This window comes from Pseudomonas sp. ATCC 13867 (assembly GCF_000349845.1).
In the GTDB taxonomy this organism is placed as follows: Bacteria; Pseudomonadota; Gammaproteobacteria; order Pseudomonadales; family Pseudomonadaceae; genus Pseudomonas.
This window is the reverse complement of sequence record NC_020829.1, coordinates 57,672-972,001: the sequence shown is the minus strand read 5'-3', so window position 1 is coordinate 972,001 and position 914,330 is coordinate 57,672. Positions and strand designations below refer to the sequence as shown.

Here is a 914,330-nt window from a genome sequence, read left to right as displayed (position 1 = left end):
TCGATCTTCCAGGTCGCCACCGCGGCCTTTCCGCTGATCTCCACCCAGGTCCTGCGCGCGGTGCACGTGGGCTTCCTGCTGCTGGTGGTCTACCTGTGCTACCCGGCGCGCGGCCATGGCCGTCCCTGGCAGCCGCTAGCCTGGCTGCTGGGCCTGGGGGGCATGGCCACGGCGGCCTACCAGTGGTTCTTCGAGGCCGACCTGATCCAGCGCTCCGGCGAACTGACCCACGGCGACATGCTCATCGGCCTGGTACTGATCGTGCTGGTGTTCGAGGCCGCCCGGCGCGTCATGGGCATCGCCCTGCCGATCATCTGCGCCCTGTTCCTCGTCTACGGTCTGCTCGGCCAGTACCTGCCGGGCGACCTGGCGCACCGCGGCTATGGCTTCGACCAAATCGTCAACCAGCTATCCTTCGGCACGGAGGGCCTGTACGGCACGCCCACCTATGTGTCGGCCACCTACATCTATCTGTTCATCCTATTCGGCGCCTTCCTCGAACAGGCCGGGATGATCCGCCTGTTCACCGACTTCGCCATGGGCCTGTTCGGCCACCGCAGCGGCGGACCGGCCAAGGTCTCGGTGTTCTCCTCGGCGCTGATGGGTACCATCACCGGCTCCGGGGTGGCTAATGTGGTCACCACCGGGCAGTTCACCATTCCGCTGATGAAACGCTTCGGTTACTCGCCGGCCTTCGCTGGCGGCGTCGAAGCCACCTCCAGCATGGGCAGCCAGATCATGCCCCCGGTGATGGGGGCGGTGGCCTTCATCATGGCCGAGACCATCAACGTGCCCTACGCAGAGGTGGCCAAGGCGGCGCTGATCCCGGCCCTGCTGTATTTCGGCTCGGTGTACTGGATGGTCCACCTGGAGGCCCGGCGCAGCCATTTGCACGGCCTGCCGCCGGAGCAATGCCCAAGCGCCTGGGGCGCGCTGCGCCAGCGCTGGTTCCTGCTGATCCCGCTGCTGGTGCTGATCGCCCTGCTGTTTTCCGGGCGTACCCCGCTGTACTCGGGCATGGTCGGCCTAGCGCTGACTGCCATTGTCATCCTCGGCTCGGCGATCATCCTGCGCGCCGGCAACACCTGGCTGCGCATCGCCTTCTGGGTGGCGCTAGGGGTGCTCTGCTCGGGGTTCTTCCGCCTGGGTATCGGCATCGTCTTCCTGGTCATCGCCGCCCTGGCACTGGCCTGCTTCTTCATCCGCGGCGGCCACGCCACCCTGCGGGCCTGCGTCATGGCCCTGGCCGAAGGCGCCCGCCATGCTGTGCCGGTGGGCATCGCCTGCACCCTGGTCGGGGTGATCATCGGCGTCATCTCGCTGACCGGGGTAGCCACCACCTTCGCCGGCTACATCCTCGACCTGGGTCGCGACAACCTGTTTCTCTCACTGGTGCTGACCATGCTCACCTGCCTGGTGCTGGGCATGGGCATCCCGACCATCCCCAACTACATCATCACCAGTTCCATCGCGGCCCCGGCCCTGCTGGAGCTGGGCGTGCCGCTGATCGTCTCGCACATGTTCGTGTTCTATTTCGGCATCCTCGCCGACCTCACCCCGCCGGTGGCCCTGGCCTGCTTCGCCGCCGCCCCCATCGCCCAGGAGAAGGGGCTGAAGATCAGCTTCTGGGCGGTGCGCATCGCCCTGGCCGGCTTCGTCGTGCCCTTCATGGCGGTCTACGACCCGGCGCTGATGATGCAGGGCGACAGTTGGGCGGCCACGCTCTACATGCTGGTCAAGGCGATCTTCGCGGTGGTGCTCTGGGGCATGGCCTCCATCGGCCACCTCAGTGCACCCATGCCATGGTGGGAGCGCGGCCTGGCGTTCGCCGCCGGCCTGTTGCTGATCCTCGCCCTGCCGATCAGCGACGAAGCCGGCTTCGCCCTGGGCGCGGCGGTGCTCGGCTGGCACCTGTGGCGCCATCGCGGCGCGGCCGGGCAGCCGGCATGACCGGCCTGTGCCTGGGGCTGGCCGGGGTGGTCTGGGCCAGCCTGCCGCTGCAGCACTTTACCCTGGCCTGGCAGCACAGCATCGAGAAGATCCGCTGGGAGGAGGACTACCAGGTAACCTCTGCCGGCCTGCTGCTGGGCGAGGCGAGAGTGCGCGGCAACGGCGCCGGCATGGAAATTCCGGACGGTGCGGTCCTGCGCGACGGCGCCTGGCACTACCGGCGCCACCTTCCACCGTTGCAACCGCTGCACGCCGGGCGCACGCCCGAGGCCGGCGACTACCAACTGTGCACCGAACACGGATGCCAGGCGCTGGCGCACTGGCTGGGGCCACCGACGACGAAGACCCCGGCCATGGATTTCTGGGCCTGCGAGACGACCACCGAAACGTCCCGGCCCCTCTAGCGCAGCGAATCGCGCTCATTCAGCCGACGACGTGCAGGTAGTGCAGGTGCCTTTCGTACTGATCGAGAATGTCGCTGATCACGTCATCGCGGCTCCAGCCCATGATGTCGTAGTCCTGGCCACCCTCGCGCAGATGCACCTCGGCACGGAAGTATTTGCGCGCATCGCTGCTCTCCTCGGTGTCACGCATGACGAAACTGGGTGTGGTGAACGCGCGCGGTCGCACTTCGTAGAGGAAGCGGCCTTCGCCGGCGTGGTCCAGCTCCAGGCTCACACGGCCGTCTTCGCGTTCGCTCACCGTTACCTCGTAGCCCTGCTTGCGCAATTCGACGGCGACCTCCTCGCACGCCGGCCTCGCCACCTCGGCGATGAAGCGCGTCACGTGGGCACGCCGCGGCAACATGGCGATGTTGCGCAGACGCCGCTGCCAGCCGCCATGGGCATGGGGCGCCTGGCGCGGCGACGGCAGTGCCTGGTTGCGCAGGCCCCGGCGGGTTGCGTCCAGGTGCAACGCACGGAACAATCCCCAGATCGACGCCAGGAGGATGATGGAGAACGGCAACGCACTGGCGATGGTCGCGGTCTGCAGTGCCTTCAGTCCGTTGGCCAGCAGCAGCGCAATCGCCACCACGCCGATGCTCACCGACCAGAAGATGCGCTGCCACAGCGGCGAGTGGTCATGCCCGGACGAGGCCAGCATGTCCACCACCAGGGCACCGGAATCGGCGGAAGTGACGAAGAACACCACCACCATCAGTACCGCGACCATGGACACCACGCTCGACAGCGGGAAATGCTCGAGGAAGGCGAACAGCGCCAGTGAGCTGTCCTGGTCGACTATCGCCGCCAGGTCCTGCACGCCATCGGTGAGGATCATGTGGATCGCCGAGTCACCGAACACCGTCATCCACAACAGGGTGAAACCGGCCGGCACGAACAGCACGCCGCAGACGAACTCGCGAATCGTCCGGCCACGCGAGATGCGCGCGATGAACAGACCCACGAAAGGCGACCAGGACAACCACCAGCCCCAGTACAGCAGAGTCCAACCACCGATCCAGTCCGTGGGCTGGTAGGCGTAGAGATTGAACGTCTTGTAGACGATATCGGACAGGTAGGCGCCGGTATTCTGTACGTAGGTCTGCAGCAGGAAGACCGTGGGGCCCAGCAACAGCACGAAGAGCAGCAGCACCGCCGCCAATCCCAGGTTGAGCTCCGAAAGAATGCGGATTCCCTTATCCAGGCCGCTGGCCACCGAAAGCGTGGCCAGGCCGCAGGTAATGGCGATCAGGACGATCTGCACGGAGGGGTTCACCGGCAAACCGAACAGATGGTGGAAACCACTGTTGATCTGCAACACGCCATAGCCCAGCGAAGTGGCGACGCCGAACACGGTGCCGAGGATGGCGAAAATGTCCACGGCATGGCCGATGGGCCCATGGATGCGCTCGCCGATCAGCGGATAGAGCGCCGAGCGCAGCGTGAGCGGCAAGCCCTTGCGGAAGCTGAAGTAAGCCAGGATCAGCCCGACCATCGCATAGATCGCCCAGGCATGCAGGCCCCAGTGGAAGAAGGTGATCTTCATCGCTTCGCGCGCGGCGGCTACCGTGCCCGGTTCACCCACCGGCGGCGTGGTGAAATGCATGACCGGCTCGGCGACGCCGAAGAACATCAGGCCGATGCCCATGCCGGCGGAAAACAGCATGGCGAACCAACTGCTGCTTCGGTACTCCGGCTCGCTGTGGTCGGGGCCGAGCTTGATATCGCCATAGCGACTGACCGCCAGGAACACGACGCTGATCAGGATCAGCGCCACCGCGAGGATGTAGAACCAACTGGCATTGGTGATGATCCATTGCTGCACGTCGTTGAACAACGCTTGTGCCTGCTCCTGGAAAACGGAGGCATAGAGCACCAGTACCAGGATAAGCACTGCACTGCTGTAGAACACCGGTGGATTCAGGGTACTCCTTGGCTTGGATGGGGCATTCATTGCGGGTTTTCTCCTTTGAATCTGTGTGCCGAAGCACAGCGGAAAACCTATCAAGGGTAACAAGCATGGCCTGCTATCCCTACCGCAAATGGGAAATGGGCGCTTTTTTCGCCGAGCGAATCCTGACACTCCAGCCAGCGTGATGACGCTTACGCAACGGTGCGAACGTGAAGCGCTGGAACTTCACTGACCGCGAAAGGGTCCTGTAGACTTGCGCTCCGGGTGTCTGCTGCAAGGGTGGCGAGACAGGTCAATGCGCAGGTCGGGCCGCCGCGCGGAGAGCTTGTGCGCATGCAACAGAATCCCCTGCCCCGTGCCCAGCGAATGGCCGAACGCGCCTTCGCCAACCTTGAACGTTTCCTGCATATCGAAGCCGTCAGTGGCGCCGTCCTGCTGGTCGCAGCCGTCATCGCCCTGCTGTGGGCGAACTCCCCGGCCGCTCATAGCTACGACGCCCTATGGCACGCTCCGCTGTCCATCGGAATCGGCTCCTTCACGTTCTCGCGTTCGCTCCACTTCTGGATAAACGATGGGTTGATGACCGTGTTCTTCCTGGTCGTCGGCATGGAAATCCGCCGGGAAATCCATGAGGGTGCCCTGGCCAACCTGCGCCAGGCGGCATTACCCATGATAGCGGCTGTTGGTGGTGTCCTGGCGCCGGCAGCGATCTACCTGGCGATAAACCACACCCCCGCCGCGCACTCGGGCTGGGCCATACCGACGGCCACCGACATCGCCTTCGCGGTGGGCGTGCTGGCGTTGCTGGGCAAATCCATCCCCGCCAACGTCAGGGTGTTCCTGCTGGCGCTGGCCGTCATCGACGACATCATCGCGGTCCTGATCATCGCCGTCTTCTACTCTGGAGGCCTCGACTACAGTGGCTTCGCCATCGCGGCAGTGGGCATCCTGCTCGTGCTCGGCCTGCAGAAGATCGGCGTCGGAACCGCCTACGCCTATGTGCTTCCGGGTGCGGTGACCTGGGCCGGCCTGCTCATGACCGGGGCGCATCCCAGCCTGGCTGGCGTGGTGCTCGGCCTGATGACACCGGTGTACAGCATGCCGATGCGGGAGCGCCCCCTGGAGCGTGTTTCGCGCATTACCGGCGAACTGATCGGCCGGGCTCAATCGCCGGAACAGGACGCAAGCGACCTGATGCCACCCCTGAAGAGCCTGCGCCATGCACAACGCGAACTGGTCCCGCCCGTGGTACGCGTTCAGCAGGCCCTGCATCCCTGGGTCGCCTACGGCATCATGCCCCTGTTCGCCCTTGCCAACGCCGGGGTCAGCCTCCAGGGCATCGACCTGGCTGCCGAGGCGCCGCATTGGGTCCTGCTGGGCGTGGCCACCGCGCTCATCGTCGGGAAACCACTCGGCATCATCAGCATCACCTGGTTGATGGTGCGCCTGGGCTGGTGTGCGTTGCCGAGCGGGGTCACCTGGCGAGGCGTCATCCTGATCGGGCTGCTCGCGGGTATCGGCTTCACCATGTCGATCTTCATCGCCATGCTCGGCTTCTCCGAGCCCAGTCTGCTCGGCCCCGCGAAGCTCGGCGTACTGATCGGCTCCACCTTCGCCGCGGCGCTGGGGCTGGCCTGGGGGGCTTTCGTCATGCGTCAGGACAAGGGAAGGGAGCCTGCGCGCGCGAAGTGAACGATCCGATCCAGGATCCGCCTCAGGGTCATCCGGCGCCATTCAGCACATGCATAGGCCTTGACCACCCAACTCGCTCGGCAGCAACGTCATCCCCACCCCTTCCGGAGCGACGCCATGCCCAGCCTGAATCCAAGCCGCGAACAACTTGCCCGGTTCACCGAGGAAATGCCGGCCGGCAAGCCGATACTGATGCTCAATCTGCTGCGTTACCGGACCGAAGCCGACTATCCGCCAGATGAGGGAGCGTCCCCCTGCACCGGCCGCGAGGCCTATGCCCGCTATGCCCGCGTCGCCGGGGCGAAAGTCGCCGCAGTCGGCGGATCGGTTCGGCTGCTGGCAGACGCCCATGTGGCGCTCATCGCTCCGGATGACGAGCGATGGGACGAAATTCTGCTGGTGCGCTACCCCTCGAGGGAAGCGTTCCTGAGCATGCTGGCCGATAGCGAATATCGTGCGGCAACGGTGCATCGCACAGCCGCCCTGGCCGACTCGCGACTCATCGCCAGCACCGAACGCGAGGCCTGAGCCCCCAAGGCACCGATTGCATCCGCTACCGGTGCCCGAGACTTCAGGCTGCCATCCGCTCGCAAGCCTCGGCGCAGAGTCGGCAAGCCGCCGCGCACTGGTGGCAATGCTCATGCTCGTGCTTGCCGCACTCCTCGCCACATGCCCTGCAAATCCATGCACAGAGCCGGCAGGCGTCTTTGGCCAACGAGCTGTTTCTGGCCATGAGCAATGCGGCGAGACGGCAAGTATCGGCACAATCGCGATCCAGCTCGATGCATCGAGCCATCGACCGCACATTTTCTTCGCCCAGGCATGCACTGGCACATCGCTCACAAGCGACGGCGCAGTCTGTGCACGCCTGCAAACAGGCCTCGTAGTCTTGAGTCTGCATGGGTTGATCCTCGCTTCGTTGTCGTGTTTGAAGTAATCGCTGAACCGCCCGTTTAATCGTGCTGGATACGGCGACAATCCGGTCGACCGACTGCTGACAGTGGGGTTCAGGATTTCGGTCGACCGCCCGAGTGACCATGCGTAACGACAGGGCCTGCCAGCCGGCGCTCGGCCCAACGCACAACGACCGTCAGCCTCGCGGGCCGAACGCCCGAAGCAGGCCAGTCCGGATGACGTGGTACATTGCCCCCCTTTCAGCGCCCCAGGTCGACAGATAGCCCAGTGAAACGCCCGGACAGCGTCGCCCAATGAACATTCCACCCAGCCTCAGCCACCCCTGGCGCCTGCGCCTGGTCATCCTGCTCTTCGGCCTTCTTTCGGCCGTGCTCTGCTGGCGCCTGCTCGAACTGCAATTGCATCAGCGCGAGTTCCTGCAGGCCCATGGCGATGCGCGTAGCCTGCGTTATCTGAAGATTCCCGCCCATCGCGGCGAGATCACCGACCGCCGGGGAGAGCCCCTGGCGGTGAGCACGCCGATGCTCACCCTCTGGGCCAACGGCAGGGAACTGGCCGCGGCCCCCGAGCGCTGGGCGGAACTCGCCAATGCCCTGGGCCAAACGCCTGCGGCCTTCGCGGCGCGCCTGCAGGCCAACCGCGAACGCGAGTTCTTCTACCTGGAGCGGGGCCTGCCGCCGGTGGTCGGGCAGGCCATCCTGGCGCGCAAGGTGCCGGGCGTCTATGCGCGGGAAGAGTATCGGCGCTTCTACCCGGCCAGCGATACGACGTCCCAGGTGGTCGGCTTCACCGATATCGACGGCCACGGCCAGGAGGGCGTGGAATATGCCTTCGACAGTTGGCTGTCCGGGGTGCCCGGCCGACGCCTGGTGCTCAAGGACCTGTACGGGCGCGTGGTGAAGAACCTGCAGGTCGTGCGCAACGCCAAGCCCGGCAAGGACCTGGCGTTGTCGCTGGACCTGCGCCTGCAATACCTCGCCAACCGCGAACTGAGGCGGGCGCTGGACCAGTTCGGCGCCAAGGCCGGCAGCCTGGTGATGATCGACGTGCGTACCGGTGAGTTGCTGGCGATGGCCAACCAGCCCAGCTTCAACCCGAACAACCGCCAGGGCCTGGATCCCGCGGCCATCCGCAACCGCGCGCTGACCGACGTGTTCGAGCCAGGCTCCACCGTCAAGCCCATTTCCATGTGCGCCGCCCTAGAAAGCGGCCGCTGGCGGCCGTCTGACCAGGTCGAAGTGTGGCCCGGCAGCCTACGCATCGGCCACTACACCATTCGCGACGTGACCCGCAGCGAGGGCCGCATACTCGACCTCACCGGCATCCTCATCAACTCCAGCAACGTCGGCATGAGCAAGGTGGCGTTCGACATCGGCGGCCAAGCCATCCACGACGTGATGCAACGGATGGGCCTGGGCCAGTACACTGGTCTGGGCTTCCCCGGCGAGCGCGTCGGCAACCTGCCAGCCTATCCGCGCTGGCGGCCAGCGGAGACGGCCACGCTTTCGTACGGTTACGGCCTGTCGATAACCGCCGTGCAGCTGGCCCACGCCTATGCCACCCTGGCCAATGGCGGGAGCATGATGCCCCTGTCGCTGGTGCGCCGCGAGCGCGCGCCGCGCCCCGAGCAGGTCATTCCGGAAAAGGTCGCGCACACCGTGACGGCCATGCTCGAACAGGTGGTCGAATCGCCCCGCGGCATCCATCGCGCCCGGGTGCCCGGCTATCACGTGGCCGGCAAGAGCGGCACAGCGCGCAAGGCCGCCACCGGTGCGCGCGGCTACCGGGAAAACGCCTACCGCTCGATGTTCGTCGGCTTCGGCCCGGTCAGCGCTCCGCGCATCGCCATCTCAGTGATGATCGACGAGCCCAGCCGCGACGGCTACTTCGGCGGCAAGGTTGCCGCGCCGGTTTTCAGTCGTGTGATGAGTGGGGCCCTGCGCATTCTCGAGGTTGCGCCCGATAACCTTCCGCAGCCGCCGTTGCACGAGGCGACAGAGGATTCTCGAGCACTGGCGTCCGGTTGAAATGAGGGCCGAAAGCATTTCACTGAACCTCTTCCGATCTGGTTCGAGCACATCTGCTCGCTCCCTCATCGGATCGGAAGCATTCAATGAAAGGTTAAGAGCTACTGCCGCTCTGGCATCCTCAGCCATTTGCTAGGGGATAGCTTCTGCTTTACCCGCGAAGATGATAGCAGCGCTCAAGCGTGGCCAAGACCATAACCGCGGAGTTTGGCAGGTCCCAACTGAAACTGGCCAACAAAAAAAGAAACCCGGCCGAAGCCGGGTAGTTAAAGGAAACATTCATCATTCGGATGCTCAGCAGGAGATGGGGTTCAGGCAGAGCAGCCACAATGGTGACATCCCGATAATCCCAGATTTTCACGGCCCGAACAATTCAGTATCACCATTCGCATGGACAATTGCCCTTAGTCCAATCGAGACAACGGCCGTGACAGCCAAATGATGCCTTGGAGGCGCAATTGAATTGGTCAGTATCGGGTAGAACAGTCCCGCATACGCCATAGATGATCAGCACGCTTACGGCGTAGATGCGATCGACTGACATCAGCATGAAGGGAAACACTGCACCTAACGGGACTCTGAGCGACGGGTAGCGTCTACTCATAATTCACTCCATGATCGTTACCCCTCCTGCGAGCATACGCTATCGCGGTAAGCAGTTCCCGGCAGAAGCAGCCGCGCAGCGAAGGGGGTGATGGAGAGAATGGCTTCCTGCCTTTCCTTGCCATGATGTCCGCTTTGGGTCCAGGCTGTGTGAAAACTGCGAAGTGCGTACACCAGAGCCGCATACGGGATTGGGCCACGAAGGAGCGTGCGACAGGATCGACCACAGGCTGTTAACCGCTGCCAGTGCCTTCTGAGGCGGTCTACGGCAGTTTGTGGTGGAGAGGCGTAGGAAAATGGCCGGTCTCAGGCCCGCAGTGCCTCCATCGCACCGGTAACGCCAAAGATGCTCATCAGCCGCTTGAAGTTGTAGGCCAGCACATGCAGGCTCATTTCCGTGCTGACTCGGGGCAGTGTTCGGGTCAGGAAGTGCGTCGCGCCCATCCAATATTTGAGCGTGCCAAACGGGTGCTCCACGGTCTGGCGGCGCACGCTCATCATCTCTGGTTCGCGATCCAGCCGCTGCTGCATGGCCTCCAGTACCGCCTCGTGCCGCCAGCGTTTGAGTCGGCGATAACTGCTCGTGGTGCAGCTGCTGCGTATCGGGCAGCTCGGGCAGGCAGAACTCCAGTAAGCATCCAGCTCGAGGCCATCTTCCACCGTCGAGAAGCGCTTGATTGCACGCTGCCCAGCAGGGCATTGGTACTCATCATCAGCGGCTATGTAGACGAAGTCCTGTTTACCAAAACGCCCTTCAGCCTTGCTGCTGGAGGTCATCGGCTTGGGCACGAAGGGAGTAATGCCCGCCTGCTCGCACGCGAGGATTTCCACCCCGCTGAAGTAGCCTCGATCGGCAACGACGCTAAGGCGTTCAGACCCGGTGGCTTCGCGAGCCTGCTTGGCCATCGTGGCGAGCGCTGCACGGTCATGGCCGACGTTGGTGACTTCGTGCGCAACGATCAGGTGGTTCCGGGTGTCGACCGCCGTCTGCACGTTGTAGCCGACTACGCCAGTACCTTTGCCACTGGTGGCCATGGAGCGTGCATCCGGATCGGTGAGCGAGACTTGCCCATCCGGTGCTTCACGTAGCTGCTGCTCCATCTCCTTGAGCGCCTGCATCTGCTGGCGGAGTTTCTCGATTTTTTCCTGGAGGCGGCTGGTTTTGGCTTCGGCGACATCGGATTGAGTTCGGTCGGCAGTGTCCAGCGCTGCCAGATAACGGTCGATGCTTTTTTCAATCTGCTCCATCCGGGCGCGCAGCTTGCCGTGGGTGAAGTTGCGATCACGGTTGTTGACCGCTTTGAACTTGCTGCCGTCGATGGCCACGAGCGACTGGGAGAACAAATCGAGTTGGCGACACAGCACGACGAACTGCCGGCAGACATTGCGAATAGCTTTGCCGTTGTCGCGCCGGAAGTCGGCAATGGTTTTGAAGTCCGGAGCCAGTCGCCCAGTCAGCCACATCAGCTCGAGGTTGCGCTGGCATTCGCGCTCCAGGCGACGGCTGGATTGAATGCGGTTGAGGTAGCCGTAGATGTAGACCTTCAACATCACGGCGGGGTGATAGGACGGTCGCCCAGTTACGGCAGGAGTGACCCCATCGAACTCCAGGGCCACCAAATCCAGTTGCTCGACGAAGGCTTCGACCACGCGGATCGGGTTGTCTTCGGCGACGAAGTCATCCAGGCATTCGGGAAGCAAGCTGACTTGTGCCCGGCTCACCTCTTCGATGAATCGCTTCATACGCCGCCCCCGCTGAGGTTGCTCCAGCAACTCTAGGCGAGGACGACGTTTTCACACAGCCTGGGTCGATTGCAGCCGGTCGTGACTACGATGTGACTGGTTAAGCCGCATGCAAGCGGAGGTCAGCACGAATGCACATGCTTGGTCAGGAGGAATGCAATCGGGTGGTCAAGTCAGTGCGATTACGCAGCCAAGCACGCCGCCGCGCTCTAAGCCACAGGTGCAACAGCGGCCTGAACAGCCCCACCCCATAACGGCAAAGGCATCTTGACTACAAGTTCATCCTCGACCACGAAAGCCAAGCTATAGCGGGCCCGGGTGATGGCCACATAGAGCTTGTTCCGAGACTCTTCCGTTTTATCCTTATCAAACGCCTTGCCGTCGCCAGACAGATACTTGAGATGCTTCTCCGGGGAAAAGATCAAAACCCGATCAAAACCTAGCCCCTTGCTAGAACCAAAAGTGTGACAGGACAAGTTCGGTGGCAAGTAGTTGTTACCCATCGACGATGACCAGCGCAAGACCTGGGGCTTGAATGCGGCAATGTACTCGCCCACCTGGGAATGCTTGACAACAAATGCGCCGTAGTGATGTACCACCTCGTCAGGAATCTGCTTCATCTCTGACACAGTCTTATCATAGAGACCAGGGTGTATCGTGTCGGATAGATCGCAGATCTCCTGAATGCATCTACGATTCCTCGGTAGCGAATGCTGGTGGAATTTTAAGCCTTGGAAATATTCGATTTTTTCTACCGGAGTCTGAGGTGCCTTGTGCCCGAAAGTGGTGGTGTAGATGGTCTGACGAAAATCGCCAACGCAGCAAATTGAGTCAGGCATCACCTTGCTCAATGCCTTAATAACATCGTAATCCCAACCGACTAGATCCTGGACTTCATCGAAGAACACTCGCTGATAGATGTCTTTCAGCCGCTTGGCAGGAGCGTTTTTCGTCTGTTTCGCGATCAATGTCGCCAGCTTTGCCAAGAAACCTGTATAGGCCTTGGTCTTGCAAGAGGTGAGATAATGCAGAGGGTTCAGCACTCCTTTTATTTTCTCTCCTCGGTTGGGTAGCCACTTGGTCGTACCAGGTCTCAAGTGGGGATTGTGCTCAGTGAATGCTGTAGTCGTGATCCGATCGGGAAACACTACGTTTTGGTAGGGCCTTACCAAGTCTTCGAGGTAGAAAGAAAACAGGCCCTTTACGACAAAATTATCACTGCTCCTGCCGTACACCTTGACGAAACGAGAGCGCAGCTCAGCCTGATTGCTCGTGGTGTAGGTAACAACCAAGACTCGGCCACCAGCATCGATGACCTCGATGGCGTCCTGGATGATTTTGTGCGTTTTGCCCGATCCTGCGCCTGCGATCCAGAGTTCGTTAGCCAAAATCGAACACCTCATCTAGAAAGGCCGGATACTTGAAATCCAATGTCCCATCGAACAGCCTGATCGCCGAATCGACTTTTCGCGCTCCCTTGCCATTACCCCTGACGCTTCGGAACCAATCGATTAGAAATTCGCGTCGCTCCTCCAAAGTGCCGACCACTTTGTAGAGGTTGTACGTCTGCGTGGATAGAACCTCCTCCGCAAAGGCATCCAGCGTCTTCAGATCGGCGGCGTTGGCGTAAATCATCGCGGGCTCAAGCGAAAACGCCAGATCGTTGTCTGAGGAGATAAGCTTGATATTCGGGAATGCTGCGTACTCCTGACGAGCCTTCACAACGTTATCCTGGTAAGCGCCATCGTTATCCCTGAGCACGTTGATCCGGGTGCCAATCTCTTTGCCAACGGCGATAAAAGTATCGAACCCTACCCCTCGCACCACGATGATATCTATGCCGTCCTGTTCAGGAAGACGGTCATGCTTACGGTAGTAAATCTTCTTGAGCACCAACTCGTCAGACGGTCCCTCCACCAAGATCACCTTGCCTGAGAGCGCCACACGTAAGGTGTCATAGCCTGGCAACCGCTTAAGGGTCTTGACGACCTTGGGATCCAGCTTGTGAAGCCGCTGGTACGCCGACTGAACGAGACAGATCTTGTTGATGCTTAGCTTGTTGAGGACATACGAACTGTGGGTGGTCAGGAAGAGCTGTTTGGTTCCACGCTGGTTCTCGATGTAGTGCACCAGTTTGTTCAGGTTGCTGTAAGAGAGGTGATTTTCAGGCTCCTCCATCATCACCAAGTCAATGTCCTTGGACTTGTTCTGAATCGCGAGCTTGATCTGCACATTGCTCTGCTCGCCCTTACCGATGAACTGAAACGGTACGTCATCCACCTCAAGTTGCAGCCCGGTCTGAATTGATCCGGCAGGCAAGGTGCTTGCGGCGATGGAGAGCTTCTTGTCGGTGATGAGGTGCTCAGCATCAAGTCCGTCGTTAACCGCCTTGACCTCACCAGATTGATTGAATACCTGCTGGTTCTCGCGGTAGTTGAGCGTCAGCTTGACCAACTCTTCCTTTTCCAACGCAGTGTTCAGGATGGTCGAAATGTACTGGTTCTTACCCATGGTTGGGTGGATGCGTGTCGGGTCGATGTACAACGCCCTGAATTTCTTGGCCACCGCCTTGATCTGATTCCAGCCGAAATCAAGCCACTCCAATTTATAGAACTCGATCGGAATGCTGGTGATGCTTGGGTTTGTCTTCAGATAATCGGCATAGACGTCCTGAAGTGAGGTATCGAAACACGCTTGCACAATTACGCCTTGAGCATCAATCTGCAGGCTATTGTTCGCACCTCGGTAGTCTGGAACGCCATCAATGAATGCCTCTATAACAAGGCGAGGCAGATGCGCCGATGATCGATCGGAATCCAGGAATTGCTGCACTGCACTCTTGTTGAACAGATCAGGCGTGAATTCGGTGTTAAAGGGGCGACCACGGTAGTTATAATTGAGTGCGATCTCCAGCGCTTCCAGTATCGTACTCTTGCCCGCGTTATTATCACCCACAAATATATTCACATCATCGTTAAACTCAAGATGATCATCTTTGAATTTTTTGAAATTGATCAGCCTAATTGATTTAACGTGCACTCTAAATCCCTCTAGAAACTGCCAAATAATGGCCTATAGCCACCCGGAATGGACCATATCTCGGGCCTCGGGAGTTGTCTATCTATATTTCCGACGCAGAGCTAAAAAGTACTCAATGGGACAGCGCTTGGGAGTTCGCAGCGCCATCGGCGACCACATCCGATTCTTTTATGGATAACCGGACGCTTCACGCTAGCCCATCGGCTCGCGGTATCTTGCAGATTATTTTTCAACGCCGTCGGTTGGTAGCGTGCCTTCGAGAATCGCCGCTACGAGCCATTTAGCACCCAGATAAAGGTAGTACCCAGACGGGTATTGAAATCGAGCAAGCCTTCTCAAGGCTAGAACCGCCAGTCTTGGCGCTCTGAACTATCGTCATGATGACTTGCTTCGGCTTCGTAACGTCTGGCGAGCATTTCAAGCACTTTAGCCGTGTAAGGATTCGCCGACTCAAGCGCTTTTGCCCACTTCCGATATTTTTCTACTTCGGTCCGCTCGAGTGCACCACCATCGCGAAGTAGCCTGGTCGTTGCGCCGCGCCGATTGAGCTTGCCGATATAGAAGCCGTTCAGAAGCGTCTTACTCTCGAGATCATCAATGACATCCCGCACCGCTTCTGCCGGCCAAACGCCATCCGCACCAACGGGAGAGGCAGACAGAATTGTCCCTATCTGATCCAGCGCGACGTCCTTACGGTGTTTTTCTTTGGCCAAGCGAAGCACTTCATCAATCCACGCGCTCAGCGCTTTCTTATCAATGGTTCCATCGCTCTGTGTGCCAGGAACTCGATTCCAAACCTGGAGCAGCCGATAGGCTTGACGCGCAACACTGGTTGATCGCTGATCCTGATGCTCCTCGGCCTCTTGTGATTCCTCACTAGGCGAGAAGGCGGCTGTCAGCATGTGAACGAACATCCGAGGTTGTGTCGAAAGAGACTCCAAGATCACCTTAGGAGGCCGCCGCGAATGCTCTAGAACCTGCAGGTACTTCCACTCGAGGAGGGCCAGCACACTCTCTTCAAGGTCATCACGTTCATCGAGACTCTTGAATATCTCGCCGACGTAGTACTGGAACATCGTCCCTTCATTCGCGTCAGCTGTAGCTTCCTCAGGTTGCATGACTGCTTGGTTCAGCAGCTCAACAAGCATTGCCGTTGGCAGGTGGAGCGTGGTGTCGCGACCCGCAAACGCTACTGCGGCCCTGGCTCTGCCTACTGAAATGAGCTTGTCGATGGCATAGCAGACATCCTGCTTCTGTTCCTTCGACCAGAACACCGGAACGGCCTTCCAGTAGCGCTCTTCTAGCTTGGTTCCAGCCCGTCGCGCCTGCTCCCACGTCCAAGCTTGAGTCGGAAGGGCTAGCAAAATTGCGAGGACTGCCGAACTGTCCCATCCAGCGGTGAGAGCCTTGGTTACCAGCAGGTCTCCCCATTCCTTCCCTTTGAAATAGAAACTCGGCGCAATGAGGCCGCGGGCAAGTTCCCGCTCTTGAGTGCTGCCGCTCAGCAGAGCAGCCTCCAGCAATGACTGGAGATCAGGCTCAGACAGCCCACTCTCATATAAAGCCTTGCCAAGAATGGTCGGGAGTTCGATCTGCCGAGCGAGCTCCAGGACTGCGCTCACCCCACCATCACGAAATAGGCTATCCGCTGCTTGCTTCCTGAGCTCATCTATATCGCGCTGCTCAGACTCCCAGCCAGACGACGGCCTGGGGACTACAACGCCGCCCGCAAAGAGCCAACTAACCCTTTGGAACTTGTCAGATGGGGTGAGGCGCTCGTAGATCTCCTCAAGCGGACTGAGGAATTCTTCCGCCATTGCCCACTCAGCCTCGGGAAACTGTCGATGATGATGCAGAATACGGCGAATTGCCGCCCAGAGGACTGAGCGTCCCTCCTCATCCGGTATCGACTTCTCGGCTTCATCGAGTTCCGCAATCACATCGACTGGTCCCGATACCAGGTCGGGCAGGCGTTCGATCAGATCAGCCCAACGCGGTGCACTGCTGCCGGCATCAGATATCAGCCGCTTGGTGATCTCCAGAACGCCGCGGCTTATGAGATTCCAGGTCACAGCCTCGACTTTATCAGGCGTGAAATCCCGCCAGCGCGGAGTTGGCGAGGGAATAGACGTGTCGTTCCCCCTTGGAAGAATCCCCAGCATCAACCGCCACGCGGCATCACTTTCGCGCGCCCTAAGGACGTCGAGAGTTTTGAGTCTGCTTGCCAGCGGGGCAAAGGTCTGCGGCCCCCAAAGCAGGAATATATTTCGCAGACTGTTTCGCGGCCGGTTCATGTATCGATCAGGTGTTCTGTCGATATCGTCGAGCTTTGCAAGGACGCGAGATACGCGCGTGAGCAGCGCAGGAGACCACGCTAGCGATTCAAGGGCCCAGAGGAGGTCGCATAAATGCGATGTCCCCACCCCAATCCCATCTTCGATGACAAACAGAGCGCCGAGCGGAGGATCATCACGATTAAGACTGTCTTCAAGCGCATCAAGAAACTCGCTTGGCGATGCTTCGGCGAGCAGTCTGAAATCCCCGGAAAGCGACCACCAACGTGCCTGGTCAGCATTCTCCAACAAGGTACGGACGATACGATCAGCACTATCTTTGGCGCCTTGAGCAGTAGCCGCCTTGTCTCCCCACAATGCGAGCAGAATGAGCGTTTGCCCGACACCTTGCCTGAGCATTTCGGAATAGCGCGGCCTAACTTCTCGCAGGGGAGCCAGCCAACGTTCTTCGGGAGTCAGCCCGAACCGGGGATCCTCGGCTCCCAATACAGCAAGAGCCACACTTTCGAACCTGGCCACATCTGAACCGGTGAAATGGGAGGCAAGGAGCATCCACGCATCCATTGGAGACTTGACCCGCCAGGTTGATCCCAACTTCTGGAGCGGGCTGTCAAAGTTTCCTACAAGCGGAGCCAAATCTGCAGCGACCCTTTCATAGGGCAGGTCAGCTAGCTCAGAGATTTGCTTGCAGTCAGCTTCAAAGCTATCGTCCCAACCGCCCACGAGAAGCGCAGCTCGTAGTGCCGGGGACGGAGCGTCATCTGCCCATCGCGGGAGGCGGCCTGGCGCACCGAGCATGAGACGCCTGAGCACGGTTAGATTGCGCGCGCAATCACGGGCGAGCTTATCAGCCCGCGCTTCCGGAACTCCGGCCTGGGAAAGAGCGAATACGATCCCTTCACGCGATGGCCTTTCAAGCGTGCGCAGATCGCCGCGGGACACCTGCCGTTCGTCGTAGCACTGGAGCACGTAATGCCCACGTGCCACGAGAACCTTTGCCAGGCCCGGGTCAGGCTCCATCATCAACAGAATTAACGGTGCTGGTGCCTCTGAAAGAGCTCGCGCTGCGTCAGCAGTAGTGGCGACCAGGCAGCGGACTCGGTAAGCGATCGAGGCTTCCTCAGGAAGCATCCTCAGAGTGGCATGGAAGAAGGCCACAACCTCTTCGGCTGTGTTCGCTTGGAGGGACAGCATTGAAGGGCTGCGCCTCAGCCAGAGAAGAGTCTCGGCGGCGTCTTGGTCTCTATCACTCAGAACCAACTCTTCGGACAACGGTTGGACCGTTGCAAGAGACCACTCCTCCCAAACGTCATTCAGCTCTCGCACACCCACAGGTCGTTTGCTCAGACGTGAGGCGAGCCAGAGCCCAACGGATGGCGTTTGCTCGATCCAATGCACCAAGTCGTCCGCGTCGTAAGCACGGACGTCCTTCCAAACACCCTCTTTCTTCCGCTCGCTGACCCACTCATGCTTAGAAGGCCAGGGACGCGTGGAGACAAACACATAGGTGGCGTCGTGCGGATCGAGTGGCGCAGGGTTTTCTGTTCGCTTTCTGTAATCGTTTGTGGCCTTCCCCGCGATGTCCTTCCGCTGGGTTGTAATTTCCCAGCCGGCCTCCCCCTTGGGCACGTAAAGGCTGCTGGTCTGGCCTGAGGTCAAACCATCCCACCCAGAAAACCTCACGCTTTCGTCTGCGGGAAATCTTCGCCAAACACCGGCACCCTCGGTCGCATAGACCAAGTGAGAAAGCAGCGTCGGCATGCTCTCTACAGCATCGTTGCGGTTCGCCCAGTCCGCTAGATCTTCCGAAGTGACCCACCGGATGGGAATACCTGGACGCTCGGCTGGCGCAATGGGCGGCAACGCCGGGCCGATCACAGCACCTTGGGGCAGGAAGCTGATGCCTGCGGCTTCCAAGGCATTGCGGATGGCCAGAGCATTGTTGGCCATAGGTGTCCGGTGGCCTCGCTCGAAGTCGGCCACGGTGGAAGTCGCTACGCCAGCACTCTTGGCGAGCTCCTGCTGAGACCAAGCCAGAAGGGCTCGTGCTGCCCGTACGTGCCTGGGTGTCAGTTCATCGGGGGGGCTAGACTGATTCATAGTCATATGAAATATATGACGTCGTGGATTTACTCTCAAGCGTTATCTTTTGGTGACAAACTACATAAATTGCCTACGATAGATAACAAATGGCTGAAAACGATATGACTCATCGGGAGCGAGCCCTACGCCTTGTCCAGGATATGGGCATCGTACGCGCACGCGATTTCACCGCTGCCGGCATCCCTCTGGTTTACCTGAAACGCCTCTGCGACTCCGGCGATATTTTCCGCCTCGCCCGAGGGCTCTACCAAGACCCCAATCGCCTGGGTGAGGACGCCGCTCACGATCTGGCCGAAGCAGCTCGCCGAGTGCCCAATGGAGTCATCAGCCTTATCAGCGCTCTCCACTATCACCAGCTCACCACCCAGCTCCCCCACGCGGTCTGGATGACAATCCCCCACAAAGCTAGGACACCTACCCCTCAGGGACTACGACTGGAAATCGTGCGCGCCACTGGCGAGGTAATGTCCGCCGGCATTGAGCATGTCCGCGTCGAAGGCGTGGAAATACCAATCTACTGTGTAGCCAAAACCGTGGCGGATTGCTTCAAACACCGACGGCATGTGGGTGAGGACGTAGCGATAGAGGCGCTGAAAGACGCCCTTCAAAAGCAGAAAACGAATCCCAGCGATTTGATGCGGTACGCAGCTATCAATCGCGTGGCTGGACGGATTGCTCCCTACATAAGGGCCCTTCAATGAGCGTAAAAGGCGTTAAGAACGCGGCAGCGTCAATCAGTGCCCGCCTGCTGAATTTGGCCAGACAGCGAGGCGACAGTTTTCAACACATCCAAACTCGCTATGCCCTGGAGCGGTTGCTGTTTCGCATTAGCCAAACACCCGAGGCAGCGGGCTACGTGCTCAAAGGCGCGATGCTGTTCGTGACCTGGCCAGAGCACGTGTATCGCCCAACAAGGGACATTGATCTACTTGGCCACGGAGACCCCAGCCCGGATGCGATTCTTGAGCTGTTTCGGAAAATCTGCCGGGTAGAAGTCCTAGAGGACGGTATTACCTTCGATCCCACCACTCTGTCTATTCAGCCAGTGAGAGAGAGGGACAGGTACCAAGGGATCTGTCTCAGCCTGGAGGGGCAAATGGGCTCCGCAAGGATACCCGTGCAGGTCGATATCGGTTTTGGTGATCATGTGTACCCTGAACCTGAACCGCAAAACTTTCCCAATCTCCTGCCAGGGCTGCCTCAAGCCCGCATCCTGATGTATCCGCCAGAAACTGTGGTCGCGGAGAAATTCGAGGCGATGGTCCGTTTCGGTGGGCTCAACAGCAGGCTAAAAGATTTCCACGATATCTGGGTCATCATCCGTACTTTCTCCGTTGACCTGTCGACCCTGCTCCGGGCGATCACGGGAACTTTTCAGCGCCGCGATGCAACTGTCCCGGCGGACATCCCCTTGGGGCTAACCCCGGCCTTTGCTGAGACCGCCGGGGAGCTGTGGCAAGGCTTCCTACGCCGCAATCCGCCAACCTACCAGCTGCCACCATTTGAGGATCTACTAGCTGAGCTACGCCAGTTCTTCGGTCCGGCGATAGCTAGTTTCGAACGCCAGGAGTTCGCACAAGGTCTGTGGGATCCTGATCGCAGGTCATGGCTTTGAGCAACGGTTTCAGCTGACCAATTGCAAAGGACCAGGCGTGAAAGAGCTGACCGTTCCGTATCCTGAGACGGCCAAGAAAAGCGAGGTCAGGAAGCACCTATGATTTGCGTTGATTGCGTGACACCAGCTCCACTCAAAAAGTTGTTCGACACATACGGGACGGCGGGTGACTGCGAGTACTGCGGCCGACATGGGCACGTGATGGAGTCGAAGCATCTGTTCGACTACGTTTACGAGCGCGTCGCGGAGAATGTTGCCCGCAAGGACGACCTGTCCCACTACGAGCTCGGCTTGCTATATCACTGCGGGTCGGACTTTATCGCCGTTTCGGATATCGATATCGTCCTCATGGAGTGGTTTGAACTCGGTAACGAACCCTACTTTTCGGATCTCTGCGATGGCGTTCCACCTGAATTCAGGGTGGACGACGCGGAGAACGAAACGCACTTTTACGACGATGATGGCACGTTGGAGCAGAACTTCTACGAGGACCGCTGGAAGAAGTTCGTTGAGGATGTCCACTACAAGCACCGCTACTTCAATGCCGGAGCCGACCATTTCCTCGATTCCGTCTTTTCGGTGCTGGTGACCGAAGGCAACCAGCTCAAGCCGGAGGTGGTGCGTACCATCGCCCATGGTGAGTTGCTCTACCGGGCACGCCATGCCCAGAACCAAAAGCAGGCAGAGGAAATCATCGGCAATCCCGCCGGTCAGTTCGGGCCCACGCCAAAACACCTGGCCAGCAGTCAACGGATGACCCCGAATGGCATCTCCGCCCTGTATTGCGCATTGGAGCGAGAGACGTGCCTCAGCGAAATCCGCTCCATCACCGGCGACCATGTGGTCAGTGCCGCCCTGACACCCATCGGCGAGCTGAAGCTTCTGGACCTCACCGTGCTGGACCGCGTAGAGCCTCCGGCGCTCACGTTGCTGGACGAGGGATTCCGCGAGTCACTGCATCGGAAAGTGTTCCTGGGCTCGTTGGTCAAGAAGATGTCCCGGCCCAAGGCGCGCAATGACGAGTTGAGCTATTTGTCGACGCAGGTGGTCTTCGAGTACTTGCGTCTGCGTTTCGGCAAGTACGTGGATGGCCTGGTGTTCCCCTCCGTCCAAACGGGCGAGGCAGGGACCAACGTGGTTCTCTTCCCCGAAGCCAGCCGACTCTCCTACGTACCTCCGACCGATCCTGTCCCGATGGCCGTGCCACCGGAAAACCCATTTGGATCGCCGGCCAAACTGGCCGTCGTGGCGGACTCCATCCGGTTCCACAAGGTCACTGCGATTGAAACTAAGGCCCAGGAGTACAGCCATATCTACGACCTGTTCATGAGCGACTTGAACCGTAAGCGCCTGGGTCTGAACTTCGAATGAGTGAGGAGGGGGGGGGAGACTTGGTCACCCCCGTTCGCTTACTTCACGAACCTCGGAACCCGGCCCCGTTGCTGTCGGCGTATTACCTGAAACGGGGTCGGACCAGCCACTCTTAGCTACTTGCGAGATCCGCCATGGGTCGATTCCGGCCGGTTCCAGCAGGCAGCTATTGGCCGATCTCTGCTAAATGTGATCGACAAACTCCCATCCACCGCGGTCACGACTGGCTAAGCATCATCAAAAGCAAGCCAACAACTGCTGCCTGTAATGCTGGGAAAAGCTGACCTGATAAGCGGGCTCAGCTGCGAAACCAACCAGCGAAATGATGTTCACAGCCTGCGACCCAATACCCGATTCCGCGTCGCCTACGTCAGCACCATTGGTGCCTTCGATGTGGTCAAAATCACCAATTGACTCAGGCCTGGAGCCTGCAGTGAGACCTGGCATGAGCACATCACTCAAAACCGCAAGGTCATCCGGCAGATCATCCGCAATTCGCTCCGCAAAACCCTGAAGCGCCGGTTCCGCCAGCATGAATAGCCATGCTTGGTCATCCGATTCACCTGTGCGCCGCAGCACCCGCCCCAGCACTTGCCGGTAATGCAGTTCGGTGCGGATACGGCTGAGATAGCAGCACACTTGCAAGCGGGGAATGTCGGTGCCTTCGCTGATCATTCCCACGGCGACAATCCAGCGGGAGGCGCTGCTCCGGAATGCATTGATCACCTGCTGCACATCCGGGGTTTTGTTGGTCACGATGCGGCACTCTTCACCCATAGCTTCCAGAGTCACAGCTATTTGCTGGGCGTGGTCGATATCAGTGGCCACCACCAAACCGGCGGCATCAGGCTTGATCTGGCGTAGCTCGTTGAGCTTGCTGCAGCCAAGGTCGAGAATTGGATTGATCACCTCGTCATGGCGCAGCAGTTCCTCATAGGTGACAGGTGACTCCCCCAACAGCTTGGCGATGCTGGGAAAAAGCCTCACGGAGCTGTCCGCACCAAATTCTTCCGTAAGTTTCACCTTCTGGTTGTCGAGCAGGACAATACGAGGGGAACGGCACACGCCGTCGGCAATGGCCTCTTTCAGGCCGTAACGGTAGTCGCAGATCAGTTGCCCCTCGGGTGTCGAGTAGCGCGCCAGGGCAATGGCCCTGTCGTCAGAACGCCAGGGTGTACCGGAGAGTGCCAAGGTGAAGGCTGCACGGTCTTGTATCCGGTGCAGTATCTGTTGCCCCCAGGCATTGCTGAGAAGCGGGTCATGACCAGCACAGTGGTGAATTTCATCGAAGACCACGAGCACTCGATAGTCATCAAGAAGCTGCCAAAACCCCTCATCTCGGTATTCCATCGCCTGATAGGTGAACGCCGCTCCCACTGCACCTATCCGGCCATCCAGACGCCTGCCGAGCACCGCCGCAAAGGTCGAGCGAAAGCCTTCAACAACCTGGCAGGATGGCGCAAAGCACAACACCAGATCGATCTTGCCCTGCTCAAGCAGTCTGCTGGCCAGCTCTGCCGCCATACGCGTCTTGCCGGCTCCCGGCGTTGCCTGACAGAAGAAGTTTGGCGTGACGGTAAAGTGCTCCAACGCCAGGTTGATGCAGCTGAATTGCCAGTCTCGTAGCGCTCTGATCATCGTGCAGCGGAAAGCGTCTTGAGTGTCTTCTCGATAGCGCGGAGATGTCCCAGCAGGCGGGAACTGCGGTCTCTAGCCTCCAGATACTCGGCTTCGACCTTGTCACGCAGATGCGGCATATCACCCAGGAGCAGCTTGTATCGCTCCGCCTCGCCCATCGACGACAGGAAGTCCAACCGGATCTCATTATGGAGCGCTTCCAAGTGCTGCTCCGCGTCGGATGACGGCTCAAGCGGTACAGCCGCATGATCCTGCACTGACGACTCCTGCGTTGGCTCAGATGCAGTTTTGAAACTTTTCTCGAACCCGTCATCGATCAGCTCCAGCTGCAGATGGACCGGCTTGGGTTGCAGGCGGTATACCTGTCCCCGCGAACGTCGCTCCTCATCATGTACAACCCAGCCCATGCGCAGCATGCGGCGGATCTGCTCATACACATAGCGGCGCACATCGCTGATACGGAAATTCACGCCATCCAGGCGCTTGGCGTAGGCATCACGCAGTTCACGAGTCGTGAACCTTGCACGCGCTTCCTCCTGAAGCAGCTCATACAGACGCCTGTCGAAGGTAAACGAGGCCGTTTTCATTGAGGAACCAGAAGGGCTAACGCGACAGAAATGCGGATTATAATCCGTGGCTGGCGCATCCGCAAACGCACGATAGTGCCGCCTCAAGTGAAATTGAGACGGTCATGGACAACTTGGCGAAAGCGTTAGGGGAACGCATCCGGTCGCAGAGGAAGGTCTGCCGGATTTCTCAGGATGCTCTAGCATTGGCCTGCAGTATCGACCGCAGCTACATGGGGCGGATCGAGCGTGGCGAGGTCAACATCACCGTCGAGAAGCTCTACCGCATCGCAGGCGAGCTCGCCTGCGACCCCTCAAGTCTTTTGCCGAAGCCGTCTGAAATTTAGCCCGAGTACGTAATACCGGCGCGCAAGAAGGTCAGACCGCAGAGCCACTATTACTTTGCCCCAACCACCAGCCGCCGTCAGCATCTTCAAAATTACCAATGCAAACGCCCGGCTCTTGGTCTCGTTGTCCAGTACTTCCAGCGACAGCTTCTCGTGGTCGGTCATGGCGTCCAGCACGGTGTCCAGAACGCGTTTGGGGAACAGGCCATGCATCACCTGTTCAACCGAGTGGTTGTTTACCTGGGCCATCACATCCTCCTGGCGGCTGATGCGTTTGGCCATACCAGTGAGGAATTGCAGTTGGTCTTCATCACTGACTTCTGCCCCGAAAATATCGTTGAGCGCCTCGATAATCTCTGACAACCGCTTCTTCTCGGGATCATGGGCTTTGCCGCTGCCGACCGCGCTGGCCGGGTCAAGGCCATAGTCGCCTTTCTCTTCGCTCAGCCGAAGTTGATGCTCGGCCCGCTTACTCAGGCGGTAGTGGCTCAGCTGCAACTCGCCCAGGTCAACGTCTTCCTGCTCCAGACGATCCACTCGGAGCAGCGGATGCAGGTGCTTGGCGTACACGCACAGTTGCTCCAGCTCTCGATCCTCATAGGGAATGATTTGCGAGAGGAACTCGTACAGGCGGACAAAGCTCTGCAAGTTCTTCTTGAATAGATCGAGCTGATCAACCTGCTCGCCGGCTTCCTTGATTGCCGCCTCGGCCTTCTTCACACCGGCGCTGTCGCCGTTTTGTTCGGCGGTACGCTTGAAGTCCAGCGCATGCTGGCGTGATTCCTGGGCCAGCTTGTAGCGCTTGGCAAAGCGCTCCTTAGCCGGCGCGCAGTAGTAGCTGAGCTTGCTGGCAGTTGCCTTGGGGTCGAAGAAAGCGATGGCGAACGCAGCCACCTCCTCCCAGTGATAGATACCCTCCTCGATGGCCTGGCGCATGGAGTACAGGTGGAACGCCTCAGGCTTGTTGTCGGCGCTCACTGGCAACGCCGGATTGGCCGGGCGGCCAAACAGCTCCAGGGTCTTGGGCTTGGGCGTGGCGGTAAAGGCGTAGTAGCTGATGCGTTCGTTGGGCGCACGCGCAGCCACGGCGGCGTCCAGTTCTTCGGCGCTGATCTCTTCGGCGTCCGGGGCATCGCTGCCGAGAATCTGCTTCAGCTTGCTGGCCGATGAGCCGGTCTGCGAGGAATGCGCTTCATCGGCGATCACCGCATAGCGCCCGCTGGCCAGCTTGGGGTGCTTGTCCAGCGCATCGAACAGCGCCGGGAAGGTCTGGATGGTGACGATGATGATGCGCGTCTGCTCGGCCAGCGCCTCGGCCAGCTGCTCGGACTTGCTCTGGTTGCCGATATCGCGGGTGATGCACTTGACCACGCCCTGGGCATGCTCGAACTGGTAGATGGTGTCCTGCAGCTGCTTGTCCAGCACGGTGCGGTCGGTAATCACGATCACCGAGTTGAACAGCCGTTGCCCCTCGGCATCGTAGAGCGAGGCCAGTTGGTGAGCCGTCCAGGCAATCGAGTTGGACTTGCCGGAGCCGGCGCTGTGCTGGATCAGGTAACGCTTGCCCGGCCCTTCGGCGCGGGTGGTGTCGATCAGCGTGTTGACCACTTCCACTGGTGGTAGCGCGGGAAGATCAGGGTTTCCTTGGTGATGCGATCGCCATCGGCATCCTCTTTTCCGCTCTTCTGCAGGTGCAGGAAGCGGCCCAGCACCCTCAGCCAGGCATCAGGCTGGAACAAACGCTGCCACAGGTAGCCGGTGACGTAATGGCTGTCATCCGGCGCAGGCGGGTTGCCAGCACCGCCGTCGAGACTGCCGAGGTTGAACGGCAGAAAGAAGGTCTCCTTGCCGGCCAGCTTGGTGGTCATCGCCACTTCATCCTGGCTCACGGCAAAGTGCACCAGCGCGCCACGCTTGAAGGTCAGCAGCGGCTCGGGTTTGCGCGTCAGCGGGTCTTTGACCGGGCGATCCTGGCGGTACTGGCGCTTGGCGTTTTCCACGCTCTGCTTGAACTCGCTTTTCAGCTCCAGCGTGGCGGTGGGGATACCGTTGACGAACAGCACCAGATCCAGACGCGGGTTGTACTCGCCCTTGAAAGTCACGCAAAGACGCGAGTCTAACCTAGACGTCAGTGATCACTTCACCTGCACCGCTGGAATTTTCTCAATAGCGTCTTCGGAAACCGGGCTTGTAGATGCCCTGAGAAATGATGAGTTTCTTGTTATAAGAAGAACCTTATTTGCTGCCTCACAACAGGAAATCGGCTGGCGATACCTGACAGGAAGAGATCACGGGAACACTTACAAAAAGTTAAGTTTTGGAGCCTAAACTTGACCCAAAACCAGCGAAACCTAACTAAAAATCCATGCGCTGACACAGGATTGAGAGGGGAATGATGCTAAGAGGGCTGGAAAGCCAGCGGACATGCAGGCTAGACCGCAGATCGCAAAACCTGACTAAACCCTAATAGGGTAGAGAAGCCTATTGAGCCATGGATACCTGACTTCTGGGATGAAAAGTGATCGGAATGGGCCGGAACGAACTGCGGCAGGTTCCGGATCGCCGGCGCTGCTGGCCGGATACGGTGGAGTGCCCCCACCGGCGGGCGCGGAGGGCCGGTTCAGGGCCTTCGCGCTAGGCGTGGCGCGGTGATTTCACCCGCGCGCGTGCGGCAAAGCTACCGGAATGGGCCAGGAAGGGCAAACGACGCTCGTCGGCGATACTGGCACATCGCCCAGCTTCCGGGCATCCTAGCTGCGCCGAATCCCGCCGTATCGCCGCCAGGTAACAGGTCCTTGTCTACAACACCCCGCCCTTCCCCGGACTCCCTGGCCAGGCCTGGCCGCGTGGCAACCCGGACCGCCCTGTTGCTGCTAGTCCTGCTGATGCTCGGCCTGCTGTTCTGGCGGCTGTACCAGGAGTTCCGCAGCCAGGAGAGCTTCGAGCGCGAGCGCGTGGTGCTGCACAGCGAGCAACTGGCCCAGCGCATGTCGCTGACCCTCGAGCTGAAGGCGCTGGCCGCGCAGGCCCTGCTTCAGCAACGCGACGAGCGTGGCGACGTCGAAGGCGAACCTGCCCTGCTCATCTGTCTGCGTCGCATCTATCCCGCCTTCCACAGCCTGGTGCGCCTGGAGCGCAATGGCCGCGCCCGGAGCGACTCCGCCATCGGCTTCAAGGATGCCGCCGCCATCGCCACCCTGCGCCAGCGCGGCGGACAGCAGGACTATCACTACGCCTTCAGCGAAGACAAGGGCGGCGTGTTCTACGTCTGGCTGCGGGCCACTGCGCCCGGCGAAGGCGACAGCATCATTCGTCTGGACGAGAAGCTCGCCCGCCGCGGCTGGCTCGCGCAGGTTCGCCCCGACACGCCGCCGTGGATCCTCGAAGACCAGGTGCGCAAGAAGGTCCTGGGCCGCTCCAGCGGTTCCCGCCCCGGCCCGCTCAGCGCCGCTTCGCCACTGGAACAGGCACAGAGCCTCGACGGGCTGCCGATCAAGAACACCGACTGGCAACTGCGCCCGCTGTTCGACGTCCAGCGCGTGCGCGCCGCGCTGCTGCCGCGCCTGAGCGGGGAACTGGCGCTGCTGCTGTTGCTCGCCGGTGTCACCGGAGGCGCCCTGCTGCGCCTGCAACGAGAGCAACAGAACCTGCGCGCGCTGACCGCCGACTCCCGGCAACGCCTGCGCCAGGCCGCCCAGGCACTGGGCGCCATCGACGAACGGGTGCTGGTGACCCGCGCCGACGGCCGCCTCGCCTACCTCAATCCGCAGGCCGAGCAGTTGTTCGGCATCCAGGCCGACCAGGCCCACCACCATCACCTGCTGGAACTCCTGCCGGGACTGGGCGCACAGCTCAATGGCGACGCCAACCTGCCGGACAGCGGCGGCACCGAGCTGGTCCGGGTCATCCACACGGGGCAGCCGCGCCTGTTCGCGGTCAGCCGGCGTCCGCTGGACGACACGCTCCACCTCCCGGACCTGCCGTGGCTGCTGCGCGGCGATCCACCGCAAGGCGACCAGGTCTGGGTGCTGCGCGACGTCACCGAGGAACAGCAGGCGCTGCACATCCTCGAAGAGACGCGGCGGCGCTACCAGGACATCTTCGACGGCGTCGGCGTCGCCCTCTGCGTGCTCGACCTGTCGGCACTGCGGCAGAGCCTGGTGGACCTCAACCTGCGCCGGCAGAGCGATCTGCAGGCGTGGATCGCCGCGCATCCCGAGCACCTGCCCCAACTGCTGCGCCAGGTGCGCATCACCGAGATCAACAACGTCGCCAAGCGCCTGATGGGCATCAGCACCACCGAACAGGCCTGGCAGATTCTCCTCGGCAGCGCCGGTATGCGCCCGGACGGTGTGCGCAGCAAGGTGCTCGACGCGGTCCTGGCCGGCCACGGCATGATCGAGCTGGAAGCCTGCATCCGCACGCGCCAGGGTGAGCAGCGCCACCTCTGGCTGCAACTGCGCGTGCCGGAGATGATCCAGGACTTCCACGCCGTCACCCTGAGCCTCTCCGACATCACCTCGCGCAAGCAGGTCGAACTGTCGCTGGTCGAGCGCGAGAAGTTCTGGTCCGACGCGGTCCGCGCGGTGCCCGACACCCTGTACATCCACGACATCGCCGCGCGCCGGGTAATCTTCAGCAACCACAACCTCGGCCACCAGCTCGGCTACAACGGCGACGAGCTGCGCGCGATGGGCGAGCGCTTCTGGGAAAAGGTGCTGCACCCGGACGACGCCGAGTACTACTGGCGCGTGCGCAACCTGCAGCAAGTGGTGGGCGATGGCCTGCTGCTCGACAGCCAGTTGCGCTGGCGCCACCGCGACGGCAGCTGGCACTGGTTCGACATCCGCGAACAAGCCTTCACCCGCGACGCCGCTGGCCGCGTGGCGCGGCTGATCGGCGTGGCCAAGGACATCACCGGCACCGTCGAGGCACACAACTCCCTGCGCGAGAGCGGGCGCCGCTATCGGATGCTGGCCGAGAGTATCAGCGACGTGATCGTCTCCACCGACGCCCAGGTCAGGCTCAACTACGTCAGCCCGTCGATCCAGCAGGTGTTCGGCTACAACGCCGAATGGGTGCGGCAGAACGGTTTCCAGCAAGTGGCCGCCAACCCGGCGCAGCTGGAACGCCTCACCGCGCTGCTGGAGCGGCTGCACGACGCCATCGGCGAGCCCACGCGCCTCGCCGAGCTGCGCGAGAACACCGAGCCGCAGTTGTTCACTCTCGACTGCATACACGCCGACGGCCACAAGATTCCGGTGGAACTGCGCATCGCCCTGATGTGGGACGATCACGGCTGCTTCGAGGGCCTGCTCGGCGTCGCCCGCGACATCAGCCAGCAGCGCCGTGCCGAACGCGAGATGCGCATGGCCGCCACGGTGTTCGAGCACTCCACGGCAGCCATCATGGTCACCGACCCGGCCGGCTACATCGTGCAGATCAACGACTCCTTCAGCCGCCTCACCGGCTACTGCGCCGAGGAAGTGCTGGACCAGTTGCCGCGCCTGCTCACCGCCGACCGCCAGGAGGCCAACCAGCTCAAGCATGTGCTGGACAGCCTGCGCAAGAGCGGCAGCTGGGAAGGCGAGATCCTGCAGAAGCGCAAGAACGGCGAGCTGTACCCGTCCTGGGTCGGCATCACCGCCGTGCACGACGAGGAAGGCGACCTGGTCAGTTTCGTCTGCTTCTTCAGCGACATCAGCGAGCGCAAGGCCAGCGAACGGCGCATCCACCGCCTGGCCTACTACGACGCCCTGACCCACCTGCCCAACCGCACGCTGTTCCAGGACCGCCTGCACACCGCGCTGCTGCAGGCCGAACGGCACCAGCAGTGGGTGGTGCTGATGTTCCTCGACCTCGACCGCTTCAAGCCGATCAACGACTCCCTGGGCCACGCCGCCGGCGACCGCATGCTCAAGGAGGTGGCCGAGCGCCTGAGCCACTGCGTCAGCGACGACGACACCGTGGCGCGCATGGGCGGCGACGAGTTCACCCTGCTGCTGCCCGGCCAGGCCGACCGCGAACGGGCACTGCGCCAGGCGATCCAGGTGGCCGAGCAGATCCTCGCCAGCCTGGCCCGCCCCTTCACCCTCGAAGGCCGCGAATTCTTCGTCACCGCCAGCATCGGCGTGGCGCTCTCGCCGCAGGACGGCGCCGAGCTCAGCCAACTGATGAAGAACGCCGACACGGCGATGTACCACGCCAAGGAGATGGGCAAGAACAACTTCCAGTTCTACCAGGCCGAGATGAACGCCCGCGCCCTGGAGCGCCTGGAGCTGGAAAGCGACCTGCGCCGCGCCATCGAGCAGGAGGAGTTCATCCTGCATTACCAGCCGCAGTTCACCGGCGACGGCCGCCGCCTGACCGGCGCCGAGGCCCTGCTGCGCTGGCAGCACCCCAAGCGCGGGCTGATCCCGCCGGCGGAGTTCGTCCCGGTCCTGGAAGAGCTCGGGCTGGTGGCCCAGGTCGGCGACTGGCTGCTGGAACAGGCCTGCCTGCAACTCAAGGCCTGGCACCGCGACAAGGTGCGGGTGCCGAAGGTTTCGGTGAACCTCTCCGCCCGGCAGTTCGCCGACGGCCAGCTCGGCGAGCGCATCGCCGGCATCCTCAAGGACACCGGCATCCCGCCGGCCTGCCTGGAGCTGGAGCTGACCGAAAGCATCCTGATGAGCGACGTGTCCCAGGCCATGCAGATCCTCTCCGGGCTGAAACGCCTGGGCCTGGCCATCGCGGTGGACGACTTCGGCACCGGCTACTCCTCGCTCAACTACCTCAAGCAGTTCCCCATCGACGTGCTGAAGATCGACCGCAGCTTCGTCGACGGCCTGCCCCACGGCGAGCAGGACGCGCAGATCGCCCGCGCCATCATCGCCATGGCCCACAGCCTGAACCTGATGGTGATCGCCGAAGGCGTGGAGAGCCACGAGCAGTTGGAGTTCCTGCGCCAGCACGGCTGCGACGAGGTGCAGGGCTTCCTCTTCGGCCGCCCGGTGCCGGCCGGCCAGTTCGCCGCGCTGTTCGCCAGCAATGCGCTGTTCCTGCTCGGCTGATCGCACGCACCCGCGCGATGCTTGGCTATGCGTCTCCGTCCGTGATCAATTCCCGGCGGCTCCGAGCCGGCCGGTGGCACATCGCGGACGGAGTCCGCTACACACCCGGCCCACCGTCGGTGCCAAACCGCTCGCAATTCCGCACACTTCCAGGCCTTGAACCCCGCTTGTCAGCCACATGACCGCCTTTCATGTGCCAGCACCGGCGCCTTGGGTTAGAATGCGCGCCTTTCCCCAGCACCCGATCCTTAAGAGGACCGCCATGTTCAGCCGTGATTTGACCCTCGCCCGCTACGATGCCGAACTCTTCGCCGCGATGGAGCAGGAAGCCCAGCGCCAGGAAGAGCACATCGAGCTCATCGCCTCCGAGAACTACACCAGCCCGGCGGTGATGGAAGCCCAGGGTTCGGTGCTGACCAACAAGTACGCCGAAGGCTACCCGGGCAAGCGCTACTACGGTGGTTGCGAGTACGTCGACGTTGTCGAGCAACTCGCCATCGACCGCGCCAAGCAACTGTTCGGCGCCGACTACGCCAACGTCCAGCCGCACGCCGGCTCCCAGGCCAACGCCGCCGTCTACCTGGCCCTGCTGTCGGCCGGTGACACCATCCTGGGCATGAGCCTGGCCCACGGCGGTCACCTGACCCACGGCGCCAGCGTCTCCTCCTCCGGCAAGCTGTACAACGCCGTTCAGTACGGCATCACCGACGCCGGCCTGATCGACTACGACGAAGTCGAGCGCCTGGCCGTCGAGCACAAGCCGAAGATGATCGTCGCCGGCTTCTCCGCCTACTCCCAGGTGCTGGACTTCGCCCGCTTCCGCGCCATCGCGGACAAGGTCGGTGCCTACCTGTTCGTCGACATGGCCCACGTGGCCGGTCTGGTCGCCGCTGGCGTCTACCCGAACCCGGTACCGTTCGCCGACGTGGTCACCACCACCACCCACAAGACCCTGCGCGGCCCGCGCGGCGGCCTGATCCTCGCTCGCAAGAACGAAGAGATCGAGAAGAAGCTGAACTCCGCCGTCTTCCCGGGCGCCCAGGGTGGCCCGCTGGAGCATGTGATCGCCGCCAAGGCCGTGTGCTTCAAGGAGGCCCTGCAGCCCGAGTTCAAGGCCTACCAGCAGCAGGTCCTGAAGAACGCCCAGACCATGGCCAGCGTGTTCATCGAGCGCGGCTTCGACGTGGTTTCCGGCGGTACCCAGAACCACCTGTTCCTGCTGTCCCTGATCAAGCAGGACATCACCGGTAAGGACGCCGACGCCGCCCTGGGTCGTGCCTTCATCACCGTGAACAAGAACAGCGTGCCGAACGATCCGCGTTCCCCGTTCGTCACCTCCGGCCTGCGCATCGGCACCCCCGCCGTGACCACCCGCGGCTTCAAGGAAGCCGAGTGCCGCGAGCTGGCCGGCTGGATCTGCGACATCCTGACCAACATGGGCGACGAGTCCGTGGTGGACGGCGTGCGCGAGAAGGTCAAGGCCATCTGCGCCAAGTTCCCGGTGTACGGCGCCTAAGCCCGAACCGCGAGTCGAAAAAGCCCGGCAGATGCCGGGCTTTTTCATGGGCGCCACACCGAGGAGGCAGGTCCGATCTGTAGGAGCGAGCTTGCTCGCGAACGGATTCCAGCTGGGTACCGGGTTGTGGGGTTCGCGAGCAAGCTCGCTCCTACGAAGCACCACCCTGCCTTTCTATGGAGCGCTATGGCTGTCCGCCGGACTTCTGCTCCGGCTGCACCGGCACATCACGCAGTTCGTTGAGCCGGCGCACCAGCGTCTCGGCCTCCACCTGGCTGGCGAAGCCCTGGAGCAGCACGCGGCCATCGGTCAGCGGGTGGTCGACCTTCGGCAACAGGCGCAACTGCCCGTCGATCACCACCGCCAGCGCCTTGCCCTGCGCCTCTCGGGTCAGGTGCGCGAGGCGCAGGCTGGCGTCGGGGGTGAACTGCACCTGCACGGCAGGCTTGCCGTCGGCAACGCTGGCCAGCTGGGCCTGCTGCACGTCGTGCTGGGTCAGGGTCGGCTGGGTCGTCACCAGCACCGCCTTGCCCTGCGGGTCGGCCAGGGTGCGAGTGCTGGCCGAGGGGCGCTCGGCCAGGGTGTGGACATCGAAACTGTGCTGCGGGATGGTCGGCGGTTCGCCGGCACAAGCGGCCAGCAGCGATGCGAAAAGGAACGGTATAGAGCGTTTCATCGAATGCGAATCAAGCGGAAGGGCCGGTCAGGCCGGGGTCATAGAGAGTCAGACCACTGTTGTGGCACAAGTTGCACTCCCTTGGTCGGCAGCCGCGACTAAGCTTGCAGACGAACGGATGCTGGCGGTCCGGTCAGAAATTCTCCGGCGCGGGACGAGCTGGTATCATGCGCGCCTTTTGCCGGTCACAAGAAAAGGCGCACAGCCCACCTGGGCATGCACCTTGCTTTTCCCGGCCAGAACGACAACGGCGCGAGCAGCGTCACGGGGAGCCAAACATGCTGGAAAAGCTGTTCCAACTCAAGGCGCACAATACCAACGTGCGCACCGAGATCCTGGCGGGTATCACCACCTTCCTGACGATGGCCTACATCCTCTTCGTCAACCCGAGCATCCTCGGCGAGACGGGCATGGACAAGGGTGCGATCTTCGTCGCCACCTGCCTGGCCGCCGCCATCGGTTCGGCGGTGATGGGCCTGATCGCCAACTACCCGATCGCCCTGGCGCCCGGCATGGGCCTGAACGCCTTCTTCACCTACACCGTGGTCCTGCACATGGGCCACACCTGGCAGGTGGCGCTCGGCGCGGTGTTTCTCTCCGCGTGCATGTTCTTCGTCATTTCGATCTTCCGTGTCCGCGAGTGGATCATCAACAGCATCCCGCTGGCGCTGCGCTCGGCGATCGCCGCCGGCATCGGCCTGTTCCTCGCGCTGATCGCGCTGAAGGAATCGGGCATCGTCGTCGCCAACCAGGCCACCCTGGTGGGCATGGGCGACCTGGCCAAGCCGGCGCCGCTGCTGGCGATCCTCGGCTTCATCCTGATCGTCGCCCTGGAAGCCCGTCGCGTGACCGGCGCGGTGATGATCGGCATCCTGGCGGTGACCTTCATCTCCATCGCCATCGGCGTCTCCCAGTTCGGTGGCGTGGTATCGATGCCGCCGTCGCTGGCGCCGACCTTCCTGCAGCTGGATATCAAGGGCGCGCTGGACATCGGCCTGTTCAGCGTGATCTTCGCCTTCCTCTTCGTCGACCTGTTCGACAACTCCGGCACCCTGATCGGCGTGGCCAAGCGCGCCGGCCTGATGGGCAAGGACGGGCACATGCCGAAGATGGGCCGTGCCCTGATCGCCGACAGCTCCGCCGCCATGGTCGGTTCGCTGCTGGGCACCTCCACCACCACCAGCTACATCGAGTCGGCGGCGGGCGTTTCCGCTGGCGGCCGCACCGGCCTGACCGCCATCGTGGTCGCCGTGCTGTTCCTGCTGGCGCTGTTCTTCGCCCCGCTGGCGGGCAACGTGCCGGCGTTCGCCACCGCACCGGCACTGTTCTTCGTCGCCGTGCTGATGGCTTCGGGCCTCGCCGAGATCGACTGGGACGACCTGACCGTCGCCGCTCCGGTGGTGGTGACCGCCCTGGCCATGCCGCTGACCTTCTCCATCGCCAACGGCATCGCCTTCGGCTTCATCACCTGGACCGCCTGCAAGCTGCTGTCCGGCCGCTTCCGCGAGCTGAACCCGGCGCTGGTCATCCTATCGATTCTGTTCGTGATCAAGCTGGGCTGGTTCAACGCTTGAGTGAAGGGGGCTGCTGCGCGTCGGCCATACTGCGTTGCCAGGTCAATCCGAAATGCTTATTTACCCTCCGCTTTCGAATCGACCTAGCGCCTTGTCTGACCTGGCTCGCGAGCCCCGATAGTTTCGAGTTGTCCCTAATTGAAAAGCGGCCCAGCGAATCCGGGCCCCTTTGAAGAGTTATCCCCATGAGCAGCCCGCGTTTCGATCCCTCCCAATACGACAGCCAACTGGCCGAAAAGGCCGCGCGCCTGCGCGAGCTGCTGGCGCCCTTCGCCGCGCCGGAGCCGGAGGTGTTCGATTCGCCCCGCGAGCATTACCGCCTGCGCGCCGAGTTCCGCCTGTGGCGCGAGGGCGAAGCCCGCCACTACGCGATGTTCGAGCAGGGCGACAAGCACACGCCGATCCTGATCGAGGAATTCCCCATCGCCAGCCAGCGCATCAACGAACTGATGCCGCGCCTGAAGGCTGCCTGGGCCGAGCCGACCCTGGGCCACAAGCTGTTCCAGGTGGAGTTCCTCACCACCCTGGCGGGCGACGCCATGATCACCCTGTGCTACCACCGCCCGGTGGACGCGGCCTGGCAGGCCGCCGCCGAGAAGCTGGCCGCCGAGCTGGGCGTGAGCATCGTCGGCCGCTCGCGCGGCAAGCGCCTGGTCGTCGGCCGTGACTACGTGAGCGAAGAACTGACCGTCGCCGGCCGCACCTTCCGCTACCGCCAGCCGGAGGGCGCCTTCACCCAGCCCAACGGCGAGGTCTGCCAGAAGATGCTCAACTGGGCGTACGAAGCCCTGGGCCAGCGCGAGGACGACCTGCTGGAGCTGTACTGCGGCAACGGCAACTTCACCCTGCCGCTGGCGACCCGCGTGCGCAAGGTGCTGGCCACCGAGATCAGCAAGACCTCGGTGAACGCCGCCCTGGCCAACCTGGCCGACAACGCCGTGGACAACGTCACCCTGGTACGCCTCTCCGCCGAGGAGCTGACCCAGGCGCTGAATGACGTACGCCCGTTCCGCCGTCTGGCCGACGTCGACCTGAAGTCCTACGCGTTCGGCAGCGTGTTCGTCGACCCGCCGCGCGCCGGCATGGACCCGGACACCTGCGAGCTGACCCGGCGCTTCGACAACATCCTGTACATCTCCTGCAACCCGGAGACCCTGGCGCAGAACATCGCCCAGCTGCACGACACCCACCAGGTGAGCCGCTGCGCGCTGTTCGACCAGTTCCCCTATACGCACCACATGGAAGCCGGCGTCCTGCTGACCCGACGCTGAAGCCTGCTCACCCGCCGCCCAACCAAGGGTTGGGCGGCGAGCCAGCGCCAGGCGGCTACGCTTGCGGGACAATGACAAGAGGCACGTCCATGTCCCGCCTGATCCTTCCCCTGTTCTGCCTGCTGCTGGCCGCCTGCGCCGGCAGCGATCCCGCCAACATCAGCGTCTCCCCCGCCGCCAACGGCCGGCAAAGCACCTTCTTCATCCAGGCCGTGCGCGCGCAGGGCCATCGCGAAGACCTCGAAGACCGCTTCGACCTGGGCGTACGCCGGGCGCTGGAAGCCAAGGGCTATCGCTATCAGGAGCGTGCGGGGGACCTGCGGGTGATCTACATGCTCGGGCTGGACAACCAGACGGGGGTGATCCAGCGGCCCATCGCGACCTCGGCCGGCGTGGTCACCCAGACGCAGATCGCCGACTCCGAACAGGCCCGGCTGGCCCTGCGGATTCTCGACGAAGCCTCAGGCGAAGTGCTGTTCCAGGCCCAGCTGGCGCGCCAGTTGCACGATCCGTCCCTGAGCCAGCAAGCATTCGACGATGGCATCGCCCAACTGCTGAAGGATTTCCCCGCGCACGTCGGACGCTGAGTATCAACTGTAGTTGGATGGCGACTTGCGGACGAACTTGATGCTGTACTTGAAGTCGGCCTTGCGCGTCACGCTGATGGCGCGGCGGGTCACGGTGTCGATGGTGACGTTCCAGTAGCCGGTGCTGGGCACCTTGATCCTGGCCGGGAAGCGGTCGAACGCACCGCCGTGGTAGACGTGGCGACCGCCATTCTTGAAGCTGCGGAAGGCGGCATCGGTCATCAGGCGGATGTTGCAGGTCATGGAGCACTCGATGACGACCAGGTCGCCTTCGTTCAGGTGTTCACGTTGATGTACGAACTTCATGCTGGCTCCACGCTGCTTCTACCGCAAAATCAATACGATAGCACGAGAGCCAAGGCGCCTCGCAGCGACGATGCCGCGAAGCGCCGCCACTCATCCGAAGTCAGTCCAGCGCACGCAGGCGATCGCCGCTGACCGCCACCTGCTGGCCGACGTGGAATTCGGCATTGGGCGAGCGCACGGTCCGCTCATGCCCGGCGGCATCGCGGACGACGTAGGACGTCTGACTGCCGCCGGAGACCTCCTGCGCCGCCGAACCACCGAAAAGACCGACCCCCGCTCCCACCAGCGCCCCGAACGGCCCGCCCAGCGCGCCGCCCAGCAACACCCCGGCGCCAGCGCCAAAACCGCCGCCGACGGTATTGTCAGGGACCTCGGCAACCACCTCGTCGGCCAGTACAGCGACACAGGAAAACGCGCTGAACAACACGACCGCAACACGCATGACACTCATGGTTCTCTCCGTTGGCAATGAAACAGCACTCAAGCCATTCCAGCTTTCATGCCAACTTAAGAACCCAATAAAAACAATTAGTTACGAAAACAGGATGTCATTAAGACCTCATCCACCGCAGTCCTTATGACTTCACTCGGAGTCAAAACAACCCTGGCGCCGGCGCTCAGAGCCCTTCGAAGTCCGCGCGCCGCTCCTCCGGTTCATCGGGCTCCTTTGCCGGACTGGCCGTCACCCGGTTCCGCGACTGCCGCTCCAGCCAGTAGAGGGCGAAGATCGACAGCGCGGAAATCACCCCGCGATAGACGACACCGGCCAACTGGGCGTCCATCGCCATCCCGCCTTCGGTCCAGGCAATCAGCAGGCGCGACAGGGTCAGGGTCAACTGCACCAGGATCACCAGGATCAGCGCCGGGCGCACCAGCAGGCGGCGACGCAGGGCGAACACCAGGAACAGCGCGAGGGCGAACTGGTGCCCGCCGTAGAACACCCGGGCATCGCTCACCGAGGACGGCTCCATCAGCAGCATGCCGCTGAGGTTGGCCATTTCGTAGGGACGAATCCAATAGAGCAGCCCCAGGCCGCCCCATACCAGGGCCTGGACCAGCAGGACGAGACGGGCGAAGAGCATCCTCTTTCTCCTTGGCCGAACAGCCATTTCCAGCGCGTCCACACCTGCGACCCAGTGCCGCGGACGCATCACCGATCAGCTAGAGACCCCGGAAGGTGCGGCAAGTTCTGGCCTCTCGTCATATATGGATACAGCTGGTCGATGGGGTGGTCCCACCGCCGGGAGTATCCTCGGGCGCATCTGGTTTCCGAGGTTTCCCACCATGCGTACCCTGCTTCTGCTCACCGCCCTCGTCGCCGGCGCCGCCCAGGCCGCCGAACCGCCGACCATCGACGTTCATCGCGATGCCAACTGCAGTTGCTGCAAGGACTGGATCAAGCACCTGGAAAACAACGGATTCACCGTCAAGGATCACGTCGAAGCCGACATGAGCGCGGTGAAGACCCGTCTCGGCGTGCCCTACAGCATGGGCTCGTGCCACACCGGGGTGATCGACGGCAAGTTCGTCGAGGGCCACGTCCCGGCCGCCGACGTACTCAAACTGCGCGAGCGCGCGGATCTGGTCGGCGCCGCCGCGCCGGGCATGCCGGTGGGTTCGCCGGGCATGGAAATGGGCGACCGCCACGATGCCTACCAGGTGCTGGGCCTGACCAAGACCGGCAAGCGCGAAGTACTGGCGGATTATCCCGCCCACTGAAACCGTTGCGGCAGGACCGAGGAAAACACCTGGCTCCTGCTCGCGAGCAAGCCCGCTCCTGCAACGACGAATAAGCCCGTACAAACGAAAGGGGCGGCCATCTGGCCGCCCCTTTTGCGTTAGTCCGCCTTCGCCGGCAACAGGCCGTCGGCGCGGAACATCGCCTTAATCCCGCGCACGGCCTGGCGCAGGCGGTCGCGGTTCTCGATCAGGGCGAAGCGCACGTGATCATCACCGTAGTCGCCGAAGCCGATGCCCGGCGACACCGAGACCTTGGCGTCCTTGAGCAGCTTCTTGGCGAACTCCAGCGAACCCAGGTGCGCGTAGGGCTCGGGGATCTTCGCCCAGATGTACATGGAGGCCTTGGGGTTCTCCACCATCCAGCCGGCCTCGTGCAGGCCCTTCACCAGCACGTCGCGGCGCTTCTGGTACTGCTCGGCGATGTCGCGCACGCACTGCTGGTCGCCTTCCAGCGCGGCGATGGCCGCCACCTGCAGCGGGGTGAAGGTGCCGTAGTCGTGGTAACTCTTGATCCGCGCCAGGGCCGAGACCAGCTCCGGGTTGCCGACCATGAAGCCGATGCGCCAGCCGGCCATGTTGTAGCTCTTGGACAGGGTGAAAAACTCCACCGCGATGTCCTTGGCACCGGGCACCTGCATGATCGACGGGGCCTTCCAGCCGTCGAAGGTGATGTCCGCATAGGCCAGATCATGCACCACCAGCACGTCGTAGCGCTTGGCGAGGTCGACCACGCGCTCGAAGAAGTCCAGCTCCACGCACTGCGCGGTGGGGTTGGAAGGGAAGCCGAGGATCATCATCTTCGGCTTGGGAATCGATTCGCGGATCGCCCGCTCCAGCTCGTTGAAGAAGTCGATCCCCGGCACCAGCGGCACCGAGCGCACCTGGGCGCCGGCGATCACCGCGCCGTAGATGTGGATCGGGTAGCTGGGGTTCGGCACCAGGATGGTGTCGCCGTGGTCCAGGGTAGCGAGCATCAGGTGCGCCAGGCCTTCCTTGGAGCCGATGGTGACGATGGCCTCGGATTCCGGGTCGATCTGCACGTCGTAGCGGTCACGGTACCAATGCGAGATGGCGCGGCGCAGACGGGGAATGCCACGGGAGGTGGAATAGCCGTGGGTGTCTTCGCGCTGGGCGACCTGGCAGAGTTTTTCGACGATGTGCGGCGGCGTGGCCCCGTCCGGGTTGCCCATGGACAGGTCGATGATGTCCTCGCCACGGCGGCGGGCGGCCATCTTCAGTTCGGCGGTGATGTTGAAAACGTAGGGGGGCAGGCGATCGATGCGCGCAAAGCGACGAGCTGAACGGGGTTCAGTCATGGTGTCCTCTGATGAACGTAGGCGCCCGGAACCGTCCGAGCGACGCCGGCCACTGCGGTGGCCTGGAAAGCGCGGCGCTGTGACCTGCGCTTTCTTGTCGGCGAACATATAGCTCGCTAGGCTGGCTGTCGAGTTTTTCTTATCGCGCCGCTCAAACGCGGCCCCTGGAGTCCCATGTCACCCCTTCAGTACTGGCAGCTCGACGTCTTCGCGCAGCAACCGCTGACCGGCAACGGCCTGGCGGTGTTCCCCGACGCACGCGGCCTGGCGGAGTCGACATTGCAGGCGCTGACGCAGGAGTTGCGCCAGTTCGAGTCGATCTTCCTGTTCCCCTCCGCCTCGCTGGATACCTACTCGGCGCGCATTTTCACCGTCGACGAGGAACTGCCCTTCGCCGGCCACCCGGTGCTGGGCGCCGCCGCGCTGCTGCACCACCTGCACCAGCGCGGCGAGGAAGAACTCTGGACCCTGCAACTGGCCGCCAAGGACGTGAAAGTCGCCACCCGCCGACGCGGCGCCGGCTTCCACGCCGAGATGAACCAGGGCGTGGCGGACTTCGGCGCCGTGCTGGACGACGAGGCGCGACGCGGGTTCGCCGAAGCCTTCTCGCTGTCCGTCGCCGACCTCGCCGACTATCCCGCCGCCGTGGTCAGCACCGGCCTGCCCTACCTGCTGCTGCCGGTGCGCGCCGAAGCGCTGGGGCGAGTCCGCCAGCGAGCGGACCTGGGCGTCGAACTGGCCAAGCTCAACGCCGCCTTCGTCTTCGTGCTGGATGTGGATAACCGCGAGGGTCGCACCTGGGATGGCGCCGGCATCATCGAGGACGTCGCCACCGGCAGCGCCGCCGGCCCCGTCGCCGCCTACCTGGTGGAGCTGGGCAAGGCCCGCCGCGGCGAACAGTTCCACCTTTCCCAGGGTCGCTTTGCCGGCCGTCCCAGCCGCCTCGACGTGCAGGTCGGCCAGGACGACGACGTCCGCGTCGGCGGCGACGTGCAACTGCTCGCCCGCGCCGAACTGCTGCACCGCCTGGCCTGACGACCGGGCTGGCGGTGCACGCCAGCGGCAGCAACACTGAATCAACCCCTTCAAGGAGACGCCGCCATGCTCTGGCGCAAAGGACGACGCAGCGACAACGTAGTGGATGCGCGGGACGAAACCGGTGGCGGCATGGGTGGTGGCGGCCGGCGTATCGGCGGGCGCGGCCTGAGCCTGGGCGGCGTGGCCATCGTGGTGGTGATCGGCCTGCTGTCGGGCCAGGACCCGATGACCATCCTCGGCTCGCTGCTCGGCCAGATGGATGTCTCGCAGCAGGCGCCAAGCCGCCCGGCGCAGGGCAAGCCGGCCACCGGCAACGACCCGCAGGTGGACTTCGTCCGCTCGATCCTTGGCGACACCGAGGACACCTGGGGCGAGATTTTCGCCCGCAGCAACCAGCAATACGAGCAGCCCAAGCTGATCCTGTTCAACGGCGGGGTGAACTCGGCGTGCGGCTTCGCCTCCTCGGCGGTCGGCCCGTTCTATTGCCCGGGTGATCGCCGGGTCTACCTGGACCTCGGCTTCTTCCGCGAGATGGAGCAGAAGTTCGCCGCCGCCGGCGACTTCGCCCAGGCCTACGTGATCGCCCACGAAGTCGGCCACCACGTGCAGAACCTGCTGGGCATCTCCGCGAAGATCAATGCCGCCCGCCAGCGCGGCGCGCGCATGGAAGGCGCCAATGGCCTTTCGGTGCGCCAGGAGCTGCAGGCCGACTGCTTCGCCGGCGTCTGGGCCAACCACGCCCAGCAGCGCCTGAACTGGCTGGAGCCGGGCGACGTGGAGGAAGCGCTGAACGCCGCCAACGCCATCGGCGACGACCACCTGCAACGCCAGGCGCGCGGCACGGTGATGCCCGACTCCTTCACCCACGGCTCGTCGGCGCAGCGCGTGCGCTGGTTCAAGGTCGGTTTCGAAGGCGGCTCGCCGGGCAAGTGCGACACGTTCAAGGCGCAGACGCTCTGAACCGTCCCGACTGACCTGGCTCAGCCCGCGCCGCCGTCCGTTCGGGTATAGAGGACCGGCATGCGCCGGTCCCGGCGCCCGTTGTCCCCTTGCGGAGCGCCGATGAGCCAGCTCGACTCCACTATCGCCAACGACATTTCCAAACTCGCCCGCACTGTGGAGGTGCCGGCGGGCACCCGCCTGTTCGCCCACGGCGCGGACTGCGCGCACTTCGTGCGGCTGCGCAGCGGGCAGGTCCGCGTCCAGACCGTCTCGCCCCAGGGCCGTGAAATCGTGCTCTACCGCGTGCATCCGGGCGAAAGCTGCATCATGACCAACGCCTGCCTGATGTCCCGCCGCCCCTATGCCGCCGAGGGTGTCACGGAAACCGCCTGCACCCTGGAGATGCTCGCGCAGCCCGACTTCGACCGGCTCATGCAGGAGTCCGCGGCGTTCCGCCAGTGGTTGTTCGCCAGCTGCGGCGAGCGCCTGGTGGAGCTGATGCTGCTGTTCGAGAATGTCGCCTTCCAGCGCATCGACATACGCCTGGCCGCGCGCTTGCTGGAAAGCGGTGAGCACAGCCTGGCCCTGACGCACCAGCAACTGGCTAGCGACCTGGGCAGCTCCCGCGAAGTCATCAGCCGCCAGCTCAAGGAATTCGAGCGGCGCGGCTGGCTGCGCCTGGGCCGTGCCAGCCTGGAGCTGCTCGACCCGCAGGCCCTGCGGGCGTTGGCCGCCACTGTGTGACCAAGTCACTGAACACTGCTGCGCACCTGCCTTACAACTGCAGTCTCCATCTCCATGAGGACAACGACATGTTGTGCAGAAACGTCAGTATGCCGGACCGTATCGTCCGCATCATTCTCGGCCTGGGGCTGCTCGCCCTGGTATTCGTAGGCCCGCAAACGGCCTGGGGCTGGATCGGCCTGGTCCCGCTGCTCACCGGCGCACTCGGCAGCTGCCCGGTCTACCGGCTGCTCGGCCGCAACAGCTGCAGCCGCTAGCCGCAGATTATCGTCGACCAACGGTGAAGCTCCCGCTCCCGGGCGGAGATAAAAAAGGGCCGCAGGAATGCGGCCCTGGAAAGACGCCGGCAAGGCCGGCGCGTGGGATCAGCTCGCCTTCGCCAGCCCGACAGCGCCCAGGCGCTCGGCGATCTCGCCGAGGATGGCCGGGTCGTCGATGGTCGACGGCGGTGCATACTCCTCGCCATCGGCGATCTTGCGCAGCACGGCACGCAGGATCTTGCCGGAGCGGGTCTTGGGCAGCCGCTTGACCACCACCACGCGCTGGAAGCAGGCCAGCGCGCCGATGCGCTCGCGCACCAGCGCCACCAGGTCGCGCTGCAGGGCGTCCTCGGCGACTTTCGCGTCGTCCTTGAGCACCACCAGACCCAGCGGCACGTGCCCCTTGAGATTGTCCGTCAGCGAAATCACCGCGCACTCGGCCACGGCATCGTGCAGCGCCAGCAACTCCTCCATCTCGCCGGTGGAGAGGCGATGCCCGGAGACGTTAATCACGTCATCGGTGCGGCCCATGATGTAGACGAAACCATCCTCGTCCACATAGCCGCCGTCACCGGTGTGGTAGTAGCCGGGATAGGTCTTCAGGTAGGCCTGCAGGTAGCGCGGATGGTCGTTCCACAGGGTCTGCGCGCAACCGGGCGGCAGCGGCAGGGCGATGACGATGGAGCCCTGTTCGTTCGGCCCCAGCACGCGGCCTTCGTCGTCCACCACCTGCACGTGATAGCCGGGCACCGCGCGGTTGGTGGAGCCGGCGCGCAGGTCGTGGCCACCCAGCCCGGCACAGGGCGCGGTCACCGGCCAGCCAGTCTCGGTCTGCCACCAGTGGTCGTGCACCGGCTTGCCGGTCAGCTCCTCCAGCCAGTGCTGGGTGCTGCTGTCGAGCTTCTCGCCGGCGAGGAACAGGTGGCGCAGCGAACTCAGGTCATAGCGCTTGAGCAGTTCGCCGTGGGGGTCTTCCTTGCGGATCGCGCGGATCGCCGTGGGTGCGCAGAACAGGCTGTTGACCTTGTATTCCTCGATCACCCGCCAGTAGCTGCCGGCGTCCGGCGTGCGCACCGGCTTGCCCTCGTAGAACACCGTGGTGCAACCGTTCATCAGCGGACCATAGACGATCAGCGAGTGGCCGACCACCCAGCCGACGTCCGACACGCCCCACCAGATGTCGCCCGGCTGCAGGCCGAAGATGGTCGGCAACGCGTAGCTCAGCGCCACCGCATGGCCACCGTTGTCGCGCACGATGCCCTTGGGTTTCCCGGTGGTGCCGGAGGTGTACATGATGTACAGCGGGTCGCCGCTGGCCAGTTCCACCGGCTCCGCCGGCTGGGCGTGGGCCAGGGTTTCGCGCCAGTCCAGGTCGCGTCCGGCGTGCAGCTCGGCCATTGCCTGCGGGCGCTGCAGTACCAGGACATGGGCCGGCTGGTGGATGGCCAGTTCCAGCGCCTTGTCCACCAGCGGCTTGTATTCGATGATCCGCTCGAACTCCAGCCCGCAGGAGGCCGTGAGCACCAGCTTGGGCTTGGCGTCGTCGATGCGCAGTGCCAGTTCATAGGGCGCGAAGCCGCCGAACACCACCGAGTGCACCGCGCCGATGCGCGCACAGGCCAGCATCGCCATCGCGGCCTGCGGCACCATCGGCATGTAGATGATCACCCCATCGCCCTTCTCCACCCCCAGCGCGCGCAAGGCACCGGCCAGGCGAGCGACTTCGTCGCGCAGTTGCAGGAAGGTGAAACGCTGCCGGGTGTTGGTGACGGGGGAGTCGTAGATCAGCGCGGCCTGCTCGCCGCGGCCCAGCTCGATCTGCCGGTCGAGGGCGAGGTAGCTGGAGTTCAGCCGGCCATCGGCGAACCAGCGGTGGCTGCCATCGGGCAGGGACTGCAGGACATCCTGCGGGGCGTGGTACCAGGCCACGCGGCGGGCCTGCTCGGCCCAGAAAGCGGACGGCTCCGCGATGGAGCGGTCGTAGCACTGCCGGTAGTTCATCATCTGAGCCTCTTATTGTTGTTATCGAGGTCGAACAACGAGTATGGCCGGGGTTCGCTCCCGCACCATCAACCTTTGGTCGCATACCGGCCAACTTCAGGCATAAGCCGGCTTTTATTGCGGGAGAGACAGCAGAACACTCCAGGCAAGGGCAAAGCTATCACCGGCACACAGCCCCGAAGATCGACTAAATTGTGCTCTTGCTGGATTAAATTGCTGAGCGAGCTACCCGTATGTCGAGAACCTCGGACTGGCCCCTTCCCGCCGACAGCCTACGCCTGGTGCTGCCACCGACGCTGCTGCAGAAGCTCGCCACGCACCCGCTCAGCCGCGATCTCTATCCCAGTTCCCTGGGCCACTACCGCCGCGCCCGCGACCACCAGATGAGCCGCGAGCAGCATGACGACCATCTGTTGATCTATTGCAGCGAAGGCCAGGGCTGGCTTGTCGCCCAGGGACAGTCCCAGGCGGTGGGCTGCGGCGACCTGATCTGGCTACCGCCGGGCATGGCCCATGCCTACCACGCCGACCCCGCCAGCCCCTGGACGATTCACTGGGTACACCTGCGCGGCGGCGGCGCCGACTGGCTGCGCCTTGCCGCCGGCTACGGGGACTCGCCGGTGCGCCATTGGGGCCCGCAGCACATCCTGATCAGCGGCTTCGCCCAACTGCTGGAGGCACACCACAGCGGCTACCGCTTCCAGCCCTTCCTGCTCGCCGCCAGCCGCCTGCGCGCCCTGCTCTGCCAACTGCCGCTGCTGCGCCCGGTGCGCGATGCCGGGCTCGACCTGGACGGCCTGCACGCCTACATGCGCGACAACCTGCACCAGCGCCTGGAGCTGCCGCAACTGGCGGCGTTCTGCAACCTGTCGAAGTTCCATTTCGTCAATCGCTACCGCGCGCTGACTGGGCGCACGCCGATCCAGCACTTCCTGCACCTGAAGATCGAGTACGCCTGCCAGTTGCTGGACAGCAGCCCCTGCGGCATCGCCCAGGTCAGCCAGGCCGTGGGGTACGACGACAGCTATTACTTTTCAAGACTTTTCAGCAAGGTCATGGGCCTGTCGCCCAGCGCCTACCGCAGACGCCTGAGCCAGGGCCGCGGCGGCGCGTGAGACGTGGGCGGGCCGGTTGTCGGCGACCCTGCGTCGCATCCTTTACCGTTCGGCGACGGGTCTACACTGAGATTCCTTCAAACGACCGTTCAGGGGTGCCCAGTCATGAACATCCTCGTTCGCCCATCCTCCGCCAACAAGAATCAGCCTTGGGAAGTCTGCCTGGATCAGCAGGCCGTCGGCTTCCGCAGCGAGCGGGAAGCTCGCCACTTCGTCGCCACCCTGGAAGCCCGGCTGCGGGCCCCGCACCAGTTGCCGGAGCTGCGCCAGCGCGTCGCCGGTTGACGCTACTCAGGCGGCGCGTTCACTGATCTGCCCGCTGGACCATCCCAGCAGCGCGGCGGCCAGGCCGCAGGTGGTGATCACGGCGGCCATCGGCAGCGCCGAACCGTCGTGCAGCGCGCCGACCAGCGCCGAAGCGCCCGCCGCCACGGTGAACTGCAGGCTGCCCATCAGGGCCGATGCGCTGCCGGCGTGGCGTCCCTGGCTGGCCATCGCACAGGCTGCGGTGTTGGGCAGCAGGAAGCCCAGGCAGGCGATGGCGCCGAACAGCGGAATCAGCATCGGCCATAGCTGCGCCGGCCTGGCCAGGGTGATCGCCAGCAGCGCCACGCCGCAGGCGAAGTACACCCACACCGCCCTGCGCAGCCAGAAGCCCGGCCCGCGATAGCGCAACAGTCGCGCATTCACCTGCGCCATCAGGATGAAGCCCGCCGCGTTACTGCCGAAGATCCAGCCGTAGTGTTCGGCCGGCACGCCATAGAGCTGGATGAAGACGAAGGGCGAACCGGCGATGTAGGAGAACATCCCGGCAACGGCGACCCCGCCGGTCAGCGCGTAGATGAGGAAGGAACGGTCGGAGAACAGCGTCAGGTATTGCCGCCCTGCCCCACGCAGGGGCGCGCGCGGGCCGGCCGGGATGGTTTCCGGCAGCCACAGGGCGATGGCCGCGCCCGCCAGCGCGCTGAACAGCGTCAGGCAATAGAAGATCGACTGCCAGCCGGACAGGTTCAGCAGCAGCCCGCCGCCCAGCGGCGCGAGGATCGGCGCCAACCCCATCACCAGCATCAGTTGCGAGAAGGCCTTGGCGGCGGCGATCGGGTCGCACAGGTCACGTACCACCGCCCGCGAAATCACCATGCCGGCGCAACCGCCCAGCGCCTGGACGAAACGCGCGCCGACCAGCCACTCCAGGCTCGGCGCGAATGCGCAGGCCACCGAGGCCAGCGTGAAGATGCTCACCCCCAACAGCAGCGGAATCCGCCGGCCGACGCGATCCGCCAGAGGGCCGTAGAGCAGTTGGCCAATCGCCAGCCCGGCGAAGTACGCCGACAGGCTCAGCTGAATGTGCTCGACATCGGTACCGAAAGCCTGCGCCAGCGCCGGGAAGCTGGGCAGATAGAAGTCGATGGCCATCGGCCCGAAGGCGCTGAGGGCGCCGAGGATCAGCAGGATACGGAGGGTCATGTGTCACCTGGGCACGCACCGGTCGCGGCGGACCAGGCGCCAGGACGGACGGGGCGTAAGGTTCTGCCGCGCCTGTGCCGCGCGACGAAGCCTTGCATTGTGACAATGGGCGGGAAATTAGCAAGCTCGCTAAGCAGTTCCCGAAAAGATGCCAGGGCGGACCGGCCCACGGCCGGTCCGCCCCGGCGTCAGGCCTCGTGGGCCCCGCCCTCCACGGGCTTGTCCTTGTTCTTGCGAGCGGAAAGCTTGTCGGCCGCGGACTCCACCAGCATGTAGAACATCGGGATGAGGAAGGTCGCCAGCAGCGTCGCGGCAAGCATCCCGCCGATCACCCCGGTACCGATCGAGTGACGGCTCGCGGAGCCGGCGCCGGTGCTGATGGCCAACGGCACGCAGCCCAGGATGAAGGCCAGCGAGGTCATCACGATGGGACGGAAGCGCAGCTTGGCTGCCTCCAGCGCCGCCTCCACCGGTCCCATGCCCTGCTCTTCGCGGCACAGCACGGCGAACTCGATGATCAGGATGGCGTTCTTCGCCGCCAGGCCGATCAGGGTCACCAGGCCGACCTGGAAGTACACGTCGTTATCCAGCCCGCGCAGCCAGATCGCCAGGATCGCCCCGAACACCGCGAAGGGCACCGCAGTGACCACGGCCAGCGGCAGGGTCCAGCGCTCGTACTGGGCAGCGAGGATGAGGAACACCAGGATCAGGCCGAAGATGAACGCGGTACTGCCCGAGCCCTGAGTCGCCAGTTCCTGGTAGGCCGAACCGATCCAGGCCAGCGAGTAGTCTTCACCCAGTACCTGGTCCGCCACTTCCTGCATCGCCGCCAGCGCCTGGCCGGAGCTGTAGCCCGGGGCCGGGCCGCCGAGCAGCTTGGCCGCCGGGAAGACGTTGAAGCGGGCGTAGGAGTCCGGGCCGAGGATACGCTTGACCGACACCAGCGTGGTCAGCGGCACCAGATCCCCCGTGGACGAACGCACGAAGACCTGGCTCAGGTCGTCCGGCTTGCGGCGGAACTCCGGCTCCGACTCCAGGGAAACCTGCCAGGTACGCCCATACAGGGTGAAGTCGTTGACGTAGTAGCTGCCGAAGGTCGACTGCATCGCGGTGAACACATCGTCGATCGCCACGCCCAGCGAGCGGGCCTTGGTGCGGTCGAGGTCGATATAGTACTGCGGCACATTGGCGTTGAAGGTGGTATTCAACCCCGCCAGTTCCGGCCGCTTGGCGGCGGCGGCGAGGAACTTCGTGGTCACCTCCTCCAACTGCTCGGAGGTGCCGCCACTGCGGTCCTGGATGTAGGCCTCGAAGCCGCCGGTAGTACTCATGCCGGTGATCGGCGGCGGGTTGAAGGACATCACGACGCCGTCTTCCTGGCCGGCACCCATTTTCATGAACTCATGGGTGAGGTTGCGTGCATCCAGCTCGGGCGTGTTGCGCTCCTTCCAGTCCTTGAGCGTGACGAAGGATACCCCGGCGTTGCTGCGAGTGCCGTTGGTGAGGATATCGAAGCCGGCGAAGGTCACCACGTCGGCGACTGCCGGGTGCTTCATCAACTCGTGGGTCACGTCGCCGGTGAGCTTCTCGGTACGACTCAGCGAGGCCGCCGGCGGCAGGAAGTAGGCGTTGAGCACGTAGCCCTGGTCTTCGTCAGGCACCAGCGAGCCGGGCACCCGGCCGAACAGGACGATCAGCAGGCCGACCATGCCGCCGAACAGTACCAGGCCGAGGATGGCCCGCTTGAGGAAGAACTGCACACCCGCGCCGTAGCCGTTGGTGATGCGCTCGAAGGCGCGGTTGAACCAGCGGAACGGCGCCGCCGGCTCCTTGTGCTCGGGCTTGAGGATCAGCGCGCAGAGCGCGGGCGAGAGCGTCAGGGCGACGATGCCGGAAATCACCACCGACACCGCGATGGTGATCGCGAACTGCTGGTACATCTGGCCGGCCAGGCCACCGAGGAAGCCGACCGGGATGAACACCGCACAGAGCACCAGCACGATGGCGACGATCGGCCCTGTCACCTCTTCCATCGCCTTGATCGCCGCTTCCTTCGGACTGAGCTTTTCGGTGCGCATGACCCGCTCGACGTTCTCCAGTACCACGATGGCGTCGTCCACCACGATGCCGATCGCCAGCACCATGCCGAACAGCGACAGCAGGTTGATGGAGAAGCCCAGCAGGTACATGCCGGCGAAGGTGCCGACCAGCGACACCGGGATCGCCAGCACCGGGATCAGCGTGGCGCGCAGGTTCTGCAGGAAGACGAAGACCACCACCATGACCAGGATCAGCGCCTCGATGAAGGTGTGGATCACCTCCTCGATGGAGACCTTCACGAAGGTCGTGGTGTCGTACGGGATCTTGTAGGCGATGCCTTGCGGGAAACGCTTGGCCAGGACCGCCATGTGGTCACGCACGGCCTGGGCGGTATCCAGCGCGTTGGCCCCCGGTTGCAGGTAGATGCCGAAGGCGGCGTTCTGCTGGCCGTTCAGGGACGTCACCAGGGAATAGTCCTGCGCCCCCAGTTCGACCCGCGCCACGTCCTTGAGCAACAGGCTGGCGCCGGTGGAATCGCTGCGCAGGATGACGCTTTCGAACTCCTTGGGATCGGTGAAGCGGCCCTGAGCGGTGGCCATGTAGGTGAAGTCCTGCGGCTCCTTCATCGGCTGCTGGCCGAAGCTGCCGGCGGCGAACTGCGAGTTCTGCTCGCGGATCGCGTTCACCACGTCGGTGGGTGTCAGGTTGTACTGCGCCAGCTTGTCCGGGCGCAGCCAGATGCGCATGGAGTAGTCCTTGGAACCGAACTGGCTGACGTCACCGACGCCGGGAATCCGCTTGAGGTCGTCGATCACGTTGATCAGCGCGTAGTTGCTGATGAAGATCGGATCGCGGGAGTTGTCCGGGGAGAACAGGGTCACCACCTGCAGGATGTCGGAGGATTTCTTCTCCACCTTCACCCCTTGCCGGCGCACCTCTTCAGGCAGTTTGGCAAGCGCGGCCTGCACCTTGTTGTTGACGTCGATGGTGGCCTGGTCAGGGTCGGTACCCACCTCGAAGTACACGGTCAGTTGCATGGCGCCGCTACTGTCGGAGTTGGACAGCTGGTAGATCATGCCCTCCACGCCGTTGATTTCCTGCTCCAGCGGCGCGGCCACGGTCTCGGCGATGACCTGCGAGCTGGCGCCCGGATAGGAAGCGGTCACCGAAACCTCGGGCGGCACGATTTCCGGGTACTGGGCAACGGGCAATGCGCGCATGGCCACCAGGCCTGCGAGCAGGATCACGATGGAGATCACCATCGCGAATACGGGACGCTCGATGAAGAAGCGCGAAATCACGATAAGCGCTCCTTATGACGGGGTCTGGGCGGGATTGGCCGCCGGTTCCTGCGCGCCACCTTCGACGGCTCGGACCGGCTGGTCGGGACGAACCTTGAGCAGGCCGTCGACGATGACCTTGTCGCCGTCATCCACGCCAGCGTCGATGATCCAGCGGCCGTTCACGGTCTGCGAGGTCGTCACCTGGCGCACGCGGGCGAAACCGTCCTTGTCCACAACATAGACGAAGGTACCGCGCGGCCCCTGGGCCAATGCGCGCTCGGGCAGCGTCACCGCGTTCTTGTGGGCGATGCCCTTGATCAGCACACGGACGAACTGCCCCGGAATCAACTGGTTCTTCGGGTTGGGTACCACGGCGCGGGCATTCACCGTGCCGGTGCCGGTATTGACGAAGCTGTCGGTGAAGTCGACCACGCCATCGACGGGATACTTGGAACCATCGCCGAAGCGCAACTCGGCGCTCAGCTTGCCGTCCGCGGGCAGGCTCAGCCTGCCGCTCTGCACGCCATCGCGCAGGCGCGCGGCCTCGGTATCGGGATAGGCGAAGTTGACGTACACCGGATCCAGTTGCGTGAGCTTGGTCAGCAGGCTGGAGTTCGGGTCGTTCGCCGCCACCAGGCTGCCCTCGGAACGGGTTTCCTTGCTCGCCATGCCGGAAATGGGCGCGGTCACCGTGGTGTAGTTCAGGTCGATCTGCTTGGCATCGACGTTGGCGCGAGCAGCCTCGACATCCGCCTTGGCCTGCTCGAAGTCGGAAATGTAGCGGTCCAGTTCGCTTTCGCTGGCGAAGCCCTTCTTCTGCAGTTCGCGGATACGCTTGAGATCGCGTTCGGTCTGCCGATAGCGCGCCTGGGCCTGTGCCAGCGAGCCCTTGGCCTGCCCCAGTGCCGCCTGGTAGGGGCGCGGATCGATACGGAACAGCACCTGCCCTTCCTTCACCGGGCGACCTTCTTCATAGGTACGGCGCTGCAGGATGCCGCTGACCTGGGCGCGCACTTCCACCTCACGGTAACCAGCGGTCCGGGCAGCATACTCCAGGGTCACGGGGACGGTCCCACTCTTGGCCACTTCCACGGTTACCGCCGGCGGAGGCGGTGCAGCAGCGGCGGGTTTGTCCTCAGCCTGCAGCACCGTGGCGAACAAGGCAGGCAAGCCAAAAACAGCAAGCGCAACGGGCAAACGGCGGACAAACTGCATGTAACCTCTCCATGGAATGACAGAAAAAGCTGAATGAAATGGATATTGACCGAGAGGAGTTCACTTGCGCCAGTGTCTGTAAGGCACTGTTCACACATTAAAATCAGTAAACTACCAATGAATAGTGATCCTAGCCTGTATACCAGCATGCGCCATGCGAAGAACTAAAGAAGATTCGGAAAAGACGCGTCAGACGATACTCGATTCAGCCGAGCAGATTTTTCTTGCCAAAGGCGTCTCCAACACGAGTCTGGAAGAGATTGCCCGAAGCGCCGGCGTGACCCGCGGCGCGGTGTACTGGCACTTCCAGAACAAGGCCCATCTGTTCAACGAACTGCTCAACCAGGTACGCCTGCCACCGGAGCAATTGGCGCAGCGTCTCTCCGGCTGCGACGGGCACGACCCGATCCAGTCGCTGTTCGAACTGAGCGTGGAAGTCATCGAGAACCTGGCGCGCCATCCGCAGCGCCGACGCATCCTCACCATCCTGCTGCAACGCTGCGAGTTCACCGACGAATTGCGCGATGCGGAAGAGCGGCACAACCACTTCATCCGTCAGTTCATCGAACTGTGCGAACAGCTGTTCACCCGCGAGAGCTGCCGTAGCCGGCTGATGCCGGGCGTGTCTCCGCAGATCGCCTCGCGCGCGGTGCATGCGATGATTTTCGGCCTGCTCAGCGACTGGCTGCGCGACCCGGAGCTGTTCGACGCGGAGCGGGAAACCCGCCTCCTGTTCGATGCCCTGTTCAGAGGGCTGGTGCGCGACTGGAGCGCGCCCCAAACCTGATGGGCCGGCGTGATGCCGGCCCGGAAGGAAAGAAGACTCGGAGCCTGTTTACGATCTCGCGGGCTAGGACCGTAGTAGGCGCAAAGCGTCCGAAGAGTGGAACTTACCTGCTGTAAATGAGCATCTGAGGGCGCTTTGCAACGCCCTGTGGCCGACGCGCAGCAGATCGTAGACAGGCTCTCAGGCCGCCTCGGCCTCGTAGCCTTCCTCGCGGATCGCGGCGAGAATCGCCGACTCGTCCAGGCGGCTGGCAACCCGCACTTCGCCGTGGCCCAGGTCGACCTGAACGTCCGCCGCCGCGTCGAGCGCCTGCACCGCCTGGGTGATGGCGCGTACGCAGTGGCCGCAGCTCATGCCTTTGACTTGGAAGGTATGCATGGAAATTCTCCTGTCGCGTGATGAGTCGTTGCGTGCAGTCTCCACCTTCCCCTCGTGACAAGGTCAAGCCCCCTGGCGATTTGTTCCCACGCGCTTGTCCTGCGTCAGTCTCTCGGCCAAGCTGCGCTCATGATCCCCGTCCCGGAGAACGCCCCATGTGCCGCTCCCTCCTGCTGGCCGCCAGCCTGCTGATCTCCGTCCTGGCACAGGCCGACGGCATGCCCTACGCACCGCCCGCCCCGACGCCCCCCGTACCGTCGACACCGCCACCGGCCACGCCCGGCTCCTGGCCGGTGCCCGACGCCCAGCCCGTGGCCTATGCCGTACTGATCGTCAGCCGCGCGCGGCTGGACACCGGCACCGCCTGCGACATCGACCTCTATGTGCAGGACCAGAAGGTCTCGCGCCTGCAACCCGAGGGCGAGATAGCCCTCAACCTCCCGCCGGGCGAAACCTCCCTGCGTCTCGTCACCGCCAATTCCGGGCTCTGCCACGGCGGCCTGGAGCCCCTGCGCGCGCAGTCGGTACTGCTGCGCGCCGGCGAAGTGCGCAAGTTCCGTATTGCCAACAGCGAGAGCGGCCTCTATCTGATGCCGGTCTCCAGCGGCAGTTGAGCGGGATGCGCTGACCTGCGGCAAGGGACCGCGGGGAAAAGCTTGACCTTACCCTTATGTCAAGGTTGATTCTGTCGGGGAACTTCAGGGAGAGTCCCCCATGAGCAGCGCAACCCCCATCGAACTCGACCTTCCCGTTTCCGGGATGACCTGCGCCAGCTGCGCCGGCCGCGTGGAGCGCGCCCTGCGCAAGGTGCCCGGGGTGCAGGAGGCGAGCGTCAACCTCGCCAGCGAGCAGGCCCGCATCCAACTGGCCCGGGCTCCCAGCGACGACGCCTTGCCGGCCCTGGTGGCGGCCGTCGAGCAGGCCGGCTACGCCGTGCCCGCCCATAGCCTGGAACTGGCCATCGACGGCATGACCTGCGCCAGTTGCGTCGGCCGCGTCGAGCGCGCCCTGCGCAAGGTACCCGGCGTGCGCGAGGTGAGCGTGAACCTCGCCAGCGAGCGCGCCCACCTCGACCTGCTCGGCACGGTGGACATCGCCGACCTGGTCACCGTCGTCGACAAGGCCGGCTACAAGGCCCGCCCCATTGCATCCGAGCACCCCGAGGTCGATCCGCAGATAGCGCGCCTGGCCCGCGAGCGCTGGTGGCTGATAGCGGCCATCGTCCTGTCAGTGCCGCTGGTGCTGCCAATGATCGGCGACTGGCTCGGCCAGCACTGGATGCTGCCGGCCTGGGTGCAGTTCCTGCTCGCCACCCCCGTGCAATTCATCATCGGCGCACGCTTCTATGTATCCGCGTTCAAGGCCGTGCGCGCCCGCAGCGGCAACATGGACCTGCTGGTCGCCCTCGGCACCAGCGCCGGCTACGGCCTGAGCCTGTACCTCTGGTACGCCGCAACGCCCGGGCAGATGCCGCACCTGTACTTCGAAGCCAGCGCCGTGGTGATCACCCTGATCCTGCTCGGCAAGTACCTGGAAAGCCGCGCCAAGCGCCAGACCGCCGCCGCCATCCGGGCCCTGGAAGCGCTGCGCCCAGAGCGCGCCACCCGCATCCGTGACGGCGTGGAAGAAGATGTCGCCATCGCCGAACTGCGCCTGGGCGACGAAGTGCTGGTACGCCCCGGCGAGCGCTTCCCGGTGGACGGTGAAGTGCTCGACGGCCAGAGCCACGCCGACGAGGCGCTGATCACCGGCGAGAGCGTACCGGTGGCCAAGGGCGTGGGCGACGCCGTCACCGGCGGCGCCATCAACGGCGAAGGCGTGCTGCGGGTGAAAACCACCGCCCTGGGTGGTGAAACCGTACTGGCGCGGATCATTCGCCTGGTGGAAGACGCCCAGGCCGCCAAGGCGCCGATCCAGAAACTGGTCGACAAGGTCAGCAACGTCTTCGTCCCGGTGGTGATCTGTATCGCCCTGGCGACCCTGGTCGGCTGGCTGATCGCCGGTGCCGGCTGGGAACACGCGCTGATCAACGCCGTCGCCGTGCTGGTGATCGCCTGTCCGTGCGCCCTCGGCCTGGCGACTCCCACCGCGATCATGGCCGGCACCGGCGTGGCGGCGAAACACGGCATCCTGATCAAGGACGCCGAAGCGCTGGAAGTCGCCCACGCGGTCGATGCCGTGGCCTTCGACAAGACCGGCACCCTGACCTCCGGCCAACCGCGCATCACCAACCTCGCCGCCAGCGACGAAGCCCAGGCCCTCGCCCTGGCCGGCGCCCTGCAGCGCGGCAGCGAACACCCGCTAGCCCGCGCCGTGCTCGACGCCTGCGCCGAACGCGGCCTGTCCCCGACCGCCGCCGACGCCACCCAGGCCCTGGCCGGACGCGGTATCCAGGGCCGTGTGGACGGCCGCCTGCTGGCCTTGGGCAACCGCCGCCTGCTGGACGAGCTGCAACTGCTGCCCGGCGATCTGGCGGAGTCCGCACAGCGCTGGGAAGCCGAAGGGCGGACCCTGTCCTGGTTGGTCGAACGCGAGCCGCAAGCCCGCGTGGTGGCCCTGTTCGCCTTCGGCGACAGCCTCAAGGACGGCGCCAGGCCCGCCATCGACGCCCTGCGCGGACGCGGTATCGCCAGCCACCTGATCACCGGCGACAACCGTGGCAGCGCCAAGGTGGTCGCCGATGCGCTGGGCCTGGACGACGTGCATGCCGAAGTACTGCCCGGCGACAAGGCCGAGGTGGTCGGCGCCCTGCGCAAGCGCGGGAAAGTGGTCGCGATGGTCGGCGACGGCATCAACGACGCCCCGGCGCTGGCCGCCGCTGATGTCGGTATTGCGATGGGTGGCGGCACCGACGTGGCCATGCACGCCGCCGGCATCACCCTGATGCGCGGCGATCCGCGGCTGGTCCCGGCGGCGCTGGACATCTCCCGGCGCACCTACGCGAAGATTCGCCAGAACCTGTTCTGGGCCTTCATCTATAACCTGGTGGGCATCCCGCTGGCCGCCTTCGGCCTGCTCAACCCGATGGTCGCCGGCGCCGCGATGGTCGCCTCCAGCGTCAGCGTGGTGAGCAACGCCCTGCTGCTCAAGCGCTGGAAACCGCAGGATCACCAGTGACACCCACGCCCCGCGCAAGCGGGGGCGTTCGATCGAGAGGAATCGGCATGAACATCGGCGAAGCGGCGAAGAAGAGCGGCCTGACCGCGAAGATGATCCGCTACTACGAATCCATCGGCCTGCTCGCCCCCGCCGGCCGCAGCGCCAGCGGCTATCGGCACTACAGCGAGCAGGACCTGCACACCCTGGCCTTCATCCGCCGCTCGCGGGACTTCGGCTTCTCGCTGGAGGAAGTCGGCCAACTGCTCGCCCTCTGGCAGGACCGCCAACGCGCCAGCGCCGACGTGAAGGCCCTGGCCGCTCGGCATATCGAAGAGTTGAACCGCAAGATCGCCGAACTCAGCAGCCTGCGCGACACCCTGCAGGAACTGAGCGACCACTGCCAGGGCGATCACCGGCCGGACTGCCCGATCCTGAAGGACCTGGAGTCGGGGAATTGCTGTCATTGAGGAGCTTTCGGACGGGGCTAAGCGCCCCGTTCGACTTGTGGTCATCGCGGTTACTGATAGATACCAAAGCCCGAGGGCAGAACGACTGCCCAACAGAGCGGGACAATTCCTTCATGAGATATCAAGGCTACGCCGCCCGCATCGAATACAGCGATGACGACGGGCTGTTCATCGGCCACATCGCCGGTATCCGCGACGTGATTGGTTTTCACGGCGAGTCGGTGAGCGAGTTGCGCGGGGCGTTCGAAGAGGCCGTGGACGACTACCTGGCCACCTGCGAGAAACTCGGCCGCGAACCGCAGCGGCCAGTCTCTCACTGACGACCCAAGACAACTGGTGATGGATCACCGCGGTGCAGCAATCTGACGCTTTTGTAGGAGCGAGCTTGCTCGCGAACACAGCCTGCAGCGGGGTTGGTTCGCGAGCAAGCTCGCTCCTACAGGTACGGGTCAGCCTTGGGCGCTCACTGTCGTACGGCGACGCCACAGCGACGCCGGCAGCACGGTCACGGCCAGGCCAACGAAGACCAGCACGCAAGCCATCCAGTCCTGGGCGGTCAGCGCTTCGCCGAGGAACAGCCAGCCCGACAGCAGACCTGAAACAGGCACCGCCAGCGCGAACGGCGTGACCTGGCTGGCCGGGTAGCGGCGCAGCAGGAAGCTCCACAGGCCGAAGCCGACGGTGGTGGCGAGGAAAGCGATATAGAGCAGCGCGCCGGCGCCGGTCCAGTTGATATTCAGCACGGCGTGCCCGATCGCCTCGGGACCTTCGAAGATCCATGACAGCACCAGCAGTGGTAGCGGCGGGATCAGGCTGACCCAACTGATCAGGCGCAGCATGTCGCTGGCGCCGGAGCGCTTGGTGGCGATGTTGGAGAAGGCCCAGGCGAGCGCGGCGGCGATCACCAGCAGGAAGGCCAGCAGGCTGTCGCCCAGCGGCCGCTCCAGGCCGATCAGCAGCAGGCCGCCGGCAGCCAGCGCCAGGCCCAGCAGCGCACGTGGAGTAGGCCTTTCGCCCAGCAGCGCGGCGGCGATCAGCACGGTGAAGAACACTTGGCTCTGCAGCACCAGCGAGGACAGCCCGGCCGGCATGCCCAGGTGCATGCCGACGAACAGCAGCCCGAACTTCACCACGCCCAGCAGCACGCCGATCTGCACGATGCGCCAGAACGGCGCCGGCAGCGGGCCGCGCAGGAAAACCAGTGGCAGTGCGGCCAGGGCGAAGCGCAGGGCGCAGAACAGCAACGGCGGGAAGTCGTGCAGGCCGATCTTGATCACGACGAAGTTGATGCCCCAGATCAGGGTGACCAGCAGAGCGAGCAGGATATGGCGCAAGGGCATGGCGTAGAACTCGCAGTGGAGTGGAGCAACGCTACCAGCCCCGGCGTGCGATGTATGGATACAGTTGGTGCCGTACAGTTGTACGCCGCTCAGGGAATCGGCTCTCGTAGGAACAACTGTCTTCTATCGGGGAAATCCGCGCCTGCGATTCCCCCTCACCCCAGCCCTCTCCCTCAGGGAGAGGGGGCAGTCCGTACCGGCTGACACCGTGGCTTCCTCCTGCACCGAACGGTTCCCTCTCCCGCTTGCGGGAGAGGGTGAGGGGATCTTGATCTCGTAGGAGCGGAGCTTCTCCGCGATCCCCGGCAGGGCCGGTGCCGGGCCGGTTCGCGAGCAAGCTCGCTCCTACCGGGGTGACGGGACAGCTCTTCGTAGGAGCGAGCTTGCTCGCGAACCGCACAGCACCGCACAGCACGAAGCAGATCGCGGACGGAGTCCGCTCCTACAGGGGGTCGATCTGCAGCTTTGGCCAGCGCGCCAGCCAGTTCTTGGCGGCGATGCGCTGGCGGTAGAGATCGGGCTTTGCGCGAAAGCGTTCGGTTGGCCGAACGCGCAGGTCCAGCAGGTCGTCGCCCCACAGCGGCGCCAGCAACTCCAGTCGGTCGCCGCGCAAACGCACCGCCACCGCGGTACAGGTTTCCGCCCAGTGCCGCAGCGCATCGGCGCAGTCGCGGTAAGGCGCGTCGCCATTGCGCAGGTGCATGCGCGCCTGGTTACGCACCGACCAGGGCACGCCCGGGCAGGCCTCCAGAAGCCGGCGCTCCCAGTCGGAGTCCGCCTCGGCTTCCAGGCGGTCAGCGGCGAAATACAGGACATCCACATCGGCCAGCGGCGTGCTTTCGGCATAGCCGTGCAGCGCATCCCACACGGCGTTGCGCACGAAGCCGGCGCCGATCCAGGCATCGGCCGGTCCGTCATCGCGCACGCCTCGCAGCAGGCGCATGCGCTCGGGTTGCGCGGCGATCAGCGTCAGGATGTCAGAGGGGGCGCTCACTCCGCTCAAGCCTGCTCCCACGGCGGAGGCGGCTCGTCGCGGGTCTGCGGCGCATCCTGGGCGACGCGGCCGGCCTCGCGGCGGGCCTGCTCACGCAGGGCCTCGGCGATTTCGCGCAACACCGAATCGACATCCGCCTCGTCCTCGGGATCGTCGAAATGGCCGGTCAGCGGAGTGTCCGGCAACAGCTTCCCTTCTTCGTACAGCGCCCACATTTCCTTGGCGTAGTGGGTGTACTTGAGTTCCGGGGCGAAGCGGCCGAAGTAGGCGGCCATGTTGCCGACGTCGCGCTCGAGCATGCGGAAGGCGTGGTTGTTGCCGGCAGCGTCGACCGCCTGGGGCAGGTCGATGATCACCGGGCCGTCCGGCCCGACCAGCACGTTGAACTCGGACAGGTCGCCATGCACCAGACCGGCGCAGAGCATCATCACGATCTGGCGGATCAGGAAGGCGTGGAATTCCCGCGCCAGCTCCGGCTCCATCACCACGTCGTTCAGGCGTGGCGCCGCATCGCCGTCCTCGTCGGCGATCATCTCCATGAGCAGCACGCCATCGAGGAAATCATAGGGCTTGGGCACCCGCACGCCGGCATTGGCCAGGCGGAACAGCGCGGCGACCTCGGCGTTCTGCCAGGCCTCCTCCTGCTCCTTGCGGCCGTACTTGCTGCCCTTGGCCATCGCGCGCGCCTGCCGGCTGTTGCGCACCTTGCGCCCCTCCTGGTACTCGGCGGCCTGGCGGAAGCTGCGCTTGTTGGCTTCCTTGTAGACCTTGGCGCAGCGCAGCTCGTCGCCGCAGCGCACCACATAGACCGCCGCTTCCTTGCCACTCATCAGCGGGCGCAGCACTTCGTCGATCAGTCCGTCTTCGATCAGCGGCTCAATGCGTTTCGGGGTCTTCATCGGGCTTCCTGGCATACCTCTCTACGGGCGCTGCGCACCTTATACGGCAATCCCCGGCGGCCGCCCAGCGCGATCAGGGGGTCGGCGGCGTCAGTTCGATGCTTTCGATAACCGCGTCTTCCAGCCGCAGCAACTCCAGCCCCAGGGCCTCGTCGCTATCGGCATAGCGCAGGGCGATGCTGGCGAAGCCTTCGGCGGCCTCGCTGAAGGCTTCCACCATGCGCGGGTCGAACTGGCTGCCGGCGCCGGCCTTGATCCGCGCCGCCGCCTCGTCTGGGCCCAGCGAGGTACGGTAGGCATGGCGGCTGGTGAGTTCGTCGTAGCAGTCGATCAGCGTCAGCATCCGCGCGGCCATCGGTATGCGTTCGCCGGCCAGGCCTTCCGGATAACCGCCACCATCCCAGCGCTCGTGGTGGCTGTAGGCGATCTCCTTGGCGTAGCGCAGGAAGTCGGCCGGATAGCCGAGCTTGCGTTCGGCCGCCGCCAGCGCGTCGTGGCCAACCGTGGTGTGGCTCTGCATGATCAGCCGGTCGGCCTCGTCGAGCTGACCGGGGCTGTGCAGGATGCGGTCGGGCACCGCGACCTTGCCGATGTCGTGCAGTTGCGCCGAGCGCGCCAGCAGCTCGATATTCTCCACCGAGAGTTCGCCGGAAAATTCGTTGCGCAGGGCCAGAGTGCAGCAGAGCAGGCGCATGTAGTGCTCGATGCGCACCAGATGCTGGCTGTGCGGGTTGTCACGCAGGTCGCACAGGGTCGCCATCGCCTCCAGCGTGGCGTCCTGGATGGCCTGCAGCTCGCGGGCGCGGCGGCGCACTTCCAGCTCCAGGTATTCGCTCTTGTCGCGCAGGAAATCGGCATTGGCCTTGAGGTTGAGGTGCGCGCGAATGCGCGCCAGGGTCACCGGCGGGCTGATCGGCTTGGTGATGTAGTCCACCGCGCCCAGGTCGAGGCCTTTCTGCTCATCGGCGGCGTTGACCATGCCGGTGAGGAAGATCACCGGGATATCGCGGGTGAAGGGGTCGGCCTTGAGCTGCCGGCAGACTTCGTAGCCATCCATCTCCGGCATCATGATGTCGAGCAGCACCAGGTCCGGGCGCGGATCGCTCTGCACCAGGCGCAGCGCCTTGGCGCCGCTGGCGGCGACGCGCACCTGGTAGCGGTCCATCAGCAGCTCGCTCATCAGCATCAGATTATCCGGCTGGTCATCCACCACCAGGATCAATTCCTGTTCCGGCCGGTCCAACATGCTATCCATTGCATTCCCCTTATTGTTCAGACTGCCACGCGGCACCGGATCGGACCTTCCTTCCGCGCCGGCGTTCAGATCCTGATGTCGCGCTCCCTCGCGAGGTTCACCAGGTTTTCCAGGGCGCGCTCGAACTCGAAACGCCTGACGTTCGTCGCGATGCCCTCGTACCCCTCATTGAAGACGCTGCGCAGCAGGCTTGCACGCTCGCCCAGCAGACGCCCCGCACGCGGGTCGTCGGCGGCCAGCAGTTGCGCCAGGCGCCGGCAGACACGCTCGATCTCCACCCTGTCGCCGCTCGGCTCCGGCAGGGGCGCCGCTTCCGCCGCCGGTAGCGCGGGCAGCGGAGGCGCGGCATGGCTGATGCTGTCCAGGTTCACCTCCAGCGCATCGTCCACCCGCCCCATCGGCAGGCGGCACCAGAACAGGCTGCCCTGCCCCGCTTCGCTTTCCACACCGACGCTGCCGCCCATCGCCTCGGCCAGGTGCTTGCAGATCGCCAGCCCCAGCCCCGAGCCGCCGTAGCGTCGGGTAATCGAGCTGTCAGCCTGGCGGAACGACTCGAACAGGCGGTCCTGCTGCGTCGCGGAGATGCCGATGCCGGTATCGCGCAGACCGAAGTACAGCTGCAGGCTGTCCTCGTCTTCGTGCTCCAGGTCGACGATCAGCTCCAGCTCGCCGCGCTCGGTGAACTTCAGCGCGTTGTTGGCGTAGTTCATCAGGATCTGCCGCAGGCGCAGCGAGTCGCCGACCACCTGGGCCGGCACCCTCGGGTCGATCTGGCAACGCACCGCCAGTCCCTTGCCCGCCGCGCGGATGCTGAGCAGGTCGAACAGCTCGCCGAGCAGGCGTTCGAGGTCGAATGCGATGCGCTCGAACTCCAGCCTGCCGGCCTCCACCCGCGACAGGTCGAGGATGTCGCTGATCAGCTCCAGCAGGTACTGGCCCGAACCCTGGATCTTGCCCAGGTAGTCCAGTTGCTGCTGATCCAGGGTGGTTTCCTGCAACAGGTGGGCAAGGCCGATGATGATATTCATCGGCGTGCGGATTTCGTGACTCATGTTGGCGAGGAAGTCGCTCTTGAGCTGCGCGGCTTCCTCGGCGAGATCGCGGGCCTGGGCCAGCGCGACCTCGGTGGACTTGCGCGCAGTGACGTCGCGGCTCACGCCGACCAGTCCCAGCAGGCGTCCGCGGTCGTCATGGAAGGCGCTGCGCAGGGTATCGAACAGTACCTGGCGACCATCCGGATAGATCACCCAGCCCTCGCTGGCGTACGGCTCGCTGCCGGTCAGCGCCTGCTGGTCGCGCTCGTGCCGGCCGGCGCCGGCGGCGCGGCTGAACAGCTGGCGGTCGCTACGCCCGACGATCTCCTCCGGGAGCCGCCCCAGGCAGTCGGCGAACGCCTGGTTGACCCCCAGGTAGCGACCCTGGGTGTCCTTGAACCAGATCGGGTCGGGAATGGCGTTGATCAGCGCCAGCAGAGTACTGCGCTGGCGGCGCTCCTCGGCTTCGGCGCGGGCGCGCTCGGCGACCTGGATGGACAGCCGCCGGTTCCACACCAGCACGAAGGCCAGCAGGGCGAGCACACCCACCACCCAGGGCCAGGCGATCTGCAGCAGGTGCATCCAGTCGAACACGTCCAGCGACGGCAGCCAGCGCGCCTGGATGTCCTCCTGCTCGCCGCGGCTGATGTCACCCAGGGCGCGGTCGAGCAGCGGCACCAGCGGCTCCAGCGCCTTGCGCACGGCGAAACGCACCTGGCTGTTGCCCAGGCCGCTGTCGCCGCGGACTTCCAGGTTGCTCAGGCTCAGTTGCTCGATCAGGTAGCTGGAGGTGATCAGGTTGCCGACATAGGCATCGGCCCTGCCGATGGACACCGCCTTCAGGGCGCCGGCCGAATCCTCGCTGACCACGAAGACCACGCCGGGCACGGCCTTCGCCAGCAACTCCTGCACGGCATAGCCCTGCTCCACCGCCACCCGCCGCCCGGACAGGTCGTCGAGCGTGCGGATGGTACTGTCGCGCCGGGCGAAGATCAGGCTGCTGGTCAACAGGTACGGCTGGCTGAAGCTGAGGAAGCGCTTGCGCTCGTCGGTCATCGCCACCGACGGCACCAGGTCCACCTCGCCGGCGTGCACGGCGGCGAGCACGTCGTCCCAGGTGTTGTAGATCACCGGCCGGACCTGCATGCCCAACCGTTCGGAAATCAGTTGCAGGTAGTCGGCGCTGATACCGTGGAACTGGTCGAACTCGTCGATCACCTCGAACGGCGGCCAGCCGGCGCGGAACAGCCCGACGCGGATCGGTTCGTGGGCGCTGATGACGGCCCGCTCCTGATCGGTCAACGCAAGGCTCGCCGCGTGCGCCGGGACATACAGCAGGGCGAGCAGCAGGTAACAGAAGCAGAATCGAAGCAAGGCAACGCTCTCTGAAGTCGGACATCGGCAAGCGTAGTCCGCAGTTTGAAAACGCGATGCGGATTGCCCGCCCGCAGCGTCGGACAGACAATTCCCCCATCGCCCCATTCCGTGGAGACACACCATGATGAGCATCGAGCTGAACCCTGAGCGCTGCTGGCAGGCAGTCTGCGAGCGGGACGCGCGCTTCGAGGGGCGTTTCGTCTTCAGCGTGCGCTCCACCGGTGTCTACTGCCGCCCCAATTGCCCGGCCCGCCGCCCCTCGCGCGGCAACGTGGCCTTCCACGAAAACCCGGCCGCCGCCGAGGCCGCGGGGTTCCGCCCGTGCAAGCGCTGTTCGCCGCAAGGCCCGAGCCCCCGCGAGCAGTTGGACACGCTGGTCGCCGCGGCCTGCGACCTGCTCGACCGGGCGGAAAAACCGCTGACCCTGGACGAACTGGCCAGCCGCATCGGCCTCTCCGCCTCGCACCTGGCTCGCGCCTTCAAGGCCCGAACCGGTCTGACGCCGCGCGCCTGGGCCGAATCACGTCGGGAACAACGCCTGGCCGCCGCCCTGCCGCAAGCGCGCTCCGTGCTGGATGCCGCCCTGGAAGCCGGTTACTCCGGCACCCGCGCCCTCTACGAGAACGCCACCCCGCTGAGCCCGGCGCAGCGCCGGCAGAAGGGCGCCGGCGAACGCCTGCGCTATGTCATCGCGCCCTGCCCGCTGGGGCGGATGCTGCTGGCGGCCACCGACAAGGGGGTCTGCGCGTTGCTGTTCGCCGATGACGCCGGCGAGCTGGAGGAACAGTTGGCCGAGCGTTTCGGCGCCGCCGAGCGCGTGCGCGACGACGCGGGCCTGGGCGACTGGTTGAATCAGGTGCTGGCGCAACTGGCGGAGCCCGAGCAGGCCGCCCACTTGCCGCTGGACTTGCACGGCAGCGCCTTCCAGTTGCGCGTCTGGCGCGCCCTCACGCGCATCCCCAGCGGCGAGACACGGCGCTACGGCGAGCTGGCCGCGCAGCTCGACAGCCATCCGCGCGCCATCGCCCGCGCCTGCGCCAGCAACAGCATCGGCCTGCTGGTGCCCTGCCACCGGGTGGTCGGCAGTACGGGCGAAGGCGGCTACCGCTGGGGCCTGCCGCGCAAGCGGGAACTGCTGCGCCGCGAGGGAGCCGCCGGTCAGCCCAGCGACAACGAATGAGACCGGCCACGCATGGACCGGCGACCGGCGTGCTAAGGTGCCCGCCACTCCCCTGTGCTGCGGCGCACCATGAACCTCTGGCCCCTGATCACCCGGCTCGGCGATAGCGCGCTGCTGCTGCCCGCGGCAGCCTTCCTCTTCGCCTGGCTGCTGTACCGCGGCGAAGCGGCCAAGGCCGTGCTCTGGCTGGCGGTGTTCGGCCTGGCATGCGCCCTGGTGGTGTTCTCCAAGCTAGCGTTCATGGGCTGGGGCATCGGTATTCCAGCCTGGAACTTCACCGGTATTTCCGGCCATAGCATGATGGCCGGCTGCCTGTTGCCCGCTCTCGCCGCCCAACTCTGCGGCACTCGCCCCCGGGCGCTGGCCGCCGCCGGGCTGGCCGGGGGGCTGGCGGTACTGGTCGGCCTCTCGCGGCTGGCGATCGGCGTGCACTCCCCGGCGGAGGTCTACGCCGGCCTTGCCTTGGGGCTGGGGGCCAGCGCGGTCTTCCTCGGCGCGACCCGCCTGCGCCTGCCGGCCTTCACTCCAGCGGTACTGGCGCTGGTCCTGGCCCTCGGCGCCGCGCAGGGCCTCACTGGCGTGCGCGCGCCCACTCATCACCTGCTGGAACGCCTGGCCGCGCACCTGGCCGACCGCGAACTGCCGTTTCAGCGCGGACAATGGGCCGACCAGCCGGACGTCTGACATTACCTCGTTCGGATTTCCGAACGACAATTCGGAAAATTTTCGGATAACCGAACATCGTCCAGCTTCAGGCGCACCGGAAAAATACAAAATATCGTTTTAATTCAATAAGTTAAAAACAATACTAGAAGTTGGCACAGAGCCTGCTCCTTTTCACCCCGAGCATGCGGCATGGCTACCCTCGCCGGTCGCAGGACTGAATAACAAACACAACCAGTCGAGGTAGATTCCATGCGTTTCGCACCCCGTGCGTTGGGCGCCGCCATTGTCGCAGCCCTGCTCGCCACTCCCGTCGTCGCCGAAGAGCTCACCGGTACCCTGAAGAAGATCAAGGACTCCGGCACCGTCGTCCTCGGCCACCGTGACGCCTCCATCCCCTTCTCCTACCTCGCCACCAATCCGCGCCAGCCGGTGGGCTACTCCCACGACCTGCAACTGAAGGTCGTCGATGCCCTGAAGAAAGAGCTGAACCTGCCCGACCTGAAGGTGCGCTACAACCTGGTCACCTCCCAGACCCGCATTCCGCTGGTGCAGAACGGCACCGTGGACATCGAGTGCGGCTCCACCACCAACAACCTGGAGCGCCAGAAGCAGGTCGACTTCTCCGTCGGCATCTTCGAAGTGGGCACCCGCCTGCTGACCAAGACCACCTCGGGCATCAACGACTTCTCCGACCTGAACGGCAAGAACGTGGTGACCACCGCCGGCACCACCTCCGAACGTCTGCTCAAGCAGATGAACGCCGAGAAGAAGATGGGCATGAACATCATCTCGGCCAAGGACCACGGCGAGTCCTTCCTGATGCTCGAATCCGGCCGCGCCGTGGCCTTCATGATGGACGATGCGCTGCTCTACGGCGAAATGGCCAAGGCCAAGAAACCGGACGACTGGCACGTGGTCGGCAAGCCGCAGTCCTACGAGATCTACGCGTGCATGGTGCGCAAGGGCGACGCGCCGTTCAAGAAGGTGGTCGACAAGGCCATCTCCGATACCTTTGCCTCGGGTGAAGTGAACAAGATCTACGACAAGTGGTTCATGCAGCCGATCCCGCCGAAGAACCTGAACCTCAATTTCCCGATGAGCGATGAGCTCAAGAAGCTGATCGCCACTCCGACCGACAAGGCTGCCGAGCAGATGTAACGGTCGCGCGCGGCTGCGTTCACAAGGCGTAGCCACGCGGGGATCGGGAGCGCAAGCCATGCGCTCCCGGCCCACTACTCCTGATGACGATGCCGGAACACCCGCTACCCGCGGGTGGCGGGCGGCCTTGCGCCCGCGTCCGGTCGCGTAGCGTACTAAAGCAACCGTGCAAAGCAACCGAGGGGAAACCCGTCATGGATTACAACTGGGACTGGGGCGTGTTCTTCAAGTCCACCGGGATTGGCGACGAGCGCTACCTGGACTGGTACGTCACCGGCCTGGGCTGGACCATCGCCGTCTCGCTCGCGGCCTGGGTCATCGCGCTGACGCTCGGCTCGCTGCTGGGCGTGATGCGCACCCTGCCCAACCGCTGGCTGTCCGGCATCGCCACCGCCTACGTGGAACTGTTCCGCAACGTGCCGCTGCTGGTGCAATTGTTCATCTGGTACTTCCTGGTGCCGGACTACCTGCCGCAGCCGATCCAGGACTGGTTCAAGCTGGGGCTGGCGCCGGAAACCTCGGCCTTCATCAGCGTGGTCGTATGCCTGGGGCTATTCACCGCCGCGCGGGTCTGCGAGCAGGTGCGCACCGGCATCCAGGCGCTGCCCAAGGGCCAGCTCGCCGCCGCCAGCGCGATGGGTTTCCGCCTGCCGGCGATCTACCGCCACGTACTGCTGCCGCAGGCCTTCCGGATCATCATTCCGCCGCTCACCTCCGAGTTCCTCAACGTCTTCAAGAACTCCTCGGTGGCCTCGCTGATCGGCCTCATGGAACTGCTGGCGCAGACCAAGCAGACCGCCGAGTTCAGCGCCAACCTGTTCGAGGCCTTCACCCTGGCCACGCTGATCTACTTCACCCTGAACATGAGCCTGATGCTCGGCATGCGCTTCATCGAGAAGAAGGTCGCGGTCCCGGGCCTGATTTCCGTGGGAGGTAAATGATGGACTTCAGTCAGATCGTCCCCGCCCTCCCCGGCCTGTGGGAAGGCATGCTCAGCACCCTGCAACTGATGGTGCTGGGCGTGCTGGGCGGCGTGGTGCTGGGCACCATCCTGGCGCTGATGCGGCTGTCCAACAGCAAGCTGCTGTCGAACATCGCCGGCTTCTACGTGAACTACTTCCGTTCGATCCCGCTGCTGCTGGTGATCACCTGGTTCTACTTCGCGGTGCCCTTCATCCTGCGCTGGATCACCGGCCAGGACACCCCGGTCGGTGCGTTCACCTCGTGCCTGGTGGCCTTCATGATGTTCGAGGCGGCCTACTACTGCGAGATCGTCCGCGCCGGCATCCAGGCCATCCCGAAAGGCCAGATCGGCGCGTCCTACGCCCTGGGCATGACCTACGGCCAGGCCATGCGCCTGATCATCCTGCCCCAGGCGTTCCGCAAGATGACCCCGCTGCTGCTGCAGCAGAGCATCATCCTGTTCCAGGACACCTCGCTGGTCTACTCGGTGGGCCTGATGGACTTCCTCAACGCCGCCCGTTCCCGTGGCGACATCATCGGCCAACCCCATGAGTTCCTGATCTTCGCCGGTCTCGTCTACTTCGTCATCAGCTTCGCCGCGTCCTTCGGCGTGAAGCGCCTGCAGAAAAGGTTAACCGTATGATCTCCATCGATAACGTCAGCAAGTGGTATGGCGACTTCCAGGTGCTCACCGACTGCAACACCAAGGTGTCCAAGGGTGAAGTGGTGGTGGTCTGCGGGCCGTCCGGCTCGGGCAAGTCGACCCTGATCAAGTGCGTCAACGCGCTGGAGCCCTTCCAGAAGGGCGACATCACCGTCGACGGCACCTCCATCGCCAACCCCAAGACCGACCTGCCGAAACTGCGCTCCCGCGTCGGCATGGTGTTCCAGCACTTCGAACTGTTCCCGCACCTGACCATCACCGAGAACCTCACCATCGCCCAGCGCAAGGTGCTGGGGCGGAGCAAGGAAGAGGCGATGGACAAGGGCATGAAGCTGCTCGACCGCGTCGGCCTCAAGGAACACGCGCACAAGCACCCCGGCCAGCTCTCCGGCGGCCAGCAGCAGCGCGTGGCCATCGCCCGTGCCCTGGCGATGGACCCGATCGTGATGCTGTTCGACGAACCGACCTCGGCGCTCGACCCGGAGATGGTCAACGAGGTGCTCGACGTGATGGTCCAGCTCGCCCACGAAGGCATGACCATGATGTGCGTGACCCACGAGATGGGCTTCGCGCGCAAGGTCGCCGACCGGGTGATCTTCATGGACCGCGGGCAGATCGTCGAGGACTGCCCGAAGGAGGAGTTCTTCGGCGACCTGCAGAACCGCGCCGAGCGTACCCAGCAGTTCCTCGCCAAGATCCTGCCCCACTGATCCACCGAAGCCTCCGGTCTTCCGGGCGCCTCACCTCACCGCAAACACAAGAATAAATAAGGAAGCTCCATGCGCGTGTTCCACTTCAGCAAGCTGCCCCTGGGCGTCGCGATCCTCGCCGCCAGTTCCTCGGTGTTCGCCGCCAGCCTCGACGGCGGCGCGGTCGCAGCACCGGACCAGTACGGCGCCAAGGTCGCCGCCGACGTCCTGAAGAAAGGCGGCAACGCCGTCGACGCCGCGGTCGCTACCGCCTTCACCCTCGCGGTCACCTACCCCGAAGCCGGCAACATCGGCGGCGGTGGCTTCATGACCCTGTACGTCGACGGCAAGCCCTACTTCCTCGACTACCGCGAGATCGCCCCCAAGGCCGCGACCAAGACCATGTACCTGAACGACAAGGGCGAGGTGATCGAGAACCTCAGCCTGGTGGGCACCAAGGCCGCCGGCGTGCCCGGCACCGTGATGGGCCTGTGGGAAGCGCACAAGCGCTTCGGCAAGCTGAAGTGGAGCGAACTGCTGACCCCGGCCATCGGCTACGCCAGGACCGGCTTCAAGGTCGCCGACCAGCAGTACCAGTACCGCCAGGACGCCATCGCGCTGTTCAACGGCAAGACCAACTTCGGCGACTACTTCGGCACCCTGTCGCCGGGCGAAACCTTCAAGCAGCCGGAGCTGGCCAAGACCCTGGAGCGCATCGCCGACAAGGGGCCGGACGACTTCTACAAGGGCGAGACCGCCAAGCTGCTGGTCGCGCAGATGAAGCACGACGGCGGCCTGATCACCCAGGAAGACCTCTCCGGCTACGAGGCCAAGTGGCGCGAACCGATGCGCATCGACTGGCAGGGCAACACCCTGTACACCGCACCGCTGCCGAGCTCAGGCGGCATCGCCCTGGCCCAGCTGATCGGCATCAAGGAACAGCGCGCCGCCGACTTCAAGGGCGTGGAGCTGAACTCCGCCAAGTACATCCACCTGCTCGCGGAAATCGAGAAGCGCGTGTTCGCCGACCGCGCCGACTACCTGGGCGACCCGGACTTCTCCAAGGTGCCCGAGGCCCAACTGACCGCCCCGGCCTACATCGCCAAGCGCGCCACCGAGGTCAACCCGAACGCCATCTCGCCCACCGAGAAGGTCCGTCCGGGCCTGGAGCCGCACCAGACCACGCACTTCTCCATCGTCGACAAGGACGGCAACGCCGTCAGCAACACCTACACCCTCAACTGGGACTTCGGCAGCGGCGTGGTGGTCAAGGGCGCCGGCTTCCTGCTCAACGACGAGATGGACGACTTCAGCGCCAAGCCGGGCGTGGCCAACGCCTTCGGTGTGGTCGGCAGCGACGCCAACGCCATCGAGCCGGGCAAGCGCATGCTCTCCTCCATGAGCCCGAGCATCGTCACCCGCGACGGCCAGGTCAGCCTGGTGCTGGGCACCCCCGGCGGCTCGCGGATCTTCACCTCGATCTTCCAGGTGCTGAACAACGTCTACGACTTCCACCTGCCCCTGGAAAAGGCCGTGGCCGCGCAACGCGTGCATCACCAACTGCTGCCCAAGGACACTATCTACTACGACGCCTACGCACCGCTCACCGGCAAGGTCGCCGACGAGCTCAAAGGCATGGGTTACACCCTGGAAGACCAGGGCTGGAACATGGGTGACATCCAGGCCATCCGTGTGAACGGCAAGGCCCTGGAAACCGCCTCCGATCCGCGTGGCCGCGGCGTCGGACTGGTGGTTGCCCAGTAACTCGCGCGAGGCGCACCGTGTGGTACCCGAGCCAGTCCATCGCCGCCCCCCGGCGTCGGGCTGGTTCGGTCCCGGCGACTGTGCTGCAATGCGCGTCCAGCCCATTGCCATCATCGCTTACCGTGAAGCCACGCCTGCTGCGCAACTTCCTGTTGCCTATCCTGCTGCTCCTGCTCACCCTGGGCTTCGGCTATGGCGGCTACCTGATCAGCGACGGCGCCGGCACCCGCGCCCTGATCGGCAGCGGCGAACGCCAGCTCGAACTGCACGCCCGCGGCGTGGAGAGCGAGATGAGCCGCTACACCTACCTGCCCAGCGTGCTGGAGCTGGAAAAGAACGTCACGCGCCTGCTGCTCGATCCCTCCCCCTACAACCGCAACCTGGTCAATGCCTACCTCGAAGGCTTGAACCGCCGCGCCGGCAGCCGTGCCATCTACCTGCTGGACACCTCCGGACGAGTGCTGGCCACCAGCAACTGGCAGAACGTGGAAAGCTACCAGGGCGAGGACCAGTCGTTCCGCGCCTACTTCCAGGACGCAATGGCCGGCCGCCCCGGACGCTTCTACGGCATGGACAGCACCTCCGGCGAGCCGGGCTACTACCTGGCCCACGGCCTGGTCAGCGGCGACAGGATCATCGGCGTGGCGGTGGTCAAGGTGAAGATGGAGGCGCTCGAAGAGCGCTGGGAAAAAGCCCGCCTGCAAGCCTTCGTCAGCGACGAGAACGGCATCATCATCCTCTCCAGCGATCCCGCCCTGCGCCTGAAGGCGGTACGCCCGCTGAGCGCCGACGACAAGGAGCGCCTGGCGCGCAGCCTGCAGTACTACTGGTGGGCGCTCAACGAATGGCAGCCGCTGGCCCGCCGTCCCCTGGGCGAGGGCGTGGAAGAAATCAGCTTCCCGCCGCAATCGCCCGAAGCCGACGGCCACAACCCCGTCAGCTACCTGATGCAGACCCGCCGGCTGAAGGACACCTCGTGGAACTTCACCCTGCTCAGCCCGCTCCACGACGTACGCCGCGAAGCCATGATCCACGGCATGCTCGCCGCCCTGGGCTTCGCCCTGCTGGCCTTCCTGCTGATCGCCTGGAACGAGCGGCGCAAGGTCATCGCCACCCGCCTCGCCGCCCGTGAGGCGCTGGAGCAGGCCAACAACGCCCTGGAGCGGCGCATCGCCGAGCGCACCAGCGATCTGCGCGCCAGCAACCAGCACCTGCGTGAACAGATCCGCGAACGCCGCCAGGCCGAAGACACCCTGCGCAAGGCCCAGGACCGCCTGGTGCAGGCCGGCAAGCTGGCGGTGATCGGGCAGATGTCCACCAGCATCGCCCACGAGCTCAACCAGCCGCTGGCGGCATTGCGCACCCTTTCGGGCAACACCGTGCGCTTCCTGGCGCGCGGCAAGCTGGACATCGCCAGCAGCAACCTGGTCGCCATCAACGAAATGGTTGACCGCATGGGCCGCATCACCGCCAGCCTGCGCGCCTTCGCCCGGCGCGCCGACGACCACGGCCAGGCCAGCCTGGGCAAGGCGGTGGATGCCGCGGTGATGGTCCTGCAGGTGCGCCTCAAGCAGGTGCCGGTGAGCCTGCACCGCGACTTCCCCGACGCCCGCCTGGCTATCGACCAGACCCGCCTGGAGCAGATCCTGGTCAACCTGGTCGCCAACGCGCTGGACGCCATGAGCCCGCAGGACGACCGCCAGCTCTGGCTGGAAGGCCGCATCGAGGGCGACGACCACTACCGCCTGGTGGTCCGCGACAACGGCCCCGGCATACCGCAGGACGCGCGAGCGCACCTGTTCGAACCCTTCTTCACCACCAAGCCCGGCGAACTCGGCCTGGGCCTGGGCCTGACCCTTTCGGCCAGCCTCGCCACCGCCGCCGGCGGCAGCCTGAGCGTGGCCTACCCGGAGGCCGGCGGCACCGCCTTCGAGCTCTACCTGCCGCTGCTGCCTGCCCTGGAGAACCCTGCATGAGCGAAGAATCCCTGCGCGTCCTGGTCGTCGAGGATGACCCGCACGTATTGCTCGGCTGCCAACAGGCGCTGGCCCTGGAAGACATCGACAGCGATGGCGTCGGCAGCGCCGAGGAAGCGCTGAAAAAGGTTGGCGTAGACTTCCCCGGCATCGTCGTCAGCGACATCCGCATGCCCGGCATGGACGGCCTGCAACTGCTGGAACGGCTCAAGGCGCTGGACCCCAGCCTGCCGGTGGTGCTGATCACCGGACACGGCGACATCGCGATGGCGGTCAAGGCCATGCGCGACGGCGCCTACGACTTCATGGAGAAACCCTTCTCCCCCGAGCGCCTGGTCGACACCGCGCGCCGGGCGCTGGCCCAGCGTGCGCTGACCCGTGAAGTCAGCCAGCTGCGCCGCCAGCTCGCCGGCCGCCAGGCCCTGGAAAGCCGGCTGATCGGCCGCTCGCCGGCCATGCAGGCGCTGCGCGAGCTGATCGCCAACGTCGCCGATACCTCGGCCAATGTACTCATCGAAGGCGAAACCGGCACCGGCAAGGAGCTGGTCGCCCGTTGCCTGCACGACTCCAGCCGGCGCCAAGCCAAGCCCTTCGTCGCACTCAACTGCGGCGGCCTGCCGGAAAGCCTGATCGACAGCGAGATCTTCGGCCACGAGGCCCACGCCTTCACCGGCGCCGGCAAGCGGCGGATCGGCAAGATCGAGCACGCCAACGGTGGCAGCCTGTTCCTCGACGAGATCGAGAGCATGCCGCTGAACCTGCAGATCAAGCTGCTGCGCGTGCTGCAGGAACAGCAGCTGGAACGCCTGGGTTCCAACGAACTGATCCGCGTGGATTGCCGGGTGATCGCCGCGACCAAATCCGACCTCGCCGCCATGGGCCGCGACGGCAGCTTCCGCAGCGATCTCTACTACCGCCTCAACGTCGTCACCCTCAACCTGCCGCCGCTGCGCGAACGGCGCGAAGACATCCTGATGCTCTTCGAACACTTCCTGCAGCAGTCCTCGCTGCGCTTCGACCGCGCAGCGCCCACCATCGACAACGCCACCGCCGCCACCCTGATGGCCCACGACTGGCCGGGCAACGTGCGCGAACTGCGCAACGTCGCCGAACGCTTCGCCCTCGGCCTGCCGGTGCTGGCCGGCGGAAACCTCGGCCCGGACGCGGGCGAACCGCGCTTCGCCGAAGCCGTGGAGGCCTTCGAGAAGAGCCTGCTGTCCACCGCCCTGGAGCGCCACGCCGGCAACCTCAGCCAGGCGGCGCACGCCCTGGGCATGGCCAAGACCACGCTGTTCGACAAGGTGAAGAAGTACGGCCTGAAGGGCGAGTGAACGACGCAATCGGCTCTTCGTAGGAGCGAGCTTGCCCGCGAACCCGCCCTATATCGTGATCCCCGGCGAAAAGCGTTCGCGAGCAAGCTCGCTCCTACAATCGAAAAGCCACGCGGCGGAGCGCCCCATTGATCTGAAGTGAAGTGTCCCGGACACTATCGCCCTTTCCACCGGCCGCACGAGCGGGAGCCCCCATGTCCACCCAAGCCGAAACCCTCTGGAACCAGCTCTGTGCCGACGCCGGCGTCGACCCGCAGCAGCGCATGGCCGCTCGCCGCGCCATCCTCGCCAGTACCGAGGCGCTGGACGCCAACGTCTACCGCCCGGACGACAACGACCCGGACGCCGAAGAACTCGACATGGGCGACGCCAAGGTCCTCTTCCTCGGTCCCTTCGAAGCCCCCGTCGAGTGGGACGCCGCCGAGCGCGAAGAGTTCTTCGACGACGCCGACCCGGCGCTGTTCTTCAACGCCCGCCTGGAGGCCGAAGCCGAGCCGGGCACGCCGGCCTTCTTCGTTCCGGAAGTGGGCGATTTCCTGGCCGTCATGGATGCCGGCAAGATCCAGATGTACTTCCTCCACGACTGGCGCGAAGACAACGACGGCTGCACCTGCGTACTGATCCGCGACGATATCCAGCTCTGATCAGCGCGCCTTCTTGGGAGCGGCCTCCGGCTGCACTGGCCATCGTGCCGTGCGGTTCGCGAGCAAGCTCACTCCTACAGGCCAACTCTGCACGACGGTGCTCTTCGTAGGAGCGAGCTTGCTCGCGAACCTGCCCCGGAAGGCTGACTCCGTCATTCCCCGTCACGTACGCGCGATCGCACGACCCTACAGGCTGCGCCGCACGCTCCCCGGCGAAACACCGATACAGCGCTTGAACGCCCGGCTGAACGCAGCCTCGGACTGGTAGCCCAGACGCTCGGCCAATTCCGCCACGGCGATCTCGCGCTCCTGCAGCCAGCCCAGCGCCACATGCATGCGCCAGCGGGTGACGTAGTGCATGGCCGGCATGCCGACCTGCTCGGCGAAACGCGCGGCGAAGGCCGAGCGGGACATGGCCGCCGCTTCGGCCAGCGCCACCAGGCTCCAGTCCCGCGCCGGCTCTCGGTGGATCAGGCTCAGCGCACGGCCGAGCTGGCGATCCTGCAATGCGCCAAGCCAGCCGATCTGCGCCGCCGGGTCCTGCTCGATCCAGACGCGGATGGCCTGGATCACCAGGATGTCGGCCAGCCGGGTGATCACCGTCTCTCCGCCCGGCCGCATCGCCCGCGCCTCGTCCTCCATCAGCCGCAGCGTGCTCAGCAGCCAGTCGCGCTGCCCGGGATCGCTGATCCGCGCCTCCAGCACACGCGGCAGCAAACGCACCAGTTGCAGCGCGGCGGGATGGTCGAAACGCACCGCGCCGCAGATCATCGCCGTCGGCTCGCCCCCGCCGCCCTGGCGCAGCACTTCGTAGCGGTCGCTGGCGTAGGCGCGTGGCAGGCCGAACAGCCCCGCCGCTGCTTCGCCCGGGGCGCTGACCAAGCGGTGCCCTTCGCCGTGGGGCACCAGCAGCAGATCGCCGGGCGCCAACCGGCGCGGCGCCTCACCGTCCGCCTCCAGCCAGCACTCGCCCACGGTCAGCACGTGGAACATCAGGCACTGCGGCATGGCCGGCAGCTCCAGGCCCCAGGGCGCGGTAAATTCCGAGCGGCAGTAGAAGGTCCCGCTCATACGCAGGAAATGCAGGGCCTCGCCCAGGGGATCGATGGAGGCCCAGGCATCGGTCGGCTCGGCAAAAGCGGGCGACGGTTTCATGGAGTCGAGACTGGCCCGCCGCGCCGCCAACGTCCAACACCTCTGGACGAATGAGCATGAAATAGCGACTCCCAGGCATTAACCGTCCGGCCCTTCCGCGTGAGACTGGCCCTAAGCCAACGAACCCACGGCGGGCGCCGCGGGACAGGCCCACCACGAGGACATCGCCATGATCACCGTAATGGGCGCCACCGGTCGCACCGGTTCAAGAATCTGCCAGACCCTGCTCAATGCCGGCGTGCCGGTCCGCGCCCTCGGGCGCAATGCCGAACGCCTGGCGCCACTGGCCGAAGCCGGCGCGCAGATCGCCATCGGCGAGCCGGACGACGCCGACTTCCTCGGCAAGGCCTTCCAGGGCGCCGAGGCGGTCTACACGCTGCTCGCCTACGGGCCGGACACCGAGGATTACCGCAACCGGCAGGCCGCCCAGGGCGAGGCCATCCTGCACGCCATCCGCAGCAGCGGCGTGCGCCGTGTGGTGTTCCTCAGCAGCGTCGGGGCGGATCTGTCGTCCGGCAGCGGGCCGATCATCAGCATGCACGACCAGGAACAGCGCCTGCGCACGCTGCCGGCGGAGGTGAACGTACTGATGCTGCGTTCCGGCGCGCTGTTCGAGAACCTCTACGGCGCGCTGGAAATCGTCCGCGCCTGCGGCTGCTACAGCGACGCGGTGGCGCCGGACGTGCCGGTCCCCATGATTGCCACCGCCGACGTAGCCGATGCCGCCAGCCGCGCCCTGCTCGAACGGGACTGGCAGGGCGTGGCGACTCGCGAACTGCTCGGCCAGCGCGACCTCGGCTACGCCGAAGCCACCCGCCTGCTCGGCGCCGCCATCGGCAAACCGCAGTTGCCCTATGTCCAGGTGTCGCCGGAGGAACTGGCCACGGCCCTGCAGGAGGCCGGTTGCTCCGCCAGCGTGGCGGGCTGCTACGCGGAACTGGCCGAGGCGATCAACAGCGGGCGAGTGCGTGCGCGGGAGGCTCGCTCGCCGGCCAATACCACGACGACACCGTTCGAAGCCTTCGCCAAGGACTGGGCGGCCGCTTTTGCAGCATTGCCGTAGGGCGAGCACCCCAGATGAACATAATTTCCTACAAATTTATCGGAGGTCCCCGATGAATTTGGTCCAGATCCGCTGTCTAGAGTAGGTACCCCATTTTTCCCACCGGACCATCCGCCATGCATCACGATCCCGATAGCCTCTGGGTCGAAGTGGAGACCTGGTCTCCCTACCGCCCGCAACGCATCCTTCACGGCCGCATCAGCCGGGAAGACTTCCTGGCCCTGCACGAAGGCCATGCGCCCGTCATGGTGCGCCTGGACGACTGCCAGAACGGCGAAGCGCCCAGCGGCGCGGTACAGGACCTGTTCCTCGCCAGTTCGCACATCCTCAGCGTCACCCCGCTGCATCGCGCCGCCTGAGAGCCTGTTCACGATCTCCCGAACCAGGACAGAACAAGGCACAGCGAACAACGGGAGTAGCGAGCGCCAGCGAGTCAAACAGGCTCCGAGCCAGCTCAGTCGGCCACGCCGCGGTAGACATAGGTCATCGGCCGGGGGCCCGGCAGGTAGTCCTGGACCAGCTCGCGCAGCGTGAAGCCGCCGGCCTGGAGCAGCGCCGGCATGTCGCGGTCGAGGTGACAGCCGCCGGCCAGCGGCTTCCACACCGGCGTCAGCCGGTGCTGCCAGGCGCGCACGCTGGCGTCCGGCGCCAGGCCGTGTTCGCAGAAAAAAAGCTCGCCGCCCGGCTTGAGCACCCGGCGCATTTCCTTCAGCGCCGCCAGCGCATCGGGGATGCTGCACAGGGTGAAGGTACAGACGATGCTGTCGAAACTGCCGGCCTCGGCGCGGATCTCGCCCAGCTCCAGCGCCACCATCTCCACCGGGATGCCGATGCGCGCGGCGCGCTCGCGGGCCAGCTTCTGCATCTGCGCCGCCGGATCGACGCCGACGATTGTCGACACTTTCGCCGGATCGTAGAACGACAGGTTCAGCCCGGTACCCAGGCCGATCTCCAGCACCCGGCCGTGGGCGCGGGGCACCAGCAGCGAGCGCTGCTTCATCACATCGCCCATGCCGCAGGCGAAATCGATCAGCCGGGGCAGGATATAGCGGTCGTAGAGTTCCATGCGCAGTCTCCGTTTTTCCGCCGATCCTAGCGGGCCTGGGCGGCGCCGGCACAGGTCCTGACGAGGGGATATCCGCCATTCTCGCGGACAACGCCTCCGGCTGACCGGCCCGGCCGGGCATAAACCCAGGGGCTTGTTAGACGATTGTCGACAATTCATCAGTTCTTCATTGACCAAGGCGCCCTGGAGGGGTAGCTTTCGCCGCACATCAAGAAGATTGTCGACACCATGAACGATAGCCTGCCCCTGCCAAGCCTTGTTGCGGACGACAGCGAAACTCTGTCGGAACACGTGTTCCGCAAGATCCAGTCGGCCATCGTCAAAGGCGAGATCGCCCCCGGCAGCAAGATTTCCGAGCCGGAACTGGCGCGCACCTACGGCATCAGCCGCGGCCCGCTGCGCGAGGCGATCCACCGCCTGGAAGGCCAGAAACTGCTGGTGCGCGTGCCGCACGTCGGCGCGCGGGTGGTGTCGCTGAGCCACGAAGAGCTGCTGGAGCTCTACGAGATCCGCGAGTCCCTCGAAGGCATGGCCTGCCGCCTCGCCGCCGAGCGCATGAGCCAGGCCGAGATCGACGAGCTGCGCCGGGTGCTCGACACCCACGAGCGCGACGAGGCGTTCCAGGCCGGCCGCGGCTACTACCAGCAGGAAGGCGACTACGACTTCCACTATCGGATCATCCAGGGCAGCGGCAACCGCACCCTCACCCGCATGCTCTGCGGCGAGCTGTACCAGCTGGTGCGCATGTACCGTCTGCAGTTCTCGGCGACGCCCAACCGGCCGCGCCAGGCCTTCGCCGAGCACCACCGGATTCTCGATGCCATCGCCGACCGTGACGGCGAACTGGCCGAGTTGCTGATGCGCCGTCACATCGGCGCCTCGAAACGCAATGTGGAGCGTCACTACCTGGACGCCCACCAACAAACGAGGTGAACAATGAGCTACAAGACCGCCGGTCAACGTTTCCGTGAAGCCCTTGCCGAAGAAAAGCCGCTGCAGGTGATCGGCGCGATCAACGCCAACCACGCGCTGCTGGCCAAGCGCGCCGGCTTCAAGGCCATCTACCTCTCCGGTGGCGGCGTGGCGGCGGGCTCCCTCGGCCTGCCGGACCTGGGCATCAATACCCTGGACGACGTGCTCACCGACGTGCGCCGCATCACCGACGTCTGCGACCTGCCGCTGCTGGTGGACATCGACACCGGCTTCGGCCCCAGCGCCTTCAACATCGAGCGCACCGTGAAGAACCTGATCAAGGCCGGCGCCGCTGCCGCCCACATCGAGGACCAGGTTGGCGCCAAGCGCTGCGGTCACCGTCCGGGCAAGGAAATCGTCTCCGTCGAGGAAATGGCCGACCGCGTGAAAGCCGCCGCCGACGCCAAGACCGACCCGAACTTCTTCCTGATCGCCCGCACCGACGCCATCCAGGCCGAAGGCGTGGACGCCGCCATCGAACGCTGCCAGCGCTACGTCGAGGCCGGCGCCGATGCGATCTTCGCCGAAGCCGCCTACGACCTGCCGACCTACAAGCGCTTCGTCGATGCGCTGAACGTGCCGATCCTGGCCAACATCACCGAGTTCGGCGCCACCCCGCTGTTCACCCGCGACGAGCTGGCCTCGGTCGGCGTGGCCATCCAGCTGTATCCGCTGTCCGCCTTCCGCGCCGCCAACAAGGCCGCCGAAGCCGTGTACACCGCGATCCGCCAGGAAGGCCACCAGCAGAACGTGATCGAGCTGATGCAGACCCGTGCCGAGCTGTACGACCGCATCGGCTACCACGCCTTCGAGCAGAAGCTCGACGCGCTGTTCGCAGCCGGCAAGAAGTAAGCACGAGACTGAACGATGAGTAGGGCGCATAACGCCAAGGGCGTTATCCGCCAACCAGATTCGAACCGATACCCCGCCCTGTGCCGGGGGACAAGAACAAGCAACCGGATTTGATGAGGAGACACGCGATGAGCGCTACCGCAGAAACCACCACCGGCTTCAAGCCGAAGAAGTCCGTGGCCCTGAGTGGCACCGCCGCTGGCAACACCGCCCTGTGCACCGTCGGCCGTACCGGCAACGACCTGCACTACCGTGGCTATGACGTCCTGGACTTCGCCAACCGCTGCGACTTCGAGGAAATCGCCCACCTGCTGGTCCACGGCAAGCTGCCCAACGCTGCCGAACTGGCCGGCTACAAGGCCAAGCTCAAAGCCCTGCGCGGCCTGCCGGCCGGCGTCAAGGCCGCCCTGGAAACCCTGCCGCCCTCGGCCCACCCGATGGACGTGATGCGCACCGCCGTGTCCGTGCTCGGCTGCCTGTCGCCGGAGAAGGACGACCACAACCATCCGGGCGCCCGCGACATCGCCGACAAGCTGATGGCGTCCCTGGGCTCCGCGCTGCTCTACTGGTACCACTTCAGCCACAACGGCAAGCGCATCGACGTCGAGACCGACGACGACTCCATCGGCGGCCACTTCCTGCACCTGCTGCACGGCGAGAAGCCCCGCGAGTCCTGGGTGCGCGCCATGCACACCTCGCTCAACCTGTACGCCGAGCACGAGTTCAACGCCTCCACCTTCACCTCCCGCGTGATCGCCGGTACCGGTTCGGACATGTTCTCCTGCATCGCCGGCGCCATCGGCGCGCTGCGCGGCCCGAAACACGGCGGCGCCAACGAGGTGGCCTTCGAGATCCAGAAGCGCTACGACAACCCGAACGAAGCCGAGGCGGACATCCGTGCCCGCGTCGAGCGCAAGGAAGTGGTGATCGGCTTCGGCCACCCGGTCTACACCGTGTCCGACCCGCGCAACAAGGTGATCAAGGAAGTCGCTCACCAGCTGTCGAACGAGCAGTCCAACACCAAGATGTATGACATCGCCGAGCGCCTGGAAAGCGTGATGTGGGAAATCAAGAAGATGTTCCCCAACCTCGACTGGTTCAGCGCCGTCAGCTACCACATGATGGGCGTGCCGACCGCCATGTTCACCCCGCTGTTCGTGATCGCCCGTACCGCCGGCTGGTCCGCCCACGTCATCGAGCAGCGCATCGACGGCAAGATCATCCGCCCGAGCGCCAACTACGTCGGCCCGGAAGATCTGCAGTTCGTGCCGCTCAAGGACCGGGCTTAATTAGGAACAGCATGATGAACACTCAATTCCGCAAACGCCTGCCCGGCACCGCACTGGATTACTTCGACGCCCGCGAGGCCGTCGACGCGATCCAGGCCGGCGCCTGGGACAAACTCCCCTACACCTCCCGCGTGCTGGCCGAACAGCTGGTGCGCCGCTGCGATCCGCAGGACCTGACCGCCTCCCTGGAGCAGTTGGTCTACCGCAAGCGCGACCTGGACTTCCCCTGGTACCCGGCGCGCGTGGTCTGCCACGACATCCTCGGCCAGACCGCGCTGGTCGACCTGGCCGGCCTGCGTGACGCCATCGCAGAGAAAGGCGGCGACCCGTCCAAGGTCAACCCGGTGGTGCCGACCCAGTTGATCGTCGACCACTCGCTGGCCGTGGAAGCCGCGGGCTTCGACCCGGATGCCTTCGAGAAGAACCGCGCCATCGAGGACCGCCGCAACGAGGATCGCTTCCACTTCATCGACTGGACCAAGACCGCGTTCAAGAACGTCGACGTGATCCCGGCCGGCAACGGCATCATGCACCAGATCAACCTGGAGAAAATGAGCCCGGTGGTCCAGGCGCGCGGTGGCGTGGCCTTCCCCGACACCTGCGTCGGCACCGACTCGCACACCCCGCACGTGGACGCCCTGGGCGTGATCGCCATCGGCGTCGGTGGCCTCGAAGCCGAGACCGTGATGCTGGGCCACCCGTCGATGATGCGCCTGCCCGACATCGTCGGCGTCAAGCTCACCGGCAAGCGCAAGCCGGGCATCACCGCCACCGACATCGTCCTGGCGATCACCGAGTTCCTGCGCAAGGAGCGCGTGGTCGGCGCCTACGTCGAGTTCTTCGGCGAAGGGGCGGACAGCCTGACCATCGGCGACCGCGCGACCATCTCCAACATGTGCCCGGAATACGGCGCCACCGCCTCGATGTTCTACATCGACGGCCAGACCATCGACTACCTCAAGCTCACCGGCCGCGAGCCCGAGCAGGTGGCGCTGGTGGAAAACTACGCCAAGACCCTCGGCCTCTGGAGCACCGCTCTGGAAACCGCCGAGTACGAGCGCGTGCTGGAGTTCGACCTGGGCAGCGTCGTGCGCAACATGGCCGGCCCGTCCAACCCGCACCGCCGCCTGCCGACCTCGGCGCTGGCCGAGCGCGGCATCGCCGACGAAGCCAAGCTGCAAGCCGGCAAGGGTGAAGAAGCCCAGGGCCTGATGCCCGACGGCGCGGTGATCATCGCCGCCATCACCAGCTGCACCAACACTTCCAACCCGCGTAACGTCATCGCCGCCGGCCTGGTGGCGAAGAAGGCCAACGCGCTGGGCATGATCCGCAAGCCGTGGGTGAAGACCTCCTTCGCGCCGGGTTCGAAAGTCGCCAAGCTGTACCTGGAAGAAGCCGGCCTGCTGCCGGAGCTGGAGAAGCTCGGCTTCGGCATCGTCGCCTATGCCTGCACCACTTGTAACGGCATGTCCGGCGCGCTGGACCCGGTGATCCAGAAAGAGATCATCGACCGCGACCTGTACGCCACCGCCGTGCTCTCGGGCAACCGCAACTTCGACGGGCGCATCCACCCCTACGCCAAGCAGGCCTTCCTCGCCTCGCCGCCGCTGGTGGTCGCCTACGCCATCGCCGGCACCGTGCGCTTCGACATCGAGCAGGACCCGCTGGGCACCGACAAGAACGGCAACCCGGTCACCCTGAAGGACCTCTGGCCGTCCGACGAGGAGATCGACGCCATCGTCGCCGCCAGCGTCAAGCCCGAGCAGTTCAAGCAGGTCTACATCCCGATGTTCGACCTGGGCAGTGTGCAGGAAGCGGAAAGCCCGTTGTACGACTGGCGCCCGATGTCCACCTACATCCGCCGTCCGCCGTACTGGGAAGGCGCACTCGCGGGCGAGCGCACGCTGAAAGGCATGCGTCCGCTGGCAATCCTGCCGGACAACATCACCACCGATCACCTGTCGCCGTCCAACGCCATCCTGGCGGACTCGGCCGCCGGTGAGTACCTGGCGAAAATGGGCCTGCCGGAGGAGGACTTCAACTCCTACGCCACCCACCGCGGCGACCACCTGACCGCCCAGCGCGCCACCTTCGCCAACCCGCAGCTGGTCAACGAAATGGCCGTGGTCAACGGTGAGGTGAAGAAGGGTTCGCTGGCCCGCGTCGAGCCGGAAGGCAAGGTGATGCGCATGTGGGAAGCCATCGAAACCTACATGAACCGCAAGCAGAACCTGATCATCGTGGCCGGCGCCGACTACGGCCAGGGCTCGTCCCGCGACTGGGCGGCCAAGGGCGTTCGCCTGGCGGGCGTGGAAGTGATCGTGGCCGAAGGCTTCGAGCGCATCCACCGCACCAACCTGGTGGGCATGGGCGTGCTGCCGGTGGAGTTCAAGCCGGGCACCACCCGCCTGACCCTGGGCCTGGACGGCACCGAGACCTACGACATCAAGGGCGACGTCTCGCCGCGCTGCGACCTGACCCTGGTGGTCAATCGCCGCAATGGTGAAGTGGTCGAAGTTCCGGTCACCTGCCGCCTGGACACCGCCGCCGAAGTGAAGGTGTACAACGCCGGCGGCGTGCTGCAGCGCTTCGCCAAGGACTTCCTCGAGTCGTCCGTGGCGTGATGTAACCCGCGCGGGCCGGATCCACCGGCCCGCGCCATGACTACCTGTAGGAGCGAGCTTGCTCGCGAACCCACCCCCGCAGCGGGGCTGTTCGCGAGCAAGCTCGCTCCTACGAAAAGCAGACAGGACCAAGTCCCATGCCCCACGTACCCCAAGTGAAGATCCCCGCCACCTACATCCGCGGCGGCACCAGCAAGGGCGTGTTCTTCCGCCTGCAGGACCTGCCCGAGCGCTGCCAGGTGCCCGGCGCGGCCCGCGACAAGCTGTTCATGCGCGTGATCGGCAGCCCCGATCCGTACAGCGCGCACATCGACGGCATGGGCGGCGCGACCTCCAGCACCAGCAAGTGCGTGATCCTGTCGAAAAGCACCCAGCCGGACCACGACGTCGACTACCTCTACGGGCAGATTTCCATCGACAAGGCCTTCGTCGACTGGAGCGGCAACTGCGGCAACCTCTCCACCGCCGCCGGCTCCTTCGCCATCCACGCCGGCCTGGTCGATCCGTCGCGCATCCCGGACAACGGCACCTGCGTGGTGCGCATCTGGCAGGCCAACATCCAGAAGACCATCATCGCCCACGTGCCCGTCACCAACGGCCAGGTGCAGGAGACCGGCGACTTCGAGCTGGACGGCGTGACCTTCCCCGCCGCCGAGATCGTGCTGGAGTTCCTCGACCCGTCCGACGACGGTGAAGACGGCGGCGCCATGTTCCCCACCGGCAACCTGGTGGACGACCTGGAGGTTCCGGGCATCGGCACCTTCAAGGCGACCATGATCACCGCCGGCATCCCGACCATCTTCGTCAACGCCCAGGACATCGGCTACACCGGCGCCGAGCTGCGCGAAGCGATCAATGGCGACCCCGAGCAACTGGCGCGCTTCGAGAAATTCCGCATCGCCGGCGCCCTGCGCATGGGCCTGATCAAGACCCCGGAAGAAGCCGCGACCCGCCAGCACACGCCGAAGATCGCCTTCGTCGCGCCGGCGAAGGACTACGTCACTTCCAGCGGCAAGCAAGTCCAGGCCGGCGACGTCGACCTGCTGGTGCGCGCACTCTCGATGGGCAAGCTGCACCACGCGATGATGGGCACCGCCGCCGTGGCCATCGGCACCGCTGCGGCCATCCCCGGCACCCTGGTGAACCTCGCCGCCGGCGGTGGCGAGCGCAGCGCCGTACGCTTCGGCCACCCCTCCGGCACCCTGCGCGTGGGTGCGGAGGCGAAGCAGGTGAACGGTGAATGGACCGTGACCAAGGCCATCATGAGCCGCAGCTCGCGCATCCTTATGGAAGGCTGGGTACGGGTGCCGGGCGATTCGTTCTGATCGCTGGATTTACCCGTGAAAGCACAAGGCCCGCATCAGCGGGCCTTGTCGTTTCAGAGCGGATTCATGCACGGCATCCCCTTGTAGGAGCGAGCTTGCTCGCGAACAGAGTGAACCGGTGGTGACGGAGCTGGGCGGATTCGCGAGCAAGCTCGCTCCTACAAAAAGCATCAGGCGACGAAGTCGCCCTGCAACTGTTCCAGCAGCACCTGAATCCGCGCCAGGCGCACGGTCGGGTCGTCCATCTCCAGCAGCACCTGCTTCTGCTCGGGATCGAAGGGCAGCAGGTAGGCGAGCTGGCAGGCCAATTCCTGCTGTCCGCTGACTTCCCCGCCCATCTCCAGCGCGGAAACCATCGGATGCATGGACAACGCCTCCAGCAGCGCCGCCAGGTCGTCGTGCTCCTTGGTCAGCGGTTGGTCGGGCTGCTCGTCCAACCACTCCACCTCGGCCACGGTCAACTGATCCGGCTGCACATTGGCGGAAAGCACGCGGAAACGCCGGCCACCCTCGACGCGGATGCCCAGCAAGCCATTGGGCCGCTGCTGCCAGTCGCGGATGCGCGCCTCGCAGCCCACCAGGCTGTAGCGCTCCGGCGCATCGCCGACCTCCTCGCCCTCGACGATGGCCACCACACCGAAACCCGCGCCCTGCTTCATACAGCGGCCGATCATGTCCAGGTAGCGCGCCTCGAAGATCTGCAGGTCGAGACGGCAGCCGGGAAACAGCACGGTGTTGAGGGGGAACAGCGGGAAACTCATGGACACTCCGTCGATTCGTCAGGCAATCAGCGCTACCGCCAACGGTAGCAGCACAGCAGTGGCCACGCCCATCAGGCTCATCGCCAGGGCGGCAAAGGCACCGCATTCCTCGCCTTCCTGCAGTGCGCGGGAGGTGCCCACGGCGTGGGCGGTCATGCCCAGCGCCATGCCCTGCGCGGCCGGGTGATGCACGCCGACGCGGCGCAGCAGTTCCGGACCGAGGATGGCGCCGAGCACGCCGGTGATCAGCACGAACACCGCCGCCAGCGCCGCCACGCCGCCGATCTGGCTGGCCACCAGCATGGCGATCGGCGAGGTCACCGACTTGGGCGCCAGGCTCATCAGCATTTCGTGATCGATGCCGAACAGCCAGCCCAGGCCGATCCCCAGCGTGGTGGCGAACAGACCGGCCACCACCAGGGTGATCAGGGTCGGCCAGAACAGCTGGCGAATGCGCTTGAGGTTGAGGAACAGCGGCACCGCCAGGGCCACGGTGGACGGGCCGAGCAGGATGGTCAGCACCTTGGCGCTGGTGCTGTATTCGGCATAGTCGATGCCGCAGGCCAGCAACACCGCGATGACGATCAGCATCGACACCAGCACCGGCTGCAGGAACACCCAACGGGTGCGCTCGTAGGCGGCCAGCGCCAGTTGGTAGGCACCCAGGGTAACGCCGACGCAGAACAATGGATGATGAATGACGGACGACACCGCACCTTGCCAGTCGAACATCAGGCGCCCTCCTTCTGCTTGCGCTGGCGGTCGATGAGCTTCTGCATCAACCAGCCGGCAAAGATGAAGGACAGCACCAGCGACAGCGACAAGGCACCGACGATGGCCCAGAAATCCGCGGCAATCTGCTTCGCGTAGACCATCACCCCCACCGCCGCCGGCACCAGCAGCAACGGCAGGTAGCGCAGCAGCGAGGCGGCCGCCTCGTTCACCGGGTTGCTCACCTCGCCGTTCCACACCAGGAAGGCGAACAGCAGCACCAGCCCAATGATGGGGCCGGGAATCATATGCAGGATGAGAGCATTCAGGCCCGTGCCGAGCAGTTGGAACAGCACCAGCCAGGTCAGGCCGCGTAACAACATCAGGGACATCTCCAGCGCAAGGAGGCGCCATTATGCCCAGCCGGGCACTGCTATGGCACGGCATTCGCCCAAAGCATGAAAGCCGGACCGGCTTGACCGCATCCGATGCCCATGCTGATCTACCGGCTGCTTTACGATCTGCTGGACGCCTTAGAAGAACAACGCATTCCCCGGAGGAAACATGGCATTCGTACCCGTAAGCGCACTGAAGGACTACATCGGCAAGGACCTGGGCCATTCGCAGTGGCTCACCATCGACCAGGAGCGCATCAACCAGTTCGCCGAGTGCACCGAGGACCACCAGTTCATCCACGTCGACCCGGAGAAGGCGAAGAAGACCCCGTTCGGGAGCACCATCGCCCACGGCTTCCTCTCCCTGTCGCTGATCCCGAAACTCTGCGAAGGTCTGCTGGTGCTGCCGGAAAACCCCAAGATGGTGGTCAACTACGGCCTGGACAGCGTGCGCTTCATCCAGCCGGTGCCGGTCAATTCCCGCGTGCGCCTGCAAGTGACCATCAGCGACATCACCGAGAAGAATCCCGGCCAATGGCTGATCAAGGCGCGCTGCACCCTGGAGATCGACGGACAGGCCAAGCCCGCCTACATCGCCGAATCCCTGAGCCTGTGCTTCGTCTGACGGCCGTTGCCGCATCGCTGTGAAAAAAGCCCGCGTCCGCGGGCTTTTTTGCGTCACACTGGCATCGCGTCCCTCCGCCGATTCGAGATGTCCATGCCACGCCACCTCCTGCCCCTCGGCCTCGCCCTGCTCCTTGCAGCCTGTGGCGAAGGCGAGCCTCTGACTCCCCCCGACGGCCGCCTGCCCGATGGCGCGCGCTACCGCGGCGAGCTGGTGGATGGTCAGTTGCAGGGCAAGGGCCGCCTGGACTACCCCAACGGCGCCTGGTACGACGGTGAGTTCGACAAGGGCCTGCAGAGCGGCCAGGGCACGTGGCACGGCGGTGACGGCTCGACCTATGTCGGCAGCTTCCGCGAGGGCCTGTTCGATGGGCGGGGGCATCTGCAGTTCGCCGACGGCAGCGTCTACGACGGCCAGTTCAAACAAGGCGAGTTCGACGGCGAAGGACGTCTGAGGCAAGGCCAGACCCAGTACAGCGGCGGCTTCCGCAAGGGTCGCTACGACGGCGCGGGCACCCTCGAACTGCCCGACGGCACCCGCCACCAGGGCTGGTTCGCGGGCGGCGAGGCCAGTGGCGAGGGTTCGCGCCTGGACAGCCTCGGCAACCAGTACACCGGCCACTTCAAGAACGGCACGCTCAACGGCAAGGGCACCTTCCGCGACGATGCCGGCGACCACTACAGCGGCGAGTTCCGCAACGACCAGTTCGACGGCAAGGGGCGCTTCCAGAACCTCTCCGGCGACGTCTGGCTCGGCCGCTTCCGGGAAGGCTCGCTGGACGGCCCGGGCGAGTTCATCGGCAGCGACGGCAGCCGATACCTGGGTGAGTTCCGCCAGTGGCGCTTCGATGGCAAGGGCACCCTCAGCCAGGCCGACGGTCAGGTCTACAGCGGTGCGTTCTCCCGTGGCGAATACGCCGGCGAAGGCACCCTCACCCGCAGCGACGGCAGCATCCAGCGCGGCAGCTGGAGCAACGGCCAACGCATCCGCGACGAGCACGGCGCGCTGCTGCCCAATGCGCTGGAAGTCGGCCTGCTGGAACAGGGAACGTTGCTGGACAAGGCGCTGGCCGCCATCCCGCGCTCCACCCCGGCCATCGAACTCTACGGCCTGAGCGTCGGTGGCGACGGCAAGCAGAGCGTCTTCCTGCGCGAGGCCGACTACGTCGCCAAGCTGCTGGGCAAACGCTTCGGCGGCCAGGGCGTGGTGACGCTGGTGAACCACCGCGACCACCTCACCGACCGCCCGATGGCCACCCGCGAAAGCCTCGCCCGTACCCTGCGCACGCTGGCCGAGCGCAGCGGACCGGAAGACCTGGTGTTCATCTACCTGACCAGCCACGGCTCCCACGACCACCAGTTGGTGCTGGACATGCCGGGGCTCAAGCTCAACGACCTGCCGGCCAGCGAACTGGCCACCCTGCTCGCGCCATTGAAGGATCGTCACAAGGTTCTGGTGATATCGGCCTGCTACAGCGGTGGCTTCATCCCCGCGCTCAAGGACGACAAGACACTGATCATGACCGCCGCGCGCAGCGACCGGGTATCCTTCGGCTGCTCCGAGGAGGCCGATTTCACCTACTTCGGCGACGCGCTGTTCGCCAAGGCCCTCCAGCAGACCGACGACCTCGAGAAAGCCTTCGCGCTGGCCAGCGACACGGTCGCGCGGCGCGAGAAGGAGGAACAGTTCGAGCCCTCGGAACCGCAACTCTGGGCACCGGCGGCGGTCCTATCGCGCTGGAAGGCGCTGCGTACGCAGCAACGCCCTGCGGTGTTCGATACGAAGAATGCCGCCGCACAAGCAAAACAATAGGCCGGCAACTAAGCTTGTCAGTGTGTCAGGGAGAAACACAGATGTACTCAACACCGACGAATGTCCTGCTTGCTGGCGCTACCGGTCTGACCGGTGAGCACCTGCTCGACCGCATGCTCAACGAGCCCACCGTCAAGCGCGTACTCGCGCCGACCCGGCGAAAGCTGGCCGAACATCCACGCCTGGAAAACCCCATCGGCCCGCTGGCCGAACTGATTCCGGCGCTGACCCGACCGGTCGATACCGTGTTCTGCTGCCTGGGCACAACCATCAAGGAGGCCGGCTCCGAAGAGGCCTTCCGCAGCATCGACTTCGACCTGCCATTGGCCCTGGGCGCACGCGGCCTGGAGCTGGGCGCGCGGCACTACGTGGTGATCAGTGCGCTGGGCGCCGACAGCAAGTCGTCGATCTTCTACAGCCGGGTCAAGGGCGAACTGGAAGACGCCCTGCGCCAGCAAGGCTGGCCGCAACTGACCATCGCCCGCCCCTCGCTGCTGCTGGGCCAGCGCGAAGAGGTACGTCTGGCCGAACTGCTCGCCGCCCCCTTCGCCCGCATCCTGCCGGGCAAGCTGCACGGCATCGAAGCCTGTGCCCTGGCCCGCGCGCTCTGGCGCCTGGCGCTGGAAACCGGCAAGGGCACCCGCGTCGTCGAATCGGACGAGTTGCGCCGGCTGGGTAAGTAATCTTTCGCAGGTGCAGGACATGCGTCCGTTCGCGGCCGTACGCCCCGGACCATGCTCAACCGCTTTCCGTAGGAGCGAGCTTGCTCGCGAACCGGACCCGCTGCGGGGCTGTTCGCGAGCAAGCTCGCTCCTACAGGGTCAGCGTGGGCGCCCAGGATACGCGCCGTCAGTTCCCGCCGCGCACCTGCAGGCCGACGCCCAGCTCCGCCGCGATGGAAAACGGCAGCAACAGCGTATCCAGCAGCGCGCTGCCCGGCAGGTCCAGCCCCGGATACGCCGGCGCCTCGACGCCGAAGCGGTCCATCGGGCAACAGCCACCCTGGAGCGAATACCAGTCCAGTCGAGTGCCGGCATAGATCAGCGGCGCGTCGGGCTTGCCGGCATTGAGGGTCTTCACGGTGGCGCAGCCGCCCAGTTGCAACAGCAGCAAGGCGGCGAGAAGCTTATTCGTCACTGACAAGATGGTGTTCGCCCCAGCGCGGCAGCATGTCCTGGGGAATGCCCAGTTGATTGAGGATGCGCGCGACGACGAAGTCGATCAGATCGTCGACCGTCTGCGGCTGGTGATAGAAGCCTGGAGCGGCCGGCAGGATCACCGCGCCCAGGTTGGACAGCTTGAGCATGTTCTCCAGGTGGATGCTGGAGAACGGCGCTTCGCGCGGCACCAGGATCAACTGGCGGCGCTCCTTCAGCGCCACGTCGGCGGCGCGCTCGATCAGATTGTTGCAGGCGCCGGTGGCGATGGCCGAGAGCGTCCCGGTCGAACAGGGCACCACCACCATCGCGCTGGGCGCGCCGGAGCCGGAGGCCACCGGGGCCATCCAGTCTTCCTTGCCGTACACGCGAATCTGCCCCGGCGCGGCGCCGGTGTATTCGCTGAGGAAAGCCTGCATCGCCTGCGGCTTGCCCGGCAGGGTCACGTCGGTCTCGGTGGCCACCACCAGTTGTGCGGCCTTGGAGATCAGGAAGTGCACCTCGCGGTCTTCCTGAACCAGGCAGTCGAGCAGGCGCAGGCCGTACTGGGCGCCCGAGGCACCGGTCATGGCGAGGGTGACGCGTTCGGCTCCGGCCATGTTCAGCCCTCCAGCGCCTGGGCCAGCTTGCCGTGCAGGCCGCCGAATCCGCCGTTGCTCATGACCACCACCTGGGTGCCTGGCGTGGCGATGGCTTTCACGCCCGCGATGATGGCGTCCAGCGAGTCGCACACCTGGGTCGGCACGGTGGAGCTGGCGACGGTGGCGGCCAGGTCCCAGCCGAGGTTCGGCGGCGCGTACCAGAACACCGTGTCGGCCTGCACCACGGACTCCGGCAGGCCGTCGCGGTGGGCGCCGAGCTTCATGGAGTTGGAGCGCGGTTCGACCACGGCGATCACCTTCGCATCGCCGACGCTCTTGCGCAGGCCGTCGAGGGTGGTGGCGATGGCGGTCGGGTGGTGGGCGAAGTCGTCATAAATGGTCACGCCGTTGACCTCGGCAACCTTCTCCATGCGCCGCTTGACGCTCTTGAAGGCCGACAACGCGGCGCAGCCCAACTCCGGCACCACGCCGACATGGCGGGCCGCCGCGAGGCAGGCCAGGGCATTGGCGACGTTGTGCTGGCCGGTCAGTTCCCAGTCCACGGTGCCCTGGGCCTTGCCGTCGAACAGCACCTCGAAGTGCGAGCCGTCTTCGCTGAGCAGGCGCGCCTGCCACTGGCCGCCTTCGCCGGTGGTCTGCACCGGGGTCCAGCAGCCCATGTCGATCACGCGCTTGAGCGCGGTTTCGGAGGTCGGATGGATGACCAGGCCTTCGCCGGGGATGGTGCGCACCAGGTGGTGGAACTGCCGCTCGATGGCCGCGAGGTCGGGGAAGATGTCGGCGTGGTCGAATTCCAGGTTGTTCAGGATCGCCGTGCGCGGGTGGTAGTGGACGAACTTGGAGCGCTTGTCGAAGAAGGCGCTGTCGTACTCATCGGCCTCGACCACGAAGAACGGAGTGCCGCCCAGGCGCGCAGAGACGCCAAAGTTCTGCGGCACGCCGCCGATCAGGAAGCCCGGGCTCATGCCGGCGTGCTCCAGTACCCAGGCCAGCATGCTGCTGGTGGTGGTCTTGCCGTGGGTGCCGGCAGCCGCCAGGACCCAGCGGCCCTGCAGCACGTGGTCGGCCAGCCACTGCGGGCCGGAGACGTAGGGCAGGCCCTTGTTCAGCACGTATTCCACCGCCGGGTTGCCGCGCGACAGGGCGTTGCCGACCACCACCAGGTCCGGGGCCGGCTCCAGGTGCGCGGGATCGTAGCCCTGCATCAGCTCGATGCCCTGGGCTTGCAGCTGGGTGCTCATAGGCGGGTAGACGTTGGCGTCGGAACCGGTCACACGGTGGCCCAGCTCCTTGGCCAGGACGGCCAGCGACCCCATGAAGGTGCCGCAGATGCCGAGAATGTGGATATGCATGCAGACTCCTGCAATCAAGCCTTTGAAGGCGCTTCGAATGGGCGGCAGAGTAGCACAGCGCGCCCCCGCGCGGCCCGCCGCCGGGGCATCGGACGACGAGGCGGGGAGGCAGTTCCCGGCAGGGAGTGAGGGGGATCGCTTTTCCATCGTCGGCTGGCGATTACGGAGCGCCTGCAATCAGTCCCGATATCCGTGCCTGCCTCGGTTCGCGAGCAAGCTCGCTCCTACAGGTCTGGCACGCGGGCTCTTCGTAGGAGCGAGCTTGCTCGCGAACCGCAGCCGAGTGAAAGACAGTTGTCCCTACGAGATTGCCCCTCTCAGCTCCGGCGGCTCAGGCCGTGGCGATTGAGCTTGCGGTAGAGCGTATTGCGGCTGATGCCCAAGTGCTGCGCCACCCGGCTGACATGCCAGTGATGCGCCTCCAGCACTTCCAGCAGCGCCACGCGTTCGGCGTTGCCCAGCGCATCGCCGCTCGTCTCGCTCGCAACGATCGTCGCGACAACAGCGGGAGACGACGCACGACGCAAATCCGGCGGCAGGTCGGCCATCTGGATGCGCCCGCCCTCGCACAGCGCGCACAGTGTGCGCAGCACATTGCGCAACTGGCGCACGTTGCCCGGCCAGGGGTAGTCGAGCAGGTGGCGGCGCACGTCGTCGTCCAGGCGCACGGCGCGGCCCTTGCTCTCCTCGGCGAGCAGATGCTCGAGCAGCGCTTCGCGGTCCTCGCGCTCGCGCAGCGGCGGCAGCGCGACCACCAGGCCGTTGAGACGGTAGTAGAGGTCTTCGCGGAACTGCCCGGCAGCCACCAGCGCTTCGAGATCGCGGTGGCTGGCGCTGATCAGGCGGATGTCCACATCCTGCGGCTCACCGCCGATGGGCACCACCTGGCGCTCTTCCAGCACGCGCAGCAGGCGCGTCTGCAGGGCCAGCGGCATGTCGCCGATCTCGTCGAGGAACAGCGTGCCGCCATCGGCCTGCTGCAGCTTGCCGCGCATGCCTTCCTTGCGCGCACCGGTGAAGCTGCCGCCGCGATAGCCGAACAGTTCGCTCTCGATCAGGGTTTCGGGAATCGCCGCGCAGTTCAGCGCGACGAAGGCTTTGCCGGCACGCTCACCGCCCAGGTGCACGGCGCGGGCGAAGGCCTCCTTGCCGGTGCCGGTCTCGCCCTGCAGCAGCAGCGGCACGTCATGGGCGTAGACCTTCAGCGCACGGCGGAAATCATGGGCCAGTTGCGGATCGTCGATGCACAGCCCCTTGGCCAGGGGCACCCGCGGCAGCACCGGAGCAGCCGGCACGGCGCGCTGTCCGCGCAGCAGGGCAAACAGCGTGCGGCCGGAATGCGTGCGCAACGGCCAACTGGCCGTGGGCTGCGGATCGGCGCGCCTGAGCAGGTCATCCAGCCGGCAGTCGAAGAATTGCTCCAGCGCACGTCCCAGCAGACTCTCGCGATGGCTGCCGAGCAGGTTGATGGCGCTCTGGTTCGCCGCCTGGATGCGCCCGTCGCCGTCGAAGGCCAGCATGCCCTCGCTGAACAGGCCAAGACCGTCCGGCTGCAGGTGGAAGCGCAGCAGCCACTGCTCCTCGAAATGGCGCAGGAAGTAGCAACCCTCGATGGCCTTGGCCGACAGATTGACCAGCGCCATCGTGTGGAACTGGCTCTGCCGCGACACCTCGCGGCGCGCTGAGGAAACGTCGAGCACCGCGAGCAGTTCGCCCTGCGGGTCGAACACCGGGCTGGCCGAGCAGGTCAGTCCGGTGTGGCGGCTGCGGAAGTGTTCGTCCTGGTGGATGGTCAGCGCCTGGCGCTCGACCAGGCAGGTGCCGATGCCATTGGTGCCTTCGCGTGCCTCGCTCCAGTCGGCGCCGAGCCACAGCCCGGCCTGTTCGAAGGTGCGGCGGTCGACGTCCTCGCTGACGCAGTTGAGGATGATGCCGCGCGAGTCGGTGAGCAGCACTGCATGGCCGGCACCGGAAAGCTGCTGGTGCAGGCTGCTCATCTCGCCGCTGGCGATTTCCAGCACCTGCTGCAAACGCTCGCGGCGCTCCAGCATGCGGGCGTGTTCCAGTACGGTGGGCGCCTGGGTCTGGGCCGGATCCAGGTGGTGCTGCTCCAGGCAGCGCAACCAGGAACGGGCAATCGACGGATCGGCGCCGGGAGCGCCGGCACGGACACGGCCCTCGGCGACGGTCATGACCTGGCGGGCGTGGCGACTCATATCGTTGGCACGCATTCTTGTTGTTCTCCGCAAAGGGGACGGGGAGGCAGCCCCGAAGGTCCGTCGCCGTCATGAATCGGCCACGAACCTCGGACAGCATCCTCCACGTGTCCGGGCAATGCAACGCCTGTCCGACCGTCAGGTCACGACTGTCACGCATACGGGACAAAGTGTCACCACGCACTGTCCCAGGCCTGCCACAGCGGGCGTTTCAGCACCCCCGACGGAATCCCCGAGGCCTTGTGCGGCGCGGCTTGCGCTGGCATGGCCCGGCCCTTGCTCTACGCTTGTTCAACGTCCTCCCCAACAAGCACAAGACCCAGGAGATCCGACCATGCGTTATGCCCATCCCGGTAGCGAAGGCGCCATCGTTTCGTTCAAGGCGCGCTACGGCAACTACATCGGCGGCGAATTCGTCCCGCCGGTGAAGGGTCAGTACTTCACCAACACCTCGCCGGTGAATGGCCAACCCATCGCCGAGTTCCCCCGTTCCACCGCCGAGGATATCGACAAGGCGCTGGACGCCGCCCACGCCGCCGCCGATGCCTGGGGCCGCACTTCAGTGCAGGACCGCTCGCTGGTGCTGCTGAAGATCGCCGACCGCATCGAACAGAACCTGGAACTGCTGGCCATCACCGAAACCTGGGACAACGGCAAGCCGATCCGCGAAACCCTCAACGCCGACATCCCGCTGGCCGCCGACCACTTCCGCTACTTCGCCGGCTGCATCCGCGCCCAGGAAGGCTCCGCCGCCGAGATCAACGACAGCACCGTGGCCTATCACATCCACGAGCCGCTGGGCGTGGTCGGACAGATCATCCCGTGGAACTTCCCGCTGCTGATGGCCGCGTGGAAACTCGCCCCGGCCCTGGCCGCCGGCAACTGCGTGGTGCTCAAGCCGGCCGAGCAGACCCCGCTGGGCATCTGCGTGCTGATGGAAATGATCGGCGACCTGCTGCCGCCGGGCGTGCTCAACGTCGTCCAGGGCTTCGGCCGCGAGGCCGGCGAGGCGCTGGCCACCAGCAAGCGCATCGCCAAGATCGCCTTCACCGGCTCGACCCCGGTGGGCTCGCACATCCTCAAGTGCGCCGCCGAGAACATCATTCCGTCTACCGTGGAACTGGGCGGCAAGAGCCCGAACATCTACTTCGAAGACATCATGCAGGCCGAACCCTCGTTCATCGAGAAAGCCGCCGAAGGCCTGGTGCTGGCCTTCTTCAACCAGGGCGAGGTGTGCACCTGCCCGTCCCGCGCCCTGGTGCAGGAATCCATCTACCCGCAGTTCATGGATGTGGTGATGAAGAAGGTCAAGGCGATCAAGCGCGGCGACCCGCTGGACACCGACACCATGGTCGGCGCCCAGGCCTCGCAGCAGCAATACGAGAAGATTCTCTCCTACCTCGACATCGCCCAGCAGGAAGGCGCGCAGATTCTCACCGGCGGCCAGGTCGAGCGCCTGAGCGGCGACCTCGCCAGCGGCTATTACATCCAGCCGACCCTGCTCAAGGGCAACAACAAGATGCGCGTGTTCCAGGAGGAAATCTTCGGTCCGGTGGTGGGCGTCACCACCTTCAAGGACGAAGCCGAAGCGCTGGCGATCGCCAACGACACCGAGTACGGCCTGGGCGCCGGCCTGTGGACCCGCGACATCAACCGCGCGTACCGCATGGGCCGTGGCATCAAGGCCGGCCGCGTGTGGACCAACTGCTACCACCTGTACCCGGCGCACGCCGCGTTTGGTGGCTACAAGAAGTCCGGCGTGGGCCGCGAGACCCACAAGATGATGCTCGACCACTACCAGCAGACCAAGAACCTGCTGGTGAGCTACGACATCAACCCGCTGGGCTTCTTCTGAGTCTCTCCTGATCCATCCGCCCGGTTCGCGCCGGGCGCGTCCTCACATCGATCCTTGCGCGGCCCACGGGCCGCGCTTTTTTTGCCTGGGGAAAAGCGGCTTTTCGTAGCGAGCTTGCTCGCGAACCTGCCAGGCTGCAGAGCTGCCGGGGAATTCGTTCGCGAGCAAGCTCGCTCCTACAGATGAGCCTCAGTTGGCGTCGCTACGCCACTGCCGCGGACTGACCCCGAACCAGCGGCGGAAGGCGCGGGAAAATGCGCTGGTCTCGGAGTAACCGAGCAGCGGCGCCAGCTCGGAGATGGGCCGCTGGCGCTGGCGCAGGTAGTGCAGTGCCAGCTCGCGACGGGTGTTTTCCACCAGTTGGCTGAAGCTCAGGCCAGCCTCGCGCAGGCGCCGCTGCAGGCCGGCGGTGGTGAGCTCCAACTGCTCGGCGACGGCCTCCAGGGACGGCTCGCCATCCGCCAGCGCCAGGCGAATCTGCGTACCGGCATCCTCCACCAGGTTCGGCGCGCCGCCCTGCTCGCCCAGGCGACGGATCACGTCCTGCACCAGGAACAGCAGGTTGGCGTCACGCTCGGGCATCCGCCGGTCGTAAAGATCGCGCTTGGGGATCAACATCGAGTTGCAGCCACGCTGGAACAGCACCGGCGCATCGAACACCCGCGAGTGTTCCTGCCAGCTTTCCGGGCGGGCGTGCTCGAAGCTCACCGCACGCGGCGCCCAGTCCTGGCCAAGCGCATGGCGCATCAGGTTCAGCGCCATGCCCAGGGTCAGCTCGGCGTCCTGGCGGCGCTCGAGGATGGCGCCGTGGCGCACCTGGTAATCGAAGCGATAGCACTCGCCGCAATCCACCAGGCGGATCAGGGTATCGTGCTGGTGATAGGGGAAGGCCGCGGCGAAATTCCTCAACGCGTCTTCCAGGGTTTCCGAACAGAGGCCCACATAGCCCAGCAGGCCCAGCTCGCGCGGGCGGAACTGCTCGCCGTAGCGCAGACCGAAGTTGTCGCAACCCGACTGTCGCGCGGCCTCCTCGAGTACCTGGCAGTAGTTGGTCAGCGCCAGGCTCAGGGTCGGATGCAGCAGACGCTCCGGGTCGATGCCGGCGCGGCCGAAGACGCGATCGATGTCACCACCCTGGTCGCCGATGAAGCGACCCAGGCCGCTGGCGGCGGCGGACAACACGCCGATGTTGCTGGCCAGGGGCAGGCTCAGGCCGGACGGGGAAAACAGAGGCTGGCTCATGTCGGTTACCGATCTTGTTATGAAACACGCAGGGCACGTCGGACTCATCCACGAAGCAAATCCCGTGCCTCGCCCCTCATCGTCCCGGCAGTCACACACCGCGCCCTGCCTGGCCGGCAGTTGCCACCGCATGGGGCATCCGGCCCAATTTCGGCACCGTAATCGGGCGCGGCGCCCTGGGTGGGGCGATGGGTAACAGCCAGTTGACCTTGCGCGGCGAAAGCCGGTTCCAGCAGTCAAGTCTCGCGGGGCCTTGCGCCACTACCATCGAAGCTCGGGTATCCGTCCACGCCCTTGCGGCCCGCCCCCTTGCGGCCTATCCCTTGCGGAGAGAGGAATAACAACAATGAGCGCATCACAACTCAAACCAACGCTTGGCACCCTGCACCTCTGGGGGCTCGCCGTGGGCCTGGTGATCTCCGGCGAATACTTCGGCTGGAGCTACGGCTGGGCCGCCGCCGGCACCCTGGGTTTTCTCGTCACCACGCTGATCGTGGCGGTGATGTACACCTGCTTCATCTTCAGCTACACCGAGCTGACCACCGCCATCCCCCACGCCGGCGGCCCCTTCGCCTACAGCCTGCGGGCCTTCGGCAAGACCGGCGGGATGATCGCCGGCGTCGCCACCCTGATCGAGTTCGTCTTCGCCCCGCCGGCCATCGCCATGGCCATCGGCGCCTACCTCAACGTGCAGTTCCCCGGTCTCGATCCGAAGTGGGCGGCCACCGGCGCCTACGTGATCTTCATGACCCTGAACATCCTCGGCGTGAGCATCGCCGCCACCTTCGAGCTGGTGGTGACCGTGCTGGCGGTAGCCGAGCTGCTGGTCTTCATGGGCGTGGTGGCGCCGGGCTTCAGCTTCAGCAACTTCGTGCTCAACGGCTGGGCCGGCTCGGACGTCTTCGGCGCCCCGGCGATGGCCGGTATCTTCGCCGCGATCCCCTTCGCCATCTGGTTCTTCCTCGCCATCGAGGGTGCGGCGATGGCCGCCGAGGAGGCCAAGGATCCGAAACGCACCATCCCGCGCGCCTACATCGCCGGCATCCTGACCCTGGTGTCGCTGGCCATCGGCGTGATGATCTTCGCCGGCGGCGTCGGCGACTGGCGCGCCCTGTCGAACATCAACGACCCGCTGCCGCAGGCGATGAAAGCCGTGGTGGGCAACGACTCCACCTGGATGCACATGCTGGTGTGGATCGGCCTGTTCGGTCTGGTGGCGAGCTTCCACGGCATCATCCTGGGCTACTCGCGGCAGTTCTTCGCCCTGGCTCGCGCGGGCTTCCTGCCGCGCGGCCTGGCCAAGCTGTCGCGCTTCCAGACCCCGCACCGCGCCATCCTCGCCGGCGGCGCCGTGGGCATCGCGGCGATCTTCAGCGACAGCCTGATCAGCCTGCAGGGCATGACCCTGACGGCGGCGATGATCACCATGAGCGTGTTCGGCGCCATCGTCATGTACATCATGAGCATGTTCAGCCTGTTCAAGCTGCGCCGCAGCGAGCCGGACCTGGAGCGCAGCTTCCGTGCGCCGGGCTACCCGGTGGTGCCGGCCATCGCGCTGGTCCTGGCGCTGGTCTGCCTGGCCGCGATGCTATGGTTCAATAGCGTGATCGCCTCGGTGTTCCTGGTGCTGATGATCGGCGGCTGCTCCTGCTGCAGCATCGTCATCAGCCTCAATCGCGGCACCGACGCCTCGTTCGCCAGCCAGGGTTGAGGAGAAGCGCCATGTCCGGATTCGTCCACAGCGTCGGTGGCCAGACCTGGCGCTTCGACAGCCTGCGCGAGGTGATGGCCAAGGCCAGCCCGGCGCGCTCCGGCGACCGCCTCGCCGGGGTCGCCGCCGGCAGCGACGCCGAGCGCGTCGCCGCGCAGATGGCGCTGGCCGACATCCCGCTCAAACGCTTCCTCGACGAAGCGCTGATCCCCTACGAAAGCGATGAAGTCACCCGGCTGATCATCGACAGCCACGACCGCCAGGCCTTCGCCCCGGTCAGCCACCTCACCGTGGGTGGCCTGCGCGACTGGCTGCTCGGCGATGCGGCCGACGAAACCAGCCTGCGCGCCCTGGCGCCAGGGCTGACGCCGGAGATGGCGGCAGCGGTGTCGAAGATCATGCGCGTACAGGACCTGGTGCTGGTCGCGCAGAAGATCCGCGTGGTGACCCGCTTTCGCAACACCATGGGGCTGCGCGGGCGCATGTCCACGCGCCTGCAACCCAACCACCCGACGGACGACCCGGCCGGAATCGCCGCCAGCGTGCTCGACGGGCTGCTCTACGGCAACGGCGACGCCATGCTCGGCATCAACCCGGCCACCGACAGCCTGCAGTCGATCTGCACCCTGCTGGAGATGCTCGACGCGATCATCCAGCGCTACGAGATTCCCACCCAGTCCTGCGTGCTGACCCACGTCACCAGCTCCATCGAGGCGATCAACCGCGGCGCGCCGCTGGACCTGGTGTTCCAGTCCATCGCCGGCACCGAAGCGGCCAACGCCAGCTTCGGCGTGAGCCTGTCGATCCTCAAGGAAGGCTACGAGGCCGGGCTGTCGCAGAAGCGCGGCACGCTCGGCGACAACCTCATGTACTTCGAGACCGGCCAGGGCAGCGCGCTATCGGCCAACGCCCACCACGGCGTCGACCAGCAGACCTGCGAGACCCGTGCCTACGCGGTGGCGCGGCACTTCAAGCCGTTCCTGGTGAACACCGTGGTCGGCTTCATCGGCCCGGAGTACCTGTACAACGGCAAGCAGATCATCCGCGCCGGACTGGAAGACCACTTCTGCGCCAAGCTGCTCGGCGTGCCCATGGGTTGCGACATCTGCTACACCAACCACGCCGAGGCCGACCAGGACGACATGGACATGCTCCTGACCCTGCTGGGCGTGGCCGGCATCAACTTCATCATGGGCATCCCCGGCTCCGACGACGTGATGCTCAACTACCAGACCACCTCCTTCCACGACGCGCTCTACGCGCGCCAGACGCTGGGCCTGAGGCCGGCGCCGGAATTCGAGGCGTGGCTTGCGCGCATGGAAATCCTCCGCCAGCAGGACGGCCGCGTGCAGATGGCCGGCCAACTGCCCGGCGCCTTCCGCCACGCACTCGCGCAACTGTCCTGAGTTGAGGAGTTTTCGATGAGCGACAGCTTCACCCCCAACCCCTGGCAGGAACTGCGCCGCCTGACCTCAGCGCGAATCGCCCTGGGTCGCGCCGGCACCAGCCTGCCGACCGGCGCCCAGCTGGACTTCCAGTTCGCCCACGCCCAGGCGCGCGACGCCGTGCACCTGCCCTTCGACCGCGACGGCCTCGCCGCGCAACTGGCCGAGCGCGGCCGCGACACCCTGCTCCTGCACAGCGCCGCCGCCGACCGCGATACCTATTTGCAACGGCCCGACCTGGGTCGCCGGCTGAATGAGGAATCGGCGGACATCCTGCGCCGCCATGCCGACCGCCATCCGCAGGGCTATGACCTCGCCGTGGTGATCGCCGACGGCCTCTCCTCGCTGGCGGTGCAGCGGCACAGCCTGCCCTTCCTCGAACGCATGGAGGAACAGGCACGCAACGAAGGCTGGAGCCTGTCGCCGGTGGCTCTGGTGCAGCAGGGCCGCGTCGCCGTAGCCGACGAGGTCGCCGAACTGCTGCGGGCGAAGATGGTGGTGATCCTGATCGGCGAGCGCCCCGGCCTGTCGTCGCCGGACAGCCTCGGCCTGTACTTCACCTGGGCGCCGAAGGTCGGCCTGAACGATGCCTATCGCAACTGCATCTCCAACGTGCGCCTGGAAGGCCTGAGCTACGGCCTGGCCACGCACCGGCTGCTGTACCTGATGCGCGAGGCGTGCCGTCGGCAACTGTCGGGAGTGAACCTGAAGGACGAGGCGGAACTGCCGGCACTGGAAGGCACAGGGCCTGGGGCGAATTTCCTGCTGACCTGAGGCGCCACCCGCGGCGTGATGCTCTCTTTTTGTAGGAGCGAGCTTGCTCGCGAACCGCCCAGGTACCGGAGCTGTCGGAAAATACGATTCGCGAGCAAGCTCGCTCCTACAGTCGGTCTCCCCCTGACGAATCAGCCTTCCTGTCACCCCCCGCAAAACTACGCAAGCAAGCTTGCTCCTGCAGACTGCGCAGACCCGTCTGCCATGCATTCCAGATCAAACGCTTGCTTGGATTGCGCTTTCAACAATTTCTGGTGCAGCATCGGATACATTGCTTATCCGCTGGCATAACCCCTGCATTGCCCTGCCAGCCTATCCACACCACACCGAGGCCCGCCCATGCGTATCGTGCAAGCCACGCTCGACCACCTCGATCTGCTCGCCCCGCTGTTCGTCAAATACCGCGAGTTCTACGGCATGCTCCCCTACCCCGAGTCCTCGCGGAAATTCCTGGAAAAGCGCCTGCGCCGCAAGGAATCGGTGATCTACCTGGCCCTGGCCGACGACAGCGACGACAAGCTGCTGGGCTTCTGCCAGCTCTATCCGAGCTTCTCCTCCCTGTCCCTCAAGCGCGTGTGGATCCTCAACGACATCTACGTCGCCGAGGAATCGCGCCGCCAACTGGTGGCCGACCACCTGCTGCAAACCGCGCGGCAGATGGCCCGCGAGACCCAGGCCGTGCGCATGCGCGTCTCCACCAGCGTCAACAACGAAGTGGCGCAAAAGGTCTACGAGTCCATCGGTTTCCGCGAAGACAGCGAGTTCAAGAACTACATCCTGCCGATCAGCGACGACCTGGTCTGACGGCTATCCCGGGGCCCGCCAGTATCAGTGGGCCGGTCGCACGCGAGTGAAGGCCGGCCATCGACTCGCCACCCGGCGCGCCGTACTTCGACCACGGCCTGAAGCCCCGCCCCGAGGCTTGACCAGCGCCCGAACGGAGGGCTCCTGCGCATTTGTCACACGGCATTTCAGCCATCGTTCCAACCGAATTTTCACCTTCGACCTGTAATATCCTGAGCTGACGTTCGTCGCAGGACGCGATGAAGCGCGTTTCCGGCACGCAACCGCCCCTATAATGCGCACCCCGGCCGCTCACCCCGCTGTCAACACAGGCTTCTCATGGATTTCAACCCGATCGACCTGATTCTCCATCTCGACACCTACCTGTCCCTGCTAGTGAGCAACTACGGTGTCTGGATCTACGCCATCCTGTTCCTGGTGATCTTCTGCGAGACCGGCCTGGTCGTAACGCCCTTCCTCCCCGGCGACTCGCTGCTGTTCATCGCCGGCGCCATCTGCGCCACCGGCGGCATGGACCCCTGGCTGCTCGGCGGCCTGCTGCTGGTCGCCGCCATCACCGGCGACAGCACCAACTACGTGATCGGCCGAACCCTGGGCAAACGCCTGTTCAGCAAGCCGGACTCGAAAATCTTCCGCCGCGACTACCTCGACCAGACCCACGCCTTCTACGAACGTCACGGCGGCAAGACCGTGACCCTGGCGCGCTTCCTGCCCATCGTGCGGACCTTCGCACCGTTCGTCGCCGGCATGGCCTACATGCCCTACCTGCGCTTCCTGTTCTTCAGTGTGGCCGGCAGCGTGGCCTGGGTCGGCGGCCTGGTGACCCTGGGCTACTTCTTCGGCAACGTGCCGTTCATCAAGCAGAACCTCTCGCTGATGATCATCGGCATCATCGCCTTCTCCCTGCTGCCCATGATCATCGGCTTCATCCGCCACAAGATGCGCCCGTCGGCCAAGGCCCAGACCAGCGAGCACTGAGCCGGCCATGTGGTCCTTCAGCGACTGGCGCCGCCGACGCTTCCTCGCCCGCCACCCGCTCGACGCGCAGTTGTGGGCACAGGTACGCCGGCGCCTGCCGATCCTCGATGGCCTGAACGATGACGAACTGCGCCTGCTCGGCGAGCGGGCGCTGCTGTTCCTGCGCGACAAGCACCTCTCCGCCCTGCCCGGTGTCGAGCTCGACGACCTCCGCCGCCTGCTGCTCGCCACCCAGGCGCAACTGCCGCTGCTGCACCTGCCGGAGCTGAACTGGTACCAGGGCTTCCACGAACTGGTGCTGTACCCCGACGACTTCGTCAGCCCGCAGAAGCACCGGGACCCGGCCGGCGTCGTCCACGAGTTCGACGACGAGCGCGCTGGCGAAACCTCGCTGCAGGGCCCGGTGATCCTCGCCTGGCCCGGCGTGGAAAGCGGCGGCGGTTGGGACGCCTACAACCTGGTGATCCACGAACTGGCGCACAAGCTGGACATGCTCAACGGCGACGCCAACGGCCTGCCGCCGCTGCACCGCGACATGCGCGTCGCCGACTGGGCCACCGCGATGCAGAGCGCCTACGACGACATGAACCGCCAGCTCGACCGCGATCCGCGAGCTCACACCGCCATCGACCCCTACGCGGCAGAGAATCCGGCGGAGTTTTTCGCTGTCACCAGCGAATACTTCTTCACCGCACCCGACCTGCTGCACGAGGCCTATCCGAAGGTCTACGAGCAGCTCGCACTGTTCTACCGGCAAGATCCGCTCTCGCGCCTCAAGCAGCTTCAGCGCGAGCACCCCGAATATCAGGAAACTCAGGCGCAGTAAGCGATGTCTGTGGCTTGGCCACGGCAATCTCACTATAATCCGCCGCACTTTTTCGGCCCGACAACCCCCTGGAGTCGTCCATGAGCTACAGCAGCATCCCGGCTGGCAAAGACCTGCCGAACGACATTTACGTCGCCATCGAGATCCCGGCCAACCACGCGCCGATCAAGTACGAAATCGACAAGGACACCGACTGCCTGTTCGTCGACCGGTTCATGGCCACCCCGATGTTCTACCCGGCCAACTACGGCTTCATCCCGAACACCCTGGCCGACGACGGCGACCCTCTGGACGTGCTGGTCGTGACCCCCTACCCGGTCGCTCCGGGCTCCGTGATCCGCGCCCGTCCGGTTGGCGTGCTGAACATGAGCGACGAAGCCGGCGGCGACGCCAAGCTGATCGCCGTACCGCACGACAAGCTGAGCGTCCTGTACAAGGACGTGAAGGAATACACCGACCTGCCGGCCCTGCTGCTGGAACAGATCAAGCACTTCTTCGAGAACTACAAGGATCTCGAGAAGGGCAAGTGGGTGAAGGTCGAAGGCTGGGGCGACACCGCCCAGGCCCACGACTACATCAACAAGGCCGTCGCTGCCTTCCAGGCCAAGTGATGGTGGCGCGGGTGACCGCGCCGTGAAGAGCCCCGCCCAGGCGGGGCTTTTTCATGACCGGGATTAGGCTTTTCGTCCCGACTTTGCTACCATCTGCGCCCCGCACGCAGCTCGCTGCGCTGCCACAGAATCAAGGCGGTCCGCCGTACCAGAAGTAAGGTTGGACCACCCCCTGAAAGCCGGCCACAAGCCGGCTTTTTTAATGCCTACGGAAATCCACTGGCAGCCATAAGGCTCTATAAAATCAAGGGCTTGAGGCCTAGCATTGTCTCGAGACATCCGACGAAGACTGGCAGAATCCATCGCCAAAGTGTGGGTGAAGGTGTGGGTAAGGTGAGAGGTCCCTCTTCCCAGGCCCTGGACCTCATTCGCCAGCACGAAGGTTTCGGCCGCCGCTCCCCGACGCCGAGGGCAATGGCGACTTCCTGGTGGCCTTGCGCTCGCCCATTCTGCACGAGCGGCATCGCCACCTGTTCGCCGGCTGCGGCATTGTCGAGAACTCAGGGCCCGAGAACGGGGACGAAGAGAGCGAGGCCAAGCGGCGCAGCATTTTTCACGCCCTGGAGATCGAGTCGTAATAGCCACGACGAAGCACCGGACCCGCACTTTCGTTCAAGGAAAATGCCGTTTCCCATGCTGGAGAAACGGCATTCTCCACCTTATCGCCCCACCTGTCCGCGCATGAAGATACGAATCACCGTATCCAGGTGGGCTTGCATCGAGATACGCGCCGCTTCCGGGTCTCGGCGCTCGATGGCATCGAGTATCCTGCGGTGCTCGTTTTCCGAGCGGTGCGGCATGTCCTCTGGCGTGTAGTGAGCTTGCAGGCGCTGGAACATCGAGCCGTAACGGTGCCCGAGCAAATGCTGGATCAACAGGCCATACGCTGGATTGCCGCTCGCCTGGGCGATACGGATGTGGAAGAGCCGGTCCCCTGGGTGGGTCTGGGAACGCCCGAGGTTATCCTCGACGTTGCGTTCGAACGCCTCGCGAATCCCCCGAAGCTCCTCGTCGCTCGCCAGCTCCGCCGCCAATGCCGCGCATTCGGGCTCGACCAGGCGGCGCGCCTGCAACAGTGAGAACGGGGGGATTTCCGCGTTGAAGTCGACCTCTATACCCAGTTCCGGGTCGATCTCGCGCCACTGATCACGTGAAGCCAACTCCATCACGGGAGCATCGACCAGTTCCATCGGCGGTTCACAGACGATCACCCCGTTGCCGACGCGCACATCCACCAGGCCAATGACCTCCAGGGCGATCAGCGCCTCGCGCACCGAAGCGCGACTGACGCCAAGCTGCTTGGCCAAATCACGCTCGGCAGGCAAGCGGCTGCCGGGTGGAAACTCGCCACTTTCGATCAAGGCTCTGAGCTGGTCGGCTATCTGACGGTAAAGTCTTTTGTTATCAACAACTTGTAATGGCATCTAGAGACTCGACAGGCAAGTGTGTGACGACTCATCGGCGAAAAATTTCTATGCCTGAACTTGTAGGAATATTTTTCACGTGCTAACTATTGGCTCAATGGTCAGGCCATTGAGCCCTGGAGTCCGAGTCATCATAGCAAAGATGAAGCCAGAATCCGGGGCTTGCCGCACCTCAAATGGCCTGACCTTTGATCCATTAATAATAAATATCAGGAGTCAGTATGGACCTTGCCGGTAAAAGGGTTCTCCTTACCGCCGCAGCTCAGGGCATCGGCCGCGCCAGCGCCGAAGCCTTCCTTGCCGCCGGTGCCGAAGTGATCGCGACCGATGTCAACGGCGACGCTCTCGCCAGCCTGGCCGGCGCCCAGCAGGAAATCCTCGATGTCACCGATCCCCAGGCCATCGTTGCGCTCGCTCAGCGCGTGGGCCAGATCGATGTGCTGTTCAACTGCGCCGGCTATGTGCACAGCGGCACGATTCTCGAGTGCGATGAGAAAGACTGGAATTTCTCTTTCGAACTCAACGTCAACGCCATGTACCGCATGATCCGTGCTTTCCTCCCCGGCATGCTGGCCAAGGGCGCCGGCTCGATCATCAACATGGCCTCGGTGGCATCCAGCGTGAAAGGCGTGCCCAATCGCTTCGCCTACTGTGCGAGCAAGGCCGCGGTGATCGGCATGAGCAAGGCCATTGCCGCGGACTACATCGGCCAAGGCATTCGCTGCAACGCCATCTGCCCCGGCACCGTCGAGTCGCCCTCCCTGCGCCAGCGCATCGCTGCGCAAGCCCTCGCGGAGTCGCGTAGCGAGAGTGATGTCTACGCCAGCTTCGTCGGCCGCCAGCCCTTGGGGCGCATCGGCACGCCCGAGGAAATCGCCCAGTTGGCGCTGTACCTCGCTGCCGACGCCTCGGCCTTCACCACCGGGACCGTGCAGGTCATCGATGGCGGCTGGAGCAACTGACCCAATCTGTGGAGTGACCCGATGAAACTTCTACGATATGGCGCCAAGGGCGCCGAACGCCCCGGACTGCTCGACGCGGACGGCCGGCTCCGCGACCTTTCCCAGCACATCGGTGATATCGCCGGTAACGTGCTGACCCCGGAGGGTCTCGACGGCCTGCGCCAGCTCGATCCGCGAAGCCTGCCGCTGGTGGATGGGACGCCGCGCCTCGGCGCCTGCGTCGGCCAGGTCGGCAAGTTCATCTGCATCGGCCTGAACTATGCCGACCATGCCGCCGAATCGGGCATGGAAGTGCCCGCCGAGCCGGTGATATTCAACAAGTGGACCAGTGCCATCTGCGGCCCCGACGATGACGTGGAAATCCCCCGCCAGTCGACCAAGACCGACTGGGAAGTGGAACTGGGCGTGGTGATCGGCCGTGGCGGCCACTACATCGACGAACGCCGGGCGCTGGAGCATGTGGCCGGTTATTGCGTGATCAACGATATCTCCGAGCGTGAGTACCAGTTGGAACGCGGCGGCACCTGGGACAAGGGCAAGGGCTGCGATACCTTCGGCCCGCTCGGTCCGTGGCTGGTGACCGCCGACGAGATCACCGACCCGCACCAGCTGGACATCTGGCTGGAAGTCGACGGCAAGCGCTACCAGAACGGCAATACCCGCACCATGATCTTCCGGGTACCGCAGATCATCGCCTACCTCAGTCGCTTCATGAGCCTGCAACCGGGCGACGTGATCTCCACCGGGACCCCACCGGGCGTTGGTCTGGGCCTGAAGCCTCCAGTCTATCTGCGCCCTGGCCAGCACATGCGCCTGGGTATCGATGGCCTGGGCGAACAGAACCAGCGCACGGTACAAGCCGACTGACCCAGCGGTCGGCACGCTGCCGGCCGTACCAGAACAAGAACCTGTTTACGGTCTCGCGAGCTAGAGCGGAACAAGGCGAGGACACGGAGTCTACGAGTTGTAAATGGCACGTACTCGCTTCGCGAGCCCCCACGGGGCCGCACTGAAGTGCGTTAGCCAAAAGCGGCTTTCCGAGCCTGTTTCCAATGCAGTTCCGCCAGCGCACAGCAGAGCCTAGACAGGTTCAAAGAGAGAGCACCTACATGACCCGCATTACCCGCGTTCGCGTCGAGGACATCCGCTTCCCCACTTCGCTCGCCCTGGACGGCTCCGACGCGATGAATCCGGACCCGGACTACTCCGCCGCCTATGTCATCCTGGAAACCGACACCCCCGGCCTGGAAGGCCACGGCCTGACCTTCACCATCGGCCGCGGCAACGAAATCTGCTGCACCGCCATCGCCGCCCTGGAACCATTGCTGGTCGGCCTGGAGCTGGAATGGATCGCCGCCGATATGGGACGCTTCTGGCGCCATGTCACCAGCGACAGCCAGTTACGCTGGATCGGCCCGGACAAGGGCGCCATCCACCTGGCCACCGGTGCCGTGGTCAACGCTGCCTGGGACCTCTGGGCCAAGGCCGAGGGCAAGCCGTTGTGGCGCCTGGTAGCGGACATGAGCCCAGAGGAACTGGTGCGCTGCGTCGACTTCCGCTACCTCACCGACTGCATCACCGCCGAGGAAGCCCTCGAACTGCTGCGCGAGCGCGCCCACGGCAAGGACGAGCGCATCCAGGTCCTGCAGGACGAAGGCTACCCCTGCTACACCACCTCCGCCGGCTGGCTCGGTTACTCGGACGAGAAGCTCCGCCGCCTGTGCCAGGAGGCGGTGGACGCTGGCTTCTCGCACATCAAGCTCAAGGTCGGCCGCGACCTCGACGACGATATCCGCCGGGTACGCATCGCCCGCGAAGTCATCGGCCCGCAGCGCAACCTGATGATCGACGCCAACCAGGTCTGGGAAGTCGGCCAGGCGGTGGACTGGGTGCGCGAGCTGGCCTTCGCCAAACCCTGGTTCATCGAGGAACCCACCAGCCCCGACGATGTGGAAGGCCACCGGGTCATCCGCGAGGGCGTCGCCCCGGTGAAGGTCGCCACCGGCGAGATGTGCCAGAACCGCATCCTCTTCAAGCAGTTCATCATGCGCGGCGCCATCGACGTGGTGCAGATCGACTCCTGCCGCCTGGGCGGGGTCAACGAAGTCCTGGCGGTGCTGCTGATGGCGGCCAAGTACGACTTGCCGGTATGCCCGCACGCCGGCGGCGTGGGCCTGTGCGAGTACGTCCAGCACCTGTCGATGATCGACTACCTGTGCATCTCCGGCACCCGCGAGGGCCGCGTGATCGAGTACGTGGACCACCTCCACGAGCACTTCGAAGATCCCTGCGTCGTCCGCGCTGCCGCGTACATGCCGCCGCAGGCGCCAGGCTTCTCGATCACCATGAAGCGTGCGTCGCGGGAACAGTATCGTCGGCGCCCCGCCATCCAACCGACCTAATGAGCTCTTGATGCAACAGGGCCTCGCAGGCCCTGTTCGGGAACAGAACAACAATGACGCCCCGTATCGACGCCCATCAGCACTTCTGGCGCTTTGACCCAGCCCGCTATCGCTGGATCGGCGCGCACATGCCGCAACTACGCCAGGACTATTTGCCCGAGCATCTGGCGCCCTTGCTCGCCGCACACGGCCTGGATGGCTCCATCGCCGTGCAGGCCCGCGCCGACAGCGAGGAGACCGACGAACTCCTGGCGCTCGCCGCCAACAGCCCCTGGATACGCGCGGTGGTCGGCTGGGCCGATCTGCGCTCGCCAGGCCTGGCCAGTCAATTGCAGCGCTGGAGCACGAACCCGCTCCTGCGTGGCTTTCGCCACCAGGTACAAGACGAGCCATCGCCATCCGCCTGGCTGGAGGACGCCGCCGCCAATCGCGGCGTGGCGCTCCTGCAAGCACACGGCTATGTCTACGAACTGCTGGTCCACGCCAGGGACCTGGCCGCCGCTGCCGACTTCTGTCGCCGCCACGCTGCCCATTGGCTGGTGCTCGACCACCTGGGCAAACCCGACCTCGGCCATGAGTCGCCGGACCAGTGGCGACGCCGGATCGCCCCTCTGGCGGAGCTACCGCACGTGGCCTGCAAGCTCTCCGGCCTGGTCACCGAGGCCGACTGGCAGGGCTGGTCAACGGCACAGCTCAGGCCCTATCTCGAGATCGCCCTGGAGCTTTTCGGCCCACACCGCCTGCTGCTGGCTTCGGACTGGCCGGTGTGTTTGCTGGCCGCCGACTACGCACAGGTCATCGAGCTGCAACGCAGCCTGCTCGACGAGTTGAGCACGGACGAGCGCGCGGCCATTAGCGGAGGCACCGCCTGCCGCCTCTACGAATTCGGAGAAACACGATGAATCTGCAATTGAACGACAAGGTGGTGATAGTCACCGGTGGTGCTTCGGGCATCGGCGCGGCCATCTCTCTGGGCCTGGCCGCCGAGGGCGCGATTCCGGTGATCCTCGGCCACAGCGAGCCGAAGGCCGAGTTCGCCCAGCGCCTGGACGCCCTGCAAGCGCAGGCGCTGTTCATCCGCACCGAGCTGCGTGACGAAGACTCCTGCCGCGCAGCGGTCGAGCAGACCCTGGAGCGCTTCGGTCACATCGATGGCCTGGTCAACAATGCCGGCATCAACGATGGCGTCGACCTCGAGGCCGGACGTAGCGCCTTCATGCATTCCCTGGAGAAGAATCTCATCCACTACTACCTGATGGCGCACTTCTGCCTGCCGGCCCTGCGCGCCAGCCGCGGCGCCATCGTCAACATCAGCTCCAAGACCGCGCTCACCGGCCAGGGTGGCACCAGTGGCTACACGGCCGCCAAGGGTGCGCAACTGGCCCTGACCCGCGAATGGGCCACCTCGCTGCTGGAGGATGGCATCCGGGTCAACGCCGTGGTCCCGGCGGAAGTCATGACGCCGTTGTACCGCCGCTGGATCGACAGCTTCGACGACCCGCAGGCCAAGCTCGACTCCATCGTCAGCAAGATCCCGCTGGGCAGGCGCATGACCACCGCCGAGGAAATCGCCGACAGCGTTCTGTTCCTGCTGTCCTCCCGCGCCTCGCACACCACCGGGCAATGGCTGGTGGTGGACGGCGGCTACACCCACCTGGACCGGGCACTGACATGAGCCAGCGGCATTGCCTGGCGCTGGACCTGGCCGACGATCCGCAGCTGATCGCGCAATACCGGCAGGCGCACCAGCGTATCTGGCCGGAGGTGGCCGCCAACCTGCGCGCCAATGGCGTCCTGGACATGCAGATCTGGCAGTTGGGCACCCGCCTGTTCATGGTCATGGAGGTGAGCGAGCGCTTCAGTTTCCAGGCTCTCGACCAGGCCAGCGCCAATTCTCCACGCATCCAGGAATGGGAGACGCTCATGTGGCGCTACCAGAGATCCACGCCCTGGAATGCCCCGGGGCAGAAGTGGGTGCCAATGGACTGCATCTTCAGTCTGGCCGAACAGCCCCAGGCGCCACCTTGACCCACGGCCTGGCCTCCAGCCCCACGCATCATGCTCGAAACAATAACAACGCGAGACAGCATCATGAGCAACGACCCGAGTCTTACCGGCCGCCTATCGGCCAGCCGCACTGCAAACCCGTATCGTTGGGCCTTCATTCTGATCACCAGCCTCTTCTTCATGTGGGGACTGTCGTACGGCCTGCTGGATGTGCTCAACAAACACTTCCAGGAGGCGCTGCATGTCAACAAGGCGCAATCCGGCCTGCTCCAGGCCGCCTATTTCGGTGCCTACTTCCTCGTCGCCCTGCCTGTCGGGATCTTCATGGACAAGCATGGCTACAAGGCCGGTATCCTCGTTGGCCTGTGCCTTTACGCGGCGGGGGCCCTGCTGTTCATGCCGGCCGCCAGCGTGGCGAGCTTCCCACTGTTCCTCTTCGCCTTGTTCGTCATCGCCTGCGGCCTGGGCTGCCTGGAAACGGCGGCCAACCCCTACGTTACCGTCCTGGGCGAAGCCGATAGCGCCGAGCGCCGCCTCAATCTGTCGCAGTCGTTCAATGGGCTGGGGCAATTCTTCGGCCCACTGATCGGCGGCATGCTGTTCTTCTCCACGACAGAAACCCAGCCGTCGCAAGACCTAGGCTCGGTCAAGCTGACCTACCTGCTGATCGCCGCCCTGGTACTGCTCATCGCCGTGGCCATCGCGCGTACCTCGCTGCCGGATATCCGCGGCAACGAAGACGGCCCACAGACCTCCAGCAGCCGTACGCTCTGGCAGCACAAGCACTTCGTCGCCGGGGTGGCCACGCAATTCTTCTATGTCGCGGCCCAGGTCGGTGTCGGTGCGTTCTTCATCAACTACGTCACCGAGCACTGGGCCGGCATCGGCAGCCAGAAAGCCTCTTTCCTGTTGTCGATGGCCATGCTCAGCTTCATGTTCGGGCGCTTCTTCACCACCTGGCTGATGGGCTACATCGCGGCGGCACGCCTCCTGACGATATACGCCTTGATCAGCATGGCGCTCTGCGGGCTGGTCGTAGCGGGTGTCGACGGCGCGGCGGTGATCGCCCTGATCGCCCTGTTCTTCTTCATGTCGATCATGTTCCCGACCATCTTCGCGATAGGGCTCAAGAACCTCGGCCCACATACCAAGCGCGCCAGTTCGTTCATGATCATGGCCATCGTCGGCGGAGCCCTGATGCCTTATCTGATGGGCAGCATCGCCGACCAGATGAATACCGCAGCCGCCTATAGCCTGCCGCTGGCATGTTTCGCCATCGTCGCCTGGTTCGGCTGGAGCCACCGGGCGCACTGACTCCCCCTCGACACAATGACCAGGTCCGGCCTCTACGACAGGCCAGGGAGCCGGCTGTCTGTAAAAACGGCTCATGCCCATAAGACCCAGGGAACAATAATGAAAAAACTACCCGTACTACCTTTGCTAACCTCATTCGGCCTACTGATCGGCGCCTTGCCCCTGCATGCCGCCGAAGCCTTTTCCAGCGACTCGCCGTGGATGCTCGGCGACTGGGGTGGAACACGCAGCAAGCTGCTCGAACAGGGCTACGACTTCACCTTCGGCTACACCGGCGAGGCGGCGGCCAACCTCGGCGGCGGCTACGATAACGACCGCACCGCCCGCTACACCGATCAGGTAACCCTGGGTACGCACCTCGACCTGCAAAAGATCTTCGGCTGGAACGCCACGGACTTTCAGTTGACCGTCACCGAGCGCAATGGCAACAGCCTCTCCAGCGATCGCATCAACGACCCCCGCGCCGCCGGCTTCAGCCAGGTGCAGGAAGTCTACGGGCGCGGCCAGACCTGGCGGCTGACGCAGATGTGGATGAGCAGACGCTTCTTCGACGACCGCCTGGATATCAAGGCCGGGCGCATGGGCGAGGCGGAAGACTTCAACAGCTTCCCCTGCGATTTCCAGAACCTCGCGTTCTGCGGCTCGCAGATTGGCGCCTGGGATGGCGGCGTCTGGTACAACTGGCCGGTCAGCCAGTGGGGCCTGCGGATCAAGTATGAGTTCGCTCCCCAATGGTTCGTGCAGATCGGCGCCTACGAGCAAAACCCCTCCAACCTGGAAACCGGCAACGGCTTCAAACTCAGCGGCAGCGGTACCAAAGGCACGCTGATTCCCGTGGAGCTGCTGTGGAAGCCCAGTTTCGCCGGGCTGCCTGGCGAGTATCGGATCGGTGCCTTCCACAGCAGCGCCGATGCCGATGACGTGCTCGAAGGCACCGATGGCCGCCCGCAGCCACTGAGCGGCGGCGACTTCCGCCAGCACAGCAGCAAACGGGCCTACTGGTTGGTGGCGCAACAGCAGATCACTTCGCGCGGTGGTAGCAACGCCCGCGGGCTCAGCCTGTTCGCCAACCTCACGGTGCATGACGAGGAAAGCAATCCCATCAGTCGCTTCATCCAGTTCGGCGCGACCTACGCCGGCCCCTTCGATGCCCGTCCCAAGGACACTCTGGGCCTGGGCTTCTCGCAAATCCACGCCAGCTCCGACTATCGCCAGCGCCAGGCCATCGCCAATCAGGTCAACGGCGTCTCCGACTACTCCGACCCTCGCTACCTGCCGCTCCCGCATGACGAGTACAACGCCGAATTGTTCTACGGTATCCATGCCACCAACTGGTTGACCATCCGCCCGAACCTTCAGTACGTCCGCTACCCCGGTGGCGTAAAGGAGATCGACGATGCCTGGGTCGCGGGCCTGAAATTCAGCAGTACGTTCTGAGGCCACCGAGGCAGGCAACCGGCGACGCCTCTCCAGCCGTAGGTATACGGCGAGAACGATAAGCGCAGACCAGCGACGCTATCCGGATGGCGCTCGCTGGTCCGCTCATGCATCTGCTGGGTTATTGCGTTTCGGCAGCTTCAGCCCACGGTGGCGGTACGAACCTTGCCCCAAATCCTCATGCAGCCACTGAATCATGCCATCCAGTTGGATCGCGTCCCAGGAGGTGGTGTAACTGCCAAGGCTCCGGCAATCGAGCTTGCGGGGATTCAGTTGATCACAGCGGACAACTCCTATGGCAGACGGTGTGCGCCGTGGTCAGCGCGATTACACGCTGACTTTTTAACTGGCGATGGTCGGGCAGATCGAAATAGGCGAAAGAAGCGCATGGCGTCCACGTCTCCTCAGCACGGAGCTCGGCTCGCGCTACAAGAGTTTCCGTGGCGTTACCCTGGTGAAGGCCGATGTCGCCACCCTGGGGAGCCGCTCTATGCCTGAGCGCGGATGCGCCTGCTCAAGTACAGCGACGAAGCCATCTGGGTTACCTGGACCCCAAGCTCCCCTGACCCGCGGGCCCCTCGACCCGGTGCTACAGGTGACCACCGAAGAAACCCCGGACGGCGGCATGAGTCGCCACCTGCAGGCGGCGCCAGACTACATCCTGCCGGTGCAAGGCCGTATCCGCGTGCCGGTACTGCCCGGCTCCTGGCGGATGCTCCCCGGAGTTCGAAGCTCACCGAAGTCACCTACCAGATGCGCGGCGAACCCGGCGGCAACCTGCCATCGTGGCTGGCGAACTGGTTCGTGGTGGATGCGCCGTTCGAATCGCTGAGGATGCTCAAGCTGGTGGCAGAGCATCAGGGGATCAGCAACCGGGCTATTGACGCTCAGGCGGCCGTCATAGACCACTCAGCCACGATGGATATCGTCGAAATCATCCCCTTTGGGCGTCGCGACGATACCCTTGGCCTCCTGGCTTCGGTAATAGGCTTCGACGCTGAGTTGCGGGGCGACATGGGGCTCGCGGATACAGGGTTCCTGCTGCCAGGGATAAGCCGCCACCTTGGCACGCAGGTCCCGCCCCGCTCCCCGCGACCAGGCCTTGGCATCGATGTTGCGCCAGTAGCGGGGCGGACGCTGGATGGCCGCATCGTGGGCAGCGGTAACCGGATCAAGATGGCGGCTCTGTTCCAGGATGGGCAGGTCCGGCAGCGGCTGTTCGACGTCCATGTAGCGCTGCAGGGTGTCCCAGACGGCCAGGGTGTTTTCCCGGTCCAGGCCCAGGCTGTGGATCTTGAACGCCAGGCAGAGCTTGTTGCTGGTGTAGCGGTGCCGCAGCCACAGCACGTAGTCCCGGCCACCGTGGGGCAGAATCTGCAGTTGCAGCGTGGGGTCGAATTCGTAGAAGGGCGCCACGAAGGGCTTGCGCCACCAGCTGCGGGCCATGCGCAGCATGCCGTCGCGGCGGTTAAATTCGCTGCCGTCGTGGCGGTAGCAGAAGGCGTACAGGGTCATCAAGGCATCTGTGCCGACGCCCCCCATCAGACCTAGAGCTACACCCCACCAGAAAGCCGACTGCTCGGACCAATAGCCCCCAAGAGCCTGTTGCTGCCACGCAATGAAAGAGGCCGTAAGCAGCGCTCCCAAGGATAAAGCCAGCAAGGCGTAGAGCCTTCGCGCACCCATCAATGCAATTCCCAGGAACGCTCCGGCCACTCCAATGAACGTGGCCAGCGACTCCCACCCTGCGTTCTGCTCACGGAGAATCATCGCGACCTTGACACTCCAGCAAACCCAAGGGAAACCAGCGCAGGCCAGTTTGAGCAGAAAGATCAGTTTGGGAATGATCGTCGACCCTGTGTTGTCGAAGCGCCAGCGCTCGGCGTCGCAAGGTGAGAGCAGTGGTCTCCCGTCCTTCTCCTGCTTCTCATAGAGCAAGTGTTTACCGTCCTCCAATTGCAGTTGGTTCTCTACGGGCGAGTCCAGCCTGGCGTAATGTCCCCACTTCAGCGGAATGTCGAAAACGCCGCTCGGCTCATCGACGGCAGGCGCCAGCGATGGGATGCTCTTGGCACGATGTGCCGCTGGACCGTAGAGGGTGCAGGATTCCTGTGCACTCACGCTTTGAACTCCGTAATTCCCTGGCAAAGCAAATTGCCGACAGTTGGCGGAATAAGACGTCATCAGGGGCGGCAACTACTGAGAAATCAATCAGGCGTTTGATGCTCAAGATCGATCAGCCGAGTAGTAGGACCATCAGGACGGAGACGCTCCCGCACCACTTCCGGCCATCCCTTACGAGGACGACGCTTAGCGACACGATTGGTGAATTCGTGAACCCAATTAATGGGATAGAAGAACAGGTTGCCAATCAGCATTGCAGCATCCAGTCCGCCCAGATAGTTCTTACCCTGATTTTCACTCTTGTCCTTGCGGATTTTCTCCAGAGTGTATTTGTGCCAGTCGGTACGTTTGATCCGCACTGACAACAGGCTCTTCACGTAGGCATCGGACTCGCTGTGCTGGCCGTCCTTGTCGAACCACGGACCGTTGTTCATATAAGCCCGGATGTATTCCCAGAGGCTCTTCTGCAGCGATAGCGTCTTGCCCATTGGCAACCCGAGGCTGACCAGAATCTGCTCCTGGGGATGCTCGAAGCGGTGCATCAGCACCTCCAGTGAGGCGCAACGCATACCACCCATCTGTGGGCCGACAATCATGAACTCGCCGGCTATCGCACGGATATCGTCCCATGGCGTGTGATAGAGCACGTCGCCTTGCTCGAAATAAACCTCACGAGTGCGGCGATTGAAGATGATAGGAAGCGACAAGGGCCGCAGAGTTTCCCAAGCAAAAGGAATCAGGAACATCGGAAGACCAAGAGCTAGCAGCAGCGATAAGGCATACCACTTTCCACCGAGGATCATGGCAAGCGATAGTCCACCGCAAACCATTAGGCTGCCTCCGCCCATCACCCCGGTTAGGAGACCTCTATCCGACTCCCCTCCAGTGCTGATCGCCAGATACTCGGGAGAGTGCTGTTCAACCAGAAACAACTCCATCGGGGTCTCGCCAGTAGGCTGATTGGCCGCCAGAATCTCCATCGGGTTTGGGCCGAACTTCAAACGAGCTTGCTGTAGCAATTGGCTGAAACTCATATCCACGCAGCTTCCTCGATGGTAATCGGCGGCAAGGCCATCCCTGGGACAGGATAATAAGTGAGTTGCCCATTGATCTGATTGAGCTCCTGCCCTTTTTCCTCGTGATAGACACGTCGGTACGTCGCTACGCCCGGTTCAGTGTGTACGCGAGTCCCGCCATGCAGGTCAAAATCGCTGCCGCTCCACTCAACGGACTTCTTTCGACTACCGAAGCCAAAAAAGCCGCCCCAGACTTCTTCCCCTTTGAAGTGGATCATTTCATCAGTCAACGATACTTGCCCGGGGAGGCGTAGAAGCAGGTAAGTGCTTTGCACCATTCCGGTATAGGGATTGAGCTCATTGAGACGATAAGCGTCAAAACTTACCGGGAACACCACTTTGTAGAACTCCAGCATGCACTTGGTGTAGCTGCCTGCCCACTCGGCAGGGCTCGTGCCGAAGCGGGTGCCTTTTACCCACGCTTCCAAGGGGGTGTCCTTTGTATAAAGGCGAACAAATACACCCGCAAAAATTGTCAGCGCCAGACCCAGCGCCTTCGGCGCAAGATGGGGCATTACACCAAGCCCTCGCGCCATGGCTACGGCCTCTCCGGCTAGAACTGCGGCACGAGCAGCACGGTAAGCCCGGAAGGCCTGTACCATCAGCGTCAGGTTGGCGGCAGAGGCAACTGCCAGCCCGGCATTGATCGCTGCGGTGTCGAGATCGCCGGCGCGATAAGCCTCCAGCACTTCCATGCCGTAGATTACGGTATCCAATCCAGAAACGATGCCTTGCAAGGCCAGAGTGCCAGCCCCTACTCCCAGCGCATTGGCCAAGGTCACTTGGGCGGAGACTGACATTTTTCCTGAAGCCTTTACCGCGGCCTCCCAGTTCAGCTCAACAACCTTTTGGAGAGTCGCACTCCCAGCGGAAAGCACCCCAAAGCCACTACTAGCAGCATTGAACAGCCCCTTAACCGAGGCCGAATCATAGAGCTGCTTACCGCTCACTGTCAGATTCCACCCGGCCATCATCACTAGTAGACATTTGAGCGGAGCCCGATTCACAGCCTCCTTACTCATACTAAGCAAATCCCGAGGATGGACTGCGGCCAGTTGCGAATTCAAAGGCAGCAACTTGGCCGTCTGCGCCGCCTGAGCCGGAACCAGATGGAAGAACGGCAGCGCTTCCTTCACCGCTCCCGCCAGCGGTGTGAGTTTGAATTTCTTCGGTAGCTGGGAGCGGGTTCCCATCTGCTCGCTGAACCACTCGCCGATCTGGCGCGGCTCGGCGGCATGTACGGCAAGCCTCTGGCCACTACGCGCAAGAGAAGCCACCATGAACGCCTTGGCCGCAGCATTCAATGGTTGCTCACCATTGGCGTTGTGCAGATACACACCTGCCACCGGCGATAGCGCGATGAGCAACGCCTCCGAAGCATCGGCCAGCTTTCGTTGAGAGAGCTTGTTGGCGGCATGGTTGATCATCGCCGTGAAGGCCAATGCGCGCCCCATCTGAGCACCGGACTGAGTCGTGGCGCCAAGGTTGTCGTTGAGGTTGTCCCCGGTATCGAGCAGCGTCTTGAGTTCAGGCACGCTCGCGCGCTCGTAGAGTCCCAGGACTGCCCAGAGCAACCAAGGTTTTGCGCCACCGAGCGTGGAGTAGTCCAGTGCACTGGTCAGAGACTTTACCCCCAGGGAAGTCTCTGCGGGCCCCAGACAGCCAGCTGCGAAATTAGCCTCCAGCAAGGCGCGGGCCTCCGGCTGGCTAATATCGAAGTGGCCGCACGCCGTTTCAAGACTCGCCGGAGTCTTCTGACCCAACGTCTCGAACCAACTTACCCAGAGCCCGGCCAGACGACGCATGTCGGCCGTATAGGCGGCCTCTTCATCCTGCTGCTGCTTCCAGGCAGCCTGGAGTTTGTCGTAGCGGGTCATGCTCGGCATGTTCTTGCGCAACTGACCGTCGCTGTCGCTGAGTTGCTTGAGTACATCGGCGATCGCCCACTCTTCGGAGTGCTGGGTACGAAACGCATCGAATCCGGTTTTGCGCAACCGCAGCAATGAGGCCAGATCGAGCAACACCCCCCATGCGTCGTCCACCACTGCATAAGCCTGCTGCTCGCAACGCCCCATATCAGCCAAGGTTCGCTCCCAGATCGGCGCCTTGGAGGATGCCTCGCAGCTCCACAGGAAGCCTTTGGGCAACAGGTAATCGCCCAGGGAAGAGCGTATTGCCTCGGGTTTTCCACTGAACGGGGCCGCGCCGGGCGTCAGGGTTCGCATGATCCGCTGGCGAACCTTGGAATCGTTTTTTGTCGCATTGAACTGTGCATCGCTCCACTGTGCAGGAGACCAGACAAGGCCTAGCGGTGCGCCGGCAGGAGCCAGAAGATAAGGACGGGCGCTGGCATCAATGACTTTTCCGCCGCGAGGCGTTTCCGTCAGTTGAGCGGCCTTGACCTGATACTCCAGCAAGCGTTTTTGTCCTTGTTGCCAGACATAAAGCCAACCGTCCCTCAGCAATCTCGCGGTGTAGTTCAGCGGTTGCCCCGCCCCGCCGCCATAGGCATCGCCCAACGGCGGGAAGTTGCCCGTCAGGGGCGGCAAGGAGAAGGCGGAAGTATCGACGGCAGGAGTCGTACCGATTGCATACCTCACCGGCCAGACGGCACTCAACAGCGGACATGCTGCAGGCTTGAAGTTGTTGGTAGCGGCCATTAGTCCACCTCCTGTGGATCAGTCACTGAAAGAGCCTGGAGCAGGGGCCAGTCGAGAACTAATTGCGCCTCCAACGGGTTAGTGGTTGGCCGTGTACAGTCGAATCGAGGTATTGGATTGTCCCAGGCACAATGCGTGATCCCCTCGTGATGCAGCCAGACCCGGCTAACCCCGTACCAGAAGCCATCCGGCCATTGCAGCCCTGCTTTCCATGCGTTGCGCAATGGACCAGCAATCCCCAGCCGAAGCCAGAATTCGCGTCCATCCGGAGCCAACACGCGCGAGCGTCTTTGCAGCGATGCGAAGAGCACCTGCGTCGGCGTCGTGCTTTCCAGCCAAACCGCATCCGAAAGCCCGTTGCTACCTGACTGCCAGTGGCGATGGATTGGACTGCCCGGTGAGGTGCCGATAAGGACAGGTCCCGCCTCGGCGATTGGCGCGTAATCGGTCCCGCGAAACAGGAGTAGCGGAGTAACGTCGGAATAATGGTCATAGGTCCACCGCGTTACGTCGTCGAAAGCCGCTCCGTCCAACAACAGGGCTCCCGAAAAATGCTTGTCGCTCATCCTTGTGCTCCCTGCGCCTTGGCGGCTTCACACACCTCACAAATGCCAGACCGACTTTGTCTGAATACCAGCATCTGCTTCACCAACGCCTCAAGGGGAAGTCCGGGCTTGTCCGCATCCGCCTGCTGCAATGGCCCCGGCAACAACGGCACCGCCGGCGCCCCGCTTCCGGGACTGCCGCCACTGTTCACCTTCACCGTGGCGCCGCTGAGCGTGATGCCGCCGGCATCCAGCTTGACGAAGCTGCCGCCGGCCTTGAGCGTCAGTTCGCTGCCCGCTTCCATCACCACTTTCAGGCCGCCGGACAGATGAATCTCCTGGCCGGCCTCGACGAACTGGCCGGTGCCGATCTTGAGGTGCTGGTTGTTACCGACGGTGAGATGATCGTCGCTGCGCAGTTCGACCTTGCGGTCGCCGTGGGTGGTGTGGTGCTCTTCGGCCCTGAACTCGCTGTAGGTGTTCGCCTCGACCGTGTCGTGGCGTTCATGGCCGATGCGGATGCGCTGGTCGTGCTCGATGTTCTCGTCCCAGTCGCGCTGGGCGTGGACGAATATCTGCTCCTGGCCCTTGCGGTCCTCGATACGCAGTTCGTTGAAACCATCGCCGCCAGGGTAGCTGTTGGTCTTGAACAGGCTGCGGGTCTTGTTCGCCGGCAGCTCGTACGGCACCTGATTCTCGGCATGGTAGAGGCAGCCGGATACCAGCGGCTGGTCCGGATCACCCTCGAGGAAACTGACCAGCACCTCCATACCCACGCGCGGAATGGCGATGGCGCCGAACTGCTTGCCGGCCCAACTGGAGGCGACACGCAGCCAGCAACTGGTCTTGTCGTCGGCCTGCCCCTCGCGGTCCCAGAAGAACTGCACCTTGACCCGGCCGTACGGGTCGCAATGAATTTCCTCCCCGGCGGGACCGGTCACTACGGCGCTCTGGCTGCCGAGGATGCGCGGCTTCGGATGCTCCAGCGGCGGGCGATAGGGCACGTTCCAAGGCGTGGCGGCGAAACGGTTGCGATAGCCCTGATGGAAGTCGTCCTTGAGCTCGGTGGTGTCACTGCTGATGGATTCTTCCAGCACCTGGGGCTGCTTGCCTTCGTGGTGGATTTCGGTGAGCAGCCAGAGGTCGTTCCAGTCGGCGCGCGGGTGCCCGGTCAACGAGAGGAAATGCCCGCTGCGCAGGCTGGGCTGGTCACTGCGCCCTTCGCAGAGGACGAAGTCGCTGCGGTGGCGCTCCAGCGCGCGCTGGCTGAGGTGCTTGCCGCGCTCGCGGTCGGTGAAGCGGCCGGGGTAGTCGTAGTCTTCGAGGTCCGGCTTGACGTCGCTGCGGGCGGCGCTTTCGAGGTCGAGCCGAGGCTTCTCGAAATGGTAGTCGCGGCGGGTCGTGCGGCTGGTGCGGGTTTCCAGGCGCTGGCCGAAGCGGCGGACCACCGGTACGTCGGCCACCAGGCCGGAATCCTGCTGGTAGGCCAGTGGGGCCAGTTTCGGGAAGCAGGTCTGGTCGTCGCCGAAGACCAGCAAGTGCTGCTGGGCGCTGTGCTCGAAGTGGTAGTGAATGCCCTCCTCTTCGCACAGGCGCTGAATGAAGTGCAGGTCGGACTCGTCGTACTGCGTGCAATAGTCACGCTTGGGATAGACGGTCGGGCCGAGCTGGAAGCGATAGGCGTCGGCGAGGATGCCATGCTCTTCCAGTACCTTGCCGATGATCTGCGGCACGCTCAGTTGCTGGAATATCCGCTGGTTGAAGCGATGGGCCAGGTAGGCCAGGCGCGGCACCAGGCTGACCTGGTAGCGGGTCAGGCGCTTGCCGGACTCGCCCTGGGACACCCGGTAGACCTGGCCATGAATGCCGGCTCCATCCTGCCCGATGGCCAGGTAGGCGGCCTTGTGCAGCAGGCTTTCCAGCTCCAGCGCAGGGTTGTCGCTGACCAGTTCGAGTTCGAAGTGAAAGGGCTGGTTCAGGGCCTCTCGCCCGGTGAACTCGAGCACCTGCAGATCGCTGCTGGCGTCTTCGATGCTCAGGCTGAAATGAGTCTGGTTGGCCGGGGCGAACATCCGCTGTTCCTCTGCGCAGGTGGCCGGTCATCCGAGCTGCCATCCTGGCGGGGGCATGCCGGTAACGCGGGCCGGTAAAGAGCACCGGCCAGGAAAGCCTGGCCGATGCGTGGGACGTCGATCGCTGCGGATCAGGCAGAGATCGGGGTGCGCCAGTCGTCGGAGCCGGAGGTGCCGGAGACTTCGTGGGTCCAGACGATCTTGCGGTAGGTGAAGTAGACGTCTTCCAGGTGAGTGAAGTGCGCCATGTTCGGGTCCTGGCAGTTCGGCATGCGCGACTGCACGTCGACGATCACCGCATCTTCCAGCTCGATGGTGAAGTAGTGCTCCTGGGTACCGGTGGAGGAGGTGCGGTACCACTCCAGGCGGCACTTGTTCAGACGCTCGCCGGAGGTCAGGGCGTTGAAGATCAGCGGCGAGGACTTGTCGAAAACCTTGGTGATCATCAGCGGCTTGTGCACGCGCTGACCGGTCGGCTGGCCGGACTGCGGGTCACGCGGAATGATGACCTGGTGGTTGAAGGCCTGAACCAGAACCTGGTCTTCGTGACCTTCCTGGAAGATGTTGCCGACCGAGTCCTCGGTGAAGGTGCCGGCGGTGATCAGGCCTTGCTTGGTGCCTTCGAGGGACAGATACGCGGGTGTTGGCATGAAAGCGCTCCTTGCCATGATGAAGTGATGGGCCCAGGGGTCACATGACACCGTGGGTAACCAAGCCTCTAACAAGTTGCATGCCAGAAAGATCGAAAGCGCCTGAACACTAGCGATCCAGAGTTATCACAAACAATATCTTCAGGTTTTCCGCCTTAAAATCTTAACTTTCTAGCAATAACTTGCCGACAGCTGTGCAACTTTTTGCCATACCCCCGAGAGGCCCCGAAAACACTGATCGGCGACCTGATAAGACACCCAACCGGCTGGCAGAAAGTTGCACAGAACAACCCACATGATTCTCTTCAGAAGACGAGCAGAAGAATTATTACAACCGCCCTGATCCATACATTCTCAAGAAGGCAAATCATGAAATCAGGGCTGGCTCAGACCATCAAAAATCATCTGAAGATCGCTGCAAGCACCGTCCTAGAGCCATCACTCAAATACTGGCACTTTGCCAAAGCGCTCACAGTCATTATGTGAAGCACCGCAGGACTACAGATAAAATAGCAAATATCTTACACGCCATCATGTGCAAAAAACTGCACTATGCGCACCGCAGTATCTCTCCATCAGAGAACGATGGACCATCCGAAACTGCTCCTTTTCCGTATCGCAAATCGGAAACTTCCTATATCCAGAGTTCTGCCGCATCAGGGACGATCGCAGAGATGAGCCATTCCAAGAAACTCGTATCGCATTATCTCGAGCTGGCCGCTACTCCAATATCGGCAGGAGATTTCGCGGGCGAGGACGTACGCTACTCGCCCGAATACGAGAGTCTGGAGACGGAGCTCGCGAAGACCTCGTCTCTGCATGGCAACGGTCTGGTGGACTGGCAGAAGGTCATCGATGTCAGCGAGGGCATTCTCCGTACCCAGTCCAAGGATCTGCGCATCGCCGCCTGGATGACCTGGGCCCTGCAGCAACGCGAATCCTTCGCTGGCCTGCAGGCTGGCCTGGCCACGCTTCTGCAGCTATGCGAGAAGCACTGGGACGAGGTGCACCCACGCAAGGACAGGACCCGCGCCGCCGCTATCGGCTGGCTGATTCCACGACTGGAGCCACTGTTCAACGAGAGTCTGGCGATCAAGGAACAATTGCAGCTGTTCCGTCAGTTGGCGGAACAGCTGCGGAGCCTGGACGAATGCCTGACGGCACGCCTGAACAGCGAAGCGCCGCTGATGCTGCCACTATGCCGGCGAGTGGACGAGATGATCCAGCGCGCTTCCCAGGGCCAGCCCGAACCGGGCTCGGTGGGAGCAGTGGTCGCCCAGGTCAAGCAAGCGGCCACCAACCTCCTTGCCCCAGTGAGCGCCATCGAGAACGAGAAGGACGCACACAAGGCGCTGCGTATCCAGCAGGACAACGCCCGCCCCCTGTGCAGTTGGTGGCTGCGCCAGAAGGCCACCGACCTGCGCGCCCTACGCCTGAACCGAACATTGCTCTGGCTGCCGATTGACAGCCTTCCCGAGCGCAACGCCGAGCAGACCACCGCGTTGCGCAGCCTGCCCCCCGACAAGCTGCGTTCCTACAGCGAACGCTTCGAGCAGGGCCACTACGCCGACCTGCTGGTCGATCTGGAAACCAGCCTGGCGCGCGCGCCCTTCTGGTTCGACGGCCAGCGCCTGGCCTGGGAATGCCTGCAGGCGCTCGATGCCGAGGCGGCGATGCGCGAGGTGGAGATCCAGTTCGCGCTGTTTCTGCAGCGATTGCCCGGTGTCGTCGAGCTGAAGTTCTTCGACGGCAACCCCTTCGCCGAGCCGGCCACTCGCGCCTGGATCAGTTCCCATGTGATGCCGCACCTGCAGACCCCCTCCGCGCCACGCGAAGTCGCCACCACCACGGAGTCGTCCGCCTGGGAACTGGCCCTGGAAGAGGCTGTGCCGCTACTGCGCAGGGAAGGGCTCAAAAGCGCCGTGCAACGCCTCAAACAAGGCCTGCAGGGCGCCCAGGGCGGCCGTGAACGTTTCTTCTGGCACTTGAGCATGGCGCGCCTGTGCCAGCAGGCGAAGAAGTACGAGCTGGCCAAGACCCAGCTGGAGGCCCTCGACGAACAACTGCAGGAATCCGCCCTGCACCAATGGGAACCCGATCTCGCCCTCGAGGTGCTGCACTTGCTGCACACCTGCTGCGAGTTGCTGCCGCAGAACCACAGCGTTCGCGAACGCAAGGACGAGGTCTATCGCAGGCTGTGCCACCTCGATCTCGAAGTGGTGCTCGACTAGGCCCTAGGGCCGCTAACGCAAAGGAGAAAAGTCCATGGCCAAAGAAGGCTCGGTCGCCCCCAAGGAACGCGTCAACATCACTTTCAAGCCCGCCACCGGCAACGCTCAGGAAGAGCTCGAGCTCCCCCTGAAGCTGCTGGTTCTCGGCGACTTCACTCAGCGCGCCGACGACCGCAAGGTCGAGGATCGCAAGCCGATCGGCATCGACAAGAACAACTTCGACGAAGTGCTGGCCAAGCAGGAACTGAGCCTGACCCTCAACGTCCCCAACCGTCTGCAGGACGAAGCCGCCGGCGAAGAGCTGGGCGTCTCGCTGAAGGTCAACTCGATGAAGGACTTCAACCCGGCGAGCCTGGTGGAACAGGTACCGGAGCTGAAGAAACTGATGGAGCTACGCGACGCCCTGGTCGCCCTCAAGGGCCCGCTGGGCAATGCGCCGGCCTTCCGCAAGGCCATCGAAAGCGTGCTCGCCGACGACGATTCGCGCGACCGCGTACTGGGTGAGCTGGGCCTCACCGATAAGCAGGACGCCTGAGCCAGCAACTGAAAAGGAAGCCAACACATGAGCACTAGCGCAGTACAGGAAACCACCGGGGCCGGCGTCGAGTACGGCATTCTCGACCGCATCATCGCCGAGACCAGCCTGACCCCCGACGACGAAGCCTATGGCATCGCCAAGCGCGGCGTATCGGCCTTCATCGAAGAACTGCTCAAGCCGCAGAACCAGGGCGAGCAGGTCAAGAAGGCGCTGGTCGACCGCATGATCGCCGAGATCGACGCCAAGCTCAGCCAGCAGATGGACGAGATCCTCCACCACGCCGAGTTCCAGGCCCTGGAATCCTCCTGGCGCGGCCTCAAGCTGCTGATCGACCGCACCAACTTCCGCGAGAACATCAAGGTCGAGATCCTCAACGTCTCCAAGCAGGACCTGCTGGACGACTTCGAGGACTCCCCGGAAGTGGTCCAGTCCGGCCTCTACAAGCACATCTACACCGCCGAGTACGGCCAGTTCGGTGGCCAGCCGGTCGGCGCCATCGTCGCCAACTACTACTTCTCGCCGAGCGCTCCTGACGTCAAGACCATGCAGTACGTGGCCAGCGTCTCGAGCATGTCCCACGCGCCGTTCATCTCCGCCGCCGGTCCGAAGTTCTTCGGCCTGGACAGCTTCACCGGCCTGCCGGACCTGAAGGACCTGAAGGACCATTTCGAAGGCCCGCAATTCGCCAAGTGGCAGAGCTTCCGCGAACAGGAGGACTCCCGCTACGTCGGCCTGACCGTGCCGCGCTTCCTGCTGCGCAACCCGTACGATCCGGAAGACAACCCGGTGAAGACCTTCGTCTACAAGGAGAACGTCGCCAACGACCACGAGCATTACCTGTGGGGCAACACGGCGTTCACCTTCGCCAGCAAGCTGACCGACTCCTTCGCCAAGTTCCGCTGGTGTCCGAACATCATCGGCCCGCAGAGCGGTGGCGCGGTGGAAGACCTGCCGTTGCACCACTTCGAAAGCATGGGTGAGATCGAGACCAAGATCCCCACCGAGGTGCTGGTCTCCGACCGCCGCGAGTACGAGCTGGCCGAGGAAGGCTTCATCTCCCTGACCATGCGCAAGGGCAGCGACAACGCCGCGTTCTTCTCCGCCAACTCGGTGCAGAAGCCGAAATTCTTCGGCATCAGCGAGGAAGGCAAGACCGCGGAGCTGAACTACAAGCTCGGCACCCAGCTGCCTTACCTGTTCATCGTCAACCGCCTGGCCCACTACCTGAAGGTGCTGCAGCGCGAGCAGATCGGCGCGTGGAAAGAGCGTACCGACCTGGAGCTTGAGCTGAACAAGTGGATCCGCCAGTACGTGGCCGACCAGGAGAACCCCAGCGCCGAAGTCCGCAGCCGCCGTCCGCTGCGCGCCGCCCAGGTGATCGTCAGTGACGTCGAGGGCGAACCGGGCTGGTACCGCGTCAGCCTGAGCGTGCGCCCGCACTTCAAGTACATGGGTGCGGACTTCACGCTGTCGCTGGTCGGCAAGCTCGACAAGGAATGAGCAGGAACTGAGCGATGAAAGGATACGGCAGTCTGTTCGAGCGCCTGGGCGGCGAAGCCGCCGAGCGTTCCGGCTGGAGCCCGGAGGTGGCCGCCATGGCCTCGGTGGCTGCCCATCTGGCCAAAATGCTCAGCACCCGTGCGGGCAGCGTGCAGACGCTGCCCGACTACGGGCTGCCCGACCTGAACGACATGCGCCTGAGCCTGCACGATTCGCTGAACCAGGCGCGCACGGCCATCGAGCGCTTCATCGAAGCGTACGAGCCCCGCCTATCCGCGGTTCGCGTCATATCCCTGCCACGCGACCACGACCCGCTGAACCTGGCCTTCGCCATCGAAGGCCTGCTGGAGGTCGACGGTCTCCGCCGCCAGGTCAGCTTCTCCGCCAGCCTAGACGGCAGCGGACAGGTCAAGGTCCAGTAAGGAGCACCCCATGTCCGGAAAACCCGCCGCCCGCCTCAGTGATCCGACGGCTTGCCCGCTGCCGGGGCACGGCACCAACCCGATCGCCGCCGGCTCGCCCGACGTGCTGTTCGAGGGCCTGCCCGCCGCGCGCCAGGGCGACCCATCCGCCTGTGGCGGCGCCATGGCGAGCAACGTGATCCCCAATGTGCTGATCAATGGCATGCCGGCGGCCACGGTCGGGACCGTCGGCAGCCATGGGAACGTGGTGGTGAGTGGATCGGGGACGGTGGTGATCGGGACGAGCCATGCGGCGGCGCCTTTCACTCCCCCTTCGCCATTGAGCCTCGGGGGATTCGATTGCCAGTGCCTGCTGCATGACGATTCCGGGCAAGGCCTCGCCAATCTGAGCTACCGCTTCTTGTCCTCCAACGGTAAGGAACAGATCGGGGTGACCTGTTCCCAGGGGAAAACAAGCCTGATCAGTACTGGCGAAAGCGCCGATACGCTGACTCTGTACGTCTGGGGAGAGTGAGCCTATGGAAACTCAGATCCCGTTGGGCGGCCGCCTGTACACCTTCGAAACCGACACGGCAACGCAAAGGACCGCGCTCAAGCTCAAGGCCGACTCGACACCGGCTCAGAGTAAACAGCCCAAGATGCAACCGATGCCATCGGTCTGGTTGGTCACCGCGTCCAGCGGCCTGCCGCTGTTCGCACTGACGCCAAATCCGGGTGATCAGAGCTTTCGCATTCTGACAGCCAGGCAACTGTACGCGACCCGGACACAGTGGTTTGAACCGCTCGCAGACAACTACCGCGCCCGAGTCTGGACCAACCCCGAGTCGACCACGCCAGGAACACCGACCTACCAGTCATATAAGCACTTTACCTGGCAGCAGATCATCGATTTCGCGAAGGTCGACCGCCCATCAATGAAGTACTACAGCGGACTTTCCGGGGACTGGAAGCAGGCTCCTGACGGCGGCGCAGGCTACCTGCTGGTGATGGTCGGAGGTGATCCGTACTGGACTGACGCCATCGGACAGATACCGTTCGCGGTCGACACCTACAAGATGTACTACGCGCGCCAGGGCAGCGCGGACGATGCCATTAGGGAAACCGTCAAGACCGGCATTTCCTGGGGAGATGGCACACTCTTCGGGTCGAGCGATCCCACCAACGAATATGACAATTACATGGTCCTCCGAGGGGCCTTGTGGGCGAAGGAAAACCACCGTCTGGTCAAGAGAGAATTGACCACCATGGGCGCGGATTACCCCCAGACCTACGAAGTGAATGAAGCCGTTTTCGCACCCACCGGGAATGCCCATCTGACCAGCCCCGTCGATGCGACATCGGTCAGCCTCTATGGAATCTGGAAGTAGACGAAATGAAGCGTTCCACCTTGCTCATCATCGCCCTTGCCTGCCATCTGCTGGCCTGCGTGCTGTTCCTGTTTGCCAACGATCTCGGCCTGTTTCTCTACAAGCAGCTGCAGGGTGCTGCTGACACCCGTGGATATGCCCCTGGAGCAGTTACCCGCCTGGCGCTGCTGCATGTCGTAGTTGCCAACCTGCTCATGGCACTCACCCCCAAGCGGGCGCTGAAGATTGGTATTGCCTTGCTGATGTGTGGCTCGCTGGCCTGGATGCTGCTACCGCATTACCCGCTTCGCGCATCGTTCTATTGCGGACTTCTCCTGGCTCTGAGCTTGGGCGCGATGATGGCGTCGAGCTGGATCGGGCAATGGCACCACAACAGCCGTAGCCCTGACTGAACTCTGCGAACCAAGCGCTAAGGATCGCCCCATGTCACACGCTCAAAACTACCAGAGCAAGCACAAGGCCATCGACGAGTTTGCCGAGCCGGGCTATGTCGACAAGGATGACACCAACACCTGGTGCCAGGTTCAGACGCGCACCAGCCAAACCGCAATGAAGACAAGCCGGTGAAGTACGTCCAGCGGCTGTTCACCGCCCTGGGCATTCTTGCCCTTACCGCTCTTGCCGCGGCCTTTCTGGTAATGGACTTCTCCGCAGACACAGAGCATTCACTCAGTGCCTATCCCAATGCGCAATGGCGCGGCGGTCCGGATGGCGGCGCTTACTTCGAGATCACTCAGGAGCAGCTCCCATATTTTCACGTACAGATCCGCCATGAGAACGGAGACCTATGGAAGGAAGGCTGGTTCAGGCTCAATGCAGCAACCAAGGAGAAGGCGCTGAGCAGCATCATCGGCTATGACGGTGGCGACGCACTTTCGCTGCATCAAAACGCCGAGCTTTTTCCTCAGAGACCTCTGCAGAAAGCCAGTGAGCTAGAAAAGCCATGAACGCTGCTGACGCTTGGACGATTGCTCGCGCCACGTGTCTAGCACGTCTGCCGCCGTCATTTCTCTTTTTGATGCTGTGTGGCTGCATTCCGCCCCCGCAATGCACCAGTGCCTGCAACGGCTCAGGCACCTGGCGGAAAAGTATGCCAGTGACGCGATGGATCTCTTGGAACGCGCCAAGACCGGCGCCTCGACTCTGTATTTCTATGAACGCTAAACGAACTGCCCTGCTGCTCCTCGCCATTGCGCTGCTGGGTGTCCTGCTGTTCACGCGGCTGGCCAGCAACGCTCTGATGCTGCTCATGGATCGAAATAACTTCATTCCCGCAGAAGCCTCGATCCTGACCCTCGCCCCCTACGTCATCAACGAGGGATCGAGCTCCTACTGGCTTTATGCCGAGGATGGCAGCAACTACTACCACTTCACCTACGAGCCCGGTCGGGAATACCTGGTCATGAGCAAAAGCCAGCACTGTCCTGCTTTCGAAAAGGAAGATGTCAGGACCTGGTGCCATGCCCAGATACACAGCGCCCCATGATCGGCCAACGGCAACTAAGCGCCCCCTCGACATAGGCCCTAGCAAATGACCAGACGCAAAGAACGACCAGACACGCATTTCCCTTACCTGCCGGAAAACCCGGATATCACCAGGGGTGGGGAGCAGTTTCATGCCTATCCAGCCAAGAGTTTTCTGGGGGAGCAGGGTGTCTTCGCGTACTACGTGATCATGCTACTCGGGCATGAAGAATTATCTGCATTCTTAGCTCTCTTACAGTCACGCTTCTCGACCACCGAGCTACTCAATGAGTCAATAGTCGACAACGAATATCAGGAGTCACTGGCCCTTTCCTACCGCGAGGAGTTCGGTGGATATCTCGTAGAGGCAACCACCAACTCAATCTCCCTGCTTCGATCATTTGACACCCTGTTCACCGCCCCCCCGGCTCCATGGGTCGTATTCCCGGGCATGGATCCCATCGAGGCGAATCTGCCCAAGCAAGGTAGCCTCGAATACTGGTGGGAGAACATCTGGGTTCCCTTCTGGACAAGCCGTTCAGAGAGCGAGAGAGAGCTGTTTCTCCAGACGGCCCCCGATGACTGGCGGGAGGTTCTCTAGTGAAGCTCTCTTACCCGTCTAACCGGGCCATCTACCCGACGAGCAACGGATATCAAGGTTGGGTAATCAATGAATGCCGTTGAGCTGCCACGCGGCTCTTGCCGACCTGAAGCCCTTCTCCTGGCTCTACTGCCCGTTGCCGTCCTGCTGGCGCTTTTCGCCTCGGTCCGGTCGATCATTACCCGCGAGCCCCAACTGTCGATCCAAAGCCCATCGGGAAGATTCCAGATGCAGAAGGTCTCACTGGGGCCGTTGAGCAATCTCGTCTACCTGCGCATCAGAGATAGCCAGGCCCCACATACCGTATTCAGAACCCCGCTCTTCGAGGACCGCTACACAGACATGCGGCCGCATGAAGACGACACCACTGTCGGCACCTACTGGATCGACTTCGACAAGCAGAAGCGGAGCTTCGAGATCGGTGTTCCCGAGTGGCGGGAAAACTGGCTGAACACCTTCATCAGCAACGCTCCGTACAGCATCAACGAGAACTGACCTCAACCAAGGAAGAGTCCGGCAGACCACCGGAGAGTCAAGGATCGACCATGTCATTCAACCACTACTACCAGAGCGAACTCACCGCCCTGCGCCAACTGGGACGCCGCTTCTCCGAGCGCAGTCCGGCGCTGGCGCCGTTCCTTGCGCAGGCGGGGCGCGACCCGGATGTCGAGCGCCTGCTCGAGGGCTTCGCCTTCCTCACCGGGCGCCTGCGGCAGAAGCTCGATGACGAACTGCCCGAGCTGACCCACTCGCTGATGCACCTGCTGTGGCCGAACTACATGCGGCCGCTGCCGGCGTTCAGCATTCTGCAGTTCGACCCGCAGGCCAACGCCGGCCCGGCTCTGCAGGTGCCGCGCGAGACGCCGGTGGAAAGCAAGCCGATCGACGACGTCAGCTGCCGCTTCCGCACCTGCTTCCCCACCGAAGTCACCGCGCTGCAAACCGCCGGCGTGAACTACTCGGTCAAGGGTGAAGGCGCGATCCTCAGCCTGCGCCTGGAAATGAGCTGCCCCGGCCACCTGGGCGAGCTGGACCTCCAGCGCCTGCGCCTGTACCTGGCGGGCGAGCGCTACATCAGCCAGATGCTCTACCTGTGCCTGCTGAACAACCTCGACAGCATCGAACTGGTGCCGCTCGACGAGCGTCAGCAACCTCTGCTCGACGCCCAGGATCGTCCCCTGACCTTGCGCCTGCCAGGCGAGCGCGTGCAGCCGGTGGGCTTCGCCGAAGACGAGGCGATGATTCCCTACCCGCTCAACACCTTCCGCGGCTATCGCTTCCTGCAGGAATACTTCGCCTTCCAGGACAAGTTCCTGTTCGTCGACCTGCTCGGCCTGGACCGCCTGAACGAGCTGACCGAAGCGCAGCTCAAGGAAACCCGTGGCCTGGAAATCCGCTTCGACATCCATCGCAGCGGCATCCAGCGCCTGCGTCCGACCCTGGACAACCTCAAGCTGCACTGCACGCCCATCGTCAACCTGTTCAAGCATGACGCGCTGCCGATTCGCCTGGACGGCAAGCAGGACGAATACCTGCTGCTGCCGGCCGAGTTCGATGCCCAGCACTGCGGCGTGTTCGCCGTGGAAAGCGTCACCGGCTGGAGCCCCGGCGGCATCGGCCACCAGGACTACGTGTTGTTCGAATCCTTCGAGCACGATGCCAGCTTCGACGTACCCACCGCTCGCCCGCACTACAGCGTGCGCCAGCGCACCTCGCTGCTGCACGAGGGCCTGGACACCTACCTGAGCTTCGGCATCCGCGACCACGAGTCCCACGAGACGCTTTCCATCGAGCTCACCTGCACCAACCAGAACCTGCCGCGCCGCCTGAAGCTGGGCGACATCTGCCTGCCCAGTGACCAGACGCCGGACTCGCTGCGCTTCCGCAACATCACGCCCGTCACGCCCAGCTATGCGCCACCGCTGAACCGCGACTTCCTCTGGAAGCTGATCAGCAACATGTCGCTGAACTACCTGTCGCTGGCTAACGTCGAGGCACTCAAGGTGATCCTCGAAACCTATGACCTGCCGCGCTACTACGACCAGCACGCGGAAAAAGTCAGCAAGCGCCTGCTCGGCGGCCTCAAATCGATCAACCACCAGCACGTCGACCGCCTGCACCGGGGACTGCCGGTGCGCGGGCTGCGCACCGAGCTGACGGTCGATCCCGAGGGCTACATCTGCGAGGGCGATTTGTTCGTCTTCGCCTCGGTCCTCAACGAATTCTTCGCGCTCTACGCCAGCCTCAACTCGTACCACGAGCTGAGGGTCAAAAGCACACAGGGAGAGGTGTACCAATGGACGCCGCGCATGGGGCAGCAGCCCCTGCTCTGAGCAGGCTGCGCCGCGACATCCGCGAATACTCGCTGTTCCAGGCGGTGCAGTTGGTCATCGAGCGCCTGCGTGAGGCCGGCGCGGCGGAAGATGAAGAAGCACTCTACGACCGCCTCGAATTCCAGGCCAACCCGAGCCTGGGCTTCCCCGGCAGCGATATCCACAGTGTGCAGTTCTTCGAGGAGAACGGCGTGTTGCGCGCTCGCCTGCGCATCAATCTGATCGGCCTGTTCGGCTCGGGCTCGCCGCTACCGGCGTTCTACGGCGAACAGGCGCTGGGCGACAGCGAGGACGGCAACCCGACGCGGGACTTCCTCGACCTCTTCCATCACCGCCTGCAGCGCCTGCTGCTGCCGGTCTGGCAGAAGTACCGCTACCACGCGCGCTTCCGCAGCGGCGCCATCGACGCGCTGTCCGAGCGCCTGTTCGCCCTGATCGGCCTGGGTGGCGCGCAGCTGCGCCAGGCCGAGGAACTGAACTGGAAGCGCCTGCTGCCCTACCTCGGCCTGCTCAGCCTGCGCGCCCACTCGGCAGCCCTGATCGAAGCCGTACTGCGCTACTACTTCAAGCACGCCGACCTGTTCATCGAGCAATGCCTGGAGCGCCAGGTGGAAATCCTCGAAGAACAGCGCAACCGCCTGGGCCTGGCCAACAGTCGGCTCGGCGAGGACCTGGTGCTCGGCGAACAGGTGCGCGACCGCAGCGGCAAGTTCCGCGTGCACATCCGCGAGCTGGACTGGGAGCGCTTCCACGAATTCCTGCCCATCGGCACCGGCTACCAGCCGCTCTGTGCCCTGGTGCGCTTCACCCTGCGCGATCCCCTGGACTACGACCTGCGCCTGGAGTTGCGCCACGACGCCATTCGCGAACTGCGCATCGGCGCCGACAACCCCTGCCGCCTTGGCTGGACCAGTTGGCTCGGCCGCGAGCACGCCGACGGCATCGTCACTCTCGGCAGCCGCATTCATTAAGGAACGATGAATCCATGATCAACCTCGACCTGCAACAACTCGTCCAGGCGCTGGACGCCGAAACCCGCCGCGACCTGGAAGGCGCCGCCGAGCGCTGCGTCGCCCGTGGCGGCAGCAAGATCCTCGTCGAGGACCTCCTGCTGGCCCTGCTGGAACGCCCGCAAGGCCTGCTGCAGCGCGCCCTGCAGGACGCCGACGTCGACGCCGGCGAGCTGGCCGCCGCCTTGGTGCCGCGCGCTGAAAGCAGCGCCTCGCGCAACCCGGTGTTCGCCGCCGAGCTGATGCAGTGGCTGCAGGACGCCCTGCTGGTCGCCAATCTGGAACTGCGCGAAAGCCAGATCGACCAGGCCGCGCTGATCCTCGCCCTGCTGCGCAACCCGATGCGCTATGCCGGCAGCCACTACCAGCCGCTGCTGGCACGCCTGAACGCGGACCGCCTGCGTGACTTCGCCCTGGCGCAGAAGCCTGAGGACGGCAACGCGCCGGCCAGCGGCAAGGGCGAGTCGATGCTCGAACGCTTCACCCACAACCTCACGCGCCAGGCCCGCGACGGCAAGCTCGATCCGGTGCTGTGCCGGGACAGCGCGATCCGCCAGATGATCGACATCCTCGCCCGCCGCCGGAAGAACAACCCGATCGTGGTCGGCGAGGCCGGGGTCGGCAAGACGGCGGTGGTCGAAGGGCTGGCCGCGCGGATCGCTACCGGCGAAGTGCCGCATGCCTTGCAAGGCGTCGAGCTGCTGTCGCTGGACATGGGCCTGCTGCAGGCCGGCGCCAGCGTGAAAGGCGAATTCGAGCGCCGCCTCAAGGGCGTGATCGAGGAAGTGAAGGCGTCCGCCAAACCGATCATCCTGTTCATCGACGAAGCCCACACGCTGATCGGCGCAGGCGCCCAGGCCGGTGGCTCGGATGCCGCCAACCTGCTCAAGCCCGCGCTGGCGCGCGGCGAACTGCGCACCATCGCCGCCACCACCTGGGCGGAGTACAAGAAGTACTTCGAGAAGGACCCGGCGCTGGCCCGGCGCTTCCAGCCGGTGCAACTGCACGAGCCCACGGTCGGTGAGGCAGTCACCATCCTGCGCGGGCTGGCGAAGGTCTACGAGGCCAGCCACGGCATCTACCTGCGCGACGACGCGGTGGTCGCCGCCGCAGAACTGTCCGCCCGCTACCTCGCCGGCCGCCAATTGCCAGACAAAGCCGTCGACGTGCTCGATACCGCCTGCGCTCGCGTGCGCATCAGCCTGGCCGCCGCGCCGGAAAGCCTGGAGAAACTGCGCGGCGAACTGGCCGAAGGCGAGCGCCAGCGCCAGGCGCTGCGCCGCGACCAGGAAGCAGGGCTGAGCATCGACCGGGAAGCACTGCAAGCACTGGAAGCCCGGCTCGAAGAAGCCGCCACCCAGGAGCTCGAATTGCAGCAGCGCTGGCAGCAGCAGCGCGACCTCGCTAGCGAACTGCTCGATCTGCGCCAGCAACTGGCTGCCGCCCGTGTCGACGCAGAGCGCCGGGAGCAAAGCGCTGAGCTCGAACAGCGCCTGCACGACGTGCATGCCTCGCTGCGCTATGCGCAGGAACAGGAACGCCTGGTCAGCTTCGAAGTCTGCCCACGACTGGTTTCCGAAGTGATCAGCCACTGGACAGGCGTACCGCTGTCGCAACTGGCCCGCGAGCACAATGCCAAGGTCGCCAGCTTCGCCACCGACCTGCGCCAGCGTGTACGCGGCCAGGAGCAGGCGGTACAGGCGCTGGACCGCGCCATGCGCGCCACCGCTGCCGGCCTGAACAAGCCCGATGCGCCGGTGGGCGTGTTCCTGCTGGTCGGCCCCAGCGGCGTCGGCAAGACCGAGACCGCCATCGCCCTGGCCGACCTGCTGTACGGCGGCGAGCGCTTCCTCACCACCATCAACATGTCCGAGTTCCAGGAGAAGCACACCGTCTCGCGCCTGATCGGCGCTCCTCCGGGCTACGTCGGCTACGGCGAGGGCGGCATGCTCACCGAGGCGGTGCGGCAGAAGCCCTACTCGGTGGTGCTGCTCGATGAGGTGGAGAAGGCCGACCCGGACGTGCTCAACCTCTTCTACCAGATCTTCGACAAGGGCATCGCCAACGATGGCGAAGGCCGCGAGATCGACTTCCGCAACACGCTGATCCTGATGACCTCCAACCTCGCCAGCGAGCGCATCTCCGCACTCTGCGCCGACGGCCAGCGCCCGGACGCCGAGGACCTGGAAGAAGCCATCCGGCCGGCGCTCAGCCGCCACTTCAAGCCAGCCCTGCTGGCGCGCATGCGCGTGGTGCCCTACTACCCGGTAAGCGGCGACGTGCTGCGTGAGCTGGTGCAGCTCAAGCTCGGCCGCCTGGGCGAGCGCATGCAGCGCCGTCAGCTCGGCTTCAGCCACTGCCAGGCACTGGTCGAACACCTGGCCGAACGCTGCACCCGGAGTGAGAGCGGCGCGCGGCTGATCGACCAGTTGATGGACGCCCACCTGTTGCCACAAATCGCCGACCGTCTGCTCGACGCCATGGCCGCCGGCGAGACCCTGCGCCAGGTTCACGCCACGCTGGACAGCGATGCTCGTCCGGTCTGCGAGTTCAGTTGAGGTGACCGACATGTTCCTGCGCATTCCCCAGCCGTTGAACTACGCCGAGACGCTCCTCGAGCAGTACGCCAACCTTGCGCGTGCCGCCGATGTCGATAGCCTGCTCGGCCAGTTCGTCGGTGCCGCCAGCGAACTGGCGGACTGCGAGCTGGTCCAGCTCTACCTGCTGGATGCCGGCCACAGCGCGCTCGGGCTGAACGCCGAATGCCTCGATGGCCTGCTGCAACCGCGCGAAGCCACCAGCCTGCCCGCCGACTACAAGGACGAGCAGCTGCTGCAGTACAGCCTGTGCCAGAACCGTGTGCTGAGCCTGGCCGAACTCAACGACAGCCTGCACGACACCAGCTTCCTGCCGGCCAGCGGCAAGCCCTGGCGCGCCCTGCTCTGCCTGCCGCTGCTCGACTCGCAACAGGCCGTCCAGGGCCTGCTGCTCTGCGCCAGCCATGCCACCGGCGACCTCGTCGGCTTCGCCCGCTCCCTTGGCCAGCTCGGTACCTTCGTCCACGCCCAACTGCAGTTGCTGCTTCGCCTGCGCCGCCCACAGCGCGATAGCCAACCCGCGGCACCAGGCCCCTGCACCAGTGGCTACGGGATGATCGGCGAAAGCCCGGCGATGCGTCGCACCTACCAGTTGATCAGCAAGGTGCTGCACAGCCCCTACACCGTCCTGCTCACCGGCGAGACTGGCACCGGCAAGGAACTGGTCGCCCGAGCCATCCATGACTGCGGCGCACGCCGCACCGCCAACTTCGTGGTGCAGAACTGTTCCGCACTGCCCGAGCACCTGCTGGAGAGCGAGCTGTTCGGCTACCGCAAGGGCGCCTTCACCGGCGCCGACCGCGACCGTCGCGGCCTGTTCGATGCCGCCGACGGCGGCACCCTGTTCCTCGACGAAATCGGCGACATGCCCCTGGCCCTGCAGGCCAAGCTGCTGCGTGTACTGCAGGAAGGCGAGATACGCCCGCTGGGCAGCAACGATACCCATCGCATCGACGTACGCATCGTCGCCGCGACCCACCGCGACCTGGAAGCAATGGTCAGCACCGGCGCCTTCCGCGAGGACCTCTACTACCGCCTGGCGCAGTTCCCCATCGAACTGCCGCCGCTGCGCCAGCGTGGCGAGGACATCCTCGAGCTGGCCCGCCACTTCGCGGGCAAGGCCTGCTCCTTCCTCCAGCGCGACCCTTGCAACTGGTCCGCCGCCGCGCTCGATCGCCTGGCCGGCTATGGCTTCCCCGGCAACGTCCGAGAACTCAAGGGCATGGTCGAGCGCGCGGTCCTGCTGTGCGAGACCGGCGAGCTGCTGCCCTCGCACTTCAACCTGCGCGACGTACCGCTGGAAAGCAGCGGCACCTCGAACCTGCGTGAACGCCTGGAGCAGGTCGAGCGTTCGATGCTGCTCGAATGCCTGCGCAAGAACGGCGGCAACCGCACCCTGGCCGCCCGCGAGCTGGGGCTGCCGCGCCGCACCCTGCTGTACCGCTTGGAGCGCCTGAACATCCACACCAACGAGACATGAGCGAACCCATCATGAATCGTCTACAGCCCCTTTCCCCCATCGATCACACCCCAACGGAGGTCGTCTGATGCCCCCACTTCGCTGGCGCGCCGCCCTGCTCGCCCTCGCCACCCTGCTCGCCCTCGGTGGTTGCAGCGGCAACTACAAGTTCAACGACAAGGACTACCGCCCGCTGGGCGAGCCACAGACGGTCAACCGCCGTAACTGAGCCAGGAGCACAAGACCATGGAACTGGTATTCGAAATGGTGAGCGCCCAGCAGTTCGTGCCCGGCCTGCTGACCAGCAAGACCTTCAAGGAGGCCGGTGGCGTGATCGGCCGCGCCGAGGACTGCGACTGGGTGATCCCCGATGCCCGCCGCCACCTGTCCAACCACCACGCACAGATCAGCTATCGCGAAGGCGGGTTCTACCTGACCGACAACAGCAGCAACGGCGTCCAGCTCAAGGCCAGCGGCGCGCGCCTGCAGAAGGGCCTGCCGCAGCGCATCGAGCATGGCGCGGTCTACTGCCTGGGTGACTTCGAGATCCGCGCGCGCCTGGTGCAGGACCCGGCCATCTTCGGTGAAGAAATCGGCCGCCCACGCGCCGCCGGCAGCATCATTCCCGACGACGCCTTCCTCGACCTCGATCCGCTGACCGCCATCGACCAGCAGGAGCGCATCTACGCCCAGAGCGAAGACTACGGGATGCTCGGTGCCCAGCACGCCGACATCCGCTACCAGGCCGACTACGCGCCCATCGACATGGAAAGCCTGCCGCTGCCGCAACTGGTGGAACCGCCAGCGCAGCTTGCCGACGCTCCTGCCGCCGAGGTGGAGCGCCAACCCGACGGCTTCTGGCAGCGCTTCGGCGAGCAACTGGGTGTGAACCTCGATGGCCTCGACCAGGACGCCCGCGAAGCCCTGGCGATCCAGGCTGCACGACTGCTGCGCCAGTGCGTCGGCGGCCTGCAGCAGAGCCTGCGCACCCGCACCGAGCTGAAGAACGAACTGCGCCTGGCGCTGACCAGCGTGCCAGGCCACAGCGGCAACCCGCTCAAATCCAGTGCCGACAGCCGCGAAGCGCTGAACGCGCTGCTGCTTGGCGCACGGCCCGGCCAGGCAAGTGCCGAGCAGTCCATCTCGCGCACCTTCCGTGACCTCCAGGCCCACCAGGTGGCGCTGCTCAGCGCCAGCCGCGCCGCAGTGCGCGGCACCCTCGAACACTTCGCTCCGGAGCAGCTGGCGTTGCGCTTCGAGCGCGACGGCCAGGTCTCCCGCCTCACCGGCGCAGCCGGCCGCTGGCGCGCCTACGGGCGCTACCACCACTCCCTGCGCCAGGACGATGAATGGGGCGAGCGCCTGCTCGCCCGCGATTTTGCCCAGGCCTACGAGGAACAGGTCCGGCTGATCGCCACCCTCAACAGCGAACCCCAAGGATGAACCGCATGTCAGCTCTCCGCTCCTTCGCCCTGCTCGCCCTGGTCCTGCTGACCAGCGCCTGCTCGGTGCTCTCGCCCTACTCGAAGATGACCAAGCTGGACCTGACCCTGAGCGCCAGCGACCAGTTGAACCCGGACCTCGACGGCCGTCCCTCGCCCATCGTGGTGCGCCTGATCGAACTGAAGAACCCGGTGGCCTTCGAGAACGCCGACTTCTTCAGCCTCTACGAGCGCTCGAAGGAATCCCTGGCGCCGGACCTGGTCGCCAGCGAAGAGATCGAACTGCGCCCCGGCGAGACCCGCGAGCTCAAGCTCACCGTCCAGGATGGCAGCCGCTACGTCGGCGTGCTGGCGGCCTACCGCGACCTGCCGGAAACCCGCTGGCGCTACGTGGTGGCCCTGACCCCGGTACAGCTCAACCGCGCCGACCTGCGCCTGGACCAGACCGGCATCCAGACCCTCGCCGACGCCAGCCCGGCCAAGGGGGAATGAGATGATCGCGCACAAAGTCATCTGGCGTGAGGGCATGCTCCTGCGCCCGCAGCACTTTCAGCAGAACGACCGCTACCACGACCACCAGCTCAAGTCCCGTACCCGCCTGCTCGGCCGTTACGCCTGGGGCTTCTTCGGCCTGGAGATCGACAGCCAGTTCCTCGCCACCGGCAAGCTGGTGCTCAGCCGAGCCTCCGGCGTGCTGCCGGACGGCACCCTGTTCGACCTCGCCAGTCGCGATGAACCACTGGCCCTGGACATCCCGCCGAACACCAGCAACACCCCGGTCTACCTGGCCTTGCCGCTGGTCACCGGCAACCACATCGAGGCCCGCCGCCCCGAGCAGATCGACGTGCTGGCACGCTACACCACCCGCGACCAGGAAGTGGCCGACTCCAACGCCGGCGACAGCGCCAGCAGCCAGGTCACCTGCGGCCACGCCGACTTCCGCCTGTTGCTGGGCGAGCAACGCAACGATCAGGCCTACGTACGCCTGAAGGTCTGCGACGTACTCGATACCTCGCCGGACGGACGCATCACTCTCGACCCGGACTTCATTCCCAGCCACCTGCACTTCCACGAGAGCGGCTACCTGCTGTCGTGCCTGAAGGAAGTGATCAGCATGCTCGGCCACCGCGGCGACACCCTGGCCGAGCGCATTCGCTCCACCGGCAAGGTGGGCGGCGCCGAGGTCGGCGACTTCATGATGCTGCAGCTGATCAACCGTACCGAGCTGGTGCTGCGCCACAACCTGGACCTGGAGCAGGTACACCCCGAAGAGGTGTACCGCACGCTGCTGGCGATGCTCGGCGACCTGGCCACCTTCTCCAGCGAAACCAAGCGCCCGCGACTGGACGGCCGCTACCAGCACAGCGACCAGGGCGCCAGCTTCCGCAAGCTGATGGAAGCCATCCGTCAGGTGCTGTCGATGGTGCTCGAGCAGCACGCCATCGAGCTGGTCCTGCAGCAACGCCAGTACGGCATCCTGGTCTCGCCGCTGCACGATCACAAGCTGCTCGGCAACTCCTCCTTCGTGCTCGCCGCCAGCGCCCAGTGCGAGTCCGAGGAGCTGCGCCAGCGCCTGCCGGCGCACCTCAAGGCCGGTCCGGTGGAGCGCATCCGCCAGCTGGTCAACCTGCACCTGCCGGGTATCCGCGTGAAGCCATTGCCGGTGGCTCCACGGCAGATCCCGTTCCACGCCAACAAGACCTACTTCATCCTCGAACTCAACCCGGAAGAGCAGGCGCAACTGGAGCGATCCGGCGGCTTCGCCTTCCATGTGTCCGGCGAATTCGCCGGGCTCGAACTGAAGTTCTGGGCTATCAGGAACTGAGCGCATGATCAAGGAAATGGATTACCGGCAGGACGACAAGACCGTCCTGGTCGACCGCGAGGGCGACAGCCACTCGCGCAGCCCACTCACCGACTTCGCCGAGCCGCCGCGTTTCGAACAGTTGGAAGCACGGATGATCTACGCCGCGCGGCTGCGCCCGGAAGAGACCTTCAACATCAGTCTCAACCCGCTGGTGGCCGCCGCTGCCGAACTGCTCTCGGAAGTGGTGCGGCTCAAGCACTCCAACGGTGGCGAGGACCTGCACACGCTCAACCACCAGTTGAGCACCGGCATCAAGCAGTTCGAACTGCGCGCGCTGCACGAAGGCGCCGAGAACAGCCAGGTGATGGCGGCCCGCTACGTGCTCTGCACCGTGCTCGACGAAGCGGTGGTGACCACCGACTGGGGCAACGAAAGCGAGTGGTCGCAGATGAGCCTGCTCAGCAGCTTCCACAACGAGACCTTCGGCGGCGAGAAGTTCTTCCAGCTGCTGGAGCGTCTGTCGCGCAATCCGGTGAAGCACCTGCCGATGTTGGAGCTGATGTACCTGTGCCTGGCCCTGGGCTTCGAGGGCAAGTACCGCGTGTTGCCACGCGGCATGCTCGAGCTCGAAGCGGTGCGCGACAGCCTGTACCGGCAGATCCGCCAGTTGCGCGGCGACGTGCCCCGCGAGCTGTCGCCGCATTGGGAAGGCCTGCGTGACTCGCGCCGGCGCCTGGTGCGCATCGTGCCCTGGTGGCTGGTGGCGCTCTTCACCCTGGTCTGCCTGGTGGTGATGTATTCGGGCTTCGCCTGGGTACTCGATGACCAGCGCGAAAGCGTCCTGCAACCCTATCAGCAGCTCGACCCGGCGGCGGTCGAGCCCACGTCGTAACACAGGGATAGTGTGATGAAGAACTTCTTCAAGAAAGCCGGCGCCTTCCTGCGCCGGACCTGGGTCTGGAGCCTGCTGCTGGTGCTCCTGCTGGCGCTGCTGGTGTGGTTTGCCGGCCCGTTGCTGGCGGTGAACGAACACAAGTTCTGGGAGAGTGCCAGCGCCCGCCTGCTGAGCATCGCTGTACTCTTCCTCGGCTGGGGCCTGTTCATGGTCTTCGCCAGTTGGCGCGCCATGCGCCGCAAGAAGGCCGAGGAGGAAAGCGAGGACGGCCAGGAACGCCTGCGTCGCCAGGAGCTGATCAGCGACGAGCAGCAGGAACTGCGCTCACGCTTCCAGGACGCCCTGCGCATCCTCAAGACCTCCAGCCTGTATCGCGGGCGTGGCGAGCGCTGGCGCAACGAGCTGCCCTGGTACCTGATGCTCGGCCCGCAGGGCAGCGGCAAGACCAGCCTGCTGGACTTCTCCGGGCTGGAGTTCCCGATCAACAAGATCGAGCGCAAGCTGACCCGCGACACCAGCGGCACCCGTTACTGCGACTGGTACTTCGCCGAACACGGCGTGCTGGTCGACGCCACCGGCCGCTACCTGAGCCAGGGCGACGCCGAAGTCGACGCCAGCGGCTGGAGCACCCTGCTCGACCTGCTGCGCAAACGCCGCCGCGCCCGCCCGCTCAACGGCGTGGTGGTCAACATCCCGGTGGACCTGCTGCTGGCCGGCGACGAACAGGGCCTGGAAGCCCTCGGCCGGCAGATCCGCGCGCGCCTGCAGGACGTGCACCGCAATCTGCATATCGACCTGCCCATCTACCTGGTGCTGGGCAAGGCCGACAAACTGCTGGGCTTCGACGAATTCTTCGACCAGCTCTCCCGCGAGGAAAGCGACCAGGTGCTGGGCGTCAGCTTCCGCAAGGAGCAGAACGGCACCGACGCCGGCGTGCTGCGCCAGGAGTTCGAAGAACTGCTGCGCCGCCTGAACAGCCAGGTCATCCTGCGCATGCACCAGGAGCGCAACACCCAGCGCCGTGGTCGCATCCTCGACTTCCCGCACCAGTTGGCGCAGATCGGCGACCGCCTGAGCCTGCTGGTCGAGTTCGCCTTCACCGGCAACCGCTACCAGCGCGCCAGCCAGCTTCGCGGCTTCTACCTCACCAGTGCACCGCACCTGACCCAGCAGATGGATGCGGACACTGCCGCCATCGGCGCCAACCTGGGCATGGCCAGCGTCAAGCTGCCGACCCTGCGTCAGGGTCGCCCACGCTTCATCCATCACCTGTTCAGCCAGGTGATCTTCCCCGAGTCCGAACTGGCCGGCCTGGACAAGCGCGAGAGCGCGCGCATCCACTGGGGCCAGCGCGCGGTCTACGCTGCCTCGCTGGCGCTGCTGGCGGTATTCGGCCTGGTCTGGACCAATGGCTTCTCGGCCAACAACGGCCGCCTGGACCAGGTCCGCGACCTCGGCCAGAAGCTCGCCCGCGAACATGCCGCACTCACCCCGCAGGACGACGCTCGCGCAACCCTCAAGGCGCTCGATACCAGCTACGCCGCCAGCCAGGTATTCCCGTCCAAGGGCGATGTTTCCTTCACTGAACGTGCCGGTCTCTACCAGGGCGAGGACAGCACCCCGACCCTGACCGCGGCTTACCAGCGCGAACTGCAGGCACAATTGCTGCCGCGCGTGGCGCGGACCCTCGAAGGCCAGATCCGCGCCAACCTGAATGACCGCGAGCGCCTGCTCGGCAGCCTGCGTGCCTATCTCATGCTGAACCTGCCCGAGCGCCGCGACGCTGACTTCCTCAAGGACTGGATCGGCGCCGACTGGTCCGTGCGCTACAGCGGTGACGCGGTGGTGCAGAACGGCCTGGGTACGCACTTCGCCCGCCTGCTCGAACAACCCTTCGTCTACCCGCTGAACGAACCACTGGTAGCCCAGGCACGCCAGGTACTGCGCAGCGAGTCCCTGGCCAGCGTGGTCTACCGCGTCCTGCGCGAGCAGGCCCGCAGCCTGCCCGAATACCGCTTCGACCAGCACCTGGGACCGCAAGGCGCACTGTTCTCCGGCACCGACTACATCATCCCCGGCTTCTACACCCTGCGCGGCTACCAGCAATACTTCGTCGCCCAGGGCGCGCCGATGGTCCGCGAGATCCTGCGCGACAACTGGGTGCTGGGCGAAGGCAACAGCCTCAGCGGCCAGGACCTCAGCCGCCTGATGGTGGAGCTGCAGCAACTGTACTTCCGTGACTACGCCAACCTGTGGAGCGAAGCGGTCAACCGCGTCCAGCTGCAGCCGATCACCGAGTTCGACAGGGGGGCAGACGAAGTGGCCGGCCTCACCGCCGCCAACTCGCCGCTGCTGCAACTGCTGGTGGAAGTCCGCGAGAACACCCGCATTCCGGGCATCGCCGAAAGCACCGAGGCCGCCGGCGATCTCGCCAGTGCCGCTGCCGATGCCGGCGGCAAGATCGGCAAGGTGGGCAAGGTCGCGGCAGCCGCCGCCGAGCAGGCCCAGGACGCCCTCGCCAAGAGCCTTCCGGACACCGCCCGGCAAGCCATGCAGCGCCGCTTCGAACCACTGCACCGCCTGCTCGACGACAACGGCGGCCCGGCGGCCGACCTCGCCCCGGTGATGCAGGCACTCAACGGCCTGCAGCTGCAACTGAGCAGCCTGGCCCGCGCCAGCCAGCCGGAACAGGTCGCCTTCGAACTGGCCCGTGGCCGCATGGGCGGCCAGGTCGATGCTCTGGCCACCCTGCGCAGCGCGGCCGTGCGCCTGCCGCAACCGGTGAGCGGCTGGTTCAACCTGTTGGCCGAGGACAGCTGGACCCTGGTGCTGGGCGACGCCTACCGCTACCTCAACCAGCGCTACCAGGCCGAGCTGTACAGCTTCTACTTCAAGGCCATCAATCAGCGCTATCCGTTCAACGCCAGGAGCAACAGCGACGTTGCCATCGCCGACTTCCGCGAGTTCTTCAAGGCCCAGGGCATCGCCGACCGCTTCTTCGACAGCTATCTGAAATCGTTCGTCAGTGGCGATCCGGGTAACTACCGTCTGCGCAGCGTCGACGGCCACAGCCTGCCGATGTCACGCGCCTTCCTCGACCAGATGGGCTACGCCCAGGCGATTCGCCGCAGCTTCTTCGCCGACAACCCGGCCGAGCCGCAGGTGCAGTTCAAGCTGGAGCCCTACTCCATCGACTCCAGCCTGAGCCGCGCCGACTTCCGCTTCGGCGACCAGCAACTGGAGTACCGTCATGGCCCGATCGTGCCAGTCGCCTTCCGCTGGCCGACCGACGCCGACGACGGACGCACCAGCCTGGTCCTGGAAGAACTCGGCGGTCGCCGCGTCAGCCTGGAGAAGAATACCGGCCCCTGGTCGCTGTTCCGCCTCTTCGACCAGATGCAGAGCGAGTACCTGCGCGGGCGTGACGTGCTGATGCTCAAGGCCGATCTCGGCGGTCTTCGCGCCAACTACCTGGTGCTGGCCCAGCGTTCGCCGAACCCGTTCGACCTCGGCAACCTGCGCAGTTTCCGGCTGCCGGTCTCGCTCTGATGCAAGTCGCGACACGCTGGCGCAGCCAGGCGCGCACGGACGCGGGCAAGGTCCGTGCGCGCAACGAGGACGCCTTCCTCGACTGTCCGGAGCTCGGTCTCTGGGCAGTCGCCGACGGCATGGGCGGCCACGCCCGTGGCGATCGCGCCAGCCGCATGATTGTCGATGCCCTTGCACGTATCCCGTCTGACGCGGAGCACGACAGCCGCGAGCAGCAGGTCCGCCAGCAATTGCACTGGCTCAACCGGCGCTTCGTCATGGAGCTGACCCAAGCCGCCGACCAGCCACCGCAGGTCATGGGTAGCACCGTCGTGGCGCTGCTTCTGCAATCGCACCGCGCGACCTGCGTCTGGGCCGGCGACAGCCGCTGCTACCTGTGGCGCGATGGCCGTCTGTACCAGCTCACCCGCGACCACTCGCTGCAACAACAACTGATGGAAGAACAGGGGCTGAGCGCCGAGCAGGCCCGGCGCCACCCTTCGGCCCATGCGCTCACCCGCGCAGTAGGCGTCGGCGACAAGTTTGCCCTCGACACCCTGGAACTGACCGTCCACCCCGGCGATACCTTCCTGCTCTGCAGCGATGGCCTCTACAACGGCCACAGCGAGCAATCACTCTGCGCCGCGCTGGGCCACAGCTCCATCGAGCACGCGCTGGAACAACTGTTCAGCCACGCCCTGGAAGGCTCGGCGCGAGACAACCTGACTGCCGTGGTGATACGCCGATGACAGCCGAAAGCCTCGCACCCACGCTCAGCGGCCAGCCCACCGGAGCCGACAACTGCACCTACTTCGCCTTCGTCGGAGAGCCCACCGCGCCACCGGCGCCAGCGAAGAGCGAAATGGCCGAGATGCCGCCGTTGCCCGAGATCCTTGCCGGCCGCTTCCAGCTGGAGCGCCTGCTCGGCGTGGGCGGTATGGGCGCCGTCTACCGCGCGCGCGACCTGCTGCGCGAGCAGTTCGGTGATCCGGACCCATACGTCGCGGTGAAGCTGCTCAATGAGGAGTTCGCCGAATACCCCGACGCCAGCACCCTGCTCTACAGCGAGTTCGCCCTCACCATGCGCCTGCGCCACCCGCATATCGTGCGGCTGCACAGCTTCGAGGTGGACAGCATCTGTCGCCGGGCCTTCATCACCCTGGAGCTGATGCGCGGCCTGACCCTCGACCAGTTGCTCTGCGAACGCCCCAAAGGCCTGCCCTGGGACGAATGCCGCGGCATCGCCCTCAGCCTGCTCGACGCCCTGGCCTACTCCCACGACTGCGGCGTGCTGCACGGCGACCTGAAGCCCAGCAATGTGATGCTCGCCGAAGATGGCGCACGGCTCTTCGATTACGGTCTCGGCCAGCCACGGGAGGGCCTTCTGGATGGCCTTCCACGGCTCGCGCGCGAGCGCTTCAACGCCTGGACGCCACGCTATGCGGCCCTGGAGCTCCTCGATGGCGCACCGATCTCGCCCGCCAGCGATCTCTTCGCCGCCGCCTGCGTCCTGCACGAGTTGCTGACCGGTGAACACCCCTACCGCCGACTCGACGCCCGCGAGGCCAGTGCCCAGCAACTGGACCGTCAACTCAAATCGCCATCCCCGCTGGAGTCCCGCACCTGGCAGGCCCTGCGCACCGCGCTGGCGCTGAATGAAAACGAGCGACGCATCAGCGTCCGCGAACTGCGCGAGGCTTTCATCGCGCAACCCAAGGCAAAGCGCCGCTGGTTCCAACGGCGCAACGGATGATCTTCGGACAGGGAGCCTGAACATGTTCAACCCCGCCAACCAGACCCACTTCAGCCTCAGCATCGAAGGGGTCGACAGCGACCTGCAGGTCCTCGAGTTCCGTGGCAGCGAAGGCATCAGCCGGCCCTACCGGTTCGAGGTCGAGCTGGTCAGCGAGCGCTTCGACCTGAAGCTCGACGAGCTGCTGCACAAGCGCGCCTTCCTGGCCTTCGCCCCTGGCGGCGCCGGTATCCACGGGCAGATCCACCGCGTGGCCCAGGGCGATGCCGGTAAGCGTCTGTGCCGCTACCACGTGGTGCTGGTGCCGCAACTGGCCTACCTCGCCCACCGCACCAACCAGCGCATCTTCCAACAGCTGACGGTGCCCGAGATCATCGCCAGCGTGCTCGAGGAGCACGGCATCCAGGCCGACGCTTACCAGTTCAGCCTCGGCCCCACCGTCTACCCCAAGCGCGACTACTGCACCCAGTACGACGAGTCCGACCTGCACTTCATCCAGCGCCTGTGCGAAGAGGAAGGCATCCACTACCACTTCCGCCACGGCAGCGACGGTCACCGTCTGGTGTTCGGCGACGACCAGACCGCTTTCCCGCGCCTGGGCCAGCCCACGCCCTACATCCCCGACACCGGCATGGTCGCCGACCTGCCGGTGATCAAGCGCTTCAACCTCGGCCTGGAAGCGCGCACCAGCCGCGTCACCCGCCGCGACTACGACTTCCAGAAGCCGCGCCTGCTGATGGAAGCGGCCTTCAAACCGCAAGCCGCGACCGCCGAACCGGACCTGGAAGACTACGACTACCCCGGCCGCTTCACCGACCGCGAGCGCGGCAAGCACCTGAGCCAGCGCACCCTGGAACGCCACCGCGCCGACTACCGCACCGCCCGCGGCGAGGGCGACCAGCCGAAGCTCGTCAGCGGCCACTTCCTCGAACTCTCCGAGCACCCGCGCGGCGAGTGGAACGACCTCTGGCTGCTCGTCGAAGTCATCCACCAGGGCAAACAGCCGCAAGTGCTGGAAGAGTCCGTCACCAGCGACGTCACCGACGACAAGGACGATTTCCATCAGGGCTATCGCAACCGCTTCGTAGCCACCCCCTGGGACGTGCCCTACCGCCCTGCGCTGGAGCACCCCAAACCCAAGGTGCTGGGCAACCAGAGCGCCGTGGTCACCGGCCCTGCCGGGGAGGAAATCCACTGCGACCCGTACGGCCGGGTGAAGGTGCAGTTCTTCTGGGACCGTGAGGGCCAGGCGAACGACAAGACCAGCTGCTGGCTGCGCGTCGCCAGCGGCTGGGCCGGCAACGCCTTCGGCGGCGTCGCCATCCCGCGCGTGGGCATGGAGGTGCTGGTCAGTTTCCTCGAGGGCGACCCCGACCAGCCGCTGGTCTCCGGCTGCCTCTACCACGCCGAGAACCAGGTGCCCTACCCCCTGCCCGCGAACAAGACCCGCAGCCTGTTCAAGACCAACAGCTACCCCGGTGGCGGCGGTTACAACGAACTGCGCATCGAGGACCGCAAGGGCCAGGAACAGATCTTCATCCACGCCCAGCGCGATTGGGACGAAAACATCGAGCACGACCAGCGCATCCGCATCGGCCACGAACGCCACGACACCGTCGAAGCCAACACCTACAGCGAATTCAAGGCCGAGGAACACCGCACCACCCACGGCGACCGCAAGGTGGAAACGCGCATCGACGACCACCTCACCGTGGCCAACAACCAGCACATCAAAGTCGGCACCGGCCAGTTCATCGACGCCGGCCAGGAAATCCACCTCAAGGCCGGGCAGAAACTGGTCGTCGAAGCCGGCATGGAAATCACCCTCAAGGCCGGCGGCAGCTTCATCAAGCTCGACCCGGGCGGCGTCACCCTGGTCGGCGCGATGGTGAAGGTCAACGCCGGCGGCTCACCGGGCAACGGCTCGGGCATCGGCATCAAGGCGCCGCTGCAACCCAACGCGGCCGACGCGGACAAGACGGGGAAAGAGATGGAAGAGGCGCTGATCAATGCGCCGCTGGAACGCCCCGAGCCGAAAACCTTCTTCCTGTTCTCCGAATGATGGAATCGACGATGAACATGCGACGTCACACCCCGAACCCGATGCTCGCCCGGGTGCTTCTGGCGCTCTCCCTGGCAGCGCCCGCGTTATCGGTACAAGCTGCCAGTTGCCCGTCCGAGGATTTCGAAATCTTCGCCCAGGCCTATGTCACTCAGCCCAAGGTACGCCAGGCGCATACCCGCTTGCCCCTCTGGCTGCGCCAGGTTGCGCTGGAAAAGGGCAAGCTCGTCGAACACGAGAGCAACAGCAAAAGCCCCTGGGACCTCCTGAACACTGCGCTGAAGTCTCCGGAAATCGTTACCCGACTGCCGCATGCCGTGCTGCTGCGAGACCACGATGGTGAAACCCTGCGCATCCTGGCATTCGAACGCAAAGGCTGTTGGTTCCTTGACCGCCTGGAGGACTGGTCACTAGGTGCGCTGGGCGAGAAGTCGGACGCACCTCTCGGCGAACGCGCCTACCAACGCGGCAATCGCTACAAGGAATTGGCCCTCAAGGAGAGTTCCAGTACCACTGTCGCCCTCCTCGAAGCCGCCCTGGCGAGCTATCTGCAAGGCGCGCGCGAAGGGTCTGCCAAGGCCGCCTACGCCGCGGCAGGGCTCAGTCTGTCTGGAGAGGCACCGCGCCTGGACAACTCGCGTATCCAGAGCCTGCTGGAAAGTGCTGCACCGACCATTCCCGAGGCCGGCCTGACCCTTGCCAACTTCTACTGCGACCAGGGTGACTACGACACGCAGCGCCCTTGCGCCAATCCCCAGGCGTCGCTGAATGCGCTGCTTGGCGCCGCCCGCCTGGGACTGCCCGATGCGCTCGCCGAACTAGGGGGAGCTTATGCGGCCGGCACCATCGCCCCGCAGGATCCCAAGCGCGCGTTGTCCTGCTACCAGCAAGCGAGCGCCAGGGGGGGCGAGGGGCTGGAGCCTTCCATACAACGGCTGCGCAACCAAGGTGTGACCGCCGACAACACCGTTCCATGTCTTTGAAGCAGGACTGCAAACATGAGTACCGGACTACTCGAACAACGGGCTAAATACCCCAACAGCGGATATGAATACGGGTACGGCCGAAGCGGCCTTAGCGACGCCGACGGAAACGGTCGCAAGGAGGTCGATTGCTCTCACCTGCTGAACCTGATGCTCAAGGATGCGGGGTACAGCATTCCTTACCTCAGCACTTCCCAGCTGGCGGGCGCCACCACCCACTTCGACTTCATCGCCGCTGCCGACGCCCAACCCGGCGATATCGCATTGTGGACCAGCATGGGCCACACCGGCGTTGTGGAGTCGTTCGGTGAGCCGCGTATCAAAGGCACCTTTTTCGGCTCGCAAACCAGCACCGGGCCCAAGTCCGCGCGCTTCGGCGCCGGCAGCGGCTACTGGCCGATGCCCAACAAGTACCTGCGCCCCAAGCCGGAGTTCCGCACGGGGGCGCAGGCGGCCCCTGCCGCAGCACCGGCGGCGACGCCTGCGCCGGCTGCGGCCAAATCCACCGTCAAGCCGACGATCAACTTCGAGTACCCCATCCGCCAGAGCAACGGCCAGAAGTTCAATACACCCGAGCAGCTTTACGCTCTGCTGGAAAAAGAATCTTCAGGCCATTACCTCCTTGGCAGCCATGGTTTCTGGCATGGCGGTATTCACTTCAGTGAAGCAAGCGCACCGCAATGCGTGCGCCTGCAGCCGGTGCGCTGCATCGCCGATGGGGAAGTCGTCGCTTATCGACTGAACAAGGACTACCTGCAATCAAGCTACACCGGTAGCGCGCAGTGCACGAATCTGCGTTATTCCTCTTCGTTCTGCCTGGTTCGCCACACCTATAACTCGCCACCCAATCCAGCCAAAGACTCGAACAAGGACAAGCAAAACAGCCTGGCCTTCTACAGCCTGTACATGCATCTGCTGCCGTTCGCCCATTACGCTCCGGACGAAGAAAAACCGGCTCAGCGGTTCAAGGTAGTCGCTGGCGATTGGCCCGCGCGCAATGTGCCGGTAGATGAGGCCGGCAGCGAAGTGCTTGGCATGATTCCCAAGAGCACCGAATTCGAAATTCTCGACGAGCGCGACAGTGCGGATGGCAAGTATCGATTTGCCCAAGGCCGTATTACCAAAGGAAAGATCGGCAGCAAGAAGGAAGGCGACGTTGTCTGGTTCGCCAGTCACGAAAACGGCCAACCAATCAAGAACAGCGCCGGCAAACAGCGTCTCCAGAAAGTGTTGCCTCCGGAGCGTCTTCACCCGGGGTATTGGGTGGGCAAAGTACAGGCAACCGTAACTGCCGGAAGCGGAATAAAAGTCCGTGGCGCCCCGGAGGGCACCAAGGGCGGAGCACAGGTCGCGCCTAACCAGATCCTATGTACCGGCAGTGTCGTCGAGTTCGAGAGCGACAAGGTGCAATGGCTGCAGTTGGAGGATGGCAAGAACTATCCCATGGCGGAATGCACTCTCGTTCCGGGCAAAGGCGGACTGAAGGGTGAGGGCACCCTCCCTTCAACTTTCTGGATCTGCGTGGCGGATACCGGCAAGGGGAAGATGGTCAACCGCAACAGTGTCGTCCCCGACCGTTTCGACAGCGTGGTGCCTCTGGCAACGGCCATCAAGGCTGGCGACCCGATCGGATACATGGGCCTTTACGAGACCCCGACCGCCAACGGCAGCCGTACAGGAAAACACCAGGTTCACGTTGAAGTCTTCACCAGCGACACCCAGTTGCAGGCATTCCTGAGCAACGAAGCGAAGCTGCAGGATGGTCGGCAATATCTGCGACTGCCCGCCAACACCGAACTGGCGGATCGATTGGTTCTGGACAACACACCTGCCACGTTGCCGCCAAAGACCCTGCAATTGCAGCATGGGCATGTCGTCCCGTTGGATAAATGCCCTATCAGCAAGGACAGCAAAGGCCAGGAGTGGCACCAGATTGAGGTGTCCGAGGGCCGACAGAGCATAAATGGCTACCTGAAAAAAACCAACGGGGCCTCAACTGTATTGGAAACTGTCAGCCAGTACGATTTGGCCAAGCTCGGCTTTCGCATTGTCGAGGAACAGAACAGCAACAGCGACGGTTTCCTCGACAAGGACAACATGCCCATCTTTTTCAAGGACCTGTACAACGAGATTGATGCCGTGGGTGACAAGAATGGCGAGGTCACCCCGCAGGAGCTCAAGGAAGGCCTTCGCGCCCCGGATCTACGCGAGCGCTGGAGCAAACTGGTCGCCCATCACCCCACCGAGTGGCAAGCCAAGTCGTCCGAAGTCAAATGGCAAAGACTGACCTCGTTACTCAGCTCCAATCCAGAACTGCTCAAGCATGAACAGGAGCGAATCGATAATCTGGTGTTCTGGAATGATTTGAGCCCTCTAGCGCTGCCGGCAAGCGTACATCACTTCCACCCGATCGCCTTCATCGCCCAACTCACTGACAAGGTCCCGGACGATGAGTTCACCTACTTGGCAAGGACGATCTATGGGGAAGCCCGCGGTCAGAGTTACGAATCAAAGATCGCCGTTGGCTGGATTATCAGGAACCGGCTGGCGACCGGAAGATGGGGAGACTCGTACAAATCTGTCGTTACGGCGCGCCTGCAGTTCACCTGCTGGAGTCAGAGCATTGACCCCAATGGCTACGCAGCGATCCACAACCCGGTTGGCCAGCCCTGGGAGGACTGCAAGCACGCGGCGCGAGAGGTAATGAACGCCACCGACGACAGCAACCCTCTTCCTGGCGCGGTCAATTACTACAGCCCGACGGCACAGGCTCAACTTCATGCGGTGAACCCCGACGTCTACCCCGAAACCCCGCCATTTGCCATAGAAAGCAAACGAGTTCAAAACCCTACTGGTGTAAGAAATGAAGATTATCGATTCTATAAAAACTAGTATTGCACTGCTGCTCGTTGTCATGTCGACGGCCCACGCCGACACCGGGCAGCCACTGCTTAGGGGGGCCACCTGGACGTTGACCAGTTCCTGCGAGGCCAAGTACAAGTGCAGCACCATCAAGGCCGACGGCTCCACCGAACTGGCAAGGGTGGAGTTCCCTTATGAGCCCGTTTCGGCAAAGGAAAACAACGGAACAATAGAGATACTGTACTCCTGCGGAACCGAGTGTTCGGCGACCTATTTTATTCTTCCTGACAACTCGACATCAGGCCCCTACTCGTTGGTCACATCCATTGACTACGAGAAGGGAACATTGCTGAGCCTGAGCAAGAATGAAATCAGGCTATTCAGATTCGCACCGGCAGAAAAGAGCGCCATTAAATCGATACATGTCAAAATCCCCGAGAACTCGACACTTCCGTCGAGACTCGTCGATAGCCAACTGAGCAACCACACGTACTCCATAACCTACAAAGACGCCAGCAACAGAAAGACGAGTATCACTATCGAACAATAAACTCTGCTGACTGCCCGCCTGATACCCATTCACCAGGCGGGCAATCTCCGCGCTTTGCGCAAAACCGGAAACATTCAGGAATAATTATCAATCTTTGCTCCGCACGTAAAAGCTCAAGAACAGTAGAGACTCAGACGGCAACACCTCTCACACAACAGAGTAAATAACAGCATGACCCCCATCATCACCTGGGTATCATTAATCATTTCCGCGCTCATGCCGATTCATGGCTTCGCGGCCGAAGCCGATTTCGTCACAATCGTTAGCGCAGCGACGAAGGACCAGCCAATTCCGGATGCCAACGTCCACCTGCAAGGGAAAACCCATCCGAATACAAGTGCAACGACAGACTCCCTCGGAAGAGCGTTGCTTGACTCAAAGTCGCTTGCTGACAGCACCGCGCAGATCATGATTCTCAGAGAGGGGTACGCCGTCTTCCAAGACAATTGTCCCTGCGAGAACCGGACATTTGCCCTCAGTCCCAACCAGCAAGGACAGGACAGCATCCGAATCGTACTGATGTGGCAGGGAAAAGCGTGGAACCTTGAAGGCCATCTGCGTTATGCAAGTGCCCATGTTTATTATGGTAAAATGAAATCCTCCGACGCCTCGCTTGATGTCGACTCCTACAACCGCACCGGACCAGTCAGCATCAGTATTAACCCCAGGCGAAGCGGAGAAACCTACGTCTATGGAGTTTATTACAGTGGGAACATGAGGGACCTGACGGAGCAGACACGACTCACAGAAAGCAATGCAAAGGTATTTGTTTACACCGGATCAAAGCTGACCCGAACCTTTGAAGTCCCCAAAAATCAAAAAGGAAACCTGTGGACAGTCTTTCGACTCACCGAACAAGGCGCGATCGAAGATATAAATCAATTTAAAATGACCAATATCGATACCGCCGACCTCCTCGAAGACACCCTGCAGGAAGGACTGATCGCTCAAAGCATTATCGATGTCAGTGACGAACAACGCGAGCAGGCCAAGCAACTCAACAGTCAAGGTGACAAAGCTTATCGTGCGGGAAACACAAGTAAAGCCATTCAACTCTACGAACAAGCGATAAAACTCGATCCGCGCGATGGGCAAGCCTACAGCAACCTGGGTATCGCCTATCAGAAATCCGGAAAACTTGCCGAATCGATCAGTGCTAACCGTCGAGCAATCGCACTCGCCAGGGGTCCCAGTACCGGGCTGATTCGAGCTGGATCTTATTATAACGTCGGCAGGCTGTATGAGAACTCTGGGCAATTTGAGAATGCCGAGGAAAACTACCGAGCGGCTTGGCGCGAGAACAACAGAAACATAGTTTATTACGACGCAATCATTAGAGTGCGCAAACAGCTATTAGCTCTCGGAAAGAAGGTATTTTGACCCCGCATCCACCACTGCAAGCGTTGCCTGGTGGGGAACGTACCTCGCAGTACATGCAATACAACGTGATGTTCCCTGCGCAGCGGCGACAAAGCAGAAATGCTCTCGCCGCCGACTTCAGCGTGAACTGGTTACAGGCTCTGCGATGACCGCCACTATTTGCCCACACCCCCCGTCTCTGCTAGTGTCGCGAGGTTTCCGAATACCCCGCCGAGATGTCCGTATGGCCCGCAAGAAAGCTTCCCTCGACTTCGAACAGTCCCTCGCCGAGCTGCAAACGCTGGTGGAGCGCCTGGAAAGCGGCGAGCTGTCGCTGGAGGACTCGCTGGGTGCGTTCGAGCAGGGCATCCGCCTGACCCGCGACTGCCAGGCGGCGCTGACGCAGGCTGAGCAGAAGGTGCAGATCCTGCTGGAACGCGACGGCGAGCTGAGTGAAGCGCCCTTCGATCCGGAAGGCGACGAAGCATGATCGACGGGTACCAGGCGCGCTGCCAGGCGCGTGTCGATGCTGCGCTGGAAAAACTCTTCGTCGCCCCCCGTGAAGAACTCACCCGCATCTATGCCGCCATGCGCTACAGCGTGGTCAACGGCGGCAAGCGCGTGCGTCCGCTGCTGGCCTATGCGGCCTGCGAAGCCCTGGGTGGCGAGGTCGAACGTGCCGATGGCGCGGCCTGCGCGGTGGAGCTGATCCACGCCTATTCCCTGGTGCACGACGACCTGCCGGCAATGGACGACGACGATCTGCGCCGCGGCCAGCCGACCACCCACATCGCCTTCGACGAAGCCTGCGCGATCCTCGCCGGCGACGGCCTGCAGGCGCTGGCGTTCGAGGTGATCGGTAACGCCGAGCTGAATCCGCAGGAGGCCCAGACCCGCCTGGACATGCTGATGATCCTGACCCGCGCTTCCGGTTCCGCCGGGATGGTCGGCGGGCAGGCCATCGACCTGGAGTCGGTAGGCCGCATGATCGACCAGGCGGCGCTGGAGACCATGCACCGGCACAAGACCGGCGCGCTGATCGAGGCCAGCGTGCAGCTCGGCGCCCTCGCCAGCGGCCGCGCCACGACCGAGGCGCTGGAAGCCCTGCGCCGCTATGCCGAGGCCGTGGGCCTGGCGTTCCAGGTGCAGGACGACATCCTCGACGTGGAAAGCGACACCGCCACCCTCGGCAAGACCCAGGGCAAGGACCAGGCTCACGACAAGCCGACCTACCCCGCCCTGCTCGGCCTCGACGCCGCCAAGGCCTATGCCCTCGCCCTGCGCGACCAGGCGCTGGCCGCGCTGGAAGGTTTTGGCGACAACGCCGAGCCGCTGCGCGCGCTGGCCCGCTACATCGTCGAACGCCGCAACTGATCGCCCGGCACGCGCATTGCGTGTGCAAATCCCGTGAGGCACCCATTGCGATGACCGCTGGCCGGTGCTTCACTGCATGACGGGGATTTCGTATACCATATCCGACATCTGCCACCTGACCGGACCGCATCGTGCCGCTACGCAACGCCCCCAACCTGGGTATCGTTCCCTCCGCCTCGGAGACCATCGCCAAGCACCTGCGCGAGGCGATCATCTCCGGCCAGATGGCGGAGCACGAGCCGATCCGCCAGGACGACATCGCGCAGATCTTCAACGTCAGCAAGATCCCCGTGCGCGAGGCGCTCAAGCGCCTGGAAGCCGAGGGCCTGGTGGAGTTCCAGCGCAACAAGGGCGCGCTGGTGACGAAGATTTCCGAGCCGGAACTGGCGCAGATGTTCGAGGTGCGTGTGGTGCTGGAAGTCCAGGCGCTGCGCCTGGCGATCCCCAACATGAGCGACGCGACCTTCGCCCGCGCCGAGAGCATCTGTGCCGAGTTCGTCGGCGAGGATGACATCGGCCGCTGGGCCGAGCTGAACTGGCAACTGCACGCCTGCCTCTACGAGCCGGCGCAGCGGCCGTACCTGGTGGGGCTGATCCGCTCGATCCACGACAAGGTGGAACGCTACCTGCGCCTGCAGATGAGCATGTCCGACGGCAAGGAACGCGCCGACCATGAGCATCATGACATCCTCGACGCCTGCCGCGCCGGCGATGCCGACCGCGCCGCGCGACTGCTGGAAGAACACATCAACGGCGTCTGCCGCACGCTCTACGAGCACCTGCCGAATCGCCCCACGCCGAGCTGACCGAAAACTATCGCTGTGCCGATTTCATCATCGGCCCGGCGGAAAACCCTCAAGCTGCAATCCCCGCCTCGCGCCACCCTAGGGTCAATCGCAAGACCACCTCAGGGGGCAGCATGAAACGCATCCAGGTTCTCGATTCCCATACCGGCGGCGAACCCACGCGCCTGGTGCTCGACGGCTTCCCCGATCTGGGCAATGGCAGCATGGCCGAGCGCCGCGCGCTACTGGCCAGGGAGCACGACAGCTGGCGCGCCGCGACCGTGCTGGAGCCGCGCGGCAGCGACGTGCTGGTCGGCGCGCTGCTCTGTGAGCCGGTGGACCCGAGCGCCTGCGCCGGGGTGATCTTCTTCAACAACACCGGCTACTTGGGCATGTGCGGCCACGGCACCATCGGCCTGGTGGTTTCGCTGGCGCACCTGGGGCGCATCGGCCCGGGCACGCACAAGATCGAGACGCCGGTGGGCAGCGTCGAAGCGACCCTGCACGACGACCGCTCGGTGAGTGTGCGCAACGTCCCCTCCTACCGCTACCGCAAGCAGGCGCCGGTGGATGTGCCCGGCCACGGTCTGGTGCACGGCGACATCGCCTGGGGCGGCAACTGGTTCTTCCTGATTGCCGATCACGGCCTGCGTGTGGCCGGCGACAACCTCGACGAACTGACCGCCTACACCGTCGCCGTGCAGAAGGCGCTGGAAGACCAGGGCATCCGCGGCGAGGACGGCGGGCTGATCGACCATATCGAGCTGTTCGCCGACGATCCCGACGCGGACAGCCGCAACTATGTGCTCTGCCCCGGCAAGGCCTACGACCGCTCGCCCTGCGGCACCGGCACCAGTGCCAAGCTGGCGTGCCTGGCGGCCGACGGCAAGCTCGCCGCCGGGGAGTCCTGGCGCCAGGCCAGCGTGATCGGCAGCCAGTTCGAGGGCCGCTTCGAGTGGGCCGGCGCGCCGGGCGAAGGACGGATCATCCCGACCATCCGTGGCCGGGCCAACATCAGCGCCGAAGCCACCCTGCTGCTGGAAGAGGACGACCCGTTCGCCTGGGGCATCCGCCCGTGAGCGATGCCGACATCATCGTCATCGGCGCCGGCATAGTCGGCTCCGCTTGCGCCCACGCTCTGGCCTGCCGCGGGCTCGATGTGCTGGTGCTGGACGCACGCCTGCCCGGCGCCACCGCGGTCGGCATGGGTCACTTGCTGGTGCTCGACGACAACGCCGCCGAACTGGCGCTGAGCAACTACTCGCTGCAACGCTGGCGCGAGTGGGGCCACGACATGCCCGCCGAATGCGCCTACCGCAGCAACGGCACGATGTGGCTGGCCGCCAATGATGAAGAGATGGCCGAAGCGGAACGCAAGTTCGCCGTCCTGCGCGAGCACGGCGTCGCCGCCAGACTACTGAACAACGCCGAGCTGCAGCAGGAGGAACCCGAGCTGCGCAGCGACCTGCACGGCGGGCTGGAGATCACCGGCGACGGCATCCTCTACGCACCGCGCGCCGCCGCCTGGCTGCTGGAATCGGCGCTGAAACCGATCCGCCAGCGCCAGGCGAAAGTGGTGGAGATCGACGAACCCCGCGTGCGCCTCGACAGCGGCCAGTGGCTGAGCGCCAGGGCCGTGGTGCTGGCCAACGGCATCCAGGCCGGCGAGCTGTGCCCCGGCCTGCCCATTGAGCCGAAGAAGGGCCACCTGCTGATCACCGACCGCTACCCCGGCAAGGTGCGCCGCACCCTGGTCGAGCTGGGCTACGTGACCAGCGCACACAATGCCAGCGGCCCCTCGGTGGCCTGCAACATCCAGCCGCGCCCCACCGGCCAGCTGTTCATCGGCGCCTCGCGGCAGTTCGGCACCACCGACCCGCAGGTGGAAGGCTGGATGCTGGCGAAGATGCTGCGCCGCGCCGTGGATTACATGCCGGGCCTCGCCAACCTCAACGTGATCCGCAGCTGGGCGGGCTTTCGCGCCGCCAGTCCCGACGGCATGCCCCTGGTGGGCGAACACCCGCAGCGCCCCGGCCTGTGGCTGGCGGTCGGCCATGAAGGCCTGGGTGTGACCACCGCCCCCGGCACCGCCGACCTGCTCGCCGCGCAGCTGTGCGATGAGCCGCTGCCGCTGGCGGCCGAACCCTATTCCCCGCACCGCTTCCTCGGAGCCAATGCCCATGCCTGAGCTGATCCTCGACGGCCGCTCGCTGCGGGTCGCCGCCGGCACCACGGTCGCCGCTGCGCTCGCCCTGGGCGGTGACGGCACCACACGGACCTCGGTCAGCGGCCAGCGCCGCGCGCCACTGTGCGGCATGGGCGTCTGCCAGGAATGCCGGGTGAGCATCGACGGCCAGCGTCGCCTGGCCTGCCAGACCCTGTGCCGCGACGGCATGCAGGTGGAGACCCGCCCATGAGCGCTGCGGCCGATATCGTCATCATCGGTGCCGGCCCGGCCGGGCTGTCCGCCGCCCTCGCTGCCGCGCCGAGCAGCGCCAACATCGTCATCCTCGACGACAACCCGCTGCCCGGCGGGCAGATCTGGCGCGACGGCCCCAATGCACAGCTGCCGCGTGCCGCCGTCGAGCTGCGCGAGCAAGTTGCCGCCTGCGCCAATATCAGGATTCACAATGGGACGCGCGTGGTCGCGCTGGCTGGCGAGCGCGGCCTGTTGCTGGAAGACTTCGAGCGCGGCTGGCGGCTGGACTACCGCAAACTGATCCTCTGCACCGGCGCCCGCGAGCTGCTGCTGCCCTTCCCCGGCTGGACGCTACCCGGCGTCACCGGCGCGGGCGGCCTGCAGGTGCTGGTCAAAGGCGGCGTGCCGGTCGATGGGCAGCGCGTGGTGATCGCAGGCAGCGGCCCGTTGCTGCTCGCCAGCGCCGCCACTGCCCGCACCAACGGCGCGAAAATCCTGCGCATCGCCGAGCAGGCGTCCTGGCCTGCACTCGCGCGTTTCGCCATGAAGCTGCCGCGCTGGCCGAACAAACTGCTGCAGTCCTTCGGCCTGTACGACCCGGCCTACCGCGCTGATAGCCATGTGGTCGCCGCCCTGGGTCGCGATCAGCTGGAAAGCGTACGCATCAACCAGGGCGGCAAGCTGAAGGAAATCGCCTGCGACCGGCTAGCCTGCGGCTTTGGCCTGATTCCCAACGTGCAGCTCGGCCAGGCGCTGGGCTGCACGGTGAACGACGGCGCGATCCGCGTCGATGCCTGGCAGGCGAGCAGTCGCGATGGCATCTACGCGGCGGGCGAATGCACCGGTTTCGGCGGCTCGGAGAAAGCCCTGGTGGAGGGCCGTATCGCTGGCCACGCCGCGGTGGGGGAACACGACCGCGCCCGCGAGCTCTGGTCGCAGCGCCAGCGCTGGCAGGGCTTTGCCGACGCCCTGAAGCGCAACTTCACCCTCGACCCGCGCCTGAACCAGTTGGCCCAGCCGGACACCCTCGTCTGCCGCTGCGAAGACGTGCCCTACTCGGCGCTGGCCGACAAACCCGACTGGACTGCCGCCAAGCTCGCCAGCCGCTGCGGCATGGGCGCCTGCCAGGGCCGCGTGTGCGGCGCAGCGGCGAAGCAGCTGTTCGGCTGGCAACCGCCGTCCCCGCGCCCGCCCTTCAGCCCGGCGCGGGTAGAGACCCTGTTGCAGCTCGCCGAAGACTGAAGGAGCAGGCTACGACGTGGGAGGCTCAGCTCAGGCAGAACACGCGCAGGCGATGACCATCCGGGTCAAGCGCGGTGAAGGTGTAGCCGAAATCCATCTGCGTCGGCGCCTGGACGATCTCGACGCCATGCTGCTGCCAGTCCCGGTGCAGGCGCAGCACTTCGGCGTGGCTCTGCACCGGGATCCCCAGTTCACTGCCGCCGGCTTGCGTATCAGCACTCGGCTGCACGTCAGTACGCGTCCAGAGGCCGAATTTCAGACCACTGTCGAAGACAAACAGCGCAAAGGTCGATGCGCTTTCTACCGGATCGCGCTGCAGCAGTTCGGTGTAGAAGCCGGCGCTGCGCTCGGCACTGTCGACGTAGAAAATGAGCATGTTCGGACTGACCATGGATAACTCCTTCCTGTTAAATGAGCCGGCCTCATTGCCGGCCACTACAGGCTATGGCGAGCCACTGTCAGTTTCTGGCAGCAGTCATTCACTGCGCCGCGATGGCATGGCGCGCGTACCAGTCCTTGAGCAGCGCCTGGCGCCGGCGCGGGTAGCGCTCCGCCAGACTGCCGACCCGCTCCATACGGTCGAGCCGGAAGTGCCGCAGGTCCTCACGCAGCTCGCACCAGGCCATCACTACCCGGGCCTGCTCGAAGTAGCCCAGGCCGAACGGCCAAACCACCCGCTCGGTGAACTGGCCAGCGGCGTCCCGGTAGGCAAACTGCAGCTTGCGCTGCTGGCGGATGCAGTCCCGCACCTGGCCAAGCAATTCGTCAGATACCCCGTCCACGGGGCGGCTGCCCACCAGCAGGGCGTTGCTCTCCAGTTCCAGGCGCAGGTTGGCCGGCAGCACCGAGCCGACCTTGGCCAGCACGTCACGCGCGGCCGACGCCAAGCTCCGGTCGCCATGCCGGCTGACCCAGCGCATGCCCAGCACCAACGCCTCGATCTCTTCCAGCGAGAACATCAGCGGCGGCAGTTCGAAGCCCGGCCGCAGCACGTAGCCGACACCTGCCTCACCTTCAATATTGGCGCCCTGCTGCTGCAACGTGGCGATGTCCCGATACAGCGTGCGCAGGCTGACGCCCAACTCCTCGGCGAGCTGTCGTCCGGATACGGGCAGGCGATGGCGCCGCAGGACTTGCAGCAGGTCAAGCAGGCGCTGGGCTCGGGACATCGTCAGTACTCAGAGGGGAAAAATCGGCCCGCTACTCCAGCACGCCGACGCAGTGCGGACAACTGCAAGGAATCGACACATCCAAACCTCGTAGGGCACATAACGCCTCGAGCGTTATCCACCACTCGCCGCCGCTTCGGGGCCAAGGCGGCGGATAAAGCGTGCCGCTTTATCCGCCCTGCGAGTTGACAGCGACCCACCACCTCGCCACTTTGCACCGTACCTTTCGCCATGTTCCGACAGCCGACCCGCTTCCCGATGCACGACCTGATCCCCCAGGGCGCCCGCGACCTGGACAGCCTGCTGCAGACTTTCCGGCAGATAGCCCCGCTGCTCGATGCCATGCCCGGCGTGGTGTTCTTCATCAAGGACACCGCGGCGCGCTACGTGCTGGTCAACCAGACCCTGGCCCGGCGCTGCGGCGTGAAGGATGCCAGCGAACTGCTCGGGCGCACCGCCGAAGAGGTCTTCCCCTCGCGCTTCGGCCCGGTCTACACCGAGCAGGACCGCCGCGTACTGGAAACCGGCGGCCAGCTCAGCGACCAGTTGGAGCTGCACCTCTACCTCGGCCGCCAGCCCGGCTGGTGCCTGACCCACAAGCTGGCGCTGCGCGATGCCGGCGGCGCGGTGATCGGCATGGCGGGGATTTCCAGCGACCTGCAGGCGGCGCAATCCACGCATCCGGCCTATCAGCGCCTGGCGGCGGTGGATGCCTATATCCGCGAGCATTTCGACAAGCCGATCAATCTCGGCGAGCTGACCGAGCTGGCCGGGCTGTCCGTCGCCCAGCTCGAGCGCCACTGCAAGCGCATCTTCCAGCTCACCCCGCGGCAGATGATCCACAAGGCGCGCCTGGGCGCGGCCACCCGCCTGCTGGGCGAAGACCTGCCGATCACCGAGATCGCCCTGCGCTGCGGCTACACCGACCACAGCGCCTTCAGCCGGCAGTTCCGCGCGCTGACCGGGCTGTCGCCGACGCAGTACCGCGATTCCCAGACCGCTCCCAATCACTTGTAGGAGCGCCCCGTGGGTGCGATCGCGAGCATGGCCCATTCCGGCGGCGAATCACGAGCCCCATCGTAGGGCGGATAACTCCTACGGCGTTATCCGCCATCAGTCCAGCCGCGGAATGGCGATAGAGCGTGCCGCTTTATGCGTCCTACGAGATCCATACGGCGCATTCCTGATCGGTTCGCGAGCAAGCTCGCTCCCACGAAAAGCCATCCCTCTGTAAGAGCGAGCTTGCTCGCGAACACTTTCCACCCCGATCCGCAGAAACCCGCCGAGTGCTCCCATAAGGGGCAACGAAACGCGCTCCTGCTTCATTTGGTAACAGCGCGCAGAACCCGCCTACGGTTGATTCGCAAGGCTCCCAGCAACCAGCCCCCAAACACCGGGCTCTGCGACCCACGGGTCACGCCCGAGCGGTTTCTGGCACATGCCTTGCTCTAAAAAATATCGTATACGAAATCCATAATACAAAAACTGCTGCACAACACTGACTCAGAGAGGCCCCCATGAAATTCAGTCGAATCGCTGTCGCCCTCACCGCTGTTGCCAGTACTTTTCTCGTCGGCCAGGCCCAGGCCGACAAACTCGACGACATCATCGAGTCCGGCAAGCTGCGCTGCGCCGTCACCCTGGACTTCCCGCCCATGGGTTCGCGCGATGCGCAGAACAATCCGGTCGGCTTCGACGTGGACTACTGCAACGACCTGGCGAAGGTACTGGGCGTGACCGCCGAAGTCGTCGAGACGCCCTTCCCCGACCGTATCCCCGCGCTGGTCTCCGGCCGCGCCGACGTGATCGTCGCTTCCACCTCCGACACCCTGGAGCGCGCCAAGACGGTCGCCATGACCATCCCTTACTTCGCCTTCCAGATGGTGGTGCTGACCCGCGAGGACACCGGCATCACCAAGTACGACGACCTCAAGGACCGTCCGGTGGGCAACACCAGCGGCACCTATGAAGCTATCGCCCTGGAGAAGGACGTGAAGAAGTGGGCCGGCAAGGGCAGCTTCCGCGCCTACCAGAGCCAGAACGACACCATCCTCGCCGTCGCCCAGGGCCACATCGACGCCACCGTGGTGACCAACACCGTCGCCGCTTCCACCTTGAAGTCCGGCAAGTACAAGGGCCTGAAGGTCGTGGGCAATGCGCCCTATGTGATCGACTACGTCTCGCTGGCCGCCGCGCGCAACGAGTACGGCCTGATCCATTACCTCAACCTCTTCGTCAACCAGCAGGTCCGCACCGGCCGCTACGCCGAGCTGTACGAGAAGTGGGTGGGCGGCGCACCGGTCGATCTCACCGTTCCGAACGTGTACTACTGACAGCGGGTGCGACATGTCTTCGATGCAGGCTTCAAGGGTGCGGGACTCACGCCTTACCGGGCGGGTCCTGATGGGGGGTAGCGCCGAAGGGGCGCTGCTCCATGCCGACACCGGGCTGAGCTTCTGGGGAGGCGTCGAGCCTTTCACGGGCGAGATCATCGACCGCCACCATCCGCTTTCGGGCAGCTTCCTGCCCGGCAGGGTGCTGGCGATTCCCAGCGGACGCGGCTCCTGTACCGGCAGCAGCGTGATGCTGGAGATTCTGCTCAACGGCCATGCGCCGGCAGCGCTGCTGCTGGCCGAGCCGGATGAAATCCTCACCCTCGGTGTACTGGTGGCGCAGGCGTTGTTCGGCCGCTCCATCCCGGTGCTGTGCCTGGGTAGCGAGGGTTTCGAGCAGTTGGCCGCGGGCGGCTGGGCCCGTATCGAAGACGGTCAGGTAACACTCACCGCCGAGCGCCCTGCCGATGGTTGGCAGGGCGTAATGGCCAGCGATGCCGGCCCGCTGCCGGAAGGCCTGGCGTTGAATGCCGGCGACCACGAGCTGCTCGACGGCAAGCACGGCAAGGCCGCCCAGGCCGCCATGCAGATCGTCCTGCGCATGGCCGCGCTGCAAGGCGCAAAAGACCTGCTCGATGTCGCCCAGGCGCACATCGACGGCTGCATCTATACCGGCCCCGCGAGCCTGCGCTTCGCCCGCCAGTTGGCGGACTGGGGCGGCAAGGTGAAGGTGCCGACCACCCTCAATTCCATCTCCGTGGACCACCGCCGCTGGCGCGAGCTGGGCGTCGACAAGGCCTTCGGCGAACCCGCCGCCGCGCTGGGCGATGCCTACATGGAGATGGGCGCGCAGATGAGCTACACCTGCGCGCCCTACCTGCTGGACAGCAAGCCGAGCCTGGGCGAACAGGTGGTCTGGGCCGAGTCCAACGCCGTCGTCTACGCCAACAGCGTGCTCGGCGCGCGGACCCTGAAATACCCGGATTACCTCGACATCTGCATCGCCCTCACCGGCCGCGCGCCGAACGTCGGCAGCCACCGCGACGAAGGCCGGCTGGCCACGCTGCGGATCGATGTCGAGCTGCCGTCCACCCACGACGAGTCGATCTTCCCGCTGCTCGGCTACCACATCGGCGAGCTGTGCGGCTCGCGCATCCCGGTGGTCGACGGCCTGCAGCCGCTGGCCCCGGACAGCGATGCGCTGAAAGCCTTCGGCGCGGCCTTCGCTACCACCTCGGCCGCACCGATGTTCCATATCGCCGGGGTCACCCCGGAAGCGCCGGACGCCGCCACCGCCCTGGGCAACCAGTCGCCGCTGCAACACCTGCGCGTTACCCCGGCGGACCTGATCGCCTCCTGGCGCGAGCTGGACCACGCCAGCGAGCCGACCGTGCAACTGGTATCGCTGGGCAACCCGCACTTCTCCGCCAGCGAATGCGCCGATCTCGCCAGGCTGGTCGCCGGGCGCCGCAAGCATCCGGGCGTCGCGCTGGTCATCACCCTCGGCCGCGCCGTGCAGGAAAAGGCCCGCGCCGCCGGCGACGTGAAGGTGCTGGAGGACTTCGGCGCGCAACTGCTCAACGACACCTGCTGGTGCATGATCGGCGAGCCGGTGATCCCGCCCCAGTGCACCACGCTGATGACCAACTCGGCGAAGTACGCCCACTACGGTCCGGGCCTGGCCGGGCGCCAGGTGCATTTCGGCAGCCTGGCCGCGTGCGTCGAGGCGGCCTGCAGCGGGCGCGGTGACGGCGGTGTGCCGCACTGGCTGAGCGAGGGGGTGCGCTGATGTTCAACTACAGCTTCCACTGGCGCTCGGCCTTCAAGGCCCTGCCGGACATGCTCGGCGGCGCCTGGGTGACCCTGGAGACAGCCGCGCTGTCGATGATCCTGGGCGTGCTCATCGCGCTGCTGCTGACCGTCATGCGGCAGATGAAGAACCCGCTGCTCAAGGGCTTCGCCGACACCTGGGTGTCCATCGCGCGCAACACCCCGTCGCTGTTCCAGATCTACATCCTGTACTTCGGCCTGGGTTCCTTCGGCCTGCACGTCAGCTCCTGGGTGGCGCTGCTGGCGGGGATCACCTTCAACAACGCCGGCTACCTCGCGGAGAACTTCCGTGGCGGCCTCAAGGCCGTGCCGGACACCCAGATGCGCGCCGCGCGCTCGCTGGGCATGAGCGCCTTCCAGGCGTACCGGATGATCATCGTTCCGCAGCTCTTGCGCATCGTCTATTACCCGCTCACGAACCAGATGGTCTGGGCGGTGCTGATGACGTCGCTGGGCGTGGTGGTGGGCCTGAACAACGACCTCACCGGCGTGACCCAGGACTACAACGTGCGCACCTTCCGCACCTTCGAGTACTTCGCCCTCGCGGCGGTCCTCTACTACATCATCGCCAAGGTCATCGTGGCGGTCGCCCGCCTGTTGAGCTGGCGGTTGTTCCGCTACTAGGAGAAGCGCGCATGTTTTCCACGAGCTTCACCGTCAATGATCTGATGTTCCTGCTGCAAGGGGCCTGGGTCACCGTCAAGCTGACCGTCGGCGCCATGCTCATCGGCACCCTCGCCGGCGTCGTGCTGGGCTGGCTGCGCGCCGCCCTGCCACGCGCCACGATGCCGGTCGGCTGGTTCCTCGACATCTTCCGCAGCGTGCCGCTGCTGATCCAGTTCGTGCTGTTCAACTCGCTGAAAAGCATCGTCGGCCTGAACTGGAGCGCCTTCACCGTCGGCTGCCTGGTACTGGGCATCTACGCGGCGGCGTTCTGCACCGAGATCATCCGCAGCGGCATCCTCGCCGTCGGTCCGAACATCCGCCGGGCGAGCCGCTCGCTGGGTCTGACCTACTGGCAGGACCTGCGCTACATCGTGCTGCCGCTGGCCGCGCGGGTGGCCTTCCCCGGCTGGCTGAACCTGGTGCTGGGGGTGATGAAGGACACCGCGCTGGTCATGTGGATCGGCATCGTCGAACTGCTCCGCGCCTCGCAGACCATCGTGACGCGCATCCAGGAACCCCTGCTGGTGCTGTGCGTCGCCGGGGTCATCTATTACCTCATGAGCTGGGTCGTGGCGCGCCTCGGTGCCCGGCTGGAACAAAGGTGGCAGGAAAATGATTGAAATCGACAACGTGCACAAAGCCTACGGCGATCTGGAAGTGGTCAAGGGCGTGAGCCTGACCGTGAAGAAAGGCGAGGTGGTCTCGATCATCGGTGGCTCGGGTTCGGGCAAGTCCACCCTGCTGATGTGCATCAACGGCCTGGAGCCGATCCAGCGCGGCAAGATCCGCGTCGATGGCATCGAGGTCCACGCCAAGACCACCGACCTGAACAAGCTGCGGCAGAAGATCGGCATCGTCTTTCAGCAGTGGAACGCCTTCCCGCACCTCACCGTGCTGGAGAACGTCATGCTCGCCCCGCGCAAGGTGCTGGGCCTGTCCAAGGAAGCGGCCGAAGCGATGGCGGTGAAGCAGCTCAAGCATGTGGGCCTGGGCGACAAGCTCAAGGTGTTCCCGCAGAAGCTTTCCGGCGGGCAACAGCAGCGCATGGCGATCGCCCGCGCGCTGGCCATGTCGCCGGACTACATGCTGTTCGACGAAGCCACCTCGGCGCTCGATCCGCAACTGGTGGGCGAGGTGCTCGACACCATGCGCCTGCTGGCCGAAGAGGGCATGACGATGGTCCTGGTGACCCATGAAATCCGCTTCGCCCGCGACGTGTCCGACCGCGTGGCGTTCTTCCGCGAAGGACTGGTGCACGAGATCGGCACACCGGAGCAGGTGATCGGCAACCCGCAGCGGGCGGAGACGGCGGAGTTTCTGCGGTCGGTGAACTAGGCCGTCGGTAAACAAGAGATAGGAGCCCCTCACCCTAGCCCTCTCCCGCAAGCGGGAGAGGGGACCGTTCGGTGAAGGATGAAACCACAGCGTCAGCCAGCACGACCTGCCCCCTCTCCCTCTGGGAGAGGGCTGGGGTGAGGGAAGGCCAGCGGCACAGATTGAGGAGACAGCCATGCGTTCAAGCAAGATCATCCACGTGGTCAGCTGCCACGCCGAAGGCGAGGTCGGCGATGTCATCGTCGGCGGTGTCGCCCCGCCGCCGGGCGACACCGTGTGGGCGCAGTCGCGCTTCATCGCCAGCGACAACGTGCTGCGCAACTTCGTCCTCAACGAGCCGCGCGGCGGCGTGTTCCGCCACGTGAACCTGCTGGTGCCGCCGAAGGACCCGCGCGCGCAGATGGCCTGGATCATCATGGAGCCGGCCGACGTGCCGCCCATGTCCGGCTCCAACTCGCTGTGCGTCAGCACCGTGCTGCTCGACAGCGGCATCCTGCCGATGCAGGAGCCGCAGACGCGCCTGACCCTGGAAGCCCCCGGCGGGCTGATCGAAGCGGTGGCCGACTGCAAGGACGGCAAGGTGCAGCGCGTGGAAGTGCGCAACCTGCCCTCCTTCGCCGACAAGCTGGACGCCTGGATCGAGGTGGAAGGCCTCGGCTCGCTGCAGGTGGATACCGCCTACGGCGGCGACAGTTTCGTGCTCACCGACGCCCACAAGCTGGGCTTCACCCTGCACGCCTCGGAGGCCGCCGACCTGGTCGCCACCGGCCTGAAGATCACCCGGGCGGCGAACCAGCAACTGGGCTTCCAGCACCCGGAAAACCACGACTGGGCGCACATCTCCTTCTGCCAGCTGACCGCTCCGGTGGAACGCGTCGATGGCGTGCTGCACGGCCGCAACGCGGTGGTCATCCGCCCCGGCAAGATCGACCGCTCGCCCTGTGGCACCGGTTGCTCGGCGCGCATGGCGGTGCTGCATGCCAAGGGCCAGCTGAAGGACGGCGAACGCTTCGTCGGCCACTCGATCATCAATTCCACATTCCACTGCCGCATCGACGGCCTCACCAGCGTCGGCGGCAAACCGGCGATCCACCCGTGCATTTCCGGCCGTGCCTGGATCACCGGCACCCACCAGCACCTGCTCGACCCGTCCGACCCGTGGCCCGAAGGCTACCGGCTCTCGGACACCTGGCCGAACGGCTACTGATTCCCCCCTTTCAACCCTGACTCGCCGCGCAGCGGCATCCGACGACGAAATTTCAGGCAAACCTCACTGAACTTTCGTATACGAAATACGACAATTGGAGACAACCATGAGCAAGAAGGTCAATTGGAGTGGCGTGTTCCCCGCGGTGACCACTCAGTTCAACGACGATTTCTCGGTCAACCTGGAAGCCACCCACAAAGTGATCTCCAACCTGGTGCGCGATGGCGTGTCGGGCCTGGTGGTGTGCGGCAGCGTGGGCGAGAACACCTCGTTGTCCATCGAAGAGAAGATGGCCGTCACCGAAGTCGCCAAGGACGCTTCCGGCGGCCGCGTGCCGGTGATCTGCGGCATCGCCGAGTTCACCAGCCACGGCGCCTCGCAGGTGGCCAAGGCGGTACAGAAGGTCGGCGTCGACGGCATCATGGTGATGCCCGCGCTGGTCTACTCCTCCAAGCCACATGAAACCGCCGCGCACTTCCGCAGCGTGGCCACCAGCACCGACCTGCCGGTGATGGTCTACAACAACCCGCCGATCTACAAGAACGACGTCACTCCGGACATCCTCATCTCCCTGGCCGACTGCGAGAACATCGTCTGCTTCAAGGACAGCTCCGGCGACACCCGCCGCTTCATCGACGTGCGCAACGAAGTCGGCAACCGCTTCATCCTCTTCGCCGGCCTCGACGACGTGGTCCTGGAGAGCATCGCGGTGGGCGCCGAAGGCTGGATCTCCGGCATGTCCAACGTCTTCCCGCAGGAAGGCGAGACCATCTTCCGCCTGTGCAAGGCCGGTCGCTATGAAGAGGCCATGCCGATCTACGAATGGCTGATGCCGATCCTCCACCTCGACGCCCGCCCGGACCTGGTGCAGTGCATCAAGCTCTGCGAAGAGATCGCCGGCCGCGGCACCGCCCTCACCCGCCCGCCGCGCCTGGCGCTGCAGGGCGCTGATCGCGAGCACGTGGAGACGATCATGGCCAAGGCGCTGGCGAACCGGCCGAAGCTGCCGGATGTGGGGCTTTAACCGGACCACCCTCACCCCCGCCCTGGCTGCGCGCCCCGATCCAGAGGGAGAGGGAGTAGGTCGTGCCGGCTGACGCCCAGGCTTCAGCCGGCACGGACGGTCCCCTCGCCCTCCGGGAGAGGGGCAGGGTGAGGGGCTCTTTCGCTATCGCACCCTTCGACGATCAGAGACGCCCAACATGACCGCCCAGAACTTCATCGCCGGCCAGCGCATCGGCACCGGCACCGTCCGCCTGCAGAGCCTCGACGCCAGCACCGGCGAAGCCCTGCCCCGCGAATTCATCCAGGCCACCGAAGCCGAAGTCGACGCCGCCGCCCGCGCCGCCGAAGCCGCCTTCCCGGTCTACAACGCGCTGTCGCCGGAACGCCGCGCGCAGTTCCTCGACGCCATCGCCACTGAGCTCGAAGCCCTTGGCGATGACTTCATCGCCACCGTCTGTCGCGAGACCGCGTTGCCCGCCGCACGCATCCAGGGCGAGCGGGGCCGCACCGCTAATCAGATGCGCCTGTTCGCCAAGGTCCTGCGCCGTGGCGACTTCCTCGGCGCGCGCATCGACCGCGCATTGCCCGAGCGCCAGCCGCTGCCGCGTCCGGACCTGCGCCAGTACCGCACCGGCGTCGGCCCGGTGGCCGTGTTCGGCGCCAGCAACTTCCCGCTGGCCTTCTCCACCGCCGGTGGCGACACCGCCGCGGCGCTGGCTGCCGGCTGCCCAGTGGTGGTGAAGGCCCACAGCGGCCACATGGCCACCGCCGAACTCGTCGGCGAGGCGATCACCCGCGCGGCCGAAGCCACCGGTATGCCAGCCGGCGTGTTCAACATGATCTACGGCGCCGGCGTCGGCGAGCCGTTGGTCAGGCACCCGGCGATCCAGGCGGTCGGCTTCACCGGCTCGCTCAAGGGCGGCCGCGCACTGTGCGATCTCGCCGCCGCGCGCCCACAGCCGATCCCGGTGTTCGCCGAGATGAGCAGCATCAACCCCGTCCTCGTGTTGCCCGCCGCCCTGGAAGCACGCGGCGAGAAAATCGCCCGCGAGCTGGTGGATTCGGTGGTCATGGGCTGCGGCCAGTTCTGCACCAACCCCGGTCTGGTGATCGGCATCGCCTCGCCGGCGTTCAGCCTGTTCGTCGCCAACCTGATCGCCGAGATCGGCCAGCGCCCGGCGCAGACCATGCTCAACGCCGGCACCCTGAAGAGCTACGAGAAAGGCATCGCCCGCCTGCTTGCCCATCCCGCCGTGCGCCACCTCGCCGGCCAGCCGCAGGAGGGCAACCAGGCGCTGCCGCAGCTGTTCCAGGCCAAGGCCGAACTGCTATTGGCAGGCGAGGAGTTGCTGCAGGAAGAAGTCTTCGGCCCGACTACCATCCTCGTCGAGGTGGCCGACGAAGCCGAACTGCGCCACGCGCTGGACGGCCTGCACGGCCAGCTCACCGCCACCCTGATCGCCGAAACCGAGGACCTGACGCACCTCGCCGCATTGGTGCCGGCGCTGGAGCGCAAGGCCGGGCGCCTGCTGATCAACGGCTACCCGACCGGCGTGGAAGTCTGCGATGCGATGGTCCACGGCGGGCCGTACCCGGCGACCTCCGACGCGCGCGGCACCTCGGTCGGCAGCCTGGCCATCGACCGCTTCCTGCGCCCGGTGTGCTACCAGAACTACCCCGACGCGCTGCTGCCCGATGCGCTGAAGGACGCCAACCCGCTGGGCATCGCCCGGCTGGTGGATGGCGAGACGACGCGCAGCGCGGTGACTCGCTGAGTACGGGAATGAACTGTCGGCCAGTCCCGCGCCAATGCTCAGCCCCGGCCTTGCGCCGGGGCTTTCTTGTGCACAGCTTTTGCTCTTCGTAGGGCGCATAACGCGCCAGCGTTATCCGCCGAGCCGTGTTCTTCGCAGGAGCGAGCTTGCTCGCTAACCAACCAAGCAGCGGAGCCAAGCTGTTCGCGAGCAATATCGATGGCGTCCCCCTCGCTCCTACAAGGACGTCGCGTTATTCCAACAATTTGCGCAAATCGGCATACAGCGAATCGCTGATCTCCACACCTTCTGCCAGGCTGCGCTGGCGCGCCGCGAAACGCCGCTGCGACGGCAGGCGCGCGCCCATGTCGACGATGGAGTCGAACAGCTTCTCCGCCCGCGCCAGATGCTGCGGAGCGTCCGCGCCGAGGAAGCGCGCCGGGTCCAGCGCGATCAGCAGTTCGCCGTGATAGGGCGAGGACCTGGTGCCCTCGTCGAACACCGAGGATTCCGCGCTGGTCAGGTCGCCGATCAGCGGACCGGCAATCAGCTCGACCATGGTTGCCAGCGCCGAGCCCTTGTGTCCGCCGAAGGTCAGCATGGCGCCCTCGAGCACCGCGCTCGGGTCGGTGCTGGGGCTGCCCTGGGCATCGATACCCCAGCCCAGCGGGATCGACTTGCCCTCGCGCTCGTGCAACTGGATTTCCCCGCGCGCCACCACTGTGGTGGCGAAGTCGAAGACATAGGGATCGTTCTCGCCACGGGGCCAACCGAAGGCGATGGGATTGGTACCGAACAACGGTCGGGTTCCGCCGGCCGGCGCCACGTAGGCCTGGGCCGGGGTGACCGCCAGCGCGACCAGGCCCTGGGCGGTGATCCGCTCGATCTCCACCCACAGGGCCGAGAAATGCACGCAATGGTTGATCGCCAGCGCCGCCAGGCCCTGGCTGCGGGCCTTCTCCGCCAGCTTCGGCAGGCCCAGGTCGAAGGCGCACTGGGAAAATCCGCCCTTGGCATCCACGCGCACCAGCGCGGGCGCAGGCTCGGACAACTCCGGCACGGCATCAGGCACCACCTTGCCGGCGCGCACCGTGTGGATGCAGCCCAGCAGTCGCCAGACCCCGTGGGACGTGCAGCCATCGCGTTCGCCGGCCAGCACGGTATCGGTCACCGCCTGTACGTGGGGTTCGCTGAAGCCGTTGTGGCGCAGGATCGCCACCGCCAGTTCACGCAGTTCATCCAGACTCAATCGGATCACGCCGTCCTCCTCGATCCCTGCCAATCGTTTCCGCCCGCTGCGGCAATCCGCCACCGGGCCGGGGCTGAGTCTACAGTGGCCGCTCAGGCCCCATCCCGCTTGCGCGCAATCGGCGACCGTGACGACGATTTCGGCACAGCGGGGTAGCCACGATCCGACCATCCGGTCGTCCGAAGGATTGGCCCCACGTTGCTTGGGCCAATCCGGAGCTTCGGGTAAACTTCCGCATCTTTGCCTTCTCATAACGATCAGCCTGATGCCCACGACGTTTCACGAGATTCCCCGCGCGCGCCCTGCCACGCCCCTGCTCGACCGCGCCAGCACGCCGGTCGAGCTGCGTCGCCTGGGCGAAGCGGAGCTGCTGACCCTCGCTGACGAACTGCGCCAGTACCTGCTGTACAGCGTCGGCCAGACTGGCGGGCACTTCGGCGCAGGCCTGGGCGTCATCGAACTGACGGTCGCCCTGCACTACGTCTTCGACACCCCGGACGACCGTCTGGTGTGGGACGTCGGCCACCAGGCCTACCCGCACAAGATCCTCACCGGTCGCCGCGAGCGCATGGGCAGCCTGCGCCAGAAGGACGGCCTGGCCGCCTTCCCGCGCCGCTCGGAGAGCGAGTACGACACCTTTGGCGTCGGTCACTCCAGCACCTCCATCAGCGCCGCGCTGGGGATGGCCATCGCCGCCCGCATGCAGGGCTCGGGCCGCAAGTCGGTGGCGGTGATCGGCGACGGCGCACTGACCGCCGGCATGGCCTTCGAGGCACTCAACCACGCGTCGGAGGTCAAGGCCGACATGCTGGTGATCCTCAACGACAACGACATGTCGATCTCCAACAATGTCGGCGGCCTGTCCAACTACCTGGCCAAGATTCTCTCCAGCCGCACCTACAGCAGCATGCGCGAAGGCAGCAAGAAGGTGCTCTCGCGCCTGCCCGGCGCCTGGGAGATCGCCCGCCGCACCGAGGAATACGCCAAGGGCATGCTGGTCCCCGGCACGCTCTTCGAGGAGCTGGGCTGGAACTACATCGGCCCCATCGACGGCCACGACCTGCCGACCCTGATCGCCACCCTGCGCAACATGCGTGACCTCAAGGGCCCGCAGTTCCTCCACGTGGTGACCAAGAAGGGCAAGGGCTTCGGCCCGGCCGAGATCGACCCGATCGGCTACCACGCCATCACCAAGCTCGAACCCGAAGGCGCTCCCGCCCATGCCGTGCCGAAGAAGGCCGGCGGGCCGAAGTACTCCAGCGTGTTCGGCCAGTGGCTGTGCGACATGGCCGCCCAGGACCCGCGCCTGGTCGGCATCACCCCGGCGATGAAGGAAGGCTCGGACCTGGTCGCCTTCGCCGACAAATTCCCGGACCGCTACTTCGATGTCGCCATCGCCGAGCAGCACGCCGTGACCCTCGCGGCCGGCATGGCCTGCGACGGCGCAAAGCCCGTGGTGGCGATCTACTCCACCTTCCTGCAGCGCGGCTACGACCAGCTGATCCACGACGTCGCGGTGCAGAACCTCGACGTGCTGTTCGCCATCGACCGCGCCGGTCTGGTGGGCGAAGACGGCCCGACCCACGCCGGCAGCTTCGACCTCTCCTACCTGCGCTGCATCCCCGGCATGCTGGTGATGACCCCCAGCGACGAGAACGAACTGCGCAAGCTGCTCACCACCGGCCATCACTTCGAAGGCCCGGCGGCGGTGCGCTACCCGCGCGGCACCGGCCCCAACGCTCCCATCGAGGCGGCGCTGGCACCGGTCGAGATCGGCAAGGGCGTGGTTCGCCGTGAAGGCAAGGCCGGCAAGGTCGCCTTCCTGGTGTTCGGCGTGCAACTGGCCGAAGCGCTGAAAGTGGCGGAGCAGTTCGATGCCACGGTCGCCGACATGCGCTTCGTCAAGCCGCTGGACGAGGAACTGGTGCGCCAGCTGGCCGCCAGCCACGAGCTGCTGGTGACCGTCGAGGAGAACTCGGTGATGGGCGGCGCCGGCGCCGCCGTCAGCGAATTCCTCGCCCACGAGAACCTGCAGCAGCCGATCCTGCACCTGGGTCTGCCGGACTACTACGTCGAGCACGCCAAGCCCGCGCAGATGCTCGCGGAGTGCGGGCTAGACGCCGCCGGCATCGAAGCCTCGGTGAAGGCGCGCCTGGAGGCCCTCGGCAAGCGCTGAGGCCGATCGGCGCATCCCTCCCCTGGAGTATTGCCAGTGACGGGCGCACCGACTAAGGTGCGCCCGTTTTCGTTCGAGGTAACGGGAAGCAGGTGAAAGACCTGCGCTGCCCCCGCAACGGTAACCGACGCGCCCCTTAAGGAGCGCAGCATCGCCATCCGCCACTGCTGAATGCGGGAAGGCGGCGATGTGACGTCGGCAGCCCGGAGACCGCCCTCGACGCGATCCGACAGGTGTTGCGGAGGGCATCACCGTCAAGTGCGGTGCCCCTGTCCGCCCTTGCCACGCCCTCCTCGAAAGTCATCCGACCGCTTTTGAGGACGCTCCATGAAACTGACCCGACTCGCCCTGGCCACCAGCCTGCTGCCCGGCATGGCCTTCGCTGCCAGCGATATCTACTCGCTCTCCGACCAGGTGATCACCTCCGCACGCCAGGCCCAGCCGCGCGCCGAAGCCACTTCGGCCAACAGCGTATTCACCCGTGCCGACATCGAGCGGCTACAAGTGCGCAGCGTTCCCGCCCTGCTCGCCCGCGTGCCCGGCGTGCAGATGGGCAGCTCGGGCGGCGTGGTCTCGTACTCCGTGCGCGGCACCAGCACTGCGCAGACCCTGGTACTGGTCGACGGCCAGCGCGTCGCTTCGGCCAGCAGCGGCATCGCCCGCCTGGACTACCTGAGCATCGACAGCATCGAGCGCGTCGAAGTGACCCGCGGCCCGCGTTCCGCGCTGTACGGCGCCGACGCCATCGGCGGGGTCATCCAGATCTTCACCCGTCGCGGCGAAGCCGGCCTGCACCCCGAAGTGCGCCTGGCTGCCGGCAGCCACGGCACCTTCGAACGCAGCCTGAGCCTGTCCGGCGGCGACGAGCAGACCCGCTACAACCTCGGCGGCAGCCTCGACGAGAGCCAGGGCTGGGATCGCACCAGCGACAACGTCGGCGCCGACAACGATCACGACGCCCAGCGCAACAAGGCCGTGCACCTGAACCTGGACCACCACTTCAGCGAAGACTGGAAGGCCGGCCTGAACCTCAACGACCAGCGCGGCAAGAACGAATACGACGACGCCTACAACTTCGAGCCCGGCCGCCCGCAGGACAAATTCCGCGTCAGCAGCTACAGCGCCTACCTCGACGGCCAGATCTCGAAGATGTGGAACAGCCGCCTGGAACTGGGCCGCAGCTTCGACCGCAACAAGGCCGTGGGCGCCGCCGACAGCTGGAACAACGGCACGCTGGAAACCACCCGCCACTCGGCGAGCTGGATCAACCGCCTGCAACTGGACGACGCCAACCAGCTGGCGCTGGGCACCGACTGGTACGAAGACAAGGTCGACGGCACCACTGCCTTCGCCGACGACCAGCGCAGCAACCGCGCCTTCTTCGCCCAGCACAGCTTCAAGGGCGACAGCTTCGGCACCGAGCTGGGTATCCGCCACGACAACAACCAGGCCTACGGCAGCCAGAACAGCTGGAACGCCGCCTTCAGCCTACCGGTGGGCGACAGCCAGACCTGGATCGCCAGTTACGGCGAAGGCTTCCGCGCGCCGACCTTCAGCGACCTCTACTACCCCGGCGCGAGCAACCCGGACCTCAAGGCCGAGACCTCGAAGACCTACGAGCTGCAATGGCGTGGGGGCATCGAAGGCACGCACTTGGAAGCCTCGCTGTACCGCACCGAGATCGACGACATGATCGCCTGGGACAGCACCAGCAATCAGCCGGAGAATATCAACAAGGCGCGCATCAATGGCTTCGAAGCCAGCATCGCCCGCGACGTGCTGGGCTGGCAGGCCGCGCTCGGCCTGAGCCTGATCGACCCGCGCGACCGCGACACCGGCCACACCCTGCCGTATCGCGCGCGCCGCACCCTGAGCCTGGACCTCGATCGCCAGTTCGGCGCCATCGGCCTCGGCGGCACCTGGCGTGCGGTCAGCCAGCGCTACGACGACGCGGCCAACACCCGCGAGCTGTCCGGCTACGGCGTGCTCGACCTGCGCACCAGCTGGCTGGCCAGCGACGAGATTCGCTTCGACCTGAAGCTGGATAACGCCCTGGACCGCGACTACACCCTGGGCGACTACCTGCGCCCGACCAGTCCAATGGACTTCATGGGCGAAGCCCGCCCCTACCGCGAACCGGGGCGCACCGCGCTGCTGGCGGTGACCTGGACGCCGGAGCTGTAAGGGAAGCGGCCTGACGGCCCCTCACCCTGCCCCTGGCTACGCACCCGCTCCGGAGGGAGAGGGACTGTCCTGGCAGGCTCAAGATTCGGCGCCCTCTCCCCTTGGGAGAGGGCTGGGGTGAGGCGCACCGGTATCGAACAGAGCCTCCGTAGGAGTGGATTCATCCGCGATGCTCCTGCGTGGCCGACACCAATCGCGGACGAAGTCCGCTCCTACGCCGGGCCTGTGGAATGGTGGGAAGTCGGTTCGCGAGCAAGCTCGCTCCTACAAAAAGCGGCCCGGTGTAGCTCCGATGTCTCAGCGCGTGCTGAACCCTGTAGGAGCGAGCTTGCTCGCGAACCCGCCCAGCAGCGGGCCTAGAGCACTCCCGCCATTCGCCCCAACTGCGCGCAATCCTGCGCATGCCAGTCGGTCAGCTCGGGCCAGGGGTTCTCCGGAAGGTTGACCAACGCACTGTGCGCACCCGCCGCGCGGGCGCAGTCGAGGTCGAAGCGGTAGTCGCCGACCATCAGCATCCGCTGCGGCGCCACGTCCCAGCGCGCGGCCAGGCGCAGCAGGCCGTCCGCGCTGGGCTTGGGATCGGCCTCGCCACGGCCGAGGATGTCGCCGCTGTGGAAACAATCGCCCACCCCAATGGCGGCCAGGGTGATCAGCGCCAGCTCATGGGCGTTGCGGGTGAGGATGCCCAGGCGGTAGCCGGCCCCGTGCAACGCGCGCACCAGCGCCACCGCACCGGGCGCCGCGGTGGAGGCCACCGCCAGTTCGCGCTCATGCTCCAGCAGCCAGGCGTGCTTGGCCGCCGCCTCGTCCTCCGGCAATGCCGCGAGGTGGGAGAGGATGTCGTGTTCCTGGGGAATGCCCAAGGCCCGCTTGATCGCCGGGAAGTCGTGCACCGCCAGGGTCAGGGTGCCGTCCATGTCGAACACCCAGTGGCGGATGTCGCCGAGTTTCACGACCAATCCTCGCGATGACGAATCAGGCCTTCCTGGGTGGTGGACGTGACCAGTTGGCCGTCGCGGTTGAAGATGCTGCCGCGCACGAAGCCGCGGCCATTGCCGGCCCAGGGGCTGTCCATCGCATAGAGCAGCCACTCGTCCGCGCGCAGGTCGCGGTGGAACCACACAGAATGGTCGATGGTGGCAACCTGCATGTCCTTCTGCCACACCGAATGCCCGTGAGGCAGTAGCGAGGTGGTGAGGAAGCCGAAATCCGAGGCGTAGGCGAGGATGTACTTGTGCAGCGCCGGGATGTCCGGCAGCTTGCCGTCGGCGCGCAGCCAGAGGTACTTGATCGGCTCGCCGACCTGCGCCTCGTAGGGGTCGTTCTGGGTGACCGGGCGGATCTCGATGGGTTTGGGATACAGCAGTTTGTCGCGGATCAGTTCGGGGAACTGCTCGGCGCTGCGCTGCTTGAGCTCGAGATCCGTGGGCAGGTTCTCCGGGCCAACCACGTCAGGCATCGGGATCTGGTGCTGGAAGCCCTCCTCGTCGGTCTGGAAGGAGGTGCTCAGGGCGAAGATCGGCTGGCCCTTCTGGATCGCGGTGACGCGCCGGGTGCTGAAGGTGCCGCCGTCGCGCACGCGGTCGACCTGGTAGACGACCGGCTTGCTGGCATCCCCCGGGCGCAGGAAGTAGCCGTGCATCGAGTGCACGTGGCGCTCCGGGTCTACGGTCTGGCTGGCCGCCGACAGCGCCTGGCCGAGCACCTGCCCGCCGTACAGCTGGCGGAACCCGAGGTCCTGGCTCATGCCGCGAAACAGGTTTTCCTCGATGGGTTCCAGGCTCAACAGAGCGACCAGGTTGTCCAGGATCAGGGTCATGCGCTTTCCTCGAAAGACTCTACAGCTCGAATGGGTGACGACGCGGCGCCGGGTAGGCGGGGAGACTGGTCAGGCGAGTGTCCCATACCGCGCGGCCGATGGTGAAATGATAGAGGCTGACCGGACGGTCCGGTCCCTCGCCGAGCAATTCCTCCACCGCCGGGTCGAAGTAGCAGCCGATACCGGTGCCCGACAGCCCCGCCGCCTCGGCCTCCAGGTACAGCAGTTGGCCGATCTGCCCGCACTCCCAGTACAACCGGGGATAGCTCCAGGCGCCCTCGGCCAGGGCGGCGTCGAGGTCGGCGAGCATGGCGAAGGCGACACAGCCGTCGCTGGCGATGTCCTGCCCGCACGACAGGAAGGCGGACAGCCCGCGGGCATCGCCCTCCAGCAGGCGGTACAGCGGCAGGCCCGAGTCGCTGACCGACTGCCATTGGAAATCCCCGCGCAGGCCACCCGGCGTGCGTCCGCTGCGGCCCAGCCAGTAAAGCCCCGGCGCCAGGCCCTGGACACGGTGGACGAACAGCAGCAGGTCGACGCGCGCCGGCTCGCCGGTGCAGGCGAACGGTACCGGCGAGCGCTCCGGCAACAGGCGGCGCAGCCAGGCGTAGAGCAGTTCGGCCTGGATGCCGCTGCGGCCGTCCATCGACTGCGCGCTGCGCCGGCGGTGAAGGATCGGCCGCGCGGGCAGGCCGGGGTTATCCGCCGAGGCCTCGATGGTCTGCGCGGACCACGCCTGGGCCGGTAGCGCGGGCGCGCGGCAACACTGATGCACGCGCTCCAGTTCCGGCCAGTGGCGATAGTCTCGCGACAGGCGGTTGGGCGAACCGGCCAGTGGCAGTTCGGCGAGCCCGTTGAGCAACGCATCCGGGAGCGGAAATTCAGCGGCCCGTGGCGGCCCGATCCACAGCAGCACGTCCACGCTTTCGCGTTCGTCGAAGCCGTCGCGGTCCAGGCCGAACACGGCGTCCAATCGCGCCTCGGCGATGCCACGCAGCACACGGGCGTGCCAGCCTTGGATCGCGGCTGCGATACCCAGGCAGGCCAGCGCATGGCCAAGATCGTGCTGGCAATAGCGGTAGGCGCGCTCGCCATACTTCCAGGCTTCGCGCCAGGGAATGCTGGTCAGCGCCAGCAGGCAGCCGCCACTCGGAAGCGCCGCATCCAAGCCCGAGGCCAAGGGCACGGGCAACTCGGCGCGCACCTCCAGTACATGTTCGTCGGCACTGTAGTGCGCCAGCAGCGCGGAGTTATCCACAGCGCCGGCGGGCAGCAGCAGATAGGCCTCGGTGGGGTGCAGGTTGCCGCTGGAGGGATTGACCCGCAACGCCCAGCGGCTACCGCCGGCCTCTTTCCAGGCCGACAGCGCCAGGCTGTCGTAGAGCAGTTGCGAGACGCTTTGAAGGCTCAGAGTCGCCGGCTGGCCGATGGGCCCGGCGAACACCTCGTCGTAGCCGGGCGACTCCTCTTGCGGCCGGTGCAGCAGCTCGATGAGGCGGGCGCCGGCATAGCGGCGGAACGGTGCCGGCTGGGTCGCCCAGTCGAGCTGGCCGGGACCGGGGGCGAAGCGCTCCGGACGGTGCCGGCTCAGTTCGTGGTAGGTGCGTACGTCGTCTTCAGGAGTCATGCCTGATCTTCCCGGCTGATCCGGTACAGCACATGCTGGCGCAAGGCATGCCCCTCCGGCAGGCGTGGATGTTCGAAGTCGCCGGCCGCATCGCGTCGCATGCCCAGGCGCTGCATCAGCCCCTGCGACGGCAGGTTGGCCGGCACGGTGAAGGCGACCACTTCCGCCAGCTCCAGCGAATCGAAGGCAAAATCCAGTACCGCCCGCGCCGCTTCCAGCCCATAGCCCTGGCGCCAATAGGCGGTATTGAAGCGCCAGCCGATTTCCACCGCCGGAGTGAAGGCGGCTTCGAAGGACACATGCTGCAACCCGAGCACACCGATGAAGGCGCCATCCTCGCGGCGCTCGACGACCCACTGGCCAAAGCCGTGCGCGTCGAAATGCAGCAGGATGCGCGCGGCCAGCAGGTCACTCTCCTCGCGGCTCATGCAGGCGGGGAAGTGCCGCATCACCTCGGGGTCGGCGTTCAGCGTGGCGAACGTCGGCAGGTCATAGGCGCGCCAGGGCCGCAGCAGCAGCCGTTCGGTGGTCAGGCTGGGGATGTCCATCGCAAGGCTTCTCGATTCGTCAGGGTGTCCATGATACCTGCAGGCAGATCTGGCGAACGCAGCCCGTCCGGAACGCACAATCGTTTCAGCACAGCGCCGCCCGCTTCTGGTATTTTTATCGCACCTTCGCTGTCGGTCACTGCCTTGACCGTGCCCCGCGCAGACAGCCGCGCCACCACGGCGCACCTCGAAAAAGACCAAGGACTCCCCATGACCACCTCCCCCCCCGGACTGCACCGCAGCCCGGCCCTGGTGCTTTTCGCGCTGGCCGTCGGCGGCTTCGCCATCGGCACCACCGAATTCGCCACCATGAGCCTGCTGCCCTACTTCGCCCCGGCCCTGGGCATCGACGCCCCGACCGCCGGCCACGTGATCAGTGCCTACGCCCTGGGCGTGGTGGTCGGCGCGCCGCTGCTGGCGGTGCTCGGCGCGCGCCTGCCGCGGCGCACCCTGCTGGTGCTGCTGATGGCGCTGTTCGCCGTCGGCAACGGCCTCAGCGCCCTGGCGCCGACCTACCACTGGATGCTGCTGTTCCGCTTCATCAGCGGCCTGCCCCACGGCGCCTACTTCGGCATCGCCGCGCTGGTCGCCGCCTCCATCGTGCCGCCGCACCGGCGCACCGTGGCGGTCGGGCGGATGTTCCTCGGCCTCACCGTCGCCACCATCATCGGCGTACCGCTGGCCAACTGGCTGAGCCAGGCCGTGGGCTGGCGCTGGAGCTTCGCCCTGGTGGCCGCGCTGGGTGTGCTGACCATGATCTGTGTGCGCCTGCTGGCGCCCCATTCACCGGCCGAGCCGGACTCCAGTCCGCTGCGCGAGCTGGGCGCGCTCAGGCGCGGGCAGGTCTGGCTGACCCTGGGCATCGGCGCCATCGGCTTCGGCGGGCTGTTCGCCGTGTACACCTACCTGGCCGATATCCTCGGCGCGGTGACCCACGTGTCGCCGAGCATCGTGCCGCTGGTGATGGCGGTGTTCGGCATCGGCATGACCCTGGGCAACCTGTTCATCCCGGTGCTCGCCGACCGCGCCGTGATGCCCACCGCCGGCGGCCTGCTGGTGTGGAGCGCGGTGGTGCTGGCGATCTTCCCGTTCACTGCGGGGAACATCTGGACCATCTCGCTCTGCGTGTTCTTCGTCGGCTTCGGCGGCGCCCTCGGCACCGTGCTGCAGACCCGCCTGATGGACGTCGCCGAAGACGCCCAGGGCCTCGCCGCGGCCCTGAACCACTCGGCGTTCAACTTCGCCAATGCGCTGGGCCCGTACCTCGGCGGCCTGGCCCTGGCGGCCGGCTACGGCTGGACCTCGCCGGGCTGGGTCGGCAGCCTGCTGGCCATCGGCGGCTTCTTCCTGTGGTCGGTCTCGGTGGCCGCCAGCCGCAGCGCCCAGCGCAACGCAGCGGTTTCCACCGACTGCTGAGGCGCACACGGCCGGCGCATTGTCGGCCCTTTCGCCTGCGCCCTCCGGCGACGTACCCTGTCGCGCATCTCCCCCGCCCCGCCGACGCCATGCCGCTGCCCCTGGTCTACCACGACGACTACAGTCCGCCCTTCCCGGACAACCACCGCTTCCCGATGGAGAAGTTCCGCCTGCTGCGCGACTACCTGGTGGACAGCGGGCTGACCTGCGACACCGCGCTGCTGCGCCCGGAACTCTGCCCGGTGGAGATCCTCGCCCTGGCCCACGACCGCGCCTACATCGAACGCTACTGCGGCGGTGAGATGAGCCGCGAGGAGCTGCGCCGCCTCGGCCTGCCCTGGAGCGAAGCGCTGGCCCGGCGCACCGTGCGCGCGGTGGGCGGCTCGGTACTGAGCGCCGAACTGGCATTGCAACACGGCCTGGCCTGCCACCTGGCCGGCGGCACCCATCACGCGCATTACGACCACGCCTCGGGCTTCTGCATCTTCAACGACCTGGCTGTGATCAGCCTGTACCTGCTGGAAAGCGGCAAGGCCAATCGCGTGCTGATCTTCGACTGCGACGTGCACCAGGGCGACGGCACCGCGCGCATCCTGGAGAACGTGCCGGACGCGGTGACGGTGTCATTGCACTGTGAGAAGAACTTTCCGGCGCGCAAGGCCCAGAGCGACTGGGACATCCCCCTGCCGCTGCACCTGGGCGACGCCGGTTACCTGAAGGTGGTGGAAGAGGCACTGGACTACCTGCTGCCGCTGTACCAGCCGGACATCGTGCTCTACGACGCCGGCGTCGACGTGCACAAGGACGACGCCCTGGGCTACCTGCAACTCACCGACGCGGGGTTGGCGGCGCGCGACGAGCACGTCATCCGCCGCTGCCTGTCCAGCGACATCCCGGTGGTGGGCGTGATCGGCGGCGGCTACGACAAGGACCGCCAGGCCCTGGCGAGGCGCCACGGCATCCTGCACCACAGCGCCGGCCGGGTCGCGGCGGAGCGTCAGCTCATCCGGTAGCGCGAGTTGTTGGTGCACATGCGCGAGGGCAGGCGCTGCTGCTCCCAACGCACCCATTCGTGCTCGGAGAAGCCCAGCAGGGCCGCCGCGCGCTGCCTGCCATCCACGCCGAAGACCTTCTCGCAGACGCCCAGCACCTGCTCCGGCACATGATGCTTGAGCAGTTCCTGGGCCCGCAGGGGGCCGGCGCAATCCAGGTAGCGCGGCAGGAAGCGGCTCCAGTTGGTGTACACATAGAGGTTATGCAGCGCCACCTGCAACGAAATGCGTTCGAGCAGCTTCTGCTCGAACTTCAGCTTCGACTGCCGAAGGTTCTTTTCCAGGCGCACCAGCATATGTGCCACGGCCTCGTTCAACAGGTCGCGGATTTCATGGCTGGGCAGGCTTCGAATGACGATATCCACGCCATTGACACGCACTCGGGTATCGCTGCCCTCGCCCCACAGATGGGCCTCATGGGAACGGAGATAATCACGCACTTTCATCGACAGACACGACCGGATTTGCAACAGGCCGGCATGCTGACGGATTCACAAATGCGCCAGAATCAGGCGCACTCCCTATCCCCTGTAGGAATTGTCGCAATCGCTCCCCGCCGAGAATCCGAGAGCGCTGCGGCGAGCCGCCCCGTGGGTAACAGGCACTCCCGAGATCGCGGCCCCTGCGCCCCAGGTTGTCCACGGCAACGGTGGAGCAGCCTGTGGATAAGCTGCGGGAAAGTGCATGCAGCGCCGATGCCCGCGGCGTCCGGCGGAACTGGCTGGAAAATGTTCAATCGGGAAGCCCGGCCGCTGCGCTAGAATTGCGCCCCGTTCGCCCCCTTGCCTGGCCGCTCCATGACCGACATCCCCGCACTTGCCTCCCGCACCGCCATCGTCATCGGCGGCGGCCCCGCCGGCCTGATGGCCGCCGAAGTCCTGGCCGGCGCCGGCGTCAAAGTGGAGCTGTTCGACGCCATGCCCTCGGTCGGACGCAAGTTCCTGCTGGCCGGCGTGGGCGGCATGAACATCACCCACTCGGAGACGCGCGAGCCGTTCCTCTCGCGCTACGGGCGGCGCGCCGCGCGCCTGGCGCCGCTGATCGATGCCTTCGACAACCAGGCGCTGTGCCAATGGATCCACGGCCTGGGCATCGACACCTTCGTCGGCACCTCCGGCCGCGTCTTCCCCACCGACATGAAGGCCGCGCCGCTGCTGCGCGCCTGGCTCAAGCGCCTGCGCGACGCCGGCGTGGTCATCCACACCCGTCACCGCTGGCAGGGCTGGGACGCCGATGGCGCGCTGCTGATCGACAGCCCGGAAGGCCGCCGCAGTCTCAGCGCCGACGTCACCGTACTCGCCCTGGGTGGCGGCAGTTGGCAGCGTCTGGGCTCCGACGGCGCCTGGGTGCCGCTGCTGCGGGACAGGGATGTGGATGTGTCGCCGCTGCGCCCGGCCAACTGCGGCTTCGAGGTGGCGGGCTGGAGCGCATTCTTCCGCGACAAGTTCGCCGGCGCACCGGTCAAGCCGGTGGCCCTGTCCGTGGCCGGCAGCGAACCCCGCCAGGGCGAGTTCGTCGTTACCGCCGGCGGCATCGAGGGCAGCCTGGTCTACGCGCTGTCCGCCGCCATCCGCGAGCGCATCGAGCAGCACGGCAGCGCCACGGTGACCCTCGACCTGCTGCCCAACCGCAGCCTGGAACAGGTGGCCAAGGCCGTGGCCCAGCCACGCGGCTCCAAGTCCGTGGCCAATCACTTGCGCGGCCGCCTCGGCCTGGACGGCGTGCGCGCCGGGCTGCTGCGGGAGTTGTCCACAGCCGCCGACTATGCCGATCCGCAGCGTCTCGCCGCGCTGATCAAGGCGCTGCCACTGGCCGTGGTGCGCCCCCGTCCGCTGGACGAAGCCATCAGCAGCGCCGGCGGCGTGACCTTCGAAGCGCTGGACCAAGCCCTGATGCTCAAGGCGGCGCCCGGCGTGTTCTGCGCGGGCGAAATGCTCGACTGGGAAGCCCCCACCGGCGGCTACCTGCTCACGGCCTGCTTCGCCAGCGGCCGCGCCGCCGGACTCGGCGCCCTGCGCTGGCTGCAGAGAAGCGCCTGAGCGCCGCACAACTGGAACGATAGTGCTAGATTCCAGATTCCCACTCTGGAGTCGCCTGCATGCCACTGACCTTCCGCCGCGCCCGCCCCACCGATGTCGACGCCGCCATCCCGTTGATCTACAGCTCCGGTCCCGACGCCTTCGACTATGCCTTCGCCCGCCCCGGCCGCAGCAGCGCGACGGATTTCCTGCGCCATGCCTTCCTCCAGGGCAGCGGCCAGTTCGGCTGGCGCCAGCACTGGGTCGGCGAGCAGGACGGCCAGGTACTGGCAGCCGGCACGGCGTTCGGCGGCGAGGTGAACCTGGGCTACATGCTGGCGGCCACCCGGCAGATCCTCGGCTACTTCGGACTCGCCTCGCCGGCCGTGATGGTGCGTGGCCTGCAGTTGGAGCGGATCATCTGCCCTCCGCCCCGGCGCACGCTGTACCTGGCGCACCTGGGCGTCGCCCCCGAGCGGCGCGGCGAGGGACTGGGCAGCCAGTTGATCGACCATTTCCTGCATTGCGGCCGCCACGCCGGCCTGCCGATGGCGGCACTGGATGTCTCGGTGGCCAACCCCAGGGCCCAGGCGCTCTACGAACGCCTGGGCTTCAGCGTGCAGGTCGAGCGCCCCTCGACACTGCCCGGCGTCGCCAGCCACCGCTACATGCAGCGGCCGCTGTGAAGCCATTGGGGCGTGGGCGCGATGGTTTCTCGTAGAAGCGAGCTTGCTCGCGAAGGGATTCTCCCGGCGACCCGTGGTATTCCAGGCCGGCGTTGTTCGCGGGCAAGCGCCTACAAATGACGGTGATTCCCGGCGCTCACTTTCGACCGGTGAGAATGCTCAGCGGTTGCCCGGTTTCCTCTTCCCGGCCGGCTTGCCTGCGCCGCCGGGTTTTCCGGCCGACGGCCTGCTGCCGCCCAGGCCGAAGCCCGGCGCCTTGCGCACCGCCTTGACCTGCGGCTTGTCGTCCAGCAGCGCGCCGAGATGGACCTTGCCCGGCTTGCCCTCGGGCACCTTGGGTTGCTTGGGCTTCTTCGGCTTCTTCATCACCTGGCCGCCGGGCGCGGTGACGGGCACCCGGTGCTCCGCCTCGAAGCCATCTTCTTCCTGGCGCTGCAGGGTCTGGCCGATCAGCGTCTCGATGGCCGCCAGCTGCTGCACTTCATCGGCGCAGACCAGCGAGATCGCCTGACCGCTGGCACCGGCGCGGCCGGTCCGGCCGATGCGGTGCACGTAATCCTCGGGGACGATGGGCAGGTCGAAGTTGACCACCAGCGGCATTTCCTCGATGTCCAGGCCGCGCGCGGCGACGTCGGTGGCGACGAGGAAGTCCACCTCGCCGGCCTTGAACCGCGCCAGGGCGCGCAGACGCGAGGGCTGCGGCTTGTCGCCGTGGATCGAGTCGGCGCGGATGCCTTCGCGCTGCAGCAGGTCGACCAGTTCGTCGACGCCCTTGCGGGTCTTGGCGAACACCAGCGCCTGGCGCCAGCCCTGCTCGCGCAGCAGGTGCAGGAACAGCTCGGCCTTGCGCTTCTTGTCCACGGTGAGCAGGTGCTGCTTCACCGTCTTCGCCGCCGTGTTGCGCGGCGCCACGTCGATGGTCAGCGGGTCGAGCAGCAGGGTGCGGGCCATCTGGCGGATGGCGTCGGAGAAGGTCGCGGAGAACAGCAGGGTCTGCCGGCGCCTGGGCAGCGCGGCGAAGACTTCGTCCAGCTCGCGGGCGAAACCGAGGTCGAGCATGCGGTCGGCTTCGTCCAGCACCAGGGCCTGCAACTGGGTGAATTTCAGGGCGTTCTGCCGGTACAGGTCGAGCAGGCGGCCGGGGGTGGCCACCAGCACGTCGACGCCCTTGCGCAGCTTCATCATCTGCGGGTTGATGCTGACCCCGCCATACGCCACGGCGGTGCGCAGCGGCACGTGCTGGCCATAGGCGCGGAAGCTCTCGTGCACCTGCTCGGCCAGCTCGCGGGTCGGCACCAGCACCAGCGCGCGGATGGAATTGGCGGCCACCTGCGGGCCTTCCTGCAGCAGCTTCTGCAACAGCGGCAGGGCGAAACCGGCGGTCTTGCCGGTGCCGGTCTGGGCGGCGGCGAGCAGGTCGCGACCCTTGAGCACCGCGGGGATGGCCTGGGCCTGGACCGCCGTCGGGTTCTGGTAGCCGAGCCCGTCGAGGGCGCGCAGGAGAGGGTCGATCAGGCCGAGGGTGGCGAAGGTCATGGAGCGCTCGCAGAGAAGTCGGGAATGGGCGGCATTGTAGCCGCTGGGCTCAGTGACGCAGCAGCAGCGGGCCGTCGATGGGCACGTAGCGGCTGGCGGCGCGGATCAGCGCCTGGGCGGTGAGACCGGGTACGCCATAGGCGGTGGCGTCGGTGCCGCCGGCACGGACGCGTTCGAGCAGCAGGTCGAAGTCGCCGTCACCGGAAGCCAGGACGATTTCATCCACCTTGGGCGCGGCGTCGAGGATATCGATGGTGATACCCACGTCCCAGTCGCCCTTGGCCGAGCCATCGGCGCGCTGGATGTAGGGCTTGAGCCGCACGGTGAAGCCGAGGTTGCGCAGGATCTGCTGGAACTGCTGCTGCCTGGCATCGCCCCGCTCGATGGCGTAGGCGTAGGCCTGGACGATGGTGCCCTGGGCACTCAGCTCGGCCCACAGGGCGGCGTAGTTGAAGTGGCAGCCGTAGGCCTGACGCACGGTGTAGTAGAGGTTCTGCACGTCGGCGAACAGGGCGATGGTCTTCAACGGTGGCTCCGGGACTCGAACAGCGGGGGCGCATTATCGGCACAGCGCGCGGCCCCCGCCAGTCCCGGCGGACGGGATGAGCAGGCGGTCGGGTCAGCTGAACAGGTCGCTGTCGTCGTCGCCGAAGAAGCCCGAGTCGTCGCCGAAGCTGCCTCTGTCGTCGTAATTCGCATCGTTGAAGCCATTGTCGGCATAGCGGTCGCCGTCGGCGAAGGTATCGTCTCCTGGCGAGTCATCGAAGTTCGAAGGTTCCGGCTGCACCGGCTGCTCCTGGATCACCTCGACGATTTCCTGCGGCTGGCTGTGGTGGAACATACTGGTCAGCAGGTCCGCCACCATCACCCCGCCGGCCACGCCGGCGGCGGTCTGCAGGGCTCCGCGCATGAAGCCGCCGCCCTGGGACGCGGCCTGGGCCGGCCGGAAGTCATTGGGGTTGCTGGCGTAACTGGCGCTGCCGCCGGGCTGCGAGAAGCGCGTCTGCCCCCAGCCGTCCGGGCGTTGCTGCGCTTGCGCCGGGCGCGGCTCCTGGCCCTGGCCGCCGCCGAACAGACCGGCGAGGAAGCCGCCGCTGCTCGGACGCCTCTCCCTGGCCTGGGCCTCAAGCTCCTTGACGCGCTGGTCCAGGCGCTTGATCGCCGCTTCCTGGATCAGCATCGCCTGGGCCATGTAGTACGGCGCCGCCGGCTGCCGCACCAGGTGCCGGTTGATCTGCGCCTCGGCCTGGGCATCGCGCGGCGCTGTCTGCGCCTCGGCGTCGCGCAGGCGGACGAACAGGCCATCGATCAGGGATTGCTCTTCGGAATTCATGGCGAGCCTCGAGTGAGCGGGGTGTGCAACGGAAGATTGGATCGGGACGCTAAAAAACAAGTTCCAGTGACTGAAATGTCCTACCTTCAACTGAAGGTTTGCTTAAGTTAGAGTCGAGGCCCTTCGATCCGTCTACCATGCCGATGAATCCCATCTCCGTCCTGCGCGATACCTGGTTCTTCTTCACCCGTCACATCGGCACGCTGCTACCGCTGTGCCTGCCGTGGATCATCGTGGAAACGCTGGTCCAGCAGCAGATCGACGTCGCCACCGACTCGCAGAACTTCGCTCCCTGGGGCATGGCCGCCGGGCTGGTGTTCTATCCGCTGTACACCGCCAGCCTGATCCTCTTCCTGATCGACTGTGGCGAGGGCCGTGAACGCGGCGTCCGCGAGCTGTGGAACGCGGCGCTGCGGCTGTGGCCGGCCTTCGCCCTGCTTTCGGCGCTGAGCTCGCTGCTGATCCTGGTCGGCCTGACGCTGTATGTGCTGCCGGGCATCTTCTTCATGATCAAGATGGCCTTCTCCGAGTTTCTCCTGGTGCAACGCGGGAACTCGCCCATCGACGCCATGCGCGAGAGCTTCCGCCTGACCACCGGGCACTTCTTCCTGCTGCTCATCACAGCGCTGGTGATCCTCGCGCCGGTCTGGCTGGCCGAAGGCTGGATCACCCAGGTCGGTCAGGCGTCCCCTGGGCTGGGCGTGCTGCTGCACTCGGCCAGCGGCTTCTTCCAGTTGCTGGTGACGGTCGCGGCGTACCGCATCTTCATCCTCGGCCCCGGACGCGAAGGGCAGGAGGAACGCGAGGCCTGAGGCCGCGCAGCAATCGGCAACACTTCGCCACGGCGAACCGCCAGGCCGCCTTCTACGCTGGAGTCTTCTGCCCTCGACCGGAGACTCCCGTGAGCGACCAACCCAGCTATCCGCCCAGCTGCATTTCGCACATTTCCATCGGCACCAACGACTTCGCCCGCGCCAGGGCCTTCTATGACGCCGTGCTGCCCGCCCTGGGCTGCAGGACGATCATGCAGCACCCCGGCGCCGTGGCCTACGGCCGCGTGTTCCCCGAGTTCTGGGTGCAGACGCCGATCGACGGCCGCCCCGCCAGCGTCGGCAACGGCACGCACTTCGGCTTCATGGCCAACTCCCGCGAAGAGGTGGATGCCTTCTACCGTGCCGCGATTGCCGCCGGCGCCACCGACGACGGCGCACCGGGCCCGCGCCCGCAGTATGGCGACCCTTACTACGGCTGCTTCATCCGCGACCTGGATGGGCACAAGATCGAGGCATCGTTCTGGGACATGGCTCTGGCAGGCGGCGGTTTCGACAGCCACTCCCACTGACCCGACATACGTAGGGCGCATAACCCGGAACGGGGTATCCGCCCTACGAAGAGCGACCGTAACCCGCCTGTAGGAGCGAGGGGGACGCCATCGTTATTGCTCGCGAACCGGGATCGACCCCGGCGCCAGGGCGGTTCGCGAGCAAGCTCGCTCCTACGAAGAGCTAATGCCCGGGTTTGAGCCCCGACATCTTCGGCACCAGCAGCTTCTCGAACAGCCGCGGGAAGAAGCGCGCCAGGATCCGCGCCCGCCAGTTGACGTTGGACAGCACCAGCAACCGCCTGCGGCGCAGCGCGGCCTGGTAGATCGCCTCGGCCACGTCGCGCGGCGAGGCCACCTCGGCGCCCAGCACCACCGCCGGCTGACGAATCACCGAGCCGTCGCCCACCAGCGCGTTCTTGCGCAGGTCGGTGGCGGTGAAGCCGGGGCAGGCCAGGGTGATCGCCACACCCGTGCCTTCCAGCTCCATCCGCAGTGTGTCGAACAGCCCGTGCAAGGCATGCTTGCTGGCGTTGTAGGCGCTGCGGTAGAGCAAGGGCGCGAAGCCGGTCAGCGAGCTGAGCACGACGATCTGCCCGCGCCGCGCCAGCAGGCTGGGCAGCGCCGCCTGGGTGCAGTGCAGCGCGCCATAGAAATTCACCGCCATGACCCGCTGGAACACCGCAAGCTCGGTATCGGCGAACAGGCTGCGGTGGGTAATGCCAGCGTTATTCACCAGCACGTCGAGGCCACCGAAGCGTTCGATGGCCAGCGCCACTGATTGACGCACCGCCTCGGGGTCGGCGATGTCGCAGCGCAGACCAAGCGCCTCGACGTTCAGGTGCTCGCGCAGGTGCTGCACCAGGCTGTCCAGCGCCGCCTGGTCGAGGTCGAGGATCACCAGGTGCGAACCGGCCTGGGCGAAGCGCAACGCCAGGGCGCGGCCGATCCCCGAGCAGCCGCCGGTGACCAGCACCACCTTGTGCCGATAGGCCTGGCGGGTGAAGAATTTGCGCGGCATGCCAACCTCCTCAGAGCCTGTTCAAGGTCTCGCCGAACGCAGCTCAGGCAAGGCAAAAACAGGCGAAAAAGCGCAGCTTACGAGTTGTAAATGAGCATTTTGAGCCTGTTTTCAACGCCGCATGAGCAAGTGCAGGCAGACATTGAGCAGGCTCTCAGAGGGACGCGTGGGTCCCGTCGCAGCACGGCGGCGTGTGGCTGTGCTTGCAGCCGCAGAAGAACAGCAGCTCGTCCCGCTCGGCGTGGTACTTCAATGGCAGCAGGCCGGTGCCCTTGTGCGAGCCGTCGCAGAACGGCTGGCTGGCGCTGCGGCCGCAGCGGCACCAGAAATAGCCTTCGCCGGCGTGGACCTCCACCGCATAGGGTCCGCGCTGGGCTATCAAGGCCTCGGTCATGGGACGAACCTCCCGGCGCAACCGCGCCTCAAGGTTGCAGAATGCTTCGTGAGGGAAACGCACAGGTGAAATGCGCGGTCACAAACACTATCCTCTCGCACATCTAGGATAGTCCCTAAGCTCCATGAACCTCTCGTTGCCGCGTCGCGTCCTGTTCCTGCTGCTCATCGTCCTGCTGCTCGCCGCGACCGTCGGCGCCTGGCTGCTGGCCTGGCGTCCCGCCGAGCGGGAGCCGGTGGCCGCGCAATGCCGCTCCCCGGCGCCGCAGCTGCAACCGGGGCAGGCACTGAAGGTGATGACCTGGAACGTCCAGTACCTGGCCGGCAAGCGCTACATCTTCTGGGACGACCTGCCCGACACCACCGGACCGGACGACAAGCCCAGCGCCGAAGACATCGCCTACAGCCTCGACGAAGTGGTACGGGTGATCCGCGACGAAGCGCCGGACATCGTGCTGCTGCAGGAAGTCGACGATGGCGCGGCGGCCACCGGCAAGCAGGACCAGCAGGCCCTGCTCGGCGACCGCCTGACCGACCTCTACCCCTGCTCCACCGCCGCCTTCGACTGGAAGGCGCACTTCGATCCCAACCCCCACGTGTTCGGCAGCGCCGGGCGCAAGCTGGTGACCTTCAGCCGCTTCCAGATCAGCGGCGGCGAACGCATCGCCCTGCCGCAGCGCGCGTCGATCCCGCTGCTGCGCCTGTTCGCGCCGCAGCCGGCCTTGTTGCAGAGCGAGTTGCCGATCCGCGGCGGCGGCCGGCTCACGGTGATCAATACCCGACTGGAGCGCCCGAACGGCGACGACACCCCGCAGCGCCAGGTCGAAGCCCTGGAAGCCCACCTCAGCCGCCTGCAGGCCGCCGGCCAGCCGTGGCTGCTCGGGGGCGATCTCGGCCTGCTGCCGCTGGGCCAGTACCCCTACCTGCCCGACGTGCTGCGCGCGCCCTACCGCGCCAACAGCGAGCTGAACCTGCTGGCGGCGCGTTTCCCGGTGATCCCGGCGGTGCAGGAATCCAGCGGCGCCGAGCAGGAACAGTGGTACACCCACTTCCCCAACGACCCGCGCGTGCACAACCCCGACCGCACCCTCGACTACCTGTTCTACAGCTCCCGGCTGAACCGCATCGACGCGGGTGTGCGGCGCAACGATACCCTGCGCATCTCCAACCACCTGCCGCTCAACGGGCGCTTCCTGCTGCCACACTGAGCGCTGCCGCACGCCCTCGCCGGCCAAGGCTGGACAAGAGCGCCGGCCCCGACGCATGCTGCGCCAGCGACATACGACAACGATAATCCTCGCCCCAGGTAGCCATGCTCCTTCGCCGTATCGCCTGGCTGATCGCCATGCTGTTCTGCCTCCAGGCCAGTGCCCGTGACAACCCCGGCCTGGCCGACCGCCTGCCGCACCCGCTGCCGGTGCTGGATGTCGGTTACTACGAATTTCCGCCCTACACCTACACCGCCCCCGACGGCAGCACCCGCGGCAGCGGCGCCGAGATGGTCCGGCGCATCCTGCTCAAGGCCGGCTACCGCGCCCGCTTCCGCTCGCTGCCCAGCGCGCGCCTGTACCTCGGCCTGCAGGACGGCAGCGTACAGCTATGGGCCGGCGCCCCCGGCAAGCCCGAGCTGGTTGGCAGCACCCTGGAGTGCGAGCGCACGCTCGGCCACGCCGACCTCAACCTCTACCGCCTGCCCTCGCACGATGCGCCACAACTGCCGCAGGGACTGGCTGGCAGCCGGATCATCCTGATCAGCGGCTACAGCTACTGGAAACCGATCACCGACATGCTGGACGACCCGCACCTGAAACTGGAACTGCACCGCACCAGCACCCACGTGGCGGCGCTGCAGATGCTCGACCGCCAGCGCGGCGACTACCTGATCGACTACCAGGCGCCCGTGGAACAGGCCCGCCGCGAACTGGGGATGGCGCCGCTGGCCTTCGACCGGCTGTACAGCGTGCCGACCAAACTCATCGTCTCCCGCCGCGCGCCCCATGCCGAGGCGCTGCGCGCACAGCTCGACCGCGCCTACGACGAGTTGAAGGCGGCGGGATATGAGATGGAGTTGCCGTAAAGCGATACCCATCCTGCGAGAACAGGCGGCCCTGCATCCCGACACCTGTAGCGTCAGTGATCGGGTCTTCCCCCACGCAGGAGCATCGCGGGTGAATCCGCTCCTACAAGAGCCCTCGTGGCCCTCCCCCCTTGGGGCAGGGCTGGCGCGGCGCGCTCACACCTTGCGCGGCTTCGCCCGCGCCGTCGGCTCGGCGATCAGCGGATCATCCGGCCAGTAATGCTTGGGATAGCGCCCCTTCAGGTCCTTCTTCACCTCCGCATAGGTGCTGCGCCAGAAGTTGGCCAGATCCTGGGTCACCTGCACCGGCCGTTGCGCCGGCGACAACAGGTGCAGCTTCACCGCCAGCCGGCCGCCGGCGATACGCGGGGTGTCGGCCAGCCCGAACAGCTCCTGCAGGCGCACGGCGAGCACCGGCGGGAACTCGCTGTAGTCCAGGCGGATGTTCGAGCCGGACGGCACCTGCAAGGTACGCGGCGCCAGCTCGTCCAATCGTTGCGGCAGCGGCCAGGGCAGCACACTGTGGAGAATCCCGGCCAGCTCCAGGTTGGCGAAATGCGCCAGCCGCGAAACCTTGCCCAGGTACGGCAGCAGCCAGTCCTCCAGCGAGTCCAGTAGCGCGGCATCGCTGACGTCCGGCCACTCGCTTTCGCCCTTGCTCTCCAGGTCCAGTCTGCGCAGCAACGCGACCCGCGCCTGCCACTGGCGCAGCTCCGGCGTCCACGGCAGCAACTCCAGGCCCTTGCGCCGCACCAGGCCGAGCAACGCACGGCTGCGCGCTTCCTCGTCGAGCGAGGGCAAGGCTTCGCTGGCCAGCACCAGCTCGCCGACCTTGCGCTGGCGCTCGGCACGCAGCACGCCTTCGCGCTCGTCCCAGTCCAGCTCGTCGTGGACGCTGACCTGCTCGGCCAGGATCGATTCGAACAGCGCCGGCTCCAGCGCCGCCGCCAGATAGATGCGCTCCTCGCGCTGGCCCTGGCGGCTGCCGAGGTCGGCGATCACCAGCCAGGGCTCCTTCATCAGCGCGTCCGGCTCGCCGAACAGCGCGGCGCGGCCATTGGCCAGGCGGTACTCGCCGCCGCCGGCACGGCGCTGGCGGGCGATGCGGTCCGGATAGGCGAACGCCAGCAGACCGCCCAGCCAGCGCGGATGATCGGGATCGCTCACCGGCTCGCGGGCCGGGCCGCGCAAGTACCCCTTGAACTGCCGCGACAGCTGGCGCACCCGCTGCACCGTGCCACGACTGGCGCGCGGACCGTTCTGCTCGCCGGCCAGCAGGGCGATGCGGTGGTGCAGGTCGGCGTCGTTGCCGCGCAGGATGTCACGCTCGCCGAGCAGCGCGGCGAGGTCGCAGGCCAGCGCGCCCAGCCCGAGTGCGTGACCGCGCAGCAGCAGGTGCGCGATGCGCGGGTGCGCCGGCAGTTCGGCCATCGCCTGGCCGTGGGGCGTCAGGCTGCCGCCACCGGCGCGGGAAGCCAGCGCGCCCAGGCGCTCCAGCAGGTCGAGGGCCTGGGCATAAGCGGCGGCGGGCGGCAGGTCGAGCCAGGCCAGCTCCTGCGGGGCCACGCCCCAGCGCGCCAACTGCAAAGCGAGACCGGCAAGGTCGGCCTGGAGGATTTCCGCCGTGCCATAGGCCGGTAACTGCTCATGTTGCGCTTCCGACCACAGCCGGTAGCAGGCGCCCGGCTCCAGGCGCCCGGCGCGACCGGCGCGCTGGGTGGCGGAGGCGCGGGAGATGCGCTGGGTGTCCAGGCGGGTCATGCCGCTGCCCGGATCGAAGCGCGGCACCCGCGCCAGCCCGGCATCCACCACGACGCGCACGCCGTCGATGGTCAGGCTGGTCTCGGCGATATTGGTGGCCAGCACCACCTTGCGCTTGCCCGTCGGCGCCGGCTCGATGGCGGCGCGCTGGGCATCGAGATCGAGTTCGCCGTGCAGGGGGCAGATGAGGATTTCCGGGCGCCCGGCCAACGCTTCGCCCAGTTGCTCGGCGACCCGGCGAATCTCCGCCTGGCCGGGCAGGAACACCAGCAGGCTGCCAGACTCGTCGGCCAGCGCCTGCTGCACCGTCTGCACCACCCGCGGCTCGATGAACTCGCCAGTCTGCCAGGGGCGCCCCCAGCGGATATCCACCGGGAACATGCGGCCGTCGCTGCGCACCACCGGCGCCTCCTCGAGCAACGCGGACAGGCGCTCGCCGTCCAGCGTCGCCGACATCACCAACACCTTCAGCGGCGGCTCGTCGCGCAGCAGCGCGCGGCCGTTCAGCGTCAGCGCCAGGGCGAGGTCCGCGTCGAGGCTGCGCTCATGAAACTCGTCGAAGATCACCAGGCCGACGCCCTCCAGCGCCGGGTCGTCCTGCAGGCGACGGGCGAGGATGCCTTCGGTGACCACTTCGATGCGGGTCTTCGGGCCGACCCTGCTGTCCAGGCGGATGCGGTAGCCCACCGTTTCACCCACCCTCTCACCCCGTTCGGCGGCCAGGCGCTCGGCGGCGGCGCGGGCGGCAAGGCGGCGCGGCTCCAGCATCAGGATCGATTGCCCGGCCAGCCACGGCTCATCGAGCAGCGCCAGCGGCACCCGGGTGGTCTTGCCCGCGCCGGGCGGCGCTTCCAGCACCACCTCGTGGCGAGCGGCCAGGGCCTGGCGCAGCTCGGGAAGGACGCTGTCGATGGGAAGGAGGTTCATGCCGGCTCCGTGAGGTTCAAACGTCATGCCGCGGTAACCCGGCGGACGCGGGAGGCGGCGATTATACCGGGCGAACCACGAGGTCGACTCAGCAGTCTTAGAAACAGCGAGCGCCCACATAGTGCGAATCTGCCAGCAGCGCGGAGCGGCTCGTTGATATAGTTATCCGCATCATCCTCCCGGAGGTTATCCATGCGTCTCGCCACCCGTGTGTCCTGCGCGGTTCTTTGCGCCACCCTGTTCAGCCAACTGACGGCCTGCGGCACCCTGTTCTACCCCGACCGCCGCGGCCAGATCGACGGCCGCATCGACCCGGCCATCGTCGCCTTCGACGCCATCGGTCTGTTGTTCTACATCATCCCGGGCCTGATCGCCTTCGGCGTAGACTTCGCCACCGGCGCCATCTATCTGCCCGATGCCAAGTACTCGGTCGCGCCGGAAAAACTCAAGGATGCCGTGAGCGAAGACGGAAGCGTCGACAAGGCTAAACTCAAGGCGATCCTCGAGCGTGAAACCGGCCGCAGCCTGCCCCTGGACGACCCGCGTCTGATCCAGCGCAGCGGCGGTCTCCAACAACTCGCCAGCCTGGGTCTGCACCCGGAGGCTTGATATGCACGGCGCTCTCGCGACACATCTTCGGCAACTCCTGGTGTACCACCAGTGGGCCTACGAACGCATCCTGGAGGCCGTGGCGCCCCTGGATGAGACGGCCTATCGCGCGCCGCGCGGGCTGTTCTTCGGCAGCCTGCACGACACCCTCAATCACCTGGCGGTGGTCGATCGCATCTGGTTCGCCCGTGTGCAACGAGAGCCCTGGCAGTTCGAACGCCTGGACGCCGAGGCGGCGCCCGATCGCGCCGGCCTCGAGGCCTTCCTCAAGGAGGGCGTCGACGCCTGGCGGCTGTGGCTCGACAAACAGACCGACGCCACCCTCGGCAGCCAACTGGACTACCGCAACATGGCCGGCCAGGTGCACCGCCAGAGCCTGGCCAACATCGTCCAGCACCTAGTCAACCACGGCACCCACCACCGTGGCCAGATGAGCGCAGCGCTGACCGCCATCGGCCAGAAGGCGCCGCTGCTGGATTACATCTACTTCCTACCCAATCGCATGGACACATGATCACCCACGCCAGCCACTCCCAACTACTGCGGCTGGCGACCTTCGCGTCGCTCGGCGTGGCCATCACCCTGGTGGTGGCCAAGGCCATCGCCTGGTGGTTCAGCGGTTCGGTCAGCCTGCTCGCCGGCCTGACCGACTCGCTGCTCGACGGCGCCGCCTCCTTCCTCAATCTGCTGGCGGTGCACTACGCCATCCGCCCGGCGGACGACGACCACCGCTACGGCCACGGCAAGGCCGAATCCCTCTCGGGGCTGGCCCAGGCGTTGTTCATCGCGGTCAGTGCGGTGCTGGTCGGCACCCAGGCCATCGACCGCCTGCAGCACCCGCAGCCGGTGGAGGCCGCCGGCTGGGGCATCGCGGTGATGGCGCTGTCCCTGGCGCTCACCGCCGCCCTGCTGATGGTGCAGGGCTATGTGGTGAGGATCACCGGCTCCAATGCCATCCGCGCGGACTCGCTGCACTACCGCTCGGACCTGCTGCTCAACAGCAGCATCCTGGTCGCCCTGCTGCTGGCGCAATTCGGCTGGCAGCAGATGGACGCCATCTTCGGCCTGGGCATTGCGCTGTACATCCTCTGGAGTTCCTTCCAGATCGCCCGCGAATCCGTCGCGGTGCTGATGGACGAGGAACTGCCGCCGGACGTCAGCACGCGCATGCTCGAACTGGTGCGCGAGGTGCCCGGCGTGCTCGGCGCCCACGACCTGCGCACGCGGATTTCCGGCACCCACTGGTTCGTCCAGCTGCACCTGGAGCTGCCCGGCGAGCTGACGCTGTCCAAGGCGCATCGGCTGTGCGACGAAGCGGTGCTGGCGATCCACAAGGAGTTCCCGCGGGCCGAGGTGCTGGTGCACGCCGACCCGCAGGAAGTGGTGGGCAAAGAGACCATCAGTTGACGCTGTAGCCACGTCCGCTCAGGCAGGCGCCGAGGGCACGGCGGTAGTTGTCGGCGGTGTAGGCCGGGGGCGCGTAGCTGGCCGAAGCCGGGTCGAAGCCGCTCTGGCCGGCGGCCCAGCGGTGGCATTCGTAGCGGTCGCGGTTCTGCTGCTCCGGCCCCTGGCCGTACAACGGGTAGGCGACCACATCGTAGGCCGTCTGCGCCACCAGCGGTTGTTCCACGGGCGATGGCACCACCTCGTATTCCTGCGCGCCGGCCTGCCACAGGTAGTAGGTCCCGGCAGCCAGGAAATAACCGATGCTGCCGATCCACACTTGCTCGGCGTAAGGCGGCAGATAGCGCACCCGCACGCCATAGGGCGGCGTCACCACCACGTAGCGCGAGCCATACGGGCGATACCAGTAGCCGTCGTTGAAGAAGTAATCCACGCCGCGGTAAGGCACACGGTAATGCCCTGCCGGCACCCCGCCCACCACATACCCCGGACGCCAGTACGACGGGTGCGGCCCCCAGTTGCCGTGGGCCGGCGGCGGACGCCCCTGCCAGCCTCCGGGTGGCGGGCGCGAACCGCCTTGCCAACCGGGCCGGTCGGAATGATCGCCCTGCCAATGGGGAGTGTTGCCAATGGGACGGCCTTTCCATTGATCGCGGTCGCTCGGCGGGCGCATCCCCGGATTGAGATTGGTCGTGGGAGGACGCCCCAACCACTGCCCTCCGTTGTGGCCCGACGGGTTGCCCTGCCAGTCGTGATCGCCTGGGCGCCCGTGCCATTGCCCGCCGTTGCTGGCCGGTGGCCGGCCCTGCCAGTGTCCGCCATCGTTCTGTGCCGGACGCTGCTGCCAGCGACTCATGGGAAGACTCGGCCCCTCACGGGACATCGGCCCCCGTCCGCCCCCGGCATTACCGCCCTGGCTCGCGCCGGGCCGCCCCTGGGACGGGCCGTACTGATCCGGCGGGCTTGCCGCCAACGCCTGGGCAGCAATGGCCAGCGAGAGCACAGCGAACCCGGCGAACGGCCAGATGCCCGACTTCATGGACTCCTCACTTCGGCCTGGGCCGAAAACAGTGATGTGACACTGCCATAGACCACGGCGCAGGCCGCGTATTGCAAGGCGTTGAGTAAAGTCGGGGTAAAGATGGCGGAAAAATCGCGGGCAAGAAAAAAGGGAGGCTCGTCAGCCTCCCTTCGTGAATCTCGTCCTGCTCGTCGCTGTTGGCGCCGGCTCACCTCGCTCCGCCTTCTGGGCAGTGCGTAGCCCGGGGGCCGGCACGATCCGGTGGGATCGGCGGGCCGCGAAGCGCCTGATTGGGCGGATCGCTGGGGACGTAGTGTCCGGGCCGTGAATCTGGAAGAAATAGTACGGCGACAGAACAGGAAAATGATTGCTAATATTGCTCATATAGGCACAAGCATAGCAATGATTAACTAGAATTTACGAAAAAAGCGCAATTGATCTGAAATACGAGGCTTTCATGGACAAGCTGGACCGCTACGACCTGCGTATTCTCGCCGAACTGCAACGCGACGCGCGCATCTCCAACCAGGAGCTGGCCGAACGCATCGGCCTGTCGCCCTCGCCCTGCTCGCGGCGGGTCAAACAGCTGGAAGACGACGGCTACATCGTCCGCCAGGTCGCCCTGCTCGACAGCAGGAAGCTCGGCCTGAGCCTCACCGCCTTCGTCCTGATCGGCATGGACCGCCACACCCCGGAGCGCTTCGAGCACTTCCAGCAGATCATCGGCAAATGCCCGGAAGTGCTGGAATGCAGCCTGGTGACTGGGATGGACGCGGACTACCAGCTCAAGGTGATGGTGCCGGACATGGAACGCTACCAGCACTTCCTGCTGGGAACCTTGACCCGCATCGAGGGCGTCACCAGCGTGCGGTCGAGCTTCGTGCTGCGCAACGTGCTGGCCAGTACCGAACTGCCGCTGGATCACCTGCGGGTTTGATCGCAGAGTTGACGTTCTTCGCAGGAGCGAGCTCGCTCGCGAACCGCACTTCGCCGGTGCCTTGTCGCCTGTATCACGTCTTATCACGAATGGAGTCCGCTTGCGGGGTGAGGTCCGCACGGCTTTCGTACAAGTGGACTCTGTCCGCGATCCACCTGCAAACCCGGCACTACCCCGTTCGCGAGCAAGCTCGCTCCTGCAACATCTGCCGCACCTGCGACACAGCACCGCACCCCGCATACCGCCAGACCAATCCATTACCGGAAATTTCCCCGCCAGCCAGCCTCTGGCGGGATATTCAAGGGTGTTCCACCTCTCCCGCAGCAAGGTCTGATCAATTTATGAACACCCCTGATCATCAAACAACCAGATGCGTATAATGCGCGCCTTCTCCACCACCACCCTCAGCCCCGGCGTCCCTCGGACAACCCCCGCACCGGGCAGGAGCAGCAATGAACGAAAGTTTCGAAGACTGGATGATGTATGGCCTGGTGACCGGCCTGATCCTGTTCATGGCCTTCATCGTCTGGGACCTGGCGAAGAAGTCCAAGGCCGGCCGCATGGGCACCATGGTGCTGTTCTTCGCCCTGGGCCTGGGCGTGCTTGGCTTCCTGATCAAGTCCGTCGTCGTCGCGGGGCTCGAAGGCGGCTTCTGACGCCTTCTCCCGCACTCGCCCCGGCTCTCAGAGCTCGGGGCTGACGTCCCGCCACTGCCCCGGCGGCAAACCGTCCAGGCTCCACGGCCCGATCCGCACGCGTACCAGGCGCAGGGTCGGCAGGCCGACGGCCGCCGTCATTCGTCGCACCTGGCGGTTGCGGCCCTCGCGGATCACCAGCTCCAGCCAGGCCGTCGGCACCGACTTGCGGAAGCGCACCGGCGGGTTGCGCTCCCACAGCTGCGGCTCGTCCAGCCGCCGTGCCTCGGCCGGCAAGGTCGGGCCGTCATTGAGTTGCACGCCCTTGCGCAGTTGTTCGAGCTGCTCGTCGCTCGGCTCCCCTTCCACCTGCACCCAATATGTCTTGGGCAACTTGTGCCTGGGGTCGGCGATGCGCGCCTGCAGGCAGCCGTCGTTGGTCAGCAGCAACAGGCCTTCGCTGTCACGGTCCAGCCGTCCGGCAGGATAGACGCCCGGCACCTCGACGAAATCCTTCAGGGTCGCCCGGCCCTCGCTATCGTTGAATTGAGTCAGCACGTCGAACGGCTTGTTCAGCAGGATCAGCCGCGGCTGTGCCGGCGGCGCCTTGGCCACGCGGCGCGGCGCAGGGCGGGGAGCGGGACGGCGGGAAGCGGGACGAGGCGGACGGGACATGGCGAAAAGACTGGTAACCGGAGATGAGGGTAAAGCGAATGCCCGGCATGCTAGGTTGTGCCGAGCCCCCACCGCAAGAGCCTACCCATGAGCCATCCCACCTGGCTGATCACCCTGCGCAGCCTCAGCGGCCGCCTCGGCGCCCGCTACCGCGGCCCGCAGACCGCGAACTTCGACGGACAACGCTTCCACAACCTCGACCGCCAGCCGCACCACGGCCTGCGCGCCTTCCTCAAGTGGCAACGCGAGCGCGGCCGCCAGACGCCCTGGCTCGACCAGCCGGGCCCGGCCACGCGCCCGGACATACAGGCCCGGGTCAGCGGCGCGGAGCTGCGCGTCACCTACATCAACCACGCCACCCTGCTGATCCAGCATCGCGGACTGAACATCCTCACCGACCCGCTGTGGTGCAAGCGCACCAGCCCGTTCAGCTTCATCGGCCCGCGCCGCCATCACCCGCCGGGACTGGCGCTGGACGAACTGCCGCCGATCAACCTGATCCTGGTCAGCCACAACCATTACGACCATCTGGACATCGGCAGCCTGCGCGAACTGGCGCGGCGCTTCCCGGACGCCAAGGTGGTGACTGGGCTGGGCAACGGCGATCTCATCCGCGCCTGCGGCTTCACCGACATGGTGGAACTGGACTGGTGGCAGAGCCTGCCGATGCCCGAGGGCATGCTGCTCACCGGCGTACCGGCGCAGCACTGGTCGGCGCGCTCGCGACGCGACACCAACCGCACCCTGTGGCTGGGCTTCGTGCTGGAGTCGCCGGACGGCCCGGTGCTGTTCCCCGGCGATACCGGCCTGGGCGAGGAGTTCAAGCTGATGCACCAGCGCTTCGGCCCGATGCGCTTCGCCGCCCTGCCCATCGGCGCCTACGAACCGCGCTGGTTCATGCGCCACCACCACATGAACCCGGACGACGCCGTACAGGCACATCAGCAGCTCGATTCGCAGTGCAGCATGGCGATCCATTTCGGCACCTTCCGCCTGAGCGACGAAGGGCAGTTCACCCCGCTCAGCGACCTGGCAACAGCGCTGCAGCAACGTGGTGTGACGCCGGAGCGCTTCCGAGCGCCGAAGCCGGGGGAACAGTGGCTCGTTCCACTGATGCCGGACGCATCACTGTAGGTACAAGCCATCGCGAACAAAGTCCGCTACTACGGCCGGCCCTGGGTAGTAGCGGACTTTGTCCGCGATCGGTCGGCACCTGCACCGGTGCTTCAAGAGATCGCGAGCAGGCTCGCTCCTACAAGGAGGGTCAGTTCTCTCGCACCCGCTTGCTGCAGCAGTTGCGATAGCGCTTGCCGCTGTTGCACGGGCACGGCTTGTCGCCACGGCCACCCAGCTCCAGCCAGCTTTCCAGGCGCTGGCGCATGGAGTCACGGACTTCCCGGCACTCGTCGTCCAGCTGCGGTTTGCCCAGTTCGCGGCAGAGCCAGAGGTAGTCTTCCAGCAGCTCGTCACGCTCCAGCGCGTGCAGCTGTTCGGCCAGCGGCACACCTTCGTAGCGGCGCTTCGGGTCCGGCAGGAAGGCGATGGCTTCACCGCCCGGAAGCACGTTCCACAGGCGGCCCTGGGCGTCGCGCCAGCAGGCGCTGAAACGGGCGCGCAAGGCCAGCCCCGGCCACTCTTCCAGGCACCAGCCATCCACCCGTTCGCCGCCCAGGCCTGCCACCGCCTTGCCCACGGAGAACCAGGGTTCGCCAGCGATGCTGTCGGGCAGTGGGAGCGGCGCGGCGACTTCGGGCGTAGCGTTTTCCACCAGACGGCGGGCGAAACGGCGCAGCGGGTTGGTGAGGTGCGAAGGGGCGCGGAACGGCATGGGATCACCAGCGGAAAGGTCGGCGAAGGTCCGACCGGAGGGACGCGCCACGGTTCCCCGTGGTGCGAAAGGCGAGCATTCTAGGCTCGCCCGGGGCGGAGTCAACGCAGGGCGATCAATAGTCCCGCGTGGAGATCGGCTGCGCCTCGCCGCTCAGCTCGCGCAGCAGGTCGTCGAGCAGCGCGGATGCGCCGAAACGCAGGTGCTCCGGCTTGATCCAGGCGGCGCCGAAACGCTCCTCCGCGAGCGTCACGTAGACCTGCGCATCGGCCAGCGTGCGCAGTCCGCCGGAGACTTTCAAGCCGACCTTGCCGCCCTCCTCCTCGATGGTTTCGAGCATCACCCGCACGGCTTCGGGCGTGGCGTGAACCATAGTCTTGCCGGTGCTGGTCTTGAGGAAGTCAGCGCCGCCGGCAATGGCTTCACGGCAGGCCGAGCGGATCAGTTCCGGGTCGGCCAGCTCGCCGGTCTCCAGGATCACCTTGAGCCGGTGGTAAGGCCCGCACAGCGTCTTGCAGGTGCGGATCAGCTCCACTGCACCGGTCTCCTGGCCAGCCTTGAGCTTGCGCCAGGGGTAGACCAGGTCGATCTCGTCGGCGCCCTCGGCGAGAGTCTTGCGCACCTCCTCCACCACGTCGGCCAACGGCGCGTCGCCACTGGGGAAGTTGCACACACTGGCGACCCGCACATCGCGCCCGCCCAGGGTATTGAGCGTGCGCCGGGCAACATGCACCAGCTTCGGCCACACGCACACCGCCGCCACCTCGCCGTAGGGCGTCAGCGCGCGGCGGCAGAGGTCCACGGTGCTTTGCAGGTCATCGCCGGCATTCAGCGAAGTCAGGTCCAGCAGGGCGAGCACGCGGCCCGCCGGGGTCTTGCGAGGATCGGTCATCGGCAACAATCTCCATCGGCTTTCCTCAGGCTGCCAGGGCGATCACCATCGCCCCGGCAGGCGCTCCGCGCCCTGTCGCAGATCAGCGGAACGGCGGCTCGTCGAAGCTGCGCAGCTTGCGCGAGTGCAGCGAATTGAGCTGGGTGCGCAGCAGGTCGACGGCGGCGATGCCGATCGACAGGTGCTGGCTCACCGCGCGCTGGTAGAACGCGGTGGCCGCGCCGGGCAGCTTGATCTCGCTGTGCAGCGGCTTGTCCGACACGCACAGCAGCGTGCCGTAGGGCACCCGCAGGCGGTAGCCCTGGGCGGCGATGGTGCCGCTTTCCATGTCAACCGCAATGGCGCGCGCCAGGTTGATCAGCGGGCGCTCCTGGGCCCAGTGCAGCTCCCAGTTGCGGTCGTCGTAGGTCAGCACGGTGCCGGTGCGCAGGCGGCGCTTGAGCTGCTCGCCACGCTCGCCGGTGACCAGCGCGGCGGCCTCCTGCAGCGCCACCTGCACCTCGGCCAGCGCCGGGATCGGGATGTGCGGCGGCAGCACGCGGTCAAGGATGCCGTCGCGGCGCATGTAGGCGTGGGCCAGCACGTAGTCGCCGATGGTCTGCGACTGCCGCAGGCCGCCGCAGTGGCCGACCATCAGCCAGCAATGCGGACGCAGCACGGCCAGGTGGTCGGTGATGTTCTTCGCGTTGGACGGGCCTACGCCGATGTTCACCAGGGTCACGCCGTCGCCGTCCTCGGCGATCAGGTGGTAGGCCGGCATCTGGAAGCGGTGCCACTCGACACCGGCGACGATGGCATTGGCCTCGCCCTCGTCGGTACCACGCTCGATGATCACGTTGCCCGGCAGGACCATGCGCACGAAGCGCGGGTCGTCGCGCAGGCGTTCCAGGCCCAGGTGGATGAACTGGTCGACGTAGCGGTGGTAGTTGGTCAGCAGGATCCACGGCTGCACATGCCGCCAGTCGCTGCCGGTGTAGTGCACCAGGCGGCGCAGGGAAAAGTCGGTGCGCGCGGCGTGGAACAGCGCCAGCGGCATCGGGTCGGCGCCTTCCCATTCATACAGGCCGTCGGCGATGCCGTCGGAAGTGGCGGACAGGTCGGTGCTGGGGAACACTCGCGCCAGCTCCGCGGCGGTCACGCCGGAGCCGCCCAGCTCGTCGCCGCCCTCCACCACGTAGGGATAGGGGATGTTCTGCTGGCTGATGCCGACCTCCACCCGCACGGTGAAGTCATCCATCAGCGGGCGCAGTTGCTCCAGCAGGTATTTGCGGAAGGCCTTGGGCTGGGTGATGGTCACCGCATAGGTACCGGGCACCTGGACCTTGGCGTAGGCGCGGGTGGTGGACGGCACCTCGCCCTGGCACAGGTAGACCACCCGCAATTCCGGGTAGCGGAACAGGCTGCGCTGCTCGGCGTCGGGCACCGTGCGCTCCTTCAGGTAGCGCTTGAGCGCCTGGTTCAGGGCGCCGGTGGCTCGCTCGTGCAACACGGCCAGTTGATCGACGGCCTCTTCGGCGGTCTGGGCGACGAAGAACTCGTCACCAGTCGTAAGACTCATGGTGGGCATCCTGTCTGAACGATCAGCTCCATCTTGCCTGCTTCCGTCACAGAAAGGGATGACAGATTCCGAACCGGCAAGACGAGCGGAAGAGTTGAAGAAAGCCTATGACAGAATCCGCGACCGCGAGTGCGGATGACAGCCGGAATGAAGCGACTGCATTCCATTTTCGTATATCGCTTGTCGGGCCGTCCCAAGCTGCTGGAAGTGCCTTGTTCACCCTCCTGAGCAGGATGGCATCCCGGATAGCGCGCTCAGGCGTGCTGCTCGATGTACTCACTCAACGCCCGGCGCGTCAGGTCGTTCAACGTGATGTTCTGCTGGATGGCGGCGATGCTCGCCGCCATGTGCAGTTCGTGGCCTACGCGTACGTTGAAGGAGCCCTTGCAGGGGATTTCCGGCTCGACGCCCCTGACAGCGCAATCAGCCAGGTAGTCGTCGACCGCTGCCCTGAACGAGCCGGCCAGCTCGGCGACGGTGTCGCCTTCGTAATTGATCAGGGCGCGGATGAACAGCAGCTTGCCGAACAGGCAGTTGTCTTCCGGGCTGGCCTCGATGGACCCGTAATAGCCGCGGTGCTGCAGCAGGTTGTTCATCGTATCAGTCCTCCGCTTTTCAGGTGCTCGATCACCTGGCGCCTGGCATAGGCCTTCAATTCGTTGCCGGGATGGGGCTTGTGCAGATTGATCATCGCGCAAGGATCGCCGTTGTCGAACTTGACCCGGCTTCCATCGCCTTCGAGCTTGCGATAACCCAGCCCACCCAGCAGCACAACCAACTCCTGCCAGGTGAACACAGCCTGCCTGTTCAGCAGTTTGGCCAGCAGCTTCTCGTGCTGAGACATACCCTCTCCCAGCTGCAACTAATTTTAGTTGCAGCTATAGACCAAGGCAATCTCAACACTGAGCTGCCCGCACCGAAAGGAAGACCTGCGAGGCTCATCCCGGTCCCGGCGAAGAACACTCCTCCTGCAACCTATTGATCGACCAGCGACGGTTCAACCCGAAAACTTCTACTGAAATTTCCTCACACCAGATGCGGCGTCGCCCGCGCCACTAGCGCTTCCACATTCACCCCGCGCGGCAGGGTGCCGTAGACGCGGCCGCCATCGTCCAGGCGGCTGGCGATGAAGGCGTCGGAGACCACCGAGTTGCCCGCTTCCAGCAGCAGCTTGGCCTGCAGGGCGATGGCGACGTTCTCGGTGAGCTGGCGGGCTCGGTACTGGATGTCCTGGGTGTCGGCGAAGGAAGCCTTGAGGTTGCCGATGAACGACGCCAGACGCGCGTCGCCGTGGCCGTCGCCGAGTTCGCTGAACAGCGCGTCGAGCACGCCGGGTTCCTTCGACAGGGCACGCAGCACGTCCAGGCACTGCACGTTGCCCGAGCCTTCCCAGGTGGAGTTGACCGGCGCTTCGCGGTACAGGCGCGGGAGGATGGTGTCCTCGACGTAGCCGGCGCCGCCCAGGCATTCGGCGGCCTCGTTGATCATCGCGGGGGCGCGTTTGCAGATCCAGTACTTGCCCACGGCGGTGACCAGGCGGGCGAACTTGTCCTCCTGCTCGTCGTGCAGATTGTCCAGGGCGCGGCCCATGCGCATGGTCAGGGCCAGCGCGGCTTCGCTTTCCAGGGCGAGGTCGGCCAGCACGTTCTGCATCAGCGGCTGTTCGGCCAGCACGCGGCCGCCGACCTGGCGGTAGGCGCAGTGGTGCGCAGCCTGGGTCAGCGCCTGGCGCATCAGCGAGCTGGAGCCGACCATGCAGTCGAAGCGGGTCATGGCGACCATTTCGATGATGGTCGGTACGCCGCGGCCTTCCTCGCCGACCATCCAGGCCAGCGCACCGCGGTATTCCACTTCGCTGGAGGCGTTGGACCAGTTGCCCAGCTTGTTCTTCAGGCGCTGGATGTAGAACTCGTTGCGGCTGCCGTCCGGACGGTGGCGCGGCAGCAGGAAGCAGGTCAGGCCCTTGTCGGTGTAGGCCAGGGTGAGGAAGGCGTCGCACATGGGCGCCGAGCAGAACCACTTGTGGCCGACCAACTCGTAGGCCTGGCCCGGCCCGGGGATGCCGACCGGGTAGGCGCGCGTGGTGTTGGCGCGTACGTCGGTGCCGCCCTGCTTCTCGGTCATGGCCATGCCGATGGTGGCGCCGGACTTCTGCTCGATGGGCAGGTTGCGCGGGTCGTATTCGGTGGAGAGGATCTTCGGCAGCCATTTCTCGGCGAGGTCCGGCTGCAGGCGCAGGGCGGGCACGCTGGCGAAGGTCATGGTCAGCGGGCAGCCGGTGCCGGCCTCGGCCTGGCTGTGCAGGTAGCTCAGGCCCGCACGGGCGACGTGGGCGCCGGCACGCGGGTCGGTCCAGGGCATGGAGGGCAGGCCGGTCTCGATGGCCGCGCGCATCAGTTCGTGGTAGGCCGGGTGGAACTCCACGAGGTCGACGCGGTGGCCGAAGCGGTCGTGGGACTTGAACACCGGCTTGTTCTCGTTGGCGAGGAAGCCCGCCGCCATCAGCGGCCCGCCGGCCAGCGCGCCATAGGCGTCGAGCTTCTGCTCGGCCCAGCCGCCGCCGTAGCGGCGCACCCATTCCTGCAGCGGTAGGTCGACGCGATAGAGGTTGGCGCCGTCCAGCGGCGGTACCTGGTTGGTCACTTCGTGGGTTTCGGCGTACTGGTGCGGGATCATGGCTGGTCCTCCATAACGGGCGTGGGTTGGGCAGGCTTGGGCAAAGCAGCAGGGAACGCACCGACGGCGCGCAGGCAGAAACTGGCGAGGGCGTCGCTGACGTCCTCCAGGGAAACGCCGGAATGACCGGCATCCCGCGCGGCGCGGGCCGGCGGCGAAAGCGGGCCGATCAGGGCCTCGGCGATGGCGCCGACCAGGCAGGCGGCGGTCAGCTGCACCGGCTGGGGCTGGAATTCGCCGGATGCGATGCCTTGCTCCAGCAGGGTAACGAACAGCGCGGCGTAGGCTTCGCGGTAGATCAGGCGCTGCTCGTCGACTTCCGGGGCGACCGGCTCGGCGATCAGCGCGAAGGCCAGCTGACGGCTGCCCCAGGCGCGGGCGGCAAACTGCTGCAGGCCCAGGTTCAGTCGTTCGGAAGCGCTGCCGGGAGCTTTCAGCAGCGTGCCGAGGATATCGACCTCGCGCTGGCTGGCGCGGGCGAAAACCTCGGCGGCCAGCTCGCCCTTGCCGCTGAAGTGCCGATAGAGGCTGCCGGTGGCGATGCCGGCGGCGTCCGCCAGGCTCTGCATGGTCAGGGCGGAAAAACCGCCGTCGGCCACCCGCGCCAGCGCCAGTTCGAGGATGCGCTCGCGCAGTTCGCCGTCCTTTTGCAGCCGTGCTGGGGAGTGTCGGTAAGCCATGATCTGAATCCGGATTCACTGCATGAAATTCAGTGAATCACGGTTCAGACCTTTGCCGAAAGGGACATTCCCGCCACGGGCGGAGCGATTCTGGCCAAACCGCCACCGCCGCACGGCGGGACAACAGAGGCGGATTACCAGAGCGGCATCTGGTAGCTGACGATCACCCGCGTTTCGTCGATATCGTTGCCGAAGTCGCTGCGGAAGGCGCCGTTGCGCACCTTGAAGCCGAGGTTCTTCAGCGGGCCGTTCTGCACTACATAGCCGATATCGGTGTCGCGCTCCCACTCCTTGCCGCGCCCCTGGCCGTTCAGCAGGTCGATGTGGTCGCCCTGCAGGTAGCGGGTCATGAAGGTCAGGCCGGGCAGGCCGAGGCCGGCGAAGTCGTAGTCGTAGCGCGCCTGCCAGGAGCGTTCGTCCTTGTTGGCGAAGTCGCCGATCTGCACGAAGTTGGTCAGGTACGGGTCGGTGCCGCTGAGGTAGGCGAAACCGGTGTCGCCGGACATGCGCTGGTAACCGACGCCGAAACCGCTGCCGCCGATGCGGTAGGTGAACAGCGCATTGAGCGCGCGGTTGTCGACATTGCTGCCGCCGTCATCGGTGGAGCGCGCCCAGCGGATATCCGACTTGAGCGACTGGCCCTCGGTGATCGGCAGGGTGTGCACCACGCTCAGGTAGTGCTGGCGGTAGAAGTTTTCCAGGCCGCCGTAGTGGTAGCTGGTGCTGAGGTTGTCGGTCCAGCGGTAGGTGCCGCCGGCGAGGTTGAAGCGGTCGCTGCTGGTGTGGCTGCCAAGCACGATGTTGCGCTTGTTGCCACGGGTCATCGACAGGTCTTCGTCGTTGGTCGAGTCGCGCTGCTTGACCTGGCGCAGCTGGCCGAGCTGGGCGCTGAGGCCGTCGATCTCGTTGATCTCGGCGAGCCCACCCTGGAAGGTCTGCGGGGCCAGGCGGGTGTCGTTGTACTGCACCACCGGCAGCTTGGGCAGCAGGGTGCCGACCTTCAGGGTGCTCTTCGAGGCGCGCAGCTTGGCCGTCACGCCGAGGGAGCTGTAGTCATCGGCGGCGCGCTTGTCGCTGGCCGAGTACGGCAGCAGGCCGGAGCCGCTGCGATCAGGGCTGGAGTCCAGTTTGATCCCCAGCAAACCGAGGGCATCGACGCCCACGCCAAGCGTGCCTTCGGTGTAGCCCGACTCGAAGCGCAGCAGGAAACCCTGCGCCCACTCCTCGGATTTCGATTGCGCGGCACCGCTCTGGCGGTAGTCGCGGTTGAAGTAGAAATTGCGCAGCTCCAGGTTCGCCTTGCTGTCCGCGATGAAGTCCGCGTGGGCGAACAGGGGCAGGCAGGCGATGCTCGAAACGAGCGCCCGTACGGGAAGACTTTTCATTGTTGTTGTCTCTTCGTCAGGTGAGGTGAAGGCGGCGCCGCTCCTGAAGGCGCCGCGCTCGGGATCAATCGGAGAGCAGGCCCTCCAGTCGCTGGCGGATCAGCTGGCGCGCCTGCTCGACGATGTCGCGCAGCAGTTCCTCGCAGCTGGGTTCGTCATCGATCAGGCCCTGGACCATGCCCGCCGACCAGATTCCCAGGTCGGTGTCGCCCTGCTCGTAGACGGTGCGCCCGCGCAGGCCGCTGACCAGCGTGGCGATGTCGGCGTAGGTGGCGTTGCCGCGCGCCTCGATGGCCAGCACTTCCTGGCTGATGGCGTTGCGCGCGACCCGCGCACTGTTGCGCAACGAACGCATGATCACGTCCGTGGAGCGCTCGTCCGCCGCGCGGATGGCGGCCTTGACCTGCGGATGGATCGGGCACTCGCGGGTGCTGAGGAAGCGCGTGCCCATGTTGATCGCATCGGCCCCCAGCGCCAGCGCCGCGACCAATCCGCGCCCGTCGGCGAAACCACCGGAAGCGATGATCGGCACGCTCAGCCGATTGGCCGCCGCGGGCAGCAGCACCAGGCCGGGAATGTCGTCCTCGCCCGGATGGCCGGCGCACTCGAAGCCGTCGATGGACACCGCGTCCACGCCCAGTTGCTCGGCCTTGAGCGCATGGCGCACGGCGGTGCATTTGTGGATGACCTTGATCCCGTGCTGGCGGAACTCGGCGATGTGCTCGCCGGGATTGTTGCCGGCGGTTTCGACCACGCCGATGCCGCCCTCGATGATCGCCGCGCGGTACTCCGCGTAGGGGATCGGCTTCTGCGTCGGCAGCAGCGTGAGGTTCACGCCGAAGGGCTTGTCGGTGAGCTCGCGACAACGCGCGATCTCATCGGCCAGTGCTTGCGGGGTCGGCTGGGTCAGCGCCGAGAGCGTCGCCAGCCCGCCGGCGTTGGCCACCGCCGCGGCCATCTCGGCGCGCCCCACCCACTGCATGCCGCCCTGCATGATCGGGTGTTCGACGCCGAAGGTTTCGGTGAATCGGGTCTTGAACATGCGCCTGTCCTCCGGCGGTTCAGATCGGGTCCCAGGAGAACACGTCCGGGCTGCGCGCCAGGTCCATGAAGCTGCCGCGCAGCGCGGGCATGCCGTGCTCGGCGATGCTCTGCGGGGTCCAGCCGTTGTCGCTGTGCACGCTGCGCAGCGGACGGCTCTGGCTCATCAGGAAGATCTCGTGGTTGCGCGCGGCGAACACCTGGCCGTTGACCGCACTGGCTGCATCGGAAGCGAGGTACACGGCCAGCGGCGCGTTCTTGTCAGGGGTCATGCGCTGCAGGTTTTCCACCCGCGCCTTCTGCTCCGGCGTCTCGGCCGGGATCGAGTCGGTCATGCGGCTCCAGGCGAAGGGCGCGATGCAGTTGGAGCGCACGTTGTAGCGCTGCATGTCGAGGGCGATGGACTTGCTCAGGGCGACGATGCCCAGCTTGGCCGCCGAGTAGTTGGCCTGGCCGAAGTTGCCGATCAGCCCCGAGGTGCTGGTCATGTGCACGAAGGCGCCGCTGTTCTGCGCGCGGAAGTGCTCGGCGGCGGCGCGGCTGACGAAGAAGCTGCCGTTGAGGTGCACGTTGATCACCGACAGCCAGTCCTCGGCGCTCATCTTGTGGAAGATGGTGTCGCGCAGGATGCCGGCGTTGTTCACCACGATGTCGACGCGGCCGAAGGCGTCGATGGCGCTGGAGACGATGCGCCGGGCGCTGTCCCAGTCCGACACGCTGTCGGTGTTGATGGCGCCGTCGCCGCCACGCTGGCGGATCAGCCCGAGGGTTTCCTCGGCCGGGGAAGCCGAGCCGCCCTCGCCCTGCAGGGACACGCCGATATCGTTGATCAGCACCCGCGCGCCGCTGTCGGCCAGGGCCAGGGCGATCTCGCGGCCGATGCCGCCACCGGCGCCGGTGACGATCGCTACCTTGCCTTCGTTGAGTCGTTGGGTCATCGCTAATTCCTTACTGTTCGTTCAATCAGGGAGTTCGTTGCGCGCAGATCAGCTCGGCAGGCCGAGCACGGCCTTGGCCAGGATGTTGCGCTGGATCTCGTTGGTGCCGCCGTAGATGGTGGTAGGCCGCGACTGGATGAAGATGCCCGCCGGGTGCAGCTCGGGATCGTCGGCGAAGGGGTTCTGCAGCGCCGAATCCGCCCCGGCGATCTCCAGCCCCAGTTCGCTGATGCGCTGGTACAGCTCGGACTGGTGGATCTTCAGCAGGGAGACGTCCGGGCCCAGTTCCTCGCCGCGCCGCAGGCGTTCGGCGAAGCGTTCGTAGAGCGCCTTGTGGCAGTCCAGGTCCATGCTCAGCGCGGCGAAGCGCTGGGCGAACACCGGGTCGTCCCACAGGCCCTGGTGACGGGCCAGGCGCACCAGGCGTTCGAGGGCGAAGGTGGCCTGCTTGGGCGAGCCGAGGAAGATGCGCTCGAAGCCGAGCAGCGCCTTGGCCATGCCCCAGCCGTGATTCACCGCGCCGACGAGGTTTTCCTGCGGTACGCGCACGTCGTTGAAAAAGACTTCGCAGAACTCGCCCTGCAATTCCAGGTTGAGGATCGGCCGCACCTCGACGCCGGGGCTGTCCATCGGCACCAGCAGGAAGCTGATGCCCTGCTGCGCCTTGGCGCTGCGCTCGGTGCGCGCCAGCACGAAGATCCAGTTGGCCTCGGTGCCCATGGTGGTCCAGGTCTTCTGGCCGTTGATCACCCACTCGCCGTCACGCAGCACTGCCTCGGTGCGCAGGCTGGCGAGGTCGGAGCCGGCGTTGGGTTCGCTGTAGCCCTGGCACCAGATGTCCTCGCCGCTGAGGATGCGCGGCAGGAAGCGCTCGCGCTGGGCGTCGCTGCCGTAGCGGATCAGCAGCGGGCCGAGCATGGTGATGCCGCTGTCGGGCAGGCGCGCGCAGCCGTAGTTCTCCATCTCTTCGATCATGATCAGCTGCTTGCCGGCTGCGAGGCCCATGCCGCCGAACTGCACCGGCCAGCCGGGGCACAGCCAACCCTGTTTCGACAGTGCCTGGTACCACTCCCAGGTGTCGTCGCGGCCCAGGCGGTGGGCCGGGTTGCGGATGCGCTGCGGGTAGTTGGCGGCGACCCAGTCGCGCACCAGCCGGCGGAACTCGCCATCTTCGAGGGCGTTGTAATCGGTCATTTCAATGTCCTCGGCTCACTGGCCTTTGAAAGAGGGCGAACGTTTATCGAGGAAGGCCGCCTTGCCTTCGGCATGGTCGGCGCTGAGGAACAGCTGGCTCTGGAAATCGCCTTCGCGTTCGAGCAGCAGCTCCAGGCCGTCGGCCAGCAGGGCCTTGGTCAAGGCCAGCGGCAGCGGCGCCTGTTGCTCCACTTTCGCGGCCAGCGCGAGGGCCGCGTCCAGCGCGGCTCCCGGTGCGCAGAGCTGGTCCACCAGGCCGATGCGCAGCGCTTCCTCGGCTTCGATGACCTGGCCGAACATCAGCACCTGCCGCGCGCGGCCGACACCGATACGCGCCGGCAGGGTGTGCAGCTGGCCGAGATCGGCGAGCAGCCCGACTTTGCCGAAACCGGCGGCGAAGCGCGCCGTGCCGCCGCACACCAGGCTGTCGCAGGCCAGCGCCACCGACAGCCCGGCGCCCACCGCCCAGCCCTCGATGGCGGCGATGATCGGCTTGCCCATGCGCAGCATCTGGCGGATCAGCTCGGCATTCTTCTGCATGCGCACGCGGCCGGTATTCAGGTCGGTGACATTCATGTCGCTGAGGTCGCCGCCGGCGCTGAACACTTCCGCCGAACCGGTGAGCACCACGCTGCGCACGTTGGGGTCGGCGTCCGCTTCACGCAGCGCATCGAGCAGCGTCATGCGCAGTGCGAATGGCAACGCATTGCGCCGCGCCGGATTGTTGAAGCGCAGCAGACGCACCGAGCCGTGGGTTTCCTGCAGCAGCATCTCGCTCATCACGCCACCTCCGCATGCAGCAGGGCGATGTAGCGCGCCCGGTGGAAGGCCAGCGAGCCCTGGCTGTTGAGCAGCACCATGGCGCGGCGCAGGAACAGGCCGATGTCGGCCTCGTCGGTGTAGCCGATGCCGCCGTGCAGCTGGATCGCCTGGCGGGTCACCAGCATGGCCGCTTCGGCGGCGCGCACCTTGGCGGTGGACACCAGGCGCTGCACCTGTGCGACCGGCGCGCCTTCGTCCAGCGCGGTGGCCGCTTCGCCGACGATGGCGCGGGCCAGTTCGATCTGCAGTTTCAGGTCGACCATGCGGTGCTGCAGCGACTGGAAGCTGCCGATCTCGCGGCCGAACTGGCGGCGCACGCCGAGGTAGTCGCGGGTCTGTTCGAAGGCCGCATCCATCAGGCCGACCAGGTAGGCGGCGCAGGCCAGTGCCGACTCGTCGAGGGCAGCAGGCGCGGCGTCGACGAATTGCGCGGGCGTGCCATCGAAGCGCAGGCGCGCCAGGTGGCCGCCGTCCTGGGTCGGTTCCTGGTGAACGCTCAGGCCCTCGGCATTGTGCTGCACCAGGGCGAGGCCGGTGTTGCAGGCAACCAGCCAGGCATCGGCGGCAGCACCCAGGGCAACGTGGGCGATCTCGCCGCGCAACTGACCGTCGCAAAGCACCGGCAGCGCAGCGCCGGCTTCGTAGCCGATGCCAGCGGGCAGGATCAGTCGCTCGCCGGCCAGCAGCGCGTCGCGCTCGGCGGCGGGCAGCAAGGGAGCGACCAGGCTCGCCTCGATCAGCGGTTCGGGCAGCAGGCCGCGCCCGAGCTCTTCCAGCAGCGCGGTGTACTCGCCCATCCCCAGCCCGCTGCCGCCCAGTTCTTCGGCAAGGCGCAGGCCCGGCCAGCCCATGGCGCAGACCTCGGCCCAGGCGTCGCGGTCGATACCAGACTGCTGGAAGCGCAGGCGGCGCACCCGGCTCAAATCGCCGCCACGCGGCACCAGGGAGGCGGCGCTGTCACGGATCATCCGCAGGCGCTCTTCGCGCTCCTCGGCCATCGCGGTGTTGTCGGTCATTTCGTCATTCCCGTGTCGGTTGAACAGTGCCGGCCGCGGCGGGCCGGTACTTGAAACTGCCGGTGGCGCTGGCAACCAGCTCGCCGGCCTCATCGAAGATTTCCGCCACGCAGAAGCACAGCGTGCGGGTCCGCCGCAGCACCCGGCCGACAGCGTTGATCTCGCCGCTGGTGCTGCCCATGAAGTGGGTGGCCATGTCGATGGTGACCATCGAACAACCCGGCATCTGCGCGCGAATGGCCCCGGCCATGGCGGCATCGAGCACACTCATCAGCACGCCGCCGTGGAAGCTGCCGATGTAGTTCATCAGCTCCGGGCGGTGGCGCAGGCGCGCCCGCACCACGTCGCCATCGATCCAGCGCTCCAGGCCGAGGAACTCCTGGAAGGTGAAGCGGCCGCTGGGGAACGTCTCCAGCCCACTCTCAGCAGGTGCAGCGGCGGGGCTGGCAGTGAGATCGGTCATCGAACGCTTTCCTCCGTGGCAGGCTGGCTCGTCGGGCGAGCCACGCCCTGTACCGCCGGACGCGCAGGCGCTGCGGGTGCGGCATCGGCTTGCGGGCTGCGCGCCTCGCGGTTCGGGTCATACAGGCGGTTGGGGATCATCAGCGCCGGAACCAGGCCGGTGATGACGTAGGTGATGCCCATCACCAGGAAGCCCGCGCCGATGGACACGTGCGAAGCCAGCAGGCCGATGGCCGCCGGGGCCACCGCCGCGCCGATGCGGCCGAGGTTGTAGGCGGTGCCCACGGCGGCGCCGCGTACCTGGGTGGAGAAGCTCTCGGTCATGTAGGTGGCCAGCACGCCCACCGGCACGCCGTAGATGAAGCCGAACAGTGCGAGGATCCAGACAATGTTGTCCGGCGTGTGCCAGAACACGATCACTGGCATGAAGATGGCGGTGCCGATGGCGCCGGCGGCGAAGGTGGCGCGGCGGCCGAAGCGGTCCGAGGCGATGCCGGCGAGCACCTTGCCGAGGATCATCGCGGTGTAGGTGCCGACCATGTAGCCGGTCATGGACTTGAAGTTCATGCCCAGCTCGCTTTCCAGGTACGAAGGCATCCAGTTGTTGGTGCCGTAGTAGCCGAACAGCAGGAAGCACGAGGTGATGCTCCAGAGCAGGAACATGCGCCGCGTCGATGGATCGCCCAACAACTGGCGCATGCCGCCGCTGGGCGCGCTCTGCTGGCGGTTGCCGGCGGCCTGCTGCACCCGTTGCGCACGGGCCGCCAGCCAGGACGGCGACTCCGGCACCCAGGGCCGCAGCGCCAGGCAGATCAGCGCCGCGCCGATGGCGGTGAAGAACAGCGCGCGCCAGCCGTAGTCCGGGATGATCTGCCCGGCGAGGATGGTCGCCACCAGGTAACCCACGGTCCAGCCGGCCTGCATGGTCGCCAGGATGGTGGTGCGGTACCTGGCGGTGACGAACTCGGACATCAGGATATTGCAGGCCACGAACAGCGAGCCCAGGCCCAGCGAGGAGACGAAGCGGATCAGCGCGAAGGCCCAGAAGTTGTGAGCCATGCCCAGCAACGCGGTGCCCACGGAGAACACCAGGATGGTCCAGGTCACCACGCGCACCCGGCCGAAGCGGTCGCACGCCCAGCCGCCGTAGATGCCGCCGATGGCCATGCCGGCCAGGGTGATGCTGCCCAGCGAGCCAGCCTCGAAGTTGGACAGGCCGAACTCGGCCTTGAGGCTGTTCAGGCTGTAGGCGAGGAACATCAGGTCAGCGCCGTCGGCGAGCAGACCCAGGAAGCAGAAGAAGAAGGCAATCACCAGGGTCCGCCGGGGTATCGCGGCGTTCTGGGCCAAGCTGTCGGATGCGTTCATTGTTGTTGTTCTCGCAGGTTGGTTGAGGTCGTCGTCGCGCTAGACCCGCCCGGCTGGTTCTCCAATGTCCGGGGTCAGGCTCACGCGGCCGTTGTCCAGCACCACCACGTCGCGCTCGACGACGCGGGTGCGGAAGGAGCCGTCATTCCAGATTTCGGTACGCAGGGTTTCGCCGGGGAACACCGGTGCCGAGAAGCGCACCTGCAGGTGGGCGAAGCGCTCCGCGCGGTAGTCGGCAATGCCGCGCAGCAGTGCATGGAAGGCCACGCCGAGGGTGCACAGGCCGTGCAGGATCGGCCGCGGGAATCCACCGCGCGCGGCTGCCGCCGGACTGGCGTGGATCGGGTTGTCGTCGCCGTTCAGGCGGTAGTGCAGCGCCTGTTCGGGGCGCGTCGGCAGGTCGATGACCAGGTCCGGCGCCTGCTCGGGCAGACGGTGCGGCTGACTCAGCGACTGGCTGTCGCCGCCGAAGCCGCCGTCACCGCGCAGGAAGGTGGTGCCACGGGCAATCGCCAGCACCTCGCCGCTCTGCGCGTCGCTGACGACCTTCTCGCTGTAGAGCAGCGCGCCCTTGCCGGCGCCCTTGTCGACCAGCCCGGTGACACGGGTGCGGCCGATCACTTCCCCTTCCACCGGCAGCGGTTTCAGCCACTCGATGCTCTGCTCGCCGTGGACCAGGCGCAGGGCATCGACATCGGTGTCCGGGTTGCCCAGCCAGAAGCCGGGATGGCCGAGCACCACAGCCATGCAGGGCAGCGCCTGGAGGTCGCGGTTGGCGTCGACGAAGGTCAACTGGTGCTCGTCCATCGGGTCCGCCCCGAGGCCCACCGACAGCGCGTAGAAGGCGCTGTCGCGGCGACTGAAGCGCTGGCGTACTTCGGGAATCGGGTAGTTCAGCAGGTGCTCAGGATTCAGCGCCACGGGTCACCTCCTCCACTTCCAGCACCGCGTCGGCGGCCCAGGCGCCCTGCCCCTCGGGCATGGCGAAGACCGGGTTGAGATCGACCGAACGCAGGCGCGGACCGGCCTCGGCAGCGAATTGCGAGAGCTGCGCGAGTACCCGCGACAGCGCCTTGATGTCGGTCACCGGACGACCACGGGCCCCCAGCAGCAGCGGTGCGCCCTTGATGCTGCGGATCATCTGTTCGGCTTCGTCGACGCCGAACGGGCAGCGGCGGAACACCACATCCTTGAGTACCTCGACGAAGATGCCGCCGAGGCCAAACACTGCCACCGGTCCGAACTGCGGGTCGCGCTGGATGCCCATGAAACATTCCACACCGCCCTGCAGCTGACGCGCCACCAGCACGCCGTCGAGGCGGGCGTTCGGCGCGTGTTCGGCAGCACGTTGCAACAACAGACCGTAGCCCTCGCGCACGGCCTGGGTGCTGCCCACGTCGAGCAGCACACCACCGATTTCCGACTTGTGCAGGATGTCCGCCGAGGCGATTTTCAGCACCACCGGGAAGCCGATCTGCTCGGCGAACGCGGCGGCATCCTCTGCGCTCTTCAGCACGCGCTCGGGCGCCGATTCGATACCGGCACGCGCCAGCAGTTGTTTGGCTTCGGCCTCGCCGGGCGTGCTGGCCGGCAATTCGACGCCACCAACCACGGGAATCCTGCGCAGCGGCCGGGCGAAGGCTTCGCCCAGCTGGCCCATGGCCTGGATGGCGCGCACCGCGCGGGTCGGGTCCTCGAACAGGGCGAAGCCGGCCTTCTGATACGGCGCCAGCTCCTCGCCCTCGCCCATCACCGAGACCACGAACAGACGGTCCGGGTGATCGACCTTGATCCGCGCGAACTGCTCGGCCAGGCGCGGGCCGATGGACGCGGCGGTACCAGCCTGGGTGAAGAAGGCGATCAGCGAACGGTAGCCACCGTCCACCACCATGGATTCGGTGAAGTCGTGCACCAGGCTCAGGTCGTTGAGCGCCTGGGCGGTGCAGTCCACCGGGTTGAGCGGCGAAGCATAGGACAGGCGCTGCTTCAGGCGCGCCTGGGCCGCTTCGGGCATCGGCGGCATGGGCAGGCCGAAGTCCTCGGCGGCGTCGCTGACGATAATGCCGGCGCCGCCGCTGACGGTGATCATCCCCAGGCTGTTGTTCACCGGGTAGATGCGCTGGGTGGCGAGATAGGCGATGTCCACCAGTTCCTCGGTGGTGCGAGCGCGAACCACGGCGTAGTCGGCCAGCACCGCGTCGAGCACCTTGTCGTCGCCGGCCAGGGAAGCGGTGTGCGACATGGCCGCGCGGCCGCCCAGTTCGCTGCGCCCGACCTTGTGCAGGATCACCGGCTTGCCGGCGCGATGGGCTGCTTCGAGGGCGGCGAGGAAGCTGTCGACGTTGCGAATGGATTCGGCGTAGGCCATCACCACGTCGATCTCCGGCGATTCCACCAGCCAGCCAATGGCATCACCCAGGGTGACGTCGGCCTCGTTGCCGGTGGCGACGCAGATCGGCGTGCCCAGGCCGCGCTGCCGCGACAGGCCGAGCAGGTGCGCGCCGTAGGCGCCAGACTGGGTGGCGATGCCGACCCGCCCGGCCAGCGGAATGCCGCGCTCCAGGCTGGTGGAGAAGAACGCGTAGTAACCCAGGTTGGCATTGAACACGCCCAGCGCGTTCGGCCCCAGCAGGCGCATATTCGCCGCGCGGGCGGCTTCGACGATGGCGTCCTGCATGGCCACGCCCTCCTCGCCGACTTCGCTGAAGCCGGAGGAGAACACGATGGCGCTGCGTGCGCCCTTGCGGCCCAGCGCCTGGACGGTCTCCAGCACCTGCGGCGCCGGCACCGCGATGATCGCCACGTCCGGCGCCTCGGGCAGCGCATCGACGCTGGCGTAGGCCGGCAGGCCCTGGATCTCGGTGCGGTTGGGGTTCACCGGCAGGATGCGACCGCTGAAGCCGTTGCGCAGCATGTAGGCGATGGGGCGACCGCCGATGCGGTGCGGGTCGCTGGAAGCGCCGACCACGGCGACCGAGCGCGGCTGCACCAGGGGGGTGAGACTGGAGAAACCGGTGTGTTGCAAGTGACTCACTGACATGACGTTCCACCTGAACAAGTAGCGGGTGCCGGGCGCTTGTGTGCCGGCGCGAGGGCGAACACGTCCACGGCAGGCTGCAGGCAGCAGCCACCGGGAGCGTCGGCCCTGGTTTTCAGAGCACGGGATTTCAGAGCACCGCTTGGGTGCCGAGCAGTGCCGTAACCTGGCTGGACAAGGTGCCGCCATTGCCGTGCAGCAGCGCCACGTCAGCCTTCTTCAACTGGCGTTCACCGGCCTGGCGGCGCAGCTGGGTGACCGCTTCGATGATCAGGAACATGCCGTACATACCCGGATGCACACAGGACAGCCCGCCGCCGTTGGTGTTCACCGCCAGCTCGCCGCCGGGGGCGATGCGCCCGCCCTGGACGAAGCGGCCACCCTCGCCCTTCGGGCAGAAGCCGAGGTCTTCGAGGAACAGGAGGGTGTTGATGGTGAAAGCGTCGTAGACCATCACCAGGTCGATGTCCGAGTGCTTCACCCCGGCCATCCGCATGGCGCGCGGGCCGCTCTCGGAAGCGGCGGTGACGGTGAGGTCGGGCATGGCGACGATGGAGCGGTGCCATTGCGCACCCGCGGCGCCGAGGAAATAGATCGGTGCTTTGGGCAGGTCGCGCGCGCGGTCGGCGCGCACCATCACGCAGGCGCCGCCGCCATCGGTGACCAGGCAGCAATCGGCTTTGCTCAGCGGGTCGCTGACCATCCGTGCGGCAAGCACGTCATCGATGCTCAGCGGGCCACGGGCAAAGGCTTCGGGGTTGAGGTTGGCCCAAGCGCGCGCCGCAACGGCCACTTCGGCCAGGTGCTCGCGGGTGGTGCCGTATTGATGCATGTGACGACTGGCGGCCAGGGCGTAGGCGGTGATCGGGTGACGCGGCTGGTAGGGCGTCTCGTGCCACTGCGGCTCGCTCATCGACACCAGCTTGCCGCCGGCGGTGCGCTGGTTGGAGCCGTAGCAGATCAGCGCCGCGTCACACAGGCCGGCCTCCAGGGCCAGGGTCGCCTGCAGCAGGTGCAGCTCGAAACTGGAGCCGCCGACGTTGGTGCCGTCGACGAATTTCGGTTTGATGCCCAGGTATTCGCAGACCGAGAGGGTCGGGAAGGCGTGGGAACTGGTGGCCGAGAACACCGCGTCGATGTCCGAGAGCGCAAGCCCGGCATCGGCGATGGCCTTCAGCGAGGCCTGGCCGAGCAATTCCATGGCGCTGTAGCCGTGGGCCTCACCGATACCGGCGCTGCCGATGCCGACGATGGCGGTCTTGCCGCGCAGGACCTGGCTCATGACTGTACCTCCGTCAGGGGCTCGAAGACGACGGCGGGGCCGCTGTCCTGCTGGGCGATGCGCGCCTTGAGGCGAGTGCCGATGGGCAGGCTGAGGTGACCTTCGATACGGGACATCATGCGCACGCCTTCATCGAGGTCGACCAGGGCGACGTTGTAGTCACCGCTGCGGGCACGGTTGACGGTCAGGGCATAAAGAGTGCCCAGGCCACTGGCGGAAACCCATTCCAGGTCCGTTTCGCCGCTGCCGGGCACCTGGGTGCGCGGGTAGAACACGTGCCGGCCGGTGGAGGCGCTGCGCTGCAACATGAAGCGCCCCTGGGCGAGGAAGGCGAGGTACTGCGCCTCTGGCCCTGGCATGTTGCGGTCGGGGAAATCCACCATTGAGGTTTCTCCTTTGTTCTTGTTCTGCCTTTGTTCTTGTTCTGACTTTGCTGCAAAGTGCGTTACCGCCCACGCCAAACCAGCTTCAGGGAAGCCGTTGCAGGCGTCGTAGGGTCAGAATATATTCACAATACTGAATGTCAATCAGAATACAGAATATGCCAACTAAAAAAAACACCGAAGAAGCCAATAACAAACGCACCGGCAGCGCCAAGGATGTCGGCGCCGTGGTGAACGCCATCCAGATCCTCCGCCACCTGGCCAACGCCGAAGGCCCCGAGGGCGCGACCGCCATTGCCCGCGCCACCGGCATCAGCCCGAGCACCACCTTCAACATCCTGCGCACGCTGAGCAACGAACAGCTGACCTCGTTCGACAACGAGACCAAGACCTACCGCCTGGGCCTGGGCCTGTCGGAGCTGGCAGTGAGCTTCATCGGCCGCAGCTACGCCGACCTGATCCAGCCGGAACTGGAGCGCCTGAGCACCAGCCACCACATCCTGATCACCCTGTGGCAGGTCACCGACGACGCACACATCCGCGTGATCGCGGTATCCGCGCCGGCCGTGGCGCACGTCAACGTCGCCATCGGCTCGCGCCTGCCGGAACTGGTGGGCGCCGCCGGGCGCTGCATCGCCGGGCTGCGCAACCTTCCCGAGGATGAACTGCGCCGCCGCCTGACCCGCGTGCGCTGGGATAGCCCGCCAAGTTTCGAGGAGTACCGCAGCGATGCCGCCGCCACCCTGGAGCACGGCTGGGCCATCGATCAGGACCACCTGTACCGCGGCGTCAGCATGGCCGCCAGCGCGATCATCGACCACGATCGCCAGCCGCGCTTCATCATTTCCGGCATCGGCATCAGCGCCCAGCACAACCGCGAGAAGCTCGAGCATATCGGCGCCAGCCTGCACGAAACGGCTCGTTTCATCAGCCGCTCGCTGTTCCCGCAGAGCACCACCGCCCCGCATGAATGACAGACACTTCATTCACCATAAGAAATGACATTCATACTAAAGGATGGTTTCAACCGAAGTATCGGAAAGGATGCGATACCGGGCAGCACAGCCCCACTCGTCGCCGCCCAGGCCAGCCTGTTCTCGATGCGACTGATGGCAGCGATATTCGCAGGCCGGGGCCCACAGCCGCGAATATCGCCGGTATCATGGCAAGTCTTGATGGAGTCCTGACGGCGACCATCCCGCGGAGAACGCCGTTCCCGCCGCGCCCCGAATCCTCGACGATTCAGGCAGCGCCCGCCGCCAGAGCCCGCCAAACCCTCTGCCCGGATGCTCGCCGACCTTGCATGGCTCGCGGCAGCCGCAGGTAATCCCATTGAATTGAGGCAACCATGGAACAGAAAGACATCGATTGGGGCACGCTCGGATTCGATTACATCAAGACCGATTTCCGCTACATCTCCCATTGGCGCGATGGTCTGTGGGACGACGGCAAGCTGACCGAGGACAACACCCTGCACATCAGCGAGGGCTCCACGGCGCTGCACTACGGCCAGCAATGCTTCGAAGGCCTGAAGGCCTATCGCTGCAAGGACGGCTCGATCAACCTGTTCCGCCCCGACCAGAACGCCGCGCGCATGGCCCGCAGCTGTGCCCGCGTACTGATGCCGCAGGTATCCGAGGAGCAGTTCATCGACGCCTGCAAGCAGGTGGTCCGCGCCAACGAGCGCTTCATTCCGCCCTACGGTTCCGGCGGCGCCCTGTACCTGCGTCCGTTCGTGATCGGCGTGGGCGAAAACATCGGCGTGCGCCCGGCTCCGGAGTTCATCTTCTCGGTGTTCTGCATCCCGGTCGGCGCCTATTTCAAGGGTGGCATGAAGCCCCATGACTTCGTGATTTCCACCTACGACCGCGCCGCGCCCCACGGCACCGGCGCCGCCAAGGTCGGCGGCAACTACGCCGCCAGCCTGCTGCCGGGCGCCCAGGCCAAGAAGGAAGGCTTCGCCGACTGCATCTACCTCGACCCGGCCACCCACAGCCGCATCGAGGAAGTGGGCTCGGCCAACTTCTTCGCCATCACCCAGGACGACGAGTTCGTCACCCCGCGCTCCAGCTCGGTGCTGCCGGGCATCACCCGCCTGTCGCTGATGCAACTGGCCGAACAGCGCCTGGGCCTGAAGGTGATCGAGGGCGACGTGGAGATCAACGACCTGGCGCGCTTCAAGGAAGCCGGCGCCTGCGGTACCGCTGCGGTGATCACGCCGATCGGCGGCATCCAGTACCAGGACAAGCTGCACGTGTTCTACAGCCGCGAAGACGTAGGCCCGGTGACCCGTCGCCTCTATGAAGAGCTGACCGGCATCCAGACCGGCGACGTGGAAGGCCCGGAAGGCTGGGTCGTCAAGGTCTGAGCCTGACCGCCAGCCAAAGGCAAAGCGCCGCGAAACCGAAAGGTATCGCGGCGTTTTTCTTTATCCGGCAGAGGGGCATCCGATCACGCAGGAGCGGACTCCGTCCGCGATGGCTTCCCGCGCGGGGCGAGCCTATCGCGGACGGAGTCCACTCTTACACAAAGCCAGGCCTCAAGCGTGGCTGGGCAGCGCCGGCTGGCATAGCAGCCAGTCATGCAGCAGCGTCTGCAGTTCCTCGAACTTCACCGGCTTGGCCAGGTAGTCGCTCATCCCGGCAGCCAGGCAGCGCTCGCGATCGCCGCTGTGGCTGTGGGCGGTGATCGCCAGCACCGGCAGGTCGCCGCAGCGCGGCAGGCTGCGCAGGGCACGGCAGGTGGCAAAACCATCCATCACCGGCATCTGGCAGTCGAGCAGCACCGCGTCGACGGCCTCGCGGCGCAACAGCTCGATGGCTTCGGCGCCGTTGTCGGCGGTGCGCACGCGATAACCGAGCTTGAGCAACATGCCGCGGATCACCAGTTGGTTGATGGCGTTGTCTTCCACCACCAGCACGGTGCATTGCTCCGGGCCGCGCAATGCCTGACCACCCGCGCGGCGCGGCGGCGGCGCGACGCTCTGCACCGGTTGGCCGACCTGCAGGGTCAGGGCGAAGCAACTGCCCTGCCCCGGCATGGATTCGTGGGACAGTTCGCCGCCCAGCAGCGCGACCAGCTTGCGGCACAGCGCAAGGCCGATGCCCAGGCCGCCGTACTCGCGGGTCAGCGAGCCGTCGAGCTGATAGAAACGCTGGTAGAGCGAACCATCCGACGGTGTGGCGAAGCCGACGCCGCTGTCCTTGATCTCCAGGCGCAGCGCCAGTCCTTCGGTACTGGGCGCCCCACTGACGCGCAGGCTGACGCCGCCGTGGTGGGTGAACTTGATGGCATTGTCCAACAGATAGCCCAATGCCTGGGTCAGCTTGCCGGCGTCGCCTTCGAGGGTGTCGGGCAGGCTCTCGTCCAGTTGCAGGACGAAGCGCAGGCCCCGTTCCTCGGCACGCGGCGCGTACTGGGCGCGCAGGCCGTCGCACAGGCCGCGCAGGCTGAACGGTTCGCGGCGCGGATAGAGCTTGCCGGCCTGCAGCTCGATCAGCGCAAGGATGTCGTTGACCATGCGCATCATGTCGCGCGCCGAGCCGGTGGCGGTCTTGTGGTACTGCGCCAGCTCGATGTCCATCGGCACCGTCTGCATCAGCTCCAGCGAACCGATTACCCCGCTCATCGGCGTGCGCAGCTCGTGCGTGACGGTGGCGAGGAACTCGTCCTTCAGGCGGTTGCTGCCGGCCAGTTCGAGGTTGAGCTGTTCCAGCTTGCGGCTGGTTTCCTGGAGGATGCGCGTACGCTCTTCCTTCATCGCATTGATACGATCGGCCAGCGCCAGCGACAGCAGCCCCACTTCCAGCGCCGAGCCGATCTGGCTGGCGTACATGGTGAGGAACACGTTGGGCAGGAACCCCAGCACCATCAGGGTGTTGGCGATGCCACCGAGCAGGAAGGCGCTCCAGGCGAAGATGAAGTAGCGCGCCACGCGCATGCCGCGCAGCCAGGCGAGGATGCCGGCGGTGAAGATCACCACGGTGAAGGCCAGCGCCAGGTAAGTGGCCAGGCGCAGGGCGATGGCGTAGCTGACGGTCAGCGCCAGGGTCATCACCAGTGCGCCGACGCCCATCAGCACCAGCAGCAGACGGTCGATCCACAGGCTGTGCTCGCGGGTGTGCAGGAAGCTGCGGGCGAACTGGCAACCGAACAGGCCCGCCGAGCCGATCAGGAAGGGCGTGGCGGCATTCGCCCACCACGGGCTGTTGGGCCAGAAGTACTCGATGCCGGCGCCGTTGACCGAGATCTGGTAGAGGCCGAACGAGGCGATATAAAGGATGTAGTAGAGGTAGCTGGTGTCGCGGACGCTGAGGAAGATGAACAGGTTGTAGATCAGCATCACCAGCAGCACGCCATAGATGATGCCCAGCACATAGATGCGGCCCGGCTGCTCTTCCAGATAGGCCTTGGGCGACCAGAGGGTCAGCGGCGCCTGGATCGACCCCTGGCTTTCCAGGCGCAGGTACACGCGCAGCGGCTTGCCCGGCTCCAGCTTGAGATCGAACAGGTAGTTGTTCTGGCGGATCGGCCGGCTGTCGAACGGCAGGGTGTCGCCGGTGCGCTGGGCCAGGCGGTAGCCGCCCTTGCCGTCGGGCAGGTAGAGGTCGAGCTTGTCCAGCGGCGGATAACCCAGCTCCAGCAGCCAGTTGGCAGGGTCGTGGGATGCCCGGGGCTGGTAGTCGAGGTCCAGGCGCAGCCAGAACACCGACCGCGAGTAGCCGGCGTTGAGCACATCGTGTTCATGCCGGCGGAAGCTGGCGGCCAGCGCCGGAGAGTTGATCTCCGAAATATCGGCGGTGCCGCGCACGTCCTCGAAGACATCCATTGCCCGCCCCAGGGGCAATTGCCCGACGTGCTCGTCGAAGCTGACAGCGCTCGCCACTGGCGAGAGAAGGAAAACGATCAGGAAGATCAGCCAGTACCGCATGGTGCCCCGCAGTACCTCCGGACAGTCGCGCCGAGGAGCCCCATCTCCCGTATTGGCGCGCCCGTGGAGGCGTCGTGTTGGAATCGGCGAACTTTAGCACAGGCCTTGTGCCACGTGGCATTCGACCGCCCGCCCAGGGCCTGCCCCGGCGACGCGAATTGGACCGCTCGGTCAGCTCACGGCGGCGGTTTAGTGATAAGCTCCCGCGCCATGAAAACGCCAACCTCCCGTCCCGTAGTGCTCTGCCTGTCCGGCCACGACCCCAGTGGCGGTGCCGGCCTGCAGGCCGATATCGAAGCCCTGATCGCCCAAGGCTGCCACGCGGCGCCGACCGTCACCGCGCTGACCGTTCAGGATACCGTCAACGTTTCCGACTTCCGCGTGCTCGACCGCGAGTGGGTGCTGGCCCAGGCCAACGCCGTGATCGCCGACCTGCCGGTGGCTGCGGTCAAGCTGGGCATGCTCGGCTCGGTGCAGATGGTCGATACGGTCGTCGAGATCATGCAGTCCCTGCCGGGCATCCCGCTGGTCTGCGACCCGGTGCTGCGCGCCGGTGGCGGCGGCTCGCTGGGCAAGGACGACGTCGGCTACGCCATGCGCGAGCGGCTGCTGCCGATCGCCGCCATCGCCACACCGAACCTGCCTGAAGCACGCATCCTCGCCGAACTGCCCGAAGGCACGGCGGACGAATGCGCCGAGAAGCTACTGCCGTATATCCAGGCCTTGCTGATCACCGGCGGCCACGGCGACGAGTCCGAGGTCCACAACCGCCTCTACACCCGCGACGGCCAGCGCCACACCTTCACCTGCCAGCGCCTGCCGGGCAGCTACCACGGCTCGGGCTGCACCCTGGCGAGCACCCTCGCCGGCCGCCTGGCCCTGGGCGAGGAACTGGTGGGCGCGGTACGCAGCGCCCTGGACTACACCTGGCGCACCTTGCGCGACGCGGAAGCCCCTGGCCACGGCCAGTACGTGCCCCGCCGCCTGCCGCTGGACTACTGCAACTGATCCGATCGAGGCCTTGATGAAACTGCGCGGACTCTACGCCATCACCGACAGCCAGCTGCTCGACGGCGGCCGCCTGCTGCCCTACGTCGAAGCCGCCCTGAAAGGCGGCGCACGCCTGCTGCAGTACCGCGACAAGTCCACCGACGCCTCGCGCCGCCTGCGCGAAGCCGAGGCCCTGCGCGAACTGTGCGCGCGCTACGGCGCCACGCTGTTGATCAACGACGACGCCGAGCTGGCCGCGCGCCTGGGCGTCAGCGTGCACCTGGGCCAGACCGACGGCTCGCTAGCCGCCGCCCGCGCCCTGCTCGGCCGTGACGCGGTGATCGGCGGCACCTGCCACGCCAGCCTCGATCTGGCCGAGCAGGCCATCGCCGAAGGCGCCAGCTACGTCGCCTTCGGTCGCTTCTTCAATTCCCAGACCAAGCCGGGCGCCCCGGCCGCCAGCGTCGAGTTGCTGGAACAGGCCAAGGCCCGCTTCAACGTGCCGCGGGTGGCCATCGGCGGCGTGACCCTGGACAACGCGCCCGAGCTGATCGCCCGTGGTGCCGACATGATCGCCGTGATCCACGCCCTGTTCGCCGCCGACTCCCCGGCCGAGGTCGAACAGCGCGCCCGCGCCTTCAGCCAACTCTTCGAAACCCGCTGAGCGCCCACGCGCCCGGCACCCGACAGCTTCGCGAGGTACACCCATGTCCCGTTCCGAAACGCTTTTCGCCAATGCCCAGAAACACATCCCCGGTGGCGTGAACTCGCCGGTGCGCGCGTTCAAGAGCGTCGGCGGCACCCCGCTGTTCTTCAAGCACGCGGAAGGCGCCTACGTGGTGGACGAGGATGACAAGCGCTACGTCGACTACGTCGGCTCCTGGGGCCCGATGATCCTCGGCCACAGCCACCCGGACGTTCTCGACGCCGTGCGCAAGCAGCTCGACCACGGCCTGTCCTACGGCGCACCGACCGCGCTGGAAGTGGAAATGGCCGACCTGGTCTGCTCGCTGGTGCCGTCGATGGACATGGTGCGCATGGTCAGCTCCGGCACCGAAGCCACCATGAGCGCCATCCGCCTGGCCCGTGGCTACACCGGCCGCGACAGCATCATCAAGTTCGAAGGCTGCTACCACGGCCATTCCGACAGCCTGCTGGTGAAAGCCGGCTCCGGCGCCCTGACCTTCGGCGTGCCGAACTCCCCCGGCGTGCCGGCGGCCTTCGCCAAGCACACCCTGACCCTGCCGTTCAACGACATCGCCGCCGTGGAGAAGACCCTGGGCGAAGTCGGCAAGGAAGTGGCGTGCATCATCGTCGAGCCGGTGGCCGGCAACATGAACTGCGTGCCGCCGGCACCGGGCTTCCTCGAAGGCCTGCGCCGCCTGTGCGACCAGCACGGCGTGGTGCTGATCTTCGACGAAGTGATGACCGGCTTCCGCGTCGCCCTCGGCGGCGCCCAGGCGTTCTACGGTGTGAAGCCGGACCTGTCGACCTTCGGCAAGATCATCGGCGGCGGCATGCCGGTGGGTGCCTTCGGCGGCAAGCGCGAGATCATGGAGCAGATTTCCCCGCTCGGCCCGGTCTACCAGGCCGGCACCCTGTCGGGCAACCCGCTGGCCATGGCTGCCGGCCTGACCACCCTGCGCCTGATCAGCCGCCCCGGCTTCCACGACGAACTGACCGCCTACACCACGAAGATGCTGCAGGGCCTGCAGGAACGCGCCGACGCGGCCGGCATCCCCTTCGTGACCACCCAGGCGGGCGCCGCCATGTTCGGTCTGTACTTCACCGGTGCCGACGACATCGTCACCTTCGAGGACGTGATGGGTAGCGACGTGGAGCGCTTCAAGCGCTTCTTCCACCTGATGCTGGATGGCGGCGTCTATCTTGCTCCCAGCGCATATGAAGCCGGCTTCACCTCCATCGCCCACGGCGAAACCGAGCTGAAGCTGACCCTGGATGCGGCCGAGCGCGCATTTGCCGCACTCAAGTAAGCCCCTTGCGAAGGCGCCCGAATGGGCGCCTTCCGCTCCACCCAGCCTTTATTCCCGCGTTACGCCCTTCCCCACTGTTCTTGCCGCCACAACAGAAAAATCAGAAAAGACGGTAAAGACTTTGTAAGGAAGCGCTCGCTTATTTCATAATGTGAAAGCCGGCGCATTTCGCTGGCCGGGCATTGCCCGCCCCGATTCTGGAGGCCGCTGTTCCCCATGTACCGCACCGGTCGTACCCTGCTACTGGGTTGCCTGTTGCTCGCCTTCCCCCTGTTGACCCAGGCGGGCGGTAACTCACTGCTGATTCCGGCGACCGGCCGCTGCACCCTCAACACCGTGCCCGAGCAGTTGCAACAGGCCCTCGCCAGCTGCCAGCAGGCGGCCAATGGCGGTGATGCGGAAGCACAGTACGAACTGGGTGAGTTTTTCTACAGCGGCGAGCGCGCCCCGCGCGACTTCCAGGCCGCGCTGCACTGGTTCGAGAAAGCCTCGCTGCAAGGCCACGCCAATGCGCAACTGCGCCTGGGCACCATGTTCTTCCGTGGCGAAGGCGTGAAAGCCAACAACGTACAGGCCTACATCGTGCTGAAGATGGCCGCCGTGAACGGCGCCGAAGATGCGATGGACAGCGCCGACCTGGTCGCCGAGCAGATGAACAAGGATGAACTGGACATCGCCACCAAGGTGCTCGGGCAGATCTTCCGCAATTACCTGATCGAACTGCAGACCGCCGGCAACTCGCCGTTCTCACCGCTGCCCTGAATCACGCCTGCTCTTTGTAGGAGCGAGCTTGCTCGCGAACAGACTATTCGGCTGACTTCGATGCTGGGCGGTTCGCGAGCAAGCTCGCTCCTACGAAAATCGTCAGCTGTCCTTGCCGGGCATCGGCATGGGGAACGGCATCACGTTGCCGCTGGGCTTGGCCTCGCTGATCTTCGCGGTGCCCAGGCGCTCCACCTCATCGATGCGGATGATCGAGTGCAACGGCACGAAGCTGCGGATGACGCCGTCGAACTGCGCCTTGAGCTTCTCCTCGCTGGGATCGACCACCACCTGGGTGCGCTCGCCGAAGACGAACTCCTCGATCTCCAGGAAGCCCCACAGGTCACTCTGGTAGATCTGCTTGGCATACATCTCGTACACCTGGCCCTGGTTGAGGAAGACCACCTTGTAGATCGGGTTCTCGCGCTTGCTCATGAACGAAGGATGACAGCCTTGCAAAATGGGCACGCAGCATAGCACAAGCGCGCCCACCCCCACGCACCCACCGGTGGCACACAGCCGCGTCGAGGCATATAATGCGCGGTCATTTTTTAACCAGCCCAGAACGATTTCATGGCCAAGAAGCTTTTCATCCAGACCCACGGTTGCCAGATGAACGAGTACGACAGCTCGCGCATGGCGGATCTTCTGGGCGAACACCAGGCTCTTGAAATCACAGAGAAGGCCGAAGAAGCCGACGTGATCCTGCTCAATACCTGCTCGATCCGCGAGAAGGCGCAGGAGAAGGTGTTCTCCGAGCTGGGTGCCTGGCGCACACTCAAGCAGCAGAACCCGAACCTGGTGATCGGCGTCGGCGGTTGCGTGGCCAGCCAGGAAGGCGCGGCCATCCGCGAGCGCGCGCCTTACGTCGACGTGGTATTCGGCCCGCAGACCCTGCACCGGCTGCCGGAAATGATCGACGCCGCCCGCACCACCCGCAAGCCGCAGGTGGACGTGTCCTTCCCGGAAATCGAGAAGTTCGACCGCCTGCCCGAGCCGCGCATCGACGGTCCCACCGCCTTCGTCTCGGTGATGGAAGGCTGCAGCAAGTACTGCACCTTCTGCGTGGTGCCCTACACCCGCGGCGAGGAAGTCAGCCGCCCATTCGACGACGTGCTTGCCGAGGTGATCCACCTGGCCGAGAACGGCGTGAAGGAAGTGACCCTGCTGGGGCAGAACGTCAACGGCTACCGTGGCCCGACCCATGACGGGCGCATCGCCGACTTCGCCGAGCTGATCCGCGTGGTCGCCGAGGTCGATGGCATCGAGCGCATCCGCTACACCACTTCGCACCCGCTGGAGTTTTCCGACTCGCTGATCGCCGCCCACGCCGAAGTGCCGCAGTTGGTGAAGTTCGTTCACCTGCCGGTGCAGGCCGGATCCGACCGCATCCTCGCGGCGATGAAGCGCAACCACACCGCGCTGGAATACAAGTCGCGCATCCGCAAGCTGAAGGCCGCGGTGCCGGACATCTGCATCAGCTCGGACTTCATCATCGGCTTCCCCGGCGAGACCGACCAGGACTTCGAGCAGACCCTGAAGCTGGTAGAAGACGTCGGCTTCGACTTCTCCTTCTCCTTCATCTACAGCCCGCGCCCCGGTACCCCGGCCGCCGACCTTGCGGACGACACCCCGGACGACGTGAAGAAGCAGCGTCTGCTGACCCTCAACAGCCGCCTCAACCAGCAGGGTTTCGAGATCAGTCGACGGATGGTCGGCACCGTCCAGCGCATTCTCGTCACCGACTACTCCAAGCGCGATCCCGGCCAGCTCCAGGGCCGCACCGAGAACAACCGGGTAGTGAATTTCCGCAGCGACAATCCGCGCCTGATCGGCCAGTTCGTCGACGTGGAGATCTACGAGGCGCTGCCCAACTCCCTGCGCGCCACCCTCGTGGAAGCACCTCACTGATCATCGACCGTTGAATCCCCCGATGGCGTCCGAACTTTCGTACTCGGTCGCCTGGAGTTATTCTTCGACCATTCCCCTTTCGCAACATGGCGACTTAGACAGCACCTTGAACGCCCCCCTGGATATCCATCGCTTCATGCTCGAACCCTTCGAGGCCCGTAGCTTCGCCAACCTGTGCGGGCAGTTCGACGAGCACCTGCACCAGATCGAGAAGCGCCTCGACATCGAGATCCGCAACCGTGGCAACCAGTTCGAACTGGTCGGCGAACCGGAACGCACCCAAGCGGCCGAAAACCTTCTGCAGCGCCTCTACCGCGAAGTGCAGAACGGCACCGAACTGACTCCCGACATGGTCCACCTGTTCCTGCAGGAGTCCGGCCTGGAAGACCTCGCCGTCGAGCCCGCCGCCCCCCTGGTAACGCTCAAGACCCGCAAGGCGCACATCCGCCCGCGCGGCGCCAACCAGCAGCGCTATGTGAAGGCGATCCTCGATCACGACATCAACTTCGGCATCGGCCCGGCCGGCACCGGCAAGACCTACCTCGCCGTGGCCTGCGCCGTGGACGCCCTGGAGCGCGAGCAGATTCGCCGCATCCTGCTGGTGCGTCCGGCGGTGGAAGCCGGCGAGAAACTCGGCTTCCTGCCCGGCGACCTGTCGCAGAAGATCGACCCGTACCTGCGCCCGCTGTACGACGCGCTGTACGAAATGCTCGGCTTCGAAACCGTGGCCAAGCTGATCGAGCGCCAGGTGATCGAAGTCGCGCCGCTGGCCTACATGCGCGGCCGCACGCTGAACAACAGCTTCATCATCCTCGACGAAAGCCAGAACACCACGATGGAACAGATGAAGATGTTCCTCACCCGGATCGGCTTCGGCTCCACCGCGGTGATCACCGGCGACGTCACCCAGGTCGACCTGCCGCGCGGCACCCGCTCGGGCCTCAAGCACGTGATGGAGGTGCTGCGCGACGTGCCCGGCATCAGCTTCACCCACTTCAAGTCCAAGGACGTGGTGCGCCACCCGCTGGTGCAGCGCATCGTCGATGCCTACGACGCCTACGAAAACCGTCTGACCGGCGTCGAAAGCCAGGGCAACACGAATGCTTGAACTGGACTTGCAGGTCGCCTCCGACGCCCCCGGCCTGCCGAGCGAAGCCGCCTTCCGCCGCTGGTGCGAACTGGCCCTGCGCCAGCGCCAGAACGACTCGGAGCTGACCATCCGCCTGGTGGACGAAGGCGAAGGCCGCGAACTGAACCGCACCTGGCGGCACAAGGACTACGCCACCAACGTACTGTCCTTCCCAGCCGACGTTCCCGACGAGCTGCTGGACATCCCGCTGCTCGGCGACCTGGTGATATGCGCCCCCGTGGTCACCCGCGAGGCCGCCGAACAGGGCAAGTCCGCCGAGGCCCACTGGGCCCACCTCGTCATCCACGGCTGCCTGCACCTGCTCGGCTACGATCACATCGACGACGCCGAAGCCGAGGAAATGGAAGGCCTGGAACGGGAATTGCTGGCTGAGCTGGGTCACCCGGACCCGTATGCGGCCGATGAAGAATAAACGCCACTGAGCAAGGAAAGATGAGCGAAGACCGATCGAGCAATGGGCACAAGTCGTGGTTGGACAAGATCACCCAGGCTTTTGCCCATGAGCCGAGAAACCGCCAGGAGCTGCTTGAGCTGCTGCGCGAAGCCCACGACAACAAGCTGCTGGACAGCGAAGCGTTGTCCATCGTCGAAGGCGCAATCCAGGTGGCGGACCTCCAGGTCCGCGACATCATGATCCCGCGCTCACAGATGATCTCCATCAAATCGACGCAGAAGCCTGCCGACTTCCTCCCCGCCATCATCGAAGCGGCGCACTCGCGCTACCCGGTGATCGGCGAGAGCCTGGACGACATCATGGGCGTCCTGCTGGCCAAGGACCTGCTGCCGCTGATCCTTCACGACCAGAACCACGCCTTCAACATCAAGGACCTGCTGCGCCCGGCCACCTTCGTGCCCGAGTCCAAGCGCCTGAACGTGCTGTTGCGCGAGTTCCGCGCCAACCGCAACCACATGGCCATCGTCATCGACGAATACGGCGGCGTGGCGGGGCTGGTGACCATCGAGGACGTGCTGGAGCAGATCGTCGGCGACATCGAGGACGAGCACGACGTCGAGGAAGACAGCTACATCAAGCCGCTGCCCAGCGGCGACTTCATCGTCAAGGCGCTGACCCCGGTGGAAGCCTTCAACGACTTCTTCGGCGCGGAGTTCTCCGATGAGGAATTCGACACCGTCGGCGGCGTGGTGATGAGCGCCTTCGGCCACCTGCCCAAGCGCAACGAAACCACCGAACTGGGCGGCTTCCGCTTCCGCGTGCTCAACGCGGACAGCCGGCGCCTGCACCTGCTGCGCCTCACCCCGCTGCAGGACTAACGGCAATTACGTGCAGGAGCGAGCTCGCTCCTACAATCAGTTCCGACCTTTCCTGCAACATCCCGCCGCAGTCAGCTCATGGCTTTTGGCTTGCATCCCCATAGCCTACCGTTCGTCTCTCCATTACTCTTGCGCATCGCTCAACCGGTACAAGGATTCCCGATGCGCTGGATCACCCGTCCCGGCCTGCCAGGCCATTTGCTGGCCCTGGCCGCCGGCGCGCTCACCCCGTTGGCCCTGGCGCCGTTCGGCTACTGGCCGCTGGCGCTGCTGTCCCTCGCCCTGTTCTACCTCGGCCTGCGCGGCGCCACCGCCGGCTCGGCACTGTGGCGCGGCTGGTGGTATGGCTTTGGCGCCTTCATCGCCGGCACCAGCTGGATCTACTTCAGCATCCACGACTTCGGCGGCGCCTCCGGGCCGCTGGCCGCCTTCCTGGTGATCGGCTTCAGCGCCGGCGTGGCCTTCTTCTTCGCCCTGCCCGCCTGGGTCTGGGCACGCTTCTTCCGCCGCAACAACGCACCGGTCAGCGACGCCCTGGCCTTCGCCGCGCTGTGGGTGGCGCTGGAGCTGTTCCGCAGTTGGTTCCTCACCGGCTTCCCCTGGCTCTACGCCGGCTACAGCCAACTGGAGGGCCCGCTGGCGGGCCTCGCGCCCATTGGTGGCGTCTGGCTGGTGTCGTTCGGCATCGCCCTCTCCGGCGCGCTGATCATCAACCTCCCGGCGCTGATGCAGCGTCCGACGCGTCTGGTCACCGGCCTGATCCTGCTCATCGCCCCCTGGGCCGTGGGCCTGGGGTACAAGGGCCACGCCTGGAGCACCCCGGCCGGCTCGCCGCTGAAGGTCGCCGCGCTGCAGGGCAATATCGCCCAGGAAATGAAGTGGGACCCGAAAGCCATCACCCATCAGCTGGAGCTGTACCGCGACCTGACCGCCGAGCAGAGCGACGTCGACCTGATCGTCTGGCCGGAAACCGCCGTGCCGGTCCTCAAGGACCAGGCCACCGGCTACCTGGAGATGATCAACGGCGTCGCCAGCGCCAAGAAGGCCGCGCTGATCACCGGGGTTCCGGTACGCCAGAAGACGGCTGATGGCGTGCGCTACTACAACGGCATCACCGTGGTTGGCGAAGGCAGCGGCGACTACCTCAAGCAGAAGCTGGTGCCCTTCGGCGAATACGTGCCCATGCAGGACCTGCTGCGCGGCCTGATCGCCTTCTTCGACCTGCCGATGTCCGACTTCGCCCGCGGCCCGGCCGACCAGCCGCTGCTCAAGGCCAAGGGCTACAGCATCGCGCCGTACATCTGCTACGAAGTGGTCTACCCGGAGTTCGCCGCCGAGCTGGCGGCGCAGAGCCAGTTGCTGCTGACCATCAGCAACGATGCCTGGTTCGGTACCTCCATCGGTCCGCTGCAGCACCTGCAGATGGCGCAGATGCGCGCCCTGGAGGCCGGCCGCTGGATGGTGCGCGGCACCAACAATGGCGTCACCGCGCTGATCGATCCGTTCGGCAAGCTGGCCGTGCAGATCCCGCAGTTCCAGCAAGGCGTGCTGCGCGGCGAAGTGGTGCCGATGCAGGGCCTGACGCCCTACCTGAAGTGGCGTGTCTGGCCGCTGGCGATCCTGGGGGCGGTGCTGCTGGCCTGGGCGCTGGTCCGCCGCCGGACGCACCCGGAAGAACGCCGGTTGTTCGGCTGATGCCAACGAAAAGGGCCTCGCGAGAGGCCCTTTCTCAATTACCTGGCACTACACGGCAATCCCGTACAAGCGGACTTCGTTCGCGAGGGCCATGCGCCCGGGACTGATCGCGGACGGAGTCCGCTCCCACACAAGCCGGAAATCCGGCTTTTCGTGGATCCTCGGCGGTTCGCGAGCAGTCGTCCCCCTCCGACTCCGGCACGCTCTTCGTAGGAGCGAGCTTGCTCGCGAACCAAAGCCAGGCCTAGCGATAGAACAACCGATACCCCACCAGCCCGATCGCCTCATTGAGCAACTGCTCGCTCTGCCAGAGGGCCCGCCCCTCCGGCAGCCAGCCACCCAGCGGCCGGGCGTTGTCCACGCCGATATACCCCAGCGGCGCCGGCACCACCTCCAACCCCGCCTTCTCGAAACTCCACAGCGAGCGCGGCATGTGCAGCGCCTGGGTCACCAGGACCACCCGTCGGATACCCGCCTCGCGCAGGATCGGCGCACTGAGCCGGGCATTTTCCCAGGTCGTGCGGCTTGCCCCCTCCTGCCAGCGCACCTCGACGCCGTACTCGTCAGCCAGGCTGCGAGCCATGATGTAGGCTTCCGTCGGCGGCGTGCCATAGTGCAGGCCGCCGGACGTCAGCACCGGCAGGCCACTGGCCTTGGCCAGGCGCGCCGCATAGCGCAGCCGCTCGCCAGCCATCAGCCCGGGCTGATCCTCATCCCAGGCACGGTCGCCGCGCATCCGGCCAGCGCCCAGCACCACGATGGCATCGGCGCGCTGCGCCAGCCCGGCCCAGTCCGCCTGTTTCAACGGTTCCACCTGCTCCAACCGGCGCGCGCCCCACTCCACCGTCACCGGCAGGCTCATCGCCCACAGACCGAGAAAGCCGCCGAAGAAGCACAGGATCGAGAAACGGGGGAAACGCCGACGCAGCAGGAACGCCAGGAGCAGCAACAGAAGCAGCAGTCCTGGCGGCATCAGAATCTGTTTGAGGATGTAACGAAAGGGCATTGGCGACTCCTTGTCGAGTGCCAAGCCTAACGGATCATCGGGATATCAGCGCGCCTTTGCGTTGCGGAACAACTGGGAACCGCAGGACGTGCAGGGCAGCACACCCTGGCTGCGGCTCCAGGCCACCAGCGTGCCACACAGCGCGCATTGCAACTGCTGCGTATGCGAGCGCGACACCAGCCGCGGACGGCTGGGCGGGGTGACATGGCGTGGCGGCCGGGACGCCCGTGCGGGGCCCTGCTCCAGCAAGGCCAACTCCTGTGCGGCGGCATGCCAGCCGCGCAACCAATTCACATCCTGATCGAGATAGGCCCGGATCAACTCCATTTCCGCACTGCTCAATCCGCGCAATTCCAGCTCAACGGGGCATTCGTCTCGTAATCGCTCGGCGGTATCGGCTTCATCCAGAGCCAGCGCCAGTCGTTGCAACAACCGTTCATACAGACCGGAACCCGAAGCACTTGCGCGATGCAGCTCAGCCATCAGTCACCTCAAGACAGGCGGAAACCTCCCGCCCTCAGGCAAAGCTTAGCGGCCCACCCCGCGCCACACCGAGCGTGCGACAAACGGCGCGGGCTACCGGCTCGCGGAGGGGTCATGTATGCTACGAGGCTTTCTGTAGCCGCCCGCCCCATGTCTTCTCAGGGGCCAGCGAAGCGGAGGACCACTCGACCTCCCCGGCCGCACAATTATCTTCCGTACAGGTTCAAATCGCGCCATGCACGAGCAATACCAGCCCCTCGAGATCGAATCCCAGGCCCAGAAATTCTGGAACGAACACAACTCCTTCCGCGTCGACGAAGTCGCTGGCAAGGAGAAGTTCTACTGCCTGTCGATGTTCCCGTATCCGAGCGGCAAGCTACACATGGGGCACGTGCGCAACTACACCATCGGTGACGTGATCAGCCGCTACCAGCGCATGCAGGGCAAGAACGTCCTGCAGCCGATGGGTTGGGACGCCTTCGGCATGCCGGCGGAAAACGCCGCGATGAAGAACAACGTCGCACCGGCGGCCTGGACCTACGACAACATCGCCTACATGAAGGCCCAGTTGAACAGCCTGGGGCTGGCCATCGACTGGTCCCGCGAAGTCACCACCTGCAAGCCGGACTACTACCGCTGGGAACAGTGGCTGTTCACCCGCCTGTTCGAAAAGGGCGTGATCTATCGCAAGAACGGCACCGTGAACTGGGACCCGGCGGACCAGACCGTACTGGCCAACGAACAGGTCATCGACGGCCGTGGCTGGCGTTCGGGCGCGCTGATCGAGAAGCGCGAAATCCCGATGTACTACTTCAAGATCACCGCCTACGCCGAAGAGCTGCTGGAAAGCCTCGACCACCTGCCGGGCTGGCCCGAGCAGGTCAAGACCATGCAGCGCAACTGGATCGGCAAGTCCCGTGGCATGGAGATCGCCTTCCCCTATGACCAGGCTTCCATCGGCGAAGCCGGCCAGATGAAGGTCTTCACCACCCGCCCGGACACCCTGATGGGCGCCACCTACGTTGCCGTGGCCGCCGAGCACCACCTGGCCACCCTCGCCGCCCAGCGCGACCCGTCGCTGCAGGCGTTCATCGACGAGTGCAAGCGCGGCGGCGTCGCCGAAGCCGACATCGCCACCCAGGAGAAGAAAGGCGTTGCCACTTCCCTGTTCGTCGAGCACCCGCTGACCGGTGACAAGCTGCCGGTGTGGATCGCCAACTACGTCCTGATGACCTATGGCGAAGGCGCCGTGATGGCTGTTCCGGGCCATGACGAGCGTGACTTCGAATTCGCCAACAAGTACGCCCTGCCGATCCGGCAAGTGATCGCCCAGGTTGGCGCCGACAACGATTTCGAACCGAGCGTCTGGAAAGAGTGGTACGGCCTGAAGGACGAGAGCGTCGTCACCGTCAACTCAGGCAAGTACGACGGCCTCGGCTACCAGGCCGCGTTCGACGCCATCGGCGCCGACCTCGCCGCCAAGAACCTGGGTCAGGCCCGCACCCAGTTCCGCCTGCGCGACTGGGGCATCAGCCGCCAGCGTTACTGGGGCTGCCCGATCCCGATCATCCACTGCGACACCTGCGGCGACGTTCCGGTCCCGGCAGACCAGTTGCCGGTGGTCCTGCCCGAGGACGTGGTGCCGGACGGCGCCGGTTCGCCCCTGGCCAAGATGCCCGAGTTCTACGCGTGCAGCTGCCCAAAATGCGGCCAGCCGGCCAAGCGCGAAACCGACACGATGGACACCTTCGTCGAATCGTCCTGGTACTTCGCCCGTTACGCCTGCCCGCAGTTCGAAGACGGCATGCTGGACAAGAAGGCCGCCAACTACTGGCTGCCGGTCGACCAGTACATCGGCGGCATCGAGCACGCCATCCTCCACCTGCTCTACGCGCGCTTCTTCCACAAGCTGATGCGCGACGAAGGCCTGATCGACTCCGACGAGCCGTTCAAGAACCTGCTGACCCAGGGCATGGTGGTCGCCGAGACCTACTACCGAGTCGCCGCCAACGGTGGCAAGGAATGGTTCAACCCGGCGGACGTGGAAGTCGAGCGTGACGCCAAGGCCAAGGTCATCGGCGCACGCCTGAAGACCGACGGCCTGCCGGTGGAAATCGGCGGCACCGAGAAGATGTCCAAGTCCAAGAACAACGGCGTGGACCCGCAGGCGATGATCGACGCCTACGGCGCCGACACCTGCCGCCTGTTCATGATGTTCGCCTCGCCGCCGGACATGAGCTGCGAATGGTCCGACTCCGGCATCGAAGGCGCCAACCGCTTCCTTCGCCGCGTCTGGCGTCTGGCCCAGGCCCACGTCAACGCGGGTCCTGCCGGCGCCGTGGACAAGTCCGCGCTGGACGACGCACAGAAGGCCATTCACCGCGCCATCCACCTGGCCATCCGCCAGGCCAGCCAGGACGTGGGCCAGCACCACAAGTTCAACACCGCCATCGCCGCCGTGATGACCCTGATGAACGTGCTGGAAAAGGCCCCGGCCGAATCCGCCGCCGACCGCGCCCTGCTGCAGGAAGGCCTGGAAACCGTCACCCTGCTGCTCGCCCCGATCACCCCGCACATCTGCCACGTGGTCTGGCAGGAGCTGGGCAAGGACGGCGCCGTCATCGACGCCAGCTGGCCGCAGGTCGACGAAGCCGCCCTGGTGCAGGACAGCCTGCAACTGGTGGTACAGGTCAACGGCAAGCTGCGTGGCCACATCGAAATGCCCGCCAGCGCCAGCCGCGAGGAAGTCGAGGCCGCCGCCCGTGCCAACGAGAACGTGCTGCGCTTCACCGACGGCCTGACCATCCGTAAAGTCATCGTGGTGCCGGGCAAGCTGGTCAATATCGTCGCCAACTAAAAGCAACGCTGGAAAAGACCCATTCGCCCGTGGCACCTTCGCCACGGGCACCCCGGATCAACAGGAGTGAGGGAAGCTTGATGAAACGTATCCTGACCAGCCTCGCGCTGATCGGCCTGGCCAGCGTGCTGAGCGCCTGCGGTTTCCAACTGCGCGGCCTGGGCGATACGAACTTTGCGCTCAAGGAAGTCGACCTGACCGCGCGTAATGCCTACGGCGATACGGTCAAGCAGCTCCAGCAGGTGCTCGAAGGCAGCGGCGTGAAAGTCGTCTCGCGCGCGCCCTACCACGTCATCCTCGCCCGCGAGAACGTGACCCAGCGTACCGTCAGCTACACCAGCTCGGCGCGTAGCGCGGAAAACCAATTGACCAACACCCTGGACTACGAAATCCGTGGCACCAACGACCTGCTGCTGATGAACGGCCAGGTCCAAGTGCGCAAGGTCTACGTACAGGACGAGAACAACCTGGTCGGCTCCGACCAGGAAGCCACGCAGATCCGCGAAGAAATGCGCCGCGACCTGGTCCAGCAGATGGCCATGCGCCTGCAGATGATCACCCCGGCCCAGCTGGAAGACCTGCAACGCAAGGCCGAAGCCAAGGCCAAGGCCGAAGCGGACGCGCAGAAAGCCGCGGAGGACGCCGCCAAGGCCCAGCCGCAGCAGTCGCCGATCGAATTTCCGCAAGCCGAGTGACAGACAGGGGCCGGACACACCGGCCCCTTTTTCATCATGAAGCTCAATCCCGGACAACTCGCCAAGCACCTGCAAGGCAACCTCGCCCCCGTCTACGTCGTCAGCGGCGACGAGCCGCTGCTCTGCCAGGAAGCCTGCGACGCCATTCGCACGGCCTGCCGCCAGCATGATTTCGGCGAGCGCCAGGTGTTCAACGCCGAAGCCAACTTCGACTGGGGCCAACTGCTCGAAGCCGGCGCCAGCCTCTCGCTGTTCGCCGAAAAGCGCCTGATCGAACTGCGCCTGCCGTCTGGCAAGCCCGGCGACAAGGGCGCTGCCATCCTCCAGGAATACCTGCAGCGCCCGCCGGAGGACACCGTCCTGCTGGTCAGCCTGCCCAAGCTCGACGGCAGCACGCAGAAGACAAAATGGGCCAAGGCCCTGATCGACGGGAATGCTGCACAGTTCATCCAGATCTGGCCCATCGATGCGCACCAGTTGCCGCAATGGATTCGCCAGCGCCTGTCCCAGGCCGGCCTCGCCGCCAGCCAGGAAGCCGTGGACCTGATCGCCGCACGTGTGGAAGGCAACCTCCTGGCCGCCGCCCAGGAAATCGAAAAGCTCAAGCTGCTGGCCGACGGTCAGCAGATCGACGCCGCCACCGTCCAGGCAGCGGTAGCCGACAGCGCGCGCTTCGACGTCTTCGGCCTGATCGATGCCGCCCTGAACGGCGAAGCTGCTCACTGCCTGCGCATGCTCGAAGGTCTGCGCGGCGAAGGTGTGGAGCCGCCGGTGATCCTCTGGGCGCTGGCCCGGGAAATCCGCGTGCTGGCGGCCCTGGCCCAGCAGTTCAGCCAGGGTGTGCCGCTGGAAAAAGCCTTCAGCCAGGCCCGCCCCCCCATCTGGGACAAGCGCCGCCCGCTGATGACCAAAGCCCTGCAACGGCATACCGCGCCGCGCTGGAACCAGATGCTGCAGGACGCCCAACTGATCGATGCACAGATCAAGGGGCAAGCGCCGGGCACCCCCTGGAGCGGCCTCGCCCGCCTCGCCCTGCTGGTGGCCGGACAGCGCATCAGCCTGCCGTCGGCCTGAAGCGCCTTCAGACCTGCTGCAACCTGTAGGAGCGAGTTTGCTCGCGAACAGTGTCTAATGCCGCAGCGTCAGGCGCCCCACAGCGACAGGCTCCCTACCTCCATGAGGCTTCGGTACGACGGCATTCGCGAGCAAGCTCGCTCCTACGAAAAGCCGCGGCCGGGCGTCATCGGCTCTACTCCCACTCGCGGACTTGCCGCACCTCCACGCAGCCCAGGCGGCCCGGCGGAATCTTCGCGGCGATGCGCTGGGCCTCATCCATATCCGCCGCTTCGATCAGGTAGAAACCACCAAGCTGCTCCTTGGTTTCCGCGAACGGACCATCGGTGATCGACAGGCGCTCCCCCTGCCCTCTCAGCGTCCTGCCCGTCAGCGTCGGCAGCAAGGCGTTGGCGGCGATGTAGTTGCCGCTACGGCGTAACTGCTCACTGTAGGTCATGCATTCATCGACGATGCCCCGCAGTTCGGCCTCGGGCAGCTCAGCCGCCTTGCGCTCGTCGAAGTAGATCATGCAAAGAAACTTCATTGTTCTTGTCCTCGCGGTCATCAGATAGGCGCCGCAGCCAGAGTAGTCCCGAAAACTGCCAACTCGCCTTGGCCCATCCGCCGACTGACCAAAGGCATTGGACAAGCGTGCCAAATAGGCAGAACATGCGCGCGCCGGCACGGGGCCGGCGTCGATGAGGACACCCAGATGGCAAAGCGCTCCAAACGGCCGAACAAGGCCAAATCCCTGATCGCACAACCGCTGTTCCGCAGCCGCCAGGAAAAGCCCCTCAAAGGCAAAGGCAGCTACCGCCGCGAAGCCTCCCACAATTGGGAGGCTTCTTCGCTTCTGGCGGCCTGAAAACCTCGGACCTCCCGCTTTCAGCCGGACAGCCTCACCGCCGTGAAGCCCCACGCAGTACCGCCCTCATCATCCTTCCCTCCAGCCTTGACTGAGCCAGCGCACCCCAGGGCCGATACGGGAATTCCCCCGCCGTGACCATCCGACCGCCTCTGCATCCAACGCAGACGCGTTACAGTGGCCATGCTAAGGTGGCCGCTCCCCTGCCAATACTCGAGGAGAGCAATGCGCAAGCCCGTTTCATCTGTTGTCGGCCAACGCTGCCTGCTCGCCGTCATCCTGTCGCTGACCACCTTTGGCCTGCTGTCTTCCTGTGCCGAGGCACCACCTCAGGGTGTGTCCGGCGCGACATCCGCCGCGCAGCCCACGCAAAGTTTCGCTCAGTGGCGCGAGGGCTTTCGTGTCCAGGCCCTGGCTGCCGGCATCAGCGCGCAGACCTTCGATGCGGCCTTCGCCGGCCTCGAGCCGGATGATTCGGTGGTCGCAGCCGACCGCAGCCAGCCCGAGTTCACCCGCCCCGTCTGGCAATACTTGGAAAGCGCTGTCTCCCCGGCACGGGTGCGCAACGGGCAGGACCGGCTGCTGCAGAACACCGAGACGCTGCAACGCATCGACACCACCTACGGCGTGGACCGCGAAGCCGTGGTGGCCATCTGGGGCATGGAGAGCAACTTCGGCCAGCAGATGGGCAGCAAGAACGTGATCCGCTCGCTGGCCACCCTGGCCTACGAAGGCCGCCGCCCGGACTTCGGGCGCAACCAACTGATCGCCGCGTTGCAAATCCTCCAGCACGGCGATGTGCCGACGAGCAACATGATCGGCTCCTGGGCCGGCGCGATGGGCCAGACCCAATTCATCCCCACCACCTACAACCGCTATGCCGTGGACTTCGACGGCGACGGCCGGCGCGACATCTGGAGCTCGCCCACCGACGCCCTGGCCTCCACGGCGAATTACCTGAGTACGTCCGGCTGGCGGCGCGGGCAAAGCTGGGGCTTCGAAGTACGTCTGCCACAGGGCTTCGACTACGCGCAGGCCGATATGGATATCCGCAAACCCGTATCCGAATGGCAGCGCCAGGATGTACAACCCATGAACGGCAACCTGCCGGCCGAGCCACACGCCAGTGCCTCGTTGCTGCTACCGGCGGGCTATCGCGGGCCGGCCTTCCTGGTGACGGACAACTTCCGCGCCATCCTCAAGTACAACAACTCCACGTCCTATGCACTGGCAGTAGGACTGTTGGCGGATAGCTTCAAGGGTGGCGGTCAGTTGGTCGGGCAGTGGCCGGTGAATGACGCGCCGCTCTCCCGCACAGAGCGGATCGAGCTGCAGCAGTGCCTGGCCAAGCGCGGATTCGACCCTGGCACGGCGGATGGCATCATCGGTGCCAATACCCGCAAGGCCATCCGCGCCTACCAGCAATCCCAGGGGCTCCCGGCGGACGGGTATCCAACCCCTGTCCTGCTCGGCCGACTGCGTTCCGGTAGATAAGGACGACAACCACGGCCTGATGGGGTAGGCCGCGGAGGGCGACTGTCACTGATAATCGAAGGTGAACACCATCTGGCTCTGCACGGTCCCGGGCGAAATGGTGGTACCCGTTCTATGGTAGCGGGCGAAATACCCGAAACTGACCTGGCCGTTGGCGGAAATATTGCCCAGATCCACGCGCTGATCGAGTGGCATGGACGAGAAGTCGCTTTTCAGCAACTGAATGCCGACACCCTGGGCGGTGCCCTGGGAACCCAGTATCCCGGACTGGGAATCTACCGCCGTCACGCCAGGCGCCGCTTCCATCCTGATCCCGACCTTCAGGTTCTTGTTGCACAGCAGGCCGATATTGAAGGGCGTTCCTCCGGCGACCGAACCCACCCGGGAAAGCGCGGAGAGTCCTACCTTGGGCAACTGCACCGTACTCGGGCTGGTGACCGTGCAGGTCACGCTGGATATCTGCAGGTTTCCCGCTGGAGAGATCATGGAAGGCGCCAAGGCACCACTGCTGTAGTTGAGTACCCAAAGCGTCTCATAGACACCGAACAGCCACGCCGCGTTGGCGCTGGTCAGCATGCCGGAGTCAACCGGAGTTCCAGCCGGAGAGGTCTTGACCAGTTCCATGGCCCCGGTGAGGTTGTACAAGAGCGTGTATGGCGCCGTTCCTCCGCCCTGGAGCTGACCGAAATGGGAAGCGCACTGCTGGTTCTGTGCGTTCTGGACCCGATTGCCTGACGCATCCAGCAGGGCCATGCCCACGCCGGCTATACCGGTGGAGTACACGCCAGGAATACCCGGTACGGGGCTGGCCGTTCCACTGGCCACACAGGCCACGATCGTGGAACCGACCGCGGGTGGAGGTGCGCCGTTACCGACCCACGCGTCAGGTGTGCAGGCGCCGGTGATGGTGAAGGGGCGATAGGTGCCGGGAATGGTTGCCCCGGCAGACAGGCCCTCTGGCACCACCACGCTCATGTTGTAGTCCAGGCTCTGTGGCAGGCTGCCATTGAACGCCTTGCAGTCCGCCCGGACCGAACCGATGTGCGAAAGAACCGCCGCAAGCATGAGCAGTGCGAGAGCCCACTGCCTGCATGGCAGTTGGAAGAAATGATTGCAACGCATCCGTCAGACCTCGTTTCGATTGATGGGGACGCTCAGGTCCCGGAAAGCGCCAGGGCGCCGCCGCGGGTAACGACCTGGCAGCGCACCGCGACTTTCTGCACGACAGCCCCCTTCGCAGATTCGGAGGGCAGGCTGTAGCCGAGGCGGCAGCTCTGCCCCTCCCCTTCGCCCCAGCGAATCAGCAGCCGCCCCTGCTCCGCAATGCCGCGGAGGAAGATCTGCCCGCCCTGCCCGACCATCGACAGCGGCTTGCCATCGGCATCCAGCACCTCAGCACCGAGCGGAATGGCTATACCGTCATCCCGGGTCACCTGGAGGAGTACCGGCTTTCCCGCCACGGTCGGGTACTTGAGCATCACGATGGAACCGAAACGGGGCGCCACCGATTGCGAGGTCACCTCCAGCTCCACATCCGGAGAGATTCCCTTGGGATCGATCTCGACCTCGTTTTGCCGGTAGGGCATCAGGCCGGATACCACCGCGTAACCATTGTCGGATACCTTGGCGCCGACATTGTTGAGTACCTTCGCGCCGCCGGCGCCCTTGGCCTCGACGATGGCCATGGTTTCGCCCTGGTTCTGGGTGAAGTTGACCCCGCCAGGATGGGCCACAAGGCTGCCACGGGCACCGAAACTGGCCTGCCTGTAGTCATCGCCGTTGCTCGCAGAAGCGCTGAAGGCGGCCATCGGCGCGTTGTAGGTGGCGGACAATCCTTCGCTACCGGACCTGTCGCCGTCGCTCTTCAATGCCGAAGCAAAGAGGTTGTAGCTGAGCTGATGCTGCTCGCCCAGACTGCCGCCGAGGTTGGTCTGGAGGCTGTTGTTCCTGCTGTCGGAATAGCTGGTGGTGGTGCTCAGATACATCGGACTGGATGAGGTGGCGCCGATGGGCAGGTTCACGGTCACCATGTAGGTGCTGTCGAAATTCCCGTCCTCATTACGCGTACGCGAGGCCGACAGACCGAGGCTGCCCCAACTGAAGCCGGTGTTGTAACCGGCCTGGAAGGTGGTATTGCCTTGGCTGCGGTTCCAGTAGTCCTGCCTGGAGCCGGTGAAGTAGAAACTGCCGTACTCTCCCAGCGGCTGGGTAACACTGAGCTGGAAACGGTTGCGCTGGCGATAGACCTGGCGGTTCGGATCGTCGCTGTCTCTGAGCCATGCGTAGTCCTGCAGATTGAGAAAATCCGCACTGGAGAACCGATAGGCAGCCACGGTGAAGTTGGTGCTGGTGGCATCCAGCAGCTTGCTGTAGGTGAGCCGGTAGCTCTGTCCACTCATGGAACTGCTGGTGTCGATGCCGTCCGGCAGGCCGCTGGCCTGGGAATAAGTGACATCCGCAGCCAGTGCACCGAGCGGCGTGCTGAAAGCCAGGCCGCCCATACCGGACAGATATTTCTCGGCGACGATCCCGCCGGCGTAGGCAGTCATGAGATTGGAGACGCCGTGCTGGTAGGTGCCCTGTACGAAGCTGGGCGCATCGTGCAGGTTGTCGTCGCGATACTGACCGGCGGTGACGTTGTAGCGGGTCACCCCAGGCCGCACCAGTTGCGACACCGACGCATAGGGCACGACGAACGACTTCACGCGGCCGTCGGATTCCGTCACCACGATCGTCAGGTCGCCGGCATAGCCGGTGTTGTACAGGTCATCGATAACGAACGGGCCGGGCGCCACCGTAGTCTCGTACAGGGTGTTGTCACCCTGTTTGACCGTAACCCGCGCATTGGTATCAGCAACGCCACGGATCGTCGGCGCGAAGCCGTTCTGGGAGTCCGGACGCATGCGATCGTCCGATCCCAGCTGGACGCCGGTATAGGGAACGCTGTCAAACAGGTCGCTCGGGCTGTAGTACTCACCCAGGGTCAGTTGCGACTTCAGGGCGGTGACATCCCGCTGGGCATAGGCGTTCAGCGAGTCGAAACGGCTGGAGGAAGGAGCGCCCTGGGTCTGGCTGCGGTTGTACGAGCCGTTGTAACGCAGACGCCAGTCCTTCAGGTTCAGGCCCGCATTGACGCCGGCGTAGTACTGGGTACTGTCGGCGCCATCACGACTGTCGGTCTGGAAGACGTTGGCATTGTAGGAAAGGAAACCGGCGGTCACGCCCCTGTCCCATTCGCCAGGGTCGACATATCCACGCGCGCGACGGCCTGCATAGGCCTGCGGTACGCTTATGGTGGCACGCTGTTCGGACATGTCGACATCCAGTGTGCTACCGGGGACGGTCTGCTGGAGATCCAGGCACTCCGGCTCATGGCCGCTGCTCTGGCTGCCCTTGGGCAGCTTGGTGAAATCGATACCCATGGCCCGAAGCTGGCCGCGCTTGAAGCAGTAACCAGGCGCGGCGTTCTTGCCTTCCCCGCTGACGACCCTGACGTCCTGCCGGCCGATCCAGTTGCCATTGACATAGACATCCAGCCGGTAATTGCCCGGATCGACGGGATTGCCATTCTCGAAGCGCGAGAGATCGACCGAAGTGCCGCCCTCGCCATTGCTGAAGAAGCTGGGGTTGAAGGCAGCGAACTGGTTGGACACGTCCGCCAGCGCTTCGGCACAGATGCCGACAGCAGCAGACAGCATTCCCAGCATCAACCACGACCTGGCGGAATGCAGTCCGCACGCCCGCCTCCCAGCATTTCCAAAGCGGGAAATTCGTTGAAAACTTCTGATCCTGTTCATGGTCCCCCTTCGCCCGCCGGGCATACGGATGCCATACGGCAGGCGGGACATTCATCCCGGAAAGACGTGAGAGATAAGGAGAAAGCGATAGGCTGTAATACTTGGATCAGCGTCGCAGTAGGGACTCACCCGGGATCGACGCACCGTAGTCGTTGATCCAGTTGTAGGTGACCTTCATCTCGCCGGTTGGTGGAGTAGCAAGCCCCTTCAAAGGGAAGCTCATGGTGGAACCCGGCCTGACCATGCCGTCGGCATCGCTGGTGAAGCGTTTGCCGGCGACGAGCAATGTCACCCTGCCGAGGGACAGGTGGTAGGCGCTGGCATTGGTGCAATTCAGCGCCAGGCCGTGAGCATCCGGCGTCAGCGTCCAGGCCAGTTTCTCGGCCGCCTGCGAGGGATTGCCGGGCAAGCCCGCCGGGCGATAGAACAGCTTGATCCGGGAGCGGTAGGCCACCTGCATGTAGTTGATGTCCTTCTGCGTTGGCAGCGGCGGGACATCCAGAACATTCAGCCAGAACACGCTCTCCCTATCGCCTGGAAGAGATTCGCCGGTGAACGCAATGCGCAACGTCTGCCCCTTGCTGGCATCGAGCCTGGCAACCGGCGGCGTCACCACGAATGGAGCGTCGGATTGCTCGGGACGGGTCTTGGGATCCCCCCTGTCCACCCAGGCTTGCACCAGGGCGGGCGTTGTTCCTGCGTTGGTCAGCTTCACGGTGACTTCACGCTCAGCTGCGGGATAGACGACCCGGGTTCCGGTAATCACCACATTGGCCTGCGCCATCAGGGACGACAGGGAGGCAACGGCTACCAGGGAGGTCAGGAGGGTGCGAGAAAGGGACCTGCGCATTGCATCACCACAATTCAAATCGCGAAAACCGTCCGGGGCCAGGGCCCCGGAACGGGGCTTACTGATAGTCGAGGGTCATGTAGACGCTGGACGTTACAGGACCAGCGATTACCGGCGCGACATTGGCGAAGTACTGGGCGTAGTACTGCAGCGTCGCGCTGCCGCTGGAGGTGTCCACCGTCTGGGAACCGCCGTTGGTGGCCAGGTTGATCGGGGAGAACGAGTCATTGAGGAGTTGAATCTGCGCATTCGAACCAGCGGCGGCCTGGTTGATCAGGTTGCCGTTCGCGGTATCGATGGTCGGACCCGGCTCAAAGTGCGCCGTGGCACGCGCCGAACTGCAGTCGGTCAACTGGAAGTTGAACGGAGTGCGGCCGGCCCAGTCGCCGACGGTTGCCAGCGCGTTGACGCTTACGGTGGGCAGGTTGACGGTCTTGGTAACGGCGCTGTCGCTACCGTCGATCTTGCAGGTCTGGTCCGTCACCTCACCATTGAAGTTCACCAGTGCGTCATAGGCGAAGGCATTGCTGCCCAACCCCAGGGCGATCAGGGCGACGGCGGCATGAAGCTTTTTCATCTGAAATTTCCTCGATTTGCTCTGTGCTGGCGCCTCTCGGAGGAGGCTTGCTCGGCAGGACCGGCCCCTTAATGGGACCATCGTCCATGCCTGCACTGATTCTATTGGGGGGCAAATACGAGGAGGAGTCAGGTATTTCCAGAACCTCTGAAGGAAATTTCCTATCTGGTAATACCAATCACCCCTAAACAAGTGACAATCGCTAGCAATTCACACCAGTTACCAATGTAACTCCTTATATTCAAAAGCTTTTCAACCGCCCTACCAGGCTCCGAACGCACCCTCGCAGGGCACGAAGTAGCAGTGGGTTGTAGAGTGCACACACAAGAAAACGCCGCCTATCCTCGCGGAAAAGCGGCGTTTCCTGCAGCGACAGACCGGGCTCTGCACGAAAAGTCGTCGAGCGATGGCCAGGCGAGGAGCAACGAGGGCAACAGCCGATGGACGAGCGCCAGCGCGTCAAACCGGTGAGGAAGCGGAGTCTACGTGCTGTAAACGAGCATTCCGAACCGGTTTCAACGCAGCGTCACGCGTGCAGCCCGCGGGCGCCTTCGCCAGAACCTAGCCGATCTTCTCGCCGTGCGCCTGCTGGTCGGCATGGTAGGAGGAGCGTACCAGCGGGCCGGAGGCGACGTTCTTGAAGCCCATCTTCGCGCCTTCCTCGGCGAACCAGGCGAAGGTGTCCGGGTGGACGAAGCGCTGCACCGGAAGGTGGTTGCGCGAGGGCTGCAGGTACTGTCCGAGGGTCAGCATGTCGATGTCGTGCTCGCGCATACGGTGCATGACTTCGATGACTTCCTCGTCGGTTTCGCCCAGGCCGAGCATCAGGCCGGACTTGGTCGGTACGTGCGGGACCATCTGCTTGAACTTCTGCAGCAGGTCCAGCGACCACTCGAAGTCGGAGCCCGGACGCGAGGACTTGTACAGGCGCGGTACGGTTTCCAGGTTGTGGTTGAATACGTCCGGCGGCTCGTTGGCGGTGATTTCCAGGGCGATGTCCATGCGCCCGCGGTAGTCCGGGACCAGGGTTTCCAGCTGTACGCCGGGGGACAGCTTGCGGATCTCGCGCAGGCAGTCGGCGAAGTGCTGGGCGCCGCCGTCACGCAGGTCGTCGCGGTCCACCGAGGTGATCACCACGTACTTCAGGCGCAGGTCGGCGATGGCGATGGCGAGGTTGCTCGGCTCGTCGACATCCAGCGGCTTCGGACGGCCGTGGCCGACGTCGCAGAACGGGCAGCGACGGGTGCAGATGTCGCCCATGATCATGAAGGTCGCGGTGCCGCCGGAGAAGCACTCGCCCAGGTTCGGGCAGGAGGCCTCTTCGCAGACGCTGTGCAGCTTGTGCTTGCGCAGCAGTTGCTTGATGCGGTCGACCTCGGGAGAAACGGGGATGCGCACGCGAATCCAGTCGGGCTTCTTCGGCAGTTCCTCGGTGGGGATGATCTTCACCGGAATGCGCGCGACCTTCTCTGCGCCGCGCAGCTTGACGCCGACTTCCACCTTGCCCGGCTTGGCGGCCGGGGCTGCCTGACCTGCGTTGTCCACAACAGTGCTCATCTAGGTTGGATCCCGCCCGTTAGGGTCTTCTGTGCCGCGTAGCCAAGGCGCTGGACGAGTTCGCCACGCAGGCGCTCGCGCACATCGGCCAATGCGATGGGGCCGGCCAGCTGACTCAGCTGGGTCATGGCCATGCCTGCGTAACCGCAGGGATTGATGCGTCGAAAGGGTTCCAGGTCCATGTCCACATTGAGGGCCAGGCCGTGGAAGGAGCGGCCGTTGCGGATGCGCAGGCCGAGGGAAGCGATTTTCGCGCCGTCGACATAGACGCCCGGCGCATCGGGTTTGGACACGGCCGTGACGCCGTAGCCTTCGAGCAGGCCGATGAGGCTCTGTTCGATGCGCGAGACGAGGTCGCGCACGCCAATGCCGGAGCGGCGCACGTCAAGCATGAGGTAGGCGACCAGTTGGCCGGGGCCGTGGTAGGTCACCTGACCGCCGCGGTCGACCTGGACCACCGGGATGTCGCCGGGGAACAGGACGTGCTCGGCCTTGCCGGCCTGGCCCTGGGTGAACACGCGCTGGTGTTCGAGCAGCCAGACTTCGTCGGGCGTGGCGGGGTCGCGCTCGGCGGTGAAGCGCTGCATGGCGTGCCAGGTTGGCTCGTAGGGCTGGATGCCCAGCTCGCGAAAGCCCAGCGTGCCGCCCATCAGATCACCATGTGAACGCGGCCGGTGGCGCGCAGGTCTTTATGAATGTTCTGCAACTGGTCGACACCGGTGGCGGTGATCAGCACCTGCACGGACAGGAAACGGCCGTTGCGGCTGTCACGGGTGACCAGGGTGGTGACGTCGAGGTCGGGCGCATGGCGCTGGATGATTTCGACGACCAGATCGGAGAAGCCTTCGCCGGCGTCGCCGATGACCTTGATCGGATAGCGTTCGCAGGGGAACTCGATCTTCGGTGCGGGTTGCTCATTCTCGGTATTGAGACGATCGACAGAATCAGGGGTATCAGTCATGGCACTCGCGGGCGGGTGGCCCGCCTCCGCATGAGCGTCCAGGGTGGGGACGCTCCGGGTGGATCGGACGACGGCTGCCGGGCCACAGGGGAACCGCGCAGTCGCAGGCGGGCATTTTACCCGAGTTTGCGACTGCGCGTAGGGCTCAATCCCGGCTTTGTATACAAAAGTACGAGGCCGGGACAGGCGGTCAGTTGAACAGGCCGTAGAAGAACAGGCGCAGGCTATCCCAGATACGGCGGAAGAAGCCGCCTTCTTCCACGGCGTTCAGGGCGACCAGGTCGGAGGTGCGAACGACCTTGTCACCCAGCTTGACCTCGACCTTGCCGATGACCTGACCCTGCTGGATCGGCGCCATCAGGCTGGGCTCGACGACCATGTTGGCCTGCAACTGCTTGAGCTGGCCGCGCGGCATGGTCATGGTCAGGTCTTCGGCCAGGCCGGCTTTGACTTCGTGCTCGGAGCCCTTCCAGACCATCGCCTTGGTCAGCTCGGCGCCCTTCTTGTAGAAGGTCTGCGATTCGAAGAAGCGGAAGCCGTAGGTCAACAGTTTCTGGGTTTCGGCGGCGCGGGCCTGCTCGCTGTTGGTGCCGAAGACGACAGCGATCATGCGCTGGCCGTCGCGCATGGCGGACGCCACCAGGCAGTAGCCGGCTTCGTCGGTGTGGCCGGTCTTCAGGCCGTCGACGGTCTTGTCGCGCCACAGCAGCAGGTTGCGGTTGGGCTGCTTGATGTTGTTCCAGAGGAACTCTTTCTGCGCGTAGATGGCGTAGTGGGTCGGCTCGCCGTAGATGATGGCGCGGGCGAGGACGGCCATGTCCTTGGCGGAGGAGTAGTGGTCCGGGTTGGGCAGGCCGGTGGCGTCCATGAAGTGGGAGTTGGTCATGCCCAGCTTCTGCGCGGTGGTGTTCATCATGTCGGCGAAGGCGTCTTCGCTGCCGGCGATGTGCTCGGCCAAGGCGACGGAGGCGTCGTTGCCGGACTGGATGATGATGCCGTGCAGCAGGTCGCTGACCGAGACCTGGGAGCCGACCTTGATGAACATGCGCGAGCCGCCGGTGCGCCAGGCGTGTTCGCTGACGGTGACCTGGTCGGATTCGGTGATGCGGCCGCCTTCGATTTCCTTGGTGGCGATGTAGGCGGTCATCAGCTTGGTCAGGCTGGCGGGCGGCAGGCGCTCGTCGCCGTTGTTCTCGACCAGGATGTTGCCGCTGGCGCCGTCCATCAGCACCCAGGCTTTGGCCGCCAGTTGCGGCGCGGCGGGAACGACTTCAGCGGCCCAACTGGCCACGGGGGCGCTGAGCAGCACAAGCAATGACAGGCGTTTGGCGAAGTTGAAGATGTTCATCCGTCTCTCTGGGTTTCACTAATGGTCAAACAAACAATCCCCCTGGGGGGAACTCGTGCCGCGGCCTCTACGGACCGCTGCGGCTCGTGCCGTGGAAACTCAGTCCAGGCGCACGAGCTTGGGTTGGCCAAGCTTGGCCACGCGGATGCTGTCCTGCATCCGGCTTGCTTCATCCTGCGTCCCGATCGGCCCCAGGCGCACCCGGTACAAGGTCTGCTGGTTGACCACGACCGAGCTGATAAAGGCCTTGGCCCCCGTCAGGCCGCCGACCTTCTCCTTGAGTAGCTCCGCAGCGTCCGGGTTGGCGAAGGCACCCACCTGGAGATACAGGCCATCGGCTGGTAATGAAGCGTTTTTTTTTGAGTCGATCTGAACCGGCGCCAGGGGCGCTGCATGCTGCGCCGGCGGCGGAGTGTAGGTTTCGATCGGTTGCGCCATCGCCACGGCCTGGGGCTGCGCGGCGGCTGGCTGCGAGGCCATCTTCGGCAGGGCCATGATCATCGGCGGCTGCTTGCCCTGGGCGGCCCACCAGCGGTCAGGGTCGATGCCCTCCACCTTCACGTGGGCGGTGCCGCTCTCGGCGTAGCCGAGCTTCTTGGCGGCGGCGAAGGACAGGTCGATCACCCGATCGGAATAGAACGGTCCGCGGTCGTTGACCCGGACGATGACGCTCTTGCCGTTGTCCAGGTTGGTCACGCGGACGTAGCTGGGCAGCGGCAGGGTCTTGTGCGCGGCGGTCATGCCGTACAGGTCGTATTGCTCGCCGTTGGCGGTGGCCTGGCCGTGGAACTTGGTGCCGTACCAGGAGGCGGTACCGACCACGCTGTAGGTATTCGAGTTGCTCAGCGGGTAGTAGGTCTTGCCCAGTACGGTGTAGGGATTGTTCTTGAACGGCCCGTTGTGCGGCATCGGCACGGCATCGGGGATGCGCGAGACGTCGACATCCCACCAGGGAGCGCCGTCGCGGTGTGGACGGCTGTAGTCGATGGGGCCGGAGATACCGCTGTTCACTGGCTGCGGCTGAGGCGCGCGGTTACCGGTGCAACTGGCGAGGAACACGGCGCTCAGGCCGATGCAGGCGACGGACCGGAGGCCGGGACTGCTGATTCGCTTGCTCAATGGACACCTCGCGCCTTGGCGATTTCGCCGGCCAGCTGATGGACCGCCATAGCGTACATGGCGCTGCGGTTGTAGCGGGTGATCACATAGAAGTTCGGCAGGCCGACCCAGTATTCGGTGCCCTGGTCACCTTCCAGGCGCATGGCGGTCACCATCAGGTCGTCGCGCAGCACGTCATGGGTGCGCCAGCCCTGAGAGCGTAGCTGACTCAGGTTCATCTGCGGCTCGAGGCCCTGGGTGAGGGCGTCCTCGGCGGTGGAGGTGCCCAGCTCGGCCTGCGACACCACCGGCTCGCCGGTGTGCCAGCCGTGCTGCTTGAAGTAGTTGGCGACGCTACCGATGGCATCGGTCGGGTCGCTCCAGATGTTGATGTGGCCATCGCCATCGAAGTCCACGGCGTAGGCGCGGAAGCTGCTCGGCATGAACTGCGGCAGCCCCATGGCGCCGGCGTAGGAGCCGGTCAGGCTGAGCGGGTCGACCTGCTGCTCGCGGGCCAGCAGGAGGAACTGCTTGAGTTCCTTGCGGAAGAAGTCGGCGCGCGGCGGGTAGTCGAAGCCCAGGGTGGCCAGCGCGTCCATCACCTTGAAGTTGCCGGTGTTGCGGCCGAAGAAGGTTTCGACGCCGATGATGGAGACGATGTACTGGGCCGGTACGCCGTATTCCTGCTCGGCGCGGGCCAGGGCTTCGGCGTTCTGGTTCCAGAAGTCCACGCCGCGATTGATGCGCGCGTCGGTGACGAAGATCGGGCGGTATTCCTTCCAGGTCTTGACCCGCTCGGCGGGACGGGAGATGGCGTCGAGGATGGACTGCTTGCGCTCCACGTCATGGAACAGGCCCATGAGCTGTTCGCCGGCGAAGCCGTAGTCACGGGTCATCTCGCTGACGAACTCCGCGACCTGGGGCGAACCATCGTAGTCGCCCGCCTGCGCGGCACCGGACATGCCGATCGCCCCCGCGAGCCCGACCCAATGCATTCCCCTGGCTGCCCATTCGCGCAGTACTTGCATTCCTTTCTTCACTCTTGTCATCAAACCTGGGCGATCCACTTGCGATGGGTATGGATCGACATCAAAACCCCGAACCCTGACATCAGGGTCACCAGCGAAGTTCCGCCGTAACTAATGAAGGGCAGCGGTACCCCCACCACTGGCAACAACCCACTGACCATACCAATGTTGACGAACACATACACGAAGAAGGTCATGGTGATGCTGCCGGCGAGCAGTTTGCCGAACAGCGTCTGCGCCTGGGCGGTGATCACCAGCCCCCGGTAGATCACCAGCAGGTACAGCACCAGCAGGAGGCTCACCCCGACCATGCCGAACTCTTCACCGAGCACGGCAATGATAAAGTCCGTGTGGCTTTCGGGCAAAAAATCCAGATGGGACTGCGTGCCCAGCAGCCAACCCTTGCCGAACACGCCGCCCGAACCGATGGCGGCCTTGGACTGGATGATGTTCCAGCCGGTGCCCAGCGGATCGCTTTCCGGATCGAGGAAGGTCAGTACGCGCTGTTTCTGGTAGTCGTGCATGACGAAGTACCACATGCCCACGGCGACCGGCACCGCGGCCGACACGGCCATGATGATCCAGCGCCAGCGCAGGCCGCCGACGAACAGGACGAAGGCACCGGAGGCCAGTACCAGCATGGCGGTGCCCAGGTCCGGCTGCTTGAGGATCAGCACGAAGGGCACCACGATCATCGCCAGTGCCACCACGCTGTGCTTGAGGCTCGGCGGCAGGGAGCGCTTGGACAGGTACCAGGCGATGGTCATGGGCATCAGCAGCTTCATGAACTCCGCCGGCTGGAAGCGGATCACCCCGGGGATGTTGATCCAGCGGGTCGCACCCATCGCGTTGTGGCCCATCACGTCCACCACCACCAGCAGCGCCACGCCGATCAGGTAGCACAGCGGCACCCAGCGGGCGAGGAAGCGCGGCTCGAATTGTGCCAGAACGAACATCGCCCCCAGACCCAGGCCGAAGGACGACGCCTGCTTGATCAGCAGGTCCCAGCTCTTGCCGCTGGCCGAGTAGAGGACGAACAGGCCGACCGAACCGAGGGTCAGCAGCAGCAGGAGCAGCAGGCCGTCGACGTGCAGGCGCTGCAGCAGGCTGGAGCGCCGCTTCATCACGTCTTCGTTGGACAGCGTGCGGTCGAAGTTACCGTTCATGGCTTGGACGCCTCCGCCGTGGCCTGGGGCGCATATTCGGGCTTGAGCTTGCCGTTCTCGTCGAGCAGCCAGGCGTCGGTCACGGCCTTGAGTACGGGGGCGGCGACGCCGGAGCCGGACTCGCCGTTCTCCACCATCACCGCCACGGCGATCTGCGGGTTGTCCGCCGGGGCGAAGCCGACGAACAGCGCGTGGTCGCGGTGGCGCTCGAGCAGCTTGGAGCGGTTGTACTTCTCGCCCTGCTTGATCGCGACGACCTGCGCGGTACCGGACTTGCCGGCGATGCGGTAGACCGACGTGGCGCCGACCTTGTGCGCGGTACCGCGGGGCCCGTGGACTACCTGCTGCATGCCGTAGTCCACCAGGTCCCAGTTGTTCGGATCCTTGAGCTTGATGTCCGGCATCGGGTTCTCGTCGAGCGGAGGCTTGCCGTCGATGGTCCTGGCCAGGTGGGGACGGATCCACTTGCCCTTGTTGGCCAGCAACGCGGTCATCTGCGCCAGCTGCAGGGGCGTGGCCTGCATGTAGCCCTGGCCGATACCGAGGATCAGCGTTTCGCCGGGGAACCAGGCCTGCCGGCGCAGGGCGCGCTTCCACTGGCGCGAGGGCATCAGGCCTTCGGCCTCGCCGAACATGTCCAGGGACACGCGCTGGCCGAAGCCGAACTCGCTCATATAGTCGTGCAAACGGTCGATGCCCAGCTTGTGGGCGAGATCGTAGAAGTAGGTGTCGTTGGAGCGCATGATCGCGGTTTCCAGGTTCACCCAACCGTCGCCCGAGCGGTTCCAGTTGCGGTATTTGTGGTCGTAGTTCGGCAACTGGTAGTAGCCGGGGTCGAATACGCGGGTGGAAGGCGTCACCACGCCGGCGTCGAGGCCGGCGATGGCCACGGCGGGTTTCACCGTCGAACCCGGCGGATAGAGACCACGCAGCACGCGGTTGTACAGCGGGCGGTCCTCGGAGTCGCGCAGGGCGGCGTAGTCCTTGAAGCTGATGCCAGTGACGAACAGGTTGGGGTCGTAGCTGGGCTGGCTGACCATCGCCAGCACATCGCCAGTGGACGGCTGGATCGCCACGATGGCGCCGCGACGGCCCGCCAGTGCGGTTTCGGCGGCGGCCTGCAGCTTGCTGTCGATGCTCAGCACGATGTCGCGGCCGGATACCGGCTCGGTGCGCTTGAGCACGCGCAGCACGCGGCCACGGGCGTTGGTCTCGACTTCCTCGTAGCCCACGGTGCCGTGCAGTTCGTTCTCGTAGAACTTCTCCACGCCGGTCTTGCCGATGTGGTGGGTGCCGGAGTAGGCCACCGGGTCGAGTTTCTTCAGCTCCGCCTCGTTGATCCGCCCGACGTAACCGACCGAGTGGGCGAAGTGCTCGCCCAGCGGGTAGTGGCGGACGAACTGCGCGGCCACGTCGACGCCGGGCAGGCGGTACTGGTTCACCGCGATGCGGGCGATCTGCTCTTCCGACAACTCGAACATGATCGGCACCGGCTCGAACGGCCGGCGCCCCTGCTTCATGCGCTTCTCGAAGATGGCCTGGTCTTCCTCGGTGAGGCCGAGGATGTCTACCAGCGCCTTGAGCGTGTCCTTGAGGTTCTCGGTGCGCTCGCGGGTGATGGTCAGGCTGAAGCTGGGGCGGTTGTCGGCGATGATCACCCCGTTGCGGTCGAAGATCAGCCCGCGGTTGGGCGGAATCGGCTGGACGTGGACGCGGTTGTTCTCCGACAGCGTCGAGTGGTAGTCGTACTGCGTCACCTGCAGGTGGTACATGCGCGCCACCAGCACCAGGGCGAGCAGGAAGATCGCCACGCCGCCGACGATAACGCGGGTGCGGACCAGACGGGCGTCCTTCTCGTGGTCCTTGAGCTGTATCGGCTGCGGCATCGAAAACGGCTACGACTACTTGTGGTAGGGGTGCCCGGACAGAACCGTCCAGGCGCGGTAGATCTGCTCGCCGACCAGGATCCGCACCAGCGGGTGCGGCAGGGTCAGCGGCGACAGCGACCAGCGCTGCTCGCTGCGCGCGCAGACCTCCGGCGCCAGGCCTTCCGGCCCGCCGACCATGAGGTTGACGGTGCGCGCGTCCAGGCGCCAGCGGTCGAGTTCCTGCGCCAGCTGGGGGGTGCTCCAGGGCTTGCCTTCGACTTCCAGGGTGACGATGCGTTCCCCCGGCTGGACCTTGCTCAGCATGGCCTCGCCTTCCTGGCGGATCAGCCGCGCCACGTCGGCATTCTTGCCACGCGTGTTCAGCGGGATTTCCACCAGTTCCAGGGACAGCTCCGAGGGCAGGCGCTTGACGTACTCCGCCCAGCCCTCTTCCACCCAGCGCGGCATGCGCGAGCCGACCGCGATCAGACGCAGACGCACGGCAGGCTTACTCGGCGCTGTGGTGAGCGCGGCTCTGCTCGGCGCCCTGCCACAGGCGCTCGAGGTCGTAGAACTGGCGGGTGGCCGGCTGCATGACGTGGACCACGACGTTGGCGAGGTCGATCAGGACCCACTCGCCGCCTTCCTGGCCTTCGCTGCCGATGGGCTTGACGCCCTGTTCCTTGACCTTTTCCAGGACGTTGTCGGCCAGCGACTTGACCTGGCGGCTGGAGGCGCCGGTGGCGATGACCATGACGTCGGTGATGCTGGTCTTCTCGCGCACGTCGATGACGGTGATGTCCTGCGCCTTGAGATCTTCCAGGGCAGCGATGGTCAGTTCGACCAGTTGTTCGGTTTGCATGTATGACTCTCTAGCTTGATCAGTGAGACGCCTGGTACAGGCCGTGCGCCTCGATATAGTTCAATACCGCATCCGGCACCAGGTAGCGCACCGAGCGCCCCTGCGACAGGAGTTGGCGGATCTGGGTGGCGGATACTGCCAGCGGCGTCTGCCAGACGAAGGTGATCTGCCCGGCGGAGCCGGTCATCGCCTTCGGGTCGGCAACACTGCGCGCCGCCAGCAGGTCGCGCAGGTCTTCCGGCGGCTCGCTGTCGGCATCCGGGCGCTGCAGCACGACGATATGACAGTGCTCCAGCAACTCTTCCCAGCGATGCCAGGTCGGCAGGCCGCAGAAAGCGTCCCAGCCGACCAGCAGGAACAACTGGTCCTGCTCATCCAGCTCCCCACGCAGCGACTCCAGGGTGTCGATGGTGTAGGAGGGTTTGTCACGCTTGAACTCGCGGTCGTCGACCGCCAGCGGGGCCACGCCGGCCACCGCCCGCTCGACCATCGCCAGCCGCTGCGCGGCGGACACCTGCGGGGTGTCGCGGTGCGGCGGGCGAGCGTTGGGTATCAGGCGCAATTCGTCGAAGGCAAACTGTTCGGCCATTTCCACCGCGCTGCGCAGGTGGCCGATGTGCACCGGGTCGAAGGTGCCGCCGAACAGGCCGATCCGCCGGGGACGCGCCTTTTTCATCAGGTGCGCACGTGCCCGTCGCCGAACACCACGTATTTCTCGCTGGTCAGGCCTTCCAGGCCGACCGGGCCGCGGGCGTGCAGCTTGTCGGTGGAAATGCCGATCTCCGCGCCCAGGCCGTACTCGAAGCCATCGGCGAAACGGGTCGAAGCGTTGACCATGACCGAGGCCGAGTCCACTTCGGTGAGGAAGCGGCGGGCGTCGGAGAAGTTTTCGGTGATGATCGCGTCGGTGTGCTGCGAGCCGTAGGTGTTGATGTGCTCGATGGCGGCGGCCAGGCCGTCGACGATGCGGATCGACAGGATCGGTGCGTTGTACTCGGTGCGCCAGTCTTCCTCGGTGGCTTCCAGCACGTCGGCGCCCAGCAGCGCGCGGGTGGCGGCATCGCCGCGCAGCTCCACGCCCTTGTCGCGATAGATGGCGGCCAGCGGCGGCAGCACGCGGTCGGCGATGCCGGCGTGGACCAGCAGCGTCTCCATGGCGTTGCACGGCGCGTAACGGTGGGTCTTGGCGTTGTCGGCGACGCGGATCGCCTTGTCCAGGTCGGCGGCGACGTCGATGTAGACGTGGCAGATACCGTCCAGGTGCTTGATCACCGGCACCTTGGCGTCGCGGCTGATGCGCTCGATCAGGCTCTTGCCGCCGCGCGGAACGATCACGTCGACGAACTCGGGCATGGCGATCAGCGCGCCGACGGCGGCGCGGTCGGTGGTTTCCACCACCTGCACGGCGCTCGCCGGCAGGCCGGCGGCGGCCAGGCCGGTCTGGATGCACGCGGCGATCGCCTGGTTGGAGTGGATCGCCTCGGAGCCCCCACGCAGGATGGTGGCGTTACCGGACTTCAGGCACAGGCTGGCGGCGTCGATGGTCACGTTGGGGCGGGACTCGTAGATGATCCCCACCACGCCCAGGGGCACGCGCATCTTGCCGATCTGGATGCCGGACGGCACGTAGCGCATGTCGCGGATCTCACCGATGGGGTCCGGCAGCGAGGCAACCTGGCGCAGGCCTTCGATCATGTCGTCGATGCGCGCCGGGGTCAGGGCCAGGCGGTCGAGCATGGCTGGCTCCAGGCCATTGGCGCGGCCGTTGGCCAAGTCCTTTTCGTTGGCTTCGGTCAACTGGGCGCGGGCGGCGTCCAGGGCGTCGGCAGCGGCCAGCAGGGCTTGGTTCTTCTGCGCGGTCGTGGCGCGCGCGACAACGCGCGACGCTTCACGGGCGGCGCGGCCCAGGCGGCTCATATAGTCGAGAACGGACTCGGTCATGATCTAACGCGTCTGCGTGAGGGAAATGCGCAAGTATAGCGGGAGCAGACCCTCAGCGGCCAGACACAGCAGCCGGCCGGTAGACAGCCCGTCTCACGCCCGCACGGGTAACGCCGTCCATGCGCACGCCCAGGCGCCCGGCGGCGAAACGGTGACACCCGGCCAGCCCTCCGCCCTCCCCGCCCCCCGAAGGTTGGGTAAACAAATTCGTATCCGCTGTTTACTTTGCTCAGGGCCTGCAGTCGTTTTGCATCGGCTTCGCCTGAACGGCGGCAGGCCCTGCTGCGATTTGCCCCCGTGCCTCCATCACACGGTGCCAGGGAAGAACAACAAGAGGCGGCCCACCGCCGGAGAACTGCCATGCGCTATCGCACCGATTACAGCGCCCAGACGCTGACCGCCGCCCCGGCGGTGCTCGACCTGGACGGTTGGCAACTGCATTACCAGGCCTTCTCCTCGCGGGAAGACGATCCACGCCCGCCCGTGCTGCTGCTGGGCGGTGCGTTCCAGAGTTTCCGCTCCTTCGCCAGCGAGGTGTCCGAACTGCTCGCCGGACACCCGGTGATCCTGCTCGACCTGCCCAGCCAGGGCGGCAACCTGCAACTGGCGCCGCAGCTGAGCCTGGAAGACCTGGCCGACCTGATCGCCGCCTTCGCCGAACACCTGCACCTGCCACCGCTGATGCCCATCGGGCTGTCCTACGGCTCCGCGCTGGCGGCGCTGTTCGCCGCGCGCCACCCGGCGCGCTGCGGCCGTCTGCTGCTGGCCGGCATCACCGCCTTCGGCCGCCCCGGCGCTCGTGCGCTGCTGGTGGAAGCCCTGGCGCGCCTGGAACTGGGCGAGCAGACACCTTTCGCCCACGGCGTGCTGACCGGCCTGATCAACCCGTTGCGCCTGGCCGATACCGGCGTGTCCCCGGTGTTCCGCAAGGCCCTGCTGCGCCAACTGCAACGCCTGACCGCGGCGGAGATCGAGCGCTACCGGCAGAACAGCCAGCGCCTGCTGGCCTTCGGCGGCTTCGACCGCCACCCGCAGTGCCCGACCCTGGTGCTGGCCGGCGAATACGACCATTTCACCCAGCCCTGGGAGCACGCCGAGTTTGCCCATGCCTGTGCGGACGCCGAGTTCGCGCTGATCCACAACGCCGACCACCTGGCCCAGTTCGAACGCCGCGACGCCTGCGCCCGGCTGTACAACCCCTTCCTGCGCGGCGAAGCGCTACCGCGCAGCGCCGCCGGCAGCACGCGCTTCCAGCGCCAGCAACTGCTGCACCTGGAACGCCGCTTCGAGCCGCGCCTGGCGCCGGCCGATACACGCGCCGTGCTGCGCAACGCCGAGGGCGGCGAGTGGCGCTGCGAGCTGGCGGAACTGGGGTATTTCGGCGGGCTGATCCGTGTCGAATTGCCGCTTGATCGCCCTGTTCGGGGCTGGAAGCTGGCGGCCGCCGGCCTGCCCGAACTGGATATCCTGCCGCTGCGGCAGACGGCGCAAGGGCTGGCCTTCATCTTCGCCCACGGCGACCCACAGGCCAGCGCGGCGCTGGCGGCGATGGTGGTGCCAATGCAGCAGGGGGCGTGTGCGGCGTGATGGGTACGCCCGTAGGGCGGGCTCCGGCGCTATCGCAATGGTTCGCGAGCAAGCTCGCTCCTACAAGCTCCCGGATGCACCGGAGTCGCTCTTCGTAGGACCGAGGGGGACGCCTAGTCCTTGCTCGCGAACCGCCCAGCCCAGGACCTACACCCGCGCCTCGATCACCCGCACCAGGCTCGGCATCCGCCCCTTGGGCATGCCCAGCCCCGCCCCCTCCACCTGCGGATCGAGCACACCCACCCGGCCGAACCCGCAACCGATGAACGCCTGTTCGATCTCTACGGCACTGCGGTAATGCAGCGGATACCCCCCGCGCGTCAGCCGCCCGATCAAGCCGACGCCCCAGCGGATCTGCCGGTAGCGCGGATGTTCGCGCAGATCGGGATACAGCTCGGTGAGGTAGGTCGCCTCCGGGAATCCCCGCAGGGCCGAAGCCAGCCGGCGCCAGAAGTCCTCGATCACCGGCCGCTGAAAGTAATTCACCAGCCCCTCGGTGATCACCACCACCGGCCGTCCCGGATCGAGCTCGGCGAGCAGGGCCGCGAGGCACTGCTCGCCTTCCCCGGCGAGGATATCCACAGGCCGCACGCGGTGCTTGCCATCCAGCCAGCCGTGCTCCCGGAGCAACGCCGACTTGCGCGCGGCCATCGGCGGCAGGTCGGCTTCGAGGTAGGTGAGCTGTGGATAACGCTGGCGGAAGCGTCGGCCACGGGGCGACAGGCCGCAGGCGATTTCCACCACCTGGGCGACTCCGCGCTGCTCGACGGCCTGGGTCAGCCGGGCATCGATCAGCAAATGGCGCTGCAACAGGAAGTCTTCGATATTCAGGCCGAAGCCGATCCGCGCACCCCAGTTGATCGGCGCCACGCAGCCGTGCACCCAACGCCCGAAGGCCGTGGCGAAAGCCGCCTCGGCCAGATGGTGGCGATACCAGACGTAACCGGTGTAGTGCGCACTGGGGGTGATATGGGCGCTGTCGGCCCGGATCCGTTCAGCCATGTTTAAGAATCTTGTTGTTATGATGCGCCAGCCTAAGACTGGCCCTCCTGGTCCGACAATCCGATGCCTGACGAACCCAACCTAAGTTTGCCCTGGCCCGACGCAATGCCGCTGCCGGACGCCTTCTTCAACCGCGACGCCCTCACCGTCGCCCGCGAGCTGCTGGGCAAGGTGATCCGCCATCGGGTCGGCGACCTCTGGCTGTCGGCGCGGATCATCGAGACCGAAGCCTATTTCCTGGCCGAGAAAGGCAGCCATGCCTCCCTCGGCTACACCGAGAAACGCAAGGCGCTGTTCCTCGATGGCGGACACATCTATATGTACTACGCGCGAGGCGGCGACTCGCTGAACTTCAGCGCCGGCGGCCCCGGCAACGCGGTGCTGATCAAGTCCGGGCACCCCTGGATGGACCGCGTCTCCGGCGACGCCGCCCTGGCCCGCATGCGCCAGTTCAACCCCGCCGCCGACGGCAGCGAGCGCGCCATCGGCAAGCTCTGCGCCGGCCAGACCCTGCTCTGCCGCGCCCTCGGCCTGAAGGTGCCGGACTGGGACGCGCAGCGCTTCGACCCGCAGCGGCTGTTCGTCGACGACCTCGGCGAGACCCCGGCGCAGGTCATCCAGGCCGCGCGCCTGGGGATTCCCCGTGGGCGCGACGAACACCTGCAATACCGCTTCGTCGATGCCTCCTTCGCGCCATTCTGCACACGCAATCCGCTGCGCCGCGGACAGCTCGAAGGACGCGACTACCACCTGCTCGGAACTCAGGACACGCCCCTGCGATGATCGATCTCGCCGCCTTCAACACCTGGATGGCCACCCACCCGCAATGGCTCGCCGGAGTCCTGTTCCTGGTTGCTTTCCTCGAATGCGCCGCCATCATCGGCATCCTCCTGCCCGGGGTGGTGATGCTCTTCGCCATCGCCGTACTGGCCGGCAGCGGCATCCTGGGGCTGGGCGAAACCCTGGCGCTGGCGTTCTTCGGCGGCCTGCTGGGCGACCTGTCGTCCTACTGGATCGGCCGTCACTTCCATCAGGACATCCGGCGCCTGCCGGTACTGCGCCATCGCCCGGAATGGCTGGCCGGCGCCGAAGGCTTCTTCGCCCGCTACGGCGTCGCCAGCCTGCTGGTGGGCCGCTTCATCGGCGCCCTGCGGCCGTTCCTGCCGATGATCGCCGGCATGCTCGACATGCCCTTCGGACGCTTCCTCGCGGTCTCTATCCTCGCCGCCGCCGGCTGGTCCATCGCCTACCTGGTGCCCGGCTGGGCCACCGGCGCGGCCATGCGCCTGCCATTGCCGGAAGGCTTCTGGGGAGAGGCCGGGGTGGTGGCTGCGTGCATCGCGGCGGTCTTCGCCCTGATCATCCACGCCGAGCTGCGCCAGGCACGCAACGCCCCGCTGATCGGCGCCCTCGGCTGCCTTGCGCTGTTGATCGCCATGCTGATCGGCTGGCCGCACCTGGATGCCCTCGACCACGGCCTGATGACTCTGGTGCAGGAGCATCGCCAGGCCTGGCTGAACGAAGTGATGGTGGCCGTCACCCGGGTCGGCGACTTCCGCACCCAGTTCATCGCCGGCGCCCTGCTCGCCTTGCTTCTCGCCGTGCTGCGCCTGTGGCGCCATGCCCTCTTCGCCGCCGGCACGCTGGCTGGCACGGCGCTGCTGAACACCACGCTCAAGCACTTCTTCGGGCGCGCACGACCCGAGGTGATCGCCGACCCGCTGTCCGCCTTCAGCATGCCCAGCGGCCACGCCTCGGCCTCCTTCGCCTTCTTCCTGGTGCTGGGCGTGCTGGCCAGCCGCGAGAAAAGCCCGCGCGTGCGCCTGACCTGGATGCTGCTGGCCGTCATCCCGGCGGCCTTCATCTCCATCTCGCGGGTCTACCTGGGCGCCCACTGGCCCAGCGACATCATCGCCGGCGCGCTGCTCGGCGCCTCGGTGTGCGCCGCCAGCCTGTGGATAAGCCAGCGCCGCGACGAGCTGCCGGCCCTGGCGCCGCGCATCTGGTGGTACCTGCTGCCGAGCGCCCTGGCGCTGCTGGCCATCGCCAGCATCTGGGGCCTGGGCGGCGCTATCCACCGCTACCAGCCCCTGTAGGGCTCAAGCCCAGGGGCGCTCGCGCATCAGCTCCGCGCAGCGCAGTTGGACGAACTCGCGCAGTTGGGTCACCGCCCGGCTGAGCTGGGCGCGGTGGGTGCAGAACAGGTTCATCGGCGTGGCCTCGCCCAGGTAGTCCGCCAGCGCCACTTCCAGCCGGCCGGCGCGCACGTCGGCCGCCACGTCCAGCCAGGACTTGTACACCAGCCCCTGCCCCGCCACGGCCCAGCGCCGCACCACGTCGGCGTCGTCGCAGAGACGGTCGCCGCGCACCGTCACTTCATGCTGCTTGCGATTGTCGCTGAAACGCCAGCGCTCATGGGCGCGCCCGCCCAGCATGTACAGCAGACAGTTGTGCCGTTGCAGCTCGTCCGGGTGCGCCGGCTTGCCGTGGCGGGCGAAGTAGTCCGGTGCGGCGCAAAGCACGCGGCGGTTGTCCGGGGCCAGCGGCAGCGCCACCAGGTTCGAATCGCCCGGCAAGCCGAGGCGGAAGGCCACATCCACCGGCTGCCGGTAGAGATCGGCCTGGCGGTCGCTGATCAGCAGGCGCAGGTTCATCCGCGGATGCAGCACCTGGAACTCGTCGAGCCAGGGTAGCAGCACGTTGCGGCCGAAGTCCGACGGCGCCGAGACCTGGAAGTTGCCGGCGATTTCGCTCTTGCCGCCGGCCAGCAACTGGCGGCCGTCGTCCAGGCTCTGCAGCGCGGCACGCGCGTGGGCCAGGTACAGCTCGCCCTCGGCGGTCAGGCGCAGGCTGCGGGTGGAGCGGGCGAACAGGCGCACGTCCAGCTCGTTTTCCAGGCGCTTGAGCGCCGCGCTGGCCACCGCGGGCGACAGCTCCAGCTCACGGGCGGCGGCGGAAAGGCTGCCGCGCTCGGCGGTGCGGACGAAGATCTGCAGGTCGTCGAATCGCAGCATTTTCAAAAATCCTTTGAAAGAGAGTCTTTCTGCAGACAGTTCCCTTTCGTAGAGAAAAAAACAAGTATTGCAACACACATTGAAGCGCCACAGTTCATGCAGTGTGCAGCCGACATTTACTTACCCAGAGCACGCCCGGAGGATGCCCACTCCATCTCACGATCGAGGAACTCCCAATGAGCCAGCCACTGAGCCTGATCGCCATCCTTCGCGCCCATCCCGGACACGCCGACAGCCTGCAGCAGCACCTGCACGACATGCTCGCACCCTCCAGAGCGGAGCCGGGGTGCTTGCAGTACGACCTCCATCGCGACCGGAAGGATCCTGACCTGATCTACATGTTCGAACGATGGCGCGATGACGCTGCGTTCGCCGACCACGAAGCAAGCTCACATTTCAAGAATTTCCTGAAAGCCGTGGAACCCGACCTCGCGGAGCTCGATATCCGCCTGATGAACCGCATCGACTGAAAGGTACCGCCATGAAAGCCATTGGTTACACCCACAGCCTGCCCAGCAGCGACCCGAACGCCCTGCTCGACATCCAACTGCCGGAGCCAACGCCCGGCCCCCGCGATCTGCTGGTGGAAGTCCGTGCCGTGTCGGTCAACCCAGTGGATACGAAAGTACGCATGCGCGCCCAGCCGGCGGAGGGGCAGCACAAGGTGCTGGGCTGGGACGCCAGCGGCGTGGTTCGCGCCACCGGCAGCGAAGTCAGCCTGTTCAAGCCTGGCGACAAGGTCTGGTACGCCGGCGACCTGACCCGCCCCGGCAGCAATGCCGAACTGCAACTGGTGGACGAGCGTATCGTCGGCGCGATGCCGACCAGCCTGGATTTCGCCCATGCCGCCGCCCTGCCATTGACGACCATTACGGCCTGGGAACTGCTGTTCGACCGTCTGCAGGTGGCCGAAGGCAGCGCCAGCGCCGGGCAGAGCCTGCTGGTCGTCGGCGCCGCCGGCGGTGTCGGCTCGATCCTCACCCAGCTGGCGCGCCAACTCACCGGCATGACCGTGATCGGCACCGCTTCGCGTCCGGAAACCCAGGAGTGGGTACGCAACCTCGGCGCGCACCATGTGATCGATCACCGCAAGCCGCTGAGCGAGGAGCTCAAGCGCATCGGCGTCGGCGAAGTCACCCACGTGGCCAGCCTCAACCAGACCGACGCGCACCTCGCCGAGATCGTCGCCAGCCTGCGCCCGCAGGGCCGCCTGGCGCTGATCGACGATCCGGAGAAGCTGGACGTGCGCCTGCTCAAGCAGAAGAGCCTGTCGCTGCACTGGGAGTTCATGTACACCCGCTCGATGTTCCAGACCGACGACATGATCGAGCAGCACAAGCTGCTGCAGCGCGTGGCCGGGCTGATCGACAGCGGCGTGCTGAAGACCACCCTGGGCGAGCACTTCGGCAGGATCGACGCGGCCAACCTGCGCCGCGCCCATGCGCTGCTGGAAAGCAACACGGCCAAGGGCAAGATCGTGCTGGAAGGGTTCTGACAGCGGGTCGCTGATCCGGCCTGTTCGCGAGCAAACTCGCCACTACGAAGAGCAGCAACTCGGCACGCCCTTGTAGGAGCGAGCTTGCTCGCGACCCCCGCCCGGCTCAGTCCGCGACCTTCGCCCCCGCCAGCAACCGGCAAAGCTTCTCGGTGGCATCGAGCATCGCGTAGCTCGGCCGCTCCAGGTTCTTGTCCGGGATCGACCAGAGCTGCCCCAGGCGGGTGGCGGTCAGTTGCGGCATCTGCGTCCAGGCTTGCAGCTCGGCATGGCTGCCGCCCAGGATCACCTCCGGGTCGCGCGCCAGCACGGCCTCCTGGCTGACCTGCGGCGCCGGCAGGCTGAGGTCGGCGAACAGATTCCGGCCGCCGCAGACGGCCAGCGCATCACTGATGATCTGGTTGCCGCCCAGCGTGTACAGCGGGCGATTCCAGACCTGATAGAACACCTTCAACGGCCGCTCCCGGCGGTACTGGCTGCGCAGCGCCTGCAAGCGCACCTCGAACTGCCGCGCCAGGGCCTGCCCCTGCTCCTGCCGGCCCAGGCGTTCGCCCAGCTCGCGCAGTTGCCGCGCGACATCTTCCAGGCGGTGGGGATCGACGATGTAGAGGGGGATACCGAAGGACTTCAGCCGGGCCAGTTGCGCTTCCGGCACCGCACCCGGCCACACCAGCAGCAGGTCGGGATGCAGGTTGAGCACCTGCTCCAGGTTCACCTGCCCGTAGCGCCCCACCGAGGCCATGCCGTTCAGCGCCGGCGGACGCGGCCCACCGTCGAGCACGCCGACCAGCCGGTCGGCCGCGCCCAGTTCGAGCACCATGTCGGTGAGGGACGGCGCCAGGCTGACCACTCGCTCCGCCGCCGCGACAGGCAGGCCGGCAAGCAGCAGGAGCAGGCAGAGAAGGCGACGCATCAGGCCAGTTGGCGCGGCAGGCGGTACAGCCAGAGGATGATCAGACTGGCGAAGCCCAGCAGCAGGACGGGGACGCCATGCAGGTCGACCAGCACCGCCACGGCACCGGTCCACGCCGGCAGGCTGCCGACCAGCCCACCACGGCGCTGCGCGGCGCCCAGCACATGCCAGGCGGCAGGTTCATCCGCGCCGTCGCGGGCCTTGCCGGCGGCAATCAGCGCATGCTTGTAGCGGCGGAACAACGGCAGGGTGAGGAACATCGACAGAAGGCCGACGACGAATACCGGCGTGGCCAGCGAGTCCGGCCAGGGCGCATCGCCCACCAGCGCCAGCATCAGTTGCTGCGGTGCCAGCGCGAGCGCCAGCAGCAGCCACCAGAGCAGATTCAGCCGGCGCCGGGCAGCGGCGCGGTTCACGAAGCGGATGCCTCGGCCTCGGCTTCGCCCTGATGCATGTTGCCCAGCATGTGGCCCAGCTTGCCTGCCTTGGTCTGCAGGTAGCGCTTGTTGTGCGGGTTCAGGCCCTTCTGCAGCGGCACGCGCTCGGCAACGGTCAGGCCGTAGCCTTCCAGCGCCTTCACCTTGCGCGGGTTGTTGGTCATCAGCTTCAGCGAGCAGACGCCCAGGTGCTTGAGCATCGGCAGGCACATCGCGTAGTCACGCTGGTCGGCGCCAAAGCCCAGGGCCAGGTTGGCTTCCACGGTGTCCGCGCCTTCGTCCTGCAGGGCGTAGGCGCGGATCTTGTTGAGCAGGCCGATACCGCGGCCTTCCTGACGCAGGTACAGCAGCACGCCGCGCCCTTCTTTGGCGATGGCCGAGAGTGCGCCTTCGAGCTGGAAACCGCAGTCGCAGCGCAGGCTGAACAGCGCATCGCCGGTCAGGCACTCGGAATGCAGACGCCCCAGCACCGGCTGGCCGTCGTCGAGCAGGCCCATCGTCAGGGCAACGTGTTCCTTGCCGGTTTCCTCATCGAGGAAGCCATGCATGGTGAACTCGCCGAAAGGGGTGGGCAGCTTGGAGGCGGCGACGAAAACGACAGACACCGGAAACTCCTGAAAGATTTATCTAGGGAAGGAGGACCGGCATTGTAGCAGCAGCGCCGGCCGCACCGTCATTGCGAATTCTGCGAGATAAGCATCGACACCATCGATGGAAGGGCTCCGCCCTCCGTCTCAGTGCTTGGCCTGGATGTACATCATGCCCTGCTCTTCGCGCCAGCCGACGCGATTGAGGTAGCTCATGCCAAGCAGGATCTCGGTGGGAAATTCGCCGTCCAGCACCACCGCCTCCACTCCCAGCACCTCGACGCCGCCGAGCTTCACGCTGTTGAGGGTCACCCGCCAGCCCTTGGCCGTGCCGCTGGCGGTGGAAGCCATCATCGGCGTGCCGACGGCGCGGTAATCGATGCCCAGGCGGCGCGCCTGACCTTCGTTCATCGCCACCGAGGTGGCGCCGGTGTCCACCAGGAACTGCGCACTCTGGTTGTTGATGGTCCCGGAAACCCAGTAATGACCGCCCGTGCCACGGGCAATGCTCATTTCGGTACGCGCCGCCGGCGCCGAATAGCCACCGCCGCTGTATTCGCGCTCCAGCGCATAGGTCTGCTCCACACCGCCGACGCGGACCACCGCCTTGTGGGCATCGGCGCTGATCAGTTGCACCCCTCCCGGGCCCACCTGGCCGACCTTGAGCAGCTTGCGCTGGCCGTCGATGTTGAGCACCGCCGCACCGGGGAACAGCCCCACCACGCGCACCTGGGGCGCAGCCAGCGCCAGCGTGGCGCAGAGGGTCAGGCAGAACAGCAGGAACAGACGCGGCATCACGATCACTCCTTGGGTGGCAGCAGCGGCTTCAGTGGGTCATAGGGCCAATGCCAGCGGGCGAACAGGCGCTCCAGCTCACCATTCTGGTAGAGCGTCTGCATGCGCGCATCGAACAGCCGCGCCAGCGCGCGGCCACGTTCGTTGTTGGCGAAGCCAAGATACAGCGGAATCGATGCGATATCGGTGATCCGGTAGGCGCTGGCATCGACGCCCTGGAGCATTTCCTCCAGCTCGGGGCGGGCGTCGATGAAATAGTCGATCCGGCGGCTGTCGAGCATCGGCAAGGCCGAGCTGCGACGCTGCAGTTCATTGCGCTGCCGCAGATGATCCAGGTAGCGGTCGAAGGCGTAGCCACGCATCCAGGCCAGGCGGAACCGACCCAGGTTGGCCAGCTTCGGCGCCGGGGAATCCCGGAGCCCCAGGGCGCCGATGGGATCGACGTCATAGGGCCAGCGCGGGTAGATCACGTTGTCGATCTCATCGCGATAGGAGCCGACCCAGGCATCCGCCTCGCCACGCTGCACCAGGCCGACCGAACGCACATACGGCTCACTGCGCGGAACCAGGCGTATGCCCTCCGGCTCGTACAGCTCTCGCAGCAGGTCCCACGCCAGCCCACGTCCGTCGGCCTGGCTGTAGTTGACCCACACCTCACTGGCGACACGGATTTCAGTGGGTGGAGCCTCCGCCCACGCCGGTAGCCACCACAGTACACAGAGCAGGTACAGCAGTCGGCGCATCGATCGTCCTCAGGCTCTCAGATCAACCAGCGGGCCCAACCCCAGATCAGCCCCTGCATCACCAGCCAGGCGAACACGCCCGCCAGCACATCATCCAGCATGATGCCCACGCCGCCGTGGACGTTGCGGTCGATCCAACTGATCGGCCACGGCTTGGAGATATCGACGATGCGGAACACCACGAAACCGACCAGCAGCCACCACCAGCCCTCCGGTACCAGCCAGAGGGTGATCCACATGCCGACCATTTCGTCCCAGACGATCCCCTCGTGATCGTGCACGCGCAGATCGTCGGCGACCTTGCCGCACAGCCAGAAGCCGAACAGCATGGTCACACCCAGCATCAGCCAGTACCCCCAGTCCGGGAGCATCTGCCACAGTGGTATGAAGGGTAGCGCAACCAGCGAGCCCCAGGTGCCGGGCGCCTTGGGCAGGGTGCCGGAGCCGAAGCCGAAGGCCAGGAAATGCCAGGGGTTGTGCCACACCGAATGGGGTACGGGTTGCGCGGGGGCCTGGTTGGGGTGTTCTGTCACGGTCACTCCATGAAATGCAGGTAGCCGCCCTGACGCGGCGTGATATCGGCGCCCTGCCCGTCCAGCACGCGGACACCGGAGCCGGCCTCCACCCTACCGACCACGCACAGCTGCGGCCAGTTCGCGGAAAGGCCGGACAAATGCTCGGGCGGCAACGTGAAGGCCAGCACGTAATCATCACCGGCGCCGAGTTTCAGTTGCCGGGCCCGCTCGGCGCCCAGCAGCGCTTCCAGCGGCGCGCTCGTCGGCAGACGCTCGGCTTCGACGATCAGCGCGACGCCGGAGGCGCGGGCGATATGCCCGCAGTCGGCGAGCAGTCCGTCGGAGATGTCCAGCGCCGCACTGGCCTTGCCGCGCAGCGCCTGGCCGAAGGCCAGTTGCGGCCGGGGCGACCAGTAGCGCGCCAGCAGCGGCTCGGCGACGGCCGGCTCGGCGGTCATCTCGCCCAGTACCAGCGGCAGCGCGCCGCCCGCCTCGCCCAACGCACCGCCGACGCAGAGCAGGTCACCCGGCCGGGCGCCGGCACGGGTAATCGCCTGTCCGGCGGGTACGCCACCGAACACGGTGATCGTCATGGACAGCGGGCCACGGGTGGTATCGCCGCCAATCAGCGCCAGGGCACACTCCTGGGCCTTCAGGTTCAGGCCACGGGCGAAACCTTCCAGCCAGGCCGGGTCGGCCTCGGGCAGGGTCAGGGCAAGGGTGAAACCGATGGGCGAGGCGCCCATCGCGGCAAGGTCGCTGGCGGACACCGCCAGGGCGCGCTGGCCGAGCAGGAAGGGATCGCAGACGGCCGGAAAATGCACGCCGACGACCAGGGTATCGGTGGAGATCGCCAGCTGTTCGCCGGCCTTGGGCGCGAGGAGCGCACAGTCGTCGCCGATCCCCAATGCCACGGCCTCGCCGCCGGCCGCACAGGCGGCCGAGGCGAAGTAGCGACGGATCAGCTCGAACTCACCCATGCTCAGAACCTGTTCAGGATCTGTAGCGAGAGGCCGTCAGCGGAACGAAGAGCAGCACAGGAACCGGAGTTTATGAGCCATAAATGAGGATTCCGGGCAGCGCATGAGTTCCGATCACGGTCTCGCAGTAAGAGCATGGACAGGTTCTCAGCGCTTGGCGCCACGCAGTTCGGCGGCGCGCAGGCGCGGAGCGAGCTTGTCCAGCACGCCGTTGACGAACTTGTGTCCGTCGGTGGCGCCGAAGGTCTTGGCCAGCTCGATACCTTCGTTGATGACGACCTTGTACGGCACGTCCAGGCGATTGCGCAGCTCGTAGGTGGCCAGGCGCAGGATCGCCAGCTCAACCGGATCGATTTCTTCCAGCGCGCGGTCCAGGCAAGGGGTGAACTCCTTGTCCAGGTCGCTCTTCAGGCGCGGTACGCCGTGCAGGATTTCGTGGAAGTAGGCGCCGTCGACATCGCTGAAATCGTTGTCGGTACGGAAGGTCGCCTCGATCTCGTTGAGCGGCTGGCCAGCCATCTGCCAGGAATACAGGGCCTGCACCGCGAGGCTGCGGGCCTTGCGACGCATGGCGATCTTGTTCGGCTTGGCGGGCTTTGCCGGAGTGTTGCCGTCCTGGGTGCTCACTTGGCCTCCAGCTGCGACAGCAGGCTCACCATTTCCAGGGCGGACAGGGCAGCTTCGGCGCCTTTGTTGCCGGCCTTGGTGCCGGAGCGCTCGATGGCTTGTTCGATGGAGTCGACAGTCAGCACGCCGAAGGCGACCGGCACGCCGAACTGCAGGGAAACCTGCGCCAGACCCTTGGTGCACTCACCGGCAACGTATTCGAAGTGCGGGGTGCCGCCACGGATTACCGCGCCGAGGGCGATGATGGCGTCGAACTCGCCGCGCTGGGCGACTTTCTGCGCTACCAGCGGGATTTCGAAGGCGCCCGGAGCGCGGATCACGGTGATGTCGCTCTGGGCGACGCCGTGGCGCACCAGCGCGTCGATGGCGCCTTCCACCAGGCTTTCCACCACGAAGCTGTTGAAGCGGCCAACCACCAGGGCGAAGCGGCCTTTGGGGGCGATGAAGGTACCTTCGATGGTCTTCAGGGTCATGGACAAGTCTCACTGTTAAAGAGCCGAAGCGTCAGCGTGACGCTCCGCAAATAGGGTAGAAGAACGGCGCCGCCGTACCAGGGCACGGCGGCGAGGTTCATTCGGGTAGCACTGAGCGCGTCGCGAGTGTAGGTCGGGCAAGGCGGGAATCGCCGAAAAAGCGCAGTTTACTGGAGTAAATGAGCATTTTAAGGCGATTCCCAACGCGGCACGACCAAGCGCAGCAGCGATCAGTGCTGCCCGTCAGCGGGCAGGTATTCTACTACCTCCAGGTCGAAACCGGATATCGCGTTGAAGCGCATCGGCGCCGACATCAGGCGCATCTTGCGAACGCCCAGGTCGCGCAGGATCTGCGAACCGGCACCCACGGTGCTGTAGGTGGTGGTCGGTTTCTGCACGGGCGCCGGGGTATTGGTGATCTCGCGGACATGCGCCAGCAGGTCGTCGCCGCCGACCTGATGGCCCAGCAGCAGGACCACGCCGGTACCGGCCTCGGCCACCTTGGCCATCGCCGCGCGCAGGCTCCAGCGACCCGCCTGGTTGACCATCAGCAGGTCGCGCAGCGGGTCGGGGTTGTGCACGCGCACTAGGGTCGGCTCTTCCGGGCAGACGTTGCCCAGGGTCAGCGCCAGGTGCACGTCGCCTTCCACGGAGTCGCGGTAGGTGATCAGCTTGAACTGGCCCAGTTCGGTATCCAGCGGCTGCTCGGCGAGGCGCTCGACGGTGCGCTCGTGGATCAGGCGGTAGTGGATCAGGTCGGCGATGGTGCCGATCTTGATGCCGTGCTGCTGGGCGAACTCTTCCAGCTCCGGGCGACGGGCCATGGTGCCGTCGTCGTTCATGATCTCGCAGATCACGCCGGACGGCTCGAAGCCGGCCATGCGTGCCAGGTCGCAGGCCGCTTCGGTGTGGCCGGCGCGAGCCAGTACGCCGCCGGGCTGCGACATCAGCGGGAAGATGTGGCCGGGGCTGACGATGTCGGCAGCGACAGCGTTCTTCGCCGCGGCGGCCTGCACGGTGCGGGCGCGGTCAGCGGCGGAGATGCCGGTGGTGACGCCTTCGGCGGCCTCGATGGAGACGGTGAACTTGGTGCCGAAGCCGGAACCGTTGCGCTGCACCATCAGCGGGATGCCCAGGCGCTCGCAGCGCTCGCGGGTCATCGGCATGCAGATCAGGCCACGGGCGAAGCGGGCCATGAAGTTGATGTCTTCGGTGCGGACACACTCGGAGGCGATGATCAGGTCGCCTTCGTTCTCACGGTCCTCGTCATCCATGAGGATGACCATCTTGCCCTGACGCATGTCGTCGAGCAGTTCTTCAATGCTGTTGAGTGCCATACGGGGACGCGCCTTATCAGTGTTTCAGGAAGCCGTTTTCGGCCAGGAATGCTTCGGTGATGCCGCCGGAACCGGCAACGGGGTCCGCCGCCTTGTCACCCAGCAGCAGACGCTCCAGGTAGCGCGCCAGCAGATCGACTTCGAGGTTGACCAGGCGACCACCGCGGTAGTCGGCCATGATCGTCTCCTGCACGGTATGCGGGACGATGGTCAGCTCGAACTCGGCGCCGTTGACCGCGTTCACCGTCAGGCTGGTGCCGTCCACGGTGATCGAGCCCTTGAGCGCGATGTACTTGGCCAGCTCGCGCGGTGCGCGCACGGTGAACTGGATGGCGCGGGCATTTTCCTCGCGCTTGACGATCTCGCCGACGCCATCGACGTGGCCGCTGACCAGATGGCCGCCCAGGCGGGTGGTCGGGGTCAGGGCCTTCTCCAGGTTCACCCGGCTGCCGATCTTGAGCTGGGCGAAGGCGGTGCGCGCCAGGGTCTCGCGGCTGACGTCGGCCCAGAAGCCGTCGCCGGGCAGTTCCACCGCCGTCAGGCAGATACCGTTGACCGCGATGCTGTCGCCGAGCTTGACGTCGGCCAGATCGAGCTTGCCGGTCTTCACGTACAGGCGCACGTCACCGCCCTTGGGGGTGATGGAGGCAATGGTGCCGATGGATTCGATTATGCCGGTGAACATGGGACCTCCCACACGGCAGGAGCGGCGTGATCGCGGACACTGGACCGCGCAGCCGACCGGGAACGATGTTGCATAGCAGCGAACTCCTGTTTCGGTTAGAAAACAGGGCGTATCGGATCGAAGGGATTACGCGGACGCGCGCGGACGCGCCCCGCTGGCTCATCCCGTTCTCTCTTCATCCGGACTATTACCGTCGGCCCCGGAATCACACCGGGTCTGCTGACCTTGCCCTCCGGCGAAGCGGTTCGGCAAGCGCTCGCGGGCTAGACGCATTGCGCGCCATTACCGCCGGTGGGGACTTGCACCCCGCCCTGAGAACGTCAATCGCGGTCGTCTACAACGCCGACCGCGTGTGGCGTTTTACCACAGGCGGGCACAAGTCGGAAGGTTCTGTTGTCTTATCGGGTTGTCCGTGCTCGCGGGGATGACCGACGATCTCAGCGGAAGGACGGGGGTATTGGCGGCCATCAGCGCGGTCTGGCGGTGACCAGCCAGTCGTCGCCCACCGCGCGGATGTCGCTGATCGTCAGCTCGCGGGACTCCGCCATGCGCTCCAGCGGCAGCTCCAGCAACGGGCGCGCGGAGGAGCCGAGCAGCTTGGGCGCCATGAAGATGCAGTACTCGTCCACCAGCCCCTGGCAGGCGAAGGCGCCGGCCAGGCGCGGCCCTGCTTCCACCAGCACCTCGTTGACGCCACGGCGGCCCAGCTCGGCCATCAGTGCCGGCAGATCGACCTGACCGTCGTTCCCGGCCAGCACCAGCAATTCGTGACCGGCCTCGGCGTAACCCGGGGCTTCCCGCGTGCTGACCACCAGCGCCGCTCCCGCCTGGAAGAAGGCCGCGCCGAGCGGCACGCGCAGACGACCATCGATCAGCACCCGCAACGGCGGGCGGCGCATCGCCAGTTCGGTCTGTTCGGCATCCAGACCGAGCTCGTCCGGTCGGACGGTCAGCCGCGCATCATCCATCAGCACGGTATCGGCGCCGGACAGCACGACGCTCGATTGCGCGCGCAGCCGCTGCACGGCCCGGCGTGCCGCCGGCCCGGTGATCCACTGGCTCTCGCCGCTGGCCATCGCGGTGCGGCCGTCCAGGCTCATGGCCAGCTTCACCCGCACGAAGGGCAGGCCGGTTTCCATGCGTTTGAGGAAACCCTTGTTGAGCGCGCGGGCTTCGTTCTCCAGTACGCCAGAGCGCACCTCGATACCCGCCTCGGCGATGCGTTTCATGCCGCTGCCGGCCACCCGCGGATTGGGGTCCTGCATGGCCGCCACCACCCGCGCCACGCCGGCCTTCACCAGCGCATCCGCGCACGGCGGCGTGCGGCCGAAGTGGCTGCAGGGCTCCAGGGTGACGTAAGCGGTCGCGCCACGGGCCTTGTCGCCGGCCTGGCGCAGGGCGTGGACTTCCGCGTGGGGTTCGCCGGCGCGCAGGTGCCAGCCTTCGCCGACCACTTCGCCGTCGCGCACGATGACGCAGCCGACCCGGGGATTGGGATGGGTGGAATACCAGCCCTTGCGCGCCAGTTCGATGGCGCGGGCCATCCAGGCTTCATCGAAGGTGTTCATGTCGTCGCGCGCGCTCATTCTTTCGACGGCTCGCGGGCCAGGCGCTCGATCTCCTCGCGGAACTCGTTGAGGTCCTGGAAGCGGCGGTACACCGAGGCGAAGCGGATATAGGCGACTTCATCGAGCTTCTCCAGCTCGGCCATCACCAACTCCCCCAGCACCCGCGACTTCACCTCGCGCTCGCCGGTGGCGCGCAGCTTGTGCTTGATATGCGCCAGCGCCTCCTCCAGCCGCTCGATGCTCACCGGGCGCTTCTCCAGCGCGCGCTGCATGCCGGCGCGCAACTTGTCCTCGTCGAACGGCTGGCGGCTGCCATCCTGCTTGATCAGGCGCGGCATCACCAGTTCGGCGGTCTCGAAAGTGGTGAAGCGCTCACCGCACGCCAGGCATTCGCGGCGGCGACGAACCTGATCGCCCTCGGCGACCAGGCGCGAATCGATGACTTTGGTGTCGTGGGCGCCGCAGAAGGGACAATGCATGGGCGGGTCTTGTACGCATGAGGGAAAGGCTCATGGTAGCGCATCGCTTCGCCAATGAAACCCTGGCCCCCGAGACAAGCCCGACGCTTTAGGCTATACAGGCGCCCGCCTGGAAATGTGCCGCGATGGAGTCCGCCCATGTCCGCCCGTCTTCTCTGCCTGTCCCTCATCGCCCTGCTCGCCGCCTGTTCCAGCGACAAGCCGGCGTCGCCCCCGCAGCAGACCACGCCTGTCCGCGCCGCAGTGGTCGAGCCGGTCCTGCCGGCCAACATGCGCGAGTTGACCGGCCTGCTCAGCAGCAGCCAGGGCTACCTGCCCGCTGGCGGCGAGGTGGAGCTCGCGCTGCTGGTGATCGATGAACGCGACCGCCCGCAGCGCTTGCTCTCCAGCGAAAAGCTGCTGGCCACCGGGCAGGCCCTGCCCTTCCGCCTGGTGTTCAATCCGCAGTCCTTCCCGGCCAACGCCCGCGTCGAGCTGCATGGCCGCGTCTCGCAATCCGGCCAGTTGGCCTGGCGTCTGCCACCGGTGCGCATCACCCGGCCGGAAACCCGCGCCCTGGGCGAGTTGCGTCTGGAGCGTGCACCATGAGCGCGCCCCGGCAACTGCAACAGGCCCTGAGCGAACTGCTGGGCGACGCCCGCCTGGTGGCCGAGCGCCTGCCCGGCACCGACATCGATCTCTGGCTGATCGACGCGCAGAACATGGACCGCGCCTTCAGCCCGGACGAAACCCGGCGCATTCTCGAAGAGCCGCCCTACTGGTGCTTCTGCTGGGCCAGCGGCCTGGTGCTGGCGCACTGGCTGGCCGACAAGCCGGAATGGGTGCGCGGCAAGCGCGTGCTGGATTTCGGCGCGGGCTCCGGCATCGCCGCCATCGCCGCCGCGAAAGCCGGCGCCGCCGAAGTGGTGGCCTGCGACCTCGACCCGCTGGCGCTGCAAGCCTGCCGCGCCAACGCCGAACTGAACGGCGTGGAGCTGAGCTACTCGGACGATTTCTTCAAGGAGATCGACCGCTTCGACCTGATCATCGTCGCCGACGTGCTCTACGACCGCGCCAACCTGCCGCTGCTGGACGCCTTCCTCAGCCGTGGCCGCGAAGCCCTGGTGGCCGACTCGCGGGTCCGCGACTTCAGCCACCCGCTGTATCAGCGTCTGGCGATCCTCGACGGCTGCACCTGGCCGGATCTGGCGGAGCCGGCGGAATTCAGGCACGTCAGCCTGTATCACGCGCGGCGCGGCTAGCCTCTCGCGGCCTTATCGCGGACGGAGTCCGCTCCTGCGGGTAACGGGGAACATCGTTGCTCGCGCAGGAGCGGACTCCGTCCGCGAAAGGCGGGCAAAGCCCGTCCACGCCGCCCGCCAACCGGAGGTTGTTTCCGTAAAAGAGCGCCCCCACTTATAGTGGCAACCACCCCATCGCCCCACTCGCCCGAGATTGCCCATGAGCGATACGCCCTACATCTTCGACGCCTCGATCGCCAACTTCGATCAGGTGGTCATCGAGAACTCCTTCCACAAGCCGGTCCTGGTGGACTTCTGGGCCGACTGGTGTGCCCCGTGCAAGGCGCTGATGCCGCTGCTGGCGCAGATCACCGAGTCCTACCGGGGCGAGCTGCTGCTGGCCAAGGTCAACTGCGACGTCGAGCAGGACATCGTGATGCGCTTCGGCATCCGCAGCCTGCCCACCGTGGTGCTGTTCAAGGACGGCCAGCCGGTGGACGGCTTCGCCGGCGCGCAGCCCGAATCGGCGATCCGCCAGATGCTCGAACAGCACGTGCAGCCTCCGGCTCCGGCGGCCGCCGACCCGCTGGAACTGGCGCAGGCCGCCTTCAGCGAGGGTCGCTTCGCCGAGGCCGAAGCCCAGTTGAAAGCCCTGCTGGGCGAAGACAACAGCAACGCCGCCGCACTGATCCTCTATGCCCGCTGCCTCGCCGAGCGCGGCGAACTGGGCGAAGCCGAAACCGTGCTCGGCGCGGTGAAGAGCGACGATCACAAGCAGGCGCTGGCCGCCGCCAAGGCCCAGCTGACCTTCCTCCGCCAGGCCGAAGGCCTCCCGGACGCTGCCACGCTGAAGACCCGCCTGGCTGCCGACGTCAACGACGACGAAGCCACGTACCAACTGGCCGTCCAGCAACTGGCCCGCCAGCAGTACGAGGCGGCGCTGGACGCCCTGCTCAAGCTGTTCGTGCGCAACCGCAGCTACGGCGAGGACCTGCCGCGCAAGACGCTGGTCCAGGTGTTCGACCTGCTGGGCAACGACCACCCGCTGGTGATCGCCTATCGCCGCAAGCTGGCGAACGTCCTCTACTGATCCCCTGCGGCGGAACCGCCCTTGTAGGAGCGAGCTTGCTCGCGAACCAACCCCGTGGCGGGCTGTTCGCGAGCAAGCTCGCTCCTACGAAAAGCCGTTACTCCTCGATCCAGTTGAACACCTGCACACCCTCGCGCACCTCGATCTTCACCTTCGGGCTGTGCCGCAGGCGCACCAGCAGCCCCTTCGCCGCTCCGGCACTGCCCGCCAGCGCCGCCAGCTCATCCAGCAGTTGCGGCCCTTCGCTGCTGCCACTGCGGCGCAGCAGGTCCTGCGCCGCCAGCCACAGCTGATCCACCGGCGCGCTCGCTGCCGGTGCCTGCTCGACAGAGGCCACCGGCGCCACGGCGGCAGCCGGCAGGTTCTGCGCCAGCCGCGCCCAGTCGGCGTCATCCATCTCCACGGTGAGGTCCACCGGCCAGTCGCCGATGGTGCCCTTGATTCTCAGCATCGCCCTTCTCCTCGCGGCCTTTCGCGCATGCTCCCACGGCACGGCCGGCGCGCCAAACGCACGCTAAGCTGGCGTTAATAATTCATCTGTTATAACGTAACAAAATCATTCAACGGACCGGAGTTTCCCATGCGCCCCCTGCTCCTCGCTGTCGCCCTGCTGCCTATCGCCGCCCAAGCCCACGACGAACATGAACACGGCAGCCTCGGCAAGCACGAGCATGGCGTCGCCCAGCTCAACGTCGCCCTCGACGGCAAGACCCTGGAGCTGGAGATGGACAGCCCGGCGATGAACTTCGTCGGCTTCGAGCACGCCGCCACCAGCGACGCCGACAAGGCCACGGTCGCCGCCGTGCAGGCCCAGCTCAAGCAGCCGCTGCAACTGCTCGCCCTGCCCGCCTCGGCCCAGTGCAGCGTGCAGTCGGTGGAACTCTCCAGCCCGCTGTTCGGCGATGCGCCCAAGACGGAAGACCACGATCATGACCACGAACATGCAGATGGCGACCACGACGAGCACGAAGGTCACCAACACGCCGACATCGATGCCCACTACCAGCTGACCTGCGCCCAGCCGCAGGATCTTGCCACCCTCGATTTCGCACCGCTGTTCAAGCGATTCCCGGCGACCCAGAAGATTCAGGTACAACTGATCGGCCCGAGCGGCCAGCAAGGTGCAGAATTGACCGCCGCCAACCCGACCCTGAACTTCTGATTCCCGAACAGACGAAATGACCGCACTGCTCGAACTCGACAACCTCGGCTTCGCCTGGCCCGGCCAGGCGGAGCTGCTGGACATCCCCGCCTTCGCGCTGGCCCGTGGCGAGACCCTGTTCCTCAAGGGCCCGTCCGGCAGCGGCAAGACCACCCTGCTCGGCCTGCTCGGCGGCGTACAGCGCCCCCAGCGTGGCAGCGTGAAGCTTCTCGGCGAGGACATCGCGCAGATGAAGTCAGCGCGCCGCGATCACTTTCGCGTCGACCACACCGGCTACATCTTCCAGCAGTTCAACCTGCTGCCGTTCCTCTCGGTGCGGGAGAACGTCGAACTGCCCTGCCACTTCTCCCACAGCCGCGCCGAGCGCGCGACCCTGCGCCACGGCAGCGTGGCCAAGGCCGCCGAAGCACTGCTGGGGCACCTCGACCTGGGCGATGCGGCGCTGATCGAGCGCCGCGCCGACAGCCTGTCGATCGGCCAGCAGCAGCGCGTCGCCGCCGCCCGCGCACTGATCGGCCAGCCGGAACTGGTGATCGCCGACGAGCCGACCTCGGCGCTGGACGCCGACGCCCGCGAAGCCTTCCTCCAATTGCTGTTCGCCGAATGCCGCGAGGCCGGCGCCAGCCTGCTGTTCGTCAGCCACGACCAGAGCCTGGCGCCCCTGTTCGATCGCAGCCTGTCGCTGACCGACCTCAACCGCGCCGCCCGCGCTCCGGGAATCTGAGCATGTACCTGTTGCGCCTGGCGCTCGCCAGCCTGTCCAACCGCCGCTTCACCGCGCTGCTGACCATCTTCGCCATCGCCCTCTCCGCCTGCCTGCTGCTGGCGGTGGAGCGCGTGCGCACCGAGGCCAAGGCCAGCTTCGCCAGCACCATCTCCGGCACCGACCTGATCGTCGGTGCACGCTCGGGCTCGGTGAACCTGCTGCTCTACTCGGTGTTCCGCATCGGCAACGCCACCAACAACATCCGCTGGGAAAGCTACGAAACCGTCACCCACAGCCCGCTGGTGAAATGGGCCATCCCGATTTCCCTGGGCGATTCGCACCGCGGCTACCGCGTCATGGGCACCGACACCGGCTACTTCGAGCACTACCGCTTCGGCCGTGGGCAGACGCTGGAACTCGCCGAGGGTCGGCCGTTCGGCCAGGACCTGTTCGACGTGGTGCTCGGCGCGGAAGTCGCGCAGGCCCTGCATTACAAGCTGGGCGACAGGATCGTCCTGGCCCACGGCGTCAGCACCATCAGCCTGGTGCAGCACGACGACAAGCCGTTCACCGTGGTCGGTATCCTCAAGCGCACCGGCACGCCGGTGGACCGCACCCTGCACATCTCGCTGCAGGGCATGGAGGCGCTGCACGTCGACTGGCAGAACGGTGTCCCGGCACGCGGCGCCGCGCGCGTCAGCGAGGATCAGGCGCGCGGCATGGACCTGCAACCCAAGGCGATCACCGCCTTCCTGCTCGGCCTGAAGAGCAAGGTCGCGACCTTCACCCTGCAGCGACAGATCAACGAGTACGGCGGCGAGCCGCTGATGGCGATCCTGCCGGGCGTGGCGCTGCAAGAGTTGTGGGGCCTGATGGGCACGGCGGAGAAGGCGCTGTTCGTGGTCTCGCTGTTCGTCGTGCTGACCGGCCTGATCGGCATGCTCACGGCGATCCTCACCAGCCTCAACGAACGCCGCCGCGAGATGGCCATCCTGCGCTCGGTGGGCGCGCGGCCCTGGCACATCTTCGGGCTGCTGGTGGCCGAGGCCTTCGCCCTGGCGCTGGCGGGCGTGGCGCTGGGTGTCGGGCTGCTCTACGCCGGCATCGCCGCCAGCCAGGGCTACGTGCAGGCCAGCTACGGAATCTTCCTGCCGCTGACGCCGCCCAGTACCTATGAAGGAGCGCTGCTGGGCGGCATACTCCTGGCCGCGCTGCTGATCGGCTGTGTCCCGGCGTGGCGCGCCTATCGGCAGTCATTGGCCGATGGGCTGTCCATTCGCCTCTGAGGAACCCCGATGCGCCGCCTGCTTTTCCTGCTGCTGATGCTGACCAGCTTCGCCACCTGGGCAGGCACGCCGCGTGAACTCACCTGGCCCGAGCTGATCCCCGAAGGCGCACCGCCGCCCCCGCCGCCGGTGCCACTGCACGATATGTCCAAGCTTTCCGATGTACTCAATTCGGAGAGTGGCCCGGCGGTGAAGCAGCAGATACCCAACGCACCCGTGGTACAGCAGTTGGACGGCCACGAAGTGAAAATACCGGGCTACATCGTGCCTCTGGAAATGGAGGAAGATGGCCAGACCGTGCGCGACTTCCTGTTGGTGCCCTACTACGGCGCCTGCATCCACGTGCCAGCTCCGCCGTCGAACCAGATCGTCTATGTTCGAGGCGGCAAGGGGGTGAAGGTGGATGAGTTGTACCAGCCGTTCTGGATCATCGGCACGCTCAGCGTGAAGGCCGTGGAAAGCGACCTGGCGGAGGCGGGCTACCAGATGCAGGCGAGTCGCATCGAACCCTACGAGTACACCGGCGAATAAGGCGCGACGCTTCGCCGCACCCCGATATCCTACAAATCCTGCGGGCTTTATTGAGCCAGGTCAAAGGTGAGCTTTTAGCACTATCTACTATTCGAGGCACCAACACTTATACCAAAGAGATATGGAGCTCATCATGCGCAAGCCCTGGCTCACCACCTCGCTTCTTGCACTCGCCGTCGCAACGCCCGTCGTGGCCCAGGCTGCGGACATCCGCGGACACAAGGCGGGGGACTTCCTCGTCCGCGGCGGTATCGCCACCGTTGCACCGGACGACAGCAGTTCCGATATCAAGCTCGACGGCGCCAAGGTCAGCGGCACCAAGGCTACCGTCAACAGCGATACCCAGCTGGGCCTGACCTTCGCCTACCTGCTCACCGACAAGATCGGCGTCGAACTGGTCGCCGCCACTCCGTTCAGCCACCAGGTGGACGTCAAGGGCCTGAACAAGGCCACCGGCCTGTCCGGCCTGGACGGCAAGCTGGCTGACATCAAGCAACTGCCGCCGACCGTACTGCTGCAGTACTACCCCCTGGGTGGTACCAGCTCCGCCTTCCAGCCCTACGGTGGCCTGGGTGTGAACTACACCACCTTCTTCGACGAAGACCTGGCCGGCAACCGCAAGGACCAGGGTTTCAGCAACCTGAAGCTGCAGGACTCCTGGGGCCTGGCCGCCGAGCTGGGCATGGACTACATGCTCAACGAACACGCCTTCGTCAACGCCGCGGTCTGGTACATGGATATCGACACCAAGGCCAGCGTCGACGGCCCCACTGCACTAGGCGTGCAGAAGACCAAGGTCGATGTTGACGTCGACCCCTGGGTTTACATGGTCGGTTTCGGCTACCGTTTCTAACGGAGCAATCGTGAAGAAGGCGCCCAAGGGCGCCTTTTTCGTTTTTAGGGAACCGGTATGTACCTCGAACTCAAAGCACTGCACGTCAGCCTCGCGATCATCAGCACTCTGCTTTTCCTCCTGCGCCTGGGCCTGAGCTGGTGGGACAAGCGTCCCTCGGGCTGGCAGCGTGGCCTGCCGCACCTGATCGATACCCTGCTGCTGCTCAGTGCCCTGGGCCTGGTACACCTGGCGATGCCCTGGCCGCTGCCGGTCTGGCTACAGGCCAAGATCGGCCTGCTGGTGCTCTACATCGTGCTGGCGGCCTTCGCCCTGCGCAGCGCCTCGAAGCCGCGCAAGGCGCTGTTCAGCGTCCTGGCACTGGGTTCGCTGTCCGGCATCTTCCTGCTGGCGATCAACAAACCCTGGTGGTGATCAGTTGGGCGAGGCCTTCCGCCAGCGGCGTGGGCGCGTCCAGACTGTAGCGCGCCAGCAGCCGGCGGTTGTCCGCGCGCGAGTGGCGGATATCGCCGGGGCGCGCCGGCTGGTAGGTGATCTGCGGCAGCCCGCCGGTGAGCTTGCCGATTTCGGCCAGCAGTTGCTTCAGGCTGGTGGATTGATCCAGTCCGACATTGATCGCCGACTCCGCCACGCCCTCGGCCAGCAAAGCCTGCACCAGCAGCTTGACCAGGTCGCCGACATAGATGAAATCGCGGGTCTGCTCGCCATCGCCGAACACGGTGATCGGCAGGCCCTGTTCGGCGCGCTGGGCGAAGATGCTGATTACGCCCGAGTAGGGCGACGATGGGTCCTGGCGCGGCCCGTAGACGTTGAAGAAGCGGAAGATCGCCGGTTGCAGAGCATGCTCGCGGCGATAGAAATCCAGGTAGTACTCGCTGGCCAGCTTGTCCGACGCGTAGGGCGTCAGCGGCGCCTTGGCGGTGGTCTCGTCGATGGCGGTGCCTTCGCCGTTCTGCCCGTAGACGGCCGCGCTGGAGGCGAACAGTACCCGGTGGATGCCCTCCTGACGCATGGCCTCGCAGAGGTTCAGGGTGCCGATGAAGTTGGCGCGGTGGGTGCCCACCGGGTCCTCCACCGACGCCTGCACCGAAGCGACGGCCGCCAGGTGCGCGACGCCCTGGCAACCGCTCACCGCGCCTCGCAGCGCAGCCTCATCAGCGACGTCACCGACGATCAGTTCGACGCGGGGATCGAGGTTCTCGCGCTTGCCGGTGGACAGGTCGTCCAGCACGCGCACGGCAAAGCCCCGCGCCAGCAACGCGTCCGCCAGGTGGGAGCCGATGAACCCCGCACCGCCGGTGATGAGGATGGGCTGCGCGGAGGGGGAAGGATGATCAGACATGGCGGTAATAACGATCCAGCAAGGCGGGCAGGCCGGCGCGCCAGGCGCGCGGCTTGATGCCGAAGGTATGGAGGATTTTCTTGCAGGCGAGCACCGCGTGCTGCGGCTCATCGTTGGCGTCCGGGCGCACGGCATGGGCCTGCGGGCTGGGTTCCTGCACGGCCAGGCCACGGAAGGCGCGGGCCTCGCCGAGCACCACCTGGCCCAGGGACAGGGTGGTCGTGGCCTCCAGGCCGCCGTAGTGGTAGGTGCCCCACAGCGGCGCCTGGCAATCGAGCTGCTTGAGCACCGAGAGGATCACCCGCGCGGCGTCGTCCACCGGCGTCGGGTTGCCCCGCCGGTCGTCGGCGAGGAACAGCACCTGTTCCTTTTCGGCGCGCTCAAGGAAGCGACCGAGCGAACCTTCGCGGCTATCGTCGATCAGCCAGCCGAAGCGCAGCAGTACGTGGCGCGGACAGGTCGCCCGTACCCATTGCTCCATGCGCCACAGCGCCTGGCCACGCGGGCCCAGGGGCAATGGCTCGTCCTTCTCGCTGTAGGCGGTGGCGCGGGCGCCGTCGAACACGCGATAGCTGGACGGCTGGATCAGCAGGATCTCATGGTGCTGGCAGAGTTCGGCCAGGCGCTCCACGGCACGTTCCTGGCTGGCCAGGCGGGCATCGCTGACGCTCTCGGCCTGGAACCAGTCGAAGTAGTAGGCAAGGTTGATCACCGCATCGGGGCGGGTGTCATCCAGCAGGACGGTGAGGCTGGAGGCATCCCAGCCCCCTTCGGGAGGCCGGGGGGCGAGGAAGCCGATGTCTTCCTCGGCGCCAAGGCGGATCAGCGCCTGTCCAAGGGCATTACCGCCACCCAACAGCATCAGGCGCATGCGCATATTCTGGGGGTCACTCGAATCCGTGGGTTACCGCCGGCGCGCAAGGCGCCGGGGATGATGCCCGCATTTTTCCTGTGCCCCGGCACAGCGTCAAGCTTGGCCGACCCGCTGCAGCCTTTGCCGCGCGCGGCGACTCCTGTCTAGGAGCGGCGACGGAACAGCGGACGCGGCTCGATCACCGAGCGGCCATAGAGCACGCTCAGGCCCGCCAGGCCCTTCAGCGCGTCTTCCACGGACTTGTCCTCGCGCACGGCAAAGGCATCGAAACCGCACTGGCGCATATGCGCCAACTGGTCACGCAGCACGTCGCCCACCGCGCGCAACTCCCCGCGCCAGCCGAGACGGCTGCGCAACAGGTAGGCCAGGCTGTAACCGCGACCGTCGCGGAAACTGGGGAAGTCGATGGCGATCAGCGACAGTTCGTCCAACCGACCGACCAGTCGTTGCGGATCATCGTCCGGCCCCAGCCAGACGCCGCTTTTCTGTAGGAGCGAGCTTGCTCGCGAACCGCCCGGCTCCGGTATCTGCGGTGAATCCTGTTCGCGAGCAAGCTCGCTCCTACAGAGATTGCACTCCAGCCACGATTCCAGCGGCAGGATCAGGTTTCCGGGTGGCAACTCTTCCGGCACTTCGCGCAACAGCTCCCATGCATCGTCCGGCGCCAGCCGCGCCTCGCCATCCTGCAGGCGGATCAGGTTCCTCATGCCGGCACCTCCGCCTGGCAGTAGACCCGCGCCTTGAAAGGCTCCAGGCCGATGCGCTCGACCGTTTCGACGAAGCGCTCGCCGGCGCCACGCTGCTCCACATAGGTCCGCACCAGCGCCTCGATCACGTCCGGCACCTCGGCGGCGCTGAACGACGGGCCGATCACCTTGCCCAGCGCGCTCTTCACACCCTGCGCGCCGCCGAGGGTGATCTGGTACCACTCGCTGCCGTTCTTGTCGACGCCGAGGATGCCGATGTTGCCGATGTGGTGATGGCCGCAGGCGTTCATGCAGCCGGAGATGTTCAGGCTGAGTTCGCCCAGGTCGTGCAGGTAGTCGAGGTCCTCGAAGCGCTGCTGGATGCCCTGGGCGATGGGGATCGACTTGGCGTTGGCCAGCGCGCAGAAATCGCCGCCGGGGCAGGCGATGATGTCGGTCAGCAGGCCCTGGTTTGGCGTACCCAGGCCGGCCGCGCAGGCTTCCCGCCAGAGCGCATGGAGATCGGACTTGCGCACGTCCGGCAGCACCAGGTTCTGTTCGTGGGCGACACGGATTTCGCCGAAGCCGAAGCGCTCGGCCCAATCGGCCACCTGTTCCATCTGCTCGGCGGTCACGTCCCCCGGCGGCGCCTCGGCGCCCGGCTTGGTGGACAGCACCACGCTGGCATAGCCCGGCACCCGGTGCGGGCGCACATTGCGCGAGACCCAGCGGGCGAAGGCGGCGTCGGCGGCCAACGCGGTGCCGTAGGCCAGCTCGTCGGCCGATTCCTGATTCTCCCTGTAGCTCGGCGGATCGAACGCCGCCGCGACACGCTGGTACTCATCGAGCGTCAGTTGCGCCTCGCCGTCGCGCAGGTGCTGCCACTCCTCCTCCACTTCGCGGGAGAACGCCTCGATGCCCAGCGCCTTCACCAGGATCTTGATCCGTGCCTTGTACTTGTTGTCGCGCCGGCCGTACCGGTTGTACACGCGCAGGATGGCCTCGACGTAGGACAGCAGGTGCTGCCAGGGCAGGTCGTCGCGAATCACCTGGCCAAGCATCGGCGTGCGCCCCAGCCCGCCACCGACCATCACCTTCAGACGCAGCTCGCCGTCTTCGGCGCGGCGCAGGTAGAGGCCGATGTCGTGCATCATCACCGCCGCGCGGTCTTCCTCGGCGGCGCAGAGGGCGATCTTGAACTTGCGCGGCAGGAAGAGGAATTCGGGGTTCACCGTCGACCACTGGCGGAGAATCTCCGCCAGCGGGCGCGGGTCGAGATACTCGTCGGCGGCAACGCCGGCGAAAGCCTCGGTGGTGATGTTGCGCACGCAGTTGCCGGAGGTCTGGATGGCGTGCATCTCGACGTCCGCCAGGCGCTCGAGGATGTCCGGCACGCGCGCCAGCTCGACCCAGTTGAACTGGATGTTCTGCCGCGTGGTGAAGTGGCCGTAGCCGCGGTCGTGCTCGCGGGCGATCCAGGCCAGGGTGCGCATCTGCTCGCTGGACAGGGTGCCGTAGGGAATCGCCACCCGCAGCATGTAGGCGTGCTTCTGCAGGTACAGGCCGTTCTGCAGGCGCAGGGGAAGGAACTCTTCCTCACTCAGCTCGTCGGCCAGGCGCCGCTGCACCTGGTCACGGAACTGCACCACCCGTTCGCGCACCAGGGCGCGGTCGTAATCGTCGTATCGGTACATCGCCAGGCCACCTTCGGGACGTTGCGTAGCGGCCTGCTTCTGTCGTCCGGCGCACTACTTTGCGGTTGAGCGAATAGTGGCCGGCGCCTGCTGTGCAAAACAGCGGCAGATCACGCCGGAAAAACCGGATCAGATGCGCCACGCCCCTGCCCCGACGGCCTGCGACCGGTTGCCGCAACAGGCCCGATCAGTCGCTCCATCGCGCAGCACGCCAGGCCTTTGGCAGCGCGGGACGGAGCGCTTTTCGTCATCTGATATGGTTTTTTCCGGCGAACCTGAATCTGTTTCGGGTGCAGAGCGGTTCGTACAGTCGCGGCGCCTCTTCTGCCTGATGGGCCACGACAATGAGCGACAGAATCCCCGCGAAGGTCATCGAGATCGACGCACCGCAACGTTTCACCCCGCCGCCAAAACCGCTGTCGGCGGTGACCCCGACGGTCTACACCAAGCGCTTCGCCGGGCGTTTCCGCGACCTGCGGCGCCTCGGCGGCGGCCTGCTGTTCCTGCTGTTCTTCGGCACCCTGTGGCTGCAATGGAACGGCCGCCAGGCGGTGCTCTGGGACCTGCCCGAGCGCAAGTTCTACATCTTCGGCGCGACCTTCTGGCCGCAGGATTTCATCCTGCTCTCGGCGATCCTGATCATCGCCGCCTTCGGCCTGTTCTTCATCACGGTGTTCGCCGGCCGCGTCTGGTGCGGCTACACCTGCCCGCAGAGCGTGTGGACCTGGGTCTTCATGTGGGCCGAGCAGGTCACCGAGGGCGACCGCAACCAGCGCATCAAGCGCGACCAGGGCCCGGCGAGCGCGGAGAAAGTCCTGCGCAAGGGCGCCAAGCACGGCCTCTGGCTGCTGATCAGCATGGTCACGGCGATCACCTTCATCGGCTATTTCACGCCGGTGCGGCCGCTGGTGGCGGACCTGTTCATGTTCAGGCTCGATCTGGAAAGCACCTTCTGGGTCGCCTTCTTCGCCGCCGCCACCTACGCCAACGCCGGCTGGCTGCGCGAGCAGGTGTGCATCCACATGTGCCCGTATTCGCGCTTCCAGAGCGTGATGTTCGACAAGGACACCCTGATCATTTCCTACGACGCGGCGCGCGGTGAATCCCGTGGCGCGCGCAAGAAGGACGCCGATCCCAAGGCGCTCGGTCTGGGCGACTGCATCGATTGCTACCAGTGCGTGCAGGTCTGCCCTACCGGCATCGACATCCGCGACGGCCTGCAGATCGCCTGCATCGGCTGCGCCGCCTGCATCGACGCCTGCGACTCGGTGATGGACAAGATGGGTTACGACCGCGGCCTGGTGCGCTACACCTCGGAAAGCGCGCTGGAAGGCGGCAAGACCCACCTGCTGCGCCCGCGCCTGATCGGCTATGCGGCGGTGCTGCTGGTGATGATCGGTGCCTTCGTCTGGGCGCTGGAAGCGCGGCCGCTGATCAACCTCGACGTCGCCCGCGACCGTGGACTGTTCCGCGAGAACGCCGCCGGCGAGATCGAGAACATCTACAACCTCAAGCTGATCAACAAGACCCAGCAGGCGCAGCATTACCAACTGAGCCTCGCCGATGGCGTCGGCTATCGCCTGCAGGGCGTACCGGAACTGATGCTGCAACCGGGCGAGATCCGCGACTTCGCCGTCTCGGTGGCAAGCCTGGCGCAGAGCAGCGCCGGCGGCTCGGTGCCGCTGCACTTCAAGGTCAGTGACGGCAACGAGGCCATCGACGCCGCCAGCACCTTCGTCTCGCCGAGGCGCTGAGCATGGCTCGGGAGCTTGGCGTGACCTCGGCGCAGCGCCTAGAGTGGGCGGATTCTTCCACCCCTCAGGCCGCCGTGCAGGACAAGATGAAGCGCTACGAGAAATTCGCCGACGAGATCGCCGGCCTGATCCGCAGCGGCGTGCTCGCTCCCGGGCAGAAGGTCCCCTCGGTGCGGCACGCCAGCCGCACCTATGGGGTCAGCGCGTCCACCGTGTTCCAGGCCTATTACCTGCTGGAGGATCGCGGGCTGATCGTCGCCCGCGCGCGCTCGGGCTACTTCGTCCGCGAACACGTACAGCGCGCCCTGGCCGAGCCGGAAATCGCCCGCCACGACGCGCAGACCACCGAGGTGGACGTCAGCGAACTGGTGTTCTCGGTGCTCAGCTCGATCAAGGATCCGGACACCGTGCCCTTCGGCTCGGCCTTCCCGGCGCCGGAGCTGTTCCCCCTGCCGCGCCTGGCGCGCTCCATGGCCCACGCCGTACGCGACATGGACCCTCGCGCCACAGTGTCCGACCTGGCCCCCGGCAGCCACTCGCTGCGCCGACAGATCGCCCTGCGCTACATGGTCGGCGGCATGCCGCTGCCGGTGGAGGAACTGGTGGTCACCAACGGCGCGCTGGAAGCGCTGAACCTGTGCCTGCAGGTGGTCACCCAGCCGGGCGACCTGGTGGCCATCGAGGCGCCGGCCTTCTACGCCAGCCTGCAGGTGCTCGAACGCCTGAAACTCAAGGCGGTGGAAATCCCCGTGCACCCGCGCGAGGGCATCGACCTGGATGTGCTCGCCGATAGCCTGGCGCGCCTGCCGATCAAGGCCTGCTGGTTCATGAGCAACTTCCAGAACCCGCTGGGCGCAAGCATGGCCGAGGACAAGAAACGCGCCCTCGCTGCGCTGCTGACGAAGCACCAGGTGCCGCTGATCGAGGACGACGTCTACGCCGAACTGTACTTCGCCGCCCAGGCGCCCAAGCCGGTGAAGGCCTTCGACAGCGAAGGGCTGGTGATGCACTGCAGCTCCTTCTCCAAGAGCCTGGCGCCGGGCTACCGGGTCGGCTGGGTCTCCGGCGGGCGCTACGCCGAGCAGATCGAGCGGCTCAAGCTGATGACCAGCCTGTCGGCCTCGGTGCCGGCCCAGGCGGCCATCGCCGACTACCTGCAGCATGGCGGCTACGACCGCCACCTGCGCAAGCTGCGCCACGCGCTGGAAAGCCAGCAGCACGCGATGCTCGCCGCCGTGGCCCGCCACTTCCCCGCCGCCACCCGCGTCACCCGGCCCAGCGGCGGCTACTTCCTGTGGCTGGAGCTACCCGAGCACATCGACGCGCTCAAGCTGTTCCAGCTCGCCCTGGCTCAGGGCATCAGCCTGGCGCCGGGGCCGATCTTCTCGGCGACCAGGCGCTTCGGCCACTGCCTGCGACTCAACTACGGCCACCCGTGGACGGCCATCAGCGAGCAGGCGATGGAAACCCTCGGGCGGATCATTCACTCGCTGTAGGACTGATCCGTACATTCGGAAACGATCTGTATCTGTGCGACGGTTTGTCGCGGACATACCCTGTCAGGAAGCGTTCGGACGAGGGAAGTAGCCGTGGATGCGGAAAGCCTGGTGATCCTGCTCACAGTGTGCGCCGCGCTCGGCGTGCATTGGGGCGTGCGCTGGTACCTGCGGCGCGGGATGCTGCCGCGCGCCGATAAGTGGCGAGCCTGAACAGCTTTTCGTAGAAGCAAGCTTGCTCGCGAACCGCTTCGGTACGGTGTATCGGGTGAGTTCCGTTCGCGAGCAAGCTCGCTCCTACAAGGTGCCCCCGCGATACAGATGCGTATGCCCCGTGCTGTACAGCGACGAATCGGCAAACCCCTCCGCCCCCAGCACCTTCCCGACCAGAATCAAAGCCGTACGGCGGAAACCCTTGGCCTGCGCCTTGGGCAGGATATCGCCGAGGGTGCCGGTGACCTGGTCCTGATCCGGCCAACTGGCGCGATGGATCACCGCGACGGGACAATCCGCACCGTAGTGCGGCAGCAGTTCGGCGACGATGTTCGCCAGTTGACCGATGCCCAGGTGAATGGCCAGGGTCGCTTGGTGTTGCGCCAGCTCGGCCAGCGACTCGCCCTCGGGCATACGCGTCCTGCTGGCGTAGCGGGTGAGGATCAACGTCTGGGATATCTCCGGCAGGGTCAGCTCGCAACCGAGGATCGCCGCGCAGGCCGAGGTGGCAGTGACGCCGGGAATGATCTCGTAGGGAATGCCGCGCTCGCGCAGGTGACGGATCTGCTCGCCGATGGCGCCGTACAGCGAGGGATCGCCGGAGTGCACCCGCGCGACGTCCTTGCCCTCCGCGTGGGCCTGCGTCAGCAGCTCGACGATCTCCTCCAGGTTCAGTTCGGCGGTATTCACCACGCGCTCGGCGCTGTGCCCTTCCAGCACGGCCGGCGGCACCAGGGAACCTGCGTAAAGGATCACCGGGCAGGTGCGGATCAGCCGCTGGCCCTTGACCGTGATGAGCTCGGGATCGCCAGGACCGGCACCGATGAAATAGACCGTCATGGCTGCTCCCGCTCGGATTCGACGGGGATGAAAGCCAGCGCGCAGGTGGCTTGCTCGCTGCGGCGCTTGCCCACCAGCAGGCGTGCCGGCGCACCACCTTGCGCCTCGGCCTGCAGCAATGCCGCCGCTTCGGCCACGCTCGCGCTGCCGGTGGCCGCGCGCACAGTTTCAGAAGGCTCGCCCAGGTTCCTCTCGCAGGCCGCCAATTGTTGCGGTGTGAACAGCGCCAGCGGCAAGTCGAGGGCAGCAGCCAGGGCGGTCAGCCCCTCTTCGTCGGCTTTCAGCGTGGCGCTGGCCAGGGCGGTGAGATGGGACTCGTCGAGCCCGGCCTCGGCCAGCGTATCCCGTAGCAAGGCATGCAGTTCATCGAGCGGGCAGCCCCGGCGGCAACCGAGGCCGGCAACCAGCGTCATCGGCATTCTCCTGGAAGTGACACCTGTAAATGAAAACCCCGCAGGCGGCTGGGCCGGCTGCGGGGTCGAGCATAGCGGCGAATCAGGCCGAGGGGGCGAAACGGCGGAACAACCAGGCGGCCACCAGACCCAGGGCCGCCCAGAACACCGCGTTGGTGACCAGCGAGGCGACGATGAACTCGTGAGCCAGGCTTTCCGGCGCGAGGCTGGAATGCACTTCCGGCTGCGGCGCGCCGATCACGTGCGGCACCACCAGCAACGCAAGGCCGACGATGCGCAGCGCCCAGTGGCGGCCGAACACCAGCAGCGCGAGACCGGCGGCGGTGGCGGCGGCAGTGCCGATCCACCAGGTCTGCCGCAGGCTCAGATCCGCGGCGGCGGTGCCGGGGACTTCCGGCGGCAGGCCGAGGGACGGCGCCAGGTTGAACACGGCAAAACCGGCCAGGCCCCAGAGCAGGCCTTCGGAGGTCTTGCCCGGCTCACGCAGGGTGAACAGGCCCGCGAGCATCAGCGCGAAACCCACCGCGACCACCAGATTGCCGCCGGTGGTGGAGAGGATGCGCTGCCAGCCATCTTCCGGCTCCCAGGCTTCCTCGTCATGGTGATGACCCGCAACTGCGCCGTCGGCGTGCTCATGGGCATGTTCTTCGACCAGTGCGGCGGCCGGCTCGGATTTCTCATAGGTTTCCGCCTTGAGGATCAGCGGGGATACCCACAGCAGCTGGACCACGGTCAGCACCAGCGCGGCGATCAGACCGGCGAATCCGGCGGTCTGGGCGATACGTTTGATCATTGCAGTTCTCCGGACGAAACGAGACCTCGAGCGCGGCGAACCAGCGATCGCGAGTGCCTCGAATACGCTGCGCTTACGCGCAGGCAGCGTGCGTCAGTGGCAGGGGAAGCCCGCACTATGGCGGGTATCGTGGGCAGCGTTGTGCACTGCTTCCAGATGAGAGAAACCGGCGAAATACACCAGCAGCGCACCGAGCAGGCTGGCGCCAACGGCCAGGCTGATGCGCTTGGAAAGGGGGATGGAAGTACTCGACGCCTGTTGCGTCAGGATGCTGCTGGACATGAACGTTCCCTCTGAAAAGAGTGAGAACGCAGAGGTTGAACGCATTCGAACGCGCCGGATCGGTCGCGCCACGGCCTGCGCCCGCCCACCGCGGGTTTGCCAAAATGTGAGGATTCCAGGCCGGTCTCCGGGCTTGCGACGCCAGCGAGAGACTCTCGCCGGATGGGCCAGCCTTCCCATGCCTTGGCACAGTGGCTACTGACGACCCTCGATGCGCTTACCGTTGCGGGGGCAGCGCCGGACTGGTCCTTGCGGACGCACCGGCTTCCCGTTTCACCTCGCGCGCGTCGGCGCGAGACACCTGAAACCGCGCTAGCTGACCACGGCAGTCCCGCAGCGTCAACTGCGCGTCGCCCGATCCCCGGCGATTGACCGCCCCGGCCACGCTGCGTAGCCTTCCTCCCTTCGAGGTTCTCCGGCACTGGCCGGAGCTAAGAGGGAACGTGGAAATCTTCGGATGCGCCACGGCTGCCCCCGCAACTGTGAACAGCCTGTTCTTTCACACGCCACTGCCGACTACGGCGGGAAGGCGAAAGGACGATCAAGGGCTGTGAGCCAGGAGACCTGCCTCGTGACTGGTTTTCGATCTGCTGCGCGTCGGCCATGCTGCGTTGGCGGATCGTCGTGGACTGCTCATTGACTACAGTCAACTCCGCGTCCCCGACGATCCTCCGCCTTGCCTGGCTCTAGCTCGCGAGATCCGGAACCGGTTCGTTATCAACAGACAACCGGGCGGGGTGATCCGGTGGCGACCTTCGTTGCGCGGCGAACCCGCGCGCGCGCCCTTCATCCGCCCTCCAATGTCCACTTGCGAGGCGCGCATGAAAACCCTGGCCAAACTCCCCGTCACCATCGTCACCGGCTTCCTCGGTGCCGGCAAAACCACCCTCCTGCGCCACATGCTCGACAATGCCGAGGGCCGCCGCATCGCGGTGATCGTCAACGAATTCGGCGAGCTGGGCATCGACGGCGAAATCCTCAAGCAGTGCTCCATCGGTTGCAGCGAAGAAGAGGCGGTCGGCCGCGTCTTCGAGCTGGCCAACGGCTGCCTGTGCTGCACCGTGCAGGAAGAGTTCTTCCCGGTGATGCGCGAACTGGTGGCGCGCCGTGGCGACCTCGACCAGATCCTCATCGAGACCTCGGGCCTGGCCCTGCCCAAGCCGCTGGTGCAGGCCTTCCAGTGGCCGGAAATCCGCAACGCCTGCACCGTGGACGCGGTGATCACCGTGGTCGACAGCCCGGCAGTGGCCGCCGGCACCTTCGCCGCCCACCCCGAGCAGGTGGACGAGCAGCGCAAGCAGGACCCGAACCTGGACCACGAATCGCCGCTGCACGAACTCTTCGAAGACCAGCTGGCCAGCGCCGACCTGGTGGTACTGAACAAGGCCGACCTGCTCGACGCCGAGGCGCTGGCCCGCGTGCGTGCCGAAGTCGCCGAGGAGTTGCCGCCGGCGGTGAAGATCGTCGAAGCCAACTCCGGCCAGCTGCCGCTCTCGGTGCTGCTGGGGCTGAACGCCGAAGCCGAGCTGCACATCGACAGCCGCCCGACTCATCACGTCCACTCCAATGAAGAGCACGAAGGCCATGAAGATCACCACCACGACGAGTTCGACTCCTTCCACGTCGACCTGCCGGAAGTGGAAGAGCGCGCCCTGCTCGATGTGCTGAACGCGCTGGTCGAGCGCCACGCCGTGCTGCGCATCAAGGGCTTCGTCGCCATCCCCGGCAAACCCATGCGCCTGCTGGTGCAGGGCGTCGGCAAACGCTTCGACAAGCACTTCGACCGCGCCTGGCGCAGCGACGAAACCCGCAGCACCCGCCTGGTCGTGATCGGCCAGGAACTGGACCAGGCCGCCATCAGCAACGAGCTGCGTACCGCCCTGGCGTAACACTGCTTTTCGTAGGAGCGAGCTTGCTCGCGAACGGCCTCGCAGCGGGGTCTGGTTCGCGAGCAAGAGCTAGGCGCCCCCTCGCTCCTACATGAAGCCCTACACCGAGCAAGCCTCATGCATCTGCTGCGCACCCAACCCGGCGGTTTCGTCCCCGACGACGGCATCGCCCACCTGGCCCAGACGCCCGCCGAGCTGGTGATCCTCTGCAGCGGCGATTCGCACCTGGCGCTGCTCGCCGAGGCCGCCCGCGAGCTGCCGGAGGGCTACCCGAGCCTGCGCCTGGCCAACCCCATGCAGTTGCAGAACCACGCCTCGGTGGACCTCTACGTCGACGAGGTACTGCAGCACGCCAGGGCCATCCTGATCTCGGTGCACGGCGGCGTCGGCTACTGGCGCTACGGCATGGAGCAACTGGCGGCGCTGGCCGAGCGCGGCGCCACGCTGATCGCCGTGCCCGGCGACGACAAGCCCGACCCCGAACTCGGCGCCCTGTGCAACGTCCCACCTGAGGATGCCGAACGCCTCTGGCAGTACCTGCGCCAGGGCGGCATGGACAACGCCCGGCAGTTCTTCGCCTGCCTGGCCAGCCGCCACCTGCAACGCGACTACGCCTGGAGCGAACCACGGACGCTGCCCCGAGTGGCGGTCTATCACCCGCAAGTCGGCAGCTGCGACCTCACCCGCTGGCAGGTCGACTGGAACCCTGAGTACCCGGTCGCCACGCTGCTGTTCTATCGCACCCACCTGCAAGCGGCGAACACCGGTTTCATCGACACCTTCTGCGAACGCCTGCAGGCCCAGAGCATCAACCCGTTGCCCATCGCCGTCGCCAGCCTCAAGGAAGCCGCTTGCCTCGATGCCGTGGAAAACCTGCTCGATAGCGCCGACGCCGAGCTGATCATCAACACCACCGGCTTCGCCCAGTCGAACCCGGAAGCGCCGCAGGACCGTCCCTTCCGCCGCGACGTGCCGGTGCTGCAAGCCATCTGCTCGCTGGACAACCTCGACCTCTGGCGCGCCAACCCGCAGGGCCTCGGTCCGCGCGACCTGGCCATGCACATCGCGCTGCCGGAACTGGACGGTCGCATCATCACCCGGCCGATCAGTTTCAAGGGCCTGGCCTGGCGCAGCGAGCGCAGCCAGAGCGACGTGGTCTGCTACCTGCCGCACCTGCCCGGCATGGACTTCGTCGCCGAGCTCGCGCGGCGCTGGATGCTGCTGGCGCGCAAGACCAACGCCGACAAGCGCGTGGCGCTGATCCTGGCGAATTACCCGACCCGCGACGGGCGCATCGGCAACGGTGTCGGCCTCGACACGCCGGCCGCCGCGCTGAACATCCTGCGCGCGCTGGAGGCTCAGGGTTATCCGGTCGCCGGCCTGCCCGATTCCGGCACAGCACTGATCCAGCAACTGCTCGGCGGCATCAGCAACGATCTGGACAGCCTCGACCTGCGCCCCTGCGCGCAGAGCCTGGCGCTGGACGACTACCTCGCCTGCTTCGCGCGCCTGCCTGAAGCCAACCAGCAAGCGGTGCGCGAGCGCTGGGGCGAGCCGCAGCAGGACCCGATGTTCCGCAGTGGCCGCCTGATGGTCGCAGGCCTGCGCTTCGGCCTAGCCTTTGTCGGCATCCAGCCGGCGCGCGGCTACCAGCTCGACGCGGCGGCGATCTATCACGACCCGTCGCTGGTGCCGCCCCACGGCTACCTCGCGTTCTATTTCTGGCTGCGCGAGGTGTTCGGCGCCGACGCGATAGTCCACGTCGGCAAGCACGGCAACCTCGAATGGCTGCCGGGCAAGGGCGTCGGTCTCTCCGAGGAATGCTGGCCGGACGCGATTCTCGGCGCGCTGCCGAACCTCTACCCGTTCATCGTCAACGACCCCGGCGAAGGCGCCCAGGCCAAGCGCCGCGCCCAGGCGGTGATCATCGACCACCTGATGCCGCCGCTGACCCGCGCGGAAAACTACGGCCCCCTGCGCGACCTCGAACGCCTGGCCGACGAGTACTACGACGCCTCCCTGCTCGACCCGCGCCGCGCCACCGAACTGCGCGGCGACATCCTCACGCTGGTGCGCGAAACCGCGCTGGACCGCGAGCTGGGCCTGCAGCTGAGCGACGATGCGGAAGGCTGGCTGCCGCAGCTGGATGCTTACCTCTGCGACCTCAAGGAATCGCAGATTCGCGATGGCCTGCATGTGTTCGGCGAATCGCCCGTGGGCGAGTTGCGCCGCGATACGTTGCTGTCACTGGTGCGCATCCCACGCGGTGATGGACGCGGCGGAAACGCCAGCTTGCTGCGCGCACTGGGCGAGGACCTGCAACTGGGTCGCGACCCGCTGGACGAAGCCTTCGCCGAACCCTGGGACGGTCCGCGCCCGGACGTGCTGCTCGCGGTGAGCGACGAACCCTGGCGCAGCAACGGCGACACCCGCGAGCGCCTGGAACTGTTCGCCCTGCGCCTGATCGACGGCTCGGCCGGCGCGCCGGGCAGCGCCAGCGCGGCAGTTCTCGCACAGATCCACCAGCAGATCGCACCGACCCTGGACGCCTGCGGCGCCAGCGAGATCGGCCACCTGCTCGCCGGCCTCGACGGCCGCTTCGTCCCGCCCGGCCCCAGCGGCGCGCCCAGCCGCGGGCGGGTCGATGTGCTGCCCACCGGGCGCAACTTCTTCACCGTGGACGTGCGCAACCTGCCCACGCCCACCGCCTTCCGCCTCGGCTTCCAGTCCGCCAGCCGGTTGCTGGAGCGCCACCTGCAGGACCACGGCGATCATCTGCGCCAGCTCGGCCTGTCGGTGTGGGGCACGGCGACCATGCGCACCGGCGGCGACGATATCGCCCAAGCCTTGGCACTGCTCGGCGTGCGCCCGGTGTGGCAGGCCGGCAGCCAGCGCGTGGAGGATTTCGAAATCCTGCCGATCACCCTGCTCGACCGCCCGCGGGTGGACGTGACGCTGCGGGTCTCGGGTTTCTTCCGCGATGCCTTCGCCAACCTGATCCGCCTGTTCGACGCGGCCGTGCAGGCGGTCGCCGCGCTGGACGAGCCGGACGACCTGAACCCGCTGGCCGCCCGTGTGCGGGCCGATCAGGCACGTTTGCAGTCCGAGGGATTGGAACTGGATGAAGCGCGCCGCCAGGCCGGCTGGCGCATCTTCGGCGCCCAGCCCGGCGCCTACGGCGCCGGCGTGCAAGGCGTGATCGAATCGCGCCAATGGGACAGCCGCGCCGACCTCGCCGAGGCCTACCTGAACTGGGGCGGCTACGCCTACGGCGCCAGCGACGACGGCACTCCGGCGCGCGAACGCTTCGCCCAGCGCCTGTCCGGCCTGCAAGCGGTGCTGCACAACCAGGACAACCGCGAGCACGACATTCTCGATTCCAACGACTACTACCAGTTCCAGGGCGGCATGCTGGCCGCCGCCGAGGTCATCCAGGGGCAGTCGCTCGCCAGCTACCACGGCGACCACAGCCAGCCGGACACCCCGCGCATCCGCACCCTCAAGGAAGAACTCGGCCGCGTGGTACGCGCCCGCGCGGTGAACCCGAAATGGATCGCCGGCATGAAGCGCCACAGCTACAAGGGCGCCTTCGAACTGGCCGCCACGGTGGACTATCTGTTCGCCTTCGACGCCACCAGCGAACTGGTCGACGACCACCAGTACCGCCTGCTGGCCGATGCCTACCTGCTGGACGACGACACCCGCGAATTTATCCGCCAGCACAACCCCGAAGCCCTGCGCGACATCGCCGAACGCCTGGTGGAGGCGCAGCAGCGCGGGTTGTGGGAAGAGCCGGGGGAGTACCGGGAGATGCTGGAGAATCTGTTGGTGGACAGCGAGGAGCAGTGAGGGATCTCGCGCTTGCGTAGGAGCGGACTCCGTCCGCGATGGCATCCAGCGCGATGCACGACCGTAGGGCGCATAACCTGGAACGGGTTATCCGCCGTTTGCCTCGTGGCGGCTAACCCTGGCGCGTTATGCGCCCTACGATTTACAGGTCATTACCGCGCACAGCGCCGCAGGATTGCGTGTAGGAGCGAGCTTGCTCGCGAACATTGCCCCCGCAGTGGAGGCGGGTTCGCGAGCAAGCTCGCTCCTACGAAAAGCGGCTCAGTCTCGACGCAGACGCTCCGCCGCGTTCAGCAGCAGCGCCTCGGTGCCGCTCCAGCCCAGGCAGCCGTCGGTGATCGAGACACCGTAGCGCAGCTCGCCGGACAGCGGCTGGCAGCCGTCGAACAGATGACTCTCCAGCATCACGCCACGCAGCGAGGCATCGCCGGCCAGGCGCTGGTCGAGCACGCTGTCCAGCACTGCCGGCTGGCGTAGCGGGTCCTTGCCGCTGTTGGCGTGGCTGCAGTCCACCATGATGCTCGGTTCCAGACCGAGCTTCTCCAGCCCCTGGCGAATCTGCTGCACGCTGGCCGCATCGAAGTTCGGGCCGGCGTGACCGCCGCGCAACACCAGATGGGTGTCCGGGTTGCCCTGGGTCTGTACCAGCGACGGTCGACCCTGCGCATCGATGCCAAAGTGCTGGTGCGGGTGCGCGGCCGAACGCATGGCGTCGGTGGCGATGCCGATGCTACCGTCGGTGCCGTTCTTGAAGCCTACCGGCAGGTCGAGGCCGCTGACCATTTCGCGGTGTACCTGGGATTCGCTGGTGCGCGCGCCGATCGCGGCCCAGCCCAGCAGGTCGTCGAAGTAACCGGCCACCAGCGGTTGCAGCAGCTCGGTGGCAATCGGCAGGCCGCGTTCGAGCATGCCCAGCATCAGCCGGCGCGACAGCTCCAGGCCGCCGGCCATGTCGCCAGTACCGTCCAGCTGCGGGTCGTAGACCAGGCCTTTCCAGCCGATGGTGGTGCGCGGCTTTTCGACGTAGGCGCGCATCACCAGCAGCAGCTGGTCGCTCACCTGCGGCACCAGTTCGGCGAGGCGGTCGGCGTATTCGAGGGCGGAGACGGGGTCGTGCAGCGAGCAGGGGCCGATCACCACCAGCAGGCGCGGATCGCGGCCATCGAGAACGGCGCGGATCGCCTCGCGGCCTTCGCGGACGCGGTGGGCCATGACGGCGGACAGCGGCAGGCGCTGGCGCAGTTCGGCGGGGCTCGGCAGCGGCTGTTCGCGGCGGCGAGCGGAGGGCAGCGGCAGGTCGAGGACTTCGGCGGTGGCTGCGTGTTCGGGGCGGATCAGGGCGGAGTTGGAAGCGTTCATCTGACTGGCATCCTTGGCCGGCGCGGTGGTCTTTCCGCGCTCGGCGCTCTATCTAAGTGTTCGTGGCAAGGCTCGTTGGGTGGCACGCAGCGCGCTGCTAAATCGCCAGTCGGAGTTGCGGTAATAGCGGTAATCAGTGGTGTAGGCGGTCATGTCTCGATCCTCTGTCTGAGCGTTTTCGCTCGTTTCAATGCGTTGGGCCTTGTGGGCCGGAAAAACAAAAACCCCGGTCGGGTTGCCGACCGGGGTTTCATGAATCTGTCTGGTTGGCGACCCTGCTTGCTAGGGCGCCTGTGGGGTATCAGGCGCGCCTTTGGCTAAACCAATACCCATAGAAGAAATAGTCGGCAGCAGCGACCAGGACCTGCGCACGAGCGACTGCGGAGCCAATGGCACCGAGGCAGGCGAGGGACTGGATGGACAGGCTGGACGGCATGATGTTCTCCGTGGAAGTGCAGCCAAGGTACTGCATCGCGCAGCGCCGATCAATGACTTGAATCTATCGATCCGATGGACATTGGTCGCACCTCCTGCACCCGGTTCGCTACCATGCACGGACGAAATCCGCAGGAAATCCCCATGAGCGCCCTTCCCCATTTCCCACTGGCAGCCATCGTCGGCGCCGATGAGCTGAAGCTGGCCCTGTGCCTGGCGGCCATCGATCCGGCGATCGGCGGCGTGCTGATCGAAGGGCCGCGCGGCATGGCCAAGTCCACCCTGGCGCGCGGCGTCGCCGACCTGCTGGACGGCGGGCGCTTCGTCACCCTGCCACTGGGCGCCAGCGAGGAACGCATCGTCGGCACCCTCGACCTGGACGCGGCGCTGGGCGAAGGCCGCGCGCAGTTCTCCCCCGGCGTGCTGGCCCATGCCCACGGCGGCGTGCTTTATGTGGATGAAGTGAACCTGCTGCCCGACCACCTCGTCGACCTGCTGCTCGACGTGGCCGCCAGCGGGGTCAACCTGATCGAACGCGACGGCCTGTCCCACAGCCACCCGGCGCGCTTCGTGCTGATCGGCACCATGAACCCCGAGGAAGGCGAACTGCGTCCGCAACTGCTGGACCGCTTCGGTCTCAAGGTGCAACTGCAAGGTGCGCCGGCACCGACCGAGCGTGCCGAGATCGTCCGCCGCCGGCTGGCCTTCGATGCCGACCCGCAGGCGTTCCTCGCGCACTGGCAGGCCGCACGGCAGGCCCTGCAACAACGCTGCGGCGACGCGCGCCAGCAACTGGCCGCGATCCCCCTGGACGATGCCGCGCTGGAGACCATCGCCGAGCGCTGCCACGCCGCCGGTGTCGACGGCCTGCGTGCCGACCTCGTCTGGCTGCGCGCGGCCCGTGCCCATGCCGCCTGGCGCGGCGCCAGCGTCATCGAGGCGCAGGACATCGATGCCGTGGAACACTTCGCCCTCGCCCATCGCCGTCGCCATGCACCGCAGCAACAGAGTGCCCAGCCGCAAGCGGTGCAGCCACCCAGCCAGTCACCGCAACACTCCGGCACCACCAACGGCGAGGGCCAGTGGGGCGAGCTGCCTGCCCGGAGCATCGCGATGGGCGCACCCCGGCAACTGACGGGCTGGCCAAAAAAGCCCTGAGCATCCGCCCGCGCCCGGCCCCAGGCGCGGATGCCAACCCCCGACCCGGCCAGCTCGCCGGCGGCCGCAGCGGCGCCCGCCAACAGGGCGCGCACGACCGCATCGACTGGCCCGCCACCCTGCGCAACGGCCGCCCACGACGCCGCGCGGACCTGCTGCTGTGTGCCCGCGGCCGCACGCCCGCCGAACTCTGGCTGGTGATCGTCGACGCCTCCGCCAGCACCCGCCGCCACGGCGCCCTCGCCCAGGCCAAGGGCTTGCTCGCCGACACCTTCGAGCAGGCCTACCGGCAACGCGCCCGCCTCGCCGTGCTGCACGCCACGGGCGCACAACCGCGCTGGTTGTGGCAAGGCCAGAAGGCTTCGAACCAATTGCAGGACTGGCTGGCGCAACTCGGCGCCGGCGGCGGCACTCCGCTGATCGAAGCCCTGCATCAGGCCCGCGACTGGCTGGAACAGCGCCGGCGGCAGAAGCCCGCTGAGTACCAGCGGCTACTGGTGCTGACCGATGGCCGTCTGCGCGACTGGCCGCCGCTACAGCCGCTGAACTGCCCGACGGTGCTGGTGGATATCGAGGCTGGCGCGGTGCGGATGGGGCGGGCGCAGCGCCTGTCCGCCGAGCTGGGAGCGGATTATCGGCACATCGATGATCTTCCCGAGAGTCCTCCGCTACCCTCGTGAGCTGGCCTATTTCCACACAGAGACCGACATGACAACAGTTGCGATCCTCTACCGTGAAGCCGCCACCGATGAAATATCTGCGCTGCTGCAGGAATGCCAGCTGGTCGCGCTACCGGCCGTAATGCGTACCGAAGGCCGACGCCTGGCCACGACACTGCGCGGCGAACGCGACGCACAGGAATGTGGCATCCTGCTGCTGGAAATTCCGCTGCGGACACGCGAGTACGGTGAAGATTTCGTGGCCGTACTCTTCCACACTCACCGATACGAGTACCGAAGCCCGGGGCGGCTGCAAGCCGTCATGCAAAAAGCACTGGACGCCTGGGAGCATGCAGGGCGACCGGATGAGTTCTTCATCGACGCCTAAGGCTCCCCATTGCGCCCATGCAGCCGGAACCCCGGCCGCTCGCTCAGCCGTTCGTAGTAGGCCGCCACGGCAGGCAGATCGGGCCGCCGCATGGGCGTCAGGTACCAGCGGTTCACCGACAGGCCGAGCACGATGTCGGCAAGGCTGAAGCCGGTGCCGATGACGAAGGCACCGGTGCGCTGCAGTTGCCGGTCCAGCAGGGACATGCAGTGGTTCCACTGCGCCTCGCTCAGGGCGATGGCGGATTCGTCGGTATGGCTGGGGCTGTTGCGCACCCGCGCCATGAATGCATAGCGCCAGGCGCTGTTCAGCTCGGTGGCCTGCCAGCCCATCCACTGCTCCACCCATGCGCGCTGGCGGGGCGCGGTGGGCAGCAGGTCGTGGCGCGGATACTGGTTGGCCAGGTAGCTGCAGATGGCGTTGGACTCCCAGAGTACGAAGTCGCCATCGACGATCACCGGCACCATTGCATTGGGATTGAGCGCCAGGAACTCCGCCTCGGCGGTGGAGCGAAAGCCGCTGCCCCAGTCTTCCCGCTCGTAGGCCAGGCCCAGCTCGGCGCAGGTCCAGAGCACCTTGCGCACGTTGATCGATGACGCGCGACCGAGGATTCGCAACATGCTGTCACTCCCTGTGAAAACCGGAACCCAGCATAGAGGCCAACGGGGTGGTGGAGAAGCGCCGTATCGCCACGACATCGGAGGTGACCCCTGCAGGAGCGAGTTTGCTCGCGAATCACCACGAAGCTGTGAACCACCACACCGTCAATCGGCTGCGAGGAGCTCCAGCGCCTGCCAGAGCGAGTCGAGACTGTCGAACTCCCGCTCCACCGCCGGCAGTGTCGGCCGCGCCAGGATCAGCACCGGCACACCGCGCTCGCGGGCGACCTGCAGTTTCGGTTCGGTGGCCTGGCTGCCACTGTTCTTGCTGACCAGCACGTCGGTGCCCAGGCGGGTGAACAACTCGCGCTCGCCATCGAGGCTGAAGGGGCCGCGCGCACCCAGCACTTCGGCGCGCTCATTGCCGGACAGGCTTTGCAGGCAGCGCACGGTCCAGTACTGGTGCGCGGGAGTCTCGTCGAGATGTTCCAGCGGCTCGCGCCCCATCGTGAACAGCGGGCGATGGAAAGGCTCCAGCGCGGCGATCAACGCCGGCCAATCGGCCACTTCGCGCCAGTCGTCCTCCGCTCCCGCCTGCCAGCCGGGACGACGCAGCGCCCAGCATGGCACGCCTGCCAGTTGCGCGGCGCGGGCGGCGTTGGCGCTGATCTGCGCGGCGTAGGGATGGGTGGCATCGAGCAGTAGCTCGAAACCCTGCTCACGGATGAACGCAGCCAGTCCCTCCGCGCCGCCGTAGCCGCCGACGCGCACTTCGCAGGCGAGGTCGTCCGGCACCTTGCCGAGGCCGGCCAGGCTGTACAGGTGCCGCGGGCCGAGACGCCGGGCGATGGCCAGCGCCTCGCCGGTGCCGCCCAGCAGCAGTACGCGCTTCATCGCACCTCCAGCGCTTCACCCACCAGATTGCCCTGGCGGTCGATGGCGAAGACTTCCAGCACCACCTCGACGGGCACGATGCGCCGGGCGAATGCCAGCGCGCGGGCGCAAACCGCATCGCCAAGGGCGATCCCCTCCGCGCGGCACAGCGCCAGCGCCTGCTGGCTGGTGTTGGCCGCGCGCATGCGTTGTTGCAGCTCCGCCGACGCACCGATCTCCGCAGCCCACTCGGCCAGTTGCGGCAGGTCGATGCTGGAGTGACGGCTGTGCAGGTCCATGTGGCCGGCGGCGAGCTTGCTGATCTTGCCGAAGCCGCCGCAGACGCTGAAGCGCTCCACCGGCACCTTGCGCAGGTGCTTGAGCGCGGCGCCGGCGAAGTCGCCCATCTCGATCAGCGCGGTGTCGTCGAAGCCGTAGCGGCGGCGCATGGCATCCTCGCTGGCGTTGCCGGTGCAGGCGGCGAGGTGGCGGAAGCCGTTGGCGCGGGCGACGTCGATACCCTGCTGGATCGAGGCGATGTACGCCGAGCAGGAGAACGGCCGGACGATGCCGGTGGTGCCGAGGATCGACAGGCCGCCAAGAATGCCCAGGCGCGGGTTCATGGTCTTGAGCGCCAGCTCGGCGCCGCCCTCGATATTGATCGTGACGTCGAAGCCGCCGGCATAGCCGCACTCGGCCGCCAGCACGGCAAGGTTGTCACGCATCATCTGCCGCGGTACCGGGTTGATCGCCGGCTCACCCACCGCCAGCACCAGCCCCGGCTTGGTGACGGTGCCAACGCCCTCTCCCGCGTGGAAACGCACACCGGGCTCAGCGCTCAGGGCGACGCGGACGAAGACCAGCGCACCGTGGGTCACGTCCGGATCGTCGCCGGCATCCTTCAGCGTGCCGGCTTCGGCGCCGTCGACGGTAAGCCGGCAGAACTCCAGGCGCAGGGTCGCGCTGCGCTCCTTCGGCAGCACGATCTGCGCCGCATCGCTGGCCACGCCGGTCAGCAGCAGGCGCGCCGCCGCCAGGCTGGTGGCGGTGGCGCAACTGCCGGTGGTGTAGCCACTGCGCAGCGGGCGAGGTTCTTCGGGCGTCTCTTCACGCATGGGCGTCACGCATCGTCAGTCGGCCAGGGGCTTGTGCACTTCCAGCAGGGTGATCGGCAACGCCGCGCGCCAGGTATCGAAGCCACCCAGCGGCTGGGCCTGGGCCACGGAAAGACGGGTCAACTCGCCGCCAATGCGCTCGCGCCAGCTCACCAGCAGCGCCTCGCTCTGCAGCGTGACGGCATTGGCCACCAGGCGGCCACCGGGCTTGAGCTGATCCCAGCAGCGCTCGAAGACACCAGGCACGGTCACGCCGCCGCCGATGAAGATCGCCTCGGGACGCTCCAGCCCCTGCAACGCGTCCGGCGCGGCACCGCAGACCAGTTGCAGCGCCGGCACGCCAAGGGCATCGCGGTTGAAGCGGATATGTTCCTGGCGCCCGTCGTTGGCTTCGATGGCCAGCGTGCGGCAACTCGGGTGCGCGCGCATCCACTCGATGCCGATGGAGCCACAGCCGGCGCCGACGTCCCAGAGCAACTCGCCCGGCGTTGGCGCCAGCCGCGCCAGGGTCACCGCGCGCACATCGCGCTTGGTCAGTTGGCCATCATGGCGGTAGGCCTCGTCCGGCAAGCCGATGGTCAGGGGCAGACGAACCGCGTCTGAGCCGGCTACGCATTGCACCGCGACGATATTCAGCGCAGCGGTCTCGCTCGGTGACCAGTCGCTGGCCAGCCCATCCATGCGCCGCTCCGACTCGCCCCCCAGGTGCTCCAGCACGCAGATGCGGCTAGGGCCGAAGCCGCGCTCGCGCAGCAGCGCGGCGATGGCGGCCGGACTCTCGCCGTCGTTGCTGAGGACCAGCAGTTTCGCGCCATGATGCAGCTGCGCGTTGAGCGCCGCCAGCGGACGTGCCAGCAGCGACAACAGCGTGCAGTCCTGCAACGCCCACCCCAACCGCGCGGCGGCCAGAGCGGCGGACGATGGTGCGGAAATGACCTGCATTTCCTCGGGCGGAATCTGACGGGAAAGGCTCGCGCCGACGCCGAACAGCATCGGGTCGCCACTGGCCAGCACACAGGTCGGCTCACCGCGCCGACGCAGTACCGGCTCCAGGCTGAACGGGCTCGGCCAGGCCTGACGGCTGGCGCGCAGGCAGTGCGGCAACAGCGCCAACTGGCGCGGCGCGCCGATCACCTCGCTGGCTGCGAGCAGCGCACGGCGTGCCGCCTTGCCGAGGCCGGCGTAACCGTCCTCGCCGATGCCGACGATGGTCAGCCAGGGCGTCATGGGGATTCCTCTGAAGGGATGCGATGATCGATCCGACGGGCAGGCTTGTTCCGCCCTCGGGCAAAGCAGGCATAATACCCGCATCGTCGGTGCTCGTAGGACGCTTCGCTGTTTGAAGGCGATGCATCCGAGAGCCGAAGAGGGAACACGGAAAAACCGTGGCTGCCCCCGCAACTGTAAGCAGCGAGTCCGCGCACTTCGACCACAGCGTCTGTTGTCGTCGATCTGGCCACTGGGCAACCGGGAAGGCCGTGCCGGATGAGGACCTGCCAGCCAGGAGACCTGCCGACGAAACCAGTCGCGCGTGCAGACATCGAGCGGGGTGTATCGGTGTCGTGAAGTCCCCTGTGGGGATTCGCAGGTCACCGCGACCCAGCCCTGGTGACCTCAGTGCAAGACTCCTCAGCTCTGCCCGTCCGTCCGCATGCCTGCCCTGGCCTGCTGCGCATCGTGGCCTCCCGCGATGGCGGCATCTGCCGCATCAAGCTGCCCTGTGGACAACTCGACGCCCAAGCCGCGCGCGCCATCGCCCTGGCTGCCGAACGCCATGCCGACGGCGTGCTGGAAGCGACCAACCGCGCCAACCTGCAGATTCGTGGCGTACATGCCGGTGCCGAGAATGCGCTGAGCCGTGATCTGCTGGCCGCGGGCCTCGGCCCGCGCGAGCTGGCGGCGGACGATGTGCGCAACCTGCTGGTCAGTCCGGCGCTCGGCCTGGATGCGGGCACGGCATTCGACGCCCAGCCGCTGGCGCGTCAGTTGCTCGATCTGCTGGAGCGCACCCCACGCTTCCACGGCCTCTCGCCCAAGTTCGGCGTGCAACTGGATGCCGGCGAGTCGCTGGCGATGCTGGAGCACCCCAACGATATCTGGCTGTCGGCGATGTCTGAGGATGCCGCGCCGCTGTTCGCCTTCGGCCTGGCCGGCTGTCCGCCGCAGCGCAAGACTGATCGTCCCGCCCTCGCCGCGGTGTCCGCCGAGCAGCTACCGCTGCTGGTGGAAACCCTGCTGCACCTGTTCCTCGATCTCGCCGGCGACGGCCAGACGCGCATGCGCCACCTGCGCGAGAAGCTCCGCGACGAAGCGCTGCTGGAGCGCCTGCAGCAACGCCTGCCGTTCCTCCTGCGACTCGGTCCACTTGTGGATAACTGGCGGCGTCCTGCGCCCCAGGCTTTCGGTTACCTGGGGATTCGTCCGCAGCGTCAGCCGGAACGCACCCTGGTCGGTGCGGGATTCGTCCTCGGTCGTCTCGACAGCTCGATACTGTTCGGCCTCGCCGATCTGACAGAGCGTTTCAGCGGCGGACAGCTGCGTCTGACGCCCTGGCAAAGCCTGATACTCCCCGACGTGGCCCCGGCCGATGCTCCCGTCGCACTCGGCGCACTGGCCAATCTCGGCCTGCTGATCGACGCCGCCCAGCCGCTGTCGCGCCTCATCGCCTGTAGCGGCGCCAGCGGTTGCGCGCGCGGGCTGGCCGACACCAAGGCCGATGCCCTGCGCCTGGCCGAACGCCTGCGCCACGCACCGCCGGCCGGCGTGCACCTGTGTGGCTGCCCGCGCTCCTGCGCCGCCGCCCACGTCGCCTCCTACACCCTGCTGGCCGTCGCCGACGACCGCTATGACCTGTTCCGTCGCGCCGATGGCGTGGCCGGCTTCGGCCAGCCGCTGGCGCGCAACCTTTCCCTCAAGGCTGCCGGCGACCTGCTGGCCGCACCCGGAGCCCCCACCGATGCTTGATTACATTCGCGACGGCCAGGCGATCTACCGCCAGTCCTTCGCCACCATCCGCGCCGAAGCCGAGCTCTCCGCCATCCCCGCCGACCTCGAGAAACTCGCCGTGCGGGTGATCCACGCCTGCGGCATGGTCGACGTCGTGCAGGACCTGCGCTTCTCCGCAGGCGCCGGTGCCATCGGCCGAGCGGCGCTGGCCGCTGGCGCGCCGATCCTCTGCGATGCGCGAATGGTCGCCGAGGGCATCACCCGCGCGCGCCTGCCGGCGCACAACGAGGTGATCTGCACCCTCAACGATCCGGACGTCCCGGCGCTCGCCCGCGAGCTGGGCAACACCCGTTCGGCCGCGGCGCTGGAGCACTGGCGCGAGCACCTGGAAGGCAGCGTGGTGGTGATAGGCAACGCGCCGACCGCGCTCTTCTACCTGCTGGAAATGCTCGATGCCGGCGCACCGAAACCGGCGCTGATCCTCGGCTTCCCGGTGGGCTTCGTCGGCGCCATGGAATCCAAGGACGCCCTCGCCGCCGACAGCCGTGGCGTGCCCTACGTGATCGTCCGCGGCCGCCGTGGCGGCAGCGCGATGGCGGCCGCCGCGGTGAACGCCCTGGCCACGGAGGTGGAGTGATGACCGGCCGCCTCATCGGCCTGGGCGTCGGCCCGGGCGACCCGGAACTGCTGACCCTCAAGGCCCTGCGCCTGCTGCGCGCGTCCCCGGTGATCGGCTACTTCGTAGCCAAGGCCAAGCACCACGCCGGCCAGGGCGGCAACGCCTTCGCCATCATCGAGCAGCACCTGCTCGATGAGCAGCAGCGACTGCCGCTGGTCTATCCGGTGACCACCGAGAAGCTGGAGCCGCCGCTGACCTACGAAGGCGTGATCAGCGACTTCTACGACACCGCCGCCGCGCAGGTGGCCGCACACCTGGATGCCAACCGCGACGTGGCGGTGATCTGCGAGGGCGATCCGTTCTTCTACGGTTCCTACATGTACCTGCATGACCGCCTTTCGCAGCGGTATGCCACCGAAGTCGTACCCGGCGTCTGCTCCATGCTCGGCAGCGCGGCGGTACTCGGCGTGCCGCTGGTGTACCGCAACCAGAGCCTGGCGGTGCTGTCCGGCGTCTTGCCGGAAGACGAACTCAAGCGCCGCCTGGCCGACGCCGATGCGGCGGTGGTGATGAAGCTCGGGCGCAACTTCGACAAGGTCCGGCGCGTGCTGCGCGAGCTGGGCCGTGACGGCGGCGCCCACTACGTCGAGCGCGCAACCATGCGCGAGCAGCGCATCGTCGCGCTGGACGAGGTGGACCCGATGGCCTCGCCGTACTTCTCGATGATCGTCATCCCCGGCCAGCGGTGGAACGGCTGATGCGCATCGCCATTGTCATTCTCGGCCAAGGTGCGCTGGCCACGGCCCGACGCCTGCAGGGCATTTATCCACAGGCGCGCGTACTGGGCCTGAAGGACCGCGTCGAAGGCGCCGACGAGTCCTACGCGAACTTCGGCGAAACCCTGCGCCAGCTCTACCGTGACGACACCCCGATCATCGCCCTGTGCGCCGCCGGCATCGTCATCCGCACCCTCGCCCCGCTGCTGGCTGAAAAGGGCGCGGAGCCGCCGGTGCTGGCCGTCGCCGAAGACGGCAGCGCCGTGGTGCCGCTGCTCGGCGGGCTCGGCGGAGTCAACCGCATGGCCCGCGAGATGGCCGCCGCGCTGGACATAGCGCCGGCCATCACCACCAGCGGCGAACTGCGTTTCGGTGCCTGCCTGCTCGACCCGCCACCGGGCTACGCGCTGGCGGACATCGAACAGGGCAAGCGCTTCGTCTCCGACCTGCTGGGCGGCGACACCCTGCGCATCGAAGGCGACGCGCTGTGGCTGGACGAGCTGGACCTGCCGCTGGCCGACGACGCCGCGCATACCCTGCGCATCGACTCCCGCGCCGAAGGCATCGCGCACAACGAGCTGCGCATCCATCCGCGCATCGTCCTCGCCCATGTCACGCTGGTGGACTCGCAGTTGCCCGAACGCATCCGCCAGGGCCTGGCGCAGGCCGGGCTGGCCGAGGTATCGCTGGCTGCATTGGTCGCGCCGCGCTGCCGCATGGCCGACCCGGCGCTGGCCGAGGCCGCCCGCGAGCTGGGCGTGCCGCTGCGGTTCATCCACAGCGACGACGAACTGCCGCCGGCCATGCTGCATGGCGACTCCTTCCACCTGCACCGCACTGCCACGCCAGGCGAAGCCGAAGGCATCGGCCAGCCGCGCGGGCGACTCAGCGTGATCGGTCTCGGCCCCGGCGCCAGCGACTTCATGATCCCCGCCGTGCGCCATGCGCTGGACGAGGCCCAGGACCTGCTCGGCTACGAGACCTATGTGAATATGGCCGAGCCCCTGCGCGACGATCAGGTGCGCCACTGCACCGACAATCGCGAGGAGATGCAGCGCGCCCGCCACGCCTTCGAACTGGCCGCCAGCGGCCGGCGGGTGGTGGTGATTTCCTCCGGCGATCCCGGTGTCTTCGCTATGGGCGCCGCGGTGATGGAGGCGCTGCACGGGAGCGATGATCCCGACTGGCACGGCGTGGAACTGGAGGTGTTGCCGGGCGTGTCCGCTGCGCTGGCCGCCGCCGCCAAGGCCGGCGCACCGCTAGGGCATGATTTCTGCCTGATCTCCCTGTCGGACAACCTCAAGCCCTGGGAGACCATCGAGAAGCGCCTCGATCACGCCGGCGCCGCCGACCTGGTCATGGCCTTCTACAACCCGATCTCCAGGGCTCGCCCCTGGCAACTGGGGCGCGCCCTGGAGATCGTCCGCCGCCACCGCACACCGGAAACCCTGGTGGTGCTCGGCCGCGACATCGGCCGTCCGGCGGAGGCGCTGCGCGTCGTCCCCCTTGGCGAGCTGGTTCCGGAGATGGTGGACATGCGTACCCTGGTGATCGTCGGCTCGTCCCTGACCCGGCGCTTCCCACGCGCCGGTGGCGGCGACTGGGTGTACACGCCTCGCTGGTATCGCTGAGCGCCCTGGATAGCCTCTGCGCCCCGGGCGGAGGCCCAAGGCTGAACGCCTCGCTCCACGCCCCTGCTGCCAGGGGCAGGGGACCACCAGGCTCCTCGTAATTTCATCTTACAATTCCCCCCCGTGTTACCCCCCCTTCGGGTGAGTCCCGCCGCAGCGTCGCCCCCCTATCCTCGTCGCTCCTGTCCGCTTTCGCACACAACAAGAACAATCTGGCCACACCAGCAGGAGCCACCATGAGTCAAACGTTCGAGACGATCGCGCCGCCCACGACATACTCCCCGGAGTCGACCCGCGCGCTTTACCGCAAGGTGATCTGGCGCCTGCTGCCGTTCCTGGTCATTGCCTACGCAATCAACGCCATCGACCGCCTCAACATCTCCTTCGCCAAGCTGCGCATGGCCGAAGACATCGCCCTGAGCGAGGCCGCCTACGGCATCGGCGCGGGCATCTTCTACCTGGGCTACATCCTCTTCGAGGTTCCCAGCAACCTGTACATGCAGCGTGCCGGCGCCCGCGCCACGCTGACGCGGATCATGGTGCTGTGGGGCATGGTCACCGTCGCCACCGCCTTCGTCACCACCGCCAACCAGTTGATCGTCGCGCGGTTCTTCCTGGGGGTCGCCGAGGCCGGGTTCTTCCCTGGCGTCATTCTCTATCTCACCTATTGGTTCCCCACCGAACTGCGCGGCCGGATCACGGCAGTGTTCGTCATGTCGGCGATGGTCGCCGGGATCGTCAGCGGTCCCCTGGCCGGCTGGATCATGACCCACTTCCACGGCTGGATGGGCCTGCGCGACTGGCAGGTGCTGTTCGCCCTCGAAGGCATCCCCGCCGCGCTGCTGGGCGTGTTCGGCTGGTACTGGCTGGCGGACCGCCCGCGCGACGCGAAATGGCTGAACGAGGAGGAGAAATCCCGCCTGGAGGCCGCACTGGCCACCGAACCCGCGAAGGCCGGCGACCACGGCCGCTTCCTCGATGTGCTGCGCGACCCTCGGGTGTACATCGCCGGCCTGGTGTTCTTCTGCGTCTACAGCGGCTCGAACACGGTGTCGTACTGGATGCCGACGCTGATCCGCGGCTTCGGCGTGGAAGACCTCAAGTCCATCGGGCTGCTCGCCAGCCTGCCGTACGCGCTGGGCATCGTCGGCATGTACCTGCTCGGCCGTAGCTCGGACAAGCACCAGGAACGCCGCTGGCACGTCGGCGCCACGATGCTGGTGAGCGCCGCATGCTTCTTCCTACTCGGCTTCGCCCAGGGGAACCTGATGCTCTCGGTGGCGCTGATGACCCTGGGGGCGGCGACGGCGATGTCCGCCCTTTCACTGTTCTGGACCATTCCCCCCGCCCTGCTCAGCCCGGCGCGGGCGGCGGGCGGCATCGCCGTGATCAGCAGTATCGGCGGCGTGGCCGGCGTGATCAGCCAAATCGTGGTCGGCGCGATCAAGACCGCTACCGGCAACCTGTACCTGGCCTTCGACGTGATCGGCGTGGTCCTGATAATCGGTGCGTTGATCCTGCTGATCGGCATTCCGACGCAGCAACTGCGCAAACGTCCGCACTGACCCACGCCACAGCAAAAGGCCCCGTATCGACGGGGCCTTTTCGTAACGAGCCTTCTAGAACTCGGCGCCGCGCCGGTAGCGCTCCTCCAGCTCCAGCGCGGCGCGGTACGCCCGGGCCTCCCGCTCACTGTGGAAGATGCCGACCAGCAGGCCCTCCTGATGCACATCCCAGCAACGCCCGCCGTGGGCGCGGAATTCGCGGGATTTATGGTCGTCGTCACGCTCGGTCACGGTAATGCTCATGTCTTTTCTTCTCCGGTCTTGCCGTACATCAAGGCAGTTCCAGAATCATTTAATTAGCCAGCTAATTAAATAGCCGCTTCCGAGAAAGACCGTTACGAACATTCGCTCAAACGAGCGTCCCAGAAACGCAAAAGCGCAGCTCGAAGGCTGCGCTCTTGGGGACGAAACCGAACTGGTCAGAACGGTTCTGTATACCCAGGGACCGTAAACAGCACTAATAATCTTTAAAAATCAAAGCCCTGCAAAAACACAAAGTTCTCATGATAGAGAAAATGTAAATAAAACCCTGAGAAATGGACGACCTGTTTACATTTCTCTTGCCTCAGCCTCCCCTCCTGTAGAGCAGGAAAACTCCTCCAAAGCGAGCTGGTCTACGATAAAGCCGACGCCGTACTGGTAATTGGAGACTAATGCGTGGATCCCAAGCACCTCTTTCTAGATGAACGCTTGAAAGGCAGATGCGCCTACTGCGGTGGGCCGCCCGAAACCGTCGACCATGTCCCCTCTCGCGTTCTCTTGGACAATCCACTTCCAGAAAACCTTCCAGTCGTTGAAGCCTGCCAAAAGTGCAACGGCGGCTTCTCGTTAAACGAGGAATACCTAGCATGCCTGCTGGAATGCACCATGTCCGGAACGACTGAGATCAGCCAGCTATCGCGAGAGAAGATCAAACAAGCGCTAGCCAGAAATCCGCGACTGAAAAACCAGTTGGAACAGTGCCGGAGAACAGATGACTCTGGTCACATCTGGTGGCAGCCCGACGAAGCACGAGTCAGAAACGTGATCATGAAATTGGCGCAGGGGCATGCGGTATACGAGCTAGGAGAATACTGGAACGACGAGCCTGACCTTTACTCGATTCGCGCCATCCCAACGATGACTACTGAAGAGATACAGGATTTCGAAAACCTAGAAGACTACGTCCACCCCCTATGGCCTGAATTAGGATGCCGCGCGTTCCTACGTGCATCGGGGAAAACCATACCTCCAATTCAAATCGGGGCATGGCTGATCGTACAGCCCGGACGCTACAGATACTTGGTTGACTGGCAAGATGGAGTCGATATCCGCATTGTGATTGGCGAGTATCTAGCCTGCAAGGTCGTGTGGTGCTGAAGGAGCATGTGTTGATTATTCGAACGTCGAGCCGAATGAAAGCCGATTAGGTCTAAACAAAATGGATCGCTTGAGCATCGAGCGGCGCAGTTGGCTAATGAGTCGTGTCAAAGGGAAAAATACGGCTCCGGAACTTTTCGTCCGGCGCTTGATTTTTGGAATGGGGTATCGCTATCGACTGCATCTCAAGTACCTACCCGGGCGGCCCGACCTAGCCTTTTTGAGAAGAAAGAAGGTGGTCTTTGTGAACGGGTGCTTCTGGCATGGGCATACTAATTGCCGATACGGACGGCTTCCCAAAACGCGCCTCGAATATTGGCAGGACAAAATCAAAAGAAATAAAGAAAGAGATGCAGAAAACATACATTCCCTTGAAGCAGACGGCTGGCAGGTATTAACAGTCTGGCAGTGCGAACTAAGCAATATAGAAAATTTGAGAGAAAAACTGCGCGACTTTTTGGAAATGGGCCAATGATATTAGGCCCACCCGACATGTCACTATAAGGCTAGCTGGATCTCAGCTCTCCAAAAATGTCTCCAACGCCTTCAGAGCATTGTTTCTTATCTGCTTAGCCTCAGAAAAATCCGTAAGCACCCCATCTTCGTGCACTATGCCATTCAAGCGCGAAAGATCCCTAATAAAATTATCTATTGAGGTCTTCGTCCCTCTCCTCAGGTCAGAACTGAATATTTCCGTATTCTTCACAACCCAGCTCAGCATATTTGATAGCGCAGGTGTAAAGTCCCTCTTTTGCTTTTGATTAAAAGGCCGCCCTTGAACAGCCTGCTCCTCGAAAACAGAATCCTTTACCTTCTGGTAATGCTTATGCCTTAACAAATAATCGCGAAGAGCTGCTTCGAACAGAACACGTAGCAATACCATAGCAGTATATGGGTGCTCTTTGATTGATATCTCTTTGGCCTCTTGAAGGAACGACGCAATTCGTGGAGAGCCAGTAACTGCGGATATATTGTAGATTAACATATCCATTTCTTTAGTATGAATCGCCGATCCCGAAGCATTCCTGCCTTCAGAATTACCAACACCACCAAGAGGGATCCCACCGCGAACGCCAGCGCCAGCGCCCCTACCTCGCGGCTTAGCTGGCTCAGACGCCAGCCCCTCAGGTTTCGACTGTCTTAAGCTTCTATTTCTGCTTCGATAATCATCCGCAAGTTCCTTAAGCGAGCTTAGAACCTCAATATGCGTTTGATTATTTGTATTTATTCCAGTCTTCTTCGTATCCCATGGCAATAAAGATGGATCCTCGCTAACATAATAGGCCCATCCAAGAAACCCATGATACTCATTGTGCCAAGCTGTAGTGGTCCAGCCAGTGGTTTTGGTTTTATCAGCGACCAGTATTATCCTATCGTTACATACAACATACCACCCATACTCCGGCGTCAACCCTTTGATCACCGGTTTAAACTTCTCATAATCGCTTTCAAACTTTGCAATACGATAGTTTTCATGAAGCCCAGCTTCCAGATAAACGGAGACGCCATTTTGAGATACAAAGTTCTTCGCTCTCTTCTCCAGAAAATCAGGGTTTCGTATTTTCGGGCCAAAACTCCCAACTTTCTTTTTGTTTACAGTGATTACAAGCCCTTTCCGACAAAATATCGCATACCGAATTCTTATTTGATCTCGCAAAGTTTCAAGCCACGTATCCGATCCTAGATCGGGCAGCACATCACCCTTAACACTATCGATCTCTAACTTGTAGTAGCTATTCTTACTAGTGGGGAGTCTTTTGGCCTGAATTGTTGACTTATTCTCTACTGCAGCTCGCACATCTTCTTCAGAGAAACCAAGAGAAAATGCGTGCCTCCCATTATCCGTCATCAGTTGCACAGAACTGCCAAGCTTAAATATCGCCCGATTCAGTCCAACGCCATAATGACCAATACCAAAGGCGTGCCTAGACCTCTTCCCAATGGTAAAAACTTTTTCAGAAAGAGTACTCTCATCTATTCCAGCACAGTTATCAGAGACAGCGACCTTTCGGGAGGAGATATCTAGTTCAATCTTGAATTTCTTATATGAGGCAGGCAATCCGAAGAAGTCCTTCTTGACCACCTTTGAGCCACTTAGAATTTTAGAGCGCGCTGCATCTATAGAGTTATCAATTAAATCATATATACACTCTATAGTGCTCACATCGGAAGTTAGACCTTGGATCAAATAGTCGGCATCTGAGTTAAAACTTACCTCAATGCTATCCTTGGTGGCCGCCATGTTTTCTCCTATGCAGCTGCTCTGCGCTCTAACTTTTCCGCAATTATGCTCATCAAGTGATGAGACATAAGGGGCGAAACACTATTCCCTATCATTCGGAAAGAGTGCCAAATTGTGGGGTGAAACAGGAACCAGTCCGGAAAACCCTGCAGCCTAGCCGCTTCTCTGACTGTTATTACTCGCGGCTCTGAGGGATGGATAGGCCTCATAGCTTGAAAGCTACCTTTGTCGCTCCCGGTACCGGCGCGAAGTGTAGGGCAATGCCCTCCCCAAGAAAGCCTAGGATATCGACTTACCAGTTCCATCTCGCCAGGGCGAGTTTCGCTAAATCGCTCAATTACCGGCTGCGTGTGCTTTGTATTTATTACACCAGATATCTCACCATGTACCAGACGCTCTAATGAAAGCTTCGACCCTAGTCCTTTTGGCGGCATCGCCCGCATTCTTAATGCGTACTCAGACAATGACGTCTTCTTATATCTCGCCCAACTAAAGAACTCCGACGACCTCAACCCATCTTCTTTAGGAGAGGGAATATCGCTTATCGCCTCTCTAACAGGGATCGGACGCTTCACAAGACTAGCAACTATTTCTTGCTCGGAAATCCGGTCCATGGAGGACGAGTCGACACCAATTATTACTACTCGCTTCCGAGAGGTCGCTGCCCCGCAATCAAGGGCATTGATCTTCAATGGACCGATAACATTGTAATTTCCTGGAATCAAATTGAGAGCAGCATCTAGAACGGGTTTATTCTTCTCATCCAGAAGCCCCTCTACATTCTCCATCAAGAAGAATCTTGGCTTTAACTCACGCACTTGTCTAAAATATTGACTAAGTAAGGCATTTCTTGGGTCGTCAGTTTTTCGAAGACCTATGCGGCTAAACCCTTGGCAAGGAGGGCCACCAATGATTCCGTCAATTTTTTTCCCGTTAAGGATACTTTTCCACATACTTGGCGTTACTAGCGCCAAATCAGTGTTGATGGTTTGTGTAAGGGGAAAGTTTAGGCTATAGGCGGACTGGAGATCCTTATCGACGTCCACTGCTGCTAGCGAATGGAATCCCGCCAATTCAGCACCCAGCCCAAGCCCGCCACAACCAGAAAACAAGTCGATCACAAGAGGTTTTGAGGTTTCCACGGCACGCCCCTACATGAAAATTGAGGGAGAGTGCCACGAAATAAGGTCTTTGTCGATCGCTGGGTTGTCAAATCCCTTTCTGCACGCGTCCATATCCCAAAGCCCGCACCTGAATAGCGACAGATTAAGCCGGCTTTCTGCCATCATCAAGGGTACAGATCACTGCAGCCCTTAAACAGTCAGGTAGCTGCTAGGCCTCATCGAACTGCTAGAGTACAGCCATATGCCGCCAGGCCATTGCTTGATGAGTAGGGGGCTATGCGGCAGTTTGGTTGGTTGTACCCCTAGCGCTGATCCAGGCTCTGACAATACTGGGCCCTGCATTTTCACTGCACCTCAAGCCCCTACGGTCTGGCCGTCCCGCTGGAGGCGGCGGTAGACGTATCCAGCAGTCGGTGTGCGTGGATCGTTATGGAGCGTGATGAAGAACTCTCACAGTGACACTGAGCTTTCGAAAGGGATTGGAACGTGATGAACAACTCTCAGACTATGCGTTTGCGCTGATAGGAGGTCTGACCATGACTACCACCGAGCGCTTGGCGCGCTTTGAAGCTGCGCAAGAGGTCCTTGGATTCCTAATGGCTGTTCGCGCTGAATGGATTTACATCGAAAGCAAAAAGGCTCAGCCGGAGGCTAGCAAAATCGCCCAGTGGGTGGCCGAGCAAGATGCTTTCTTCGAGATAGAGGATGGGTTGCGCTTTGATGATCAGGACGGCATCGAGCAGGTGATCACGACGTATGGACCAGTAGCGCGGAGAATTTTCGAGGCGCGGTAGCGGTTTTACATTATGGTCCATGAGGATGTAGGCGAGTGCCTCTGCTTTACTACGGCATTCATCACTTTGCTTCCAAGGCGGGCTTTCTTGTCGGCCGCCGATCAACTTGAGGGAGTGGCCTGTTCAGGAACGCTTCGTCCAGGCCACGCGTGTGGGCGTTATAAGCCCAACGCACGAACTGCTCCAGAAGGCGATCATTTTCTTGTTGCAAGCGACTATTCTCTGCTTCAAGCCGAAAGATTCGCGCAGCCGGAACCCGGACTAGATCATTGGGATCGCGTGGCGTCTTACTCGGACTAGTGAGCCGCTTCTTCGCAGCCTCAAATGCCAGGCGGATACGCTCATGCCGGTGCAGAGCCTGCCTGGTGTACCTGCTTTGTAGCCTTACTTGGACCTGCTCAATTAGCGCCTGCCACGACAGATTGCCATTCCATCCGTCCAGGATCTCCGCAATGCGTTTGATCGCCTCGTCGTCCAGATTTTTTGCGCGCCTCCTAGACATCCTCGATCTCTCCGGCGGCTTTTTGCGTGTACAAACTCAGTCGAGTTTCTATTGCGAAGGAACCGCTTTTCCGGCCCAGATGAACGCAGGCGCCATCAGGGACAGTGGGATCGTTCATGATGGCGCATAACTCCGTCAGTCGCTCAACCGTTCCACGATGGTGATCGAGCCAACGGTCGCTTCCGGCGCCCCCCTCAGATCGCGCCTGCTCTGCGTGATCGAGAAGGTGCCTGGCTTCCGAAAGCCGTGTTTGTAAGCTTTCCGTTTTCATGAGGTCACCCTTTACGCAAACCATGTCCTGGCAGTTCAAGCAATCACGATGGAGTTCGCACGGCGACATCGTGTAGTCATGTACGCAGAAGCCGATGTCAGTAGTGTGTGCGGTTGGGAAGCGCAACTGGCCAAACTCATCTCGTGAGACTGGAAGGTTGACAGGGATCTCGGCCAATGGCCCGAACATTTGGCTCGAATCACCGACCGCGCTTCGCAACTTCTCGAGCATTTGCGTTGGCGTGACATGGTCGTAGACGACGTTCTGCCGTACATCCTTCCGGCCGGACCACTTGGCGATGTCGAGTTGGCTCATTCCGCCCGCTTGCGCCAACGTATTCAGGTAGTGGCGGAAGCGGTGCGTGTTAACACGGATCTCGGAGCCGTCAGCCTCTCGAAACCCAAATTTGCTGAAGATCGACTGGAGCCCGTGGCCTACTCGTGAGCCGAGTCCATCGTTGATTCTGGTGCTCGATACACCTTCGATCAAACAGTGGTATGTGGCCCGCTGCTGGCCAAGCTCGTTCCGACGGACTACGAACAAGGCTTCGCTGTACCTTAACCCTGTGAGCGGATCGAGGACCGGAAAGTCATGTGGAAGGAGACGTAACACGGCACGCTCAACCGCCTCGAAGTGGACTCGATCAGTCGCATCGATGGGTAATTTGGCATTTCGGCACCATGCGCGACCGTCACCAACGCCGATCATGTTCGCCACGTCGTCCAGCGAAAGTGATTCCCGCCTTCGCAAGTACTCTAGTTCGGGCCTTAGATAAATCGAGTCAGGATACTTTTCATACCATCGCGCCACCTCGCGTGCCGGCTCGGTTACGGCGCGAATCTTGCTGATCGCCTCCCGCATGACGCTCGACATACTTGGAACGACCCATTTCACCATTGGATCGGCGCCCTTCCCAGGCCACCAACGCAGACCGTAGGAAGTAGTTTTTCCATCCTCGGTGAAGCTATCCACCTCGCAATCCACGGGAAGAGTCAGAACTTCCGCAATCCGGTCTGGTGCGCCGCACATGATTGCGGCTGTGCACGCGACAATGACGTCCGCAGGCTCGACCGCGTCCCGGAAGATTTTGGGCAATGCGTCGAGTGCAGATTGAGACGGAAGCTTCCGACGGCGCCTCTCATCAGCCTCCTCCCCAACACGCTCAGAATCGATCGGACGAAGAAGAAAATTCATCCAGCCGAGACGCGAGCGAACCATTCGATGCCCGTCGAGGAAGACCGCGAGCAACTCAAGTTGCTGACCGATCCGATACGCCGTGCCCTCTTTGTACTTTGCGCCCACGAGTTGCGCTGCGCGATTGAAGGTTGATGCGTTGAGGTCCGCCACAGATGACGTCCCCATTTCCTTCGCACTCGCTGCGATGGCCCGTAATGCAATTAGCCGCATCCCGATTGCCTTGGACGGCCGAAGCCCGAACATATACCGGAAGTACGCCTTGCAAAATGACTTGAAAGGCTCAGCCATCGGTTCGTCATTGCGGCTAAGCTGCATAAACCTTGCTCGCTGTCGACCTTTTCCGCGCGCACGTAGTGCAAGAGCCTTCGTGACATCCCACGCATCGCTCTCAAAATCGAGATCTTCGCCAAAAATAGTGAGCTGACTTCGGCATAGCAGGATGAAGGCGACGACGTTCGCCTCAGCGTCAATCTCTAGCTTTGGCTTGAAGACGATTAGGTCAGCCATTCGTCACGCTCTCGTCCGCTTGCCGTTCGGCACATAGCCTGACGACCTCCGCAACAGCCAGGATCGTCCGATCATTTATGGAAGCGATCCGAACATCGGACTGACCAACGAAGCGCTCGCGCTCGTTCAGGAGGTATTGAAGGACAGCCTCATGCGGACCATCTCGCCACGGCTGGAAGCTCCGGCAGGTGTAGCAGGCGACCGGCGCCAAGAGGTCGCAGAACCCATGTCGGCCACAGCTTCCCATCGGTCTCATCGTAGGGTCTATATAGGGATCACATATGCGACTGGTCGGATCGTCTTTACGCGAGGCCTGCGATTCGTCTTCTATCAGCACACCCGCGAATGCCTGAGCAAGCGGTGCAAGGTGCATTGCGACAGCGCGATCTATTCGTTCGATTATCTGCGGAACCGCTTGCGTATATACGCCGACGTTTTGCGTATCACTGTGATCCAGCAATTCCGCGATCACCAACTCTCCATGACCTTCAATGGCGGCACGCGTACCTAGGGTGCGGCGAAACCGAAGCGGCGCGATATGAATACGTGCGCCCGTCCTTTCTGATATGACGTTCAACTTGCGCAACGTTCGGCCGAGGGTTTTGGCGAGTGAGTCTGACGTTCTGTGGAGACGGAAAGCCGGCGGCGCCTGCTTCCGTACATTAGTGGTCGGGAACATCGGAACATCACCAGCGTCGGGAAATTGGTCGCCGAAACGATCCTGCAGGCGCCTACAATGTCGATAGAGCCGCTCACCGACCCGCGGGATCAGAAGGCGATCACGAAAGGCTTCGCGAGAAGACTGATTCTGCTGTTTAGCGCGCGGGATCCGAAGGAGATAGGCGCACATCCCATCCGCCGACTTGATCAGTTGTAGGTCGCGGACCTTCAGTGCAGCATATTGAACCGCCCGTTGCCCCAAGAGCATGAATAATTGGGCCAGAAGGTAGTCACCTTCCGAAACCGAGCCACTCTCGAGTGCAGCCTCGAGTGCAGAGGCAATCGCCTGCGATTCGATATCGGTCAACGGTCCTAATTTAGCGTCCAGAGTGAGTACAGCTTCGCCCTTTAGGTTACCTGCGACTCGACTTGATTTGATAAGCGACGCTGCGTCATCAGCTATGCCCTCGTACCCGAGAGCACGCCATTTCAGAATCAATCCGCCGAGTGTGCCAAAGTACCAAGCACGCGATTTTGGAAGTAAGGCACGGTAACTTAGCAACATGGCACTTTCGATCTGCCGCACGGGATATTCTTGAGCGTTGAGAAAGTGCTCAAGTCGCTCGAACAAGTTCACTAGGTGCGGTGCGGACTTGTTTTCCGCGTACCATCTGAGTACGGCCTTCGCGCACTGACGGAGAGACAACTCGGCACGAAGCGCTGAAAAATCCAGGCGCACGATCACGCTGTTGTCACGATACGACCAAACATCGGCTTCGGGATCGAAGATGCTTCCATCACGACTCCGCGCCATTGCGCGGCCCGAAAGCGCCAAGGCGTTGTTCATCGCACTTCCCTCCGCGCATACTTTCTTGGAGATCGAGTGATACTTGCTTTGCCTTTTCACGCACATGGCGGCGTGTATAGACGACTGCCGTACCGGACGTCTCTGACCAGCCCATCAAATACGAGCGCGCTTTGCGCTCGGTATCTTCCGAGACCTTGTTGTGGTCCATTTCCTCGGAAAACCGATCATTCCAAGTATGTCTCAGGGTGTGGGGCGTGAGGTCATCGGGCAAATCGGGGATCTTTGATCGCAACACCGTGAAAACTTTGGCGAAGGCCGGCATTGACAAGGGCGCGCCCGATGCCGCCACGAATAGAAATTCGTGCTTGCGGGCTTGCGGCCGAGACGACCTGAGTTCGACGATGTAGTTGCGAGTGGCGTCGAGCAATACCTGGGACAGCGGCAATTCGCGAGCACGGGTCTTCACGACTGGCTGACTCCTTCGTGGGTCGTCCAGAGCATCTGGTCGCCGGAAAACATGCACCACGCATCTCCTGAAGTCGATGTCGGACACCCGAAGGCTAAGTAGCTCGCCGCGCCTCAACCCTAGATAGTAGAGCCAATCGACGATGAGTGCGTTTCGGCATCGAGCAAAGTCATCAACCCAAGGATTCTGAGGTGCATCTGGGCGGGTAACTTCAAGCAAGCGAGAGCGAATCTCCGGCGGGACTCCCTCGCGCTCTTGAGAAGCACCTCCGCTCGGCATCCTCGCATCTAAGGCATGGCGGAATGCATCTACTGCGGCACGCAGTTCCCCGCGACTCTGAGGCGTCGCCGCCTGTTGGGCCAGGTGGATCTCCGCCATCCACCCAACGTAGTCCCGGATGCACTGCAGGCGAGTTGCAGTAACAGCTGGATTCACCGCATCTTCAACCGAGCCAGACAACCGACTCCTGAAACGCTCTAGCCGCATATTCTGCGCTCTCCGCGATGCCGCTGCCGGCGCAACTTCGGCCACGGCAGAAAGCGCCTCTAACGGCCGCCTACATGCCTGAGCGAGTGCCTCAACCTCGTACAGCTTCAGCACCAATCCATCCGAGAGCCGTTTCCGAAGATCGATCCCTTCCGATTCGAGGAAAGTAACGAAGAGCTGAAGCGCCCGCAGAGCATTGGCGATGGTGTTCGCCGCCAGGTTCTTCATTCTCAACTCAGTCACCACAAACAGAGTGGACTCGAAATGGGGGCCCCCATCCGGACCGAGCAGCAGTGGAAGCCTTTCTCCGCCAGCGAACACAGCCATCCGAACCCGGTAACTAGCCACTTGTAGACACTCTTGCGCAGGTAATCCCTAATTGCAGATTGTGGGCCTGATCAACGATATGCGCCAATAATGAAAAACCCCGTAGAGATGGGTCTCTACGGGGCCATTATTTACATCTGCCAGGAAGGTAGATTCTAGAACGGAATGTCGTCGTCGAAGCTATCGTAGTCCTGGGCCGGCTGCGGAGCGGGCTGGGACTGCTGCTGCGGGGCCGGACGCGGCGCCTGCTGCGGACGCTGCTGCGGCTCGCGGGGAGCGCGCGGGGCGTCGTCACCACCGGCGCCCGGACGGCCGCCCAGCAGCTGCATGTTGCCGTTGATGTCGACCACGATTTCGGTGGTGTAACGGTCCTGACCGTCCTGGCCCTGCCACTTGCGGGTGCGCAGGCTGCCCTCGACGTAGATCTGCGAACCCTTGCGCACGTACTCGGCGACGATTTCCGCCAGGCGACCGAAGAACACCACGCGGTGCCACTCGGTACGTTCCTGCTGCTGGCCGGTCTGCTTGTCCTTCCAGCTCTCGCTGGTGGCCAGGGTGACGTTGGTCACCGCGTTGCCGTTGGGCATGTAGCGGGTTTCCGGATCGCCACCGACGTTACCGACCAGAATGACTTTGTTAACCCCACGGGCCATGACGCTCTCCTAAAGGCTTCAGCACGTCGCCTGCTCGGCGCCGGCAAGGCGCTCGAGGGACGTGCGATCAACTTGTTGGGAATCCACTTTGACATAAGCGGCCGCTTCTTCAGCGACCACCATCACATCGCTCACACCGGGCAATGCCTTGAAACGCTCGGCCAACGAGGCATCGCGCAGCGCCTCAGCGGAAAGAGGCAGGCGAATACTCGTTACATACGGCGGTTCACGCATGGTAACAGCAATCGCCAACCAGATGGCAGCCAGCACCGCGCAGCCGATGAACACCCCGTTCAGGCCACCGTGCTGGAACATCCAGCCCCCCAGGATGCCGCCCACCGCGGCACCGAGGAACTGGCTGGTGGAGTACACGCCCATCGCCGTGCCCTTGCCACCGGCGGGCGATACCTTGCTCACCAGCGACGGCAACGAGGCCTCCAGCAGGTTGAAGGCGGTGAAGTAGACGATGATGCCGAACACCAGTTCATGGAGGCTGTCGCCGAACGCCCAGAAGTACAGTTCGCAGAGCATCAGGGTCGCCACCGCGCCGCTCAGCACGCGCTTCATCTGGCGCTTCTTCTCGGCGTAGATGATGAACGGCACCATGCCGAAGAAGCCGACCAGCAGTGCGGTCAGGTACACCCACCAGTGCTGTTCCTTGGGCAGTCCGGCGCGCTCCACCAGCGCCAGCGGCAGGGCCACGAAGCTGGCCATGAGGATGGCGTGCAGGACCAGGATGCCAATGTCCAGGCGCAGCAGTTCGGGATTCTTCAGGGTCGGGATCAGCGACTGCTTGGCCACGCTGGATTCGCGGTGCTGCATGCGATGGTCCGGCGTCGGCACGACGAACAGGACGATCAGCATGCCCACCAGCGCCATGCCGGCGGTGAACCAGAACAGGCCGTGCAGGCCGAACCAGTGGGTCAGCACCGGACCCGCGACCATCGCTACGGCGAACGACACCCCGATGCTCATGCCGATCATCGCCATCGCCTTGGTGCGGTGCTGCTCGCGGGTGAGGTCGGAGAGCATCGCCATCACGGCGGCGGAGATCGCTCCGGCGCCCTGCAGCACGCGGCCGGCGATGATGCCCCAGATGGAGTCGGCGTTGGCCGCCAACACGGCGCCGGCAGCGAACACCAGCAGGCCGACGACGATGATCGGCCGGCGGCCGATGCGGTCGGACAGGGTGCCCAGGGGAATCTGCAGGATGGCCTGGGTCAGGCCGTAGGCGCCGATGGCCAGGCCGATCAGCGCCGGGGTCGAACCGGCGAGGTCCTGGCCATAGGTCGCCAGGACCGGCAGGACCATGAACATGCCGAGCATGCGGAACGCGAAGACCAGGGACAGGCCGGCGGCCGCGCGGGTTTCGATGCCACTCATGCGCTCAGTGTGGGAATCGTGCATAGGCCCCTCATGGGAAGACGGATTTGGGGAACGCGCTGAATGGCCCCCGTGACGGCGTGCCCATCCGCTTCGCGGATGGCCGGCTGTCGCCAACGCCGAAAAATAGCCGGGCATTCTACCAGTCCTGCCGCACGCCGGCACACTCGCGCCACTTTGCCGCGCACTCGTGGCCGGCCGTATACTCAGCGGTTTTCGCCCGCCATGCGAGGCCGCTGTGGACAAGATCCTCATCCGTGGGGCACGTACCCACAACCTAAAGAACATCGACCTGACCCTGCCGCGCGACAAACTGATCGTGATCACCGGCCTGTCCGGTTCCGGCAAGTCGTCCCTGGCCTTCGACACCCTCTACGCCGAGGGCCAGCGCCGCTACGTGGAATCCCTGTCGGCCTACGCCCGGCAGTTCCTCTCGATGATGGAAAAGCCCGACGTCGACACCATCGAAGGTCTGTCGCCGGCGATTTCCATCGAACAGAAATCCACTTCCCACAACCCGCGCTCCACCGTCGGCACCATCACCGAGATCTACGACTACCTACGCCTGCTCTATGCGCGCGTGGGTATCCCGCGCTGCCCGGACCACGATATCCCGCTGGAAGCGCAGACCGTCAGCCAGATGGTCGACCAGGTGCTGGCACTGCCCGAAGGCCGCAAGCTGATGCTGCTGGCCCCGGTGATCCGCGAGCGCAAGGGCGAGCACCTGGCGGTGTTCGAGGAGATGCGCGCCCAGGGCTTCGTCCGCGCCCGCGTCGACGGCAAGCTCTACGAGCTGGATGAAGTGCCCAAGCTGGACAAGAAGCTCAAGCACTCCATCGATATCGTGGTCGACCGCTTCAAGGTCCGCGGCGACCTGCAGCAGCGCCTGGCGGAATCCTTCGAAACGGCGATCAACCTGGCCGACGGCATCGCGCTGGTGGCACCGATGGATGACGAGGAAGGCGAAGAGATGATCTTCTCCGCCCGCTTCGCCTGCCCGATCTGCGGCCACTCCATCAGCGAGCTGGAACCCAAGCTGTTCTCCTTCAACAACCCGGCCGGCGCCTGCCCGACCTGCGACGGCCTGGGCGTGAAGCAGTTCTTCGACGCGCGCCGGGTGGTCAACGGCGAGCTGACCCTGGCCGAGGGCGCGATCCGCGGCTGGGACCGGCGCAACGTCTACTACTTCCAGATGCTCGGCTCGCTGGCCGCGCACTTCGGTTTCAGCCTGGAAGAGCCTTTCCAGGACATCGATCCGGATCACCAGAAGTTCATCCTCAACGGCTCGGGCCGCGAGAACGTCGAATTCCGCTACCTCAACGACCGTGGCGACATCGTCAAGCGCGCGCACCCGTTCGAGGGCATCCTGCCGAACCTGGAGCGCCGCTACCGCGAGACCGAGTCGGCCACCGTGCGCGAGGAGCTGGCCAAGTTCCTCAGCACCCAGCCCTGTCCGGACTGCCACGGCACCCGCCTGCGCCGCGAGGCCCGCCATGTGTGGGTGGGCGACAAGACCCTGCCGGCGATCACCTCGATGCCGGTGGGCACCGCCTGCGAGTACGCCGAGAGCCTGACCCTGACCGGCCGCCGCGGCGAGATCGCCTCGAAGATCCTCAAGGAGATCCGCGAGCGCCTGCAGTTCCTGGTCAACGTCGGCCTCGACTACCTGACCCTCGACCGCAGCGCCGACACCCTCTCCGGCGGCGAGGCCCAGCGCATCCGCCTGGCCAGCCAGATCGGCGCCGGCCTGGTGGGCGTCATGTACATCCTCGACGAGCCCTCCATCGGCCTGCACCAGCGTGACAACGAGCGCCTGCTGGGCACCCTCACCCACCTGCGCAACCTGGGCAACACGGTGATCGTGGTCGAGCACGACGAGGACGCCATCCGCCTCGCCGACTATGTCGTCGACATCGGCCCCGGCGCCGGCGTGCACGGCGGGCAGATCGTCGCCGAGGGCACGCCGCAACAGGTCATGGACCATCCGGACTCGGTCACCGGCGCCTATCTGTCCGGCCGCACCAAGATCGTCGTGCCCGCCGAGCGCACCCCGCGCAACAAGAAGCAACTGCTCAAGCTCAAGGGCGCGCGCGGCAACAACCTGCAGAACGTCAACCTGGAAATCCCGGTCGGCCTGTTCACCTGCATCACCGGCGTCTCCGGCTCGGGCAAGTCGACGCTGATCAACAACACCCTGTTCCCGATCACCGCCACCGCGCTCAACGGCGCCACCACCCTGGAAGTCGCGCCCTACGACTCGTTCGACGGCCTGCAGCACCTGGACAAGGTGGTGGACATCGACCAGAGCCCGATCGGCCGCACCCCACGCTCCAACCCGGCGACCTACACCGGGCTGTTCACGCCGATCCGCGAGTTGTTCGCCGGCGTGCCGGAAGCCCGCTCGCGCGGCTACGGTCCGGGGCGTTTCTCGTTCAACGTCAAGGGAGGCCGCTGCGAGGCCTGCCAGGGCGACGGCGTGATCAAGGTGGAGATGCACTTCCTGCCGGACATCTACGTCCCCTGCGACGTCTGCAAGGGCAAGCGCTACAACCGCGAGACCCTGGAAGTCCGCTACAAGGGCAAGAGCATCACCGAAGTGCTGGACATGACCATCGAGGACGCCCGCGCGTTCTTCGACGCCGTGCCGGCCATCGCCCGCAAGCTGCAGACGCTGATGGACGTCGGCCTGTCGTACATCAAGCTGGGCCAGAGCGCGACCACGCTGTCCGGTGGCGAGGCGCAGCGGGTGAAGCTGTCCCGCGAGCTGTCCAAGCGCGATACCGGCAAGACCCTGTACATCCTCGACGAACCGACCACCGGCCTGCACTTCGCGGATATCCAGCAACTGCTCGACGTGCTGCACCGCCTGCGCGACCACGGCAACACCGTGGTGGTCATCGAGCACAACCTGGACGTAATCAAGACCGCCGACTGGCTGGTCGACCTCGGCCCCGAGGGCGGCTCCAAGGGCGGCCAGATCATCGCCACCGGCACGCCGGAGCAGGTCGCGGAATTGGCGGTGTCGCACACCGGGCACTTCCTCAAGCCGCTGCTGGAGCGCGATCGCGCCTGATCCGCACCGGTATGACAAAGCCCCTGCTGCCGAACGGCGCAGGGGCCTTTTTGTAGGGATTGTCCCGTCCTGAATAAGGTTTACACCTTCGCCCTTATTTTCAGGAGAACTCCGATGGCAGAAGGTGTGCGTCGTAGTCAGCGTGATTACACGCTGGCTTTTAAACTGGCGGTGGTCGAGCAGGTCGAAAAAGGCGAAATGAGTTACAAGCAGGCCCAGGCCCGCTACGGTATCCAGGGGCGCTCGACGGTGTTGGTGTGGCTACGCAAGCACGGCCGACAGAACTGGAGCCAGGGCGCATCCATTCGCTCTAGTCGGAGGGGTTCGATGACTGATGAGAAAACACCGCTGACGCCGGAGCAGCGAATCAAGGAGCTTGAGCAGCAGCTTGAGGTCATGAGCCAAAAGGCTCAGTTCTTCGAGGCGGTGGTGGATGTCCTGAAGAATGACTACGGCGTCTCCATCGTAAAAAAGCGTCCCGGCAAGTCCTCACGCAAAGGCAAGTCCAAGGGCTGAGCATTAGCAGGGCTTGCCAGTTTCTGGGCGTCAGTCGCCAGGCCTATTACCAGCGCAACCGCGCGGCGGATCGGCGCTCCCAGCAGGATCGACAGATTGTTCAGTTTGTCCGGGAGGTGCGGATGCGTCAGCCTCGGCTGGGCACGCGCAAGCTGCATTTTCTGCTTCAGGAACAGGCCCGCGCAGAGCTTCGCGTGGGGCGGGATCGCTTGTTTCGCGTCCTGGCGGAGCAGCGCCTACTGGTTGCGCCCAAGCGGGCGTACCACAAGACCACTCACAGCTTTCACCGCTTCTACCGCCACCCCAATCTGCTCAAGCCTGGCCCGCAACAGGTGTTGCCCAGCGCTCCGGAGCGCGTCTGGGTGGCCGATATCACCTACCTGCCAAGCCTGAGCGGCCCGCTGTATCTGAGCCTGGTCACCGACGCCTATTCGCGCAAGATCGTCGGTCACCATGTCCATGACAGCCTGCATGCCGAGTCGGTGGCCCGCGCGTTCAGCCTGGCGTTACAGCGACGCAGGACGCGGCATGCCCTGGTGCATCACTCGGACCGCGGTATCCAGTACTGCTCTGCGCATTACCAGCGCCTGCATGCACGACACGGCATCACCTGCTCGATGACCGATGGTTATGACTGCTACCAGAATGCGCTGGCCGAACGGGTCAACGGCATCCTGAAGAATGAGCTACTGATACAGCCCCCGGCAGACCTGGCCCAGGCGCGTCGAATGGTGCACGAGGCCGTCGATATCTATAACCGGGAGCGTCCCCACCACGCTCTGAAATACAAAACGCCCGATGCAATGCATCGGGCGTTTTGAGGTCTGGTGCCAACCCTCAGAGGTGTAAACCTATTTCAGGACTAGACAGATCTTGTAGGAGCGAGCTTGCTCGCGAACCGCCCCAACATCCGAGCCGCCGAGTAACTCTGTTCGCGAGCAAGCTCGCTCCTACGAAAAGCAAAAGCCCCGGAGCCTGGACGCCGAGGGCTTTGACGAAGCGGAGCTATGAATCAGATCTGCGACTGCAGATAGTTCTCCAGGCCCATCTTCTGGATCAGACCGAGCTGCTGCTCCAGCCAGTAGGCGTGGTCTTCCTCGGTATCGGTCAGTTGCACGCGCAGGATGTCGCGGGTGACGAAGTCCTTGTGCTTCTCGCACAGGGCGATGCCCTTGGCCAGGGCGGCGCGCACGTGGCGCTCCAGCTTCAGGTCGGCTTCCAGCATCTCCGGCACGGTCTTGCCCGGGTGGATGTCGTCCGGGCGCATGCGCGGGGTGCCTTCCAGCAGCAGGATGCGGCGCAGCAGGGCGTCGGCGTGCTGGGTTTCCTCTTCCATTTCGTGATTGAGGCGCTCGTAGAGCTTGGTGAAGCCCCAGTCCTCGTACATGCGCGAATGGATGAAGTACTGGTCGCGAGCGGCCAGCTCACCGGTCAGCAGCGTGTTGAGATAATCGATAACCTCGGCGTGGCCTTGCATCAGCCTTCTCCCTGGGACGTGACAGCGAATTAAACGGCGCTATGGTCGCGACTGGCCATGACCGGGGTCAAGCACCACAAACGCAACCGCCCTCCGAAGAGGGCGGCAGGTGGAACGGTTTCAGCTTAGTCCAGCTTCAGGCCCAGCGCCTTGGCGACGCCTTCGCCGTAGGCCGGGTCGATGTTGAAGAACAGTGCCAGCTGACGACGCTGGATAGCCTCTGGCACACCCGCCATATCGCCGGCGATGTTCTCGTACAGGCGCTGCCGCTGGGCCTCATCGAACAGGCGGAACAGCGCGGCCGGCTGGCTGTAGTAGTCATCGTCGACGCGATGGTTCCAGTGATCGGCGGTGCCTTCCAGGGTCAGCGGCGGTTCGGAGTAGTCCGGCTGCTCCTGCCACTGGTTGAAGCTGTTCGGCTCGTAGGTGACGGTCATGTCGCCATTGTTGCCGTCCACCCGCATGGCGCCGTCGCGGTGGTAGATGCGCGGATTGTTGCGCGCGGCGTTAACCGGGATCTGGTGGTGGTTCACGCCCAGGCGGTAGCGGTGCGCATCGCCGTAGGAGAACAGGCGCCCCTGGAGCATCTTGTCCGGCGAGAAGCCGATCCCGGGGACGATATTCGCCGGGCTGAAGGCGGACTGCTCGACCTCGGCGAAGTAATTCGCCGGATTGCGGTTGAGCTCGAAGTAGCCCACCTCGATGAGCGGATAATCACCATGCGGCCAGACCTTGGTCAGGTCGAACGGGTTGTAGCGGTAGGTGGCCGCTTCCTTCTCCGGCATCACCTGCACGTACATCTTCCAGCGCGGGAAGTCGCCGCGCTCGATGGCATCGTACAGGTCACGCTGCGAGCTTTCGCGGTCGGCGCCAACCAGCTTGGCGGCTTCCTCGTTGCTCAGGTTCTCGATGCCCTGCTGGGTCTTGAAGTGGAACTTGACCCAGAAGCGCTCGTTGCTGGCGTTGATGAAGCTGAAGGTGTGGCTGCCGAAGCCGTGGACGTGACGGTAACTGCGCGGCAGGCCGCGATCGCTGAAGTCGATGGTCAGCTGGTGCAGGGCTTCGGGCAGGTGCGAGAAGAAGTCCCACTTCAGGGTCGCGTTGCGCAGGTTGGTGCGCGGATCGCGTTTCACCACGTGGTTCAGGTCGGGGAATTTCAGCGGGTCGCGGAAATAGAAGACCGGGGTGTTGTTGCCGACCAGATCCCAGTTGCCTTCCTCGGTGTAGAACTTCATGGCGAAGCCACGGATGTCGCGCTCGGCATCCGCCGCGCCACGCTCGCCGGCCACGGTGGAGAAACGCAGGAACAGCGGAGTCTGCTTGCCGACCTGGGAGAACAGCTTGGCGCGGCTGTAGCGGGTGATGTCATGGGTGACGGTGAAGGTGCCGTAGGCCGCCGAGCCCTTGGCGTGCATGCGGCGCTCAGGGATCACTTCGCGGTCGAAGTGCGCCAGTTTCTCCAGGAACCAGACGTCCTGCAGCAGCATCGGCCCCCGCGGGCCGGCGGTCTGGACGTTCTGGTTATCGGCGACCGGCGCTCCTGCAGCGGTCGTCAGGCGGGTGTTGTCGCTCATCGTTACTCTCCTCAACGGCGGGGTGTTCGAAGGCCGGCGAATCACGAAAGCTGTGAGCGCGGCCCGACATCCCAATCGGACAATTAAGCGCCTCCACCGGCATTGCGGCTGTTGATCCAGCTCAGCAAGCAGTAGAAGTCGGCGTCGTTAAGGATCGGTGACAAGGGATGGATCAGCCAATTTATTGATTCGAGCTGATCGATAGAGAAAAACTTTTCTATAGGCAATAAAAAACCGGGCACAGGGCCCGGTTTCTTATAAGGCGTGAACCTTACTCTGCAGCTTCTACTGCCTGGCCGCCAACAGCGCGGTCAATCAGTTCGACGTATGCCATAGGGGCATTGTCGCCAGCGCGGAAGCCGCACTTCAGGATGCGCAGGTAGCCGCCCGGACGGTTGGCGTAGCGCTTGCCCAGCTCGTTGAACAGCTTGCCTACGGCTTCTTTCGAACGGGTACGGTCGAAAGCGAGACGACGGTTGGCAACGCTATCCACTTTAGCCAGGGTGATCAGCGGCTCGGCAACGCGACGCAGTTCCTTGGCCTTGGGCAGGGTGGTTTTGATCAGTTCGTGTTCGAAGAGCGACACAGCCATGTTCTGGAACATAGCCTTGCGGTGCGCGCTGGTGCGGCTCAGGTGACGACCACTTTTACGATGGCGCATGGTTCAATTCCTTTCCAAACTTTACGTTCGGTAGCTACGACGATCAGGCAGTAGCCTTGTCGTCTTTCTTGAGACTTGCCGGCGGCCAGTTGTCGAGGCGCATACCGAGGGACAGACCGCGAGAGGCCAGAACGTCCTTGATTTCGGTCAGGGACTTCTTGCCCAGGTTCGGCGTTTTGAGCAGCTCTACTTCGGTGCGCTGAATCAGGTCACCGATGTAGTAGATGTTCTCTGCCTTCAGGCAGTTGGCCGAACGGACGGTCAGCTCAAGGTCATCGACCGGACGCAGCAGGATCGGATCGATCTCGTCTTCCTGCTCTTCAACGACGGGCTCGCTGTCGCCTTTGAGGTCCACGAACGCTGCCAACTGCTGTTGCAGGATGGTAGCGGCGCGACGGATAGCCTCTTCAGGATCCAGGGTGCCGTTGGTTTCCAGATCGAGGACCAGCTTGTCCAGGTTGGTACGCTGTTCGACACGGGCGTTCTCGACCACGTAGGCAACACGACGCACGGGGCTGAACGAGGCGTCGAGCTGCAGACGGCCGATGCTACGGCTTTCGTCTTCATCGCTCGAACGGGCATCAGCCGGCTCGTAGCCACGGCCACGAGCGACTTTCAGCTTCATGTTCAGCGCGCCGTTATCGGCCAGGTGGGCGATAACATGGTCACCGTTGACGATCTCGACATCATGATCCAGCTGAATATCGGCAGCGGTCACCACACCCGAGCCCTTTTTCGCCAGGGTCAGCGTCACTTCGTCACGACCGTGCAGCTTGATGGCCAGGCCTTTCAGGTTGAGCAGGATCTCGATGACATCTTCCTGCACACCCTCGATGGCGGAGTACTCGTGGAGTACGCCGTCGATCTCGGCCTCGACTACTGCACAGCCAGGCATGGAGGACAACAGGATGCGACGCAGCGCGTTGCCCAGGGTATGGCCGAAACCACGCTCGAGAGGCTCGAGGGTGATCTTGGCGCGGGTTTGGCTGACCACCTGCACATCGATGTGACGGGGGGTCAGGAACTCATTTACCGAACTCTGCATGGATGCACCTATTTTCTAGCCCTTACTTGGAGTAGAGCTCGACAATCAGGTTTTCGTTGATGTCGGCGGACAGATCGGCACGAGCCGGGACACTTTTGAAGGTGCCAGCTTTCTTGTCGGTGTCCACTTCGACCCACTCAACGCGACCGCGCTGGGCGCACAGGTCCAGAGCTTGGGCGATACGCAGCTGGTTCTTCGACTTCTCGCGAACAGCAACGACGTCGCCTGCCTTGACCTGGTAGGACGGGATATTCACGGTCTGACCGTTGACGCTGATGGTCTTGTGGGACACCAGCTGACGGGATTCGGAACGAGTGGAACCGAAGCCCATACGGTAGACGACGTTGTCCAGACGGCACTCGAGCAGCTGCAGCAGGTTCTCACCCGTGGAGCCCTTGCGGCGGGACGCTTCCTGATAGTAGCCACGGAACTGACGCTCCAGAACGCCGTAGATGCGGCGCACTTTCTGCTTCTCGCGCAGCTGCAGACCGTAGTCGGACAGGCGACCACGACGCTGGCCGTGCTGGCCAGGAACTTGTTCTGCTTTGCACTTCGAGTCGAGGGCGCGAACACCGCTCTTCAGGAACAGATCAGTGCCTTCGCGGCGGGACAGTTTGCACTTGGGACCAATGTAACGAGCCATTTCTCACTGTCTCCTATTACACGCGACGCTTTTTCGGCGGACGGCAGCCGTTGTGCGGGATCGGGGTTACGTCGGTGATGCTGGCGATCTTGTAACCGCAGGCATTCAGCGCACGTACAGCCGACTCGCGGCCCGGGCCCGGGCCCTTGACGTTGACGTCGAGGTTCTTCAGACCGTATTCCAGAGCAGCCTGGCCGGCACGCTCGGCCGCTACCTGGGCAGCGAACGGGGTGCTCTTACGCGAGCCGCGGAAACCCGAACCACCGGAGGTGGCCCAGGACAGAGCGTTGCCCTGACGGTCGGTGATGGTAACGATGGTGTTGTTGAAGGATGCGTGAATATGCGCGATCCCGTCGACCACCGTCTTTTTGACTTTCTTACGAGGACGAGCAGCAGGTTTTGCCATGACTAAATTCCTAAGCGATTACTTGCGGATCGGCTTACGCGGGCCCTTACGGGTGCGCGCGTTGGTCTTGGTACGCTGACCGCGAACCGGCAGACCGCGACGATGACGCAGACCGCGGTAGCAACCGAGGTCCATCAGACGCTTGATGTTCATGTTGATTTCGCGACGCAGGTCACCTTCGGTGGTCAGCTTGCCCACCTCGGTACGCAGCGAATCAATCTGCTCTTCGCTCAGGTCCTTGATCTTTGCAGCCGGGCTGATGCCGGTGGCTGCACAGATGCTCTGTGCGGTAGTGCGACCGACACCATAGATGTAGGTCAGCGAGATAACAGTGTGCTTGTTATCCGGAATGTTTACGCCTGCAATACGGGCCATTCAGAAAAACTCCAATTGACAGCTACCCGGCGCCCAGGAAGCCAAGAAAGGGCGCGGATATTAGCGCTGTAAAAACAAATAATCAACCCGGCAGCACACTAGCTGCCGGGTTATAACGCGTGGTTCACACTCAGCCTTGGCGCTGCTTGTGACGCGGCTCCGCGCTGCAGATCACACGAACGACGCCTTCGCGACGGATGATCTTGCAGTTACGGCACAGCTTCTTTACCGATGCACGAACTTTCATCAGTGACTCCTCGAACCTTACGGGTCAGCGCAGCAGGCCGCTGCCATAGCCCTTCAGGTTGGCTTTCTTCATGAGGGATTCGTACTGGTGAGAAACGAGGTGCGATTGTACTTGGGCCATAAAGTCCATCACAACCACGACCACGATCAGCAACGAGGTCCCGCCAAGGTAGAACGGTACGTGGGCAGCTACGACCAGGAACTGGGGCAGCAGGCACACGGCCGTCATGTACAGGGCACCGAACATGGTCAAACGGGTCAGCACGCCATCGATGTAGCGAGCAGACTGTTCACCCGGACGAATACCCGGAATAAATGCACCGGACTTCTTGAGGTTTTCCGCCACGTCCTTCGGGTTGAACATCAGCGCTGTGTAGAAGAAGCAGAAGAAAATGATCCCTGCACTAAACAGCAGAATGTTCAGCGGCTGACCAGGCGCGATCGCTTGCGCGACGTCCTGCAGCCAACCCAGGCCTTCCGACTGACCGAACCAGGCACCCAGGGATGCCGGGAACAGCAGGATGCTACTGGCGAAGATCGCGGGGATTACACCCGCCATGTTCACTTTCAGCGGCAGATGGCTGGTCTGGGCGGCAAACACCTTGCGACCTTGCTGGCGCTTGGCGTAATGCACGGCGATACGACGCTGACCACGCTCGATGAACACCACGAACGCGATGATCGCAACGGCCAGCAGGCCGATGGCGATCAGGGCGAAGATGTTGATGTCACCTTGACGCGCGGACTCGAAGGACTGGCCGATTGCTCGGGGCAGGCCTGCGACGATACCGGAGAAGATCAACATGGAGATGCCGTTGCCGACACCTCGCTCGGTGATCTGCTCACCCAGCCACATCATGAACAGCGCACCCGCCACGAAGGTGGTGACCGACACGAAGTAGAAGCCGAAGTCGTTGGAGAAGGCCACGCCCTGGCTACCCAGACCAATGGACATGCCAATGGCCTGGACGAGCGCCAGGACGAGAGTTGCGTAGCGGGTGTACTGGCTGATCTTGCGACGCCCAGACTCACCCTCTTTCTTCAACTGCTCCAGCTGCGGGCTGATCGCGGTCATGAGCTGCATGATGATCGACGCCGAGATGTACGGCATGATCCCCAGTGCAAAGATACTCATGCGCTCCAGCGCGCCGCCGGAAAACATGTTGAAGAGGCTAAGAATGGTCCCCTCGTTCTGCCGGAACAGTGCCGCCAAGCGATCGGGGTTGATGCCCGGAACTGGGATATGCGCGCCGATCCGATAGACGATGATCGCCAGGAACAGGAAACGCAGACGTGCCCAGAGCTCGGACAAACCACCACCGTTGCTCAGCGCAGAGAGAGCACCTTGCTTAGCCATTTAGTCCTCGATTTTGCCGCCAGCTGCTTCGATAGCCGCACGAGCGCCCTTGGTGGCGCCGATGCCTTTCAGGGTGACTGCGCGAGTAACGTCGCCCGACAGCATGACTTTCACACGCTGTACGTTCTGGTTAATCACGTTGGCATCCTTCAGGGCCTGCACGGTTACGACATCACCCTCGACCTTGGCCAGCTCGGAGGTACGCACTTCTGCGCGATCCAGGGCCTTCAGCGAGTTGAAGCCGAACTTCGGCAGACGGCGATGCAGCGGCTGCTGACCACCCTCGAAGCCCGGAGCGATGGAACCACCGGAGCGGGAGGTCTGACCTTTGTGACCACGGCCACCGGTCTTGCCCAGACCGCTACCGATGCCACGGCCCGGACGGTGCTTTTCGCGACGGGCACCCGGCGCGGAACGCAGATCGTTCAGTTGCATGGATTAACCCTCCACACGCAGCAGGTAGTAGGCCTTGTTGATCATGCCGCGGTTTTCAGGAGTGTCCTGAACTTCGACGGTATGATTGATGCGACGCAGGCCCAGGCCTTTGACGCAAGCCTTGTGATTGGCCAGACGGCCGTTCAGGCTCTTGATCAGGGTAACTTTGACAGTTGCCATGGTTAGAGAATCTCCTCGACGCTCTTGCCACGCTTGGCCGCTACCGACTCAGGGGACTGCATGTTCTTCAGGCCCTTGAAGGTTGCGTAGACCACGTTCACCGGATTGGTGGAGCCGTAGCACTTCGCCAGAACGTTCTGCACGCCAGCCACTTCCAGGACGGCACGCATGGCGCCGCCAGCGATGATGCCGGTACCTTCGGAAGCCGGCTGCATGTACACCTTGGAGGCGCCATGAGCGGACTTGGTCGGGTACTGCAGGGTGGTGCCGTTCAGATCGACCTGGATCATGTTGCGGCGAGCAGCTTCCATTGCCTTCTGGATAGCAGCCGGCACTTCACGCGCCTTGCCACGACCGAAGCCAACACGGCCCTTGCCATCGCCAACCACGGTCAGCGCGGTGAAGGCGAAGATACGGCCACCTTTTACGGTTTTGGCGACGCGGTTAACTTGAACCAGCTTCTCGATGTAGCCTTCGTCGCGCTTTTGATCGTTGTTTGCCATAACTTAGAACTCCAGACCGCCTTCGCGAGCGGCATCAGCCAGGGCCTTGATGCGACCGTGGTACTTGAAGCCAGAACGGTCGAACGCCACCTGAGTGACGCCGGCAGCCTTGGCGCGTTCCGCGACCAGTTGACCAACTTTCTTGGCTGCGTCGATGTTGCCGGTGGCAGCTTCGCGCAATTCCTTGTCCAGGGTCGAGGCGCTGGCCAGGACCTTGCCGCCGTCGGCTGCAATGACCTGGGCGTAGATGTGCTGGGAGGAGCGGTACACACAGAGGCGTACGGCTTCCAGTTCGCGCATCTTCAGGCGTGCCTTGCGAGCGCGGCGCAGACGGGTTTCTTTCTTGACGCTCATTTGCTATGCCCTACTTCTTCTTGGCTTCTTTACGAAGGACGACTTCGTCGGCGTAACGCACGCCCTTGCCTTTGTACGGCTCCGGCGGACGGAAGTCGCGGATTTCCGCGGCAACCTGGCCAACCAGCTGCTTGTCGATACCCTTGATCAGGATGTCGGTCTGGCTGGGGGTTTCCGCGACGATGCCGGCAGGCAGTTCGTAATCAACCGGGTGGGAGAAGCCGAGAGCCAGGGACAGCACTTGGCCTTTGGCCTGCGCCTTGTAACCAACGCCGACCAGCTGGAGCTTGCGCTCGAAGCCCTGGCTGACGCCGATTACCATGTTGTTGACCAGAGCACGGGTGGTACCGGCCATGGCACGGGTCTGCTGGTCGCCGTTACGCGCAGCGAAACGCAGCTCACCGTTGTCCTGAATGACTTCGACGGACGGATGTACTTTCAGCTCGAGAGCGCCCTTGGCACCCTTGATCGAAAGTTCCTGACCAGCCAGCTTGATTTCAACGCCGGCGGGCAGAATGACGGGGTTCTTAGCAACGCGAGACATGCTGATTCCCCTTAGAACACAGTGCAGAGCACTTCGCCACCAACGCCAGCGGCACGGGCAGCACGATCAGTCATCACACCTTTGTTGGTGGAGACGATCGAAACGCCCAGGCCGCCGCGAACTTTCGGCAGCTGGTCTACGGATTTGTACTGGCGCAGGCCAGGACGGCTGATTCGCTTCACTTCCTCGATGACAGGCTTGCCTTCGAAGTACTTCAGCTCGATGGACAGCAGAGGCTTGGCCTCGGCGGTCACTTGGAAATCCGCAATATAGCCTTCGTCCTTGAGGACTTTGGCGACTGCCGCTTTCAGCTTGGAAGACGGCATGCTCACGACGGTCTTCTCAGCCATCTGGGCATTACGGATGCGAGTTAGCATGTCTGCTAACGGGTCCTGCATACTCATGGGCTTAATGCTCCTGATACAAAAGATAAGCCTTCAACTTCATAACTCGCCCTCAAAACGCCGGACGAACTAAAACCCGGACTCGGGGGAGCCGGGTATTCTAGAGATCGCTCAAAAACGAATCAAGCCCCATGAAGGGGCTTGGTTCGTTAGGCGATCAACGGAGCCGTTGCCGACTCCGTTTACGACTTACCAGCTGGCTTTCACCAGGCCCGGCACGTCGCCGCGCATTGCAGCTTCACGCAGCTTGTTACGGCTGAGGCCGAACTTGCGGTAGAAGCCGTGCGGACGACCGGTCAGACGGCAACGGTTACGCAGGCGGCTGGCGCTCGCGTCACGCGGTTGCTTCTGCAGGGCGACCTGCGCATTCCAACGCTCTTCCGCGGAGGAGTTCGGATTAGCGATGATCGCTTTCAGCTCGGCACGCTTTTGAGCGTACTTGGCTACCGTGCGCTGACGCTTCAGCTCACGGTTCTTCATGCTCTCTTTAGCCATGGTCCTACTCCAATCAGTTGCGGAACGGGAAGTTGAAGGCGCGCAGCAGGGCACGACCTTCATCATCCGAACGAGCGGTGGTGGTCAGAGTGATATCCATACCGCGGAGGGCATCGATCTTGTCGTAATCGATTTCCGGGAAGATGATCTGCTCTTTGACACCCATGCTGTAGTTGCCACGACCGTCGAAGGACTTGGCGTTCAGACCACGGAAGTCACGAACGCGCGGCAGGGAGATCGACAGCAGACGGTCCAGGAACTCGTACATGCGATCGCCACGCAGGGTGACTTTCACACCGATCGGCCAGCCTTCACGGATCTTGAAGCCGGCGATGGACTTACGAGCGTAAGTCACGATCGGCTTCTGACCCGCGATCTTTTCCAGATCGGCAACGGCGCTCTCGATGACTTTCTTGTCACCGACAGCTTCGCCAAGACCCATGTTCAGGGTGATTTTGGTAACGCGCGGAACTTCCATCACGTTCGCCAGCTGAAGCTCTTGCTTCAGCTTGGGAGCGATTTCCTTCCGATAAATTTCTTTCAATCGTGCCATGGTGATCTACCTAGCTCCCTCAAGCCTGAACCGGTTTCTGGGTCGACTTGAAGACACGAATCTTCTTACCGTCTTCGACCTTGAAGCCAACGCGGTCAGCCTTGTTGGTTTCAGCGTTGAAGATGGCGACGTTGGAGACGTGCAGAGGCGCCTCCTTCTCGACGATCCCGCCTTGCTGGTTGAGCATGGGGTTGGGCTTGGTGTGGCGCTTGATCAGGTTCACACCGCCAACGACCAGACGGTCGTCAGCGAGAACTTTCAGCACCTTGCCACGCTTGCCCTTGTCCTTGCCGGCAATGACGATGACTTCGTCGTCACGACGAATTTTTTGCATGACGGCTACTCCTTACAGCACTTCAGGGGCAAGGGAGACGATCTTCATGAACTTCTCGGTACGAAGTTCACGAGTCACCGGCCCGAAGATACGGGTGCCGATCGGCTCCTGCTTGTTATTCAGCAGGACGGCGGCGTTGCCGTCGAAGCGAATGATGGAACCGTCGGTACGACGTACGCCGTGCTTGGTGCGAACGACCACGGCAGTCATTACCTGGCCCTTCTTCACCTTGCCACGCGGAATCGCTTCCTTGACGGTGACCTTGATGATGTCGCCAATGCCGGCGTAACGGCGGTGGGAACCGCCGAGTACCTTGATGCACATTACGCGACGCGCGCCGCTGTTGTCAGCGACATCGAGCATGGATTGAGTCTGAATCATCTTCTATCTCCGACCCTTAGACTTCAACCGCGCGCTCGACGACATCAACCAGGGTCCAGGCCTTGGTCTTGGCCAGCGGACGGGTTTCGCGGATGGTGACCAGGTCACCAACGCGGCACTGATTGGTTTCGTCGTGGGCGTGCAGTTTGGTCGAACGCTTCACGTATTTGCCGTAGATCGGGTGCTTAACACGACGCTCGATCAGTACGGTGACGGTCTTGTCCATCTTGTCGCTGACGACGCGGCCAGTCAGCGTACGGACGGTGTTCTGAGCTTCAGCCATGATTACTTACCTGCTTGCTGGTTGAGCACAGTTTTAACGCGAGCGATATCGCGCTTCACTTGCGAGAGCAGGTGAGACTGCCCCAACTGGCCAGTTGCCTTCTGCATGCGCAGATTGAACTGGTCGCGCAGCAGGCCGAGCAGTTGCTCGTTCAGCTGCTCAACGGATTTTTCACGAAGTTCATTCGCTTTCATCACATCACCGTCCGCTTAACAAAGGAGGTGGCGAGCGGCAGCTTTGCAGCAGCCAGGGCGAATGCCTCACGCGCCAGCTCTTCGGATACACCCTCGATCTCGTACAGGACCTTGCCCGGTTGAATCTGGGCCACCCAGTACTCGACGCCGCCCTTACCTTTACCCATACGTACTTCCAGGGGCTTCTTGGTAACAGGCTTGTCGGGGAATACGCGAATCCAGATCTTGCCGCCACGTTTTACGTGACGGGTCAGCGCACGACGTGCGGACTCGATCTGACGCGCGGTGAGACGGCCACGGCTGGTTGCCTTGAGGGCGAACTCGCCGAAGCTGACTTTGGAACCGCGATGAGCCAGGCCACGGTTGTGACCGGTCATTTGCTTGCGGAACTTCGTACGCTTAGGTTGCAGCATTTGCGTACTCCTTACTTAGCAGCTTTTTTACGAGGAGCGGGCGCTACAGGCTTCAGCTCTTCCTGGCGGCCACCAATGACCTCGCCCTTGAAGATCCAAACCTTCACACCGATCACACCGTAGGTGGTGTGCGCTTCGTAGGTTGCATAGTCGATGTCGGCGCGCAGGGTGTGCAGGGGCACACGACCTTCGCGATACCACTCGGTACGAGCGATTTCAGCGCCGCCCAGACGACCGCTTACCTGGATCTTGATGCCTTTGGCACCAATGCGCATGGCGTTCTGTACAGCGCGCTTCATGGCGCGACGGAACATGACGCGACGCTCCAGCTGCTGAGCTACGCTCTGCGCAACCAGCATACCGTCGAGTTCCGGCTTGCGGATCTCTTCGATGTTGATGTGCACCGGCACACCCATTTGCTTGGTCAGGTCCTGACGCAGCTTCTCAACATCTTCACCTTTCTTGCCGATCACGATGCCGGGACGAGCGGTGTGGATGGTGATGCGTGCAGTCTGAGCCGGACGATGGATATCGATACGGCTTACGGACGCGCTTTTTAGTTTGTCTTGGAGATACTCACGTACCTTCAGGTCGGCGAACAGATAATCGGCGTAAGTGCGCTTATCTGCGTACCAAACGGAGGTGTGCTCCTTGACGATACCCAGGCGGATGCCATTGGGATGTACTTTCTGACCCATCTGATCGACTCCGTTACTTGTCCGCAACCTTGACAGTGATATGGCAAGACCGCTTGACGATGCGATCAGCACGGCCTTTGGCACGCGGCATGATGCGCTTGAGCGAACGACCTTCGTTGACGAAGACGGTGGAGACCTTCAGGTCGTCCACATCGGCGCCTTCGTTGTGCTCGGCGTTGGCAACGGCCGACTCCAGCACTTTCTTCATGATCTCGGCGGCTTTCTTGTTGCTGAAAGCCAGGAGGTTGAGCGCATCGCCCACCTTCTTCCCGCGGATCTGGTCGGCGACCAAGCGGGCTTTCTGGGCGGAGATACGAGCGCCCGAGAGCTTAGCGGCTACTTCCATCTTCCTTACCCCTTAACGCTTGGCTTTCTTGTCCGCAGCGTGCCCACGATAAGTGCGGGTAGCAGCGAACTCGCCGAGTTTGTGACCAACCATGTCTTCGTTGACCAGAACGGGCACGTGTTGACGGCCGTTGTGGACAGCGATGGTCAGACCAACCATGTGCGGCAGGATCATCGAACGGCGCGACCAGGTCTTGATCGGCTTGCGGTCGTTCTTTTCCACCGCCACTTCGATCTTCTTCAGCAGGTGAAGATCGATAAAAGGACCTTTTTTCAGAGAACGTGGCACTGTCGTATCCCTCTATTTACTTGCGGCGACGGACGATCATGTTGTCGGTACGCTTGTTCGCGCGAGTCTTCTTACCCTTGGTCTGAAGACCCCACGGCGATACCGGATGACGACCAGCAGAGGTACGACCTTCACCACCACCATGCGGGTGGTCGACCGGGTTCATGGCAACACCACGAACGGTCGGGCGAACGCCACGCCAGCGCTTGGCACCGGCTTTACCCAGCGAACGCAGGCTGTGCTCGGAGTTCGAGACTTCGCCCAGGGTCGCACGGCAGTCAGCCAGGACTTTGCGCATCTCACCGGAACGCAGACGCACGGTTACGTAGGCACCTTCACGGGCAACCAGCTGAGCCGAAGCGCCAGCGGAGCGAGCGACCTGAGCGCCCTTGCCAGGCTTCAGTTCGATACCGTGGATGGTGCTACCCACCGGGATGTTGCGCAGCGGCATGTTGTTGCCAGCCTTGATCGGAGCGCCGATACCGGAGATCAGTTGATCGCCAGCCACCACGCCTTTGGGGGCGATGATGTAGCGACGCTCGCCGTCCGCGTATTTCAGCAGAGCGATGTGAGCAGTACGGTTCGGATCGTATTCGACGCGTTCAACGATGGCGGGAATGCCATCCTTGTTGCGACGGAAGTCGACCAGACGATAGTGCTGCTTGTGACCACCACCGATATGACGGGTGGTGATACGACCGTTGTTGTTACGGCCGCCCGACTTGGACTTCTTCTCGAGCAGGGGAGCGAACGGAGCACCTTTGTGCAGGTCCTGGTTCACTACCTTGACGACGAAACGACGACCAGCGGAAGTCGGTTTGCATTTAACGATTGCCATGATGCACCCCTTTACTCAGCGCCAGCTGCGAAATCGAGATCCTGGCCCGGCTGGAGAGCGATGTACGCTTTTTTCCAGTCGTTACGCTTGCCCAGGCCGCGAACGGTACGCTTGGTCTTACCCTGAACGTTCAGGGTGGTGACGCGACGCACTTTCACGCCGAACAGGCTTTCTACGGCCTTCTTGATTTCCAGCTTGGTTGCATCAGTGGCAACCTTGAAAACGAATTGGCTGTTGCCGTCCGCCAGGCCAGTGGCCTTCTCGGAGATATGCGGGCCCAGCAGCACTTTGAATACGCGTTCCTGGTTCATGCCAGCAGCTCCTCGAACTTCTTCACGGCAGACACGGTGACCAGCACCTTGTCGTAGGCGATGAGGCTGACCGGATCGGAACCCTGGACGTCACGTACATCGACGTGGGCCAGGTTGCGAGCTGCCAGGTACAGGTTCTCATCGACGCCTTCGGTGACGATCAGTACATCTTTCAGGCCCAGGCCTTCCAGCTTGCTGACCAGACCCTTGGTCTTCGGTGCGTCGACAGCGAAGTCGGCAACGACAACCAGACGGTCCAGACGAACCAGCTCAGAGAGGATGGAGCGCAGAGCTGCGCGGTACATCTTCTTGTTGAGCTTCTGGGAGTGATCCTGGGGCTTGGCCGCGAAGGTCGCGCCGCCGCCACGCCAGATGGGGCTACGGATGGTGCCAGCACGAGCACGACCGGTGCCCTTCTGACGCCACGGCTTCTTGCCACCACCGGAGACTTCGGAACGAGTCTTCTGAGCCTTGGTGCCTTGACGACCGCCAGCCATGTAGGCGACGACTGCCTGGTGAACCAGGGTCTCGTTGAATTCGCTGCCAAAGGTACGCTCGGAAACTTCGATCGCCTGAGCGCCATTTACATTCAGTTGCATCTCAGCTTCCTCTCTTAACCGCGAGCCTTGGCTGCCGGACGCACCAGCACATCACCACCGGTAGCGCCGGGAACGGCACCTTTGACCAGCAGCAGATTGCGCTCTGCATCGACACGTACGACTTCCAGGGATTGAACGGTTACACGCTCAGCACCCATGTGGCCGGACATTTTCTTGCCCTTGAACACTCGACCAGGAGTCTGGCACTGGCCGATGGAACCCGGGACGCGGTGGGAAACGGAGTTACCGTGGGTATTGTCTTGACCACGGAAGTTCCAGCGCTTGATGGTACCGGCAAAGCCTTTACCCTTGGACTCACCGGTCACATCGACCAGTTGGCCAGCCTGGAACAGCTCGACGGTGATTGCATCACCGGCGTTGTAGGCTTCCTCGCCCAGACGAAATTCCCACACGCCGCGACCGGCGGCGACATTCGCCTTGGCAAAGTGACCGGCTTGCGCCTTGCTCACACGGGAAGCACGACGCTCGCCGACAGTCACCTGGACCGCACGGTAGCCATCGCTTTCTTCGTTCTTGAATTGGGTGACACGATTCGGCTCGACCTCAATGACCGTGACCGGAATGGAGACACCATCTTCGGTGAAAATGCGGGTCATGCCGCACTTACGACCGACAACACCAATTGTCATCTTTAGAACCTCTTTAGTGTACGGGGCTTTCACCCGCTATGGCCGCCCATTTCAGAGCGTTACACGACCAATGCCGAAGGCATTAGCCGAGGCTGATCTGTACTTCGACGCCAGCAGCAAGGTCGAGCTTCATCAGCGCGTCGACGGTTTTGTCGGTCGGCTGAACGATGTCGAGAACACGCTTGTGGGTACGAATTTCGTACTGGTCACGAGCGTCCTTGTTGACGTGCGGGGAAATCAGCACGGTGTAACGTTCCTTGCGGGTCGGCAGAGGAATCGGACCACGCACCTGAGCGCCAGTACGTTTCGCGGTTTCCACGATTTCCTGGGTAGATTGGTCGATCAGGCGATGGTCAAAAGCCTTCAACCGAATACGGATTTGTTGATTTTGCATTTGACCTCAGACTCCAAGTTGCCATTCCCAACGGACGGACTCCGCCCGTTAAAAGGAGGCGCAATTGTACGGATGCACCTTGGGGGTGTCAATATTTAACCAACTCAACGAAAAAGGGACCCCAAGGGGTCCCTTTTTCTGGAGCGGATCAGCGATTACTCGATGATCTTGGCAACCACGCCGGCGCCAACGGTACGACCACCTTCGCGAATCGCGAAGCGCAGGCCGTCTTCCATGGCGATCGGAGCGATCAGGGTGACAACCATCTTAACGTTGTCGCCCGGCATTACCATCTCAACGCCTTCCGGCAGTTCGCAGTTGCCGGTCACGTCGGTGGTACGGAAGTAGAACTGCGGACGGTAGCCCTTGAAGAACGGGGTGTGACGACCACCTTCTTCCTTGGACAGCACGTACACTTCGCACTCGAACTTGGTGTGCGGCTTGATGGTGCCCGGCTTGGCCAGAACCTGACCACGCTCTACGTCTTCACGCTTGGTGCCACGCAGCAGAACGCCGACGTTCTCACCAGCACGACCTTCGTCGAGCAGCTTGCGGAACATTTCAACACCGGTGCAGGTGGTCTTGGTGGTCGCCTTGATGCCGACGATTTCCACTTCTTCCTGGACCTTGACGATGCCACGCTCAACACGGCCAGTTACCACGGTGCCACGACCGGAGATCGAGAACACGTCTTCGATCGGCATCAGGAACGGCTGGTCGATTGCACGAACCGGCTCAGGGATGTACGAGTCCAGGGTCTCTACCAGCTTGCGCACGGCGGAAACGCCCATCTCGTTGTCGTCCTGGCCGTTCAGAGCCATCAGAGCGGAACCGATCACGATCGGGGTGTCGTCGCCCGGGAAGTCGTAGGTGTTCAGCAGATCGCGAACTTCCATTTCGACCAGTTCCAGCAGCTCGGCGTCGTCAACCATGTCGGCCTTGTTCAGGAACACGACAATGTAGGGAACGCCTACCTGACGGGACAGCAGGATGTGCTCGCGGGTCTGCGGCATGGGGCCGTCAGCAGCCGAGCAAACCAGGATCGCGCCGTCCATCTGGGCAGCACCGGTGATCATGTTCTTCACGTAGTCGGCGTGGCCCGGGCAGTCTACGTGAGCGTAGTGGCGTACCGGCGAGTCGTATTCAACGTGAGAGGTGTTGATGGTGATACCACGAGCCTTCTCTTCCGGCGCGTTGTCGATCTGGTCGAAAGCGCGAGCGGAGCCGCCCCAGGTATCGGAGCAGACCTTGGTCAGAGCAGCGGTCAGAGTGGTTTTACCGTGGTCAACGTGACCGATGGTGCCGACGTTGACGTGCGGTTTGTTACGTTCGAATTTTTCCTTAGCCACGACAGTAAACCTCTTACTTAAAGGGCTGAATCAAGCTTGTTTTTTAACGAGAGCTTCGACGATGTTCGACGGAGCTTCGGCGTACTTGGAGAATTCCATAGAGTAGCTTGCGCGACCCTGGGACATGGAACGCACGTCGGTTGCGTAACCGAACATTTCGCCCAGCGGAACCTCGGCACGAATCACCTTACCGGAAACCGAGTCCTCCATCCCCTGAATCAGACCACGACGACGGTTCAGGTCACCCATCACGTCGCCCATGTAGTCCTCAGGAGTCACCACCTCTACCTTCATGATCGGCTCAAGCACCTTACCACCGCCCTTCTGGGCCAGTTGCTTGGTCGCCATGGAAGCAGCGATCTTGAACGCCATCTCGTTGGAGTCGACGTCATGGTAGGAACCATCGAACACGGTAGCCTTCAGGCCGATGAGCGGATAGCCGGCAACGACGCCGTTCTTCATCTGCTCTTCGATACCCTTCTGGATCGCCGGGATGTATTCCTTCGGAACCACACCGCCCACGACTTCGTTGACGAACACCAGACCTTCGGTGATGTTGCCCTTCTCGTCCACATCCGGAGTCGAGAAGCGGATCCAGCAGTGACCGAACTGGCCGCGACCGCCGGACTGGCGAACGAACTTGCCTTCGATCTCCACATTGTCCTTGGAGATGGTTTCACGATAGGAAACCTGCGGCTTGCCGATGTTGGCTTCGACGCCGAATTCGCGCTTCATGCGATCGACGAGGATATCCAGGTGCAGCTCACCCATACCGGAGATGATGGTCTGGCCGGTTTCTTCATCGGTCTTGACGCGGAACGACGGGTCTTCCTGGGCCAGCTTGCCGAGGGCGATGCCCATCTTCTCCTGGTCAGCCTTGGTCTTCGGCTCAACAGCTACCGAGATTACCGGCTCAGGGAAGTCCATACGCTCAAGGATGATCGGCTTCTCGATGTCGCACAGGGTGTCACCGGTGGTGACGTCCTTCATGCCGATCAGAGCAGCGATGTCGCCAGCGCGTACTTCCTTGATCTCGTCACGCTGGTTGGCGTGCATCTGCACCATACGACCAACGCGCTCTTTCTTGCCTTTCACGGAGTTGATAACCGAGTTACCAGACTCCAGAACGCCCGAGTAAACGCGAACGAAGGTCAGAGTACCTACGAACGGGTCGGTAGCGATCTTGAACGCCAGAGCGGAGAACGGAGCATTGTCGTCAGCCGGACGCTCGTCGTGGATTTCGTTGTCATCAGTGCTGTCCGGGTGGACACCCTGAATCGCCGGAATCTCGGTCGGAGCAGGCAGGAAGTCGATGACGGCGTCGAGAACCAGGGGCACGCCCTTGTTCTTGAAGGAGGAGCCGCAAACAGCCGGAACGATTTCGCAGGCGATGGTGCGCAGACGCAGACCGGCCTTGATGTCCTCGATGGAGAGATCACCCTCTTCGAGGTACTTGTTCATCAGCTCTTCATTGGCCTCGGCAGCAGCCTCGACCATGTTGTTGCGCCACTCGTTGGCCAGCTCGACCATATCGGCGGGAATTTCTTCCTCGCGATAGGAAGTGCCTTTGTCGTCTTCGTTCCAGTAGATGGCCTTCATCTTCAGCAGGTCAACCTGACCCTGGAAGTCATCTTCTGCACCGATGGCCAGCTGAACCGGAACCGGGGTGTGACCCAGGCGGTTCTTGATCTGACCGACGACGCGCAGGAAGTTGGCGCCGGCGCGGTCCATCTTGTTCACGTAAACAATACGCGGAACGCCGTACTTGTTGGCTTGACGCCATACGGTTTCGGACTGCGGCTCAACGCCGGAGGTGCCGCAGAACACAACGACGGCGCCGTCCAGTACGCGCAGGGAGCGCTCAACTTCAATGGTGAAGTCTACGTGGCCGGGGGTGTCGATGACGTTTACGCGATACTTGTCGTACTGGCCGCGCGAACCTTCCCAGAAGGTGGTGATCGCAGCGGAGGTGATGGTGATACCACGCTCCTGCTCCTGCACCATCCAGTCGGTAGTGGCAGCGCCGTCGTGCACCTCACCCATCTTGTGGCTGAGACCTGTGTAGAACAGGATCCGCTCGGTGGTGGTGGTCTTGCCCGCGTCAACGTGGGCACAGATACCAATGTTCCGGTAGCGGTTGATTGCTGTGTTACGAGCCATAAAGCCCTCGCAGAAGTAGTGTTGCCGTAATTAGAAGCGGTAGTGCGAGAACGCTTTGTTGGCCTCGGCCATACGGTGCACGTCTTCACGCTTCTTGACGGCGGCGCCTTTACCTTCAGCGGCATCCATCAGTTCGCCAGCGAGACGCAGCGCCATGGACTTCTCGCCACGCTTGCGGGCGAAGTCCACCAGCCAGCGCATGGCCAGTGCATTACGACGGGACGGACGTACTTCGACCGGAACCTGGTAGGTAGCACCGCCAACACGGCGGGACTTCACTTCGACCAGCGGAGCGATGGCGTCGAGTGCTTTTTCGAAGAGTTCCAGGGGGTCGCCTTTACCGCGCTCTTTGACCTTGTCCAGAGCACCGTAAACGATACGCTCGGCAACGGCTTTCTTGCCGCTTTCCATCACGTGGTTCATGAACTTCGCCAGAATCTGGCTTCCGTATTTAGGATCGGCCAGGATCTCACGCTTGGCCGCTACACGACGTCTTGGCATTGATAAGCCCTCAAACGGTCTTCAGGTTAGCCCGGGACGGTGCCCGACCTTACTCTTATCGACTCAGAAAATAGGAAAACAAAATTACTTCGGACGCTTCGCGCCGTACTTCGAACGACCCTGCTTACGGTCTTTGACGCCGGAGGTATCCAGCGAACCGCGCACGGTGTGGTAGCGAACACCCGGAAGGTCCTTTACACGACCGCCACGGATCAGCACTACGCTGTGCTCTTGCAGGTTGTGACCTTCACCACCGATGTACGAGGAAACCTCGAAACCGTTGGTCAGGCGAACACGGCACACTTTACGCAGTGCGGAGTTCGGCTTCTTCGGGGTGGTGGTGTATACGCGGGTGCATACGCCGCGACGCTGAGGGCAGTTCTGCAGGGCAGGAACGCCGCTCTTGTCTACCAGGCGCTTGCGCGGCTTGCGCACCAGCTGGTTGATAGTTGCCATCTATAGCTCCACTGATTGTCTTACGACACTTAAAAACGAAAATGGGCAGAGCATGAGCCCTGCCAATTTTCGGGGTACAAGATACTAAAGACCTTACGGAATCCAGTCAAGACGAAGCCCCGGTTGTCAAGACAACCGGGGCTTCGTTTGAGGCTTAGTTACCGCTCAGGTTGAGCGCTTCGGCCAGTGCTGCTTCGGCCTCGCTCGCGCTCACGCGCTGCGGTTTGCCGAGCTCACGCTGACGCTTGCGCTCGCTGTGGTAGGCCAGACCGGTACCCGCCGGGATCAGACGACCCACGACCACGTTCTCCTTCAGGCCGCGCAGGAAGTCGCGCTTGCCGGTGACCGCCGCCTCGGTGAGGACGCGGGTGGTCTCCTGGAAGGATGCCGCCGAGATGAACGACTCGGTGGACAGCGAGGCCTTGGTGATACCCAGCAGAACGCGTTCGTACTTGGCCGGGAACTTGTCCTGGGCACCCAGTACTTCGTTCTCTTCCAGCACGTGAACCAGCTCGACCTGGTCGCCCTTGATGAAGGACGAATCGCCCGACTCGGCCACTTCGACCTTGCGCAGCATCTGGCGCAGGATGGTCTCGATGTGCTTGTCGTTGATCTTCACGCCCTGCAGACGGTAAACGTCCTGGATCTCGTTGACGATGTACTTGGCCAGCGAGCTGACGCCCAGCAGGCGGAGAATGTCGTGCGGGTTGCTCGGGCCGTCGGAGATCACTTCACCACGGCTTACCTGTTCACCTTCGAACACGTTCAGGTGACGCCACTTCGGAATCAGCTCCTCGTACGGATCGCTACCATCGGTGGGAGTGATGACCAGACGGCGCTTGCCCTTGGTTTCCTTGCCGAAGGAGATGGTGCCGCTGATTTCCGCCAGGATCGAAGGCTCTTTCGGACGACGAGCTTCGAACAGGTCGGCAACCCGCGGCAGACCACCGGTGATGTCGCGGGTCTTCGAGGTTTCCTGCGGGATACGCGCGATAACGTCACCGATACGCACTTTCGCGCCATCGTTGAGGTTGACCAGAGCGTTCGCCGGCAGGAAGTACTGGGCCGGTACGTCGGTACCCGGCAGCAGCAGATCCTTGCCTGCGGCGTCGATCAGCTTCACGGCCGGACGAATGTCCTTGCCGGCAGCCGGACGATCCTTCGGGTCCATCACTTCAATGTTGGTCAGACCGGTCAGTTCGTCGGTCTGGCGCTTGATGGTGATGCCCTCTTCCATGCCCACGAAGGCCACGGTGCCGTCCATCTCGGTGACGATCGGGTGGGTGTGCGGGTCCCACTTGGCGACGATGGCGCCCGGATCGACCTTGTCACCTTCCTTCACGGAAATCACCGCACCGTACGGCAGCTTGTAGCGCTCGCGCTCACGACCGAAGTCGTCGGCCACCGCCAGCTCGCCGGAGCGGGAAACCGCTACCAGGGCGCCGTCGGCACGCTCTACGTGCTTCAGGTTGTGCAGGCGGATGGTGCCGCCGTTCTTGACCTGCACGTTGTCCACGGCGGAAGTACGGCTGGCCGCACCACCGATGTGGAAGGTACGCATGGTCAGCTGGGTACCCGGCTCACCGATCGACTGGGCAGCGATAACGCCGACCGCCTCACCGATGTTCACGCGGTGACCACGGGCCAGATCGCGGCCGTAGCACATGGCGCAGATGCCGTGACGGGTTTCGCAGGTGATCGGCGAACGCACAACGACTTCGTCGACGCTCATCTGCTCGAGGAAATCGACCCACTTCTCGTCGATCAGGGTACCGGCCTCGACGATCACCTCGTCGCTGCCCGGCTTGAACACGTCGCGAGCCATCACGCGGCCGAGGACACGTTCACCCAGCGGCTCTACCACGTCGCCGCCTTCGATGTGCGGGGACATGACCAAGCCACGATCGGTGCCGCAGTCGATCTCGGTCACCACCAGGTCCTGGGCCACGTCGACGAGACGACGGGTCAGGTAACCGGAGTTCGCGGTCTTCAGTGCGGTATCCGCCAGACCTTTACGAGCACCGTGAGTGGAGATGAAGTACTGGAGTACGTTCAGGCCTTCACGGAAGTTCGCGGTGATCGGGGTCTCGATGATGGAGCCGTCCGGCTTGGCCATCAGGCCACGCATACCGGCCAGCTGACGGATCTGGGCCGCGGAACCCCGCGCACCGGAGTCCGCCATCATGTACATGGAGTTGAAGGACTCCTGGTCGACCTGCTTGCCTTCGCGATCGGTCACCTTCTCTTTCGAGAGGTTGGCCATCATCGCCTTGGAGACTTCGTCGTTGGCCTTGGACCAGAGGTCGATCACCTTGTTGTACTTCTCACCCTGGGTTACCAGGCCGGAGGCGTACTGGCTCTCGATCTCCTTCACTTCCTCGGTGGCGGCATCGATGATGCGGGCCTTTTCGTCCGGGATGACGAAGTCGTTCACGCCGATCGACACACCGGAGATGGTCGAGTAGGCGAAGCCGGTGTACATCAGCTGGTCAGCGAAGATGACGGTGTCCTTCAGACCGACCACGCGATAGCAGTGGTTGATCAGCTTGGAGATCGCCTTCTTCTTCATCGACTGGTTGACCACGTCGAAGGGCAGGCCGGCCGGGACAACCTGGAACAGCAGCGCACGGCCGACGGTGGAGTCGACGATACGGGTGTTGGCGGTTAGGGAGCCGTCTTCGTTCTTGATCTTCTCGTTGATGCGCACTTTTACGCGGGCGTGCAGGGACACCTGGCCGCTGCGGTAGGCGCGGTCAACTTCCTGCAGGTCGGCAAAGGCCATGCCCTCGCCCTTCGCGTTGATCGCTTCACGGGTCATGTAGTACAGACCCATTACCACGTCCTGCGACGGAACGATGATCGGCTCGCCGTTGGCAGGCGACAGAATGTTGTTGGTGGACATCATCAGCGCACGCGCTTCCAGCTGAGCCTCAAGGGTCAGCGGGACGTGCACGGCCATCTGGTCACCGTCGAAGTCGGCGTTGTACGCGGCGCAGACCAGCGGGTGCAGCTGGATGGCTTTACCTTCGATCAGTACCGGCTCGAACGCCTGGATGCCCAGACGGTGCAGGGTCGGCGCACGGTTCAGCAGTACGGGGTGTTCGCGGATGACTTCAGCGAGAACGTCCCACACTTCCGGCAGCTCGCGCTCGACCATCTTCTTGGCGGCCTTGATGGTGGTGGCCATGCCACGACCTTCCAGCTTGCCGAAGATGAACGGCTTGAACAGCTCCAGGGCCATTTTCTTCGGCAGACCGCACTGGTGCAGACGCAGGGTCGGACCTACGGTAATTACCGAACGACCGGAGTAGTCCACGCGCTTGCCGAGCAGGTTCTGACGGAAGCGACCCTGCTTGCCCTTGATCATGTCGGCCAGGGACTTCAGCGGGCGCTTGTTCGAGCCGGTGATGGCACGGCCGCGACGACCGTTGTCGAGCAGGGCGTCGACGGCTTCCTGCAGCATGCGCTTTTCGTTGCGCACGATGATGTCCGGAGCAGCCAGGTCGAGCAGGCGCTTCAGACGGTTGTTACGGTTGATCACGCGGCGATACAGATCGTTCAGATCCGAGGTCGCGAAGCGGCCGCCATCCAGCGGAACCAGCGGACGCAGGTCCGGCGGCAGCACCGGCAGGACGGTCAGCACCATCCACTCGGGATGGTTGCCGGAGCCCTGGAAGGCCTCCATCAGCTTCAGGCGCTTGGACAGCTTTTTGATCTTGGTTTCCGAGTTGGTCTGCGGAATCTCTTCGCGCAGGCGGCCGATCTCGTGCTCCAGATCGATAGCATTGAGCAGCTCGCGAACGGCTTCCGCACCCATGCGGGCGTCGAAGTCGTCACCGAACTCTTCGAGGGCTTCGAAGTACTGCTCGTCGTTCAGCAGCTGGCCCTTCTCGAGGGTGGTCATGCCCGGATCGATCACCACGTAGCTCTCGAAATAGAGCACGCGCTCGATGTCACGCAGGGTCATGTCCAGCAGCAGGCCGATACGGGACGGCAGGGACTTCAGGAACCAGATGTGGGCGACCGGCGAGGCCAGCTCGATGTGGCCCATGCGCTCGCGGCGCACCTTGGCCAGTGCGACTTCGACGCCGCACTTCTCGCAGATCACACCGCGGTGCTTCAGGCGCTTGTACTTACCGCACAGGCACTCGTAGTCCTTCACCGGGCCAAAGATCTTGGCGCAGAACAGGCCATCGCGCTCCGGCTTGAAGGTACGGTAGTTGATGGTCTCCGGCTTCTTGACTTCGCCGAAGGACCAGGAACGGATCATCTCGGGCGAGGCCAGGCCAATACGGATGGCATCGAACTCTTCGATCTGACCCTGGTTTTTCAACAGATTAAGCAAGTCTTTCAAGGCCTTTCCTCCTCACGGACCCGGTGCGACCGGCCTTGACCAGCCGCACCGTTCTGACGTCACGTGTTATTCGGTTTCCAGTTCGATATCGATGCCGAGCGAGCGGATCTCTTTGATCAACACGTTGAAGGACTCGGGCATGCCGGCCTCCATGCGGTGATCCCCGTCCACGATGTTCTTGTACATCTTGGTACGGCCGTTCACGTCGTCCGACTTCACGGTCAGCATTTCCTGCAGGGTGTAGGCGGCACCGTAGGCTTCCAGCGCCCAGACCTCCATCTCCCCGAAACGCTGGCCACCGAACTGCGCCTTACCACCCAGCGGCTGCTGGGTAACCAGGCTGTAGGAGCCGGTGGAACGTGCGTGCATCTTGTCATCGACCAGGTGGTTCAGCTTGAGCATGTACATGTAGCCAACGGTGGTCGTACGCTCGAACTGGTTGCCGGTGCGGCCGTCATACAGACGCATCTGACCGCTCTCCGGCAGATCGGCCAGCTTCAGCATGGCCTTGATCTCGCGCTCCTTGGCACCGTCGAACACCGGGGTAGCCATGGGCACGCCGCCCTTGAGGTTGTTGGCCAGAGCGAGGATCTCGTTATCGTTCAGCTCGTCCAGGCTTTCCTGGCGGCCGCCGATCTCGTTATAGATCTCGTTGAGGAACACACGCAGCTCGGCGATCTTGCGCTGCTCTTCGAGCATGCGGTTGATCTTCTCGCCCAGACCCTTGGCCGCGAGGCCCAGGTGGGTCTCGAGGATCTGACCGACGTTCATGCGCGACGGTACGCCCAGCGGGTTCAGAACGATGTCGACCGGAGTACCGTTGGCATCGTGCGGCATGTCTTCGACCGGCATGATCACCGAGACCACACCCTTGTTACCGTGGCGGCCCGCCATCTTGTCGCCCGGCTGGATGCGGCGCTTGATGGCCAGGTAGACCTTGACGATCTTCAGTACGCCCGGAGCCAGGTCATCGCCCTGCTGCAGCTTGCGCTTCTTGTCTTCGAACTTGTCGTCGAGCATCTGACGGCGGTCGCTGATGTAGGCCTGGGCCTTCTCCAGCTGCTCGTTCAGAGCATCTTCCGCCATGCGCAGCTTGAACCACTGGCCGCGCTCGAGGCCGTCCAGGTACTCGTCGGTGATCTCTGCGCCTTTCTTCAGGGCAGGACCACCTTCGGCCTTGGCGCCGACCAGAGCGGAACGCAGACGCTCGAAGGTTGCGCCTTCGACGATGCGGAACTCTTCGTTCAGGTCCTTGCGGATCTCGTCCAGCTGCATCTTCTCGATGGACAGGGCACGGCTGTCGCGCTCCACGCCATCGCGGGTGAAGACCTGTACGTCGATCACGGTGCCCTTGGTGCCGGTCGGCACGCGCAGGGAGGTGTCCTTCACGTCGGACGCCTTCTCACCGAAGATCGCGCGCAGCAGCTTCTCTTCCGGAGTCAGCTGGGTCTCGCCTTTCGGGGTGACCTTGCCGACCAGGATGTCGCCGGCCTGTACTTCGGCGCCGACGTAGACAATGCCGGCTTCGTCCAGCTTGTTCAGCGCAGCCTCGCCCACGTTCGGGATGTCCGCGGTGATTTCTTCTGGGCCGAGCTTGGTGTCACGGGCAACGCAGGTCAGTTCCTGGATGTGGATCGTGGTGAAACGATCTTCCTGGACCACGCGTTCGGACAGGCAGATGGAGTCTTCGAAGTTGAAGCCGTTCCAGGGCATGAACGCTACGCGCATGTTCTGACCCAGAGCCAGCTCACCCATGTCGGTGGACGGACCGTCGGCCAGGATGTCGCTGCGCGAAACCTGGTCACCCTTCTGCACCAGCGGACGCTGGTTGATGCAGGTGTTCTGGTTGGAGCGGGTGTACTTGGTCAGGTTGTAGATGTCGACGCCGGCTTCGCCAGTCTCGACTTCGTCGTCGTTCACACGAACCACGATACGGCTGGCATCGACCGAATCGATCACGCCGCCACGACGGGCAACCACGCAGACACCGGAGTCACGAGCGACGTTGCGCTCCATGCCGGTACCTACCAGCGGCTTGTCGGCGCGCAGGGTCGGTACAGCCTGACGCTGCATGTTCGAACCCATGAGTGCACGGTTGGCGTCGTCGTGCTCGAGGAACGGAATCAGCGAGGCAGCGACGGAAACGACCTGCTTCGGCGATACGTCCATGAGGGTGACGTCTTCCGGCGCCTTCACGGTGAATTCGTTCAGGTGACGTACGGCTACCAGTTCGTCGATCAGCTCGCCCTTTTCGTTCAGGGTCGCCGAAGCCTGTGCGATCACGTGATCGGCTTCTTCGATCGCGGACAGGAAGACGATGTCGTCGCTGACCAGACCTTCCTTCACCACGCGGTACGGGCTTTCCAGGAAGCCGTACTTGTTGGTGCGGGCGTAGGTGGCCAGGGAGTTGATCAGACCGATGTTCGGACCTTCAGGGGTTTCGATCGGGCACACGCGGCCGTAGTGGGTCGGGTGTACGTCACGAACCTCGAAGCCCGCGCGCTCACGGGTCAGACCACCTGGGCCGAGTGCGGAGACGCGGCGCTTGTGGGTGATCTCGGAGAGCGGGTTGTTCTGGTCCATGAACTGCGACAGCTGGCTGGAACCGAAGAACTCCTTGATCGCGGCAGCCACCGGCTTGGCGTTGATCAGGTCCTGCGGCATCAGGCCTTCGCTTTCGGCCATCGACAGACGTTCCTTGACCGCGCGCTCTACACGCACCAGGCCAACGCGGAACTGGTTCTCGGCCATCTCGCCGACGCAACGGACGCGACGGTTACCCAGGTGGTCGATGTCGTCGACGATGCCTTTACCGTTACGGATGGCAACCAGGGTCTTGAGGACCTCGACGATGTCTTCCTTGCTCAGGACGCCAGCGCCTTCGATCTCGGTGCGACCGATACGACGGTTGAACTTCATGCGGCCAACGGCGGACAGGTCGTAACGCTCGGCGCTGAAGAACAGGTTGCCGAACAGGGTCTCGGCAGCTTCCTTGGTCGGCGGCTCGCCGGGACGCATCATGCGATAGATCTCGACCAGCGCTTCCAGTTGGTTGCTGGTGGAGTCGATCTTCAGCGTGTCGGAGATGAACGGACCGCAGTCGATGTCGTTGGTGTACAGGGTTTCCATACGCACGACCTGGGCCTTGGCGATCTTGGCCAGGGCGTCGACGGTCAGCTCGGTGTTGCACTCGGCGATGATCTCGCCGGTAGCCGGGTGCACGACGGCCTTGGCCACGGTACGACCAATCAGGTAGTCGAACGGCACTTCCAGCTGGGTGATGCCAGCCTTCTCGAGCTGGTTGATGTGACGCGCGGTGATACGGCGACCCGCTTCGACGATGACCTTGCCGCTGGCATCCTTGATGTCGAAGCTGGCGATCTCGCCACGCAGACGCGACGGCACCAGTTCCAGGTTCAGGGTCTCGCCCTTGATCTGGAAGACGTTGGTGTCATAGAACGCGTTGAGGATTTCCTCGGTGCTGTAGTTCAGCGCGCGCAGCAGGACGGAGGCCGGCAGCTTGCGGCGACGGTCGATACGGACGAACACGCAGTCCTTCGGATCGAACTCGAAGTCGAGCCAGGAACCGCGGTAAGGGATGATGCGAGCGGAATACAGCAGCTTGCCGGAGCTGTGGGTCTTGCCACGGTCGTGGTCGAAGAACACACCCGGGGAGCGGTGCAGCTGGGAAACGATGACACGCTCGGTACCGTTGATGATGAAGGTACCGTTCTCGGTCATCAGGGGGATTTCCCCCATGTAGACTTCCTGTTCCTTGATGTCCTTGATCGCTTTGTTCGACGATTCTTTGTCGAAAATGATCAGGCGCACTTTCACACGCAGCGGGACAGCGAAGGTCACACCGCGCAGCACGCATTCCTTGACGTCGAATGCCGGCTCACCCAGACGGTAGCCGACGTATTCCAGGGCAGCATTGCCGGAATAGCTGATAATCGGGAAAACGGACTTGAAGGCCGCATGCAGGCCGATGTCACGGACCTGATCCTTGCTTGCGCCCGCCTGCAGGAATTCGCGATAGGAATCCAGCTGGATGGCCAGCAAATACGGCACATCCATGACGTCCGGCAACTTGCTAAAGTCCTTGCGGATACGTTTTTTCTCAGTGTATGAGTAAGCCATCAGCGTTCCCCAGCTTGGTCACCTGCTTGTTTGGCCTCTCCCGCGCAGGGAGCAGCCCAAAAATCGTGCAAACCCTCGGTTTGCGCCGCCACTCGGGCGGGATTTTCGCGTTATGGAGGAGCACCTACGGCACTCCACCCATAACGGAAAAAGGCCGGTGGCAATAGCCACCAGCCGTCAGCCTGTCGCTTAACGCTCGGGCTGTAGACGCAAGGTCCGAACTTACTTGAGCTCGACCTTGGCGCCTGCTTCTTCCAGGGCTTTCTTGGCAGCTTCGGCTTCTTCTTTCGAAGCGCCTTCCTTGACCACGCCCGGGGCGCCGTCAACGACAGCCTTGGCTTCTTTCAGGCCCAGGCCGGTCAGTTCACGAACGACCTTGATCACGTTCACTTTCTTGTCGCCAGCTTCGGCCAGGACGATGGTGAACTCGGTCTGCTCTTCGGCAGCGGCAGCGGCAACAGCCGGGCCAGCAGCAACAGCGGCAGCAGCGGTAACGCCGAACTTCTCTTCCATCGCCTTGATCAGTTCAACGATCTGCATGACGGACATTTCGGATACGGCGGAGATGATGTCTTCGTTGGTCAGAGCCATGACTCTAATTCCTGTATTGGGTGACGGCCTAGGGCCATCGAATTAAACAAAAAAGGTTGAAAGGAGATGCCGAGCCTTAGGCTGCGGTAGCTTCTTTCTGATCGCGAATTGCCGCCAGAGTACGAGCCAGCTTGCTGGTAGCGCCTTGGATCACGCTCATCAGCTGTGCAACAGCTTCGTTGTAGGTCGGCAGGGTCGCCAGCACGTCGATCTGATTGGCTGCGAGGAACTGACCCTCGAACGCGGCCGCCTTGATCTCGAACTTGTCCTGACCCTTGGCAAACTCCTTGAAGATACGAGCGGCAGCGCCCGGATGTTCGTTGGAGAAAGCAATCAGGGTCGGGCCCTTGAACACGTCGTTGAGCACTTCAAACTGAGTGCCTTCAACGGCGCGCTTGAGCAGGGTGTTACGTACGACTTTCACGTACACACCAGCTGCACGGGCCTCTTTACGGAGTCCGGTCATTGCGCCGACAGTCACGCCGCGTGCATCAACCACGACAGCGGACAGACCGGCTTTGGCAGCCTCGTTGACTTCAGCGACGATGGCCTTCTTGTCTTCGAGTTTAATTGCCACGGGTTTACTCCTGGATGTTACCGATTCGTCCGGCCGGAGCCGGACGGCGTTTTGGTGTCTGATTCGGTCAACGAATCGGGAGCACCATCTGCGTAGGCTTGAGAGGATCGCCTCCCGGGTTTAAGGCTTGCGCCGCCTACGGTCTTGGATAGCCCCCGCCAGGCAGGGACCCCAATACCTGCGAGCAATGGGCGAACCCACTGCTCGACTTAGTTCATCAGCCTTCCAGCGAAGCCTGATCGATCTGCAGACCCGGGCCCATAGTGGTGCTCAGGGTTACGCGCTGAACGTACACGCCCTTCGAGGAGGACGGCTTCAGACGCTTCAGATCGCTCAGCAGCGCTTCCACGTTCTGCTTCAGCTTGACCGGCTCGAAGTCGATCTTGCCAACGGAGGCGTGGATGATGCCGTTCTTGTCGGTACGGAAGCGTACCTGACCGGCCTTGGCGTTCTTGACGGCGGTAGCGACGTCCGGGGTCACGGTGCCGACCTTCGGGTTCGGCATCAGGCCGCGCGGGCCCAGTACCTGGCCCAGCTGGCCAACAACACGCATGGCGTCCGGGGAAGCGATGACGACGTCGTAGTTCAGGTCGCCGGCCTTCATTTCGGCAGCCAGCTCGTCCATGCCGACCTTGTCTGCACCAGCAGCCAGGGCAGCTTCAACACCAGGACCCTGGGTGAAGACGGCAACGCGTACGGATTTGCCGGTGCCGTTCGGCAGAACGGTGGCGCCACGTACGACCTGGTCGGATTTACGCGGATCAACGCCCAGATTGATGGCGATGTCCACGGATTCCTTGAACTTGATGGTCGACAGCTCGGCCAGCAGCTTGGCGGCATCTTCGAAGCCGTATTGCTTGCCCGCTTCGATCTTCTCGGCGATAGCCTTTTGACGCTTGGTCAGCTTAGCCATTACACACCCTCCACGTTCAGGCCCATGCTGCGCGCGGAGCCAGCGATGGTACGTACGGCAGCGTCCAGATCAGCAGCGGTCAGGTCAGCCTGCTTGGTCTTGGCAATCTCTTCCAGCTGAGCACGGGTAACGGTGCCCACTTTCTGAGAGTTCGGACGAGCGGAGCCGCTGGAGATGCCGGCTGCTTTCTTCAGCAGAACGGCGGCCGGGGTGCTCTTGGTTTCAAAGGTGAAGCTGCGGTCGCTGTAAACGGTGATGATCACAGGAGTCGGCAGACCCGGCTCTTGGCCCTGGGTCTTGGCGTTGAACGCCTTGCAGAATTCCATGATGTTCACGCCGTGCTGACCCAGTGCAGGGCCGACCGGCGGCGACGGGTTGGCCTGACCGGCCTTAACTTGCAGCTTGATGTAAGCCTGGATTTTCTTAGCCATTTGCTACTCCAAATACGGGTCAAGCGCCCTTTCGGGCTCCCCGGTTGCTTTCGCGTTTATCCCAGTGACGACAAAACCCCGCAGCCTATGGCTGCGGGGTGTGGGATGCATTGTGCCAGTTAAACTTTCTCTACCTGGCTGAACTCCAACTCTACCGGGGTAGAGCGACCGAAAATGAGCACGGCGACCTGGATACGGCTCTTTTCGTAGTTAACCTCTTCGACGACACCATTGAAGTCAGCGAACGGACCATCGATCACACGAACGGTCTCGCCCGGCTCGAACAGGGTCTTCGGCTTCGGCTTGTCACCGCTATCGGCAACACGACGCAGGATGGCATCGGCTTCCTTGTCGGTGATCGGTGCCGGCTTGTCGGCGGTACCACCAATGAAGCCCATGACGCGAGGAGTGTCCTTGACCAGGTGCCAAGTACCCTCGTTCATTTCCATCTGCACCAGAACATAGCCAGGGAAGAACTTGCGCTCGCTCTTGCGCTTCTGGCCGTTCCGCATCTCCACGACTTCTTCGGTGGGGACGAGAATCTCACCAAACCCGTCTTCCATGCCGGCCAGTTTGACCCGCTCGATCAGCGAGCGCATGACATGCTTCTCGTAACCCGAGTAGGCATGCACAACGTACCAACGCTTAGCCACGGAACACCCTTAACCTACGATCATGGAAACCAGCCAACCCAGCAGGGAGTCGAGCCCCCACAGCACCAGCGCCATTACCAGCACTACTGCCACTACGATCAGCGTGGTTTGAGTTGTCTCTTGACGAGACGGCCATACAACCTTGCGAATTTCGGCACGAGCTTCTTTAGCCAGGGTAAAGAATGCACGCCCCTTGACGGTCTGCAGCGAAATGAAACCCGCAACAGCCGCCAACACGAGAATACCGAGCACACGATAGAAGATCGGTTGCGCCGAGTAATACTGGTTGGCAACTACAGCCACCACCACCAGCACTGCAACCACAAGCCACTTCAAGAGATCAAGACGCGACTCTTTGGCTTCAACCTTCGCATTCATCTGCTAGGAATCCCGTTTAAAGAAGTGCCAGATCCTGAGGAATCTGGCAGGCCAGGAGGGAATCGAACCCCCAACCTGCGGTTTTGGAGACCGCCGCTCTGCCAATTGAGCTACTGGCCTAGAACAAAGTCAGGCCGACCATTATGCCGGCCTGATAGGGAAAGATCAATCGATTATTCGATGATCTTGGCAACCACACCGGCGCCAACGGTACGACCACCTTCGCGGATAGCGAAGCGCAGGCCGTCTTCCATGGCGATCGGAGCGATCAGGGTGACAACCATTTTCACGTTGTCGCCCGGCATTACCATTTCAACGCCTTCCGGCAGCTCGCAGTTGCCGGTCACGTCGGTGGTACGGAAGTAGAACTGCGGACGGTAGCCCTTGAAGAACGGGGTGTGACGACCACCTTCTTCCTTGGACAGCACGTACACTTCGCACTCGAACTTGGTGTGCGGCTTGATGGTGCCCGGCTTGGCCAGAACCTGACCACGCTCTACGTCTTCACGCTTGGTGCCACGCAGCAGAACGCCGACGTTCTCACCAGCACGACCTTCGTCGAGCAGCTTGCGGAACATTTCAACGCCGGTGCAGGTGGTCTTGGTGGTCGCCTTGATACCGACGATTTCCACTTCTTCCTGAACCTTGACGATGCCACGCTCAACACGGCCAGTTACCACGGTGCCACGACCGGAGATCGAGAACACGTCTTCGATCGGCATCAGGAACGGCTGGTCGATTGCACGAACCGGCTCGGGGATGTACGAGTCCAGGGTCTCTACCAGCTTGCGCACGGCGGAAACGCCCATCTCGTTGTCGTCCTGGCCGTTCAGAGCCATCAGAGCGGAACCGATCACGATCGGGGTGTCGTCGCCCGGGAAGTCGTAGGTGTTCAGCAGATCGCGAACTTCCATTTCGACCAGTTCCAGCAGCTCGGCGTCGTCAACCATGTCGGCCTTGTTCAGGAACACGACAATGTAGGGAACGCCTACCTGACGGGACAGCAGGATGTGCTCGCGGGTCTGCGGCATGGGGCCGTCAGCAGCCGAGCAAACCAGGATCGCGCCGTCCATCTGGGCAGCACCGGTGATCATGTTCTTCACGTAGTCGGCGTGGCCCGGGCAGTCTACGTGAGCGTAGTGGCGTACCGGCGAGTCGTATTCAACGTGAGAGGTGTTGATGGTGATACCACGAGCCTTCTCTTCCGGCGCGTTGTCGATCTGGTCGAAAGCGCGAGCGGAGCCGCCCCAGGTATCGGAGCAGACCTTGGTCAGAGCAGCGGTCAGAGTGGTTTTACCGTGGTCAACGTGACCGATGGTGCCGACGTTAACGTGCGGCTTGTTACGCTCAAACTTTTCTTTAGCCATCTTGACCGCCTCCCGTAAGGAATTGAGAAAGTCACGTCACCATTAAAACAAAGGCAGATATTTTCATATCTGCCTTTGCGAGATGGAGCTCATGAGCGGATTTGAACCGCTGACCTCACCCTTACCAAGGGTGTGCTCTACCAGCTGAGCTACATGAGCAAGACATAAGCAACAAACTTGGAGCGGGTAGCGGGAATCGAACCCGCATCATCAGCTTGGAAGGCTGAGGTTCTACCACTGAACTATACCCGCGGAGCTTGAAGCTCACGCTTGAAACTGGTGGAGGGGGAAGGATTCGAACCTTCGAAGTCTGAGACGTCAGATTTACAGTCTGATCCCTTTGGCCGCTCGGGAACCCCTCCGAGTGAGGCGGCATTCTACAGCCTGCCACCGCGTTGTCAACTGTTTTTCTTTAAAAAACTTGAGCTTAGCTCTTCGACAACAACTTCCAGTGCTCCCTCTTTTCAGGTCACCCCTGTGAAGCGGGCGCCATTCTATTCAAACTATTGAGGGCTTGCAACGCTTTTGCACGGCATCGTTTGCTTTTGCAGCTCCGGAAAATCAGCAGACAGTTGGCGCACCAGGACGTCATCCACCAAACGGTTGCTTTCCGGAGCAATCTGCACCCAGTAATCGTGCTGCGACCGCGCCAGTTCGCGAATCAGCGCGTCATAACCCGCAGTCTTCAAGCGCTCCACGATACTGTCTGCGGAGTCCTTGCGCTGGAAGATCCCCAGCGAGATGCCGTCCGTGAGATCGCCCTCGGTAATGATGTAGCTGTCGATCTTGCGCGCCTGCAACTCGCGCAACTGCCACAACGACGCCTGACGCGAGGCCAGAGGCGGCAGATACACCCAGTAATCGACACCCGCGGCAGCATCAACCGTCTCTACGGAGGCCTGCACATCCAGACTCAGCAGCCGCTGCGCCAGCATACGTGCACGCTCTTCCGCCGGAAAACTCCCCAGGAACAGACAGGCCGATGTCGGCGCCGCCGATTTTTCCTCAACCTGCCGACGCTGCGGCGCCTCAGCCGATTCACTCAGCAGACGGATATTCTTCTGTTCACCGTGGAACAGACTGAGTGGCGCAACCTCCTTGGGACGAAGCGGCGCCTGCTGCTGATGCCAGACGTAATAGAAGACATTCAGGGCCAGCAAGAAGAGAAAGAACCAACGCATCGATCAGACTCACTCTATCGGACAGGCGAGCGCCAGACCGAGAAACACCAGATCCGGAAGCACCACGGCACGCGGGAGCTCGTCCCTTACCAGCTCGGCATCGCCGCCGGTCAAATACACCGCACACTCATCGCCCAGCAGACGACCGGCTAACTCGCATTGCTCGCGCACGAAGCCACGCAACATCAGAACGCAGCCCCGCTCCACGGCTTCAGAGGTTTCCTGGCCCGGCAACAGGTTCTGCAGAGCCTCATGAGCCGCCTCGTCGTCGTAGCGAATACGGCGCGTATGCGTCCTTAACTGGCTGCGCATCAACGGCATCCCGGGAGCGATGTAGCCCCCCATGTGGCGCCCGGATGCATCCACCAGGTCGGAGGTCACCGCCGTACCGAGATCGATCACCAGGCAACCACGACCTGCCAGGCAGTGCCCCGCCACCAATGCAAGCCAACGATCCATGCCGAGTCGCTGATACTCGTGGTATCCATTCACCACGCCACCAAGCTCTTTGGATGGGGCAGCGATCTGGACGGAGACGGGAAATACACTTTCGAGAAGACCACTCAGCGCATCGGTTTCCTGCTCACTACGCACACTCACCATACGGCAATAGCGAATCTCCAGAGCACTGCTCGCCTGCAGTTGAGCAAGCAGCGCCTGGTCGGAATCGGCAACGCCCCCCGCCACAGTTACCAGGTCGTGCTTTCTGACCACACGCCACTTGATCAGGCTATTACCGCAATCCAATTCAAGAATCATCAGACAACCTCAGGCTCAGCTCGCCTCCGCTGTAACGCTGCTCCTGCCCATCGACCAGAAGGCGCAAGGCGCCTCGCTCATCGATGCCCAACGCGCGCCCAACGATATTATTGGCGGCAGTGGACAGCGTGACCTGCCTCCCCTGCCAAAGATGAAGAGACTCCCACTCCTCGAGACTGGCGGAGAAGCCCTGCTCGCGGTGACGGGAAAGCACCAGGGAAAGCTCCGACTCCAGCGCCGCGAGCAGCGCATTGCGGTCGATCAGCACGCCCAGCGCCTCGCGCAACGAAGTCCAGGGCTGATCGATAGCCTCAGCCTTGCGCATATTCACATTGATGCCGACGCCAATCGCGACGCTGCAGATATCGGCCGGATCTCCAGTGAGTTCCAGCAATATGCCAGCGATCTTCTTGCCGCCGACCAGGACGTCGTTGGGCCACTTGAGCCCAACATCGGCAATCCCCAGAGAGCGAATGGCCCGCGCAACGGCGAGGCCCACAACAAGGCTCAGTCCTTCGAGCTCTTTCGCACCGCCTCGGACGGCAATGCCCAGGGTGTAATAAAGGTTGGCGCCGAATGGACTTTCCCATTGACGCCCACGTCTGCCACGACCAGCGGTCTGGCGCTCTGCCAGAATAGCGAACGGCGCAACCGCGCCCGCGGAGAGTCGCCGCAGCACTTCGGCGTTGGTCGAGTCGGTGGAGAAGAGCACATCCAGCGGCCAGGGACCGGAGTCCTTCCTGGGTGCGATGATGCTCAGCGGCTCCTCCAGGCGATAGCCACGGCCACGCACTCTCTGCACGACCATGCCATAGTCGCGCTCGAAACCCTCGAGGCGCTTCCAGACGGCACTCCGGCTCACGCCGAGCAGAGCACCGAGCTCTTCTCCCGAATGGAAGCGGCCATCGCTCAGCAATGTCAGCAAGGTCTGCATATCACCCCCGCAATATTCAGGCACGCATCATATAGAGGCATGCCGGACTTGCCTATGCAGCAAAGCGTCGGTTTTTTCCCGCGCGCAAAAGCAAAGCCCCCGACCAGCAGTGCTGATCAGGGGCTTTGGGATAGGTGCTTGACGATGACCTACTCTCACATGGGGAAACCCCACACTACCATCGGCGATGCATCGTTTCACTACTGAGTTCGGGATGGGATCAGGTGGTTCCAACGCTCTATGGTCGTCAAGCAATTCTTTCGGACGCTCGTGGCTTGCGCACACGCTCATCCCGATTCGGGTATGTGACAGGTAATTTGCGGTTCTCACGAACTTTCGGTTCGTTACGTCTTCACCGTACAACACGCAAATTGTTTGGGTGTTATATGGTCAAGCCTCACGGGCAATTAGTATCGGTTAGCTCAACGCCTCACAGCGCTTACACACCCGACCTATCAACGTCGTAGTCTTCGACGGCCCTTCAGGGGACTCAAGGTCCCAGTGAGATCTCATCTTGAGGCTAGTTTCCCGCTTAGATGCTTTCAGCGGTTATCTATTCCGAACATAGCTACCCGGCAATGCCACTGGCGTGACAACCGGAACACCAGAGGTTCGTCCACTCCGGTCCTCTCGTACTAGGAGCAGCCCCTCTCAAATCTCAAACGTCCACGGCAGATAGGGACCGAACTGTCTCACGACGTTCTAAACCCAGCTCGCGTACCACTTTAAATGGCGAACAGCCATACCCTTGGGACCGGCTTCAGCCCCAGGATGTGATGAGCCGACATCGAGGTGCCAAACACCGCCGTCGATATGAACTCTTGGGCGGTATCAGCCTGTTATCCCCGGAGTACCTTTTATCCGTTGAGCGATGGCCCTTCCATACAGAACCACCGGATCACTAAGACCTACTTTCGTACCTGCTCGACGTGTCTGTCTCGCAGTCAAGCGCGCTTTTGCCTTTATACTCTGCGACCGATTTCCGACCGGTCTGAGCGCACCTTCGTACTCCTCCGTTACTCTTTAGGAGGAGACCGCCCCAGTCAAACTGCCCACCATACACTGTCCTCGATCCGGATGACGGACCAGAGTTAGAACCTCAAGCATGCCAGGGTGGTATTTCAAGGATGGCTCCACGCGAACTGGCGTCCACGCTTCAAAGCCTCCCACCTATCCTACACAAGCAGGCTCAAAGTCCAGTGCAAAGCTACAGTAAAGGTTCACGGGGTCTTTCCGTCTAGCCGCGGATACACTGCATCTTCACAGCGATTTCAATTTCACTGAGTCTCGGGTGGAGACAGCGCCGCCATCGTTACGCCATTCGTGCAGGTCGGAACTTACCCGACAAGGAATTTCGCTACCTTAGGACCGTTATAGTTACGGCCGCCGTTTACCGGGGCTTCGATCAAGAGCTTCGCTTTCGCTAACCCCATCAATTAACCTTCCGGCACCGGGCAGGCGTCACACCCTATACGTCCACTTTCGTGTTTGCAGAGTGCTGTGTTTTTAATAAACAGTCGCAGCGGCCTGGTATCTTCGACCGACATGGGCTTACGCAGTAAATGCTTCACCCTCATCGGCGCACCTTCTCCCGAAGTTACGGTGCCATTTTGCCTAGTTCCTTCACCCGAGTTCTCTCAAGCGCCTTGGTATTCTCTACCCAACCACCTGTGTCGGTTTGGGGTACGGTTCCTAGTTACCTGAAGCTTAGAAGCTTTTCCTGGAAGCATGGCATCAACCACTTCGCTCTCTAAAAGAAAGCTCGTCATCAGCTCTCGGCCTTGAACACCCGGATTTGCCTAAGTGTTCGGCCTACCACCTTAAACTTGGACAACCAACGCCAAGCTGGCCTAGCCTTCTCCGTCCCTCCATCGCAGTAACTAGAAGTACAGGAATATTAACCTGTTTCCCATCGACTACGCTCTTCAGCCTCGCCTTAGGGACCGACTAACCCTGCGTCGATTAACGTTGCGCAGGAACCCTTGGTCTTTCGGCGTGGGAGTTTTTCACTCCCATTGTCGTTACTCATGTCAGCATTCGCACTTCTGATACCTCCAGTCAAGCTTCTCAACTCACCTTCACAGGCTTACAGAACGCTCCTCTACCGCGCATCTTGCGATGCACCCGTAGCTTCGGTGTATGGTTTGAGCCCCGTTACATCTTCCGCGCAGGCCGACTCGACTAGTGAGCTATTACGCTTTCTTTAAAGGGTGGCTGCTTCTAAGCCAACCTCCTAGCTGTCTAAGCCTTCCCACATCGTTTACCACTTAACCATAACTTTGGGACCTTAGCTGACGGTCTGGGTTGTTTCCCTTTTCACGACGGACGTTAGCACCCGCCGTGTGTCTCCCACGCTGACACTTCCAGGTATTCGGAGTTTGCATCGGTTTGGTAAGTCGGGATGACCCCCTAGCCGAAACAGTGCTCTACCCCCTGGAGTGATACGTGAGGCGCTACCTAAATAGCTTTCGAGGAGAACCAGCTATCTCCGAGCTTGATTAGCCTTTCACTCCGATCCACAAGTCATCCCCTGCCTTTTCAACGGAAGTGGGTTCGGTCCTCCAGTCAGTGTTACCTAACCTTCAACCTGCTCATGGATAGATCGCCCGGTTTCGGGTCTATACCCAGCGACTAATTCGCCCTATTAAGACTCGCTTTCGCTACGCCTTCCCTATTCGGTTAAGCTCGCCACTGAATATAAGTCGCTGACCCATTATACAAAAGGTACGCAGTCACCTAACAAGTAGGCTCCCACTGCTTGTACGCATACGGTTTCAGGTTCTATTTCACTCCCCTCTCCGGGGTTCTTTTCGCCTTTCCCTCACGGTACTGGTTCACTATCGGTCAGTCAGTAGTATTTAGCCTTGGAGGATGGTCCCCCCATATTCAGACAAAGTTTCTCGTGCTCCGTCCTACTCGATTTCACTTCAAAGAACCTTTCACATACGGGGCTATCACCCACTATGGCCGCACTTTCCAGAGCGTTCTGTTAGATTCAAAGAAGCTTAAGGGCTAGTCCCCGTTCGCTCGCCACTACTAAGGGAATCTCGGTTGATTTCTTTTCCTCAGGGTACTTAGATGTTTCAGTTCCCCTGGTTCGCCTCTTGCACCTATGGATTCAGTACAAGATACCTGGGTTATCCCAGGTGGGTTTCCCCATTCAGAGATCTCCGGATCAAAGTCTGTTTGCCGACTCCCCGAAGCTTATCGCAGGCTACCACGTCTTTCATCGCCTCTGACTGCCAAGGCATCCACCGTATGCGCTTCTTCACTTGACCATATAACCCCAAGCAATCTGGTTATTGTCTCGAACGTGAAGACGACATTCGCCGAAAATTCGCGCTTGAACTCGCAAATTTTACCTTGACTTGAATAATCACCAGTGAAAGAGATTATTCAGTCTACTTCTATCACATACCCAAATTTTTAAAGAACGGTTCTGGCACAAAGACCAGACAGCAAGGTTCGTTCACCGAACATTCCTGTCTGAGCTTTCGACGATTAATGGTGGAGCCAAGGAGGATCGAACTCCTGACCTCCTGCGTGCAAAGCAGGCGCTCTCCCAGCTGAGCTATGGCCCCATCGGATCAGCAGCACACCACAACAATTGGTGGGTCTGGGCAGATTCGAACTGCCGACCTCACCCTTATCAGGGGTGCGCTCTAACCAACTGAGCTACAGACCCAATCGTTCGGGCTTTGGCAGCTTGTCGACCTCACCCGCTCTCTATCCAAGAGCCGGGGGCGCGCTCAAACCAACCGAGCAGCAAACCTATCGTCTAACCAGTGAATCAAGCAATTCGTGTGGGAGCTTATGAAGAAGCTGAGATCTTCGATTAAGGAGGTGATCCAGCCGCAGGTTCCCCTACGGCTACCTTGTTACGACTTCACCCCAGTCATGAATCACTCCGTGGTAACCGTCCCCCTTGCGGTTAGACTAGCTACTTCTGGAGCAACCCACTCCCATGGTGTGACGGGCGGTGTGTACAAGGCCCGGGAACGTATTCACCGTGACATTCTGATTCACGATTACTAGCGATTCCGACTTCACGCAGTCGAGTTGCAGACTGCGATCCGGACTACGATCGGTTTTATGGGATTAGCTCCACCTCGCGGCTTGGCAACCCTCTGTACCGACCATTGTAGCACGTGTGTAGCCCTGGCCGTAAGGGCCATGATGACTTGACGTCATCCCCACCTTCCTCCGGTTTGTCACCGGCAGTCTCCTTAGAGTGCCCACCATAACGTGCTGGTAACTAAGGACAAGGGTTGCGCTCGTTACGGGACTTAACCCAACATCTCACGACACGAGCTGACGACAGCCATGCAGCACCTGTGTTCCGATTCCCGAAGGCACTCCCGCATCTCTGCAGGATTCCGGACATGTCAAGGCCAGGTAAGGTTCTTCGCGTTGCTTCGAATTAAACCACATGCTCCACCGCTTGTGCGGGCCCCCGTCAATTCATTTGAGTTTTAACCTTGCGGCCGTACTCCCCAGGCGGTCGACTTATCGCGTTAGCTGCGCCACTAAGATCTCAAGGATCCCAACGGCTAGTCGACATCGTTTACGGCGTGGACTACCAGGGTATCTAATCCTGTTTGCTCCCCACGCTTTCGCACCTCAGTGTCAGTATCAGTCCAGGTGGTCGCCTTCGCCACTGGTGTTCCTTCCTATATCTACGCATTTCACCGCTACACAGGAAATTCCACCACCCTCTACCGTACTCTAGTCAGGCAGTTATGGATGCAGTTCCCAGGTTGAGCCCGGGGATTTCACATCCATCTTACCAAACCACCTACGCGCGCTTTACGCCCAGTAATTCCGATTAACGCTTGCACCCTTCGTATTACCGCGGCTGCTGGCACGAAGTTAGCCGGTGCTTATTCTGTTGGTAACGTCAAAACAGCAAGGTATTAACTTACTGCCCTTCCTCCCAACTTAAAGTGCTTTACAATCCGAAGACCTTCTTCACACACGCGGCATGGCTGGATCAGGCTTTCGCCCATTGTCCAATATTCCCCACTGCTGCCTCCCGTAGGAGTCTGGACCGTGTCTCAGTTCCAGTGTGACTGATCATCCTCTCAGACCAGTTACGGATCGTCGCCTTGGTAGGCCTTTACCCCACCAACTAGCTAATCCGACCTAGGCTCATCTGATAGCGCAAGGCCCGAAGGTCCCCTGCTTTCTCCCGTAGGACGTATGCGGTATTAGCGTTCCTTTCGAAACGTTGTCCCCCACTACCAGGCAGATTCCTAGGCATTACTCACCCGTCCGCCGCTGAATCATGGAGCAAGCTCCACTCATCCGCTCGACTTGCATGTGTTAGGCCTGCCGCCAGCGTTCAATCTGAGCCATGATCAAACTCTTCAGTTCAATACTGCTTGGGTTTTGCGAAAACCCTAAACTTGGCTCAGCAATCGCATGCTCAATTTAATGAGCTAAAACTCTCGAATTCACGAGTGTTACTTGCGTTGCTGATAATCAGTCGATCATCAGTCTTACATCACAAGCACCCACACGAATTGCTTGATTCGACTTGTTAAAGAGCAGTTGGTTAAGGCTTTCGTCTCAACCGAGGCGCGCATTCTACGCTAACCTCTCTTTCCGTCAAGCTTTATTTTTCGAAAATTTCTTTTCTACTCAATCGCTTGTGCTTCTGCGAAGGAAGCCTTCTCATCAGCGGGAGGCGCATTCTACAGCGATCAAACTCGCTGTCAAGCACCTCGATGATCTTCTTTCAACCGCTGCCGGAGCGGCGAGCTGAAAGCGGCAAGTGACTCACTTGCCTGACCACCACCCTCAACTAGAATCACTGTAAGTGCTTGATTTTCAAGCTCTTTCAGCGCTTCGTCGCTGGGAGTGGTGCGCATTATAGGGACTTGAAACGACCCGTCAACGACTTTTTCAAACTTTCTTACTCGGCCACCAAGGAGACGCGAGCAAAGGCTTTCTTGCCGGCCTGGACAACATGAACAGCGCCAATCTTGAAGACGAAGCTGCGATCCACGACCTCCCCGTCTACGCGCACACCGCTAGACGACAGCAGGTCGCGAGCAACCGCGGAGTTCTTCACCAGGCCCGCCTTATTAAGGACAGCGCCGATCGGCAGGTCTTCCGCCGCAGCAACTTCCACTTCCGGCAGGTCTGCCGGCAGTTCGCCATCCTTCAGGCGGTTACCCGCGGACTTGTGCGCCGAAGCGGCCGCCTCCTCGCCATGAAAGCGAGCCACGATCTCTTCGGCCAGCTTGATCTTGATGTCACGCGGATTGGCACCCGAGTCGACGTCTTTCTTGAAGTCCTCGATCTCTTCCATAGAACGGAAGCTCAGCAGCTCGAAGTAACGCCACATCAGGGTATCCGGGATGGAAACCAGCTTGCTGTACATGACGCCCGGCGCTTCCTGGATGCCAATGTAGTTGCCCAGGGACTTGGACATCTTCTTCACGCCGTCCAGGCCTTCCAGCAGCGGCATGGTCAGGATGCACTGCGGCTCCTGATCGTAGGCACGCTGCAGTTCCCGCCCCATCAGCAGGTTGAACTTCTGGTCAGTGCCACCCAACTCGACATCGGCGCGCAGCGCGACGGAGTCGTAGCCCTGAACCAGCGGATAAAGGAACTCGTGGATAGCGATGGACTGATTGCTGGCATAGCGTTTGCTGAAATCATCGCGTTCCAGCATGCGAGCAACGGTGTACTGGGAAGCCAGGCGGATGAAATCAGCGGGGGAAAGCTGGTCCATCCAGGTGGAATTGAAGGCTACCTCGGTCTTTGCGGGGTCGAGAATCTTGAAGACCTGAGCCTTGTAGGTCTCGGCGTTCTCGAGAACCTGCTCGCGAGTGAGGGGTGGACGGGTAACACTTTTCCCACTGGGGTCACCGATCATCCCAGTGAAGTCACCGATCAGGAAGATCACCTGGTGCCCCAGCTCCTGGAACTGGCGCAGCTTATTAATAAGAACAGTGTGACCGAGGTGCAGATCGGGGGCGGTCGGGTCGAATCCGGCCTTGATACGCAGGGGCTGGCCGCGCTTGAGCTTTTCGATCAGCTCGGCTTCCACGAGAATTTCGTCTGCTCCGCGCTGGATCAGCGCCAGCTGCTCTTCGACCGACTTCATTGCAGGTTCCTGTACGTTGCGAATTACGAAAGGGAACCAACGATACAAGAACAGGCACTAAAAACAAGTTTTGCCCGGCGCCAGAGGACAGTACGCCAGATCTCCGTCAGCAGGGTTGCCTCTGAAGGAATTTGGTTATATTTTAGGCAGTTATTTCACATTCCCAAAACACCACTCACGCCATGACGCAATCCAATCAGAAAGCGCCGTACTACCCGAAGAGCCATCTGCTGGCCGCAAGCGGTGTAGCAGCGCTCCTCAGCCTGGCTCTGCTGGTGTTCCCCTCGGCCGAGGTCGAGGCGAAGAAGACCACGCTCAATCTGGAGCTGGACAGCGGTACCGACCGCATCACTCAGGAAAAAGACGATCTTCGACCCAATCCGGTCACGGAAGACGACGATTCTTCTCCTTTTGTACAGATAGAAGGCTCGTCCGATAACCAGAACAGCGCCGGAAAAGACGCGGACAAGAAGAACGATCTCGCCGACTCGAACCAGCAACCCTCCCCCTCCGCTTCCGCAGAACCTGCGTGGAAAAGCGTGACTGTGGGCAAGGGCGACACTCTTTCCAACGTGTTCGCGAAGGCCGGCCTGCCGGCGAACGCCGTGCACGACGTGCTTGCCGCCAACAAGAGCGCCAAGCAGTTCACCCGCCTGGATGTCGGCCAGGAGGTGGACTTCCTCATTGACGCCAAGGGCGACCTGCAGGGCCTGAAGATCAAGCGCAACGACCTGGAGACCATCAGCCTGAGCAAATCCGCCAGGGGCTATGACTTCAAGCGCGACGTGGTCAAACCCTCGGTGCACGCCAACTATGCCCACGGCCGCATCGACAGCTCGTTGTTCGTTGCCGGCCGGAATGCCGGACTGTCGCACGACCTGATCATGTCGATGGCCAGCATCCTGGGCTACGACATTGACTTCGCCCAGGATATTCGCGAAGGCGATTCGTTCGACGTGATCTACGAGTCCCAGCAAGTGCAGGGCAAGCAGGTCGGTACCGGAAGCATCCTCGCCGTACGCTTCGTCAACCGTGGCAAGCCATACACCGCGGTGCGCTACACCAACAAACAGGGCAACACCAGCTACCTGCGCGCCGACGGCACCAGCATACGCAAGGCGTTCATCCGTACGCCGGTGGACTTCGCCCGCATCAGCTCGCGCTTCTCGATCGGGCGTTTCCACCCCGTCCTGAACAAGATTCGTGCACACAAAGGCGTCGACTACGCAGCGCCGACCGGCACGCCGATCAAGGCGACCGGCGACGGCAAGATCCTCGAGGCCGGCCGCAAGGGCGGTTATGGCAACGCCGTGGTGATCCAGCACGGTCAGCGCTATCGCACCGTGTACGGCCACATGAGTCGTTTCGCCAAGGGCATCCGTTCGGGTGTGGCGGTGAAGCAGGGCCAGATCATCGGTTACGTCGGCATGACCGGCCTCGCCACCGGCCCGCACCTGCATTACGAGTTCCAGGTCAACGGCAAGCACGTCGACCCGCTGAGCGCCAAGCTGCCGACGGCCGATCCGCTGAGCGGCCAGGAGCGCAAGCGTTTCCTGGCTCAGGCCCAACCGCTGATCGCGCGCATGGACCAGGAGAAGGCGACTTTCCTGGCCCTGAACAAGCGCTGAGCCATGCCGCTCTATCTAGGGGTGATGTCCGGCACCAGTCTCGACGGGCTGGACATCGCCCTGGTCGAGCAAGGCGAGCAGACCACCCTGCTCGCCTCCCACTACCTCCCCATGCCTGCGGCCCTTCGTGCCGACCTCCTGGCGCTCTGCTCCTCCGGCCCCGATGAAATCGCCCGCTCTGCCCTGGCGGAGAATCACTGGGTACGCCTGGCCGCGCAGGGAATTCATGAGCTCCTTTCCCGCGAAGGCCTCAACGCCAGCGCCATTCGCGCCATTGGCAGCCACGGGCAGACAATCCGCCATGAGCCGCAACTGGGCTTCACGGTACAGATCGGCAACCCTGCCCTGCTCGCCGAGCTCACCGGTGTCGACGTAGTCGCCGACTTTCGCCGCCGCGACGTGGCTGCCGGCGGCCAGGGTGCCCCCCTGGTTCCGGCATTCCACCAGGCCCTGTTTGGCCGGGACAGCCGCGAGTGCGCGATCCTCAATATCGGCGGATTCAGCAACGTCTCACTGTTAACGCCCGGCAAGCCGGTTCGCGGCTTCGACTGCGGGCCTGGCAACGTGTTGCTGGACGCCTGGATCCAGGAGCAACGCGGCGAACCCTATGACCGTGACGGCGCCTGGGCGGGCAGTGGCTCGATCGATTCGATGCTGCTGCAGAAGATGCTCGCGGACGACTTCTTCGCCGCCCGTGGACCGAAGAGTACCGGGCGCGAACGCTTCAATCTGGACTGGCTGAACACGATCCTGGCCCATCACGGCGCCGTGAAGGTCGAGGATGTGCAGGCAACCCTGCTGGAACTCACCGCCCACAGCATCGCCGAGTCCCTGCTGGACGCCCAGCCCAACTGCCAGGAAGTGGTGGTCTGCGGCGGCGGCGCCTTCAACGCCACGCTGATGCAGAGTCTTGCCGCGCACCTGCCTGGCGCCAGCGTCATCAGCAGCATCGATCGCGGGGTACCGCCGGAGTGGATGGAGGCGATGGCCTTCGCCTGGCTGGCCCATCGCTTCCTCGAACGCCTGCCGGGCAACTGCGCGGAAGTCACCGCGGCGCGAGGTCCACGCATCCTCGGCGCGCTCTATCCCGCCTGAATCGGCCGCACAAACGAAAACGCCGCGCAATTGCGCGGCGTTTTCGTGATTACGGCATCAGATCGAGAAGGACTGGCCGCAGCCGCAGGTGGTCGCTGCATTCGGGTTCTTGATGACGAACCGCGAACCTTCGAGGCCTTCCTGGTAGTCCACTTCCGCACCGGCGAGGTACTGGAAGCTCATCGGGTCGACCACGAGGCTGACACCATCGCGCTCGACGATGGTGTCGTCGTCCGCGGTGTCCTCATCGAAGGTGAACCCGTACTGGAAGCCCGAGCAGCCACCGCCCGTGACGAACACCCGCAGCTTCAGTCGCGGATTACCTTCTTCGTCGATCAGGTTCTTCACCTTGGTCGCAGCGCCGTGGGAAAACACCAGCGGGGTGGGGGTGAAGGTTTCGATGGTCATGGTGACAACTCTCCCGGCCGAAGCCGTACGTTACAACATTGCGGGCTATTATCCGCTTACCCCAGAAAAACGGTCAACTAATCCGACTCATCCTTTGGTGCAGATCAATCGAGCGCTCCTTGGGGCGATCGTTCCTTACGGCAACAGCGCGACGTTGGACAGGCCCAGGTGCTCGTCCAGGCCGAACAGGATGTTCATGTTCTGGATCGCCTGGCCGGACGCGCCCTTCACCAGGTTGTCGATCACCGACAGGATCACCACCAGGTCGCCGCCCTGGGGACGGTGCACAGCGATGCGGCAGACGTTGGCGCCGCGCACGCTGCGGGTTTCCGGATGACTGCCGGCCGGCATCACGTCGACGAAAGGCTCGCTGGCATAGCGCTCCTCGTAGAGCTTCTGCAAATCGACGCCACGATCAGCGACGCGTGCGTACAGGGTCGCGTGGATGCCACGGATCATCGGAGTCAGGTGCGGCACGAAGGTCAGACCGACGTCGCCCTTGGCCGCGCGGCGCAGGCCCTGGCTGATTTCCGGCAGGTGACGGTGGCCCTTGACCGAGTAGGCCATCATGCTTTCACCGGCTTCGCAGAACAGCGAGCCGACTTTGGCGCCACGACCGGCGCCGCTGACGCCGGACTTGCAGTCGGCGATCAGTTGGCTGGTGTCGGCCAGGCCGTTCTCCAGCAACGGGATGAAGCCGAGCTGGGTAGCGGTCGGGTAGCAACCGGGCACAGCGATTAGACGTGCGGACTTGATCGCCTCGCGGTTCACTTCCGGCAGGCCGTAGACGGCCTCGGGCAGCAGCTCAGGCGCACCGTGGGGCTGGCCGTACCACTTGGCCCATTCTTCTGCGTCCTGCAGGCGGAAGTCGGCGGACAGGTCGATCACCCGGGTGCCGGTGGCCAGCAGTTCGCCAGCCAGTGCATGCGCCACGCCGTGGGGGGTGGCGAAGAACACCACATCGCACTCGCCCAGACGCTTCACGTCCGGCACGCTGAAGGCCAGGCCGTCATAGTGGCCTCGCAGGTTCGGGTACATGTCGGCGACTTTCACGCCCTCCTCGGAACGCGAGGTAATCACCTCGACGTGCGCCTGGGGATGCTGTGCCAGCAGGCGCAGCAGTTCCACGCCCGTATAACCCGTACCACCTACGATACCGACCTTGATCATCTGCCTGTCACTCCACCTATGGGGCCAAATTCAGGGGCACCCATGATATGAGCCACTGTCCCCGCTGAACAGAGCGAATCCGCCTAGGTTTGGGACCCTTTGGTCGGCGACAGGGTTTCCTGCATCTGACGGGCCAGCGCGTGGTAGATGGGCAGCGGGTTGATGCGCGCGGAGATGCCGCTGGCCAGCAGGGTGGCGGCGAGGATCGGGATCAGCATGTCCGGGCTGTGGGACATCTCCACGGTGATCACCGTGGCGGTCAGCGGCGTGCGCGTCACCCCGGCAAGGTAGGCGGACATCCCCAGCAACCCCACCGCTGGGAGGCTCGCGCCGGGAATCAACGGCGCCAGCCAGGGCGCCAGGCTGGCGCCGACGGTGAGCGACGGGGAGAACAGGCCGCCGGGAATTCCGGCGATATAGGAAACCACGTTGGCGATGAACTTCCACAGCAGGAAGTCATGCTCCACCACCGGCTGGCCTTCGAGGATCGAGCGAGTCTCCGCATAGCCGGTGCCGAACACATGATGCCCCGAAAGCAGACCCAGCAGCGCCAGCAGCAGGCCACAGGCGGCGGCGAAACGAATCGGCCAGCGCCCGCGCCAGCGGCTGATGAAGCTCAGCGGGCCGCGCCGGGCCGGCAGGACCAACCGGCAGTAAATGCCGCCCAGCAATCCGCCGAGCAGCCCGCAGGCCCCCACCGCGATCCAGGCCGGCCCCAGTGGCATGCTTTCGGAGAGCCGGCCGAAGTAGCTGTAGCTGCCCATCAGCCCGAGCGTCACCATGCCGCCCAGCAACACGGCGGTAAGCACCAGCCCACTGAAGCGCTGCTCGAAGGTGCGGCTCATTTCCTCGATGGCGAACACCACGCCGCCCAGGGGCGTATTGAAGGCCGCGGCGATGCCCGCTGCGCCACCGGCGATGATCAGGCCGGAGATCGTGTGCTTGTCGTACAGCCCGAGACGACGGCCGAAGGAATACATCAGCGCGGCGCCGATGTGCACGGTCGGCCCCTCACGGCCCGCCGACGCCCCGACCAGCAGTGCCAGCAAGGTCACGAACAGCTTGCCCAGCGCAATCGGCAGCGACAGCAACTCATTGCGGATGCGGCTGCTGCGTTGCCCCAGAGCGACTATCACCTGGGGAATGCCGCTACCCCGGGTGTTCTTCAGCGCACCCTGGGTCACCCACGCCAGCCCCGCGAAACCGAGCGGGCAGATCAGCCAGGGCCACCATTGGTTCTGCGCGACCACCCAGCGAAAGGTCGCGCTGGCCAGGTCCGCCAGATGCGCGAAGGCCAGCGCCACCAGCCCGACCAGCAGGGCCCCGGCCCAGAACGCCAGACTTCGCCGCCACTGACGCACCTGCGGGTGTCGCGCCAACGAACGGCGGGGGGCGACGTGGGGTGAAGCATCGGCTGCGGGTGCGGCGGGGCTCTCGGGCGGCGTCGGTTCGGACATGAGCTGCGGGCCTGGCATCTTCCGGATGCCATGCGGCATGCGCGACAACGCGCCACGCACGGGATAAAGCACTGACACCCCCAGTGTAATAGACGCAGGGATGACGCCATTGCAGCGCGCCACTACTATCGGCTCATCGCCGATTCGAGGAAGTCCCGATGCTGTACCTGTGGCTCAAAGCCTTTCACATCATTGCCGTGATCTGCTGGTTCGCCGGCCTCTTCTATCTGCCGCGCCTGTTCGTCTACCACGCCATGAGCGAGGACGCCGCCAGCCGCGAGCGTTTCTGCGTGATGGAGCGCAAGCTCTACCGCGGCATCATGGGCCCCTCGATGATCCTCACCATCGTCCTCGGCGCCTGGATGCTCTACCTCAATCCCGCCTGGCTCAGCCAGGGCTGGATGCACACCAAACTCACCCTGGTCGTGCTGCTGATCGGCTACCACCATGCCTGCGGGGCCATGCTCAAACGCTTCGCCCGCGGCGAAAACGCCCGCAGCCATGTGTTCTACCGTTGGTTCAACGAAGTGCCGGTGCTGTTCCTGATCGCCATCGTGATCCTGGTGGTCGTCAAACCTTTCTGACCCGACAAGGAGACTGTCATGTCCCTGCCCACCCTGCTCGACCGCCGCCTGCGCGTTCCCCTGGTAGCGGCGCCGATGTTCCTGGTGTCCACCCCACAACTGGTGCTGGCCTGCTGCAAGGGCGGCATCGTCGGCAGCTTCCCGGCGCTGAACCAGCGCGAAAGCAGCGGCTTCAAGGCCTGGCTGGAAGAAATCGAGGCCGGGCTGGCCGCCGCCCCCAAGGCCGCGCCCTATGCGGTGAACCTCATCGTCCACCACAGCAACCCGCGCCTGCAGGCGGACCTGGCGCTCTGCGTGGAGCATCGCGTGCCCATCGTCATCACCAGCCTGGGCGCCGTGCGCGAAGTGGTGGATGCGGTGCACAGCTATGGCGGACTGGTGTTCCATGACGTCACCACCCGCCGCCATGCCGAGAAAGCCGCGGAGGCCGGCGTCGACGGCCTGATCGCGGTCGCCGCCGGCGCCGGTGGCCATGCCGGTACCTGGAGCCCCTTCGCGCTGGTCGCGGAGATCCGCCAGTTCTTCGACAAGACCCTGTTGCTGGCGGGCTGCATCAACCACGGCCATGAGATTCTCGCCGCGCAGATCCTCGGCGCCGACCTCGCCTACCTCGGCACCCGTTTCATCGCCACCCGCGAAAGCAACGCGTCCACCGACTACAAGAGGATGCTCCTCGAAGCCCGCGCCGCCGACATCATCCATACCCCTGCGGTGTCCGGCGTGCCGGCCAGCTTCATGCGCCAGAGCCTGGAGTCCGCCGGCTTCGACATGAAGCGCCTGACCGACAAGGCCGACGTCAACTATGGCGAGAAGCTCAAGCCGGTCAGCGACGAGGCCAAGGCCTGGAAGACCGTCTGGTCGGCCGGCCAGGGCGTCGGCAATATTCACGACTTGCCGTCGGTGGAGGAACTGATCGGGCGACTCGACAACGAGTACCGCCAGGCCCTGGCCCGCAGCACGACGCTGCCCGGCCAACTGCTGGTCTGACCAGCGCCACCGCTCACCGATATGTGCCTCGGGGCCGCTTGTTGGCCCCAAACGGCGCGATTACGCTGTATCGATATCACCACAGCCCACTGACAAGGATGCCCCGATGGACCAAGCCCGCTTCAAGATCGTGTTCGACGGCACGCTGATGCCGCAGACCCCGATGGAGACCGCCAAGGAGAATCTCGCCCGCCTGTTCAAGAGCGACACGTCGAAGATCGACGCGCTGTTCAGCGGCAAACCCGTGGTGCTCAAGCGCGACCTCTCCGACGACGAAGCCGACAAGTACCTCCGCGCCCTGCACGGCGCGGGCGCCAACGCTCGCAAGGAAGCCGACGGCAAGGTGGGGCTGAGTCTGGTCGAGACCGACGATCATCCCAGCGAAGCGACACTCGCCAGCCGCGCCGCCGCCGAAGCGGCCGACGGCGACCAGATGACCTGCCCCAAATGCGGGCATGTGCAGCCCAGGTCCGGCGAGTGCAGCGCATGCGGCATCATCATCGAGAAGTACCTTGCCCGGCAGGCGGAATTGGCGGCCACCGGCGCAGCCCCCACCGCAAGCGCTCCCGGCAACGTCGCCTCGGCGACGGCCAACTCCCCCTACGCACCGCCCCAGGCCAACGTGAGCGATGAGCTGCCGGAGTACGGCGAACTGAACATCCGCAGCCTGTCCGGCCGGATCGGCCGCGTCCGCTACCTCGGCTGGTCCGCCGCGCTGTCCTTGATCTGCTTCGCGGCCTACCTGGTCGCCAGCCTGCTGCTGGCCGTCTCGCTGCCCCTCGGGGTCGTCGCCCTCGCCGTGGTGGTCATCGCCGCCGCGGTCTTCAGCGTGCCCATCGGTGTACAGCGACTGCATGACCTCGGCTGGTCCGGCTGGCTCTGGCTGGCCTTGCTGGTGCCATTCGTCAACGCGGTACTGAGCCTGGTGATGCTGTTCATGCCCGGCGAGCAGACCGCCAACCGCTACGGCCCGCCGCCGCCGCCCAACAGCACCAGCGTCAAGGTCCTGGCCTTCACCTGGCTGCTATTCCCAGTCGTTGCCGGTATTCTCGCCGCCATCGCGCTGCCCGCTTATCAGCAGTACGTCGAGCGCGCCCAGGCCACCCAGTACCAATCGGCCGAGCCGGACGCCGCCGCCACGGCAGAACCGTCGGACGAGTTCAACAGTGGCGACACCGAAGGCGCCGACTCCGACGACGAAAGCAGCACCGAACAGTAATGCAACAACCCGTGGCGGGCGTGGTCGAACGCCACCCTCGCCACAGAGACCTCTGAATGCCTCGTTTTGCCCTCATCACCGGCGCCTCCAGCGGTATCGGCCTGGCGCTGGCCGAAGCCCTCGCCCGGCGCGGCCAGGCACTCATCCTGGTGGCCCGCCAGCGCGATGCGCTGGAGACCGCTGCCTGCGAATTGTCGCAACGCTTCGGGGTGGAGGTACTGTTCCGCGCCTGCGACCTGTCCGAACCGCTACAGATATCGGGCCTGCTGCACGAGCTGGAGCAGAGCGGGAGACAGATCGAGCTGCTGGTGAACAACGCCGGCATCGGCTCCTCCGGTGCCTTCGTCGACCAGGACTGGTCCCGCGAGCAGGAACTGCTGGAACTCAATGTCCTGGCCCTGGCGCGGCTCTGCCACGGCATCGGCGCCATGATGGAGCGCAGCGGTGGCGGGCAGATTCTCAATGTCGCCTCGGTGGTCGGCCTGCTGCCCGGTCCGTGGATGAGCAGCTACTACGCCAGCAAGGCGTTCGTCCTGCACTTCTCCGAGGGACTGCGCGAGGAACTGCGCGGCCGCGGCATCAAGGTTTCCGTGCTGTGCCCCGGCCCGACCCATACCGCTTTCTTCCGCAATGCGAACCTGCGGACCGCTCGCTTCGACGGCAGCAAGCTGATGATGTCGCCCGAGGAAGTCGCCTTCCGCACCGTCAGGGCCTTGCGTCGGGCGCCGGCGATCATCATTCCAGGCTGGCGCAACCGCCTGATGGCGTTGGCCGTGCGCCTGCTGCCGCGCTGGGCCGTGCGCAAGCTGGCCGGCCGCCTCAACCGCATGGCGCTGGCCGGCTGAACCGCACTCAGTCGGCGCGCACCGTACGGCCATCGGCCCACGCCCGCAGCTCGGCCAATTCCTCGGCCATCACCACCGACAGCGGCGCCGTTCGGCGGATCTCTTCCAGCAGCAACGGCTGATCCACCGACTTCTGCCGCGCCTGCGCCGCGTAGAAGGCGCCGACCACCGCCTGTTCGATCTCCGCACCGGAAAACCCGTCGGCGGCATCGGCCAATATGTCCAGCTCGAACTGCGCCACGTCCAGCTCGCGGCGGCTCAGGTGGATGCGGAAGATATCCATGCGCACGTCGCGCTCCGGCAGATCGACGAAGAACAACTCATCGAAGCGCCCCTTGCGCACCAGCTCCGGCGGCAGGCGATCGATGGCGTTGGCCGTGGCCACCATGAACACCAGTGCCTTGCGCTCAGCCATCCAGGTCAACAGGGTGGCCAGCACGCGCTGGCTGACGCCGTTGTCCTGGTCGCCGGTGGCCACGCCTTTCTCGATCTCGTCCACCCAAAGCACGCAGGGCGCCATGCTGTCGGCCAGGCGCAACGCCTCGCGCAGGTTGCGTTCGGTCTCGCCGAAGTATTTGTTGTACAGGCTGCCGAAGTCCAGGCGCAGCAGCGGCAGCCCCCAGAGCCCGGCCACCGCCCTGGCCGCCAGGCTCTTGCCGCCACCCTGCACGCCGACCAGCAGCACACCCTTGGGCAGGTCCTTGTCCTTGCTCTCGGTGAAGGCGCTCTGCCGTTCGCCGAGCCAGCGCTTGAGGTTCGCCAGCCCGCCGACCTCGGCGAAGCGCGCGGTGTCATGCTCGAAGCCGAGCACGCCATCGAGATTGAGCAGCTCGAACTTGGTGCGATTGAGTTCCGGCAGGTCTTCCTGGGTGATCGCCCCGTCGTTGCAGATCACGCCCCGCGCCAGCAAGCGGGCCTCGCCATGAGTCAGCCCCCGCAGGTTCTTCACCACCTGCCGCAGGGTCCGGTTGTCCGTGCGCACCCGCGCCCCGCTGTGGCGTTCGCTCCAGCGCGCGGCTTCCTCGCGGACAATGCCGAGCAGCTCGTCTTCGGAGGGCAGCGACAGCGCGAAGCGCGCGGCGAAGCGCTGGACTTCCGCAGGCAGCTTCAGGGCATGGGACACCAGCATCAGCGTGGGCTTGAACGTCCCCTCGGCCATCGCCACTTCCTTGAGCAGGCGAACCGCGCGGGGATTGTCCTCGAGGTAGGGATGCAGGTCGCAGAGTACGTAGAGGGTCGGCTGCGGGTCAGCCTTGATCAGCCGCAGCGCGGTTTCCGCCTCGCGGCTGTCGCCCTCGCCGTCCGGCTCACCGCCGAAGCCCAGGCGCCGCAAACCCTCGGTCGCCGACCAGAGTCGCAGGTCGAGTCCGCGGCGCACTGCCAGGCCGGTCAGGGTTTCCAGTACCCGGGGTTCGTCCCAGGACTCGATCACGATCAGTTTGACCCTGGAATCGAGCACCAGGCCCAGGTCATGGATATCGTTCTGCACGCTGGCTCCTTGCGAATGCCGCCACGAATCTGGGCGGTACGGGTCACGGCCGCTAAACTGCTGTTCCACCCACCTGATCGGAGGAACGTCCGTGGACTGTTTGTTCTGCAAGATCGTCGCCGGGGACATTCCCGCGCGCAAGCTCTATGAAGATGACCAGGTAATCGCCTTCCACGACATCGGCCCGCAGGCGCCAGTGCACTTCCTGGTAATCCCGAAGAAGCACATCTCGACCCTCAACGACCTGCAGGAAGCGGACAAGCCGCTGGCCGGCCACATCCTCTTCACCGCCCAGCGCCTGGCGAAGGAGCAGGGGTGCGACGAAGGCTTCCGCGTGGTGATGAACTGCAACGACCTGGGCGGGCAGACCGTGCACCACATCCATATGCACGTGCTTGGCCAGCGCCAGATGCACTGGCCTCCGGGTTGACGAACGGGCGCCGAAGCTCTTTGCGCGCACCACGGCAAGACCTGTCATCCGCCATCCGGTAAACTGCCGGTCGAATGTTTTTTCCGACAGGTGCGCCATGTCCGCCGACCGTCACTACTCCCCCGCCGACCGTTTCCTGCTGCAGGCCGATGCCGCCTTGCGCACCCTGCTGCCCTTCAGCGGTCATCCGGGCCGCCCCTCGCCCGCCGTCGTCCAGCCGGACGCCGAGCTCAGCGAAACCGATGCCCGCCATGTCGCCGGACTGATGCGTATCAACCATACCGGTGAAGTCTGCGCCCAGGCGCTTTACCAGGGGCAGGCGCTGACCGCGAAGCTGCCGCAGGTACGCAAGGCGATGGAAGAAGCCGCCGACGAGGAAGTCGACCACCTGGCCTGGTGCGAGCAGCGTATCCGCGAACTGGGCAGCCGGCCGAGCGTGCTGAATCCGCTGTTCTATGGCCTGTCGTTCGGTGTCGGCGCCGCCGCCGGGCTGATCAGCGACCGCATCAGCCTCGGCTTCGTCGCCGCCACCGAAGACCAGGTATGCAAGCACCTCGACGAACACCTGGCCGAGATTCCCGTCGGGGACCAGAAGTCCCGCGCCATCCTCGAACAGATGCGCGTCGACGAAGAACAGCACGCCACCAGCGCCATCGAAGCCGGCGGCCTGCGCTTCCCGGCGCCGGTGAAGTTCGGCATGACCCTGCTGTCGAAGGTGATGACCAAGTCCACCTATCGGATTTGAGCGGTTTCAGGCGATCAGCATGGCGCCGGCACCTTCGCGCTTGCCTGCGGCCGATAGTTTGCCACCTACAGCCGCTCCAGAACAAAAAAGCCGCCCATCGAAGGCGGCTTTCTTGTTCTGGAGCGAAACTTAACGCGGCATGTTGCGCGCGTAGAAGATTTCCAGCATCTCGTGGCGCACGCGCTCTTCCACCTGCTTGCGCTGCTCGGACGACAGGTCGCGGGTCGCGTCGCCGAACAGGTAGTTGTCCAGGTCGAACTCCTTGAGCAGCATCTTGGTGTGGAACAGGTTCTCCTGGTACACGTTCACGTCGGTCATCTGGTAGGCCTCGTACGTGTCGTCGGAAAGGTAGTTCTGGATCGAGTTGATCTCGTGGTCGATGAAGTGCTTCTTGCCTTCCACGTCACGGGTGAAGCCGCGCACGCGGTAATCCACGGTGACGATGTCCGAGTCGAACTGGTGGATCAGGTAGTTGAGCGCCTTCAGCGGCGAGATGACGCCACAGGTGGAGACGTCGATGTCCACACGGAAGGTCGCGATGCCTTCCACCGGATGGATCTCCGGATAGGTGTGCACGGTGATATGGCTCTTGTCGAGGTGCGCCAGGATGGTTTCCGGTAGCGGCCCCGGGGATTCCTCGATCTGGCTGTCGGTCGGGGTGACCGGCTGCTCGGAGATCAGGATGGTCACGCTGGCGCCTTGCGGATCGTAATCCTGACGGGCGATGTTCAGGATGTTTGCGCCAATGATGTCGACAACATCGGTGAGGATCTGCGTGAGACGCTCGGCATCGTACTCTTCGTCGATGTACTGCACGTAGGCCTGTTGGTCTTCAGGCGTCTCGGCATAGCAGATGTCATAGATGTTGAAGCTCAAGGTCTTCGTCAGGTTGTTGAACCCGTGGAGCTTGAGTTTGCTTTTCACCGTGGGAGAACTCTCATCAATGCGGCTCTGCCGCGTGGTTGAGCATGCCCGTCAGATGCGTACGGCGGCACCTGCGTAGGACGGTTTACACCTCTTCGCGATGGCGATTGTGGTTGCTTGGTTTCGGGCCCGGATGGCCCTGAAAAAAGGTGGCGCATTATGCAGAGGTCAGGCGACCTCTGCCAGAGTTTGCGCACCCTCGATGATGAAAGGATGACGCGGCGACTCAACCCAGCTCGACGATCTCGTAGTCATGGGTGATCTCGACGCCCGCACGGCCGAGCATGATCGAGGCGGAGCAGTACTTCTCGGCCGACAGCTCGACCGCGCGCTTGACCTGCGCTTCCTTCAGGCCACGGCCCTTGACCACGAAATGCACGTGGATCTTGGTGAACACCTTGGGGTCCTCATCCGCGCGCTCGGCTTCGAGGAAGGCTTCACAGCTTTCCACCGGCTGCCGACCCTTCTTCAGGATGCTCACCACGTCGAAGTTGGTGCAGCCGCCCAGGCCGAGCAGGAGCATCTCCATCGGACGGACGCCCAGGTTGCGGCCACCGGCATCCGGCGGACCGTCCATCACCACCACGTGGCCGCTGCCGGACTCGCCGAGGAACATCGCTTCGCCAGCCCACTGGATTCGCGCTTTCATTGAGAAGAACTCCGCCAAAAAAAGGGGCGCCAGCTTATCACAGGCCCTCCAGGCGCCCAGCGAGGCCGCTGGCTGTTAGCTGTGTCGCATTTCGGCGAGGATCACCGGCATTTATTGCTTAAGCTGACGCCATTTTACTGGCACACTCTTGGAAATTGTCCTGACGAATGTTCCGGTTTTCCAATTATCGGTAACACATCGTCTGTTAAGCTCTTGCCGATTTACGTACGGGCAAGTTGCGTCAAGTGGGCAATTTTGCCGCCCTGCGGATCGAGGGGGATCGAGCCAGGGATGCACGGCACCACGCATGCTGAATAAAAAATCATTAGACGCCTGTTGTGCAAAGGCCACTTTTTTTTACTTTCCGGGACTCGGGCATGGTAGCTATTACCCTTACACCCAAAATCAAGAACCTCGACAAGTTGCTCGCGCACTGTCACCGCCGCCGCTTCACCGCCAAGAGCACCATCATCTACGCTGGCGACCGCTGCGAGAGCCTGTTCTTCATCATCAAGGGCTCGGTGACTGTACTGATCGAAGACGACGATGGCCGCGAGATGATCATCGGCTATCTCAACACTGGCGACTTCTTCGGGGAGATGGGGCTCTTCGAGAAGGAAGGCAGCACCAGCCAGGAGCGTAGCGCCTGGGTGCGTGCCAAGACCGAGTGCGAAGTTGCAGAGATCAGCTACACCAAGTTCCGCGAACTGAGCCAGCAGGACCCGGAGATACTCTTCACCCTCGGCAGCCAGATGGCCGATCGCCTGCGCAAGACCACCCGCAAGGTCGGCGACCTGGCCTTCCTCGACGTCACCGGCCGTGTCGCGCGCACCCTGCTGGACCTGTGCCAGCAGCCGGACGCCATGACCCACCCGGACGGCATGCAGATCAAGATCACCCGCCAGGAAATCGGCCGCATCGTCGGCTGCTCCCGCGAAATGGTCGGCCGCGTGCTCAAGAGCCTGGAAGAACAGGGCCTGGTCCACGTGAAAGGCAAGACTATGGTGGTTTTCGGCACCCGCTGACGATCAGCCACAGACAGAAAAGCCGGCAATCGCCGGCTTTTCTGTCTGTGGCTTCCGGGTAGGAGCGAGCTGGTTCGCGAACCCTGGCGACTCCCCGATTCGTCCGGCGTGTCCCTGGTCAGCTTTTTCGCGAGCAGGCTCGCTCCTGCGGATTCAGTCCGGATCGGCGCCGAGCTTGACCTTGCTGCGCTCGGGGAAGAACAGGCGCTTGAGCTCGGTACCCGGCTCCTCGGCGCGCATGAACGCCTCGCCCACCAGGAAGCCGAACACGTCGCTGACTTCCATCAGCTCGACATCGGCGCGGTTGAGGATGCCACTCTCGGTGATCACCATGCGGTCGCGCGGGATTTCCGGCAGCAGGTCGAGGGTCGTTTCCAGGCTCACCTCGAAGGTGTGCAGGTTGCGGTTGTTGATACCCAGCAGCGGGGTGTCGAGGGTCTTCAGCGCACGCTCCAGCTCATCGCCATCGTGCACCTCCACCAGGACATCCAGGCCGACGTCCTTGGCCACCGACGCCAGTTCGGCCATCCGTGCATCATCCAGCGCCGAGACGATCAGCAGGATGCAGTCGGCGCCGATGGCGCGGGCCTCCACCACCTGATACGGATCGATCATGAAGTCCTTGCGGATCACCGGCAGCTTGCAGGCCGCACGGGCCTCCTTGAGGTAGGCATCGCTGCCGAGGAAGAAGTCCACGTCGGTCAGCACGGACAGGCAGGTGGCACCGCCCTCCTCGTAGCTACGGGCGATGTCGGCGGGATCGAAGTTCTCGCGCAGCACGCCCTTGCTCGGCGAAGCCTTCTTCACCTCGGCGATCACACCCGGCTCGCGGCGCTTGGCGCGCTCCAGCAGGGCAGCGGCAAAACCGCGCGGTGCGTCCGCCGTACGCGCCAGTTGCTCCAGCTCGGCGATGCTCACACGGGCACGGCGTTCGGCGACTTCTTCGACCTTTCGGGCCAGGATCTTCTGCAGAACCGTCGGCACACTCACTGTGCGTTCTCCTCTCGGTAAACGGCGGTAAAGGCCGCCAGTTCTTCCATCTTCTCTCGCGCCAGCCCCGTGTGCAGGGCGTCATGGGCAAGTTGCATGCCTTCGTGCAGGCTGGTGGCCAGGTCCGCGGCGTAGAGCGCGGCGCCGGCGTTGAGCACGATCAGTTCGGCAGCCTTCTGCCCGGCCTCGGTCTTGCGACGCCCCAGGGCATCGCGGATCAACTCCAGCGACTCCTGCGGGCTGTCCACGGTCAGGCCGATCAGACTCTGGCTCTTGATGCCGAAGTCCTCGGGCTGCACTTCATATTCCGTGACCACGCCGTCCTTCAACTCGGCGATGTGGGTGGCCGCGGCGAGGCTGAACTCATCCAGGCCATCGCGCGAGTGCACCACCAGAATGTGCTCGCTGCCCAGGCGCTTGAGCACCTCGGCCAGCGGGCGGCACAGCGCCTGGCTGAACACGCCGACCACCTGGTGCTTCACGCCCGCCGGGTTGGTCAGCGGGCCGAGCATATTGAAGAGAGTACGCAGACCCAGCTCGCGACGCGGGCCGGCAGCGTGCTTCATGGCCTTGTGGTGGACCTGGGCGAACATGAAGCCGACGCCGACAGTCTCGATGCAACGCTTCACCTGCACCGGCTTGAGGTCCAGGTAGATGCCGGCGGCTTCCAGCAGGTCGGCGCTGCCGCTCTTGCCGGAGACCGCGCGGTTACCGTGTTTGGCGACCTTGCCGCCAGCCGCGGCGACCACGAAGGCCGCCGCCGAGGACACGTTGAAGATGTTGGCGCCGTCACCACCGGTGCCGACCACATCGACCACGTGCTTCAAGCTGTCCAGCTCGACCTGGTCGGCCAGCTCGCGCATCACCGCCACGGCGCCGACGATCTCGTCGATGGTTTCGCTCTTCATGCGCATGCCCATGAGGAAGGCGCCGATCTGCGCGTCGGTGCACTGCCCGGTCATGATCTCGCGCATGACGTCCTGCATTTCCTCGGTGGTCAGGTCCAGTTGGTTGACCACCCGGTTGAGGGCTTCCTTGATGTTCATGCGCGCACCCCGCCGGTCTGCTTGAGGAAGTTGGCCAGCATCTCGTGGCCCTGTTCGGAAAGGATCGACTCGGGGTGGAACTGCACGCCCTCGACGTTCAGCGTCTTGTGGCGCAGGCCCATGATCTCGTCGACCGAACCGTCCTCCAACGCCGTCCAGGCGGTGATTTCCAGGCAGTCGGGCAGCGTCTCGCGCTTCACCACCAGGGAGTGGTAACGGGTCTGGGTCAGCGGGTTGTTCAGGCCGGCGAACACGCCCTGGTCCTTGTGGAACACCGGGCTGACCTTGCCGTGCATGACCTGGCGCGCGCGCACCACGTCGCCGCCGAAGGCCTGGCCGATGGACTGGTGGCCGAGGCACACGCCCAGCAGCGGCAGCTTGCCGGAGAAGTGTTCGATCACCGCCAGCGACACGCCCGCCTCGTTCGGCGTGCACGGGCCGGGAGACAGGACGATGCGTTCGGGATTGAGCGCGGCGATCTCATCGACGCTCAGTTCGTCATTGCGAATGACGTGGATGTCGGCCTTCAACTCGGCGAAGTACTGCACCAGGTTGTAGGTAAAGGAATCGTAGTTATCGATCATCAGCAGCATGGCGGTACTCCTCAACCCTGCATCTTGGCGGTGTGTTCGGCCAGGGCCACGGCACGGAACATGGCGCGGCGCTTGTTGATGGTCTCTTCCCATTCCAGCGCCGGCACCGAGTCGGCGACGATGCCGCCGCCGGCCTGGACGTGGAGTTCGCCGTTCTTGATCACCGCGGTGCGGATCGCGATGGCGGTGTCCATGTTGCCGTTCCATGCCAGGTAACCGACTGCACCGCCGTAGACGCCACGCTTGACCGGCTCCAGCTCGTCGATGATTTCCATCGCGCGGATCTTCGGCGCGCCGGACAGGGTGCCGGCCGGCAGGATCGCGCGCAGGGCGTCCATCGCGCTCATGCCGGCCTTGAGCTGGCCGTTCACGTTGGAAACGATGTGCATGACGTTGGAGTAACGCTCGATCACCATCTTCTCGGTGACCTTCACGCTGCCAGTCTCGGAGACGCGGCCGACGTCGTTGCGTCCGAGGTCGATCAGCATCAGGTGCTCGGCGAGCTCCTTGGCGTCGGACAGCAGGTCCTCTTCCAGGGCCACGTCGGCTTCCTCGGTGGCACCGCGCGGGCGGGTGCCGGCAATCGGGCGCACGGTGACCAGGCCGTCCTCGACGCGCACCAGCACTTCCGGCGAACTGCCGACGACGTGGAAGTCGCCGAAGTTGAAGAAGTACATGTAGGGCGTCGGGTTGAAGCAGCGCAGCGCACGGTACAGGTCGATGGGCGCGGCTTCGAAGTCGATGGACATGCGCTGCGACGGCACGACCTGCATGCAGTCACCGGCGAGGATGTATTCCTTCACGGTGTCCACCGCGCGCTCGTAGTCCTCGCGGGTGAAGCTGGCGCGGAACTGCGGTTCCGGGGCGTTCACGGCGCTGAAGTCCAGGCCGCGGCGCGGGGTGATCGGCTGGCGCAGGCGCTCCAGCAGTTCTTCCAGCTGCGCCAGGCCCTGGTCGTAGGCGTCGGCCTGGGCCGGGTCGGCGAGGACGATCGCGTGCATCTTGCCGGCGAGGTTGTCGAACACCACCACCGCGTCGGAGACCATCAGCAGGATGTCCGGGTTGTTCAGCGGATCGGGGTTCGGGCACTGCGCCAGGCGCTGCTCGACGTAGCGCACGCAGTCATAGCCGAAGTAACCAACGAGGCCGCCGTTGAAACGCGGCAGGCCGGCGATGGTCGGCACACGGTAGCGCTCCTTGAACTCCTCGACGAAGGCCAGCGGGTCGGCACACTCGAAGCTCTCGGTCTCGACGCCGTCGACCTTGATGCTCGCCTGATGGCCGTACACCCGCAGCACGGTGCGGCTGGGCAGGCCGATGATCGAGTAGCGGCCCCACTTCTCGCCGCCCTGCACGGATTCGAGCAGGTAGGTGTTGGGACCGTCGGCCAGCTTCAGGTAGATCGACAGCGGGGTGTCGAAGTCAGCAAGGGTTTCGCAGGTCAGCGGAATGCGGTTGTAGCCTTCGGCGGCCAGGCGCTGGAATTCTTCGCGGGTCATGATCAGCCTCGTGGAATAAGAGCCTGTTTAGGATCTCGCGAGCTAGAGCGGAACAAGGCGAAATCGCTTGAGAGAGCGGAGTTTACACGCAGTAAATAGGCATCTCGAAAGCGACTTCAACGCAGTGCCGCCGACGCGCAGCAGATAGTAAACGGGCTCTGAGGGAAAAACGGACTTGGGTGCACACACGCCGGGCGTACCGGCCAAAGGATGTCAGGCGCGCCAGCGCCAGCGGGCCAGGGCCTTGATGACTTTCATCCAGAGTGTGTGGGGAGCCGTTTCCACGGTGCTGTCTCGCTGAGCGGGGTTTGTAACGGTGTCGGGCAACACTATCGCTTTGCCCGAGTCGAAGCAAGGCAGCAGATGGCGCAGGTCGTCGAGCACCAGCGTCGGGGTTTCCTCGGCGATGGGGCGGCCGTGGTTGTAGCCGTAGCTCAGGCCCACGCTGCGCACGCCGGCGGCCTTGGCGGCGAAGATGTCGTTGCGCGAGTCGCCGACGAACAGGGCCTGTTCCGCCGACACGCCGGCCATCTTCATCACGAACAGCAATGCGGCCGGGTCGGGCTTCTGCTGCGGCAGGGTGTCGCCACCGATGATCCAGCGGAAGAACTTGCCCAGCTTCATCTCGTCCAGCAGCGGGCCGACGAAGCGCTCGGGCTTGTTGGTGATCAGCGCCAGTTCCACGCCGCGCTTCTTCAGCCACTTCAGCGTTTCGATCACGCCGGGGTAGACCACGGTCAGCGCGTGGCTGTCGGCGTAGGCATCCATGAACAGTTCCAAGGCGCGCTCAGTGTCTTCCTCGCTGACTTCATTGTGCTCGATATCGTTGGCCAGCGCGCGGCGCACCAGCACCCGCGCACCGTTGCCGACCCAGTGGCGCACGGCCTCCAGGCCGGCCGGCGGGCGCCCGAGCGCCAGCAGCATCTTGTCCACCGCGGCGGCGAGATCCGGGACCGAATCCACCAGGGTGCCGTCCAGGTCGAACATCACCAGACGCGGCAGCCCGGCGAACGGCAGTTGTGCAGCACTCATCACTTGCGCGCCTGCGCCAGCTCGGCGTGCATGGCGCGGATGACCTCGGCGTAGTCCGGTGCATTGAAGATGGCGGAGCCGGCGACAAAGGTGTCGGCGCCCGCTTCGGCGATCTCGCGGATGTTCTTGACGTTCACCCCACCGTCGATCTCCAGGCGGATGTCGCGGCCGGAGGCGTCGATCAGCGCGCGGGCTTCGCGCAGCTTGTCGAGGGTGCCGGGGATGAACTTCTGCCCGCCAAAGCCGGGGTTCACGCTCATCAGGAGGACCATGTCGATCTTGTCCATCACGTACTTCAGCGCGTCCAGCGAGGTGGCCGGGTTGAACACCAGGCCGGCCTTGCAGCCGCCGTCCTTGATCAGTTGCAGGGAGCGGTCGATGTGCTGCGAGGCTTCCGGGTGGAAGGTGATGTAGGTGGCGCCGGCTTCGATGAAGTCGCCGATGATGCGGTCCACCGGGGAAACCATCAGGTGCACGTCGATCGGCGCGGTGACGCCGTACTTGCGCAGGGCCGTGCAGACCATCGGGCCGATGGTCAGGTTCGGCACGTAGTGGTTGTCCATCACGTCGAAGTGGACGATGTCGGCACCGGCGGCGAGCACCTTGTCCACATCCTCGCCCAGGCGGGCGAAGTCGGCGGAAAGGATCGACGGAGCGATGGCGTAGGGTTGCATGGCGCACCTCTGTGGGCGGGAATCACGGATGGCGCGCATTGTAGCCGCTCGGACGGCTCGAAGGGGATCGGGCCGATAGTCGAGGCCCAAGGGATGCGGGAGCAGGCGGGAAAACGGGCAAAAAAATCGCGGATCGATCCCGCCTCCGTGGGTGAGCACGGCGACGGAACCGTCCGCGAAACACTGTGGATCAGGCAGTCGGTGCGGTACGCATCTTCTCGCTGCGGCCACGCAGCCACTCGAGGGTCAGCAGGAGCAGGATGGAGAAACCGATCAGCAGGGTCGCCGCGGCGGCGATGGTCGGGCTGAGGTTCTCGCGGATGCCGCTGAACATCTGGCGCGGCAGGGTGGCCTGCTCGGGGCCGGCGAGGAACAGGGTCACCACCACTTCATCGAAGGAGGTGGCGAAGGCGAACAGTGCACCGGAGATCACGCCGGGGGCGATCAGCGGCAGGGTGACCTTGAAGAAGGTCAGCACCGGCGGCGCACCGAGACTGGCGGCGGCGCGCACCAGGTTGTAGTTGAAGCCCTGCAGGGTCGCCGACACGGTGATGATGACGAAGGGCACACCGAGCACCGCGTGGACGATGATCAGCGAGATGTAGCTGTTGCCCAGTCCCAGCGGCGCGAAGAACAGGTAGCTGGCCACGCCGATGATCACCACCGGGACGACCATCGGCGAGATCACCAGGCTCATGACCAGCGCCTTGCCGCGGAACTCGCCGCGGGTCAGGCCGATCGACGCCAGGGTGCCGAAGACCATCGCCAGCACGGTGGCCGCCGGGGCGACGATGATGCTGTTGGTCAGCGCGCGCATCCACTCGGCGGAGTTGAAGAAGTCGGCGTACCAGCGCAGGGAGAAGCCCTGCAGCGGATAGACCAGGAAGGTGCCGGAGTTGAACGACAGCGGCACGATGACCAGTACCGGCAGCACCAGGAACAACAGGACCAGGCCGCAGAGGATGCGCAGGGTGTAGAACCACACGCGCTCGACCGGGGACATGTAGGGACTCAGCATCTTCTTGTTCTCCTCAAAGCCTGTTCAATACCTGCCTGCACTTGCTCATGCGGCGTTGAGAACAGGCTCAAATGCTCATTTACCGCGCGTAAACTGCGCTTTTTCGCCTGTTCTCGCCTTGCCTGAGCTACGTTCGGCGAGGTCTTGAACACGCTTTATCAGCCCAGGCGCAGGCGGCTCGCGCCCACCAGCCAGCCGTAAATCACGTAGAGCACCAGGGTGGCGAACAGCAGCAGGCCGCCCAGGGCCGTGGCCATGCCCCAGTTGATGGTGGTGTTGGTGTAGAAGGCGACGAAGTAGCTGACCATCTGGTCGTTCGGGCTACCCAGCAGCGCCGGGGTGATGTAGTAGCCGATCGACAGGATGAACACCAGCAGGCAACCGGCGCCGACACCGGCCACGGTCTGCGGGAAGTAGACCTTCCAGAAGCTGGCGAACGGGTGGCAGCCCAGGGAGATGGCGGCCCGCATGTAGCTCGGCGAGATGCCCTTCATCACGCTGTAGATCGGCAGGATCATGAACGGCAGCATGATGTGCACCATCGAGATGTACACCCCGGTGCGGTTGAACACCAGCTGCAGCGGCTGGTCGATCAGACCCATCTTCAGCAGCGCGCCGTTGATCAGGCCGCCTGACTGCAGCAGTACGATCCAGGCGGCGACGCGCACCAGGATCGAGGTCCAGAACGGCAGCAGTACCAGGATCATCAGCAGGTTGGACTTGCGGGTCGGCAGGTTGGCCAGCAGGTACGCCAGCGGGTAGGCCAGCGCCAGGCAGATCAGGGTGATCACCGCGCCCATCCAGAAGGTGCGGGCGAAGATGTCCAGGTAGATCGACTGGTCGGGCGTGGCGCGGGCGATTTCGCCCAGGTCGTCGATGCGGTGATCGAGCGCCGCCAGCAGGTAATAGGGAGTGACGGAGCTGGCGTTGCGGCGGATCGCCTGCCAGTAGGCCGGGTCGCCCCAGCGCTCGTCGAGGCCTTCCATCGCGTCCTTGTACGACGCCGGCTGCTCCTTGAACGGCAGCGCGCGGGCGGTCTTGGACAGCAGGCTGCGGTAGCCGGCCAGTTCCATGTTCAGGCGCTTGGAGAGGTCACCAAGGGTCTGGTTCTTGCGCGCGGCGACCAGGTCGTCGCTCAGCGCCTTGTACACCTCGTCCGCAGGCAGCGACTTGCCGTCCCATGCGGAAATGGCGTTGACGGTCAACGGCAGCGCGCCGACGACCTCGGGGTTGTTCACGCTCTTGTAGAGCAATGCCGCGATGGGCACGAGGAAGGTCAGCAGGAGGAAGACCAGCAGGGGCAGGACCAGCGCCTGGGACTTCAAACGGTTCATCCGCTCCGCACGCGCCAGGCGCTGCTTGAGGGTGGGGCCGGCGACCTCGTTCATCGACACAGCGGTGGCCATAGCGAACTCCGGTAAAACGGGCCGCCCGGGAGCGGCCAAGGTGTGGTGTCAGGAGGAGCCGCCGCGAGGGGGAACGGCGGCTCCGGTCCGCCACGGTCCGGGCGACCGTGGCGGCAAGGGCTTGCTTACTTCGCAGCCCAGGCGTTGAAGCGCTGCTCCAGCTGCTCGCCGTAGTCAGCCCAGAAGGTCACGTCCATGCCTACCTGGTTCTCCATGTTCTCCGGAGTGGTCGGCATGTCCTTCAGCAGATCCTTGCTCAGCAGCGCTACGGCGTTCTTGTTGACCGGGCCGTAGGCGATGTTCTCGGAGTAGGTCTTCTGCTGTTCCGGCTGGACCGAATAGGCGATGAACTTCAGGCTCTCGTCGACCTTCTTGGCGCCCTTCGGGATGGCCCAGGCGTCGAAGTCGTAGATGCCGCCGTTCCAGACGATCTTCAGGTTGCTCTCTTTCTGCACGGCGGCGATGCGGCCGTTGTAGGCGGAGCTCATGACCACGTCGCCGGAAGCGAGGTACTGCGGCGGCTGGGCGCCGGCTTCCCACCACTGGATGCTCGGCTTGATCTGGTCGAGTTTCTTGAAGGCGCGGTCCTGGCCTTCCTTGGTCGCCAGCACCTTGTAGACGTCCTTGGGCGCAACGCCGTCGGCCATCAGGGCGAATTCCAGGGTGTACTTGGCGCCCTTGCGCAGGCCGCGCTTGCCCGGGAATTTCTGGGTGTCCCAGAAATCGGCCCAACTGGTCGGAGCGCTCTTGAGCTTGTCGGCGTTGTAGGCCAGCACGGTGGACCACACGAAGAAGCCCACGCCGCAGCTGGTCACGGCGCCCGGCACGTAGTCTTCGGCCTTGCCGAGGATGGCCGGATCGATCTCTTCGAACAGGCCTTCGTCACAGCCACGGGCCAGTTCCGGCGACTCGACTTCCACCAGGTCCCAGGAGACGCTGTTGGTGTCGACCATCGCCTTCACCTTGGCCATCTCGCCGTTGTACTCGCCGGCGACGATCTTGTTGCCGGTGCTCTTTTCATAGGGCGTGTAGAACGCTTTCACCTGGGCGTTCTTGTTGGCGCCGCCGAAGGACACCACGGTCAGGTCGGTGGCCGCCATCGACTGGGCCGCGCAGGCCAGACCGACGCTCAGCGCCGCGAGTTTGAGCCCCGCTGCTTTCAAGGACTTCGACATTATTGTTGTCTCCACAGTGTGCAGGTTTGTTTTTCTTGGATGCATCAGGTCCGGGAGTGGCCGGGCCGCGCTGTTACGCCGCGGACAGTGGGTCGAGCGCGCGGACGTGCTCGACTTCCCAGCCCAGCGGAACCACGTCGCCGACACTGAGCGCGGGATCGAGCTCGGCGATCGGCTGTTTGACGAAGAAATCGGTACGGCCGCAGACCTCCAGGCGAATGCGTACGTGGTCGCCCAGGTAGATGAACTCGGCGACGCGACCGGAGAAGCGGTTCACGCAGTTTTCGCTGTGGCCGTTCAGGCGCACGCGCTCGGGACGGATCGACAGGCTGACGGTGTCACCGACGCTGCCGACGTTGACCGCCAGCGCCTCGACCTTCTCGCCACGGGCCAGGCCCACGGTGCAGCGGTCGCCATCGCGGGCCTGGAGCTGGCCGGCGATACGGTTGTTCTCGCCGATGAAGTTGGCGACGAAGGAATTGCGCGGGTGCTCGTAGAGCTCGGCCGGCGGGGCGATCTGCTGGATCTCGCCCTGGTGGAACACGGCCACGCGGTCGGACATGGTCAGCGCTTCGCCCTGGTCGTGGGTCACGTAGACCACGGTCACGCCCAGGCGCTGGTGGATGTGCTTGATCTCCATCTGCATGTGCTCGCGCAACTGCTTGTCGAGCGCACCCAGGGGTTCGTCCATCAGCACCAGTTGCGGCTCGAAGACCAGCGCGCGGGCCAGGGCCACGCGCTGCTGCTGGCCACCGGAGAGCTGGGCGGGATAGCGACCGGCGAAAGTATCGAGCTGGACCATCGACAGGGCGCGCTTCACTCGCTCGCTGACGTCGGTCTTGCTCATGCCGCGCACGGACAGCGGGAAGGCCAGGTTCTCGGCCACCGTCATGTGCGGGAACAGGGCATAGTTCTGGAACACCATGCCGATGTCGCGCTTGTGCGGGGGAACGTTGTTGATGGCGCGGCCGGCGAGCTGGATTTCACCGGCGGTGGGGGTTTCGAAACCGGCCAGCATCATCAGGCTGGTGGTCTTGCCGGAACCGGACGGTCCCAGCAGTGTCAGGAATTCGCCTTTGCGAATGTCCAGATTGAGGTCCTTCACGATGAGGGATTCGCCGTCGTAGCTCTTCTGTACGCCACGGAAGCTGACCAGTACATCGCTTGCCTGATTCTCGGCCATAACCGCACCTTTTGTTTTTTTGTAAATGCCGTTGATCTCAAGCCTAGAGAAGCAGAACCGGCGCGCAAATCGGGCGGTATGAGAGATTGCTATAAGGCTTAGAGAGGATGCTTTGTAGGGATCGCCCTACAAGCATGGCAAGTTGACATGCAGGACCCGCCGCTGGCGCGGCGGGTCGCGACGCATCGCCCTCAGCGCTTGGCCCAGGCCTGGAAGCGTTTCTCCAGGGCATCGCCGTGCGCGGCCCAGAACGCCACGTTCATGCCCACGGCATTGGCGATGTTCTGCGGAGCGGTGGGCAGGTTGGCGGCGACGTCCGGCGCCAGCAGCTCCACCGCCTTGCGGTTGGTCGGACCGTAGGCGATGTGCTCGGCGAAGGCCTTCTGTTGCGCCGGCTGGCTGGCGAAGTTGACGAACTGCTCGGCCAGTTCCTTCTTGAACACGCCCGAGGGCAGCGCCCAGAAATCGAAGTCGTAGATGCCGCCGGCCCAGACCATGCGAAAACCCTTCTGCTCGGCCTGTGCAGCGGCGATCCGGCCGTTGTAGGCGGAGCTCATCACCACGCTGCCGTCGGCGAGATCGCGTACCGGGTCCTGGCCGGACTTCCACCACTTGATGTTCGGCTTGAGCTCGTCGAGCTTGCGGAAGGCACGGTCGACACCCTCATCGGTGGACAGCACCTCGTAGACGTCCTTGGGCGCGACGCCGTCGGCCATCAGGGCGAATTCCAGGCTGTACTTGGCGCCCCAGCGCAGGCCGCGCTTGCCGGGGAATTTCTTGGTGTCCCAGAAATCCGCCCAGTTGCTGGGCGTGCCCTGCAACTTGCTCTGGTTGTAGGCCAGCAGGGTGGTCCAGACGAAGATGCCGACGCCGCACGGCTGCACCGCGCCGGGAACGAAGTCGGCGATGTTGCCCAGGGTCTTGGGATCGAGCTTCATGAACAGCCCTTCCTCGCAACCGCGCACGAGCTCGGGGGCCTCGACTTCCACCACGTCCCAGGACACGTGGCTGATCTCCACCATGCGCTTGAGCTTGGCCAGGTCACCATTGTACGAACCGTGGACGACAGCGTTGCCGGTCACGTCCTTGAACGGTTTGTAGAAGGCCGCCTCCTGGGCCTCCTTGTTGGCGCCACCGAAGGAAATCACCGTGACATAGTCCGCCAGCGCCGGCATCGCGACGCTCCCCAGCAGGCCGAACAGCAGCCCTCCCCTTACCGCTCGCAACATCTTCTTCTCCTTGTTATCACGATGCACCGCATGAAACGGGTAATGATTCCCTGCCTCACGCCCGCTAGATAGACGGTTTGTTACAGAAACAGGACGCATCGCACAGAGCAAAGGGAAAAATCTGCAAACGAAATGGCGCAGGTCAACTCAGATGAGCTTGTGCTCCATCGCGTAGCGCACCAGGTCGGCCACCGAATTGGCATTGAGCTTCTGCATCAGCCGCGCCTTGTGGGTGCTGATGGTCTTGCTGCTGACTGCCAGTTGCTGGGCGATCTCATTGACGCCGTCGCCCTGCACCAGGCGCTCGAATACCGAGAACTCGCGTTCGGAAAGCAGCGCGTGGGGCGGTCGCGAGTCGGTCAGGCCGACCTCGAAGACCATGCGGTCGGCCAGTTCCGGGTCGATGTAGCGTCCACCGCTGGCGATCTTGCGGATCGCGGTGAGCAGCAGGGCCGGGTCGCTGTCCTTGGTGGCGTAGCCAGCGGCGCCGGCCTTCAGGGCACGGGCGACCATCTGTACCTCATCGTGCATCGACAGCATCAGGATCGCCGGCGGATTGCTCAGCGCGCGGATCCGCGGGATGGCCTCCAGACCGTTGACGCCGGGCATGGAGATGTCCAGCAGGACCACTTCACAGGGCGTCTGGCGCAGGGTTTCGAGCAGCTGTTCGCCGTTGGTGGCCTCGCCCACCACCTGCAGGTCCTTGGCCATGCCGATCAGTTGCTTGATGCCCTCGCGCACGATCGTATGGTCTTCCGCCACCAGCACTCGAATCACCGCCATCACTCCTGCTCGTTGTCGTTATCGTTGTCGAGGGGCACCCGGATCCACAGCGTGGTGCCCTCCCCGGGCTGGCTGTCGATCTGCAGCGTGCCGCCGAACATCAGCACCCGCTCGCGCATGCCGACCAGGCCGAAGGACGCGCCCTGGCGCGTGGCACCCGGCTCGAAGCCCACGCCATCGTCCGCGATGCGCAGGCACAGCGCCTGATCCTCGACGCTCAGTTGCAGCTCCACAGTATGCGCCTGGGCATGGCGCATGACATTGGTCAGCGCCTCCTGGAGGATGCGGAACAGGCCGATGGCCTTGGCGTCCGACAGCTCCGGCGGGTTCTCCGGCACCTGCACCAGGCAGGGAATCTGCGTACGCGATTCGAAACGGCGCGCCTGCCATTCGACCGCCGAACCGATGCCGGCATCGAGGATCGGCGGACGCAGCGCAGTGGCCACGTCGCGCACCAGTTGGAACAGCTGGGCGATCAGGCGCTTCATGTTGTCCAGGCGCTCGCGCAGCCCGCTGTCCAGCTCGCCGTAGGCCAGCTCGCACATCGAGGTTTCCAGCTTCAGCACGGTGAGCACCTGGCCCAGTTCATCGTGCACTTCCCGGGCAATCCGCGCTTTCTCCTCCTCCCGCACACTTTCCAGGTGGGCGGAGAGCTCGCGAAGTTGCGCGCGGGACTCGCCCAGTTCCAGCTCGATCTGCTTGTTCTCGGTGATGTCCCAGACCACGCCATCCCAGGCCAGGCGGCCATCGTCGAGGGTCCGCACCGTGGCCTTGATATCCGCCCAGCGCGGCTCATGGCTGCGGGTGAGAATGCGTCCCTGCCAGCGCCAGTTGCTGCCGCTCTCCACCGCCTGCAACTGGCTGGCGAGATAGCCTGCGCGCTCGGATGGAACCACCAGCCCCATGATCCCCAGGCCACTTTCGCGCAGGTAGCCGGGGGCGTATCCGAGCGAGGCCTCGCTGCCGCCGGTGATGAAGCTGATGTAGGCGAAGTCGGAGTTATCGTCCGGCGCATTGGGCTCCAGGCGGAACACCAGCCCCGGCACGTTGGCGGCGATGCCCTGCAGACGCGCCTCGCTCTCTTCCAGCGCGGCGCGGGCGCGGCGGCGCTCGGTGACGTCGGTGAGGAACACCAGCAGGTATTCGGAATCGCCAAAGCGCAGGAAGCTCAACGAAACGTCCGCCGGCAACCACTGGCCATCGGCGCGCAGGCACTGGGTCTCGAAGCTCAGCGGCGCCTCGTCGGCATTGCGCGCGCGGCGCCAGAGACTGAGCCAGCGGTCCATGTTCAGCGTCGGTTCAAGGGCCGTCAACGGCCGATCCACCACCGCACCGGGCGCGTAGCCGAGCATTTCCTCGGCGGCGCGGTTGGCATAGCGAATATGGCTGTCCCAGTTGACCCAGAGAATCCCCACCGTGCTGCTGTCGATGGCGAACTGGGTCAGGCGCAAGGCCTCCTCGGCGGCCTGGCGCAGCTCGATGTCGCGCCGCGCCGCGAGCAAGCGCGACTCCAGCGCTCGCTGCTGGCGGCGCTGCCACCACAACGCGGCGATGGCAAAGACCAGCAGCAGGCCGAGCAGGATGCAGAGGTTCTGCCAGAAGCCGGGCGAGGAACCCAGGCGCGGGTAGGTCGGTTGCAGCCAGCGTTCGTGGAGCTGGTCGAGGTCCTTGGCCGGCACCGCTCGCAGGGCGACGTCGATGATCCCGGCCAGTTCCGGCAGACCGCGCCGGGTCGCCACGCGCAGCAATTGCGGATAGCCGATATCGGCCACCACCGACAGGCCGGCGAACTCGGTTTCGCGGGTCAGGCGCGCGAGCTGCGCCTCATCGATGACCGCGTAGCTGGCTTCGCGGCCGAGCACCTTGCGCAGTACCTCGCGGTCGCTGTCGACCACCTGCAGCCTCAGGCTCAAATAGGTGCCGCGCAGGTAGTCCACCACCGGGCCCGGTCCGCGCACCGCGACGGACTCGCCCTCGCCGAGGGTGTCCAGCTCCACCGAGGTCCCGCTGCGCCGATCGCCCACCACCAGGCGCGGCACGCGCAGGTAGGGGTCGGAGAACAGCCAATCGCGCAGCGTCGCCGGGGTCTGGCTGATGCCGGGCGCCAGGTCGATCTCCCCTGCGCGTACCGCGCGCTCCAGCGCCGCCGGGTCCGGGTAGGTGCGCCACTGCAGGCTCACGTTCATGGCCTTGGCCAGCCACTCCAGCAACTCCACATTGGCTCCGGACAGCTGCTGCAGGCGCCGGTCCTGCTGCACATAGGGCGCCTCCAGCAGCGCGCCGACGCGCAACTGCGGGTGCTCGGCAAGCCAGGCGCGCTGCGCCGCATCCAGCGCCAGGGGCGGAACCGCGGTTTCCGCCGCGACCAGCAGCGGCAGGCAGCACAGCCAGAGCAGACAGGCTTTCCAGAACAGACGACTCATGCCGACAACACCCCAGGATTCGATCGTGCCACTCGATAGCCGGCATACCTTACAGCAACCCCGGTGGAACCCGGCATGCCCTGCGCCTGACAAACCCAATAACAGCCGTTAGGCTGGCCGCACTCGCGCCCGCCCATAGACATGGATATCGCCGATGCCGCACCTGCCCCGCCCCACCCTGCTCGCCCTCTGCCTGCCGCTCGCGCTGTCGACGGCCTGGGGCGCGGTGGCTACGCCTGCCGCCGAGGAGAAAGCGGCCGCCACGCCGCTGGTGCGGCCGCTGCTCAGCGAGCGCAGCCAGGATGACGCCAGCGGCCTGGAGCGGCAGTTGCCGGAACATGAGCGGCAGTTGCTGCAGGCCGGCGAGGAAAGTTTCCTCGCCCTCTGGCTGCCGGCCAACACCGCCGAGGCGGAAGGCGTGGTCATCCTGATCCCCGGCGACGGCGAAAGCGCCGACTGGCCCGTGGCGATCGGCCCGCTGCGGCGCAAGCTACCCGACGCCGGCTGGCAGAGTCTCAGCGTGACGTTGCCCGATCCGCAGAGCACCGCGCCGGTGCCGCGTCCGGTCGATTCGCCCGACAAGGCCCGCGCGGACACCGATGCCACCGCCGCCGACAGCGCCAACAAACCGGAAGTGACGGGCAGCGCCGGCAATGCCACGCCGACGCCAGAAAGCACCGGCGAGGCCGGCAGCGCCGAACCGGCCCAGGCCAGCCCGGAAGAAACCGCGCCGACGCCGACCGACCCGGTCGCGCTGCGCAAGCTCCACGCCGAACGTGTGCTGGCACGCATCCAGGCGGCGGTCGAACTGGCCGAGCAGCACAAACCCAGGACCATCGTCCTGCTGGGACACGGCACTGGCGCCTACTGGGCAACCCGCTACCTCGGCGAGCGCACGCCGGCCGACATCAGGAACCTGCTACTGGTGGCGCCCGAGATGCCCCGCGACTTCCAGCCCCCGCTGGAGGACACGGTACCGCTGCTCAACCTGGCCACCGGCGACTTCTACTACAAGGACAAGGTCGCCGACCGCGAATCGGCGCAACGGCGCCTGCAGGCCAGCAAACGACAGAAGTCGCCGAACTACCTGCAGATCGGCATGTACGCCCTGCCCGCCGACCTCTCCACCGAACAGGAACAGTTGTACCGGCGCATCCGTGGCTGGCTGTCGATGCACCTGGAGCCGATCGAACACCCCTGAACGGGACTCCGGGGCCGATCAGCGAAAGCCGCGTCGCTGCCGGATCAGCAGGTAGGCGGCCTGGATCTCGCGGGTTTTCGCCGTCGCGGCGGCGATGCGTTCGGGGCTGGCGCCCAGACCTTCGAGTTTGTCCGGGTGGTTCTGGCTGATCAGCTTGCGGTAGGCGCGCTTGATCTCCTCCGGCTCGCTGTCCACCGCCACACCCAACAGACGCAAGGCCTGGGTATAGGACTCACGCGGCGTCACCGGTGGCTTCGCTGGTTCCGCACCTCCGGCCAGGGCCTGTATGCGGGCGCGTGAAACGCCGAGCCAGTCCCCCCATTGCAGGATCAGCTGCTTTTCCGCCGCTCCCGGCGCGCCGACCGCCCAGGCCATGCGCCAGCACGCCTGCAGCAGCCCCTCCGCGGTCGCCTCGCGGCCGCGACGCTGGCGCAGGCCGATCTCCAGCAATTCGCCACCGCTCTTGCCCCGCCCAAAGGCCTCGATGGCCTGCCGGCGGGCGCTGTCGTCCAATTGCAGACGCAGCATTTCCGCCCGCGCCTGCTGGATGTGCGCGTCATGCACGCGCCCGCGGCTCTTGGCCAGACGGCCGAGCAACCGGAACAGCAACTCGCGGTCATCGACCTGCGGGCCGCCGCGCAACTGCGCCAGCAAGCCGCGCCAGGAGCGCTCCTTCAAGCGGCGGTCGAGCACCTGGCCGAGCAACGCCCCGAGCAGGGCTCCGGGAATGCTCGCCAGCGCCCAACCGGCAACGAGGCCCAGCACGGTGCCCGGCCAGAACACCTCAGCCCTCCGCCAACTGGCGTTCGACGTCGGCCAGGCGCTCGTGGGTACCGACATCGACCCACCGGCCACGATGCTGCACGCCGCTCACGCGACCGGCTTCCATCGCCTGGCGCAGCAGCGGCGCCAGCTTGAAGGCGCCGGGCTCGCAGTCGTGGAACAGTGCCGGGCGCAGGACGGCGATGCCGCTGTAGGTCAGACTCGACTCGCCTTCGCGGGAGTCGCTCACGCGGCCGTCCCGCAGGCAGAAGTCACCACGGGTGTGGTGACCGGGATTGTCCACCAGCACCAGATGCGCCAGATCATCCTCGGCCAGCGCGCCGTGCAGGCCCGCGTAATCGAAGTCGGTCCAGATGTCGCCATTGGCGATGACGAAGGCTCCCTCCCCCAGCAGTGGCAGCGCCTTGAAGATGCCGCCACCGGTTTCCAGCGGCTCGCCTTCGGGCGAATAACGGATGCGCACGTCGAACCGCGCGCCATCGCCCAGGTAATCCTCGATCTGCTGACCAAGCCAGGCGTGGTTGATCACCAATTGATCGAAACCTGCGCGACGAAGCGCCAGCAGTTGGTACTCGATCAGCGGCACGCCACCGGCGCGCACCAGCGGCTTGGGTGTGTGCAGGGTCAGCGGGCGCAGGCGTTCGCCCTTGCCCGCCGCAAGAATCATGGCCTTCATGCGGGATGCGCCTCGTCGTTGGGCAGTCTGGCCAGCAGCGCGGCGAGGTCGGCCAGCTCGGGCCGGCGCGCAATGACGTTCTCCAGGTAACGGAAGAAGCGCGGCACGTCGCCCAGGTAGCGCGGCTTGCCGTCACGGTGGCAGATGCGGGCGAAGATGCCGATCACCTTGAGGTGGCGCTGCACGCCCATCAGGTCGCTGGCGCGCAGGAAGTCCTCGAAGCGCTCCGGCAGCGCAATGCCGGCGGCCTGCGCCTTGCGCCAGTAGCGCGACAGGCCGTCGTGCACGCGCGGTTCCGGCCAACTGAGGAAGGCGTCCTTATATAGGCAGGTCACGTCGTAGGTCACCGGGCCGTAGACCGCGTCCTGGAAATCCAGGATGCCGGGGTTCGGCTCGCTGAGCATCAGGTTGCGCGGCATGTAGTCACGGTGCACGAACACGCGCGGCTGCTCCAGCGCGCTTTGCACCAGCAGGTCGCAGGTGCGTTCCCAACGGGCAAGTTGCTCGCCCTCCAGGGTCACGCCCAGGTGACTCTGCAGGTACCAGTCGGGGAACAGCTGCAGCTCGCGGCGCAGCAAGGCCTCGTCATAGGCCGGCAGGCGTGCGGCGACGTCCACCTGCTGGAAGGCCACCAGCGCGTCGAGCGCCGGCTCGAACAGCGCCTCGGCGTTCTGCGCGGTGAGCACGTCGAGATAGGTCTGGCGCCCGAGATCGCTGAGCAGCAGGAAGCCCTGCTCGACGTCCTCGGCCAGGATCGTCGGCACGTGCACGCCAGCCTCGGCCAGCAGGCCGGCGACCTTGATGAAGGGGCGAACGTTTTCCTGGGGCGGCGGCGCATCCATCACGACCAGGCTGCGGCCATCGCCCTGCCAACGGAAATAACGACGGAAACTGGCATCGCTGCTGGCCGGCGTCAGGCTTGCTTCGGGCACCGGGCCCCAACCTTCGGCATTGAACACAGCGGGCAAACTCAAGTCCAACCAGCCGATCATCTGCTGGTAACGGGCATCCTGTGACATCTTTATGGGTTCTCCACGGCCCTAGCCGTTGCGCGGGTCATGCTTTATTATCCAGCATCTTGTGCGACACGCGTAGCGTGTCTCCGGCTCCAAGCTGTAGGGTCAGCTTGGGGGATTTCCGAGAGGAAATCGCACGCTTGGGTATCCATCCCCAGGAACCAAAACCCGCCCAGAAGTCCATTGCCTTCAAGGACTTGCCGCAGCGGCGGTGGCAACCCCAAGGTCGCCTAGCACTCGGAAGCGCGACTGCGAACCAGCTCTTTTCGGTTCTGGAGTGCATGCCCAATGGAGGGTGGTATGAATGAGATGAGCCAAGATACCTTCGGCATAATCATGCTCACCGGCCTGCTTCTCTACTGTTTAGGGATGGCAGCCTGGGCTGATTGGCCAAGGATCAAAAGCCGCTTCAAACGACCACATTCCAAGCACTAACCCCGGCCCTTGTGGCCCAACCCTTGCGGGAGAGAATCCCCGCTGGGGTTCCTCCTGCCTCAAAACAGGAGGAAACCTCCCCGAGAGCACGCTGCTCCCGCAGTACCTGCTCACATCAAACTGGAGACATGGGCGAAAGCTCTGTCTGTCATTGTCCAACCACACCCATCAGGGTGCGGGAGCGGACTCGTTGTGCGACCAACGGTAGCCTACGACGACGTGCATCACTGGCAACGGCGGTGTGCGAAGCTCGTCCGACAACGTAGCCCCCTATCCAGGGTGCAGTCCTTCCGCGAGGCAGGCTGCAGATACTCGGAGCAGTACCGGGTTGAGGCGCCAGGCTGGCTGGTATGGGCAACACATGTGAATCGCTGATAAACACCGTAAGGATAGCCATGCCAAAACTGCTGTCAGGCATGAACCAAAAGGTATGTGGTCGGTTATCTCCGTGGGATGTGGGGATACGTCGCCTTCAAGACCACCGGTGAAAAGGCGAGTCCTAACCCAGTCGTGTGACAGACAGGGAACGTGGTAAGCCCGTATCGCCGCCCTCCGGGCAGGGGAGCCGCAAGGCGAACTGTTGGCGGTGCGGGTATGGGATCGCAGAGAAAGCGAATGCCGGGTTGTAATGATCCGGATAGGGGTTGAAACATCACCCCACGGGAAACCGGGCAGACTTCTGCGTGGTCTTCCGTCGCAACAGCTCTGACAGAGACCGTCTCAATCAACCCAGGGTCAGCTTCCATCGGCCCTTAACAAACCTACCCTGGCGGGTGCACTCACCCCGTCAGGGGCGGCGTGCACCTTCCGCTCGGGTAGTTCACTTGAGAGGAAAGCAGCATGAAAGAGCTCAGCCAACAGGCCGGGCCTGCGCTTTCCGGCGCCCCACAACAATGGCACGACGTCGATTGGAGTCGTGTCCAGCGGAACGTCCGGGGAATGCAGGTGCGGATTGCGAAGGCTTGTCGGGAAGGCAAATGGCGCAGGGTGAAAGCCTTGCAACGGATGCTGACCCGCTCGAAGTCGGCCAGATACTTGGCCGTACGGAGAGTCACGGAAAATCAGGGGAGCCGCACGACGGGAGTCGATAAGCAACTCTGGGATACACCCAACGCGAAATGGGAAGCGGTTGGTCAGTTGAAGACGCGGGGATACAAGGCACGGCCACTACGGCGCGTCTTTATCCCGAAGTCGGATGGCCGGGAACGCCCTCTGGGTATCCCGACCATGACGGACAGAGCCATGCAGGCGCTGTATATGCTGGCGCTGTCTCCTGTCGCAGAAACCCGGGGCGATCCGAATAGCTACGGCTTCAGGATCGAACGCTCCACGGCGGACGCGATGGCGCAGTTGTTCGTATGCCTCTCCAAGCGAGCCTCCGCTCAATGGGTGCTGGACGCGGACATCGAAGGGTTCTTCGACAACATCAACCATGATTGGCTGATAGGGAATGTCCCTACGGATACACGAGTACTCCGGCAATGGTTAAAGGCCGGTGTTGTACACCGAGGGCAATTACATGCAACGGATGCAGGTACGCCACAAGGAGGGATCATCTCCCCAACCCTGGCAAACCTCGCACTGGATGGGCTGGAATCACTCCTCAAGCAACATTTGGGGGTGACGAGGGCGAAGAAGCTGAAGATCAACGTGGTGCGTTACGCGGATGATTTCGTAATCACTGGGGCCTCCCCGGAGGTACTGGAAAACGAGATCAAACCCTGGGTAGAGCAGTTCCTGGCGGTACGCGGGCTGCGGCTTTCTCCCAAGAAAACCCGCATCGTCCACATCGACGAAGGCTTCGACTTCCTTGGATGGAACTTCCGGAAGTACGACGGAACGTTGCTGATCAAACCGAGCAAGAAGAACGTCAAGGCGTTCTACGGCAAGATCAGGGAAGTGATCGACACCCACAAGACGAGTAAGCAAGAGGACTTGATCCGATTGCTGAATCCGATCCTGCGGGGGTGGGCGCTTTACCATCAGCCAGTGGTGGCCAAACAGGCGTACAGCCGGATGGATAACAGGGCGTTTATTAAGCTCTGGCGCTGGGCAAAAAGGCGGCATCCAAACAAGTCCCTGGACTGGATACGGAAGAAGTATTTCCGACCGCAAGGGGAACGAGGATGGGTGTTCGCCACCACGGTTCTGGAAGCGAACGGAACAAAACGGGAGGTCGAGTTGTACCAGCTTGCAGGTACACCGATCGAGCGGCACAAAAAGGTAAGTGGAGAATACAACCCCTACGACCCGCTCATGGAGGCGGCAGGCGAAAAACTGCGGATGGAACGGATGCTGAACAAGCTGAAATACCGGAAGCAAATCGCCAGTCTATTCACCAGCCAAAATGGGTTATGCGCGCTATGCAAACAGCCGATATCCAGGGAAACCGGGTGGCACGACCACCACATTATCTACCGCTCACAAGGCGGTGGAGACTCCCTGGAGAACCGGGTACTATTGCACCCCATTTGTCACCAACAGCTCCACGCACGTGGTCTGCACGTGAGCAAACCGGCCCCCTCGGGGGTTTTGGATAGGCCTGAGCCGTAAGCGCTGAAAGGTGCACGTACGGTTCTTAGGGGGGGATCAGCCAGTAATGGCTGGTTCCCACCCGACTTTGAGCCCATCGAGAGGCTCGCGGTCCTCACTGGGCCGATGGCTTGCAGGAAGCCCGGATTAACAAGATGGCAGTGAATTTCCCCGTGTTCCGTAGAAAATTCCCCTTACTGGTGACCGGTGGCCTGCTGGCTATCCAGCCGCTCGCCTCTGTGACCGCGGCACCCGGTCAGCAGTTCGCCTGCCAACCCTCCGCCTCCGGTGCCTGGAACTGTGCACCGCAGGAGAGCGCCACCAGCATTCCGCGCCCGCAGCACAGTGCCACTGCCGTGAGCTCTGGCGCCGGCGCCACGGCCGCCAGCGGCGATGCCTCCGGCGGCGCTGCCAGCGCCGCTGAAGAGCCCAAGCAACTGGTCACCGAGTCCGGCGGCCGCGGCCTCAAGTCGCGCAGCAACGATTACAGCCACCTCGACTGGGTTCCGCGCGAGAAGCTGACCGCCGCCCAGTTGGCGGAGATGGGGCCGTACTGCAGCGGCGAATACATCGAGCCGGTGCGTCCGGGCATGAACGACAAGACGCCGAACGACGAGGCCCCGACCTACGTTTCGGCCAAGGTGTCGCGCTACGAGCAGGAAAAACAGGTCGCGACCCTCGCGGGTAATGTGGTCCTGCGCCAAGGCAGCATGCAGGTCGAGGCGGACGAAGCCAACCTGCACCAGGCCGAGAACCGCGGCGAGCTGGCCGGCAACGTCAAGCTGCGCGACAACGGCGCGCTGATCGTCGGCGACCACGCCGAGCTGCAACTGGACAACGGCGCGGCGAAGATCGACAACGCCGAGTACGTCATGCACCAGGCCCAGGTACGCGGCAGCGCGCTGTACGCCAAGCGCCAGGAAGACGCGATCATCCAGCTCAAGGACGGTACCTACACCCGCTGCGAACCCAGCAGCAACGCCTGGGTCCTCAAGGGCAACAACATCAAGCTGAACCCGGCCACCGGCTTCGGCACCGCGACCAACGCGACCCTGCGGGTGAAGGACATTCCGGTGTTCTACACCCCGTATATCTATTTCCCGATCGACAACCGTCGTCAGTCCGGCTTCCTGCCGCCGTCGTTCGCCAGCTCCACCGATACCGGCTTCACCCTGACCACGCCGTACTACTTCAACCTGGCGCCGAACTACGACGCCACCTTGTACCCGCGCTACATGGTCAAGCGCGGCCTGCTGATGGAAGGCGAGTTCCGCTACCTGACCCACACCAGCGAAGGCCAGTTCAACGCGGCCTATCTGAACGACAAGAACGACGACCGCGAGGACTTCCCGCAGTACACCGACACCCGTTGGCTGTACGGCTGGAAAAACGTCAGCGGCCTGGATTCGCGCCTGATGGCGCAGGTGGACTACACCCGCATCAGCGACCCGTACTACTTCCAGGACCTGGACACATCGCTGGGCATCGGCACGCCGACGTTTGTAAACCAGCAGGGCTCGCTGACCTACCGCGGTGACAATTACACCGCGCGCCTGAACGCCCAGGCCTACCAGTTGGCGACCGTAACCGACGTGACGCCATACGACCGCCTGCCGCAGCTCACCCTGAATGGCCAACTACCGTTCAATCCGGGCGGGCTGAACTTCACCTATGGCACCGAACTGGTTCGCTTCGACCGCGACCTGGATGAAGGCTACTACCGCATTGACGTCGACAACCCGACGCTGTACCCACGCCCGGACACCAATATCCGCGGTCTGGCACGAGCGACCGGCGACCGCTTCCATGCCGAACCCGGCATCAGCCTGCCGATGAACCGCAGTTGGGGCTTCATGACCCCGACCGTCAAGGGTCTCTATACCAAATACGACCTGGACCTGGACGGCAAGGGTCAGCAATACATCACGCAGAACCAGCCTTGGCTCAACTACGACAGCAGCCCGGATCGCTCGCTGACCCTGGCCAAGCTGGACTCCGGCCTGTACTTCGACCGCGACACCACCTTCGGCGGCACCAAGTTCCGCCAGACGCTGGAACCGCGCGCGATGTACCTGTACGTGCCGTACAAGAACCAGGACAACCTGCCGACCTTCGACACCGGCGAGTTCACCTTCAGCTACGACTCGCTGTGGCGTGAGAACCGCTTCACCGGCAAGGACCGCATCGGCGACGCCAACCAGTTGTCCCTGGGCCTGGGCTCGCGCTTCATCGAGGACGACGGCTTCGAGCGTGCCTATATCGCCGCCGGCCAGATCTACTACTTCAGCGACCGCCGCGTGCAACTGCCGGGCCTGACCGAGGACGACCTGGCGGTCAGTGGCGCGAGCAACCCGGACGCCGACACCTGGCGCTCGCCGTACGCCCTGACCGGCCGGTACCGCTTCAACCACGACTGGTATGCGAGCTCGGACTTCAACTGGAATGCGGACAGGCACCACACCGACAACGGCAACCTGATGTTCCACTACCAGCCCGAAGACGATCCGCGCAAAGTGCTGAACGTCGGCTACCGCTACCGCGCGGACAGCAAGCGCTTCAATCCATCACGCGGCACCTTCGAGTACGGCAGCGACGAGTACAAGATCGACCAGCATGACTTCTCGTTCATCTGGCCTGTCGTGCCCCAGTGGGCCGCCATCGGCCGCTGGCAGTTCGACTACAACCAGAGCCGTACGCTGGAAGCCTTTGGTGGCTTCGAGTACGACAGCTGCTGCTGGAAACTGCGCCTGATCAATCGCTACTGGGTCGACTACGACGACGAGGACTATGTGACCTCGACGTCCAAGGCCGACCGCGGTGTATTCCTGCAAATCATCTTGAAAGGCCTTGGCGGCGTGGTTGGCAACCAGGTGGAAGGCTTCCTCGACCAAGGTATCCAGGGTTATCGTCAACGTGAAGACAATGCTATGTAAGGCCCTGCGCCCGCTGATGCTGGGCGCACTGTTGGTAAGTTCCATCGCTCACGCCGAAGTCGTTCCGCTGGACCGTGTGGTCGCCATCGTCGACAGCGACGTGGTGATGCAGAGCCAGCTCGACCAGCGCCTGCGCGAAGTTCGTGCAACCATCCAGAAGCGCGGTGCGCCGCTGCCGCCGGAACATGTTCTCACCCAGCAGGTGCTCGAGCGCCTGATCATCGAGAACATCCAGTTGCAGATCGGCGACCGCTCCGGCATCCGCATCACCGATGAAGAACTGAACCAGGCTATGGGCACCATCGCCCAGCGCAACAACATGAGCCTGGATCAGTTCCGCGCCGCGCTTTCCCGCGACGGCCTGTCCTATGACGACGCCCGCGAGCAGGTGCGTCGCGAGATGGTCATCAGCCGCGTGCGCCAGCGCCGCGTCGCCGAGCGCATTCAGGTCAGCGAGCAGGAAGTGCAGAACTTCCTCGCCTCCGACATGGGCAAGATCCAGCTCTCCGAAGAGTACCGCCTGGCCAACATCCTGATCCCGGTCCCCGATGGCGCCTCGCCGGAAACCGTGCAGGCCGCCGGACGCCAGGCCACCGAGCTGTACCAGCAGCTCAAGCAGGGCGCGGACTTCGGTCAGTTGGCGGTGTCCCGCTCGGCGGGCGACAACGCCCTGGAAGGCGGCGAGATCGGCTGGCGCAAGGCCGCCCAGTTGCCCTCCCCGTTCGACAGCATGATCGGCAGCCTGGCCGTGGGCGACGTGACCGAGCCGGTCCGCACCCCGGGCGGCTACATCATCCTCAAGCTGGAAGAGAAGCGCGGCGGCAGCAAGATGCTGCGTGACGAAGTCCACGTCCGCCACATCCTGCTCAAGCCCAGCGAGATCCGCAGCGAAGAAGACACCCAGCGCCTGGCCGAGAAGCTCTACGAACGCATCCAGGCCGGCGAAAGCTTCGCCGATCTGGCGAAGAAGTACTCCGAAGACCCGGGCTCCAAGCTCAACGGCGGCGACCTCAACTGGGTCGACCCGGAATCGCTGGTGCCGGAATTCCGCGAGGTGATGAACAACGCGCCGCAAGGCCAGGTCACCAAGCCGTTCCGTTCGCCGTTCGGCTGGCACGTGCTGGAAGTCCTCGGCCGTCGCGCCACCGACAGCAGCGACAAGTTCCGCGAACAACAGGCAGCCCAGACCCTTCGCGCACGCAAGTACGACGAAGAGCTGCAGGCCTGGCTACGGCAGATCCGCGACGAAGCCTATGTCGAGATCAAGCAGTAAGCGGCGCGAGTCGCTCAAAAGAAACCCGGCCTCGGCCGGGTTTCTTTTTGCCCGCCGAAAGCTTCGATCAGGAAGGGCTTCGTCGTAGAGTAGGCCCATCTGCCGCAAATCCTGATTCGAGAGTCCCTGATGAGCACCTCCCACCTTTTCGCCCTCACCCCAGGTGAGCCCGCCGGCATCGGCCCCGACCTCTGCCTGCTGCTGGCCCGCGAAGCGCAACCGCACCCGCTGGTCGCCGTCGCCAGCCGTGAACTGCTGGCCCAGCGCGCCGCCCTGCTGGGGCTGAACATCGACCTGCAGGACGTCGGTCCGGGCCAGTGGCCCAGCGCCGCCGCCCCGGCCGGCACCCTGTATGTCTGGGATACACCGCTGGCCGCGCCGGTCGAGCCGGGCAAGCTGAACCAGGCCAACGCCGCCTACGTACTGGAGACCCTGACCCGCGCCGGCCAGGGCTGCCTGGACGGCCATTTCGCGGGAATGATCACCGCGCCGGTGCACAAGGGTGTGATCAACGAAGCCGGAATCGCCTTCTCCGGCCACACCGAATTCCTCGCCGACCTCACCCGCACCGCCCAAGTGGTGATGATGCTCGCCACCCGCGGCCTGCGCGTCGCGCTGGTAACCACCCACCTGCCGCTGCGGCAGATCGCCGATGCCATCACCCCGGAGCGCCTGGAGCGCGTCACCCGTATCCTGCATGCCGACCTGCGCGACAAGTTCGGCCTGGCCAACCCGCGCATCCTGGTCTGCGGCCTGAATCCCCACGCAGGTGAAGGCGGCCACCTCGGCCACGAAGAAATCGACGTGATCGAGCCGACCCTGGAGCGCCTGCGCACCGAGGGCATACAGCTGATCGGCCCACTGCCGGCCGATACCCTGTTCACCCCCAAGCACCTGGAACACTGCGACGCCGTACTGGCCATGTACCACGACCAGGGCCTGCCGGTGCTCAAGTACAAGGGCTTCGGCGCGGCGGTGAACGTGACGCTGGGCCTGCCGATCATCCGCACCTCGGTGGACCACGGAACCGCGCTGGATCTGGCCGGTACCGGCCGGATCGACAGCGGCAGCCTGCAGGTCGCCCTGGAAACCGCCTACCAGATGGCCGAAGCCGGCGCCGGCGCGCGCTGACCCCAGGCATCCCGTTCGGCCAGCGTTTCGTGCTGGCCGCGCCGGGCTGGTAAACTGATGGTTTTTCCGCCTCCAGCCGGCCGCCACCTACGCCCGGCTGCTCTCCGGAGCCTTCGATGTCCGAACTCTTCCAGCACCGCGCCCGTAAACGCTTTGGGCAGAACTTCCTGCATGACGCCGGGGTGATTCACAAGATCCTGCGCGCCATTGCCGCCAAGGAAGGCCAGCACCTGCTGGAAATCGGCCCGGGCCAGGGCGCCCTGACCGAAGGCCTGGTGGACAGCGGCGCGAAGCTCGACGTGATCGAACTGGACCTGGACCTGATCCCGCAACTGAAATGGCGCTTCGGCCTCAAGCCCAACTTCAGCCTGCACCAGGGCGACGCCATGAAGTTCGACTTCGCAACCCTCATGGCCTCTCCCGAGGACAAGCTGCGCGTGGTCGGCAACCTGCCCTACAACATCTCCACCCCGCTGATCTTTCACCTCCTGGACCACGCCTCGCTGATCCAGGACATGCACTTCATGCTGCAGAAGGAAGTGGTGGAGCGCCTGGCCGCCGAGCCGGGCAACGGCGACTGGGGCCGCCTGTCGATCATGGTGCAGTACTTCTGCCGCGTGGATTACCTGTTCACCGTCGGCCCCGGCGCGTTCAACCCGCCGCCCAAGGTCGAGTCGGCCATCGTCCGCCTGGTGCCCTACGCCGAACCGCCGCATCCGGCCAAGGATCACCGCGTGCTGGAACGCATCGTCCGCGAAGCCTTCAACCAGCGCCGCAAGACCCTGCGCAACACCCTGCGCACCCTGATGAGCGTCGAAGACATCGAGGCCGCCGGCGTTGACCCGACCCTGCGCCCCGAACAGCTCAGCGTCGCGGACTTCGTCAGCCTGGCCAACCGCTACAGCGACACCCACCCGGAAGCCGAGCAAGGACCCTCCGCATGAGCGATCCGCGCTACAACGTCACCGTCAGCGTCACTACCCGCCACCTGCCGGAACAGTCCCAGCCGGAGCAGCAGCGCTACGTATTCGCCTACACCGTGACCATCCACAACCAGGGCGAACAGGCCGCCAAGCTGCTCACTCGCCACTGGGTCATCACCGACGGCAACGGCCATGTGCAGGAAGTGCGCGGCGCCGGGGTGGTTGGCGAGAAACCGCTGATCGAGCCGGGCGCCAGCCATACCTACACCAGCGGCACCGTACTGGCCACGCAGGTGGGCAGCATGCACGGCAGCTACCAGATGATCGCCACCGACGGCCACCATTTCGACGCCGAGATCCCGGTGTTCCGCCTGGCCGTGCCGGGGGCCCTGCACTGATGGCCACCTATGCTGTCGGCGATCTGCAAGGCTGCCTGGAACCCCTCAAGTGCCTGCTCGAACAGGTGCGCTTCGACCCGACGCAGGACAAGCTCTGGCTGGTCGGCGACCTGGTCAACCGCGGCCCGGCCTCGCTGGAAACCCTGCGCTACCTCTACGCCATCCGCGAGTCCCTGGTCTGCGTACTGGGCAACCACGATCTGCACCTGATCGCCGTGGCCTACAACACCGAGCGCCTGAAGAAGAACGACACCCTGCGTGAGATCATCGAGGCTCCGGACCGCGCCGAGCTGATCGAGTGGCTGCGCCAACAGCGACTGGTCTACCACGATGCCGCGCGCGACATCGCCCTGGTGCACGCCGGCATCCCGCCGCAGTGGTCCATCGAGAAGTCCCTGCAGCGCGCCGCCGAAGTCGAAGCGGTCCTGCGCGACGACGAACAACTGCCGCTGTTCCTCGACGGCATGTACGGCAACGAGCCGGCCAAGTGGGACAAGAAGCTGCACGGCATCGAGCGCCTGCGGGTGATCACCAACTACTTCACGCGCATGCGCTTCTGCACCCCCGACGGCAAGCTCGACCTGAAGTCCAAGGAAGGCCTGGACACCGCGCTGCCCGGCTACGCCCCCTGGTTCAGCTACGCCGAGCGCAAGGCCGCCGGACGCAAGGTCATCTTCGGCCACTGGGCGGCGCTGGAAGGCCAGTGCGACGTTCCCGGCCTGTTCGCCCTGGACACCGGTTGCGTGTGGGGCGGCAGCATGACCCTGCTGAACGTCGACACCCTGGAGCGCATCCACTGCAGCTGCGCCAAAGAACATCCCTGACTCCCGCGGGGCCAAGCGCTCCGCGCCTTGCGAGGTACCCCACATGAGCGACTTCAAGCGCATCGCCCCCGACCTGGCCCAGCAACTGCGCGAAGGCGGCGCCCAGGTCGTCGACATCCGCGACCCGCAGAGTTTCGCCCTCGGCCACATCAGCGGCTCGCGGCACATCGACAACTACTCGGTGGCCGATTTCATCCGCGAGGCGGACATGGACGCACCGCTGGTCGTGGTCTGCTACCACGGCAATTCCAGCCAGAGCGCGGCGGCTTATTTCGTCCAGCAGGGTTTCTCCGAGGTCTACAGCCTCGACGGCGGCTTCGAACTGTGGCGCAGCGTCTATCCCGCGGATACCAGCGCGGGCGGCTCTGACTGAAAGCCCCTACGAAAGAGGCGGAATAGCCCCTCCAAAAAATCTGTAACTTCTCGCGCTTTCGCCCTTTACAGGTCTGAGAACGAACTATCCTTTCCCTCAGGCCATCCAAAACAGGGAGAGCCGGCACACCGGCTTCCGGGTAATCGGCAGTGACCATTTGGGGCGGATCAGGGCAGAGGCCAGGTTCCGTTGGAGTTCTGGGGGATTCTCGCCGGCATCACTGGCGGCCCGACCGCACCCGCACACGACCGATCCCGCGCCGGCTCCATGCATCGAGCGAGGAGACGTCATGAGCATTTTCAGTCACTTCCAGGAACGCTTCGAAGCGACCCGCCAAGAGGAATACTCCCTGCAGGAGTACCTGGATCTCTGCAAGCAGGACAAGACCGCCTACGCCACCGCTGCCGAACGGATACTGATGGCCATCGGCGAGCCCGAACTACTGGACACCTCCGTCGATTCGCGCCTGTCGCGGATCTTCTCCAACAAGGTGATCCGCCGCTACCCGGCCTTTGCCGACTTCCACGGCATGGAAGAGTGCATCGACCAGATCGTCGCCTTCTTCCGCCACGCGGCCCAGGGCCTGGAAGAGAAGAAGCAGATCCTTTACCTCCTCGGCCCGGTCGGCGGCGGCAAGTCGTCCCTGGCCGAAAAGCTCAAGCAACTGATGGAGCACGTGCCCTTCTATGCGATCAAGGGCTCGCCGGTGTTCGAGTCGCCCCTGGGGCTGTTCAACCCGGATGAAGACGGCGCCATCCTCGAAGAGGACTACGGCATTCCCCGGCGCTACCTGCGCTCGGTGATGTCGCCCTGGGCAACCAAGCGCCTCAACGAATTCGGCGGCGACATCAGTCAGTTCCGCGTGGTCAAGCTGCACCCCTCGATCCTCAACCAGATCGCCATCGCCAAGACCGAACCGGGGGATGAGAACAACCAGGACATCTCCGCGCTGGTCGGCAAGGTGGATATCCGCAAGCTGGAAGAATTCCCGCAGAACGATGCCGATGCCTACAGCTACTCGGGCGCGCTGTGCCGGGCCAACCAGGGCCTGATGGAATTCGTCGAGATGTTCAAGGCGCCGATCAAGGTCCTGCACCCCTTGCTCACCGCGACCCAGGAAGGCAACTACAACAGCACCGAAGGCCTCGGTTCGCTGCCCTACAGCGGCATCATCCTCGCCCACTCCAACGAATCGGAATGGCACAGCTTCCGCAACAACAAGAACAACGAGGCCTTCATCGACCGCATCTACATCGTCAAGGTGCCGTACTGCCTGCGCGTCTCCGACGAGATCAAGATCTACGATAAGCTGCTGGTCAACAGCTCGCTGGCTCACGCCCACTGCGCGCCGGACACCCTGAAGATGCTCTCGCAGTTCTCTGTCCTGTCGCGCCTGAAGGAGCCGGAAAACTCCAACATCTACTCGAAGATGCGCGTCTACGACGGCGAAAACCTCAAGGACACCGATCCCAAGGCCAAGTCGATCCAGGAATACCGCGACACCGCCGGTGTGGACGAGGGCATGGCCGGGCTTTCCACCCGCTTCGCCTTCAAGATCCTCTCCAAGGTGTTCAACTTCGACCCCCATGAAGTGGCGGCCAACCCGGTACACCTGCTCTATGTGCTGGAACAGCAGATCGAGCAGGAACAGTTCCCGCCGGAAACCCGCGAGCGCTACCTGCGCTTCCTGAAGGAGTACCTGGCGCCGCGCTACGTCGAGTTCATCGGCAAGGAAATCCAGACCGCCTACCTGGAGTCCTACAGCGAATACGGCCAGAACATCTTCGACCGCTACGTGCTGTACGCCGACTTCTGGATCCAGGACCAGGAATACCGCGACCCGGAAACCGGCGAAATCCTCAACCGCGCCGCCCTCAACGAGGAACTGGAGAAGATCGAGAAACCCGCCGGCATCAGCAACCCGAAGGATTTCCGCAACGAAATCGTCAACTTCGTGCTGCGCGCCCGCGCCGGCAACAACGGCAAGAACCCCAGTTGGCTGTCGTACGAGAAGCTGCGCGTGGTGATCGAGAAGAAGATGTTCTCCAACACCGAGGACCTGCTGCCGGTCATCAGCTTCAACGCCAAGGCGAGCAAGGAGGATCAGCAGAAGCACAACGACTTCGTCAAACGCATGGTCGAGCGCGGTTACACCGAGAAGCAGGTGCGCCTGCTGTCGGAATGGTATCTGCGCGTTCGCAAGTCGCAGTAGTCTGCCATCGGCGCGGCGGCATATTCCGCCGCGCCGGTTGCCGTCGGGTCCGTGGCGGTCGCGCCGCTGCGCATCAGGCCCTGAGGAGCATTCATGAGCTACGTCATCGACCGGCGTCTGAACGGCAAGAACAAGAGCACGGTGAACCGCCAGCGCTTCCTGCGGCGTTACCGTGAGCACATCAAGAAGGCGGTGGAAGAGGCGGTCAGCCGTCGTTCCATCACCGATATGGAACATGGCGAGCAGATCAGTATTCCTGGCCGCGATATCGACGAGCCGATACTGCATCATGGCCGAGGCGGGCGGCAGACGATCGTCCATCCCGGCAACAAGGAGTTCACCTCCGGCGAACACATTCCGCGCCCCCAGGGCGGCGGCGGTGGACGCGGCGGCGGCAAGGCCAGCAACCAGGGCGAAGGGATGGACGACTTCGTCTTCCAGATCACCCAGGAGGAGTTCCTCGACTTCATGTTCGAGGATCTGGAGCTGCCCAACCTGGTCAAGCGCCACCTCACCGGCAGCGACACCTTCAAGACCGTACGCGCCGGCATCAGCAACGAGGGCAATCCCTCGCGCATCAACATCGTGCGCACCCTGCGTTCGGCCCACGCACGGCGCATCGCCCTGTCCGGCTCGACCCGCAGCAAGCTGCGCGCGGCGCTGGCCGAACTGGACCGCCTGAAGCGCGAGGAGCCGGACAACCTCGGCGACATCCAGGCGCTGGAACTGGAAATCGCCAGGATGCGCGCGCGCATCGACCGGGTGCCGTTCCTCGACACCTTCGACCTCAAGTACAACCTGCTGATCAAGCAGCCCAACCCGACTTCCAAGGCCGTGATGTTCTGTCTGATGGACGTCTCCGGCTCCATGACCCAGGCCACCAAGGACATCGCCAAGCGCTTCTTCATCCTCCTGTACCTGTTCCTCAAGCGGAACTACGAGAAGATCGAAGTGGTGTTCATCCGCCACCACACCAGCGCCCGCGAAGTGGACGAGGAAGAGTTCTTCTACTCCCGCGAGACCGGCGGCACCATCGTCTCCAGCGCGCTCAAGCTGATGCAGGAAGTGATGGCCGAGCGCTACCCCACCAACGAGTGGAACATCTACGCCGCCCAGGCCTCGGATGGCGACAACTGGAACGATGATTCTCCGGTCTGCCGCGATATCCTGATGAAACAGATCATGCCGTTCGTGCAGTACTACACCTACGTCGAGATCACCCCGCGCGAGCACCAGGCGCTGTGGTTCGAGTACGAGAAGATCCGCGAGAGCTTCGAAGACAGCTTCGCCCAGCAGCAGATCGTCTCCGCCTCGGACATCTACCCGGTGTTCCGCGAGCTGTTCCAGAGGAGGCTCGTCGCATGAGCAAGCGCCAGCCGATCGCCACCGGCTCGGAGTGGACCTTCGAGCTGATCCAGCAGTACGACCGCGAGATCAGTCGGCTCGCCGAGCGCTACGCGCTGGACACCTACCCCAATCAGATCGAAGTGATCACCGCCGAGCAGATGATGGACGCCTACGCCTCCGTCGGCATGCCCATCGGTTACAACCACTGGTCCTATGGCAAGCACTTCCTCAGCACGGAAAAGAACTACAAGCGCGGCCAGATGGGCCTCGCCTACGAGATCGTGATCAATTCCGACCCGTGCATCGCCTACCTGATGGAAGAGAATACCCAGTGCATGCAGGCGCTGGTGATCGCCCATGCCTGCTACGGACACAACAGTTTCTTCAAGGGCAACTACCTGTTCCGCACCTGGACCGACGCCACCTCGATCATCGACTACCTGGTGTTCGCCAAGTCCTACATCAACAAGTGCGAGGAACGTTACGGCATCGACGCAGTGGAAGACCTGCTGGACTCCTGCCACGCCCTGATGAACTACGGCGTGGACCGCTACAAGCGGCCCTACCCGATCTCCGCCGAGGAAGAGAAGCAGCGCCAGAAGGAGCGCGAGGAGCAGATCCAGCGCCAGGTCAACGACCTCTGGCGGACCATTCCCAAGGCCGCCGGCAAGGACAAGGAACAGGGCCTGGCCCGCTACCCCAGCGAGCCGCAGGAAAACATCCTCTACTTCATCGAAAAGAACGCGCCGCTGCTCGAACCCTGGCAACGCGAAGTGGTACGCATCGTGCGCAAGGTCGCGCAGTACTTCTACCCGCAGCGCCAGACCCAGGTGATGAACGAAGGCTGGGCGACCTTCTGGCACTACACCCTGATCAACGACCTCTACGACGAAGGGCTGGTCAGCGACGGCTTCATGATGGAGTTCCTCCAGTACCACACCAGCGTGGTCTACCAGCCCGGCTTCGACAGCCCCTACTACAGCGGCATCAACCCCTACGCCCTGGGCTTCGCCATGTACCGCGACATCCGCCGCATCTGCGAGGAGCCTACCGAGGAAGACAAACGCTGGTTCCCGGACATCGCCGGCAGCGACTGGCTGGCCACCCTGAAATTCGCCATGAAGAGCTTCAAGGACGAGAGTTTCGTCCTGCAATTCCTCTCACCCAAGGTGATCCGCGAGTTCAAGCTGTTCAGTATCCTCGACGACGACCAGAAGGACGACCTGCTGGTCGACGCCATCCACGACGACGACGGCTACCGGAAGATCCGCGAAACCCTGGCGGCGCAGTACAACCTCGGCAACCGCGAGCCGAACATCCAGATCTGGGATGTCGACCGCCGTGGCGACCGCTCGCTGACCCTGCGTCATCAGCAGCACGACCGCAAACCGCTGGGCGACTCCACCGACGACGTGCTCAAGCACCTGCACCGCCTGTGGGGGTTCGACATCCACCTGGAAACCCTGCAGGGCGACAACCTGGTCAACACCTTCCACATGCCCCCAAAGGGTGAACGCGACAACGAGGAGGGCTACCCGCGGCTCGACCTGATCATCCCACCCATTTGATCGGTTGACCGGTGCATCGGGCCGCTTCCAGCATGGCGAGACTCCCCGTGGAGATCGCCATGCGTCTGTTCGTCATCCTGCTGCTCTGCCTCGCCGTCGCAACCTGCACCAACCAGGTGCCGCGGGCCCACGTCTCCCATCCGGCCGACGCGCGGCTGCCCGCGCTACATGACTTCCAGCTGATGCCGCCGGAAAACGCCGTCGATGCCTTGCCCTACCGCAGCCGCTACCCGCTGATCAACGCCCAGGTGCGGCAGGGCCTGATCGAGCGCGGCTACCGGGAAAGCGCCACGCCGCAGATCCGCGTCTACTACTGGCTGGCATTGCAGGACGCGCCGCTGGAATTCAAGGTCGACGTCCCGCCACCCGACCCACTTGGCCCCTACCTCGCCATCCACCGTTTGCGCGACGAAACCGGCACCCTGCGCCTGCGTCTGACCAACGTGCAGGAACAGACGCTCTGGGAAGGCACCGTCAGCACCGGCCTGAGCCCGGCGCACGCCAGCACCACGCTGTTGCAGGAGGCCATCGATGTCCTGCTGAAACAGGTCCCCGCCGCCACGCGATAACCCATGCCCGTAGGAGTGGACTCCGTCCGCGATAAGCTACGCCGCCAGGCAGATCGCGGACGACGAAAAACCCGCCGCACCTGTAGCTCGCGAACCGCCGCAGCGACGCGCTTGCCCCCTTCGCGCCAAACCCCGAAGCTATCCCCCAGAACAGGAGACAGCTTCATGCAGATCTACAAGGTAGGCGGCGCCGTGCGCGATCGCCTGCTCGGCATCCCCTTCAACGACACCGACTGGGTGGTGGTCGGCGCCAGCGCCGACGAAATGCTCGCCCAGGGCTACCGCCCGGTGGGCGCCGACTTCCCGGTGTTCCTCCACCCCAGGACCGGCGAGGAATACGCCCTCGCCCGCACCGAGCGCAAAAGCGGGCGCGGCTATGGCGGTTTCACCTTCTACGCCAGCCCCGACGTCACCCTGGAAGAGGACCTGATCCGCCGCGACCTGACCATCAACGCGATGGCCGAGGACCCGCAGGGCAGCGTCGTCGATCCCTATGGCGGTCAGAAGGACCTCGATGCCCGGCTGCTGCGCCACGTCTCCCCGGCCTTCGCCGAAGACCCGCTGCGCGTACTGCGGGTCGCCCGCTTCGCCGCCCGCTACGCACCGCTGGGCTTTGCCGTGGCGCCGGAAACCCTGGCGTTGATGCGTGAACTGTCCGAATCCGGTGAGCTGGAAGCGCTGACGGCCGAGCGCAGTTGGAAGGAAATCTCCCGTGCCCTGATGGAACCGCGCCCCGACGTCTTCATCCAGGTCCTGCGCGAGTGTGGCGCCCTGGCCGTGCTGATGCCGGAAGTCGATGCCCTGTTCGGCGTGCCGCAGCCAGCGCAACACCATCCCGAGGTCGATACCGGCGAACACGTGCTGGCTGTGCTGCGCGAGTGCGCCAAACACCAACAGCCGCTGAGCGTGCGCTGGGCCTGCCTGGTCCATGACGTCGGCAAGGGCGAAACCCGCGAGAAAGACTGGCCCAGACACCATGCCCACGAACACCTCGGTCTGCCGCTGATCGACGCGATCAATACCCGCTTCAAGGTCCCGCGCGACTGCCAGGAGCTGGCGCGGCTGGTCGGCGAATACCACACCCACTGCCACCGCGCACTGGAGCTACGGCCGAATACCATCCTGGAACTGCTGCAGACCTTCGACGTTTACCGCCGCCCGCAACGCTTCGAGGAGTTCATCGCCGCCAGCGAAATGGACGCCCGCGGCCGCCACGGGCTGGAAGAGCGCGAGTACCCGCAGGCGGACTACCTGCGCGGCGCGGCGCAAGCCGCCCGGGCGGTCGCCGTGCAGCCCTTGCTGGAGAAGGGATACAAGGGCGCGGAACTGGGCGAAGCGCTCAAGCGCGAGCGCCTGACGGCACTCAAGGCCTACAAGGAAAACTACGCAGGCTGAAGGCGACGGGATACCCCTGTAGGAGCGAGCTTGCTCGCGAACGATGGTCACCGGCCACCCCCATCGTTGGGCCGGTTCGCGAGCAAGCTCGCTCCTACAAAAAGAGTCCTACGCCGCCGGATGCGCCTCGATCAGCGCCGCAGGCGTCAGCTCCACGCCGCGCCACTGGAACGGCACCGGCCAGAGCTTCTGCTCGATCCGCGCCTCGGCCCACAGCTCGGCAAACGAGCGCTGCACCCCCGGATGCTTCAGCTCCGGAGCCAGCAGGGACAGCGGCCAGAGCACGAAAGCATTCTTCAGTACCTCCGCGCGCGGCAGCGTCAGGCCGTCGAACTCGCCATGCAGATCGCCATACAGCAACACATCGATATCCAGCGGCAGGCCCTTGCGCTCCGGCGCATAGCGGCCGTTGTCCGCCTCGATGTGCTTGAGCCGCAGGCTCAGCTCCGCCAGCGGCAGGCCGGTGCTCGCGACGATCACGAAGTTGTAGAAGGGGCCGCTGCGGATGCCCACCGGCTCGCTCTCGAACACCGGCGAACAGTGGATATCCTCGAGGAAACCGTCCAGCGCCTCGAGCCCGGCGAGCAGATGGCGCTCACGCTCGAAGTTGCTGCCCAGCCCCAGGTAGACCGTGCTCAGCGGCATCCGCGTTCGATCTCCACACCCACGCCAATGGCGGCCGCAACGGCGCCGGGCTTGGTGACTTTCAGGCGCAGCCACTGGATGCCGAACTCCGCCATCAGCAGCTCGGCCAGGCGCTCGGCAAAGGTTTCCACCAGCTGGAAATGCGCGTCACGGGCGAAGGCCATGACCCGTTCGGAGAGCACGGCGTAGTCCAGGGCCTTGGCGATGTCGTCGTCGGCCGCCGCCGGGCGGTTGTCCCAACCCAGCGTCAGGTCCAGGCGCAGGCACTGCCGGATACCCCGCTCCCAGTCGTAGACGCCGATCACGGTGTCCACTTCCAGCCCCTCGATGAAAACTCTGTCCACTGACTGCATGCTCCAAGGCGACACGACAAGCGGCCAGCGCCCCGTTAGAATCGGAAACGACCTCGTCTCCGGTGGAAACCATGTTCTGGTTCTTGGCGATCCTCGCCTACCTGCTCGGATCACTGTCCTTCGCGGTACTTCTCAGTCGCCTGTTCGGCACCGCCGACCCACGCGCCAGCGGCTCGGGCAACCCCGGCGCCACCAACATGCTGCGCCTGGCCGGCAGGAAGATCGCCATCCTCACCCTGCTCGGCGACCTCGCCAAGGGGCTGCTGCCCGTGCTCATCGCCCGCCTGATCGGCCTGTCCGACGTGGAGCAGGCCTGGGTCGGGCTGGCAGCGGTGATCGGTCACCTCTACCCGTTGTACTTCAACTTCCGTGGCGGCAAGGGCGTCGCCACCGCCGCCGGCATGCTGCTGGCGCTGTATCCGCCGGCCGCGCTGCTCGCCGCCATCGCCTGGCTGATCACCTTCAAGCTGTCGCGCACCAGTTCGCTCGCATCCCTGGTGGCCACGCCGCTGACCCTGCCGCTGCTGGCCTGGCAGGAACCTTCGGCATTGCTGCCGATGACCGTGCTCACCGGCCTGATCGTCTGGCGCCACCGCCGCAACCTGCGCGACCTGATCGCCGGACGCGAACGTCACTTCTAAAGCCGCGAGCTTCCCGGCCCGCGTAACGCGCTGCAAGCGAAAAAACGGCCCATGCCGCTCAGAGCATGCGCCGCGTCGTTTGCAGCTTCATTATTCAGATCGCCGGCAGCGACTCCATTGGCCAACGCGCCTGGACGCCGATCGACGGGCCGTCCTGCTGCCCGGCCAGCAGCCGCTGGCAGCCAGCATAGGCGATCATCGCGCCGTTATCGGTACAGAAGCGCGGGCGGGCATAGAACACCTGGCCCTTCATCTCGCCAAGCATCTTTTCCAGATGCTGGCGCAAGGCCTGGTTGGCGCTGACGCCACCGGCGATCACCAGGCTCTTCAGGTGAGTCTGCTTGAGCGCGCGCTTGCACTTGATGGTCAGGGTCTCGACCACCGCCGTCTGGAACGCCAGGGCGATGTCGCAGCGAGTCTGCTCGCTGTCGTCACCTTCGGCCACGCAGCGCTGCCAGGTGTTCAGGGCGAAAGTCTTGAGGCCGCTGAAGCTGAAATCCAGGCCCGGACGGTCGGTCATCGGGCGCGGGAAGACGAAGCGACCAGCGCTGCCACTCTCGGCCAGACGTGCGATCTCCGGACCACCGGGATAGGCCAGGCCGAGCAGTTTGGCGGTCTTGTCGAAGGCTTCGCCGGCCGCGTCGTCCACCGACTCGCCGAGCACCTGGTACTGGCCGATGCCGTCCACCCGCACCAGTTGGGTGTGGCCGCCGGACACCAGCAAAGCGACGAACGGGAACTTCGGCGGCTGCTCTTCGAGCATCGGCGCCAGCAGATGGCCTTCCATATGGTGCACGCCGACGGCCGGTACTCCCCAGGCGAACGCCATGGCCTGGGCGCAGGAAGCACCGACCAGCAGTGCACCCACCAGACCGGGGCCGGCGGTGTAGGCGATGGCATCGATGTCTTCGGCGGTGCGGCCGGAGTCGGCCAGCACCTGGCGAATCAGCGGCAGCATGCGCTTGACGTGATCACGGGAGGCCAGCTCGGGAACCACGCCGCCGTATACGCGGTGCAGGTCGATCTGGCTGAACAGCGCGTCGGCCAGCAGGCCTTTTTCGCTGTCGTACAGGGCGACGCCGGTCTCGTCGCAGGAGGTTTCCAACCCCAGCACTAGCATGGGTTTGAGCCTTTACTCTGGGCAAAATTGAAGCCGCGCATCATAATCGCCGGCTGGGCTTCGGACCAGTGCTTTTCGATCGGAGGCTTTGCATTCCTCCTTCCGAACGTTTAATATCCGCAACCCTTGAAAACCGCCGACTCCGAACAACCGTCAGGAGCGCGATAAATCCTCCGGTAATCATTGAAGGTACGACCTGGATGCCCGCCGTCAAAGTTAAAGAGAACGAACCCTTCGACGTAGCTCTGCGTCGTTTCAAGCGCTCCTGCGAAAAAGCAGGCGTACTGGCCGAAGTCCGTAGCCGCGAATTCTACGAAAAGCCGACCGCCGAGCGTAAGCGCAAGGCCGCTGCCGCCGTCAAGCGTCACGCCAAGAAAGTGCAGCGCGAACAGCGCCGCCGCGAGCGCCTGTACTGAGTTACAGCGCTACGTCGCACGCTTTCCGCATCGCCCGGCCCTCTCGCCGGGCGAGTGCCTGAAACAAGGCACCCCACTCCGATTCGCATTCGCGGACTTCGGAGTTTTTGCTTTTCAAGCCCCATGCTTAGTCTCAAGTCTCGCCCGCGGCCTCACCGCCCCGCGCTATGCTTGGGTCCAACCTGCGTCCCGATGAGTCTATGGCCGGCCTGATTCCACAATCCTTCATCGATGACCTGCTCAACCGCACCGACATTCTCGATGTGGTGAGTTCGCGCATCCAGCTGAAGAAGACCGGCAAGAACTACAGCGCCTGCTGCCCGTTCCACAAGGAAAAGACCCCCTCCTTCACCGTCAGCCCGGACAAGCAGTTCTACTACTGCTTCGGCTGCGGCGCCGGCGGCAACGCGCTCGGCTTCATCATGGACCACGACCAGCTGGACTTCGTCCAGGCGGTCGAGGACCTGGCCAAGCGCGCCGGCATGGACGTGCCCCGCGAGGAAGGCCGGCGCGGCAACAAACCCCGCCAGCCGGTCGACTCGCCGCTCTACCCACTACTGGCCGGCGCCGCCGAGTTCTACCGCCAGGCACTCAAGAGCCACCCGGCGCGCAAGGCCGCGGTGGAGTACCTCAAGGGCCGCGGCCTCACCGGCGAGATCGCCCGCGACTTCGGCCTGGGCTTCGCCCCGCCAGGCTGGGACAACCTGCTGAAGAACCTCGGCGGCGACAACCTGCAGCTCAAGGCCATGCTCGACGCCGGCCTGCTGGTGGAAAACCCCGACAGCGGCAAGCGCTACGACCGCTTCCGCGACCGGGTGATCTTCCCCATCCGCGACAGCCGCGGCCGGGTGATCGCCTTCGGCGGCCGGGTGCTGGGCGACGACAAGCCGAAATACCTGAACTCGCCGGAAACCCCGGTCTTCCATAAAGGGCAGGAGCTCTACGGCCTGTACGAGGCACGGAAGAACACCCGGAATCTCGACGAGATCATGGTGGTCGAAGGCTACATGGACGTCATCGCCCTGGCGCAACAGGGCATCCGCAACGCGGTGGCGACCCTGGGCACGGCCACCAGCGAAGAACACATCAAGCGCCTGTTCCGCATCGTGCCGAACATCCTCTTCTGCTTCGACGGCGACCAGGCCGGCCGCAACGCCGCCTGGCGCGCGCTGGAGTCGGCGCTGACAAACCTGCAGGACGGACGCAAGGTGCGTTTCCTGTTCCTGCCCGAAGGCGAAGACCCGGACAGCCTGGTGCGCGCCGAAGGCCCGGACGCCTTCCGCGCCCGTCTCGCCCACCAGGCACAACCGCTGGCGGACTATTTCTTCCAGCAACTGACCCAGGAAGCCGACCCCAGCACGCTGGAAGGCAAGGCGCACCTGGCGACCCTGGCCGGGCCGCTGCTGGAGAAGATTCCCGGCAACACCCTGCGCCTGCTGATGCGCCAGCGCCTGGGCGAGATCACCGGCCTGTCGAGCGACGCGCTCAACCAGATCAGCGCGCCGCGCTCCGGCCACGGGCAGTCCAGCCATGCCCCCGCACAGACACACGAAGCGGGACACGGCCACGAGTACGCCGACTACGACATGGGCCAGTTCGCCGACCACGGCGACAGCCACTACCAGGACGCTTCGAGCTATTTCGAGGCACCGAAGGACTTTTCCGCCGGCAACGGCGGCGCCAAACAGGGCAGGAAATCCTGGAAAGGCGAGCGCAAGTGGGATGGCAACGGCCGGAAACGCGACTTCGCCCCGCGCCAGCCGCGCACCGAGATCAGCGTCGAATCACCGACCCTCACCGCACTGCGAACCCTGCTGCACCATCCGCAATTGGCGCAGAAGGTCGAGGATGCCAGCCATTTCGCCAACGAAGGCCAGACCTACTCGCAACTGCTAGCTGCGCTGGTCGAAGCGCTACAGAAGAACCCCAGCCAGCGCTCGATGCACTTGATCGCGCGCTGGCACGGAACCCCACAAGGACGCCTGTTGCAGGTCCTTGCGGAAAAGGAATGGCTGATCGGTCAGGACAATCTTGAAAAGCAGTTCATCGACACCATTACTACACTTGCACACAACCAACTGCACGGCAGCCGCGAAGCACGCCTGCGTAGCGTTCTGCAGAAGAGCCCCAGTGAACTGACCGACGAAGAGAAAGCCTTGCTGCGAGAGCACATCAGCTCCTCCCCGTCACCAGGCCCCCAGAGCTGAACTGGCGCCTGAAGCCTCGAATCTGGTATAATCCTCGGCTTAATTTCAGCCCGCCAAGACCTTCAGTGGATAGGGTGTTATGTCCGGAAAAGCGCAACAGCAATCTCGTCTCAAAGAGTTGATCAGCCGTGGTCGTGAGCAGGGCTACCTGACTTACGCAGAGGTCAACGACCACCTGCCGGAGGATATCTCTGATCCGGAACAGGTAGAAGACATCATCCGCATGATCAACGACATGGGGATCAACGTATTCGAGACAGCCCCGGATGCGGATGCCCTGTTGCTGGCGGAAACCGATACCGATGAAGCCGCCGCCGAAGAAGCCGCCGCCGCCCTGGCCGCGGTAGAGAGCGACGTCGGCCGCACCACCGACCCGGTGCGCATGTACATGCGCGAAATGGGTACCGTGGAACTGCTGACCCGCGAAGGCGAGATCGAAATCGCCAAGCGCATCGAGGAAGGCATCCGCGAAGTGATGAGCGCCATCGCCCAGTTCCCGGGCACGGTGGACGGCATCCTCGAGGAATACAGCCGCGTGACCGCCGAAGGCGGCCGCCTGTCCGACATCCTGAGCGGCTACATCGATCCCGATGACGGCAGCCTGCCGGCCGAGGAAGTCGAGCCCGTCGGCCTGAAGGACGACAGCACCGAGGCCAAGGCCAAGGACGAGGAAGAAGACGAGGAAAGCGACGGCGAAAGCTCCGACAGCGATGACGAGGGCGATGGCGGTCCGGACCCGGAAGAGGCCGCCCGTCGTTTCGGCGCCGTCTCCGAGCAGTTGGACAAGGCCAAGAAGGCCCTGAAGAAGCATGGTCGCAGCAGCAAACAGGCCAGCGAGGAACTGCTCGCCCTGGCCGAACTGTTCATGCCGATCAAGCTGGTGCCCAAGCAGTTCGACGCCCTGGTCGCCAAGGTCCGCGATGCGCTGGACAGCGTTCGTCGCCAGGAACGCGCCATCATGCAACTGTGCGTGCGTGACGCGCGCATGCCGCGTGCCGACTTCCTGCGCCAGTTCCCCGGCCACGAAACCGACACCGCCTGGGTCGACAGCGTGCTCAAGGGCAAGCCCAAGTACGCCGAGGCCATCGAACGCCTGAAGGACGACATCCAGCGCAACCAGCAGAAGCTGGCCGACCTGGAAACCAGCTCGCAGCTGACCGTCTCCGAGATCAAGGACGTCAACCGCGCCATGTCCATCGGCGAGGCGAAAGCTCGCCGCGCCAAGAAGGAAATGGTCGAGGCGAACCTGCGTCTGGTGATCTCCATCGCCAAGAAGTACACCAACCGTGGCCTGCAGTTCCTCGACCTGATCCAGGAAGGCAACATTGGCCTGATGAAGGCGGTGGACAAGTTCGAATACCGTCGCGGATACAAGTTCTCGACCTACGCCACCTGGTGGATCCGCCAGGCGATCACCCGCTCGATCGCCGACCAGGCGCGTACCATCCGTATTCCGGTGCACATGATCGAGACGATCAACAAGCTCAACCGCATCTCCCGCCAGATGCTGCAGGAGATGGGCCGCGAACCGACCCCGGAAGAGCTGGGCGAACGTATGGACATGCCGGAAGACAAGATCCGCAAGGTCCTGAAGATCGCCAAGGAACCGATCTCGATGGAGACGCCGATCGGGGACGACGAAGATTCGCATCTGGGCGACTTCATCGAGGACTCCACCATGCAGTCGCCGATCGAAGTGGCGACCAGCGAGAGCCTCAAGGAAGCCACCCGCGAAGTCCTCGCCGGTCTCACCGCTCGCGAAGCCAAGGTCCTGCGCATGCGCTTCGGCATCGACATGAATACCGACCACACCCTCGAGGAAGTCGGCAAGCAGTTCGATGTAACCCGTGAGCGTATCCGCCAGATCGAAGCCAAGGCGCTGCGCAAGCTGCGCCACCCGTCGCGAAGCGAGCACCTGCGCTCCTTCCTCGACGAGTGATGAAAAACCCCCGGCCCGAGCCGGGGGTTTTTCTTTGGGGCCTTCCACTGGGCAAAGTGCCACGTCTACACTTCGGCATAATCCCCCCCTGGAATGAGGCCCTTCATGCCGCGCCTGCTGGCAGTTCTGCTGTGGTGTCTCGCATTCTGGGCAGGACAGGCGCTCGCCCTGGATTTATCGCCTGAAGAACAGCGCTGGCTGCAAGCGCATCCGAGCCTGCGCCTGGGCGTCGATACCTCCTGGCCGCCCTTCGAATTTCGCGACAGCGACGGCCACTACCAGGGCCTGTCCGCCAGCTACGTCAACCTCATCAGCCAACGTCTGAACGTCCAGCTGGAACCGGTGGAGCCCGCCACCTGGGGTGAAGTCCTGCAGCAGGCCCGCGACGGGCGGATCAACATCCTCCCCGGCATCATGGCGACGCCGGAGCGCCTGGAATACCTGACGTTCACCCGCCCCTACCTGGACTTCCCGATCATTATCCTCGGGCGCAAGGACGGGCCGGCGCCGCGCACCCTCAAGGACCTATACGGCCTGAAGGTCGGCGTGGTCGTCCATTACGCGCCCTATGAACTGCTGGTCGCCAACCATCCAGACCTCAACCTGCAGCCGCTCCCCAGCATCGCCGCCGGTCTCCAGGCCTTGGCCACCGGTCAGGTCGACGCCTTCGTCGGCGACCTCGCCTCCAGCGTCTGGACCCTGCGCCAGCTCAAGCTCGAAGGCGTGCAGATCAGCGGTGAGACGCCCTATCGCTACCAACTGGCAATGGCCGTTCCGAAGGACCAGGCCATCCTCGCCGACATCATCGACAAGGTAGTCGCCGAGCTCAAACCCGAAGACGTGGAAGCCCTGCAGGAGCCCTGGGTCGGCGGCCTGCTCGACAAGCGGCCGGTCTGGCGCGAAATGCTCGGCATCGCCGTCCCCATCTTCCTGCTGATCGCCTTCACCGTCCTGGTACTGGTCACCATGAACCGCCGCCTGCGCGGGGAAATGCAGCGGCGGGAAAAGCTCGAACAGGCCCTGCGCGACAGCGAACAGCACTATCGCGGCCTGGTCGAGAGCCTGGCAGCCATCGCCTGGGAAATGCGCCTGACGGAAAACCGCTTCACCTACGTCTCCCCCCACGCCCAGCGGCTACTCGGCTACCCGATCAAGGACTGGCTGGAACCCGGCTTCTGGCAGCGCACCCTCTACCCGGACGACGCCGACCACGCCGTCGCCTACTGCATGAGCGAGAGCCAGGCGGGGCGCAACCACAGCTTCGATTACCGCATGCTCGCCGCCGATGGCCGGGTGGTCTGGATTCGCGACATCGTCACCCTGATCCAGCATGGCGACGACCTGATCCTGCGCGGCCTGATGATCGACATCACCGAGGCCAAGCAGACCGAACAGGCGCTGCGCCTGTCCGAGCAGAAGTTTGCCTCGGTGTTCCACCACTGCCCGGACATCATCGTTCTCGCCCAGCGCGCCGACGGCCGACTGCTGGCGGTGAACAGCACCTTCGAGCAGCAGATCGGCGTACCGGCCAGCGAGGCGCTCGGCAAGACCTCCACCGAACTGGGCATCTGGGGCGAACCCGGCATGGGCCCGGCGATACTCGCCCGCCTGCAGGGGCAGAACCTCGACAACATCGAAATCCCTCTCAATCGTCGGGACGGCAGCCGTTTCACCGGCCTGCTCTCGGCCCAGCACATTGTCCTCGACGACACCCCCGCGCTGGTCGTGGTCGTGCGCAACATCACCCAGGTCAAGCAAACCCAGCAGCAGTTGCGCGTCTCCGAGGAAAAATTCGCCAAAGCCTTCCACGCCTCGCCCGACGGCATGCTCATCACCCGCATCAGCGACGGACGCCTGGTGGAGGTCAATGACGGCTTCACCCGCATCACCGGCTACGCCCGGGACGACGTCGACCAGCGCTCCACCCTCAGCCTCGGGCTCTGGGCCAATCCCAGCGACCGCGAGCGGCTGCTCAGGGCCGTCGACCAGGTATCCGGCGTGCAGGACTTCACCGTGCAGATCCGCACCCGTGACGGCGGCCTGCGCCTGTGCGAGCTCTCCGCCCACCGCATCACCATCGGCAGCGACGACTGCCTGCTGACCATCGCCCGCGACATCACCGAACGCCAGCAGATGCAGGAAAAGTTGCAACTGGCCGCCACCGTGTTCGAAAGCACCGCCGAAGGCGTGATGATCACCGACGCCAGCCAACGCATCATCGCCGTCAACCGCGCCTTCAGCGAAATCACCGGCTACAGCGAACAGGAAACGCTTGGCCACTCGCCGCGCCTGCTTGCCTCCGGCCAGCACGACAGCAGCTTCTTCATCGCCCTCTGGCACCAGCTCAACGCCGAAGGCCACTGGCAGGGCGAAATCTGGAACCGTCGCAAGAACCATGAACTGTACCCGGAGTGGCTGACCATCAGCGCCGTGCGCAACACCGACGGCGAACTGTCGCACTACGTCGGCGTGTTCGCCGACATCTCCACCCTCAAGTACGCCCAGGCGAAGCTCGACTACCAGGCCCACCACGACCCGCTCACCGGCCTGCCCAACCGTCTGCTCTTCGAAAACCGCCTGACCACGGCACTCAAGGAAGCCCAGGAAGACCATCACCAGGGCGCCGTACTCTTCCTCGACCTCGACCGCTTCAAGCACATCAACGACAGCCTCGGCCATCCGGTCGGCGACCTGCTGCTTCAATCCATCGCCCAACGCCTGCGCGACCAACTACGCGACATCGACACCGTGGCCCGTCAGGGCGGCGATGAATTCATCATCCTGCTGCCCGGCCTGCATCGGGCGGTAGACGCCGAGCATGTCGCGAAAAAGCTGCTGCATTGCTTCGAAACGGCGTTCATCGCCGGCGAACAGGAATTTTTCGTCAGCGCCAGCATCGGCATCTGCCTCTACCCCGTCGACGGCAACGATGTCGCCACCCTGGTAAAGAACGCCGACGCCGCCATGTACCGCGCCAAAGCCCAGGGCCGCAACCGCGTCGAGTTCTACACCCGCGAACTCACCTTCCAGGCCACCGAACGCATGGCCCTGGAACACGAACTGCGCCGTGCCCTGGAAAGCGACCAGCTACAGCTGTACTACCAACCCAAGCTGGCCCTGGGCAGCGGCCAACTGGTCGGAGCCGAAGCCCTGATCCGCTGGAAACATCCACAATTCGGTGCGATTTCTCCGGACCGCTTCATCCCCCTGGCCGAGGAAAATGGCCTGATCCTGCCACTGGGCGACTGGGTGCTGCGCGAAGCCTGCCGCCAGATGAGCCGCTGGCAGGACAGCCACGCCGCCTTCGGCCCGCTCTCGGTCAACCTCGCCGGCGCACAACTGCGCCAGCCCCACCTCGTCGAACGCATCCGCGACCTGCTCGCCCGATACCACCTGCAGGCGTCGCGCCTGCAACTGGAGATCACCGAAAGCTTCCTCATGCACCAGACCGAGGAAGCCCTATCCATCCTGCACAGCCTGAAGAACCTCGGCGTGCAGTTGGCCATCGACGACTTCGGCACCGGCTACTCATCCCTCAGCTACCTCAAACAACTGCCGCTGGACACCCTGAAGATCGACCAATCCTTCGTCCACGGTCTGCCCGACGACCCACACGACGCCGCCATCGCCCGCGCCATCATCGCCCTGGGCCGCAGCATGAATCTCACCGTGATCGCCGAAGGCGTGGAACACCAGGCCCAGGAACACTTCCTCGAAGCCGAAGGCTGCGACCAGATCCAGGGCTACGCCCTCAGCCCACCGCTGCCAGCCGACGCATTTGCCAACCGATTCCTCACTCCGCTCAACCCGGTTGGCGCTACGGAAAACGCATCGGTATAATCCGCCGGCCTTCTGGGGGCCTATAGCTCAGTCGGTTAGAGCAGAGGACTCATAATCCTTTGGTCCACGGTTCGAGTCCGTGTGGGCCCACCACCAATATCAATGGGTTAGAGCATCCGGCGACGGATGATCTAGCCCATTTTTCTTTCCAACGCCCACATTGGCAGCTACTTCTCTCCGGGACCCAGCTCCCCCTCATCACCCGCTCGCCCAGCCCCCCCAGGCCCCCCAGGCCCCGTAAACACCGCACCGGCGCTCAACGACACCGGTCCGTTTGACCTGGCCTCTCGTTCGCCCATCAGCAGTGGCAATGTGATATACATCAGCGTTCTGTGCCTGATTTGATGACAGGCCTGCTCAATGAAAATATGGCAACACGACGGAGAAGGAATCATGTCTAGCCATCGCTCAGTGTCTACTGTTTCGGAACTCAAGGCAGCGCTCGATGCCGGGGTGAAAGAAATCACAATCACCGACCCTGATTTGGCGAGGAAGGTCGATATCGCCAAAAAAGTGAAAAAGCCGGTTGCGCTGGCCATGCTCGCTGGCGCGGGTGTGGTGGTGGCGAACAGTTGGAATCCTGTCGGCTGGGTCTCTGGTGCTGCCGTTGCAGGCCTGTCGGCCGCAGGCGCCTCGGTAGCGATAGCCGCTATCGGTGGACTTACGCTTTTGGGTTTGGCCTTTTTGACGATGTACAACGACTACGACGCGAAGATCGGTGCCAAGGGGAGCGTCACGAACAAGCCGAACGATCAGGATGGCCCATCTCAGTCTGCTGGGGGCGGCTTCTTGCTCACGCTGTCAAAAAAGAGATGAGCCCGGCCTTTCACGGTGGTCCGCCGTATTTTTTTGTATGCAGCAAGTGCCAGCATGTCTTCCAGCGAAGTACTCGACTGGTATTGATGTGCCCTGCGTGCAATAGCTTTAAAGTACGGCGCGATCCTCGCTTCCAGAAGTAGCGCCCCGGCTGAGACGGGTGTGTTCAAGCGCATCTGTGATGACGCATGTACACGCCCAGTTACCGATCTGGGTGTAAGAGCGAACCCCGCATCGGCTGGAGGGATACGAGCGATGTGCCGGGTCACATCCCGCCGACGGCAGCCTGGAACCCGGCCAAGGCTCGCCAAGAATGTCCCTTTCCCTCATCCGGCGCGACGGGTTACCCATTCGCGCCAGCACCGTGAGCTCGAGACATGATCCCTTACGGCCTGAGTCCCGATCAGTTCTGCCAGCGCTACCGTCGCCACCTGCAGCGCACCACACCGACGACAATCGACAAGTTCCGTACCCTGCTCGCACGCGCCCTGCCCGATGAACCACTCACGGGGGAGGTCCAGCTATTCCTGGGCGAGGACGGTCTCGATGTACCGGAAGCCTGGCTCTACCTCAGCGGCGAGAACAACAAGGTGGATGCCTCGGACCCCACCCTGTTTGCCGGCAAGGCGATGGACCTGCAGTTGGGCCTGCAGAGCATCCCCGAGTTCGACCTGGCGTACTTCGAAGGCGATTTCGGCGGCGTCACGCTGATGGCCAACACCCTCAAATCCTGGCTCGCCGAATGCTGGTGGAAAGCTGGCGGCTGGAGCTGGCCTGTCGCACTGACGCTCGCGGTACACGACGGGTTCGATGATGGCGAGCGTATTGCTCTGACCGAAACGGCCTGAGCATCAGGAAACCTCAGCGCTTGGCGATGATGTACACGGCGTGGACGATGCCGGGGATGTAGCCGAGCAGCGTCAGCAGGATATTGAGCCAGAACGCGCCGGCGAAACCGACCTGGAGGAACACGCCCAGCGGCGGCAGAAGGATGGCGATGAGGATGCGGATGAGGTCCATGCGGTGGCTCCTTGTGAGATTGCCTGTTGCATGGAATGGACCGTTGGCGAGCGGAGCGGGTTCAGAGAATCTGACGCTGACGTCGGGCAGGTCGGGTCCGCGCCAGGGTCTTCCTCTCCCGGAGGGAAAGGGTCTGATCGGTGCGCCGCTTGATAACGCGCTCGCCGGTAGCTTCCGCTTTTCGCAGGAGCGCGCTTGCTCGCGAACCAGGCCCCGCAGTGAGGGTTGTTCGCGAGCAAGCTCGCTCCTACAAGTTGCATCAGGCGTTACAGGAACCAGCGGTACTCCCGCGCGCTGACTTCGTTCATGAAGTCCAGGTGGTCGTGGCGCTTGTTCTCGCAATAGACAAAGACGAACTCGCTGCCCAGGCTTTCCTTGACCACCGGGTGGTCTTCCATCTCGGCGACGGCGCCGAGCATGTCGCGGGGGAAGTCGATGCCGCTGTCGCGGTCTTCGTTCAGCGGCGGGATCGGCTCCTGGCGGGCTTCCAGGCCGTGCTCCATGCCGGTGAGGATCGCCGCCAGCACGAGATACGGGTTCGCGTCGGCGCCGGCGAGACGGTGTTCGATGCGCAGGTTCCTGCCATCGGACTCGGGAATGCGAATGCACGCATCGCGGTCCTCGAAACCCCAGCTGGCCTTGCTCGCGGCGTTCACACGGGAGCCGTAGCGGCGGTAGGCGTTGTGGTTGGCGGCGAAGATCGGCATGCAGTGCGGCAGCAGCTCCAGGCAGCCGGCCACGGCGTGGCGCAGGGCCTGCTGGTTGTCCTGGTCGAGCAGATTGTTGCCGTCGCGGTCGTAGAGGCTGACATGCACGTGCATGCCGCTGCCCGGCGCATGCAGGTAGGGCTTGCTCATGAAGCTGGCGCGGTAGCCGTGCTTGAGCGCCACGCCACGGGTGGCGCGGGTGAACAGCGCGGCCTGGTCGGCGGCGTGCAGGCCGTCGTCGCAGTGGGCGAAGTTGATCTCGAACTGGCCCGGACCGATCTCGGCGGTGATGACGTTGGCGTCCACGCCCTGCTCGCGGGAGGCTTCGACGATCTCATGGAGCACATCGGAGAAGCGCGACAGGCGCTCGATGTGCATGTTCGGCTGGTCGTCCTCGTCGTCGCACAGCGGGTCGCGCGGGTACTGCGGCAGGCCGGCGTCGAGCTTCTTGTCGAACAGGTAGAACTCCAGCTCGAAGGCCACCACCGGGCGGATGCCCTTGGATTCCAGGCGCTGCATGACGCGGGCCAGCACTTCGCGCGGTTCGAACTCGATGGGCGCGTGGGTACCGTCGGAGCTGATCAGCATCTGCCCCAGCGGCTGGTTTTCCCAGCGCACCGGCTTGAGCGAACCGGGGATCAGGCGGCGCGGCGCATCCGGGTCGCCGTCGTTGAAGCAGTAGTCGCCGATGGGGTGCAAGCCGCCCTGCGCGCCCAGCAGCACGCAGTTCTGCGGCAGTTTCAGCGGGCTGCCGGCGGCGACTTTTTCCAGCATGTCGACGGGGTAGCGCTTGCCGTAGAAGTGGCCGGGGATGTCCAGGCAGATCAGGTCGACGTAGCGGATGTCCGGGTATTGCTGGCGGAAGGCACGGACTTCACTGAGCAGGTCGGGATAGGTCGGGCGGTTCATGGTGCAGGGGCCTTTTCTGTGCGGGCGGCGCCGGATCGTTTTCCCAAGCCAACCCGCGTGGGCTGGCTTGGGAAACTCACGTGAAGATCCAGAGCACTCGCGTGGGTTTGTCGGTGAGGTTGCCGTAGCGGAACTGGCTGTGCGGCGGCAACTGGAAGCTGTCGTTGGCGTGGAGCGTGACGGTCTGTTCCTCGTACCAGAGGGTCAGTTCGCCTTCGAGGACGAAACCGCCCTGCTCCGAGCTGTCGTTCAGGTGCCCCTCGCCGCTGGTGGCACCCGGGGCAAGGATGCTGTCGAGCATGGAGAAGCCGCCGGACATGTTCGGCGAGGCGAGGATGTCGGTGATGCCACCGGCGTAGTAGAGCGTGCGGCGGTCGGCCGGACGGGTCACCCAGTCGAGCTCACGGCGGGTCTCGCCGGCGTAGAAGTAGGTGGTCGGTACGCCCAGGGCTTCGCTGATGGCGGTGAGGTCGGCCACGGTGGGTTGCGACAGGCCGCGCTCGACCTGGGAGAGGAAACCCACCGAGCGACCGATCTGTTCAGCCAGCGCGCCCAGGGTGAGGTTCTTGTGCTTGCGCAGGTCGCGGATCAGCGTGGCGAGGTGTTCGTTGGCGGCCGTCTGGGTCATGGCGAAGTCCGATTCAGAAAAAGTCGCGCAATCGATACCAGGCCTTGCCGACGGCTTCCAGTGGCGCGGCGAAGCGCTGCCCACCGGGGAACCCGGGATTGCGGATGCGTTGATAGAGGTCAAGCTCGTCGCTGCGGCCGAACATGGCTTCGCTCACCGCGTGGGCCGCGGCCAGGCTCGGCAGCACGCCGTGGCCGGAATAGCCCTGCAGCCAGTACAGCTCGCCGCGCCGGCCGATGTCCGGGGTGCGGCGCATGCTGCAGTCGATATGGCCGCCCCAGGCGTATTCCAGTTCCACGCCCTTGAGCTGCGGGAACACTCGCTCGACATAGGGGCGCGTGGCGGCGCGAATGTCCGAAGGCATGCCGCCCAGGTAGGTGCAGCCGCCGCCGAACAGCAGGCGATGATCGGGGGTCAGGCGGAAGTAGTCGAGGACGAACTGGTTGTCGGTGACGCAGCAGTTCTTCGGCAGCAGCGAGCAGGCCTGTTCCTCGCCCAGCGGCGCGGTGGCGACCTGGTAGGTGCCCACCGGCAGGATGCGCTCGGAGACGTCGCGGTCCAGCCCATCGATGTAGGCGTTGCAGGCCAGCACCAGGGAGGCGCAGCGCACGCTGCCCCGCTCGCCATTAGAAAGCTCGGTGGTCACTTCATAGCCGCTGCCGCTCTCGCGAAAGCTCAGGGCACGGGTCTGCTCGAAGATTCGCCCGCCGGCGCGCTCGAAGGCACCGGCCAGGCCGTAGGCCAGCTTGAGCGGGTTCAGGTGCGCCGAATTGGGGTCGTAGAGGCCGGCCTGATAGCGGTCGCTGGCGATCCACTGCGGCAGCTCTTCACGGGGGATGAATTGCAGGCCTTCGTAGCCCCAGCGGCGATTGGCCTCGGCTTGCCAGTCGTAGAGCATGCCGACGCGACGCGGCAGCACGGCAGTCCACAGGTGGCCGATGCGGTAGTCGCAGTCGAAACCGTGGCGTTGCGGCAAATCACGGAGTTCATGGGCGGCCCAGAGCATGCCCTGCCAGAGACGCAGCGCGCCTTCATGGCCAAGGTCGGCTTCGATCGGGCCGAGGTCGCTGGACCAGCCCGGCAGGGCCTGGCCACCGTTGCGCCCGGACGCGGCCCAGGCGATGCGACTGGCCTCGATCATGCAGACCTGGCGACCGCCTTCGGCGAGTTGCAGGGCCGTGTGCAGGCCGCTGAACCCCGCGCCAATCACCAGCACTTCGCACTCCAGCGGTTCGCGCAACGCATCGCGCGGCTGGATCAGCTCGGGGTTGGCGCCGGCATAGTAAGTACCGACCGGCTCGCTCGAACGCAGGAACATGGCCACCTCGTGAAATTGTTCTGATTATTTTTCATGAAAAATAACAGAACAAATTTCACAAGGCTAGCCCGACGCGCTTTTTGCGGACGGGCTGCGCTTCAGATCGTCAGGAAGACAGCACTGCGGCGCCGTCCTGCTCCTCGCGCTTCTGCCGCACGCTGACCACCACCACCAGCGCCACCAGGATGCCGGCGAGGATGGCCGAGGAGCCGATGGTGCCGAAGTCCAGCCCGCCCTTCTCATGGGACTTGGTCAGCATGTCGCCCAGGGTCGCGCCGAACGGCCGGGTCAGTACGAAGGCCACCCAGAACAGCAACACCGAGGACAGCTTGGTGAAGTAGTGCAGCATCACTACCACGGCGATCAGGCTGCCGATCAGCAGCGCGCCGCCAGCAAAGCCCAGGCCCGAATCGTCGGCGAGGAAGTCGCCCAGCGCGGTGCCCAGGGTGTTGGAGAAGAGGATGGCGATCCAGTAGAACATCTCGCCCTTGAAGCTGCGGATGTTGTCCACCGACAGCGAGGTACCGCTGAAACGCCATAGCGCGAAGATCGCCACCAGGATGCTCACCAGGATCGCCGACCCGGTGGCGTAGCCAAGCTCCAGGGTGCGGTCCATGAAGTCCGACATGGTGGTGCCGGCGGTGCTGGTGGAGAGGATCACCAGCCAGTACAACCAGGGCACGTAGCGTTTGCTGGCGAGCTGGCCGACCAGGGTGACGAGGAAGACGCTGATGAGGATCAGCGAACTGATCGCATAGCCGACGTCGAGAGTCATCGACAGCAGGTCGCCGGCGGTTTCCCCCAGGGTGGTCGCGCAGATTTTCATCACCCAGAAGGCCAGGGTGATCTGTGGCAGTTTGTTCACGGACAAGACTCCAGAAATGGGCAGGGCGGGCGCCTATCCCGGCGGCCGCGTCGTCTGCACCCGGAGCTCCTGCGGGCTCCCCCATGACCCCAGGATGCACAGCGCGAAAGACTGCGGTCGGCGCAGTGAAGAAAGGGTCAAGCCGGTATGAAAAATCCATTCGGCGCCGCCTTTGCCGGGCTCCCGACAAGTGACAGATGGCCGCCAGTTGCTATGGTTTACGTGGGGGCCGATGCGCCCGAGGAACGCTTTTTAGCGCGCGATTGGCCGGCGCATGGGGATATGGATGAATCAGATGATCAAACCGCAACCGTACTGCAAGAACTGCCGGTTGGCGCCGCCGACCCTGAGTGACGACAAGGTCCAGGAGCTCGAGGCGATCATCAAGCCGGGGCACCTGCTGCATAAAGGGGACTTCGTGTTCCGCCAGGGCGACCCGTTCCACAACGTGTACCTGGTTCGTTCCGGCTCGATCAAGACCTTCACCACCAATGAGCAGGGTCTGGAGAAGATCACCGGCTTCTATTTCGCCACCGAGATCTTCGGCTTCTCCGGCATGGGCGAAGGCAGCTACCCGGTGTCGGCGCAGGCGCTGGAAAGCACGCTGTGCAGCGAGATCCCCTTCCACCAGCTGGAAGAACTGTCGATCCAGATTCCGGGGCTGTCGCACCAGATCATGCTGATGATGAGCCGCAAGATCCGCGAGGATCAGCAGATGAAGCTGCTGCTCTCGCGGCTGAACTCGGACTCGCGGATCGCTGCCTTCCTGCTCAATATTTCCGCGCACTTCCGCGACCGCGGCTTTTCCGCCACGCGCTTCCGCCTGAGCATGTCGCGCAACGAGATCGGCGATTACCTGGGGCTGGCGGTGGAGACCGTGTCGCGCAGTTTCACTCGCCTGCAGAAGCACGGGTTGGTGCGGGTGGATGGGCGGGAGACGGAGATTGTCGACTTCACGGAGTTGTGTGCGTTGGCGGGAGGTGAGGTCGAGCTTTGAGTGCTCGGCGGGGTTTGTTCGCGAGCAAGCCCGCTCCTACAGGCCCCGACTTTCCGACGCTCGCGCCCGCTCTTCGTAGGAGCGAGCTTGCTCGCGAACCGCCCGTGTACCGGCCATCCCTGCGGGCTATGCTCCCCCTGAGCCCCGCGCAAAACCGCCCTTCGCAGAAGAGGACTTCGTCCGCGATCGCATGGCACGGAGCCCCTTGCGGACGGAGTCCGCTTACTACAGGAGCAGGCCGGCCCGCATAGGCGCGGTACTTCTCCGCGATAGCGGTGCCATTGCTGGCCACCGGCCGGATCGCGGACAAGGTCCGCTACGGGAGCAGTCCCTGTCCGTACCGCGAGGGGTATCAGGTCCCGATTACCCCGCCATCGTCCTTGGTGATCACCAGCGTCGTGGAGCGCGGGATGCTCTTGCCGTCGCTGGCCGGGAAGCTGATGCCCGGATGCTGGATGTTCACCCACAGCGTCTTGCCATCCGGGGTCTGGGTGATGCCGGTCAGTTCGCAGCCGCGCGGCCCCACCAGGAAGCGGCGCACCTCGCGGCTGTGCGGGTCGGCGCAGAGCAGCTGGTTGCAGCCCATGACGCGCATGGGTTGCTCGGCATCGTCGTAGTCGGTCTCGATCCACAGGCGGCCGGCAGTGTCGAAATACAGGCCATCCGGCGAGGAGAAGATGTCGCCGTTGATGGTGCCCACCAGGTTCTCCGGCGCGCCGGAGCCTTGCTGTTCGCCGGCCAGCAGGAAGACTTCCCACTGGAAGCTCGTGCTAGTCGGATCGCCGCCGGCTTCGTCCCAGCGCAGGATCTGCCCGTGGAGGTTTTCCTTGCGCGGGTTGGCGGCGTCCACCGGCTGCTTCTTGCCCCGTGCATCGTTATTGGTAAGGCTGACGTACACGGCGCGGCTGCCTGGCTGCACCGCGACCCACTCCGGGCGGTCCATCGGCGTGGCGCCCAGCTTGTCGGCGGCGGCGCGGGCATTGACCAGCACCTCGGCCTGGCTGGCAAAACCGTTTTCGGCGGTCAGGCCATTCTGCCCGTGCACCAGCGGCAGCCAGCGGCCACTGCCGTCGTCGCTGAACTGGGCGACATACAGGGTGCCCTCGTCCAGCAGGTCGCGGTTGGCAGCGCGGTCGTCAGGGTTGTACGTGCCGGCCGGGACGAACTTGTAGATGTACTCACCCTTGGTATCGTCGCCGTAGTAGAAGGCCATGCGGTTGTCGGCCCCCAGCGAAAGGGTCGAGCACTCGCGACAGAAGCGCCCCACCGCGGTGCGCTTCTTCGGGGTGGACGTCGGGTCGAAGGGATCGATCTCCACTACCCAGCCGAAGCGGTTCGGTTCGTTGACGTGGCCGCCGTGGGGCTGGCCGGCCTTTGGCGTGGCATCGAAGCGTTCGTCCACCGCTTCCCAGGCGTAGTAGTTGCTGAACGCGCCGTTGGACAGACCGTAGCGCTTGTGCGAAACACGCCTGGCGTAATCGTCCTTGTCGCGGTTGACGAAGTACTGGTGCCAGTTCTCTTCGCAAGCCAGATAGGTGCCCCAGGGCGTAACGCCCATCGAGCAGTTGTTCAGGGTGCCGAGTACCTGCTTGGCCTCGGGGTCGCTGGCGGTGCGCAGCAGGTCATTGCCGGCCAGGGGGCCGGACAGTTCCAGCGGCGAACTGCCGGTGATGCGGCGGTTGTAGTTCGAACCCTCGACGCGCTGCCACTGGCCGCTGGCATCCTTCTTCACCTCGATCACGCTCAGGCCGTGGGCGGCGATTTCCTTGCGCACTTCACCTTCCGGGCGGCCCCGCGAGCCATCGGGGCGATCCTCGAAGGTCTGGCCCTTGGGGTGCAGCGTCGGGTTGATGTACTCGTGGTTGATCACCAGCAGGCCGTGGCTGTCCGGCGCATCCGGGAAGGCGAAGTAGTGCATACCGTCGTGGTTGTCGCCGGCCTGCAGTTCCTGGGCTTTCCAATCCTCGCTGGCGTCACCCTTCCAGGCTGGCGCGCCGGTCACCACCGGGTCGCCCCAGGAGAAGAACGGCCGCGCACTGTAGCCCTCGGCGACGATCACCCGGTCGAACTTCGGGTCCTGCTGCACCGGCACGCCCTTGAAGCCCAGCAGCACGGAAGGTGTCGCTGCATCGGCGGCGAACAGACGGCGCGGCGCATACAGACCTCCGCCAAGGAAAGCGACCGCGCCGAGCACCAGGCTGTTCTTCAGCAGACGGCGGCGGGCGGGGTCGATCAGCCCGCTCATCGGCACATTGCCGGACGGGTTGATCACCTGGTCATCGAAGGCGGCCAGTCGATTGTGGAAGTCCTGGAATCGTTCGCTCATGGAGGGGTTCCTTCCGCACGGCCGTCGGCAGGACGGCTCGGGTTGCCAATGAAAGATATGCGCGGAAGGTTAGGAACGGGTTGTTACGACGGGATGACAACGCCGCCGAGCCCCGTTGAGGAGCCCGGCGACGGGAATAAAAGCCGCCCCACAGGACCAAGACGACGTCCGGAGGCGGGCGCGAGGGCGTTTGCGGAAGCAGTGCGGCTCAGGCTTGCAGACCGCCCTGTTCCAGGCATTCGGGGCCTGCCAGGCGGGCCGTCCAGTCTTCCACCACGCCACTGGAGAGGCGTTGCGCGGCGGTCTTGCGCCAGCGCAGGGAGAGCGCGTCGCAGGCCATCATCAGGCGCAGCCCGGTAGGTTCCAGGGGATGGCCGAAGTACCAGTCCAGCAGGCTTGCCACGGAGAGTTGCGGGTAGTGCCGCTGTACCAGCTCCAGCGGTGCGTCGGGGGCGACCATGCCGGAACGGCGAACCCGGTAGAACCAGCCGCAGCGGCCCTGCTCCTGCACTTCCAGCGGCAGCTCGGGGAGATTCCAGCGCTTCGCCAGGCGGTAGCTCGGCGAGCGCGGCTGGCTCACTTCGATCAGCGCTTCGCCCCAGCGGAACAGGTCGCCGATGCACACCTCGTGCTCATTGAGGCCGAAGGTCGACAGGTTCTCGCCGAAGGCCGGCGGTCGCCAGCGCGTCTGCGGGTGCTGCTTGCGCCAGTGACGGTAGTGCTCGGCCGGGTAATGATGCAGTGCGCGTTCCAGGCCGCCGTCGCGGCGCAGGTCGGCCCGTGCGTCCCCCGGCAGCCCTTGGGCGCCGAGCCAGACTTCCTGATGCGTTTCCAGCCTGTCGATATCGCTGAGCAGACCACCCCAGCTCTCTTCGACTTTGCCTATGAAAACGCCCTGGATGACGATGCTTTCCACCTTTGTCTACCCATCTGAGACAGCGGACAAGCGCTAGAGTAGTGGCCTGGATAGCCGACTATCCATTTCGATTTTCCAGTTTCGTTGATAAGCAGACCTTATGGATTTCCGCCAGCTCCGCTATTTCGTCGCGCTCTACGAGGAAGGCCACGTCGGACGCGCCGCCGAACGCCTGGCGATTTCCCAGCCGGCGCTCTCGCAACAGATCCGCCAGATGGAGCAGAACCTCGACGTGGCGCTGTTCCAGCGCAACGGCAAACGCCTGCTGCCGACCGTCGCCGCGCACACCCTGTACAACCACGCGGTACCCCTGCTGGACGGCCTGGAGCGCGCCCGCGAAGCCTTGCGGGCTTTTCGTGGGCAGAGTGCGCGCAGCCTGAGCATCGGCGTATTGCAGACGGTCAACGCCAACCTGGTGCCGCACCTGGTGGAGCGCCTGCACACCGCGCAGCCGCACGTGCAGGTGCGCATCTACGAACTCTCGGGCGTGGAGATCGAGCGGCGCCTGCTGGCCGGGCAACTGGACATCGGTATCGGCTTCCTGCCACCGCGCCAGCCAGCGCTGCACGGCGTGGAGCTGTACCCGGACGAACTGCAACTGGTGATCCCGGCGGACCATCCACTGAAGGACTTCAAGAAAGTCTCCCTGGCCCAGGCGGCGGAACTGCCGATGCTGTTGCTGGGCGAAGAGTTCCGCGCCCGGCAGATCTGGCAGGAGCAACTGGCCGCCATCGGCCGGCGGCCACGGGTGCAGGCGGAGCTCAACCACATGAGCGGCATCCTCGACAGCCTGCCGCAGAGGCGCTTCGCCACCGTGCTGCCGGGACGCGCACGGCAGATGCATGGACATCCGAACCTGCTGTGGAAACCACTGAGCGAACCGCGCATTCCGTTGAGCGTAGGCCTGGTCTACCGCGATGCGCAGCGGCAGCAGCCGACGGTGGAGTTGCTCAAGTCGCTGCTGGATGGGGCGGTGTGAGGGCCGCCGGCTCTTGTAGGAGCGAGCTTGCTCGCGAACAAGCTTCGGCGCGGACGCACTCGCGAGCAAGCTCGCTCCTACAGAAAAGCGTCCCACCGCTTTGGCACCCTTGCCGAAAACGCAGGCAAGAAAAAACCCCGCCTCTTGCGAAGCGGGGTTTTGCAGACCGATATCCTGACGTCCATGCTCGCCACCGTCCTTGGTGGATTCCCTTGTTTCCGTATTGTCGTTGGCGCTTCCTGCGCAATGTCCTGACTGAGGAGAAGGTTACCGCTGTAAGCCTTTGTCAGAAAGACGCCGATCACCACCACTGCTTGTAAGCTTAGGCTTACACGGATTCGTACTAGCGCTCTTCGGAAAAGAAATAACCCATAAAAACCCCGCCGGAGCGGGGCTTTCTCAGAACGCTTAGAACTGCGCGGCGTCCAGCAGGTACAGCGACTCGCTGCCGGCCTTCACCGAGGCACTCAGCGAGTGGATGCGCGGTAGCAGGCGGGCGAAGTAGAAGCGCGCGGTGCCGAGCTTGCTGGCATAGAACTCGTCCTGGCCTTCCTTGCCCAGCGAAGCGCGAGCCATCAGGGCCCACATGTACGCGTAGGCGGTGTAGCCGAAGGCGTGCAGGTACTCGACCGAGGCGGCGCCGATTTCGTTCGGGTTGCCCTTGGCGCGGTCCAGGACCCAGGCGGTCAGCTCGTCCAGGTTCTGCACGGCAGCATTCAGCGGGCCGGTGAACTCGGCCAGCTCAGCCGACGCCGAGGCGGTGAAGGCGCGGATCTCGTCGGTGAACAGCTTGCAGTAGGCACCGCCGCTGCCGACGATCTTGCGGCCCATCAGGTCCAGTGCCTGGATGCCGTTGGTGCCTTCGTAGATCTGGGTGATGCGGCAGTCGCGCACCAGCTGCTCCTGGCCCCACTCGCGGATGAAGCCGTGGCCGCCGAAGATCTGCTGGCCGTGGATGGTGGTTTCCAGGCCCATGTCGGTGAGGAAGGCCTTGGCCACCGGGGTCAGCAGAGCGACCAGTTCCTCGGCGCGCTTGCGGGTGGTCGGCTCTTCGCTGTACTTGGCGGTGTCCAGCTGCATGGCGACGTAGCTGGAGAAGGCGCGGCCGCCTTCGTTCAGCGCCTTCATGGTGAGCAGCATGCGACGTACGTCAGGGTGCACGATGATCGGGTCGGCGGCCTTGTCCTGAGCCACCGGGCCGGTCGGCGCGCGGCTCTGGATACGCTCGCGGGCGTACTCCACCGCGCTCTGGTAGGAGCGCTCGCCAGTGGCCAGGCCCTGGATGCCAACGCCCAGGCGCTCGTAGTTCATCATGGTGAACATGGCGGCCAGGCCCTTGTTCGGCGCATCGACGATCCAGCCGGTGGCGCCGTCGAAGTTCATCACGCAGGTGGCGGAGCCCTTGATGCCCATCTTGTGCTCGATGGAGCCACAGGACACGGCGTTGCGCCCGGCCAGGGAGCCGTCGGCGTTGACCATCACCTTCGGCACCAGAAACAGCGAGATGCCCTTGGAGCCGGCCGGCGCGTCGGGCAGCTTGGCCAGGACCAGGTGGATAATGTTCTCGGTCAGGTCGTGCTCGCCGCCGGTGATGAATATCTTGGTGCCGGAAATCTTGAAGCTGCCGTCGGCCTGCGGTTCGGCCTTGGTGCGGATCATGCCCAGGTCGGTGCCGGCGTGCGGCTCGGTCAGGCACATGGAACCGGCCCAGGTGCCGGCGTACATGTTCGGCAGGTACTTGGCCTTCAATTCTTCGCTGGCGTGGTTGAGCAGCGACAGGCAGGCGCCGGCGGTGAGCATCGGGTACAGGCCGAAGGACAGGTTGGCCGAGTTGACCATTTCCTCGACCTGGGCGCCGATCACCTTGGGCATGCCCATACCGCCGAATTCCGGCGCGCCGCCCACGCCCACCCAGCCGCCTTCGGCGTAGGTGCGGTAGGCCTCGGGGAAGCCGGCCGGGGTCTTCACGCCCTCGGCGCTCCAGTTGCAGCCTTCTTCGTCGCCGCTGCGGTTCAGCGGGGCGATCACGCCGCCGGTGACCTTGCCGGCCTCTTCGAGGATTGCCGACGCGGTCTCGGCATCGACGGTCTCGGCCAGGGCGGGCAGTTCGGCCCACAGGTTGGCGACCTCGAAGACTTCATTGAGGACGAATTGCATGTCGCGCAGGGGAGCTTTGTAGTCAGCCATGATGGATCCTCGAACGAAAACGACGGCTGATCAGGCAGCCAGCGGTATCAGAATAGGAGGTACACGAAGGTACGCCGCCGGAGTTTACTCCAACAACTTTTCAGACTTTAAGCGTCATGATGTGACTGCACAACTATAGATTGGTCACAATATGTAGCAAAAAACGAGGAGGCCCGCGGCGAAGCGGGCCTCCTCGTCTGGCGTGGGGATTACAGGGCGAACTGCTCGGCCGACAGGCGCATCAGCACCTCGGAACCGGCCTCCGCCGCTGCCACGTGAGCCTGCGCGCGCGGCAGCAGGCGGCTGAAATAGAACTCGGCGGTAACCAGCTTCGCCTGGTAGTAGGCCGCCTCGCCGGCGCCCTCCTCCAGCTTCTGCTGGGCGACCAGCGCCATGCGCAACCAGAAGTAGCCCAGGGTCACGTAGCCGGAGAACATCAGGTAGTCGACCGAGGCCGCGCCGACTTCGTCCGGGTTCTTCATGGCGGCCATGCCGACCTTCTGGGTCAGCTCGCCCCACTGCTTGTTCAGCGTCGACAGCTGCGCGACCTGCGCCTTGAGCTGCGGGTGCTCGGCATGCTGCTGGCAGAGTTGATGAACGAGCTTGGTGAAGCCCATCAGCAGCTTGCCCTGGCTGCCGAGGACCTTGCGGCCCAGCAGGTCCAGCGCCTGGATGCCGTTGGTGCCCTCGTAGATCGGCGCGATGCGGCAGTCGCGCACCAGCTGCTCCATGCCCCACTCGCGGATGAAGCCGTGGCCGCCGAACACCTGCATGCCGATGTTGGTGACTTCTAGGCCGGTCTCGGTCATGAAGGCCTTGCAGATCGGGGTGAGGAAGGCCAGCAGGCTGGCGGCGCGCTCGCGCTCCTCGGCATCCTGGGAGAGGTGCTCGATGTCCAGCAGTTGCGCGGTGAAGTAGGCCAGCGCGCGGTTGCCCTCGTTGAACGCCTTCATGGTCAGCAGCATGCGGCGCACGTCCGGGTGGACGATGATCGGGTCGGCGGGTTTCTCCGGCGCCTTCGGACCGGTCAGCGAACGCATCTGCAGGCGGTCCTGGGCGTAGCGCACGGCGCCCTGGTAGCTGGTCTCGCCGAGGCAGAGACCCTGCATGCCGGTGCCCAGGCGCGCGTGGTTCATCATGGTGAACATGCAGGCCAGGCCCTTGTTGGCTTCGCCGATCAGGAAGCCCTTGGCGCCGTCGAAGTTCATCACGCAGGTGGCCGAGGCCTTGATGCCCATCTTGTGTTCGATGGAGCCGCAGGCCACGGCGTTGCGCTCGCCGGCTTCTCCGTTCGCGTCGAGGTTGAACTTCGGCACGATGAACAGCGAGATGCCCTTGGTGCCGGCCGGCGCGTCGGGCAGCTTGGCCAGCACCAGGTGGATGATGTTCTCGCTCATGTCGTGCTCGCCAGCGGAGATGAAGATCTTGGTGCCGGTGATCGCATAGCTGCCGTCGGCATTGGGCACGGCGCGGGTCTTGATGATGCCGAGGTCCGTGCCGCAGTGCGGCTCGGTGAGGCACATGGTGCCGGTCCAGACCGCGCTGGTCATGCGCGGCAGGTAGGTGTTCTTCTGCTCCTCGCTGCCGTGGGCGTGGATGGCGGCCATCGCGCCCTTGGTCAGGCCGGGATACATGCCCCAGGAGCAGTTGGACGCGCCGATCATCTCACTGACCAGCAGGCCGAGGGACGGCGGCAGGCCCTGGCCGCCGTACTCCGGGTCGCTGGAGACGCCGTTCCAGCCGGCCTCGACGTACTGCGCGAAGGCTTCCTTGAAGCCCTTGGGCGTGGTCACCACGCCATTGTCGAAGTGGCAACCTTCCTCGTCGCCGGAGCGGTTCAGCGGGGCGATCACCTGCTCGCAGAACTTCGCGCCTTCCTCGAGGATGGCGGCGAACATGTCCGGGGTGGCGTCGGTGGCGCCGAGGGCTGCGTAGCGGCCGGTGAAGTCGAAGACTTCGTCGGTGAGAAAGCGCACGTCGCGCAGGGGGGCCTTGTACTCGGGCATCGCGAATCTCCGTTCGGTTCAGGGCGCCAGCGCGGCGCGGAAACCTTGAACCTAACGGCGCAAGAGCCCCTGGACAATCACGCTGCACGCGCTGAATGCGCGGTCATAACGCAGGGCGTTCAGGCCGTTCGCACCGCGCCCCGATGCGTCTGCCCGTGCACGGCGACCCGGTTGCGCCCGCCGCTCTTGGCCGAGTACAGCGCCTGGTCGGCGCCCTTGATCACTTCTTCCGGCGTGCGCCGTTCGCCATCGCGCTCGGCCACGCCGACGCTGATGGTGACCGAGACCAGTTGCGCATCCTTGCCACCGCGTCTGGTGCGGCCCTGGCGATCGTCCCTGGGGCGGTGTCCGCGATCGCGCAGATGCATCGCGTACTTCTCGATGGCCTGGCGGACGCCATCGAGGTGCGGCAGGCACTGCTCCAGCGACTTGCCCGCGAATACCAGGGTGAACTCCTCACCGCCGTAGCGATACGCCTTGCCGCCCCCGCCGGTGCGCCGCAGTTGGCTGGCAACCATGCGCAGCACCTGGTCGCCGACGTCGTGGCCGTGGCTGTCGTTGAATTTCTTGAAGTGGTCCACGTCGATCATCGCCAGCACGTACTGCTGGCCCAGGCGCTGGAAGCGCTCGTTCAGCGCGCGGCGTCCGGGCAGGCCGGTGAGTTCGTCGCGGAAGGCCATCTGGTACGCCTCGTGGGCCACCGCGCCGGCCAGGGTGAGCATCACCAGGCTGGTCATCACGGTCAGCGCGTGGGGCAGGATGAAGACCTTGGGCAGCATCCACAGCAGGCCGACCAATCCCACCAGTTGCGCGGCGTGCAGCGGGCGCGGCTGGCGCGCGTAGGCGGCGAGCAGAGCGATGAAGGCGAGGCTGAAGCCGAAGTAGGACAGTTGCGCCAGGCTCATCCACTGGCCGTGCAGCGACGGCCAGTAGACCTCGCTGAGCAGTTTCGCCAGGCCCTGCGGGAAGCGCTTGGCCAGGGCCGTCGCCACCCCGGCCACCGCGACCAGCGCGGCGCTGCGAGCGAGCAGGTCCTGCAGCATGTGCATGCGCTCCTGCCAGATGCCGTACAGGCCGTAGAGCAGTGGCAGCAGCACGCAACACAGGTGGAACACCAGCGCCGCCTCCGGCATCACCACGCGGTGCGCCTGGAAATAGTCGACCTGGGTATCGAGCAGGAAATACGCGATGTACACCACCGTCAGCATGAACAGCTGGCGCTGGCGACCGTAGACCATGCACAGGGCGCCGCCGAGGAGCAGCAACAGGGTCGGCAGGACATTGAACAGCGAGGTGAAGAATTCGGATAGTTCGGCCAGGGAGCCGGCGGCGATGCCCGCCGGGATCAGCAGCAGCGGAGTGAGAAAGTGGCTGAGCCGGTAAGGAGCCGTGGGTCGCACAGGAAGTTCCGAAGCGTTGGCGCCGGACTCGGGATCAACAAGCCAGCAAGTGGCGTAATAATGGCACCCTCTGCAGGCATTTGCGTGATTGCGGATACGAAAAAGCCCGCCTTGCGGCGGGCTTCCTACTGTTCAGCAGACGGACGGCAAACCGTCCGTTACGAGCGCTGATCAGTAACCGAGGGCGAAATCTTCCTCGGCCAGGTCCATCAGGTTGTTGGCGCCCGACAGCATGGAGCCAACGTGCGCGCGGGTGCGCGGCAGGATGCGCTGGAAGTAGAAGCGCGCGGTCTTCAGCTTGGCCTGGTAGAAGGCCTCTTCGCTGGTACCGGCGGCCAGCTTCTCGGCAGCCAGGCGAGCCATGTCGGCCCAGAAGTAGGCCAGGCAGGCGTAGCCGGAGAACATCAGGTAGTCGACCGATGCGGCGCCGACTTCCTCGCGGTCCTTCATGGCGGCCATGCCGACCTTCATGGTCAGGTCGCCCCACTCCTTGTTCAGCGCGGCCAGCGGTGCAACGAACTCCTTCACGGCGTCGTTGGCTTCGTTGGCCTGACAGAACTTGTGCACGATCTTGGTGAAGCCCTTGAGCGCTTCGCCCTGGGTCATGAGGATCTTGCGGCCCAGCAGGTCGAGCGCCTGAACGCCTGTGGTGCCTTCGTACAACATGGAGATGCGGCTGTCGCGGACGTTCTGTTCCATGCCGTGTTCGGCGATGAAGCCGTGGCCGCCATAGATCTGCACGCCGTGGTTGGCGGCTTCGAAGCCCACTTCGGTCATGAACGCCTTGGCGATCGGGGTGAGGAAGGCCAGCATCGCGTCAGCGGCTTTCTTCTCTTCTTCGTCCTGGCTGCGCTGGACGATGTCGACCTGCTTGGCGGCGAAGTACAGCATGGCGCGGTTGCCTTCGGCGAACGCCTTGGCGGTCAGCAGCATACGGCGTACGTCGGGGTGCACGATGATCGGGTCGGCGGCTTTTTCCGGGGCTTTCGGGCCGGTCAGCGAACGCATCTGCAGACGCTCGCGAGCGTAGGCGATGCCACCCTGGAAACCGATCTCGGCGTGGGCCAGGCCTTGCAGCGCGGTACCCAGGCGAGCGGTGTTCATGAAGGTGAACATGCAGTTCAGGCCCTTGTTCGGCGGGCCGATCAGGAAGCCGGTGGCGGCGTCGAAGTTCATCACGCAGGTGGCGTTGCCGTGGATGCCCATCTTGTGCTCGATGGAGCCGCAGGAAACGGCGTTGCGCTCGCCTACGCCGCCTTCGGCATTGGGCAGGAACTTCGGCACGATGAACAGCGAGATGCCCTTGGTGCCCTGCGGGGCGTCGGGCAGACGGGCCAGCACGATGTGGACGATGTTGTCGGCCATGTCGTGTTCGCCAGCGGAGATGAAGATCTTGGTGCCGGTGATCTTGTAGGTGCCGTCGGCCTGCGGCTCGGCCTTGGTGCGCAGCATACCCAGGTCGGTGCCGCAATGCGGCTCGGTCAGGCACATGGTGCCGGTCCACTCGCCGGAAACCAGCTTGGTCAGGTAAGCCTGCTGCTGTTCCGGGGTGCCGTGGGCGTGCAGGGTGTTCATGGCGCCGTGGGACAGGCCCGGGTACATGCCCCAGGACCAGTTGGCCTGGCCAACCATCTCGCTGATGGCCATGCCGAGGGATTCGGGCAGACCCTGACCGCCATGCTCGACGTCATGGGCCAGACTCGGCCAGCCGCCTTCGACGAACTGCTGGTAGGCCTCCTTGAAGCCGGTCGGGGTCTTCACGCCTTCCGGGCTCCACTTGCAGCCTTCCAGGTCGCCAACGCGGTTCAGCGGAGCGATCACCTGTTCGCAGAACTTCGCACCCTCTTCGAGGATGGCATTGACCATGTCCGGGGTGGCGTCTTGGGCGCCCGGCAGGTTCTGGTAGTGCGCTTCGTAGCCCAGCAGCTCGTCGCGAACGAAACGGATATCACGCAAGGGGGCCTTGTAATCAGGCATAGCGGTAAACCTCTACGAAGGGTTCTGGTGAATGGGCGACCGGTAGTTGCGGTCGCAGTGCGGGATCGTTCCCGGCCGCCCAGTCGGTGCGCGCACGCATCCCGACAGTCAAACAGGCGTTTGAAACATACGTTTACGCCATACCCTTGTCAAGCACGCAGACTGACCGCCCGGTCACGCTAGCAAGGCAACCGCCGGAGGGCTTTCGCGCCACCGTCCTGCCATTGATTAAAGCCCATGCCAGAGCGGCCGGCGCGTCGCGAGGACAGCCGGTGGGATGAGAAGAACATACGCGAGGAAAGTGGCCGTCAGGCGCGGATATCGATGAGGGTGCCGAGCGTTTCGTCGGCGGCCTGGATGACCTTGGCGCCAGCCTCGACCTCATGCTGGCCGCGGCGCAGGTCCATCAGGTGATCGGCCAGGACGGCGCTGGAGGCGTTGCCGGCGATCTCGGCGCCAGCCTGGTCGACGCGGCGCTGGCCGGCCTGGACCGAACCCAGGGCCGCGGCAAATGCATTACCGGAGATTTCCATCGTGCGTCTCCCAGGACAAAGACAGCCAATGGCCACCATTCAAGCAGACTTCCACCCGCCCGGCCAGGTGTCGTTACAGATCGAGGATGCTCAGGTCCAGGTGCGCCGCCACCGCCGCGGGTGTCGCGGGCGACAGCCGCGGCACGCGGCCGATGCAGGGCGCCGGCAGCCGTTCGGCCAGAGTCGCCAGATTCTCCTCCAGGCGCGAGGTGTTGGGGTCGACGATGTTCGCCACCCAGCCGGCCAGTTGCAGACCGTCGCGCTGGATCGCCTCGGCACTGAGCACCGCGTGGTTGATGCAGCCCAGGCGCACGCCGACCACCAGGATCACCGGCAGGCCGAGGGCGATCGCCAGGTCCGACAGGCTCTCCTCGCCCGACAGCGGCACCCGCCAGCCGCCCGCGCCTTCCACCACCGAGAAGTCGGCGCCCAGCTGCAGCACCGAGCGCACGGCCGGGGCCAGCGACCCGACCTGCAGCTTCACGCCCTTCTCCCGCGCGGCAAGGTGTGGTGCGATGGCTGGCTGGAAGGCGAATGGGTTCACCTGGTCGTAGGCCAGCGGCAGGCTGCATTCGCTCAGCAGCGCCAGCGCGTCCTCATTGCGCAGCCCTTCGGGCGTCCGCTCGCAACCGGACGCCACCGGCTTGGCCGCCGCCGTGGACAGTCCGGCCAGCCGCGCCGCATGCAGCAGGCCGGCGGCGATGGTGGTCTTGCCGATTTCGGTGTCGGTGCCGGTGATGAAGTAGGCGTGGGACATGGCGTTCCTCTGATGCTCTTCGTAGGAGCGAGCTTGCTCGCGAACGGGACTCACCGGCAGCACCAGAGCTGGGCGGGTTCGCGAGCAAGCTCGCTCCTACAGGATTCAGTTCTTGCGCAGGACGGCGTAGACCACCCGGTAGGTCGCCGGCAGCCCCTGGGGCTGGCGGAATCGTTCATAGGCGGCGATCAGCGCGCGCACCCGCTCGCGCCCGGTCAGTCCGTCGGGACGACCAGGGTTGAGGTTGTGCGCGCCGAGCGCCTTGAGTTCGTGGGTCAGGTTGCGCAGATCGGGAAAATGCAGGACGCGGTCTTCGGTGCGCAGTTCAAGCACCTCCAGCCCACTGTCCGCGCAATGCCGCTGGTAGTCCTCGAACGCGCGGAAGCGGTTCACATGGACGAAACCGTCCACCGCCTCCCAGCTCTTGCGCAATTCGCCCAACGTGCCGATGCACAGGCTGCTGAACGCCAGCACGCCGTTCGGACGCAGCACTCGCCGCGCCTCGCCCAGCACCGACGGCAGATCCGCGCACCATTGCAGCGCCAGGCTGGAGAACAGCAGGTCGCAGGCGCCGTCACGCAGCGGCAGATGCTCGGCGTCTCCGCCAATGAAATGTTCCGCGCCGCCCAGCTCGCGGGCATGACGCAGCATGCCTTCGGCGATATCGATGGCCAGGCCCCGGGCCTGTGGATAGTGAGCCGCCAGGACGCGGGTGAAGTAACCGGTGCCGCTGCCCAGGTCGGTCCAGCACTGCGGTGCCAGCTCGCCCGGCAATCGCCGCAACAGCTGCGAGCCGACCGCGCGTTGCAGGTCGGCCACCGCATCGTAGGTCTGCGCGGCGCGGGAGAAGGACGCGGCGACCTGGCGCTTGTCAGGCAGCACGCTATGACTGCAGTCAGGCATCGTCGCCCTCGTGGATGAATCTCAGGATGGCGCCAGCTACCTCGTCCGGCTGCTCCAGCGGCAGGCCGTGGCTGGCGCCGGCCATCCGGGCGACCTCGATGTCCGGCAGCCACTCCAGCAGGGCATCGGCTGCGCTCGCCGGCACCAGGGCGTCGTTGTCGGCGAACAGGTGCAGTTGCGGACCGGGGTAGCGCCCCAGGGCGGGGCGGGCATCGAGCTGGCCGAGCAGTTGCAGGCCGGCGGTCAGCCCAGCGGCATCCAGTTGCGGCAGCGCCACCTGTAGCTGCCGCGCCAGGGTTCGGGCATCGCGCGCGCCCTGGGCGACCAGCAGGGTGAAACGCTTGCGCACCAGCTGCGGCTCCAGCAGGAAGGCTTCGAAGAAGTCCTCGAACACCTCGCCCGCCATCGCCTCGGACCAATCCTCGCGGCGGCGGAAACAGGGGTTGCTGGCCAGGGTGACCAGCCCGCGGCAGGATTCGCCACGCCGCGCGGCCAGCTCGGCGGCGAGCATGCCGCCCAGCGACCAGCCGGCGATCCAGGCATCGTGGGGGACGTTGTCGTCCAGCTCGTCGAGCCAGGCGTTGGGGTCGGCATCGGTCGGCAGCGGCTCGATCTGTACGTTCAGGTGCGGTGCCTGTTCCAGCAGCGCATCGCGCAGCGGCTCCAGCGGCGCGCTGCCCAGGCCCCAGCCCGGCAGCAGGATCAGTTGGTCACGCATCGTCGCCCTCCTCGGCATCGATCTCTGCCAGAAGGCTAGACGACACGCGCTGCCAGCTTTCCGCGAGCGCCACCAGCAGGTGATCGACCTGCGCTTCGCTGTGCAGCGCGGAGAGCGTCACACGCAGGCGCGCGGTGCCGGCCGGCACGGTCGGCGGACGGATCGCACCGACCAGGATGCCGCGCTCGCGCAGCTCCGCCGACAAGGCCATTGCCTGGCGGCTACCGCCGATGAGGATCGGCTGGATCGGCGTCGGGCTGTCCATCAGGCGCAGGCCGATGGCTTCGGCCCCCGAGCGGAAGCGTGCGATGAGGGCATTGAGATGGTCGCGGCGCCAGTTCTCGGCGCGCAGCAGCTCCAGGCTTTTCAGCGTGGCGCAGGCCACCGCCGGCGGCTGGCTGGTGGTGTAGATGTAGGGGCGGGCGAACTGGATCAGCGTCTCGATCAGTTCCTCGCTGCCCGCGACGAAGGCGCCGGCGGTGCCGAAGGCCTTGCCGAGGGTGCCGACCAGCACGGGCACGTCGTCCATGCCCAGACCGAAATGTTCGACGATGCCGCCGCCGTTCGCCCCGAGCGGGCCGAAGCCGTGGGCATCGTCCACCATCACCCAGGCACCCCGCTTTCGGGCCGTCGCGCAAAGGCTGGGCAGGTCGGCCAGGTCGCCGTCCATGCTGAACACGCCGTCGGTCACCACCAGGGTGCTGCCTTCGGCCTTGTCCAGGCGCGCGGCGAGGCTGGCGGCGTCGTTGTGCAGGTAGCGCGAGAAGCGCGCGCCGGAGAGCAGGCCGGCATCCAGCAGCGAGGCATGGTTGAGGCGGTCTTCCAGCACGCTATCACCCTTGCCCGCCAGGGCGGTGACGGTGCCGAGGTTGGCCATGTAGCCAGTGGAGAACAGCAGCGCGCGCGGACGGCCGGTGAACTCGGCGAGCGCCAGCTCCAGCTCGTGGTGCGGCCCGCAGTGGCCGTTGACCAGGTGCGAGGCGCCACCGCCCACGCCCCAGCGCTCGGCGCCGGCGCGCAGGGCGGCGATCACTTCGGGGTGATTGGCCAGGCCCAGGTAGTCATTGGAACAGAAGGCCAGCATCGGCCGGCCATCGATGAGCACATCCGGCCCCTGCGGGGATTCCAGCAGCGGGCGGCGGCGGTAAAGGTCCTCCGCCTGGCGCTGGGCCAGGCGGGCGGCGAGATCGAAAGACATACGCAACCCCAAAGCGGCGGCGGTACTCCGAAAGGAGAACCTGTAGGAGCGAGCTTGCTCGCGAACATTGCTCCCCGGAGGCTCAGGGTGCCAGGCGGTTCGCGAGCAAGGACTAGGCGTCCCCCTCGTTCCTACATTAAAAGCGATCAGGCCGAAGCCGCGTTATAGAACAGCTGGGAGTCGCGTTGTTCCACCAGCGCCTGCTCGATGGCAGCCTGGTGCACTTCGTCGGCGTGCTCCTCGCGCTCCTCGGGCTTGATGCCCAGACGTGCGAACAGTTGCATGTCCTTCTCGGCCTGCGGGTTCTTGGTGGTCAGCAGCTTCTCGCCGTAGAAGATCGAGTTGGCGCCGGCCATGAAGGCCAAAGCCTGCATCTGCTCGTTCATCTGCTCGCGGCCGGCAGACAGGCGCACGTGGGATTTCGGCATGAGGATGCGGGCGACCGCCAGGGTGCGGATGAAGTCGAACGGGTCGACGTCCTTCTCCTCGGCCAGCGGGGTGCCCTTCACCTTCACCAGCATGTTGATCGGCACCGATTCCGGGTGCTCGGGCAGGTTGGCCAGTTGGATCAGCAGGCCGGCGCGGTCGTCCACCGACTCGCCCATGCCGAGGATGCCGCCGGAGCAGATCTTCATCCCTGCCTCGCGCACGTAGGCCAGGGTCTGCAGGCGCTCGCCGTAGGTGCGAGTGGTGATGATGTTGCCGTAGAACTCCGGCGAGGTGTCGAGGTTGTGGTTGTAGTAGTCCAGGCCCGCTTCGGCCAGCGACTGGGTCTGCTCCTGGGTCAGCTTGCCCAGGGTCATGCAGGTTTCCAGGCCGAGCTTCTTCACGCCCTTCACCATTTCCAGCACATAGGGCATGTCCTTGGCCGACGGGTGCTTCCAGGCGGCGCCCATGCAGAAGCGGGTGGAGCCGATGGCCTTGGCTTCCGCCGCAGCTTCCAGCACCTTCTGCACTTCCATCAGCTTTTCCTTGTCCAGGCCGGTGTTGTAGTGGCCGGACTGCGGGCAGTACTTGCAGTCTTCCGGGCAGGCGCCGGTCTTGATCGACAGCAGGGTGGACACCTGCACGCGGTTCGGGTCGAAGTGCGCACGGTGCAGGGTCTGCGCCTGGAACAACAGGTCGTTGAAGGGTTGCTCGAACAGGCCGCGGACTTCGGCGAGAGTCCAATCGTGGCGGGTTACCTGGGCTGCGGTGGCACTCATGGGCATATCCTTTCGACGCTGTCGGGGGCGCCTTTTTGTCTAGTGAGCCGGCAGCACGCCACCGGGATTCAGGCTAAAGGCATCATATTGGGAGCTGTGACGCTGTCAACCAGTAACGCGACACAGGTCGACAAGTGATCACTTAATGATCAGACAGAAGTTATCGAAGGCTGCGCGCCACGGCGACGGCGCAAGCCGGCATAGACACCGGCCGATACCAGGAAGGTCAACGGCGCCGAGAAGGACTGCAGGCTCCCACCCATCTCCATCAGCACGAAGCCCAACAGCGCACCGCAGAACCAGGCGCTCAGCCCCGCGCCGTTCAGCCGCCCCGGCTCGCCCGCTGGCAAGCGGACCTTGCCCAGGATGTGCGCCAGCGCCACGCCGACCCAGGCCACCACGAACACGCCCTGCCAGGCCAGCGCCTTGAGCAGCCAGGCGAACACATCCGCCAGCATCAGCGCATAGGCCACCGCGCCGACCACCACCGCCCAGGCCAGAGCGGGCGCACGGAGGCGGAACACTTCGAGGAAGAAGGCCTGCATGTTCACCGTCGCCAGGTAGTAGTTGGCGGTGTTGATGCGCGTCTGCGTCACCCAGACGAACAGCAGCCCCCACAGGCCCATCAGTTTGAGGATCGCCAGCACCACGGTGACTTCGCTGAGCGTGCCTTCCTGAGGAATGCTGCTGACCAGGTAGATGCCGGCCATGCCGTTGAGCAGGAAGGTCACCAGGTAGAACGGCATGCCAAAGTTCCAGCGGCCATGCCAGGTGGCATCCTCCGGCTTGCCGAAGCGGGCGTAGTCGAAGGTGAACATCATCAGCACCCAGACCCCCATGTAGGCGCTGAAGCACTCCCACCAGCCGCCAGCCGGCGGGTCCGCCGGGCCGAAGTCCAGCCACTGCGGCTGATAGCCGTACTCGCCGATGGACAGGACCACCGCCGCCAGCAGGCCGAATAGGTAGAACGGCAGCAGCACGCCGTTGAAGCGGTCCAGCCAGTGCTGCACGCCGCCGAAGATCAGCGGCACGCTGTACAGCACGACCAGCAGCGCCGCCAGCGAGTAGGAGACGCCGGGGTAGAGATGATTGAGCGCCACGGCGATCACCGAGCCCTCGAACACCGCGTAGTAGATCGCCGTGGAAAAGAAGATCAGGGTCGCCAGCGACGACCCCGCGCTGCCGAACAGCACCCGCGAGAACAACGCCACGGACAGTCCGGTGCGTATCGCATAGCGACTGATCACTGCATTGATCAGTCCGTAGCAGAGCACCGACAGCAGCATGCCGAGAATGGCGTTGCGCGCGCCGTAGGCCAGCGCCAGCGAGGCGCCGACCACGATGTAGAACATGGCGCTGCATACGGCCCACCAGGCCATGCTCAGGGACATCCGGCCCATCCGGGCATGGCAGGGAGCGCTGGTAACGGAAGAATCGACCTCGGGATGCTGCGACAGACTTGCCATCTTGGTTTCTCCGCAAGATGAGGGCTTGGCGAGCGGCAGCAGGAGGCCGCGGCGACACCCTCGTGGGGAGCCGCCGGAGATCGCGCCGCCGCGGCGTTTTTATTGGCTAGGCAAGAAAGAAGCGGTTCAGGTTTTCCAGTTGCTGGTTGTAGCGACGACGCGCCGCCAGGGCCTCCTCCAGGCTGATGGCGACGAAGCGGGCCTTCTGGTTGGGTTGCATCTGCGCCATGCGGTTGAGATCCGGGCTGATCACCGTGCCGATGGTCGCGTAGCCGCCGCCGGACACCGCGTCGCGATGCAGGACGATCGGCTCCAGGCCGCCTGGGACCTGGATCGAGCCGATCGGGTAGCAGGCATCGACGATGTTCGACGGGTCGGAGCCGGCACCGAACGGCTGTTCGCGCGGCTGGAACGCCAGCGGCGTGCCGCCCTTGAAACGGAAACCGGTACGATCCGCCTCGGACCCGACCGTCCAGGTGTCGGCGAAGAATTGCTCGGCGGCCCGCGCCGTCAGACGATGCAAATAGAGGCCGGGGACGACCCGCAGGCTGATCTCGCCGCCCACCTCGATCTGCAGTGACCGCGGCAAAGCCAGGCCTTCCTGCCCGCGCTCGCCCGGCGCTCCCAGCGGCAGCTCGTCGCCGGCCAGCAGGCGCCGCCCGTGGAACCCGCCGATGGCGCCCAGGCCGTAGGTGGAGCGACTATCCAGCACGACGGGCACGTCGATGCCGCCGTCGATGGCGATGTAGCCGCGCGCGCCGGCTTTGATGAAGTCGAAACCCAGCACCTGCCCGGCGCGCACGCGGAAAGCCGTGCACAACGGCATCTCAGCGCCGCCCAGGCGCGGCGTCATGGCGGCGCCACAGACGGCCACCAGCGCGTCGCGCTGGAATTCCAGCTGCGGGCCGAGCAAGGTGCATTCGAGCGCCGCCGTGGTCGCCGGGTTGCCCACCAGCAGATTGGCGGCACGCAGCGCGTACTGGTCGAGCGCGCCGGACGGCGGGATACCCAGGTGATAGTAGCCTTCGCGGCCGGCATCCTGAACCGAGGTGGCAAGCCCGGGCTTGAGGACCTTAAGCGACATGGAGCACCTCCTGCAGGCGTTGCCGGCAACCTTGCGGATCGTTGAGGAAGGCATCGAGATCGAACTCGACCGGACGGATGCGCAAATCGAAGCTGCCCGCCTCCACCGAGGCCAGTACCTGGTCGTACTCGCCGCGGTCGATCGGCTTGAAGCGCACGATGTCTCCGGCGCGGAAGAACACCATCGAATCCTTCAGATAGCCCAGGCTCTGTTGCGGGTCGTAAATCGGCGCCGGAGTGACGCCGAACATCTGGTAGCCGCCGGCACCGCGCACGGAATAGATACAGCCGAAGCAGCCGCCGTGGCCGAGCGTCAGTTTCGGCGTATCGGTGCGCGGACGCAGGTACTTGGGCACCTGCAACTGCTTCTCGCGCTCGACCATCTGGTACATGAACGGCAGGCCGGCGACGAAACCGACCATCGAGACGAACCACGGCGTGCCGCTGTGCGCCTCGATGAAGGCCTGGACGTCGCGGTAGCCGTTGATCCGCGCGGCGTATTCCAGGTCGGTGGAGTCCGGGGCCTGGTGGCGGTCGCGGAAGCGCATCAGCGTCTCATGGGTCCAGGGGTCGTTGTAGAGCACCGGGATCTCGATGATCCGCGTCTGGATGCGACGCTCGGTGGTGGCCAGCGACTCCAGCTCACGCACGCGCTCGAGCAGCACCTGCGGAGCGATCAGGTCAGGATTGAAGCGCACCTGGAAGGACGCATTGGCCAGGCAGACATCCAGCACACCGGGAAGCGCCTGCTGCTCGATCGCCTGGGTGATGGCCATGCCGCGGAAAAACGCCTCAAGCGACATGGATTCGGCGACCTCAGCGAACAGGTGCTCGTCGCCACCGAAGCTGTAGCGAATCTGCTCGTGCATGTCATGCCTCCACTCTGGCCGAACGCTCGGCCAGCCAGGTTTCCAGGGTACCGGTGTCGAACTGCGCGGCCTGCACGCGCACATCGGCCAGCAGCCAGCGGTGCAGCGGCAGGGTGGTCGCCATGCCGGCCAGTTCGGTGTGGTCCAGCGCCCGCCGGGCGCGGGCGAAGGCCTCTTCGCGGTCGCGGCCGTGGACAATGATCTTCGCCAGCAGCGAATCGTAGTAAGGCGGCACGCGGTAGCCGGGGTACAGGTGGCTGTCCACGCGCACGCCCTCGCCCTGCGGCCAGCCGAGGCTTTCCACCACGCCGGGGCACGGGAAGAAGTTTCGCTCAGGGTCTTCGGCGTTGACGCGCATTTCCAGCGCCGCGCCGTTCAGGCGGATGTCTTCCTGGCGCAGCCCCAGCGGCTCGCCGCCGGCGATGCGCAGCATGGCCTGGACCAGGTCGATGCCAGTGATCATCTCGCTGACTGGGTGCTCGACCTGGATGCGGGTGTTCATCTCGATGAAGAAGAATTCGCCGCTGTGCGCGTCGAACAGGTATTCCAGGGTGCCGGCGCCGCGATAGCCCAGGCTCTCAGCCAGACGCACGGCGCTGGCGCAGAGGGCTTCGCGCTGGCTGTCGCTCAGCGCGGCGGAGGGCGCCTCCTCAAAGACCTTCTGCCGGCGGCGCTGCAGCGAACACTCGCGCTCGAACAGGTGCACGGCCCGCTCACCATCGCCCAGAATCTGTACTTCGATATGCCGCGCCTGGCGGATGAAACGCTCCAGATACACCGCTGCGGAACCGAAAGCCGCCTGTGCTTCGCGCTGGGCAATGGGGAACTCGCGGCGCAGTTCCTCGGCATCGTGGGCGATGCGGATACCTCGGCCGCCGCCACCGGCGGAGGCCTTGATCAGCAGCGGATAGCCGACCTGTTCCGCACAACGCAGGGCGGCCGCGATGTCCTCCAGCTCGCCCGGCGAGCCCGGCACCACCGGCACGCCGGCTGCCATCGCCGTGCGCCGTGCCTCGGCCTTGTCGCCCATGCGGCGGATGGTCGACGCGGCAGGACCGACAAAGACCAGTCCGGCATCGACCACCGCCTGGGCGAAGTCCGCGTTTTCGGAGAGGAAACCGTAGCCGGGATGGATCGAATCCGCACCGGTGTCCCGCGCGGCCCGCAGCAAGGCCTCGGCATTCAGGTAACTGCGGTCGGCGCGGGCCGGACCGATGATCCGCATCTCGTCGGCCTGGCGCGCGGCCAGCGAATCGGCGTCGGCCTCGCTGCACACCGCGACGGTCGGGACTCCCAGCGCACGCGCGGCACGGATGATGCGCACGGCGATTTCGCCACGGTTGGCGATCAGAAGCTTCTTCAGCATGGCGCGGCCCTCATGCATCGAGACGAATGGTCGCCAGTTCCTGTCCCGGTTCGATCGGATCGCCATCCCCGACCAGGAAGGCCTGCAGCGTACCGGCGTATTCGGCCTGCACTTCGGAGAACTGTTTCATCACCTCGACCAGCCCGATCACGCTGCCGGGCTCGACCCGCTGGCCCACTTCGACATAGGCCGGGGCATCTGGGGTTGGCTTGCGGTAGAAAGTGCCCGGCAAGGGTGACTGCACATGATGTTCGGCCATGACGTTTCCTCATTGTTCGAATGTGTGAATGGCAGATGCAGTGGGAGATGTTCCCGCGAGGCGGGAGGGCGCTCAGCGCGGCGCCTGAATGCTGATGCCGGCGTCCAGCAGCGCTGCGCGGGTGGCCTGGACCAGCGCCAGCGCACCAGGCGTGTCGCTGTGGATACAGACAGAATCGAAGTCGATCTCGATGTCGTTGCCCTCGACCGTGCGCACCCGGCCTTCCCGGCAAGCGCGCAGCACCTTGGCCGCGACCTCCCGCGGATCGAGCGCCCGAACCCGGCGGGTGAAGACGATGGAGCCGCTGTTGTCGTAGTCGCGGTCGGCGTAGAACTCGCGCACCGTTGGCTGGCCCACCGCCTGGGCGGCGCGCCAGGTGGCCGAGCCGGGCATGCAGAACAGCAGCAGTTCGGGATCCAGACGATGCAAGGTTTCGACGAATTCGCCGGCGGCCTGCTCGTCGCGCGCCAGGTGCATGTACAGCGCGCCGTGAGGCTTGATGTGCTGCAGTCGCGCGCCGTGCAGACGGGCAAATTCGCGCAGTGCGCCAAGCTGATAGAGCATGTCGTTGATCAGCTCGCTGGCGGGAGCGTTGATGTGCCGGCGACCGAAGCCGACCAGGTCGCGGAAACCGGGATGGGCGCCGATACCGACGGCGTGCTCGAGAGCCAGCTCGACGGTGCGACGCATGATGTTCGGCTCGCCGGCATGGAAGCCGGTGGCGATGTTGGCGCTGCTGATCAGCGGCATGATCGCCTCGTCCACGCCATCGCCGATAGTCCAGGGGCCGAAACCTTCGCCCATGTCGGAATTGAGATCGACTGTGTGCATCGCCACGTGGCCTCTGTATTTGGATTTGTAAGGTCAGTGAGGTGACGTTAAGTCGCAGTAACGGTATTGGGTAGATTTATTATTCGATAGACTTGTTTCTGAAAAATCGATACCCAGGAACGATCTCATGGCCTTCACCCTGCGCCAAGTGCGCTACTTCGTCGCCACCGCCGAGGTCGGACAGATTTCCCAGGCGGCGGTGAACCTGCACATTTCGCAGTCGGCGGTGACCAGCGCGATCCAGGAACTGGAAAGCCTGCTCGGCGCCGCGTTGTTCACCCGCACCGCCCAGGGCATGACGCTGACTGACAACGGCCGGCACTTCCTCAACCACGCCTACTCGATCCTGCGCAGCGTCGACGACGCGCTGAACAGCCCGCTGCCCGATACCCAGCTCAACGGCAGCCTGAACGTCGCCGCCAGCTACACCGTGGTGGGCTACTTCCTGCCGTACCACCTGCAGCGCCTGGCGCAGTGGTATCCGGACCTGCGCCTGCACCTGCACGAACAGGAGCGGGTGGACATCGAGCAGGGCCTGCTCGACGGCCGCTACGACATGGCCGTGGTCCTCACCGGCAACCTGACCGAGCCGCGGATCGCCTCGGAGACGCTGTTCAGCTCAACCCGCCGGCTCTGGCTGCCGGTCCGTCATCCGCTCGCCGAGCGGCCGGCAGTGGCGCTGGCGGACGTGGCCGGCGAGCCGTACATCATGCTGACCGTCGATGAGGCCGGCGACTCGTCGATGCGCTACTGGCAGGCCTGCGGCCAGGAACCCCGGGTGATCCTGCACACCAGTTCGGTGGAGGCGGTGCGCAGCATGGTCGCCAACGGCTCCGGCGTGGCTATCCTTTCCGATCTGGTCTATCGCCCCTGGTCACTGGAGGGCAAGCGCATCGAGACGCTGAGCCTGGTCGATCCGGTACCGTCGATGAGCGTCGGCCTGGCCTGGCACCGCGAGCGCGAGCTGACACCGGCCATGCTGGCTTTCCGCGAATACTTCCGCCAGTCGTTCCTGGCTCCGCAATTGAGCAGCACGCGCCGCTGAACCCTATGCGTACCCGGCCACTCCAAGCCAACAGAACACTCAGGAGTCATCACCCAGATGGGAACAGAAGGATTCTTCGACAGCCTCGGCCAGATGGTCGGCAAGGCCATCCGCTTCATCGTCGATCTCTTGTCGGGGGTGCTCGGCGGCCTCTGGCGGGCGATGGACGACTTTTTCCACGGCCTGGCGCGCGCCGTCGGAATCGACGTCTCGATCTTCAGCTTCGTCCTGCTCTTCCTCGGCCTGCTGCTGCTCTACAGTGGCATCCGCGCCTTCCTGCGGCGCTCGATCTTCGGCGGGCTGATCTGGACGGTGCTGGGCCTGGTGGTCCTGAGCTGGCTGATCCACTGACGGCCGCCGCCCACGGAGGGGTGGAGTGCGGTTCTATCAATGGAGTCCTATCCGGCAATGGCGCCCCGTCTGGTGGCGTCCACGCGTGCAATGCCTGTTGTGCGGCGGCAGGGCGGACCCGTCCGGCCTGCCGCTCTGCCCCGGTTGCGATGACGACCTGCCCTGGCTCGCCGGGCACTGCGCGATCTGCGCCCTGCCCCTGCCCGCCGCCGGTCTCACCTGCGGGCAGTGCCTGCGCCGCGCCCCCGCCTTCCAGCGCGTCGAAACGCCCCTGTGCTATGGCTTCCCCGTCGACACACTGATCACCCGTTTCAAGCACCAGGCCAACGCGCCCTTCGGCCGGCTGCTCGCGCAGTTGCTGGCGCGCCACCTGCAGCACGCCTTCGGCGAAGGACTGCCGCGCCCGGACCGCCTGCTGCCCGTGCCGTTGTCGCATCAACGCGAGCGCCGGCGCGGCTTCAACCAGGCCGCCCTGCTGGCCGGCTGGCTGGCCGCGCCACTCGGCCTGCCTGTGGATAACCGACTGCTGCGGCGCATCCAGGACACCCCGGCGCAGCAGGGCCTGGACGCCGCCACGCGCATGCGCAACCTGCGCCGGGCCTTTGCCGTGGCCGATGGCGCGCGGATCGACGGCCAGCACCTGGCCGTGGTGGACGACGTGCTGACCACCGGCGCCACCGCCCAGTTCATCGCCCGCGAACTGCGCAAGGCCGGCGCCCGGCGGGTGGACATCTACTGCCTGGCACGTACGCCGGCCCCGGAATAGACGACCGCTCATCCACATTCCAGGCAACTTCCCCTTGCGTTTTATCGACAAGCAACGGAGCCTCGCGACATACCAATAAGCACTCGCGAAACCATGACCACCCTCAGTCTGCTGACCCAGCACGTCACCCGCCGCCCACAACGCATCGCCCTGCTCGCCCAGATCGCCCAGCTCGGCTCCATCACCCATGCGGCCAAGGCCGCCGGGATGAGCTACAAGACCGCCTGGGACGCCATCGATGAGCTCAACAACCTCTCCGACCGCCCGCTGGTGGAACGCAGCGTCGGCGGCAAGGGCGGCGGCGGCGCACGCCTGACCGCCGACGGTGAGCGCCTGCTGACGCTCTACCAGCGCCTGGAAGCCCTGCGCGAACACATCGTCGAACACGTCGAGCACCAGGCCGACCTGGAACTGATCGGCCGCCTGATGATGCGCACCAGCGCGCGCAACCAGTTGCACGGGCATATCTGCGCCATCGAACCCGCCGGGCTCAACGACCTGGTGTGCATCGAGCTGCCCGGCGGCTCGCGCATCCAGGCGCGGGTCACCCGCGAAAGCACCGAGAAGCTGGAGCTGCGCGACGGCCAGCCGGTGGTGGCGCTGATGAAGGCCGGCTGGCTGTACGTCGACCTGCCGCACATTCCCTGCCCGGAAGGACTGAATGCGCTGGAAGGACACATCGACGACATCCGCGAAGCCGACGACGGTCCCAGCGAGGTGCGTATCCAGTTGCCCAGCGGGCAGATGCTCTGCGCCCTCACCGATCCCGAACGCATCGAGATCCTGCGCCTCAAGCCCGGCGCCCAGGTTCGCGCGCAGTTCTCCCCGGCCCAGGTGATCCTCGGCACGCCGCTGTAGTTTCCCTGCCGTACATCAAGCCGCGCACCGCCATGCCGCGCTCCAATGATCGCCAGCGACTCCCGCCCTTTCGGGGCGGGTCCTGTGCTTCAGACATCCCGGAGCCCCGCCATGCGCCGCCTGCCAAGCCTGTTCGCCCTGTCCCTGCTGCTGTCCCTGCCCCTGGCCGGTCATGCCGGTCCCGACGTATTGCGCGTCGGTGCCAGCGAAGCGCTGATGCCGATGCTTGCGCCGCTGGTGGACCGCTACCAGATCGACACCCACAACAAGGTGCTGCTGATCGGCGGCGCCGACGAAGAACTCGGCGAACAGCTGCGTCAGGGCACGCCCTATGACCTGCTGCTCAGCGCGCAACCCGCGCCGCTGACCCACCTGCACCACCAGGGCCACGGCGAGAAGCCCCGCCCCGTCGGCTGCACGGCCCAGTCGATGCAGGCGCTGACGCTGGTGCGTGGCGAACGGCACCCGTTGGCCACGCACTTCCTCGACTATCTGAAACAACACGACTGCAACAGACACTGAGGCCCGGCGCTTGCGGGGGTACACTAGGCGGCCTGCACACTGCCTGGATTCTCGCCATGTCCCATCCCTTCTCCGACCTCACGCCCGACCTGGTTCTGGATGCGGTGGAAAGTATCGGTTTCCTCAGTGACGCCCGCGTGCTGGCGCTCAATAGCTACGAGAACCGCGTCTACCAGGTGGGCATCGAAGGCAGCGAACCGCTGATCGCCAAGTTCTACCGTCCGGGACGCTGGAGCAACGAGGCGATCCTCGAGGAACACGCCTACGCCGCCGAGCTGGCCGAGTGCGAAGTGCCGCTGGTGGCGCCGCTGGTCCATGAGGGCAAGACCCTGTTCGAGCACGCGGGCTTTCGCTTCACCCTGTTCCCCCGCCGTGGCGGTCGCGCGCCGGAGCCCGGCAACCTCGACCAGCTCTATCGCCTCGGCCAATTGCTCGGCCGCCTGCACGCCGTGGGCGCCAACCGCCCCTTCGAGCACCGCGAGGCGCTGACGCCGGACAACTTCGGCCACCAGTCCCTGACGACCCTGCTGGAAGGCAACTTCATCCCCAAAAGCCTGCTGCCGGCCTACGAATCCGTGGCCCGCGACCTGCTGAAGAAGGTCGATGAGCTGTATGCGCGGGTGAGCTACACGCCCATCCGCATGCACGGCGATTGCCACCCCGGCAACCTGCTGTGCCGCGACGAGACCTTCCATGTCGTCGACCTCGACGACTGCCGCATGGGCCCCGCCGTGCAGGACCTGTGGATGATGCTCGCCGGCGAGCGCCAGGACCGCCTTGGGCAGCTATCGGAACTGGTAGACGGCTACCAGGAGTTCCACGACTTCGACCCACGCGAACTACCGCTGATCGAAGGCCTGCGCGCCCTGCGCCTGATGCACTACAGTGCCTGGCTGGCGCGCCGCTGGGACGACCCGGCGTTCCCGCCGAGCTTCCCCTGGTTCGGTAGCGAGCGCTACTGGGGCGACCAGGTGCTGGTGCTGCGCGAACAGCTGGCGGCGCTGGATGAGGAGCCGTTGCGGTTGTTCTGAGCCTACGCCGGTGTTCATTACCGGCCTGCTGGCCGGATCGCGGACACAGTCCGCTCCTGCGCCGCAGCGGGCGTACAACCGTTCGCGGCTCCCCAGCCCCTGCAGGAGCGAGCTTGCTCGCGAACCGCATGACACCGGAACGACCGGGAAAGCCGTTCGCGAGCAAGCTCGCTCCTACGAAGAGCTCGCCCCGTAAAGCCAACGTTACGCACATTCACTGCTCCCCCGGCATCGGCCACCTTCCCGGCACAGACAAGCCCCCGCGCGCACCCTAGAATTAGCCGGCCATTCATTAGCTGCCTATCCAAGGATGTTTCATGGCTACCGCCAATCCCCGCCAGGGCTATGCCCTGGGACTGACCGCCTATGTCATCTGGGGGCTCTTCCCGATCTACTTCAAACTGCTCGAACGCATTCCCGCACTGGAAATCATCACCCACCGCGCCATCTGGTCCGCGGCGTTCGGCGCCCTGCTCCTGCTGGTCTGGAAGCACCCCGGCTGGTGGCGCGAGCTGCGCGAGAATCCCAAGCGCCTCGCCGTGCTCACCGCCAGCGGCCTGCTGATCGCCAGCAACTGGCTGGTCTACGTCTGGGCAGTGAACAACGGCCACATGATCGAGGCCAGCCTGGGCTACTACATCAACCCGCTGATCAACGTGCTACTGGGGCTGGTGATCCTGCGCGAACGCCTGCGCCCGCTGCAGTGGGTCGCCGTGGGCCTCGCCGCGCTCGGCGTGGCCCAGCAGCTCTGGCAACTGGGCAGCCTGCCCTGGGTGTCGCTGGTGCTGGCGCTGACCTTCGGCTTCTACGGACTGATCCGCAAACAAGCGCCGGTCGCCGCGCTGCCGGGCCTGGTGGTGGAAACCTGGATACTGCTGCCGCTGGCCCTGGGCTGGTTGCTGCTGTTCGCCGACGGCCCGAGCACCCATGCCGCGTTCTGGACCACCCGCGACGCGCTCTGGCTCGCCGCCGCCGGCCCGATCACCCTGGTACCGCTGGTGTGCTTCAACGCCGCCGCGCGCCACCTGCCCTACGCCACCCTGGGCTTCCTGCAGTACCTGGCGCCGACCCTGGTGCTGCTGCAGGCCATCTTCCTGTTCGGCGAGCACCTGGACGGTACCCGACTGGTGTCCTTCGGCTGCATCTGGCTGGCACTGGTGGTGTACAGTGCGGACATCTGGTATCGCCTGTCCCGCGACAACTGATCAGTTCTTGATCACAACACTGGAAGCCTCGTCATCCGAGGCCTCCAGCAAGCCATCAGCAGATTATCCACAGCCTCATCCCGCGTAGACGGGGATAAGCGCCTCCCCCGGCCCCTTATCCCCAGTCCCGTTGCCTCGGTGCCGATCGGCCGATTCGCCGGCGCGCCATTCGATCATTTTTCGATCAATTCTCTCGAAGCCACGTAACTGGCTGGACCCAGCCAGATTCCCGGTGCTTTTCCACAGGCTCATCCCCGTATGCTGTGAATCTTCCAGGGCAAGCCGATCAGTCCGTGGACAACTCTCCGTATCCCCCGCAGGCAAAGGCTTACAACCATCCACCAACGGTCTTTCCACAGATTCATCCAGAGGTTTTGTGCACAGTGGCTGGAGGGCGTTCCAGATAGAACACGCAAGACGACCGGAGCGAATGAACCGCTCAGAAAACGAACGATTCCATCAAGGCCTCGTATCCATTGACTTGCAGAGAGTTATCAACAGAAAGCCCACGGAGCGATCCACGCGATCTGTGCACAGCGCCGCTGCGGATCGTGGATAAGCCCGGCTGGCTACAAGCCAATTAAAATGGGCTCTCTGCGAATCCAATCACAGAGAGCCCACAGACTTACCCACAGGCAGGAGATGGAAGGACAGCGAATCAATCCCCGTTGTGGAAATTCATTTCCACCATCAGGTCATCCGCCAGCGCCTCCAGGCGCTCCTGCAGGGTTTCCAGCGGCAGGGTCAGCGGCACCGCCAGCAGCGCTTCGGCGTGGAACAGCGGCTCGCTGCTCATCGGCGCCGGCAGGACTTCGGTGGTCAGGCGCTCCAGGTTGACACCATGTTCGGTGAGCAGACGGGTGATATCGCGGACGATACCCGGGCGATCGTTGCCGACCAGGTCCAGATGGATCGGTTTCCAGTTGCACGACGGTTCGATGCCACTCTCCGCCAGCAGCACGCGAATGCCGTGGGCCGACAGCCCTTGCAGGCCCTCGACCAGCTCGTCGTAGCCCTCGGCGGGAACCGCCACCCGCAGGATGCCAGCGAATTGCCCGGCCATGCGCGACATGCGGCTTTCCAGCCAGTTGCCGCCGTGGGCGGCGATGCACTGGGCGATGCGCTCCACCAGGCCGGGTTGGTCCGGGGCGATGACCGTGAGAACGAGGTGATCCATGAGCAACCTCCGTCAGGCGGAAAGATCCAGCCAATAGGTGTAGAACTTCTCGTCACGCTGGTAACCCAGTCGCTCGTAGAGTGACTGGCCGGCGCGGTTGGTCTTTGCCGTTTCCAGCATCAGGCCGCAGGCGCCGCTGGCTTCGGCGTGGACGCGGGCGGCGTTCATCAGCGCTTCGCCATGACCGTCGCGGCGCGCGGCCGGCATCACGTAGAGGTCGCTGACCAGCCAGGCCGGCTGCAGCGTCAACGAGGCGAAGAACGGGTAGAGTTGGACGAAGCCCACGGCCAGGCCGTCGATGCTGCGGGCAATGAACACGGTGGACTCGCCACGCTCGATGCGCGCCTGGAGAAAGCCGCGGATCGCCGTGTGGGGCGCGGGCACTTCGTAGAAGTCGAGATAACCGGAGAACAGCGGCACCAGGTCGTCGAGATCGGCGGGGGCGGTGGCAAGTGTCACGGACATGCGGGATTCTCCAGGGCGGAGAAAGCAGTATAGGCGGGGCTTGCGGAGCTGGCTGCGACGGGGTGCCACAGATACCCAGCCGGACTATACGTGTACAGTTTTAAGATTTATCTGGAACAATCAATGAATTTTTTGCGAACATAATAAGTGCTACGTGACTGAGATGCGTACTTTGGTCTAACCGCGACGCAAGCCCACTGATTTTTCCCACGGCATCATGTAGTATTTCGCGGCTCGGACTACAAGGCGTTTTGCCTGTGTCCCGAGCTGGTCCTGAGCAGAGTGAGGCAAGCAATGACTGAACGCGTTCAAGTCGGTGGCCTGCAGGTCGCCAAAGTCCTGTTCGACTTCGTGAACAACGAAGCCATTCCCGGCACCGGCGTCGACGCCGGAAAGTTCTGGGCAGGTGTGGAAGCCGTGATCAACGATCTGGCACCCAAGAACAAAGCCCTGCTCGCCAAGCGCGACGACCTCCAGGCGAAGATCGATGGCTGGCACCAGGCCCGCGCCGGTCAGCCGCACGACGCGGTCGCCTACAAGGCCTTCCTGCAGGAAATCGGCTACCTGTTGCCGGAAGCGGCTGACTTCCAGGCCAGCACCCAGAATGTCGACGAAGAAATCGCCCACATGGCCGGCCCGCAGTTGGTGGTGCCGGTGATGAACGCGCGTTTCGCCCTGAACGCCTCGAACGCCCGCTGGGGCTCGCTGTACGACGCACTGTACGGCACCGACGCGATCAGTGAAGAGAACGGCGCCGAGAAGGGCAAGGGCTACAACAAGGTCCGTGGCGACAAGGTGATTGCCTTCGCCCGCGCCTTCCTCGACGAAGCCGCGCCGCTGGAGTCCGGCTCCCACGTCGATGCCACCGCCTACACCGTGAAGAACGGTGCGCTGGCCGTGACCCTGAAGAGCGGTGGCGACACCGGTCTGAAGAACGCCGCCCAGTTCATCGGCTTCCAGGGCGACGCCGCCAAGCCTGCAGCCGTGCTGCTCAAGCACAACGGCCTGCACTTCGAAATCCAGATCGACCCCACCAGCCCGATCGGCCAGACCGACGCCGCTGGCGTGAAAGATGTCCTGATGGAGTCCGCGCTGACCACCATCATGGACTGCGAAGACTCTATCGCCGCCGTCGATGCCGACGACAAGGTCGTGGTCTACCGCAACTGGCTGGGTCTGATGAAAGGCGACCTGGCCGAGTCCGTAACCAAGGGTGGCAGCACCTTCACCCGCACCATGAACCCGGACCGCGTCTACTCCAAGGTCGACGGTTCCGAGGTCACCCTGCACGGTCGTTCCCTGCTGTTCGTGCGTAACGTCGGCCACCTGATGACCAACCCGGCAATCCTCGACGCCCAGGGCAACGAAGTGCCCGAAGGCATCCAGGACGGCCTGTTCACCGGCCTGATCGCACTGCACAACCTCAACGGCAACACCAGCCGCAAGAACAGCCGTACCGGCTCGATGTACGTGGTGAAGCCGAAGATGCACGGCCCGGAAGAAGTGGCCTTCGCCGCCGAGATCTTCAGCCGCGTCGAAGACGTGCTGGGCATGCCGCGCAATACCATGAAGGTCGGCATCATGGACGAAGAGCGCCGCACCACCGTCAACCTGAAGTCCTGCATCAAGGCGGCCGCCGAGCGCGTGGTGTTCATCAACACCGGCTTCCTCGACCGCACCGGTGACGAGATCCACACCTCGATGGAAGCCGGCGCCGTGGTGCGCAAGGGCGCCATGAAGAACGAGAAGTGGATCGGCGCCTACGAGAACAGCAACGTGGACGTCGGCCTGGCCACCGGCCTGCAGGGCAAGGCCCAGATCGGCAAGGGCATGTGGGCCATGCCCGACCTGATGGCCGCCATGCTCGAGCAGAAGATCGCTCACCCGCTGGCCGGCGCCAACACCGCCTGGGTTCCGTCGCCGACCGCCGCCACCCTGCACGCGCTGCACTACCACAAGGTCGACGTGTTCGCCCGCCAGGCCGAACTGGCCAAGCGCGCGCCGGCCTCGGTGGACGACATCCTGACCATTCCGCTCGCCCCCAACACCAACTGGAGCGCGGAAGAGATCAAGAACGAGCTGGACAACAACGCCCAGGGCATCCTCGGCTACGTGGTTCGCTGGATCGACCAGGGCGTCGGCTGCTCCAAGGTGCCGGACATCAACGACGTCGGCCTGATGGAAGACCGCGCCACCCTGCGTATCTCCAGCCAACTGCTGGCCAACTGGCTGCGCCACGGCGTGGTGACCCGGGAGCAGGTGCTGGAAAGCCTCAAGCGCATGGCCTCGGTGGTGGACCGCCAGAACGCCAACGACCCGCTGTACCGCCCGATGGCGCCGAGCTTCGATGACAACGTGGCCTTCCAGGCCGCGCTGGAACTGGTCATCGAGGGTGCCAAGCAGCCCAACGGCTACACCGAGCCGGTCCTGCACCGCCGCCGCCGCGAGTTCAAGGCCAAGAACGGTCTGTAAGCACATCGCCAAGCGTTGAAGAAACCGCCCTCCGGGGCGGTTTTTCATTCCTCGCGATAACGCCACGGCGACAGGCGACGGTCGCAGCCGGTCACGACACTCTCGACATGCTCGCGCAGGGTTTCCCAGCCGCCCTTCTCCAGGGCGATCCGCGCCGCCGCGCGCACCGGAATCCAGGTTTCATCCGCGTAGATGTTGTGGTCGTAGCAGCCCAGGGCGTCATCCGTCAGCTCGTTGCAGCGCTCCCAGACCTCCTGAAGCGCATCGCGAAACTCCGGCACTTGGCTTCCCGGGCATTTCTCCAGCCAGTCGTGCAGCGGCAGGATCTTTCCCGACCAGGTCTCACAGCCCGGACAGCCGCAGATGGCACGTTCCTGCTCCTGCGCATCCAGCGTCAGGAACTCCAGGCATCTGAACGCCTCGCAGCTGGCCAGCGCCCAGGCATGCTCATCCTGGCCGTACCAGGTCCAGACGAAGCTCAGTTCATCGCTCACGGCTACCCACTCCCTATCCACTCCCTGCTCGAATAGCCCTCAATAGTTACACAGGGAACGGCGCTACGCTGACCAGCGTAACGACTGTACACAATCTTTGTGTACAAAATCCCCATCACGCACCGCGAAGGATCACTGCCAACCTGACTCACAAGTCAATGATTGCTATGGAGAAATATTTTCCTGACCACTTAGACATGCATCCAGGCCGCTCCAATAAAGGGCTCGACCAGGATTCGCACCTGCCTTCAGCGAGGGCTGAAAGGTTGTGGACGGTTGCACTGGCATGGTTCTGGCTTTGCACACAAACCACAAAAAGCCGTGCATACAAAATCCGAGTAGCCCATGAATTCCAGTCCCGCTCACCTGTCCGGCGTTTCCTCCATCCAACCTGTCGACAGCGCGGCGTCCAGCAATGATGCCGCGCCTACCCTGAGCCCGCGTCTGTACAGCGCCGACCTCGCCCCGACCAAGGCCCAGGGCCGCAGTTGGGGGCGTTACAGCCTGTTCGCATTGTGGACCAACGATGTACACAACATCGCCAACTATTCATTTGCCATCGGACTCTTCGCCCTCGGCATGAGCGGCGCGCAGATCCTCGCCGCCTTCGCCCTCGGCGCGCTGGTGATCTACGCGCTGATGAACCTGTCCGGCTACATGGGCCAGAAGACCGGCCTGCCCTACCCGGTGATGTGCCGCATCAGCTTCGGCATCCACGGTGCGCAGGTGCCGGCGCTGATCCGCGCGGTAATCGCCATCGCCTGGTTCGGCATCCAGACCTACCTCGCTTCGGTGGTCCTACGCGTGCTGCTCACCGCCATCGCCCCGGGTCTTGCGGCCTACGACCAGGACTCGATCCTTGGCCTGTCGACCCTGGGCTGGATCACCTTCCTCGGCATCTGGTGCGTGCAGTTGGTGATCTTCGCCTACGGCATGGAGATGGTGCGCCGCTACGAATCCTTCGCCGGCCCGGTGATCCTGGTCGCCTTCGCCTCCCTGGCGGGCTGGATGTATTGGCGCGCCGGCCTGTCGATCTCCTGGTCCAGCGGCAACGCGCCGAGCGGTTCGGCGATGTGGCTGAAGGTCTTCGGCGCCGCCGCGCTGTGGGTCTCGCTGTACGGCACCATGATCCTCAATTTCTGCGACTTCACCCGTAACTGCCCGGACCGCCGCACCATCAGCGTCGGCAACTTCTGGGGCCTGCCGGTGAACATGCTCGGCTTCGCGCTGATCGCCGTGGTGCTCGCCGGCGCGCAATTCAGCATCGACGGCCGGCTGGTACAGAATCCCACCGAGATCGTCGCCGCCATCCCCGACACCTTCGGCCTGGTGCTGGCCTGCCTGGCCTTCCTGATCGTCACCGTGGCGGTGAACATCATGGCCAACTTCGTCGCCCCGGCTTACGTGCTCACCAACCTCGCGCCGAACCTGCTGAACTTCCGCCGCGCCGGCCTGCTCAGCGCCACCATCGCGGTGCTGATCCTGCCTTGGCACCTGTACAACAGCCCGGCGGTGATCGTGTATTTCCTCGGCGGCCTGGGCGCGCTGCTCGGCCCGCTGTACGGCATCATCGTCACCGACTACTACCTGGTGCGCCGTGGCCGGGTGAATCTGCCGGAGCTGTACAGCGAGAGCCGCGACACCGCCTACCACTACAGCGGCGGCGTCAACCTGCGCGCCGTGGCGGCGTTCGTCCCGTCGGCGCTGATCGCCATCGTGCTGGCGCTGCTACCGGCCTTCGAAACACTGTCGCAGTTCTCCTGGTTCTTCGGCGCCGGCCTCGGCGCACTGATCCACTTCGCCCTGGCCGACCGCAAGCGCTCCCATGTGGACGTTTCCGGCGAATCCATCGCGGTGGATGCCGCTCACCACTGAGTCTGTCGATGAACAACAAGGCTGCCCACGGGCGGCCTTTCGTCGTTCAGGGCGCCAGCAGGAAGTCCAGCACCGCGCCTTCGAACTCGCGGGGAAACTCGATGTTCGACAGGTGCACCGCCGGCAGCGTAAGCAGGCGCGCGCCGGGGATCGCATCGGCGATCAGCTCGCCATGAAAGGCAGCGGTAACGGTATCGAACTGCCCGGCGATCCCCAGCGTCGGCAGACGAACCGCCCTCAGCGCCTGCCGCAGATCCGCTCCCTGCACGACGGCGAACGAACCGGCCAACCCATGCCGGTTGGTCGCCAGCAGCGTGGCGCGGAACGGCGCCACGTCCGGGCGCTCCGGCGTCAGCCAGGACGCCGGGAACCAGTTGGCGATGAAGGTCGCGGCGGTATCCGCTGGAAGGCAGGGGATCGATTGGAGAACGCCGTCGATTTACCAGCGATCGGCCGATAAAGCCGACGGGCGCGGATTGCAGGGTGGGCGGCAGTCTGCGATTATTTGCGAATAGTTCTCGTTATTAAGATATTTCCCGACTTCGGGCATGGGGGAGCAAAGGGTGTCGGCCATCCAGATTGGCAATGGCGAACGCGTGGGTGCACTGTACCGCGATCATCGCGACTGGCTGACCGCCTGGCTCAACCGCAGCCTGGGCTGCGTGCAGCGCGCGGAAGACCTGAGCCAGGACACCTTCGTCCGCGTGCTCGGCCGCCGCGAACTGCCGTCCCTGCGCGAACCCCGCGCCTTCCTGGTGACCGTCGCCAAGGGCCTGCTGGTGGACCACTGGCGCCGGATGGCGCTGGAACAGGCCTATCTGGAGGAACTGCAGCACCTGCCCGAGGCCGTGCAGCCCTCGGCGGAAGAGCACTGCCTGATCCTCGCCGACCTGCGCGAAATCGATCGCCTGCTGGGCAACCTGTCCGCTCGCGCGCGCAGCGCCTTCCTGCTCAACCGCCTGGACGGTCTCGGTCACGCCGAGATCGCCGAACAGCTCGGCGTCTCCGTGCCCCGCGTACGCCAGTACATTGCCCAGGGCCTGCGCCAGTGCTACATCGCCCTCTACGGAACGCCGACGTGAATGGCCCCGTCTCCCTGCGTGTCCTCGACGAGGCGATCAGTTGGCAACTGCGACTGGGCTCCGGCGAGACACGCCCCGACGACGAGGCGGCCTTCAGCCGCTGGCATGCCGAGCACAGCGAGCACGCCCGCGCCTGGAGCCAGTTGGGCATGCTCGACCGTAGCCTCGCCGGCGCCGCACCCCTGGCTGCGCGCAATGCCCTGCTGCGTTCGCCGCGGGAAGCGCGGCAGAAGGTCCGCCGGTTGGCGGGCAGCGGCCTGTCGCTGCTGCTGGTCGGCGCACTGGCCCTCGGCGTGGGCAACCGCTACCTACCCGTGCAGTACGCCTTCTCCGACCTGCTCACCGGCACCGGCGAACAGCGCGAGTTGCGCCTGCCCGACAACACCCTGCTGCGGCTCAACAGCCGCACCGCCGTGGACGTGCGCTTCGACGCCGGACAGCGCCGCATCGTACTGCTTTCCGGCGAGATCCTGATCGAAACCGCCCACGGCGACAGCCGGCCGTTCATCGTCGAGACCCGCGACGGCCGCCTGCGCGCCCTGGGCACGCGCTTCCTGGTGGAGCGCGACGGCGACGACGGCACCCTGCTCAGCGTCCTGCACTCGGCGGTCGCCGCGCGCCCCGGACAGTTGGCGGAAGAAAAGGTCATCGCCCAGGGCCAGCACGTGCGCGTACGGCCCGACGGCCTCGGGCCGGTGCAGGGCAACAGCGTCACCGCTGACGCCTGGACCCACGGCATGCTGGTGGTGGACAACGTGCGCCTGGCCGACCTGGTCGAGCGCCTGTCGCGGGAAAGTCCTGGCTACCTCGGCGTCGACCCGGCGGTGGCGGACCTGCGCATCACCGGCAGCTTCCCGCTGAAGAACATCGACCTGGCGCTCAGCTCGCTGGAGCCGGCGCTGCCGGTGCGGATCGAGAAGCACGGCCCCTGGTGGTCGCGCGTGGTACCGCGCGGCTGAGGGATATCTGTCCTGTAGGAGCGAGCGTGCTCGCGAACAGAGTCTCCCGAAAGCACAGGCATCAATGGGGTTCGCGAGCAAGAACTAGGCGTCCCCCTCGATCCTACGAAGAGCCATCCGCACCGACCACAGAGGGCATCGCAAAAATATTTTCACCCAGCCCTATCACTTTTCAATTCTCGCCCGGCAAGGAGGCATCGAGAATCGTTTTCATTCAGGAGTCGTTTTCAATGCGCCGCCCGTTCGAACTGTCGCTCCGTCCCTGCCTGCTGGCCACCGCCATCCTGCTGGCCACCTCTTCGGCCGTCGCCGCCGAAGCCGTGCGTGACTACCAGGTGCCCGCCGGCCCGTTGGCCAGCACCCTCAACCGCATCGCCGCCGAAGCCGGCCTGTCGCTGAGCCTCGACCCGGCGCTGGCCCAGGGCCGCAGCGCACACGCCGTACAGGGTCGCTACGATGCCGCCGGCGCGCTGCGCCAGGCGCTGCAGGGCAGCGGGCTGGAACTGGTGGAAAGCGAATCGGGCAGCTACAGCCTGCGCCCGGTGCCCAGCGACACCCTGTCGATGTCCGCCACCACCATCAGCGCCGCCCAGGAAGACCCGGACGGCCCGACCGTCGGCTACCTCGCCACCCGCACCCGCGCCGGCACCAAGACCGACACCCCGCTGCTGGAAGCCCCACGCTCCATCTCGGTGGCCACCCGCGAGCAGATGCAGGACCGCAACGTGCAGAGCCTGGACGACGCGGTACGCTACATGCCCGGCGTGATCGCCAGCAGCTACGGCAACGACACTCGCGCCGAGTGGCTGAAGGTGCGCGGCTTCGAGCCGACCCAGTTCCTCGACGGCCTGCCGCTACCCAAGGGCTCCTACGTGATGCCCAAGCTGGAAACCTGGGACCTGGAGCGCGTCGCCCTGCTACGCGGCCCGGCGTCCTCGCTGTACGGCCAGACCCCGCCCGGCGGCCTGCTGGACATGACCAGCCGCCGTCCGCAGGCCGAAAGCAGTCACGAAGTGCAGCTGCAGGTCGGCAGCTACGAGCACAAGCAGATCTCCTTCGACAGCACCGGCAAGGTCGACGATGCTGGCAACCTGCTCTACCGCGTCAGCGGCGTGGTGCGCGACAGCAACACTCAGGTCGATCATGTCGACAACAAGCGCTACAACATCGCGCCGAGCCTGACCTGGAACTTCGACGAAGACACCAAGCTGACCTTCCTCTCCCAGTTCAACCGCGACGACACCGGCATCACCAGCCAGTTCCTGCCGCTGCAGGGCACCAAGCTGTCCACCCCGGCAGGCGAGGTGAAGTACCACGAGAACCTGGGCGACCCGGACTGGGAGTTCTACGACAAGACCTACTACGCCCTGGGTTACGCCTTCGAGCACCGCATCAACGACGTCTGGCAGTTCCGCCAGAACCTGCGCTACACCAAGAGCGACCTGTCGTTCCAGGGCATCACCGCCGGCGGCAGCGCGACCTCGGTGGCCGACGACGGCACTCTCTCCCGTGGCGCCAACGTGGTGGATGAAGACATCAGCCAGTTCGCCATCGACAACAACCTGCAGGCCGACTTCTCCACCGGCCCGCTCAAGCACACCCTGCTGCTGGGCCTGGATCACCAGCGCGCCAACACCAACTACAAGTGGCTGTACGGCACCGCGCCGACCAGCAACATCAGCAAGCCGATCTATGGCCAGGACTTCAGCAACGTCGTCTACACCGCGTACAACGACTACAACCAGAAGATGCGCGACACCGGCCTGTACGCCCAGGACCAGATCGCCCTGGATAACTGGCGCCTGACCCTCGGCGGCCGCCAGGACTGGGCCCACACCGGTTCGAAGTTCTACAACGCCGATGGCGCCACCGACACCCGGCGCGACAGCCAGTTCAGCGGCAACGCGGCGCTCAGCTACGTGTTCGACAACGGCGTGGCGCCCTATGTGTCCTATGCCGAGTCGTTCCAGACCGAAGCCGGTGGCACCAACGGCGCGGCCTTCGAGCCAAGCACCGGCAAGCAGTACGAACTGGGCGTGAAATACCAGCCGGTGGGCACCGACCTGATGCTCAGCGCCGCCGTCTACGACCTGACCCGCAAGAACATCGTCCTCACCGGCAGCGACTTCATCAGCCGCCCGGTGGGTGAAGCGCAGGTCCGTGGCTTCGAGCTGGAGGCCGTCGGCAACGTCACCGAGAACCTCAAGGTGACCGCCGCCTACACCTACGCCAACAGCAAGATGACCAAGGTCGCCAACCCGCTGGACAAGAACCGTCCGCTGCCGCTCACCCCGGAAAACCAGGCCTCGCTGTGGGCCGACTACACCTGGCATGACGGTCTGCTCGACGGTTTCGGCCTGGGCTTCGGCACCCGCTACGTCGGCGAGACCCACAACATCGCCATCGGCAGCATGGGCTACGTGCGCGACAAGTCGGACGGCGACACCGGCTCCTACACCCTCTACGACGCCGCGGTGCACTACGACCTCGGCCGCCTCGACAACAGCCTCAACGGCCTGAACGTCGCGCTGAATGCCAACAACGTATTCGACAAGGAATACATCTCCACCTGCGACGGCTTCTACTGCTACTACGGCGACCGTCGCAACGTGGTGGCAAGCGTCAACTACAAGTTCTGACGCCCACGCAGCGCCACAGGCACCCGTAGGGCGCATAACGCGCCAGCGTTATCCGCCGGCACAACGGCGGATAACCTGTTCCAGGTTATTCACCCGACGCTCCCGGTGGCCCGCGCAACGCGGGCCCTGCTCAACGCACCACTTCTCCCCAGACCACGCTCGCATCGTCATGGATCTTCAGGCGCGGGTAGTCCAGCGCCTGGTCATCGGCGCTTTCCAGTGCGCGCAATTCCTCGATCAGCGCTTCCACGCCACGCTCGGGTAATGCCCAGAACAGCGCGTCCAGGTCGTAGCGGCGAAAATCCAGCAACCGGCCGAAGCCATCGGTCACCAGCATGAACGCCTTCAGGCCCGCAGGGTCGAGCACTCGGCGTTGCACATGGGGAATCCAGCGTTCGCTCGGGTCCAGGCACCAGTAGCCTTCCGGCGTGTTGGCCAGCGCACGGTTGCGCCGCACCCATTCGCGACTGGCCTGCCAGAGTTGCGCATGACTCCACTCCGGGCTCGCCTCGCGCAGTGCCAGCAGGCGCTGCACCGACTGGCGATCGATCTCTTCCAGCGGCGTGTCGCCGAAGCTCTCGACGCGGCCATCGTCCCAGGCCAGGTGGATGCAGGTATCGCAGAGGTTGAGCAATTCCAGCGAGCCGTCGCCCAGCACCCGCAGCAGGCTCAGGCAAGCGGTGGGCAGGTTGAGATCCAGGCTCACCGCCACGCCGGAATCGCGCTGGAAATCCGCGGCGATACCCGCCTGCAAGTGCGCCAGCAGCTCGCTGGTCGGTCGATACGGCTGCTCTTCCAGCAGCCGCTGCAGGTGGGCATTGGCGCTCTGCGCCAGCCAGCGCGCGTCGCTCTCGCCACCCACCAGCCCCTGCCCGAGGCTGGTCGCACCGTCCAGCACCCAGGCCGCCTGCGCGGTGTAGCCGATGGCATCGTCGTTCACCGGCGAACCCTGGCGGCAGGCCGCCCCGCGTACGGAAATCGTCGTCACAAGCCGTTCTCCTTCGTTTCGTCGGCCACACTGACCGGCGTACAGTCTCATCACCCTTTGGACTCTGCCAAGGAGAGCCCCATGCTTCGCGTCCTGACCCTCCCCCTGAGCGGCCTGCTGCTGAGCGGCCTTCTGCTGACCACCGGCGCCCATGCCGCCGAGGTGAAGTACTTCGACCTGCCCAAGGGCTCCGGCCCCCATGACGTAGCGCCCACCGCGGACGGCAAGGTCTGGTACACCGCGCAACGCCTCGGCTCACTCGGCCGTCTCGATCCGCAAACCGGCGAAACCGAGCAGATCAGCCTGGGCAAGGGCTCCGCGCCCCACGGCGTGGTCGCCGGCCCCGACGGCGATGCCTGGATCACCGATGGCGGGCTCAATGCCATCGTCCACGTCGACAGCGAGCGCCTGGGCGTGGAAGTCATTCCGCTGCCCAAGGAAGCCGCCAACGCCAACCTCAACACTGCTGTATTCGATGACGATGGCATTCTGTGGTTCACCGGGCAGAATGGTTTCTACGGCCGCCTCGACCCCACGACCCGCGCACTCAAGGTCTGGGCGGCGCCCAAGGGCAAGGGTCCGTACGGTATCGCCGTGACGCCCGACGGCGAACTCTGGTATGCCTCGCTGGCCGGCGGCTACGTCGGCCATATCGACCCGGTCGGCGACAAGGTCACCCGTATCGACCCGCCCAGCGCCGCCAGCGGCCCGCGCCGGCTATGGTCCGACTCGGTCGGGCGGCTGTGGATCAGCCAGTGGAGCGCCGGCCAGCTGGCACGCCTGGATCCCGACAACAACCAGTGGAAAACCTGGAAGCTGCCGGGCGATCATCCGCAGCCCTACGCCCTTTACGTCGATGGCATGGACCAGGTCTGGCTGAGCGACTTCGCCAGCAACGCCATCCTGCACTTCGACCCGCAAAGCGAACGATTCACCACCTATCCGAGCGACCGCGAGCACGCCAACGTGCGCCAGTTGCTGGGCCGGCCGGGCGAGGTCTGGGGCGCCGAATCCGGCGCCGACCGCCTGGTGGTCATCCACGAATGAACGCCGAGGAGAACCCATGAGCGTCCGCCCCATCCTGTTCCACGCCGCCGCCTCGCCCTTCGTGCGCAAGGTCATGGTCCTGCTGCATGAGACCGGCCAGCTCGACCGGGTCGAGCTCTACGCCGCCGTCCACACGCCCATCGCACCGGACACCGGCGTGCTGCAGGACAACCCCGCCGGCAAGATTCCCGCCCTGCGCCTGGCCGACGGCCAGACCCTGCACGACAGCCGGGTGATCTTCGACTACCTCGACCAGCAGCATGCCGGCGAACCGCTGATCCCGCGCCAGGGCCCGGCCCGCTGGCGGCGCCTGACCCTGGCCTCGCTGGCCGACGCGGTGATGGATGCCTCCGTGCTGATCCGCTACGAAACCGCCATGCGTCCACCGGAAAAGCACTGGGACCAATGGCTGGACAACCAGCAGTTGAAGATCGTCCGCACCCTCGCCTACTTCGACGGCCCGGCCCACGCCGAACTGGCCGAGCGCTTTGACATCGCCGCCATCGGCGTGGCCTGCGCCCTGGGCTACCTGGACTTCCGCCAGCCGCACTGGGACTGGCGCACCGAGTACCCGCGGCTGGCCCAGTGGTTCGCCGAGGTCAGCCAGCGGCCATCGATGCAGGCCACGGTTCCTGCCTGAATCATCGATGGCTATCGCTGCGCTCCTGCGCAAAACAGTCCTGGTGTCGCGCCGGCTGACTCCAGACTTGCCAGCCGGCACCGCCCAGCACCCTCTCCCTTTGGGAGACGACTGCATGGATGCAGGAGGTAGGGCGACGCAGGACACCAAAGGCGAGGGCTGGGGTGAGGGCATAGCCGGCGCGCCAGAACTTCACCTCGCATCGACCGTGCCGCACTACCCTGCGCTGAAACCGCTCGTCACGCACCACTCGCCGCCCCATCCCCTGCTCGAACAACCCGGCGACCCGCCGCGCCAGCCGTCGACCCACTTCGCGCTCCTCGCGCAGTCCGTTCCACGCACTCATGACGTCTTCCCCAGTCGGTAGATCGGCAGCGCCAGCAGCAGGCCGAGCTGGGCCACGCCCATGCACATTTCCAGGAAGGAACGCACATGGGGATTGTTCGCCGCATCCTCGACGCCGGTGAGTTGTGTCCACAGGTCGCCCGGCAGCAACAGCGCCAGGTGCGCCAGCGGTTTGCCGGTGGCCACCAGCAGGGCGATCCAGTCGAAGCGGCCGAGCAGCATCAGCACCGGCAGGCACAGGCCACTGAGCAGCAGGCCGGCCAGCAGGCACAGGGAAAACCGCATCAGGTTGGGCATTTGTCTTCTCCTCAGCGCTGCACGCGCACGTCGTCCAGGGAAAATTCCAGATCGTCGCCACGGGGCTTGCCGATGCCGTACCAATCCAGCCGGCGGGTCAACACCATCACGCCGCCGAGCACGCCGAACAGCAGCAGCGAACCCATCAGCAAGGCGTAGTCCTCGGCGCTGAGCAGCGCGTAGAGCATCCCGTAGAGCCCCGCCAGCCCGACGCTGAACCCGGCTCCGCGCCACAGGCTGCGCAGCACGTGGCAGAGGTAGAAACCGATCAGCCCGACACAGGCGCCGGCGGAAATCAGATAGGCCAGCTCGAAGCCGACATGTTCGGAGAGCGACAGCAGCAACAGGTAGAACAGCGCCAGCGCCATGCCCACCAGAGCGTACTGGATGGGGTGCACCGACAGGCGCTTGAGCACTTCGAAGAGGAAGAAGCCGGCGAAGGTGAGGACGATGAACAGCAGCGCGTACTTCACCGCGCGGTCGGTCTTCAGGTACTGGTCCACCGGGTCCACCAGCGCCACGCCGAAGCGGTGCTGGCCGAACTCGCTGCACTCCGCCGAACTGGCACGGGAGGCATCCGGGTCGACCGCTTCGACCGCACGGGCGACGTCGGCCTGGGCCGGCGCGGTGCAGGCGCGCAGCTGGTCCTCCAGGTTGGTGGCGAAGAAGCTGGTGCGCCAGCGCGCACTGAAGCCCTGGTCGCTGACGCTGCGTTCGGTGGGCAGGAACTCGCCGCCGAAGCTGGGGTGCGGCCAATCAGAGACCAGGTTGACCTGGCTGTCGCGGCCGACCGGGGTGATGTCCAGGCGACTGCTGCCCAGCAGCGACAGCTCGAAGGAATAGTCGAAGCGCTGCTCGCGGTCGCTGGCCTTGAACGGCAGCACGGCGTGCACGCCATTGCCGAGGAACCGGCTCTGGGTGCCCGGCTGGAAGTCGCGCAGCTCGTCGCCGACCTTCAACTTCGGCGCGTTCTCGATACCGCGCACATCGCTGATGCCCACTGCCAGCAGGGGAGCGTCGAAGCGATAACTCTCCAGGTCACTGCCGATGCCGTAGTTGGCCGGTAGCACGAAGCTGCCGCTGACCCGGCTGTCCGCGTGGTACAGGCGCGCCTCGTAGATGCCGCGATGGCGCAGCTCGGTGCGCATCTGCCCATCGAGCAGGAAGGTCTCCGGCAGGAAGTACAGGCGGCCGCGCACCTCGCGCTCCTGCAACACGCGCTGCTGGCTGGTCTTGTCGAGGCGCCAGACACGGACGGTGCGGCTGTAGGGCACGACCACCAGCGGGCCGGTGAGCTGCTGGCTGTAGCTGGCGCTGCGGGCGATGTCCCGCAGGACTTCGTCGCGGTAGTTCTGACGTTCGTCGACCAGGCCGTCGATCATCAGCAGGGGGATCAGCAGGAGGACGATCAGCAGGGCGATGGCGCCGAGCTTGATGCCGAGTTGGCGATTCATTGAGGGCTTCTCCGTAGGTGGACGACGGAGCAAGCCTGGGGCCCGCGCGTGGGGGCGCCTGGGCGGGAATGTGGAGACTGTGTGGGATTTGTGTGGCTTTTGATTTTTTGTAGGAACGAGCTTGCTCGCGAACCAATTCAACAGTTGGGGCTGTTCGCGAGCAAGCTCGCTCCTACGAGGGCAAAAGCAGGCTCGCCCGCACCCCACCCTCGGCGTTCTCCACGCGCAGTTCACCGCCATGCAACGCCGCCACTTCGGCCACGAAGTTGAGGCCGAGCCCGGTGCTCTTGCGCCCGCTGGACGGGCGCGGCAGGGAATAGAAACGCTCGGTCAGGCGCGGCAGGGCGAACTGCGGAATGGCGTCGCCCTGGTTGAACAGTTCCACGCGCCAGCCCTCGCCTTCGGGCTGCGCGTCAAAGCGGATGACACCGCCCGCCGGCGTGAAATCCAGCGCATTGTCCAGCAGATTGCCCAGCGCCTGGCGCAGCAGGAAACGCTCGCCCGTCACCATCGCCTGGGGCGGGATATCGTTCGCCAGTTGCACGCCCTGCCCACGCGCCAGCCGCTCGTCGATCAATTCATCGACCAGCTCGTGCAGGGTCACCGGCACCCGCTCTTCCAGCCCCTGGCGCTGCTCCACCTGGGCCAGGTTCAACAGGCGCTCGATCAACTGCTGCAGCCGCTCGCTTTCCCCGGCGATGTTGCCGACGAAGCGCGCCCGCTGCTCGGCGGGCATCTCCCCTTCGAGCAATTCCGCCGCGCCACGGATCGCCGCCAGCGGGCTTTTCAATTCGTGGGTCAGGGTGTGCACGTAGCGCTCGACGTAGGCCTTGCCCTCCAGCTGCACGCGCATGCGCTCCACCGCATCGGCCAACTGCGCCATCTCGCCGCCCCGGTAGCGCGGCAGCTCCGCTCGCCGGCCTTCGCTGACCGCCTGGGCGTAGCGGGTCAGTCGATCCAGCGAGCGGCTCAGCCACCAGGACAGCAGCGCGCCGACCAGCAGTCCGAGGACGATCAGCCCGGCGCCGAGCCACGCCAGGCGACGCTGGGAGCGGTCGATGTAGGGTTGCAGGGTGCGGTTGGGCTTGGACACCGACACTACGCCGATGATCCTCTCCCCATCGCGGATCGGCGCGGCGACGTACATCACAGAGGATTCCGGGTCATCCGCCGACTCACGGCTGGAACGCGCGCCGTACTGCCCGCGCAGGGTCAGGTAGACGTCGTTCCAGCGCGAATAGTCCTGGCCCACGGCCTGACCGAGGGAGTCGAGCAGGACGATGCCGCGCGCATCGGTGACGTAGATGCGGTGGTTCACCGCCGTCTTGTTCACCCCCCAGATATCCGCTTGCGGGCTGCGCGCACCGTAGGCGCGGAGCATCTCGGGCAGCCGGCTCTGGTCGAGGCTGCCGTTCTTCACGTCGGCCTGCAGCACCTCGGCCAGCAGGTTGGCGGTGTCCACCAGCGTCTCTTCGCTGGACTGGCGCACGCCGGGACGAATCTCGTCCATCACCGTGCGCAGGACGAACCAGCCGGTCAGCCCGACGAACAGGAAATAGACCAGGAAGATCCGCAGCGACAGGCGCATCAGCTCTTGTCCGGCGCGTAGCTGTAGCCCAGGCCGCGATGGGTCTGGATCGGCTCGGCGGTGGCGGCGACCTGGCGCAGCTTGGCGCGCAGGCTCTTGATGTGACTGTCGACGTTGCGCTCGTAGCCGGCGTCGGCGGCGACGCCCAAGGCATCGAGCAACTGCTCGCGGCTGAACACTCGCTCGGGGCGCGCCAGCAGGGTCTGCAGCAGGCGGAACTCATGGCGGGTCAGCGCCAGCGGCTGGCCGTGATAGCGGATCGACGCACGCTCCTCGTCCACCTCGAACGCTCCGCTGCCATTGCTCGCAATGGGCGCCTCGCGCGGCGCGGTGCGCTTGAGGATGGCCTTCACCCGCGCGGCGACCTCGCGCGGGCTGAAGGGTTTGACCACGTAGTCGTCGGCGCCGATCTCCAGGCCCACCACCCGGTCGATCTCGGCGTCGCGGGCGGTGAGGAAGATCACCGGCACCTCGGAGAAGCGCCGCAGCCGTTTGCAGGCTTCGAAGCCGCTGATGTCGGGCAGGCCGACATCGAGGATGACCAGGTCGAACGCCTCGCGCTGCAACCGCTCCAGCGCCACGCCGGCCAGGCTCAGCCAGGTGGTCGCGAAGCCTTCGGCCTGTAGCGCGTAGAGCAGCGTGTCGGCGATGGCGGCTTCATCTTCGACGATGAGGATGTGCGGCATAAGGCTCCGGCTCCGTGGAAACTGCCGGCACGGTGCCGCAAGCCCGGCACCGCGTCAATCGGGGTCTCAGCCGCCGGAGCAGGTCGGCTTGCCGGCGGCGAAGCGTTCGCCGGGATCGACCGCGACGTGGAATTTGCGCAGGCCCTTGGTGCCCATCAGGAACGGATAGTTGAAGTGGCTGCGGTCGGTCAGGTTGACCTCGATAGTGCGCTGGTCGCCGCCCAGGCACACCGGCAGCTCGATCACCGGGCGCTGGCTCAGGCCGGGGTTGCTGTCTTCCTCTTCGTCCTCAGCGGCGCCTTCGGAGCGGTTCTTGATCTTGGAGATGCGCAGCAGCTTGTGCTCGTACACCGAGTCGCCGCCCTCCTTGGTGGCCAGCTTGAAGCGCACCCAGTCCTCGCCGTCGCGCTGGAAGATCTGGATGTCCCTGGCCGACAGCGACGAGGTGTAGGCACCGGTGTCCATCTTCGCCTGCAGCGTCTGGTCGAGTTCGGGCAGGCTGACCCATTCGTAGCGGCCATAGAGCTTGGGTTCGGCGGCCAGCACCAGGCTGGGCAGAGCGAACAGGGAAAGCAGGGCGAGGGCGCGTTTCACGCAGAATCTCCGGGGTGAGGCATGTGCGCATAGGACTAGCACGACGGCCCTTGGTTCGCCATACCATCCCCGCTTGGGCCACGGGAATTGTCTGCGTATCATGGCCGCGCCACCGTCGCACAAGGAATCGGATCGTCATGCGGGCACACTCCCTGCAGGCATTGACCGGCGTCATCGCCGGCGTCCTGTTGCTGCTCAACACCCTGATCCTGATCGGCCCGATGCTGCTGATCGCGCTGCTCAAGCTGATCGTCCCCGGCCAGGCGGCCAGGGACGCCTGCTCGCGCGGGGTGATGTGGATCGCCGAGACCTGGGCGGAGATCGACAAGGCCGTCTTCGCGCTGATGACCCCGACCGTCTGGGACATCCGTGGCGGCGACAACCTGCGTGGCGACACCTCCTACCTGGTGATCAGCAACCACCAGTCCTGGGTCGACATTCCGGCGCTGGTGCAGGCCTTCAACCGCAAGACGCCCTACTTCAAGTTCTTCCTGAAGAAGGAACTGATCTGGGTGCCCTTCCTCGGCCTGGCCTTCTGGGCGCTGGACTACCCCTTCATGAAGCGCTACGGCAAGGCCTTCCTGGAGAAGCACCCGGAACTCAAGGGCAAGGACCTGGAGATCACCAAGGCCGCCTGCGAGAAGTTCAAGCGCATGCCGGTGACCGTGGTGAACTACCTCGAAGGTACCCGCTTCACCCCGGCCAAGCAGGCCAACCAGCAATCCCCCTACAAGCACCTGCTGCGCCCCAAGGCGGGCGGCGTGGCCTTCGTGCTGGCGGCATTGGGCGAGCAACTGGATACCCTGCTGGACGTCACCCTGGTCTACCCCAAGGGCCCGCGGCCGGGCTTCTGGGACCTGCTGTGCGGACGCGTGCCGCGGGTGATCGTGGATATCCAGGCCCGCGAGATCGACCCTGCGCTGTGGCAGGGCGATTACGAGAACGACCCCGAGTTTCGCCAGTACGTGCAGGCCTGGGTGTCACGCCTGTGGGAAGAGAAGGACGCGCGCATCGAGGCGCTGCGCCAGACCTTCTGAACCGGGCCTACGCCCCGCGCCCGGTGACCGGCGGAGTCTGCAATGCCGGCGAGGCGGGCATACCCCAGAGGCCGCCGAGCGTGCCGAGCAACTGGCTGCTCAGACCCTGTTCGGTGAAGTAATCGAGGATCACCCCGGCGAAGCGGCCGATCATCGACTGGTCCATGCCCAGCACACCGAAGATCTGGTCGACATCCTGCAGGTTGTTGATTCCCCCGAGCAGCGCCGCGGCGCCGCCCAGCCCACCCAGCATGCCCCCCAGGTCGCCCACGGAACCGCTGCCGGCGAGCTGCTGCATGTCCGGCATGGCCTTCTGCAACTGGGTGCTGTCGCTGTCCTTCAGGGTATTCAGGGCCAGTCCCAGCAAGGCGCCGGTGCCGCCAATGGCCTGCTGTTCGCTGACGCCCAACTGATGGGTCAGGTGGGTCAGCAGCGCGCTGGCCGTCTGCGCGGGCGCTTCGGCTGCCGGCGCCGGCTCGGCGTTCTCGGCAAAGGTGGCGGCGAACACGGGAGATACGGCCAGCCAGGCGGCGGCCAGAACAACGGCGGATTTGGCGGACATCGACGACTCCGAGGAGGATGCCCGGCCCCGAACAGGGACCGGGTCGCCGATTCGACCCGGCGGGCCGCCAGCGGTTCCGCACCGGCCGGCGGCCCGTTAACTCAGGCGCCTGCGCCCCAGAGCCCGCTCAGGCTGCTCAGCAGTTGGCTGTTCACGCCCTGCTTGCCGAAATAGTCCAGCAGCACGCCGGCGAACTTGCCGCTCATGCTCTGATCCATGCCCAGCGCACCGAAGGCCTTGTTCACATCGCCCAGGTTGCTGACGTTGCCCAGCAGGCCGCTGGACGCGCTGCCGCCGAGGTCGCCGAGCTGACCGCCCAGGCCGCCCAGCGCACTGCTGCCCGACAGCTTGTCGAGGCCGGGGACGGCCTGCAGCAATTGCGAGTAGTCGCCGCCACTGAGTTTGTTCTTGGCCAGTCCCAGCAGCGCGCCGGTACCGCCCAGGGCCTGTTCGTCGCTGACCCCGAGCTGGCCGGTCAGGGCGCTGAGCAGGCCGCTGGCCTGTGGCGTGGTGGCGACCTGCGCGGTGCTGCCGCCGGTAGCGCCGGACACCGCCTTGGCGGCGTCACCGAGGTTGAAGGCAAATGCGGAAGACGCCGCCAGCACGGTGGCCAGGGCGAGGGTGACTCGGGGTTTGACGGACATCGCTGTCTCCTCTGGAAATTCCGGCAAGCGACCGGACGCCATATCGACCGGTCGGCAGTGACATCGTTCCGCCATGTCCGACACCCGCGGCGGAACGCGGCACTCGATCACAACGGCGGAAGAAAGGGGCCGATAAAGGTCTAGCACAGGTGTTCCGAACTGCGGAACCTGAACCTGCGATGGGCAGCCGGTCCCGGCACCGAAACATCCGGCCAGGTCACGACGGCGCGAATTTCCCAACTTGCGCCAGGATTCCCTAAGCTAGAGCCATCCCTGACCGATGGATCGATCATGAGCGAACCCTTCACCCTGACGCCCCGCGTGGCCCGCCTGCTGCCCTGGCTGGTGGCCATCGCCTTCTTCATGCAGGCCCTGGACGGCACCATCCTCAACACCGCGCTACCGAGCATGGCCCACTCGCTCAACGAAGATCCGCTGCGCATGCAGGGCGTGGTGATCGCCTACCTGCTCACGGTGGCGCTGCTGATCCCCTCCTCCGGGTGGATTTCCGACCGTTTCGGTACGCGCCGGGTGTTCCTCTTCGCGATCTTCCTGTTCAGCCTCGGCTCGCTGCTCTGCGCGCTCTCCCCCACCCTCGGCACCCTGGTGGCCGCCCGGGTGGTGCAGGGCGTCGGCGGCGCGCTGATGATGCCGGTGGGACGCCTGGTAATCCTGCGGGTCTACCCGCGCAGCGAGCTGGTGCGGATCCTCAGCTTCGTCACCATCCCCGGCCTGCTCGGCCCACTGACCGGCCCGACGATGGGAGGCTGGCTGGTGGAGTACGCCAGCTGGCACTGGATCTTCCTGATCAACCTGCCGGTGGGGCTGATCGGCTTTCTCGTCGCCCTGCGCTTGATGCCGGACCTGCGCGGCGTACGGGCGACGCGCTTCGACACGATCGGATTCCTGCTGTTCGGCGGCTCTATGGTGCTGATCACCATCGCCCTGGAAGGCCTGGGCGAGCTGCGCATGCCCCACGTGCGCGTGGTCCTGCTGCTGGTGGGCGGCCTGGTGCTGCTGGCGGCCTACTGGCTGCGCGCGCTGCGCATCGAGGCGCCGCTGTTCCCACCGGCACTGTTCACCACCCGCACCTTCGCCGTGGGCGTGCTGGGCAACCTGTTCGCGCGCCTGGGCAGCGGCTCCCTGCCCTTCCTCACGCCGCTGCTGCTGCAGGTCGGCCTGGGCTTCTCGCCCTCCAAGGCCGGCATGACGATGATTCCGATGGCCCTGGCGGCGATGGTCATCAAGTCGCTGGCCAAGCCGTTGCTGGAGCTGTTCGGCTACCGCAGGCTGCTGGTGGGCAACACCCTGCTGCTGGGCGCGCTGATCGCCAGTCTGGGGCTGGTCGACCAGAACACACCCTACGCGCTGCTGCTGGCGCAGCTGGCGGTGCTGGGCGGGATCAACTCGCTGCAGTTCACTGCGATGAACACCCTCTCGCTGATCGACCTGCGCGACGACAACGCCAGCGCCGGCAACAGCCTGCTGTCGGTGGTGATGCAGTTGTCCATCGGCATGGGCATCGCCTGCGCGGCGGCGCTGCTGGGCGGCTTCAACGGCGATCAGGAAAGCGCGCAGGGCGACGTGCTGTCGGCCTTCCACGCGACCTACTTCAGCGTTGGCCTGCTATCGATGCTGGCGGCGGCGATCTTCTTCCAGCTCAACTCCGACGACGGCCGCACGACTCCGCGCCGGGTCGACCCGGAAAACAACGTCAACGAACACTGATCAGGGCTTGCAGGTGGGCGCCAGGGTCTGGGTCTTCGAGGCGTCCACGCTGCCCAGGTGCTCCAGGCTGCGGCGACCGAGCAACACCGGGTAGTCCAGGGTCTGCCGGTCGCGCAGGGAAAACTGCTCGCGGTAGACCTTGTTGCCCAGGCACACATCCATCAGCACCACCGGGCTGCGCTCGATGCCGCTGGCGGTCTTGAACTTCAGCACGCGCTCGACCCGCCGCTCGAAGGGCAGGCGCAGTTCCTTGCCGGTAGTGGAGTCGGTGACCATCACGTCGTACTGCACCCAGCGCTCGCCGTTCTTCTTGATCCGGGTGATGTTGCGTGCGTCCATCGAGGACGTCTGCGCCCCGGTATCCAGCTTGGCCTTGAGCGCGGCATCCTCGGGCATCAGCTTGAGCGTCTCGACCCAACCCCAGGTGCTGGGCTGAGCGGGCTCGCCGGCCACGCAGGTGCCGGTGAAGGCGAACAGACCGAGGGCCAGCAGGCGAAGGACGGGCGACGGCATGGATGGGAGCTCCGGAAGGGATGACGACGCATTAGGCAATAAAAAACCCCGGATGTTTCCACCCGGGGTTCTTCTGGCTGACGCCAGGGGATCTTAGTTGATCACCTGAACGCGCTCGGCCTGCATGCCTTTCTGGCCCTGCACGACTTCGAAGCTGACCTTCTGGCCTTCGGCCAGGGTCTTGAAGCCGTTACCTTCGATGGCGCGGAAGTGAACGAAAACGTCCGGGCCGCTTTCCGGGGTAATGAAGCCGTAGCCTTTGGTCTCGTTGAACCACTTGACGGTGCCGTTCTGACGATTCGACATGGTGTTCTCCTTGGAACATATTTTGAAAATTAGCCACGAGTGGCCAGGAACTGAGTTGCAAGGAGTTACAAGGAGTCGAGCAGGACGGGGTGGAATAACCGACCGCATCAGGTCACGATCGACGGCGACCCATGCAAACACAGTTCAGGCACTCTACGACAAAAACCTACGGAAAGCGAATCTGTATAAAAAACCATAGATAGCCAGTCGCGGGATTTCTGACGAGTGGGCGCAAAGCCTTGTACCGTCGGCATCACAGCCCGCCGGAGGGCGCTCGCCTGCTACACTGCGCGACCAATGGATTCACCGGGCCTCTTTCGTGACCACCTCCGCATTTTCCAGCCTTTCCCTGTCGGCCGACCTGCTGGCAAACCTCGACTCCCTCGGCTACCGCGAGATGACTCCGATCCAGGCTGCCGCCCTGCCTGCGATCCTCAAGGGCCGCGACCTGATCGCCCAGGCCAAGACCGGCAGCGGCAAGACCGCCGCCTTCGGCATCGGCCTGCTCAGCCCGCTCAATCCGCGCTACTTCGGCTGCCAGGCGCTGGTGCTGTGCCCGACCCGCGAGTTGGCCGACCAGGTGACCAAGGAGATCCGCCGCCTGGCCCGCGCCGCCGACAACATCAAGGTGCTGACCCTCTGCGGCGGCGTGCCCTTCGGCCCGCAGATCGGCTCGCTGGAGCACGGCGCCCACGTGGTGGTCGGCACCCCGGGCCGGGTGCAGGAGCACCTGCGCCGCGGCACCCTGAAACTCGACGGCCTGAACACCCTGGTGCTCGACGAAGCCGACCGCATGCTCGACATGGGCTTCTACGACAGCATCGCCGACATCATCGGCCAACTGCCCGCGCGCCGGCAGACCCTGCTGTTCTCCGCCACCTACCCCGAAGGCATCGGCCAGTTGGCGGCGAAGTTCCTGAAGAATCCCGAGCGCGTGGAAGTGGAAGCGCTGCACGACGACAGCCAGATCGAACAGCACTTCTATGAGATCGATCCGAAGCAACGCTTCGATGCGGTCGTACGCCTGCTTCAGCATTTCCGCCCGCAATCCTGCGTCGCCTTCTGTCATACCCGCCAGCAGTGCATGGAAGTGGTGGAGCAACTCAACGCCCGCAAGATTTCCGCCCTGGCCCTGCACGGCGACCTGGAGCAGCGCGAGCGCGACCAGGTGCTGACCCTGTTCGCCAACCGCAGTTGCAGCGTGCTGGTGGCCACCGACGTGGCCGCGCGCGGGCTGGACATCGCCGCGCTGGAAGCGGTGATCAACGTCGAACTGTCGCGCGATGCGCAGGTCCACGTGCACCGCATCGGCCGTAGCGGCCGCGCCGGCGAGAAGGGCCTGGCGCTGTCGCTGGTCACCCCCGCCGAAGCCAGCCGCGCCCAGGCCATCGAAGACCTGCAGGGCGCGCCGCTGAACTGGGAGCGCATCGACTTCCTCAAGGCCAACGACGCCCCGCTGCTGCCGCCGATGACCACCCTGGCGATTGCCGGCGGGCGCAAGGACAAGCTGCGCCCCGGCGACATCCTCGGCGCGCTGACCGGCGACGCCGGGCTCAAGGGCACCCAGGTCGGCAAGATCGCCATCTTCGACTTCCAGGCCTTCGTCGCCGTGGAGCGCGACTGCGCCAAGCAGGCGCTGAAGCACTTCAACGAAGGCAGGATCAAGGGCCGCTCGTTCAAGGCGCGCATCCTCTGACACAGCTTTTCTGTAGGAGCGAGCTTGCTCGCGAACCGCATGGCAGCGCAGCAGCCGGCGAACACTGTTCGCGAGCAAGCTCGCTCCTACGAAGAGCATCCGTGCCACACCCTGTCGCGCTCGCGATAGCCGCACCCGGAGCGTTCCGCTAGTCTGGGCGGCAGACACCCGGAAGCCTCCGACTCGCATGCCGTCCTCCCCACTGTTCCAGTCCCTGCGGCGCCTCTGGGCGCTGGACAAGTTCGCCTACAGCCTGCGGGTGTTCGTCGCCCTCAGCGGAGCCATGCTGGCGTGCTGGCTGCAAGGCCGGCCTGAGCTGGTGATCCCGCTGTTCCTCGGCGTCATCGCCAGCGCCCTGGCGGAAACCGACGACCATTGGCTCGGCCGCCTGCAGGCACTGCTGGTGACCCTGGCGTGCTTCAGCATCGCCGCGCTGGCGGTGGAGCTGCTGTTCCCCTACCCGCTCGTCTTCGTCGCAGGCCTTGCGCTCTCGACCTTTGCCATGACCCTGCTCGGCGCACTGGGCGAGCGCTACGCGGCCATCGCCTCGGCCACGCTGATCCTGTCGATCTACACCATGATCGGCGTGGACCAGCGCGGCGGCACACCCAGCGACTTCTGGCGCGAACCACTGTTGCTGGTGGCCGGCGCACTCTGGTACGGCCTGCTTTCGGTACTGTGGAACGCGCTGTTCGCCAACCAGCCGGTGCAGCAGAGCCTGGCCCGGCTGTTCCTCGAACTGGGCGAGTACCTGAAGATCAAGTCGACCCTGCTGGAGCCGCTGCGCCATCTCGACGTCGAGGCCCAGCGCCTGGCCCTGGCACGGCAGAACGGACGGGTGGTGGTGGCGCTCAACCAGGCCAAGGAAACCATCCTCGCGCGCCTGTCCCACGGCAGGCCCGGCCCGAAGATCAGCCGCTACCTGAAGCTCTACTTCATCGCCCAGGACGTCCACGAGCGCGCCAGTTCCTCACACTATCCATACAACCAGCTAGCCGAAACCTTCTTCCACAGCGACGTGCTGTTCCGCTGCCAGCGCCTGCTCAACCAGCAGGGCAAGGCGTGCAAGGCGCTGGCGAAAGCGATCCAGCTGCGCCAGCCGTTCGACTACAACGACAGCGAGCTGGCCCTGGCCGACCTCAACGCCTCGCTGGACTACCTGCGCCAGCAGGGCAAGCCGGCCTGGCGCGGACTGCTGCGCTCCCTAGGCGCGCTGGCGGCCAACCTCACCACGCTGGACCGCAAGCTCAGCGGCGCGAGCAACCCCGACATGCTCGACGACGAGCAGGACAGCACCCTGCTCGACCGCTCGCCGCGCTCCTTCAAGGACGCGCTCGAACGTCTCCGCCTGCAGGTTTCGCCGACCTCGCTGCTGTTCCGCCACGCCCTGCGCCTGTCGCTGGCGCTGGCCGCCGGCTACGGCATGCTGCACCTGATCCACCCGACCCAGGGCTACTGGATCATGCTCACCACGGTGTTCGTCTGCCAGCCGAACTACGGCGCCACGCGCATCCGCCTGGTGCAGCGGATCCTCGGCACGCTGGTCGGACTGGTGGCCGGCTGGGCGCTGATCGACCTGTTCCCCAACCCGCTGATCCAGTCGCTGCTGGCGGTGGTCGCCGGGGTCGCCTTCTTCGCCACCCGCAGCACCCGCTACACCCTGGCGACGGCGGCGATCACCCTGCTGGTGCTGTTCTGCTTCAACCAGGTGGGCGACGGCTACGGGCTGATCCTGCCGCGCCTGTTCGACACCCTGCTCGGCGCACTGATCGCCGGCGTCGCGGTGTTCCTGGTGCTGCCCGACTGGCACGGGCGCAGCCTGCACCGCCTGGTCGGCGGCACCCTGGCCTGCAACAGCCGTTACCTGCGCGAGATCATGCAGCAGTACGCCAACGGCAAGCGCGACGACCTCGCCTACCGCACCGCCCGGCGCAACGCGCACAACGCCGACGCGACGCTCTCGACCACGTTGTCGAACATGCTGCTGGAGCCCGGCCACTTCCGGAAGGACGCGGAGATCGGCTTCCGCTTCCTGGTGCTGTCCCACACCCTGCTCAGCTACCTCTCCGCCCTCGGCGCGCACCGCGATCGCCTGCCCACGGCGCCGAGCGACACGCTGATCGGCGAAGCCGCCGAGCGCCTCACCGCCAGCCTCGACGACATCGCCACGCGCCTCACCGAACGGCGCCCGGTGGCGATCTACAGCGACGAGGAAGACGCCCTGGCCCGGCGCCTGGAAGAACTCCCCGAAGAGCAGGACGACGCGCACCGCCTGGTACAGACCCAGCTGGCGCTGATCTGCCGCCAGCTCACGCCGCTGCGCACCTTGGCGGCGCATCTGCTGAAGAAGGAGATCGGTACGGAGCAGACCGAGACGGCCTGAGCACTCCTTCTCTGTAGGAGCGAGCTTGCTCGCGAACCGCACGGCACCGCTGCCGCCGGGAGAGATCATTCGCGAGCAAGCTCGCTCCTACGAAAAGCCATCCCGGCAAGCCCCAGCCCGACTGTCCGTTACAACCCATGCTCCCGCATCAACGCGTCATAACTGCCATCCGCCCGCATCGCGCGAATGGCCTCGTTGAACGCCGCGACGATCTGCGCGTGCTTCGGATTGCGCAGGCTGACCAGGATGTGCAGCCCCTTTTCCGCCAGCGGTACCGGCAGGAACTCCAGCTCGCCCCTGACCGCCGCCAGTTCCCCGGCGAACTGGTGGCGAGCGGTGATCTCGTCCTCCAGCGTCAGGTCCACCCGCCCCGCCTGCAACATCAGCGCGGCGTTGGCGAAGCTGAGCACCGGCACCCGCCGCAATTTCGGGTCGCTGTCGAACTCGGGGGAATAGCTGTAGCCCCGCACCACGGCGATCCGGTAAGGGTACAGGTCGGCGAGGTGGGCGAAGGTGATCGGCGAGCCGCGTCGCTTGAGCAGGCGCACGCGGTTGCTCAGGTAGGACTCGGAGAAGACGCCGAATGCCTCCCGCTCCGGGCTGTACCAGGCATCCACCACCAGGTCGTACTCGCCGCCGCGCACGCCATGCAGCACGCGCGGCCAGGGCACCTCGACGTACTCGCTGGCGTAGCCGGCACGCTGCAGGGCCGCGCGCACCAGATGCACCGCCACGCCGCCGTCGGGTAGCCGGATGTCCGCATAGGGCGGCCAGCGGTCGGCGGCAACGCGCAGCACATCATCGGCGCGCGGCGCGGCACTGACGAGACACAACAGCAACAGCAGCAGGCGCAGCGGCATCGACGCTCTCATTCGGGGAAAGAATCAGGCAAGACTAGCCGCAGCCCCCGCTGGAGCGCCAACCCGGTCAGAACAGCATAGCCGCGCGCAGGCTCATGCCGCCGCCGGTCTCGGGGATCACCGTGAGGTTGTAACGGTCGCGCTCGGGCCCTTCGAGGAACAGGTTGTAGGTGAAATTGGCGAAGAAGTTACCCACCGCCATGCCCACCAGCACGTCCGTGGGATAGTGCTTGTCGCCCTCGACCCGCGCCAGCGCAGTCAGTCCGTCGAGGGTGTAGAGCCCGGCCTTGGCGGTGTAGCGCAGGGTCGGATCCATGTCGATGTAGTCCAGGTTGCGCCGGGTGAAGCTGGTGTGCACGGCGGTGACGGCGGTGTGCTTGGACGGGAAGGAATCGTCGGGAATCCCATCGGGCCGCTCGCGCCCGGACCACTCCTTGGCCTCCTCGACGAATCCGGTCACGGCGTAGCGGTCCGCCGCCAGCAGCGCCAGGTTGCGCCCGCGCCAGCTCCATTTCTCCTCGGTATCCGCCTCCTTGGGCGCGGCGACCAGTGCGCTGACCACGCTCAGGCCGGTGGCGAGGTTGAGCATACTGTCGGCGGCCTGGTTGGCATCGCCGCCGAACAACCAGTCGTGGTCGCTCGCTGAGCGCTGCCACTTGTGGTCCCAGTTGCCGGCGGCGATCACCGCCGCGCCGGCCACCGGGGCCCAGACGTCCGGGCTGACCACCGCGCGCTGCGCGGAGTCGCCCACGCGCGACCAGCTCATCTGAGGCGTGCCCGCGCAACCGACCAGGCCAGCGGTAACGGCCAGGGTCATGGCCGTCAGCAGGGTAGAGTTCATCATTCCCCCAGGGCGTCCATCTCGTCCTGGAATGGACGCGTCAGTGCATGAGCCCGCAACTATAGACGCTGATGCTCTGGCAGACCTTGTCTTCAGTCAGGCTTGGCGGACTTGCCGCCGGGCTCCAGCAACCCCTGGAACAGTTCGATGGGCATGGGGAAGACGATGGTGGAGTTCTTGTCGCCGGCGATCGAGCCCAGCGTCTGCATGTAGCGCAACTGCATGGCCCCGGACTGGCGGCTGAGCATCTCGGCGGCCTGCATCAGCTTCTCGGAAGCCTGCAGCTCGCCCTCGGCATGGATGACCTTGGCCCGCCGCTCCCGCTCCGCCTCGGCCTGGCGCGCGATGGCGCGGATCATCGACTCGTTGAGGTCGACGTGCTTGATCTCGACGTTGGCCACCTTGATGCCCCAGGCATCGGTCTGCGCATCGAGGACCTTCTGGATATCCATGTTGAGCCGCTCGCGCTCGGCCAGCATCTCGTCCAGCTCGTGCTTGCCCAGCACCGCGCGCAGGGTGGTCTGCGCCAACTGGCTGGTCGCGGCGAGGAAGTTCTCCACCTGGATGATCGCCCTCTGCGGATCGAGCACGCGAAAGTACACCACCGCGTTGACCTTCACCGAGACGTTGTCGCGGGAGATCACGTCCTGCGGCGGTACGTCGAGTACCACGGTACGCAGGTCGACCCGGACCATCTGCTGCACCACCGGGATCACCAGCACCAACCCCGGCCCCTTCACCTTCCAGAAGCGGCCGAGCTGGAACACCACCCCGCGCTCGTACTCACGCAGGATTCGCAACGCGCTGAGCACCAGGAACAGCAGCAGGATCAGCGCCACCAAGAGTCCGAAGGGAAAGCCCATCACACACCTCCTGAATCGTCGTTGGCCGCCACCTCCAGGCTCAGGCCGTTACGCGCCATCACCCGCACCCGCTGGCCGCAGTGCAGCGGGCGATTGGCGTGGACTTGCCACTGCTCGCCCTGCAGCACGACCCAGCCGGCGCAGGGATCATCGTCGGCCACCCACTGGATGGTCGCCAGGCTGCCCAGCAGCCCCACGGGCCCGCTGACCACCGCGCGCCGCCTGGCCTTGAGCGCCACACCGAGGATGCCGCCGATGAACAGGGCACTGACCGTCGCCAGCGTGATCACCAGCGCCAGCGGAATGCCGAAACCCGGGGCATCGGTGTCGATCAGAATCAGCGAACCGACCACGAAGGCGACGATGCCGCCCAGCCCCAACGCGCCGAAGCTGGGCATGAAGGCCTCGCCGACCATGAAGCCCAGGCCCAGCAGGATCAGCGCCACCCCGGCGTAGTTCACCGGCAGCATCTGCAGCGCATACAGCCCCAGCAGCAGGCAGATCGCTCCCAACACCCCGGGCAGCGCCATGCCGGGGTTGGCCAGTTCGAAGATCAGGCCGTAGATGCCGATCATCATCAGGATCAGCGCCACGCTGGGATCGGTGATCACCGCCAGCAACCGGGTCCGCCAGTCCGGCTCGCGCTGAAGCAACGCCGCACCGGCCACCTCCAGGCGCACGTCGCGACCGTCGACGCTGACACTGCGGCCATCGATCATGGTCAGCAGCATCGGAATGTCCGGCGCCACCACATCCACGACCTTCTGCTTCAGCGCCTCGTCCGCCGCCAGGCTGACCGCCTCGCGCACCGCGCGCTCGGCCCACTCCGCGTTGCGACCGCGCAGTTGCGCCAGGCCACGGATGTAGGCCGCGGCATCGTTGATCTGCTTGCGCTCGAGCGTGTCCGTCCCGGTATCGGGCTTGTCGGCGGACTTGTCCTGCGGCTTTTCCGCATCCGGCATGCCGATCCGTATCGGCGTCGCCGCGCCCAGGTTGGTGCCCGGCGCCATCGCGGCGACGTGGCAGGCGTAGAGAATGTAGGTCCCGGCACTGGCTGCGCGCGCGCCGCCGGGAGCGACGTAGCCCGCCACCGGCACCGGGCTCGTCAGGATCGCCTTGACGATGCTGCGCATGGCGCTGTCCAGCCCGCCGGGGGTGTCCATGCGCAGGACCACCAGCGCCGCGCCCTCGTCGGCGGCACGGCTGATGCCGCGCACCACGTAGTCGGCACTGGCCGGGCCGATGGCGCCGTCCAGGTCAAGCACCACCACCGTGGGAGCCGCCAGCACCCCGCCCGCGCCAAGCAGCAGGAAACAGGCGAAAAGGCGAAGCAGCCTCGACATGGCGCCTCCCCGGCCGAAGCCGGTGGGCGTCGCGGCGAATGAATGAACGACGCCCTTCCCTAAGCATAGCTTCCCGGCCCGACCTCCCGCCGGAAACGAAAAACCCCGCCGAAGCGGGGTTTTCCAGATGCAGCGGGAATCAGCCCTTGAAGACGTCTTCCACGGACTGCAGCGGGTAGTGCGCCGGGTACGGCAGGGTCGCCACACCGGTCTCGATGGCGGCCTTGGCCACCGCGTCGGAAACGACGGTGATCAGGCGCTTGTCCATCGGCTTCGGAATGATGTACTCGCGGCCGAATTCCAGGGCGCTCACGCCGTAGGCGTCGCACACGTCCTTGGGTACCGGCTGCTTGGCCAGGTCACGCAGGGCCAGGGCGGCGGCGATCTTCATTTCTTCGTTGATGCGGGTGGCGCGTACGTCCAGGGCACCGCGGAAGATGAAGGGGAAGCCCAGTACGTTGTTCACCTGGTTCGGGTAGTCCGAACGGCCGGTGGCCATGATCACGTCATTGCGGGTGGCGTGGGCCAGTTCCGGCTGAATTTCCGGGTCCGGGTTGGAGCAGGCGAAGACGATCGGGTTCGGCGCCATGCGGGCGAGGTCTTCAGCGCTGAGCAGGTTGGCGCCGGACAGGCCGACGAACACGTCGGCGCCCTCCAGGGCGTCGGACAGGGTGCGCTTGTCGGTCTCGCTGGCGAACACGGCCTTGTACTGGTTCAGGTCGTTGCGGCCGGCATGGATCACACCCTGGCGGTCGATCATGTAGATGTTCTCGACCTTGGCGCCCATGCTCACCAGCAGCTTCATGCAGGAGATGGCGGCGGCGCCGGCGCCCAGGCAGACGATCTTCGCGGTTTCCAGCTTCTTGCCGGCGATTTCCAGGGCGTTGAGCATGCCGGCGGCGGTGACGATGGCGGTACCGTGCTGGTCATCGTGGAACACCGGGATGTCGCACTGTTCGATCAGCGCGCGCTCGATCTCGAAGCACTCGGGCGACTTGATGTCTTCCAGGTTGATGCCGCCGAAGGTGATGGAGATGCGCTTGACGGTATCGATGAAGGCCTGCGGGCTTTCGGCGTCGACTTCGATGTCGAACACGTCGACACCGGCGAAGCGCTTGAACAGCACGCCCTTGCCTTCCATGACCGGCTTGGAGGCCAGCGGGCCGAGGTTGCCCAGGCCGAGAATGGCGGTGCCGTCGGAAATGACCGCGACCAGGTTGCCCTTGCCGGTGTACTTGAAGGCCAGTTCCGGATCACGCGCGATTTCGCGCACCGGCTCGGCGACACCCGGGCTGTACGCCAGCGACAGGTCGCGGGCGGTGGCGGTCGGCTTGGTCAGCTCGACGCTCAGTTTACCGGGGCGGGGTTGGGCGTGATATTCGAGGGCAGCGGTCTTGAGATCAGACATTTGGGCACTTCCGCTTTTGTTGCTTGTTGGACAGACGGGGGTCCGAGCATACGCAGAAAGCCCGCACCTGCCAAGGTAGCCCAAGCCCCTGCTGTCAAGACCTCTAGCGTACGACCTTTAGCCAATCACCAGATTTTGGCTGACCAATTGGATACAAGTCATTCAATAAGCGTATACGATTTATCGCGTCAGATTCCAGCCCCGGCCCCGCTTTCGCAAACTCCTCGACAGTCTGCCCGGATTTGACCTGAACGACGTCGATCCTGCGCGGTTGTGCGAGTTTTTTCTCATCGGCGCGCATCGGCCGGAAGCTGCGGATCACCTGCAGGAACTGGTCGTCCACTGTCTCCAAAGACGCGCGGCCTTTGACCGCACCGACGAACAGGTAGGCACGCTCCTTCTGGTAGATCACCGCGACGCGGCGCGCCGGCGAACCGGGCACTACGCCGGTGGCGACGTCCAGGCCGGCCTGCTTGAAACTCTCCTCGCCCGCCAGGCGGCCGCCCGCGCCCTTGCGCAGGAACTCCGCCGGGGTCAGTTGGCCATCGCGCTGCACCAGCTTCATGCCGATATAGGCCTGCTGGTCGGCGGTGAAGCCCACCAGGGCGGTCGGCTGGTTGAGAATGCCCCAGCCCGCCGGGTAGGTCAGGGTGAAGTCCAGCTCGGAGTGGTAGAAGCTCTGCCCGCGGCGCACGCCACTGGAGGCCGAGTCGCCGAAGGGCATTCCGTCGATGGCCTTCAGGTAGCGCTCGGCGCCGACTTCACGCTGGCCGCTGCCGGCCAGGGCCTGGGCCGGACCGATCACCTGTTTCAGGCGCTGATCGTTGTCCGGGTGGGTGTCGAACAGGCCGTGGTAGCCCACCGGTTGGGTGGCCTGGCCCTTGCGCCTGGCCTCGTCGCGGGCGAAGTCTTCCTGGTTCTTCAGCACCCGCACCACCTGGATCATGGCGGTCGGATCGTAGCCGGCGCGGGCCAGGTACTTGGCGCCCAGGCCATCGGCTTCCAGCTCCATGTCGCGGCCGTAGCCGCGCACGAAGGCGGTGCCGAGCACGTTGGTCAGGTCGGCGGCGGCGCCAACCCCGGTGCCGATGGCCACGGCCTGGCCGAGGATGTTCCAGGCGCTGGACTGGCTCTGCTGGCGCACGCTGTGACGGGCAGTGACGTGGCCGACCTCGTGGCCAAGCACGGCGGCCAGCTCCGCTTCCGAGCCCAGGTAGGCCATCAGGCCGCGATGGATGTAGACGTAACCGCCGGGCAGGGCGAAGGCGTTGATGTCCGGGGTGTCGATGACGGTGAAGTGGTATTGCAGGTTGGGCCGGTCGCCGGCGCGGGCGACCCGTTCGCCGACCTGCTGCACGTAGGCCTGCAGCTTTTCATCCTCGTAGCGCGGGTATTGCTTGAGGATTTCCTGGCTGTATTTCTGCCCCATGTCCAGCTCGCTCTGCTCGCTCATCATCACGAAGTCAGACTTGCCGGTGGCCGGGTTGGTGGCGCAGCCGCCAAGGACACCGAGCAGTGCCAGCACGGCCAGGGTTCCGAACGAACGCACACTCATGGCAATACCTCCATCATCGCCGGGTCGGTCAAAGGCAGCATCCAGCGTGCCTGTCCAGGATTGATTGCACCGCGCTCGGACCGGTCGATCACCCAGCCACGCGCTTCCACGTGTCGACCGCGCAGCTCACGCAGGGTTGCATCGCCGAAACGCTTCACCAGCCGCGGAGCGATGCGCAGCACCAGCGGGCCGTCGAGATCGATCCACAGGCCGCCGCCATTACGTTGCACCTGTTCGACCCGACCGCGAACCACGGCAAAGCCGCTTTCGTGAAGTTGCTGCGCCGTTTGAACCGGCGAACGCTTCCACAGTCCCTGCCCGGCATTGCGCGCCTCGCGCTCGGCCATTTGCTGGCAGGCGGTGAGATCGGTATTCGGAGCAATAGCTACAAGGTAGCCCAAGCCCTCGGCCAGCAGCCGGGACTCCAGGTTGTTGCCGCGCGAATCGTAGACGTGGGCCAGGGTGCGGCCGTACTTGTCCTTGCCCTGCCGGCCGGCAACCAGGCCGACCTCGCCGTCATTGGCCGCTACCAGAGCCTGCAACCGGCGCTGCGCGGCGACGGCGAAAGGCTCTTCCGGGCGGCCGCGATGGGCCAGCTCCGGGGCGTTCACGCCAATCAGGCGCACACTGCGGCCGTCGGCCAGCTTCAGCGTGTCGCCATCCACCACCCGCGCCACACGCACCGTTTCGGGCGATCCGGGCTTCGGACAGGCAGCGGCCGACACGTCCGCGACCAGGCAGACGGCCACAAAAAAGGCGCCCACCAGGGACGCCTTTTTCGGGATACCGTGAAAAACCATCGAGGGCCTTTCCCGGAAATCGATCTTACTTCTTGCCACCGAACATGGCGAAACGCTGGTTGAAGCGATCGATACGGCCGCCGGTGTCGACGACTTTCTGCTTGCCGGTGTAGAACGGGTGGCACTCGGAGCAGACGTCCAGGTGGATGCTCTTGCACAGGGTCGAACGGGTCTTGATCACGTTGCCGCAGCTGCAGGTAGCTTCGATGTCTTCGTAAGCGGGATGGATTTCCGGTTTCATGATGTCTTCTCTCTGGTTGGTGTGCCGCCACCCAGTCTCTGTCAGAAGCCGAGCCACGATCATCGAGGACCGCAGGCGGGATCTTTACCGGGCACCGCACAAATTAAGGGCGTGGATCATACCAGAGCTGTTTTTCCACGCAAGTCAAGCCTCGACCGATGGTCACCGGGTGCTAAGATCGCCGCTCCCCGCCGCTCCGGAATCCGCCGCGTGCCTTCACCGTCCATCCTGCGCCTCGCCCTGCCCTCGCCGCTGCGCCGCCTGTTCGATTACCTGCCCCCGCGCGGGGTCGACGCGGCGCGCCTGCAACCGGGCGTGCGCCTGCGCGTGCCCTTCGGCCGCCGCGAGATGGTCGGTGTGCTGGTGGACAAGGTGGAAACCTCCGAGGTGCCGGCGGACAAGCTGCGCCCAGCCCTCGCCGTGCTCGACCGCGAGCCGCCGATGCCGACGCACCTGCTGGAGCTGTGCCGCTGGACGTCGCAGTACTACCAGCACAGCCTGGGCGACACCTTCTCCTGGGCGCTGCCCAACCTGCTGCGCCAGGGCGACCCGGCCGAGGCGCGGCAGCAGCGTTTCTGGCACGCCGAACCGGGCGCCCGCGAGGAAGACCCGCGCCTGGCCCGCGCGCCGCGCCAGCGCGAGACGCTGAAGATCCTCAAGCAGCATCCCCACGGCGTCGCCCACGACCTGCTCAGCCAGTTGCAGATCAACAAGGACAGCCTCGACCTGCTGCAGGAAAAGGGCCTGGTTTCGCTGGAGGTGCGCGTGCACAGCGTGCCGCCGCACCACGGCCCGTGGCTGGCGCAGGCGGAACTGCCGCTGAACGCCGAACAGCGCGCCGCCTACGAATCGGTGCGCGCGGGCTTCGGCAGCTTCCACAGCTTCCTCCTGGCTGGCGTCACCGGCAGCGGCAAGACCGAGGTCTACCTGCAGCTGATCCGCGAGACCCTGGAAGCCGGCAAGCAGGCGCTGGTACTGATTCCCGAGATCAACCTCGGCCCGCAGACCCTCTCCCGCTTCGAGCGCCGCTTCAACGCGCGCATCGCCCTGCTGCACTCCGCGCTGACCGACCGCGAGCGCCTTGACGCCTGGCTGGCCGCCCGCGACGGCGAGGCGGACATCGTCATCGGCACCCGCTCGGCGCTGTTCACCCCGCTGAAGAATCCGGGGCTGATCATCATCGACGAGGAACACGACGCTTCCTATAAACAGCAGGAGGGCCTGCGCTACCACGCCCGCGACCTGGCGATGGTACGCGCACGGCTGGAGAACGTGCCGATCCTGCTGGGCTCGGCCACGCCCGCCCTGGAAAGCCTGCACAACGCCCAGAGTGGCCGCTACGGCCTGCTGCGCCTGACCCAGCGCGCCGGCGGCGCGCACCAGCCGAAGTTCCACCGCCTGGATGTGAAGAGCCTGCCGCTGGATTCGGGCATCTCCATGCCGCTGCAACGCTCGATCAAGGAAACCCTGGCCGCCGGCCAACAGGTGCTGGTCTATCTGAACCGCCGCGGCTTCGCCCCGACCCTGCTGTGCCACGACTGTGGCTGGATCAGCCAGTGCCCGCGCTGCGACGCGCGGATGACCGTGCACCAGGGCAGCGGCGAACTGCGCTGCCACCACTGCGACCACCGCGAGCGGCCGCCGCGCAACTGCCCGAAATGCGGCACCGTGGACCTGCGCCCGGTCGGCGCCGGCACCGAGCGCGCCGAAGAGCGCCTGCGCATCCTCTTCCCGGACTACCCGGTGCTGCGCATCGACCGCGACAGCACCTCGCGCAAGCACGCCATGCGCGACCTGTTCGCCACTATCAATAAAGGCGAGCCGTGCATCCTGGTCGGCACGCAGATGCTCGCCAAGGGGCACCATTTCCCGCGCGTCACCCTGGTGGCGATCCTCGATGCCGACGGCGGGCTGTTCTCCGCTGACTTCCGCGCCAGCGAGCGCATGGCCCAGCAGATCGTCCAGGTCGCCGGCCGCGCCGGACGCGCCGAGGAACCGGGACGTGTGCTGATCCAGACCCACCTGGCCGACCACCCATTGCTGGTACAGCTCACCGAGCAAGGCTACTTCGCCTTCGCCGACCAGGCCCTCACCGAGCGCCGCTCCGCCGGCCTGCCGCCCTTCTCGCACCTCGCCCTGCTGCGCGCCGAGGCGCACAAGCCGGGGCAGGCCGAAGGCTTCCTCGACGAAGCCTGCGCCGAGGCCGAACGCCTACAGGCGACCCTCGGCCACGACGTGGAACTCCTCGGCCCGGTGCCGGCGCCCATGGAGCGCCGCGCCGGCCGCTACCGCGCGCAACTGCTGCTGATGAGCACCGCCCGCGCACCACTGCACCGCCTGCTGACGCCCTGGCTGCAGACGCTCGAAAGCATGCCCAGCGGACGCCAGGTGCGCTGGTCGCTGGACGTGGACCCGATCGACCTGTTCTGACAGATGCTCCGCACGGATAAAACCGTCCGGGCTTGCGCATCCGTCCTACATTGACTTCCATCAGCCGCGACGGATGGCACAGCGGCGAGACTGAACAAGGAGCGCTCCGCGGTTGGCAAGCCATGCCCGGCCACGGATAATGCGCGGTTCTGAGCCCGATAACCGGTCGCGCGCGCCGGATGCACGCGAGCACGGAGAAAACCATGAAAGACACGATTCGCCACCTGATCCAGCAAGCCCTTGTCAGCCTCACCGAAGACGGCACGCTGCCGGCCGGCCTGACGTCCGACATCCAGGTGGAGAACACCAAGGACCGAACCCACGGTGACTTCGCCAGCAACATCGCCATGATGCTGGCCAAGCCGGCCGGCATGAAGCCGCGCGACCTCGCCACCCAGCTGGTCGCCGCCCTGCCGCAGAGCCCGGAAGTGGCCAAGGTCGAGATCGCCGGCCCCGGCTTCCTGAACTTCTTCCAGGACCAGGCCTGGCTCGCCGCCAGCCTCGACAAGGCCCTGGCCGACGGCCAGATCGGCGTACGCAAGGCCGGTGCGGCCCAGCGCGTGGTGGTGGACCTGTCCTCGCCGAACCTGGCGAAGGAGATGCACGTCGGCCACCTGCGCTCGACCATCATCGGCGACGCCGTCAGCCGCGTGCTGGAGTTCCTCGGCGACACCGTGATCCGCCAGAACCACGTGGGCGACTGGGGCACCCAGTTCGGCATGCTGCTGGCCTACCTGGAAGAACAACCGGTGGACGCCCAGGCCGAGCTGCACGACCTGGAAGTCTTCTACCGCGCCGCCAAGAAGCGCTTCGACGAGTCCCCCGAGTTCGCCGACCGCGCCCGTGAGCTGGTGGTCAAGCTGCAGGCCAACGATCCCAAGTGCATGGCCCTGTGGACCCGTTTCAACGACATCTCCCTGTCGCACTGCCAGAAGGTCTACGACCTGCTGGGCGTGAAGCTGAGCATGGCCGACGTGAAGGGCGAGAGCGCCTACAACGACGACCTCGCGCAGGTGGTGGCCGACCTCACCGCCAAGGGCCTGCTGGTCGAGAGCGACGGTGCCCTGTGCGTGTTCCTCGACGAGTTCAAGAACGCCGAAGGCGAGCCGCTGCCGGTGATCGTGCAGAAGGCCGGCGGCGGCTACCTCTACGCCACTACCGACCTCGCCGCCATGCGCTACCGCCACAAGGTGCTGCACGCCGACCGCGTGCTGTACTTCGTCGACCAGCGCCAGGCCCTGCACTTCCAGCAGGTGTTCGAAGTGGCCCGCCGCGCCGGTTTCGTCCCGGCCAGCATGGACCTGGAGCACATGGGCTTCGGCACCATGAACGGCGCCGACGGCAAGCCGTTCAAGACCCGCGACGGCGGCACCGTGAAGCTGATCGACCTGCTGATCGAGGCCGAAGAGCGCGCCTATACCCTGGTGAAGGGCAAGAACCCCGACTTCAGCGAGCAGGACCTGCGCCAGATCGCCCACGCCGTCGGTATCGGTGCGGTGAAGTACGCCGACCTGTCCAAGCACCGCACCAGCGACTACAGCTTCAACTTCGACCTGATGCTGAGCTTCGAGGGCAACACCGCGCCGTACCTGCTGTATGCATACACCCGCGTGGCGAGCATCTTCCGCAAGCTGGGCAAGGGCTATGACGAGGTGGGCGGCAGGATCAATCTGCAGCAGCCCCAGGAAATCGCCCTGGCCGCGCAGCTGGCGCAATTCGCCGACCTGCTCAACAACGTCGCCGTGAAGGGTGTGCCGCACATCCTCTGCGCCTACCTGTACGAGCTGGCCGGCCTGTTCTCCAGCTTCTACGAGCACTGCCCGATCCTCACCGCCGAAGACCCGGCGCAACAGGAAAGCCGCCTGCGCCTCGCCGCGCTGACCGGCCGCACCCTCAAGCAGGGCCTGGAGCTGCTGGGCCTGGAAACCCTGGAGCGCATGTAAGCCTCATGGCGAAGAAGAAACCCGCTCCCAAGCGCGGCGCCAGCCGCTACCAGGCCCCGGCCAAGAAGAGTTCGGTCCCCGGCTGGGTCTGGCTGGTCGCCGGCCTGGCCATCGGCGGCTTCATCATGTTCCTGATGAAGCTGGAGCCGGGTCGCAACGACGTCAAACGCGAGAAGCCGGAGGCGCCCAAGGCCCTGGTCGGCTCCAACAAGCCCTCCGGCACCATGCAGCAACAGCCGGCCGCACCCACCGGGGTGAAGCCCAAGTACGACTTCTACACCCTGCTGCCCGGCTCGGAAGTCGCCGTGCCGCCCGAAGCCGTGCCGCCGCCGGCCAAGCCGCAACCCGCGCAGCCGCCGCAGACCGTGGTGGCGACCAAGGAAGAAGCCGAGAAGATCGACACCCAGCGCGCCCTGGCCGCCCTGAGCGGACAGAATCCGCCGCCGCCCGCGGTGGTCAAGCCGTCGACCGCCGCCGCCAACCCGGTCGCGACGGCGCAGAAGCAGGCGCAGACCCCGGCCACCCCCGCCAAGCCCACGCCACCACCGGCGGTGGCCGCCACCCAGTACTACCTGCAGGCCGGCTCGTTCCGCAAGCAGTCCGACGCCGACCACCTGCGCGCACAGATCATCATGATGGGCCAGAACGCCCGCGTGGAATCGGGCACTGTGCGCGACGAAACCTGGTACCGGGTGATGGTCGGCCCCTATGGCGACCGCACCAAGGCCTCGGCCGCGCAGAAGCAGTTGGCCGGCAACGGCTTCAGCAATCTGCTGTTACAGCAGCGCCAGACCCGCTGAGCCCCAGCGGCATCAGGCTCCGCGCCGACGGGCGGTGCGCGAAAAGCGCGCTCACCGTTCGGCGCAGGACTTGAACCCCGCCCCCCGCGTCCCCATCTGACTCTGCATTCGGGCACAATGCCCCGCAGTGTGGAGTAAGACCCTTGACCACCATCGTATCTGTCCGCCGTAACGGCAAAGTCGTCATGGGCGGCGACGGCCAGGTTTCCCTGGGCAACACCGTGATGAAAGGCAACGCGAAGAAAGTCCGCCGCCTGTACCACGGTGAAGTGCTGGCCGGCTTCGCCGGCGCCACCGCCGATGCCTTCACCCTCTTCGAGCGCTTCGAGCAGCAACTGGAGAAACACCAGGGCCACCTGGTGCGCGCCGCCGTCGAACTGGCCAAGGACTGGCGCACCGACCGTTCCCTGAGCCGACTGGAAGCCATGCTCGCCGTGGCCAACAAGGACGCCTCCCTGATCATCACCGGCAACGGCGACGTGGTCGAACCCGAGCATGGCCTGATCGCAATGGGTTCTGGCGGCGGCTTCGCCCAGGCGGCGGCCCTGGCCCTGCTGCAGAAAGGCAGCGACGACATGAGCGCCCGCGAGATCGCCGAGACCGCCCTGAACATCGCCGGCTCCATCTGCGTGTTCACCAACCAGAACCTGACCCTTGAGGAGCTCGACAGCGCCATCTAAGCGCTGTCGTTCCGGAGTAGTACGTCAAATGTCCATGACTCCCCGCGAGATCGTCCACGAACTCAACCGTCACATCATCGGCCAGGACGACGCCAAGCGCGCCGTGGCCATCGCCCTGCGCAACCGCTGGCGGCGCATGCAGCTGCCGGCCGAACTGCGCGCCGAGGTGACGCCGAAGAACATCCTGATGATCGGCCCGACCGGCGTCGGCAAGACCGAGATCGCCCGTCGCCTGGCCAAGCTGGCCAATGCGCCGTTCATCAAGGTGGAAGCGACCAAGTTCACCGAAGTGGGCTATGTCGGCCGCGACGTCGAGTCGATCATCCGCGACCTCGCCGATGCCGCGATCAAGATGCTGCGCGAGCAGGAAGTACAGAAGGTGAAGTACCGCGCCGAAGACGCCGCCGAAGAGCGCATCCTCGACGCCCTGCTGCCGCCGGCGCGTACCGGTGGCTTCGGTGACGAGCCGGCGCGCGAGGATTCCAACACCCGCCAGCTGTTCCGCAAGCGCCTGCGCGAAGGCCAGCTGGACGACAAGGAAATCGACATCGAGGTCGCCGACGTTCCGGCGGGCGTGGAAATCATGGCCCCGCCCGGCATGGAAGAGATGACCAGCCAGTTGCAGAACCTGTTCTCCAACATGGGCAAGGGCAAGCGCAAGAGCCGCAAGCTGAAGGTCGCCGAGGCCATGAAGCTGATCCGCGACGAGGAAGCGCAGCGCCTGGTCAATGAAGAAGACCTCAAGGCCCGCGCCCTGGAAGCGGTCGAGCAGAACGGCATCGTCTTCATCGACGAGATCGACAAGATCGCCAAGCGCGGCAACGTGGGCGGCGCCGACGTCTCCCGCGAGGGCGTGCAGCGCGACCTGCTGCCGCTGATCGAGGGCTGCACCGTGAACACCAAGCTGGGCATGGTGAAGACCGACCACATCCTGTTCATCGCCTCGGGCGCCTTCCACCTGTCCAAGCCCAGCGACCTGGTGCCGGAACTGCAGGGCCGCCTGCCGATCCGTGTCGAGCTCAAAGCCCTGACCCCGAGCGACTTCGAGCGCATCCTCAAGGAGCCGCACGCCTCGCTGACCGAGCAGTACACCGCGCTGCTCAACACCGAGGGCCTGGGTATCGAGTTCGCCGCCGACGGCATCAAGCGCCTGGCGGAGATCGCCTACCAGGTCAACGAGAAGACCGAGAACATCGGTGCCCGTCGCCTGCACACCCTGCTCGAGCGCCTGCTCGAAGAGGTGTCCTTCGACGCCGCCGACCTGGCCAGCGAGCACAGCGACAAGCCGATCGTGATCGACGCGGCCTACGTCAACGGTCACCTGGGCGAACTGGCGCAGGACGAGGATCTGTCGCGGTATATCCTGTAAGAGCCCCCGTAGGAGCGAGCTTGCTCGCGAACCAGATCTGGCGCCGTACCTGCCCGGTTCGCGAGCAAGCTCGCTCCTACGAAGAGCCGCCTGTAGCCTAGCCTGTAGCCAGCGAGCCTCCCATGCGCCTGCCCACCGCCATCAAACTACACAAAGCCTCGAAGACCCTGGAGCTGGAATACGCCCCGGGCGAACGCTACAGCCTGAGCGCGGAATTCCTCCGCGTGCATTCGCCCTCGGCGGAAGTGCAGGGCCACGGCAACCCGGTGCTGCAGGTCGGCAAGCTGAACGTCGGCCTCAGCGGCCTGGAGCCGGCCGGGCAGTACGCGCTCAAGCTGACCTTCGACGACGGCCATGACAGCGGGCTGTTCACCTGGGATTACCTCTACGAACTGTGCGTTCGCCACGACGAGATGTGGGCCGATTACCTGGCGCAACTGGAGAAGGCCGGCAAGTCGCGCGACCCGTCGGAGTCCGTGGTCAAGCTGATGCTGTAAGGCATGCCTTCCCTGTAGGAGCGAGCTTGCTCGCGAACGGGGTTGTCCGGCGACATAGGGGTTGGGCGGTTCGCGGGCAAGCTCGCCCCTACGAAGGGCTATCCGACGCGTGGACTCGGCCCATCCTGCCCCCTCACCTTCCCCCGGCGGCGCGCCCTCTCCCCCTGGAAGAAGGTTGGGGTGAAGGTGATCCCGAACGCCATCAACCTCTCGGGATCGCCGGCACTCATCTTCTCACTGCACAAACCTTCGTCGGGCAATCGCCTCGGGGCACGCCATTTGCAACATTCGCCATGCAGACTGACGGTCGCGTGGTCGCTGTGGACGAGTTTGGAAGACGCCCCCGCTCTAGGGCGCGTTTTCTAACTTTTCCCGACATACTCCTAAGAGTTGGCCCACGCTGCACCAGCTTGCGCGGTGAAGGAAACTCGGGTAACCAAGGCAGTGCAATGCAGCGCACTCGAGGTTCCTGACGCCCAGTGATGCCGCCAAGTGATGAACCGCGTGGAGTGCTCTCCACGTTCCGCCAACCCGAGCAGTACTTGGCCGCGTCACTCCAGATGAGCCTCGCCAGTATTCGTCTCAGGACAATGGAGCGTCGCCGATGACCCAGAAGAACAACAACGATCTGCCTCAGCAAGCCGCGGAAAACACCCTGAATCTCAGCCCGGTGATCGGCATCCAGGGCAAGGACCTGCTCACCTCTGCCCGCATGGTGCTGCTGCAGGCGGTCAAGCAGCCGTTCCACAGCGCCAAGCACGTGGCCCACTTCAGCCTTGAGCTGAAGAACGTGCTGCTCGGCAGGTCCGACCTCAAGCCCTCGGACGACGACCGGCGCTTCAACGACCCGGCCTGGAGCCAGAACCCGCTCTACCGTCGCTACCTGCAGACCTACCTGGCCTGGCGCAAGGAGCTGCATACCTGGATCGGCGACAGCGACCTGTCCAGCCAGGACATCAGTCGCGGCCAGTTCGTCATCAACCTGATGACCGAAGCGATGGCACCGACCAATACGCTGTCCAACCCGGCGGCGGTCAAACGCTTCTTCGAGACCGGCGGCAAGAGCCTGCTCGACGGCCTCACCCACCTGGCCAAGGACCTGGTGAACAACGGCGGCATGCCCAGCCAGGTGAACATGGACGCCTTCGAGGTCGGCAAGAACCTGGCCCTGACCGAAGGCGCAGTGGTGTTCCGCAACGATGTGCTGGAACTGATCCAGTACAAGCCGATCACCGAGAGCGTGCACGAGCGCCCGCTGCTGGTGGTGCCGCCGCAGATCAACAAGTTCTACGTCTTCGACCTGTCGCCGGAGAAGAGCCTGGCGCGCTTCTGCCTGCGCAACAGCGTGCAGACCTTCATCATCAGCTGGCGCAACCCGACCAAGGCGCAACGCGAGTGGGGCCTGACCACCTACATCGAGGCCCTCAAGGAAGCCATCGACGTGGTCCTGGCGATCACCGGCAGCAAGGACCTGAACATGCTCGGCGCCTGCTCCGGCGGCATCACCACGGTGACGCTGCTGGGCCACTACGCGGCCCTGGGCGAGAACAAGGTGCATGCCTTCACCCAGATGGTCAGCGTGCTGGACTTCGAGATGAACACCCAGATCGCCCTGTTCGCCGACGAGAAGACCCTGGAGACCGCCAAGCGCCGCTCGTACCAGTCCGGCGTGCTGGAAGGCAAGGACATGGCCAAGGTGTTCGCCTGGATGCGGCCGAACGACCTGATCTGGAACTACTGGGTCAACAACTACCTGCTGGGCAACGAGCCGCCGGCCTTCGACATCCTGTTCTGGAACAACGACACCACCCGCCTGCCGGCCGCGCTGCACGGCGAACTGGTGGAGATGTTCAAGACCAATCCGCTGACCCGCGCGGGCGCGCTGGAAGTCTCCGGCACGCCGATCGACCTCAAGCAGGTCACCTGCGACTTCTACTGCGTGGCCGGCCTGTCCGACCACATCACGCCCTGGGAAGCCTGCTACCGCTCCGCGCGGCTGCTGGGCGGCAAGTGTGAGTTCATCCTCTCCAACAGCGGGCACATCCAGAGCATCCTCAACCCGCCGGGCAACCCCAAGGCGCGCTTCATGACCGGACCGGAGCTCTCCGCCGATCCGAAGACCTGGCAGGAACACGCCAGCAAGCATGCCGACTCCTGGTGGCTGCACTGGCAGAACTGGCTGGCCGAGCGCTCGGGCAAGACCCGCAAGGCGCCCACCGCGCTGGGCAACAAGGCCCACCCGGCCGCCGAAGCCGCCCCCGGAACCTACGTACACGAACGATGAAGACAGAACCTGTCCCGCCCGCAGGCGCCGTCGAGAACGACGTCGCCCCGCAACTGCCAGCGGCCACCGAGGTGATCGCCGAGCCCCGGCGCGCCAAGGCCCGGCGCAGCAGCCCGGAGGCGGCGCCGAGCAAGGCGCCGGCCGCCCAGCCCTTCGAGTTCCGCACCATCGAACTCGACGGGCAGACCATCCGCACCGCCGTGCGGCCGGGCAAGGCGCACATGACGCCGCTGCTGATCTTCAACGGCATCGGCGCCAACCTGGAGCTGGTGTTTCCCTTCGTCGCCGCGCTGGACCCGGACCTGGAGGTGATCGCCTTCGATGTCCCTGGCGTCGGCGGCTCGTCCACGCCCAGCACGCCGTACCGCTTCCCGGGCCTGGCGAAGCTGGCCGCGCGGATGCTCGACTACCTGGACTACGGCCAGGTGACGGCCATCGGTGTGTCCTGGGGCGGCGCCCTGGCGCAGCAGTTCGCCCATGACTACCCGGAGCGCTGCAAGAAGCTGATCCTCGCCGCCACCGCCGCCGGCGCGGTGATGGTGCCGGGCAAGCCCAAGGTGCTCTGGCGCATGGCCAGCCCGCGCCGCTACATCCAGCCTTCCTACGGCGTGCACATCGCCCCGGACATCTACGGCGGCGCCTTCCGCCGCGACCCCAGACTGGCCCTGGCCTTCGCCAGCAAGGTGCGTTCCTCCGGCCAGCTTGGCTACTACTGGCAGCTGTTCGCGGGCCTGGGCTGGACCAGCATCCACTGGCTGCACAAGATCCGTCAGCCGACCCTGGTGCTGGCGGGCGACGACGACCCGATCATCCCGCTGATCAACATGCGCATGCTCGCCTGGCGCATCCCCAACGCGGAGCTGCACGTGATCGACGACGGCCACCTGTTCCTGGTGACCCGCGCCGAGAGCGTGGCGCCGATCATCATGAAGTTCCTCCGGGAAGAACGGCAACGCGCGGTCATCCACCCTCGCCCGTTCACTCCCAAGGCCGGTTGAGTATCACAGCTTCGTCATAGTCGGCAGGCATCCTGCCTTGACCAAGCATTTCGCAGTGACTAACAACAAACAGGCGTGTTCACGGGTATCGACACGTAGCGCCTGACTCGGGCCGGCAGGTCCTGGCTGCTCCACGGTGGCCGGACTGCTGCCCAACTGCCGATCCACTGCCCTGTTTTCGGGCAGTTTTCCTCTCGCGCCGATACCCGTGTCCCCCCTCGAACCGGCGACAGCCGTCTGTCATGGGGTCTTCCCGACTCCGGTACAGGCCTTGCTTTGCCATTGGTAGATCGGACCCCTTACGGAGTGCTGTTCATGCGAGAGAAAGCCGAGCCGGGTAGCGTCCCCGTCCCCACCGAGTTCATGAATGTGCAGAGCGCCATCGTCGGCCTGCGCGGCAAGGACATGCTGTCCACCCTGCGCATGCTCGCCCTGCAGGGTGTCCGCCAGCCGGTCCACTCGGCCCGGCACCTGGCGGCCTTCGGCAAGCAGATGGGACGGGTGCTGATCGGCGACTCGCCGCTGCAGCCCAACCCGCAGGACACGCGCTTCCAGGATCCGTCCTGGCGCCTCAACCCGCTCTACCGGCGCACCGTGCAGGCTTACCTGGCCTGGCAGAAGCAGTTGCTGGCGTGGATCGACGAAAGCAACCTGGACGGTGACGACCGCGCCCGCGCGCGCTTTCTGCTGTCGATCCTGTCCGATGCGGCATCGCCCTCGAACACCCTGCTCAACCCGCTGGCGGTGAAGGAGTTGTTCAACACCGGCGGGCAGAGCCTGCTCAAGGGCGCGCAGCACCTGCTCGACGACCTGATGCACAACGGCGGCATGCCCAACCAGGTCAACCGCAGCGCCTTCGAGATCGGCCAGAACCTGGCCACCACACCCGGCGCCGTGGTGTTCCGCAACCAAGTGCTGGAGCTGATCCAGTACAAGCCGCTGGGCGAGCACCTGCACGCCAGGCCGCTGCTGGTGGTGCCGCCGCAGATCAACAAGTTCTACATCTTCGACCTGACGGCGGAGAAGAGCTTCGTCCAGTACGCCCTGAAGAACAATCTGCAGCTGTTCATGGTCAGCTGGCGCAACCCCGACGCGCGCCACCGCGAGTGGGGCCTGTCCACCTACGTCAGCGCACTGGACGAGGCCATCGAGGTCTGCCGCTCGATCAGCGGCAGCCGCAGCGTCAACCTGATGGGCGCCTGCTCCGGCGGCCTGACCATCGCCGCGTTGCAGGGCCACCTGCAGGCACGCCGACAACTGCGCAAGGTCGCCAGCGCCACCTACCTGGTGAGCCTGCTCGACAGCCAGGTGGAAACCCCCGCCGCGCTGTTCGCCGACGAGCAGACCCTGGAAAGCAGCAAGCGCCGCTCCTACCAGCACGGCGTGCTGGATGGTCGCGACATGGCCAGGATCTTCGCCTGGATGCGCCCCAACGACCTGGTCTGGAACTACTGGGTCAACAACTACCTGCTGGGCAAGCAGCCGCCGGCCTTCGACATCCTCTACTGGAACAACGACAACACCCGCCTGCCGGCCGCGCTGCACGGCGACTTCCTCGACTTCTTCAAGCACAACCCGCTGGCCCGGCCAGGGGCGATGGAGGTCAACAGTACCGCCATCGACCTGAAGAAAGTCGCGGTGGACAACTTCCACGTCGCCGGCATCACCGACCACATCACCCCCTGGGACGCGGTCTACCGCTCGGCCCAGTTGCTGGGCGGCGAGAGCCGCTTCGTGCTGTCCAACAGCGGGCACATCCAGAGCATCCTCAACCCGCCGGGCAACCCCAAGGCCTGCTACTTCGACAACGGCAAGCTGAGCTCCGACCCGCGCGCCTGGTACTACGACACCCAGCGCCACGAAGGCAGCTGGTGGCCGCTGTGGCTGGAGTGGATCCAGCAGCGCTCCGGCGAGCGCCGGCCGGTGAGTTTCGAGTTGGGCAACACCGAGTACCCGGCCAAAGAGGCCGCGCCGGGGACCTACGTACACGTGCGCTGAGTGCCGCTATCCGCTGCGGTTGGTCGCTGGCACCGTGCTGATTTTCGTAGGAGCGAGGGGGACGCCAAGTTCTTGCTCGCGAACCTCGTCGAGGAGCGCAGGACATCAAGCGGTTCGCGAGCAAGCTCGCTCCTACAGGTTTGCCGACACTTCGAAAGTTTGCGCGTCGGCAATTGCAGGCCGCCGCTCACCGAAGCTATCGTCGGCCCCATTGCGGCTGGAACCTGAACACGGATGAAAACGCGCGACCGGATTCTCGAATGCGCCCTGCAGCTGTTCAACGAGCAGGGCGAGCCCAACGTCTCCACCCTGGAGATTGCCACCGAACTGGGTATCAGCCCCGGTAACCTCTACTACCACTTCCACGGCAAGGAGCCGCTGGTGCTGGCGCTGTTCGAACGCTTCCAGGACGAACTGGCGCCCCTGCTCGACCCGCCCGAGGACGTCCGCCTGGGCGCCGAGGACTACTGGCTGTTCCTGCACCTGATCGTCGAGCGGCTGGCGCACTACCGCTTCCTGTTCCAGGACCTCTCCAACCTCGCTGGCCGCCTGCCCAAGCTGGCGCGCGGCATGCGCGGCTGGCTCAACGGACTCAAGCGCACCCTGGCGACCCTGCTGGCGCAGCTCAAGGCCCGCGAGGAGCTGGACAGCGACACCCAATCCCTCGGCCAACTGGTCGAGCAGATCACCCTCACCCTGCTGTTCTCCCTCGACTACCAGCGCATCCTCGGCCACCCGGGCGACGTGCGCCATGTGGTCTACCAGGTGATGATGCTGGTGGCCCCGCACCTGCGGGATGAATCGCGACAGATCGCCGAGCGCCTGGCCCAGGACTACCTGGATCGCTGAAATGAAAACGCCCGGCACAAGGCCGGGCGTGGGTACGGCGACAGGTTTGTCAGGCCTGGGTCGACGGCGTCGCCGGAGCGGCGGCGGGCGTCACGGCCGGCGTAGCGGCGGGAGCCGCCGGTGCCGGGGTGGCAGCCGGAGCCGCCGGCTTCGCAGCGACAGGCTTGGGTGCGGCAGCCTTCTTTACCGCCGGTTTCGCCGCGGCAGCTTTCGCAGCGGCGGGCTTGGCAGCAGCCTTGGCGGCGGGTTTTGCAGCGGGCTTGGCCGCCGGCTTCGCAGCCGGTTTGGCGGCAGCCTTGGCAGCAGGCTTCGCGGCAGCTTTCGCAGCCGGTTTCGCCGCAGGCTTGGCAGCGGCCTTGACGGCGGGCTTGGCTGCCGCGGTCTTCGCCGCGGGTTTCGCGGCCGGCTTGGCAGCGGCTTTCGCAGCAGGCTTGGCGGCGGCCTTGGCAGCCGGTTTAGCGCTCGGCTTGGCGGCGGCCTTGACGCTGACGCCGGTGAGCTTCTCGATCTGCTTGGTGAGGCTGTCGACCTTGCTGTGCAGGTCCTTCACCTCGTTGCGGCTCGGCACGCCCAGGCGCGAGATCGCACTGTTCAGGCGCTTGTCGAACGCCTCTTCCAGCTCGCCCCACGCACCGATCGCCTTGCCCTTGACCGCCTCGACCTTGGACTTGGCGGAACGCGCGGAAGACTTCACCGCGCCAACGGATTTGTCGACCTCGGTCTTGGCTTGTTTCTCGGCCTTCTCGCCATCCTTGACCAGGGTCTCGAACAGCTTGCTGCCGTCCTTGCTGACCTTCGAGTAGGCCCCCAAGCCAGCCAGCCAGATCTGCCGCGAGTACTTCTCGATCTCGCCGATCCAACTGGGCTCTTTATCAGTCGTTTTTTTGCCAGCCATCCTGCTCTCCTTATTGAGTTCTCGCGACACGCTCGAGCACTTCGCTCAGCTCATCCAGCTTAGCAGAGAGCGCCGCCACATCACGCCTGGAGGGAATCCCGATACGGTTCAGCGCAGCGGCGACACGCGCATCGAAAGCCTCCTCGATCCTGTCCAGGTTGAGCCTGGCCTTGACGCTGTGCAAACGGCCCTTGACGTTGTCGTTGGCGGCGTCGATCTGGGTGTTGACCAGCTCGCGGCCTTTCTTCTCCACCGACTCGCCGGCCTTGACCAGGTCCTTGAAGTACTCATGGCCTTCCTGGCCGACCTTGGCGTAGGTGCCCAGGCCCGCGAGCCAGATCTGCCGCGCGTAGCGCCTGGCATCGCTATAGAGGGAGGATTCGAGCTCTTCGACTTTCTTCTTGCTGACAGCCTTGGCCATGATGGCACCTCACAGGTTTCGGATTCGACTATGTCCAATAGCGACCCGCGAAAGGCGGGACTGTGAGCCAAGGTATCGGGGAAAATTAGAAAACACATACCAGCCGTTGTCGGCACAACGGGAGCGGCAAGCTTCAAGTCCTAAGCTGCCAGCGAAAACCCTCTTGCGGCCGGATGCTTGTGGCGTGCAACTAGTGCTCTGGATAAAGCGACTGGCTTACGCCAGCGCTTTATCCAGAGCACGTTCGATCTCGCCCTTGAGCAGGCCGCTCATGGCCGACAGCATCAGCCCCAGCTTCACGTCCACCGCAACCTTGTCATCGCCCACCTCGATGCGCCCGTCCACCCCGCTGCGCTTGAACACCAGGGTGTCGCCCTGCCACTCGCTGCTCACGCCGTGCTCGCGGGAGAGCTTGTCGGCGAGCTTTTCCGCCTTGGCGCGGGCGGCCTCTCGGCCAATGGAGTGGGGACGTTCGACGTGGATACGGGACATGCTGGAACTCCGCGAATGACTGACCCGCCGATCATACGCGCCGCGCCGTATCGCCGCACCCCGGCGCAGTAAGTGTGGAGCAGGGTCGAGCGGGGCGGCGTTTTCTCCGCATCCTGTTAGAATGCCCGCCACTGACTTCCAGGGTAGAAATGCCATGAGCGAACCGCGCAAGCCCCAAGCCGGCCAGGACGGCGCCGATCCCACCACGCACTTCGGCTACAAGACCGTGCGCGAGAGCGAGAAGGCCGAGAAGGTCGCCGAGGTCTTCCACTCGGTGGCGGCCAAGTACGACCTGATGAACGACCTGATGTCCGGCGGCGTCCACCGGCTGTGGAAGCGCTTCACCATCGAGCTGTCGGGCGTGCGCGCCGGCAACCGGGTGCTGGACATCGCCGGCGGCACCGGTGACCTGACCCGCCAGTTCTCCCGCCTGGTCGGCCCGACCGGCGAAGTGGTGCTGGCCGACATCAACGCTTCGATGCTCAAGGTCGGCCGCGACAAGCTGCTCGACAGCGGCGTTGCCGGCAACGTCAGCTTCGTCCAGGCTGATGCCGAGAAGCTGCCCTTCCCGGACAACCATTTCGACGCGGTGACCATCGCCTTCGGCCTGCGCAACGTCACCCACAAGGACGAAGCCATCCGCTCCATGCTGCGGGTGCTCAAGCCGGGCGGCCGCCTGCTGGTGCTGGAGTTCTCCAAGCCCACCAGCAACCTGCTGTCCAAGGCCTACGACGCCTACTCCTTCACCCTCCTGCCGCTGATGGGCAAGCTGGTCACCAATGACTCCGAGAGCTACCGCTACCTCGCCGAGTCGATCCGCATGCACCCCGACCAGGAAACCCTGAAGTCGATGATGGTGGAGGCCGGCTTCGACCGTGTCACCTACCACAACATGACCGGCGGTATCGTCGCCCTGCATCGCGGCATCAAGCCCTGATGACCCTGCTGACCCAGGCCATGCTGGCCAGCGCCGAAGCCACCCTGAACCGCGTCCTGCGGCTGGACGGCGTGGCGCTGCAGCGCCTGGGCCGACTCGCCGGCGAAGTGCTGGAAGTGGATTGCCAGGCGCCCGCGCTCAGGCTGTTCATCCTCCCCGACGCCGACGGCCTGCACCTGGCCGCGCACTTTGAGGCCGAAGTCGATTGCACCCTGCGCGCCCCGGCGGGCAGCCTGCTGCAACTGGCCCTGGCGCGGGACAAGACCCGCGTGCTGCACAGCCCGGAAGTGGAAATGGGCGGCGACAGCGCCATGCTGCTGGAGATTGCCGACATCCTCCAGAGCCTGGAGCTGGACTGGGAATACGAAGTCTCCCGCTGGCTCGGCCCGGTGCCCGCACACCTGCTCGGCGCGCGCCTGCGCGGCGGCATGGCCTGGGCCGGCGACAGCCTGGAAAGCCTGCGCCTGAGCCTGGCCGACTACCTGGCCGAGGAAAGTCGCAGCCTGGTCGGCCAGCACGAAGCCGAAGCCCGCTTCGAAGAGCTGGACCAGTTGAAGATCGCCCTCGACCGCCTCGACGCGCGGATTACCCGCCTGACCCAGAAGACCAAGCCCGACGCATGAAGCTGCTCGCCTTCCGCCGCCTGCTGCGCATCCAGCGCGTAGCGATCCGCTACCGACTCGACGACATGGTCCTCGAACTGCCCTTCCTGCCCTGGTGGCTGCGGCTGGTCGGCGGACTGCTGCCGTGGCGCTGGCTGCCACGCAAGCCGCTGCAGCTCAGCCGCGGCGAGCGCCTGCGCCTGACCCTGGAAGACCTCGGGCCGATCTTCATCAAGTTCGGCCAGATCCTCTCCACCCGCCGCGACCTGCTGCCCGACGACATCGCCAACGAGCTGGCGCGCCTGCAGGACAAGGTTCCACCCTTCCCGCCAGAGCTCGCCGTGGCGCGCATCGAGGAACAACTGGGGGCGAAGATCGAGCAGGTGTTCGCCCGCTTCGAGCGCGAGCCGCTGGCCTCGGCCTCGGTGGCGCAGGTCCATGCCGCGCAGCTCAAGAGCGGCGAGGAAGTGGTGGTGAAGGTGATCCGCCCGAACCTGGAACCGGTGATCCGCTCCGACATCGCCTGGCTGCACATTCTCGCCCGCACCGCCGAGCGCATCTCCGCCGATGCCCGCCGCCTGCACCCGGCGGAGGTGGTCAGCGACTACGAGAAGACCATCTACGACGAACTCGACCTGCTGCGCGAAGCCGCCAACGCCTCGCAGCTGCGGCGCAATTTCGACGGTTCGCCGCTGCTCTACGTGCCCCAGGTGTACTGGGACTGGTGCCGCCCCAAGGTGCTGGTGATGGAGCGCATCTACGGCATCCCGGTCACCGACCTGGACACCCTGCGCGACCAGCGCACCGACTTCAAGGCGCTGGCCGAGCGCGGCGTGGAGATCTTCTTCACCCAGGTGTTCCGCGACAGCTTCTTCCATGCCGACATGCACCCCGGCAACATCTTCGTCAGCACCCGCACACCCTGGAGCCCGCAGTACATCGCGGTGGACTGCGGCATCGTCGGCAGCCTCACCGACGAGGACCAGGACTACCTGGCACGCAACCTGATCGCCTTCTTCAAGCGCGACTACCGCAAGGTCGCTCAGTTGCACATCGACTCGGGCTGGGTACCGGCCGAGACCAAGGTCAACGATTTCGAGGCGGCGATCCGCATCGTGTGCGAACCGATCTTCGAGAAGCCGCTCAAGGACATCTCCTTCGGCCAGGTGCTGCTGCGCCTGTTCCAGACCGCGCGGCGCTTCAACATGGAAGTGCAGCCGCAACTGGTGCTGCTGCAGAAGACCCTGCTCAACATCGAAGGCCTGGGCCGCCAGCTCTACCCGGAACTGGACCTGTGGACCACCGCCCAACCCTTCCTCGAACGCTGGATGCGCGACCGCGTCAGCCCCGGCCAGCTGCTGCGCAATGCCCAGCAGCACATCGAGCAACTGCCGCACCTGGCGCAGATGACCCGCGACACCCTCGAACGGCTGTCCCGCGAAGCGCAACCCGAAACCCGCGACGGCGCCGGCCAGACAGGCATGAGCAGTGCCTGGCCGGCGCGACTGATTGGCGCAGTGCTGGTCGCAGGCGCGGCCCAAACCGGCCTGGCGACCCATTCCCTCGGGGCTTGGCCGGCCTGGGCGATGCTGGCCGGCGGTCTGTATCTGATCCTGCGCCGATAGCCAGTCGCCGCCCCGGCTGGCACACTTAACCGTTAGTAGAGAGTGGCTGCGGGCACCCTGTGTGACCGCCCGACGGAACCCGAGATGAAAGACTGGCTGGACGAAATCAACTGGAATGCCGATGGACTGGTGCCGGCGATCGCTCAGGACCATCGCACCGGTCGCGTGCTGATGATGGCCTGGATGAACCGCGAGGCCCTGGCCCTCACCGCCGCCGAGAACCGCGCCATCTACTGGTCGCGCTCGCGCGGCAAGCTCTGGCGCAAGGGCGAGGAATCCGGCCACGTGCAGAAGCTGCACGAACTGCGCCTGGATTGCGACGCCGACGTGGTGATCCTGATGGTCGAGCAACTGGGCGGCATCGCCTGCCATACCGGCCGCGAGAGCTGCTTCTACCGGGTGTTCGAGAACGGCGCCTGGCAGACCGTCGACCCGGTGCTCAAGGATCCGGACGCCATCTACTCCCACGTAGGTACAGGAAAACCCCATGAGCACTGATACCCTCGCCCGCCTGGCGGAAGTCCTCGAAGCGCGCAAGAATGCCGCAGCGGACAGCTCCTACGTGGCCAGCCTGTACCATAAGGGCCTGAACAAGATTCTGGAGAAAGTCGGCGAAGAATCGGTGGAAACCATCATCGCCGCCAAGGACGCCGCCGCGAGTGGCGACTGCACTGACCTGATCTACGAAACAGCCGACCTCTGGTTCCACTCTCTGGTGATGCTCGCCGCCCTCGGCCAGCACCCACAGGCGGTACTGGACGAGCTGGACCGCCGCTTCGGCCTTTCCGGGCACGACGAAAAAGCCGCCCGCCAGCCGTCGGCCTGACCCCTATCATTTCAAGGAGTACAAGATGGGCATCTTTGACTGGAAACACTGGGTCGTCATCCTGATCGTCGTGGTCTTGGTCTTCGGCACCAAACGCCTGAAGAACCTGGGTTCGGACGTCGGCGAAGCCATCAAGGGCTTCCGCAAGGCGATGAACACCGAGGAAGACGAGAAGAAAGACCCGAACGCCGCTGCCGGCAACCCGCCGCTGAACCAGCCGCACACCATCGACGCCCAGGCGCACAAGGTCGAAGAACCGGCGCGCAAGGACTGATGGAATAAACCATGTTTGGTATCAGCTTCAGCGAACTGCTGCTGGTGGGCCTGGTCGCCCTGCTGGTGCTCGGTCCCGAGCGCCTGCCGGTCGCCGCGCGGACTGCCGGCCTGTGGATCGGCCGGCTCAAGCGCAGCTTCAACGCCATCAAGACGGAAGTGGAGCGTGAGCTGGGCGCGGATGAAATCCGCCGCCAGTTGCACAACGAGCACATCCTGCAGATGGAGCAGGAAGCCAAGAAGCTGATGGCGCCGCTGAACGACCTGCAGTCCCAGGTCGAAAACAGCCTGACCCCGCAACCGCAGGCGGAAACCCCGCCCGCGGCACCGGCCATCGCGCCCAACGGCCACCTGAACAGCCTGCCGGGCGCGGGCCTTGCGCCTGCCGCCAACCCGGAAACAGCACCGGCCGAGCCGACCGTCGCGCCCCAGGCGCCAGCGTCGAGCCAGCCGTCCGCTTCGCCCGAGACGCCGCGTACCCCATGAGCGCCGAAAAGCCCGACCAGCCCGAACAAGACCAGGAAATGCCCCTGGTCTCGCACCTGACCGAACTGCGCAACCGCCTGCTGCGCTGCGTGATCGCGATCTTCGTGATCTTCATCGGCCTGCTGTACTTCTCGCAGAAGATCTACGCGCTGGCCTCCGAGCCACTGCGGCGCTTCCTGCCCGAAGGCGCGACCATGATCGCCATCGATCCGGCGTCGGCCTTCCTCGCGCCGCTCAAGCTGACCATGATCGTCGCCGTGCTGTTCGCCATGCCGGTGATCCTCGGCCAGGTCTGGGGCTTCATCGCGCCGGGACTGTACAAGCACGAGAAGCGCGTCGCCCTGCCCCTGCTGGCCTCCAGCATCGTGCTGTTCTACGCCGGCATGGCCTTCGCCTACTTCCTGGTGTTCCCGTTGATGTTCCACTTCTTCCTCGGCCAGGCCCCGGAAGGGGTGACGCCGATGACCGACATCAACAGCTACCTGGACTTCCTCACCCTGCTGTTCGCCTTCGGCGTGGCCTTCGAGATTCCCGTGGCCACCGTGCTGCTGGTGTGGATCAGGGTGGTCGACGTGGCCTACCTGAAGAAGATCCGCCCCTACGTGATCATCGGCTGCTTCGTGGTCGGCATGATCCTCACCCCGCCGGACCCGCTGTCGCAGACCCTGCTGGCGGTACCGATGTGGATGCTGTTCGAGGCCGGCGTACTGTTCAGCCACCTGATCCGCAAGCGCGGCCCGGAACCGGAAGAAGAATCCAAGGGCGACCAGCCGCCGGCGACCCGTTCTTGAACCTGCTGCTGCTGGACGACGCCGACTTCGTCGCGGCGGACCGCGTGATCCTGCGTGACCGCCGCCTGGTCCACATGCAGGACGTCCACCGCGCCGAAAGCGGCGACCGGCTACGCGTCGGTCGTCTCGGCGGCCTGATGGGCGAAGGCCATCTGCTGCGCCTGGAGGCCAACGAAGCCGAGCTGGAAGTGCGCTTCGACCAGCCGCCGCCGGACAAGCTGCCGATCACCCTGCTGCTCGCCCTGCCCCGCCCGAAGATGCTCCGCCGCGTGCTGCAGACCATCTCGGCCCTGGGTGTGCCGCGCCTGGTGCTGCTCAACAGCTACCGGGTGGAAAAGAGCTTCTGGCAGACGCCGTTCCTCGAACCCGACGCCATTCGCGAACAACTGATCCTCGGCCTCGAGCAGGCCCGCGACACCGTGTTGCCCGAGGTGATCATCGAGAAGCGCTTCAAGCCCTTCGTCGAGGACCGCCTGCCGGCGATGGCCGCCGGCAGCCTCGGCCTGATCGGCCATCCCGGCCCCTGGCCGGCGTGCCCCCGCGCCCTCGCCGAACCGGTCACCCTGGCCATCGGACCGGAGGGCGGCTGGATTCCCTACGAAGTGGAAAAGCTCCGCGAAGCCGGGCTCGACCCGGTGCAACTGGGCGAGCGCATCCTGCGCGTCGAAACCGCCGTCACCGCGCTGTTGGCACGCTTGTTCTAAGCCAGGAACCGCAAGGTTTCCAGCCTGAACCGCCAGTCAGAAAAACACCGCGCGCCCTTCAGTTCCGGACACCAACGCCGATACCCGCGATACCGGTCGTCCCCACCCTGCGCATCTCCCGCTCAGCCCTACGCACCGGCCCTGTTCATCGCTGGAGCCCCGCCGTCATGTTCCGCTGGTTCAACAACCTCAGTGTCAAACTCAAACTCGCCGCAGGCTTCGGCCTGGTGCTGCTGCTCACCCTGTTGATCGCCCTCACCGGCTGGATCAACCTGGGCAACGTGATCGACCGTGGCGACAAGCTCGGCGAGATCTCCGAGCTGGCGGCGGTCGCCAAGGACCTGCGCGTCTCACGCCTGAAATTCCAGTCCACGCGCTCGCCGCAAGACGCCAAGCTGGTGGTCGACACCCTGGACCAGCTGGATCGGAGCCACGGCGCGCTCTACGACAAATTCAGCACGGCGGAAGATCGTCGCAAGATGGACCAGCAGCGCGAACTGGCAACCGAGTATCGCCGCCTCTTCGGCGAACTGCTGAAGTCCTTCGACGCGCGCGACGCCGCCAAGCAGAACCTCATTCGCAATGCTGCGCTCATCACCGGGGGGCTGGAGAAAGCCGAACAGACGCTGGTCGCCGGCGGCGCCACCGAGAGCCTCCGCCCGCTGCAGCAACTGGCCGACCTGGGCCGCCAGGTGATGCTGGCGCGCTTCCAGGTGCTCGCCTACACCAGCAATGACAATCCCGCGCTGGAGACGCCCGCCGTCGACGCTCTCCAGCAGGCCATCCAGGCCGTGCAGACGGGCATGCGCGGCGCTCCCGTCGAACTCGCCGCCGACTACCAGAACGCCCTCGACGCGCTGTCGGCCTATCGCGCGGCGCTCGACAGCTATCGCCATGAGGTCAACGCCAGCCAGGCCGCCCGTGACCGCATGCGCGACGGCGGCGTGCAGATCGAGAAGATCAGCAACGAGCTGACCCTCAGCGAAACCGCCAAGCGCGACGCCGGCGTCGGCCAGGCGAAAACCCTGCTGGCGCTGTCCGCCCTCATCGCCCTGGTACTGGGCCTGATCGCCGCCTGGATCATCACCAGGCAGATCGTCAATCCGCTGCGTGACGTGCTGGGGCATGCCGAGCGCATCGCCGACGGCGACCTGAGCCACGACATCCACACCAGCCGCTCCGACGAACTGGGCCAGTTGCAGCGGAGCATGCAGCGCATGAACCTGTCCCTGCGCGAACTGATTGGCCGCATCCACGACGGCGTGACCCAGATCGCCAGCGCCGCCGAGGAGCTGTCGGCCGTTACCGAGCAGACCAGCGCCGGCGTGAACAACCAGAAATCCGAGACCGACCAGGTCGCCACCGCGATGAACGAGATGGCCGCCACCGTGCAGGAAGTCGCGCGCAACGCCGAGGAGGCCTCCGAGGCCGCCTCCGCCGCCGATCGCGAGGCCCGCGACGGCGAAGGCGCGGTCAACGAAGCCGTCGGGCAGATGGACCGCCTGGCCGGCGAGGTCGACCGCTCCAACGAATCGGTGCTCAAGCTCAAGCGCGAAAGCGAGAAGATCGGCAGCGTGCTGGACGTGATCAAGGCGGTGGCCGAGCAGACCAACCTGCTGGCCCTCAACGCCGCCATCGAGGCCGCTCGCGCCGGCGACGCCGGCCGCGGCTTCGCCGTGGTCGCCGATGAAGTGCGGGCCCTGGCGCAGCGCACCCAGTCCTCCACCGAGGAGATCGAGGAGCTGATCGCCGGTCTGCAGAGCGGCACCCAGCAGGCCGTGCAGATGATGGAAACCAGCCGCGAGCTGACCGTCAGCACCGTCGACCTGACCCGCCGCGCCGGTGAGCGCCTGGGTGCGATCACCCGTACCGTGTCGACCATCCAGTCGATGAACCAGCAGATCGCCGCCGCTTCCGAGCAGCAGAGCGCCGTGGCCGAGGAAATCAACCGCAGCGTGATGAACGTGCGCGACATCTCCGAGCAGACCGCCGCCGCCAGCGAGGAAACCGCCGCCTCCAGCATGGAGCTGGCGCGCCTGGGCAACGAGCTGCAGATGCTGGTCAGCCGCTTCCGCGTCTGATCCGCCCCGCAACGAACAAGGCCCGCGCAATGCGGGCCTTCTCTGTTTTTCCATGCCCGGACATCGGCGCCAGCGCTTCCCCTCACCCCATCTGGGAGAGGCTGGCTAACGCGCGGCCAAGGAGCTTTGGCTCTTCGTAGGAGCGAGCTTGCTCGCGAATCGATTCCGCGGCGGGGCCTGTTTGTGAGCAAGCTCGCTCCTACAGAAAGCGTCGCATGCGCGACATCGCGACAAATTCCCGCCTTCAGTTTCCCATTTCGCCGCCGATAGCCTCTGGCGCACGAAGATGCGCCCCGACAATTCCGCCTCGCCACTGCACACCTGTATTTGCCAGCCACGGGCCGTCGATCCCGTGGCGACGCCTGCCTGGAGTATTCGACATGTACGATTGGCTAGTAGTACAGCTGGGACGCCTTAACGTCAGCCTCAAGCTGGCGGTGGGTTTCGGTATCCTCCTGTTCCTCACCCTGCTGGTCCTGCTCGGCGGCCTGCGCAGCCTGGACAACCAGGCCCGGCGCGGCGAGCAGTTGGCGACCATCACCGAGCTGAACGACCTCAGCCAGCAGGCCAACCTGGCCCGCCTGCAGTTCGAACTGGGCGGCGACCGTGCCCAGGCCGAGCGCGTCGAGCAGCACAGCGCGAAGATGCTGGAACTGATCGAACAGCGCCTGCGGGACGGCGACATCGATGCGACCCCGCTGGACAGCGCGCGCCAGGCCGTGGCCGACTATCGCCAGGCGTTCGCCGGCCTGACCCGCGCCGTCGAGCAGCGCAGCGAGGCCCGCGGCACCCTGGTGGGCAGCGCCCAGCGCGCCTTGCAGACCTTCGAGGCGTTGGACAGGCAGCTCTTCGACCGGCTCGCCGGACAGCCCGGCGACGCCCAGTTGCTGCACAGCGCCCAGGCCGCCGGCCAGTTGCACCAGCAACTGCTGCAGGTGCGCTACCAGGTGCGCGGTTATGTCTTCGAACAGTCGGCCAGCGCCGAGCAGGCCGCCTTCGCCGCGTTCGACACCCTGCGCGACAGCGGCGCGACGCTGCAGGGACAATTGCCGGCCGACGCCGCCGAGGACCTGGCCAGCGCGTTGAACGAGCTGCAGGGCTACCGCAGCGGCATCGAACACTTCCGTGACGGCGTCAACGCCACGCGGCAGGCGCGCCAGGCCCTGGACGGCGCCAGCCAGGCGATGCTCGGCGCCAGCACCCGGCTGTACGACGATACCCTGCAGCGCAACGCCGCGGAAACCGCCGCCGCCAAGACCCGGCAGATCCTCATCGCCGTGCTGGCCCTGGCCTTCGGCCTGCTGTCCGGCTGGGCCATCAACCGACAGATCGTCCGCCCGCTCCACGAGGCGCTGGAACTGGCCGAGCACATCGCCCAGGGCGACCTGTCGCAGGGTCTGGTCCGCGAGCTGAACCTGCAGCGCCCCGACGAACTGGGGCAGTTGCAACGCGTCATGCTGCGCATGCGCGAGAACCTGGCCCAACTGATCGGCCAGCTCGGTGGCAGCGTCGGCCAGTTGGCCACCGCCGCCGAGGAGCTCTCGGCGGTCACCGAGCAGACCCGCGCCGGGGTCAACGCCCAGCGGGTGGAAACCGAGCAGGTGGCCAGCGCCATTCATGAAATGGCCGCCACCGTGCAGGAAGTCGCGCGCAACGCCGAGCAGGCCTCCCTGGCCGCCCAGCAGGCGGACCAGCAGGCCCGCCAGGGCGACCAGGTAGTGCAGGACGCGGTTGCGCAGATCGACCGGCTGGCCAGCGAGGTGGATCGCTCCGCCGAGGCGATGGAATCGCTGCGCAAGGAAAGCGAGAAGATCGGCAGCGTGCTGGATGTGATCAAGTCGGTGGCCGAACAGACCAACCTGCTGGCGCTCAACGCCGCCATCGAAGCGGCCCGTGCCGGCGAGGCCGGGCGCGGTTTCGCCGTGGTGGCCGACGAAGTACGCGGCCTGGCCCAGCGTACCCAGCAGTCCACCGAGGAAATCGAGGGACTGATCGCCGGCCTGCAGCGCGGCGCCCAGGACGCGGCGCAACGCATGGACGGCAGCCGCCGCCTGACCGGCAGCTCGGTGGAACTGACCCGCCGCGCCGGCGAGGCGCTGGGCGTGATCGCCCGCACCGTGGCCGACATCCAGGGCATGAACCTGCAGATCGCCTCCGCCGCCGAACAGCAGAGCAGCGTGGCCGAGGAGATCAACCGCAGCGTGGTGCAGGTCCGCGAGATCGCCGACCAGTCCGCCGCCGCCAGCGAGCAGACCGCCGGCTCCAGCACCGAACTGGCGCGCCTGGGTAACCAGCTGCAGTTGCAGGTGGGCCGCTTCCGCCTGTGACCGTCGAACCGGTCGGTGCTCCCGCGCCGGCCGGCAACGGCAGGACAGTTGTCATGCGCATGGCGTAGCATCAGTCACTCGCCACACTGGGAGAGTGACCATGCGCCCGCTGACCATCGACCTCGACGAACTGGCCTTCGCGCTCGATACCCAGGGTATCGAGCACTACCTCGATCTCTTCAGCGGTCAGGTGCTGCTGATCCCCGAGGACGATCCCGACCCGGAACTGGCCGAACTGCTGCACCGCGAGCCGGAGCGCCTGCTGCCCATCGAGCCGCTGAGCAGCCGCCAGTCGCTGGACCTGATGCGCGACTTCCTGCGCGAAGTGCCCGAGCCCCACGCCTATTCCGCCTTGGCCAACGCCATCGAGGGGCGCAAGCCGTTCAAGGCCTTCCGCCATGTATTGATGGGGTACCCCGAGCTGCTGCAGGCCTGGTATGTCTACCAGGGCGAACGCCTGCGCGAGTGCGCGCTGGACTGGCTGGCGGACAACCATATCCAGCCGGCGACGCGGAGTGCGATGTTGTAGTCCGAGGGTTCGCGAGCACGCAAGCCGGACCTGTAGGAGCGAGCTTGCTCGCGAACCACCCCAGACTCCGGCGCCCTGCGTTCCGACCCTACCCGCACGAACAAAAACGCCGCCCCGAAGGGCGGCGTTCTCGTTTCCAGCCAGTGAAGATCAGCCTTTGGGCGCTTCGCTGGAGATCGGCTTTGCTTCCGCCGCCGTGGCCTGCCAACCGCCGCCGAGGGCCTTGTACAGGTTCACCTCGCTGGTCAGCTGGTTCAGCCGGTCGCTGATCAGTTGCTGCTGGGCACTGAACAGCGAACGCTGCGCATCGAGCAGGGTCAGGTAGTTGTCCACACCCGTGCGGTAGCGCTTGTCGGCCAGGCGGTAGTACTCGCTGCTGGCGTCCACCAGCGAGCGCTGCGCCTGCAGTTGCTCGCCGAAGGTGCCACGGGCGGCGAGGCCGTCGGCGACCTCGGAGAAGGCCGTCTGGATGGCTTTCTCGTACTGCGCCACGTTGATGTCCTTCTGCACCTTGGCCAGGTCCAGGCTGGCGCGCAGGGCGCCGGCGTTGAAGATCGGCAGGCTGATGGACGGCTGGAACAGCCAGCTGCCGGAGCCGGCATCGAACAGGCCGGAGAGGTCCGGGCTGAGGCTGCCGGCATTGGCGGTCAGGCTGATGTTCGGGAAGAACGCCGCGCGCGCCGCGCCGATGTTGGCATTGGCCGCCTTGAGCTGATGCTCGGCCTGGAGGATGTCCGGGCGACGCTGCAGCAGGTCGGACGGCAGCCCTGCCGGCACGGTGGCCAGCAACTCTTCGGACAGCTCGCGGCCTTGCGGCAGGTCCGCCGGCAGGCCGGAGCCGAGCAGCAGCACCAGGGCGTTCTGGTCCTGGGCGACCAGGCGGGTGTACTGCGCCAGGGTGGCCCGCGCGCTTTCCACCGAGGTCTGCGCCTGGCGCAGGTCCAGCGCCGAGGCGACGCCGACGTCGTAGCTGCGCTTGGTCAGGTCGTAGCTCTTCTGGTAGGTGCCCAGGGTGTCGCGGGTCAACTTCAGTTGAGCCTGGTCGGCGCGCAGGGTCAGGTAGGCGTTGGCGACGTTGGCCACCAGGCTGGTCTGGGTGCTGCGACGGGCCTCTTCGCTGGCGAAGTAGGTTTCCAGCGCCTGGTCACGCAGGGCGCGCAGGCGACCGAACAGGTCGAGCTCCCAGGAGGTGACGCCCAGGGTCGCGCCGTACTGGCTGCTGATCATCGAGTTGCCGGTGGTCGACAGGTCGGCCGGCAGGCGCTGGCGCGAGCCGTTGATGCCGGCGTCCACCGCCGGGAACAGGTCGGCCCGCTGGATGCGGTACTGCGCCCGGTAGGCTTCGATGTTCAGCGCGGCGACGCGCAGGTCACGGTTGTTTTCCAGCGACACTTCGATCAGCCGCTGCAGTTGCGGGTCCTTGAAGAACTCGCGCCAGCCGATGTCGGCGCCGGCGTTGGCCGGTTGCGCCGCCACGTAAGCATCGCCCTGCGGATAGGCCCCCGCCACGGGCGCCTCGGGGCGCTCGTAGTCGGGGATCAGCGAGCAGCCGGACAACACGCCGGCGGCTATCGCGAGGGACAGTAAGGACTTTCTCATATCAATGCCCCTTCTCGGTGGCTTCCTGTTCCTTGGACGCGGCGTCCTTGAACAGGGTACTGACCACCACGTAGAACAACGGCACCCAGAAGATCGCCAGGACGGTCGCGGTGACCATGCCGCCGATCACGCCGGTACCGATCGCGTGCTGGCTGCCGGAGCCGGCGCCGGTGGAGATCGCCAGCGGCACCACGCCGAGGATGAACGCCAGGGAGGTCATGACGATCGGGCGCAGACGCATCCGGCACGCCTCGACGGCCGCCTCGACGATGCCCTTGCCCTGCTCGTGCAGTTCCTTGGCGAACTCGACGATCAGGATCGCGTTCTTCGCCGACAGGCCGATGGTGGTCAACAGGCCCACCTGGAAGAACACGTCGTTGGACAGACCGCGCATGGACGTCGCCAGCAGCGCACCGATGACGCCCAGCGGCACCACCAGCATCACCGAGAACGGAATCGACCAGCTCTCGTACAGCGCTGCCAGGCAGAGGAACACCACGATCAGCGACAGGGCATAGAGCGCCGGGGCCTGGGAGCCAGACAGGCGCTCCTCGTAGGACAGGCCGGTCCAGGCGTAGCCCACGCCCTTGGGCAACTGCTTGACGATCTCCTCAACCGCCGCCATCGCCTCACCGGTACTGCGGCCCATAGCCGGTTCACCGAGGATTTCCATCGCCGGTACGCCGTTGTAGCGCGAAAGCTTGGGCGAGCCATAACTCCACTCGCCGGTGGCGAAGGCGCTGAACGGGACCATCTCGCCCTTGTCGTTGCGCACGTACCACTTGTCCAGGTCTTCCGGGCTCATCCGCGCATTCGGACGACCCTGCAGGTAAACCTTCTTCACCCGGCCACGGTCGATGAAGTCGTTGACGTAGTTCGAACCCCAGGCGATGGACAGGGTGCTGTTGATGTCGGCCAGCGACAGCCCCAGAGCACTGGCCTTCTCGTCGTCGATCAGCAGCTTGTACTGCGGCTCGTCGTTCAGGCCGTTGGGACGCACGCGCTGCAGCGCGGGGTTTCGCTCGGCCAGGCCGAGGAACTGGTTGCGCGCGCCCATCAGCACCTCGTGGCCGACGCCGGCCTGGTCCTGGAGGAAGATGTCGAAGCCCACGGCGTTACCCAGCTCGAGCACCGCCGGCGGGGCGAAGGCGAACACCATCGCATCCTTGAAGGTGAAGAAGTGTTCCTGGGCGCGGTGGGCCAGCTCGAACACGCTGTTCTCCTTGCCCGGACGCTCTTCCCAGGGCTTGAGCATGATGAACGCCATACCCGAGCTCTGGCCGCGGCCAGCGAAGTTGAAGCCGGTCACGGTGAACACCGAGGCCACCGCGCTGCTTTCCTGTTCCAGCAGGTAGGAACGCATCGCGTCGACCACCACCTGGGTCCGCTCGGCGGACGAGCCCGCCGGCGTCTGCACCTGGGCGAACAGTACGCCCTGGTCCTCGTCGGGGAGGAACGCGGTGGGGATGCGGGTGAACAGGTAGACCATGCCGCCGAGGATCACCACGTACATCAGCAGGTACGGGAAGCGGTGCTTGAGGATCGACACCACCCCACGCTCGTAGCCGTGCGTGGTGGCGAGGAACATGCGGTTGAACCAGCCGAAGAAGCCGCGCTTGTGCTCGCCGTGGTCGCCCTTCTCGATGGGCTTGAGCATGGTGGCGCAAAGCGCCGGGGTGAGGACCAGGGCCACCAGCACCGACAGGGCCATCGCCGAGACGATGGTGATGGAGAACTGCCGATAGATCACCCCGGTGGAGCCGCCGAAGAACGCCATCGGCAGGAACACCGCCGACAGCACCAGGGCGATACCCACCAGCGCACCCTGGATCTGGCCCATCGACTTGCGCGCGGCCTCCCTGGGCGACAGGCCTTCCTCGGCCATCACCCGCTCGACGTTTTCCACCACGACGATGGCGTCGTCCACCAGCAGGCCGATCGCCAGCACCATGCCGAACATGGTCAGGGTGTTGATCGAGAAGCCGAAGGCGGCGAGCACGCCGAAGGTGCCCAGCAGCACCACCGGCACGGCGATCGTCGGGATCAGCGTGGCGCGGAAGTTCTGCAGGAACAGGTACATCACCAGGAACACCAGCAGGATCGCTTCGCCCAGGGTCTTCACCACCTCATGGATGGAGGCGGAAACCACCGGGGTGGTGTCGTACGGGTAGACGATCTTCATGCCCTGCGGGAAGAACGGCTCCAGGGTGCCCAGGGTGGAGCGGATCGCCTTGGCGGTGTCCAGCGCGTTGGCGCCGGTGGCCAGTTTGATCGCGATACCCGAGGCCGGCTTGCCGTTGAACTGGGCGTTGATGCTGTAGTCCTGGCCGCCCAGGGCGACGTCGGCGACGTCCTTCAGGCGAACCTGGGAGCCGTCGGCGTTGACCTTGAGGAGGATCTCCTTGAATTGCTCGGCGCTCTGCAGGCGGGTCTTGCCGATGATGGTGGCGTTGAGCTGCTGGCCCTTGACCGCAGGCAGGCCGCCCAACTGGCCGGAGGAGATCTGTACGTTCTGCGCCTCGATCGCCGCCCTCACGTCGCCCGGAGTCATCTGGAAGCTGTTGAGCTTGGCCGGGTCCAGCCAGATGCGCATGGCGTACTGCGAGCCGAACACCTGGAAGTCGCCCACGCCGGAGGTCCGCGACAGCGGGTCCTGGATGTTGGAGACGATGTAGTTCGACAGGTCTTCCCGGGTCATGCCGCCATCGGTGGAGACGACGCCGACCACCATCAGGAAGTTCTTCACCGCCTTCGTCACGCGGATGCCCTGCTGCTGCACTTCCTGCGGCAGGAGCGGCGTGGCCAGCTGCAGCTTGTTCTGCACCTGGACCTGGGCGATGTCAGGGCTGGTGCCCTGGTCGAAGGTCACGGTGATGGTCATGCTGCCGTCGGAGTTGGACTCCGAGGAGATGTAGCGCAGATGGTCGAGACCGTTCATCTGCTGCTCGATCACCTGCACCACGGTGTCCTGCACCGTCTCGGCGGAGGCCCCCGGGTAGCTCACCTGGATGGCGATTGCCGGCGGCGCGATGGCCGGGTACTGGTTGACCGGCAACTTGAGGATCGACAGACCGCCCGCCAGCATGATCACCAGGGCGATCACCCAGGCGAAGATGGGCCGGTCAATGAAAAACTTCGACATTACGAATCCCCTTGATTAACCCTGCTTGGCCGGTTGCGCGGCGGCGGGTTTGTCGGTGGCCCCGGCGGCGGGCGCCACGTTCTTCGCGGGTACGGCCTTGGCCTGCCCCCCCGGCTGGACGAACTGCAGGCCTTCGGTGATCAGGCGATCGCCGGGCTTGAGGCCTTCGCTGACCAGCCAGTAGGCGCCGACGGTGCGTTCGGCCTTGAGGGTACGCAGCTCGACCTTGTCGCCTTCGCCCAGCACAAGCGCGGTAGCCTGGCCACGGAAATCGCGGGTCACGCCCTGCTGCGGGGCGAGGATCGCCTGCTTCTTCACCCCTTCCTGAAGCTGCGCGTGGACGAACATGCCCGGCAGCAGTTCCTTGTTCGGGTTGGGGAAGATCGCGCGCACGGTGACCGAGCCGGTGCCCTGGTCGACCGACACCTCGGAGAACTCCAGCTTGCCTTCCAGCGGGTATTCCGAGCCGTCTTCCAGGTACAGCTTGACCTTGGCGGCATTGTCGCCGGCCTTCTCCAACTGCCCGGCGGCCAGCTCGCGGCGCAGGCGAATCAGCGCGGTGGAGGGCTGGGTCACGTCGACATAGATCGGATCCAGCTGCTGCACGGTGGCCAGTGCGTCGGCCTGGCCGTTCTGCACCAGCGCGCCCTCGGTGACCGAGGAGCGGCCGATACGGCCGGAGATCGGCGAGTAGACCCTGGTGTAGCGCACGTTGATCCTGGCATTGTCCACCGCGGCCTTGGCCTGCAGATAGGCGGCCTGGGCGTCGGCGTACTGCTGCTTGCTCACCGCCTCGTCCTTCACCAGTTCCTTGTAGCGCTCGGCCTGCTGCTGGGTGGACACCAGGTTGGCCTGGGCGCTCTGCAGGGTAGCCTGGTAGGTGGCCGGGTCGATCTGGTACAGCTGCTGGCCTTCCTTGACGTCGCTGCCTTCCTTGAACAGGCGCTTGAGGATGATGCCGTTCACCTGCGGACGAACTTCGGCGATGCGATAGGCAGTGGTGCGGCCGGGCAGCTCGGTGCTCAGGGTCACCTCCTGCGCCTGCAGGGTCACCACCCCCACTTCAGGGGTCGGCGTCTCCTGCGGAGCCTGACTCTTGTCACAGCCGGCAAGAGTGGCCACGGCGACGAGCAGGGTCGGAACCAGGGCGCGCATGGCTGGCTTTCGTTGCATATCGTTATCCTCATGAGCAAAGCATCCGGGGTGGCGTTGGGCTTGCCGGTCCGGAAAGCTGGCAAAAATACTTACATTCAGCTCTGTTTGTAAACGTCCGAAAGCCCTGCGGGAAAGCTACTGAAACGATTTAGTCGTTTGCCGAATCGGCAGTAGGTTTCCCGCAAGGCGGAGGTCTGGCAGCACAAAGTTGATAACATCAACTAAAATAAGAAAAATGGTTGATCCGATCAATCGGATTTACATTCCGTTTACCGTGACCGCGCCGATGACCCACACCGTGAATCCCGAGTTGCCACAAGCCCTGATGAAGGTTTTCGACCACATGCGCGAAAGCCTCCAGGACAAGCTGTGCGCCGAGGGTATCGACCTCGCCCCGCCGGACATCCGCCTGCTCGAACTGATCGGCGCAGACGCCGGACAGAGCCTGCAATGCCTGGGCCGCAAACTGTGCCGCGACAAGGCGCTGGTCACCCGCAAGATTCGCGAGATGGAAGCGCTCGGACTGGTCCGTCGCGAACGCAACCCTGACGACCAGCGCAGTTTCCAGCTGTTCCTCACCGAGGCTGGCCGGAGCATCGAGACACGCACCCTGGCCATCCTCGCACGAACTCATGACGATCTGTTCGCGCCACTCGACGACGCCCAGCAACAGATGCTCACCCACCTGCTCCAACAGTGCCTGCCAGACCGTACGGCATAAGCCATACAAACGAAAACGCCGGCGAATGCCGGCGTTTTCGCGATTCCGCGTCTTACTGTCGCACCCCTTCGACCGAAAGGGTCAGCTCCACTTCCTGGGAAGACGGGCCGAGATCGCGCTGAATGTTGAAGTCCTTCAGCTTGAGGGTGGTGGTGCCGATGAAGCCGGCACGGTAGCCGCCCCACGGGTCGTCACCCTGGCCAACCAGTTCGGCCTTGATGGTGACCGGCTTGGTCACCCCGTTCAGGGTCAGGTTGCCGGTGATTTCGGCGTTCTTGCCATCGGCCTTCACAGCGGTGGACTCGAAGGTCGCGGTCGGGTTCTTGCCGACGTTGAGGAAGTCCGGGCTGCGCAGGTGCTTGTCACGCTCGGCGTGGTTGGAGTTCACGCTGTTGGTGTTGATGGTGACCTTGACCTTGTCGGCGGACGGATTCTTCTCGTCGAAGGTGAAGGTGCCGTCGAAATCGTCGAAGCGGCCATACAGCCAGCTGTAGCCCAGGTGCTTGATGCGGAACTCGATGAAGGCGTGCTGGCCTTCCTTGTCGATCTTGTAGTCCGCGGCCATGGCCTGGCCGGCGGAGAACAGCGCAGTGCCCAGAGCCAGCGCGGCGAAGGTCTTCTTCAACATTGAACAATCTCCCTGTGGGTGAGGTTTTACTTCGCGGCGCGGCCGAACATGCGTGTCAGCGTGGCGTCGCGATCGATGAAATGGTGTTTGAAGGCCGCCAGGGCGTGCAGCACGGCGAGCACCACCAGCGCCCAGGCCAGGTACAGGTGGATGACGCCGGCGACGTCGGCCTGGTCCGGCAGCCCGCTCAGGGTGGCGGGTACGTCGAACCAGCCGAACACGCTGATCGGCTTGCCTTCGGCGGTGGAGATCAGGTAGCCGACGATCATCACCGCGAACAGCAGCGCGTACAGCGCCAGATGGCCGACCTTGCTGCCCAGCCGGGTGAGCGATCCATGATTGGCCGGTGCCGGCGGCGGCGGGCTGACGAAGCGCCAGACCACGCGCAGGGCCAGTGCGATGAACAGCAGGATGCCGATGCCTTTATGGATTTCTGGAGCGCGGTGGTACCAGGTGTCGTAGTAGTCCAGCTCACGCATCCACAGGCCCAGGCCGAACAGACCGAAGACCACCAGCGCACTGCCCCAGTGCAGGAACAGGCTGACCAGTCCGTAGCGAGCGGGGGAATTACGCCATTGCATCGATCTACATCCTTGAATAACGGAGGTCCAAGACTATCGACAAATTGATCGAATAAAAGTGGAAAATCCTGCTTTGAAACATCGATTCACAAGATAGATCCCCTCTGAAACGCGCGTACCAGGGCCCAGAAACAACAATGCCGGCTTTCGCCGGCATTGTGTGCGGGACGCATCCGATCAGAACGGCAGCCAGGACAGGATGCCCTTCTTCTCGCCCTTGCCGTCGGCAGCCTTGTCACTGGCGGCCGGCTTGCTCTCGGCAACCAGGGCCTTGCCTTCCAGCACCGGGGTCTTGCCGGCATACAGGTCACGAACCTGGCTGGCGGCGCGCTTGCCGCTGCGCAGGGCGCCCTCCAGGGTGCCTGGATAGAGCGCATCGGTGTGCTCGCCGGCGAAGGCGACGCGGGACACCGGGGTTTCCCAGACGCGCCAGAAGCGGCTGATCTGGCCCGGACCGAAGGCCAGGTAGGAACCGCCGGTACCGACGTCGGTGCTGTAGCGACGCATTTCATAGCCGGCGTAGGCGCCGCGCATCTTCGGGTAGTACTTGTTCATGCGGATCAGGACCTGCTCCAGCACCTGGCGATCGCCGAAGGCCTGCATCACGCGGGCGTTGTCGCCGGACAGGTTGATCAGCACGTTGGCGCCGCCCTTGGTCGCGGGCTCGACCCAGATCATGCCCAGGCCCTGGTCGCTGTAGATCTCGCCGGACAGGCGCGACTTGTCGTCCCATACCGGACGCTTGAACTTCATCAGGATCTGGTCGCGCCAACCGTAGTTGGTGCTCTTGAGCGCGGCCTGCTGCTTCTCGCTCAGGCCCGGGGTCATCTGGATGTTGCCCAGGGCGCGCAGCGGCACGGCCAGTACCAGGTAGTCGGCGCTGTAGCCGGTGGGACCGACCTTGACGGTCACGCCGTCCTTGTCCTGGCTGATCGAGGTGACCTTGGCGTTGGTCTTGATGGTCTTGATCTGCTTGACGAAGGCCTGGGCCAGCACCTGGCTGCCACCGGGCAGGCGCGCGGCACGCAGGTCGCGGTCATTGACGTTGCGGTACACGCGACCCTGCTGGGCGAGGTACAGCAGCGACAGGCGCGACGGTTCGTCATAGCGCGAACGGATGCGCTGGTTGACCAGCAGGCGAGCGGTCGGCGACAGGTTCAGCTTGTCCAGCCAGCGCGCGGCGTTCATCTGGTCCAGCGCGAACAGGGTCTTGCTCGACAGCGGGTTGAGCGGGTCCTCGATGGAGGCGGAGAGCTCGTCCAGCGACTTCTCGAAGCGCTCCAGGTCCGCGGCGACGGCCGGCATCTTCTGCTTCAGGTCGCTGCTGGAGTAGTAGACGCCGTCGATCAGGTAGCTTGGCGTACGCACGAAGTCGGGTGCCGGAACGGCCTTGATCTTCAGGGTATCCAGGTAACTGTTGAGTGTCGGCTGCACCTTGCTGTTGCCGATCCACTCGCTGGTGGCCAGGCCCGAACGGCCACCCACCTGCGGCTTGGCCTCCAGTACGGTGACCTGCCAGCCGTTCTGTTGCAGCTCGTAGGCCGCCGACAGGCCGGCGAGTCCGCCACCGACCACGATGGCCGTCGGCTGTTTGTCCTTGCCCAGCGCCACCGCGCTGAACACCCCCAGAGCAAGCAACGCAGCAGCGCGCAGCCATCCCGTCTTCATCGCCACGATTCCCCAAATGGTGCAAAAGGGCGAAGCATACGTCAGCGCCTGAAGGGCGGATAGACGTCTTGGTCGGCAATCGGCGACATGTGTCGTCGGACGCGTCCTTGTCCATCTCAAGTGCATTGCATAGGCTTGCCCGACCCTCTCAAGCCGTCCATCAGACGACCAGCCAGATTAGGAGTACCCCAATGGGCCTGAATGCCGAGTGGATGCAGCGCGATCTCAGCGTGCTCTGGCACCCCTGCACCCAGATGAAAGACCACGAACGCCTGCCGGTGATCCCGATCCGCCGCGGCGAAGGCATCTGGCTGGAGGACTTCGAAGGCAAACGCTACCTGGACGCGGTCAGCTCCTGGTGGGTCAACGTCTTCGGCCACGCCAACCCGCGCATCAACCAGCGCATCAAGGACCAGGTGGACCAGCTGGAGCACGTGATCCTCGCCGGCTTCAGCCATGCGCCTGTGATCGAGCTGTCCGAACGCCTGCTGCGTCTGGCGCCGGCCGGCTTCTCCCGGGTGTTCTACGCCGACAGCGGCTCGGCCGGCATCGAAGTCGCGCTGAAGATGAGCTACCACTACTGGCACAACCTCGGCCAGCCGCAGAAGAAGCGCTTCATCACCCTGACCAACAGCTACCACGGCGAAACCGTGGCGGCGATGTCGGTGGGCGACGTGGCGCTGTTCACCGAGACCTACAAGTCGCTGCTGATGGACACCATCAAGGTGCCGACGCCCGACTGCTACCTGCGCCCCGAAGGCGTGAGCTGGGAAGAACATTCGCGGACGATGTTCGCGGCGATGGAGCAGGCGCTGGAGCAGCACCACCAAGAGGTCGCGGCCGTCATCGTCGAGCCGCTGGTGCAGGGCGCCGGCGGCATGCGCATGTACCATCCGATCTACCTCAAGCTGCTGCGCGATGCCTGCGACCGCTATGGCGTGCACCTGATCCACGACGAGATCGCCGTCGGCTTCGGCCGCACCGGCACGATGTTCGCCTGCGAGCAGGCCGGCATCACCCCGGACTTCCTGGTGCTGTCCAAGGCGCTGACCGGCGGTTACCTGGCGATGAGCGCGGTGCTGACCACCGATAACGTCTACCAGGCCTTCTACGACGACTATTCCACCCTGCGCGCCTTCCTCCACTCGCACACCTACACCGGCAACCCGCTGGCGTGCGCCGCCGCCCTGGCGACCCTGGACATCTTCGAGCAGGACAACGTCATCGAAGCCAACAAGGCCCTGGCGGCGAAGATGGCCAGCGCCACCGCGCACCTGGCCGACCACCCGCACGTCGCGGAAATCCGCCAGACCGGCATGATCCTCGCCATCGAGATGGTCCAGGACAAGGCCACGAAAAAACCCTACCCCTGGCAGGAACGCCGCGGCCTGAAGGTCTTCCAGCACGGTCTGGAGCGTGGTGCGCTGCTGCGTCCGCTGGGCAGCGTGGTGTACTTCCTGCCGCCGTACATCATCACCCCCGAACAGATCGACTTCCTCGCCGAAGTCGCCAGCGAAGGCATCGACATTGCCACCCGCGACAGCGTGAGCGTGGCGGTCAGCGAACGCTTCCCCGAGCATCGCGATCCGGGCTGATCGGCTACAAGCGGCAGGCCGAAAGCTTTAAGCTTGCCGCTTTCCCCCATCAGTTCGACATCGCCATGCGCCTCTCCCGCTTCTTCATCGACGCCCCGCTCTCCCTCGGCCAGCACGAGCTGCCCGAAGCCCAGGCCCATTACATCGGCCGCGTGCTCCGGCACTCGGCCGGCGACGCCGTGCAGCTGTTCGACGGCTCCGGCCACGAATACCTGGGCGAACTGATCGAGGTGGGCAAGAAGAACGTCCGCGTGGAACTGCGCGAAGCCTTCGACGGCCAGGCCGAATCGCCGCTGCGCGTACACCTGGGACAGGGCCTGTCCCGTGGCGAGCGCATGGACTGGGCGATCCAGAAGGCCACCGAACTGGGCGCCAGCGAGATCACCCCGATCGTCAGCGAACGCTGCGAAGTGCGCCTGAAGGACGAGCGCGCCGACAAGCGCATGGCCCACTGGCGCCAGGTGGCGATCAGCGCCTGCGAACAGTGCGGCCGCTCGGTGCTGCCGGTGCTCAATGCGCCGGTAACCCTGGCCGAATGGCTGGAGAGCTGCGAGGCGCAGCTCAAGCTGGTGCTGCACCCGGTGGCCGAGCCGCTGACCAGCCATGACAAGCCGACGAGCCTGGCCTTCCTGATCGGCCCGGAAGGCGGCCTGAGCGATGCGGAGGTGGAGCAGGCCAAGGGTGCCGGATTCCAGGCCGCCCGGCTGGGGCCGCGCGTGCTGCGGACCGAGACGGCGCCGGTGGTGGCGCTGAGCGTGGCGCAGCAGCTTTGGGGTGATTTCTGAAGTCGGGATTCGCGCTCGCCGAGAAGCCCCTCACCCCAGCCTGGCTGCGCCCCGCTCCTGAGGGAGAGGGAGCCGGCAGCGCCGATGCCAGGCGGGTTCGCGAGCAAGCTCGCTCCTACGAAAATCGCTCCGAGCTAGCCGGCGAGCTGTAGGAGCGAGCTTGCTCGCGAACCGCCCAGCTCTGGCGCATCCGGTCAACTCAGATTCCCCGCAACGCCAACCCCGCCAACACCAACCCGCACAACGCATGGCTCATCCGCTGCCAGCACGGCGAGGCGTTGTGCCTCAGCCAGTCCACCAGCGCCGCACAGCAGAAGCAGCAGAGCACCGAACAGGCGGATGGGGCGCCAGGGCGCGCCCAGGCGGCTTCAGATCAGGCCGGAATCGGCCAGCATCTGCTCCAGCGCGACCAGGTCGGGGATGCGTGCCTGCTCGTCGCCCAGGTTCACCGCGTCCAGCTCCAGCGGCGCCAGCGGCACATTGGCGCGCTGCAAATCGGTACCGACCTTCAGCGAACGCGGAATGCCCTGCACCAGCAGGGCGAGGAACTTGACGCTGGCCCGGCCGCCGAGGGCGTTGAGCACCAGTACGCGGGCGCCGGCGCTGACCTGCGCCTGGCCGTCGGAGGCTGCCTCGAAGGACAGCAGCGGCAGGCGCAGGTCGCGCCAGGCCACCTGACCCAGGTACCAGGACGGCAACCCTTCCACCGGGTGCGGCGCGCGGTAGGTGATCAACTCGGCCACCGCCACGTTGGGCAGCAGCAGGTTGCGGTCGGCCAGCGGCACCAGCAGGCCGGTCAGGCTCACCGGTCCGGCGTTGGCTGCCACGGCGGACTGGCCGCCTTCCTTGACCACGGGAAGATCACTCATCGCACCACTCCGCTGTTGACCGGCTGTCTCATTGCGTCACTTCGGCCACGCACTGCGCGGCCAGATGGTTGACCAGCGCCGCCGCCAGCTCGCGCGGGTCGGCGGACAGCGTACTGTAGCCACCCTCGCGCAGGCTGTCGGGCATGCTCGAACAGGCGCAGCTGTCGGCGCGCTGGGTCCAGATTTCCGCGCCCTGCCGGCGCACGTAGGCGGCCGCCGCGCTGCCGTCGCTGCACATGCCGCTGAAGACGATCACGCCGCAGCGCTCGCCGTACTGCTGGGCGAGGTTGAGCATCATCTGGTCGATGGACGGGCTGTAGGGCTCCGGCCAGGCACGCTCCAGAACGCGCATCCGCGCTTCGCCGTCGAACCCCAGCTCCTGGCTGATCGGCACCACCACCACTTCGCCGCACCGCACCGGGTCGCCATTGCGCACGGTGTTCACATGCCACTGGCTGTGACGGCCGACCGCCTGCGGCAGATTGGCCTCGAACGCCGGATCGATGTGCTGGGCATAGAGGAAGCCGACCGGCAAGGCGCCGGGCAGCGCATCGAGGAACGCCTTCACCGCCGCCGGCCCCCCCAGCGACGCCGCCAGCAGCCAGACCTGTGCGGCCGGCTCGCCGGCCTTGAGCGGCGATGCCGCAAGATCGTCGGGCAGCGCCACGCGGCTGGGCCGCTGCGCTTCATCGAGCAGCGCGGCGAGGCTGCGGCCCACGCCGGCGCTGGGGTCGCCCACCAGCTTGCGCAGCTTGGACACCAGCCGCCGCTCCCAGCGCGGATAATGTTCGGAATGCCGCTCCGGCGCGTACCCCTCGCCGAACAACACGGGAACCCGCGACTGTTCCAGCAGGTTGTCCACCAGCGGCGAGTCTTCCTGCTGCGCCAGGTCCACCAGCCACAGGTCGGTCTCGCAGGCGTCCAGCTGTTCGCCGTCCAGGCGCGCCGGGTCGGCGTTGAGCACCACCTGGTAGCCGTGGCCGGCCAGGGCCTGCCCCAGCACATGGCGCTGCAGCGAGGTGTCGGCGATCACCGCAATGCGCGGCGTGCTCTGCTCAGACATGGGACTTCACCAGGCTCAGGATGCTCTCCAGCAGTTCGCTTTCCTGGTACGGCTTGCCCAGGTACTGGTTGACCCCGATGGCCAGGGCACGGTCGCGGTGCTTCTCGCCGGTACGCGAGGTGATCATGATGATCGGCAGATCCTTGAGTTGCTCGTCGTGGCGCACCAGGGTCGCCACCTCGAAGCCGTCCATGCGCGGCATCTCGATGTCCAGCAGCATGATGTCGGGCTTGTGGTCCTGCAGTTGGGCGATGGCGTCGACCCCGTCCTTGGCGGTCAGCACGTTCATGCCGTTGCGTTCCAGCAGGCGGCTGGTGACCTTGCGCACGGTGACCGAGTCGTCCACCACCATGACCAGGGTCGGGCGCTGATGCTCGATTTCCGCCACGGCCGGCCCCGCCAGCTGGCGGCGCGGCTGCGCCTGCAGGGCGTGCGCATGGCGCACGCGGATGGTCGCCAGCAGGTCGAGAATCACCACCACGCGGCCGTCGCCGAGGATGGTCGCGCCGGAGATGCCGGCGACCCCGGCGAACTGCGCACCGAGGCTCTTCACCACGATTTCGCGGGAGCCCGCCAGGGCGTCGACCTGCACCGCCACGGCGTGGTCCGCCGAGCGCACCAGAATCACCGGCAGCGGCAGCGACTGGCCCACCAGCTTCGGGTGCTGGCCGTTGTTGAGCAGATCGCCCAGGTATTTCAGCTCGTAGCCCTGGCCGGCGTATTCGAAGCGCGGCGCGGCGTTGCCCTCGGCTGCGGCCTGCTCGTAGAGCGCCTCCAGCTCGTAGGGGGAAACCCGCACGATGCCTTCGATGGTGTTCAGCGGCAGGGCGTACAGGTCCTCGCCGGAAAGCACCATCAGCGCGCGGTTCACCGACACGGTGAACGGCAGGCGGATGTTGAAGTGCGTGCCCTCGCCCAGCGTCGAGTGGATGCTGATGGAGCCGCCCAGTTGCTTCACTTCGGAGGCAGCGACGTCCATGCCGACGCCACGGCCGGAAATCTGCGTGATCTTCTCGGCGGTAGTGAAGCCGGCCTCGAGGATGAACTGCAGCACCTCGTGGTCGGTCAGGTCGCTGTCGTCGGTCATCAGGCCGCGTTCGATGGCCTTGCGCCGCACCGCGTCGAGGCGAATGCCGCCGCCGTCGTCGCCCAGGGTCAGGAGGATGTCGCCACCCTCGCGGCCGAGGGTCAGGCGGATGGTGCCGACTTCCGGCTTGCCGGCCAGGCGGCGCGCCTCGCCGGACTCGATACCGTGGTCCACCGCGTTGCGCAGCATGTGCTCCAGCGGCGCGACGATGCGTTCGAGCACCGTGCGGTCCATTTCGCCTTCGGCGTTGCTGACCACGAACTCGACCTGCTTGCCCAGCTCGTTTGCCACCTGGCGGACGATCCGGCGCAGGCGCGGCACCAGGCGGTCGAACGGCACCATGCGGGTGCGCATCAGGCCTTCCTGCAGCTCGGTGTTGACCCGTGCCTGTTGCAGCAGCAGGGTCTCGGCGTCGCGGTTCTTCGCGGCCAGGGTTTCCTTCAGGTCGAACAAGTCGGACGCGGACTCGAACAGTGCGCGCGAGAGCTGCTGCAACTGCGAGTAGCGGTCCATTTCCAGCGGGTCGAAGTCTTCGTAGCCGGCGCGCTCGGCGTCAGCCTGGTGACGCGAGAGGATCTGCGCCTGGGTTTCGGTGTCCAGACGGCGCAACTGGTCGCGCACCCGCTCGATGGTGGCTTCCATTTCCGTCAGGGTCGAGCCGACGTCGCTCACCTGCTGCTCGACGCGGCCCCGGAAGATCGAGGTTTCGCCGGCGAGGTTGACCAGGCCTTCGAGCAGTTGCGCGGGGACCTTCACCAGTTCCTGCGGCGCACGGCGGGCGGCGGCTTCCTGGGCGGCCTCCTGGGCGCGGCGCACGAACGGCAGTACCACCGGCGCCTCGACGCGCGGCGCTTCGACCGCGGCCATGATCGCGTCGGGCAGCACCGCCGGCAGCGTCTGCGGCTCGGGCTGAAGCGGCGTCGGCGCAGCGGGCGCCTCGGCCTCGCCCAGGTGCTGGCGCAACTGGTCGACTTCGGCCTGCAGCCCTTCGAAGCCGGACTGCACGTCCAGCAGCAGGCTTTCCGGCCAGGGCGCGCCCTGTTGCTGGGCCTCGGACAGGTGCTGTTCGAGGTCGTGGGCCAGATCGCCCAGAGCGCTCTGGCCGGCCAGGCGAGCGCCGCCCTTGAGGGTGTGGAGAATGCGCAGCAGCTCGTCCAGCGCGCCGTTCTCGCGCTCGCCGTCCCAGCGGCCCAGGGCCTGCTCCATGCTCTCGAGCAGGTCGTCGGCTTCTTCGAGGAAGATGTCGAGGATGTCCGCTTCCGGGCCTTCCGGCAGGTTCGGCTCGGCGCTCAGCGCCTGCAGGCTGACGCTGCTGGGGATGCTCAGTTGCTCGTCGGGGTTGGCGCGAAATCGGCGGATCGCCTCGATCAGCGAGTCGCCCTCCGGAATCCGCCGGTGCCCCTGGACGGCCTCGAGCATCTCCGCGAGACGGTCATGGCAACGCTGCAGCAGTTCGAAGAGCCCGGGGCTGGCACGCAGGCGCCCGCCGCACAGGCCTTCGTAGAGAAACTCCAGTTCATGGGCGAGGTCGCCGATGGGGCGGATCTCGGCCATCCGCGCGCCGCCCTTGAGGGTGTGCAGATCGCGCTGCAAGGCTTCGAGTTCGAGGCTGTTGTCGACGTTGTCCATCCAGCGCTGCAGGGCGCCGGAGGAACTTTCGAGGATGTCGAAACCTTCCTCCAGGAAGATTTCCACCAGCTCCTGGTCGTGCTCGTCGTCCAGCTCGTAGCCGGCGTCGACGACGGGTTCCGGCACGATCGCCGGCGGTGTTTCGTCAATGCCCGCCTCGGCCTTGTCGAGGAAGGACTGCAGGTCGATCTCCGGCAGCGCCGCCGACGCTTGTTCAGCGCTCTCGGCGTCGCTTTCCAGCTCGGCGTCGGCGGGCAGTTCGATCGCCTGTTCGAGCGGCGCCTGCTCCGCTTCCGCGTCGAGCGGGGTCTGGGACAGCAGGGCGCTCAGCCCGGCGGACGGGTTCTGCCGGAAGGTGCGGATGGTCTGCACCAGGTCGGCCGGATCGGTCAGCGCCTGGCCGGCCTGCAACTGGTCGAGCTGGGTCGCCAGGCGGTCGTGGCAGGTGCGCAGCAGATCGCCCAGCGCCGGGCTGTGCTGGAAGCGATGGTCCAGCAGTCCTTCGTAAAGCGATTCGAGTTCGTGGGAGAGGTCGCCGATCTCGCGGATCTCGGCCATGCGCGCGCCACCCTTGAGGGTGTGCAGGTCGCGCTGCAGGGTCGACAGGGCCGCCAGGGCATCCGGCGACTGCAGCCACTTCTCCAGCGCCTGGCCGGCGTTATCCAGGATATCCACCGCCTCTTCGAGGAAGATCGCGACCATTTCCTCGTCCAGCGCTTGCGGCGGATGCTGCGGCGCGGCGTGCGGGCGCGGGTCGGCGGCGGTGATGACTTCGTCGTCATCGGCGTGACGCGCCTGTTCGGCGTTCTCGCCGCGCGGCGGCCAGGTCAGGCCGTCCGGCAGGTCATCCTCGGCCACGGGCCGGGTATCGAGCAGGAACTCTTCGTCTTCGGGCGGGAAATCCTCGGCGGTCAGACTCTCCAGATCGACGAAGTCCTGCTCCGGCTCAGTGGGCGCCGAGTCCAGCAGGCGGCACAGCGCATCGACCTGTTCCGCGCGCGGGCTGACCTGCAGGGCCGCGGCGACCTGGTCCATCATGCCGATCAGCGCTTCGTGCGCGTCCTCGGCGGCGCTGAAGAAGGCCTCGCCAACCTCCAGGCGGCCCTGCTGCACCGCGCCATAGACCGCCAGCAGCGCATCGGCCAGCTCGGCCATCTGCGGCAGCTCGGCCATCTGCGCCCCTCGGCTGAGGGTTTCCAGTTCATCGTGCAGGGCGCCCAGCTCCTGGCGCTCCTGCGGGTGTTCGCGCCAGCGCCGCAGCAGGTCTTCGGCGTCCAGCAGGATGTCCATGCCCTCGGCGAGGAACACGCCGATCAGCTTCGGATCGCTGCCCTCGCCGCTTTCGCCGCGACGCTTGGCCTCGGCGGCCTCCAGGCGCTCCTGGTGGACCTGGGCGATGCGCGCCAGCAGCTCGGTGCTGCCGTCGATGGGCGCCAGCGGGTGACCTTCCAGCAGTTGATCCAGGCCAACCCGGAACAGGCGCTCGGCGCCGTGCAGCAATTCGGCCTCGCGCAGGTCGATCTGCAGCAGGTTGGTCTTGAACTCTTTCATCAGCCGCTCGAGCGGCGTGGCGATTTCGGCGATCGGCAGGATGCCGGCCATGTGCGCGCTGCCCTTGAGGGTATGCAGGGCGCGCTGCAGGTCGTCGGTCACCGGCTGCGGCAACTGCTGCGCGCAATCGGCGAGGAAGCCGACCAGGGTTTCCAGATGGGTTTCCGCCTCGTTGCGGAAGATGTCCAGCAACTGCGGATCGAGGCTTTCGCCGTCCACCTCGACGCCGTTCGGCACAACGTTCGCGCGGTCGCCCTCGGCGCCGGCTTCCGGCTGCCCGCCACGGGGCGGCGGGACCGGCTGCCCCTTGGCCAGGGCATGCGCGGTGGCGGCCAGGCGATCGACATCGTCACGCTGGCGCTGGGCGTTGGCGGCAAACTCCTCGACCAGCTCCGGCATCAGCGCAACCACGTCCTGGACCACCTGCTGTACGGCGGGCGTCGCGGAAATGCTGCGATCGAGCACACGGTTGAGCAGGTTTTCGATGGACCAGGCCAGCTCGCCGATCACCAGCGCGCGAACCATCCGCCCGCTGCCCTTGAGGGTATGGAAGGCGCGGCGGATCTCGGTCAGCGCGTCGCGCTCGTCGCCATCCGCCAGCCAGGCCGGCAGATGGGCGCCGATGGTTTCCAGCACCTCGCCGGCCTCTTCGATGAAGACCTCGCGCAGCTCTTCGTCCATCGGCTCTTCGTCGGCGGGCGGCGGCAGCAGGCTGGGCGGCACATCCTGCGCCGGCGGGTTGATCGCCTGGGTCGGCGCAGCCATCACCTCGGCGAGGGACAGCGGTTTCTCAAGCGTTTCGCCGACCGGCTCCACCACCAGCGGCGGGCTCGGCAGCTCGATTTCCGGCAGGTCGAGGTCGGCGATGTCCAGCTCGCTCCAGTCCTCCACCGGCGCGAGCGGTTCGTCAGCGCCCTCTAGCGTCAGGCTTTCCAGCTCCAGCGGCGCATCCAGGCTGAAGTCGACGCCCTCGGCCACGGCGGGCGTCTCGGACGACTCACCGAGGGTCCAGTTGTCATCGCTGACCAGCGGCTGTTCGGCGGCGGGCAGCTCGAGGTCCCAGCTCAGCGCGTCCGCCGGGGCAACCGGTTCGACGCTGCCGGGCAGTTCGTCCAGCGCCAAAGGCGCATCCAGGCTGAGGTCGACGCCCTCGGCCACGGCGGGCGCCTCGGACAGTTCGCCGAGGGTCCAGTTATCATCGCTGACCAGCGGCTGTTCGGCGGCGGGCAGTTCGAGGTCCCAGCTCAGCGCGTCCGCCGGGGCAACCGGTTCGACGCTGCCGGGCAGTTCGTCCAGCGCCAAAGGCGCATCCAGGCTGAGGTCGACGCCCTCGGCCACGGCGGGCGCCTCGGACAGTTCGCCGAGGATCCAGTTATCATCGCTGACCAGCGGCTGTTCGGCGGCGGGCAGTTCGATGTCCCAGTTCAGCGCGTCCGCCGGGGCGGACGCGGTCGATTCGGTGGTGGGGGCGGTTTCGCCCACCGGCTCAAGCAACCAGCCCGGTTCGGCGCTGGCGGTTTCGGCCGGCGTCTCGCTCGGATCTTCAGGCTGGCCAGGCGCGCTGCCCAGGTCGAGCGTGTCCCAAAGGTTCTCCTCCGAGGCCACGGGCTCGGCGATGCTGTCCAGCTCCCAGACCGGTTCGCTCGGCTCCGGCGTGGTGATCGGCTCGCGCTCGTCCAGCTCCCAGACTCCGAGATCGGCCAGCGGGTCGGCGGGCGCCGGGACTTCGCCAGGACTCGGCTCGTCCGGCATCGGCAGGGCGCTGAAATCCTCCACGGGAACGCCCGGCAACGCTTCCACCAGTTCGGTGCGGGGTGCCTCCGGCAGTGCCGCTTCGACGCCGAGCTCGGCGGACAGGGCCGCGCTGGCGAGCACGTCGATTTCGTCCAGCGGATTGTCCAGCGGCGCCGGAGCCGGCGGCTCGACGGCATCGAGGATCGACGGACGCGGCTTGAGGGAATAGCCCAGGCTTTCCAGGCTCTCCTCGGCGACGTCGAGAATCAGGTCGCTCTGGGTGCCCTGGTCCTCGGACAGGCGCTCCAGGTAGTACTCGACGCCGGTCATGGCGTCGGCCAGGGTGTCGAGACTGTGCCAGTCCGGCACGGCCTGGCGCACCAGCAGCTGTTCCTGGATATAGCGGTTGCAGGCTTCCAGCAGCCGGGCGGCGCGCTCCTGGGAGATCATCGCCAGGCCGCCGCGCACCTGCGTCAGCAGCTCCGGCACACGGGCCAGGTGTTCGTGGTTCCACTGCGAGGCGATGAACTCGATGATCGCGTCCTTGGCCAGTTCCAGGCCATTGCGCGCTTCCTTTATCACCACCTGGTGGATCTGCTCGACATCGGTGGTCGGCAGGCGGCTTTCCTCGCTGCCCGGCGCTTCGCTCGGGCCGACCATGCCGGCCAGGGTCGCTTCGACGTAGAGCAGCGCGCCGGCCACGTCCATCAGCGTTGCGTCATCCGGCTTGCGCTGGCCGCGCGCCAGGGCGCCGACCACCTCGATCTGGTCGAGGATGACCTTGCGCGGCTGGCCGAAGCCCAGCACCGCGAGGGTATCGGCGATCTGCTTGAGCGGCGCCAGCAGGCTTTCCAGCTCGCCCACCACGCTGCGGTCGCTGCGCACGAAGAGGTCGAGGCTGTCCTTGACCCGCACCAGCTCCTCGCACAGCGCCCCCACCACCGAGCGCATGGCGTCGCGGTCCGGGCCGGCCAGGCGGGCGCGTTCCTCATCGACCACCGCCTCGCCGGGCAGGGCGTCGTCCAGGCGGTACTCGTCCTTCACCGCACGCACGCGCGGCGACTGGCCGGAGGCCTTGGCCACGTAGAACAGCAGGTTCTTGATCAGTTCGTCCGGCGCCGGCTGGTTCATGGCGTCGGCGCCCTGGTCGACCAGGCGCTTGAACTCGCGGTCGACCTGGCGCAGCAGGTTGCGCATGGAGGTGCCGTTGGCGATGCTGCCGTTGGCCAGGCCTTCGACGATGGCCGAGGCGATCACCCACAGGCGGCCCAGCGGGGCGTCCTTGCACAGGGATTCCAGGCGGGCGAAGACGCGCGCCATGTAGCCCAGGTTGGTCGGCAGGTCCTGGTTGCGGATGACGCCCACCAGGGCGACCTGCAGCATCTGCCGCAGCTTGCGCAGCAGCGCCGGGAACTCGGCGGTGCGCAGGCGCGCCAGGGCATCCACCGGCAGCGCCGAGGCGCTGCGGGAGAGATCGGGGGCGAACAGGCTGGTTTCCGACAGCAGCTTCTCGCCACGGGCGGTGCGCAGGTCGTTGAGCAGCGGCAGCACCACCATCGGCAGGTCGCGGCGGGCGCTCTGGATGCGATCCAGGTACACCGGCAGCTGCAGGATCGCCTGCATCAGCACTTCCAGCGCTTCGCCCTGGCTGGTGACGCGCTGGTCGATCAGCGCCTGGGTCAGGTGCTCCATTTCCTCGGCCAGCAGTGCCGCGCCGTAGAACTCCACCATCTGCAGGGTGCCCCGCACCTGGTGGATATAGGCGAGGCAAAAGCCTATCCGCGTCGGGTCCTGGGGATTCTCGACGTAGGATTCGAGCGCCTGCCGCGCCTGCTTGAGCGTTTCGGCAATCTCGCCTTTTACCCATTCCAGGGCGACATAATCGTGCCGATCACCCATAGCCACTCCACTCATGTGTCTGTGTCATCCCTTCCGGGTAAAGGCCAGAACGCGCTCATCGGCGACCGGTTCGAGGGCCGGATGGTGCCAATCCACCACCTCGCCGACGCCGACCACCAGCAGTCCCCCTGGCGCCAGCCGCTCGGCCAGGCGATTGAGGATTTCCCGCCGCCGCCAGCGGCGGAAATAGATCAGCAGGTTCTGGCAAAAGATCACATCCATGCCGGACATTGGCGCCTGGGCCAGTTCCAGCACATTCAACCGGGCGCAACAGACGCGCTCGGCCAGACTCGGTATCACCTGATAGCGCCCGTCGTCCCGCACGCGGAAAAAGCGTTCGGTCAACGCGGCGTCGAACTCATCCAGCTTGCGTGCCGCATACACCGCCTCGCGCGCCCGGCTCAGGGCATTGAGGCTGATATCGGTCCCGGTCACGCCGAACAGCGGTGTGCGTCCCGCGGCCTCCAGGACCCGCGTGGCGACCATGCCCAGGGAATATGGCTCCTCGCCACTGGAACAGCCCACGCTCCACAAGGCCAGCGGCCGGCTCTCGCCGACATCCCCGACGCGCTGGTGCAGGTAGCGCTCGAGCAGGTCGAAGGAGGGCTTGTGGCGAAAGAAACGGGTTTCCTGAACGGTGAGGCGATCCAGCAGGTTCGACCACTCGACCGCGCCGCGCGGGCCGTCGATGACCTGCCGGTAGTAGCTGCCGTAGTCGGCGATGCCCAGTTCGCGCATGCGTGCGCCCAGGCTGGTCTGCAGGAAGGCGCGGCGCTGTTCGTTGACGACAACGCCGGTCCGGTCTTCCAACAGTGCCTGCCAGTCGCGGAACTCCGCGGCCGACATATCGGCCAACGGCTGCAACGACCAGACGCCACTTGCCTGCATGTCGCGCCCCTCGCTCAAGACTGTCGTGCGCTACCCGGCAAAGAGCAGCACACCTCCTCTGCTCAGGCCTGTTCCGCAATGTCCGGCAGTTTGAAGCCGGATACGGAATTACGCATTTCACTCGCCATCTTCGCCAGGTTACCAATGCTGCGCGCGGTGGCGGTGGTACCGGCGGAGGTCTGCGAGGTGATCTCCTGGATCACATTCATGGTGTTGGAAATGTGGCCGGCGGAGGACGCCTGCTGACGGGCGGCGTTGGAAATGTTCTGGATCAGCGCCGCCAGGGTCTTGGATACCTTCTCGATCTCTTCCAGGGCCACGCCGGCGTCCTGCGCCAGGCGGGCGCCGCGCACCACCTCGGAGGTGGTCTGTTCCATCGAGATCACCGCCTCGTTGGTGTCGGTCTGAATGGTCTTCACCAGCGCCTCGATCTGCTTGGTCGCCGCCGAGGAGCGTTCCGCCAGGCGCTGTACTTCGTCCGCTACCACGGCGAAGCCACGGCCCGCGTCGCCCGCCATCGACGCCTGGATCGCGGCGTTCAGGGCGAGGATGTTGGTCTGGTCGGCGATGTCGTTGATCAGGCTGACGATGTCACCGATCTCCTGGGACGATTCACCCAGGCGCTTGATCCGCTTGGAGGTGTCCTGGATCTGCTCGCGGATGTTGTCCATGCCGGTGATGGTGTTGTGCACCACTTCGTTGCCCTTGTTGGCGATGGCCACGGAACGTTCCGCCACCGCCGAGGACTCGGAGGCGTTCGCCGATACCTGGTCGATGGACACGGCCATTTCGTTGATCGCGGCGGAGGCGCCGGCGATTTCCTGGGCCTGGTGCTCGGACGCCTCGGCCAGGTGCATGGCGGTGGCCTGGGTTTCCTGGGCGGCGGCGGCCACCTGCACGGCGGTCAGGTTGATGGTTTCCACCAGCTCGCGGAGCTGGTCGATGGAATAGTTGATGGAGTCCGCGATCGCACCGGTGAAGTCCTCGGTCACGGTCGCGGCCACCGTCAGGTCACCGTCGGCGAGGTCGGCGATTTCGTCGAGCAATCGCAGGATCGCCGCCTGGTTGCGTTCGTTCTTCTCGTGGGTCTCGGCCAGGCTGCGCTTGGCTTCACGCACCATCACCAGGCCGATGAGGATGATCGCGCCCAGGGCGATCACACCCAGCGCGGCGCTGGCGACCTGGTTGAACACACGGCCTTCGGCCAGGTTCTCGAAGCCGTCGGCCAGGCTGGAGGCTTTCTCCAGCAGGGTCTGCGAGCCACCGAAGATGGTGTTGGCGGCTTCACGGACCTGGAACAGTTCCGGGGAGGTCTCGAGGATCTCGTCCACCGAGCCGGAAACGAACTCGAAGAGTTCGGCAATCTCGTTGAGGCGGTCCACTGCCTCGGCGTTGGTCACCTTGGAGATGCTCATCGCCGCGTTGCCTTCCTTCATGCCCTTGAGTACGCGGCCGAAGAGGCTGGCGTCACGGCCGAAGCTGTCGGCGGCCTGGACGGAGTTCTCGTCACCGGCGAGCACCTTGTTCACCGAGCCGAGGATACGTTCGGCCAGCAGCGACTGGCGCTGGGCTACCGCGACCTGGTCGGCCGGGGCGCCGTTCTCCAGCAGGATGTCGACGACCTCTTCGTACTCCACCTGCAGTTGCGGGATGGTTTCGGCCAGCGTCGCGGCCACCTGGTGCAGGGACAGTACGGTCTGTTCGCTGGCAAGGATGGAGTCGGCGTTCTTGCGCAGGGTGTCCCAGTCCTTCTGCACTTCCGCCATCTGCGGTTGTACCGAAGCCGGGCTCGGCGGCAGGCCGGTGCTATCGTCACCCTTGGTGAGGATGTTCCAGCGCTTTTCGAAGTCGTTGCGCGCTTCCTTCAGCAGCTTGAACGCCTCGCCCTTGCCCGCCGCGGCTTCCGTGGCGTTCTTGGCGATACGCTGGGACAGCACGCGCAGTTCGCCGGCGTGGCCGATGTACTGTTTGTCGTGGTCCGCCTGCGTGTTGAGGTAAGCGAAGTTGGCGAACAGCAAGACGATCGCCACGATCAGGACTACGAAGAGCCCGAGGATCAGCGAGCTGCTACGCGCACCCGAAAAAAGACTGCCTGCCTTCATATTTTTCATATTCGGCCCCCGCCTGGACCCACCACGATTACGGTTTCCATGTCACAACACGGGCCGGCAAGCCGGCCCAACCGGTCAAAATCTAGCTGGCGACATCGAGAAACGCCGGGTGCTGCGCCAGCGCATGCGGGCTGAACACCAACCAGGGCTGTTCTCGATTGAAGACGCCGTGAATAAAGGGTTGCAGGACCGCTTCGAGGGGCGGCAGCTGCTCGCTGAAGGTTTCCACCGGGAAGTGCTGCATGCCGAACACCTCATCGACGATGAGGCCGGCAAAGACTTCCTGGTGTTCCACCACCAGCACGCGCCGCTGTTTGCGCAGAGGCGACAGCTCCGCGCCGAGGAAGCCGCACAGGTCCATGATCGGCAACAGGCGGCCGCGCACGTTGGCGACCCCCCTCACCCAGTCACGGACACCGGGCAGCAGTGTGTAGCGCGGCTCGTGAAGAACCTCGCCGACCTCCCCCATAGGTGCCACGAACAGGCGCCCGGCCATGCGAAAGCCAATGCCGTTCCAGCTCTGCGCCACTTCGCGCTGCGCAGGCAGACCCGCTGCCAACTGACGACAGCGCTGATCGATCTGGACGAGAACCTCGAAAGGACTCTGGACTTCCGCCATGCCGGCCCTGGCCTTCTCTAATAATTATGTTCTTTGAGGGACCGGCTTCAGCCGGCCAGTACTGCATTGATGGTCTTGAGCAGCGTTTCTTCGTCCACCGGCTTGGTCAGGTAGTCGCGCGCACCCTGGCGCTTGCCCCAGACCTTGTCGGTTTCCTGGTCCTTGGTGGTGACGATGATCACCGGAATCGCGCTGGTTTCCGGGTCCTTGGACAGCTGGCGGGTCGCCTGGAAGCCGTTCAGGCCGGGCATGACGATGTCCATCAGGACGACGTCCGGCTTTTCCTGGCGGGCCAGGGCCACGCCGTCGGCGCCGTTCTCGGCCTTGAGTACCTGGTGCGAGTGCTTTTCCAGCATCGCGGTCAGCTTGTACATCTCGGTCGGCGAGTCATCAACAATCAGAATTCGAGCCATTGTGGTCCCCATACGGAAAAGGCGTCAGCGGCACAGGGCCGGACTTCAGGAAGCGTGCTCCACCGGGGTAAAGTCAGGCACATGGGTCTTGATCGCGCCGAGCAGCTCTTCCTTGCTGAAAGGCTTGGTGAGGTACTGGTCGGAACCGACGATGCGACCCTTGGCCTTGTCGAACAGGCCGTCCTTGGAGGACAGCATGATCACCGGCGTGGATTTGAAGGCACTGTTGTTCTTGATCAGGGCGCAGGTCTGATAACCATCCAGGCGGGGCATCATGATGTCGACGAAGATGATGCTGGGATGGGTATCGGCAATCTTGGCCAGAGCATCGAAACCGTCGATGGCTGTGATGACATCGCAGCCGACTTTCTTCAGCAGGGTTTCGGCGGTGCGACGAATCGTCTTGGAGTCGTCGATCACCATTACTTTCAAACCGTCGGAATGCTGTTCCATGTTCGCCCTTACCATCTCGGTGAATCGTTTTTCCACTTTTTATATCAGTGCGCAAGCGCCCTGCCACCGTCGGGCTGCGACCCAATCGTGGGAACCTTTTACCACAATCGTCAGAATCTTTACCACGCCCAGCAAATTCAGGCCATAAGACCCCGAACGCGCAGGCTTTTTCCTTGACCGAGCGCACATCCAGCGCCACCCTGAGCGTCCATTTTCAGCCTTTGCGGCGCGGCCCCGAGTCGCAGCCCCAAGCCGACGAATTCCCCCCAGGAGGACATCCCATGAGCGTACGCCTCGGGATCGTGATGGACCCCATCGCGCAGATCAGTTTCAAGAAGGACAGCTCGCTGGCCATGTTGCTGGCCGCCCAGGCCCGCGGCTGGCAGCTCTTCTATATGGAACAGCAGGATCTTTACCAGAAAGAGAACCTCGCCCGCGGTCGCATGCGTCCGCTCAAGGTGTTCTACGACCCAGCCCACTGGTTCGAGCTGGATGCGGAGATCGACCAGCCGCTGTCGGACCTGGACGTGATCCTGATGCGCAAGGACCCGCCCTTCGACAACGAGTTCGTCTACTCCACCTACCTGCTGGAACAGGCCGAAAGCGCCGGCACGCTCGTGGTCAACAAGCCGCAGAGCCTGCGCGACTGCAACGAGAAGTACTTCGCCACCCTCTTCCCGCAGTGCTCGCCGCCCACCGTGGTGAGTCGCCGGTCCGATATTCTGCGCGAGTTCGCCGCCGAGCATCGTGACATCATTCTCAAACCCCTGGATGGCATGGGCGGATCGATGATCTTCCGCCACCGCGAAGGCGACCCGAACCTCTCGGTGATCCTCGAGACCCTGACCCGCCACGGCCAGGAGCAGGTCATGGCGCAGCGCTACCTGCCGGCCATCAAGGATGGCGACAAGCGCATCCTGATGATCGACGGCGAGCCGGTGGAATACTGCCTGGCGCGCATCCCGGCGCAAGGCGAGACCCGTGGCAACCTCGCCGCCGGCGGCCGTGGCGTGGCCCAGCCGCTGACCGAACGCGACCGCTGGATCGCCGCCCAGGTCGGCCCGGAACTGCGCAAGCGCGGCCTGCTGTTCGTCGGCCTGGACGTGATCGGCGAGAACCTCACCGAGATCAACGTCACCAGCCCGACCTGCATCCGCGAGATCGACGCGGCCTACGACACCCGCATCGGCGAGCGGCTGATGACGGTCATCGACGAAAAGCTCAAGGCGCGCAGTGCGTCATAGACTTTTATAAGCCTCGTCGGCAGACTTCCGCCCCACCCTGGCCTACGCGACCCGCAATGAACGCTGCAACCCATTCCGACTTCCCCGTGTCCTCCGGCGTACGCCCGGCGGACCGGCTGGGTTTCACCCTGTTCGTTGCGGCCATCGTGCACGTGGCCATCCTGCTCGGCGTGGGCTTCACCATGCCGATGCCCAGCCAACTGAGCAAAACCCTGGAAATCACCCTCGCCAGCTTCAAGAGCGAGAAGGCGCCCGAGAAGGCCGACTACCTCGCGCAGATGAACCAGCAGGGCAGCGGCACCCTGGAACACAAGGCGATCCCCAAGACCACCGAGCAGGCGCCGTTCCAGGACACCGAGGTGAAGAAGGTCGCGCCGCCGGCCACGCCGAAGCAGGCCAAGAGCCCGGAAGCGCCCAAGACCGCCGTCAGCACCCGCAGCCCGCGCCCGGACAAGGTCCAGGCCAAGCCCCGGACACCCAAGGCGGAAACCGTCGCCAAGCCCGCGCCGCAGTTCGACTCCAGCCAGTTGTCCGCACAGATATCCAGCCTCGAAGCCGACCTCGCCCGCGAGCAGCAGGCCTACGCCAAGCGCCCGCGCATCCACCGCCTGAGCGCCGCCTCGACCATGCGCGACAAGGGCGCCTGGTATAAAGAGGAATGGCGCAAGAAGATCGAGCGCATCGGCAACCTCAACTACCCCGACGAAGCCCGCCGCCAGCGCATCTACGGCAGCCTGCGGCTGCTGGTGTCGATCAACCGCGACGGCTCCCTCTACGAGGTGCAGGTGCTGGAGTCCTCCGGCCAGGCCACCCTCGACCAGGCCGCCCAGCGCATCGTGCGCCTGGCCGCGCCGTTCGCGCCCTTTTCCGGCGACCTGAACGACATCGACCGCCTGGAAATCATCCGCACCTGGCGCTTCGAGCGCGGCGACCGCCTGTCCAGCCAGTGAGCCTGTCGTGCCTGGCGGCACGCGGTGGCGTTTTCAAGGCTTGTCCCCTGGCGCGCCAGGCCTGAAACTAGCTGGCATGAAAAGCACAGCCGCAAGCTCCCTCAAGCACCATTTCCTGATCGCCATGCCGCACATGGCGGACCCCAACTTCGCCCAGACCGTCACCTATATCGTCGAACACAACGAGCAGGGTGCCATGGGCCTGATCATCAACCGCCCCAGTGGCCTGAGCCTCGCCGACGTGCTCGAACAACTGCGCCCGGACGAACTGCCGCCGGTGCGCTGCCAGGGCATGACCATCTATAACGGTGGCCCGGTGCAGACCGACCGCGGCTTCGTCCTGCACCCCGCCGGGCGCAGCTTCCAGGCCACCCTGGAGTTGGGCGAGCTGTCGCTGTCCACCTCCCAGGACGTGCTGTTCGCCATCGCAGACGGCAGCGGCCCCGCGCAGCACCTGATCACCCTCGGCTACGCGGGCTGGGAAGCCGGCCAGCTGGAAGCGGAACTCACCGACAACGCGTGGCTGACCTGCCCCGCCGACCCGGCGGTGCTCTTCGAGGTGCCGGCCGAACAGCGCCTGTCGGCGGCTGCCGAGCGCCTGGGGGTCAACCTCAGCCTGCTCACCGCCCAGGCCGGGCACGCCTGATGAGTGCCAAGCCCCTGCGCCTGCTCCTGGGCTTCGACTACGGCACCAAGCAGATCGGCGTCGCCGTCGGCCAGGCCATCACCGGCCAGGCCCGCGAACTCTGCGTGCTCAAGGCACAGAACGGCGTGCCGGACTGGAGCCGCGTGGAAGCCCTGATCAAGGAATGGCAGCCCGACGCCATCGTCGTCGGCCTGCCGCTGAACATGGACGGCAGCCCCAGCGACATGAGCGAGCGCGCCGAGAAATTCGCCCGCCGCCTGCACGGCCGCTACAACCTGCCGGTGCACACCCACGACGAACGCCTGACCACCTACGCCGCCAAGGGCGAGCGCCTGGCCCAGGGCCAGCGCGATGGTTACCGCGAGCGCCCGGTGGACGCCCTGGCCGCCGCCCTGCTGCTGGAGGGCTGGCTGGCCGACAACGCCCCTGCCTGACCCCAGGCGTCGCAGCGCCCCTTGACCTGAAGCAGCGCCAGGGGAGCGAAAGCCACTAAGCTTGCCGGACCACTCCTTGCGGAAGCGGTCCGCCCCGATGGCCGCCCGCGCCGGGTGGCCTCGCCAACCGAACCGGAGACGTCATGACCCTGCCCAGCCCCGCCGAACTCCTCCCCCGCATGGCCACCGACCTGCGCAACTACCTGGCGCAGCGCGGCATCGACTCGCCGCGCTTCGTCGGCATCCATACCGGCGGCATCTGGGTCGCCCAGGAACTGCTCAAGGAGCTGGGCAGCGACGAGATCCTCGGCATCCTCGACGTGTCCTTCTACCGCGACGATTTCACCCGCAGCGGCCTGCACCCGCAGGTCCGTCCGTCGGAACTGCCCTTCGAGATCGATGGCCAGCACCTGGTCCTGGTGGACGACGTACTGATGAGCGGCCGGACCATCCGCGCCGCGCTCAACGAGCTGTTCGACTACGGTCGCCCGGCCAGCGTGACCCTGGTCAGCCTGGTGGACCTGAATGCTCGCGAGTTGCCGATTCGTCCGGATGTCGTCGGCGAAACCCTGTCATTGGCACCCAACGAGCGGGTAAAATTGCGCGGTCCCGCACCACTCGTCCTCGAGCGCACGCTTCTCAGCACCGCGCTGTAACTCTGCGCGCCCGGACCTCTATTCCCAACTTTCAGGGCCTGCCACATGCCGACCGACGCCAAGCGCCCGCTGCAGCTCAACGACCTGGGCCAGCTGCGCCACTTCCTCTCGCTCGACGGGTTGTCCCGCGAACTGCTGACTGAAATCCTCGATACCGCCGACTCCTTCCTCGAAGTCGGCGCCCGCGCGGTGAAGAAAGTCCCGCTGCTGCGCGGCAAGACCGTGTGCAACGTGTTCTTCGAGAACTCCACGCGCACCCGTACTACCTTCGAGCTGGCCGCCCAGCGCCTGTCCGCCGACGTCATCTCGCTGAACGTGTCGACCTCCTCGACCAGCAAGGGCGAGACACTCACCGACACCCTGCGCAACCTCGAGGCGATGGCCGCCGACATGTTCGTCGTGCGTCACAGCGACTCGGGCGCCGCACACTTCATCGCCGAGCACGTCAGCCCCAACGTCGCCGTGATCAACGGCGGCGACGGTCGCCACGGCCACCCGACCCAGGGCATGCTCGACATGCTGACCATCCGCCGCCACAAGGGCAGCTTCGAGAAGCTCTCGGTGGCCATCGTCGGCGACATCCTGCACTCGCGCGTGGCCCGCTCCGACATGCTGGCGCTGAAGACCCTCGGCTGCCCGGACATCCGCGTCGTCGCCCCGCGCACCCTGCTGCCGGTCGGCCTGGAAGAGCAGTACGGGGTAAAGGTCTACACCGACGCCAACGAAGGCCTGAAGGGTGTCGACGTGGTGATCATGCTGCGCCTGCAGCGCGAGCGCATGCAGGGTGGCCTGCTGCCCAGCGAGGGCGAGTTCTTCAAGCTCTACGGCCTGACCGGCAAGCGCCTGAAGCTGGCCAAGCCCGACGCCATCGTCATGCACCCCGGCCCGATCAACCGTGGCGTGGAGATCGACTCCGCCGTGGCCGACGGTGAACAGTCGGTGATCCTCAACCAGGTCACCTACGGCATCGCCATCCGCATGGCCGTGCTGTCCATGGCCATGAGCGGCCAGAACGCCCAACGCCAGCTGGAACAGGAGGACGCGCAATGACCGTCAGTATTCGTGGCGCCCACCTGATCGATCCGGCCAGCGGCCTGGACAAGGTCTGCGACCTGCACATCGAGGCCGGCCGCATCGTCGCCATCGGCGACGCCCCCGACGGCTTCCACGCCGCCCAGGAAATCGACGCCGCCGGCCTCGTCGCCGCGCCCGGCCTGGTGGATCTGAGCGTCGCCCTGCGCGAGCCGGGCTACAGCCGCAAGGGCAGCATCGAGAGCGAAACCCGCGCCGCCGCCGCCGGTGGCGTCACCAGCCTGTGCTTCCCGCCGCAGACCAAGCCGGTGCTGGATACCTCGGCGGTGGCCGAGCTGATCCTCGACCGCGCCCGCGAGGCCGGCAACGCCAAGGTGTTCCCCATCGGCGCACTGACCAGGGGCCTGGCCGGCGAACAACTGTCCGAGCTGGTCGCCCTGCGCGACGCCGGCTGCGTGGCCTTCACCAACGGCCTGGCGCCGATGGCGAGCAACCGCGTGCTGCTGCGCTCGCTGGAATACGCGGCGACCTTCGACCTGACCGTGATCTTCACCTCCCAGGACCATGACCTGGCCGAAGGCGGCCTCGCCCACGAAGGCCCGACCGCCAGCTTCCGCGGCCTGGCCGGCATTCCGGAAACCGCCGAGACCGTGGCCCTGGCGCGCAACCTGCTGCTGGTGGAACAGTCCGGCGTGCGCGCGCACTTCAGCCAGCTGACCAGCGCCCGTGGCGTCGAGCTGATCGCCCAGGCCCAGGCCCGCGGCCTGCCGGTCACCGCCGACGTGGCGCTGTACCAGCTGATCCTCACCGACGAGGCGCTGGCGGACTTCTCCAGCCTGTACCACGTGCAGCCGCCGCTGCGCTCGCGCAAGGACCGCGACGCCCTGCGCGAAGCGGTGAAGAGCGGCGTGATCCAGGCCATCGCCAGCCACCACCAGCCCCACGAGGCGGACGCCAAGAACGCGCCATTCGCCGCCACCGACCCGGGCATCAGCAGCGTCGAACTGCTGCTGCCGCTGGCCATGACCCTGGTACAGGACGGCCTGCTCGACCTGCCGACCCTGCTTTCGCGCCTCTCCAGCGGCCCGGCCGCCGCCCTGCGCCTGCCGGCCGGCAAGCTGGCGGTGGGCTCGGCGGCGGACGTGGTGCTGTTCGAAGCCGACGGCCAGACCCTGGCGGGCGAAACCTGGCACTCCCGTGGCCAGAACTGCCCGTTCCTCGGCCACTGCCTGCCGGGCGTGGTGCGTTGCACCCTGGTGGACGGGCATATCGTCCACGCGGTGTAACGCCCCCATCGCTCCATGAAAAAGCCTGCCAATCGGCGGGCTTTTTATTGGCGTTTCTGCAGGGAGCTCGGACGTAGGATCGACAATCCATCAGCCCGCGCCGAAGCTCCGGCTCTTGTAGGAGCGAGCTTGCTCGCGAACCTCCCGAACTCCGGAGTTATGCGGGTTCGCGAGCAAGCTCGCTCCTACGAAAAGCGCACCGACGCGACGCGTCAGATCGTCGCCAACGCCCTTGCCAGGTCGGTGCGCAGGTCCTCCACGTCTTCCACCCCCACCGACAGGCGAATCAGCGAATCGCCAATCCCCAGCGCCGCGCGATTCTCCGCCGGGATGCTGGCATGGGTCATGATCGCCGGGTGCTCGATCAGGCTTTCCACGCCACCCAGGCTTTCCGCCAGGGCGAACAACCGGACGTTCTCCAGGAAGCGCCGCGAGCCGGCCAGGTCGGTGTTCAGGTCCAGCGAGATCATCCCGCCGAAGCCCTTCATCTGCCGGCGCGCCAGCTCGTGCTGCGGATGCGAGGCCAGGCCGGGGTAATACACACGCTTCACCTGCGGCTGTTGCTCCAGCCACTTGGCCAGCTCCAGCGCATTGGCGCAGTGCCGCTCCATGCGCAGGGCGAGGGTCTTCACTCCGCGCAGGGTGAGGAAGGCATCGAACGGGCCGGCGATGGCGCCCACCGAGTTCTGCAGGAAGCCCAGGCGCTCGACGAGGTCGGGGTTGTCGCCGACGATGGCGATGCCGCCGATGACGTCGGAGTGGCCATTCAGGTACTTGGTGGTCGAATGCACGACGATGTCGAAGCCCAGGTCCAACGGGCGCTGCACGTAGGGGCTGGCGAAGGTGTTGTCGGCCACGCAGAGGATGCCGCGCTCGCGGCAGGTGCGGGCGATGGCGGCCAGGTCGGTCAGGCGCAGCAGCGGGTTGCTCGGGGTTTCCACCCAGACCATGCGCGTCTTGTCGGTCAGCGCCGCTTCCAGGGCGCCGGGCTGGGCCAGGTCGGCGAAGTGGAAGTCGTGCCCGGCGCTGCGCCGGCGCACCCGCTCGAACAGGCGGAAGGTGCCGCCGTAGAGGTCGTTGCCGGAGACGATGTGCGAGCCGGCGTCGAGCAGTTCCAGTACCGCCGAGATCGCCGCCAGCCCCGAGGCGAAGGCGAACGCCTTGCTGCCGCCCTCCAGGTCCGCCACGCAGCGCTCCAGCGCCCAGCGCGTGGGGTTGTGCGAGCGGCCGTAGTCGAGCCCCTTGTGCACGCCGGGGCTTTCCTGGCGGTAGGTGGAGTTGGCGTAGATCGGCGGCATGATCGCCCCGGTGGACGGGTCCGGCTCCTGCCCGGCGTGGATCACACGGGTGGCGAAACCGAGGCGGTCGTCGTGCTGGCTCATGGGAGGGTCCTCCGCAAATGGTTGAGCAAATCGAATCGGGTGATCAGACCGTGGAAGCCCGAGGCGTCGGCGATGATGGCGACCAGGCCGCGATCGAGCACGGCTTCCAGCTCGGCCAGGCTGGCACCGGGCGCCAGGGTTTCGGGCGCATCGCTCATGGCGCTGGCGACGTCGCTGCGGAAGTGGCTGGGATCGTCGTGCACGCCCAGCAGGATGTCCGACTCGTCGATCACGCCGACCAGGCGGTCGCCATCGAGCACCGGCAGTTGCGAGATATCGGCCAGGCGCATGCGCTGGAAGGCGGTGAGCAGGGTGTCGCCGGGACCGACGCTAACCACCCGGCCTTCCTCGAAGCGCCGCGCGATGATGTCGCGCAGGTCGCCGTAGCGCTTGCGCTGCAGCAGGCCCTGGTCGGTCATCCACTGGTCGTTGTAGATCTTCGACAGGTAGCGCGTGCCGGTGTCGCAGACCAGGCTGACCACGCGCTTGGGTTCCTTCTGCTCGCGGCAGAAGCGCAGCGCGGCGGCCAGCAGCGTGCCGGTGGACGAACCGGCGGCGATGCCTTCGTTGCGCAGCAGCTCGCGGGCGGTGGCGAAGCTCTCCTCGTCGCTGATCGAGTAGGCGTGGCGCACGCTGGAGAGGTCGGCAATCGACGGTACGAAGTCTTCGCCGATGCCCTCTACCGCCCAGGAGCCGGGCGTGCCGATGGCGCCGGAGCGCGAGTACTCGGCCATGATCGAGCCCACCGGGTCGGCCAGGACCATTTCCAGCTCGGGCTGGACCTTCTGGAAGAAGCGCGTGAGACCGGTCAGCGTACCGGCGGAGCCGACCCCGACCACCACGGCGTCGAGATCATGGCCGGTCTGCGCCCAGATTTCCGGGCCGGTGCCGGTCTCGTGGGCCAGCGGGTTGGCAGGGTTGTTGAACTGGTCGGCGAAGAAGGCATCGGGCAGGTCTTTCGCCAGCCGCGCGGCGACGTCCTGGTAATACTCGGGATGGCCCTTGCCGACGTCCGAGCGGGTGATGTGCACCTCGGCGCCCATCGCCCGCAGGTGCAGGACCTTCTCGGTGGACATCTTGTCCGGCACCACCAGCACCACCCGGTAGCCCTTGGCGCGCCCCACCAGCGCCAGGCCCAGGCCGGTGTTGCCGGCGGTGGCCTCGACGATCACCCCGCCGGGCTTGAGCCGGCCGTCGCGCTCGGCGGTTTCGATCATGGCGACGCCGATGCGGTCCTTGATGGAGCCGCCGGGGTTCTGTGATTCGAGCTTGAGGAACAGGGTGCAGGGTCCGGTATCGAAACGCGTGACGCGGACCAGGGGGGTATTGCCGATCAGGTCGAGTACGGCGGGGCGGGATTCGTTGCTCATGGCAGCCACTCCTTCGGGGCACCCCGGGGATCGCCCGGTGGCGCCTGCTACTGTCCTCCTGACCTTAGGCGGGCGGCACAGCTCGCGCCAGGCGGCGCGACGAAAGACGGCTGCTCTTGTAGGAGCGGGCCTGCTCGCGAAAAGACCTCGTGCCGTGCGGCTCGCGAGCAAGCTCGCTCCTACAAAAGACCGATCAGATCCGCTGCGGGCCGTTGCGCTCGGAGATCTGGCTGTTCAGCGTCCAGAAGTCGTACAGCACGCCCACCAGAAACAGGCCTCCGGTCAGCAGGTAGAGCAGGCCGGTGAGCCATTTGCCCATGTACATGCGGTGTACGCCGAACACGCCGAGGAAGGTCAGCAGAATCCAGGCGACGTTGTAGTCCACACCGCCGGCGCGGTAGCGCTGGTCCGCCGCATCGTCCATCGAGGGGATGAGGAACAGGTCGATGATCCAGCCGATGAAGAACAAGCCGAGGGTGAAGAACCAGATGGTGCCAGTGACCGGCCGGCCATAGTAGAAGCGGTGCGAACCGGTGAAGCCGAAGATCCACAGCAGGTAGCCGATGACCTTGCTGTGGGTGTCAGGGTTGGCGGACATGCCTGTCTCCCGTGTCGTTGCGATGCGCTCAGGATAAACGAAAAGCCCGCGCTAGGCGGGCTTCTCGAAGGAGGGTCAGCGGAAGCGGCGGTTCGGGTCGTCGTCGCTCATCTCCAGGGTCAGCCCCTGGGTCATGCTGGACAGGTGGTCGGCATCGGTTTCCGAGCCCAGCTTGATCATCAGGCGCAGGTCGTTCGCCGAGTCGGCGTAGGCCAGGGCGTCTTCGTAGGTGATCTCGCCCTGGCTGTAGAGTTGGTACAGCGCCTGGTCGAAGGTCTGCATGCCTTGCTCGGTGGAGCGCTTCATCAGCGGCTTGAGCTCGTGTACCTCGCCCTTGCGGATCAGGTCGGCGGCCAGCGGGGTGTTCAGCAATACCTCGATCACCGCGCGGCGGCCCTTGCCGTCCGGGGTCGGCACCAGTTGCTGGGCGACGATGGCCTTGAGGTTGAGCGAGAGGTCCATCCACACCTGGCCATGCCGGTCGGCCGGGAAGAAGTGGATGATCCGCTCCAGCGCCTGGTTGGCGTTGTTGGCGTGCAGGGTCGCCAGGCACAGGTGGCCGGTTTCGGCGAAGGCCACGGCGTGGTCCATGGTCTCGCGCGAGCGCACCTCGCCGATCATGATCACGTCCGGCGCCTGGCGCAGGGTGTTCTTCAGGGCCACTTCGAAGGTATCGGTATCCAGGCCCACCTCGCGCTGGGTGACGATGCAGCCCTGGTGCTGGTGGATGTACTCGATAGGGTCTTCGATGGAGATGATGTGGCCGGTGGAGTTCTTGTTGCGGTAGCCGATCATCGCCGCCAGCGAGGTGGACTTGCCGGTACCGGTGGCGCCGACGAAGATCACCAGGCCACGCTTGGTCATCGCCAGTTTCTTGAGGACTTCCGGCAGCTTGAGGTCTTCGATGGTCGGGATATTGGTCTCGATGCGGCGCAGCACCATGCCCACCAGGTTGCGCTGGTAGAAGGCGCTGACCCGGAAACGGCCGACGCCACGGGCGCTGATGGCGAAGTTGCACTCATGGTTCTCGGCGAACTCGCGGCGTTGCTGTTCGTTCATCACCGAGAGCACGGTTTCGCGGGTCTGCTCCGGCGACAGCGCGGTCTTGGTCACCGGCAACACCTTGCCGTTGACCTTCATCGACGGCGGCACGCCCGCCGTGATGAACAGGTCGGAGGCCCCCTTTTCCACCATCAGGCGCAACAGCTTCTCGAATTCCATGATCGTTCTCGCGCAGGTTCACGCTGACTGCGACAGTGCTGTCGAATCACGGAGCGAGTGCGTGTGGCGCGCTCCGTGCGCCGGGCCGCAGCGGCCCGGTGGGGTTAGAAGTTTTCCGGAATCTTGGCTTTTTCTTTCGCCGCATCGCGAGTGACCAGCCCCTTGGCGACCAGGCCCTTGAGGCACATGTCCAGGGTCTGCATGCCGATCGCGCCGCCGGTCTGGATGGCCGAGTACATCTGCGCGACCTTGTCCTCGCGGATCAGGTTACGGATCGCCGGGGTACCGATCATGATCTCGTGGGCCGCCACCCGACCGCCGCCGATCTTCTTCAGCAGGGTCTGGGAGATCACCGCCTGCAGCGATTCGGAGAGCATGGAGCGGACCATCGACTTCTCCTCGGCGGGGAACACGTCGACGATACGGTCGATGGTCTTGGCCGCGGAGGTGGTGTGCAGGGTGCCGAAGACCAGGTGGCCGGTTTCCGCGGCGGTCAGCGCCAGGCGGATGGTCTCCAGGTCACGCATCTCGCCCACCAGGATGATGTCCGGGTCCTCACGCAGGGCCGAGCGCAGCGCCTCGTTGAAGCCGAGGGTGTCGCGGTGCACTTCGCGCTGGTTGACCAGGCACTTCTTCGACTCATGGACGAATTCGATCGGGTCTTCGACAGTGAGAATGTGGCTGTACTTGGTGTTGTTCAGGTAGTCGAGCATCGCCGCCAGCGAAGTGGACTTGCCCGAGCCGGTCGGGCCGGTCACCAGCACCAGGCCGCGTGGCACGTCTGAAACACGTTTGAACACTTCTCCCATCCCCAGGTCCTCCATCGTGAGTACCTTGGAGGGAATGGTCCGGAACACGGCGCCGGCGCCACGGTTCTGGTTGAAGGCGTTGACCCGGAAACGGGCGACCCCGGGGACTTCGAAGGAAAAGTCGGTTTCCAGAAATTCTTCGAAATCCTTGCGCTGCTTGTCGTTCATGATGTCATAGATCAGCGCATGGACCTGCTTGTGCTCCAGGGGCGGCAGGTTGATCCGGCGAACATCACCGTCGACGCGGATCATCGGCGGCAGACCGGCCGAGAGGTGCAGGTCCGAAGCGCCCTGCTTGGCGCTGAAGGCGAGCAACTCGGTAATATCCATGGGACTCCCCAATCAAGAGCAAGCAGGTAGAATGCCGCAGAACTCGCAGCAGCCGGGCGGAAAAGCGCAGGTAATGTCCACGATAGCAGAGAATATTGCAAAGGTTCGCGTACGAATCCGTGAGGCGGAACAAGCGAAAAATCGCACGCCAGATTCGGTGCAGTTGCTGGCCGTCAGCAAGACCAAACCCGCCGCCGACATCCGCGAGGCGTTCGCCTGCGGCTTGGCCGATTTCGGCGAGAACTACTTGCAGGAAGCCCTGGCCAAGCAGGCCGAGCTGGCGGACCTGGCGCTGACCTGGCATTTCATTGGCCCGATCCAGTCGAACAAGACCCGCCCCATCGCCGAACATTTCCAGTGGGTGCACTCGGTGGACCGCCTGAAGGTCGCCCAGCGCCTGTCCGAACAGCGTCCGGCGAACCTGCCGCCGCTGAACGTGCTGCTGCAGGTGAACGTCAGCGGCGAGGACAGCAAGTCCGGCTGCTCCCCCGAGGAGTTGCCCGCCCTCGCCCAGGCGGTGGCGCAACTGCCCCACTTGAAACTGCGCGGCCTGATGACCATACCAGAGCCAACCGAAGACGTTGCCGCGCAGCATGCCGCGTTCGCCCGCCTGCGCGAGCTGATGCACGCCCTGAACCTCGGCCTGGACACCCTGTCAATGGGCATGAGCCACGATCTCGAAGCCGCCATCGACGAAGGCGCCACCTGGGTGCGGATCGGTACCGCCCTGTTCGGCGCCCGCGACTACGGCACCTCGCACTGAATAAAGGAAGAGACTCCATGAGCAACACCCACATTGCCTTCATCGGCGCCGGCAACATGGCCGCCAGTCTCATCGGCGGCCTGCGCGCCAAGGGCGTCGCCGCGGGGGACATCCGCGCCAGCGATCCGGGCGCCGAGCAGCGCGCGAAGATCGCCGCCGAGCACGGCATCGACGTGGTCGGCGACAACGCCAGCGCCGTGGCCGGCGCCGACGTGGTGGTCCTGGCGGTCAAGCCGCAGGTCATGAAGGACGTCTGCCAGGCCCTGGCCCCGGCGCTGTCGGGCAACGCCCTGATCGTCTCGATCGCCGCCGGCATCCCCTGCGCCAGTCTGGAACGCTGGCTGGGCGCGGTGAACGGCCAGCCGCGCGCCATCGTCCGCTGCATGCCCAACACCCCGGCCCTGGTCGGTCTGGGCGCCAGCGGCCTGTATGCCAACGCCAGCGTCAGCGCCGCCCAGCGCGAGCAGGCCGAGAAGCTGCTGAGCGCCGTGGGCATCGCCCTGTGGCTGGACGCGGAAAAGCAGATCGACGCGGTCACCGCCGTTTCCGGCAGCGGCCCGGCCTACTTCTTCCTTCTTATGGAAGCCATGACCGCCGCCGGCGAGAAACTAGGCCTGTCCCGCAACGTCGCCGGCCAGCTGGCCCGCCAGACCGCTCTGGGCGCCGCGCAGATGGCCACCGCCAGCGATGTCGATCCGGCCGAGCTGCGCCGCCGCGTGACCTCGCCCAACGGCACCACCGAAGCTGCCATCACCACTTTCCAGGCCAACGGTTTCGAAGCGCTGGTGGAGAAGGCGGTAGGCGCCGCCGACCATCGCTCCGCCGAGCTGGCCGAACAACTGGGTCAATGACGAGGAGCCCTCAATGACCGGTCTTTCCACCGCTGCCATCTATGTCCTCCAGACGCTCGGCAGCCTGTACCTGCTGATCGTCCTGCTGCGCTTCATCCTGCAACTGGTGCGCGCCGACTTCTACAACCCGCTCAGCCAGTTCATCGTGCGCGCCACCAAGCCGCTGCTGAACCCGCTGCGCCGCATCATCCCCGGCTTCGGCGGCGTCGACTTCGCCTCGCTGGTGCTGGCCATCCTGGTCCAGCTGCTGCTGATGGTCGTCACCCTGACCCTGATGGGCTACGGCGTCGGCGGCTACATCCTGCAACTGCTGGTGTGGTCGGTGATCGCAGTGACCTCGCTGTTCCTCAAGGTATTCTTCTTCGCCCTGATCATCAGCGTGATCCTCTCCTGGGTCGCCCCGGGCAGCTACAACCCCGGCGCCCAACTGGTGAACCAGATCTGCGAGCCGTTCCTGGCACCTTTCCGCAAGCTGCTGCCGAACCTCGGCGGGCTGGATATCTCGCCGATCTTCGCGTTCATCGCGCTGAAACTGATCGACATGCTGGTGATCGGCAACCTGGCAGCCATGACCGGAATGCCGCAGATCCTCAGCCCGTTCATGTGAGTCAGGCGTGTCCTTCTACCGCTGGGACGGCGAGGACCTGATCCTCGATTGCCACCTGCAACCCAAGGCGAGCCGCGACGAGTTCGCCGGGTTGCACGGTGAGCGCCTGAAAATCCGCCTCACCGCGCCGCCGGTGGAAGGCAAGGCCAACGCCCATCTGCTGGCATTCCTCGGCAAGGCCTTCGGCGTGCCGAAAAGCCAGGTGCAGCTGGTCAGCGGCGAGCTGAACCGGCAGAAGCGCGTGCGCATCCCACGGCCAACGAAGCTCCCGGCGGAGCTGGGGATTACCGCTCGGTAGCCTTGGCCGACCTTACGCGCGGTATTGTGATGAAGGCCAATTGACGCTATTGCGCGCCGTCGCATAATCCACGGCATTCATCCCCGCGCAGGATGCGCCAGCCTAAGGAACGCCTGAATGAGCATGGAACGTCTCAGTCAGCAGATCGATGCCTACGTCACCTGGAAACGGGAGCTGGTCCGGGAGATCACCCGTTATCGCAGCCTGCTGGAGCGCTGCCGGCTGAACACGCCGGACATCGAGAGCCGTCTCGAACGCACCCTGCACCTGCTGCGCGTCGATCACATCACCCTGGCCTTCGTCGGCGAGTATTCGCGCGGCAAGACCGAGCTGATCAACAGCCTGTTCTTCTCCGGCTACGGCCGGCGCATGCTGCCCTCCCAGGCCGGGCGCACCACCATGTGTCCCACCGAACTGTTCTTCGACCCACGCTCGGAGCGACCCTACATCCGCCTGTTGCCGATCGAAACCCGCATGGCCGACGCCAGCGTCGCGCAGTTCAAGCGCATCCCCCGGCACTGGGTGAACATTCCGCTGGATACATCCGACCCGGCCAACATGGCCCTAGCCTTCGCCCAAGTCGCCAAGACCAAGCCGCTGCCGGTGGAACAGGCGATCCAGCTGGGCTTCCACCCGGACATGCTGGAAACCACCGACAAGCCCGGCATGGTGCTGGTACCGGCCTGGCGCCACGCACTGGTCAACTTCGACCACCCGCTGCTGCGCCAGGGTCTGCGCATCCTCGACACCCCCGGCCTGAATGCGCTGGGCAGCGAGCCCGAGCTGACCCTGTCGATGCTGCCCGCCGCCCAGTCGATCCTCTTCCTGCTGGCCGCGGACACCGGCGTCACCGCCTCCGACATGGCGATCTGGCAGAACCACATCCGCCAGTTGGGCGAAGACAGCCACACCACGCTCTACGCGGTGCTGAACAAGATCGACGTGCTGTGGGACGACCTGGCCGGCGAGAACTTCGTGCAGAACGCCATCCGCCAGATCCAGGCCGCTACCGCGCGTCAGTTGGGCATCGGCCATGACGACGTGCTGCCGCTGTCGGCCAAGCAGGCGCTCCTGGCCAAGGTGCGCGGCGACCGCGAACTGCTGGCTCGCAGCCAGATGGAAAGCCTCGAGGACCTGCTCTGCGAGCGCATCGTCATGCAGAAGGAACGCCTGCTCGAAGACGCCGTGCTCGGCCAGGTGCTGTCGCTGGTGCACAACACCCAGCACACCCTGCGCGTGCGCCTGGAAAAGGTGAAGGAGCAGCACGCCCTGCTCGACAGCCAGCAGCACGACAGCGGCCAACTGCTGTTCGAGCTGACCGCCAAGACCAAGGAAGACCACAGCCAGCATCACAAGCGCCTGCTCAACCTGAAGACCAACCAGCGCCTGCTGCGCCATCAGGGGGAACAGTTGCGCGAAGCCCTGCGCGCCGAGCGCCTGGAGCAGCACCTGAAGAAGGTGCGCGAAAAGCTCCGGGGCAGTTGGACCACCGTGGGCATCAACCAGGCGATCCTGCAGTTCTTCCGCACCGTACAGGGCGACCTGATCGGCCTGCACCACGAGGCGCAGGCCGCCAACCGCATGGTCGAGGCGATCTACCAGCGACACAACCAGGAGAACCCGCTCAACGCCCTGGACGCCCCGCAGTTCCGCGTCGATCGCTACCTGCGCGAACTGACCAAGCTGCAGGACAAGGCCGACCGCTTCCGCCTGCACCTGAAAACCCTGCTGACCGAACAGCGCGCCCTCACCCGGCGCTTCTTCGCCACCGTGGCCCAGGAAGTCATCGGCCTGCACCAGCGCCTGCGTGCGGAAGCCGAGCAATGGGCCGCCGATGCCCTGATGCCGCTGATGCAGTACAGCCTGGAACACAAGCAACTGCTGGAAACCCACATGCTGCGGCTCAAGGGGCTGGCCCAGGAAACCCAGCAGGCGCGCCAGCGCTCGCTGCTGCTGGGGCGTTACACCGACGAGCTGGAAAAACAGCTCGCCGACGCCTCCGACATCCATCGCCAACTCCGCCGCCCCTCGCCTCTGCAGCGCCAGGCCAAGGTCGTCACCCTGCCCGGCTCGCAACGCGCCTGAACCCCGCCCCAGCGCTTGCCGCTAGGGGCGGCGCTCTTTAGACTGGCCCTCCTTTTTATTCTTGAGCTGGGTCGATGCCTACAGTCTTCCCCGAAGATTCCGTCGGTCTGGTCTCTCCCCAGACGCTGCAGTTCAGCGAGCCGCTGCCCTTGGCCTGTGGCAAGACACTGCCCGAATACCAACTGGTGATCGAGACCTACGGCGAGCTGAACGCCACGGCGAGCAACGCCGTGCTGATCTGCCATGCGCTGTCCGGCCACCACCACGCCGCCGGCTACCACAGCAGCGAAGAGCGCAAGCCGGGCTGGTGGGACAGCTGCATCGGTCCGGGCAAGCCCATCGACACCCGCAAGTTCTTCGTCGTCGCACTGAACAACCTGGGCGGCTGCAACGGCTCCACCGGGCCGACCAGCCTCAACCCGGCCACCGGCAAGAGCTATGGCGCGGATTTCCCGGTGGTCACCGTGGAAGACTGGGTCAACAGCCAGGCACGCCTGGCCGACCGCCTCGGCATCCAGAGCTGGGCCGCCATCGTTGGCGGCAGCCTGGGCGGCATGCAGGCCCTGCAGTGGACCATCAGCTACCCCGAGCGCGTGCGCCACTGCCTGTGCATCGCCAGCGCGCCCAAGTTGTCGGCACAGAACATCGCCTTCAACGAAGTGGCGCGCCAGGCGATCCTCTCGGACCCCGAGTTCTTCGACGGCCACTTCCAGGAACACGACGTGATTCCCCGCCGCGGCCTGCGCCTGGCGCGGATGGTCGGGCACATCACCTATCTCTCCGATGATGCGATGGGCGCCAAGTTCGGCCGCGACATGAAGTCGGAGAAGCTCAACTACGACCTGCACAGCGTCGAGTTCCAGGTGGAAAGCTACCTGCGCTACCAGGGCGAGGAGTTCTCCACCCGTTTCGACGCCAACACCTACCTGCTGATGACCAAGGCGCTGGACTACTTCGACCCCGCAGCCTCCTGCGGTGACGACCTGGCGCAGACCCTGGCCGGGGTGAAGGCGGATTTCTGCCTGATGTCCTTCACCACCGACTGGCGCTTCTCCCCGGCGCGCTCGCGGGAAATCGTCGACGCCCTGCTGGCGGCGAAGAAGAACGTCAGCTACCTGGAAATCGACGCACCGCAAGGCCACGACGCCTTCCTGATGCCGATTCCACGCTACCTGCAAGCCTTCAGCGGTTACATGAACCGCATCAGCGTATAAGAAGGAACGCCATGCGCGCCGACCTGGACATCATCCAAGACTGGATCCCCGCCGGCAGCCAGGTACTCGACCTGGGCTGCGGCGACGGCGAGTTGCTCGCCTGGCTGCGCGACCACAAGCAGGTCAGCGGCTACGGCCTGGAAATCGACGCCGACAAGATCGCCACCTGCATCGAGCGTGGCGTCAACGTCATCGAACAGGACCTGGACAAGGGCCTGGGCAACTTCGCCAGCAACAGTTTCGACGTGGTGGTGATGACCCAATCCCTGCAAGCCCTGCGCTACCCGGACAAGGTGCTGGCGGAAATGCTGCGAGTGGGCAAGACCTGCATCATCACCTTCCCCAACTTCGGCCACTGGCGCTGCCGCTGGTACCTCGCGCGCAACGGTCGCATGCCGGTGTCGGACTTCCTTCCGTACACTTGGTACAACACGCCGAACATCCACTTCTGCACCTTCGGCGACTTCGAAGCCTTGTGCCAGGACCTGCACGTGAAGGTTCTCGACCGTCTGGCGGTAGACCGCGAGCACCAGCATGGCTGGGCCTCGCGAGTTTGGCCTAATCTGTTGGGTGAGATCGGCATCTACCGGGTCAGCGGCCCTGGCGTGCAGGACCATCGCATCGCCATCTGATCGACCCCAGGAGAACTATCATGCGCCGCCTGCTTACCTTCATCGCCTGCCTGGCTCTCGCCCTGCCCGCCGTCGCCGAACAGGTCAAGCGCCTGGGTGACCTCCAGGTCCACTACAGCGTGTTCAACTCCAGCTTCCTCCAGCCCAAGGTCGCCTCGGCCGTAGGCGTGGTGCGCAGCAAGGCCCAGGGCGTGGTCAACATCGTGCCGCTGGACAGCAACGGCAAACCAGCCAACGCCACCGTCGCCGGCAGCGCCAAGAACCTGATGGGCCAGACCATCCCCCTGACCTTCAAGCGCGTGGTCGAGGAAGGCGCCGTCTATAACCTCGCGCAGTTCCCCATCGAGGGCCGCGAAACCCTGACCTTCACCATCCAGGTCCAGTCCGGAGGCGAAGCGCCGCAGAGCTTCGACTTCATGCAGGAAATCTTTCCCGACGAATGATCAAGCTCGAACAACTGGTGCTGGCCAGTCACAACGCCGGCAAACTCAAGGAACTCCAGGCCATGCTCGGCGCCCACGTGAAGGTGCGCTCGATCGGCGAGTTCAGTGATGTAGAGCCGGAAGAAACCGGCCTGTCCTTCGTCGAGAACGCCATCCTCAAGGCCCGCAACGCCGCGCGCATCTCCGGCCTGCCGGCGCTGGCCGACGATTCGGGCCTGGCGGTGGACTACCTTGGCGGCGCGCCGGGCATCTATTCCGCGCGCTACGCCGACGGCCAGGGCGATGCGGCCAACAACGCCAAGTTGCTGGACGCCCTGAAGGACGTACCGGATGCAGAGCGCGGCGCCCAGTTCGTCAGCGTGCTGGCCCTGGTCCGCCACGCCGACGACCCGCTGCCGATCCTCTGTGAAGGCCTCTGGCACGGCAGCATTCTGCGCGAAGCCCGTGGCGAGCACGGCTTCGGCTACGACCCGCTGTTCTGGGTGCCGGAAGCCGAGTGCTCCAGTGCCGAACTGCCACCCCAGCAGAAGAACCAGCTCAGCCACCGCGCCCGCGCGATGGCCCTGCTGAAGCAGCGGCTGGGTCTATGAGCCAGGCAGGAAGCCACGGGCTCGACGCAGGGCCGGTGGCTTCCGGCTTCCGCCTGCCACCGCTGTCCGCGTACGTCCACATTCCCTGGTGCGTGCGCAAATGCCCCTATTGCGACTTCAACTCCCATGCCGCCGGCCCGGAGCTGCCCGAGGACGCCTACGTCGAGGCGCTGCTGGCTGACCTGGCGGCCGATCATGGCTACGTGCACGGTCGCAAGCTGACCTCGATCTTCTTCGGCGGCGGTACGCCCAGCCTGTTCTCCGCCCAGGCGCTGGGCCGTATCCTCGAAGGTCTGGAACGCCAGGTCGGCTTCGAGGACGACATCGAGATCACCCTGGAAGCCAACCCCGGCACCTTCGAGCAGGCCAAGTTCGCCGACTACCGAAAGCTGGGCATCAACCGGCTGTCCATCGGCATCCAGAGCTTCCAGGCCGAGAAGCTCAAGGCCCTGGGTCGTATCCATGACGGCGACGAAGCGGTACGCGCCGCCGAAATGGCCCGTCGCGCCGGTTTCGACAACTTCAACCTGGACCTGATGCACGGCCTGCCCGAGCAGAGCGTCGCCGATGCGCTGAGCGATCTGCGTCAGGCTATAGCACTCGCGCCGACGCACCTGTCCTGGTACCAACTGACCATGGAGCCGAACACGGTGTTCTGGAGCCAGCCGCCGGAGCTGCCCGAGGACGACCAGTTGTGGGAAATCCAGGAAGCCGGCCAGGCGCTGCTCGCCGAGGCGGGCTACCTCCAGTACGAAACCTCGGCCTATGCCCGGAACGGCCAGCGCGCACGGCACAACCTGAACTACTGGACCTTCGGCGACTTCCTCGGCATCGGCGCCGGCGCCCACGCCAAGCTGAGCACCCCGCAAGGCCGCATCCTGCGCACCTGGAAGACTCGCCTGCCGAAGGACTACCTGAACCCGGAAAAACCCTTCCAGGCCGGCGAACGCGACCTTGAGCCGGACGACCTGCCCTTCGAGTTCATGATGAACGCCCTGCGCCTGACCGACGGCGTCCCCGCCGCCCTCTTCACCGAGCGCACCGGCCTGCCGCTGGCGGCCATCGCCGACGCCTGCCGGCAAGCCCGCGCCGACGGCCTGCTGAGCGACGATCCGCAGCGTCTGGCCCCCACCGAGCGCGGCCAGCTGTTCCTCAACGACCTGCTGCAGCGCTTCCTGCCCTGAGCCCATGCCGCCACTACAGGCCGGGCGACGACAGCGTTGCCCGGCGTGTACACTCCCCGGCGACTCTGAATCCCAAGGAGCCCCAATGGACTTCGCGCTCGACCTGATTGCCAACGTCTCCCGCTGGTGCCGTGGCCACCTGTCCGACATCGCCCTGGCGATCATGGCCACCGTGCTGGTGCTGTTCGGCCCGGCGATCAACGCCTGGGTACAGCAGCGCATCGGCAGCCTGAACTTCGTCTTCCGTACCCTGCTGTTCGTGCTGATCTGCGCCGTGGGCTACGGCCTGGCGATGGTCTTCGTCACCCCGTGGCTGGCCAAGGGCCTGGATTACTTCAACAACTACACCCTGGCGCCCGTCCTGCTGCTAGTGTTCTTCGTGATTGGCATGATCGCCGACCGCAGTTGACCTGCGTGCCTCCGGCGGTTGGCCACCAACCACCGCCGGAGGACACATGAAACCGATCAAGCATCTCTACCTGCATTTCGCCGATGGCCAGCGCCTGGCGCTGCGCTTCCCACAGCAGAGCGACGATCCCACCGAGGTGGCCCGCGGCATCCGCAAACAGATGGAGTCGCCGGTCATCAGCATCGAGGTGGATGGCGACCTGCTGATCATTCCGCGTGCCAGCATCAAGTACCTGCAGATCAGTCCGGCGCCGATGCGCATGCCGGAAACCACGGTTCTTGGCGCCGAGTTGATCGAGTGACGCAGACTGCTTTCGTAGGAGCGAGCTTGCTCGCGAAAGAGTCATCCGGCGGCACCGACGTTGAGGCTGTTCGCGAACAAGGACTGGGCGTCCCCCTCGATCCTGCAGGTTTGCCCAGCCACGTCGCACGGATGGACAAAGGCCGCCTCGCGGCGGCCTCTGTTCGACTCAGTTGCCCTCGCGGCGCAACGCCAGCGGGGTGAAGTCGCGCGGCCCCAGCGAGGCGTTGAAGTCGTACATCGGCTCGTTGTTGTCCAGGCCATCGACGAAGTAACGCGCGCCCTCGAAGTCGTACAGCGCTTCCAGGGTGCTGAGCACCATCGGCACGTCGTAGTAGTTGATCGGATGCACTTCCTGGGCACGGATCAGCTTGCCGTCCTGGTTGTAGATGTCCGTGGCGAGGATCTGCCAGCTGTCTTCGTCCAGGTAGAAGCGGCGCTTGGCGAACGGATGGCTCATGCCCTTGCGCAGGGTCGCCTCAACCACCCAGACGCGGTGCGGTTCGTAGCGCAGCAGCGCGGGGTTGAGGGTTTTGGTGCGCAGGATGTCGGCGTAGGGAATGCCCTTCTGGTGCACCGCGTAGCTGTTGTAGGGCACCAGCATCTCGCGCTTGCCCAGCAGTTGCCACTCGTAGTGGTCCGGGGCGCCGTTGTAGACGTCCACGGTGTCGGCGGTGGCCAGGCCGTTGGTGTCCGGCTGCAGGCTGTCGTAGGCCAGGGTCGGCAGGCGGCGCACGCGGCGTTCGCCCCGGTTGAAGCGCCAGGCCTTGCGGATCGACAGCACCTGGTCGAGGGTTTCCTGCACCACCAGCGCGGAACCGGCCAGCTTGGCCGGGGCGACCACGTTGTACTTGTAGTAGAACAGGGTGTTGTTCAGGTCCTGCGGGGTCATGCCCTCGCGACCGTAGTTGAAGTACACGTAGCGGTCGAGCTTGAGCAGGTTGTAGCTGCCGTTGGCAAGCACGGCGGCCTGGTTGGTCACCAGGTGAATCTGCTCGCCGCGGTAGCGCATGATGTGGTTCCAGATCGCTTCCAGGCCGCTCTTCGGAATCGGGAACGGCACGCCGGCGGCGGCGCCCTGCACACCGTTGCCGTCGGCGATCAGCTCGGCGTTCTCGGCGTTGAAGCGGGTGGCGTCGTAGATGCGCTGGGGCAGCGCGGCGCTGCGGCGGCTGGGGAACACGCGCAGGTAGTAGTCCGGGTTCTCCTGCAGCAGCGCCTGGGTACCCGGCGTGAGCAGCGCCTGGTACTGCGCCAGGTTCTGGCTGTCGACCTTGTACTGCACGGTGTCGGCGGCATACGGATCGACATGGTGGGTACCGGGCTGGTAGCCGGCCGGCGGGGTGGTGATGCCACCGTTCCAGGCCGGGATGGTGCCGCTGGCGTTGCCGGCTCTCTGCGCCCCCATCGGCGTCAGGTCGCCGCCCAGTCGCGCCGCTTCGGCGGGATCGACTTTCGCCTGCGTCGGCAGGGCCCATACCCCCGCCATCAGCAGTACAGCAAGTTTCTTCAACACAGCAAACTCCTTTGCGGCGGACTCCTGTCCGCCACTCTTATTTTCTTCGGCGGCGAACGCCGCTCTTGTCAGGAGGTGAGGCTGGCCTTCCCGGCCGCCGGGTGGTCCCGGTCTATTCGGTGTTCATCCATGAAAAAGGCCTGCTTGGCAGGCCTTCGGGCAGTTCAGTCGACACGTTCGAACTTGAGGTCCCAGACGCCATGACCCAGGCGCTCGCCACGGCGCTCGAACTTGGTCACCGGACGCTCGTCCGGACGCGGTACGTAGGTATTATCCGCCGAAAGGTTGCGGTAGCCGGGTGCGGCATTCATCACTTCCAGCATCTGCTCGGCATAGTTTTCCCAGTCGGTGGCCATGTGCAGCACGCCGCCGACCTTCAGCTTCTGCCGCACCAGCTCGGCCCAGGCCGGCTGCACGATACGACGCTTGTGGTGACGCGACTTGTGCCACGGGTCCGGGAAGAACAACAGCAGGCGGTCGAGGCTGGCGTCGGCCACGCAGTCGCGCAGCACTTCCAGGGCGTCGCAGCTGTAGACGCGGATATTGGTCAGGTCCTGGGTGAGCATGCCGTTGAGCAGTGCGCCGACGCCCGGACGGTGCACTTCCACGCCGATGAAGTCCTGGTCCGGCGCAGCGGCGGCCATTTCCAGGGTCGCGTGGCCCATGCCGAAACCGATCTCGAAGGTGCGCTGCGCCTGGCGCCCGAACACCTGGTCGAAGTCCCGCAGGCCGTCGGCCAGTTCCAGGCCGTACTTCGGCCAGCCCTGCTCGAGGCCGCGCTGCTGGCCGAGGGTGGTGCGCCCGGCGCGCATCACGAAGCTCTTGATGGTGCGCATCGGCCGGTTATCGCCGTCGGGCTGGTTTTCGGGCTGATTCTCGGGAATGTCACTCATGACTCGAACCTTGCGGGTAAATGCACACGCGGGCCGGTCACCAGAGGCAAACCGGCCCGCGCGCTGGGGTGGAAATACTTAGTTGATGAGGCCGGTCATCGGCGACGACGCGCTGGCATACAGCTTGCGCGGCATGCGGCCGGCCAGGTAGGCCAGGCGGCCGGCGACGATGGCGTGCTTCATGGCTTCGGCCATCATCACCGGATTCTGCGCGTGGGCGATGGCGGTGTTCATCAGCACGGCCTCGCAGCCCAGCTCCATCGCGATGGTGGCGTCGGAGGCGGTGCCCACGCCGGCATCCACCAGCACCGGAACGCTGGCTTCTTCGAGGATGATGCGCAGGTTGTACGGGTTGCAGATACCCAGGCCCGAACCGATCAGGCCGGCCAGCGGCATCACCGCGATGCAGCCGATCTCGGCCAGCTGGCGTGCGATGATCGGGTCGTCGCTGGTGTACACCATGACGTCGAAGCCGTCCTTGACCAGCACTTCGGCGGCCTTGAGGGTTTCGACGACGTTGGGGAAGAGGGTCTTCTGGTCGGCCAGGACTTCCAGCTTGACCAGGTTGTGACCATCGAGCAACTCGCGGGCCAGGCGGCAGGTGCGCACGGCCTCGACGGCGTCGTAGCAGCCGGCGGTGTTCGGCAGGATGGTGTAGCGATCCGGCGGGATCACGTCCAGCAGGTTCGGTTCGCCCGGGTTCTGGCCGATGTTGGTGCGGCGCACCGCCACGGTGACGATCTCGGCCCCCGAGGCCTCGATGGCGACGCGGGTTTCTTCGAGGTCCTTGTACTTGCCGGTGCCGACCAGCAGGCGCGAACTGTAGGTGCGGCCAGCCAGGGTGAAGGGTTTGTCGACCGGCAGATTGGAGTTGGGTTGGCTCATCGGATCACTCCTGAAGGAAAGGCGGGCGGGGCCTGAAAGTCTGGGTGGCGGCCGCTAGCCGCCACCGATGGCATGCACCACTTCCACCTGGTCGCCTTCGCTCAGGGCGGTGGCGGCGTGCTGGCTGCGCGGCACGATGTCCTGATTGAGCTCGACCGCAACACGCTTGCCGGTGAGGTCGAGACGCTCGAGCAGGTTGGCGACGGTGTGGCCGTCGGGCAGCTCGAAAGATTCGCCGTTCAACTGAATACGCATGGGCGGGACGGTCGTTGCTGGAGGGGTCGGCATTCTAGCCCGATCGCGCCGGATGACCAAGGTACCGGAGCGTCGCACTCGGGCTTTTCTGACATCCGGGTCAGCCCAGCCGCACGGCTGCGGCCAGCAGCAGAGCCCAGCCGACGAGGAAGAACAGGCCGCCGATCGGCGTGATGATGCCTACGCCGAGGCCTGCCAGGGTCAGCAGGTAGAGGCTGCCGGAGAACAGCAGGATGCCGATGACGAAGGCCCAGCCGGCCCATTTCACCAGCGCGCCGCCGACCTGCACCGAGAGCAGCGCCACGCCCAGCAAGGCCAGAGCATGCAACATCTGGTAGTGCACGCCGGTCTGGAACACCGCCAGGTACTCCGGAGTGAGACGGTTTTTCAGGCCGTGGGCGGCGAAAGCGCCGAGCGCCACGCCGGTGAAGCCGAAAAAGGCGGCAAGCATGAGGAAGATACGCAGCATGCGAAAACTCCAGGCAGATGAGTGCCGCTATAATGGCCCGCTCATCCGCCCAGGCAAAGCTCAGCCAGTCCACCATGCGCAACCTGTTCCGCCGTCTGTTCAAGTTCGCCCTCTGGTTCGCTGCCGGCAGCGTGGCGCTGGTCATCGTCCTGCGCTGGGTACCGCCGCCGGGCAGCATGCTGATGGTGGAGCGCAAGATCGAGTCCTGGTTCGACGGCAAACCGATCGATCTGCAGCGCAGCTGGCGCTCCTGGGACGAATTGCCGGAAGACCTGAAGATCGCGGTGATCGCCGGCGAGGACCAGAAATTCGCCGAACACCACGGCTTCGACCTGCCGGCGATCCAGAAGGCCCTGGCCCACAACGAACACGGCGGCAGCGTGCGCGGTGCCAGCACCATCAGCCAGCAGGTGGCGAAGAACGTCTTCCTCTGGTCTGGCCGCAGTTGGGTGCGCAAAGGCTTCGAGGCCTGGTTCACCCTGCTGATCGAAACCTTCTGGCCCAAGCAGCGGATTCTCGAGGTCTACCTGAACAGCGTGGAGTGGGATTCCGGGGTCTTCGGCGCCCAGGCCGCCGCGCGCCACCACTTCGGCGTCGACGCCCAGCGCCTGTCGCGCCAGCAGGCCAGCCTGCTCGCCGCCGTGCTGCCCAACCCGCGCAAATGGAGCGCCAGCCGTCCCGGCGCCTACGTGCGCCAGCGCGCCGCCTGGATCCGCCAGCAGATGTGGCAGTTGGGCGGTAACGACTACCTCAACCGGCTGTAGCGCCGCCCCACCGCTCCAGAACGCCTCCTGAACAAGAAGCTCAGTGCGGCCCGGTCTTCTCGAACGTGGTGCGCGGGACCACGCGCAGCCATTGCAGCAGGCCATCCTTGTGCAGCAGCGTCAGGCCCCGCTCGGGGTAGACCCAGGCTTCGCCGCCATCGGTCTGCAAGCGCAGCTTCGGATCACCCAGGCTGACCGCCAGACGGCCAACGGCCAGCTCCTCCTGCGGCGCCAGCGCCAGATCGGCGACCGGCTTGCTCTCCAATTGGCGCATCAGCTCGGCACTCAATGGCTGATCCTTGCTGCCGGGCTGCATGCCGGTGGCCTTGGCCAGGCTGGCATGCTCCGTCGGGCTCAGCGCCAGCTCCGCCTCGACGTGCCAGAGTCCTTCGTCGGCCTGCAACTTGCCGCGATAGTGCAACTGCGGCCCGTCCTGGCTGGCGGTCAGCCAGAGCTCGCCCGGCAATTGGGCCTGGAGCTCGCTCAACGTCAGGCGCTCATCGGCCAACGGCTCGAAGACCTTTTCCTTCCACTCGCCGAACCACTGCGGCGGCTTGGGCGGCGCCGCGGTGCGGGCGACCCAGGAACCCAGGGCGAACGCCAGCGCGGCGATGACGAGGAAGAACATCCCGTGGATGGGGCGAAGGCGCGGCATGGAGCTCTCCGGTTGCGCGGGCAGAAAAAAACCGCACCTGGGTGCGGTTCTCGGACTCGCCGGGGCGCGTCGAAGCCGGTCAGGCTTCGATGCGACCCTTGAGTTTGTTCATCGCGTTCTTTTCCAGCTGACGAATCCGCTCGGCGGACACGTTGTACTTGGCTGCCAGGTCGTGCAGCGTCGCCTTCTCCTCGGCCAGCCAGCGCTGGTAGAGGATGTCGCGGCTGCGCTCGTCCAGGCCTTCCAGCGCCTCGTGCAGGCTGGCGGTGGAGCTGTCGCTCCAGTCCGCTTCCTCCAGCTGGCGCGCCGGGTCGTAGCGATGATCTTCCAGATAATGCGCCGGAGACTGGTAGGCGCTTTCGTCGTCGGCATCGGCCGCCGGATCGAAGGCCATGTCCTGCCCGGTGAGACGGCTTTCCATCTCGCGGACTTCGCGGGCTTCGACGCCCAGGCTTTCGGCGACGCGGTGAACTTCGTCGTTGCTCAGCCAGGCCAGACGCTTCTTCTGGCTGCGCAGGTTGAAGAACAGCTTGCGCTGCGCCTTGGTGGTCGCGACTTTCACGATCCGCCAGTTGCGCAGGATGAACTCATGGATTTCCGCCTTGATCCAATGGACGGCGAACGACACCAGGCGCACACCCATTTCCGGGTTGAAGCGCTTCACGGCCTTCATCAGGCCGACGTTGCCTTCCTGGATCAGATCGGCCTGAGCCAGGCCGTACCCGGAATAACTCCGGGCGATGTGCACGACGAAGCGCAGGTGCGCCAGAACCATTTGCCGTGCCGCTTCCAGGTCTTGCTGATAGAAGAGGCGTTCGGCCAGTTCGCGCTCCTGCTCCGGCGACAACAGCGGAATGCTGTTCACCGAATGCACATAGGCTTCCAGGTTTGCACCGGGAACCAGGGCATAAACAGGTTGCAGAGAAGTGGTCATGCGAATCCTCCGATTCACGAAACTCGCGCAGTGTAGCACTGCGAAATCTGACTGCAAGCGGGTGTAAAAGTTCCTTTACACTCTGCGAGAGTCAGTAAAATCAAGGGCTTCAGCGTGGCGCCAGCTCCCGCAGGTGGCGCGCCACGGCCAGCCAGGCACCGATCCAGCCCAGCAGCACGGCGCCGACGGTGAGCGACAGGCCGTCATCCACCGGCACGCCGGCGAGGGCGAAGTCGCTGCCGTAGAGCCCGGCCAGGTTGACTACCGCGCCGTTCAGCCAGTTCAGGCCGAAGGCCAGCAATGCCCAGGACAGGATGCCCGCGCCCAGGCCGTACAACGCGCCCATATAGAGGAAGGGGCGGCGCACGTAACCGTCCGTCCCGCCGACCAGCTTGATCACCTCGATTTCGTTACGGCGGTTTTCAATGTGCAGGCGGATGGTGTTGCCGATCACCAGCAGCAGGGTCAGCACCAGCAAGAGCGTCAGGCCGAAGACGAAGCGGTCGCCCAGCTTGAGGATCGCCGACAGCCGCTCGACCCAGACCAGATCCAGCTGTGCCTGTTGTACACCCGGCAACTCGGACAAGCGTTGACGCAAGGCATCCAGTTGCGCCTTGTCGATCTGCTTGGGTGTCACCGAGATCACCGCCGGCAGCGGGTTGTCGGGTAATTCCTTCAGGGCCTCGCCCAGACCGGACTGTTCCTGCAATTCCTTCAGCGCATCGTCGCGGCTGATCAACTGCGCCTCGATCACATCGGGCATTTTCTCGATCTGTTCGCGCAGGTCCTGCCCTTGGGAGTCGCTGGCCTTCAGGTCGAGGAACAGGGAAATCTGTGCGGCGCGCTGCCAGGAGCCGCCGAGGCGCTCGACGTTGCCCAGCAACAGCGACAGGCCCATAGGCAGGCTGAGGGTGATGCCCATCACCAGGCAGGTGAAGAAGCTGCCGAAGGGATGGCTGAACAGGCGATGCAGGCTGTCGGCCAGGCTGGCTCGGTGGCTTTCCGCATAGGCGGCCAGCGAGGCGCTCTGGTCCTGGTTCTCGTGCTCGTCCGGGCGCTCGCGGGTGTTGCGCTGCGGCGTGCCCTCTTCCGGGCCGTGGGGCAGGTCATTGGCGCTCATCAGGCGGTCTCCTCGCGGTCGGCGATGATGCGGCCGCGCTGCAGGGTGATCATCCGGTGGTGCATCCGCGCGATCAGCGCCAGGTCGTGGCTGGCGATCAGCACGGTGGTGCCCAGGCGGTTGATGTCTTCGAAGACGGCCATGATTTCCGAGGCCAGGCGCGGGTCGAGGTTACCGGTGGGCTCGTCCGCCAGCAGCAGGGCCGGACGATGCACCACCGCGCGGGCGATGCCGACGCGCTGTTGCTGGCCGGTGGAGAGGTCGGACGGCAGGTCCTGGGCCTTCTCCTTGAGGTTCACCCGCTCCAGCGCCGCTTCGACGCGGTAGGCGATGTCCGCCTTGGGCAGGCCGAGGATCTGCATCGGCAGGGCGACGTTGTCGAACACGCTGCGGTCGTTGAGCAGTTGGTGGTTCTGGAACACCACGCCGATCTGCCGGCGCAGGAAGGGAATCTGCGCGGTGGAGATGCGCGAGACGTCCTGCCCGCCGAGCAACAGCTTGCCGGAGGTGGGCCGTTCCATCGCCAGGATCAGCCGCAGCAGGGTGCTCTTGCCCGCGCCGGAGTGGCCGGTGACGAACATGATCTCGCCGCGCGGCACGCGGAACGAGATCTCGTGCAGGCCGACATGGCCGTTGGGGTAGCGTTTGCCAACCTGCTCGAAACGGATCATGCGATTTCCCGGGTCTCGAAGAGTGCGCGGACGAAGGCGTCGGCCTCGAAGGTTCGAAGATCGTCGATCCCTTCGCCGACACCGATGTAGCGAATCGGCAGGCCGAACTGCTTGGCCAGGGCGAAGATCACCCCGCCCTTGGCGGTGCCGTCCAGTTTGGTCAGGGCCAGGCCGGTGAGTTCCACGGCGTTGTTGAACTGCTTGGCCTGGTTGATGGCGTTCTGCCCGGTGCCGGCGTCCAGCACCAGCAGGACTTCGTGGGGAGCCGTCTGGTCCAGCTTGCCGATCACCCGGCGCACCTTCTTCAGCTCTTCCATCAGGTTGTCCTTGGTATGCAGGCGACCGGCGGTATCGGCGATCAGCACGTCCACACCACGAGCCTTGGCGGCCTGCACCGCGTCGAAGATCACCGAGGCGGAGTCCGCGCCGGTGTGCTGGGCGATCACCGCGATGTTGTTGCGCTCGCCCCAGACCTGCAACTGCTCGACGGCGGCGGCGCGGAAGGTGTCGCCGGCGGCGAGCATGACCTTCTTGCCATCCTGCTGCAGCTTCTTGGCCAGCTTGCCGATGGTGGTGGTCTTGCCGACGCCGTTCACGCCGACCACCAGGATCACGTAGGGCTGCTTGTCGGCGGCAATGGTCAGCGGCTGCTCGACGGGGCGCAGCAGGCCGGCCAGTTCTTCCTGCAGGGCCTTGTACAGCGCTTCGCTGTCGGCCAGTTCCTTGCGCGCCACGCGCTTGGTCAGGTTCTGCACGATGGTGGTAGTGGCCTCGACGCCGACGTCGGCGGTCAGCAGGCGGGTTTCGATCTCGTCGAGCAGGTCGTCGTCGATGGCCTTCTTGCCCAGGAACAGGCTGGCCATGCCTTCGCCAAGGCTGGCGCTGGTCTTCGACAGGCCCTGCTTGAGGCGGGCGAAGAAACCGAGCTTGCCCGGCTCGCTGGCGGCGGGCTTGGCCTGCGGCTCAGGCTGCGGGGCGGGCTCGGGTTCAGGCTGGGCGACCACGGCGGGCGCTTCGGCAACAGGTTCTGGCTGAACGGGCGCAGCGACAGGCGCCGGCTCGACCGGCTCGACCGGCTGGACCGTCTGGACCGCCGCCTGCGGCGCCTCGGCAACAACCGGCTGCGCAACGGATTGCGGCGCGGGTTGCGCGGCGGGCTGCGCCAGCGGCTCGACCGGCACGCTGGCGGGCACCACGTCGACTATCGGTTCGGGAGCAGGCTCGGGCGTCGGCTCTGCGCGCGGGGCGGCCGGAGCCTGTTCGGGTGCGGGAACCGGTTCGGCGGCAACGGGCTGCTCGACCTGCTGCTCGGCTTCGGCTACGGGCTGCTCCTCCGCCTGCGGCTTCTTGCGCCACCAGCCGAACAGACCCTTCTTCTCCCCGGCTGGCGGGGCCTTTTTGTCGTCGTTGGAACCAAACATGTAGGGATCGAATCTCTAGGGGACGCCACGGAATCAGGCGGCAAAAACGCCTCGAAACAGCTTTGAGAAGCCCTGAACGTGGCCGCCCGGAAAACGGATGGGTATCCTAGCATCTCCTCGCCCGCCGGGGTTAAGAGGCTGGCCGCCAGCCTGCATAGACCCTGCGGATAGCCCGAAAGGTTCATTCGACGATGAAAACCCCTGCACGCCGTCATGCCGGCCTGCTGCTCGGCACCCTGTTGCTTCCGCTGATGGCGGTTGCCGCAGATCCGCAGCCCACCCATGAATACACCCTGGACAACGGCCTGAAGGTCGTGGTCCGCGAAGACCACCGCGCACCCGTGGTGGTTTCCCAGCTCTGGTACAAGGTTGGCTCCAGCTACGAGACGCCCGGCCTCACCGGCCTCTCCCACGCCCTGGAGCACATGATGTTCAAGGGCAGCCGCAAGCTCGGCCCCGGCGAGGCCTCGCGCGTGCTGCGCGACCTCGGCGCGGAAGAGAACGCCTTCACCACCGACGACTACACCGCCTACTACCAGGTGCTGGCCCGCGACCGCCTGCCAGTGGCGCTGGAGCTGGAGGCCGACCGCATGGCCCATCTAGCCCTGCCGCCCGACCAGTTCAACAGCGAGATCGAGGTGATCAAGGAAGAACGCCGCCTGCGCACCGACGACAAGCCCAATTCGCTGGCCTTCGAGCGCTTCAAGGCCGCCGCCTACCCCGCCAGCGGCTACCGCACGCCGACCATCGGCTGGATGGCCGACCTGCAGCGCATGACCGTCGACGACCTGCGCCACTGGTACCAGGCCTGGTACGCGCCGAACAACGCCACCCTGGTGGTGGTCGGCGACGTCAGCGGCGACGAGGTGAAGGCCCTGGCGCAGAAGTACTTCGGCGAGATCCCCAGGCGCGACCTGCCCGCCGCGCGCAAGCCGCTGGAACTGGCCGAACCCGGCGAGCGCCGCCTGACGCTGCACGTGCGCACCCAGTTGCCGAGCCTGATCATGGGCTTCAACGTGCCGAGCCTGGGCAGCACCGACAACCCGCGCGAGGTCAACGCCCTGCGCCTGCTCTCGGCGATCCTCGACGGCGGCTACAGCGCCCGCCTGGCCTCGCGTCTGGAGCGCGGTGAGGAAATCGTCGCCGGCGCCTCCGCCTCCTACGACGCCTTCGCCCGCGGCGACAGCCTGTTCTTCCTCTCCGCGACGCCCAACGTGCAGACCGGCAAGACCCTCGACCAGGTCGAAACCGCCCTCTGGCAGCAACTGGAAGAACTGAAGAAAGCTCCGCCAAGCAAGGAAGAGCTGGAGCGCGTGCGCGCCCAGGTCATCGCCGGGCTGGTCTACGAGCGCGACTCCATCGCCAGCCAGGCCAGCACCATCGGCGAGCTGGAAAGCGTCGGTCTGTCCTGGAAGCTGGCCGACCAGGACCTGCAATCCCTGCAGGCGGTCACTGCCGAGGACATCCAGAAAGCCGCTCGCACCTATTTCACCCGTTCCCGCCTGACCCTCGCCCAGGTCCTGCCGGAAGTCGCCACCGACAAGGAGCCGAGCCATGAGTGAACGCAATGGCCTGCGCTACGGCCTGGTCGGGCTGATCGTCATCGCGCTGATCGCCGGACTGCTGCTGTTCGTTTCCCGCCCTGCCGCCAATGCCGAAGCCGCCAGGCCGGCCATCGAGCCGAGCGCGCCCACCGGCCTGCAATCCCTCGCCGAAGCCGCCGGCAAGGCGCCCGGCCACCGCAAGCTGGACATCCAGCAATGGCAGACCGCCGAAGGCGCCCGCGTGCTCTTCGTCGAAGCCCATGAGCTGCCGATGTTCGACCTGCGCCTGACCTTCGCCGCCGGCAGCAGCCAGGACGGCGACAGCTACGGCCTGGCCATGCTGACCAACGCCATGCTCAACGAAGGCGTGCCCGGCAAGGACACCAGCGCCATCGCCGCCGGTTTCGACGACCTGGGCGCCAACTTCGGCAACGGCTCCTACCGCGACATGGCGGTGGCCAGCCTGCGCAGCCTGAGCGAGCCAACCAAGCGCGACGCCGCGCTGGCGCTGTTCGACCAGGTGATCGGCCAGCCGACCTTCCCCGAGGACGCCCTGGTGCGCATCAAGAACCAGGTGCTGGCCGGTCTCGAATACCAGAAGCAGAACCCCGGCAAGCTGGCCGGCCTCGAACTGTTCAAGCGACTGTATGGCGGGCACCCCTACGCCCACTCCAGCGACGGCAACGAGAAGTCGATCCCGAAGATCACCACCACCCAGCTGCGTGCCTTCCACCAGAAGGCTTATGCCGCCGGCAACACGGTCATCGCGCTGGTCGGCGACCTGACCCGCGAGCAGGCTGAAGCCATCGCCAACAGCGTGTCGAAATCCCTGCCCAAGGGCCCTGCCCTGCCCGCACCGGGCGAGCCGCAGATGCCCAGGGCCGGCGTCACCCACATCGAGTTCCCGTCCAAGCAGACCCAGCTGATGCTGGCGCAACTGGGCATCACCCGCAGCGACCCGGACTACGCCGCGCTCTACCTGGGCAACCAGATCCTCGGCGGCGGCGGCTTCGGCACCCGCCTGATGGACCAGGTGCGCGAGAAGCGCGGCCTGACCTACGGCGTGTACTCCGGCTTCACCGGCATGCAGTCGCGCGGGCCGTTCACCATCGGCCTGCAGACCCGCGCCGAAATGAGCGAAGGCACCCTCAAGCTGGTCCAGGACATCGTTCGCGACTACCTCGACAAGGGCCCGACGCAGAAGGAACTGGACGACGCCAAGCGCGAGCTGGCCGGCAGCTTCCCGCTGTCCACCGCGAGCAACGCCGACATCGTCGGCCAGCTGGGCGCCATCGGCTTCTACGGCCTGCCACTGGACTACCTGGAAACCTTCCTCAGCCAGGTGCAGGCGCTGAGCGTCGAGCAGGTGCGGCAAGCCATGCGCCGGCACCTCGACCCGGACGGTTTCGTCATCGTTACCGCCGGTCCCAGCGTGCCGCAGAAACCGCTGCCGCCCCCCACCGACAAACCCGCCGAGCAACCCACCGGCGTACCGGAGCACTGATGAGCAAACGTCCCGGCGGCGCCCCGCGCGCCGCACAGAAGCCCCACGGCGGCCAGGGCCAGCTGCGCATCATCGGCGGCGAGTGGCGCAGCCGGCGCTTCGCCTTCCCCGACGGCCCGAGCCTGCGCCCGACCCCGGACCGGGTGCGCGAAACCCTGTTCAACTGGCTGGCGGCCTACGTCCCCGGCGCTCGCGTGCTGGACCCCTTCGCCGGCAGCGGCGCGTTGTTCCTCGAGGCCCTGTCGCGCGGCGCCAGCACGGGCCTGGCGCTGGATACCAACGCCGAAGCGGCCGCCGCCCTGCGCGGCCACCTCGGCACCCTCCGGTGCGACAACGGCCAGGTCCTGCTGAGCGACGCCCTGCGCTACCTGGAAAGCCAACCGGCGACCCCGTTCGACCTGGTGTTCCTCGACCCACCCTTCCATCAGGACCTGCTGCAGAACGCCTGCCACCTGCTGGAAGCGCGCGGCTGGCTGGCCAGGGACGCCTGGGTCTACACCGAAAGCGAAGCCGCACCGTCCAGCCTCGGTCTGCCGGGCAACTGGCGGCTACACCGGGAAAAGAAGGCCGGTGCGGTGCACTACGCGCTGTGGCATCGGGAAGGCTGATCGCTCATATCGACTTCCCGACATCGACGGTGCTGGTGCGCACCAGCTCCACACCGTCGACCACCATCTTCCATTGGCTACCGTCCTGGTAGGGCGGCCTGGAGACCTTGAAGTGCGTGTCGAACGGACCGAACCCCACGGTGAATCCGTCGGCTTCGTAGCGCTTGATCGGCGCCTCGATGGACTTTGAAGTACTGCCCGAAATCCGCTTGTAGGCAACACGGCCGTCCGCTGTAACCAGCAAGCTCATCTCCGCTGACGTCCATAAGCCGACGTATGACCGGTGCTCCTGCGGCACCGGCTCGCCACACGCGGCCAGCCACAATGCCAGGCTCAACGCCGCGATTTGCTTCCACATGCCATCCCCTCCTTTGCGTGGGTTTCCCTGGCGGCGGATGCACAAGGCATCCATTGCACGGCCGACTTGGCGTTACTATCACAGCTCGTCGGCCCATTTGATCCGTGATGACTATACCCTCCCCGTTCAAACCCGCCTGGTGGCTCCCCGGCCCGCACCTGCAGACGCTCTACGGCTCCCTGCTGCGCCAGTTGCCGAGCCTTGCGCGCATCCGCGAGCGGCTGTGGCTGGAGGACGGCGATTTCATCGACCTGGACTGGCACGGCCCGCATGAGGCCGATACGCCGCTGGTGCTGGCGCTGCACGGGCTGACCGGCTCCTCGTCCTCGCACTACATCCTCGGTCTGCAGCAGCAACTGGCGGCACAGGGCTGGGCCAGCGTGGCGCTGAACTGGCGGGGCTGTTCCGGGGAATCGAACCTGCTGCCGCGCGGCTACCACTCCGGCGTCAGCGAAGACCTCGCCGCCGTGGTCACTCACCTGCGGGCGAAGCGGCCGATGGCGCCGCTCTATGCCGTGGGCTATTCGCTGGGCGGCAACGTGCTGCTCAAGTACCTGGGCGAGTCCTCCGCCGGATGCCCATTGCACGGCGCGGTGGCGGTATCGGTGCCGTTCCGCCTGGACCAGTGCGCCGACCGCATCGGCATCGGTTTCTCCAAGGTCTATCAGGCGCATTTCATGCGTGAGCTGGTGGCCTACGTGCAGACCAAGCGCCAGGCCTTCGCCGCTGGCGGCCATGCGGAAAACCTCGCCACGCTGGAGCGCCTCGGGCCGCTGGACGGCATGCGCACCTTCTGGGATTTCGACGACCGGGTGACCGCGCCGCTGCACGGTTTCGCCGACGTCCACGACTACTATCGCCGCGCGTCGAGCCGCTATTACCTGGGCGGCATCCGCGTGCCGACCCTGGTCATCCAGTCCAGCGACGATCCCTTCATTCATGCCCGGAGCATTCCGCAGGCCGGCGAGCTGTCGACGTCCACCGAACTGGAGCTGCAGGCCCACGGCGGCCATGTCGGCTTCATCGGCGGCTCGCCGGGGCGACCGGATTACTATCTGGAGCGCCGCATCCCACAATGGCTGCGGCAGCGGCACGGCGCCTGACTGCCCTGGATCAGCCGGTCGTGGCCGCAATGGGGCAGACTGGAGGCGTACCCAGGAAGGGAAGGCCGGACAGGAGTGATGCCATGACCGACACAGCGCTGACGATTCTGCACAACCCGGTACTAAGCGATGCGCAGTGCGCCGGGATCGCCGCGCTTTATCGCGCGGTGGGCTGGGGTTCGCCCGGTACGGCGCAGGAAATACGCGAGCTCTACGAGTTCTCCAGCTACACCCTGCTGGCCCTGGACGGCGAACAGGTCATCGGCCTGCTACGGGCCGAGAGCGAAACGGCGCAGACCACCTGGCTGGCGGAAATCGCCGTGCTGCCGGGTTTCCAGTCGCGTGGCGTGGGGCACCTGCTGATGACGCGCTTCCTGGCCGATCATCCGCAGCGCACGCTCTATACCGATGCAACCGAGGGGGTGGAGGAGTTCTTCGTGCGTCACGGTATTGCACTGCGCCGGCCGAGGGTGCCGGGGCCGCGCAAGGCGGGGGCTTGAGAGGGATAGCGCGCGACGAGAGCCCCTCACCCTAGCCCTGGCTGCGCGCCTCGCTCCTGAGGGAGAGGGCTGGGGTGAGGGAGAAACAGCCACGCGAAAGTATCGGCGCTGCTCGAACCCCTCGGAAAATCAACCTTCCAGCGGCACGTACAACCGATCGAACACCGCCGCCACCGCCTCGCGCGCATCGGGAGCGATGTGTCCGCTCTCCAGCGCCAGCACCTGGTAGAGCCCCCGGCGCAGCTCGCCTTCGCTGAGGTCGCCAGCCACTTCGCGGGTGGTGCACAGGAAACGCACCCAGGAGGTGAGGATGATCCAGGCGTTGAGGGTCAGGGATTCGAGCTGGGTGTCGTCCATCAGCAGGATGCCGGCGTCGACGAAGCCGCGATAGACCGTCTTGGCGTTGACCAGCGCGCGGCGGGCGAAGCTGCGGTAGTTGGCGGCCAGCTCCGGGTCGGCGTCGAGCAGGTGTTCGAGGTCCCGGTGCAGGAAGCGGTAGCGCCACATCGCCGCCAGCAGCGACTCCAGGTAGTAGATCTTGTCTTCCACCGTCAGCGCGCGGCCTTCGGGCAGGCGCAGGAACTGATCCACCTGTCCTTCGTACTCGGTGAACAGCTCGGCGATGATCGCCTGCTTGTTACGGTAGTGGTAGTACAGGTTGCCCGGCGAAATCCCCAGGTGTGCGGCGATGTGGTTGGTGGTGACGCTGCGTTCGCCCTGGGCGTTGAACAGCTCCAGGCTGGCCTGGGCGATACGCTCGCGGGTCTTGATGCGTGGGGCCATTCGCGGAACTCGTGAAAACGGATTGCGGGGCAAAGGTACACCGATTGCTACCGCGTAACACCTGGGCGGGCACCTTCCAGCATTTCGTTGGCTGGGCCCGGCGAAGTGGAAACGGCATGCTGATTGACAGTCTAGAGTAATTGCTCTAAAAATCCAGCAACAGCATAACAACGCGAAGCGTCCGAAACTCTTGCGGGAAATTCCCGGACCGCTTCCCCAGCCGCTTCCGCCAAGGAGCCCCGTCATGGTCGCCGACCTCGCCTACCTGCAGCAGAGCCAGCAGCAGATCAGCCAGCTGGAATCCCTCCTCGAGCGCCAGCGCCAGGCCTATCGCGCCAATCCGATGCCCGACGCCGGCCAGCGCATCGCCTGGCTGAAAAGCCTTGCCAACCTGCTGGTGAGCGAGCAGCAGGCGATCATCGAGGCGATCAGCAGCGACTTCAGCAACCGCGCCGCCGACGAGACCCTGCTGGCCGAGGTGATGCCCAGCCTGCACGGCGTGCACTACGCCGCCAAGCGCGTGAAGAAGTGGATGAAGCCCTCGCGCCGCAGCGTGGGCATGCAGTTCATGCCGGCCTCGGCCAAGGTCATCTACCAGCCGCTGGGCGTGGTGGGCGTGATCGTGCCGTGGAACTACCCGCTGTTCCTCGCCATCGGCCCGCTGACCGGCGCCCTGGCCGCCGGCAACCGGGTGATGATCAAGATGAGCGAATCCACCCCGGCCAGCGCGCGCATGCTCAAGGCGCTGCTGGGCAAGATCTTCCCCGAGGACATGGTGGCGGTCGTCGAAGGCGAGGTGGAGGTGGGCGTGGCCTTCTCCAAGCTGCCCTTCGACCACCTGCTGTTCACCGGCGCCACCAGCATCGGCAAGCATGTTATGCGCGCCGCCGCCGAGAACCTCACCCCGGTGACTCTGGAGCTGGGCGGCAAGTCGCCGGCCATCATCTCGGCCAGCGTGCCGATGAAGGACGCCGCCGAGCGCATCGCCTTCGGCAAGTCGCTCAACGCCGGGCAGACCTGCGTGGCGCCGGACTACGTACTGGTGCCGCATAACCGTGTCGACGAGTTCGTCGAGAGCTACCGCCAGGTGGTCCAGGGCTTCTTCCCGAAACTGGAGAACAACCCGGACTACACCGCGATCATCAACGAGCGCCAGCTGTCGCGCCTGAACGGCTACCTGGCCGACGCCCAGTCCCGCGGCGCCACGGTCATCCCGCTGTTCCCACAGGCCCAGGGCCGCCGCCTGCCGCAAGCGCTGCTGCTGAACGTGACCGACGAGATGAAGGTGATGCAGGAGGAAATCTTCGGCCCGCTGCTGCCGGTGATCCCCTACCAGAACCTCGACCAGGCACTGCACTACATCAACGAACGCGACCGCCCGCTGGCGCTGTACTACTTCGGCTACGACAAGCGCGAGCAGGACCACGTACTGGCCCAGACCCATTCGGGCGGCGTGTGCCTGAACGACACCCTGCTGCACGTGGCCCAGGACGACATGCCCTTCGGCGGCGTCGGCCCGTCGGGCATGGGGCACTACCACGGCCACGAAGGCTTCCTGACCTTCAGCAAGGCCAAGGGTGTGTTCAGCAAGCCGCGTTTCAATGCCGCCCGGGTGATCTACCCGCCCTACGGCAAGTCGCTGCAGAAGCTGGTCTACAAACTGTTCATCCGCTGACCTTTCCGGCCGCCGGCCACCCCGGCGGCCCTCCCGCACAGGTGAAACAACAAGAATGACAGACACCTCCCTGAGCGCGCCGGGCCTGTCCCGGCGCGGCGTCCTCAAGATCGGCCTGATGGGCAGCGCCTTCCTCGCCACCGCCGGCGTCACGGCCACCCTCAGCGGCTGTTCGGCCAGCGCTCCGGCCAATGGCTACAACGTGCTGCGCGACTCCGACATGCCCTTCCTGCGCGCGCTGATCCCGGTGATGCTGGCCGGCGCCGTGCCGGCCGAACGCATGGCCGAGGCGGTCAAGGGCACCCTGGAAAGCCTCGACTACAGCCTCCATCGCCTCTCGCCGGAGATGCTCAAGCTCACCGTCCAGCTGTTCGACGTGCTCGCCCTGCCGATCACCCGCGGCCCGCTGACCGGCATCTGGGGCAGTTGGGAGAACGCCAGCGCCGCGGACGTGAAGCACTTCCTCGAACGTTGGCAGAACAGTTCGATCTCGCTGCTGAAGATGGGCCACAGCTCGCTGCTGCAGTTGGTCCTGATGGCCTGGTATGGCCGCCCGGAATCCTGGGGCCACTGCGGCTACCCCGGCCCGCCGAAGGTCTGAGCCCGCCAGAACAACCAGAATTAGCCTGAGAGAATCCCGATGCCTGTACCCGATCTGTTCGCCGCCGGCCTGGCCGGTGGCTGGAAAGTCCATGACGGCTCGCGCCTGGAAAACGACCTGACCCTCGAAGCCGACGTGGTCATCGTCGGCACCGGCGCGGGCGGCGGCACCACCGCCGAAATCCTCAGCGCCGCCGGCTACAAGGTGCTGCTGGTGGAAGAAGGGCCGCTCAAGACCAGCTCCGACTTCAAGATGCAGGAAGCCGACGCCTACCCGAGCCTGTACCAGGAAGGTATCGGCCGGATGAGCAAGGATGGCGCCATCACCATCCTCCAGGGCCGCGCCGTGGGCGGCACCACCCTGGTCAACTGGACCTCCAGCTTCCGCACGCCGGAACCGACCCTGGAACACTGGGCCAAGGAGCACGGCGTCAAGGGTCACAGCGTGGCCGAGATGGCGCCCTGGTTCGAGAAGATGGAACAACGCCTGGGCGTCGCGCCCTGGGCGCTGCCGCCGAACGCGAACAACGACGTGATCCGCAAGGGTTGCGACAAGCTCGGCCTGCACTGGAAGGTCATCCCGCGCAACGTGCGCGGCTGCTGGAACCTGGGCTATTGCGGGATGGGCTGCCCGACCAACGCCAAGCAGTCGATGCTGGTGACCACCATCCCGGCCACCCTGGATAAAGGCGGCGAGCTGCTTTTCCTGGCCCGTGCCAACCGCCTGCTGATCGACGGCGACAAGGTCAGCGGCCTGGAATGCCTGGCCCTGGACGAACGCTGCGTCGCCCCCACCGGCCGCAAGATCACCGTCAAGGCGCGCCACTACGTGCTCTCCGGCGGCGGCATCAACACCCCGGCGATCCTCATGCGCTCCAAGGCGCCGGACCCCAACGGCCGCGTGGGCCAGCGCACCTTCCTGCACGTGGTGAACTTCAGCGCCGCGCTGTTCGACGAAGTGATCAATCCCTTCTACGGCGCGCCGCAGTCGATCTACTCCGACCACTTCCAGTGGGACGACGGCGCCACCGGACGCATGTCCTACAAGCTCGAAGTGCCGCCGCTGCAACCGGCGCTCAGCGCCACCCTGCTCGGCCGCTTCGGCGAAGACAACGCCCTGCGCATGGAACAGCTGCCGCACACCAACGTGATCCTCGCCCTCATGCGCGACGGCTTCCACCCGGACAGCGCCGTCGGCACCGTCAGCCTGCGCGGCGACGACACGCCGGTGCTCGACTACCAGATGACCGACTACACCTGGGACGGCATCCGCCGCGCCTTCCACACCATGGCCGACATCCAGTTCGCCGCCGGCGCCAAGGCCGTGCTGCCGATGCATGCCGACGCCGGCTATGTGAAGAGCGCCAAGGAAGTCCACGCCCTGATCGACGGCCTCAGCCTGGAGCTCTACCGCACCCGACTGGGCAGCGCCCACGTGATGGGCGGCTGCGCGATGGGCGAGGACCCCGGGCAGGCGGTGTGCGACAGCCTCGGCCGTCACCACCAGTTGCAGAACCTGTCGATCCACGACGGCTCGCTGTTCCCCACCAGTATCGGCGCCAACCCGCAGTTGTCGGTCTACGGTCTCACCGCGCAGCTTTCCGCCGCGCTGGCCGAGCGACTGGGCAAGGCCTAATACGAACCCCGCCCCATGCCGGGCGGCCTTTCGCAGGAGCGAGCTTGCTCGCGAACAGGGTTTACCGGAGACATCAGAGCTGGGCGGTTCGCGAGCAAGCTCGCTCCTACAAGGGCCGGGTACTTTCGGCGCAATCTGGCGGACGCAGGATTGCGGGGAACGCCCGGTCCTTGTTCGCGAACCAACGCCGCGGCGAAGTTGTTCGCGAGCAAGCTCGTTACCAGGAGACAACAATCGGCAAACCGCGCGCGCAGGCTCTGGAATGGGGCCTGCGCGGGACTGTCCGGTCCGTCACTTATAAACTCCGGTAGTCCGTGTGCGGAAGCACTACCAAGGTCGCTTGGCCCCACGGACCTGCTGCGTTACCATCCGCCCGCTATTGCCCAGCCTGCCAACAAGAGCCGACCAGGACGCCGCGATGAATCGAGTGCTGTACCCGGGTACCTTCGACCCCATCACCAAAGGCCATGCAGATCTGGTCGAACGCGCCTCGCGGCTGTTCGACCAGGTGATCATTGCCGTCGCCGCCAGCCCCAAGAAAAACCCCCTGTTCCCGCTGGAACAACGCGTAGAGCTGGCCCGCCAGGTCACCTCGCACCTGCCCAATGTCGAAGTCGTCGGCTTCTCCTCGCTGCTCGCGCATTTCGCCAAGGAACAGAACGCCAACATCCTGCTGCGCGGCCTGCGCGCGGTGTCGGACTTCGAGTACGAGTTCCAGCTGGCCAACATGAACCGCCAGCTCGCCCCCGACCTGGAAAGCATGTTCCTCACGCCGTCGGAGAAGTACTCCTTCATCTCCTCCACCCTGGTGCGCGAGATCGCGGCGCTGGGCGGCGATATCGCCAAGTTCGTCCATCCCGCGGTGGCCAACGCCCTGGCCGAGCGCTTCAAGCGCTGACCGCGACGCCGCCACGGATGGCGGCCGCCCCGATTCCAGAGCCCCTTCCGCCGGGCCGCGTGCACTGCGCGCGCCGATGCGGCACAATTTCACCATTGTGCTACCGATCGCCGTGGGCCCTTCCACGGTTGGAGTTGTTCGATGTCCCTGAAAATCACCGACGATTGCATCAACTGCGACGTCTGCGAACCCGAGTGCCCCAATGCTGCGATCTCCCAGGGTGAGGAGATCTACGTCATCGACCCGAACCTGTGCACCGAATGCGTCGGCCACTACGACGAACCGCAGTGCCAGCAGGTCTGTCCGGTCGACTGCATCCCGCTCGACGAAAACAACGTCGAGAGCAAGGATGAGCTGATGGAGAAATACAAGAAGCTCACCGGCAAGGCCTGATCCCTCGCGTTTCGACATTTTTTCATTGAGTTCTCACAAACCGCCGGGCTGCGGGATTGTCTATCCTCCTACCTTCGCCCCATTAGGTTTCCGGCCGGCACAGCCGGCGGTTCGTGAGATGCCATGTCCCTGTTGAATTTCCGCTCCCGCGCTTCCCTGCTCGGCGTCTGCAGCCTCCTGCTGCTCAGCGCCGCCCTGCATGCCGCGGAACACCCGGCCCAGGCCAGCGTCGCCACGGCGCACCCATCGGCTACCGTTGCCGGCCTGGAGACCCTTGCCGACGGCGGCAATGCCTTCGACGCCGCCGTGGCCATCAGCGCCGCGCTGGCGGTGGCCGAACCCTACGGCTCGGGCCTGGGCGGCGGCGGTTTCTTCCTGCTGCGCCAGGCGGGCGATCCGCCGACCTACCGCTTCATCGACGCCCGCGAGCGCGCCCCGCTGACCGCCCACGCGCGCATGTACGAGCGCAACGGCAAGGTCGACCCGCAACTGTCGCTCAACGGCGCGCTCGCCGCCGGCATCCCCGGCCTGCCCGCCGCGCTCGCGGACATCACCAGCCGCTACGGCAGGAAGACCCTGGCCAATAACCTGGTCCCGGCGATCCGTCTGGCCACCGACGGCGTCTCCGTCGACCGCATCTACATCGACCGCGCCTCCTGGCGCCTGGACGCGATGCGCAAGGACCGCGAGACCGCGCGCATCTTCCTCGCCCAGGGCAACCTGCCCGAAGAATGGGACCTGCTGCGCCAGCCGGAACTGGCGCGCACCCTGGAGCGCCTGGCGCGCTACGGACGCATCGGCTTCTACGAAGGGGAAACCGCCGAGAAACTGGTCGAGGGCGTGCGCGCCGCCGGCGGTATCTGGAGCCTGGAGGACCTGGCCAGCTACCGCACCGTCGAACGCCAGGCCCTGCGCTTCCCACTGGACGGCGGGCGCGAGCTGATCAGTGCGCCACCGCCCTCCGCCGGCGGCGTCGCCCTGGCCCAGAGCCTGGGGATGTTGCAGCAACTGCCCTGGCAGAAGGCCGAGCCGGTTCAGCGCGCCCACTATGTGGTGGAAGTGCTACGCCGCGCCTACCGCGACCGCGGCCTGCTGGGCGACCCCGACCGCGTCGCCAACCCGCTGCCGCAACTGCTCGCCCCCGCCTACCTCAAGCGACTGGCCGACGGCATCGACCCACAGCGCGCCACCCCCAGCTCATCGCTGCCCGCAACGCCCGCCTGGCGCGAGGGCGACCACACCACCCATTTCGTGGTCATGGATGCCGATGGCAACGCCGTAGCCGCGACCCTCTCGGTCAACCTGCCGTTCGGCGCGGCCTTCACCGTGCCCGGCACCGGCGTGCTGCTCAACGACGAGATGGACGACTTCGCCACCGACGTCAGCGGCGCCAATGCCTACCAGTTGGCCGGCAGCCAGGCCAACGCCGTGGCGTCGGGCAAGCGCCCACTGTCGAGCATGAGCCCGAGCTTCATCGAGAGCCCGACGGAGCTGGCGGCGTTCGGCACCCCCGGCGGCAGCCGCATCCCCAGCATGGTGCTGCTGGCGATGCTGGACTACCTGGACGGCAAGCCGGTGCAGCGCTGGGTATCTTCCCCGCGCTATCACCATCAGTATCTGCCGGACGTGATCGAGCACGAACCGCGCACCTTCAGCGGCAGCGAAATGGCCGAACTGAATCGCCGTGGCTACTCGCTCAAGGATGTCGGCCGCGCCTACGGCAACCAGCAGGTGCTGCTGTGGAACAAGAAGTCCGGCGAGGTGCAGTCCGCCAGCGACCCGCGCGGCATCGGTCTGGCCACCGAACTGGCGGCGCCGCTGCGCTGACCCGGACAGACTGATCAGGGGAGGATCAGGGCCGGCGCGTCGTCGTCCTCGTGCGGTTCGAACAGGCCGTGTTCGGTGCCCAGCTGCAACACGTTGCGCAGACTCTGGATGATGCGGCTGACGTAGCCCAGGTCGTTCATCAGCGAACTGGTCTGCAGGCCGTCCAGCTCCTGCCGGCGCACGGCGGCGAACAGACGCTGGCGGAAGGCCGCGTCGAACGCCGCCGCACTCTCGTCGAGTAGTTGCAGGCGTGCGTGCAGCGCGTCTGCGGGCAGCTCGCCGCCGATCAAGGCGCCCACCGCCCGCACTTCCCGCAGCATGCCGAGCAGGTGCCGGCGCAGTTCCAGATAGGCCTCGCGCATGGCCGAGGGTTCGCCCAGCAGCGCCTGGCCGAGGTTCTTCTGCAAGTGTTTGGCATCCTTCACCGCATCGACCAGTTGCAGCGCCACCACCTGACAGGACAGCCAGAGACGCTGGTGCTCATCGTCCAGCGGCACGTCCAGGCGGCCCATGAAGCTCAGCAGGTCGCCATAGACGCCCTTGATGTGGCGCTGGTAGAGCACTTCCGCGGACAGCGCGTGGCGATCCGGCGCGGCCAGCAACTGGCGTTCGTCCACTCGCGGCTGGTTGAGCATCTCCACCGGCAGGTACAGCGCGTGGCAGATCACCTCGATGCTCAGGCGGCCGAGGTGGCGCAGTTCCTGAAGCACCGCACTGGCCGAGGCATCGGCGGAATCCAGCGCCCGTTCGTTGAGGTAGCGCGCATGGGTGCGCTCGAGGGTCGGCAGCGCCGGCGCCATGTCGGTGATCAGCACCGGCGGCTCCTCCACTTCCGGCAGCCAGCGCGCCAGCGCGGTGGCCAGCGCGCCCTGCAGCGGCCAGAACAGCGCCACGCCCATGCCGTTGAACAGGCTGTGGAACAGCGCCAGCTGGATCATCGGGTTGTCCGCCAGCCCCAGCGGCGTCACCAGCCAGTGCACCAGCCAGGTCAGCGGCGAGAGCAGGAAGAACGCCAGCACCCCGGTGACCACGTTGAACAGCACGTGCGCCAGCGCCAGCCGCTGCCCGCTGCGGTTGCCGCCCAGGGAGCCAACGAAGGCCGTGGTGACACTGCTGCCGACGTTGGAGCCGATGGCGATCGCCAGGCTCTGGCCCAGCTCCAGCTGGCCGCCGGCCAGGGCGGCGAGAGTCAGCATCAGGGTCGCGTGGCTGGATTGCAGCACCACGGTGATGAGGATGCCGAAGGTGACGAACAGCAGCGCGCCGAGCATGCCTTCCGAACGCAGCTCGCTCATGTCCATCGCATCGCCGAAGCTTCCGAAACCTTCCTTGATCTGGTCGATGCCCAGGAAGATGAAGGCGATCCCCAGCAGGATGCGTCCGGCGGCCTTGCTCCTGGCGCCGTTGAAACCCATCAGCACGCCGAGGACCAGCAGCGGCAGCGCCAGCGGGCTCAGGCTCAGGTTCTGCCCGGCCAGGGCGAGCAGCCAGATGCCGCTGGTGGCGCCCAGATTCGCGCCGAACAGGATGGCGATGCCACCGGCCAGCTGGATCAGCCCGGTACTGATGAAGGCAATGGTGAGCAGGGAAACCAGGGTGGAAGATTGCAGCAGGAAGGTGCCGAAGAGGCCGAACAGCAGGCTCTTGCCCCGGGTCGCGGTGCTCTTTTCGAGCCAGCGCTCCAACTGGCTGCCGGCCAGGTCGCGCAGCCCTTCTTCCAGGCACTGCATGCCGAACAGGAACAGCGCCAGCCCGGCTCCCAACTGCAGCAGGCCGGCACTGGACCAGAAGCTGTAGCCGAGCCCCACGGCAACCAGCAGCAGAAGCACTGGACGCAGATGCTTCTTCAGCCGGGTCGTTTCCATACGCTACCTGCTCAACGCATCGCCGCCGATGCGCTCCCTATCACAGGGCGGCCCGAAGGCAGCCGCCCCCTATCGACGGAAATCAGTCCTGCTTGTAGCCGCTCGTGGTGCACCCCAGGCAACGCACGAAGGCCGCCTTGCCCGGCTCGACCACCAGCGCCTGGCCCGCTTCCTTGACGTTACCGCCCAACGCGCTGAACGGCAGGGTCACCACGAATGCCGCGGCGCCCACCACGGTGGCGGCGATCAGCAGCGGACGCGCGAAGATCAGGTCGCCCATCATGGCATAGCCCGGCGGAGCCTCGACGGTGTAGATCGGATCGCCGCTGGAGTTGGCCGTCACTTCATCGGCAGCGACCGGCATCGCCGACAGCCCACAAGTCAAAGCCAGGACAGCGGCGGTGGTGCGAAACAGGTTCATGGAAGGAAGTCCTTTTTTATGTAGTTGGGCAGGCAGACTGCCAGTAACTATAACAGCGCTCCATGACTTGTCGCGTGACCGCCTTCAATCGCCGAAGAATGCATATTCAGGCTTTTTCGGTACGAACGGCTGGTAGAAATCCAGCATCCGCCGCAGGTCCCCCGCTTCGTCTCCGGTCGGCCAGTAAGGCTCGCCAATGACGATGCGCCGCCCCGGATAATCCAGCGCCGCCAGCACGATGGGCACGCCCGCGCCACGGGCGATGTGGTAGAAGCCCATTTTCCAGCGCTCGACCTTCTTGCGCGTACCCTCCGGCGAGAGGATCAGCATCATCTCGCGGCTCTCATGGAAGGCCTGTACCGCCTGGTCCACGGTATTGAGCTTGAGATGGCGCTGGATCGGAATCCCGCCCCAGCGGCGCATCATCCCGCCCAAGGGCCCGCTGAACAGGGTGTGCTTGCCGAACCAGCGTGCATTCAGGCGCAGCACGAACTTGGCGGCGAGGAACAGCACGAAGTCCCAGTTGGAGGTGTGGTGGGCGCCGATCACCACGAACTTGTCGAGGGCGGGCAGCGAGCCTTCGATGCGCCAGCCCGAAAGGCGCAGCATGGCGTGGCCGAGCGCCTCGGCGAACGGATTGCGGGGCAGATAATTGCCGGACATGAATCACCTGGCGGCCCCCTCGCAAGGGGCCATTGTTGTTATGGGTTGGGGTGCGACAGGTTAACGGCGACGGGAAACGTCAACGTTGGCAGCGCGGACAGTACACGCTGGCGCGCTGGCCGAGGCGAACCTCGCGCAGGGTCGAGCCACACACCTTGCAGAACTCGCCACCGCGTCCGTAGACGAACAGCTCCTGCTGGAAGTAGCCCGGCTGGCCGTCGCCGCCGACGAAATCGCGCAGCGTGGTGCCGCCGCGCTCGATGGCGATCGCCAGGATGCGCTTGATCTCCTGCGCCAGCTTCAGGTAGCGGGCACGGGAGATGGAGCCGGCCTCGCGGCGCGGATCGATGCCGGCGGCGAACAGCGCCTCGGTGGCGTAGATGTTGCCCACGCCGACCACCACCGCGTTGTCCATGATGAAGGGCTTCACCGCCATGCTGCGGCCACGGGACAGCTGGTACAGCCGCTCGCCCTCGAAGGCGTCGGTCAACGGCTCCGGCCCGAGGTGGCGCAGCAATTCGTGCTCCAGCGGCGCCTGGCTCCACAGCAGCGCGCCGAAACGCCGGGGATCGGTGTAGCGCAGCGCCAGGCCCGACTCCAGCTCGATGTCCACGTGCTCGTGGCGCGCCGCCGGTAGCCCGCATTCGACCAGGCGCAGACTGCCCGACATGCCCAGGTGGCTGATCAGCGTGCCGACCTCGGCATTGAGCAACAAGTATTTGGCGCGCCGCTCCACCTGCAGGATGCGCTGCCCGGAGAGACGTACGTCGAGATCCTCCGGGATCGGCCAGCGCAGACGGCGTTCGCGGACGATCACGCGGCTGACGCGCTGGCCTTCGAGATAGGGCGCGATGCCCCGGCGGGTGGTTTCGACTTCGGGTAATTCAGGCATGGATCACGACGGCAGAAGAAGGTTTTTGTAGGAGCTTGCTCGCGAACGGGTCGACCGGCAACACCGGCGTCAGTCTGGTTCGCGAGCAAGCTCGCTTACGCAAAGCAGCAGGGCCAATCAGTCCAGCGCACGCGCCAGCTGGATCAGCTCCTCGCGCCACTCCGCGGCCTGCGGCAGGGCAAGGAACGAGGAGTTGAGGAAACTCTCCCGGGACTCATAGGTGAATGTCTGGCCATGCAGGTCGAGCACTTCACCGCCAGCGCCTTCCAGCACGCCCTGGGCCGCCGCGGTATCCCACTGCGAGGTGGGCGCCAGGCGCGGATAGCAGTCCGCCGCACCCTCGGCCAGCAGACAGAATTTCAACGAGCTGCCGATATTGGCCAGTTGCAGATCGCCGAATCGCTCCGCCAGGCCAGCCAGCAGGCGCTCCTGTGCAGGGCTCGAATGGCGCTTGCTGGCCACCACGGTGAAGGCTTCGCCGGGGCTGAGACGCACACCGATTTCCTGCGGCTCGCCACCGCGCTCCTCGCGCCACGCCCCGAGCCCGACACCACCGTAGTAGCAGCGGCCGCTGGCGGGGACACCGACCACACCGAGCACCACGCGACCGCGCTCGATCAGCGCCACGTTGACGGTGAACTCGTCACTACCGGCGATGAACTCCTTGGTGCCGTCCAACGGGTCCACCAGCCACCAGCGCGTCCATTGGGCGCGCGTCTCCAACGGGATGGCGCAGTCTTCCTCCGACAGCACCGGCACCTCCGGCGCCAACGCGCGCAGGCCGTCGGCCAGCAGGCGGTGGGCAGCCAGGTCGGCGGCGGTCACCGGCGACTCGTCGGCCTTCCGCTCGACGTCCAGTTCGCTCCGCCAGAACGGCAGGATCACGTCGCCAGCCTGCTGCACCAGGTCGATCACGGCGGGAAGGAAGGCATGTTTCACGGCTGGTATTCCCCGCGCTGGGTCAGCAGGTCACGCACCAGATAGAGCGCGGCCAGGGCGCGACCTTCGCTGAACTGGGCATGCTGGGCGAGGCTGGAAAGCTCGCGCAGGTTGATCTTGTCCACGCGCATCGGCTCGGGCTCGTCGCCGGGCAGCGTTTCCGCGTAGAGGTCGCGCGCCAGCACCACCTGGATACGCTGGCTCATGTAGCCCGGCGACAGCGACAGCTCGGTGATGTGCTCCAGCTCACGGGCGCCGTAGCCGGCCTCCTCCTTGAGCTCGCGGTCGGCGGCGGCGAGGATGTCCTCGCCCGGCTCCACAAGGCCCTTGGGCAGCGACAGCTGATATTCGTCGACCCCGGCGCAGTATTCCTCGACCAGGACCACGTGCTCGGCGTCGAGCATCGCGACCACCATCACCGCACCGTAGCCCTGTCCCTTGCCGACCAGACGCTCATAGGTGCGCTCGACGCCGTTGGAGAAGCGCAATTGCAGCTCTTCGACGGCAAACAGCCGGCTTTTGGCGACGATCTCGCGGGCGAGCACCGTGGGTTTCTGACGCATGGGGCAACTCCTGGGGGTGGCCGGGTCGGCTATGATAACCCGCCTTCTCCGATTGTCCGTGTCGGATCTTGCGCCGGGATCGCCGATCCGCCGCGCAATTGCGACACCCTTTTACCGAGCCTGCCATGCCAAGCCTGCCCTGGTCAGCCATCGACACCGTCCTGCTCGACATGGACGGAACCCTGCTCGACCTGCACTTCGACAACCATTTCTGGCTCGAACACCTGCCCCAGCGCTACGCCGAGCACCACGGCATCAGCCGCGCCCAGGCCGACGCCGAACTGCTGCCGCTGTTCCGCGACCACGCCGGACAGCTCAACTGGTACTGCCTGGATTTCTGGAGCCGCGAACTCAGGCTGTCGATCCGCGAGCTCAAGCGCGAAGTCGCCCACCTGATCGCCCTGCGCCCGGACGCCGACCTGTTCCTCGCCGCGCTGCGCCTCAACGACAAGCGCGCAGTGCTGATCACCAATGCCCACCGTGATTCGCTGTCGCTGAAACTGGAGCGCGTCGAGCTCGCGCCCTGGTTCGACCGCCTCATCAGCTCCCACGACTACGGCTACCCCAAGGAGGACCCGCAGTTCTGGCAGGCGCTGCAGGCCGACATCGGCTTCGATCCGGCACGCAGCCTGTTCATCGATGACAGCCTGCCGATCCTGCGCGCGGCACGGCACTTCGGCGTCGGCCATCTGCTGGCGGTGCGCCAGCCCGACAGCCGCGACGGCCCGAAGAACACCGAGGAATTCGCCGCCCAGGACAGCTACCGGACGCTGATCGAAGGGCTGTGAAACGAAGAGCCCGGCGCTGGGCCGGGCTCGTGGGTGTTACTCCGGAATCCGCAGCACCTGGCCGGGATAGATCTTGTCCGGGTGGCTGAGCATCGGCTTGTTCGCCTCGAAAATCTTCATGTAGGCGTTGGCGTTGCCGTACTCGGCCTTGGCGATGGCGCTCAGGGTGTCGCCCTTCTTCACGGTGACGAAACGCGCCTCCGGTGTCGGCGTGGCCACGCTGATATGGTCCTCGACACCGGACACCCCCGCGACGTTACCCAGGGCAAGCAGAATCTTCTCCTTCTCCTCCTGGCTGGCCACCTCGCCGGTGGCGATCACCTTGTCGCCCTCGACGCTGACCTGGATGTTCGGGTTGCCCAGACCAACCTTGGCGATATGCTCCTTGAGCGACTCGGCGGCCTGTGCCTCCTGGCCCACGATACTCTCCCAGAGTTTCTCGCCGGCTTCCTTCACAAACGCAAAAATGCCCATTTCCAACCTCCCTACGGTTACAGTGACAGCGGCCGGCATTGGGCAGACCGCGCGCGATAGGAGTCTAGTCGGCATGATCGGCAACGCTCGCCGGATTAATCCCAAGCCTGCCAGCAACCGACAGAAAGCCGCTTCCGGAGCCATCCACCGATGGACATCAAACAGCTCAAATTCCTCTGCGCCCTCGACGAAACGCGGCATTTCGGCCAGGCGGCGGCACGCTGCCATGTCACCCAGCCGACCCTGTCGATGCGACTGCGCAGCCTGGAGGAAGAGCTGGGCCTGGAACTGGTACGGCGTGGCCAGCGTTTCGAAGGATTCACCGAGGCCGGCGAACGCGTCCTGGCCTGGGCGCGCAGCCTGCTGGCGGCCCACGACGGCCTGTACGCCGAGGCCGCCGCCTGCCGTGGGCAACTGGTCGGCACCCTGCGCCTGGGGCTGGTGCCGTTGGCGGGCTTCGACCCCATGCGGCTGATCGAACTCTTCGCCCAGCGCCACCCGGAACTGCGCTTCCAGCTCTATGCCCTGAGCTCGGAGAACATCCTCGAGGGTCTGGGACGCAACCAACTGGACCTCGGCCTCTCCTACCTCGACCGCATCGACCGCGAGCACTTCCAAGGACTGGAACTGGCCGCCACGCGGATGGGCCTGCTGCACGACCGCCGGCACTTCCAGATCGACAGCCCGAGCCTGAGCTGGGATGCCCTGGTGGACCTGCCCCTGGGCCTGCTCTCGGCCGGCATGCACTTCCGCCAGTCCATCGACCACGGTTTCCGCAGCCGGGGCCTGACACCCCAGCCGCGCCTGGAAACGGATGCCGTGCACCAGCTCGTGCAAGCCGTGGAGCGCGGCCTGTGCTGCGCGATCATGCCGCTGGGCAGCGGACTCGATGCCCAGGGCGAACACTTCGTTCTCACCCCGATAGAGGACGCGCGCACCCTCTCCCCGCTCGGCCTGATCATCCGCCGTGGCGCACCGCGCTCGGCCCTGGCCGATGCCTGCTTCCGCGAAGCGGCCGCGCTGCTGGGTAATGCCGCAAGCGCATGATAGATGGCGTCGATCATGGTATCGACACTACCCATTAGACGCCCTCCCCGCATCGGCCTAGGCTGGCCCCATTACTAGAACCACAGGGCTCCGCCCATGCCTTGCCTGATCGCCCGCCCGGCCCCCGCCGCGGTCCGGGTCGCCGTCGTGCCTGCCGACGGCTACGCCTACGCCGAACTCACCCCGGACAGCGACACCGGCCGCGCTCCGCTGGCCGACGAAGTCGCCCTGGCCATCGCCTACAACGGCCTCAACCAGGCGGTGATGATGGTTTCGCCGAACGACCTGGAAGACTTCATCCACGGCTTCAGCCTCGGCGCCGGCCTCATCGAATCCATCGACGACATCTATGACATCCACCTGACGCCACACGGCGACGCTATCGCCGCCGACGTGCAGGTCAGCAATCGCGCGTTCTGGACGCTCAAGCAGCAGCGCCGGCAACTGGCCGGCAATACGGGCTGCGGCCTGTGCGGCGTCGAGGCGCTGGACCAGGCATTGCCGGCCCTGCCGCTGCTGCCGGCCACGCCACTGCCGCCCACCGCCCACCTCGCCGGCCTGCGCGAGCGCGTGACGGCGGCCCAGGACATCGCCCGCCGCAGCGGCGCGGTGCACGCCGCCCTGTTCGTCGACGGCCACGGCGACGTTCGCCTGTGCCGCGAGGACATCGGTCGGCACAACGCCCTCGACAAACTGGTTGGCGCCCTCAAGCGCCAGCACCTGGATGCGCACGGCGGCTTCGCCGTGGTCACCAGCCGCTGCAGCCTGGAGCTGATCCACAAGGCCGTGCGCGCCGGCCTGCCCACCCTGGTCAGCCTGTCCGCCCCGACCGCGCTCACGGTGCAGTGGGCCCGCGAGCACAACCTGAACCTGATCCACCTGCCCCATCGCAGCGCGCCCCGGGTCTACAGCCCGGCGCCGCATGCCGTCCGAGAGAGCCGCCCATGAGCCTGCAACAGGAAAACCCTCGCTACCAACCCTACAAGGGCCCGGCCGCCGGCTGGGGTGCGCTGATGAGCGTCACGCGCTTCTGGCTGGACAGCAAGCAGCCGTTCAAGAACCTGCGCGCGCTGCTCAAGACCAACCAGAACGGCGGCTTCGACTGCCCCGGCTGCGCCTGGGGCGACTCTCCCGAGGATGGCCGGGTGAAGTTCTGCGAGAACGGCGCCAAGGCGGTGAACTGGGAAGCCACCAAGCGCCGCGTGGACGCCCCCTTCTTCGCCCGGCACAGCGTCAGTTCGCTGCGTGAGCAAAGCGACTACTGGCTGGAGTACCAGGGCCGCCTGACCGAGCCGATGCGCTACGACCCGGCCACCGACCGCTACCTGCCGATCGACTGGGACGACGCCTTCGCCCTGATCGCCCAGCACCTGCGCACCCTGGAAAGCCCCGACCAGGCCGAGTTCTACACCTCGGGCCGGGCCAGCAACGAAGCCGCGTTCCTCTATCAGTTGTTCGTCCGCGCCTTTGGCACCAACAACTTCCCCGACTGCTCGAACATGTGCCACGAGGCCAGCGGCGTCGCCCTGGGGGAGAGCGTCGGCGTCGGCAAGGGCACCGTGACCTTCGCCGACTTCGAGCATGCCGACGCGATCTTCATCTTCGGCCAGAACCCCGGCACCAACCATCCGCGCATGCTCGAGCCGCTGCGCGAGGCGGTGAAGCGCGGCGCCCAGGTGGTCGCCTTCAACCCGCTGAAGGAGCGCGGCCTGGAGCGTTTCCAGCACCCGCAGCACGCACTGGAAATGCTCACCAACGGCTCCGAGCCGCTGAACACCGCCTTCTTCCGCCCGGCGCTGGGCGGCGACATGGCCGCCGTGCGCGGCATCGCCAAGTTCCTCCTGCAGTGGGAGCGTGAAGCCCAGGCCAAGGGCGAACCGGCGGTGTTCGATCATGCCTTCATCGCCGAGCACACCCAGGGCATCGAGGACTACCTTGCCGAACTGGACGCCACCCGCTGGGAGCACATCGAGCGGCAGTCCGGCCTGAGCCTGGCCGAGATCGAGCAGGCGGCGCTGATGTACCGTCGCGCCGAGCGCGTGATCGTCTGCTGGGCGATGGGCATCACCCAGCACCACCACTCGGTGCCGACCATCCAGGAAATCGCCAACCTGCAACTGCTGCGCGGCAACCTCGGCCGCCCCGGCGCCGGCCTGTGCCCGGTACGCGGCCACAGCAACGTGCAGGGCGACCGCACGATGGGCATCAACGACCGCCCGCCGGCGGCGCTGCTGGATGCCATCGAACACCGCTTCGGCTTCAAGGTGCCGCGCCAGCACGGCCACAACACGGTCGAGGCGATCAACGCCATGCTCAAGGGCGAGGCGAAAGTCTTCATCGGCCTGGGCGGCAACTTCGCCCAGGCCACCCCGGACAGCCCGCGCACCCACCGCGCCCTGGAAAACTGCGCCCTGACCGTGCAGATCAGCACCAAGCTCAACCGCAGCCACCTCACCGTGGGCGGCGACGCACTGATCCTGCCGTGCCTGGGTCGCACCGACATCGACCACCAGGCCGACGGCCCGCAGGCGGTGACCGTGGAAGACTCCTTCAGCATGATCCACGCCTCCTTCGGCCAACTGGAGCCGTCGTCGAAACAGATGCGCTCCGAACCCGCCATCATCGCCGGCATCGCCAAGGCCACCCTGGGCAACCACCCGGTGGACTGGGATGCACTGATCGCCAACTACGAGCGCATCCGCGACCTGATCGCCGACACCATCCCCGGCTTCGCCGACTTCAACCGCCGCGTGGCGCACCCGGGCGGCTTCTACCTGGGCAACAGCGCCGGCGCCCGGCGCTGGAGCACCGCCAGCGGCAAGGCCAACTTCCAGCGCCACCCGCTGCCGGCGGATCTGGTGCATGAGAAGGTCCGCAAGACCGGCCACGAACCGCACCTGATCCTGCAGACGCTGCGCTCCCACGACCAGTACAACACCACCATCTACGGCCTGGACGACCGCTACCGGGGCGTACGCGGCCAGCGCGAGGTGGTGTTCGCCAACGAGGCGGACATCCGCCGCCTGGGCTTCGAGCCGGGCGAGCAGGTGGACATGGTGTCGCTCTGGGCGGACGGCGTGGAACGCCGGGTCAGCGGCTTCACCCTGCTGGCCTACGACATCCCCGCCGGCCAGGCGGCGGCCTACTACCCGGAAACCAACCCGCTGGTGCCGCTGGAAAGCCACGGCGTGGGTAGCCATACCCCGACGTCGAAATTCATCGCCATCCGTTTCGAAAAGGCCAGGCCGAGCCCGCGGATCCTGTGATCCTCCCGCGCCTCCTGAGCGGCTCCTGATCTTGTAGGAGCGAGCTTGCTCGCGAACAGCGTTTCCCGGCCATATCGGGGCTGGGTGGTTCGCGAGCAAGCTCGCGCGCCTACGAAAAGCGCCGACATGAACCTGCAGCGCCTCGACTGCCGATCAGCGCATCGATTCGTTCGGAAGCCTTCGGCGACGTGCATCCAAGTTGCAGTCCGCGTATCCGGGCTTTTCCACACGCGCACGAGATTACGTCCTGCGAAGAATCCGCCGAAAACACATCACTCGGGAAAGGACTGGAAGGTACACTTGGGGAATCCGGTGGCGAATCGTGAAAAGCCATCATTGCAATGGCAGTTTGCGGTAAAAACACACACAAAACAAAACCCCGGAATAACACTCAGACCGCGCAAAATCGAAAAAGTTCTGACCTTAAATCAAATACTTGCATTATTTGATGAAAGTCGTGCTATTCGTCGGAAGTGCCTTGTCAGAGCCTTCGCACGAACACAGGATCGCATCCAACATCCCCACAGAGAGATCCTCTCTATGAAGTACTCCTCGATGCTCCTGTTGTCTCTTGCGCTGGTTGGTGGCACCGCCGTCGCGGACGGCGACACCCGTGCCGGCGTCGGTGGCGCCCTGGGCGGGGTATTGGGTTCGGTCGTCGGCCAAGCGGTCGGCGGCAGCACCGGCGCCGCCATTGGTAGTGGTATCGGCGGTGCGGCCGGTGGTGCGGTCGGTGCCCGCCACGGCAACAAGACAGAAGCCGCCATCGGCGGTGGCCTGGGCGCAGCTGGCGGCCAGGTGATCGGCAACAAGGTGGGCGGTACCACTGGCGGCCTGATCGGCGCGGCCCTGGGTGGCGGCGCGGGCGGCGCGCTGGGCAACCACTACGCCGACAACAACCGCGACGACGACGATGACGACTACCGTCACGGCTACCGTCGTGCCCGTTACCATGATCGTGACTACGATCGCGGCTGGCACGACAATGGCCGTCATCGCGGCTGGTACAAGCACAAGCACCACCGTCGCGGCTGGGATTGATCCGCGGAAGATAAACCGCGATCAGTGCACGGAAATGATGACCGACAGCCGGGCACGCGTTGCCCGGCTGTTTGCTGTGCGGGACAATTTCCCCAATCCTTCCCTACTTTCAGGTTCGCATGATGCGTAAGACTCTCACTGTACTGGCCCTGAGCCTCCTGGCCTCCCATGCCGTGGCCGATGACACCAAGGCTGCCATCGGCAGCGGCGTCGGCGGCGCGCTGGGCAACGTGGTCGGCGGTGCGCTGGGCGGCTCCACCGGCGCCGCCATTGGCGCGGGCGTCGGCGGCGCGGCCGGCGGCGCGATGGGCGCGAAGAACGGCAACAAGACCGAGGCGGCCATCGGCGGCGGTCTGGGTGCCGCTGGCGGCTCGGTAATCGGCAACAAGGTCGGCGGTTCCACCGGCGGCACTATCGGCGCGGGCCTGGGCGGTGCCGCGGGCGGCGCGCTGGGCAACCACATGGCCGACAAGAACAACGACGACAATGATCACCACGACAGTGGTTATCACAAGGGCAAAGGCCACCATAAGCACAAACACAAGCATCACGACGATTGATGCCGTGCTGAACAAAGAGCCCGCCTTCCGGCGGGCTCTTTCGTTTCGGGCCGGGTACACGGCGCCGTACAGCGCCGCTGCGGCGATGTTCGCAAGCCAGCCCGCTCGCCTCGGAGGCTCCCGCCCCGCGCCGCCGGCCAGAAACCGGGAGCAGGCCCGCGGGCGTGCCATCTGGCGTGGGTGGTATAGGCTTGCAGGCCAGGGATCACTGGCTACAAGGAGTGCTTGTCGTGAGAGTTGCTGCCGGACTGTTCCTGCCCCTTTTCGTGGCGCCCTGCGTCCACGCGGCGAATTGGCAGATCTGCCGGATGGAGGTGGAGATCACCGAGACAGTGGCCCAGCCCTATCCGGGGCTCAAGGGCCGGGTCGAGTCGGTGAAGACGCAGGCGGAATCGACCGAATGCCCGATTCGCGGCGAAGTGATCGCCTTCGCGCCGGAGAGCGTCGACTACCAGAGCATGATTCCGCGCCAGCACTGGCCCAAGCCGGGCCAGCGCGTGTGGATGCGCTACCAGTACCTGGACGGGGAGTGCAAGAACGACGGCAATCCCAAGCCCTGCCGGATTCAGCACTATCCGATGGGGTGGTGAGGAGCGCCTTTGCGTAGGAGCTTGCTCGCGAACGAGCTCCCGTCGACTTCGGAGCTGGGCGGTTCGCGAGCAGGCTCGTTCCTGCGAAGAGCCGTCAGCCTCGGACCAGCACTTCCATCGCCTCGCGCAGCGGCGCCGGGATCGACACCGGGCTGTTGCTCGCGCGGTCGACGAAGACATGCACGAACTTCCCGGCGGCGCAGGCCAGGTCCTCGCCCGCGCGGAAGATCGCCAGCTCGTACTGCACCGAGCTGTTGCCCAGCTTGCCGACCCGCAGGCCGACCTCGATGCGCTCGGGGAAGGCCACCGGGGCGAAGTAGTCGCAGTTGGAGCTGACCACGAAGCCCACCACCTCGCCGTCGTGGATATCCAGGCCGCCGCGCTCGATCAGGTAGGTGTTCACCGCCGTATCGAAGAAGCCGTAGTAGGTCACGTTGTTCACGTGGCCGTAGATGTCGTTGTCGTGCCAGCGGGTGGTGATCGGCTGGAAGTGCGCGTAATCGGCGCGGCTGGGGTGCTGTTCGCTCATCGCTCTCTCAGTAGGCGGCTCGGTAGATGGCCAGAGCGTCGCGCTCGCTGACCTCACGGGGATTATTCACCAACAGGCGCTGCTGCTGCATGGCATCGGCGGCCAGGCGCGGCAGGCTGTCCTCCGGCACGCCGGCGTCGCGCAGGCGCGAGGGCAGGCCGCTGCGCGGGCTGAGATCGGCCAGTTCGGCGATGAACTGCTCGGTGCGGTCGGCGTCGCTGCGCAGGCGCTCGCCCAGCAGCAGCGGCGCCAGTTCGGCATAGAGCGCGCCGGCGTTGGGCGCATTGAAGCGGATCACCTCGGGCAACACCAGTGCATTGCTCAGTCCGTGGGGAATATGGAAGTGCCCGCCCAGCGGATAAGCCAGCGCGTGCACGGCGGCCACCGGAGCGTTGGCGAAGGCCTGGCCGGCCAGACAGGCGCCCAGCAGCATGGCCTGGCGCGCCTCGCGATTGCGACCGTTGTGCACCGCCTCGTCCAGGTTCAGCGCCAGCAGGCGCAGGGCCTCGCGGGCCAGCAGATCGGACAGCGGATTCTTCTTCAGCTTGCTGGTGTAGGCCTCGATGGCGTGGACCATCGCGTCGATACCGGTAGCGGCGGTCACCGCCGGCGGCAGGCCGAGAGTGAGGTCGGCGTCGAGCACCGCCAGGTCCGGCAGCAGGTGCGGGCTGACCACGCCCATCTTGGTGGTCTCGCCGGTGGTGACGATGGCGATCGGCGTCACTTCCGAGCCCGTGCCGGCGGTGGTCGGCACCTGCAGCAGCGGCAGGCGCGGGCCACGGGCATTGCCGACGCCGAAGACGTCCTCCAGTCCCTGGCAAGCCAGCGGGTGCGCCAGCAGCGCCACCAGCTTGGCGACGTCCATCGAACTGCCGCCACCGAAGCCGATCACCAATTGCGCGGCCATCCGACGCGCCTGCTCGACGGCGGCCAGCACCACCGCTTCCGGCGGGTCGGCCAATACCTGGTCGAAGACTTCCACCGCCACGCCGGCCGCAGCGAAGCCGGGCAGCACGCCGTCGAGCATGCCCAGGCGGGTAATCCCGGGGTCGGTGACGATGAGCACGCGCTGGGCGCCGCGTTCGCGGCAGAGCGCCCCCAGGCGGGCGGCGGAACCACTCTCGCAGAGGATCTGCGCGGTGGTGGCGAAGCTGAAAGGCTGCATGACGGTCCCCGGTCTTGTCGTTGTACGGCGGAAAATCCGTAGGCCTGCTAGATGGCCAGCTGGGGCAGCATAGCAACGCGCGGCACGACCATGAAACCTCGTACCGCCAAGCGAAACAGTTATTCACGGAATGAATGGTTTGTTCATGCGCAATGCAGAGCGTTGGGGGGCTTCTGTAGGAGCGAGCTTGCTCGCGAACCGCTCAACTTCTGAGCTGGACCCTGTTCGCGAGCAAGCTCGCTCCTACGAAGAGCATCCTGCCAACACCAGGCCACCCAGAAACATAAAGGCCGGCATTGCGCCGGCCTTTTCTCCATCGAGGACAGGTCAGACCGCGACCGGCGCCTTGATGTGCGGGTGGGCCTCGTAGCCGACAAGCTCGAAGTCCTCGAAGCGGAATTCGAACAGGTCCTTCACCTCGGGGTTGATCTTCATGGTCGGCAGCGGCAGCGGCTGGCGAGTCAGCTGCAGGTCGGTCTGTTCCAGGTGGTTGGCGTACAGGTGGCAGTCGCCGCCGGTCCAGATGAACTCACCAGGCTGCAGCCCGGCGACCTGCGCGACCATCAGGGTCAGCAGCGCGTAGCTGGCGATGTTGAAGGGAACGCCGAGGAAAATGTCGGCCGAGCGCTGGTACAGCTGGCAGCTGAGCTTGCCGTCGGCGACGTAGAACTGGAACAGCGCGTGGCACGGCGGCAGGGCCATCTCGTCGATCAGCGCGGGGTTCCACGCGGAGACGATCAGGCGGCGCGAGTCCGGGTTGTTCTTCAGCATCTGAATCAGGTTGGCGATCTGGTCGATGTGGCGGCCGTCCGGCGCCGGCCAGGAGCGCCACTGGTAGCCGTAGACCGGGCCGAGGTCGCCGTTCTCGTCGGCCCACTCGTCCCAGATCGAGACGCCGTTTTCCTTCAGGTAGGCGATGTTGGTCGAGCCCTTGAGGAACCACAGCAGCTCATGAACGATCGATTTGAGGTGGCACTTCTTGGTGGTCACCAGCGGGAAGCCTTCGGCGAGGTCGAAGCGCATCTGGTGGCCGAACACGCTGTAGGTGCCGGTGCCGGTGCGGTCGCTCTTGAAGGTGCCGTGTTCGCGCACGTGGCGCATGAGGTCGAGGTACTGTTTCATCGCTGCTGTTTTATCCGGTGAGGCTCTGCGGCGCGGCTTGCGGTGGCCGCCGGCGGGTCGATCCGCCCATGCAGAATCTGAACAAGCGGCAATACTAAGGGGCGCGGCCCGCTCTCGCCACCCCGACCGGCTCGGTGGCCGTCCCAAGTTCCGAACGATACGGCGAAGGCGGCGCCAGACCGCCCGCCGCCACCGTTGCCTGGTGCCAGAGAGGTCTCCATGTCCGATGTTCAACGCTCCGACTTTCCCCTGTCCCGCCGCCGCCTGCTGGCGGTGGCCTGCGCCAGCGCGGCGGTCGGCGGCGTGCTGCTCAGTCCCGCTGCCCGCACCTGGGCCGCGCTGACGCCCCAGGCCGAGGCGGAGCTGGCCAGCTTCATGACCCTGTCCCGACGCCTGACCGGACGCAGCAACCTCGATCCGCGCATCGGCCAGCGCCTGTTCGAGGCCCTGACCCAACGCGACACCGCGCTCAAGCAGAGCCTCGCCGAGCTGCTGGCACACCTGGCCGACCCGCCGGCCAGTTGGAACGAGCGCCAGCAGTGGCTGGCCCGGCAGATCCTTGGCGGCTGGTACCTGGGGCAGATCGGCGAGGCCAGCAACGCCACCGTGGTCACCTACGAGCAGGCGCTGATGTTCAAGGCGGTGGACGACGTGCTGGTGATCCGCAGCTACTGCCCGAACAAGCCGGGCTTCTGGGCGGCGCAGCCGGCCGAACGGGAGGTGTGAGCATGGCCGAGACGCAACGCGCGGATTTCGTCGTGGTCGGCTCCGGCGTCGCCGGGGCACTGGTGGCCCATCAGCTGGCGCTGGCCGGCAAGGACGTGCTGATCCTCGAAGCCGGCCCGCGCATGGCGCGCTGGGAGATCGTCGAGCGCTTCCGCAACCAGGCGGACAAGTCCGACAACCAGGCGCCCTACCCCGCAAGCCGCCAGGCCCCGCACCCGCAGTTCCACCCGGACAACCACTACCTGATCCAGAAGGGCACCCATCCCTACGACGTGCAGTACCTGCGCGTCGTCGGCGGCACCACCTGGCACTGGGCAGCCTCGGCGTGGCGCTTCCTGCCCAACGACCTCAAGCTGGCGAGCCTCTATGGCGTGGGTCGCGACTGGCCCATCGAGTACGCCGAGCTCGAACCCTGGTACCAGCGCGCCGAGGAAGAACTGGGCGTCTGGGGCCCCGGCGACGAGGAGCTGGACTCCCCACGCAGCCAGCCCTACCCCATGCCGCCCCTGCCGCTGTCGTGGAACGAACAGCGCATCAAGACCCTGCTCAACGCCAACGGCTACCGCGTGGTCACCGAACCGGTGGCGCGCAACAGCCGCCCCTACGACGCGCGGCCAACCTGCTGCGGCAACAACAACTGCATGCCGATCTGCCCCATCGGCGCCATGTACAACGGCATCGTCCACGTCGAGAAGGCCGAAAGCGCCGGCGCGCGGCTGGTGGACAACGCCGTGGTGTTCAAGCTGGAGAAGGGCGACGGCGGCAAGATCGGCGCCGCGCTGTACAAGGACCCGCAAGGCAACGAGCATCGGGTGGAAGGCGGGACCTTCATCCTCGCCGCCAACGGCATCGAGACGCCCAAGCTGATGCTGATGTCCGAAGTCGGTAACAGCTCGGACATGGTCGGCCGCAACCTCATGGACCACCCCGGCACCGCCGTGCAGTTCTATGCCGACGAGAAACTCTGGCCGGGCCGCGGGCCGCAGGAAATGACCTCGATGGTGGGCTTCCGCGATGGCGCATTCCGCAGCGAATACGCCTCGAAGAAGATCCACCTGTCGAACCTCTCGCGTACCGACCAGGTGGCCGCCGAGCTGATCCGCAAGGGGCCGCTGCTGCTGGGCCGCGAACTGGAGGCGCAGATCCGCGACCGTGCCGCGCGCTTCGTGCGTTTCGACAGCTTCCACGAAATCCTCCCGCATCCGGAGAACCGCATCGTCCCCAGCACCAGCGAGCGCGACGCCGTGGGCATCGCCAAACCGGAGTTCACCTACGCGATGGACGACTACGTACGCAGGAGCGCGGTGCACACCCGCGAGGTGTATACCCACGCGGCGAAACTGCTGGGCGGCAGCGAGGTGGTGTTCGAGGACAACTTCGCCAACAACAACCACATCACCGGCACCACCCTGATGGGCGCCGACCCTAAGGACTCGGTGGTGGACGCTCAATGTCGCAGCCACGACCACCCCAACCTGTTCATCGCCAGCAGCGGCGTGATGCCCACCGTCGGCTCGGTGAACTGCACCCTGACCATCGCAGCCCTTGCCCTGCGCCTGGCCGAGCACCTGAAGCGGGAGGCCTGACGATGAAACCCCTGGCACTTCTCGCCCTGCTCGCCGCCCCGCTGCTGGGCCACGCCGCCAACGCGCTGGACCCGGCGCCGCAGGAGCTGCTGCAACGCGGCGAATACCTGGCCCGCGCCGGCGATTGCGCCGCCTGCCACACCGCGCCGGGCGGCAAGCCCTTCGCCGGCGGCCTACCGCTGGCCACGCCGCTGGGCGCGGTGTACTCCACCAACATCACCCCCGATCCGAAGACCGGCATCGGCAGCTACAGCTACGACGACTTCGCCCGCGCCCTGCGCGATGGCGTGGCCAAGGGCGGCACCCGTCTCTACCCGGCGATGCCCTACACCGCCTACGCGAAGATCAACGACGACGACATGAAGGCGCTCTACGCCTGGTTCCTCGAAGGCGGCGTGCAGGCCGTGGCGCAGCCCAACCAGGACTCGGACATCGCCTGGCCGCTGGACATGCGCTGGCCACTGGCGATCTGGAACCTGCTGTTCCACGACGATGCGGTCTACCAGCCCAATCCCAAGCAGAGTGCCGCCTGGAACCGCGGCGCCTATCTGGTCCAGGGCCTGGCCCACTGCGGCACCTGCCACACCCCGCGCGGCATGGCCTTCCAGGAACAGGCCATGAACGAACAGGACACCGGCTTCCTCGCCGGCGCCGCATTGGGCGGCTGGTACGCCTTCAACATCACCCCCGACACCCACAGCGGCATCGGCGGCTGGAGCGACGCGGAAATCGTTCAGTACCTCAAGACCGGCCGCGCACCGGGCAAGGCCCAGGCCGCGGGACCGATGGGCGAGGCGGTCGAGCACAGCTTCCAGTACCTCTCCGAAGCCGACCTGCAAGCCATCGCCAGCTACCTGCGCAGCGTCCCGGCGGTCAGCGACGGCGAGCGCAAGGCGCGCTTCCAGTGGGGCAAGCCGGCCGAGGACGTGGTCACCCTGCGCGGCCAGGGCTTCGCCGCCCAGAAGCACGACGACGGCGCCCGCCTGTACCTGGGCAACTGCGCCAGCTGCCATTCCTGGAGCGGCGAAGGGGTGAAGGACGGCTACTACCCGATGCTGCTGAAGAACAGCGCGGTGGGCGCCCTGCAGCCGGACAACCTGGTGCAGGTGGTGCTCGGCGGCGTGCACCGCAAGGTCGGCGACGAGGAGCTGTTCATGCCGGGTTTCGCCGGCACCCTCAACGACGAGCAAATCGCCACGCTGGTAAACTACCTCACCCGGCAGTTCGGCAATCCCGAGGTGAAGGTGGACAGCGCAAGGGTGGCCGCGATTCGGCAGCCTTGAGCACCAGCCACTCCCGCCCCTGGACGCCTGGCCGAGTCTCACCCACACGGCTTCGCGGCACCCCGTTTCGAGGTACTTCGACGCACCCGCCCCCACACCGGAACAGCTACCAACCCCGAATCACCCAAATGGGCGATTTCCAACTTGCAGCCGCCTCGCTAGCTTCGGCTGAAGCCGAGGTCCCGACAGCCAGCCAAAATCATCCAAAGGCTGGAAATACGCAATGAGCAGTCAAGCGCAGCACCACAGATCCACTCCGGCACGCCGCCATCCGATCGCCCTCGCCACCACGCTCGGCATCGGCATGCTGAGCGTCGCCAGCGTCCAGGCCGACAACGCCCGCGACTGGCAGAACCTGCCGATCGATACCAGCGTCGCCTTCCTGTACCTCACCGTACTCGACTCCAACACCTCGGTGGACCAGGCCATCGCCATCAATGGCGTCTCGGTCAATGCCAACGTCTGGCTCGCCCGCTATGCCTACAGCTTCGGCGTCGACGGCCGCTCCACCGGCATCCAGATCCTCCAGCCCTATGTCACCGGGGAAGCGAGCTTCGACGGCATTCCCGGCAAGAAAGACAACGACGGCATGGGCGACACCACCATCGTGCTCGCCCACAACCTGTTCGGCGCCCCCGCGCTGACCCAGCAGGAGTTCGCCAGTTGGCAGCCGGAAACTTTCCTTTCCGGCGCTATCTTCGTCACCGCTCCGACCGGCGATTACGACAACAAGAAGCTGTTGAACATCGGTACCAACCGCTGGATCGTCAAGCCCGAGCTGGCGTTCGGCACGCCGATCGGCAAGACCTGGCTGGAAGCCAACGCCTACGCCAGTTTCTTCCAGGACAACGACGAGTTCCTCGGCCACCACACGCTCAAGCAGGACCCTCTGTACGCCACCGAACTGCATTACAGCTACAGCTTCAATCCCGCCCTCTGGGCCTCGCTGGACGCCAGCTATAAATGGGGCGGCGAAAGCACGATCGCCGGCGAGGAGCAGGACAACGCCCAGGACACCAGCATGGCCGGCGCCTCCCTGGGCTTCATGCTCTCGCGCAGCGTTGGCGGCATGATCTCGTACATGGACACGGTTTCCCGGCCGGATTCGGCGCCGGAAGCCAACACCTGGACATTCCGCATGCAATACGCATGGTGAATCAGGACACCGGGGCCCGGCCTTGCAGAGCCGTTCGAGACCGCCGACAGCGCAGTACAACGACGGGCTGGCGGGCATCGGCAGCACCCAGGCATCGAGTCCTCGACGAGCTTCGTCGAATGGCCGCCAAACCAGCCGGCATCGGCCGGTTGCGCAAGGCGGTAGACGCGAAAATCGCCGAGAAGATGACGCAGCAGCACCAGGATGACGCGTCCCTCTCCCCCCACGGGGAGAGGGAGCTCCGCAAAAATCCCCCGCCCCACTCTCCGCGCGGTTTGACATCCCTCCGGCAGTCACCGAAGCTCCTCCACTCCGTGATATTCGCCGCAGAACCGCATGCCAAAGCCTAAGAACAACGACGCCACGAACCCTCTCGTCCGCCGCATTGCCTTTGCCTTGGCCTGCATTCTGCTGATCGCCGCCGCCGGTGCCTGGTGGTACGTGCAGAACAGCGCACCGCAGCCACAACTGGCACCACGCCCACAAACCCAGACCAGGCTCGCCGCGCCAGCGAAGGTCGAGACGACGGCCAGTTTCGTCGCCGAGCAGCAATGCCAGGGCTGTCACCAGGCGCAGACCAAGGACTGGCAGGGCTCCCATCACCAGCAGGCGATGAAGCCGGCCAGCGAAGGCAACGTGCTCGGCGACTTCGAAGGCGTCACCTTCAAGGGCGAAGTCGAAACCACCCGCTTCTTCCGCAAGGGCGACGAGTACTGGGTCAACACCCCCGGCAACGACGGCAAGCCGGCGGACTTCAAGGTGGCCTACACCTTCGGCTTCGAGCCCTTGCAGCAATACCTGCTGGAGTATCCGGGCGGCCGCCTGCAAGCTCTCGGCGTCGCCTGGGATAGCCGCAAGAACCACTGGTTCCAGCTGATGCCCGGACAGCGCATCGACTACAAGGACGAACTGCACTGGACCCGTCCCGCGCAGAACGCCAACTTCATGTGCGTCGAGTGCCACACCACCGGCTTCAAGCGTAACTACGACGCCAAGACCGACAGCTTCGCCAGCCACTGGAACAGCCTTGGCGTCGGCTGCCAGGCCTGCCACGGGCCAGCCTCGAAGCACCTGGAATGGGCGAAGAAAGCGGATCGCAGCGCAGACAAAGGCTTCGAGGTACCGCTCAAGAACGCCAGCCAGAGCACCGTGGTGGAAACCTGCGCACGCTGCCATGCCCGTCGCGCCCCGCTGGACGACGGCTACCAGAACAAGCACCGTTTCATGGACGACTACCTGCCCAGCACCCTGACCCGCGAGCTCTACGAGATCGACGGCAAGATCAAGGACGAAGTCTTCGAGTGGGGCTCCTTCACCCAGAGCAAGATGTTCGCCAAGGGCGTGCAGTGCACCGACTGCCACAACCCTCACAGCGGCGAACTGAAGGCGCCGGGCAATGGCGTCTGCCTGCAATGCCACAACACCGCCGGCAAGCCGACGCGCCCGCAGATCGACGGCAAGGGGCTGCAGGCGAAGAACTACGACTCGCCCGAACACCATCACCACAAGCCCGGTAGCCCCGGCGCGCAGTGCACCTCCTGCCACATGCCCGGCCGCTACTACATGGTCAACGACTACCGCCACGACCACGGCTTCAGCCTGCCCAACCCCCTGCACGCACGGCGCATCGGTGCGCCGGACGCCTGCCTGGCCTGCCACAAGGACATCCCGGCGAAGAAGATCGGCGAGCAGTTCCGCCAGTGGTTCGCCAGTGAGCTGCCGGCCAAGTCGAACGCCCCGGACAATCCACCGCCGCGCTACGACGACACCCTGTGGAAAGCCCGTGGCGGCAAGCCGGGGGCATCCCGCGCGCTGCACCTGCTGCTGGCCTCGCCCGACCTGCCGGCGATCCGCCGCGCCACGCTGATCGCCGAACTGCCCAGCTACCCCAGCCCGCGCTCGCTGGAGCTGGCGGCGCAAGGCCTGAAGGATGCCGATCCGCTGGTGCGCACCGCCGCCATCAACGTTCTCGCCTCCCTCGCCAATGGCCCGCAGCAGGCACTGGTGCTGGCGCCCATGCTGGCCCCGCGACTCTCCGACCCGATCCGCGCCGTGCGCATCGCCGCCGCCTGGCAACTGGCGCAACTGCCACCGCAGGCACGCCCCGGCCTCGATGAAGCGCTGAACAATGGACTGCGCGAGTACGAAGAGGTGCAGAAGAGCCTGGCCGAACGCGCCGAGGCCAATCTCAACCTTGCCATGCTCTACCAGCGCACCGGCCGGCCGGACCAGGTGGAGCCCGCACTGCGCGCAGCAATGGCACACAACCCGGACTTCCTGCCGGCCACCGTCACCCTGGTCCAGTGGCTGGAAGCCAGCGGCCGTCAGGCCGAGGCTCGCCAGTTGCTCGACGACGCCCTGCGCCAGCATCCCAAGGCCGGCCTGCTGCACCACGTCAACGGCCTCGCCCTGGTGCGCCAGGGACAGCGCGCGGAGGCGCTCAAGGAGCTGCGCGAAGCCGTGCGGCTGGCCCCGGACGACGACCAGCTCCGCTACGTGCTGGCTATCGCCCTGCACGACAGCGGCGAAGTCGATGCCGCCTGCCGCGAGCTGGAAACACTGCTGCAACGCCACCCAGCCAACCGCGGGGCACGCCTGGCGCTGATCGCCTACCTGCGCGAAACCGGGCAGATGCAGAAGGTGCAGATGCTGCTGGCGGAACTGGAACAACAGAACCCGGACGATCCCTCGCTCAAGAGCGAGTGAAACTTCCGACAAACAGGCGGGAACTCGGGAAGCGGCGAACGCTCTGAAAGACGCACTCAACCAAGGAGTTACCATGCGTCGCCGCTTCATCCCCGCCGTCCTTGCCCTCACCCTGCTCCCGCTGGCCTCGGCTATGGCCGAAGACAACGACTTCTGGCGCTCGGTCCTGACCTCCGGCGCCACCACCGCCTCGAGCTACCTGACCAGCCGCGACGACCACAAGCTGGTCGGCCCGGCCCAGGACGATGCCGCCAGCTTCATCGCCACCGACGGCGCCATTCGCGGCCCCTACCTGGAATCCGCGCTGCTGCAGATGCGCAGCGCCAACCCGGCACTGGCCAACGCCAGCGACGCGGAACTGGCCAGCGCCCTCCTCGCCAGCGAACGCTGATCGCGACGGCGCGCGGCCTCCACACGGCGCGCGCCGCCCGGCGCAATCGAGGAACTCCCCGCAAGTCTCGCGCATCTCACCTGTACACGGACCCTCCGGAGGTGATTCTGATGCGCACCGCCAAACTGGCCACCGCTTTCGTCCTGCTCGCCCTTCCCCTCGCGTCGGCCGTAGCCGACACCTTCTGGCGCGACATCATCTCGTCCGGCGCCACCACCGCGTCGACCTACCTGACCTTCAGGCACGACCACAAACTGATCGCCGCCGCCCAGGACGATGCCGGCACCTATGTCGCCAGCGATGGCGCGATCCGTGGCCCGTACCTGGAAGCCGCCCTGAACCGCCTGCGCAGCGACGATCCCGGCCTGCGCCAACGCAGCGACATGGAACTGGCCAACGCCATCCTGACTCGCCGCAACGATGTACCTGCCCAATGAACCCCACCGGCGCGGCCCGTGGCGCTCGCCACGGGCCGTTCCCGGCTGGCGGGGTCGGCGCGAGGATCGGGTCGCTCCGCCCGCCCAGCGTCACGGCTTCGCGCTGATCGCATCCCTGTAGGAGCGGGCCATGCCCGCGATACACCGGCACATCAGCCAGGTGCGCCAAAAGAGGCGCAAAGCTCTGGCGTTTCCCGGTAGAAACGGTGTCCTCCGCGCGGGATTTCGCGGACAAAGTCCGCTTGTACGAAAAGTGGTTCCAGGCAACTCCGTCGCTGGCGAGGTTCGCAAGCAAGCTCGCTCCTACGAAGAGCCCGTCCATAACGGCGAAATCGCCACCACGAAAAAGCCGCCCGAAGGCGGCTTTTTCAGTTCAGCGCACCGCTCACTCGCGGTAGTCATCCACCGGCACGCAGGCACAGAACAGGTTGCGGTCGCCGTAGACGTTGTCCACGCGGTTCACCGCCGGCCAGTACTTGAAGGCGCGGGTGTGCTCGGTCGGGGTCACCGCCTCGGCGATCAGGTACGGACGCTCCCACAGCTCGGTAACATCCGCCAGGGTGTGCGGCGCGCGCTTGAGCGGGTTGTCCTCGGCCGGCCACTCGCCGGTCTCGACCTTGGCGATCTCCCCGCGAATCGACAACATCGCCTCGATGAAGCGATCCAGCTCGTGCTTGGACTCGCTCTCGGTCGGCTCCACCATCAGCGTGCCGGGCACCGGGAAGGACATGGTCGGCGCGTGGAAGCCGTAGTCCATCAGGCGCTTGGCCACGTCTTCCTCGCTGATCCCGGTCTGCGCCTTGAGCGGACGCAGGTCGAGGATGCATTCATGGGCGACGCGCTCGTTGCGCCCGCGATAGAGCACCGGGAAGGCGCCATCGAGCTTGCTGGCCACGTAGTTGGCATTGAGGATCGCCACTTCCGTGGCGTCGGCCAGCTGCGGGCCCATCATGGCGATGTACATCCAGCTGATCGGCAGGATGCTGGCGCTGCCCCAGGGCGCGGCGCTGACCGCACCGTTCAGCGGGTTCGGGCCTTCGACGCGGATCACCGGATGGTTGGCGACGAAGGGCGCGAGGTGTTTCTTCACGCCGATCGGGCCCATGCCCGGGCCGCCGCCGCCGTGGGGGATGCAGAAGGTCTTGTGCAGGTTCATGTGCGACACGTCGGCGCCGATGTCCGCCGGGCGTGCGAGGCCGACCTGGGCATTGAGGTTGGCGCCGTCCATGTACACCTGGCCGCCGTGGGCGTGGATCACCTCGCAGATCTCGCGGATGCCTTCCTCGTACACGCCGTGGGTCGACGGGTAGGTGATCATCAGGCAGGACAGCTGCGGGCCGGCTTCCTCGGCCTTGCGCTTCAAGTCCTCCAGGTCGACGTTGCCGCCCTTGTCGCACTCGACGATGACCACGCGCATGCTCGCCATGATCGCCGAGGCCGGGTTGGTGCCGTGGGCCGAGGCCGGGATCAGGCAGATGTTGCGATGCGCGTCGCCACGGCTCTCGTGGTACTTGCGGATCGCCAGCAGGCCCGCGTACTCGCCCTGGGCGCCGGAGTTGGGCTGCATGCAGATGGCGTCGAAGCCGGTGATCGCGCAGAGCCAGCGTTCCAGCTCCTCGATCATCAGGCGGTAGCCTTCGGCCTGCTCGCGCGGCACGAACGGGTGCAGATTGGCGAATTCCGGCCAGGTGATCGGGATCATCTCGCTGGTGGCGTTGAGCTTCATGGTGCAGGAGCCCAGCGGAATCATCGCCTGGTTCAGCGCCAGGTCCTTGCCTTCGAGCTGGCGCAGGTAGCGCAGCATCTCGGTTTCGCTGTGGTGGCGGTTGAACACCGGGTGGCTCAGGTAGCCGCTGCTGCGCTGCAGGGCGGCGGGAATGCCGTCGGCAAGCTGGCCGGCGTCGAGCTGGGCGACGTCCAGGCCGTGGCCGGCGCCGAGGACGATGTCGAACAGGCTGGCGAGGGTGGCGGCGCTGGTGGTCTCGTCCAGGCTCACGCCCAAGCGATCTTCGCCGACGATGCGCAGGTTGACGCGGGCGGCGCGGGCACGCTCGAGGATGACCTGCTGCTGGGTGCCGACATCCAGGGTCAGGGTATCGAAGAAGTGCTGGTTGACGATCTTCACGCCCTTGGCGGCCAGGCCGGCGGCCAGCACGGAGGTCAGGCGGTGCACGCGCTGGGCGATGCGTTTCAGGCCCTGCGGACCGTGGTACACGGCGTACAGGCTGGCGATGTTGGCCAGCAGTACCTGCGAGGTGCAGACGTTGGAGTTGGCCTTCTCGCGACGGATGTGCTGCTCGCGGGTCTGCAGCGCCATGCGCAGCGCGGTGTTGCCGCGGGCGTCCTTGGACACGCCGATGATCCGCCCCGGCATGGCGCGCTTGTACTCGTCGCGGCAGGCGAAGAAGGCCGCGTGCGGGCCGCCGTAGCCCATCGGTACGCCGAAGCGCTGGGCACTGCCGAGCACCACGTCGGCGCCCAGTTCGCCCGGCGGGGTGAGCAGCAGCAACGCGAGCAGATCACTGGCGACGCAGGCGATGGCCTGCTGCGCGTGCAGGGCGTCGATCACCGCGCGCAGATCACGGATTTCGCCACGGGTGTCCGGATATTGCAGCAGTGCGCCGAACACCGCGTGCTGGCCGAGATTGTCCACCTCGTCGACCACCACCTCGAAGCCGAAGGCGTCGGCGCGGGTCTGCACCACGGAGAGGGTCTGCGGGTGGCACTGGGCATCGACGAAGAACAGGTTGCTCTTGGCCTTGGCCACACGCTTGGCCAAGGCCATCGCCTCGGCAGCGGCGGTGGCTTCGTCGAGCAACGAGGCGCTGGCCAGATCGAGGCCGGTGAGGTCGATGGTCATCTGCTGGAAATTCAGCAGGGATTCGAGACGGCCCTGGGCGATCTCCGGCTGGTACGGCGTATAGGCGGTGTACCAGCCCGGATTCTCCAGCACGTTGCGCAGGATGACGGTGGGGGTCAGGGTCCCGTAGTAGCCGGTGCCGATCAGGCTGGTCCACAGTTCGTTCTTGTCCGCATAGCCCTTCAGCTTGGCCAGCGCACCCTGCTCGTCGAGGGCGGCGGGCAGGTCCAGCAGCCGGTTCAGGCGGATGGCCGGGGGCACCGTCTGCACGATCAGGTCATCGAGGCTGCTCAGCCCCAAGGTATCGAGCATGGCCTGCTGCTCGGCGGCATCGGGGCCGAGGTGGCGGGCGAGGAAGGCATCAGGCTGGTGCAGCTGGGAAAGCGAAGGGGTGTTCGACATGGCCACGGTCTCGAAAGGTCGGTCCGTAAAAAGAACAGGCCCCGACGAGTCGAGGCCTGTGTTTGCAGCAGTGTCTTACGCGTCGGCGTCGCTGGCAGCGCGGTAGCCGGCGGCGTCGAGCAGCTTGTCCAGCTCGGCCGGGTTGCTCGGCTTGAGCTTGAAGAACCAGGAACCGTACGGGTCGTTGTTCACTTCTTCCGGGGTGTCGGCCAGCACGTCGTTGACGGCGATGACTTCGCCGCCCACCGGGGCATAGATGTCCGAAGCGGCCTTCACCGACTCGACGACACCGGCTTCCTGGCCGGCGGCGAGGGTCTTGCCCAGTTCCGGCAGTTCGACGAAGACCACGTCGCCCAGGGCTTCCTGGGCATGGTCGGAGATGCCCACGGTCACAGTACCGTCGGCTTCCAGGCGCGCCCACTCGTGGCTGGCGGCGTAACGCAGGTCGGCGGGGATATTGCTCATCTTGTTTTTTCCTCGAGGACTGGGCGACGGGCGGCGGTGCCGCCCTCTTCAAGTTAGATCATGCAATTTAGATCAGGGCTTTGCCATGACGCACGAAATTCGGCTGAACGACGCGAACCGGGTACCACTTGCCACGGATTTCCACCTCGGCTCGGTCGCCGGTGGTTGACGGCACGCGGGCGAGGGCGATGGATTTGCCCAGCGTCGGGGAGAAGCTGCCGCTGGTGATCTCGCCTTCGCCGACGCCGGCCACGCGGACCACCTGGTGCGCGCGCAGCACGCCGCGCTCTTCCAGCACCAGGCCGACCAGCTTGGGCGCATCGCCCGCAGCCTTCTGCGCTTGCAGTGCCTGGCGGCCGATGAAGTCGCGCTCGGCCGGTTCCCAGGCGATGGTCCAGCCCATGTTGGCGGCCAGCGGGGTGATCTCTTCGTCCATGTCCTGGCCATACAGGTTCATACCGGCCTCAAGGCGCAGGGTGTCGCGCGCGCCCAGGCCCGCCGGGGAAATGCCGGCGCCGACCAGGTCGTTGAGGAAGCCCGGCGCCTCGGCGGCCGGCAGCATGATTTCCAGACCGTCCTCGCCGGTATAGCCGGTGCGGGCGATGAACCAGTCACCGTCGGCCTTGCCCTGGAAGGGCTTGAGCTCACGGATCAGCGCGGCGCGCGAGGGAGTGACCAGCTCGGCGGTCTTCTCGCGGGCGTTCGGGCCCTGCACGGCGAGCATGGCGAGGTCCGCGCGCTCGGTCAGGGTGACGTCGAAGCCTTCGGTATGGGCCTGCATCCAGGCCATGTCCTTGTCGCGGGTGGAGGCATTGACCACCACGCGGTAGCCGTACACGCCAAGGTAGACGATCAGGTCGTCGACCACCCCGCCACGTTCGTTGAGCATGCCGCTGTACAGCGCCTTGCCCGGAACCTGAAGTCGTTCGACGTCGTTGGCCAGGAGTCGTTGCAGGTATTCCTTGGCCTGCGGACCGGTGACGTCGACCACGGTCATGTGGGAAACGTCGAACACGCCGCAATCGCGACGTACCTGGTGGTGCTCTTCGACTTGCGAACCGTAGTGCAGCGGCATGTCCCAGCCGCCGAAATCGACGATCTTGGCGCCAAGGGCGACGTGCAAATCATAGAGCGGTGTGCGCTGTCCCATGGGTGGTCTCCTTCCGGGCGAGGCGGGTGCGGAGCGCGAGTACGGCCCGCACGAAACGCGCGCATTGTAGTCGCATGACCGGCCCGTGGACAGCTTGTCCGACAATCGAATCTCAGCGACTGGCGGAACCGGCCGGTCGTGCGGAACGACGAATCAGGCCGATGACCGGGAACAGTCCTACCAGCACCAGCGTCAGCGCCGGCAGCGCGGCGCGCGCCCACTCGCCTTCGCTGGTCATTTCGAAGACCCGGACGGCCAGGGTATCCCAGCCGAAGGGACGCATCAGCAGGGTGGCCGGCATTTCCTTGAGCACGTCGACGAACACCAGCAACGCGGCGCTCAACGTCCCCGGCAGCAGCAACGGCAGATAGACCCGGAAGAACAGCTCCGTACCGCCCACCCCGAGGCTGCGCGACGCCTCCGGCAGCGACGGACGGATACGCGCCAGGGCGCCCTCCAGCGGGCCGTGGGCCACGGCCATGAAACGGATCAGGTAGGCCATCAGCAGCGCGCCGAGGCTGCCCAGCAGCAACGGCTTGCCGGTACCGCCCAGGGCCGTGGACAGCGGGATCACCGCGTGGTTGTCGAGCCAACTGAAGGCCAGCATGATCGCCACCGCCAGCACCGAGCCGGGCAGCGCGTAGCCCAGGTTCGCCAGGCCCACCGCCGAACGCACCGCCGGAGTGGGCGACAGGCGGCAGGCGAAGGCCAGCAGCAGCGCCACCGCCACCGTTACCAGCGCGGCCAGGCCGCCCAGGTAGAGACTGTGCAGGATCAGGCCCCAGTAGCGTTCGTCGAGATCGAAACGGCCCTTCTGCCAGCACCAGGCCAGCAACTGCAGCACCGGAATGACGAAGGCGCAGGCGAACACCAGCAGGCACCAGGCCGTCGCGGCGAACGCCTTGAGCCCCTGCAGGCGATACAGTGCCGCACCACGCGGCCGCTCGCTGGGCGCGCTCGATCGTCCCCGGCTGTAGCGCTCGCCCAGCAGCACCAGCATGACGAACAGCAACAGCAGGCTGGCCAGTTGGGTGGCGCTGGAGAGGCTGTAGAAGCCGTACCAGGTCTTGTATACGGCGGTGGTGAAGGTATCGAAGTTGAACACCGAGACGGTGCCGAAATCCGCCAGGGTTTCCATGATCGCCAGCGCCAGGCCGGCGCCGATGGCCGGCCGCGCCATCGGCAGGGCGACACGCCAGAACGCCGCCCAGGGCGACAGCCCGAGCACCCGCGCCGCCTCGGTCAGGCCACGCCCCTGGGCGAGGAACGCGGTGCGCGCCAGCAGGTAGACATAGGGGTAGAACACCAGCACCAGGACGATGATCACCCCGCCGGTGGAACGCACCCGAGGCAAGCGCAGGCCGCTGCCGAACCACTCGCGCAGCAGCGTCTGCACGGGGCCGGCGAAATCCAGCAGGCCGACGAAGACGAATGCCAGCACGTAGGCCGGCACCGCGAAGGGCAGCATCAGCGCCCAGTCCAGCCAGCGCCGCCCGGGAAACTCGCAGAGGCTGGTGAGCCAGGCCAGGCTGACACCCAGCACGGTCACGCCCACACCCACGCCACCGACCAGGATCAGCGTGTTGCCGAGCAAGCGCGGCAGCTGGGTTTGCCACAGGTGGGACCAGATTTCCCGGTCGATCTCCGCCCAGCTCAGCAGCAGGACGCTGATCGGCAGCAACACCAGGGCGGCGACGGCAAAGGTGATGGGATACCAGCGGCGGGGGGCGGGATGGGCCACGAAAACCTCAGGATCGAAAAACACGAAGCCCCGGCACGGGCCGGGGCGCTTTCAAGAGCACTATGCTTCCCACGCAGAAGCGTGGGAACCATATCTGAGCCAACCGCTTGCAGCTTACAGTTTGCCGCTTTCCGCTGGCGGCCTCGGCCGTCTCTTCAATTCCAGCCGGCGCGGTCCATCAGCTTGATCGCCTCGGCCTGGCGCTTGCCGGCGACTTCCACCGGAATGCTGTCGGCCTTGAACGCGCCCCAGGCCGCCACTTCCTGCGACGGCGCCACCTTCGGGTTGGCCGGGAACTCCTGGTTGATGCCGGCGAACAGCGACTGAGCGTCCGGGCCGGTCATCCACTCCACCAGTTTCTTGGCGGCTTCCGGGTGCGGCGCATGCTTGGTCAGACCGATGCCCGACAGGTTGACGTGCACGCCACGGTCGCCCTGGTTCGGCCAGAACAGCTTCACCGGCAGGTCCGGCTTCTCCTGGTGCAGGCGGCCGAAGTAGTAGGTGTTGACGATGCCGACGTCGCACTGGCCGGCGGCGATGGCCTGGAGCAGCGCGGTATCGTCGGAGAACACGTCGGTGGCCAGGTTGTTCACCCAGCCCTTGAGGATTTCCTCGGTCTTCTGCTCGCCGTGGGTTTCGATCAGGGTGGCGGTCAGTGACTGGTTGTAGACCTTCTTCGCCGTGCGCAGGCACAGGCGGCCTTCCCATTGCTTGTCGGCCAGGGCCTCGTAGGTGCTCAGCTCCTCGGGCTTCACCCGCTGGGTGGAGTAGGCGATGGTGCGCGCGCGCAGCGACAGGCCGGTCCAGCTGTCGGTGCCGGAGCGGTATTGCGGCGGGATGTTGGCATCCAGCACCGGCGAGTCGAAGGGCTGCAGGATGCCCATCTTCTCGGCCTGCCAGAGGTTGCCGGCGTCCACGGTGAGCAGCAGATCGGCCGGAGTGTTGGCGCCTTCGGCCTTGATCCGCGCCATCAGCGGCGCTTCCTTGTCGGTGATGAACTTGATCTTCACCCCGGTCTTCTCGGTGTAGGCGTCGAACACCGGCTTGATCAGCTCGTCGATGCGCGAGGAGTAGACCACCACTTCGTCGGCGGCCTGGGCGGTGCTACCGATGGCGGCCAGCATGAGGGTGGCGAGAAGACCTTTGCGCATGAGCATGGGCGTGTCCTGTGCGGGGAAGAATCCTGCAAATGATAAGGAACCGCATTTGCCATTGAGGCGCGTAGTTGTGTCGAGGTGTTTCGGGAGGGTGCGGTTTGGGGTCGCGGGGAGCCCCCTCACCCCAGCTCCGGCTGCGCATCCCACTCCAGAAGGAGAGGGGGCCGTTCGGAGTACGCGGTTATTCACGGAGTCGCCCGGCGAGTTCTGGACGCTCAGCCTCTCCCCCTTGGAAGAGGCCGCGGTGATCAGACCTGCGCCAACGTCGGCAGATCGCCCGATAGCCCCAGCGCCTGCCGCACGAACATCCCCTTGGCCTCATGATGCTTGTCCACCAGCCGCAACCCGGCATTGCGCAGCCAGCGCACCGCCAGCGGATCGGCCTGGAACAGGCGTTGGAAGCCTTCCATCGCCGCCATCATCGCCAGGTTGTGCGGCATCCGGCGGCGCTCGAAGCGACTCAGCACACGCTCTTCGGCGATGTTCTCGCCGCGCTCGTAGGCATGCAGGATCACCTCGGCAAGCACCGCGGCATCGAGGAAGCCGAGGTTCACGCCCTGCCCGGCCAGCGGGTGGATGGTGTGCGCGGCATCGCCGATCAGCGCCAGCCCCGGCTCCACGTAGCGCTTGGCATGGCGCTGGCGCAGCGGAATGCACAGGCGGCGGTCGGCGTGCTCGATGGCGCCCAGGCGCTGCTCGAAGGTCCGCCCCAGCGCGGCACGGAAGCCATCGTCGTCCAACGCCATGATCCGTTCGGCCCGCTCCGGGGTGGTCGACCAGACGATCGAGCACCAGTGCGCGTCCCCCTCCTTCGCCAGTGGCAGGAAGGCCAGCGGGCCGTCGTCGGTGAAGCGTTGCCAGGCGGTGGCCAGGTGCGGCTTTTCGCAGCGCACGCTGGTGACGATGGCGTGGTGCAGGTAATCCCACTCGCGGGTGGCGCAGCCGGCCAGGCGGCGCACGGCGGAGTTGGCGCCGTCGGCGGCAACCACCAGCGGCGTGCGGATCTCGCGACCATCGGAAAGGCTCAGCAGCCAGTCGTCGCCGGAGTGGCGCAGTTGCTCCAGGCGCGCGCCGGGCAGCAGGCCGAGGGCGGAGTCGTGCAGGCGCTCCAGCAGGGCATCCTGCACCACGCGGTTCTCGACGATATGGCCGAGCACTTCGGCGTGCACGCTGGCGGCGCTGAAGTGGATCTGCCCGGTGCCGGAGCCGTCCCACACCTGCATCTCGCGGTAGGGTTCGGCACGCCGCGCGGCGATGCCGTCCCAGGCGTGCAGGCGCTGGAGGATGCGTCGGCTGGCCTCGGACAAGGCACTGACGCGCGGCTCGAACGGCGCCTCGCGGTCGAACGGCTTGACGCTCAGCGGGCTGCCGTCCAGCAGCAGGATGTCCAGGCCGCTGCCTTCCAGGGCCAGGGCCAGCGCGCTGCCGACCATGCCTGCCCCGACTATTACCAGATCCGCGTGCATCGAATTTCCTTATTGGCTGGGGCTGTCACACCGGGCGGGCGCCCAGGCCCATAGCCTGGCGGGCAAACCAGCGTTTGGCCGGCGGCAGCAGGTCGAGGCCGAGCAGGCCCAGGTTGCGGCCGCTGGCGAGCAGCGGTTGAGCGTTGGAGAACAGGCGGGTGACGCGGTCGGAGAAACCGACGGTCATCTGCTGATCCAGGCGCTGGCCGTCCAGGTAGCGCTGCAGTACGGCGAAATCGCCCGGCATGGCCTCGTCCTGCAACAGTTGGTCGCCCAGGGCCTGGGCGTCGCGCAGCGACAGGTTGAAGCCCTGCCCGGCAATCGGGTGCAGGCTGTGGGCGGCGTTGCCCAGCACCACCAGGTGCGGGCGAATCTGTTCCTCGGCCTCGATCAGGCTCAGCGGGTAGCCGTAGCGCGCGCCAACCTGACGGAAGGCGCCGAGGCGATAGCCGAAGGCCTCCTGCAACTCGGCAAGGAACGCCGCGTCGGACAGCTCGCGCAGACGCTCGGCGTCACGGCCGTTGCGGGTCCAGACCAGCGCGCAGCGGTTTTCCGGCAGCGGCAGCAGGGCCAGCGGGCCGTTCTCGGTGAAGCGTTCGAAGGCCTGGCCGCGATGGGCTTCGGACGGGCTGACGTTGGCGATCAGCGCGGTCTGCCCGTAGGACGAGGCGCGCACGCCGATGCCCAGTTGCTCGCGCAGGCCGGAGCGGCCGCCGTCGGCCAGCACGGCGAGGTCGCAGTCCAAAAGCGAATCGTCGTCCAGGGTCAGGCGGTAGCCGTCGCCCAGTGCGTCCATCCGGCGCACCTCGGCCGGGCAGCGCCAGCTCACCACTTCCGGGTCCAGTGCGTGCCACAGGCACCGGCCGAGCCAGGCGTTCTCCACCACGTAGCCGAGAGCCGGAACGCCCTCTTCCACCGCCGTCAGGCGCGCGGAGCCGAAGCGGCCACGGTCGGACACGTGGATCTGGGTGATCGCTTCGGCGCGCAGGGATATCTGCTGCCAGAGCCCCAGGCGCTCGTAGATCTGCCGGCTGCCGAAGGACAGCGCCGTGGAGCGCGCGTCGTAGCTGGGCTGGTAGGCATCGCCGGGGGCGAACGGCTCGACCAGCACGATCCGCCAGCCGCGCTCGCGAGCACCGGCCTGGAGGATCAACGCCAGGCTCGCGCCGACGAGGCCGCCACCGATGATGGCCAGTTGCGGACGTTGCATGTCAGGCGGCCTGAGCCTTGGCCTCGGCCATCAGCGCTTCGATCTCGGCAACGGTCTTGGGCACGCCGTTGGTGAGGATTTCGCAGCCGGTCCTGGTCACCACCACGTCGTCCTCGATGCGCACGCCGATGCCGCGCCACTTCTTCGGCACGTCGGTGTTGTCCGGGGCGATGTAGATGCCCGGCTCGACGGTCATCGACATACCGACTTCGAGCACGCGCCATTCGCCGCCGACCTTGTATTCGCCGACGTCGTGCACGTCCATGCCCAGCCAGTGGCCGGCACGGTGCATGTAGAACGCCTTGTAGGCTTCGCTTTCGATCAGTTCGTCGACGTCGCCGCTGAGCAGCCCGAGCTTCACCAGACCGGCGGTGATGACCCGCACGGTGGCCTCGTGGGCCTCGTTCCAGTGACGGCCGGGGGCGATGTAGTCGAAGGCGGCGACGTTGGCCTCCAGCACCAGCTCGTAGATGGCCTTCTGCTCGGGGCTGAAGGTGCCATTGGCCGGGAAGGTGCGAGTGATGTCGCTGGCGTAGCAGTCGATCTCGCAGCCGGCGTCGATCAGGATCAGGTCGCCGTCCTTGATCGTCGCGTCATTCTCCCGGTAGTGCAGGATGCAGGCGTTGCGGCCGGTGGCGACGATGGAGCCGTAGGCCGGCATCTTCGCCCCGCCCTTGCGGAAGGCGTACTCGAGCTCGGCTTCCAGGTGGTATTCGTTCAGCCCCGGACGGCACACCTGCATGGCGCGCACGTGGGCGCCGGAGGAGACCTCGGCGGCGTAGCGCATCACCTTCACCTCGCCCGCGCTCTTGTACAGGCGCAGGTCGTGCAGCAGGTGGTCGAGAGCGACGAACTCGTTCGGCGGCTGCGCGCCCTGACGGGCCTTGGAGCGGATCACGTTGATCCAGTCCATCAGCCGGCGGTCGAACTCCTGGTTGGCGCCCAGCGCGTAATAGACGCGGTCGCGACCTTCGATCAGGCCGGGCAGGATGTCGTCGATATCGCCGATGGGGAAGGCGTCGTCGGCGCCGAAGTTCTTGATCGCGCCGTCCTGGCCGGCGCGCAGGCCGTCCCAGAGCTCACGCTCCGGATCGCGCTCGCGGCAGAACAGCACGTACTCGCCGTGCTCGCGGCCGGGGATCAGCGCCATCACCGCTTCCGGCTCGGGGAAGCCGGTGAGGTACTGGAAATCGCTGTCCTGGCGGTAGACGTGCTCGACGTCGCGGTTGCGGATGTACATCGGCGCCGCCGGGAGAATGGCGATGCTGTTGGGTTCCATCTGCTCCATCAGCGCCTTGCGGCGACGGGCGTATTCCAACTTGGCGATACGGATCATGCAGCGACCTCAATGCAGGGAGGGTTTCTCGGCCGGTGCCGGCACCTTGCCGAATTCGGAGAACAGCAGCAGCGGGGCGACGCGCAGGTATTCCTGCACTTCCATATAGTCGGCCTCGCCGTCTTCGGAATCTTCCAGCGCGCCCTGGACCTGGGCGATGGCGGCGATGTCCTGCAGTACTTCGTCGGCTTCATCCGACAGGCTGGGGGAACGCAGCGCCAGGCCGAAGCCGGCGAGGAAGCCCTGGCACCACTGGCCCAGGGCGGCGGCGCGCTCGGCCAGCGGGGCGTCGTCGTTGGGCAGCATCAGCACCACGGCCATCTCGCCGGCGCCGAAGTCCTGCTGGACCATGCCCAGCAGCCCGCCCAGGGCTGCGCCCAGGCGCTCGCCCGGCTCACCGCCGAGCAACTCGCTGGCGGCCTGCAGCCACTCCGCCTGGTCGAAGCCGCTGCCCGCGCAGACGCGGCCCAGCAGGTGGCCGTGCAGTTCGGCGGGGGAAATCGGCAGGGCGGCCTCGGCGAGCAGGGCGGCGAAGGCGTTATAGGCGGAACTTGACGTGGACATGATCGAACCCGGGGTATGGCCGCTAGGCGCCATCGGGCGCCGCGCATAGAATGTGGTCTCGTATCCTAGCACCGCCGCCCTGTGCAAGACCATGTAACGGGTCGCCGCGTTGACCCACCCCTACGGCGGTCCTATATAGTTTCCGGTCACTCCCATTCTTACGAGTAGAGAGCCAAGCGAGAGTCTATGGAAGACGCCGACCTGCACACGCTGATCGCCAAGTTCGACCAGTTGCTCCAGCGCCTGGAACAGCTCAAGGCCGAAAACCGGCTGCTGCGGGCGAACGAAAAGAGTTGGCGGGAAGAGCGCGCCCATCTGATCGAGAAGAACGAATTGGCGCGGCAGAAGGTCGAAGCGATGATTTTGCGACTCAAAGCCTTGGAGCAGGACTCATGAGCCAGTCGAATACCCTCAATGTTCAAATCCTCGACAAGGAGTACTGCATCACCTGCCCTCCCGAGGAACGCGTCAACCTGGAAAGCGCCGCGCGCTATCTCGACAGCAAGATGCGCGAGATACGCTCCAGCGGCAAAGTGATCGGCGCCGACCGCGTGGCGGTGATGGCCGCGCTGAACATCACCCACGATCTGCTGCACAAGCAGGAACGCCTCGACCACGACGCCAGCTCCACCCGCGAGCGCGTGCGCGAACTGCTCGAGCGCGTGGACCGGGCCCTCACCACCGATACCCTTACCACCGATCAAGAATAGGGTGAAGTCTGACCCTGGAAATTTCCTTGGGGTATAATCCGCTTCGTTCCCTGGTGTGTTGGCCAGTCGGTGATGTCCCTGAGCCGATAATTGCAACAACGGGGGTTGCCAGTTGGGCTGGTGTGCATGTCCGCACGACGGAAAGCCTTAAAGCCTACTGCAACCACCACCTTGAACTCTCGGGTTCAAGGGCTAACCCGACAGCGGCATGTCCGGGGAGCTTTACCCTTCGATGATCCATAGCGACGGTCTTTCCCGTCCGGCCCTGCGCCGTCAGTTGCGCGAGGCCCGACGCGCCCTCACCCCACTCCAGCAACGCCTCGCGGCCCAGGCCCTGTATCGCCGGATGGCGCAGCACCCGCTGTTTCGCCGCGCGCGGCACATCGCCCTGTACCTGCCGGCCGACGGCGAAATCGACCCACGACCGCTGATGAAGGCGGCGCAGAGACGCGGCAAGGCCACCTACCTGCCGGTGCTGTCGGACTGGCCCAGGACCCACATGACCTTCCAGCGCGTCGGCCTTGGCGAACGCTGGACACGCAACCGTTTCGGCATCGCCGAGCCCGCACGCGACCGCAGCCGGCAACGCCCGGCCTGGGCCCTGGACCTGCTGCTGCTGCCACTGGTGGGATTCGATCCGCAAGGTGGACGCCTGGGGATGGGCAAGGGCTTCTACGACCGCACCCTGGCCTACCTGGGCATGCGCAAAAATTGGCACACACCGACGCTATTGGGTCTGGCGCACGAATGTCAGAAAGTCGATCGACTGGAACTGGCCAGTTGGGACGTACCGCTGATGGGTACGGTGACGGACGGCGGCTGGTATGGCCGACTCGCGCAGGCGTCGCGATCCTTGCGACACCCGGCGAAATGAATCAGGGCTGCTGGGTCACCTGGGCGGGAACCTCACCCTGACGCTCCCAGAGGCTCTGGGTGTAACCGGTGGTGACGACTCCCAGGCCGAACAGGATTACCAGAACCCACAAAAGATCAGGCTTGCGTTTCATCGATTGCCTCCCCCTTCCAGGCAAACTGTCCACGATGCCGGCGGTGGTTTTTTGTCCGTCCGGCGGTCCAAGCTAAAAACGGCGGCATTCTCCGACAATGAAAAGCTTCTCGCAATTCTGACGCCAACCGATCGTCGGAGGAGGCGCGCCTTCCAAAACTGCGCGCACTTCCAGGCAAGGTTCATGCCGGATCTCCCCATATTCTTCCTACAGCGAAACTTTCGCGAGCCGACAACTTGTCGCAGGGGAAACACCTACCATTAACCCCTGGACGGACTTCGCGCCCGCTCCCGGAAATTCGCCACACACAAGGAGACTCCCGCGGATGGCACGCGCTTACTGGCTGATGAAATCCGAGCCCGACGAACTCTCGATCCACGACCTGCAACGCCTGAAAACGGCGCGCTGGGACGGCGTGCGCAACTACCAGGCGCGCAACTTCATGCGCGGCATGCAGCCGGGCGACCTGTTCTTCTTCTACCACTCCAGCTGCCCCGAACCGGGCATCGCCGGGATCGCGACGATCGAGGGCGAGCCCTACCCCGACCCCACCGCGCTCGATCCGCAGAGCCCCTACCACGACCCCAAGGCCAGCGCGGAGAAGAATCCCTGGACCGCCCGCGACGTCGGCTTCGTCGAAGCCTTCACCGCAGTGCTGCCACTGGCCACCCTCAGGGTCCAGGCGGGGCTGGAAGAAATGCCGCTGGTACAGCGCGGCAGTCGCCTGTCGGTCATGCCGGTAACCGAGGCGCAATGGCAGATCGTGCTGACTCTGGTTCGGCGATAGAAGCGCTAGAAAAAGGAAAGGGCCGACAGCGGCGGGCAAGGCCGTGAAAGACCGATATCACTGTGCTATTAGGTAAGGAACGCCTTCGGAATTTTCCGCATGGACCGCCTGAAGTCCTCCGTTTCCACCTATCTCGGGCTTGGCGGCCTGCTCTGCGTTCTCCTGTTGGCCAGTCTCTGGCTCGGTCATGAACTGGCCAGCAGCGAACGGCAACGGGTTCGCGAACGCCTGAACTACCAGGCGCGCGCCCTGGCCCATCAACTGGAAGCCACCCTGCACGAGCAGGTCCAGGGGCTGAACCTGCTGGCGCAGCTCTGGACCCACCACGACCGCATCCCGCGCTCGGAGTGGGAGCTCAACGCGCGCTTCTATATCGACAACTTCGCCGGCTACCAGTCGATCCAGTGGGCCGATCCGGAGCTGCGCATCCGCTGGGTGGAGCCCCTGCAGGGCAACGAGACGGCACTGAACTATCGGCTGACGCCGCTGAGCCCCGGCTATGACGCCGCGATGGCCGCGCGCGATACCGGCAAGCCCCGGCTGAGCGACAGCATCGAGCTGCTCCAGGGCGGCCGTGGTTTTGCCCTCTACGCGCCGGTGTACCTGCGCGCATCCGACGGCACGCTGCGCTTCGACGGCTTCATGGAGGGTATCTTCCGCGTCGGCAACCTGATGGACCATCTGCTGGAGCAGGCCGACGACCACCTGTTCAGCGTGCGCCTGCTGGAGCACGGCCAGCCGCTCTACGTCCGCTCCCAACCCGACAGCCAGGCCGAGGCAACCCTGCGCCTACCGCTACGGCTGCTGAACAACCGCAGCTTCGAACTGGAGCTCAGCCCCAGCGCGGCGCTGGTGCAATCGCTCTCCACACCGCTGCCGGCCGTGGTGTTCGGCACGGCGGTGGCCATCAGCCTGCTGCTGGTCGCCGCCCTCGCCCTGGCGCTGGACAACGCCCGCCGCGCCAGCGCGCTGAGCGCCGGCAACCGCCTGCTCAACCTGGAGGCCGAGCAGCGCCAGGAGATCGAGGGGCACCTGCTCGACAGCCGCGAACGCCTGCAACTGGTTCTCGACCTGACGGACTCCAGCCGCGACGCGCTGTTCATCTTCGATGTGCAGAACCGCGAGCTGCTGCACATGAACCGCGCCACCTACAGTAGCCTCGGCTACAGCGCCGAGGACTTCCGCCAACTGCTGCGCGACGATCCGGAACGCCTGATCCCCGGCTTCTTCGCCTGGCTGCAACTGGTGCAGCAGGCCAACCGGCTGAACCTGTCGATGATCTTCCAGCGCGAGATGCAGCGCCGCGACGGCAGCCTGCAGGCGGCGGAGATCAATACCCAGCTGACCCGCCAGGGCGAGCGCGACTACCTGATCGCCGTGGCCCGCGACAATAGCGAGCGCCTGCAACTGGAAGCCCAGTTGCAGAAGCTGTCGCAACAGGACGGCCTCACCGGCCTGTTCAACCGCCGCTACTTCGACCGCCAGTTGCAGAGCGAATGGCGGCGCCTGCGCCGGGCCGACGCGCCGCTGGCGGTGCTGATGCTCGACGTCGACCACTTCAAGCGCTTCAACGACTGTCTCGGTCACCTGGCCGGCGACGACGCCCTGCGCCGGGTCGGCGGCGCCCTGCGGAGCTGCCTGCAACGCGAAGGGGACGTGGCCTGCCGCTACGGCGGCGAGGAGTTCGTGATCATCCTCACCGACACCGGCCTGGAAGGCGCCGCCCATGTGGCCGCGCGGGTGCACCAGCGGATCGCCGAACTGGCCATCGTCCACCCGGCGACGGAGCTGGGACGGCTGACGATCAGCATCGGCGTGGCCATCGCCAAACCGGGGCAGGACGCCGAGCCCGACCAGTTGATCTCCCAGGCGGACCAGGCGCTGTATGCGGCCAAGCATCGGGGACGGAACCAGACGTGCGTGTGGCCGGTGGAGTGAGGACGGCATTTCTGTAGGAGCGAGCTTGCTCGCGAACCCGCTTGACTCCTTAGTCGTCGGATAATTTGTTCGCGAGCAAGCTCGCTCCTACGAAGAGCGAAGAGCGAAGAGCGGACGTTACGCCATCTGCCCGATGGTCCGGCGGAAGCGCCACAGGGCGCCGAAGAAGAACGCCGCACCGATCCCGACGATGGACAGTAGCTGCGGCCAGACGATGGACAGGTCCGCCCCCCGATAGAGGATCGCCTGGGCCAGGCTGACGAAGTGGGTGGTCGGCGCCGCCAGCATGATGGTCTGTACCAGCTCCGGCATGCTCTCGCGCGGCGTGGTGCCGCCGGAGAGGATCTGCAGCGGCATCAGGGTGAGGATCACCAGCAACCCCAGCTGCGGCATCGAGCGCGCCACGGTGCCGAGGAAGATGCCCATGGAGGTGGTGGCGAACAGGTGCAGCGCCGCGCCCAACAGGAACAGCCCCACCGAGCCGCTGATCGGCACGTCCAGCCAGCCGCGCACCACCAGTTGCAGCGAAATCGCCGCCGCCACCAGCACCACGGTCCCCATCGACCAGACCTTGGCCATCATGATCTCGAAGGCGGTCAGCGGCATCACCAGCAGGTGTTCCACCGTGCCGTGCTCGCGCTCGCGGATCAGCGCGGCGCCGGTGAGGATGATCGACAGCATGGTGATCTGGTTGATCACCTCCATCACCGCGCCGAACCAGGCCTGGGTCAGGTTCGGGTTGAATTCCATGCGTACCGCCAGCTCCGCCGGCATCGCCGCCTCGGCGCGGTAGCGGCTGACGAACTCGCGCACCTCGGTGCCGACGATGCTCTGGATGTAGCCGGCGCCGGAGAAGGCCTGGCCGGTCTGCGTCGCATCGACGTTGACCTGGATCGCCGGCTGCCGCCCGGCCAGCACGTCGCGCTGGAAGTCCGGCGGAATGTCCAGGGTGAAGGTGTACAGGCCGACGTCCATGCCGCGGTCCATCTGCGCGTGGCCGATCATTTCCGGCACCCGGAAGTACGGCGGCTGGAAGGCGTTGACGATGCGCGAGGAGAGCTGCGACTGGTCCTCGTCGACGATGGCGATCGGCGCGTGGTGCAGGGTTTCCGGCACGCCGGTGGCCGAGCTGTAGACGCCCAGGGTGAAGGCCCAGGCGATCAGGATCAGCATTGCGTAGTCGCGGCCCAGGCTGCGGAATTCCTTGATGCCGAGGTTGAAGATGTTCACCAGCTTCTTCATCGCTCAGTCCTCCTGCTTTTTCAGGCAGGCCACGCTGAGCAGCGTCAGCACCACCACCATCGCCAGCAGCGGCAGGTAGTAGACCCACAGGTCGGCGAATCCCAGGGCCTTGGAGAAGGCGCCGCGGCTGACGATCAGGAAGTGCGAGGTCGGGTAGAGCTGGCCGATCACCGCCGCCGCGCCCTCCAGCGACGACACCGGGTGGATCAGCCCGGAAAACTGGATCGCCGGGATCATGGTGGCGATGGCAGTGCCGAACACGGCGGCGATCTGGCTCTTCATGAAGGTCGAAAGCAGCAGGCCGAGCCCGGTGCTGGTCACCACGTAGAGGAACGCGCCGACCAGCAGCGCCAGGAAGCTGCCCTTGAGCGGCACCTGGAACAGCAGCACGGCCATCGCCAGCATCAACACGAAGTTGATCACGCCCATGCCGATATACGGTAGCTGCTTGCCGAGCAGGAATTCGAGGCGCGTGACCGGCGTGACGTAGAGGTTGGTGATCGAGCCCAGCTCTTTCTCGCGCACCACACCCAGCGCGGTGAGCATCGCCGGGATCATGATCAGCAGCAGCGGGATCACCGCCGGCACCATCGCCTTGAGGCTTTCCACGTCCGGGTTGTAGCGGAAGCGCACTTCGGTGCTCGCCGCCGCGCTGGCGGCAGCGTTGCCGTTCTGGCGTGCCAGGTCGGCGAGGTAACTGGCGTGCAGTCCCTGCACGTAGCCGAGCACGGTGTTGGCGCGGGTCGGCATGGCACCGTCGATCCACACGCCGATGGCCGGGTCGGCGCCGCGCTTGAGGTCGCGGCCGAAATTCGGCGGGATCTCCACCGCCAGGCTGATATCGCCGCTGCGCAGGCGTCGCTCCAGCTCCTCGGGGTTCTGGATCGGCGCCTTCTCGATGAAGTAGCGCGAGCCGGAAATATTCAACGCGTAGGCCTGGCTGGTGGTGGTCTGGTCGCGGTCGAGCACGGCGAAGGTCAGGTCCTCGACATCCATGTTGATGCCATAGCCCATGATGAACATCAGCAGCGCGGTACCCACCAGCGCCAGGGTCAGGCGAATCGGGTCGCGGCGCAGCTCCATGGCCTCGCGGCGCGCGTAGCTGAACAGGCGCAGCCAGCTGAAGCGATCGCTGCCCCTGTAGCGGGTTGGATTGGCTGGCTGCTCGGAGGCAGGCGTGGCGTCGGGCACCGGCGCGCTGCCGGCGGCCTCTTCCAGGTAGGCGATGAAGGTGGCCTCCAGGGTCGGCAGGTCGCGCTTGTCCATCAGTCCTTGCGGGGTATCGCTGTCGAGCACCTTGCCGGCGTGCATCAGCGAGATGCGGTCGCAGCGCTCGGCCTCGTTCATGAAGTGGGTGGAGATGAAGATGGTCACGCCGTCGTTGCGCGACAGCTCCACCATCAGTTCCCAGAAGCCGTCGCGAGCCACTGGGTCGACGCCCGAAGTGGGCTCGTCGAGAATCAGGATTTCCGGCTTGTGGATTACCGCCACCGCCAGCGACAAGCGCTGGCGAATGCCCAGCGGCAGGCTGTCGGGCAGCTCGTCCTTGACCTTGCCCAGGTCGAAGCGCTGGAGCATTTCCTCGACACGCGGGCCGATCTGCTCGTGGGGGATGTGGAACAGCCTGGCGTGCAGTTCGAGGTTCTGCAGCACCGTCAGCTCGGCGTACAGCGAGAAGGCCTGGGACATGTAGCCGACGCGCCGGCGCGTCTCCATGTCGTTGGCGTTCACCGGCTGGCCGAACAGCGCGCAGGTGCCTTCGCTGGCCGGCAGCAGCCCGGTGAGCATCTTCATGGTGGTGGACTTGCCGCAGCCGTTGGAGCCGAGGAAGCCGAAGATTTCCCCGCGCTCGATGCGAAAGCTCACACGGTCCACCGCGACGAAATCGCCGAAGCGGCAGGTCAGCCCCTCGGCCTCGATGGCGATCTGCGGCGCGCCGTCAGGTTGCGGGCGCGGTGGAATCACCAGCCGGTGATGGCCGGCGCGCTTGCTCTCGGGCAGCAGTGCGATGAAAGCCTCTTCGAGGTTCTGCGTGCCAGTGTGCGCACGCAGTTCGGCGGGCGTGCCGGTGGCGAGCACCTTGCCCTCGTCCATCGCCACCAGGTGGTCGAAGCGCTCGGCTTCCTCCATGTAGGCGGTGGCCACCAGCACGCTCATGCCTTCGCGGCCGGCGCGGATGCGCGTGATCAGCTCCCAGAACTGGTTGCGCGACAGCGGGTCGACACCGGTGGTGGGCTCGTCGAGGATCAGCAGGTCGGGATCATGGATCAGCGCGCAGCACAGCCCGAGCTTCTGCTTCATGCCGCCGGAGAGCTTGCCCGCCGGGCGCTCGGCGAAGGGCGCGAGGCCCGTGCTGTGCAGCAGGTCGGCGATACGCCGCTCGCGCTCGGCCTTGTCGTGGCCGAACAGGCGGCCGAAGAAGTCGACGTTCTCGAACACCGAGAGCGTCGGGTAGAGGTTCTTGCCCAGACCCTGCGGCATGTAGGCGATGCGCGGGCACACGGCGCGACGGTGGCGCACGTCGCGCATGTCGCCGCCGAGCACCTGGATCTCGCCATCCTGCATCTTCCGCGCGCCGGCCAGCAGCGCCAGCAGGCTGGACTTGCCGACGCCGTCCGGGCCGATCAGGCCGACCATGCGGTTGGCCGGGATTTCCAGGGTGACGTCGTCCACTGCGCGGGTCTGCCCATAGCGCAGCGAGACGCCGGCCAGACGGGCCACGCAGTCGGCGGCATTCATTGCGGGACCTTGATCTGCAGTTCAGTCGGCCACTGCACCTGCGGGTCGAGGCGCAGGTAGGCCATGCCCGGCACGCCGGTCTTCACGTAGGTGATGTACTTCTCCAGCAACCCCGGATCCAGGCGCGCCTTGACGCGGAACATCAGCTTCTCGCGCTCGTTGGCGGTCTCCACGGTCTTCGGGGTGAACTGCGCGACACTGGCGACGTAGGACACCTTGGCCGGGATCACGTACTCGGGCACGGCATCGATCACCAGGCGCACTTCCTGGCCCAGCTCGACCTTGCCGGCCTGGCCCGAGGGCAGGAAGAAGGTCATGTAGACGTCGGCCAGGTCGACCATGTTGAGCAGCTTGCCGCCGGCCGCCAGCACTTCGCCCGGCTGCGCCACGCGGTACTGCACGCGGCCGTTGCGCGGGGCCTTGAGCAGGCTGTCGTCGATGTCCGCCTGCAGGCGCTCGGTGCTCGCGGTGGCGGCCTCGATGGCCGACTGCGCCTCGATCACCTGGGAGCGCGCGGCGGCGATGCCGGCCTGCGCCGAGACCACCTGGGAACGCGCAGCGGCCAGTGCCGCCTGGGCGCTCTGCATCACGGCGCGGTCGTCGTCCAGTTGCTGTTGCGGCAGCGCGTTGCGCTTGACCAGCTGTTCGGTGCGGGTGAAGCGCTTCTGCGCGGCGGTGAGTTCCGCCTGGCGCTGCGCGACCACGGCTTCGGCGGTGGACTTCTCGCTGGTGCGCTGGGCCACCAGGGATTGCGCGGTGAGCTGGGCGTTCTGCGCCCGCCGCACTTCCGCCTGGGCCTGGGCGAGCTGGGCCTGGAGCACCTGGGTGTCCATCTTCGCCACCACGTCGCCGGCCTTCACGAAGTCGCCCTCGTCCACCAGGATTTCCGCCACGCGGCCGGGCAGCTTGGTGGCCACGTCGACTTCGGTCGCTTCGATACGACCGTTACCGCTGGCGAAGCCTTCGGGAAGGCCGTTCGGCTTGAACGTCTGCCAGGCCAGCGCAGCGAGTACAGCCGCGACCACCAGGATCAGTGCTCGGGTGCGCCAGCTCTTTGCATTTCCCGCCATACGAAATCTCCTTGTCCGCACGCTCAAATTCGAGCGAATCATGAGGGGATAATCGGCAATTGACGGCGAATGGGGCTTGATACAAATCAGGCGTGACCGGGAAACCTCCTACACGCCCAGTGCGACGCGGCCTCGGCCCCGAGATCAGGGCTGGACGATCAGATTGTTGAACAGCAGGTCATCCACCAGCGGCTGGCCTTCTTCCTGCTGCAGCACGTCCTGTACCTGCTTGAGGGCGTCCTGACGCAGCTTTTCCTTGCCCTCGACGCTGCCGAGGGAGTCATCGGTCTGCTGGGCGAAGAGCATCACCAACTGGTTGCGGATCAGCGGCTCGTGGTGCTCGACTTTCTCCGAGGCCTCCTTGCCGGTGACCTTCAGTGCGATGTCTGCCTTGAAGTACTTCAGGCGCGGGCCGCTGCCGTAATTACCCACCAGCGCCGGTGTGAGATCGACGAAAACCGGCTTCTTGGCGTCTGCCGGCTTGGCCTCTTCAGCGACGGCCATGAAAGGGCTGAAGGACAGGACCAGCAGCAGTGCGAGGAAAGCTCTCAAGGCGATGTCTCCGGATTCGATGCGGGCAAGGATAGCCAGACTCACGCCGCTGCCCAAGCTATATCGCGGCATAAGCCGGGGCCATTGTGATTTGCCCTCCCGACCTGCGCTCCTACACTGCCCCGATACCTAAAGCGGAGTACTCCCCATGAAAGCCGTGCTGTGCAAAGCCTTCGGCCCCGCCGAAACCCTGGTGCTGGAAGACATCGCCAGCCCCGCGCCGAAGAAGAACGAGGTCCTGCTGCAGGTGCATGCCGCCGGGGTGAACTTCCCCGACACGCTGATCATCGAGGGCAAGTACCAGTTCAAGCCACCCTTCCCGTTCTCCCCGGGCGGCGAGGCTGCCGGTGTGATCGGCGCGGTGGGCGAGAAGGTCACCCACGTGAAGCCCGGCGACCGCGTGATGGCGCTGACCGGCTGGGGCAGCTTCGCCGAGGAAGTGGCGGTGCCCGGTTACAACGTGATGCCGATTCCCGACGGCATGGACTTCGCCAGCGCTGCCGCCTTCGGCATGACCTACGGCACCTCCATGCACGCGCTCAAGCAGCGCGCCAACCTGCAACCGGGCGAGACCCTGCTGGTGCTCGGCGCTTCCGGTGGCGTGGGCCTGGCGGCGGTGGAGATCGGTAAGGCAATGGGCGCGAAAGTGATCGCCGCCGCCAGCAGCGACGCCAAGCTGGAAGTGGCCAAGGCCGCCGGCGCCGACGTGCTGGTCAACTACAGCGAAGGCAGCCTGAAGGACAAGCTCAAGGAAATCACCGGTGGCCAGGGCGTGGACGTGATCTACGACCCGGTGGGCGGCGACCTGTTCGAGGAAGCCTTCCGCTCCATCGCCTGGAACGGCCGCATGCTGGTGGTGGGTTTCGCCAGCGGCACCATCCCGTCGCTGCCGGCCAACCTCACCCTGCTCAAGGGCGCCTCGCTGGTCGGCGTGTTCTGGGGCTCCTTCGCCCAGCGCCAGCCGCAGGACAACGCGGCGAACTTCCAGCAACTGTTCAAATGGTTCGCCGAAGGCAGGATCAAGCCGCTGGTGTCGCAGACCTATCCGCTGGAGAAGGCGGCCGAGGCGATCAATCACCTGGGACAGCGCAAGGCGGTGGGCAAGGTGGTGGTGACGGTGCGTTGATTCCGTGCGCCTTGCAGGAGCGGACTTCATCCGCTCCTGCGAAAAACCAAAAGCCCCGCGTGAGCGGGGCTTTTCTTGTGCTGGTGTTGGCGCAGCGGACCGCCCTCAGCGGGTTCGCGAGCAAGCTCGCTCCTACGAAAAGCCGCCGCGACTTACCCTGAATCAGCCGCGCGGCGCGTAGGCGAACACGTCCGCGCGCATCTGGTGCGGGTCCATGCCCGCCGCCACCAGCGCATCCAGGGTGCCGTAGACCATCGCTGGCGAGCCGCTGGCGTAGACCCGCAGGCCGGAAAGATCGGCGAAGTCCTCGCACACTGCTTCATGCAGCAACCCGCAACGCCCCTGCCAGCCGCACAGGTCACTGACGATCTTGTGCAGGTACAGGTTGGGCACGCCCTGCCACCGCTCCCAGTGCGGCAGTTCGTAGAAGTCTTCCGGGCGGCGCACACCCCAGTAGAGGTGCACCGGGTGGGCGAAACCGGTGGCACGGCAGTATTCGATCAGGCTGTGCATCTGCGCCATGCCGGTACCGGCGGCGATCAACACCAGCGGGCCATCCGGCAGGTCGGCCAGGTGCGCGTCGCCGAAGGGCATCTGCACGCGGGCGATGTGGTCGCGCTGCAGTTGCGCCAGCAGGTCGATGGCGCTGTTCTCGCGGGCCAGGATGTGCAGCTCCAGATCGCGGCCTTCCTGCGGCGCGGAGGCCAGGGAGAAGGCCGCCGGCTCATTGCCGTCGCGCTCGATCAGCAGGTACTGCCCGGCGTGGTAGCGCGGCGGCTTGCCGGCCGGTGCGCGCAGGCGCACGCGCCAGACATCGCCGCCCACCGGCTCGCAGAAGGTCAGTTGGCAGGACAGCTTGCGCACCGGCAGTTCTCCGGGCGCCAGTACACCGTCCCAGTGCAGTACGCAGTCTTCCAGCGGCTCGGCCAGGCAGGTGAAGAGTTCGCCGTGGTCGCGCACCTCGCCCGACTGGCGCACGCGGCCTTCCACCAGCAGCGCCGCGCAGATATGGCAGTTGCCGTTGCGGCAGCTCTGCGGGCACTCGTAGCCCAGGCGCCGCGCGCCATCGAGGATACGTTCGCCGGGGCGCAGCTCGAGCTGGGCGCCGGAGGGTTGCAAGGTCACTTTCAAGCGTTGTTCTCGTTCTTTTGATTTTGTAGGACCGAGGGAGACGCCTTAGTCCCTGCTCGCGAACCCAGCCCCGCTGCAGGGTAATGTTCGCGAGCAAGCTCGCTCCTACAGGGTTACCCAGGCATCAGTCGATGCCCAGGCTCGCCCAGATTTCGTCGACGCGACGGGTCACCGCCGGGTCCTTCTCGATCACCCGGCCCCATTCACGGCTGGTCTCGCCCGGCCACTTGTGGGTGGCATCCAGGCCCATCTTCGAACCGAGGCCGGAGATCGGCGAAGCGAAGTCCAGATAGTCGATCGGCGTGTTGTCGATCATCACCGTGTCGCGCTTGGGGTCCATGCGCGTGGTGATGGCCCAGATCACATCGTTCCAGTCGCGGGCGTTGATGTCGTCGTCGGTGACGATAACGAACTTGGTGTACATGAACTGTCGCAGGAACGACCACACACCCAGCATCACGCGCTTGGCGTGGCCGGGATACTGCTTCTTCATAGTCACCACCGCCATGCGGTAGGAGCAGCCTTCGGGCGGCAGGTAGAAGTCGGTGATTTCCGGGAACTGCTTCTGCAGGATCGGCACGAAGACTTCGTTCAGCGCCACGCCGAGGATCGCCGGCTCATCCGGTGGGCGGCCGGTGTAGGTGCTGTGATAGATCGGTTTCTGCCGGCGCGTGATGCGCTCGACGGTGAACACCGGGAAGCGGTCCACCTCGTTGTAGTAGCCGGTGTGGTCGCCGTACGGACCTTCATCGGCCATCTCGCCGGGATGGATCACCCCTTCGAGGACGATCTCGGCGCTGGCCGGCACCTGCAGGTCATTGCCGATGCACTTGACCAGCTCGGTCTTGTGCCCGCGCAGCAGGCCGGCGAAGGCATATTCGGAGAGGTTGTCCGGCACCGGGGTCACGGCACCAAGGATGGTCGCCGGGTCCGCACCGAGGGCCACGGCCACCGGATAGGGCTGGCCGGGGTGCTTCTGGCACCACTCGCGGAAATCCAGCGCGCCGCCACGGTGGCTGAGCCAGCGCATGATGACCTTGTTGCGGCCGATCACCTGCTGGCGGTAGATGCCCAGGTTCTGCCGTTCCTTGTTCGGCCCGCGGGTGACGGTCAGGCCCCAGGTGATCAGCGGCGCGACGTCGCCGGGCCAGCAGGTCTGCACCGGCAGCCTGGACAGGTCGACGGCGTCGCCCTCCTCGATCACTTCCTGGCATGGCGCGTCCCGCAGGACCTTGGGCGCCATGTTGATGACCTTCTTGAAGATCGGCAGCTTGGACCAGGCGTCCTTCAGCCCCTTGGGCGGCTCGGGCTCCTTGAGGAAGGCCAGAAGCTTGCCGATCTCGCGCAGTTCGGAGACGTCCTCGGCGCCCATGCCCAGGGCCACGCGCCCGGGCGTGCCGAACAGGTTTCCGAGTACGGGGATGTCATAGCCGGTGGGCTTTTCGAACAGCAGGGCCGGGCCCTTGGCGCGCAAGGTGCGGTCGCACACCTCGGTCATTTCCAGCACCGGGGATACCGGCGCCTGGATGCGCTTGAGCTGTCCGCGCTGCTCCAGGGCAGCGATGAACTCGCGCAGGTCGCGATACTGCATGAGGATCTCGATGGCGGCAGGATGATGCGACAGTCTACCGCCTATCCGCGCCTTGCAGAAACACGAAGGCCGGGTTTCCCCGGCCTCGTTGGTCTCGCAGAGCGCTTACTTGCTGCGCTTCATGGAGTCGAAGAACTCGTCGTTGGTCTTCGTCTGGCGCAGCTTGTCCAAGAGGAATTCCACGGCGGCGATCTCGTCCATCGGGTGCAGGATCTTGCGCAGGATCCACATGCGCTGCAGCTCTTCCTCACCGGTGAGCAGCTCTTCGCGACGGGTGCCGGAGCGATTGATGTTGATCGCCGGGAACACGCGTTTTTCCGAGATGCGACGGTCGAGGATGAGTTCCGAGTTACCGGTACCCTTGAATTCCTCGTAGATCACTTCGTCCATCTTCGAGCCGGTTTCGATCAGCGCGGTGGCAAGGATGGTCAGCGAACCGCCTTCCTCGATGTTGCGCGCGGCGCCGAAGAAGCGCTTGGGCTTTTCCAGGGCGTGGGCGTCGACGCCACCGGTGAGCACCTTGCCGGAGCTGGGGATCACGGTGTTGTAGGCACGGGCCAGACGGGTGATGGAGTCCAGCAGGATGATCACGTCCTTCTTGTGCTCGACCAGGCGCTTGGCCTTCTCGATCACCATCTCGGCGACCTGCACGTGGCGGGTCGGCGGTTCGTCGAAGGTGGAGGCGACCACTTCGCCGCGCACGGTGCGCTGCATCTCGGTCACTTCTTCCGGGCGCTCGTCGATCAGCAGGACGATCAGATGGCACTCGGGGTTGTTGCGGGTGATGTTCGAGGCGATGTTCTGCAGCATGATGGTCTTGCCCGCTTTCGGCGGGGCGACGATCAGGCCGCGCTGGCCCTTGCCGATCGGCGAGCAGAGGTCGATCACACGGCCGGTGAGGTCCTCGGTGGAGCCGTTGCCGGCTTCCATGGTCAGGCGTTTGGTCGGGAACAGCGGGGTCAGGTTCTCGAAGAGAATCTTGTTCTTCGCGTTCTCCGGACGATCGAAGTTGATCGAGTCGACTTTCAGCAGGGCGAAGTAACGCTCGCCTTCCTTCGGCGGACGAATCTTGCCGATGATGGTGTCGCCCGTGCGCAGGTTGAAGCGCCGGATCTGGCTGGGCGAGACGTAGATGTCGTCGGGGCCGGCCAGGTACGAGGAATCGGCGGAGCGCAGGAAGCCGAAGCCATCCTGGAGAATCTCCAGCACGCCGTCACCGGAGATTTCCTCGCCGCTTTTCGCGTGCTTCTTCAGCAACGCGAAGATGATGTCCTGTTTGCGCGAACGAGCCATGTTTTCCAGGCCCATGGCATCGGACATTTCCAGCAATTCGGCAATCGGCTTTTGCTTGAGTTCGGTCAGATTCATAGAAGGGACGTAAATACGCTGAAAGGGGAAAAGGGAACAAGCGTGATGCTTGAAGAGCCGCGCCGTAGATGACGGACAGGATCGCTTGGAATTCGAATGGGAAGTGCGTCGGCGACGGCTTGCAGGGGACAACGAAACAATCGTTGTGCGCCCGAATTTAACACCCGAGTTTCGGAGCGTCTAGGGGCAATAACGAAAAACCCCGCGCATTGGCGGGGTTTTTCAGGACTTCTCGACTTAGATGTTGCTGTCGAGGAAGGCAGCCAGCTGCGACTTGGACAGTGCGCCGACCTTGGTCGCTTCGACATTGCCGCCCTTGAACAGCATCAGGGTCGGGATGCCACGCACGCCGTACTTCGGCGGGGTGTCCTGGTTCTCGTCGATGTTCAGCTTGCAGACTTTCAGCTTGCCCTGATAGTCCTTGGCGATCTCGTCGAGTACCGGCGCAATCATCTTGCACGGGCCGCACCATTCGGCCCAGTAGTCGACCAGCACGGGACCGTCGGACTTCAGTACGTCCTGCTCGAAGCTGGCATCGGTAACATTGACGATATGTTCGCTCATGTATTCTCTCCGTCAATCGGATGCGAAAAAGTGTCCGTCATCATATCCCGCCTCGGCCCGCACCGAAAGGCACCGCTGATTGAGTCTATCTATCACCGATGAGGCATCTGCTGATCGGTGACACCCCCTTCATTGGCACTACTTGCCTAAAATGGCAGGATATCTCCCGTATTTATCCGGACCTCCCAACATGCCCTATACCCCAGCCAAGACCTTTCCCTTGATCGCGGCCATCGACCTCGGCTCGAACAGTTTTCATATGGTCCTGGCAAAGGCCGATCACGGCGAGATCCGCATCCTTGAGCGGTTGGGCGAGAAGGTTCAGTTGGCCGCCGGCATCGGCGAAGACCGCATGCTCACCCCCGAAGCCATGCAGCGCGGCTTCGACTGCCTGAAGCAGTTCGCCCAGTTCATCAGCGGCATGCCGCTGGGCTCGGTGCGCGTGGTGGGCACCAACGCCCTGCGCGAGGCGCGCAACCGCACCGAGTTCATCCGTGTTGCCGACCAGATCCTCGGCCACCCGGTGGAAGTCATCTCCGGCCGTGAAGAGGCGCGCCTGATCTACCTGGGCGTGTCCCACACCCTGCCGGACACCGCCGGCCGCCGCCTGGTGGTGGATATCGGCGGCGGCAGCACCGAGTTCATCATCGGCCAGCGCTTCGAATCGCAGCTGCGCGAGAGCCTGCAGATGGGCTGCGTGAGCTTCACCCAGCGCTACTTCAAGGACGGCAAGATCACCCCCGCGCGCTATGCCCAGGCCTATACCTCGGCGCGCCTGGAACTGATGAGCATCGAGAACAGCCTGCGCCGCCTGGGCTGGGATGAGGCCGTCGGCGCCTCGGGCACCATTCGCGCCATCTGCCTGGCGATCCAGGCCGGCGGCCACGGCAACGGCGAGATCAACCCCGATGGCCTGGCCTGGCTCAAGCGCAAGATGTTCAAACTGGGCGAGGTCGAGAAGCTCGACATCGACGGCATCAAGCCCGACCGCCGGCCGATCTTCCCGGCGGGCCTGGCGATCCTCGAGGCGCTGTTCGACGCCCTCGAACTGTCCCGCATGACCCACTCCGAAGGCGCCCTGCGCGAAGGCGTGCTCTACGACCTGCTCGGCCGCCACCACCACGAGGACGTCCGCGAGCGCACCATCGGCGCCCTGATGGAGCGTTACCACGTCGACCCGGAGCAGGCGGCGCGTGTCGAAGCCAAGGCGCTGGAGTCGCTGGACCAGGTCGCCAAGGCCTGGGACCTGAACGATGAAGGCCATCGCGAACTGCTGATGTGGGCCGCCCGCGTCCACGAACTGGGCCTGGACATCGCCCACTACCACTACCACAAGCACGGTGCCTACCTGCTCGAACACTCGGACCTGGCCGGCTTCTCCCGACTCGACCAGCAGACCCTGGCGCTGCTGGTGCGCGGCCACCGTCGCAACATCCCGGCAGACAAGTTCAACGAACTGGGCGACGAAGGCGACAAGCTGATCCGCCTGTGCATCGTGCTGCGCTTCGCTATCCTCTTCCACCACATCCGTGGCACCCAGCAGATGCCGGCGGTGGCCCTGAAGGCTTCCTCCAAGAGCCTGAGCGTGCGTTTCCCGGACGGCTGGCTGGCCGCCAACCCGCTGACCCAGGCGGACTTCGAACAGGAAGCCGGCTGGCTTGCCCGCGTGGGTTATTCGCTCAGCGTGAGCTGACCGTCCCCGCGACAGAAATAGGCCCCGGCGTTTAAACGTCGGGGCCTTTTCGTTTGATCTGATAGCGCAAGGGGGGACGCGGGACGCCTACGAAAAACCAAAAGCCCCGCCGCGAGGCAGGGCTTTCGGTGACTCCGGCGGATCAGCGCGAACTGATCACCGGCGTACACAGCCGCTCCAGCAGCATCGCCTGGGAGTTGCGGGCGTTCTGGTTGCCGCTGGGGCTCTGGCGCACGTAGCTGCCGTCGGACTGCAGCACCCAGGCCAGGGTGTTGTCGGTCAGGTAGGACTCCAGCTCCTTCTTCACCCGCAGCACCAGCTTCTTGCCTTCCACCGGGAAGCAGGTCTCCACACGCATGTCGAGGTTGCGCTCCATCCAGTCGGCGCTGGAGAGATAGAGCTTCTCCTCGCCGCCGTTGAGGAAGTAGTAGATCCGGCTGTGCTCCAGGAAGCGGCCGATGATCGAGCGCACCTGGATGTTGTGCGACACGCCCGGCACACCCGGACGCAGGCAGCACATGCCGCGCACCACCAGGTCGATCTTCACGCCGGCCTGGCTGGCCTTGTACAGCGCGCGGATGACCTTGGCGTCGGTCAGCGAGTTGACCTTGGCCATGATCTGCGCCGGCTTGCCCTCGGCGGCCTGGGCAGCCTCGCGGTTGATCATCTCCAGCAGGTTCTTCTTCAGGGTGAAGGGCGCGTGCAGGAGCTTCTTCATGCGCAGGGTCTTGCCCATGCCGATCAGCTGGTTGAACAGCTTGTGCAGGTCCTCGCAGAGCGCCACGTCGGCGGTCAGCAGGCTGTAGTCGGTGTACAGGCGGGCGTTGCCGGCGTGGTAGTTGCCGGTGCCCAGGTGCGCGTAGCGGCGCAGCTCGCCGTCCTCGCGACGCAGGATCAGCATCATCTTGGCGTGGGTCTTGAAGCCGACCACACCGTAGATCACTACCGCGCCGGCCTGCTGCAAGCGGCTGGCCAGCTGCAGGTTGGATTCCTCGTCGAAGCGCGCCCGCAGTTCGATCACCACGGTGACTTCCTTGCCGTTGCGCGCGGCTTCCACCAGCGCGTCGACGATCTCGGAGTTGGCGCCGGAACGGTACAGCGTCTGCTTGATCGCCAGCACGCTGGGGTCCTTGGCGGCCTGGCGCAGCAGGTCGATCACCGGGGTGAAGGACTCGAACGGGTGCATCAGCAGCACGTCGAGCTTGCCCAGGACGTTGAACAGGTTTTCCTTCTTCTGCAGCAGCTTGGGAATCGCCGGAGTGAACGGCGGGTGCTGCAGTTCCGGATGGCTGGCGAGGCCGGTGACACTGAACAGGCGCGTCAGGTTGACCGGGCCGCTGACCCGGTACAGCTCGGTTTCGGACAGGCCGAACTGCTTGAGCAGGTAGTTGGACAGGTGCGTCGGGCAGGTGTCCACTACCTCCAGGCGCACGGCGTCGCCGTAGCGGCGCGAGAACAGCTCGCCACGCAGCGCGCGGGCCAGGTCCTCGACGTCCTCGGCGTCCACCGAAAGGTCGGCGTTACGGGTCAGGCGGAACTGGTAGCAGCCTTTCACCTTCATGCCGTGGAACAGGTCGTCGGCATGGGCGTGGATCATCGACGAGAGGAACACGTAGTTGTCGCCGGGGCCGGCGACCTCTTCCGGCAGACGGATGATCCGCGGCAACGAACGCGGCGCCGGGATGATCGCCAGGCCCGAGTCGCGGCCGAAGGCGTCCAGGCCCTCGAGCTCGACCATGAAGTTCAGGCTCTTGTTCACCAGCAGCGGGAACGGGTGGGTCGGATCGAGGCCAATCGGGGTGACGATGGGCGCGATCTCGTCGCGGAAGAAGCGGCGGACCCAGGCCTTGATCTTCGGCGTCCAGTAGCGGCGGCGGATGAAGCGAATATCGTGCTTGGCCAGCTCCGGCAACAGGATGTCGTTGAGGATGCTGTACTGGCGGGCGACCTGCTCGTGCACCTGCTCGCTGATGCGCGCCAGCGCCTGGTGCGGCAGCAGGCCGTCGGCGCCGGCCTGTTCGCGGGCGAAGGTGATCTGCTTCTTCAGGCCGGCGACGCGGATCTCGAAGAACTCGTCGAGGTTGCTGGAGAAGATCAGCAGGAACTTCAGGCGTTCCAGCAACGGGTAGGACTCATCCAGCGCCTGTTGCAGCACGCGGATGTTGAACTGCAGCTGCGAGAGCTCGCGATGAATGTAGAGGGCGCTGTCGTCCACGTTGACCGCTGGGACGGTCACCTCCGGCGGCGGAGGGGTCGCTTCGGTGGTCTCGGCCACGATGACGTCGGTGGAGTCGGCTTCGAGGAGTTCGGTTTCGCTAAGGCCTTCGGTATTCATCGCAAGTCTCGTCGACGGGGGTCAGCCCCCCTTTTTCAATTGTTCCGCAGCACGTTTGGCGAAGTAGGTCAGGATGCCATCTGCGCCGGCGCGTTTGAAGGCCAGCAGCGACTCGAGGATCACCGCTTCGCTGAGCCAGCCGTTGTTGATCGCCGCCATGTGCATCGCGTATTCGCCGCTGACCTGGTAGACAAAGGTCGGCGCGCGGAATTCGTCCTTCGCCCGTCGAACGATGTCGAGATACGGCATGCCCGGTTTGACCATGATCATGTCGGCGCCTTCGGCGAGGTCCGCGTAGATCTCATGCAGCGCTTCGTCGCTGTTGGCCGGGTCCATCTGGTAGGTGGCCTTGTTGCCCTTGCCGAGGTTGGCGGCCGAACCGACCGCGTCGCGGAACGGGCCGTAGTAGGCGCTGGCGTACTTGGCCGAGTAGGCCATGATGCGCGTGTTGGTGTGACCGGTCGACTCCAAGGCCTCGCGGATCGCGCCGATGCGGCCGTCCATCATGTCCGACGGCGCCACGACCTGGGCGCCGGCTTCGGCGTGGGATAGCGCCTGCTTGACCAGCACGTCGACGGACACATCGTTCAGCACGTAGCCGTCTTCATCGAGGATGCCGTCCTGGCCGTGGCTGGTGAAGGGGTCCAGGGCGACGTCGGTGATGATCCCCAGCTCCGGGAAGCGCTCGCGCAGGGCGCGGGTGGCGCGCTGGGCGATGCCGTCGGGGTTGAAGGCTTCGGCGCCGTCGAGGGACTTCTTCTCCAGCGGGGTCACCGGGAACAGCGCCAGGGCCGGAATGCCCAGCTCCACCAGTTCCTCGGCTTCCTTGAGCAGCAGGTCGATGGACATGCGCTCCACGCCCGGCATCGAGGGCACCGCCTCGCGCTGGTTCTTGCCATCGAGGACGAACACCGGAAGGATCAGGTCGTTGGTGGTCAGTACGTTCTCGCGCACCAGACGACGGGAAAAGTCGTCACGACGATTGCGGCGCAGTCGGGTGAAGGGGAAGGCTCGATCGGCGGGAATGAAGCTCACGGTGTACTCCAGGGCCTGGACAGCAGGCACAGTGTGACAGTTATAGGCCCGGATTATGACCGATTGGTAACAACGCGTAACAGTGACCCTTGGTCGCGGCATCCTGCCGCACCGGTCGAGCGCAACGAACGAGCGGTCGCGAGTTGCGCCAGGTCATGGGGGACGACTGGCATACCTTCCCCCGGAGCGACAACCGAGTTAGGCTTCGCGTTCATTTCGCTGCGTTGCCTCGATAATGCTCCAACAATTCCTGCAGGATTTCGGCTATCTCGCCCTGTTCCTCGGCACCTTCTTCGAGGGCGAGACCATTCTGGTTCTGGCCGGGTTCCTGGCATTTCGCGGCTATATGCAGCTGGAATACGTGGTCGCCGTGGCCTTCATGGGCAGCTATGCGGGCGACCAGCTGTGGTACTTCCTCGGCCGCCGCCACGGGCGCAAGCTGCTCTCGCGCAAGCCGCGCTGGCAGCAGATGGGCGACAAGGCGCTGGAACACGTGCGCCGTCACCCGGACCTGTGGGTGCTGAGCTTCCGCTTCGTCTACGGCCTGCGCACCGTGATGCCGGTGGCCATCGGCCTGTCCGGCTACCCGCCGGCACGCTACCTGCTGCTCAACGGCATCGGCGCCATCGTCTGGGCCACCGCGCTGGGCTCGGCGGCCTACTATTTTGGCAGCGTGCTCGAAGGCGTGCTGGGCAACATCAAGAGGTACGAGCTGATGGTGCTCGGCGGGCTGATCGTCATCGGCCTTTTGCTCTGGCTGCACCGCCGCTTCAAGAGCGCCAACAACAAGGGCTGAGCCCTCAGATGGCCTGGGGCAGCCGTTCGGCGCGCCGCAGGCCCAGCAGCCCGATCAGGCTTGCCAGGGTGTACACCGCCAGCGCCCAGGGCGCCCATTGCGGCAGCTGCAACCCGCCGGCCAGCGTCAGTCCCGCCAGCGCCGGCACGTTGAGCGCCAGGCGCAACACCTCCAGCCTCAGCGCCCAGGGACGGTTCTCCAGCCAGACGCCAATGGCGAACAGCCCGAACGCCATCCAGGCCAGCCCGATCGCCAGCGGCAACACTTCCCAGCCGCCCCCCACGCCCAGCAGCCAGGTCCCGCCCAGAACGTAGCCGGCGAACTGTACGACTGCATACCACTGGCGGCCACGCCCCAGCGGCACGTCGAACTTGCGGAACGCGCTCAGGTCGGGTTTCTCCATCGGATAACGCTGGGCGACATCCTCGGGGCGCCAGCCGGTGCGCATGAACCAGATGCGCAGACTGTCCCACAGGCTTTCGGTGCGACGGGCGTCATTCCACAGGTGCGCATAGACCTGCAGGTTGGCCCACAGCGGATTCCAGCTGGCCAGCGGCACGGTCACGCCGAACACCACCGGCTCCTCGTCCAGTTCCTCCTGGAAGGTGCCGAACAGGCGGTCCCAGACGATGAACACACCGCCGTAGTTGCGATCCATGTACAGCGGGTTCTGCGCATGGTGCACACGGTGGTTGGACGGGGTAATGAAGATCCACTCGAACACGCCCAGCTTGGGGATGTGCCGGGTGTGCACCCAGAACTGGTAGAGCAGATTCAGCGCACCGACGCTGAGGAACACCAGCGGCGGCACCCCCGCGATGGCCATCGGCAGGTAGAAGATCCAGCCGAAGATGAAGCCGGTGCTGGTCTGCCGCAGCGCGGTGGAAAGGTTGTAGTCCTCGCTCTGGTGGTGTACCGAATGCGCGGCCCAGAGCACGTTGCGCTCATGACCCAGGCGGTGGTTCCAGTAGTAGCAGAAGTCGTAGAAGACGAAGGCGAATACCCAGACCCAGAGGCTCTGGGCCGACAGCTCAAACTGCGCCAGGTGCTGCCAGGCGAGGGTATAGGTCACCACGCCCAGCCCCTTGGTCAGCAGACCGCTGGTGGTGGACAGCACGCCGGCGCTGAGGCTGTTCAGCGCATCGCTCAGGCGGTAGGTGCGCATGCCCCGCCAGCGGTCGGCGAGCAACTCGAGCGCAATCAGGAGGAAAAAGAAGGGTACGGCGAAGAGGATATAGTTCATGGCGCGGCCGAGTCGTTATGCTTATGGGAAGGCCCAGATTCGATCCTAGCCCCTTGCCCCGCGCCGGCCCCGACCGCCGGCGACAACCCGGGCGGCATATCGCGACACGCCCGGCATTCCCGAACAGGAGCAGTCCATGCAGAAGAAAGTTGCCGTCATCCTCTCCGGCTGCGGCGTCTACGACGGCGCCGAGATCCACGAAAGCGTGATCACCCTGCTGCGCCTTTCCCAGCGCGGCGCGAAGGTGCAGTGCTTCGCCCCGAACATCGCCCAGCACCACGTGCTCAACCACCTCACCGGCGAGGAAATGGCCGAGAGCCGCAACGTGCTGGTGGAGTCCGCGCGCATCGCCCGTGGCGAGGTGAAGGACATCCGCGACGCCAAGGTCGAAGACTTCGACGCACTGCTCGTACCCGGTGGTTTCGGCGCCGCGAAGAACCTCAGCGACTTCGCCTTCAAGGGCGACCAGTGCGAAGTACAGCCGGACGTGCTGGCCCTGGCCAAGGCCTTCGCCGCGGCGAAGAAGCCGGTTGGCCTGCTCTGCATCGCCCCGGCGATGGCCGCGCGCATTTATGGCGCCGGCGTGGAATGCACCATCGGCACCGACGAGGGCACCGCCCAGGCGCTGACCAGCATGGGCGCCAAGCACATCGATTGCGCCGTGGAGGACATCGTCGAGGACAAGGACCACAAGCTGGTCACCACGCCGGCCTACATGCTCGCGCAGTCCATTGCCGAAGCCGCCAGCGGCATCAACAAGGCGGTCGACCGGGTGCTGGAGCTGGCCTGAGACCGTCGAGCGACGAATATTCGCGAGCAAGCTCGCTCCTACAGGTTGCACCGCTTTTGTAGGAGCGAGCTTGCTCGCGAACCGATGCAGCGCCGATGTAGCTCATTGGAGTTAAAACGCCCGGCAGTGCCGGGCGTTTTCATTCAGGGCTTGCGAGCTTTCGCCTCGCGCATGAGGCGCGTCAGCAATCGATCCAGGCTGTTGGCGAAAGCTTGCCTGTCCTTGTCGCCGTAGGGCGCCTGCCCTCCCCCCACCTGCCCCTGCTCGCGCAGGTCGGTGAACAGGTTGCGCACCGCCAGGCGCTCGCCCATGTTCTTCTCGTCGAACTCGCGGCCACGCGGGTCCAGCGCATCGACGCCCTTCTTCACCAGCCGGTCGGCCAACGGCACGTCGCTGCAGATCACCAGGTCGCCGGGCTCGGCCTGCTCCACCAGGTAGTCATCGGCGGCGTCCATCCCGCTGGGCACCACCACCAGGCTGACGCAGGCGAACGGCGGCTTGGCCACCGGCTGGCCGGCGACCATCACCACCTCCAGCTTGCGCTTCAAGGCGAACTTGGCCACCAGCTCCTTGGCCGCGCGCGGGCAGGCGTCGGCATCGATCCAGATACGCATAATCGGAAAACCATTCTCCAGAAAGCACGACGGCCAGTATCGCACTGGCCGTCGTGTGTCGCTCAGCTATTGCCTCAGGACGAGGCGATCTCGGCGGCCTTGCGGCGCTCGGAGAAGTAGCTGCGCCCGTAGAACACGGCCACCGCCAGCAGCGCCACGGCCTGGGCCGACAGCGAGTAGGCGTCGGCCTTGATGCCGAGCCAGTCGAAGTCGAAGAACGGCACCGGGCGGGTACCGATCACGCCGGCTTCCTGCAGGGCGACCACACCGTGGCCGGCGAAGACCACCGACAGGGCGCAGAGCAGCGCGGCGTTGACGGTGAAGAACAGCTTCAGTGGCAGTCGGGCCGAACCGCGCAGGATCACGAAGGCGATGCCGATCAGGACCACCACGGCAGTGCCCGCACCGGCGATCACCGCGTTGTGGCCAGCCGGACCGGCCTGCAGCCAGAGGGTTTCGTAGAACAGGATGACCTCGAACAGCTCGCGGTAGACCGAGAAGAACGCCAGCACCGCGAAGCCGAAGCGGCCACCACCGCCCACCAGGCTGCTGCGGATGTAGTCCTGCCAGGCGGCGGCATGGCGACGGTCATGCATCCACACGCCGAGCCAGAGCACCATCACGCAGGCGAACAGCGAGGTGAAGCCTTCCATCAGCTCGCGCTGGGCACCACCGATGTCGATCACGTAGGCAGCGACCGCCCAGGTGGCGAAGCCGGCGACGAAGGCCAGGCCCCAGCCGATATGCACGCCGCGCACGGCCTTCTCCTGCCCGGTGTTGCGCAGGAAGGCGAGGATCGCGGCCAGCACCAGGATCGCTTCCACGCCTTCGCGCAGGAGGATCAGCAGGGCCGAGACGAAGCTGATGGAGAAGCTCAGCGAGTCGCCGCTCAGGGCCTTGGCGGCGTCCGCCAGCTTGCTCTTGGCCAGCTCCAGCTGCTGGGCCACCTCGGCTTCCGGCAGACCGTCACGCAGCGCCTGACGGTAGGCCATCAGTTGCTTCTCGGTGGCCTTGCGCAGATCGGCGTCGACGTTGTCCAGCGAGCTTTCCACCAGCTCGAAGCCTTCCAGGTAGGCCGCCACGGACAGGTCGTAGGCCTGGTCGTGGTCGCCTGCGCGGTACACCGCGAAGCTCTTGTCCAGGGTCGCGGAGGTGTAGTCGATCTGCTGCGCCGGGCCACGGTGTTCCAGCGGCGGATGGGCACGCAGGGCACGGAAGCTCTCGGCCGCCGCCTCGCCATCGCGCTCGGCCACATCGGCCGGAGTCTGAGTCGAGAGGGTCGCCAGCGGGTAGCCGTGGGCCGGATCGGCCTTGGCCTGGCCGGCGCTGAGGCCGGCGATGTAGGCCGCCAGGTCCCAGCGCTGACGCTCGTCGAGCTGGTCGGCGAAGGCCGGCATGTCGGTGCCGGCGACACCCAGGCCAATGACGTTGTGCAGGTCATACAGGCTCAGGTGATCCTGGCGCGCGCGGTCGGTCAGGTTGGCCGGCGGCGGCTCCAGGCCGATGCCCGCCGGGCCATCGCCCTTGCCGGCGGCGCCGTGGCAGATCGAGCACTGCTGGGCGTAGGTCTCGGCGGCGCGGGTCGGATCCGGGGTGATCGCTGGGGTCTGCACCACCTGGTAGAGATCGGCGACGCGCGCCTCCAGGTGACGCGCCTGCTGGGCAACCTGCTTGCCCGGCAGACGCTGCTCGATGGCCTGCCTGAGGGCATTGGCGGCCGTTTCCAGATCGGCGCGCTCGGGGCGCGCCGGCAGCGCCAGGATCAGTGCGTGGAGATTGCCGACGAACTCCAGTTGCTCCTTGTACTCGCTGGCGTCGACGATCTTGCCGTCGGCAACCGTTGCCGGGTAGTCGGCGGCGAGATAACTGAGCAGATGAAGGGCTTGAGAGGGGTCGACAGCCGTGTCGGCGTGAGCTCCAAGGCTGCAAAGGCCGACCAGCGGCAACAGCCAGACGATAAGTTTGGAGGGTCGCATAGCGGAAGTTAAATGAGAATGAAAGAGATTAAATTGTCACCTCAGGTTTCCGTCTATGCAAGGACAATGTCTGGGAAAGCTGTGCCCGAAGCATCCGTGACGCCCCCCGGGCTCCCCGCCAACGCCCTCAGGCCGGGGCGCGGCGCACGGTGGCGAGCAGCGCGGCGGCACCCACGAACAGAGTGGCGAAGGTTCGATTCATCACCGTCTGCTGGCGTGGCGAGCGCAACGCGCGCAGCACGCGGGCGGCCAGGCCGGTGTAGCCGGCCATGACGATCAGGTCGACGGTGATCATCGTGACACCCATGATCACGTACTGGATCAGCATCGGCTGGTGCGGGTCGACGAACTGCGGCAGCACCGCAAGCATGAAGATCACCGCCTTGGGGTTGCTGGCGTTGACCAGGAAACCACGCAGCACCAGGGTCAGCGGCCGCCCGATGGGGCGTTGCCCGCCCGCGTCCATCGCCTGCGGCGGCGCGGTCCATTGGCGGTAGGCGAGATAGACCAGATAGGCCACGCCGAACCACTTGATCGCGCTGAAGGCGACCGCCGAGGCGGACAGCAGCGCGCCGACGCCAGCGGCGACCACGGCGATCTGCAGCGCCAGGCCCAGCTGCAGGCCCAGTGCGTTCCAGTAGCCGCGCCAGAAGCCGTATTGCAGCCCGCAGGACATCGAAGCGATGGCCCCGGCGCCGGGCGACAGGCTGATTACCCAGCAGGCGATGAAGAAGGCGAACCAGGTACTGGCGAGCATTGCGGACCTCACGGCGCCCAGGCAGGCGCAATAATTTGTTACGGACGCCCCAGTGTGCCCTAGTCGCACGATGTCGCCCAGCCTGGCCGACGAAGGTCGAGTGAGCCCTGTAGGAGCGAGCTTGCTCGCGAACGGAACCTCTCAGCGGCTCCGATGCCGAGGCGGCTCGCGAGCAAGCTCGCTCCTGCATGAATCCAAAGAAAAAGCCCGGCACTAGACCGTAATGCTGTTCACTTAAGCATTTGAGCTGTTGTCGCGGCTCCCTGAAAATCCGATGCCAGACTTCTGGCATCGGATTTTTTATGTCTTTCCAACAGCAACTGCTCGACCTAGGCGAGTTGTTCAACTTCTCCGATTTGAGCACCTTCACCCAGAACATTCCGGTCGAGTGGGTGGCGTCCGCGCTGGACCTTTCCGCCCAGGCGACCATCCGGCGGCGCCGCCTGCCCAGCGACCAGGTGCTCTGGCTGGTGCTGGGGATGGCGTTGTTCCGCGACGAACCGGTCCATGAAGTGGCAAGGCGTCTGAACATCTGCGCCCAGGGGCTGGCCTCCTACGACCTTCTGGCCAGAAGTGGCGTCACCGAGGCGCGCAAACGGTTGGGTGCCGATCCGGTTGAGTGGCTGTTTCGCCAGACGGGTCACCAATGGGGCCGCGAGCGCTACGACGGCGATACCTGGCAGGGCTTGCAGGTGTTGGCCGTGGATGGCGCACTGCTGCGCACCCCAGACACCCCCGAACTCCGGGAGCATTTCGGCTCTGGCAATACCTCCACCGACCGCCAGACACCATTCCCCATGCTGCGGCTTGCAGCCCTGATGAATGTGCGCTCGCACCTGATCCTGGATGCCCAGCTGAGTCCCTACCGCCGTAGCGAAATGCGCTTGGCCGATACATTCCTGCAGCAGGTTCCCGATCACTCGGTGACGCTGTTCGACAAGGGATTTTGGAGTGCTGACTTGCTACTGGGGCTGGCCAAGGGCGGTGACAACCGTCATTGGTTGATTCCGGCACGCAAGGCCCTGGTCAGCGAGGAGGTGACGCGTTACGGCAAAGGGGATCGCCTGCTGCGCATGAAGGTGTCGACCCCGGCACGCAAGCGCAATCCGGACCTGCCAACGCACTGGGAGGTGCGTGAGGTCAGCTACGAAGTAGGGGGCAAGGTAAAAACCCTTTTGACCTCACTGCCGGCGGATATCCATAACGCCAAAGCCGTGGTGAAGCTGTACCAGGAACGCTGGGAGATCGAGCTGGGCTTCCGGGATATCAAAAGCTCCTTACAGCAGAATGCAATGACCCTGCGCAGCAAGGTCAAGGAACTGGTCTATCAAGAGGTCTGGGGAGTGTTGCTGGCCTACAACATCATCCGCCGTGAGGCCAGTCAGGCTGCGGTGGCCTTTGGCCGTTCCCCAAGCGACATACGTTTCAAGCCGGTGGCCCACTATATCGCCGTGCAATTGATCGTGATGGCGGCGGCCAACCCGATTTCGGCAACAGGCAGGCGCCTCTCGGAGCTGAGATCGGGACTCGGAGGACTGTTTCTGGATCACCGTCCAAGGCCCTCAAGACCAAGGACGGTGAAGATCTCCAAGTCCCGCTACCCAGTGGATTGCAAGGCTGCTCCGCTTAAGTGAACAGCATTACGGCACTAGACCGGGCTTCTTGTCCATCACGACGAACCGATCAGCTCGGTATGTCCTTGCGCAGTTTCACCGGATCCTCGCCGCGCTTGCGCGCCAGGGCGCTGCGCAGGCGGATGTTGATCGCCTCCACCGCCAGCGAGAAGGCCATGGCGAAGTAGACGTAGCCCTTGGGCACGTGGACTTCGAAAGCCTCGGCGATCAGCACGGTGCCAACCACGATCAGGAACGACAGCGCCAGCATCTTCAGCGACGGGTGCTTGTCGATGAAGGCACTGATGGTGCCGGCCGACAGCATCATCACGCCGACCGAGATAACGATGGCGGCGACCATCACCGGCACGTGCTGCACCAGGCCCACGGCGGTGATCACCGAGTCCAGCGAGAAGACGATGTCGATGATCGCGATCTGGATGATGATGCCCATGAAACCGCGCGACTTGCCGCCCTGCTGTTCGCTCTCTTCCGCGCCTTCCAGGCTGTGGAAGATCTCCATCGTGCTCTTGAACAGCAGGAACAGGCCGCCGAAGAACAGGATCAGGTCGCGCCCGGAAATGCCGTGGTCGAACACCGTGAACAGGTCGGCGGTAAGGCGCATGACCCAGGTGATCGAGAGCAGCAACAGGATGCGCGTGCCCATCGCCAGCGCCAGGCCGAAGAAGCGCGCCCTGGGCTGCTGGGCGGCCGGCAGGCGGCTGACCAGGATCGAGATGAAGATGATGTTGTCGATGCCCAGAACGATTTCCAGGGCAGTCAGGGTCAGAAAGGCAACCCAGATCTCAGGGCTTGTGAGCCATTCCATAGTGGGGGATGTCCGTCAGAGGGTGGTGGGAAGATTCGGGCCGCGCCAGCGGCGGATGGATTTCTGGAAGAACAGGTTGTTGGGCACCTGCAGCAGCGCGCCGGGAGCGCCCGCCTCGGTGCTCTCTTCCTCGAGCGTGGTGTAGAGCAGATTGATCGCCACCACGCGGCCCTTCACACCGGGCTTGTCCGCGGTGTCGATGACCTCGACGCGATCGCCCAGGCGGAACGGCCCGAGGGTGAAGATCAGCAGCGCGCAGAACAGGTTGGACAGCACGCTCCAGATGGCGAAGAAGGCCACCGCCGCCACGGCGACGAAGCCGGTCAGCGCGGCCCACAGCACATCGGCGGAAACGCCCAGGCGCTCCAGCACCATCATCAGTGCCGAGCCCATGATCAGCCAGCGCAGCCCGCCCCGCAGCGGCAGCAACAGCTCCGGCGGCAGCGGATAACGCTGGCCCAGCCGGCTGATGCCGCGCGCCACCAACCGCTGCGCCGCCCAGGCGAGCACCAGGATGAGGATGATCTGCAAGCCGCGCAGCAGTGGATCGCTCCACGCCAGCAGCAGGTTCACATCCTCCATTACTCGCTGGCCTCCAGTTGGCGCTGCAGCTCTTCGAGGGTTTCCAGGGCCATCAGCCAGGACTCTTCCAACTCGCCTTCGCGGGTCTTCAGGGTGGACTGGCGGGCCAGCAGGTCGCGCAACTCATCCTTGCGCGCGGCCTCGTAGAGCGCGCTGTCGCCCAGGCGCTGTTCGAGTTCGGCAAGCTGTTCGTGGACCTTGCCCAGCTCCTTCTCCAGCTTCTCCGCCTCGCGCTTGTGCGGAGCGAGCTGCTGGCGCAGGGCGGCGGCGGCCTGGCGCTGGGCACGCTTGTCGGTCTTGTCGCCGGCCTGCGCGGCGGGCGCGGACGGCGTCTGCCGGGCGCGGAAATCCACCAGCCAGCGCGCGTAGTCGTCGAGGTCGCCGTCAAATTCGCGGATGCGCCCGTCGGCCACCAGGAGGAACTCGTCGGTGGTGCTCTTGAGCAGGTGCCGATCGTGGGACACCACCACCACGGCGCCGGAGAACTCCTGCAGCGCCAGGGTCAGCGCCAGGCGCATTTCCAGGTCGAGGTGGTTGGTCGGTTCGTCGAGCAGCAGCAGGTTGGGCTTCTGCCAGGCGATCAGCGCCAGGGCCAGACGCGCCTTCTCGCCACCGGAGAAATTCAGCACCGGCTCGTCGCAGCGCTCGCCACGGAAGTCGAAGCCACCGAGGAAGTCGCGCAGGGTCTGCTCGCGCTCGGCCGGCGCAATGCGCGCCAGGTGCAGCAGCGGGCTGGCCTTGGGGTCCAGCGAGTCGAGCTGGTGCTGGGCGAAGTAGCCGATGGCGAGGTTCTCGCCACGGGCAAGCTCGCCGGCCAGCAGCGACAGGTCGCCGGACAGGGTCTTGATCAGGGTCGACTTGCCGGCTCCGTTGGGGCCGAGCAGGCCGATGCGCGCGCCGGGCACCAGTTGCAGCTTGACCTTTTCCAGCACGGTCTTGTCGCCGTAGCCCAGGCGCGCCTCGGAGAGGTTGAGCAGCGGGCTGGAAATCTTGTCGGACTCGCGGAAGCTGAAGTCGAACGGCGAATCGACGTGGGCCGGCGCCAGTTCTTCCAGGCGTTCCAGCGCCTTGATCCGGCTCTGCGCCTGGCGGGCCTTGGTGGCCTGGGCGCGGAAGCGGGCGATGTACTTTTCCATGTGCGCGCGCTGCGCCTGCTGCTTCTCGTACGCCTGTTGCTGCTGGGCGAGGCGTTCGGCGCGGGTGCGCTCGAAGGCCGAGTAGCCGCCGCGATACAGGGTCAGCTTGCGCTGTTCGAGGTGGGCGATGTTGTCCACTACGGCGTCGAGGAAATCGCGGTCGTGGGAGATCAGCAGCAGCGTGCTCGGATAACCCTTGAGCCACTCTTCGAGCCAGAGGATGGCATCGAGGTCGAGGTGGTTGGTGGGTTCGTCGAGCAGCAGCAATTCGGACGGGCACATCAGCGCCTGCGCCAGGTTCAGGCGCATCCGCCAGCCACCGGAGAAGTCGCCGACGCGGCGGTCCATCTGCTCGGACGTGAAGCCAAGGCCGGCCAGCAGCTTGCGCGCGCGGGCGTCGGCGGTGTACCCGTCGGCGCTGTCCAGTTCGCTGTGCAGGCGCGCCAGGGCGGTGCCGTCGTGGGTCTCTTCCGCCGCAGCGAGGTCCGCCTGGATCTTGCGCAGGTGCACGTCCCCATCGAGCACGTAGTCGACGGCGAGGCGGTCGAGGGTATCGACTTCCTGGCGCATGTGCGCGATGCGCCAGTCCGCCGGCAGGTAGCAGTCGCCGGCGTCCTGGCCGAGCTGGCCGCGCAGCAGGGCGAACAGGCTCGACTTGCCGGCGCCGTTGGCGCCGATCAGGCCGACTTTCTGTCCGGCGTGCAGGGTGAGTTCGGCACCTTCCAGCAAGCGCTGGGGGCCACGCTGTAGCGTAAGATCTTGTAGTCGAATCATGGCGGCGGAGTTTATCAGCTTCGCCTGGCAATCGCTGTGGGTGCTCTATGTCTGATGATGTCTGGCCGTATGCCCTGAAACTCTACGCCCGCGAAGGAGTTGAGGCGGCCTGCCTGTCGCTGCAGGAGGCCGGTGCGGACGTTTGCCTGCTGCTCGTTTCGGCCTGGCTGGGAAGCATCCGCGTGGCCTTCTCGCCACCCCGGATGAGTACGCTGGAAAGCACCGCGCAGGGCTGGCGCGAAGACGTGATAGTGCCGCTGCGTTCGTTGCGTCAGCGCTGGCGTGAATCGGCGGTGCGCGATGCGGAGCTGACGTCGCTGCGGGAACGACTCAAACGGCTCGAGCTGGAGGCTGAAAAGGTGTTGCTGGAGAGGCTGGAAAGCGTGGCGAAGGATTGGCCACGGGGTGAAGCGGAGGATCTGGCGCGCTGGCTGGACGCCGCGTCGGGTGACGCGGGCAGCTTGCGCCGCGATGCGCGGGAAATCCTGCGCATCGCGGCGAGCCTCTCCTGAGCCTTAGGAGGCGCTGGAGGAGGTACCGCTGGCCGGAACGGCCGGCGCCGGAGTGGCACTGGCAGCCGGGGCCGGAGCGCTCGGCTGAGCAGCCGGAGCAGCGGGCGCCACCGGAGCGGCTGGCTTGGCTGCAACGGGTTTCGCAGCGGCCGGTTTGGCGGCGGGTTTCGCAGCGGCAGGCTTGGCAGCCGGCTTGGCGGCGGGCTTCGCAGCAGCGGCCTTGGCAGCCGGCTTGGCGGCGGGCTTCGCAGCAACAGCCTTGGCAGCCGGCTTGGCGGCGGGCTTCGCAGCAGCAGTCTTGGCAACCGGCTTGGCGGCGGGCTTCGCAGCGGCAGCCTTGGCAGCCGGCTTGGCGGCGGGCTTCGCAGCAGCAGCCTTGGCAGCCGGCTTGGCGGCCGGCTTCGCAGCGGCAGCCTTGGCAGCCGGCTTGGCGGCGGGCTTCGCAGCGGCAGTTTTGGCAACTGGCTTGGCGGCAGGCTTCGCAGCAGCCCTGGCAACCGGCTTGGCGGCAGGCTTCGCAGCGGCAGTTTTGGCAACTGGCTTGGCGGCAGGCTTCGCAGCAGCCCTGGCAACCGGCTTGGCGGCAGGCTTCGCAGCAGCCCTGGCAGCCGGCTTGGCGGCAGGCTTCGCCGCAACCTTGGCAACCGGTTTAGCAACCGGCTTCACGGCGGCGGCCGGCTTGCGATTGGCCAGGGACTTGCCAGCAGCTTCCTTCACCTTGGTCACGCCCTGGGCGAGCTTCAGACTCTCCTGCACATCGCGCTTGAGGTTGGCGATGTAGGCGCGGGTTTCGGTCTGGCGGGTCTTCAGCGTATCCAGCACCTCGTCCAGTTCGGCGATGGCGGACTTCGCCTTGGCCTGAGCCTTGGCCTTACCCTCTTTGGTGGCGTCCTGCAGCTTGGTGCGCGCCTTGTGCAGTTTTTCCTGTGCCTTGCCGCGTTGCTTCTCGAGCTTGGCGAGCAGTTTTTCGGCGTCGACGAGAGCCTGCTTGCAGGCGCCTTCAAGGTGATCGATCAGGCTGTGGGACAACTGCTGCAACAGGTGCAAAGGGGTAGTGACAGGTTTCTTGTTGGCCGACATGACGTGCCTCCTGGCGGACGTGGTTGCGCCCATACTAGCCCCGTCGGAAGCCGCTCGCCACTGTCCTGATTGAGCTGGAGCCCGCGCCCGGCATAATCTCCAGCCGTTTTCACAGTCGAGAGAACCCATGCTTCGTCTTGCTCCGCTCTGCGTGCTGATCACGCCACTGCTGGCCAGCGCCGCGCCACCCAGGGACGAACTGGCCTACGCCCTGGGTGTGCAACTGGGTGAACGGCTGCATCAGGAGGCCCCTGGCATCGCCATCGACGACCTGCTGGAAGGCCTGCGCCAGAGCTATCGCGGCGAGCCGCTGGCACTGCCGGAGGCGCGCATGAAGCAGGTGCTCGGCGTCCATGATCAGCAGCAAGAAGGCACCTCGGCACAGGCACAATCCGCCGACGCCGCGCGAGCTGCGGAGAGGCGTTTTCTGGTCAACGAAAAGGCGCGCTACGGTGTTCGCGAATTGCCGGGCGGCGTACTGATCAGTGAGTTGAAAGGCGGACGCGGCAATGGCAATCCGCAGTTGCGCGAGGTACGGGTGAACTACATCGGCAACCTGGCGGACGGTAGCCCGTTCGATGCCAGCGCCTCGCCGCAATGGTTCCGTCTCGATACGGTCATTCCCGGTTGGCGCATCGCACTGCAAGCAATGCCGATGGGCGCGCGCTGGAGGGTGGTGGTGCCATCGGCGCAGGCGTATGGCGCCGAAGGAGCGGGCGACCTGATTCCCGCATACGCGCCGCTGGTGTTCGAGATCGAGTTGCTGGAGAGTCGCTGAAACGAAAACGGCGCGACCGCTTCACGCGCTCGCGCCGCTTCCCCACCCGGTGCGTCGATCAGACCGTGGCAACTTTCTGTTCGTGGGCGTTGTGCAACACCTCGATCAGGCAATCTTCCAGTTCGAAGCGTTCGTGCAGTTGCTGGCGCAGACTCTTCAACTCGCTGCTCAGGCAGGTGCCTTCGCGGCAGTCGCCGTTGTCGCAGCGATCATTGAAGTTGAGCGCATTGGCGGTGATGGTTTCGAGGCGGGGATAGATCTGCTTGGCCAGTTCCAGCCCTCGGGTATCCCCGAAGGCCTGCGCTTCGTTCATCAACTGTTCGTAGACTTCGAAATGGCCCGCCGACACGTAGTCGAGCAGGAGCTGGCAAAAGCTCTGCAGGGGCTCGGCGTTGGTCTTCGGCGCCTGGACACCGTCCAGGGAATCGAATGCCCGGACCAACTCATGTCGATCCCGCAGCCAGCGGTCGATCAGCTGGTGTACGCCTCCCCAACGTTCCTGGGCATTACGGCAGCTCTCGAGCATGTTGTCCTCACTTCCCTTGTCGCCGTCCCGGCAATGTCCGCCCCGGGACAATATTCTGTCGAACCTCGGCATCCGCGTAACTGGTTTTTCTTCGGTGGCGGCTTTCCGGCGGAATGGGAATCCAGAGTATGCCCGCCCGATTCCGCCTTCAAGACAAAGGCGCGCGGAAAATTCATACGAGCGTTTAATCGGCAGGCCGCGGCCTCTCTGGCCTGCGCCAGAGCGCGCAGGTCAGAGCCGGAAGGGATGCGACGCTCAGCCGCGGCGGAAGAACTGGAAGATGGCGAACAGCGAGAAGGCGATGAAGGCGAGCAGGCTCCACTCCGGGATGCTCAGGCTGAACAGGGTCCAGGTGACTTCCGCGCAGTCGGCCGATCCGTGGAACATGGTCCACAGGATGTCGGCGTAGGGCATGCTCTCCATCATGTATTCCAGCGGCGGCAGGCAGGCAGGCAACTGGTCCGGCGGCAGGGTCTGCAGCCAGATCTGGCGGCCCGCGGTGCCGGCGCCAGCCAGCGAGCAGAGCAGGATCAGTACCGAATATACGCGGGGGCCGCGGCCATGCAGCCCGGCGATCAGCGCGAAGAGTCCGGCGCCGGCGAAGAAGATGCGCTGCAGGATGCACAGCGGGCAGGGCTCCAACCCGATCACGTACTGCAGGTAGAAGCCGGCGCCGAGCATGACGGCGCAGGCGATGAAGGCGAGGAAGAACAGGGAACGACGGCTGGCCAGGTTCATGGCGGCTCCGCTGAATGGGCTGTTGCAGGAAGGGCGCTACGGTAGAGGAAAGTCCGACGCTGTTTCAAGGCGGCTGTCTAAACTGCCGGTGGCACTCATCCGGGAATCCATGCCATGCGTCGTCCACTGCCGCTCTTCGTGCTCTTGTGCCTGGTCAGCCTTCCGGCCTGTTCGGACAGCGCCCTGGACTACATCCGGCTACCGAAGGGCTTCCACATCAGCCTGCTCACCAACCAGGTTCCGGGCGCGCGCGCCATGACCTGGGGCGCTGCGGGCACCCTGTTCGTCGGCAGCATGAGCGCCGGCAAGGTCTATGCGGTACGCCCGGACGGCCGCGTCTCGGTGGTGGCGGAGAACCTGCAGATGCCCGTGGGCGTTGCCTTCCACGAAGGCGACCTGTATGTCTCGGCCGTCAGTCGCATCCTGGTGTTGCGCGGGATCGAGAAGCGCCTCGACGCACCGCCGCCGCCCGAGGAACTGCCTGTCCGCTTCCCGTCCGAGACGGCGCACGGCTGGAGGTTCATCGCCTTCGGGCCGGACGGCAAGCTCTACGTGCCGGTGGGCGCGCCGTGCAATATCTGCCGCCCGGACCGCGAGAAGTACGCCAACCTGCAACGCCTGAACACCGATGGCAGCGCCCGCGAAGTAGTCGCCCACGGCATTCGCAACACCGTCGGTTTCACCTGGCATCCGCAGACACGCCAACTCTGGTTCACCGACAACGGCCGCGACCTGCTCGGCGATAACCAGCCCGACGACGAACTGAACAGGGTCAGCCGCGCCGGCGAGGATTTCGGCTATCCCGATTGCCACCAGGGCGACATCGCCGACCCCGAGGAAGGCAAGACACCCTGCTCCGCCTTCACCCCACCGGTGGCCAGGCTCGGCCCTCACGTCGCGGCGCTGGGGCTGCGTTTCTACACGGGCGAGCAGTTCCCACCGGAGTACCGCGACAACCTGTTCATCGCCGAACACGGCTCGTGGAATCGCACGCAGAAGATCGGCTACCGCGTGGCCCGTGTCGAACTGAACGAGGACGGCTCACTCAAGCGCCAGAGCGTGTTCGCCGAAGGCTGGCTGGACGCGAACGGCCAGGTACGCGGCCGGCCGGTCGACGTGCTGGTGGCGCCCGACGGCGCGCTCCTGGTGAGCGACGACCAGAACGGCGCGATCTACCGCATCCGCTACGGCAAACCCTGAGAAACGAAAACGGCGCCCGTGGGCGCCGTTTTCTCATGCAGCGGGATCAGGCCCGCACCGCCACAGGTTGCGAGACCGGCGGCGCCAGCAGGCCCAGGCCTTCCTGGAACAGCTGGTTGCTGCGCTCCACCTCGCCCAGTTGCGCCAGCAGGCGCGCCAGTTCGGCACAGGCTTCCGCGCTGCGCTGGCGCGCAAGGCTGGCTTCCAGGTACTCGCGCGCCTTGCCCCAGAGTTTGTTCTGCAGGCTCAGGCGACCCAGGGCCAGCAGCAATTCGGGGTCGTCACCCTGCTGCTTCAGCCAGCCTTCGGCGGTCTTGAGCTGCTGTGCGCCCTCACGGCCACGGGCGCGGCCATACAGATGCACCAGGCGGCTGTCGTAGCCCTCCTTGAGCGCCTTGCGCAGGACTTCCTCGGCCTCTTCCGGCGCACCCAGGCGCAAAAGCTGCTCGGCGTAGGCGGCGACCAGCAGCGGCTGCGCGCGCAGATTGCTCGGCACGTTCTGCCAGCGCTGGGTGAGCGGCTGCAGGCTGCTCTCGCCCTGGCCGATGCCCTGCTCGCCGGCCTCCTCCAGTGCCGCCATCCAGGCACGACGCTCCAGATCGGCCAGTTCGGCGTTCTGCAGCACACGCTCCTTACGCAGCTCGGGCAGCAGCACGCACAGCGCCTGCCAGTCGTGCAGGCTGACGTAGAGCTGCTGGAGCAGGCGCAGCACCGTGGGGTGACGCGGATGATCCTGGTGCAGCTTGTCCAGCACGGCGCGCGCCTGGGCGAAGTCACTGCGGTTGATCAGCAACTGAGCGCGGGTCAGGCCCACGGCCAGCTCGACCCCTGGTTCGCGCTGCTGGGCACGTTCGAGGAGCTCGTCGCATTCTTCGGTCCTGCCCAACTCGTTGGCAGCGCGGGCAGCGCCCAGGTAGTGCGGCAGCGGACGGTCGCTCAGCTCCGCGGCACGCCGCAGGTGACGCAGGGCCTGCTGCCAGTGCCCTTCGGCGAGGTCGCGCTGACCGTTCTCCTCGGCCAGTTGCGAACGACGGCGGCGGTTGAAGCGCGACCAGGGATTGACCACCCGCCCGGAAACGCCCAGCAGACGCAGCACCAGCCGCACGCCCAGGTACAGGACCCAGAGCACCACCAGCAGAGCGAGGAACGTCCACAGGCTGGATTCGTAACGGAAGCTCTTGTAGGCAATCAGCACGTAGCCCGACTGCTCGGCGACGGCCAGCCCGATCAGGGTGGCGGCCAGCACGACGGCCAGGATCAGCACATAGACGCGGCTCATGGCTGGGTCCCCGCGTCAGGCGCGACGGCTTCCTGCTGGGCGGCATCGGCGTCGCGGCGTGCGAGGTAGGCCTGCAGCGAGCTGAGGGCGGGGCTGAGGTCCGGCATCTGCACGGTGACGGCCTGGCCGCTCAACTCGTCGAGACGCGTCGCCAGGGCGCGACTGTCGGCGAGGTCGGCGTTGAAGAAGTCGCCCACGATCTGCCGGGCCTGTTTCAGCGCCTGCTGGTAGACATCCTGCTTGCCGTTCAGGGCCGCCCACTGGGCCTGCTCCAGCGCCAGGCTGAGGGCCAGGCGCACACGGTCGAGCTGCTGGCCGGAGAGCAACGGGCGGATGTCCTGGCCGGCGTTGAAGTCGATGCGGACGTAGTGGGAGATGCGCTCCCACCACAGGTCCCAGGTACTGCTGCCGTCACCCCAGGCGGTGGCGGCGGCGGTGCCGTTCTCGTCGGCCTTGAAGGCCGGGTTGAGCGGCTGCAACTGCGCGGCCTGATCACGCAGGGCGCCCAACTGCAGGAACAGTCCGGTGCGGTCCGGACGCGGCAGGCTGCGCAGCGCCTCCAGGCTCTTGGCCAGTTGCGCGCGGGCAGCGAAGGCACCCGGATCGTTCTGCACGCGCAGGATATCGTCGGCGCCCTGCACCAGCTCGGTCGCGCTGTCGATGTCCTGTAGCGCGGACAGGCGCAGCGCGGCCAGGCGCAGCAGGTGTTCGGCTTCGGCCAGGCGCCACTGCTGGCGGCTCTGGCCCAGCACCTGCTTGAGCTGCTTGGACAACTGCTGCTGGTCGCCCTGCAATTCCACCACCAGGCGGCGGCGGGCCTCCAGCTCATCGGCGGTCGGCAGGGCGTCCAGGCGCTTGTTCAGTTCGAGGTTGCTATTCTGCACGCTCTGCGCCTGCCCGCGGGCGTCCTCCAACTGGGCGCTGCGCTGCTGCTCGGCGCCCTTCAGTTGCTGGACTTGCCAGATACCCCAGCCGCCCGCGGCGAGGCCGGCAGCGCCGACCAGCAAGGCCAGCAGGGCAATGCCCGCGCCGCCTTTGCGCGGCGCAGGCTCCGTGGCCGGATTGGTCGGAGTGGGAGTCTCTTGGGGAGTGACGGCTTCGCTCACAGATCCATCCTTCGCTCAGAAATTGTTCTCGTCAGCGCTTCTCAGCGCCTCCATCAGTGCCGCAGCGCTGGCGCCCCGACAATCGATCACTCGCTGCGCGCCCAGCCCGCGGGCCTGCTCGGCCACACGCGGACTGGGCACGAACAGCGGCAGCGCACTCACCTGCGGCCAGTCCTGCGCCGCCAGACGATGCAGGTGCTCCAACCCCTGCCCGCTGCTGATCGCCACCGCGTTCAGATGTTCCTCGCGGACCCGCCTCAGCAGTTCCCCCGAGGGATAGGCCGGCAACTCGCGGCGGTAGAGTTCCAGATAGTCGACCGCCACGCCTTGGCCGCGCAGGCAATCGGCGAGAAATTCTCGGCCACCTTCGCCACGCAGGATCAGCACCTTCGGATCATGCACCTGCAGCGCCTGCGCCAACGCCGGCAGCTTCAACAGGGCTTCGCTGTCGTCGCCATCCACGGGGTAATGCACTGCCAGGCCGTAGTCCTCGAGAATAGCCGCGGTCGCCGCGCCCACGGTGAACCAGCCCTGGTTCGACGGCGGCTGTGGCCAGTAGCGATCCAGCCGCTCAAGGCCAAGGCGCGCCGCCGGCTTGCTGACCACGATAACCGCGCAGTAGCGGTCCAGGTCAAGGATCAGGCTGCGTTCGGCCGGCGACTCTTCCCGCGCAACGATCGCCAGCAACGGCAAGCCGGCGCTGTGGATCCCTACCTCGGCGAGGCTCGCGGCCAGCGCCGCGCACTCATCCTCGGGACGGGTCAGCAGCAGCCGCCAGCGGCTCACGGGTGATCGGCCTCGCCGTACACCGCCGTGAGGATTTCCTGGGCGCCCTGTTCCAGCAGGTCCTCGGCCACCTTCACGCCGAGCGCTTCCGCGTCGGCCTGCGGCGCACGCGCCTCGGCACGCAGCAACTGGGAACCATCGGGCTGGCCGACCAGACCGCGCAGCCACAACTGATCGCCCTCGAGAATGGCGTAGCAGGCGATGGGCACCTGGCAGCCACCGTTGAGGCGCTTGTTCAGGGCACGCTCGGCGGTGACACGCACGGCGGTTTGCGCGTGATGCAGCGGTTCCAGCAGCGCATGGATTTCGGCGTCGGCAGTACGGCACTCGATGCCCACCGCGCCTTGGCCGCCAGCCGGCAGGCTGGCTTCGACACTGATGGAGGAGCGGATGCGATCCTCGAAACCGAGGCGGATCAGGCCGGCGGCGGCAAGGATGATGGCGTCGTAGTCGCCGGCATCCAGCTTGGCCAGCCGGGTGTTGACGTTGCCACGCAGGAAGCGGATCTGCAGATCCGGACGGCTCGCCAGCAGCTGCGCCTGGCGGCGCAGGCTGGACGTGCCGACCACGCTGCCGGCGGGCAGCTCATCGAGGCTGGCGTAGGTATTGGAAACGAAGGCATCGCGCGGGTCTTCGCGCTCGCAGATGCAGTACAGGCCAAGGCCCCGGGGGAAGTCCATCGGCACGTCCTTCATGGAGTGCACGGCGATGTCCGCCTCGTTCTCCAGCAGTGCGGTCTCCAGCTCCTTGACGAACAGGCCCTTGCCGCCAATCTTCGCCAACGGTGCGTCGAGCAGCTTGTCGCCGCGACTGGTCATCGGCAGAAGAGTAACGAGCAGGCCGGGATGGGCCTGTTCCAGGCGGGCCTTGACGTATTCGGCCTGCCACAGGGCCAGCGCACTCTGGCGCGTGGCGATACGGATTTCGCGAGAGGACATGGGCATTTCCGTGCAATAGAGCGTGCATGAGACGACCCGCATCATAACAGCTCGCGCGCGCAGAAGCCTGGGTGCAGGACCCAGGCTTCACGCGGAATGCGGCACTGTGTCGCTACAGGTTATGCATGAGTCGCCGTACGCCAGCGACATGCCGGCGGCTGACGGTCAGTGCATCGCCGTTGAGCCCCTTGAGGTACAGCTGGAAGTGCCCCAGCGGCGTACGCTGCAAGCGCTCGATGCGCTCGCGGGAAACCAGCGCGTTGCGGTGGATACGCACGAAGCGATCACCGAACTCGTCTTCCAGCGCCTTCAGCGGCTCGTCCAGCAGCACTTCGCCGCCAGCGTGGCGCAGGGTCACGTACTTGTGGTCGGCGATGAAGAAGATCACGTCTTCCAACGGGATCAGCTCGATGCCTTTGCGGGTCCGCGCGCTGATGTGGCTGCGCGGGCCGGGACCGCCGGCTGCCGGCGGCTTGGTCAACGCCGCCAGTTGCACGCGGTTGGGCCGCGAGGCCTTCTTCAAGGCTTCGGCCAGGTCCTCGCTGCGGACCGGCTTGACCAGGTAGCCGACCGCGCTGACCTGGAAGGCCTCCAGGGCGAATTCGTCATGGGCGGTGCAGAAGATCACCGCCGGTGGGGTTTCGCGCTCGCACAGCTTGGCCGCCACCTGAAGCCCGTCCAGGCCGGGCATGCGGATATCCAGCAGGACGATATCCGGCTTCAGGCTGTCGATCAGCGTCAGCGCTTCTTCACCATTGCTGGCGGAGGGTTCGAGGACGCGATAGCCGTCCAGTTGCCCTACCAGCCGGGCCAGGCGCTCTCGCGCCAGGGGTTCGTCATCGACGATCAGGACATTCATAAGCTCAGGCTTCCTGCATGAGACGCGCACATGGATAGCGTAGACAGGTGTAGTGCCGTCCGTCACGGCGCTCGACGCTGAGACTAGCTTTTGGCCCGAAAAGTGCCGCAAGTCTCGCCGCAATATTTTGCAGCGCCTGCTTGGTCCCCTTCGTGGGCAACGTCTGCGTCGACTCGTCGTACGGGTTGCTCACGCAGAGCTGAAACACACCGTCACGGTAGTCCGCCTCAACTTTCACCAGCCCGCCTTCGATGCGCGGCTGGATGCCATAAATCAACGAGTTCTCCAGCAAAGGCTGCAGCGTCAACTGCGGGATCGGCACGCCATCGGGCACGCCATGCACCTGCCAGTCCATCTGCAACCGAGCGCCAAGACGAAACTGCTCAATGGAAAGATAGCGTCTGGCCAACTCGAGTTCCTCCCCCCAGGAAATTAATGTTCCGGGATTGGCCAGGCTGGCGCGGAACAGGTCCGACAGATTCAGCACCGCCTGCTCGGCCTTGCCCGGGTCGAGCTCGATCAGACTGGCGATGCTGTTGAGACTGTTGAACAGGAAATGCGGACGGATACGCGCCTGCAGCGATTCGATCCGCGCCCGCAACTCGGCCTGTTCCTGACGCCGCCATTGGCTCAGGAGATAAAAGTAGCGTAGCAACAGGGTGGACATGATGAGGGCGATCAATGCATGGCGCAGGTAAAGATTCACCTCGCCGGTGCGCGACATCGGCCCGCCCAGGGACAGGTAGTCGGCCGCCGCCGTGCAGGCGAGCGTCAACGCCACCACCAGCGCACAGCTGAGCACCCCGGCAAGCCAGGCGGGACGGCGCGCCAGCAGCGGCCGCAAGCGGCACAGCAGGCCGGCCGAGAGCAGCACGTTCCACTGCACGAAGAGCGAGATCAGCGACAGACGCACCCAGTTGAAATTCGGCGTCATCGGTTCGGCCAGCACGATCACCAGCACCAGCATCTCGGCCAGCACCACCAGGCTGAACAGCGCTTCGGGCTCGCACAGTTCGGGAATGAAGAAATCGTCTTCGGGTGCCGGCCGGACGCCGGTCTTCGCGAGTATGGGCATCGACGCAGTTTCCGTAAGCGTCCGCACGGCGGCAAGCGCGGCGTGCGACCAGAGCCTGGAAATGTCGGGCAGCGCAAGGATCGGCCGGAGCCGCGCTGCGATTCATCGCCGCTCCCCCAACCGCCAAAGCGCCGCCGGTTTTGTCCTTCAGCCTGCTATTATCGTCGCACTTTGCCCTTCATGCAGGCCGCGCGCCGCGCCTGCCCGTTTCAGCGAGAGAGATCCATGAGCGTAGAGAAGACCAACCAGTCCTGGGGCGGCCGTTTCAGCGAGCCCGTCGATGCCTTTGTCGCCCGCTTCACCGCTTCCGTCGACTTCGACAAGCGCCTCTATCGCCACGACATCATGGGCTCCATCGCCCACGCCACCATGCTGGCCAAGGTCGGCGTGCTGAGCGACGCCGAGCGCGACACCATCATCGGGGGCCTTGCGCAGATCCAGAGCGAGATCGAGGCCGGCACCTTCGACTGGCGCGTCGACCTGGAAGACGTGCACATGAACATCGAGGCGCGCCTGACCGACCGCATCGGCATTACCGGCAAGAAGCTGCACACCGGCCGTTCGCGCAACGACCAGGTCGCCACCGACATCCGCCTCTGGCTGCGCGACGAGATCGACCTGATCATCAAAGAGATCACCCGCCTGCAACAGGGCCTGCTGGGCCTGGCGGAGGCCGAAGCCGATACCATCATGCCCGGCTTCACCCACCTGCAGACCGCGCAACCGGTGACCTTCGGCCACCACCTGCTGGCCTGGTTCGAAATGCTCAGCCGCGACTACGAGCGTCTGGTGGACTGCCGCAAGCGCGCCAACCGCATGCCCCTGGGCAGCGCCGCGCTGGCCGGCACCACCTACCCGATCGACCGGACCATCACCTGTGAACTGCTGGGATTCGAAGCGATCTCCGGCAACTCGCTGGATGGCGTGTCCGACCGCGATTTCGCCATCGAATTCTGCGCCGCCGCCGCCGTGGCGATGATGCACCTGTCGCGCTTCTCCGAAGAGCTGGTGCTCTGGACCAGCGCCCAGTTCCAGTTCATCGACCTGCCCGACCGCTTCTGCACCGGCTCCTCGATCATGCCGCAGAAGAAGAACCCGGACGTACCGGAGCTGGTGCGTGGCAAGTCCGGCCGCGTGTTCGGCCACCTCGCCGGCCTGCTGACCCTGATGAAGGGCCAGCCGCTGGCCTACAACAAGGACAACCAGGAAGACAAGGAACCGCTGTTCGACGCCGCCGACACCCTGCGCGACAGCCTGCGCGCCTTCGCCGACATGGTTCCGGCGATCAAGCCCAAGCGCGAGATCATGCGCGAAGCGGCCCGCCGCGGCTTCTCCACCGCCACCGACCTCGCCGACTACCTGGTGCGCCGTGGCCTGCCGTTCCGTGACTGCCACGAGATCGTCGGCCACGCCGTGAAGTACGGCGTAGACAGCGGCAAGGACCTGGCCGAGATGAGCCTGGACGAGCTGCGTCAGTTCAGCGACCAGATCGACGACGACGTGTTCGCCGTGCTGACCCTGGAAGGCTCGGTGAACGCCCGCGACCACATCGGCGGCACCGCGCCGAATCAGGTCCGCGCCGCCGTCGCTCGCGGCCAGGAACTGCTGGCCAAGCGCTGAGGCGCCCGCCACCCTGAGAAACGCCGCTCCCCGCAAGGGCAGCGGCGTTTTTCATGCCCGGAAACCTGCCCTCCCCTGCACAAAGAAAGGAATCCACCGCGAGGCAAAAGCCCGGAAAAGAAAAGGCCCGCTTGCGCGGGCCTTCTTTTGAACCGTTAGAGCGATAAGGCTCAGGCCAGTTCGTCGAAGCACTCGGCCAGGATGGCCAGGCCTTTTTCCAGCTGCGCGTCAGGGATGGTTACCGGCATCAGGAAGCGGATCACGTTGTAGTAGGTGCCGCAGGAGAGCAGGATCAGACCTTTCTCACGGGCGCGAACCACGATCTTGCTGACCAGTTCGGCAGCCGGCTTGTTGTGGTCGCCGCCTTCGAACAGCTCGATGGCAACCATCGAACCCAGGCCACGAACGTCGCCGATCACCTTGTGCTTGGCCTGGATGTCGCGCAGACCAGCCTTCAGGCGCTCGCCAACGGCTTGCGAACGCTCCAGCAGCTTCTCTTCGTCGAACACTTTCAGCACGGCCAGGGCCGCGGCGCAGGCGATCGGGCTACCGGCGTAGGTGCCGCCCAGGCCGCCGGGAGCGATGGCGTCCATGATTTCGGCCTTGCCGGAAACGCCGGAGATCGGGAAACCGCCGCCAACGGACTTGGCGAAGGTGGTCAGGTCCGGAACGATGCCCAGTTGCTCGGTGGCGAAGAAGGTGCCGGTACGGCCAGCGCCGGTCTGTACTTCGTCAGCGATCAGCAGGATGCCATGCTCGTCGCACAGGGCGCGCAGGCGCTGCATGAAGGACTTGGAGTTGACGTAGAAGCCACCTTCGCCCTGAACCGGCTCGATGATGATGGCAGCGATGTCGCGCGGCTGGGCGTCGTTCTTGAAGATGCGCTCGATGCTGGCGATCGACTCGTCTTCGCTCACGCCGTGCAGTTCGCACGGAGCCAGAGCGCGGAAGATGCCGCCCGGCATCAGGCCCATGCCAGCGGAGTACGGAACGACCTTGCCGGTGAGGCCCAGGGTCATCATGGTACGGCCGTGGTAGGCGCCGGTGAAGGCGATCACGCCAGCGCGGCCAGTGGCGGCACGGGCGATCTTGACGGCGTTTTCAACGGCTTCGGAGCCGGAGGTGACCAGCAGGGTCTTCTTCGGGAAGTTGCCCGGAACGCGCTTGGCGATCTCTTCGGCCAGTTCGATGTAGGGCTCGTACGCCAGCACCTGGAAGCAGGTGTGGGTCAGCTTGGTCAGTTGCTCCTGAACGGCGGCAACCACTTTCGGGTGCAGGTGGCCGGTGTTCAGTACGGCGATGCCGCCGGCGAAGTCGATGTACTCGCGACCTTCGACGTCCCACACGGTGGAGTTCTCGGCGCGCTCGGCGACGACCGGGTGGATCTGGCCTACACCGCGCGGTACGGCGGCCTGACGACGTTGCAGCAGGGATTCGTTGGTTTTGCTCATAGCTTCCTCAGTGGCCGCTCATCGGGCGACCGGATCAAAGGATGAAAGCGGGGGAGAAGCCTCACACGACAGCATACGATGATCGACTGCCGTGGAACTTGCGGCCCGCCAGACGGGTTGTCCGGTGCTACCACCGGAAAACGCCGGCGCGAAGGTGGCTGTCAGCTCTTGCCTGCCACCCGCGCGCCCACGGAAAAAACGGATCAGATACCGCCGAGGCAGAGGTACTTGATCTCGAGGTAATCCTCGATACCGTACTTCGAACCTTCGCGGCCCAGGCCCGAAGCCTTGATACCACCGAACGGCGACACTTCGTTGGAGATCAGGCCGGTGTTGATGCCCACCATGCCGTACTCCAGCTGCTCGGCCACGCGGAACACGCGGGCCAGGTCACGGGCGTAGAAGTAGGAAGCCAGGCCGAACTCGGTGTCGTTGGACATGGCGATGACTTCGGCCTCGTCCTTGAAGCGGAACACCGGCGCCAGCGGACCGAAGGTCTCGTCCTTGGACACCAGGGCGTTCTTCGGTACGTCGACCAGGATGGTCGGCTCGAAGAAGGTGCCACCCAGGGCGTGCGGCTTGCCGCCGGCAAGGACCTTGGCGCCCTTGGAGACGGCGTCGGCAATGTGCTCTTCGACCTTGGCAACCGCCTTGGAATCGATCAGCGGGCCGGTGGTGATGCCCTGCTCCAGGCCGTTGCCGATGTTCAGCTTGGCCACGGCGACCTTCAGCTTCTCGACGAAGGCGTCGTACACGCCGTCCTGTACGTACAGGCGGTTGGCGCAGACGCAGGTCTGGCCGTTGTTGCGGTACTTGGAGATCAGCGCGCCTTCGACGGCGGCGTCCAGGTCGGCATCGTCGAACACGATGAACGGAGCGTTGCCTCCCAGTTCCAGGGACACTTTCTTGATGTCCTTGGCACATTCGGCCATCAGTTGGCGACCGATCTCGGTGGAGCCGGTGAAGGTCAGCTTGCGCACGATCGGGTTGCTGGTCAGCTCACCGCCGACTTCGCCGGCGCTGCCGGTGACGACGCTGAACACGCCCTTCGGGATACCGGCGCGCTCGGCCAACTCGGCCAGCGCCAGAGCGGAGTACGGTGTCTGCGAGGCGGGCTTGAGCACCATGGTGCAGCCGGCGGCCAGGGCCGGGCCGGCTTTGCGGGTGATCATCGCGGACGGGAAGTTCCACGGGGTGATGGCCGCGGTCACGCCGATCGGCTGCTTGATCACGATGATGCGCTTGTCGGGCTGGTGGCCCGGAATGGTATCGCCGTAAATGCGCTTGGCTTCTTCGCCGAACCACTCGAGGAAGGAGGCGGCGTAGGCGATCTCGCCCTTGGCTTCGGCCAGCGGCTTGCCCTGCTCGATGGTCATCAGGCGAGCCAGGTCGTCCTGGTTGGCGATCATCAGGTCGAACCATTTGCGCAGCTTGTTGGCGCGCTCTTTAGCGGTCAGCGCACGCCAGGCCGGCAGGGCCTTGTCGGCGGCTTCGATGGCACGACGGGTCTCGTCGGCACCCATCTTCGGCACGGTGCCGATGATCTCGTTGGTGGCCGGGTTGTTCACGTTGATGGTCTGGCCGTTGTCGGCGTCGACCCAGGAACCGTCGATGTAAGCCTGTTGACGGAACAGCTTGGCATCATTGAGTTGCATGACCTGTCTCCTTTCGAGGAAAGCCTGTGGACGGCGGGTCGACCTCGAGTCCCCACCTGTCTTGTTGTCTGGAATGGAGAGACCGCAGTCCCTACCGTTCATTCACCCCGACCGACCCATGTCGGTGCCAGGGGCGAAGGTCGCCACAGCAAGGGGCGACGCCAGGCGAACGGCTCTTAGTTCGCTCGGCACGCGGACACGAAAAAACACAGACCGGGGTCATTGCCCGGTCTGGTCCAGTTCGCTCACGCACGGATTCCTGGATTGAATCCAAGAAGACGTCTGCCCTACAACCTTCCGGTACGCTGATCGACGGAAGCCGCACAGGGACCTGCTGTCAGTGAAGACAAGCGGTTGGCACAACGGAAGAATGTCATCCCGCAGGCTGTTGGCCGGCTGGTGTGATGCCAATTCTCCGGTCTCCTGTTGTTGTGATGGGGAGGCGTTTGAAATCTCAAACGAATCCTAGGGCCCTCGACTGCAAAGGGCAAGAGCTTGTTCGACAAAACCAACGAAGGTATCCGGCAGCAGAGCCTTTTCGGCATTTTTCTACCGACAGGCGGCGCTTTTCGTTCGATATCATGAACGAGCGTACTGTTATTGGACGCCCAAGCCCGAGATGCGTATGATTGCCGCCTGCCGCGCCAGGCGCGGCATACGCATCCGTAGCTCAGCTGGATAGAGTACTGCCCTCCGAAGGCAGGGGTCGTGGGTTCGAATCCCGCCGGATGCGCCATCTACCTGTTTCGGGCTGTCTCCAACAGTCTACGGAACACCCTGAAAAGCCCGCCCCGTGCGGGCTTTCTTGTTTCTGGCGGTCTATCCCGGTCCATCCCCAGCATGGCTCGTCATGTATGCCGGCTTGTACGCCTGAAGAAAATTCGAACCCGCGGCGTACAAGGATGAAACGGAGCGAGATCAAGAGCTGTCCACTGACGGACACAATCCTGGCCAGCCTGGGCGCTTTCTTTTTGCCGCGATGAGCGCCGATGCGAAACGACCGCCAGCGCAGCCTTCCGACTAGATACCTACTCCTTCGCTCACATAGCGAAGGAAAGCGACAGTTCGCGCCTTATCCTTGAACAGCGCCTCGATCTTGTCGCCGTTGGAGTACTTGACGATTACCTCATACTCCCTGAACGGGCCACCCTGCGTCGATTGCTCCTGGTACTGCTGAACAAACGAGATCGCACCGGAGAGCTCCTCGAACTCATTGGAGCTTCCATGCAGCGGGACAATGACAATGTTGTCGATCTGTCGGTCCAGTGTTGCCGCGAGGTTATGGAAGAACTCGTCGATAAGCTTCTGGTTGCGCTCTACCAGGTCACGCTCCAGCGCTGAACGGCCGGCGGCATCGAGTGCCTCGTATCGCTCGATCGCGGCCTGGAATACCGCGTCTGGAGTGTCCTCGTCGAACTCTGCATCGATTCCGACGCAGGCAAAGGCCGCCACGACGCTCGCATAGGGGAACAGCACGACATCGAAACCAGAAGACTCCATCTGGTTGATCGAATTCGAGGTGAAAACTCCACCCAGCACCGCACCGAGGAAAGGCTTGTCCCAGGAATACTTTTCGGCGATGGGTAGTACTGCGCCCTGGATTTCCTGGGCCTTGTTGCGGGAATGCTTGGTGTACCTGCGCCATGCCGCTTCGATGAAGGCCAGGGGACGCCCGACTTCATCATCGGTACCATTCTTTTCGATGACGAAGTCCAGGTCATGGCTGTTGCCATACTTGTCGAACCAGGAAACCTTCTTCCCTTTCCTGGCCTTGCCTCTGCTGCCTTTCTTGTCGAGGTAATACCCTCGGCTATTGCAGAACTCCTGAAGTTGCGGAGCGATGATTTCCTCCAGCAGGTCACCAATGATCTGGCCAAAACGATGCGCAGGTGAGTTTGCCACTATCCTCTATCCCCTAATCCACAGGCGCCCTTCATGCAAGGGCACCTGATGCTTCCTGTTTTTCCACTTTACGTTTCTATCCCTGAGCTTCTCGAAGGAGTAGGACTCGAATCCAGCGGCGCGCGCGAGCTCTCCCAGCCAGACATCAGCCGGGACATACACCCCGTAAGGGGCTGAGTCGCCCACCACGAAGCACATGGTGCTTCCCGGCTTGCACACCTTGCGCAGCCCCTGGAGGACCCTGGAAAGGTCGTAGAAGTACGCCGCTACCATCGTGTGATAGGCCTTCTTGCCGCCTTTGGTGAGGCGAACCTCGGCCAGCTCATTGCACACCGCGGACAGCTCCGTGCGAATGGCATCGACGGACGCATCGCCAAGCAACTCGTCCAGCTTCAGCCGCTCGGCAGTCGAATGCTGCGAGCAGGAGCGGATGATGTGCTGCCGGACAACCACCTGCAGATCGCCCCAGGACTTGACCTCGTTCCAGAAGGTCATTTCAAGGCGCGTGGCATCCGCATAGTCGTAGTTGTTCGGGTACGGCGGCGAGGTGACGACGAGGTCTATGCTGTTCGGCTCGATCAGTTCCTGCTCTCGGCGAGAGTCGTGCTGGAACACAATCGAATCGCTGCGGACGGCCTTCCGAGAGAGTTCGGCCATATCCGCCGCCATCTCCCGAACCTTTTGCGTAAATGCAAAGAACGGCTCGAGCGTCTTGGCCTTCGTCTTGTTGGGAAGTACATACTGCCATTGCGCGGTACCCACATGACTGCAAGGACGCAATATTGCCGTAATAGCCAGCCAGAGAAGTCTTGATACTTCAACATCGAAATCTGATGAGCAGATAAAGTATGCCTGTTGCAGCGCATACAACTTCTGCATGACTTCCGGGGAATAACACTTTTTCATGAGTTCCGGAATATCGCCTTCTGGAACCGGCCGGGCATTCACCGACGCCATCAGAATTCTATCGGCACATTCAAGAAGGCGCCGTGGGTCATGATCCCAGTGAATCTTCGCCTCGGCGATCCGGGCCACGAAAGGGTGGCTTTCGAACCCGTATGCCTTCGCACCGGCAGCCTCGGCCGCCAGTAGAGTTGTTCCGGAACCTGCAAAAGGATCAAGAACCGCAGCAGGGGAATATTCTTTTATAACCTGCTCGGCCCATTCAGCAGAAAAGCCGGCCGAATATCTGAACCAGCGATGCACTGGCAACTTCATATTGTCTGTAAATGTGCCCGAGCGGGCCGAGCGAGTATTCTTTTTTACGTGGCTCTGTTCCGAAGTCGGCTCAAGAAAAAGTTCGTGCTGCTGAATGTTCATCTGTGCTCCTCTGCGGCAGTTACTTTATCAAGCCACCGCTACCATTGACAGCCGCGCCAGCAGGATGGCGATGAAACGCGCCGCCGCCCGCACTGCCCTGTGCCGGCTGAAAACACGGACTTATCAACCGGCAAAACTTGCCGAAACCCCGTCCATCGTCGCCACATCGATCGACGCTCACGGACATGAAAAGACCCGCTCGCCGCGGGCCTTCTTCGTTCCGGTGGTGCAGCCTTGCACTTCCCGCGGTGCACTCCTGGCAACTGACGGATCCTGGTGTCGGGATTGCCGTCGACGTCATACGATTCATCTTCGCCAGCAAAGGCTGTATAAGCCTTGCGCCATCGCGCGCGAAAAGGATGAACCGCCAATGCTTCGGCTCTCGTTGCCAGCCCTGCTCCTGGCCCTTGCCGGGTGCGCCACCAAGCCTCCGGCGAACCCCGAAAACCTCTGCGAGATCTTTCGCGAAAAACCGAAATGGCACGACGCGGCGCTGAAGATGCAGAAGCGCTGGGGGGCGCCGATCCAGGTGCCGATGGCCATGATGTACCAGGAGTCCTCCTTCCACCACGACGCCTTGCCGCCCCGCTACTACTTCCTGGGCTTCATCCCCTGGGGCCGGGTCAGTTCCGCCTACGGCTACGCCCAGGCCAAGGACGAGACGTGGGCGGACTACAAGAAGGAAGCGGGAAGCTGGGGCGCCGACCGTGACGACTTCGCCGACGCGCTGGACTTCATGGGCTGGTACATGCAGAAAACCTACAACGTCAACCGCGTTTCCAAGTGGGACGCCTACGCCCAGTACCTGAACTACCACGAAGGTTGGGGCGGTTATCGCCAGCACAGTTACGACGCCAAGCCCTGGCTGAAGAACGTGTCGCAGAAGGTCCAGGCGCGCGCCTCGCTGTACAGCGCCCAGTACAAGAGTTGCGAACAGGAGCTGTCGGACGACGGCTGGTTCTGGTAGTCCCGAAGGTTCGAGCTACCGGGCGGGGCTGCGCGACGTTGCCGTCAGCGCCCCATGATCCTGCGGTACTCGTCTCGATATTCCTCGTACGGCAGGTTGCGCTGCTGCAGTTCGAAGAGCTGCTGCTCCTGGCTTCGCGAGGGAGACGCGTGGGCGACGGTTTCCACCGCGGTCGGCGCGGCGGGCGCGGGCACGCTCCGCGGTGGCGTCACTGGCGAACCGGGCGTGGCCGGCGACGGTAGCGGGCGGGAAGGCCGGGCGACCAGCAGGGCGCCGGCGACCTCCTCGACGATCTGCTCGGATATCGCGTCAAGCTGCGACGGCCCCATCGAGGCAAACAGGTCGCCGCTTGCCTCCGCTTCGCTGTCGTAGCGGCGCGACGCGAGCAACTGGCCGGTCAGGCCGTCGTGGTAGCGCACGGTGGAGGTGACCCATTCGCCCTCGTCGGTACGCGGGCGGTTGTTGGCGCTGTGGCCGCTGCCGACCTCGATCACCACCAGGGTGGACAGGGTTTCCGTGGCGCGTGGCTCGCCGTCCTGCACCGAAAACTGATAGTCCGCCGAATCCGCTTCCTCGCGCAGCGCTTCCCGCCAACCGGTCATGAGCGCGTTCCAGCGCGGGCTGGCGGCCACCTGGGCGTCGGGCTGGAAGTTCACCACCAGGTTGTGCCGGGTATCGCGGTACAGGGAAATGGGAGCGCCGCGTTCGTCGGTACGAACGGAGGAGGAACAGCCGCCCAGCAAGGCGAGGCTCAGGACGATGGGGAAGTAGCGCATGGTGATCCCTCTTGGTGTCCGGGCATTCTGCCAGCACTTCATGACGCAGAGAATCCGTCTGGAATCAGTCCTCCAGCCAGTCGTCCCCATCGTCCAGACCCGACTGGTACTCCTCCGGCTCCTCGTCGTCCAGAGGATCGTCGAAATGCGCCGAGTCCGCTTCCAGCAGGCTGTCGAGGTCGTCGTCGAGATCGAGCAGGTGGTCGTGCTCGGGCTCGGGAAGGTCGCGGTCGTCGTCAGTCATGGCCGATCAGCAAGGCAGAAATGGAAGGTCAGTATAAGCCGCGCTGGCGAAGCATGACGTTTTCGAAGGCGCCGGCGCCGCTTTCCGGCCTTGCCGGATCGGCATCTGTCCACGATTCTCTATGAACCTCGGGCATCGCGCCGTGAGACGACGAAAGGGGTCAGGAATGAAGAATGTGGCTCAGCTGTTGAACGCCAAGGCGGACCAGCAGGTTTACACCATCGGCCCGGACGCGATGGTGATCGATGCGTTGCGCCTGATGGCAGACAAGAACCTCGGCGGCTTGCCGGTGGTGGAGGGCAACCAGGTGGTCGGCTTCTTCAGCGAACGCGACTATGCCCGGCGCCTGGCGCTCAAGGGGCGCAACTCGGAGGACACGTCGGTCCGTGCGGTGATGACCGCGCCGGTGATCACCGTGGACTCCCACCTGAACATCGACACGTGCATGAGCATCATGACCGAACGCCACCTGCGCCACCTGCCGGTGGTGGAGAACGGCGAGCTGCTGGGCCTGCTGTCGATCGGCGACCTGGTGAAGGCGGCCATCGCCGAGCAGGCCGATCTGATCCGGCAACTGGAGCAATACATCCGCGGCGAGTAAGCGGACGGCGGCCGCTCAGTGCGCGACCGCCGTCTCCACCGCCCCGCTGTGCAGGTCCACCAGGCTCAGGGTGCCATCGGCGTAGCCGCTGCCGGTGTCGATGTAGTGCGTGTTGCCCAGCCGACGCACGCGGGCCTGCGCCGTGTGGCCGACATACAGGCGCTCAAGGCCGGGCACCCGCGTATCATCCTCGCCCTCGATGCGGGTGCGCGCCCACATTGCCAGTGCCGCCGCGTTACGCCGGGCGGCGTTGCCCAACTCCCCCGCCAAGGCCGCCATGCCGCTGTCCCAGTCCGGGAAGGCTGACGAGATCGGCGCTTCGGCGTGGACGATGCCCACGCGGCGACTCTCCCCGATATCCACCTCGATGGCCAGCGGCAGGTGCTGCAGGCGCCGGGCGATGTGCTCGCGCTCGTCCTGCGGCAACGCGTAGAGCCAGGCGCCGCCGTTGCGGAAGTGCAGGTCGCGGTCGTCGCCGGCCAGCACCGAGTCGATCACCAGTTGCTCATGGTTGCCGCGCACCGAGGCGAACCAGGGATGCCCCAGCCACTCCAGCACACGCGGCGAATAAGGGCCCCGGTCCACCAGGTCGCCGGCGGCGAACAGGCGGTCGGCGGCGGTGTCGAACGCCACCCGTTCCAGCAGGCGTTCGAGCAGTTCGAAATGGCCGTGCACATCCCCCACCACGAAATCGCGTCCGCGCAGGTTGCGCGCGAAGCGTTGCAGGGGGCGTTCCGGCAAGAGGGTATTCATCACCTGCTCCAGGTCTCACAGGCTTCCAGCTTACCAGTGCCATATGGCGTTCCCGAGGCCTTTCGACGAAAGCCGGATGACCTGCCGTCGCCGCTGTAACGGCCTCATGAAAGCGCCGGTGCGAGGCAGCCCCCTGCCCCGTCCCGATCCGTCCCTGCATCTGGCGTCGGCGACCTTTCTCCCCCGGCGTGCTAACCCTATAAGTGCCACCTTTCCAACGCCTAGAGGTTGCACGCCATGAACAAGATCGTCGCCATCACCGGTGGTTTCGGCTACCTGGGCAGCGTGGTCGGCCAGGCCTTCGCCGCTGCCGGCTGGCAGGTCGCGCTGCTCGACCGGGCCGTCAGTCCGCGTTATCCACAGGCCGGGGCGCTGTCCCTGGGCAGCGTCGACCTGACCGACAGCGCCGCCGCCCGCACCGCCATCGACCAGGCCGCCGAACACTTCGGCGGGCTCGATGCGCTGATCAACGTGGCCGGTGGCTTCCACTGGGAAACCCTGGCCGATGGTGACGTCGACACCTGGGACCTGATGTACCGCATCAACCTGCGCACCGCCGTGGTCTCCAGCCAGGCCGCGCTGGCACACCTGAAGGCCCGCGGGCACGGACGCATTCTCAACATCGCGGCCACCGCCGCGACCCGCGCGGCCCTGGGGATGGGCGCCTACGCGGCCGCCAAGGCCGGGGTGATGCGCCTGACCGAGGCGCTGGCCGAGGAACTCAAGGACGCGCGCATCACCGTCAACGCGCTGATGCCGAGCATCATCGACACCCCGCAGAACCGCACCGACATGCCCGATGCCGAGTTCGACCGCTGGGTGCGCCCGGAGCAGTTGGCGGCAACCCTGCTGTTCCTCGCCTCGGACAATGCGGCGGCGATCACCGGCGCCTGCATCCCGGTTACCGGGCGCGTCTGAGCCGTCGCTTGCGACCGGGGTCGCATTGGACGACGACGGCGTCGCCCCCTATGCTCGCCAGCCGTTTCGCTGTCTGGTTGTGCCGCCATGTTCCACGTCCTGTCCGTCGTCCTGCCGATCTTCGCGCTGATCCTGGTCGGCTGGCTGTGCCGGCGCACCAACCGGCTCGGGCCGCAGGCGGCGTCGGAGATCAACAAGCTGGTGGTCTGGCTGTGCCTGCCGGCGCTGCTGTTCAAGGTCACCGCCACCTCCACCTGGGCGGAAATCTGGCAACCGGGCTTCCTCGCCGCCTTCACCGGCGGCTGCCTGCTGGTGTTCTTCGCCACCCTCGCCTGGCGATTGCTGCAAGGCCGCGCGCTGCCGGCGGCGAGCATCGACGGGCTCAGCGCGTCCTACGCCAACACCGGGTACATGGGGATTCCACTGTGCCTGCTGGTGTTCGGCCAGGACGGCCTTGAACCGGCGCTGATCGCCTCCCTGCTGGTGGTCTGCGTGCTGTTCGCCATCGCCGTGGTGTGCATCGAGGTCGGGCTGCAGAACGAGAAGCACATTGGCCGCGCCATCGCCGTGGTGCTCAAGGCGCTGGGCAAGAACCCCCTGGTGGTGTCGCCGATCCTCGGCGGGCTCTGGGCCGCGAGCGGCATCGGCCTGCCCATGCCGCTGCTGCATTTCCTCGACATGCTCGCCGCCGCCACCACGCCCTGCGCGCTGGTGTCCCTCGGCCTGTTCCTCGCGCAGAAGCAGGAAACGCAAGGCCCACGGGTCGGCGCCTGGCCGCTGGTGGCGATCAAGCTGGTCGGCCAGCCGCTGCTCACCGGGTTCCTCGCCTACACGGTGTTCGACCTGCCGCCGCTGTGGGCGGATTCGGCGCTGCTGCTCAGCGCTCTGCCCACCGGCACCGGGCCGTTCATGCTCGCCGAGTACTACCGGCGCGAGGCGGCGGTGGTGTCGCGCAGCATCCTGGTGTCGACGCTGGGGTCGCTGGTGACGTTGTCGTTGTGCCTGCTGTGGATTGCGCGCTGAGGGGTGCTCCACCTCGGCAGCCGCCTGGACGCATCGCGGACGAAGCCCGCCCCTGCGGAGGGTTCGCTGCAGGCCCCTTCCGACAGCACAACGGATCGCGGCCCGCTGGTCGAGCCTCACTGAGGGTCCGTGAAGGTGACCTCCACATAATGCCGGGCATGGATGGCCGGAATGGGTGCAACGGGCTCGTCGAGCATCGACCCGGAGAAGCAGCGCAGGTGGTTGCTCACCATGTCGTAGCCGGAAAGATGACTGAAGACGATCCCTCCGGAGAAGCGGGGGTTGATGTCCATCAGTTGTGACGTGCCGTCCTGCACCAGAAACTCGATGTTGATGCAGCCATTGGCGTCCAGGGTCCGCGCGATCTGGCCTGCCGCATCGACCAGCAACGGGTCGTTCAGCATCCTCACGGTCAGGCCGGCGCCATTGGGGGTTCGCACCAGCTCCTGGCGGGCGATGCCCGCCCACTGCCCCGTCTCGCGCTGTCGCACGATATCCACGACGCACACGTCGCCATCGAGCAGCGGCTGCACGACGTACTCGCGATCCTTCAGCTTCTTGCGGAAGTGGCGCAGGTCCTCCCCGTCGTAGATCCGCACCAGGCCCTCGCTGTTGCGGCCGTCGCGCGGTTTGGCGAGCAACGGAAAGGCCAGGTCTTCCACGGCGGAATCTTCCATCTTCCAGGTCGGGATGGGACGAATGTCCGGATTGTCCCGAAACGCCTCGAAGACGAGCCACTTGTCCCGACTGATGTACACGGTTTCGGCGGGCGCCATGCACAGCGTGATGCCGCGACTGGAGAACGCTTCCTGGTGCCGCGTGAACGCATCGACCTCGGGGTCGATGAGCGGCAGCACATGGGTGACCCGCTCGGTTTCGCAGATGTCCAGCACACGGCCGACATAGGAAAGAACGTCCCGCGCGGCGGGCACCCGGTGGAACGCGTCCAGCAAGGGCGAGCTGGCGTTCCATTCCCGGGGCAGGGAACTGACGCCCACGACCCGGGCCTGCGGGTCGCGACGGAGCGAGGTGATGACCGCTTCGGCGGAGAACGAGCCAATAGCGGTCATGAGATAGGTCGGAGCGTCACACGGGGCAGACTGTATGTTCAATCGAGAAACCCGCCAGCAAGAGACCGATAAGCCAGAGCGGCGGAATCTCCGCCACCCCGCAAGCAACGTCGCACGGACTCTACCGCCCACACCCCCGAGTGCCGCCCACCCCACGTCCACGGACTCCGTCCCATGTCATGGCGCGCGGCGGATCGCTCTTCCGCCCCACGGACACCGCTCACTATAGTTCACCCCCGTCTCGCCGCCCGGCGCCGGGGTTATAACCTTATCGCACAGGGCGGGCGTCTCTTGCTTCCCTCGGGCCGGAATGAATCGGCGCGGGACGACGCCCATGAAAAAGGCGGAGCCCTCCCTTTCGGAGACTCCGCCCGTGCGTCACGCCGGCGACATCAGGCCAGCTTCAGCAAGCCCATGCCCAGCACCAGCATCGTCAGGCCGACCCAGCCACGCCACGCCAGGCGCTGGCCGAACAGGGCCCAGCCCATCGCCACGGTGGCGAGGATGCCGAAGCCGCCCCACACCGCGTAGGCCACCGACAGCTCGATGCCGCGCACCGCCTGCGACAGCGCGGTGAAGGCGCCCAGCACACAGAGAATCGAGAAGACGCCCAGGGCGCGCTTGCGAAAGCCGTCGGAATACTTCAGCAGCAGGTTGGCGATCACTTCCAGGACAATGGCGAGGCCCAGCCAGGCCATCGGAATCAGCTCATGGTTCAGCATGTGGCAGCCTCCCTGCCGGCCTCAGGCTCGCCCTTGCGGGTACCGGACTTCACCAGCAGGATGCCGGCGATCATCACGGCCAGGCCCAGCCCCTTCTCCAGGGTCAGGTTCTCGCCCAGCCAGGCAGCGCTGACCAGGGTGATCAGCACGATGCCGATGCCTTCCCACAGGGCGTAGGCCACGCCCACCGGCACATGCTTGATGGCCAGGGCGAGGAAGTAGTACGACAGGCCAACCATGACGTACATCAGCAGCAGACCCGCAACCGGGTACAACGCATGGGTAAGTTTCATCGAGGTGGTGCCAACGACTTCGAAGCCGATGGCGGCGAACAGATAGATCCAGGAACGCATGGTACAAGCCCTCCCACGGGCGGCCGCGCGCAGTCTCGCTAAGAGCATCCTTGCGGCGGTTTTCGGTTCGGGTTCGGTGGCGCCGACTCGGGCGGCGAAGGTCGCCGCGCTTGGCGCCACCAACAGGTAGCTGCCGTTGGGAGGGGCTAGAGGTCGCCGGTCCAGTGACGCTCGCGCGAAACCAGGCGGGAAGTGGGGAGAGGCAAAGTCTTAACGTTCAACATAATGCACACTATATTGCCAATTTCGGGGCCGATTGGCAAATCGACGATGTCGATCATGGCTATGAGCGCCTGTAAACAACCACTCCAGAACCCTGTGGCTCGCCAGGCACCATCAGCATTGTGCAATATTCTGTTCACCTCATCCTGCCTGCGACAGCATGCCGCGGCCATGATCTGCGCCAGCGCCCGACCCCGTGCCGCCCTGTTACTATTCCCAACCAGTACCCTGTCGGAGACCGCGATGATCGCCCTGCGAGACGCCTGGAAGGCCGGACTGTTCGGCCATGAGCATTGGACGCGCAACCTGGTGGCCGGGGTGATCGTCGGGGTGGTGGCGCTGCCACTGGCGATGGCCTTCGCCATCGCCAGTGGAGTGAAGCCGGAACAGGGTATCTACACGGCGATCTTCGCCGGCGCGCTGGTGTCGTTGCTGGGCGGCAGCCGGGTGCAGATCGCAGGCCCCACCGGCGCCTTCATCGTCATCCTCGCCGGGATCACCGCCAAGTACGGCATCGACGGGCTGCAGATCGCCACGCTGATGGCCGGCGCCATCCTCGTGCTGCTGGGGGTGAGCCGGCTCGGCACGATCATCCGCTTCATCCCGGCGCCGGTGATCGTCGGCTTCACCGCCGGCATCGGGGTGATCATCTGGGTCGGCCAGTGGAAAGACTTCTTCGGCCTGCCCGCCGTCAACGGCGAGCACTTCCACCAGAAGGTCTGGCACCTGCTGCAGGCGCTGCCGCAACTGCACGTCGCAACCACCCTGCTGGCGCTGCTGAGCCTGGCGCTGGTGCTGTTCGCCCCGCGCATCGCCGCCTTGCGCCGGGTGCCGGGGCCGCTGGTGGCGATGGTGGTGGTGACGGCCATCCAGTCGCTGTTCCACTTCGACGGCGTGGCCACCATCGGCAGCGCCTTCGGCGGCATTCCCCAGGGCCTGCCGAGCTTCAGCCTGCCGGAGGTGACGCTGCCGCGCGTGCTGGAACTGATCGGCCCGGCCTTCGCCATCGCCATGCTCGGCGCCATCGAATCGCTGCTCTCGGCAGTGGTCGCCGACGGCATGGCCGGCACCCGCCATGACTCCAACCAGGAGCTGATCGGCCAGGGCATCGCCAACCTGGTCACCCCGCTGTTCGGCGGCATCGCCGCCACCGGCGCCATCGCGCGGACCGCCACCAACATCCGCAACGGCGGCAACAGCCCGCTGGCCGGCGTCACCCACGCGGCGACCCTGGTGCTGATCCTGCTGTTCCTCGCCCCGCTGGCGTCGAACATTCCGCTCTGCGCGCTGGCGGCGATCCTCTTCGTGGTGGCCTGGAACATGAGCGAGGCGCGGCACTTCCTGTTCATGGTCAAGCGCGCGCCGCGCGCCGACGTGGCGATCCTGCTGATCACCTTCGGGCTCACCGTGTTCAGCGACCTGGTGATCGCGGTGAACATCGGCGTAATCCTCGCCATGCTGCACTTCCTGCGGCGCATGGCGTCGTCGGTGGAGGTACATGCCGACGAAGGCACCGAGCTGGAGGTGGAACTGCGAGGCCGCGGCCTCGCCGAACTGCCGCCGGGCGTACTGGTATACAGCATCGAAGGGCCGCTGTTCTTCGGCGCGGCGGAAACCTTCGAGCGCGCCCTGGCCCAGACCCATACCGACCCGAAGGTGCTGATCATCCGCCTGCGCCGCGTGCCGTTCATGGACATCACCGGCCTGCAGACCCTGCAGGAGGTGATCGAGGATCTTCAGCGGCGCGGCATCGAGGTGCGCCTGTGCGAGGCCAATGCGCGAGTGCTGGGCAAGTTGCGCAAGACCGGGATACTCGATGTGCCGAGGGCGGCCATCTACCACCCGGATTTCCCCGCCGCGCTGACGGCATCGACAGCGGCGCCCTGAGACGGCCAAGCCGATCGCCCTCTCCCGGAAGGAAGAGGGCGTCACGCGTCACCTCACCAGTCGAGCGTCGAGGCTGTTCTGCGCCAGGCGCTGCGCCTGCTCCTTGGTCATCCCCAGGTGCTCGTGCAGGGCATGGAAGTTCTCGGTGACGTAGCCGCCGAAGTAGGCCGGATCGTCCGAGTTCACCGTCACCTTCACGCCGCGTTCGAGCATGTCGAGGATGTTGTGCTCGCGCATGTGGTCGAACACGCAGAGCTTGGTGTTGGACAGCGGGCAGACGGTCAGCGGGATCTGCTCGTCGATGATGCGCCGCATCAGCCGCTCGTCCTCGATCGCGCGCACGCCGTGGTCGATGCGCTCGATCTTGAGCAGGTCCAGGGCTTCCCAGATGTACTCCGGCGGGCCTTCCTCGCCGGCATGGGCAACGGTGAGAAAGCCTTCGCTGCGGGCGCGGTCGAACACGCGCTGGAACTTGCTCGGCGGGTGGCCGACCTCGGAGCTGTCCAGGCCGACGGCGATGAAGGCGTCGCGGAACGGCAGGGCCTGCTCCAGGGTCTTGAAGGCCTCGTCCTCGGACAGGTGGCGCAGGAAGCTGAGGATCAGGCCGTGGCTGATGCCCAGTTGCTGCTCGCCGTCCTTGAGCGCGCCCTGGATGCCGCGCAGCACCACCTCGAAGGGAATGCCGCGGTCGGTGTGGGTCTGCGGGTCGAAGAACGGCTCGACGTGGATGACGTTCTGCGCCTTGCACTTCGCAAGGTACGCCCAGGTCAGGTCGTAGAAGTCCTGCTCGGTGCGCAGTACGTCGGCGCCGGCGTAATAGAGATCGAGAAACTCCTGCAGGTTGTTGAACGCATAGGCCTGGCGCAGGCTCTCGACGTCGCCCCAGGGCAGGGCGATCCTGTTGCGCTCGGCCAGGGCGAAAAGCAGCTCGGGCTCCAGCGAGCCCTCCAGGTGCAGGTGCAGTTCGGCCTTGGGCAGGGCGTTGAGCCAGTCGTACATGGTGGGATCTCGTTATCGGGCGGTCGCGGAAAGTATCGCACGGTCCGCGAAGCGTGCAGGCCAACAGGCCGATGAGGGGCGCCGTGGCCTGCGTGCGAATCTCGTCGGCCGCTCGCTGGTACGCCCTCCGGGCATTGCCTAAGATGGCCCACTCGCTCTTACCGGAAATGGACAGTCCTCGATGCTGCGCGCGCTCAAAGACGAAAAACTCCTCATTCTCGCCCTGCTGGTGGCGCTGGCGGTGTACCCGCTGGAACACGGTCTGCTGAGCGGCGGCAAGCTGCTTGCCGGAATCACCGCCAGCGTCCTGCTGGCGGTGATCATCGGCGTCTCGCTGCGCGTCGCGCACCACGCCGAAATCCTCGCGGAGAAGGTCGGCGAACCCTACGGCACCATGATCCTGACCCTGGCGGCGGTGCTGGTGGAGGTGGTGATCCTGGCGATCATGATGGGCCACAACCACTCGCCGACGCTGGCCCGCGACACCATCTATGCCGCGGTGATGCTGGACATGAACGGCATCCTCGGCCTGGCCGCGCTGCTCGGCGGCCTCAAGCACGGCGAGCAGTCGTACAACGACGACTCGGGCAAGACCTACGTGACCATGATCCTCACCGCCGTGGGTATCTCCATGGTAGTGCCGGAGCTGATCCCCGCCGAGCAGTGGAAGCTCTACTCGATGTTCACCATCGGCTGCATGGTGATGCTCTACGCCCTGTTCCTGCGCATGCAGACCGGCCAGCACAGCTACTTCTTCAGCTACAACTACGCCGCCCACGGCGAGCAGCACACGGCCCATGCGGCCCCCGGCGACAGCCGGCGGTCGATCCTGCTGCTGGTGGCCGGCGTGGTGCTGATCGGCGCGCTGGCCGAGGTGATGTCCAAGGCCCTGGACGTCGGCCTGCAAGGCAGCGGCGTGCCGCCGATCGTCCCGGCGCTGCTGGTGGCGGCGATCTCCGCCAGCCCGGAAATCCTCACCGCCCTGCGCGCCGCGCTGGCCAACCGCATGCAGCCAGTGGTCAACATCGCCCTGGGTGCTTCGCTGTCCACGGTCATCCTCACCGTGCCGGTGATCGAGGCCCTGGCGCTGTTCAAGGGCCAGCCGATCCAGATGGCAATGACCCCGCTGCAGACCGGCATGATGTTCATCACCCTGATGGTCGCCGGCTTCAACCTGCACGACGGCAAGACCAACGCCATCGAAGGCATGACCCATTTCGTGCTGTTCGCCACCTTCCTGATGTTGTCGCTGATGGGACTCTGACCATGCTCAAGATCTACCTCGCCGGCCCCGACGTGTTCCGCCCCGACGCCTTCGAGCAGGGTGAACGACTCAAGGCCCTGTGCGCCGAGTTCGGCCTGCTGGGCTTGTACCCGCTGGACCACTCGGTGCCCGAGGGAATCGACCGGCCCCGCGAGCAGGCGTTGTGGATCTACCAGGCCAACCTCGCGCTGATCGCAGAGGCCGATGCGCTGGTCGCCAACCTCAACCCCTTCCGTGGCGCCGAGCCGGACAGCGGCACGGCCTTCGAGCTGGGTTATGCCGCCGCCCTGGGCAAGCCGCTGTACGGCTATATCGACGCGGGCGGGAGCTGTACCGAACGCCTGCCGCGCGAGTGGCAAGGCGCCGAGCCGGGCCGTGACCGCGACGGCAACCAGGTGGAGGCTTTCGACCTGCCGCTGAACCTGATGCTCGGGGTGCCGGCGCAGATCGCCGTCGGTGGGCTGCGGGAGGCGCTGGAATTACTGAAGGCCGAACTGTTCCCCGAGGAATGAATCCGCTCCCCCACAAGAGCCCCCCGAACATCGCCCATGTCCGATTACAGCCAACGAAAAACGCGCCTGGAGGCGCATTTTTCGTTGGGGGCGAAAGGTCTCAGCGACGGGCTTTCTTCAGCTCGAAATTGAACACCTTGGTCGCCTGGCGGGCCACGATCCGGCCGCCCAGCGAGCGGGGTTCGAAGCGCCATCTCTCCATCGCGTCGCGCACGCTGCGCTCGAAGACGCGCGGCGGCGTCGACTCGAGGAACTGGATGTCGGTGATCCGCCCGGCGCTGGTGATGGTGAACAGCACCTTCACGTGCCCTTCGATCTGCTTCGCCTGGGCGATCCGCGGGTAGCTCGGCGGGTCCATGCGCAGCGGCTTGATGTCGCTGTCGTTGAGGCTGCCGGTCGGCAGGCCTGCCGGGCCTTGAGAGCCGGTCGGCGCCGACTGCGCGCCCGGCGTGGACTGGCCGACGGTCGGCGCGGCAGGCGGCGGCGGTGCTGCCGGGGTCGGCGCCGCGGAGGTTTCCTGCGCCGGTTCCGGATCAGGCTCGGGCTTGGGTTTCGGTTTGGGCTTGGGCGCGACCTTGGGGACGGCCTTTTCCACCGGCTTGGGTTTCGGCTTGGGCTTTTCCACCGGTTTGGGCGGCTCGACCGGCTTGGGCGGCTCCGGTTCAGGCGGCGTCGGGACCGGCGCGGCGGCCGGCGGTTGCTGCACCGGCTCAGGCTTGGGCGGCAGGGTGACGACGCTGACCTGCATCGCCTTGGGCATCTCGCCCTGGCCCAGGTTCAGCTCCGCCGGCGAGGGCACGACCCAGACCAGCCCGGCAACGATCGCCGCATGCAGGCCGATCGCCAGACCCGAGGACTTCCACCAGCCGCTCCGGCGCGGCGGCTCTTCGCCCTCTTCCACGCCTTCCACGGGAACGGCGTAGGGGATCAGCACCTCTTCGGGAACCACCTCCGTGTCCCGGCGCTCCCCCTCGCAGCTGACCAGACGCAGGTTGGCCTCGTTGACGCGCTGGGCGTTCACGCTGGGCAGTACGGCACTGTCTTCCGCCGTGGCGGCAGAGGACAGTTGGTCCTCGGCGGACACGGCTAGACTGGCGTCAGCCGCTTCGCGCGGTTGGGGTAACGACATGAGAAAGCCTGCGGAAAGAGTTCACGAAGCAGTATCTTCTGATAATTATTATCATTCACCAGGCCCGCGAGGGCAACCTCGTCCGTCATCCTGGCTCGATGGCGCAGCGTAGAAGCGCATCGTGGAGCGGTTGTGGATCGACCTGCGCCGCCAGGATCAGCTCGATCCGGCTGTCACGCCGCCACGGACTGGGCGTCCAGGGCGCCGTTCGTTCGGTACGATTGCACGCCAGCCAGCCGGCCTCACCATGCAGCACCGCCTTGGCCCGCAGCAGGCCGGGCAGCGCGGCAAGCCAGGCGTCCAGCTCGGCAATGCGGAAGCGCCAGTCCGGGTGAAAACGCCAGCCGACCGCTTGTCGCCCATCCTCGATGCGCACCTGCCGCAGTGGCTGCTCACGACGCAGCAGCACGCCCGCTTCGACGCTGGCCGGCAGGATGGGCAGCCCGGCCCCCGGCGCCTCCAGGGGCGAAGCGGGAAGCTCGGAAAGCGCCAGGCGGCCCTGCGTGGTCCAGCGCGCCGGCAGCGCCGGCAGAGCGACCAGCAACTGCGCGCGGGCCGCGTCATCAAGGGTTTCGCTCTTGTTCAGCAGCATCAGCCCGGCCTGCTCCAGCGCCTCCCGCTGAGGCTCGGGCAAGGGCTGTCCGGCCGCCAGTGACGCGGCGTCCAGCACCATGACCAGCGGCTGGACCGCCAGCACGCCCTGCCACGGCGTGGCGCGCAGTTGCGCCAGCAGCTGCGACGGATGGCCGAGGCCGGAGGGTTCGATGAACAACCGTTGTGGCCTGGCCTTGCGCAACAGCCGGCCCAGCCCGACCTGGAAGGGCGCGCCGTTGACACAGCACAGGCAACCGCCCGCGACCTCGCCGAGGGCGATGCCCTCCTCGTCGCGGCAGAGCAGCGCGGCATCCAGGCCGACCTGGCCAAATTCGTTGACCAGCACCGCCCAGCGTTCCTCCGCCGGGCGCTGGGCCAGCAGGTCATGCAACAGGCTGGTCTTGCCCGCCCCGAGGGGGCCGGCGATGAGATGAGTCGGGATCTGCTTCAACATTCGCTCATGGTGCCGCCTGACGCTCGTCGGGAAAAGCGCTAGAGTCGCGACTTCTTTACGCACCCCCGGACCGACCATGCGCCAACTCCTTCCTTTGGCCTTCGCCTGCCTGCCGTTGCTCGCCCACGGCGAAGCCTGTGTGGTGCACAGCCAGGGGGCCAACCTCGACGTGAAGGTCTGCCAGCAGAACCGCAGCATTCCCGCCACGCTGTTCCGCGATGGCTTCTGCCAGCCGCAGTTGAAGGACCAGACAGTCCAGGTCACCTACGCCGACCACTGCCCGAGCGGGGCCTTCGGCGTCTGCGAGAACGCCCAGGTGCAGGGCATGCCCTATCGCCAGGACATCCATTACTACGGGGTGCCCAGCGACGCGCGCATCCTCCAGCCCTTCTGCGAGACCCAGAGCCACGGCCAGTGGCGCAAACCCTGACACGTCGTCATCGGCCTGTCATACGCCTCAGGCTTACTGTCGCCGGGTACCTCACACCCTCTCGGCACCCCACGCCGGGCATGATCTTGGTGAATCGGGCCGCCATCCCCTGGCGGCCCTTTTTTTGCCCGCCAGCCCAACATCGGCAACGCGGACGGGATGTCTTCAAGGCCTCGCCTCAGGTGGGCGCTTCCCAGGGTTCGAAGGGATCGGGCAGGCGCTTCCAGGCGGTCGTTCCGGCGGCCATCTCGGCGTCATCCAGCAGGCAGCGGTCCAGCTCGGCGAACAGGCGCGCGAAGTCCAGGTTCTGACCGATGAACACCAGCTCCTGACGGCAATCGCCGCTGTTCTCGTCCCAGTGGCGCAGTACGACCTGCAGTTCGGCGGTGTCCTGCGGCCAGGCCTCGCGCGGGACGAAGCGCCACCAGCGCCCGGCCAGGCCGTGGCGCATCAGGCCGCCGGCCTGGGACCAGCTGCCCGCCTCGCGGTAGCGGCTGGCCAGCCAGAAGAAACCCTTGGAGCGCAGCAGACGGCCGTTGCTCCAGGGCTGGGCGAGGAAGTCGTGGAAGCGCTGTGGATGGAAGGGCCGGCGCGCGCGGTAGACGCTGGAGGCGATGCCATAGGCCTCGGTTTCCGGCAGGTGCTCGCCGCGCAGCTCCTTGAGCCAGCCCGGCGCCCGCTCGGCGCGCTGGAAGTCGAAGCGGCCGGTGTCGAGGATGGTCGCCAGCGGCACCTGGCCCATGACCATGGGCCGTATGTCGGCGTCGGGGTTGAGCCGACGCAGGATCGCCAGCAGTTCGTCACGCTCGGCGCTGCCGATCAGGTCGATCTTGCTCACCAGGATCACGTCGGCGAACTCCACCTGTTCCACCAGCAGGTCGCTGAGCGAACGCTCGTCGTCCTCGCCGAGGGTTTCGCCGCGCTCGGCGAGGCTGTCGGCGCCCTGGTAGTCGGCGAGGAAATTCAGCCCGTCGACCACCGTGACCAGCGTGTCCAGCCGCGCCAGGTCCGACAGGCTACGGCCCTGCTCGTCGCGGAAGGTGAAGGTCTCGGCCACCGGCAGCGGTTCGGAGATGCCGGTGGACTCGATCAGCAGGTAGTCGAAGCGACCTTCGCCGGCGAGCCGGCTGACCTCTTCCAGCAGGTCCTCGCGCAGGGTGCAGCAGATGCAGCCGTTGCTCATCTCCACCAGGCGCTCCTGGCCGCGATTGAGGCTGACGTCGCGCTGCACTTCGCGGCCGTCGATGTTGATTTCGCTCATATCGTTGACGATCACCGCGACCTTGAGGTCCTCGCGGTTCTTCAGCACGTGGTTGAGCAAGGTGCTCTTGCCGGCGCCAAGGAAGCCGGACAGTACGGTGACGGGGAGCAGGCGGTTCACGGGGCTTTTCAACGGGTCGTCTCCAGGGATCAGGCTTCGCGGACGTGCAGTTCGCGCCGTTCCTGGCGCTCCTTGGCCTCGATGCACAACGAGGCGGTGGGGCGCAGCAGCAGGCGGCGCAGGCCGATCGGCTCGGCGGTTTCCTCGCACCAGCCGTAATCGCCCCGGACCAGGCGCTCCAGCGCCTGGTCGATCTTGTCCAGCAGCTTCTTCTCGCGCTCCAGCCGGCGCAGTTGCCACTGGCGTTCTTCCTCGCGACTGGCGATATCGGCGTCGTCGCTGGCCCGCTCGCCGTCCTGCAAGGCACGGAACTCCTCATCGATGCGCGCCTGCAATTCGCCGCGCTGGTGCAGCAGCAACTCACGGAAATAACCCTGTTGCGCCTCGCTCATGTAGGCATCGCCGGGCTGGGCGAGCAGTTCCTGTTCGGTCATGGCCGTCTCCGGAAGGGAGTAATTTGATTATGTTATATTATAACAGTGCATATCCAGCAATCGAGAATCGACAAGCGTGTTCCGACATGCGATACCGATGCTCCGCTCCATCCGCCTCCGAGACCGTCGATGCTGCGCCGCGCCCTGCTGTTCTGCCTGCTCGCTCCCTTCGCCCACGCCAGCGGTTCCGCGCCGCTGCCCTTTCCCGGCGAGCAGCCCGCGCGCTGCGCCTGGTCCGCTTCGGTGCTGGCCTGCATGGACGATTCGGGGAATCGCTACAGCATCGCCACCCAGGGCCACGACACCTACCTGCGCGGCTTCGAGGCGAGCAGCGGCCGGCGCTGGGCGCAGACCGGCACGCGCTACGGCAGCCTGACCTTCTTCAGCGGCGTGACCAGCGACGGCCAGGTGTGGGTCGGCACCAGCCGCGGCATCGGCTGGACCAACATCAGCCGCTTCAGCAGCTCCACCGGTGACAGCGCGCGGCTGACCTGCGGCCGGGTCAGCGGTTGCAAGCAACAGGAACGCTGAAACGCTGACGAGCCCATTGCGGGATCGCCGGAAAGTAAATACGTTATATTATAACAACCGTTGACCGCGACCCGCCCATGACCGCCCTGCTCCCCGATATCGCCTGCCAATCCACCCACCTGCCCGTCCCGCTCGACTGGGTCGGCATGCAGGGCATCGCCGTGCCGCTGCGCATCGCCGGCGAGCGCGTTGCCGCCTATGCCGATGCCGGCGTCAGCCTCGATGAAGCCGATGCGCGCGGCATCCACATGTCGCGGCTGTACCTGGAGCTGGAGGCGCTGGCGGACACGGAGCTTTCACCCGCGCTGCTGCGTGACCTGCTCAGGCAATTCCTCAGAAGCCACGCGCAGCTCTCCCGACGCGCCAGCCTGGTACTGCGTTTCGAACTGATGCTGCGGCGCCCGGCACTGGTCAGCCCGCTGAGCGGATGGAAGCGCTACCCCTGCGAAATCCACGCGCAGCTGGAAGATGACGTGTTGCAACTGGAACTGCGCCTGAGCCTGCCCTACTCCTCGACCTGCCCGTGCTCGGCGGCGCTGGCGCGCCAACTGATCCAGGAGCGTTTCGACGCCGACTTCGCAGGCCGTCCGCTGAAGGCCAGCGAGGTCCGCGCCTGGCTCGGCAGCCCGCAGGGCATCCTCGCCACGCCACACAGCCAGCGCAGCGAGGCGCGGCTACAACTGCGCCTCGACCCGGCCGCGCGGACATTCGCTTTCAGCGAGTTGATCGACCACGCCGAGGCCGCCCTCGGTACCGCCGTGCAGACGGCGGTGAAGCGCGCCGACGAACAGGCCTTTGCATTGGCCAACGGACAGAACCTGATGTTCTGCGAGGACGCCGCGCGCCGGCTGCACCGGGCGCTGCTGCAGCGCGAAGAGGTGTCAGGCTTCGAGGTGCGTGTGGTGCATGCGGAAAGCCTGCACGCCCACGACGCGGTGGCGGCGAGCCGTTGGGTACGGCCCTAGAGCACCAGGTCCAGGCGTATGCGATCGCGGCAGCGGATGCCATTCTCGATGATCGGCTCCGGGTAGTTCAGCGAAAAGTAGTCGTGCTCCACGCAGGCGATGCGGAAGCCCATGCGCTGGTACAGACCCAGTTGCGCCAGGCTGGAGTTGCCGGTGGCGATGTCCAGCCGCAGCGCGCCGATGGCTCGCGCGGCATCGATGGCCGCTGTCAGCAGGCGCCGGGCCAGGCCGCGGCCCTGCCATTCCTCTTCCACCGCCAGGTTGGTGATCTCGATCACGCCCCAGCTGCGCGCGGTCAGCGTGAGCACGCCGCGCACCGCCTCGCTGTCGCTGAGCGCCAGCACCCGCGACTGTGGCAAGTACCGCTCGATCTGCGCGCGGCTCGGATCGGCCAGCAGCAGAAGTGGCCACGGCGCCTGGGCGGGAGTGAGTTCGACGAGAGACAGTTCGGGGAAGAAAGACACCATGATTCGCAGGGGCAAGCCAAAAGGAGGCGACGGTTTATCCTCTGCCGGCCTGTGATGCAAGCATTACGACACCGCCCTGGGGTGCAGCCCGAACGAATCGGGCCCGGAAATCCGGGTCCGATTGCATCGCTTTTTCAGGATCAGACGTAGATATCCCGCCGGCTCCAGGGCACTTCCTGGCTACCGTCCGCGTGCGGCCTGCTGGCAAGTATCTGGTGCAGGTTGATCCAGCCTTTCTTGAACCCGTAGGCGCAACCGGCGAGGTACAGGCGCCAGATGCGCAGGGCCTGGTCGGGCACCAGTCGCGCCGCTTCGGCCAGCTTCGCCTCGAGGTTGGCGCTCCAGAAGTCCAGGGTGCGCGCGTAGTGCAGGCGCAGCCCTTCGACATCGACCACTTCCAGCCCCGCCTCGCTCATGCGGGCGACGGCCAGCGACAGGTGCGGCAGCTCGCCGTGGGGGAACACGTAGCGGTCGATGAAGTCGCCGGCGCCGCGCCCGACCGGACGGCCGTCGGTGTTGCTGGAGGTGATGCCGTGGTTCATCACCAGCCCGCCCGGCCGCACCGCGTCGAACAGGTGCTGGAAGTAGATGCCCAGATTGGCGTGACCGACGTGTTCGAACATGCCGACGCTGACCACCTTGTCGTAGCGGCCGTCGCGCGGCAGGTCGCGGTAGTCGCGCAGCTCCAGGGTCACCTTGCCCTCCAGGCCCTCGGCCCTGATCCGCTCGCGGCCGAGCTTGAGCTGCTCCTCGCTGAGGGTGATGCCGTGCACCTGGACACCGAACTCCTTCGCCGCCAGGCGCGCCAGGCCGCCCCAGCCGCAGCCGACGTCGAGCAGCTTCTCGCCGGGTTTGAGGCGCAGCTTGCGGCACAGGTGGCGCAGCTTGGCGACCTGGGCGGTGGCCAGGTCCTCGCTGCCGGTCTCGTAGTAGGCGCAGGAGTACACCATCTCCGGGTCCAGCCAGAGCTGGTAGAACGCGTTGGAAAGGTCGTAGTGGTAGTGGATCGCCTCGGCGTCGGTGGACTTGTCGTGGCTTTCGCGCACGTAGTCCCCCCCCGCATCGTCGGTACCCAGGGCAGCGCTCAGGGCATCGCCCATAGCGATCACATCGCCAATGGGGCCTTCGATGTCCATGCGCTTCTCGACGTAGGCGCGGCCCAGCACATCGAGGCTGGGCTGGGTGATCTCGGTCAGCAGCGTAGGGTCGCGCACGACGAGAGTTACCTGCGGATCCGGCCCCAGGTCGAAGGCCTGGGTCTCGCCGATGCGGATGCGCAACGGCAGCTGCAGGGACAGCAACTCAGAGGGCAGATTGGCTTTCATGCATACCTCCTGGTCACAGGGCTGAAGAACTATAGACCAGTTCCTCCATAGTCTGTCCCTATGGCCTGGCTCGCGCAAAGCTATCGGGCGCGGATCGCGTCCGGTAGCGCCACGGATGGATAGTTCGCCATGCAAGCGTAGCAGCCGCTCCCGGAGACATTCTTGCCGGGTCTGAGATAGAGCCTTTGCGCAGCGGAAACAATGACGCGCGGACGGCAAGCCCCGTAATCATTGGACCCTGGCCTGGGCTACACTGTGCCTCCTTTCGGCGCCTTCCGACCGAAGGCCCTCTGCAGTGAAGGGGACCGCCTTGAATACCTTCTCCGCGCCGCGCCCGGCGGTCCGCACCGTACTGGTGGGACTGATGCTGGCGATCTTCCTCGGCGCGCTGGACCAGACCATCGTCGCCGTGTCGCTTCCGGCGATCTCCGCCGGCTTCGGCGATTTCGACCTGCTCGCCTGGGTCATCTCCGGCTACATGGTGGCGATGACCATCTCCATGCCGATCTACGGCAAGCTCGGCGACCTCTACGGGCGCCGCGTGCTGATGCTGTTCGCCATCGGCGTATTCACCGCCGCCTCGGCGCTCTGCGGCGCCGCGCAGAGCATGGAGCAGCTGGTGCTCGCCCGCGTGCTGCAGGGCATCGGCGCCGGCGGCATGATGTCGGTGAGCCAGGCGATCATCGGCGACATCGTCCCGCCCCGCGAACGCGGCCGCTACCAGGGCTATTTCAGCAGCATGTACGCGGTGGCGAGCATCGCCGGACCGGTGTTGGGCGGCCTGCTGACCGAGTACCTGTCCTGGCGCTGGGTGTTCCTGATCAACCTGCCGGTGGGACTGGTCGCCCTCGCCGTGTCCCGCCGCACCTTGCGCGGCCTGCCGGTGCCGGGCCGCCAGCCGGTGATCGACTACCTGGGCACCGCGCTGATGATCGCAGGCCTGGGCAGCCTGCTGCTGGCGATCACCGAGGTCGGCCAGGGCGCGCGCTGGAACGACCCGCAGATGCTTGGACTGTTCGCCGCCGCGCTGGTGTTGATCGCGCTGTTCGTCATGCAGGAACGCCGCGCGCCGGAACCGCTGGTGCCGATGCAACTGTTCCGTATCCGCGCGGCGACGTTGAGCTGGCTGATCAGCTTCTTCGCCAGCTTCCAGGTCATCTCGCTATCGGTGCTGGTGCCATTGCGCTTCCAGTCGGTGACCGGCGCGGGCGCGGACAGCGCGGCGCTGCACCTGCTGCCGCTGGCGATGGGCGTGCCGCTGGGGGCGTACTGCTGCGGCCGCCTGACCGCAGTCCTCGGACGCTACAAGCCGCAGATCGTCGCGGGCGCGCTGTTGGCGCCCGGCGCCATCGCCGGCCTTGCGCTGACCTCGCCGGACGCCTACCTGCTCTCGGGCCTGTGCATGCTGCTCACCGGCATCGCCGCCGGCACCCAGTTCCCCACCAGTCTGGTGGCAGCGCAGAGCGCCGTGGACAGCCGCTACCTGGGCGTGGCCACCAGCAACATCACGCTGTTCCGCTCCCTCGGCGGCGCGGTGGGCATCGCGCTGATGTCGGCCCTGTTGCTGGCCATGCTGCAGCCGCTGGCGGGCGACGCCGGCCACGGCCTGTCGGCCAGCGCCCTGCTGGACAGCCTGGGTGGCGCGGGCCACGAGGCGCAGCGGCAGGTGCTGGACCAGGTGTTCAGCCACCTGTTCCTGATCAGCGCCGGCTTCGGCGTCCTGACGCTGCTGATCGCCCTGGCGTTGCCCGACCACGCGCTGCGTGGCCGGGCCGACAACTAGCCTTCAGGCGCGAGGCGACTCAGTCCTCGTCGTTGAGGTAACTGACCTTGCGCAGGTCCGGCAGCAGCAGGCAGACCACCAGCGCCACGCCGCACATGACCGAGACATAGATGTAGAAGTACTCCTCGATGCCGAGGCTCTTCAGGCCCAGGGCGACGTATTCCGCCGAGCCGCCGAAGATGGCGTTGCCCACCGCATAGGACAGGCCCACGCCCAGGGCGCGGATCTGCGGCGGGAACATCTCCGACTTGATCAGGCCGCTGATGGAGGTGTACAGGCTGACGATGGCCATCGCTGCGATGATCAGCACGAAGGCCAGGTAGGGGCTGCTCACCGCCTTCAGCGCGGAGAGGATCGGCCAGGTGAAGAGCATCCCCAGGATGCCGAACCAGAGCATCGAGGTCTTGCGCCCGATGCGGTCGGACAGCGCGCCGAACAGCGGCTGCATGCACATGTAGCAGAACAGCGCGAAGGTCATCACGCCGCTGGCCACCTTCGGGTCCATGCCGGCGGTGTTCACCAGGTATTTCTGCATGTAGGTGGTGAAGGTGTAGAAGATCAGCGAGCCGCCGGCGGTGAAGCCGAGCACGGTGAAGAAGGCGCGCTTGTGGTGGGCGAACAGTTCGGTGAGGGTGCCCGATTCCTTGCGGTTGAGGTTGGACGCCTTGGCTGTCTCGCTCAGCGAGCGGCGCAGGTAGAAGGCGATCACCGCGGTGATGGCACCGACCACGAAGGGAATCCGCCAGCCCCACTCGCGCAGCTCGTCGGTGCTCAGCAGCTGCTGCAGGACCACCACCACCAGCACCGCCAGCAGTTGGCCGCCGATCAGGGTGACGTACTGGAACGAGGCGAAGAAGCCGCGCTGGCCCTTGAGCGCCACCTCGCTCATGTAGGTCGCGCTGGTGCCGTACTCGCCGCCCACCGAGAGCCCCTGGAACAGCCGCGCGAGCAGCAGCAGGGCGGGCGCTGCAACGCCGATGGTGGCGTAGGTCGGCATCACGGCAATCGCCAGCGAGCCGCCGCACATCATCAGCACCGAGATCATCATCGCGGTCTTGCGGCCCTTCTTGTCGGCGATGCGGCCGAACATCCAGCCGCCGATGGGACGCATCAGGAAGCCGGCGGCGAACACCCCGGCGGTGTTGAGCAGTTGTACCGTCGGGTTGTCCGAGGGGAAGAAGGCGTGGGCGAAGTACAGGGCGGTGAAGGCGTAGACGTAGAAGTCGAACCACTCCACCAGGTTGCCCGACGATGCGCCGACGATGGCGAGAATGCGCGAGCGGCGCTCATGGGCGGAATACTGCGGTACGGAGGCAGGTGCGTTCATGGGGCTTCTCTTGTTGGGTTGAACTGCTTCCCGGGTGTCTGAGCGGAAGTCCCTGGCCGCCTCGCATCGGACGAATCGTCACCTGAACCCGGTGATTTTTCGCCGACACATTTGGAAACAGTATAGACAACCTCCGATAGCCGGCTAACGAAATCCACTGTTCTCCGTCACGTTTCGGTTCGAATATCGAACATGCCCAACAGGCGTTTGTCGTTTTCGATTGACCGGCTAGTGGCCAGCTTCTATCGTTGGCGCGCTCTCGCACCCTTCGGGAGACTTGTCAGGTACCCCTCGAAGGGTCGGAGTCCGACCTTGTCCACAAGACAAGGTCGATTTCCATTCCCCTCGTGTTGCGGCTCCTGCCGCCTGGCCTCGGTGCCCCGTCCACACCCCCGGACGTGCAGGCACCGGGGGAATGTTGATCCCGCCCGTCGCCATCGCTCCATCCCGCCGCGAATCGCCCGACTCGACCTTCCGCCGCCGCCACCAAAGCGACATCTGCCGCCTCTATGCTTCCGGCTGTGCTACAGGCCGCGCCCGGCGCGGCTCTCGACGATCCGACGAGGGGCCCCGCTTGAACGCCGCCAATCCACTGTGGTTCGCCATCGGACTGCTCGCGCAGGCGGCTTTCTCCGCCCGCTTCCTGGTCCAGTGGGTGTTGTCCGAGCGCGCGCGCAAGAGCCTGATGCCGGTGCATTTCTGGTATTTCAGCTGCGCCGGAGCGGTGCTGTTGCTGGCCTACGCCACCCACCAGCGCGACCTGGTGATCTGCCTGGGGCAGCTCGCCGGCCTGGCCATCTACCTGCGCAACCTGGAACTGGACCGCCGCCACGGCGGTGGCCGGCCACTGTTCTTCGCCTGGCCCTGGCTGACCTGGGCGGCGGTGGCCATCGCGCTGGGCTGGATGTCGAAGCCCGAGCCGATGCTCAAGGCGATCACCGGCGCCGACCCGCTCTGGACCGCGATCGGTATGTTCGGCCAGACGCTCTTCACCGGGCGCTTCGTGCTGCAACTGTGGTATTCCGAGCGCGCTGGCCGGCCGGTCAACCCGATCCACTTCTGGTACCTGTCGATGGCTGGCAGCGTATTGCTGTTCAGCTACGCCGTGGCGCAGCGCGACCCCATCATCATCCTCGGCCAGTCCTTCGGCATCCTGGTCTACCTGCGCAACCTGGCGCTGATCCGGCGCCAGGCCGGAGGCGCCGGCGCGCAGAGCCACTGAGCCCCGGCGGCATTCGGAAGAGGCCCTCGCGGTTATCGAAAAGCCGCCTCAGCGCTGCCTCTCGAAGCGATAGAAGAGGTTCGGCTCGCTGACCACGTAGAGATTGCCGTCGGCGTCCATGCTCAGCCCCTCGGCCTGGGGCGCGCCGTGCTCCAGGTCGCCGAAACCGCCAAGCGAGCGGAAGCTGACCAGGCCGCCCTGCCCATCCAGTTCCATGATCAGCCGCGACTCTTCGCTGAGCACCAGCAGATGGCCGCTCTTGCGGTCGTAGTGGAGATCGGAGATGTCGGTGCCGAAGACGCTGCGCTTCACCCAGGCGCTGTGGTCGATCACCTTGAGCTGCAACTTGCCGGCAAGGCTGGCGCGTACGCCGGTGATTTCGTAGATCTGTCGCGGGCCGCGTTCCTTGCCGATGAACAGGCGGTCATGCCCGGCGTCATAGGTGAGCCCTTCGAAGCCCTTGTTGTGGAGGCTCGGGTTGATCGCCAGGGCGATCGATTGCGCGTCGCGAGCGTCTATCCCCTGGCCAGGCCGCTCGGGCAGCGCGAAGAAATCGATCTGCTGGAGGTTCTCATCGGACACCGCCACCAGGCCACCGCCCAGGTAGGCCACGCCCTCCACATCCTGGAAGCCGTTCATGGGGTACTGCGCCAGCAGCTCGCCGGTCTTGCTCAACACCGCCAGCTTCATGGCCCCGGCATTGGTCACGGCGATCAGGCGGTCCTGGTCGAAGTCGTAGCTGATGGCGGACAGGTCGGACTCGATGCCCTTCACCGGCAGCGCGTCGATCACCACCTTGTAGTCGGGCAGCCAGACGCTGCGCCCGGCCCACTCGGCGGCGTGCAGCTGGCTGCTGATGTAGAAGTAGGCCCGCTGCTGCCAGTGCCCGGTGAGTACCAGCGTCACGGCCGGCAGGAGCAGCGCCACGACCAGCGCCAGGGATAGCCAGGCGCGCCGATCGAGACGGCGGCGCGGGGGATGCAGCGACAGGATGTCCACGCTGTCGACGGCTCGGTTCACATTCGGACTCCCGGGAAGTGGAAACTCATGAAAGCGGCCGCTTCCAGGCGAAGCGGTAGGCCGGGGCGGAAGCGTCGTCGGCGCACTGGCCGTTGTCGGCATCGGCGCCGACCAGGAACCAGCGCTCCTCGTAGTCCCCCGTCACCTCGCGGGCGCGCTCGCGACGGAAGCAGCGCTCGAGATCTTCGGCACGGACCATCGCCACCGCTTGCGGATGGCCGCGCAGCCAGGTCAGCGCCTTGCTCAAGGGGGCCGGGGTGTCCAGGCCGAAGTGCACCAGCGGCTGGCGGGCGTAGAGCCAGTGGCCTTCTCGCCAGTGGGTCAGCACCAGCTCGGCGCCGCCGCTCAGGCGCGCCACCTCGGCCATCAGCGGACGACGGTCATCGCCGGGATCGCGCAACGGCTCGACGAAGCCACGGGCGAACCAGGCGGCGAACCAGCACAGCGCGACGCCCAGGAAGACCTTGCGCGCCCTCGGCCGCTCGGCGAACCAGCGGCGCAGCAGCCAGGGCAGCAACGGCGCCACGGCCAGCACCAGCCCGGGCAGCGCGGGGAAGATGTAGAGCTTGCGTTTGCCGGAACTCAGGCTGAAGAACAGCAGCACCAGCGCCACCCAGCCGAGCAGCACCAGCAGGCGTCCGTCGCGCCGGGCCAGTTGCCGGCGCCAGGCAGGCACCGCCCACGGCAGGACCAGCAGCAAGGGCAGCCAGTACTGCGGGATGACCTTGACGAAGAAGTACCAGAACGGCTCCTGATGCTGCCAGGCGCTGGCGTAGCGCTTGGCGGTCTGCTGCAGGAGGATGTCGTCGAGGTAGGCGCGGCCATCGGCGCTGCCGCTCCAGAGCACATGCAGCGCCACCGGCACCAGCCACAGCGCGATGACCACCAGGGCCACCAGCAGGCCCAGCCACCAGGCGCGCGCCTGGCCGGGCATGCGCACTACGCCAGCCCATCCCTGGCGCACGGCATAGGCGTAGGGAATCAGCATCAGCGCCGGCAGGAAACCCACGCCCTTGCTGATGATGCCCAGCCCCATCGCCGCGCAGGCCAGGTAGAACCAGCACCACGCCGGGCCGAGCAGCAGGTGGCGGCAGAGGCCGTAGACGCCCAGGCTGATCCACAGGCAAAGGAAGCCGTCGATAGCGCCGTCGCGCAGCACCGAATAGGTCTGGTAGGTGGCCAGGAACAGCAGCCCGGCGATCAACCCGATACGGCGCTTCCACAGACGGCGGCCGAGGTCGTAGAGACAGGCGGTGGCCACCAGGCCGGCGCCGAAGGCCGGCAGGAACAGCGCCAGGTTCGGCGCCAGCCCCAGGCGCAGCAGCAGCGCCACCAGCCACATGAACAGCGGCGGCTTGTCCGGGTAGATTTCCGCGGCGCAATGGGGGATCAGCCAGTCACCGTTCTGCAGCATCTCCAGGGCCACGCCGAGGAAGCGCTCCTCATCGACGTTGCTCGGCTGGCGCAGCCCCAGGCCGGCCCCCAGCAGCAGGGCCGCCAGCGCCAGCAGCAACCAGGGCCGCTCGGCGCAGCGCCACCACCAGGAATACCGCGCGCCGACCCTCGCGCGCGGCGGCGCCAGGCGGGAAAGCGAATTGCCGGAGTCGCCCTGGCTCGCCATGCCTCAGCGCCCCAGTTCGTGGGGAACGGCATCCAGGCGCGTGCGGCGGATCAGCCACCAGACGCCGAACAGATCGAGGATGCCTACCAGAGCACGGTCAAGGTTGCCGTACTTGGACACCCCGGCGTGGCGCGGCCGGTGGTTCACCGGATGCACGCGCATGACGCCCTGGTGACGCTGGATCAGCGCCGGGATGAAACGGTGCATGTGGTCGAAGTACGGCAGACGCAGGAAGGCTTCGCGCTCGATCAGCTTCAGGCCGCAGCCAGTGTCCGGGGTCTGGTCGCGCAACAGGCGCCCGCGCAGGCGATTGGCGAAGCGCGAGGCCCAGCGCTTGCTGGCGCTGTCCTGGCGCTTCACGCGATGCCCGGCGATCAGCTTGAGGCCTGCGGGGCAGTCGGCGGCGCGCACCAGGGCGAGCATGCCGGGGATGTCCGCCGGATCGTTCTGCCCGTCGCCGTCCAGGGTCGCCAGCCAATGGCCGCGAGCGGCTTCGGCGGCGTGGTAGATGGACGTGCTCTGGCCCAGCGAACGCGCGTGAACCAGCACCCGCAGCTCGGCGTAGCCATCCTGTTGCAGGCCCTGCAGCACGGCGCGGGTGGCATCGCTGCTGCCGTCGTCGACCACGATGACTTCGAATGCCTCGCCGGCCAGGGCCAGGCGGACCTCGTCGAGAAGTCCGGGCAGGTTCTCCGCTTCATTCCTGGCCGGAATCAGCACCGACACGCAAGGGCTGTGGGTCATGCTCGGACTCGTGCTCCGTGGCCCGTCACGCCGCGCCGGCGCAGGGCTCTTCCACCGCATGGAACTCGCGGTACCAATGGACGAAACGCTCGACCCCGCTCTGCAGCGGCGTCGCCGGACGGAAGCCGGTGCGCTGCGCCAGCGCCTCGACGTCGGCCCAGGTCTGCAGCACATCACCCGGCTGCAGCGGCAGATAGTGGCGGACGGCCCGGCGGCCCAGCGCGCATTCGACGCACTCCACCATGTCGAGCAGACGCACCGGCTCACCCCGGCCGATGTTGTAGAGCGCCACCGGCGCCTCGCCGTGCTCACCCGGTTCGGGCGGACGGTCCTGGATGCGCAGCAGTCCCTCCACCACATCATCGATGTAGGTGAAGTCGCGGGACATCTCACCGTTGTTGTAGATCTCGATGGGCCGGCCTTCGAGAATCGCCCGGGTGAACTTGAACAGCGCCATGTCCGGGCGTCCCCAGGGGCCGTACACGGTGAAGAAGCGCAAGCCGGTAAGCGGCAGGCGATAGAGGTGCGCGTAGGTGTGCGCCATCAGCTCGTTGGCGCGCTTGGTGGCGGCATAGAGCGACACCGGCTGGTCCACCGCCGCATCGGTGCTGAACGGCATGCGGCTGCTCATGCCGTACACCGAGCTGCTGGAGGCGTACACCAGATGGCCGACCCGCGCGTGGCGGCAGCCTTCGAGCAGGTTGACGAAGCCGCTGAGGTTGGCGTCGGCGTAGACCTGCGGGTTCTCCAGCGAGTAGCGCACGCCGGCCTGGGCGGCCAGGTGGATCACCCTATCGAAGCCTTCGCGCTGGAACAACGCAGCCAGGACCGGCGCATCGGCGATGTCCAGGCGTTCGAAACGAAAGTTGCGCTGCTGCCGCAGAAGCGCCAGGCGGGCCAGCTTGAGCTCGACGCTGTAGTAGTCGTTGAGATTGTCGATACCGACCACCTCATGCCCTTCACGGCACAAACGCCGGGCGGTGTGGAAGCCGATGAACCCGGCGGCGCCGGTGACCAGCAGCTTCACCGCGCCAGCTCCGGGCCACGGGATGGAACACAGTCAGTCGGTACGAATCCTTCGATCGTCATCAGTCGCCAGCACCCGTTGCATTGCCGTGGTGACCGGCGCCACGCCGGCTCCCGCTGTTGCGGCGTGCGCAACCGCTACGGCGATGCGCGCACCCGATCAGGTTGCAGCGCTGAGGGTGGCCTATCGACTTGGCAGGCAGGGGACGGTTTCGTGAAGCTTTGGCGGGAGTCGTGCGACGGATTTGTTGCGAGAGCCGCGAAGGACGGAAACGAACAAGGGGCCGGCGCGATGCGCGGGCCCCCTGCGGGTGGAGCTGCGGTGACCGGGTTATTCCACGGTCACAGACTTGGCCAGGTTGCGCGGCTGGTCGACGTCGGTGCCCTTGAGCACGGCGACGTAGTAGGACAGCAACTGCAGCGGCACGGTGTAGAGGATCGGCGCCAGGCAGTCGTGGATCGCCGGCATGCCCACCACGTGGGTGCCCTCGCCATTGGAGATACCGCTGCCGCCCTCGGCGAAGACCACCAGCTCGCCGCCACGGGCGCGGACTTCCTGCAGGTTGGACTTGAGCTTTTCCAGCAGTTCGTTGTTCGGCGCCACGGTGACCACCGGCATGTCGGCGTCCACCAGGGCCAGCGGGCCGTGCTTGAGCTCGCCGGCCGGGTAGGCTTCGGCATGGATGTAGGAGATCTCCTTGAGCTTCAGCGCGCCTTCCATCGCCACCGGGTACTGCGCGCCACGACCAAGGAACAGGGTGTGGTGCTTCTCGGCGAACAGCTCGCTGACCTTCTCCACCACCTTGTCCATCGCCAGCGCCTCTTCCAGGCGAGTCGGCAGGCGACGCAGCTCGTTCACCAGTTCGGCTTCGACGCCGTCGTTCAGGCGCTTCTGCACCTGGCCGATGCCGAGGGTCAGCAGCAACAGGGCAACCAGCTGGGTGGTGAAGGCCTTGGTGGACGCCACGCCGATTTCCGGGCCGGCGTTGGTCAGCAGGGTCATGTCCGACTCGCGCACCAGCGAACTGGTGGCGACGTTGCAGATCGAGAGGCTTGCGAGGAAGCCCAGCTCCTTGGCATAGCGCAGCGCGGCCAGGGTGTCGGCGGTTTCGCCGGACTGGGAGATGGTGACGAACAGGGAGTCCGGGTGCACCGCCACCTTGCGGTAGCGGAACTCGCTGGCGACTTCGACCTGACAGGGAATGCCGGTCAGGCTTTCCAGCCAGTAACGGGCGACCATGCCGGCGTGGTAGCTGGTGCCGCAAGCAACGATCTGCACGGTGCGCACCTTGGCCAGCAGCTCGCGGGCCTGCGGGCCGAAGTTATCCACCAGCACCTGCCCGGTGCCCAGACGGCCTTCCAGGGTGCGCTGCACCACGGACGGCTGCTCATGGATCTCCTTGAGCATGAAGTGGCGATACTCGCCCTTGTCGGCGGCCTCGGCGCCTTCGTGGTAGCGCACGGCCTCGCGCTGCACCGGGTTGCCCTTCACATCCCACAGCTGGACGCTGTCGCGGCGGATCTCGGCGATATCGCCTTCTTCCAGGTAGATGAAGCGGTCGGTCACCTGGCGCAGCGCCAACTGGTCGGAGGCGAGGAAGTTCTCGCCGTGGCCCAGGCCGACCACCAGCGGACTGCCGCTGCGCGCGGCGAGGATGCGGTCCGGTTGCTTGGCGCTGATCACCGCCAGGCCATAGGCGCCATGCAGCTCCTTGACCGTCGCCTTGAGCGCAACCGTGAGGTCGCCCATCTCGGTCAGCCGCAGGTGCAGCAGATGGACGATGACCTCGGTGTCGGTCTGCGAGGTGAACACGTAGCCGCGCGCCTTGAGCATTTCGCGCAGCGCCTCGTGATTCTCGATGATGCCGTTGTGCACCACCGCCAGTTCGCCGTGGGAGAAGTGCGGGTGGGCATTGCCCTCGGTGGGCGCGCCGTGGGTGGCCCAGCGGGTATGGGCGATGCCCAGGCGGCCAGCCAGCGGCTGCTCCTCGATGGCCTGCTCCAGGCTGGACACCTTGCCGGCGCGGCGGCGGCGATCCAGTGCGCCACTGGCGTCCACCACCGCCACCCCGGCGCTGTCATAGCCACGGTATTCGAGGCGCTTGAGGCCCTCGACGAGGATCGGGGTCACGTTACGTTCGGCGATGGCGCCTACGATTCCACACATGAATGGGCTCTCCTTTCAGTCTTCGCAGCGTGCGCGGATCACTTTCACGCCACGCGCCTGGATCAGTTCGAACGCTTCATCGCTCAAGCGCTCGTCGGTTATCAGGGTCTGGACGCTGCTCCACGGCAGCTCCAGGTTGGGAATGCGTCGGCCCAGCTTGTCGGCTTCGGCCATGACGATCACCTCGCGGGCGACCTCGGCCATTACCCGGCTCAGCCCCAGCAGTTCGTTGAACGTGGTGGTGCCGCGCTCCAGGTCGAGGCCGGTGGCGCCGATGAACAACTGATCGAAATCGTAGGAGCGCAGCACCTGTTCGGCCACCTGGCCCTGGAAGGACTCGGAGTGCGGATCCCAGGTTCCGCCGGTCATCAGCAGTACCGGTTCACGCTCCAGTTCGCGCAGGGCGTTGGCCACGCTCAGCGAGTTGGTCATCACCACCAGGCCCGGCTTGCGGCCCAGTTCGGGGATCAGCGCGGCGGTGGTGCTGCCGCTGTCGATGATGATCCGCGCGTGTTCGCGGATGCAGGTCGCCGCCGCGCGAGCGATGGCCTGCTTGTAGCGCGACAGCGGCTGGCTCGGCTCGGCGATCAGCTCGTGGGGCATCGGCACCGCACCGCCGTAGCGGCGCAGCAGCAGGCCGTTGCCTTCCAGCGCTGCCAGGTCCTTGCGGATGGTCACTTCGGAGGTGGCGAAACGCCGGGCGAGATCGTCCACGCTCACCTCGCCCTGTTCGGCGAGCAGCGCCAGGATGTCGTGGCGGCGTTGCGGCGTGTTGCGTTTCGACATGGGCGATTAAGTTTCGATTCGAAAGATAATGGCGCGAATCAAAACCCAAGAGCTTTCGTTCGTCAAGAATTTCTGCTCGAGCGGCGACGTTCTTTTCTGTAGGAGCGAGCTTGCTCGCGAACCATTCAACGCGCAGGTCGGCGGGGAGCGCTGTTCGCGAGCAAGCTCGCTCCTACAAACAAACGCCCGGCAGCGGCTGGCTCAGTCCACTTCCAGCCGATTGCGGCCGCCACGCTTGGCGCGATACAGCGCCTGGTCGGCCCGTTCGAAGACCGCGTCGCTGCGCTCATCGGCGCGGAAGGCGGTCAGGCCCGCGGAACAGGTAATCACCAGGCGTTCGCCCTTGAAATGGAACGGGCAGGCTTCCACTGCGCCGCGCAGCGCTTCGAGCAACCGCTCGCCGCCGTCCAGGGGCGTCGAGGGCAGCAGCACGACGAACTCCTCGCCGCCATAGCGAGCGATGAAGTCGGTATTGCGCAGGCGTTTGGAGAGCTCCGCGGCGATGATCTTCAGCACCTTGTCGCCGGCCAGATGACCAAAGTCGTCGTTGATGCGCTTGAAGTGGTCCACGTCCAGGACCGCCAGCAGCAGGTCGCCGCCGTAGCGCTGCCAGCGCGAGACTTCCAGTTCCAGGCGCTCGGTCAAGGCGGCGCGGTTGGGCAGGCCGGTGAGCGCGTCGGTCATGGCCTTCTGGCGCTGGTCCTCGATGCTGGCTTTGAAGGTCCGCGCCTCTTCTTCCATGCTCGCCACCCGCGTCATCAGCGACTGGATGCGCTCGCCCACCTCGCGCTCGCGGGCTTCGCGCTCCTCGCGGAACCGGTCCATCGTGCCGACCAGCCCTTGCAGGCGGCTTTCCACATGACGCTTGAGGCCTTCCAGGTCGGTGGCTTCCAGCACGCTTTCCTTCAGGCCGCTGACCTGCTCGCGCAGCGCGTCGTCCAGGTCGCGGGCGCTGGAACTTGCGCCGGCATGGTTGTCGTGGACCGCCTGCAGCCCGTCGAGGAAGGCGCCCAGGCGCTCGTTGAGCTGGTACAGGTAGCCTTCGAACTCGCGCTGGCCGCAGTCGTTGAGCGACAGCACTAGCACCGCCAGGTCATCCAGCACCGGGACCAGCTCGTACCAGTTCAGACTGCCATGAATGCGCGTGCGCAGGGCATCGGCCTGGGGCTGGTGGGTAGACGGCAGGCGCATCTCGTCCAGCAGGTGCAGCAGGCTGGCTTCGATATGCGGCGCGACGGCGCTGTAGCCCGGCTCCGGGCGCGGCGGCAAGGCGTAGCGGTCGGCGGCGTCGGCCGGTTCGCCGAACAGGCCGGGGGGCAATGGCAGGCTGTCGAGCAGGGCCGGCTCGGGCGCCCCGGCGGGAGAAACGACCGGCGACTCGGTCGTCAGCGGTTCGACTGCCGCAGTCACCGGCTCGATGACGGGCTCGACTGCTACAGGTGCGGGTGCGGGTGCGGGTGCGGGTGCGGGTGCGGGTGCGGGTGCGGGTGCGGGTGCCAGGGATTCGGCCTGGACGGCCACGGCCTCGTCCAGCGCCACCGTGTCGGCCAACGGCGCACCGGCCACGGCGGTCGTCACAGTCAACGCCGGCTCCAGCGCATCGGCAGCCGCTTCACGCCCGCCGAACAGGCGCTGCAGGAAACCGGGGCGCTGCTCATTGCCCGTGTCGAAATGCTCCAGCGCACGCCGCTGCAGGCCGCTCAGTTCGCCGAGCAGGGCCGGCAGTTCGCGGGAGGTGCTGGCCCGTGCGGCGATGTCCTTGGCGAACTGCTTGAGCGGCTTGCGCACGTCTCCCGGCAGATCGAGCGCCAGCAGTTGCTGGGCGAGCTGGGACAATGCCGCGACGTTCTGCTCGACGCGCTGCTGACGACGCTGCTCGGAATCGAGCACCGCCCTTTCCAGCTGCGGGATCAGGCGCGACAGACCGGCATCCATCTCGTCGCGGCGTAGCACCTCGCGCAGCTCCTTCATGCAGGCGTCCACCGCCTTGTCGCTGCCTTCGGCGGCCAGGCTGCTGCGCACCAGGCCACGGCGCAGCAGGTCGACGCGGGCGCTCCAGCGCCGCTCGAGTTTTTCCTGCTGTTCGAGATTGTCGAGGTACTTCTGTTTCCAGCGCGGTTCGCCTTCCCGACTCATTCGACAGCCTCGCCGCGCAAGACGAGCGACGAGGCCGTGCGCAAGGCATCCGGCAGGCGGATTTCCACGGCCACGGGCAGGTGGTCGGAAATCGGTTGCGGCAGGACACTGACGCGCTCCAGCGCCAGCTCGGAACTGAGCAGGATGTGGTCCAGGCAACGCTGCGGGCGCCAACTGGGGAAGGTCGCCTCGACCTGCGGCGCGACCAGCCCCAGGTCACGCAGGGGCGAGCTTTCCAGCAAATCGGTGGCATGGGTGTTCATGTCGCCCATCAGCACCTGGTGGCGGTAGCCCTGCAGCAGCTCGCGGATGTAGGCGAGCTGGCGGGTGCGGGTGCGCGCGCCCAGGGCCAGGTGCATCATCACCACGGCAAGGGCATCGTCGCCGTCGCCGAAGCGCATGAGGATCGCGCCGCGCCCGGGCGGGCCGGGCAGCGGATGGTCTTCCAGGGCGGTGGGTTGCAAACGGCTGAGCAGGCCGTTGCTGTGCTGGGCGATGCGCCCGAGATTGCGGTTGAGCTGCTGGTACCAGTAGGGGAAGTCCCCGAGATGGGCCAGGTGCTCGACCTGATTGATATTGCCGGAGCGGATGCTGCCGCCGTCGGCCTCCTGCAACGCGACCACGTCATAGTCGGCAAGCAGTTCGCCAATGCGCTGCAGGTTGCTGGCACGGCCCGCGGCCGGCAACAGGTGCTGCCAGCCGCGCGTCAGGTAATGACGGTAACGCTCGGTACTGATGCCAACCTGAATGTTGAAGCTGAGCAGGCGGAGACGGCCATCCTCGGGCAGCCCCGACACGCACTGGTGATCGGGATTGACGCGTGCGGTGCAGGCACTCGCAACGCGCTCGCGACTCCGCCGGCGCAGCATCGGCAGGCCCCTTACTGAGCGGCCTTGGCGGAGGCGCGCTCCTTGGCGATCAGTTGGTCGGCCAGCTCCAGGGCGGCGTCCGGGCTGCCGGCCGAACCGATGTCGAAGCGGTACTTGCCGTTGACGACCATCGTCGGTACGCCGCTGATCTGGTAGGCCATCGCCAGCTTCTTGGCCTTCTCGATCTGGCCCTTGATGGCGAAGGAGTTGTAGGTGCTGAGGAACTTGTCCTTGTCCACGCCCTGCTCGGCGACGAAATCAGCCATTTCTTCCGGAGTGGTCAGGCCCTTGGGGCTGTTGTGCAGTTTTTCGAAGATCGCGTGATGGACCTTCTGCTCCACGCCCATCGATTCCAGGGTCAGGAACAGTTGGCCGTGAATGTTCCACAGGCCGCCGAACATGGCGGGGACACGCACGAAATGCACGTCTTCGGGCAGCTTCTCGACCCAGGGATTGATGGTCGGCTCGAAGGCATAGCAGTGCGGGCAGCCGTACCAGAACAACTCCACCACCTCGATCTTGCCCGGCTGGGAGACCGGCACGGCCTGGCTCAGCTCGGTGTAGTTCTTGCCGGCTTCGAACTCGGCGGCATTCGCGTTGACAGCGAACAGGCCGGCGAAGGCCAGCGCGGCGGTGAAAATCAGGTTACGCATGGTTCACTCCTTGGCTGAGCGGGATCCGTCCTGCTGCGCGGGACGGGACAAAGCGGTTTGACCTGGAGGCTCCAGGCGCGGTTCCAGCATTGTAGTGGCGGCGGATGCGAAAAAGGGCGGCCGAAGCCACCCTTTTTTTATTCCAGCGATTTCCGCCAGGCGTGCCGCTTAGTGCAGGCCTTCGATATAGCTGGAGATCGCCGCGATGTCCTTGTTGGACAGCTTGGCGGCGATGCTGCGCATGATCATGGCGTCGCCGTCGTTGGTGCGCTCGCCTTCGCGGAAGGCGGTCAGCTGCTTGGCGGTGTAGGCCGCGTGCTGGCCACCCAGGTGCGGGAAGCCGGCTTCGGCGTTGCCCTGGCCAGCCGGGTTGTGGCAACCGGTGCAGGCCGGCATGCCTTCGGTGAGCTTGCCGCCGCGGAACAGGGCTTCGCCCTGGGCGACCAGCTTGGGATCGGCCATGCCGACGCTCGGGTTCTGGCTGGCGAAGTAGGCAGAGATGTCAGCCAGATCCTCATCGCTCAGGTTGGTCAGCAGGCCGGTCATTTCCAGAACGGTGCGTTTGCCATCCTTGATGTCGTGCATCTGCTTGAGCAGGTAACGTTCACCCTGGCCGGCCAGTTTCGGGAAGTTCGGCGCCATGCTGTTGCCATCGGCGCCGTGGCAGGCACCACATACAGCAGCTTTCGCCTGACCGGCCTTGGCATCGCCAGCGGCGTGCGCAACACCGGTAAGGCCCAGGGTCAACAGCAGACTCACGATCAATTTGTTCATCAGCTAATCCAATAACGGCTAAGGGGGAAAGAGTAGGGCTCCGGGATTACCTGGACATCCATTGGATAATGGCCTGGTAATCCTCGGCGCTGCAGTCGGTGCACAGGCCGTGAGGCGGCATCGCGTTGAAACCGTTGGTCACGTGTTGCACCAGCGTGTCCATGCCCTTGTCCAGGCGCAGTTTCCACGCGGCGGCGTCGCCCTTCTTCGGCGCCATCGGCAACTGACCATTGTGGCAGGCGCCACACGCTCGGTTGAACACGGCTTCCGGATCCTGGGCCGCCTGGGCGCTGGAAGCCAGCGCGGCAACGATGGCTGCGAACAGCAGTTTCTTCATGATTGTCCTCATCGTCAGGGAACGTCCGCGTTCTGGTGTACGGACTTTGGGGTTCCCGTGGCGCCCGACCCTGGGGGATAAAGCGCACACAAAATCCGCGGCATTATATACTTCCAATACCGAAACGGAAACGAGCCCGCTCCCCGCGACACCTAGTCGCACCCCTCTGCGAAAGAACCCATGCCCCCCATGAACCCTGCGAAAAACCCGATTCTCGGCCTGTGCCAACAGGCCACGTTCCTCATCAGCGCCGCCAAGGTGAACCAGTGCCCGGAGGACGCCGGCCTGGAAGTCGCCTTCGCCGGCCGCTCCAACGCGGGCAAATCCAGCGCGCTGAACGCACTGACCCATGCGAACCTGGCGCGCACCTCCAAGACGCCGGGCCGCACCCAGTTGCTGAACTTCTTCCGCCTGGATGACGAACGCCGCCTGGTCGACCTGCCCGGCTACGGCTACGCCAAGGTGCCGATCCCGCTGAAACTTCACTGGCAGCAGCATCTGGAAGCCTACCTGAGCAGCCGCAACAGCCTCGCCGGCGTGGTGCTGCTGATGGACATCCGCCATCCGCTGACCGATTTCGACCGCCTGATGCTGGACTGGGCCCAGGCCAGCCAGTTGCCGATCCACGTGCTGCTGACCAAGGCCGACAAGCTCGCCTTCGGCGCGGCGAAGAACGCGCTGCTGAAAGTGCGCAAGGAAATCCAGCAGGGCTGGGGCGATGTCGCCACCCTGCAGCTGTTCTCCGCCCCCAAGCGCCAGGGCGTGGAAGAGGCGCAGATGGTCCTGGCCGGCTGGCTGGGACTGCTGGATGACGAGGAAGAAGAGGCTGGCGAGGAAGCCGAAGGCTGAATCGCAGGCAAAAAAAACCCCGAGCTTCGTATGGGGAGGGGGAAGTTCGGGGTTTAAGTCCGGACCGCTAGGGCGGGGTCCAGTAATCTGCCAACACTAAACACTGCAAAGGAGCATCGAAGGGCTTCACCAGCCATTCACGTGTTCTGACAGAGGCCTTTGCGGGAAAGTTCATCAGTTCACAAAAAAATTTTTCGCGGTGTCCCGGACAAACATTGGCGGATTCTCCGAAGGGCCCGCCACACGGGCCCTTCGACCATTCGTCAGTGTGCTTCGTCCCAGTTCGCCCCCACGCCGGCCTCGACCACCAGCGGCACATCCAGCTCCGCCGCGCCGCTCATCAGCGGCCGAAGGGTGTCGCTGACCCGGTCCACCAGGTCCTCGCGAACCTCCAGCACCAGTTCGTCGTGTACCTGGAGAATCACCCGGGCATCGATCCCGCTGTCCTGCAGCCACTTATCCACAGTCACCATCGCGCGTTTCATGATGTCCGCGGCGGTGCCCTGCATCGGTGCGTTGATCGCGGTGCGCTCGGCGGCCTTGCGCATGGCGCCGTTCTTCGAGGCGATTTCCGGCAGATACAGGCGGCGGCCGAACAGCGTCTCGACGAAGCCCTGCTCGGCGGCCTGGGCGCGAGTGCGCTCCATGTAGGCCAGCACGCCCGGGTAGCGGGCGAAATAGCGGTCGATGTAGGCCTGGGCCTCCTTGCGCTCGACGCCGATCTGCTTGGCCAGGCCGAAGGCGCTCATGCCGTAGATCAGGCCGAAGTTGATCGCCTTGGCGCTGCGGCGCTGGTCGGACGTCACCTCATCCAGCGGCACGCCGAACACCTCGGCGGCAGTGGCGCGGTGTACGTCGCGGTCGTGGCGGAAGGCGTCCAGCAGGCCTTCGTCCTTGGCCAGGTGGGCCATGATGCGCAGTTCGATCTGCGAGTAGTCCGCCGCCAGCAGCTTGTAGCCCTTGGGCGCGACGAAGGCCTGGCGGATGCGCCGGCCCTCGGCGGTGCGGATCGGGATGTTCTGCAGGTTCGGGTCGCTGGAGGACAGTCGGCCGGTCGCCGCCACCGCCTGGTGGTAGCTGGTGTGGATACGCCCGGTGCGCGGGTTGATCTGCTCCGGCAGCTTGTCGGTGTAGGTACTCTTGAGCTTGCTCAGGGAGCGGTACTGCATGATCACCTTGGGCAGCTCGTAATCCTGCTCGGCCAGCTCGGCAAGGACGGCCTCGGCGGTGGACGGCTGGCCGGTGGCGGTCTTGGACAGCACCGGCAGGCCGAGCTTTTCATAAAGGATGGCGCCCAGCTGCTTGGGCGAGCCGAGGTTGAACTCCTCGCCCGCCAGCTCATAGGCCTGGCGCTGCAACTCGACCATCTTCTCGCCCAGTTCGACGCTCTGCTTGCCCAGCAGGTGGGCGTCGACCAGCGCGCCGTTGCGCTCGATGCGCGCCAGCACCGGCACCAGCGGCATCTCGATTTCGGTGAGCACCTTGGCCAGGGACGGAATGGCCTCCAGCTTCTGCCACAGGGTCTGGTGCAGGCGCAGGGTCACGTCGGCGTCTTCGGCGGCGTAGGGGCCGGCCTGCTCCAGGGCGATCTGGTCGAAGGTCAGCTGCTTGGCGCCCTTGCCGGCGATGTCCTCGAAGCGAATGGTGCTGTGGCCCAGGTACTTGAGCGCCAGGCTGTCCATGTCGTGACGGGTCGCGGTGGAGTCCAGCACATAGGATTCGAGCATGGTGTCGAAGGCGATGCCCTGCACGGCGATGGGCGTCGAGGCGTTGGCCAGGACGTTCATGTCGTACTTGGCGTGCTGGCCGATCTTGCGCTTCTTCGGGTCCTCCAGCAGCGGCTTGAGGGCCTTGAGCACGGCGTCGCGGTCCAGCTGCGCCGGCACGCCCATATAACTGTGGGCCAGCGGCACATAGGCGGCTTCGCCTTCCTTCACCGCGAAGGACACACCCACCACCTGCGCCTGCTGCGGGTCGAGGCTGGTGGTCTCGGTGTCGAAGGCGATCAGCTCGGCGGCTTCCAGCTTCTTCAGCCAGGCATCGAACTGAGGTTGCTCCAGAACGATGTCATAGCTCTTCTCCGCCGGGGCCTCTTCCAGCGCCAGCTGCGGGCTGCCGGCCTTGGCCGCCTGGCGTTGCAGATCGTCCAGCCCGGTCTTGAATTCCAGGGTGCGGTACAGCTCGGTCAGGGCCTCGCGGTCCGGTTCGCCGGGGTGCAGGGCATCGATCTCGATGTTCAATTCGACATCGCACTTGATGGTGGCGAGCTTGTAGGACAGGTAGGCCATGTCCTTGTGCTCTTCGAGCTTGGCCGGCAGCCCCTTGGCGCCACGGATCGGCAGTTCGGGCACCTTGTTCAGGCTGGCGTACAGCACATCCAGGCCTCCACCCACACCGGTGAGCAGGCCGAGGGCGGTCTTTTCGCCGACACCGGGCACGCCGGGGATGTTGTCGACCTTGTCGCCCATCAGCGCCAGGTAGTCGATGATCAGCTCAGGACCGACGCCGAATTTCTCTTTCACGCCATCCACGTCGAGCGAGCTACCGGTCATGGTGTTGACCAGCGTAATGTGCCCGTCGACCAGCTGTGCCATGTCCTTGTCGCCGGTGGAGATCACCACCGCCCGGCCACCGGCCGCGCTCTGCCGGGCCAGGGTGCCGATCACGTCGTCCGCTTCCACGCCTTCCACGCACAGCAGGGGCAGGCCGAGGGCGCGCACGGTGGCATGCAGCGGCTCCACCTGCACGCGCAGGTCGTCCGGCATCGAGGGGCGATTGGCCTTGTACTCGGCGAACATCTCATCGCGGAAGGTTCCGCCCTTGGCATCGAAGACCACCGCGAAGGGGCTGTCCGGGTACTGCTTGCGCAGGCTCTTGAGCATGTTCAGCACGCCCTTCACCGCGCCGGTCGGCATGCCGGTGGAGGTCGTCAGCGGCGGCAGGGCATGGAAGGCGCGATACAGGTAGGACGAGCCGTCCACGAGGACGAGGGGTGCTTGGCTCATGAGGGGAATCAACCTTTTCAGAAGGGCTCGGGCTAAAATGTCCGTAGCCAATTCGACAAAGGGACAAGGTTATCATGCGTACGTTGAACCGCCTGTTGCTCGCCGCTCTGCTGGGTCTTGGCGCGACCACCGTGTTGGCGGCGGACGATGCCCCGACGCCGGAACCGGATGTGACCATCCGCCAGGAGGGCGACAGGACCATCCAGGAATACCGCGTGAACGGATTCCTCTACGCCATCAAGGTCGTGCCCAAGCACGGCAAGCCGTATTTCCTGGTGCGCCAGGATGGCAGCGACGGCAACTTCATCCGCTCGGACCAGCCCGACAAGCTGATTCCGCAGTGGCAGATCTTCAGCTGGTAAACCCTCCCCTCCACGACGCTCCAGAGGATTGAGCATGTCGGTATTCACGCCTCTGGAACGTCCGGTCCTGGAAAACTTCCTCGCCCCCTACGGCCTCGGCCGGCTGCGGGACTTCCGTGGCATCGCGGAAGGCTCGGAGAACAGCAACTTCTTCGTCAGCCTGGAACAGGGCGAGTTCGTCCTGACCCTGATCGAGCGCGGTCCGGTGCGGGAGATGCCGTTCTTCATCGAGCTGCTCGACGTGCTGCACGAAGCCGACCTGCCGGTGCCCTATGCCCTGCGCACGAAGGACGGCGAAGCGCTGCGCCAGCTCGAAGGCAAGCCGGCGCTGCTGCAGCCGCGCCTGCCGGGCCGCCACGAGCGCGCCCCGAACAACCATCACTGCCAGGAAGTCGGCGATCTGCTGGCGCGCCTGCACCTGGCGACGCGCGGGCGGATCATCGAGCGTCCCAGCGACCGTGGCCTGAGCTGGATGCTGCATGAAGGCGAGACGATGCAGTCACACCTGTCCGGCCACGCCGCGACCCTGCTGGGCGATGCCCTTGAGGAGATCGCCCGCCTGCTCGCCGAACAGCCGGCGCTGCCGCGCGCCAACCTGCACGCCGACCTGTTCCGCGACAACGTGCTGTTCGACGGCCCGCACCTGGCTGGGCTGATCGACTTCTACAACGCCTGCTCGGGCTGGATGCTCTACGACCTGGCGATCACCGTGAACGACTGGTGCTCGACGGACGACGGCGCCCTCGACGGCCCGCGCGCCCGCGCGCTGCTGGCGGCCTATGCGGCCAAGCGGCCGTTCACAGCGCTCGAAGCCGAGCTGTGGCCGGAGATGCTGCGGGTGGCCTGCGTGCGCTTCTGGCTGTCGCGGCTGATCGCGGCCGAAGCGTTCGTCGGGCAGGATGTGCTGATCCACGATCCGAGCGAGTTCGAGCGGCGGCTGGAGAAGCGGCAGAAGGTGGAGATTCATTTGCCGTTTGCGCTGTAAGGCCTGCGTGCGGGGATGGGCTGCGGCTGATCGCGGATGAATCCGCTCCTGCGAGAGCGCCCCTGCGTCCGCGGGTAGCTGATGAGCCCCCTTGTAGGAGCGCGCCTTGCCCGCTCCCATGAAGAGAGGTTTCTGTAGGAGCGAGCTTGCTCGCGAACAGCCCCGCAGCGGAGTTCGTTCGCGAGCAAGCTCGCTCCTACAAAAAAGCAGTGCGGTGTGAAGATCGAACCCGGCCCGGCGGTCGGTCACCGGTCGTTAGCGGCGGGACGCATGCGCGAGTAAAGATCCAGTTCGGAGCCGGCATCCCTGCCGCCACTCCTCTGCCCAGGTTCAACCCCGGCCTGGCCATCCTTGGCCAGTCGTTCGCCCTTCAAAACGCATGCGTTTTGAGCGGGCTCACCCACATTTCGAATGCCCGCAGTTCAGGCAGGTGGCGCAGCCATCCATCTGCACCACCGCCATCGTGTTGCACTTGCCGCACAGCTGCGCGCCGGCGGGGAAGCCCTCGCCGGGTTCGGCCTTGTTGGTGCCTTGGGCGGCTTCGTAGGCGGCGCGCTTCTCGGCGAGGTACAGGCGCTGTTCCTCGTCCAGCTGCGGGCCTTCCATCAGGCCGATGGCGACCAGGTGGCGCTCCACCACAGCGCCGATCTCGGCGACGATCGACGGCATGTAGATGCCGCCGCGCTTGAGGTAGCCGCCGCGCGGGTCGAACACCGCCTTCATTTCTTCCACCAGGAAGGTGCAGTCACCGCCCTTGCGGAACACCGCGGACATGATCCGGGTAAGCGCGACGATCCACTGGAAGTGGTCCATGTTCTTCGAGTTGATGAAGATCTCGAAGGGCCGGCGCTGCTCGTAGGGGGTGTCCGGGTTGAGCACCACGTCATTGATGGTCACGTACAGCGCATGCTCGAACAGCGGCGACTTGATCTTGTAGGTGGCGCCCACCAGTATCTCCGGCCGCTGCAGGGTCTCGTCCATCTTCACCACGGCGGCCGCCTGGGCGGCTTCGGCGCGGGCCTTCTCCTCGGCCACGTCCACCACCTGGAAACCTTTGATCTTCTGGTTGATCTTGACGCTCATGTGTCTCTCCAGGGGTATCAGTACTTGCCGTAATAGCCTTCTTTCAGGGCGTCGAAGAGGTTGGCGGCGGTGTGGATCTCGCCGTCGTATTCCACTTCCTCGTTGCCCTTGAGTTCCACCACGCTGCCGTCTTCCAGTTCGAAGCGGTACACCGTCTTCTCCAGGTCCGCTTCCTTCACCAGCACGCCCTGGAAGGCCGCCGGGTTGAAGCGGAAGGTAGTGCAGCCCTTCAGGCCCTGGCGCCACGCATAGAGGTAGATGTCCTTGAAGTCCTCGAATGGGTAGTCGGTGGGGACGTTGGCGGTCTTGGAGATCGACGAGTCGATCCACTTCTGCGCGGCCGCCTGGATGTCCACGTGCTGCTGCGGGGTGATGTCGTCGGCGGTGATGAAGTAGTCCGGCAGGCGATGTTTCTCTTCCTCGGCATCCGGCACCGCGTGGTTGTCCACCTGGGCGCGGTAGGCCAGCAGCTCGTAGCTGAAGACCGAGATCTTCTCCTTGGTCTTGCGCCCGGCGCGGATCAGGTTGCGCGAGTAGTGGTGGGCGAAGCTCGGCTCGATGCCGTTGGAGGCGTTGTTGGCCAGGCTCAGGCTGATGGTGCCGGTGGGGGCGATGGAGCTGTGGTGGGTGAAGCGCGCACCCTGTTCGGCCAGTTCCTCGACCAGTTGCGGCGCATGCTCGGCCACCCGCTGCATGTAGCGCGAGTACTTGGCGTGGAGCACGCGGCCCGCCACCTTGTCGCCGACCTTGTAGCCATCGTCGGCCATTTCCGGCCGCTTGCGCAGCATCTCGGCGGTCACTTCGTAGTCCTGCGCCAGCGCCGGCGCCGGGCCTTTCTCGCGGGACAGTTCCAGCGCCACTTCCCAGCCCACCAGCGCCATCTCGCGCGCCACTTCCTCGGTGAACACGCAGGCTTCCGGGCTGCCGTAGCGCAGCTTGAGCAGGGTCAGCGCCGAACCCAGGCCGAGGAAGCCCATGCCGTGGCGGCGCTTGCCGAGGATTTCCGCACGCTGCTGCTCCAGCGGCAGGCCGTTGATCTCCACCACGTTGTCGAGCATGCGGGTGAACACGCGGACCACCTCGCGGAAACGCTCCCAGTCGAAGCGCGCGTTCTCGCCAAAGGGGTCGCTGACGAAGCAGGTCAGGTTCACCGAGCCCAGCAGGCAAGAGCCGTAGGGCGGCAGTGGCTGCTCGCCGCAGGGGTTGGTGGCGCGGATCGCCTCGCACCACCAGTTGTTGTTCAGCTCGTTCACCCGGTCGATCAGGATGAAGCCGGGTTCTGCGTAGTCGTAGGTGGACACCATGATCATGTCCCACAGGTGCCGTGCCTTGACCCGACCGTAGACCCGGCAGGCCACGCGGCCGTCCTCGCCCACCAGGTACTCGTCGTGCACCGGCCAGTCGCGCCAGACCACCTGATCGACGTCCTCCAGGTCGACCTCGTCGCGCTCCTTCTGGTGGATCGGGAAGATCAGCGGCCACTCGTCATCGGCTTCCACCGCCGCCATGAAGCCGTCGGTGATCAGCAGGCTGAGGTTGAACTGGCGCAGGCGACCGTCCTCACGCTTGGCGCGGATGAACTCGCGAACGTCCGGGTGGCTGACGTCGAACGTGCCCATCTGCGCACCGCGCCGCCCCCCGGCGGAACTGACGGTGAAGCACATCTTGTCGTAGATATCCATGAACGACAGCGGCCCGCTGGTGTGCGCGCCGGCGCCGGAGACATAGGCGCCGCGCGGGCGTAGGGTGCTGAACTCATAGCCGATGCCGCAGCCGGCCTTGAGGGTCAGCCCGGCCTCGTGGACCTTCTGCAGGATGTCGTCCATCGAGTCGTGGATGATCCCGGAGACGGTGCAGTTGATGGTCGAAGTCGCCGGCTTGTGCCCCTGGGCGCCGGCGTTGGAAATGATCCGGCCGGCCGGGATGGCGCCGTTGCGCAGGGCCCAGAGGAAACGTTCGTACCAGTGCTCGCGCAGCGCCTTGTCCGCCTCGACGCCGGCCAGGGCGCGGGCGACCCGCTGCCAGGTCTCGTCGACGCTGCCATCGATGGGTTTGCCGCTCTTGTGCTTGAGGCGGTACTTGCTGTCCCAGATATCCTGCGAGGCGGGTTGCAGGGCGAGGACTCCTTGGTCGGCGCCACGGGGGCGCGCATCGGTCTTGGCCATCCGGGGAATAACCTCCTGTTGGTTGGGTGGCAGGCGCAATGGAGCGCGAGTAGACCCAATATATAGCCACCTGAGACTGACCAGCATCAATATGTAGTGCCAGCTACCCACAAAGACACACAATAGACGGTTGGACGGCGGGAGCCGCGACAGGTCCGGAATTCCAGACGATCGGCAGGGTTGGGCGGTGTGGGGAGGCGTTTCTGGAGGGAGGTGGTGCGACGATCGGGCGCGGCAGATGCAACAGAGTGCAAAGGCAAAACGCAGGAGCGTCTGCCCTTGGAGGGGCGAGCCTGCTCGCGAACCCGTTTGACAGCGGAGTTACAGGAAGCCTCGGTTCGCGAGCAGGCTCGCTCCTACGAAAAGTGCCACAGGGCGTACAACCGTTCGCGGTTGCATGCCGGCACACCTCGGCCCATCCCAGCACCCTGGTCTGTCCGGAAAGCCTTGAAGATGCAGCGTTGTGGCTGAGCTCGCAGCGCTCCGAGGCCAAGGCCAAACGGCGGATAACGCCACGCCTTATTCGCCCCATGAAGAGCAGAAGCAGCGCGGACAGAGTCCGCTCCTGCGGATGGAGACAGTCAGAGCTTCTCCAGGCACCCCGCGAACTCGTCCGCCAGGTTGCCCAGCAGGTTCTCGTAGCCCCGGGCATCCACCTTCACGCCCACGCCCAGGTCATCCAGCTCGGCCAGGCGCACCGGCAGGCCCTGGCTCAGGGTGTCGGCCAGGCGCGGGCGGATCGGCGGTTCGCTGAAGATGCAGGACGGGCCGGCCTTCTGCAGTTGCGCGCGCATGGCCGCCACGTGGCGAGCACCCGGCTGCACATCGGCGGACACCGCGAAGACGCCTGCATGGCGCAGGCCATAGGCCTCTTCGAAGTAGTCGAAGGCCTCGTGGAAGACGAAGAACGGCTTGCCCTTGAGCGGGTCGATGCGCTGCTGCAGACGGGTGTTGAGCTGGTCCATGCGCTCGTCGAAGGCCTTCAGGTTGGCCTGGTAGCGGCTGGCGTTGGCCGGGTCGGCGATGGCCAGGTCCTCGGCCATGCGCGCAGCGATCACCTGGGCGTTGGCCGGCAGCAGCCAGAGGTGGGCGTCGATCATGCCGGGGCGGTGGTCATGGTCGTGGCCCAGGTCATCGTGGTCATCGTCATGGTCCGGGTGGTTGGACTCGCTGAAGTCGGCGAACTTGCGCAGGTGCATGCCGGCCTGGTCCTGCAGAGCCACGCTCGGGCCCTTGCGGCTGTCCAGCACCTTGGGCAGGAAGTTCTCCAGGTCCGGGCCGACCCAGTAGAACAGCTGCACATCGCGCACGCGGCGGATGTCGGACGGGCGCAGCGAGTAGCTGTGCGGCGAGGCGCCCGGCGGCAGCAGCACGTCCGGTGCGCCCTCGCCGTCCTGGATGGCGGCGGCGATCAGTTGCAGCGGCTTGATGCTGGTCAGCACGCTGACCTCGGCACGTACGGGGAGGCTGAGCAGCAGCGCGCAGGCGGCGGTCAGCAGGGCGACGGGACGGAAGGACACGGCGGTACTCACACAGGGGAGACATGAAAGAGTAATATAATAACGTCTCTGAACCCGAGCGTCGCCGCGCATGTACAAGATCGCCCCCAAGACTCCCCTCGCCTGCCGTCCGCACGACCACGCCAACTGCGTGGCCAGCGCCCTGGCCGACGCCGATGCGCTGTGCGCGCGCCAGGGCGTGCGCCTGACCGAGCTGCGCCGGCGCGTGCTGGAGCTGGTCTGGGCGAGCCACAAGCCGCTGGGCGCCTACGACATCCTCGCCGTGCTGAGCGAGGAGGACGGCCGCAAGGCGGCGCCGCCGACGGTCTACCGCGCCCTGGATTTCCTCCTGGAAAACGGTCTGGTGCACCGCATCGCCTCGCTCAACGCCTTCATCGGCTGCGCCCATCCCGAACATGCCCATGAAGGCCAGTTCCTGATCTGCCGCGCCTGCCACACCGCCATCGAGCTGGAGCAGCCGGCCATCAGCGAGGCCATCGTCGCCGGCGCCAAGGGTGTCGGTTTCGCCGTGGAAAGCCAGACCGTCGAGATCGTCGGCCTCTGCGGCGCCTGCGCCCCCGGCCAGCGGGAGGCGTGATGAGCGACGCCCTGATCCGCCTGCAAGGCATCGGCGTCAGCTATGGCGGCCAGGCAGTGCTGCAGAACGTCGACCTGACCATCGCCCCCGGCGAGATCGTCACCCTGATCGGCCCCAACGGCGCCGGCAAGACGACCCTGGTGCGCAGCGTGCTCGGCCTGCTCAAGCCCGACACCGGCAGCGTCTGGCGCCAGCCGAAGCTGTCCATCGGCTACATGCCGCAGAAGCTCCACGTCGACCCGACCCTGCCGCTGACCGTGCTGCGCTTCCTGCGACTGGTCCCCGGCGTGCAGCGCTCCCACGCGCTCGACGCGCTGAAGGAAGTCGGCGCCGCCCACGTCATCGACAAGCCGCTGCAGAGTGTCTCCGGCGGCGAGCTGCAGCGCGTGCTGCTGGCCCGCGCCCTGCTGCGCAAGCCGGAACTGCTGGTGCTCGACGAACCCGTGCAGGGCGTCGACGTCGCAGGGCAAGCCGAGCTGTACCGCCTGATCGGCCGCCTGCGCGACCGCCTCGGCTGCGGCGTGCTGATGGTCTCCCACGACCTGCACCTGGTGATGAGCGCCACCGACAAGGTGGTCTGCCTGAACCGTCACGTCTGCTGCTCCGGGCATCCGGAACAGGTCAGCGGCGACCCGGCCTTCGTCGAGCTGTTCGGCCAGGACGCCCGCAGCCTGGCGGTGTATCACCACCACCACGACCATTCCCACGACCTGCACGGCGAGGTGGTGAAACCCGCCTTCCCCGCCGGCACGCGCTTCACACCGGTCCACCAGCACGGCCCCGACTGCAATCATGGCTGATTTCCTGCTCAACGCCCTCCTCGCCGGGCTGGCCCTGGCGCTGGTCGCCGGGCCCCTGGGTTCGTTCGTCGTCTGGCGGCGCATGGCCTATTTCGGCGACACCCTGTCCCACGCCGCCCTGCTGGGCGTGGCCCTCGGCTTCCTGCTGGACGTCAGCCCGACGCTGGCGGTGACCGTCGGCTGCGTGCTGCTCGCCGTGCTGCTGGTCACCCTGCAGCAGCGCCAGCCGCTGGCCGCCGACACCCTGCTGGGCATCCTCGCCCACAGTACGCTGTCGCTGGGCCTGGTGACCCTGAGCTTCATGAAGGAAGTACGCGTCGACCTGATGGCCTACCTGTTCGGCGACCTGCTCGCCGTCAGCCAGACCGACCTCTTGTGGATCATCGCCGGCAGCGCCCTGGTGCTGGGGCTGATCTGCTGGCTGTGGCGGCCGCTGCTGGCGATCACCGTGCACGAGGAACTGGCGCGGGTCGAAGGCCTGCCGGTGACCGCCATCCGCCTGGCGCTGATGCTGCTGATCGCCATCGTCATCGCCGTGGCCATGAAGATCGTCGGCGTGCTGCTGATCACATCCTTGCTGATCATCCCCGCCGCCGCCGCCCAGCGGCATGCGCGCAGCCCTGAACAAATGGCCTTCGGCGCGAGTCTGATCGGACTGGTGGCGGTGTGCGCCGGGCTCTCGCTGTCCTGGTTCAAGGACACCCCCGCCGGCCCCTCCATCGTGGTCAGCGCGGCGGCCCTGTTCCTGCTGAGTTTTGTCCTGCCGCGCCGGACGGTGTAGAATTTGGCGATTTTTTGATCAAAAGAGACCCTGACGCATGAAGTCGTTCGTCATCCGCCTGTTCTCGCTGATGGCCCTGGCACTGGCCCTGAGCGCCTGCCAGAGCACCGCGAGCAACCCGGCCGCCAGCAGTGGCTTCGAAACCGAACTGGCCGCCGGCCGTCTGGAATCCGCGCAGCTCGCGCTGGGCTCCGAACAGGAAGACGCCACCCAGCTCGCCGAGCGCCGCCAGCGCCTGGCCGACGCTTACCTCGAGCGCAGCCGCAAGGCGTTGCAGGACGGCGACGTCAACGGCGCCACCACCGCCCTGACCCGCGCCCGCTCGCTGATGCCGCGCGCGCCTGGCGTTGCCGCCGATGTCAGCGGCCTGCAGAAGCCCGCGGCCGTTGCACCGGCCCAGCCCAACTGCACGCCGTAAGCCCCACGGGCGCCCGTCCGTGGCGCCCGTTATTCTCTTTCGTTCCGTGCTTAGCTGAACAAAGATTAATCAGCCATATAAAAGCAGGTTAAAATGCGCGGTTTTGGCTGACCGCCTACGCTCGTTGCCAGCGCTCGTTCATAAAACAGCCCCGGCAGCGGGCAGCGTCTCCTCGTACCCACAAGGTTCGCTACGTGATCGAATTCCACCACGTCCACAAGACCTATCGCGTCGCCGGACGCGATATACCGGCCCTGCAGCCGACCCGCCTGACCATCGAAGGCGGCCAGGTCTTCGGCCTGATCGGCCATTCCGGCGCCGGCAAGAGCACCCTGCTGCGCCTGATCAACCGCCTGGAAGAACCCAGCGGCGGACGCATCGTCATCGACGGCGAAGACATCACCGCCCTGGACGCCGACGGCCTGCGCCGTTTCCGCCAGCGCGTCGGGATGATCTTCCAGCACTTCAACCTGCTGGCCTCCAAGACCGTCGCCGACAACATCGCCATGCCGATGAAGCTCGCCGGCACCTTCAGCGCCGCCGAGATCACCGCGCGGGTGGACGAACTGCTCGCGCGCGTCGGCCTCGAGGACCACGCCCGCAAGTACCCCGCCCAGCTTTCCGGCGGCCAGAAGCAGCGCGTCGGCATCGCCCGCGCGCTGGCCTGCCGGCCGACCATCCTGCTCTGCGACGAGGCCACCAGCGCACTCGACCCGCAGACCACCGGCCAGGTCCTGCAACTGCTGGCCCAGATCAACCGCGAGCTGAAGCTGACCATCGTCCTGATCACCCACGAGATGGACGTGATCCGCCGTGTCTGCGACCAGGTGGCGGTGATGGACGCCGGCGCCATCGTCGAGCAGGGCCACGTCGCCGACGTGTTCCTCCATCCGCAGCACGAAACCACCCGCCGCTTCGTCTTCGAGGCCGAGCGCGTCGACGAGGACGAGCAGCACGACGACTTCGCCCACGTGCCGGGGCGCATCCTGCGCCTGACCTTCCGCGGCGAGGCGACCTACGCGCCGCTGCTGGGCACCGTCGCGCGCCAGACTGGCGTCGACTACAGCATCCTCGCGGGGCGTATCGACCGCATCAAGGACCAGCCCTACGGCCAGCTCACCCTGTCGCTGGTGGGCGGTGATATCGACGCTGCCGTGGCGCAGCTGAACGCCGCCGAAGTCCACGTCGAGGTGCTGCGCACATGAATGCTTTCTTTGAAAACCTGGGCTTTGTGAATATCGACTGGTCCGAGATCCTCCAGGCCAGCATCGACACCTTCTGGATGCTCGGCGGTTCGCTGTTGTTCACCATCGTCCTGGGCCTGCCGCTGGGCGTGCTGCTGTTCCTCACCGGGCCCAGGCAGATGTTCGAGAACCGCGCGGTGTACGCCCTGCTGTCCTTCGTGGTGAACGTGCTGCGCTCGCTGCCCTTCATCATCCTGCTGATCGTGATGATCCCGTTCACCGTGCTGGTCACCGGCACCTCGCTGGGCGTCGCCGGGGCCATCCCGCCGCTGGTGGTGGGCGCCACGCCGTTCTTCGCGCGCCTGGTGGAAACCGCGCTGCGCGAGGTGGACAAGGGCATCATCGAAGCGACCCAGGCGATGGGCGCCAGCACCCGCCAGATCATCTGGAACGCGCTGCTGCCCGAGGCCCGTCCGGGCATCATCGCCGCCGTCACCGTCACCGCCATCACCCTGGTGTCCTACACCGCGATGGCCGGCGTGGTCGGCGCCGGCGGCCTCGGCGACCTGGCCATCCGCTTCGGCTACCAGCGTTTCCAGACCGACGTCATGGTGGTCACCGTGGTGATGCTGCTGGTGCTCGTACAGATCCTGCAGACCGTCGGCGACAAGCTGGTGGTCCACTATTCCCGCAAGTAACCGCACGGCCCGCCGGACGCGGGCTTTTCTCAGGAGCCAACAATGAAAAAACTGCTCGCCGCTTTCGCCGCCGTCGCAGCCATCTCCGCCCCGCTGGCCCAGGCCACCGACAGCCTGACCGTCGCCGCCACCCCGGTGCCGCACGCCGAGATCCTCAACTTCGTCAAACCCATGCTGGCCAAAGAAGGCGTGGAACTGAAGGTCAAGGAGTTCACCGACTACGTGCAGCCCAACACCCAGGTGGCCGAGAAGCGCCTGGACGCCAACTTCTTCCAGCACCAGCCGTATCTGGATGAGTTCAACAAGTCCAAGGGCACCCACCTGGTGGCCGTGACCGGCGTGCACATCGAGCCGCTGGGCGTCTACTCCAGCAAGATCAAGAAGCTCGACGAGCTGCCGGCCGGCGCCACCGTGGTCATCCCCAACGACGCCACTAACGGCGGCCGCGCCCTGCTGCTGCTGGACAAGGCCGGTGTGATCAAGCTCAAGGACAACACGTCCATCACCGCCACCCCGAAAGACATCGTCGAGAACCCGAAGAGCATCAAGGTGCGTGAACTGGAAGCGGCCACCCTGCCGCGCGTGCTGACCCAGGTCGACCTGGCCCTGATCAACACCAACTACGCCCTGGAAGCCAAGCTGAACCCCACCAAGGACGCGCTGGCCATCGAAGGCGCCGACTCGCCCTACGTGAACATCCTGGTTGCCCGCCCGGACAACAAGGACAGCGCCGCCATGCAGAAACTGGCCGCCGCCCTGCACAGCCCTGAGGTGAAGCAGTTCATCCTCGAGAAGTACAAGGGCGCCGTGGTTCCGGCGTTCTGATCGCCGCGAAGCTGAGGTTGCTGAAAAGCCCGGTCGAACGACCGGGCTTTTTCGTTTATGGCATTCCGCTTTCCGACGTTGGGGCTTTTGGGCTTTTGGGCTTTTGGGCTTTTGGCATTTTTGTAGGAGCGAGCTTGCTCGCGAACCCGCCCACCGTCAGCGCTACCGGCAAACGCTGTTCGCGAGCAAGCTCGCTCCTACAGACCCTGCTCGGCCGCATGGCGCGGATGGCTCTATTCCACCGCTTTGGACGGTTTTTCGCCAACCTTCCTTGCATATTTTCCATGCTGCAAAGGAATCGATTTTTTACCGATTCGCGCAAAGCCACGGCTGGCGGGGCCTGCAGCGATCCGACAAAAACACATAGCACTAAAAGTTATTTAAACAATAGAAACAATCACTTCAAGACCTAAGACGCTCCGCCAATCATGCAGGTCCGTTCCAAGCGCAACGCAGAGCCGCGCAGACCTGCAAGGAGATCGTTCATGGCCCAATCCCAGCATGCCCTCGCGCCGGATGCCTTCCTGCGCCACGTGCCCGGCGGCAACCTGGTCGATCTCGGCCGTCCACTGCTCCACGCGTTGGAACTGGGCCGCCATGTGCCGGCGAAAGCCCGCGCACTGAGCCGCCGCGAAGCCGTCCTGCTCGGTCTGTTCGCGCTTACGCTGCACGGCGCGGTGATCTACTGGCTGCTGAGCCGGCAGCCCACCCCGCAACTGCCGGAGGTGCCGCCACAGGTCCCGCCGATGACCATCGAATTCACCGCACCCACTCCGCCGGTGGTCGAGCCACCACCGCCCGAGCCGATTCCCGAGCCGGTGGTGCAGGAGCCGCCGCCCCCCGTGGTGGACGAGAACGCGGTGAAACCGCCGCCGCCCAAGCCGGTCCCGAAACCCAAGCCGAAACCGGTCGCCAAGCCCAAGCCGGCGCCCAATCCCGTCGAGCAGCCCGCGCCGCCCAACGCCGAAACCCCGCCGCCACAACCGGCACCGCCCGCCCCGGCGGCACCGGCTCCGGCCCCGCTGACGCCGCCCTCGGCCAGCGCCGGTTACCTGAAGAACCCGGCGCCGGAATACCCGCCCCTGGCCCAGCGCCGTGGCTGGGAAGGCACCGTGCTGCTGCGCGTGCGCGTGCTCGCCAGCGGTAGCCCGAGCGAGATCCAGGTGCAGAAGAGCAGCGGCCGCGACGCCCTGGACAATGCCGCGGTGCGCGCGGTGAAACGCTGGAGCTTCGTCCCCGCCAAGCGCGGCGACGTGGCCCAGGACGGCTGGGTCAGCGTACCCATCGACTTCAAATTGCATTGATTCAACCTGCCCAGATCAGCCGCACGAGAATCGCGGAAGGAGAACCCCCATGAGTCTGCCCGTAAGCCCCCTGGAATCCGTCGAAGGCGCAGTCATCTGGCTGCTGGTCGGCTTCTCCGTTGTCACCTGGGCGCTGGCCCTGGTGAAAGGCGTCCAGTTCACCCGCCAGAAGTCCCAGGACAAACGCTTCCAGAAGCAGTTCTGGAGCGCCACCAGCCTCGAATCGGCCGGTGACCAGGCCGCCGGCAAGCCCGGCGCCGGAGCCCGCGTGGCCCAGGCCGGTTTCGCCGCCATCCAGGTGCAGGACCACGGCCAGCCGGACCTGGCGCAGTCGATCAACCACCAGGACCGCCTCGAACGCGCCCTGCGCCAGCAGATCCAGCGTGAGCGCCGCTCCCTGGAATCCGGCCTGGCGGTGCTCGCCTCGATCGGCTCCACCTCGCCCTTCATCGGCCTGTTCGGCACCGTGTGGGGCATCATGGAAGCGCTCAAGGGCATCAGCGCGGCCGGCTCCGCCAGCCTCGAAACCGTCGCCGGCCCCATCGGCAGCGCGCTGATCGCTACCGGCGTGGGCATCGCCGTCGCCGTGCCGGCGGTACTGGTCTACAACTACTTCCTCCGTCGCCTGAAGCTCACCGCGGCCGACCTCGACGACTTCGCCCACGACTTCTACAGCCTCGCGCAGAAGAGCGCCTTCCGCGTCGTCAGCCTGCCCATCGCCGCGCGCAAACCGGCTGCCGGCGCCAGCGTGAAGGAGGCGAGCTGACATGGCCTTCTCGACCCAGGACAGCGACGAGGTTCTCTCCGAGATCAACGTGACCCCGCTGGTGGACGTGATGCTGGTGCTGCTGGTGGTGTTCATCGTCACCGCGCCGCTGCTGACCAACGCCATCCCGATCAACCTGCCGAAGACCGAGGCGGTGGCCCCGCCGGAGCAGAAGGACCCGCTGGTGGTGAGCATCGACGGTACCGGCAAGTGGTTCATCAACAAGGACGAGATCCAGCCGGAGCTGCTGCAAGGCAACCTGGCGGCGGCCAAGGCCAAGGATGCCGAAGTCCGTGTGCAACTGCAGGCCGACGAGACCGTGAACTACGGCCAGGTGGCCAAGGCCATGGCCTCCATCGAGAAGGCGGGCATTACCAGACTGGCGGTGATCACCGCGCGCTGAGGCACCTGTAAGACACCTGAAACAGAGCGGGCGTACAACGGGTCTTCCACAACGCAACAGGCTTCAAGGTCGCTCACCCAATACTCAGGCAGGGGTGAGCGGCCTTTTTTTATTCCCGACATCCGTCGGGGTTCGCGAGCAAGCTCGCTCCTACGAAGAGCGGGCTCGGCCTGAAACTGTAGGAGCGAGCTTGCTCGCGAACCGCTCCGTCCCGATCCCTGCGGACGGAGTCGGCCCAAGGCCGATACGGTGGGGTAGATATAGAATCCCCTGCGGTTGCCCCACCCGCCGCCGTTCGTCGTCATCCCCGCTCCGGCGATATCCCTTTGCCCGTCAGGGCCTTCCGCGCCTCCCGCGCTTACACTAAGTTGATGACAGTCTGGAGACCTGAGGGGTACCGCATGACATCGTCTCCCGCTTCGGAAGGCCCGTTCTATCCGCCGACACTGGGGGTGCCGGAACGCTTCACACCCGCACAGCTACGCGCCTCGCTCGACATCACCATGAGCGAACACGGCGCCGGCCCGGTGTGGCTGTTCGCCTACGGCTCGCTGATCTGGCGCCCGGAGTTCCCGGTGGCCGAGGCACGCCGCGCACGGGTGCATGGCTACCATCGCGGCCTCTACCTGTGGTCCCTCACCCATCGCGGCACACCGGAGGCACCGGGGCTGGTGTTGGGCCTGGATCGCGGCGGTTCCTGTGCCGGCTTCGCCTTCCGCCTGCCTGACGACAACCTCGACGCCAACCTCTACGCGCTCTGGGAGCGGGAGATGCCCTACGCCTCCTACCGCCCGGAATGGCTGAGCTGCCGCCTCGACGACGGCAGTCGCGTGCGCGCCCTGGGCTTCGTCCTCGAACGCCACCTGCCCAGCTACGCCGGTTCCCTGCCCGACAACATCGTCCAGCACGTGCTCGACAGTGCCCAAGGCCACTTCGGCACCACCCGCGACTACGTCGAGCAGACCGCCCGCGCCCTGCGCGACTACGCCATGCCCGACCTCAACCTGGAAGGCATCCTGGCGCGCTGCTGCCCGCTGCGCCGGGTGCAGGACTGACGGTCTTATCTCCATTCGCCAGATGGAAATATTGCATAAGCAAAGAATTTCTTATTCCTTAACGAATATTAAAACACTCCCTAGAATGCCTTCTCATGACGATTCGAGAGGGCCGCTCCATGCGCAACGAACGCATCCGCTACCTGATCGTGCCGGGCTGGCACGGCTCCGAGGACGCCCATTGGCAGAGCCACTGGCAGCGCGCCCTGCCCAATGCCACGCGGGTGCGGCAGGATGACTGGATCAGCCCGCAACGCGCCGACTGGATCGCCGAACTGGACCGCGAGATTCGCCGCGAGCCCGGCCGCGTGGTGCTGATCGCCCACAGCCTGGGCTGCGTGACCGTCGCCGCCTGGGCCACCCGCGCCGACCGCCGCGCATTGGCGCAGGTCGCCGGCGCCCTGCTGGTGGCGCCGGCGGACGTGGAGCGGGAAACCTGCCACGAGGCGCTGCGCAACTTCGCCCCCATCGCCGCACAATCGCTGCCCTTCCCCAGCGTGCTGGTGGGGTCGGACAACGATACCGCGTGCAGCCCGCAGCGCGCGCTGATCCTCGGCCGCGCCTGGGGCGCCGAGACGGTGATCCTGCCGGCGGCCGGGCACATCAACGTGAAATCCGGGCACGGCGCCTGGGAAGCCGGCTATCGTCATCTGTATCGCCTGCAGTATCTGATCGACCAGCAGTCGCGCCAGCGCGCCTGAAGCACGCTTCCGGGTGCGGTGTGACCATCGCGCCTATCCCATCGCGACGCGGATTCGACTAGGGTGAGGCAAAGCCCCCCGTCGGAGACCGCCATGCCACCGTTGCACGACCTGTCCGCCGTCGAACTGCTGGCCCTGTACCGCTCGCACCAGCTCTCACCCGTCGAGTATTTCGAGCACCTGATCGCCCATATCGAGCGCTGGGAGCCGCACCTTTGCGCGCTCTACACCTTCGACCCGCAGCGCGCGCTGGAACAGGCGCGGCGCTCCGAGGCGCGCTGGATTCGCTGTGCCCCCTGCGGCGAGCTGGATGGCGTGCCGGTGACCATCAAGGAACTGATCGCCACCACCGGCGACCCGATTCCCCAGGGCAGCGCCGCCACCCTGCTGCAACCGGCGACCTGCGACGCGCCGCCCGCCGCGCGCATGTTCGAGGCCGGCGCGATCCTGCTGGGCAAGACCACGGTGCCGGACTTCGGCATGCTCTCCTCCGGGCTTTCCAGCTTCCACCCACTGACGCGCAACCCCTGGGACCTGCGCATGAACCCGGGCGGCTCCAGCGCCGGCGCCGCCTCGGCCGCAGCGGCAGGCTACGGGCCGCTGCACATCGGCACCGACATCGGCGGCTCGGTGCGCCTGCCCGCCGGCTGGTGCGGACTGGTCGGCTTCAAGCCGAGCCTCGGGCGGATTCCCATCGACCCGTACTACAGCGGGCGTTGCGCCGGGCCGATGACGCGCACCCTGGACGATGCGGCGCTGATGATGCAGCACCTGTCCCGCCCCGACTGGCGCGACGCCACCGCCCTGCCCCCGACGGAGCTGGACTGGCACATCCAGCCTGCCGACGTGCGCGGCCTGCGCCTTGGCCTGCAGCTCGACCCCGGCTGCGGCCTGCAACCCGAGCCCGAGGTGTGCGCCGCCGTGGAAGCCGTCGCACGGCGCTTCGCCGCCGCCGGCGCGGAGATCGTCGAAGTCCGGCCGATTCTCGACCGCGAGTTGCTGGAGGGGCTGGATCACTTCTGGCGCGCCCGTCTCTGGGCCGAACTGGAAAACCTGCCGGCCGAGCGCCAGGCCAGGGTGCTGCCTTATATCTTCCAATGGGCGGAGGGCGGCGCGGCGGTCTCCGGCGCCGACGCGGTGCGCGGCTTCAACCGCACCTTCGAGATACGCAGGCGCGCCGCCGCGCAGTTCCAGGACATCGACTTCCTGCTCTCGCCGACCAATCAGGTGGCCGCCTTCCCCGCCGAGTTCGCCTCGCCCACCAACGACCCGGCGCGGCCCTTCGAGCACATCGGCTTCACCGTGCCGTGGAACATGTCCGAGCAGCCGGCACTCTCGATCCACTGCGATTCCACCACCGAGGGCATGCCCATAGGCCTGCAGATCGTCGGCCCGCGCTTCGCCGACCTCGAGGTGCTGCGCCTGGCCAAGACCTGGGAGCGCTGGCGCGGTCCCGTCGCGCATTGGCCTCAGCCTCCGCGTACCGGCTAAGCTCTGAGCACACGCCGAGCACAAGGACTCGATCGCGCGCCCATGCAGTATTCCGCCTACATCGCCCACTTCCTGGTGCTGGTCCAGCTCCTGGGCATCATCGCCGCGGTGCATGCCGTACTCACCGTGCGTACGGCCCAGGGCGCCATCGCCTGGGCGACTTCGCTGGTATTCATGCCGCTGCTGACCCTGGTGCCCTACCTGGTGTTCGGCCGCAGCCGCTTCGACGCCTACATCGGCGCGCGCCGGCAGGCCAACGAGGAAATGCACGTGGCCGCCGCCGAACTGGACTGGCGGCCCTGGGTCGAGGGAGCCCTGGCGGCGCGCCAGTACGATGGCTACAAGGCGCTCAAGGCGATGGTCGAGCTGGCGCGCATGCCGACCCTGGCGAACAACCACGTGCGCCTGCTGGTGAACGGCAAGGCATCGTTCGAGGCGATGTTCGAGGCCATCTCCGCGGCAAAGAAAGTCGTGCTGGTGCAGTTCTTCATCATCCGCGACGACGCCCTCGGCCAACGCCTGGCCGACCTGCTGCTGGAGCGTGCGGCCAACGGCGTGGACGTGTTCCTGCTCTACGACGGCATCGGCAGCCACGCCCTGCCCGGCCGCTACGCCGAACGCCTGCGCCAGGGCGGCGTGCAGGTGCATGCCTTCAGCACCGGCAGCGGGATGCTCAACCGCTTCCAGGTGAACTTCCGCAACCACCGCAAGATCGTGGTGGTCGACGGTGTGCGCGGGTTCGTCGGCGGGCACAACGTCGGCGTCGAATACCTGGGCGAAAAGCCGCCGCTGTCGCCCTGGCGCGACACCCATATCGAACTGCGCGGCCCGGCGGTGGCGTGCCTGCAGGAGTGCTTCGCCGAAGACTGGTACTGGGCCAGCCACACGCTGCCGACGCTGATCCTGCCCAAGGCCTACGAAGAGTCGGGGATGCTCTGCCAGGTGGTACCCAGCGGCCCGGCGGACCCGCAGGAAACCTGCTCGCTGTTCTTCGTCGAGGCGATCAATGTGGCGGTGGAGCGCATCTGGATCACCACGCCGTACTTCGTGCCGGACGAGGCGGTGGCCGCCGCGCTGCGCCTGGCGGTGCTACGCGGGGTGGACGTGCGCATCCTGCTGCCGTCGCGGCCCGACCACAGGACGGTGTACGCCGCCTCCAGTCTCTACGCGCTGGAAGCCGTGCGCGCGGGCATCCGCATCTTCCGCTACCAGCCCGGATTCCTGCACCAGAAGGTGGTGCTGATCGACCGCGACGGCGCGGCGGTGGGCAGCGCCAACCTGGACAACCGCTCGTTCCGGCTGAACTTCGAAATCATGGTGGTGACCGTCGACGAAGGCTTCGCCCGGGACGTGGAGCGCATGCTGGAGGCGGACTTCGAACAGTCGGTGGAGATGAACCTGGACGACCGCAAGCGCCTGCACCGGTTGCAGCAGTTGGGCATGCGGGTGGCGCGGCTGGTGTCGCCGATTCTCTGAAGGTTCGCAGCAGGGATGTTCGCGAGCAAGCTCGCTTACGAAGAGCGAATGCGCCATCACCCTGTAGGAGCGAGCTTGCTCGCGAACGCTTCCGACGCACAAAAGAAAACGCCCGGTTCACTCGCGTGAACCGGGCGTTTCTTTCTCTAGCGCGAGGTCATCAGGCTGGCGCGGAGGAGCGGATCAGGTGGTCGAAGGCGGAGAGCGACGCCTTGGCGCCTTCGCCGACCGCGATCACGATCTGCTTGTACGGTACGGTGGTCACGTCACCGGCGGCGAAGATGCCCGGCAGCGAGGTCTCGCCGCGAGCGTCGACGATGATCTCGCCACGCGGGGTCAGCTCGATGGTGCCCTTGAGCCATTCGCTGTTGGGCAGCAGGCCGATCTGCACGAAGATGCCTTCCAGATCGATGGACTTGAACTCTTCCGAGTTGCGGTCCTTGTAGACCAGGCCGGTGACCTTCTGGCCATCGCCTTTCACTTCGCTGGTCAGCGCGCTGGTGATCACTTCCACGTTCGGCAGGCTGAACAGCTTGCGTTGCAGTACGGCGTCGGCGCGCAGCTTGCTGTCGAACTCCAGCAGGGTCACGTGGGACACGATGCCGGCCAGGTCGATGGCCGCCTCGACACCGGAGTTGCCGCCGCCGATCACCGCCACGCGCTTGCCCTTGAACAGCGGGCCGTCGCAGTGCGGGCAGAAGCACACGCCCTTGGCCTTGTATTCCTTCTCACCCGGCACGCCCATTTCGCGCCAGCGGGCGCCGGTGGCCAGGATCACCGACTTGGCCTTGAGGCTGCCGCCGCCCTCGAACTGCACTTCGTGCAGGCCGCCGGCGGTCTTCGCCGGGATCAGCGCGCTGGCGCGCTGCAGGTTCATGATGTCGACGTCGTAGTGCTTGACGTGCTCTTCCAGCTGGCGAGCCAGTTTCGGACCTTCGGTCTCGGTCACCGAGATGAAGTTCTCGATGGCCATGGTGTCCAGCACCTGGCCGCCGAAACGCTCGGCGGCAACGCCGGTGCGGATGCCCTTGCGGGCGGCGTAGATCGCCGCCGCGGCGCCCGCCGGGCCACCGCCGACGACCAGCACGTCGAACTCTTCCTTGGCCGACAGCTTCTCGGCTTCGCGGGCAGCGGCGCCGGTGTCGATCTTGGCGAGGATTTCTTCCACGCCCATGCGGCCCTGGCCGAACACTTCGCCGTTGAGGTAGATGCTCGGCACAGCCATCACCTGGCGGCGCTCGACTTCTTCCTGGAACAAGGCGCCGTCGATGGCGACGTGGCGGATGTTCGGGTTGAGCACGGCCATCAGGTTCAGCGCCTGGACCACGTCCGGGCAGTTCTGGCAGGACAGCGAGAAATAGGTTTCGAACTCGAACGAACCCTGGATGCCCTTGATCTGCTCGATGACGTCAGCGTCGAGCTTGGACGGGTGGCCGCCGACCTGCAGCAGCGCCAGCACCAGGGAGGTGAATTCGTGGCCCATGGGGATGCCGGCGAAAGCCAGGCCGATGTTCGCCCCCGGGCGGTTCAGCGCGAAGGACGGCTTGCGCTCGTCGCTGCCATCTTCACGCAGGGTGATCTTGTCGGTCAGGCCGACGATTTCGTGCAGCAGCTCGCTCATCTCGCGGGATTTGTCGCTGTCATCGAGGGACGCGACGATTTCGAAAGGCTGCTGGACCTTTTCCAGATAAGCCTTCAACTGGGTTTTAAGCGTAGCGTCCAACATGATTCAGATCCTCGGAATCAGAGCAAAGGGGTTCCCCGGCGAGCTTTTCAGCCCACCCTACGCACGCTTTTGGCTTTAGGTAGGGAGGATGCCGGTAGGCATCCTCGGGGTACTGCGTAAACGGATTGGGAAGCGTCGTGAGCAAGCGCTCAGGCAAGGCGAAATCAGGCGTGGGCGCGGAGTTTACAAATTGTAAATGACAAAGCCCGCGCCTGATTTCAACGCAGCAGGAGCGCTGCGCAACAGCTTCCCAGCCGTTTTTAGATCTTGCCGACCAGGTCCAGGGAAGGAGCCAGGGTCTTCTCGCCTTCTTTCCACTTGGCCGGGCAGACTTCGCCCGGGTGAGCGGCGGTGTACTGGGCAGCTTTCAGCTTGCGCAGGGTTTCGCCGACGTCACGAGCGATCTCGTTGGAGTGGATTTCGACGGTCTTGATGATGCCTTCCGGGTTGATCACGAAGGTGCCGCGCAGCGCCAGGCCTTCTTCCGGGATGTGTACGCCGAAGGCGTTGGTCAGCTGGTGGGTCGGGTCGCCGATCAGCGGGAACTGAGCCTTGCCCACGGCCGGGGAGGTTTCGTGCCACACCTTGTGGGAGAAGTGGGTGTCGGTGGTAACGATGTAGACCTCGGTACCGGCGTCACGGAATGCGGAGTAGTTGTTGGCCGCGTCTTCGATCTCGGTCGGGCAGTTGAAGGTGAAGGCTGCCGGCATGAAGATCAGAACCGACCAGTGGCCCTTGAGGGACTCTTCGGTGACTTCGATGAACTTGCCATTGTGGAAAGCGTTGACCTTGAACGGTTGAACGGCGGTGTTGATCAGGTTCATTAGGCAATTCCTCGTAGAGAGTTGTCGTTTAATCGAGTGGTCGATCAGTTGAAATTCGACAGGGGCAAGATTATCGCCTGATGACAGGAAAGGCCCATTGATTTAGGGCATCATCTAGATTGAGTGTATCTATCAATAGATATATATAAGGAAGAAGTTTCCTATCAATCCTGGCCTCCGCATCCTGCGCGGGAGCAGGGGCGCAGCGCACTCCGGGCCCAACCTCGGCGCCGACCGCGCAACGCGCGTTGTACGCCCTGCGTCCTGGTCATTCCTGGCTATCTGGTCAAAAAGCCCCGCGAGCCTATGCTTGCCTTGAGGGCGCCGGCGCCCGACGACGAGGACTCCCCATGATCCAGTTCCTGCTGGGCGACGAGCTGATCCGGGCCGACGGCGCGGCGCCGGAAACCAGCCTGCTCGACTACCTGCGCAACCACCTGGCCCGTACCGGCACCAAGGAGGGCTGCGCCTCCGGCGATTGCGGCGCCTGCACGGTGGTGCTGGTCGAGGCTGACGGCGAGTCGCTGCGCTACCGCGCGGTGAACGCCTGTATCACCCTGCTCGGCGCGGTGCACGGGCGCCAGGTGCTGACCGTCGAACACCTCTCCGAGGGCGGCGCGCTGCACCCGGTGCAGCAGGCGATGGTGGACTGCCACGGCTCGCAATGCGGGTTCTGCACGCCGGGGATCGTCATGTTGCTGTTCGCCTGGCGCCACTCGCCGCCGCCCCACGACCGCGAGACGGCGCTGACCGCGCTGTCCGGCAACCTGTGCCGCTGCACCGGCTACCGGCCGATCCTCGATGCCGCCACGCAGATCGCCGCGCAACCCTGCGCCGACCGTTTCGCGCGGAACGCCAGCCTGACGCTCGCCCGCCTGCGCGAACTGCCTGCCGCCGGCACTCTGCAGGACGGCGCGCAACAGGCCTGGCTGCCAACCTCGCTGGATGAACTGGACGACCTGCTGCAACGCCATCCACAGGCACGGCTGATCGCCGGCGGCACCGACCTGGCATTGGAGGCCACGCAGAACCTGAAGCCCTTCCCGGCGCTGATTCACCTCGACCATGTCGCCGAACTCCAGCGCCTGGAAACCCATCCCGCGCACCTGCTGATCGGTGCCGCGCGCCCCTATGCCGACTGCCTCGAAGCACTGGAGGAATTCCCCGGCGTCGGCGCCCTGCTGGAGCGCCTGGGCTCCCTGCAGATCCGCCAGCGCGGAACCCTCGGCGGCAATATCGCCAACGCCTCGCCCATCGGCGACATGCCGCCGGTGCTGCTGGCGCTGGATGCGCGGCTACGGCTGCGCAAGGCGGGGGCCGTGCGCGAGGTGTCCATCGACGGCTTCTTCATCGGTTACCGCAGCACCCTCCTGCAACCCGGCGAGTACATCGAGTCGGTGCTGATCCCGCGCCTGCGCGCCCACCAGCGGTTCCGCGTCGACAAGATTTCCAAGCGCCGCGACGACGACATTTCCGCCCTGTGCATGGCCCTGCGCCTGGACCTCGACGCCGCCGGCATCGTCACCGATGCGCGCCTGGCCTGCGGCGGCATGGCGGCCACGCCGTTACGCGGTGCACGGACCGAAGCGGCGCTGCGCGGCAGACCCTTCGACGCCGCCGCCGTGGCCGCCGCGCAAGCCGCGATCCCCCGGGATTTCCAGCCCATCGACGACCTGCGCGCCAGCGCCACCTATCGCCTGAAGGTGGCGCAGAACCTCTTGCAACGCGCATTACTGGAAGAGTCCGAACGCCCTGCGGAGGTGCGCCATGCGTAGTCTGCCGCCGCTAGCCGGCAACGGCGTGACGGTCGCCGTACACAGCGCGGGACAGCCCCGCGAACACGACAGCGCGACGCTGCACGTCAGCGGCGCGGCGCGCTATGTGGACGACCTCAAGGAGCCGCGCGAACTGCTGCACGCCGCCGTCGGCCTGACCGAGATCGCTTGCGGCCGGGTGCTCGCCCTCGACCTCGATGCCGTGTGCGCCGCGCCGGGCGTGGTCGCCGTGCTGACGCTGGCTGACGTGCCCGGCCACACCGATATCGGCCCGGTATTCCCCGGCGACCCACTGCTGGCCGGCGAGCGCGTGAAGTACCACGGCCAGGCGCTGTTCGCCGTCGCCGCCGAGAGCCTGGTCCAGGCCCGCCGCGCGGCGCGCCTGGCGAAGGTGGAATATGCCAGGGAGGCCCCGCTGCTCGATCCGTTGCGGGCCAAGGCCGAGGAGTGCTTCGTGCGCCCGCCGCACTACATGCGCCGGGGCGATGCCGAGGCCGCGCTGGCCGCCGCGCCGCATGTGCTGGAGGCCCGCCAGTTCGTTGGCGGCCAGGAGCATTTCTACCTCGAAGGCCAGGCCTCCCTGGCGCTGCCGACCGACGATGGCGGCATGCTGGTGCACACCTCCAGCCAGCACCCCAGCGAGGTGCAGAAACTGGTGGCCGAAGTGCTGGCGATTCCGCTGGCCAAGGTCACGGTGGAAGTGCGGCGCATGGGCGGCGGCTTCGGCGGCAAGGAAACCCAGGCCGCGCCCTTCGCCTGCCTCGCCGCATTGCTCGCGCACAAGACCGGCCGCGCGGTGAAGCTGCGCCTGCCGCGCGCCGAGGACATGCGCCTGACCGGCAAGCGCCACCCCTTCCACAACCGCTACCGGATCGGCTTCGACGACACCGGCCGGCTGCTCGCCGCGCAACTGGAAGTGGTGGGCGACTGCGGCCATTCGCCGGACCTCTCCGACGCCATCATCGACCGCGCGATGTTCCACGCCGACAACGCCTACTTCATCCCCGACGTCGCCATCTCCGGCTACCGCAGCTTCACCAACAGCGTCTCGCACACCGCCTTCCGTGGCTTCGGCGGACCGCAGGGGATGATGATCATCGAGCGCGCGATGGACGACATCGCCCGCGCGGTGGGCAAGGACCCGCTGGACGTGCGCAAGCTGAACCTCTACGGCGGCGCCGGGTGTGAGCTGACGCCCTACCACCAGAAGGTCGAGCACAACCTGCTGGGCGAGCTGATCGCGCGGCTGGAACAGAGCAGCGATTACGCCGCGCGGCGCTCGCAGATCCGCGCCTTCAACGCCGCCAGTCCGGTGCTGAAGAAGGGCCTGGCGCTGACGCCGGTGAAGTTCGGCATTTCCTTCACCGCGCAGCACCTCAACCAGGCCGGCGCGCTGGTCCACCTGTACACCGACGGCAGCATCCAGCTGAACCACGGCGGCACCGAGATGGGTCAGGGCCTGAACACCAAGGTCGCGCAGATCGTCGCCGAGGAATTCCAGGTGCCGTTGCACCAGGTGCACATCACCGCGACGCGCACCGACAAGGTGCCCAACACCTCGCCCACCGCCGCCTCCAGCGGCACCGACCTGAACGGCATGGCCGCCCGCGACGCGGCGCGTACGTTGAAGAAACGGCTGATCGACTTCCTCGCCGAGCGCGATGGGGTGAAGCCGCAGGAGATTCGCTTCGAGCACGGCGGCGTGACCGTCGGGGCGCGGCACCTGGGCTTCACCGAAGTCATCCAGGATGCCTATTTCGCGCGCATCCAGCTCTCCGCCACCGGCTTCTACCGCACACCGAAAATCTTCTACGACCGCGAGAAGGGCCAGGGTCACCCGTTCTTCTACTTCGCCTATGGTGCGGCGGTGTCCGAGGTGGAGGTGGACACGCTCACCGGCGAATACCGCGTGCAGCGGGTGGATATCCTCCACGACGTCGGCCGCAGCGTGAACCCGGCCATCGACATCGGCCAGATCGAGGGCGGCTTCGTCCAGGGCATGGGCTGGCTGACCACCGAGGAGCTGCGCTGGGACGATCAGGGGCGGCTGCTCACGGTGGGCCCCGCGACCTACAAGATTCCGGCGGTGAGCGACCTGCCCGAGGACTTCCGCGTGGCACTGTTCGACCGTCCCAACGAGGAAGACAGCGTGTACCTGTCCAAGGCCGTGGGCGAACCGCCGCTCATGCTGGCGATCTCGGTGTGGTCGGCGCTGCGCGATGCCATCGCCAGCCTGGCGGATTACCGGGTGAGCCCGGACCTGGATACGCCGGCGACGCCGGAGCGGGTGCTGTGGGCTTGCGAAGCTTTGCGCCGTTCGGAGCAAGAGCGCCCTCACCCTAACCCTCTCCCAGAGGGAGAGGGGACCGTTCGGCGTGAAGCGGCCCCACAGAGTCAGCCGGAAACTGCGGCAGAGGACGACGCGCCGACCGTGACCACTGCAGCGGAAAGCCCCCTCTCCCTAGGGGAGAGGGCTGGGGTGAAGGGAAACCCGCCCACACCCAACTCGACCCAGGAACCCTAGCCATGACCCGAACCTGGATGGACGCCATCGCCCGCCTGCGCGACAGCGCCGAGCCCTATGTGCTGGTCACCGTGGTCGGCGTGCAGGGCTCCACCCCGCGCGAGTCCGGCAGCAAGATGCTGGTCACCGCCGAGACCACGGTGGACACCATCGGCGGCGGTCACCTGGAGTTCGCCGCCATCGAGCACGCACGCAAGCTCCTGCTGGCCGGCCAGGATGCGCAGGCGCTGGAGCACTTCCCCCTCGGCCCCCGCCTGGGCCAGTGCTGCGGCGGACGCGCCAGCCTGCTGTTCGAGTGCTTCGCCGCGCGCGGGCCACAGGTGCTGCTGTTCGGCGCCGGCCACGTGGGCCGCGCCCTGGCGCCGCTGCTGGCGGGCTTGCCGCTGCGCCTGGAATGGGTCGACAGCCGCGTGGCCCAGTTTCCGCAAACGGTGCCCGAGGGCGTACGCATGCGCCTGCTCGACGAGCCGGAAGACGCGGTGAGCGAAGCGCCGCCAGGCAGCTACTTCCTGGTCATGACCCACAACCACCCGCTCGACTACGCCCTCGCCGAAGCCGTGCTCAAGCGCGGCGACGCCGGTTTCCTCGGCATGATCGGCTCGCGCACCAAGGCCCAGCGCTTCCGGATGCGCCTGGAGCAGCACGGTTATCCAGCGGAAGCCATCGCGCAACTGCACTGCCCCATCGGCCTGGCCGAAGTGCCCGGCAAACGTCCGCTGGAAGTCGCCATCTCCATCGCCGCCCAGGTCATCGCCCGCTATCACCAGGACGCACCGCCGCGCCGGACGCGCGAAGGCGTCGCCTGGACCGCGCTGTGCAGCGAGTCGACAAAAAGCTGACCAGCTGGACAACAGTTTTCCGCGGCCCGGCCGATAACCTCCTGACCCCGTCTCTTCGCCCGCCTCCCATAGCGGGCGATTCGCCGTGCGTTCGGAGGAGAACAAGAAAATGCGCCTGCGAAGTATCCAGACCCAACTCATCCTCAGCATGGGCGCCGCCCTGCTGATCAGCCTGCTCATCGTCCTCGGCCTGTATGCCGTGCTGGTCAACCGCCTGAGCGAGCGCTACCTGCTCGAACAGGCGCTGCCGGCAAGCATCCAGGCAATCGCCAACGACTTCGAACGGCGCCTCACTGGCCCCATCACCGCTGCCTCCGGCATTGCCGAGAACCCCCTGGTGCAGGACTGGCTGGCCGGCGGCGAAAGCCCCGAGCAACTGGCCGAGTTCACCCGCTACCTGGGCGGCATCCGCGCCTCGCAGAAGGCCTTCTCCGCGCTGATCGCCGCCAACGCCAGCGGCGCCTACTACAGCGACAAGGGCAAGGAGCGCATCCTGAGCCGCAGCGAGCCGAAGGACAGCTGGTACTTCCAGTTCATCGACAGCGGCAAGCCGCGCATCTGGAACATCGACACCGACGGCGGCACCGGCGAGCTGGCGCTGTTCATCGACCAGCGCGTGGAGCGCGACGGCAAGCTGCTGGGCATCGCCGGGCTGGGCCTGGAGATGCGCGAGCTGTCGGCACTGATCCGCGACTTCCGCTTCGGCCAGTCCGGCCGGGTGTACCTGGTGAAGAACGACGGCCAGGTGCAGATCCATCCCGATCCGACGCTGCCCAAGGGCCGCACCCTCGACGACCTGGTCGGCCCGCAGGTCGCGGCCGCGCTGCTGGGTCGGCACGACTTCCAGAGCGCCCGCTTCGAGCGCGACGGCGAGGCCTTCCTCGCCGCCAGCCTGCCGCTGCACGACCTGGGCTGGACCCTGGTCAGCGAAGTGCCGGAAGCGGAAATCTACGCCGACGCCCGCGAGGCGCTGACGCTCTCGGGCCTCGCCGGTGCCGTGGTGGCGCTGCTCTGCCTGGCGCTGGTGGTGCTGATGGCACGCAGCCTGGTCAAGCCGATCCGCCAGGTCACCGGCGCGCTGCTGGAAATCGGCGGCGGTGGCGGCGATCTCACCCGCCGCCTGGACGACAGCCGTACCGACGAACTGGGCGACCTGGCGCGCGGCTTCAACCGCTTCCTCGAAGGCCAGCGCGCGCTGATCGGCGCCGTGCTCGCCACCAGCCAGCAATTGCTGCGTACCGTCGGCGAAGTGGCGCAGGTGGTGGACAACACCGCCGAGCGCGCCGGCCGCCAGCAGGAGATGACCGACATGGTCGCCACGACGGTGAACGAGATGGGCAGCACCGTGCAGGAAATCGCGCGCAACGCCGAACAGGCGGCCAGCGCCTCGCAGCAGGCGCGGGACGAAGCCGGCGAGGCGCGGCGGGTGGTCGACGGCTCACTGCAGCTCGGCCAGCGCATGTCCGGCGAGATCGGCGAGGCCGCCGGCGCGGTGGGCCAACTGGCCGACCAGGTGGCGAGTATCGACCAGGTGCTGGCGGTGATTCGCGGCGTATCCGAACAGACCAACCTGCTCGCCCTCAACGCGGCCATCGAAGCGGCGCGCGCGGGCGAGCTGGGCCGTGGCTTCGCCGTGGTGGCGGACGAGGTGCGCACCCTGGCCAGCCGTACCCAGGGTTCCACCGATGAAATCCTCGCCATCATCCAGCGCCTCAAGGACGGCGCCGACACCGCCGTGCGCTCGATGCAGTCCGGCCAGCAGGTCACCGGCCAGAGCCTGGCCGCCAGCGAACAGGCCGGCGCCTCGCTGGGCGCCATCGCCGACCAGGTGGAACGCATCAGCGATATCAACCACCAGGTCGCCACGGCCACCGAGGAGCAATCGGCGGTGACCGAGGAGATCAACCGCAACGTGCAGGGCATCGCCGACCTCGCCCACGCCACCACCCGCGAGGTGCAGCACGGCAGCGAGCAATGCCGCGAGCTGCGCGCCCTGGCCGACGACCTGGCGCGGCAGATGGCGCAATTCCGCCTGTAGGCCCCCGGCGCCGGCCTCCGCTCCGGCGCTTTTTCCCCAAAGTTATCAACAGCCTGGCGGTACATCCCGACGCACGCTTTGCCGCCGGCGACGCGCTGCGGCGTTCGATCACCGCCCCGCCGTGGTGACTATCGCGGCCTTACAGCTCACAGACTACTCACAGATTGTTCAGAGCTTTTACACCGAGTTCTCCACCGCCCCGCAATACTCGCCTGCAAGGCCCGAGCCCAGGCGCTGCGGGGACTGCATAAATCCACTGAATAATCCGACAGCCTCCGAACAGGAAAAACCGGCGAAAGTTGCCAACAGCTTTTCCACAACTTGTTCAAATAATGCTCAGCTCTCGATGGCGCTTTTGCTCAAAAATTGAGCAGGACAGCCGGAGCCACGATTCATCGGCACAAGCGGAGGCGAGCCACAGGTTATCCACAGGCGGCTCCACGGCGACTGGGGAGAAGCCTCAGGCGTCCAGCGACCCGGCCTGGATACGACCCCGGCTGAGGTCACCGAGCAGCCGTTGCAGGGCGGCGACCTGGGCGGTCGGCAGGTTCAGCGTCAGGCGTACGCCGGCGGCGCCGTAGGCCTCGTCTTCTATGACCGCGCCGAGCGCCAGCAGCCGTGCCTTGAACAGCGCGTGCTCGGCAAAACTGCACTCGAAGGTCAGCCGGCTGCTGGGCACCAGCTCCACGCGCGGCGCGTCCTGCAGGCATTTCGCCGCGCAGCCGCCGTAGGCGCGGGCCAGGCCGCCGGTGCCGAGCTTGATGCCGCCGAACCAGCGGCTGACCATGACCACCACGCGGTCCATGTCCTGCCCCTCGATGGCCACCAGCATCGGTCGTCCAGCGGTGCCGCCGGGCTCGCCGTCGTCGCTGAAGCGGTACTGGTTGCCCAGCTTCCAGGCCCAGCAGTTGTGCCCGGCGCTGGCGTCGCGGTGCGCGGCGAGGAAGGCCTGGGCCTCGGCCTCGCTGGCGATCGGCGCGGCGACGCAGTGGAAGCGGCTCTTGCGGATCTCTTCCTGGTAAAGGGCGGGCGCGGCGAGGGTGAAACTCATGCCGTCGCCGGCGGCGTCAGCCCGCAGCCCTTGAGGATGATGCGGATGAGGTTGTCGCCGGCGTCGCCGAAATCCTGTTTGGACATGCGCTTGCGGCCGGTGACGAAGGCGATCTGGGTGGCGAAGTCGGCGTAGTGCTGGGTGCTGCTCCAGATCAGGAAGATCAGGTTCACCGGATCGACCGGATCCATCTTGCCGGCGGCGATCCAGGCCTGGAACACGGCGGCGCGGCCGGCGAACCAGGCGCGGTAGTCCTGGCTGAAATGCTCGGAGAGGCATTCGCCGCCGCTGATGATTTCCATGGCGAAGACCCGCGAGGCCTGCGGGTAACGGCGGGAGAACTCCATCTTGGCGCGGATGTAGGCCGCCAGTGCGATGGCCGGGTCGTCGTCCACGGTGAGATGGTTGAAGGTGCTGTCCCACAGGTCGAGGATGTTGCTCAGCACCGCCACGTACAGTCCCAGCTTGTTGCTGAAGTAGTAGTGCAGGTTGGCCTTGGGCAGGCCGACGCGCTGGGCGATGGTGTTCATGCTGGTGCCCTTGAAGCCGTGACGGGCAAATTCCTCCTCGGCGGCGGCGAGGATGGCTTCTTCGTTCTTCTGGCGAATGCGGCCGGCGGGCTTCTCACCGTTCTGGGCGGTATGGGCGGGCACTTGGAGGGTCATGTGGCAGGTCCACGTCTACGGGGGGCGCAGCATGGATAACCCAGCCGGGGCGGGCGATTCAAGCGCTCGCCGGAGAAAAATCGGCGACGCGCCGGGGAAGGAACGCGGACCCCGCCGCCTGGCGGGGCCCGACGAGCCGTCAGAAGTGGTACTTGACCAGTGCGCTCATGGTGTTCTGGTCGGTGGTGAAGTACTGGGAATCCTTGATGCCGTACTTGTCGGACCAGTAGTCGTACTCGATACCCACGTACAGGTGCTTGGCCTCGTAGCCCATGGCCTTGCCCAGGTCGTACTTGATCTGCGGGTTGAAGTGCAGGTTGGCGTGGTAGTCGCTCTGGCCGCGCTCGCTGGAGCTGGCGTCCTTGTTGTTGACGACCCAGTCCATGAAGCCGTCGAACAGGATGTCGGAGTTGCCCACCGGGATGGTGATGGCCCACGCCGGGGTGATCTGCCAGGCACCGGACGGTACGCGGTTGCCGTCGGGCTTGCGGTAGTAGAAGTTCAGCTGGAAGTAGTCGAAGCCGGGCAGGGCCAGGTCGAAGCCCGGGCCGAGCAGGTAGGACTCGACATCGCCTTCGCCGAACTCGTAGGTGCTGGCCAGCAGCACGTCCTTGATCGGGCCGAGGGACAGGTCGGTGCCGGTGAGCTTGCCGAAGGACAGGCGCGGGCTGAACTCGCCGTAGTAGGTGTTCTTGCCGTTGACGGCGCTTTCCTTGCCGTTGTAGTTGATCTGGTCGACGAAGAACCAGATGTCGCCCCAGGTCCAGCCGCTCGCGCTCTCGAGGGTGAAGGTCTGCTGGATCGGCGGGTCTACCTTGAAGTTCTTGCCCCACAGGTAGGTCAGGCTTTCGTTGTGCCAGATCAGCGGGCCGTCGTTGACGGCCGGAGCCGGAGTCAGGTCTTCACCGCCAGCCGTGGCTTGGCCGGCCGCCAGCAGCCCGCTGGCGAACAGCAGGGATGCGAGAGTGCGAGTCATGCGTTGCTCCTAATCAGTGCAGTCGAATTACATTTTTAGTTGTCAGCGGAACCTGTCCCGTAAGTCAGGTCTGGCCTGGGAAAGCAAGATTGGCGCCAAACCTGACCGGGCGTTCCATTTTTATGTCGGATCGTCGATCGATCCGTGCTTTCTGCGTGGATCCCGCGTGGACGGCGGGCACTTCTCGACCGGCTCTGGGTCAGCCATTTCCTGACCCGGAAGACAACTTTGTCCGATTTCGAGTCGACATCACCACGTTCAGCGCAGGCATGAGCGATCGCCGGAAGAGAAATTGGATACATGACAATTTTGTGTTGAAACGAATCAAAACAAAATATGTATACAACTCTTCTGTGGGAAATCTACACAGTTGCCACCGGGAAAGGCCACGCGTTTTTCCGGGCGCGAATGATGCCAGAGGCGGCCCGGCGCCACACCTGAAGATTGCGCCAGGCCGCCGGGCGGTGCCTTACCAGACGGCGATGTGCGCGTCGGTGCGCGGCTCGGTGCCAGCGCAGAGTACGCCGCTCACCGGATCGCGCAGGACGATCTGGCCACGGCCATAGGTGGTCAGGTCATGGGCCACTTCGACGTGGTGGCCACGGCGCGTCAGCACCGCCGCCAGGCTGCGCGGCGCGTGGTATTCGATGCCCACGCGCTTGTCCCCCAGCCACTGCCAGCGCGGCGCGTCGAGCGCGGCCTGCGGGTTGAGGCCGAAATCGACCAGGTTCATCACCATCTGCACGTGCCCCTGCGGCTGCATGTAGGCGCCCATCACGCCGAACGGGCCGAGCGGCACGCCGTTCTTGCTGAGGAAGCCGGGGATGATGGTGTGGAAGGTCTTCTTGCCCGGTTTCAGGCCATTCACGTGCTGCGCATCGAGGCTGAACTCGGCGCCACGGTTCTGCAGCGCGATGCCGGTACCGGGCACCACCACGCCGGAGCCGAAGCCGTGGTAGTTGCTCTGGATGAAGGAGACCATGTTGCCCTCCTCGTCGGCGGTGGCGAGGTACACGGTGCCGCCGGACTTCGGCTTGCCCGGATGCGGCTCCAGCGCCCGCGCGCCGATCAGCGCGCGGCGGCGGGCGGCATAGTCGTCGCTGAGCAGATCGGCCACGCTGACGCGCATGCAGTCCGGCTGGCCGATGTAGGCGCGGCCGTCGGCATAGGCGAGCTTCATCGCCTCCAGTTGGCGGTGCCAGGTTTCCGGACTGTCGCGGTCGCCGAAGTCGAAGCCCTTGAGGATGTTCAGCGCCATCAGCGCCACCAGGCCCTGGCCGGCGGGCGGGATTTCCCAGACGTCGTAGCCACGGTAGTTCAGCGAGATCGGCTCGACCCAGTGTGGCTGGTAGAGCGCCAGGTCATCGGCGCGCAGATAGCCGCCACTGCGCTCGGCATGGGCGGCGAGGGTGCGCGCGAGATCGCCCCGGTAGAAGCTTTCGCACTGGCTGTCGGCGAGGGCTTGCAGGGTATCGGCCTGGGCCGGATTGGCGAAGATTTCGCCGGCGAAAGGCGCGCGGCCGTCGAGGAGGAATTCGTCGAACCAGGTCTGCAACTCGGGATGCTGCGGCCGCGCCGCGCGGAACTTGTCCAGGCCGCCCTGCCACAGGCCGGCGATCACCGGCGACACCGGGAAGCCATCGCGCGCGAGCTCGATGGCCGGCGCCAGCAGCTCGGCGAACGGCAGGCGGCCGAAGCGCCGCGACAGCTCCGCCCAGGCCGCCGGGCAGCCCGGCACGGTCACCGGAGTCCAGCCGTACAGCGGCATCTTCGAATGGCCGGCGGCCTGCACCGCCTCGATGCTCAGCTTCTGCGGCGCGTGGCCGCTGGCATCCAGGCCGTAGAGCCGGTCCTTCACCCAGACCAGGGCGAAGGCGTCACCGCCGATGCCGCAACCGGTGGGCTCGACCACGGTCAAGGCCGCTGCCGTGGCGATGGCCGCATCGATGGCGTTGCCGCCGCGCCTGAGCATGTCCAGCCCGACCTGCGCCGCCAGCGGCTGCGAGGTGGCGACCATCCCACGGCGGCCAAAGACCAGCGAGCGCTGCGAGGGATAGGGATATTCCTGGGCGGAAAAACTGAGCATCGGCGTCCTCCGGATACGGCTTGAGGCGGCAGGGTAGCCCTGCCAGACTCTGTCAGCTATCGACATACGCTCAAGATATACCGATGAAAGGACAAGCTCCCGAACTGCAACGCCTGATCCCGGTGCTCGAACGCCTGCCACGGCCGGTCTATGCCCGCGCCGAGCGGCTGCGTGCGGGCTCCTGGACCAGCAAGCACCATCACGCCTGGGTGCAACTGTCCTACGCCATTACCGGCGTGCTCGGCGTGCATACCGCCGAGGGCAGCTTCTTCGCGCCGCCGCAGCGGGCGATCTGGATTCCCGCCTACCTCGACCATGAAGTGGTGACCTCGACCCAGGCCGAAATGCGCAGCCTGTACATCCGCGACGACGCCTGCGACTGGGCCCCGGACCGCTGCCGGGTGCTGGAGGTGACGCCGCTGGCCCGCGAGCTGATCAAGAGTTTCTGCGAGCTGCCGGTGGACTATCCCCAGGGCGACAGCGCCGAGTCGCGGCTGGTGGAGGTGCTGCTGGACCAGTTGCGCACCCTGCCGGAAGTCGCCTTCTCCCTGCCGATGCCGCAGGAAGGCCGACTGCTGCAACTGTGCCAGACGCTGATCGAGCACCCCACCGACAGCCAGACCCTGGGCGACTGGGCGCAGCGCATCGGCACGTCGGAGAAGACCCTGTCGCGGCTGTTCCAGCGCGAAACCGGGATGACCTTCCGCCTCTGGCGCCAGCGCCAGCGTCTGCTCGCCTCCCTCGGCTCGCTGGAGGCCGGGGACAGCGTCACCACCGCGGCGCTGGATTGCGGGTATGACTCGACCTCGGCCTATATCGCCTCGTTCAAGGGGTTGTTCGGGTTTACACCCGGGGATCTGTTCCGGCAGCGCTGAACGCTTTTGTAGGAGCGAGCTCGCTCGCGAATCGCACAGCACGGGAACCACCGGCAGAATGCGTTCGCGAGCAAGAACCAGGCGTCCCCCTCGCTCCTACAGGCTCCTGCGTCGGCGGATTTCCGCTCACCACCCTCGCCCATCGGCATTCCTTCGCCTGCCCAAATACCCTCTCGAAACGCCGGAGCCCTTCTACCACGCGGCTTTCGCGCCTTGGCACGCTGTCTGCTATCGCCCTCGACACTGCGCCGCCCTCGCGGCGCGCCGGCGTGACGTAACCCGTAGTCCGCACGCCTGACGACAACAACGACAAGAGGAATACCCATGGATAGCGCAAGCGCCGTCTCCGCTTCTGCCGCCCCCCGTACGACTTCCCAGCGCATCAAGTCGATCTTCAGCGGCTCGGTAGGCAACCTGGTCGAGTGGTACGACTGGTACGTCTACGCCGCCTTCTCGCTGTATTTCGCCAAGGCGTTCTTCCCCCAGGGCGACATGACCGCCCAGTTGCTGAACACCGCCGCGATCTTCGCCGTGGGCTTCCTGATGCGCCCGATCGGCGGCTGGCTGATGGGCATCTACGCCGACCGCAAGGGCCGCAAGGCGGCGCTGCTGGCCTCGGTCCTGCTGATGTGCTTCGGCTCGCTGATCATCGCCCTGACCCCCAGCTATGAAACCATCGGCGTCGGCGCCCCGATCCTGCTGGTGCTCGCGCGCCTGCTGCAGGGCCTGTCGGTCGGCGGCGAATACGGCACTTCCGCTACCTACCTGAGCGAGATGGCCAACAAGGAGCAGCGCGGCTTCTTCTCCAGCTTCCAGTACGTGACCCTGATCTCCGGCCAGCTCATCGCCCTGGCGGTGCTGATCGTGCTGCAACAGACCCTGAGCGTCGAGCAGCTGGAAAGCTGGGGCTGGCGCGTGCCCTTCTTCATCGGTGCGCTGTGCGCGGTAACCGCCATGTACCTGCGTCGCGGCATGGAAGAGACCGAGTCCTTCACCACCAAGAAGGAAGAGCCCAAGGAAAGCCTGATGCGCTCGCTGATGCGCCATCCCAAGGAAGTGCTCACCGTGGTCGGCCTGACCATGGGCGGCACCCTGGCCTTCTACACCTACACCACCTACATGCAGAAGTACCTGGTGAATACGGTGGGGATGAGCAAGAGCGACTCGACCATGATCTCGGCGGCCACCCTGTTCCTGTTCATGCTGCTGCAGCCCATCGTCGGCGCACTATCGGACAAGATAGGCCGTCGTCCGATCCTGATCGCCTTCGGCGTGCTGGGCACGATCTTCACCTACCCGATCCTCAGCACCCTGCACAGCATCGACACCTGGTGGGGCGCGTTCTTCCTGATCATGGCCGCGCTGGTCATCGTCAGCGGCTACACCTCGATCAACGCCGTGGTGAAAGCCGAACTGTTCCCCACCGAGATCCGCGCCCTGGGCGTGGGGCTGCCGTACGCGCTGACCGTGTCCATCTTCGGCGGCACCGCCGAGTACGTGGCGCTGTGGTTCAAGAGCATCGGCATGGAGAGCGGCTTCTACTGGTACGTCACCGCGTGCATCGCCTGCTCGCTGCTGGTGTACGTGACCATGAAGGACACCCAGAAGCACTCGAAGATCGTCACCGACTGATTGGGCTCCTTGCCCAGGCCCCGGCGCACACTCTCCGGGGCGTTTTATCCACAAGGCCCGGCGCAATGCCGGGCCTTGTCGTTTCTGCTTTTCGTTTTTCGCTTTTCGTTTTTCGCTTTTCGTTTTTCGCTTTTCGCTTTTCGCTTTTCGCTTTTCGCTTTTCGCTTTTCGTAGGAGCGAGCTTGCTCGCGAACAGAGCTCCCCGGCCACGCTGGCGCTGGGCGGTTCGCGAGCAAGCTCGCTCCTACAGGAAGCAAATGCCCTCCCGCACTGTGGGTTATTCTTTCCCGATTCCGTCAAACCGCTGGAGGCTGCCATGACCACCCCGAAATCCGCCCTGATCATCGGCGCCTCGCGTGGCCTCGGCCTGGGCCTGGTGCGCGAGCTGCTCGGCCGAGGCTGGGACGTCACCGCAACCGTGCGCGACGCCGCCCACCCCGGCGACCTGGCCGGCCTGCCGGTGCGCGTCGAAGCGCTGCTGCTGGATGACATCCACTCCCAGGACCGCCTCGCCGAAACCCTGGCCGGCGCGCGCTTCGACCTGGTCTTCATCAACGCCGGCATCTACGGCCCGGCGCACCAGTCGGCCATCGATGCCAACCTGGCCGACATCGGCCAGCTGTTCATGGTCAACGCCGTGGCGCCGCTGCGCCTGGCCGAGCGCCTGTTGCCGCGCATCGATGGCGAGCGCGGCGTATTGGCCTTCATGACCTCGGAGCTGGGCAGCGTCGCCGGTAACGAGTCCGGCGGCATGGCGCTGTACCGCGCGAGCAAGGCGGCGCTCAATTCGCTGACCCGCAGCTTCGTCGGCGAACTGGGTGAAACCGGCCTCACCGTGCTCAACCTGCACCCCGGCTGGGTGCGCACCGACATGGGCGGCGAAGCCGCGCCGCTGGATGTTCCGACCAGCGTGAAAGGCCTCGCCGATCAGGTCGAAGGCCACGCCGGCCGTGGCGGCCAGTTCTACCTGGACTACCAGGGGACGACGATCGACTGGTGACGAACCGCCCCGATACGGCTACCATGAGCCCTCACTTGACTCCGACGTCAGGTTCTGCGAGCTAGAGCCAGGCAAGGCGGCGGTTGGCGGGAAAGCGCAGTTGACTCCAGTCAATGAGCATTTCCCGACGATCGCCAACGCCGCATGGCCGACGCGCAGCGAACCGCTCGGTAGCACCAAGCGCACCTGGATCAGCAGACAGGGTTAACACTGAGCTGGCTCTCTCAATACAGGAGCCGGCTCGCCTCACGCGGCGGCTCCGCCCAACGAGGAATCACTCATGCCTTCTACCCGTCTCTGGCTGCGCAACCCGCTCGCCGTCTTCACTGCCAACGATCAGGACGCCCGTGGCGGCATCGTCGTGCAGGACGGCCGCATCGTCGAACTGGTCGCCGCCGGCCAGCAGCCCAAGGCTCCCTGTGAGCAGACCTTCGATGCCAGCCAGCACGTACTGACTCCCGGCCTGATCAACACTCACCACCACTTCTACCAGACCCTCACCCGCGCCTGGGCGCCGGTGGTGAACCAGCCGCTGTTCCCCTGGCTGAAGACCCTCTACCCGGTGTGGGCGCGCCTGACCCCCGACCAGTTGGCGGTGGCGACCAAGGTCGCCCTGGCCGAGCTGCTGCTGTCGGGCTGCACCACCGCCGCCGACCACCACTACCTGTTCCCCGATGGCCTGGAGCAGGCCATCGACGTGCAGGCCGGCGTGGTCACCGAACTGGGCATGCGCGCCATGCTCACCCGTGGCTCCATGAGCCTGGGCGAGGCCGACGGCGGCCTGCCGCCGCAGCAGACCGTGCAGAGCGCCGAAGCCATCCTCGACGACAGCCAGCGGCTGATCCGCGAGTACCACCAGCGCGGCGACGGCGCCCAGGTGCAGATCGCCCTGGCGCCCTGCTCGCCGTTCTCGGTCACCCCGGAAATCATGCGCGCCAGCGCCGAGCTGGCCGAGCGCGAAGACGTACGCCTGCACACCCACCTCGCCGAAACCCTCGACGAGGAAGACTTCTGCCTGCAGCGCTTCGGCCAGCGCACCGTGGACTACCTGGACAGCGTCGGCTGGCTCGGCTCGCGCACCTGGCTGGCCCACGGCATCCACTTCAACGACGAGGAAATCCGTCGCCTGGGCGAAGCCGGCACCGGCGTCTGCCACTGCCCCAGCTCGAACATGCGCCTGGCCTCGGGCATCTGCCCGACCGTGGCCCTGGAAGAAGCCGGCGCGCCGGTGGGCATCGGCGTGGACGGCTCGGCCTCCAACGACGCCTCCAACATGATCCTCGAAGCCCGCCAGGCCCTGTACATCCAGCGCCTGCGCTATGGCGCCGAACAGATCACCCCGGAACGCGCGCTGGGCTGGGCCACCAAGGGTTCGGCCAGGCTCATCGGCCGCAGCGACATCGGCGAACTGGCGGTGGGCAAGCAGGCGGACCTGGCGCTGTTCAAGCTCGACGAACTGCGCTTCTCCGGCAGCCACGATCCGCTGTCGGCACTGCTGCTGTGCGGCGCCGACAAGGCCGACCGGATCATGATCGGCGGCACCTGGCGGGTCATCGACGGCGAAGTCGAAGGCCTCGACCTCAAGCGCCTGATCGCCGACCACACCCAGGCCGCGCGCAAGCTGCTCGGCACGCTCTAAGGCGAAAATGGTGAGGCGCGGGGGAACGGTTGGCGGATGGGGCGCCGACCGTTCCCCCGCGCCTCATTGCCCTTTTAGAAAGGTCGGCTGCCACTCAGGCTGATTCGCTTGAGGCGCCGCCGCTCGCTGGCCGGGAACGCGTTGCGCGCATGCAGCGTGGCCTGGTTGTCCCACCAGACGATATCGCCCACTTCCCACCGGTGCGTGTAGCTCAGCTCCGGCCGCTGCAGGTGCTCGCGCAACCGCTCGATCAGCACCGCGCCCTGCTGCGGATCATGGCCGGGGATTTCCACCTCGGTGTGCACCGAGAGGAACAGCACGCGCCTGCCGCTTTCCGGATGGGTGCGCACCAGCGGGTGCTCGGTGCCCTGGATCGGCTCGATGTCCGGCGTGCGGTAACGCACGAAGTGGCCGTTGTAGCCGCCGCTCTTCAGGCGAATGAACGGGTTGTAGTTGATCAGGCGCAGCGGGTCGATCTCGGCGCGGGTCGCCTCGTCCAGCGTCGCGTAGGCACGAGCCAGGTTGGTGAACAGGGTTTCGCCGCCGGTCCTGGGCACCTCCAGCGCGTAGAGGAAGGAGCCGGAAGACGGCACCGGCGTCCACTGGTGATCGACGTGGGCCGGCAGGGCGAAGTTGCCCAGCTCGCCGTCGCCGGTATTGGCCACCCTGACGATGTCCGGCGCCTTGCCGTCGGCGCCGGAGGACAGCACCGGCACGTCCGCCGGCGGCTGGAACACCGCGCCGAACAGAGTGGCGAAGCGCAGGTACTGCTCGTCGTCGAGCTGCTGGTGCTTGAAGATCAGGATGTGGTGGTCGCGGTGGGCCTGCCTGATCGCCAGGATCTGCTCCGGGGTCAGCGGCTCGCGGGCGTCCAGGCCGCGCACTTCGGCGCCCAGCGGGGCGTCGAGGGGGACGATGGCGAAGGGTTCGGGGGTGGGTTGCCTGAGGGCGGCGGATTGGCTCATGGGTACGTTCCTGTAAGTGCGTGCCGTGCGGCCCTCACCCCAACCCTCTCCCAAGGGGAGAGGGAGTAGTCCAGTGCGACGGAATATCCCGCTGCATCGGACGGCCCCCTCTCCCTCTGGGAGAGGGTTGGGGTGAGGGGCTCTGGGTGAAGCGTCAGACCTTCTTGATCGTCCGGCTGCGCTGCCCGTCCACGCCCACCGGCACGTCGCCGGCCAGGGTCACGCGGCGCACGATGCGCGGTTGGGTGCCGTAGTCGTCCACGGCATAGTGCTGGGTCGCGCGGTTGTCCCAGATCGCCACGTCGCCCGACTGCCAGCGCCAGCGCACGGTGTTCTCCAGGCGGGTGACGTGGCTCTGCAGCACCGCGAAGAGGTGCGCCGAGTCGTGCTGCGACAGTCCCTTGAGGCGTTTGACGAAGTGCCCCAGCAGCAGCGTCCGCTCGCCGCTGACCGGGTGTACCCGCACCACCGGGTGCTCGGTCTCGTAGAGGGTCGAGGTGAACACCTTGCGGTATTCCTCCAGGCGTGCCGGGTCGGCGTTCGGGCGGATGCCGGCGTAGTCGTACTCGTTGCTGTGCACCGCCCAGAGCGAATCGGCCAGCACTTTCAGTTCCGGCGTCAGGTCGTCGTAGGCGGTCGCGGTGTTCGCCCACACGGTGTCGCCACCGGCCTCGGGCGCCTCCACATTGCGCAGGATCGAAGCCTTGGGATAGGCCTCGACGAAGGTCACGTCGGTGTGCCAGGAGTTGGCGCGTCGGCCCTGGGCGCCGTCCAGCTCCAGCAGGTAACGGGTGCCCTCCTCCACCGGCACGGTAGGGTGCGCCACCGGATCGCCGAGCCGTTGGGCGAAGGCTTCCTGGCCCGCGTCGTCGAGCTGTCCCTGGCCTCGGAAGAAGATCACCTTGTGCTGCACCAGGGCGGCCTGGATCGCCTCGACAGTGGCGGCGTCGAGATCGCCGGAAAGGGTCACGCCACGGATTTCGGCGCCGATGCGGCCGGCCACCGGATGGATGTCGAGTTCGATGCGCTGTTGCGGTATGGCGTGTGCTGCGTTGCTCATGTCGAAGTCCTCTTGCTGTGGCAATGGAGCCGCGCGCTCGGGCGCGGCGGATGGGGATCAGAAGTCGTAACGAAGCGAGGCCCCCAGCGTGCGCGGCTGCCCCACCGAGGCGGTGTAGGAGCCGTTGATGCTGGCGAAGGCAGCCAGGTAGTAGTCCTTGTCGAAGGCGTTCTTCAGCCACACCGAGGCGTCCAGCTGGCCGTCGCCGAGGTCCTTGCGCAGGCCGACGGAGAAGTTCGCCAGGCCGTAGCCGTCGATCTTCGAGAGATCGGAGTTGTCCAGCGTGCCCTCGGCCTCGGAGCGGTAGGCGTAGCTGCCGGTCAGGTAGGGGCGGATGCCGTCGTCGAGGTTCCAGGCATATTCGCCATTGAGGTTGGCGATCCACTTCGAGGCGCCCACCACGTTCTCCCCGGTGAGGTCGCAAGTGGCCGGCGCGCCGGGTTTAGTGGAAATCTCCGCCGGGCACGGGGCGTCCTTGAACGACAGGTAGGTGACGTCGTTGTAGGAGCCGTTGAAGTTCAGCGTCAGGCCGCGTAGCGGCAGCGCCGTGGCTTCGAACTCCAGGCCGCGCGAGCGCACGCTGCCGGCGTTGGAGAGCACCGAGACCAGTTGGGTCGAGCCCGGCGGCTGGTACAGGGTGGTCGCCTGGTAGCCGTGGATGCCGGTCCAGAAGAGGTTGGTATTGAGCTGCAGGCGGTTGTCGAACAGGGTCGACTTGATCCCCAGCTCGGCATCGTTGGCGCGCTCCGGGCCGACCAGCAGCGAGTCCGCCCCGGCGGTCGGTGCGCTGGCCACGGCCAGATTCACCCCGCCGGACTTCTCGCCGTGGGACAGCGAGGCGTAGCCGAGCAGATCGTTGTCGAACTGGTAGCTCAGGCTGAGCAGCGCCGAGGGCGAGAAGTTGTACAGGCTGAGGTCGCCGGAATCGTAGGCGCCCAGCTGGTTGCGCCGTACCACCGCGCCGACGCCGGCCACCGTCGCGCCGCCCACCGGGGCGAAGCGTTCGACCTTGGCGGCCTTTTCCTCATAGGTGCCGCGCAGGCCGGCGGTGAAGTCCAGCCTGTCGGTGAGGTGCCAGGTGCCCTGGGAGAACAGCGCGAAGCTGTCGGTCTCGATCTTGCCGTTGGCCTTGGAGTAGGTGTTGTTCAGCGCGTTGAGGTTGGTGCCCAGCAGGTACTGGTCGGCCAGCGGGCCGTAGTCGGTAAAGGTCTTGTTGCCCAGGTTCTGGTTGAACGCATAGGCGCCGAGCACGTAGTCGAAGGCGCCGCCGGTGGGCGAGGCCAGGCGGATCTCCTGGGAGAACTGGCGGTCGTGGACTTCCACGCCGGTGTTGTTGATCGCCGAGACATCGAGCTGCTCGTCGTTGGCCGGGGTGAAGTGCCAGTAGCGGTAGGCGCTGATGGAGGTCAGCTTGAAGCCGCCATCGAGGTTCCAGTTGGCCTCCACCGAGCTGCCGCCCTGGTGCACGCTGACGTTCTGCCGGCCGTTGATGTTGACCTTCTTGCGGTCCGGATCGCGGATCGGCGAGGCACCCACGGCGGCGGCGCGCTGCCAGAAGCGGTCGGTGGCGCCGTACACCACCATGCTGCCGTTGCTGGAATCCTCCTCGTTGTAGTCGTTGATCCAGCGCAGGTCGAAGTCCTCGCTGGGCTTGAACAACAACTGGCCACGGATGCCCTGGCGCGCGCCGCCGTTGAGGTCGTTGTCGTCGTAGACGTTCCTGATGTAACCGTCGTCGCGGGTGCGGTAGGCCGACACGCGCCCGGCCAGGGTCTCGGTCAGCGCGCCGGAGACCGTGCCCTTGCCCTGGAAGTAGCCGTTTTGGCCGCCGGACACCTCGACGCTGCGCTCGGGGCTGAAGGTCGGCGCGCGGGTGCTGATGTTCAGCACACCGGCGGTGGTGTTCTTGCCGAACAGCGTGCCCTGCGGGCCGCGCAGCAGTTCCAGCTGCTCGATGTCCAGCAGGTCGAACACCGCCATGCCGGGGCGGCCGAGGTAGACGTTGTCCAGGTAGACCCCGGCGCTGCCTTCCAGGCCGTCGCTGGCCGGGTTGTTGCCGATGCCGCGCACCGCGATGCTCGACTGGCGCGCATGGATGAAGGCGACGTTGACGCTCGGCAGCACCTGCTGCAGGTCCTGCACCTTGTAGATGCGCTGGCTTTCCAGGGTCTCGCCGCCGAGCACGGTGATCGGCGTCGGCACCTTCTGCGAGTCTTCCTCGCGGCGGCGGGCGGTGACGGTGACCTTGCCCAGGGTGGCGTCGGCCTTGGCGGGCTCGGCCTTGGTGGCGGTGGCGGCAGGCGTCGCGGTGGTAGCGTCCTCGTCCTGCTCGTCGGCGAGGACCGGCAGCGCGCCGCCGAGGGCCAGCAGCAGGACGACGGCGTAGTCCGGCGCGCGCAGCCGGCGCGGGGCGATGGAGGGGAAATGCTGTCTCGAACTCATGGGGTATTCCTTGGGCGACCGCGAAAACGCGCGGGCAACAGGGGGCCGCACCGCGTCGGCGCGGCGAACGGCAGCTCAGTGATTCGGGATGACGCCGCGTCAGGGCGGCGGGGCGCTCAGCGGCAGCGTGGACAGCCGCAGCAACGGCACATTCGGTAAGGCGGGCGGCTCAAGGCATGCATCGGGCGGCTCCTGGTCTCGTACATATTCTTATTTCTTAAAAGAATAGATTTAAGTTTTATTCTTCATTGACGGAATAAGAGCTTGCATTTAAAACCAGCGCATCCCCTGCGGCAAATGCCTTTGCCCACTATTTTCAATGCCGGAAATGCATCATGGATCTGCGCCAGCTGCGCTACTTCATCGCCCTCAACGAACACCGGAGTTTCGTCCGTGCCGCCGACGCCATGGGCATCACCCAGCCGGCCTTCAGCCGCAGCATCCAGGGCCTGGAGCAGGAGCTGGGCTGCCGCCTGGTGGACCGCGCCAGCAAGGATCTGCGCCCTACCCCCGAGGGCCAGGTGGTGCTGCAGCACGCGCTGAGCCTGGTGCAGGGCGCGAGCAACCTGAGCCACGCCATCGCCCAGTTGAACAAGCTGGATTCCGGCGAGCTGCGCTTCGGCTGCGGTCCGGCGCCGGCGCAGAAACTGGTGTCGGATGCGGTGGCGCAGTTCGTTCGGCGCTACCCGCGCCTGCACATCCAGTTCGGGGTGGACAACTGGGAACGCCTGGCGCGCAACCTGAGCCGCGAGGAGATCGAATTCTTCGTCGCCGACATCCGCCACTTCGAAGCCGACCCCAACTTCCAGACCCGCCCGCTCAGGCCGCGCAACGGCCTGTTCTTCTGTCGCCAGGGGCACCCGCTGCTGGCCAAGGAGAGCCTCTCCACCAACGACCTGTTCGCCTACCCGCTGGCCGCCGCACTGATCCCCTCCAGCGCGCGCAAGATGCTGGCGAACCTCAGCGGCAAGATCGACGTCACCACCAACATCCAGTGCGAGGACATGGCTTCGCTGGTGCGCATCGTCAGCCAGACCGACGCCATCGGCATCGCCGTCGAGGAAGCGGTGGGCGAGCCGATGCGGCGTGGCGAGCTGGTGCACCTGCATTTTCGCAACCTGCCGGTCAACGTCGACATCCTCCAGGCCCGCTGCGGCATCGTCACCCGCACCGGCGACCGTCTCTCGGCGGCGGCGCGGGCGATGATCGAGCTGCTGGTGGAGTTGGATGGGGAGGCGGCGTGAGTGACGACGCTGGAGGCCGTCCAGTTTTCGTAGGATGGCGTGGAGCGAAGCGATACCCATCGCGGCGGATAACGCTGCGCGTTATTCGCCCTACAGGTGTTCATCCTGCAACGTGGGTGCTGTGACAAGCCTTCGCGGACAAGGGCTAGGCGCCCCCGTCTCTCCTACAGGAGCACAGCTCCGCTCTGGCTCTGGCTCTGGCTCTGGCTTTAAAGACTTCCAGAGAAATATCCGCACGCACCGGAGCGCCCCTTCAGGAGGCCGAGTGGAATCGGAGTTTCAGGGGTTGAGCGGCATGGATGCCGCGAGAGCGTCGTCGGGCCAGGGATGGCCCGTCGACGCGTGCCCCTGAAACTTCGATGGAGCGAGGGAAGTCCCGCGAAGCGGGACCCGGATGATGGGGCAAGACCTTTTGGTTCCTTTTGGGGCGTTTGCCAAAAGGGACTCGCCCGAGGGGGCGAAACAAAATCTCTCAGTGCACGTCGAAGCGGCGCAGAAACACCTAACCCCGATACGGCGGATAACGCCAGAGACGTTACTCGCCCTACGAAGAGCAAGAACATCGCGGACGGAGTCCGCTCCTACGAAATCAGTGCCTCCTGTCCGCAATAGGCGCCCTGTCTCACTGAACCACCGCCACCGGCTGCCCGGCAATCTGCTTGCCCGCCGCCTCCTGCAACTCTGGCTTCGCCCAATCCGCCGCCTTGAACTCGCGCCGGATCAACCCGTAGCGCTTCGCGGCCTGGATGGAAGCATCCAGTTTCGCCAGGAAGTCCGCATCCAACTTCGCCGACAACACCTCCGCCAGCGCGCGATCCCGGTACTCGCTGTTGAAGATCAGCGCCGGGTAACTGGCCTGCTTCGACACCAGCTCGATATACGCATCGCGATTGGTCTCGGCGCTGGCCCACTGCACCGCCTGCAGCTGCACTTTCAGCAGCCGCTCGGTGAGGTCGGGATGGGCGTCGACGAACGTGCCGTTGCCCACCAGCCCCGCCTGCAGGGTGCCGGCGCCGCCCAGGTCGTGGGTGCTCAATACGATGTCCGCCAGGCCCTTCTCGCGCAGGGCGAACAATCCCGCCAGCCCCCAGGTGGCATCGATCTGCCGGGCAGCCAGGGCCGCCAGCGCGGCGCTGAAGTCGAGGTTGATCACCTTCAGGTCCTTCTCCGAGAGCCCGGCGCTGGCCAGAGCGTTGTCGAACGACAACTGGCTCGCGGTGCCGCGGAAGATACCCACGCGCTTGCCCTTGAGGTCGGCCAGGGACTTGATGCCGGAGCCCGGCTGTACGCCCAGGTAGTGATTGACGTCGCGCGCGGTGGCGGCCAGCAGGCGGGTGTCCAGCCCGCTGGACTTGCCGATGATCGCCGCGAGGTCGCCCAGGTAGGCGAAGTCCACCTGGTCGTTGGCGAGGGCCTCGTTGATCACCGGGCCGGCGCCCTTGAAGAAGGTCCACTTGACCTGGATGCCATCGGCGGCGAACTCCTTCTCCAGCAACTGGCGGGTGTGCAGCACGTCCACGATACCGCCGCCGGACGGCTTCGGGCCGGCGCTGACATCAGGCACGGCGATGCGGATTTCCTTCACCGGCGCGGCCTGGGCGAAGGTCGGGTAGGCGCCGAGCAGACCGGCCAGCAGCGGCGCGGCGAAGAGGGACAGCAACTGTTGGGTGAGGGCCTTCATGGCGCCTGCCTCCTGCAATGGATGAATGCGTGGGAGGCACTAAAGGCAGCTCCTGGTCCGCGAATAAAATAATAAAAACTTATTTTTTAGTAACTGAAAGACCTAAATCAGATGCGCTCGGGCTCCGCGCGGAAATGCCCGGAAGGCATAAAAAATATTCCTCGAATGCATTGGCCGCAGCGGAGGGGCTTCCCTTAAATGACCTTTCTTAGCTCATAAATGCATTGATTGGATTTTTCATATTCCAATGAAGAATATTATTAAAGCCTCCGGCCTTGCCCTCCCCACTCCCCGTCCGGCGCTCGTCACACCGCGCCTGCCGTGGGCTTCAACCTCCCGCGCGCTGCCCTGGCTGGTGCCGGCCATGCTGGCGCTGCTGTGGTGGATCGCCAGCCACCGGCACTGGATGTCGGCGCAGATCCTGCCGACCCCGGAGCTGGTGCTTCAGACCGCCCGCGAGCTGCTCGGCGGCGAGCTCTGGCTGCAACTGGGCATCAGCCTGAAACGCCTGGCCTGGGGCCTGTTCGCCGGCATCGCCAGCGGGCTCGCCCTGGGCGCCTGGCTGGGTTTCAGCCGGCGGGCCGAGCGGCTGATCCTGCCGACCTTCAGCGCCCTGGCGCAGGTCCCGACCCTGGCCTGGATTCCGCTGTTCATGCTGTTCTTCGGCATCGGCGAGCTGCTCAAGCTGGTGGTGCTGATCAAGGCGGTGATCGTCCCGGTCACCCTGCACACCCTGGTCGGCGTGCGTGACGCCCAGCCGCGCCTGCGCGAGGCCGCCGCCGTGCTGCGCCTGCCGCGTCACCTGCTGGTGTGGCGGCTGATCCTGCCGGCGGCGCTGCCCTCTTTCCTCTCCGGCGTGCGCCTGGCCCTGGCGCAGGGCTGGACCTCGCTGCTGGCCGTGGAGCTGCTGGCTTCCAGCGAAGGCATCGGCTACCTGATGGTGCAGGCGCGCCAGTTGTTCATGCTCGACACCGTGTTCGTCTGCATCCTGGTCATCGGCCTGGTGGGCGCGGCGATGGACCGGGGTATCCAGGCCCTGGACCGACGCCTGCTGCACTGGCCGCAACAGGCCGCCGGGGAGCTGCGCCGCAGCGCGCGCGGCCACGGCTGGCAGCGCCTGCAACCCTGGTTGCTGCCCTTTGCGCTGCTCGCCCTGTGGCAGGCCGCCAGTGTCTTCGCCTGGGTCGATCCGGCGATCCTCGCCAGCCCCGCGTCAGTGGCCGCCGCCCTGTGGCAGGGACTGCTCGACGGCAGCCTGCCCGGCGCACTGCTGAGCAGCCTGCAACGCGCCCTCGGCGGCCTGCTGCTGGGCGGTACGCTGGGCTTCGGCCTGGGTCTCGCGCTCGGCCTGCTGCGTCCCGCCGAACGATTGTTAGGCCCGAGCTTCGCCGCGCTGCGGCAGGTGGCGATCTTCGCCTGGGTGCCGCTGCTCACCGCCTGGTTCGGCCTGGGCGAGACGGCCAAGGTGGTGTTCGTCGGCCTCGCGTCCTTCTTCCCGCTGCTGCTGGCCACCCAGCGCGGCGTCGCCAGCCTGCCGCCGCAACTGAGCGAAGCGACCCTCGCCCTGCGTCTGTCGCCGTGGCAGCGGCTGCGCCGGCTGGTGCTGCCGGGTGCCGCGCCCTCGGTGTTCGCCGGCCTGCGCCTGGCGCTGATCTACGCCTGGCTGGGCACCATCGGCGCCGAGTACTTCATGCCGTCCAACGGCGGCATCGGCAGCCTGATGATCGGCGCCCAGCAGCTGTTCCGCATGGACCTGGTCGGCGCCGGCATGTTGCTGGTCGGCCTCACCGGCGCACTGCTCGCCGCCCTCGGACACCGCCTTGAAGCGCACGCGACGCGCTGGAGACACGCATGAACGCCTTCACTTCCCCGGCGCTGGTGAGCTTTCGCCAGGTCGCCAAGACCTTCCCCGTGGACGGCCGCGAACTGCAGGCCATCGAACGCTTCGACCTGGAGATCGCCGACGGCGAGTTCATCGCCATCGTCGGCGCCAGCGGCTGCGGCAAGTCCACCCTGCTGCGCCTGCTGATCGGCCTGGACCGCGAGTTCCAGGGCGAAATCCGCATCGCCGGCAAACCCATCGACGGCATCGGCGGCGAACGCGGCATCGTGTTCCAGGAGCACCGGCTGTTCCCCTGGCTGACGGTGGAACAGAACGTCGAACTCGGCCTGGTCAACGAACCGTTGAGCGCCACCGGCAAGGCCGGCAAGGTCGCCGACTACCTGCAGCTGGTGGGCCTGAAGGGCTTCGAGCGGGCCTACCCGCACCAGCTTTCCGGCGGCATGGCGCAGCGCGTGGCCATCGCCCGGGGGCTGGTGGCGAGCCCGCGCATCCTGCTGCTGGACGAGCCCTTCGGCGCCCTCGATGCCCTCACCCGCCAGCAGTTGCAGGAAGAGCTGCTGCGCATCCGCCAGCGCGAGCGGATCACCACCGTGCTGGTCACCCATGACGTGGAGGAGGCGCTGTTCCTCGCCGACCGCGTGGTGGTGATGGCGCCACGGCCGGGGCGGATCAAGCGCATCGTCGAGGTGCCGCTGGCGCATCCGCGCGAGCGCGGCGGCTTCGACTTCCTGCGCCTGCGCGAGGCGCTGCTGCACGAGTTGACCGGCGATGGCGACTACCTCGCGCCGCAGCCCAGGCGGGTGGAAGACCTGCCGTTCGAGTTCATTGCCTGCTGATCCAAACAACCCCGCCCTTGTAGGAACGAGGGGGACGCCCAGTCCTTGCTCGCGAACAAACCCCGCTGCGGAGCGGTTCGCGAGCAAGCTCGCTCCTACGAAAAGCCAACCTAGCGAGTCCGACCATGAACAAACGCCCCAACTTCCTCGTCATCGTCGCCGACGACCTCGGCTTCTCCGACCTCGGCGCCTTCGGCGGCGAGATTTCCACCCCGAATCTCGACACCCTGGCCCTCGACGGCCTGCGCCTGACCGATTTCCACACCGCGCCGACCTGCTCGCCCACCCGCTCGATGCTGCTCACCGGCACCGACCACCACATCGCCGGCATCGGCACCATGGCCGAGGCGCTGACCCCGGAGCTGGAAGGCAAGCCCGGCTACGAGGGTTACCTCAACGACCGCGTGGTCGCCCTGCCCGAGCTGCTGCGCGAGGCCGGCTACCAGACGCTGATGGCCGGCAAGTGGCACCTGGGCCTGACGCTGGAACAGGCGCCCCACGCACGGGGCTTCGAGCGCTCCTTCTCGCTGCTGCCCGGCGCCGCCAACCACTACGGTTTCGAACCGCCCTACGACGAGAGCACACCGCGCATCCTCAAGAGCACCCCGGCGCTGTACGTCGAGGACGACCGATTCATCGACGAGCTACCGGCGGACTTCTATTCCTCCGATGCCTTCGGCGACAAGCTGCTGCAGTACCTCAAGGAGCGCGACCAGAGCCGGCCGTTCTTCGCCTACCTGCCGTTCTCCGCGCCGCACTGGCCGTTGCAGGCGCCCAAGGAGGTGGTCGACAAGTACCAGGGTCGCTACGACGCCGGCCCCGAGGCGCTGCGCCTGGAACGCCTGGAGCGGCTCAAGCAGCTGGGTCTGATCGGCGCCGACGTGAAGGCGCATCCGCTGCTGGCCATCAGCAAGGAATGGGCGCAGCTCGGCGCCGAGGAAAAGGCCCGGTCGGCACGGGCGATGGAGGTCTACGCGGCGATGGTCGAGCGCCTGGACTGGAACGTCGGCCGCATCGTCGAGTACCTGCGCCAGCAAGGCGAACTGGACAACACCTTCGTGCTGTTCATGTCCGACAACGGCGCCGAGGGCGCGCTGCTGGAAGCCTTCCCGCGCTTCGGGCCGGATCTTCTGAGCTTCCTCGACCAGCACTACGACAACCGCCTGGAGAACATCGGCCGCGCCAACTCCTACATCTGGTACGGCCCGCGCTGGGCCCAGGCGGCCACCGCGCCGTCGCGGCTGTACAAGGCCTTCACCACCGAGGGCGGCATCCGCGTACCGGCGCTGGTGCGCTACCCATCGCTCCAGCGCCAGGGCGAGATCAGCCACGCTTTCGCCACGGTGATGGACATCACCCCGACCCTCCTCGACCTGGCCGGCGTGCGCCACCCCGGCAAGCGCTGGCGCGGCCGCGAGGTCGCCGAGGTACGCGGCAAGTCCTGGCTGGGCTGGCTGTCCGGCGAGACGGAGCAGGCCCACGACGAGAAGACCGTCACCGGCTGGGAGCTGTTCGGCATGCGCGCCATCCGCCAGGGCGACTGGAAGGCGGTGTACCTGCCGGCGCCGGTCGGCCCGGCCACCTGGCAGCTCTACGACCTGGCCAGCGACCCCGGCGAGACCCGCGACCTGGCCGAGGAACAGCCGGCCCGGCTGGCCGGGCTGATCGAGCACTACCAGCAATACGTCAACGAAACCGGGGTGCAGGACGCGCCACCGCCCTTCCTATTGCGCTGAGCCATCGGCATGCGCGAACGGCTGGCCCGTAATGCCAATCCCGGCGCGTCCTGCCACTCCCCAAGCGTCTGCAGCCCCTATCGTACGGGGCTTTCAGACTACCGTCCGTCGCCAAAGGCGAAGCCCGGACAACGGCGTCTCCGGCAAAAACCTCTCTAGATCAGGCCCCCCGCAGAATGCCGGCAAAATAGCGTCAATTTGACATCACCCAACAGCGCTCTAGCTTTAAGAAGCCAGGCCGACGCACTGCTTAGGACCTACCCCAGCAGCCGCGCGGTTCCCCGATCTGGCGCTCGGCAACGGAGTGCACCATGCGCGATACCCGACTCGATTCGCCTGCGGTTCAGGCCACCGGCCAGGGCTGGCCGAAACGCCTGGTTATCCAGTCGCTGCCCTGGGCGGTGGTGGCCGGGCTTTGCTGGGCAGGCGTGCCGTTCTGGATGCTGCTGCCGGTGGGCTGGCTCTCCAGCCTGGTGCTGAGCACCCTGCTGGTCGGCCCCGCCCAGGCGCAAACGACGGCGCAGCAGGTCAGCCTGGACAGCGAACAGCTGCCGCAATGGCGCCCGTTGCAGGAGGCCGTGGAAACCCACCTGGCCAACCTCAACGGCCACACCCACCAGGTCGACGGCATCCTGCACCACGCCATCGCCCAGCTCACCGACAGCTTCCACGGCCTGGCCGAGCGCATCGACACCCAGCGCGGCCTGTCCCACTCGCTGATCGAGCGCTACGACGGGCGCGGCCACCTGGACGACGACATCGACTTCCAGCGCTTCATCCACGCCACCCAGGAAACCCTCGGGCTGTTCGTCGAGGCCACCCTGGAAACCAGCCGCACCTCGCAGCAACTGGTGGAACGCATGGACCGCGTCACCCACAAGATCGGCGAGATCCTGCAGTCCACCCAGGACATGGACGCCATCGCCAAGCAGACCAACCTGCTGGCCCTGAACGCCGCCATCGAGGCCGCCCGTGCCGGCGAAAGCGGCCGCGGTTTCGCCGTGGTGGCCGACGAGGTACGCGCGCTGTCCACCCGTTCCACGCACTTCTCGCAAGCCATCCGCGAACACGTCGACGTGGTCTACCACGAGATCAAGGACGCCGAGGGCGCCATCGCCCAACTGGCCGACAAGGACATGTCCTTCGCCCTCGACTCGCGCCAGAAGATCCAGAGCATGCTCGACGACCTCGACGCGATGAACCAGCACACCCTCAAGGTGGTGCAGGAGCTGGACCGGATTTCCCTGGAGGTGGGCGACGGCGTCAACGCGGCGGTCACCGCCCTGCAATTCCAGGACATGAGCAGCCAGTTGCTGGGACAGATCGGCAAGCACGGCGCGCGTCTCGCTGCGCTGGCCGTCGGCCTCGGCGCGCTGGATGGCCGCGAGCCCCGGGAATGGGGCGAGCGCCTGCGTGCGGAAGTCGCCGAACTCGACCGCCCGCTGAACAACCCGGTGGCGCAGACCAGCCTCAGCGCCGGAGAAGTCGAGCTGTTCTGAGTGCACCCACCCGACGGATGCAAAGGAGGCAGTGACATGTTGCAGTCGATCATCGAGTACCTGGCCAACATCGCCCTGGTGGGCTGACGCCGGCCCATCTCCCCGAATGCCAGCCCCTGGGAACAAGGAGTAGTCACGCAATGGGAAAGCAGATTCTGATCGTCGACGACTCGGCCTCGATCCGGCAGATGCTGAGCTTCACGCTCAAGTCCGCCGGCTATGACGTGGACGAGGCCGTGGACGGCAGGGACGGCCTGGGCAAGGCCCAGCGCAAGACCTACAACCTGGTCTTCACCGACCAGAACATGCCGAACATGGACGGCCTGTCGCTGATCCGCAGCCTGCGCGACATGGCCGGCTACCGCAGCGTGCCGATCCTCATGCTGACCACCGAGTCCAGCGATGCCATGAAGCAGCAGGGCAAGAGCGCCGGCGCCACCGGCTGGCTGGTCAAGCCGTTCGACCCGCCCAAGCTCCTTGAAGTGACCCGCAAGGTCCTGCCGTAGGGGAACCCCAGATGGCTAACGGTATGGAGCAATTCCTCCAGGTCTTCTTCGAGGAAACCGACGAACACCTGGCCACCCTCGAACTGCTGCTGATCGGGCTCGACCTCGATCAGCCGGACGCCGAGGCGCTCAACGGCATTTTCCGCGCGGCCCACTCGATCAAGGGCTCCAGCGGCATGTTCGGCTTCGACGACCTGACCGCCGTCACCCACGAACTGGAAACCCTGCTCGACCGCATCCGCTGCGGGCAGACCGCCCTACGCGCGGAGATGATCGGGGTGTTCCTCGAGGCCCGCGACGTATTGCAGCGCCTGCTCGACGCCCACCGCGACCAGTGCCCGGACCCGAGCGCGCCGGTGCAGGCCACGGTGCAGCGCCTGCGCGCCTGGCTGGCGGAGCCGGCAGAGAGTACGGCGCTTGGCTTCTTCGACGAGGCGCCGGGTACGCCCCGGGCGGCCAGCGACGACGATGCGTTCGGTTTCTTCGATGACGCCCCCGGCACGCCCTCCAGCGAACCCGCGGCCGCCCACGAAGACTTCGGTTTCTTCGACGACGCGCCCGGTACGCCGGGCGCTTCCAGCGAGGTCGCACCGGCGTCCGCGCCGGCGCCGGCCAAGCCCGTGGCGGCGGCGCGCGCGGACTGCCGCAGCGAGGGCGAGTCCAGCTCGATCCGGGTCAGCGTCGAGAAGATCGACAGCCTGATCAACCTGGTCGGCGAACTGGTGATCACCCAGGCCATGCTCAGCCAGCTCAGCGAGGACCTCGACCCCACGCACTACGAGCGTCTGCAGCAGGCCCTGGCGCAACTGGAGCACAACACTCGCGACTTGCAGGAATCGGTGATGTCGATCCGCATGTTGCCGATCAGCTTCATCTTCAGCCGCTTCCCGCGTCTGGTACACGACACCTCGGCGCGCCTGGGCAAGCAGGTCGAGCTGATCCTCCAGGGCGAGCACACCGAGCTGGACAAGAGCGTCATCGAGAAGCTCAGCGACCCGCTCACCCACATCGTGCGCAACAGCATCGACCACGGCATCGAGACGCCCGCCGAACGCCTGGCCGCCGGCAAGCCGGCGCAGGGCTCGGTGAAGCTCGCCGCCAGCCACCAGGGCGGCAGCGTGGTGGTGGAAATCTCCGACGACGGCCGAGGCCTGTCCCGCGAGCGCATCCTCGCCAAGGCCCGCGAGAAGGGCATGGCGGTGCACGACGGGATGACCGACGCGGAGGTCTGGCAACTGATCTTCATGCCCGGCTTCTCCACCGCCGAGGCCGTCACCGAGCTCTCCGGGCGCGGCGTCGGCATGGACGTGGTGCGGCGTAACATCCAGGCCATGAGCGGGCGCATCGAGATCGACTCGGCCGCCGGCATGGGCACCCGCCTGGGCATCCGCCTGCCGCTGACCCTGGCCATCCTCGACGGCCTGATCGTCGCGGTGGAGAAGGTCAACTACGTGATCCCGCTGACCTACATCGTCGAGTCGCTGCAGGCCCGCGCCGACGACGTGCGCGGCATGGCCGGCGACGAGGCGGCGGTGATCCGCGTGCGCGGCGAGTACCTCCCGCTGTTCTCCCTGCACGCGCTGCTGCACATCGACGCAACGCCCTTGCCGCCGGAGCAGGCGATCGTGGTGATCCTCGAATCCGAGGGCAAGAGCTTCGCCCTGCAGGTGGACGAACTGGTGGGCCAGCAGCAGGTGGTGATCAAGAGCCTGGAACAGAACTTCCGCCGGATCGACGGGATCGCCGGCGCCACCATCATGGGCGACGGCAGCGTCGCCCTGATCCTCGATGTCGACGCCCTGCCGCGCCTGGCGGCACAAGGAGAAACCACCCATGAGCGCCACTGAAGCCAGCCTCGCGGCCAGCCCCGCGCAGGAGTACCTGACCTTCACCCTGGGCCGCGAGGAATACGCCATCGACATCCTGCGGGTGCAGGAAATCCGTGGCTACGACCAGGTCACCGCGATCGCCAACGCGCCCGCCTTCATCAAGGGCGTGATCAACCTGCGCGGCGCCATCGTGCCCATCGTCGACCTGCGCATCAAGTTCAACCTGGCCGACATCAGCTACGACCAGTTCACCGTGGTGATCATCCTCAACGTCGGCCGGCGCATCGTCGGCGCGGTAGTGGATTCGGTCTCCGACGTGATCGCCCTGGCCGGCGAGGAGATCAAGCCGCCGCCGGAGTTCGCCGCCAGCTTCGATACCCGATACCTGCTCGGCCTGGCCACCGCGGGCGAGCGGATGCTGATCCTGGTGGACATCGAAAAACTCATGACCAGCCGCGAGATGGCGCTGGTCGATGAAGCCGCCGCCTGACTGCCACACGACAAAAAAAGATTGAGCCGAGGATAACGACAATGGGTCTGTTCAACGCACACGCCGTGGCGCAGCAACGCGCCGACCGCATCACCGCCCTTCTCCACAGCCTGGTCGACGGCAACCTCGATGTCGCCATCGGCGAGGCCCCCGCGCCCGGTTACGAGCGCCTCTACGACGGCCTGCGCAGCGTGCAGCGCACCCTGCGCGAGCAGCGCGCGGAGCTGGCGCAGAACGAGGCCCTGGAGGCCGGCCTTGCCGAGATGAGCCACCAGCACGAGCTGGGCTGGATCGACGAAGTGATCCCGGCGGACAGGCTCAGCGGCCGCCCGGCACACATCGCCAAGGGCATCAACGAGTTGGTCGCCTCGCACATCGCGGTGAAGATGAAGGTGGTGGCCACCGTCACCGCCTACGGCAAGGGCGACCTCTCGCCGGAGATGGACCGTCTGCCGGGCAAGAAGGCGATGATCACCGAGGCCATCGACGGCGTGCGCGCCAGCCTCAGGGCCAGCGCCGACGCCGCCGAGTACAACGCCGGGATCAAGAGCGCGCTGGATAACGTCTCGGCCAACGTGATGATCGCCAACAACGACCTCGACATCATCTACATGAACCGCACCGTCAGCGAGATGCTCGGCCGCGCCGAGGCGGACATCCGCAAGCAGTTGCCGAACTTCAACGCCAGCCGCCTGATGGGCGCCAACATCGACATGTTCCACAAGAACCCGGCACACCAGCGCACCCTGCTCGCCCACCTCAGCGGACGCTACCAGGCCGAGCTGAACCTCGGCGGCCGGCGCTTCGCCCTGGACGTGGTGCCGGTGTTCAGCGATGCCGGCGAGCGCCTGGGCTCGGCGGTGCAATGGACCGACCGCACCGAGGAGTTCCGCGCCGAACAGGAGGTCTCGCAACTGGTGGAGGCCGCCGCCGGCGGCGACTTCAGCAAGCGCATCGAGGCGTCCAACAAGGACGGCTTCTTCCTCAAGCTGGCCACCGGCCTGAACAACCTGGTGGAGACCGCCGACAAGGGCCTGCGCGACGTCACCCGGATGCTCGGCGCGCTGGCCCAGGGCGACCTGACCCAGCGCATCGACGCCGACTACCAGGGCACCTTCGGCGAGCTCAAGGACTACTCCAACGAAACCGCGCAGAGCCTGTCGCGCATGCTCGGGCAGATCCGCGAGGCCGCCGACACCATCCACACCGCCGCCAGCGAGATCGCCAGCGGCAACGCCGAGCTGTCCACCCGCACCGAGCAGCAGGCTTCGAGCCTGGAGGAAACCGCTTCGAGCATGGAGGAGCTGACCAGCACGGTGAAGCTCAACGCCGAGAACGCCCGCCAGGCCAACTCGCTGGCGGTGAACGCCTCGGAAGTCGCCACCGAAGGCGGCAGCGTGGTGCAGAAGGTGGTCGGCACCATGTCGGCCATCAACGACTCGGCGCGCAAGATCGCCGACATCATCGGCGTGATCGACGGCATCGCCTTCCAGACCAACATCCTCGCACTGAACGCCGCGGTTGAAGCCGCCCGTGCCGGCGAGCAGGGCCGTGGCTTCGCGGTGGTGGCCGGGGAAGTGCGCACCCTGGCGCAACGTTCGGCCGCCGCCGCCAAGGAGATCAAGACGCTGATCAACGACTCGGTGGACAAGGTGGAGAACGGCAACACCCTGGTCGCCCAGGCCGGCCAGACCATGAGCGACATCGTGGTGGCGATCAAGCGCGTCACCGACATCATGGCCGAGATCGCCGCCGCTTCCGCCGAGCAGAGCAGCGGCATCGAGGAGGTGAACGGCGCGGTGTCGCAGATGGACGAGATGACCCAGCAGAACGCCGCCCTGGTGGAAGAGGCCGCGGCCTCGGCCGAGGCCCTGCAGGAGCAGGCCGGGCTGCTCAACCAGTCGGTTTCGGTGTTCAAGCTCGACACCTCGGCCACCGTGGTGCCCCTGGCCGTCGCCCGCCCGGCGCGGGCCGAGGCGCCAGCGCACGCCTCCCGCGCCGCGCGCGGGGTGGCCAAGGCGGTGCGGGCCAAGGGCAAGGAAGAGGATTGGGAAGAGTTCTGATCGGGCGGGGCGCAGGGATGGCGGCGGCCGGAGCAATGGGAGGGCCGGTCGCCGCGAGCGGACCAGGGAAGGTTGGAGATGAGCCCGGTATGCAGGGGCTCTTCACCGGGGACAGGGGGCCGTAAGAGCCCCCTCACCCTGACCCTCTCCCGAGAGAGAAGGCTGGGGGTGAGGGCAAGGCCACCGCGCCAGACTCCCCCGAGCATCCAGAAATTCGAATGACGCGCCCAGAACACACGGATCGACCCCATGCCCAACATTGACCTGCCGGCCCCCGACCATGAGTTCCACTACACCCGCCGAGACTTCCAGCAGGTGCGCGAACGCCTGTACCGGCACGCCGGCATCAGCCTCTCGGAGAACAAGCAACAACTGGTCTACAGCCGCCTTTCCCGGCGCCTGCGCAACCTGCGGCTGAACAGCTTCGCCGAGTACTTCGCCTACCTGGAGGACCACGAGGAAGAGTGGCAGCAATTCGTCAACGCGCTGACCACCAACCTCACCGCGTTCTTCCGCGAACGCCACCACTTCGAGCACTTGGCGCGCTTCGCCGAGGAACAGCTGCGCGACCACCGTCCACTGCGCATCTGGTCGACCGCCTCGAGCACCGGCGAAGAGCCCTACTCCATCGCCATGACGCTGGTGGACGCCCTGGGCAGCTTCACCCCGCCAGTGCAGATCATGGCCTCGGACATCGATACCGGCGTGCTCCACAGCGCGCGCCAGGGCATCTACCCGATGGAGCGCCTGGAAGCGCTGGACAGCAGCCAGAAGAAACGCTTCTTCCTGCGCGGCACCGGCGACAACACCGGCAAGGCGCGGGTGGTCGGCGAACTGCGGCAACTGGTGGAGTTCCGCCAGATCAACCTGCTCGACGCCCACTGGGGCATCAGTGGCGGGCTCGACGCGATCTTCTGCCGCAACGTGATGATCTACTTCGACAAGCCGACCCAGACCCGCCTGCTCGAACGCATGGTGGGCCTGCTGCGCCCCGGCGGGCTGCTGTTCGCCGGGCATTCGGAAAACTTCGTCCACGCCAACCACCTGGTGCGCTCGGTGGGCCGCACCACCTACCAGGCGGCGGGGTCGGCCTGAGATGAGCGCAGCCTACGCGCCCCTCAACCGCTACCACGACCCACGCTTCGGCATGGACGCGGTCAAGCTGCTGCCCGGCGAATGCTTCGTCACCGCCGAGGAACTGATGATCGTCACCGTGCTCGGCTCCTGCGTCTCGGTCTGCCTGCGCGACCGCAGCAGCGGGCTGGGAGGGATGAACCACTTCATGCTGCCCGGCGACGCCGGCACCCGCCGCCTGCTGTCCAGCTCCGGGCGTTACGGCGTGCACGCAATGGACCTGCTGATCAGCGCCCTGGTGCGCCGTGGCGCCCAGCGGCGGAACTTCGAGGCCAAGGTGTTCGGCGGCGGCTCGGTGCTGCAGAACCTCAGCGCCGACGTCGGCCAGCGCAACGTCGAGTTCGTCCTCGACTACCTGGGCGCCGAGGGCATTCCGGTGCTCGCCCAGGACCTGCTCGACGTGCACCCGCGCAAGGTCTACTTCTTCCCCGGCAGCGGCCGGGTGCTGGTGCGCAAGCTGCGCGTGCTGGCCAACGACACGCTGCTGCAGCGCGAGCGGCAATACCGTCAGCAACTGTCGCGGCAGACGCGCGGCGGGACCATCGATCTGTTCTGAAGGGAGGGCGGCATGACGATCAGGGTTCTGGTGGTCGACGATTCGGCGCTGGTCCGCAGCCTGCTCAAGGACATCATCCAGGGCGACCCGGAGCTGCACCTGGTGGGCTGCGCGCCGGATGCCTTCGCCGCCCGCGACCTGATCAAGCAGCACTCGCCGGACGTGATCACCCTCGACGTGGAAATGCCGCGCATGGACGGCCTGACCTTCCTCGACAAGCTGATGAAGGGCCGGCCGACCCCGGTGCTGATGATCTCCTCGCTCACCGAAACGGGCTCCGAGGCCACCCTGCGCGCGCTGGAGCTGGGCGCCATCGACTTCATCGCCAAGCCGCGCCTGTGCATCGCCGAAGGCATGCAGGCCTACGCCGAGGAAATCCGCGCCAAGCTCAAGACCGCCGCCCGCGCGCGGATGCGCAGGCCCAGCGTGGCCACCGGCGCGAGTGCCACCGCCGGCGGGCCGCTGCTGAGCACCGAGAAGATCATCGCCATCGGCGCCTCCACCGGCGGCACCGAGGCGATCAAGGAAGTGCTGCTGGGACTGCCGCCGGACTGCCCCGGCACCGTGGTCACCCTGCACATGCCGCCGGGCTTCACCAGATCCTACGCCGAACGGCTGGACCGCCAGACCCGCCTCTGCGTACGCGAGGCCCGCGACGGCGACCGCATCCTCCCCGGCCACGTACTCATCGCTCCCGGCGACTTCCACATGGAAGTGCGCCGCAGCGGCGCCAACTACGTGGTGCACCTGCAGCACGAGGCAGCGGTCAACGGCCACCGGCCGGCGGTGGACGTGATGTTCGACTCCCTCGCCCGCTGCGCCGGGCGCAACCTGCTGGCGGCGCTGCTCACCGGCATGGGCAAGGACGGCGCGCGGGGCCTGCAGGCCATCCGTCAGGCCGGCGGCCACACCATCGCCCAGGACGAGGCCAGTTGCGTGGTCTACGGCATGCCCCGCGAGGCGGTGGAGCTGGGCGCGGCGAAGGAAGTCCTGCCGCTGGAACGCATCGCCGCCGCCCTGCTGCAACAGGCCCGGCAGAGCGGTGGAGGAAATCGCGTCTAGTGGTGCACGAAACCCAAACGCCATCTAAGCGATATTTCAGACAATGGCTAGACTCCTGAGAGTCGATTGTGTGACGTCAGAATTATGGCGTTCCGCCATCAATTTGGTTTGATTGTGCCCGTATACAAACTGCACAATTGAGCTTTCGCCAAAAGACCGGCAGACGGCGGGCGACGAGGAGAATTGAGAGAGCCATGGCGGCAAGATGGGGGTTGCGCGGTAAATCGGTGGTGGCATTGCTCATCGCCTGTCTTCTGGCACTGGTACCGGCGGTATTGCTGGGCTGGAAGGCGATGGAAGACATCCGCACACATTTCGGCCTCGCCTTCGCGAGGAACTTCACCCTGCTCAACCAGCAGAAGATCATCGCTCCGGTGATCCGCGAGCTGGCGCTTTCGCGTCGGCTGGCCGAGTCCGTGGTGACGCAGGACTGGATGCTCGACGAGAACGATCCGGCGCGCCGCTCGCTGTTCTTCCGCGAAGCCGACGGCTACCGCGCCGACCAGCGCAACTACTCCTATTTCGTCGTGGTGGACGCCTCGCGCCATTACTACTTCAACGACTCCAGCTCGCCGCTCTCGAACTCCCCGCGCTACACCCTGAGCGAGAACGACCCGCAGGACCGCTGGTACTTCGACACCCTGGCGCGCGGCGAGTCGTACAACATCAACGTCAACTACGACGCCAAGCTCAAGGTCACCAAGGTCTGGTTCAACATGGTGGTCCGCGCCGGCAACGAAAAGGTCGGCCTGGCCGGCGGCGGCCTGGATCTCACCGAGTTCCTCGATCAGTTCATCTCGCGCCGCGAGGCCGGGGTGACGCCGATGATCGTCGACCCCGACGGCGCCATCCAGGCGCACCCGGACACGCGCATGATCGCCTTCTCCTCCGGCGCCGGCGCCAAGGCCAAGCACCGCGTGTTCGACCTGCTCGGCAGCGACCAGGACCGCGCCGCCCTGCGCCAGACCCTGCGCCAGGCCGAGGCCAACCCCGGCGAAGTGGAAACGATGTGGGCGACGCTCGACGGCAAGGAACAGCTGCTGGCGATGGCCTACATCCCGCAGTTGCGCTGGCACGTGCTCAGCGCCATCGACCTGCACGCCGCGCAGGTGCTCGACAGCCGCTGGATGTGGCCGCTGGCGGGCACCCTCGCCGGGCTGCTGGCGATCCTCCTGCTCGGCTTCGCCTACACCGTCGACCTGCTGGTGCTGCGCCCGCTGCGCGGCCTCAAGCAATCGGCCAAGGCGATTGCCGCCGGCCAGTACGACAGCCCGTTGCCGCGCACCCGCCCGGACGAGATCGGCGAGCTGTCGTCCGCCTTCGCCAGCATGGCCGACCAGGTCCGCCGGCATACCGAGGAACTGGAAGACAAGGTGCAGCAGCGCACCCAGGCGCTGGAAGCGGCCAACCGCGAAATGGCCGCCGCGCAGAAGAAGATCGGCGACTCCATCGACTACGCCAGCCTGATCCAGCGCGCCATCCTCCCCGACCGCCAGTTGCAGAAGTCCCTGGGCGAGCACCACTTCGTCCTGTGGAAACCGCGCGACGTGGTCGGCGGCGACTTCTACATCTACCGCGAAGGCCCCCACGACAGCCTGATCGGCGTAGTCGACTGCGCCGGTCACGGCGTCCCCGGCGCGCTGATGACCATGCTCGCCCTGGCCGCCATCGACCACGCCATCGACAGCGTGCAGAGCCACGACCCGGCGGCCATCCTGCGCGAAACCGACCACGTCATGCGCGGCATGCTCAGCCAGGAGGAGTTCACCCACTCCCTGGCCACCAACATGGACGCCGGCCTGGTGCGCGTCGACCACCAGCGCAAGCGGCTGCATTTCTCCGGAGCGAAGATTTCCCTGTTCGCCAGCGACGGCACCGACGTGCGCGAGCACAAGGGCGCGCGCCGCGCCATCGGCGACAAGCGCCAGGGTGACTATCAGGATGTGGAAGTCCCGATGCAGGCCGGTTGGACCTACTACCTGTGCACCGACGGCTTCCTCGACCAGGCCGGCGGCGAACACGGCTTCGGCTTCGGCAACAGCCGCTTCGCCGACATGCTGCGCAGCCACGCGTGCCGACCACTGGCCGAGCAGGCGGACGTATTCGCCGCTACCCTCGCCCGGTATCAGGGCGAGCGTCCGCAGCGCGACGACATCACCATCCTCTCCTTCCGATTCGACTAGGGGTATTCCATGGAATCGCTAGATCTGTTGGCCATGCGCGAGAGCTACACCCGGCAACGCATACTGCTCTGCTTCAACGGGCCCATCTCGCGCAGCCTGATCGAAGAAATCGGCCATGCCCTGCGCAACTACCTGCAGGCCGAGCAGGCGCATCCCAGCGAAGCGATGGACGTGTTCGCGGTCTACATCGAAATGCCCCAGAACATCCGCCATTACGCCTCCCTGCGCGGCTACGGCGAACAGGATGCCTCGGCCACCGTCGCCATCGCCCGCGACGAGGAAGGCCACTACGTGGTTTCCGCCGGCAACCTGGTGGAACTGGAAGACGGCCGCAGCCTGGTGCGCAGCATCGAGAGCATCGCCGACCTGGACAAGGTCCAGCTCAAGGCCGCCTACAAGGAACAGCTGCGCCGCCCGCGCGATGCCGAAGCCACCACCGGCGCCGGCCTGGGCCTCTTGGACATCGCCCGCAAATCCAACGCGCCGCTCAAGACTTCCCTCACCGAACAACCCGACGGCCGCGCCTTCTTCAGCCTGCGCGCCGTGATCTGAACACGCGAATCCAGGGACACCCAGCCATGACCAACCTCAACATCGCAGGAACCCAGTCCACCCCATCGATCCACGGCGACTGGCAGGCCGGCACCCTCACGATGCAAGGCGACTCCTACCCGGAAAACTCCTATGAACTGTTCGGCCAGGTGATCGAATGGGTCGAGCGCTTCCTCGCCGGGGAACAACGCCCGCTCACGCTCGACCTGCGCCTGCTATACCTCAACACCAGCTCCATCAAGGCCATGATGGATATCTTCGACCTGCTCGAAGAGGCCCACCGCGAAGGCCGCGCCGCCGCCGTCGCCTGGCACTACGACCGACGCAACGAGCGCGTCGCCGAGCTGGCCGAGGAGTTCCGCGAGGACTGTACCTTCCCGTTCGTCATCCAAGCCTACGACGAGTAAGAGCCATGACAAGCGAGCGCGAGCTGGACCTGCTGATCGACGAACTGCTGGCCGACCCCCAATACGAGGGGCACCCCCTGCGCGAGGCGCTGTACCTCAAGCACCAGCAATCGCTCGACCAGCTCGCGCGCCTGGAACGCATCGCACGGATTTCCGACGGCTTCCAGTCCATGGCCCGGGCGCAGAACTCCACGCTGTCCGAGCGCTACCACAAGCAGCTGCGCCAACTGGAAAAGGTCGCGCGCATCTCCGACCGCTACCAGGACATGATGCGCGACCTCAACGTCGCCCTGCGCGAAGCCGCCACCCACGACCCGCTCACCGGTATCGCCAACCGCCGCCTGCTGATGGAGCGCCTGCGCGAGGAAAGCGAACGCGCCCAGCGCCACCACGACACCTACGTCCTGGCCATGCTCGACGTGGACCACTTCAAGCAGGTCAACGACATCTGGGGCCACGACATCGGCGACCGCGTGCTGGTGGAAATCGGCCGCGCCATACAGGCCGCGCTGCGCCAGTACGACCTCTGCGGGCGCTGGGGCGGCGAGGAGTTCCTCCTCCTCCTCCCGGAAACCCGCCTGGCCGACGCCGCCGCCATCATCGAACGCGTGCGCAACGACATCCGCTGCCTCGCCGTACGCGTGGGTACCGACGCCCTGTCCGTCACCGCCAGCTTCGGCGTGGCCGAACACCAGCCCGGTGAAAGCTACTCGCAGACCGTCAGCCGCGCCGACGCCGCCCTGCTGGATGCCAAGCGCAGCGGGCGCGACAAGTGCGCGTTCTCGCAGGGCTGAGCGGAAGCCGGACGACAAGTTCGCCCCCGGCAATCCGCCGCTGGAGAGCTGGATATACGGCCCCGGCAACGGCGCCTACCGCTGCCTGTCCGTCCGCGACACCGCCCTAGCGAACGGCCCGAGCGCCCCTCTTCCGACGCAATCGCGGACCGAAGTGCGCAGAAAGCCCCTTGCAGGAGCGGACCCGCCTTTGCCCCCTCCTCCCTACCCAACCCGCCGCCAGCTCCCTAGACTGGCGCTTTCGCCAATCCGGAGCGCCCCATGCAATCCACCTTCAACTTCACCCTCGGCGTCGACCCGCACGCACGCCACGTGGTCATCCAGGGGCTGCTCGCCTACAACTTCGAACAGATGGGCCGCAGCAACACCTACGACGACTTCGAACTCTACGCCCGCGACAAACAAGACGAGGTGGTCGGCGGCATGTTCGGCCAATCCGGCATGGGCTGGCTCTATATCGACTATCTCTGGCTGCCGAACGACCAGCGCGGCAGCGGCCTGGGCAGCCAGCTCATCGCCCTCGCCGAAGACGAAGCCCGCCGCCGCGGCTGCGTCGGCCTGTTCCTCTACACCTACAGCTTCCAGGCGCCGGGCTTCTACGAGAAACAGGGGTTCGAACGCATGGGCGTGCTGGAAGACTGTCCGCCGGGGCACCAGCGGATCTACCTGAAGAAGCACTTCGGCTGACCACGGAAGGAACTCGCCTGTACGCCAGGCGATGAACCCCCGCAGGAGCGGACTCCGTCCGCGATGCTCTTGTGGCGGGACGAACTCGGCGCACGCCTGAGACTTCGGTTGGGCAGCTCTTCGCAGGATGGTGTGGGGCGAAGCGATACCCATCGCGGCGGGCCAGCTGCTTTTCGTAGGCGCGAGCTTGCTCGCGAACAGAATTACCCGGCCGCATCGGTGTTGGGCGGTTCGCGAGCAAGCTCGCTCCTACAGTGTCCATCCTGCGGCGTAAGTGCAGCGGCTGATGGCGCGTGTCGCGGATGATAGAGCCCAGGCATTGAGCAGCATGGGTACCGCTACGGACTGCGGGCCAGCTGCTTTTCGCAGGCGCGAGCTTGCTCGCGAACAGAATTACCCGGCCGCATCGGTGTTGGATGGTTCGCGAGCAAGCTCGCTCCTACAGGTATTCATCCTGCGGCGTAAGTGCAGCGGCTGATGGCTGCGTGCCGCGGATGATAGAACCCAGGCATTGAGCAGCATGGGTACCGCTACGGACTGCGGGCCAGCTGCTTTTCGTAGGAGCGAGCTTGCTCGCGAACAGAATTACCCGGCCGCATCGGTGTTGGGTGGTTCGCGAGCAAGCTCGCTCCTACAGGTATTCATCCTGCGGCGTAAGTGCAGCGGCTGATGGCGCGTGCCGCGGATGATAGAACCCAGGCATTGAGCAGCATGGGTATCGCTTCGCTCCCCCCATCACCTGATCCAAGAATGAAAAGGCCGGTCATTCGACCGGCCTTTTCATTCACCCCAGGTCCTGCCTGGGAAGGCCTGACGGCCCTATGACCTTACCGCGCCGCCCAGGCGTTGAAGCGCTGCTCCAGTTGCTCGCCATGATCGGTCCAGAAGGTCACATCCACCGGAATCTGCTGCTCGATGTTCTGTGGCGCGGTGGGGAGTTCAGCCACGCGCTGGGCGTCCAGCAGCTCCATCCCCTTGAGGTTGGCGGCGCCGTAGTCGATGTGCTGGGAGAAGCTCTTCTGCTGCTCGGGTGCGAGGGTGTAGCCGATGAACTGGCGGGTCATGTCCTGCTGTGGCGCGCCCTTGGGGATGGCCCAGGAGTCGAACTCATAGATGCCGCCGTTCCACACGATGTCCAGGCCGTACTGCTGGCGCTGCTGGGCGGAGAGGCGGCCGTTGTAGACCGAGCTCATGACCACGTCGCCGGCGGCGAGGAATTGCGGCGGCTGGGCACCGGCCTCCCACCACTGGATGTGGGGTTTGATCTGGTCGAGCTTGGCGAAGGCGCGGTCCTGCCCCTGCGGGGTGGCGAGCACCTGGTAGACCTCGGCGGGCTTCACGCCGTCGGCGAGCAGGGCGAACTCCAGGGTGGACTTGGCCAGCTTGCGCAGGCCGCGCTTGCCGGGGAATTTCTCGACGTCCCAGAAATCGCTCCAGCTGGTCGGCGCGCTGGCGAGTTTGTTGCGGTTGTAGGCGAGCACCGTGGAGTAGACCAGGAAACCGATGCCGCAAGGCTGGATCGCACCAGGCACGAAGTCTTCCTGCTTGAGGCCGATCTGCGCCGGGTCGAGCTCTTCGAACATGCCCTCGTCGCAGCCACGGGCCAGTTCGGCGCCTTCCACTTCGACGACGTTCCAGGCGACGCTGCCGGTGGCGACCATCGCTTTGATCTTGGCCATTTCACCGTTGTATTCGCCGGACACCAGGCGGTTGCCGCTGTTCTGCTGCCAGGGCTTGTAGAAAGCCTTGACCTGGGCGTCCTTGTTGGCGCCGCCAAAGGACACGACGGTGAGGTCGCCAGCGAACGACTGGCTGGTGGCGGCGAGAGCGATCGCCAGGGAGGTGCGCTTGAGGATCTTGATCATTATTGTTGTCTCCACGTTGCAGGGTGTTGCGTCCATTACGTTCGGGGTGCCGGCGGGCCGGCGCTCGATGCCTACAGTGGTTGGTCGCTTGCTTGTCGTGGGCGCGACCAGGGCCCCCGGCGATGCACGGATCGCCGTGTGTGCGGTATCAGGATGCGGAAAGAAAAAAGGCATGGTCGGTAGCGACCATGCCTTTTTCGTCAGCCTCAGCCGTTGCTGGGGAAGGCGAACTGCGCGGCTTCGTGCGACTTGCGCTGCGGCCAACGCTGAGTGATGGCCTTGCGCTTGGTGTAGAAGCGCACGCCGTCCGGGCCGTAAGCGTGGAGGTCGCCGAACAGCGAACGCTTCCAGCCGCCGAAGCTGTGGTAGGCCACCGGTACCGGCAGCGGGACGTTGACGCCGACCATGCCGACTTCGATCTCGTCGCAGAACAGGCGGGCCGCTTCACCGTCGCGGGTGAAGATGCAGGTGCCGTTGCCGTATTCGTGGTCGTTGATCAGCTGCATGGCTTCTTCCAGGCTGTTCACGCGCACGATGCAAAGCACCGGGCCGAAGATTTCTTCCTGGTAGATGGTCATGTCCGGGGTCACCTTGTCGAACAGGGTGCCGCCGATGAAGAAGCCGTTCTCGTGACCGGCAACCTTGAAGTTGCGGCCGTCGACCAGCAGCTGCGCGCCTTGCTCGACGCCGGCGTCGATGTAGCCGGTGACCTTGGCCTGCGCCGCGCCGGTAACCAGCGGGCCCATGTCGAGGCCGCAGTTGGTGCCGGCACCGATCTTCAGGGCCTTGATCTGCGGAACGATCTTCTCGACCAGCGCATCGGCGATCTGGTCGCCCACGCAGACAGCTACGGAGATGGCCATGCAGCGCTCGCCGCAGGAGCCGTAGGCCGCGCCCATCAGGGCGCTGACGGCGTTGTCCAGGTCGCAGTCGGGCATCAGCACGGCGTGGTTCTTGGCGCCGCCCAGGGCCTGCACGCGCTTGCCGCGCTTGGTGCCTTCGGAATAGATGTACTCGGCGATCGGGGTCGAGCCGACGAAGCTCAGAGCCTTGACTTCCGGGGCCTCGATCAGCGCGTCCACGGCTTCCTTGTCGCCGTGCACGACGTTCAGCACGCCCTTGGGCAGGCCGGCTTCTTCGAACAGTTCGGCGATCAGCAGGGTGGAGCTCGGGTCACGCTCGGACGGCTTGAGGATGAAGGTGTTGCCGCAGGCGATGGCCAGCGGGTACATCCACAGCGGAACCATCGCCGGGAAGTTGAACGGGGTGATGCCGGCAACCACGCCGATGGGCTGGAAGTCGCTCCAGGCGTCGATGTTCGGGCCGACGTTGCGGCTGTACTCGCCCTTGAGGATTTCCGGGGCGGCGCAGGCATATTCGACGTTCTCGATACCGCGCTTGAGTTCACCGGCGGCGTCTTCGAGGGTCTTGCCGTGTTCTTCGCTGATCAGCTGGACGATGCGCTTCTCGTTGGCTTCCAGCAGTTGCTTGAAGCGGAACAGGACCTGGGCACGCTTGGCCGGCGGGGTGTTGCGCCAGGCCGGGAAGGCGGCCTTGGCGGCGTCGATGGCCTGCTGGATGGTTTCGCGGCTGGCCAGGGGGACCTTGCGCACGGCTTCGCCGGTGGACGGGTTGAAGACGTCGGCGCTACGGCCGGTGTCGGCGATCAGTTCGCCGCCGATCAGGTGCTTGACGGTGGTCATGTGCTGTCTCTTCTCGCTGAAAGTGTGGGGCGGGATGCTTTCAGGCGTCCCTCACCCCAAGCCCTCTCCCAGAGGGAGAGGGAATTTAGTCGGTGGCGGGCAGCGGGGCCCGCCGGGACGGCCACTCTAAGGCGACGGCTCCGGCGCTGCCTGCTTGCGTGCCCGCGCGCTTACGGTTGCTTGAGCTCGATCTCGATGAAGGCCACTTCGTGATCGCAGGGATTGATCACGTTGTGTTCGGTACCGATCTGGCGGGTGTAGCTCTGGCCCAGGACCAGCGGCGCGCGCCGCTCGCCTTCGGGGGTTTCCAGCAGCAGCTCGCCATTGGTCACCGGGACCACGACGTACTCCATGCCGTGGCGGTGCCAGCCGGTCTCGGCACCAGGGGCGAAGCGCCACTCGGTGACCAGGACCTTGTCGTTGTCGATCTGTACCGTCGGCACGGCCTGCGGACGCTGGCTCACTTACGCCACCCCGTTGAGTGCGTCGCCCACGGCGCTGAACAGGCGGTCCAGGTCCTCGGGCTTGGCGTTGAAGGTCGGGCCGAACTGCAGGGTGTCGCCGCCGAAGCGCACGTAGAAGCCTTCTTTCCACAGCTTCATGCTGGCTTCGAACGGACGCACGATGGCGTCGCCGTCACGGCCGGCAATCTGGATCGCGCCGGCCAGGCCGCAGTTGCGGATGTCGATGACGTTCTTCGCGCCCTTCAGGCCGTGGATGGCCTTCTCGAAGTACGGCGCCAGCTCGGCGGATTGCTGGATGAGGCTTTCCTTCTCCAGCAGGTCCAGCGCGGCGATGCCGGCGGCACAGGCGACCGGGTGCGCGGAGTAGGTGTAGCCGTGGCCGAACTCGACGGCGTATTCCGGCAGGTTCTGGCCCATGAAGGTGTCGTAGATTTCGCTGCTGGCGATCACCGCGCCCATCGGGATGGCGCCGTTGGTGACCTGCTTGGCGACGTTCATGATGTCCGGGGTCACGCCGAAGTATTCGGCGCCGGTGGCCTTGCCCATGCGACCGAAGGCGGTGATCACTTCGTCGAAGATCAGCAGGATGTTGTGCTGGTCGCAGATTTCGCGCAGGCGCTGCAGGTAGCCCTTCGGCGGCACCAGCACGCCGGCGGAACCGGACATCGGCTCGACGATGACGGCGGCGATGTTGGAGGCGTCATGCAGTTCGATCAGCTTGAGCAGCTCGTTGGCCAGCTCCACGCCGCCGGTCTCGGCCATGCCCGGAGTGAAGGCCATGCCCGGCTGCAGGGTGTGCGGCAGGTGGTCGACGTCCATCAGCTGGCCGAACATCTTGCGGTTGCCGCCGATGCCGCCCAGGGCGGTGCCGGCGACGTTCACGCCGTGGTAGCCGCGGGCGCGGCCGATCAGCTTGGTCTTCTGCGCCTGGCCTTTGATGCGCCAGTAGGCACGGGCCATCTTGATGGCGGTGTCGGCGCACTCGGAGCCCGAGCCGGTGAAGAACACGTGGTTCAGGTTGCCGGGGGTCATCCGGGCGATCTTCTCGGCCAGCTTGAAGGACAGCGGGTGGCCGTACTGGAAGCCCGGGGAGTAGTCGAGGGTGGTCAGCTGCCTGGACACCGCGTCGGCGATTTCCTTGCGCGAGTGACCGGCGCCGCAGGTCCACAGGCCGGACAGGCTGTCGTAGATCCTGCGGCCCTTGTCGTCGACCAGGTAGCTGCCCTCGGCGCCAACGATGATGCGCGGGTCCTTGTGGAAATTGCGGTTGGCGCTGAAGGGCATCCAGTGAGCCTTCAGGTTCAGTTCGCTGGCCACTGACGGGGTAACGTTCACGTGCTGGTTCATGGAGCTGGTCCTCGACGACAGTCTTGTTGGGCGCGCAGGCCGCGTCGTGCCTGCTGCGATGGTTCAAGATTGGGCCTGACTTAACGTGAGTTAAAGCCTATTCTTCTCACGTTCAGTTTCGAATTGGTAAAACTAAAATGGCAAAATCCCGCGCCCCCTCCCTGGGCCAGGTCAGCGACTTCGAGATCCGCCTGCTGCGCATCTTCAAAACCATAGTCGAGTGCGGCAGCTTCTCGGCCGCGGAAAGCACGCTGGGCATCAGCCGCTCGGCCATCAGCCTGCACATGGGCGACCTGGAGAAACGCCTGGGCATGCGCCTGTGCCAGCGCGGCCGGGCGGGCTTCGCCATGACCGACGAGGGCCGCGAGGTGTACCGCGCCACCCAGTCGCTGCTGGCGGCGCTGGAGGGTTTCCGGGCGGAGGTCAACGAGCTGCACCAGCACCTGCGCGGCGCGCTGAACATCGGCATCATCAACAACCTGGTGACCCTGCCGCAGATGCGCATCACCCACGCCCTGCGCGCGCTGAAGGCCAGCGGGCCGGGGGTGCGGATCAACATCGGCATGACCACGCCCAACGAGATCGAGCTGGGTGTGCTCGACGGCCGCCTGCACGTGGGCGTGGTGCCGCTGATCAGTCCGCTGTCGGGGCTGGAGTATTCGGCGCTGTACGAGGAGCGTTCGCTGCTGTACTGCAGCCGCGAGCACCCGCTGTTCGAGCGCGACGACGCGAGTATCACGGTGGAGGAGGTCCATGCCTGCGACGCCGTGGCGCCGAGCTACCGGATCCCCGCCGAGGCGCAGGAGCGGCATCAGGAACTGCGCGGCGGCGCCAATGCCTCCGACCGCGAGGGCATGGCCTTCCTGATCCTCACCGGCAGCTATATCGGCTACCTGCCCGACCACTACGCCGCCGACTGGGTCGCCCAGGGGCGCATGCGCCCGCTGCGCCCGGAGCGCTTCCACTACGACATCCCACTGACCGTGGTAACCCGCAAGGGCCGCCGGCCGAACCTGGTGCTGGAGCGGTTCCTCGAGGCGGTGGCCCAGAGTCGCTGACCCGGTCATCGATATGTAGGAGCGAGCTTGCTCGCGAACAGAGTCCGCTGCGGAGCTGGTTCGCGAGCAAGAACTAGGCGTCCCCCTCGGTCCTACAAAGAGCCGCCTGCACTGAACGAGCCACACTCTGCCTATCCAATTTGTCGCCCCAGCCACCAAAAATCCTATACCCCCACCCTTTCCGCCCCGCATGCCCCGTGGCTTGCGGGCCGACAGCTTTTCCCTAGCCAGCGACTACAAAAAACATAATTTCGCTATTGCCAGCCTCTGAACAGAATGCGCCCAAGCACCTCGCTACCAGCCGCAACAAGCAGAACAACGAGATCAGAGTCAGAGGAAGCAAGCCATGACCGAGCTGAATCCGAACGCCTTCGCCAAGAAGTCGCTCGAAAACCTGGAAATCGATACGCTGGTCGTTGGCGCCGGTCAGGCCGGCGTGGCCATGAGCGAGCACCTGACCGCCCTGGGCGTGCCGCACATCGTGCTGGAGAAGAGCCGCATCGCCGAAGCCTGGCGCACCGGCCGCTGGGACTCGCTGGTGGCCAACGGCCCGGCGTGGCACGACCGCTTCCCGAACATGGAATTCCCGGTCGGCCCGGACGACTTCCCGCACAAGGAGCAGGTGGCCGATTACTTCGTCGCCTACGCCAAGCAGTTCAACGCGCCGATCCACACCGGCGTGGAAGTGAAGAAGGTGACCCGCAACAACGGCCGTCCCGGCTTCACCGTGGAAACCTCCGAAGGCACTCTCCAGGCCCTGCGCATCGTTTCCGCCACCGGCCCGTTCCAGCGCCCGGTGATCCCTGCCATCGCGCCGAAGACCGAGCGCCTGCAGCAGATCCACTCGGCCCAGTACTACAACCCGCAGCAGTTGCCCGCAGGCGCCGTGCTGGTGGTGGGCGCCGGCTCTTCCGGCGTGCAGATCGCCGACGAGCTGAACCGCGCCGGCAAGAAAGTCTTCCTCTCCGTGGGCGCCCATGACCGTCCGCCGCGTTCCTACCGCAACCGCGACTTCGTCTGGTGGCTGGGCGTGCTCGGCCTGTGGGACGCCGAGGAAGTACAGCCGGGCCGCGAACACGTGACCATCGCCGTGAGCGGTGCCCGTGGCGGCGAAACCATCGACTTCCGCCGCCTGGCCAACGAGGGCATCACCCTGGTCGGCCTGACCAGGACCTTCGCTGACGGCAAGGTGAGCTTCCAGGACGACCTGCTGAAGAACCTGCAAGCCGGCGACGAGAACTATCTCGGCCTGCTGGACGCCGCCGATGCCTACATCGAGCGCAACGGCCTGGACCTGCCTGAAGAGCCCGAGGCCCGCAAGGTCTTCGCGGACGCCCAGTGCATTCGTAATCCGATCCTCGAGCTGGATCTCGCCGAAGCGGGCATCACCTCGATCATCTGGGCCACCGGCTATGCCGTGGACTTCAACTGGCTGCAGGTGGACGCCTTCGACGACAAGGGCAAGCCCAAGCACCAGCGTGGCGTGTCCCGCGAGCCGGGCGTGTACTTCGTCGGCCTGCCGTGGCTGTCGCGCCGGGGTTCCACCTTCATCTGGGGTGTCTGGCACGACGCCAAGCACGTGGCCGGCCACATCGCCACCCAGCGCAAATACGTCGAATACCAGGACGCTTCGCAACGCGAAGCCTCCGTACCCAAAGCCGCTTCCTGGGAGTAAGAGATGCCTACCCACACTCGCATCCGCATGTTCAACACCAAGGACACCTATCCGAACCAGACCCTGGACAACGACCTCTGCCAGGCCGTGCGCGCCGGCAACACCGTGTACGTACGCGGCCAGGTCGGGACGGACTTCGAGGGCAACCTGGTAGGGCTGGGCGACCCGCGTGCCCAGGCCGAGCAGGCGATGAAGAACGTCAAGCAACTGCTGGAAGAAGCCGGCAGCGACCTGTCGCACATCGTCAAGACCACCACCTACCTGATCGACCCGCGCTACCGCGAGCCGGTGTACCAGGAAGTCGGCAAGTGGCTGAAGGGCGTGTTCCCGATCTCCACCGGCCTGGTGGTGTCGGCCCTGGGCCAGCCGCAATGGCTGATGGAGATCGACGTCATCGCGGTGATTCCGGACTGAAAGCGACTGCGCCAGGCCAGGCTGCGTTGGGAGTGGCCGGGAAAATGCTCATTTGCCACAGCAAACTCCGCCTTTCCCGTCCATCCCCGCCTCTTGCCTGGCCGTCGCTCGCAACACATTCGCAGTACCGCGATGAAGCGGCGACGCGGGGATTTCCCTGCCTCGCCGTTTCGTCGTTCACGACACAAGGTTGATTAAGGAGCTCCCATGACCTTTTCCATCGTTGGACGCTGCGCCGAGACCGGCCAGCTGGGTATCGCCATCAGCTCCTCGAGCATTGCCGTGGGCGCCCGTTGCCCCTGGGTTCGCGCCGGCGTCGGCGCGGTGGCCACGCAGAACGTCACCCTGCCGGCCCTCGGCCCGCAGATCCTCGACCTGCTGGAAACCGGCCTGGAGCCGGGCGCGGCGCTGGACAAGGCGCTGTCGAGCAACGGCTACAGCCAGTACCGCCAGGTGACCGTGATCGACCAGCACGGCAAGGTCGCGCTGTTCACCGGCAGCCAGGCGCTGGGCGTGAACCACGCGGTGGCCGGCGAGAACTGCGTGGCGGCGGGCAACCTGCTGTCCTCCACCTCGATCATGGACGCCATGACCCGCGCCTTCGAGCAGGCCGACGGCTGTCTGGCCGAGCGCCTGCTGGCCGCCATGCAGGCGGCGATGGCCGCCGGCGGCGAAGCCGGCCCGGTGCATTCGGCGGCGATGAAGGTGGTGGGCGACCTGGTCTGGCCGATCGTCGACCTGCGCGTAGACTGGGCCGACGAGGCGCCGATCGATGAGCTGGAAAAGCTCTGGGTGGCCTACAAGCCGCAGCTGGAGGACTACCTCGTGCGCGCCCTCGACCCGACCAAGGCGCCGAGCTACGGCGTGCCGGGCGACGAGTAAGACCACGTACCTACAGAAAAGCGCTCTTTCATGCAGGACCCGACCATGCCCACCAGCCGCGAAATCCTCGCCGACCTGATCGCCTTCGACACCGTCAGCCGCAACTCCAACCTGGCGCTGATCCACTACATCCGCGACTACCTCGCAGGCTTTGGCATCGCCTGCGAGCTGTTCCACGATGCCGAAGGCGGCAAGGCCAATCTCTACGCCACGCTGGGTCCGCAGGATCGCGGCGGGGTGTGCCTGTCCGGCCACACCGACGTGGTGCCGACCGATGGCCAGCCGTGGACCGTCCCGCCGTTCGAGCTGACCGAGCGCGACGGCCGCCTCTACGGCCGTGGCACGGCGGACATGAAAGGCTACATCGCCTGCGTGCTGGCGGCGGTGCCGGCGTTCCTCGCCCGGCCGCTGCGTCTGCCGGTGCACCTGGCCTTCTCCTACGACGAGGAAGTCGGCTGCCTCGGCGTACGCTCGCTGATCGCCGCGCTGGAGCAGCGCGAGCACAAGCCGATGGTCTGCATCATCGGCGAACCCACCGAACTCAAGCCGGTGCTCGGCCACAAGGGCAAGCTGGCGATGCGCTGCAACGTACACGGCGCCGCCTGCCACTCGGCCTATGCGCCGCAGGGCGTGAACGCCATCGAGTACGCGGCGCAGCTGATCGGCCGCCTCGGCGAGATCGGCACCCGCCTGACGGAGCCTGCGCGCCACGACCCGCGCTTCGACCCACCCTACTCCACCGTGCAGACCGGCGTGATCAGCGGCGGCCGCGCGCTGAACATCGTCCCCGCCGAATGCCAGTTCGATTTCGAAGTGCGCGCGCTGCCCAGCGACGACCCGCAACAGGTCGCCGATGACCTGCGCGAGTATGCCGAAGCCGAGCTGCTGCCGAAGATGCGCGCGGTGAAGGCCGAGGCGGACATCCGCTTCACCCCGCTGTCCGCCTACCCGGCGCTGGCGACCGACCCACAGACCGAAGCGGCCGAGCTGATCGCCCTGCTCAGCGGCTCCCGCGAGTTCTCCACCGTGGCCTATGGCACCGAGGGCGGGCTGTTCGACCAGGTCGGCATTCCCACCGTGGTCTGCGGCCCGGGCAGCATGGACCAGGGGCACAAGCCGGACGAATTCGTCAGCCTGGAGCAGTTGGCCAGGTGCGATGCAATGATGGGACGGCTGGCGGAGTGGCTGCGCGGCTGAGGTCGGCCAAACCGTAGGAGCGGACTCCGTCCGTGATTGCTATCCAGCGGCACCGGCCTACCGGCCGGATCGCGGATGAATCCGCTCCTACGGGATCAAATCCCCTCACCCTAGCCCCGGCTGGTGTGAGGGCATTCCATGACACGGGCTTTCAGATCAGATTCGCGAGCAAGCTCGCTCCTACAAAGAGCAGCCTGCAGTGGACCTGTAGGAGCGAGCTTGCTCGCGAACCAACCCCGGCCGGGGAGTATCAGGCAAACGCCGCCCGCAGCTCGTCCATGCTCGCGAAGTAATGCGCCGGGCCTTCCGCCAGCAGCTCTTCACGGCTGCCGAAGCCATAGCCCACGCCAGCGGCGGACAGGCCATTGCGATGCGCGCCGATCAGGTCGTGCTTGCGGTCGCCGATCATCAGCGTCTGCCCAAGGTCCAGCTGCTCGATATCCAGCAGGTGCTCGATCAGCTCGACCTTGTTGGTGCGCGTGCCATCCAGCTCGCTGCCGTAGATCACCTTGAAATGCCGGGCGAAGTCGAAGTGCCGGGCGATCTCGGCGGCGAACACCGTCGGCTTGCTGGTGCAGATGTACAGGGTGCGGCCCTGGCCGCCGAGCAGTTGCAGCAGCTCGCCGACGCCGTCGAACACCTTGTTCTCGTAAAGTCCGGTGTCCTGGAAGCGCACGCGGTAGTGGTTCACCGCCTCCCAGGCGCGCGCCTCGTCGAAGTCATAGGTGCTCATGAAGCACTGCAGCAGCGGCGGGCCGATGAAGTGTTCGAGCTGGCGCAGGTCGGGCTCGTCGATGCCGAGCTGGGCGAGGGCGTACTGGATCGAACGGGTAATGCCTTCACGCGGGTCGGTGAGGGTGCCGTCGAGGTCGAAAAGGATGTTCTGGTAATGCATGGGATCAGCGTCCGGCCACGAAAGTCGGGCGGCAAGGATACTGCGCCTGGCCTTGCGCGCGAAGCGTCACGCGCCGAACGTCATGCTCAGGGTGCGTAGCCCTGACCCTGGCGCAGCACGCGAATACCGCCGCCGGCATCGATGGGCGGGGCTGGCGCGGCGCCGAAGGACTGCACGTCGGTCGCCTCCTCGTCCTCCTCCGGTTGCGACAGCTGGCCCGTCAGGCTTTGCTGGACACGTCCGCCGAGGTAGTCGACCCCCGCCATCACCCCGCCCTGCCGGTCATGCATCAGCGCCAGCCACTGCTCGTCGAAGGCGGCGTTGATCTCCTTGCGCAGCTGGCTTTCCACCTCGGGCCGGTCATGGTCGTTGCTGCTCAGGCTGAACAGGGTGAAGGCCACCGAGATGATCGAGCCGGCGACCTTGCCGGCGGCACTGGCGACCACCCCGGCGATGCTGCGGTTCCTGAGTTCGTTGACCAGCTTGGCGCTGGTGCGCTGGGCCACCGGGGACACCCCGGTGACTCTGGTGCCGGCGCCCGCCTTGCCCGCCGCCTTGCGGATCTCCTGCATCAGCGCGGCGAAGGCCGGCAACTGGCCGACATCCTTGGCGCGCACCACGTCATACAGCGAGGCGTCGCGACTCGACGGCGGGCCGAGGGTGATCGCCGGAATCCCCTTCAGGTGTTCGTCGAAGACCTTCTGCGGAACGCCACGGCGCTGGGGAATCGCATCGAGGGCTTCCAGCAGCGCGCCGATATAACGGCGCGCGGCGGTCTCCATGATGGAGTCGGGATCGAGTTCCTTCGCCACCGGCACCAGCACCTGCTGGTGGTACTCGTCCTGCAGGTAGACCGCCAGGCGATCCACCGTGGGATCGAGGTCGCCCTTGGCCTGCATCTTGTACCAGGCGACCTTCATGCCCAGCCATTGCTGCGTCCAGTAGCTGGAAAACCAGGGGATGAACTGGCTGTCGGTGCGCTGGTAGACCAGGTCCATCCAGTGCTCCATAGCGCCTTCGGCGTAGGCGCGGGCCTGGGTGGTGGCGGAGAGCGAGGCGGCACCGATGTCGGCGTCCACCTGCCGCCAAGTGCTTTCGCTGATGGGGGCGACAGGCTCGGGCGCGCGATGGGAACAACCGGCCAGCGCCAGCAGCAGCAACGCGAGGACACCGCGCCGCCGCCAGGGCGGCCAGATGGCGCTGGAGAAACACAGACTGTTCATGGCCGCTCGCCGGCTCGACGGCATCCGAAGGACCTGCCGCCCGCTCCTGACCCCGGCCGGGCACACGCTGGCGTCCGGTCATCCAGGCTTCAGTATAAGGCCGCGACTGGGCGCCAGCGGGCCGTCCGGCGGTTGCCCGCGAATGGCGCCGGCCCCGCCGGGCGGGCGAAAACGCGGTAACGCCGGCCTGCCCGGCACCCGGCCGCCGCCGGGAATGCATCGCCGATTGACCTGCGTAGACTCCAACCGCCCACAGGGCGGCTAGTCTGTAGCGCATCCCTGCAAGGAATCCGCCGTGACCCGCACCCCACTCATGCCCCGGAGGGAGCGCCACTACCGTGCTTGACCGCTATGGCCTGCTGGAAGTGATGCGCGCCTCGCGCCTGACCCAGTTCCCGATCAGCCCCGTACTGCGCGAAACCCACGACTTCAAGGGTCGCCTGACCTTTTTCCTGTTGTTGGCCGGCGCCCTGGTGTTCACCTTCGTCAGCCTCGGCCAGGACATCCGCGCCAGCGGCACCTTGCTGCAACCGGGCTGGCCGATGCTGATCCTGGCCGTCGCGCTGCTGGTGGCGCTGGGCTTCGAGTTCATCAACGGCTTCCACGACACCGCCAACGCCGTGGCCACGGTGATCTACACCAACGCCCTGCCGCCGCGTTTCGCGGTGGCCTGGTCGGGGCTGTGGAATTTCCTCGGCGTGCTGTTCTCCAGCGGCGCGGTGGCCTTCGCCATCGTCTCGCTGCTACCGCTGGACCTGTTGCTGGAAGTGAACAGCAGCGCGGGCCTGGCAATGATCTTCGCCCTGTTGATCGCCTCGATCCTGTGGAACCTCGGTACCTGGTGGCTGGGGCTGCCCGTCTCCTCGTCGCACACGCTGATCGGCTCCATCGTCGGCGTCGGCCTGGCCCACGGTGCGATGGCCGGGCACCTGGGCCTCTCCGGCAGCGCCTGGTCGCAGTTGCTGACGGTGGGCTATGCGCTGCTGCTCTCGCCAGTGGTCGGCTTCTTCAGCGCCTTCGTGCTGCTGCGGGCGATGAGCGCGGGCATCCGCAATCGCACGCTGTTCCGCTCGCCCGAAGGGCGCACGCCACCACCCTGGTGGATTCGCGGGCTGCTGATCGTCACCTGCACCGGCGTCTCCTTCGCCCACGGTTCGAACGACGGGCAGAAAGGCATCGGCCTGATCATGCTCATCCTGATCGCCACCGTTCCCCTGGCGTTCGCCGTGGATCGCAGCTACTCCCCGGAACAGACCCACCAGCTGTTGAACCTGGCACAAGCCAGCCAGGCCCAGTTGCAGCACGCCGGCGGTACCGTCAGCGACGATCCCCGCCAGGTCCTGCTGTCCTATCAGGAGGACCAGCACGTCGGGCCGGACCTGCTGCCGTCGCTGGCCATCGTCGTCGGCGACGTCGCCGCGCGCCTGCAACAGCACGGCGAGATCGCCAGGGTTCCCGGCAACGAAGTCCAGGCCCTGCGCAACGACCTGTACCTGAGCCTGGAAACCATCCGCCTGCTGGATCACAGCCAGCAGCACGTCGACCTGGAAACCTGGAGCACCCTGCAGGCACTGCGCGCCGAGGGCGAGCAGACGATCCGCTTCATTCCCGTGTGGGTGAAGGTCGCCGTCGCCCTGGCGCTGGGCCTGGGCACCCTGGTGGGCTGGCGGCGCATCGTCACCACCGTGGGCGAAGGCATCGGCAAGGCGCCGCTGACCTACGCCCAGGGCGCCGCCGCACAGTTGGTGGCGATGCTCACCATCGGCGCCGCCGACGGCTTCGGCCTGCCGGTGTCCACCACCCATGTGCTGTCTTCCGGGGTGGCGGGCACGATGGCCGCCAGCGGCAGCGGCCTGCAGTGGCCGACCATCCGCAACATGCTGCTGGCCTGGGTGCTCACCCTGCCGGCGGCCATCGGACTGGCGGCGGGGTTGTACTGGGTGTTTGCACGGGTGCTTTGATTCACTTGCGGACCAACAAGGATGTACACCTGTAGGACCGAGGGGGACGCCCAGTCCTTGCTCGCGAACGAGGCTACCGGGAGCTCTTGTGTTGGGCGGTTCGCGAGCAAGCTCGCTCCTACGAAAAGCCGGCGCCCGCCAGCCACGGCGCAGCGAACCGCGACCATCCGGCAGTTCAGGCTGGCTGTGGAAAACCCCATGGATTACTGTATTTATATACAGCTATCCCTCAGGGCCTTCCCACATGACCACTCAGCTCCCACCCCGCGGCCGTGGTACCGCCAGCAATCCGCACAACCGCTTCGCACCGACCACCTCGGTGCCTGTGGATAACGACTGGCTCGATGAAGTCCCCAAGCCCCAGGTGACCGAAATCCGCAACGAGCTGGCGAAGACGGTGATCTCCCGCAACCAGTCGCCGGATCTGCCGTTCGACCGCTCGATCAACCCCTACCGCGGTTGCGAGCACGGCTGCATCTACTGCTACGCGCGGCCCAGCCACGCCTACTGGGACCTCTCGCCGGGGCTGGACTTCGAGACCCGGCTGATCGCCAAGACCAACGCCGCCGCCGTGCTGGAACAGGAGCTGAGCAAGCCTGGCTACGTCTGTGCGCCGATCAACCTGGGCGCCAACACCGACCCGTACCAGCCCATCGAGCGCCAGCAGCGGCTGACCCGGCAGATCCTCGAGGTACTGCTGCGTTTCAGGCACCCGGTGACCATCGTCACCAAGGGCTCGCTGATCCTGCGCGACCTCGATCTACTGAGCGAAATGGCGAAGCTGAACCTGGTCGGGGTGATGATCAGCCTGACCACCCTGGACGACGAGCTCAAACGCATCCTCGAACCCCGCGCCGCCGCGCCGTCCGCGCGCTTGCGGGCGATCCGCGTATTGCGCGGCCAGGGCATTCCGGTAGGGGTGCTGTGCTCGCCGATGATCCCGATGATCAACGACCGCGAGCTGGAGGCCCTGCTGGAAGCGGCGCACCACGCCGGGGCGCAGAGCGCCAGCTACATGCTGCTGCGCCTGCCGCGGGAAGTCGGAGCGCTGTTCGAGGAATGGCTGGCGGCGCACTACCCGCAGCGCGCCAACCATGTGATGAGCCTGATCCGCCAGGTACGCGGCGGGGAAATCCACGACAGCCGCTTCGGGCACCGCTTCCGTGGCGAAGGACCGTTCGCCGAGCTGCTGGCCAAGCGTTTCGAGGTCGCCCTGCGCCGCCTTGGATTGAACCGGCGCGGCGGATTCGGCCTGGACTGCACGGCCTTCGCCCCGCCGCACAGTCAGATGAGCCTGTTCTGACCCATACACCCCGCGCCGGAGCGCGGGTGAAGCATCGTGCAAACAACCATCACGAGGCCCTGGCAGGGTTTTGCTTTACGCTTCACGCCAGCGGATTTCGCTCGAATCAGGGCTAACGACTTCGACATTTTTTCCATGAAAGGTGTGCCTTTTCTCCTACAGAAGGGCGTCGGCAAGCATAAGAAAATTCGTCGTCATTCTTCGAGGCTGATATATGAACGATAAAACGCACGGTGAGGATCAGGCCCACGAGAGCGCGGACGAGGCGCTGCGGCGAATCGTGGAGGGCTTCCAGCACTTCCGCCAGGAGGTCTTTCCGCAGCAGAAGGAGCTGTTCAAGAAGCTGGCCCACGCGCAGAACCCGCGCGCGATGTTCATTACCTGTGCCGACTCGCGCATCGTCCCGGAGCTGATCACCCAGAGCCTGCCGGGCGACCTGTTCGTCACCCGCAACGTCGGCAACGTGGTGCCGCCCTATGGCCAGATGAACGGCGGCGTGTCCACCGCCATCGAGTTCGCGGTGATGGCACTGGGCGTGCAGCACATCATCGTCTGCGGCCATTCCGACTGCGGCGCGATGAAGGCAGTGCTGGACCCGCAGACCCTGGAAAGCATGCCGACGGTGAAGGCCTGGCTGCGTCACGCGGAAGTCGCCCGCACCGTGGTCGCACAAACCTGTGGCTGCGCGACCCACGAGCACCTGGAGGTTCTCACCGAGGAGAACGTGGTCGCCCAGCTCGACCACCTGAAAACCCACCCGTCGGTAGCCGCGCGCATCGCCAGCGGCCAGCTGTTCATCCACGGTTGGGTCTATGACATCGAGTCCAGCGCCATCAAGGGCTACGACGCCGAGCAGGGCCGTTTCCGTCCGCTGGACGGCGAAGGCCCGATTCCGATGGCCACGCCGCGGCCGCGCTACTCGCCGCAGTGACGCACCCTCCGGGGCTGGCGGCCTTGCGGGCGCCGTCGGCCCCCATCCGGCATCGCTCTTCCCCTCGTCCCCACGCGCCGCTCTAGCGCAGGCGCAGCTCCACACCGAACTGGCGAGACAGGCACGGCCACTGCTGCCACGCCATCACCACCTGCGGATCGTTCAGGCGCGCGCGGTAACTCTGCGCCGCGTCCGAGGCGAAGGCGCCGTCGTCGAGCATACCGTCCACCGCGTGGTGCACGGCCTCGTCCAGCTGGTTGGCGAACGGCTCGCCGATCAGTTGGTGCGCCACCAGGTTGGCCACCGTGGTGTCCAGCGGGATCAGCGGCTGGTTGAAGTGGGCTATGTAGCGGTCGTTCACCTCTTCCACCAGGCGATGGGCGAGGTAGGCCTCGTCCAGCAGGGCGTCCAGGCCATCGTGGCCATCGAGCAGCGTCGGCGGGGTGAGGAAGAACTGCTCGGCCAGCTTCAGCACCGGCTTGATCCACGCCTCGATACCGGCCTCGCGCGCCACGCTGGCGGCGGCATCGAGAAAGTCCGGCACCTGCTCGATATAGGCATGCACGAAGCGTGTCAGGGTGCCACTGGCATCTTCTCCGGCCAGACTGATGCTCGGGTGCAGCCCTTCGAGCTGGGATTGGATCAGTCGGGAAAGATGGCCATGACGGGACTCGAGCAGATGGGCGTTCTGGATCAACTCACGCAACGCAGCGGTATTCATGACAACTCCAAGACAACGGGTTTTGGAAAGTGAAGAAAGACCTTAGCCGGCGTCCGGCTGCAGCTAAGACGCGATTGTCATATTCATGAAGTGTTTATGCCGTCCCGGCATATCACCCCGCCATCATGGTACTCCAAAGCCGCGTCGGCCGTGGCTTTGAGATCACTCTTCGGTCTTTAGACAGGGTTTTTTAATCTGCGTTGTTATGTCGCAACCCGTGGCTATACTCCGCTTCGACACACCGAAAACCTGATGGACCCGGCCTGCTCTGCGTGCTGCCGAGGTACGACGTCAAAGTAAGTTGTCTTGGCGGTCACTCCCTTGGCCGTTGGCTTGTTCAGGCTCGATCCCTCTGGAATGGGGATCGCAGCCAGGGCGCTATGCCGGCGGGATAAAAACAACGATAAGGGGAACCCGAATGCTGCGACATCCACGAGTCTGGATGGGCTTCCTTTTGCTCTTGGCTTTCAGTCAGGCAAACGCCGCCTGGACGGTCAACATGGCCCCCGGTGCGACGGAAGTCAGCCGTAACGTCTTCGACCTGCACATGACCATCTTCTGGATCTGTGTGGTCATCGGCATCATCGTCTTCGGCGCGATGTTCTGGTCGATGCTCGTCCATCGCCGGTCCACCGGGCAGCAGCCCGCGCATTTCCACGAGAGCACCACGGTGGAAATCCTCTGGACGGTGATTCCCTTCCTGATCCTGGTGGTGATGGCCGTCCCGGCCACCAAGACGCTGATCCACATGTACGACACCTCGGAGCCCGAGCTGGACGTGCAGGTCACCGGCTACCAGTGGAAGTGGCAGTACAAGTACCTGGGCCAGGACGTGGAGTTCTTCTCCAACCTCGCCACGCCCCAGGACCAGATCCACAACAAGGCCGACAAGGACGAGCACTACCTGCTGGAGGTGGACAACCCGCTGGTGCTGCCGGCCGGGGTCAAGGTGCGCTTCCTGGTCACCTCCAGCGACGTGATCCACTCCTGGTGGGTGCCGGCCTTCGCGGTCAAGCGCGACGCCATCCCCGGCTTCGTCAACGAGGCCTGGACCAAGGTCGACCAGCCCGGCATCTACCGTGGCCAGTGCGCCGAGCTGTGCGGCAAGGACCACGGTTTCATGCCCATCGTGGTGGACGTGAAGTCCAAGCCCGACTTCGACAAGTGGCTGGCCGAGCGCAAGGAAGAGGCGGTCAAGCTCAAGGAGCTGACCAGCAAGGAATGGACGAAGGAAGAGCTGGTCGCCCGCGGCGACAAGGTCTACCACACCATCTGCGCCGCCTGTCACCAGGCCGAGGGCCAGGGCATGCCGCCGATGTTCCCGGCGCTCAAGGGCTCGAAGATCGTCACCGGGCCCAAGGAGCACCACCTGGAGACCGTGTTCAACGGCGTCCAGGGCACGGCAATGGCGGCCTTCGGCAAGCAGCTCTCGGAGGTGGATATCGCTGCGGTGATCACCTACGAGCGCAACGCCTGGGGCAACGACGACGGCGACATGGTGACCCCGCAGGAAGTGGTCGCCTACAAGCAGAAACAACAATAAGGAGGCCGCGATGAGTGCCGTGATCGATCACCCCGACCATTCTCACGCCGGCGACCACCACCACGGCCCCGCCAAGGGCCTGATGCGCTGGGTACTGACCACCAACCACAAGGACATCGGCACGCTGTACCTGTGGTTCAGCTTCTGCGCCTTCCTGCTCGGCGGCTCGTTCGCCATGGTGATCCGCGCCGAACTGTTCCAGCCGGGCCTGCAGATCGTCGAGCCGGCGTTCTTCAATCAGATGACCACCATGCACGGCCTGGTGATGGTCTTCGGCGCGGTGATGCCGGCCTTCGTCGGCCTGGCCAACTGGATGGTGCCGCTGATGATCGGCGCGCCGGACATGGCCCTGCCACGCATGAACAACTTCAGCTTCTGGCTGCTGCCGGCGGCCTTCGGCCTGCTGGTGAGCACCCTGTTCATGCCCGGCGGCGGTCCGAACTTCGGCTGGACCTTCTACGCGCCGTTGTCCACCACCTTCGCGCCGCACAGCGTGACCTTCTTCATCTTCGCCATCCACCTGATGGGCATGAGTTCGATCATGGGCGCGATCAACGTGATCGCCACCATCCTCAACCTGCGCGCCCCGGGCATGACGCTGATGAAGATGCCGCTGTTCGTCTGGACCTGGCTGATCACCGCCTTCCTGCTGATCGCGGTGATGCCGGTATTGGCCGGTTGCGTGACCATGATGCTGATGGACATCCACTTCGGCACCAGCTTCTTCAGCGCGGCCGGCGGCGGCGACCCGGTGCTGTTCCAGCACGTGTTCTGGTTCTTCGGCCACCCCGAGGTGTACATCATGATCCTGCCGGCGTTCGGCGCCGTCAGCTCGATCATCCCGGCCTTCAGCCGCAAGCCGCTGTTCGGCTACACCTCGATGGTCTACGCCACCGCCTCGATCGCCTTCCTGTCCTTCGTCGTGTGGGCGCACCACATGTTCGTGGTGGGCATCCCGCTGGTGGGCGAGCTGTTCTTCATGTACGCGACCATGCTGATCGCCGTGCCCACCGGGGTGAAGGTGTTCAACTGGGCGTCGACCATGTGGCAGGGCTCGCTGACCTTCGAGACGCCGATGCTGTTCGCCGTGGCCTTCGTCATCCTGTTCACCATCGGCGGCTTCTCCGGGCTGATGCTGGCCATCGCCCCGGCGGACTTCCAGTACCAGGACACCTACTTCGTGGTGGCGCACTTCCACTACGTGCTGGTGCCCGGCGCGATCTTCGGCATCTTCGCCTCGGCCTACTACTGGCTGCCGAAGTGGACCGGCCACATGTACGACGAGACCCTGGGCAAGCTGCACTTCTGGATGAGCTTCATCGGCATGAACCTGGCGTTCTTCCCGATGCACTTCGTCGGGCTTGCCGGCATGCCGCGGCGGATTCCTGACTACAACCTGCAGTTCGCCGACTTCAACATGGTTTCGTCCATCGGCGCCTTCATGTTCGGTACCACGCAGTTGCTGTTCCTGTTCATCGTCATCAAGTGCATCAAGGGCGGCAAGCCGGCACCGGCCAAGCCGTGGGATGGCGCGGAGGGCCTGGAGTGGACCATTCCCTCGCCGGCGCCTTACCACACCTTCACCACCCCTCCGGAAGTGAAGTAAGCACGAACGTGTAGGAGCGAGCTTGCTCGCGAACGGGCCTCCCGGAGGCCAAGGCATCAAGCGGTTCGCGAGCAAGAGCTAGGCGCCCCCACGCTCCTACAGGTAGAGGAATCGCCCCATGAGCGACGGCAACATCGAAACGCGCAAGCTGGTGACCCGGCTGGTCATAGCCGTGGTCGCCATGTTCGCCTTCGGCTTCGCCCTGGTGCCGCTGTACGACGTGATGTGCAAGGCACTGGGCATCAACGGCAAGACCTCCGGCAGCGCCTACCAGGGCGACGGCCAGGTGGTCGATCAGTCGCGCGAGGTGAAGATCCAGTTCGTCGCCAACAACAACATCGACATGGTCTGGGAGTTCCACCCCGAGTCGGACCAGTTGGTGGTGCATCCGGGCGCGGTGAACCAGATGCTGTTCGTCGCCCGCAACCCCACCGACAAGCCGATGACCGCCCAGGCGATCCCGAGCATCGCGCCGTCGGTGGCGGCCACCTACTTCCACAAGACCGAATGCTTCTGCTTCACCCAGCAGGTGCTGCAGCCGGGCGAGCGCATCGAAATGCCGGTGCGCTTCATCGTCGACCGCGACCTGCCCAAGGATGTGCGTCACCTGACGCTGGCTTACACGCTGTTCGACATCACTGCCCGCAAGCCGCCCGTGGCCAGTAACGAGCGCTGAAGGGCAAAGGAGAACAAGAACAATGGCAACCCACGATCCCTATTACGTCCCCGCGCAGAGCAAGTGGCCGATCATCGCCACCATCGGCATGCTGGTGACGCTGTTCGGCGTCGGCACCTGGATGAACGACATGAGCGCCGGCAAGGAGCACTCCCACGGCCCGTGGATCTTCTTCGCCGGCGGGTTGATCCTGGCGTACATGCTGTTCGGCTGGTTCGGCAACGTTATCAAGGAAAGCCGCGGCGGGCTCTACAGTCCGCAGATGGACCGCTCGTTCCGCTGGGGCATGAGCTGGTTCATCTTCTCCGAGGTGATGTTCTTCGCCGCCTTCTTCGGCGCGCTGTTCTACGTGCGCCACTTCGTCAACCCGTGGCTGGGCGGCGAAGGTCACCACGGCATTTCGCACATGCTCTGGCCGCAGTTCGAAACCGGCTGGCCGCAGCTCAGCAACCCGGACAACAAGCTGTTCCCGCCGCCCAGGGAAGTGATCGATCCGTGGAAGCTGCCGCTGATCAACACCCTGCTGCTGGTCTCCTCCAGCTTCACCGTGACCTTCGCCCACCATGCGCTGAAGAAGAACCATCGCGGCCCGCTGAAGCTGTGGCTGGCGCTGACCGTGGCGCTGGGCGCCTGCTTCCTGGTGCTGCAGGCCTACGAGTACCACGAGGCCTACAGCGAGCTGGGCCTGACCCTGGGCTCGGGCATCTACGGCGCGACCTTCTTCATGCTCACCGGCTTCCACGGCGCCCACGTGACCATCGGCGCGATCATGCTGAGCATCATGCTGATCCGCATCCTGCGCGGGCACTTCGACGCCGACAAACACTTCGGCTTCGAGGCGGCCAGCTGGTACTGGCACTTCGTCGACGTGGTGTGGATCGGGCTGTTCATCTTCGTTTACGTGCTGTGAAACCGGAGGGATTGCGGGACCTGTAGGAGCGAGCTTGCTCGCTCCTACGAAGAGCAGTACGGAACTAGAAATGCCAGGGGGCGGAGCTGCCGAGTTGGCCGCTGAAGAAACCCCAGGCGATGAGAGCGACGGTCAGGGCGGTGAGGGTGACACGCACGGTCAGCGCATTGACCACCCGTGAACCGTGGCCTTCGTCCTTGACCAGAAAGAACAGGCCACTGAACAGACTTACGACGGTCGCCAGCAACAACAGAACGATCGCAGCTTTGAGCACTACCGGCCTCCTGTCCGCAGGGGACTGGGGTTGAGGGGGATGTCTTGCAGTATAGCCAGCACGCATCTGAGCACGGCTCTGATCCAGAACGGCAAGGCCGCGCCACGCGCGCCTTCCGGCCCGGCATCGCGCCGACGCTGGTGGTGCTCGCGCTGCTGCCGGTGCTGATCGGCCTGGGCTTCTGGCAACTCTCCCGCGCCGCCGAAAAGCGCACCCTGCTCGCCGCCGCCGAAACCCAGCGCCAGCAGAACCCGATCAGCGTCGCCGAGCTCGAACGCCAACCACCGCGCAGCTATGTGCGGGTGCGCCTGCAGGGCCAGCTCGACGCCGAACACAGCATGCTGCTGGACAACCGCACCCGCGGCGGTCGCGCCGGCGTCGAGGTATTGCAACCCTTCTTCGACCGCGTCGGGCAGCAGTGGCTGCTGGTCAACCGGGGCTGGGTCGCCTGGCCGGACCGTCGCACACCGCCGCAGATCGACACGCCCAGCCATGACCTGCTGCTGGACGCCTGGACCTACGTTCCACCGCCCGCCGGCCCAAGCGCCCCGCTCGCCAGCTGGCCACGCCTGATTACCCAGGTGGACGCCCCGTTCCTGTGGGACCAGCTCGGCCGCGAAGGCAGCCCGCTGGAGATCCGCCTGGAGCCGGGCGACGCCGCCTTCGACACCGACTGGCCGATCGTCGCCATGCCTCCGGAGCGCCACGTCGGCTACGCCGTGCAGTGGTTCGCCCTGGCCATCGCACTGTCCGCCCTTTACCTCTACCTCGGCATCCGTCGCGCACGGGAGACCTTCGACCATGACCGCCATGACCCTGAATGACCCTTCGGCCCGCCGCCGTGGCCGTGTGCAATTGCTGCTGATCCTCGGCATGGTGCTGGGGCCGATGCTGCTCGCCACCGCCATGTACAAGCTGCAGTTCTGGGTGCCGGAAGGCCGCAGCTACCACGGCGACCTGATCGCCACCGGGCAGACCCCGGCCGATCTCGGCGTGCAGAACGACAAGGCCAGCGACCAGTGGCAACTGCTGGTCACCGCGCCGGAAAGCTGCGCCAGCGACTGCCAGCAACTGGTCTACCTGGCCCGCCAGATCAACATCGGCCTGGGCCGCGAAGCCAGCCGCGCCGAACACGTCCTGGCCTTCGCCAAGCCGCTGCCGGCGGAGTTCACCAGCCTGCTCGACAAGGACTACCCGCGCCTGCAGCGCCTGGGCCTGACGCCCAACCCGCACACCGGCGCCCAGCCGCAACTGTGGATCGTCGACCCCCACGGCAACCTGGTGCTGCGCTACGACGCCGGCACCGACGGCAAGTCGATCCTCAAGGACCTGCAGTTGCTGCTGAAGCTTTCGAACATCGGTTAACGAGAGCCTGCCGGCTAAGACATCGCCAGCCCCACGACAACAACAAGACCGGGAGCGTCGCATGATCCAGGCAACACGCAAACCCGCCTTCTACATCGCCATCGTGGCGACGGCGCTGGCCTTCGTGGTGATCCTGCTGGGCGCCTACACCCGCCTGACCCACGCCGGCCTCGGCTGCCCGGACTGGCCCGGTTGCTACGGCTTCGTCCACGTGCCGACCAGCGAAGCGCAGTTGGCCCATGCCGAGATGCATTTCCCGGACACCCCGGTGGAGACGCAGAAGGGCTGGAACGAAATGAACCACCGCTACTTCGCCGGCAGCCTGGGCCTGCTGATCCTCGGCCTGGCCATCCATGCGCTGGTTCGCCGTGGCCGCGACGGCCAGCCGCTGCGCCTGCCGCTGCTGCTGCTCGGCGTGGTGATCGCCCAGGCCGCGTTCGGTATGTGGACGGTCACCCTCAAGCTCTGGCCGCAGGTGGTCACCGCACACCTGCTCGGTGGCTTCACCACGCTGTCGCTGCTGTTCCTGCTCAGCCTGCGCCTGTCCGGCGCCTTCGCCCCGCTGCAACTGCCGGCGCGCCTGCGCGCGCTGGCCGCCGTCGCCCTGTTGCTGGTGATCGGACAGATCGCCCTCGGCGGCTGGGTCAGCAGCAACTACGCAGCGGTGGCCTGCGTCGACCTGCCGATGTGCCACGGCCAGTGGTGGCCGAACATGGACTTCGCCAACGGTTTCCACCTCACCCAGCATATCGGTCCCAACTACCTCGGCGGCCAACTCGACAGCGACGCCCGCACGGCCATCCACATGACCCATCGCATGGGCGCGCTGGGCGTGACGGCGGTGCTCCTGCTGCTGGCCTGGAACCTCCAGCGCCACGGCCTGATCGGCATCACCGCGCTGATGCTGCTGGGGCTGTCCCTGCAGATCGGCCTGGGCATCAGCAACGTGCTGCTGCATCTGCCGCTGCCGGTGGCGGTGGCGCACAACGGCGGCGGTGCGTTTCTGCTGCTGATGCTGGTGCTGGTGAACTACCGGGTCCGCGCACCGGCGACCCAACGCGTCGAGCTGCCCGCCAGCAGCCCGATCACCCTGGACGCGATGGAGCGCCCGGTGGCCTACCCCTCACAAGGTTGAGATTGCACGTTGAGCGTGACGGCCGGCGCCGAGGCGCACCGGCCTCCATTCATCCAGGCGGCACGAAGACGGAGAAATCATCATGGCCAGCGTCACCAGCACTTCCAGCCAAGCCAGCTGGCGCGACCTGCTCGAACTGACCAAGCCCAAGGTGGTCCTGCTCATGCTGATCACCTCGCTGATCGGCATGCTGCTCGCCACCAAGGCCGGCGTGCCCTGGCAGATCCTGGTGTTCGGCAACCTCGGCATCGGCCTGTGCGCCGGCGCGGCGGCGGCAGTGAACCATGTGGTGGACCGGCGCATCGACTCGATCATGGCGCGCACCCACAAGCGTCCACTGGCCGAAGGGCGCGTCTCGCCACCCATCGCCCTGGGCTTCGCCATGTTGCTGGCGGTGGCCGGGATGGCCGTGCTGCTGGTGTTCACCAACGCCCTCACCGCCTGGCTGACCCTGGCCTCGCTGCTGGGTTACGCGGCGCTCTATACCGGCTTCCTCAAGCGCGCCACGCCGCAGAACATCGTCATCGGCGGCCTCGCCGGCGCCGCCCCGCCGCTGCTGGGCTGGGTCGCGGTGACCGGGCAGATTACCGCCGAACCGCTGCTGCTGGTGCTGATCATCTTCGCCTGGACCCCGCCGCACTTCTGGGCGCTGTGCCTGCACCGCAAGGACGAGTACGCCAAGGCCGACATCCCGATGCTGCCGGTGACCCACGGCGAGCACTACACCAAGCTGCACATCCTGTTCTACACCCTGGTGCTGTTCGCCGTGACCCTGATGCCCTTCGTCATCCACATGGCCGGGCTGGTCTACCTGTTCGCCGCACTGGCCCTGGGCGCGCGCTTCCTCGACTGGGCCTGGGCGCTCTATTGCGGCAGCCGGCCACATGCGGCGATCAAGACCTTCAAGTACTCTATCGCCTACCTGTTCCTGCTGTTCATCGCGCTGCTGGTGGACCACTACCTGCCGCTGCACCTGAACTACTGAGGGTTCGCGAGCAAGCTCGCTGCTACACGGAACTCCCTGTAGGAGCGAGCTTGCTCGCGAACATCGCCGCTCCCCTGCCAGGCACCGGCACGGCACGAACAGCAGCCTCAAGCCCAGACGTCCCGACCCACGAGAACCCCATGACCCGAGTCAACAAGACCGTCTTCATCCTCGTCGCCATCGTCGCCCTGATCCTCGGCCTCACCGTCCAGAAGGTGCTCAACCAGCGCTACCAGCTCGACCCGACCGTGCTGCTCGACGCCGGCATCGTGATCCTGCCGCAGACCCGCAGCGTCCCCGACCTCGCCTTCACCGACCAGGACGGCCAGCCGTTCCAGACTGCCAGCCTGAAGGACAAGTGGTCCCTGCTGTTCTTCGGCTACACCTTCTGCCCGGACGTCTGCCCCACCACCCTGGCGCAACTGCGCGAGCTGCAGACCAAGCTGCCGCCGGAAGCGTTGAAGAACCTGCAGGTAGTATTCGTCAGCGTCGACCCGCACCGCGATACCGCGCCGCGCATCAAGGAATACCTCGGTTTCTTCAACGCCGGCTTCAAGGGCATCACCGGCTCGGAAGAGAACGTGCAGAAGCTGGCCAACGCCATGAGCATCCCCTACATCCCGGCCGACACCAGCAAGCCCAACTACACCGTCGACCACAGCGGCAACCTGGTCATCATCGGTCCGGACGGCACCCAGCACGGCTTCATCCGCGCCCCGCTGCACAACGACAAGCTCGCGGCCCAGCTGCCCAGCGTGATCAGCGCCAGCAACTGACCCGCGACACCGTGTCTCACCCCCCACGGCCACCCGATAACGGTGGCCGTTGTTTTTTCCGTGTCATTCCCACTCCGGCAAGACAACCGCGAACTTTCTGCTAAACCTCATCCTCAGGCCCTGATCCGGTGCAATACGCGGACTTGAAGCCTCCCAAGAGATTTCCTGACCCCGTAGTCAATGTAAAAAATCTGCTACAGGAATCCAGATATCAGTAATGACTCATACTCCATATTAGAAACATTAATTAACACCTATGCCTGAGCCTGTTGCAGGATTAACGGGCCTTTCGGTGGGTAGGGGAGCCTCTGATGGGTGGTCATTCACGGCGAGGATGACATTTCCGTCCGGTCACAATAGGCAATTAGGCTAGGCACCAAGGCCCACGCGGCTGTGGTGAAGACTGGAAAACTGCAGGTCTGAACGTGACTTGTAGTTATCGCTTCGTACCACTCCAGAACTCCTTGAAGCCACCCAGGTTCAATTGCAGAATGCCGCGGCCACCGGGTCACAACCCGGTCTCAGAACAAGAATTAGACCGTTGCCAGTTCGATAACCCGGGTCGCCAACGTAGTAACCCGGACCATCCAGGATCACGCAGGAGATTTGCAAGTGCAGATCGGTGTACCCCTCGAGACCCAAGCCGGTGAGACGCGGGTCGCAGCAACGCCGGAGACGGTCAAGAAACTGATCGGGCAGGGCCATCAGGTCGTCATCCAGAGTGGAGCGGGCGTCAGCGCCAGCCAACCGGATGCCGCCTTTGAGGCCGTTGGCGCGAAGATCGGCACTGCCGCCGATGCCTTCGGTGCAGAGCTTGTGCTGAAGGTTGTCGCGCCCAGCGAAAGCGAGCTGGCGCAGATGAAGCCGGGTACCGTGCTGATCGGCATGCTCAACCCGTTCAACAACGAGAATATCGCCCGCATGGCCGAACGCGGTGTCACCGCCTTCGCCCTCGAGGCCGCGCCGCGTACTTCCCGCGCGCAGAGCCTGGACGTGCTCTCCTCCCAAGCCAACATCGCCGGCTACAAGGCCGTGATGCTCGCCGCCAACCATTACCCGCGCTTCATGCCCATGCTGATGACCGCCGCCGGCACCGTCAAGGCCGCCCGCGTGCTGATCCTCGGCGCCGGCGTTGCCGGCCTGCAGGCCATCGCCACGGCCAAGCGCCTGGGTGCGGTGATCGAAGCGTCGGATGTACGCCCGGCGGTGAAGGAGCAGATCGAGTCCCTGGGCGCCAAGTTCGTCGACGTGCCCTACGAGACCGATGAAGAGCGCGAGTGCGCCGAAGGCGTTGGCGGTTACGCCCGCCCGATGCCGGCCTCGTGGATGGAGCGCCAGGCCAAGGCCGTGCACGAGCGCGCCAAGCAGTCGGACATCGTCATCACCACCGCACTGATCCCGGGCCGCAAGGCACCGACCCTGCTGCATGAAGCGACTGTCGCCGAAATGAAGCCGGGCTCGGTGGTCATCGACCTCGCGGCATCCCAGGGCGGCAACTGCCCACTGACCGAGGCCGACCAGGTCGTGGTCAAGCACGGCGTGACCATCGTCGGCCTGAGCAATCTGGCCGCGCTGGTGCCGGCGGACGCCTCCGCACTCTACGCACGCAACCTGCTCGACTTCCTCAAGCTCACCCTGACCGCCGAAGGCTTCACGGTGAACCTGGAAGACGACATCGTCGCCGCGTGCCTGATGTGCCGTGACGGCCAGATCGTGCGCAAGAACGGCTGAAGCCCTTCTTATATAAGAACGCGCCGGACCCCGCGTCCGGCCCTGAAGACCGGTGAGAAACTATGGAAGACATGCTGATCTCCCACGGCATCTACAACCTGATCATCTTCGTGCTGGCGATCTACGTCGGCTACCACGTGGTCTGGAACGTCACCCCTGCCCTGCACACCCCGCTGATGGCGGTGACCAACGCCATTTCGGCGATCGTGATCGTCGGCGCCATGCTGGCCGCTGCCCTGACCGTCACCCCGCTGGGCAAGGCAATGGGCACCCTGGCCGTGGCCCTGGCTGCAGTGAATGTGTTCGGTGGCTTCCTGGTCACCCGCCGCATGCTGGAAATGTTCAAGAAGAAAGCGCCGAAGGCGGAGAAGCACTGACATGAGCATGAACCTCGTCACCCTCCTCTACCTCGTCGCCTCGGTCTGCTTCATCCAGGCCCTCAAAGGCCTGTCGCACCCGACGACGTCCCGCCGCGGCAACCTGTTCGGCATGATCGGCATGGCCATCGCGGTCATCACCACCGTGGCCCTGGTGTTCAAGATCAGCAGCGAGATCGCCACCACCGGCATCGTCTACGTGGTCGTCGGCCTGCTGGCCGGCGGCACCGCCGGTTCGATCATGGCCAAGCGCGTCGAGATGACCAAGATGCCGGAACTGGTCGCCTTCATGCACAGCATGATCGGCCTGGCCGCCGTGTTCATCGCCATCGCCGCCGTGGTCGAGCCGCAGTCCCTGGGCATCGTGCAGAACCTGGGCGACACCATCCCGGCCGGTAACCGCCTGGAGCTGTTCCTCGGCGCGGCCATCGGCGCCATCACCTTCTCCGGTTCGGTGATCGCCTTCGGCAAGCTGTCGGGCAAGTACAAGTTCCGCCTGTTCCAGGGCGCCCCGGTGCAGTTCACCGGCCAGCACATGCTGAACCTGGTGCTGGGCCTGACCACCCTGGGCCTGGGCCTGCTGTTCATGTTCACCGGCAACCTGACCGCCTTCGTGGTGATGCTGGCCCTGGCCTTCATCCTCGGCGTGCTGATCATCATCCCGATCGGCGGCGCGGACATGCCGGTCGTGGTGTCGATGCTGAACTCCTACTCCGGCTGGGCCGCGGCAGGTATCGGCTTCTCGCTGAACAACTCGATGCTGATCATCGCCGGCTCCCTGGTGGGCTCCTCCGGTGCGATCCTCTCCTACATCATGTGCAAGGCGATGAACCGCTCGTTCTTCAACGTCATCCTCGGTGGCTTCGGCGCCGAAGCGGACGCTGGCGGCCCGGCCGGTGCCAAGGAAGCCCGCCCGGTGAAATCCGGTTCGGCCGACGACGCCTCCTTCCTGCTGACCAACGCCGACAGCGTGATCATCGTCCCCGGCTATGGCCTGGCGGTGGCCCGTGCCCAGCACGCGCTGATGGAGCTGGCCGAGAAGCTGACCCATCGCGGCGTCAACGTGAAGTTCGCCATCCACCCGGTTGCCGGTCGTATGCCGGGCCACATGAACGTCCTGCTGGCCGAGGCCGAAGTGCCTTACGAGCAGGTGTTCGAGATGGAAGACATCAACTCCGAGTTCGGCCAGACCGACGTGGTGCTGGTACTGGGCGCCAACGACGTGGTGAACCCGGCGGCGAAGAACGATCCGAAGTCGCCGATCGCCGGCATGCCGATCCTCGAGGCCTACAAGGCCAAGACCGTGATCGTCAACAAGCGCTCGATGGCCAGCGGCTACGCCGGCCTGGACAACGAACTGTTCTACCTGGACAAGACCATGATGGTCTTCGGCGATGCCAAGAAAGTCATCGAAGACATGGTCAAGGCCGTCGAATAAGACGACCGTCGATCCACAAGACACCGGCCTCGCGCCGGTGTCTTGCTTTCCGGCAATGGAAGAAGCTCTGGACATTGGTAGTAAGAAGGCCCCGGCCGGGCGATTTTTCGACCTTGGTATAAGAGCCAAAAATCGCCGAGTCCCTAGACTGGCGGCCTTGCACTTCCTACTGCCCGAGGTTTTCCCATGTACCGTGATCGCGTGCGTATGTCCTCCCTGCTGGACAAGGTGATGACTGCCGACCAGGCCGCGGCCCTGATCCAGGACGGCATGACCGTCGGCATGAGCGGTTTCACCCGCGCCGGCGAAGCCAAAGCCGTACCCAAGGCCCTCGCCGAGCGCGCCAGGCAGGAGCCGCTGCGTATCAGCCTGATGACCGGCGCCAGCCTGGGCAACGACCTCGACAAGCAGCTCACCGAAGCCGGCGTGCTGGCCCGGCGCATGCCTTTCCAGGTCGACAGCACCCTGCGCAAGGCGATCAACGCCGGCGAAGTGATGTTCATCGACCAGCACCTCTCGGAAACCGTCGAGCAGCTACGCAACCACCAGCTCAAGCTGCCGGACATCGCCGTCATCGAAGCCGTCGCCATCACCGAGGCAGGCCACATCGTGCCGACCACCTCGGTGGGCAACTCGGCCAGCTTCGCGATCTTCGCCAAGCAGGTGATCGTCGAGATCAACGTCGCGCACAACACCAACCTGGAAGGCCTGCACGACATCTACATCCCGACCTATCGCCCGACCCGCACGCCGATCCCGCTCACTCGCGTGGACGACCGCATCGGCAGCACCGCCATCCCGATCCCGGCGGAGAAGATCGTCGCCATCGTCGTCAACGACCAGGCGGACTCCCCGTCCACCGTGCTGCCGCCGGACGACGAGACCCAGGGCATCGCCAACCACCTGATCGACTTCTTCAAGCGTGAAGTGGACGCCGGCCGCATGAGCAACAGCCTCGGCCCGCTGCAGGCCGGCATCGGCAGCATCGCCAACGCGGTGATGTGCGGCCTGATCGAGTCGCCCTTCGAGAACCTGACCATGTACTCCGAAGTACTGCAGGACTCGACCTTCGACCTGATCGACGCCGGCAAGCTGCGCTTCGCCTCGGGCAGCTCCATCACCCTGTCGACCCGCCGCAACGCCGACGTGTTCGGCAACCTGGAGCGCTACAAGGACAAGCTGGTACTGCGCCCGCAGGAAATCTCCAACCACCCCGAAGTGGTGCGTCGCCTGGGGATCATCGGCATCAACACCGCGCTGGAATTCGACATCTACGGCAACGTCAACTCCACCCACGTGGGCGGCACCCGGATGATGAACGGCATCGGCGGCTCGGGCGACTTCGCCCGCAACGCGCACCTGGCCATCTTCGTCACCAAGTCCATCGCCAAGGGCGGCAACATCTCCAGCGTGGTGCCGATGGTCAGCCACGTCGACCACACCGAGCACGACGTCGACATCCTGGTCACCGAAGTCGGCCTGGCCGATCTGCGCGGCCTGGCACCGCGCGAACGCGCCCGGGCGATCATCGACAACTGTGTGCACCCGTCCTACCGCGACGCCCTGAACCGTTACTTCGATGCCGCCTGCGAGCGCGGCGGGCATACCCCGCACATCCTGCGCGAGGCGCTGGAGTGGCATATCAATCTGGAAGAACGCGGCCACATGCTGGCGGCTAGCTGACTCCAGAGACTTTGCGGGCCATTCAGCAATGAATGGCCCGCAAGGGTTTACAGCCGGAAAAAAACCACGTAAAAACACTCTTGAACAGATTTTTATCCCGCTCCAACTGTTCAGCTTCCCTCGCCGCCACCCTGGCCGGCATCCTCGAAAATCCTCAGATACCTGTCAATTGCGCACCAGAATGGAGCGCAACGGTACAGTTTACCCCTGAAAGGACCATTACAGTTCAAAATAACAATCGCCTGACCAGTCGCAATACTGCTCAACTGTACCTATTCGTCCTGACCAAATAGTCAGATCATATGCTCAATCAATTCAGCAACTGACTACTCGCCACAAGCGAGAAGGATGAACATCATGGAACGTACCCTCGGTTCCGCAGCTCTGAGCACCACCCGTAGCACCTCCAGCGCCCATCGTGGCCTCGTCGGCACCGTTCGCCTGTGGCAGCGCCGCATGGAAAGCCGCCGCCAGCTGGCCCGCCTGGACTCCCGCCTGCTGGCCGACGCCGGCATCAGCGAAGCCCAGCGTTATGCCGAGCTGAACAAGCCGTTCTGGCGCTGATTCACAGTACAACCGGGCCACACTCTCCAGGATCGCCTGAACTGTACTGGTTACATGCCCTGGCCGCTCAGCCCGAGCGGCCGTCGGGCAGCAAAATTTCCTTCTCCGCTTTTTCGTCCAGCAGATTGCGATACAGATCTGCCCAGACCCGCCCCATCGCATCCGCGGTGAACAGTTCGCGATAGCGGACTTCCGCCTGCCGTCCCATCTCGGCCGCCGCTTCCGGATTCTCCCAGCACCATCGCATCGCCTGTCGAAACGCCTGCGGATCGCTCGGTGGCACCACCAGCCCCGTCAGACCGTGCGCATTGATGAAGCTCGTGCCAGTGCCGATTTCGCTGGAAATCATCGGTTTGCCATACATCGCCCCTTCGAGCAGGGAGATGCCGAACGCCTCCGAACGCAGGTGCGAGGGGAATACGATCGCGCGTGACAGCTGCAGCAGGGCGACCTTGTCTTCCTCGCTGACGCGGCCGACGAAACGCACGTGCGACTCGACGTCCAGCGCCGCGGCCTGCGCCTTGAGCTGCTGCTCCAGCGGGCCGGCCCCGACGATCACCACGGGGAAGCCGGTGCCCTTCACCGCTTCCAGGAGGATGTGCAGTCCCTTGTAGTAGCGCATCACACCGACGAACAGGAAAAACTGCTCCCCTACTGCCCTCCGCCAGCGCTCGACGCACTCCGCGGAGGGCTCGGGGTAGGCCTGCTTGTCCAGCCCGTAGGGAATGACGTGCGCCTTGTGCTGGTAGCGGCGCAGCACATCGCTCGAGCCCAGGTAGTTGGGCGATGCCGCGACGATCCGGTCCGCGCTGGACAGGAAGCGATGCATGAGCGGCTGGTACAGCTTGAACAGGTGCTTCTGGCGAACGATGTCGGAGTGGTAGGTGACTACGGTCGGCTTGCGCACGCCGGCCAGCAGGTGCACCACGTCCATGAACGGCCACGGGAAGTGGAAGTTGATGATGTCCGCTTCGGCGGCGAGCCGGCGGAACTGCGGCACGACGCTGTAGGAGAAGCCGGTGGACGCCAACTGCAGATCCAGGCGCGCCCGGAACACCCGATGACCGTCGACCATCAGTTCGGCCGGCTCGGGATTGGCGCTCAGGGTCAGCACCTGGTTGTCGATGCCATGATTGTGCCCCGTGCGGCAGAGCTGGTTGATCACCTGCTCGATGCCACCCACGGAGTCGGGCAGGTAGGTCTTGAAAAAGTGCAATACGCGCATTCAGCCCTCCAGAACCTTGCGGTAGACATCGCTGGTAATTCGGGCACAACGTTGCCAACTGAACGCCCCGGCCCGCTCGAGGCCGAGCGCCCGGCAGCGCTGCCAGAACGATTCATCGTCCACCAGCCGCTGTATGGCGATGCTCATCTCCTGCGGATCCTCGGCATTGACGTACACCCCCGCCTCCCCGGCCACCTCCGGCAGCGAGGAGGTGCGTGTCAGCACCACCGGCACGCCGCTGGCCATCGCTTCCAGCACCGGCAAACCGAAGCCCTCGTACAGCGAGGGGAACAGCAGCGCCCGCGCGCCGGCCAGCAACCGGGCGAGGGACTCGTCGCTCTGGTAGCCCAACAATCGCACCTGCCCGGATGCGACAGCCTTCCTCAGCGTCTCATTGAGCGTCTCGTCGCGCCACCCCGGCATTCCAACTATGACCAATGGGAGATGGGCACGGACGCGTTCCGGCAGCAGGGCGTATGCCTTGAGCGCCAGTGTCAGGTTCTTTCGCGGCTCCAGCGTTCCGACACAAATCAGATACTGCCCGGGGACCAGTTCCAGGGGCTGCAAGGGGGCGGCGATCGCCTCCGCTGAGCGGGGGTGAAAGCGCGGGGCGCAGCCCAGTGGCGCCACCGTTACCCGGTCCGCCGGAAGCGCGAAATGCCGGCGTATTTCTTCCGCTACATGCTGCGAGTCGGTCAGCACGCACCGGGAGCGCTCGACCCCCTTTCCAACCCTGCGCTCGATCTCCGCCAGCCGATCGCGGGGCTGCGTCTGCGGATAGTGCACATGCGTCAGATCATGCAGCGTCATCACCATCGGTCCCTCGAACTCCAGCGGCCACAGCGTCGGCTCATGGTAGAGCTCGACCCCGCGCGGCGTCAGTCCCTTGTCGAAAGCGCTCTGCTCCAGCCAACGGCGAATACGGTAGGCACCCGGCACACGCTTGGCCGCGTCGGCCCAACGCGAATAGCCGGGCAGCGCGGCCTCGGGCAAGCGGGCACTCCACGTCCAGCCGAGGAACAGTTCGAGTTGCAGGCCCGGCGTCTCACCAAGCGCCATCGCCAGGGCGGCGACATACTGGCCAATGCCCGTGCGGGGCGCCTGAAGGATTCGAGCGTTAAGCGCAATCCGCATTCGCACGCTCGGTCTGGGGGATAGACGCCGTGATCGGGTCCGTCCGGGTCGCCCGCTCGAGGAGCTGGAAGCTGGCCTCACGCCAGCCAATCCAGCGCCATTGAGACAGTTCGGACACGGCCGGGAAACGGCCCGTGGTGTCATAGGCGTCGATCATTTCCGCCAGGCTTGCGGGATTGTCCAGGTCGAAGTAGGCCATGAACTCCTGGCCGATTTCCCGGAATACCGGGATATCGCTGGCCATCACCGGCAGCCCTCGCTGCATGGCCTCTACCAGCGGCAAGCCAAAGCCCTCGGCATGGGACGGGAACACCAATGAGCGAGCGTTCGCGTAGGCGTACTCAAGCCCGGTATCGTCGAGGCGGTTGAACATGAACAAGCGCTTGTTCAATTGGGGATGGCGATGGATGGTCCCGATGAGGTCCTCGCTCTTCCAGCCAATCTTGCCGATGATGCACAGGCGAGCCTGGGAGCCGGCAGCCCACAATTGTTCGAAGGCCTGGAGCAGGTAGGCGTGGTTCTTGCGCGGCTCGATGGTGCTCACCATCAGGTAGACCGGCGCTTTCGATGCGAACACGCGAACCAGCTCGGGGTCCGGCTGACGCTCCTTTTCAACCAGGTCCAGCTCGGAACCCAGGTGGAAAAAGTCGAACAGCCGTTTTTCCGCCTCTTCGCGGCCAAGGCGCTTCAGCGCTTCCGCGCGCACCTCATCGCGAATGGTTTCGGAGATGGCGATGAATCCGTCCGCAGTGCGCACGACCCAGTCGAACCAGCGGTCGAACACCTTGGTCAGTCCGGCGTCGCAGAACTGCGAATGGGTGAGCGGAATCAGGTCGTAGATGACCGAGACGATCCGGATGCCCTGGGCCTTCATTCTTTCTGCCAGCGCGTAGAAGTCGACGTGCCAGGAGGAGTCCAGCATCAGGAACACATCACCGGGCTGGATCTCCAGGGGCACCGAGCGCTGAGCCACCATGCCCAGGCGCCGCTCCAGCCAGAGCAGCGTCCGCAACGGCAATGTCATCGACAGGCTGGCCAGCTTCCAGGTCCAGAAGAGCAGCCGCCGGGACAGTCCATCGTCTCTCAGGCCGAGCTTGCCGCTCAGCCGGGAGTGCAGCCCCCAGAAGCGCAGTCGGGCATGATCGAAGCCGTGGATCAGGTGGCGCATCCAGGTCGTCTTGCCGGGCGTGCTGGGCGGGATCAGTTCGAGGACTCGCTTGAGCTGGCCGCCCTGCATGATCACGGGGATGCATTCGACCTTGCCCTGGCGCCCCTCCAGATGCTGCACGACGCTGCGCACGACCCGCTGGATACCCGAGTTGAGGTCGGGATGCTCGTATACGTAAGTGCATTCGATGAGCAGTCGGGTCACGGCAAGCTCCGCATGATTTCAGGTTCCTGGGTGCGTTCCACATCCAGCGTGGCGCCCAGCCAGGAATAGCCAATGAAGTTTTCCCGGGTGCTGTTCACGACATGGAAGATCATGGCGCAGTCCCTCCATTCGTAATTCCCGTCCAGGTGGGAATCCAGGCGAGACACACTGAGGGAAACCGAGTAATTGCCCGTCCCGAGACGCATGGGGAACGTATAGCGATAGACAACGCGCTCACCGGCCTTGAGATGCTCCAGCTCCTGCTTCAAGCGGTGGGAATTGATGCCATACATGGCCTGGCCCAGGCGGTCCTTGAGCATGAAGCCGAGCACCAGCCGCTCCACGTCCCGCTTGATCCCGATCGTGACCTCCAGCACCACCTCCGTGCCGACCTCGATCACCTCCAGCGCCTTCCCGCCGGTATCCAGCAGGCGGACAGACTCGACCTCCGCCTCCCCAGTCCCCGAGATGGTGCGGGCCTTGCCGTTATCCATCATTTCCTGGCGGACCATCTGGTTCAGGCCATTGCCCATGCGGGCGTGGTAGTAATCCATGACCGTTTCCGGATCGCCCTGCATGGCGACTCGGCCAAACTCCAGGTAGACGGCTCGATCACAGATCGACTGAATCGCGAAGCGGTCATGGGAAACGATGAGCAGCGTGGTACCTTCGCGGCGGAAACTTCGAATACGCTCGAAGCTCTTGTGCTGGAAGTAGGCATCGCCCACCGACAACGCTTCGTCGACGATCAGCACATCGGGACGGCGCGCGGTGGCCACGCTGAAGGCCAGGCGCATCTGCATCCCGCTGGAGTACGTACGGACCGGTTGATCGATGGCATCGCCGATCTCCGCGAACGCCTCGATCGACGGCATCAGCGCCTCGATCTCTTCACGCTGCAGGCCCAATAGCTGGGACGCCATGAACACGTTCTGCCGACCGGTGAAGTCCGGGTGGAACCCCATGCCCAGTTCCAGCAACGCCGAAACCAGCCCGCTGACGGAGCAATGCCCGGTGGTGGGCGCGGTCGTCCCGGTGATGATCTTCAGCAGCGTACTCTTGCCGGCGCCATTGGAGCCAACGATTCCCACGGCCTCGCCCGGCGCGATCTCCAGGTCCACCCCTTGCAGCACCCAGCGTTGCTGGTGCCGGGGTGCCGCCCCCGGAGTCAGCCATTCCCGCAGGCGGGACCAGCGCGAAGGATACTGACGGTAGGCCTTGCCCAACTGATGTATACGAATATGTCCCATCAGAGCTCATCCACCATTTCACCCGAGCGCCCACGGAACAGCAGCAGCGCCATGACACACAGAATCCCCCCCGTAACGGCCAGCGGCACCAGTTGCGACCAGTCCGGCCAACGGTCATACAGAAAGAGGTTCTGGTACGACTGGATCAGCGCCGTCATCGGGTTGAGCTCGATCGCCCGGCGAATGGGCTCCGGCAGGATGGCGAGCGGATAAACGATCGGGGTGAACCAGAACCAGAACTGCAGGAGTATCCCGAACATCTGCCCCACGTCGCGGAAGAACACGTTGAGCAGCCCCAGCAACATGCCCAGGCCGCCCGCGAACATCAGTTGGAGAACGAGCAGCAGCGGGAACGCCAGCAGCGCCATGCCCGGCAGCCGCCCGCTGATCAGCAGGAAGCCCAGGAACAGGCCGAAGATGATGGCGAAGTTGAGCAGCGAATTGAGCATGCCCACCAGCGGCAGGCAGATCCTCGGGAAGTTGAGCTTCTTCAGCAGGTTGGCGTTGTCCAGGAACATCGTCAGGCTGCGGGACACCACCTCGGAGAACAGGCCCCAGGTCAGAAGCCCCGAACACAGGAAAACGCTGTAGGCGAGCTTGTCATCCACCCCCGGCAAGCGCGTTCGCATGACCTCCGAGAAAATCACCGTGTAGACCAGGATCATCGCCAGTGGGTTGAGGACGGTCCACACGACGCCCAGCAACGATCCCCGATACTTCGACTCAAACTCGCGCTTGACGCTACCCAGGATGAATCCCCGGTACTGCCACGCGCCTTTCAACATGCTCAGCGACATCAGACAACCCTGCCGTACACATCCTCGAAGCGGACGATATCGTCCTCACCCAGGTACTCCCCGCTCTGCACCTCGATCATCACCAGGTCGATCACCCCTGGGTTCTCCAGACGATGGCGATGTCCCGCCGGGATATAGGTCGATTCATTGCTGTTGACCAGGCGTACCGACTCGCCGTTGGTCACCTTGGCCATGCCCTGTACCACCACCCAATGCTCGCTGCGGTGATGGTGCATCTGCAGAGACAGCGACGCGCCGGGCTTGACCACGATGCGCTTGATCTTGAACCGCGAGCCCTCTTCGAGAACCGTGTAGGTGCCCCAGGGACGGCTGACGGTGCGGTGCAGGCGATAGGCTTCGTTCTCGCTGTCCTTGAGCTGCTTCACGACCTTGCGGACATCCTGGGCACGGTCGGAGCGGGCGACCAGGATGGCATCGGCGGTCTCGACGATGATCAGCCCCTCGACGCCCACGGCCGCGATCAGGCGACCCTCGCTCTGGACGAAATTGTCACGACTGTCGACGAAGATGGCGCTGCCCGCGGCTCGGTTGTTCTGCGCGTCAGCCTCGACCAGCGCGCTGAGGGCGGTCCAGGAGCCGATATCGCTCCAGTCGAAGGTCGCCGGCACCACGGCAACGCGTTCGGAGCGTTCCATCAGCGCGTAATCGATGGAGATGTCCTCCAGCGCGCAGAACTGCTCGGCCGACAGCTCCTGCTGCACGAAATTGCCCAGGTCATCCGGCTGGCTGGCCATCTGGCAATCGATGGCCCGCTCCAGCAGCTCCGGCGCATGCTTTTCCAGCTCGGCGACGAAAGCGCCGACCGTGAAGCAGAACATCCCCGAGTTCCACAGGAAGGTACCGCTCTGCAGGAATCCCTGCGCCGTCGCCAGATCGGGCTTTTCGACAAAGCGCTTGACCTTGCTGCCGCCCCGATCGTCGAGCCCATCGCCCATCTCGATGTATCCGAAGCCGGTTTCCGGCGCCGTGGGCACCACGCCGAAGGTCACCAGATGCCCTTCCTCCGCCAGCGCGGCGGCATGCTCAACCGCACGGACGAAGGCTTCGGAATCACAGATCAGGTGATCGGCCGGCATCACCACCATTGTCACATCGTCACCATGACGGGCGCGCAGGGCGAGGGCCGCGACCGCTATCGCCGGCGCCGTATTGCGTCCCTCGGGCTCGAGGATGAAGTGGCCGCGTTGGCGCAATTTGGCAGCGAGGTAATGGTCCTTGCTCTGGAAGAAGTAATCACGGTTGGTCACCGTGACGATGTCGCCGTCCGTGCCGATCAGTTCGGCGGCTCTCCGGTAGGTCTTCTGCAGCAGCGACTGGCCGTCCGGCATCGCCATGAACGGTTTGGGCTGCCCCTCGCGAGATACCGGCCAAAGGCGCGTTCCCGCGCCGCCGGAAAGAATCACGGGGATCAACATGGACTACTCCTTGTCGACGCGACGCAGATCCGCATCAACCATCATGTGGATAAGAGACTCCAGGCTGGTCTTGGGACTCCAGCCCAGCACGCGTTCCGCCTTGGCGGGATTCCCGAGCAGGACGTCCACCTCGGCCGGACGGAAGAACGCCGGGTCTACCACAACATGATCCTGGTACTTCAGACCGACATAATCGAACGCGATGCGGCACATCTCCCGCACCGTCGTGGTGACGCCTGTCGCCACCACATAATCATCGGGGCGCTCCTGCTGGAGCATCAGCCACATGGCCTCGACGTAGTCCCCCGCAAACCCCCAATCCCGCTTGGCATCGATGTTGCCCAAACGCAGTTCGCCCTGTTTCCCGAGCTTGATCCGCGCCACCGCATCCGTGACCTTGCGGGTGACAAACTCGATACCCCGCAACGGCGACTCATGGTTGAACAGAATGCCGCTGGAAGCATGCAGGTCAAAGCTCTCCCGGTAGTTCACCGTGATCCAGTGACCGTACAGCTTGGCCACGCCGTAGGGGCTGCGCGGGTAGAACGGCGTACTTTCATCCTGCCGCTCGGCCTGGATCAGTCCGAACATTTCGCTGGTGGATGCCTGGTAGAAACGAGTCTCCGGGCTGAACTGCCGGATCGCCTCGAGCAGGTGGGTCACCCCCAGCCCATCGACGATGCCCGTGGTGACGGGCTGGTCCCAGGAGCTGCCGACGAAACTCTGCGCCCCCAGGTTGTAGACCTCGTCCGGCCTAGCCTTGATGATGGCGCGCTGGATCGAGCAGGCATCGGCCAGGTCGCCTTCCAGGTAGTGGATCCGGGACTCGATCTCCAGCTCGCGCAATCGCCAGCGGGTATCGGAGCTGCGCCGCGCTACCAGCCCGTATACCTGGTAGCCCTTGTTGAGAAGCAGTCTGGCAAGGTAAGCGCCATCCTGGCCGGTAACACCCGTGATCAGTGCAGTTCTTGTCATTCTTGTAACACCCGTGATTCCCAGTCGGACAGAATCGCCCGCAGGGTTTGTCTTATCGTTATTTCCGGCTTCCAGCCGGTCGCCTCATGCAGCTTCAGAAAGCTGCCGCATACTCGGCGTTGCTCCGCCCGCCTCATGCGGGCAGCGTCCTGCACAAGCTCGATCTCGATACCGGCCAGCTCGCTCAACTGGACGATGAGATCGCGAATCTTTCGTTCCTGCCCCGAGCAGACGTTATACACCTCGCCTGCCATGCCTCGATCCAGGATTGCACAATAAGCGTCGATGACATCCGCCACATCCAGAAAGTCCCGCGTGACATCGATGTCTCCGACTTCGAGTCGCGGCGGCTGGAGCCCCCGGCCGATACGGGCAATCTGGCGCGCGGCGCTGGACAGCACGAAGCTCTCCTTCTGCCCCGCCCCCACATGATTGAACGGGCGCGCCAGCATGATGCGCCAGCCCTCGGTGTAACTCCATTGCCGGCACAGCAGCTCGGCGGAGAGCTTGCTCACCGCGTAGGGATTGCGCGGCGCCGGAATCATCTGCTCATGGATGGGCAGACACGCCTCGGCCACCTGCCCGTAGACGTCCCCGGAACTGACATACAGGAAGCTGCCCTGAAAGCCCGCCCGTTGTAGCGCCTGAAGCAGATTCAAGGTACCCAGCAGATTGACCTGGAAGGTCGCCTCCGGATCGCGGAAAGCCTCCGGGACGAAGGTCTGTCCAGCCAGGTGGATGACCGCATCCGGCAGCTCCTGCGCCAGGGCCGCATCCAGCGATGGCGGGCTGAGCAGATCGAAGGGCTTGTCTGCGACCAACCGCCAGGCGGAGTCCTTCTGCCCCGTGAGACGCGCGCGCAGATGACGCCCCACGAACCCCCTCAGACCGGTCACGAACAGTTTTCTAGACAAAGCGGTCCCCTGTTAATGAACGTTGGATCTGCTGTGATCGATTCACGCCAGCTCGCGCGCCGCAGTGGAGCGCACCGCAACATCCCGGCTGTCCTCCTCGGCGCCCACGAAGCGCGCCAGCCGTCACGACCGTCATGGCCAACGCCGTCAGTATCCGTTCGAGCATGAAGCTCGCCCCCAGTTCAACGCCGCCCCGCGGTAACTCAATGTTTGCGATGTGCCTGTTATGCATTGCCGTCGACTCTACGGTTTGCGGGCGATGATCACCTGGCTCTTGGGCATGACCTGGTCCAGCGCCTCCTTAACCTTCGCGCCCTGGGGCAGGGAGAGCAATTCACTCCAGGTCCTGTCCCATTGCTCGAGCAGCGGATGCCAGGGTTCCGAAAGACTCGGCTGGCCAGATGCCCAGTAGAAGAACCACCACAGCGTGCGATAGAAGCCATACCCCAGGCGCCGCTCGACCTCCAGGCCAGCTTCACGCACCAGGGCTTCGAACTCGTCGCGTTCGAAGATGTGGATATGGTTCGGCTTCTGGAAATAGCTGTCGGGAGCAATGCCCTGCTGCGCCTTCTCCCCGTGCGGGTCCGGTACCGTCAGCAAAAACAGCGAGCCAGGTTTGGCCACTCGCACCAGTTCGTTCAGAAAGCGCGCGGGATCGTCGACGTGCTCCAGCACCTCCATAGCGATAACCCGGCTGACACGCTCATCCTCAAGCGGAATGGGATTGGCGTCCGTGACCAGCGGATGCACGGCGCGAGCACGGGTTTCGCGAACCCTCGCAACGGCCGTATCGACACTCGATTGATTGATGTCGGCAACGAATATCTCCGCGCCCTGACGCCCGGCAAACAGTGTGAAGCCACCATCGCCGCAACCGATATCCAGCACCGAGTCCTCTTCCCGGATGGGGAAACCCTCGATCAACTCACCGGCCTCGTTCTTGAACCAGCCACTGAGCGACATATCCACCAGCCCCACCGGCAGAATGACCGGCGCGGCTTCCGCCACCGCTTGCTCCGAGCTGCCGTCCGGCTGCGCAACCACTTCCTGATCCTCTTGCATGTTCAAGAATCTTTTCAGGCGATGAAGCATGTATGACCCTCAGGTTGTCGACGCTTGCTTGACGCCTGGAAGCGCCGAACGTGTCAGGTTGTGATTGCGCATGTTCGACGTCATCCGCACGCCATAACGGCGCAGCGGGGACTCGACGAAGCGATAGTTCAATTCGGCCAGGGCGGCGATGACCGCCAGGCAGGCGGGAAGTCCGATGGCCAGGAAGACCGGGGCCGCACGATCGACATCGCTGAACAGGCGCAAACGCACTTCGCTGGCGCCCAGATAGACAGGAACGTGGATGAGATAGATCGCGTAGGAACGACTTCCCAGCCAGAACAACACCTCACGCAGTCCACGCACTCGACAGAACAGATCAAGATCGTAGGACGCCAGCCACACCAGCACGGCAGACAGAACGGCAATCGCACCCACTTCGTACGTATACATACCCCTTGCAGGGGATGCCAGCCACGCCAGGTTCGCCAGAATGGCACCGAGTATCAGAGCCGCAACCAATGGACGGCGGGCCAGCCACATCGGCTTCAGCCGTTGATACACCCCCGTACCACCGGCCATTGCCAACAAGACACCCAGCAACAGCGCATCCGTTCGAAACGCCATCAGCCACAGCCCCCGAGCCTGCACCAACTGAAACAGCACCCAGGCACCGAGCAGCACCGGCAACCATCGTCCTCGGACAAAAAAGATCAACAGCGGCAGCAGCAGGTAGAACTGCTCCTCCAGCGATAAACTCCAGTACACAAAGCTCGAGTAGAACTCACAGGTTCCAAAGCAATAAGCAAATCGCGCATTGGCGACATTGAGCATACCGGCAAGCGTCGCCTCCAGATTGGCACTCACCTGTCCATAGACGCCCGATGTGTTGAACAGCCATGACAGCAACAACATGATCGCCAGCCACAGCCATGCCGAAGGTATCAGTCGCCAGAACCGGCGTAGCCAGAACACCTTGATCACGGGCCAGGCCTCGCCCCAGCGCCGGGGGCGCTCCATCTGCCCCAGCAGCCCACGGGCAATGACGAACCCGGAAATCGCAAAGAACAGGTCCACGCCAAACCAGCCGCCAAGCTGTTGAAATGGCCAAGGCAGGCTGGGCGTGTTGAAGCCTGTGAGAACCCCGTTCACGTGATAAAGCGCGACCGCCAACACCGCGAATGCCCGCAGTACCTCGATATCGGCAATGCGGCGATTCATCTGTCGCGACTCCCCTGCGAAACATCCCCGCCTGCCGCATTGCCCTGGCTGCTGCAGACCGATGCAAGGAAAGGTTGTAGACGGCTATTCACGGATTTTCGAGAGCAATAGCTGGACATCCTGTCGATTGAACGACGCGCCATGTCGCGATAGCGTTCGGGGCAATCCCGAACCAACCGATAGGCGTCGTGGTAGGCCGTGACCAGGGACTGCCAATCGATCTGCTGCCTGCACGTACGAATCGCCGATCGCGGGTCGTGCGGCCAGGAGGTTGCCTCCGCCCAGCTCTTCACCACGAAGGCCACCTGCTCATCGATGTAGTCGCTCATCCCCGAATGGGCGGGCGCGATCGCGGGCTTGCCGCAAGAAAGGAACTCCATCAGCGGCAGACACTGCCCTTCCCCGAAGGAAGCATTCACGACATAGGATGTGGATGACATCAACGCCTGGTAATCGGCATCCTCCAGATAACCGTGCATCAATACGATCCGGCACTGGAACGGCGGCAGGCGGGCCATGCAACGCGCCATCGCGGTCAGTGCCGAGCAGTAGTCGCGGTGGGTCAGCTTGAAGACCAGCACGGCATCGGGTGTCTCGGCGAATGCCGTGCAGAAGGCGGTGATCAGGTCCTGCCAGTTCTTCCGGCCGTCATAGGGGTTGAACACGGTGCTGAACACCACCCCTTGCAGTTCGATGGCGAACGGCGCCGGCGTGAACAACGCCCGATGAGGGAACGGATCCTCCTCGACGACATCCTGCTCGACAGCCAGATCGGAAACCGGCTCCGACGCCACCCACTCTCGTCCCAGCAGCTTGCGCGCCACGCGCTTGGCGAACGCCGGCACCAGATCCTGCAGCACCAGCAGGTACCAGGTCGCCAGATAGCGGCGATGGATCTTCGCCCACTGGCGCCAGGAGAACGCCTCCCGGATCACGACGGGCTCGGCTACCACAGGGGGAATCGCATCGGACAGCCCCTCCTGCTCGACCGGCGGCGCCTCGCCCTTGAACAACAAATGCCAATGGTCAGGGTCCGCGTGCAGGAACAGCGACAGGTCCAGGTTTCGGCTGTCGAAGACAACCCCGTCGCCCCGGATCGTCTGCCGCTCCCCACCCCCGTCGGCCTGCCTGATGGCCTCGAAGGCATCCCAGACCGGCGACGGGACCGACAGAATCGGGTAGGCATCCGGCACCTGCTTGCGAACGGCGTCCACCGTCGACAGAGAATGGGTTATCGCCTGGCCGAACTGGCGCAGCATGAAGGCCCAGTCCTGGGCGTTGTCATGTAGCCAGGTCTCATGCGGAATGCTGTCGAACTCCCAGGCGAACACGGGGATCGTCGGGCACTCCAGGGTCGCCAGGGTCTTGTTGGGTGGCGAGAAGCTGAGGAAAACGCAAGGCTCGCCACGCTCCCGGCATTCGCGATAAAGCGCATCGACCTCGGTTGCGGGATCACTGATGACTACAACCTCGCCGAGCTCGCGCAGCGCGGGAAGGAACTCCTTCAGGACGAAGTAGTAGCTGTATTCCGGCGCTCCCAGGCTGGTGCGGATGGTCGCGGCATTGGTTTGCGAATAGACCAGGATCCTCATGAGCCGGCCCTCGCCTGCTGCCGCTCGGCAAGCGGGCCGGTCGAGGCCTGCGCCTGGGTCCGGGCGAAGAACGTACGCCAGGCCTCGGCCATGTCGTCCAGGGACGCCCGCTCGCGCACGACAGCGCGCGCACGTTGCGACAACGCTCGATAGCGTTCAGGCTCGTCGACGGCGATGGCGAAGCCACGGGCGAAGACCTCGCAGAACGACACCCAGTCCAGCCGATGGTCCCGCAGGTACAGGCGCTTATCCGGATCCCGCCCCCAGTACGCGGGCTGCACCGATGACCGAAGGCGCAGCTCGCTGTCGTCATCGACCCAGCCGGACAGCGCGCTATGGCAAGGCGCCAGCACCGGGCGCCCGGCGCTCATGAACTCCTGCACGGTAATCGCCGAAGCCTCGCTCTGCGCGGGGTGCACCAGGTAGTGGCTTGCCGCGACCAGGCGCTCGTACTCGGCATCCTCGAGATAGGCATTGATCACCACCACGCGGCACTGGAACGGCGAAAGGCGCGACAGATTGGTCAACATTGCGATCCGTCCCGAGGAAAGATCGCTATGAGTCAGCTTGAAGACCAGGGTGGCATCGGGCTGATCCCTGAAGGTCCAACAGAATGCGGTCAGCATTTCCGTCCAGTTGCGGGTTTCATCCTCGGCCCGCAGCACACAGGTGAAAACGACCCCATGCAGACGCACACGCTGCTCAACCACCGGCAACTCATTTGAAACCACCTCCACCGTCACGGGGGGCGGTGCCGGCGCCTCCAACGGCGCCTGGCGAACCTGCAGTGGCGCGATAAAGGCTTCCTTGAACCAGTCCCGCAGCAACGCCCGGCTGACGTTCAGACGTTGCTGCCAGCGTGACGGCGCAGGCTCGTCGGATACGGGCTCGGCATCGAGCACCGGTTCAGGCTCCGGTTCAGGCTCTGGCTCTGGACGCGCGAGCCCGTCCACCGACAGCCCGATCGACGGGCTGTCCAGAAGCTGGCCCCGAAAGCTCAACGTGCGCGGCCGCAGCGACGGCGCGCAACCCTCCTCGCTGCCCAGGCCGGCAAAGCGCTCCCACGGCTGCGCGGCGCTGACCAGGACTGGGAAGTCGGCCCCCATCAGGCGACGTATCGCCCGTGCGGCCTGCTCGCTGAAGGTAATGGCGCCCGCGCTGCGCTCCAGATGAACGCGCCAGTCTTCGGGAGCCGTCTCCAGCGAGTCGAATGCCCAGGGCAGGACATGGAAACAGGGGCAGCCATCCTCCAGCCCCGAGGGCGGTGGAAATCCGAAGCTGCAGATCGCCACGCGATGCCCCTGATCACGCGCGTGACGGCAGAGCGCGGCTACATCGGTATCGGCAACCACCTCGACAGGCTCGCCCAGCCTCATCAGCACAGGCCAGAGGGCATGCGCGAGGAAATGCAAACCCTGTCCAGGGAGACCCAGGATTTCGGAGGGTGCCAGCCCTTCGAACTGACTCCGGACAAGAATGATCATCTTCATCTTTGTATTCAGCGCCCCGATATCAGAGGGCCATTGTTGTTATTGATGCTGGGTACCCAAGGCTTCGATCGGACATCTCCGTGCCGGAACCCCAAAGGTCCTGTGTGAACGCAGAAGTGCAGCGGCGAGTGATCCCCCGTGTGGCGTCTAGAAAGCCATTTCAGGGGGGACATTGCAAGGAAATCGATACAGATGCCCTCCGCCTGCTGCAGAACAGTCATTCCGACCCCGCACAGTGTGCCTACACAAACACACCCAGCTGTGACTGGCGAGTCGAGTTCGGTAACCGACATCCTTGCCCTCCCACCTTGATCCAAACCTGTGAGGAGGATCGCATCATGGACAGCACGCCTCTACTCGCCGTCTCCTATCCTCGTCAACCGGCGAGAACCGCACGCCTGCGGGCGTTCCGGCAATGGCTGCAGAACGCCCGCACCCGCCGCCAGCTGGCAGCGCTGGACAGCCGACAACTGGCCGACATCGGCATCAGCCCCAGCGAACGCATGAGAGAAATTTCGAAACCGTTCTGGCGCTGATCTCTGGTGACGCCCCTCAGTCTTGGCTAGTCTGAGCTCAGGTAGAGTGGCCTCCCCCCGGCCACCTTGTTTGATCCTATCCGGAGCCACTCCATGAAGAAGAGCCTTCAACTGATCGCCGCCGCCGCCCTGATCGGCAGCGCCACCGGCGCCTTCGCCACCAGTTTCGTCTACACCACCGACCTGTCGGTGCGCGCCACCGGCGCCACTTCCGACGCCACCTCCAACATCAGCAACTCCTTCAAGGACGACAAGATCGTCCTCGAAGCCAAGGACGACGCCGCCACCTTCGTCGCCAGCCAAGGCGAGATCCGTGGCGCCCACCTGGAAGCCGCCCTGCGCCACATCCGCACCAGGATGCCGGCCCTGGCCGCCAACGACCAACAGCTGGCACAGGCCATCCTGACCATCTGACGCCTCCCCGCGCCGGGCACTCCGCCCGGCGCGCCGCGCTGGCCCTCGCCGGCACATTCCGTTAGCCTTGGCGGTCGTGCTTTTCCGATCATCTCCGCCCATGCGCCCTCTACTGCTCCTGTTGCCGATATCGTTCTGCGCCCTGCCCGCCCAGGCGTTCGACCAGACCACCCAGTTCCCGGTGAAGACCAGCTACGTCACCAGCAAACTGACCAGTACGCCGTTCGAGAACAAGCTGCTGCGCAACGCCCGTGACGACGCCGCAGGGTTCATCGCCACCGGTGGCGAGCTGCGCGGCGTCCGCCTCGAAGCGGCGCTGCACTGGCTGCGCCAGCGTCATCCGGAGCTCGCGGCGAACGATCGGGAACTGGCCGAAGCGATTCTTGCCCAATAAGTCGTGAGCAGCTCCCGCTGCCCTTTCGGAGATATCCATGCGCCTTTGCTCGATTTCCAAGAGCCCCCTGATCCTCGGTCTGCTGCTCGCCGCCTGCGCTTCCGGCGCCCAGGCGCAGTCGGTGATTCGCGTGTTCAACATCACCACCAACGCCTTCGCCCGCAGCATCGACTTCACCTCGGACACCACCACCTCCGTGCGCGACATGAAGATCGTCCAGGAAGCCCGCGACGACGCCGCCAGCTTCGTTGGCAGCGCCGGTGCGATCCGTGGCGCCCAGCTGGAAGCCGCGTTCAAGGTGCTGCGCGAAGACGTGCCGCAGGCGCGTGACGCCTCCGACCAGGCCCTGGCCGAAGCCATCCTCGCTCTGTGAAACTCCGGGTTGGCCGCTGGCTGGCGGCCCTTGCACTGATCGTCGCCGCCAGCAGCCAAGCCTCGCTCCGCCTGGAGCTCGACACCGACGGATTGACCGGCGCCCAGCGCCAGGCCAGCCAGCGACTGCTGGACGAGGCCCTGCAGACGCTGCCGGCCGGCTTCGTCGAGCGCCTCGACCGCACCGTCGAGGTGCAGTGGCGCGACGACCTGCCCAGCAACGGCATGGGCCGCGCCCTGCGCCCCGACGCCATCGCCCTGAGCAACCGCTACCTCGCCGCGCTCACCGACGGCAGCGCCGCCACCCAGCAGACCGGCCGCACCCACGGCACCCTGCGCCGCGAGCTGCTGGCCGCCCTGCTCCACGAGCTCACCCACCTGTACGACCGTGCCCGCCTGTGGGACGCCGACGAAGCCCGCGTCATCCGCCGCTGCACGATGCGCGACAAGAGCCTGGGGCGCGTCGGTGCCCCCTCGGAGTGCCGTGGCCAGACCGGCCGCCGCTTCACCCTGTCGGACGACCCGCGCCTGCTCGACCTGGCCGGCTGGCCGCAGTACGCCGGCAAGCACGGCGAGCGCGAACAGCACAACCGCTTCGTCCTGCGCACCCCGGACAGCTACGAGTTGAGCAACCCGCGCGAGTACGTCGCGGTGAACATGGAGTACTTCCTCCTCGACCCCAGCTACGCCTGCCGCCGCCCCGCGCTGTACCGCTACTACGCCGCGCGCTTCGGCGAGCGCCCACATGACACCTGCGCCAGCAGCTACGCCTACCTCAATGCCGGCCGCGACTTCGGTCGCCAGCCGCTGGGCTACCTCGACCCGGAGCGGGTCTACGAGGTGGACTACTTCATCGCCGAGGCCAACAACGACATCGCCAGCCGCTGGGGGCACACCATGCTACGCCTGGTGGTCTGCGCGCCGGGCCGCCCGCGCGGGCCGGACTGCCGTCTGGACCTCGACCAGCACCTGGTGCTGTCCTTCCGCGCCTTCGTCGGCGACCTGCAGCTCTCCAGCTGGGACGGCCTGACCGGCGCCTACCCGTCGCGGCTGTTCGTGCTGCCGCTGTCGCAGGTGATCGAGGAGTACACCAAGGTCGAGCTGCGCAGCCTGGCCTCGATCCCGCTGCGCCTGAGCCGCGAGGAGATCAACAGCCTGGTGGAGCGCTCCGCGCAGAGCCACTGGAGCTATGACGGCAACTACTACTTCCTGTCCAACAACTGCGCCGTGGAAACCCTGAAGCTCCTGCGCAGCGGCGTCCCGCGGCAAAGCCTGCAGAGCATGGACAGCATCACCCCCTACGGCGTGCTCGGCCTGCTGGAAAACCAGGGCATCGCCGACCCGAGCGTGCTGGACAACCCCAAGGAAGCCCTGCGCCTGGGCTATCGCTTCGACTCCTTCCGCGACCGCTACCAGGCCATGTTCGACGTGCTGAAGCAGCGCCTGGACATCCGCCAGGACAAGGTCGAGGACTGGCTCGCGCTGCCCGCCACCGAGCGCCGCCCCTGGTTCGACAAGGCCGACCTGCGCGCCAGCGCCGCCCTGCTCCTGCTCGAACAGGCCTCGCTGCGCCGCCAGCTGCTGCTGGCCCAGGACGAACTCAAGCAGCTCTACCTGAGCAACCGCGACGACCTGAGCGCCGACACCCGGCTGGCCACCGCCGGCAAGACGCTGCAGCAGATCCTCGACGACAGCGGCTTCCTCAGCCGCCCGGCGGAGCTGCTCGACGGCGGCTACGGGCTGCCCCAGGCGAAGGAAACCGTCACCCTCGAGCAGCAGACGCAGCAACGGCAGAAGCGCCTGCGCCAGCTCAGCGACAACCTCGACCGCGAAGTGCGCGCCCTGCTGACGCCCGAGCGCCGCGCCGAACTGGCGGCGCTGGAGGCCAACACCAAGCAGATCGGCGCGCACCTGCGTGCGTTGCACAAGGCGGCGGGCGGGTTCGAACTGCCCTGACAGGGTTCAGGGCTCGTACGAGCGAGGCATCGCCAGCGTAGGGCGTACAACCGTTCGCAGTTGTACGCCGATTCACCCGTCCCCATCGCGACTCCATAGCCGGCCTCGGGTTGCCCGAAGCCAAGGTCAAACGGCGCATAACGTCGAACGTTATACGCCCTACATTCGTGCGTAGTCCGCTCGCCCATCCGACGCGCCGTTCGCGAGCAAGCTCGCTCCTACGAAGAGCCTGACGGCGTAATACCTGTAGGAGCGAGCTTGCTCGCGAACAAAACCTCTCGTAGAAAACTAGAGCTTCTCCTCCCACTCCTCCGCCAACTGCTCATCCAGGTGAATCCACGGCAGCCGACTCTTCACCCAGATATGCCGGTTCGGCGCCACATTGGCCACGTCGTCCAGCGTCGCCGTGGTGAGGTCCAGGGTCTCCGGTGCGAGGTCGGTGAACAGCGCCAGTTGCGCCCCGCAGTTGCCGCAGAAGTAACGGACGCAGGACGGCGAAGAGTGGTACTCGGCGGGCGTGCCGGCGGTCCAGCGGAAGCTTCCCAGCGGTACCGTGGCCCAGGTGGTGACGATGCCGCCGGTGGTGCGCCGGCAGATCGAGCAGTGGCAGTGGGCAACGTCGTGCAGCTCGGCGTCACACGCATAACGCACCTGCCCGCAATGACAGCCACCGGCATGTGTAGCACTCATGGGGGTTCTCCTGGTTCAGTCGTATTCGGCGGCCTCGTGGTCGCCCAGCAGCCGCCGTTGTCGCGGTGTGCAGGCGGCGAGTACCTCGGGGTCGAAGGTCCAGTCCAGGTAGGGCGAGAACTTCTGCGCGACCATCCTCCGGCCGTAATGCACCTGCAGCAGGTAGCGCGTGCGGTCGCTCAGGTTGCGGCTGCCGGCGTGCCACAGGTCGCTGCGAAACAGCAGGCAATCGCCGGCGCGGCACAGCACCGGCTCGGCCACCCTGCCCCGCCATTCGCGCTCGTCCGGCCGGGGCGCCCGGCCCGCGCGGTGGCTGCCGGGAATCACCCAGGTCGGACACAGGGCTTCGTCGATGTCATCCAGGTAGATCTGCGCGGTGCAGATGAACATCGGCACCTCGAAACCCGAGTCCAACAGCTCCGCCGGCAGCGCGACGGGCAGATAGTCCTGGTGCATCTCGGCACCGATGAAACCGGGATGGCAGCGCCAGGCGGTCAGGCCGATCGCATGGCAGTCCGCGCCCAGCGCCGCTTCGGCCAACCCGATCAGCTCCGGCGGATCGAGATACGGCAGCCAGCGCGGCGAACGGTTGAACACGCACTTGTAGTGATCCACCAGGCCTTCGTAGTCCCAATGGAACGGCCGCAGGCCATCGATCAGCTCGCGCACGTCGGCCACCTGCGCGGCATCCAGCAGGCCACGCAGCAGGACGAAGCCATCCTCGTGCAGCGCCTGCAGGCGGCTCACGGGGCGAGTTCTCCGCTCCCCAGTGCGACCTGGGCGCGCGCCAGCGCATCGAGGAACGCCCCCAGCACCTCGCCCGGCTCCGCGCCCTGGCGCGTCACGCAATGGAACTCGGAGACGTAGGCCAGCTGCGCCGGGCGGATCGCCCGCAGGCGTCCCTCGGCCACCCACTCGCCGGCGTAATGGGTCGGCAGGTAGCCGATGAAGGTGCCGCTGAACACCAGGTTGGCGATGGCTTCCATGCTGTAGGCGTTGGTGGAGCGGCTGAACACCAGGCCGTGGGGGCGCCGGCTCTCGGCCATGTAGCCGCGCCCGACGTACTCGGCGGCGCAGATCCGCTCCAGCGGCGGCTCGTCGTCCACGCGGTCGAAGAACGGATGCTCGCGGGCGCAATAGAGGTTCTGCTCCTCGCGGAACAGCGGTTGGTAGCAGAGCCCGGACAGGCGATGGTGGAAGGCGCCGATGGCCAGTTGCAGGCGCTCTTCGAGCACGGCGTTTTCCAGCTCGTCCGGGCGCTGCGTATGCAGGTTCAGGCGCACGCGCGGATGGCTCTCGCGGAACAACCGGATCGCCAGCGGCAGCGGCCAGCACTGCTGGCCGAGCACCCCGTCGACGCAGCCCAGGTGCAGCACCTCGCGGTCGCGGCCACCCAGGCCCGTCACCTGCTCGCGGAAGCGCTCGATGTCGACGAACAATCCCTGCGCCGCCTCATACAGCTGCTGCCCTTCCTCGGTGAGCTGGAAGCCGCTGCTGCCCCGCCGGCACAGCGAGTAACCCAGGCGTACTTCAAGGTCGCGCACCAGTACGCTCAGCCGCGACAGGCTGGTGTTCAGGCGCACCTGGGCGGCGGTGAAGCCACCCGCTTCGACGATGGTGCAGAAAGTGCGCAGCAGGCGCAGGTCGATATCGGAAAGATTGCCCAGCATAGGAGTTCTCGCGGCGGCGGGCGCAGGCCCTTCGTTATAGCGCCGACGGCGCCGCCCCGTGAACCCCCAGGGCGGTCAACGGCGTGCAGCGACCGAATCGGCCAGCACGCAGAGCAGCTCGAACATCATGGTGGCGCCCACCAATGCGGTCGCCCCGCCCTGGTCGAACGGCGGCGAGACCTCCACCACGTCGGCGCCGATCAGGTTCAGCCCCTGCAGGCCGCGGATCATGTGCTGCGCCTCCAGCGTCGTCATGCCGCCGATCTCCGGCGTGCCGGTGCCGGGCGCGAAGGCCGGGTCGAGCACGTCGACATCGAAGGTCACGTAGGTCGGCCCCTGCCCCACCACCCGGCGCACTTCGGCCAGCGTGGCGGCGACGCCCAGGTCGGCGAACTCTTCCATGTGGATCACCCGGATGCCTTGCTCGCGGGCGAACGCTTCGTCGTCGGCGTCGTAGATCGAGCCGCGAATACCGATCTGCACCGTGCGCTTCGGGTCCAGCAGCCCTTCCTCGATGGCGCGGCGGAACGGCGTGCCGTGGGTGTAGGGGTTGTCGCCGAAGTAGCGGTCGTTGGTGTCGGAGTGGGCATCGAAATGCACCATGCCGATGGGCCGTTCGGCGGCCAGCGCACGGAAGATCGGCAGGGTCACCAGGTGGTCGCCGCCGACCGACAGCGGGATGGTTCCGGCGGCGTGGATGCGCCGGTAGAAGCCTTCGATCTGCGTGAGCGAATCGAGCAGGTCGATGGGGTTCACCGGGGCGTCGCCGATATCGCCGATGCGCAGCAGGTCATAGGGCGCGATGTGGCTGACGTGGTGCACCTTGCGCATCAGGCTCGACTGGTTGCGCACCTCGCGCGGGCCGTGGCGGGCGCCGGCGCGATTGGTGGTGCCGCCGTCCCAGGGCACGCCGAGCAGGGCGATGTCCACCTGCGCCGGGTCCTCGAAGATCGGCAGGCGCATGAAGCTGGGGATGCCGGCGAAACGCGGGATCTGGGCGGCATCCAGGGGTTGCGGGAAGTCATGGGGCATGGGGCGTCTCCTGTCTGATTGAGGTTCAGTCAGCCTGCGCCTGCAGGCTGGCGGCGGGTGCGCCGGCGAGGCTGACCACCACGAAGGTGACCAGGCTGGCGAGCAGGCCGTAGGCGATGGGGGTATTGGCGAGGACGCCGTCGATGGCCATGAACAGGACCACCACCAGGCTGCCGACGACGATGCTGGCGATGGCTCCGCGTGCCGAGGCGCGGCGCCACAGCAGCGCGCCGAGGATCGGCACCAGCAGGCCGCCGACCAGCAGGTTGTAGGCGATGCTCAGGGCGCCGATGACGTCGTTCACCAGGCACGCCAGGGCCAGCATCACCACGCCCATCAACAGGGTGAACAGGCGGCTCTCGCGCAGGCCGTTAGGCGCGCCGGGGCGCAGGAAGCGCGCATAGACGTCCTCCTGCAGCACCGTGGCGGCAGCCAGCAGGCAGCCCGAGGCAGTGGACATGATGGCCGACAGCGCCGCCGCGACCACCAGCCCGCGCAGGCCGGGTTCGAGCACCTGGCGGGTGATCTCGGCGTAGGCGTTCTCCGGCACCGCCAGGTTGGGGATCAGCACATGGGCGGCGGCGCCGATCAGCGCGCAGGCCAGGCCGTAGAGCATGCAGTACACGCCCGCGCCGAGGCCGGCGTAGCGCACCACCTTCTCGCTGCGCGCGGTGAACACGCGCTGCCAGATGTCCTGGCCGATCAGCGCGCCGAAGAAGTACAGCAGGAAGTAGGTGAGGATGGTGTCCAGGCCGATGTGGCCGAGGTCGAAGAAGCCCGCCGGCAGCACTTCCTGCATGTGCGACAGGCCGCCCGCCTTGCTGATCGACAACGGCAGCAGCACGGCGAAGATGCCGAGGGTCTTGATCACGAACTGGATGATGTCGGTGAGGGTCAGCGACCACATGCCGCCGATCACCGAGTAGACGATGACGATGCCGCCACCGCAGAGGACCGCCGGGATGCGCGGGATCTCGAAGACTACCTCGGTCACCGAGCCGATGGCGATGGTCGCGGTGACCGCCACCATCAGGTCGTAGGCGACCATCACGATGCCGCCGATCAGCCGCGAGGACGCCTGGTAGCGCTGCTCGAGGATCTGCGTGACGGTGTAGACCTTCAGCCTGGCGATCTGCCGCGAGAACACCAGGCTGAGGACGATGATCCCCAGGCCCAGCATGAACACCAGCCACAGGCCGGACAGCCCGTAGAGGTAGCCGAGCTTCACCGTGCCGATGGTGGACGCGCCACCCAGTACCACGGCGGCCATCGTGCCCAGGTATAGGCCGGGGCCGAGGCGGCGCCCCGCCACGAGGAAGTCGGTCTGGTTGCGCGCCTTGCGCATTCCGTACCAGCCCAGGGCGAGCATGCCCAGGGCGTAGACCAGCATGATCAGGTAATCGAGCAGCATCGCGGGAGGCTCCTGTTGTTGTTGTGTGGGATTCAGGCCGTCGCTCCGCAAGCCTGATCCGCCAGCCTCCCCCGGCAAATCCCCAAAGCCTGAAGCCAACTTTCGCTAGCGCAAAAGTAGCGCCGCAGCCCACGCCGGGCGGGCCTTCCGCACCCTCCTCCGACGGCTTTCCAGAAAGATTTCTCTCTCGCCAACTGCTTGATTCGTATACGTATGTTATCGTTGTAAACACTGTATACAGCGTAAACGGAACTGTACGAAAAGTGACCACCGTTATCTCCTTCCGCGCCGATGACGCCCTCGTCCAGGCCCTGGACCAGCTGGCCCGCGCCACCCACCGGGACAGGCCCTACCACCTGCGCCAGGCCCTGGCGCAGTACCTGGAGCGCCAGAGCTGGCACGTGGCGGCCATCGATGAAGGCGTGGCGGACGCCGATGCCGGCCACCTGCTGGAGCACGTCGTCATCGAATCCAAGTGGGGGCTGGCATGAGCCTGGTGTGGACGCACAAGGCCGCGGCCGACCTGGACGCCATCTACGACCACTACGTGGTGCTGATCGGCCCGGAGAAGGCGCTGCGGGCCATCCAGGACATCGTCGAGCAGGTTCGTCCGCTGGCGAACCTCGACCAGAGCAGTAGCGGCGTACCCAGCGAAGTGCCGGGCGTCAGGGAATGGCCGGTCGAGCGCTGGCCCTACCAGGCCGCCTATCGGGTAAAGGCGCGTTCTGTACAGATTTTGCGCATCGACCGTGTGGATAACTCGGGGTAAAAGTGGCCACACGGTTACAAGATATTTCCAAGTATTGACTTTTCTGTTTGATCACAAATCGTACAAATAGATATAAATCAAGTAATTGGTCATTTTTCGTCTTATGTATCTTACAAAGAACAAAATACGAACGAAATATTCAATACTGGTCATTCGAACTGAGCGACGGCTGACTTTCTCCAGGCAATAAAAAACCCGGCCAAGGCCGGGTTTTTTCGTTTTTGCGGTTTTTTTTCGAAAAGCGCGTCAGGCAGCCTGCCAATCGACCGGCAACTGCCCTTCTTTCCAGGCGAAACGGTCGAGATGGCTGACCACCACGCCCTGCAAGCGCTGCAGGGCCTCGGCATCGTCGGCTTCGGCGTCCATCAGTAAGGCTTCGGACGTGGCCTGCATGCGACAGGTGCCGAAATCGAAACGCAGCACGCCGCGATCCTCGGTCAGCTCCACCGGAAGCTTGTGGGCGAAGTGATTGCACAGGCGCTTGAGGTAACGCGCGGCGTCAGGGGTGGCGACAGTGGCACGGCTCAGCGGCATCGTTCTCTTCTCCTTTTTCGGGAGTTGCCATGCTAGAGGGGGGAAATCCAGGGAAAAACCCACTATTTTGCCTTTCACTCTTAAGCGGAGCTTCACAATGGACAACCTCAAGGGCATGGCGGTCTTCGCCACCGTGGTGGCCCGCGGCTCGATGGCCGCCGCCGCCGAGAGCCTGGGCATGACACCCTCGGCGGTCAGCCAGCAGATCCGCAAGCTCGAAGCCCACGCCCAGGTGACCCTGCTGCACCGCACCACCCGCAAGCTCACCCTGACCGAGGCGGGTGAAGCCTTCTACCGCAGTTGCGCGCAGATGCTGGCGATCGCCGAGGAGGCCGAGCAGCGCCTGGGCGAATGGCGCGAGGCGCCGGTGGGCGAGTTGCGCCTGGCCGCGCCGGTGGGCTTCTCCGGCCAGTTGATCAGCGAGGCCCTGCGCCCGCTGCTGGAGAACCACCGGCAACTGCGCCTGCAACTGTTCTTCCACGACGAGCAGATCGACCTGATCGAGCAGCGCATCGATCTGGCCATCCGCGTCGGCAGCCTGTCCGATTCCAGCCTGGTCGCGCGCCACCTGGCCGAATGGAACAACATCATCTGCGCAGCGCCTGCCTACCTGCGGCGCCTGCCGGCCATCGAACATCCGCAGCAACTGCAGGACGTGGACTGGCTGGCGCTCAATACCGTGGCGCACCAGGGCTACCTGACCTTCAGCGGCCCGGGTGGGTCGGGTGGGGAAGTCTGCAAGCTCCGCCTGGAGCCGCGCGTCGCCGCCAACAGCATGATCGCCCTGCGCCAGTTCACCCTTGACGGCCTCGGCGTTTCCGCGCAGCCCGAGCCGGAAGTCCGCGAGGCGCTGGAGGAGGGCAGGCTGGTACGGCTGCTGCCGGCGTGGAGGCTGCCGCCCTTCGGCATCTACGCCGTCACCCCGCGCCGCGATGCGCAACCGGCCAAGGTGAAGGTGGCCATCGAGGCGCTGCGCCGTCACCTGGGGGGCTCGGCCCCGCTGCGCTTCCACGCGCCGGTGTGAGGCGCGCTACCATGACCGCCTCGATGACTGGAGCGACTCCAACATGGCCCTGAACTGGACCTGCAAGCACCACCGCGACCTGAGCAAGGACGAGCTGTACGCCATCCTGCGCCTGCGCACCGAAGTCTTCGTGGTGGAGCAGCGATGCCCCTACCAGGAAGTCGACGGCCAGGACCTGGTCGGCGACACCTGCCACCTGATGGTGGAAGAGGACGGTCAGTTGCTCGGCTACCTGCGCCTGCTGGACCCGCAGCGCCACGAGGGCGACGTGGTGATCGGCCGCGTGGTGATCGCCCCGCAGGGCCGCGGCACCGGCCTCGGCCACCAGTTGATGGAACAGGCACTGCAGGCCATCGCCCAACGCTGGCCGGGGCTGCCGGTGTATCTCTCGGCCCAGGCGCACCTGCAGGGCTACTACGGCCGCTATGGCTTCACGCCGGTGACCGACGTCTACCTGGAAGACGACATCCCGCACATCGGCATGCGCCGCAACGCCTGACTCAGACCGGGTAATGCCTGGCGAGGAAATCGCCCAATAGCGCGTTGACCCGCTCCGGCTGCTGGTTCTGGATCCAGTGGCCGCAGTTCTCCAGCACATGCTGTTCGAGCTTCGGCACGTGCTCGGGCATGCGCTGCACGGTGTACGCCTCGAAGCGCCCCACCGGGTCGCGGTCACCGATCAGGAACAGCGTGGGTTGTTCGACCTTGCGCCCGGCCAGCGGCTCGGTGCGCCGCCAGGTGCGCTCGAAGTTGCGGTACCAGTTCAGCGCGCCGTGGAAGCCGCGCCCGGCAAAGGTCCGCACATACCACTGGAAGTCGTCGGCGCTGCACCAGACGGGATGCTCCGGCGGGGGAGGCAGACCGTCGAACAGGCGGCCCTCGGGCGACTGATCCGGCGCCAGGCGCACGTTGTCGCCGAGGAAGTGGCGCAGGCTGGTGGCGATGTCCGCATCCAGCTCGGCTTCGGCGCGGCCGGGCTGCTGGAAGTAGAGGATGTAGAAGAATTTGCCGGCGAACACCTCGCGCATGATCTCCACGGCGGGGCGCTTGGCGCGGCCGGCGAAGGGCACCGACAGGGTCGCCAGCACCTCCACGCGCCGTGGCTCCAGCAGCGCCAGATGCCAGGCCACCGGCGCGCCCCAGTCATGCCCGACCATTGCCACGCGTTGGTGGCCGAGGGCGTCCATCGCGCCCTGGATATCCGCACAGAGCGTCAGCACGTCGTAGGCGTCCACCGACTCCGGCGCGCTGGTCTGGCCATAGCCGCGCATCTCCGGGACGAACACGCGGTAACCGGAGGCGGCGAGGGCGCGCATCTGGTGCCGCCAGGAATGCCAGCACTCGGGGAAGCCGTGCAGCAGCCAGACGGGCTTGCCGTCCGCCGGCCCGCAGCTGTACAGGCTGAGCTGGATGCCGTTGACCGCCAGCAACTGGTGTTCGAACTCGTGCATGACGCGACCTTCCTTGAATGCCAGGTTCAACTATGCCGTGCCTGGCGCGCAGCCTGAATCGTATTCATCGGGCGAATGTAGCGCTCTCACCAGTCCCTACGCCGATGCATCGCCTGTAGGAGCGAGCTTGCTCGCGAAAGGCCTACCTCCGGGTATCAGGAACGGTTCGCGAGCAAGGACTGGGCGTCCCTCTCGCTCCTACAAAAAGCACAGAGCCAGCCCTACTCGACAAGAAAAAATGTCCGTCGTATTCTGCACAGCGAAACATAATTCCGTTAAAACAATTCAAAACGGAGCACGACATGTCAGAAGCGGTACAGCTCGAACGCCGGGGCGAGATTGCCCTGGTGACGGTCGACAACCCACCGGTGAACGCCCTCGGACACTCCGTCCGCGCCGGGCTGCTCGCCGCCTTCCAGCAGGCCGAGGCCGATCCGCAGGTGCATGCGGTAGTGCTGGTGTGCGCCGGACGCACCTTCGTGGCCGGCGCGGACATCCGCGAGTTCGGCAAGCCGCCGCAGGCGCCGTCCCTGCCCGAGGTGGTCGACATCCTCGAAGGCGCCCGCAAGCCCAGCGTCGCCGTGATCCACGGCACCGCCCTGGGCGGCGGCCTGGAAGTCGCCCTGGCCTGCCACTACCGCATCGCCCGCCGCGACGCCCAGGTCGGCCTGCCGGAAGTGAAGCTCGGCCTGCTGCCCGGCGCCGGTGGCACCCAGCGCCTGCCGCGCCTGGCGGGTGTGGAGAAGGCCCTGGACATGATCGTCTCCGGCGCGCCGATTCGCGCGCCGCAGGCACTGGAATACAACGTCGTCGACGAGCTGTTCGACGGCGACCTGATCGACGCCGGCCTCGCCTTCGCCCAGCGCCTGCTGGCGGACGGCAAGGGCCCGCGGCGCACCGGCGAGCGCAACGAACGCGTGCAGGAAAGCGGCCTCGCCGAGTTGATCGCCCACAAGCGCGGCGAAGTGCAGAAACGCCTGCCCGGCCAGTTCTCCCCGCAGCGCTGTATCGACGCGGTGGAAGCCGCGACGCAATTGCCGCTGCGCGAAGGCCTGGTGCGCGAGCGCGAGCTGTTCATGCAATGCATGGAATCCCCGCAGCGCGCCGCGCTGATCCACGCCTTCTTCGCCGAGCGCGAAGCCGCCAAGGTCGACGGGCTGGCCGCCGACGTGCAGCCACGGGAAGTCCGCCGCGCCGCCGTCATCGGTGGCGGCACCATGGGCGTCGGCATCCTGCTGTGCTTCGCCAACGCCGGCATCCCGGTGCAACTGCTGGAAGTGAACGAAGACGCCCTGCAACGCGGCCTCGACCGCGCCCGCAGCCTGTACGCCGCCAGCGTGGCACGGGGCAGCCTGGGCGCTGAAGAGATGGAGCGGCGCCTGAGCCTGATCAGTGGCGTGCTCGACTACGCCGCGCTGGGCGACGCCGACGTGGTGGTCGAAGCCGTGTTCGAAAGCCTGGAGGTCAAGCGCCAGGTCTTCGAACGACTGGACGCCCACTGCAAGCCCGGCGCGATCCTCGCCAGCAACACCTCCTCGCTGGACCTCGACGAGATCGCCGCCTTCACGAAGCGTCCGCAGGACGTGGTCGGCCTGCATTTCTTCAGCCCGGCCAACGTCATGCGCCTGCTCGAAGTGGTGCGCGGCAAGGCCACCTCGGCCGCCGTGCTGGCCACCGCCATGCAACTGGGCAAGCGCTTGAAGAAGGTCCCGGTGGTGGTCGGCGTGTGCGACGGCTTCGTCGGCAACCGCATGATCTTCCAGTACGGCCGCCAGGCCGAATTCCTCCTGGAGGAGGGCGCCACCCCCGCGCAGGTGGACCGCGCGCTGCGCGCCTTCGGTATGGCCATGGGACCGCTGGCGGTGCGCGACCTGTCCGGCCTCGACATCAGCCATGCGATCCGTTCGCGCCAGCGGCCGAACCTCAAGCCCGGCCAGACGCTGCCGACGGTGCTCGACCAGCTGATCGCCGCCGGCATGCTCGGGCAGAAGACCGGCACCGGCTTCTACCAGTACGGCGAGGGCGGCCGAGCCGCGCAGGACAACCCGGCACTGCCGGCCATGCTCGAACAGGCCGCCGCCGAGCGCGGCATCACCCGCGCGCCAGTGAGCGACGAAGAGATCGTCGAACGCTGCATTTACGCACTGATCAACGAGGCCGCCAATATCCTCGACGAAGGCATCGCCCAGCGCGCCAGCGACGTCGATGTGATCTTCCTCAATGGCTACGGCTTCCCCGCCTGGCGCGGCGGCCCGCTGTTCCACGCCGACAGCGTCGGCCTTGCGCAAGTGCTCGAACGAATCCGCGCGTTCCACCAGCGCCTCGGCGCCTGGTGGCAACCCGCACCGCTGCTCGAACGCCTGGTGGCCGAAGGCCGCCGCTTCGCCAACCTCTGAGGACCCAGCATGGACATCCATTTCACCCCCGACGAACTCGCGTTCCGCGATGAAGTCCGCCACTTCCTCGACACGAAACTGCCCAAGGACATCGCCAGCAAGGTGCGCCTGGGCAAACACCTGAACAAGGGCGACCACCAGCGCTGGCAGCGTGTGCTCGCCGAGCAGGGCTGGTACGCCACGCACTGGCCGGAGGCGTTCGGCGGCACCGGCTGGAACGCCGTGCAGAAGCACATCTTCGAAGAGGAATGCGCCGCTTTCGGCGCGCCGCGCACCATCCCCTTCGGCGTCAACATGGTCGCCCCGGTGATCATCAGGTTCGGCACGCCCGAGCAGCAGGCGCACTACCTGCCGCGCATCCTCGACGGCACCGACTGGTGGTGCCAGGGCTACTCTGAGCCGGGCGCCGGCTCCGACCTCGCTTCGCTGAAGACCCGCGCCGTGCGCGACGGCGACCATTATGTGGTGAACGGCCAGAAGACCTGGACCACCCTCGGCCAGCACGCCGACTGGATCTTCTGCCTGGTGCGCACCGACCCCGAGGCGCAGCAGCAGCGCGGTATCAGCTTCCTGCTGATCGACATGAAATCCCCCGGCATCACCGTGCGCCCGATCATCACCCTGGATGGCGAGCACGAGGTCAACGAGGTGTTCTTCGACAACGTGCGCGTGCCGGTGGCGAACCTGGTGGGCCGCGAGAACGAAGGCTGGACCTGCGCCAAGTACCTGCTGACCTACGAGCGCACTGGCCTCGCTGGTATCGGCGCATCCAAGGCGGTGCTCGCGCACCTGAAGCAGGTCGCCAGCCGTGAGCTGTGCGACGGCAAGCCGATGCTCGAGGACCCGCTGTTCCGCGCCCAGGTAGCGGAGGTGGAGATGCAACTGATGGCCATCGAGATGAGCACCCTGCGCATCCTCGCCGCCGCCCGCGAAGGCGGGGTGCCGGGCGCGGAAAGCTCGATCCTGAAGGTGAAGGGCACGGAGATCCGCCAGGCCATCAGCCACCTGCTGCGCAAGGTGCTCGGCCCCTACGCGCTGCCCTTCATCGCCGAAGAGTTCGAGCTCGGCAGCGACGCACTGCACGCGGACTACGCGGCGGCGCCGGCCAGCCAGTACTTCAACCTGCGCAAGCTGTCGATCTTCGGCGGCTCCAACGAAATCCAGAAGAACATCGTCTCCAAGATGATTCTCGAGCTGTGAGGCCCCGATCATGGACTTCAAACTGAGCGAAGAGCAGCAGATGCTGCAGGACACCGCGGCCCGCCTGGTTCGCGACGCATACCCGTTCGACCAGCGCGAGGGCTTCGGCAGGAGCGAGCTTGGCTACAGCGCCGACTTCTGGCGCCAGCTGGGCGAGCTGGGGCTGACGGCGGTGTCGCTGCCCGAAGCCTACGGCGGCTTCGGCGGCGGCGTGGAAAGCCTGCTGGTGCTCACCGAGCTGGGTCGCGGCCTGTGCCTGGAACCCTACCTGCAATCGGTGGTGCACGGCGGCGGACTGATCGCCCAGCTGGGCAGCGAGACGCAGAAGGAGCACTGGCTGCCGCGCATCGCCAGCGGCGAAGCGCAACTGGCGGTCGCACTGGAAGAACCGCAGAGCCATTACCAGTTGCACGACGTGCAGACCCACGCGGAGCCGGCCGGCGACGGCTGGAAGCTGAGCGGGCGCAAGGCAGTGGTGATCGGCGGGCAGAGCGCCACGGCGATCCTGGTCTCGGCGCGGGTGTCCGGCAACGCGCGGGACGAGGCGGGGATCGGCCTGTTCCTCATCGATCCGCAGCAGGCCGGCGTGAACCGCCGCGACTACCCGACGGTGGACGGCCAGCGCGCCTGCGAGCTGTTCCTCGACGGAGCCATCGGTGAGGCCATTGGCACGCCGGGCGAGACGCTGCCGGCGCTGCGTTATCAACAGGGTCGCGCCATCGCCGCACAGTGCGCCGAAGCCCTCGGCAGCCTGCAGGAAGCCTGCGCGCTGACCCTCGACTACCTGAAGACGCGCAAGCAGTTCGGCATCCCGATCGGCAAGTTCCAGGTGCTGCAGCACCGCATGGTGGACATGCGCAGCGAGCTGGAACAGGCCACCAGCATGGCGATCCTTGCTGCCTGCGTCGCCGACCGGCCCGACAGCGCCGAGCGCAGCCGCACCCTGGCGGCGGCCAAGTTCATCGTCACCCGCGCCGCGCGCTACGTCGCCGAGCAGGCGATCCAGCTGCATGGCGGCATCGGCATGACCTGGGAATACGTGCTGGCGCACCACGCCAAGCGCCTGGTGATGCTCAGCCACCAGCTGGGTGACGACGATCATCACCTGAAGGTTTATGCGGGGTTGATGGAAGTCGTCTGAGGCGCACCGCCGTCTCTTTGCAGGATCGAGCTTGCTCGCGAACGGATGTTCCGGTGACTCCGGCGCTGGGCGGTTCGCGAGCAAGCTCGCTCCTACGAACAGCCCTATCGCTCCAACCCCGGCTTTGGCTCTGACTCCCAAAAGGCTTCCAGAGAAATATCCGCACGCGCCGAATGCCCCGTTCAGGAGGCCTCGTTGAAGCGGAGTTTCAGGGGTTGAGCGACATGGATGTCGCGAGAGCGGCGATGGGCCAGGGATGGCCCTTCGACGCGTGCCCCTGAAACTTCGGTTCAACGAGGGAATTTTTCGCCTAAGCGAAAAACCGGATGATTGGGGCAAGACCTTTGCCTTCTTTGGGGCGTTTGCCAAAGAAGGTCGCCCGAGGGGGCGAAACAAGAAGCCCGCGCGCACGCCGAAGCGACGCGGGAAACAAGGCTTGAGGCTGACACATCGCGGACGGAGTCCGCTCCTACAAAAGCTCGAGGACGATCAGGCCCCGAGGCTCTCGATATCCCGCGCCAGGATTTCCAGCTCGTGGGCCAGCGACCCGCGCAAGGTCTCTTCACTGAGCTGGAACGACGGCGCCCCGCAGGTCAGCGCCATCAGCCCGCCGTCGGCCAGGCGCAGCGGCACGCCGGCGGCGCGCACGTTGCGGTCCCAGTCGCCGAGGGACAGGCAGAACCCATGCTGGCGGTACTCCTCGAAGGACGCCTCCAGCGATTCGCGCATCTCCTGCCAGTCGCCCTCATGGCGCGCCTCCAGCGCCGACAGCAGGTGCTCGCGCTCCTGCTCCGGGGTCGCGGCAAGGTAGGCGCGGCCGGCGGCGGTAGTCGCCAGCGGCAGGCGCACGCCGGCGCCCATGCGCAGGGACGTGGCGTCGGGCGGAAGGCAGTTCTCCACGTAGATCATCGACAGCCAGTCGCGGCAGGTCAGGCCGACCGTGGTGTTGGTGCGGCGGGCGAAGGCATCCATGTACGGCTTGGCCAGTTGGCGCACGCGCAGGTTGGAAACGTAGGCGTAGCCCAGCGCCAGCACGCCGGAATCCAGCTGGTACTTCTCGTGCTGCTGCGAGTAGCAGAGGTAACCGAGCCGGGTCAGGGTGTAGGTCATGCGCGACACGGTCGGCTTGGGCAGCCCGGTGATCCGCGCGATGTCCTGGTTGCCGAGCACCACCGAGCCGTGGGTGAAGGCCCGCAGCACGTCCAGCCCGCGGGCGAGAGCCTCGACGAACTTGCGGTCCTTGGGGGTGCTGCTGTCTTCGACGTCGTCGCTCATGAGGCCTCGGCAGGGAATCTGGTGGACAGGCGCCGCGGGCGGCGCGGGCGAACGATAGCAGATCGGCCCGCCGCCCCGCAGCGGTCCGAGCGTGCCCGTTGCAGGAAAATAGCCTATCGCATACCATCGATTTCGACACGCTGTTTCGCTGTGCAGAACAATAATTCAAGGCTCAGAGAAAAAGTACGGAGAAGTCGATGCCCGCTCAACCGACCGGTCACGTGGCCCGCGAGATCACCCGTCACGACTACCAGAACCTCCACGACCTGCTGCGCGACGCCTGTCGCGAATTCCCCGAGCGCCTCGCGTTCTCCTGCGGCGACAGCCACCTGAGCTTCGCCGAGCTGGAGCGCCAGGCCGATGCCTTCGCCCGCTACCTGCGCCACCACGCCGACCTGCAACCCGGCGACCGCCTGGCGCTGATGCTGCCCAACTCGCTGCAATACCCCATCGCCACCTTCGGCGCGCTGAAGGCCGGCGTGGTGCTGGTGAACACCAACCCGCAGTACACCGCCAGCGAACTGCACCACCAGCTGGCCGACTCCGGCGCCAGCGCCGTGCTCCTGCTCGACCGCCTGCTGCCGCTGCTGCGCGGGGTGCAGGCGCACAGCGCGGTGCGGCAGATCCTGCTGACCTCGGTGGACGACATCGAACGTCCGCAGTTCGACAGCGACGAGGCCGATTGCACGCGCTTCCAGCAGGCCCTGCGCCTGGGCGCCGAAGCGCCGCCGGTATGCGCCGAACCGGGCCTGGATCGCCTCGCACTGCTGCAGTACACCGGCGGCACCACGGGCGTCTCCAAGGGCGCGATGCTCAGCCACCGCTGCCTGCTCGCCAACGTCATCCAGACCCTGGAACTGTTCCTGCGCCCCGGCCTGCTGGAGCCGGCCACCGACGTGCGCATCGCGCCGCTGCCGCTCTACCACATCATGGCCTTCGCCACGAACTGCCTGTCCTCGGTGGGCATGGGCCTGCACACCGTGTTCATCCGCGACGGCCGCAACCTCGACGAGATCATCGGCGCGATGCGCCGCTATCCCTTCACCCTGATGAGCGGGATCAACACCCTGTTCGTCGGCCTGATGAACCACCCGGATTTCCCCGCCATCGACTTCAGCCACCTGAAGTGGGTGACCTCCGGCGGCGCACCGCTGAACCGCGAAGTGGGCCGGCGCTGGGAGGAACTGACCGGCGCGCCGGTGCGCGAAGGCTTCGGTCTCACCGAGGCCTCGCCGGTGGTCTCCACCGGCACGCTGCAGAGTCCGTACCGCGAGGGCTACGTCGGCCAGGCGCTGGTGGATACCGAACTGCGCACCGTGGACGAGGAGGGCAACGACACCGGCCCCGACCAGCCGGGCGAGCTGTGGTTGCGCGGCCCGCAGGTGATGCAGGGCTACTGGCGGCGCCCGGAGGAGAGCGCCCAGGTACTGACCGAAGACGGCTGGCTGAAGACCGGCGACATCGCCGAGCTGGACGCCGACGGCATGCTGAGGATCGTCGACCGCAAGAAGGACATGATCCTGGTCTCGGGCTTCAACGTGTTCCCCAACGAAGTGGAGGACGCGGTGATGCGCCACCCCGGCGTGCGCGAGTGCGTGGCCATCGGCGTGCCGGACGCGCGCAAGGGCGAGGCGGTGAAGCTGTTCGTCAGCCTCAGGGACGTCGCGCTGGAACCGGCGGCGATCATCGCCCACTGCCGCGAACACCTCACCGGCTACAAGGTGCCGAGCTTCGTCGAGGTGCTCGACGAGTTGCCCAAGACCAGCGTCGGCAAGCTGTTGCGGCGCCAACTGCGCGATCTCGAACTGGCCAGAAGGACCGCCCCGTGAACACAGCGTCTATGGTTGAAGCAGGTTCGCACGATGAGATCCGCAGCATGACCGAGTCCTTCACCCGCATCGGCGTGGTCGGCGCCGGGGCAATGGGCCGTGGCATCGCCCAGTTGTTCGCCACGGCCGGCCTACCGGTGCGCCTGTACGACAGCAACCCGCAGACCGTGGAGCAGGCGCTGGCCTTCAACCGCGAGCTGCTGGAGCGCTCGGTGGCCAAGGGCAAGCTCAGCCCCGAGGCGCTGGCCGGGACGATGCAGCGCCTGCTGCCGACCCACAGCCTCGACGAGCTGGCCGACTGCGACCTGCTGATCGAAGCCATCATCGAGGACCTGGGCGCCAAGCAGGCGCTGCTGGCCGAGCTGGAAAAGCGCGTGGCGCCGGACGCCGTGCTGGCGAGCAATACCTCGTCGCTCTCGGTGACCCGCATCGCCGCGCGCTGCCAGCACCCACAGCGGGTCGCCGGCTTCCATTTCTTCAACCCGGTGCCGCTGATGCGTATCGTCGAGGTGGTGCGCGGCCAGCGTACCGACGAATCGGTGGTACGCCGCCTGGGCCGGCTGGCGGAGCAGGCCGGCCACTTCCCGGCGGTGTCGCCGGACAGTCCCGGTTTCATCGTCAACCATGCCGGCCGCGCCTTCGGCACCGAGGCGCTGCGCATCCTCGGCGAAGGCATCGCCACGCCGGCGCAGATCGACCGCATCCTGCGCGACGGTCCGGGCTTCCGCATGGGACCCTTCGAGTTGTTCGACCTGACCGGCCTGGACGTCTCCCACGCGGTGATGGAGTCGCTCTACCAGCAGTTCTACCAGGACCCGCGCTACACGCCCTCGCCGCTGGCCGCGCAGCGCGTCGCCGGTGGCCTGCTCGGGCGCAAGAGCGGCGAAGGCTTCTACCACTACCGCGACGGCCAGGTGCTGCGCGAGGTGGAAGCGCAACCGGAACCGGTGCTGCTGAACCGCCCGTACTGGCTCGACAGCCAGGACCCGGAATTGCGCCACCGCATCGCCGCGATCCTCACCCAGGGCGGCGTGGTGCTGGAAACCAGCGAAGCGCCGTCATCCCGCGCCATCTGCCTGGTCACCCCGCTGGGGGTGGACGCCAGCACCTGCATCGATGCCCTGGGCCTGCCGCCCGAACGCAGCCTGGCGCTGGAAACCTTCACCGACCTGGACCGCCGCCGCGTGCTGATGCGCCAGCCGGCGCTCGATCCGGCGCTGGAAATCCAGGCACGGCAAGCGCTGGGCAGCGACGGGGTGCCGGTGGAAGTGATCAACGACTCGCCCGGCTTCATCAGCCAGCGGTTGATCGCCGGGATCGTCAACCTCGGTTGCGAGATCGCCCAGCGCGGCATCGCCAGCCCGGTGACGCTGGACCGCGCGGTGCAACTGGCGCTGGGGTATCCCTTCGGCCCGCTGGCCTTCGGCGAGCACTACGGTGCGGCACGCATCCTCACCATTCTCCAGGGCCTGCAGGCCTGCTACGGCGAAGCGCGCTACCGGCCAAGCCCCTGGCTGCGTCGACGGGTACAGTTGGATTTGCCGCTGCACAGTCCCGATCGGGCGGAGTGATTCCGTGGGAACGATGCCCGAAATCGACGCCGGCGGCGGCCTGTAGGAGCGAGCTTGCTCGCGAACCGCCCAACACTGGAGCTGCCGGGCAGTCCGTTCGCGAGCGAGCTCGCTCCTACGAAAAGCGGCGGCGTCGTCAGAACGCCACGCGCTGCCCCGCCAGCAGCTTCTTCAGCGCCGCCGTGCGCTGCGCCTGTGGCATCGCCCCAAGCTTCTCCACCCGCGCATAGAACGCCGGCCAGTTGCCGCCGACCTGGGCGAACAGCGTGGCAAAGGCGGGCACCCACTGGTCGTAGAGGCCGAAGGGCAGCAGCTTGGCGTTGTTCAGCGGGCCGTTGACCCAGGCGTCGAAGGGCGCCTTGCCGCCCCAGTCGCGGTCGCACAGCTCGCGATACTCGCGGCGCAGGCGCTCGAACTCGGCCGCCTTCCCGGCACGTTTCTCGGCATCGCTGCGCGGGCTGGCGTAGAGGGTCTGCAGCCGCTCACGGGTATCGAGCACCAGTTGGGTGAAGCGCTTGCGCTGCTCGGCCAGCAGCGGCGCCTCATCCGCCAGGCCGCGCGCGCTGCGCCAGCGACGGCCGCCCTCGGCTTCGACGAAGGAGGCGAAGGATTCGTTGAAGGCCGTGTCGCCGGGCAGGTAGAACTTCTGGTGCGCCAGCTCGTGGAAAAGGGTTTCCGCCAGGCGCTGGTCGCCCCAGCGCAGCATGCTGCTGAGGATCGGGTCGTTGAACCAGCCGAGGGTCGAGTAGGCCTCCACACCACCGACGTAGACGTCCAGCCCCTCCTCCTTCAGGCGCTTCGCCTCGGCCTGCGCGCCCGCCTCGCCGTAGTAGCCGCGGTAGGCCACGCAGCCGGCGATGGGGAAGCAGTGGGTCAGCGGCTGCAGCGACAGCTCCGGGGTGGCGAAGACGTTCCACACCACATTGGGCCGGTGGATATCCGCGTAGAGGCGGTAGCTCTGGTTGTCCGGCAGGCCCAGCTCGGCGCTGGCGAAGGCGCGCGCCTGCTGGGACAGCTCCAGGCGCTGGCGCAGGGCAGGGTCGCGAGCCGGGTCGGACACCACCTCGGACACCGGTTCGCGGGCGGCCAGCAGGCGCAGTTGCCCGTCGGCCAGTTGCCCGTAATAGCCCACCGTGGAACAACCGCTCAGCGCCCAGATCGCCAGGCAGGGAACCCAGCGGCACAGGCGGCGGTCGAGTGTCGGGATAAGAAGGCGGAAGGGCATGCGCGGAACATAGCACAGCGCCTGGTCCGCCCGCTGGCACGACGCAAACTACCCCCAGGAGCCCCCCCCGATGCGCGCCGTTCTCACAGCCATCAGCCTGCTCGCCCTGAGCGGCTGCTCCCTGCTGATGCCACAACCCGACCCGAACCGCGCGTGGATCGATCTGGACACCAACAGCCAGAGCGATCTTGCCGCCATGAAGGTGGATGACAAGGAGTGGCCCAGCTCGCGCTACTTCGAGGTCGATCCGGGGCAGCATGAGCTGCGCGTGCGCTTCCAGTTCCAGGTCGAGCCGGTGGATATCGGCCCGGTGAACGAAGCCCTCTGGCGCGATTGCGAGATGACGGTGAGGTACAAGGACTTCGCCGCCGGCCAGCGCTATCGCCTGGAAACCGGCAGCATCGGTTTCCGCCCGTGGGCCAAGCTGTACGACGCGCAATCCAACGAAATCGCGCGGGGCCGCGAACGCGGTTGCGATCGCGCCTGACGGCAGCGAGCCGGCGCGGGGTTATGCTGTGGCTATGGATCCTTTCGCCACGGTGAACCCTCATGCGCCTGTGTCTGCTCTTCGCGCTCGCCCTGCTGGGCGGCTGCGCCGGCCCGCTGCCCGACCACGACCCGCAGATGGCCTGGGTCGATCTCTACACCACGCCCGGCAAGACGCTGATGGCCGAGCGCCTGGACGGCAAGTCGGTCAATGACGGCCGCTATTTCCAGGTGAGCCCGGGACGGCACGAGCTGCTGGTGCGCTTCCAGTACGAAGTGCCCAGCGGCGGCGGCATGGGCGCGCTGAGCGACCCGTCGGAGCTGACCTGCCGGGTCAAGGTGGTCTACGACCAGTTCGCCGCCGGCCAGCGTTATCAGCTGGAACTGCGGCCGCAACTGCGCAGCGCCCTGGCGCTGCTGACCGACGCCAGCGGAACGCTGCTGGCGAAGACGGATTTCCAGGGGCCGGTGAGCTGCGGGTTGTTCTGAGGGAAGATCGGAAGGCTCTCGGGGACAACTCGTACTGCCGCCCCCTCGCGGTCCCATACCGATACACCTGTAGGAGCGAGCTTGCTCGCGAACCCTGCCAGCGCTGGCGTGGCCGGCTCATTCCGTTCGCGAGCAAGCTCGCTCCTGCAAGGAAAAGCGATCCGGCATTCGTCAGCTGTCGTTCTTCTGGTAGATGATCCGCCGCTTGCCGTTATCGCAGGTGCCGACCACCATGTTCGGGTCCTTCACCTCGGACTTGTCCACGATCTCCAGGGTGTAGGACGTCACCCCGGCGGCCTGGATCTTGGCCTCGATCTCCGCCTTGAGCTCCTCGCACGGCTTGGGCGCCGCCCAGCCCGCCGGCGCCGCCAGCAGCAACGCCACGCTTGTCGCCACAGTCCATTTCATCGTCATCGCCGTCCCTCGTCATACCCCCATGCGGGGCACCCTATCCTAACGGTGGACCGCCTCCGGACGGCAGAGTGCCCAGCCCGGTTCTCCCCCGGCATGAAAAAGGCCGGGGCCCTTGCGGGCTCCCGGCCGGGTCGTCCGCTGCGAAGCGCTTACTTCGAGTAGACGATTTCCTTGGTACCGCCGTCGCAGGTGCCCACGACCTTCTTGTCGGTGGCAGTGCCCTTGTCGACGATCTCCAGGGTGAACGAGGCGACGCCCTTGGCCTTGAGCTTCGCGTCGATCTCCGCCTTCAGCTCTTCGCACGGCTTGCCGGCAGCCAGGACATTGCCCGCCAGCGCGAAGACCCCCACGGCCAACAGAAACTTCTTCATCGTTAACGCTCCCTCGTCATGCTCAGGAAAAGGCCCGGCCGGGCCGAAAACCGGGCAGGCCCGGTGCACCGCTCACGGCGCGCCGCGAGCATCGCAGGCGCGCATGACAAACGTCCGAGGGTCGCTCGAGGTGGCCGCCGACCCTTAGCTGTCGGTGATCCGGAAACCGACCTTGATGGTCACCTGGTAGTGGCCGACCGCGCCGTTCTCGATATGCCCACGGGTTTCCAGCACCTCGAACCAGTCCAGGTGCTTGATGCTCTTGGACGCTTCGGCCAGGGCGTTGTTGATGGCGTCCTCGATGCTGGTGCGCGAGGAACCGACCAGCTCGATCTTCTTGTAGGTGTGATGGTTCGACATGCCCGCTCTCCTTCGTTCGCCGCGCCGCACAGGCAGAGTGCCAGCGCCTCCTAGGACACTAGTAGAGGGGTGGACTCAGGGCAAACGCGTCCGGTTCAGACTTTCGCCTCAGACGTTCAGCTCGCCCCGCAGCCAGTCCGCCAATTGCACGGCACGCCGGTCCGGCAGTCGCGCGGGTACCCACAGCGCCAGCCGCGCGCGGGTTTCGACGAAACCCCAGGGCGCGGCCAGACGGCCGGCGGCGAGGTCGTCGGCCACCACCTGCTGCGGCGCGATGGCCACGCCCAGACCGGCCACCGCCGCTTCCAGCAGGTAGTAGAGGTGCTCGAAGCCCTGCCCGAGCCGCAGCGCGCCGGCATCCAGGCCGCTGTTGGTCGCCCACGCCGGCCAGGCCTGCGGGCGCGAGGCGGTGTACAGCAGCGACTCGCCGAGCAGGACGGTGGCGGGCGCCGCACAGAGTTCGGCGAAACGCGCGTAGCGCGGGCTGAGCACCGGGCCGACGCGCTCCACCGCCAGTTCGTGCACCTGCATGTCGGCCGGCCAGGGCGGTTCGGCGAAGTACAGGGTGGCGTCGAGGCCGGCGCGGCGCGGGTCGAGTTCGCCCTCGCTGGCCGACAATTGCAGGCGCAGGCCGGGCAGGTCACGGTTCAGCCGGTCCAGCCGGGGGATGAACCAGCGCGCCAGCAGACTGCCCGGACAACCGAGCACGAAGGGCGCGTTGCCGTCGACCTGGCGCTGCAGCTCGGCGCAGACGTTGCGCAGGCGCTCGAACGAGTCGCTGGCAACCTCGCTCAGGCGCTGGCCGGCATCGGTGAGTTTTACGCCACGTCCGTCCTTGACGAAGAGGGTGACGCCCAGTGCCTCCTCCAACTGCCGCACCTGCCGGCTTACCGCGCCGTGGGTGACATTCAGCTCGTCGGCCGCCGGACTCACGCCACGCAGACGCGCGGCCGCCTCGAAGGCGCGCAGGGCATTGAGTGGCGGAAGGTCTCGGCTCATGGCGTTCTATCCGTGAGTTTTTCTGACAGGTTGTGGCGATCTTATCGCTTTTCCCCGTCATCACACAGCCGTATCCTGAGCAGCATCTACAGGAGCGGGCCATGCCCGCGACCGCGCCCATCGGGCGCCCTGCGCCACGACACCCAAGGAGCCTTCCCATGTCCACACTGCGCACCGGTCCAGACGCCAAGGGCCTGTTCGGCCACTTCGGCGGCCAGTACGTCGCCGAGACCCTGATGCCGCTGATCCACGATCTGGCCCGCGAGTACGAGAAGGCCAAGGAAGATCCGCAGTTCCAGCAGGAGCTCGCCTACTTCCAGAGCGACTACGTCGGCCGCCCGAGCCCGCTGTACTTCGCCGAGCGCCTGACCGAGCACTGCGGCGGCGCGAAGATCTACCTGAAGCGCGAAGAGCTGAACCACACCGGCGCGCACAAGATCAACAACTGCATCGGCCAGATCCTGCTGGCCAAGCGCATGGGCAAGAAACGCATCATCGCCGAGACCGGCGCCGGCATGCACGGCGTGGCGACCGCCACCGTGGCCGCGCGCTTCGGCATGGAGTGCGTGATCTTCATGGGCACCACCGACATCGATCGCCAGCAGGCCAACGTGTTCCGCATGAAGCTGCTCGGCGCCGAGGTGATCCCGGTCACCGCCGGCACCGGCACCCTCAAGGACGCGATGAACGAAGCGCTGCGCGACTGGGTCACCAACGTGCACAACACCTTCTACCTGATCGGCACCGTGGCCGGCCCGCACCCGTACCCGGCGATGGTCCGCGACTTCCAGGCAGTGATCGGCAAGGAAACCCGCGAGCAGCTGGCCGAGAAGGAAGGGCGCCTGCCCGACTCGCTGGTCGCCTGCATCGGCGGCGGCTCCAACGCCATGGGCCTGTTCCACCCGTTCCTCGATGACGCCAGTGTCAAGATCATCGGCGTCGAGGCCGCCGGTCACGGCATCGAGACCGGCAAGCACGCGGCCAGCCTGAACGGCGGCGTGCCGGGCGTGCTGCACGGCAACCGCACCTTCCTGCTGCAGGACGAAGACGGCCAGATCATCGATGCGCACTCCATCTCCGCCGGCCTGGACTACCCCGGCATCGGCCCGGAACACGCCTGGCTGCACGACATCGGTCGCGTCGAGTACACCTCGATCACCGACCACGAGGCGCTGGAAGCCTTCCACCAGTGCTGCCGCCTGGAAGGCATCATTCCCGCGCTGGAGTCCTCCCACGCGCTGGCCGAAGTCTTCAAGCGCGCGCCGAACCTGCCCAAGGACCACATCATGGTGGTGAACCTGTCCGGTCGTGGCGACAAGGACATGCAGACCGTCATGCACCACATGCAACAGGAGCAGAAAGCATGAGCCGCCTGCAGACCCGCTTCGCCGAACTGAAACAGCAGAACCGCGCCGCCCTGGTGACCTTCATCACCGCCGGCGACCCGGGCTACTCCACCTCGCTGGACATCCTCAAGGGCCTGCCGGCCGCCGGCGCCGACGTGATCGAGCTGGGCATGCCGTTCACCGATCCGATGGCCGACGGCCCGGCGATCCAGCTGGCCAACATCCGCGCCCTGGGCAACGGCCAGAACCTGGCCAAGACCCTGAAGATGGTCCGCGAATTCCGCCAGGACGACAGCACCACGCCGCTGGTGCTGATGGGCTACTTCAACCCGATCCACTACTACGGCGTGGACAAGTTCATCTCCGACGCCAAGGAAGCCGGTGTCGACGGCCTGATCGTGGTGGACCTGCCGCCCGAGCACAACGAAGACCTGTGCCACCCGGCCCAGGCCGCCGGCCTGGACTTCATCCGCCTGACCACCCCGACCACCGACGACCAGCGCCTGCCGACCGTGCTCGAAGGCAGCTCGGGCTTCGTATACTACGTCTCGGTAGCCGGCGTGACCGGTGCCGGCGCCGCGACCCTGGAGCACGTCGAGCAGGCCGTGGCACGCCTGCGTCGCCACACCGACCTGCCGGTCTCCATCGGCTTCGGCATCCGCACCCCGGAGCATGCGGCAAGCATCGCGCGTCTCGCCGACGGCGTGGTGGTGGGCTCGGCGCTGGTGGACAAGATCGCCAACGCGGAAAGCTCCGCCGCTGCTGTGCAAGGCGTGCTCGGCCTGTGCCGCGAACTGGCCAACGGCGTCCGCAACGCTCGCTGATTGCGGCTCTACCGTAGGAGCGAGCTTGCTCGCGAACCCGCCCAGCCACGGAACTGCCGGGCAACTCTGTTCGCGAGCAAGCTCGCTCCTACAAGGTCCGCACCCAGCAAAAAGCCCGGCGAATGCCGGGGCTTTTTCGTTTCAGGCGGGGCTTACTCCACGCTCTCTTCCTGCGGCTCTTCTTCCGCGCCAGCGGCAGCCCCAGCGCCCAGCCCCAGCCCCTGCGCGGAGCCCACGGCAAAGGCGACGAACTCCTGGGGGGTCATGTCCTTGCCGTTGAACTTCACCTTGTCGTCTGCATAGGCCAGCGAGCTGCTCAGGCTGTTGCCGTCCAGTACCGCCCACTCCGATTGCAACGCCATGCCGCTGAACAGGTCGGTCATGGCGTCGGTCTGCTGCTTGAGCGCCACCGGGTCGATACCGCCGGCGTCCTCACCGCCCAGCGCAGCCTGCAACGCGACGACATCGCCGATCACCGCCTTGTCCACCTTCAGGTTGGCCGTCAGCGACGCCAGCACGCTGCGGGCGATCTCGTCCGGCGTCCGGGCGCTCTGGTCGGGCTTGCGCAGGTCCACGGCGACGGAGACCTTCGCCACGCCGTTGGCGGTCTGCAGCGACAGCTCATCCAGCGCCAGCTTCGGCGAACTGTCGAGCAGGCGCAGGAACTGGCCCTTGAGCGCGGCCTCCTGCTCCGGGGTCAGTTCCCCGGTATCGCCGACGCTGCTCATGCCGTACTGGCTGTAGGTTTCCTTGATGGACTGGAGGGTGCCTTCGTCCAGGTTGCGCAGGCTGGTGTCGAGCTTCAGGCCGCCGACTTCCTGCCCCTGCACCAGCAATTGGCCGACGCGGTAGGACAGCGTCTGGTCCAGGCCCTTCTCGCCCTGCGTGAGCACTTCCTCGCCAACGGTCTGGCGCAGCTCCACCTCCGGGCTGCCCGGTGCCTTCACGCGCAGGCTCCTGAGGCTGACCGAGCTGGGGCCGAGGGCGAAGCCGTTGGCGTTTTCCCTCTTGTCGCCCGCGATATCCAGGTCGCGCAGTTGAACCTGCACCGGCTGGCCGCTCTGCGGGTCGAAGAACACCAGGTCGGCCTCGGCCATCCGGCCGTCGGCGCGCACGTCCTTGCGGTCGCCGGACACACTGAAGTTCACCTTGGCCGGCGAGACGCGCAGGCTTTCACCGTCCTGGGCGAACTGCAGGGCGGCGCTCTCGAAGACGCCGTCCTGCCGCTGGTCGTAATGAATGGCCAACTCGCCGCTGATCGGCGTCTTGCCGCCGGCGGCGGCGAACAGCGGCGCGCTGGAATCGTTCTGCTCCAGGGCGAAATGACTCTGCGCCATGACCGGCGCCAGCTTGCCGGCGGCCAGGCGCGACGGCGGGAACGGGCCGTGCTCGAGGCGGTCGGTGAACACCAGGGTGGTGGGCGCCTCGCCTTCGTCGCCGGTGATGATCACCTGGTAGCGCGCGCTGCTGGAGAGCAGGCCGCGCTCCATGCCGAGCAGGGCGACGGTCATGCCCAGGTCGGGCGCGTCGGCCTGGAGGAGGGTGTTGGCCTGTTCGATGCCACGGGTGACTTCCTGCTCGACGCGCGAGCCGGTGTACCAGGCGCCGGCAACGGCAATGCCGACGACGGCCAGGGGGATGGCGATGGCCAGGGCGGTCTTCTTCATGGGGCTTCCTTTCGTGTGCGGCCGTACGGGGACATCCTGTCGACCGTTCAGGTGGGCGGCGCGATGCTAGCAGGCACAATGCCTACACTCCAGCCGACAGATTCACACAGCCCGCATTGACCCATGCAGTACCGCTGGCAGGATAGACCCGACCGACCACCCTCGGAAGCCGACCACCATGCCCCTGCTGCACAGCGTCCACCACATCGCCCTGATCTGCTCGGATTACCCACGTTCCAGGCACTTCTACACCGAGGTGCTGGGCCTGCGGGTGATCGCCGAGACCTACCGCGAAGCGCGCAACTCCTGGAAGCTCGACCTGGCGCTGGGCGATGCGCAACTGGAGCTGTTCTCCTTTCCCGGCGCGCCGCCGCGGCCGTCCTACCCCGAGGCGCAGGGGCTGCGCCACCTCGCCTTCGCCGTGGATGACCTGGACAGCGCCGTGGCCCACCTGCAGAGCCACGGCGTGGCCTGCGAAGCGATCCGCACTGATGAGCTGACCGGCAAGCGCTTCACCTTCTTCGCCGACCCGGACGACCTGCCGCTGGAGCTTTACCAGCGCTGATGCCGCGGCCTGGCATCTGCCGGATAGCCAACCCCCTGTAGGAGCGAGCTTGCTCGCGAACCCACCCAGCACCGGAGCTGCCGGCGAAAAAACTTTTCGCGAGCAAGCTCGCTCCTACAAATTCAGGCCGGCACGGCCTCGCTGCCCAGCGCCCCGCGCAGGCTCGCCAGGTCGCGCAGTGGCGGCGCACCGAACAGGCGGCTGTATTCGCGACTGAACTGCGAAGGGCTCTCATAGCCCACGCGGTGCCCGGCCACCGCCACTTCCAGCCCCTCCGACAGCATCAGCCGCCGCGCCTCCTGCAGGCGCAATTGCTTCTGGTACTGCAGCGGGCTCAGCGCGGTCACTTCCTTGAAGCGGTGGTGCAGGGTGGACACGCTGAGGTTCACCTCGCGGGCCAGTTCCTCGATGCGCAGCGACTTGTCGTAGTTGCGGTTGAGCCATTCGATGGCGCGGGTGACGCGGTGGGTCTGGCTGTCGGTCATCGCCAGGTCGTGCAGCAGATGGCCCTGGGGGCCACGCAGCAGGCGGTATAGGATTTCACGGACGAACAGCGGCGCCAGCATCGGGATATCGCGCGGCGTGTCGAGCAGGCGCATGAGCCGCAGCAGGGCGTCGAGCACGGTGCAATCCACGCGTTGCAGGTAGATGCCGCGGCCGGCCGGCCGTGGCGTGCTGCCGGCAAGGCCCGCTTCGGCGATCAGCCGGGTGAGTTCGCCCGGGTCGATGTCCAGGCGGATCGACAGGTAGGGCTTTTCTTCCGAGGCCTCGATCACCTGGCCGGACACCGGCAGGGTCACCGACACCACCAGCAGGTTGAGCTCGTCGTAGCGGTACACCTCGCTGCCCAGGCGAATTTCCTTGCTGCCCTGGGCGATGACGCACAGGGCAGGGCGGTAGAGGGTCGGCATCCGCCCCTCGCTGGGACAATCGCTGCGCGCCAGCAGCAGCGAATCGACGGCGGTTTCGAAGACGCCTTCAGCCTGGCAGTGGCGCTGGATGATGTCGGCCAGCTCCTGGCGGCCGGCGGCGACGGGATCGTAGGGCTGGGACATGCGGGACCTCCAGTGGCGGCGCTCGCAGCTTACGCCCGCGACGCCCGCGCGAGTGTGACAGTAAGGCAGCCGCTGGAGGATCAGGCAAGCAATCGGCAGGAATGGACAAGCCACGCCGGCTTCGGCTCGCGCACCGTGGCGGTGCAGGGGCTGGAAACACCCTGTTTCAGAACACGGCGAATGTTACGCAGGATCAGGCAAGAAGGCGGCAGCATCCGGATAACGTCCGGCCCTGGCCAGGCCGTAATCTTCCTGTCAGTCGTCCGAGGAGCCACCCCGGACTTCTTCGGCGTAATGCGGAGGGCAGGACATGCACTGGCAAACCCCCATCGAACACGAATTGCAGATCCACCCCCGGCTGGGGCACGAGGCGGAACTGGGCGCCCTGATCGACAACCTGGTCGACGGCGCACGCCGCGCGCCGGGGTGCCTGCGCTGCCAGCTGGTCGTCCGGGAGAACGGCCAGCCGTGGCTGCTGCAGGGCAGTTGGAAGGACGAGGAGGCGCTGCTGGACTACTTCGCCGAGCCCTCGTTGCAGCTGCTCGGCGAAGTGCTCTTGTGCCACTGCCGAAGCCTTGGCGGCGGCATAGTGGAAACCCTCGATCAGGCCACCGGAAAGGTGGCCTGAATCTTTTCAGCTCCTCAATACTCCAGGCTCCAGCCCAGGGTGAAGGTACGCCCGCGGCCCTGGTAGTCGTAGAGGTAGGCCGGCCCGTAGGTCGGCGAATAGAACAGCGCGGCGCGCTGGCCCCAGACGGTGCTGTACTGCTTGTCCAGCAGGTTCTGGATACCGGCGCTGAAGGTGCCGAAACCGGTCTTCTGCTCGCCCATCAGGTCGAAGGTGGTGTAGCCGTCGATCTCGTGGTCCGCATCATCCTTCAGGTTGAACGCGTGCTGGGCCTGCAGGCGGGCACTGCGCTCGCCATCGCCCCAGCCAACGAAGGCGGTGGATTTGGACAGCGACGCATAGCGCGCATCGCGCTTGATCCAGTCGCCGTCGGCATCTTCCTCTTCCGAACGCACCAGGTGCAGCGTGGTGCCGCCCTGCCAGCCATTCTCGAAGTAGCGGGTGACCGCGCCCTCGAAGCCGAAGTCGCGGCTCTTCTGGTCCTGCACGTCGATGGTCAGGGTCGCCTGGTCGGTGGTGATGATCTTGTCCGACCAGATGTAATAGACCGCCGCCTGAGCCTGCCACTGCAGGTCGCTGTAGCGCCAGCCGGTCTCGACCTGGCGGCTCTTGATGCCGGCCAGCGGGTTGTCGTCCACCGACAGGCCGGGCTTGCCGTAGTACTTGGCCGGGTCGGGCAGGTCGAAGCCTTCGCTGTAGTTGGTCCAGACCTGGTGGCCATTGCTGAAGTCGTAGATCGCGCCGAGGTTGAACAGGTTGACCTGGTAGTCGTTGCTGCCGCCGGGCACGCCTTTGAAGTCGTCCACCTCGACGTCCATCTTCTGGTGGCGCGCGCCGCCGGAAATGGTCAGGTGGTCGGTCACCTTCCAGTCCAGTTGGCCGTACACCGACAGGCCGTCGACGATGTAGCTGGGGTAGCGCGGCGCGCTGCTGGCGGTTTCCAGGTCCAGGCCGCCGCTCTCGGAGGACAGCCGCTGGTCGAAGACCTTCTGCTCGGCGTTGAAGCGCTCGTGGTCGAAGTCCACGCCGTAGGTGAACTTCAGCGAATCCCACTGCTTGCTGAAGAGGCCCTTCAGGCCGCTGACCTCGAAGTTCTGCTGCGAGGCGGCGAAGTACACGCCCTTGGAGCCGGTTGGCTTGCCGGGGTTGTAGTAGGGGAAGGGATAGAAGTTGTCGTCTTCCTTGCGGTAGTAAGCCTGCAGGTAGAAGTCCTGGTCCAGCAGGTTGCTGTGGTGGTAGTTGGCGTTGAGCAGCACGCGGCGGGTGCGCGGCTCGAGGTCGGTGTCCATGCCGCTGCGGATCTGCGCATCCTCCAGGTCCGACGGCGCCTGGTACTTCAGGTTGGGAAAGTAGATGCCGGTGCTGCCGTCGTTGCCCGAGTCGTAGTACTGCGCCAGCAGGTCGAGGCTCTGCTCGTCGGTGAACTGCGCGGTGAGGTTGCCCATCACGTCGACGGTGCGGTTGTACTGCAGGTCGGTCTGGGTGTTGTCGATGAAGATCTGGTTGCCGGCGCCGTCGTAGAAAGCCTCGTTCTTCTCCGCCGACACGCCCAGGCGGCCGACCACGCGATCGTTGCCGCCGCTGATGGACTGTGCGGCGCGGGTGGAGAGGTCGTCGCTGTTGTTGAAGCCGCTGCTGGCACCCAGTTGCGTCTCGAAGCGCGCATCGCCGGCCGCGCCCTTCTTGGTGATGATGTTGATGATGCCGCCGGTGGCGCCGCCGCCGTAGATGGCGCTGGCGCCGGAGAGCACTTCGATGCGCTCGACGTTGAACGGCGAGATGCTGTCGAACTGGCGCGACAGGCCGCGCGAGCTGTTCTGGCTGACGCCGTCGATCATCACCAGCACGTTGCGCCCGCGCATGTTCTGGCCGTAGTTGGTGCGGCCTTCCGGCGCCAGGTCGAGGCCGGGGACCAGCTTGCCTACGGCTTCCTTGAGGCTGACGCCGGTATCCAGTTGCTCGCGCAGTTGGGTCTGGTCGACCACCCAGACCGTGCCGGGAATCGAGCTGATATCGGTGGGCGTACGCGCCGCCACGCTGATCTGCATCGGCGCCAGGCTCAAGGCGGCGGAATCGTCCTGCTCGCGCTTGAGCAGCACGGTGCGCTCGTCGGTGAAACGCCAGCTCACGCCGCTGCCGGAGAGCAGCTGGTTGAGCGCTTCCTCGGTGCTGTAGGTACCGTCCAGCCCTTCGCTCTGCAGGCCCTGGATGTCCTCGGAGTTGAACAGCAGGTGCAGCCCGGCCTGATCGGCGAACTGGGTCAGCGCGCTGTCCAGGCTGCGCGGGGCGATGTGCAGCTCGACGGCGGCGGAGCCGGCCGCATGGGCCAGGGGCGCGGCGCCGAGCAGGGAAGCCAGCAACAGCGCGCGGTGCAGCGGGGAAGGACGGTAATGCATGCGGGTGAAATCCGTTCTTGTGTGGGCAGGGTCGCGTAGTGAGAATTCTTCGCGTTCCTGCCTACGACGAAACGGCCAGGCAAACCTTGCAGTGGCAAATGCAAAAAATTTTCATTTTCTTGTGTGAGCGGGCGGGAATCGCTTTCGTAGGGCGAATAACGCCGGGGGCGTTATTCGCCCTACGGCTCCACCGGCACAGGGCAGAGGTCCCTTGTAGGAGCGAGCTTGCTCGCGAACGGATTTCCCGGCCGCTCAGGAGTTGGGCGGCGGTTCGCGAGCAAGCTCGCTCCTACGAAGAGCTATCCAGCTTTGGCGCGGGGCGAATCAGCACCAGCCAGGGAATATGGGTGACGGTCACCGGCTGCAACCGCTCCAGGGTCTTGAGCAGGGCGCCGGGATCCTGCAGGTCGAACACGCCGCTGACCTTGTGCTGGCGCAGCGCGCTGTCGGTCAGCACGATGCGGCCGGGGACGTAGCGCTCCAGTTCATCGAGGACTTCGCCCAGCGGGCGCTGGTTGAAGATCAGCTTGCCGCGCTGCCAGGCGCTGGCGCTGGACAGGTCCAGCGACTGCACCGGCTCGGGCGCGGCACTCTCTTGATAGCTCAGGCGCTCGCCAGCGGACAAACGCACCGGCTCGCTGCCGGCGCTGTTCACCTGCACGATGCCCTCGGTCACGTCCACGCGCACCTGCGGCCCGCGGCTGTCGACATCGAAGCGCGTACCCACGGCGCGCACTTCGCCGCCCCTGGCTTCGACGATGAACGGCCGTGCCGGGTCCTTGGCCACCTCGAACAACGCCTCGCCGCCATGCAGGCGCAGGCGCCGCTGCTGCGGGCTGAAGTCCACCGACAGCGCACTGTCGCTGTTCAACCAGACACGGCTGCCGTCGGCCAGCTCCAGCATCCGCCGCTCGCCGGTGCGGGTGGCGTAATCGGCATACAGCCCGGCCAGCGGCTCGGGCAGGGCGAGCGTCACCGCGATAGCGGCAACGCACGCAGCCGCCGCCAGCGCCAGCAGGCGACGGGGACGCCGCGCGCGCTGGCGATAGCTTTCAGCACTGCGCGTTTCCGGCAGCGCACCCCACAGGGCTTCAGCCTCGCAGGCGGCGCGTTCGTGCTCGGCGCTCTGCCCGCGCCAGCGCAGGAAATCCATGCGCTCGGCGGGGCCGGCGCTGCCCGAATGCAGCTGCACCAGGCGCTCGATGGCCTCGTCCGAAAGGTCCACGCGGCTCATGGCGTGCCCTCCTGGCGCTGCGCCCAGTCGCGGCAATGGCGCATGGCCTGGACGATGTACTTGCCCACCATGCTCTCGGACACGCCCAGGCGCTGGGCGATCTGCGCGTGGGTGAGGCCGTCGAGGCGGTTCATCAGCAGCGCCTCGCGGGCGTTCGCCGGCAACTGGTCGAGGGCGGCGTCCAGATGCTCCAGCGCCTCATGGACGAGCAGGCGGTGCTCCAGCCCGGATGCAGGATCGCTCAGGTCGTTGGCGGCAGTTTCGTCGACATGCAGCTCCGCCAGCCGACCCTCGCGGCGCAGGTTGTCGATGGCGATGTTGCCGGCCACGCGAAACAGGTAGGCGCGCGGGTCCTGCACCTCGGCTTCGGCGGGGTGGTCGGCCAGGCGCAGCCAGGTGTCCTGGGCGACGTCGGCGGCGCGCTGGTTGTCCCCCAGCCTGCGGGCGAGGAAGCGCATCAGGTCTGCGTAGTGCGCCTGGAAGCTCTGCAGCAGGGAGGAGGAGGCGAAACGCCGCATGATGACCGAAATACCCTGGAAAACCGGCCAACGTCTGTCAGGCCGATAAGAAGGGTCGGCAGCATACACCGAATCGAGAATTATTATCGAATGCAAAAAAGTGTCAGCTCGTGAACTGCGAGAGGTCCAGCGGCCGCACTTCGCCCAGCCACATGGCGTAGTCGCGGTGATCGCGCAGATCGTTGCCGGTATTGGGGTGGACGAGGATCGCCAGGCCGTCGCGGTTCAGCGCCAGCCAGGGCACCAGGGTGGCGAAGGTGGCATTGTCGAAGGCCAGCTGGCAGCTCCAGTCCGGGTGCGGGCCGACCGGTCGCTCGTGGACGCGGCCCATCTTCGCACCGAAGCGGCGCCCCGCCTCCTCGCACAGCGCACGGGCACGCTCGATGCTGCCGGCGTCGAAATAGACGTGGGCGTGGAAGTCCTGAATCTCGCTCATCGGTCCTGCTCCAGTTCCGCCTGCAGCCAGTCGACGAATCGCTGCACCAGGCGCATCCGCCGTTTGCGCTCGGGCAGCACGGCGTAATAGCCGAAGCGCGATTGCAGCGATCCGGCGAGGGGCCGGCACAGTAACCCCTGTTCCAGCAGTTCGTCGACCAGATGCCGCCAGCCGATGGCCACGCCCTGCCCGGCGATGGCCGCCTGCACCAGCAGGGTGTAGTTGTCGAAGCGCAGCCCGGCCGGTGCCGGTGCACCGTCGATACCCAGCGCGCGGTATACGCCGCCCCAGTCGAACCAGCGGCTGGAGGCCTCGGGCTTGAGGTGCAGCAGCGGCAGCTCGGTGAGCGCCTGGGGCGACAGCGGCAGCTCGCGGCCTTCGAGCAGGCGCGGGCTGCACACCGGGAAGACTTCCTCGCTGAACAGGCGCAGCGCCTCGCCATGCTTGAAGCGCCCGTCGCCGAAGGCGATGGCCACATCGATGTCGCTGCGCAGGGCAATCGGGCTGCGGTCGCTGCTGATCAGGCCGACGTCCAGCTCCGGATGCGCCTGGCGGAAGCGCGGCAGGCGCGGCATCAGCCAGTAGGCGGCGAAGGCGAAATCGGTGGCGACCTGCAGCACTTCGTGGGGATGTTTCGCGGTGATCGCGGCGATGCCGGCGTCGATGCTCTCCAAACCGATCTGAACGTGCTGCTGCAGCACCTGTCCACTTTCGGTGAGGGCGATGCCCCGGTGGATGCGGTCAAACAGGCGCACGGCGAGGAGTTTCTCCAGGCGCTTGATCTGCTGGCTGACCGCCGGCTGGGTGGTGCGCAGCTCGCCGGCGGCGGCGGTGAAACTGAGCAGCCGGGCGGCTGACTCGAACACGCGCAACAGTTCCAGCGGCACGCTCATGGCTTGCTCTCGCATAAGCAGACGTTATCCGAAGCATGCTCCGCCATGCACTTCACCCCGTATCCAGCAGCCTACAGACTCGTATCGCACAGCATCCCATAACAGCGCCAACAGGATAAGCCCAACGCCATGAAGCGCCAGCGCCCGAACATCCTCTTCATCATGGCCGACCAGATGGCCGCGCCGCTCCTGCCCTTCTACGACGAACAGTCGCCGATCAAGCTGCCCAATCTTTCACGCCTCGCTGGCGAAGGCGTGGTCTTCGACTCGGCCTACTGCAACAGCCCGCTCTGTGCGCCCTCGCGCTTCACCCTGGTAAGCGGCCAGCTGCCGACGAAGATCGGCGCCTGGGACAACGCCGCCGACTTTGCTGCCGACGTCCCCACCTACGCGCACTATCTGCGCCGCCTCGGCTACCGCACCGCGCTGTCGGGCAAGATGCACTTCTGCGGTCCGGACCAGTTGCACGGCTACGAGGAGCGCCTGACCAGCGACATCTACCCCGCCGACTACGGCTGGGCGGTGAACTGGGACGAGCCGGACGTGCGCCCGAGCTGGTACCACAACATGTCCTCGGTGCTGCAGGCCGGTCCCTGCGTGCGCACCAACCAGCTCGACTTCGACGAGGAGGTGGTGTTCAAGGCGCGCCAGTACCTCTACGACCACGTGCGCGAACACCCCGAGCAGCCGTTCTGCCTCACCGTGTCCATGACCCACCCGCACGACCCCTACACCATTCCGCGCGAGTACTGGGACCTGTACCGCGACGAGGACATCCCGCTGCCCGCGGTACAGATCGCCCAGGACGAGCAGGACCCGCACTCCCGGCGCCTGCTCAAGGTGATCGACCTGTGGGGCCGGGAGATGCCCGAGGAGAAGGTGCGCGCCGCCCGCCGCGCCTACTTCGGCGCCTGCAGCTATGTCGACGCGCAGATCGGCGCGCTGCTGCGCACCCTGGAGGATTGCGGCCTGGCCGATGACACCCTGATCGTGTTCTCCGGCGACCACGGCGACATGCTGGGCGAGCGCGGCCTCTGGTACAAGATGCACTGGTTCGAGATGGCCGCCCGCGTGCCGCTGCTGGTGCACGCGCCCAAGCGTTTCGCCGCGCATCGGGTCAGCCAGTCGGTGTCCACCGTCGACCTGCTGCCGACCCTCGTCGAGCTGGCCGGCGGGCAGGTCGAGCCCGGCGTCGATCTCGATGGCCGCTCGCTGCTGCCGCACCTGCAAGGCGTCGGCGGCCACGACGAAGTGATCGGCGAATACACCGCCGAAGGCACCGTCAGCCCGCTGATGATGATCCGTCGCGGCGACTTCAAGTTCATCTACTCCGAGCAGGACCCGTGCCTGCTGTTCGACGTCGCCAACGATCCGCGCGAGCTGCGGAACCTCATGGCGTCGCCGGCCCACGCCAACCTGGTACGCGACCTGCTGGGTGAAGCCCGCGCGCGCTGGGATGTGCCAGCCATCACCCGGCAAGTACTGGCCAGCCAGCGCCGCCGCCGACTGGTGGCCGACGCGCTGGCCCACGGCACGCTGAAAAGCTGGGATCACCAGCCCCTGGTCGACGCCAGCCAGCAGTACATGCGCAACCACATCGACCTCGACGATCTGGAGCGCCGCGCCCGCTATCCGCAACCGTAACGACAACCACAAACACGCCGAAGGGGATGGGAGCATGAAGAAGCTAATCACCGTACGACGCTTCACCACACGAGAAGCAGCCGCGTTATGGCTGGCCGGCGCGCTCGCGCTGGGCGGCCCGCAGGCATGGGCCGAGGATGAAGCCTGCAGTACGGTGAAGCTGGCCGATCCGGGCTGGACCGACATCGCCGTGACCAACGGCGTGGCCGCCTTCCTGCTCGAAGGCCTGGGCTACACCGTGAAGATCGACACCCTCTCGGTGCCCATCACCTACGGCGGCCTGCGCGATGGCCAGGTGGACGCCTTCCTCGGCAACTGGATGCCGGCGCAGCAGGGCTTTTACGACCAGTTCATCGCCAGCAAACAGGTCACCCAGCTGGCGAAGAACCTCCAGGGCACCGAGTTCACCCTGGCCGTGCCGACCTACGTGTGGAACGCCGGGGTGAAGACCTTCGCCGACCTCGACCAGCACGCCGAGCAGTTCAACAGGAAGGTCTACGGCATCGGCTCCGGCGCGCCGGCCAACCAGTCGATCCAGAAGATGATCGACGGCGACGAGTTCGGCCTGGGCGACTGGAAGCTGGTGGAGTCCAGCGAACAGGCGATGCTTGCGGAGGTCGGCCGCGCGGTGAAGCGCGAGCGCTGGGTGGTGTTCCTCGGCTGGACGCCGCACCCGATGAACGTGAAGGTCGACATGAAGTACCTCACCGGCGGCGAGAAGTACTTCGGCAGCACCGGCAGCGTGTTCACCGTGACCCGCAATGGCTACACCGAGCAGTGCCCGAACAGCGGCAAGCTGCTGGCCAACCTGTCCTTCGACCTGCAGATGGAGAACGCCATCATGGCCGAGGTGCTGGAGAACAACGTGAAGAACCCCGACGCGGTGAAGGCCTGGATCAAGGCCAACCCGCAGAGCCTCGACACCTGGCTGCAAGGCGTGAAGACCCGCGACGGCGGCGACGCGCTGGCCGCCGTGAAGGCCAGGCTGTAGGCCGTCGATGGAGCGCCTGATCCGCCTGCTGCCGTTCCTCGCCTGGCTACCCCAGGTCACCGGCCGCGATCTTCGCCGCGACCTGGGCGTCGGCCTCTCCGGCGCCGTGCTCGCGCTGCCGCAGTCCATGGCCTACGCACTGATCGCCGGGTTGCCGGCGGAATACGGGCTCTACGCGGCGATGCTGCCGGTGCTGATCGCCTGTCTATGGGGTTCGTCGAAGCACATGGTCGGCGGGCCGACGGCGGCGATCTCGGTGGTGCTGTTCACCGCCATCGCCCCGCTGGCGCCGCCGGGCAGCGCGCCGTTCATCCACTACGCGCTGCTGCTGACCTTCCTCGCCGGGCTGTTCCAGTGGCTGCTGGGCATGCTGCGCTTCGGCGTGCTGGTGAACTTCGTCTCGCACTCGGTGCTGCTCGGCTTCACCTGTGGCGCCGCGCTGGTGATCGTGATCGGCCAGTTGCCCTACCTGCTCGGCATCAGTGCAGCGGGGCAGGGGACGGCGCTGACCAGCGCCGCCGCGCTTTGGTGGAAGCTGCCGCAATTCCACTGGCCATCGCTGCTGGTGGGACTGTTCAGCCTGGTGCTGAGCCTGATCGTCAAACGCCTGTGGCGGCGCGGGCCGGCATTGCTGGTCGGCCTGTTCGGCGCCGGCGCGCTGGTCTGGGCGATGCCGACGACCTTTGCCGAGGTGGCCAGGGTGGCTGCCTTCCGCAGCGCGCTGCCACCGTTCAGCGCATTGTCGTTCGACCTCTCCGCCATCGCCCAGTTGCTCCCCGCCGCCGTGGCCTGCGGCATGCTCGGGCTGGTCACCAGCCTGTCGATTGCCCGCGCCCTGGCGGCGCGCTCGCACCAGGCGCTGGACGCCAACCAGGAAGTGCGCGCCCAGGGGCTGTCCAACCTGATCGGGCCGTGGCTGTCCGGCACCCTGTCCGCCGGCTCCTTCACCCGCTCCGGACTGAATCAGGATGCCGGGGCGCGCACGCCGCTGGCCGGAGTCTTCTCGGCGCTGTGGGTCGCGCTGCTGGCAGTGGCCGGCGCCGGCCTGATCACCCATATCCCGCTGCCGGCGATGGCCGCCGGCATCCTGCTGATCTGCTGGAACCTGGTGGATCGCCCGGCCCTGCGCGCACTGTGGAAAGGCAGCCGCGCGGAATCCCTGGTGATGCTGCTGACCCTCGCCGCCACCCTGCTGCTGCCGCTGCAGAACGCCATCTACGCCGGCGTGCTGGCCTCGCTGTTCTTCTACCTCAAGCGCACCTCGCAGCCGCGCGTGCAGCAGTGGGAGAAGGAGGACGAGGCAGTGTTGCGCATCGAAGGCTCGATCTTCTTCGGCGCCTGCGACTACCTGCAGAAACTGATGCAGCACAGCCGTGGCGAACGCCTGGTGCTGGACGCCCACCACGTGAACTTCATCGACTTCGCCGGTGCGCAGATGCTCCAGCAGGAAGCCCGCCGCCTGGCCAGCGAAGGCCGCAGCCTGGTGCTGCGCAACGCCCGGCCACGGGTGCGCGCGGAGCTGGAAAAGCAGATGGGGAAGGGTGGGACGTTGCTGGTCGAGGAGTGAGGCACGATTGAGGGGTATTGCTGCGTTGCTCACCCTCCTGCGCAAAGCCTGACGGATCTTCGTAGGAGCGAGCTTGCTCGCGAACCAACGCCCAACCGCGACGTCACCCGGAGTATCTGTTCGCAAGCAAGCTCGCTCCTACAAGAGCCTGCGCGAAATCAGCCCTTGAGCTGCCGCCGCAACTCCTCCAGCACCGGCGCCGAATCCGGGCGTACGCCGCGCCACAGCAGGAAGGCTTCCGCCGCCTGCTCGACCAGCATGCCCAACCCGTCGATGCAGCGCGCCGCACCCTGTTCGGCGGCCCAGCGGTTGAAGGCCGTCACGTCCTTGCCGTACATCATGTCGTAGCAGACGGTATGCCCCGGCTTGATCAGCGAAGGATCGATGGGCGGCAGCTCGCCAGCCAGGGAGGCCGAGGTGCCGTTGACGATCAGGTCGAAGGGCTCGGCGCGCAGGTCGAAACCGCCACCGCTCACCGGGCCCAGGTCCTTGAAGGCTTCCGCCAGCTGTTCGGCCTTGGCCGCCGTGCGGTTGGCGATGACGATGCAGGCCGGCTGCTGGCCGAGGAAGGGTTCGAGGATGCCGCGCACCGCGCCACCGGCGCCCAGCACCAGGATGCGCGCACCACGCAGGACGACACCGTGGTTCACCGTGAGGTCGCGGGTCAGCCCGGCGCCGTCGGTGTTGTCGCCCAGCAGGCCGCCGCCTTCGAGCTTCTTCAGGGTATTCACCGCACCGGCCCGGCGGGCGCGCTCGCTCAGTTCGGTGGCCAGGCGGTAGGCGTCTTCCTTGAACGGCACGGTGACGTTGCCACCCAGCCCCTCTGAGAAGAACTCGCGGGCATTCCCGGCGAAGTCCTCCAGCGGCGCCAACCGCGCGTCATAGCTCAGCGCCTGGCCGGTCTGCTCGGCGAACAGACGGTGGATCTGCGGCGACTTGCTGTGGCCAATGGGGTTGCCGAAGACGCAGTAGCGGTCCATTCAGAATCCTGAAGCGTGAAGAACAAGAAGGCGCAGAGATTGCGACTTTTCGGTTTGGGTGCCAAGCCATGTTCGCGAGCAAGCTCGCTCCTACAAAAGCTGCATCGGCGCCGCCTGTAGGAGCGAGCTTGCTCGCGAACCGCCTCGGGAACGAACGTCAGGCCTGGGCCAGCCAGTCCCGATCGGTGAGGAAATACTCGGTCAGACGCGCCTCTTCGCTGCCCGGCTCGGGTTTCCAGTCGTAGCCCCAGCGCACCTGCGGCGGCAGCGACATGAGGATCGACTCGGTGCGCCCGCCCGACTGCAGGCCGAACAGGGTGCCGCGGTCGTAGACCAGGTTGAACTCGACGTAGCGGCCGCGACGGAAGGCCTGGAACTCGCGCTGCTGCTCGGTGTAGAGGGTGTCCTTGCGCTTGCGCACGATGGGCAGGTAGGCGTCGATGTAGGCATCGCCGATGGCACGCAGGAAGGCGAAGCTGGTGTCGAAGTCCCACTGGTTCAGGTCGTCGAAGAACAGGCCGCCGACACCGCGCGGCTCGTTGCGGTGCTTGATGTGGAAGTAGCGGTCGCACCACTCCTTGTAGCGCGGGTAGACGTCCTCGCCGAAGGGCGCGCAGGCGTCGCGTGCTACCTGGTGCCAGAGCACACAGTCTTCCTCATGGGCGTAGTAGGGCGTCAGGTCGAAGCCGCCGCCGAACCACCAGACCGCATCCTCGCCTTCCTTCTCGGCGATGAAGAAGCGCACGTTGGCATGTGAGGTCGGCACGTGGGGGTTGGTCGGGTGGATCACCAGCGACACGCCCAGCGCCTGGAAGCCGCGCCCGGCCAGTTCCGGGCGGTGCGCGCTGGCGCTCGGCGGCAGGCCGGCGCCGAACACGTGGGAGAAGTTCACGCCGCCCTTCTCGATCAGCGCGCCGTCACCGATCACCCGCGTCCGACCACCGCCGCCCGCTGGCCGCTGCCAGGCGTCCTCGACGAAACGGGCACTGCCGTCCTCGGCTTCGAGTGCGGCGCAGATGCGGTCTTGCAGGTCGAGCAGGTAGGCCTTCACGGCCTCGATGCGGTCGGTCACGAGAATCACCTTGGAGCGGGAAAGCCACGCGTGGCGCGGGCCGGAGCGGGGTTCAGGTACGAAAACGGGGGCAAGCATACCATCGCCGCCGGCAAAGCTGGTCTTGACGCCCGTCATGCGCGCGGCTTGGATGAAAGTCTTTTCCCCGGCGAGGCAGAGCCTCGCGCCATCAGGAGAGCGACATGGCCAAGCGTGTTCAATTCGCCAAGACCGGCGGCCCGGAAGTCCTCGAGATCGTCGACTACACCCCGGCCGAACCCGGCCCGAACGAGGTGCGGGTGCGCAACCGCGCCATCGGCCTGAACTTCATCGACACCTATTACCGCAGCGGCCTGTACCCCGCGCCGAGCCTGCCTTCCGGGGTCGGCACCGAAGGCGCCGGCGAGGTAGAAGCAGTGGGCAGCGCGGTGACCAACGTGCAGGTTGGCGACCGCGTCGGCTACGCCACCGGCCCGCTGGGCGCCTACAGCGAGCAGCACACGCTGCCGGCGGCCAGCGTGGTGAAGCTGCCGGACGCGATCACCTTCGAGCAGGCCGCCGCCGTCATGCTCAAGGGCCTCACCGTGCAGTACCTGCTGCGCCAGACCTATAACGTGCAGCCGGGCCAGACCATCCTCTGGCACGCGGCGGCCGGCGGCGTCGGGCTGATCGCCTGCCAGTGGGCGAAGGCCATCGGCGCGCACCTGATCGGCACCGTGAGCTCCGCCGCCAAGGCGGAGCTGGCGAAGTCCCACGGCGCCTGGGCAACTATCGACTACAGCCACGAGAACGTGGTCGAGCGCGTGCTCGCACTCACCGACGGCAGGAAGTGCCCGGTGGTCTACGACTCGGTGGGCAAGGACACCTGGCTGACCTCGCTGGACTGCACCGCCCAGCGCGGCCTGGTGGTGAGCTTCGGCAACGCCTCCGGCCCGGTGGACGGGGTGAACCTGGGCATCCTCTCGCAGAAGGGCTCGCTCTATGTCACCCGGCCGACGCTGTTCGGCTACGCCAGCACGCCGGAACGCCTGCAGGCGATGGCCGACGATCTGTTCGGCATGATCACCAGCGGCAAGGTGAAGGTGGAGATCAACCAGCGCTTTGCCCTGGCCGATGCGGCCAAGGCGCAGACCGAGCTGGCCGCGCGGCGCACTACCGGGTCCACCATCCTGCTGCCCTGATCCGGAAAGCGTTCGCGAGCAAGCTCGCTCCTACAGGGTGCACCGGTACCGCTCTTCGTAGGAGCGAGCTTGCTCGCGAACCGCATTGCACCGCGTTATGGGACTTACGAAGGACGCACGGTCTCGCCGGTACGCAGATCGCGAATCAGGCTCGGATTGCGCCGCCCCCCCAGGGCGCCGCCGAGCACACCGTCCAGTTCATCGTGGAAGTACTGCTCCACGCGCAGGCGGCTGCGGGCGGCCGGGCGGCCGGCCGGGTTGGCGGACGTGGAGATCAGCGGGCCGGTGTACTGGCACAGCTCGCGCACCAGCGGATGGTCGGTGACGCGCAGGGCAACGGTCTCGAACTGGCCTGTCACCCACTCGGGGAGACGGTCCTGGTGCGGCACCAGCCAGGTGTTCGGGCCGGGCCAACTGGCGGAGAGCTTCTCCTGCCAGGTTTCCGGAAGGTCTTCCAGCAGGAAGTCGAACTGCTGGATGTCGGCAGCCACCAGGATCAGGCCCTTCTCCACCGGACGGGCCTTGATCGCCAGCAGGCGGTACACCGCATCGGCGTTCCACGGGTCGCAGCCCAGGCCCCAGACGGCTTCGGTCGGATAAGCGATCACACCGCCATCGCGGACGACCTGGGCCACGCGCTGGGTACGCCAGTTGCTGTACATCGGGAATTCCTCGGATCTGCGAATGCGCGGCAGTTTACGTGCTCAGGGGGCACGATGCACCCAGACGCCGGCCTCGCAGGCCACCCGTCCATCCAGCTCCAGTTCGGTCAACGCCGCCAGCACCTCGGGCAGCTCCAGGCCGCTGCCCAGCGCCAGTTGCTCGCTGCTCTGCGGCGCGGCCCGCAGCAGGTCGACCAGCGGATGCGGCGGCCCTTCCGCCACGGTCCGCAGCGGCGCCCCGCCCTGGGTCCAGCCGCGCAGGCCTTCGAGGATGTGCTCGACACATTCCACCAGCGTCGCGCCCTGGCGGATCAGTTCATGGCAGCCGCGCGCGCCGGGATGATGGATCGAACCGGGAATCGCATAGACCTCGCGGCCCTGCTCGACGGCCAGCCGCGCGGTGATCAGCGAACCGCTGGAGGGGCTGGCCTCCACCACCAGCACGCCCAGCGACAGACCGCTGATGATGCGATTGCGGCGAGGGAAGTTCGCCGCCTGGGGCGGGCACTGCAAGGGCAGTTCCGACACCAGCGCGCCGCCCTGTTCGACGATGCGCCGCGCCAGCCCGACGTGCCGGCGCGGGTAAAGATGCTCGATGCCGGTGCCGAGTACCGCCACGGTGCCGCCCGCCGCCTCCAGTGCGCCTTCGTGGGCGGCGCCGTCGATGCCCAGCGCCAGGCCGCTGGTAATCACGAAGCCACCGCCCGCCAGGCTGCGGGCGAAGGCCCGCGCCGTGTCGAGCCCCGGCTTGCTGGCACGGCGGCTGCCCACCACGGCCAGTTGCGGACGCTCCAGCAACGCCACCGCGCCGGCCACGAACAACAGCGGCGGCGCATCCGCCAGCTCGGCCAGCAGGGCGGGGTAGGCGGGGTCGTCCCAGGCCAGCAGGTGATGGCTGGAGTCCTCCAGCCAGCGCAGCGCGGCGGCGGCCTGCTCGCGGATGCCGGCTTCCCTGCGCTGCTCGGCCGACGCCTGCGACAGGCCCAGCGAGCGCCAGGCAGCGGCGGGCGCGCTCAGGGCGGCGGAGGCGGAACCGAACGCCGACATCAAGCGCCGGAAGCGTCGGGGGCCCAGTTCGGGCAGCGCGTGCAGGCGCAGGCGCGCCTCGGACTCGGCGGGAGAGACATCGACGGGCATGGCGGCAGTCCTTTGCGGCGAACGGGAAGGGTTCGCCTGACTGTGCCGTTCGCGGCGCGCCGCCGCAGTCGGACCGTTCCGAAACACGCCCATAAAAAACCCCGCCGAAGCGGGGTTTTCAGGCGCCGGGGCGAACTCAGGGGTTCTGCACCCGGTCGTTCACTTCCAGCGAACGGCTGGCGGTCAGCACCAGGCCGTAGCTCAGGCGGTTGTAGGTGCGGAAGACCATCACCAGGCCCGAGCGCTCGTCTGGGATCTTCACCATTTCATCGGTCACGCGGTCACGCACGGTTTCGCCCAGCTTGTAGATCGCCAGCACGTTGCCTTCGGCCAGGCCGTCGCGGGAGCCCTTGTCGATGGTCACCACGTCGAACTTGCCGATCTGCGTCACGCCGCGCGGCACGTCGATGATGGTGCCCTTGACCGGCGTGCTCGGCTCGCTGGGCATGAAGGTCGAGGTGATGGCGCGTTCCTCTGTGGGGAACAGGCGGTCGCCCGGACGGACTTCCTGGGTGGTGCGGGTCAGGGCGAGGGTGGCGATGTCGTCTTCCTTCGCAGTGACGTTGGCGCCACCGACGTCCATCGCGTCGATGCCGAGCACTTCGTTGGTGTCCGGATCGGTGTAGACCTTGGCCTGGCGGAAGATGCCGTAGCTGTTCTCTTCGGTCAGCGACTCGCCGCGGGCATAGGCGCGGTCGCCGGCGCCGCTGATCACACTCTCCTGGTCACCCGCCACCACGTAGGGGGCCTTGGTGAAGTCGTCGGCGCTGTCGACGATGCGGTTGGAGAGCAGGAAGGCGTTGATCTTGTCCAGCGGAATGGTCGGAATCGCTTCGGCGATCGGGGTGCTGCGTACCCGCGGCGACAGCTTGATGGTGCCGCGCGACTCGCCGCGGTTGAGCACCAGGCGTGGCTGGCCGTCGATGTACGTAAGACTCAGGACGTCACCCGGATAGATCAGGTGCGGGTTCTGAATCTGCGGATTCACGTGCCAGATTTCCGGCCACTTCCACGGCTTGCTGAGGAACTTGCCGGAGATGTCCCAGAGGGTGTCGCCCTTCACTACGGTGTAGCGATCCGGATGGCCTTCCTTGAGCTGCACGGCAGCCTGAGCCACCCCGCCTGCGGCCAGCAGCAGCAGGGCGAGTAGTGTTTTCCTCATGCGGTGAATCCCTTTATTATGTGTACACATGAAACGCCTGGAAGCCGCCCCTACCGCGCTTTCCAGCCGTTTTTCGATGCTGCTCAGCATATTAGCAGTCGATTTTGACTTTATTCCACAAGTGCATCACAAACGCATATGGCCATTCTGAACATTCTCGAATTTCCCGATCCGCGCCTGCGCACGATCGCCAAGCCGGTCTCGGAGGTCGATGACAGCGTTCGCCAGCTGATCGACGACATGTTCGAGACCATGTACGAGGCCCCCGGCATCGGTCTGGCTGCCACCCAGGTGAACGTGCACAAGCAGATCATCGTGATGGACCTGTCCGAGGACAAATCCGAGCCGCGCGTATTCATCAACCCCGAGCTGGAAGAGCTGACCGAAGAGAAAGGCCCTTACCAGGAAGGCTGTCTGTCGGTGCCCGGCTTCTACGAAAATGTAGATCGCCCCCTGCGCGTGCGCATCAAGGCGCTGGGCCGCGACGGCAAGCCGTTCGAGGAAATCGCCGAGGACCTGCTCGCGGTGTGCATCCAGCACGAGTGCGACCACCTGAACGGCAAGCTGTTCGTCGACTACCTGTCCAACCTCAAGCGCGACCGCATCCGCAAGAAGCTGGAAAAGCAGCACCGGCAACAGGCGTAACCCCCAATCCCCAAAGGCTTGCCCCGGCAAGCCTTTTGTTTTTTGTGAGCCCCATATGAGCCAAGCACTGCGCATCGTCTTCGCCGGTACCCCGGAATTTGCCGCCGAGCACCTCAAGGCCCTGCTGGACGGCCCCCACGAGCTGGTGGCCGTCTACACCCAGCCGGACCGCCCGGCCGGCCGCGGCCAGAAGCTGATGCCCAGCCCGGTCAAGCAGCTCGCCGTGGAGAACGGCCTGGCCGTGCTGCAGCCGCCGACCCTGCGCGATCCGGCTGCCCAGGCCGAACTGGCCGCGCTCAAGCCGGACCTGATCGTGGTGGTGGCCTATGGCCTGATCCTGCCGCAGGTGGTGCTGGATATCCCGCGCCTGGGCTGCATCAACAGTCACGCCTCGCTGCTGCCGCGCTGGCGCGGCGCGGCGCCGATCCAGCGCGCGGTGGAAGCCGGCGACGCCGAGAGCGGCGTCACCGTGATGCAGATGGAAGCGGGCCTGGACACCGGGCCGATGCTGCTCAAGGTCAGCACCCCGATCACCGCCGACGACACCGGCGGCAGCCTGCACGACCGCCTGGCCGAGCTGGGGCCCAAGGCCGTGGTCGAGGCCATCGCCGGTCTTGCCGCCGGCACGCTCAAGGGCGAGGTGCAGGACGATGCCCTGGCCACCTACGCACACAAGCTGAACAAGGAAGAGGCGCGGATCGACTGGTCGCGCCCGGCCGACGAGCTGGAGCGCCGCATCCGCGCCTTCACGCCGTGGCCGGTCTGCCACACCGCCCTCGGCGAGGCCGCGCTGAAAGTGCTCGGCGCCAAGCCGGCGCAGGGCAAGGGCGAGCCCGGCAAAATCCTCGACGCCAGCCGCGACGGCCTGCTGGTCGCCTGCGGAGAAGGCGCGCTGCTGCTGACCCGCCTGCAACTGCCCGGCGGCAAGCCGCTGGCCTTCGCCGACCTGTTCAACAGCCGCCGCGAGCAGTTCGCCGCCGGCCAGGTGCTTGGCCAGCAAGGGCAGGGTCAATGAGCACCAATCCCCGCCTCGCGGCGGCCCGCGCGCTGGCCGCCGTGCTCGCCGGCCGCGCCTCGCTGGGCAGCTCGCTGCCGACCCAACTGGAGAACGTCGAGCCGCGCGACCGTGGCCTGGTGCAGGAGCTGGCCTTCGGCGCCGCCCGCTGGCAGCCACGGCTGTCCACCCTCGCCGCGCACCTGCTGCAGAAGCCGTTCAAAGCCGGCGACCGTGACGTCGAGGCGCTGCTGCTGGTCGGCCTGTACCAGCTGCTCTACACCCGCATTCCGCCGCACGCGGCCATCGGCGAAACCGTCGGCTGCGCGGACAAACTGAAGAAGCCCTGGGCCAAGGGCCTGCTCAACGCCGTGCTGCGCCGCGCCCAGCGCGAAAGCGAAACCCTGCTGGCCGAGGTCGACAAAGACCCGGCCGCGCGCCTGGCGCACCCGCGCTGGCTGCAGAAGGCCCTGAAGAAATCCTGGCCGGAGCAGTTCGAAGCGATCTGCGCCGCCAACAACGCCCACCCGCCGATGACCCTGCGGGTGAACCGCCGCCACGGCAGCCGCGATGCCTACCTGGAAGAGCTGAACCGCGTCGGTTTCGAAGCGACCGCCTGCCAGTTCAGCCGCGACGGCATCCAGCTGTTGCAGCCCTGCGATGTGCGCGAGCTGCCGGGCTTCGCCGAAGGCCGCGTCAGCGTGCAGGACGAGGCCGCGCAACTGGCCGCCGACCTGCTGGAACTGGCACCCAACCAGCGCGTGCTGGACGCCTGCTGCGCGCCCGGCGGCAAGACCTGCCACCTGATGGAAGCCGAGCCTGCGCTGGCCGGCGTGGTCGCCGTGGACCTGGAAGAGAGCCGCCTGGTGCGCGTGCGCGAGAACCTCGCGCGCCTGCAACTCGACGCCCAGTTGTTCGCCGCCGACGCCCGCGACACCGCCAAGTGGTGGGACGGCAAGCCCTTCCAGCGCATCCTGCTGGACGCGCCGTGCTCGGCCACCGGGGTGATCCGCCGCCACCCGGACATCAAGCTGACTCGCACCGCCGAGGACATCGAGGCGCTGGCTCAGCTGCAGGGCGAGCTGCTCGACGCACTGTGGGCGACCCTCGAAGTCGGCGGCGTGATGGTCTACGCGACCTGCTCGGTGATGCCTCGGGAGAACAGCGAGCAGATCGCTGCGTTCCTCGGTCGCACCCCCGGCGCCCGCGAGCTGGACCTGCCCGGCCCCTGGGGCAGCAAGCAGCCCCACGGCCGCCAGCTGTTCCCCCGGGAGGGGGGGCATGACGGCTTCTACTATGCCAAGCTCATGAAGATTTCGGCCAAGTAACAGGCGCCGACTCCCAACGGATCGAAACGGAAAGCACGCCGCTCCATGAAGATCATCATCCTCGGTGCCGGCCAGGTCGGCGGCACTCTGGCCGAGCACCTCGCCAGCGAAGCCAACGACATCACGGTCGTCGACACCGACGGCGAACGCCTGCGCGACCTCAACGACCGCCTGGACATCCGCACCGTCCACGGCAAGGCCTCGTTCCCCACCGTGCTGCGCCAGGCCGGTGCCGACGACGCCGACATGCTGGTGGCGGTGACCAACAGCGACGAGGTGAACATGGTGGCCTGCCAGGTCGCCTACACCCTGTTCAACACCCCGACGCGGATCGCCCGCGTGCGCGAGTCGGCCTATCTGACCCGCGCCGGGCTGTTCGACAACGAGGCGATCCCGGTCGACGTGCTGATCAGCCCCGAGCAGGTGGTGACCAACTACATCAAGCGCCTGGTGGAATACCCCGGCGCCCTGCAGGTGATCGACTTCGCCGAGGGCAAGGCGCAGTTGGTCGGCATCCGCGCCTACTACGGCGGCCCGCTGGTGGGCCAGGAGCTGCGCCAGCTGCGCGAGCACATGCCCAACGCCGAAACCCGCGTGGCGGCGATCTACCGGCGCAACCGGCCGATCATTCCCCAGGGCGACACGGTGATCGAGGCCGACGACGAGGTGTTCTTCATCGCCGCCAAGGCCCACATCCGCGCGGTGATGGGCGAGATGCGCCGCCTGGAGGACAGCTACAAGCGGATCATCATCGCCGGCGGCGGCAACATTGGCGAGCGCCTGGCGGAAGCCATCGAGAGCCGCTACCAGGTGAAGATCATCGAGATGAACCCGGCGCGCTGCCGGCACCTCTCCGAAAGCCTGGACAGCTCCATCGTGCTGCAGGGCAGCGCCTCGGACCGCGACCTGCTGATGGAAGAGAACATCGGCGACACCGACCTGTTCCTCGCCCTGACCAACGACGACGAGGCCAACATCATGTCCTCGCTGCTGGCCAAGCGGCTGGGCGCGCGCAAGGTGATGACGCTGATCAACAACCCCGCCTACGTCGACCTGGTGCAGGGTGGCGACATCGACATCGCCATCAGCCCGCAGCTGGCCACCATCGGTACCCTGCTGACCCACGTGCGCCGAGGCGACATCGAAAGCGTGCACTCGCTGCGCCGGGGTGCCGCCGAGGCCATCGAGGTGGTCGCCCACGGCGATGCCAAGTCGAGCAAGGTGATCGGCCGCAAGATCAACGACGTGCACCTGCCACCGGGCACCACCATCGGCGCGGTGATCCGCGACGACGACGTGCTGATCGCCCACGGCGAAACGGTGATCGAAGCCGGCGACCACGTGATCCTCTTCGTGGTCGACAAGAAACGTATCCGTGATGTCGAGCGGCTGTTCCAGGCCGGTCTGACGTTCTTCTGAGATAGGGAGGGCAGGCGATGCTCGAAGGCCTGGAAAAGATGCTCGCCAAAGGCGTGGACAACCCGCTGCTGCGCTTCGGCCTGGGCAAGGGCTACCTGGATACCGGCGACGCCGTGAAGGCCGCCGGACACCTGCGCCGCTGCGTGGAGCAGGACCCGAAGTATTCCGCCGCCTGGAAGCTGCTGGGCAAGGCCCTGCAGGCCAGCGGCAACCCCGACGGCGCCCGCCAGGCCTGGACCGACGGCATCGCCGCGGCGCAGGCGCATGGGGACAAGCAGGCGGAGAAGGAAATGACGGTGTTCCTGCGCAAGCTGGACAAGACAAAGGGCGCATAGGCGCCCTTTTTCATCCGCCTGCTTCGAAGTGCGAGATTACTTGTAGGAGCGAGGGGGACGCCTAGTCCTTGCTCGCGAACCGCATGACACCGGAGCTGCCGCGAGATGTTCGCGAGCAAGCTCGCTCCTACAGAAGAGCAGCCCGCGCGTTAAAGGACCTCGTCCGCCACCGCATCCACCGCCGCCTTGGCGATGCCGACGATCTCGTCCGCTTCGCCGCGGGTCAGCACCAGTGGCGGGGCGAAGCCGAGGATGTCGCCGTGGGGCATGGCGCGAGCGATCATGCCGCGTTCCAGGCAGGCCGCCGACACCTTCGGGCCGACCTTCAGCGCCGCATCGAATGGCGTACGCGCCTCGCGGTCGGCCATGAACTCCAGCGCCGCCAGCATGCCGTCGCCACGCACCTCGCCCACCAGCGGATGGCCCTCGAAGGTCTGGCGCAGTTGCTGGTTGAGGTAGCCGCCGACCTCCGCCGCATTGGCGGTGATGTTTTCCCCTTCGAGGATGTTCAGGTTGGCCAGCGCCGCCGCCGCGCAGATCGGGTGGCCGGAGTAGGTCCAGCCGTGGCCCAGCGCGCCTTCCCGGGTGGATGCGCTATCGATCACGTCCCACACCTTCTCGCCGACGATCACCGCCGACAGCGGTGCGTAGGCGCTGGTCAGGCCCTTGGCGGTGGTGATCAGGTCCGGGCGCATGCCGTAGCGCTGGCTGCCCATCTTGTCGCCGACGCGGCCGAAGGCGCAGACCACCTCGTCGGCGATCAGCAGCACGTCGTACTTGGCCAGCACCGCCTGGATCGCCTCCCAGTAGCCCTTGGGCGGGACGATGATGCCGCCGGTGCCCATCACCGGCTCACCGATGAAGGCCGCCACGCTGTCCGGGCCTTCGGCGAGGATCAGGTTCTCCAGCTCCTGGGCGCAGTGGCGGACGAAAGTGGCCTCGTCCATGCCCGCCGGCGCCTTGTAGAAGTGCGGGCAGAGGGTGTGCTTGACGCCCTCCACCGGCAGGTCGAAATGCTGGTGGAAGCTGGCCAGCCCGGTGAGGCTGCCGGTGACGATGCCCGAGCCGTGGTAGCCGCGCTGGCGGGAGATGATCTTTTTCTTCTGCGGCCGGCCCAGCACGTTGTTGTAGTAGCGCACCAGCTTGACCTGGGTCTCGTTGGCGTCGGAGCCGGAGAGGCCGTAGTAGACCTTCTTCATGCCCGCCGGCGCCCAGTCGCGGATGATCCGCGCGGACAGCTCGATGATCGCTTCGGAGGAGTGGCCGACGTAGGTGTGGTAGTAGGCCAATTGCGTAGCCTGTGCATGGATGGCGTCGGCGACTTCGGTGCGGCCGTAGCCGATGTTCACGCAGTACAGGCCGGCGAAGGCATCCAGCAGCTCGCGGCCCTGGTGGTCGCGGATGCGCACGCCGGAAGCGCCGGTGATGATCCGCCCCGGCAGTGCGCCGCTGACGTGGTCGTGGGCATGGGTCGATGGGTGCATGAAGTGCGCGCGGTCGTCTTCGAACAGCTTGGCGTAGTCGGTCATGGCGATGGTCTCCCGGTCAGATGGCGCCGTGGTGCAAGGCGAAGTACTTGGTTTCGACGAAGGGCTCGAAGCCCTCGCTGCCGCCCTCGCGGCCCAGGCCCGAAGCCTTCATGCCGCCGAAGGGGATGGGGTGGCCGGTGAACTTGGCGCCGTTGACCGCCACCAGGGCGAACTCCAGGCGCCGCATCAGCGGCCAGATGTGGTCCAGGCGTTGCCCGCACAGGTAGGCGGCCAGGCCGTACTCGGTGTCATTGGCCTGCCGGACGGCTTCGTCCAGGTCGCCGTAGGCGCTCACCCCGGCAATCGGCGCGAAGTTTTCCTCGCGCCAGATGCGCATCCGCGGCGTGACGTCGGCCAGCACCGTCGGTTGATGGAACCAGCCGCCGAGGGCGTGGGGTTCGCCTCCGGCGAGCAGGCGCGCACCCTGGGCGATGGCGTCCTGCACCCGCTCGCAGGTGACGTCGAAGGCGCCCTGGTGCATCAGCGGGCCGATCTGGCTGCGCGAGTCGCTGGCCGGGCCGACGCGCAGCTCGCGCACGGCGCGGGCGAAGCGCTGCAGGAAGGGTTCGTAGAGTTCGCGGGCGACCAGGATGCGGTTGGCCGCGCAGCAGTCCTGCCCGGAGGTCTGGAACTTGGCGTCGATGGCGAACTGCACCGCCTGCTCCAGATCGGCATCCGGCAGCACGATGAAGGGCGCATTGCCGCCCAGCTCCAGGGCGACTTTCTTCACGTCCTGGGCGGCGGCTTGCAGGACCAGTTTTCCTACGCGGGTCGAGCCGGTGAAGCTCACGGCGCGCACGCGGCTGTCGCCGACCAGGGTTTCCATGACCATCTGCGGCTCGCCCAGTACCACGTTGAATACCCCGGCGGGGAAGCCGGCTTCTTCGGCCAGTTGGGCCAGGGCGAAGGCGGAATAGGGCGTTTCGTGGGCCGGCTTGACCACCACGGTGCAACCGGCGGCCAGCGCGGCGGCGGCCTTGCGGGTGATCATCGCCGAGGGGAAGTTCCACGGCGTCAGCAGCGCGGCGACGCCGACCGGCTCGAGTACCGTGCCCAGGTGCGCGCCGGGGATGTGGCTGGGGATGTTGCGGCCGTTCAGGCGCCGCGCTTCCTCGGCGAACCAGGGAATGAAGCTGGCGGCGTAGTCGATCTCGCCCAGGGCTTCGGCCAGCGGCTTGCCCTGTTCCAGGCTGAGGATCTGCGCCAGATCCTCACGGTGCTGGCCAATCAGCTCGGCCCAGCGGCGCAGCAGCGCGCCGCGCTCGTCCAGCGTGCGCGCACGCCAGGCGGGGAAGGCGGCAGCGGCGGCGTCCACCGCAGAGACGATCTGCTCGCGGTCGAGCAGCGGCACGTGGCCGATGGCTTCGCGGGTAGCGGGGTTGTCGACGGCGATGCTGGCGCCGCTGGCGCTATGCAGCCAGTGGCCGTTCACATAGCAGAGCGACTTGAACAGCAGGGGATGGACATAGGACATGACGGCGTCTCCCAGGCAATTGGCATGAGTCCATGCTAGGGGCCGGGAGCGCGCGATTTTTTCCTAAGCGGGGGATGGCGGCGGCAAATCTTTTCGCAGTTCTGCCGCCGCCGTTGGGCTTTTTCGGGTGGCGTCAGATGACGGCGGGTTGGCGGCGCAGATTACGGGTGATGGCGCTGAGCAACATGCCGTAGAGCGGCACGAAGAGCATCAGCATCACCGCCAGCTTCACGCCGTAGTCGACCCAGGCGATTTCCACCCAGTGCTCGGCCATGAAGGCGTTGTCGCTGTGCCAGAAGGCGATGGAGAAGAAGGTGAAGGTATCCAGCAGGTTGCCGAACAGGGTCGAGACTACCGGGGCGATCCACCACTGGCGCATGCGCCGCAGGCGGTCGAAGACCTGGATGTCGAGGATCTGGCCGAACACGTAGGCGAGGAAACTGGCCAGGGAAATCCGCGCGACGAAGGTGTTGAATTCCCCCAGGGAGGCAAGCCCTCTGAAGGCGCCTTCCTGGAAGATTACCGAGATCACGTAGGACGCCAGCAGCGCCGGGATCATCACCCGCGCGATGACCAGCCGCGCCGGGCGCTTGCCGAGCAGGCGGACGGTGAGGTCGGTGGCCAGGAAGATGAACGGGAAGCTGAACGCGCCCCAGGTGGTGTGCCAGCCGAACAGGGTCATTGGCAACTGCACCAGGTAGTTGCTGGCGATGATGATCAGGATGTGGAACGCGACCAGGCCGGCGAGTGCGCCGCGCCTTGCCGCCGGAAGGGATGCCGACATGCTTTGGGCCTTTTTCGTCGATGGGGTGAGGGAACCCATGCCCGGCACCATGCCGAGCGGCGCGCATTGTATACGATCCGGACCGCGAAGTCAGGTTTTATTGGGCAAATTTTGTTCAGCGCCGACGTGTGCAATCCGTAGGAGCACCGGCCGGAGACTGTAGGAGCGAGCTTGCTCGCGAACGAATTTCCCGACGGCTTCGGTGCTGGGCGGGTTCGCGAGCAAGCTCGCTCCTACAGAAAGCATCAGTGGCCCACCTCAAGAGCTTCGGCGGGGATCGCCGCATCCAGCGTCTTGATCACCTTGGTGACGATGTAGGTGAAATAGCGCTCGATGCCGACGTCTTCCAGCAGCAACTGGTCGATGAAGCGCTGGTAGTGGTCGATGTCACGCGCCTGGATCATCGCGATGTAGTCCACCCCGCCACCGGTGGCATAGCAGAAGCCCACCTCCGGCGCCTGCTGCAGGCGCTGTTCGAAGCGCTTCATGTCCTGCGCGGTGTGCCGCGCCAGGGTGATTTCCACCAGAACCTGCTGCTGCTTGAACAGCGCCAGCCAGTCGATCTGCGCGCGGTAGCCCTTGATCAACCCGGCCTCCTCCAGCTTGCGCACGCGCTCCCAGGCCGGGCTGACCGAGAGGTTGATCGCCTCGGCCAGGCTCGACTTGGTGATGCGCCCGTCGCCGGCGAGGATGCGCAGGATCTTCAGGTCGTAGCGGTCGAGCTTGATCATGGCGGGCTCCCGTTCAGTCCAGTACCTCGGCGACCACCGCCAGGGTGTCGCCGCTCTGCACCAGGCCGGGGAAGTGCCGCGCGGCGAGAATGCCGCTGCGCTTGGCGCGGTACTCCACGGGCGCGGCTCCGGTGCGCAGCACGTCGTGCACCCGCGCCAGCACCTCCCCGCGCTCGACCCGCTCGCCCAGGTCGCGGCACATTTCCAGCAGGCCGCCGTGCTGGCTGGCGACGAAGCAGTCGCCATCGGGCATGTCGAGCATCACCGACTTCGCCGATTCGACTTCACCGCGCAGGATCCCGGCCTGCACCAGCACGTTGCGCACGCCGCGCCGGGCGATGGCGACCGTGCGCGCGCTGCTGCTGCCGCCACCACCCAGTTCGGTGGTGAGGAACAGCTTGCCCTGCTCCTCGGCGGCGGTGTCGTACATGCCCACCGCGTCCAGTTCCAGCATGCGCATCGCGTAGGGCGCGGCGAAGGCGCGCATCAGCGCCTCGCTGGCTTCCTGCCGGGCCTTGTCCGGCAGCACGTGGCAGGCGGCGAAGGGCAGGAAGTCGAGGGTCTTGCCGCCGGAGTGAATATCCAGCACCAGGTCCGCCAGCGGCAGCAGGGTGCGCTGGAAGTAGTCGGCGATCTTCTGCGTCACCGTGCCGTCCGGGCGGCCGGGGAAACTGCGGTTGAGATTGCCGGCGTCGATCGGCGAGGTGCGCTTGCCGGCGAGGAACGCCGGGGTGTTCATGAACGGCACGATGATCACCCGGCCGCGCACATCCTCGGCGCGCAGTTCCTGGGCCAGACGGCTGAGCGCCACCGGGCCTTCGTACTCGTCGCCGTGGTTGCCGCCGGTGAGCAGCGCAGTGGGGCCATCGCCGTTCTTCACCACGCAGATCGGGATCATCACCGCGCCCCAGGCCGAATCGTCCCGCGAGTAGGGCAGCTTGAGGTGGCCGTGCTGCACGCCGTCGCGCTGGAAGTCGACGCTGGCGGAGATGGGGTTCTCGCGCAGCGGCTTGTCGAGTGCATGAGTCATCGTCTCACTCCTTCACGAACAGCTGGCGCGGGTAGTCGCAGAAGGTCTCCACGCCACGCTCGGTGATGAGGATGCTTTCGGTGATCTCCAGGCCCCAGTCATCCATCCACAGGCCGGGCATGAAGTGGAAGGTCATGCCCGGTTCCAGCACGCTGTTGTCGCTCGGGCGCAGGCTCATGGTGCGTTCGCCCCAGTCCGGCGGGTAGCTGATACCGATGGGGTAGCCGCAGCGGCTGTCCTTGTGAATGCCGAACTTCTCCAGCACGCTGAAGAAGGCACGGGCGATATCGCCGGTGGTGTTGCCGGGCTTCGCCGCGTCGAGCCCTGCGGCGATGCCTTCGACCACGGCCTTCTCGGCGTCGAGGAAGTGCTGCGGCGGCTTGCCGAGGAACACGGTGCGCGACAGCGGGCAGTGGTAGCGCTTGTAGCAGCCGGCGATCTCGAAGAAGGTGCCGGCGCCGCGTTCGAAGGACGTGTCGTCCCAGGTCAGGTGCGGCGCGCTGGCGTCGGCGCCGGTGGGCAGCAGCGGGACGATGGCCGGGTAGTCGCCGCCGTGGCCGTCGGCGCCGAGGATGCCGGTGCTGTAGATCTCCGCGACCAGCTCGTTCTTGCGCATGCCCGGTTCGATGCGCTCGACGATGTGCGCGTGCATCTTCTCGACGATGCGCGCGGCGATGCGCATGTACTCGATCTCGCGCGGGGATTTCACCGCGCGCTGCCAGTTCACCAGGGCGGTGGCGTCGACGAACGTCGCGCTCGGCAGGTTGGCCTGCAGCGAGCGGAAGGCGGCGGCGCTGAAGTAGTAGTTGTCCATCTCCACGCCGATGGTCAGGCGCTCCCAGCCGCGGGCGGCAATGACCTCGCGGGACAGGTAGTCCATCGGGTGGCGCTCGGTGGACTGCACGTAATGGTCGGGATAGCCGACGATGTTGTCGGGCGCCATGAACACGGTGCGGCGCGCGCCGTTGGCGTCCTGGCCGCGGCCGAACCATACCGGCTCGCCTTCCCGCGCCAGCAGTACGCACTGGTGCACGTAGAAGGACCAGCCGTCATAGCCGGTCAGCCAGGCCATGTTCGACGGGTCGGTGACCAGCAGCAGTTCGATGCCGCGCTCAAGCATGCTGGCGCGGACCTTGGCGATCCGCTGGGCATATTCCTCCCGGCTGAAGGGGAGGTTGACGACGATTTCGGACATGCGGAAATCCTCTCTCGGGGTGTTCTACTTGTAGGAGCGAGCTTGCTCGCGAATGGCCCCGCAGCGAGGGCTGGTTCGCGAGCAAGCTCGCTCCTACAGGGTTTGTTCTGCCTGAATCGGAGTCGCGGGCTCAGGTGCTGAAACGGAACCCCTTGCCCATCCGCTGCGCCCGCTGGAAGGCCAGGCCGGCGATGGCGGTGTCCTGCGCGCCGGTGCCGGTGAGGTCGCAGAGGGTGATGTCCTCGGCGCGGCGGCGACCTTCGCGTTGCCCGGCGATGACCTGGCCCAACTCGGCGAAGTCGGCATCCAGGCTGACGTTGCCGGCCGCCACCGCGTGGTGCAGTTCGCCCAGCACCAGGGTCTGGCTGAGGCGGTCGGCGACGTAGCAGTCCACCGCCGCCAGCGCGTCGGCGGCGATCTCGTTCTTGTGCTCGGTGTCCGAGCCCATCGCCGTGATGTGCAAACCGGGGCGCAGGTGCCGCTTGTGGATCAGCGGCTCACGGCTGGGCGTGGTGGTGATGGCGATGTCGGCGCCTTCCAGCGCTTCGTCGATGCTGGCGCAGGCGGTCACCGCAATGCCCAGGCTCATGCTCAGGTCGCTGGCGCACTGCCGGGCCTTGTCGATGTCCCGCGCCCAGACGCTGGCGGCTTCGATGGGCCGCACCAGGCACAGTGCCTTGAGTTGCAGCCGTGCCTGTTCGCCAGCGCCGATCAGCGCGACCTGACGGGAATCCTCGCGGGCCAGCCACTTGGCCGCCACGGCGCCGGCACAGGCGGTGCGCACGGCGGTGAGGTAGCCGTTGTCCAGCAGCAGCGCATCCAGCAGGCCGGTGCGCGAGGAGAGCAGCATCATCATGCCGTTGAGGCTGGGCAGGCCGAGCCTGGGGTTGTCGAAGAAGCCGGGGCTGACCTTGATGGCGAAGCGCGGCAGGCCGGGCAGGTAGGCGGTCTTCACGTCGACTTCGCCGTTGTGCTCGGGCACGTCCAGGCGAAGGATCGGCGGCATCGCCACCGGTGCGGTGGCGAGCAGGCGGAAGGCGTGTTCGACCGCGTCGAGGCTTTCGTGGTCGAGCGCCACGCAGGCGCGCAGGTCGGCTTCGCTGAGCAGGGTGACGTCAGCCATGAGCGGATTCCTCAAGAATGCGTTGGTGTTGTTCGATGTCGATGTTGCAGCCGCTGACGATCACCACCAGCGGACCGACCGGGGCGATCAGGCCATCCAGCAACGCCGCGATGCCGACAGCGGCGGCGCCTTCCACCACCTGCCGCTCCTCGCGGTAGGCGTGGCGGATGCCGGCAGCGATGGCGTCTTCGTCGAGCAGGTGCAACTGGTCGCAGTAGTCGCGGGCCAGGGCGAAGGTGTAGCGGTTGTCCAGGCCGATGCCGCCGCCGAGGGAGTCGGCCAGGGTCGGCAGTTCTTCCACGTCCACCGGGTGGCCGGCGGCGAGGCTGGCGGCCATCGCCGCGCCACGGCGCATGCTGATGCCGTGGACGCGGATGCCCGGGTCGGCGTGCTTCATCGCCAGGGCGACGCCGCCGAACAGGCCGCCGCCGGAGAGCGGGATCAGCACCTGGCGCACGTCCGGCAGCTGTTCGAGGATTTCCAGGCCGAGGGTGCCCTGGCCGGCGATGATCTGCGGGTGGTCGAAGGGCGGTAGCAGCGTGGCACCGTGGTCACGGGCGAGGCGTTCGGCCTCGGCCTGGGCGTCATCCTGGCTGCGGCCGACGATGCGCACCTCGGCACCGAGTTCGCGGATCGCCTGGACCTTGTTCGCCGGCACCAGCTGCGACAGGCAGATGGTCGCGTGCACGCCAAGCATTCGGGCAGCGTGGGCCAGCGCCCGGCCGTGATTGCCGGTGGAGGCGGCGACCACGCCGTTGGCCTTCTGTGCATCGCTCAGCTGTGCAATGGCGTTGCTGGCGCCGCGCAGCTTGAAGCTGCCGGTGATCTGCTGCGATTCGAGCTTGAGGTACACCGGCGCGCCGAGGAGATTGGACAGGCTGGGCGAATGCGCCAGCGGCGTCTGCCGCACCAGGCCCTGGATGCGTTGGCGTGCGCGGTACAGCTCGACGAGGGGAATCGGGTCCATCTCGGCCTCCGGGATTGCAGTTGGGGCCGAGTGTAGGGGCGCGAAATTGTCGCGATGAATGTACTAGGACGATGTATTTCTCGGAGGTGCTTTTCGTAGGAGCAAGCTCGCTCGCGACCCCGCCCGCCCCGAGGTCGCCGGGAAATCCGTTCGCGAGCAAGCTCGCTCCTACAAGGGGAAATCGGTGTTAGAAATCGTGGATCTTCGGGTACTGCCCGAACAGCTCGCGCATGTCCTCCAGGGCGCTGGCCATACGCTCGTCGCTGCATTCGGCACCCTACGACTTGGATGCATACCTGTAGGAGCGAGCTTGCTCGCGAACCCGCCCAACCTCCGAGGTCGCCGGGAAATCCATTCGCGAGCAAGCTCGCTCCTACAAGGGGAAATCGGTGTTAGAAATCGTGGATCTTCGGGTACTGCCCGAACAGCTCGCGCATGTCCTCCAGGGCGCTGGCCATACGCTCGTCGCTGCATTCGGCGCCCATGCACAGGCGTATCGCGCGCGGTCGCGGGGTGCCGCGTACCATGAACGGATCGGGCGGCGTGACGGCGATATGCCGATGGCGCAATTCACGCACCAGGCTGTCCAGTTCCCAGTGCTCGGGAATGCCGATCCAGGCGCTCAGCGAATGCGGATCGCAGCCGCGCAGATACTCGCCCAGCCACTCGCGCACCCGCGCCTGACGCGTCTCCAGCACGCGACGTTGCAGACCAATCAGCGCCTGGGCATTGCCGTTGTGGACCCAGCGCGAAGCAACTTCCGCCAGCAGTGGCGTGGCCATCCAGCTGTTCACCCGCAGAATGCTCTCGGTACGCAGCGCCAGCCGCCGGGGCATGGCCAGGTAGCCGATGCGCAGACCGGTGAGCACGCTCTTGGTGAAGCTGGTGCAGTAGAACGACAGGTCCGGCAGGTAGTGGCTGAGCGGTGGCGGGCGGCGCTCGCCGAGCAGCGGGCCGTAGACGTCGTCCTCGATGACGTGCACGCCGTAGCGCTGGGCGATGGCGGCGATCTCGCGGCGGCGCGAGTCGGGCATCAGGCAGGAGGTCGGGTTGTTCAGGTTCGGCGTGCAGACCAGCGCGGTGATGCGCTCGTTGGCGCAGAGGTCTTCGAAGTGCTCCGGGTCGATGCCTTCCTTGTCGATCTCCACGCCCTTCAAGGTGAAGCCGAGCACCTGGGAGTTGCCGATCACGCCGTGGTCGGTGAGCTGTTCGCAGAGCACCACGTCGTCCGGTCCGGCGAGGGAGGCGAGGGCGAGGAAGATGCCGTGGGCGGCGCCATTGGTGATCAGCACGTCGTCGCGTTCGCGCTGCAATCCCAGTTGCGCCAGCCATTGCACGCCGGCGTCGCGGTGCGCGTCGAAGCCGGCCACCGGGCGGCAGGCGCGCATCCACGGCTGGTCGCTTTCCTGCGCCAGCGCGCGGCAGGTGTCCTGCCACAGGCGGTCGTGCTCGCGGGTATGGACGATGCTGGCGATGGAGAAGTCCACCAGGGCGCGCTCGGGGTGGTCGACCATGTAGTGGGCCATGCCCTCGGTCATGCGCCGCGTGACGAAACTGCCGCGCCCCACCTCGCAACGCACCAGGCCCTGGCGTTCCAGTTCCTTGTAGGCGTTGGTCACGGTCTGCACACTGATGCCCAGGCCATCGGCCACGTGGCGCTGCGGCGGCAGGCGCTGGCCATCGCTCAGGCGACCCTGCTCGATGTCGCCGGCAATGGCCTGCACCAGGGTCTTGTACTTGGATTCGCCGACCCGCAGGTCGGCCAGGGCGCGACGCCAGGCTTCCATCTTCAGCGCTCCGTCTGGTCAGGCATCCAGAGTGACCGACCAGCACACCGGCGGCAATTGTCCTAGTGCAATGTTGGCGCGCAGACCCCTTTTGTATGCTCGGGTGCAGGACACCGGGCCGCATTGTCAGGCCCGCGCAGAAAAAACCGCCGGATGCGTTCGTCGCGACGGTGGCTTTTTCCCGCCGAGGGGTTGTCGATCGGTAAGAGCCGCAAGGCAGCCGGGCTTAGTCTGGCGTCGTTGCACCATCACCTCGCCTGGCGAGTGAACTTCGGAAGGCCCCCGCAGGGGCCCTGCCAACAAGAACAATAGTCGTACGACATTGCTACCTGCCAT

839 protein-coding genes, 8 tRNA genes, 3 rRNA genes, 1 other RNA gene, 6 pseudogenes and 5 riboswitches (1 of these 862 only partly in view) are annotated in these 914,330 nt (G+C 65.5%); of the genes and pseudogenes, 417 read left to right on the top strand and 440 right to left on the bottom strand.

From position 1 onward, the window contains the following. Both H681_RS04470 and H681_RS04465 read left to right on the top strand, forming a co-directional pair. Positions 1-1,950, top strand: partial view of a TRAP transporter permease gene (locus tag H681_RS04470; RefSeq protein ID WP_015475645.1) — the 3' portion only. 78 nt of this gene lie to the left of the window's left edge; only the last 1,950 of its 2,028 coding nucleotides appear in the window; its start codon lies off the left edge, out of view; it ends in the stop codon at positions 1,948-1,950. Beyond that, on the top strand, positions 1,947-2,354 hold the full coding sequence (locus H681_RS04465; RefSeq protein WP_015475644.1) for a DUF1850 domain-containing protein: 408 nt from the start codon (positions 1,947-1,949) through the stop codon (positions 2,352-2,354). Before H681_RS04470 ends, H681_RS04465 begins: the two co-directional genes overlap by 4 nt. Before the next feature lie 19 nt (positions 2,355-2,373). Here the strand turns inward: H681_RS04465 and H681_RS04460 are convergent, their stop codons facing one another. Further along, positions 2,374-4,347 (bottom strand): BCCT family transporter, encoded by a 1,974-nt coding sequence (locus tag H681_RS04460; RefSeq protein ID WP_015475643.1) that lies wholly within the window; start codon positions 4,345-4,347, stop codon positions 2,374-2,376. Positions 4,348-4,638: 291 nt separating this feature from the next. On the opposite strand from H681_RS04460, the gene nhaA reads away from it, so the two are divergent. Together nhaA and H681_RS04450 are read left to right on the top strand one after the other, a co-directional pair. After that, positions 4,639-5,997, top strand: a complete 1,359-nt coding sequence (gene nhaA, locus H681_RS04455; RefSeq protein WP_015475642.1) for a Na+/H+ antiporter NhaA — start codon at positions 4,639-4,641, stop codon at positions 5,995-5,997. A gap of 117 nt (positions 5,998-6,114) precedes the next feature. Continuing rightward, positions 6,115-6,525 carry a DUF1330 domain-containing protein gene (locus H681_RS04450; protein ID WP_015475641.1) on the top strand — a complete coding sequence of 137 codons (411 nt, stop codon included), beginning with the start codon at positions 6,115-6,117 and terminating at the stop codon, positions 6,523-6,525. A gap of 43 nt (positions 6,526-6,568) precedes the next feature. Here the strand turns inward: H681_RS04450 and H681_RS26830 are convergent, their stop codons facing one another. Then, positions 6,569-6,898, bottom strand: a complete 330-nt coding sequence (locus tag H681_RS26830) for a four-helix bundle copper-binding protein (protein ID WP_015475640.1) — start codon at positions 6,896-6,898, stop codon at positions 6,569-6,571. 307 nt (positions 6,899-7,205) lie between these two features. Here H681_RS26830 and H681_RS04445 point away from each other — a divergent pair, with 307 nt between their 5' ends. After that, the gene (locus H681_RS04445) at positions 7,206-8,939 is read left to right on the top strand and encodes a peptidoglycan D,D-transpeptidase FtsI family protein (protein WP_015475639.1); all 1,734 of its coding nucleotides are present in this window, start codon (positions 7,206-7,208) and stop codon (positions 8,937-8,939) included. A gap of 909 nt (positions 8,940-9,848) precedes the next feature. Here the strand turns inward: H681_RS04445 and H681_RS04440 are convergent. The 4 genes from H681_RS04440 to H681_RS04425 all read right to left on the bottom strand — a co-directional run bounded on the left by H681_RS04440 (position 9,849) and on the right by H681_RS04425 (position 18,718). Next, on the bottom strand, positions 9,849-11,285 hold the full coding sequence (locus tag H681_RS04440) for an IS1182 family transposase (protein ID WP_015475638.1): 1,437 nt from the start codon (positions 11,283-11,285) through the stop codon (positions 9,849-9,851). A 209-nt stretch (positions 11,286-11,494) separates the two neighbouring features. Next, complete coding sequence (locus H681_RS04435) at positions 11,495-12,673, bottom strand: UvrD-helicase domain-containing protein (protein ID WP_015475637.1); 1,179 nt, start codon at positions 12,671-12,673, stop codon at positions 11,495-11,497. Beyond that, on the bottom strand, positions 12,666-14,324 hold the full coding sequence (locus H681_RS04430) for an ATP-dependent nuclease (protein WP_015475636.1): 1,659 nt from the start codon (positions 14,322-14,324) through the stop codon (positions 12,666-12,668). The genes H681_RS04435 and H681_RS04430 overlap by 8 nt, the downstream gene beginning before the upstream one ends. Positions 14,325-14,665: 341 nt before the next feature. Next, the gene (locus H681_RS04425; protein ID WP_269078308.1) at positions 14,666-18,718 is read right to left on the bottom strand and encodes a helix-turn-helix domain-containing protein; all 4,053 of its coding nucleotides are present in this window, start codon (positions 18,716-18,718) and stop codon (positions 14,666-14,668) included. 89 nt (positions 18,719-18,807) lie between these two features. Here H681_RS04425 and H681_RS25630 point away from each other — a divergent pair, with 89 nt between their 5' ends. The 3 genes from H681_RS25630 (at position 18,808) to H681_RS04405 (ending at position 21,707) form a co-directional block, all read left to right on the top strand. Further along, the gene (locus tag H681_RS25630) at positions 18,808-19,422 is read left to right on the top strand and encodes a type IV toxin-antitoxin system AbiEi family antitoxin domain-containing protein (RefSeq protein ID WP_015475634.1); all 615 of its coding nucleotides are present in this window, start codon (positions 18,808-18,810) and stop codon (positions 19,420-19,422) included. Beyond that, on the top strand, positions 19,419-20,336 hold the full coding sequence (locus H681_RS04410) for a nucleotidyl transferase AbiEii/AbiGii toxin family protein (RefSeq protein ID WP_015475633.1): 918 nt from the start codon (positions 19,419-19,421) through the stop codon (positions 20,334-20,336). The genes H681_RS25630 and H681_RS04410 overlap by 4 nt, the downstream gene beginning before the upstream one ends. Before the next feature lie 201 nt (positions 20,337-20,537). Continuing rightward, entirely contained in the window at positions 20,538-21,707 is a 1,170-nt protein-coding gene (locus H681_RS04405) for an RES family NAD+ phosphorylase (RefSeq protein WP_236620507.1), read from the top strand. Positions 21,708-21,944: 237 nt separating this feature from the next. Here H681_RS04405 and H681_RS04400 read toward each other — a convergent pair whose 3' ends face one another. Continuing rightward, positions 21,945-23,345 carry a DEAD/DEAH box helicase gene (locus H681_RS04400; RefSeq protein WP_015475631.1) on the bottom strand — a complete coding sequence of 467 codons (1,401 nt, stop codon included), beginning with the start codon at positions 23,343-23,345 and terminating at the stop codon, positions 21,945-21,947. Continuing rightward, positions 23,342-23,932, bottom strand: coding sequence for a hypothetical protein (locus H681_RS04395; RefSeq protein ID WP_015475630.1), 591 nt, complete (start codon positions 23,930-23,932; stop codon positions 23,342-23,344). Before H681_RS04395 ends, H681_RS04400 begins: the two co-directional genes overlap by 4 nt. A gap of 104 nt (positions 23,933-24,036) precedes the next feature. Between H681_RS04395 and H681_RS25625 the strand changes: the two genes are divergently transcribed. Next, complete coding sequence (locus H681_RS25625) at positions 24,037-24,258, top strand: helix-turn-helix domain-containing protein (protein WP_080636197.1); 222 nt, start codon at positions 24,037-24,039, stop codon at positions 24,256-24,258. A gap of 31 nt (positions 24,259-24,289) precedes the next feature. On the opposite strand, the pseudogene H681_RS04390 reads toward H681_RS25625, so the two are convergent. Beyond that, a pseudogene (locus H681_RS04390) lies at positions 24,290-26,351 on the bottom strand (DEAD/DEAH box helicase family protein); the annotation flags it as partial. 792 nt (positions 26,352-27,143) lie between these two features. Between H681_RS04390 and H681_RS04385 the strand changes: the two are divergent. Both H681_RS04385 and glyA read left to right on the top strand, forming a co-directional pair. Next, a complete protein-coding gene (locus H681_RS04385; protein WP_236620529.1) occupies positions 27,144-31,310 on the top strand; it encodes a GGDEF and EAL domain-containing protein in 4,167 nt (1,388 codons plus the stop codon). 262 nt (positions 31,311-31,572) lie between these two features. Continuing rightward, the gene (gene glyA / locus H681_RS04380) at positions 31,573-32,826 is read left to right on the top strand and encodes a serine hydroxymethyltransferase (protein WP_015475627.1); all 1,254 of its coding nucleotides are present in this window, start codon (positions 31,573-31,575) and stop codon (positions 32,824-32,826) included. A 184-nt stretch (positions 32,827-33,010) separates the two neighbouring features. Here glyA and H681_RS04375 read toward each other — a convergent pair whose 3' ends face one another. Beyond that, positions 33,011-33,502, bottom strand: a complete 492-nt coding sequence (locus H681_RS04375; RefSeq protein WP_015475626.1) for a SecDF P1 head subdomain-containing protein — start codon at positions 33,500-33,502, stop codon at positions 33,011-33,013. Positions 33,503-33,780: 278 nt separating this feature from the next. Here H681_RS04375 and H681_RS04370 point away from each other — a divergent pair, with 278 nt between their 5' ends. The 3 genes from H681_RS04370 to H681_RS04360 all read left to right on the top strand — a co-directional run bounded on the left by H681_RS04370 (position 33,781) and on the right by H681_RS04360 (position 36,934). Next, positions 33,781-35,076, top strand: coding sequence for an NCS2 family permease (locus H681_RS04370; RefSeq protein WP_015475625.1), 1,296 nt, complete (start codon positions 33,781-33,783; stop codon positions 35,074-35,076). A gap of 185 nt (positions 35,077-35,261) precedes the next feature. Then, positions 35,262-36,347 (top strand): tRNA (uridine(54)-C5)-methyltransferase TrmA, encoded by a 1,086-nt coding sequence (gene trmA, locus H681_RS04365; protein WP_015475624.1) that lies wholly within the window; start codon positions 35,262-35,264, stop codon positions 36,345-36,347. A gap of 89 nt (positions 36,348-36,436) precedes the next feature. Continuing rightward, positions 36,437-36,934: a DUF4136 domain-containing protein gene (locus H681_RS04360; protein ID WP_015475623.1), complete on the top strand. Its 498-nt coding sequence runs from the start codon at positions 36,437-36,439 to the stop codon at positions 36,932-36,934. A gap of 3 nt (positions 36,935-36,937) precedes the next feature. On the opposite strand, the gene H681_RS04355 is transcribed toward H681_RS04360, so the two are convergent. The 3 genes from H681_RS04355 to H681_RS04345 form a co-directional block, all read right to left on the bottom strand. Further along, on the bottom strand, positions 36,938-37,240 hold the full coding sequence (locus H681_RS04355) for a DUF1883 domain-containing protein (protein ID WP_015475622.1): 303 nt from the start codon (positions 37,238-37,240) through the stop codon (positions 36,938-36,940). A 100-nt stretch (positions 37,241-37,340) separates the two neighbouring features. After that, the gene (locus H681_RS04350) at positions 37,341-37,691 is read right to left on the bottom strand and encodes a hypothetical protein (RefSeq protein WP_157883297.1); all 351 of its coding nucleotides are present in this window, start codon (positions 37,689-37,691) and stop codon (positions 37,341-37,343) included. Between the two features lie 166 nt (positions 37,692-37,857). Beyond that, entirely contained in the window at positions 37,858-38,322 is a 465-nt protein-coding gene (locus H681_RS04345) for a DUF4345 family protein (protein ID WP_015475620.1), read from the bottom strand. 202 nt (positions 38,323-38,524) lie between these two features. Between H681_RS04345 and H681_RS04340 the strand changes: the two genes are divergently transcribed. Then, positions 38,525-38,959, top strand: a complete 435-nt coding sequence (locus tag H681_RS04340) for a DUF411 domain-containing protein (RefSeq protein WP_015475619.1) — start codon at positions 38,525-38,527, stop codon at positions 38,957-38,959. Positions 38,960-39,078: 119 nt separating this feature from the next. Here H681_RS04340 and alaC read toward each other — a convergent pair whose 3' ends face one another. Further along, the gene (gene alaC / locus H681_RS04335; RefSeq protein ID WP_015475618.1) at positions 39,079-40,296 is read right to left on the bottom strand and encodes an alanine transaminase; all 1,218 of its coding nucleotides are present in this window, start codon (positions 40,294-40,296) and stop codon (positions 39,079-39,081) included. Positions 40,297-40,470: 174 nt separating this feature from the next. On the opposite strand from alaC, the gene H681_RS04330 reads away from it, so the two are divergent. From H681_RS04330 to H681_RS04315, 4 genes are all read left to right on the top strand, one after another. After that, positions 40,471-41,331: a PhzF family phenazine biosynthesis protein gene (locus tag H681_RS04330; RefSeq protein WP_015475617.1), complete on the top strand. Its 861-nt coding sequence runs from the start codon at positions 40,471-40,473 to the stop codon at positions 41,329-41,331. Between the two features lie 66 nt (positions 41,332-41,397). Next, positions 41,398-42,294, top strand: a complete 897-nt coding sequence (gene ypfJ / locus H681_RS04325; protein WP_015475616.1) for a KPN_02809 family neutral zinc metallopeptidase — start codon at positions 41,398-41,400, stop codon at positions 42,292-42,294. A gap of 102 nt (positions 42,295-42,396) precedes the next feature. Further along, entirely contained in the window at positions 42,397-43,020 is a 624-nt protein-coding gene (locus H681_RS04320) for a Crp/Fnr family transcriptional regulator (protein WP_015475615.1), read from the top strand. A 68-nt stretch (positions 43,021-43,088) separates the two neighbouring features. After that, positions 43,089-43,277 carry a YgaP family membrane protein gene (locus H681_RS04315; protein WP_041711721.1) on the top strand — a complete coding sequence of 63 codons (189 nt, stop codon included), beginning with the start codon at positions 43,089-43,091 and terminating at the stop codon, positions 43,275-43,277. A 108-nt stretch (positions 43,278-43,385) separates the two neighbouring features. On the opposite strand, the gene H681_RS04310 is transcribed toward H681_RS04315, so the two are convergent. Then, positions 43,386-45,281, bottom strand: a complete 1,896-nt coding sequence (locus H681_RS04310) for a propionyl-CoA synthetase (RefSeq protein WP_041712388.1) — start codon at positions 45,279-45,281, stop codon at positions 43,386-43,388. 233 nt (positions 45,282-45,514) lie between these two features. Here H681_RS04310 and H681_RS04305 point away from each other — a divergent pair, with 233 nt between their 5' ends. Both H681_RS04305 and H681_RS04300 read left to right on the top strand, forming a co-directional pair. Next, positions 45,515-46,396 (top strand): AraC family transcriptional regulator, encoded by an 882-nt coding sequence (locus H681_RS04305; protein WP_015475612.1) that lies wholly within the window; start codon positions 45,515-45,517, stop codon positions 46,394-46,396. Positions 46,397-46,501: 105 nt separating this feature from the next. After that, positions 46,502-46,681, top strand: a complete 180-nt coding sequence (locus H681_RS04300) for a hypothetical protein (protein WP_015475611.1) — start codon at positions 46,502-46,504, stop codon at positions 46,679-46,681. A gap of 6 nt (positions 46,682-46,687) precedes the next feature. Here H681_RS04300 and H681_RS04295 read toward each other — a convergent pair whose 3' ends face one another. The 3 genes from H681_RS04295 to H681_RS04285 all read right to left on the bottom strand — a co-directional run bounded on the left by H681_RS04295 (position 46,688) and on the right by H681_RS04285 (position 52,401). Beyond that, the gene (locus H681_RS04295) at positions 46,688-47,863 is read right to left on the bottom strand and encodes a multidrug effflux MFS transporter (RefSeq protein WP_015475610.1); all 1,176 of its coding nucleotides are present in this window, start codon (positions 47,861-47,863) and stop codon (positions 46,688-46,690) included. 188 nt (positions 47,864-48,051) lie between these two features. Then, the gene (locus tag H681_RS04290) at positions 48,052-51,204 is read right to left on the bottom strand and encodes an efflux RND transporter permease subunit (protein WP_015475609.1); all 3,153 of its coding nucleotides are present in this window, start codon (positions 51,202-51,204) and stop codon (positions 48,052-48,054) included. A 12-nt stretch (positions 51,205-51,216) separates the two neighbouring features. Continuing rightward, complete coding sequence (locus H681_RS04285) at positions 51,217-52,401, bottom strand: efflux RND transporter periplasmic adaptor subunit (protein ID WP_041711720.1); 1,185 nt, start codon at positions 52,399-52,401, stop codon at positions 51,217-51,219. 154 nt (positions 52,402-52,555) lie between these two features. On the opposite strand from H681_RS04285, the gene H681_RS04280 reads away from it, so the two are divergent. Beyond that, positions 52,556-53,188: a TetR family transcriptional regulator gene (locus H681_RS04280; RefSeq protein WP_015475607.1), complete on the top strand. Its 633-nt coding sequence runs from the start codon at positions 52,556-52,558 to the stop codon at positions 53,186-53,188. A 180-nt stretch (positions 53,189-53,368) separates the two neighbouring features. Here H681_RS04280 and H681_RS04275 read toward each other — a convergent pair whose 3' ends face one another. Beyond that, on the bottom strand, positions 53,369-53,566 hold the full coding sequence (locus H681_RS04275; protein WP_015475606.1) for a heavy-metal-associated domain-containing protein: 198 nt from the start codon (positions 53,564-53,566) through the stop codon (positions 53,369-53,371). A 155-nt stretch (positions 53,567-53,721) separates the two neighbouring features. Between H681_RS04275 and H681_RS04270 the strand changes: the two genes are divergently transcribed. From H681_RS04270 to H681_RS04255, 4 genes and pseudogenes are all read left to right on the top strand, one after another. Further along, positions 53,722-54,180, top strand: a complete 459-nt coding sequence (locus H681_RS04270) for a hypothetical protein (RefSeq protein ID WP_015475605.1) — start codon at positions 53,722-53,724, stop codon at positions 54,178-54,180. A 100-nt stretch (positions 54,181-54,280) separates the two neighbouring features. After that, a complete protein-coding gene (locus H681_RS04265) occupies positions 54,281-56,683 on the top strand; it encodes a heavy metal translocating P-type ATPase (protein WP_015475604.1) in 2,403 nt (800 codons plus the stop codon). Positions 56,684-56,730: 47 nt separating this feature from the next. Next, positions 56,731-57,132 (top strand): Cu(I)-responsive transcriptional regulator, encoded by a 402-nt coding sequence (gene cueR / locus H681_RS04260; protein WP_015475603.1) that lies wholly within the window; start codon positions 56,731-56,733, stop codon positions 57,130-57,132. A gap of 113 nt (positions 57,133-57,245) precedes the next feature. Further along, positions 57,246-57,446: pseudogene (locus tag H681_RS04255) on the top strand (type II toxin-antitoxin system HicB family antitoxin); the annotation flags it as partial. 135 nt (positions 57,447-57,581) lie between these two features. Here the strand turns inward: H681_RS04255 and H681_RS04250 are convergent. The 5 genes from H681_RS04250 to H681_RS04230 form a co-directional block, all read right to left on the bottom strand. After that, the gene (locus H681_RS04250) at positions 57,582-58,472 is read right to left on the bottom strand and encodes an EamA family transporter (RefSeq protein WP_015475601.1); all 891 of its coding nucleotides are present in this window, start codon (positions 58,470-58,472) and stop codon (positions 57,582-57,584) included. Positions 58,473-58,914: 442 nt separating this feature from the next. Next, on the bottom strand, positions 58,915-59,466 hold the full coding sequence (locus H681_RS04245; protein ID WP_015475600.1) for a nucleotidyltransferase family protein: 552 nt from the start codon (positions 59,464-59,466) through the stop codon (positions 58,915-58,917). 5 nt (positions 59,467-59,471) lie between these two features. Then, positions 59,472-60,365 carry a PA4780 family RIO1-like protein kinase gene (locus H681_RS04240; RefSeq protein WP_015475599.1) on the bottom strand — a complete coding sequence of 298 codons (894 nt, stop codon included), beginning with the start codon at positions 60,363-60,365 and terminating at the stop codon, positions 59,472-59,474. Positions 60,366-60,438: 73 nt separating this feature from the next. Further along, positions 60,439-61,620: a two-component system response regulator gene (locus H681_RS04235; protein WP_015475598.1), complete on the bottom strand. Its 1,182-nt coding sequence runs from the start codon at positions 61,618-61,620 to the stop codon at positions 60,439-60,441. A gap of 65 nt (positions 61,621-61,685) precedes the next feature. Then, positions 61,686-64,028: an ATP-binding protein gene (locus tag H681_RS04230; protein WP_015475597.1), complete on the bottom strand. Its 2,343-nt coding sequence runs from the start codon at positions 64,026-64,028 to the stop codon at positions 61,686-61,688. 124 nt (positions 64,029-64,152) lie between these two features. On the opposite strand from H681_RS04230, the gene ada reads away from it, so the two are divergent. From ada to H681_RS04180, 10 genes are all read left to right on the top strand, one after another. Then, positions 64,153-65,211: a bifunctional DNA-binding transcriptional regulator/O6-methylguanine-DNA methyltransferase Ada gene (gene ada / locus H681_RS04225; protein ID WP_015475596.1), complete on the top strand. Its 1,059-nt coding sequence runs from the start codon at positions 64,153-64,155 to the stop codon at positions 65,209-65,211. A gap of 69 nt (positions 65,212-65,280) precedes the next feature. Next, positions 65,281-65,895 carry a phosphatase PAP2 family protein gene (locus H681_RS04220; RefSeq protein WP_041711719.1) on the top strand — a complete coding sequence of 205 codons (615 nt, stop codon included), beginning with the start codon at positions 65,281-65,283 and terminating at the stop codon, positions 65,893-65,895. A 231-nt stretch (positions 65,896-66,126) separates the two neighbouring features. After that, positions 66,127-67,035 (top strand): glutamate/aspartate ABC transporter substrate-binding protein, encoded by a 909-nt coding sequence (locus tag H681_RS04215; RefSeq protein WP_015475594.1) that lies wholly within the window; start codon positions 66,127-66,129, stop codon positions 67,033-67,035. 194 nt (positions 67,036-67,229) lie between these two features. Further along, positions 67,230-67,976, top strand: a complete 747-nt coding sequence (locus H681_RS04210; protein ID WP_015475593.1) for an amino acid ABC transporter permease — start codon at positions 67,230-67,232, stop codon at positions 67,974-67,976. Then, entirely contained in the window at positions 67,973-68,641 is a 669-nt protein-coding gene (locus tag H681_RS04205; protein WP_086009545.1) for an amino acid ABC transporter permease, read from the top strand. The genes H681_RS04210 and H681_RS04205 overlap by 4 nt, the downstream gene beginning before the upstream one ends. Continuing rightward, positions 68,638-69,372 (top strand): amino acid ABC transporter ATP-binding protein, encoded by a 735-nt coding sequence (locus H681_RS04200; protein ID WP_015475591.1) that lies wholly within the window; start codon positions 68,638-68,640, stop codon positions 69,370-69,372. Before H681_RS04205 ends, H681_RS04200 begins: the two co-directional genes overlap by 4 nt. A 69-nt stretch (positions 69,373-69,441) precedes the next feature. Beyond that, positions 69,442-71,115: a gamma-glutamyltransferase gene (ggt, locus tag H681_RS04195; RefSeq protein ID WP_015475590.1), complete on the top strand. Its 1,674-nt coding sequence runs from the start codon at positions 69,442-69,444 to the stop codon at positions 71,113-71,115. 80 nt (positions 71,116-71,195) lie between these two features. Continuing rightward, the gene (locus H681_RS04190) at positions 71,196-73,091 is read left to right on the top strand and encodes a sensor histidine kinase (protein WP_086009543.1); all 1,896 of its coding nucleotides are present in this window, start codon (positions 71,196-71,198) and stop codon (positions 73,089-73,091) included. 47 nt (positions 73,092-73,138) lie between these two features. After that, positions 73,139-74,422, top strand: coding sequence for a sigma-54-dependent transcriptional regulator (locus H681_RS04185; RefSeq protein WP_236620527.1), 1,284 nt, complete (start codon positions 73,139-73,141; stop codon positions 74,420-74,422). A 194-nt stretch (positions 74,423-74,616) separates the two neighbouring features. Then, the gene (locus H681_RS04180; protein ID WP_015475587.1) at positions 74,617-75,066 is read left to right on the top strand and encodes a hypothetical protein; all 450 of its coding nucleotides are present in this window, start codon (positions 74,617-74,619) and stop codon (positions 75,064-75,066) included. A gap of 186 nt (positions 75,067-75,252) precedes the next feature. Here the strand turns inward: H681_RS04180 and H681_RS04175 are convergent, their stop codons facing one another. Further along, the gene (locus H681_RS04175) at positions 75,253-76,221 is read right to left on the bottom strand and encodes an AraC family transcriptional regulator (RefSeq protein WP_015475586.1); all 969 of its coding nucleotides are present in this window, start codon (positions 76,219-76,221) and stop codon (positions 75,253-75,255) included. Between the two features lie 169 nt (positions 76,222-76,390). On the opposite strand from H681_RS04175, the gene H681_RS04170 reads away from it, so the two are divergent. Together H681_RS04170 and H681_RS04165 are read left to right on the top strand one after the other, a co-directional pair. After that, entirely contained in the window at positions 76,391-77,284 is an 894-nt protein-coding gene (locus tag H681_RS04170) for an NmrA family NAD(P)-binding protein (RefSeq protein WP_015475585.1), read from the top strand. A gap of 116 nt (positions 77,285-77,400) precedes the next feature. Further along, positions 77,401-77,643 carry a hypothetical protein gene (locus H681_RS04165; protein WP_015475584.1) on the top strand — a complete coding sequence of 81 codons (243 nt, stop codon included), beginning with the start codon at positions 77,401-77,403 and terminating at the stop codon, positions 77,641-77,643. 95 nt (positions 77,644-77,738) lie between these two features. On the opposite strand, the gene H681_RS04160 is transcribed toward H681_RS04165, so the two are convergent. Then, positions 77,739-78,350 (bottom strand): class I SAM-dependent methyltransferase, encoded by a 612-nt coding sequence (locus H681_RS04160; protein WP_015475583.1) that lies wholly within the window; start codon positions 78,348-78,350, stop codon positions 77,739-77,741. Between the two features lie 228 nt (positions 78,351-78,578). On the opposite strand from H681_RS04160, the gene H681_RS04155 reads away from it, so the two are divergent. From H681_RS04155 to prpF, 5 genes are all read left to right on the top strand, one after another. Further along, positions 78,579-79,283: a GntR family transcriptional regulator gene (locus H681_RS04155; protein WP_015475582.1), complete on the top strand. Its 705-nt coding sequence runs from the start codon at positions 78,579-78,581 to the stop codon at positions 79,281-79,283. A gap of 3 nt (positions 79,284-79,286) precedes the next feature. Next, complete coding sequence (prpB, locus tag H681_RS04150; protein ID WP_015475581.1) at positions 79,287-80,174, top strand: methylisocitrate lyase; 888 nt, start codon at positions 79,287-79,289, stop codon at positions 80,172-80,174. Between the two features lie 128 nt (positions 80,175-80,302). Next, positions 80,303-81,463, top strand: a complete 1,161-nt coding sequence (gene prpC / locus H681_RS04145; protein ID WP_015475580.1) for a bifunctional 2-methylcitrate synthase/citrate synthase — start codon at positions 80,303-80,305, stop codon at positions 81,461-81,463. Between the two features lie 14 nt (positions 81,464-81,477). Beyond that, complete coding sequence (gene acnD, locus H681_RS04140; protein ID WP_015475579.1) at positions 81,478-84,087, top strand: Fe/S-dependent 2-methylisocitrate dehydratase AcnD; 2,610 nt, start codon at positions 81,478-81,480, stop codon at positions 84,085-84,087. A 137-nt stretch (positions 84,088-84,224) separates the two neighbouring features. Further along, entirely contained in the window at positions 84,225-85,412 is a 1,188-nt protein-coding gene (prpF, locus tag H681_RS04135; RefSeq protein WP_015475578.1) for a 2-methylaconitate cis-trans isomerase PrpF, read from the top strand. Positions 85,413-85,582: 170 nt separating this feature from the next. Here prpF and H681_RS04130 read toward each other — a convergent pair whose 3' ends face one another. From H681_RS04130 to H681_RS04120, 3 genes are read right to left on the bottom strand one after another with little or no spacing between them, the layout of a single operon-like run. After that, on the bottom strand, positions 85,583-86,173 hold the full coding sequence (locus H681_RS04130; protein ID WP_015475577.1) for an LON peptidase substrate-binding domain-containing protein: 591 nt from the start codon (positions 86,171-86,173) through the stop codon (positions 85,583-85,585). 18 nt (positions 86,174-86,191) lie between these two features. Then, positions 86,192-86,905, bottom strand: coding sequence for an LrgB family protein (locus H681_RS04125; RefSeq protein WP_015475576.1), 714 nt, complete (start codon positions 86,903-86,905; stop codon positions 86,192-86,194). After that, positions 86,905-87,267 (bottom strand): CidA/LrgA family protein, encoded by a 363-nt coding sequence (locus tag H681_RS04120; RefSeq protein WP_015475575.1) that lies wholly within the window; start codon positions 87,265-87,267, stop codon positions 86,905-86,907. Before H681_RS04120 ends, H681_RS04125 begins: the two co-directional genes overlap by 1 nt. 181 nt (positions 87,268-87,448) lie before the next feature. Here H681_RS04120 and H681_RS04115 point away from each other — a divergent pair, with 181 nt between their 5' ends. From H681_RS04115 to H681_RS04105, 3 genes are all read left to right on the top strand, one after another. Then, positions 87,449-87,904 (top strand): MaoC family dehydratase, encoded by a 456-nt coding sequence (locus tag H681_RS04115; RefSeq protein WP_015475574.1) that lies wholly within the window; start codon positions 87,449-87,451, stop codon positions 87,902-87,904. A 93-nt stretch (positions 87,905-87,997) separates the two neighbouring features. Continuing rightward, positions 87,998-89,716, top strand: a complete 1,719-nt coding sequence (locus tag H681_RS04110) for a C13 family peptidase (RefSeq protein WP_015475573.1) — start codon at positions 87,998-88,000, stop codon at positions 89,714-89,716. A 41-nt stretch (positions 89,717-89,757) separates the two neighbouring features. Then, complete coding sequence (locus tag H681_RS04105) at positions 89,758-90,399, top strand: oxidoreductase (protein ID WP_015475572.1); 642 nt, start codon at positions 89,758-89,760, stop codon at positions 90,397-90,399. 166 nt (positions 90,400-90,565) lie between these two features. Here H681_RS04105 and H681_RS04100 read toward each other — a convergent pair whose 3' ends face one another. From H681_RS04100 to H681_RS04085, 4 genes are all read right to left on the bottom strand, one after another. Beyond that, complete coding sequence (locus H681_RS04100) at positions 90,566-90,853, bottom strand: YceK/YidQ family lipoprotein (RefSeq protein ID WP_015475571.1); 288 nt, start codon at positions 90,851-90,853, stop codon at positions 90,566-90,568. Then, on the bottom strand, positions 90,843-91,472 hold the full coding sequence (gene ubiX / locus H681_RS04095; protein WP_015475570.1) for a flavin prenyltransferase UbiX: 630 nt from the start codon (positions 91,470-91,472) through the stop codon (positions 90,843-90,845). Before ubiX ends, H681_RS04100 begins: the two co-directional genes overlap by 11 nt. A 2-nt stretch (positions 91,473-91,474) precedes the next feature. Next, positions 91,475-92,827 carry a UDP-N-acetylmuramate:L-alanyl-gamma-D-glutamyl-meso-diaminopimelate ligase gene (gene mpl / locus H681_RS04090; RefSeq protein WP_015475569.1) on the bottom strand — a complete coding sequence of 451 codons (1,353 nt, stop codon included), beginning with the start codon at positions 92,825-92,827 and terminating at the stop codon, positions 91,475-91,477. Between the two features lie 317 nt (positions 92,828-93,144). Further along, entirely contained in the window at positions 93,145-95,058 is a 1,914-nt protein-coding gene (locus tag H681_RS04085) for a sigma-54-dependent Fis family transcriptional regulator (RefSeq protein WP_015475568.1), read from the bottom strand. 319 nt (positions 95,059-95,377) lie between these two features. Here H681_RS04085 and exaC point away from each other — a divergent pair, with 319 nt between their 5' ends. After that, positions 95,378-96,898 (top strand): acetaldehyde dehydrogenase ExaC, encoded by a 1,521-nt coding sequence (exaC, locus tag H681_RS04080; RefSeq protein ID WP_015475567.1) that lies wholly within the window; start codon positions 95,378-95,380, stop codon positions 96,896-96,898. A 189-nt stretch (positions 96,899-97,087) separates the two neighbouring features. Here exaC and qhpR read toward each other — a convergent pair whose 3' ends face one another. Beyond that, positions 97,088-98,140 carry an AraC-like transcriptional regulator QhpR gene (gene qhpR / locus H681_RS04075; RefSeq protein ID WP_015475566.1) on the bottom strand — a complete coding sequence of 351 codons (1,053 nt, stop codon included), beginning with the start codon at positions 98,138-98,140 and terminating at the stop codon, positions 97,088-97,090. Positions 98,141-98,486: 346 nt separating this feature from the next. Here qhpR and eat point away from each other — a divergent pair, with 346 nt between their 5' ends. From eat to H681_RS27085, 8 genes are all read left to right on the top strand, one after another. Further along, the gene (gene eat, locus H681_RS04070) at positions 98,487-99,851 is read left to right on the top strand and encodes an ethanolamine permease (protein ID WP_015475565.1); all 1,365 of its coding nucleotides are present in this window, start codon (positions 98,487-98,489) and stop codon (positions 99,849-99,851) included. Between the two features lie 11 nt (positions 99,852-99,862). Next, the gene (locus H681_RS04065) at positions 99,863-101,257 is read left to right on the top strand and encodes an ethanolamine ammonia-lyase subunit EutB (RefSeq protein ID WP_015475564.1); all 1,395 of its coding nucleotides are present in this window, start codon (positions 99,863-99,865) and stop codon (positions 101,255-101,257) included. Positions 101,258-101,272: 15 nt separating this feature from the next. Beyond that, positions 101,273-102,070, top strand: a complete 798-nt coding sequence (gene eutC / locus H681_RS04060; protein ID WP_015475563.1) for an ethanolamine ammonia-lyase subunit EutC — start codon at positions 101,273-101,275, stop codon at positions 102,068-102,070. 339 nt (positions 102,071-102,409) lie between these two features. Next, positions 102,410-102,874: a GNAT family N-acetyltransferase gene (locus H681_RS04055; protein WP_015475562.1), complete on the top strand. Its 465-nt coding sequence runs from the start codon at positions 102,410-102,412 to the stop codon at positions 102,872-102,874. 318 nt (positions 102,875-103,192) lie between these two features. After that, positions 103,193-103,852: a DedA family protein gene (locus H681_RS04050; protein WP_015475561.1), complete on the top strand. Its 660-nt coding sequence runs from the start codon at positions 103,193-103,195 to the stop codon at positions 103,850-103,852. A 7-nt stretch (positions 103,853-103,859) separates the two neighbouring features. Beyond that, entirely contained in the window at positions 103,860-104,678 is an 819-nt protein-coding gene (locus H681_RS04045) for a zinc-dependent peptidase (RefSeq protein WP_015475560.1), read from the top strand. 80 nt (positions 104,679-104,758) lie between these two features. Next, on the top strand, positions 104,759-105,289 hold the full coding sequence (gene ppa, locus H681_RS04040) for an inorganic diphosphatase (RefSeq protein WP_015475559.1): 531 nt from the start codon (positions 104,759-104,761) through the stop codon (positions 105,287-105,289). A gap of 428 nt (positions 105,290-105,717) precedes the next feature. Then, the gene (locus H681_RS27085; protein ID WP_015475558.1) at positions 105,718-105,867 is read left to right on the top strand and encodes a menaquinone-specific isochorismate synthase; all 150 of its coding nucleotides are present in this window, start codon (positions 105,718-105,720) and stop codon (positions 105,865-105,867) included. Between the two features lie 81 nt (positions 105,868-105,948). Here the strand turns inward: H681_RS27085 and H681_RS04035 are convergent, their stop codons facing one another. Further along, complete coding sequence (locus H681_RS04035) at positions 105,949-106,713, bottom strand: FadR/GntR family transcriptional regulator (RefSeq protein WP_015475557.1); 765 nt, start codon at positions 106,711-106,713, stop codon at positions 105,949-105,951. Positions 106,714-106,934: 221 nt separating this feature from the next. On the opposite strand from H681_RS04035, the gene H681_RS04030 reads away from it, so the two are divergent. The 8 genes from H681_RS04030 (at position 106,935) to H681_RS03995 (ending at position 114,835) form a co-directional block, all read left to right on the top strand. Continuing rightward, positions 106,935-107,675 (top strand): SDR family oxidoreductase, encoded by a 741-nt coding sequence (locus tag H681_RS04030; RefSeq protein WP_015475556.1) that lies wholly within the window; start codon positions 106,935-106,937, stop codon positions 107,673-107,675. Positions 107,676-107,696: 21 nt separating this feature from the next. Beyond that, on the top strand, positions 107,697-108,542 hold the full coding sequence (locus H681_RS04025; RefSeq protein WP_015475555.1) for a fumarylacetoacetate hydrolase family protein: 846 nt from the start codon (positions 107,697-107,699) through the stop codon (positions 108,540-108,542). A 242-nt stretch (positions 108,543-108,784) separates the two neighbouring features. Beyond that, positions 108,785-110,077: an L-fuconate dehydratase gene (locus H681_RS04020; protein ID WP_015475554.1), complete on the top strand. Its 1,293-nt coding sequence runs from the start codon at positions 108,785-108,787 to the stop codon at positions 110,075-110,077. A 53-nt stretch (positions 110,078-110,130) separates the two neighbouring features. Further along, positions 110,131-110,979: an amidohydrolase family protein gene (locus H681_RS04015; protein WP_015475553.1), complete on the top strand. Its 849-nt coding sequence runs from the start codon at positions 110,131-110,133 to the stop codon at positions 110,977-110,979. Further along, complete coding sequence (locus H681_RS04010) at positions 110,976-111,752, top strand: SDR family oxidoreductase (protein WP_015475552.1); 777 nt, start codon at positions 110,976-110,978, stop codon at positions 111,750-111,752. The genes H681_RS04015 and H681_RS04010 overlap by 4 nt, the downstream gene beginning before the upstream one ends. After that, positions 111,749-112,105 carry an L-rhamnose mutarotase gene (locus H681_RS04005; protein ID WP_015475551.1) on the top strand — a complete coding sequence of 119 codons (357 nt, stop codon included), beginning with the start codon at positions 111,749-111,751 and terminating at the stop codon, positions 112,103-112,105. Before H681_RS04010 ends, H681_RS04005 begins: the two co-directional genes overlap by 4 nt. A 63-nt stretch (positions 112,106-112,168) precedes the next feature. Further along, entirely contained in the window at positions 112,169-113,398 is a 1,230-nt protein-coding gene (fucP, locus tag H681_RS04000) for an L-fucose:H+ symporter permease (protein WP_015475550.1), read from the top strand. 99 nt (positions 113,399-113,497) lie between these two features. Beyond that, complete coding sequence (locus tag H681_RS03995) at positions 113,498-114,835, top strand: carbohydrate porin (RefSeq protein ID WP_041711716.1); 1,338 nt, start codon at positions 113,498-113,500, stop codon at positions 114,833-114,835. Positions 114,836-115,744: 909 nt separating this feature from the next. Here the strand turns inward: H681_RS03995 and H681_RS27200 are convergent. The 6 genes from H681_RS27200 to H681_RS03960 form a co-directional block, all read right to left on the bottom strand. Next, positions 115,745-116,377 carry a hypothetical protein gene (locus H681_RS27200; protein WP_041711715.1) on the bottom strand — a complete coding sequence of 211 codons (633 nt, stop codon included), beginning with the start codon at positions 116,375-116,377 and terminating at the stop codon, positions 115,745-115,747. Positions 116,378-117,042: 665 nt separating this feature from the next. Next, positions 117,043-117,993, bottom strand: coding sequence for a DUF6708 domain-containing protein (locus H681_RS26815; protein ID WP_015475547.1), 951 nt, complete (start codon positions 117,991-117,993; stop codon positions 117,043-117,045). Further along, positions 117,990-120,695 (bottom strand): toxin VasX, encoded by a 2,706-nt coding sequence (locus H681_RS03975; RefSeq protein ID WP_015475546.1) that lies wholly within the window; start codon positions 120,693-120,695, stop codon positions 117,990-117,992. The genes H681_RS26815 and H681_RS03975 overlap by 4 nt, the downstream gene beginning before the upstream one ends. Beyond that, positions 120,695-121,261 (bottom strand): DUF4123 domain-containing protein, encoded by a 567-nt coding sequence (locus H681_RS03970; RefSeq protein ID WP_015475545.1) that lies wholly within the window; start codon positions 121,259-121,261, stop codon positions 120,695-120,697. The genes H681_RS03975 and H681_RS03970 overlap by 1 nt, the downstream gene beginning before the upstream one ends. Further along, positions 121,258-123,312 carry a type VI secretion system Vgr family protein gene (gene tssI / locus H681_RS03965; RefSeq protein ID WP_015475544.1) on the bottom strand — a complete coding sequence of 685 codons (2,055 nt, stop codon included), beginning with the start codon at positions 123,310-123,312 and terminating at the stop codon, positions 121,258-121,260. The genes H681_RS03970 and tssI (H681_RS03965) overlap by 4 nt, the downstream gene beginning before the upstream one ends. A 131-nt stretch (positions 123,313-123,443) precedes the next feature. Continuing rightward, positions 123,444-123,962, bottom strand: coding sequence for an Hcp family type VI secretion system effector (locus tag H681_RS03960; RefSeq protein WP_015475543.1), 519 nt, complete (start codon positions 123,960-123,962; stop codon positions 123,444-123,446). A 674-nt stretch (positions 123,963-124,636) separates the two neighbouring features. Here H681_RS03960 and tssA point away from each other — a divergent pair. The 13 genes and pseudogenes from tssA to tssF form a co-directional block, all read left to right on the top strand. Continuing rightward, on the top strand, positions 124,637-126,193 hold the full coding sequence (gene tssA, locus H681_RS03955) for a type VI secretion system protein TssA (protein ID WP_015475542.1): 1,557 nt from the start codon (positions 124,637-124,639) through the stop codon (positions 126,191-126,193). 34 nt (positions 126,194-126,227) lie between these two features. After that, entirely contained in the window at positions 126,228-126,728 is a 501-nt protein-coding gene (gene tssB, locus H681_RS03950; protein ID WP_015475541.1) for a type VI secretion system contractile sheath small subunit, read from the top strand. A gap of 27 nt (positions 126,729-126,755) precedes the next feature. Continuing rightward, positions 126,756-128,231 carry a type VI secretion system contractile sheath large subunit gene (gene tssC / locus H681_RS03945; protein ID WP_015475540.1) on the top strand — a complete coding sequence of 492 codons (1,476 nt, stop codon included), beginning with the start codon at positions 126,756-126,758 and terminating at the stop codon, positions 128,229-128,231. A 14-nt stretch (positions 128,232-128,245) separates the two neighbouring features. Then, positions 128,246-128,653 (top strand): type VI secretion system baseplate subunit TssE, encoded by a 408-nt coding sequence (gene tssE, locus H681_RS03940; RefSeq protein WP_015475539.1) that lies wholly within the window; start codon positions 128,246-128,248, stop codon positions 128,651-128,653. Positions 128,654-128,663: 10 nt separating this feature from the next. Then, a complete protein-coding gene (locus tag H681_RS03935) occupies positions 128,664-129,167 on the top strand; it encodes a PAAR domain-containing protein (RefSeq protein ID WP_015475538.1) in 504 nt (167 codons plus the stop codon). 4 nt (positions 129,168-129,171) lie between these two features. Then, complete coding sequence (locus tag H681_RS03930) at positions 129,172-130,020, top strand: hypothetical protein (protein ID WP_015475537.1); 849 nt, start codon at positions 129,172-129,174, stop codon at positions 130,018-130,020. A gap of 5 nt (positions 130,021-130,025) precedes the next feature. Beyond that, positions 130,026-130,412: a hypothetical protein gene (locus tag H681_RS03925; protein ID WP_015475536.1), complete on the top strand. Its 387-nt coding sequence runs from the start codon at positions 130,026-130,028 to the stop codon at positions 130,410-130,412. Between the two features lie 31 nt (positions 130,413-130,443). Then, positions 130,444-130,587 carry a hypothetical protein gene (locus H681_RS26305; protein WP_157883296.1) on the top strand — a complete coding sequence of 48 codons (144 nt, stop codon included), beginning with the start codon at positions 130,444-130,446 and terminating at the stop codon, positions 130,585-130,587. Next, positions 130,584-130,967 (top strand): hypothetical protein, encoded by a 384-nt coding sequence (locus H681_RS03920; RefSeq protein ID WP_015475535.1) that lies wholly within the window; start codon positions 130,584-130,586, stop codon positions 130,965-130,967. The genes H681_RS26305 and H681_RS03920 overlap by 4 nt, the downstream gene beginning before the upstream one ends. A gap of 206 nt (positions 130,968-131,173) precedes the next feature. Continuing rightward, positions 131,174-131,506, top strand: coding sequence for a hypothetical protein (locus tag H681_RS03915; protein WP_015475534.1), 333 nt, complete (start codon positions 131,174-131,176; stop codon positions 131,504-131,506). Between the two features lie 45 nt (positions 131,507-131,551). Next, positions 131,552-132,085: a hypothetical protein gene (locus H681_RS25475; RefSeq protein WP_015475533.1), complete on the top strand. Its 534-nt coding sequence runs from the start codon at positions 131,552-131,554 to the stop codon at positions 132,083-132,085. 69 nt (positions 132,086-132,154) lie between these two features. Continuing rightward, positions 132,155-132,580, top strand: a complete 426-nt coding sequence (locus tag H681_RS26300; RefSeq protein WP_157883295.1) for a hypothetical protein — start codon at positions 132,155-132,157, stop codon at positions 132,578-132,580. Between the two features lie 50 nt (positions 132,581-132,630). Beyond that, positions 132,631-134,355, top strand: a pseudogene (gene tssF / locus H681_RS03900) (type VI secretion system baseplate subunit TssF); the annotation flags it as partial. On the opposite strand, the gene H681_RS27195 reads toward tssF, so the two are convergent. After that, positions 134,354-134,437 carry a twin-arginine translocation signal domain-containing protein gene (locus H681_RS27195; RefSeq protein ID WP_442961258.1) on the bottom strand — a complete coding sequence of 28 codons (84 nt, stop codon included), beginning with the start codon at positions 134,435-134,437 and terminating at the stop codon, positions 134,354-134,356. The pseudogene tssF and the gene H681_RS27195 sit on opposite strands and share 2 nt — an antisense overlap. Here H681_RS27195 and tssG point away from each other — a divergent pair. The 23 genes from tssG (at position 134,415) to H681_RS03785 (ending at position 162,545) form a co-directional block, all read left to right on the top strand. Next, positions 134,415-135,389, top strand: a complete 975-nt coding sequence (gene tssG, locus H681_RS03895) for a type VI secretion system baseplate subunit TssG (protein ID WP_442961257.1) — start codon at positions 134,415-134,417, stop codon at positions 135,387-135,389. The two genes, H681_RS27195 and tssG, sit on opposite strands and share 23 nt — an antisense overlap. A 14-nt stretch (positions 135,390-135,403) precedes the next feature. Continuing rightward, complete coding sequence (gene tssH / locus H681_RS03890; protein ID WP_015475529.1) at positions 135,404-137,986, top strand: type VI secretion system ATPase TssH; 2,583 nt, start codon at positions 135,404-135,406, stop codon at positions 137,984-137,986. Positions 137,987-137,996: 10 nt separating this feature from the next. After that, positions 137,997-139,505, top strand: coding sequence for a sigma-54 interaction domain-containing protein (locus tag H681_RS03885; RefSeq protein WP_015475528.1), 1,509 nt, complete (start codon positions 137,997-137,999; stop codon positions 139,503-139,505). A 67-nt stretch (positions 139,506-139,572) separates the two neighbouring features. Then, positions 139,573-139,713, top strand: a complete 141-nt coding sequence (locus H681_RS03880) for a hypothetical protein (protein WP_015475527.1) — start codon at positions 139,573-139,575, stop codon at positions 139,711-139,713. Between the two features lie 17 nt (positions 139,714-139,730). Then, positions 139,731-140,927 (top strand): type VI secretion system-associated FHA domain protein TagH, encoded by a 1,197-nt coding sequence (gene tagH / locus H681_RS03875; protein ID WP_015475526.1) that lies wholly within the window; start codon positions 139,731-139,733, stop codon positions 140,925-140,927. A gap of 5 nt (positions 140,928-140,932) precedes the next feature. Beyond that, positions 140,933-141,418, top strand: a complete 486-nt coding sequence (gene tssJ / locus H681_RS03870) for a type VI secretion system lipoprotein TssJ (protein WP_015475525.1) — start codon at positions 140,933-140,935, stop codon at positions 141,416-141,418. Between the two features lies 1 nt (position 141,419). Then, positions 141,420-142,751, top strand: coding sequence for a type VI secretion system baseplate subunit TssK (gene tssK / locus H681_RS03865; protein WP_015475524.1), 1,332 nt, complete (start codon positions 141,420-141,422; stop codon positions 142,749-142,751). Positions 142,752-142,755: 4 nt separating this feature from the next. Then, on the top strand, positions 142,756-143,625 hold the full coding sequence (gene icmH / locus H681_RS03860; protein ID WP_015475523.1) for a type IVB secretion system protein IcmH/DotU: 870 nt from the start codon (positions 142,756-142,758) through the stop codon (positions 143,623-143,625). 15 nt (positions 143,626-143,640) lie between these two features. After that, a complete protein-coding gene (gene tssM / locus H681_RS03855) occupies positions 143,641-147,177 on the top strand; it encodes a type VI secretion system membrane subunit TssM (RefSeq protein ID WP_015475522.1) in 3,537 nt (1,178 codons plus the stop codon). Then, a complete protein-coding gene (locus tag H681_RS03850) occupies positions 147,177-147,905 on the top strand; it encodes a PP2C family protein-serine/threonine phosphatase (protein ID WP_015475521.1) in 729 nt (242 codons plus the stop codon). Before tssM ends, H681_RS03850 begins: the two co-directional genes overlap by 1 nt. Next, entirely contained in the window at positions 147,902-148,909 is a 1,008-nt protein-coding gene (locus H681_RS03845) for a serine/threonine-protein kinase (protein WP_015475520.1), read from the top strand. Before H681_RS03850 ends, H681_RS03845 begins: the two co-directional genes overlap by 4 nt. A gap of 22 nt (positions 148,910-148,931) precedes the next feature. Further along, positions 148,932-150,971 (top strand): type VI secretion system Vgr family protein, encoded by a 2,040-nt coding sequence (tssI, locus tag H681_RS03840; protein ID WP_015475519.1) that lies wholly within the window; start codon positions 148,932-148,934, stop codon positions 150,969-150,971. 11 nt (positions 150,972-150,982) lie between these two features. Beyond that, positions 150,983-151,954, top strand: coding sequence for an SEL1-like repeat protein (locus H681_RS03835; RefSeq protein WP_015475518.1), 972 nt, complete (start codon positions 150,983-150,985; stop codon positions 151,952-151,954). A 15-nt stretch (positions 151,955-151,969) separates the two neighbouring features. Beyond that, on the top strand, positions 151,970-154,846 hold the full coding sequence (locus tag H681_RS03830) for a cell wall hydrolase (protein ID WP_015475517.1): 2,877 nt from the start codon (positions 151,970-151,972) through the stop codon (positions 154,844-154,846). Continuing rightward, positions 154,818-155,366, top strand: coding sequence for a hypothetical protein (locus H681_RS03825; protein WP_157883294.1), 549 nt, complete (start codon positions 154,818-154,820; stop codon positions 155,364-155,366). The genes H681_RS03830 and H681_RS03825 overlap by 29 nt, the downstream gene beginning before the upstream one ends. 171 nt (positions 155,367-155,537) lie before the next feature. Then, positions 155,538-156,746 carry a tetratricopeptide repeat protein gene (locus tag H681_RS03820; RefSeq protein WP_015475515.1) on the top strand — a complete coding sequence of 403 codons (1,209 nt, stop codon included), beginning with the start codon at positions 155,538-155,540 and terminating at the stop codon, positions 156,744-156,746. A gap of 223 nt (positions 156,747-156,969) precedes the next feature. After that, positions 156,970-157,215 (top strand): exodeoxyribonuclease VII small subunit, encoded by a 246-nt coding sequence (locus H681_RS03815; RefSeq protein ID WP_015475514.1) that lies wholly within the window; start codon positions 156,970-156,972, stop codon positions 157,213-157,215. Beyond that, positions 157,212-158,099 carry a (2E,6E)-farnesyl diphosphate synthase gene (ispA, locus tag H681_RS03810; protein WP_015475513.1) on the top strand — a complete coding sequence of 296 codons (888 nt, stop codon included), beginning with the start codon at positions 157,212-157,214 and terminating at the stop codon, positions 158,097-158,099. Before H681_RS03815 ends, ispA begins: the two co-directional genes overlap by 4 nt. A 131-nt stretch (positions 158,100-158,230) precedes the next feature. Beyond that, positions 158,231-158,905: a GntR family transcriptional regulator gene (locus H681_RS03805; protein ID WP_015475512.1), complete on the top strand. Its 675-nt coding sequence runs from the start codon at positions 158,231-158,233 to the stop codon at positions 158,903-158,905. A gap of 113 nt (positions 158,906-159,018) precedes the next feature. Next, positions 159,019-159,963, top strand: a complete 945-nt coding sequence (locus H681_RS03800) for a 4-hydroxyproline epimerase (RefSeq protein WP_015475511.1) — start codon at positions 159,019-159,021, stop codon at positions 159,961-159,963. Continuing rightward, positions 159,960-161,072 (top strand): NAD(P)/FAD-dependent oxidoreductase, encoded by a 1,113-nt coding sequence (locus H681_RS03795; protein ID WP_015475510.1) that lies wholly within the window; start codon positions 159,960-159,962, stop codon positions 161,070-161,072. Before H681_RS03800 ends, H681_RS03795 begins: the two co-directional genes overlap by 4 nt. Beyond that, on the top strand, positions 161,065-161,301 hold the full coding sequence (locus H681_RS03790) for a 2Fe-2S iron-sulfur cluster-binding protein (protein ID WP_015475509.1): 237 nt from the start codon (positions 161,065-161,067) through the stop codon (positions 161,299-161,301). The genes H681_RS03795 and H681_RS03790 overlap by 8 nt, the downstream gene beginning before the upstream one ends. Continuing rightward, positions 161,298-162,545, top strand: a complete 1,248-nt coding sequence (locus tag H681_RS03785; protein ID WP_015475508.1) for an NAD(P)/FAD-dependent oxidoreductase — start codon at positions 161,298-161,300, stop codon at positions 162,543-162,545. The genes H681_RS03790 and H681_RS03785 overlap by 4 nt, the downstream gene beginning before the upstream one ends. A 25-nt stretch (positions 162,546-162,570) precedes the next feature. On the opposite strand, the gene H681_RS03780 is transcribed toward H681_RS03785, so the two are convergent. After that, positions 162,571-162,936, bottom strand: coding sequence for a VOC family protein (locus tag H681_RS03780; protein WP_015475507.1), 366 nt, complete (start codon positions 162,934-162,936; stop codon positions 162,571-162,573). Between the two features lie 88 nt (positions 162,937-163,024). Then, positions 163,025-163,714, bottom strand: coding sequence for a helix-turn-helix transcriptional regulator (locus H681_RS03775; protein WP_015475506.1), 690 nt, complete (start codon positions 163,712-163,714; stop codon positions 163,025-163,027). Positions 163,715-163,945: 231 nt separating this feature from the next. On the opposite strand from H681_RS03775, the gene H681_RS03770 reads away from it, so the two are divergent. The 9 genes from H681_RS03770 (at position 163,946) to H681_RS03730 (ending at position 173,865) form a co-directional block, all read left to right on the top strand. Continuing rightward, the gene (locus H681_RS03770; protein ID WP_015475505.1) at positions 163,946-164,731 is read left to right on the top strand and encodes an AraC family transcriptional regulator; all 786 of its coding nucleotides are present in this window, start codon (positions 163,946-163,948) and stop codon (positions 164,729-164,731) included. 500 nt (positions 164,732-165,231) lie between these two features. Then, complete coding sequence (locus tag H681_RS03765; protein ID WP_015475504.1) at positions 165,232-166,047, top strand: ABC transporter substrate-binding protein; 816 nt, start codon at positions 165,232-165,234, stop codon at positions 166,045-166,047. Between the two features lie 70 nt (positions 166,048-166,117). After that, on the top strand, positions 166,118-167,836 hold the full coding sequence (gene lhpI / locus H681_RS03760) for a cis-3-hydroxy-L-proline dehydratase (RefSeq protein WP_015475503.1): 1,719 nt from the start codon (positions 166,118-166,120) through the stop codon (positions 167,834-167,836). Further along, positions 167,836-168,501, top strand: coding sequence for an amino acid ABC transporter permease (locus H681_RS03755; protein ID WP_015475502.1), 666 nt, complete (start codon positions 167,836-167,838; stop codon positions 168,499-168,501). Before lhpI ends, H681_RS03755 begins: the two co-directional genes overlap by 1 nt. Positions 168,502-168,512: 11 nt before the next feature. Next, positions 168,513-169,163: an amino acid ABC transporter permease gene (locus H681_RS03750; protein ID WP_015475501.1), complete on the top strand. Its 651-nt coding sequence runs from the start codon at positions 168,513-168,515 to the stop codon at positions 169,161-169,163. Beyond that, positions 169,156-169,878 carry an amino acid ABC transporter ATP-binding protein gene (locus H681_RS03745; protein ID WP_015475500.1) on the top strand — a complete coding sequence of 241 codons (723 nt, stop codon included), beginning with the start codon at positions 169,156-169,158 and terminating at the stop codon, positions 169,876-169,878. The genes H681_RS03750 and H681_RS03745 overlap by 8 nt, the downstream gene beginning before the upstream one ends. Positions 169,879-170,053: 175 nt before the next feature. Continuing rightward, positions 170,054-171,085, top strand: a complete 1,032-nt coding sequence (locus H681_RS03740; protein WP_015475499.1) for a trans-3-hydroxy-L-proline dehydratase — start codon at positions 170,054-170,056, stop codon at positions 171,083-171,085. Positions 171,086-171,191: 106 nt separating this feature from the next. Beyond that, on the top strand, positions 171,192-172,109 hold the full coding sequence (locus H681_RS03735; protein WP_015475498.1) for a dihydrodipicolinate synthase family protein: 918 nt from the start codon (positions 171,192-171,194) through the stop codon (positions 172,107-172,109). A 178-nt stretch (positions 172,110-172,287) separates the two neighbouring features. Continuing rightward, on the top strand, positions 172,288-173,865 hold the full coding sequence (locus H681_RS03730) for an aldehyde dehydrogenase (NADP(+)) (protein WP_015475497.1): 1,578 nt from the start codon (positions 172,288-172,290) through the stop codon (positions 173,863-173,865). 232 nt (positions 173,866-174,097) lie between these two features. Here H681_RS03730 and H681_RS03725 read toward each other — a convergent pair whose 3' ends face one another. Further along, positions 174,098-175,102, bottom strand: a complete 1,005-nt coding sequence (locus tag H681_RS03725) for an Ldh family oxidoreductase (protein WP_041711712.1) — start codon at positions 175,100-175,102, stop codon at positions 174,098-174,100. Between the two features lie 256 nt (positions 175,103-175,358). Here H681_RS03725 and dxs point away from each other — a divergent pair, with 256 nt between their 5' ends. Both dxs and H681_RS03715 read left to right on the top strand, forming a co-directional pair. Beyond that, positions 175,359-177,269, top strand: a complete 1,911-nt coding sequence (gene dxs, locus H681_RS03720) for a 1-deoxy-D-xylulose-5-phosphate synthase (protein ID WP_015475495.1) — start codon at positions 175,359-175,361, stop codon at positions 177,267-177,269. A 28-nt stretch (positions 177,270-177,297) separates the two neighbouring features. Next, a riboswitch (cobalamin riboswitch) is annotated at positions 177,298-177,502 on the top strand. Positions 177,503-177,596: 94 nt separating this feature from the next. Beyond that, the gene (locus tag H681_RS03715; RefSeq protein ID WP_015475494.1) at positions 177,597-179,453 is read left to right on the top strand and encodes a TonB-dependent receptor domain-containing protein; all 1,857 of its coding nucleotides are present in this window, start codon (positions 177,597-177,599) and stop codon (positions 179,451-179,453) included. Between the two features lie 356 nt (positions 179,454-179,809). On the opposite strand, the gene H681_RS03710 is transcribed toward H681_RS03715, so the two are convergent. Genes H681_RS03710 through H681_RS03695 form a run of 4 tightly spaced genes read right to left on the bottom strand, consistent with a single transcriptional unit; the run spans position 179,810 to position 183,447 of the window. Next, the gene (locus H681_RS03710; RefSeq protein WP_015475493.1) at positions 179,810-180,406 is read right to left on the bottom strand and encodes an HAD family hydrolase; all 597 of its coding nucleotides are present in this window, start codon (positions 180,404-180,406) and stop codon (positions 179,810-179,812) included. Continuing rightward, complete coding sequence (gene tesB / locus H681_RS03705; protein WP_015475492.1) at positions 180,403-181,272, bottom strand: acyl-CoA thioesterase II; 870 nt, start codon at positions 181,270-181,272, stop codon at positions 180,403-180,405. Before tesB ends, H681_RS03710 begins: the two co-directional genes overlap by 4 nt. Before the next feature lie 19 nt (positions 181,273-181,291). Next, complete coding sequence (locus tag H681_RS03700) at positions 181,292-182,899, bottom strand: nitroreductase family protein (protein ID WP_015475491.1); 1,608 nt, start codon at positions 182,897-182,899, stop codon at positions 181,292-181,294. Continuing rightward, positions 182,896-183,447 carry a GNAT family N-acetyltransferase gene (locus tag H681_RS03695; RefSeq protein WP_015475490.1) on the bottom strand — a complete coding sequence of 184 codons (552 nt, stop codon included), beginning with the start codon at positions 183,445-183,447 and terminating at the stop codon, positions 182,896-182,898. The genes H681_RS03700 and H681_RS03695 overlap by 4 nt, the downstream gene beginning before the upstream one ends. Before the next feature lie 210 nt (positions 183,448-183,657). On the opposite strand from H681_RS03695, the gene H681_RS03690 reads away from it, so the two are divergent. Then, the gene (locus tag H681_RS03690; protein ID WP_015475489.1) at positions 183,658-184,863 is read left to right on the top strand and encodes an MFS transporter; all 1,206 of its coding nucleotides are present in this window, start codon (positions 183,658-183,660) and stop codon (positions 184,861-184,863) included. 89 nt (positions 184,864-184,952) lie between these two features. Further along, positions 184,953-185,876: a histone deacetylase family protein gene (locus H681_RS03685; RefSeq protein ID WP_015475488.1), complete on the top strand. Its 924-nt coding sequence runs from the start codon at positions 184,953-184,955 to the stop codon at positions 185,874-185,876. Here H681_RS03685 and H681_RS03680 read toward each other — a convergent pair. After that, entirely contained in the window at positions 185,861-186,361 is a 501-nt protein-coding gene (locus H681_RS03680) for a hypothetical protein (RefSeq protein ID WP_015475487.1), read from the bottom strand. The genes H681_RS03685 and H681_RS03680 overlap by 16 nt on opposite strands. A gap of 417 nt (positions 186,362-186,778) precedes the next feature. On the opposite strand from H681_RS03680, the gene H681_RS03675 reads away from it, so the two are divergent. Together H681_RS03675 and H681_RS03670 are read left to right on the top strand one after the other, a co-directional pair. Continuing rightward, positions 186,779-187,954: a TIGR03862 family flavoprotein gene (locus H681_RS03675; RefSeq protein ID WP_041712357.1), complete on the top strand. Its 1,176-nt coding sequence runs from the start codon at positions 186,779-186,781 to the stop codon at positions 187,952-187,954. 59 nt (positions 187,955-188,013) lie between these two features. Then, positions 188,014-188,619, top strand: coding sequence for a GNAT family N-acetyltransferase (locus H681_RS03670; RefSeq protein WP_015475485.1), 606 nt, complete (start codon positions 188,014-188,016; stop codon positions 188,617-188,619). A gap of 159 nt (positions 188,620-188,778) precedes the next feature. Here H681_RS03670 and H681_RS03665 read toward each other — a convergent pair whose 3' ends face one another. The 3 genes from H681_RS03665 to H681_RS03655 all read right to left on the bottom strand — a co-directional run bounded on the left by H681_RS03665 (position 188,779) and on the right by H681_RS03655 (position 191,488). Further along, a complete protein-coding gene (locus tag H681_RS03665) occupies positions 188,779-190,155 on the bottom strand; it encodes a DEAD/DEAH box helicase (RefSeq protein WP_015475484.1) in 1,377 nt (458 codons plus the stop codon). A gap of 49 nt (positions 190,156-190,204) precedes the next feature. Continuing rightward, a complete protein-coding gene (locus tag H681_RS03660; RefSeq protein ID WP_015475483.1) occupies positions 190,205-190,681 on the bottom strand; it encodes a LabA-like NYN domain-containing protein in 477 nt (158 codons plus the stop codon). Between the two features lie 93 nt (positions 190,682-190,774). Then, positions 190,775-191,488: a DUF2076 domain-containing protein gene (locus tag H681_RS03655; protein WP_015475482.1), complete on the bottom strand. Its 714-nt coding sequence runs from the start codon at positions 191,486-191,488 to the stop codon at positions 190,775-190,777. Positions 191,489-191,631: 143 nt separating this feature from the next. Between H681_RS03655 and H681_RS03650 the strand changes: the two genes are divergently transcribed. Next, positions 191,632-192,300, top strand: a complete 669-nt coding sequence (locus tag H681_RS03650; RefSeq protein WP_041712355.1) for a YciC family protein — start codon at positions 191,632-191,634, stop codon at positions 192,298-192,300. An 89-nt stretch (positions 192,301-192,389) separates the two neighbouring features. Then, a complete protein-coding gene (locus tag H681_RS03645; protein ID WP_015475480.1) occupies positions 192,390-192,830 on the top strand; it encodes a VOC family protein in 441 nt (146 codons plus the stop codon). 163 nt (positions 192,831-192,993) lie between these two features. On the opposite strand, the gene H681_RS03640 is transcribed toward H681_RS03645, so the two are convergent. Together H681_RS03640 and H681_RS03635 are read right to left on the bottom strand one after the other, a co-directional pair. Further along, positions 192,994-193,830 carry an SDR family oxidoreductase gene (locus H681_RS03640; RefSeq protein WP_015475479.1) on the bottom strand — a complete coding sequence of 279 codons (837 nt, stop codon included), beginning with the start codon at positions 193,828-193,830 and terminating at the stop codon, positions 192,994-192,996. Between the two features lie 154 nt (positions 193,831-193,984). Next, complete coding sequence (locus H681_RS03635; RefSeq protein ID WP_015475478.1) at positions 193,985-194,224, bottom strand: CDGSH iron-sulfur domain-containing protein; 240 nt, start codon at positions 194,222-194,224, stop codon at positions 193,985-193,987. Between the two features lie 124 nt (positions 194,225-194,348). Between H681_RS03635 and H681_RS03630 the strand changes: the two genes are divergently transcribed. Both H681_RS03630 and H681_RS03625 read left to right on the top strand, forming a co-directional pair. Next, on the top strand, positions 194,349-195,431 hold the full coding sequence (locus tag H681_RS03630) for an endonuclease/exonuclease/phosphatase family protein (protein WP_015475477.1): 1,083 nt from the start codon (positions 194,349-194,351) through the stop codon (positions 195,429-195,431). 104 nt (positions 195,432-195,535) lie between these two features. Then, positions 195,536-196,300 carry a substrate-binding periplasmic protein gene (locus tag H681_RS03625; RefSeq protein ID WP_015475476.1) on the top strand — a complete coding sequence of 255 codons (765 nt, stop codon included), beginning with the start codon at positions 195,536-195,538 and terminating at the stop codon, positions 196,298-196,300. Between the two features lie 156 nt (positions 196,301-196,456). On the opposite strand, the gene hrpB is transcribed toward H681_RS03625, so the two are convergent. Further along, positions 196,457-198,988, bottom strand: a complete 2,532-nt coding sequence (hrpB, locus tag H681_RS03620) for an ATP-dependent helicase HrpB (protein WP_015475475.1) — start codon at positions 198,986-198,988, stop codon at positions 196,457-196,459. 192 nt (positions 198,989-199,180) lie between these two features. Between hrpB and H681_RS03615 the strand changes: the two genes are divergently transcribed. The 3 genes from H681_RS03615 to H681_RS03605 are packed head-to-tail and all read left to right on the top strand — an operon-like array spanning position 199,181 to position 201,004. Continuing rightward, positions 199,181-199,597 (top strand): hypothetical protein, encoded by a 417-nt coding sequence (locus tag H681_RS03615; protein ID WP_015475474.1) that lies wholly within the window; start codon positions 199,181-199,183, stop codon positions 199,595-199,597. Between the two features lies 1 nt (position 199,598). Beyond that, entirely contained in the window at positions 199,599-200,111 is a 513-nt protein-coding gene (locus H681_RS03610) for a DinB family protein (protein ID WP_015475473.1), read from the top strand. Continuing rightward, on the top strand, positions 200,108-201,004 hold the full coding sequence (locus tag H681_RS03605) for a cation diffusion facilitator family transporter (protein WP_015475472.1): 897 nt from the start codon (positions 200,108-200,110) through the stop codon (positions 201,002-201,004). Before H681_RS03610 ends, H681_RS03605 begins: the two co-directional genes overlap by 4 nt. Here H681_RS03605 and H681_RS26605 read toward each other — a convergent pair. Then, the gene (locus H681_RS26605) at positions 200,997-201,857 is read right to left on the bottom strand and encodes a DUF6515 family protein (RefSeq protein ID WP_236620505.1); all 861 of its coding nucleotides are present in this window, start codon (positions 201,855-201,857) and stop codon (positions 200,997-200,999) included. The genes H681_RS03605 and H681_RS26605 overlap by 8 nt on opposite strands. 622 nt (positions 201,858-202,479) lie before the next feature. Between H681_RS26605 and H681_RS03595 the strand changes: the two genes are divergently transcribed. Further along, positions 202,480-202,959 (top strand): Lrp/AsnC family transcriptional regulator, encoded by a 480-nt coding sequence (locus H681_RS03595; protein ID WP_015475470.1) that lies wholly within the window; start codon positions 202,480-202,482, stop codon positions 202,957-202,959. 452 nt (positions 202,960-203,411) lie between these two features. Beyond that, a complete protein-coding gene (locus tag H681_RS03590) occupies positions 203,412-203,615 on the top strand; it encodes a DUF2788 domain-containing protein (protein ID WP_015475469.1) in 204 nt (67 codons plus the stop codon). A gap of 27 nt (positions 203,616-203,642) precedes the next feature. Here H681_RS03590 and H681_RS03585 read toward each other — a convergent pair whose 3' ends face one another. Then, on the bottom strand, positions 203,643-204,209 hold the full coding sequence (locus tag H681_RS03585; RefSeq protein WP_015475468.1) for a pseudouridine synthase: 567 nt from the start codon (positions 204,207-204,209) through the stop codon (positions 203,643-203,645). 147 nt (positions 204,210-204,356) lie between these two features. On the opposite strand from H681_RS03585, the gene H681_RS03580 reads away from it, so the two are divergent. Further along, positions 204,357-205,403, top strand: coding sequence for an MBL fold metallo-hydrolase (locus H681_RS03580; protein WP_015475467.1), 1,047 nt, complete (start codon positions 204,357-204,359; stop codon positions 205,401-205,403). Positions 205,404-205,533: 130 nt separating this feature from the next. Here the strand turns inward: H681_RS03580 and H681_RS03575 are convergent, their stop codons facing one another. The 19 genes from H681_RS03575 to H681_RS03485 all read right to left on the bottom strand — a co-directional run bounded on the left by H681_RS03575 (position 205,534) and on the right by H681_RS03485 (position 224,831). Then, entirely contained in the window at positions 205,534-206,097 is a 564-nt protein-coding gene (locus tag H681_RS03575; protein ID WP_015475466.1) for an SEC-C metal-binding protein, read from the bottom strand. Between the two features lie 115 nt (positions 206,098-206,212). Beyond that, positions 206,213-206,989, bottom strand: coding sequence for a deoxyribose-phosphate aldolase (gene deoC / locus H681_RS03570; protein WP_015475465.1), 777 nt, complete (start codon positions 206,987-206,989; stop codon positions 206,213-206,215). Between the two features lie 82 nt (positions 206,990-207,071). After that, complete coding sequence (gene amn / locus H681_RS03565; RefSeq protein WP_442961250.1) at positions 207,072-208,556, bottom strand: AMP nucleosidase; 1,485 nt, start codon at positions 208,554-208,556, stop codon at positions 207,072-207,074. A 245-nt stretch (positions 208,557-208,801) separates the two neighbouring features. Continuing rightward, a complete protein-coding gene (locus H681_RS03560; protein WP_015475463.1) occupies positions 208,802-209,143 on the bottom strand; it encodes a type II toxin-antitoxin system HicB family antitoxin in 342 nt (113 codons plus the stop codon). Beyond that, positions 209,140-209,391, bottom strand: a complete 252-nt coding sequence (locus tag H681_RS03555; protein ID WP_015475462.1) for a type II toxin-antitoxin system HicA family toxin — start codon at positions 209,389-209,391, stop codon at positions 209,140-209,142. Before H681_RS03555 ends, H681_RS03560 begins: the two co-directional genes overlap by 4 nt. Positions 209,392-209,573: 182 nt before the next feature. Then, positions 209,574-211,223, bottom strand: a complete 1,650-nt coding sequence (locus H681_RS03550) for an acyl-CoA dehydrogenase family protein (RefSeq protein WP_015475461.1) — start codon at positions 211,221-211,223, stop codon at positions 209,574-209,576. Beyond that, entirely contained in the window at positions 211,220-211,903 is a 684-nt protein-coding gene (locus tag H681_RS03545) for a TetR/AcrR family transcriptional regulator (RefSeq protein ID WP_015475460.1), read from the bottom strand. Before H681_RS03545 ends, H681_RS03550 begins: the two co-directional genes overlap by 4 nt. Before the next feature lie 134 nt (positions 211,904-212,037). Continuing rightward, on the bottom strand, positions 212,038-213,288 hold the full coding sequence (locus H681_RS03540; protein WP_015475459.1) for an OprD family porin: 1,251 nt from the start codon (positions 213,286-213,288) through the stop codon (positions 212,038-212,040). Positions 213,289-213,352: 64 nt separating this feature from the next. Then, positions 213,353-214,330: an NADH:ubiquinone reductase gene (locus H681_RS03535; protein WP_015475458.1), complete on the bottom strand. Its 978-nt coding sequence runs from the start codon at positions 214,328-214,330 to the stop codon at positions 213,353-213,355. 19 nt (positions 214,331-214,349) lie between these two features. Beyond that, positions 214,350-215,267, bottom strand: a complete 918-nt coding sequence (locus tag H681_RS03530) for an SDR family NAD(P)-dependent oxidoreductase (protein WP_015475457.1) — start codon at positions 215,265-215,267, stop codon at positions 214,350-214,352. A 48-nt stretch (positions 215,268-215,315) separates the two neighbouring features. Beyond that, entirely contained in the window at positions 215,316-216,461 is a 1,146-nt protein-coding gene (locus H681_RS03525; protein ID WP_015475456.1) for an acyl-CoA dehydrogenase family protein, read from the bottom strand. Positions 216,462-216,476: 15 nt separating this feature from the next. Beyond that, entirely contained in the window at positions 216,477-217,232 is a 756-nt protein-coding gene (locus tag H681_RS03520) for an enoyl-CoA hydratase/isomerase family protein (RefSeq protein WP_157883369.1), read from the bottom strand. A gap of 8 nt (positions 217,233-217,240) precedes the next feature. Beyond that, positions 217,241-218,299, bottom strand: a complete 1,059-nt coding sequence (locus tag H681_RS03515; RefSeq protein WP_015475454.1) for an acyl-CoA dehydrogenase family protein — start codon at positions 218,297-218,299, stop codon at positions 217,241-217,243. A gap of 4 nt (positions 218,300-218,303) precedes the next feature. Then, positions 218,304-218,762 (bottom strand): PaaI family thioesterase, encoded by a 459-nt coding sequence (locus H681_RS03510; protein ID WP_015475453.1) that lies wholly within the window; start codon positions 218,760-218,762, stop codon positions 218,304-218,306. Continuing rightward, positions 218,759-220,129: an MFS transporter gene (locus H681_RS03505; protein ID WP_015475452.1), complete on the bottom strand. Its 1,371-nt coding sequence runs from the start codon at positions 220,127-220,129 to the stop codon at positions 218,759-218,761. Before H681_RS03505 ends, H681_RS03510 begins: the two co-directional genes overlap by 4 nt. Before the next feature lie 39 nt (positions 220,130-220,168). Beyond that, a complete protein-coding gene (locus H681_RS03500) occupies positions 220,169-221,050 on the bottom strand; it encodes a MaoC/PaaZ C-terminal domain-containing protein (protein WP_041712353.1) in 882 nt (293 codons plus the stop codon). Next, positions 221,034-223,169, bottom strand: a complete 2,136-nt coding sequence (locus tag H681_RS03495; RefSeq protein ID WP_041711710.1) for an acetate--CoA ligase family protein — start codon at positions 223,167-223,169, stop codon at positions 221,034-221,036. Before H681_RS03495 ends, H681_RS03500 begins: the two co-directional genes overlap by 17 nt. A gap of 127 nt (positions 223,170-223,296) precedes the next feature. Further along, positions 223,297-224,448 (bottom strand): thiolase, encoded by a 1,152-nt coding sequence (locus H681_RS03490; protein WP_015475449.1) that lies wholly within the window; start codon positions 224,446-224,448, stop codon positions 223,297-223,299. Continuing rightward, the gene (locus H681_RS03485) at positions 224,445-224,831 is read right to left on the bottom strand and encodes a Zn-ribbon domain-containing OB-fold protein (RefSeq protein ID WP_015475448.1); all 387 of its coding nucleotides are present in this window, start codon (positions 224,829-224,831) and stop codon (positions 224,445-224,447) included. Before H681_RS03485 ends, H681_RS03490 begins: the two co-directional genes overlap by 4 nt. A gap of 158 nt (positions 224,832-224,989) precedes the next feature. Here H681_RS03485 and H681_RS03480 point away from each other — a divergent pair, with 158 nt between their 5' ends. Both H681_RS03480 and H681_RS03475 read left to right on the top strand, forming a co-directional pair. Continuing rightward, positions 224,990-225,805 carry an IclR family transcriptional regulator gene (locus H681_RS03480; RefSeq protein WP_015475447.1) on the top strand — a complete coding sequence of 272 codons (816 nt, stop codon included), beginning with the start codon at positions 224,990-224,992 and terminating at the stop codon, positions 225,803-225,805. 374 nt (positions 225,806-226,179) lie between these two features. Next, positions 226,180-227,199 carry a branched-chain amino acid aminotransferase gene (locus H681_RS03475; protein ID WP_015475446.1) on the top strand — a complete coding sequence of 340 codons (1,020 nt, stop codon included), beginning with the start codon at positions 226,180-226,182 and terminating at the stop codon, positions 227,197-227,199. A 171-nt stretch (positions 227,200-227,370) separates the two neighbouring features. Here H681_RS03475 and H681_RS03470 read toward each other — a convergent pair whose 3' ends face one another. Further along, positions 227,371-229,761, bottom strand: coding sequence for a hybrid sensor histidine kinase/response regulator (locus H681_RS03470; RefSeq protein WP_015475445.1), 2,391 nt, complete (start codon positions 229,759-229,761; stop codon positions 227,371-227,373). Positions 229,762-229,971: 210 nt separating this feature from the next. On the opposite strand from H681_RS03470, the gene H681_RS03465 reads away from it, so the two are divergent. The 4 genes from H681_RS03465 to H681_RS03450 all read left to right on the top strand — a co-directional run bounded on the left by H681_RS03465 (position 229,972) and on the right by H681_RS03450 (position 233,507). After that, complete coding sequence (locus H681_RS03465; RefSeq protein ID WP_015475444.1) at positions 229,972-230,769, top strand: hydroxymethylpyrimidine/phosphomethylpyrimidine kinase; 798 nt, start codon at positions 229,972-229,974, stop codon at positions 230,767-230,769. 16 nt (positions 230,770-230,785) lie between these two features. Continuing rightward, a complete protein-coding gene (thiE, locus tag H681_RS03460; RefSeq protein WP_015475443.1) occupies positions 230,786-231,415 on the top strand; it encodes a thiamine phosphate synthase in 630 nt (209 codons plus the stop codon). Positions 231,416-231,458: 43 nt separating this feature from the next. Then, on the top strand, positions 231,459-232,745 hold the full coding sequence (gene hemL, locus H681_RS03455; protein ID WP_015475442.1) for a glutamate-1-semialdehyde 2,1-aminomutase: 1,287 nt from the start codon (positions 231,459-231,461) through the stop codon (positions 232,743-232,745). A gap of 216 nt (positions 232,746-232,961) precedes the next feature. After that, positions 232,962-233,507: a tetratricopeptide repeat protein gene (locus H681_RS03450; protein ID WP_015475441.1), complete on the top strand. Its 546-nt coding sequence runs from the start codon at positions 232,962-232,964 to the stop codon at positions 233,505-233,507. A gap of 102 nt (positions 233,508-233,609) precedes the next feature. On the opposite strand, the gene H681_RS03445 is transcribed toward H681_RS03450, so the two are convergent. Further along, positions 233,610-233,942 (bottom strand): DUF1820 family protein, encoded by a 333-nt coding sequence (locus H681_RS03445; RefSeq protein ID WP_015475440.1) that lies wholly within the window; start codon positions 233,940-233,942, stop codon positions 233,610-233,612. Between the two features lie 138 nt (positions 233,943-234,080). Between H681_RS03445 and miaB the strand changes: the two genes are divergently transcribed. The 5 genes from miaB (at position 234,081) to lnt (ending at position 239,535) form a co-directional block, all read left to right on the top strand. After that, positions 234,081-235,418: a tRNA (N6-isopentenyl adenosine(37)-C2)-methylthiotransferase MiaB gene (miaB, locus tag H681_RS03440; RefSeq protein ID WP_015475439.1), complete on the top strand. Its 1,338-nt coding sequence runs from the start codon at positions 234,081-234,083 to the stop codon at positions 235,416-235,418. A 106-nt stretch (positions 235,419-235,524) separates the two neighbouring features. Beyond that, positions 235,525-236,526, top strand: a complete 1,002-nt coding sequence (locus H681_RS03435; protein ID WP_015475438.1) for a PhoH family protein — start codon at positions 235,525-235,527, stop codon at positions 236,524-236,526. Beyond that, positions 236,519-236,980, top strand: a complete 462-nt coding sequence (gene ybeY, locus H681_RS03430; RefSeq protein WP_015475437.1) for an rRNA maturation RNase YbeY — start codon at positions 236,519-236,521, stop codon at positions 236,978-236,980. The genes H681_RS03435 and ybeY overlap by 8 nt, the downstream gene beginning before the upstream one ends. Positions 236,981-237,000: 20 nt before the next feature. Next, positions 237,001-237,840 (top strand): HlyC/CorC family transporter, encoded by an 840-nt coding sequence (locus H681_RS03425; protein WP_015475436.1) that lies wholly within the window; start codon positions 237,001-237,003, stop codon positions 237,838-237,840. A 162-nt stretch (positions 237,841-238,002) separates the two neighbouring features. Beyond that, the gene (lnt, locus tag H681_RS03420; RefSeq protein WP_015475435.1) at positions 238,003-239,535 is read left to right on the top strand and encodes an apolipoprotein N-acyltransferase; all 1,533 of its coding nucleotides are present in this window, start codon (positions 238,003-238,005) and stop codon (positions 239,533-239,535) included. Between the two features lie 244 nt (positions 239,536-239,779). Here lnt and H681_RS03415 read toward each other — a convergent pair whose 3' ends face one another. Continuing rightward, a complete protein-coding gene (locus tag H681_RS03415; protein WP_015475434.1) occupies positions 239,780-240,541 on the bottom strand; it encodes a YdcF family protein in 762 nt (253 codons plus the stop codon). A gap of 45 nt (positions 240,542-240,586) precedes the next feature. After that, positions 240,587-241,024, bottom strand: a complete 438-nt coding sequence (locus tag H681_RS03410) for a hypothetical protein (RefSeq protein ID WP_041711708.1) — start codon at positions 241,022-241,024, stop codon at positions 240,587-240,589. Positions 241,025-241,259: 235 nt separating this feature from the next. Between H681_RS03410 and leuS the strand changes: the two genes are divergently transcribed. The 3 genes from leuS to holA all read left to right on the top strand — a co-directional run bounded on the left by leuS (position 241,260) and on the right by holA (position 245,650). Beyond that, positions 241,260-243,881 carry a leucine--tRNA ligase gene (gene leuS, locus H681_RS03405; RefSeq protein ID WP_015475432.1) on the top strand — a complete coding sequence of 874 codons (2,622 nt, stop codon included), beginning with the start codon at positions 241,260-241,262 and terminating at the stop codon, positions 243,879-243,881. An 80-nt stretch (positions 243,882-243,961) separates the two neighbouring features. Beyond that, positions 243,962-244,576, top strand: a complete 615-nt coding sequence (locus H681_RS03400; RefSeq protein WP_015475431.1) for an LPS-assembly lipoprotein LptE — start codon at positions 243,962-243,964, stop codon at positions 244,574-244,576. Between the two features lie 36 nt (positions 244,577-244,612). Then, entirely contained in the window at positions 244,613-245,650 is a 1,038-nt protein-coding gene (gene holA, locus H681_RS03395; protein ID WP_015475430.1) for a DNA polymerase III subunit delta, read from the top strand. Between the two features lie 175 nt (positions 245,651-245,825). Here the strand turns inward: holA and H681_RS03390 are convergent, their stop codons facing one another. Beyond that, positions 245,826-246,176, bottom strand: a complete 351-nt coding sequence (locus H681_RS03390) for a YciI family protein (RefSeq protein WP_041711706.1) — start codon at positions 246,174-246,176, stop codon at positions 245,826-245,828. A 168-nt stretch (positions 246,177-246,344) separates the two neighbouring features. On the opposite strand from H681_RS03390, the gene arfA reads away from it, so the two are divergent. Next, on the top strand, positions 246,345-246,497 hold the full coding sequence (gene arfA / locus H681_RS03385; RefSeq protein ID WP_015475428.1) for an alternative ribosome rescue factor ArfA: 153 nt from the start codon (positions 246,345-246,347) through the stop codon (positions 246,495-246,497). 225 nt (positions 246,498-246,722) lie between these two features. After that, the gene (locus H681_RS03380; protein WP_015475427.1) at positions 246,723-247,991 is read left to right on the top strand and encodes a lytic murein transglycosylase; all 1,269 of its coding nucleotides are present in this window, start codon (positions 246,723-246,725) and stop codon (positions 247,989-247,991) included. Between the two features lie 45 nt (positions 247,992-248,036). On the opposite strand, the gene H681_RS03375 is transcribed toward H681_RS03380, so the two are convergent. The 16 genes from H681_RS03375 to H681_RS03300 form a co-directional block, all read right to left on the bottom strand. Beyond that, positions 248,037-249,113, bottom strand: a complete 1,077-nt coding sequence (locus H681_RS03375; RefSeq protein ID WP_015475426.1) for a fimbrial protein — start codon at positions 249,111-249,113, stop codon at positions 248,037-248,039. A 32-nt stretch (positions 249,114-249,145) separates the two neighbouring features. Continuing rightward, positions 249,146-251,788, bottom strand: a complete 2,643-nt coding sequence (locus tag H681_RS03370; protein WP_236620504.1) for a fimbria/pilus outer membrane usher protein — start codon at positions 251,786-251,788, stop codon at positions 249,146-249,148. Between the two features lie 106 nt (positions 251,789-251,894). Then, on the bottom strand, positions 251,895-252,638 hold the full coding sequence (locus H681_RS03365) for a fimbrial biogenesis chaperone (protein ID WP_015475424.1): 744 nt from the start codon (positions 252,636-252,638) through the stop codon (positions 251,895-251,897). 58 nt (positions 252,639-252,696) lie between these two features. Further along, on the bottom strand, positions 252,697-253,215 hold the full coding sequence (locus tag H681_RS03360) for a fimbrial protein (RefSeq protein ID WP_015475423.1): 519 nt from the start codon (positions 253,213-253,215) through the stop codon (positions 252,697-252,699). A gap of 561 nt (positions 253,216-253,776) precedes the next feature. Further along, positions 253,777-254,772, bottom strand: coding sequence for a lipoyl synthase (gene lipA / locus H681_RS03355; RefSeq protein ID WP_041711704.1), 996 nt, complete (start codon positions 254,770-254,772; stop codon positions 253,777-253,779). Next, positions 254,769-255,422: a lipoyl(octanoyl) transferase LipB gene (lipB, locus tag H681_RS03350; RefSeq protein ID WP_015475421.1), complete on the bottom strand. Its 654-nt coding sequence runs from the start codon at positions 255,420-255,422 to the stop codon at positions 254,769-254,771. Before lipB ends, lipA begins: the two co-directional genes overlap by 4 nt. After that, on the bottom strand, positions 255,422-255,733 hold the full coding sequence (locus tag H681_RS03345; protein ID WP_015475420.1) for a DUF493 domain-containing protein: 312 nt from the start codon (positions 255,731-255,733) through the stop codon (positions 255,422-255,424). The genes lipB and H681_RS03345 overlap by 1 nt, the downstream gene beginning before the upstream one ends. Before the next feature lie 190 nt (positions 255,734-255,923). Continuing rightward, the gene (locus H681_RS03340; RefSeq protein WP_015475419.1) at positions 255,924-257,081 is read right to left on the bottom strand and encodes a D-alanyl-D-alanine carboxypeptidase family protein; all 1,158 of its coding nucleotides are present in this window, start codon (positions 257,079-257,081) and stop codon (positions 255,924-255,926) included. A gap of 99 nt (positions 257,082-257,180) precedes the next feature. Next, positions 257,181-258,200, bottom strand: coding sequence for a septal ring lytic transglycosylase RlpA family protein (locus tag H681_RS03335; protein ID WP_015475418.1), 1,020 nt, complete (start codon positions 258,198-258,200; stop codon positions 257,181-257,183). Continuing rightward, complete coding sequence (mltB, locus tag H681_RS03330; RefSeq protein WP_086009541.1) at positions 258,197-259,219, bottom strand: lytic murein transglycosylase B; 1,023 nt, start codon at positions 259,217-259,219, stop codon at positions 258,197-258,199. Before mltB ends, H681_RS03335 begins: the two co-directional genes overlap by 4 nt. An 8-nt stretch (positions 259,220-259,227) precedes the next feature. Further along, on the bottom strand, positions 259,228-260,331 hold the full coding sequence (gene rodA / locus H681_RS03325; protein WP_086009589.1) for a rod shape-determining protein RodA: 1,104 nt from the start codon (positions 260,329-260,331) through the stop codon (positions 259,228-259,230). A 38-nt stretch (positions 260,332-260,369) separates the two neighbouring features. Continuing rightward, positions 260,370-262,259, bottom strand: coding sequence for a penicillin-binding protein 2 (gene mrdA / locus H681_RS03320; RefSeq protein ID WP_015475415.1), 1,890 nt, complete (start codon positions 262,257-262,259; stop codon positions 260,370-260,372). Positions 262,260-262,274: 15 nt separating this feature from the next. Next, the gene (gene rlmH, locus H681_RS03315) at positions 262,275-262,742 is read right to left on the bottom strand and encodes a 23S rRNA (pseudouridine(1915)-N(3))-methyltransferase RlmH (protein WP_015475414.1); all 468 of its coding nucleotides are present in this window, start codon (positions 262,740-262,742) and stop codon (positions 262,275-262,277) included. 7 nt (positions 262,743-262,749) lie between these two features. Next, on the bottom strand, positions 262,750-263,103 hold the full coding sequence (rsfS, locus tag H681_RS03310) for a ribosome silencing factor (protein ID WP_015475413.1): 354 nt from the start codon (positions 263,101-263,103) through the stop codon (positions 262,750-262,752). 19 nt (positions 263,104-263,122) lie between these two features. Beyond that, positions 263,123-263,779: a nicotinate-nucleotide adenylyltransferase gene (nadD, locus tag H681_RS03305; protein ID WP_015475412.1), complete on the bottom strand. Its 657-nt coding sequence runs from the start codon at positions 263,777-263,779 to the stop codon at positions 263,123-263,125. Then, the gene (locus tag H681_RS03300) at positions 263,779-265,044 is read right to left on the bottom strand and encodes a glutamate-5-semialdehyde dehydrogenase (RefSeq protein WP_015475411.1); all 1,266 of its coding nucleotides are present in this window, start codon (positions 265,042-265,044) and stop codon (positions 263,779-263,781) included. The genes nadD and H681_RS03300 overlap by 1 nt, the downstream gene beginning before the upstream one ends. A 360-nt stretch (positions 265,045-265,404) precedes the next feature. Between H681_RS03300 and H681_RS03295 the strand changes: the two genes are divergently transcribed. After that, positions 265,405-266,631, top strand: a complete 1,227-nt coding sequence (locus H681_RS03295; RefSeq protein WP_015475410.1) for an alpha/beta fold hydrolase — start codon at positions 265,405-265,407, stop codon at positions 266,629-266,631. Between the two features lie 147 nt (positions 266,632-266,778). Here H681_RS03295 and H681_RS03290 read toward each other — a convergent pair whose 3' ends face one another. After that, positions 266,779-267,633 (bottom strand): class I SAM-dependent methyltransferase, encoded by an 855-nt coding sequence (locus H681_RS03290; RefSeq protein ID WP_015475409.1) that lies wholly within the window; start codon positions 267,631-267,633, stop codon positions 266,779-266,781. Positions 267,634-267,696: 63 nt separating this feature from the next. Between H681_RS03290 and H681_RS03285 the strand changes: the two genes are divergently transcribed. Beyond that, entirely contained in the window at positions 267,697-268,416 is a 720-nt protein-coding gene (locus H681_RS03285) for a DNA-3-methyladenine glycosylase (RefSeq protein ID WP_041711702.1), read from the top strand. Next, on the top strand, positions 268,413-269,729 hold the full coding sequence (locus tag H681_RS03280; protein ID WP_015475407.1) for a bifunctional DedA family/phosphatase PAP2 family protein: 1,317 nt from the start codon (positions 268,413-268,415) through the stop codon (positions 269,727-269,729). Before H681_RS03285 ends, H681_RS03280 begins: the two co-directional genes overlap by 4 nt. Positions 269,730-269,732: 3 nt before the next feature. Here H681_RS03280 and H681_RS03275 read toward each other — a convergent pair whose 3' ends face one another. Then, positions 269,733-270,647 (bottom strand): LysR family transcriptional regulator, encoded by a 915-nt coding sequence (locus H681_RS03275; RefSeq protein ID WP_015475406.1) that lies wholly within the window; start codon positions 270,645-270,647, stop codon positions 269,733-269,735. Between the two features lie 176 nt (positions 270,648-270,823). On the opposite strand from H681_RS03275, the gene H681_RS03270 reads away from it, so the two are divergent. Both H681_RS03270 and H681_RS03265 read left to right on the top strand, forming a co-directional pair. Next, a complete protein-coding gene (locus H681_RS03270) occupies positions 270,824-271,117 on the top strand; it encodes a putative quinol monooxygenase (RefSeq protein WP_015475405.1) in 294 nt (97 codons plus the stop codon). Positions 271,118-271,128: 11 nt separating this feature from the next. Continuing rightward, positions 271,129-272,142: a zinc-binding alcohol dehydrogenase family protein gene (locus H681_RS03265; RefSeq protein WP_015475404.1), complete on the top strand. Its 1,014-nt coding sequence runs from the start codon at positions 271,129-271,131 to the stop codon at positions 272,140-272,142. Between the two features lie 106 nt (positions 272,143-272,248). Here H681_RS03265 and H681_RS03260 read toward each other — a convergent pair whose 3' ends face one another. The 13 genes from H681_RS03260 to nrdR form a co-directional block, all read right to left on the bottom strand. After that, positions 272,249-273,055 (bottom strand): cobalamin-binding protein, encoded by an 807-nt coding sequence (locus H681_RS03260; RefSeq protein ID WP_015475403.1) that lies wholly within the window; start codon positions 273,053-273,055, stop codon positions 272,249-272,251. Next, positions 273,055-273,471 carry a hypothetical protein gene (locus H681_RS03255; RefSeq protein WP_015475402.1) on the bottom strand — a complete coding sequence of 139 codons (417 nt, stop codon included), beginning with the start codon at positions 273,469-273,471 and terminating at the stop codon, positions 273,055-273,057. The genes H681_RS03260 and H681_RS03255 overlap by 1 nt, the downstream gene beginning before the upstream one ends. Beyond that, positions 273,468-274,097: a GTP cyclohydrolase II gene (gene ribA / locus H681_RS03250; protein WP_015475401.1), complete on the bottom strand. Its 630-nt coding sequence runs from the start codon at positions 274,095-274,097 to the stop codon at positions 273,468-273,470. Before ribA ends, H681_RS03255 begins: the two co-directional genes overlap by 4 nt. 129 nt (positions 274,098-274,226) lie before the next feature. After that, on the bottom strand, positions 274,227-274,874 hold the full coding sequence (locus H681_RS03245; RefSeq protein ID WP_015475400.1) for a retropepsin-like aspartic protease family protein: 648 nt from the start codon (positions 274,872-274,874) through the stop codon (positions 274,227-274,229). A 5-nt stretch (positions 274,875-274,879) separates the two neighbouring features. Further along, positions 274,880-275,617 (bottom strand): substrate-binding periplasmic protein, encoded by a 738-nt coding sequence (locus H681_RS03240; RefSeq protein ID WP_041711701.1) that lies wholly within the window; start codon positions 275,615-275,617, stop codon positions 274,880-274,882. Positions 275,618-275,634: 17 nt separating this feature from the next. Continuing rightward, the gene (locus tag H681_RS03235; RefSeq protein WP_015475398.1) at positions 275,635-276,150 is read right to left on the bottom strand and encodes a phosphatidylglycerophosphatase A family protein; all 516 of its coding nucleotides are present in this window, start codon (positions 276,148-276,150) and stop codon (positions 275,635-275,637) included. Between the two features lie 2 nt (positions 276,151-276,152). Beyond that, positions 276,153-277,112 (bottom strand): thiamine-phosphate kinase, encoded by a 960-nt coding sequence (gene thiL, locus H681_RS03230; protein WP_015475397.1) that lies wholly within the window; start codon positions 277,110-277,112, stop codon positions 276,153-276,155. Between the two features lie 147 nt (positions 277,113-277,259). Next, positions 277,260-277,739 carry a transcription antitermination factor NusB gene (gene nusB, locus H681_RS03225; RefSeq protein WP_015475396.1) on the bottom strand — a complete coding sequence of 160 codons (480 nt, stop codon included), beginning with the start codon at positions 277,737-277,739 and terminating at the stop codon, positions 277,260-277,262. Beyond that, positions 277,736-278,212: a 6,7-dimethyl-8-ribityllumazine synthase gene (gene ribH / locus H681_RS03220; RefSeq protein WP_015475395.1), complete on the bottom strand. Its 477-nt coding sequence runs from the start codon at positions 278,210-278,212 to the stop codon at positions 277,736-277,738. Before ribH ends, nusB begins: the two co-directional genes overlap by 4 nt. A gap of 230 nt (positions 278,213-278,442) precedes the next feature. Continuing rightward, positions 278,443-279,549, bottom strand: coding sequence for a bifunctional 3,4-dihydroxy-2-butanone-4-phosphate synthase/GTP cyclohydrolase II (ribBA, locus tag H681_RS03215; protein WP_015475394.1), 1,107 nt, complete (start codon positions 279,547-279,549; stop codon positions 278,443-278,445). Between the two features lie 16 nt (positions 279,550-279,565). Beyond that, positions 279,566-280,234: a riboflavin synthase gene (locus H681_RS03210; protein ID WP_015475393.1), complete on the bottom strand. Its 669-nt coding sequence runs from the start codon at positions 280,232-280,234 to the stop codon at positions 279,566-279,568. Positions 280,235-280,396: 162 nt separating this feature from the next. Beyond that, positions 280,397-280,557, bottom strand: a riboswitch (FMN riboswitch). A gap of 144 nt (positions 280,558-280,701) precedes the next feature. After that, a complete protein-coding gene (gene ribD, locus H681_RS03205; protein WP_015475392.1) occupies positions 280,702-281,802 on the bottom strand; it encodes a bifunctional diaminohydroxyphosphoribosylaminopyrimidine deaminase/5-amino-6-(5-phosphoribosylamino)uracil reductase RibD in 1,101 nt (366 codons plus the stop codon). Between the two features lie 14 nt (positions 281,803-281,816). Next, the gene (gene nrdR, locus H681_RS03200; protein ID WP_015475391.1) at positions 281,817-282,281 is read right to left on the bottom strand and encodes a transcriptional regulator NrdR; all 465 of its coding nucleotides are present in this window, start codon (positions 282,279-282,281) and stop codon (positions 281,817-281,819) included. A gap of 138 nt (positions 282,282-282,419) precedes the next feature. Between nrdR and H681_RS03195 the strand changes: the two genes are divergently transcribed. From H681_RS03195 to trxA (H681_RS03185), 3 genes are all read left to right on the top strand, one after another. After that, the gene (locus tag H681_RS03195) at positions 282,420-282,869 is read left to right on the top strand and encodes a YbaY family lipoprotein (protein WP_015475390.1); all 450 of its coding nucleotides are present in this window, start codon (positions 282,420-282,422) and stop codon (positions 282,867-282,869) included. Further along, positions 282,866-283,522, top strand: coding sequence for a class I SAM-dependent methyltransferase (locus tag H681_RS03190; protein WP_015475389.1), 657 nt, complete (start codon positions 282,866-282,868; stop codon positions 283,520-283,522). Before H681_RS03195 ends, H681_RS03190 begins: the two co-directional genes overlap by 4 nt. Positions 283,523-283,721: 199 nt before the next feature. Further along, positions 283,722-284,591, top strand: a complete 870-nt coding sequence (trxA, locus tag H681_RS03185) for a thioredoxin (RefSeq protein ID WP_015475388.1) — start codon at positions 283,722-283,724, stop codon at positions 284,589-284,591. Positions 284,592-284,688: 97 nt separating this feature from the next. Here the strand turns inward: trxA (H681_RS03185) and H681_RS03180 are convergent, their stop codons facing one another. Then, entirely contained in the window at positions 284,689-285,042 is a 354-nt protein-coding gene (locus H681_RS03180; protein WP_015475387.1) for a hypothetical protein, read from the bottom strand. Positions 285,043-285,171: 129 nt separating this feature from the next. Between H681_RS03180 and H681_RS03175 the strand changes: the two genes are divergently transcribed. From H681_RS03175 to H681_RS03150, 6 genes are all read left to right on the top strand, one after another. Continuing rightward, the gene (locus H681_RS03175; RefSeq protein WP_015475386.1) at positions 285,172-285,753 is read left to right on the top strand and encodes a DUF2796 domain-containing protein; all 582 of its coding nucleotides are present in this window, start codon (positions 285,172-285,174) and stop codon (positions 285,751-285,753) included. Positions 285,754-285,769: 16 nt separating this feature from the next. Next, complete coding sequence (locus H681_RS03170; protein ID WP_015475385.1) at positions 285,770-286,477, top strand: ABC transporter ATP-binding protein; 708 nt, start codon at positions 285,770-285,772, stop codon at positions 286,475-286,477. Positions 286,478-286,479: 2 nt separating this feature from the next. Next, on the top strand, positions 286,480-287,745 hold the full coding sequence (locus H681_RS03165; RefSeq protein WP_015475384.1) for an ABC transporter permease: 1,266 nt from the start codon (positions 286,480-286,482) through the stop codon (positions 287,743-287,745). A 9-nt stretch (positions 287,746-287,754) separates the two neighbouring features. After that, a complete protein-coding gene (locus tag H681_RS03160) occupies positions 287,755-288,276 on the top strand; it encodes a DUF3299 domain-containing protein (protein WP_015475383.1) in 522 nt (173 codons plus the stop codon). Positions 288,277-288,409: 133 nt separating this feature from the next. Then, positions 288,410-289,129: an OmpW family outer membrane protein gene (locus H681_RS03155; RefSeq protein ID WP_015475382.1), complete on the top strand. Its 720-nt coding sequence runs from the start codon at positions 288,410-288,412 to the stop codon at positions 289,127-289,129. Between the two features lie 57 nt (positions 289,130-289,186). Beyond that, complete coding sequence (locus tag H681_RS03150) at positions 289,187-289,543, top strand: SirB2 family protein (protein ID WP_015475381.1); 357 nt, start codon at positions 289,187-289,189, stop codon at positions 289,541-289,543. Here H681_RS03150 and H681_RS03145 read toward each other — a convergent pair. From H681_RS03145 to H681_RS03130, 4 genes are all read right to left on the bottom strand, one after another. Next, on the bottom strand, positions 289,524-290,471 hold the full coding sequence (locus H681_RS03145) for an NAD-dependent epimerase/dehydratase family protein (protein ID WP_015475380.1): 948 nt from the start codon (positions 290,469-290,471) through the stop codon (positions 289,524-289,526). The genes H681_RS03150 and H681_RS03145 overlap by 20 nt on opposite strands. Then, positions 290,464-291,348, bottom strand: a complete 885-nt coding sequence (locus H681_RS03140) for a sugar nucleotide-binding protein (RefSeq protein ID WP_015475379.1) — start codon at positions 291,346-291,348, stop codon at positions 290,464-290,466. The genes H681_RS03145 and H681_RS03140 overlap by 8 nt, the downstream gene beginning before the upstream one ends. 140 nt (positions 291,349-291,488) lie before the next feature. Beyond that, positions 291,489-292,052: a DUF934 domain-containing protein gene (locus H681_RS03135; RefSeq protein ID WP_015475378.1), complete on the bottom strand. Its 564-nt coding sequence runs from the start codon at positions 292,050-292,052 to the stop codon at positions 291,489-291,491. Further along, positions 292,049-293,725 carry a nitrite/sulfite reductase gene (locus H681_RS03130; protein WP_015475377.1) on the bottom strand — a complete coding sequence of 559 codons (1,677 nt, stop codon included), beginning with the start codon at positions 293,723-293,725 and terminating at the stop codon, positions 292,049-292,051. The genes H681_RS03135 and H681_RS03130 overlap by 4 nt, the downstream gene beginning before the upstream one ends. Positions 293,726-294,069: 344 nt before the next feature. Here H681_RS03130 and ccoG point away from each other — a divergent pair, with 344 nt between their 5' ends. Both ccoG and mapR read left to right on the top strand, forming a co-directional pair. Then, positions 294,070-295,479, top strand: a complete 1,410-nt coding sequence (gene ccoG, locus H681_RS03125; protein WP_015475376.1) for a cytochrome c oxidase accessory protein CcoG — start codon at positions 294,070-294,072, stop codon at positions 295,477-295,479. 86 nt (positions 295,480-295,565) lie between these two features. Continuing rightward, positions 295,566-296,975 carry a GntR family transcriptional regulator MpaR gene (mapR, locus tag H681_RS03120; protein ID WP_015475375.1) on the top strand — a complete coding sequence of 470 codons (1,410 nt, stop codon included), beginning with the start codon at positions 295,566-295,568 and terminating at the stop codon, positions 296,973-296,975. 297 nt (positions 296,976-297,272) lie between these two features. Here mapR and cobM read toward each other — a convergent pair whose 3' ends face one another. The 4 genes from cobM to H681_RS03100 all read right to left on the bottom strand — a co-directional run bounded on the left by cobM (position 297,273) and on the right by H681_RS03100 (position 299,516). Then, a complete protein-coding gene (gene cobM / locus H681_RS03115) occupies positions 297,273-298,028 on the bottom strand; it encodes a precorrin-4 C(11)-methyltransferase (RefSeq protein ID WP_015475374.1) in 756 nt (251 codons plus the stop codon). Next, complete coding sequence (locus H681_RS03110) at positions 298,025-298,441, bottom strand: cobalamin biosynthesis protein (RefSeq protein WP_015475373.1); 417 nt, start codon at positions 298,439-298,441, stop codon at positions 298,025-298,027. Before H681_RS03110 ends, cobM begins: the two co-directional genes overlap by 4 nt. Before the next feature lie 82 nt (positions 298,442-298,523). Further along, positions 298,524-299,234: a CbtA family protein gene (locus H681_RS03105; RefSeq protein ID WP_015475372.1), complete on the bottom strand. Its 711-nt coding sequence runs from the start codon at positions 299,232-299,234 to the stop codon at positions 298,524-298,526. A 93-nt stretch (positions 299,235-299,327) separates the two neighbouring features. Continuing rightward, positions 299,328-299,516, bottom strand: coding sequence for a CbtB domain-containing protein (locus H681_RS03100; protein ID WP_015475371.1), 189 nt, complete (start codon positions 299,514-299,516; stop codon positions 299,328-299,330). A 101-nt stretch (positions 299,517-299,617) separates the two neighbouring features. Then, a riboswitch (cobalamin riboswitch) is annotated at positions 299,618-299,836 on the bottom strand. A gap of 71 nt (positions 299,837-299,907) precedes the next feature. Beyond that, a riboswitch (cobalamin riboswitch) is annotated at positions 299,908-300,102 on the top strand. A gap of 235 nt (positions 300,103-300,337) precedes the next feature. On the opposite strand from H681_RS03100, the gene cobW reads away from it, so the two are divergent. After that, positions 300,338-301,405: a cobalamin biosynthesis protein CobW gene (cobW, locus tag H681_RS03095; RefSeq protein ID WP_015475370.1), complete on the top strand. Its 1,068-nt coding sequence runs from the start codon at positions 300,338-300,340 to the stop codon at positions 301,403-301,405. Between the two features lie 117 nt (positions 301,406-301,522). Next, the gene (gene cobN, locus H681_RS03090; RefSeq protein ID WP_015475369.1) at positions 301,523-305,254 is read left to right on the top strand and encodes a cobaltochelatase subunit CobN; all 3,732 of its coding nucleotides are present in this window, start codon (positions 301,523-301,525) and stop codon (positions 305,252-305,254) included. Between the two features lie 261 nt (positions 305,255-305,515). On the opposite strand, the gene H681_RS03085 is transcribed toward cobN, so the two are convergent. Continuing rightward, entirely contained in the window at positions 305,516-306,613 is a 1,098-nt protein-coding gene (locus tag H681_RS03085) for a 3-deoxy-7-phosphoheptulonate synthase (RefSeq protein WP_015475368.1), read from the bottom strand. A 579-nt stretch (positions 306,614-307,192) separates the two neighbouring features. Here H681_RS03085 and H681_RS03080 point away from each other — a divergent pair. The 3 genes from H681_RS03080 to H681_RS03070 are packed head-to-tail and all read left to right on the top strand — an operon-like array spanning position 307,193 to position 309,253. Continuing rightward, positions 307,193-308,206, top strand: a complete 1,014-nt coding sequence (locus H681_RS03080; protein WP_015475367.1) for an ATP-binding protein — start codon at positions 307,193-307,195, stop codon at positions 308,204-308,206. Then, positions 308,188-308,886 carry a VWA domain-containing protein gene (locus tag H681_RS03075; RefSeq protein ID WP_167650139.1) on the top strand — a complete coding sequence of 233 codons (699 nt, stop codon included), beginning with the start codon at positions 308,188-308,190 and terminating at the stop codon, positions 308,884-308,886. Before H681_RS03080 ends, H681_RS03075 begins: the two co-directional genes overlap by 19 nt. A gap of 28 nt (positions 308,887-308,914) precedes the next feature. Further along, positions 308,915-309,253, top strand: a complete 339-nt coding sequence (locus H681_RS03070) for a hypothetical protein (RefSeq protein ID WP_041711698.1) — start codon at positions 308,915-308,917, stop codon at positions 309,251-309,253. Here the strand turns inward: H681_RS03070 and H681_RS03065 are convergent. The 4 genes from H681_RS03065 to H681_RS03050 form a co-directional block, all read right to left on the bottom strand. Continuing rightward, a complete protein-coding gene (locus H681_RS03065; RefSeq protein WP_015475364.1) occupies positions 309,250-309,873 on the bottom strand; it encodes a glutathione S-transferase family protein in 624 nt (207 codons plus the stop codon). The two genes, H681_RS03070 and H681_RS03065, sit on opposite strands and share 4 nt — an antisense overlap. Before the next feature lie 144 nt (positions 309,874-310,017). Then, complete coding sequence (locus H681_RS03060) at positions 310,018-310,746, bottom strand: cobalt-precorrin-6A reductase (protein ID WP_015475363.1); 729 nt, start codon at positions 310,744-310,746, stop codon at positions 310,018-310,020. After that, positions 310,743-311,840, bottom strand: coding sequence for a cobalt-precorrin-5B (C(1))-methyltransferase (locus tag H681_RS03055; RefSeq protein WP_015475362.1), 1,098 nt, complete (start codon positions 311,838-311,840; stop codon positions 310,743-310,745). Before H681_RS03055 ends, H681_RS03060 begins: the two co-directional genes overlap by 4 nt. Before the next feature lie 15 nt (positions 311,841-311,855). Continuing rightward, a complete protein-coding gene (locus tag H681_RS03050; RefSeq protein ID WP_015475361.1) occupies positions 311,856-313,067 on the bottom strand; it encodes a bifunctional cobalt-precorrin-7 (C(5))-methyltransferase/cobalt-precorrin-6B (C(15))-methyltransferase in 1,212 nt (403 codons plus the stop codon). Positions 313,068-313,137: 70 nt separating this feature from the next. Next, positions 313,138-313,371, top strand: a riboswitch (cobalamin riboswitch). A 77-nt stretch (positions 313,372-313,448) separates the two neighbouring features. On the opposite strand from H681_RS03050, the gene cobG reads away from it, so the two are divergent. The 5 genes from cobG to H681_RS03025 all read left to right on the top strand — a co-directional run bounded on the left by cobG (position 313,449) and on the right by H681_RS03025 (position 319,377). Next, positions 313,449-314,804 carry a precorrin-3B synthase gene (gene cobG / locus H681_RS03045; protein WP_442961249.1) on the top strand — a complete coding sequence of 452 codons (1,356 nt, stop codon included), beginning with the start codon at positions 313,449-313,451 and terminating at the stop codon, positions 314,802-314,804. Further along, the gene (locus tag H681_RS03040) at positions 314,797-315,423 is read left to right on the top strand and encodes a precorrin-8X methylmutase (protein ID WP_015475359.1); all 627 of its coding nucleotides are present in this window, start codon (positions 314,797-314,799) and stop codon (positions 315,421-315,423) included. The genes cobG and H681_RS03040 overlap by 8 nt, the downstream gene beginning before the upstream one ends. Then, a complete protein-coding gene (locus H681_RS03035) occupies positions 315,423-316,163 on the top strand; it encodes a precorrin-2 C(20)-methyltransferase (RefSeq protein ID WP_015475358.1) in 741 nt (246 codons plus the stop codon). Before H681_RS03040 ends, H681_RS03035 begins: the two co-directional genes overlap by 1 nt. Further along, positions 316,163-317,812 (top strand): precorrin-3B C(17)-methyltransferase, encoded by a 1,650-nt coding sequence (cobJ, locus tag H681_RS03030; RefSeq protein WP_015475357.1) that lies wholly within the window; start codon positions 316,163-316,165, stop codon positions 317,810-317,812. The genes H681_RS03035 and cobJ overlap by 1 nt, the downstream gene beginning before the upstream one ends. Before the next feature lie 236 nt (positions 317,813-318,048). Further along, positions 318,049-319,377 (top strand): MFS transporter, encoded by a 1,329-nt coding sequence (locus tag H681_RS03025; protein WP_015475356.1) that lies wholly within the window; start codon positions 318,049-318,051, stop codon positions 319,375-319,377. 54 nt (positions 319,378-319,431) lie between these two features. Here H681_RS03025 and H681_RS03020 read toward each other — a convergent pair whose 3' ends face one another. After that, positions 319,432-319,620: a hypothetical protein gene (locus H681_RS03020; protein WP_015475355.1), complete on the bottom strand. Its 189-nt coding sequence runs from the start codon at positions 319,618-319,620 to the stop codon at positions 319,432-319,434. A 414-nt stretch (positions 319,621-320,034) separates the two neighbouring features. On the opposite strand from H681_RS03020, the gene H681_RS03015 reads away from it, so the two are divergent. Both H681_RS03015 and H681_RS25620 read left to right on the top strand, forming a co-directional pair. After that, positions 320,035-320,736 (top strand): hypothetical protein, encoded by a 702-nt coding sequence (locus H681_RS03015; protein WP_041711696.1) that lies wholly within the window; start codon positions 320,035-320,037, stop codon positions 320,734-320,736. 61 nt (positions 320,737-320,797) lie between these two features. Continuing rightward, on the top strand, positions 320,798-321,211 hold the full coding sequence (locus H681_RS25620) for a very short patch repair endonuclease (protein WP_015475353.1): 414 nt from the start codon (positions 320,798-320,800) through the stop codon (positions 321,209-321,211). Between the two features lie 42 nt (positions 321,212-321,253). Here H681_RS25620 and H681_RS25615 read toward each other — a convergent pair whose 3' ends face one another. Together H681_RS25615 and H681_RS25610 are read right to left on the bottom strand one after the other, a co-directional pair. Then, on the bottom strand, positions 321,254-322,978 hold the full coding sequence (locus H681_RS25615; protein WP_080636194.1) for an ATP-binding protein: 1,725 nt from the start codon (positions 322,976-322,978) through the stop codon (positions 321,254-321,256). 8 nt (positions 322,979-322,986) lie between these two features. Further along, positions 322,987-324,120 carry a DNA cytosine methyltransferase gene (locus H681_RS25610; protein ID WP_015475351.1) on the bottom strand — a complete coding sequence of 378 codons (1,134 nt, stop codon included), beginning with the start codon at positions 324,118-324,120 and terminating at the stop codon, positions 322,987-322,989. 518 nt (positions 324,121-324,638) lie between these two features. Here H681_RS25610 and H681_RS03000 point away from each other — a divergent pair. Next, entirely contained in the window at positions 324,639-324,896 is a 258-nt protein-coding gene (locus tag H681_RS03000; protein ID WP_015475350.1) for a hypothetical protein, read from the top strand. A gap of 494 nt (positions 324,897-325,390) precedes the next feature. Here the strand turns inward: H681_RS03000 and H681_RS02990 are convergent, their stop codons facing one another. The 5 genes from H681_RS02990 to H681_RS02970 all read right to left on the bottom strand — a co-directional run bounded on the left by H681_RS02990 (position 325,391) and on the right by H681_RS02970 (position 332,180). Then, the gene (locus H681_RS02990) at positions 325,391-327,373 is read right to left on the bottom strand and encodes an integrase family protein (protein ID WP_015475348.1); all 1,983 of its coding nucleotides are present in this window, start codon (positions 327,371-327,373) and stop codon (positions 325,391-325,393) included. Then, the gene (locus H681_RS02985) at positions 327,366-328,880 is read right to left on the bottom strand and encodes a site-specific integrase (RefSeq protein ID WP_015475347.1); all 1,515 of its coding nucleotides are present in this window, start codon (positions 328,878-328,880) and stop codon (positions 327,366-327,368) included. The genes H681_RS02990 and H681_RS02985 overlap by 8 nt, the downstream gene beginning before the upstream one ends. Beyond that, positions 328,831-330,021: a tyrosine-type recombinase/integrase gene (locus tag H681_RS02980; RefSeq protein ID WP_157883293.1), complete on the bottom strand. Its 1,191-nt coding sequence runs from the start codon at positions 330,019-330,021 to the stop codon at positions 328,831-328,833. Before H681_RS02980 ends, H681_RS02985 begins: the two co-directional genes overlap by 50 nt. A gap of 254 nt (positions 330,022-330,275) precedes the next feature. Continuing rightward, complete coding sequence (ssb, locus tag H681_RS02975) at positions 330,276-330,773, bottom strand: single-stranded DNA-binding protein (protein WP_015475345.1); 498 nt, start codon at positions 330,771-330,773, stop codon at positions 330,276-330,278. 18 nt (positions 330,774-330,791) lie between these two features. Further along, positions 330,792-332,180 (bottom strand): MFS transporter, encoded by a 1,389-nt coding sequence (locus tag H681_RS02970; RefSeq protein ID WP_015475344.1) that lies wholly within the window; start codon positions 332,178-332,180, stop codon positions 330,792-330,794. Between the two features lie 214 nt (positions 332,181-332,394). On the opposite strand from H681_RS02970, the gene uvrA reads away from it, so the two are divergent. Then, complete coding sequence (uvrA, locus tag H681_RS02965; protein ID WP_015475343.1) at positions 332,395-335,229, top strand: excinuclease ABC subunit UvrA; 2,835 nt, start codon at positions 332,395-332,397, stop codon at positions 335,227-335,229. Between the two features lie 114 nt (positions 335,230-335,343). Next, positions 335,344-336,566, top strand: a protein-coding gene (locus tag H681_RS25605; protein WP_086009540.1) for an IS3 family transposase whose coding sequence is annotated in 2 segments (ribosomal slippage) — positions 335,344-335,707 and positions 335,707-336,566 — 1,224 coding nt in all. Because the reading frame shifts where the segments join, the coding sequence is not laid out codon by codon here. 191 nt (positions 336,567-336,757) lie between these two features. On the opposite strand, the gene bfr is transcribed toward H681_RS25605, so the two are convergent. The 57 genes from bfr to tyrS all read right to left on the bottom strand — a co-directional run bounded on the left by bfr (position 336,758) and on the right by tyrS (position 380,584). Further along, positions 336,758-337,222, bottom strand: a complete 465-nt coding sequence (gene bfr, locus H681_RS02950) for a bacterioferritin (protein ID WP_015475340.1) — start codon at positions 337,220-337,222, stop codon at positions 336,758-336,760. A gap of 125 nt (positions 337,223-337,347) precedes the next feature. Further along, the gene (katA, locus tag H681_RS02945; protein ID WP_015475339.1) at positions 337,348-338,796 is read right to left on the bottom strand and encodes a catalase KatA; all 1,449 of its coding nucleotides are present in this window, start codon (positions 338,794-338,796) and stop codon (positions 337,348-337,350) included. Positions 338,797-339,067: 271 nt separating this feature from the next. Next, positions 339,068-339,457: a 50S ribosomal protein L17 gene (gene rplQ / locus H681_RS02940; RefSeq protein WP_015475338.1), complete on the bottom strand. Its 390-nt coding sequence runs from the start codon at positions 339,455-339,457 to the stop codon at positions 339,068-339,070. Between the two features lie 43 nt (positions 339,458-339,500). Beyond that, positions 339,501-340,502 carry a DNA-directed RNA polymerase subunit alpha gene (locus H681_RS02935; protein ID WP_009617182.1) on the bottom strand — a complete coding sequence of 334 codons (1,002 nt, stop codon included), beginning with the start codon at positions 340,500-340,502 and terminating at the stop codon, positions 339,501-339,503. A 22-nt stretch (positions 340,503-340,524) separates the two neighbouring features. After that, positions 340,525-341,145, bottom strand: a complete 621-nt coding sequence (rpsD, locus tag H681_RS02930; protein ID WP_015475337.1) for a 30S ribosomal protein S4 — start codon at positions 341,143-341,145, stop codon at positions 340,525-340,527. Between the two features lie 16 nt (positions 341,146-341,161). Further along, positions 341,162-341,551 carry a 30S ribosomal protein S11 gene (rpsK, locus tag H681_RS02925; protein WP_003093689.1) on the bottom strand — a complete coding sequence of 130 codons (390 nt, stop codon included), beginning with the start codon at positions 341,549-341,551 and terminating at the stop codon, positions 341,162-341,164. Positions 341,552-341,569: 18 nt separating this feature from the next. After that, complete coding sequence (rpsM, locus tag H681_RS02920) at positions 341,570-341,926, bottom strand: 30S ribosomal protein S13 (protein ID WP_015475336.1); 357 nt, start codon at positions 341,924-341,926, stop codon at positions 341,570-341,572. Between the two features lie 130 nt (positions 341,927-342,056). Continuing rightward, positions 342,057-342,173 carry a 50S ribosomal protein L36 gene (gene rpmJ / locus H681_RS02915; protein WP_002555468.1) on the bottom strand — a complete coding sequence of 39 codons (117 nt, stop codon included), beginning with the start codon at positions 342,171-342,173 and terminating at the stop codon, positions 342,057-342,059. 24 nt (positions 342,174-342,197) lie between these two features. After that, positions 342,198-343,529: a preprotein translocase subunit SecY gene (gene secY / locus H681_RS02910; protein WP_015475335.1), complete on the bottom strand. Its 1,332-nt coding sequence runs from the start codon at positions 343,527-343,529 to the stop codon at positions 342,198-342,200. Then, positions 343,530-343,964, bottom strand: coding sequence for a 50S ribosomal protein L15 (rplO, locus tag H681_RS02905; RefSeq protein WP_015475334.1), 435 nt, complete (start codon positions 343,962-343,964; stop codon positions 343,530-343,532). A 3-nt stretch (positions 343,965-343,967) separates the two neighbouring features. Then, complete coding sequence (gene rpmD / locus H681_RS02900; RefSeq protein WP_009617174.1) at positions 343,968-344,144, bottom strand: 50S ribosomal protein L30; 177 nt, start codon at positions 344,142-344,144, stop codon at positions 343,968-343,970. Positions 344,145-344,146: 2 nt separating this feature from the next. Further along, positions 344,147-344,647 carry a 30S ribosomal protein S5 gene (gene rpsE, locus H681_RS02895; protein ID WP_009617173.1) on the bottom strand — a complete coding sequence of 167 codons (501 nt, stop codon included), beginning with the start codon at positions 344,645-344,647 and terminating at the stop codon, positions 344,147-344,149. A gap of 3 nt (positions 344,648-344,650) precedes the next feature. After that, positions 344,651-345,001 carry a 50S ribosomal protein L18 gene (gene rplR, locus H681_RS02890; protein WP_015475333.1) on the bottom strand — a complete coding sequence of 117 codons (351 nt, stop codon included), beginning with the start codon at positions 344,999-345,001 and terminating at the stop codon, positions 344,651-344,653. Between the two features lie 10 nt (positions 345,002-345,011). Continuing rightward, a complete protein-coding gene (rplF, locus tag H681_RS02885; RefSeq protein ID WP_015475332.1) occupies positions 345,012-345,545 on the bottom strand; it encodes a 50S ribosomal protein L6 in 534 nt (177 codons plus the stop codon). A gap of 11 nt (positions 345,546-345,556) precedes the next feature. After that, a complete protein-coding gene (rpsH, locus tag H681_RS02880) occupies positions 345,557-345,949 on the bottom strand; it encodes a 30S ribosomal protein S8 (RefSeq protein WP_015475331.1) in 393 nt (130 codons plus the stop codon). Positions 345,950-346,138: 189 nt separating this feature from the next. After that, on the bottom strand, positions 346,139-346,444 hold the full coding sequence (gene rpsN / locus H681_RS02875) for a 30S ribosomal protein S14 (protein WP_015475330.1): 306 nt from the start codon (positions 346,442-346,444) through the stop codon (positions 346,139-346,141). A 13-nt stretch (positions 346,445-346,457) separates the two neighbouring features. Next, complete coding sequence (rplE, locus tag H681_RS02870) at positions 346,458-346,997, bottom strand: 50S ribosomal protein L5 (protein WP_015475329.1); 540 nt, start codon at positions 346,995-346,997, stop codon at positions 346,458-346,460. Positions 346,998-347,016: 19 nt separating this feature from the next. Then, entirely contained in the window at positions 347,017-347,331 is a 315-nt protein-coding gene (rplX, locus tag H681_RS02865; protein WP_015475328.1) for a 50S ribosomal protein L24, read from the bottom strand. A gap of 12 nt (positions 347,332-347,343) precedes the next feature. After that, positions 347,344-347,712 (bottom strand): 50S ribosomal protein L14, encoded by a 369-nt coding sequence (rplN, locus tag H681_RS02860; RefSeq protein WP_003093714.1) that lies wholly within the window; start codon positions 347,710-347,712, stop codon positions 347,344-347,346. 16 nt (positions 347,713-347,728) lie between these two features. Further along, positions 347,729-347,995, bottom strand: coding sequence for a 30S ribosomal protein S17 (rpsQ, locus tag H681_RS02855; protein ID WP_015475327.1), 267 nt, complete (start codon positions 347,993-347,995; stop codon positions 347,729-347,731). Between the two features lie 2 nt (positions 347,996-347,997). Further along, the gene (gene rpmC, locus H681_RS02850; protein ID WP_003093720.1) at positions 347,998-348,189 is read right to left on the bottom strand and encodes a 50S ribosomal protein L29; all 192 of its coding nucleotides are present in this window, start codon (positions 348,187-348,189) and stop codon (positions 347,998-348,000) included. Beyond that, positions 348,189-348,602 (bottom strand): 50S ribosomal protein L16, encoded by a 414-nt coding sequence (gene rplP, locus H681_RS02845; RefSeq protein ID WP_009617163.1) that lies wholly within the window; start codon positions 348,600-348,602, stop codon positions 348,189-348,191. Before rplP ends, rpmC begins: the two co-directional genes overlap by 1 nt. An 11-nt stretch (positions 348,603-348,613) precedes the next feature. Continuing rightward, the gene (rpsC, locus tag H681_RS02840; RefSeq protein ID WP_015475326.1) at positions 348,614-349,300 is read right to left on the bottom strand and encodes a 30S ribosomal protein S3; all 687 of its coding nucleotides are present in this window, start codon (positions 349,298-349,300) and stop codon (positions 348,614-348,616) included. Positions 349,301-349,313: 13 nt separating this feature from the next. Further along, entirely contained in the window at positions 349,314-349,646 is a 333-nt protein-coding gene (rplV, locus tag H681_RS02835; RefSeq protein ID WP_015475325.1) for a 50S ribosomal protein L22, read from the bottom strand. Between the two features lie 12 nt (positions 349,647-349,658). Beyond that, complete coding sequence (gene rpsS / locus H681_RS02830; RefSeq protein WP_015475324.1) at positions 349,659-349,934, bottom strand: 30S ribosomal protein S19; 276 nt, start codon at positions 349,932-349,934, stop codon at positions 349,659-349,661. Positions 349,935-349,950: 16 nt separating this feature from the next. Next, positions 349,951-350,772, bottom strand: coding sequence for a 50S ribosomal protein L2 (gene rplB / locus H681_RS02825; protein WP_015475323.1), 822 nt, complete (start codon positions 350,770-350,772; stop codon positions 349,951-349,953). A gap of 11 nt (positions 350,773-350,783) precedes the next feature. Beyond that, the gene (gene rplW, locus H681_RS02820) at positions 350,784-351,083 is read right to left on the bottom strand and encodes a 50S ribosomal protein L23 (protein WP_015475322.1); all 300 of its coding nucleotides are present in this window, start codon (positions 351,081-351,083) and stop codon (positions 350,784-350,786) included. Then, positions 351,080-351,682: a 50S ribosomal protein L4 gene (rplD, locus tag H681_RS02815; RefSeq protein WP_015475321.1), complete on the bottom strand. Its 603-nt coding sequence runs from the start codon at positions 351,680-351,682 to the stop codon at positions 351,080-351,082. Before rplD ends, rplW begins: the two co-directional genes overlap by 4 nt. A 14-nt stretch (positions 351,683-351,696) precedes the next feature. Then, positions 351,697-352,332, bottom strand: coding sequence for a 50S ribosomal protein L3 (gene rplC, locus H681_RS02810; RefSeq protein ID WP_015475320.1), 636 nt, complete (start codon positions 352,330-352,332; stop codon positions 351,697-351,699). 82 nt (positions 352,333-352,414) lie between these two features. Next, positions 352,415-352,726 carry a 30S ribosomal protein S10 gene (gene rpsJ, locus H681_RS02805; protein WP_003243886.1) on the bottom strand — a complete coding sequence of 104 codons (312 nt, stop codon included), beginning with the start codon at positions 352,724-352,726 and terminating at the stop codon, positions 352,415-352,417. A gap of 155 nt (positions 352,727-352,881) precedes the next feature. After that, on the bottom strand, positions 352,882-354,075 hold the full coding sequence (gene tuf / locus H681_RS02800; protein ID WP_015475308.1) for an elongation factor Tu: 1,194 nt from the start codon (positions 354,073-354,075) through the stop codon (positions 352,882-352,884). A 30-nt stretch (positions 354,076-354,105) separates the two neighbouring features. After that, complete coding sequence (gene fusA / locus H681_RS02795) at positions 354,106-356,235, bottom strand: elongation factor G (RefSeq protein WP_015475319.1); 2,130 nt, start codon at positions 356,233-356,235, stop codon at positions 354,106-354,108. Positions 356,236-356,265: 30 nt separating this feature from the next. Further along, positions 356,266-356,736 (bottom strand): 30S ribosomal protein S7, encoded by a 471-nt coding sequence (gene rpsG / locus H681_RS02790; RefSeq protein WP_015475318.1) that lies wholly within the window; start codon positions 356,734-356,736, stop codon positions 356,266-356,268. 84 nt (positions 356,737-356,820) lie between these two features. Continuing rightward, positions 356,821-357,192, bottom strand: a complete 372-nt coding sequence (gene rpsL / locus H681_RS02785) for a 30S ribosomal protein S12 (RefSeq protein WP_015475317.1) — start codon at positions 357,190-357,192, stop codon at positions 356,821-356,823. Positions 357,193-357,346: 154 nt separating this feature from the next. After that, positions 357,347-361,546, bottom strand: coding sequence for a DNA-directed RNA polymerase subunit beta' (gene rpoC / locus H681_RS02780; RefSeq protein ID WP_015475316.1), 4,200 nt, complete (start codon positions 361,544-361,546; stop codon positions 357,347-357,349). Positions 361,547-361,612: 66 nt separating this feature from the next. Continuing rightward, on the bottom strand, positions 361,613-365,686 hold the full coding sequence (gene rpoB, locus H681_RS02775; RefSeq protein WP_015475315.1) for a DNA-directed RNA polymerase subunit beta: 4,074 nt from the start codon (positions 365,684-365,686) through the stop codon (positions 361,613-361,615). 222 nt (positions 365,687-365,908) lie between these two features. Beyond that, entirely contained in the window at positions 365,909-366,277 is a 369-nt protein-coding gene (gene rplL, locus H681_RS02770; RefSeq protein ID WP_015475314.1) for a 50S ribosomal protein L7/L12, read from the bottom strand. A 76-nt stretch (positions 366,278-366,353) separates the two neighbouring features. Beyond that, entirely contained in the window at positions 366,354-366,854 is a 501-nt protein-coding gene (gene rplJ, locus H681_RS02765; protein ID WP_015475313.1) for a 50S ribosomal protein L10, read from the bottom strand. Between the two features lie 217 nt (positions 366,855-367,071). Then, positions 367,072-367,767 (bottom strand): 50S ribosomal protein L1, encoded by a 696-nt coding sequence (rplA, locus tag H681_RS02760; RefSeq protein ID WP_015475312.1) that lies wholly within the window; start codon positions 367,765-367,767, stop codon positions 367,072-367,074. Continuing rightward, positions 367,767-368,198, bottom strand: coding sequence for a 50S ribosomal protein L11 (rplK, locus tag H681_RS02755; protein ID WP_015475311.1), 432 nt, complete (start codon positions 368,196-368,198; stop codon positions 367,767-367,769). The genes rplA and rplK overlap by 1 nt, the downstream gene beginning before the upstream one ends. Before the next feature lie 119 nt (positions 368,199-368,317). After that, positions 368,318-368,851, bottom strand: a complete 534-nt coding sequence (gene nusG / locus H681_RS02750) for a transcription termination/antitermination protein NusG (protein WP_015475310.1) — start codon at positions 368,849-368,851, stop codon at positions 368,318-368,320. Between the two features lie 9 nt (positions 368,852-368,860). After that, the gene (gene secE / locus H681_RS02745; RefSeq protein ID WP_015475309.1) at positions 368,861-369,229 is read right to left on the bottom strand and encodes a preprotein translocase subunit SecE; all 369 of its coding nucleotides are present in this window, start codon (positions 369,227-369,229) and stop codon (positions 368,861-368,863) included. Positions 369,230-369,273: 44 nt separating this feature from the next. Next, positions 369,274-369,349, bottom strand: a tRNA-Trp gene (locus tag H681_RS02740). A 53-nt stretch (positions 369,350-369,402) separates the two neighbouring features. Next, complete coding sequence (gene tuf / locus H681_RS02735) at positions 369,403-370,596, bottom strand: elongation factor Tu (RefSeq protein ID WP_015475308.1); 1,194 nt, start codon at positions 370,594-370,596, stop codon at positions 369,403-369,405. Positions 370,597-370,679: 83 nt separating this feature from the next. Next, a tRNA-Thr gene (locus H681_RS02730) sits at positions 370,680-370,755 on the bottom strand. Positions 370,756-370,774: 19 nt separating this feature from the next. After that, a tRNA-Gly gene (locus tag H681_RS02725) sits at positions 370,775-370,848 on the bottom strand. A gap of 25 nt (positions 370,849-370,873) precedes the next feature. Beyond that, positions 370,874-370,958 (bottom strand) — tRNA-Tyr (locus H681_RS02720). 141 nt (positions 370,959-371,099) lie between these two features. Next, on the bottom strand, positions 371,100-371,777 hold the full coding sequence (locus H681_RS02715) for an SPOR domain-containing protein (protein WP_015475307.1): 678 nt from the start codon (positions 371,775-371,777) through the stop codon (positions 371,100-371,102). Positions 371,778-371,786: 9 nt separating this feature from the next. Next, positions 371,787-372,536, bottom strand: coding sequence for a pantothenate kinase (locus H681_RS02710; protein ID WP_015475306.1), 750 nt, complete (start codon positions 372,534-372,536; stop codon positions 371,787-371,789). Beyond that, a complete protein-coding gene (gene birA, locus H681_RS02705; protein ID WP_015475305.1) occupies positions 372,526-373,470 on the bottom strand; it encodes a bifunctional biotin--[acetyl-CoA-carboxylase] ligase/biotin operon repressor BirA in 945 nt (314 codons plus the stop codon). Before birA ends, H681_RS02710 begins: the two co-directional genes overlap by 11 nt. A gap of 136 nt (positions 373,471-373,606) precedes the next feature. Next, positions 373,607-373,722, bottom strand: a 5S ribosomal RNA gene (rrf, locus tag H681_RS02700). A gap of 134 nt (positions 373,723-373,856) precedes the next feature. Then, a 23S ribosomal RNA gene (locus tag H681_RS02695) occupies positions 373,857-376,748 on the bottom strand. Between the two features lie 227 nt (positions 376,749-376,975). Beyond that, positions 376,976-377,051, bottom strand: a tRNA-Ala gene (locus tag H681_RS02690). Positions 377,052-377,078: 27 nt separating this feature from the next. After that, positions 377,079-377,155 (bottom strand) — tRNA-Ile (locus H681_RS02685). Between the two features lie 151 nt (positions 377,156-377,306). Next, positions 377,307-378,843 (bottom strand): 16S ribosomal RNA (locus tag H681_RS02680). The 16S, 23S and 5S rRNA genes sit together here with 2 tRNA genes alongside, the layout of an rRNA operon. A 341-nt stretch (positions 378,844-379,184) precedes the next feature. Continuing rightward, positions 379,185-379,340: a hypothetical protein gene (locus H681_RS26295; protein ID WP_157883292.1), complete on the bottom strand. Its 156-nt coding sequence runs from the start codon at positions 379,338-379,340 to the stop codon at positions 379,185-379,187. A 44-nt stretch (positions 379,341-379,384) separates the two neighbouring features. Beyond that, entirely contained in the window at positions 379,385-380,584 is a 1,200-nt protein-coding gene (gene tyrS, locus H681_RS02675; protein WP_015475304.1) for a tyrosine--tRNA ligase, read from the bottom strand. 182 nt (positions 380,585-380,766) lie between these two features. Here tyrS and H681_RS02670 point away from each other — a divergent pair, with 182 nt between their 5' ends. Together H681_RS02670 and H681_RS02665 are read left to right on the top strand one after the other, a co-directional pair. Next, complete coding sequence (locus H681_RS02670) at positions 380,767-382,212, top strand: peptidoglycan DD-metalloendopeptidase family protein (protein WP_041711693.1); 1,446 nt, start codon at positions 380,767-380,769, stop codon at positions 382,210-382,212. Between the two features lie 3 nt (positions 382,213-382,215). Beyond that, entirely contained in the window at positions 382,216-383,307 is a 1,092-nt protein-coding gene (locus tag H681_RS02665; protein WP_015475301.1) for an anhydro-N-acetylmuramic acid kinase, read from the top strand. A 57-nt stretch (positions 383,308-383,364) separates the two neighbouring features. Here the strand turns inward: H681_RS02665 and erpA are convergent, their stop codons facing one another. The 3 genes from erpA to H681_RS02650 form a co-directional block, all read right to left on the bottom strand. After that, positions 383,365-383,715 carry an iron-sulfur cluster insertion protein ErpA gene (gene erpA / locus H681_RS02660; protein WP_015475300.1) on the bottom strand — a complete coding sequence of 117 codons (351 nt, stop codon included), beginning with the start codon at positions 383,713-383,715 and terminating at the stop codon, positions 383,365-383,367. A gap of 135 nt (positions 383,716-383,850) precedes the next feature. Next, positions 383,851-384,885 carry an N-acetyl-gamma-glutamyl-phosphate reductase gene (gene argC / locus H681_RS02655; protein WP_015475299.1) on the bottom strand — a complete coding sequence of 345 codons (1,035 nt, stop codon included), beginning with the start codon at positions 384,883-384,885 and terminating at the stop codon, positions 383,851-383,853. An 83-nt stretch (positions 384,886-384,968) separates the two neighbouring features. Further along, on the bottom strand, positions 384,969-386,342 hold the full coding sequence (locus tag H681_RS02650) for a chloride channel protein (RefSeq protein WP_041711692.1): 1,374 nt from the start codon (positions 386,340-386,342) through the stop codon (positions 384,969-384,971). 161 nt (positions 386,343-386,503) lie between these two features. Between H681_RS02650 and hemJ the strand changes: the two genes are divergently transcribed. The 4 genes from hemJ (at position 386,504) to H681_RS02630 (ending at position 389,977) form a co-directional block, all read left to right on the top strand. Continuing rightward, the gene (gene hemJ, locus H681_RS02645) at positions 386,504-386,926 is read left to right on the top strand and encodes a protoporphyrinogen oxidase HemJ (protein WP_177324593.1); all 423 of its coding nucleotides are present in this window, start codon (positions 386,504-386,506) and stop codon (positions 386,924-386,926) included. Positions 386,927-386,944: 18 nt separating this feature from the next. Beyond that, a complete protein-coding gene (locus H681_RS02640; RefSeq protein ID WP_015475296.1) occupies positions 386,945-387,913 on the top strand; it encodes an NAD(P)H-dependent flavin oxidoreductase in 969 nt (322 codons plus the stop codon). 106 nt (positions 387,914-388,019) lie between these two features. After that, complete coding sequence (locus H681_RS02635) at positions 388,020-389,132, top strand: DUF805 domain-containing protein (protein WP_015475295.1); 1,113 nt, start codon at positions 388,020-388,022, stop codon at positions 389,130-389,132. A gap of 56 nt (positions 389,133-389,188) precedes the next feature. Further along, on the top strand, positions 389,189-389,977 hold the full coding sequence (locus tag H681_RS02630) for an SDR family NAD(P)-dependent oxidoreductase (RefSeq protein ID WP_015475294.1): 789 nt from the start codon (positions 389,189-389,191) through the stop codon (positions 389,975-389,977). Positions 389,978-389,984: 7 nt separating this feature from the next. Here the strand turns inward: H681_RS02630 and H681_RS02625 are convergent, their stop codons facing one another. Further along, complete coding sequence (locus tag H681_RS02625; protein ID WP_015475293.1) at positions 389,985-391,466, bottom strand: AAA family ATPase; 1,482 nt, start codon at positions 391,464-391,466, stop codon at positions 389,985-389,987. 91 nt (positions 391,467-391,557) lie between these two features. Here H681_RS02625 and H681_RS02620 point away from each other — a divergent pair, with 91 nt between their 5' ends. Both H681_RS02620 and coq7 read left to right on the top strand, forming a co-directional pair. After that, on the top strand, positions 391,558-391,896 hold the full coding sequence (locus tag H681_RS02620) for a histidine triad nucleotide-binding protein (RefSeq protein ID WP_015475292.1): 339 nt from the start codon (positions 391,558-391,560) through the stop codon (positions 391,894-391,896). A gap of 97 nt (positions 391,897-391,993) precedes the next feature. Continuing rightward, entirely contained in the window at positions 391,994-392,641 is a 648-nt protein-coding gene (gene coq7 / locus H681_RS02615; RefSeq protein WP_015475291.1) for a 2-polyprenyl-3-methyl-6-methoxy-1,4-benzoquinone monooxygenase, read from the top strand. A 129-nt stretch (positions 392,642-392,770) separates the two neighbouring features. On the opposite strand, the gene speD is transcribed toward coq7, so the two are convergent. Then, on the bottom strand, positions 392,771-393,565 hold the full coding sequence (gene speD / locus H681_RS02610) for an adenosylmethionine decarboxylase (RefSeq protein ID WP_015475290.1): 795 nt from the start codon (positions 393,563-393,565) through the stop codon (positions 392,771-392,773). Between the two features lie 226 nt (positions 393,566-393,791). Further along, positions 393,792-394,214: an OsmC family protein gene (locus H681_RS02605; protein WP_015475289.1), complete on the bottom strand. Its 423-nt coding sequence runs from the start codon at positions 394,212-394,214 to the stop codon at positions 393,792-393,794. 377 nt (positions 394,215-394,591) lie between these two features. Here H681_RS02605 and crp point away from each other — a divergent pair, with 377 nt between their 5' ends. Continuing rightward, entirely contained in the window at positions 394,592-395,239 is a 648-nt protein-coding gene (gene crp, locus H681_RS02600) for a cAMP-activated global transcriptional regulator CRP (RefSeq protein ID WP_015475288.1), read from the top strand. Between the two features lie 153 nt (positions 395,240-395,392). Here crp and trpC read toward each other — a convergent pair whose 3' ends face one another. The 13 genes from trpC to H681_RS02535 all read right to left on the bottom strand — a co-directional run bounded on the left by trpC (position 395,393) and on the right by H681_RS02535 (position 410,290). Further along, positions 395,393-396,229: an indole-3-glycerol phosphate synthase TrpC gene (gene trpC, locus H681_RS02595; RefSeq protein ID WP_015475287.1), complete on the bottom strand. Its 837-nt coding sequence runs from the start codon at positions 396,227-396,229 to the stop codon at positions 395,393-395,395. Then, positions 396,226-397,275: an anthranilate phosphoribosyltransferase gene (gene trpD / locus H681_RS02590; protein WP_015475286.1), complete on the bottom strand. Its 1,050-nt coding sequence runs from the start codon at positions 397,273-397,275 to the stop codon at positions 396,226-396,228. The genes trpC and trpD overlap by 4 nt, the downstream gene beginning before the upstream one ends. Further along, positions 397,272-397,868, bottom strand: a complete 597-nt coding sequence (locus H681_RS02585; protein WP_015475285.1) for an aminodeoxychorismate/anthranilate synthase component II — start codon at positions 397,866-397,868, stop codon at positions 397,272-397,274. The genes trpD and H681_RS02585 overlap by 4 nt, the downstream gene beginning before the upstream one ends. An 11-nt stretch (positions 397,869-397,879) precedes the next feature. Continuing rightward, complete coding sequence (trpE, locus tag H681_RS02580; RefSeq protein WP_015475284.1) at positions 397,880-399,367, bottom strand: anthranilate synthase component I; 1,488 nt, start codon at positions 399,365-399,367, stop codon at positions 397,880-397,882. A gap of 213 nt (positions 399,368-399,580) precedes the next feature. After that, positions 399,581-400,399 (bottom strand): phosphoglycolate phosphatase, encoded by an 819-nt coding sequence (locus H681_RS02575; RefSeq protein ID WP_015475283.1) that lies wholly within the window; start codon positions 400,397-400,399, stop codon positions 399,581-399,583. Next, entirely contained in the window at positions 400,399-401,073 is a 675-nt protein-coding gene (gene rpe / locus H681_RS02570) for a ribulose-phosphate 3-epimerase (RefSeq protein WP_015475282.1), read from the bottom strand. Before rpe ends, H681_RS02575 begins: the two co-directional genes overlap by 1 nt. Positions 401,074-401,263: 190 nt before the next feature. After that, positions 401,264-402,091 carry an ABC transporter permease gene (locus H681_RS02565; protein WP_015475281.1) on the bottom strand — a complete coding sequence of 276 codons (828 nt, stop codon included), beginning with the start codon at positions 402,089-402,091 and terminating at the stop codon, positions 401,264-401,266. 158 nt (positions 402,092-402,249) lie between these two features. Next, entirely contained in the window at positions 402,250-403,497 is a 1,248-nt protein-coding gene (locus tag H681_RS02560) for an ABC transporter permease (protein WP_015475280.1), read from the bottom strand. 125 nt (positions 403,498-403,622) lie between these two features. After that, complete coding sequence (locus H681_RS02555; protein ID WP_015475279.1) at positions 403,623-404,672, bottom strand: ABC transporter substrate-binding protein; 1,050 nt, start codon at positions 404,670-404,672, stop codon at positions 403,623-403,625. 73 nt (positions 404,673-404,745) lie between these two features. After that, positions 404,746-405,855 (bottom strand): ABC transporter ATP-binding protein, encoded by a 1,110-nt coding sequence (locus tag H681_RS02550; protein WP_015475278.1) that lies wholly within the window; start codon positions 405,853-405,855, stop codon positions 404,746-404,748. A 191-nt stretch (positions 405,856-406,046) separates the two neighbouring features. Then, positions 406,047-407,084 carry an ABC transporter substrate-binding protein gene (locus H681_RS02545; RefSeq protein WP_041711690.1) on the bottom strand — a complete coding sequence of 346 codons (1,038 nt, stop codon included), beginning with the start codon at positions 407,082-407,084 and terminating at the stop codon, positions 406,047-406,049. A gap of 147 nt (positions 407,085-407,231) precedes the next feature. After that, entirely contained in the window at positions 407,232-407,867 is a 636-nt protein-coding gene (locus tag H681_RS02540; RefSeq protein ID WP_086009539.1) for a response regulator, read from the bottom strand. Then, positions 407,867-410,290, bottom strand: coding sequence for a PAS domain-containing sensor histidine kinase (locus H681_RS02535; RefSeq protein ID WP_015475275.1), 2,424 nt, complete (start codon positions 410,288-410,290; stop codon positions 407,867-407,869). The genes H681_RS02540 and H681_RS02535 overlap by 1 nt, the downstream gene beginning before the upstream one ends. 154 nt (positions 410,291-410,444) lie before the next feature. Between H681_RS02535 and H681_RS02530 the strand changes: the two genes are divergently transcribed. Continuing rightward, complete coding sequence (locus tag H681_RS02530; RefSeq protein ID WP_015475274.1) at positions 410,445-411,491, top strand: alpha/beta hydrolase family protein; 1,047 nt, start codon at positions 410,445-410,447, stop codon at positions 411,489-411,491. An 18-nt stretch (positions 411,492-411,509) separates the two neighbouring features. Here the strand turns inward: H681_RS02530 and H681_RS02525 are convergent, their stop codons facing one another. From H681_RS02525 to H681_RS02515, 3 genes are read right to left on the bottom strand one after another with little or no spacing between them, the layout of a single operon-like run. Further along, positions 411,510-412,274 carry a DnaJ domain-containing protein gene (locus H681_RS02525; RefSeq protein ID WP_015475273.1) on the bottom strand — a complete coding sequence of 255 codons (765 nt, stop codon included), beginning with the start codon at positions 412,272-412,274 and terminating at the stop codon, positions 411,510-411,512. A 1-nt stretch (position 412,275) separates the two neighbouring features. After that, complete coding sequence (murU, locus tag H681_RS02520) at positions 412,276-412,950, bottom strand: N-acetylmuramate alpha-1-phosphate uridylyltransferase MurU (protein WP_015475272.1); 675 nt, start codon at positions 412,948-412,950, stop codon at positions 412,276-412,278. After that, complete coding sequence (locus tag H681_RS02515) at positions 412,947-413,969, bottom strand: aminoglycoside phosphotransferase family protein (RefSeq protein ID WP_015475271.1); 1,023 nt, start codon at positions 413,967-413,969, stop codon at positions 412,947-412,949. Before H681_RS02515 ends, murU begins: the two co-directional genes overlap by 4 nt. Before the next feature lie 1,272 nt (positions 413,970-415,241). On the opposite strand from H681_RS02515, the gene ltrA reads away from it, so the two are divergent. The 13 genes from ltrA (at position 415,242) to H681_RS02450 (ending at position 431,879) form a co-directional block, all read left to right on the top strand. Further along, on the top strand, positions 415,242-416,954 hold the full coding sequence (gene ltrA, locus H681_RS02510; RefSeq protein ID WP_015475269.1) for a group II intron reverse transcriptase/maturase: 1,713 nt from the start codon (positions 415,242-415,244) through the stop codon (positions 416,952-416,954). A 134-nt stretch (positions 416,955-417,088) separates the two neighbouring features. Beyond that, positions 417,089-419,866 (top strand): LPS-assembly protein LptD, encoded by a 2,778-nt coding sequence (locus H681_RS02505; protein WP_015475268.1) that lies wholly within the window; start codon positions 417,089-417,091, stop codon positions 419,864-419,866. Beyond that, complete coding sequence (locus tag H681_RS02500) at positions 419,847-421,139, top strand: peptidylprolyl isomerase (protein WP_086009538.1); 1,293 nt, start codon at positions 419,847-419,849, stop codon at positions 421,137-421,139. Before H681_RS02505 ends, H681_RS02500 begins: the two co-directional genes overlap by 20 nt. A 129-nt stretch (positions 421,140-421,268) precedes the next feature. Further along, positions 421,269-422,270, top strand: a complete 1,002-nt coding sequence (pdxA, locus tag H681_RS02495; protein ID WP_015475266.1) for a 4-hydroxythreonine-4-phosphate dehydrogenase PdxA — start codon at positions 421,269-421,271, stop codon at positions 422,268-422,270. 116 nt (positions 422,271-422,386) lie between these two features. Next, positions 422,387-423,214, top strand: a complete 828-nt coding sequence (rsmA, locus tag H681_RS02490; RefSeq protein ID WP_015475265.1) for a 16S rRNA (adenine(1518)-N(6)/adenine(1519)-N(6))-dimethyltransferase RsmA — start codon at positions 422,387-422,389, stop codon at positions 423,212-423,214. Beyond that, on the top strand, positions 423,211-423,591 hold the full coding sequence (apaG, locus tag H681_RS02485; RefSeq protein ID WP_015475264.1) for a Co2+/Mg2+ efflux protein ApaG: 381 nt from the start codon (positions 423,211-423,213) through the stop codon (positions 423,589-423,591). Before rsmA ends, apaG begins: the two co-directional genes overlap by 4 nt. Beyond that, positions 423,591-424,415: a symmetrical bis(5'-nucleosyl)-tetraphosphatase gene (locus H681_RS02480; protein WP_015475263.1), complete on the top strand. Its 825-nt coding sequence runs from the start codon at positions 423,591-423,593 to the stop codon at positions 424,413-424,415. Before apaG ends, H681_RS02480 begins: the two co-directional genes overlap by 1 nt. A 43-nt stretch (positions 424,416-424,458) precedes the next feature. Further along, positions 424,459-424,788 (top strand): thiosulfate sulfurtransferase GlpE, encoded by a 330-nt coding sequence (gene glpE, locus H681_RS02475; protein ID WP_015475262.1) that lies wholly within the window; start codon positions 424,459-424,461, stop codon positions 424,786-424,788. Positions 424,789-425,077: 289 nt separating this feature from the next. After that, positions 425,078-427,000 (top strand): PrkA family serine protein kinase, encoded by a 1,923-nt coding sequence (locus H681_RS02470; RefSeq protein ID WP_015475261.1) that lies wholly within the window; start codon positions 425,078-425,080, stop codon positions 426,998-427,000. Between the two features lie 93 nt (positions 427,001-427,093). Next, positions 427,094-428,365 carry a YeaH/YhbH family protein gene (locus H681_RS02465; RefSeq protein WP_015475260.1) on the top strand — a complete coding sequence of 424 codons (1,272 nt, stop codon included), beginning with the start codon at positions 427,094-427,096 and terminating at the stop codon, positions 428,363-428,365. Next, the gene (locus tag H681_RS02460) at positions 428,362-429,915 is read left to right on the top strand and encodes a SpoVR family protein (RefSeq protein ID WP_015475259.1); all 1,554 of its coding nucleotides are present in this window, start codon (positions 428,362-428,364) and stop codon (positions 429,913-429,915) included. Before H681_RS02465 ends, H681_RS02460 begins: the two co-directional genes overlap by 4 nt. Positions 429,916-429,974: 59 nt before the next feature. Then, a complete protein-coding gene (locus H681_RS02455; protein WP_015475258.1) occupies positions 429,975-430,484 on the top strand; it encodes a DUF4136 domain-containing protein in 510 nt (169 codons plus the stop codon). Between the two features lie 165 nt (positions 430,485-430,649). Continuing rightward, a complete protein-coding gene (locus tag H681_RS02450) occupies positions 430,650-431,879 on the top strand; it encodes a multifunctional CCA addition/repair protein (protein WP_015475257.1) in 1,230 nt (409 codons plus the stop codon). Between the two features lie 108 nt (positions 431,880-431,987). Here H681_RS02450 and folK read toward each other — a convergent pair whose 3' ends face one another. Both folK and folB read right to left on the bottom strand, forming a co-directional pair. After that, the gene (folK, locus tag H681_RS02445) at positions 431,988-432,524 is read right to left on the bottom strand and encodes a 2-amino-4-hydroxy-6-hydroxymethyldihydropteridine diphosphokinase (protein WP_015475256.1); all 537 of its coding nucleotides are present in this window, start codon (positions 432,522-432,524) and stop codon (positions 431,988-431,990) included. Beyond that, positions 432,515-432,868 (bottom strand): dihydroneopterin aldolase, encoded by a 354-nt coding sequence (folB, locus tag H681_RS02440; protein ID WP_015475255.1) that lies wholly within the window; start codon positions 432,866-432,868, stop codon positions 432,515-432,517. Before folB ends, folK begins: the two co-directional genes overlap by 10 nt. An 80-nt stretch (positions 432,869-432,948) precedes the next feature. Between folB and plsY the strand changes: the two genes are divergently transcribed. Continuing rightward, positions 432,949-433,518, top strand: a complete 570-nt coding sequence (gene plsY / locus H681_RS02435) for a glycerol-3-phosphate 1-O-acyltransferase PlsY (protein WP_015475254.1) — start codon at positions 432,949-432,951, stop codon at positions 433,516-433,518. 94 nt (positions 433,519-433,612) lie between these two features. Here plsY and tsaD read toward each other — a convergent pair whose 3' ends face one another. Next, positions 433,613-434,638 carry a tRNA (adenosine(37)-N6)-threonylcarbamoyltransferase complex transferase subunit TsaD gene (gene tsaD, locus H681_RS02430; protein ID WP_015475253.1) on the bottom strand — a complete coding sequence of 342 codons (1,026 nt, stop codon included), beginning with the start codon at positions 434,636-434,638 and terminating at the stop codon, positions 433,613-433,615. Between the two features lie 200 nt (positions 434,639-434,838). Here tsaD and rpsU point away from each other — a divergent pair, with 200 nt between their 5' ends. The 7 genes from rpsU to H681_RS02395 all read left to right on the top strand — a co-directional run bounded on the left by rpsU (position 434,839) and on the right by H681_RS02395 (position 444,704). Then, positions 434,839-435,054, top strand: a complete 216-nt coding sequence (rpsU, locus tag H681_RS02425; protein WP_003085057.1) for a 30S ribosomal protein S21 — start codon at positions 434,839-434,841, stop codon at positions 435,052-435,054. 200 nt (positions 435,055-435,254) lie between these two features. Beyond that, positions 435,255-437,261 (top strand): DNA primase, encoded by a 2,007-nt coding sequence (gene dnaG / locus H681_RS02420; RefSeq protein WP_015475252.1) that lies wholly within the window; start codon positions 435,255-435,257, stop codon positions 437,259-437,261. A gap of 79 nt (positions 437,262-437,340) precedes the next feature. Then, positions 437,341-439,200: an RNA polymerase sigma factor RpoD gene (gene rpoD / locus H681_RS02415; RefSeq protein ID WP_015475251.1), complete on the top strand. Its 1,860-nt coding sequence runs from the start codon at positions 437,341-437,343 to the stop codon at positions 439,198-439,200. 105 nt (positions 439,201-439,305) lie between these two features. Next, on the top strand, positions 439,306-443,040 hold the full coding sequence (locus H681_RS02410; protein ID WP_015475250.1) for a bifunctional diguanylate cyclase/phosphodiesterase: 3,735 nt from the start codon (positions 439,306-439,308) through the stop codon (positions 443,038-443,040). Between the two features lie 16 nt (positions 443,041-443,056). After that, positions 443,057-443,133 (top strand) — tRNA-Ile (locus H681_RS02405). 300 nt (positions 443,134-443,433) lie between these two features. Next, entirely contained in the window at positions 443,434-443,856 is a 423-nt protein-coding gene (locus tag H681_RS02400) for a hypothetical protein (protein ID WP_015475249.1), read from the top strand. Positions 443,857-444,233: 377 nt separating this feature from the next. Beyond that, positions 444,234-444,704: a hypothetical protein gene (locus tag H681_RS02395; protein ID WP_015475248.1), complete on the top strand. Its 471-nt coding sequence runs from the start codon at positions 444,234-444,236 to the stop codon at positions 444,702-444,704. Between the two features lie 13 nt (positions 444,705-444,717). Here the strand turns inward: H681_RS02395 and H681_RS25595 are convergent, their stop codons facing one another. The 5 genes from H681_RS25595 to H681_RS02370 form a co-directional block, all read right to left on the bottom strand. Then, the gene (locus H681_RS25595) at positions 444,718-444,876 is read right to left on the bottom strand and encodes a YqaE/Pmp3 family membrane protein (protein WP_003450258.1); all 159 of its coding nucleotides are present in this window, start codon (positions 444,874-444,876) and stop codon (positions 444,718-444,720) included. A 266-nt stretch (positions 444,877-445,142) separates the two neighbouring features. Beyond that, positions 445,143-446,492: a glutamine synthetase family protein gene (locus H681_RS02385; RefSeq protein WP_015475247.1), complete on the bottom strand. Its 1,350-nt coding sequence runs from the start codon at positions 446,490-446,492 to the stop codon at positions 445,143-445,145. Positions 446,493-446,568: 76 nt separating this feature from the next. After that, positions 446,569-447,120 (bottom strand): helix-turn-helix domain-containing protein, encoded by a 552-nt coding sequence (locus H681_RS02380; RefSeq protein ID WP_015475246.1) that lies wholly within the window; start codon positions 447,118-447,120, stop codon positions 446,569-446,571. 13 nt (positions 447,121-447,133) lie between these two features. Further along, positions 447,134-448,438, bottom strand: a complete 1,305-nt coding sequence (locus tag H681_RS02375; protein ID WP_015475245.1) for an NAD(P)/FAD-dependent oxidoreductase — start codon at positions 448,436-448,438, stop codon at positions 447,134-447,136. Between the two features lie 106 nt (positions 448,439-448,544). Next, on the bottom strand, positions 448,545-449,303 hold the full coding sequence (locus H681_RS02370; protein WP_015475244.1) for a COG4705 family protein: 759 nt from the start codon (positions 449,301-449,303) through the stop codon (positions 448,545-448,547). Between the two features lie 295 nt (positions 449,304-449,598). Between H681_RS02370 and fnr the strand changes: the two genes are divergently transcribed. Further along, positions 449,599-450,300 (top strand): fumarate/nitrate reduction transcriptional regulator Fnr, encoded by a 702-nt coding sequence (fnr, locus tag H681_RS02365; RefSeq protein WP_086009537.1) that lies wholly within the window; start codon positions 449,599-449,601, stop codon positions 450,298-450,300. Between the two features lie 352 nt (positions 450,301-450,652). On the opposite strand, the gene H681_RS02360 is transcribed toward fnr, so the two are convergent. Both H681_RS02360 and H681_RS02355 read right to left on the bottom strand, forming a co-directional pair. Then, positions 450,653-452,626, bottom strand: coding sequence for a PhoX family protein (locus H681_RS02360; protein WP_015475242.1), 1,974 nt, complete (start codon positions 452,624-452,626; stop codon positions 450,653-450,655). Positions 452,627-452,834: 208 nt separating this feature from the next. Beyond that, entirely contained in the window at positions 452,835-453,542 is a 708-nt protein-coding gene (locus H681_RS02355) for an MOSC domain-containing protein (protein ID WP_015475241.1), read from the bottom strand. Between the two features lie 100 nt (positions 453,543-453,642). Here H681_RS02355 and H681_RS02350 point away from each other — a divergent pair, with 100 nt between their 5' ends. Beyond that, positions 453,643-454,521 (top strand): LysR family transcriptional regulator, encoded by an 879-nt coding sequence (locus H681_RS02350; protein ID WP_015475240.1) that lies wholly within the window; start codon positions 453,643-453,645, stop codon positions 454,519-454,521. 408 nt (positions 454,522-454,929) lie between these two features. Here H681_RS02350 and H681_RS02345 read toward each other — a convergent pair whose 3' ends face one another. From H681_RS02345 to H681_RS02270, 16 genes are all read right to left on the bottom strand, one after another. Continuing rightward, a complete protein-coding gene (locus H681_RS02345) occupies positions 454,930-456,708 on the bottom strand; it encodes an acyl-CoA dehydrogenase C-terminal domain-containing protein (protein ID WP_015475239.1) in 1,779 nt (592 codons plus the stop codon). Between the two features lie 209 nt (positions 456,709-456,917). Continuing rightward, positions 456,918-458,714 (bottom strand): acyl-CoA dehydrogenase C-terminal domain-containing protein, encoded by a 1,797-nt coding sequence (locus H681_RS02340; RefSeq protein WP_015475238.1) that lies wholly within the window; start codon positions 458,712-458,714, stop codon positions 456,918-456,920. A gap of 119 nt (positions 458,715-458,833) precedes the next feature. Further along, on the bottom strand, positions 458,834-460,114 hold the full coding sequence (locus tag H681_RS02335) for a GGDEF domain-containing protein (protein WP_015475237.1): 1,281 nt from the start codon (positions 460,112-460,114) through the stop codon (positions 458,834-458,836). Positions 460,115-460,285: 171 nt separating this feature from the next. Beyond that, a complete protein-coding gene (locus H681_RS02330) occupies positions 460,286-462,091 on the bottom strand; it encodes a phenylacyl-CoA dehydrogenase (RefSeq protein ID WP_015475236.1) in 1,806 nt (601 codons plus the stop codon). A 308-nt stretch (positions 462,092-462,399) separates the two neighbouring features. Then, positions 462,400-462,624 (bottom strand): hypothetical protein, encoded by a 225-nt coding sequence (locus H681_RS02325; protein WP_015475235.1) that lies wholly within the window; start codon positions 462,622-462,624, stop codon positions 462,400-462,402. Between the two features lie 73 nt (positions 462,625-462,697). Next, positions 462,698-463,381: a dethiobiotin synthase gene (bioD, locus tag H681_RS02320; protein WP_015475234.1), complete on the bottom strand. Its 684-nt coding sequence runs from the start codon at positions 463,379-463,381 to the stop codon at positions 462,698-462,700. A gap of 105 nt (positions 463,382-463,486) precedes the next feature. Then, a complete protein-coding gene (gene bioC / locus H681_RS02315; RefSeq protein WP_015475233.1) occupies positions 463,487-464,284 on the bottom strand; it encodes a malonyl-ACP O-methyltransferase BioC in 798 nt (265 codons plus the stop codon). Continuing rightward, on the bottom strand, positions 464,277-465,002 hold the full coding sequence (locus H681_RS02310) for an alpha/beta fold hydrolase (protein WP_015475232.1): 726 nt from the start codon (positions 465,000-465,002) through the stop codon (positions 464,277-464,279). Before H681_RS02310 ends, bioC begins: the two co-directional genes overlap by 8 nt. Next, positions 464,995-466,200: an 8-amino-7-oxononanoate synthase gene (gene bioF, locus H681_RS02305; protein WP_015475231.1), complete on the bottom strand. Its 1,206-nt coding sequence runs from the start codon at positions 466,198-466,200 to the stop codon at positions 464,995-464,997. The genes H681_RS02310 and bioF overlap by 8 nt, the downstream gene beginning before the upstream one ends. Positions 466,201-466,346: 146 nt before the next feature. Beyond that, on the bottom strand, positions 466,347-467,405 hold the full coding sequence (bioB, locus tag H681_RS02300) for a biotin synthase BioB (RefSeq protein ID WP_015475230.1): 1,059 nt from the start codon (positions 467,403-467,405) through the stop codon (positions 466,347-466,349). A gap of 149 nt (positions 467,406-467,554) precedes the next feature. Further along, positions 467,555-468,796 carry a purine-cytosine permease family protein gene (locus H681_RS02295; RefSeq protein WP_015475229.1) on the bottom strand — a complete coding sequence of 414 codons (1,242 nt, stop codon included), beginning with the start codon at positions 468,794-468,796 and terminating at the stop codon, positions 467,555-467,557. A 181-nt stretch (positions 468,797-468,977) separates the two neighbouring features. Next, on the bottom strand, positions 468,978-469,955 hold the full coding sequence (locus tag H681_RS02290) for a biotin-dependent carboxyltransferase family protein (protein ID WP_015475228.1): 978 nt from the start codon (positions 469,953-469,955) through the stop codon (positions 468,978-468,980). Next, positions 469,945-470,823: a 5-oxoprolinase subunit B family protein gene (locus tag H681_RS02285; protein ID WP_015475227.1), complete on the bottom strand. Its 879-nt coding sequence runs from the start codon at positions 470,821-470,823 to the stop codon at positions 469,945-469,947. The genes H681_RS02290 and H681_RS02285 overlap by 11 nt, the downstream gene beginning before the upstream one ends. A gap of 1 nt (position 470,824) precedes the next feature. Then, positions 470,825-472,189 carry an acetyl-CoA carboxylase biotin carboxylase subunit gene (locus H681_RS02280; RefSeq protein WP_442961248.1) on the bottom strand — a complete coding sequence of 455 codons (1,365 nt, stop codon included), beginning with the start codon at positions 472,187-472,189 and terminating at the stop codon, positions 470,825-470,827. Between the two features lie 10 nt (positions 472,190-472,199). Continuing rightward, positions 472,200-472,448, bottom strand: coding sequence for an acetyl-CoA carboxylase (locus H681_RS02275; RefSeq protein ID WP_015475225.1), 249 nt, complete (start codon positions 472,446-472,448; stop codon positions 472,200-472,202). A 72-nt stretch (positions 472,449-472,520) separates the two neighbouring features. Continuing rightward, the gene (locus H681_RS02270; protein ID WP_015475224.1) at positions 472,521-473,279 is read right to left on the bottom strand and encodes a 5-oxoprolinase subunit PxpA; all 759 of its coding nucleotides are present in this window, start codon (positions 473,277-473,279) and stop codon (positions 472,521-472,523) included. A 127-nt stretch (positions 473,280-473,406) separates the two neighbouring features. Here H681_RS02270 and H681_RS02265 point away from each other — a divergent pair, with 127 nt between their 5' ends. The 7 genes from H681_RS02265 (at position 473,407) to rarD (ending at position 479,057) form a co-directional block, all read left to right on the top strand. Beyond that, a complete protein-coding gene (locus tag H681_RS02265) occupies positions 473,407-474,324 on the top strand; it encodes a LysR family transcriptional regulator (protein WP_015475223.1) in 918 nt (305 codons plus the stop codon). Positions 474,325-474,381: 57 nt separating this feature from the next. Further along, the gene (locus H681_RS02260; RefSeq protein WP_015475222.1) at positions 474,382-474,675 is read left to right on the top strand and encodes a hypothetical protein; all 294 of its coding nucleotides are present in this window, start codon (positions 474,382-474,384) and stop codon (positions 474,673-474,675) included. An 85-nt stretch (positions 474,676-474,760) separates the two neighbouring features. Beyond that, complete coding sequence (locus H681_RS02255) at positions 474,761-475,441, top strand: ComF family protein (RefSeq protein ID WP_015475221.1); 681 nt, start codon at positions 474,761-474,763, stop codon at positions 475,439-475,441. Positions 475,442-475,534: 93 nt separating this feature from the next. After that, entirely contained in the window at positions 475,535-476,299 is a 765-nt protein-coding gene (locus tag H681_RS02250) for a TOBE domain-containing protein (protein ID WP_015475220.1), read from the top strand. A 111-nt stretch (positions 476,300-476,410) separates the two neighbouring features. Beyond that, on the top strand, positions 476,411-476,821 hold the full coding sequence (locus tag H681_RS02245) for a substrate-binding domain-containing protein (RefSeq protein ID WP_015475219.1): 411 nt from the start codon (positions 476,411-476,413) through the stop codon (positions 476,819-476,821). 56 nt (positions 476,822-476,877) lie between these two features. Further along, positions 476,878-477,852: a serine/threonine protein kinase gene (locus H681_RS02240; protein ID WP_015475218.1), complete on the top strand. Its 975-nt coding sequence runs from the start codon at positions 476,878-476,880 to the stop codon at positions 477,850-477,852. Positions 477,853-478,169: 317 nt separating this feature from the next. After that, positions 478,170-479,057, top strand: a complete 888-nt coding sequence (gene rarD / locus H681_RS02235) for an EamA family transporter RarD (RefSeq protein WP_015475217.1) — start codon at positions 478,170-478,172, stop codon at positions 479,055-479,057. Between the two features lie 658 nt (positions 479,058-479,715). Here rarD and H681_RS02230 read toward each other — a convergent pair. Further along, positions 479,716-480,234, bottom strand: coding sequence for a glycine cleavage system protein R (locus H681_RS02230; RefSeq protein WP_015475216.1), 519 nt, complete (start codon positions 480,232-480,234; stop codon positions 479,716-479,718). A gap of 12 nt (positions 480,235-480,246) precedes the next feature. Continuing rightward, entirely contained in the window at positions 480,247-480,699 is a 453-nt protein-coding gene (locus H681_RS02225; RefSeq protein WP_015475215.1) for a GNAT family N-acetyltransferase, read from the bottom strand. A gap of 294 nt (positions 480,700-480,993) precedes the next feature. On the opposite strand from H681_RS02225, the gene H681_RS02220 reads away from it, so the two are divergent. Next, positions 480,994-483,171: a malate synthase G gene (locus H681_RS02220; RefSeq protein ID WP_015475214.1), complete on the top strand. Its 2,178-nt coding sequence runs from the start codon at positions 480,994-480,996 to the stop codon at positions 483,169-483,171. Between the two features lie 44 nt (positions 483,172-483,215). Here H681_RS02220 and H681_RS02215 read toward each other — a convergent pair whose 3' ends face one another. Continuing rightward, positions 483,216-483,665: a hypothetical protein gene (locus H681_RS02215; RefSeq protein WP_015475213.1), complete on the bottom strand. Its 450-nt coding sequence runs from the start codon at positions 483,663-483,665 to the stop codon at positions 483,216-483,218. Between the two features lie 345 nt (positions 483,666-484,010). Here H681_RS02215 and H681_RS02210 point away from each other — a divergent pair, with 345 nt between their 5' ends. After that, complete coding sequence (locus tag H681_RS02210; RefSeq protein WP_015475212.1) at positions 484,011-485,540, top strand: NCS1 family nucleobase:cation symporter-1; 1,530 nt, start codon at positions 484,011-484,013, stop codon at positions 485,538-485,540. Positions 485,541-485,586: 46 nt separating this feature from the next. On the opposite strand, the gene H681_RS02205 is transcribed toward H681_RS02210, so the two are convergent. Then, positions 485,587-485,874, bottom strand: a complete 288-nt coding sequence (locus H681_RS02205) for an alpha/beta hydrolase (RefSeq protein ID WP_015475211.1) — start codon at positions 485,872-485,874, stop codon at positions 485,587-485,589. A gap of 229 nt (positions 485,875-486,103) precedes the next feature. On the opposite strand from H681_RS02205, the gene H681_RS02200 reads away from it, so the two are divergent. From H681_RS02200 to H681_RS02190, 3 genes are all read left to right on the top strand, one after another. Continuing rightward, positions 486,104-486,622: an RNA polymerase sigma factor gene (locus H681_RS02200; RefSeq protein WP_015475210.1), complete on the top strand. Its 519-nt coding sequence runs from the start codon at positions 486,104-486,106 to the stop codon at positions 486,620-486,622. Then, positions 486,619-487,581 carry a FecR domain-containing protein gene (locus H681_RS02195; RefSeq protein ID WP_015475209.1) on the top strand — a complete coding sequence of 321 codons (963 nt, stop codon included), beginning with the start codon at positions 486,619-486,621 and terminating at the stop codon, positions 487,579-487,581. Before H681_RS02200 ends, H681_RS02195 begins: the two co-directional genes overlap by 4 nt. A 230-nt stretch (positions 487,582-487,811) precedes the next feature. Further along, positions 487,812-490,220, top strand: coding sequence for a TonB-dependent siderophore receptor (locus H681_RS02190; protein WP_015475208.1), 2,409 nt, complete (start codon positions 487,812-487,814; stop codon positions 490,218-490,220). Positions 490,221-490,350: 130 nt separating this feature from the next. Here the strand turns inward: H681_RS02190 and H681_RS02185 are convergent, their stop codons facing one another. Then, positions 490,351-491,208 carry a protein phosphatase 2C domain-containing protein gene (locus tag H681_RS02185; protein WP_015475207.1) on the bottom strand — a complete coding sequence of 286 codons (858 nt, stop codon included), beginning with the start codon at positions 491,206-491,208 and terminating at the stop codon, positions 490,351-490,353. Positions 491,209-491,289: 81 nt separating this feature from the next. On the opposite strand from H681_RS02185, the gene H681_RS02180 reads away from it, so the two are divergent. Further along, on the top strand, positions 491,290-492,255 hold the full coding sequence (locus tag H681_RS02180) for a Vgb family protein (protein WP_015475206.1): 966 nt from the start codon (positions 491,290-491,292) through the stop codon (positions 492,253-492,255). 16 nt (positions 492,256-492,271) lie between these two features. Then, positions 492,272-492,895 carry a glutathione S-transferase gene (locus H681_RS02175; RefSeq protein ID WP_015475205.1) on the top strand — a complete coding sequence of 208 codons (624 nt, stop codon included), beginning with the start codon at positions 492,272-492,274 and terminating at the stop codon, positions 492,893-492,895. 1 nt (position 492,896) lies between these two features. Here the strand turns inward: H681_RS02175 and H681_RS02170 are convergent, their stop codons facing one another. From H681_RS02170 to rloA2, 6 genes are all read right to left on the bottom strand, one after another. Beyond that, positions 492,897-493,241: a hypothetical protein gene (locus H681_RS02170; RefSeq protein ID WP_015475204.1), complete on the bottom strand. Its 345-nt coding sequence runs from the start codon at positions 493,239-493,241 to the stop codon at positions 492,897-492,899. Next, complete coding sequence (locus H681_RS02165) at positions 493,238-493,537, bottom strand: hypothetical protein (RefSeq protein ID WP_015475203.1); 300 nt, start codon at positions 493,535-493,537, stop codon at positions 493,238-493,240. The genes H681_RS02170 and H681_RS02165 overlap by 4 nt, the downstream gene beginning before the upstream one ends. 11 nt (positions 493,538-493,548) lie before the next feature. Beyond that, entirely contained in the window at positions 493,549-494,991 is a 1,443-nt protein-coding gene (gene creD / locus H681_RS02160) for a cell envelope integrity protein CreD (RefSeq protein WP_015475202.1), read from the bottom strand. A 172-nt stretch (positions 494,992-495,163) separates the two neighbouring features. Next, positions 495,164-496,579, bottom strand: coding sequence for a two-component system sensor histidine kinase CreC (creC, locus tag H681_RS02155; RefSeq protein WP_015475201.1), 1,416 nt, complete (start codon positions 496,577-496,579; stop codon positions 495,164-495,166). Beyond that, positions 496,579-497,265, bottom strand: a complete 687-nt coding sequence (creB, locus tag H681_RS02150; RefSeq protein WP_015475200.1) for a two-component system response regulator CreB — start codon at positions 497,263-497,265, stop codon at positions 496,579-496,581. Before creB ends, creC begins: the two co-directional genes overlap by 1 nt. A gap of 66 nt (positions 497,266-497,331) precedes the next feature. Then, positions 497,332-497,859, bottom strand: a complete 528-nt coding sequence (rloA2, locus tag H681_RS02145; protein WP_015475199.1) for a retropepsin-like aspartic peptidase RloA2 — start codon at positions 497,857-497,859, stop codon at positions 497,332-497,334. Positions 497,860-497,996: 137 nt separating this feature from the next. Here rloA2 and H681_RS02140 point away from each other — a divergent pair, with 137 nt between their 5' ends. Continuing rightward, entirely contained in the window at positions 497,997-498,896 is a 900-nt protein-coding gene (locus H681_RS02140; RefSeq protein ID WP_015475198.1) for an acyltransferase, read from the top strand. A gap of 7 nt (positions 498,897-498,903) precedes the next feature. Here the strand turns inward: H681_RS02140 and H681_RS02135 are convergent, their stop codons facing one another. After that, positions 498,904-499,458, bottom strand: coding sequence for a DUF2780 domain-containing protein (locus H681_RS02135; RefSeq protein ID WP_015475197.1), 555 nt, complete (start codon positions 499,456-499,458; stop codon positions 498,904-498,906). A gap of 101 nt (positions 499,459-499,559) precedes the next feature. Then, a complete protein-coding gene (locus tag H681_RS02130; RefSeq protein WP_015475196.1) occupies positions 499,560-500,102 on the bottom strand; it encodes a DUF2780 domain-containing protein in 543 nt (180 codons plus the stop codon). 291 nt (positions 500,103-500,393) lie between these two features. Here H681_RS02130 and mdtD point away from each other — a divergent pair, with 291 nt between their 5' ends. Then, positions 500,394-501,830 carry a multidrug transporter subunit MdtD gene (gene mdtD, locus H681_RS02125; RefSeq protein ID WP_015475195.1) on the top strand — a complete coding sequence of 479 codons (1,437 nt, stop codon included), beginning with the start codon at positions 500,394-500,396 and terminating at the stop codon, positions 501,828-501,830. Here mdtD and rloA3 read toward each other — a convergent pair whose 3' ends face one another. Next, the gene (gene rloA3, locus H681_RS02120; RefSeq protein WP_015475194.1) at positions 501,831-502,343 is read right to left on the bottom strand and encodes a retropepsin-like aspartic peptidase RloA3; all 513 of its coding nucleotides are present in this window, start codon (positions 502,341-502,343) and stop codon (positions 501,831-501,833) included. It abuts the gene before it with no gap. A gap of 93 nt (positions 502,344-502,436) precedes the next feature. Beyond that, complete coding sequence (locus H681_RS02115; RefSeq protein ID WP_015475193.1) at positions 502,437-502,649, bottom strand: cold-shock protein; 213 nt, start codon at positions 502,647-502,649, stop codon at positions 502,437-502,439. Between the two features lie 319 nt (positions 502,650-502,968). On the opposite strand from H681_RS02115, the gene dbpA reads away from it, so the two are divergent. Together dbpA and yccS are read left to right on the top strand one after the other, a co-directional pair. Then, complete coding sequence (gene dbpA, locus H681_RS02110) at positions 502,969-504,345, top strand: ATP-dependent RNA helicase DbpA (RefSeq protein WP_015475192.1); 1,377 nt, start codon at positions 502,969-502,971, stop codon at positions 504,343-504,345. A 187-nt stretch (positions 504,346-504,532) separates the two neighbouring features. After that, positions 504,533-506,728, top strand: a complete 2,196-nt coding sequence (gene yccS, locus H681_RS02105) for a YccS family putative transporter (RefSeq protein ID WP_015475191.1) — start codon at positions 504,533-504,535, stop codon at positions 506,726-506,728. A 128-nt stretch (positions 506,729-506,856) separates the two neighbouring features. Here the strand turns inward: yccS and H681_RS02100 are convergent, their stop codons facing one another. The 8 genes from H681_RS02100 to rpmE form a co-directional block, all read right to left on the bottom strand. Then, positions 506,857-507,588, bottom strand: coding sequence for a substrate-binding periplasmic protein (locus tag H681_RS02100; RefSeq protein WP_015475190.1), 732 nt, complete (start codon positions 507,586-507,588; stop codon positions 506,857-506,859). 67 nt (positions 507,589-507,655) lie between these two features. Further along, positions 507,656-508,432 (bottom strand): phosphatase PAP2 family protein, encoded by a 777-nt coding sequence (locus H681_RS02095; protein WP_015475189.1) that lies wholly within the window; start codon positions 508,430-508,432, stop codon positions 507,656-507,658. 89 nt (positions 508,433-508,521) lie between these two features. Further along, positions 508,522-509,292 carry a slipin family protein gene (locus H681_RS02090; protein WP_041711687.1) on the bottom strand — a complete coding sequence of 257 codons (771 nt, stop codon included), beginning with the start codon at positions 509,290-509,292 and terminating at the stop codon, positions 508,522-508,524. Further along, positions 509,292-510,635, bottom strand: a complete 1,344-nt coding sequence (locus H681_RS02085; protein WP_015475187.1) for an NfeD family protein — start codon at positions 510,633-510,635, stop codon at positions 509,292-509,294. The genes H681_RS02090 and H681_RS02085 overlap by 1 nt, the downstream gene beginning before the upstream one ends. 139 nt (positions 510,636-510,774) lie before the next feature. Continuing rightward, positions 510,775-512,043 (bottom strand): malic enzyme-like NAD(P)-binding protein, encoded by a 1,269-nt coding sequence (locus H681_RS02080; protein WP_015475186.1) that lies wholly within the window; start codon positions 512,041-512,043, stop codon positions 510,775-510,777. 103 nt (positions 512,044-512,146) lie between these two features. Further along, positions 512,147-513,598, bottom strand: coding sequence for a M48 family metalloprotease (locus tag H681_RS02075; RefSeq protein WP_015475185.1), 1,452 nt, complete (start codon positions 513,596-513,598; stop codon positions 512,147-512,149). Further along, positions 513,595-514,398: a thermonuclease family protein gene (locus tag H681_RS02070; protein ID WP_041711685.1), complete on the bottom strand. Its 804-nt coding sequence runs from the start codon at positions 514,396-514,398 to the stop codon at positions 513,595-513,597. The genes H681_RS02075 and H681_RS02070 overlap by 4 nt, the downstream gene beginning before the upstream one ends. Before the next feature lie 25 nt (positions 514,399-514,423). Further along, complete coding sequence (gene rpmE / locus H681_RS02065) at positions 514,424-514,639, bottom strand: 50S ribosomal protein L31 (protein ID WP_015475183.1); 216 nt, start codon at positions 514,637-514,639, stop codon at positions 514,424-514,426. Between the two features lie 210 nt (positions 514,640-514,849). Here rpmE and H681_RS02060 point away from each other — a divergent pair, with 210 nt between their 5' ends. The 10 genes from H681_RS02060 (at position 514,850) to H681_RS02015 (ending at position 528,487) form a co-directional block, all read left to right on the top strand. Next, positions 514,850-517,069, top strand: coding sequence for a primosomal protein N' (locus tag H681_RS02060; protein WP_015475182.1), 2,220 nt, complete (start codon positions 514,850-514,852; stop codon positions 517,067-517,069). Positions 517,070-517,272: 203 nt separating this feature from the next. Then, on the top strand, positions 517,273-519,012 hold the full coding sequence (gene argS / locus H681_RS02055; protein ID WP_015475181.1) for an arginine--tRNA ligase: 1,740 nt from the start codon (positions 517,273-517,275) through the stop codon (positions 519,010-519,012). Between the two features lie 5 nt (positions 519,013-519,017). Next, positions 519,018-519,812: an SPOR domain-containing protein gene (locus tag H681_RS02050; RefSeq protein WP_015475180.1), complete on the top strand. Its 795-nt coding sequence runs from the start codon at positions 519,018-519,020 to the stop codon at positions 519,810-519,812. Between the two features lie 143 nt (positions 519,813-519,955). Further along, complete coding sequence (gene hslV / locus H681_RS02045; RefSeq protein WP_015475179.1) at positions 519,956-520,492, top strand: ATP-dependent protease subunit HslV; 537 nt, start codon at positions 519,956-519,958, stop codon at positions 520,490-520,492. A gap of 28 nt (positions 520,493-520,520) precedes the next feature. Next, positions 520,521-521,861, top strand: a complete 1,341-nt coding sequence (gene hslU / locus H681_RS02040) for an ATP-dependent protease ATPase subunit HslU (RefSeq protein ID WP_015475178.1) — start codon at positions 520,521-520,523, stop codon at positions 521,859-521,861. Between the two features lie 122 nt (positions 521,862-521,983). Further along, entirely contained in the window at positions 521,984-522,358 is a 375-nt protein-coding gene (locus H681_RS02035; protein WP_015475177.1) for a gamma-butyrobetaine hydroxylase-like domain-containing protein, read from the top strand. A gap of 604 nt (positions 522,359-522,962) precedes the next feature. Beyond that, positions 522,963-524,642 carry a class II poly(R)-hydroxyalkanoic acid synthase gene (phaC, locus tag H681_RS02030; RefSeq protein ID WP_015475176.1) on the top strand — a complete coding sequence of 560 codons (1,680 nt, stop codon included), beginning with the start codon at positions 522,963-522,965 and terminating at the stop codon, positions 524,640-524,642. Beyond that, a complete protein-coding gene (gene phaZ, locus H681_RS02025) occupies positions 524,639-525,640 on the top strand; it encodes a poly(3-hydroxyalkanoate) depolymerase (RefSeq protein ID WP_015475175.1) in 1,002 nt (333 codons plus the stop codon). Before phaC (H681_RS02030) ends, phaZ begins: the two co-directional genes overlap by 4 nt. A gap of 315 nt (positions 525,641-525,955) precedes the next feature. After that, complete coding sequence (gene phaC / locus H681_RS02020; RefSeq protein ID WP_015475174.1) at positions 525,956-527,638, top strand: class II poly(R)-hydroxyalkanoic acid synthase; 1,683 nt, start codon at positions 525,956-525,958, stop codon at positions 527,636-527,638. Positions 527,639-527,872: 234 nt separating this feature from the next. Then, a complete protein-coding gene (locus H681_RS02015; RefSeq protein WP_015475173.1) occupies positions 527,873-528,487 on the top strand; it encodes a TetR/AcrR family transcriptional regulator in 615 nt (204 codons plus the stop codon). Positions 528,488-528,536: 49 nt separating this feature from the next. On the opposite strand, the gene H681_RS02010 is transcribed toward H681_RS02015, so the two are convergent. The 3 genes from H681_RS02010 to H681_RS02000 all read right to left on the bottom strand — a co-directional run bounded on the left by H681_RS02010 (position 528,537) and on the right by H681_RS02000 (position 530,295). Next, entirely contained in the window at positions 528,537-529,382 is an 846-nt protein-coding gene (locus tag H681_RS02010) for a phasin family protein (protein WP_015475172.1), read from the bottom strand. A gap of 10 nt (positions 529,383-529,392) precedes the next feature. Then, positions 529,393-529,803: a phasin family protein gene (locus H681_RS02005; protein ID WP_015475171.1), complete on the bottom strand. Its 411-nt coding sequence runs from the start codon at positions 529,801-529,803 to the stop codon at positions 529,393-529,395. Between the two features lie 216 nt (positions 529,804-530,019). Then, positions 530,020-530,295, bottom strand: coding sequence for a polyhydroxyalkanoic acid system family protein (locus tag H681_RS02000; protein ID WP_015475170.1), 276 nt, complete (start codon positions 530,293-530,295; stop codon positions 530,020-530,022). Positions 530,296-530,449: 154 nt separating this feature from the next. Here H681_RS02000 and ubiE point away from each other — a divergent pair, with 154 nt between their 5' ends. From ubiE to H681_RS01940, 14 genes and pseudogenes are all read left to right on the top strand, one after another. Next, positions 530,450-531,232: a bifunctional demethylmenaquinone methyltransferase/2-methoxy-6-polyprenyl-1,4-benzoquinol methylase UbiE gene (ubiE, locus tag H681_RS01995; RefSeq protein ID WP_015475169.1), complete on the top strand. Its 783-nt coding sequence runs from the start codon at positions 530,450-530,452 to the stop codon at positions 531,230-531,232. Beyond that, a complete protein-coding gene (locus tag H681_RS01990; protein ID WP_177324592.1) occupies positions 531,229-531,855 on the top strand; it encodes a ubiquinone biosynthesis accessory factor UbiJ in 627 nt (208 codons plus the stop codon). The genes ubiE and H681_RS01990 overlap by 4 nt, the downstream gene beginning before the upstream one ends. Beyond that, the gene (ubiB, locus tag H681_RS01985) at positions 531,852-533,459 is read left to right on the top strand and encodes a ubiquinone biosynthesis regulatory protein kinase UbiB (protein WP_015475167.1); all 1,608 of its coding nucleotides are present in this window, start codon (positions 531,852-531,854) and stop codon (positions 533,457-533,459) included. Before H681_RS01990 ends, ubiB begins: the two co-directional genes overlap by 4 nt. A gap of 84 nt (positions 533,460-533,543) precedes the next feature. Beyond that, positions 533,544-533,957, top strand: a complete 414-nt coding sequence (hisI, locus tag H681_RS01980; protein WP_015475166.1) for a phosphoribosyl-AMP cyclohydrolase — start codon at positions 533,544-533,546, stop codon at positions 533,955-533,957. After that, positions 533,947-534,285 carry a phosphoribosyl-ATP diphosphatase gene (locus H681_RS01975; protein ID WP_015475165.1) on the top strand — a complete coding sequence of 113 codons (339 nt, stop codon included), beginning with the start codon at positions 533,947-533,949 and terminating at the stop codon, positions 534,283-534,285. The genes hisI and H681_RS01975 overlap by 11 nt, the downstream gene beginning before the upstream one ends. Positions 534,286-534,310: 25 nt before the next feature. After that, positions 534,311-534,559 (top strand): twin-arginine translocase TatA/TatE family subunit, encoded by a 249-nt coding sequence (locus tag H681_RS01970; RefSeq protein ID WP_015475164.1) that lies wholly within the window; start codon positions 534,311-534,313, stop codon positions 534,557-534,559. A gap of 11 nt (positions 534,560-534,570) precedes the next feature. After that, positions 534,571-535,044: a Sec-independent protein translocase protein TatB gene (gene tatB, locus H681_RS01965; RefSeq protein ID WP_015475163.1), complete on the top strand. Its 474-nt coding sequence runs from the start codon at positions 534,571-534,573 to the stop codon at positions 535,042-535,044. Then, positions 535,041-535,835: a twin-arginine translocase subunit TatC gene (gene tatC, locus H681_RS01960; protein WP_015475162.1), complete on the top strand. Its 795-nt coding sequence runs from the start codon at positions 535,041-535,043 to the stop codon at positions 535,833-535,835. Before tatB ends, tatC begins: the two co-directional genes overlap by 4 nt. Further along, on the top strand, positions 535,832-536,539 hold the full coding sequence (locus tag H681_RS01955; protein ID WP_015475161.1) for a 16S rRNA (uracil(1498)-N(3))-methyltransferase: 708 nt from the start codon (positions 535,832-535,834) through the stop codon (positions 536,537-536,539). The genes tatC and H681_RS01955 overlap by 4 nt, the downstream gene beginning before the upstream one ends. 167 nt (positions 536,540-536,706) lie before the next feature. Then, positions 536,707-537,699: pseudogene (locus tag H681_RS27190) on the top strand (methyl-accepting chemotaxis protein); the annotation flags it as partial. 48 nt (positions 537,700-537,747) lie between these two features. Next, positions 537,748-538,620, top strand: coding sequence for a methyl-accepting chemotaxis protein (locus H681_RS27185; protein ID WP_442961256.1), 873 nt, complete (start codon positions 537,748-537,750; stop codon positions 538,618-538,620). Between the two features lie 215 nt (positions 538,621-538,835). Further along, a pseudogene (locus tag H681_RS27180) lies at positions 538,836-540,041 on the top strand (methyl-accepting chemotaxis protein); the annotation flags it as partial. A 33-nt stretch (positions 540,042-540,074) separates the two neighbouring features. Beyond that, entirely contained in the window at positions 540,075-540,947 is an 873-nt protein-coding gene (locus H681_RS27175; RefSeq protein WP_442961255.1) for a methyl-accepting chemotaxis protein, read from the top strand. 100 nt (positions 540,948-541,047) lie between these two features. Continuing rightward, on the top strand, positions 541,048-541,476 hold the full coding sequence (locus tag H681_RS01940) for a UPF0158 family protein (RefSeq protein ID WP_015475158.1): 429 nt from the start codon (positions 541,048-541,050) through the stop codon (positions 541,474-541,476). Positions 541,477-541,626: 150 nt separating this feature from the next. Here H681_RS01940 and H681_RS01935 read toward each other — a convergent pair whose 3' ends face one another. The 3 genes from H681_RS01935 to mexA are packed head-to-tail and all read right to left on the bottom strand — an operon-like array spanning position 541,627 to position 547,390. Further along, complete coding sequence (locus tag H681_RS01935) at positions 541,627-543,075, bottom strand: AdeC/AdeK/OprM family multidrug efflux complex outer membrane factor (RefSeq protein WP_015475157.1); 1,449 nt, start codon at positions 543,073-543,075, stop codon at positions 541,627-541,629. Between the two features lies 1 nt (position 543,076). Continuing rightward, complete coding sequence (locus tag H681_RS01930; protein WP_015475156.1) at positions 543,077-546,217, bottom strand: efflux RND transporter permease subunit; 3,141 nt, start codon at positions 546,215-546,217, stop codon at positions 543,077-543,079. Positions 546,218-546,232: 15 nt separating this feature from the next. Beyond that, the gene (gene mexA / locus H681_RS01925) at positions 546,233-547,390 is read right to left on the bottom strand and encodes a multidrug efflux RND transporter periplasmic adaptor subunit MexA (RefSeq protein ID WP_157883291.1); all 1,158 of its coding nucleotides are present in this window, start codon (positions 547,388-547,390) and stop codon (positions 546,233-546,235) included. A 268-nt stretch (positions 547,391-547,658) separates the two neighbouring features. On the opposite strand from mexA, the gene H681_RS01920 reads away from it, so the two are divergent. Next, positions 547,659-548,093: a MarR family winged helix-turn-helix transcriptional regulator gene (locus tag H681_RS01920; RefSeq protein ID WP_041712331.1), complete on the top strand. Its 435-nt coding sequence runs from the start codon at positions 547,659-547,661 to the stop codon at positions 548,091-548,093. A 52-nt stretch (positions 548,094-548,145) separates the two neighbouring features. On the opposite strand, the gene H681_RS01915 is transcribed toward H681_RS01920, so the two are convergent. From H681_RS01915 to H681_RS01905, 3 genes are all read right to left on the bottom strand, one after another. After that, complete coding sequence (locus H681_RS01915; protein ID WP_041711680.1) at positions 548,146-548,721, bottom strand: YceI family protein; 576 nt, start codon at positions 548,719-548,721, stop codon at positions 548,146-548,148. Between the two features lie 26 nt (positions 548,722-548,747). Then, a complete protein-coding gene (locus H681_RS01910; RefSeq protein ID WP_015475152.1) occupies positions 548,748-549,302 on the bottom strand; it encodes a cytochrome b in 555 nt (184 codons plus the stop codon). A gap of 177 nt (positions 549,303-549,479) precedes the next feature. Further along, positions 549,480-550,970: a flavin monoamine oxidase family protein gene (locus H681_RS01905; protein WP_015475151.1), complete on the bottom strand. Its 1,491-nt coding sequence runs from the start codon at positions 550,968-550,970 to the stop codon at positions 549,480-549,482. A 191-nt stretch (positions 550,971-551,161) separates the two neighbouring features. Between H681_RS01905 and H681_RS01900 the strand changes: the two genes are divergently transcribed. Both H681_RS01900 and H681_RS01895 read left to right on the top strand, forming a co-directional pair. Further along, complete coding sequence (locus H681_RS01900) at positions 551,162-552,565, top strand: adenosylmethionine--8-amino-7-oxononanoate transaminase (protein ID WP_015475150.1); 1,404 nt, start codon at positions 551,162-551,164, stop codon at positions 552,563-552,565. 65 nt (positions 552,566-552,630) lie between these two features. Next, on the top strand, positions 552,631-553,350 hold the full coding sequence (locus tag H681_RS01895; RefSeq protein WP_015475149.1) for a 16S rRNA (uracil(1498)-N(3))-methyltransferase: 720 nt from the start codon (positions 552,631-552,633) through the stop codon (positions 553,348-553,350). A 368-nt stretch (positions 553,351-553,718) separates the two neighbouring features. On the opposite strand, the gene H681_RS01890 is transcribed toward H681_RS01895, so the two are convergent. The 8 genes from H681_RS01890 to pilG form a co-directional block, all read right to left on the bottom strand. Beyond that, positions 553,719-554,219 (bottom strand): chemotaxis protein CheW, encoded by a 501-nt coding sequence (locus H681_RS01890; RefSeq protein ID WP_015475148.1) that lies wholly within the window; start codon positions 554,217-554,219, stop codon positions 553,719-553,721. Positions 554,220-554,247: 28 nt separating this feature from the next. After that, positions 554,248-555,282 (bottom strand): chemotaxis protein CheB, encoded by a 1,035-nt coding sequence (locus H681_RS01885; protein ID WP_015475147.1) that lies wholly within the window; start codon positions 555,280-555,282, stop codon positions 554,248-554,250. Continuing rightward, positions 555,275-563,182, bottom strand: a complete 7,908-nt coding sequence (locus H681_RS01880) for an Hpt domain-containing protein (RefSeq protein ID WP_015475146.1) — start codon at positions 563,180-563,182, stop codon at positions 555,275-555,277. The genes H681_RS01885 and H681_RS01880 overlap by 8 nt, the downstream gene beginning before the upstream one ends. Positions 563,183-563,206: 24 nt before the next feature. Next, the gene (locus tag H681_RS01875) at positions 563,207-564,070 is read right to left on the bottom strand and encodes a CheR family methyltransferase (protein ID WP_015475145.1); all 864 of its coding nucleotides are present in this window, start codon (positions 564,068-564,070) and stop codon (positions 563,207-563,209) included. A gap of 62 nt (positions 564,071-564,132) precedes the next feature. Then, the gene (locus H681_RS01870) at positions 564,133-566,181 is read right to left on the bottom strand and encodes a methyl-accepting chemotaxis protein (protein WP_015475144.1); all 2,049 of its coding nucleotides are present in this window, start codon (positions 566,179-566,181) and stop codon (positions 564,133-564,135) included. A gap of 82 nt (positions 566,182-566,263) precedes the next feature. Beyond that, a complete protein-coding gene (locus tag H681_RS01865) occupies positions 566,264-566,800 on the bottom strand; it encodes a chemotaxis protein CheW (protein ID WP_015475143.1) in 537 nt (178 codons plus the stop codon). A gap of 47 nt (positions 566,801-566,847) precedes the next feature. After that, positions 566,848-567,213 carry a twitching motility response regulator PilH gene (gene pilH / locus H681_RS01860; protein ID WP_009615257.1) on the bottom strand — a complete coding sequence of 122 codons (366 nt, stop codon included), beginning with the start codon at positions 567,211-567,213 and terminating at the stop codon, positions 566,848-566,850. A 45-nt stretch (positions 567,214-567,258) separates the two neighbouring features. Next, the gene (pilG, locus tag H681_RS01855) at positions 567,259-567,666 is read right to left on the bottom strand and encodes a twitching motility response regulator PilG (protein ID WP_015475142.1); all 408 of its coding nucleotides are present in this window, start codon (positions 567,664-567,666) and stop codon (positions 567,259-567,261) included. Positions 567,667-567,947: 281 nt separating this feature from the next. Here pilG and gshB point away from each other — a divergent pair, with 281 nt between their 5' ends. The 7 genes from gshB (at position 567,948) to H681_RS01820 (ending at position 573,914) form a co-directional block, all read left to right on the top strand. Then, a complete protein-coding gene (gene gshB / locus H681_RS01850; RefSeq protein ID WP_015475141.1) occupies positions 567,948-568,910 on the top strand; it encodes a glutathione synthase in 963 nt (320 codons plus the stop codon). A gap of 56 nt (positions 568,911-568,966) precedes the next feature. Continuing rightward, positions 568,967-569,860: an energy transducer TonB gene (locus H681_RS01845; RefSeq protein WP_015475140.1), complete on the top strand. Its 894-nt coding sequence runs from the start codon at positions 568,967-568,969 to the stop codon at positions 569,858-569,860. Positions 569,861-569,936: 76 nt separating this feature from the next. Continuing rightward, positions 569,937-570,506 carry a YqgE/AlgH family protein gene (locus tag H681_RS01840; RefSeq protein ID WP_015475139.1) on the top strand — a complete coding sequence of 190 codons (570 nt, stop codon included), beginning with the start codon at positions 569,937-569,939 and terminating at the stop codon, positions 570,504-570,506. Beyond that, positions 570,503-570,940 carry a Holliday junction resolvase RuvX gene (gene ruvX / locus H681_RS01835; protein WP_086009587.1) on the top strand — a complete coding sequence of 146 codons (438 nt, stop codon included), beginning with the start codon at positions 570,503-570,505 and terminating at the stop codon, positions 570,938-570,940. The genes H681_RS01840 and ruvX overlap by 4 nt, the downstream gene beginning before the upstream one ends. A gap of 143 nt (positions 570,941-571,083) precedes the next feature. Beyond that, positions 571,084-571,596, top strand: a complete 513-nt coding sequence (pyrR, locus tag H681_RS01830) for a bifunctional pyr operon transcriptional regulator/uracil phosphoribosyltransferase PyrR (protein WP_015475137.1) — start codon at positions 571,084-571,086, stop codon at positions 571,594-571,596. 45 nt (positions 571,597-571,641) lie between these two features. Next, positions 571,642-572,646, top strand: coding sequence for an aspartate carbamoyltransferase catalytic subunit (locus tag H681_RS01825; protein ID WP_015475136.1), 1,005 nt, complete (start codon positions 571,642-571,644; stop codon positions 572,644-572,646). Further along, the gene (locus H681_RS01820) at positions 572,643-573,914 is read left to right on the top strand and encodes a dihydroorotase (protein ID WP_015475135.1); all 1,272 of its coding nucleotides are present in this window, start codon (positions 572,643-572,645) and stop codon (positions 573,912-573,914) included. The genes H681_RS01825 and H681_RS01820 overlap by 4 nt, the downstream gene beginning before the upstream one ends. 212 nt (positions 573,915-574,126) lie before the next feature. Here the strand turns inward: H681_RS01820 and H681_RS01815 are convergent, their stop codons facing one another. The 5 genes from H681_RS01815 to pilT all read right to left on the bottom strand — a co-directional run bounded on the left by H681_RS01815 (position 574,127) and on the right by pilT (position 579,624). Beyond that, complete coding sequence (locus tag H681_RS01815; protein ID WP_015475134.1) at positions 574,127-575,296, bottom strand: trans-sulfuration enzyme family protein; 1,170 nt, start codon at positions 575,294-575,296, stop codon at positions 574,127-574,129. Then, a complete protein-coding gene (locus H681_RS01810) occupies positions 575,293-576,666 on the bottom strand; it encodes a pyridoxal-phosphate dependent enzyme (protein WP_015475133.1) in 1,374 nt (457 codons plus the stop codon). The genes H681_RS01815 and H681_RS01810 overlap by 4 nt, the downstream gene beginning before the upstream one ends. A gap of 193 nt (positions 576,667-576,859) precedes the next feature. Next, positions 576,860-577,264, bottom strand: coding sequence for an NINE protein (locus H681_RS01805; RefSeq protein WP_015475132.1), 405 nt, complete (start codon positions 577,262-577,264; stop codon positions 576,860-576,862). Positions 577,265-577,339: 75 nt separating this feature from the next. Then, positions 577,340-578,485 (bottom strand): type IV pilus ATPase PilU, encoded by a 1,146-nt coding sequence (pilU, locus tag H681_RS01800; RefSeq protein WP_015475131.1) that lies wholly within the window; start codon positions 578,483-578,485, stop codon positions 577,340-577,342. A gap of 104 nt (positions 578,486-578,589) precedes the next feature. Further along, a complete protein-coding gene (gene pilT / locus H681_RS01795; protein ID WP_015475130.1) occupies positions 578,590-579,624 on the bottom strand; it encodes a type IV pilus twitching motility protein PilT in 1,035 nt (344 codons plus the stop codon). A gap of 73 nt (positions 579,625-579,697) precedes the next feature. Here pilT and H681_RS01790 point away from each other — a divergent pair, with 73 nt between their 5' ends. From H681_RS01790 to H681_RS01735, 12 genes are all read left to right on the top strand, one after another. Beyond that, positions 579,698-580,387, top strand: coding sequence for a YggS family pyridoxal phosphate-dependent enzyme (locus tag H681_RS01790; protein ID WP_015475129.1), 690 nt, complete (start codon positions 579,698-579,700; stop codon positions 580,385-580,387). A gap of 17 nt (positions 580,388-580,404) precedes the next feature. Then, positions 580,405-581,238 (top strand): pyrroline-5-carboxylate reductase, encoded by an 834-nt coding sequence (gene proC / locus H681_RS01785; protein ID WP_015475128.1) that lies wholly within the window; start codon positions 580,405-580,407, stop codon positions 581,236-581,238. Positions 581,239-581,251: 13 nt separating this feature from the next. Next, positions 581,252-581,845: a YggT family protein gene (locus tag H681_RS01780; protein WP_015475127.1), complete on the top strand. Its 594-nt coding sequence runs from the start codon at positions 581,252-581,254 to the stop codon at positions 581,843-581,845. A gap of 7 nt (positions 581,846-581,852) precedes the next feature. After that, positions 581,853-582,143 carry a DUF167 domain-containing protein gene (locus H681_RS01775; protein WP_015475126.1) on the top strand — a complete coding sequence of 97 codons (291 nt, stop codon included), beginning with the start codon at positions 581,853-581,855 and terminating at the stop codon, positions 582,141-582,143. A 117-nt stretch (positions 582,144-582,260) separates the two neighbouring features. After that, entirely contained in the window at positions 582,261-584,228 is a 1,968-nt protein-coding gene (locus H681_RS01770; protein ID WP_015475125.1) for a dynamin-like GTPase family protein, read from the top strand. A 74-nt stretch (positions 584,229-584,302) separates the two neighbouring features. Continuing rightward, positions 584,303-585,442, top strand: coding sequence for a homoserine O-succinyltransferase MetX (gene metX, locus H681_RS01765; RefSeq protein WP_015475124.1), 1,140 nt, complete (start codon positions 584,303-584,305; stop codon positions 585,440-585,442). Between the two features lie 11 nt (positions 585,443-585,453). Then, a complete protein-coding gene (metW, locus tag H681_RS01760) occupies positions 585,454-586,074 on the top strand; it encodes a methionine biosynthesis protein MetW (RefSeq protein WP_015475123.1) in 621 nt (206 codons plus the stop codon). Positions 586,075-586,094: 20 nt separating this feature from the next. After that, complete coding sequence (locus H681_RS01755) at positions 586,095-586,517, top strand: DUF4426 domain-containing protein (protein WP_015475122.1); 423 nt, start codon at positions 586,095-586,097, stop codon at positions 586,515-586,517. Further along, complete coding sequence (gene rdgB, locus H681_RS01750) at positions 586,514-587,107, top strand: RdgB/HAM1 family non-canonical purine NTP pyrophosphatase (protein ID WP_015475121.1); 594 nt, start codon at positions 586,514-586,516, stop codon at positions 587,105-587,107. Before H681_RS01755 ends, rdgB begins: the two co-directional genes overlap by 4 nt. Continuing rightward, positions 587,104-588,291 (top strand): radical SAM family heme chaperone HemW, encoded by a 1,188-nt coding sequence (gene hemW / locus H681_RS01745; protein WP_015475120.1) that lies wholly within the window; start codon positions 587,104-587,106, stop codon positions 588,289-588,291. The genes rdgB and hemW overlap by 4 nt, the downstream gene beginning before the upstream one ends. 85 nt (positions 588,292-588,376) lie before the next feature. Continuing rightward, positions 588,377-588,700 carry a DUF3392 domain-containing protein gene (locus tag H681_RS01740; RefSeq protein WP_015475119.1) on the top strand — a complete coding sequence of 108 codons (324 nt, stop codon included), beginning with the start codon at positions 588,377-588,379 and terminating at the stop codon, positions 588,698-588,700. Between the two features lie 46 nt (positions 588,701-588,746). Next, positions 588,747-589,001 carry a hypothetical protein gene (locus tag H681_RS01735; protein ID WP_015475118.1) on the top strand — a complete coding sequence of 85 codons (255 nt, stop codon included), beginning with the start codon at positions 588,747-588,749 and terminating at the stop codon, positions 588,999-589,001. A gap of 168 nt (positions 589,002-589,169) precedes the next feature. Here the strand turns inward: H681_RS01735 and H681_RS01730 are convergent, their stop codons facing one another. The 5 genes from H681_RS01730 to H681_RS01710 all read right to left on the bottom strand — a co-directional run bounded on the left by H681_RS01730 (position 589,170) and on the right by H681_RS01710 (position 593,018). Further along, positions 589,170-590,516 (bottom strand): DUF1329 domain-containing protein, encoded by a 1,347-nt coding sequence (locus H681_RS01730; RefSeq protein WP_041711672.1) that lies wholly within the window; start codon positions 590,514-590,516, stop codon positions 589,170-589,172. A gap of 164 nt (positions 590,517-590,680) precedes the next feature. After that, positions 590,681-591,352: a tRNA (guanosine(46)-N7)-methyltransferase TrmB gene (gene trmB / locus H681_RS01725; RefSeq protein ID WP_236620523.1), complete on the bottom strand. Its 672-nt coding sequence runs from the start codon at positions 591,350-591,352 to the stop codon at positions 590,681-590,683. A gap of 135 nt (positions 591,353-591,487) precedes the next feature. Beyond that, positions 591,488-592,294 (bottom strand): thiazole synthase, encoded by an 807-nt coding sequence (locus H681_RS01720; protein WP_015475115.1) that lies wholly within the window; start codon positions 592,292-592,294, stop codon positions 591,488-591,490. A 54-nt stretch (positions 592,295-592,348) separates the two neighbouring features. Next, positions 592,349-592,549, bottom strand: coding sequence for a sulfur carrier protein ThiS (gene thiS, locus H681_RS01715; RefSeq protein ID WP_015475114.1), 201 nt, complete (start codon positions 592,547-592,549; stop codon positions 592,349-592,351). 100 nt (positions 592,550-592,649) lie between these two features. Beyond that, a complete protein-coding gene (locus H681_RS01710) occupies positions 592,650-593,018 on the bottom strand; it encodes a DUF423 domain-containing protein (protein ID WP_015475113.1) in 369 nt (122 codons plus the stop codon). 32 nt (positions 593,019-593,050) lie between these two features. On the opposite strand from H681_RS01710, the gene mtgA reads away from it, so the two are divergent. Beyond that, positions 593,051-593,782 carry a monofunctional biosynthetic peptidoglycan transglycosylase gene (gene mtgA, locus H681_RS01705; RefSeq protein WP_015475112.1) on the top strand — a complete coding sequence of 244 codons (732 nt, stop codon included), beginning with the start codon at positions 593,051-593,053 and terminating at the stop codon, positions 593,780-593,782. Positions 593,783-593,822: 40 nt separating this feature from the next. On the opposite strand, the gene H681_RS01700 is transcribed toward mtgA, so the two are convergent. The 5 genes from H681_RS01700 to ftsY all read right to left on the bottom strand — a co-directional run bounded on the left by H681_RS01700 (position 593,823) and on the right by ftsY (position 598,583). Then, positions 593,823-594,437 carry a hypothetical protein gene (locus H681_RS01700; RefSeq protein ID WP_015475111.1) on the bottom strand — a complete coding sequence of 205 codons (615 nt, stop codon included), beginning with the start codon at positions 594,435-594,437 and terminating at the stop codon, positions 593,823-593,825. Positions 594,438-594,516: 79 nt separating this feature from the next. Next, positions 594,517-595,371, bottom strand: coding sequence for an RNA polymerase sigma factor RpoH (gene rpoH / locus H681_RS01695; RefSeq protein ID WP_015475110.1), 855 nt, complete (start codon positions 595,369-595,371; stop codon positions 594,517-594,519). A 109-nt stretch (positions 595,372-595,480) separates the two neighbouring features. Then, positions 595,481-596,491 (bottom strand): permease-like cell division protein FtsX, encoded by a 1,011-nt coding sequence (gene ftsX / locus H681_RS01690; protein ID WP_015475109.1) that lies wholly within the window; start codon positions 596,489-596,491, stop codon positions 595,481-595,483. After that, positions 596,491-597,162 carry a cell division ATP-binding protein FtsE gene (ftsE, locus tag H681_RS01685; RefSeq protein ID WP_015475108.1) on the bottom strand — a complete coding sequence of 224 codons (672 nt, stop codon included), beginning with the start codon at positions 597,160-597,162 and terminating at the stop codon, positions 596,491-596,493. Before ftsE ends, ftsX begins: the two co-directional genes overlap by 1 nt. After that, entirely contained in the window at positions 597,159-598,583 is a 1,425-nt protein-coding gene (ftsY, locus tag H681_RS01680) for a signal recognition particle-docking protein FtsY (protein WP_015475107.1), read from the bottom strand. Before ftsY ends, ftsE begins: the two co-directional genes overlap by 4 nt. A gap of 191 nt (positions 598,584-598,774) precedes the next feature. Here ftsY and H681_RS01675 point away from each other — a divergent pair, with 191 nt between their 5' ends. Genes H681_RS01675 through rsmD form a run of 3 tightly spaced genes read left to right on the top strand, consistent with a single transcriptional unit; the run spans position 598,775 to position 602,239 of the window. After that, on the top strand, positions 598,775-600,145 hold the full coding sequence (locus tag H681_RS01675) for a M16 family metallopeptidase (RefSeq protein WP_015475106.1): 1,371 nt from the start codon (positions 598,775-598,777) through the stop codon (positions 600,143-600,145). Further along, entirely contained in the window at positions 600,138-601,631 is a 1,494-nt protein-coding gene (locus H681_RS01670; RefSeq protein ID WP_015475105.1) for a M16 family metallopeptidase, read from the top strand. The genes H681_RS01675 and H681_RS01670 overlap by 8 nt, the downstream gene beginning before the upstream one ends. Next, positions 601,631-602,239: a 16S rRNA (guanine(966)-N(2))-methyltransferase RsmD gene (gene rsmD, locus H681_RS01665; protein ID WP_015475104.1), complete on the top strand. Its 609-nt coding sequence runs from the start codon at positions 601,631-601,633 to the stop codon at positions 602,237-602,239. Before H681_RS01670 ends, rsmD begins: the two co-directional genes overlap by 1 nt. A 4-nt stretch (positions 602,240-602,243) precedes the next feature. Here the strand turns inward: rsmD and H681_RS01660 are convergent, their stop codons facing one another. Next, entirely contained in the window at positions 602,244-602,597 is a 354-nt protein-coding gene (locus tag H681_RS01660; protein ID WP_015475103.1) for a hypothetical protein, read from the bottom strand. A gap of 107 nt (positions 602,598-602,704) precedes the next feature. Here H681_RS01660 and H681_RS01655 point away from each other — a divergent pair, with 107 nt between their 5' ends. Beyond that, entirely contained in the window at positions 602,705-603,700 is a 996-nt protein-coding gene (locus H681_RS01655; protein ID WP_015475102.1) for a hydrolase, read from the top strand. Between the two features lie 83 nt (positions 603,701-603,783). Beyond that, the gene (locus tag H681_RS01650) at positions 603,784-604,200 is read left to right on the top strand and encodes a GNAT family N-acetyltransferase (protein WP_015475101.1); all 417 of its coding nucleotides are present in this window, start codon (positions 603,784-603,786) and stop codon (positions 604,198-604,200) included. 129 nt (positions 604,201-604,329) lie between these two features. Here H681_RS01650 and H681_RS01645 read toward each other — a convergent pair whose 3' ends face one another. Then, a complete protein-coding gene (locus H681_RS01645) occupies positions 604,330-604,983 on the bottom strand; it encodes a TetR/AcrR family transcriptional regulator (protein ID WP_015475100.1) in 654 nt (217 codons plus the stop codon). A gap of 244 nt (positions 604,984-605,227) precedes the next feature. Between H681_RS01645 and H681_RS01640 the strand changes: the two genes are divergently transcribed. The 6 genes from H681_RS01640 (at position 605,228) to H681_RS01615 (ending at position 612,012) form a co-directional block, all read left to right on the top strand. Continuing rightward, entirely contained in the window at positions 605,228-606,658 is a 1,431-nt protein-coding gene (locus tag H681_RS01640) for a coniferyl aldehyde dehydrogenase (protein ID WP_015475099.1), read from the top strand. A 55-nt stretch (positions 606,659-606,713) separates the two neighbouring features. Continuing rightward, positions 606,714-607,259: a hypothetical protein gene (locus H681_RS01635; RefSeq protein WP_015475098.1), complete on the top strand. Its 546-nt coding sequence runs from the start codon at positions 606,714-606,716 to the stop codon at positions 607,257-607,259. Positions 607,260-607,298: 39 nt separating this feature from the next. Beyond that, positions 607,299-608,894 (top strand): GMC family oxidoreductase, encoded by a 1,596-nt coding sequence (locus H681_RS01630; RefSeq protein ID WP_015475097.1) that lies wholly within the window; start codon positions 607,299-607,301, stop codon positions 608,892-608,894. A gap of 418 nt (positions 608,895-609,312) precedes the next feature. Next, complete coding sequence (coaD, locus tag H681_RS01625) at positions 609,313-609,792, top strand: pantetheine-phosphate adenylyltransferase (RefSeq protein ID WP_015475096.1); 480 nt, start codon at positions 609,313-609,315, stop codon at positions 609,790-609,792. 141 nt (positions 609,793-609,933) lie between these two features. Next, complete coding sequence (locus tag H681_RS01620) at positions 609,934-610,185, top strand: YfhL family 4Fe-4S dicluster ferredoxin (protein WP_015475095.1); 252 nt, start codon at positions 609,934-609,936, stop codon at positions 610,183-610,185. Between the two features lie 123 nt (positions 610,186-610,308). After that, positions 610,309-612,012 carry a gamma-glutamyltransferase family protein gene (locus H681_RS01615; protein WP_015475094.1) on the top strand — a complete coding sequence of 568 codons (1,704 nt, stop codon included), beginning with the start codon at positions 610,309-610,311 and terminating at the stop codon, positions 612,010-612,012. Between the two features lie 14 nt (positions 612,013-612,026). On the opposite strand, the gene H681_RS01610 is transcribed toward H681_RS01615, so the two are convergent. From H681_RS01610 to nudE, 6 genes are all read right to left on the bottom strand, one after another. Then, positions 612,027-613,877 carry a Na/Pi cotransporter family protein gene (locus tag H681_RS01610; RefSeq protein WP_015475093.1) on the bottom strand — a complete coding sequence of 617 codons (1,851 nt, stop codon included), beginning with the start codon at positions 613,875-613,877 and terminating at the stop codon, positions 612,027-612,029. Between the two features lie 82 nt (positions 613,878-613,959). Next, a complete protein-coding gene (locus tag H681_RS01605; protein ID WP_015475092.1) occupies positions 613,960-614,298 on the bottom strand; it encodes a hypothetical protein in 339 nt (112 codons plus the stop codon). An 84-nt stretch (positions 614,299-614,382) separates the two neighbouring features. Further along, a complete protein-coding gene (locus H681_RS01600; RefSeq protein WP_015475091.1) occupies positions 614,383-614,961 on the bottom strand; it encodes a lysophospholipid acyltransferase family protein in 579 nt (192 codons plus the stop codon). A gap of 79 nt (positions 614,962-615,040) precedes the next feature. Beyond that, on the bottom strand, positions 615,041-615,853 hold the full coding sequence (gene mutM / locus H681_RS01595) for a bifunctional DNA-formamidopyrimidine glycosylase/DNA-(apurinic or apyrimidinic site) lyase (protein ID WP_015475090.1): 813 nt from the start codon (positions 615,851-615,853) through the stop codon (positions 615,041-615,043). 117 nt (positions 615,854-615,970) lie between these two features. Continuing rightward, complete coding sequence (cysQ, locus tag H681_RS01590) at positions 615,971-616,792, bottom strand: 3'(2'),5'-bisphosphate nucleotidase CysQ (RefSeq protein ID WP_015475089.1); 822 nt, start codon at positions 616,790-616,792, stop codon at positions 615,971-615,973. Continuing rightward, entirely contained in the window at positions 616,789-617,355 is a 567-nt protein-coding gene (nudE, locus tag H681_RS01585; RefSeq protein ID WP_015475088.1) for an ADP compounds hydrolase NudE, read from the bottom strand. The genes cysQ and nudE overlap by 4 nt, the downstream gene beginning before the upstream one ends. Positions 617,356-617,480: 125 nt before the next feature. On the opposite strand from nudE, the gene yrfG reads away from it, so the two are divergent. Then, on the top strand, positions 617,481-618,143 hold the full coding sequence (gene yrfG / locus H681_RS01580) for a GMP/IMP nucleotidase (RefSeq protein WP_015475087.1): 663 nt from the start codon (positions 617,481-617,483) through the stop codon (positions 618,141-618,143). Between the two features lie 36 nt (positions 618,144-618,179). Here the strand turns inward: yrfG and lysM are convergent, their stop codons facing one another. Beyond that, a complete protein-coding gene (lysM, locus tag H681_RS01575; RefSeq protein WP_015475086.1) occupies positions 618,180-618,617 on the bottom strand; it encodes a peptidoglycan-binding protein LysM in 438 nt (145 codons plus the stop codon). A gap of 150 nt (positions 618,618-618,767) precedes the next feature. On the opposite strand from lysM, the gene H681_RS01570 reads away from it, so the two are divergent. From H681_RS01570 to H681_RS01545, 6 genes are all read left to right on the top strand, one after another. Next, on the top strand, positions 618,768-619,664 hold the full coding sequence (locus H681_RS01570) for a LysR family transcriptional regulator (RefSeq protein ID WP_015475085.1): 897 nt from the start codon (positions 618,768-618,770) through the stop codon (positions 619,662-619,664). A gap of 96 nt (positions 619,665-619,760) precedes the next feature. Further along, the gene (gene fdhD / locus H681_RS01565; RefSeq protein ID WP_015475084.1) at positions 619,761-620,612 is read left to right on the top strand and encodes a formate dehydrogenase accessory sulfurtransferase FdhD; all 852 of its coding nucleotides are present in this window, start codon (positions 619,761-619,763) and stop codon (positions 620,610-620,612) included. Further along, positions 620,609-622,930 (top strand): FdhF/YdeP family oxidoreductase, encoded by a 2,322-nt coding sequence (locus H681_RS01560; protein WP_015475083.1) that lies wholly within the window; start codon positions 620,609-620,611, stop codon positions 622,928-622,930. Before fdhD ends, H681_RS01560 begins: the two co-directional genes overlap by 4 nt. Before the next feature lie 540 nt (positions 622,931-623,470). Continuing rightward, entirely contained in the window at positions 623,471-623,971 is a 501-nt protein-coding gene (locus H681_RS01555) for a glycine zipper domain-containing protein (RefSeq protein ID WP_015475082.1), read from the top strand. 122 nt (positions 623,972-624,093) lie between these two features. Further along, the gene (locus H681_RS01550) at positions 624,094-624,531 is read left to right on the top strand and encodes a glycine zipper domain-containing protein (RefSeq protein WP_015475081.1); all 438 of its coding nucleotides are present in this window, start codon (positions 624,094-624,096) and stop codon (positions 624,529-624,531) included. A gap of 230 nt (positions 624,532-624,761) precedes the next feature. Further along, positions 624,762-625,121: a hypothetical protein gene (locus H681_RS01545; RefSeq protein WP_157883290.1), complete on the top strand. Its 360-nt coding sequence runs from the start codon at positions 624,762-624,764 to the stop codon at positions 625,119-625,121. Positions 625,122-625,215: 94 nt separating this feature from the next. Here the strand turns inward: H681_RS01545 and H681_RS01540 are convergent, their stop codons facing one another. The 3 genes from H681_RS01540 to H681_RS01530 form a co-directional block, all read right to left on the bottom strand. Next, on the bottom strand, positions 625,216-625,650 hold the full coding sequence (locus tag H681_RS01540; RefSeq protein ID WP_015475079.1) for an acyl-CoA thioesterase: 435 nt from the start codon (positions 625,648-625,650) through the stop codon (positions 625,216-625,218). 7 nt (positions 625,651-625,657) lie between these two features. Next, positions 625,658-626,815, bottom strand: coding sequence for an iron-containing alcohol dehydrogenase (locus H681_RS01535; RefSeq protein WP_015475078.1), 1,158 nt, complete (start codon positions 626,813-626,815; stop codon positions 625,658-625,660). Between the two features lie 327 nt (positions 626,816-627,142). After that, complete coding sequence (locus H681_RS01530) at positions 627,143-627,937, bottom strand: thymidylate synthase (RefSeq protein WP_015475077.1); 795 nt, start codon at positions 627,935-627,937, stop codon at positions 627,143-627,145. 219 nt (positions 627,938-628,156) lie between these two features. On the opposite strand from H681_RS01530, the gene H681_RS01525 reads away from it, so the two are divergent. The 7 genes from H681_RS01525 to H681_RS01490 all read left to right on the top strand — a co-directional run bounded on the left by H681_RS01525 (position 628,157) and on the right by H681_RS01490 (position 636,222). After that, on the top strand, positions 628,157-628,663 hold the full coding sequence (locus H681_RS01525) for a sugar dehydrogenase complex small subunit (protein WP_015475076.1): 507 nt from the start codon (positions 628,157-628,159) through the stop codon (positions 628,661-628,663). A gap of 2 nt (positions 628,664-628,665) precedes the next feature. Continuing rightward, positions 628,666-630,249: a GMC family oxidoreductase gene (locus H681_RS01520; RefSeq protein WP_015475075.1), complete on the top strand. Its 1,584-nt coding sequence runs from the start codon at positions 628,666-628,668 to the stop codon at positions 630,247-630,249. A gap of 2 nt (positions 630,250-630,251) precedes the next feature. Continuing rightward, positions 630,252-631,532: a c-type cytochrome gene (locus tag H681_RS01515; RefSeq protein WP_015475074.1), complete on the top strand. Its 1,281-nt coding sequence runs from the start codon at positions 630,252-630,254 to the stop codon at positions 631,530-631,532. 223 nt (positions 631,533-631,755) lie between these two features. Continuing rightward, positions 631,756-632,688 carry a transporter gene (locus H681_RS01510; RefSeq protein ID WP_015475073.1) on the top strand — a complete coding sequence of 311 codons (933 nt, stop codon included), beginning with the start codon at positions 631,756-631,758 and terminating at the stop codon, positions 632,686-632,688. A 336-nt stretch (positions 632,689-633,024) separates the two neighbouring features. Further along, on the top strand, positions 633,025-635,394 hold the full coding sequence (locus H681_RS01500) for a tetratricopeptide repeat protein (RefSeq protein WP_041711666.1): 2,370 nt from the start codon (positions 633,025-633,027) through the stop codon (positions 635,392-635,394). Between the two features lie 73 nt (positions 635,395-635,467). After that, positions 635,468-635,785 carry a DUF2388 domain-containing protein gene (locus tag H681_RS01495; protein ID WP_015475070.1) on the top strand — a complete coding sequence of 106 codons (318 nt, stop codon included), beginning with the start codon at positions 635,468-635,470 and terminating at the stop codon, positions 635,783-635,785. Between the two features lie 110 nt (positions 635,786-635,895). Then, on the top strand, positions 635,896-636,222 hold the full coding sequence (locus H681_RS01490; protein WP_015475069.1) for a DUF2388 domain-containing protein: 327 nt from the start codon (positions 635,896-635,898) through the stop codon (positions 636,220-636,222). Positions 636,223-636,607: 385 nt separating this feature from the next. On the opposite strand, the gene gcvP is transcribed toward H681_RS01490, so the two are convergent. The 9 genes from gcvP to H681_RS01445 form a co-directional block, all read right to left on the bottom strand. Then, positions 636,608-639,484 (bottom strand): aminomethyl-transferring glycine dehydrogenase, encoded by a 2,877-nt coding sequence (gcvP, locus tag H681_RS01485; protein WP_015475068.1) that lies wholly within the window; start codon positions 639,482-639,484, stop codon positions 636,608-636,610. Between the two features lie 75 nt (positions 639,485-639,559). Continuing rightward, positions 639,560-639,949 carry a glycine cleavage system protein GcvH gene (gene gcvH, locus H681_RS01480; RefSeq protein ID WP_015475067.1) on the bottom strand — a complete coding sequence of 130 codons (390 nt, stop codon included), beginning with the start codon at positions 639,947-639,949 and terminating at the stop codon, positions 639,560-639,562. Between the two features lie 67 nt (positions 639,950-640,016). Next, positions 640,017-641,099 (bottom strand): glycine cleavage system aminomethyltransferase GcvT, encoded by a 1,083-nt coding sequence (gene gcvT / locus H681_RS01475; RefSeq protein ID WP_015475066.1) that lies wholly within the window; start codon positions 641,097-641,099, stop codon positions 640,017-640,019. A gap of 112 nt (positions 641,100-641,211) precedes the next feature. Further along, on the bottom strand, positions 641,212-642,840 hold the full coding sequence (locus tag H681_RS01470) for an ABC transporter permease (RefSeq protein ID WP_015475065.1): 1,629 nt from the start codon (positions 642,838-642,840) through the stop codon (positions 641,212-641,214). A 155-nt stretch (positions 642,841-642,995) separates the two neighbouring features. After that, a complete protein-coding gene (locus H681_RS01465) occupies positions 642,996-643,997 on the bottom strand; it encodes a Fe(3+) ABC transporter substrate-binding protein (protein WP_015475064.1) in 1,002 nt (333 codons plus the stop codon). 248 nt (positions 643,998-644,245) lie between these two features. Continuing rightward, a complete protein-coding gene (locus H681_RS01460) occupies positions 644,246-645,463 on the bottom strand; it encodes a 2-octaprenyl-3-methyl-6-methoxy-1,4-benzoquinol hydroxylase (protein ID WP_015475063.1) in 1,218 nt (405 codons plus the stop codon). Between the two features lie 25 nt (positions 645,464-645,488). Further along, positions 645,489-646,673, bottom strand: coding sequence for a 2-octaprenyl-6-methoxyphenyl hydroxylase (gene ubiH, locus H681_RS01455; protein ID WP_015475062.1), 1,185 nt, complete (start codon positions 646,671-646,673; stop codon positions 645,489-645,491). A gap of 1 nt (position 646,674) precedes the next feature. Then, positions 646,675-648,009: a Xaa-Pro aminopeptidase gene (pepP, locus tag H681_RS01450; RefSeq protein ID WP_015475061.1), complete on the bottom strand. Its 1,335-nt coding sequence runs from the start codon at positions 648,007-648,009 to the stop codon at positions 646,675-646,677. Positions 648,010-648,018: 9 nt separating this feature from the next. Then, positions 648,019-648,573 carry a UPF0149 family protein gene (locus H681_RS01445; RefSeq protein ID WP_015475060.1) on the bottom strand — a complete coding sequence of 185 codons (555 nt, stop codon included), beginning with the start codon at positions 648,571-648,573 and terminating at the stop codon, positions 648,019-648,021. Between the two features lie 186 nt (positions 648,574-648,759). Here H681_RS01445 and H681_RS01440 point away from each other — a divergent pair, with 186 nt between their 5' ends. From H681_RS01440 to H681_RS01430, 4 genes are all read left to right on the top strand, one after another. After that, positions 648,760-648,969 carry a TIGR02449 family protein gene (locus H681_RS01440; RefSeq protein ID WP_015475059.1) on the top strand — a complete coding sequence of 70 codons (210 nt, stop codon included), beginning with the start codon at positions 648,760-648,762 and terminating at the stop codon, positions 648,967-648,969. Beyond that, on the top strand, positions 648,966-649,283 hold the full coding sequence (locus H681_RS01435; protein WP_015475058.1) for a cell division protein ZapA: 318 nt from the start codon (positions 648,966-648,968) through the stop codon (positions 649,281-649,283). Before H681_RS01440 ends, H681_RS01435 begins: the two co-directional genes overlap by 4 nt. A gap of 44 nt (positions 649,284-649,327) precedes the next feature. Then, a non-coding RNA gene (gene ssrS / locus H681_RS25590) (6S RNA) lies at positions 649,328-649,506 on the top strand. A 9-nt stretch (positions 649,507-649,515) separates the two neighbouring features. Continuing rightward, positions 649,516-650,157 carry a 5-formyltetrahydrofolate cyclo-ligase gene (locus tag H681_RS01430; RefSeq protein ID WP_015475057.1) on the top strand — a complete coding sequence of 214 codons (642 nt, stop codon included), beginning with the start codon at positions 649,516-649,518 and terminating at the stop codon, positions 650,155-650,157. Between the two features lies 1 nt (position 650,158). Here H681_RS01430 and H681_RS27025 read toward each other — a convergent pair whose 3' ends face one another. Beyond that, entirely contained in the window at positions 650,159-650,290 is a 132-nt protein-coding gene (locus H681_RS27025; RefSeq protein ID WP_015475056.1) for a hypothetical protein, read from the bottom strand. Between the two features lie 325 nt (positions 650,291-650,615). Here H681_RS27025 and H681_RS01425 point away from each other — a divergent pair, with 325 nt between their 5' ends. Together H681_RS01425 and H681_RS01420 are read left to right on the top strand one after the other, a co-directional pair. Then, positions 650,616-651,077, top strand: coding sequence for an EVE domain-containing protein (locus H681_RS01425; protein WP_015475055.1), 462 nt, complete (start codon positions 650,616-650,618; stop codon positions 651,075-651,077). Between the two features lie 99 nt (positions 651,078-651,176). After that, positions 651,177-653,015, top strand: coding sequence for a sensor domain-containing diguanylate cyclase (locus tag H681_RS01420; RefSeq protein ID WP_015475054.1), 1,839 nt, complete (start codon positions 651,177-651,179; stop codon positions 653,013-653,015). 117 nt (positions 653,016-653,132) lie between these two features. On the opposite strand, the gene H681_RS01415 is transcribed toward H681_RS01420, so the two are convergent. From H681_RS01415 to H681_RS01400, 4 genes are all read right to left on the bottom strand, one after another. Then, positions 653,133-654,257, bottom strand: a complete 1,125-nt coding sequence (locus H681_RS01415) for an ABC transporter permease (RefSeq protein WP_015475053.1) — start codon at positions 654,255-654,257, stop codon at positions 653,133-653,135. 3 nt (positions 654,258-654,260) lie between these two features. Beyond that, complete coding sequence (gene rbbA, locus H681_RS01410) at positions 654,261-656,996, bottom strand: ribosome-associated ATPase/putative transporter RbbA (protein ID WP_015475052.1); 2,736 nt, start codon at positions 656,994-656,996, stop codon at positions 654,261-654,263. Further along, a complete protein-coding gene (locus tag H681_RS01405; protein ID WP_015475051.1) occupies positions 656,993-658,066 on the bottom strand; it encodes an HlyD family secretion protein in 1,074 nt (357 codons plus the stop codon). Before H681_RS01405 ends, rbbA begins: the two co-directional genes overlap by 4 nt. A 144-nt stretch (positions 658,067-658,210) precedes the next feature. After that, the gene (locus tag H681_RS01400; RefSeq protein ID WP_236620567.1) at positions 658,211-658,570 is read right to left on the bottom strand and encodes a flagellar basal body-associated protein FliL; all 360 of its coding nucleotides are present in this window, start codon (positions 658,568-658,570) and stop codon (positions 658,211-658,213) included. Positions 658,571-658,766: 196 nt separating this feature from the next. On the opposite strand from H681_RS01400, the gene H681_RS01395 reads away from it, so the two are divergent. After that, positions 658,767-659,744, top strand: coding sequence for an NADPH:quinone oxidoreductase family protein (locus H681_RS01395; RefSeq protein ID WP_015475049.1), 978 nt, complete (start codon positions 658,767-658,769; stop codon positions 659,742-659,744). Between the two features lie 162 nt (positions 659,745-659,906). Here H681_RS01395 and H681_RS01390 read toward each other — a convergent pair whose 3' ends face one another. From H681_RS01390 to trxA (H681_RS01375), 4 genes are all read right to left on the bottom strand, one after another. Then, positions 659,907-660,875: a CDP-6-deoxy-delta-3,4-glucoseen reductase gene (locus tag H681_RS01390; protein WP_015475048.1), complete on the bottom strand. Its 969-nt coding sequence runs from the start codon at positions 660,873-660,875 to the stop codon at positions 659,907-659,909. Positions 660,876-660,999: 124 nt separating this feature from the next. After that, complete coding sequence (gene ubiD / locus H681_RS01385; RefSeq protein ID WP_015475047.1) at positions 661,000-662,466, bottom strand: 4-hydroxy-3-polyprenylbenzoate decarboxylase; 1,467 nt, start codon at positions 662,464-662,466, stop codon at positions 661,000-661,002. Positions 662,467-662,571: 105 nt separating this feature from the next. Beyond that, the gene (rho, locus tag H681_RS01380; RefSeq protein WP_015475046.1) at positions 662,572-663,834 is read right to left on the bottom strand and encodes a transcription termination factor Rho; all 1,263 of its coding nucleotides are present in this window, start codon (positions 663,832-663,834) and stop codon (positions 662,572-662,574) included. Positions 663,835-664,071: 237 nt separating this feature from the next. Then, the gene (trxA, locus tag H681_RS01375) at positions 664,072-664,398 is read right to left on the bottom strand and encodes a thioredoxin TrxA (RefSeq protein ID WP_015475045.1); all 327 of its coding nucleotides are present in this window, start codon (positions 664,396-664,398) and stop codon (positions 664,072-664,074) included. A 190-nt stretch (positions 664,399-664,588) separates the two neighbouring features. Here trxA (H681_RS01375) and ppx point away from each other — a divergent pair, with 190 nt between their 5' ends. Then, entirely contained in the window at positions 664,589-666,091 is a 1,503-nt protein-coding gene (gene ppx, locus H681_RS01370; protein WP_015475044.1) for an exopolyphosphatase, read from the top strand. 142 nt (positions 666,092-666,233) lie between these two features. On the opposite strand, the gene ppk1 is transcribed toward ppx, so the two are convergent. Both ppk1 and hemB read right to left on the bottom strand, forming a co-directional pair. Continuing rightward, positions 666,234-668,426 (bottom strand): polyphosphate kinase 1, encoded by a 2,193-nt coding sequence (ppk1, locus tag H681_RS01365; protein WP_015475043.1) that lies wholly within the window; start codon positions 668,424-668,426, stop codon positions 666,234-666,236. Positions 668,427-668,447: 21 nt separating this feature from the next. Further along, complete coding sequence (gene hemB / locus H681_RS01360; protein WP_015475042.1) at positions 668,448-669,461, bottom strand: porphobilinogen synthase; 1,014 nt, start codon at positions 669,459-669,461, stop codon at positions 668,448-668,450. Between the two features lie 232 nt (positions 669,462-669,693). On the opposite strand from hemB, the gene H681_RS01355 reads away from it, so the two are divergent. Then, positions 669,694-670,257: a DedA family protein gene (locus H681_RS01355; protein ID WP_086009535.1), complete on the top strand. Its 564-nt coding sequence runs from the start codon at positions 669,694-669,696 to the stop codon at positions 670,255-670,257. Positions 670,258-670,261: 4 nt separating this feature from the next. Here the strand turns inward: H681_RS01355 and H681_RS01350 are convergent, their stop codons facing one another. Next, a complete protein-coding gene (locus tag H681_RS01350) occupies positions 670,262-671,500 on the bottom strand; it encodes a sterol desaturase family protein (protein ID WP_015475040.1) in 1,239 nt (412 codons plus the stop codon). Between the two features lie 136 nt (positions 671,501-671,636). Here H681_RS01350 and elbB point away from each other — a divergent pair, with 136 nt between their 5' ends. Beyond that, a complete protein-coding gene (gene elbB / locus H681_RS01345; RefSeq protein ID WP_015475039.1) occupies positions 671,637-672,290 on the top strand; it encodes an isoprenoid biosynthesis glyoxalase ElbB in 654 nt (217 codons plus the stop codon). A 143-nt stretch (positions 672,291-672,433) separates the two neighbouring features. Here the strand turns inward: elbB and H681_RS01340 are convergent, their stop codons facing one another. The 3 genes from H681_RS01340 to H681_RS01330 form a co-directional block, all read right to left on the bottom strand. Continuing rightward, a complete protein-coding gene (locus tag H681_RS01340) occupies positions 672,434-672,904 on the bottom strand; it encodes a YaiI/YqxD family protein (protein ID WP_015475038.1) in 471 nt (156 codons plus the stop codon). Positions 672,905-672,978: 74 nt separating this feature from the next. Then, positions 672,979-674,880 (bottom strand): cytochrome c/FTR1 family iron permease, encoded by a 1,902-nt coding sequence (locus H681_RS01335; RefSeq protein WP_015475037.1) that lies wholly within the window; start codon positions 674,878-674,880, stop codon positions 672,979-672,981. Positions 674,881-675,007: 127 nt separating this feature from the next. Continuing rightward, entirely contained in the window at positions 675,008-675,637 is a 630-nt protein-coding gene (locus H681_RS01330; protein WP_015475036.1) for a LysE family transporter, read from the bottom strand. 302 nt (positions 675,638-675,939) lie between these two features. Between H681_RS01330 and H681_RS01325 the strand changes: the two genes are divergently transcribed. Further along, positions 675,940-677,271 carry an IS4 family transposase gene (locus H681_RS01325; protein WP_015475035.1) on the top strand — a complete coding sequence of 444 codons (1,332 nt, stop codon included), beginning with the start codon at positions 675,940-675,942 and terminating at the stop codon, positions 677,269-677,271. A 49-nt stretch (positions 677,272-677,320) separates the two neighbouring features. Here H681_RS01325 and H681_RS01320 read toward each other — a convergent pair whose 3' ends face one another. From H681_RS01320 to H681_RS01310, 3 genes are read right to left on the bottom strand one after another with little or no spacing between them, the layout of a single operon-like run. After that, positions 677,321-678,079 carry a TerC family protein gene (locus tag H681_RS01320; RefSeq protein WP_015475034.1) on the bottom strand — a complete coding sequence of 253 codons (759 nt, stop codon included), beginning with the start codon at positions 678,077-678,079 and terminating at the stop codon, positions 677,321-677,323. A 15-nt stretch (positions 678,080-678,094) separates the two neighbouring features. Then, positions 678,095-678,661: a mechanosensitive ion channel family protein gene (locus H681_RS01315; protein ID WP_015475033.1), complete on the bottom strand. Its 567-nt coding sequence runs from the start codon at positions 678,659-678,661 to the stop codon at positions 678,095-678,097. Then, the gene (locus H681_RS01310) at positions 678,661-680,571 is read right to left on the bottom strand and encodes an ATP-binding cassette domain-containing protein (protein WP_015475032.1); all 1,911 of its coding nucleotides are present in this window, start codon (positions 680,569-680,571) and stop codon (positions 678,661-678,663) included. Before H681_RS01310 ends, H681_RS01315 begins: the two co-directional genes overlap by 1 nt. Before the next feature lie 47 nt (positions 680,572-680,618). Here H681_RS01310 and H681_RS01305 point away from each other — a divergent pair, with 47 nt between their 5' ends. Beyond that, positions 680,619-681,083, top strand: a complete 465-nt coding sequence (locus H681_RS01305) for a TIGR02444 family protein (RefSeq protein ID WP_015475031.1) — start codon at positions 680,619-680,621, stop codon at positions 681,081-681,083. A gap of 3 nt (positions 681,084-681,086) precedes the next feature. On the opposite strand, the gene H681_RS01300 is transcribed toward H681_RS01305, so the two are convergent. Continuing rightward, complete coding sequence (locus tag H681_RS01300) at positions 681,087-682,163, bottom strand: AlgP family protein (protein WP_015475030.1); 1,077 nt, start codon at positions 682,161-682,163, stop codon at positions 681,087-681,089. Between the two features lie 127 nt (positions 682,164-682,290). Between H681_RS01300 and H681_RS01295 the strand changes: the two genes are divergently transcribed. Further along, positions 682,291-682,941, top strand: coding sequence for an FKBP-type peptidyl-prolyl cis-trans isomerase (locus H681_RS01295; protein ID WP_015475029.1), 651 nt, complete (start codon positions 682,291-682,293; stop codon positions 682,939-682,941). Positions 682,942-682,999: 58 nt separating this feature from the next. Here the strand turns inward: H681_RS01295 and H681_RS01290 are convergent, their stop codons facing one another. Together H681_RS01290 and H681_RS01285 are read right to left on the bottom strand one after the other, a co-directional pair. After that, a complete protein-coding gene (locus H681_RS01290) occupies positions 683,000-683,467 on the bottom strand; it encodes an Rsd/AlgQ family anti-sigma factor (RefSeq protein ID WP_015475028.1) in 468 nt (155 codons plus the stop codon). 255 nt (positions 683,468-683,722) lie between these two features. After that, complete coding sequence (locus H681_RS01285) at positions 683,723-684,205, bottom strand: disulfide bond formation protein B (protein WP_015475027.1); 483 nt, start codon at positions 684,203-684,205, stop codon at positions 683,723-683,725. A gap of 114 nt (positions 684,206-684,319) precedes the next feature. Between H681_RS01285 and H681_RS01280 the strand changes: the two genes are divergently transcribed. Then, entirely contained in the window at positions 684,320-685,405 is a 1,086-nt protein-coding gene (locus tag H681_RS01280; protein WP_015475026.1) for a PQQ-dependent sugar dehydrogenase, read from the top strand. A 46-nt stretch (positions 685,406-685,451) separates the two neighbouring features. Here H681_RS01280 and H681_RS01275 read toward each other — a convergent pair whose 3' ends face one another. The 6 genes from H681_RS01275 to H681_RS01250 all read right to left on the bottom strand — a co-directional run bounded on the left by H681_RS01275 (position 685,452) and on the right by H681_RS01250 (position 691,448). Further along, positions 685,452-686,684, bottom strand: coding sequence for a heme biosynthesis HemY N-terminal domain-containing protein (locus H681_RS01275; protein ID WP_015475025.1), 1,233 nt, complete (start codon positions 686,682-686,684; stop codon positions 685,452-685,454). Next, on the bottom strand, positions 686,681-687,790 hold the full coding sequence (locus tag H681_RS01270; protein ID WP_015475024.1) for a uroporphyrinogen-III C-methyltransferase: 1,110 nt from the start codon (positions 687,788-687,790) through the stop codon (positions 686,681-686,683). The genes H681_RS01275 and H681_RS01270 overlap by 4 nt, the downstream gene beginning before the upstream one ends. Positions 687,791-687,805: 15 nt before the next feature. Then, positions 687,806-688,576 (bottom strand): uroporphyrinogen-III synthase, encoded by a 771-nt coding sequence (locus H681_RS01265; protein WP_015475023.1) that lies wholly within the window; start codon positions 688,574-688,576, stop codon positions 687,806-687,808. Next, positions 688,573-689,514 (bottom strand): hydroxymethylbilane synthase, encoded by a 942-nt coding sequence (gene hemC / locus H681_RS01260; RefSeq protein WP_015475022.1) that lies wholly within the window; start codon positions 689,512-689,514, stop codon positions 688,573-688,575. Before hemC ends, H681_RS01265 begins: the two co-directional genes overlap by 4 nt. A 112-nt stretch (positions 689,515-689,626) precedes the next feature. After that, positions 689,627-690,373: an alginate biosynthesis regulator AlgR gene (gene algR / locus H681_RS01255; RefSeq protein ID WP_015475021.1), complete on the bottom strand. Its 747-nt coding sequence runs from the start codon at positions 690,371-690,373 to the stop codon at positions 689,627-689,629. Positions 690,374-690,377: 4 nt separating this feature from the next. Then, positions 690,378-691,448: a sensor histidine kinase gene (locus H681_RS01250; protein ID WP_015475020.1), complete on the bottom strand. Its 1,071-nt coding sequence runs from the start codon at positions 691,446-691,448 to the stop codon at positions 690,378-690,380. 225 nt (positions 691,449-691,673) lie between these two features. On the opposite strand from H681_RS01250, the gene argH reads away from it, so the two are divergent. Next, the gene (argH, locus tag H681_RS01245; RefSeq protein ID WP_015475019.1) at positions 691,674-693,068 is read left to right on the top strand and encodes an argininosuccinate lyase; all 1,395 of its coding nucleotides are present in this window, start codon (positions 691,674-691,676) and stop codon (positions 693,066-693,068) included. Positions 693,069-693,238: 170 nt separating this feature from the next. Here argH and gabT read toward each other — a convergent pair whose 3' ends face one another. Both gabT and gabD read right to left on the bottom strand, forming a co-directional pair. Continuing rightward, the gene (gene gabT / locus H681_RS01240) at positions 693,239-694,519 is read right to left on the bottom strand and encodes a 4-aminobutyrate--2-oxoglutarate transaminase (RefSeq protein ID WP_015475018.1); all 1,281 of its coding nucleotides are present in this window, start codon (positions 694,517-694,519) and stop codon (positions 693,239-693,241) included. Between the two features lie 203 nt (positions 694,520-694,722). Then, positions 694,723-696,174, bottom strand: coding sequence for an NADP-dependent succinate-semialdehyde dehydrogenase (gabD, locus tag H681_RS01235; protein ID WP_015475017.1), 1,452 nt, complete (start codon positions 696,172-696,174; stop codon positions 694,723-694,725). Positions 696,175-696,833: 659 nt separating this feature from the next. Between gabD and H681_RS01230 the strand changes: the two genes are divergently transcribed. Continuing rightward, a tRNA-Arg gene (locus H681_RS01230) sits at positions 696,834-696,910 on the top strand. A 284-nt stretch (positions 696,911-697,194) separates the two neighbouring features. On the opposite strand, the gene H681_RS01225 is transcribed toward H681_RS01230, so the two are convergent. Next, positions 697,195-698,076 (bottom strand): hypothetical protein, encoded by an 882-nt coding sequence (locus H681_RS01225; RefSeq protein WP_015475016.1) that lies wholly within the window; start codon positions 698,074-698,076, stop codon positions 697,195-697,197. Between the two features lie 6 nt (positions 698,077-698,082). After that, the gene (locus H681_RS01220) at positions 698,083-699,396 is read right to left on the bottom strand and encodes a DNA methyltransferase (RefSeq protein ID WP_015475015.1); all 1,314 of its coding nucleotides are present in this window, start codon (positions 699,394-699,396) and stop codon (positions 698,083-698,085) included. 370 nt (positions 699,397-699,766) lie between these two features. Between H681_RS01220 and H681_RS01215 the strand changes: the two genes are divergently transcribed. Continuing rightward, the gene (locus H681_RS01215) at positions 699,767-700,363 is read left to right on the top strand and encodes a transglycosylase SLT domain-containing protein (protein WP_015475014.1); all 597 of its coding nucleotides are present in this window, start codon (positions 699,767-699,769) and stop codon (positions 700,361-700,363) included. A 44-nt stretch (positions 700,364-700,407) separates the two neighbouring features. On the opposite strand, the gene H681_RS01210 is transcribed toward H681_RS01215, so the two are convergent. Together H681_RS01210 and H681_RS01205 are read right to left on the bottom strand one after the other, a co-directional pair. Continuing rightward, positions 700,408-701,139, bottom strand: coding sequence for a hypothetical protein (locus tag H681_RS01210; RefSeq protein ID WP_015475013.1), 732 nt, complete (start codon positions 701,137-701,139; stop codon positions 700,408-700,410). Positions 701,140-701,203: 64 nt separating this feature from the next. Further along, positions 701,204-701,383 carry a hypothetical protein gene (locus H681_RS01205; protein ID WP_041711659.1) on the bottom strand — a complete coding sequence of 60 codons (180 nt, stop codon included), beginning with the start codon at positions 701,381-701,383 and terminating at the stop codon, positions 701,204-701,206. Between the two features lie 166 nt (positions 701,384-701,549). Between H681_RS01205 and H681_RS01200 the strand changes: the two genes are divergently transcribed. Continuing rightward, positions 701,550-701,984 (top strand): CBS domain-containing protein, encoded by a 435-nt coding sequence (locus H681_RS01200; protein WP_015475012.1) that lies wholly within the window; start codon positions 701,550-701,552, stop codon positions 701,982-701,984. A 15-nt stretch (positions 701,985-701,999) separates the two neighbouring features. Here the strand turns inward: H681_RS01200 and H681_RS01195 are convergent, their stop codons facing one another. Further along, positions 702,000-702,737, bottom strand: a complete 738-nt coding sequence (locus tag H681_RS01195) for a metallophosphoesterase (protein WP_015475011.1) — start codon at positions 702,735-702,737, stop codon at positions 702,000-702,002. A gap of 237 nt (positions 702,738-702,974) precedes the next feature. Between H681_RS01195 and H681_RS01190 the strand changes: the two genes are divergently transcribed. Beyond that, positions 702,975-703,655, top strand: coding sequence for an SDR family NAD(P)-dependent oxidoreductase (locus H681_RS01190; protein WP_015475010.1), 681 nt, complete (start codon positions 702,975-702,977; stop codon positions 703,653-703,655). A gap of 87 nt (positions 703,656-703,742) precedes the next feature. After that, positions 703,743-704,678 (top strand): AEC family transporter, encoded by a 936-nt coding sequence (locus H681_RS01185; RefSeq protein ID WP_015475009.1) that lies wholly within the window; start codon positions 703,743-703,745, stop codon positions 704,676-704,678. A gap of 116 nt (positions 704,679-704,794) precedes the next feature. Here the strand turns inward: H681_RS01185 and H681_RS01180 are convergent, their stop codons facing one another. The 3 genes from H681_RS01180 to H681_RS01170 all read right to left on the bottom strand — a co-directional run bounded on the left by H681_RS01180 (position 704,795) and on the right by H681_RS01170 (position 706,763). After that, entirely contained in the window at positions 704,795-705,748 is a 954-nt protein-coding gene (locus H681_RS01180; protein WP_015475008.1) for an ATP-grasp domain-containing protein, read from the bottom strand. 392 nt (positions 705,749-706,140) lie between these two features. Continuing rightward, complete coding sequence (gene mdtI, locus H681_RS01175) at positions 706,141-706,470, bottom strand: multidrug/spermidine efflux SMR transporter subunit MdtI (protein WP_015475007.1); 330 nt, start codon at positions 706,468-706,470, stop codon at positions 706,141-706,143. After that, on the bottom strand, positions 706,464-706,763 hold the full coding sequence (locus H681_RS01170; protein ID WP_442961270.1) for an SMR family transporter: 300 nt from the start codon (positions 706,761-706,763) through the stop codon (positions 706,464-706,466). Before H681_RS01170 ends, mdtI begins: the two co-directional genes overlap by 7 nt. Before the next feature lie 525 nt (positions 706,764-707,288). Between H681_RS01170 and H681_RS01165 the strand changes: the two genes are divergently transcribed. Next, positions 707,289-708,932, top strand: coding sequence for a SulP family inorganic anion transporter (locus tag H681_RS01165; RefSeq protein ID WP_015475005.1), 1,644 nt, complete (start codon positions 707,289-707,291; stop codon positions 708,930-708,932). Between the two features lie 48 nt (positions 708,933-708,980). Here the strand turns inward: H681_RS01165 and H681_RS01160 are convergent, their stop codons facing one another. After that, on the bottom strand, positions 708,981-709,931 hold the full coding sequence (locus H681_RS01160) for an adenosine deaminase (protein ID WP_015475004.1): 951 nt from the start codon (positions 709,929-709,931) through the stop codon (positions 708,981-708,983). A gap of 181 nt (positions 709,932-710,112) precedes the next feature. Here H681_RS01160 and H681_RS01155 point away from each other — a divergent pair, with 181 nt between their 5' ends. Together H681_RS01155 and H681_RS01150 are read left to right on the top strand one after the other, a co-directional pair. Further along, entirely contained in the window at positions 710,113-711,195 is a 1,083-nt protein-coding gene (locus H681_RS01155) for a calcium:proton antiporter (protein ID WP_015475003.1), read from the top strand. A 2-nt stretch (positions 711,196-711,197) separates the two neighbouring features. Next, a complete protein-coding gene (locus H681_RS01150; RefSeq protein ID WP_015475002.1) occupies positions 711,198-711,707 on the top strand; it encodes a nucleoside 2-deoxyribosyltransferase in 510 nt (169 codons plus the stop codon). A gap of 100 nt (positions 711,708-711,807) precedes the next feature. On the opposite strand, the gene H681_RS01145 is transcribed toward H681_RS01150, so the two are convergent. Both H681_RS01145 and H681_RS01140 read right to left on the bottom strand, forming a co-directional pair. Next, positions 711,808-712,836: an energy transducer TonB gene (locus tag H681_RS01145; RefSeq protein WP_041711655.1), complete on the bottom strand. Its 1,029-nt coding sequence runs from the start codon at positions 712,834-712,836 to the stop codon at positions 711,808-711,810. Positions 712,837-712,921: 85 nt separating this feature from the next. After that, positions 712,922-713,884: a CobW family GTP-binding protein gene (locus H681_RS01140; RefSeq protein WP_015475000.1), complete on the bottom strand. Its 963-nt coding sequence runs from the start codon at positions 713,882-713,884 to the stop codon at positions 712,922-712,924. A 76-nt stretch (positions 713,885-713,960) separates the two neighbouring features. Between H681_RS01140 and H681_RS01135 the strand changes: the two genes are divergently transcribed. Next, a complete protein-coding gene (locus tag H681_RS01135; RefSeq protein WP_015474999.1) occupies positions 713,961-714,314 on the top strand; it encodes a hypothetical protein in 354 nt (117 codons plus the stop codon). A 178-nt stretch (positions 714,315-714,492) separates the two neighbouring features. Here the strand turns inward: H681_RS01135 and zigA are convergent, their stop codons facing one another. Together zigA and dksA are read right to left on the bottom strand one after the other, a co-directional pair. Further along, the gene (gene zigA / locus H681_RS01130) at positions 714,493-715,695 is read right to left on the bottom strand and encodes a zinc metallochaperone GTPase ZigA (protein WP_015474998.1); all 1,203 of its coding nucleotides are present in this window, start codon (positions 715,693-715,695) and stop codon (positions 714,493-714,495) included. A 29-nt stretch (positions 715,696-715,724) separates the two neighbouring features. Continuing rightward, positions 715,725-716,129, bottom strand: coding sequence for an RNA polymerase-binding protein DksA (gene dksA / locus H681_RS01125; protein ID WP_015474997.1), 405 nt, complete (start codon positions 716,127-716,129; stop codon positions 715,725-715,727). Between the two features lie 132 nt (positions 716,130-716,261). Between dksA and H681_RS01120 the strand changes: the two genes are divergently transcribed. After that, positions 716,262-716,660, top strand: a complete 399-nt coding sequence (locus tag H681_RS01120; protein WP_041712318.1) for a hypothetical protein — start codon at positions 716,262-716,264, stop codon at positions 716,658-716,660. A 77-nt stretch (positions 716,661-716,737) separates the two neighbouring features. After that, on the top strand, positions 716,738-717,625 hold the full coding sequence (folE2, locus tag H681_RS01115; protein WP_015474995.1) for a GTP cyclohydrolase FolE2: 888 nt from the start codon (positions 716,738-716,740) through the stop codon (positions 717,623-717,625). Here the strand turns inward: folE2 and H681_RS01110 are convergent. Further along, complete coding sequence (locus H681_RS01110; protein WP_041712315.1) at positions 717,622-718,092, bottom strand: GNAT family N-acetyltransferase; 471 nt, start codon at positions 718,090-718,092, stop codon at positions 717,622-717,624. The genes folE2 and H681_RS01110 overlap by 4 nt on opposite strands. 140 nt (positions 718,093-718,232) lie before the next feature. Then, complete coding sequence (gene cfaB, locus H681_RS01105; RefSeq protein WP_015474993.1) at positions 718,233-719,417, bottom strand: C17 cyclopropane fatty acid synthase CfaB; 1,185 nt, start codon at positions 719,415-719,417, stop codon at positions 718,233-718,235. A gap of 364 nt (positions 719,418-719,781) precedes the next feature. Here cfaB and H681_RS01100 point away from each other — a divergent pair, with 364 nt between their 5' ends. Next, positions 719,782-721,200: an MDR family MFS transporter gene (locus tag H681_RS01100; RefSeq protein WP_086009586.1), complete on the top strand. Its 1,419-nt coding sequence runs from the start codon at positions 719,782-719,784 to the stop codon at positions 721,198-721,200. Between the two features lie 19 nt (positions 721,201-721,219). Here the strand turns inward: H681_RS01100 and H681_RS01095 are convergent, their stop codons facing one another. Continuing rightward, positions 721,220-722,527, bottom strand: coding sequence for an MFS family transporter (locus H681_RS01095; RefSeq protein WP_015474991.1), 1,308 nt, complete (start codon positions 722,525-722,527; stop codon positions 721,220-721,222). A 574-nt stretch (positions 722,528-723,101) separates the two neighbouring features. Here H681_RS01095 and H681_RS27170 point away from each other — a divergent pair. Beyond that, positions 723,102-723,749, top strand: coding sequence for a lipid-A-disaccharide synthase N-terminal domain-containing protein (locus H681_RS27170; RefSeq protein ID WP_015474990.1), 648 nt, complete (start codon positions 723,102-723,104; stop codon positions 723,747-723,749). A gap of 48 nt (positions 723,750-723,797) precedes the next feature. Here the strand turns inward: H681_RS27170 and H681_RS01085 are convergent, their stop codons facing one another. The 11 genes from H681_RS01085 to H681_RS01035 form a co-directional block, all read right to left on the bottom strand. Next, positions 723,798-724,769 (bottom strand): SdiA-regulated domain-containing protein, encoded by a 972-nt coding sequence (locus H681_RS01085; protein WP_015474989.1) that lies wholly within the window; start codon positions 724,767-724,769, stop codon positions 723,798-723,800. A gap of 25 nt (positions 724,770-724,794) precedes the next feature. After that, the gene (locus H681_RS01080; RefSeq protein WP_015474988.1) at positions 724,795-726,390 is read right to left on the bottom strand and encodes an ArnT family glycosyltransferase; all 1,596 of its coding nucleotides are present in this window, start codon (positions 726,388-726,390) and stop codon (positions 724,795-724,797) included. Positions 726,391-726,393: 3 nt separating this feature from the next. Beyond that, entirely contained in the window at positions 726,394-727,134 is a 741-nt protein-coding gene (locus H681_RS01075) for a glycosyltransferase family 2 protein (protein ID WP_015474987.1), read from the bottom strand. A gap of 25 nt (positions 727,135-727,159) precedes the next feature. Further along, entirely contained in the window at positions 727,160-728,161 is a 1,002-nt protein-coding gene (locus tag H681_RS01070) for an NAD-dependent epimerase/dehydratase family protein (RefSeq protein WP_015474986.1), read from the bottom strand. Between the two features lie 330 nt (positions 728,162-728,491). Beyond that, positions 728,492-730,327 (bottom strand): glutamine--fructose-6-phosphate transaminase (isomerizing), encoded by a 1,836-nt coding sequence (gene glmS, locus H681_RS01065; RefSeq protein WP_015474985.1) that lies wholly within the window; start codon positions 730,325-730,327, stop codon positions 728,492-728,494. Between the two features lie 15 nt (positions 730,328-730,342). After that, entirely contained in the window at positions 730,343-731,113 is a 771-nt protein-coding gene (locus tag H681_RS01060; RefSeq protein ID WP_015474984.1) for a DeoR/GlpR family DNA-binding transcription regulator, read from the bottom strand. 201 nt (positions 731,114-731,314) lie between these two features. Beyond that, on the bottom strand, positions 731,315-733,249 hold the full coding sequence (locus H681_RS01055; RefSeq protein ID WP_015474983.1) for a GGDEF domain-containing protein: 1,935 nt from the start codon (positions 733,247-733,249) through the stop codon (positions 731,315-731,317). Then, on the bottom strand, positions 733,246-734,118 hold the full coding sequence (locus tag H681_RS01050; RefSeq protein WP_015474982.1) for an endonuclease/exonuclease/phosphatase family protein: 873 nt from the start codon (positions 734,116-734,118) through the stop codon (positions 733,246-733,248). The genes H681_RS01055 and H681_RS01050 overlap by 4 nt, the downstream gene beginning before the upstream one ends. Positions 734,119-734,129: 11 nt before the next feature. Then, positions 734,130-734,771, bottom strand: coding sequence for a thiol:disulfide interchange protein DsbA/DsbL (locus H681_RS01045; protein ID WP_015474981.1), 642 nt, complete (start codon positions 734,769-734,771; stop codon positions 734,130-734,132). A gap of 168 nt (positions 734,772-734,939) precedes the next feature. Then, on the bottom strand, positions 734,940-735,545 hold the full coding sequence (locus tag H681_RS01040; protein WP_015474980.1) for a c-type cytochrome: 606 nt from the start codon (positions 735,543-735,545) through the stop codon (positions 734,940-734,942). A 46-nt stretch (positions 735,546-735,591) separates the two neighbouring features. Continuing rightward, positions 735,592-735,882: a c-type cytochrome gene (locus tag H681_RS01035; RefSeq protein ID WP_015474979.1), complete on the bottom strand. Its 291-nt coding sequence runs from the start codon at positions 735,880-735,882 to the stop codon at positions 735,592-735,594. Positions 735,883-736,071: 189 nt separating this feature from the next. On the opposite strand from H681_RS01035, the gene yihA reads away from it, so the two are divergent. Beyond that, entirely contained in the window at positions 736,072-736,731 is a 660-nt protein-coding gene (gene yihA, locus H681_RS01030) for a ribosome biogenesis GTP-binding protein YihA/YsxC (protein ID WP_015474978.1), read from the top strand. A gap of 263 nt (positions 736,732-736,994) precedes the next feature. Here the strand turns inward: yihA and polA are convergent, their stop codons facing one another. Next, positions 736,995-739,736, bottom strand: a complete 2,742-nt coding sequence (gene polA, locus H681_RS01025; protein ID WP_015474977.1) for a DNA polymerase I — start codon at positions 739,734-739,736, stop codon at positions 736,995-736,997. A 74-nt stretch (positions 739,737-739,810) separates the two neighbouring features. Between polA and H681_RS01020 the strand changes: the two genes are divergently transcribed. Further along, positions 739,811-740,098 (top strand): DUF2782 domain-containing protein, encoded by a 288-nt coding sequence (locus H681_RS01020; RefSeq protein ID WP_015474976.1) that lies wholly within the window; start codon positions 739,811-739,813, stop codon positions 740,096-740,098. Between the two features lie 34 nt (positions 740,099-740,132). After that, positions 740,133-741,083 (top strand): homoserine kinase, encoded by a 951-nt coding sequence (locus tag H681_RS01015; RefSeq protein ID WP_015474975.1) that lies wholly within the window; start codon positions 740,133-740,135, stop codon positions 741,081-741,083. Between the two features lie 396 nt (positions 741,084-741,479). Here the strand turns inward: H681_RS01015 and H681_RS01010 are convergent, their stop codons facing one another. The 3 genes from H681_RS01010 to znuA form a co-directional block, all read right to left on the bottom strand. Then, entirely contained in the window at positions 741,480-742,166 is a 687-nt protein-coding gene (locus tag H681_RS01010) for a TSCPD domain-containing protein (protein WP_015474974.1), read from the bottom strand. A gap of 17 nt (positions 742,167-742,183) precedes the next feature. Beyond that, complete coding sequence (locus H681_RS01005) at positions 742,184-744,418, bottom strand: adenosylcobalamin-dependent ribonucleoside-diphosphate reductase (protein WP_177324577.1); 2,235 nt, start codon at positions 744,416-744,418, stop codon at positions 742,184-742,186. 494 nt (positions 744,419-744,912) lie between these two features. Then, positions 744,913-745,851 carry a zinc ABC transporter substrate-binding protein ZnuA gene (znuA, locus tag H681_RS01000; protein ID WP_015474972.1) on the bottom strand — a complete coding sequence of 313 codons (939 nt, stop codon included), beginning with the start codon at positions 745,849-745,851 and terminating at the stop codon, positions 744,913-744,915. A 70-nt stretch (positions 745,852-745,921) separates the two neighbouring features. On the opposite strand from znuA, the gene zur reads away from it, so the two are divergent. The 15 genes from zur (at position 745,922) to cls (ending at position 758,330) form a co-directional block, all read left to right on the top strand. After that, complete coding sequence (gene zur, locus H681_RS00995) at positions 745,922-746,428, top strand: zinc uptake transcriptional repressor Zur (protein WP_015474971.1); 507 nt, start codon at positions 745,922-745,924, stop codon at positions 746,426-746,428. Continuing rightward, entirely contained in the window at positions 746,428-747,228 is an 801-nt protein-coding gene (znuC, locus tag H681_RS00990) for a zinc ABC transporter ATP-binding protein ZnuC (RefSeq protein WP_015474970.1), read from the top strand. The genes zur and znuC overlap by 1 nt, the downstream gene beginning before the upstream one ends. After that, positions 747,221-748,009 carry a zinc ABC transporter permease subunit ZnuB gene (gene znuB, locus H681_RS00985; RefSeq protein WP_015474969.1) on the top strand — a complete coding sequence of 263 codons (789 nt, stop codon included), beginning with the start codon at positions 747,221-747,223 and terminating at the stop codon, positions 748,007-748,009. The genes znuC and znuB overlap by 8 nt, the downstream gene beginning before the upstream one ends. 37 nt (positions 748,010-748,046) lie before the next feature. After that, a complete protein-coding gene (locus tag H681_RS00980; RefSeq protein ID WP_015474968.1) occupies positions 748,047-748,427 on the top strand; it encodes a hypothetical protein in 381 nt (126 codons plus the stop codon). Positions 748,428-748,621: 194 nt separating this feature from the next. Beyond that, positions 748,622-749,632: a methionine ABC transporter ATP-binding protein gene (locus H681_RS00975; protein WP_015474967.1), complete on the top strand. Its 1,011-nt coding sequence runs from the start codon at positions 748,622-748,624 to the stop codon at positions 749,630-749,632. Beyond that, positions 749,629-750,309, top strand: a complete 681-nt coding sequence (locus tag H681_RS00970) for a methionine ABC transporter permease (protein WP_015474966.1) — start codon at positions 749,629-749,631, stop codon at positions 750,307-750,309. Before H681_RS00975 ends, H681_RS00970 begins: the two co-directional genes overlap by 4 nt. A 42-nt stretch (positions 750,310-750,351) precedes the next feature. Next, on the top strand, positions 750,352-751,134 hold the full coding sequence (locus tag H681_RS00965) for a MetQ/NlpA family ABC transporter substrate-binding protein (protein WP_015474965.1): 783 nt from the start codon (positions 750,352-750,354) through the stop codon (positions 751,132-751,134). Between the two features lie 17 nt (positions 751,135-751,151). After that, complete coding sequence (locus tag H681_RS26805) at positions 751,152-751,547, top strand: hypothetical protein (RefSeq protein ID WP_236620503.1); 396 nt, start codon at positions 751,152-751,154, stop codon at positions 751,545-751,547. A 72-nt stretch (positions 751,548-751,619) separates the two neighbouring features. Continuing rightward, a complete protein-coding gene (locus H681_RS00960; RefSeq protein WP_015474964.1) occupies positions 751,620-752,438 on the top strand; it encodes an energy transducer TonB in 819 nt (272 codons plus the stop codon). A gap of 49 nt (positions 752,439-752,487) precedes the next feature. Next, on the top strand, positions 752,488-753,204 hold the full coding sequence (locus H681_RS00955; RefSeq protein WP_015474963.1) for a MotA/TolQ/ExbB proton channel family protein: 717 nt from the start codon (positions 752,488-752,490) through the stop codon (positions 753,202-753,204). Between the two features lies 1 nt (position 753,205). Then, a complete protein-coding gene (locus H681_RS00950) occupies positions 753,206-753,607 on the top strand; it encodes an ExbD/TolR family protein (RefSeq protein ID WP_015474962.1) in 402 nt (133 codons plus the stop codon). A gap of 401 nt (positions 753,608-754,008) precedes the next feature. Further along, positions 754,009-754,662 (top strand): gamma-glutamylcyclotransferase, encoded by a 654-nt coding sequence (locus H681_RS00945; RefSeq protein ID WP_015474961.1) that lies wholly within the window; start codon positions 754,009-754,011, stop codon positions 754,660-754,662. 119 nt (positions 754,663-754,781) lie between these two features. After that, a complete protein-coding gene (locus H681_RS00940; RefSeq protein ID WP_015474960.1) occupies positions 754,782-755,363 on the top strand; it encodes an alpha/beta hydrolase in 582 nt (193 codons plus the stop codon). A gap of 93 nt (positions 755,364-755,456) precedes the next feature. Further along, the gene (locus H681_RS00935) at positions 755,457-756,854 is read left to right on the top strand and encodes an amidase (protein ID WP_015474959.1); all 1,398 of its coding nucleotides are present in this window, start codon (positions 755,457-755,459) and stop codon (positions 756,852-756,854) included. A gap of 42 nt (positions 756,855-756,896) precedes the next feature. Beyond that, positions 756,897-758,330, top strand: a complete 1,434-nt coding sequence (gene cls / locus H681_RS00930; protein WP_015474958.1) for a cardiolipin synthase — start codon at positions 756,897-756,899, stop codon at positions 758,328-758,330. Positions 758,331-758,490: 160 nt separating this feature from the next. Here cls and ahpF read toward each other — a convergent pair whose 3' ends face one another. Together ahpF and ahpC are read right to left on the bottom strand one after the other, a co-directional pair. After that, the gene (ahpF, locus tag H681_RS00925; RefSeq protein ID WP_015474957.1) at positions 758,491-760,056 is read right to left on the bottom strand and encodes an alkyl hydroperoxide reductase subunit F; all 1,566 of its coding nucleotides are present in this window, start codon (positions 760,054-760,056) and stop codon (positions 758,491-758,493) included. Between the two features lie 260 nt (positions 760,057-760,316). Next, positions 760,317-760,880 carry an alkyl hydroperoxide reductase subunit C gene (gene ahpC / locus H681_RS00920; RefSeq protein ID WP_015474956.1) on the bottom strand — a complete coding sequence of 188 codons (564 nt, stop codon included), beginning with the start codon at positions 760,878-760,880 and terminating at the stop codon, positions 760,317-760,319. Between the two features lie 350 nt (positions 760,881-761,230). Here ahpC and xdhA point away from each other — a divergent pair, with 350 nt between their 5' ends. The 5 genes and pseudogenes from xdhA (at position 761,231) to H681_RS27160 (ending at position 768,056) form a co-directional block, all read left to right on the top strand. Further along, positions 761,231-762,655, top strand: a complete 1,425-nt coding sequence (xdhA, locus tag H681_RS00915; protein ID WP_015474955.1) for a xanthine dehydrogenase small subunit — start codon at positions 761,231-761,233, stop codon at positions 762,653-762,655. Further along, entirely contained in the window at positions 762,648-765,179 is a 2,532-nt protein-coding gene (gene xdhB / locus H681_RS00910) for a xanthine dehydrogenase molybdopterin binding subunit (RefSeq protein WP_015474954.1), read from the top strand. The genes xdhA and xdhB overlap by 8 nt, the downstream gene beginning before the upstream one ends. A 2-nt stretch (positions 765,180-765,181) precedes the next feature. Then, on the top strand, positions 765,182-766,018 hold the full coding sequence (xdhC, locus tag H681_RS00905) for a xanthine dehydrogenase accessory protein XdhC (RefSeq protein WP_015474953.1): 837 nt from the start codon (positions 765,182-765,184) through the stop codon (positions 766,016-766,018). Between the two features lie 109 nt (positions 766,019-766,127). Beyond that, positions 766,128-767,141, top strand: a pseudogene (locus H681_RS27165) (cache domain-containing protein); the annotation flags it as partial. 177 nt (positions 767,142-767,318) lie between these two features. Continuing rightward, a complete protein-coding gene (locus H681_RS27160) occupies positions 767,319-768,056 on the top strand; it encodes a methyl-accepting chemotaxis protein (RefSeq protein WP_442961269.1) in 738 nt (245 codons plus the stop codon). Between the two features lie 460 nt (positions 768,057-768,516). Here the strand turns inward: H681_RS27160 and H681_RS00895 are convergent, their stop codons facing one another. The 4 genes from H681_RS00895 to H681_RS00880 form a co-directional block, all read right to left on the bottom strand. Next, complete coding sequence (locus tag H681_RS00895) at positions 768,517-769,107, bottom strand: IMPACT family protein (RefSeq protein WP_015474951.1); 591 nt, start codon at positions 769,105-769,107, stop codon at positions 768,517-768,519. Further along, positions 769,104-769,772 carry a TetR/AcrR family transcriptional regulator gene (locus H681_RS00890; RefSeq protein ID WP_015474950.1) on the bottom strand — a complete coding sequence of 223 codons (669 nt, stop codon included), beginning with the start codon at positions 769,770-769,772 and terminating at the stop codon, positions 769,104-769,106. The genes H681_RS00895 and H681_RS00890 overlap by 4 nt, the downstream gene beginning before the upstream one ends. Positions 769,773-769,911: 139 nt before the next feature. Further along, a complete protein-coding gene (locus H681_RS00885) occupies positions 769,912-770,748 on the bottom strand; it encodes an outer membrane protein OmpK (RefSeq protein ID WP_015474949.1) in 837 nt (278 codons plus the stop codon). Positions 770,749-771,217: 469 nt separating this feature from the next. Next, a complete protein-coding gene (locus H681_RS00880; protein WP_015474948.1) occupies positions 771,218-772,834 on the bottom strand; it encodes a gamma-glutamyltransferase family protein in 1,617 nt (538 codons plus the stop codon). Positions 772,835-772,911: 77 nt separating this feature from the next. On the opposite strand from H681_RS00880, the gene H681_RS00875 reads away from it, so the two are divergent. The 4 genes from H681_RS00875 (at position 772,912) to H681_RS00860 (ending at position 777,980) form a co-directional block, all read left to right on the top strand. After that, positions 772,912-773,709, top strand: a complete 798-nt coding sequence (locus H681_RS00875; protein ID WP_086009585.1) for an AraC family transcriptional regulator — start codon at positions 772,912-772,914, stop codon at positions 773,707-773,709. 324 nt (positions 773,710-774,033) lie between these two features. Then, positions 774,034-775,341 (top strand): MFS transporter, encoded by a 1,308-nt coding sequence (locus H681_RS00870; protein ID WP_015474946.1) that lies wholly within the window; start codon positions 774,034-774,036, stop codon positions 775,339-775,341. A 316-nt stretch (positions 775,342-775,657) separates the two neighbouring features. Then, positions 775,658-776,341, top strand: a complete 684-nt coding sequence (locus tag H681_RS00865; protein WP_015474945.1) for an SDR family oxidoreductase — start codon at positions 775,658-775,660, stop codon at positions 776,339-776,341. A gap of 280 nt (positions 776,342-776,621) precedes the next feature. After that, the gene (locus tag H681_RS00860) at positions 776,622-777,980 is read left to right on the top strand and encodes an 8-oxoguanine deaminase (protein WP_015474944.1); all 1,359 of its coding nucleotides are present in this window, start codon (positions 776,622-776,624) and stop codon (positions 777,978-777,980) included. A gap of 74 nt (positions 777,981-778,054) precedes the next feature. On the opposite strand, the gene H681_RS00855 is transcribed toward H681_RS00860, so the two are convergent. The 3 genes from H681_RS00855 to H681_RS00845 all read right to left on the bottom strand — a co-directional run bounded on the left by H681_RS00855 (position 778,055) and on the right by H681_RS00845 (position 782,447). Beyond that, entirely contained in the window at positions 778,055-778,945 is an 891-nt protein-coding gene (locus H681_RS00855; RefSeq protein ID WP_015474943.1) for a TauD/TfdA dioxygenase family protein, read from the bottom strand. Positions 778,946-779,099: 154 nt separating this feature from the next. Next, positions 779,100-780,005: a TauD/TfdA dioxygenase family protein gene (locus H681_RS00850; RefSeq protein WP_015474942.1), complete on the bottom strand. Its 906-nt coding sequence runs from the start codon at positions 780,003-780,005 to the stop codon at positions 779,100-779,102. 57 nt (positions 780,006-780,062) lie between these two features. Then, a complete protein-coding gene (locus H681_RS00845; RefSeq protein WP_015474941.1) occupies positions 780,063-782,447 on the bottom strand; it encodes a TonB-dependent receptor in 2,385 nt (794 codons plus the stop codon). Between the two features lie 335 nt (positions 782,448-782,782). Here H681_RS00845 and H681_RS00840 point away from each other — a divergent pair, with 335 nt between their 5' ends. Next, on the top strand, positions 782,783-783,691 hold the full coding sequence (locus H681_RS00840) for a LysR family transcriptional regulator (RefSeq protein WP_015474940.1): 909 nt from the start codon (positions 782,783-782,785) through the stop codon (positions 783,689-783,691). Positions 783,692-784,313: 622 nt separating this feature from the next. On the opposite strand, the gene H681_RS00835 is transcribed toward H681_RS00840, so the two are convergent. Further along, positions 784,314-785,372, bottom strand: coding sequence for an ABC transporter substrate-binding protein (locus H681_RS00835; RefSeq protein ID WP_015474939.1), 1,059 nt, complete (start codon positions 785,370-785,372; stop codon positions 784,314-784,316). Between the two features lie 247 nt (positions 785,373-785,619). Between H681_RS00835 and H681_RS00830 the strand changes: the two genes are divergently transcribed. The 16 genes from H681_RS00830 to H681_RS00755 all read left to right on the top strand — a co-directional run bounded on the left by H681_RS00830 (position 785,620) and on the right by H681_RS00755 (position 803,549). Next, positions 785,620-787,227, top strand: coding sequence for an ABC transporter permease (locus tag H681_RS00830; RefSeq protein WP_086009534.1), 1,608 nt, complete (start codon positions 785,620-785,622; stop codon positions 787,225-787,227). Beyond that, complete coding sequence (locus tag H681_RS00825) at positions 787,224-788,051, top strand: ABC transporter ATP-binding protein (RefSeq protein WP_015474937.1); 828 nt, start codon at positions 787,224-787,226, stop codon at positions 788,049-788,051. The genes H681_RS00830 and H681_RS00825 overlap by 4 nt, the downstream gene beginning before the upstream one ends. A gap of 125 nt (positions 788,052-788,176) precedes the next feature. Continuing rightward, positions 788,177-789,787: an arylsulfatase gene (locus tag H681_RS00820; protein ID WP_015474936.1), complete on the top strand. Its 1,611-nt coding sequence runs from the start codon at positions 788,177-788,179 to the stop codon at positions 789,785-789,787. 311 nt (positions 789,788-790,098) lie between these two features. Next, positions 790,099-791,286, top strand: coding sequence for a methyl-accepting chemotaxis protein (locus tag H681_RS00815; protein WP_015474935.1), 1,188 nt, complete (start codon positions 790,099-790,101; stop codon positions 791,284-791,286). A gap of 140 nt (positions 791,287-791,426) precedes the next feature. Beyond that, positions 791,427-791,792 (top strand): response regulator, encoded by a 366-nt coding sequence (locus H681_RS00810; protein WP_015474934.1) that lies wholly within the window; start codon positions 791,427-791,429, stop codon positions 791,790-791,792. An 11-nt stretch (positions 791,793-791,803) separates the two neighbouring features. Continuing rightward, entirely contained in the window at positions 791,804-793,639 is a 1,836-nt protein-coding gene (locus H681_RS00805) for a chemotaxis protein CheA (RefSeq protein ID WP_041711649.1), read from the top strand. Beyond that, positions 793,626-794,111, top strand: coding sequence for a chemotaxis protein CheW (locus H681_RS00800; RefSeq protein WP_015474932.1), 486 nt, complete (start codon positions 793,626-793,628; stop codon positions 794,109-794,111). The genes H681_RS00805 and H681_RS00800 overlap by 14 nt, the downstream gene beginning before the upstream one ends. Positions 794,112-794,152: 41 nt before the next feature. Continuing rightward, complete coding sequence (locus tag H681_RS00795) at positions 794,153-796,174, top strand: methyl-accepting chemotaxis protein (protein WP_015474931.1); 2,022 nt, start codon at positions 794,153-794,155, stop codon at positions 796,172-796,174. Positions 796,175-796,423: 249 nt separating this feature from the next. Further along, on the top strand, positions 796,424-797,269 hold the full coding sequence (locus H681_RS00790; protein ID WP_015474930.1) for a CheR family methyltransferase: 846 nt from the start codon (positions 796,424-796,426) through the stop codon (positions 797,267-797,269). Position 797,270: 1 nt separating this feature from the next. Then, positions 797,271-797,864 (top strand): chemoreceptor glutamine deamidase CheD, encoded by a 594-nt coding sequence (gene cheD / locus H681_RS00785; RefSeq protein WP_015474929.1) that lies wholly within the window; start codon positions 797,271-797,273, stop codon positions 797,862-797,864. A gap of 12 nt (positions 797,865-797,876) precedes the next feature. Further along, a complete protein-coding gene (locus H681_RS00780) occupies positions 797,877-798,926 on the top strand; it encodes a protein-glutamate methylesterase/protein-glutamine glutaminase (protein WP_015474928.1) in 1,050 nt (349 codons plus the stop codon). Between the two features lie 194 nt (positions 798,927-799,120). Continuing rightward, a complete protein-coding gene (siaA, locus tag H681_RS00775) occupies positions 799,121-801,109 on the top strand; it encodes a biofilm regulation protein phosphatase SiaA (RefSeq protein ID WP_051070415.1) in 1,989 nt (662 codons plus the stop codon). Positions 801,110-801,118: 9 nt separating this feature from the next. After that, entirely contained in the window at positions 801,119-801,661 is a 543-nt protein-coding gene (gene siaB, locus H681_RS00770; protein WP_015474926.1) for a biofilm regulation protein kinase SiaB, read from the top strand. 26 nt (positions 801,662-801,687) lie between these two features. After that, the gene (gene siaC, locus H681_RS00765; protein ID WP_015474925.1) at positions 801,688-802,068 is read left to right on the top strand and encodes a biofilm regulation phosphoprotein SiaC; all 381 of its coding nucleotides are present in this window, start codon (positions 801,688-801,690) and stop codon (positions 802,066-802,068) included. Between the two features lie 5 nt (positions 802,069-802,073). Beyond that, a complete protein-coding gene (gene siaD, locus H681_RS00760; RefSeq protein WP_015474924.1) occupies positions 802,074-802,862 on the top strand; it encodes a biofilm regulation diguanylate cyclase SiaD in 789 nt (262 codons plus the stop codon). Between the two features lie 261 nt (positions 802,863-803,123). After that, the gene (locus H681_RS00755) at positions 803,124-803,549 is read left to right on the top strand and encodes a GNAT family N-acetyltransferase (protein ID WP_015474923.1); all 426 of its coding nucleotides are present in this window, start codon (positions 803,124-803,126) and stop codon (positions 803,547-803,549) included. An 827-nt stretch (positions 803,550-804,376) separates the two neighbouring features. Here H681_RS00755 and H681_RS00750 read toward each other — a convergent pair. The 4 genes from H681_RS00750 to H681_RS00735 form a co-directional block, all read right to left on the bottom strand. Next, positions 804,377-805,414: an extracellular solute-binding protein gene (locus H681_RS00750; RefSeq protein WP_015474922.1), complete on the bottom strand. Its 1,038-nt coding sequence runs from the start codon at positions 805,412-805,414 to the stop codon at positions 804,377-804,379. Between the two features lie 206 nt (positions 805,415-805,620). Beyond that, complete coding sequence (locus H681_RS00745; protein ID WP_015474921.1) at positions 805,621-807,117, bottom strand: CoA-acylating methylmalonate-semialdehyde dehydrogenase; 1,497 nt, start codon at positions 807,115-807,117, stop codon at positions 805,621-805,623. A gap of 170 nt (positions 807,118-807,287) precedes the next feature. Next, positions 807,288-807,581 (bottom strand): cupin domain-containing protein, encoded by a 294-nt coding sequence (locus H681_RS00740; protein WP_015474920.1) that lies wholly within the window; start codon positions 807,579-807,581, stop codon positions 807,288-807,290. Continuing rightward, on the bottom strand, positions 807,582-808,928 hold the full coding sequence (locus H681_RS00735; protein WP_015474919.1) for an aspartate aminotransferase family protein: 1,347 nt from the start codon (positions 808,926-808,928) through the stop codon (positions 807,582-807,584). It abuts the gene before it with no gap. A 137-nt stretch (positions 808,929-809,065) separates the two neighbouring features. On the opposite strand from H681_RS00735, the gene H681_RS00730 reads away from it, so the two are divergent. From H681_RS00730 to argE, 5 genes are all read left to right on the top strand, one after another. Beyond that, a complete protein-coding gene (locus H681_RS00730) occupies positions 809,066-809,986 on the top strand; it encodes a LysR family transcriptional regulator (protein WP_015474918.1) in 921 nt (306 codons plus the stop codon). Between the two features lie 346 nt (positions 809,987-810,332). Continuing rightward, positions 810,333-811,661: a flavin-containing monooxygenase gene (locus H681_RS00725; protein WP_015474917.1), complete on the top strand. Its 1,329-nt coding sequence runs from the start codon at positions 810,333-810,335 to the stop codon at positions 811,659-811,661. 3 nt (positions 811,662-811,664) lie between these two features. Next, positions 811,665-812,075, top strand: a complete 411-nt coding sequence (locus H681_RS00720) for a RidA family protein (protein ID WP_015474916.1) — start codon at positions 811,665-811,667, stop codon at positions 812,073-812,075. 207 nt (positions 812,076-812,282) lie between these two features. Further along, entirely contained in the window at positions 812,283-812,957 is a 675-nt protein-coding gene (locus H681_RS00715; RefSeq protein ID WP_015474915.1) for a DUF1028 domain-containing protein, read from the top strand. Between the two features lie 45 nt (positions 812,958-813,002). Next, complete coding sequence (argE, locus tag H681_RS00710) at positions 813,003-814,154, top strand: acetylornithine deacetylase (RefSeq protein ID WP_086009583.1); 1,152 nt, start codon at positions 813,003-813,005, stop codon at positions 814,152-814,154. Between the two features lie 250 nt (positions 814,155-814,404). Here the strand turns inward: argE and H681_RS00705 are convergent, their stop codons facing one another. Next, positions 814,405-815,049, bottom strand: coding sequence for an HAD family hydrolase (locus H681_RS00705; protein ID WP_015474913.1), 645 nt, complete (start codon positions 815,047-815,049; stop codon positions 814,405-814,407). 86 nt (positions 815,050-815,135) lie between these two features. Continuing rightward, entirely contained in the window at positions 815,136-816,272 is a 1,137-nt protein-coding gene (locus H681_RS00700; RefSeq protein WP_015474912.1) for a hypothetical protein, read from the bottom strand. 338 nt (positions 816,273-816,610) lie between these two features. Here H681_RS00700 and H681_RS00695 point away from each other — a divergent pair, with 338 nt between their 5' ends. The 3 genes from H681_RS00695 to H681_RS00685 all read left to right on the top strand — a co-directional run bounded on the left by H681_RS00695 (position 816,611) and on the right by H681_RS00685 (position 820,467). Further along, a complete protein-coding gene (locus H681_RS00695) occupies positions 816,611-818,233 on the top strand; it encodes an inorganic phosphate transporter (RefSeq protein WP_015474911.1) in 1,623 nt (540 codons plus the stop codon). 244 nt (positions 818,234-818,477) lie between these two features. Next, on the top strand, positions 818,478-819,536 hold the full coding sequence (locus H681_RS00690; protein WP_015474910.1) for a PA0069 family radical SAM protein: 1,059 nt from the start codon (positions 818,478-818,480) through the stop codon (positions 819,534-819,536). Between the two features lie 214 nt (positions 819,537-819,750). Continuing rightward, on the top strand, positions 819,751-820,467 hold the full coding sequence (locus tag H681_RS00685) for a carbonic anhydrase (RefSeq protein ID WP_015474909.1): 717 nt from the start codon (positions 819,751-819,753) through the stop codon (positions 820,465-820,467). Positions 820,468-820,549: 82 nt separating this feature from the next. On the opposite strand, the gene H681_RS00680 is transcribed toward H681_RS00685, so the two are convergent. Beyond that, a complete protein-coding gene (locus H681_RS00680; RefSeq protein ID WP_015474908.1) occupies positions 820,550-821,188 on the bottom strand; it encodes a hypothetical protein in 639 nt (212 codons plus the stop codon). Positions 821,189-821,606: 418 nt separating this feature from the next. Here H681_RS00680 and coxB point away from each other — a divergent pair, with 418 nt between their 5' ends. The 4 genes from coxB (at position 821,607) to H681_RS00660 (ending at position 825,923) form a co-directional block, all read left to right on the top strand. Further along, a complete protein-coding gene (gene coxB / locus H681_RS00675; RefSeq protein WP_015474907.1) occupies positions 821,607-822,731 on the top strand; it encodes a cytochrome c oxidase subunit II in 1,125 nt (374 codons plus the stop codon). A gap of 10 nt (positions 822,732-822,741) precedes the next feature. Continuing rightward, a complete protein-coding gene (ctaD, locus tag H681_RS00670) occupies positions 822,742-824,337 on the top strand; it encodes a cytochrome c oxidase subunit I (RefSeq protein WP_015474906.1) in 1,596 nt (531 codons plus the stop codon). Between the two features lie 118 nt (positions 824,338-824,455). Further along, positions 824,456-825,013, top strand: a complete 558-nt coding sequence (locus H681_RS00665; RefSeq protein WP_015474905.1) for a cytochrome c oxidase assembly protein — start codon at positions 824,456-824,458, stop codon at positions 825,011-825,013. A 22-nt stretch (positions 825,014-825,035) separates the two neighbouring features. Then, positions 825,036-825,923, top strand: a complete 888-nt coding sequence (locus tag H681_RS00660; protein ID WP_015474904.1) for a cytochrome c oxidase subunit 3 — start codon at positions 825,036-825,038, stop codon at positions 825,921-825,923. A 64-nt stretch (positions 825,924-825,987) separates the two neighbouring features. Here the strand turns inward: H681_RS00660 and H681_RS00655 are convergent, their stop codons facing one another. Beyond that, positions 825,988-826,197 carry a twin transmembrane helix small protein gene (locus tag H681_RS00655; protein ID WP_015474903.1) on the bottom strand — a complete coding sequence of 70 codons (210 nt, stop codon included), beginning with the start codon at positions 826,195-826,197 and terminating at the stop codon, positions 825,988-825,990. A gap of 44 nt (positions 826,198-826,241) precedes the next feature. On the opposite strand from H681_RS00655, the gene H681_RS00650 reads away from it, so the two are divergent. The 10 genes from H681_RS00650 to H681_RS00605 all read left to right on the top strand — a co-directional run bounded on the left by H681_RS00650 (position 826,242) and on the right by H681_RS00605 (position 836,251). Continuing rightward, positions 826,242-827,021, top strand: a complete 780-nt coding sequence (locus H681_RS00650) for an SURF1 family protein (protein ID WP_015474902.1) — start codon at positions 826,242-826,244, stop codon at positions 827,019-827,021. Further along, positions 826,999-827,562: a hypothetical protein gene (locus tag H681_RS00645; protein ID WP_015474901.1), complete on the top strand. Its 564-nt coding sequence runs from the start codon at positions 826,999-827,001 to the stop codon at positions 827,560-827,562. Before H681_RS00650 ends, H681_RS00645 begins: the two co-directional genes overlap by 23 nt. A 61-nt stretch (positions 827,563-827,623) precedes the next feature. Further along, complete coding sequence (locus H681_RS00640) at positions 827,624-828,697, top strand: COX15/CtaA family protein (protein WP_015474900.1); 1,074 nt, start codon at positions 827,624-827,626, stop codon at positions 828,695-828,697. 82 nt (positions 828,698-828,779) lie between these two features. Then, a complete protein-coding gene (cyoE, locus tag H681_RS00635) occupies positions 828,780-829,682 on the top strand; it encodes a heme o synthase (RefSeq protein ID WP_015474899.1) in 903 nt (300 codons plus the stop codon). Positions 829,683-829,822: 140 nt separating this feature from the next. Beyond that, positions 829,823-830,458: an SCO family protein gene (locus H681_RS00630; protein WP_015474898.1), complete on the top strand. Its 636-nt coding sequence runs from the start codon at positions 829,823-829,825 to the stop codon at positions 830,456-830,458. 612 nt (positions 830,459-831,070) lie between these two features. Beyond that, positions 831,071-832,189 carry a Re/Si-specific NAD(P)(+) transhydrogenase subunit alpha gene (locus H681_RS00625; RefSeq protein WP_015474897.1) on the top strand — a complete coding sequence of 373 codons (1,119 nt, stop codon included), beginning with the start codon at positions 831,071-831,073 and terminating at the stop codon, positions 832,187-832,189. Positions 832,190-832,251: 62 nt separating this feature from the next. Continuing rightward, on the top strand, positions 832,252-832,566 hold the full coding sequence (locus H681_RS00620; protein ID WP_015474896.1) for an NAD(P) transhydrogenase subunit alpha: 315 nt from the start codon (positions 832,252-832,254) through the stop codon (positions 832,564-832,566). A 1-nt stretch (position 832,567) separates the two neighbouring features. Continuing rightward, complete coding sequence (locus tag H681_RS00615) at positions 832,568-834,004, top strand: NAD(P)(+) transhydrogenase (Re/Si-specific) subunit beta (RefSeq protein ID WP_015474895.1); 1,437 nt, start codon at positions 832,568-832,570, stop codon at positions 834,002-834,004. Positions 834,005-834,190: 186 nt separating this feature from the next. After that, positions 834,191-835,687, top strand: a complete 1,497-nt coding sequence (locus H681_RS00610; RefSeq protein WP_015474894.1) for an acetyl-CoA hydrolase/transferase family protein — start codon at positions 834,191-834,193, stop codon at positions 835,685-835,687. Positions 835,688-836,044: 357 nt separating this feature from the next. Then, positions 836,045-836,251, top strand: coding sequence for a DUF1127 domain-containing protein (locus tag H681_RS00605; protein ID WP_015474893.1), 207 nt, complete (start codon positions 836,045-836,047; stop codon positions 836,249-836,251). A gap of 67 nt (positions 836,252-836,318) precedes the next feature. On the opposite strand, the gene H681_RS00600 is transcribed toward H681_RS00605, so the two are convergent. The 12 genes from H681_RS00600 to H681_RS00545 all read right to left on the bottom strand — a co-directional run bounded on the left by H681_RS00600 (position 836,319) and on the right by H681_RS00545 (position 850,707). After that, positions 836,319-837,476 carry a glycosyltransferase family 4 protein gene (locus H681_RS00600; protein ID WP_015474892.1) on the bottom strand — a complete coding sequence of 386 codons (1,158 nt, stop codon included), beginning with the start codon at positions 837,474-837,476 and terminating at the stop codon, positions 836,319-836,321. Continuing rightward, positions 837,477-838,610 (bottom strand): glycosyltransferase family 4 protein, encoded by a 1,134-nt coding sequence (locus H681_RS00595; protein ID WP_015474891.1) that lies wholly within the window; start codon positions 838,608-838,610, stop codon positions 837,477-837,479. After that, on the bottom strand, positions 838,594-839,982 hold the full coding sequence (locus H681_RS00590; protein ID WP_015474890.1) for a glycosyltransferase family 4 protein: 1,389 nt from the start codon (positions 839,980-839,982) through the stop codon (positions 838,594-838,596). Before H681_RS00590 ends, H681_RS00595 begins: the two co-directional genes overlap by 17 nt. Then, positions 839,979-841,232 (bottom strand): ABC transporter ATP-binding protein, encoded by a 1,254-nt coding sequence (locus H681_RS00585; RefSeq protein ID WP_041711641.1) that lies wholly within the window; start codon positions 841,230-841,232, stop codon positions 839,979-839,981. Before H681_RS00585 ends, H681_RS00590 begins: the two co-directional genes overlap by 4 nt. Beyond that, the gene (locus H681_RS00580) at positions 841,232-842,029 is read right to left on the bottom strand and encodes an ABC transporter permease (RefSeq protein ID WP_015474888.1); all 798 of its coding nucleotides are present in this window, start codon (positions 842,027-842,029) and stop codon (positions 841,232-841,234) included. Before H681_RS00580 ends, H681_RS00585 begins: the two co-directional genes overlap by 1 nt. After that, positions 842,029-843,465, bottom strand: a complete 1,437-nt coding sequence (locus H681_RS00575; RefSeq protein WP_015474887.1) for a mannose-1-phosphate guanylyltransferase/mannose-6-phosphate isomerase — start codon at positions 843,463-843,465, stop codon at positions 842,029-842,031. The genes H681_RS00580 and H681_RS00575 overlap by 1 nt, the downstream gene beginning before the upstream one ends. 3 nt (positions 843,466-843,468) lie before the next feature. Continuing rightward, on the bottom strand, positions 843,469-844,440 hold the full coding sequence (gmd, locus tag H681_RS00570; RefSeq protein ID WP_015474886.1) for a GDP-mannose 4,6-dehydratase: 972 nt from the start codon (positions 844,438-844,440) through the stop codon (positions 843,469-843,471). Next, positions 844,437-845,354, bottom strand: coding sequence for a GDP-mannose 4,6-dehydratase (locus tag H681_RS00565; protein ID WP_015474885.1), 918 nt, complete (start codon positions 845,352-845,354; stop codon positions 844,437-844,439). The genes gmd and H681_RS00565 overlap by 4 nt, the downstream gene beginning before the upstream one ends. Before the next feature lie 243 nt (positions 845,355-845,597). Continuing rightward, complete coding sequence (locus H681_RS00560; RefSeq protein WP_015474884.1) at positions 845,598-846,416, bottom strand: class I SAM-dependent methyltransferase; 819 nt, start codon at positions 846,414-846,416, stop codon at positions 845,598-845,600. 39 nt (positions 846,417-846,455) lie between these two features. Beyond that, positions 846,456-847,625, bottom strand: coding sequence for an acyltransferase family protein (locus H681_RS00555; protein ID WP_015474883.1), 1,170 nt, complete (start codon positions 847,623-847,625; stop codon positions 846,456-846,458). Beyond that, positions 847,622-849,217, bottom strand: coding sequence for a glycosyltransferase (locus tag H681_RS00550; protein ID WP_015474882.1), 1,596 nt, complete (start codon positions 849,215-849,217; stop codon positions 847,622-847,624). The genes H681_RS00555 and H681_RS00550 overlap by 4 nt, the downstream gene beginning before the upstream one ends. Further along, the gene (locus H681_RS00545) at positions 849,214-850,707 is read right to left on the bottom strand and encodes a glycosyltransferase (protein WP_015474881.1); all 1,494 of its coding nucleotides are present in this window, start codon (positions 850,705-850,707) and stop codon (positions 849,214-849,216) included. Before H681_RS00545 ends, H681_RS00550 begins: the two co-directional genes overlap by 4 nt. A 338-nt stretch (positions 850,708-851,045) precedes the next feature. Between H681_RS00545 and H681_RS00540 the strand changes: the two genes are divergently transcribed. The 5 genes from H681_RS00540 to H681_RS00520 all read left to right on the top strand — a co-directional run bounded on the left by H681_RS00540 (position 851,046) and on the right by H681_RS00520 (position 854,379). Next, on the top strand, positions 851,046-851,243 hold the full coding sequence (locus H681_RS00540) for a DUF1127 domain-containing protein (RefSeq protein ID WP_015474880.1): 198 nt from the start codon (positions 851,046-851,048) through the stop codon (positions 851,241-851,243). Positions 851,244-851,336: 93 nt separating this feature from the next. Beyond that, positions 851,337-851,657 carry a DUF2388 domain-containing protein gene (locus H681_RS00535; RefSeq protein ID WP_015474879.1) on the top strand — a complete coding sequence of 107 codons (321 nt, stop codon included), beginning with the start codon at positions 851,337-851,339 and terminating at the stop codon, positions 851,655-851,657. Positions 851,658-851,757: 100 nt separating this feature from the next. Beyond that, positions 851,758-852,051 (top strand): DUF2388 domain-containing protein, encoded by a 294-nt coding sequence (locus tag H681_RS00530; RefSeq protein WP_015474878.1) that lies wholly within the window; start codon positions 851,758-851,760, stop codon positions 852,049-852,051. Between the two features lie 37 nt (positions 852,052-852,088). Further along, positions 852,089-852,424: a DUF2388 domain-containing protein gene (locus H681_RS00525; protein ID WP_015474877.1), complete on the top strand. Its 336-nt coding sequence runs from the start codon at positions 852,089-852,091 to the stop codon at positions 852,422-852,424. Next, complete coding sequence (locus tag H681_RS00520) at positions 852,421-854,379, top strand: DUF7844 domain-containing protein (RefSeq protein WP_015474876.1); 1,959 nt, start codon at positions 852,421-852,423, stop codon at positions 854,377-854,379. Before H681_RS00525 ends, H681_RS00520 begins: the two co-directional genes overlap by 4 nt. 288 nt (positions 854,380-854,667) lie before the next feature. On the opposite strand, the gene H681_RS00515 is transcribed toward H681_RS00520, so the two are convergent. The 5 genes from H681_RS00515 to H681_RS00495 form a co-directional block, all read right to left on the bottom strand. Then, positions 854,668-855,069 (bottom strand): GFA family protein, encoded by a 402-nt coding sequence (locus tag H681_RS00515; protein ID WP_015474875.1) that lies wholly within the window; start codon positions 855,067-855,069, stop codon positions 854,668-854,670. Positions 855,070-855,084: 15 nt separating this feature from the next. Next, complete coding sequence (locus tag H681_RS00510; RefSeq protein ID WP_015474874.1) at positions 855,085-855,816, bottom strand: phytanoyl-CoA dioxygenase family protein; 732 nt, start codon at positions 855,814-855,816, stop codon at positions 855,085-855,087. Further along, positions 855,813-856,739, bottom strand: a complete 927-nt coding sequence (locus H681_RS00505) for a LysR family transcriptional regulator (protein ID WP_015474873.1) — start codon at positions 856,737-856,739, stop codon at positions 855,813-855,815. The genes H681_RS00510 and H681_RS00505 overlap by 4 nt, the downstream gene beginning before the upstream one ends. A gap of 75 nt (positions 856,740-856,814) precedes the next feature. Then, positions 856,815-857,771 carry an agmatinase gene (gene speB / locus H681_RS00500; protein ID WP_015474872.1) on the bottom strand — a complete coding sequence of 319 codons (957 nt, stop codon included), beginning with the start codon at positions 857,769-857,771 and terminating at the stop codon, positions 856,815-856,817. Positions 857,772-857,796: 25 nt separating this feature from the next. Beyond that, positions 857,797-859,182 (bottom strand): sodium:solute symporter, encoded by a 1,386-nt coding sequence (locus H681_RS00495; protein WP_015474871.1) that lies wholly within the window; start codon positions 859,180-859,182, stop codon positions 857,797-857,799. Between the two features lie 263 nt (positions 859,183-859,445). On the opposite strand from H681_RS00495, the gene H681_RS00490 reads away from it, so the two are divergent. Together H681_RS00490 and H681_RS00485 are read left to right on the top strand one after the other, a co-directional pair. Further along, entirely contained in the window at positions 859,446-859,673 is a 228-nt protein-coding gene (locus H681_RS00490; RefSeq protein WP_015474870.1) for a CopG family ribbon-helix-helix protein, read from the top strand. After that, positions 859,670-859,951, top strand: a complete 282-nt coding sequence (locus tag H681_RS00485; protein WP_015474869.1) for a type II toxin-antitoxin system RelE/ParE family toxin — start codon at positions 859,670-859,672, stop codon at positions 859,949-859,951. Before H681_RS00490 ends, H681_RS00485 begins: the two co-directional genes overlap by 4 nt. 246 nt (positions 859,952-860,197) lie before the next feature. Here the strand turns inward: H681_RS00485 and H681_RS00480 are convergent, their stop codons facing one another. Next, positions 860,198-860,485, bottom strand: a complete 288-nt coding sequence (locus H681_RS00480) for a DUF2218 domain-containing protein (RefSeq protein WP_015474868.1) — start codon at positions 860,483-860,485, stop codon at positions 860,198-860,200. Between the two features lie 97 nt (positions 860,486-860,582). On the opposite strand from H681_RS00480, the gene H681_RS00475 reads away from it, so the two are divergent. Continuing rightward, positions 860,583-861,509, top strand: a complete 927-nt coding sequence (locus H681_RS00475) for a LysR family transcriptional regulator (RefSeq protein ID WP_015474867.1) — start codon at positions 860,583-860,585, stop codon at positions 861,507-861,509. Between the two features lie 43 nt (positions 861,510-861,552). Further along, entirely contained in the window at positions 861,553-862,008 is a 456-nt protein-coding gene (locus H681_RS00470) for a GNAT family N-acetyltransferase (protein WP_015474866.1), read from the top strand. 1 nt (position 862,009) lies between these two features. Here H681_RS00470 and H681_RS00465 read toward each other — a convergent pair whose 3' ends face one another. Next, positions 862,010-862,960 carry an alpha/beta fold hydrolase gene (locus H681_RS00465; RefSeq protein ID WP_015474865.1) on the bottom strand — a complete coding sequence of 317 codons (951 nt, stop codon included), beginning with the start codon at positions 862,958-862,960 and terminating at the stop codon, positions 862,010-862,012. A gap of 302 nt (positions 862,961-863,262) precedes the next feature. Here H681_RS00465 and H681_RS00460 point away from each other — a divergent pair, with 302 nt between their 5' ends. From H681_RS00460 to H681_RS00450, 3 genes are read left to right on the top strand one after another with little or no spacing between them, the layout of a single operon-like run. Then, complete coding sequence (locus H681_RS00460) at positions 863,263-865,356, top strand: 3-hydroxyacyl-CoA dehydrogenase NAD-binding domain-containing protein (RefSeq protein ID WP_015474864.1); 2,094 nt, start codon at positions 863,263-863,265, stop codon at positions 865,354-865,356. 9 nt (positions 865,357-865,365) lie between these two features. Next, on the top strand, positions 865,366-866,556 hold the full coding sequence (locus tag H681_RS00455; RefSeq protein WP_015474863.1) for an acyl-CoA dehydrogenase family protein: 1,191 nt from the start codon (positions 865,366-865,368) through the stop codon (positions 866,554-866,556). Between the two features lie 10 nt (positions 866,557-866,566). After that, positions 866,567-867,697 carry an acyl-CoA dehydrogenase family protein gene (locus tag H681_RS00450; RefSeq protein WP_015474862.1) on the top strand — a complete coding sequence of 377 codons (1,131 nt, stop codon included), beginning with the start codon at positions 866,567-866,569 and terminating at the stop codon, positions 867,695-867,697. Between the two features lie 489 nt (positions 867,698-868,186). Here H681_RS00450 and H681_RS00445 read toward each other — a convergent pair whose 3' ends face one another. Further along, the gene (locus H681_RS00445) at positions 868,187-868,972 is read right to left on the bottom strand and encodes an IclR family transcriptional regulator (RefSeq protein WP_015474861.1); all 786 of its coding nucleotides are present in this window, start codon (positions 868,970-868,972) and stop codon (positions 868,187-868,189) included. Between the two features lie 197 nt (positions 868,973-869,169). Between H681_RS00445 and H681_RS00440 the strand changes: the two genes are divergently transcribed. Together H681_RS00440 and H681_RS00435 are read left to right on the top strand one after the other, a co-directional pair. Then, positions 869,170-870,801, top strand: coding sequence for an AMP-binding protein (locus H681_RS00440; protein WP_015474860.1), 1,632 nt, complete (start codon positions 869,170-869,172; stop codon positions 870,799-870,801). A gap of 47 nt (positions 870,802-870,848) precedes the next feature. Next, complete coding sequence (locus H681_RS00435) at positions 870,849-872,372, top strand: 3-hydroxyacyl-CoA dehydrogenase (RefSeq protein ID WP_015474859.1); 1,524 nt, start codon at positions 870,849-870,851, stop codon at positions 872,370-872,372. A 136-nt stretch (positions 872,373-872,508) separates the two neighbouring features. On the opposite strand, the gene H681_RS00430 is transcribed toward H681_RS00435, so the two are convergent. After that, on the bottom strand, positions 872,509-873,597 hold the full coding sequence (locus H681_RS00430) for an aminopeptidase (protein ID WP_015474858.1): 1,089 nt from the start codon (positions 873,595-873,597) through the stop codon (positions 872,509-872,511). Positions 873,598-873,667: 70 nt separating this feature from the next. Between H681_RS00430 and H681_RS00425 the strand changes: the two genes are divergently transcribed. Then, on the top strand, positions 873,668-874,084 hold the full coding sequence (locus H681_RS00425) for a PA0061/PA0062 family lipoprotein (RefSeq protein WP_015474857.1): 417 nt from the start codon (positions 873,668-873,670) through the stop codon (positions 874,082-874,084). Positions 874,085-874,146: 62 nt separating this feature from the next. After that, positions 874,147-874,572, top strand: a complete 426-nt coding sequence (locus tag H681_RS00420) for a PA0061/PA0062 family lipoprotein (protein ID WP_015474856.1) — start codon at positions 874,147-874,149, stop codon at positions 874,570-874,572. Positions 874,573-874,743: 171 nt separating this feature from the next. On the opposite strand, the gene H681_RS00415 is transcribed toward H681_RS00420, so the two are convergent. From H681_RS00415 to H681_RS00400, 4 genes are all read right to left on the bottom strand, one after another. After that, positions 874,744-874,980 carry a DUF1161 domain-containing protein gene (locus H681_RS00415; RefSeq protein ID WP_041712303.1) on the bottom strand — a complete coding sequence of 79 codons (237 nt, stop codon included), beginning with the start codon at positions 874,978-874,980 and terminating at the stop codon, positions 874,744-874,746. Between the two features lie 155 nt (positions 874,981-875,135). After that, a complete protein-coding gene (locus tag H681_RS00410) occupies positions 875,136-875,357 on the bottom strand; it encodes a DUF1161 domain-containing protein (protein ID WP_015474854.1) in 222 nt (73 codons plus the stop codon). 144 nt (positions 875,358-875,501) lie between these two features. Beyond that, positions 875,502-875,717 (bottom strand): dodecin, encoded by a 216-nt coding sequence (locus H681_RS00405; protein ID WP_015474853.1) that lies wholly within the window; start codon positions 875,715-875,717, stop codon positions 875,502-875,504. Between the two features lie 108 nt (positions 875,718-875,825). Then, positions 875,826-876,716, bottom strand: coding sequence for a LysR family transcriptional regulator (locus H681_RS00400; RefSeq protein ID WP_015474852.1), 891 nt, complete (start codon positions 876,714-876,716; stop codon positions 875,826-875,828). 158 nt (positions 876,717-876,874) lie between these two features. Between H681_RS00400 and trpB the strand changes: the two genes are divergently transcribed. Then, entirely contained in the window at positions 876,875-878,083 is a 1,209-nt protein-coding gene (gene trpB / locus H681_RS00395) for a tryptophan synthase subunit beta (RefSeq protein WP_015474851.1), read from the top strand. After that, on the top strand, positions 878,080-878,886 hold the full coding sequence (gene trpA / locus H681_RS00390) for a tryptophan synthase subunit alpha (protein ID WP_015474850.1): 807 nt from the start codon (positions 878,080-878,082) through the stop codon (positions 878,884-878,886). The genes trpB and trpA overlap by 4 nt, the downstream gene beginning before the upstream one ends. Positions 878,887-879,038: 152 nt before the next feature. Here trpA and H681_RS00385 read toward each other — a convergent pair whose 3' ends face one another. Beyond that, complete coding sequence (locus H681_RS00385; protein ID WP_015474849.1) at positions 879,039-880,553, bottom strand: YdgA family protein; 1,515 nt, start codon at positions 880,551-880,553, stop codon at positions 879,039-879,041. A 178-nt stretch (positions 880,554-880,731) separates the two neighbouring features. On the opposite strand from H681_RS00385, the gene gloA2 reads away from it, so the two are divergent. Further along, the gene (gene gloA2, locus H681_RS00380) at positions 880,732-881,118 is read left to right on the top strand and encodes an SMU1112c/YaeR family gloxylase I-like metalloprotein (RefSeq protein ID WP_015474848.1); all 387 of its coding nucleotides are present in this window, start codon (positions 880,732-880,734) and stop codon (positions 881,116-881,118) included. A 122-nt stretch (positions 881,119-881,240) separates the two neighbouring features. Here the strand turns inward: gloA2 and H681_RS00375 are convergent, their stop codons facing one another. After that, positions 881,241-882,173, bottom strand: a complete 933-nt coding sequence (locus tag H681_RS00375) for an AraC family transcriptional regulator (protein WP_015474847.1) — start codon at positions 882,171-882,173, stop codon at positions 881,241-881,243. Positions 882,174-882,483: 310 nt separating this feature from the next. Between H681_RS00375 and H681_RS00370 the strand changes: the two genes are divergently transcribed. Continuing rightward, the gene (locus H681_RS00370) at positions 882,484-882,801 is read left to right on the top strand and encodes an antibiotic biosynthesis monooxygenase family protein (RefSeq protein WP_015474846.1); all 318 of its coding nucleotides are present in this window, start codon (positions 882,484-882,486) and stop codon (positions 882,799-882,801) included. Positions 882,802-882,815: 14 nt separating this feature from the next. Here H681_RS00370 and H681_RS00365 read toward each other — a convergent pair whose 3' ends face one another. The 5 genes from H681_RS00365 to H681_RS00345 all read right to left on the bottom strand — a co-directional run bounded on the left by H681_RS00365 (position 882,816) and on the right by H681_RS00345 (position 888,278). After that, a complete protein-coding gene (locus tag H681_RS00365; RefSeq protein WP_015474845.1) occupies positions 882,816-885,197 on the bottom strand; it encodes a TonB-dependent receptor in 2,382 nt (793 codons plus the stop codon). A 289-nt stretch (positions 885,198-885,486) separates the two neighbouring features. Then, positions 885,487-886,431 carry a FecR family protein gene (locus tag H681_RS00360; RefSeq protein ID WP_015474844.1) on the bottom strand — a complete coding sequence of 315 codons (945 nt, stop codon included), beginning with the start codon at positions 886,429-886,431 and terminating at the stop codon, positions 885,487-885,489. Then, on the bottom strand, positions 886,428-886,949 hold the full coding sequence (locus tag H681_RS00355) for a sigma-70 family RNA polymerase sigma factor (RefSeq protein WP_015474843.1): 522 nt from the start codon (positions 886,947-886,949) through the stop codon (positions 886,428-886,430). Before H681_RS00355 ends, H681_RS00360 begins: the two co-directional genes overlap by 4 nt. A 103-nt stretch (positions 886,950-887,052) precedes the next feature. Continuing rightward, on the bottom strand, positions 887,053-887,385 hold the full coding sequence (locus tag H681_RS00350; RefSeq protein WP_015474842.1) for a DOPA 4,5-dioxygenase family protein: 333 nt from the start codon (positions 887,383-887,385) through the stop codon (positions 887,053-887,055). After that, a complete protein-coding gene (locus H681_RS00345; RefSeq protein ID WP_015474841.1) occupies positions 887,382-888,278 on the bottom strand; it encodes a choline sulfate utilization transcriptional regulator in 897 nt (298 codons plus the stop codon). Before H681_RS00345 ends, H681_RS00350 begins: the two co-directional genes overlap by 4 nt. A gap of 129 nt (positions 888,279-888,407) precedes the next feature. Between H681_RS00345 and betC the strand changes: the two genes are divergently transcribed. From betC to H681_RS00330, 3 genes are read left to right on the top strand one after another with little or no spacing between them, the layout of a single operon-like run. Next, the gene (gene betC, locus H681_RS00340) at positions 888,408-889,922 is read left to right on the top strand and encodes a choline-sulfatase (protein WP_015474840.1); all 1,515 of its coding nucleotides are present in this window, start codon (positions 888,408-888,410) and stop codon (positions 889,920-889,922) included. A 34-nt stretch (positions 889,923-889,956) separates the two neighbouring features. After that, positions 889,957-890,913, top strand: coding sequence for a choline ABC transporter substrate-binding protein (locus H681_RS00335; RefSeq protein WP_015474839.1), 957 nt, complete (start codon positions 889,957-889,959; stop codon positions 890,911-890,913). Between the two features lie 7 nt (positions 890,914-890,920). Beyond that, positions 890,921-892,480, top strand: coding sequence for a SulP family inorganic anion transporter (locus tag H681_RS00330; RefSeq protein WP_015474838.1), 1,560 nt, complete (start codon positions 890,921-890,923; stop codon positions 892,478-892,480). Positions 892,481-892,638: 158 nt separating this feature from the next. On the opposite strand, the gene aroE is transcribed toward H681_RS00330, so the two are convergent. Together aroE and hemF are read right to left on the bottom strand one after the other, a co-directional pair. After that, entirely contained in the window at positions 892,639-893,460 is an 822-nt protein-coding gene (gene aroE / locus H681_RS00325; protein ID WP_015474837.1) for a shikimate dehydrogenase, read from the bottom strand. 157 nt (positions 893,461-893,617) lie between these two features. After that, entirely contained in the window at positions 893,618-894,532 is a 915-nt protein-coding gene (hemF, locus tag H681_RS00320) for an oxygen-dependent coproporphyrinogen oxidase (protein WP_015474836.1), read from the bottom strand. Positions 894,533-894,714: 182 nt separating this feature from the next. Between hemF and H681_RS00315 the strand changes: the two genes are divergently transcribed. Next, a complete protein-coding gene (locus H681_RS00315) occupies positions 894,715-895,692 on the top strand; it encodes an NADPH:quinone reductase (protein WP_015474835.1) in 978 nt (325 codons plus the stop codon). Between the two features lie 104 nt (positions 895,693-895,796). Here H681_RS00315 and H681_RS00310 read toward each other — a convergent pair whose 3' ends face one another. The 3 genes from H681_RS00310 to H681_RS00300 all read right to left on the bottom strand — a co-directional run bounded on the left by H681_RS00310 (position 895,797) and on the right by H681_RS00300 (position 898,653). Continuing rightward, positions 895,797-896,354, bottom strand: a complete 558-nt coding sequence (locus tag H681_RS00310) for an L-threonylcarbamoyladenylate synthase (protein WP_015474834.1) — start codon at positions 896,352-896,354, stop codon at positions 895,797-895,799. A gap of 42 nt (positions 896,355-896,396) precedes the next feature. After that, on the bottom strand, positions 896,397-897,491 hold the full coding sequence (gene dprA, locus H681_RS00305) for a DNA-processing protein DprA (protein ID WP_015474833.1): 1,095 nt from the start codon (positions 897,489-897,491) through the stop codon (positions 896,397-896,399). 136 nt (positions 897,492-897,627) lie between these two features. Continuing rightward, the gene (locus H681_RS00300) at positions 897,628-898,653 is read right to left on the bottom strand and encodes a LysM peptidoglycan-binding domain-containing protein (protein WP_015474832.1); all 1,026 of its coding nucleotides are present in this window, start codon (positions 898,651-898,653) and stop codon (positions 897,628-897,630) included. Positions 898,654-898,791: 138 nt separating this feature from the next. Between H681_RS00300 and def the strand changes: the two genes are divergently transcribed. The 5 genes from def to H681_RS00275 are packed head-to-tail and all read left to right on the top strand — an operon-like array spanning position 898,792 to position 903,374. Then, positions 898,792-899,298, top strand: coding sequence for a peptide deformylase (gene def, locus H681_RS00295; protein WP_015474831.1), 507 nt, complete (start codon positions 898,792-898,794; stop codon positions 899,296-899,298). 55 nt (positions 899,299-899,353) lie between these two features. Beyond that, a complete protein-coding gene (gene fmt / locus H681_RS00290; RefSeq protein WP_015474830.1) occupies positions 899,354-900,313 on the top strand; it encodes a methionyl-tRNA formyltransferase in 960 nt (319 codons plus the stop codon). Continuing rightward, positions 900,310-901,620: a 16S rRNA (cytosine(967)-C(5))-methyltransferase RsmB gene (gene rsmB / locus H681_RS00285; protein WP_015474829.1), complete on the top strand. Its 1,311-nt coding sequence runs from the start codon at positions 900,310-900,312 to the stop codon at positions 901,618-901,620. Before fmt ends, rsmB begins: the two co-directional genes overlap by 4 nt. A gap of 45 nt (positions 901,621-901,665) precedes the next feature. Further along, the gene (gene trkA / locus H681_RS00280) at positions 901,666-903,039 is read left to right on the top strand and encodes a Trk system potassium transporter TrkA (protein ID WP_015474828.1); all 1,374 of its coding nucleotides are present in this window, start codon (positions 901,666-901,668) and stop codon (positions 903,037-903,039) included. A 17-nt stretch (positions 903,040-903,056) separates the two neighbouring features. After that, positions 903,057-903,374 (top strand): tetratricopeptide repeat protein, encoded by a 318-nt coding sequence (locus tag H681_RS00275; RefSeq protein WP_015474827.1) that lies wholly within the window; start codon positions 903,057-903,059, stop codon positions 903,372-903,374. 149 nt (positions 903,375-903,523) lie between these two features. On the opposite strand, the gene H681_RS00270 is transcribed toward H681_RS00275, so the two are convergent. The 9 genes from H681_RS00270 to ehuR form a co-directional block, all read right to left on the bottom strand. Continuing rightward, the gene (locus tag H681_RS00270) at positions 903,524-904,903 is read right to left on the bottom strand and encodes an aminotransferase (protein WP_015474826.1); all 1,380 of its coding nucleotides are present in this window, start codon (positions 904,901-904,903) and stop codon (positions 903,524-903,526) included. Between the two features lie 16 nt (positions 904,904-904,919). Then, positions 904,920-906,377 carry an NAD-dependent succinate-semialdehyde dehydrogenase gene (locus H681_RS00265; protein ID WP_015474825.1) on the bottom strand — a complete coding sequence of 486 codons (1,458 nt, stop codon included), beginning with the start codon at positions 906,375-906,377 and terminating at the stop codon, positions 904,920-904,922. A 133-nt stretch (positions 906,378-906,510) separates the two neighbouring features. Continuing rightward, a complete protein-coding gene (locus H681_RS00260) occupies positions 906,511-907,161 on the bottom strand; it encodes a 7-cyano-7-deazaguanine/7-aminomethyl-7-deazaguanine transporter (RefSeq protein WP_015474824.1) in 651 nt (216 codons plus the stop codon). A gap of 245 nt (positions 907,162-907,406) precedes the next feature. Beyond that, on the bottom strand, positions 907,407-907,892 hold the full coding sequence (locus H681_RS00255) for an Lrp/AsnC family transcriptional regulator (RefSeq protein ID WP_015474823.1): 486 nt from the start codon (positions 907,890-907,892) through the stop codon (positions 907,407-907,409). A gap of 13 nt (positions 907,893-907,905) precedes the next feature. Continuing rightward, on the bottom strand, positions 907,906-908,922 hold the full coding sequence (gene doeB / locus H681_RS00250) for a N(2)-acetyl-L-2,4-diaminobutanoate deacetylase DoeB (RefSeq protein ID WP_015474822.1): 1,017 nt from the start codon (positions 908,920-908,922) through the stop codon (positions 907,906-907,908). Between the two features lie 4 nt (positions 908,923-908,926). Continuing rightward, a complete protein-coding gene (doeA, locus tag H681_RS00245; protein ID WP_015474821.1) occupies positions 908,927-910,117 on the bottom strand; it encodes an ectoine hydrolase DoeA in 1,191 nt (396 codons plus the stop codon). Between the two features lie 130 nt (positions 910,118-910,247). Beyond that, positions 910,248-911,240 (bottom strand): cyclodeaminase, encoded by a 993-nt coding sequence (locus tag H681_RS00240; RefSeq protein ID WP_015474820.1) that lies wholly within the window; start codon positions 911,238-911,240, stop codon positions 910,248-910,250. After that, entirely contained in the window at positions 911,233-912,207 is a 975-nt protein-coding gene (eutB, locus tag H681_RS00235; RefSeq protein WP_015474819.1) for a hydroxyectoine utilization dehydratase EutB, read from the bottom strand. The genes H681_RS00240 and eutB overlap by 8 nt, the downstream gene beginning before the upstream one ends. A 392-nt stretch (positions 912,208-912,599) precedes the next feature. Further along, the gene (ehuR, locus tag H681_RS00230) at positions 912,600-913,994 is read right to left on the bottom strand and encodes a MocR-like ectoine utilization transcription factor EhuR (RefSeq protein ID WP_015474818.1); all 1,395 of its coding nucleotides are present in this window, start codon (positions 913,992-913,994) and stop codon (positions 912,600-912,602) included. Positions 913,995-914,330 lie beyond the last annotated feature (336 nt).

Bases quoted from the DNA above. Each gene is read 5' to 3' on its own strand.
- H681_RS04465 (WP_015475644.1), top strand. From the start codon at position 1,947: ATGACCGGCCTGTGCCTGGGGCTGGCCGGGGTGGTCTGGGCCAGCCTG.
- H681_RS04460 (WP_015475643.1), bottom strand. From the start codon at position 4,347: ATGAATGCCCCATCCAAGCCAAGGAGTACCCTGAATCCACCGGTGTTC.
- nhaA (WP_015475642.1), top strand. From the start codon at position 4,639: ATGCAACAGAATCCCCTGCCCCGTGCCCAGCGAATGGCCGAACGCGCC.
- H681_RS04450 (WP_015475641.1), top strand. From the start codon at position 6,115: ATGCCCAGCCTGAATCCAAGCCGCGAACAACTTGCCCGGTTCACCGAG.
- H681_RS26830 (WP_015475640.1), bottom strand. From the start codon at position 6,898: ATGCAGACTCAAGACTACGAGGCCTGTTTGCAGGCGTGCACAGACTGC.
- H681_RS04445 (WP_015475639.1), top strand. From the start codon at position 7,206: ATGAACATTCCACCCAGCCTCAGCCACCCCTGGCGCCTGCGCCTGGTC.
- H681_RS04440 (WP_015475638.1), bottom strand. From the start codon at position 11,285: ATGAAGCGATTCATCGAAGAGGTGAGCCGGGCACAAGTCAGCTTGCTT.
- H681_RS04425 (WP_269078308.1), bottom strand. From the start codon at position 18,718: ATGAATCAGTCTAGCCCCCCCGATGAACTGACACCCAGGCACGTACGG.
- H681_RS25630 (WP_015475634.1), top strand. From the start codon at position 18,808: ATGGCTGAAAACGATATGACTCATCGGGAGCGAGCCCTACGCCTTGTC.
- H681_RS04410 (WP_015475633.1), top strand. From the start codon at position 19,419: ATGAGCGTAAAAGGCGTTAAGAACGCGGCAGCGTCAATCAGTGCCCGC.
- H681_RS04405 (WP_236620507.1), top strand. From the start codon at position 20,538: ATGGAGTCGAAGCATCTGTTCGACTACGTTTACGAGCGCGTCGCGGAG.
- H681_RS04400 (WP_015475631.1), bottom strand. From the start codon at position 23,345: ATGATCAGAGCGCTACGAGACTGGCAATTCAGCTGCATCAACCTGGCG.
- H681_RS04395 (WP_015475630.1), bottom strand. From the start codon at position 23,932: ATGAAAACGGCCTCGTTTACCTTCGACAGGCGTCTGTATGAGCTGCTT.
- H681_RS25625 (WP_080636197.1), top strand. From the start codon at position 24,037: ATGGACAACTTGGCGAAAGCGTTAGGGGAACGCATCCGGTCGCAGAGG.
- H681_RS04385 (WP_236620529.1), top strand. From the start codon at position 27,144: ATGCTCGGCCTGCTGTTCTGGCGGCTGTACCAGGAGTTCCGCAGCCAG.
- glyA (WP_015475627.1), top strand. From the start codon at position 31,573: ATGTTCAGCCGTGATTTGACCCTCGCCCGCTACGATGCCGAACTCTTC.
- H681_RS04375 (WP_015475626.1), bottom strand. From the start codon at position 33,502: ATGAAACGCTCTATACCGTTCCTTTTCGCATCGCTGCTGGCCGCTTGT.
- H681_RS04370 (WP_015475625.1), top strand. From the start codon at position 33,781: ATGCTGGAAAAGCTGTTCCAACTCAAGGCGCACAATACCAACGTGCGC.
- trmA (WP_015475624.1), top strand. From the start codon at position 35,262: ATGAGCAGCCCGCGTTTCGATCCCTCCCAATACGACAGCCAACTGGCC.
- H681_RS04360 (WP_015475623.1), top strand. From the start codon at position 36,437: ATGTCCCGCCTGATCCTTCCCCTGTTCTGCCTGCTGCTGGCCGCCTGC.
- H681_RS04355 (WP_015475622.1), bottom strand. From the start codon at position 37,240: ATGAAGTTCGTACATCAACGTGAACACCTGAACGAAGGCGACCTGGTC.
- H681_RS04350 (WP_157883297.1), bottom strand. From the start codon at position 37,691: ATGAGTGTCATGCGTGTTGCGGTCGTGTTGTTCAGCGCGTTTTCCTGT.
- H681_RS04345 (WP_015475620.1), bottom strand. From the start codon at position 38,322: ATGCTCTTCGCCCGTCTCGTCCTGCTGGTCCAGGCCCTGGTATGGGGC.
- H681_RS04340 (WP_015475619.1), top strand. From the start codon at position 38,525: ATGCGTACCCTGCTTCTGCTCACCGCCCTCGTCGCCGGCGCCGCCCAG.
- alaC (WP_015475618.1), bottom strand. From the start codon at position 40,296: ATGACTGAACCCCGTTCAGCTCGTCGCTTTGCGCGCATCGATCGCCTG.
- H681_RS04330 (WP_015475617.1), top strand. From the start codon at position 40,471: ATGTCACCCCTTCAGTACTGGCAGCTCGACGTCTTCGCGCAGCAACCG.
- ypfJ (WP_015475616.1), top strand. From the start codon at position 41,398: ATGCTCTGGCGCAAAGGACGACGCAGCGACAACGTAGTGGATGCGCGG.
- H681_RS04320 (WP_015475615.1), top strand. From the start codon at position 42,397: ATGAGCCAGCTCGACTCCACTATCGCCAACGACATTTCCAAACTCGCC.
- H681_RS04315 (WP_041711721.1), top strand. From the start codon at position 43,089: ATGTTGTGCAGAAACGTCAGTATGCCGGACCGTATCGTCCGCATCATT.
- H681_RS04310 (WP_041712388.1), bottom strand. From the start codon at position 45,281: ATGAACTACCGGCAGTGCTACGACCGCTCCATCGCGGAGCCGTCCGCT.
- H681_RS04305 (WP_015475612.1), top strand. From the start codon at position 45,515: ATGTCGAGAACCTCGGACTGGCCCCTTCCCGCCGACAGCCTACGCCTG.
- H681_RS04300 (WP_015475611.1), top strand. From the start codon at position 46,502: ATGAACATCCTCGTTCGCCCATCCTCCGCCAACAAGAATCAGCCTTGG.
- H681_RS04295 (WP_015475610.1), bottom strand. From the start codon at position 47,863: ATGACCCTCCGTATCCTGCTGATCCTCGGCGCCCTCAGCGCCTTCGGG.
- H681_RS04285 (WP_041711720.1), bottom strand. From the start codon at position 52,401: ATGCAGTTTGTCCGCCGTTTGCCCGTTGCGCTTGCTGTTTTTGGCTTG.
- H681_RS04280 (WP_015475607.1), top strand. From the start codon at position 52,556: ATGCGAAGAACTAAAGAAGATTCGGAAAAGACGCGTCAGACGATACTC.
- H681_RS04275 (WP_015475606.1), bottom strand. From the start codon at position 53,566: ATGCATACCTTCCAAGTCAAAGGCATGAGCTGCGGCCACTGCGTACGC.
- H681_RS04270 (WP_015475605.1), top strand. From the start codon at position 53,722: ATGTGCCGCTCCCTCCTGCTGGCCGCCAGCCTGCTGATCTCCGTCCTG.
- H681_RS04265 (WP_015475604.1), top strand. From the start codon at position 54,281: ATGAGCAGCGCAACCCCCATCGAACTCGACCTTCCCGTTTCCGGGATG.
- cueR (WP_015475603.1), top strand. From the start codon at position 56,731: ATGAACATCGGCGAAGCGGCGAAGAAGAGCGGCCTGACCGCGAAGATG.
- H681_RS04250 (WP_015475601.1), bottom strand. From the start codon at position 58,472: ATGCCCTTGCGCCATATCCTGCTCGCTCTGCTGGTCACCCTGATCTGG.
- H681_RS04240 (WP_015475599.1), bottom strand. From the start codon at position 60,365: ATGAAGACCCCGAAACGCATTGAGCCGCTGATCGAAGACGGACTGATC.
- H681_RS04235 (WP_015475598.1), bottom strand. From the start codon at position 61,620: ATGGATAGCATGTTGGACCGGCCGGAACAGGAATTGATCCTGGTGGTG.
- ada (WP_015475596.1), top strand. From the start codon at position 64,153: ATGATGAGCATCGAGCTGAACCCTGAGCGCTGCTGGCAGGCAGTCTGC.
- H681_RS04220 (WP_041711719.1), top strand. From the start codon at position 65,281: ATGAACCTCTGGCCCCTGATCACCCGGCTCGGCGATAGCGCGCTGCTG.
- H681_RS04215 (WP_015475594.1), top strand. From the start codon at position 66,127: ATGCGTTTCGCACCCCGTGCGTTGGGCGCCGCCATTGTCGCAGCCCTG.
- H681_RS04210 (WP_015475593.1), top strand. From the start codon at position 67,230: ATGGATTACAACTGGGACTGGGGCGTGTTCTTCAAGTCCACCGGGATT.
- H681_RS04205 (WP_086009545.1), top strand. From the start codon at position 67,973: ATGATGGACTTCAGTCAGATCGTCCCCGCCCTCCCCGGCCTGTGGGAA.
- H681_RS04200 (WP_015475591.1), top strand. From the start codon at position 68,638: ATGATCTCCATCGATAACGTCAGCAAGTGGTATGGCGACTTCCAGGTG.
- ggt (WP_015475590.1), top strand. From the start codon at position 69,442: ATGCGCGTGTTCCACTTCAGCAAGCTGCCCCTGGGCGTCGCGATCCTC.
- H681_RS04180 (WP_015475587.1), top strand. From the start codon at position 74,617: ATGTCCACCCAAGCCGAAACCCTCTGGAACCAGCTCTGTGCCGACGCC.
- H681_RS04175 (WP_015475586.1), bottom strand. From the start codon at position 76,221: ATGAAACCGTCGCCCGCTTTTGCCGAGCCGACCGATGCCTGGGCCTCC.
- H681_RS04170 (WP_015475585.1), top strand. From the start codon at position 76,391: ATGATCACCGTAATGGGCGCCACCGGTCGCACCGGTTCAAGAATCTGC.
- H681_RS04165 (WP_015475584.1), top strand. From the start codon at position 77,401: ATGCATCACGATCCCGATAGCCTCTGGGTCGAAGTGGAGACCTGGTCT.
- H681_RS04160 (WP_015475583.1), bottom strand. From the start codon at position 78,350: ATGGAACTCTACGACCGCTATATCCTGCCCCGGCTGATCGATTTCGCC.
- H681_RS04155 (WP_015475582.1), top strand. From the start codon at position 78,579: ATGAACGATAGCCTGCCCCTGCCAAGCCTTGTTGCGGACGACAGCGAA.
- prpB (WP_015475581.1), top strand. From the start codon at position 79,287: ATGAGCTACAAGACCGCCGGTCAACGTTTCCGTGAAGCCCTTGCCGAA.
- prpC (WP_015475580.1), top strand. From the start codon at position 80,303: ATGAGCGCTACCGCAGAAACCACCACCGGCTTCAAGCCGAAGAAGTCC.
- acnD (WP_015475579.1), top strand. From the start codon at position 81,478: ATGAACACTCAATTCCGCAAACGCCTGCCCGGCACCGCACTGGATTAC.
- prpF (WP_015475578.1), top strand. From the start codon at position 84,225: ATGCCCCACGTACCCCAAGTGAAGATCCCCGCCACCTACATCCGCGGC.
- H681_RS04130 (WP_015475577.1), bottom strand. From the start codon at position 86,173: ATGAGTTTCCCGCTGTTCCCCCTCAACACCGTGCTGTTTCCCGGCTGC.
- H681_RS04125 (WP_015475576.1), bottom strand. From the start codon at position 86,905: ATGTTCGACTGGCAAGGTGCGGTGTCGTCCGTCATTCATCATCCATTG.
- H681_RS04120 (WP_015475575.1), bottom strand. From the start codon at position 87,267: ATGTTGTTACGCGGCCTGACCTGGCTGGTGCTGTTCCAACTGCTCGGC.
- H681_RS04115 (WP_015475574.1), top strand. From the start codon at position 87,449: ATGGCATTCGTACCCGTAAGCGCACTGAAGGACTACATCGGCAAGGAC.
- H681_RS04110 (WP_015475573.1), top strand. From the start codon at position 87,998: ATGCCACGCCACCTCCTGCCCCTCGGCCTCGCCCTGCTCCTTGCAGCC.
- H681_RS04105 (WP_015475572.1), top strand. From the start codon at position 89,758: ATGTACTCAACACCGACGAATGTCCTGCTTGCTGGCGCTACCGGTCTG.
- ubiX (WP_015475570.1), bottom strand. From the start codon at position 91,472: ATGGCCGGAGCCGAACGCGTCACCCTCGCCATGACCGGTGCCTCGGGC.
- mpl (WP_015475569.1), bottom strand. From the start codon at position 92,827: ATGCATATCCACATTCTCGGCATCTGCGGCACCTTCATGGGGTCGCTG.
- H681_RS04085 (WP_015475568.1), bottom strand. From the start codon at position 95,058: ATGCGTGCCAACGATATGAGTCGCCACGCCCGCCAGGTCATGACCGTC.
- exaC (WP_015475567.1), top strand. From the start codon at position 95,378: ATGCGTTATGCCCATCCCGGTAGCGAAGGCGCCATCGTTTCGTTCAAG.
- qhpR (WP_015475566.1), bottom strand. From the start codon at position 98,140: ATGAGCCAGCCTCTGTTTTCCCCGTCCGGCCTGAGCCTGCCCCTGGCC.
- eat (WP_015475565.1), top strand. From the start codon at position 98,487: ATGAGCGCATCACAACTCAAACCAACGCTTGGCACCCTGCACCTCTGG.
- H681_RS04065 (WP_015475564.1), top strand. From the start codon at position 99,863: ATGTCCGGATTCGTCCACAGCGTCGGTGGCCAGACCTGGCGCTTCGAC.
- eutC (WP_015475563.1), top strand. From the start codon at position 101,273: ATGAGCGACAGCTTCACCCCCAACCCCTGGCAGGAACTGCGCCGCCTG.
- H681_RS04055 (WP_015475562.1), top strand. From the start codon at position 102,410: ATGCGTATCGTGCAAGCCACGCTCGACCACCTCGATCTGCTCGCCCCG.
- H681_RS04050 (WP_015475561.1), top strand. From the start codon at position 103,193: ATGGATTTCAACCCGATCGACCTGATTCTCCATCTCGACACCTACCTG.
- H681_RS04045 (WP_015475560.1), top strand. From the start codon at position 103,860: ATGTGGTCCTTCAGCGACTGGCGCCGCCGACGCTTCCTCGCCCGCCAC.
- ppa (WP_015475559.1), top strand. From the start codon at position 104,759: ATGAGCTACAGCAGCATCCCGGCTGGCAAAGACCTGCCGAACGACATT.
- H681_RS04035 (WP_015475557.1), bottom strand. From the start codon at position 106,713: ATGCCATTACAAGTTGTTGATAACAAAAGACTTTACCGTCAGATAGCC.
- H681_RS04030 (WP_015475556.1), top strand. From the start codon at position 106,935: ATGGACCTTGCCGGTAAAAGGGTTCTCCTTACCGCCGCAGCTCAGGGC.
- H681_RS04025 (WP_015475555.1), top strand. From the start codon at position 107,697: ATGAAACTTCTACGATATGGCGCCAAGGGCGCCGAACGCCCCGGACTG.
- H681_RS04020 (WP_015475554.1), top strand. From the start codon at position 108,785: ATGACCCGCATTACCCGCGTTCGCGTCGAGGACATCCGCTTCCCCACT.
- H681_RS04015 (WP_015475553.1), top strand. From the start codon at position 110,131: ATGACGCCCCGTATCGACGCCCATCAGCACTTCTGGCGCTTTGACCCA.
- H681_RS04010 (WP_015475552.1), top strand. From the start codon at position 110,976: ATGAATCTGCAATTGAACGACAAGGTGGTGATAGTCACCGGTGGTGCT.
- H681_RS04005 (WP_015475551.1), top strand. From the start codon at position 111,749: ATGAGCCAGCGGCATTGCCTGGCGCTGGACCTGGCCGACGATCCGCAG.
- fucP (WP_015475550.1), top strand. From the start codon at position 112,169: ATGAGCAACGACCCGAGTCTTACCGGCCGCCTATCGGCCAGCCGCACT.
- H681_RS03995 (WP_041711716.1), top strand. From the start codon at position 113,498: ATGAAAAAACTACCCGTACTACCTTTGCTAACCTCATTCGGCCTACTG.
- H681_RS27200 (WP_041711715.1), bottom strand. From the start codon at position 116,377: ATGGGGGGCGTCGGCACAGATGCCTTGATGACCCTGTACGCCTTCTGC.
- H681_RS26815 (WP_015475547.1), bottom strand. From the start codon at position 117,993: ATGAGTTTCAGCCAATTGCTACAGCAAGCTCGTTTGAAGTTCGGCCCA.
- H681_RS03975 (WP_015475546.1), bottom strand. From the start codon at position 120,695: ATGGCCGCTACCAACAACTTCAAGCCTGCAGCATGTCCGCTGTTGAGT.
- H681_RS03970 (WP_015475545.1), bottom strand. From the start codon at position 121,261: ATGAGCGACAAGCATTTTTCGGGAGCCCTGTTGTTGGACGGAGCGGCT.
- tssI (WP_015475544.1), bottom strand. From the start codon at position 123,312: ATGTTCGCCCCGGCCAACCAGACTCATTTCAGCCTGAGCATCGAAGAC.
- H681_RS03960 (WP_015475543.1), bottom strand. From the start codon at position 123,962: ATGCCAACACCCGCGTATCTGTCCCTCGAAGGCACCAAGCAAGGCCTG.
- tssA (WP_015475542.1), top strand. From the start codon at position 124,637: ATGAGCCATTCCAAGAAACTCGTATCGCATTATCTCGAGCTGGCCGCT.
- tssB (WP_015475541.1), top strand. From the start codon at position 126,228: ATGGCCAAAGAAGGCTCGGTCGCCCCCAAGGAACGCGTCAACATCACT.
- tssC (WP_015475540.1), top strand. From the start codon at position 126,756: ATGAGCACTAGCGCAGTACAGGAAACCACCGGGGCCGGCGTCGAGTAC.
- tssE (WP_015475539.1), top strand. From the start codon at position 128,246: ATGAAAGGATACGGCAGTCTGTTCGAGCGCCTGGGCGGCGAAGCCGCC.
- H681_RS03935 (WP_015475538.1), top strand. From the start codon at position 128,664: ATGTCCGGAAAACCCGCCGCCCGCCTCAGTGATCCGACGGCTTGCCCG.
- H681_RS03930 (WP_015475537.1), top strand. From the start codon at position 129,172: ATGGAAACTCAGATCCCGTTGGGCGGCCGCCTGTACACCTTCGAAACC.
- H681_RS03925 (WP_015475536.1), top strand. From the start codon at position 130,026: ATGAAGCGTTCCACCTTGCTCATCATCGCCCTTGCCTGCCATCTGCTG.
- H681_RS26305 (WP_157883296.1), top strand. From the start codon at position 130,444: ATGTCACACGCTCAAAACTACCAGAGCAAGCACAAGGCCATCGACGAG.
- H681_RS03915 (WP_015475534.1), top strand. From the start codon at position 131,174: ATGAACGCTAAACGAACTGCCCTGCTGCTCCTCGCCATTGCGCTGCTG.
- H681_RS25475 (WP_015475533.1), top strand. From the start codon at position 131,552: ATGACCAGACGCAAAGAACGACCAGACACGCATTTCCCTTACCTGCCG.
- H681_RS26300 (WP_157883295.1), top strand. From the start codon at position 132,155: ATGAATGCCGTTGAGCTGCCACGCGGCTCTTGCCGACCTGAAGCCCTT.
- H681_RS27195 (WP_442961258.1), bottom strand. From the start codon at position 134,437: ATGTCGCGGCGCAGCCTGCTCAGAGCAGGGGCTGCTGCCCCATGCGCG.
- tssH (WP_015475529.1), top strand. From the start codon at position 135,404: ATGATCAACCTCGACCTGCAACAACTCGTCCAGGCGCTGGACGCCGAA.
- H681_RS03885 (WP_015475528.1), top strand. From the start codon at position 137,997: ATGTTCCTGCGCATTCCCCAGCCGTTGAACTACGCCGAGACGCTCCTC.
- H681_RS03880 (WP_015475527.1), top strand. From the start codon at position 139,573: ATGCCCCCACTTCGCTGGCGCGCCGCCCTGCTCGCCCTCGCCACCCTG.
- tagH (WP_015475526.1), top strand. From the start codon at position 139,731: ATGGAACTGGTATTCGAAATGGTGAGCGCCCAGCAGTTCGTGCCCGGC.
- tssJ (WP_015475525.1), top strand. From the start codon at position 140,933: ATGTCAGCTCTCCGCTCCTTCGCCCTGCTCGCCCTGGTCCTGCTGACC.
- tssK (WP_015475524.1), top strand. From the start codon at position 141,420: ATGATCGCGCACAAAGTCATCTGGCGTGAGGGCATGCTCCTGCGCCCG.
- icmH (WP_015475523.1), top strand. From the start codon at position 142,756: ATGATCAAGGAAATGGATTACCGGCAGGACGACAAGACCGTCCTGGTC.
- tssM (WP_015475522.1), top strand. From the start codon at position 143,641: ATGAAGAACTTCTTCAAGAAAGCCGGCGCCTTCCTGCGCCGGACCTGG.
- H681_RS03850 (WP_015475521.1), top strand. From the start codon at position 147,177: ATGCAAGTCGCGACACGCTGGCGCAGCCAGGCGCGCACGGACGCGGGC.
- H681_RS03845 (WP_015475520.1), top strand. From the start codon at position 147,902: ATGACAGCCGAAAGCCTCGCACCCACGCTCAGCGGCCAGCCCACCGGA.
- tssI (WP_015475519.1), top strand. From the start codon at position 148,932: ATGTTCAACCCCGCCAACCAGACCCACTTCAGCCTCAGCATCGAAGGG.
- H681_RS03835 (WP_015475518.1), top strand. From the start codon at position 150,983: ATGAACATGCGACGTCACACCCCGAACCCGATGCTCGCCCGGGTGCTT.
- H681_RS03830 (WP_015475517.1), top strand. From the start codon at position 151,970: ATGAGTACCGGACTACTCGAACAACGGGCTAAATACCCCAACAGCGGA.
- H681_RS03825 (WP_157883294.1), top strand. From the start codon at position 154,818: ATGAAGATTATCGATTCTATAAAAACTAGTATTGCACTGCTGCTCGTT.
- H681_RS03820 (WP_015475515.1), top strand. From the start codon at position 155,538: ATGACCCCCATCATCACCTGGGTATCATTAATCATTTCCGCGCTCATG.
- H681_RS03815 (WP_015475514.1), top strand. From the start codon at position 156,970: ATGGCCCGCAAGAAAGCTTCCCTCGACTTCGAACAGTCCCTCGCCGAG.
- ispA (WP_015475513.1), top strand. From the start codon at position 157,212: ATGATCGACGGGTACCAGGCGCGCTGCCAGGCGCGTGTCGATGCTGCG.
- H681_RS03800 (WP_015475511.1), top strand. From the start codon at position 159,019: ATGAAACGCATCCAGGTTCTCGATTCCCATACCGGCGGCGAACCCACG.
- H681_RS03790 (WP_015475509.1), top strand. From the start codon at position 161,065: ATGCCTGAGCTGATCCTCGACGGCCGCTCGCTGCGGGTCGCCGCCGGC.
- H681_RS03785 (WP_015475508.1), top strand. From the start codon at position 161,298: ATGAGCGCTGCGGCCGATATCGTCATCATCGGTGCCGGCCCGGCCGGG.
- H681_RS03780 (WP_015475507.1), bottom strand. From the start codon at position 162,936: ATGGTCAGTCCGAACATGCTCATTTTCTACGTCGACAGTGCCGAGCGC.
- H681_RS03775 (WP_015475506.1), bottom strand. From the start codon at position 163,714: ATGTCCCGAGCCCAGCGCCTGCTTGACCTGCTGCAAGTCCTGCGGCGC.
- H681_RS03770 (WP_015475505.1), top strand. From the start codon at position 163,946: ATGTTCCGACAGCCGACCCGCTTCCCGATGCACGACCTGATCCCCCAG.
- H681_RS03765 (WP_015475504.1), top strand. From the start codon at position 165,232: ATGAAATTCAGTCGAATCGCTGTCGCCCTCACCGCTGTTGCCAGTACT.
- lhpI (WP_015475503.1), top strand. From the start codon at position 166,118: ATGGGGGGTAGCGCCGAAGGGGCGCTGCTCCATGCCGACACCGGGCTG.
- H681_RS03755 (WP_015475502.1), top strand. From the start codon at position 167,836: ATGTTCAACTACAGCTTCCACTGGCGCTCGGCCTTCAAGGCCCTGCCG.
- H681_RS03750 (WP_015475501.1), top strand. From the start codon at position 168,513: ATGTTTTCCACGAGCTTCACCGTCAATGATCTGATGTTCCTGCTGCAA.
- H681_RS03745 (WP_015475500.1), top strand. From the start codon at position 169,156: ATGATTGAAATCGACAACGTGCACAAAGCCTACGGCGATCTGGAAGTG.
- H681_RS03740 (WP_015475499.1), top strand. From the start codon at position 170,054: ATGCGTTCAAGCAAGATCATCCACGTGGTCAGCTGCCACGCCGAAGGC.
- H681_RS03735 (WP_015475498.1), top strand. From the start codon at position 171,192: ATGAGCAAGAAGGTCAATTGGAGTGGCGTGTTCCCCGCGGTGACCACT.
- H681_RS03730 (WP_015475497.1), top strand. From the start codon at position 172,288: ATGACCGCCCAGAACTTCATCGCCGGCCAGCGCATCGGCACCGGCACC.
- dxs (WP_015475495.1), top strand. From the start codon at position 175,359: ATGCCCACGACGTTTCACGAGATTCCCCGCGCGCGCCCTGCCACGCCC.
- H681_RS03715 (WP_015475494.1), top strand. From the start codon at position 177,597: ATGAAACTGACCCGACTCGCCCTGGCCACCAGCCTGCTGCCCGGCATG.
- tesB (WP_015475492.1), bottom strand. From the start codon at position 181,272: ATGACCCTGATCCTGGACAACCTGGTCGCTCTGTTGAGCCTGGAACCC.
- H681_RS03700 (WP_015475491.1), bottom strand. From the start codon at position 182,899: ATGACTCCTGAAGACGACGTACGCACCTACCACGAACTGAGCCGGCAC.
- H681_RS03695 (WP_015475490.1), bottom strand. From the start codon at position 183,447: ATGGACATCCCCAGCCTGACCACCGAACGGCTGCTGCTGCGGCCCTGG.
- H681_RS03690 (WP_015475489.1), top strand. From the start codon at position 183,658: ATGACCACCTCCCCCCCCGGACTGCACCGCAGCCCGGCCCTGGTGCTT.
- H681_RS03685 (WP_015475488.1), top strand. From the start codon at position 184,953: ATGCCGCTGCCCCTGGTCTACCACGACGACTACAGTCCGCCCTTCCCG.
- H681_RS03680 (WP_015475487.1), bottom strand. From the start codon at position 186,361: ATGAAAGTGCGTGATTATCTCCGTTCCCATGAGGCCCATCTGTGGGGC.
- H681_RS03675 (WP_041712357.1), top strand. From the start codon at position 186,779: ATGGCCGCCGAAGTCCTGGCCGGCGCCGGCGTCAAAGTGGAGCTGTTC.
- H681_RS03670 (WP_015475485.1), top strand. From the start codon at position 188,014: ATGCCACTGACCTTCCGCCGCGCCCGCCCCACCGATGTCGACGCCGCC.
- H681_RS03665 (WP_015475484.1), bottom strand. From the start codon at position 190,155: ATGACCTTCGCCACCCTCGGCCTGATCGACCCTCTCCTGCGCGCCCTC.
- H681_RS03655 (WP_015475482.1), bottom strand. From the start codon at position 191,488: ATGAATTCCGAAGAGCAATCCCTGATCGATGGCCTGTTCGTCCGCCTG.
- H681_RS03650 (WP_041712355.1), top strand. From the start codon at position 191,632: ATGAATCCCATCTCCGTCCTGCGCGATACCTGGTTCTTCTTCACCCGT.
- H681_RS03640 (WP_015475479.1), bottom strand. From the start codon at position 193,830: ATGCCGCGCAAATTCTTCACCCGCCAGGCCTATCGGCACAAGGTGGTG.
- H681_RS03635 (WP_015475478.1), bottom strand. From the start codon at position 194,224: ATGACCGAGGCCTTGATAGCCCAGCGCGGACCCTATGCGGTGGAGGTC.
- H681_RS03630 (WP_015475477.1), top strand. From the start codon at position 194,349: ATGAACCTCTCGTTGCCGCGTCGCGTCCTGTTCCTGCTGCTCATCGTC.
- H681_RS03625 (WP_015475476.1), top strand. From the start codon at position 195,536: ATGCTCCTTCGCCGTATCGCCTGGCTGATCGCCATGCTGTTCTGCCTC.
- hrpB (WP_015475475.1), bottom strand. From the start codon at position 198,988: ATGAACCTCCTTCCCATCGACAGCGTCCTTCCCGAGCTGCGCCAGGCC.
- H681_RS03615 (WP_015475474.1), top strand. From the start codon at position 199,181: ATGCGTCTCGCCACCCGTGTGTCCTGCGCGGTTCTTTGCGCCACCCTG.
- H681_RS03610 (WP_015475473.1), top strand. From the start codon at position 199,599: ATGCACGGCGCTCTCGCGACACATCTTCGGCAACTCCTGGTGTACCAC.
- H681_RS03605 (WP_015475472.1), top strand. From the start codon at position 200,108: ATGATCACCCACGCCAGCCACTCCCAACTACTGCGGCTGGCGACCTTC.
- H681_RS26605 (WP_236620505.1), bottom strand. From the start codon at position 201,857: ATGAGTCGCTGGCAGCAGCGTCCGGCACAGAACGATGGCGGACACTGG.
- H681_RS03595 (WP_015475470.1), top strand. From the start codon at position 202,480: ATGGACAAGCTGGACCGCTACGACCTGCGTATTCTCGCCGAACTGCAA.
- H681_RS03590 (WP_015475469.1), top strand. From the start codon at position 203,412: ATGAACGAAAGTTTCGAAGACTGGATGATGTATGGCCTGGTGACCGGC.
- H681_RS03580 (WP_015475467.1), top strand. From the start codon at position 204,357: ATGAGCCATCCCACCTGGCTGATCACCCTGCGCAGCCTCAGCGGCCGC.
- H681_RS03575 (WP_015475466.1), bottom strand. From the start codon at position 206,097: ATGCCGTTCCGCGCCCCTTCGCACCTCACCAACCCGCTGCGCCGTTTC.
- deoC (WP_015475465.1), bottom strand. From the start codon at position 206,989: ATGACCGATCCTCGCAAGACCCCGGCGGGCCGCGTGCTCGCCCTGCTG.
- amn (WP_442961250.1), bottom strand. From the start codon at position 208,556: ATGCCCACCATGAGTCTTACGACTGGTGACGAGTTCTTCGTCGCCCAG.
- H681_RS03560 (WP_015475463.1), bottom strand. From the start codon at position 209,143: ATGAACAACCTGCTGCAGCACCGCGGCTATTACGGGTCCATCGAGGCC.
- H681_RS03555 (WP_015475462.1), bottom strand. From the start codon at position 209,391: ATGTCTCAGCACGAGAAGCTGCTGGCCAAACTGCTGAACAGGCAGGCT.
- H681_RS03550 (WP_015475461.1), bottom strand. From the start codon at position 211,223: ATGATCCCGCACCAGTACGCCGAAACCCACGAAGTGACCAACCAGGTA.
- H681_RS03545 (WP_015475460.1), bottom strand. From the start codon at position 211,903: ATGGCTTACCGACACTCCCCAGCACGGCTGCAAAAGGACGGCGAACTG.
- H681_RS03540 (WP_015475459.1), bottom strand. From the start codon at position 213,288: ATGAAAAGTCTTCCCGTACGGGCGCTCGTTTCGAGCATCGCCTGCCTG.
- H681_RS03535 (WP_015475458.1), bottom strand. From the start codon at position 214,330: ATGTTCAAGACCCGATTCACCGAAACCTTCGGCGTCGAACACCCGATC.
- H681_RS03530 (WP_015475457.1), bottom strand. From the start codon at position 215,267: ATGACCCAACGACTCAACGAAGGCAAGGTAGCGATCGTCACCGGCGCC.
- H681_RS03525 (WP_015475456.1), bottom strand. From the start codon at position 216,461: ATGACCGATTACAACGCCCTCGAAGATGGCGAGTTCCGCCGGCTGGTG.
- H681_RS03520 (WP_157883369.1), bottom strand. From the start codon at position 217,232: ATGCTGCTGCAGGAAACCCACGGCTCGGTGCGTCTGCTGCGCTTCAAC.
- H681_RS03515 (WP_015475454.1), bottom strand. From the start codon at position 218,299: ATGACCGACAACACCGCGATGGCCGAGGAGCGCGAAGAGCGCCTGCGG.
- H681_RS03510 (WP_015475453.1), bottom strand. From the start codon at position 218,762: ATGACCGATCTCACTGCCAGCCCCGCCGCTGCACCTGCTGAGAGTGGG.
- H681_RS03505 (WP_015475452.1), bottom strand. From the start codon at position 220,129: ATGAACGCATCCGACAGCTTGGCCCAGAACGCCGCGATACCCCGGCGG.
- H681_RS03495 (WP_041711710.1), bottom strand. From the start codon at position 223,169: ATGTCAGTGAGTCACTTGCAACACACCGGTTTCTCCAGTCTCACCCCC.
- H681_RS03490 (WP_015475449.1), bottom strand. From the start codon at position 224,448: ATGAGCCAGGTCCTGCGCGGCAAGACCGCCATCGTCGGCATCGGCAGC.
- H681_RS03485 (WP_015475448.1), bottom strand. From the start codon at position 224,831: ATGGTGGATTTCCCCGACCGCAACATGCCAGGGCCAGAGGCGCAGTAC.
- H681_RS03480 (WP_015475447.1), top strand. From the start codon at position 224,990: ATGCCAACTAAAAAAAACACCGAAGAAGCCAATAACAAACGCACCGGC.
- H681_RS03475 (WP_015475446.1), top strand. From the start codon at position 226,180: ATGGAACAGAAAGACATCGATTGGGGCACGCTCGGATTCGATTACATC.
- H681_RS03470 (WP_015475445.1), bottom strand. From the start codon at position 229,761: ATGCGGTACTGGCTGATCTTCCTGATCGTTTTCCTTCTCTCGCCAGTG.
- H681_RS03465 (WP_015475444.1), top strand. From the start codon at position 229,972: ATGAAAACGCCAACCTCCCGTCCCGTAGTGCTCTGCCTGTCCGGCCAC.
- thiE (WP_015475443.1), top strand. From the start codon at position 230,786: ATGAAACTGCGCGGACTCTACGCCATCACCGACAGCCAGCTGCTCGAC.
- hemL (WP_015475442.1), top strand. From the start codon at position 231,459: ATGTCCCGTTCCGAAACGCTTTTCGCCAATGCCCAGAAACACATCCCC.
- H681_RS03450 (WP_015475441.1), top strand. From the start codon at position 232,962: ATGTACCGCACCGGTCGTACCCTGCTACTGGGTTGCCTGTTGCTCGCC.
- H681_RS03445 (WP_015475440.1), bottom strand. From the start codon at position 233,942: ATGAGCAAGCGCGAGAACCCGATCTACAAGGTGGTCTTCCTCAACCAG.
- miaB (WP_015475439.1), top strand. From the start codon at position 234,081: ATGGCCAAGAAGCTTTTCATCCAGACCCACGGTTGCCAGATGAACGAG.
- ybeY (WP_015475437.1), top strand. From the start codon at position 236,519: ATGCTTGAACTGGACTTGCAGGTCGCCTCCGACGCCCCCGGCCTGCCG.
- H681_RS03425 (WP_015475436.1), top strand. From the start codon at position 237,001: ATGAGCGAAGACCGATCGAGCAATGGGCACAAGTCGTGGTTGGACAAG.
- lnt (WP_015475435.1), top strand. From the start codon at position 238,003: ATGCGCTGGATCACCCGTCCCGGCCTGCCAGGCCATTTGCTGGCCCTG.
- H681_RS03415 (WP_015475434.1), bottom strand. From the start codon at position 240,541: ATGCCCTTTCGTTACATCCTCAAACAGATTCTGATGCCGCCAGGACTG.
- H681_RS03410 (WP_041711708.1), bottom strand. From the start codon at position 241,024: ATGGCTGAGCTGCATCGCGCAAGTGCTTCGGGTTCCGGTCTGTATGAA.
- leuS (WP_015475432.1), top strand. From the start codon at position 241,260: ATGCACGAGCAATACCAGCCCCTCGAGATCGAATCCCAGGCCCAGAAA.
- H681_RS03400 (WP_015475431.1), top strand. From the start codon at position 243,962: ATGAAACGTATCCTGACCAGCCTCGCGCTGATCGGCCTGGCCAGCGTG.
- holA (WP_015475430.1), top strand. From the start codon at position 244,613: ATGAAGCTCAATCCCGGACAACTCGCCAAGCACCTGCAAGGCAACCTC.
- H681_RS03390 (WP_041711706.1), bottom strand. From the start codon at position 246,176: ATGAAGTTTCTTTGCATGATCTACTTCGACGAGCGCAAGGCGGCTGAG.
- arfA (WP_015475428.1), top strand. From the start codon at position 246,345: ATGGCAAAGCGCTCCAAACGGCCGAACAAGGCCAAATCCCTGATCGCA.
- H681_RS03380 (WP_015475427.1), top strand. From the start codon at position 246,723: ATGCGCAAGCCCGTTTCATCTGTTGTCGGCCAACGCTGCCTGCTCGCC.
- H681_RS03375 (WP_015475426.1), bottom strand. From the start codon at position 249,113: ATGCGTTGCAATCATTTCTTCCAACTGCCATGCAGGCAGTGGGCTCTC.
- H681_RS03370 (WP_236620504.1), bottom strand. From the start codon at position 251,788: ATGAACAGGATCAGAAGTTTTCAACGAATTTCCCGCTTTGGAAATGCT.
- H681_RS03365 (WP_015475424.1), bottom strand. From the start codon at position 252,638: ATGCGCAGGTCCCTTTCTCGCACCCTCCTGACCTCCCTGGTAGCCGTT.
- H681_RS03360 (WP_015475423.1), bottom strand. From the start codon at position 253,215: ATGAAAAAGCTTCATGCCGCCGTCGCCCTGATCGCCCTGGGGTTGGGC.
- lipA (WP_041711704.1), bottom strand. From the start codon at position 254,772: ATGAGCACTGTTGTGGACAACGCAGGTCAGGCAGCCCCGGCCGCCAAG.
- lipB (WP_015475421.1), bottom strand. From the start codon at position 255,422: ATGGGCGGCACGCTGGGCTTTCGCGAGCTGGGCATCCAGCCCTACGAG.
- H681_RS03345 (WP_015475420.1), bottom strand. From the start codon at position 255,733: ATGACTGATACCCCTGATTCTGTCGATCGTCTCAATACCGAGAATGAG.
- H681_RS03340 (WP_015475419.1), bottom strand. From the start codon at position 257,081: ATGAACATCTTCAACTTCGCCAAACGCCTGTCATTGCTTGTGCTGCTC.
- rodA (WP_086009589.1), bottom strand. From the start codon at position 260,331: ATGAAGCGGCGCTCCAGCCTGCTGCAGCGCCTGCACGTCGACGGCCTG.
- mrdA (WP_015475415.1), bottom strand. From the start codon at position 262,259: ATGCCGCAGCCGATACAGCTCAAGGACCACGAGAAGGACGCCCGTCTG.
- rsfS (WP_015475413.1), bottom strand. From the start codon at position 263,103: ATGCAAACCGAACAACTGGTCGAACTGACCATCGCTGCCCTGGAAGAT.
- nadD (WP_015475412.1), bottom strand. From the start codon at position 263,779: ATGAAAAAGGCGCGTCCCCGGCGGATCGGCCTGTTCGGCGGCACCTTC.
- H681_RS03300 (WP_015475411.1), bottom strand. From the start codon at position 265,044: ATGACCGAGTCCGTTCTCGACTATATGAGCCGCCTGGGCCGCGCCGCC.
- H681_RS03295 (WP_015475410.1), top strand. From the start codon at position 265,405: ATGCGCTATCGCACCGATTACAGCGCCCAGACGCTGACCGCCGCCCCG.
- H681_RS03290 (WP_015475409.1), bottom strand. From the start codon at position 267,633: ATGGCTGAACGGATCCGGGCCGACAGCGCCCATATCACCCCCAGTGCG.
- H681_RS03285 (WP_041711702.1), top strand. From the start codon at position 267,697: ATGCCTGACGAACCCAACCTAAGTTTGCCCTGGCCCGACGCAATGCCG.
- H681_RS03280 (WP_015475407.1), top strand. From the start codon at position 268,413: ATGATCGATCTCGCCGCCTTCAACACCTGGATGGCCACCCACCCGCAA.
- H681_RS03275 (WP_015475406.1), bottom strand. From the start codon at position 270,647: ATGCTGCGATTCGACGACCTGCAGATCTTCGTCCGCACCGCCGAGCGC.
- H681_RS03270 (WP_015475405.1), top strand. From the start codon at position 270,824: ATGAGCCAGCCACTGAGCCTGATCGCCATCCTTCGCGCCCATCCCGGA.
- H681_RS03265 (WP_015475404.1), top strand. From the start codon at position 271,129: ATGAAAGCCATTGGTTACACCCACAGCCTGCCCAGCAGCGACCCGAAC.
- H681_RS03260 (WP_015475403.1), bottom strand. From the start codon at position 273,055: ATGCGTCGCCTTCTCTGCCTGCTCCTGCTGCTTGCCGGCCTGCCTGTC.
- H681_RS03245 (WP_015475400.1), bottom strand. From the start codon at position 274,874: ATGCCGCGTCTGTTCCTGCTGTTCTGCCTGACCCTCTGCGCCACGCTG.
- H681_RS03240 (WP_041711701.1), bottom strand. From the start codon at position 275,617: ATGCGCCGACTGCTGTACCTGCTCTGTGTACTGTGGTGGCTACCGGCG.
- thiL (WP_015475397.1), bottom strand. From the start codon at position 277,112: ATGGGTGAGTTCGAGCTGATCCGTCGCTACTTCGCCTCGGCCGCCTGT.
- ribH (WP_015475395.1), bottom strand. From the start codon at position 278,212: ATGACCCTGAAGACCATCGAAGGTACCTTCATCGCCCCCAAAGGCCGC.
- ribBA (WP_015475394.1), bottom strand. From the start codon at position 279,549: ATGGCACTCAACAGCATTGAAGAACTGCTCGACGACATGCGTCAGGGC.
- H681_RS03210 (WP_015475393.1), bottom strand. From the start codon at position 280,234: ATGTTCACCGGCATAATCGAATCCATCGGCACCATTGCCTCCATCACC.
- ribD (WP_015475392.1), bottom strand. From the start codon at position 281,802: ATGAACACCTTCGATGAAGCCTGGATGGCCCGCGCCATCGAACTGGCG.
- nrdR (WP_015475391.1), bottom strand. From the start codon at position 282,281: ATGCATTGTCCCTTCTGCGGCGCCCACGACACCAAAGTCATCGATTCG.
- H681_RS03195 (WP_015475390.1), top strand. From the start codon at position 282,420: ATGTCCGCCCGTCTTCTCTGCCTGTCCCTCATCGCCCTGCTCGCCGCC.
- H681_RS03190 (WP_015475389.1), top strand. From the start codon at position 282,866: ATGAGCGCGCCCCGGCAACTGCAACAGGCCCTGAGCGAACTGCTGGGC.
- trxA (WP_015475388.1), top strand. From the start codon at position 283,722: ATGAGCGATACGCCCTACATCTTCGACGCCTCGATCGCCAACTTCGAT.
- H681_RS03180 (WP_015475387.1), bottom strand. From the start codon at position 285,042: ATGCTGAGAATCAAGGGCACCATCGGCGACTGGCCGGTGGACCTCACC.
- H681_RS03175 (WP_015475386.1), top strand. From the start codon at position 285,172: ATGCGCCCCCTGCTCCTCGCTGTCGCCCTGCTGCCTATCGCCGCCCAA.
- H681_RS03170 (WP_015475385.1), top strand. From the start codon at position 285,770: ATGACCGCACTGCTCGAACTCGACAACCTCGGCTTCGCCTGGCCCGGC.
- H681_RS03165 (WP_015475384.1), top strand. From the start codon at position 286,480: ATGTACCTGTTGCGCCTGGCGCTCGCCAGCCTGTCCAACCGCCGCTTC.
- H681_RS03160 (WP_015475383.1), top strand. From the start codon at position 287,755: ATGCGCCGCCTGCTTTTCCTGCTGCTGATGCTGACCAGCTTCGCCACC.
- H681_RS03155 (WP_015475382.1), top strand. From the start codon at position 288,410: ATGCGCAAGCCCTGGCTCACCACCTCGCTTCTTGCACTCGCCGTCGCA.
- H681_RS03150 (WP_015475381.1), top strand. From the start codon at position 289,187: ATGTACCTCGAACTCAAAGCACTGCACGTCAGCCTCGCGATCATCAGC.
- H681_RS03145 (WP_015475380.1), bottom strand. From the start codon at position 290,471: ATGTCTGATCATCCTTCCCCCTCCGCGCAGCCCATCCTCATCACCGGC.
- H681_RS03140 (WP_015475379.1), bottom strand. From the start codon at position 291,348: ATGCGCATGCGCCTGATGCTGTTGGGTGGCGGTAATGCCCTTGGACAG.
- H681_RS03135 (WP_015475378.1), bottom strand. From the start codon at position 292,052: ATGAGGAACCTGATCCGCCTGCAGGATGGCGAGGCGCGGCTGGCGCCG.
- H681_RS03130 (WP_015475377.1), bottom strand. From the start codon at position 293,725: ATGTACCGATACGACGATTACGACCGCGCCCTGGTGCGCGAACGGGTG.
- ccoG (WP_015475376.1), top strand. From the start codon at position 294,070: ATGAGCGACAGAATCCCCGCGAAGGTCATCGAGATCGACGCACCGCAA.
- mapR (WP_015475375.1), top strand. From the start codon at position 295,566: ATGAAGCGCTACGAGAAATTCGCCGACGAGATCGCCGGCCTGATCCGC.
- cobM (WP_015475374.1), bottom strand. From the start codon at position 298,028: ATGACGGTCTATTTCATCGGTGCCGGTCCTGGCGATCCCGAGCTCATC.
- H681_RS03110 (WP_015475373.1), bottom strand. From the start codon at position 298,441: ATGACGCTGGTTGCCGGCCTCGGTTGCCGCCGGGGCTGCCCGCTCGAT.
- H681_RS03105 (WP_015475372.1), bottom strand. From the start codon at position 299,234: ATGATCAAACGTATCGCCCAGACCGCCGGATTCGCCGGTCTGATCGCC.
- H681_RS03100 (WP_015475371.1), bottom strand. From the start codon at position 299,516: ATGTCCAGCAGCATCCTGACGCAACAGGCGTCGAGTACTTCCATCCCC.
- cobW (WP_015475370.1), top strand. From the start codon at position 300,338: ATGAAAACCCTGGCCAAACTCCCCGTCACCATCGTCACCGGCTTCCTC.
- cobN (WP_015475369.1), top strand. From the start codon at position 301,523: ATGCATCTGCTGCGCACCCAACCCGGCGGTTTCGTCCCCGACGACGGC.
- H681_RS03085 (WP_015475368.1), bottom strand. From the start codon at position 306,613: ATGAACGCTTCCAACTCCGCCCTGATCCGCCCCGAACACGCAGCCACC.
- H681_RS03080 (WP_015475367.1), top strand. From the start codon at position 307,193: ATGAGCGCCCTTCCCCATTTCCCACTGGCAGCCATCGTCGGCGCCGAT.
- H681_RS03070 (WP_041711698.1), top strand. From the start codon at position 308,915: ATGACAACAGTTGCGATCCTCTACCGTGAAGCCGCCACCGATGAAATA.
- H681_RS03065 (WP_015475364.1), bottom strand. From the start codon at position 309,873: ATGTTGCGAATCCTCGGTCGCGCGTCATCGATCAACGTGCGCAAGGTG.
- H681_RS03060 (WP_015475363.1), bottom strand. From the start codon at position 310,746: ATGAAGCGCGTACTGCTGCTGGGCGGCACCGGCGAGGCGCTGGCCATC.
- H681_RS03055 (WP_015475362.1), bottom strand. From the start codon at position 311,840: ATGCGTGAAGAGACGCCCGAAGAACCTCGCCCGCTGCGCAGTGGCTAC.
- H681_RS03050 (WP_015475361.1), bottom strand. From the start codon at position 313,067: ATGACGCCCTGGCTGACCATCGTCGGCATCGGCGAGGACGGTTACGCC.
- H681_RS03040 (WP_015475359.1), top strand. From the start codon at position 314,797: ATGCTTGATTACATTCGCGACGGCCAGGCGATCTACCGCCAGTCCTTC.
- H681_RS03035 (WP_015475358.1), top strand. From the start codon at position 315,423: ATGACCGGCCGCCTCATCGGCCTGGGCGTCGGCCCGGGCGACCCGGAA.
- cobJ (WP_015475357.1), top strand. From the start codon at position 316,163: ATGCGCATCGCCATTGTCATTCTCGGCCAAGGTGCGCTGGCCACGGCC.
- H681_RS03025 (WP_015475356.1), top strand. From the start codon at position 318,049: ATGAGTCAAACGTTCGAGACGATCGCGCCGCCCACGACATACTCCCCG.
- H681_RS03020 (WP_015475355.1), bottom strand. From the start codon at position 319,620: ATGAGCATTACCGTGACCGAGCGTGACGACGACCATAAATCCCGCGAA.
- H681_RS25620 (WP_015475353.1), top strand. From the start codon at position 320,798: ATGGATCGCTTGAGCATCGAGCGGCGCAGTTGGCTAATGAGTCGTGTC.
- H681_RS25615 (WP_080636194.1), bottom strand. From the start codon at position 322,978: ATGGCGGCCACCAAGGATAGCATTGAGGTAAGTTTTAACTCAGATGCC.
- H681_RS03000 (WP_015475350.1), top strand. From the start codon at position 324,639: ATGACTACCACCGAGCGCTTGGCGCGCTTTGAAGCTGCGCAAGAGGTC.
- H681_RS02990 (WP_015475348.1), bottom strand. From the start codon at position 327,373: ATGGCTGACCTAATCGTCTTCAAGCCAAAGCTAGAGATTGACGCTGAG.
- H681_RS02985 (WP_015475347.1), bottom strand. From the start codon at position 328,880: ATGAACAACGCCTTGGCGCTTTCGGGCCGCGCAATGGCGCGGAGTCGT.
- H681_RS02980 (WP_157883293.1), bottom strand. From the start codon at position 330,021: ATGAAGAACCTGGCGGCGAACACCATCGCCAATGCTCTGCGGGCGCTT.
- ssb (WP_015475345.1), bottom strand. From the start codon at position 330,773: ATGGCCCGTGGGGTTAACAAAGTCATTCTGGTCGGTAACGTCGGTGGC.
- H681_RS02970 (WP_015475344.1), bottom strand. From the start codon at position 332,180: ATGCACGATTCCCACACTGAGCGCATGAGTGGCATCGAAACCCGCGCG.
- bfr (WP_015475340.1), bottom strand. From the start codon at position 337,222: ATGCAAGGCCACGCCGAGGTTATCGATTATCTCAACACGCTGCTGACC.
- katA (WP_015475339.1), bottom strand. From the start codon at position 338,796: ATGAGCGACAACACCCGCCTGACGACCGCTGCAGGAGCGCCGGTCGCC.
- rplQ (WP_015475338.1), bottom strand. From the start codon at position 339,457: ATGCGCCATCGTAAAAGTGGTCGTCACCTGAGCCGCACCAGCGCGCAC.
- H681_RS02935 (WP_009617182.1), bottom strand. From the start codon at position 340,502: ATGCAGAGTTCGGTAAATGAGTTCCTGACCCCCCGTCACATCGATGTG.
- rpsD (WP_015475337.1), bottom strand. From the start codon at position 341,145: ATGGCTCGTTACATTGGTCCCAAGTGCAAACTGTCCCGCCGCGAAGGC.
- rpsK (WP_003093689.1), bottom strand. From the start codon at position 341,551: ATGGCAAAACCTGCTGCTCGTCCTCGTAAGAAAGTCAAAAAGACGGTG.
- rpsM (WP_015475336.1), bottom strand. From the start codon at position 341,926: ATGGCCCGTATTGCAGGCGTAAACATTCCGGATAACAAGCACACTGTT.
- rpmJ (WP_002555468.1), bottom strand. From the start codon at position 342,173: ATGAAAGTTCGTGCATCGGTAAAGAAGCTGTGCCGTAACTGCAAGATC.
- secY (WP_015475335.1), bottom strand. From the start codon at position 343,529: ATGGCTAAGCAAGGTGCTCTCTCTGCGCTGAGCAACGGTGGTGGTTTG.
- rplO (WP_015475334.1), bottom strand. From the start codon at position 343,964: ATGCAACTGAACGATCTGCGTTCCGCGCCGGGTGCCCGTCGCGAAAAG.
- rpmD (WP_009617174.1), bottom strand. From the start codon at position 344,144: ATGGCAACTGTCAAAGTTACCCTGATCAAGAGCCTGAACGGCCGTCTG.
- rpsE (WP_009617173.1), bottom strand. From the start codon at position 344,647: ATGGCAAACAACGATCAAAAGCGCGACGAAGGCTACATCGAGAAGCTG.
- rplR (WP_015475333.1), bottom strand. From the start codon at position 345,001: ATGAGCGTCAAGAAAGAAACCCGTCTGCGCCGCGCTCGCAAGGCACGC.
- rplF (WP_015475332.1), bottom strand. From the start codon at position 345,545: ATGTCTCGCGTTGCTAAGAACCCCGTCATTCTGCCCGCCGGCGTTGAA.
- rpsH (WP_015475331.1), bottom strand. From the start codon at position 345,949: ATGAGTATGCAGGACCCGTTAGCAGACATGCTAACTCGCATCCGTAAT.
- rpsN (WP_015475330.1), bottom strand. From the start codon at position 346,444: ATGGCTAAAGAGAGCATGAAGAACCGTGAGCTGAAGCGTCAGCGCACG.
- rplE (WP_015475329.1), bottom strand. From the start codon at position 346,997: ATGGCACGATTGAAAGAAATTTATCGGAAGGAAATCGCTCCCAAGCTG.
- rplX (WP_015475328.1), bottom strand. From the start codon at position 347,331: ATGCAAAAAATTCGTCGTGACGACGAAGTCATCGTCATTGCCGGCAAG.
- rplN (WP_003093714.1), bottom strand. From the start codon at position 347,712: ATGATTCAGACTCAATCCATGCTCGATGTCGCTGACAACAGCGGCGCG.
- rpsQ (WP_015475327.1), bottom strand. From the start codon at position 347,995: ATGGCTGAAGCTCAGAACACCGTCCGTACGCTGACTGGCCGCGTCGTC.
- rpmC (WP_003093720.1), bottom strand. From the start codon at position 348,189: ATGAAAGCGAATGAACTTCGTGAAAAATCCGTTGAGCAGCTGAACGAG.
- rplP (WP_009617163.1), bottom strand. From the start codon at position 348,602: ATGCTGCAACCTAAGCGTACGAAGTTCCGCAAGCAAATGACCGGTCAC.
- rpsC (WP_015475326.1), bottom strand. From the start codon at position 349,300: ATGGGTCAGAAAGTACATCCCAATGGCATCCGCCTGGGTATCGTCAAG.
- rplV (WP_015475325.1), bottom strand. From the start codon at position 349,646: ATGGAAGTAGCCGCTAAGCTCTCGGGCGCTCGTATCTCCGCCCAGAAA.
- rplB (WP_015475323.1), bottom strand. From the start codon at position 350,772: ATGGCAATCGTTAAATGCAAACCGACTTCCGCTGGTCGTCGTTTCGTC.
- rplW (WP_015475322.1), bottom strand. From the start codon at position 351,083: ATGAACCAGGAACGCGTATTCAAAGTGCTGCTGGGCCCGCATATCTCC.
- rplD (WP_015475321.1), bottom strand. From the start codon at position 351,682: ATGCAACTGAATGTAAATGGCGCTCAGGCGATCGAAGTTTCCGAGCGT.
- rplC (WP_015475320.1), bottom strand. From the start codon at position 352,332: ATGACAATTGGTGTTGTCGGTCGTAAGTGCGGCATGACCCGCATTTTC.
- rpsJ (WP_003243886.1), bottom strand. From the start codon at position 352,726: ATGCAAAATCAACAAATCCGTATTCGGTTGAAGGCTTTTGACCATCGC.
- fusA (WP_015475319.1), bottom strand. From the start codon at position 356,235: ATGGCTCGTAACACAGCAATCAACCGCTACCGGAACATTGGTATCTGT.
- rpsG (WP_015475318.1), bottom strand. From the start codon at position 356,736: ATGCCAAGACGTCGTGTAGCGGCCAAGCGTGAGATCCTGGCCGATCCT.
- rpsL (WP_015475317.1), bottom strand. From the start codon at position 357,192: ATGGCAACTATCAACCAGCTGGTGCGCAAGCCGCGCAAGCGCCTGGTA.
- rpoB (WP_015475315.1), bottom strand. From the start codon at position 365,686: ATGGCTTACTCATACACTGAGAAAAAACGTATCCGCAAGGACTTTAGC.
- rplL (WP_015475314.1), bottom strand. From the start codon at position 366,277: ATGGCTCTGACCAACGAAGACATCATCTCCGCCGTATCCGAAATGTCC.
- rplA (WP_015475312.1), bottom strand. From the start codon at position 367,767: ATGGCTAAGCTGACCAAGCGTCAAAAGGCTATCGCCGAGAAGATCGAA.
- rplK (WP_015475311.1), bottom strand. From the start codon at position 368,198: ATGGCTAAGAAAATCCAGGCTTACATCAAGCTGCAAGTTAAGGCCGGT.
- secE (WP_015475309.1), bottom strand. From the start codon at position 369,229: ATGAATGCGAAGGTTGAAGCCAAAGAGTCGCGTCTTGATCTCTTGAAG.
- tuf (WP_015475308.1), bottom strand. From the start codon at position 370,596: ATGGCTAAAGAAAAGTTTGAGCGTAACAAGCCGCACGTTAACGTCGGC.
- H681_RS02715 (WP_015475307.1), bottom strand. From the start codon at position 371,777: ATGCGTTGGTTCTTTCTCTTCTTGCTGGCCCTGAATGTCTTCTATTAC.
- H681_RS02710 (WP_015475306.1), bottom strand. From the start codon at position 372,536: ATGATTCTTGAATTGGATTGCGGTAATAGCCTGATCAAGTGGCGTGTG.
- birA (WP_015475305.1), bottom strand. From the start codon at position 373,470: ATGCAGACCTTGCTGACATTGCTGAGCGATGGCCGCTTCCATTCGGGA.
- H681_RS26295 (WP_157883292.1), bottom strand. From the start codon at position 379,340: ATGCGCACCACTCCCAGCGACGAAGCGCTGAAAGAGCTTGAAAATCAA.
- tyrS (WP_015475304.1), bottom strand. From the start codon at position 380,584: ATGAAGTCGGTCGAAGAGCAGCTGGCGCTGATCCAGCGCGGAGCAGAC.
- H681_RS02670 (WP_041711693.1), top strand. From the start codon at position 380,767: ATGACGCAATCCAATCAGAAAGCGCCGTACTACCCGAAGAGCCATCTG.
- H681_RS02665 (WP_015475301.1), top strand. From the start codon at position 382,216: ATGCCGCTCTATCTAGGGGTGATGTCCGGCACCAGTCTCGACGGGCTG.
- erpA (WP_015475300.1), bottom strand. From the start codon at position 383,715: ATGACCATCGAAACCTTCACCCCCACCCCGCTGGTGTTTTCCCACGGC.
- argC (WP_015475299.1), bottom strand. From the start codon at position 384,885: ATGATCAAGGTCGGTATCGTAGGTGGTACGGGTTATACGGGCGTGGAA.
- H681_RS02650 (WP_041711692.1), bottom strand. From the start codon at position 386,342: ATGTCCGAACCGACGCCGCCCGAGAGCCCCGCCGCACCCGCAGCCGAT.
- H681_RS02640 (WP_015475296.1), top strand. From the start codon at position 386,945: ATGTCCCTGCCCACCCTGCTCGACCGCCGCCTGCGCGTTCCCCTGGTA.
- H681_RS02635 (WP_015475295.1), top strand. From the start codon at position 388,020: ATGGACCAAGCCCGCTTCAAGATCGTGTTCGACGGCACGCTGATGCCG.
- H681_RS02630 (WP_015475294.1), top strand. From the start codon at position 389,189: ATGCCTCGTTTTGCCCTCATCACCGGCGCCTCCAGCGGTATCGGCCTG.
- coq7 (WP_015475291.1), top strand. From the start codon at position 391,994: ATGTCCGCCGACCGTCACTACTCCCCCGCCGACCGTTTCCTGCTGCAG.
- H681_RS02605 (WP_015475289.1), bottom strand. From the start codon at position 394,214: ATGAAAGCGCGAATCCAGTGGGCTGGCGAAGCGATGTTCCTCGGCGAG.
- crp (WP_015475288.1), top strand. From the start codon at position 394,592: ATGGTAGCTATTACCCTTACACCCAAAATCAAGAACCTCGACAAGTTG.
- trpD (WP_015475286.1), bottom strand. From the start codon at position 397,275: ATGAACATCAAGGAAGCCCTCAACCGGGTGGTCAACCAACTGGACCTG.
- H681_RS02585 (WP_015475285.1), bottom strand. From the start codon at position 397,868: ATGCTGCTGATGATCGATAACTACGATTCCTTTACCTACAACCTGGTG.
- trpE (WP_015475284.1), bottom strand. From the start codon at position 399,367: ATGACCCGCGAAGAATTCCAGCGCCTGGCCGCCGAAGGCTACAACCGC.
- H681_RS02575 (WP_015475283.1), bottom strand. From the start codon at position 400,399: ATGAGTGCTGCACAACTGCCGTTCGCCGGGCTGCCGCGTCTGGTGATG.
- rpe (WP_015475282.1), bottom strand. From the start codon at position 401,073: ATGCAACCCTACGCCATCGCTCCGTCGATCCTTTCCGCCGACTTCGCC.
- H681_RS02565 (WP_015475281.1), bottom strand. From the start codon at position 402,091: ATGCTGAGTCCCTACATGTCCCCGGTCGAGCGCGTGTGGTTCTACACC.
- H681_RS02560 (WP_015475280.1), bottom strand. From the start codon at position 403,497: ATGGCCACCGCTGTGTCGATGAACGAGGTCGCCGGCCCCACCCTCAAG.
- H681_RS02555 (WP_015475279.1), bottom strand. From the start codon at position 404,672: ATGTCGAAGTCCTTGAAAGCAGCGGGGCTCAAACTCGCGGCGCTGAGC.
- H681_RS02550 (WP_015475278.1), bottom strand. From the start codon at position 405,855: ATGGCCGAGAATCAGGCAAGCGATGTACTGGTCAGCTTCCGTGGCGTA.
- H681_RS02545 (WP_041711690.1), bottom strand. From the start codon at position 407,084: ATGTTGCGAGCGGTAAGGGGAGGGCTGCTGTTCGGCCTGCTGGGGAGC.
- H681_RS02540 (WP_086009539.1), bottom strand. From the start codon at position 407,867: ATGGCGGTGATTCGAGTGCTGGTGGCGGAAGACCATACGATCGTGCGC.
- H681_RS02535 (WP_015475275.1), bottom strand. From the start codon at position 410,290: ATGAGTCGTCTGTTCTGGAAAGCCTGTCTGCTCTGGCTGTGCTGCCTG.
- H681_RS02530 (WP_015475274.1), top strand. From the start codon at position 410,445: ATGCCGCACCTGCCCCGCCCCACCCTGCTCGCCCTCTGCCTGCCGCTC.
- murU (WP_015475272.1), bottom strand. From the start codon at position 412,950: ATGAAGGCCATGATTCTTGCGGCGGGCAAGGGCGAACGCCTGCGCCCG.
- H681_RS02515 (WP_015475271.1), bottom strand. From the start codon at position 413,969: ATGTCACAGGATGCCCGTTACCAGCAGATGATCGGCTGGTTGGACTTG.
- ltrA (WP_015475269.1), top strand. From the start codon at position 415,242: ATGAAAGAGCTCAGCCAACAGGCCGGGCCTGCGCTTTCCGGCGCCCCA.
- H681_RS02505 (WP_015475268.1), top strand. From the start codon at position 417,089: ATGGCAGTGAATTTCCCCGTGTTCCGTAGAAAATTCCCCTTACTGGTG.
- pdxA (WP_015475266.1), top strand. From the start codon at position 421,269: ATGAGCACCTCCCACCTTTTCGCCCTCACCCCAGGTGAGCCCGCCGGC.
- rsmA (WP_015475265.1), top strand. From the start codon at position 422,387: ATGTCCGAACTCTTCCAGCACCGCGCCCGTAAACGCTTTGGGCAGAAC.
- apaG (WP_015475264.1), top strand. From the start codon at position 423,211: ATGAGCGATCCGCGCTACAACGTCACCGTCAGCGTCACTACCCGCCAC.
- H681_RS02480 (WP_015475263.1), top strand. From the start codon at position 423,591: ATGGCCACCTATGCTGTCGGCGATCTGCAAGGCTGCCTGGAACCCCTC.
- glpE (WP_015475262.1), top strand. From the start codon at position 424,459: ATGAGCGACTTCAAGCGCATCGCCCCCGACCTGGCCCAGCAACTGCGC.
- H681_RS02470 (WP_015475261.1), top strand. From the start codon at position 425,078: ATGAGCATTTTCAGTCACTTCCAGGAACGCTTCGAAGCGACCCGCCAA.
- H681_RS02465 (WP_015475260.1), top strand. From the start codon at position 427,094: ATGAGCTACGTCATCGACCGGCGTCTGAACGGCAAGAACAAGAGCACG.
- H681_RS02460 (WP_015475259.1), top strand. From the start codon at position 428,362: ATGAGCAAGCGCCAGCCGATCGCCACCGGCTCGGAGTGGACCTTCGAG.
- H681_RS02455 (WP_015475258.1), top strand. From the start codon at position 429,975: ATGCGTCTGTTCGTCATCCTGCTGCTCTGCCTCGCCGTCGCAACCTGC.
- H681_RS02450 (WP_015475257.1), top strand. From the start codon at position 430,650: ATGCAGATCTACAAGGTAGGCGGCGCCGTGCGCGATCGCCTGCTCGGC.
- folK (WP_015475256.1), bottom strand. From the start codon at position 432,524: ATGCCGCTGAGCACGGTCTACCTGGGGCTGGGCAGCAACTTCGAGCGT.
- plsY (WP_015475254.1), top strand. From the start codon at position 432,949: ATGTTCTGGTTCTTGGCGATCCTCGCCTACCTGCTCGGATCACTGTCC.
- tsaD (WP_015475253.1), bottom strand. From the start codon at position 434,638: ATGCTAGTGCTGGGGTTGGAAACCTCCTGCGACGAGACCGGCGTCGCC.
- rpsU (WP_003085057.1), top strand. From the start codon at position 434,839: ATGCCCGCCGTCAAAGTTAAAGAGAACGAACCCTTCGACGTAGCTCTG.
- dnaG (WP_015475252.1), top strand. From the start codon at position 435,255: ATGGCCGGCCTGATTCCACAATCCTTCATCGATGACCTGCTCAACCGC.
- rpoD (WP_015475251.1), top strand. From the start codon at position 437,341: ATGTCCGGAAAAGCGCAACAGCAATCTCGTCTCAAAGAGTTGATCAGC.
- H681_RS02410 (WP_015475250.1), top strand. From the start codon at position 439,306: ATGCCGCGCCTGCTGGCAGTTCTGCTGTGGTGTCTCGCATTCTGGGCA.
- H681_RS02400 (WP_015475249.1), top strand. From the start codon at position 443,434: ATGTCTAGCCATCGCTCAGTGTCTACTGTTTCGGAACTCAAGGCAGCG.
- H681_RS02395 (WP_015475248.1), top strand. From the start codon at position 444,234: ATGATCCCTTACGGCCTGAGTCCCGATCAGTTCTGCCAGCGCTACCGT.
- H681_RS25595 (WP_003450258.1), bottom strand. From the start codon at position 444,876: ATGGACCTCATCCGCATCCTCATCGCCATCCTTCTGCCGCCGCTGGGC.
- H681_RS02385 (WP_015475247.1), bottom strand. From the start codon at position 446,492: ATGAACCGCCCGACCTATCCCGACCTGCTCAGTGAAGTCCGTGCCTTC.
- H681_RS02380 (WP_015475246.1), bottom strand. From the start codon at position 447,120: ATGACCCAGACGGCCGCCAACGAACACCTCGCCACGCTGATCCGCGAC.
- H681_RS02375 (WP_015475245.1), bottom strand. From the start codon at position 448,438: ATGTTCCTGCGTTCGAGCGAGCCGGTCGGTACTTACTATGCCGGCGCC.
- fnr (WP_086009537.1), top strand. From the start codon at position 449,599: ATGATCAAACCGCAACCGTACTGCAAGAACTGCCGGTTGGCGCCGCCG.
- H681_RS02360 (WP_015475242.1), bottom strand. From the start codon at position 452,626: ATGAGCGAACGATTCCAGGACTTCCACAATCGACTGGCCGCCTTCGAT.
- H681_RS02350 (WP_015475240.1), top strand. From the start codon at position 453,643: ATGGATTTCCGCCAGCTCCGCTATTTCGTCGCGCTCTACGAGGAAGGC.
- H681_RS02345 (WP_015475239.1), bottom strand. From the start codon at position 456,708: ATGGCTGACTACAAAGCTCCCCTGCGCGACATGCAATTCGTCCTCAAT.
- H681_RS02340 (WP_015475238.1), bottom strand. From the start codon at position 458,714: ATGCCCGAGTACAAGGCCCCCCTGCGCGACGTGCGCTTTCTCACCGAC.
- H681_RS02330 (WP_015475236.1), bottom strand. From the start codon at position 462,091: ATGCCTGATTACAAGGCCCCCTTGCGTGATATCCGTTTCGTTCGCGAC.
- H681_RS02325 (WP_015475235.1), bottom strand. From the start codon at position 462,624: ATGGAAATCTCCGGTAATGCATTTGCCGCGGCCCTGGGTTCGGTCCAG.
- bioD (WP_015475234.1), bottom strand. From the start codon at position 463,381: ATGTCCCACGCCTACTTCATCACCGGCACCGACACCGAAATCGGCAAG.
- bioC (WP_015475233.1), bottom strand. From the start codon at position 464,284: ATGCCTGACTGCAGTCATAGCGTGCTGCCTGACAAGCGCCAGGTCGCC.
- H681_RS02310 (WP_015475232.1), bottom strand. From the start codon at position 465,002: ATGCGTGACCAACTGATCCTGCTGCCGGGCTGGGGCCTGGGCAGCGCG.
- bioF (WP_015475231.1), bottom strand. From the start codon at position 466,200: ATGTCTTTCGATCTCGCCGCCCGCCTGGCCCAGCGCCAGGCGGAGGAC.
- bioB (WP_015475230.1), bottom strand. From the start codon at position 467,405: ATGAGTGCCACCGCAGCCCAGGTAACCCGCCACGATTGGACTCTCGCC.
- H681_RS02295 (WP_015475229.1), bottom strand. From the start codon at position 468,796: ATGTCCCTGAGCATGGCCTGGTGGGCCGTATGCAGCGCCATGTTCTAC.
- H681_RS02290 (WP_015475228.1), bottom strand. From the start codon at position 469,955: ATGTCGCTTAAGGTCCTCAAGCCCGGGCTTGCCACCTCGGTTCAGGAT.
- H681_RS02285 (WP_015475227.1), bottom strand. From the start codon at position 470,823: ATGCACGAGCAGATTCGCTACAGCTTCGGTGGCGACGAGCACCTGTTC.
- H681_RS02280 (WP_442961248.1), bottom strand. From the start codon at position 472,189: ATGCTGAAGAAGCTTCTGATCGCCAACCGTGGCGAAATCGCCGTGCGC.
- H681_RS02275 (WP_015475225.1), bottom strand. From the start codon at position 472,448: ATGGCCGAACATCATGTGCAGTCACCCTTGCCGGGCACTTTCTACCGC.
- H681_RS02270 (WP_015475224.1), bottom strand. From the start codon at position 473,279: ATGCACACAGTCGATCTCAATTCCGACATGGGCGAAGGTTTCGGCCCC.
- H681_RS02265 (WP_015475223.1), top strand. From the start codon at position 473,407: ATGGCCTTCACCCTGCGCCAAGTGCGCTACTTCGTCGCCACCGCCGAG.
- H681_RS02260 (WP_015475222.1), top strand. From the start codon at position 474,382: ATGGGAACAGAAGGATTCTTCGACAGCCTCGGCCAGATGGTCGGCAAG.
- H681_RS02250 (WP_015475220.1), top strand. From the start codon at position 475,535: ATGACCACCCTCAGTCTGCTGACCCAGCACGTCACCCGCCGCCCACAA.
- H681_RS02245 (WP_015475219.1), top strand. From the start codon at position 476,411: ATGCGCCGCCTGCCAAGCCTGTTCGCCCTGTCCCTGCTGCTGTCCCTG.
- H681_RS02240 (WP_015475218.1), top strand. From the start codon at position 476,878: ATGTCCCATCCCTTCTCCGACCTCACGCCCGACCTGGTTCTGGATGCG.
- rarD (WP_015475217.1), top strand. From the start codon at position 478,170: ATGGCTACCGCCAATCCCCGCCAGGGCTATGCCCTGGGACTGACCGCC.
- H681_RS02230 (WP_015475216.1), bottom strand. From the start codon at position 480,234: ATGGATCACCTCGTTCTCACGGTCATCGCCCCGGACCAACCCGGCCTG.
- H681_RS02225 (WP_015475215.1), bottom strand. From the start codon at position 480,699: ATGTCCGTGACACTTGCCACCGCCCCCGCCGATCTCGACGACCTGGTG.
- H681_RS02220 (WP_015475214.1), top strand. From the start codon at position 480,994: ATGACTGAACGCGTTCAAGTCGGTGGCCTGCAGGTCGCCAAAGTCCTG.
- H681_RS02210 (WP_015475212.1), top strand. From the start codon at position 484,011: ATGAATTCCAGTCCCGCTCACCTGTCCGGCGTTTCCTCCATCCAACCT.
- H681_RS02190 (WP_015475208.1), top strand. From the start codon at position 487,812: ATGCGCCGCCCGTTCGAACTGTCGCTCCGTCCCTGCCTGCTGGCCACC.
- H681_RS02180 (WP_015475206.1), top strand. From the start codon at position 491,290: ATGCTTCGCGTCCTGACCCTCCCCCTGAGCGGCCTGCTGCTGAGCGGC.
- H681_RS02175 (WP_015475205.1), top strand. From the start codon at position 492,272: ATGAGCGTCCGCCCCATCCTGTTCCACGCCGCCGCCTCGCCCTTCGTG.
- H681_RS02170 (WP_015475204.1), bottom strand. From the start codon at position 493,241: ATGAGTGCGTGGAACGGACTGCGCGAGGAGCGCGAAGTGGGTCGACGG.
- H681_RS02165 (WP_015475203.1), bottom strand. From the start codon at position 493,537: ATGCCCAACCTGATGCGGTTTTCCCTGTGCCTGCTGGCCGGCCTGCTG.
- creD (WP_015475202.1), bottom strand. From the start codon at position 494,991: ATGAATCGCCAACTCGGCATCAAGCTCGGCGCCATCGCCCTGCTGATC.
- creC (WP_015475201.1), bottom strand. From the start codon at position 496,579: ATGCGCCTGTCGCTGCGGATCTTCCTGGTCTATTTCCTGTTCGTCGGG.
- creB (WP_015475200.1), bottom strand. From the start codon at position 497,265: ATGCCGCACATCCTCATCGTCGAAGATGAAGCCGCCATCGCCGACACG.
- H681_RS02140 (WP_015475198.1), top strand. From the start codon at position 497,997: ATGCGGGCACACTCCCTGCAGGCATTGACCGGCGTCATCGCCGGCGTC.
- H681_RS02135 (WP_015475197.1), bottom strand. From the start codon at position 499,458: ATGTCCGCCAAATCCGCCGTTGTTCTGGCCGCCGCCTGGCTGGCCGTA.
- H681_RS02130 (WP_015475196.1), bottom strand. From the start codon at position 500,102: ATGTCCGTCAAACCCCGAGTCACCCTCGCCCTGGCCACCGTGCTGGCG.
- mdtD (WP_015475195.1), top strand. From the start codon at position 500,394: ATGAGCGAACCCTTCACCCTGACGCCCCGCGTGGCCCGCCTGCTGCCC.
- rloA3 (WP_015475194.1), bottom strand. From the start codon at position 502,343: ATGCCGTCGCCCGTCCTTCGCCTGCTGGCCCTCGGTCTGTTCGCCTTC.
- H681_RS02115 (WP_015475193.1), bottom strand. From the start codon at position 502,649: ATGTCGAATCGTCAGAACGGCACCGTCAAGTGGTTCAACGAGACCAAA.
- yccS (WP_015475191.1), top strand. From the start codon at position 504,533: ATGCCGTCCTCCCCACTGTTCCAGTCCCTGCGGCGCCTCTGGGCGCTG.
- H681_RS02100 (WP_015475190.1), bottom strand. From the start codon at position 507,588: ATGCCGCTGCGCCTGCTGCTGTTGCTGTTGTGTCTCGTCAGTGCCGCG.
- H681_RS02095 (WP_015475189.1), bottom strand. From the start codon at position 508,432: ATGATGAACTCTACCCTGCTGACGGCCATGACCCTGGCCGTTACCGCT.
- H681_RS02090 (WP_041711687.1), bottom strand. From the start codon at position 509,292: ATGGGCTTTCCCTTCGGACTCTTGGTGGCGCTGATCCTGCTGCTGTTC.
- H681_RS02085 (WP_015475187.1), bottom strand. From the start codon at position 510,635: ATGTCGAGGCTGCTTCGCCTTTTCGCCTGTTTCCTGCTGCTTGGCGCG.
- H681_RS02080 (WP_015475186.1), bottom strand. From the start codon at position 512,043: ATGTCTGATCTCAAGACCGCTGCCCTCGAATATCACGCCCAACCCCGC.
- H681_RS02075 (WP_015475185.1), bottom strand. From the start codon at position 513,598: ATGAGTGTGCGTTCGTTCGGAACCCTGGCCGTGCTGGCACTGCTCGGT.
- H681_RS02070 (WP_041711685.1), bottom strand. From the start codon at position 514,398: ATGGTTTTTCACGGTATCCCGAAAAAGGCGTCCCTGGTGGGCGCCTTT.
- rpmE (WP_015475183.1), bottom strand. From the start codon at position 514,639: ATGAAACCGGAAATCCATCCCGCTTACGAAGACATCGAAGCTACCTGC.
- argS (WP_015475181.1), top strand. From the start codon at position 517,273: ATGAAAGACACGATTCGCCACCTGATCCAGCAAGCCCTTGTCAGCCTC.
- H681_RS02050 (WP_015475180.1), top strand. From the start codon at position 519,018: ATGGCGAAGAAGAAACCCGCTCCCAAGCGCGGCGCCAGCCGCTACCAG.
- hslU (WP_015475178.1), top strand. From the start codon at position 520,521: ATGTCCATGACTCCCCGCGAGATCGTCCACGAACTCAACCGTCACATC.
- H681_RS02035 (WP_015475177.1), top strand. From the start codon at position 521,984: ATGCGCCTGCCCACCGCCATCAAACTACACAAAGCCTCGAAGACCCTG.
- phaC (WP_015475176.1), top strand. From the start codon at position 522,963: ATGACCCAGAAGAACAACAACGATCTGCCTCAGCAAGCCGCGGAAAAC.
- phaZ (WP_015475175.1), top strand. From the start codon at position 524,639: ATGAAGACAGAACCTGTCCCGCCCGCAGGCGCCGTCGAGAACGACGTC.
- phaC (WP_015475174.1), top strand. From the start codon at position 525,956: ATGCGAGAGAAAGCCGAGCCGGGTAGCGTCCCCGTCCCCACCGAGTTC.
- H681_RS02015 (WP_015475173.1), top strand. From the start codon at position 527,873: ATGAAAACGCGCGACCGGATTCTCGAATGCGCCCTGCAGCTGTTCAAC.
- H681_RS02010 (WP_015475172.1), bottom strand. From the start codon at position 529,382: ATGGCTGGCAAAAAAACGACTGATAAAGAGCCCAGTTGGATCGGCGAG.
- H681_RS02005 (WP_015475171.1), bottom strand. From the start codon at position 529,803: ATGGCCAAGGCTGTCAGCAAGAAGAAAGTCGAAGAGCTCGAATCCTCC.
- H681_RS02000 (WP_015475170.1), bottom strand. From the start codon at position 530,295: ATGTCCCGTATCCACGTCGAACGTCCCCACTCCATTGGCCGAGAGGCC.
- ubiE (WP_015475169.1), top strand. From the start codon at position 530,450: ATGAGCGAACCGCGCAAGCCCCAAGCCGGCCAGGACGGCGCCGATCCC.
- ubiB (WP_015475167.1), top strand. From the start codon at position 531,852: ATGAAGCTGCTCGCCTTCCGCCGCCTGCTGCGCATCCAGCGCGTAGCG.
- hisI (WP_015475166.1), top strand. From the start codon at position 533,544: ATGAAAGACTGGCTGGACGAAATCAACTGGAATGCCGATGGACTGGTG.
- H681_RS01975 (WP_015475165.1), top strand. From the start codon at position 533,947: ATGAGCACTGATACCCTCGCCCGCCTGGCGGAAGTCCTCGAAGCGCGC.
- H681_RS01970 (WP_015475164.1), top strand. From the start codon at position 534,311: ATGGGCATCTTTGACTGGAAACACTGGGTCGTCATCCTGATCGTCGTG.
- tatB (WP_015475163.1), top strand. From the start codon at position 534,571: ATGTTTGGTATCAGCTTCAGCGAACTGCTGCTGGTGGGCCTGGTCGCC.
- tatC (WP_015475162.1), top strand. From the start codon at position 535,041: ATGAGCGCCGAAAAGCCCGACCAGCCCGAACAAGACCAGGAAATGCCC.
- H681_RS27185 (WP_442961256.1), top strand. From the start codon at position 537,748: ATGCAGCGCATGAACCTGTCCCTGCGCGAACTGATTGGCCGCATCCAC.
- H681_RS27175 (WP_442961255.1), top strand. From the start codon at position 540,075: ATGCTGCGCATGCGCGAGAACCTGGCCCAACTGATCGGCCAGCTCGGT.
- H681_RS01940 (WP_015475158.1), top strand. From the start codon at position 541,048: ATGCGCCCGCTGACCATCGACCTCGACGAACTGGCCTTCGCGCTCGAT.
- H681_RS01935 (WP_015475157.1), bottom strand. From the start codon at position 543,075: ATGAGAAAGTCCTTACTGTCCCTCGCGATAGCCGCCGGCGTGTTGTCC.
- H681_RS01930 (WP_015475156.1), bottom strand. From the start codon at position 546,217: ATGTCGAAGTTTTTCATTGACCGGCCCATCTTCGCCTGGGTGATCGCC.
- mexA (WP_157883291.1), bottom strand. From the start codon at position 547,390: ATGCAACGAAAGCCAGCCATGCGCGCCCTGGTTCCGACCCTGCTCGTC.
- H681_RS01920 (WP_041712331.1), top strand. From the start codon at position 547,659: ATGACCCACACCGTGAATCCCGAGTTGCCACAAGCCCTGATGAAGGTT.
- H681_RS01915 (WP_041711680.1), bottom strand. From the start codon at position 548,721: ATGTTGAAGAAGACCTTCGCCGCGCTGGCTCTGGGCACTGCGCTGTTC.
- H681_RS01910 (WP_015475152.1), bottom strand. From the start codon at position 549,302: ATGCAATGGCGTAATTCCCCCGCTCGCTACGGACTGGTCAGCCTGTTC.
- H681_RS01905 (WP_015475151.1), bottom strand. From the start codon at position 550,970: ATGAAGACGGGATGGCTGCGCGCTGCTGCGTTGCTTGCTCTGGGGGTG.
- H681_RS01900 (WP_015475150.1), top strand. From the start codon at position 551,162: ATGGGCCTGAATGCCGAGTGGATGCAGCGCGATCTCAGCGTGCTCTGG.
- H681_RS01895 (WP_015475149.1), top strand. From the start codon at position 552,631: ATGCGCCTCTCCCGCTTCTTCATCGACGCCCCGCTCTCCCTCGGCCAG.
- H681_RS01890 (WP_015475148.1), bottom strand. From the start codon at position 554,219: ATGAGTGATCTTCCCGTGGTCAAGGAAGGCGGCCAGTCCGCCGTGGCA.
- H681_RS01885 (WP_015475147.1), bottom strand. From the start codon at position 555,282: ATGTCTGAGCAGAGCACGCCGCGCATTGCGGTGATCGCCGACACCTCG.
- H681_RS01880 (WP_015475146.1), bottom strand. From the start codon at position 563,182: ATGGGTGATCGGCACGATTATGTCGCCCTGGAATGGGTAAAAGGCGAG.
- H681_RS01875 (WP_015475145.1), bottom strand. From the start codon at position 564,070: ATGCAGGCAAGTGGCGTCTGGTCGTTGCAGCCGTTGGCCGATATGTCG.
- H681_RS01870 (WP_015475144.1), bottom strand. From the start codon at position 566,181: ATGAAAAATATGAAGGCAGGCAGTCTTTTTTCGGGTGCGCGTAGCAGC.
- H681_RS01865 (WP_015475143.1), bottom strand. From the start codon at position 566,800: ATGGCGGAAGTCCAGAGTCCTTTCGAGGTTCTCGTCCAGATCGATCAG.
- pilH (WP_009615257.1), bottom strand. From the start codon at position 567,213: ATGGCTCGAATTCTGATTGTTGATGACTCGCCGACCGAGATGTACAAG.
- pilG (WP_015475142.1), bottom strand. From the start codon at position 567,666: ATGGAACAGCATTCCGACGGTTTGAAAGTAATGGTGATCGACGACTCC.
- gshB (WP_015475141.1), top strand. From the start codon at position 567,948: ATGAGCGTACGCCTCGGGATCGTGATGGACCCCATCGCGCAGATCAGT.
- H681_RS01845 (WP_015475140.1), top strand. From the start codon at position 568,967: ATGAACGCTGCAACCCATTCCGACTTCCCCGTGTCCTCCGGCGTACGC.
- H681_RS01840 (WP_015475139.1), top strand. From the start codon at position 569,937: ATGAAAAGCACAGCCGCAAGCTCCCTCAAGCACCATTTCCTGATCGCC.
- pyrR (WP_015475137.1), top strand. From the start codon at position 571,084: ATGACCCTGCCCAGCCCCGCCGAACTCCTCCCCCGCATGGCCACCGAC.
- H681_RS01825 (WP_015475136.1), top strand. From the start codon at position 571,642: ATGCCGACCGACGCCAAGCGCCCGCTGCAGCTCAACGACCTGGGCCAG.
- H681_RS01820 (WP_015475135.1), top strand. From the start codon at position 572,643: ATGACCGTCAGTATTCGTGGCGCCCACCTGATCGATCCGGCCAGCGGC.
- H681_RS01815 (WP_015475134.1), bottom strand. From the start codon at position 575,296: ATGAGCCAGCACGACGACCGCCTCGGTTTCGCCACCCGTGTGATCCAC.
- H681_RS01810 (WP_015475133.1), bottom strand. From the start codon at position 576,666: ATGAGCAACGAATCCCGCCCCGCCGTACTCGACCTGATCGGCAATACC.
- H681_RS01805 (WP_015475132.1), bottom strand. From the start codon at position 577,264: ATGTCCGCCAACCCTGACACCCACAGCAAGGTCATCGGCTACCTGCTG.
- pilU (WP_015475131.1), bottom strand. From the start codon at position 578,485: ATGGAATTCGAGAAGCTGTTGCGCCTGATGGTGGAAAAGGGGGCCTCC.
- pilT (WP_015475130.1), bottom strand. From the start codon at position 579,624: ATGGATATTACCGAGTTGCTCGCCTTCAGCGCCAAGCAGGGCGCTTCG.
- H681_RS01790 (WP_015475129.1), top strand. From the start codon at position 579,698: ATGTCCACGATAGCAGAGAATATTGCAAAGGTTCGCGTACGAATCCGT.
- proC (WP_015475128.1), top strand. From the start codon at position 580,405: ATGAGCAACACCCACATTGCCTTCATCGGCGCCGGCAACATGGCCGCC.
- H681_RS01780 (WP_015475127.1), top strand. From the start codon at position 581,252: ATGACCGGTCTTTCCACCGCTGCCATCTATGTCCTCCAGACGCTCGGC.
- H681_RS01770 (WP_015475125.1), top strand. From the start codon at position 582,261: ATGAGCATGGAACGTCTCAGTCAGCAGATCGATGCCTACGTCACCTGG.
- metX (WP_015475124.1), top strand. From the start codon at position 584,303: ATGCCTACAGTCTTCCCCGAAGATTCCGTCGGTCTGGTCTCTCCCCAG.
- metW (WP_015475123.1), top strand. From the start codon at position 585,454: ATGCGCGCCGACCTGGACATCATCCAAGACTGGATCCCCGCCGGCAGC.
- H681_RS01755 (WP_015475122.1), top strand. From the start codon at position 586,095: ATGCGCCGCCTGCTTACCTTCATCGCCTGCCTGGCTCTCGCCCTGCCC.
- rdgB (WP_015475121.1), top strand. From the start codon at position 586,514: ATGATCAAGCTCGAACAACTGGTGCTGGCCAGTCACAACGCCGGCAAA.
- hemW (WP_015475120.1), top strand. From the start codon at position 587,104: ATGAGCCAGGCAGGAAGCCACGGGCTCGACGCAGGGCCGGTGGCTTCC.
- H681_RS01740 (WP_015475119.1), top strand. From the start codon at position 588,377: ATGGACTTCGCGCTCGACCTGATTGCCAACGTCTCCCGCTGGTGCCGT.
- H681_RS01735 (WP_015475118.1), top strand. From the start codon at position 588,747: ATGAAACCGATCAAGCATCTCTACCTGCATTTCGCCGATGGCCAGCGC.
- trmB (WP_236620523.1), bottom strand. From the start codon at position 591,352: ATGCGCACCATCAAGAGCTTCGTGATGCGCGCCGGGCGCACCACCCTC.
- H681_RS01720 (WP_015475115.1), bottom strand. From the start codon at position 592,294: ATGAGCCAACCCAACTCCAATCTGCCGGTCGACAAACCCTTCACCCTG.
- thiS (WP_015475114.1), bottom strand. From the start codon at position 592,549: ATGCGTATTCAGTTGAACGGCGAATCTTTCGAGCTGCCCGACGGCCAC.
- H681_RS01710 (WP_015475113.1), bottom strand. From the start codon at position 593,018: ATGCTGCGTATCTTCCTCATGCTTGCCGCCTTTTTCGGCTTCACCGGC.
- mtgA (WP_015475112.1), top strand. From the start codon at position 593,051: ATGGCCCGCTCATCCGCCCAGGCAAAGCTCAGCCAGTCCACCATGCGC.
- H681_RS01700 (WP_015475111.1), bottom strand. From the start codon at position 594,437: ATGCCGCGCCTTCGCCCCATCCACGGGATGTTCTTCCTCGTCATCGCC.
- rpoH (WP_015475110.1), bottom strand. From the start codon at position 595,371: ATGACCACTTCTCTGCAACCTGTTTATGCCCTGGTTCCCGGTGCAAAC.
- ftsX (WP_015475109.1), bottom strand. From the start codon at position 596,491: ATGAGCGCCAATGACCTGCCCCACGGCCCGGAAGAGGGCACGCCGCAG.
- ftsE (WP_015475108.1), bottom strand. From the start codon at position 597,162: ATGATCCGTTTCGAGCAGGTTGGCAAACGCTACCCCAACGGCCATGTC.
- ftsY (WP_015475107.1), bottom strand. From the start codon at position 598,583: ATGTTTGGTTCCAACGACGACAAAAAGGCCCCGCCAGCCGGGGAGAAG.
- H681_RS01675 (WP_015475106.1), top strand. From the start codon at position 598,775: ATGAAAACCCCTGCACGCCGTCATGCCGGCCTGCTGCTCGGCACCCTG.
- H681_RS01670 (WP_015475105.1), top strand. From the start codon at position 600,138: ATGAGTGAACGCAATGGCCTGCGCTACGGCCTGGTCGGGCTGATCGTC.
- rsmD (WP_015475104.1), top strand. From the start codon at position 601,631: ATGAGCAAACGTCCCGGCGGCGCCCCGCGCGCCGCACAGAAGCCCCAC.
- H681_RS01660 (WP_015475103.1), bottom strand. From the start codon at position 602,597: ATGTGGAAGCAAATCGCGGCGTTGAGCCTGGCATTGTGGCTGGCCGCG.
- H681_RS01655 (WP_015475102.1), top strand. From the start codon at position 602,705: ATGACTATACCCTCCCCGTTCAAACCCGCCTGGTGGCTCCCCGGCCCG.
- H681_RS01650 (WP_015475101.1), top strand. From the start codon at position 603,784: ATGACCGACACAGCGCTGACGATTCTGCACAACCCGGTACTAAGCGAT.
- H681_RS01645 (WP_015475100.1), bottom strand. From the start codon at position 604,983: ATGGCCCCACGCATCAAGACCCGCGAGCGTATCGCCCAGGCCAGCCTG.
- H681_RS01640 (WP_015475099.1), top strand. From the start codon at position 605,228: ATGGTCGCCGACCTCGCCTACCTGCAGCAGAGCCAGCAGCAGATCAGC.
- H681_RS01635 (WP_015475098.1), top strand. From the start codon at position 606,714: ATGACAGACACCTCCCTGAGCGCGCCGGGCCTGTCCCGGCGCGGCGTC.
- H681_RS01630 (WP_015475097.1), top strand. From the start codon at position 607,299: ATGCCTGTACCCGATCTGTTCGCCGCCGGCCTGGCCGGTGGCTGGAAA.
- coaD (WP_015475096.1), top strand. From the start codon at position 609,313: ATGAATCGAGTGCTGTACCCGGGTACCTTCGACCCCATCACCAAAGGC.
- H681_RS01620 (WP_015475095.1), top strand. From the start codon at position 609,934: ATGTCCCTGAAAATCACCGACGATTGCATCAACTGCGACGTCTGCGAA.
- H681_RS01615 (WP_015475094.1), top strand. From the start codon at position 610,309: ATGTCCCTGTTGAATTTCCGCTCCCGCGCTTCCCTGCTCGGCGTCTGC.
- H681_RS01610 (WP_015475093.1), bottom strand. From the start codon at position 613,877: ATGGAAACGACCCGGCTGAAGAAGCATCTGCGTCCAGTGCTTCTGCTG.
- H681_RS01605 (WP_015475092.1), bottom strand. From the start codon at position 614,298: ATGAACCTGTTTCGCACCACCGCCGCTGTCCTGGCTTTGACTTGTGGG.
- H681_RS01600 (WP_015475091.1), bottom strand. From the start codon at position 614,961: ATGTCCGGCAATTATCTGCCCCGCAATCCGTTCGCCGAGGCGCTCGGC.
- mutM (WP_015475090.1), bottom strand. From the start codon at position 615,853: ATGCCTGAATTACCCGAAGTCGAAACCACCCGCCGGGGCATCGCGCCC.
- nudE (WP_015475088.1), bottom strand. From the start codon at position 617,355: ATGCGTCAGAAACCCACGGTGCTCGCCCGCGAGATCGTCGCCAAAAGC.
- yrfG (WP_015475087.1), top strand. From the start codon at position 617,481: ATGCCAAGCCTGCCCTGGTCAGCCATCGACACCGTCCTGCTCGACATG.
- lysM (WP_015475086.1), bottom strand. From the start codon at position 618,617: ATGGGCATTTTTGCGTTTGTGAAGGAAGCCGGCGAGAAACTCTGGGAG.
- H681_RS01570 (WP_015475085.1), top strand. From the start codon at position 618,768: ATGGACATCAAACAGCTCAAATTCCTCTGCGCCCTCGACGAAACGCGG.
- fdhD (WP_015475084.1), top strand. From the start codon at position 619,761: ATGCCTTGCCTGATCGCCCGCCCGGCCCCCGCCGCGGTCCGGGTCGCC.
- H681_RS01560 (WP_015475083.1), top strand. From the start codon at position 620,609: ATGAGCCTGCAACAGGAAAACCCTCGCTACCAACCCTACAAGGGCCCG.
- H681_RS01555 (WP_015475082.1), top strand. From the start codon at position 623,471: ATGAAGTACTCCTCGATGCTCCTGTTGTCTCTTGCGCTGGTTGGTGGC.
- H681_RS01550 (WP_015475081.1), top strand. From the start codon at position 624,094: ATGCGTAAGACTCTCACTGTACTGGCCCTGAGCCTCCTGGCCTCCCAT.
- H681_RS01540 (WP_015475079.1), bottom strand. From the start codon at position 625,650: ATGAGCGAACAGCACCCCAGCCGCGCCGATTACGCGCACTTCCAGCCG.
- H681_RS01535 (WP_015475078.1), bottom strand. From the start codon at position 626,815: ATGCAGCCTTTCAGCTTCGCCACCACCGCGCAGATCCTCTGCGAGAGT.
- H681_RS01530 (WP_015475077.1), bottom strand. From the start codon at position 627,937: ATGAAACAGTACCTCGACCTCATGCGCCACGTGCGCGAACACGGCACC.
- H681_RS01525 (WP_015475076.1), top strand. From the start codon at position 628,157: ATGTCCGATGTTCAACGCTCCGACTTTCCCCTGTCCCGCCGCCGCCTG.
- H681_RS01520 (WP_015475075.1), top strand. From the start codon at position 628,666: ATGGCCGAGACGCAACGCGCGGATTTCGTCGTGGTCGGCTCCGGCGTC.
- H681_RS01515 (WP_015475074.1), top strand. From the start codon at position 630,252: ATGAAACCCCTGGCACTTCTCGCCCTGCTCGCCGCCCCGCTGCTGGGC.
- H681_RS01510 (WP_015475073.1), top strand. From the start codon at position 631,756: ATGAGCAGTCAAGCGCAGCACCACAGATCCACTCCGGCACGCCGCCAT.
- H681_RS01500 (WP_041711666.1), top strand. From the start codon at position 633,025: ATGCCAAAGCCTAAGAACAACGACGCCACGAACCCTCTCGTCCGCCGC.
- H681_RS01495 (WP_015475070.1), top strand. From the start codon at position 635,468: ATGCGTCGCCGCTTCATCCCCGCCGTCCTTGCCCTCACCCTGCTCCCG.
- H681_RS01490 (WP_015475069.1), top strand. From the start codon at position 635,896: ATGCGCACCGCCAAACTGGCCACCGCTTTCGTCCTGCTCGCCCTTCCC.
- gcvP (WP_015475068.1), bottom strand. From the start codon at position 639,484: ATGTCGAACACCCCTTCGCTTTCCCAGCTGCACCAGCCTGATGCCTTC.
- gcvH (WP_015475067.1), bottom strand. From the start codon at position 639,949: ATGAGCAATATCCCCGCCGACCTGCGTTACGCCGCCAGCCACGAGTGG.
- gcvT (WP_015475066.1), bottom strand. From the start codon at position 641,099: ATGGGACAGCGCACACCGCTCTATGATTTGCACGTCGCCCTTGGCGCC.
- H681_RS01465 (WP_015475064.1), bottom strand. From the start codon at position 643,997: ATGCTCATGCGCAAAGGTCTTCTCGCCACCCTCATGCTGGCCGCCATC.
- H681_RS01460 (WP_015475063.1), bottom strand. From the start codon at position 645,463: ATGCACGCGGATCTGGTAATAGTCGGGGCAGGCATGGTCGGCAGCGCG.
- ubiH (WP_015475062.1), bottom strand. From the start codon at position 646,673: ATGCAACGTCCGCAACTGGCCATCATCGGTGGCGGCCTCGTCGGCGCG.
- pepP (WP_015475061.1), bottom strand. From the start codon at position 648,009: ATGATCCGTATCGCCAAGTTGGAATACGCCCGTCGCCGCAAGGCGCTG.
- H681_RS01445 (WP_015475060.1), bottom strand. From the start codon at position 648,573: ATGTCCACGTCAAGTTCCGCCTATAACGCCTTCGCCGCCCTGCTCGCC.
- H681_RS01440 (WP_015475059.1), top strand. From the start codon at position 648,760: ATGGAAGACGCCGACCTGCACACGCTGATCGCCAAGTTCGACCAGTTG.
- H681_RS01435 (WP_015475058.1), top strand. From the start codon at position 648,966: ATGAGCCAGTCGAATACCCTCAATGTTCAAATCCTCGACAAGGAGTAC.
- H681_RS01430 (WP_015475057.1), top strand. From the start codon at position 649,516: ATGATCCATAGCGACGGTCTTTCCCGTCCGGCCCTGCGCCGTCAGTTG.
- H681_RS27025 (WP_015475056.1), bottom strand. From the start codon at position 650,290: ATGAAACGCAAGCCTGATCTTTTGTGGGTTCTGGTAATCCTGTTCGGC.
- H681_RS01425 (WP_015475055.1), top strand. From the start codon at position 650,616: ATGGCACGCGCTTACTGGCTGATGAAATCCGAGCCCGACGAACTCTCG.
- H681_RS01420 (WP_015475054.1), top strand. From the start codon at position 651,177: ATGGACCGCCTGAAGTCCTCCGTTTCCACCTATCTCGGGCTTGGCGGC.
- H681_RS01415 (WP_015475053.1), bottom strand. From the start codon at position 654,257: ATGAAGAAGCTGGTGAACATCTTCAACCTCGGCATCAAGGAATTCCGC.
- rbbA (WP_015475052.1), bottom strand. From the start codon at position 656,996: ATGAATGCCGCCGACTGCGTGGCCCGTCTGGCCGGCGTCTCGCTGCGC.
- H681_RS01405 (WP_015475051.1), bottom strand. From the start codon at position 658,066: ATGGCGGGAAATGCAAAGAGCTGGCGCACCCGAGCACTGATCCTGGTG.
- H681_RS01400 (WP_236620567.1), bottom strand. From the start codon at position 658,570: ATGGCCGTCGCTGAAGAGGCCAAGCCGGCAGACGCCAAGAAGCCGGTT.
- H681_RS01395 (WP_015475049.1), top strand. From the start codon at position 658,767: ATGAAAGCCGTGCTGTGCAAAGCCTTCGGCCCCGCCGAAACCCTGGTG.
- ubiD (WP_015475047.1), bottom strand. From the start codon at position 662,466: ATGCAGTATCGCGACCTGCGCGAGTTCATCGCTGCCCTGGAGCAGCGC.
- rho (WP_015475046.1), bottom strand. From the start codon at position 663,834: ATGAATCTGACCGAACTCAAGCAAAAGCCGATTGCCGAATTGCTGGAA.
- trxA (WP_015475045.1), bottom strand. From the start codon at position 664,398: ATGAGCGAACATATCGTCAATGTTACCGATGCCAGCTTCGAGCAGGAC.
- ppx (WP_015475044.1), top strand. From the start codon at position 664,589: ATGCCCTATACCCCAGCCAAGACCTTTCCCTTGATCGCGGCCATCGAC.
- ppk1 (WP_015475043.1), bottom strand. From the start codon at position 668,426: ATGAATACCGAAGGCCTTAGCGAAACCGAACTCCTCGAAGCCGACTCC.
- H681_RS01350 (WP_015475040.1), bottom strand. From the start codon at position 671,500: ATGAACTATATCCTCTTCGCCGTACCCTTCTTTTTCCTCCTGATTGCG.
- elbB (WP_015475039.1), top strand. From the start codon at position 671,637: ATGCAGAAGAAAGTTGCCGTCATCCTCTCCGGCTGCGGCGTCTACGAC.
- H681_RS01340 (WP_015475038.1), bottom strand. From the start codon at position 672,904: ATGCGTATCTGGATCGATGCCGACGCCTGCCCGCGCGCGGCCAAGGAG.
- H681_RS01335 (WP_015475037.1), bottom strand. From the start codon at position 674,880: ATGCGACCCTCCAAACTTATCGTCTGGCTGTTGCCGCTGGTCGGCCTT.
- H681_RS01330 (WP_015475036.1), bottom strand. From the start codon at position 675,637: ATGCTCGCCAGTACCTGGTTCGCCTTCTTCATCGCCTGCTGGGTAATC.
- H681_RS01325 (WP_015475035.1), top strand. From the start codon at position 675,940: ATGTCTTTCCAACAGCAACTGCTCGACCTAGGCGAGTTGTTCAACTTC.
- H681_RS01320 (WP_015475034.1), bottom strand. From the start codon at position 678,079: ATGGAATGGCTCACAAGCCCTGAGATCTGGGTTGCCTTTCTGACCCTG.
- H681_RS01315 (WP_015475033.1), bottom strand. From the start codon at position 678,661: ATGGAGGATGTGAACCTGCTGCTGGCGTGGAGCGATCCACTGCTGCGC.
- H681_RS01310 (WP_015475032.1), bottom strand. From the start codon at position 680,571: ATGATTCGACTACAAGATCTTACGCTACAGCGTGGCCCCCAGCGCTTG.
- H681_RS01305 (WP_015475031.1), top strand. From the start codon at position 680,619: ATGTCTGATGATGTCTGGCCGTATGCCCTGAAACTCTACGCCCGCGAA.
- H681_RS01300 (WP_015475030.1), bottom strand. From the start codon at position 682,163: ATGTCGGCCAACAAGAAACCTGTCACTACCCCTTTGCACCTGTTGCAG.
- H681_RS01295 (WP_015475029.1), top strand. From the start codon at position 682,291: ATGCTTCGTCTTGCTCCGCTCTGCGTGCTGATCACGCCACTGCTGGCC.
- H681_RS01290 (WP_015475028.1), bottom strand. From the start codon at position 683,467: ATGCTCGAGAGCTGCCGTAATGCCCAGGAACGTTGGGGAGGCGTACAC.
- H681_RS01285 (WP_015475027.1), bottom strand. From the start codon at position 684,205: ATGAACCTGGCCAGCCGTCGTTCCCTGTTCTTCCTCGCCTTCATCGCC.
- H681_RS01280 (WP_015475026.1), top strand. From the start codon at position 684,320: ATGCGTCGTCCACTGCCGCTCTTCGTGCTCTTGTGCCTGGTCAGCCTT.
- H681_RS01275 (WP_015475025.1), bottom strand. From the start codon at position 686,684: ATGAGCCGCGTCTATGTGCTGATCCTGGCCGTCGTGCTGGCCGCCACC.
- hemC (WP_015475022.1), bottom strand. From the start codon at position 689,514: ATGTCCTCTCGCGAAATCCGTATCGCCACGCGCCAGAGTGCGCTGGCC.
- algR (WP_015475021.1), bottom strand. From the start codon at position 690,373: ATGAATGTCCTGATCGTCGATGACGAACCCCTGGCGCGAGAGCGCCTG.
- H681_RS01250 (WP_015475020.1), bottom strand. From the start codon at position 691,448: ATGCCCATACTCGCGAAGACCGGCGTCCGGCCGGCACCCGAAGACGAT.
- argH (WP_015475019.1), top strand. From the start codon at position 691,674: ATGAGCGTAGAGAAGACCAACCAGTCCTGGGGCGGCCGTTTCAGCGAG.
- gabT (WP_015475018.1), bottom strand. From the start codon at position 694,519: ATGAGCAAAACCAACGAATCCCTGCTGCAACGTCGTCAGGCCGCCGTA.
- gabD (WP_015475017.1), bottom strand. From the start codon at position 696,174: ATGCAACTCAATGATGCCAAGCTGTTCCGTCAACAGGCTTACATCGAC.
- H681_RS01220 (WP_015475015.1), bottom strand. From the start codon at position 699,396: ATGAACATTCAGCAGCACGAACTTTTTCTTGAGCCGACTTCGGAACAG.
- H681_RS01215 (WP_015475014.1), top strand. From the start codon at position 699,767: ATGCTTCGGCTCTCGTTGCCAGCCCTGCTCCTGGCCCTTGCCGGGTGC.
- H681_RS01210 (WP_015475013.1), bottom strand. From the start codon at position 701,139: ATGCGCTACTTCCCCATCGTCCTGAGCCTCGCCTTGCTGGGCGGCTGT.
- H681_RS01205 (WP_041711659.1), bottom strand. From the start codon at position 701,383: ATGACTGACGACGACCGCGACCTTCCCGAGCCCGAGCACGACCACCTG.
- H681_RS01200 (WP_015475012.1), top strand. From the start codon at position 701,550: ATGAAGAATGTGGCTCAGCTGTTGAACGCCAAGGCGGACCAGCAGGTT.
- H681_RS01195 (WP_015475011.1), bottom strand. From the start codon at position 702,737: ATGAATACCCTCTTGCCGGAACGCCCCCTGCAACGCTTCGCGCGCAAC.
- H681_RS01190 (WP_015475010.1), top strand. From the start codon at position 702,975: ATGAACAAGATCGTCGCCATCACCGGTGGTTTCGGCTACCTGGGCAGC.
- H681_RS01185 (WP_015475009.1), top strand. From the start codon at position 703,743: ATGTTCCACGTCCTGTCCGTCGTCCTGCCGATCTTCGCGCTGATCCTG.
- H681_RS01180 (WP_015475008.1), bottom strand. From the start codon at position 705,748: ATGACCGCTATTGGCTCGTTCTCCGCCGAAGCGGTCATCACCTCGCTC.
- mdtI (WP_015475007.1), bottom strand. From the start codon at position 706,470: ATGCTGAACCATGAGCTGATTCCGATGGCCTGGCTGGGCCTCGCCATT.
- H681_RS01170 (WP_442961270.1), bottom strand. From the start codon at position 706,763: ATGAAACTTACCCATGCGTTGTACCCGGTTGCGGGTCTGCTGCTGATG.
- H681_RS01165 (WP_015475005.1), top strand. From the start codon at position 707,289: ATGATCGCCCTGCGAGACGCCTGGAAGGCCGGACTGTTCGGCCATGAG.
- H681_RS01160 (WP_015475004.1), bottom strand. From the start codon at position 709,931: ATGTACGACTGGCTCAACGCCCTGCCCAAGGCCGAACTGCACCTGCAC.
- H681_RS01155 (WP_015475003.1), top strand. From the start codon at position 710,113: ATGCTGCGCGCGCTCAAAGACGAAAAACTCCTCATTCTCGCCCTGCTG.
- H681_RS01150 (WP_015475002.1), top strand. From the start codon at position 711,198: ATGCTCAAGATCTACCTCGCCGGCCCCGACGTGTTCCGCCCCGACGCC.
- H681_RS01145 (WP_041711655.1), bottom strand. From the start codon at position 712,836: ATGTCGTTACCCCAACCGCGCGAAGCGGCTGACGCCAGTCTAGCCGTG.
- H681_RS01140 (WP_015475000.1), bottom strand. From the start codon at position 713,884: ATGTTGAAGCAGATCCCGACTCATCTCATCGCCGGCCCCCTCGGGGCG.
- H681_RS01135 (WP_015474999.1), top strand. From the start codon at position 713,961: ATGCGCCAACTCCTTCCTTTGGCCTTCGCCTGCCTGCCGTTGCTCGCC.
- dksA (WP_015474997.1), bottom strand. From the start codon at position 716,129: ATGACCGAACAGGAACTGCTCGCCCAGCCCGGCGATGCCTACATGAGC.
- folE2 (WP_015474995.1), top strand. From the start codon at position 716,738: ATGACCGCCCTGCTCCCCGATATCGCCTGCCAATCCACCCACCTGCCC.
- H681_RS01110 (WP_041712315.1), bottom strand. From the start codon at position 718,092: ATGGTGTCTTTCTTCCCCGAACTGTCTCTCGTCGAACTCACTCCCGCC.
- cfaB (WP_015474993.1), bottom strand. From the start codon at position 719,417: ATGAAAGCCAATCTGCCCTCTGAGTTGCTGTCCCTGCAGCTGCCGTTG.
- H681_RS01100 (WP_086009586.1), top strand. From the start codon at position 719,782: ATGCTGGCGATCTTCCTCGGCGCGCTGGACCAGACCATCGTCGCCGTG.
- H681_RS01095 (WP_015474991.1), bottom strand. From the start codon at position 722,527: ATGAACGCACCTGCCTCCGTACCGCAGTATTCCGCCCATGAGCGCCGC.
- H681_RS01080 (WP_015474988.1), bottom strand. From the start codon at position 726,390: ATGGCGAGCCAGGGCGACTCCGGCAATTCGCTTTCCCGCCTGGCGCCG.
- H681_RS01075 (WP_015474987.1), bottom strand. From the start codon at position 727,134: ATGACCCACAGCCCTTGCGTGTCGGTGCTGATTCCGGCCAGGAATGAA.
- glmS (WP_015474985.1), bottom strand. From the start codon at position 730,327: ATGTGTGGAATCGTAGGCGCCATCGCCGAACGTAACGTGACCCCGATC.
- H681_RS01060 (WP_015474984.1), bottom strand. From the start codon at position 731,113: ATGTCGAAACGCAACACGCCGCAACGCCGCCACGACATCCTGGCGCTG.
- H681_RS01055 (WP_015474983.1), bottom strand. From the start codon at position 733,249: ATGAGTCGGGAAGGCGAACCGCGCTGGAAACAGAAGTACCTCGACAAT.
- H681_RS01050 (WP_015474982.1), bottom strand. From the start codon at position 734,118: ATGCTGCGCCGGCGGAGTCGCGAGCGCGTTGCGAGTGCCTGCACCGCA.
- H681_RS01045 (WP_015474981.1), bottom strand. From the start codon at position 734,771: ATGCGTAACCTGATTTTCACCGCCGCGCTGGCCTTCGCCGGCCTGTTC.
- H681_RS01040 (WP_015474980.1), bottom strand. From the start codon at position 735,545: ATGAACAAATTGATCGTGAGTCTGCTGTTGACCCTGGGCCTTACCGGT.
- H681_RS01035 (WP_015474979.1), bottom strand. From the start codon at position 735,882: ATGAAGAAACTGCTGTTCGCAGCCATCGTTGCCGCGCTGGCTTCCAGC.
- yihA (WP_015474978.1), top strand. From the start codon at position 736,072: ATGAACCCTGCGAAAAACCCGATTCTCGGCCTGTGCCAACAGGCCACG.
- polA (WP_015474977.1), bottom strand. From the start codon at position 739,736: ATGAGCCAAGCACCCCTCGTCCTCGTGGACGGCTCGTCCTACCTGTAT.
- H681_RS01020 (WP_015474976.1), top strand. From the start codon at position 739,811: ATGCGTACGTTGAACCGCCTGTTGCTCGCCGCTCTGCTGGGTCTTGGC.
- H681_RS01015 (WP_015474975.1), top strand. From the start codon at position 740,133: ATGTCGGTATTCACGCCTCTGGAACGTCCGGTCCTGGAAAACTTCCTC.
- H681_RS01010 (WP_015474974.1), bottom strand. From the start codon at position 742,166: ATGAGCGTCAAGATCAACCAGAAGATCAAAGGTTTCCAGGTGGTGGAC.
- H681_RS01005 (WP_177324577.1), bottom strand. From the start codon at position 744,418: ATGCTGGTCAGTCTCAGGTGGCTATATATTGGGTCTACTCGCGCTCCA.
- zur (WP_015474971.1), top strand. From the start codon at position 745,922: ATGTACAAGATCGCCCCCAAGACTCCCCTCGCCTGCCGTCCGCACGAC.
- znuC (WP_015474970.1), top strand. From the start codon at position 746,428: ATGAGCGACGCCCTGATCCGCCTGCAAGGCATCGGCGTCAGCTATGGC.
- znuB (WP_015474969.1), top strand. From the start codon at position 747,221: ATGGCTGATTTCCTGCTCAACGCCCTCCTCGCCGGGCTGGCCCTGGCG.
- H681_RS00980 (WP_015474968.1), top strand. From the start codon at position 748,047: ATGAAGTCGTTCGTCATCCGCCTGTTCTCGCTGATGGCCCTGGCACTG.
- H681_RS00970 (WP_015474966.1), top strand. From the start codon at position 749,629: ATGAATGCTTTCTTTGAAAACCTGGGCTTTGTGAATATCGACTGGTCC.
- H681_RS00965 (WP_015474965.1), top strand. From the start codon at position 750,352: ATGAAAAAACTGCTCGCCGCTTTCGCCGCCGTCGCAGCCATCTCCGCC.
- H681_RS00960 (WP_015474964.1), top strand. From the start codon at position 751,620: ATGGCCCAATCCCAGCATGCCCTCGCGCCGGATGCCTTCCTGCGCCAC.
- H681_RS00955 (WP_015474963.1), top strand. From the start codon at position 752,488: ATGAGTCTGCCCGTAAGCCCCCTGGAATCCGTCGAAGGCGCAGTCATC.
- H681_RS00950 (WP_015474962.1), top strand. From the start codon at position 753,206: ATGGCCTTCTCGACCCAGGACAGCGACGAGGTTCTCTCCGAGATCAAC.
- H681_RS00945 (WP_015474961.1), top strand. From the start codon at position 754,009: ATGACATCGTCTCCCGCTTCGGAAGGCCCGTTCTATCCGCCGACACTG.
- H681_RS00940 (WP_015474960.1), top strand. From the start codon at position 754,782: ATGCGCAACGAACGCATCCGCTACCTGATCGTGCCGGGCTGGCACGGC.
- H681_RS00935 (WP_015474959.1), top strand. From the start codon at position 755,457: ATGCCACCGTTGCACGACCTGTCCGCCGTCGAACTGCTGGCCCTGTAC.
- cls (WP_015474958.1), top strand. From the start codon at position 756,897: ATGCAGTATTCCGCCTACATCGCCCACTTCCTGGTGCTGGTCCAGCTC.
- ahpF (WP_015474957.1), bottom strand. From the start codon at position 760,056: ATGTTGGACGCTACGCTTAAAACCCAGTTGAAGGCTTATCTGGAAAAG.
- ahpC (WP_015474956.1), bottom strand. From the start codon at position 760,880: ATGAACCTGATCAACACCGCCGTTCAACCGTTCAAGGTCAACGCTTTC.
- xdhA (WP_015474955.1), top strand. From the start codon at position 761,231: ATGATCCAGTTCCTGCTGGGCGACGAGCTGATCCGGGCCGACGGCGCG.
- xdhB (WP_015474954.1), top strand. From the start codon at position 762,648: ATGCGTAGTCTGCCGCCGCTAGCCGGCAACGGCGTGACGGTCGCCGTA.
- xdhC (WP_015474953.1), top strand. From the start codon at position 765,182: ATGACCCGAACCTGGATGGACGCCATCGCCCGCCTGCGCGACAGCGCC.
- H681_RS27160 (WP_442961269.1), top strand. From the start codon at position 767,319: ATGACCGACATGGTCGCCACGACGGTGAACGAGATGGGCAGCACCGTG.
- H681_RS00895 (WP_015474951.1), bottom strand. From the start codon at position 769,107: ATGAGTTTCACCCTCGCCGCGCCCGCCCTTTACCAGGAAGAGATCCGC.
- H681_RS00890 (WP_015474950.1), bottom strand. From the start codon at position 769,772: ATGACCCTCCAAGTGCCCGCCCATACCGCCCAGAACGGTGAGAAGCCC.
- H681_RS00885 (WP_015474949.1), bottom strand. From the start codon at position 770,748: ATGACTCGCACTCTCGCATCCCTGCTGTTCGCCAGCGGGCTGCTGGCG.
- H681_RS00880 (WP_015474948.1), bottom strand. From the start codon at position 772,834: ATGCTCAGTTTTTCCGCCCAGGAATATCCCTATCCCTCGCAGCGCTCG.
- H681_RS00870 (WP_015474946.1), top strand. From the start codon at position 774,034: ATGGATAGCGCAAGCGCCGTCTCCGCTTCTGCCGCCCCCCGTACGACT.
- H681_RS00865 (WP_015474945.1), top strand. From the start codon at position 775,658: ATGACCACCCCGAAATCCGCCCTGATCATCGGCGCCTCGCGTGGCCTC.
- H681_RS00860 (WP_015474944.1), top strand. From the start codon at position 776,622: ATGCCTTCTACCCGTCTCTGGCTGCGCAACCCGCTCGCCGTCTTCACT.
- H681_RS00855 (WP_015474943.1), bottom strand. From the start codon at position 778,945: ATGAGCCAATCCGCCGCCCTCAGGCAACCCACCCCCGAACCCTTCGCC.
- H681_RS00850 (WP_015474942.1), bottom strand. From the start codon at position 780,005: ATGAGCAACGCAGCACACGCCATACCGCAACAGCGCATCGAACTCGAC.
- H681_RS00845 (WP_015474941.1), bottom strand. From the start codon at position 782,447: ATGAGTTCGAGACAGCATTTCCCCTCCATCGCCCCGCGCCGGCTGCGC.
- H681_RS00840 (WP_015474940.1), top strand. From the start codon at position 782,783: ATGGATCTGCGCCAGCTGCGCTACTTCATCGCCCTCAACGAACACCGG.
- H681_RS00835 (WP_015474939.1), bottom strand. From the start codon at position 785,372: ATGAAGGCCCTCACCCAACAGTTGCTGTCCCTCTTCGCCGCGCCGCTG.
- H681_RS00830 (WP_086009534.1), top strand. From the start codon at position 785,620: ATGAAGAATATTATTAAAGCCTCCGGCCTTGCCCTCCCCACTCCCCGT.
- H681_RS00825 (WP_015474937.1), top strand. From the start codon at position 787,224: ATGAACGCCTTCACTTCCCCGGCGCTGGTGAGCTTTCGCCAGGTCGCC.
- H681_RS00820 (WP_015474936.1), top strand. From the start codon at position 788,177: ATGAACAAACGCCCCAACTTCCTCGTCATCGTCGCCGACGACCTCGGC.
- H681_RS00815 (WP_015474935.1), top strand. From the start codon at position 790,099: ATGCGCGATACCCGACTCGATTCGCCTGCGGTTCAGGCCACCGGCCAG.
- H681_RS00810 (WP_015474934.1), top strand. From the start codon at position 791,427: ATGGGAAAGCAGATTCTGATCGTCGACGACTCGGCCTCGATCCGGCAG.
- H681_RS00805 (WP_041711649.1), top strand. From the start codon at position 791,804: ATGGCTAACGGTATGGAGCAATTCCTCCAGGTCTTCTTCGAGGAAACC.
- H681_RS00800 (WP_015474932.1), top strand. From the start codon at position 793,626: ATGAGCGCCACTGAAGCCAGCCTCGCGGCCAGCCCCGCGCAGGAGTAC.
- H681_RS00795 (WP_015474931.1), top strand. From the start codon at position 794,153: ATGGGTCTGTTCAACGCACACGCCGTGGCGCAGCAACGCGCCGACCGC.
- H681_RS00790 (WP_015474930.1), top strand. From the start codon at position 796,424: ATGCCCAACATTGACCTGCCGGCCCCCGACCATGAGTTCCACTACACC.
- cheD (WP_015474929.1), top strand. From the start codon at position 797,271: ATGAGCGCAGCCTACGCGCCCCTCAACCGCTACCACGACCCACGCTTC.
- H681_RS00780 (WP_015474928.1), top strand. From the start codon at position 797,877: ATGACGATCAGGGTTCTGGTGGTCGACGATTCGGCGCTGGTCCGCAGC.
- siaA (WP_051070415.1), top strand. From the start codon at position 799,121: ATGGCGGCAAGATGGGGGTTGCGCGGTAAATCGGTGGTGGCATTGCTC.
- siaB (WP_015474926.1), top strand. From the start codon at position 801,119: ATGGAATCGCTAGATCTGTTGGCCATGCGCGAGAGCTACACCCGGCAA.
- siaC (WP_015474925.1), top strand. From the start codon at position 801,688: ATGACCAACCTCAACATCGCAGGAACCCAGTCCACCCCATCGATCCAC.
- siaD (WP_015474924.1), top strand. From the start codon at position 802,074: ATGACAAGCGAGCGCGAGCTGGACCTGCTGATCGACGAACTGCTGGCC.
- H681_RS00755 (WP_015474923.1), top strand. From the start codon at position 803,124: ATGCAATCCACCTTCAACTTCACCCTCGGCGTCGACCCGCACGCACGC.
- H681_RS00750 (WP_015474922.1), bottom strand. From the start codon at position 805,414: ATGATCAAGATCCTCAAGCGCACCTCCCTGGCGATCGCTCTCGCCGCC.
- H681_RS00745 (WP_015474921.1), bottom strand. From the start codon at position 807,117: ATGACCACCGTCAAGCACCTGATCGGCGGCGAACTGATCGCCGACACC.
- H681_RS00735 (WP_015474919.1), bottom strand. From the start codon at position 808,928: ATGAACCAGCACGTGAACGTTACCCCGTCAGTGGCCAGCGAACTGAAC.
- H681_RS00730 (WP_015474918.1), top strand. From the start codon at position 809,066: ATGGCAAAATCCCGCGCCCCCTCCCTGGGCCAGGTCAGCGACTTCGAG.
- H681_RS00725 (WP_015474917.1), top strand. From the start codon at position 810,333: ATGACCGAGCTGAATCCGAACGCCTTCGCCAAGAAGTCGCTCGAAAAC.
- H681_RS00720 (WP_015474916.1), top strand. From the start codon at position 811,665: ATGCCTACCCACACTCGCATCCGCATGTTCAACACCAAGGACACCTAT.
- H681_RS00715 (WP_015474915.1), top strand. From the start codon at position 812,283: ATGACCTTTTCCATCGTTGGACGCTGCGCCGAGACCGGCCAGCTGGGT.
- argE (WP_086009583.1), top strand. From the start codon at position 813,003: ATGCCCACCAGCCGCGAAATCCTCGCCGACCTGATCGCCTTCGACACC.
- H681_RS00705 (WP_015474913.1), bottom strand. From the start codon at position 815,049: ATGCATTACCAGAACATCCTTTTCGACCTCGACGGCACCCTCACCGAC.
- H681_RS00700 (WP_015474912.1), bottom strand. From the start codon at position 816,272: ATGAACAGTCTGTGTTTCTCCAGCGCCATCTGGCCGCCCTGGCGGCGG.
- H681_RS00690 (WP_015474910.1), top strand. From the start codon at position 818,478: ATGACCACTCAGCTCCCACCCCGCGGCCGTGGTACCGCCAGCAATCCG.
- H681_RS00685 (WP_015474909.1), top strand. From the start codon at position 819,751: ATGAACGATAAAACGCACGGTGAGGATCAGGCCCACGAGAGCGCGGAC.
- H681_RS00680 (WP_015474908.1), bottom strand. From the start codon at position 821,188: ATGAATACCGCTGCGTTGCGTGAGTTGATCCAGAACGCCCATCTGCTC.
- coxB (WP_015474907.1), top strand. From the start codon at position 821,607: ATGCTGCGACATCCACGAGTCTGGATGGGCTTCCTTTTGCTCTTGGCT.
- ctaD (WP_015474906.1), top strand. From the start codon at position 822,742: ATGAGTGCCGTGATCGATCACCCCGACCATTCTCACGCCGGCGACCAC.
- H681_RS00665 (WP_015474905.1), top strand. From the start codon at position 824,456: ATGAGCGACGGCAACATCGAAACGCGCAAGCTGGTGACCCGGCTGGTC.
- H681_RS00660 (WP_015474904.1), top strand. From the start codon at position 825,036: ATGGCAACCCACGATCCCTATTACGTCCCCGCGCAGAGCAAGTGGCCG.
- H681_RS00645 (WP_015474901.1), top strand. From the start codon at position 826,999: ATGACCGCCATGACCCTGAATGACCCTTCGGCCCGCCGCCGTGGCCGT.
- H681_RS00640 (WP_015474900.1), top strand. From the start codon at position 827,624: ATGATCCAGGCAACACGCAAACCCGCCTTCTACATCGCCATCGTGGCG.
- cyoE (WP_015474899.1), top strand. From the start codon at position 828,780: ATGGCCAGCGTCACCAGCACTTCCAGCCAAGCCAGCTGGCGCGACCTG.
- H681_RS00630 (WP_015474898.1), top strand. From the start codon at position 829,823: ATGACCCGAGTCAACAAGACCGTCTTCATCCTCGTCGCCATCGTCGCC.
- H681_RS00620 (WP_015474896.1), top strand. From the start codon at position 832,252: ATGGAAGACATGCTGATCTCCCACGGCATCTACAACCTGATCATCTTC.
- H681_RS00615 (WP_015474895.1), top strand. From the start codon at position 832,568: ATGAGCATGAACCTCGTCACCCTCCTCTACCTCGTCGCCTCGGTCTGC.
- H681_RS00610 (WP_015474894.1), top strand. From the start codon at position 834,191: ATGTACCGTGATCGCGTGCGTATGTCCTCCCTGCTGGACAAGGTGATG.
- H681_RS00605 (WP_015474893.1), top strand. From the start codon at position 836,045: ATGGAACGTACCCTCGGTTCCGCAGCTCTGAGCACCACCCGTAGCACC.
- H681_RS00600 (WP_015474892.1), bottom strand. From the start codon at position 837,476: ATGCGCGTATTGCACTTTTTCAAGACCTACCTGCCCGACTCCGTGGGT.
- H681_RS00595 (WP_015474891.1), bottom strand. From the start codon at position 838,610: ATGCGGATTGCGCTTAACGCTCGAATCCTTCAGGCGCCCCGCACGGGC.
- H681_RS00585 (WP_041711641.1), bottom strand. From the start codon at position 841,232: ATGGGACATATTCGTATACATCAGTTGGGCAAGGCCTACCGTCAGTAT.
- H681_RS00580 (WP_015474888.1), bottom strand. From the start codon at position 842,029: ATGTCGCTGAGCATGTTGAAAGGCGCGTGGCAGTACCGGGGATTCATC.
- H681_RS00575 (WP_015474887.1), bottom strand. From the start codon at position 843,465: ATGTTGATCCCCGTGATTCTTTCCGGCGGCGCGGGAACGCGCCTTTGG.
- gmd (WP_015474886.1), bottom strand. From the start codon at position 844,440: ATGACAAGAACTGCACTGATCACGGGTGTTACCGGCCAGGATGGCGCT.
- H681_RS00560 (WP_015474884.1), bottom strand. From the start codon at position 846,416: ATGCAAGAGGATCAGGAAGTGGTTGCGCAGCCGGACGGCAGCTCGGAG.
- H681_RS00555 (WP_015474883.1), bottom strand. From the start codon at position 847,625: ATGAATCGCCGCATTGCCGATATCGAGGTACTGCGGGCATTCGCGGTG.
- H681_RS00550 (WP_015474882.1), bottom strand. From the start codon at position 849,217: ATGAGGATCCTGGTCTATTCGCAAACCAATGCCGCGACCATCCGCACC.
- H681_RS00545 (WP_015474881.1), bottom strand. From the start codon at position 850,707: ATGAAGATGATCATTCTTGTCCGGAGTCAGTTCGAAGGGCTGGCACCC.
- H681_RS00540 (WP_015474880.1), top strand. From the start codon at position 851,046: ATGGACAGCACGCCTCTACTCGCCGTCTCCTATCCTCGTCAACCGGCG.
- H681_RS00535 (WP_015474879.1), top strand. From the start codon at position 851,337: ATGAAGAAGAGCCTTCAACTGATCGCCGCCGCCGCCCTGATCGGCAGC.
- H681_RS00530 (WP_015474878.1), top strand. From the start codon at position 851,758: ATGCGCCCTCTACTGCTCCTGTTGCCGATATCGTTCTGCGCCCTGCCC.
- H681_RS00525 (WP_015474877.1), top strand. From the start codon at position 852,089: ATGCGCCTTTGCTCGATTTCCAAGAGCCCCCTGATCCTCGGTCTGCTG.
- H681_RS00515 (WP_015474875.1), bottom strand. From the start codon at position 855,069: ATGAGTGCTACACATGCCGGTGGCTGTCATTGCGGGCAGGTGCGTTAT.
- H681_RS00505 (WP_015474873.1), bottom strand. From the start codon at position 856,739: ATGCTGGGCAATCTTTCCGATATCGACCTGCGCCTGCTGCGCACTTTC.
- speB (WP_015474872.1), bottom strand. From the start codon at position 857,771: ATGCCCCATGACTTCCCGCAACCCCTGGATGCCGCCCAGATCCCGCGT.
- H681_RS00495 (WP_015474871.1), bottom strand. From the start codon at position 859,182: ATGCTGCTCGATTACCTGATCATGCTGGTCTACGCCCTGGGCATGCTC.
- H681_RS00485 (WP_015474869.1), top strand. From the start codon at position 859,670: ATGAGCCTGGTGTGGACGCACAAGGCCGCGGCCGACCTGGACGCCATC.
- H681_RS00480 (WP_015474868.1), bottom strand. From the start codon at position 860,485: ATGCCGCTGAGCCGTGCCACTGTCGCCACCCCTGACGCCGCGCGTTAC.
- H681_RS00475 (WP_015474867.1), top strand. From the start codon at position 860,583: ATGGACAACCTCAAGGGCATGGCGGTCTTCGCCACCGTGGTGGCCCGC.
- H681_RS00470 (WP_015474866.1), top strand. From the start codon at position 861,553: ATGGCCCTGAACTGGACCTGCAAGCACCACCGCGACCTGAGCAAGGAC.
- H681_RS00465 (WP_015474865.1), bottom strand. From the start codon at position 862,960: ATGCACGAGTTCGAACACCAGTTGCTGGCGGTCAACGGCATCCAGCTC.
- H681_RS00460 (WP_015474864.1), top strand. From the start codon at position 863,263: ATGTCAGAAGCGGTACAGCTCGAACGCCGGGGCGAGATTGCCCTGGTG.
- H681_RS00455 (WP_015474863.1), top strand. From the start codon at position 865,366: ATGGACATCCATTTCACCCCCGACGAACTCGCGTTCCGCGATGAAGTC.
- H681_RS00450 (WP_015474862.1), top strand. From the start codon at position 866,567: ATGGACTTCAAACTGAGCGAAGAGCAGCAGATGCTGCAGGACACCGCG.
- H681_RS00445 (WP_015474861.1), bottom strand. From the start codon at position 868,972: ATGAGCGACGACGTCGAAGACAGCAGCACCCCCAAGGACCGCAAGTTC.
- H681_RS00440 (WP_015474860.1), top strand. From the start codon at position 869,170: ATGCCCGCTCAACCGACCGGTCACGTGGCCCGCGAGATCACCCGTCAC.
- H681_RS00435 (WP_015474859.1), top strand. From the start codon at position 870,849: ATGACCGAGTCCTTCACCCGCATCGGCGTGGTCGGCGCCGGGGCAATG.
- H681_RS00430 (WP_015474858.1), bottom strand. From the start codon at position 873,597: ATGCCCTTCCGCCTTCTTATCCCGACACTCGACCGCCGCCTGTGCCGC.
- H681_RS00425 (WP_015474857.1), top strand. From the start codon at position 873,668: ATGCGCGCCGTTCTCACAGCCATCAGCCTGCTCGCCCTGAGCGGCTGC.
- H681_RS00420 (WP_015474856.1), top strand. From the start codon at position 874,147: ATGCGCCTGTGTCTGCTCTTCGCGCTCGCCCTGCTGGGCGGCTGCGCC.
- H681_RS00415 (WP_041712303.1), bottom strand. From the start codon at position 874,980: ATGAAATGGACTGTGGCGACAAGCGTGGCGTTGCTGCTGGCGGCGCCG.
- H681_RS00410 (WP_015474854.1), bottom strand. From the start codon at position 875,357: ATGAAGAAGTTTCTGTTGGCCGTGGGGGTCTTCGCGCTGGCGGGCAAT.
- H681_RS00405 (WP_015474853.1), bottom strand. From the start codon at position 875,717: ATGTCGAACCATCACACCTACAAGAAGATCGAGCTGGTCGGTTCCTCG.
- H681_RS00400 (WP_015474852.1), bottom strand. From the start codon at position 876,716: ATGAGCCGAGACCTTCCGCCACTCAATGCCCTGCGCGCCTTCGAGGCG.
- trpB (WP_015474851.1), top strand. From the start codon at position 876,875: ATGTCCACACTGCGCACCGGTCCAGACGCCAAGGGCCTGTTCGGCCAC.
- trpA (WP_015474850.1), top strand. From the start codon at position 878,080: ATGAGCCGCCTGCAGACCCGCTTCGCCGAACTGAAACAGCAGAACCGC.
- H681_RS00385 (WP_015474849.1), bottom strand. From the start codon at position 880,553: ATGAAGAAGACCGCCCTGGCCATCGCCATCCCCCTGGCCGTCGTCGGC.
- gloA2 (WP_015474848.1), top strand. From the start codon at position 880,732: ATGCCCCTGCTGCACAGCGTCCACCACATCGCCCTGATCTGCTCGGAT.
- H681_RS00375 (WP_015474847.1), bottom strand. From the start codon at position 882,173: ATGTCCCAGCCCTACGATCCCGTCGCCGCCGGCCGCCAGGAGCTGGCC.
- H681_RS00370 (WP_015474846.1), top strand. From the start codon at position 882,484: ATGCACTGGCAAACCCCCATCGAACACGAATTGCAGATCCACCCCCGG.
- H681_RS00365 (WP_015474845.1), bottom strand. From the start codon at position 885,197: ATGCATTACCGTCCTTCCCCGCTGCACCGCGCGCTGTTGCTGGCTTCC.
- H681_RS00360 (WP_015474844.1), bottom strand. From the start codon at position 886,431: ATGAGCCGCGTGGACCTTTCGGACGAGGCCATCGAGCGCCTGGTGCAG.
- H681_RS00355 (WP_015474843.1), bottom strand. From the start codon at position 886,949: ATGCGGCGTTTCGCCTCCTCCTCCCTGCTGCAGAGCTTCCAGGCGCAC.
- H681_RS00350 (WP_015474842.1), bottom strand. From the start codon at position 887,385: ATGAGCGAGATTCAGGACTTCCACGCCCACGTCTATTTCGACGCCGGC.
- H681_RS00345 (WP_015474841.1), bottom strand. From the start codon at position 888,278: ATGAGCGTGCCGCTGGAACTGTTGCGCGTGTTCGAGTCAGCCGCCCGG.
- betC (WP_015474840.1), top strand. From the start codon at position 888,408: ATGAAGCGCCAGCGCCCGAACATCCTCTTCATCATGGCCGACCAGATG.
- H681_RS00335 (WP_015474839.1), top strand. From the start codon at position 889,957: ATGAAGAAGCTAATCACCGTACGACGCTTCACCACACGAGAAGCAGCC.
- H681_RS00330 (WP_015474838.1), top strand. From the start codon at position 890,921: ATGGAGCGCCTGATCCGCCTGCTGCCGTTCCTCGCCTGGCTACCCCAG.
- aroE (WP_015474837.1), bottom strand. From the start codon at position 893,460: ATGGACCGCTACTGCGTCTTCGGCAACCCCATTGGCCACAGCAAGTCG.
- H681_RS00315 (WP_015474835.1), top strand. From the start codon at position 894,715: ATGGCCAAGCGTGTTCAATTCGCCAAGACCGGCGGCCCGGAAGTCCTC.
- H681_RS00310 (WP_015474834.1), bottom strand. From the start codon at position 896,354: ATGTACAGCAACTGGCGTACCCAGCGCGTGGCCCAGGTCGTCCGCGAT.
- dprA (WP_015474833.1), bottom strand. From the start codon at position 897,491: ATGCCCGTCGATGTCTCTCCCGCCGAGTCCGAGGCGCGCCTGCGCCTG.
- H681_RS00300 (WP_015474832.1), bottom strand. From the start codon at position 898,653: ATGAGGAAAACACTACTCGCCCTGCTGCTGCTGGCCGCAGGCGGGGTG.
- def (WP_015474831.1), top strand. From the start codon at position 898,792: ATGGCCATTCTGAACATTCTCGAATTTCCCGATCCGCGCCTGCGCACG.
- fmt (WP_015474830.1), top strand. From the start codon at position 899,354: ATGAGCCAAGCACTGCGCATCGTCTTCGCCGGTACCCCGGAATTTGCC.
- rsmB (WP_015474829.1), top strand. From the start codon at position 900,310: ATGAGCACCAATCCCCGCCTCGCGGCGGCCCGCGCGCTGGCCGCCGTG.
- trkA (WP_015474828.1), top strand. From the start codon at position 901,666: ATGAAGATCATCATCCTCGGTGCCGGCCAGGTCGGCGGCACTCTGGCC.
- H681_RS00275 (WP_015474827.1), top strand. From the start codon at position 903,057: ATGCTCGAAGGCCTGGAAAAGATGCTCGCCAAAGGCGTGGACAACCCG.
- H681_RS00270 (WP_015474826.1), bottom strand. From the start codon at position 904,903: ATGACCGACTACGCCAAGCTGTTCGAAGACGACCGCGCGCACTTCATG.
- H681_RS00265 (WP_015474825.1), bottom strand. From the start codon at position 906,377: ATGTCCTATGTCCATCCCCTGCTGTTCAAGTCGCTCTGCTATGTGAAC.
- H681_RS00260 (WP_015474824.1), bottom strand. From the start codon at position 907,161: ATGTCGGCATCCCTTCCGGCGGCAAGGCGCGGCGCACTCGCCGGCCTG.
- H681_RS00255 (WP_015474823.1), bottom strand. From the start codon at position 907,892: ATGATCAAGCTCGACCGCTACGACCTGAAGATCCTGCGCATCCTCGCC.
- doeB (WP_015474822.1), bottom strand. From the start codon at position 908,922: ATGACTCATGCACTCGACAAGCCGCTGCGCGAGAACCCCATCTCCGCC.
- doeA (WP_015474821.1), bottom strand. From the start codon at position 910,117: ATGTCCGAAATCGTCGTCAACCTCCCCTTCAGCCGGGAGGAATATGCC.
- H681_RS00240 (WP_015474820.1), bottom strand. From the start codon at position 911,240: ATGGCTGACGTCACCCTGCTCAGCGAAGCCGACCTGCGCGCCTGCGTG.
- eutB (WP_015474819.1), bottom strand. From the start codon at position 912,207: ATGGACCCGATTCCCCTCGTCGAGCTGTACCGCGCACGCCAACGCATC.
- ehuR (WP_015474818.1), bottom strand. From the start codon at position 913,994: ATGGAAGCCTGGCGTCGCGCCCTGGCCGACCTGCGGGTCGGCGAATCC.